The 786,033-nt window shown below is 61.4% G+C and carries 735 protein-coding genes, 15 tRNA genes, 1 other RNA gene and 5 riboswitches (1 of these 756 running past the window's edge); of the genes, 376 read left to right on the top strand and 375 right to left on the bottom strand.

The window, feature by feature from the left end; translation table 11 throughout:
* Positions 1 to 298: 298 nt before the first annotated feature.
* Positions 299 to 1,483 (bottom strand): tyrosine-type recombinase/integrase, encoded by a 1,185-nt coding sequence (locus tag IC609_RS12615; RefSeq protein ID WP_191819817.1) that lies wholly within the window; start codon positions 1,481 to 1,483, stop codon positions 299 to 301.
* Positions 1,484 to 1,687: 204 nt separating this feature from the next.
* Here IC609_RS12615 and IC609_RS12610 point away from each other — a divergent pair, with 204 nt between their 5' ends.
* From IC609_RS12610 to IC609_RS12580, 7 genes are all read left to right on the top strand, one after another.
* The gene (locus IC609_RS12610) at positions 1,688 to 3,172 is read left to right on the top strand and encodes a sigma-54 interaction domain-containing protein (protein WP_191819816.1); all 1,485 of its coding nucleotides are present in this window, start codon (positions 1,688 to 1,690) and stop codon (positions 3,170 to 3,172) included.
* Positions 3,173 to 3,361: 189 nt separating this feature from the next.
* Positions 3,362 to 4,549 (top strand): substrate-binding domain-containing protein, encoded by a 1,188-nt coding sequence (locus tag IC609_RS12605; protein ID WP_191819815.1) that lies wholly within the window; start codon positions 3,362 to 3,364, stop codon positions 4,547 to 4,549.
* Between the two features lie 118 nt (positions 4,550 to 4,667).
* Positions 4,668 to 5,432, top strand: a complete 765-nt coding sequence (locus tag IC609_RS12600; RefSeq protein WP_191819814.1) for an ABC transporter ATP-binding protein — start codon at positions 4,668 to 4,670, stop codon at positions 5,430 to 5,432.
* Complete coding sequence (locus IC609_RS12595; protein WP_191819813.1) at positions 5,429 to 6,169, top strand: ABC transporter ATP-binding protein; 741 nt, start codon at positions 5,429 to 5,431, stop codon at positions 6,167 to 6,169. Before IC609_RS12600 ends, IC609_RS12595 begins: the two co-directional genes overlap by 4 nt.
* Entirely contained in the window at positions 6,166 to 7,152 is a 987-nt protein-coding gene (locus tag IC609_RS12590) for a branched-chain amino acid ABC transporter permease (protein WP_191819812.1), read from the top strand. The genes IC609_RS12595 and IC609_RS12590 overlap by 4 nt, the downstream gene beginning before the upstream one ends.
* A 10-nt stretch (positions 7,153 to 7,162) precedes the next feature.
* Positions 7,163 to 8,254: a branched-chain amino acid ABC transporter permease gene (locus IC609_RS12585; protein ID WP_191819811.1), complete on the top strand. Its 1,092-nt coding sequence runs from the start codon at positions 7,163 to 7,165 to the stop codon at positions 8,252 to 8,254.
* 7 nt (positions 8,255 to 8,261) lie between these two features.
* Positions 8,262 to 9,128, top strand: a complete 867-nt coding sequence (locus tag IC609_RS12580) for an alpha/beta fold hydrolase (RefSeq protein ID WP_191819810.1) — start codon at positions 8,262 to 8,264, stop codon at positions 9,126 to 9,128.
* A 34-nt stretch (positions 9,129 to 9,162) separates the two neighbouring features.
* On the opposite strand, the gene hemH is transcribed toward IC609_RS12580, so the two are convergent.
* Positions 9,163 to 10,251: a ferrochelatase gene (gene hemH / locus IC609_RS12575; RefSeq protein ID WP_191819809.1), complete on the bottom strand. Its 1,089-nt coding sequence runs from the start codon at positions 10,249 to 10,251 to the stop codon at positions 9,163 to 9,165.
* Positions 10,252 to 10,271: 20 nt separating this feature from the next.
* Between hemH and IC609_RS12570 the strand changes: the two genes are divergently transcribed.
* Both IC609_RS12570 and IC609_RS12565 read left to right on the top strand, forming a co-directional pair.
* Complete coding sequence (locus tag IC609_RS12570; protein ID WP_191819808.1) at positions 10,272 to 10,979, top strand: HAD family hydrolase; 708 nt, start codon at positions 10,272 to 10,274, stop codon at positions 10,977 to 10,979.
* Positions 10,980 to 10,989: 10 nt separating this feature from the next.
* Positions 10,990 to 11,640, top strand: coding sequence for a glutathione S-transferase family protein (locus tag IC609_RS12565; protein WP_191819807.1), 651 nt, complete (start codon positions 10,990 to 10,992; stop codon positions 11,638 to 11,640).
* Positions 11,641 to 11,668: 28 nt separating this feature from the next.
* On the opposite strand, the gene hpnD is transcribed toward IC609_RS12565, so the two are convergent.
* Entirely contained in the window at positions 11,669 to 12,508 is an 840-nt protein-coding gene (gene hpnD / locus IC609_RS12560) for a presqualene diphosphate synthase HpnD (protein WP_191819806.1), read from the bottom strand.
* A gap of 14 nt (positions 12,509 to 12,522) precedes the next feature.
* Positions 12,523 to 13,551, bottom strand: coding sequence for a squalene/phytoene synthase family protein (locus tag IC609_RS12555; RefSeq protein ID WP_191819805.1), 1,029 nt, complete (start codon positions 13,549 to 13,551; stop codon positions 12,523 to 12,525).
* Between the two features lie 85 nt (positions 13,552 to 13,636).
* On the opposite strand from IC609_RS12555, the gene IC609_RS12550 reads away from it, so the two are divergent.
* The 10 genes from IC609_RS12550 (at position 13,637) to IC609_RS12505 (ending at position 25,853) form a co-directional block, all read left to right on the top strand.
* Positions 13,637 to 14,797, top strand: coding sequence for an efflux RND transporter periplasmic adaptor subunit (locus tag IC609_RS12550; protein WP_191819804.1), 1,161 nt, complete (start codon positions 13,637 to 13,639; stop codon positions 14,795 to 14,797).
* 6 nt (positions 14,798 to 14,803) lie between these two features.
* Positions 14,804 to 17,974: an efflux RND transporter permease subunit gene (locus IC609_RS12545; protein WP_191819803.1), complete on the top strand. Its 3,171-nt coding sequence runs from the start codon at positions 14,804 to 14,806 to the stop codon at positions 17,972 to 17,974.
* Between the two features lie 151 nt (positions 17,975 to 18,125).
* A tRNA-Leu gene (locus tag IC609_RS12540) sits at positions 18,126 to 18,212 on the top strand.
* A gap of 49 nt (positions 18,213 to 18,261) precedes the next feature.
* Positions 18,262 to 19,572 (top strand): trigger factor, encoded by a 1,311-nt coding sequence (gene tig, locus IC609_RS12535; RefSeq protein WP_191819802.1) that lies wholly within the window; start codon positions 18,262 to 18,264, stop codon positions 19,570 to 19,572.
* Positions 19,573 to 19,694: 122 nt separating this feature from the next.
* Positions 19,695 to 20,303, top strand: coding sequence for an ATP-dependent Clp endopeptidase proteolytic subunit ClpP (gene clpP / locus IC609_RS12530; RefSeq protein ID WP_269902671.1), 609 nt, complete (start codon positions 19,695 to 19,697; stop codon positions 20,301 to 20,303).
* Between the two features lie 108 nt (positions 20,304 to 20,411).
* On the top strand, positions 20,412 to 21,677 hold the full coding sequence (gene clpX / locus IC609_RS12525; protein WP_191819801.1) for an ATP-dependent Clp protease ATP-binding subunit ClpX: 1,266 nt from the start codon (positions 20,412 to 20,414) through the stop codon (positions 21,675 to 21,677).
* A gap of 99 nt (positions 21,678 to 21,776) precedes the next feature.
* Positions 21,777 to 24,197, top strand: a complete 2,421-nt coding sequence (gene lon, locus IC609_RS12520) for an endopeptidase La (RefSeq protein ID WP_191819800.1) — start codon at positions 21,777 to 21,779, stop codon at positions 24,195 to 24,197.
* A gap of 97 nt (positions 24,198 to 24,294) precedes the next feature.
* Positions 24,295 to 24,370, top strand: a tRNA-Gly gene (locus tag IC609_RS12515).
* Between the two features lie 70 nt (positions 24,371 to 24,440).
* Positions 24,441 to 24,514: transfer RNA gene (locus IC609_RS12510), tRNA-Cys, on the top strand.
* Positions 24,515 to 24,701: 187 nt separating this feature from the next.
* A complete protein-coding gene (locus IC609_RS12505; protein ID WP_191819799.1) occupies positions 24,702 to 25,853 on the top strand; it encodes a tyrosine-type recombinase/integrase in 1,152 nt (383 codons plus the stop codon).
* 216 nt (positions 25,854 to 26,069) lie between these two features.
* On the opposite strand, the gene IC609_RS12500 is transcribed toward IC609_RS12505, so the two are convergent.
* The 4 genes from IC609_RS12500 to IC609_RS12485 are packed head-to-tail and all read right to left on the bottom strand — an operon-like array spanning position 26,070 to position 30,779.
* Positions 26,070 to 27,209, bottom strand: a complete 1,140-nt coding sequence (locus IC609_RS12500; protein WP_191819798.1) for an ABC transporter permease — start codon at positions 27,207 to 27,209, stop codon at positions 26,070 to 26,072.
* Position 27,210: 1 nt separating this feature from the next.
* Positions 27,211 to 28,383, bottom strand: a complete 1,173-nt coding sequence (locus IC609_RS12495) for an ABC transporter permease (protein ID WP_191819797.1) — start codon at positions 28,381 to 28,383, stop codon at positions 27,211 to 27,213.
* 7 nt (positions 28,384 to 28,390) lie between these two features.
* Positions 28,391 to 29,359, bottom strand: coding sequence for an HlyD family secretion protein (locus tag IC609_RS12490; RefSeq protein ID WP_191819796.1), 969 nt, complete (start codon positions 29,357 to 29,359; stop codon positions 28,391 to 28,393).
* Between the two features lies 1 nt (position 29,360).
* Positions 29,361 to 30,779, bottom strand: a complete 1,419-nt coding sequence (locus IC609_RS12485) for a TolC family protein (RefSeq protein WP_225224137.1) — start codon at positions 30,777 to 30,779, stop codon at positions 29,361 to 29,363.
* Positions 30,780 to 30,872: 93 nt separating this feature from the next.
* Between IC609_RS12485 and IC609_RS12480 the strand changes: the two genes are divergently transcribed.
* Positions 30,873 to 31,466 carry a TetR/AcrR family transcriptional regulator gene (locus tag IC609_RS12480; RefSeq protein WP_191819795.1) on the top strand — a complete coding sequence of 198 codons (594 nt, stop codon included), beginning with the start codon at positions 30,873 to 30,875 and terminating at the stop codon, positions 31,464 to 31,466.
* Positions 31,467 to 31,566: 100 nt separating this feature from the next.
* On the opposite strand, the gene IC609_RS12475 is transcribed toward IC609_RS12480, so the two are convergent.
* Positions 31,567 to 32,517: a LysR family transcriptional regulator gene (locus IC609_RS12475; RefSeq protein ID WP_191819794.1), complete on the bottom strand. Its 951-nt coding sequence runs from the start codon at positions 32,515 to 32,517 to the stop codon at positions 31,567 to 31,569.
* A 209-nt stretch (positions 32,518 to 32,726) separates the two neighbouring features.
* Between IC609_RS12475 and IC609_RS12470 the strand changes: the two genes are divergently transcribed.
* Positions 32,727 to 33,158, top strand: a complete 432-nt coding sequence (locus IC609_RS12470) for a DUF4148 domain-containing protein (RefSeq protein WP_191819793.1) — start codon at positions 32,727 to 32,729, stop codon at positions 33,156 to 33,158.
* 482 nt (positions 33,159 to 33,640) lie between these two features.
* On the opposite strand, the gene IC609_RS12465 is transcribed toward IC609_RS12470, so the two are convergent.
* On the bottom strand, positions 33,641 to 34,546 hold the full coding sequence (locus tag IC609_RS12465; RefSeq protein WP_225224179.1) for a LysR family transcriptional regulator: 906 nt from the start codon (positions 34,544 to 34,546) through the stop codon (positions 33,641 to 33,643).
* Positions 34,547 to 34,650: 104 nt separating this feature from the next.
* Between IC609_RS12465 and IC609_RS12460 the strand changes: the two genes are divergently transcribed.
* From IC609_RS12460 to IC609_RS12425, 8 genes are all read left to right on the top strand, one after another.
* Positions 34,651 to 35,340, top strand: a complete 690-nt coding sequence (locus tag IC609_RS12460) for an RraA family protein (protein ID WP_191819791.1) — start codon at positions 34,651 to 34,653, stop codon at positions 35,338 to 35,340.
* A gap of 26 nt (positions 35,341 to 35,366) precedes the next feature.
* Positions 35,367 to 36,344, top strand: a complete 978-nt coding sequence (locus IC609_RS12455) for a Bug family tripartite tricarboxylate transporter substrate binding protein (protein ID WP_191819790.1) — start codon at positions 35,367 to 35,369, stop codon at positions 36,342 to 36,344.
* Between the two features lie 3 nt (positions 36,345 to 36,347).
* Positions 36,348 to 37,019: an RraA family protein gene (locus tag IC609_RS12450; RefSeq protein ID WP_191819789.1), complete on the top strand. Its 672-nt coding sequence runs from the start codon at positions 36,348 to 36,350 to the stop codon at positions 37,017 to 37,019.
* 2 nt (positions 37,020 to 37,021) lie between these two features.
* Positions 37,022 to 37,999, top strand: coding sequence for a Bug family tripartite tricarboxylate transporter substrate binding protein (locus IC609_RS12445; RefSeq protein ID WP_225224136.1), 978 nt, complete (start codon positions 37,022 to 37,024; stop codon positions 37,997 to 37,999).
* Positions 38,000 to 38,384: 385 nt separating this feature from the next.
* On the top strand, positions 38,385 to 39,005 hold the full coding sequence (locus IC609_RS12440) for a TetR/AcrR family transcriptional regulator (protein ID WP_191819788.1): 621 nt from the start codon (positions 38,385 to 38,387) through the stop codon (positions 39,003 to 39,005).
* A 14-nt stretch (positions 39,006 to 39,019) separates the two neighbouring features.
* Entirely contained in the window at positions 39,020 to 40,213 is a 1,194-nt protein-coding gene (locus IC609_RS12435) for an efflux RND transporter periplasmic adaptor subunit (protein WP_191819787.1), read from the top strand.
* Positions 40,210 to 41,412 carry an ABC transporter permease gene (locus IC609_RS12430; RefSeq protein ID WP_191819786.1) on the top strand — a complete coding sequence of 401 codons (1,203 nt, stop codon included), beginning with the start codon at positions 40,210 to 40,212 and terminating at the stop codon, positions 41,410 to 41,412. The genes IC609_RS12435 and IC609_RS12430 overlap by 4 nt, the downstream gene beginning before the upstream one ends.
* Positions 41,413 to 41,422: 10 nt before the next feature.
* Positions 41,423 to 42,139 carry an ABC transporter ATP-binding protein gene (locus tag IC609_RS12425; protein WP_191819785.1) on the top strand — a complete coding sequence of 239 codons (717 nt, stop codon included), beginning with the start codon at positions 41,423 to 41,425 and terminating at the stop codon, positions 42,137 to 42,139.
* A 207-nt stretch (positions 42,140 to 42,346) separates the two neighbouring features.
* Here the strand turns inward: IC609_RS12425 and IC609_RS12420 are convergent, their stop codons facing one another.
* A complete protein-coding gene (locus IC609_RS12420; RefSeq protein WP_191819784.1) occupies positions 42,347 to 42,634 on the bottom strand; it encodes a helix-turn-helix domain-containing protein in 288 nt (95 codons plus the stop codon).
* A gap of 228 nt (positions 42,635 to 42,862) precedes the next feature.
* On the opposite strand from IC609_RS12420, the gene IC609_RS12415 reads away from it, so the two are divergent.
* The 38 genes from IC609_RS12415 (at position 42,863) to IC609_RS12230 (ending at position 76,593) form a co-directional block, all read left to right on the top strand.
* Positions 42,863 to 43,696: a translation initiation factor IF-2 N-terminal domain-containing protein gene (locus IC609_RS12415; protein WP_191819783.1), complete on the top strand. Its 834-nt coding sequence runs from the start codon at positions 42,863 to 42,865 to the stop codon at positions 43,694 to 43,696.
* Between the two features lie 102 nt (positions 43,697 to 43,798).
* On the top strand, positions 43,799 to 44,407 hold the full coding sequence (locus tag IC609_RS12410) for a helix-turn-helix transcriptional regulator (protein ID WP_191819782.1): 609 nt from the start codon (positions 43,799 to 43,801) through the stop codon (positions 44,405 to 44,407).
* A gap of 88 nt (positions 44,408 to 44,495) precedes the next feature.
* Complete coding sequence (locus IC609_RS12405; RefSeq protein ID WP_191819781.1) at positions 44,496 to 45,341, top strand: hypothetical protein; 846 nt, start codon at positions 44,496 to 44,498, stop codon at positions 45,339 to 45,341.
* Positions 45,268 to 45,576: a hypothetical protein gene (locus IC609_RS12400; protein WP_191819780.1), complete on the top strand. Its 309-nt coding sequence runs from the start codon at positions 45,268 to 45,270 to the stop codon at positions 45,574 to 45,576. Before IC609_RS12405 ends, IC609_RS12400 begins: the two co-directional genes overlap by 74 nt.
* A complete protein-coding gene (locus IC609_RS12395; protein ID WP_191819779.1) occupies positions 45,576 to 46,283 on the top strand; it encodes a DUF2800 domain-containing protein in 708 nt (235 codons plus the stop codon). Before IC609_RS12400 ends, IC609_RS12395 begins: the two co-directional genes overlap by 1 nt.
* A 311-nt stretch (positions 46,284 to 46,594) precedes the next feature.
* Positions 46,595 to 47,125 (top strand): ssDNA-binding protein, encoded by a 531-nt coding sequence (locus IC609_RS12390; protein WP_191819778.1) that lies wholly within the window; start codon positions 46,595 to 46,597, stop codon positions 47,123 to 47,125.
* Between the two features lie 52 nt (positions 47,126 to 47,177).
* On the top strand, positions 47,178 to 47,729 hold the full coding sequence (locus tag IC609_RS12385; RefSeq protein WP_191819777.1) for an SNF2-related protein: 552 nt from the start codon (positions 47,178 to 47,180) through the stop codon (positions 47,727 to 47,729).
* The gene (locus tag IC609_RS12380) at positions 47,726 to 48,583 is read left to right on the top strand and encodes a helicase-related protein (RefSeq protein WP_191819776.1); all 858 of its coding nucleotides are present in this window, start codon (positions 47,726 to 47,728) and stop codon (positions 48,581 to 48,583) included. The genes IC609_RS12385 and IC609_RS12380 overlap by 4 nt, the downstream gene beginning before the upstream one ends.
* On the top strand, positions 48,573 to 49,817 hold the full coding sequence (locus IC609_RS12375; protein WP_191819775.1) for a hypothetical protein: 1,245 nt from the start codon (positions 48,573 to 48,575) through the stop codon (positions 49,815 to 49,817). Before IC609_RS12380 ends, IC609_RS12375 begins: the two co-directional genes overlap by 11 nt.
* On the top strand, positions 49,810 to 53,571 hold the full coding sequence (locus IC609_RS12370; protein WP_191819774.1) for a hypothetical protein: 3,762 nt from the start codon (positions 49,810 to 49,812) through the stop codon (positions 53,569 to 53,571). The genes IC609_RS12375 and IC609_RS12370 overlap by 8 nt, the downstream gene beginning before the upstream one ends.
* A gap of 160 nt (positions 53,572 to 53,731) precedes the next feature.
* Complete coding sequence (locus IC609_RS12365; RefSeq protein ID WP_191819773.1) at positions 53,732 to 54,145, top strand: putative PDDEXK endonuclease; 414 nt, start codon at positions 53,732 to 53,734, stop codon at positions 54,143 to 54,145.
* Complete coding sequence (locus IC609_RS12360) at positions 54,130 to 54,516, top strand: hypothetical protein (protein ID WP_191819772.1); 387 nt, start codon at positions 54,130 to 54,132, stop codon at positions 54,514 to 54,516. Before IC609_RS12365 ends, IC609_RS12360 begins: the two co-directional genes overlap by 16 nt.
* A gap of 338 nt (positions 54,517 to 54,854) precedes the next feature.
* Complete coding sequence (locus IC609_RS12355; protein ID WP_333473691.1) at positions 54,855 to 55,166, top strand: HNH endonuclease; 312 nt, start codon at positions 54,855 to 54,857, stop codon at positions 55,164 to 55,166.
* Positions 55,167 to 55,298: 132 nt separating this feature from the next.
* The gene (locus IC609_RS12350; RefSeq protein WP_191819771.1) at positions 55,299 to 55,760 is read left to right on the top strand and encodes a phage terminase small subunit P27 family; all 462 of its coding nucleotides are present in this window, start codon (positions 55,299 to 55,301) and stop codon (positions 55,758 to 55,760) included.
* 6 nt (positions 55,761 to 55,766) lie between these two features.
* A complete protein-coding gene (locus tag IC609_RS12345; RefSeq protein ID WP_191819770.1) occupies positions 55,767 to 57,479 on the top strand; it encodes a terminase large subunit in 1,713 nt (570 codons plus the stop codon).
* A 4-nt stretch (positions 57,480 to 57,483) separates the two neighbouring features.
* Positions 57,484 to 58,983 carry a phage portal protein gene (locus IC609_RS12340; RefSeq protein ID WP_191819769.1) on the top strand — a complete coding sequence of 500 codons (1,500 nt, stop codon included), beginning with the start codon at positions 57,484 to 57,486 and terminating at the stop codon, positions 58,981 to 58,983.
* Positions 58,980 to 59,906 carry a signal peptide peptidase SppA gene (gene sppA / locus IC609_RS12335; protein ID WP_191819768.1) on the top strand — a complete coding sequence of 309 codons (927 nt, stop codon included), beginning with the start codon at positions 58,980 to 58,982 and terminating at the stop codon, positions 59,904 to 59,906. Before IC609_RS12340 ends, sppA begins: the two co-directional genes overlap by 4 nt.
* Positions 59,907 to 60,024: 118 nt before the next feature.
* The gene (locus IC609_RS12330) at positions 60,025 to 61,368 is read left to right on the top strand and encodes a phage major capsid protein (protein ID WP_191819767.1); all 1,344 of its coding nucleotides are present in this window, start codon (positions 60,025 to 60,027) and stop codon (positions 61,366 to 61,368) included.
* A gap of 44 nt (positions 61,369 to 61,412) precedes the next feature.
* Positions 61,413 to 61,862, top strand: a complete 450-nt coding sequence (locus tag IC609_RS12325; RefSeq protein ID WP_191819766.1) for a hypothetical protein — start codon at positions 61,413 to 61,415, stop codon at positions 61,860 to 61,862.
* A gap of 11 nt (positions 61,863 to 61,873) precedes the next feature.
* Positions 61,874 to 62,128, top strand: coding sequence for a hypothetical protein (locus IC609_RS12320; protein ID WP_191819765.1), 255 nt, complete (start codon positions 61,874 to 61,876; stop codon positions 62,126 to 62,128).
* A gap of 5 nt (positions 62,129 to 62,133) precedes the next feature.
* Entirely contained in the window at positions 62,134 to 62,757 is a 624-nt protein-coding gene (locus IC609_RS12315; RefSeq protein WP_191819764.1) for a head-tail connector protein, read from the top strand.
* A 13-nt stretch (positions 62,758 to 62,770) separates the two neighbouring features.
* A complete protein-coding gene (locus IC609_RS12310; RefSeq protein ID WP_191819763.1) occupies positions 62,771 to 63,124 on the top strand; it encodes a phage head closure protein in 354 nt (117 codons plus the stop codon).
* Positions 63,125 to 63,128: 4 nt separating this feature from the next.
* Complete coding sequence (locus tag IC609_RS12305) at positions 63,129 to 63,614, top strand: HK97-gp10 family putative phage morphogenesis protein (protein ID WP_191819762.1); 486 nt, start codon at positions 63,129 to 63,131, stop codon at positions 63,612 to 63,614.
* The gene (locus IC609_RS12300; RefSeq protein WP_191819761.1) at positions 63,611 to 63,952 is read left to right on the top strand and encodes a DUF3168 domain-containing protein; all 342 of its coding nucleotides are present in this window, start codon (positions 63,611 to 63,613) and stop codon (positions 63,950 to 63,952) included. The genes IC609_RS12305 and IC609_RS12300 overlap by 4 nt, the downstream gene beginning before the upstream one ends.
* A gap of 57 nt (positions 63,953 to 64,009) precedes the next feature.
* Entirely contained in the window at positions 64,010 to 64,642 is a 633-nt protein-coding gene (locus IC609_RS12295; RefSeq protein WP_191819760.1) for a phage tail tube protein, read from the top strand.
* 2 nt (positions 64,643 to 64,644) lie between these two features.
* On the top strand, positions 64,645 to 65,043 hold the full coding sequence (locus IC609_RS12290; protein ID WP_191819759.1) for a hypothetical protein: 399 nt from the start codon (positions 64,645 to 64,647) through the stop codon (positions 65,041 to 65,043).
* A gap of 8 nt (positions 65,044 to 65,051) precedes the next feature.
* Positions 65,052 to 65,342 carry a phage tail assembly protein T gene (locus tag IC609_RS16285; protein WP_456298535.1) on the top strand — a complete coding sequence of 97 codons (291 nt, stop codon included), beginning with the start codon at positions 65,052 to 65,054 and terminating at the stop codon, positions 65,340 to 65,342.
* Position 65,343: 1 nt separating this feature from the next.
* A complete protein-coding gene (locus IC609_RS12280; RefSeq protein WP_191819757.1) occupies positions 65,344 to 67,902 on the top strand; it encodes a phage tail tape measure protein in 2,559 nt (852 codons plus the stop codon).
* Positions 67,903 to 67,914: 12 nt separating this feature from the next.
* Positions 67,915 to 68,553 (top strand): DUF2460 domain-containing protein, encoded by a 639-nt coding sequence (locus IC609_RS12275; RefSeq protein WP_191819756.1) that lies wholly within the window; start codon positions 67,915 to 67,917, stop codon positions 68,551 to 68,553.
* A gap of 9 nt (positions 68,554 to 68,562) precedes the next feature.
* On the top strand, positions 68,563 to 69,651 hold the full coding sequence (locus tag IC609_RS12270) for a DUF2163 domain-containing protein (RefSeq protein ID WP_191819755.1): 1,089 nt from the start codon (positions 68,563 to 68,565) through the stop codon (positions 69,649 to 69,651).
* Complete coding sequence (locus IC609_RS12265) at positions 69,648 to 70,076, top strand: C40 family peptidase (RefSeq protein ID WP_225224134.1); 429 nt, start codon at positions 69,648 to 69,650, stop codon at positions 70,074 to 70,076. Before IC609_RS12270 ends, IC609_RS12265 begins: the two co-directional genes overlap by 4 nt.
* Positions 70,076 to 73,192, top strand: coding sequence for a phage tail protein (locus IC609_RS12260; RefSeq protein WP_191819753.1), 3,117 nt, complete (start codon positions 70,076 to 70,078; stop codon positions 73,190 to 73,192). The genes IC609_RS12265 and IC609_RS12260 overlap by 1 nt, the downstream gene beginning before the upstream one ends.
* 15 nt (positions 73,193 to 73,207) lie before the next feature.
* The gene (locus IC609_RS12255) at positions 73,208 to 73,918 is read left to right on the top strand and encodes a hypothetical protein (RefSeq protein WP_191819752.1); all 711 of its coding nucleotides are present in this window, start codon (positions 73,208 to 73,210) and stop codon (positions 73,916 to 73,918) included.
* A 21-nt stretch (positions 73,919 to 73,939) separates the two neighbouring features.
* On the top strand, positions 73,940 to 74,956 hold the full coding sequence (locus tag IC609_RS12250; RefSeq protein ID WP_191819751.1) for a hypothetical protein: 1,017 nt from the start codon (positions 73,940 to 73,942) through the stop codon (positions 74,954 to 74,956).
* Position 74,957: 1 nt separating this feature from the next.
* Positions 74,958 to 75,176 carry a hypothetical protein gene (locus IC609_RS12245; RefSeq protein ID WP_191819750.1) on the top strand — a complete coding sequence of 73 codons (219 nt, stop codon included), beginning with the start codon at positions 74,958 to 74,960 and terminating at the stop codon, positions 75,174 to 75,176.
* A 78-nt stretch (positions 75,177 to 75,254) separates the two neighbouring features.
* On the top strand, positions 75,255 to 75,638 hold the full coding sequence (locus tag IC609_RS12240) for a hypothetical protein (RefSeq protein ID WP_191819749.1): 384 nt from the start codon (positions 75,255 to 75,257) through the stop codon (positions 75,636 to 75,638).
* Positions 75,635 to 76,099 (top strand): glycoside hydrolase family 73 protein, encoded by a 465-nt coding sequence (locus IC609_RS12235; RefSeq protein ID WP_191819748.1) that lies wholly within the window; start codon positions 75,635 to 75,637, stop codon positions 76,097 to 76,099. The genes IC609_RS12240 and IC609_RS12235 overlap by 4 nt, the downstream gene beginning before the upstream one ends.
* Positions 76,096 to 76,593 carry a hypothetical protein gene (locus IC609_RS12230; protein ID WP_191819747.1) on the top strand — a complete coding sequence of 166 codons (498 nt, stop codon included), beginning with the start codon at positions 76,096 to 76,098 and terminating at the stop codon, positions 76,591 to 76,593. Before IC609_RS12235 ends, IC609_RS12230 begins: the two co-directional genes overlap by 4 nt.
* Positions 76,594 to 77,042: 449 nt before the next feature.
* Here IC609_RS12230 and cadR read toward each other — a convergent pair whose 3' ends face one another.
* Entirely contained in the window at positions 77,043 to 77,507 is a 465-nt protein-coding gene (gene cadR, locus IC609_RS12220; protein WP_191819745.1) for a Cd(II)/Pb(II)-responsive transcriptional regulator, read from the bottom strand.
* 104 nt (positions 77,508 to 77,611) lie between these two features.
* Between cadR and IC609_RS12215 the strand changes: the two genes are divergently transcribed.
* The 7 genes from IC609_RS12215 to lspA all read left to right on the top strand — a co-directional run bounded on the left by IC609_RS12215 (position 77,612) and on the right by lspA (position 88,203).
* Positions 77,612 to 79,846, top strand: a complete 2,235-nt coding sequence (locus IC609_RS12215; RefSeq protein ID WP_104801476.1) for a heavy metal translocating P-type ATPase — start codon at positions 77,612 to 77,614, stop codon at positions 79,844 to 79,846.
* Between the two features lie 567 nt (positions 79,847 to 80,413).
* Positions 80,414 to 81,772 carry a TolC family protein gene (locus IC609_RS12210; protein WP_104801475.1) on the top strand — a complete coding sequence of 453 codons (1,359 nt, stop codon included), beginning with the start codon at positions 80,414 to 80,416 and terminating at the stop codon, positions 81,770 to 81,772.
* Between the two features lie 2 nt (positions 81,773 to 81,774).
* Positions 81,775 to 83,373 (top strand): efflux RND transporter periplasmic adaptor subunit, encoded by a 1,599-nt coding sequence (locus IC609_RS12205; protein ID WP_191819744.1) that lies wholly within the window; start codon positions 81,775 to 81,777, stop codon positions 83,371 to 83,373.
* Positions 83,374 to 83,389: 16 nt separating this feature from the next.
* A complete protein-coding gene (locus IC609_RS12200) occupies positions 83,390 to 86,581 on the top strand; it encodes a CusA/CzcA family heavy metal efflux RND transporter (RefSeq protein WP_191819743.1) in 3,192 nt (1,063 codons plus the stop codon).
* A gap of 37 nt (positions 86,582 to 86,618) precedes the next feature.
* Positions 86,619 to 87,002 (top strand): hypothetical protein, encoded by a 384-nt coding sequence (locus IC609_RS12195; protein ID WP_191819742.1) that lies wholly within the window; start codon positions 86,619 to 86,621, stop codon positions 87,000 to 87,002.
* 135 nt (positions 87,003 to 87,137) lie between these two features.
* On the top strand, positions 87,138 to 87,431 hold the full coding sequence (locus tag IC609_RS12190; RefSeq protein ID WP_104801471.1) for a double zinc ribbon domain-containing protein: 294 nt from the start codon (positions 87,138 to 87,140) through the stop codon (positions 87,429 to 87,431).
* Between the two features lie 295 nt (positions 87,432 to 87,726).
* Positions 87,727 to 88,203, top strand: coding sequence for a signal peptidase II (gene lspA / locus IC609_RS12185; RefSeq protein ID WP_104801470.1), 477 nt, complete (start codon positions 87,727 to 87,729; stop codon positions 88,201 to 88,203).
* 95 nt (positions 88,204 to 88,298) lie between these two features.
* On the opposite strand, the gene IC609_RS12180 is transcribed toward lspA, so the two are convergent.
* The 18 genes from IC609_RS12180 to IC609_RS12095 form a co-directional block, all read right to left on the bottom strand.
* Positions 88,299 to 91,424, bottom strand: a complete 3,126-nt coding sequence (locus IC609_RS12180) for an efflux RND transporter permease subunit (RefSeq protein WP_104801469.1) — start codon at positions 91,422 to 91,424, stop codon at positions 88,299 to 88,301.
* 15 nt (positions 91,425 to 91,439) lie between these two features.
* Complete coding sequence (locus IC609_RS12175; protein ID WP_191819741.1) at positions 91,440 to 93,044, bottom strand: efflux RND transporter periplasmic adaptor subunit; 1,605 nt, start codon at positions 93,042 to 93,044, stop codon at positions 91,440 to 91,442.
* Positions 93,041 to 94,309 carry a TolC family protein gene (locus tag IC609_RS12170; RefSeq protein ID WP_104801467.1) on the bottom strand — a complete coding sequence of 423 codons (1,269 nt, stop codon included), beginning with the start codon at positions 94,307 to 94,309 and terminating at the stop codon, positions 93,041 to 93,043. Before IC609_RS12170 ends, IC609_RS12175 begins: the two co-directional genes overlap by 4 nt.
* Positions 94,306 to 94,548, bottom strand: a complete 243-nt coding sequence (locus tag IC609_RS12165; RefSeq protein ID WP_104801466.1) for a DUF2789 domain-containing protein — start codon at positions 94,546 to 94,548, stop codon at positions 94,306 to 94,308. The genes IC609_RS12170 and IC609_RS12165 overlap by 4 nt, the downstream gene beginning before the upstream one ends.
* A gap of 157 nt (positions 94,549 to 94,705) precedes the next feature.
* A complete protein-coding gene (locus IC609_RS12160; RefSeq protein ID WP_108401912.1) occupies positions 94,706 to 97,099 on the bottom strand; it encodes a heavy metal translocating P-type ATPase in 2,394 nt (797 codons plus the stop codon).
* Positions 97,100 to 97,107: 8 nt separating this feature from the next.
* Positions 97,108 to 97,617: a TPM domain-containing protein gene (locus IC609_RS12155; RefSeq protein WP_104801464.1), complete on the bottom strand. Its 510-nt coding sequence runs from the start codon at positions 97,615 to 97,617 to the stop codon at positions 97,108 to 97,110.
* A gap of 2 nt (positions 97,618 to 97,619) precedes the next feature.
* Positions 97,620 to 98,480, bottom strand: coding sequence for a TPM domain-containing protein (locus tag IC609_RS12150; RefSeq protein ID WP_191819740.1), 861 nt, complete (start codon positions 98,478 to 98,480; stop codon positions 97,620 to 97,622).
* Positions 98,477 to 99,109 carry a LemA family protein gene (locus IC609_RS12145; RefSeq protein WP_191819739.1) on the bottom strand — a complete coding sequence of 211 codons (633 nt, stop codon included), beginning with the start codon at positions 99,107 to 99,109 and terminating at the stop codon, positions 98,477 to 98,479. Before IC609_RS12145 ends, IC609_RS12150 begins: the two co-directional genes overlap by 4 nt.
* A 34-nt stretch (positions 99,110 to 99,143) precedes the next feature.
* Entirely contained in the window at positions 99,144 to 99,434 is a 291-nt protein-coding gene (locus tag IC609_RS12140) for a heavy-metal-associated domain-containing protein (protein ID WP_191819738.1), read from the bottom strand.
* 58 nt (positions 99,435 to 99,492) lie between these two features.
* Entirely contained in the window at positions 99,493 to 100,149 is a 657-nt protein-coding gene (locus IC609_RS12135; protein WP_191819737.1) for a methyltransferase family protein, read from the bottom strand.
* The gene (locus IC609_RS12130; protein WP_191819736.1) at positions 100,146 to 100,412 is read right to left on the bottom strand and encodes a DUF2933 domain-containing protein; all 267 of its coding nucleotides are present in this window, start codon (positions 100,410 to 100,412) and stop codon (positions 100,146 to 100,148) included. Before IC609_RS12130 ends, IC609_RS12135 begins: the two co-directional genes overlap by 4 nt.
* Before the next feature lie 25 nt (positions 100,413 to 100,437).
* On the bottom strand, positions 100,438 to 100,953 hold the full coding sequence (locus tag IC609_RS12125) for a hypothetical protein (RefSeq protein ID WP_191819735.1): 516 nt from the start codon (positions 100,951 to 100,953) through the stop codon (positions 100,438 to 100,440).
* A gap of 47 nt (positions 100,954 to 101,000) precedes the next feature.
* Positions 101,001 to 101,345 (bottom strand): copper-binding protein, encoded by a 345-nt coding sequence (locus IC609_RS12120; protein ID WP_191819734.1) that lies wholly within the window; start codon positions 101,343 to 101,345, stop codon positions 101,001 to 101,003.
* A 2-nt stretch (positions 101,346 to 101,347) separates the two neighbouring features.
* On the bottom strand, positions 101,348 to 101,836 hold the full coding sequence (locus IC609_RS12115; protein WP_191819733.1) for a DUF411 domain-containing protein: 489 nt from the start codon (positions 101,834 to 101,836) through the stop codon (positions 101,348 to 101,350).
* 26 nt (positions 101,837 to 101,862) lie between these two features.
* Positions 101,863 to 102,348, bottom strand: coding sequence for a cupredoxin domain-containing protein (locus IC609_RS12110; protein ID WP_191819884.1), 486 nt, complete (start codon positions 102,346 to 102,348; stop codon positions 101,863 to 101,865).
* Between the two features lie 40 nt (positions 102,349 to 102,388).
* Complete coding sequence (locus IC609_RS12105) at positions 102,389 to 103,804, bottom strand: multicopper oxidase family protein (protein WP_191819732.1); 1,416 nt, start codon at positions 103,802 to 103,804, stop codon at positions 102,389 to 102,391.
* Positions 103,805 to 103,820: 16 nt separating this feature from the next.
* Positions 103,821 to 105,254, bottom strand: a complete 1,434-nt coding sequence (locus IC609_RS12100) for a TolC family protein (RefSeq protein WP_191819731.1) — start codon at positions 105,252 to 105,254, stop codon at positions 103,821 to 103,823.
* Positions 105,251 to 105,580 carry a hypothetical protein gene (locus IC609_RS12095; RefSeq protein WP_225224133.1) on the bottom strand — a complete coding sequence of 110 codons (330 nt, stop codon included), beginning with the start codon at positions 105,578 to 105,580 and terminating at the stop codon, positions 105,251 to 105,253. The genes IC609_RS12100 and IC609_RS12095 overlap by 4 nt, the downstream gene beginning before the upstream one ends.
* Positions 105,581 to 105,735: 155 nt before the next feature.
* On the opposite strand from IC609_RS12095, the gene IC609_RS12090 reads away from it, so the two are divergent.
* From IC609_RS12090 to IC609_RS12035, 12 genes are all read left to right on the top strand, one after another.
* A complete protein-coding gene (locus IC609_RS12090) occupies positions 105,736 to 106,419 on the top strand; it encodes a heavy metal response regulator transcription factor (protein ID WP_191819730.1) in 684 nt (227 codons plus the stop codon).
* Positions 106,420 to 107,799: a heavy metal sensor histidine kinase gene (locus tag IC609_RS12085; protein WP_191819729.1), complete on the top strand. Its 1,380-nt coding sequence runs from the start codon at positions 106,420 to 106,422 to the stop codon at positions 107,797 to 107,799.
* A gap of 763 nt (positions 107,800 to 108,562) precedes the next feature.
* Positions 108,563 to 109,099, top strand: a complete 537-nt coding sequence (locus IC609_RS12080; RefSeq protein ID WP_225224132.1) for a PAS domain-containing protein — start codon at positions 108,563 to 108,565, stop codon at positions 109,097 to 109,099.
* A 163-nt stretch (positions 109,100 to 109,262) separates the two neighbouring features.
* Complete coding sequence (locus IC609_RS12075; RefSeq protein ID WP_408611035.1) at positions 109,263 to 110,243, top strand: Bug family tripartite tricarboxylate transporter substrate binding protein; 981 nt, start codon at positions 109,263 to 109,265, stop codon at positions 110,241 to 110,243.
* 125 nt (positions 110,244 to 110,368) lie between these two features.
* Positions 110,369 to 110,740, top strand: a complete 372-nt coding sequence (locus IC609_RS12070; RefSeq protein WP_191819728.1) for a hypothetical protein — start codon at positions 110,369 to 110,371, stop codon at positions 110,738 to 110,740.
* Between the two features lie 100 nt (positions 110,741 to 110,840).
* A tRNA-Gly gene (locus IC609_RS12065) sits at positions 110,841 to 110,916 on the top strand.
* A gap of 70 nt (positions 110,917 to 110,986) precedes the next feature.
* Positions 110,987 to 111,060, top strand: a tRNA-Cys gene (locus IC609_RS12060).
* A 121-nt stretch (positions 111,061 to 111,181) separates the two neighbouring features.
* Complete coding sequence (locus IC609_RS12055; protein ID WP_191819727.1) at positions 111,182 to 112,090, top strand: sterol desaturase family protein; 909 nt, start codon at positions 111,182 to 111,184, stop codon at positions 112,088 to 112,090.
* Positions 112,087 to 112,467, top strand: coding sequence for an MAPEG family protein (locus tag IC609_RS12050; protein ID WP_191819726.1), 381 nt, complete (start codon positions 112,087 to 112,089; stop codon positions 112,465 to 112,467). Before IC609_RS12055 ends, IC609_RS12050 begins: the two co-directional genes overlap by 4 nt.
* Positions 112,468 to 112,533: 66 nt before the next feature.
* Positions 112,534 to 112,625 (top strand) — tRNA-Leu (locus tag IC609_RS12045).
* Positions 112,626 to 112,643: 18 nt separating this feature from the next.
* Positions 112,644 to 113,270 (top strand): DUF6806 family protein, encoded by a 627-nt coding sequence (locus tag IC609_RS12040; RefSeq protein WP_191819725.1) that lies wholly within the window; start codon positions 112,644 to 112,646, stop codon positions 113,268 to 113,270.
* A gap of 78 nt (positions 113,271 to 113,348) precedes the next feature.
* Positions 113,349 to 114,647 (top strand): MFS transporter, encoded by a 1,299-nt coding sequence (locus IC609_RS12035; protein ID WP_333473689.1) that lies wholly within the window; start codon positions 113,349 to 113,351, stop codon positions 114,645 to 114,647.
* 14 nt (positions 114,648 to 114,661) lie between these two features.
* Here IC609_RS12035 and murI read toward each other — a convergent pair whose 3' ends face one another.
* Genes murI through IC609_RS12020 form a run of 3 tightly spaced genes read right to left on the bottom strand, consistent with a single transcriptional unit; the run spans position 114,662 to position 117,758 of the window.
* Complete coding sequence (gene murI / locus IC609_RS12030; protein ID WP_191819724.1) at positions 114,662 to 115,516, bottom strand: glutamate racemase; 855 nt, start codon at positions 115,514 to 115,516, stop codon at positions 114,662 to 114,664.
* 50 nt (positions 115,517 to 115,566) lie between these two features.
* Positions 115,567 to 117,120 (bottom strand): fumarate hydratase, encoded by a 1,554-nt coding sequence (locus IC609_RS12025; RefSeq protein WP_191819723.1) that lies wholly within the window; start codon positions 117,118 to 117,120, stop codon positions 115,567 to 115,569.
* Positions 117,121 to 117,155: 35 nt separating this feature from the next.
* Positions 117,156 to 117,758 carry a TIGR00645 family protein gene (locus IC609_RS12020; protein ID WP_191819722.1) on the bottom strand — a complete coding sequence of 201 codons (603 nt, stop codon included), beginning with the start codon at positions 117,756 to 117,758 and terminating at the stop codon, positions 117,156 to 117,158.
* Between the two features lie 179 nt (positions 117,759 to 117,937).
* Here IC609_RS12020 and acs point away from each other — a divergent pair, with 179 nt between their 5' ends.
* Entirely contained in the window at positions 117,938 to 119,899 is a 1,962-nt protein-coding gene (gene acs / locus IC609_RS12015; protein WP_191819721.1) for an acetate--CoA ligase, read from the top strand.
* Between the two features lie 60 nt (positions 119,900 to 119,959).
* Here the strand turns inward: acs and IC609_RS12010 are convergent, their stop codons facing one another.
* The 3 genes from IC609_RS12010 to IC609_RS12000 form a co-directional block, all read right to left on the bottom strand.
* The gene (locus IC609_RS12010; protein ID WP_333473688.1) at positions 119,960 to 120,943 is read right to left on the bottom strand and encodes a Bug family tripartite tricarboxylate transporter substrate binding protein; all 984 of its coding nucleotides are present in this window, start codon (positions 120,941 to 120,943) and stop codon (positions 119,960 to 119,962) included.
* Positions 120,944 to 121,059: 116 nt separating this feature from the next.
* Positions 121,060 to 122,862: a gamma-glutamyltransferase family protein gene (locus IC609_RS12005; RefSeq protein WP_191819720.1), complete on the bottom strand. Its 1,803-nt coding sequence runs from the start codon at positions 122,860 to 122,862 to the stop codon at positions 121,060 to 121,062.
* An 84-nt stretch (positions 122,863 to 122,946) separates the two neighbouring features.
* Positions 122,947 to 123,705, bottom strand: coding sequence for a 3-hydroxyacyl-CoA dehydrogenase (locus tag IC609_RS12000; protein ID WP_191819719.1), 759 nt, complete (start codon positions 123,703 to 123,705; stop codon positions 122,947 to 122,949).
* A 144-nt stretch (positions 123,706 to 123,849) separates the two neighbouring features.
* On the opposite strand from IC609_RS12000, the gene cfa reads away from it, so the two are divergent.
* The 4 genes from cfa (at position 123,850) to ahpF (ending at position 127,811) form a co-directional block, all read left to right on the top strand.
* Positions 123,850 to 125,019, top strand: a complete 1,170-nt coding sequence (cfa, locus tag IC609_RS11995; RefSeq protein ID WP_191819718.1) for a cyclopropane fatty acyl phospholipid synthase — start codon at positions 123,850 to 123,852, stop codon at positions 125,017 to 125,019.
* Between the two features lie 26 nt (positions 125,020 to 125,045).
* On the top strand, positions 125,046 to 125,435 hold the full coding sequence (locus IC609_RS11990) for a DUF423 domain-containing protein (RefSeq protein ID WP_191819717.1): 390 nt from the start codon (positions 125,046 to 125,048) through the stop codon (positions 125,433 to 125,435).
* Positions 125,436 to 125,535: 100 nt separating this feature from the next.
* On the top strand, positions 125,536 to 126,099 hold the full coding sequence (ahpC, locus tag IC609_RS11985) for an alkyl hydroperoxide reductase subunit C (RefSeq protein ID WP_191819716.1): 564 nt from the start codon (positions 125,536 to 125,538) through the stop codon (positions 126,097 to 126,099).
* A gap of 161 nt (positions 126,100 to 126,260) precedes the next feature.
* Complete coding sequence (gene ahpF, locus IC609_RS11980) at positions 126,261 to 127,811, top strand: alkyl hydroperoxide reductase subunit F (protein WP_191819715.1); 1,551 nt, start codon at positions 126,261 to 126,263, stop codon at positions 127,809 to 127,811.
* A gap of 44 nt (positions 127,812 to 127,855) precedes the next feature.
* Here the strand turns inward: ahpF and hemP are convergent, their stop codons facing one another.
* The 5 genes from hemP to IC609_RS11955 form a co-directional block, all read right to left on the bottom strand.
* On the bottom strand, positions 127,856 to 128,038 hold the full coding sequence (gene hemP / locus IC609_RS11975) for a hemin uptake protein HemP (protein ID WP_191819714.1): 183 nt from the start codon (positions 128,036 to 128,038) through the stop codon (positions 127,856 to 127,858).
* Positions 128,035 to 129,120, bottom strand: a complete 1,086-nt coding sequence (locus IC609_RS11970; RefSeq protein WP_191819713.1) for an alpha-hydroxy acid oxidase — start codon at positions 129,118 to 129,120, stop codon at positions 128,035 to 128,037. The genes hemP and IC609_RS11970 overlap by 4 nt, the downstream gene beginning before the upstream one ends.
* 18 nt (positions 129,121 to 129,138) lie before the next feature.
* Positions 129,139 to 129,825, bottom strand: a complete 687-nt coding sequence (locus IC609_RS11965; RefSeq protein ID WP_191819712.1) for a Fe2+-dependent dioxygenase — start codon at positions 129,823 to 129,825, stop codon at positions 129,139 to 129,141.
* A 14-nt stretch (positions 129,826 to 129,839) separates the two neighbouring features.
* On the bottom strand, positions 129,840 to 132,020 hold the full coding sequence (locus tag IC609_RS11960) for a TonB-dependent receptor (RefSeq protein WP_225224131.1): 2,181 nt from the start codon (positions 132,018 to 132,020) through the stop codon (positions 129,840 to 129,842).
* 154 nt (positions 132,021 to 132,174) lie between these two features.
* Positions 132,175 to 133,218, bottom strand: coding sequence for an extracellular solute-binding protein (locus IC609_RS11955; protein WP_191819710.1), 1,044 nt, complete (start codon positions 133,216 to 133,218; stop codon positions 132,175 to 132,177).
* 76 nt (positions 133,219 to 133,294) lie between these two features.
* On the opposite strand from IC609_RS11955, the gene IC609_RS11950 reads away from it, so the two are divergent.
* Positions 133,295 to 134,194, top strand: a complete 900-nt coding sequence (locus tag IC609_RS11950; protein WP_191819709.1) for a patatin-like phospholipase family protein — start codon at positions 133,295 to 133,297, stop codon at positions 134,192 to 134,194.
* 133 nt (positions 134,195 to 134,327) lie between these two features.
* Here the strand turns inward: IC609_RS11950 and phaP are convergent, their stop codons facing one another.
* A complete protein-coding gene (gene phaP, locus IC609_RS11945; RefSeq protein WP_191819708.1) occupies positions 134,328 to 134,870 on the bottom strand; it encodes a TIGR01841 family phasin in 543 nt (180 codons plus the stop codon).
* A gap of 203 nt (positions 134,871 to 135,073) precedes the next feature.
* Between phaP and IC609_RS11940 the strand changes: the two genes are divergently transcribed.
* Genes IC609_RS11940 through IC609_RS11920 form a run of 5 tightly spaced genes read left to right on the top strand, consistent with a single transcriptional unit; the run spans position 135,074 to position 139,848 of the window.
* A complete protein-coding gene (locus IC609_RS11940; RefSeq protein ID WP_191819707.1) occupies positions 135,074 to 136,024 on the top strand; it encodes a histone deacetylase family protein in 951 nt (316 codons plus the stop codon).
* The gene (locus tag IC609_RS11935) at positions 136,021 to 136,461 is read left to right on the top strand and encodes an acyl-CoA thioesterase (protein ID WP_191819706.1); all 441 of its coding nucleotides are present in this window, start codon (positions 136,021 to 136,023) and stop codon (positions 136,459 to 136,461) included. The genes IC609_RS11940 and IC609_RS11935 overlap by 4 nt, the downstream gene beginning before the upstream one ends.
* Positions 136,458 to 137,195, top strand: a complete 738-nt coding sequence (locus tag IC609_RS11930) for a nitroreductase (RefSeq protein WP_191819705.1) — start codon at positions 136,458 to 136,460, stop codon at positions 137,193 to 137,195. Before IC609_RS11935 ends, IC609_RS11930 begins: the two co-directional genes overlap by 4 nt.
* Before the next feature lie 26 nt (positions 137,196 to 137,221).
* Positions 137,222 to 139,081 carry an ABC transporter permease gene (locus IC609_RS11925; RefSeq protein WP_191819704.1) on the top strand — a complete coding sequence of 620 codons (1,860 nt, stop codon included), beginning with the start codon at positions 137,222 to 137,224 and terminating at the stop codon, positions 139,079 to 139,081.
* A complete protein-coding gene (locus tag IC609_RS11920; RefSeq protein ID WP_191819703.1) occupies positions 139,078 to 139,848 on the top strand; it encodes an ABC transporter ATP-binding protein in 771 nt (256 codons plus the stop codon). The genes IC609_RS11925 and IC609_RS11920 overlap by 4 nt, the downstream gene beginning before the upstream one ends.
* Before the next feature lie 33 nt (positions 139,849 to 139,881).
* Here IC609_RS11920 and IC609_RS11915 read toward each other — a convergent pair whose 3' ends face one another.
* Positions 139,882 to 140,955, bottom strand: a complete 1,074-nt coding sequence (locus tag IC609_RS11915; protein ID WP_191819702.1) for an ABC transporter ATP-binding protein — start codon at positions 140,953 to 140,955, stop codon at positions 139,882 to 139,884.
* A gap of 61 nt (positions 140,956 to 141,016) precedes the next feature.
* On the opposite strand from IC609_RS11915, the gene IC609_RS11910 reads away from it, so the two are divergent.
* Positions 141,017 to 142,651: an ABC transporter permease gene (locus IC609_RS11910; RefSeq protein ID WP_191819701.1), complete on the top strand. Its 1,635-nt coding sequence runs from the start codon at positions 141,017 to 141,019 to the stop codon at positions 142,649 to 142,651.
* A 60-nt stretch (positions 142,652 to 142,711) separates the two neighbouring features.
* The gene (locus tag IC609_RS11905; RefSeq protein ID WP_191819700.1) at positions 142,712 to 143,347 is read left to right on the top strand and encodes an ABC transporter ATP-binding protein; all 636 of its coding nucleotides are present in this window, start codon (positions 142,712 to 142,714) and stop codon (positions 143,345 to 143,347) included.
* Here the strand turns inward: IC609_RS11905 and IC609_RS11900 are convergent.
* Positions 143,344 to 144,609, bottom strand: a complete 1,266-nt coding sequence (locus IC609_RS11900; RefSeq protein WP_191819699.1) for a putative Na+/H+ antiporter — start codon at positions 144,607 to 144,609, stop codon at positions 143,344 to 143,346. The genes IC609_RS11905 and IC609_RS11900 overlap by 4 nt on opposite strands.
* A 171-nt stretch (positions 144,610 to 144,780) precedes the next feature.
* On the opposite strand from IC609_RS11900, the gene pncB reads away from it, so the two are divergent.
* The 5 genes from pncB to IC609_RS11875 are packed head-to-tail and all read left to right on the top strand — an operon-like array spanning position 144,781 to position 150,832.
* Positions 144,781 to 145,989 carry a nicotinate phosphoribosyltransferase gene (gene pncB / locus IC609_RS11895; protein ID WP_191819698.1) on the top strand — a complete coding sequence of 403 codons (1,209 nt, stop codon included), beginning with the start codon at positions 144,781 to 144,783 and terminating at the stop codon, positions 145,987 to 145,989.
* 1 nt (position 145,990) lies between these two features.
* Entirely contained in the window at positions 145,991 to 147,274 is a 1,284-nt protein-coding gene (gene nhaD, locus IC609_RS11890; RefSeq protein ID WP_191819697.1) for a sodium:proton antiporter NhaD, read from the top strand.
* Positions 147,275 to 147,291: 17 nt separating this feature from the next.
* Positions 147,292 to 148,278: a 2-hydroxyacid dehydrogenase gene (locus IC609_RS11885; protein WP_191819696.1), complete on the top strand. Its 987-nt coding sequence runs from the start codon at positions 147,292 to 147,294 to the stop codon at positions 148,276 to 148,278.
* Positions 148,275 to 149,660, top strand: coding sequence for a DNA recombination protein RmuC (locus IC609_RS11880; RefSeq protein ID WP_191819695.1), 1,386 nt, complete (start codon positions 148,275 to 148,277; stop codon positions 149,658 to 149,660). The genes IC609_RS11885 and IC609_RS11880 overlap by 4 nt, the downstream gene beginning before the upstream one ends.
* Positions 149,657 to 150,832, top strand: a complete 1,176-nt coding sequence (locus IC609_RS11875; protein ID WP_191819694.1) for an MFS transporter — start codon at positions 149,657 to 149,659, stop codon at positions 150,830 to 150,832. The genes IC609_RS11880 and IC609_RS11875 overlap by 4 nt, the downstream gene beginning before the upstream one ends.
* A gap of 7 nt (positions 150,833 to 150,839) precedes the next feature.
* Here IC609_RS11875 and IC609_RS11870 read toward each other — a convergent pair whose 3' ends face one another.
* From IC609_RS11870 to earP, 5 genes are all read right to left on the bottom strand, one after another.
* Positions 150,840 to 151,709 carry an LOG family protein gene (locus IC609_RS11870; protein ID WP_191819693.1) on the bottom strand — a complete coding sequence of 290 codons (870 nt, stop codon included), beginning with the start codon at positions 151,707 to 151,709 and terminating at the stop codon, positions 150,840 to 150,842.
* A gap of 89 nt (positions 151,710 to 151,798) precedes the next feature.
* A complete protein-coding gene (gene efp / locus IC609_RS11865) occupies positions 151,799 to 152,353 on the bottom strand; it encodes an elongation factor P (RefSeq protein ID WP_191819692.1) in 555 nt (184 codons plus the stop codon).
* An 88-nt stretch (positions 152,354 to 152,441) separates the two neighbouring features.
* Positions 152,442 to 152,867, bottom strand: a complete 426-nt coding sequence (locus IC609_RS11860; protein ID WP_191819691.1) for a DUF6691 family protein — start codon at positions 152,865 to 152,867, stop codon at positions 152,442 to 152,444.
* Positions 152,864 to 153,340 (bottom strand): YeeE/YedE family protein, encoded by a 477-nt coding sequence (locus IC609_RS11855; RefSeq protein ID WP_191819690.1) that lies wholly within the window; start codon positions 153,338 to 153,340, stop codon positions 152,864 to 152,866. The genes IC609_RS11860 and IC609_RS11855 overlap by 4 nt, the downstream gene beginning before the upstream one ends.
* On the bottom strand, positions 153,333 to 154,454 hold the full coding sequence (earP, locus tag IC609_RS11850; protein ID WP_191819689.1) for an elongation factor P maturation arginine rhamnosyltransferase EarP: 1,122 nt from the start codon (positions 154,452 to 154,454) through the stop codon (positions 153,333 to 153,335). The genes IC609_RS11855 and earP overlap by 8 nt, the downstream gene beginning before the upstream one ends.
* Positions 154,455 to 154,508: 54 nt before the next feature.
* Between earP and uvrC the strand changes: the two genes are divergently transcribed.
* From uvrC to IC609_RS11835, 3 genes are all read left to right on the top strand, one after another.
* Positions 154,509 to 156,437: an excinuclease ABC subunit UvrC gene (gene uvrC, locus IC609_RS11845; RefSeq protein ID WP_191819688.1), complete on the top strand. Its 1,929-nt coding sequence runs from the start codon at positions 154,509 to 154,511 to the stop codon at positions 156,435 to 156,437.
* A 116-nt stretch (positions 156,438 to 156,553) separates the two neighbouring features.
* Positions 156,554 to 157,123: a CDP-diacylglycerol--glycerol-3-phosphate 3-phosphatidyltransferase gene (gene pgsA, locus IC609_RS11840; RefSeq protein WP_191819687.1), complete on the top strand. Its 570-nt coding sequence runs from the start codon at positions 156,554 to 156,556 to the stop codon at positions 157,121 to 157,123.
* On the top strand, positions 157,120 to 158,028 hold the full coding sequence (locus IC609_RS11835; protein ID WP_191819686.1) for a DMT family transporter: 909 nt from the start codon (positions 157,120 to 157,122) through the stop codon (positions 158,026 to 158,028). Before pgsA ends, IC609_RS11835 begins: the two co-directional genes overlap by 4 nt.
* On the opposite strand, the gene IC609_RS11830 is transcribed toward IC609_RS11835, so the two are convergent.
* Positions 157,997 to 158,959 carry a LysR family transcriptional regulator gene (locus IC609_RS11830; protein WP_191819685.1) on the bottom strand — a complete coding sequence of 321 codons (963 nt, stop codon included), beginning with the start codon at positions 158,957 to 158,959 and terminating at the stop codon, positions 157,997 to 157,999. The two genes, IC609_RS11835 and IC609_RS11830, sit on opposite strands and share 32 nt — an antisense overlap.
* Before the next feature lie 64 nt (positions 158,960 to 159,023).
* Here IC609_RS11830 and IC609_RS11825 point away from each other — a divergent pair, with 64 nt between their 5' ends.
* From IC609_RS11825 to IC609_RS11795, 7 genes are all read left to right on the top strand, one after another.
* Positions 159,024 to 159,914, top strand: coding sequence for an alpha/beta fold hydrolase (locus IC609_RS11825; protein ID WP_191819684.1), 891 nt, complete (start codon positions 159,024 to 159,026; stop codon positions 159,912 to 159,914).
* Positions 159,915 to 159,927: 13 nt separating this feature from the next.
* Complete coding sequence (locus tag IC609_RS11820; protein WP_191819683.1) at positions 159,928 to 161,016, top strand: tartrate dehydrogenase; 1,089 nt, start codon at positions 159,928 to 159,930, stop codon at positions 161,014 to 161,016.
* A gap of 261 nt (positions 161,017 to 161,277) precedes the next feature.
* Positions 161,278 to 161,550 carry an HU family DNA-binding protein gene (locus tag IC609_RS11815; RefSeq protein ID WP_053175264.1) on the top strand — a complete coding sequence of 91 codons (273 nt, stop codon included), beginning with the start codon at positions 161,278 to 161,280 and terminating at the stop codon, positions 161,548 to 161,550.
* A gap of 15 nt (positions 161,551 to 161,565) precedes the next feature.
* A tRNA-Val gene (locus IC609_RS11810) sits at positions 161,566 to 161,641 on the top strand.
* Between the two features lie 59 nt (positions 161,642 to 161,700).
* Positions 161,701 to 163,623, top strand: a complete 1,923-nt coding sequence (locus tag IC609_RS11805) for a SurA N-terminal domain-containing protein (protein WP_191819682.1) — start codon at positions 161,701 to 161,703, stop codon at positions 163,621 to 163,623.
* Positions 163,624 to 163,654: 31 nt separating this feature from the next.
* A tRNA-His gene (locus IC609_RS11800) sits at positions 163,655 to 163,730 on the top strand.
* Between the two features lie 181 nt (positions 163,731 to 163,911).
* The gene (locus tag IC609_RS11795) at positions 163,912 to 164,205 is read left to right on the top strand and encodes a hypothetical protein (RefSeq protein ID WP_225224129.1); all 294 of its coding nucleotides are present in this window, start codon (positions 163,912 to 163,914) and stop codon (positions 164,203 to 164,205) included.
* 32 nt (positions 164,206 to 164,237) lie between these two features.
* Here the strand turns inward: IC609_RS11795 and IC609_RS11790 are convergent, their stop codons facing one another.
* The 3 genes from IC609_RS11790 to IC609_RS11780 form a co-directional block, all read right to left on the bottom strand.
* A complete protein-coding gene (locus tag IC609_RS11790) occupies positions 164,238 to 166,007 on the bottom strand; it encodes an ATP-binding response regulator (RefSeq protein WP_191819680.1) in 1,770 nt (589 codons plus the stop codon).
* Positions 166,008 to 166,023: 16 nt separating this feature from the next.
* A complete protein-coding gene (locus IC609_RS11785; RefSeq protein ID WP_191819679.1) occupies positions 166,024 to 166,683 on the bottom strand; it encodes a response regulator transcription factor in 660 nt (219 codons plus the stop codon).
* 140 nt (positions 166,684 to 166,823) lie between these two features.
* On the bottom strand, positions 166,824 to 167,798 hold the full coding sequence (locus IC609_RS11780; RefSeq protein ID WP_191819678.1) for an NADPH:quinone oxidoreductase family protein: 975 nt from the start codon (positions 167,796 to 167,798) through the stop codon (positions 166,824 to 166,826).
* Between the two features lie 140 nt (positions 167,799 to 167,938).
* Between IC609_RS11780 and surE the strand changes: the two genes are divergently transcribed.
* From surE to rlmD, 4 genes are read left to right on the top strand one after another with little or no spacing between them, the layout of a single operon-like run.
* Positions 167,939 to 168,697, top strand: coding sequence for a 5'/3'-nucleotidase SurE (gene surE / locus IC609_RS11775; RefSeq protein ID WP_191819677.1), 759 nt, complete (start codon positions 167,939 to 167,941; stop codon positions 168,695 to 168,697).
* Entirely contained in the window at positions 168,694 to 169,575 is an 882-nt protein-coding gene (locus IC609_RS11770) for a protein-L-isoaspartate(D-aspartate) O-methyltransferase (protein WP_408611033.1), read from the top strand. Before surE ends, IC609_RS11770 begins: the two co-directional genes overlap by 4 nt.
* Positions 169,576 to 169,587: 12 nt before the next feature.
* Positions 169,588 to 170,439, top strand: coding sequence for a peptidoglycan DD-metalloendopeptidase family protein (locus IC609_RS11765; protein ID WP_191819676.1), 852 nt, complete (start codon positions 169,588 to 169,590; stop codon positions 170,437 to 170,439).
* A 46-nt stretch (positions 170,440 to 170,485) separates the two neighbouring features.
* Complete coding sequence (rlmD, locus tag IC609_RS11760) at positions 170,486 to 171,913, top strand: 23S rRNA (uracil(1939)-C(5))-methyltransferase RlmD (protein ID WP_191819675.1); 1,428 nt, start codon at positions 170,486 to 170,488, stop codon at positions 171,911 to 171,913.
* 60 nt (positions 171,914 to 171,973) lie between these two features.
* Here rlmD and IC609_RS11755 read toward each other — a convergent pair whose 3' ends face one another.
* Positions 171,974 to 172,669, bottom strand: coding sequence for a Bax inhibitor-1/YccA family protein (locus tag IC609_RS11755; RefSeq protein WP_191819674.1), 696 nt, complete (start codon positions 172,667 to 172,669; stop codon positions 171,974 to 171,976).
* 184 nt (positions 172,670 to 172,853) lie between these two features.
* On the opposite strand from IC609_RS11755, the gene IC609_RS11750 reads away from it, so the two are divergent.
* A complete protein-coding gene (locus IC609_RS11750; protein ID WP_191819673.1) occupies positions 172,854 to 173,261 on the top strand; it encodes a GlcG/HbpS family heme-binding protein in 408 nt (135 codons plus the stop codon).
* 62 nt (positions 173,262 to 173,323) lie between these two features.
* On the opposite strand, the gene IC609_RS11745 is transcribed toward IC609_RS11750, so the two are convergent.
* Positions 173,324 to 173,776 (bottom strand): SWIB/MDM2 domain-containing protein, encoded by a 453-nt coding sequence (locus IC609_RS11745; RefSeq protein ID WP_191819877.1) that lies wholly within the window; start codon positions 173,774 to 173,776, stop codon positions 173,324 to 173,326.
* Positions 173,777 to 174,017: 241 nt separating this feature from the next.
* On the opposite strand from IC609_RS11745, the gene rraA reads away from it, so the two are divergent.
* Both rraA and aceA read left to right on the top strand, forming a co-directional pair.
* Positions 174,018 to 174,533: a ribonuclease E activity regulator RraA gene (gene rraA, locus IC609_RS11740; RefSeq protein ID WP_191819672.1), complete on the top strand. Its 516-nt coding sequence runs from the start codon at positions 174,018 to 174,020 to the stop codon at positions 174,531 to 174,533.
* A 256-nt stretch (positions 174,534 to 174,789) separates the two neighbouring features.
* Complete coding sequence (gene aceA / locus IC609_RS11735; protein ID WP_191819671.1) at positions 174,790 to 176,121, top strand: isocitrate lyase; 1,332 nt, start codon at positions 174,790 to 174,792, stop codon at positions 176,119 to 176,121.
* A 152-nt stretch (positions 176,122 to 176,273) separates the two neighbouring features.
* Here aceA and IC609_RS11730 read toward each other — a convergent pair whose 3' ends face one another.
* Positions 176,274 to 178,511: an NADP-dependent isocitrate dehydrogenase gene (locus tag IC609_RS11730; protein ID WP_191819670.1), complete on the bottom strand. Its 2,238-nt coding sequence runs from the start codon at positions 178,509 to 178,511 to the stop codon at positions 176,274 to 176,276.
* A gap of 333 nt (positions 178,512 to 178,844) precedes the next feature.
* Here IC609_RS11730 and thrS point away from each other — a divergent pair, with 333 nt between their 5' ends.
* From thrS to IC609_RS11690, 8 genes are all read left to right on the top strand, one after another.
* Positions 178,845 to 180,764 carry a threonine--tRNA ligase gene (gene thrS / locus IC609_RS11725; protein ID WP_191819669.1) on the top strand — a complete coding sequence of 640 codons (1,920 nt, stop codon included), beginning with the start codon at positions 178,845 to 178,847 and terminating at the stop codon, positions 180,762 to 180,764.
* Positions 180,765 to 180,850: 86 nt separating this feature from the next.
* Complete coding sequence (gene infC / locus IC609_RS11720) at positions 180,851 to 181,447, top strand: translation initiation factor IF-3 (RefSeq protein ID WP_191819876.1); 597 nt, start codon at positions 180,851 to 180,853, stop codon at positions 181,445 to 181,447.
* 132 nt (positions 181,448 to 181,579) lie between these two features.
* Positions 181,580 to 181,783, top strand: a complete 204-nt coding sequence (rpmI, locus tag IC609_RS11715) for a 50S ribosomal protein L35 (RefSeq protein ID WP_108322580.1) — start codon at positions 181,580 to 181,582, stop codon at positions 181,781 to 181,783.
* A 25-nt stretch (positions 181,784 to 181,808) separates the two neighbouring features.
* Positions 181,809 to 182,171 (top strand): 50S ribosomal protein L20, encoded by a 363-nt coding sequence (rplT, locus tag IC609_RS11710; RefSeq protein WP_026036460.1) that lies wholly within the window; start codon positions 181,809 to 181,811, stop codon positions 182,169 to 182,171.
* Positions 182,172 to 182,295: 124 nt separating this feature from the next.
* Complete coding sequence (gene pheS / locus IC609_RS11705) at positions 182,296 to 183,333, top strand: phenylalanine--tRNA ligase subunit alpha (protein ID WP_191819668.1); 1,038 nt, start codon at positions 182,296 to 182,298, stop codon at positions 183,331 to 183,333.
* A gap of 16 nt (positions 183,334 to 183,349) precedes the next feature.
* On the top strand, positions 183,350 to 185,782 hold the full coding sequence (pheT, locus tag IC609_RS11700) for a phenylalanine--tRNA ligase subunit beta (RefSeq protein WP_191819667.1): 2,433 nt from the start codon (positions 183,350 to 183,352) through the stop codon (positions 185,780 to 185,782).
* A gap of 11 nt (positions 185,783 to 185,793) precedes the next feature.
* Positions 185,794 to 186,132: an integration host factor subunit alpha gene (locus IC609_RS11695; protein WP_191819666.1), complete on the top strand. Its 339-nt coding sequence runs from the start codon at positions 185,794 to 185,796 to the stop codon at positions 186,130 to 186,132.
* Positions 186,133 to 186,161: 29 nt separating this feature from the next.
* Entirely contained in the window at positions 186,162 to 186,503 is a 342-nt protein-coding gene (locus IC609_RS11690) for a DUF1840 domain-containing protein (protein WP_191819665.1), read from the top strand.
* A gap of 51 nt (positions 186,504 to 186,554) precedes the next feature.
* Here the strand turns inward: IC609_RS11690 and IC609_RS11685 are convergent, their stop codons facing one another.
* Together IC609_RS11685 and IC609_RS11680 are read right to left on the bottom strand one after the other, a co-directional pair.
* Positions 186,555 to 187,034: a DUF192 domain-containing protein gene (locus tag IC609_RS11685; RefSeq protein ID WP_191819664.1), complete on the bottom strand. Its 480-nt coding sequence runs from the start codon at positions 187,032 to 187,034 to the stop codon at positions 186,555 to 186,557.
* Between the two features lie 90 nt (positions 187,035 to 187,124).
* Complete coding sequence (locus IC609_RS11680) at positions 187,125 to 187,355, bottom strand: cold-shock protein (protein WP_191819663.1); 231 nt, start codon at positions 187,353 to 187,355, stop codon at positions 187,125 to 187,127.
* A 142-nt stretch (positions 187,356 to 187,497) separates the two neighbouring features.
* On the opposite strand from IC609_RS11680, the gene clpS reads away from it, so the two are divergent.
* The 6 genes from clpS (at position 187,498) to IC609_RS11650 (ending at position 194,562) form a co-directional block, all read left to right on the top strand.
* Complete coding sequence (clpS, locus tag IC609_RS11675) at positions 187,498 to 187,857, top strand: ATP-dependent Clp protease adapter ClpS (protein ID WP_191819662.1); 360 nt, start codon at positions 187,498 to 187,500, stop codon at positions 187,855 to 187,857.
* Positions 187,858 to 187,917: 60 nt separating this feature from the next.
* Complete coding sequence (clpA, locus tag IC609_RS11670; protein WP_191819661.1) at positions 187,918 to 190,248, top strand: ATP-dependent Clp protease ATP-binding subunit ClpA; 2,331 nt, start codon at positions 187,918 to 187,920, stop codon at positions 190,246 to 190,248.
* Positions 190,249 to 190,307: 59 nt separating this feature from the next.
* On the top strand, positions 190,308 to 191,120 hold the full coding sequence (locus tag IC609_RS11665; RefSeq protein ID WP_191819660.1) for a TIGR03084 family metal-binding protein: 813 nt from the start codon (positions 190,308 to 190,310) through the stop codon (positions 191,118 to 191,120).
* 96 nt (positions 191,121 to 191,216) lie between these two features.
* Positions 191,217 to 192,206, top strand: coding sequence for a Bug family tripartite tricarboxylate transporter substrate binding protein (locus tag IC609_RS11660; protein WP_191819659.1), 990 nt, complete (start codon positions 191,217 to 191,219; stop codon positions 192,204 to 192,206).
* Positions 192,207 to 192,221: 15 nt separating this feature from the next.
* A complete protein-coding gene (locus IC609_RS11655) occupies positions 192,222 to 193,349 on the top strand; it encodes an acyl-CoA dehydrogenase family protein (protein ID WP_191819658.1) in 1,128 nt (375 codons plus the stop codon).
* A gap of 31 nt (positions 193,350 to 193,380) precedes the next feature.
* Positions 193,381 to 194,562, top strand: a complete 1,182-nt coding sequence (locus IC609_RS11650) for a CaiB/BaiF CoA transferase family protein (RefSeq protein WP_191819657.1) — start codon at positions 193,381 to 193,383, stop codon at positions 194,560 to 194,562.
* A 21-nt stretch (positions 194,563 to 194,583) separates the two neighbouring features.
* On the opposite strand, the gene IC609_RS11645 is transcribed toward IC609_RS11650, so the two are convergent.
* Positions 194,584 to 196,098 carry a helicase HerA-like C-terminal domain-containing protein gene (locus IC609_RS11645; RefSeq protein ID WP_191819656.1) on the bottom strand — a complete coding sequence of 505 codons (1,515 nt, stop codon included), beginning with the start codon at positions 196,096 to 196,098 and terminating at the stop codon, positions 194,584 to 194,586.
* A gap of 68 nt (positions 196,099 to 196,166) precedes the next feature.
* Between IC609_RS11645 and IC609_RS11640 the strand changes: the two genes are divergently transcribed.
* The 9 genes from IC609_RS11640 to rng are packed head-to-tail and all read left to right on the top strand — an operon-like array spanning position 196,167 to position 203,629.
* Entirely contained in the window at positions 196,167 to 196,892 is a 726-nt protein-coding gene (locus tag IC609_RS11640) for a YebC/PmpR family DNA-binding transcriptional regulator (protein WP_191819655.1), read from the top strand.
* A gap of 26 nt (positions 196,893 to 196,918) precedes the next feature.
* A complete protein-coding gene (gene purD / locus IC609_RS11635; RefSeq protein WP_191819654.1) occupies positions 196,919 to 198,199 on the top strand; it encodes a phosphoribosylamine--glycine ligase in 1,281 nt (426 codons plus the stop codon).
* Positions 198,200 to 198,208: 9 nt separating this feature from the next.
* A complete protein-coding gene (locus IC609_RS11630; protein WP_191819653.1) occupies positions 198,209 to 198,835 on the top strand; it encodes a 1-acyl-sn-glycerol-3-phosphate acyltransferase in 627 nt (208 codons plus the stop codon).
* 6 nt (positions 198,836 to 198,841) lie between these two features.
* Positions 198,842 to 199,762 carry an oxygen-dependent coproporphyrinogen oxidase gene (gene hemF / locus IC609_RS11625; protein WP_191819652.1) on the top strand — a complete coding sequence of 307 codons (921 nt, stop codon included), beginning with the start codon at positions 198,842 to 198,844 and terminating at the stop codon, positions 199,760 to 199,762.
* Positions 199,759 to 200,385 carry a nicotinate (nicotinamide) nucleotide adenylyltransferase gene (gene nadD / locus IC609_RS11620; RefSeq protein WP_333473686.1) on the top strand — a complete coding sequence of 209 codons (627 nt, stop codon included), beginning with the start codon at positions 199,759 to 199,761 and terminating at the stop codon, positions 200,383 to 200,385. The genes hemF and nadD overlap by 4 nt, the downstream gene beginning before the upstream one ends.
* Positions 200,378 to 201,055 carry a ribosome silencing factor gene (rsfS, locus tag IC609_RS11615; RefSeq protein ID WP_191819651.1) on the top strand — a complete coding sequence of 226 codons (678 nt, stop codon included), beginning with the start codon at positions 200,378 to 200,380 and terminating at the stop codon, positions 201,053 to 201,055. Before nadD ends, rsfS begins: the two co-directional genes overlap by 8 nt.
* A gap of 6 nt (positions 201,056 to 201,061) precedes the next feature.
* Positions 201,062 to 201,529: a 23S rRNA (pseudouridine(1915)-N(3))-methyltransferase RlmH gene (gene rlmH, locus IC609_RS11610; protein ID WP_191819650.1), complete on the top strand. Its 468-nt coding sequence runs from the start codon at positions 201,062 to 201,064 to the stop codon at positions 201,527 to 201,529.
* Entirely contained in the window at positions 201,526 to 202,128 is a 603-nt protein-coding gene (locus IC609_RS11605; RefSeq protein ID WP_191819649.1) for a Maf family protein, read from the top strand. Before rlmH ends, IC609_RS11605 begins: the two co-directional genes overlap by 4 nt.
* 25 nt (positions 202,129 to 202,153) lie before the next feature.
* Complete coding sequence (gene rng / locus IC609_RS11600; RefSeq protein ID WP_191819648.1) at positions 202,154 to 203,629, top strand: ribonuclease G; 1,476 nt, start codon at positions 202,154 to 202,156, stop codon at positions 203,627 to 203,629.
* Positions 203,630 to 203,648: 19 nt separating this feature from the next.
* Here rng and msbA read toward each other — a convergent pair whose 3' ends face one another.
* A complete protein-coding gene (gene msbA / locus IC609_RS11595; RefSeq protein ID WP_191819647.1) occupies positions 203,649 to 205,433 on the bottom strand; it encodes a lipid A export permease/ATP-binding protein MsbA in 1,785 nt (594 codons plus the stop codon).
* Positions 205,434 to 205,586: 153 nt separating this feature from the next.
* Here msbA and tolB point away from each other — a divergent pair, with 153 nt between their 5' ends.
* The 6 genes from tolB (at position 205,587) to IC609_RS11565 (ending at position 210,218) form a co-directional block, all read left to right on the top strand.
* Complete coding sequence (tolB, locus tag IC609_RS11590; protein WP_225224167.1) at positions 205,587 to 206,873, top strand: Tol-Pal system beta propeller repeat protein TolB; 1,287 nt, start codon at positions 205,587 to 205,589, stop codon at positions 206,871 to 206,873.
* Positions 206,874 to 206,896: 23 nt separating this feature from the next.
* A complete protein-coding gene (gene pal, locus IC609_RS11585; protein ID WP_191819645.1) occupies positions 206,897 to 207,430 on the top strand; it encodes a peptidoglycan-associated lipoprotein Pal in 534 nt (177 codons plus the stop codon).
* 3 nt (positions 207,431 to 207,433) lie between these two features.
* Entirely contained in the window at positions 207,434 to 208,207 is a 774-nt protein-coding gene (gene ybgF / locus IC609_RS11580) for a tol-pal system protein YbgF (RefSeq protein ID WP_191819644.1), read from the top strand.
* 8 nt (positions 208,208 to 208,215) lie between these two features.
* Positions 208,216 to 209,319 carry a YeeE/YedE family protein gene (locus IC609_RS11575; RefSeq protein WP_191819643.1) on the top strand — a complete coding sequence of 368 codons (1,104 nt, stop codon included), beginning with the start codon at positions 208,216 to 208,218 and terminating at the stop codon, positions 209,317 to 209,319.
* Positions 209,312 to 210,097: a tRNA threonylcarbamoyladenosine dehydratase gene (locus IC609_RS11570; RefSeq protein ID WP_191819642.1), complete on the top strand. Its 786-nt coding sequence runs from the start codon at positions 209,312 to 209,314 to the stop codon at positions 210,095 to 210,097. Before IC609_RS11575 ends, IC609_RS11570 begins: the two co-directional genes overlap by 8 nt.
* 45 nt (positions 210,098 to 210,142) lie before the next feature.
* Positions 210,143 to 210,218: transfer RNA gene (locus IC609_RS11565), tRNA-Lys, on the top strand.
* 113 nt (positions 210,219 to 210,331) lie between these two features.
* Here IC609_RS11565 and IC609_RS11560 read toward each other — a convergent pair.
* From IC609_RS11560 to IC609_RS11540, 5 genes are all read right to left on the bottom strand, one after another.
* Positions 210,332 to 212,314 carry an ABC-F family ATP-binding cassette domain-containing protein gene (locus tag IC609_RS11560; RefSeq protein ID WP_191819641.1) on the bottom strand — a complete coding sequence of 661 codons (1,983 nt, stop codon included), beginning with the start codon at positions 212,312 to 212,314 and terminating at the stop codon, positions 210,332 to 210,334.
* A 96-nt stretch (positions 212,315 to 212,410) separates the two neighbouring features.
* Positions 212,411 to 213,289 carry a 50S ribosomal protein L3 N(5)-glutamine methyltransferase gene (gene prmB, locus IC609_RS11555; RefSeq protein ID WP_191819640.1) on the bottom strand — a complete coding sequence of 293 codons (879 nt, stop codon included), beginning with the start codon at positions 213,287 to 213,289 and terminating at the stop codon, positions 212,411 to 212,413.
* Positions 213,286 to 214,467 (bottom strand): succinyl-diaminopimelate desuccinylase, encoded by a 1,182-nt coding sequence (gene dapE / locus IC609_RS11550; protein ID WP_191819639.1) that lies wholly within the window; start codon positions 214,465 to 214,467, stop codon positions 213,286 to 213,288. The genes prmB and dapE overlap by 4 nt, the downstream gene beginning before the upstream one ends.
* Positions 214,468 to 214,470: 3 nt before the next feature.
* Positions 214,471 to 215,682, bottom strand: coding sequence for a succinyldiaminopimelate transaminase (gene dapC, locus IC609_RS11545; protein WP_191819638.1), 1,212 nt, complete (start codon positions 215,680 to 215,682; stop codon positions 214,471 to 214,473).
* 101 nt (positions 215,683 to 215,783) lie between these two features.
* Positions 215,784 to 217,370: an ABC transporter substrate-binding protein gene (locus IC609_RS11540; RefSeq protein ID WP_191819637.1), complete on the bottom strand. Its 1,587-nt coding sequence runs from the start codon at positions 217,368 to 217,370 to the stop codon at positions 215,784 to 215,786.
* Between the two features lie 213 nt (positions 217,371 to 217,583).
* On the opposite strand from IC609_RS11540, the gene smc reads away from it, so the two are divergent.
* Genes smc through def form a run of 4 tightly spaced genes read left to right on the top strand, consistent with a single transcriptional unit; the run spans position 217,584 to position 224,813 of the window.
* Positions 217,584 to 221,108, top strand: a complete 3,525-nt coding sequence (gene smc, locus IC609_RS11535; protein ID WP_191819636.1) for a chromosome segregation protein SMC — start codon at positions 217,584 to 217,586, stop codon at positions 221,106 to 221,108.
* A gap of 12 nt (positions 221,109 to 221,120) precedes the next feature.
* Positions 221,121 to 222,155, top strand: coding sequence for a cell division protein FtsZ (locus tag IC609_RS11530; protein WP_191819635.1), 1,035 nt, complete (start codon positions 221,121 to 221,123; stop codon positions 222,153 to 222,155).
* A 28-nt stretch (positions 222,156 to 222,183) separates the two neighbouring features.
* Positions 222,184 to 224,277 carry an NAD-dependent DNA ligase LigA gene (gene ligA, locus IC609_RS11525; protein WP_191819874.1) on the top strand — a complete coding sequence of 698 codons (2,094 nt, stop codon included), beginning with the start codon at positions 222,184 to 222,186 and terminating at the stop codon, positions 224,275 to 224,277.
* Complete coding sequence (gene def, locus IC609_RS11520) at positions 224,274 to 224,813, top strand: peptide deformylase (protein ID WP_191819634.1); 540 nt, start codon at positions 224,274 to 224,276, stop codon at positions 224,811 to 224,813. Before ligA ends, def begins: the two co-directional genes overlap by 4 nt.
* Before the next feature lie 11 nt (positions 224,814 to 224,824).
* On the opposite strand, the gene IC609_RS11515 is transcribed toward def, so the two are convergent.
* Genes IC609_RS11515 through lptF form a run of 6 tightly spaced genes read right to left on the bottom strand, consistent with a single transcriptional unit; the run spans position 224,825 to position 230,041 of the window.
* Positions 224,825 to 225,289: a GNAT family N-acetyltransferase gene (locus IC609_RS11515; RefSeq protein WP_191819633.1), complete on the bottom strand. Its 465-nt coding sequence runs from the start codon at positions 225,287 to 225,289 to the stop codon at positions 224,825 to 224,827.
* A gap of 1 nt (position 225,290) precedes the next feature.
* Positions 225,291 to 226,460 (bottom strand): pyridoxal phosphate-dependent aminotransferase, encoded by a 1,170-nt coding sequence (locus IC609_RS11510; protein WP_191819632.1) that lies wholly within the window; start codon positions 226,458 to 226,460, stop codon positions 225,291 to 225,293.
* Positions 226,461 to 226,463: 3 nt separating this feature from the next.
* Entirely contained in the window at positions 226,464 to 227,405 is a 942-nt protein-coding gene (locus IC609_RS11505; protein WP_191819631.1) for a CysB family HTH-type transcriptional regulator, read from the bottom strand.
* 43 nt (positions 227,406 to 227,448) lie between these two features.
* Positions 227,449 to 227,832 carry a sirohydrochlorin chelatase gene (locus tag IC609_RS11500; protein WP_191819630.1) on the bottom strand — a complete coding sequence of 128 codons (384 nt, stop codon included), beginning with the start codon at positions 227,830 to 227,832 and terminating at the stop codon, positions 227,449 to 227,451.
* Positions 227,829 to 228,935, bottom strand: coding sequence for an LPS export ABC transporter permease LptG (lptG, locus tag IC609_RS11495; RefSeq protein ID WP_191819629.1), 1,107 nt, complete (start codon positions 228,933 to 228,935; stop codon positions 227,829 to 227,831). Before lptG ends, IC609_RS11500 begins: the two co-directional genes overlap by 4 nt.
* On the bottom strand, positions 228,932 to 230,041 hold the full coding sequence (gene lptF / locus IC609_RS11490) for an LPS export ABC transporter permease LptF (protein WP_191819628.1): 1,110 nt from the start codon (positions 230,039 to 230,041) through the stop codon (positions 228,932 to 228,934). The genes lptG and lptF overlap by 4 nt, the downstream gene beginning before the upstream one ends.
* Positions 230,042 to 230,064: 23 nt before the next feature.
* Here lptF and IC609_RS11485 point away from each other — a divergent pair, with 23 nt between their 5' ends.
* Both IC609_RS11485 and IC609_RS11480 read left to right on the top strand, forming a co-directional pair.
* Entirely contained in the window at positions 230,065 to 231,552 is a 1,488-nt protein-coding gene (locus tag IC609_RS11485; RefSeq protein WP_191819627.1) for a leucyl aminopeptidase, read from the top strand.
* The gene (locus IC609_RS11480; RefSeq protein ID WP_333473685.1) at positions 231,542 to 232,006 is read left to right on the top strand and encodes a DNA polymerase III subunit chi; all 465 of its coding nucleotides are present in this window, start codon (positions 231,542 to 231,544) and stop codon (positions 232,004 to 232,006) included. Before IC609_RS11485 ends, IC609_RS11480 begins: the two co-directional genes overlap by 11 nt.
* Here IC609_RS11480 and IC609_RS11475 read toward each other — a convergent pair whose 3' ends face one another.
* From IC609_RS11475 to IC609_RS11450, 6 genes are read right to left on the bottom strand one after another with little or no spacing between them, the layout of a single operon-like run.
* Positions 232,007 to 233,020 (bottom strand): oligopeptide/dipeptide ABC transporter ATP-binding protein, encoded by a 1,014-nt coding sequence (locus tag IC609_RS11475; protein WP_191819626.1) that lies wholly within the window; start codon positions 233,018 to 233,020, stop codon positions 232,007 to 232,009.
* Positions 233,017 to 234,000 carry an ABC transporter ATP-binding protein gene (locus tag IC609_RS11470; protein WP_333473684.1) on the bottom strand — a complete coding sequence of 328 codons (984 nt, stop codon included), beginning with the start codon at positions 233,998 to 234,000 and terminating at the stop codon, positions 233,017 to 233,019. The genes IC609_RS11475 and IC609_RS11470 overlap by 4 nt, the downstream gene beginning before the upstream one ends.
* Position 234,001: 1 nt before the next feature.
* Positions 234,002 to 234,877, bottom strand: coding sequence for an ABC transporter permease (locus tag IC609_RS11465; RefSeq protein ID WP_191819624.1), 876 nt, complete (start codon positions 234,875 to 234,877; stop codon positions 234,002 to 234,004).
* On the bottom strand, positions 234,846 to 235,766 hold the full coding sequence (locus tag IC609_RS11460; RefSeq protein ID WP_191819623.1) for an ABC transporter permease subunit: 921 nt from the start codon (positions 235,764 to 235,766) through the stop codon (positions 234,846 to 234,848). Before IC609_RS11460 ends, IC609_RS11465 begins: the two co-directional genes overlap by 32 nt.
* Positions 235,767 to 235,821: 55 nt before the next feature.
* A complete protein-coding gene (locus IC609_RS11455; protein ID WP_191819622.1) occupies positions 235,822 to 237,441 on the bottom strand; it encodes a peptide ABC transporter substrate-binding protein in 1,620 nt (539 codons plus the stop codon).
* Positions 237,441 to 239,252 (bottom strand): ABC transporter substrate-binding protein, encoded by a 1,812-nt coding sequence (locus tag IC609_RS11450; RefSeq protein ID WP_225224126.1) that lies wholly within the window; start codon positions 239,250 to 239,252, stop codon positions 237,441 to 237,443. Before IC609_RS11450 ends, IC609_RS11455 begins: the two co-directional genes overlap by 1 nt.
* An 86-nt stretch (positions 239,253 to 239,338) precedes the next feature.
* On the opposite strand from IC609_RS11450, the gene IC609_RS11445 reads away from it, so the two are divergent.
* The 3 genes from IC609_RS11445 to IC609_RS11435 are packed head-to-tail and all read left to right on the top strand — an operon-like array spanning position 239,339 to position 243,029.
* Complete coding sequence (locus tag IC609_RS11445; RefSeq protein ID WP_191819621.1) at positions 239,339 to 240,277, top strand: ABC transporter permease; 939 nt, start codon at positions 239,339 to 239,341, stop codon at positions 240,275 to 240,277.
* Between the two features lie 8 nt (positions 240,278 to 240,285).
* Entirely contained in the window at positions 240,286 to 241,326 is a 1,041-nt protein-coding gene (locus IC609_RS11440) for an ABC transporter permease (protein ID WP_191819620.1), read from the top strand.
* Between the two features lie 11 nt (positions 241,327 to 241,337).
* Positions 241,338 to 243,029, top strand: coding sequence for an ABC transporter ATP-binding protein (locus tag IC609_RS11435; RefSeq protein WP_191819619.1), 1,692 nt, complete (start codon positions 241,338 to 241,340; stop codon positions 243,027 to 243,029).
* Between the two features lie 40 nt (positions 243,030 to 243,069).
* On the opposite strand, the gene IC609_RS11430 is transcribed toward IC609_RS11435, so the two are convergent.
* A complete protein-coding gene (locus IC609_RS11430) occupies positions 243,070 to 244,311 on the bottom strand; it encodes an MFS transporter (protein ID WP_191819618.1) in 1,242 nt (413 codons plus the stop codon).
* Between the two features lie 133 nt (positions 244,312 to 244,444).
* Positions 244,445 to 244,535: transfer RNA gene (locus IC609_RS11425), tRNA-Ser, on the bottom strand.
* Between the two features lie 70 nt (positions 244,536 to 244,605).
* Here IC609_RS11425 and IC609_RS11420 point away from each other — a divergent pair.
* Positions 244,606 to 246,879, top strand: coding sequence for an arginine/lysine/ornithine decarboxylase (locus tag IC609_RS11420; RefSeq protein WP_191819617.1), 2,274 nt, complete (start codon positions 244,606 to 244,608; stop codon positions 246,877 to 246,879).
* Between the two features lie 111 nt (positions 246,880 to 246,990).
* Here IC609_RS11420 and IC609_RS11415 read toward each other — a convergent pair whose 3' ends face one another.
* Positions 246,991 to 250,044, bottom strand: coding sequence for a TonB-dependent receptor (locus IC609_RS11415; RefSeq protein WP_191819616.1), 3,054 nt, complete (start codon positions 250,042 to 250,044; stop codon positions 246,991 to 246,993).
* Between the two features lie 278 nt (positions 250,045 to 250,322).
* On the bottom strand, positions 250,323 to 251,129 hold the full coding sequence (gene fabI, locus IC609_RS11410) for an enoyl-ACP reductase FabI (RefSeq protein WP_191819615.1): 807 nt from the start codon (positions 251,127 to 251,129) through the stop codon (positions 250,323 to 250,325).
* Between the two features lie 222 nt (positions 251,130 to 251,351).
* Here fabI and rimP point away from each other — a divergent pair, with 222 nt between their 5' ends.
* From rimP to IC609_RS11370, 8 genes are all read left to right on the top strand, one after another.
* Complete coding sequence (rimP, locus tag IC609_RS11405) at positions 251,352 to 251,921, top strand: ribosome maturation factor RimP (RefSeq protein WP_191819614.1); 570 nt, start codon at positions 251,352 to 251,354, stop codon at positions 251,919 to 251,921.
* A gap of 70 nt (positions 251,922 to 251,991) precedes the next feature.
* On the top strand, positions 251,992 to 253,479 hold the full coding sequence (nusA, locus tag IC609_RS11400; RefSeq protein WP_191819613.1) for a transcription termination factor NusA: 1,488 nt from the start codon (positions 251,992 to 251,994) through the stop codon (positions 253,477 to 253,479).
* A 24-nt stretch (positions 253,480 to 253,503) separates the two neighbouring features.
* A complete protein-coding gene (infB, locus tag IC609_RS11395; protein ID WP_191819612.1) occupies positions 253,504 to 256,413 on the top strand; it encodes a translation initiation factor IF-2 in 2,910 nt (969 codons plus the stop codon).
* Positions 256,414 to 256,794, top strand: a complete 381-nt coding sequence (gene rbfA / locus IC609_RS11390; RefSeq protein ID WP_191819611.1) for a 30S ribosome-binding factor RbfA — start codon at positions 256,414 to 256,416, stop codon at positions 256,792 to 256,794. It abuts the gene before it with no gap.
* A complete protein-coding gene (truB, locus tag IC609_RS11385; RefSeq protein WP_191819610.1) occupies positions 256,791 to 257,774 on the top strand; it encodes a tRNA pseudouridine(55) synthase TruB in 984 nt (327 codons plus the stop codon). Before rbfA ends, truB begins: the two co-directional genes overlap by 4 nt.
* A gap of 13 nt (positions 257,775 to 257,787) precedes the next feature.
* On the top strand, positions 257,788 to 259,605 hold the full coding sequence (typA, locus tag IC609_RS11380; RefSeq protein WP_191819609.1) for a translational GTPase TypA: 1,818 nt from the start codon (positions 257,788 to 257,790) through the stop codon (positions 259,603 to 259,605).
* An 18-nt stretch (positions 259,606 to 259,623) separates the two neighbouring features.
* Positions 259,624 to 260,508 (top strand): DMT family transporter, encoded by an 885-nt coding sequence (locus tag IC609_RS11375; protein ID WP_191819608.1) that lies wholly within the window; start codon positions 259,624 to 259,626, stop codon positions 260,506 to 260,508.
* A complete protein-coding gene (locus IC609_RS11370; protein WP_191819607.1) occupies positions 260,501 to 261,583 on the top strand; it encodes an enoyl-CoA hydratase/isomerase family protein in 1,083 nt (360 codons plus the stop codon). The genes IC609_RS11375 and IC609_RS11370 overlap by 8 nt, the downstream gene beginning before the upstream one ends.
* 78 nt (positions 261,584 to 261,661) lie before the next feature.
* Here IC609_RS11370 and smpB read toward each other — a convergent pair whose 3' ends face one another.
* Positions 261,662 to 262,150, bottom strand: coding sequence for an SsrA-binding protein SmpB (gene smpB / locus IC609_RS11365; protein WP_191819606.1), 489 nt, complete (start codon positions 262,148 to 262,150; stop codon positions 261,662 to 261,664).
* 94 nt (positions 262,151 to 262,244) lie between these two features.
* On the opposite strand from smpB, the gene IC609_RS11360 reads away from it, so the two are divergent.
* The 9 genes from IC609_RS11360 (at position 262,245) to IC609_RS11320 (ending at position 272,721) form a co-directional block, all read left to right on the top strand.
* Positions 262,245 to 262,685: a type II toxin-antitoxin system RatA family toxin gene (locus IC609_RS11360; RefSeq protein WP_191819605.1), complete on the top strand. Its 441-nt coding sequence runs from the start codon at positions 262,245 to 262,247 to the stop codon at positions 262,683 to 262,685.
* Positions 262,678 to 263,046: an RnfH family protein gene (locus IC609_RS11355; protein WP_191819604.1), complete on the top strand. Its 369-nt coding sequence runs from the start codon at positions 262,678 to 262,680 to the stop codon at positions 263,044 to 263,046. Before IC609_RS11360 ends, IC609_RS11355 begins: the two co-directional genes overlap by 8 nt.
* A gap of 2 nt (positions 263,047 to 263,048) precedes the next feature.
* On the top strand, positions 263,049 to 263,957 hold the full coding sequence (locus IC609_RS11350; protein WP_191819603.1) for a class I SAM-dependent methyltransferase: 909 nt from the start codon (positions 263,049 to 263,051) through the stop codon (positions 263,955 to 263,957).
* A 98-nt stretch (positions 263,958 to 264,055) separates the two neighbouring features.
* Entirely contained in the window at positions 264,056 to 265,525 is a 1,470-nt protein-coding gene (guaB, locus tag IC609_RS11345) for an IMP dehydrogenase (protein ID WP_191819602.1), read from the top strand.
* Positions 265,526 to 265,595: 70 nt separating this feature from the next.
* Entirely contained in the window at positions 265,596 to 267,209 is a 1,614-nt protein-coding gene (gene guaA, locus IC609_RS11340; RefSeq protein WP_191819601.1) for a glutamine-hydrolyzing GMP synthase, read from the top strand.
* A gap of 45 nt (positions 267,210 to 267,254) precedes the next feature.
* Complete coding sequence (locus tag IC609_RS11335) at positions 267,255 to 267,869, top strand: FMN-binding negative transcriptional regulator (protein ID WP_191819600.1); 615 nt, start codon at positions 267,255 to 267,257, stop codon at positions 267,867 to 267,869.
* Complete coding sequence (tadA, locus tag IC609_RS11330; protein WP_408611030.1) at positions 267,839 to 269,245, top strand: tRNA adenosine(34) deaminase TadA; 1,407 nt, start codon at positions 267,839 to 267,841, stop codon at positions 269,243 to 269,245. The genes IC609_RS11335 and tadA overlap by 31 nt, the downstream gene beginning before the upstream one ends.
* Positions 269,246 to 269,260: 15 nt before the next feature.
* Positions 269,261 to 270,172, top strand: a complete 912-nt coding sequence (locus tag IC609_RS11325; protein WP_191819598.1) for an LD-carboxypeptidase — start codon at positions 269,261 to 269,263, stop codon at positions 270,170 to 270,172.
* Positions 270,173 to 270,243: 71 nt separating this feature from the next.
* Complete coding sequence (locus IC609_RS11320) at positions 270,244 to 272,721, top strand: penicillin acylase family protein (protein WP_191819597.1); 2,478 nt, start codon at positions 270,244 to 270,246, stop codon at positions 272,719 to 272,721.
* A gap of 31 nt (positions 272,722 to 272,752) precedes the next feature.
* On the opposite strand, the gene IC609_RS11315 is transcribed toward IC609_RS11320, so the two are convergent.
* On the bottom strand, positions 272,753 to 275,023 hold the full coding sequence (locus IC609_RS11315; RefSeq protein WP_191819596.1) for a xanthine dehydrogenase family protein molybdopterin-binding subunit: 2,271 nt from the start codon (positions 275,021 to 275,023) through the stop codon (positions 272,753 to 272,755).
* A 279-nt stretch (positions 275,024 to 275,302) separates the two neighbouring features.
* Between IC609_RS11315 and IC609_RS11310 the strand changes: the two genes are divergently transcribed.
* The 11 genes from IC609_RS11310 to IC609_RS11260 are packed head-to-tail and all read left to right on the top strand — an operon-like array spanning position 275,303 to position 284,259.
* Positions 275,303 to 276,181 (top strand): ParA family protein, encoded by an 879-nt coding sequence (locus IC609_RS11310; RefSeq protein WP_191819595.1) that lies wholly within the window; start codon positions 275,303 to 275,305, stop codon positions 276,179 to 276,181.
* A gap of 1 nt (position 276,182) precedes the next feature.
* Positions 276,183 to 276,380, top strand: a complete 198-nt coding sequence (locus IC609_RS11305; RefSeq protein WP_191819594.1) for a hypothetical protein — start codon at positions 276,183 to 276,185, stop codon at positions 276,378 to 276,380.
* Complete coding sequence (locus tag IC609_RS11300; RefSeq protein ID WP_191819593.1) at positions 276,377 to 278,098, top strand: ParB N-terminal domain-containing protein; 1,722 nt, start codon at positions 276,377 to 276,379, stop codon at positions 278,096 to 278,098. Before IC609_RS11305 ends, IC609_RS11300 begins: the two co-directional genes overlap by 4 nt.
* Positions 278,095 to 278,700 (top strand): STY4526/YPO1902 family pathogenicity island replication protein, encoded by a 606-nt coding sequence (locus tag IC609_RS11295; RefSeq protein WP_191819592.1) that lies wholly within the window; start codon positions 278,095 to 278,097, stop codon positions 278,698 to 278,700. The genes IC609_RS11300 and IC609_RS11295 overlap by 4 nt, the downstream gene beginning before the upstream one ends.
* A complete protein-coding gene (locus IC609_RS11290; protein WP_191819591.1) occupies positions 278,687 to 278,968 on the top strand; it encodes a hypothetical protein in 282 nt (93 codons plus the stop codon). The genes IC609_RS11295 and IC609_RS11290 overlap by 14 nt, the downstream gene beginning before the upstream one ends.
* On the top strand, positions 278,965 to 279,561 hold the full coding sequence (locus IC609_RS11285; protein WP_191819590.1) for a hypothetical protein: 597 nt from the start codon (positions 278,965 to 278,967) through the stop codon (positions 279,559 to 279,561). Before IC609_RS11290 ends, IC609_RS11285 begins: the two co-directional genes overlap by 4 nt.
* On the top strand, positions 279,558 to 280,253 hold the full coding sequence (locus tag IC609_RS11280) for a DUF2786 domain-containing protein (RefSeq protein ID WP_191819589.1): 696 nt from the start codon (positions 279,558 to 279,560) through the stop codon (positions 280,251 to 280,253). The genes IC609_RS11285 and IC609_RS11280 overlap by 4 nt, the downstream gene beginning before the upstream one ends.
* A complete protein-coding gene (locus IC609_RS11275) occupies positions 280,250 to 281,974 on the top strand; it encodes a DNA cytosine methyltransferase (RefSeq protein ID WP_191819588.1) in 1,725 nt (574 codons plus the stop codon). The genes IC609_RS11280 and IC609_RS11275 overlap by 4 nt, the downstream gene beginning before the upstream one ends.
* Positions 281,971 to 282,951, top strand: a complete 981-nt coding sequence (locus IC609_RS11270) for a phage Gp37/Gp68 family protein (protein WP_191819587.1) — start codon at positions 281,971 to 281,973, stop codon at positions 282,949 to 282,951. Before IC609_RS11275 ends, IC609_RS11270 begins: the two co-directional genes overlap by 4 nt.
* Positions 282,948 to 283,403, top strand: coding sequence for a hypothetical protein (locus IC609_RS11265; protein ID WP_191819586.1), 456 nt, complete (start codon positions 282,948 to 282,950; stop codon positions 283,401 to 283,403). Before IC609_RS11270 ends, IC609_RS11265 begins: the two co-directional genes overlap by 4 nt.
* Positions 283,396 to 284,259, top strand: coding sequence for a hypothetical protein (locus tag IC609_RS11260; protein ID WP_191819585.1), 864 nt, complete (start codon positions 283,396 to 283,398; stop codon positions 284,257 to 284,259). Before IC609_RS11265 ends, IC609_RS11260 begins: the two co-directional genes overlap by 8 nt.
* Before the next feature lie 4 nt (positions 284,260 to 284,263).
* Here IC609_RS11260 and IC609_RS11255 read toward each other — a convergent pair whose 3' ends face one another.
* On the bottom strand, positions 284,264 to 284,668 hold the full coding sequence (locus tag IC609_RS11255) for a hypothetical protein (protein ID WP_191819584.1): 405 nt from the start codon (positions 284,666 to 284,668) through the stop codon (positions 284,264 to 284,266).
* A 153-nt stretch (positions 284,669 to 284,821) separates the two neighbouring features.
* On the opposite strand from IC609_RS11255, the gene IC609_RS11250 reads away from it, so the two are divergent.
* From IC609_RS11250 to IC609_RS11235, 4 genes are read left to right on the top strand one after another with little or no spacing between them, the layout of a single operon-like run.
* Positions 284,822 to 285,250 carry a hypothetical protein gene (locus IC609_RS11250; protein ID WP_191819583.1) on the top strand — a complete coding sequence of 143 codons (429 nt, stop codon included), beginning with the start codon at positions 284,822 to 284,824 and terminating at the stop codon, positions 285,248 to 285,250.
* A gap of 11 nt (positions 285,251 to 285,261) precedes the next feature.
* Positions 285,262 to 287,223 carry a hypothetical protein gene (locus IC609_RS11245; protein ID WP_191819582.1) on the top strand — a complete coding sequence of 654 codons (1,962 nt, stop codon included), beginning with the start codon at positions 285,262 to 285,264 and terminating at the stop codon, positions 287,221 to 287,223.
* Entirely contained in the window at positions 287,220 to 287,957 is a 738-nt protein-coding gene (locus IC609_RS11240) for a hypothetical protein (protein ID WP_191819581.1), read from the top strand. Before IC609_RS11245 ends, IC609_RS11240 begins: the two co-directional genes overlap by 4 nt.
* A 3-nt stretch (positions 287,958 to 287,960) precedes the next feature.
* A complete protein-coding gene (locus IC609_RS11235; RefSeq protein ID WP_191819580.1) occupies positions 287,961 to 288,752 on the top strand; it encodes a hypothetical protein in 792 nt (263 codons plus the stop codon).
* Between the two features lie 56 nt (positions 288,753 to 288,808).
* Here IC609_RS11235 and xerD (IC609_RS11230) read toward each other — a convergent pair whose 3' ends face one another.
* Positions 288,809 to 289,717 carry a site-specific tyrosine recombinase XerD gene (gene xerD / locus IC609_RS11230; protein ID WP_191819579.1) on the bottom strand — a complete coding sequence of 303 codons (909 nt, stop codon included), beginning with the start codon at positions 289,715 to 289,717 and terminating at the stop codon, positions 288,809 to 288,811.
* 293 nt (positions 289,718 to 290,010) lie between these two features.
* Here xerD (IC609_RS11230) and IC609_RS11225 point away from each other — a divergent pair, with 293 nt between their 5' ends.
* The 5 genes from IC609_RS11225 (at position 290,011) to IC609_RS11205 (ending at position 291,967) form a co-directional block, all read left to right on the top strand.
* Complete coding sequence (locus IC609_RS11225; protein ID WP_191819578.1) at positions 290,011 to 290,175, top strand: hypothetical protein; 165 nt, start codon at positions 290,011 to 290,013, stop codon at positions 290,173 to 290,175.
* Positions 290,176 to 290,353: 178 nt separating this feature from the next.
* A complete protein-coding gene (locus IC609_RS11220; protein ID WP_191819577.1) occupies positions 290,354 to 291,061 on the top strand; it encodes a DNA methyltransferase in 708 nt (235 codons plus the stop codon).
* Positions 291,058 to 291,318, top strand: a complete 261-nt coding sequence (locus IC609_RS11215) for a hypothetical protein (RefSeq protein WP_191819576.1) — start codon at positions 291,058 to 291,060, stop codon at positions 291,316 to 291,318. Before IC609_RS11220 ends, IC609_RS11215 begins: the two co-directional genes overlap by 4 nt.
* Complete coding sequence (locus IC609_RS11210; RefSeq protein ID WP_191819575.1) at positions 291,315 to 291,716, top strand: hypothetical protein; 402 nt, start codon at positions 291,315 to 291,317, stop codon at positions 291,714 to 291,716. The genes IC609_RS11215 and IC609_RS11210 overlap by 4 nt, the downstream gene beginning before the upstream one ends.
* A 53-nt stretch (positions 291,717 to 291,769) precedes the next feature.
* Positions 291,770 to 291,967: a DUF6900 domain-containing protein gene (locus IC609_RS11205; protein ID WP_191819574.1), complete on the top strand. Its 198-nt coding sequence runs from the start codon at positions 291,770 to 291,772 to the stop codon at positions 291,965 to 291,967.
* Between the two features lie 193 nt (positions 291,968 to 292,160).
* Here IC609_RS11205 and IC609_RS11200 read toward each other — a convergent pair whose 3' ends face one another.
* The 4 genes from IC609_RS11200 to IC609_RS11185 all read right to left on the bottom strand — a co-directional run bounded on the left by IC609_RS11200 (position 292,161) and on the right by IC609_RS11185 (position 295,390).
* Positions 292,161 to 292,514 (bottom strand): hypothetical protein, encoded by a 354-nt coding sequence (locus IC609_RS11200; protein ID WP_191819573.1) that lies wholly within the window; start codon positions 292,512 to 292,514, stop codon positions 292,161 to 292,163.
* A 447-nt stretch (positions 292,515 to 292,961) separates the two neighbouring features.
* Positions 292,962 to 294,233: a Y-family DNA polymerase gene (locus IC609_RS11195; RefSeq protein WP_191819572.1), complete on the bottom strand. Its 1,272-nt coding sequence runs from the start codon at positions 294,231 to 294,233 to the stop codon at positions 292,962 to 292,964.
* 9 nt (positions 294,234 to 294,242) lie between these two features.
* Positions 294,243 to 294,644, bottom strand: coding sequence for a LexA family protein (locus IC609_RS11190; protein ID WP_333473683.1), 402 nt, complete (start codon positions 294,642 to 294,644; stop codon positions 294,243 to 294,245).
* 104 nt (positions 294,645 to 294,748) lie between these two features.
* Positions 294,749 to 295,390 (bottom strand): SOS response-associated peptidase, encoded by a 642-nt coding sequence (locus tag IC609_RS11185; RefSeq protein ID WP_191819570.1) that lies wholly within the window; start codon positions 295,388 to 295,390, stop codon positions 294,749 to 294,751.
* Between the two features lie 455 nt (positions 295,391 to 295,845).
* Here IC609_RS11185 and IC609_RS11180 point away from each other — a divergent pair, with 455 nt between their 5' ends.
* From IC609_RS11180 to IC609_RS11090, 19 genes are all read left to right on the top strand, one after another.
* Positions 295,846 to 296,526 (top strand): tyrosine-type recombinase/integrase, encoded by a 681-nt coding sequence (locus IC609_RS11180; protein ID WP_191819569.1) that lies wholly within the window; start codon positions 295,846 to 295,848, stop codon positions 296,524 to 296,526.
* Between the two features lie 47 nt (positions 296,527 to 296,573).
* Positions 296,574 to 296,843, top strand: a complete 270-nt coding sequence (locus IC609_RS11175) for a type II toxin-antitoxin system RelE/ParE family toxin (RefSeq protein ID WP_191819568.1) — start codon at positions 296,574 to 296,576, stop codon at positions 296,841 to 296,843.
* 18 nt (positions 296,844 to 296,861) lie between these two features.
* Entirely contained in the window at positions 296,862 to 297,167 is a 306-nt protein-coding gene (locus tag IC609_RS11170; RefSeq protein ID WP_191819567.1) for a HigA family addiction module antitoxin, read from the top strand.
* Complete coding sequence (locus IC609_RS11165) at positions 297,164 to 297,412, top strand: hypothetical protein (protein ID WP_191819566.1); 249 nt, start codon at positions 297,164 to 297,166, stop codon at positions 297,410 to 297,412. Before IC609_RS11170 ends, IC609_RS11165 begins: the two co-directional genes overlap by 4 nt.
* A gap of 4 nt (positions 297,413 to 297,416) precedes the next feature.
* Complete coding sequence (locus IC609_RS11160; protein ID WP_191819565.1) at positions 297,417 to 299,393, top strand: ATP-dependent nuclease; 1,977 nt, start codon at positions 297,417 to 297,419, stop codon at positions 299,391 to 299,393.
* A 10-nt stretch (positions 299,394 to 299,403) separates the two neighbouring features.
* Entirely contained in the window at positions 299,404 to 299,784 is a 381-nt protein-coding gene (locus IC609_RS11155) for a hypothetical protein (RefSeq protein ID WP_191819564.1), read from the top strand.
* A gap of 16 nt (positions 299,785 to 299,800) precedes the next feature.
* Complete coding sequence (locus tag IC609_RS11150; RefSeq protein ID WP_191819563.1) at positions 299,801 to 300,400, top strand: LuxR C-terminal-related transcriptional regulator; 600 nt, start codon at positions 299,801 to 299,803, stop codon at positions 300,398 to 300,400.
* A gap of 265 nt (positions 300,401 to 300,665) precedes the next feature.
* A complete protein-coding gene (locus IC609_RS11145; protein WP_191819562.1) occupies positions 300,666 to 301,154 on the top strand; it encodes a hypothetical protein in 489 nt (162 codons plus the stop codon).
* A 650-nt stretch (positions 301,155 to 301,804) separates the two neighbouring features.
* Positions 301,805 to 302,119, top strand: a complete 315-nt coding sequence (locus IC609_RS11140; RefSeq protein WP_191819561.1) for a hypothetical protein — start codon at positions 301,805 to 301,807, stop codon at positions 302,117 to 302,119.
* Positions 302,120 to 302,131: 12 nt separating this feature from the next.
* Positions 302,132 to 302,446, top strand: a complete 315-nt coding sequence (locus IC609_RS11135; RefSeq protein ID WP_191819560.1) for a VirB3 family type IV secretion system protein — start codon at positions 302,132 to 302,134, stop codon at positions 302,444 to 302,446.
* Positions 302,447 to 302,448: 2 nt separating this feature from the next.
* Positions 302,449 to 303,075 carry a phospholipase D family nuclease gene (locus IC609_RS11130; protein WP_191819559.1) on the top strand — a complete coding sequence of 209 codons (627 nt, stop codon included), beginning with the start codon at positions 302,449 to 302,451 and terminating at the stop codon, positions 303,073 to 303,075.
* A gap of 23 nt (positions 303,076 to 303,098) precedes the next feature.
* On the top strand, positions 303,099 to 303,893 hold the full coding sequence (mobC, locus tag IC609_RS11125) for a plasmid mobilization relaxosome protein MobC (protein ID WP_191819558.1): 795 nt from the start codon (positions 303,099 to 303,101) through the stop codon (positions 303,891 to 303,893).
* A gap of 2 nt (positions 303,894 to 303,895) precedes the next feature.
* Positions 303,896 to 304,942: a relaxase/mobilization nuclease domain-containing protein gene (locus tag IC609_RS11120; RefSeq protein ID WP_191819557.1), complete on the top strand. Its 1,047-nt coding sequence runs from the start codon at positions 303,896 to 303,898 to the stop codon at positions 304,940 to 304,942.
* 18 nt (positions 304,943 to 304,960) lie between these two features.
* Entirely contained in the window at positions 304,961 to 305,473 is a 513-nt protein-coding gene (locus IC609_RS11115) for a lytic transglycosylase domain-containing protein (RefSeq protein WP_191819556.1), read from the top strand.
* Positions 305,474 to 306,050: 577 nt separating this feature from the next.
* Positions 306,051 to 306,761 (top strand): StbB family protein, encoded by a 711-nt coding sequence (gene stbB, locus IC609_RS11110; protein ID WP_191819555.1) that lies wholly within the window; start codon positions 306,051 to 306,053, stop codon positions 306,759 to 306,761.
* 29 nt (positions 306,762 to 306,790) lie between these two features.
* Entirely contained in the window at positions 306,791 to 307,333 is a 543-nt protein-coding gene (locus tag IC609_RS11105; RefSeq protein ID WP_191819554.1) for a hypothetical protein, read from the top strand.
* 9 nt (positions 307,334 to 307,342) lie between these two features.
* The gene (locus IC609_RS11100; RefSeq protein WP_191819553.1) at positions 307,343 to 307,897 is read left to right on the top strand and encodes a TrbM/KikA/MpfK family conjugal transfer protein; all 555 of its coding nucleotides are present in this window, start codon (positions 307,343 to 307,345) and stop codon (positions 307,895 to 307,897) included.
* A gap of 21 nt (positions 307,898 to 307,918) precedes the next feature.
* A complete protein-coding gene (locus IC609_RS11095; protein WP_191819552.1) occupies positions 307,919 to 309,157 on the top strand; it encodes a DUF1173 family protein in 1,239 nt (412 codons plus the stop codon).
* 218 nt (positions 309,158 to 309,375) lie between these two features.
* A complete protein-coding gene (locus IC609_RS11090; protein ID WP_191819551.1) occupies positions 309,376 to 309,771 on the top strand; it encodes a hypothetical protein in 396 nt (131 codons plus the stop codon).
* An 11-nt stretch (positions 309,772 to 309,782) separates the two neighbouring features.
* Here IC609_RS11090 and IC609_RS11085 read toward each other — a convergent pair whose 3' ends face one another.
* Entirely contained in the window at positions 309,783 to 310,217 is a 435-nt protein-coding gene (locus tag IC609_RS11085) for an H-NS histone family protein (protein WP_333473681.1), read from the bottom strand.
* Positions 310,218 to 310,828: 611 nt separating this feature from the next.
* Between IC609_RS11085 and IC609_RS11080 the strand changes: the two genes are divergently transcribed.
* Genes IC609_RS11080 through IC609_RS11065 form a run of 4 tightly spaced genes read left to right on the top strand, consistent with a single transcriptional unit; the run spans position 310,829 to position 312,222 of the window.
* Complete coding sequence (locus tag IC609_RS11080) at positions 310,829 to 311,107, top strand: type II toxin-antitoxin system RelE/ParE family toxin (RefSeq protein WP_191819550.1); 279 nt, start codon at positions 310,829 to 310,831, stop codon at positions 311,105 to 311,107.
* 9 nt (positions 311,108 to 311,116) lie between these two features.
* Positions 311,117 to 311,425 carry a HigA family addiction module antitoxin gene (locus tag IC609_RS11075; protein WP_191819549.1) on the top strand — a complete coding sequence of 103 codons (309 nt, stop codon included), beginning with the start codon at positions 311,117 to 311,119 and terminating at the stop codon, positions 311,423 to 311,425.
* Positions 311,397 to 311,597 (top strand): hypothetical protein, encoded by a 201-nt coding sequence (locus IC609_RS16280; RefSeq protein WP_232844243.1) that lies wholly within the window; start codon positions 311,397 to 311,399, stop codon positions 311,595 to 311,597. Before IC609_RS11075 ends, IC609_RS16280 begins: the two co-directional genes overlap by 29 nt.
* 19 nt (positions 311,598 to 311,616) lie before the next feature.
* Complete coding sequence (locus tag IC609_RS11065; RefSeq protein WP_191819548.1) at positions 311,617 to 312,222, top strand: hypothetical protein; 606 nt, start codon at positions 311,617 to 311,619, stop codon at positions 312,220 to 312,222.
* 85 nt (positions 312,223 to 312,307) lie between these two features.
* On the opposite strand, the gene IC609_RS11060 is transcribed toward IC609_RS11065, so the two are convergent.
* From IC609_RS11060 to mltG, 32 genes are all read right to left on the bottom strand, one after another.
* Positions 312,308 to 313,942, bottom strand: coding sequence for a hypothetical protein (locus tag IC609_RS11060; RefSeq protein WP_191819547.1), 1,635 nt, complete (start codon positions 313,940 to 313,942; stop codon positions 312,308 to 312,310).
* Positions 313,943 to 313,987: 45 nt separating this feature from the next.
* Positions 313,988 to 316,597 (bottom strand): hypothetical protein, encoded by a 2,610-nt coding sequence (locus tag IC609_RS11055; protein WP_225224125.1) that lies wholly within the window; start codon positions 316,595 to 316,597, stop codon positions 313,988 to 313,990.
* A gap of 47 nt (positions 316,598 to 316,644) precedes the next feature.
* Positions 316,645 to 317,508, bottom strand: a complete 864-nt coding sequence (locus IC609_RS11050) for a hypothetical protein (protein ID WP_191819545.1) — start codon at positions 317,506 to 317,508, stop codon at positions 316,645 to 316,647.
* A gap of 43 nt (positions 317,509 to 317,551) precedes the next feature.
* Positions 317,552 to 318,577, bottom strand: coding sequence for a type II secretion system protein (locus tag IC609_RS11045; protein WP_191819544.1), 1,026 nt, complete (start codon positions 318,575 to 318,577; stop codon positions 317,552 to 317,554).
* A 1-nt stretch (position 318,578) separates the two neighbouring features.
* On the bottom strand, positions 318,579 to 319,739 hold the full coding sequence (locus IC609_RS11040; protein WP_191819543.1) for a type IV pilus twitching motility protein PilT: 1,161 nt from the start codon (positions 319,737 to 319,739) through the stop codon (positions 318,579 to 318,581).
* 38 nt (positions 319,740 to 319,777) lie between these two features.
* Positions 319,778 to 320,620, bottom strand: coding sequence for a hypothetical protein (locus IC609_RS11035; protein WP_191819542.1), 843 nt, complete (start codon positions 320,618 to 320,620; stop codon positions 319,778 to 319,780).
* Between the two features lie 5 nt (positions 320,621 to 320,625).
* Positions 320,626 to 321,327, bottom strand: a complete 702-nt coding sequence (locus IC609_RS11030) for a prepilin-type N-terminal cleavage/methylation domain-containing protein (RefSeq protein WP_191819541.1) — start codon at positions 321,325 to 321,327, stop codon at positions 320,626 to 320,628.
* 43 nt (positions 321,328 to 321,370) lie between these two features.
* Positions 321,371 to 322,591 carry a type II secretion system F family protein gene (locus IC609_RS11025; protein WP_191819540.1) on the bottom strand — a complete coding sequence of 407 codons (1,221 nt, stop codon included), beginning with the start codon at positions 322,589 to 322,591 and terminating at the stop codon, positions 321,371 to 321,373.
* Positions 322,588 to 324,387, bottom strand: coding sequence for a GspE/PulE family protein (locus tag IC609_RS11020; protein ID WP_225224124.1), 1,800 nt, complete (start codon positions 324,385 to 324,387; stop codon positions 322,588 to 322,590). The genes IC609_RS11025 and IC609_RS11020 overlap by 4 nt, the downstream gene beginning before the upstream one ends.
* A 46-nt stretch (positions 324,388 to 324,433) precedes the next feature.
* Complete coding sequence (locus IC609_RS11015; protein ID WP_191819538.1) at positions 324,434 to 324,985, bottom strand: hypothetical protein; 552 nt, start codon at positions 324,983 to 324,985, stop codon at positions 324,434 to 324,436.
* The gene (locus tag IC609_RS11010) at positions 324,930 to 326,321 is read right to left on the bottom strand and encodes a hypothetical protein (RefSeq protein ID WP_191819537.1); all 1,392 of its coding nucleotides are present in this window, start codon (positions 326,319 to 326,321) and stop codon (positions 324,930 to 324,932) included. Before IC609_RS11010 ends, IC609_RS11015 begins: the two co-directional genes overlap by 56 nt.
* Complete coding sequence (locus IC609_RS11005; RefSeq protein WP_191819536.1) at positions 326,321 to 327,751, bottom strand: type II secretion system protein GspD; 1,431 nt, start codon at positions 327,749 to 327,751, stop codon at positions 326,321 to 326,323. Before IC609_RS11005 ends, IC609_RS11010 begins: the two co-directional genes overlap by 1 nt.
* Before the next feature lie 77 nt (positions 327,752 to 327,828).
* Positions 327,829 to 328,167 (bottom strand): hypothetical protein, encoded by a 339-nt coding sequence (locus IC609_RS11000; RefSeq protein WP_191819535.1) that lies wholly within the window; start codon positions 328,165 to 328,167, stop codon positions 327,829 to 327,831.
* 657 nt (positions 328,168 to 328,824) lie between these two features.
* The gene (locus IC609_RS10995; RefSeq protein ID WP_225224123.1) at positions 328,825 to 333,489 is read right to left on the bottom strand and encodes a zincin-like metallopeptidase domain-containing protein; all 4,665 of its coding nucleotides are present in this window, start codon (positions 333,487 to 333,489) and stop codon (positions 328,825 to 328,827) included.
* 572 nt (positions 333,490 to 334,061) lie between these two features.
* Entirely contained in the window at positions 334,062 to 334,448 is a 387-nt protein-coding gene (locus IC609_RS10990; RefSeq protein ID WP_191819533.1) for a hypothetical protein, read from the bottom strand.
* On the bottom strand, positions 334,435 to 336,429 hold the full coding sequence (locus IC609_RS10985; protein ID WP_191819532.1) for a type IV secretory system conjugative DNA transfer family protein: 1,995 nt from the start codon (positions 336,427 to 336,429) through the stop codon (positions 334,435 to 334,437). The genes IC609_RS10990 and IC609_RS10985 overlap by 14 nt, the downstream gene beginning before the upstream one ends.
* Before the next feature lie 20 nt (positions 336,430 to 336,449).
* Complete coding sequence (virB11, locus tag IC609_RS10980; RefSeq protein WP_191819531.1) at positions 336,450 to 337,601, bottom strand: P-type DNA transfer ATPase VirB11; 1,152 nt, start codon at positions 337,599 to 337,601, stop codon at positions 336,450 to 336,452.
* Positions 337,602 to 337,612: 11 nt separating this feature from the next.
* Positions 337,613 to 339,124 carry a TrbI/VirB10 family protein gene (locus IC609_RS10975; protein ID WP_225224162.1) on the bottom strand — a complete coding sequence of 504 codons (1,512 nt, stop codon included), beginning with the start codon at positions 339,122 to 339,124 and terminating at the stop codon, positions 337,613 to 337,615.
* A 5-nt stretch (positions 339,125 to 339,129) separates the two neighbouring features.
* Positions 339,130 to 340,086, bottom strand: coding sequence for a TrbG/VirB9 family P-type conjugative transfer protein (locus IC609_RS10970; RefSeq protein ID WP_191819529.1), 957 nt, complete (start codon positions 340,084 to 340,086; stop codon positions 339,130 to 339,132).
* Positions 340,083 to 340,781: a virB8 family protein gene (locus IC609_RS10965; RefSeq protein WP_191819528.1), complete on the bottom strand. Its 699-nt coding sequence runs from the start codon at positions 340,779 to 340,781 to the stop codon at positions 340,083 to 340,085. The genes IC609_RS10970 and IC609_RS10965 overlap by 4 nt, the downstream gene beginning before the upstream one ends.
* A gap of 35 nt (positions 340,782 to 340,816) precedes the next feature.
* Positions 340,817 to 341,407 carry a type IV secretion system protein gene (locus tag IC609_RS10960; RefSeq protein WP_191819527.1) on the bottom strand — a complete coding sequence of 197 codons (591 nt, stop codon included), beginning with the start codon at positions 341,405 to 341,407 and terminating at the stop codon, positions 340,817 to 340,819.
* 7 nt (positions 341,408 to 341,414) lie between these two features.
* Positions 341,415 to 342,470, bottom strand: coding sequence for a type IV secretion system protein (locus tag IC609_RS10955; RefSeq protein WP_225224122.1), 1,056 nt, complete (start codon positions 342,468 to 342,470; stop codon positions 341,415 to 341,417).
* A 19-nt stretch (positions 342,471 to 342,489) separates the two neighbouring features.
* Positions 342,490 to 344,922, bottom strand: a complete 2,433-nt coding sequence (locus tag IC609_RS10950) for a VirB4 family type IV secretion/conjugal transfer ATPase (RefSeq protein ID WP_191819525.1) — start codon at positions 344,920 to 344,922, stop codon at positions 342,490 to 342,492.
* 965 nt (positions 344,923 to 345,887) lie between these two features.
* The gene (locus tag IC609_RS10945; RefSeq protein ID WP_191819524.1) at positions 345,888 to 346,400 is read right to left on the bottom strand and encodes a hypothetical protein; all 513 of its coding nucleotides are present in this window, start codon (positions 346,398 to 346,400) and stop codon (positions 345,888 to 345,890) included.
* 6 nt (positions 346,401 to 346,406) lie between these two features.
* Positions 346,407 to 347,324 carry a XamI family restriction endonuclease gene (locus IC609_RS10940; RefSeq protein ID WP_191819523.1) on the bottom strand — a complete coding sequence of 306 codons (918 nt, stop codon included), beginning with the start codon at positions 347,322 to 347,324 and terminating at the stop codon, positions 346,407 to 346,409.
* A complete protein-coding gene (locus IC609_RS10935) occupies positions 347,321 to 348,949 on the bottom strand; it encodes an Eco57I restriction-modification methylase domain-containing protein (RefSeq protein ID WP_191819522.1) in 1,629 nt (542 codons plus the stop codon). The genes IC609_RS10940 and IC609_RS10935 overlap by 4 nt, the downstream gene beginning before the upstream one ends.
* A gap of 91 nt (positions 348,950 to 349,040) precedes the next feature.
* Positions 349,041 to 349,427, bottom strand: a complete 387-nt coding sequence (locus IC609_RS10930) for a hypothetical protein (protein WP_191819521.1) — start codon at positions 349,425 to 349,427, stop codon at positions 349,041 to 349,043.
* Between the two features lie 315 nt (positions 349,428 to 349,742).
* Positions 349,743 to 350,402 (bottom strand): ankyrin repeat domain-containing protein, encoded by a 660-nt coding sequence (locus IC609_RS10925; protein ID WP_408611025.1) that lies wholly within the window; start codon positions 350,400 to 350,402, stop codon positions 349,743 to 349,745.
* 83 nt (positions 350,403 to 350,485) lie between these two features.
* Positions 350,486 to 351,292 carry a TatD family hydrolase gene (locus tag IC609_RS10920; protein ID WP_191819519.1) on the bottom strand — a complete coding sequence of 269 codons (807 nt, stop codon included), beginning with the start codon at positions 351,290 to 351,292 and terminating at the stop codon, positions 350,486 to 350,488.
* Positions 351,293 to 351,307: 15 nt separating this feature from the next.
* Positions 351,308 to 352,312: a DNA polymerase III subunit delta' gene (locus IC609_RS10915; protein ID WP_191819518.1), complete on the bottom strand. Its 1,005-nt coding sequence runs from the start codon at positions 352,310 to 352,312 to the stop codon at positions 351,308 to 351,310.
* Positions 352,309 to 352,950 carry a dTMP kinase gene (gene tmk, locus IC609_RS10910; protein WP_191819517.1) on the bottom strand — a complete coding sequence of 214 codons (642 nt, stop codon included), beginning with the start codon at positions 352,948 to 352,950 and terminating at the stop codon, positions 352,309 to 352,311. The genes IC609_RS10915 and tmk overlap by 4 nt, the downstream gene beginning before the upstream one ends.
* Positions 352,951 to 352,984: 34 nt before the next feature.
* Positions 352,985 to 354,010 (bottom strand): endolytic transglycosylase MltG, encoded by a 1,026-nt coding sequence (mltG, locus tag IC609_RS10905; protein WP_191819516.1) that lies wholly within the window; start codon positions 354,008 to 354,010, stop codon positions 352,985 to 352,987.
* Between the two features lie 70 nt (positions 354,011 to 354,080).
* On the opposite strand from mltG, the gene ygfZ reads away from it, so the two are divergent.
* Positions 354,081 to 355,037 (top strand): CAF17-like 4Fe-4S cluster assembly/insertion protein YgfZ, encoded by a 957-nt coding sequence (gene ygfZ / locus IC609_RS10900; RefSeq protein ID WP_191819515.1) that lies wholly within the window; start codon positions 354,081 to 354,083, stop codon positions 355,035 to 355,037.
* Between the two features lie 72 nt (positions 355,038 to 355,109).
* Here the strand turns inward: ygfZ and IC609_RS10895 are convergent, their stop codons facing one another.
* Together IC609_RS10895 and IC609_RS10890 are read right to left on the bottom strand one after the other, a co-directional pair.
* A complete protein-coding gene (locus IC609_RS10895) occupies positions 355,110 to 355,967 on the bottom strand; it encodes a YbgC/FadM family acyl-CoA thioesterase (RefSeq protein WP_191819514.1) in 858 nt (285 codons plus the stop codon).
* Between the two features lie 3 nt (positions 355,968 to 355,970).
* Complete coding sequence (locus tag IC609_RS10890; RefSeq protein ID WP_191819513.1) at positions 355,971 to 356,933, bottom strand: alpha/beta hydrolase; 963 nt, start codon at positions 356,931 to 356,933, stop codon at positions 355,971 to 355,973.
* A gap of 145 nt (positions 356,934 to 357,078) precedes the next feature.
* Here IC609_RS10890 and IC609_RS10885 point away from each other — a divergent pair, with 145 nt between their 5' ends.
* Positions 357,079 to 358,215 carry an iron-containing alcohol dehydrogenase gene (locus IC609_RS10885; RefSeq protein WP_191819512.1) on the top strand — a complete coding sequence of 379 codons (1,137 nt, stop codon included), beginning with the start codon at positions 357,079 to 357,081 and terminating at the stop codon, positions 358,213 to 358,215.
* A gap of 13 nt (positions 358,216 to 358,228) precedes the next feature.
* Here the strand turns inward: IC609_RS10885 and IC609_RS10880 are convergent, their stop codons facing one another.
* The 7 genes from IC609_RS10880 to IC609_RS10850 form a co-directional block, all read right to left on the bottom strand.
* On the bottom strand, positions 358,229 to 358,624 hold the full coding sequence (locus IC609_RS10880) for a TfoX/Sxy family protein (RefSeq protein WP_191819511.1): 396 nt from the start codon (positions 358,622 to 358,624) through the stop codon (positions 358,229 to 358,231).
* Positions 358,621 to 359,472, bottom strand: a complete 852-nt coding sequence (locus IC609_RS10875) for an SGNH/GDSL hydrolase family protein (RefSeq protein ID WP_225224121.1) — start codon at positions 359,470 to 359,472, stop codon at positions 358,621 to 358,623. Before IC609_RS10875 ends, IC609_RS10880 begins: the two co-directional genes overlap by 4 nt.
* 56 nt (positions 359,473 to 359,528) lie before the next feature.
* Positions 359,529 to 360,494, bottom strand: a complete 966-nt coding sequence (gene trhO, locus IC609_RS10870) for an oxygen-dependent tRNA uridine(34) hydroxylase TrhO (RefSeq protein WP_191819510.1) — start codon at positions 360,492 to 360,494, stop codon at positions 359,529 to 359,531.
* 291 nt (positions 360,495 to 360,785) lie between these two features.
* Entirely contained in the window at positions 360,786 to 361,307 is a 522-nt protein-coding gene (locus IC609_RS10865) for a GNAT family N-acetyltransferase (RefSeq protein ID WP_191819509.1), read from the bottom strand.
* 423 nt (positions 361,308 to 361,730) lie between these two features.
* On the bottom strand, positions 361,731 to 362,300 hold the full coding sequence (locus IC609_RS16260; protein ID WP_225224120.1) for a GNAT family N-acetyltransferase: 570 nt from the start codon (positions 362,298 to 362,300) through the stop codon (positions 361,731 to 361,733).
* A gap of 404 nt (positions 362,301 to 362,704) precedes the next feature.
* Positions 362,705 to 363,790, bottom strand: a complete 1,086-nt coding sequence (locus IC609_RS10855) for a patatin-like phospholipase domain-containing protein (RefSeq protein ID WP_191819507.1) — start codon at positions 363,788 to 363,790, stop codon at positions 362,705 to 362,707.
* A gap of 5 nt (positions 363,791 to 363,795) precedes the next feature.
* A complete protein-coding gene (locus IC609_RS10850) occupies positions 363,796 to 366,162 on the bottom strand; it encodes a Tex family protein (protein WP_191819506.1) in 2,367 nt (788 codons plus the stop codon).
* Positions 366,163 to 366,372: 210 nt separating this feature from the next.
* Between IC609_RS10850 and IC609_RS10845 the strand changes: the two genes are divergently transcribed.
* Positions 366,373 to 366,744, top strand: coding sequence for a hypothetical protein (locus IC609_RS10845; protein WP_225224119.1), 372 nt, complete (start codon positions 366,373 to 366,375; stop codon positions 366,742 to 366,744).
* Between the two features lie 6 nt (positions 366,745 to 366,750).
* Here IC609_RS10845 and IC609_RS10840 read toward each other — a convergent pair whose 3' ends face one another.
* From IC609_RS10840 to IC609_RS10770, 15 genes are all read right to left on the bottom strand, one after another.
* Positions 366,751 to 367,662 carry an SDR family oxidoreductase gene (locus tag IC609_RS10840; RefSeq protein WP_191819505.1) on the bottom strand — a complete coding sequence of 304 codons (912 nt, stop codon included), beginning with the start codon at positions 367,660 to 367,662 and terminating at the stop codon, positions 366,751 to 366,753.
* Positions 367,659 to 368,594 (bottom strand): glutathione S-transferase family protein, encoded by a 936-nt coding sequence (locus IC609_RS10835; RefSeq protein WP_191819504.1) that lies wholly within the window; start codon positions 368,592 to 368,594, stop codon positions 367,659 to 367,661. Before IC609_RS10835 ends, IC609_RS10840 begins: the two co-directional genes overlap by 4 nt.
* Positions 368,595 to 368,604: 10 nt before the next feature.
* Positions 368,605 to 369,621, bottom strand: a complete 1,017-nt coding sequence (locus IC609_RS10830; RefSeq protein ID WP_191819503.1) for an NADP-dependent oxidoreductase — start codon at positions 369,619 to 369,621, stop codon at positions 368,605 to 368,607.
* A 42-nt stretch (positions 369,622 to 369,663) separates the two neighbouring features.
* Positions 369,664 to 370,086, bottom strand: coding sequence for a PaaI family thioesterase (locus tag IC609_RS10825; RefSeq protein ID WP_191819502.1), 423 nt, complete (start codon positions 370,084 to 370,086; stop codon positions 369,664 to 369,666).
* A gap of 19 nt (positions 370,087 to 370,105) precedes the next feature.
* Positions 370,106 to 370,897, bottom strand: coding sequence for an SDR family oxidoreductase (locus IC609_RS10820; RefSeq protein WP_191819501.1), 792 nt, complete (start codon positions 370,895 to 370,897; stop codon positions 370,106 to 370,108).
* Positions 370,898 to 370,909: 12 nt separating this feature from the next.
* Positions 370,910 to 372,235: a serine hydrolase domain-containing protein gene (locus IC609_RS10815; RefSeq protein WP_191819500.1), complete on the bottom strand. Its 1,326-nt coding sequence runs from the start codon at positions 372,233 to 372,235 to the stop codon at positions 370,910 to 370,912.
* A gap of 44 nt (positions 372,236 to 372,279) precedes the next feature.
* Entirely contained in the window at positions 372,280 to 374,121 is a 1,842-nt protein-coding gene (locus IC609_RS10810; protein ID WP_191819499.1) for an acyl-CoA dehydrogenase, read from the bottom strand.
* 98 nt (positions 374,122 to 374,219) lie between these two features.
* Positions 374,220 to 375,395, bottom strand: a complete 1,176-nt coding sequence (locus IC609_RS10805; protein ID WP_191819498.1) for an acetyl-CoA C-acyltransferase — start codon at positions 375,393 to 375,395, stop codon at positions 374,220 to 374,222.
* A 57-nt stretch (positions 375,396 to 375,452) separates the two neighbouring features.
* Positions 375,453 to 377,564: a 3-hydroxyacyl-CoA dehydrogenase NAD-binding domain-containing protein gene (locus IC609_RS10800; protein WP_191819497.1), complete on the bottom strand. Its 2,112-nt coding sequence runs from the start codon at positions 377,562 to 377,564 to the stop codon at positions 375,453 to 375,455.
* A gap of 114 nt (positions 377,565 to 377,678) precedes the next feature.
* The gene (locus tag IC609_RS10795; protein WP_191819496.1) at positions 377,679 to 378,374 is read right to left on the bottom strand and encodes an ABC transporter ATP-binding protein; all 696 of its coding nucleotides are present in this window, start codon (positions 378,372 to 378,374) and stop codon (positions 377,679 to 377,681) included.
* 1 nt (position 378,375) lies between these two features.
* Entirely contained in the window at positions 378,376 to 379,149 is a 774-nt protein-coding gene (locus IC609_RS10790) for an ABC transporter ATP-binding protein (RefSeq protein ID WP_191819495.1), read from the bottom strand.
* The gene (locus IC609_RS10785; protein ID WP_191819494.1) at positions 379,146 to 380,438 is read right to left on the bottom strand and encodes a branched-chain amino acid ABC transporter permease; all 1,293 of its coding nucleotides are present in this window, start codon (positions 380,436 to 380,438) and stop codon (positions 379,146 to 379,148) included. The genes IC609_RS10790 and IC609_RS10785 overlap by 4 nt, the downstream gene beginning before the upstream one ends.
* Positions 380,439 to 380,441: 3 nt before the next feature.
* Complete coding sequence (locus IC609_RS10780; protein ID WP_191819493.1) at positions 380,442 to 381,476, bottom strand: branched-chain amino acid ABC transporter permease; 1,035 nt, start codon at positions 381,474 to 381,476, stop codon at positions 380,442 to 380,444.
* Between the two features lie 154 nt (positions 381,477 to 381,630).
* On the bottom strand, positions 381,631 to 382,866 hold the full coding sequence (locus tag IC609_RS10775) for a branched-chain amino acid ABC transporter substrate-binding protein (protein WP_191819492.1): 1,236 nt from the start codon (positions 382,864 to 382,866) through the stop codon (positions 381,631 to 381,633).
* A gap of 137 nt (positions 382,867 to 383,003) precedes the next feature.
* Positions 383,004 to 384,632 carry a 3-(methylthio)propionyl-CoA ligase gene (locus IC609_RS10770; protein WP_191819491.1) on the bottom strand — a complete coding sequence of 543 codons (1,629 nt, stop codon included), beginning with the start codon at positions 384,630 to 384,632 and terminating at the stop codon, positions 383,004 to 383,006.
* Positions 384,633 to 384,769: 137 nt separating this feature from the next.
* Here IC609_RS10770 and IC609_RS10765 point away from each other — a divergent pair, with 137 nt between their 5' ends.
* From IC609_RS10765 to IC609_RS10740, 6 genes are all read left to right on the top strand, one after another.
* Entirely contained in the window at positions 384,770 to 386,287 is a 1,518-nt protein-coding gene (locus tag IC609_RS10765) for a protein adenylyltransferase SelO (RefSeq protein WP_191819490.1), read from the top strand.
* Positions 386,281 to 386,691, top strand: coding sequence for a peptide-methionine (R)-S-oxide reductase MsrB (msrB, locus tag IC609_RS10760; protein ID WP_191819867.1), 411 nt, complete (start codon positions 386,281 to 386,283; stop codon positions 386,689 to 386,691). Before IC609_RS10765 ends, msrB begins: the two co-directional genes overlap by 7 nt.
* Before the next feature lie 22 nt (positions 386,692 to 386,713).
* Complete coding sequence (locus tag IC609_RS10755) at positions 386,714 to 387,253, top strand: septation protein A (protein WP_191819489.1); 540 nt, start codon at positions 386,714 to 386,716, stop codon at positions 387,251 to 387,253.
* Positions 387,250 to 387,507, top strand: coding sequence for a BolA family protein (locus IC609_RS10750; RefSeq protein ID WP_191819488.1), 258 nt, complete (start codon positions 387,250 to 387,252; stop codon positions 387,505 to 387,507). Before IC609_RS10755 ends, IC609_RS10750 begins: the two co-directional genes overlap by 4 nt.
* A gap of 65 nt (positions 387,508 to 387,572) precedes the next feature.
* On the top strand, positions 387,573 to 388,346 hold the full coding sequence (locus IC609_RS10745; RefSeq protein ID WP_191819487.1) for a peptidylprolyl isomerase: 774 nt from the start codon (positions 387,573 to 387,575) through the stop codon (positions 388,344 to 388,346).
* 70 nt (positions 388,347 to 388,416) lie between these two features.
* A complete protein-coding gene (locus IC609_RS10740) occupies positions 388,417 to 390,387 on the top strand; it encodes a peptidase U32 family protein (protein WP_191819486.1) in 1,971 nt (656 codons plus the stop codon).
* Here IC609_RS10740 and IC609_RS10735 read toward each other — a convergent pair whose 3' ends face one another.
* Genes IC609_RS10735 through purL form a run of 3 tightly spaced genes read right to left on the bottom strand, consistent with a single transcriptional unit; the run spans position 390,388 to position 398,206 of the window.
* Positions 390,388 to 390,777, bottom strand: coding sequence for a cystatin domain-containing protein (locus IC609_RS10735; protein ID WP_191819485.1), 390 nt, complete (start codon positions 390,775 to 390,777; stop codon positions 390,388 to 390,390).
* A gap of 10 nt (positions 390,778 to 390,787) precedes the next feature.
* Positions 390,788 to 394,207, bottom strand: coding sequence for a DEAD/DEAH box helicase (locus tag IC609_RS10730; protein WP_191819484.1), 3,420 nt, complete (start codon positions 394,205 to 394,207; stop codon positions 390,788 to 390,790).
* Positions 394,208 to 394,219: 12 nt separating this feature from the next.
* Positions 394,220 to 398,206 carry a phosphoribosylformylglycinamidine synthase gene (purL, locus tag IC609_RS10725; protein ID WP_191819483.1) on the bottom strand — a complete coding sequence of 1,329 codons (3,987 nt, stop codon included), beginning with the start codon at positions 398,204 to 398,206 and terminating at the stop codon, positions 394,220 to 394,222.
* Between the two features lie 133 nt (positions 398,207 to 398,339).
* Here purL and map point away from each other — a divergent pair, with 133 nt between their 5' ends.
* Positions 398,340 to 399,149, top strand: coding sequence for a type I methionyl aminopeptidase (gene map / locus IC609_RS10720; RefSeq protein WP_191819482.1), 810 nt, complete (start codon positions 398,340 to 398,342; stop codon positions 399,147 to 399,149).
* A 21-nt stretch (positions 399,150 to 399,170) separates the two neighbouring features.
* Positions 399,171 to 401,792: a [protein-PII] uridylyltransferase gene (locus tag IC609_RS10715; RefSeq protein ID WP_191819481.1), complete on the top strand. Its 2,622-nt coding sequence runs from the start codon at positions 399,171 to 399,173 to the stop codon at positions 401,790 to 401,792.
* 2 nt (positions 401,793 to 401,794) lie between these two features.
* On the opposite strand, the gene IC609_RS10710 is transcribed toward IC609_RS10715, so the two are convergent.
* Positions 401,795 to 404,176 carry a YgiQ family radical SAM protein gene (locus IC609_RS10710; RefSeq protein WP_191819480.1) on the bottom strand — a complete coding sequence of 794 codons (2,382 nt, stop codon included), beginning with the start codon at positions 404,174 to 404,176 and terminating at the stop codon, positions 401,795 to 401,797.
* Positions 404,177 to 404,294: 118 nt separating this feature from the next.
* On the opposite strand from IC609_RS10710, the gene IC609_RS10705 reads away from it, so the two are divergent.
* The 3 genes from IC609_RS10705 to IC609_RS10695 are packed head-to-tail and all read left to right on the top strand — an operon-like array spanning position 404,295 to position 406,106.
* Complete coding sequence (locus tag IC609_RS10705) at positions 404,295 to 404,900, top strand: IMPACT family protein (protein ID WP_191819479.1); 606 nt, start codon at positions 404,295 to 404,297, stop codon at positions 404,898 to 404,900.
* Positions 404,884 to 405,498: a chromate transporter gene (locus tag IC609_RS10700; protein WP_191819478.1), complete on the top strand. Its 615-nt coding sequence runs from the start codon at positions 404,884 to 404,886 to the stop codon at positions 405,496 to 405,498. The genes IC609_RS10705 and IC609_RS10700 overlap by 17 nt, the downstream gene beginning before the upstream one ends.
* Positions 405,495 to 406,106, top strand: a complete 612-nt coding sequence (locus IC609_RS10695) for a chromate transporter (protein ID WP_191819477.1) — start codon at positions 405,495 to 405,497, stop codon at positions 406,104 to 406,106. Before IC609_RS10700 ends, IC609_RS10695 begins: the two co-directional genes overlap by 4 nt.
* Positions 406,107 to 406,121: 15 nt before the next feature.
* Here IC609_RS10695 and IC609_RS10690 read toward each other — a convergent pair whose 3' ends face one another.
* Genes IC609_RS10690 through IC609_RS10680 form a run of 3 tightly spaced genes read right to left on the bottom strand, consistent with a single transcriptional unit; the run spans position 406,122 to position 407,889 of the window.
* Positions 406,122 to 406,451 (bottom strand): hypothetical protein, encoded by a 330-nt coding sequence (locus IC609_RS10690; protein ID WP_191819476.1) that lies wholly within the window; start codon positions 406,449 to 406,451, stop codon positions 406,122 to 406,124.
* Positions 406,452 to 406,469: 18 nt separating this feature from the next.
* Complete coding sequence (gene rlmB / locus IC609_RS10685; protein WP_191819475.1) at positions 406,470 to 407,204, bottom strand: 23S rRNA (guanosine(2251)-2'-O)-methyltransferase RlmB; 735 nt, start codon at positions 407,202 to 407,204, stop codon at positions 406,470 to 406,472.
* A gap of 7 nt (positions 407,205 to 407,211) precedes the next feature.
* A complete protein-coding gene (locus IC609_RS10680; protein ID WP_191819474.1) occupies positions 407,212 to 407,889 on the bottom strand; it encodes an ABC transporter ATP-binding protein in 678 nt (225 codons plus the stop codon).
* On the opposite strand from IC609_RS10680, the gene IC609_RS10675 reads away from it, so the two are divergent.
* Together IC609_RS10675 and mnmH are read left to right on the top strand one after the other, a co-directional pair.
* A complete protein-coding gene (locus IC609_RS10675; protein WP_225224117.1) occupies positions 407,888 to 408,547 on the top strand; it encodes an arylesterase in 660 nt (219 codons plus the stop codon). The two genes, IC609_RS10680 and IC609_RS10675, sit on opposite strands and share 2 nt — an antisense overlap.
* Complete coding sequence (gene mnmH / locus IC609_RS10670; protein ID WP_191819472.1) at positions 408,544 to 409,599, top strand: tRNA 2-selenouridine(34) synthase MnmH; 1,056 nt, start codon at positions 408,544 to 408,546, stop codon at positions 409,597 to 409,599. Before IC609_RS10675 ends, mnmH begins: the two co-directional genes overlap by 4 nt.
* 24 nt (positions 409,600 to 409,623) lie before the next feature.
* Here the strand turns inward: mnmH and IC609_RS10665 are convergent, their stop codons facing one another.
* From IC609_RS10665 to IC609_RS10560, 22 genes are all read right to left on the bottom strand, one after another.
* Positions 409,624 to 409,818 carry a hypothetical protein gene (locus IC609_RS10665; RefSeq protein ID WP_191819471.1) on the bottom strand — a complete coding sequence of 65 codons (195 nt, stop codon included), beginning with the start codon at positions 409,816 to 409,818 and terminating at the stop codon, positions 409,624 to 409,626.
* 10 nt (positions 409,819 to 409,828) lie between these two features.
* Positions 409,829 to 410,692, bottom strand: a complete 864-nt coding sequence (locus IC609_RS10660; protein WP_408611024.1) for a DUF2189 domain-containing protein — start codon at positions 410,690 to 410,692, stop codon at positions 409,829 to 409,831.
* Between the two features lie 82 nt (positions 410,693 to 410,774).
* On the bottom strand, positions 410,775 to 411,986 hold the full coding sequence (locus IC609_RS10655) for a PLP-dependent transferase (RefSeq protein WP_191819470.1): 1,212 nt from the start codon (positions 411,984 to 411,986) through the stop codon (positions 410,775 to 410,777).
* A 97-nt stretch (positions 411,987 to 412,083) separates the two neighbouring features.
* Positions 412,084 to 412,608 (bottom strand): phosphoribosyltransferase, encoded by a 525-nt coding sequence (locus tag IC609_RS10650; RefSeq protein ID WP_191819469.1) that lies wholly within the window; start codon positions 412,606 to 412,608, stop codon positions 412,084 to 412,086.
* A 50-nt stretch (positions 412,609 to 412,658) separates the two neighbouring features.
* Positions 412,659 to 413,987: an adenylosuccinate synthase gene (locus IC609_RS10645; protein WP_191819468.1), complete on the bottom strand. Its 1,329-nt coding sequence runs from the start codon at positions 413,985 to 413,987 to the stop codon at positions 412,659 to 412,661.
* Positions 413,988 to 414,004: 17 nt separating this feature from the next.
* Positions 414,005 to 415,165 carry an ATP phosphoribosyltransferase regulatory subunit gene (locus IC609_RS10640; RefSeq protein ID WP_191819467.1) on the bottom strand — a complete coding sequence of 387 codons (1,161 nt, stop codon included), beginning with the start codon at positions 415,163 to 415,165 and terminating at the stop codon, positions 414,005 to 414,007.
* Between the two features lie 72 nt (positions 415,166 to 415,237).
* A complete protein-coding gene (locus IC609_RS10635; protein ID WP_191819466.1) occupies positions 415,238 to 415,423 on the bottom strand; it encodes a DUF2065 domain-containing protein in 186 nt (61 codons plus the stop codon).
* Positions 415,424 to 415,426: 3 nt separating this feature from the next.
* The gene (gene hflC / locus IC609_RS10630) at positions 415,427 to 416,329 is read right to left on the bottom strand and encodes a protease modulator HflC (protein WP_191819465.1); all 903 of its coding nucleotides are present in this window, start codon (positions 416,327 to 416,329) and stop codon (positions 415,427 to 415,429) included.
* An 11-nt stretch (positions 416,330 to 416,340) separates the two neighbouring features.
* The gene (hflK, locus tag IC609_RS10625; protein ID WP_191819464.1) at positions 416,341 to 417,702 is read right to left on the bottom strand and encodes an FtsH protease activity modulator HflK; all 1,362 of its coding nucleotides are present in this window, start codon (positions 417,700 to 417,702) and stop codon (positions 416,341 to 416,343) included.
* A gap of 50 nt (positions 417,703 to 417,752) precedes the next feature.
* Positions 417,753 to 418,940, bottom strand: coding sequence for a GTPase HflX (gene hflX / locus IC609_RS10620; RefSeq protein ID WP_191819463.1), 1,188 nt, complete (start codon positions 418,938 to 418,940; stop codon positions 417,753 to 417,755).
* A 47-nt stretch (positions 418,941 to 418,987) separates the two neighbouring features.
* Complete coding sequence (gene hfq, locus IC609_RS10615; RefSeq protein ID WP_408611023.1) at positions 418,988 to 419,233, bottom strand: RNA chaperone Hfq; 246 nt, start codon at positions 419,231 to 419,233, stop codon at positions 418,988 to 418,990.
* Positions 419,234 to 419,320: 87 nt separating this feature from the next.
* Positions 419,321 to 420,661, bottom strand: a complete 1,341-nt coding sequence (gene der / locus IC609_RS10610) for a ribosome biogenesis GTPase Der (RefSeq protein ID WP_191819462.1) — start codon at positions 420,659 to 420,661, stop codon at positions 419,321 to 419,323.
* A 31-nt stretch (positions 420,662 to 420,692) separates the two neighbouring features.
* Positions 420,693 to 421,817 carry an outer membrane protein assembly factor BamB gene (gene bamB, locus IC609_RS10605; RefSeq protein WP_191819461.1) on the bottom strand — a complete coding sequence of 375 codons (1,125 nt, stop codon included), beginning with the start codon at positions 421,815 to 421,817 and terminating at the stop codon, positions 420,693 to 420,695.
* Positions 421,818 to 421,825: 8 nt separating this feature from the next.
* Positions 421,826 to 422,497: a YfgM family protein gene (locus tag IC609_RS10600; RefSeq protein ID WP_191819460.1), complete on the bottom strand. Its 672-nt coding sequence runs from the start codon at positions 422,495 to 422,497 to the stop codon at positions 421,826 to 421,828.
* 20 nt (positions 422,498 to 422,517) lie between these two features.
* Positions 422,518 to 423,831, bottom strand: coding sequence for a histidine--tRNA ligase (gene hisS / locus IC609_RS10595; RefSeq protein WP_191819459.1), 1,314 nt, complete (start codon positions 423,829 to 423,831; stop codon positions 422,518 to 422,520).
* Positions 423,832 to 423,840: 9 nt separating this feature from the next.
* Positions 423,841 to 425,103, bottom strand: a complete 1,263-nt coding sequence (ispG, locus tag IC609_RS10590) for a flavodoxin-dependent (E)-4-hydroxy-3-methylbut-2-enyl-diphosphate synthase (RefSeq protein ID WP_191819458.1) — start codon at positions 425,101 to 425,103, stop codon at positions 423,841 to 423,843.
* Complete coding sequence (locus IC609_RS10585) at positions 425,100 to 426,059, bottom strand: helix-turn-helix domain-containing protein (RefSeq protein WP_191819457.1); 960 nt, start codon at positions 426,057 to 426,059, stop codon at positions 425,100 to 425,102. Before IC609_RS10585 ends, ispG begins: the two co-directional genes overlap by 4 nt.
* A gap of 10 nt (positions 426,060 to 426,069) precedes the next feature.
* Positions 426,070 to 427,203: a 23S rRNA (adenine(2503)-C(2))-methyltransferase RlmN gene (gene rlmN / locus IC609_RS10580; protein WP_191819456.1), complete on the bottom strand. Its 1,134-nt coding sequence runs from the start codon at positions 427,201 to 427,203 to the stop codon at positions 426,070 to 426,072.
* A 32-nt stretch (positions 427,204 to 427,235) separates the two neighbouring features.
* Positions 427,236 to 427,661, bottom strand: coding sequence for a nucleoside-diphosphate kinase (gene ndk, locus IC609_RS10575; protein ID WP_191819455.1), 426 nt, complete (start codon positions 427,659 to 427,661; stop codon positions 427,236 to 427,238).
* A gap of 132 nt (positions 427,662 to 427,793) precedes the next feature.
* Positions 427,794 to 428,990, bottom strand: a complete 1,197-nt coding sequence (locus IC609_RS10570) for a pseudouridine synthase (RefSeq protein ID WP_191819454.1) — start codon at positions 428,988 to 428,990, stop codon at positions 427,794 to 427,796.
* Positions 428,987 to 429,742 carry an SMC-Scp complex subunit ScpB gene (gene scpB, locus IC609_RS10565; RefSeq protein ID WP_191819453.1) on the bottom strand — a complete coding sequence of 252 codons (756 nt, stop codon included), beginning with the start codon at positions 429,740 to 429,742 and terminating at the stop codon, positions 428,987 to 428,989. The genes IC609_RS10570 and scpB overlap by 4 nt, the downstream gene beginning before the upstream one ends.
* A gap of 156 nt (positions 429,743 to 429,898) precedes the next feature.
* Positions 429,899 to 430,888: an RluA family pseudouridine synthase gene (locus IC609_RS10560; RefSeq protein ID WP_333473679.1), complete on the bottom strand. Its 990-nt coding sequence runs from the start codon at positions 430,886 to 430,888 to the stop codon at positions 429,899 to 429,901.
* Between the two features lie 59 nt (positions 430,889 to 430,947).
* Between IC609_RS10560 and IC609_RS10555 the strand changes: the two genes are divergently transcribed.
* Entirely contained in the window at positions 430,948 to 431,751 is an 804-nt protein-coding gene (locus IC609_RS10555) for an outer membrane protein assembly factor BamD (RefSeq protein WP_191819452.1), read from the top strand.
* Here IC609_RS10555 and IC609_RS10550 read toward each other — a convergent pair.
* From IC609_RS10550 to IC609_RS10510, 9 genes are all read right to left on the bottom strand, one after another.
* The gene (locus IC609_RS10550; RefSeq protein ID WP_191819863.1) at positions 431,728 to 433,671 is read right to left on the bottom strand and encodes an ATP-dependent DNA helicase; all 1,944 of its coding nucleotides are present in this window, start codon (positions 433,669 to 433,671) and stop codon (positions 431,728 to 431,730) included. The two genes, IC609_RS10555 and IC609_RS10550, sit on opposite strands and share 24 nt — an antisense overlap.
* 95 nt (positions 433,672 to 433,766) lie before the next feature.
* Positions 433,767 to 433,973, bottom strand: a complete 207-nt coding sequence (locus IC609_RS10545) for a DUF465 domain-containing protein (protein WP_191819451.1) — start codon at positions 433,971 to 433,973, stop codon at positions 433,767 to 433,769.
* A 1-nt stretch (position 433,974) separates the two neighbouring features.
* Positions 433,975 to 434,319: a hypothetical protein gene (locus IC609_RS10540; RefSeq protein ID WP_191819450.1), complete on the bottom strand. Its 345-nt coding sequence runs from the start codon at positions 434,317 to 434,319 to the stop codon at positions 433,975 to 433,977.
* On the bottom strand, positions 434,316 to 435,413 hold the full coding sequence (gene zapE / locus IC609_RS10535) for a cell division protein ZapE (RefSeq protein WP_191819449.1): 1,098 nt from the start codon (positions 435,411 to 435,413) through the stop codon (positions 434,316 to 434,318). The genes IC609_RS10540 and zapE overlap by 4 nt, the downstream gene beginning before the upstream one ends.
* Positions 435,414 to 435,533: 120 nt before the next feature.
* Complete coding sequence (gene lpdA / locus IC609_RS10530; protein ID WP_191819448.1) at positions 435,534 to 436,961, bottom strand: dihydrolipoyl dehydrogenase; 1,428 nt, start codon at positions 436,959 to 436,961, stop codon at positions 435,534 to 435,536.
* Positions 436,962 to 437,021: 60 nt separating this feature from the next.
* Complete coding sequence (odhB, locus tag IC609_RS10525; protein WP_191819447.1) at positions 437,022 to 438,266, bottom strand: 2-oxoglutarate dehydrogenase complex dihydrolipoyllysine-residue succinyltransferase; 1,245 nt, start codon at positions 438,264 to 438,266, stop codon at positions 437,022 to 437,024.
* A 45-nt stretch (positions 438,267 to 438,311) separates the two neighbouring features.
* The gene (locus IC609_RS10520) at positions 438,312 to 441,179 is read right to left on the bottom strand and encodes a 2-oxoglutarate dehydrogenase E1 component (protein ID WP_191819446.1); all 2,868 of its coding nucleotides are present in this window, start codon (positions 441,177 to 441,179) and stop codon (positions 438,312 to 438,314) included.
* A 208-nt stretch (positions 441,180 to 441,387) separates the two neighbouring features.
* Entirely contained in the window at positions 441,388 to 443,286 is a 1,899-nt protein-coding gene (locus tag IC609_RS10515; protein ID WP_191819445.1) for a propionate--CoA ligase, read from the bottom strand.
* Between the two features lie 174 nt (positions 443,287 to 443,460).
* Positions 443,461 to 444,066 (bottom strand): isochorismatase family protein, encoded by a 606-nt coding sequence (locus IC609_RS10510; RefSeq protein ID WP_191819444.1) that lies wholly within the window; start codon positions 444,064 to 444,066, stop codon positions 443,461 to 443,463.
* Positions 444,067 to 444,179: 113 nt separating this feature from the next.
* Here IC609_RS10510 and IC609_RS10505 point away from each other — a divergent pair, with 113 nt between their 5' ends.
* The gene (locus IC609_RS10505; RefSeq protein ID WP_225224114.1) at positions 444,180 to 444,773 is read left to right on the top strand and encodes a C40 family peptidase; all 594 of its coding nucleotides are present in this window, start codon (positions 444,180 to 444,182) and stop codon (positions 444,771 to 444,773) included.
* A 67-nt stretch (positions 444,774 to 444,840) separates the two neighbouring features.
* Positions 444,841 to 445,548 carry a VOC family protein gene (locus IC609_RS10500; protein ID WP_191819443.1) on the top strand — a complete coding sequence of 236 codons (708 nt, stop codon included), beginning with the start codon at positions 444,841 to 444,843 and terminating at the stop codon, positions 445,546 to 445,548.
* Positions 445,549 to 445,572: 24 nt separating this feature from the next.
* Here IC609_RS10500 and IC609_RS10495 read toward each other — a convergent pair whose 3' ends face one another.
* Genes IC609_RS10495 through IC609_RS10485 form a run of 3 tightly spaced genes read right to left on the bottom strand, consistent with a single transcriptional unit; the run spans position 445,573 to position 449,360 of the window.
* Positions 445,573 to 446,748: a YbfB/YjiJ family MFS transporter gene (locus IC609_RS10495; protein WP_191819442.1), complete on the bottom strand. Its 1,176-nt coding sequence runs from the start codon at positions 446,746 to 446,748 to the stop codon at positions 445,573 to 445,575.
* 11 nt (positions 446,749 to 446,759) lie between these two features.
* Positions 446,760 to 447,254, bottom strand: coding sequence for a hypothetical protein (locus IC609_RS10490; RefSeq protein ID WP_191819861.1), 495 nt, complete (start codon positions 447,252 to 447,254; stop codon positions 446,760 to 446,762).
* A gap of 36 nt (positions 447,255 to 447,290) precedes the next feature.
* Entirely contained in the window at positions 447,291 to 449,360 is a 2,070-nt protein-coding gene (locus IC609_RS10485; protein ID WP_191819441.1) for a RecQ family ATP-dependent DNA helicase, read from the bottom strand.
* Between the two features lie 121 nt (positions 449,361 to 449,481).
* Between IC609_RS10485 and ylqF the strand changes: the two genes are divergently transcribed.
* From ylqF to IC609_RS10455, 6 genes are all read left to right on the top strand, one after another.
* Positions 449,482 to 450,408: a ribosome biogenesis GTPase YlqF gene (gene ylqF / locus IC609_RS10480; protein ID WP_191819440.1), complete on the top strand. Its 927-nt coding sequence runs from the start codon at positions 449,482 to 449,484 to the stop codon at positions 450,406 to 450,408.
* Between the two features lie 96 nt (positions 450,409 to 450,504).
* Positions 450,505 to 451,458, top strand: coding sequence for a tripartite tricarboxylate transporter substrate binding protein (locus tag IC609_RS10475; RefSeq protein ID WP_191819439.1), 954 nt, complete (start codon positions 450,505 to 450,507; stop codon positions 451,456 to 451,458).
* A gap of 35 nt (positions 451,459 to 451,493) precedes the next feature.
* Positions 451,494 to 452,363, top strand: a complete 870-nt coding sequence (locus tag IC609_RS10470) for a fumarylacetoacetate hydrolase family protein (RefSeq protein ID WP_191819438.1) — start codon at positions 451,494 to 451,496, stop codon at positions 452,361 to 452,363.
* A gap of 12 nt (positions 452,364 to 452,375) precedes the next feature.
* Positions 452,376 to 453,233 (top strand): dioxygenase family protein, encoded by an 858-nt coding sequence (locus IC609_RS10465; protein WP_191819437.1) that lies wholly within the window; start codon positions 452,376 to 452,378, stop codon positions 453,231 to 453,233.
* 36 nt (positions 453,234 to 453,269) lie between these two features.
* Complete coding sequence (locus IC609_RS10460) at positions 453,270 to 454,943, top strand: FAD-dependent oxidoreductase (RefSeq protein WP_191819436.1); 1,674 nt, start codon at positions 453,270 to 453,272, stop codon at positions 454,941 to 454,943.
* A 19-nt stretch (positions 454,944 to 454,962) separates the two neighbouring features.
* Positions 454,963 to 455,562, top strand: a complete 600-nt coding sequence (locus IC609_RS10455) for a 3'-5' exonuclease (protein WP_191819435.1) — start codon at positions 454,963 to 454,965, stop codon at positions 455,560 to 455,562.
* A gap of 47 nt (positions 455,563 to 455,609) precedes the next feature.
* On the opposite strand, the gene IC609_RS10450 is transcribed toward IC609_RS10455, so the two are convergent.
* The 5 genes from IC609_RS10450 to IC609_RS10430 all read right to left on the bottom strand — a co-directional run bounded on the left by IC609_RS10450 (position 455,610) and on the right by IC609_RS10430 (position 460,008).
* Positions 455,610 to 456,206: a c-type cytochrome gene (locus tag IC609_RS10450; RefSeq protein ID WP_225224113.1), complete on the bottom strand. Its 597-nt coding sequence runs from the start codon at positions 456,204 to 456,206 to the stop codon at positions 455,610 to 455,612.
* A complete protein-coding gene (locus IC609_RS10445; RefSeq protein ID WP_333473678.1) occupies positions 456,206 to 457,441 on the bottom strand; it encodes a PQQ-dependent sugar dehydrogenase in 1,236 nt (411 codons plus the stop codon). Before IC609_RS10445 ends, IC609_RS10450 begins: the two co-directional genes overlap by 1 nt.
* 94 nt (positions 457,442 to 457,535) lie before the next feature.
* Positions 457,536 to 458,150: a carboxymuconolactone decarboxylase family protein gene (locus IC609_RS10440; protein WP_191819433.1), complete on the bottom strand. Its 615-nt coding sequence runs from the start codon at positions 458,148 to 458,150 to the stop codon at positions 457,536 to 457,538.
* Between the two features lie 20 nt (positions 458,151 to 458,170).
* Entirely contained in the window at positions 458,171 to 458,995 is an 825-nt protein-coding gene (locus tag IC609_RS10435; protein WP_191819432.1) for a TauD/TfdA dioxygenase family protein, read from the bottom strand.
* A gap of 11 nt (positions 458,996 to 459,006) precedes the next feature.
* Positions 459,007 to 460,008, bottom strand: a complete 1,002-nt coding sequence (locus IC609_RS10430) for a Bug family tripartite tricarboxylate transporter substrate binding protein (RefSeq protein WP_191819431.1) — start codon at positions 460,006 to 460,008, stop codon at positions 459,007 to 459,009.
* Positions 460,009 to 460,197: 189 nt separating this feature from the next.
* Here IC609_RS10430 and IC609_RS10425 point away from each other — a divergent pair, with 189 nt between their 5' ends.
* Together IC609_RS10425 and IC609_RS10420 are read left to right on the top strand one after the other, a co-directional pair.
* The gene (locus tag IC609_RS10425; protein ID WP_191819430.1) at positions 460,198 to 461,112 is read left to right on the top strand and encodes a hypothetical protein; all 915 of its coding nucleotides are present in this window, start codon (positions 460,198 to 460,200) and stop codon (positions 461,110 to 461,112) included.
* Between the two features lie 147 nt (positions 461,113 to 461,259).
* A complete protein-coding gene (locus tag IC609_RS10420; protein WP_191819429.1) occupies positions 461,260 to 462,042 on the top strand; it encodes a class II aldolase/adducin family protein in 783 nt (260 codons plus the stop codon).
* A gap of 108 nt (positions 462,043 to 462,150) precedes the next feature.
* Here IC609_RS10420 and lpdA (IC609_RS10415) read toward each other — a convergent pair whose 3' ends face one another.
* The 3 genes from lpdA (IC609_RS10415) to aceE are packed head-to-tail and all read right to left on the bottom strand — an operon-like array spanning position 462,151 to position 468,348.
* Entirely contained in the window at positions 462,151 to 463,980 is a 1,830-nt protein-coding gene (gene lpdA / locus IC609_RS10415; protein WP_191819428.1) for a dihydrolipoyl dehydrogenase, read from the bottom strand.
* Between the two features lie 9 nt (positions 463,981 to 463,989).
* The gene (gene aceF, locus IC609_RS10410; protein ID WP_191819427.1) at positions 463,990 to 465,636 is read right to left on the bottom strand and encodes a dihydrolipoyllysine-residue acetyltransferase; all 1,647 of its coding nucleotides are present in this window, start codon (positions 465,634 to 465,636) and stop codon (positions 463,990 to 463,992) included.
* A 15-nt stretch (positions 465,637 to 465,651) separates the two neighbouring features.
* Positions 465,652 to 468,348, bottom strand: coding sequence for a pyruvate dehydrogenase (acetyl-transferring), homodimeric type (gene aceE, locus IC609_RS10405; RefSeq protein WP_191819426.1), 2,697 nt, complete (start codon positions 468,346 to 468,348; stop codon positions 465,652 to 465,654).
* Between the two features lie 154 nt (positions 468,349 to 468,502).
* Here aceE and IC609_RS10400 point away from each other — a divergent pair, with 154 nt between their 5' ends.
* The 5 genes from IC609_RS10400 to IC609_RS10380 all read left to right on the top strand — a co-directional run bounded on the left by IC609_RS10400 (position 468,503) and on the right by IC609_RS10380 (position 475,453).
* Positions 468,503 to 471,037, top strand: coding sequence for a PAS domain-containing sensor histidine kinase (locus IC609_RS10400; RefSeq protein ID WP_191819425.1), 2,535 nt, complete (start codon positions 468,503 to 468,505; stop codon positions 471,035 to 471,037).
* Positions 471,034 to 471,660 carry a response regulator transcription factor gene (locus IC609_RS10395; RefSeq protein ID WP_191819424.1) on the top strand — a complete coding sequence of 209 codons (627 nt, stop codon included), beginning with the start codon at positions 471,034 to 471,036 and terminating at the stop codon, positions 471,658 to 471,660. Before IC609_RS10400 ends, IC609_RS10395 begins: the two co-directional genes overlap by 4 nt.
* A 79-nt stretch (positions 471,661 to 471,739) precedes the next feature.
* Positions 471,740 to 472,591, top strand: coding sequence for a bifunctional methylenetetrahydrofolate dehydrogenase/methenyltetrahydrofolate cyclohydrolase FolD (folD, locus tag IC609_RS10390; RefSeq protein WP_191819423.1), 852 nt, complete (start codon positions 471,740 to 471,742; stop codon positions 472,589 to 472,591).
* A gap of 5 nt (positions 472,592 to 472,596) precedes the next feature.
* Positions 472,597 to 474,633 carry a M3 family metallopeptidase gene (locus tag IC609_RS10385; RefSeq protein WP_191819422.1) on the top strand — a complete coding sequence of 679 codons (2,037 nt, stop codon included), beginning with the start codon at positions 472,597 to 472,599 and terminating at the stop codon, positions 474,631 to 474,633.
* 79 nt (positions 474,634 to 474,712) lie between these two features.
* Positions 474,713 to 475,453 carry a SapC family protein gene (locus tag IC609_RS10380; RefSeq protein WP_191819421.1) on the top strand — a complete coding sequence of 247 codons (741 nt, stop codon included), beginning with the start codon at positions 474,713 to 474,715 and terminating at the stop codon, positions 475,451 to 475,453.
* Between the two features lie 38 nt (positions 475,454 to 475,491).
* On the opposite strand, the gene IC609_RS10375 is transcribed toward IC609_RS10380, so the two are convergent.
* The 4 genes from IC609_RS10375 to IC609_RS10360 form a co-directional block, all read right to left on the bottom strand.
* Positions 475,492 to 477,954: a hypothetical protein gene (locus IC609_RS10375; RefSeq protein ID WP_191819420.1), complete on the bottom strand. Its 2,463-nt coding sequence runs from the start codon at positions 477,952 to 477,954 to the stop codon at positions 475,492 to 475,494.
* A 96-nt stretch (positions 477,955 to 478,050) separates the two neighbouring features.
* Positions 478,051 to 478,127, bottom strand: a tRNA-Val gene (locus IC609_RS10370).
* Positions 478,128 to 478,153: 26 nt separating this feature from the next.
* Positions 478,154 to 480,379 (bottom strand): RelA/SpoT family protein, encoded by a 2,226-nt coding sequence (locus tag IC609_RS10365; protein WP_191819419.1) that lies wholly within the window; start codon positions 480,377 to 480,379, stop codon positions 478,154 to 478,156.
* Positions 480,380 to 480,392: 13 nt separating this feature from the next.
* The gene (locus tag IC609_RS10360) at positions 480,393 to 481,295 is read right to left on the bottom strand and encodes an alpha/beta fold hydrolase (RefSeq protein ID WP_191819418.1); all 903 of its coding nucleotides are present in this window, start codon (positions 481,293 to 481,295) and stop codon (positions 480,393 to 480,395) included.
* A gap of 107 nt (positions 481,296 to 481,402) precedes the next feature.
* Between IC609_RS10360 and IC609_RS10355 the strand changes: the two genes are divergently transcribed.
* Genes IC609_RS10355 through IC609_RS10345 form a run of 3 tightly spaced genes read left to right on the top strand, consistent with a single transcriptional unit; the run spans position 481,403 to position 484,304 of the window.
* Positions 481,403 to 482,173, top strand: coding sequence for a 3-hydroxybutyrate dehydrogenase (locus tag IC609_RS10355; protein ID WP_191819417.1), 771 nt, complete (start codon positions 481,403 to 481,405; stop codon positions 482,171 to 482,173).
* 33 nt (positions 482,174 to 482,206) lie between these two features.
* Entirely contained in the window at positions 482,207 to 482,938 is a 732-nt protein-coding gene (gene ompR, locus IC609_RS10350) for an osmolarity response regulator transcription factor OmpR (RefSeq protein ID WP_191819416.1), read from the top strand.
* Positions 482,939 to 482,945: 7 nt separating this feature from the next.
* Positions 482,946 to 484,304: a sensor histidine kinase gene (locus tag IC609_RS10345; protein ID WP_191819415.1), complete on the top strand. Its 1,359-nt coding sequence runs from the start codon at positions 482,946 to 482,948 to the stop codon at positions 484,302 to 484,304.
* A 40-nt stretch (positions 484,305 to 484,344) separates the two neighbouring features.
* Here IC609_RS10345 and ispF read toward each other — a convergent pair whose 3' ends face one another.
* Genes ispF through IC609_RS10330 form a run of 3 tightly spaced genes read right to left on the bottom strand, consistent with a single transcriptional unit; the run spans position 484,345 to position 486,457 of the window.
* Positions 484,345 to 484,824, bottom strand: coding sequence for a 2-C-methyl-D-erythritol 2,4-cyclodiphosphate synthase (gene ispF, locus IC609_RS10340; RefSeq protein WP_191819414.1), 480 nt, complete (start codon positions 484,822 to 484,824; stop codon positions 484,345 to 484,347).
* Positions 484,821 to 485,516 carry a 2-C-methyl-D-erythritol 4-phosphate cytidylyltransferase gene (gene ispD, locus IC609_RS10335; protein ID WP_191819413.1) on the bottom strand — a complete coding sequence of 232 codons (696 nt, stop codon included), beginning with the start codon at positions 485,514 to 485,516 and terminating at the stop codon, positions 484,821 to 484,823. Before ispD ends, ispF begins: the two co-directional genes overlap by 4 nt.
* 11 nt (positions 485,517 to 485,527) lie before the next feature.
* Complete coding sequence (locus IC609_RS10330; RefSeq protein WP_191819412.1) at positions 485,528 to 486,457, bottom strand: LysR family transcriptional regulator; 930 nt, start codon at positions 486,455 to 486,457, stop codon at positions 485,528 to 485,530.
* A 106-nt stretch (positions 486,458 to 486,563) separates the two neighbouring features.
* On the opposite strand from IC609_RS10330, the gene IC609_RS10325 reads away from it, so the two are divergent.
* From IC609_RS10325 to serB, 6 genes are all read left to right on the top strand, one after another.
* Complete coding sequence (locus IC609_RS10325) at positions 486,564 to 488,135, top strand: class I adenylate-forming enzyme family protein (RefSeq protein WP_191819411.1); 1,572 nt, start codon at positions 486,564 to 486,566, stop codon at positions 488,133 to 488,135.
* A gap of 2 nt (positions 488,136 to 488,137) precedes the next feature.
* Positions 488,138 to 489,334, top strand: a complete 1,197-nt coding sequence (locus IC609_RS10320; protein ID WP_191819410.1) for an acyl-CoA dehydrogenase family protein — start codon at positions 488,138 to 488,140, stop codon at positions 489,332 to 489,334.
* 32 nt (positions 489,335 to 489,366) lie between these two features.
* The gene (locus tag IC609_RS10315; protein ID WP_191819409.1) at positions 489,367 to 490,338 is read left to right on the top strand and encodes a Bug family tripartite tricarboxylate transporter substrate binding protein; all 972 of its coding nucleotides are present in this window, start codon (positions 489,367 to 489,369) and stop codon (positions 490,336 to 490,338) included.
* Entirely contained in the window at positions 490,335 to 492,245 is a 1,911-nt protein-coding gene (locus IC609_RS10310) for an alkyl sulfatase dimerization domain-containing protein (RefSeq protein ID WP_191819408.1), read from the top strand. The genes IC609_RS10315 and IC609_RS10310 overlap by 4 nt, the downstream gene beginning before the upstream one ends.
* 109 nt (positions 492,246 to 492,354) lie before the next feature.
* A complete protein-coding gene (gene mfd / locus IC609_RS10305) occupies positions 492,355 to 495,849 on the top strand; it encodes a transcription-repair coupling factor (RefSeq protein WP_191819407.1) in 3,495 nt (1,164 codons plus the stop codon).
* Positions 495,850 to 495,881: 32 nt separating this feature from the next.
* Positions 495,882 to 496,622 (top strand): phosphoserine phosphatase SerB, encoded by a 741-nt coding sequence (gene serB, locus IC609_RS10300; protein ID WP_191819406.1) that lies wholly within the window; start codon positions 495,882 to 495,884, stop codon positions 496,620 to 496,622.
* Positions 496,623 to 496,751: 129 nt separating this feature from the next.
* Here serB and IC609_RS10295 read toward each other — a convergent pair whose 3' ends face one another.
* From IC609_RS10295 to IC609_RS10285, 3 genes are all read right to left on the bottom strand, one after another.
* Positions 496,752 to 496,961, bottom strand: a complete 210-nt coding sequence (locus IC609_RS10295) for a DUF3820 family protein (protein WP_191819405.1) — start codon at positions 496,959 to 496,961, stop codon at positions 496,752 to 496,754.
* A 10-nt stretch (positions 496,962 to 496,971) separates the two neighbouring features.
* Positions 496,972 to 497,769 (bottom strand): alpha/beta fold hydrolase, encoded by a 798-nt coding sequence (locus IC609_RS10290; protein WP_191819404.1) that lies wholly within the window; start codon positions 497,767 to 497,769, stop codon positions 496,972 to 496,974.
* A 106-nt stretch (positions 497,770 to 497,875) separates the two neighbouring features.
* On the bottom strand, positions 497,876 to 499,075 hold the full coding sequence (locus IC609_RS10285) for an aminotransferase-like domain-containing protein (protein ID WP_191819403.1): 1,200 nt from the start codon (positions 499,073 to 499,075) through the stop codon (positions 497,876 to 497,878).
* 55 nt (positions 499,076 to 499,130) lie between these two features.
* Between IC609_RS10285 and nth the strand changes: the two genes are divergently transcribed.
* The 5 genes from nth (at position 499,131) to IC609_RS10260 (ending at position 504,297) form a co-directional block, all read left to right on the top strand.
* Positions 499,131 to 499,766 carry an endonuclease III gene (gene nth / locus IC609_RS10280; RefSeq protein WP_191819402.1) on the top strand — a complete coding sequence of 212 codons (636 nt, stop codon included), beginning with the start codon at positions 499,131 to 499,133 and terminating at the stop codon, positions 499,764 to 499,766.
* 175 nt (positions 499,767 to 499,941) lie between these two features.
* Entirely contained in the window at positions 499,942 to 500,715 is a 774-nt protein-coding gene (locus tag IC609_RS10275) for a DUF3348 family protein (protein WP_191819401.1), read from the top strand.
* On the top strand, positions 500,712 to 503,081 hold the full coding sequence (locus IC609_RS10270) for a DUF802 domain-containing protein (RefSeq protein WP_225224112.1): 2,370 nt from the start codon (positions 500,712 to 500,714) through the stop codon (positions 503,079 to 503,081). The genes IC609_RS10275 and IC609_RS10270 overlap by 4 nt, the downstream gene beginning before the upstream one ends.
* Positions 503,081 to 503,722, top strand: a complete 642-nt coding sequence (locus IC609_RS10265) for an OmpA family protein (RefSeq protein ID WP_191819400.1) — start codon at positions 503,081 to 503,083, stop codon at positions 503,720 to 503,722. Before IC609_RS10270 ends, IC609_RS10265 begins: the two co-directional genes overlap by 1 nt.
* A complete protein-coding gene (locus IC609_RS10260; protein WP_191819399.1) occupies positions 503,719 to 504,297 on the top strand; it encodes a DUF2894 domain-containing protein in 579 nt (192 codons plus the stop codon). The genes IC609_RS10265 and IC609_RS10260 overlap by 4 nt, the downstream gene beginning before the upstream one ends.
* Before the next feature lie 20 nt (positions 504,298 to 504,317).
* On the opposite strand, the gene IC609_RS10255 is transcribed toward IC609_RS10260, so the two are convergent.
* Entirely contained in the window at positions 504,318 to 505,295 is a 978-nt protein-coding gene (locus IC609_RS10255) for a TauD/TfdA family dioxygenase (protein WP_191819398.1), read from the bottom strand.
* A gap of 57 nt (positions 505,296 to 505,352) precedes the next feature.
* Here IC609_RS10255 and IC609_RS10250 point away from each other — a divergent pair, with 57 nt between their 5' ends.
* Entirely contained in the window at positions 505,353 to 506,951 is a 1,599-nt protein-coding gene (locus IC609_RS10250) for an RNB domain-containing ribonuclease (protein ID WP_225224111.1), read from the top strand.
* A gap of 3 nt (positions 506,952 to 506,954) precedes the next feature.
* Here IC609_RS10250 and fumC read toward each other — a convergent pair whose 3' ends face one another.
* A complete protein-coding gene (gene fumC, locus IC609_RS10245; protein WP_191819397.1) occupies positions 506,955 to 508,355 on the bottom strand; it encodes a class II fumarate hydratase in 1,401 nt (466 codons plus the stop codon).
* A gap of 195 nt (positions 508,356 to 508,550) precedes the next feature.
* Entirely contained in the window at positions 508,551 to 508,793 is a 243-nt protein-coding gene (locus IC609_RS10240) for a glutaredoxin family protein (RefSeq protein ID WP_191819396.1), read from the bottom strand.
* 58 nt (positions 508,794 to 508,851) lie between these two features.
* Between IC609_RS10240 and IC609_RS10235 the strand changes: the two genes are divergently transcribed.
* A complete protein-coding gene (locus IC609_RS10235) occupies positions 508,852 to 509,481 on the top strand; it encodes an FABP family protein (protein ID WP_191819395.1) in 630 nt (209 codons plus the stop codon).
* Between the two features lie 11 nt (positions 509,482 to 509,492).
* On the opposite strand, the gene IC609_RS10230 is transcribed toward IC609_RS10235, so the two are convergent.
* From IC609_RS10230 to IC609_RS10195, 8 genes are all read right to left on the bottom strand, one after another.
* Entirely contained in the window at positions 509,493 to 510,224 is a 732-nt protein-coding gene (locus tag IC609_RS10230) for an ABC transporter ATP-binding protein (protein ID WP_225224110.1), read from the bottom strand.
* Between the two features lies 1 nt (position 510,225).
* Positions 510,226 to 511,458 (bottom strand): ABC transporter permease, encoded by a 1,233-nt coding sequence (locus IC609_RS10225; RefSeq protein ID WP_225224109.1) that lies wholly within the window; start codon positions 511,456 to 511,458, stop codon positions 510,226 to 510,228.
* A gap of 15 nt (positions 511,459 to 511,473) precedes the next feature.
* On the bottom strand, positions 511,474 to 512,688 hold the full coding sequence (locus IC609_RS10220; RefSeq protein ID WP_191819394.1) for an efflux RND transporter periplasmic adaptor subunit: 1,215 nt from the start codon (positions 512,686 to 512,688) through the stop codon (positions 511,474 to 511,476).
* Between the two features lie 103 nt (positions 512,689 to 512,791).
* Positions 512,792 to 513,565 carry an ABC transporter ATP-binding protein gene (locus IC609_RS10215; protein ID WP_191819393.1) on the bottom strand — a complete coding sequence of 258 codons (774 nt, stop codon included), beginning with the start codon at positions 513,563 to 513,565 and terminating at the stop codon, positions 512,792 to 512,794.
* Positions 513,562 to 514,566 carry a FecCD family ABC transporter permease gene (locus IC609_RS10210; RefSeq protein ID WP_191819392.1) on the bottom strand — a complete coding sequence of 335 codons (1,005 nt, stop codon included), beginning with the start codon at positions 514,564 to 514,566 and terminating at the stop codon, positions 513,562 to 513,564. Before IC609_RS10210 ends, IC609_RS10215 begins: the two co-directional genes overlap by 4 nt.
* Positions 514,563 to 515,456: an ABC transporter substrate-binding protein gene (locus tag IC609_RS10205; RefSeq protein WP_191819391.1), complete on the bottom strand. Its 894-nt coding sequence runs from the start codon at positions 515,454 to 515,456 to the stop codon at positions 514,563 to 514,565. Before IC609_RS10205 ends, IC609_RS10210 begins: the two co-directional genes overlap by 4 nt.
* Positions 515,449 to 516,252 (bottom strand): cobalamin-binding protein, encoded by an 804-nt coding sequence (locus IC609_RS10200; protein ID WP_191819390.1) that lies wholly within the window; start codon positions 516,250 to 516,252, stop codon positions 515,449 to 515,451. Before IC609_RS10200 ends, IC609_RS10205 begins: the two co-directional genes overlap by 8 nt.
* Positions 516,253 to 516,271: 19 nt before the next feature.
* A complete protein-coding gene (locus tag IC609_RS10195; protein ID WP_191819389.1) occupies positions 516,272 to 518,134 on the bottom strand; it encodes a TonB-dependent receptor domain-containing protein in 1,863 nt (620 codons plus the stop codon).
* 68 nt (positions 518,135 to 518,202) lie between these two features.
* Positions 518,203 to 518,450: riboswitch (cobalamin riboswitch) on the bottom strand.
* A 79-nt stretch (positions 518,451 to 518,529) separates the two neighbouring features.
* Between IC609_RS10195 and IC609_RS10190 the strand changes: the two genes are divergently transcribed.
* The 4 genes from IC609_RS10190 (at position 518,530) to IC609_RS10175 (ending at position 520,146) form a co-directional block, all read left to right on the top strand.
* Positions 518,530 to 518,760 (top strand): DUF904 domain-containing protein, encoded by a 231-nt coding sequence (locus tag IC609_RS10190; RefSeq protein WP_191819388.1) that lies wholly within the window; start codon positions 518,530 to 518,532, stop codon positions 518,758 to 518,760.
* On the top strand, positions 518,757 to 519,080 hold the full coding sequence (locus IC609_RS10185; RefSeq protein ID WP_191819387.1) for a cell division protein ZapA: 324 nt from the start codon (positions 518,757 to 518,759) through the stop codon (positions 519,078 to 519,080). Before IC609_RS10190 ends, IC609_RS10185 begins: the two co-directional genes overlap by 4 nt.
* Before the next feature lie 39 nt (positions 519,081 to 519,119).
* Positions 519,120 to 519,300: non-coding RNA, 6S RNA (gene ssrS / locus IC609_RS10180), on the top strand.
* A gap of 30 nt (positions 519,301 to 519,330) precedes the next feature.
* The gene (locus IC609_RS10175; RefSeq protein WP_191819386.1) at positions 519,331 to 520,146 is read left to right on the top strand and encodes a sulfite exporter TauE/SafE family protein; all 816 of its coding nucleotides are present in this window, start codon (positions 519,331 to 519,333) and stop codon (positions 520,144 to 520,146) included.
* Between the two features lie 6 nt (positions 520,147 to 520,152).
* Here the strand turns inward: IC609_RS10175 and IC609_RS10170 are convergent, their stop codons facing one another.
* Both IC609_RS10170 and hemN read right to left on the bottom strand, forming a co-directional pair.
* Entirely contained in the window at positions 520,153 to 520,833 is a 681-nt protein-coding gene (locus tag IC609_RS10170) for a sulfite exporter TauE/SafE family protein (RefSeq protein WP_191819385.1), read from the bottom strand.
* Between the two features lie 6 nt (positions 520,834 to 520,839).
* Positions 520,840 to 522,222, bottom strand: coding sequence for an oxygen-independent coproporphyrinogen III oxidase (hemN, locus tag IC609_RS10165; RefSeq protein ID WP_191819384.1), 1,383 nt, complete (start codon positions 522,220 to 522,222; stop codon positions 520,840 to 520,842).
* A 203-nt stretch (positions 522,223 to 522,425) separates the two neighbouring features.
* On the opposite strand from hemN, the gene fnr reads away from it, so the two are divergent.
* Positions 522,426 to 523,148, top strand: coding sequence for a fumarate/nitrate reduction transcriptional regulator Fnr (gene fnr / locus IC609_RS10160; RefSeq protein ID WP_191819383.1), 723 nt, complete (start codon positions 522,426 to 522,428; stop codon positions 523,146 to 523,148).
* Between the two features lie 46 nt (positions 523,149 to 523,194).
* Here fnr and IC609_RS10155 read toward each other — a convergent pair whose 3' ends face one another.
* The 9 genes from IC609_RS10155 to IC609_RS10115 form a co-directional block, all read right to left on the bottom strand.
* A complete protein-coding gene (locus tag IC609_RS10155; RefSeq protein ID WP_191819382.1) occupies positions 523,195 to 523,491 on the bottom strand; it encodes a hypothetical protein in 297 nt (98 codons plus the stop codon).
* Between the two features lie 21 nt (positions 523,492 to 523,512).
* Positions 523,513 to 523,773: a nitrogen fixation protein FixH gene (locus tag IC609_RS10150; protein ID WP_191819381.1), complete on the bottom strand. Its 261-nt coding sequence runs from the start codon at positions 523,771 to 523,773 to the stop codon at positions 523,513 to 523,515.
* A 35-nt stretch (positions 523,774 to 523,808) separates the two neighbouring features.
* On the bottom strand, positions 523,809 to 525,191 hold the full coding sequence (gene ccoG, locus IC609_RS10145; protein WP_225224108.1) for a cytochrome c oxidase accessory protein CcoG: 1,383 nt from the start codon (positions 525,189 to 525,191) through the stop codon (positions 523,809 to 523,811).
* Between the two features lie 155 nt (positions 525,192 to 525,346).
* Positions 525,347 to 526,261: a cytochrome-c oxidase, cbb3-type subunit III gene (ccoP, locus tag IC609_RS10140; RefSeq protein WP_191819380.1), complete on the bottom strand. Its 915-nt coding sequence runs from the start codon at positions 526,259 to 526,261 to the stop codon at positions 525,347 to 525,349.
* Positions 526,262 to 526,296: 35 nt separating this feature from the next.
* The gene (locus IC609_RS10135) at positions 526,297 to 526,437 is read right to left on the bottom strand and encodes a cbb3-type cytochrome oxidase subunit 3 (protein WP_191819379.1); all 141 of its coding nucleotides are present in this window, start codon (positions 526,435 to 526,437) and stop codon (positions 526,297 to 526,299) included.
* Between the two features lie 9 nt (positions 526,438 to 526,446).
* Entirely contained in the window at positions 526,447 to 527,073 is a 627-nt protein-coding gene (ccoO, locus tag IC609_RS10130; protein ID WP_191819378.1) for a cytochrome-c oxidase, cbb3-type subunit II, read from the bottom strand.
* Positions 527,074 to 527,086: 13 nt separating this feature from the next.
* Positions 527,087 to 528,523, bottom strand: coding sequence for a cytochrome-c oxidase, cbb3-type subunit I (gene ccoN / locus IC609_RS10125; RefSeq protein WP_191819377.1), 1,437 nt, complete (start codon positions 528,521 to 528,523; stop codon positions 527,087 to 527,089).
* A 69-nt stretch (positions 528,524 to 528,592) separates the two neighbouring features.
* On the bottom strand, positions 528,593 to 528,730 hold the full coding sequence (ccoS, locus tag IC609_RS10120; protein WP_191819376.1) for a cbb3-type cytochrome oxidase assembly protein CcoS: 138 nt from the start codon (positions 528,728 to 528,730) through the stop codon (positions 528,593 to 528,595).
* 1 nt (position 528,731) lies between these two features.
* A complete protein-coding gene (locus tag IC609_RS10115; protein WP_225224107.1) occupies positions 528,732 to 531,053 on the bottom strand; it encodes a heavy metal translocating P-type ATPase in 2,322 nt (773 codons plus the stop codon).
* Between the two features lie 131 nt (positions 531,054 to 531,184).
* Here IC609_RS10115 and IC609_RS10110 point away from each other — a divergent pair, with 131 nt between their 5' ends.
* Complete coding sequence (locus tag IC609_RS10110) at positions 531,185 to 531,628, top strand: universal stress protein (RefSeq protein WP_191819374.1); 444 nt, start codon at positions 531,185 to 531,187, stop codon at positions 531,626 to 531,628.
* Between the two features lie 182 nt (positions 531,629 to 531,810).
* On the opposite strand, the gene IC609_RS10105 is transcribed toward IC609_RS10110, so the two are convergent.
* The 12 genes from IC609_RS10105 to IC609_RS10050 all read right to left on the bottom strand — a co-directional run bounded on the left by IC609_RS10105 (position 531,811) and on the right by IC609_RS10050 (position 545,143).
* The gene (locus tag IC609_RS10105; protein WP_191819373.1) at positions 531,811 to 533,355 is read right to left on the bottom strand and encodes a malonate--CoA ligase; all 1,545 of its coding nucleotides are present in this window, start codon (positions 533,353 to 533,355) and stop codon (positions 531,811 to 531,813) included.
* A 40-nt stretch (positions 533,356 to 533,395) separates the two neighbouring features.
* Positions 533,396 to 534,391: a Bug family tripartite tricarboxylate transporter substrate binding protein gene (locus IC609_RS10100; protein ID WP_191819372.1), complete on the bottom strand. Its 996-nt coding sequence runs from the start codon at positions 534,389 to 534,391 to the stop codon at positions 533,396 to 533,398.
* Positions 534,392 to 534,432: 41 nt separating this feature from the next.
* The gene (locus IC609_RS10095) at positions 534,433 to 535,914 is read right to left on the bottom strand and encodes a malonyl-CoA decarboxylase (RefSeq protein ID WP_191819371.1); all 1,482 of its coding nucleotides are present in this window, start codon (positions 535,912 to 535,914) and stop codon (positions 534,433 to 534,435) included.
* Entirely contained in the window at positions 535,911 to 536,615 is a 705-nt protein-coding gene (locus IC609_RS10090) for a GntR family transcriptional regulator (RefSeq protein ID WP_191819370.1), read from the bottom strand. The genes IC609_RS10095 and IC609_RS10090 overlap by 4 nt, the downstream gene beginning before the upstream one ends.
* 118 nt (positions 536,616 to 536,733) lie before the next feature.
* A complete protein-coding gene (locus IC609_RS10085) occupies positions 536,734 to 537,390 on the bottom strand; it encodes an HAD-IA family hydrolase (RefSeq protein WP_191819369.1) in 657 nt (218 codons plus the stop codon).
* The gene (locus IC609_RS10080; RefSeq protein WP_191819368.1) at positions 537,387 to 538,628 is read right to left on the bottom strand and encodes a Tm-1-like ATP-binding domain-containing protein; all 1,242 of its coding nucleotides are present in this window, start codon (positions 538,626 to 538,628) and stop codon (positions 537,387 to 537,389) included. The genes IC609_RS10085 and IC609_RS10080 overlap by 4 nt, the downstream gene beginning before the upstream one ends.
* Positions 538,625 to 539,989 (bottom strand): aminotransferase class III-fold pyridoxal phosphate-dependent enzyme, encoded by a 1,365-nt coding sequence (locus IC609_RS10075; RefSeq protein ID WP_191819367.1) that lies wholly within the window; start codon positions 539,987 to 539,989, stop codon positions 538,625 to 538,627. The genes IC609_RS10080 and IC609_RS10075 overlap by 4 nt, the downstream gene beginning before the upstream one ends.
* A gap of 14 nt (positions 539,990 to 540,003) precedes the next feature.
* Positions 540,004 to 541,488, bottom strand: a complete 1,485-nt coding sequence (locus IC609_RS10070) for an aldehyde dehydrogenase (RefSeq protein WP_191819366.1) — start codon at positions 541,486 to 541,488, stop codon at positions 540,004 to 540,006.
* Between the two features lie 9 nt (positions 541,489 to 541,497).
* A complete protein-coding gene (locus IC609_RS10065) occupies positions 541,498 to 541,812 on the bottom strand; it encodes a 2Fe-2S iron-sulfur cluster-binding protein (protein WP_191819365.1) in 315 nt (104 codons plus the stop codon).
* A gap of 18 nt (positions 541,813 to 541,830) precedes the next feature.
* Complete coding sequence (locus tag IC609_RS10060) at positions 541,831 to 543,123, bottom strand: type I glutamate--ammonia ligase (RefSeq protein WP_191819364.1); 1,293 nt, start codon at positions 543,121 to 543,123, stop codon at positions 541,831 to 541,833.
* An 11-nt stretch (positions 543,124 to 543,134) separates the two neighbouring features.
* Positions 543,135 to 544,400 (bottom strand): cytochrome P450, encoded by a 1,266-nt coding sequence (locus IC609_RS10055; RefSeq protein ID WP_191819363.1) that lies wholly within the window; start codon positions 544,398 to 544,400, stop codon positions 543,135 to 543,137.
* Positions 544,397 to 545,143, bottom strand: a complete 747-nt coding sequence (locus IC609_RS10050) for a type 1 glutamine amidotransferase (protein ID WP_191819362.1) — start codon at positions 545,141 to 545,143, stop codon at positions 544,397 to 544,399. The genes IC609_RS10055 and IC609_RS10050 overlap by 4 nt, the downstream gene beginning before the upstream one ends.
* 138 nt (positions 545,144 to 545,281) lie before the next feature.
* On the opposite strand from IC609_RS10050, the gene IC609_RS10045 reads away from it, so the two are divergent.
* The 6 genes from IC609_RS10045 to IC609_RS10020 all read left to right on the top strand — a co-directional run bounded on the left by IC609_RS10045 (position 545,282) and on the right by IC609_RS10020 (position 552,346).
* Positions 545,282 to 546,253, top strand: a complete 972-nt coding sequence (locus tag IC609_RS10045; RefSeq protein WP_191819361.1) for a helix-turn-helix domain-containing protein — start codon at positions 545,282 to 545,284, stop codon at positions 546,251 to 546,253.
* Positions 546,250 to 547,125, top strand: coding sequence for a DMT family transporter (locus tag IC609_RS10040; RefSeq protein WP_191819360.1), 876 nt, complete (start codon positions 546,250 to 546,252; stop codon positions 547,123 to 547,125). Before IC609_RS10045 ends, IC609_RS10040 begins: the two co-directional genes overlap by 4 nt.
* Entirely contained in the window at positions 547,122 to 548,192 is a 1,071-nt protein-coding gene (locus IC609_RS10035) for a M14 family metallopeptidase (protein ID WP_191819359.1), read from the top strand. Before IC609_RS10040 ends, IC609_RS10035 begins: the two co-directional genes overlap by 4 nt.
* Before the next feature lie 147 nt (positions 548,193 to 548,339).
* Positions 548,340 to 549,317 carry a Bug family tripartite tricarboxylate transporter substrate binding protein gene (locus IC609_RS10030; protein WP_191819358.1) on the top strand — a complete coding sequence of 326 codons (978 nt, stop codon included), beginning with the start codon at positions 548,340 to 548,342 and terminating at the stop codon, positions 549,315 to 549,317.
* Positions 549,318 to 549,417: 100 nt separating this feature from the next.
* Positions 549,418 to 550,881 (top strand): amidase, encoded by a 1,464-nt coding sequence (locus tag IC609_RS10025; protein WP_191819357.1) that lies wholly within the window; start codon positions 549,418 to 549,420, stop codon positions 550,879 to 550,881.
* A gap of 13 nt (positions 550,882 to 550,894) precedes the next feature.
* Entirely contained in the window at positions 550,895 to 552,346 is a 1,452-nt protein-coding gene (locus IC609_RS10020; RefSeq protein ID WP_191819356.1) for an amidase, read from the top strand.
* Between the two features lie 12 nt (positions 552,347 to 552,358).
* Here the strand turns inward: IC609_RS10020 and IC609_RS10015 are convergent, their stop codons facing one another.
* A complete protein-coding gene (locus IC609_RS10015; RefSeq protein WP_191819355.1) occupies positions 552,359 to 553,669 on the bottom strand; it encodes a D-amino acid dehydrogenase in 1,311 nt (436 codons plus the stop codon).
* 128 nt (positions 553,670 to 553,797) lie between these two features.
* Between IC609_RS10015 and IC609_RS10010 the strand changes: the two genes are divergently transcribed.
* Positions 553,798 to 554,265: a winged helix-turn-helix transcriptional regulator gene (locus IC609_RS10010; RefSeq protein WP_191819354.1), complete on the top strand. Its 468-nt coding sequence runs from the start codon at positions 553,798 to 553,800 to the stop codon at positions 554,263 to 554,265.
* Between the two features lie 20 nt (positions 554,266 to 554,285).
* On the opposite strand, the gene lgt is transcribed toward IC609_RS10010, so the two are convergent.
* Both lgt and ilvD read right to left on the bottom strand, forming a co-directional pair.
* Positions 554,286 to 555,083 carry a prolipoprotein diacylglyceryl transferase gene (gene lgt / locus IC609_RS10005; protein ID WP_191819353.1) on the bottom strand — a complete coding sequence of 266 codons (798 nt, stop codon included), beginning with the start codon at positions 555,081 to 555,083 and terminating at the stop codon, positions 554,286 to 554,288.
* A 60-nt stretch (positions 555,084 to 555,143) separates the two neighbouring features.
* A complete protein-coding gene (gene ilvD / locus IC609_RS10000) occupies positions 555,144 to 557,000 on the bottom strand; it encodes a dihydroxy-acid dehydratase (protein WP_191819352.1) in 1,857 nt (618 codons plus the stop codon).
* 182 nt (positions 557,001 to 557,182) lie between these two features.
* On the opposite strand from ilvD, the gene IC609_RS09995 reads away from it, so the two are divergent.
* On the top strand, positions 557,183 to 557,488 hold the full coding sequence (locus IC609_RS09995; RefSeq protein ID WP_191819351.1) for a c-type cytochrome: 306 nt from the start codon (positions 557,183 to 557,185) through the stop codon (positions 557,486 to 557,488).
* Positions 557,489 to 557,596: 108 nt separating this feature from the next.
* Here IC609_RS09995 and IC609_RS09990 read toward each other — a convergent pair whose 3' ends face one another.
* The 3 genes from IC609_RS09990 to clpB all read right to left on the bottom strand — a co-directional run bounded on the left by IC609_RS09990 (position 557,597) and on the right by clpB (position 563,314).
* Entirely contained in the window at positions 557,597 to 559,303 is a 1,707-nt protein-coding gene (locus IC609_RS09990) for a thiamine pyrophosphate-binding protein (protein WP_191819350.1), read from the bottom strand.
* A gap of 79 nt (positions 559,304 to 559,382) precedes the next feature.
* On the bottom strand, positions 559,383 to 560,600 hold the full coding sequence (locus IC609_RS09985) for an MFS transporter (protein ID WP_333473676.1): 1,218 nt from the start codon (positions 560,598 to 560,600) through the stop codon (positions 559,383 to 559,385).
* A 107-nt stretch (positions 560,601 to 560,707) separates the two neighbouring features.
* Positions 560,708 to 563,314, bottom strand: a complete 2,607-nt coding sequence (clpB, locus tag IC609_RS09980; RefSeq protein WP_191819349.1) for an ATP-dependent chaperone ClpB — start codon at positions 563,312 to 563,314, stop codon at positions 560,708 to 560,710.
* Positions 563,315 to 563,400: 86 nt separating this feature from the next.
* On the opposite strand from clpB, the gene IC609_RS09975 reads away from it, so the two are divergent.
* Positions 563,401 to 563,958 carry a hypothetical protein gene (locus IC609_RS09975; RefSeq protein WP_191819348.1) on the top strand — a complete coding sequence of 186 codons (558 nt, stop codon included), beginning with the start codon at positions 563,401 to 563,403 and terminating at the stop codon, positions 563,956 to 563,958.
* A gap of 5 nt (positions 563,959 to 563,963) precedes the next feature.
* Here the strand turns inward: IC609_RS09975 and IC609_RS09970 are convergent, their stop codons facing one another.
* The 6 genes from IC609_RS09970 to IC609_RS09945 are packed head-to-tail and all read right to left on the bottom strand — an operon-like array spanning position 563,964 to position 570,036.
* A complete protein-coding gene (locus IC609_RS09970) occupies positions 563,964 to 564,449 on the bottom strand; it encodes a molybdenum cofactor biosynthesis protein MoaE (protein ID WP_191819347.1) in 486 nt (161 codons plus the stop codon).
* A gap of 4 nt (positions 564,450 to 564,453) precedes the next feature.
* Positions 564,454 to 564,705: a MoaD/ThiS family protein gene (locus IC609_RS09965; protein WP_191819346.1), complete on the bottom strand. Its 252-nt coding sequence runs from the start codon at positions 564,703 to 564,705 to the stop codon at positions 564,454 to 564,456.
* Positions 564,702 to 565,940: a molybdopterin molybdotransferase MoeA gene (locus IC609_RS09960; protein WP_225224157.1), complete on the bottom strand. Its 1,239-nt coding sequence runs from the start codon at positions 565,938 to 565,940 to the stop codon at positions 564,702 to 564,704. Before IC609_RS09960 ends, IC609_RS09965 begins: the two co-directional genes overlap by 4 nt.
* Positions 565,941 to 565,971: 31 nt before the next feature.
* Positions 565,972 to 567,417 (bottom strand): threonine synthase, encoded by a 1,446-nt coding sequence (gene thrC / locus IC609_RS09955; RefSeq protein WP_191819344.1) that lies wholly within the window; start codon positions 567,415 to 567,417, stop codon positions 565,972 to 565,974.
* On the bottom strand, positions 567,417 to 568,739 hold the full coding sequence (locus IC609_RS09950; protein ID WP_191819343.1) for a homoserine dehydrogenase: 1,323 nt from the start codon (positions 568,737 to 568,739) through the stop codon (positions 567,417 to 567,419). The genes thrC and IC609_RS09950 overlap by 1 nt, the downstream gene beginning before the upstream one ends.
* 55 nt (positions 568,740 to 568,794) lie before the next feature.
* Positions 568,795 to 570,036, bottom strand: a complete 1,242-nt coding sequence (locus tag IC609_RS09945; RefSeq protein ID WP_191819342.1) for a pyridoxal phosphate-dependent aminotransferase — start codon at positions 570,034 to 570,036, stop codon at positions 568,795 to 568,797.
* A gap of 133 nt (positions 570,037 to 570,169) precedes the next feature.
* Here IC609_RS09945 and IC609_RS09940 point away from each other — a divergent pair, with 133 nt between their 5' ends.
* The 3 genes from IC609_RS09940 (at position 570,170) to IC609_RS09930 (ending at position 572,998) form a co-directional block, all read left to right on the top strand.
* Complete coding sequence (locus IC609_RS09940; protein WP_191819341.1) at positions 570,170 to 570,568, top strand: Mth938-like domain-containing protein; 399 nt, start codon at positions 570,170 to 570,172, stop codon at positions 570,566 to 570,568.
* Positions 570,569 to 570,715: 147 nt separating this feature from the next.
* Complete coding sequence (locus IC609_RS09935; protein ID WP_191819340.1) at positions 570,716 to 571,192, top strand: peroxiredoxin; 477 nt, start codon at positions 570,716 to 570,718, stop codon at positions 571,190 to 571,192.
* Between the two features lie 159 nt (positions 571,193 to 571,351).
* The gene (locus IC609_RS09930; RefSeq protein WP_191819339.1) at positions 571,352 to 572,998 is read left to right on the top strand and encodes a PhoH family protein; all 1,647 of its coding nucleotides are present in this window, start codon (positions 571,352 to 571,354) and stop codon (positions 572,996 to 572,998) included.
* Positions 572,999 to 573,004: 6 nt separating this feature from the next.
* Here the strand turns inward: IC609_RS09930 and dnaB are convergent, their stop codons facing one another.
* The 7 genes from dnaB to ppsA all read right to left on the bottom strand — a co-directional run bounded on the left by dnaB (position 573,005) and on the right by ppsA (position 580,678).
* Positions 573,005 to 574,432 carry a replicative DNA helicase gene (dnaB, locus tag IC609_RS09925; protein ID WP_191819338.1) on the bottom strand — a complete coding sequence of 476 codons (1,428 nt, stop codon included), beginning with the start codon at positions 574,430 to 574,432 and terminating at the stop codon, positions 573,005 to 573,007.
* A 177-nt stretch (positions 574,433 to 574,609) separates the two neighbouring features.
* On the bottom strand, positions 574,610 to 575,062 hold the full coding sequence (gene rplI / locus IC609_RS09920; RefSeq protein WP_191819337.1) for a 50S ribosomal protein L9: 453 nt from the start codon (positions 575,060 to 575,062) through the stop codon (positions 574,610 to 574,612).
* A gap of 11 nt (positions 575,063 to 575,073) precedes the next feature.
* Positions 575,074 to 575,355 (bottom strand): 30S ribosomal protein S18, encoded by a 282-nt coding sequence (rpsR, locus tag IC609_RS09915; RefSeq protein ID WP_055360980.1) that lies wholly within the window; start codon positions 575,353 to 575,355, stop codon positions 575,074 to 575,076.
* Positions 575,356 to 575,370: 15 nt separating this feature from the next.
* Positions 575,371 to 575,658, bottom strand: coding sequence for a primosomal replication protein N (gene priB / locus IC609_RS09910; RefSeq protein ID WP_191819336.1), 288 nt, complete (start codon positions 575,656 to 575,658; stop codon positions 575,371 to 575,373).
* A gap of 16 nt (positions 575,659 to 575,674) precedes the next feature.
* Positions 575,675 to 576,040: a 30S ribosomal protein S6 gene (gene rpsF, locus IC609_RS09905; protein ID WP_191819335.1), complete on the bottom strand. Its 366-nt coding sequence runs from the start codon at positions 576,038 to 576,040 to the stop codon at positions 575,675 to 575,677.
* Between the two features lie 95 nt (positions 576,041 to 576,135).
* Positions 576,136 to 578,259 carry a VC_2705 family sodium/solute symporter gene (locus IC609_RS09900; protein WP_408611021.1) on the bottom strand — a complete coding sequence of 708 codons (2,124 nt, stop codon included), beginning with the start codon at positions 578,257 to 578,259 and terminating at the stop codon, positions 576,136 to 576,138.
* Between the two features lie 16 nt (positions 578,260 to 578,275).
* Positions 578,276 to 580,678 (bottom strand): phosphoenolpyruvate synthase, encoded by a 2,403-nt coding sequence (gene ppsA, locus IC609_RS09895; protein ID WP_191819333.1) that lies wholly within the window; start codon positions 580,676 to 580,678, stop codon positions 578,276 to 578,278.
* Between the two features lie 142 nt (positions 580,679 to 580,820).
* On the opposite strand from ppsA, the gene ppsR reads away from it, so the two are divergent.
* Positions 580,821 to 581,642, top strand: coding sequence for a posphoenolpyruvate synthetase regulatory kinase/phosphorylase PpsR (gene ppsR / locus IC609_RS09890; protein WP_191819332.1), 822 nt, complete (start codon positions 580,821 to 580,823; stop codon positions 581,640 to 581,642).
* A gap of 4 nt (positions 581,643 to 581,646) precedes the next feature.
* Here the strand turns inward: ppsR and glmM are convergent, their stop codons facing one another.
* The 4 genes from glmM to IC609_RS09870 form a co-directional block, all read right to left on the bottom strand.
* Entirely contained in the window at positions 581,647 to 582,978 is a 1,332-nt protein-coding gene (glmM, locus tag IC609_RS09885; RefSeq protein WP_191819331.1) for a phosphoglucosamine mutase, read from the bottom strand.
* Positions 582,979 to 583,041: 63 nt separating this feature from the next.
* Positions 583,042 to 583,887: a dihydropteroate synthase gene (gene folP / locus IC609_RS09880; protein ID WP_191819330.1), complete on the bottom strand. Its 846-nt coding sequence runs from the start codon at positions 583,885 to 583,887 to the stop codon at positions 583,042 to 583,044.
* 61 nt (positions 583,888 to 583,948) lie between these two features.
* Positions 583,949 to 585,862, bottom strand: coding sequence for an ATP-dependent zinc metalloprotease FtsH (gene ftsH / locus IC609_RS09875; protein ID WP_191819329.1), 1,914 nt, complete (start codon positions 585,860 to 585,862; stop codon positions 583,949 to 583,951).
* Positions 585,863 to 585,964: 102 nt separating this feature from the next.
* Complete coding sequence (locus IC609_RS09870; protein WP_191819328.1) at positions 585,965 to 586,648, bottom strand: RlmE family RNA methyltransferase; 684 nt, start codon at positions 586,646 to 586,648, stop codon at positions 585,965 to 585,967.
* 31 nt (positions 586,649 to 586,679) lie between these two features.
* On the opposite strand from IC609_RS09870, the gene IC609_RS09865 reads away from it, so the two are divergent.
* Both IC609_RS09865 and IC609_RS09860 read left to right on the top strand, forming a co-directional pair.
* Positions 586,680 to 587,153, top strand: coding sequence for a YhbY family RNA-binding protein (locus IC609_RS09865; protein ID WP_191819327.1), 474 nt, complete (start codon positions 586,680 to 586,682; stop codon positions 587,151 to 587,153).
* Between the two features lie 7 nt (positions 587,154 to 587,160).
* Positions 587,161 to 587,931, top strand: a complete 771-nt coding sequence (locus tag IC609_RS09860; RefSeq protein ID WP_191819326.1) for a glycosyltransferase — start codon at positions 587,161 to 587,163, stop codon at positions 587,929 to 587,931.
* Between the two features lie 45 nt (positions 587,932 to 587,976).
* On the opposite strand, the gene greA is transcribed toward IC609_RS09860, so the two are convergent.
* From greA to rpsB, 19 genes are all read right to left on the bottom strand, one after another.
* Positions 587,977 to 588,453, bottom strand: a complete 477-nt coding sequence (greA, locus tag IC609_RS09855) for a transcription elongation factor GreA (protein WP_191819325.1) — start codon at positions 588,451 to 588,453, stop codon at positions 587,977 to 587,979.
* 90 nt (positions 588,454 to 588,543) lie between these two features.
* On the bottom strand, positions 588,544 to 591,768 hold the full coding sequence (gene carB, locus IC609_RS09850) for a carbamoyl-phosphate synthase large subunit (RefSeq protein WP_191819324.1): 3,225 nt from the start codon (positions 591,766 to 591,768) through the stop codon (positions 588,544 to 588,546).
* Positions 591,768 to 592,943 (bottom strand): glutamine-hydrolyzing carbamoyl-phosphate synthase small subunit, encoded by a 1,176-nt coding sequence (gene carA, locus IC609_RS09845; protein ID WP_191819323.1) that lies wholly within the window; start codon positions 592,941 to 592,943, stop codon positions 591,768 to 591,770. Before carA ends, carB begins: the two co-directional genes overlap by 1 nt.
* A gap of 194 nt (positions 592,944 to 593,137) precedes the next feature.
* Complete coding sequence (locus IC609_RS09840) at positions 593,138 to 593,911, bottom strand: TrmH family RNA methyltransferase (protein WP_191819322.1); 774 nt, start codon at positions 593,909 to 593,911, stop codon at positions 593,138 to 593,140.
* A complete protein-coding gene (gene rnhB / locus IC609_RS09835) occupies positions 593,908 to 594,525 on the bottom strand; it encodes a ribonuclease HII (RefSeq protein ID WP_191819321.1) in 618 nt (205 codons plus the stop codon). Before rnhB ends, IC609_RS09840 begins: the two co-directional genes overlap by 4 nt.
* Entirely contained in the window at positions 594,497 to 595,627 is a 1,131-nt protein-coding gene (gene lpxB / locus IC609_RS09830) for a lipid-A-disaccharide synthase (RefSeq protein WP_191819853.1), read from the bottom strand. Before lpxB ends, rnhB begins: the two co-directional genes overlap by 29 nt.
* A 22-nt stretch (positions 595,628 to 595,649) precedes the next feature.
* Positions 595,650 to 596,750 carry a DegT/DnrJ/EryC1/StrS family aminotransferase gene (locus tag IC609_RS09825; RefSeq protein ID WP_191819320.1) on the bottom strand — a complete coding sequence of 367 codons (1,101 nt, stop codon included), beginning with the start codon at positions 596,748 to 596,750 and terminating at the stop codon, positions 595,650 to 595,652.
* A 21-nt stretch (positions 596,751 to 596,771) separates the two neighbouring features.
* A complete protein-coding gene (locus IC609_RS09820; RefSeq protein WP_191819319.1) occupies positions 596,772 to 597,713 on the bottom strand; it encodes a Gfo/Idh/MocA family protein in 942 nt (313 codons plus the stop codon).
* A 10-nt stretch (positions 597,714 to 597,723) separates the two neighbouring features.
* Positions 597,724 to 598,536 carry an acyl-ACP--UDP-N-acetylglucosamine O-acyltransferase gene (gene lpxA / locus IC609_RS09815; RefSeq protein WP_191819318.1) on the bottom strand — a complete coding sequence of 271 codons (813 nt, stop codon included), beginning with the start codon at positions 598,534 to 598,536 and terminating at the stop codon, positions 597,724 to 597,726.
* Positions 598,537 to 598,548: 12 nt separating this feature from the next.
* Positions 598,549 to 598,989 (bottom strand): 3-hydroxyacyl-ACP dehydratase FabZ, encoded by a 441-nt coding sequence (fabZ, locus tag IC609_RS09810; protein WP_191819317.1) that lies wholly within the window; start codon positions 598,987 to 598,989, stop codon positions 598,549 to 598,551.
* 2 nt (positions 598,990 to 598,991) lie between these two features.
* Positions 598,992 to 599,978 (bottom strand): UDP-3-O-(3-hydroxymyristoyl)glucosamine N-acyltransferase, encoded by a 987-nt coding sequence (lpxD, locus tag IC609_RS09805; RefSeq protein ID WP_408611020.1) that lies wholly within the window; start codon positions 599,976 to 599,978, stop codon positions 598,992 to 598,994.
* An 8-nt stretch (positions 599,979 to 599,986) separates the two neighbouring features.
* Positions 599,987 to 600,502, bottom strand: coding sequence for an OmpH family outer membrane protein (locus tag IC609_RS09800; RefSeq protein WP_191819316.1), 516 nt, complete (start codon positions 600,500 to 600,502; stop codon positions 599,987 to 599,989).
* The gene (gene bamA, locus IC609_RS09795; RefSeq protein ID WP_191819315.1) at positions 600,502 to 602,805 is read right to left on the bottom strand and encodes an outer membrane protein assembly factor BamA; all 2,304 of its coding nucleotides are present in this window, start codon (positions 602,803 to 602,805) and stop codon (positions 600,502 to 600,504) included. Before bamA ends, IC609_RS09800 begins: the two co-directional genes overlap by 1 nt.
* Positions 602,806 to 603,075: 270 nt before the next feature.
* Complete coding sequence (gene ispC, locus IC609_RS09790) at positions 603,076 to 604,281, bottom strand: 1-deoxy-D-xylulose-5-phosphate reductoisomerase (protein ID WP_191819314.1); 1,206 nt, start codon at positions 604,279 to 604,281, stop codon at positions 603,076 to 603,078.
* On the bottom strand, positions 604,278 to 605,138 hold the full coding sequence (locus tag IC609_RS09785; protein ID WP_191819313.1) for a phosphatidate cytidylyltransferase: 861 nt from the start codon (positions 605,136 to 605,138) through the stop codon (positions 604,278 to 604,280). The genes ispC and IC609_RS09785 overlap by 4 nt, the downstream gene beginning before the upstream one ends.
* 68 nt (positions 605,139 to 605,206) lie before the next feature.
* Positions 605,207 to 605,767, bottom strand: coding sequence for a ribosome recycling factor (gene frr / locus IC609_RS09780; RefSeq protein ID WP_191819312.1), 561 nt, complete (start codon positions 605,765 to 605,767; stop codon positions 605,207 to 605,209).
* Positions 605,768 to 605,791: 24 nt separating this feature from the next.
* Positions 605,792 to 606,514: a UMP kinase gene (gene pyrH, locus IC609_RS09775; protein ID WP_191819311.1), complete on the bottom strand. Its 723-nt coding sequence runs from the start codon at positions 606,512 to 606,514 to the stop codon at positions 605,792 to 605,794.
* 57 nt (positions 606,515 to 606,571) lie between these two features.
* Positions 606,572 to 607,465: a translation elongation factor Ts gene (gene tsf / locus IC609_RS09770; protein ID WP_191819310.1), complete on the bottom strand. Its 894-nt coding sequence runs from the start codon at positions 607,463 to 607,465 to the stop codon at positions 606,572 to 606,574.
* A gap of 78 nt (positions 607,466 to 607,543) precedes the next feature.
* Positions 607,544 to 608,281 carry a 30S ribosomal protein S2 gene (gene rpsB, locus IC609_RS09765; protein ID WP_191819309.1) on the bottom strand — a complete coding sequence of 246 codons (738 nt, stop codon included), beginning with the start codon at positions 608,279 to 608,281 and terminating at the stop codon, positions 607,544 to 607,546.
* A 202-nt stretch (positions 608,282 to 608,483) separates the two neighbouring features.
* Between rpsB and IC609_RS09760 the strand changes: the two genes are divergently transcribed.
* Both IC609_RS09760 and IC609_RS09755 read left to right on the top strand, forming a co-directional pair.
* A complete protein-coding gene (locus tag IC609_RS09760; protein ID WP_191819308.1) occupies positions 608,484 to 609,842 on the top strand; it encodes an amidase in 1,359 nt (452 codons plus the stop codon).
* Between the two features lies 1 nt (position 609,843).
* Positions 609,844 to 611,358, top strand: coding sequence for an NAD(P)H-hydrate dehydratase (locus IC609_RS09755; protein ID WP_191819307.1), 1,515 nt, complete (start codon positions 609,844 to 609,846; stop codon positions 611,356 to 611,358).
* A gap of 26 nt (positions 611,359 to 611,384) precedes the next feature.
* Here the strand turns inward: IC609_RS09755 and rnr are convergent, their stop codons facing one another.
* Positions 611,385 to 613,631, bottom strand: a complete 2,247-nt coding sequence (gene rnr, locus IC609_RS09750) for a ribonuclease R (protein WP_191819306.1) — start codon at positions 613,629 to 613,631, stop codon at positions 611,385 to 611,387.
* Positions 613,632 to 613,682: 51 nt separating this feature from the next.
* On the opposite strand from rnr, the gene IC609_RS09745 reads away from it, so the two are divergent.
* A tRNA-Leu gene (locus IC609_RS09745) sits at positions 613,683 to 613,767 on the top strand.
* 130 nt (positions 613,768 to 613,897) lie between these two features.
* A tRNA-Leu gene (locus IC609_RS09740) sits at positions 613,898 to 613,982 on the top strand.
* Positions 613,983 to 614,046: 64 nt separating this feature from the next.
* Here IC609_RS09740 and rimO read toward each other — a convergent pair.
* From rimO to IC609_RS09725, 3 genes are all read right to left on the bottom strand, one after another.
* Positions 614,047 to 615,438 carry a 30S ribosomal protein S12 methylthiotransferase RimO gene (rimO, locus tag IC609_RS09735; RefSeq protein WP_191819305.1) on the bottom strand — a complete coding sequence of 464 codons (1,392 nt, stop codon included), beginning with the start codon at positions 615,436 to 615,438 and terminating at the stop codon, positions 614,047 to 614,049.
* Between the two features lie 62 nt (positions 615,439 to 615,500).
* Positions 615,501 to 616,067 carry a polyhydroxyalkanoate synthesis repressor PhaR gene (gene phaR, locus IC609_RS09730; protein WP_333473675.1) on the bottom strand — a complete coding sequence of 189 codons (567 nt, stop codon included), beginning with the start codon at positions 616,065 to 616,067 and terminating at the stop codon, positions 615,501 to 615,503.
* 153 nt (positions 616,068 to 616,220) lie between these two features.
* Positions 616,221 to 617,660 carry a fibronectin type III domain-containing protein gene (locus tag IC609_RS09725; RefSeq protein WP_191819304.1) on the bottom strand — a complete coding sequence of 480 codons (1,440 nt, stop codon included), beginning with the start codon at positions 617,658 to 617,660 and terminating at the stop codon, positions 616,221 to 616,223.
* A gap of 141 nt (positions 617,661 to 617,801) precedes the next feature.
* Between IC609_RS09725 and IC609_RS09720 the strand changes: the two genes are divergently transcribed.
* From IC609_RS09720 to tolA, 9 genes are read left to right on the top strand one after another with little or no spacing between them, the layout of a single operon-like run.
* Positions 617,802 to 618,440: a riboflavin synthase gene (locus IC609_RS09720; protein WP_191819303.1), complete on the top strand. Its 639-nt coding sequence runs from the start codon at positions 617,802 to 617,804 to the stop codon at positions 618,438 to 618,440.
* On the top strand, positions 618,437 to 619,564 hold the full coding sequence (ribBA, locus tag IC609_RS09715) for a bifunctional 3,4-dihydroxy-2-butanone-4-phosphate synthase/GTP cyclohydrolase II (protein WP_191819302.1): 1,128 nt from the start codon (positions 618,437 to 618,439) through the stop codon (positions 619,562 to 619,564). Before IC609_RS09720 ends, ribBA begins: the two co-directional genes overlap by 4 nt.
* A gap of 11 nt (positions 619,565 to 619,575) precedes the next feature.
* A complete protein-coding gene (ribH, locus tag IC609_RS09710) occupies positions 619,576 to 620,082 on the top strand; it encodes a 6,7-dimethyl-8-ribityllumazine synthase (RefSeq protein ID WP_191819301.1) in 507 nt (168 codons plus the stop codon).
* The gene (gene nusB, locus IC609_RS09705) at positions 620,082 to 620,603 is read left to right on the top strand and encodes a transcription antitermination factor NusB (RefSeq protein WP_191819300.1); all 522 of its coding nucleotides are present in this window, start codon (positions 620,082 to 620,084) and stop codon (positions 620,601 to 620,603) included. The genes ribH and nusB overlap by 1 nt, the downstream gene beginning before the upstream one ends.
* A 23-nt stretch (positions 620,604 to 620,626) precedes the next feature.
* Entirely contained in the window at positions 620,627 to 621,814 is a 1,188-nt protein-coding gene (locus tag IC609_RS09700; protein ID WP_191819299.1) for a pyridoxal phosphate-dependent aminotransferase, read from the top strand.
* The gene (ybgC, locus tag IC609_RS09695) at positions 621,811 to 622,245 is read left to right on the top strand and encodes a tol-pal system-associated acyl-CoA thioesterase (protein WP_225224105.1); all 435 of its coding nucleotides are present in this window, start codon (positions 621,811 to 621,813) and stop codon (positions 622,243 to 622,245) included. Before IC609_RS09700 ends, ybgC begins: the two co-directional genes overlap by 4 nt.
* A complete protein-coding gene (gene tolQ, locus IC609_RS09690; RefSeq protein WP_191819298.1) occupies positions 622,242 to 622,943 on the top strand; it encodes a protein TolQ in 702 nt (233 codons plus the stop codon). The genes ybgC and tolQ overlap by 4 nt, the downstream gene beginning before the upstream one ends.
* Before the next feature lie 18 nt (positions 622,944 to 622,961).
* Positions 622,962 to 623,381, top strand: a complete 420-nt coding sequence (locus tag IC609_RS09685) for an ExbD/TolR family protein (protein WP_191819297.1) — start codon at positions 622,962 to 622,964, stop codon at positions 623,379 to 623,381.
* A 14-nt stretch (positions 623,382 to 623,395) separates the two neighbouring features.
* The gene (gene tolA, locus IC609_RS09680) at positions 623,396 to 624,379 is read left to right on the top strand and encodes a cell envelope integrity protein TolA (RefSeq protein ID WP_191819296.1); all 984 of its coding nucleotides are present in this window, start codon (positions 623,396 to 623,398) and stop codon (positions 624,377 to 624,379) included.
* Between the two features lie 119 nt (positions 624,380 to 624,498).
* Here tolA and dnaE read toward each other — a convergent pair whose 3' ends face one another.
* The 4 genes from dnaE to IC609_RS09660 form a co-directional block, all read right to left on the bottom strand.
* Complete coding sequence (dnaE, locus tag IC609_RS09675) at positions 624,499 to 628,065, bottom strand: DNA polymerase III subunit alpha (protein WP_191819295.1); 3,567 nt, start codon at positions 628,063 to 628,065, stop codon at positions 624,499 to 624,501.
* Positions 628,066 to 628,171: 106 nt separating this feature from the next.
* Positions 628,172 to 628,867: a DUF599 domain-containing protein gene (locus tag IC609_RS09670; RefSeq protein WP_191819294.1), complete on the bottom strand. Its 696-nt coding sequence runs from the start codon at positions 628,865 to 628,867 to the stop codon at positions 628,172 to 628,174.
* 118 nt (positions 628,868 to 628,985) lie between these two features.
* Positions 628,986 to 629,519 carry a flavodoxin family protein gene (locus IC609_RS09665; RefSeq protein WP_191819293.1) on the bottom strand — a complete coding sequence of 178 codons (534 nt, stop codon included), beginning with the start codon at positions 629,517 to 629,519 and terminating at the stop codon, positions 628,986 to 628,988.
* Between the two features lie 38 nt (positions 629,520 to 629,557).
* Entirely contained in the window at positions 629,558 to 630,259 is a 702-nt protein-coding gene (locus IC609_RS09660) for a pirin family protein (RefSeq protein WP_191819292.1), read from the bottom strand.
* Positions 630,260 to 630,367: 108 nt separating this feature from the next.
* Between IC609_RS09660 and IC609_RS09655 the strand changes: the two genes are divergently transcribed.
* The 7 genes from IC609_RS09655 (at position 630,368) to IC609_RS09625 (ending at position 635,870) form a co-directional block, all read left to right on the top strand.
* A complete protein-coding gene (locus IC609_RS09655) occupies positions 630,368 to 631,306 on the top strand; it encodes a LysR family transcriptional regulator (RefSeq protein WP_191819291.1) in 939 nt (312 codons plus the stop codon).
* Positions 631,307 to 631,315: 9 nt separating this feature from the next.
* A complete protein-coding gene (locus IC609_RS09650; RefSeq protein ID WP_191819290.1) occupies positions 631,316 to 632,362 on the top strand; it encodes an NAD(P)/FAD-dependent oxidoreductase in 1,047 nt (348 codons plus the stop codon).
* 6 nt (positions 632,363 to 632,368) lie between these two features.
* Positions 632,369 to 633,268, top strand: a complete 900-nt coding sequence (gluQRS, locus tag IC609_RS09645) for a tRNA glutamyl-Q(34) synthetase GluQRS (protein WP_191819289.1) — start codon at positions 632,369 to 632,371, stop codon at positions 633,266 to 633,268.
* Positions 633,269 to 633,471: 203 nt separating this feature from the next.
* Positions 633,472 to 633,699 carry a DUF6364 family protein gene (locus tag IC609_RS09640; RefSeq protein ID WP_191819288.1) on the top strand — a complete coding sequence of 76 codons (228 nt, stop codon included), beginning with the start codon at positions 633,472 to 633,474 and terminating at the stop codon, positions 633,697 to 633,699.
* Complete coding sequence (locus IC609_RS09635) at positions 633,686 to 634,153, top strand: PIN domain-containing protein (RefSeq protein ID WP_191819287.1); 468 nt, start codon at positions 633,686 to 633,688, stop codon at positions 634,151 to 634,153. The genes IC609_RS09640 and IC609_RS09635 overlap by 14 nt, the downstream gene beginning before the upstream one ends.
* Before the next feature lie 56 nt (positions 634,154 to 634,209).
* Positions 634,210 to 634,929, top strand: a complete 720-nt coding sequence (gene trmB / locus IC609_RS09630; protein WP_191819286.1) for a tRNA (guanosine(46)-N7)-methyltransferase TrmB — start codon at positions 634,210 to 634,212, stop codon at positions 634,927 to 634,929.
* Positions 634,930 to 634,952: 23 nt separating this feature from the next.
* Positions 634,953 to 635,870 (top strand): pseudouridine synthase, encoded by a 918-nt coding sequence (locus IC609_RS09625; protein WP_191819285.1) that lies wholly within the window; start codon positions 634,953 to 634,955, stop codon positions 635,868 to 635,870.
* An 11-nt stretch (positions 635,871 to 635,881) separates the two neighbouring features.
* Here the strand turns inward: IC609_RS09625 and IC609_RS09620 are convergent, their stop codons facing one another.
* The 3 genes from IC609_RS09620 to alaS all read right to left on the bottom strand — a co-directional run bounded on the left by IC609_RS09620 (position 635,882) and on the right by alaS (position 640,398).
* Positions 635,882 to 636,997 carry a transglutaminase-like domain-containing protein gene (locus tag IC609_RS09620; protein WP_191819284.1) on the bottom strand — a complete coding sequence of 372 codons (1,116 nt, stop codon included), beginning with the start codon at positions 636,995 to 636,997 and terminating at the stop codon, positions 635,882 to 635,884.
* Positions 636,998 to 637,165: 168 nt separating this feature from the next.
* Positions 637,166 to 637,651: a TlpA family protein disulfide reductase gene (locus IC609_RS09615; RefSeq protein ID WP_191819283.1), complete on the bottom strand. Its 486-nt coding sequence runs from the start codon at positions 637,649 to 637,651 to the stop codon at positions 637,166 to 637,168.
* Between the two features lie 89 nt (positions 637,652 to 637,740).
* Complete coding sequence (gene alaS, locus IC609_RS09610; protein ID WP_191819282.1) at positions 637,741 to 640,398, bottom strand: alanine--tRNA ligase; 2,658 nt, start codon at positions 640,396 to 640,398, stop codon at positions 637,741 to 637,743.
* Between the two features lie 148 nt (positions 640,399 to 640,546).
* Here alaS and IC609_RS09605 point away from each other — a divergent pair, with 148 nt between their 5' ends.
* The 3 genes from IC609_RS09605 to IC609_RS09595 all read left to right on the top strand — a co-directional run bounded on the left by IC609_RS09605 (position 640,547) and on the right by IC609_RS09595 (position 642,981).
* Positions 640,547 to 642,028: an NAD-dependent succinate-semialdehyde dehydrogenase gene (locus tag IC609_RS09605; protein ID WP_191819281.1), complete on the top strand. Its 1,482-nt coding sequence runs from the start codon at positions 640,547 to 640,549 to the stop codon at positions 642,026 to 642,028.
* A 13-nt stretch (positions 642,029 to 642,041) separates the two neighbouring features.
* Positions 642,042 to 642,115, top strand: a tRNA-Gly gene (locus tag IC609_RS09600).
* Positions 642,116 to 642,177: 62 nt separating this feature from the next.
* Positions 642,178 to 642,981: a plasmid replication/partition related protein gene (locus IC609_RS09595; protein WP_191819280.1), complete on the top strand. Its 804-nt coding sequence runs from the start codon at positions 642,178 to 642,180 to the stop codon at positions 642,979 to 642,981.
* A 68-nt stretch (positions 642,982 to 643,049) separates the two neighbouring features.
* Here the strand turns inward: IC609_RS09595 and IC609_RS09590 are convergent, their stop codons facing one another.
* Complete coding sequence (locus IC609_RS09590) at positions 643,050 to 643,691, bottom strand: 3-oxoacid CoA-transferase subunit B (protein WP_191819279.1); 642 nt, start codon at positions 643,689 to 643,691, stop codon at positions 643,050 to 643,052.
* Position 643,692: 1 nt separating this feature from the next.
* Positions 643,693 to 644,400 (bottom strand): CoA transferase subunit A, encoded by a 708-nt coding sequence (locus IC609_RS09585; protein ID WP_191819278.1) that lies wholly within the window; start codon positions 644,398 to 644,400, stop codon positions 643,693 to 643,695.
* Between the two features lie 113 nt (positions 644,401 to 644,513).
* Here IC609_RS09585 and IC609_RS09580 point away from each other — a divergent pair, with 113 nt between their 5' ends.
* Positions 644,514 to 645,080, top strand: a complete 567-nt coding sequence (locus IC609_RS09580; protein WP_191819277.1) for a PAS and helix-turn-helix domain-containing protein — start codon at positions 644,514 to 644,516, stop codon at positions 645,078 to 645,080.
* Between the two features lie 17 nt (positions 645,081 to 645,097).
* On the opposite strand, the gene vapC is transcribed toward IC609_RS09580, so the two are convergent.
* From vapC to IC609_RS09555, 5 genes are all read right to left on the bottom strand, one after another.
* Positions 645,098 to 645,520 carry a type II toxin-antitoxin system tRNA(fMet)-specific endonuclease VapC gene (gene vapC, locus IC609_RS09575; protein WP_191819276.1) on the bottom strand — a complete coding sequence of 141 codons (423 nt, stop codon included), beginning with the start codon at positions 645,518 to 645,520 and terminating at the stop codon, positions 645,098 to 645,100.
* A 2-nt stretch (positions 645,521 to 645,522) separates the two neighbouring features.
* A complete protein-coding gene (locus tag IC609_RS09570; protein WP_191819275.1) occupies positions 645,523 to 645,753 on the bottom strand; it encodes an antitoxin in 231 nt (76 codons plus the stop codon).
* Between the two features lie 57 nt (positions 645,754 to 645,810).
* Entirely contained in the window at positions 645,811 to 648,141 is a 2,331-nt protein-coding gene (locus tag IC609_RS09565; RefSeq protein WP_191819274.1) for an acyl-CoA dehydrogenase family protein, read from the bottom strand.
* 57 nt (positions 648,142 to 648,198) lie between these two features.
* Entirely contained in the window at positions 648,199 to 648,870 is a 672-nt protein-coding gene (locus tag IC609_RS09560) for a nitroreductase (protein WP_191819273.1), read from the bottom strand.
* Between the two features lie 98 nt (positions 648,871 to 648,968).
* Positions 648,969 to 649,394 (bottom strand): carboxymuconolactone decarboxylase family protein, encoded by a 426-nt coding sequence (locus IC609_RS09555; protein ID WP_191819272.1) that lies wholly within the window; start codon positions 649,392 to 649,394, stop codon positions 648,969 to 648,971.
* 57 nt (positions 649,395 to 649,451) lie between these two features.
* On the opposite strand from IC609_RS09555, the gene IC609_RS09550 reads away from it, so the two are divergent.
* Positions 649,452 to 650,045, top strand: coding sequence for a peroxidase-related enzyme (locus IC609_RS09550; protein WP_191819271.1), 594 nt, complete (start codon positions 649,452 to 649,454; stop codon positions 650,043 to 650,045).
* Positions 650,046 to 650,126: 81 nt separating this feature from the next.
* Here the strand turns inward: IC609_RS09550 and IC609_RS09545 are convergent, their stop codons facing one another.
* Complete coding sequence (locus IC609_RS09545; protein ID WP_225224104.1) at positions 650,127 to 650,783, bottom strand: TetR/AcrR family transcriptional regulator; 657 nt, start codon at positions 650,781 to 650,783, stop codon at positions 650,127 to 650,129.
* Between the two features lie 101 nt (positions 650,784 to 650,884).
* Here IC609_RS09545 and IC609_RS09540 point away from each other — a divergent pair, with 101 nt between their 5' ends.
* Complete coding sequence (locus IC609_RS09540; protein ID WP_191819270.1) at positions 650,885 to 651,772, top strand: metal-dependent hydrolase; 888 nt, start codon at positions 650,885 to 650,887, stop codon at positions 651,770 to 651,772.
* Between the two features lie 17 nt (positions 651,773 to 651,789).
* Here IC609_RS09540 and IC609_RS09535 read toward each other — a convergent pair whose 3' ends face one another.
* Both IC609_RS09535 and IC609_RS09530 read right to left on the bottom strand, forming a co-directional pair.
* Positions 651,790 to 652,212, bottom strand: coding sequence for an acyl-CoA thioesterase (locus IC609_RS09535; RefSeq protein WP_191819269.1), 423 nt, complete (start codon positions 652,210 to 652,212; stop codon positions 651,790 to 651,792).
* An 8-nt stretch (positions 652,213 to 652,220) separates the two neighbouring features.
* A complete protein-coding gene (locus IC609_RS09530; protein ID WP_191819268.1) occupies positions 652,221 to 653,003 on the bottom strand; it encodes an SDR family oxidoreductase in 783 nt (260 codons plus the stop codon).
* 135 nt (positions 653,004 to 653,138) lie between these two features.
* Between IC609_RS09530 and IC609_RS09525 the strand changes: the two genes are divergently transcribed.
* The 9 genes from IC609_RS09525 (at position 653,139) to IC609_RS09485 (ending at position 664,792) form a co-directional block, all read left to right on the top strand.
* On the top strand, positions 653,139 to 654,830 hold the full coding sequence (locus IC609_RS09525) for an electron transfer flavoprotein-ubiquinone oxidoreductase (protein ID WP_191819267.1): 1,692 nt from the start codon (positions 653,139 to 653,141) through the stop codon (positions 654,828 to 654,830).
* A gap of 167 nt (positions 654,831 to 654,997) precedes the next feature.
* Positions 654,998 to 655,969, top strand: a complete 972-nt coding sequence (locus IC609_RS09520; protein ID WP_191819266.1) for a TRAP transporter substrate-binding protein — start codon at positions 654,998 to 655,000, stop codon at positions 655,967 to 655,969.
* Positions 655,970 to 656,055: 86 nt separating this feature from the next.
* Entirely contained in the window at positions 656,056 to 656,568 is a 513-nt protein-coding gene (locus IC609_RS09515) for a TRAP transporter small permease (RefSeq protein ID WP_191819265.1), read from the top strand.
* The gene (locus IC609_RS09510) at positions 656,565 to 657,857 is read left to right on the top strand and encodes a TRAP transporter large permease (protein ID WP_191819264.1); all 1,293 of its coding nucleotides are present in this window, start codon (positions 656,565 to 656,567) and stop codon (positions 657,855 to 657,857) included. The genes IC609_RS09515 and IC609_RS09510 overlap by 4 nt, the downstream gene beginning before the upstream one ends.
* 13 nt (positions 657,858 to 657,870) lie before the next feature.
* Positions 657,871 to 657,989, top strand: a riboswitch (glycine riboswitch).
* A 7-nt stretch (positions 657,990 to 657,996) separates the two neighbouring features.
* Positions 657,997 to 658,129: riboswitch (glycine riboswitch) on the top strand.
* A gap of 42 nt (positions 658,130 to 658,171) precedes the next feature.
* Complete coding sequence (gcvT, locus tag IC609_RS09505) at positions 658,172 to 659,299, top strand: glycine cleavage system aminomethyltransferase GcvT (RefSeq protein WP_191819263.1); 1,128 nt, start codon at positions 658,172 to 658,174, stop codon at positions 659,297 to 659,299.
* Positions 659,300 to 659,350: 51 nt separating this feature from the next.
* Complete coding sequence (gene gcvH / locus IC609_RS09500) at positions 659,351 to 659,719, top strand: glycine cleavage system protein GcvH (RefSeq protein ID WP_191819262.1); 369 nt, start codon at positions 659,351 to 659,353, stop codon at positions 659,717 to 659,719.
* Positions 659,720 to 659,784: 65 nt separating this feature from the next.
* Positions 659,785 to 662,700: an aminomethyl-transferring glycine dehydrogenase gene (gene gcvP / locus IC609_RS09495; protein WP_191819261.1), complete on the top strand. Its 2,916-nt coding sequence runs from the start codon at positions 659,785 to 659,787 to the stop codon at positions 662,698 to 662,700.
* Positions 662,701 to 662,742: 42 nt separating this feature from the next.
* Positions 662,743 to 662,831, top strand: a riboswitch (glycine riboswitch).
* 12 nt (positions 662,832 to 662,843) lie between these two features.
* A riboswitch (glycine riboswitch) is annotated at positions 662,844 to 662,954 on the top strand.
* Positions 662,955 to 663,031: 77 nt separating this feature from the next.
* The gene (locus tag IC609_RS09490) at positions 663,032 to 664,306 is read left to right on the top strand and encodes a D-amino acid dehydrogenase (protein ID WP_232844241.1); all 1,275 of its coding nucleotides are present in this window, start codon (positions 663,032 to 663,034) and stop codon (positions 664,304 to 664,306) included.
* A gap of 3 nt (positions 664,307 to 664,309) precedes the next feature.
* Positions 664,310 to 664,792, top strand: a complete 483-nt coding sequence (locus IC609_RS09485) for a GNAT family N-acetyltransferase (RefSeq protein WP_191819259.1) — start codon at positions 664,310 to 664,312, stop codon at positions 664,790 to 664,792.
* Here the strand turns inward: IC609_RS09485 and IC609_RS09480 are convergent.
* Together IC609_RS09480 and IC609_RS09475 are read right to left on the bottom strand one after the other, a co-directional pair.
* On the bottom strand, positions 664,773 to 665,900 hold the full coding sequence (locus IC609_RS09480; protein ID WP_191819258.1) for a J domain-containing protein: 1,128 nt from the start codon (positions 665,898 to 665,900) through the stop codon (positions 664,773 to 664,775). The two genes, IC609_RS09485 and IC609_RS09480, sit on opposite strands and share 20 nt — an antisense overlap.
* A gap of 73 nt (positions 665,901 to 665,973) precedes the next feature.
* Positions 665,974 to 666,144, bottom strand: coding sequence for a hypothetical protein (locus tag IC609_RS09475; RefSeq protein ID WP_191819257.1), 171 nt, complete (start codon positions 666,142 to 666,144; stop codon positions 665,974 to 665,976).
* A 130-nt stretch (positions 666,145 to 666,274) separates the two neighbouring features.
* Here IC609_RS09475 and IC609_RS09470 point away from each other — a divergent pair, with 130 nt between their 5' ends.
* Positions 666,275 to 668,200, top strand: coding sequence for a B12-binding domain-containing radical SAM protein (locus tag IC609_RS09470; RefSeq protein WP_191819256.1), 1,926 nt, complete (start codon positions 666,275 to 666,277; stop codon positions 668,198 to 668,200).
* Positions 668,201 to 668,237: 37 nt separating this feature from the next.
* Here the strand turns inward: IC609_RS09470 and IC609_RS09465 are convergent, their stop codons facing one another.
* The 5 genes from IC609_RS09465 to IC609_RS09445 are packed head-to-tail and all read right to left on the bottom strand — an operon-like array spanning position 668,238 to position 671,535.
* On the bottom strand, positions 668,238 to 668,951 hold the full coding sequence (locus IC609_RS09465) for an SDR family NAD(P)-dependent oxidoreductase (RefSeq protein WP_225224102.1): 714 nt from the start codon (positions 668,949 to 668,951) through the stop codon (positions 668,238 to 668,240).
* The gene (locus tag IC609_RS09460) at positions 668,948 to 669,667 is read right to left on the bottom strand and encodes a formylglycine-generating enzyme family protein (protein WP_191819255.1); all 720 of its coding nucleotides are present in this window, start codon (positions 669,665 to 669,667) and stop codon (positions 668,948 to 668,950) included. The genes IC609_RS09465 and IC609_RS09460 overlap by 4 nt, the downstream gene beginning before the upstream one ends.
* Positions 669,664 to 670,050 (bottom strand): thiol-disulfide oxidoreductase DCC family protein, encoded by a 387-nt coding sequence (locus IC609_RS09455; protein WP_191819254.1) that lies wholly within the window; start codon positions 670,048 to 670,050, stop codon positions 669,664 to 669,666. Before IC609_RS09455 ends, IC609_RS09460 begins: the two co-directional genes overlap by 4 nt.
* 9 nt (positions 670,051 to 670,059) lie before the next feature.
* The gene (locus IC609_RS09450) at positions 670,060 to 670,860 is read right to left on the bottom strand and encodes a DODA-type extradiol aromatic ring-opening family dioxygenase (RefSeq protein WP_191819253.1); all 801 of its coding nucleotides are present in this window, start codon (positions 670,858 to 670,860) and stop codon (positions 670,060 to 670,062) included.
* 3 nt (positions 670,861 to 670,863) lie between these two features.
* Positions 670,864 to 671,535 carry a DsbA family oxidoreductase gene (locus tag IC609_RS09445; protein ID WP_191819252.1) on the bottom strand — a complete coding sequence of 224 codons (672 nt, stop codon included), beginning with the start codon at positions 671,533 to 671,535 and terminating at the stop codon, positions 670,864 to 670,866.
* An 86-nt stretch (positions 671,536 to 671,621) separates the two neighbouring features.
* Here IC609_RS09445 and aroQ point away from each other — a divergent pair, with 86 nt between their 5' ends.
* Positions 671,622 to 672,059 carry a type II 3-dehydroquinate dehydratase gene (gene aroQ / locus IC609_RS09440; protein ID WP_191819251.1) on the top strand — a complete coding sequence of 146 codons (438 nt, stop codon included), beginning with the start codon at positions 671,622 to 671,624 and terminating at the stop codon, positions 672,057 to 672,059.
* 19 nt (positions 672,060 to 672,078) lie between these two features.
* Here the strand turns inward: aroQ and IC609_RS09435 are convergent, their stop codons facing one another.
* Genes IC609_RS09435 through IC609_RS09420 form a run of 4 tightly spaced genes read right to left on the bottom strand, consistent with a single transcriptional unit; the run spans position 672,079 to position 675,752 of the window.
* Complete coding sequence (locus IC609_RS09435) at positions 672,079 to 672,963, bottom strand: alpha/beta fold hydrolase (protein WP_191819250.1); 885 nt, start codon at positions 672,961 to 672,963, stop codon at positions 672,079 to 672,081.
* Positions 672,960 to 674,144 (bottom strand): MFS transporter, encoded by a 1,185-nt coding sequence (locus IC609_RS09430; protein WP_191819249.1) that lies wholly within the window; start codon positions 674,142 to 674,144, stop codon positions 672,960 to 672,962. Before IC609_RS09430 ends, IC609_RS09435 begins: the two co-directional genes overlap by 4 nt.
* On the bottom strand, positions 674,144 to 675,241 hold the full coding sequence (gene aroC / locus IC609_RS09425; protein WP_191819248.1) for a chorismate synthase: 1,098 nt from the start codon (positions 675,239 to 675,241) through the stop codon (positions 674,144 to 674,146). Before aroC ends, IC609_RS09430 begins: the two co-directional genes overlap by 1 nt.
* A gap of 43 nt (positions 675,242 to 675,284) precedes the next feature.
* Positions 675,285 to 675,752 carry a CBS domain-containing protein gene (locus IC609_RS09420; RefSeq protein ID WP_191819247.1) on the bottom strand — a complete coding sequence of 156 codons (468 nt, stop codon included), beginning with the start codon at positions 675,750 to 675,752 and terminating at the stop codon, positions 675,285 to 675,287.
* 114 nt (positions 675,753 to 675,866) lie between these two features.
* Here IC609_RS09420 and IC609_RS09415 point away from each other — a divergent pair, with 114 nt between their 5' ends.
* Genes IC609_RS09415 through IC609_RS09400 form a run of 4 tightly spaced genes read left to right on the top strand, consistent with a single transcriptional unit; the run spans position 675,867 to position 679,602 of the window.
* Complete coding sequence (locus tag IC609_RS09415; RefSeq protein ID WP_191819246.1) at positions 675,867 to 677,165, top strand: O-acetylhomoserine aminocarboxypropyltransferase; 1,299 nt, start codon at positions 675,867 to 675,869, stop codon at positions 677,163 to 677,165.
* Complete coding sequence (locus tag IC609_RS09410) at positions 677,162 to 677,956, top strand: alpha/beta fold hydrolase (RefSeq protein WP_191819245.1); 795 nt, start codon at positions 677,162 to 677,164, stop codon at positions 677,954 to 677,956. The genes IC609_RS09415 and IC609_RS09410 overlap by 4 nt, the downstream gene beginning before the upstream one ends.
* Complete coding sequence (locus tag IC609_RS09405; RefSeq protein WP_191819244.1) at positions 677,953 to 679,266, top strand: cytochrome P450; 1,314 nt, start codon at positions 677,953 to 677,955, stop codon at positions 679,264 to 679,266. The genes IC609_RS09410 and IC609_RS09405 overlap by 4 nt, the downstream gene beginning before the upstream one ends.
* A gap of 18 nt (positions 679,267 to 679,284) precedes the next feature.
* A complete protein-coding gene (locus tag IC609_RS09400) occupies positions 679,285 to 679,602 on the top strand; it encodes an Mpo1-like protein (protein ID WP_191819243.1) in 318 nt (105 codons plus the stop codon).
* 46 nt (positions 679,603 to 679,648) lie between these two features.
* Here IC609_RS09400 and IC609_RS09395 read toward each other — a convergent pair whose 3' ends face one another.
* Positions 679,649 to 680,893, bottom strand: a complete 1,245-nt coding sequence (locus IC609_RS09395) for a YihY family inner membrane protein (RefSeq protein WP_191819242.1) — start codon at positions 680,891 to 680,893, stop codon at positions 679,649 to 679,651.
* 21 nt (positions 680,894 to 680,914) lie between these two features.
* On the opposite strand from IC609_RS09395, the gene IC609_RS09390 reads away from it, so the two are divergent.
* The 7 genes from IC609_RS09390 to IC609_RS09360 are packed head-to-tail and all read left to right on the top strand — an operon-like array spanning position 680,915 to position 685,913.
* Positions 680,915 to 681,331 (top strand): DUF2069 domain-containing protein, encoded by a 417-nt coding sequence (locus IC609_RS09390; RefSeq protein WP_225224101.1) that lies wholly within the window; start codon positions 680,915 to 680,917, stop codon positions 681,329 to 681,331.
* The gene (locus IC609_RS09385; RefSeq protein WP_191819240.1) at positions 681,328 to 682,749 is read left to right on the top strand and encodes an FAD-binding oxidoreductase; all 1,422 of its coding nucleotides are present in this window, start codon (positions 681,328 to 681,330) and stop codon (positions 682,747 to 682,749) included. Before IC609_RS09390 ends, IC609_RS09385 begins: the two co-directional genes overlap by 4 nt.
* Positions 682,746 to 683,612: an aldo/keto reductase gene (locus IC609_RS09380; protein WP_191819239.1), complete on the top strand. Its 867-nt coding sequence runs from the start codon at positions 682,746 to 682,748 to the stop codon at positions 683,610 to 683,612. Before IC609_RS09385 ends, IC609_RS09380 begins: the two co-directional genes overlap by 4 nt.
* A gap of 26 nt (positions 683,613 to 683,638) precedes the next feature.
* A complete protein-coding gene (locus IC609_RS09375) occupies positions 683,639 to 684,004 on the top strand; it encodes a YkgJ family cysteine cluster protein (RefSeq protein ID WP_191819238.1) in 366 nt (121 codons plus the stop codon).
* On the top strand, positions 683,979 to 684,830 hold the full coding sequence (locus IC609_RS09370; protein WP_191819237.1) for a thymidylate synthase: 852 nt from the start codon (positions 683,979 to 683,981) through the stop codon (positions 684,828 to 684,830). The genes IC609_RS09375 and IC609_RS09370 overlap by 26 nt, the downstream gene beginning before the upstream one ends.
* Positions 684,831 to 684,841: 11 nt before the next feature.
* Positions 684,842 to 685,330 (top strand): dihydrofolate reductase, encoded by a 489-nt coding sequence (locus tag IC609_RS09365; RefSeq protein WP_191819236.1) that lies wholly within the window; start codon positions 684,842 to 684,844, stop codon positions 685,328 to 685,330.
* Positions 685,331 to 685,340: 10 nt separating this feature from the next.
* Complete coding sequence (locus tag IC609_RS09360; RefSeq protein WP_191819235.1) at positions 685,341 to 685,913, top strand: DUF4337 domain-containing protein; 573 nt, start codon at positions 685,341 to 685,343, stop codon at positions 685,911 to 685,913.
* 33 nt (positions 685,914 to 685,946) lie between these two features.
* Here the strand turns inward: IC609_RS09360 and IC609_RS09355 are convergent, their stop codons facing one another.
* The gene (locus IC609_RS09355) at positions 685,947 to 686,717 is read right to left on the bottom strand and encodes an IclR family transcriptional regulator (protein ID WP_191819234.1); all 771 of its coding nucleotides are present in this window, start codon (positions 686,715 to 686,717) and stop codon (positions 685,947 to 685,949) included.
* 89 nt (positions 686,718 to 686,806) lie between these two features.
* On the opposite strand from IC609_RS09355, the gene IC609_RS09350 reads away from it, so the two are divergent.
* The 10 genes from IC609_RS09350 to xth all read left to right on the top strand — a co-directional run bounded on the left by IC609_RS09350 (position 686,807) and on the right by xth (position 696,206).
* Positions 686,807 to 687,784 carry a Bug family tripartite tricarboxylate transporter substrate binding protein gene (locus tag IC609_RS09350; RefSeq protein WP_191819233.1) on the top strand — a complete coding sequence of 326 codons (978 nt, stop codon included), beginning with the start codon at positions 686,807 to 686,809 and terminating at the stop codon, positions 687,782 to 687,784.
* Between the two features lie 64 nt (positions 687,785 to 687,848).
* The gene (locus IC609_RS09345) at positions 687,849 to 688,697 is read left to right on the top strand and encodes an amidohydrolase family protein (RefSeq protein ID WP_408611039.1); all 849 of its coding nucleotides are present in this window, start codon (positions 687,849 to 687,851) and stop codon (positions 688,695 to 688,697) included.
* Complete coding sequence (locus IC609_RS09340) at positions 688,694 to 689,695, top strand: Bug family tripartite tricarboxylate transporter substrate binding protein (protein ID WP_191819231.1); 1,002 nt, start codon at positions 688,694 to 688,696, stop codon at positions 689,693 to 689,695. Before IC609_RS09345 ends, IC609_RS09340 begins: the two co-directional genes overlap by 4 nt.
* A gap of 32 nt (positions 689,696 to 689,727) precedes the next feature.
* On the top strand, positions 689,728 to 690,408 hold the full coding sequence (locus IC609_RS09335) for an RraA family protein (RefSeq protein ID WP_191819230.1): 681 nt from the start codon (positions 689,728 to 689,730) through the stop codon (positions 690,406 to 690,408).
* Positions 690,405 to 691,331, top strand: a complete 927-nt coding sequence (locus IC609_RS09330) for an NAD(P)-dependent oxidoreductase (protein WP_191819229.1) — start codon at positions 690,405 to 690,407, stop codon at positions 691,329 to 691,331. Before IC609_RS09335 ends, IC609_RS09330 begins: the two co-directional genes overlap by 4 nt.
* A 26-nt stretch (positions 691,332 to 691,357) precedes the next feature.
* Complete coding sequence (locus IC609_RS09325; protein ID WP_191819847.1) at positions 691,358 to 692,425, top strand: cyclase family protein; 1,068 nt, start codon at positions 691,358 to 691,360, stop codon at positions 692,423 to 692,425.
* A 26-nt stretch (positions 692,426 to 692,451) separates the two neighbouring features.
* A complete protein-coding gene (locus tag IC609_RS09320) occupies positions 692,452 to 693,426 on the top strand; it encodes a Bug family tripartite tricarboxylate transporter substrate binding protein (RefSeq protein ID WP_191819228.1) in 975 nt (324 codons plus the stop codon).
* A 13-nt stretch (positions 693,427 to 693,439) separates the two neighbouring features.
* The gene (locus IC609_RS09315) at positions 693,440 to 694,417 is read left to right on the top strand and encodes a Bug family tripartite tricarboxylate transporter substrate binding protein (protein ID WP_191819227.1); all 978 of its coding nucleotides are present in this window, start codon (positions 693,440 to 693,442) and stop codon (positions 694,415 to 694,417) included.
* A 7-nt stretch (positions 694,418 to 694,424) separates the two neighbouring features.
* Positions 694,425 to 695,342, top strand: coding sequence for an SMP-30/gluconolactonase/LRE family protein (locus tag IC609_RS09310; RefSeq protein WP_191819226.1), 918 nt, complete (start codon positions 694,425 to 694,427; stop codon positions 695,340 to 695,342).
* An 84-nt stretch (positions 695,343 to 695,426) separates the two neighbouring features.
* Complete coding sequence (xth, locus tag IC609_RS09305; RefSeq protein WP_191819225.1) at positions 695,427 to 696,206, top strand: exodeoxyribonuclease III; 780 nt, start codon at positions 695,427 to 695,429, stop codon at positions 696,204 to 696,206.
* On the opposite strand, the gene IC609_RS09300 is transcribed toward xth, so the two are convergent.
* The 3 genes from IC609_RS09300 to IC609_RS09290 are packed head-to-tail and all read right to left on the bottom strand — an operon-like array spanning position 696,207 to position 701,209.
* Positions 696,207 to 697,181, bottom strand: coding sequence for an alpha-E domain-containing protein (locus IC609_RS09300; protein WP_191819224.1), 975 nt, complete (start codon positions 697,179 to 697,181; stop codon positions 696,207 to 696,209).
* A gap of 16 nt (positions 697,182 to 697,197) precedes the next feature.
* Entirely contained in the window at positions 697,198 to 698,649 is a 1,452-nt protein-coding gene (locus tag IC609_RS09295) for a circularly permuted type 2 ATP-grasp protein (protein WP_191819223.1), read from the bottom strand.
* A 58-nt stretch (positions 698,650 to 698,707) separates the two neighbouring features.
* Complete coding sequence (locus IC609_RS09290; protein ID WP_191819222.1) at positions 698,708 to 701,209, bottom strand: DNA internalization-related competence protein ComEC/Rec2; 2,502 nt, start codon at positions 701,207 to 701,209, stop codon at positions 698,708 to 698,710.
* A 98-nt stretch (positions 701,210 to 701,307) separates the two neighbouring features.
* Between IC609_RS09290 and IC609_RS09285 the strand changes: the two genes are divergently transcribed.
* From IC609_RS09285 to IC609_RS09250, 8 genes are all read left to right on the top strand, one after another.
* Entirely contained in the window at positions 701,308 to 704,730 is a 3,423-nt protein-coding gene (locus tag IC609_RS09285) for a transglutaminase family protein (protein ID WP_191819221.1), read from the top strand.
* Positions 704,731 to 704,847: 117 nt separating this feature from the next.
* Positions 704,848 to 707,472 (top strand): circularly permuted type 2 ATP-grasp protein, encoded by a 2,625-nt coding sequence (locus tag IC609_RS09280; protein WP_191819220.1) that lies wholly within the window; start codon positions 704,848 to 704,850, stop codon positions 707,470 to 707,472.
* Positions 707,473 to 707,478: 6 nt separating this feature from the next.
* Positions 707,479 to 708,432, top strand: a complete 954-nt coding sequence (locus tag IC609_RS09275) for a transglutaminase family protein (protein WP_191819219.1) — start codon at positions 707,479 to 707,481, stop codon at positions 708,430 to 708,432.
* Complete coding sequence (locus IC609_RS09270) at positions 708,395 to 708,853, top strand: RidA family protein (protein WP_191819218.1); 459 nt, start codon at positions 708,395 to 708,397, stop codon at positions 708,851 to 708,853. The genes IC609_RS09275 and IC609_RS09270 overlap by 38 nt, the downstream gene beginning before the upstream one ends.
* 9 nt (positions 708,854 to 708,862) lie before the next feature.
* Positions 708,863 to 709,129: a DUF2164 domain-containing protein gene (locus IC609_RS09265; protein WP_191819217.1), complete on the top strand. Its 267-nt coding sequence runs from the start codon at positions 708,863 to 708,865 to the stop codon at positions 709,127 to 709,129.
* Positions 709,126 to 709,326, top strand: coding sequence for a hypothetical protein (locus tag IC609_RS09260; protein WP_191819216.1), 201 nt, complete (start codon positions 709,126 to 709,128; stop codon positions 709,324 to 709,326). Before IC609_RS09265 ends, IC609_RS09260 begins: the two co-directional genes overlap by 4 nt.
* 7 nt (positions 709,327 to 709,333) lie before the next feature.
* A complete protein-coding gene (locus IC609_RS09255; RefSeq protein WP_191819215.1) occupies positions 709,334 to 709,912 on the top strand; it encodes a flavin reductase family protein in 579 nt (192 codons plus the stop codon).
* A 33-nt stretch (positions 709,913 to 709,945) separates the two neighbouring features.
* On the top strand, positions 709,946 to 710,461 hold the full coding sequence (locus tag IC609_RS09250) for a DUF1993 domain-containing protein (RefSeq protein WP_408611038.1): 516 nt from the start codon (positions 709,946 to 709,948) through the stop codon (positions 710,459 to 710,461).
* Between the two features lie 19 nt (positions 710,462 to 710,480).
* Here the strand turns inward: IC609_RS09250 and IC609_RS09245 are convergent, their stop codons facing one another.
* From IC609_RS09245 to IC609_RS09235, 3 genes are all read right to left on the bottom strand, one after another.
* Positions 710,481 to 712,049, bottom strand: a complete 1,569-nt coding sequence (locus tag IC609_RS09245) for a tannase/feruloyl esterase family alpha/beta hydrolase (protein ID WP_191819213.1) — start codon at positions 712,047 to 712,049, stop codon at positions 710,481 to 710,483.
* 61 nt (positions 712,050 to 712,110) lie between these two features.
* A complete protein-coding gene (locus IC609_RS09240; protein ID WP_191819212.1) occupies positions 712,111 to 713,121 on the bottom strand; it encodes a Bug family tripartite tricarboxylate transporter substrate binding protein in 1,011 nt (336 codons plus the stop codon).
* Positions 713,122 to 713,167: 46 nt separating this feature from the next.
* Positions 713,168 to 713,635 (bottom strand): DUF3237 domain-containing protein, encoded by a 468-nt coding sequence (locus IC609_RS09235; protein WP_191819211.1) that lies wholly within the window; start codon positions 713,633 to 713,635, stop codon positions 713,168 to 713,170.
* 76 nt (positions 713,636 to 713,711) lie between these two features.
* Between IC609_RS09235 and IC609_RS09230 the strand changes: the two genes are divergently transcribed.
* Positions 713,712 to 714,479: a helix-turn-helix transcriptional regulator gene (locus IC609_RS09230; RefSeq protein WP_191819846.1), complete on the top strand. Its 768-nt coding sequence runs from the start codon at positions 713,712 to 713,714 to the stop codon at positions 714,477 to 714,479.
* Between the two features lie 15 nt (positions 714,480 to 714,494).
* On the opposite strand, the gene feoB is transcribed toward IC609_RS09230, so the two are convergent.
* From feoB to IC609_RS09210, 4 genes are all read right to left on the bottom strand, one after another.
* Complete coding sequence (gene feoB, locus IC609_RS09225) at positions 714,495 to 716,387, bottom strand: ferrous iron transporter B (protein WP_191819210.1); 1,893 nt, start codon at positions 716,385 to 716,387, stop codon at positions 714,495 to 714,497.
* Positions 716,380 to 716,622: a FeoA family protein gene (locus IC609_RS09220; protein WP_191819209.1), complete on the bottom strand. Its 243-nt coding sequence runs from the start codon at positions 716,620 to 716,622 to the stop codon at positions 716,380 to 716,382. Before IC609_RS09220 ends, feoB begins: the two co-directional genes overlap by 8 nt.
* A 166-nt stretch (positions 716,623 to 716,788) precedes the next feature.
* On the bottom strand, positions 716,789 to 719,152 hold the full coding sequence (gene parC / locus IC609_RS09215) for a DNA topoisomerase IV subunit A (RefSeq protein WP_191819208.1): 2,364 nt from the start codon (positions 719,150 to 719,152) through the stop codon (positions 716,789 to 716,791).
* 21 nt (positions 719,153 to 719,173) lie between these two features.
* Positions 719,174 to 721,156: a DNA topoisomerase IV subunit B gene (locus IC609_RS09210; RefSeq protein ID WP_191819207.1), complete on the bottom strand. Its 1,983-nt coding sequence runs from the start codon at positions 721,154 to 721,156 to the stop codon at positions 719,174 to 719,176.
* 135 nt (positions 721,157 to 721,291) lie between these two features.
* Between IC609_RS09210 and IC609_RS09205 the strand changes: the two genes are divergently transcribed.
* The 3 genes from IC609_RS09205 to bamC all read left to right on the top strand — a co-directional run bounded on the left by IC609_RS09205 (position 721,292) and on the right by bamC (position 723,963).
* Complete coding sequence (locus IC609_RS09205; protein ID WP_191819206.1) at positions 721,292 to 721,837, top strand: class I SAM-dependent methyltransferase; 546 nt, start codon at positions 721,292 to 721,294, stop codon at positions 721,835 to 721,837.
* 108 nt (positions 721,838 to 721,945) lie between these two features.
* Positions 721,946 to 722,842, top strand: a complete 897-nt coding sequence (gene dapA / locus IC609_RS09200; protein ID WP_191819205.1) for a 4-hydroxy-tetrahydrodipicolinate synthase — start codon at positions 721,946 to 721,948, stop codon at positions 722,840 to 722,842.
* Positions 722,843 to 722,865: 23 nt separating this feature from the next.
* Positions 722,866 to 723,963, top strand: coding sequence for an outer membrane protein assembly factor BamC (gene bamC / locus IC609_RS09195; RefSeq protein WP_333473673.1), 1,098 nt, complete (start codon positions 722,866 to 722,868; stop codon positions 723,961 to 723,963).
* A gap of 89 nt (positions 723,964 to 724,052) precedes the next feature.
* On the opposite strand, the gene IC609_RS09190 is transcribed toward bamC, so the two are convergent.
* Both IC609_RS09190 and IC609_RS09185 read right to left on the bottom strand, forming a co-directional pair.
* Positions 724,053 to 724,229 carry a hypothetical protein gene (locus IC609_RS09190; protein ID WP_191819204.1) on the bottom strand — a complete coding sequence of 59 codons (177 nt, stop codon included), beginning with the start codon at positions 724,227 to 724,229 and terminating at the stop codon, positions 724,053 to 724,055.
* Between the two features lie 181 nt (positions 724,230 to 724,410).
* Positions 724,411 to 725,532, bottom strand: coding sequence for a cupin domain-containing protein (locus IC609_RS09185; RefSeq protein WP_191819203.1), 1,122 nt, complete (start codon positions 725,530 to 725,532; stop codon positions 724,411 to 724,413).
* A 66-nt stretch (positions 725,533 to 725,598) separates the two neighbouring features.
* On the opposite strand from IC609_RS09185, the gene IC609_RS09180 reads away from it, so the two are divergent.
* On the top strand, positions 725,599 to 726,132 hold the full coding sequence (locus IC609_RS09180) for an FKBP-type peptidyl-prolyl cis-trans isomerase (RefSeq protein WP_191819202.1): 534 nt from the start codon (positions 725,599 to 725,601) through the stop codon (positions 726,130 to 726,132).
* A 72-nt stretch (positions 726,133 to 726,204) separates the two neighbouring features.
* Here the strand turns inward: IC609_RS09180 and dut are convergent, their stop codons facing one another.
* Together dut and coaBC are read right to left on the bottom strand one after the other, a co-directional pair.
* A complete protein-coding gene (gene dut, locus IC609_RS09175) occupies positions 726,205 to 726,654 on the bottom strand; it encodes a dUTP diphosphatase (protein ID WP_191819844.1) in 450 nt (149 codons plus the stop codon).
* 2 nt (positions 726,655 to 726,656) lie between these two features.
* Entirely contained in the window at positions 726,657 to 727,880 is a 1,224-nt protein-coding gene (coaBC, locus tag IC609_RS09170; RefSeq protein ID WP_191819201.1) for a bifunctional phosphopantothenoylcysteine decarboxylase/phosphopantothenate--cysteine ligase CoaBC, read from the bottom strand.
* 293 nt (positions 727,881 to 728,173) lie between these two features.
* Here coaBC and IC609_RS09165 point away from each other — a divergent pair, with 293 nt between their 5' ends.
* The 7 genes from IC609_RS09165 to IC609_RS09135 are packed head-to-tail and all read left to right on the top strand — an operon-like array spanning position 728,174 to position 733,838.
* Positions 728,174 to 729,820 (top strand): CTP synthase, encoded by a 1,647-nt coding sequence (locus tag IC609_RS09165; RefSeq protein ID WP_191819200.1) that lies wholly within the window; start codon positions 728,174 to 728,176, stop codon positions 729,818 to 729,820.
* 27 nt (positions 729,821 to 729,847) lie between these two features.
* A complete protein-coding gene (kdsA, locus tag IC609_RS09160; RefSeq protein WP_191819199.1) occupies positions 729,848 to 730,702 on the top strand; it encodes a 3-deoxy-8-phosphooctulonate synthase in 855 nt (284 codons plus the stop codon).
* On the top strand, positions 730,699 to 730,986 hold the full coding sequence (locus IC609_RS09155; RefSeq protein ID WP_191819198.1) for a DUF1330 domain-containing protein: 288 nt from the start codon (positions 730,699 to 730,701) through the stop codon (positions 730,984 to 730,986). The genes kdsA and IC609_RS09155 overlap by 4 nt, the downstream gene beginning before the upstream one ends.
* A 49-nt stretch (positions 730,987 to 731,035) precedes the next feature.
* The gene (gene eno, locus IC609_RS09150; RefSeq protein ID WP_191819197.1) at positions 731,036 to 732,322 is read left to right on the top strand and encodes a phosphopyruvate hydratase; all 1,287 of its coding nucleotides are present in this window, start codon (positions 731,036 to 731,038) and stop codon (positions 732,320 to 732,322) included.
* 6 nt (positions 732,323 to 732,328) lie between these two features.
* A complete protein-coding gene (locus IC609_RS09145) occupies positions 732,329 to 732,604 on the top strand; it encodes a septum formation initiator family protein (RefSeq protein WP_191819196.1) in 276 nt (91 codons plus the stop codon).
* The gene (gene pnuC / locus IC609_RS09140; RefSeq protein ID WP_191819195.1) at positions 732,601 to 733,167 is read left to right on the top strand and encodes a nicotinamide riboside transporter PnuC; all 567 of its coding nucleotides are present in this window, start codon (positions 732,601 to 732,603) and stop codon (positions 733,165 to 733,167) included. The genes IC609_RS09145 and pnuC overlap by 4 nt, the downstream gene beginning before the upstream one ends.
* Complete coding sequence (locus IC609_RS09135; protein WP_191819194.1) at positions 733,164 to 733,838, top strand: AAA family ATPase; 675 nt, start codon at positions 733,164 to 733,166, stop codon at positions 733,836 to 733,838. The genes pnuC and IC609_RS09135 overlap by 4 nt, the downstream gene beginning before the upstream one ends.
* 6 nt (positions 733,839 to 733,844) lie before the next feature.
* Here IC609_RS09135 and hslO read toward each other — a convergent pair whose 3' ends face one another.
* Positions 733,845 to 734,831 (bottom strand): Hsp33 family molecular chaperone HslO, encoded by a 987-nt coding sequence (gene hslO / locus IC609_RS09130; RefSeq protein ID WP_191819193.1) that lies wholly within the window; start codon positions 734,829 to 734,831, stop codon positions 733,845 to 733,847.
* Positions 734,832 to 734,867: 36 nt separating this feature from the next.
* Entirely contained in the window at positions 734,868 to 735,392 is a 525-nt protein-coding gene (locus tag IC609_RS09125; RefSeq protein ID WP_191819192.1) for a gamma carbonic anhydrase family protein, read from the bottom strand.
* Positions 735,393 to 735,496: 104 nt separating this feature from the next.
* Between IC609_RS09125 and IC609_RS09120 the strand changes: the two genes are divergently transcribed.
* Positions 735,497 to 736,279, top strand: a complete 783-nt coding sequence (locus IC609_RS09120) for a ferritin-like domain-containing protein (protein WP_191819191.1) — start codon at positions 735,497 to 735,499, stop codon at positions 736,277 to 736,279.
* A gap of 9 nt (positions 736,280 to 736,288) precedes the next feature.
* Here IC609_RS09120 and xerD (IC609_RS09115) read toward each other — a convergent pair whose 3' ends face one another.
* Both xerD (IC609_RS09115) and IC609_RS09110 read right to left on the bottom strand, forming a co-directional pair.
* A complete protein-coding gene (gene xerD, locus IC609_RS09115; protein WP_191819190.1) occupies positions 736,289 to 737,197 on the bottom strand; it encodes a site-specific tyrosine recombinase XerD in 909 nt (302 codons plus the stop codon).
* Positions 737,197 to 738,162: a tripartite tricarboxylate transporter substrate binding protein BugE gene (locus tag IC609_RS09110; protein ID WP_191819189.1), complete on the bottom strand. Its 966-nt coding sequence runs from the start codon at positions 738,160 to 738,162 to the stop codon at positions 737,197 to 737,199. Before IC609_RS09110 ends, xerD (IC609_RS09115) begins: the two co-directional genes overlap by 1 nt.
* 135 nt (positions 738,163 to 738,297) lie before the next feature.
* Between IC609_RS09110 and IC609_RS09105 the strand changes: the two genes are divergently transcribed.
* Entirely contained in the window at positions 738,298 to 739,203 is a 906-nt protein-coding gene (locus tag IC609_RS09105; protein ID WP_191819188.1) for an AEC family transporter, read from the top strand.
* A 24-nt stretch (positions 739,204 to 739,227) separates the two neighbouring features.
* Here IC609_RS09105 and queG read toward each other — a convergent pair whose 3' ends face one another.
* Positions 739,228 to 740,292: a tRNA epoxyqueuosine(34) reductase QueG gene (gene queG / locus IC609_RS09100; RefSeq protein WP_191819187.1), complete on the bottom strand. Its 1,065-nt coding sequence runs from the start codon at positions 740,290 to 740,292 to the stop codon at positions 739,228 to 739,230.
* Positions 740,293 to 740,313: 21 nt separating this feature from the next.
* Between queG and tsaE the strand changes: the two genes are divergently transcribed.
* From tsaE to IC609_RS09085, 3 genes are all read left to right on the top strand, one after another.
* Positions 740,314 to 740,880, top strand: a complete 567-nt coding sequence (tsaE, locus tag IC609_RS09095; protein ID WP_191819186.1) for a tRNA (adenosine(37)-N6)-threonylcarbamoyltransferase complex ATPase subunit type 1 TsaE — start codon at positions 740,314 to 740,316, stop codon at positions 740,878 to 740,880.
* Complete coding sequence (locus IC609_RS09090; RefSeq protein WP_191819185.1) at positions 740,846 to 742,258, top strand: N-acetylmuramoyl-L-alanine amidase; 1,413 nt, start codon at positions 740,846 to 740,848, stop codon at positions 742,256 to 742,258. Before tsaE ends, IC609_RS09090 begins: the two co-directional genes overlap by 35 nt.
* A 174-nt stretch (positions 742,259 to 742,432) precedes the next feature.
* Entirely contained in the window at positions 742,433 to 743,413 is a 981-nt protein-coding gene (locus IC609_RS09085) for a Bug family tripartite tricarboxylate transporter substrate binding protein (protein ID WP_191819184.1), read from the top strand.
* Positions 743,414 to 743,448: 35 nt separating this feature from the next.
* On the opposite strand, the gene IC609_RS09080 is transcribed toward IC609_RS09085, so the two are convergent.
* A complete protein-coding gene (locus IC609_RS09080) occupies positions 743,449 to 744,468 on the bottom strand; it encodes a PfkB family carbohydrate kinase (protein WP_191819183.1) in 1,020 nt (339 codons plus the stop codon).
* 79 nt (positions 744,469 to 744,547) lie between these two features.
* Positions 744,548 to 745,189: a DedA family protein gene (locus IC609_RS09075; protein WP_191819182.1), complete on the bottom strand. Its 642-nt coding sequence runs from the start codon at positions 745,187 to 745,189 to the stop codon at positions 744,548 to 744,550.
* 39 nt (positions 745,190 to 745,228) lie between these two features.
* On the opposite strand from IC609_RS09075, the gene mutL reads away from it, so the two are divergent.
* The 3 genes from mutL to miaA all read left to right on the top strand — a co-directional run bounded on the left by mutL (position 745,229) and on the right by miaA (position 749,518).
* Positions 745,229 to 747,223: a DNA mismatch repair endonuclease MutL gene (gene mutL, locus IC609_RS09070; RefSeq protein WP_191819181.1), complete on the top strand. Its 1,995-nt coding sequence runs from the start codon at positions 745,229 to 745,231 to the stop codon at positions 747,221 to 747,223.
* 121 nt (positions 747,224 to 747,344) lie between these two features.
* Positions 747,345 to 748,559 carry a multidrug effflux MFS transporter gene (locus IC609_RS09065; RefSeq protein WP_191819180.1) on the top strand — a complete coding sequence of 405 codons (1,215 nt, stop codon included), beginning with the start codon at positions 747,345 to 747,347 and terminating at the stop codon, positions 748,557 to 748,559.
* Positions 748,556 to 749,518 (top strand): tRNA (adenosine(37)-N6)-dimethylallyltransferase MiaA, encoded by a 963-nt coding sequence (gene miaA, locus IC609_RS09060; protein ID WP_191819179.1) that lies wholly within the window; start codon positions 748,556 to 748,558, stop codon positions 749,516 to 749,518. Before IC609_RS09065 ends, miaA begins: the two co-directional genes overlap by 4 nt.
* On the opposite strand, the gene arfB is transcribed toward miaA, so the two are convergent.
* The 37 genes from arfB to IC609_RS08875 form a co-directional block, all read right to left on the bottom strand.
* Positions 749,487 to 749,891, bottom strand: a complete 405-nt coding sequence (arfB, locus tag IC609_RS09055; protein ID WP_191819178.1) for an alternative ribosome rescue aminoacyl-tRNA hydrolase ArfB — start codon at positions 749,889 to 749,891, stop codon at positions 749,487 to 749,489. The genes miaA and arfB overlap by 32 nt on opposite strands.
* Before the next feature lie 19 nt (positions 749,892 to 749,910).
* Complete coding sequence (locus tag IC609_RS09050) at positions 749,911 to 750,369, bottom strand: DUF1178 family protein (protein WP_191819177.1); 459 nt, start codon at positions 750,367 to 750,369, stop codon at positions 749,911 to 749,913.
* 8 nt (positions 750,370 to 750,377) lie between these two features.
* On the bottom strand, positions 750,378 to 750,968 hold the full coding sequence (locus IC609_RS09045; protein ID WP_191819176.1) for an NUDIX domain-containing protein: 591 nt from the start codon (positions 750,966 to 750,968) through the stop codon (positions 750,378 to 750,380).
* A gap of 35 nt (positions 750,969 to 751,003) precedes the next feature.
* Complete coding sequence (locus IC609_RS09040) at positions 751,004 to 751,306, bottom strand: DUF2818 family protein (protein ID WP_191819175.1); 303 nt, start codon at positions 751,304 to 751,306, stop codon at positions 751,004 to 751,006.
* A gap of 7 nt (positions 751,307 to 751,313) precedes the next feature.
* Positions 751,314 to 752,801, bottom strand: coding sequence for an NADH-quinone oxidoreductase subunit NuoN (nuoN, locus tag IC609_RS09035; RefSeq protein WP_191819843.1), 1,488 nt, complete (start codon positions 752,799 to 752,801; stop codon positions 751,314 to 751,316).
* A 23-nt stretch (positions 752,802 to 752,824) separates the two neighbouring features.
* Positions 752,825 to 754,303, bottom strand: coding sequence for an NADH-quinone oxidoreductase subunit M (locus tag IC609_RS09030; RefSeq protein WP_191819174.1), 1,479 nt, complete (start codon positions 754,301 to 754,303; stop codon positions 752,825 to 752,827).
* A gap of 22 nt (positions 754,304 to 754,325) precedes the next feature.
* Complete coding sequence (gene nuoL / locus IC609_RS09025) at positions 754,326 to 756,347, bottom strand: NADH-quinone oxidoreductase subunit L (RefSeq protein ID WP_191819173.1); 2,022 nt, start codon at positions 756,345 to 756,347, stop codon at positions 754,326 to 754,328.
* Between the two features lie 7 nt (positions 756,348 to 756,354).
* Positions 756,355 to 756,663: an NADH-quinone oxidoreductase subunit NuoK gene (nuoK, locus tag IC609_RS09020; protein WP_191819172.1), complete on the bottom strand. Its 309-nt coding sequence runs from the start codon at positions 756,661 to 756,663 to the stop codon at positions 756,355 to 756,357.
* Entirely contained in the window at positions 756,663 to 757,307 is a 645-nt protein-coding gene (locus IC609_RS09015; RefSeq protein WP_191819171.1) for an NADH-quinone oxidoreductase subunit J, read from the bottom strand. Before IC609_RS09015 ends, nuoK begins: the two co-directional genes overlap by 1 nt.
* Positions 757,308 to 757,337: 30 nt before the next feature.
* The gene (gene nuoI, locus IC609_RS09010; protein ID WP_408611019.1) at positions 757,338 to 757,838 is read right to left on the bottom strand and encodes an NADH-quinone oxidoreductase subunit NuoI; all 501 of its coding nucleotides are present in this window, start codon (positions 757,836 to 757,838) and stop codon (positions 757,338 to 757,340) included.
* 22 nt (positions 757,839 to 757,860) lie between these two features.
* Entirely contained in the window at positions 757,861 to 758,943 is a 1,083-nt protein-coding gene (gene nuoH, locus IC609_RS09005; protein ID WP_191819169.1) for an NADH-quinone oxidoreductase subunit NuoH, read from the bottom strand.
* Positions 758,940 to 761,054, bottom strand: coding sequence for an NADH-quinone oxidoreductase subunit NuoG (gene nuoG, locus IC609_RS09000; protein ID WP_191819168.1), 2,115 nt, complete (start codon positions 761,052 to 761,054; stop codon positions 758,940 to 758,942). The genes nuoH and nuoG overlap by 4 nt, the downstream gene beginning before the upstream one ends.
* 14 nt (positions 761,055 to 761,068) lie before the next feature.
* Positions 761,069 to 762,424 (bottom strand): NADH-quinone oxidoreductase subunit NuoF, encoded by a 1,356-nt coding sequence (gene nuoF / locus IC609_RS08995; protein WP_408611017.1) that lies wholly within the window; start codon positions 762,422 to 762,424, stop codon positions 761,069 to 761,071.
* Positions 762,424 to 762,912: an NADH-quinone oxidoreductase subunit NuoE gene (gene nuoE, locus IC609_RS08990; protein WP_191819167.1), complete on the bottom strand. Its 489-nt coding sequence runs from the start codon at positions 762,910 to 762,912 to the stop codon at positions 762,424 to 762,426. Before nuoE ends, nuoF begins: the two co-directional genes overlap by 1 nt.
* A complete protein-coding gene (locus tag IC609_RS08985) occupies positions 762,909 to 764,162 on the bottom strand; it encodes an NADH-quinone oxidoreductase subunit D (RefSeq protein WP_191819166.1) in 1,254 nt (417 codons plus the stop codon). The genes nuoE and IC609_RS08985 overlap by 4 nt, the downstream gene beginning before the upstream one ends.
* Before the next feature lies 1 nt (position 764,163).
* Positions 764,164 to 764,769, bottom strand: a complete 606-nt coding sequence (locus tag IC609_RS08980) for an NADH-quinone oxidoreductase subunit C (protein ID WP_191819165.1) — start codon at positions 764,767 to 764,769, stop codon at positions 764,164 to 764,166.
* A 10-nt stretch (positions 764,770 to 764,779) separates the two neighbouring features.
* A complete protein-coding gene (locus tag IC609_RS08975; RefSeq protein WP_191819164.1) occupies positions 764,780 to 765,259 on the bottom strand; it encodes a NuoB/complex I 20 kDa subunit family protein in 480 nt (159 codons plus the stop codon).
* Between the two features lie 42 nt (positions 765,260 to 765,301).
* Entirely contained in the window at positions 765,302 to 765,661 is a 360-nt protein-coding gene (locus IC609_RS08970) for an NADH-quinone oxidoreductase subunit A (protein ID WP_191819163.1), read from the bottom strand.
* A 62-nt stretch (positions 765,662 to 765,723) separates the two neighbouring features.
* Positions 765,724 to 765,808, bottom strand: a tRNA-Leu gene (locus IC609_RS08965).
* 146 nt (positions 765,809 to 765,954) lie between these two features.
* Positions 765,955 to 766,317 carry a preprotein translocase subunit SecG gene (gene secG, locus IC609_RS08960; protein WP_191819162.1) on the bottom strand — a complete coding sequence of 121 codons (363 nt, stop codon included), beginning with the start codon at positions 766,315 to 766,317 and terminating at the stop codon, positions 765,955 to 765,957.
* A 31-nt stretch (positions 766,318 to 766,348) separates the two neighbouring features.
* Entirely contained in the window at positions 766,349 to 767,095 is a 747-nt protein-coding gene (tpiA, locus tag IC609_RS08955; protein WP_191819161.1) for a triose-phosphate isomerase, read from the bottom strand.
* Positions 767,092 to 768,111, bottom strand: a complete 1,020-nt coding sequence (locus tag IC609_RS08950) for an NAD(P)H-quinone oxidoreductase (RefSeq protein ID WP_191819160.1) — start codon at positions 768,109 to 768,111, stop codon at positions 767,092 to 767,094. Before IC609_RS08950 ends, tpiA begins: the two co-directional genes overlap by 4 nt.
* A gap of 67 nt (positions 768,112 to 768,178) precedes the next feature.
* Positions 768,179 to 770,308, bottom strand: coding sequence for a polyribonucleotide nucleotidyltransferase (pnp, locus tag IC609_RS08945; RefSeq protein WP_191819159.1), 2,130 nt, complete (start codon positions 770,306 to 770,308; stop codon positions 768,179 to 768,181).
* Positions 770,309 to 770,516: 208 nt separating this feature from the next.
* Positions 770,517 to 770,783, bottom strand: a complete 267-nt coding sequence (gene rpsO, locus IC609_RS08940) for a 30S ribosomal protein S15 (protein ID WP_191819158.1) — start codon at positions 770,781 to 770,783, stop codon at positions 770,517 to 770,519.
* Positions 770,784 to 770,933: 150 nt separating this feature from the next.
* On the bottom strand, positions 770,934 to 771,440 hold the full coding sequence (locus IC609_RS08935) for a disulfide bond formation protein B (RefSeq protein ID WP_191819841.1): 507 nt from the start codon (positions 771,438 to 771,440) through the stop codon (positions 770,934 to 770,936).
* Positions 771,441 to 771,456: 16 nt separating this feature from the next.
* Positions 771,457 to 772,545: a sulfate/molybdate ABC transporter ATP-binding protein gene (locus IC609_RS08930; protein ID WP_191819157.1), complete on the bottom strand. Its 1,089-nt coding sequence runs from the start codon at positions 772,543 to 772,545 to the stop codon at positions 771,457 to 771,459.
* Between the two features lie 22 nt (positions 772,546 to 772,567).
* On the bottom strand, positions 772,568 to 773,488 hold the full coding sequence (cysW, locus tag IC609_RS08925; protein WP_191819156.1) for a sulfate ABC transporter permease subunit CysW: 921 nt from the start codon (positions 773,486 to 773,488) through the stop codon (positions 772,568 to 772,570).
* Positions 773,485 to 774,348, bottom strand: a complete 864-nt coding sequence (gene cysT, locus IC609_RS08920; protein WP_191819155.1) for a sulfate ABC transporter permease subunit CysT — start codon at positions 774,346 to 774,348, stop codon at positions 773,485 to 773,487. Before cysT ends, cysW begins: the two co-directional genes overlap by 4 nt.
* 10 nt (positions 774,349 to 774,358) lie before the next feature.
* A complete protein-coding gene (locus IC609_RS08915; protein WP_191819154.1) occupies positions 774,359 to 775,351 on the bottom strand; it encodes a sulfate ABC transporter substrate-binding protein in 993 nt (330 codons plus the stop codon).
* A complete protein-coding gene (locus IC609_RS08910; protein WP_191819153.1) occupies positions 775,348 to 775,926 on the bottom strand; it encodes an RBBP9/YdeN family alpha/beta hydrolase in 579 nt (192 codons plus the stop codon). Before IC609_RS08910 ends, IC609_RS08915 begins: the two co-directional genes overlap by 4 nt.
* 117 nt (positions 775,927 to 776,043) lie before the next feature.
* A complete protein-coding gene (locus tag IC609_RS08905) occupies positions 776,044 to 776,397 on the bottom strand; it encodes a carboxymuconolactone decarboxylase family protein (protein WP_191819152.1) in 354 nt (117 codons plus the stop codon).
* 22 nt (positions 776,398 to 776,419) lie between these two features.
* The gene (locus tag IC609_RS08900) at positions 776,420 to 776,710 is read right to left on the bottom strand and encodes a rhodanese-like domain-containing protein (protein WP_191819151.1); all 291 of its coding nucleotides are present in this window, start codon (positions 776,708 to 776,710) and stop codon (positions 776,420 to 776,422) included.
* Positions 776,711 to 776,733: 23 nt separating this feature from the next.
* The gene (locus IC609_RS08895) at positions 776,734 to 778,008 is read right to left on the bottom strand and encodes an NAD(P)/FAD-dependent oxidoreductase (RefSeq protein ID WP_191819150.1); all 1,275 of its coding nucleotides are present in this window, start codon (positions 778,006 to 778,008) and stop codon (positions 776,734 to 776,736) included.
* 39 nt (positions 778,009 to 778,047) lie between these two features.
* Entirely contained in the window at positions 778,048 to 779,418 is a 1,371-nt protein-coding gene (locus tag IC609_RS08890; RefSeq protein WP_191819149.1) for a TolC family outer membrane protein, read from the bottom strand.
* A gap of 29 nt (positions 779,419 to 779,447) precedes the next feature.
* The gene (locus tag IC609_RS08885) at positions 779,448 to 779,657 is read right to left on the bottom strand and encodes a YgaP family membrane protein (RefSeq protein WP_191819148.1); all 210 of its coding nucleotides are present in this window, start codon (positions 779,655 to 779,657) and stop codon (positions 779,448 to 779,450) included.
* Between the two features lie 11 nt (positions 779,658 to 779,668).
* Entirely contained in the window at positions 779,669 to 782,914 is a 3,246-nt protein-coding gene (locus IC609_RS08880; RefSeq protein WP_191819147.1) for an efflux RND transporter permease subunit, read from the bottom strand.
* A gap of 12 nt (positions 782,915 to 782,926) precedes the next feature.
* Positions 782,927 to 783,994 carry an efflux RND transporter periplasmic adaptor subunit gene (locus IC609_RS08875; protein WP_191819146.1) on the bottom strand — a complete coding sequence of 356 codons (1,068 nt, stop codon included), beginning with the start codon at positions 783,992 to 783,994 and terminating at the stop codon, positions 782,927 to 782,929.
* 88 nt (positions 783,995 to 784,082) lie between these two features.
* On the opposite strand from IC609_RS08875, the gene IC609_RS08870 reads away from it, so the two are divergent.
* Entirely contained in the window at positions 784,083 to 784,421 is a 339-nt protein-coding gene (locus IC609_RS08870; protein WP_191819145.1) for an ArsR/SmtB family transcription factor, read from the top strand.
* Between the two features lie 160 nt (positions 784,422 to 784,581).
* Here IC609_RS08870 and IC609_RS08865 read toward each other — a convergent pair whose 3' ends face one another.
* Together IC609_RS08865 and IC609_RS08860 are read right to left on the bottom strand one after the other, a co-directional pair.
* Complete coding sequence (locus tag IC609_RS08865) at positions 784,582 to 785,586, bottom strand: sulfate ABC transporter substrate-binding protein (RefSeq protein ID WP_191819144.1); 1,005 nt, start codon at positions 785,584 to 785,586, stop codon at positions 784,582 to 784,584.
* A gap of 232 nt (positions 785,587 to 785,818) precedes the next feature.
* A protein-coding gene (locus IC609_RS08860) for a ferredoxin--NADP reductase (RefSeq protein WP_191819143.1) crosses the window boundary here: on the bottom strand, positions 785,819 to 786,033 show its end. The gene runs 562 nt beyond the window's last position; only the last 215 of its 777 coding nucleotides appear in the window; the start codon falls outside the window, past its right edge; the stop codon is at positions 785,819 to 785,821.

Raw genomic sequence — 786,033 nt, 5'->3', positions numbered from 1 at the left:
GTCTAAGCCGCTGGCAATGCGCATGGGGGTAATCGTCTGAGTGTGTGGGAATAGCTGTGGTAACTTGTTGTATGTGGACCGCTAAGCCGCTTCGTTTAAGCAGGTTGGGCTCAGGCTGTGTCAGGCATAGTCAGTGGTAATCCCCGTGGTAATTTCTGATTGGAGGCCCGCTGACCCGTATAAAACGGTGTATGCTTACATATGACATCTCAGTCCAATCAACCCCGTCTACGGCGAATTCACTGCTCACTGTGTCTTGAATTGGTGATTTGATATGTGCCAATCCTCATGCGAAAAATCACGGGATTTTATTCATAACTTTTGAATAGCAATAACGTTCCCATTCAAGCATCATAATTCTTCTCTTTTCAAGTAAATTGCCTCTACGATAGGCCGCTTCAACTTTGTTGCTAATGATGTGTGCCAAAGCCATTTCGGCAACCTCATTTGAATGCATTGTTTCTTCTGCTACCCAGTCTCTAAATGTACTTCTAAATCCATGTATGGTTACGCCCTTTGAATATTTTGCTAAAGCTTTCGCCATAGTTTGATGTGATAAATGTTTCCCATCAATGGAAAAAATATAACTGCTATCGACATCGTTATTAATGGCTTTACATATGAGTTCTTTGGATCTTTCTCCAAGTGGCACTATGTGCTCTTTGCCAGCTTTCATTCTATCGGCAGGAATAATCCATAAATCTGATGATATTTCATTTCTATTTGCTTTTAATACTTCAGAGGTTCTTGATGCATTCAAAATTAAGAACTGAATTGCTAGAGATGAAGTTGTTTTCAAATGATAAAGATAATTTATGAAATCTGGAATTTCCATGTATTTCATTGCTGGATAGTGTTTTACTATGTACTTTACCTTTGGAAGTAGATTTTCAAGGTGTCCATTCCAGATGGCGGGATTAGGCTTGGTTCTTAAGCCTGCTGTAATTGATGCTGAGAAAATTCGTTCCATGACTGCCCTAATTCTTGTAGCAGTTTGGTGTTTTTCTTGCCATATCGGATTAAGTATATTTACGATATGTTCAGTAGTTATTTCTTCTAATGAAATTTTCCCAATTTCGGGGAATGTGTATTTTTTTATTGCACTAATCCAGCTTCTTTCGTTCTTATCAAGCATCCAGTTTGGTCTGACTCTGTCAATGTACTGAATCGCATAGGTTTCGAATTTGCAGGATTTTGTTCGTTTTGTCTCGGCTCTACTGAGTTTCCGTTCATCAACAGGGTTGACACCAGCAAGCAACTTAGCACGAATCTTTGTTGCTTGCTTTCTAGCTTCTTGAAGCGTTACAGCAGGAAAGTTGCCAAGGCTTAGATCGAACCTTGAACCATTGAAGGTGTACCTGAGCACCCAATACTTCTTGAGGTCAGTTCTTACCCATAGATGCAACCCTCTGGTGTCTGGGATTGTGTACCTGGTCGGATGGCTGATGTTTTTAAGTGTGCGGATGTCAACGGATTTCTTCATTTATACGCTTTCAATTTTTACCACGCACAGTCAAAAATCCCGTGATTTTTCGCATGAGGATTGGCACATATCAAATCACCAATTCAAGACACAGTGAGCAGTGAATTCGCCGTAGACGGGGTTGATTGGACTGAGATGTCAGCAAGCCCCGCGTGGCACATTCGATGAGCGGGTGAGTCGGGCAGGTCGCATTAAGATGCGGGCATGAGCCCAAGCCTGTCTGCCCAGCTGCCCACCGATGTGCAAAGCATCCTGACCCTGGCGGCGCGATCCTTGTTTGATGTGTTTGCCAATGCCAGCGAAGGCATGCTGCTGGTGGACCGCTCGGGGCGGGTGGTCTGGATCAACGACCAGTACCGCCGCTATTTGCCTGCTCTGGGTTTTTCCAAAGAATCCGATTTTGTCGGGCAACCGGTGTCGAGCGTGGTGCAAAACACCCAGATGCACCAGGTGATTGAAACTGGCAAGCCCATTTTGGTGGACTTGCTCACCAATCAGGCGGGGACTTTTGTGGTCAGCCGTTTTCCTTTGCGCGACGAGGCTGGGCAGGTGATCGGTGCTTTGGGCGTGGTGCTGTTCGATCAGCCCCAGTCCAATCTGCAGCCCCTGATGAGCAAGTTTGCTTTGATGCAACGCGAGCTGGACGAGACCCGCGACGCCCTGGCGGCCCAGCGCAGATCGGCATCGGGCGCGCGCCAAGCCAAGTACAGCTTTGCCAGTTTTGTGGGCGCCAGCGCAGCGGCTGCCGAGGTCAAGCGGCAAGCGCGCCGGACTGCACAAACCCACTCACCCGTGCTGCTGCTGGGTGAGACAGGCACAGGCAAGGAGCTGCTGGCCCATGCGATCCATGCGGCATCCACCCGTTCACGTGGTCCTTTGGTCAGCGTCAACATCGCCGCTGTGCCTGAGACGCTTTTGGAAGCCGAGTTCTTTGGCGTGGCGCCTGGCGCGTTCACTGGCGCCGAGCGCAAAGGCCGAGACGGCAAATTCAAGTTGGCCGATGGCGGCACCCTGTTTTTGGACGAGGTCGGCGACATGCCTTTGGGCATCCAGGCCAAGCTGCTGCGGGCTTTGCAGGAAGGCGAGATCGAGCCCTTGGGTTCCAACAGCCTGCTGCCAGTGGATGTGCGCATCGTGGCGGCCACCTCGCGCGATTTGCCCGCGCTGGTGCGGGCCGGTCAGTTTCGCGAAGATCTGTTCTACCGTCTGCACGTGTTGCCGGTTAAAGTGCCGGCCTTGCGCGAGAGGGTGCAAGACATTCCAGCCTTGGTGGAGGTCTTGCTTGAAGACATCTGCGGCCGCAATGGCCAGGTACAGCCCGAACTCAGTCACGAAGCCATGGCTTTGCTGATGGGGCAGGGCTGGCGCGGCAATGTGCGTGAGCTGCGCAACGTGTTGGAGCAGTTGATGGTCCGCACCGAGTCGGCTCAGGTGGATGTGGCGTTGGTTCGCTCTGTGCTCAGCGATGCCGGGGTGGACCAGATCGCACCGCCAGCGTCCTCGTCAGTCCCAGCGCTACCGGCACCTTCTGGTCAGGCCACCGCCCCTTTGTGGGTGCAAGTGGCCGAGCTGGAGCGGCAGGCCGTTCAGGCCGCCTTGCAAGGCACGGGTGGCAACAAAGTGGCTGCGGCCAGACAGCTGGGCATCTCACGGGCCAAACTGTACCAGTGTCTGGGTCAGAATGGCTGAAATTAAGGCAGTGCATTAATTTTGGACAATAAGTGCATTTAATTGAGACATGATGGAAGTGCATTCTCAGGCTTTCATCACAAAATTTCTCTAAAAATCAAAGACTTGCAGGTGCTTGCCAAGACCATGGGTTTTGGCACAGCATGTGCATGGACATCTAACCACCCCTGATACCCAAGGAGACCCACCATGTTCCGTCGTCAACTCATCTCGCTGGCCGCACTGGCCGCCTGCTCCGTGCTCAGCCCCCTGGCCATGGCCCAGGGCAAGGACATCAAGATCGCCCATATCTACAGCAAGACCGGGCCGCTAGAAGCCTATGGCAAGCAGACCCAGACGGGCTTGATGATGGGCCTGGACTACGCCACAGGCGGCACCATGACGGTGGGTGGCCGCAAGATCGTGGTGATTGAAAAAGACGACCAGGGCAAGCCTGATTTGGGCAAGAACCTGTTGGCCGCCGCTTATGGCGACGACAAGGTGGACCTGGCCGTGGGCCCAACCGCCTCGCCTGTGGCTCTGGCCATGCTGCCGGTGGCTGAAGAGTACAAAAAGATTTTGTTGGTTGAACCGGCTGTGGCCGACTCCATCACCGGCGAAAAATGGAACAAATACATCTTCCGCACTGGCCGCAACAGCAGCCAGGACGCGATTGCCAATGCCGTGGCGGTGGACAAGGAAGGCGTGAGCATCGTCACCATGGCCCAAGACTCGGCTTTTGGTCGTGATGGCGTCAAGGCCTTCAAGGAAGCGCTGAAAAAATCCAAGCTGGTGCACGAAGAGTACCTGCCCCCCGCAACCACCGACTTCACCGCCGGTGCGCAGCGCATGATCGACAAGCTCAAGGGCCAGCCCGGTCGCAAGATCATCTTCATCATCTGGGCCGGTGGCAACCCCTTCAAGATCGCCGACATGGACTTGAAGCGCTACGGCATCGAGATCGCCACGGGGGGCAACATCCTGCCCGCCATGGTGGCCTACAAGCAGTTCCCTGGCATGGAGGGCGCGGCTTACTATTACTTCGGTATGCCCAAGAACCCGGTCAACGACGCCATGGTGTCGATGCACTACCGAGAGTTCAAGACCCCGCCGGACTTCTTCACCGCAGGCGGCTTCTCGTCGGCCATGGCCTTGGTGACGGCGTTGAAGAAAACCAATGGCGACACCAGTGCCAACAAGCTGATCGGTGCCATGGAAGGCATGAGCTTTGACACGCCCAAGGGCAAGATGACCTTCCGCAAGGAAGACCACCAAGCCATGCAGAGCATGTACCACTTCAAGATCAAGGTCGACCCGGCTTTTGCCTGGGGCGTGCCTGAGTTGATCCGCGAGATCAAGCCCGAAGAAATGAACGTGCCGATCCGCAACAAGCGCTGATTGCAACAACTTTGTGGGAGCCCCGCCCTCGGGGCGATTTTTTGTTCTGCGAGTGCCTCATCGCGGCGAGGGCGCCGCTCCCACAAGGGCCTCTCCCACGAACGCTTTGATGGATGGAATGCTTGAAACCCAAAACTTGACCGTGCGGTTTGGCGGTCATGTGGCGGTCAATTCGGTCTCGTGCCGCTTTGCCCCCGGCACGCTGACCGCCATCGTCGGCCCCAACGGGGCGGGTAAAACCACGTACTTCAACCTGATCTCGGGGCAGTTGCCTGCCACCGATGGCACGGTGCACCTGAACGGGCGCGAGCTGACGGGCCTGACGGCTTCGGCGCGCACCCGTGCGGGCCTGGGCCGGGCGTTTCAGCTGACCAACCTGTTCCCGAACCTGTCGGTGCTGGAGAACGTGCGCTTGGCCGTGCAGGCCACAAAAGAGGGCGCACACCGCCGGGGTTTGAACCTGTGGAGCATCTGGAGCGACCACGCTGCCTTGACGAACCGCGCTTTGGACATTCTGCAATCCGTGTCCATGACCGCGCAGCAGCATGCCCCCGTGGCCAGCCTGCCGCACGGTGACCAGCGCAAGCTCGAAGTGGCGCTGTTGATGGCGCTGGAGCCCTCGGTCTACATGTTCGACGAGCCCACCGCAGGCATGAGCCATGACGAAGCGCCGGTGATCCTCGATTTGATCCGCCAGCTCAAGAAAGACAAAACCAAGACCATCCTGCTGGTCGAGCACAAGATGGATGTGGTGCGCGAGCTGGCCGACCGCATCATCGTGCTGCACAACGGCACGCTGGTGGCCGATGGCGAACCCGGCGAGGTGATCGCCTCGCCGATTGTTCAGGAAGCTTACTTGGGCAAAGCCAAGGAGGCTGCATGAGCACGCCAAACATGGACAAAAATTTGTTGACCCTGGAAGGTGTGCACACGCACATCGGGGCGTACCACATCCTGCACGGGGTTCAACTCGCCGTGCCGCGTGGCGAACTCACCATGCTGCTGGGGCGCAACGGCGCGGGCAAGACCACCACACTGCGCACCATCATGGGCTTGTGGCAGGCGTCACTTGGGCGCATCACCTTTGGCGGTGAAGACATCACGCAGCTCAACACGCCTGCCATTGCGCAAAAGAACATCGCCTATGTGCCGGAAAACATGGGCATCTTCTCGGACCTGAGCGTGAAGGAAAACATGCTGCTGGCCGCCCGCAGCGCCAAGAACGCGGCGCAGATGGACGAGGAGCGCTTGCAGTGGATTTTCAAACTCTTCCCTGCGGTGGAAAAGTTCTGGAACCACCCGGCAGGCAAATTGTCCGGCGGCCAAAAGCAGATGCTGGCGGTCTCGCGGGCGATTGTGGAGCCGCGTGATCTGCTGATCGTGGACGAGCCGAGCAAGGGCCTGGCCCCGGCCATCATCCAGAACATGATCGACGCCTTCCAGCAGCTCAAGGCCAGCGGTGTGACGATTTTGCTGGTCGAGCAAAACATCCACTTCGCCCAGCAGCTGGGTGACACCGTGGCCGTGATGGACAACGGCCGTGTGGTGCACGCGGGCCGCATGCAGGCGCTGGCCGAAGACACGGCCTTGCAGCAATCCCTGTTGGGGCTGGCCTTATGAAATTCCTGCAAGACATCGATACCCGGCCTTTGCTGCTGGTGCCTTTGCTGGCGCTCCTGGCCTGGCCCCTGATCGGATCGGGCTCGACCTGGCTCACGCTCACGGTGGCGGGCCTGGCCATGGGCATGATCATCTTCATTATGGCCTCGGGCCTGACGCTGGTGTTTGGCCTGATGGACGTGCTCAATTTTGGTCACGGCCTGTTCATTGCCCTGGGGGCTTTTGTGGCCACCAGTGTGCTGGGGGCCATGGGCGACTGGACGGGCTCGGGTGAGTGGTGGCGCAACATGGTGGCGGTGCTGCCCGCGATGTTGATCGCGATGGCCGTGGCCGCCGCTGTGGGTCTGGCTTTTGAGCGCTTCATCGTGCGGCCTGTTTACGGCCAGCACCTCAAGCAGATCCTGATCACCATGGGCGGCATGATCATTGGCGAGGAACTCATCAAGGTCATCTGGGGGCCGCTGCAGATCGCCTTGCCCTTGCCCGAAGCCATGCGTGGCTCGGTGTTCTGGGGCGATGCGGCCATCGAGAAATACCGCCTGCTGGCCGTGACCGTGGGTCTGGCCGTGTTTGCTGCGCAAATGTGGGTGCTGGGCCGCACCAAGATCGGCTTGCTGATTCGCGCGGGCGTGCAGGACCGCGAGATGGTCGAGTCGCTGGGCTACCGCATCCGCAGCCTGTTTGTGGGGGTGTTCGTGGTGGGCAGCGCCCTGGCAGGTCTGGGTGGTGTCATGTGGGGCCTGTACCAGCAAAACGTCGTGCCGCAGATGGGTGCCCAGGTCAACGTGCTGATCTTCATCGTCATCATCATCGGTGGGCTCGGCTCCACGGGCGGGGCACTGATCGGGGCTTTGCTGGTGGGTTTGATGGCCAACTACACCGGCTTTCTGGCCCCCAAATTGGCGCTGTTTTCCAACATCGCGCTGATGGCGGGCATTCTGCTGTGGCGTCCGCAGGGCGTGTACCCCGTGGCCAACCGTTGAAAGTCCAGACATGTTCAACCGTTTGATTTCCAACGACCATCCGCGCAGCCGTTTGCTGGCTGCATTACTCATCGCCACTTTGCTGGGTTTGGCTTTTGCACCTTTTCTGTTCCCTGGCGTCAAGGCCTTGTCGGTCGCCGCCAAGGTGCTGATTTTTGTGGTGTTGGTGGCGGGTTTTGACCTGCTGCTGGGCTACACCGGTATCGTGAGCTTTGCGCACACGATGTTCTTTGGCATTGGGGCCTATGGCATCGCCATCTCGTCCAACACCTGGGGTCCGACTTGGGGCGCTTTGGCCGCTGGCTTTGCCTTGTCGCTGGCGCTCACTCTGGTGCTTTCACTGGCTATTGGTCTGTTTTCGCTGCGGGTGCGGGCCATTTTTTTCGCCATGATCACGCTGGCCGTGGCGGCAGCTTTTCAGACGCTGGCTTCGCAACTGTCTGACTTCACGGGCGGTGAAGATGGCCTGAGCTTCAAGCTGCCCGAGCTGCTGCTGCCCAGCACAGAGTTCAGCGAAGAGCCGTTTCTGGGCGTGTCGCTGGACGGGCGTCTGCTTTGCTACTACCTGCTGTTTGTGCTGGCGGTCGGCATGTTGTTATCGCTCCTGCGCATCGTCAATTCACCCTTTGGCCGCGTGCTGCAAGCCATCCGCGAAAACGAGTTCCGCGCCGAGGCGATTGGCTACCGGGTGGTGGTGTACCGCACGCTGTCCAGTGTGCTGTCGGCGCTCTACGCCTGTGTGGCTGGTGCGATGCTGGCGCTTTGGTTGCGTTACAACGGGCCGGACACCTCCCTGAGTTTTGAAATCATGATGGACGTGCTGCTGATCGTCGTCATTGGCGGCATGGGCACCATCTATGGCGCAGCGATTGGCTCGGTGCTGTTCTTGCTGGCGCAAAGCTATTTGCAGGACCTGCTGCGCCTCGCGAGCGATGCCACAGCCGCGCTGCCTTTGCTGTCGTCCTTGCTCTCGCCTGACCGGTGGCTGCTGTGGCTGGGGCTGCTCTTTGTGCTGTCGGTCTACTACTTCCCGACCGGGGTGGTGGGGCGTCTGCGCACCCGTGCCGCCTTACGGGCTTGGGCGTCCTCGAAAAAGGGGTGAGGCTGATATGACGTTCACATCCAACTACATCCGCTGCGCCGGGCTCGAAATCCATTACACCGATTGGGGCAAGGCCGACAAAGGCACCGTGATCGCCTGGCACGGCCTGGCCCGCACCGGGCGCGACATGGACGAGCTGGCGGCGCACCTGAGCGCCAGGGGGTACCGGGTCATCTGCCCCGACACGGTGGGCCGCGGTTTGTCACAGTGGAGCAGTGCGCCCGAGCAGGAGTATTGCCTGGCTTTTTACGCCCGGCTGGCGCGTGAGCTGATGGATGGCTTGCAGCTGCGTGCTGTGCACTGGGTGGGCACCTCCATGGGCGGCGCGATCGGCACGTTGTGCGCGGCGGGGCTGGTCGAGCCCACACTGAAGCACCGCATTCTGAGCCTGACCCTCAACGACAACGCGCCCGAGCTGGCACAGGCGGCCATCGACCGCATCAAGGCCTATGCGGGCACGCCCCCGGCTTTTGCCACGGTGACCGAACTCGAAGCGTTTTTGCGCCAGGTCTACAAACCCTATGGCTGGCTGAGTGACGCCCAGTGGCGACGCCTGAGCGAAACGTCCACCCGCCGCCTACCTGATGGACGCGTGACGCCGCACTACGACCCGGCCATGGTGACGCAGTTCACTGCGCACCCCCAGGACTACCTGATCTGGGAGCACTACGACGCCATCCAGGTGCCTGTGCTGCTGCTGCGCGGTGTCGAGTCTGATCTGGTGTTGCCCGAAACCGCGGTCGAGATGCGCCGCCGTGGACCCGGTGCCCGTGGCAAGCTCAAGCACATCGAAGTCCCTGGCTGTGGCCATGCTCCGGCACTCAATGTGCTGCAGCAGCTGGAATGGGTGACCGCCTTCATCGAGGCGGTTTGATCACCCGCAAGTTTTGAGGGACTGAAAGTGGTTTTCAGGTTTTGGCGCCATGCGCCAAAGCCCGCATCCGGCTGGCGGCCAGTGCTGCAGCATCCGGCGCTGACAAATCCCAGCCCTGCATGTGCCCCAGGCTGATGTCTGCCAAAGCCTCGATCCACTGCGCATTGTTATTCAGACAGGGGATGTAGCTGAAGCTTTCGCCGCCTGCATGCAAAAAGGCCACTTGTGCTTCTTGCTGGATTTCTTCCAGCGTTTCCAGGCAGTCGCTGGTGAAGCCCGGGCAGATCACATCGATCTTTTTCACGCCTTGCTGGGCCATGGCGATCAGCGTGGGCTCGGTGTAGGGCTCCAGCCACTTGGCTTTGCCAAAACGCGACTGGAAGGTGAGCTTGTACTGGTCTTTGGACAGACCCAGCGCCTCGGCCAGCAGGCGGCCGGTTTTCATGCATTCGCAGTGGTAGGGGTCGCCCAGGTGCAGGGTGCGCTCGGGCACGCCGTGAAAGCTCATCACCAACTTTTCAGCCTGGCCATGGGTGGCCCAGTGTTCGCGCACCGTCTGCGCCAGCGCGGCGATGTAGCGGGGGTCGTCGTGGTAGCGGTTCACAAAACGCATCTCGGGCACGAGGCGGGTTTTGAGGCCCCAGCGGTAGACCGCGTCGAACACGCTGGCGGTGGTGGTACCGCTGTACTGCGGGTAGGCGGGCACGATCAGCACGCGCTGCACACCCTCGGCCTTGAGGGCGTCCAGCTGCTCGGGGATGGACGGCTGGCCGTAGCGCATGGCGTAACGCACCGTGACGCTGTGGCCGCGCTCTTGCAGGGTGGTGCTCAGCGACTGGGCTTGTTGTTCGGTGAAGACTTTGAGCGGTGAGCCGCCTTCGGTCCAGATGCTGGCGTATTTGACAGCCGATTTTTTGGGGCGCACGCGCAAGATGATGCCGTGCAGGATCAGCCACCAGATGGGCTTGGGGATTTCGACCACGCGGCTGTCGCCCAAAAACTCGGCCAAGTACTTGCGCAGGGCCGGGGCTGTGGGGGCGCTGGGTGTGCCCAGGTTGCAATACAAGACCGCCGTTTTGGCGGCCTGACCGTGCTGGAAGGAGGGTTCTTTGTGAAATGCCATGTCGGGTATTCTCCCTCACCATGCTTGACCTCTCCCGCATCCGCGCCATTACCCTCGATCTGGACGACACCTTGTGGCCCGTCTGGCCCACCATCCACCGCGCCGAACAGGTGCTGATGGACTGGCTGACCCAGCACGCACCCGCCACGGCGGCGTTGTCTTGCCAAGCCGAGGTCAAACAAGCGGTGCGCGCCGAGATCAACGCCCGCCATGCCGACCGGGCGCATGACCTGTCTTTTTTGCGGCTGGAGGCCATCCGTGCGCTGCTGGTGCAAGCCGGTGACCCGGGCCACTTGGCCGAGCCTGCGTTTGAGGTCTTTTTTGCCGAGCGCCAGCGGGTGGATCTGTTTGACGACGCGCTGCCCGCCTTGGCGTTCTGGAGTCAGCGTTATCCGGTGGTGGCGCTGTCGAACGGCAACGCCGATGTGCATCGCGTGGGCATTGGCCAGCACTTTCATGCCAGCGTGAGCGCCAAGTCGCTGGGCGTGGCCAAGCCCGACTTGCGCATTTTTGTGGCGGGGGCACAGGCCGCAGGTGTTGCGCCGCATGAGGTGCTGCACATCGGCGACGACGCGCACGCAGACTGCGTGGGCGCTCTGGCCGCAGGCATGCAGGTGGCCTGGCTCAACCGCGAAGGCCAGGATTGGAGCCACGGTGACACCCGACCGCACCTGGAGGTGCGAGACTTGCATCAACTGTGTGCCTGCTGGCCCGAATACCAACCTTGAGGAGACCGACATGACTTTGAAAATTTACGGCATTGGCCCATCCCGCGCTGCGCGCCCCATCTGGACGGCGCTGGAGTTGGGTGTGCCTTTCGAACTCGTCTCTACACCTTACGCCGGGGGAGCGACCCGCACGCCCGAGTTTCTGGCGATCAACCCCAACGGCCACATCCCGGTTCTGATCGATGAACGCCCCGAAGGCACTGTCACCGTGTGGGAGAGCATGGCTTGCGCCCTGTACATCGCCCGTGTGCACGGCCAAGCCGATGGCCAAACGATCACGCCCGCCACGCCGCGCGAAGAAGCCGAAGCTCTGCGCTGGAGTTTTTGGACGGTGACTGAATTGGAAAGTGATGCACTCACTGTGCTGATGCACCGCATGGCCATGCCCGAAGACCAGCGCAAGCCCGAGTTGGCTGACAGGGCAGAAGGCCGTTTGAAAGTGCCGCTGGCTGTGCTGGAAAAGCACCTGCAAGCCCAAAACGCCATTGGTGAAGCCTATCTGGCCGCCAAGCGCTTCACCGTGGCCGACGTGTGTGTGGCCAGCGTCGCCAGCTGGATTCGTCCTGCGGCTGCGCTGCTGGCACAGTACCCGGCGGTGTCAAGCTGGCTCAAGCTGTGTGTGGAGCGGCCAGCGCAAATACAGGCGCGGGGGATGAAATAAGCAGACGCTGGTAGCGTGCGGTGGGCGGTCAGAACCGCCCCAAAGCCTGCATCTTCCAGGCCAGCCACAGCTTGCGCAGCGGCGTGAGGGCAATGCGCTGGTGCAGCACCTGAAAGCCCGAGGCTTCGATCTCGCGCAGCAAGGTGCGGTAGATGCTGGCCATCATCAGGCCGGGTTTTTGGGCACGGCGGTCCGAGGCAGGCAGCAGGGCCAGGGCTTCGTCGTACAGGGCGTGGGCGCGGTCGGCCTGGAACTTCATCAGCGCAGTAAATCGGTCTGAATAAGTGCGCTGGATCAGCTCATTGGCCTTGACGCCAAAGCGTTGCTGCTCGTCCAGTGGCAGGTAGATGCGCCCGCGCATGGCGTCTTCGCCCACGTCGCGGATGATGTTGGTCATCTGAAAGGCCAGGCCCAGCTTATGGGCGTAGGCGGTGGTGGCCTCGTCGGTCTGGCCAAAGATGCGGGCGGCGACTTCGCCCACGACACCCGCCACCAAATGGCAGTATTTCGCCAAGCCCGCAAAGTCCAGGTAGCGGGTCTGGTTGAGGTCCATCTGACAGCCTTCAATCACGGCCATCAGGTGGCGGCTCTCGATGCCAAAGGGTTGGGTGTGCGGCATGAGCGCGTGCATGACCGGGTGGGTGGGTTGGCCGGCATAGGCTTGCTGCACTTCTTTTTGCCACCAGCCGAGCTTGGCGGCAGCCACGCTGGGGTCTGTGATTTCATCGACCACGTCGTCCACTTCACGGCAAAACGCATAAAACGCGGTGATGGCGGCGCGGCGCTCGGGCGGCAGGAACAGGAAGGCGTAATAAAAACTGCTGCCCGAGGCGGCGGCTTTTTGCTGGACGTAGTCTTGCGGGCTCATGGGCTGGGATTGTCTCACTGCGACAGGCGCTGAAATTCATGGGCCAGTGCATTTGGAGAGGCCAGCCGCCAGAGAAGTCGCCAGAGCAGCGCACGCACTTCGGAGCGTGGCATTTTCACGCGCTGGGGGAGGGCTTGCGGCCCCGCCTGGCGCAGCAGGGCCACCGTGCGGGCACCGATCAAGGCGGGCAGGGCGCTGGCCAGGCGCAGGCGGCGGCTGGTCAGGCGCTGGCTGTACAACACGCCCTCCCGCAATTGGGTATGGGTTTGCTGAAGATAGTCGTCCCAAAGGGGGGCCAGTCGCTGCAGTGTGGCCGCATCTCCGGTGCGAGAGGCTTTCATGAGTTGTTCAGGGCTCAGACCCAGTGGGGCCAGGCGCGTTTCGGGCAGGTAGCAGCGGCCTGCGACCAGATCGGCCCCGGCATCGCGCAGGATGTTCAGCCTTTGCAGGCCCATGCCATAGGCCCGGCCTGCTTGCCGCATGGCGTCCGTGCTTTGGGTGGCAAAGCCGGGTAAGTGGCGTTCGCACAATTCGGTCCAGAACTCGCCCACACACCCGGCCACGAGCCAGGTGTAGTCGTCCAGCTGCGCATCGGTGGCCAGGGCTGCAGGCCCTTGGCCAAATCGCTCAATGTCCAGAATCTGTCCGTGTGTGATGTGGCCCAGCACCCAGCGCACACTGTTCTGGTCATCGGGTGAGAGCGCTTGCAGCAGGGGCAGGCAGTCGGGCAAGCCTTGCATCAGTGAGCGCTCATGCGGGTCGGTCTGGCGCTCGGCAAACTCGGTCAGGGCCTGGTGGCAGTGCCGCAAGTCACCCGCGGGTGCATCGATGGCGGCCATCATGGCTTGGAGCAAGTCCAGCCGATCGGCCTGGGGCAGTGTGGTGGTGTCGGCCACCGTGTCGGTGGCGCGTGCCAGCAGATAGCCCACCTCAATGGGGGCCTGCAATGCCGAGGGCAATAGCCGAATCGACAGGTAAAAAGAGCGTGAAACACCCCGAAGGAGCTTTCTTGGAGCACTGCTGAAAGGACCGGCTTTTTGCATGGGTGATCGTATTGTCGCTTGACAGATGTCAGGAGATTCAATAGATTACTAACCAGTCAGTCATTAATATTTTGCAGGGAGTGCCATGTATTTAAGCAAGTTCAGGACATCAACGTCTGTACAGTGGACCACCCGTGTGGCCTTGGGTGCCGGGGTGTTGGCTTTGGCGGCCTGTTCGCGCCAGACGCCTGTAGAAGAGCCCGTTCGTGCGGTCAAGCTGTTGACCGTGGGTGCCTCAGACCTCAATGCCCAGGCCGAATACGCCGCCGAAATCCGTGCACGCATCGAGTCCCGCCTAGGCTTTCGCGTGGCAGGCAAATTGACCGAGCGTCAGGCCGAGGTTGGGCAGCGGGTACAGGCGGGTCAGGTGCTGGCCCAGATCGACCCGCAGGACTACCAACTGGCTGCGCAAGCTGCCCAGGCGCAACTGGCCGCAGCGCAAACCCAGCGCGATTTGAGCCTGGCCGAGTTGCGCCGTTTTGAGGGGCTGCGGGCCCAAAACTTCATCAGCAGCGTCGAGCTGGAGCGCCGAGAGGCCGCGTTCAAGGCGGCCGATGCCAGCCTGGCCCAAGCTCGCGCGCAGGCCCAAGCCCAAGGCAACCAAGCGGCGTATGCACGCCTGCAGGCCACCACCAGCGGTGTGGTGACCGGGGTGGAAGCCGAGGTGGGTCAGGTCGTCTCGGCCGGGCAGCCCGTGGTGCGTCTGGCGCATGACGGCCCGCGTGATGCGGTGTTTGCTGTGCCCGAGCAGGCTGTGATGGCATTCAAAACCGGGCAAGCCATGCCGGCGGTGTTGACCAGCACCGGGCAGGTGCTCAAGGGCCGTGTGCGCGAGGTGGGCGCGAGCGCCGATCCGGTGACGCGCACCTTCACCATCAAGCTGGCGCTGGATGCCTCCGAGAAGCTGCCTTTGGGTGCGACGGTCAATGTGCAGGCGGGCGCCCTCAAGGGTGTACAGCCCCCGGTGATCAAGTTGCCGACCAGCGCTCTGCGACAAGAAGGTGCCGGCACCGCTGTTTGGGTGCTCGACGAAGCGGCCATGACAGTGCGTTCTCAGCCCGTGCAAGTGGGCACGGTGGATGGCAACCAGGTCGTGATCGTGTCGGGCTTGCAGACCGGTCAAAAAGTGGTGGCCGCTGGTGTGCATGTCTTGACAGCGGGCCAGAAGGTGACGGTCTATGCGGACCCCGCCACGGCTGCAGTGACTACTGCCTCAGCCCCGGCCAGCGCCGCAACGGGACGGTGACCGGCCATGGCTTCGCAAGATCAAAAATTTAACCTCTCGCGCTGGGCGCTGGAGCACCCAGCCCTCACGCGCTACCTGATGGTGGCGCTCATGGTGCTGGGCATGGCGTCGTACTTTCAGCTCGGGCAGGACGAGGACCCGCCTTTCACCTTCCGGGCGATGGTGGTGCGCACCTATTGGCCCGGGGCCACGGCCCAGCAGGTGGCCGAGCAGGTGACCGACAAGCTCGAACGCACGCTGCAGGAAGTGCCCTATTCGGACAAGATCCGCAGCTACTCCAAGCCAGGCGAGTCGCAGATCATTCTCGAACTCAAGGACTATTCCAAGCCTGGTGAGGTGCCTCAGGTTTGGTACACCGTGCGCAAGAAGATTGGCGACATGCGCGCCACCTTGCCTCAGGGGGTGGTGGGGCCGTTTTTCAACGACGAGTTCGGCGATGTTTACGGTGTGATCTACGCCCTGAGTGGCGACGGTTTCAGTGCGGCCGAGGTCAAGGCGCATGCCGACCGCGTCCGCCAGACGCTGCTGCGCGTGCCCGATGTGGCCAAGGTCGAGCTCTTTGGTGTGCAGGACGAAAAAGTCTTCATCGACGTCTCGCAAAAGAAGATCGCCCAGATGGGTCTGGACATGGGGGCGGTGCTGGCACAGCTGGGGCAGCAAAACGCGGTCGAGTCAGCGGGTACGATGCAGTCGCCCCATGATGTGGTGCAGGTGCGCGTGGGCGGCCAGTTCCAGAACCTGGACGACCTGCGGGCCATGCCCATTCGGGGTGGCTCGGGCGCACAGGTGCGCCTGGGCGATATCGCCACAGTCAGCCGCGGTTATGCTGATCCACCTTCCGTCAAGGTGCGCCACGAGGGCCAGGAAGTCATCGCGTTGGGCGTGAGCATGGCCAAAGGGGGAGACATCATCGCGTTGGGCCATGCGCTGGGCAGTACGGTCAAGAAAATAGAAGCGACATTGCCCGCAGGTCTGACCCTGAAACAGGTGCAGGACCAGCCTGCTGCCGTGTCCAAATCCGTTAACGAGTTCATCAAGGTGCTGATCGAGGCGGTGGTGATCGTGCTGGCGGTGAGCTTTTTGTCACTGGGCCTGCACAAACGCCCCGGGCAGAACCCGCTGTGGCGCCGTTGGACGCTGGACATCCGTCCTGGTTTGGTGGTGGGCATCACCATCCCGCTGGTGCTGGCGGTGACCTTTCTGGCCATGAACTACTTCGGCATTGGCCTGCACAAAATCTCGCTGGGTTCGCTCATCATCGCGCTGGGCTTGCTCGTGGACGACGCCATCATCGCGGTCGAGATGATGGTGCGCAAGATGGAAGAGGGCTACGACAAGTTCCGCTCTGCCACTTTTGCGTACGAGCTGACGGCCATGCCCATGTTGACGGGCACGCTGATCACCGCAGCCGGCTTTTTGCCCATTGGCATCGCCAAATCGGTGACGGGTGAATATACCTTCGCCATCTTTGCGGTCACCGTGATCGCCCTGATCGTGAGCTGGGTGGCTTCCGTCTACTTTGTGCCTTATCTGGGCGCATGGCTGCTCAAGCCGCCAGCGCACGCCGTTGCCGGTGAGGGTGCCGGGCACAGCCACGACAGTGCCGAGATGTTCGACACACCTTTCTATCGCCAGTTCCGCCGTTGGGTCACCTGGTGCGTGACCCACCGCTGGAAGACGATCGCCATCACCATCGCCCTGTTTGTGCTGGGTATCGTGGGCATGGGCAAGGTGCAGCAGCAGTTCTTCCCTGATTCCAGCCGTCCTGAAATTTTGGTGGACCTGTGGCTGCCAGAGGGCGCGCCCTACAGTGCCAGCGAAGAGGTGGCCAAGCGGGTTGAAAAACGCCTGGCACAAGAAGAGGGCGTGAGCTCGGTCACCACCTGGGTGGGCTCGGGTGTGCCGCGTTTTTACCTGCCGCTCGATCAGGTGTTCCCGCAGAGCAACGTGTCGCAGCTGATCGTGCTGCCGCGTGACCTGAAAGTGCGCGAGAGCCTGCGCGTCAAGCTTCCGGCCTTGCTGGCGCAGGAGTTCCCCGAGATCCGTGGCCGCGTCAAGCTGCTGCCCAATGGCCCGCCTGTGCCATACCCGGTGCAGTTCCGCGTGGTCGGCAGCGAGCCTGTGGCCCTGCGTCAGAAGGCCGAAGAGGTCAAGGCGGTGATGCGCCGCAACGTCAGCGCCCGGGGGGTCAACGACAACTGGAACGAGTCGGTCAAGACCGTGCGTTTGGAAGTGGACCAGGCCAAAGCCCGCGCCCTGGGCGTGACCAGCCAGTCCATTGCCCAGGCTTCGCGTACCCTGCTGTCGGGTGCGCCCGTGGGCCAGTTCCGTGAAGGCGACAAGCTGATCGACATCGTCCTGCGTCAGCCTTTGAACGAGCGCGACGCGCTGTCCGATCTGGGCCAGGCCTATGTGCCCACGGCGTCTGGCAAATCGATTCCGCTCTTGCAGATTGCACGCCCCGTGTTCGGCTGGGAGCCGGGCGTGATGTGGCGCGAAGGCCGCCAGTACGCCATCACCTTGCAGTCCGACATCGCCGAAGGGGTGCAGGGTGCCACGGTGACAGCGCAGCTGCAGCCTGAATTGCAGAAGCTCCAAGCCCAGTGGGCCAGCCAGGGGCAAAGCGATTACCGCATTGAGGTCGCCGGCGCGGTGGAGCAAAGCTCCAAAGGCTCGGCCTCGATTGCGGCGGGCGTGCCCATCATGCTGTTCATCACCTTCACCTTGCTGATACTGCAGTTGCAAAGCTTCAGCCGCTCGGTGCTGGTTTTCCTGACCGGCCCCTTGGGCATGGCAGGGGTGGCGGCGGCCTTGCTAGCGCTCAATCGCCCGTTCGGTTTTGTGGCCTTGCTGGGGGTGATCGCGCTCATGGGCATGATCCAGCGCAACTCGGTGATCCTGATCGACCAAATCGAGCAGGACCGTGCTGCAGGTATCGAGGGCTGGCGGGCGATCGTCGAGTCGGCGGTGCGCCGTTTGCGCCCCATCGTGCTGACGGCCGCTGCCGCCGTGCTGGCCATGATCCCGCTCTCACGCAGCGTGTTCTGGGGCCCGATGGCCGTGGCCATCATGGGTGGTCTGATCGTGGCCACCGCCCTGACTTTGCTGGCGCTGCCGGCCATGTATGCGGCCTGGTTCCGTGTGCCGCGCCCGACAGAGGCTGCCCAGGCGGCTTGAAAAACACCGTGGCAGAGGGGAAAACCAGCACCGCCCGAACCCGAAAACGGGGTTCGGAGCGGCTAAAATAGAAAGTTGACCGATTTCAAGCGGGCGGTCAGGCCTGTGGATGGCTCCCATCCCGGCCTGTTCGCCCTTTTTGTTTGGACCCGCGCGGGTGGCGAAATTGGTAGACGCACCAGGTTTAGGTCCTGACGCCAGCAATGGTGTGGGGGTTCGAGTCCCCCCCCGCGCACCACGGTTTCCGGCTCAGGCCGGAAAACGATTCACATTAACCGAGAACGACAATGACAGTGACTGTTGAAACCCTTGAAAAACTGGAACGCAAGATCACCCTGACTGTGCCTGTGACGGCCATCCAGTCCGAGGTCGATGCACGCCTGAAGAAAATGGCCCGCACGGTCAAGATGGACGGTTTCCGTCCCGGCAAGGTGCCCATGAACGTGGTGGCGCAGCGCTATGGCTACTCGGTTCAGTACGAAGTGCTGAACGACAAGGTGGGTGAAGCCTTTGCCCAGGCCGCCAACGAAGCCAAAGTGCGTGTGGCTGGTCAGCCCCGCATTTCCGAAAAAGAAGGCGCGCCCGAGGGTGAGCTGACTTTTGACGCCGTTTTCGAGGTCTACCCCGAAGTCAAACTGGCCGATCTGGCCAGCACCGAAGTCGAAAAACTCACAGCCGAAGTGTCTGACGCTGCCATCGACAAGACCGTGGACATCCTGCGCAAGCAGCGCCGCACCTTCGCCCAGCGCGCGCAAGACGCTTCTGCGCAAGACGGTGACCGCGTGACCATCGACTTCGCCGGCAAGATCGACGGTGAAGCCTTCGAAGGCGGCAAGGCCGAGGACTTCCAGTTCCTGGTCGGCGAAGGCCAGATGCTCAAGGAGTTCGAAGACGCTGTGCGCGGCATGAAGTCGGGCGAAAGCAAAACTTTCCCGCTGGCGTTCCCTGCCGACTACCACGGCAAGGATGTGGCTGGTAAAACTGCTGACTTCTTGGTGACCATCAAGAAGATCGAAGCCGCCAACCTGCCTGAAGTCAACGAAGCCCTGGCCAAGTCTCTGGGCATTGCCGACGGCACCGTTGAAGGCCTGCGTGCCGACATCCGAAAGAACCTGGAGCGCGAAGTCAAGTTCCGCCTGCTGGCCCGCAACAAGCAAGCCGCCATGGACGCCTTGGTCGCCAAGGCCGAGCTGGATCTGCCCCAGTCCATCGTGCAGTCCGAAGTCGAACGCCTCAAAGACGGTGCCCGCGCCGATCTGAAGCAGCGCGGCATCAAGGACGCCGACAAGGCCCCGATCCCTGACGACATCTTCCGCCCCCAAGCCGAGCAGCGCGTGCGTCTGGGTCTCGTGGTGGCCGAGGTGGTGCGCAGCAACGAACTGCATGCCAAGCCCGAGCAGATCAAGGCCCACATCGAAGAGCTGGCTGCCAGCTACGAGCGTCCTGAAGACGTGACCCGCTGGTACTACAGCGACAACCAGCGCATGGCCGAAGTCGAAGCGGTCGTGATCGAAGGCAATGTGGCCGATTTCGTGCTGAGCAAAGCCAAAGTCACCGAAAAAGCCATTTCCTTTGAAGAGCTGATGGGCCAGGCCTGATCGGTCCTCGGGTTTGCACCCATGAATGGGGCTTGAGCCGGGCTTGCAGTCCGGCTTTCAAGCCCCATCTTCTTGGTGCTTGCCAAAATTGGTTAAAGTTGGTTTCAATTTCTGGAGAAATGATGAGCGCACTGGACATCACTAATCTGGGCATGGTGCCCATGGTCGTTGAACAATCGGGCCGAGGCGAGCGTGCCTACGACATTTATTCGCGTCTGCTCAAGGAGCGCGTGATCTTTCTGGTGGGCGAGGTCAATGACCACATGGCCAACCTGATCGTGGCCCAGTTGCTGTTTCTGGAGAGCGAAAACCCCGAAAAGGACATCTCGCTGTACATCAACTCGCCCGGCGGTTCGGTGAGTGCGGGCATGGCGATTTACGACACCATGAATTTCATCAAGCCGGATGTGTCGACCCTGTGCAACGGCATGGCCGCCAGCATGGGCGCGTTCCTGCTGTCAGCGGGCGCCAAGGGCAAGCGTTTTTCTCTGCCCAGCTCCAAGGTCATGATTCACCAGCCCCTGGGCGGTGCGCGTGGTCAGGCGACCGAGATCGAGATCGCCGCACGCGAAATCATCAAAACCCGAGAGCAGCTGAACCGCATCCTGGCCGAGAACACGGGCCAACCTCTGGAGCGCATTGAGCGTGATACCGAGCGCGACTACTACCTGTCCGCGCAAGAGGCCAAGGAGTATGGTTTGGTCGATCAGGTCATCGCCAAGCGCACTTGATGACTGCCGGTTCAACCGGCACCTTTGGGGACGGCGTTTACCTGCTGAGGTGAGCGCCGTTTTTCTTTCGTTATCATTGACGAATATCCGGATTCCGAGGCGACATTTATGGCCGACAAAAAAGGCTCAACCACTGAGAAAAACCTGTACTGCTCTTTCTGCGGCAAGAGCCAGCACGAGGTCAAAAAGCTGATTGCAGGTCCGTCGGTTTTCATCTGCGATGAATGCATCGATTTGTGCAACGACATCGTGCGCGACGAGCTCACGACCAACACGCTGGCGGAAGGGACCAAAGACGGTCTGCCTACCCCATCGGACCTCAAGTCCAACCTCGACAACTATGTGATTGGCCAGGAAAAGGCCAAGCGCAGCCTGGCTGTGGCGGTGTACAACCACTACAAACGCCTCAAGCACAAAGACGGTGCCAAGAAAGACGATGTCGAGCTGGCCAAGAGCAACATCTTGCTGATCGGCCCCACGGGCTCGGGCAAGACGCTGCTGGCGCAGACCATGGCCCGCATGCTGGATGTGCCTTTTGTGATGGCCGACGCCACCACCTTGACCGAAGCCGGTTATGTGGGTGAAGACGTCGAAAACATCGTGGCCAAGCTCTTGCAGACCTGCAATTACGACGTCGAGCGTGCCCAGCGCGGTATCGTTTACATCGACGAGATCGACAAGATCACCCGCAAGTCCGACAACCCCTCTATCACCCGCGACGTGTCGGGCGAGGGCGTTCAGCAAGCCTTGCTCAAGCTGGTTGAAGGCACCATGGCCAGCGTCCCACCACAGGGCGGGCGCAAGCACCCCAACCAGGACTTTTTGCAGATCGACACGACCAACATCCTGTTCATCTGCGGCGGCGCGTTTGCGGGCCTCGAAAAAGTCATCGAAAGCCGCACCGAATCCGGGGGCATTGGCTTTGGTGCCACGGTCAAGAGCAAGAAGCAGCGCTCACTCACCGAGGTGTTCACTGACGTGGAACCTGAGGACTTGATCAAGTTCGGTCTGATCCCCGAGTTGGTGGGGCGCTTGCCGGTGGTGGCTACCCTGGCCGAACTGACAGAAGAGGCCCTGGTGCAAATTTTGACCGAGCCCAAGAATGCCGTGGTCAAGCAGTTTGCCAAGCTGTTGGCCATGGAAGGCGTCGAGCTGGAGGTGCGCTCCAACGCCCTGCATGCCATCGCACGCAAGGCGCTGGCCCGCAAAACGGGTGCCCGTGGCCTGCGCTCCATCTTGGAGCAGGCCTTGATCGACACCATGTACGAATTGCCCAACGCGGTGAATGTGGAAAAAGTGGTGGTGGACGAGTCCACCATCGACGAAAACAAGCCACCGCTGCTGGTTTACCGCGAGTCGGCCAAGCAGGCCTGATCGCCATGGACTACCAAGCCATGTTGAAGCCCCTGCATGCAGATGGGTTGAAATTGAGGCTATTGCATCCATGTGATGCTTACACACTGAGGTAACACCATGTCCGGACACCCCCCATTGCCTTCCACCCCGATCGATCTGCCGATGTTGCCTCTGCGCGACGTGGTGGTGTTTCCCCACATGGTGATTCCGCTGTTTGTGGGCCGCCCTAAGAGCATCAAGGCGCTGGAGTCGGCGATGTCGACCGACCGCCGCATCATGCTGGTGGCGCAAAAAACCGCAGCCAAGGACGAGCCTGACGCGTCTGACATGTTCGATGTGGGTTGCGTCTCGACCATCTTGCAGATGCTCAAATTGCCCGATGGCACGGTCAAGGTGCTGGTCGAAGGCCAGCAGCGCGCCCTTGTGCAGAGCATCGTGGACGGCGATGCCCACTTTGTGGCCACCGTTCAGCCCGTGGACCCCGCAGCCGAGCTGTCCGAGTCCAGCAGCGAGACCGAAGCGCTGCGCCGCGCAGTGATGCAGCAGTTTGACCAGTATGTCAAACTCAATAAAAAGATACCCCCCGAGATCCTGACTTCGATCTCCAGCATCGACGATGCGGGTCGCTTGGCCGACACGATCGCGGCGCACCTGCCGCTCAAGCTCGAAAACAAGCAGGCCGTACTGGACCTGTCGAGCATCAAGGACCGCCTGGAAAACCTCTTCACCCAGCTTGAGCGTGAAGTGGACATCCTCAATGTCGACAAGCGTATCCGTGGCCGCGTCAAGCGCCAGATGGAAAAGAACCAGCGCGACTTTTACCTGAACGAACAGGTCAAAGCCATCCAGAAAGAACTGGGTGAGGGCGAAGAGGGCGCGGACATCGAAGAGATCGAGAAAAAGATCAAGGCCGCCAAGATGCCGGCTGATGCCCGCAAGAAGGCTGAAGCCGAGCTCAAAAAGCTCAAGCTCATGTCGCCCATGTCGGCCGAGGCGTCGGTGGTGCGCAACTACATTGAAGTGCTGACAGGACTGCCCTGGAGCAAAAAGACCAAAATCAAGCACGATCTGGCCAATGCTGAGACGGTGCTGAACCAGGACCACTTTGGCCTGGACAAGGTCAAAGACCGCATTCTGGAATACCTCGCCGTGCAGCAACGCGTTGACAAGGTCAAGGCCCCCATCCTGTGCCTGGTGGGGCCGCCTGGCGTGGGCAAGACCTCGCTGGGCCAGTCCATTGCCAAAGCCACAGGTCGCAAGTATGTGCGCATGGCACTGGGTGGCATGCGTGACGAGGCCGAAATCCGCGGTCACCGTCGCACCTACATCGGCGCCATGCCCGGCAAGGTGCTGCAAAGCCTGAATAAGGCCGGTACCCGCAACCCCTTGTTCCTGCTCGACGAGATCGACAAGCTGGGCACGGATTTCCGAGGTGACCCGTCGAGCGCCTTGCTGGAGGTGCTGGACCCCGAGCAAAACCACACCTTTGGCGATCACTATGTAGAGGTCGACTTCGACCTCAGCGATGTGATGTTTGTGGCCACATCCAACTCCATGAACATCCCGCCAGCGTTGCTGGACCGGATGGAGGTCATTCGCCTCTCGGGTTACACCGAGGACGAAAAGACCAACATCGCCATGCGTTACCTGCTGCCCAAACAGCTGGAAAACAACGGCATCAAAGCTGCTGAATTGAATGTGACGGAAGAGGCCATCCGCGACGTGGTGCGTTACTACACACGCGAGGCCGGTGTGCGTTCGCTCGAGCGTGAGCTGTCCAAGATTTGCCGCAAAGTGGTCAAGGGCTTGCTGTTGGGGCAGATGCAAGCGCAGGTCCAGGTCACCGCAGATAACCTCAACGACTTTCTGGGTGTGCGCAAGTACACCTATGGTCGTGCCGAACAGAAAAACCAGGTCGGTCAGGTGGTCGGTCTGGCATGGACCGAAGTGGGCGGCGATTTGCTGACCATTGAGGCCGCGCTGATGCCGGGCAAAGGTGTCATCACCCGCACGGGCTCGCTCGGTGATGTGATGAAAGAGTCTGTGGAAGCTGCCCGGACCGTGGTGCGCAGCCGCTCGCGTCTGTTGGGCATCAAAGACGAGGTCTTCGAAAAGAAAGACCTGCACATCCACGTGCCCGATGGCGCTACGCCCAAGGACGGTCCAAGCGCAGGCGCAGCCATGGTCACTGCCATGGTGTCGGCCATGACCAGCATCCCCGTGCGTGCCGATGTGGCCATGACAGGTGAGATCACCCTGCGTGGCGAAGTCACTGCCATTGGTGGCCTGAAAGAAAAACTTTTGGCGGCTTTGCGCGGAGGCATCAAGACCGTGCTGATCCCTGAAGACAACGTCAAGGACTTGCAGGACATCCCCGAGAATGTCAAAAATGGTCTGGAGATCGTGCCAGTCAAATGGGTGGATCAGGTGCTGGAGATCGCGCTCGAAGCCAAGCCGGTTCCGTTGACGGAAGAGGAGATCGCCGCGGCGGTGTCCGTGGCGGCTTCGACGGCCAAAACGGAGGCCACCAAGCATTGATGCAAATTTATGGTGCGCACTTCGGTGAGCCCTTGAATTTGCGCTATAATTTGCCTGTTGCAGCGAACAAAGCATACAATGCCAAGTTCACTCAAATGCGGGAATAGCTCAGTTGGTAGAGCGCAACCTTGCCAAGGTTGAGGTCGCGAGTTCGAGCCTCGTTTCCCGCTCCAAACATCGGAAGAAGTGCCAACATCTTCCAGCAAAAAGGGAAGCACATGCTTCCCTTTTTTGTCAGAACGTGGCGCGGTAGCAAAGCGGTTATGCACCGGATTGCAAATCCGTGTAGGTCGGTTCGACTCCGGCCCGCGCCTCCAAAGATTTCTGAATGGAATCAACAACTTAGCCCGATTCGATCGGGCTTTTTTGTGTCTGCGATTCCCTCAAAATCCACTCATTTCCCGGTCTTTGCTACGCAAATCCGTAGCAATGCTACGCTTGGACGGATCAATTTGTCCGTGGATGGCAGTTGACATTTCACACCCGCAGCCTCATCTTCGGGTCATGGCAATCATTCAACGCGGGGACCGGTGGCAGGTCCGCATCGACAGTAAATTGCTGCCACGCAAACACTTCGCAACCTTCAACTCGAAGGTTGAAGCACAACAGTACCAAACGCACTTGATGAGCATGATCGAGCGCGGTGTGGTGCCCGTTGATTTGGTCGAAACACCTGACCATCGCACCGGCTTGAAGCTCGCCACGTTGATCGACAACTACAAACTCAGTTCACCCGGACCGGCACCATCGGACCTGGCCAACCTCGACCGCATCAAGGCGGAGGTGGGTCAGGTGACACTTGACCGCGTGACCATCACCTGGTGTGACAAGTGGGTCAGCAAGCTCAAGCTGGAACAAAACCTGGCGCCCGGCTCGATCCGCAAACGGGTGGAGGGGCTGGCCAGGGTGGTTGATTGGCACATCCGCAAGACTACCCCGATCGACCAGACGGCCCCGGCCAATCCGCTGCGGCTAATGCCCAAGGGTTACAGTACCTACACCGCCAAAGAAGGCGAGGTGCTGGCGCAGGCCGACAAGGCGCCCAAGAAAGACCAGCACCGGGAGCGCCGTTTTGCCCCCGGGGAGGAGGATCGCATCAATGCCTCCCTGGCTGGTATCAAGAACCCATCCAAGCAGCGGCCCTTGCCTCAGGACGATGACTTCAAGCTGCTCTACGAAATCATCCTCAACACTGGGGTGCGCCTACGTGAGGGCTACTGGATTCGTTGTGAGGATTACGACGACGCCAGGGGGTTGCTGGAAATACGGGGCACCAAGGGACATGGCGGGGTTATCAAGCGGCGCACGGTGCCGGTGGTGCCGAGTCTGCGACCAGCACTTCGCAAGCGCTGTAAAGGCAAGAAGGGCTTGCTGTTCAAGTTCTGGGACGGGGAACCGGACAACCTGGACAAGGTCACGAATGCGCTGTCCAAGCGCTTCACCACCTTGTTTGCTTATGCCGACATGCCGGATTTCACCGAGCATGACCTACGCCACGAGGCGACCTGCCGTTGGGCCACCATGCGCAACAAGCAAGACAACGGTTGGATGTGGAGCGAGTTGGAAATTTGCAAGATCATGGGTTGGAAGAAAACCGACATGTTCCTGCGCTACGCCTCACTGAGGGGTGAGGATCTGGCGGATCGATTCCTCTGACGGCCGAGGTCAGCTGTCGGCCAGAAGCTGCCATCAGCAGAACTTTGATCAACGGCCGCTCAGGGTCCATCGCAATCCTCGGCTGCGATCAGCGTCCAGATCGTCGGCGTCCCAGGGGGCGATATTGCGGATGAAGTCGACGCGTGGCTCTTCCTCGAACCAGCAGCGTGCCTTCACAGCAGCCCATTGCCTGCGCGTGTGCAAGTATCTCCGTCCTCAATCGCCCTGCGGCTTACCGCCGAATTTCAAGACGAAGCTGCCGGCCACCACGGTCAGTGCCAACAGGCAACCGAGATAGGGCATCACGCTTTGCAGAGGGGCTCCCATTTGATTCAGGCGCAATGCAGCCTGCACTCCAGACGTTGTCGGTATCAACCACCGCAGATACTGCAACGGGAGCGGCAACGCTTCTGGCGGCCAGGAAAATCCGGCAAGAAACACCATCGGCAATGTCGAAAAAAGCAGGACTTGAAGGACCCGTTCGCGATCTCTACACCACAGGCCCACAAGTGACCCCAGCGTCACGATGGCCGACACGTACAGGACCAGGAAAACCAGGGAGCCAGCCACGTTGTTAGCGCGAGGGTAACCGTAGAGCCAAAAGACCCATCCGAAATAGAACAGGCCAGACACCAATCCCGGCAACAGGAATGCCAGCCAGCGCCCGATCCAGGCCATTGGACTGGCATGAGCCGCGCCTCGTTCGACCCAGGTCGCCACCAGCATACCCACGCCCATCAGGAGGGTCTGGTGCATGATGAACAAGGCAACGGCAGGAACAATGAAGCTGCTATAGCCTTCTGTAGGGTTGAACAGCGCCATGGCCCGGAAATCCACGGGAGTGCGGCTCTCGCCGGCTTGGCGGGGACTCTGTCCTTTGGCCTCTCGCTGCCTGATCTCAACACCTGCCGAGGCTGCGCCCACGGCCTCAGAAAAGCCGTACTGAACTGCCTTGCTGATGAGGGGATAGGCCCCGTTCGAGACCACGGTCACCATAGTGGGCATTCCCCTGGCAACATGGGCTTTCAGGTCGTCGGGCAGGACCAGATAGCCATCAATCTCACCACGGCTCATGGCGGCTTGCGCGGCTCGCTCATCCGCCCCAACTGCCTTGACCTCGATGCGAGGATTGGCAAGTGCCAGACGATGAATCGAGCGTGAAAGCGCCGAGTGATCCTGGTCGACAACCGCCACCGGGATCCGGGTCACGACCTCCGGGCCAAAGAACCAGGGGTAGAAGAAAGCATAGAACAGGGGCGCAGCCACAAAGATCATCAATGCGCCCTTGTCGCGCAAGACGTCCCTCAGCGTTGCGACGAACCCTGACCTCAGCGAAGTGGGATGGTGCGAGGTCATGTCAACGCGCTCCCCAGGTCGATGGCTTGTCGCGAGCCTGGACCAAGCCCAAGGCCGCCAGCCCGAGCAACCCTAGGGTGGCCAGCAGGAATACAGCAGGTGTGGCGGCACTCGCGCCGAAGGTTAAGCCCATCAGCAATTGCTCGGTCTGCAATCGGATGTAGTGGGTGAACGGCATGGAGGTCGCCCACATCCGAGCACTGTCAGGCATCGCACTCAGCGGGAAACTCATACCGCTGAACGCGAATGCCGGGGCGGTCAAAAGCCCCGTGACGGACAACGCAGTGCGCAAGGACTTGGTCAGAGTGGCCGCCGCTGCACCCGCGGCCAGCGATAGCGCCATCAGTAAGGTCATGGCCAAGCAGATCCAGAGAAGGCTCCCAGGGATGTCCCAGCCACGCCCGGTCGTGATGTACCAGAGCGCCGCGGCGCCCACGCTGGTCAGGGTCACCCAGGGAATCGCCAGCTTGCCCAGCAAGGCTGCTCCGACGGCCCGCGGCCCCTCGTGCTGCAGCCACTGCCCCAGCGTCCTGTCCCTGAATTCACGGCCGACCGCCCAAGCCCCAGCCGTCATCGCGAGGATGTGAAGGATGGCGGGGATCGCGGCGGCAGTCAGGTACTTTTCGTAGTTGCCAGACCCGTTGAACAGTGCGATCGATTGGATTTGGATCGGGTTAAAGCTGACCTTGGCCTGTTGGGCCGATTCACCTCGCTTGTTTCGAGCAGACATTTCGATGCCGGCGGCCAGGGTCCCAACCACCGTGCGTACATCCCGCTGCAGCAGACTCGAATGCGTGGCGAACTGAGCGTTGTGACGCAGAATGACCTCCGCCTTTATCCCGCGCTTGATGTCTCTCTCGAAGTCCCTGGGGATGTTGATCATCCCGTAGACCCGCACCTCTCTTAGGGCAAGTTGGGCCGTGGACTCGCTGTCGAATTCGTCCACCACTTGCATGCCAGGCGAGGCGTTGAGCATGCGGACCAGTTGTCGCGATAGCGCGGAATGGTCTTCATCCATCACGCCAACAGGTAGGTTCCTGGGGATGGCGCTGGAGAATATCCAAACGACCAACACCACGGCCAATACAGGCACCCAAGTCACCATCGCCAAGTCCCAGGGACTTTGACCAAGGCGACGGGCCTCCCGCCTAGTGCTGTTGAAGAAGTGGCGCATGGTCAATTCACTCGACCAGCACGGACATGCCTGGGCGAACGCCCTCGATCATTTGGGTCGGACGGGCACGCACCTCGAAGGTCTTGATGTCAAAGCCCTGATCGGACCTGGTGGCACGCCACGTGGCGAAATCAGGCAGGACTGCTGCCCGGTAGACCTTGAAGCGAACCTTACGGCCTTTCAGGGCAGGCAAGGTGGCATCGAATTCTTTGCCGACGGCGAACTTGTCGAGTTTGTCTTCGCGCACGTTGAGCACCACCCACTGATCTGCCATGTTGGCAACCGTGACCACGGGGACGCCTTGGGGCGAAATTTCACCCACGCGCCCCAGCACCTTGACGACTTCGCCGGCCACTGGGCTCTTGAGTTCCGTCTCGGCCTTGGCCGCCTGGACTTCAGCTACGACTCCAGCCAATTGACGCGCCTGTGCGGCGGCAGCTTGCTTGTCCTCGGCACGGGCCCCGGCGCGAGCCATCTCGTATTGGGCCTGTGCAGCCAGGGCTTGATCGCGGGCTGTCTTGAAATTGGCTTCGGCCTCGTCGCGCTTTTGCGCAGCGATCAAGCCGTCCCTGGCCAATCCTTCGATCCGCTTGAACGACGCCTGTGCCAGGTCCGCCGCCGCCAATGCGCGCTGCCAGTTCAGACGGGCGATTTCCACCTCCTGGGGGCGGGCGCCATTTTGTGCCTTGGCCGCGGTGGCCTGCGCAGCCTCCTGGGCCGCAGTGGCCTGCGCCAGTTTTGCGGTCACCTCAGGACTGTCCAGGCGAATCAGCGGCGAGCCGACCGTGATGACATCCCCTTCCTTGACCAAGATGTCCGCGATCCGGGCACTGACCTTGGAAGCGACGTCTACTTCCTGAACCTCCATTTGCCCCTGGAACGCCTCGGCGCCAGGCTGTTGGGCCTTCCATAGGCCCACGCTGAGAACGGTGACTGCGCCGATGATGGCCAGAGTGATGGGTAGTTTCTTGTTCATCTCATTGCACTTTCAGATCGGCACGAGCCATGTAACTGCCGAATTGATCGGACAGGCCAGACACTTCAAGGAGATCGGCGAGCGCCTTGACATAGTCGTAAGCCGCTTGCGCCTGTTCCGTTTTGGCTTTGGCCAGGTTCACTTCGGCGTCGATCAGTTCCAGCGTGGAGTTGGTACCCGCCTTCTGGCCCTTGGTCTTGAGTTGGAGGACTGCATTGGCCAACTCCAGACTCGGGGTCAGCGCAAGGAACTGGCGCCGGGTTTGGTCGACGGCCATCCAACGTTTCTCGACCAGCAAGGCAATGTCATTTCGGGCTTGCTTGTCCTGGCTGTCCGCCATCTCGATGAGCCGGTGAGAGGCTTCGCTCATTAAGGAGCGGTCCACGCCACCCCACAACCTCCAGCTGACCCCGACGCCCACAACCCAATTGGCCTGGTCCGAGGAGCGCAGTTGGCGTTGGCCAAAGGCGAACACCGCAGGCTTCTTCTGAGACTCTTCCAGCGCATGAATTTGCTCGGCTTCACGCTTCTTGGCAGCCACCTTGGCCAATCCCGGGTGACGTTCCAGGGCCGCGTCAGTGAAGTAGCCGAGCGGCTCGATCGGCGAACTGATCACGAACAGCGGGCTCATCGGTTGAATCCGCTCAGCGTTGCGAAGGGTTCTGGCCAACGCCGTCGACGCCAACTCAGCGTCATCCCGGGCCTTCAGGGCGTTACGCTTGGCATCCTCCATCGCTGCGCGAGCCTGGAGTCGCTCGACCTGTGCGACAAGGCCTGCTTCCAGCATTCGCTGCGTGGCGGCGTCATGCTCCAGGACGGTCCGGTAGGCCACTTCACGCAATCCGGCGGCGCGTTCAGCCAGTTGGGCGCCGAAGTAGCGCTGCACGAACTCATTGAACACTTCCTGTTGTACCTGGCGGCCGTCTGCCCGGGCCTCTTCGGTTTTGGCTTGCAAGGCCTGTTTGATTGCCGTGGTGGCGCCACCGGTGTAGATCGGCAATATGGCCGAGACGGATGAGGTATTGCCACTGCGCTGCGTGCTCAGATCGAGGCTGTTCGGAAGTGGCGGCAAGTGTGCCAAACCGGTAGCCAGCGGCGCCGGCAACGCTGCAATCGACGAACCGATCGTGTGCGTCAGGGGGGTCAGATCAATGCCCTGTACGGCGCCCTGGAAGCGGAAAGCCGCAGCTCCTGCGGTCACCACGGGACCACCCAGATGCCGAGTGGCCTGCTCTTTTAATTGTGCGCTCTCAACAGAAAAGCGAGTCATTGCCAGGCGATCTGAATTGACTTGCAGTCGCTGGGCGGCTTCTTCAAAGCTGAGCGCCTCGGCACGGGTCAGGGTGGGGAGGAAAGCCGCCACCCCCATCAAGGCGCCGAGCGTCAGCCTGGCACGCAAGCGATTTTGTTGATTTAACATGGCACTCTCTTGTTTGGTACTATGCGGTACCATGATCGAAATTCTACACCGACTGTTGGTACTGTCAAGTACCAACCGTGAGATACTCGAACCATGAGCCGCCAGCAGATTCCCGAAGACGAACACCGCACCCGGTTGCTGGAGGGAATGGCGCGCGCGGTCACTGCTCACGGGTTCGCGCAACTCACGACTTCGGACATCGTTCGCGAGGCGAATGTGTCCAAGAGGACCTTCTACCAATATTTCAAGGACAAGACCGACTGCCTGATCGCGTTGTTCAACCACTCTGCGCAAAAGATCGAGGCCACGCTGCGTGCCAGCATCGACCCCAAGCGAGATTGGAGTTCGCAGATTGATCTGACCATCAGGCTCTATCTGGAAACCTTGGCCGCCAATCCCTTGCTGCTGCGCGCGTTGTTTGTGGAGATCCTTGCGCTTGGACCTGCTGGGCTGGTCGCCAGGCGCTTGGCAATGGAAAGACTAGCGGGAGTACTTCTGGCGGCCGCTGCCAACCATCGCTCAACTCCGATCCCGCAATGGCTGGCCACTGGGCTGATTGGTGGAATCAACGAAATGGTGCTGCAGCACATCGAGCAAGACCAGATTGCCCATTTGCCCCGATTGAGCAACCAAGCCGCCGCATTCATGAAAAACGCACTCCAAACCCGTGTGATGGAACCGACCTAGCGCCTCGATGGCCAGTCTGCAGGCGTCCATCGACACGCTTTCTCCATTTGAAGGCATCTGAAAATTTCAGGCTGAACCGCGGCCCGCGTGCGTCGGTGGCTCAACCGACGGAATCCGCTTTCGTTGAAGTGAATGCCTTCAAGGCCTTGTCGGTCTGAAGCTTTGTTTGCTCGATCAGATACTCCAGAAAAACCCGTGTCCGGTCGGGAATGAACTTACGGCTCGGCAATGCCGCATACAAGGCCAGCCGCCCTGTGATCCAGGGCGAGAGCACCCGAACCAAAGTGCCTTGTGAGAGGTAAGGTGCCGCGATATCCAAGGGCAAAGACATGATGCCGGCGCCATCAAGCGCAGCGCGCAACAGCGTGTCCATGTGGTTGGACAACAAAACAGGCTGAACCTCCACCTCCTGCCATTGGTCTTCTTGTTGTGGGCGCCACAAGCGCCAGGTGCGCGGTCGGGTTTGGGGCAGTTTCAAGCGCAGGCAGTCATGGCGTGCCAACTCCTCTGGCCTGCGTGGCTCCCCCCGGCGCTGCAGATAGGCCGGCGAAGCGACCAGGAAAGCTTCTGACTCGATGACCTTGCGCGCCACGATGTCAGCGTCGAAGTTGTCATCGGTTCCGAGCAAGGTGATGTCGAAGTCCTCAATGGCTGGCTCGGCCACGGGCGACACATGCAGCTCGATCCGCACCGCAGGGTACTGGCTGCGAAAGCGGCCCAGCAAAGGCGCGACAACATAGGTGGCCAGCACGGGCGGCGCTTGGATTCGCAGCACGCCGGCCATCTCGGTGGTGTGCGAACTCGCCATCGCATCGGCTTCATCGATGTCCTGCAGGATGTGGCGTATGCGGCTGAGGTATTGCTGGCCAGCCTCGGTGAGTGAGAGGCGCCGAGTCGAGCGCTGCAGCAGCCGGGTGCCCAGGTGTTCTTCCAGGTCGGCCACGAGCCGGGTGACCACGGGGGCCGACATGTCCAGCGCCCGCGCTGCAGCGGCAAAGCCGCCCTCGTCCACCACGCTCTCAAAAACACGCATCGACTGCAGTCGGTCCATCCAGCGCTCCTTACAGGCTCTTCAAGAGCTTGCATTATTTCTCTTTTGGAAATGACCCAATGTTTTATTGGCTGTTTTTCCCTCGAATCAGAAATTTTAAAGTTCATCCCATCGATGCAGTGCTTTCCACACGAAGGTCCATCGACCCGGCCAGAAGCTCCGTCATGTTGACAGACCGGCCGTTTCTTGAAACCGAAAGGAAACCGATCATGAACCGCTATACCCTCTCCGCCCTGACCCTTGCCGTGGCAGCCCTGTCCGCTGGCCATGCCCTGGCCTTTGATGCCTCGGCCCCCAAAACCCGCGAACAGGTCAAGGCTGAATTGGCCGAAGCCATCCGCACCGGCGACATCGTGGTCAATGGTGAAACTGGCCAAAAAGCCAATGAACTTTTCCCTGGCCGCTACGCGGCCAAACCGGTCGTCGAAGCTAAGACCCGCGAGCAAGTCAAAGCCGAGCTGGCCGAAGCCATCCGCACCGGCGACATCGTGATCGACCAAGAGAGCGGCAAGAAAGCCAATGAACTTTTCCCTGGCCGCTACCCGGCCAAACCGGTGGCCCAGGGCAAGACACGCGAACAGGTCAAGATCGAACTGGCCGAAGCCATCCGCACCGGCCAAATGCCGGTCATCACCTACTGAACTGACCACTGCCATCGGGCAGCATGACTTCGGTGTGAATGCACGCAGTCCACGCCGGGGTCATTGAAATCAGTGAATTCGGCGCTCAGCGCCGCGTTCACTGGAACCGGGCAAGCCGCATAGATGGTTCGGGATGATGCTAGATCGCTGAGATGCAGCCACATGGCCATGTCGTGCTGGGCGCGCCGATGCACGAGTTCGGCCTGCCTGCATACCTGCTTTGGCATCTCCGGGGAAATCTAGGACTTTTGCAGGTCCGCTGATTTGCGGCCGAACGCCTGTTCTGAACTTCGCTATTAACCAGGAGCGGAAGTTCATTGTGGGTTCGTCGACGACCGCATCGGGTCGATCTGAGACGTCCAGCTAGAACGACACACGGTTTTATGCGGCAAACCATCAAATAGTTTGAGTGGACGACTGGTAGGGCAGTTGGATCAATGGGGTAGGGGGCACATCTATATACATCCCCTCGTCTGGACAAATCAGGGGTGGAAGTCTTGGGTGAAATGACCGCCTTGCAGCTGCCCACGCAAGATTTCCAGAAAAGAATCTGAAAGCGAATGAGCGCTATCTGCCTTGCGCACGGCGATGACGCGGCTGTCCGCTGCGATATTGGTGATCGGCAAGAACCTGATGTCCGTGCGGTTGTTCGTGGCAACGCTGCGCCCCACCACAGTCGCACCAAGGCCTGCGGCCACCAGGCTCAGCGCGGTATGGATTTCCTTGGCTTCGTGGCCGATACGCGGCTTCGAGCCTGCCGCCTCTAGCAGTCCAAGCACCTGACGCGAAAATTGACTCCCAGCGTTACCTGGGTACGTGATGTAGGGCAACATGCCCAATTCGCCAGCGGTCACCGCTTCTTGCGCAGCTAGCGCATGCTCAATGGGTACTGCCGCTACGAGTGGATCGACAAAAAGGTCCGAATACGCGAGGTCCGGCTCCTTGGGGAACTCGCCGATCACCCGTGCTACACCCAAGTGAATGGTGCCAGTGCGGAGACTGGCAGGTTGATCCTCTGTGAGGATTTCCACCAAGTCGATGCGCACATCGGGAAAGGCGGCCTGCATGGCGCGCACGGCCTCGGGGAGCACGGAAAAAATGACCGATCGGGTGAAACCTATACCCAGCCAACCGAGCTTGCCAGCGGCCATGTCACAAGCTTCGCGCTCCAGGCGGCTCGCTGCTGACAGGAGTTCTCGCGCCTTGGGGTACACGAATTCACCCAACGGGGTCAGTGCCATCGGTCGACTGGCACGGTCAAGCAATGGCCCTCCCAGTGCCTCTTCGAGTTGGGAGAGCTGCATGCTGATTGCCGTGGGGGCGACAAAAAGCTTGTTTGCAGCAGCTCTCGCGCTGCCGGCATCGACAACTTCGCAAAAGTAACGCAATTGCCTTAAGTTCAATTTATCTGATCCTAAGTTCAAAAAACGGAAATTGAATTCAGTTTAACAGTGCATGAAAATGGCGACACATTTTCAATCAATGAAACCTCATGACCACTGATGACATCCTCGAAGCCGACTGGTTTCAGCAGGCCCGCACCCTCTCGACCGCAGAAGTTTCTGATGCGCTTGATGCGCTCAATCTTCCGGGAAGCGCACTTGGCATCCGCCCGATCGCAGGGCCGGCCCGATTGTTTGGCCTTGCATTTACGGTGCGATTTGCCCCGATTGATCGCTTCAATCCTGGAACTGTGGGGGACTTCATCGACACGCTCGCACCTGGCACTGTGGCGGTGTTGGACAACGGTGGTCGGATGGATTGCACTGTCTGGGGTGGCATCCTCAGCCGCTTAGCCGCTCACAAAAAACTGGGCGGCACTGTGATCCATGGTGTTTGCCGCGATACGGCCGAAGCCGATGAGTCTGGTTACCCGCTTTATGCGAATGGTCGCTTCATGCGCACTGGCAAAGACAGGGTGCAGGTTGAAGCCTACGAACAGCCCGTGATGCTTGCCGATGTGCGTGTGTGCCCCGGTGATCTGATCGTCGGTGACGCTGATGGCATCGTAGTGGTTCCGCGACTGCGCATGAAGGAGGTCTTGACCAAGGCGCTCACTACGCGTGAGGTCGAAGAAAAGATTCTGCAAGCGGCTCTGGAGGGGATGCCGCTGAACGATGCACGCAAGAAGTTCAAGTACCACACGCTCCAGCGCTCGACTGCATCCGAGTTGGGTGCTTGATGCAATTGATACCCAAGAGACAAACCATGAAAACTTTTCGAAAATTGGCAACACTTTCGGCTGGCCTCGCGCTGGCATTCGCGTCGTTGGGCGCGGTTGCGCAGGCGGCCTATCCCTGTCCCACCATCAAGTTCATCTCTCCATATCCCCCAGGAGGCACCACCGATATCCTGGCGCGCTTGATTCAGCCGGGACTGGCACGCGAGTTGGGTGTTGCTGTCATCGTGGAAAACAAGGCTGGTGCCAGCAGCAACATTGGCACCGAGTTTGTAGCGACTTCGGCCCCGGATGGTTGCACGCTGCTGCTTGGAAATAACACGGGTGTGGTGATCAATCGCAACCTCTACAAGCTGCGCGTGGATCCGGTGCAAGGCCTCGCACCAGTTGGTGCTGTTGCTTCGGTTCCGCTTGTCCTCTACATCAACGCCGGCATCCCGGCGACGAACCTGAATCAGCTGGTTGAATTGGCACGCAAGAGCCCCGGGAAGTTCAGTTACGCATCTGGCGGTAGCGGCAGTCCTCAGCACCTGATGGGCGAACTCCTCAAGCTCGAGAAAGGCTTGGACATCGTCCACATTCCCTACAAGGGTCAAGGTCCTGCGATGCAGGATGTCGTCGCCGGACAAGTCCAGATGGCGTTCGAGACAACCACTGTGATTGCTCCTCAGGTGGCCTCTGGCCGTGTACGGGTACTGGCCACAACAGGTGCCAAACGTTCAAAAGTGATGCCCGATGTGCCCACCATGAAAGAACTGGGCATGCCTGACTTCATTACAGAGAATTGGTATGGGGTGTTCGCGGCAGCAAAAACGCCGCCTGCACTGATTCAGCGCCTCAACGTCGCTTTGAACAAGATCCTTGACAGCAAGGAAGTGCAAGCCTCACTCGAAAAAATGGGCTCCAGCGATGTCAGCGGCTCACCCGAGGCGTTCTCAAAATTCATCACGCGTGAGTTGCCGCTGTGGGAGAGTGTGGTGAAGCGTTCTGGCGCGAAGGTAGACTAAGGCATGAGCATTTTGAACGGCATCCATATCCAGCCTCGCGTCAGCGCCAATACTGCGGCCATTGCGGCCCTGCGCGGCCTACCCACCTCAGTCATCGGCGACGTGATGGGCGGCCGATTGGTAGGTACCACCGCGCTGCGTCCTGTCAACCGCTCTTTGGTGAGCACCTGCGGAAACGCTTTCACGGTGCGCGTTCGCTCAGGCGATAACCTCCTGATCCACAAAGCCCTTGACATGCTCGAAGCAGGCGATGTGCTTGTTGTGGACGGCGAGGGGGACACCACGCGAGCCCTTGTTGGAGAAATCATGATGACCTCTGCGAGGGTGCGTGGTGCGGTGGCGTTCGTCATGGATGGCGCCATTCGTGATGCTGATGCGTTTGAACAGCATCAATTTCCTTGCTGGGCGCGTGGCATCAGTTTGCGCGGCCCCTACAAAGAGGGTCCTGGGAGCATCAACGTATCTGTGACGATCGGCGGAATGGTGGTCAATCCAGGGGACGTCATTGTCGGCGATGGTGATGGCATCATTGCTGTGCCCAGTGCGCTGGCAGTGCATGTCGGTGCGCTGGCACATGCCAAGGTTACCCACGAACAAGAAACGATCAAGTCCATCCTGGACGGCACATACTCGTCAGCCTGGGTCGATGCGGCTCTCAAACAGAAAGATATCTGACCATGCAGCGTCACTTCAAACTTATGCGCCGAGGCGCTGTGGCAGCGATCGCTTTGGCTATGTGCTCTGGCGCGGCCATGGCGGGTTGGCCCCAAGACAGCAGGCCAGTGAAAATCCTGGTGCCCTGGCCAGTTGGCGGTGCGACTGACCAAGTCGGCCGCATGCTGGCACAACCTCTGTCACAGGCATTGGGTGTGCCCGTGGTGGTCGAAAACAAGGCGGGGGCAGGTGGTGTGTTGGGCACGCAACTTTTCGTTAAGGAAAAAGCGGACGGACACACCATTTTGCTGGCCACCAGCTCTACCAACGCAGCGGCTCCGCACCTGTATGCCAAGTTGGGTTATGACCCTGTCAACGACTTCACGCCAGTGGTTTCTCTGTGTGAAATTCCTAATGTCATGGTCGTGCCGGCCAAGTCACCATGGACCTCTTTGAAGGAGCTGGTGGCGGCAGCCAAAAAAGAGCCCGGTAAATTCACCTATGGATCCGCCGGCATCGGTGGATCGCAACACCTTGCAGGTGCGCAGTTCAAAACCGCTTCGGGTGCGGATATTCGTCACGTTCCCTACAAGGGCAGTGGTCCTGCTGCCCAGGATTTGATTGCTGGGCACATCGACATGATGATCGACACTGGATCACTGGGCAGCATTCGCAGCGGTTTGTTGAGACCCTTGGCTGTTGCCTCAGAAAAGCGCCTTCCAGCTTTACCCGATGTACCCACCTTCAAGGAGGCAGGCACGCCCATGCTCGCGTCTGCATGGTATGGCTTGATGTTGCCGGCGAATGCACCTGCCGACGCGGTGACCCGGTTGAATACCGAAGTCAATAAGATTCTGCGCAACCCGGAGATCAACGCAAAACTCACTGCAATGGGGGCTATCGTCATGGGTGGCACTGCGCAAGAGTTTGGTCGCTTTTCGACCTCGGAAATCAAACGCTACGAATCGATTGTGCGGGACTCGGGGGCGCCAAAAGAGTAAAGCTCGACCAGCAATGCCTTCAATTTTTTCTAAGCGGCCCTTCGGGGCCGTTCTCATTGGTGCCAGCGATAAACTGCCCTTGTGTGCACCAATTTCACGCCAACCAAGCGCGCCCAGTGGGTCAAGGAGAAACTGGGGGTAGACCTGCCTTCGGGCTTCCCGGATGAGTCGTCATTCACAGCTGCTGGCTCGGGCGATGGGCGCTGTGAATACCGGTCATTTGGCAGATGACGGCCCAGATGACAGCACTACAGCCGACACCGGTCGCTGGCACTCGTTTCCAACGATCGGATCAGTACGCCAGGTCCAGCGCCGAACATACTGGTGCGACCGACTCAAAGGGCATTGGAAATCATGATAAAGTAATTAACAAATTACTTATCTTATGGTTGTCAACACACGGATCAGACTCAAAACCGAAGACCGCCAGGCAGAACTGGTTCAGGCGGCCTTGGGATTGGCCGCTCAGCGCAGCCCAGCCGAAATCACCACGGGTGATTTGGCCTTGGCCATCGGCATCACCCAAGGGGGCGTCTTCAAGCATTTTGAAAGTAAGGAGGCCATCTGGCTGGCTGTTCTTGATTGGACGCACCAGTCGTTGATAGGGCGGCTCGAGCAAGCAGCACAAGCACGGCAGGACAATGCCTTGCAGGCCCTGCGTGCTGTCTTCTTGGCCCACATCGGTTTTGTTGAGCAGTTCCCGGGGGTTCCCCGACTTGTCTTTCAAGAGTTGCAGCATGCCAAGCCCACACCGCTCAAAGGCAGGGTGCAGCGACTGATGGCCGACTACCGGACTCTGGTGACCCAACTTCTGGACCAGGCCCGCGAAGAGCGCTTGCTGGCAAAAGATGTGGATCTCCCGTCGGCAGTGGTCCTCTTTATGGGTGCGGTTCAGGGTCTGGTCATGCAGTCTCTGGTAACGGGCAATCTCCATGGACTGGCACGACAGGGCAAAGCCGTGTTCAACCTCTACGAGGCAGGCCTGTTGCCAACGCCCCAAACCTGACGAAAGAAGCGCAGATGACACTCTCCAAAATTAACAAGCGACAGGTCGTGGTCGCAGCGGCTGCAACGATCGTGATCGTGGCTCTGGGATTCGTGGCGACTCGCATGGGGCCACTTGCCCCGACCAAAGTGACCGTGGCATACGTCAAGAGCGAAAACCTGACGCCCTCGGTGTTTGGCATTGGCAGTGTAGAAGCGCGTCAAAGCTGGCTGATGGGCCCCACGGTGGCGGGGCGCGTATTGCGCGTGCATGTCGATGTGGGGCAGGCGGTCAAGGCCGGACAGTTGCTGGCCGAGATGGACCCGGTGGATCTGGACCAACGCCTGCAGGCGCAAGATGCCGCGCTGTCCAAGGCGGTCAGCGTTCAAACGGCAGCACAGGCTCAACTGGCAGACGCCAAAGCCCGGCGCGAGCTGGCCACCACCAATCTGAACCGGCAAAAGGAATTGGCTCGGCAGAACTTCATCAGCCCGTCTGCACTGGAGGGGCGCGAGCAGGAGTTGCTGTCTGCGCAGGCGGCCCACGAGGCCGCTCAAGCCAACGTGCAGGCGGCCCGCCAGGACGCCCAACGCCTGCAGGCCGAGCGTGCAGCGGCCGCACTGCAAAAACAGAATACCCGATTGATCGCACCGGCCGATGCGGTGGTGGTCAGCCGCGATGCCGAAGCCGGCAGCACGGTGGTGGCTGGTCAAGCCGTGATCAGGCTGGCCAATCCCGCCACCCTTTGGGTGAAGTTGCGCGTGGACCAGGCCCGCTCGAGGGGGTTGGCGCTTGGTTTGCCCGCCCAGATTGTGTTGCGCTCGCATCCGCAGCAAATGCTGGCCGGCAAGGTGGAACGGGTGGAGTTGCAGGCCGATGCAGTGACCGAGGAGCGCATCGCACAAGTGACGTTTGATCAAACGCCGGCATCACTGTCGATCGGCGAGATGGCCGAGGTCACGCTCCAGTTGCAGCCAGAGGATCAGGCTTTGGTGGTACCGCAGGCCAGTGTGCAGACGCATCAGGGCCGGACTGGCGTGTGGCGTCTGAAAGACGGCGCGTTGGACTTTGTTTCCGTGCAGTGGGGAGTATCCAGTCTGGACGGCCGCGTACAGGCCCTGAGCGGGCTGGCCTCGGGTGACACCGTGGTGGTGTACAGCGACAAGCCGCTGTCGACCGGGGCTCGCTTCAAGGTGGTGGACGCTCTGGTTAAAAAGGCGCAGCCATGATTAGCCTGGCGGCGCGCGACATTCAGCACAGTTGGGCCAAGTTTGTGCTCACCGGGCTGGGGCTGGGTTTGCTCATTGGCGTGACATTGACCATGGCTGGCGTGTTTCGCGGCATGGTCGACGATGCCCAAGCCTTGTTGAACAACAGCGGCGCCGACCTCTGGGTGGTTCAAAAGGACACGCAGGGGCCTTATGCCGAATCATCCAGTCTCAAGGACGATGTGGTGCGCAGCATTGCGGGCATGCCCGGCGTGGCCATGGCGGCCAACATCACTTACTTCACCATGCAAGTCAGGACGGTGGGAGGCAAAGAGGCCCGGGCCATGGTGGTCGGGATCGAGCCGGGTGCCGCTGGCTTGCCCGGGCAACCTGGCCATTTGTTGGCGGGCAGGCACCTCACGCGCAGCCATTACGAGGCGGTGGCTGACGTCAAGACCGGACTCTCGCTGGGGGATCGGGTGGAAATCCGGCGCCACACCTACGAGGTGGTGGGCCTGACACGCCGCATGGTGTCGTCTGGCGGTGACCCGATGGTCTTCATCCCGATCAAGGATGCTCAGGAAGCGCAGTTCCTCAAGGACAACGATGCCATCGTGAACGACCGTGTGCGCACAGCCGCCAATCCAGCCTTCAACCGGCCTGCGGTGCCGGGTTTGCTCGATGCGGTGCAGAACTTGCAGACCAGCAGCCGCAACGTCAATGCCGTGCTGGTTCGCGTGGCCAACGGCTGGAGCGCCGAGCGTGTGGCCGAGCCGATCCAACGTTGGAAGCACCTGACCGTTTTCACCCGTGCGCATATGGAGAACATCCTGGTGGATAAGTTGATCGCCACTTCGGCCAAACAGATCGGCATGTTTTTGGCCATTCTGGCGGTGGTGAGCGCGGCGATTGTGGCCTTCATCATCTACACCATGACGCTGGGCAAGATCCGTGAGATCGCGGTGCTCAAACTGATCGGCACCCGCAACCTAACCATCGCGGCGATGATCTTGCAGCAGGCGCTGGGCCTGGGTGTGATCGGCTTTGTGGTGGGCAAGGTGGCCGCGACGATCTGGGCCCCGGTGTTCCCCAAGTTCGTGCTGTTGCTCACGCAGGATGCGGTGGTTGGCTTTGGCGCCACCATGCTCATTTGTGCGCTGGCCAGCACATTGGCGATCCGTGTTGCCTTGCGTGTCGATCCTGCACAAGCCATCAGTTGAGGACCATGAAATGATCAAGCAAGCAGGTGGCATTCGCATCGAAAATCTGCGCAAGGTTTATGGCCATGGCGACACGGCGGTTGAGGCGCTCAAGAATGTCAACATGCAAGTCGCTCCCGGCGAAGTGGTCGGGTTGGTGGGGCCTTCTGGTTCCGGCAAAAGCACTTTGCTCAAATGCCTGGGGGCGATCATTGAGCCCACGTCCGGTCGCATGACGCTGGGCGACGAAGTTATTTATGACGATGGCTGGAAAACGCCTGACCTGCGCGCCTTGCGCCGTGACCGGATCGGCTTTGTGTTTCAGGCGCCCTACCTGATCCCGTTCCTGGACGTGACCGACAACGTCGCCCTGCTGCCCATGCTGGCAGGTGTGCCCAATGTTCAGGCGCGACAACGTGCACTTGAATTGCTGAATGCTCTGGATGTCGCACACCGTGCCAAAGCCGAACCCGCGCAGCTATCCGGTGGTGAACAGCAACGGGTGTCAATTGCCCGGGCGCTGGCCAACAAGCCGCCAGTGATTTTGGCTGACGAGCCGACCGCGCCACTGGACAGCGAACGCGCCCTGGCCGTGGTGCGCATTCTCAATGACATGGCCCGTCAGGCGCAGACTGCCATCATCGTCGTGACCCACGACGAGAAAATCATTCCGACCTTCAAGCGGATCTACCATATCCGCGATGGTCAAACGGTCGAGGAACAAGGCGAAGGGCGTGCACATAATTAGGTGCACGTTTTTAACGGCAGAAGTACCCTCTGCACCGGTCACCGCCGCTGGGCACAGCTTCGCCACGTCAATGGTCAGTTTGTGGTCTGCGGGCTGATACCCACCACGGGTCCGATGATCTGAGCACGCTACGTCTGAGTCAGGGGCCGGTTCACCGTGAAGACCGCTTTGGGTCGGTTGCTGCCGTTCATGACCTAGAACTGCACCTCAGTGCGGGGTGAGGATCTGTCGGATCGCTTCCTGTGACAGGTGCTTCATGCCAGGTGGTTTGCTCCGGTTGTTCTCCATCACCTTGAAGCCCTTGGCCTTGCGTTGAGGCTGGGCGCGCTCTGCAGCTTCTTGCTGGCTGATGGTCTTGACGGCCTCGATCACCAGTTCGGACGCGAACACCCAGCCGTCGCCGAACTTGGTGCCGGGTAGGGTGCCAGCCCGTGCATGGTTCTCGACGGTCTTGACGCTGCAGCCGAGCAGGTCTGCAACTTGTTGTGAATTCATGATCGGGTTCATGGCAGAGGCTTTTCAATCCGGGAGTTCATGTGTGGATTGAATCGACTCGCATGTGACACGACCACTTTCCGATGTCACACTACTGGCGTCAGCTTGCCGGTATTTGCATCCGGGGTCGTGGTGTTTCGCTGGTGCCAAAAACTGCATTTCCAATCCTTGCCTCTGGCATGAGCACAACACGGCTGCTTTGTATTGCTCGTGCTTAAGAGGGAATCCATGTCAAAAATTTCGGCTTACATCCAGTCTGTTCAACAACACTTCAAAGAGACCTCCGAAAAGACTCAGACGGTTGCTGAGTTTGCTGAGGAGTTGAGAAAGCCGGTCAATATTCTTCTAGAACAATTGCAGTCAGCAGGATTGAGTAAAAGCAAAAATGACATTATGTTGGAATCAGACAAGCAAACCTTGCTTGAATATCTGCAGAAATCGCATAGTAGTGAAAAATTCGAGAGAAAGAAGATCACACTGACACGGGGACCGTCAGAGGCTGTGAAAATGTGGAGAGCAGTGGCCGAGAATAAAAATGGCTCTGCGTGGGAAGTTTTAGAAAATTTCAGCTTAAAAATAATCTACGGCCAACCAATTGATCCTGATCTGCAACGGCTCGTCAACCTTATCATCGCCAAGTCTTTTCTGGAGGGGGCGCTACCCAACATGAGGCGAGGGCGCCCAAAAAGCGACGATGTTGAGGAAATGAGTATGGAGGTTGCTCAAATGTATTGGGATTTACGTGACGGCGGTAAATCATATGCAGATGCTGTCGAAATAATTGCCAATCAAATATACAAAGATGAGCGGCACATAATGCGTATGGTCGAAGCCAATACTTCAAATGTTGGACATACTCTTGAAGATCGCGAGCGAAAACGACAATGGCGATCTTTAATGAGGGAGATGAGAAGAGATGCAAATTCACACCCCTCGATTTATGAGAAATTTATCAATCCTGATTTGCCGCCAGAACTAACAAACATTGAGTTTGATACCTCTGATTACATCGATCACCTGGATGAATTGATCAATAGTGAATTGAATACAAAAGAAAACTGACATTAAATTTTGACTATTTATCGCCAGTGACCCAAAAGTCGTGAGGGGAGACCATTGGCCATCTGAACAACGGCAACCAAAGCCGATGAAAGATGGACACAGATGGCAATTTGGCGAATTAAGACCTGCAAGTCGGAAGCTGGATACCGCTCCAACGCCTCCATATACAAACTGATCCGAAAAGGCCTGTGGACGAAGCCGGTAAAGATCGGCGATCGTTCAAGTGGGTGGCCAGATGAAGAGGTCAGAGCATTGTGCGCAGCACGGATCGCGGGCAAACACGTCGGTGAGATTCGTGAGCTTGTGCAGGAGCTTCAAGCTAAGCGCAGCCGTTCGTTTCAGACGAGCTGCGTCAGTTTTGATTCGGGCGCGAAGACCAAGGAACGTCCTTACGAATTCCCGAAGAACACCACAACCAGGGGTTTTAGCGAAGCAGGGTCGCCGAGTTCGATGGAGCAACCGCTCCCTGTAGCCCCGATCCTCTACCGTGGGTTGACCGCAGCAGAACACTTGTGTCTGCACCAACAAGTTCCAGAGGAAATGCTGGAGCAGGTACTGGAGCAAAACGCCAGACTGCTGGCGGCATACAACGCGGTGGCTGATGCTTGGCCAAGCTGGGTTTGGAACGCTGACGTCATAAGCCAGATTGACAAGCAGCGCATGGAGCTTGCCCGACTGGCGTTGCTGGAGGTCCGAAATGTGGACCTGTGAATCTTGCTTGGGTTCAGGCGCAATCGTGCCGAGTATCCCGTGTGCCGGTAAATCAGCTAATCGCTGAGTCCTAACCGTAGCTGGGATCATGGCAGGCAACAACACACGCGAAGTTCAGTTGGTCATCCTGACCGACCGCGTGGTTGTGCCTGAAGCCAGCCGATACCGCGAGTGGGCCCTGCATGAGAAGCTGTACACGATGACTTTACCAGCTGGCTACAAGGGCGGTGTCAAGCCCGTGGTGGTGATTGCCAACAGGGTTGAACACTTGGCCCCGCTGGTAGCAGTAGGAGTTGCACTGTCAAACCGATGCGCAGTAGATGAGAGCGATTGGGCTGTTGGGGCTGATCCATACCGCTTTGAACGGGCCAGCCGCTCCAGCCAATTGGCTAATGAAGCCATGGCCGAACTGAACCAAGCCCGTCTGGCGGGCACTCTCGATCAGTTGGTTTATGCAAAGTTGCGGAGCCTGCTGCTTAATACCGGAAGTGAGCGGGTGCAGTTTTCCAAAGATTGGGAATACGCTGCTCCCTTGTATTGCTGCATGACGGTGAAAGATTGGAGTGACTACGAAAGCGCGATGGTGTTTCGTATGCTGGGCAAAGCCAGGAGCGAGGACAGCGAGCGTCAAGATCGCCGACGTGGCCGTGAGTTCATGCAGGTAATTCATGACGGGCGAAGCGACGATCTCCTGAATGCCCCAAGTACCAATATGGTAGAGCTGACCGAAAAATACCTGGCCGAGGTCTTGCCCCTGATCCTGCCAACCCTTCGCAAGGAAGAGCAGGTCGACCTGAAGCAACAAATCATCGTGACGCCTCGTGGTGGTCGCGTCACGACAGGTTCAGAAAAATCTGGACATGACCAAAAACGCCGATCCTCTCGAACTCCATCCCTCACTGCGCTTCCTGCGGGATTCACTGCTAGTACGTGACCCAGCGGCCAAGATGGCCGGGGAGGACTTATTGAACCGCGTCATGTTGCTGAGCACCATGAATGTCCGGTTGCCGCCCGATCGCCTGGTGAGCACAGAAGATGCGGCACGGATCATCGGAGTAGAACCATCCGATTTCGACCGCTTGGCTTATCAGGCCCAAATTAAACCCCGGTACGTGCTGACAAACGCAAGCTACTGGAAGGTCAACGACGTTTACAGTCTGATCGACTGATGGGCGCAGCTCACGCTAGGCTGGGGCCTTCCAGCGCCCACCGCTGGCTTCGATGCCCGGCCTCGATTGCCCTGACTGAACTCATCCCACCTCGTCCCAGTGGACCCGCTGCCGCTGCAGGAACTGTGATGCACGAGGTGTTTGAGCGACAGTTGCTTGGTCAGCACCACTTCACATCAGCTGAAATCGAATCGCTGGCTGAATTCAATGTCCCGGAGTCTCGCGCACGGTTGATCGTGGATCAAGCGGTGACTTCAGCCAGACAAACCTTGCAACAGTTCCATCTCTCGGAATTTCTGACCGAGACCCGTGTCGATCCTGGGGCTGTGATCGGGCGTGATGATTTTTGGGGAACGGCCGACCTCATTGCAGCCGATGCGGCCACGAGGACATTGTTGGTCGGAGATCTAAAAACGGGTCGTGGCCGGGTAGATGCGGAGTTCAACGATCAGCTGCTGTCTTACGGACTTGGCGCTATGCCACTTTTGGAGTTTGAACCTGAACGCGTGGTTCTGGCCATCTATCAACCTCCCGTCAATGGCGTGCGTCCCTCTGTATGGCAAACAACGCCAGACACTCTGCGCGAATTCGCTGAATTCGCCCGCGTTCAAGCGAAGCAGACCGACATCAAAAATGCACTACCCACCCCCAGTAGTGAGGCTTGTCAGTGGTGCCCGGCAAGAACTATTTGTCCTGCACACACGTAACCGTGACACGGCGATGGGTGAACTTCACAAAGTCGAAAAACCCGCTCGTTTCACCGTGAAGTTTTAGGGTGAAGTGTGGGTGTCAGTGCCAGTGGCGCGTGACGTCATGCAGGTGCCGCGTCACGCCTTCGTGTATTCAATCCATAACCGCCCCTCCATTTCGGCGGTGGCAATTTCAACCTCAAAAAGGAAATTGCAAAATGGCTACTTCAGCTTTTAAGTCTTCTGTCTCCCCCGTTCAACGTGCTGCCCAAGCACCCGCAGCAACCGCAGCACCTTCTGTCGCACTGGCACCTGTCGAGATCCTCGGCGTGCTTGCCTACCCCTCGATCGTGGAGCCCGACCCTCAGTCAGGCAACAAGTTCAACACCCTGGTGCTGATCACCGATCCTGAGGACCAGCAAAAACTGGAGGAGCTGGTCGCGGCGGCGTGTGAGCAAACCTTCCGCAGCTCCAAGCTGCCGCCGGGCGCGCACAACCCGCTGCGTGACGCCAACGAAAAGAACCACGCGGGTGAATTCGCTTTCAAGCACCCGTCGTTCCGCGTCAAGGACGGCATGGTCATCCGCGCCAAGACTGCCTACCAGCCGCAGTGTGTCTGGGGACCCAACGAAACCGAGATCGATCCGTCCGAAATCCATGGCGGCGACACGGTGGTGGTGCAGATCAGCGCCTACGGCTACAGCAACCAGTCGCAAGGCGTGGGCTTGAGCCTGGGCCGGATCTGGCTGGTCGAGAAAGGTGAGACCAGGATCGAGCGCGGTAGCGGGGCAGGGGCCAACGTCAAGCGCATTGACCGCAGCCGGCTGCGTTTCAACGACGGGACGGGCGAAGCGGCCTGAGTTCTGTGGGGCGGTGCGAACCGCCCCTTTCTCTCACCACTGGACTCGACCCATGCGCACGCAAGACCAACTTCGCCCATGGCAGCACAAGGCTGCTGACATCCTGGCGACCCATGACTACCAATTGCTGGGCGCACAGCCCGGCAGCGGCAAGACCGCCACCACACTGACCGCCATGGTGCGCCAGCCCCGTCGCACCTTGCTGGTGGCGCCCGCGATCATTTTGGATTCCGTTTGGCCCTTGGAGGCTGAATCCTGGAACCATACCCAACACCTGAGTTTTGACCTGGCCCACCGTTACAGCGGGACCGATCGCATCCGTCTCTGGTTCGATGGCTGCGCCGATATCGTGACCTGCACCCCGGACACCCTGATCAAGTTTGTCTGTGAAGTGGAGCGGCGCGGCATCGTCCCGGTGCACCGCTTGGTGGCCGACGAGAGCCAGTTCTTCAAGAACGCCAGTGCCACGCGCACCCTGGCACTGCATGTGCTGGCCGAACATGTGCCGACCTGGCTGCTGTCCGGGACACCCACCCCCAATGGCCCGATCGACTGCTGGTCGCCGGGCCGGATCGTCTCCAAGGGTGGGAAGTTTTGGCAATGAGCAAGGAATTCCACAGTTGGCGCTCCAAGCACTTTGTGCAGGTGTCTGAATACACCTGGCGCCCCAAGAGCCCTGATACAGAAAAACGCATCCGAGACGAACTGGCTCGTCATGCCGTGGCCATCAAGCTCGAAGACGCCACCCAAGGCATCCCCGAGCCGCTGCATTGCAACCAGCCCTTTTGCTGGGATGACAGCCACCGACAGCGCATCCAGCATTTCATGGCCACCAACGAGGTGGCACTGCCCGATGGCCGGGTACGCGCCGTACACAGTGAAGGCGCTTTCCTTTCCGTCCTGCGCCAGCTGACCTCCGGCCTGGTGTACGTGCATGAAGGCGACAGCCAAGCCTACCCCTTGTCCTTCAGTCGCATAGAGGCGCTGGAGAACCTGATCGATGGCACCCAAGGCCCGGTGTTGGTGGCCGTGTACTTCCGCGCCGAGGTGGATGCCTTGCTGCGCCGGTTGGGCTCCAGAGCCCGCGCTTTCGTGGGCAGCACCCCGCCGGCAGACCGTGCTCGACTGATCAGCGACTGGAATGCCGACCGTATCCCGGTGCTGCTGGCCGCACCCAGTGCCATGGGGCATGGCATCAATTTGCAGCACGGCAGCTCGCGCACCATCGTCTGGTACACGCACTCTTTTGACTGGGCGCAGCGCGCCCAGTTCAACGCCCGCCTGGTACGGGCTGGCCAGACCAAGACCGTCTCCATCATCAACCTGGTGGCCGACGCCGGTCTGGATCAGATGGCCCTGAGGGCCTTGGATGCCAAGCAAGCGAGTGAGCGCGCCATTTTGGATGCGCTTGACATCCGCCACCGTTTTGCCAAGCCGGAGGTGACCCATGCTCCATGACACCCGCGTGGTCTATGACCTGGAAATCGCCTGCAACCGCACCATCGTCGGGATCAAGGCTGTCGGCCAAATGCCCGAACACCTGGTGATCGACGCACCGCTGGACGCGGACACCGCCGCCGAGATCGACAACCGGCTCGGGGGAGGGCGAGAAGTGGCCGGCTACAACAACTCGGGCTTTGACAGCTACATCCTGAATGCAGCGCTGAACGGCGCCGAACCCCAATTCCTGCACCAGCTGGCGCAGGACATCATCACGACCAGAGGGCCAGCCTGGCGGGTGGCGCAGTCCTATGGGGCTGAGCGCTGCACCTACAACGAACTGGACCTGATGAACTACACCCCCCGGGGGCGCCTGAAGGATTACGAAGGTCGGCTCGGACTGGCGATCGTCGATCTGCCATTTGATCCGCACCAGCCGATTACGGATGCTCAACTGCCCGAGGTGGTGCACTACCTGGAGCATGACCTGCTGGCCACCGAGACCCTGCGCAATGCGGTGGAAGGGGATGTGCAGGCCCGTCTGGTGCTGGAGGATATGTTCGATCTGCCCGGTCTCACCAAGAAGACCGCCGCCAATGTGGCCGCCAGCATCATCGTCAGCGAGTACACCCGAGCCAACCAGGAGGTCGAGCAGGCCGATATCAAAGCGGCGGCGCAGCGCATGCGCAACTGCTCGTTTGCCTTTTACGTGCCCGACTGGGTGCGGGAGGGCATCCGGGGAACGCAGGCCGAGCAGATTGCCGACCAGATCGATGGCACCGAGTTCCATGTGGTCGATGGGGTGCGCCAGCCGCTGACCCGGCCTTGGCCAGAGGTGATCACCCTGTCCGAGGAAGACGGTCTGGAAGCGGCCTTCGGCTTGGGCGGTGTCCACACCAAGGACAGCGCCTGCCACTACAGCGGGGTCAGCTACGACGTTGCCTCGCTGTACCCGCACATCATCATGCACCCGGACTGCACTCCGACCCATCTGGACGAGGCGCAGTTTCACGCCATCTATGGCCGCTTGATCCAGCGCCGTCTGCAAGCCAAGAAGGCTGGCGATAAGGCCACTTCCAACGCCCTAAAGCTGGTGCTGAACTCGGCGTTCGGTGCCTACAACTACGGCTATTCACTGCTGTATTCCCCCGACGCTTTCCTTGCCATCACGGTCAGCGGCCAGTTGTCGCTGCTGGCGCTGGCCGAGCGTGCCCGCCTAACCCAACCCCTCGAAAGCCTGGTGCATGTTTAAGACCGACCCGACGCAAGAGACCCGGGTGGTCTCCCTCAACACCGACTCCATCGCCCTGCAAGTTGCCCCTGGCGACGAGGAGCGGGTGACGCAGGTGATTGCCGACTGGGAGCAGACCTTTGGCTTTCAGATGGAACGCACCGAAGTGCTGGCCCACCGGGGCCTGAACATCAACTCCTACATCGAGGTGGTGCGCGAAGGCGGCGGCGCGCCAGAGATCAAGAGCAAGGGATTGCTGGCGCATGACCCTGGCATCTCGGCCAACCACGACGCCCTGGTGGTGCGCCAGGCGATTGGCCAGTGGATGCTGGACGGAACCCCCATCGAGGACTTCATCCAGGCCGCCGCGCACAGGCGCGAAATCTTGCTGTTCACCGAGATGCGCTCAGCTCCCGGTAGCGGCTTGAGGGTGGGCGGCGAATCGGTGGGCAAGCTGATCCGGGTGTACCGCTCCAGCCGGCGCGATCTACCGGCCATCACCAAGGACGCCACAGGCGCCGCTGCCGAGCAGCAGCTTGAAGCTGGCTTTGCCTATCTGCAGGGCAATGTTTGGCCTGCGGCCGACGATGTGGATGTCCAGTGGTACGTGCTGCAAGCTCAGCTGCTGCTGGCGCAGACCTCGGTGCCGTACAGCCCCCACCACAACGCACTGGCCCAGCAGTTGCAGGCCCTCGGGCTGGAGGTCTACGGCATGGGCGGCGCAGCCACCGTGCTCGCCGATGGCCAGATCAACGAAGAGGCCGTGGCCCGGGGCACCGAGAAGAACCCGCGCAACTACTCGGGTGACCGGGCGCTTGCGGTGAGCCTGACCAAAAGCTCAGGCGTGCTGGCGCTGCCGCCCGGGGCAGCGGACGATGCTTCGCTGGTGCTGCGCTTTGGCACGGATGCGCAGGTACTGGGAGAAATCCATGACCGTGAGCGCCTGGGCAAGGCCAAGCTGCGTGAGCTGCGTAAGGCGGGCATCGAGCCACAGGAAAAAGGCTGGATCCGGGTGTATGACCTGCGCGATGGCCTCAAACCCCTCTTGGAGGGTGAACCTGTGTCGCTGGCGCTGGCTCAGACACCGCCTGAATCGGTTGATGAAGTGGCTTCGGTCCCAGCGGCCAATGCGCCCATCAGCAACGACGATTTCCTGCAGCTCATGTTCGGTCCGTCGCTGAGTGATGCTTTTGTCTGCTCCAACACGACGCCGCCCGATACCGACAACGAACTGGCCCGCTCGGGCATGTGGGCCGGCGGCCCCCTGGAGTATTCGCGCAGGCTGTACCAGGATCCCCAGCGGCAGAACTACACCTGCGTCTCCACCTTCCGGCGCGATGCAGAAGGGGTGTACTACCGGCAGATCGAGTACTTCGAGGCCTTGCACTTCATCGTGCTCGATGACATCGGCACCAAGGTGCAGATCGATCCCCGCAGCTTGGGCTTGGGGGAGCCGACTTACATCAACGAGACCTCGCCCGGCAACCAGCAGTGGTTCTATCGACTGAAGGAACCCGTGCGCGATCTCTCGCTGGCCAACTACCTGACCAAGCAGGTGCTGGCCACGCCAGTGCAGGGCCACCTGATGACCGACCAAGGCGCCAAGGGGATCACCCGCCTGTGCAAGTTGCCTGTGGGGCGCAACCTCAAGCTGGCACTGGGCGCCCCTTGGCAAAACCGGCAAATCAGTTGGCGCCCCGAGCTGGCCTACACCGCGCAGGAGGTGGCCGCCTGGTTTGGCGACGCCCTCGATCAGGTCCCTCAGCTGAATGCCCGACCTGCCGCCGCAGCCCTGCAAGCGGGCGAGCATCCGCTGATCCAGGCCTTGCAGGCGGCCGGCTTGCTCAAGTCGGCCCAGCAAAAGGGCTCGGGGTGGTGGGACATCCAATGCCTGCAGCACCAGCTGCACACCAAGGGTGTGGACAACGGCACGGCAGTGAAGATCCGCGCCGATGGCAGTTGGACCATGAAATGCCAGCACGGGCACTGCGCCGATCTGACGCCACGGGACCTGTACCGCTCATTGGTAGAGCAAGGCCTCACCGTGACGCCGCCGCAGCACCGCATCTATGTGGCGCGCATTGACCGTGCGCGCTTGCAGTTTCAGAACGCGGCGCTGGCAGAGGACGACTTTTCATTCCTGGACCCCGACGATGGCGGGGCGGGGGAGGAGGTTGACTATCCGGATCCCGAGGACGTGGGCGGTGGTGGCGCCGCAGGAGGGGGCTTGGCTGGCGCAGCCGGAGGGATGGGCAAACCGGTGATCTACATCGATCCCGGTGTGCTGCCGGCCATCTTGCAGCAATGCGCCCAATTGCTCGATGACATCGTCTTCAAGCGCGGGCTGTACCTGGTGCGCATCGGCCAAGGCTCGGAAATCCAGGATGGCCTGTCCCGCCTGGCCAGTCAGCCCATCGTGCTGCCCGTGACGCGTTACTGGCTGGTGCGCGAGTTGACCGAGCGGGCTGAGTTCCAGCGCTGGGACAAGCGCATGCAGGACTACAAGGTGGTCGATTGCCCGATCAACATTGCCGCAGCCCTGGAGACCGGAACCGATGACGCCACCTTTCGGCCGCTCACGGCACTGGCCAGCGCGCCATTCTTGCGGGTCGATGGTTCGGTCTGTGATGCGCCTGGCTACGACGAAGAGACGGGCATCTTCTATGCGCCGACGCTCAGCTTTCCGCAGCTGCCGCTGCAGCCGGGCTGGGCGGAAGCCCGCGCCGCGCTGGATGAGCTGTGTGATCTGGTCAAGCAGTTCCCCTTTGCCAATCCGGTCTCGCGCTCGGTGTTTCTGGCGGACGTCCTGACGGCTTTGGCCCGGCCCACCTTGCCCAAATCGCCGATGGTGCTCTACACGGCCAGCATGGCCGGCTCGGGCAAAACGCTGATGGCCTCGATTGGCAACCTGATCGCCTACGGCCACGCCACCACCCACCCTTGGCCCAATGGCAACGAGGAAGAACTCAAGAAGGTGTTCACCTCGGTGCTGCTGGCCGGTGATCCTGTGGTGGTGTTCGACAACCTGCCCAATGGCGCTGTGATCAAAAGCCCGGCACTGTCCCAGTTCGTGACTTCGGACGACTATGCAGACCGCAAGCTGGGCGAGTCCGAGCGGGTGAAGTTCCGCAACCGCACCCGCGTGGTGCTCACTGGCAACAACGTCGTGCTGGGCAGCGACAACGCGCGCCGCACCATCGTCTGTGAGCTGCAGCTGCAGGTGGAGTCGCTCAAGGACCGCCAGGTGGTATTCGATCACCCCAGTCTGGCGGTCTATATCAAGCAACACCGGGCGCGCTACATCACCGCCGCATTGACGGTGCTGCGGGCCTATGCGCTGCATCCAGATCCTTTGAACCTGCCGCCGCTGGACTCCTTTGAGGACTGGTCTTGGCGAGTGCGAGATGCGTTGGTGTGGCTTGGGGAGGAAGACCCGGTGGCAGCGGTCGATTACAGCAACGATGGCTCGGGTGAGATTGCCTCTGTCTTCGCTGCGATCGAAGTGGTCGGCCTGGCCAAGCTTGGCAATCGGCAGGCGTTGGAGTTTCGGGCCAAGGATTTGGCCCTCTGGGCGGGCGGCAACTTGCTGCTGCGTGACGCCTTGGAACAGTCCGGCTGCACCGATCCGACCAAGTCATCCCAGGTTGGCTATTGGCTGCGGGCACACAAAAACCGGCTGGCGGGAGGGCTGAAACTGATTTCGAAGCAAATCGATGGTGGCCGCCAACCTGCCAAGTGGGTGCTCATGAGTACCGCGCAAAAGGAGGCTTCATGAGAAGTGCTCAAAAAATAGGCAAACACCCCGGGGGATACGGGGCATTCCGGGTGATGTTCTATCCGACGCGTGGCAAATTCACTGGTGGTATTTCTAATAGCCAGTGGCTGGAACATCACCCGACATCGCCCGATCACCCGGGGGGTGGCTGATGGGACGGATGCAACGCACCAAAGGGCAGGCAGGTGAGCGCGAAGCAGCTGCCCTGATCCGCCAGCACACGGGCTGGCAAGTGCAGCGGCGCGTGCGCAACGCAGCCGGTGACAGTGACCTGGTCGGCGTGCCCGGCTGGTCGGTGGAGATCAAACGGTACGCCAGCGCCAGCCGCTCAGAGATCGCTGGGTGGTGGTCTCAATGCGTGGAGCAAGCGTGTGGCGAGCTGCCCGTGCTGTTCTATCGACTCGATCGCGGGAGCTGGCGAGGGGTGTGGCCTTTGGCGGTCAACCTGCGCGTCCAGCACGCGCACCAGTGGCAAGACTACGAGTGGACGGTGGAGGGCTCAGTGGCAGCCTGGGCTGCGGTCGCTCGCGACATTCATGTGGAACTGAAGGAAGCAACATGCGACAGAACCTGAGCGCGGACATTCCGCAAAACCTGCAAGAAGCCGATGAACGCCTGACACGTTACGGGCGGTGGGCCATGGAACGTGACAGGCGTCATCGCTGTGGCAGTGCAGAAGGGCGTTACCGCAGCTTCCAGGACGACGAAGACCGCGCGCCGAAAGAAGTGCTGCAGCACATCGACGAAGCACTGGCCTGCCAGCGCGCCTTGGCCAAGGTGCCGGAGTTGGAGAGGGCGGTGCTGGTCATCTTGTACGTGCCACGGCGACAGCCCATAGAAGCGCAGCTGCGGCTGGCGCAGATCCCTGCACGTCTGTGCCGTGAGCGTCACTTGCAGGGCCTGCGCATGTTCGACAACCTTTTGAGAAAGTTCTTGACGCCATGAATAAACTGTGGCAGGATGGCGCTACCTGAAACAAATTCAGTGATGAGGCATGCCAAAGGGCAGGCCTCATCGTCTCCAAAGATTCCAGCCCGCGACAGCGATGTCGGCGGGCTTCTTTGTTTTCCAAATCCTGCACACCACTGAACTGCTGGACGCTCGGTCCTGAGCGGTGAGGCCCAGCAGGCCCGTGCAGCGATGGGCAAATCGCAGCCACCAGCCACCCCACCGCACCAGCTCCGCCGTTCCTTCGGACAGCGGTGGGGTGTGTTGGCCCCATGTGAATGCCTATGCCGATCAAAGCGCCAACCCCTTGCCGGCATCCCGGTTGCCCGGCCACCGTGAGTGAGCCTGGCTACTGCGAACAGCACAAGGGGGTCTCGCACCGCGACTACGGCCGTGCACGCAGAGGCTTTGACATCGAGGTCACCTTCTACCAATCCACCCGCTGGCGAGCACTGCGTGCCACGGTCTTGCGCGAGCAACCGCTGTGCCGCCTGTGCCATGAGCAGGGTGTGTTGCAAGCGGCCAAGGTGGTGGACCACATCACACCGATCAAGCAGGGCGGCGCCCGCTTTGATCGATCCAACCTGCAGAGCTTGTGCGTGTCGTGTCACAACGCCAAGACCGCTAAAGAACGCTCGTCAGGTTGACCGGCCACACCTGCGCCCAAGGGGGTAGGGGGGTCAAATCTCTGGGCATTTATGCACCAAATGCGTGCGCTTGCCTAAATTTTTCCGAATGCAAATTGAACCTAGGGGGGCTTCCCCAGAAACGGGATGCGTATGGCTGGCAGAAAACCGCTGCCCACACAGGTCAAGAAGATCAAGGGCACGCTGCAAAACTGCAGGGTGAACTTGCGCGAACCCAAGCCCGAAGGGGATTTGGTGGAGCCACCTGATTACATGACCGAGGGTGCCAAGTCGGCCTGGCGCTACGCCCTGGAATGCGCGCCACCCCAGCTGCTCAAGCGGCTGGACATGTCGGTGCTGGAGATTTGGGCGTGCGCTGCAGATCTGTACCGGCAGGCGCAGACAGGCATCACGCAGACCGGCCTCCTGGTCCCTGCGCCCAATACTGGGGTGCCCATGCAGTCGCCTTATCTGGCCATCGCCAACAAGCAGGCGCAGATCATGACCAAGGCGGCCACTGAGATGGGGTTCACGCCCGCGTCGCGTTCGCGCGTATCGATGCCCGCTGAGACACCTTCGGCCGAAGATGACCCTTGGGCGGACATCGCCGGGTGAGGCTGGATGGCTGAGTCGCCGTATGTGTCCATGGCCAATGAGTACGCCAAGCATGTGGTCGCCGGAGAAATCCTGGCCTGCCGCTGGGTGCAACTCGCCTGCCAGCGCCAGCTCGATGATCTCAAGCGCTTCAAGGGCAAGAACAGTCCGTACCGCTTCAACCCGAAGCTGACTGACAAGACTGGCCGCGAGTTCTACCCAGCCGACAACATCTGCGCTTTTATCGAAAGGCTGCCTCATGTGAAGGGTCCGCTTGCCGGGGAGCCCATTGCATTGGAGCCCTGGCAAGCGTTCATTCTGACCACCGTGTTTGGCTGGGTGAAACCGGACGGCAAGCGCCGGTTTCGGCGCTCCTACATCGAGGTGCCGCGGGGCAACGCCAAATCGACCCTGTCCTCGACGGTCGCGCTGTACATGCTGGCCGCCGACCGTGAAGGTGGGGCAGAGGTGTACTCCTTGGCCACGACGCGTGACCAGGCCCGGATCGTTTTTGGGGATGCCCAGACGATGGCTCGGCGCAGTGCGGGGTTTCGCAACCGGTTCTCGGTGAATGTCGGTGCCCACAACATGCATGTGCTGCAGTCGGGCTCCAAGTTCGAGGCACTGTCGGCTGAGGGGTCTACGCTGGACGGCTTGAACATCCATTTCGGGTGCGTCGATGAACTCCACGCCCACAAGACCCGCTCGGTCTATGACGTGGTGGAAACAGGCACCGGCAAACGTGACAACTCTTTGCTGTGGGTGATCACCACCGCTGGCAGCAACCGGGCAGGCATTTGCTACGAGGTCCGCACCTTCGTGACCAAGTTGCTCGAACGCGTGTTTGAAGACGATACCCAGTTCGGGATCATCTATGGCCTGGACGATGGTGACGATTGGGGCTCGGAAGAGGCGCTGGTCAAGGCTAACCCCAACTGGGGCATCTCGGTGCGCCCCGAGATCCTGGGACCGCTGCAGGCCAAGGCCATGCAGTTGCCTAGTGCGGTGAATAACTTCAAGACCAAGCACCTTAATGAGTGGGTCAACGCCGACACCGCCTGGATGGACATGCGGGCTTGGGAGGCTTGTGGCGACGCGAGCCTGGATCTGGACGCCTTTGTGGGCCAGCCCTGCTGGATTGGCCTGGACCTGGCCAGCAAAACCGACATCGCAGCCATGGTGCTGGTGTTCCAGCATCCCGAAATGGCAGGCGCCTATGTGGCCTTTGGCCGCTACTACTTGCCCGAAGACACCGTCAACGCCTCAGGCAACAGCCAGTACGCGGGATGGATGCGCACCGGGCGCCTGGTGGTGACGCCCGGCAATGTGATTGATTTCAGCTGGATCGAGGCCGATTTGCTGGATGCGGCGTCGCGCTATGCCGTCCAGGCCGTGGCATTCGATCCGTTTCAGGCCACCCAGCTGTCCACCCGGATGCTGGCCGAGGGCCTGCCCATGATCGAGGTGCGTCCGACGGTGCTGAACTTCAGCGAACCCATGAAAACGCTGGAAGCCTTGGTCTTGCAAAAGAAGCTGGCGCATGACACCGACCCGGTGCTCACCTGGATGGCGAGCAACGTGGTGGCCCACTTGGACGCCAAGGACAACATCTACCCACGCAAGGAGCGAGCAGAAAACAAGATAGACGGCATCGTGGCGCTGATCATGGCCCTGTCACGGGCGATCAAACCGGGAGATTCGGTGCAGCTGGGATCCGACTATGAGCTGATGCTGCTCTGAAGACATGGGAATTTTCAATCTCTTTGACCGGTTCAAAGCCTCCACCAACGATCGCTCCCCATGGGGCGATTTCTTTTTTGAGCCGGTCTCTGTGCGCAGCGTCTCCGGCGTGCGGGTCTCGCCCGATGCGGCGATGCGCCTGGCAGCCGTCTACGCCTGCGTGCGCATCCTGTCGGAAACCATGGCCTCGCTGCCGCTGGTGGTCTACCGCGCGCGTCCCGATGGCGGTAAAGACCGGGTCACGGACCATTGGATCTACCGGGTGCTGGGCAAGAGGCCCAACCGGTTTCAAAACCCGTTCGAGTGGCGCGAAATGCTGCAGGGGCACCTGGCCTTGCGTGGCAATGCCTTCTGTCAGATCGTCTCCAACGGCAAGGGCGAGATCACCGAGCTGATCCCGATTCACCCGGACAGGGTGCGCGTCGAGCTCCTGAAGGATGGTGAATACCGCTACCGGGTGCGCAACCAGGCCGGCAATGAGATGGTGTTTCCCCGAGGGGAGATCTGGCACCTGCGGGGTTTGTCGTCGGACGGCATCCTGGGCCTGAGCCCAATCGAGCTCTCCCGTGAGAGTCTGGGTATGGCGCTCGCCGCGCAGGACTATGGCGCCCGGTTCTTTTCCAACGATGCCAAGCCCACGGGCGGCTGGATCGAGTTTCCCGGCAGCTTCAAGGACCCGGAAGCCAAACGGGTGTTTCGCGAGTCCTACCAGTCCGCCCAATCCGGCTCGAATCGGGGCAAGGTGCTGGTGCTGGAAAACGGCATGAAGTTCCACGAAGTGGGCGTCACGAACAAGGACGCCCAGTTCCTGGAATTGCGAAAGTTCCAAATCACGGACATTGCCCGTCTGTTTCGGGTGCCGCCGCACATGATCGCGGACCTGGACCGGGCAACGTTTTCCAACATCGAGCAGCAGAGCTTGGAGTTCGTCATGCACACCATGACGCCCTGGGCCGAGCGCTGGGAGGCATCGATCGAAGCCGACTTGATGCTCGACGGTGACGAACTGGAAGTCGAATTCGACTTCGCCAACCTGATGCGCGGTGACGCCGCCAGCCGCTCGGCCTACTACCAAAGCGGCATCCAAAACGGCTGGCTCACCCGCAACGAGGCCCGCATCGCAGAAAACCTCAACCCGATCTCCGGTCTGGACCAACCGCTGCGGCCATTGAACATGGTCGAAGAAGAGGACGCCGAAGAGGCCGAGCAAGAACAGGAAGCACAAGACACCACGCCTGAACCTGAGGACGTCAGCGATCCAGAACCCGCGCGCCAGGATCACGAGACGAGCCAGCGACTGCGGATGATCGTGGAGTCCAACGCCCAGCGTCTGGCCCGGCGCCTGAGCAAGAAGACCAGTCTGGCCACTGGCGACATCGAATTGATTGCCCAGGCGCTGGGGATCGATTTCTCCACCGTGCAAGCGTGGGCCACCCACATGAACACATTCACCGACGAGGCGTCCCTGGCGGACGCCCTTGTTTCTCTTGGGATGAACAAATGAACAAACAACTTCTGATTTCTGAGTTTCTGACCACCCCATGGGCACTGATGCCCGAGCGCATGCAAGCCATGGCGGGAGTCCTGAGCCGCTGGTCTGCCGGCCAAGAACCCAGCGACGAGACCCTGTTTCAGATCAACTCGGACCGCCTTGTCCGCAGCACACGCAAACAATTTGCCGCTGCCAATGCTGGCTCTGGCATTGCGGTGCTTCCCCTTTATGGGGTGGTAACGCAGCGCGGCAACATGGTCGATGACATCTCCGGGACGGGCAGCACCAGCACCCAGCAGTTCACGGCTGCCTTGCGCCAGGTGCTTGCGGACGACACGGTGGGGCAGATCCTGATCGACATCGACAGCCCCGGTGGCAGCGTGTATGGCGTTGCCGAGTTGGCCACCGAGATCGTCAAAGCCCGTGCCCAAAAGCCCGTGGTGGCGGTGGCCAACAGCCTGGCAGCTTCGGCCGCCTACTGGATCGGCTGCTCGGCCAGCGAGTTCTACGTCACCCCCGGAGGTGAGGTCGGCTCCATCGGCGTGTGGCAGGCGCACTTTGACTATTCCAAAGCCCTGGAAGAAGAGGGCGTCAAGCCCACCCTCATCTCGGCGGGCAAGTTCAAGGTCGAGGGCAACCCCTACGTGCCGCTGGACCCCGAGGCCCAGAGCTTCATGCAGTCCCGTGTGGACGACTACTACAACGCCTTCGTCAAAGCCGTGGCCAAAGGCCGTGGCGTGTCGGTCAACGACGTGCGCTCGGGCATGGGCGAGGGCAGGGTGCTCGGTGCAGACGCCGCCCTGGAGCAAAAGATGGTGGACGGTATAGCCACCTTCGACGATGTGCTCGCCCAGATGCAAAAGCAAGTCCGCTCCAGCGCACCGCGTGGCGCCTCCCGCCTGCGCCAAGCCCGCGACGCGCTGGCATTGATCTGATCCAACCCGTTTCAGCAGTCCTCCTTTGAGGGCTGCAACAGCCTGCGACCCGTTGGTCGTATCCCAACCGCCGCCCTGTGCATTTCGCCTGGGCGGCTTTTTATTTGGAGAAATCCCAATGAGTAAGCAACTCCGTGAGCTTCAGGCTCGCAAATCCGCCCTGGTCAAGGACGCCCGTTCCCTGACCGACATTGCCGCTGCTGAGGAGCGCGACATCACCGATGAAGAGCTCAGCGCCTTCGAAGCCCTCAAGGCCAAGATCGAGGCCGCCTCGGCCGCCATCGACCGTGAGGCAGCCCTGATCGCCGAAGAGGCGCAGATGGCCCGTGTGGCGCAGCTCCCCCAGAGCATGCCCAGCGTAGCCAGCGCCGCCAGCTCGGTCATCACCGTCTCGGAGAACATCGAGTCCGACCCCCGCCACGGCTTCAAGAGCGTGGGCGAATTCCTCAAGACCGTGCGTCAGGCGCAAAACCCCGGCAGCTCGCTTGATGAGCGTTTGCTGGTGGGCTCTGGCCGTGGCGCTACAGTGCCCGCCAGCTTTGGCAACGAGGGCTCGGCCCAGGACGGTGGTTTCCTGGTGCCGCCCCAGTTCTCGCAGGAAATCTTCCAGCTCTCGCTGGGCGAGGACTCGCTGCTGCCGCTGACCGACAACGTCGAGATCACCGGCAACACCATGGCGTTCCCCAAGGACGAGACCACGCCTTGGGGCAGCAACGGTATCCGGGCCTACTGGCAAGGTGAAGCCACCCCTGCGGTGAGCACCAAGCCGGTGCTGGGCCTGTCCACCCTGCGCCTTAAAAAGCTCATGGCCCTGGTGCCGGTGACCGATGAGTTGCTGGACGACACCAACGCCCTGTCCACCTACCTGCCCGACAAGATCGCCACCTCCATCCGCTGGAAGTCGAATGAGTCGATCCTCTTTGGTGCAGGCACGGGTGTGCCGATGGGTTGCATGAACGCAGCCACCACCGTCACGGTGGCCAAGGAATCGGGTCAAGCCGCGCAGACGCTCATGGCACAGAACCTGGCCAAGATGATCTCGCGCCTGCCGCCGGGCTCCTTTGCCAAGTCGGTGTGGATCGTCAACAACGATGTGCTGCCGGCGCTCTTCACGCTGACGCTGGGCAACTACCCGATCTACCTGCCAATGGGTCTGAACGTGGGTGGCATCCAGGCCTCGCCCTACGGCACGCTGCTGGGTCGCCCGGTGTTCGTGTCCCAGCACGCCAATACCTTCTCCTCTGCAGGCGATGTGCTGCTGGCCGACCTGTCCTACTACCAGACCATCACCAAGGCGGGCGGCATGCAGACGGCAACGTCCATGCACCTGTACTTCGATGCGGACCTGACAGCTTTCCGAACCACCTTCCGCATGGACGGTCAATCCAAGATTGCCGCGCCCATCACGCCCGCCAAGGGCAGCACGACCCTCTCGCCCTTCGTGCAACTGGGCGCGCGTTGATCGGCCCCGGTTCGATGCGACTACTTTCACTCAGGAGAATCTTCATGTTTCCAAACGCAAAAGGCAGCGAGATGCTGTCGCTTCTGGCCACGATCGATCCGGCCAGCCAGGCAACAGGCACGGTCACCACGGGCTGGGTCCAGGCTGGCAGCCACCACACCCTCATGGCGCTGATCCAGACCGGGGATCTGGGGGTCAATGGCACGGTGGATGCCAAGTTCGAGCAGGCCGTGGACGCCTCGGGCACCTCGGCCAAGGACGTGGCTGGCAAGGCCATCACCCAGCTCACGCAGGTGGGCGGTGGCTCCAACAAGCAGGCGCTCATCAACCTGCGCCCGGTTGAGCTGGACACGGCCAATGGCTTTGCCTATGTGCGCCTGAGCCTGACTGTGGGCGTGGCTGCCAGCCAGACCTGCGCCCAGCTTATGGGCCTGAACCCGCGCTACGCCAGTGCGGACGCCAGCAACCAGGCTGCGGTCTCGCAGATCGTCTGAGGAGCGCTGCCATGAAAGCTGTCCAGTTTCTGGTGGACTTCTTTGCAGTCGATGGCAGCGGCAACCGTTTCATCAAGTACGCGCAGGGTCAAACCTACCCGTATGACGATGAAACGGCCAGTCAGGTGCAAGCAGGGTTTGCGCAGCTCGTGCAGGTCGAAACCTTGAAGCAGGCCAAAGCGGCTGCCCAGGTCAAGAGCGCTGCCAAGGCTGAATCTCCAGTCCCTCCAGCTGAGGAAGCCGCAACCACCACAACTGAGGCCTGAGCCTCATGCCGCTGCAGCTTGTCACGGCGCCCACCGAGGAGCCGGTGTCTCTGGCCGAGGCCCGGCTCCATCTTCGGGTGGATTTCAGCGATGACGACGCCCTCATCATGGCGCTCATCCGCTCAGCCAGGCTGGCGGCCGAGACCATCACGGGGCGGCAGTTGGTCACGGCGCGCTGGAAGTACATCCTGGACAGCTTTCCCGGGCCATCCCTGATGGGGGTGCCTGCTGGCAGGCCGTTCACGCTGCCGGGGCACGCGATCCTGATACCCAAGGCACCCGTGCAGACCATTGTCTCGATCGACTATCTGGACATGAACCGCACCCCGCAAACCATGCCAGCGGCCAACTACATCGCCGATCTGGCCTGCGAGCCTGCGCGCATCACGCCCGTGTTCGGTCAGATCTGGCCAATTCCGCTGCCGCAGATCGCGGCAGTCTCGGTGACCTTTGATGCTGGCTACGGCAGCGCAGCCAACGTGCCCGAGGGTCTCAAGAGCTGGATGCTGCTGCGCATTGGCAGCCTCTACCAAAACCGCGAGGAAGTGGCGGCAATGGCGCGCGGCAAGATCGATCCGCTGCCCTTCATTGATGGGCTGCTCGATCCCTACAGGATGGTGACGGTGTGAAAGGAGCAGTGACATGACCAGACTGCGCACCGGAGAACTCAATCGGCGAGTGACCTTGCAGCGCAGGAACGCCGCACAGGATTCCTTTGGCGAGGTCAATGCCGGCTGGGTGGATGTGCAGACCATCTGGTCAGCGATCCAGCCTTTGTCCGGTCGTGAGCTGGAGCTGGCGCAGAAGGTGGCCTCCGAGGTCACCCATCGCCTCACGATCCGTTACCAACCATCGCTCACCGACACGCGTGCGGTGGCGGGCATGCGGGCGCTCTACAAGACCCGCGTCTTCAACATCCTGGCCAGCATGAACGAGGACGAAGCCAACGTGCTGATCCACCTGATGGTCACTGAAGGCACCAACGAAGGAGGCTGATGCCATGGAACTCGAACATGTCAAAGGCCTGCGTGAGCTCTCCGATGCCCTGAAGGAACTGCCTGTGCGCATTGCACGCAATGCCCTGCGCCAGAGCGTAGCAGCGGGCGCCTCCATCATTCGCAACGATGCCAAGGCCCGCGCGCCGGTCTCTACCCAGGCCCCGGCGCCCGGTGATCCGCTGCCGGGCACGCTCAAACGCTCGATCCTGATCAAGCATGTGCCCGAGCGTTCGACCGTCAGCAGCCAGACCTTCATCGTCGGGGTTCGCAGCGGCAAGCGCTACCGCAACCAGGGCAAGAAGGGCAACCGTTCCCAGGACGCCTACTACTGGCGCTGGGTGGAATTTGGCACCGTAAAGATGAGTGCGCGGCCTTTCTTGCGCCCAGCCTTTGAGGCCAATAAACAAGCCGCCGTGGATGCCATTGCCCAGTACCTGGCCAAACGCATCCCGGAAGAAGCAGCGGGATTGCGTGGAGCCAAAAGGTGATACAGGAGCAATTGCAGGCTGTGCTCGCACCTCTGGTCGCTGGCCGCAGCTACCCGAACCTGGCCGCGCAGGATGCTGTCGCGCCCTACATCGTCTACCAGCGGGTGGTGAGCGTCACCAACAACAACCTGCTTGGCCCTTCGGACCTGCAAAACACCCGCGTGCAGATCGATGCCTACGGCAAGACATACGCCAGCGTGCAGCAGATCGCAGCCAGTGTGCGACTGGCCATGCAGGGTGCAGCGTTCACCAATGTCCAACTCTCCGAGCAGGATTTCTACGAGATCGATGTGCGATTGCACAGGGTCTCTCTGGACTATTCCATCTGGTCCACCTGAACCAGACCTTGGGTTTTCACGTGCCGCCTTCGGGCGGTTTTTTCATATGGAGATGAAATGACTTCAACCGCCATCTCGGCACAAGGCTCCGTACTCTCATTGGGTACCGGATCCGGCACTGCCAAAACCATCACCGGCGTCACGCTGGGCAACCCCACTATCCTCACCTGTACGGGCCACGGCTTCGGACTGGGCGATGTGGTCACGATCGCAGGGGTGGGTGGCACCACCACCGTGAACGGCACCTGGGTGGTGACCAACCGCACCACCAACACCTTCGCCATCAACCTGGACACCACCGGCGGCGCGGCCTACACCACGGGTGGCACGGCTACCCCGGTGAGCTGGACGCCGATTGCCAACGTGCGCACCTTCACCGGCTTTGACGGTTCGGCCAACATCATCGATGTGACCAACCTGAGTTCCAGCGCCGAAGAGATCCGCCCCGGCATCCCGCGCTTTGGCCAGCTCTCGTTCGAGATCGACTGGGACCACGGCGATGCCGGCCAACTGGCTCTGCTGGCCCGCCAACTCAGTCAGGTGCAAACCGCTTTCAAGCTGGTGCTGCCCGACACCCACACCGCCACCTGGAATGGCTACGTCATGAAGGTGCCCAGCCAAGGCGGCGTCGATCAAGTGGTGCGCGGCACTGTGGACGTGCGAATCACCGGACCGGTGAGCTGGAGCTGAACATGACCAAGATCCTTTCCAAAGCCGACATCCTCGAATGCCATGACATGCGCTTTGAGACCGTGCCCGTGCCCGAGTGGGGCGGCAGTGTGCGAATTCGCACATTGAGCGGTGCCGAGCGCGATGCATTTGAAGCCACCCTCATGAAGGTGGTCGATGGCAAGCGTGTGCCCGACATGGACAACCTGCGCGCCAAGCTGCTGGCCGCCACCGTGGTCGATGAAGAAGACAAACAGATCTTTGGCGTGCAAGACCTGGTGGCCTTGGGCCGCAAGAGTGCCATCGCCATCGACCGCATCTTCGGCGTGGCCCAGCGCATTAACGGCATGGCCCCCGACGCGGTGGAGGACGCCATAAAAAACTCCACGCCCGGCCCGAGCGACGGTTCTATTTCCGCCTAGCCCTCGCGCTGGGCAAGACGGTTGCCCAACTGCTCTCGGAGATCGAGAGCAGCGAACTCACCGAGTGGCTCGCCTTTGACCAGATTGAGCCATTCGGTGATCCGCGTGCCGACCTGCGCATGGGCCTCGTGTGCAGCACCGTGGCCAACCACAGCCTCTCGCCACCCAAGAAACCCCACCGTCCCAGCGACTACATGCTGTTCTCGCCCGAGCGGCAGGACAAGCCCGTGCTGCTGCAGGACCCCAAAGCCCAGTCCGACCTGATCCGTCAGGCCCTTTTTGGCGTCAAGCCCAGCTGATATGTCCTTAGGTACCCTCGTTGTCGAACTGACGGCCAACGTCGCCAAGTTCCAGAGTGATCTGGGGCGGGCCGAGCAGGTGGCCCAGAACACGGCCAAGCGGATCGATACCCAGTTCGGGGTCGTCAAGAACACGCTGGCCAGCTTCGGGGTGGGGCTCGCGTCCTTTGCCAGCTTTGACGCCCTGGTGGGCAAGATCGAAGGCGTGATCAGCTCGGCCGCTGGCTTGCAGCAACTCTCCGAGCGCACCGGCGCCACGGTGGAAAACCTCTCGGCGCTGGCGTCCGTGGCCAAACTCTCGGGCACAGATACCGAGATGCTGGCCGGGGGCCTGCAAAAGCTCTCCAAGGCGATGCTCGACGCCCAGCAGGGCGGCTCCAAAACCAGTCTGGCCTTTGGGGCACTGGGCATCAGCACCAAGGAGTTGGCCTCGCAGCGCCCCGACGAGGTTTTCGTGCGCATCGCCACCGAAATGGCCCGGTTTCAGGATGGCGCGGGCAAGACCGCCGTGGCGCAGGAGTTGCTTGGCCGCGCCGGTGCCAACCTGCTGCCCGTCATGAAAGACCTGGTGGAAGTCGGCAAGCTCTCGGTCAAGGTGACGGCCGAGCAGGCCCAGATGGCCGATGAGTACGAGAAGAACCTCGTGCGCCTCAAAGCTTCCACGGATGCCATCTTCAAGAAGATCGGCCTGGAGCTGGTGCCGGTCTTGAACGCCTTCACCAAAGCCATCCTGGAGAGCCAGAACGCCAACGATGGCCTGCGCGCCACGGTGGAGAGTCTGGCCAAGGACGGCTCGATCCGTGACTGGGCCGAGCGCTCAGCCATGGCGCTGGCGTATTTCATCGACGTGCTGAGCGTGGTGCCTGATGTTTTCAACATGGTGGGAAAAACCATTGGTGCCGCCGCTGCCCAGTTCATGGGACTGGTGCTGGCGGTGCAGGGGGCAGGGCAGGCGCTGTCGGGTGATTTCATGGGCGGCCTTGCGACCGCCCGCGAGGGGCTTGCGCAAATCAAGGTGGTGGGCGAGTCCTGGTCCAAGGACATGCAGGACATCTGGAACCGGCCCCTGTTTTCTGAGCGCCTCAGAAAGCAGCTCGAGGAAGCTCGCAAGGCTGGCGCCAGTGGTCCGAGGCCTTCACTGCCTAACCTGAACCTGGGCGGGGACAACGAGATGTTCAAGAAGCAGCTCGATGGCCAGCTCAAACTGCTCGATCGCCAGATTCAGGAAGAGCAGCGCCTGCTGCAAACCCGCGAACAGTTCCTGAGCCGAGCCTACGGCGAGGACCTGATGTCCATTGCCGACTACTTCGCGGGCCGGCAGGTGGCGGCCGAGGAGAACCTCAAGAACACCCTGGCCATCTATGACCAGGAAGTTGCCGCGCTCAAGGCCTACCAGGCCAAGGTGAGCGATGCCAAGGCCCGGGTGGAGGCGCAAAACCGCATTGATGACATCCAGGAGCGCTCGCGCTCGATGGTCTCCGACACCCAGGCTAAGTCCATCTTGCTCACGCTGGACCAGGCCAAGGCCACCAAGGCCTACAACGATGAGGTTGAGCGCCTGAACATCCGGCTGTTGGAGATGCAGGGGAACCTGGCCGAAGCCGGCAAGCGCCAGAGCGCCCTGCAAAACCGGCAGTTTCGCCAGCGCCTCACGGTGGAAGGCAATGCTGGGGGCCTGGCCATGCTCGATCAGGTCGAGAAGATGCAAAACGCGCGCGCAGCTATGTCCGAGCTCAACCTCAAGTCCTCAGCGATTGAGGAGCAGTTGGGCGCCACGGAGACCCGGGTTGCCGCGCAGCGTCAGTCTGGCGCCATCACCGAACTCGAATCGATGGCCAAGCTCTCGGTGGCGCGCACCAACGCGGCCATCCAGTTGGCTGGGATTGCCGATCAGATGATGGCCGTGGCGCAAGCTTCAGGCGATCCGCGCATGGTGGTGAACGTGGAAGCGTTCAGAGCCAAGATCGAGCAGCTCGCCGCTTCGGCCGATATGGTGGGCAGCAAGTTCCGCCTGATCTTCGAGGACAACCTGACCAACTTCTTCACGGATCTGGTCAGTGGTGCTAAGTCTTTCAAGGACGCGTTCCTGGACATGGCCAAGGGCATCGAGCAGGCGATCACCCGCATCGTGGCGCAGAACCTCGCGCAAAGCCTGTTCGGTCAGGCAGGCGCGTTTGGCAACGCGGGCAGCGGATTGGGCGGCATCTTCACCAGCGTGATCGGGGGACTGATGGGGGAAGGTGCGAGCACCCCGGTGGCCGCCACGGCCAGTCTGGGCACGGGACTCACTGCCCCAGCCAATTTCTTGTCCCTGCCCGCGCGCGCTGGCGGTGGCGATGTCTACCCGAACCAGGCCTACCTGGTGGGCGAGCGGGGTCCTGAGGTGTTTGTTCCGGGTGGCTCGGGCTCGATCGTGCCCAACAACCGTCTGGGCAGCATGGGGGGCTCCAGCATCGTGATCAACAACCACTTCGCCAGCGGCACTGACCTGCGCACCATTGATCAGGCTGCCAGCCAGATCGGCATGCGTGTGCAGCGCGCCCTGCGCAGAAGCTATTGAGGCGAGGAATTCATGGCCTTCATCGAATCCCCAAGATTTCCCGCCAACATCAGCTACCACTCCTCGGGCGGTCCGGTTTGGAAGACCCAGGTCGTGCAAACGGCCAGCGGGCGCGAGCAGCGCATCCAGACCTGGCAGGACGCGCTGCGCCACTGGGATGCCATGAACGGTGTGCGCACGGACGCTGAACTTGACCAGCTGCACGCCTGGTTCCTGATTGCCGCTGGCATGGCCAACGGTTTTCGGTGGAAGGACTGGAAGGACCACACCGCCGTCTCGGGCACTGGTAGCGGCATCGTCAACACCAGCGGGCGAGGCAATGGCACGGTTACGGGGCAGCTCTACAAGCAGTACGCACTGGGCACCAACACCTACGCCCGCAAGATCACCAAACCCGTCGCGGGCACCGTGGTCATCCAGAAGAACGGCGTCACGGTGCCTTTCGGACCGGTGTCCGGGCAATGTTCGCTGGACACCACCACGGGCGTGGTGACGTTTTGGGGCAGCACGCCCCCCACCACATCGGATGTGCTCACCTGGAGCGGCGAGTTCGATGTGCCGGTGAGATTCGATACCGACAGCTTCAATGCCAATTACGAAGAACTCAACGCCAGCAGCGTCACGCTGCCGGTGGTTGAACTGCGCCTTTGAAGGCTACGCATGAGAACCATTTCCACTGCCTTGACTGCCCATCTGGCGGGGGAGGTGCTGACCACTGCCACGCTGTGGAAGATCACCCGGCGCGACGGCCAGGTCTTTGGTTTCTCCGACCACGACTCGGACCTCACGGTCTCGGGTGTCACGTATGCCAGCACCGGTGGCCACACTTCCTCGGCCATGGTCTGGTCCGATGACCTCTCCAACAGCAACCAGGAAGTCACCGCCGTCTTTGACCACTCGGCCATCACGCGCGCCGATGTGATGGCGGGGCTGTGGGACTACGCAGCCGTCACCCTGTACCTGGTCAACTACATGGACCTCTCCATGGGCGTCTTGCCGCTCACCACCGGGGTGCTGGGGCAGGTGACCTTGAAGCGTGGCCAGTTCGTGGCCGAGTTGCGGGGCTTGGCTCAGCTGCTCACTCAGGAGATGGGCTCGCTGTACTCTTCCACTTGCCGCGCGCAGCTGGGTGACAGCCGTTGCAAGGTCAACCTCACGCCCCTGACGTTCTCTGGAGCCGTGACCGGCGTGACCAATGCCCGGGTCTTTGCCGACACTTCCATGACGCAGGCCGGCCCTGTGCTGCCCTACACCTCGCCTGGTTACACCATCCCCAGCGCCAACCCCTGGACCATCACGCCCGTGATCCCGCAAGGCGGCAGTTGGGCGTCAGACACCGGGGTGACCAATGCCCAGACGGGTGCAGTTTTCACAAAAGTCACGGGTGCTCCGGCCGTCGGCCAGTACAGCGTGACCGCTGGCGTCTACACCTTCAACAGCATCAATGCGGGCACGCAGGTCACCATCGCCATGACCTATGCGCAGGGCTACTTCACCTACGGCACGCTGCTGTGGCTCACCGGCCAGAACGCGGGCTACCGCATGGACGTGCGCCAGTTCTCGCCGGGATCCATCACCCTGGCGCTGCCCATGACCTATCCCATCAGCGTGGGCGACACCTACACCCTGGTGGCTGGCTGCGACAAGACCGCCACTACCTGCCGCCAGCGCTTTGGCAATTTCCTGAACTTCCGGGGCGAGCCCTACATCCCGGGCACCGACTCGATTCTGAGGCCCCAGAGCAAATGAACCCGCAAATGAAGGTGACTGCAGACGATGTGGTGCGCACCGCCCGCAGCTGGCTGGGCACGCCCTACCACCACCAGGGCAGGCTCAAAGGGGTAGGGGTGGACTGCGCAGGCCTCCTGGTTGGCGTGGCGCAGGAATTGGGCCTGTCCGACTTCGATGTCATGGGCTACACCATGCGACCCGATGGCGAGTCGTTGCGCAGGCACTGCGACATGCAGATGAAAAGCATCACCCGCGAGGAGTTGGCTGCCGGGGACGTGCTGCTTTTCACATTCGACGCGCACCCGGGGCATTTGGGCATTCTCAGCACCCCCGAGCATTTGATCCACGCCTACCTGCCTCGACGCAAGGTGGTCGAGCACGGCATGGACGCCTGGTGGTGGGCGCAGGCCGCAGGTTTTTACAGATTCCCCGGAGTTCACTGATGGCGCAACTTGCCGTTTCGGTCGCAGGCGCTGCGATCGGCTTTGCCGTGGGCGGCCCGGCGGGCGCCCAATGGGGCTGGATGGCTGGCAGCCTGGTCGGCTCCGTGCTGTTTCCGCAGCACGTCGAAGGCCCCCACATGGCCGACCTCAAGGTGCAAAACAGCGCCTATGGTCAGCCCATTCCCCTGATTTACGGCACCTACCGCATGGCGGGCAACGTGATCTGGGCGGGCACTCCGGTGGAGCATTCCCAGACGCAAGGCGGCAAAGGCGGCCCCACCTCCACCACCTATTCCTACTCGCTGTCCTTTGCCGTGGGCCTGTGCGAAGGCCCGATCGTGGGCGTGCGCCGCATCTGGGCCAACAGCAAGCTGATCTACGACATGGGGGCGAATGCCACCGCCTCCAGCGTGCTGGCCAGCGCCACACAAGCTGATGGCATCCGCATTTACACCGGCGATGAACTGCAGGCGGCCGATCCGACCATGGAGAGCTACCTGGGCGTGGGCAACGTGCCCGGCTACCGGGGGCTCGCTTATGCGGTCTTCACCGACTTTGACCTTGCGCCCTACGGCAACTATCTGCCCAGCCTGTCCTTTGAGGTCGTCACGGCGTCCAACACCACCTGGACAACCCAGCTCGTCTCCTCCTGGAACTACCCCACGACGCTCAGCACCTTCTATTCGGCCCCATGCCTGTCGGTCACCAGCACCCTGGCCATGGCTTGGGGCTACTACTACGGCTACTCAGGGGTGCGCCTGGAAACCCTCACGCCCTATGGCGCCAGCCCCAACGGGGCCTTGTCAGGCGGCTCTCCTGGGGATTTCCCAGCGAATGGCCGCAGTGATGTGCCCGGGGCGCTTGTGCGCGGCAACCTGACCATGCGCTGGGTGGATGCGACCACAGGCCTGTCCACCGACACCACCATCCCCAATTTGCCCTACGGCGGTGGCACCACCTGCTTTTTCAAATCGGGCAACCTCATCTGGGTCACCAACAGCTACGGCGGGTTTTCCTACAACCTGTACCGGTTTGATTTGAATTCGGGCGTGCTCACCACCTCCAGCCTGACAGGGCCATGGACGGTACTTGGCATTGGGGTGAGCCATGTGTACGTCGCCAACGTGGTGACCGGCACCATCGAGAAGTTCAACAAGGACACGCTGGCCTATGTCGGCACGGCCATGAGCGGGGTGCCCAACGGGATTTCGATCGGCCATGTGATCAACGACAGCCTCATCTATGTGGTCGTCAACGGCACGGGCATTTGGCGCATCGATCTGGCTGCAGGCACCAGCACCAACCTGTTCTGGTTCACAGGAACGCCCATCGTGAGTTCCATCACGGTGCTCAACGAATCCACCATCCTCTACAGCGACTGGACTTCAAGTGGCGCCATCAGCATGTACCTGGCCCACGCATCGCTGGACACCAACGGTGTGAGCTTGTCCTCGATCGTGGGGGATGTGGCCAGCAGGGCAGGGCTGCAGGCCAGTCAGTACGACACCTCCCAGCTCACCGACAAGGTGCGCGGCTACGCCATCACCAACCGCTCCAGCGCCAAAAGCAATCTGCAGCCCCTGATGACGGCCTACTTTGTGGATGCCACAGACACGAATGCCAAGCTCAAGTTCGTCAAGCGGGGCACGGCCTCAGTGGTCACCATCCCGGCTGCCGACTTGGGCGCTGCGGCCAGCAAATCGGCTGAGGAGAGCCTGAACCCGCTGGTGGCCGCCCGCACGCAGGAGGTGGACCTGCCGCAGGTGGTCGAGATGACCTATCCGGGGGCGCAAAACGACTACGAGAACGCCACCCAGCGGGCTTTTCGCTCGGTCACGCCCAGTGTGCAGAAAACCGCATTCCAGCTGCCCGTGGTGCTCACCGATGACGATGCCCGCCAGCGTTGCGAGCTCATGCTCTGGAGCCAGTGGGTTGCCCGCACGACCTACACCTTTGCCACCTCGCTGGCCTACATGCGTTACGAGCCTTCAGATGTCGTCACGCTCATCGAGCCAGACACAGGCTACAGCGCCGTAGCGCGCCTGACCCGCTGCGAGAACAATGGCCAGGGGCAGTTGCGTTGGACCGCTGTGTCCGAGGACCCCTCGCTCTACAGTTCCACGCCCACCACCGTCGGGGGAGCGGCCACGGGCTATGTGACCCCAGTGGTGTCTTATGCCGGGGGAACCCGGCTGGCCATCATCGATGCGCCACCCCTGCGCGATACGGACACCTCGCAGGCCCTGTACCTGGCTGCCTGCGGCTATGACAGCTCATGGCCGGGTTGCGAGTTGCAGATTTCGCGTGACGGTGTGTCCTTCACCCCGTTTCAGACCCAGACGGTAGCCGCCACCATCGGCTTTACCGACAGCGTGCTGGGCAACTTTTCCGGGGGCAATCAACCCGATGAATCGAGCACCGTGACCGTGCGCATGGCCAATGGGGTGCTCACCAGCACCGACAGCGCGGGCCTCTTTGCCGGGGTCAATGTGGCCATGATCGGCCGCGAGCTGGTCTATTTCCGCACGGCCACGCTGACGGGAACCGGGACCTACCAGCTCAGCGGATTCTTGCGAGGAAGGCAGGGCACCGAGTGGGCTATTGCGTCGCACGCCAGTGGCGAATTGTTCGTGCTGCTGGGCGCAAGCACCCTCTACAAGCTGCCCCTGAACCTGTCCGATCTGGGCCAGACCCTCAAGGTCTTGCCGGTGACGCTGGGGCGCACGGCCAGCACCGCCGATGCGGTCTCGGTCACCGTGAGCGAAGCCTGCGTGCGGCCGCTGGCGCCCTCGGGCTTCTTTGCCAACAAAGGCTCTGCTACCTCAGTAGCTGACATCACCCTGGTCTGGACCCGGCGGGCGAGGGTGAACGCCGCTTGGCTCAATGGCACGGATGTCCCGCTCGATGAGAGCACCGAGTCCTATCAGGTGCAGGTCTTCAATGGTGTGGCGCTCGTCAGAACCTTGGTCGTCACGGCCGCCCAAACATGGGTCTACCCCGACGCGACGATCACCGCAGACGGTTTCACACCCGGGCAGACCATCACCTTCACCGTGGCACAGAACAGCGACCAAGGGGTGCTGGGGCACACCGCCACGGCCTCAGCACAGCGGTAATCAACAAGGTCATTCATGTCCAACAGCACCACCCTGATCGACACCATCGCCACCAACCAGAGCAGCAAGGAGGTGCTGGCCAATGCGCTCTTTGACGCGGCCAGCCCCGCTATGCTCTGGGCAAGGCGTGCCAGCACCTCCTCAGGGTTGACCTGGGGCTACTACGGCGGCTGGTACAACGGCCAGATCGCCAATGGCACGGTGACCCTCACGGCCAGCACCACCAATTACCTGATGGCCGATGCCGCCACTGGGGCAGTCACCGCCAACACCACCGGTTTCACGGCGGGCAAGATCCCGCTGTACCTGGTGGTGACAGGTGCCACCATGGTCACCTCCTATACCGATGAGCGCTCTTATGCGCCTGCCGGCTTGCTCGCACCCGGTTCCACGCCGTATGACCTGCTGATGTTTTTTCCGGGCGTGCCCACAGCCAACCAGGTCATGGGCCGGATCATCGTGCCGCGTGCCATCACCTTGCCCTCAGGCCTCACAGGTTCCTATGGTTCTTCGATCACTTCGGCGGCCGCTGCCACCACGCTGACGTTGGCCAAGAACGGGACATCGATCGGCACTGTCAACTTCGCTTCCGGATCTGCCTCGGCCACTTTCACCTTCGCATCCAGCGTGAGCTTTGCCGCTGGAAACGTCCTCACCCTAACCAACCAGTCGCCAGCGGATTCGGCCTTGGCCAATGTGTCGCTCACCTTGGCTGCCACCCGCTGAACACCATTCAAGGAGCAATTCATGACCTTTCGCTTTTGTGACGGGATGGACAGCTATGCCACGACGGCCAACCTGAATATCCGCTGGAACACCGTGACCCAGACCAACATCTCGACCACCGGTGGGCGTTTTGGGGGAGGGGCGCTGACCAGCGCTGCGTCCAACCCCTATTCGATGTCGATCATCAAATCCGTGAGCATTCCCAGTGGAGCCAAGGTGCGCATTGGCATGAGCTACAAATACGGGACAGGAGCGGCTCCCAACGGGGTCAATACCTCGTACCCCATCCTGGCGCTCAACAACAGCCACATCCTGGGCATGAATACCTCGGGAATGCTGGTCGTGACCACCCTCGGCGCCACGACGGCGCAGATCACCAGCACGATTGCCATGACGGACACCAGCTTTCATTGGATCGAGCTGGAGTACCAGCTCAACGGCGCCAGTGGTTCGGCCCAGTTGTATGTGGACGGGATCTTGCAGGGCACGGTCACGGCCAACCTGGGGGCTGCAGCAGCGATTTCGACCATCACCTTTGGGGGTGGCTATGTGTTTGGAGGTACGGCATGGATCGATGACGTCATTGTCTGGGACGATCAAGGCACCTCCTTCAATACGTACCCGCTGGGGCCTCGCCGCATCTCCACACTGCTGCCCAACGCCGACGGCGATCTGGCCCAGTTCACCCCGAAAACGGGCACGGCGCATTACGCGATGGTCAACGGCGGCTACACCTCCGGAAACTACGTGAGTGACGCAGGTGCCGGCAACATCGACCTCTACAAGTTCCCGCCCTTGAGTTACACCCCGGTGGACGTGAACGCTGTAGTGGGCAACTACTACGGCCAGAACTCGGGCTCGGGCACCACCAGCCTGATCCCAAAGCTCAAGACCGGAACCACCACCATCTCGGGCGCCACCCTGACGCTGCCAGTCGGTGCGTTGGCCTTGTTTCAGTCTCCCTTTATGACCGATGCCAGTGGCACGGCATGGAACGCTGCTGCCGTGAACGCCATGCAGTTGGGCATGGGAGATTGAGATGGCGGTTGAATACGACTTCGTTTTTGCTGAGACGGTCGGATCCCTGAATGCAGGTTCGGCCACAGCCCAGTACCAGCGTGTTTATGCCGAATCCATTGCTGCTCTGCAAACCGGGACTGCCACAGCAGCACTAACCAGGGTCTTTGTGGATGTGATCCACGACATCAACGCGGGGGCAGCGGTTGCCACCGTACCCATTTTGATGACCTGCACGTAGCCGGGCAGAGCCCTTATCCCATTTCGCCACCCGCCACCAAGGTTTGTCCTGGTGGCTTTCTTTTTTAAGGAGAGAGATATGCCCGAACCCGCAAGCACAGGAGTCGCTGGTGCAGCAGCGGCCTACAAAGCCATTGGCGGGGCTGCTGCCGCTGCCGCCGGGGGAGCCACCCTTGCTGCCGTGGTGGTGATGCTCATGACTCCGCCTCGCAGTTTCAGAGAGTGGGCTGTGGGCCTGATCAGCACCGTGGTCTCCAGCATCGGTGGGGGTGCCATCGTCATTGAGCATTTCCAGCTGCATGACTGGGCGTTCTCCACCATGGGTCTGTACGCCATGGGTGGGGTGATCTTTGGCTGTGGATTGCCGGGATGGGCCATCGTTCGGTGGGTCTTCAACTTCATTGCCAAGCGCCGTGATGCCTCGATCGATGAGATCGCCAAGGATGTGAAGGAGATGATATGAGTCCGACGGAATTCATCATGCGGCTCACCACGGCCGCAGTCGCGTCATTCAAAGCCACGGGTGTTCCTGCCAGCATCACGATCGCGCAGGCCGCGCTTGAATCTGCCTGGGGAGAATCTGGCCTTGCGAGGAACGGCAACAACCTCTTCGGCATCAAAGCTGATAGCCTCTGGCGCGGTCAGACCCTGACCCTGAACACCAAGGAGTTCATCAAGGGGCAGTGGGTGGTGGTGCCAGCCCTTTGGCGCAAGTATCCGAGTTGGCAGGCCAGCATCGACGATCACGCCACGTTCCTCAAGCGCAACCCCCGCTACAAGGCCTGCTTTGCTTGCACCACTGCCCAGGCGTTTGCCAAGACGCTGGCGCAGGCAGGCTATGCCACCGACCCGGCTTATGCGGACAAGGTCATTGGCTTGATCAAGCAGCACAACCTACTGTATCTGGACGGAGGTGCGGCATGAACTGGCTCAATCGATTCTTGCTGGCCAACTGGTCACACATCTTTGACGCACTTCTCTTGACCATGGCGCTGCTTTGCGGGATGCAGGTTGGCGAGTCCCGTGTCCAGAAGAATTGGGACGCCGAAAAGCAAAAAATCGCACTGGCCCAGGCCAGGCAAGAGCAGCGCGTCGCCGATGTGCGGTTGACCCAATCTCAAATCACGCAGGAAATCTCGAATGAATACGCAAAAAGGTCAAAGCTACTGGCTGATCGCCAGCCTGATGCTCATGTTGGCGGGGTGTGCAACATCACCACAGCCGGTGACAGGGATTTGTCCGCCGTTTCCGAAGCTCCCGCAGGAGCTGCAAGCATCCCCGCCGACGCTCTATCTCTTACCGCTGGAGATGCGGGAGCGGTGAGTTGCGCTCAATTGAGCAAGGACGCTGCCCAAACCACCCTGATGCTGCTTGAGGTACAGCGGTGGTACCAAAAACAATCAGCAATTGAACCTTAAACAGAAGCCCGGCTTGTCTTAGGACAGGTCGGGCTTTTTGTCGTTTGTGCGGTCGGGAATCCTTCTGGATCCATGGGAATCTAATCCTTCTTAGCTTTATCGATCAGAGAAAGAAGGTTTTTCATTGCGCTGGCCTGTGCAAATCCATCATAGATCTTGTCATCAAGGAGCTCCCTAGCTGACGGGCCTTCCTTGCACTTTCCTCCAGCCTTCACCAATGCATCCACCATTTCTGTATTGTTACTTCGTCTGTAAAGGTGCGAGTACTTGGCGATATCCAGAGGTAAGTCGCACTCGTTGTCTGGAATGTTTGGATCTGCGCCACGCTCAAGTAGCGTGTATGGCTAGCCCATAGTAAGTTTCATAAACTGCCACATACAAAGCAGTGCGCCCATCGTCATCACGAAAATTGATGTCATGACCCGATGTAAGCAGATGATGCCTTTCGTTCAAAGCTTTGCCTTGAGACTGTGTGCCCCATGAACATGCCCCTTGCTGGTGGTTAACTCCTGATCGGGATGCGATGCGGTGGACAACTCACTCAAGATGCCGCATTGACTGGCCTGTTGAGATTTACGGCAGTTCTCCCGCAAGGTCTTGAGCTGTCGCTCTAGCGCTTTCAGCTCTTTGATGCGGGCGGCCACATGGCCGATGTGCTCGTCGAGTAAGTCATTGACATCTGCGCAGTTCTCTAGAGGCGAGTCCTTGAAGCGCAGCAATATTCGGATTTCGTCCAGCGTCATGTCCAACCTACGGCAGTTCCGTATGAAGGACAGTCGGTCAACATGCTCATCGCCGTACACGCGGTAGTTGCTTTCTGTGCGAACCGTTTCAGGCAGCAATCCTTCGCGTTCGTAATACCGGATCGTCTCAACCTGAGTGTGAGCCGCCTTGGCCAGTTCACCGATTTTCATATCTTCACCTTGAGCGGTGGCAAGAAAGTTGCGCCATTTTATTTGTAGGTACTTGACATTGTAGTGGCTACAGGGTTTTTAATCCATCCAACAAGGAGAAGATCATGAACCCTACTCACCAACGCCAACAAGTTGACACTGCCTGCGGTTGTGGAAGTGGCTGCGCTGCATCGCCTGCCGTGGGCGGGCCAATGGCGTCTAAAGCAACGGCTGTTGAGCCACATAGATTCCGGATCGCGAACATGGACTGCGCGTCCGAAGAGTCAGAAATCCGTCGAGCGCTGGACGGCGTGGCAGGCATTCGTGGCTTGCAGTTCAACTTGGGCGACCGCGAGTTGACCATCGCTGCCGAGGATCATGCTCTGCGGTTGGCACTGGATGCGATTCGCAAAGCGGGCTTCAAACCGGAACCACTCGGAGTAGAAGACAAATCGGATGGAGCTACTGCCGCTGCGCCAACTGGTTTTTGGGCCTCATGGGGCAAATTGATTGCTGCATTGGGGCTGGCCGTGGCGGCTGAAGGCTTGGCATTCGCTTTTCCAGATAGTTGGCCAGCAAAAGCCCTTGGAATGGCGCTGGCCGCGGTGGCCATCGCCCTGGCGGGTTTCTCCGTCTACGGTAAAGGGCTTTCCGCACTGCGGCAAGGACGCTTGAACATCAACGCCTTGATGACTGTGGCCGTGACAGGTGCCTTCTTGATAGGCCAGTGGCCAGAAGCTGCCATGGTGATGGCCTTGTATGCCATAGCCGAGGCCATCGAGGCTCGAGCGGTGGACCGGGCGCGTAACGCCATCAAGAGCTTGCTGGCGCTGGCACCGGAGCAAGCCGAGGTGCGTCAAGGTGACGGCAGTTGGACGCGCGTCGGCGTCAAAGCTGTCGTTGTCGACGCAACAGTGCGCATCCGTCCAGGAGAGCGCGTTCCACTCGATGGTGTCGTCACGCTCGGACAGAGTGCCATCGACCAGTCCCCTGTGACTGGGGAAAGCCTGCCTATAGACAAGGCTCCTGGCGACGAAGTGTACGCAGGCACCATCAACCAGTCTGCAGCCTTGGAATTCCGTGTCACCGCGCCCGCTTCGGACAGCACCCTGGCGCGCATCATCCACGCAGTCGAGCAAGCACAGTCGTCCCGTGCGCCGACACAGCGCTTTGTAGATCGGTTTGCCGCGATCTACACCCCTGCCGTTTTCATCCTGGCTGTCGCCGTCGCGTTGCTAGCGCCGTGGATCACGGACTTGACCTGGATGCAGGCTGTCTACAAGGCCTTGGTGTTGTTGGTCATCGCTTGCCCTTGTGCCTTGGTTATTTCCACACCTGTCACGGTCGTCAGCGGTTTGGCAGCCGGGGCAAGGCGGGGGATTTTGATCAAAGGTGGCGTTTACTTGGAGGATGCGCGAAAGATCAAAGCTGTGGCCCTGGACAAGACCGGTACGATCACGGAAGGCAAGCCCAAACTGGTGGCCTTCGAGCCCGTGGACACAGGTCTTGATCAACGGGTGCTGGAGGGGCTTGCAAAGAGTCTCGCGGGCCGGTCGGATCACCCGGTTTCCAAAGCCATCGCAGAGGGGCTGTCAACCGCCGATCAAGAGGTGGGAGAGTTTCAAGCCGTTGCAGGGCGTGGAGTGCAAGGTGTTATCGGCAATCATTCCTACGCGCTGGCCAACCACCGCTGGATCGAGGAGCGTGGGCAATGTTCGGCTGAACTCGAAACCCGCCTCGCAGTTCATGAGGAGGCAGGTCGCACGGTCACACTCCTCGCTAACAGCGAACGTGTGATGGCGATCTGCGCGGTGGCGGACACCATCAAACCATCCTCCGCCCAAGCGGTGGCCGACCTGAAGTCGCTCGGCGTGACACCGGTCATGCTGACAGGGGATAACATCGCGACCGCGCGCACCGTTGGCTCTCTGGCGGGCATAGCCGAAGTGCGGGGCAACCTGCTGCCAGAAGACAAACTACAGGCTATCGGCGAACTTCAACAGCGACTGGGCATCACGGCAATGACTGGCGATGGCATCAACGATGCACCAGCACTTGCTAAGGCCGACATCGGCTTCGCCATGGGTGCTGCTGGAACCCATACGGCGATGGAAGCCGCAGATGTTGTGGTCATGAACGATGACCTGCGTCGTCTGCCGGAAACGATACGGCTCTCGAAGCGCACCCACGCTGTTCTTTGGCAGAACATATGTCTCGCGCTAGGCATCAAGTTGGTGTTCTTAGTGCTGGCCATCTTCGACAACGCCTCCATGTGGATGGCGGTGTTTGCGGACATGGGGGCAAGCTTGCTGGTGGTCCTCAATGGGCTAAGGTTGCTTGGAAAGCAATCGAGCAAGTAGAAAAAGATGTACGGGAAAGTCTATAGCTGCTATACTCTTGATCATATGCGTAAATGGTTGGCAATCCTTTTGTTGGTATTTGTGCCGCTACAGCTTAGCTGGGCGGCTGCAGCCAGCTATTGCCAACACGAAACCGGTACCTCAGCCAAGCACTTTGGTCACCATGACCATCAGCACAAGACTGCGGATGGCAAAGACGCATCTTCCGATTCAGTCAAGACCATCGGTGGCGACCCCGATTGCGCATCCTGTCACGCAGGATGTTTGTCGGCCTTGCTTGGGGCAGTAGCGATTGCATCGCTGGCCGACTCGTCTCTGGATACAGCAGAGTACGGGGCTCGTCTCACGTCGCCCCCTTTTGAACGCCTCGAACGCCCTCAGTGGCACGTCCTCGCCTGATCGGTGGGGAGCGCGTTCCTTTCCCTTCGTCATCCCAATGTACGGATACGGCTAGAGCGTGACCGTGTCAAGCCGACTTCGTGCGGTTAATGTGATGGCGTCGTAGGCGATCATTTGGATCGCTCTCCGCCGATTCCCTCGTGTATTTGAATATCACTGGAGAATCGGATGTTGAAGAGTCATCAAAATCAAAAACGACGGAAGTCAGTCTCTGTCCTCCGCACCTCAAAAGTTGCGGCTGCGACGAGTTTGCTCGTAGCGCTCGCTGCAGGGGCAGCTTTCGCTCAGGCGTTGCCAGCAGCACAAGACAATCCTTCAGCCGTCAGAAACGGCTTGCAGAGCGAAGCGGCAACGATCCTGACGCTGCAAAAGGCCATCGATTTAGCCCTGGACAGCAATCTAGACTTGGCTGTCGCAAGGCGGGAAATCGAGGCAACGCAAGGTCAGGTGATCCAGGGGCAAGCTCGCCCCAATCCCGAATTGGCGTACTCACTGGAAGACCAGAGGGCAGCGACCCGCACACAAAGTGTGCAGATCAATCTGCCCGTCGAAATGGGTGGCAAGCGCGCCGCCCGTATCACTACGGCAGAGCGAGGACGCGACATTGCGGTCGAAGAACTGAACTTGCGCCGCGTCGAAATTCGTGCCGCCGTGGTCGCTGCCTTCTTCGAGACTTTGGCGGAACAGGAACGCGCAGCATTGGCCGGGGCCAGTGTCGATCTGGCAAAACGCGCTACCGATGCTGTTGCCAAACGCGTGGCAGCTGGCAAGGTTTCGCCGGTCGAAGAAACCAAGGCACGGGTAGCCGAAGCAGGTGTGCGAGTCGAATTGGCACAGGCCCAGAGCGAGCAACGCAATGCTCGGGCACGCTTGGCCAGTTTGCTAGGGGCCAACCCACCGCGATTTACTCTCGTGTCGGGCAACGTGGAAGAGCTTCCGGCTGTCCCTTCGCTCGACAACGTCCAGCAGCGCCTGTCCACTTCGCCAACGCTGCGCCGTATGCAGCTGGAGGTTGAGCGCCGCAGGTCGTTGGTCGATGTAGAGCGCAGCAAACGGATACCCGACGTCACATTCAGCCTAGGGGTGAAACGCCCCACCGAACTGCAGCGCGATCAACTGCTGTTCGGTGTTTCCGTCCCCTTGCCGCTGTTTGATCGCAATCAGGGGAACTTGTTGGAAGCGTTGAAGCGCGAAGACAAGGCGCGGGACGAACTCCAAGCTTTGAACATACGAGTCAGCACGGACGTATTGCAAGCCCGCGAGCGGCTGGAATCCATTCGTAGGGAAGTCGACGTCTTGCAACAAGATGTTTTACCTGGGGCCAAAAGTGCCTACGACGCGGCCACCGTCGGATTTGAAAACGGCAAGTTCAACTTCTTGGAAGTGCTGGACGCACAGCGCACCTACTTTGCCGCCAAGTCTCAATACCTCAAAGCATTGGCTGAGGCGCATCGCACGGCTGCAGACATTGACCGCGTGCTCGGCGAATCTGGCGCAAATGCTACCCAGCCAGCGAATAAGGAATAAACATGAAAATCGATACCAACAAACTGAATATCAGCAAGAAGCATCTGATCGCCATCGCCGTGATCGTTGCAACAGGCGTTGTACTGGGTAGCGCCATTCTCGGGGGCAAAGCAACCAAGACAGCCGAGGATGATGGCCACGGTCACGGCAGCCACGTTGAAGCCAAGGCACACAGTGATGGTGAGCACCACGGCAAGGCCGGTGGAGACCAGCACGATCACGACAAGGGTCATGCGGACGGCGAGCACCACGAAGCCCCGAGCAAGGGGCCGCATGGCGGCAAGCTGTTCAAGGAGGGGGATTTCGGCCTGGAAGCGTTGCTTGCCGAAGACGGCGGCGAACCCCGTTTGCGCATCTGGCTGTTCAACAAGGACAAGCCTCTACCCAGTGGTGCTGCCAAGGTCAGCGCCACTATCACGCGCTTGACCGGGGAGAAACAAACTCTAAATTTCGCACCTGACAAGGACAGCCTGTTGAGTCGTGAAGTGGTGCCGGAGCCGCACGCATTCGAGATCAGCATCGTTGCGCAGACGGCCAACGAACCCTTCATGTTTGTCCTCAACCAAGAAGAGGGGAAAGTCGAGCTAACAGACGCACAAATCAAAGCGGCATCCATCAGTATCGATACGGCGGGTGTGGCACGAATCAAGTCGGCCCTGCTATTGCCTGGGGAAATTCGCTTGAACGAAGACCGGACATCGCACGTTGTGCCACGTATTGCGGGTGTAGTGGAGAGTGTGCAGGCCAGCTTGGGGCAAGCGGTCAAACGAGGCCAGGTTCTCGCTGTCATTGCGAGCCCGGCTGCATCTGAGCAACGCAGTGAACTGCAAACCGCCCAAAAGCGTCTGGCCTTGGCCAAGACCACGTTTGAGCGTGAAAAGCGGCTCTGGGAACAGAAAATTTCCGCAGAACAGGACTACCTGCAGGCAGGGCAAGCGCTACACGAGGCGGAAGTCGCAGTGGCCAACGCTCAACAGAAACTCTCTGCTTTGGGGCTGGCCCCGGGTTCTCAGGGGGGCCTCAACCGTTTTGAGTTGCGTGCGCCATTCGATGGCTTGGTGATCGAGAAACATCTCAGCCTCGGTGAAGCCGTCAAGGAAGACGCTGCCGTGTTTACTGTGTCCGACCTTGGGCAAGTTTGGGCTGAAATCAACGTCCCAGCCAAGGACTTGCCGTTGGTCAGAGTCGGCGAAAAAGTGACCATCAAGGCCACTGCATTCGATGCCAGCGCGACCGGTGTCATCACCTTCGTTGGCTCGCTGATTGGTGAACAAACCCGCATGGCCAAAGCCCGCGTGGTCTTGTCTAACCCCAAAGGTGCTTGGCGTCCCGGACTGTTCGTCAACGTAGAGGTGACCTCCTCTGAGGCTGATGTACCCGTGACCGTGGCCAACGACGCCATTCAAACAGTGGGCGACAAGCCGGTCGTGTTCCTGAAGGTGAATGGCGGTTTCATTGCCCAGCCGGTGCAGTTGGGCCGCAGCGATGGCAAGCGCGTCGAGGTGGTGCAAGGGCTCAAGGCTGGGGCACCGTATGCGTCGGCGGGCAGCTTCGTTGTGAAGTCAGAGCTGGGCAAAGCCTCTGCCGAACACACCCATTGATGCCGGAGCGACGCATATGTTTGAAAAACTCATTCGCGCAGCCATCGAGCATCGATGGTTGGTGTTGCTGGCAGTCATTGGTATGGCTGCCATCGGCGTGTTCAACTATCAAAAACTACCCATTGATGCTGTTCCGGACATCACCAACGTCCAGGTACAGATCAACACCCAAGCGCCGGGATATTCCCCTCTGGAGACCGAGCAACGGGTGACTTATCCAATTGAAACCGTGATGGCAGGTCTTCCCAACCTGGAACAGACCCGCTCCTTGTCCCGCTATGGGCTGTCGCAAGTGACCGTGATCTTCAAGGATGGCACTGACATCTACTTCGCGCGACAGTTGGTCAATGAACGCATCCAGGAGGCCCGCGACAAACTGCCTTCCGGCATCACGCCTGCGATGGGACCTATATCGACAGGCTTGGGCGAGATTTACCTCTGGACAGTCGAGGCCAAGGACGGCGCGAAAAAACCTGATGGCCAGCCCTACACGGCCACCGATCTGCGCGAGATTCAGGACTGGATCATCAAGCCGCAGTTGCGCAATGTGCCCGGCGTGACGGAAATCAACTCAATTGGTGGTTTTGCTAAGGAATACCAAATCTCACCCATACCCGAGCGACTGGCCTCGCTGGGCGTCACCCTGCAGGACATCGTGACGGCGCTGGATCGCAACAACGGCAACGTGGGTGCGGGTTATATCGAAAAGCGTGGTGAGCAGTACCTGATTCGAGCCCCTGGGCAAGTCAAGACACTTGAGGACATCGGCAACGTCATCCTCAGCAGCGCGGGTGGCGTGCCGATTCGGGTGCGCGATGTGGCCGAGGTCGGCATCGGACGTGAGCTTCGCACCGGTGCTGCTACGGACAACGGTCGTGAGGTGGTGCTGGGCACCGTCTTCATGCTCATCGGCCAAAACAGCCGAACGGTTTCGCAAGCTGTCGACAAGAAGATGATCGAGATCAACCGCAGCCTGCCCGAGGGGGTACATGCGGTGACCGTCTACGACCGCACCGTCCTGGTGGATAAGGCCATCAACACCGTCAAGAAGAACTTGCTGGAAGGCGCGATCTTGGTGATCGTGATCCTGTTCTTGTTCCTCGGCAACATCCGCGCCGCCATCATCACGGCCACTGTGATTCCCTTGTCTATGCTGTTCACCTTCACGGGAATGGTGAGCTACAAGGTCAGCGCCAATTTGATGAGCCTGGGAGCCCTGGACTTCGGCATCATCATCGATGGCGCAGTGGTGATCGTCGAAAACTGTGTTCGCCGTCTTGCCCATGCGCAAGCCCACTACGGCAGGCCATTGACTCGTTCGGAGCGTTTTCACGAGGTGTTCCTTGCATCTAAGGAATCACGTCGCCCGCTATTGTTTGGGCAACTGATCATCATGGTGGTGTACCTGCCCATCTTCGCGCTGACCGGTGTCGAAGGGAAGATGTTTCACCCCATGGCGTTCACTGTGGTTGCAGCGCTCGTGGGGGCCATGATTTTGTCGGTGACCTTCATTCCGGCCGCTGTCGCACTGTTCATTGGCAACCGGGTCAGCGAGAAAGAAAACATCTTGATGGTGCAAGCCAAGCGCTGGTACGGTCCATTGCTGGATCGCGTGATGGCGGCCAAGGCTGTTGTGTTGGCTGCCGCAGCCGTGGCTGTGGTGTTGTGCGGTTTGATCGCAACCCGCATGGGCAGTGAGTTCGTACCTAGCTTGAACGAAGGAGACTTCGCCATTCAGGCCTTGCGCATTCCTGGTACCAGTTTGTCGCAATCAGTAGCAATGCAGCAGCAACTTGAAGCAACGCTGAAAGCCAAGTTCCCCGAGATAGACCGCATCTTTGCGCGAACAGGAACGGCAGAAATTGCCGCCGATCCCATGCCACCGAACATTTCTGACGGCTACATCATGCTCAAACCAATGTCCGAGTGGCCCGAGCCGCGCAAGTCACGCGACGAGTTGCTGGCCGCCGTGCAGGAGGTCGTGGGCAAGATACCAGGCAACAACTACGAGTTTTCCCAGCCGATCCAACTTCGATTCAACGAACTCATCTCGGGGGTGCGCAGCGATGTGGCGGTGAAGATTTTCGGGGACGACATGGACGTTTTAAACAAGACAGCAGAAGAAGTCTCGTCCAAGTTGCAAAAAATCCCTGGTGCGTCAGAAGTTAAGGTGGAGCAAACCACCGGATTGCCGATGCTCACGGTCAACATTGATCGTCAGAAGTCCGCACGCTATGGGTTAAACGTGGCTGACATCCAGGATGCTGTGGCCACGGCTATCGGCGGGCGGGAGGCCGGTACCTTGTTTGAAGGTGACCGTCGATTCGACATCCTGGTTCGTTTGCCAGAGTCCCTGCGCAACGACCTTGAGAGCATGAAACGCTTGCCAATTCCATTGCCACGCGGTGCGGGCGGCGAAGGGCGAACCAATTTCATTCAACTGGCCGAAGTGGCAACCTTTGAGTTGGCACCGGGGCCCAATCAGGTCAGCCGCGAGAACGGCAAGCGCCGGATTGTGGTGAGTGCAAACGTGCGCGGCCGTGATGTCGGTTCCTTTGTGGCCGACGCGGAAGCTGCTTTGGCGCAGGTCAAGATCCCCGCAGGCTACTGGACGAGCTGGGGCGGTACTTTCGAGAACTTACAGTCAGCGACACAGCGTTTGCAAATCGTTGTCCCTGTGTCCTTGATCCTGGTCTTCGTATTGCTGTTTGCGATGTTCGGCAACGCCAAGGATGGCCTGCTGGTCTTTACCGGCATTCCGTTTGCGTTGACTGGCGGCATTCTGGCGCTGTGGTTGCGTGACATCCCGATGTCGATTTCCGCCGCAGTGGGTTTTATCGCTCTGTCCGGCGTAGCCGTGCTCAATGGCCTCGTGATGATCTCCTACATCCGCAGCTTGCGAGAAGAGGGAGCTCAATTGGACGCGGCCATCCGTGAAGGTGCATTGACTCGTCTGCGCCCTGTATTGATGACAGCCTTGGTGGCGTCGTTGGGCTTCATTCCAATGGCAATCGCAACGGGAACCGGCGCGGAGGTACAGCGTCCTTTGGCTACCGTGGTGATTGGCGGCATTCTGTCTTCCACATTGCTGACGCTGCTCGTGCTTCCGATTCTGTATCGACTGGCACATCGTCCGGACGAGGAATTAGAGGACGTTACTGCCGAACCTGTGCATCCGCAGGCTACGTCCGCTTCGCAGAATGTATAGACCAATTTTTTGACCTGTACCCTTGAAAGGAAAACTCATGAAACTGATTTCGACCACCTTTGCTTTGATGTTGATGGCATCAGGCGTCGTATTTGCCGCTGATAAGCATGACCATGGGCATGAAGACAAGCCTCTTTATGGAGGCTTGGTCACCGAGGTCAAGGATGTCGATTACGAGCTCGTAGCTAAATATGATGTGCTGCAGTTGTACGTGCGCAATCACGGGAAACCAGTTGATGTCAGCAAGGCAACCGCAAAAATTACCTTGCTCTCAGGCAGTGACAAGCAAGAGATTGATTTAAAACCATCGGGTGACAAGCTTGAAGCAAAAGGAAGTTTCAAAGTCGCGCCCGGTACGAAGGTTGTCGCGCAGGTGAATCTTGCAAGCAAGGCAGCGACGGCACGATTTGTTCTGAAGTGACGTAAGGGCGGAGAACGACCTTCTTGGCACTTCTTTGCATTGCCCTAGCGAGTGCGAATGTTTCGAAAAATTGTGATGAGATCCGTTGGTTGGCCTTAGCGGCCTTGTAAGGCGTTCTTGAAAGAGGAAAGATAAATGAGTATTTTTGACAGACTTTTCGGTGGTCATCAGGGTGGCGGCCACCATGGTGGGGCGCATCACGGTGATCGCCACGGCTATGGCGGTGGGTACGGAAGCGGCGGACCTCCAACCAGCGGAGGAGGCAACGCCGGCGTTGCATGCCCGAACTGCAAGGCGCTGAACGCGCTAGGGGCTCGTTTCTGCCAGCAGTGCGGAACTACGTTGGTTCCTTCTGCGTGCACGCAATGCGGAACGACCCTGCAAGCGTGGGCGAAGTTCTGTGCTCATTGCGGAAAGGCAGCGACTTGACGGAACCATCTTTGTAGGCGACAACTTTTCGGTGTCGCTTGCACTGACTTGGCCTGTGAAAGTTCCTGTCATGCATGATTTGATGAGTTTGATGATCAAGTTAAGGAGCGTCTGCTTTAACCTCTTCGAGATGTGCTGATGCCACCAATTCGAATCGCTGCGCAGGTTCAGGCCGCTGGCTGCTGATGCACTTTTGACTACCGGATATTCACGCAGCCGTATGCCCCTTCAAGTTGCACTGGCCGCCGTCACATGCGGTGCCAAGCATCGATGTCCTCGAAATTGAAAAGTAGTAATGACGTATCCGAATCGCAAATCCTATTGGTATTCCGTGGCGTTCATCGTGCTTGCAATCGACCAAGCCACTAAGAGTCTCATTGATCTGACCACGCCGCTGGGCTGGTCACTTGAAGTGACACCGTTTTTCAATCTGGTCCATGTTCTGAACCCGGGCGCGGCTTTTAGCTTTCTGGCTGGCGCCGGAGGTTGGCAGCGCTGGTTCTTCCTTGCGATCGCACTGGGGGCTTCAATATGGTTGGCCTGGATGCTGAGCAAACCGGTGCGCCGTCTTGAGGCCTTGGCGTACAGCCTGATCTTAGGCGGTGCCGTCGGCAATGGCTTTGACCGCGTCGCACGCGGGCAGGTCGTCGACTATCTGGACTTTCACTTGCGTGGTATGCACTGGCCTGCGTTCAACATCGCCGACGTGGCGATCACGGGAGGAGTTGTTGCGCTAATAGCAGTTTCATTTCTTGAGGAACATCAGAAGTGACCTATCGCTTTCTTCACGGACATGCGACTGCTCAGGATTGCAGTTTCCGCTTGGTCAATACACAAGCAAGTCAAATTCTCTAGGAGAATAAAAACTCATTTTGAGTTGAGCTCCCGAACTTTAACCAAAGCATAAAGCGCGGGAATAACTGCCAGCGTCAGCACAGTTGAGGAAATCATTCCGCCCACCATCGGGGCCGCAATGCGGCTCATAACTTCAGAGCCCGTACCAGTACCCCACATGATGGGTAATAGGCCCGCCATGATGGCAACTACAGTCATCATCTTGGGGCGAACCCGCTCTACAGCACCTTCCATGACTGCTTGATATAGATCATTGGTATCAGGAATTTTTCCTTCAGAGATGCGTCTTTCCTTTATTTCCTCCCATGCATGATCCAAATAAATCAGCATCACCACTCCAGTCTCAGCAGCTACGCCAGCCAGTGCAATAAAGCCGACCGCAACTGCCACAGATAAGTTGTATCCGAGCAACCACATCAGCCAGACTCCGCCCACCAGCGCGAAGGGAACTGACAGCATGACGATCAGTGTCTCGGTTAATCGCTTGAAATTCAGATACAGGAGCAAGAAGATGATCAGCAGCGTTACAGGAACAACTAGCTTCATCTTTTGTACAGCACGCTCCATCGACTCGAACTGCCCGCTCCAAGTCGCGTAGTAACCAGTAGGAAATTTGACCTGTTCGTTTACCGCCTTACGGGCATCCGCAACGTAACTGCCGATGTCACGCTCACGAATGTCGACAAAGATGTAGGCGGATAGCAGCGCGTTTTCAGTACGAATGCCTGGTGCACCTTTGGCCACCTCAACCCGAGCGACCTGTCCCAGAGGCACCATTGCACCGTCCATGGTGGGCACAAGAACTTCCCGTGCAATTTGCTGCGGGTCTGAACGAAGTTCGCGAGGGTAACGGACTGTCACTCCAAAGCGTTCACGTCCTTCAACGGTGGTGGTCACCATGTCTCCGCCAAGCGCGGTACCGATCACCTCTTGCAAGTCACCTACAGCCAGTCCGTAGCGCGCCAGTTGTGCGCGATCTGGTTCGATGTTCAGGTAGAAGCCGCCAGTGATACGTTCGGCAAATGCAGATGTGGTGCCTGGAACCTGATTGACCACCGTTTCAATCTCGCGGGCCAAACGTTCCATCTCGTTGAGATCCTTGCCGAAGACCTTGATGCCAATCGGTGTACGAATGCCGGTGGACAGCATGTCGATGCGCGCCTTGATCGGCATGGTCCAAGCGTTTGATACGCCCGGGAACTGCAACGCCTTGTCCATCTCGGAAATCAGTTTGTCGGTCGTCATACCTTTGCGCCACTCAGAGGTTGGCTTGAGGTTGATGACCGTTTCAAACATTTCTGTCGGTGCCGGGTCCGTGGCCGTGTTCGCCCGGCCAGCTTTGCCATACACCGAAGCCACCTCAGGGAAACTCTTGATGATCTTGTTCTGCGTCTGCAACAACTCGGCAGCCTTGGTGATCGACATGCCTGGTAACGACGCTGGCATGTAAAGCAACGTGCCTTCATTGAGTGTCGGCATGAATTCGGATCCGAGCTTGCTGGCTGGATATAGCGAAATTCCCAGCACGAAGAGCGCTACGCCAACGGTTAGCTTTTTCTTGTGCATCACGCCAGCGATGATCGGGCGATACACCCAGATCAAGAAGCGATTCACCGGATTTTTAGCTTCCGGCATGATTTTTCCCCGGATGAACAGCATCATCAGTACAGGCACCAGTGTCACCGAAAGCATTGCCGCCCCCGCCATGGCGAAGGTCTTAGTGTAGGCAAGCGGTGAGAACAGACGTCCTTCCTGCGACTCAAGCGTGAACACGGGCAAAAAGGACACGGTGATGATCAAAAGCGAGAAGAACAATGCTGGTCCCACCTCCTTGCACGCAGTGATCATGGCCTCAACCCGTTGCGCGTTATCGTGGTCTTCGGGTAAGCGTTCCAGATGCTTGTGAGCGTTCTCAATCATCACGATGGCTGCATCCACCATGGCACCAATCGCGATGGCAATACCTCCCAAGCTCATCAAATTCGAGTTCATGTCCAGCAGACGCATGGCAATAAAAGCGATCAACACCCCTACAGGTAGCATCAAAATTGCCACCAGAGCCGAGCGAACGTGCATCAGAAACACAACGCAGACCAAGGCAACGATCAGACTTTCCTCCAGCAGCGTGCGCTTGAGAGTGTCGATCGCGCGGTGAATCAAATCAGAGCGGTCATACACCGCTTGGATGCTGACCCCCTCCGGTAATCCTGCTGAGACTTCCGTGATCTTTTCCTTGAGGTTGTGGATTACCTCCAGGGCATTTTGACCGTAACGAGACATGGCGATGCCGGAGACGACCTCACCCTCACCGTTGAGTTCAGTGATGCCGCGCCGCTCATCAGGAACCAATTCAACTCGTGCAATATCTCGCACTAACACTGGCGTTCCCTTGTCGGACTTGACGACAAGATTCTCGATATCCGAAACGCCGCGCAGGTAGCCACGTCCCCGAACCATGTATTCAGTTTCGGCCATTTCGACCACACGGCCACCAACATCTCGGTTGGATTCGCGCACCACCTGAGACACTTTGGCCAGAGGAACGCCGTAGGCGCGGAGTTTTACAGGGTCGACAGTGATCTGGTAAGTCTGGACAAACCCACCGATGGAAGCCACTTCGGCGACCCCATGTGCTTTTGTGAGTTGATACCGCAGGTACCAGTCTTGCAAGGTGCGCAGTTCAGCCAGGGTTTTGTCCTTGGCCAGCACGGCATACTGGTAAACCCAGCCCACCCCGGTTGCATCAGGACCGATTTGTGGCGTCACCCCCTTGGGCATGCGACTGGACGCGAAGTTCAAATACTCCAGTACCCGTGAACGCGCCCAGTAAATATCGGTGCCATCTTCAAAAATGATGTAGACAAAGGACGCGCCGAAAAATGAAAAGCCCCGAACGACTTTCGATTTCGGAACCGACAACATGGCTGTGGTCAGTGGATAAGTGACCTGGTCTTCAACCACCTGCGGAGCTTGTCCTGGGTACTCTGTGTAAACGATTACCTGAACATCAGACAGATCGGGAAGCGCGTCCAGTGGTGTCCTGATGACGGCGAATACACCGCCAACAACGACGAACAAAGTAGCAAGCAGGACCAAAAAACGGTTTCGTCCTGACCAATCAATGATCTTTGCAAGCATGGTGTCCCCCAAAGATCAGTTGTGACCAGTGTGTGGATTGGCCGCACTTGCCGTGACAGGCTTGATGGCGGTGATGATCCATTCGCCCTGGCCACGCTCAACGAACTCAAAGCTCAAAGACATTCCAGGCTTCAGACCAGATAGCAGGCTGCTATTTGCAACCTTGAATTCCATGGTCATGGCAGGCCATTTAAGGGTGGATACCGGACCGTGTGCGATCGTCAGCGAACCACTTTTGGTATCGATGTCCTCGATTTTTCCTTCTGCACGATGACCTACGGATGCCGTGGTCTTGGATTCTGCCGATCCTCCTTTAGAAGCTGCCGCCCCGTGTCCCGAATGTCCCAGCCCCCCGATCGCAGCCTTGAGGTTACTTTCGGCGTCAATTAAGAAGTTCGCAGCAACAACTACCATCTCGCCATCTCGCACGCCCTCCAGAACCTCGATGCGATCATCGCTACGCGCGCCAAGCTTGACCTCCCTTGGATCGAAGCGTCCTTCCTGCACTTGAACAAGAATGATTTGACGAGTCCCGCTATCAATCACGGCGGACGTAGGAACGGTTAGCACAGAACGCTTGCTGTCTACGGGCAGTTCGACCTGCGCAAACATGCCGGGCTTGAGAAGTCCATGTGGATTCGACAACTCCACGCGAACCGGAACGGTTCGCGTCTCCGATTTGAGGGTCGGGTAAACATAGGTAATTGCCCCCGAAAACTGCTTATCTGGATAGGCGTTGATCCGCACAGTGGCCTTGGCACCGGTTCGAATCTGACCGATGTCTTGCTCAAAGACATCGGCAATCACCCATACAGAGGCCAGATTGGTAACTTGGTAAAGCATTTCTCCCGGCATAAAACGCATGCCTTGAACGGCCTTCTTCTCGGTAACGATGCCCGAAACTGGTGAGCGCAGCGTTAATGTGCGACGCGTCGCTGTAGATTGGGTCAAAGCCGTGATTTGTTCATCCGAGATATCCCAGTTGCGTAGTCTTGACAAGCTGGAGTCCGCCAGTTCACGCATGCCGCGCTGGGCTTCTTCACTGGCACTTTTCAAGGAATCAACACCTTGCGATGCAATGGCGTATTCACGCTGAGCGGAGACCAATTCGGGACTGTACACATCGAATAGTGGCTGGCCTTTGCCAACCGGTTGACCCGTTGCATTGACATACAGACGTTCTACATAGCCCTCAAACTTGGGAGCAATGGTGAAGGTCTGGCGCTCGTCAGGCTCTATTCGTCCTGCTGCACGCACGGTCTTGTTCAGAGCTTGCATGCTTGCTGCCTCGACGCGCACGCCCAGCTTTTGAACTTTATCCGTGCTGATACGAATCAAATTTGCACTACCGAGTGTCGATTCCTGCTCTCCCTCATAGACCGGTATGTAGTCCATGCCCATAGGATCTTTCTTGGGCGTGGGCGAGGTGTCGGGCAGCCCCATCGGATTCCGGTAGAAGAGTATTTTTCGTGCTTCAGAAGCACTCTTGGCTAGCGTATTTGTTTCAGCACTACCATCCTTATGAACAATGGCTTGCTGTTTCCCATACCAATATCCTCCACTTGCTGTCAAGGTTGCAACGAATACCGCCGCCATGCCCAACTTCAAGGCAGTTGTCATAATTCTTCTCCTACGATGCGCTCGATATCCGCGAGACGCATTTGTGCATTGATGCCTGCCTTGACTTGATTCAACTTGGCTTGGCGGATTTGCTTTTGAGCATCCAGAAGTGTCGCAAAGTCAACTTTTCCTGATTCATATCCAGCAAGAGCCGACCGGAAGTTCAACTCTGACTGGGGTAGAAGACTTTCTGTTGTCAAAGTGAGCGAGCGTCGCTCTGACTCAAATCCTGTAACGTTTTCATAAAGATCAGCCAGGACTTGGTTGTTTATCGCTTCTCGTCTGGAGCGTGAGGCGGAAAGCATGGCGTCAGACTCTCTTTCCTGTGCTCGACGAGCGCCTTGCTGCAGTGGGATATTGATTTCAACCATCAACTCCCATTCGCGAACTGAGTTGCCGTATTGAATGGGTGACGCGCCCACAGTGAAGTCAGGAAATCGATTTTTATAAGCAAGTTCACGTGTCTTTTCCGCCGCTTTGATCTGTGCACCTTCAACTTGCAAGAGTGGATTGTTCGAACGAACACGTTGTTCCAAGGCTGAAAAATTCAAAACTTCCGGCGTAGGTAGAGACCGAATTTGTGTTGGTCTTGCTAGTGGTTCATCGGCTTGCCTGCCTGTCAGAGCATTCAACCTCGCTTGCAATTGACGACGCTCCGACTCAATGAAAATCAACTCACTGCGTATAGCGGTTTGTTCCACTTGAGACCGGATAACGTCTTGCTGAGCAGCCAGCCCACTTGCATACCGAACCTGAGCCACTTTTTCTAAACGAACCATTAGATCCAAAATTTCCTGGGTCAAGCGTTCGCTTTGATCTAAATAGTAGAGTTGTGCGTAGGTTGTTTTTATCTTCGAGGCCAACTCAAGCCAAGTACTTGTTACACGTACTTTCGCTGCTTCAGAAAGGGCTTCAGCTGTTTCACGCTTTAGTTCACGCTTGCCAAACCAAGGGAGGTCTTGCATTAGCAAGTAGCGCGTGCTTCCAACACGACTGGGTGAAAGGGTGGGTCCCTGTTCTCCCATACGTGTGATGTCACGCCACTCAGTGCGAAATTTAGGATCAGGGAGTGACCCGGCAGGTATAACTCTTTCAGATGCAGCATTCGCATCAAAGCTCATGCTGGCTAAGTCAGGATTTCTTTCCTTGGCTAGCTTTAGTAATCCTTGCAAATTGCTACCAATTTGTAGATCTTGGCCGTAGCTCGTTGGGGCAAGAAAGAGAGTGAAGCACGCTGCAGCGATGGCCGATTTGAAGTTAATCATTGCTTTCCTCGCCGTAGGGCCGCATTCAGCTGATCAATAACTTCGGCCCAGTCTGCGTCCTGGAGTATTTCATCACGTAGCAGGGTAGATTGCGCCTGCGTCCAAAAGGGCGCGTTTTCCAAACGAATAGATGGGTCAAGTGGGCTATGGTTCTCTAGAAAATGTTTTATGCCATCAACATCGGATGGCAGACCCAACTGCAAAAAGAGTTCAGTAAAGCGGTGGTAGCTTTGATTCATTGCACAGATTCCAATTGGCTTCAAATGTCGCTGGCCTGCGCTTGGTCAGACTAACGATTTCATTTTCTAAATATGTACCTGTTGTGAAGATGATGGCCAGATTACATTCATGTAACCTGATGACCTACACTGACTATTTCATAACCTGGTTTTAGTCTTATTCACCACGACGCAAGCGAAGGGCATTGCCGATCACCGAGGCCGAACTGAAGCTCATGGCCAGCGCAGCGATCAATGGGGACAGCAGCCAGCCAGTCAATGGATACAACACACCCGCCGCAACAGGAATCCCCAACGCGTTGTACAGAAAAGCAAACATCAGGTTCTGTTTCATGTTGCGCACAGTGTCCTGTGAGAGCGTGCGGGCTACCGCAATCCCGCGCAAATCACCTTTTACGAGAGTCACCTGGGCACTGTTCATGGCCACATCAGTGCCTGTTCCCATGGCGATGCCGACATCGGCCTTGGCCAGTGCAGGTGCGTCGTTGATACCGTCGCCAGCCATCGCTACGATACGGCCTTGTTTTTGCAACTGGTCCACGAGAGCCAGTTTGTCTGCGGGCTTGACTTCACCATGCACCTCGTCGATTCCAAGTCGTTCGCCAACTGAGCGGGCAGTGGTCAAGCCGTCACCTGTCGCCATGACGATACGCAGACCGGCAGCCTTGAGAGTGGCCAGAGCCTCGGGCGTGCTAGCCTTGATCGGATCAGACACGGCTAACAAGCCTGCTAGTTGCCCATCAACGGCCAGATGCATTACGCTTGCTCCCTCTGACCGCAATAACTCCGCCTGTGACACCAGTGCCTGGACAGCCACACCAAGCTGCTCCATCAATGCCGTGTTGCCCAGAGCCAGTTGTCGTCCTCCAACCTGACCTCGCACGCCAATTCCTGAACCCGACTCGAAGTTCTCAGGTTTGTCCAAAGACAGATGACGTTCGCGGGCCGCGCGCACGATGGCATCGGCCAGTGGGTGCTCGCTGCCTTGGTCCAGGCTGGCAGCAAGGCGCAGCACCTCTATTTCGTTAAAACCCGGGGCAGCCACCGCGCGATCAAACGCCGGTTTACCCTCCGTCAGCGTGCCGGTTTTATCGATGATCAGGGTATCAATTTTTCTCAGATTCTCAATTGCAGCGGCATCGCGGAAAAGAACGCCATGGGTGGCACCACGCCCGGTGGCGACCATGATGGACATCGGTGTGGCCAGGCCCAGCGCACAGGGGCAGGCGATGATCAGAACTGCAACTGCGTTAATCAGGGCATAAACCCAGCTTGGCTCGGGACCGAACAGGCCCCAAGCAAAAAAAGTGAGCAAGGCAACGCTGACAACTGCCATCACGAACCACCCCGCTACGGTGTCAGCCATTCGTTGCATCGGTGCTTTGGAGCGTTGCGCTTGGGCCACCATTTGAACGATTTGAGAGAGCATGGTGGCCGCGCCGACTTTTTCAGACCGCATCACGAGAGAGCCATTGGTGTTGAGAGTTGCTCCAATCACCTTGTCGCCAACTCGCTTAGACACTGGCACGGGTTCACCGGTCAGCATGGATTCATCGATGGCGCTACTGCCCTCGGTCACTACTCCATCAACTGGAACTTTTTCGCCGGGGCGAATGCGTAGCAAATCTCCTACATGCACATGCGTTAATGGAACGTCTTCCTCAGAGCCATCGGGACGCAGGCGACGTGCCGTCTTAGGGGCCAGCCCGAGAAGTGATTTGATTGCAGCAGAAGTCTGAGAGCGAGCCTTGAGCTCAAGAACTTGTCCCAACAAGGTTAGTGAAATGATGACAGCCGTTGCTTCGAAATACACAGCGACTCGGCCCATCGAAATAAAGGAGTCTGGAAATACCTGCGGTGCCACAGTGGCAACCACGCTGTAAACAAAGGCTGCACCGGTGCCCAGGCCAATCAGTGTCCACATATTGGGACTGCGGTTTACAACAGATTGCCAGCCTCGAGAGAAAAATGGCCAGCCAGCCCATATAACGATTGGCAGTGAAAGCGCAAATTCGATCCAGCTTTGCACAGACATGTCAAACCACTTCAACCGGTGGCCAGCCATCGCCAAAAATGTCACGATGATGGTGAGTGGAAGCGTCCACCAAAAGCGTCTTTGGAAGTCACGCAACTCGGGGTTTTCGTCTTCTTCCAACTCAGGCAAAAGCGGTTCGAGTGTCATGCCGCACTTGGGACAATTTCCTGCATGATCCTGCCGGATTTCAGGATGCATAGGGCAGGTATAGATTGTTCCTGCGGCAGCAGATGTCATTTGCGACTTTTCAGCGTTTCCGCTCATGTACAACATGGGGTTGACATCAAACTTCGTTTTGCATTTGGTACCGCAAAAGAAAAATGTGCTTCCCATGTGTACAGATTGATACGCAGCCTGCCTGGTTACTGTCATTCCACAAACAGGATCTTTTAGGTCCGTGGTGTTGCTCTTACTAGATTTCTCAGAAGAAGACGCGTCGGGATGTTCTATTGGGTTGTGGTGAACGTGCCCGTGTTCGTGTTCGTGGGCGTGAGGGTCGTGTTGGTTTTCATTCATAGTATTTTTTAGTTTTTAAAATTCAACATGACGGGTGCGTCAGGAAGTTCGTTTTCATGCTTTTCATGAGCGGAAAAATGGAGGCCGATCACATTCGCAATTGCCGCTATTCCTTTTAATGCACCTGTCTCGAACTCTGATCTGGAGAAATGGTCTTGCATGGTTTGACATATCGACCGCCAACATTCATCGCCAGCCTTGATATGAATTCCCCTGTCGGCAACGATCTCCACCGCACGATCAGCAAGCAGTACATAAACTAAGACACCATTGTTGTGTTCAGTGTCCCAAACTCTTAGCTGAGAAAACACCTCGATGGCGCGGTCGCGAGATGATTGGCCCTTGAGAAGACGAATGCCGTCTAAGCCACCTTCTATCGCCAAGCGAATCTCACCGCCATGCAAATGTTCACTGTTATGAATCGCTTTTGTGATGGCATCAAGGCTTTCACGTTTAAAAGCACGGTGGACCTGCCAATCTGAGAACAGCAAATGTTGAAAGATACGTTTGATTGGCATAGTCACCACCTTCCCGATGCGCCGCCGCCGCCGAATCCGCCACCACCACCTCGAAATCCGCCGCCGCCCCATCCATGACGCCCACCCCCTGACATACCGCCTAATCCGTGAAGCACCGTAGACGCCCCGATCAGCGTGACGAACATAGCGGCAATGCCAGCGAAGATGGCGAGAAGCAGTGATCCGACAACCAACCAGGCAAGGCCAGTCACGACCATACCCGTGACGAGTGAACCGCCAACTCTTCCGAATGCACTGCGCAATACACTGCCGACACCTAAAGACACAATCATCAAGAAGGGGACAAGTTGACGAAGTCCTTGATCGGAATTTTTGGAGTGGCGTTGATGTTCTGGTAGTGGTTCACCATCGATTACAGAGATGATTTGTCCAACGCCCGATTGAAGTCCTTGGAAAAAATCGCCTCGCTTGAAATGGGGAACGATAACTTCACTGATGATTCGCTTACTGGTGATATCAGATAAGGCACCTTCTAGACCGTAGCCGACTTCGATACGTACAGTCCGATCATCTTTGGCCACCACCAAAATAGCGCCATCATCCACCTTCTGCCGACCCAGCTTCCACTGCTCGGCTACGCGCAGTGCATATTGTTCGATGCCCTCAGGAGCGGTGGTTGGAATGATCAATACCGCCAGCTGAGATCCCTTGCGGGCTTCAAATGCTGACAGGGTTTGCTCCAGTGCGGTCTTCTGATCTTGTGTGAGTGTGCCGGTTTGATCAGTAACATGCCCCACTAGGGGCGGCACCGCAACCTGCGCCTTGGCAACGTAAGGAGCGAAAAGTGCCAACGATAGCCAGCAGGCTATCAGAAAGCGGTATATCACTCCTTTACCAATCATTTGGTGATCCCGGGTGTGGAGCTTTGATTCGCAGCCGGAGCGCTATCAAAATTTACAGAGGGGGGCTTGGTGATTTCTTTCTCATTCTCCACAGTGAAATTGGCCTTCTCTTTGTAACCAAAGACCATTGCGGTCAGATTTGATGGGAAGGACCTGACTGTCACGTTGTATTCTTGAACTGCTTTGATATACCGATTTCGTGCCACCGTAATGCGGTTTTCGGTGCCTTCCAGCTGTGCCTGCAAATCTCTGAATGCTTGGTTGGCTTTCAGATTGGGATAATTCTCAGATACCACCAGCAGGCGAGAGAGCGCGCCTGACAACTGACTTTGTGCCTGTTGAAATTTTGCGAAAGCAGCCGGATCGTTGATTAGCTCCGAATTCACTTGGATCGAGGTGGCTTTGGCTCGTGCTTCCACCACTTTGATCAGGGTGTCTTGCTCGAATTTAGTTTCCCCTTTGACTGTGCTCACCAGATTGGGGATCAAATCTGCGCGTCGTTGGTATTGGTTCAGAACTTCTGACCAACTAGCCTTGATTTGTTCGTCAGTACTTTGGAAAGTGTTGTACCCACAACCACTCAGAGTAAGGACAAAGACTGATATCAGGAGAATAAATAATTTGCGCATGCTGATTACTCCAAAGTGATTGTGAATTTTCAGGTTAGCCGCAACAGCAGCGACCTGAGTTTCTAGGCTGCGATGTACTCCCGGGCTTGGTAGTTGCAGTCACAGGAGAAGACTCGGTTGCGATGTTCGCGACGTAGTCTTCTTCGGCCAGAGCAGCGATAAGCGAGGTACTTCCTACTTGCAAGTCGCCCTGTACTTTGGCTCGGCCACTTAATAGATCTACTTCGACATGTACCACGCCAGGAACAGCTTGCAATGCTTGTTTGACATGCTTGACGCATGATCCGCATGTCATGCCCTCTACTGTCAATTCAATCGTTTTCATTAATGTGTCCTTTCATGTGGTTCATTGATTTAAATACGCATCAATGATTCAGTGCTGATTAGTCTTTGGGTGTGCCAGATGACGGGGAAAGATTCGGAAAAAAGCGAGGAGTTCTTTTTGCGTATAGGTCGTACACGTCACCAAATTGAGATCGCATCTCCTCTTCTTCAGTAACAGCCAGTCGACCGTACATGAGAAGAAGAATTGGAAACATGACCAAGGTCAGTAACGTGGGCCATTGCAGGAGAAAGCCAAGCAAAATCATCACAAAGGCTACATATTGCGGATGCCGAACGCGTGCATAAGGACCGCTGGTGGCCAGAGAGTTACGCCGTTGAGCGTGGTACAGGACATGCCAAGCTGTAGAAAGCAAATAGAAGCCATAGCCAAGGAATATGTAGCTGGCGATGTGCAAAACTCCAAAATGTGGATCTCCTTTCTCGCCTAGTAGTGTCGACCACAGATGTCCCGAGTTATGGGAAAGCAAATCAAGTCCTGGGAACCGAGTTTGCAGCCAGCCCGACATTAGATAGATGGTCAGCGGAAAACCATACATTTCAACAAACAAAGCAACGACAAACGCCGCGAAGGCGCCAAACGTCCTCCAGTCACGGGCCGTCGCAGGCTTGAAAAAGCTAAACGCGAACATGATGAAGATCGCTGAATTGATGATGACCAGCGACCACAGACCATAAGCGGATTCGGTATGGTTCATCGTGAATCCCCTTCATTGCGTGATTCGGTAGTTTTCGTTGTATCAGGCTTACTCTGGCCATGTCCGCCATGTCCGCCGTGCATGAAGATATGCATCAACGGGCAGGCGAGGAGCAGGAGAAATGGCAGCGCCCCGACGACGTGCGCGAGGTGTTCGGTCAACAGGAAATACGCTGCTACGCCACCAATCACCACAAGACCTATGGCATAGCGAGAACTCCAAAAGCTGGGGGGCGACTCGTGCCTGCCGTGTTGATGGTTCATGGTGACTCCCAATTCGGTGGATGCGTTACTTAGCTGGCGTAGCTGGCAGGCGGTCCAGCATCATCTGCATCGTGGACTCCATCATTTGCATGCGCTTTTCCATCATCTGCTGACGCTCAGCCATGTTGGCGGGCATGCCCTTGCCACCTTGCATGCCACCCATGCCCTGCATGCCTGCGCCCATCTGCTGCATCATTCCCATGCCGTCCTGCATCAGCTTCATGTGCTCGTCCATGAGTGCCTGCCGCTCTGCTGGCGTTTTGGCCGCCAGCATCTTTTCGTGCATCGCTTGCATGGCTTTCATGTGCTCGTCCATCTTGGCCATTGCAGCCATCGGCCCCGCACCCGTTGGCTTCGCGGCCGCCTTCATGTTGGCGGACGCAGGCGATGTGCTGCCTGCTGGGTGATGGGCTTTGTGCTCATCGGCAGTTTGCGCCATCACGCCCAGTGAGAGCGAAGCGACACAGATACCGACCAGGGTATGGCGGATTTTTGACGTAGTGATCTCCTTCTTCCGATGAAAAATCGTCGCAGTCAGCATTCGAACCCTCTGACCGCGACGACACAGCACGCCCGAGCAGCGTGTTCTTACTGAGCGGGCTGAATGTCAGTGACAACCATCTTCCCGCCCTCGTTGACGACCATGAACTTGACCTTGTCGCCGGGCTTCACCTTGCCCAGCAGATTCTTGTCTTTTGCGGTAAACACCATGGTCATGCCGGGCATGTCCATGTGCTTGATTTCTCCGTGCTTGATTGTGACTTTGCCAGCCTCAATATCTACTTTCTTGACCTCGCCTTCGGTCATCGATGCAGCAGGCCGCGACATGTCCATCTTGCTGTGATCCATGGTGGTCTGTGCCACGCTGCCGACAGGCAGGCCAATGCCCATGGCCAAGGCGGAAACGGTGGTGATTTTCTGGATGATGTTCATGGTTATCCTCGTGGGTAGGTGTTGAAAACAGTGGTGCTGCCGTCGCGCTGGATTAGCAGCACCTGATACGCATCGCGTCGGTTGTCATAGGATGGACCGTCCATGCCTGGCGACCCAACCGGCATGCCTGGCACTGACAGTCCCAAGGCTTTGGGTTTTTCTTTGAGTAGGGGTTGGATGTCTGCAGCGGGCACGTGGCCCTCGATCACATAGCCCTGGATCAATGCCGTGTGGCAAGAGCCAAATTTCTGCGGCATACCAAGGCGTGCGCGTGCGGCGTTGTTGCCTTGGTCAATCACAGTGGTCGCAAAACCATTCTTTTCGAGGTGCGCAATCCAGTCTTTGCAGCAGCCACAATTGGGGTCTTTCCAGACCTGCAAAGTTGCCGGTGCGGCGTAAGCGGTCATGCTTAAAGGGGCCAGTGCCAGCAAGGCGATGCCCGCGAGGCAGGCGCGCCGGGTGGCGAAAACAATCGAGTGCTGTCGGGACATGTGGCGCTCCTTTTTAATCGCTCAAACTATTTCTTATTAACCTTGACCTGACCCTTCATACCGGCCTCGTAATGACCTGGCATCAGGCAGGCAAAATTCACAGCTCCTGCTTTTGTGAACTGCCAGACGATTTCCCCCTGCTTTCCAGGAGCCAGCGTGACTTTGCTGGGTTCATCGTGTTCCATATCTGGAAACTTGCGCATCTGCTCCAGGTGTTCCAGCAATTCTTGCTGGGTACCCAAACTCAATTCATGTTTGACCTGGCCTTTGTTTTTGACGATGAAGCGCACCGTCTCGCCCTGCTTGACTTGAATATCGGCTGGCGTGTAGCGCATGTTGTCCGTCATCTCGATGGTGACGGTTCGGCTGGCCTTGCTGGCCACGCCGGGTTTTCCAATTGCCGTCTCGTCGCTACCGTGTCCGTGGCCACCAGCATGGGTGCCACCGGCAAACGCGGCACTGGACATAGCCAGCGCGGCGATCAAGGTCAAGGGCCAAAGGGTGCGGGTCATCTGGGTCATTGCAATTTCTCCTGGGTTAAATGAAAGCGGATCAGTGGTTCTCATGGCCACTGCTGGGTTTGCGCACCTTCACTTCCGTTGGGGTGGGCGGTTTCTGGATACGTGGCATGGATTGCCCGCCTTCCGACTTGAAACGAGCAGGTTCGGCGAGCGGCCCGGTGTATTCGTGCGCCACCGTGCCCTCCGGGTGCTTGAACCACCCCGGATTGCTGTAGTCACCAGGCTTTTGGTCACGACGTACCTTAAGCACGCTGAACATGCCGCCCATCTCGACCGATCCGAACGGGCCCTCGCCGGTCATCATGGGCGCGGTGTTGTCAGGAATGGGCATTTCCATCTCGGTCATGTCGGCCATGCCACGCTCGCCCATCACCATGTAGTCAGGAATCAAGGAATTAATCTTCTTGGCGATCCCACGATGATCAACTCCGATGAGCGTGGGCACGTTGTGGCCCATGGCATTCATGGTGTGGTGGCTCTTGTGGCAGTGGAAGGCCCAGTCGCCTTCCTCGTCGGCGAGAAACTCGATCTGCCGCATTTGGCCGACCGCGACATCGGTGGTGACCTCGTACCAGCGGGTGCTCTTGGGAGTTGGCCCGCCATCTGTGCCAGTGACGAGAAACTCGTGCCCGTGCAGGTGGATCGGGTGGTTGGTCATCGTCAGGTTGCCGATACGAATGCGAACCTTGTCGTTCAACCGCACATTTAATGAATCGATGCCGGGGAAGATTCGGCTGTTCCAGCTCCACAGGTTGAAGTCCAGCATCGTCATGATCTTGGGCGTGTAGCTCCCAGGGTCGATGTCGTAGGCGTTGAGCAGAAAACAAAAATCCCGGTTCACTTCATCGATCAACGGGTGCTTGGCTTTGGGGTGAGTGACCCAGAAGCCCATCATGCCCATGGCCATCTGCGTCATTTCATCCGCGTGTGGGTGATACATGAAGGTGCCGGGACGACGTGCGACAAATTCATATACAAAGGTTTTGCCTGGTTGAATGGCGGGTTGATTCAGTCCAGCAACCCCATCCATACCATTGGGCAAGCGTTGTCCATGCCAGTGAATACTGGTGTGCTCAGGGAGCTTGTTTGTCACAAAGATCCGCACGCGGTCGCCCTCGACCACTTCGATGGTGGGGCCAGGGCTTTGCCCGTTGTAGCCCCAAAGGTGGGCCTTGAAGCCGGGGGCCATCTCGCGCACCACCGGTTCGGCCACCAAGTGAAACTCTTTGACGCCGTTGTTCATACGCCAGGGCAAGGTCCAGCCGTTGAGTGTCACCACCGGGTTGTATGAGCGCCCAGTATTGGGCACCAGTGGCGGCATGGTGTCAGGGCTGGTTTGAATGACGGGCTCTGGCAAGGCTGCAAGTGCCACGCGGCTCACAGCACTGGCTGCAACTGCACCACCGGCGATACTGGCCAATCGAAAAAAATCTCTTCTGGATGTCATTGCTTTACTCTCGTGTTCAATGTCCAGCCGCGCCAGCGCTAGGCGCGCTGGTCATCACGGACAGGGAGGTCATAGTGGGGCGGCCGATCAACGATGCCTGCAAGGCTGCGTCCGCCAGCCAGTACTGCTGCTGCGCAGCGATGGCGGCGGTCACGGTGCCGACTTGATCACGAGCATCGGCCATCAGCTCAAAGACACCAATCAGCATGCCGTTGTAACGAAGCTGGTTTTCTTCGGAGATCACACGGCGCACGGGCAGCACTTCATCCCGGTAATGCTTGGCCACATCAAATGATGTGCGATAGGCCGAATAACTCTCGCGCAAGTGCGAGCCCGCCGCGCGCACCGTGGCCTCCAGTTGATTGGCCGCCGCGAGCGTGCGGGCATTCCACGCATCGCGCTGCATGCCGCCCCAGTCGAAAATTGGTAAGCGAACCGCCACCTCGAATCCGCGCGGTTCGGTTCGGGTTCCTGCTGCGTTGTCAAATACCGTATTGCGCCGCGCGGTCAGTTCGATGTCGGTGAAGCTGGTGATGATGTTCAAGCCTTGTGCCTTGCCCGCGCCAGCCAGTGCGCTTTGCGCCAAACGAATGTCCAGACGACCATTCGTCGCCAATGCGCCGACCGTATTTGGTTCGAGCAGCGCTTTGGGCAAATCGGGCAGACGTTCGGGCAGTTGGAGTTGTTGCCCCTGCGCCTCATCAAGCCCCAGCAAACGAATCAGCTCCTCCCGGCTCGCGGTCGCTTGGTGTTGGGCCGTCGCCAGGCGGGTAGCGGCATCGGCATAGAAAGATTGCTCACGGGCACGACTGATGCGGTTGAAGTTGCCTACCGACTGCATGCGCCGCGCGAGTTCGGCACCTGCCTCGGCGCTTTCAAACACCTGTCGCGCGTAGCTCAGGGCCTGCTGAGCCGCCACGGCACGCACCCAGGCTTGGCGTACCTGCGTCACGCGATCCACCACCTCAGCAGAAAGACGCAATTGCGCCTGCTCGATGCGGCGCTCGGCGATGCCCGTGCGGGCAGGCAAGGTCAAGAGATCCAGCAGACCAAACGAGAGCGAGCGCGCCAACTCCAGCTCATCACCAACCACCATGCGCTCAAAACTGAAGATGGGGTTGGCAATGCGGCCGACCTGTGCGGCGTCGGCGGACTCCGCCCAACCTTGCGCCAGCAGGGCTTGCAAGGCGTGGCTGTTGGTCAATGCGAGCTGCACAGCTTCTTTCTGCCCAAGGGGTTTTGCCAGCAATTGGGCAGCGAGCTGTGCGCGTTGCTCACGTTCCTGATTGCTTTGGGCCAAGCTCAATTGCCCGTCAGTGAAGCCGGTGGTCTCGGTATTGACGCGGTTCACGTTCTGCTCAAGGCTGACGCTGGCACAGCCAGACAAAACCCCGATAGCAACCACGGACACCGCCAGCTTGGCGCGATGAGATGAGAGCAAGCGCTTCATTGCTTGCCTCCCTCATGGTGACCGGCATGCGGATTGGCCGCCGGTGGCGTATCGGGCGCTGGCTGTCCAGTTGCGGCTTCCTTGGCGTAAGCGCGCCATCCTCCAATCCGTCCCACGCGATCGTTAGCCTCGCGCCATGGTAGGACCTCTTGATCAGCATAAACTTGATAGCCGCTGATCGCCGATTTGTATTGCAGTTTCGTCGGCAAGCTTATGTTAGTAGTCTCAGGCTTGCTTGGCTGTGCCTCTTGCGCAATAGCGCTTACTGACAAGAATGCCAAACTACCGAATATGGTTGCTTTGAGTAGGTGAGATTGTTGTTGCATGTGCGCCTTTTGAACATCCATTGGTTTCCAGGCTGTAATTTTGTAGATGTACGCCTGACAATATTCCGTCCGCCAGATTACATATTTGTTATCTTTGTGTCAGGTTCTGAAAATTTGTCACACTAGAGTGCAACGAGCGAAAAAAAAGGAAAGTCGTGAAAATTCTGATCGTAGAAGACGAACCTAAAACAGGTGAATACCTTCGTCAAGGTTTGCATGAAGCTGGATTCGTTGTCGATTTGGCTCAGACTGGCGTAGACGGCTTGCATTTAGCGGAGCAAGGTGAATACGAGCTGGTCATTTTGGATGTGATGCTTCCAGGTTTGAATGGTTGGGAGGTATTGAAAAATATGCGCCAACGCGGTCTGGAAATGCCAGCGATGTTCTTGACTGCACGTGATCAGGTTGAAGACAGGGTCAAGGGTTTGGAGCTTGGTGCTGATGACTACCTTGTCAAACCGTTTTCATTTGCAGAATTGCTTGCACGAGTGCGCACTATTCTCCGCAGAGGACGCAACGGCTCTGAAACCACGGTTTTAAAGGTGGCTGATTTAGAGTTGGATCTGCTGCGTCGACGAGTTGCACGAGCGGGCAAGCGGATTGATCTCACCGCGAAAGAATTTGGATTGTTGGAATTGTTGATGCGTAGGCAAGGCGAAGTATTACCAAGATCGCTGATCGCTTCACAAGTGTGGGACATGAATTTTGACAGCGATACCAATGTGATCGAAGTTGCCATGCGTCGCTTGCGAGTAAAAATCGACGAAGGACAAGAAGTCAAGTTGATTCAAACAGTGCGAGGCATGGGCTATGTGCTGGAAGCGCCGGAGACTCATTAAATGCTCAGAAACCTTTCGCTCACGAGCCGCTTGACCATCTTCTTTACTTTGGTTGCAGCTGCTGTTGTGCTAGGACTGGGTTGGCTTTGCATGGTTTCGGCAGATCGACATTTCTTAGATCTTGATCGGATGGCGCTGGAAGACAAGCGACAACTTATTGAAGATATTTTGGCTAATTCAAATTCAGCCGAAGATGCGCGATGGCGGCTTGGGGAGTCGCTTAGCCATCATCATGGACTTCTTGTTTCGATCAAGAATTCATCGGGACAAACACTGTACAAATCTGAAGAATTTAAGTTTTTAGAAAAACCTATTTCGTCTGACCACGGTAAAGATGATCATGCGTTGCAAACGTTGAAGAGTGGGGGCAGTGAATTCCATGCCATTCAATTCCAGACGGTAGCCAAATACAGACAAGAAGATACTCTCACAGCCTCTGTGGCAATTGATGCGGCCCACCATCAAGAATTTCTGGAAGAGCTTCAGCGCAGTCTTGCTGTTTATGCGTTGTTTGCAACGCTGATCAGTGGGCTGCTGGGTTGGATCGCCGCACATCAAGGGATGGCTCCTTTGCGTGCTATGAGATCAAGAGCGGCAGTGGTTACAGGCCAACAGTTGGAAGAGCGTATGCCTGTTGAAGCTGTTCCAATTGAGATGGCTGATCTGGCCAAGGAGCTTAATCAGATGTTGGATCGGCTGGAAAGTGATTTCCGGCGTCTCTCTGAGTTTTCATCAGATTTGGCCCATGAATTGCGTACGCCAATCAGTAATCTACTTACGCAGACACAAGTGACGCTTTCAACTAAGCGCGATGCTTTTACCTATCGTGACATCCTCGCTTCAAATGCGGAAGAGTTGCAGCGCTTGGGGCGGATGGTGTCTGACATGCTATTCCTCGCCAAAACGGAGCGTGGCGTTGATTTGCCGAACAAGGAAATATTTTCAGCAGCACAGGAGATTCTTGCGTTGTGCGAGTTTTATGAAGCAGTTGCCGAGGAAAAGCATATTTCACTTAGTGCGCATGGTGATGGGTGCATACATGGAGATCGGTTGATGTTTCGTCGTGCAGTCAGCAATTTGCTATCAAACGCGCTGCGTCACACCCCTCAAGGAGGGGAGGTTAAAGTTATTGTGACCGACTCAGGTACGAGCACTGAGGTTGTAGTTCAAAACACTGGAACGGAGATTGACCCACGTGTACTTCCCCGGCTATTCGATCGCTTTTATCGTGCCGATCCAGCTCGTTCTCACCCTGATTCTGATGGTGCGGGTTTAGGTCTGGCAATCACAAAGGCAATCGTTGAAGCTCATGGAGGCATTGCTGAAGTGACTTCCCAACAGGGTAAAACTAGTTTTATTTTGAAGTTCCCGCATTTGTAGTCCTTCAGGCTTAAAGGTCGCTGTCAATAAGAGGAAGTGATCTGACTGGCTCAGATGATGCGGCCCTTCGGGGCCGTTTTTATTGGTGCCAATTGCCGTTTTGAAACAATGGGTGGCCGAGTTATTGGCGCAAGCGAAGACTTACTGGATTTGTGTCTTCAGCGCGTTCAGGTACCCATGAGGGCGGAACTGGGCACAAGTGCTGTCTGCTGCGGTTTCTGGGTAAAGCCCCAAGCGCTGCACTCGGCGTTCTTTCGGTGGCGTGCTGAAATAGCTGACCCCGCACCTGTAAAGCGTCGATGAGCAGGGTGCGATCATCAGGTTCTGACAGTTTTTGCAGGTGGGTTTCATACGGTTCTCAATTTTAGAGGAACCAACCTTCTGCTCACCCCATGGGCAGTTCGCCGAATGTCCTCGAATTTCCGTTTGAACCCGCCAGCGTAATCTTGGCTACGGAACCGTACGGAACTCGAAGGCTGTTACACTGAACACCAAGGATTTCAGTTAGCGTAGCAGCCGCGTAGCAGGCAAACAACACTTCTGAAACCCGCATGAATCAAGGCTTCCAGGAGGCTACACAGATTGCAAATCCGTGTAGGTCGGTTCGACTCCGGCCCGCGCCTCCATATCCAGCAAGCAGCCCCACGGGGCTGCTTTTTTTCTGCTCAAGAGCGCCATGGGTGCAATGTTTCCAGACACGTTGACATACATCAAGCCTTTGACCTGAGTCTGTGCAGACAATCCGTGGCATCTCAAAACACAGATGGCCATGACCCAATTGCGCATCACCCCGAATAAGCAGGAAATCGTCATGCGTGATGGTGACCTGATCGTTTCCAAAACGGATCCGAAGGGCCGTATCACTTATGGCAACCGCGCGTTCAACCATTATTCCGGCTTCAGTGAAGATGAGTTGCTGGGGGTGCAGCACAACATCGTCCGGCACCCGGACATGCCTCGTGCTGTATTCAAGCTCTTGTGGGATCGATTGAATGCGGGGCAAGAAGTCTTTGCATTTGTGAAGAACATCGCCAAAAGCGGCAGTTTTTATTGGGTCTTTGCCAATGTGACACCTTCCTACGATGTTCAGGGGCAGTTGCTGGGGTACTTTTCTGTTCGTCGCAAACCCAATCCCTCGGCCCTCGTGTTGATTGAGCCCCTGTACCGCCGAATGCTTCAAGTTGAAAAAGACGCGGGCAGCCGGGATGCGATCGCAGCATCGACACAACTGTTGATGGATGCGTTGGCTGCCCAAAATACCTCTTATGACGATTTTGTTCTGAATCTGCAAGGGATTTGAGTTGGAGCGCAAGCCGCCGGGATCTGCAACATTCAGGCCATACAAGTCTCAGTGGCCATGCCACTGAGGCATTTTTTTTGCCACCTTTGTGACCTTATCTGCCAGGAACTTGGATCAACATCCAGACTGACTTTGTTCTGATTGATTCATTGAGGAAAACTTGATGCAGATGAAAAAACGTTGGTTTGTCTCGGCAGCTGTGGCCGCCATGCTGTCATGCTCAGGGGGCACGTGCTTGGCGCAGGCGACCTATCCCGAGAAACCCGTCAAATTGGTCATTCCATTTGCCGCAGGTGGTGCCACCGATGTGCTGGGCCGTTTGCTTGCCGTGTCGATGCAAGAGAAGCTGGGGCAGTCGGTCGTGGTGGAAAACAAACCCGGGGCTGGTACTGTGCTGGCCGCCTCACAGGTGGCCAAAGCGCCTGCGGATGGTTACACATTGCTGCTGGCGTCCAATTCCACGTTGGTGCTCAACCCGGTGATCCGAGAAAAATTGAGCTATCACCCCATCAACAGCTTCACGCCGATTGGCATGGTTGCCGACATGCAGCTGCTGCTGGTCGCCGGACCCTCGGGTCCGGCTTCGCTGGCTGCGATGGTTTCCCAGGCCAAAGCCGATCCAAATGCCTTGAATTACGGCTCGTTCGGCACGGGCTCCACAGTGCATTTCGCCGCAGAGTTGCTCAAGTCGGCCGCAGGTATCCAGATGACCCACGTGCCTTACAACGGCAGCGGCCCGAGCCTGACCGCTTTGATGGGGGGGCAGGTTTCAGTGGCCTCGGACACGATAGTGGCTTCCATGCCGCTGATCAAAGCAGGCAAGGTGCGGCCGCTGGCCGTGTTTGCAGCGCAAAGACTCAAAACTTTGCCCGATGTGCCCACCATGGGCGAGGCGGGTTACCCGAATGTGGAAATCAGTTCCTGGTTTGCCTTGATGGCCCCGAAGGATTTGCCTGCAGCAGTTCGGCACAAGCTCGAAAAAAACCTGGCGGATGTGCTGGCCTTGCCTGAGGTGCGTGCCAAACTGGTCGATGTGGGGCTGCAGCCCAACTGGGGTAGCGCAGCCGCGGTCACGGCGCGGATGCAAAACGAGTTGCCTCGCATGCAGACCGTGGCCCAGCGTGCAGCCATCAAGGACGAATGATGCCATAACACAGTCAACCAACATAAGGTTAACCGACCATATGTTGATCAACCATTGGTTGGTCAACTATAGGTTGGCAGACATGATGTTGATAAACTGCATTTTCCAGACTGAATGGATGGGATATGGATGAATTACTGATCAGAGCGATCACGGCTTATTACCGAACACGCGCAGCCGGCGATGACCGACAGGTCGACGGTAAGAGTGCCCGTGTCACGCACCTGGGTAAGGGGTACGTCGTCCTGCGTGCCTCGGGTGAGTCGGCGCCGTTGGCGGTTTACCGTTGCATGAACCGTGGCGAACTCAAACGCCTCAAGCGTTGGCCGGCTGAGGTCGTGGCAAGCGGCGAGACTGCGGAGGGCGTTGTGCATGCGCCAGCCGCACAAGCCATGCCTGCGCTGCTGGACCTGGTCCCCATGCCGCGAAAGACGTTACCCAAAACTTCATCCAAGGGGGTCTCATCTGCCGATCCCGATCAGGCAGGCCTCTTTTGATAAGGCGATGTGAACAGGGCTTGTGCGCCTTCTGTGCAGAAATTCGTACGGCCTGCAAAACAGCGGTGTTTTTTTGGCATATAATTCGAGCTTCACTTATGCGGGAATAGCTCAGTTGGTAGAGCGCAACCTTGCCAAGGTTGAGGTCGCGAGTTCGAGCCTCGTTTCCCGCTCCAAACATCGGAAGAAGTGCCAACATCTTCCAGCAAAAAGGGAAGCACGCGCTTCCCTTTTTTGTCAGAACGTGGCGCGGTAGCAAAGCGGTTATGCACCGGATTGCAAATCCGTGTAGGTCGGTTCGACTCCGGCCCGCGCCTCCAATCACAAAGCCATTGACTTTTTGTCAGTGGCTTTTTTCTTGGGCCACCTCAGTAGTAACACCATCACGCCTGTGCCCATAAAGCACTAAATTGGTGCTTTGGTCGCAAAAGGAGTGTTTGGATGAATGCCTCCCAAATTCAGAACTTGCTGGTGGTTTGTTTGATTCTAGGGTTTGCGATCATGGAATTCATCAGTCGCAGATACCGCGACACGGTCCATGCGACGGGGAACGACACCAAGCTGGAACTGTTCATGTTTCTGAGCTTGTTGGCCATCACGCAGCCCATCGCCATCCTGACGACCAGCAAGCTCGGTGCGTGGTTGGCGCCGCAATACAAGGGCATGCTGGCCGACTGGCCCTGGTGGGCCATGGTGGGTATTCTGATTCTGGCGGATGACCTCACGCAATACTGGTGGCACCGCCTGTCGCACTCACCTTTGCTGTGGCCGCTGCATCGCGCGCACCACTCGGCCGAGTACATGAGCATTCGGGTGACGTTCCGCAACAACTTCTTTTATTACCTGATGATGCCCGGCCTCTGGTTTGCTGGCGCACTGCTGTACCTGGGCGTGGGGGGGATGGTTTATGCCATGTATGTCGTGGTCAAACTGTTCGTGATCCTGGGCGCCCACTGTGCCTGGCGCTGGGACGAGCCGCTGTACCGCATTCCGGCGCTGCGCCCGCTGATGTGGGTGCTCGAGCGCACCATTTCTACGCCTGCCACGCATTGGGCACACCACGCCATCACCAACGAAGACGGCATCGGGCACTACAAGGGCAACTTTGGCAACCTGTTGTTCATCTGGGACCAGATCTTTGGCAGTGCCTTGATCACCCGCAAATTTCCGGAACGAGTCGGCCTGATCGATGACAAACTGTTTGGCCAGGAGCGCTGGTACCACCAGATGTTTTTCCCGCTGCTGCAGTCCTCGCGCGAGCACACCGCGCTGAAGTTCGGAGGCTCGATCTATGAAGGCCCCGCGACTGCAGCCGTTTCACCCACATCGCAAACTGGAACGACAGCATGAAATGGTCCTATCTCTGCCTTTTGATCGCAGGCGTCTTGCCTGTGATCGCCGCCGGCATCGCCAAAGCAGGTGCCAAGGGTTATGACAACCACGATCCACGCGCCTGGATGGCCATGCAAACCGGGCGGCGTGCCCGCGCCGACGCGGCGCAAGCCAACAGCTTTGAGGCCTTCCCGTTTTTTGCGGCAGGTGTCTTGCTGGCATTGCAGGCAGGCGCCGACACGAGCCGCATTGACGCATTGGCCATTGTCTTCGTACTGGCCCGCGTGATGTACATCGCGTGTTATGTCTCCGATCGCGCGAGTCTGCGCTCCCTGTTTTGGGCTGTGGGCTACCTGTGCGTCCTGGCTTTGTATGCCTTGGCCATGCTGGCCTGAATCCGCGGCCGACAACTTCACGCGCCGAGCAGAAACCGGGGGGAATCAAGGCACAATAGAGGCCTTGCCCCGGTGGTGAAATTGGTAGACACATCGGACTTAAAATCCGCCGCTTCCGTAATTGGGGCGTGCCGGTTCGATTCCGGCCCGGGGCACCAGCATCACAGAGCGACACCATGACCCACCCACACGCCCCGTTTGAAATTCATGTGCATGGTGATGTGCCTATCAAGCCCGAAACCGATTCGGCCGCGTTGCACGAAGCGCTCAAACCGCTGTGGAAATACGCCGGAGCCCGTTCTTTTGGAGAAGGGTCAGCCAGCCTCTACGAAGAAGAGCCCGGCATCCGTTTTGACAGCTCCAACCACCGTTTGCAGATGTGCTGGACGGTGCGTGGCGACGACGATTTCCGCATGGTGCTCGATGACCTGTGCATGAACCTCAATGAACTCTCGGCTGCAGGCGCCCAGATCGAGGTCACTTTCTACGACGCCGAGTTTGACGAAGAAGACGAAGCACAGGGCGGCGAGTCGCGCGACGACTTTGTCATGCTGTTTGTGGGCCCGGACCCGGGCGCCATCATGCAGGCCCAGCGCGATTTGCTGGTGCACGATGTCGTCAACATGATGGAGCGCCACTTTGATGGCTCTGAGCTGGGTGGTGTGGTCGCTGAAATCGACAAGCTGTTCAGCCAGCGTTTTGACAACCTCGTCAGCTCCTTGGACATTGGCAAGCCGCCCCGTGGCCCGGGCGGTGGCAACGGCCACGGCGGCGGTGGCCGTCGCCCGCGTCATTTGCACTGATGTCACGCGGCTGAGGCTTTTTGGCTTCACAATCCTCGCCATGCAGGCGCTGCTGCCTGCGCTTGAGGAGACGATCCGGTGAAGCCCCTTTTTTCTGCTGAAAGTTTGAATCCCGGCGTGCGCCCGCGTGAGGTGTTGGGCTGGGCCATGTACGACTTTGCCAACTCCGGCTACACCACGGTGGTCATCACCGCCGTGTTTGCCGCCTACTTTGTGGGCGGGGTCGCGGGTGGTGCCAGCTGGGCCACGCTGGCCTGGACCGTGGGCCTGAGTCTGTCTTATGCCATCGTGATGCTGACCATGCCGGGTCTGGGCGCCTGGGCCGATCGTCGTGCGGCCAAAAAGCGGCTCTTGATGATTTTCACGGCTGGCTGCGTGTTGTCCACGGCCGCGTTGGCCTGGGTCGGACCAGGCCAGGTGGCTCTGGGGCTGGTGTTGCTGGTGGTGTCCAACACGTTTTATTCCTACGGCGAGTCCTTGACCGCATCGTTTTTGCCCGAGTTGGCCAAGCCTGAGGCCATGGGCCGTGTGAGTGGCTGGGGGTGGGCGCTGGGCTACATCGGCGGCATGCTGGCCTTAGGCATTTGCCTGGCCTATGTCTTATCGGCGCAGGCCCGCTCCGAGCCTGCGGCCAGCTTTGTGCCCGTCACCATGTTGATCACGGCGGGCATTTATGGCGCTGCAGCGCTCGTGACCTTTGCCCTGATGCGCGAGCACGCTGCGCCGCAACCCGATGCCGCCCGCCCTGAGGGCGTGTTCGCCAGCCTGGTGCAATTGCGCCGGACCTGGCGCGAGGTGGCGCCTTACCAGGACTTCAAGCAGCTCATGGCCTGCGCCGTGGCCTACCAGGCCGGCGTGGCTGTGGCCATCTCGCTGGCCGCCATCTATGCCGAGCAGGTCATTGGCTTTGCTCCGCAGGAAACCATGGTGCTGATCTTCGTGCTCAACATCGCCGCTTTTGCGGGGGCCTTTGTGTTTGGCTATGTGCAGGATGCGTTGGGCCACAAACGGGCGCTGGCGCTGACCATCCTGGGCTGGGTCCTGACCTGTGCACTGGCCGCTTTGTCGACCACCAAGGGCATGTTCTGGTGGGCAGCAGCGGTCGCGGGTGTGTGCATGGGCTCGAGCCAGTCGGCAGGCCGTGCCATGGCGGGTGTGCTGGTGCCGCCAGCGCGCATGGCTGAATTCTTTGGGTTGTGGACCTTCGCCATCCGACTGGCGAGCATCGTGGGACCGCTGAGCTATGGCCTCATCACCTGGCTGACCGATGGCAACCAACGCCTGGCCATCGCCTCGACGGCCTTGCTGTTTTTGTTGGGTCTCATCTTGCTGCGTCCAGTGGACATGGCGCGTGGGCAGCGCACAGCCCAAGCCTGAGCCGGTTTGGGCGATCAGACGCCGTGGGCGGCGTGGCAGCTGCTGGCAGGTAAGCCCAGCCAGCGCTGGGCCGCTGCTTGCAGCCCGTGCAGGTCACCTGTGGTGAACAGTTGCATGCGTGCTGCCGCTGACAGCGGCGCGGGCCCCAAGCGCAACAGACCTGCTGCTTCGAGCAGCCTGCGCGTCTGGCGAGCGACGGGTTCGCCTGTTGAGACCAGCTGAACCGACGGGCCCAGCAGTGCTTGCAGCGCGTCTTGTGCAAACACATAGTGCGTGCAGCCCAGCACCAGGGTGTCCATTTGCCCAGCTGCAGAGCCGAAGTCACCCATGCCCGAGGTGTAGGTCGCCAGCAGATCCTGGATGCGTTGCTGCGCTGCCTCCTCGTGCTGAGGCAGGGTACTTTGCTCGATGGCCAAAGCCAAACCATTGCAGGCCTGCACCACGAATTCAGCCTGGTCCTGCTGACTCGCCAGCAAGCGTGCAAATTTGTCGCTGCCCACCGTGCCGCGTGTGGCCATCACACCGATGCGGCGCGTCTGGCTCAAGGCGACAGCGGGCTTGAGCGCAGGCTCCACCCCCACCAGCGGCAAATGCGGGTGACGCACACGCAGCTCATGGATGGCGGCAGCGGTGGCCGTGTTGCAGGCCACCACCAGCGCCTTGATCTGGTGTTTTGCGATCAAGTGCTCGGCAATGGCGTGGGTGCGCTCACGCACTTGCAGATCGCTTTTTTCGCCATAAGGCGCGTGGGCATTGTCGGCCAGGTACACAAAATGCTCGTGGGGCAGCGCCGCATGCAGGGCCTTGAGCACACTGAGGCCGCCGATGCCGCTGTCAAACACGCCGATGGGGTGTGCTGCAAGAGTCATTCTGTGGATCTGTCAAAAAGGCCGCGATGGCGGCCTTTTTTGCGCTGCGATCAGGCCGCTGTGACGCCGATGCCCTTGAACTCGCCCGTGGCGATGCGCTTTTGCCATTCGGCCGGGCCGGTGATGTGGGCGCTGGTGCCGCCGGCATCGACGGCCACCGTCACGGGCATGTCGACCACGTCGAACTCATAGATGGCTTCCATGCCCATGTCGGCAAAGCCCACCACCTTGGCGTGTTTGATGGCTTTGGACACGAGGTAAGCCGCGCCGCCCACAGCCATGAGGTAAGCCGACTTGTGCTTTTTGATGGCTTCGATGGCCACCGGGCCGCGCTCGGCCTTGCCGATCATGGCAATCAGGCCGGTGTTCGCCAACATCATTTCGGTGAAGCCGTCCATGCGCGTGGCGGTGGTCGGGCCTGCGGGGCCCACAGCTTCGTCGCCCACGGGGTCGACCGGGCCCACGTAATAGATCACGCGGTTCTTGAAGTCCACTGGCAGCGGCTCGCCCTTGGCCAGCATGTCCTGGATGCGTTTGTGCGCGGCATCACGACCCGTGAGCATCTTGCCGTTGAGCAGCAGGGTCTGGCCAGGTTTCCAGGCGGCGACCTGCTCGGGCGTCAGGGTGTTGAGGTCCACACGCTGGCTCTTTTCGGTATCGGCCGTCCAGCCCACATTGGGCCACAGGTCGAGCGATGGCGCTTCAAGGTAGCTGGGGCCGGAGCCGTCGAGCACAAAGTGCGCGTGGCGGGTGGCTGCGCAGTTGGGGATCATGGCCACGGGCTTGCTGGCCGCGTGCGTGGGGTACATCTTGATCTTGATGTCCAGCACGGTGGTCAGGCCGCCCAGGCCTTGCGCGCCAATGCCCAGGGCGTTGACCTTGTGGTACAGCTCTAGGCGCATTTCTTCGACTTGGTCGAGCTTCTCGCCCTTGCTCGATTTTTCGAGCAGCTGGTACATGTTCAGGTCGTCCATCAGGCTTTCCTTGGCCATGAGCACGGCTTTTTCGGCCGTACCGCCAATGCCGATGCCCAGCATGCCGGGCGGGCACCAGCCTGCGCCCATGGTGGGCACGGTTTTCAGCACCCAGTCGACGATGCTGTCACCGGGGTTGAGCATGATCATCTTGGACTTGTTCTCGCTGCCGCCGCCCTTGGCCGCCACGGTCACGTGCACATGGTGGCCGGGCACGATCTTGGTGAAGATCACGGCGGGGGTGTTGTCCTTGGTGTTTTTGCGGTTGAAGTGCGGGTCTGACACGACGGACGCGCGCAGCATGTTGTCGGGGTGGTTGTAGCCACGGCGCACGCCTTCGTTGACCGCGTCTTCCAGACTGCCGATGAAGCCGTCGAACTTCACATCCATGCCCACTTCGAGGAACACGTTGACGATGCCCGTGTCCTGGCAGATCGGGCGGTGACCGTAGGCGCTCATCTTGCTGTTGGTCAGGATCTGCGCGATCGCGTCTTTGGCCGCTGGGCTTTGCTCGCGCTCGTAAGCGCTGGCCAGGTGCGAGATGAAGTCGGCGGGGTGGTAGTAGCTGATGTACTGCAGTGCAGCGGCTACCGATTCGATCAGGTCGTCTTGTTTGATCAGTGTGGTCATGGTGTTTCCCGGAAAAGTCAAAAAACTGGGTTGGATCAGTGTTCAGCGCTGCCGTGGTGGGACATCAGGCGGTCCGCATAGGCAATCGCGATGGCACTGAGCAAAAAGGCAATGTGGATGATGGTTTGCCACATCAGCACTTTTTCGTCGTAATTGGCAGCGTTGATGAACGTTTTGAGCAGATGGATCGAGCTGATGCCAATGATGGCCGTGCCCAGCTTGACCTTGAGCACCGAGGCATTCACATGGTCCAGCCACTCGGGTTGGTCGGGGTGACCTTCAAGGTTCAGGCGCGAGACAAAGGTTTCGTAGCCGCCGACGATCACCATGATCAGCAAGTTGGAAATCATGACCACGTCGATCAAGCCCAGCACGACCAACATGATGACGGTCTCATTGAGGGCCGTGACAGACGCGTCCGTTTTGTAACCAATGCTGCTGACCAAGGCCTGCAGGGCGTGTTGGTTGCCAAAGGCGGCTTCGAGCAAGTGCACCAGCTCAACCCAGAAATGGAACACATAGACCGCTTGTGCGGCAATCAGGCCGAGATACAACGGCAGCTGAAGCCAGCGGCTGGCGAAGATGAAGTTGTTCAAGGAACTCAAGGAACTTTGTGGGTTGGGTGAGCGTTTGGCCATGGTTTTCCTGAAATTCGTCCAACGTCTGTTCACATCGGGCAAACCCGGATTTTAGGCCTTAGAGCTCCGGGGTGTGGCCCCTATTGTGCAAGCCTGATGTCAGTCAGTGCTTTGTAAGAGCGAAAGCAGACATTTGCATCAGTTTCAAAACACGCCATGTCATTGAGGAGACAAATCAGATGAGTGCCACCATTTACCAACCCAGTGCAGATTTCGTTCAGAAAGCGCATGTCGCTGGCATGGCCGCCTACGAAGCCCTGTGCAAGGAAGCCGAAACCGATTACCAGGGCTACTGGGGTCGCCTGGCCAAAGAGCTGATCAGCTGGAAGACGCCTTTCACCAAGGTGCTCGACGAGTCCAATGCGCCTTTCTTCAAGTGGTTCGAAGACGGCACGCTGAACGCCTCCTACAACTGCCTGGACCGCAACGTCGAAAAAGGCCTGGGCGACAAGACCGCCATCATCTTCGAAGCCGATGGCGGTGAAGTGACCAAAGTCACCTACAGCCAGCTGCTGGCCAAAACCTGCCAGTACGCCAACGCCTTGAAGAGCCTGGGCATCCAGAAAGGTGACCGCGTGGTCATCTACATCTCCATGTCCATCGAAGGCGTGGCGGCCATGCAGGCCTGTGCCCGCATCGGTGCCACCCACTCGGTGGTGTTCGGTGGCTTCTCGGCCCAGTCGCTGCGCGACCGCATCGAAGACACGGGCGCTGTGGCCGTGATCACTGCCGACAACCAGGTGCGCGGTGGCAAGCTGCTGCCCCTCAAATCCATCGTGGACGAAGCCATCGCCCTGGGCGGCTGCGACGCCATCAAGAACGTGCTGGTCGTCAAGCGCTCGGGCGCCGACATCGCCATGACCGCAGGCCGTGACCTGTGGATGGCCGATGTGGCCGACCAGCAGGCCACCACCTGCGAGCCTGAGTGGGTGAGCGCAGAGCATCCTTTGTTTCTGCTGTACACCTCTGGCTCGACTGGCAAGCCCAAAGGCGTTCAACACAGCACGGGTGGCTACCTCCTGCACGCTGCTTTGACCACCAAATGGACCTTCGACCTGAAGCAAGACGATGTGTTCTGGTGCACCGCCGACATTGGCTGGGTCACGGGCCACACCTACATCACTTATGGCCCCTTGGCCTTGGGTGGTACCGAGATCGTGTTTGAAGGCGTGCCCACTTACCCCGATGCTGGCCGCTTCTGGAAGATGATCCAGGACCACAAGGTTTCGATCTTCTACACCGCGCCCACCGCCATCCGCTCGCTCATCAAGGCCGCGGAAGCCAACGACGCTGTGCACCCCAAGAGCTACAACCTCTCCAGCCTGCGCCTCTTGGGTTCGGTCGGTGAGCCGATCAACCCTGCCGCTTGGGAGTGGTACTACGAGCACGTGGGCGGTAGCCGCTGCCCGATCGTGGACACCTTCTGGCAGACCGAAACCGGTGGCCACATGATCACCCCGCTGCCGGGTGTCACGCCCATGGTCCCAGGTTCCTGCACATTGCCGTTCCCCGGCATCCAGGCCGCCATCGTGAGTGAAACCGGCGAAGACATGCCCAATGGCCAAGGCGGCATCCTGGTGGTCAAGCGCCCATGGCCTTCCATGATCCGCAACATCTGGGGTGACCCCGAGCGATTCAAGAAGAGCTACTACCCCGAAGACTTCAAAGGCAAGTACTACTTGGCGGGCGACGGTGCGATCCGTGACGAGAAGACCGGTTACTTCACCATCACTGGCCGCATCGACGACGTGCTGAACGTCTCTGGTCACCGCATGGGCACGATGGAAATCGAATCTGCGCTGGTCAGCTGCACCGAGCTGGTGGCCGAAGCCGCCGTCGTGGGCCGCCCTGACGACACCACGGGCGAAGCGATTTGCGCCTTTGTGGTGCTCAAGCGCGCTTTGCCCAACACCGACGAGGGCAAGGCGATTGCCAAACAACTGCGCGACCACATTGCCAAGGAAATCGGCCCCATCGCCAAGCCCAAGGACATCCGCTTTGGCGAGAACCTGCCCAAGACCCGTTCGGGCAAGATCATGCGCCGCCTGCTGCGCTCGCTGGCCAAAGGCGAAGAGATCACGCAAGACATCTCCACGCTGGAAAACCCCCACATCCTGGGGCAGCTGGGTCAGGCGTATTGATCTGCTGATGCAGCAAAAAACGGCAGCCTTGGCTGCCGTTTTTCTTGGGGCCTGGAGGGCTCAGGACTTCATGCCCAGCCCCAGCTTTTCAATCAGGCGCTTTTCCTTGACATAGCTGGCGAGGATGAACTGGGTGTACTCCTCGCTGTCCATGTAGATCACGGGCTGGTCGTACTTCTCGAAAGCGGCCATGACGCCGGGGTCGCTCAACGTTTTCTTGAAACCGTCTTGCAGCTTGCGGACCACTTTGGGGTCCATGCCTCGGGGACCAGCGATGCCGAAAGGGGAGTCGGACACCGTGTCGTAGCCCAGCTCGTTGAGCGTGGGCACTTTGGGCCAGCGCTTGGTGCGCTTGCTGCCGTAGGTGGCCAGCAGGCGCATGGTGCCTGCTTCGACGTGGGGCGCCCAGCCTGTGGCATCGCTGTGGGCGTCGATGTGGCCACCCAGCAGGGCCTGCAAGCCATCCGAGCTGCCCTTGAAAGGCACATGCGTGAGCTGGATGCCCGCCTTGCTCGCGAACTCTTCCACCGCCAGGTGGGGCGTGGTGCCGTTACCAGTCGATCCGTAGTTGAACTTGCCGGGGTTGGCTTTGGCGTAGTTGACCAGGTCCTTGATGGTCTTGAAGGGCGAGTCGGCCTTGACCACGATGCCGAAGGTGTAACCCGTGAGGCAAGCGATGTAGGTGAAGTCTTTGAGTGGGTCAAACTGCATTTTCTGCATGTGCGGCAGGCGCGCCACGCCAATGGTGATTTGAGACAGGGTGTAGCCGTCGGGTGCGGCCTTGACCAGTTCGTTGGGGCCGAGCATGCCGCTGGCACCGGGCTTGTTTTCGACGACGACTTGCTGGCCCAGCACCTTGGTGGCCCCTTCGGCCAGCGCACGCATCACGATGTCGCTGGACCCGCCCGCAGGCCAGGGGCAAATCAGTTTGAGTGGGCGTGTCGGGAAGGTTTGCGCTTGAGCCAGTACGGGCAGCGCCAGGGTAGCGGCGCTGGCGATGCCGGTTTGCACAAACTGGCGGCGTGTGGTCGGGTTGTTTTTCACAAGGCTCTCCTGATCGGATGTCTGATTCAGCGCACAGTATGGCCCTTGGCCAAGGCGGCCTGCATCGGGAGTTCCCTCATGCGGTCACGTGGGCGACCAGGGCCACCGCCCGTGCCTCAGTCCCCGCGCACCACACCCTCGCGCCGAGGATCAGCGGCACCAAACCAGCCCGTGGGTGTCCGCTCGATCGCTTGCAGCCCACTCGTCATGTCGCTCTGTCGCACCTCGTGCCCTCGGGCTTGCAGCGCTTGCACGGTGCTGCCAGGCCAGCGCTGGCTTTCCAGCAGGACAGGTCCGCCCAGATTCGCAAAGTTGGGCAGGTTCACCGCCTGCTGCACGTTCAAGCCCCAGTGCAGGGTGCCCACCAGCACTTTGCCGGTGAAGTGGATGATGATGGCCCCACCCGGGCTGCCAGCGGTCAGCACCAGTTGGCCAGTGGCTTGGTCAAACACCAGCGTGGGCGACATCGACGAGCGCGGGCGTTTGCCGGGCTCAACCCGGTTGGCCACAGGGCGGCCCTGCGCGTCGGCGGGTGCCAGGCTGAAATCGGTCAGTTCATTGTTGAGCAAAAAGCCTCCCGGGCGCGCCGGGTCGGTGGTCACCATGCGGCGTGAGCCAAAGGCGGCTTCGATGGTGGTGGTCATGGCCACGGCGCGGCCTTGCGCATCGACCACGCTGATGTGGCTGGTGCCGTATTCGGGTTGCGTCGGCATGGGCGCGAAAGCGCTTGGGCTGGCCGCGGGTTGGCCCGCTGGGGCCACTTTCATGGCTTGGCCACCGATCAGCTGGCTGCGTTGCTGCAGGTAGTCGGGGGCCAGCAGGCTGCGCCAGTCACCCCCCGGTGCGCTCACAAAGTCGGGGTCGGCCACGTATTGCGCCCGGTCGGCAAAGGCCAGGCGCGAGGCCTCGGTGTAACGGTGCAGCCAGTCGGGCGAGGGCAGGCCATCCACCAGCTCCGGGCCTTGGGCCGTGGTGTGGCTGAGCAGCCCCAAGATTTGCCCAATGGCGATGTGCCCCGACGAGGGCGGTGGAAAGCCGCACAGCCGGTAGGCGCGTGCACGGGCCACATGGTCAAAGCAGAGCGCTTTGCGCTCACGCGGCTGGTAATCGCGCAGGTCTTGCAGGTTGAGGCTGCCCGGGCGGGGGGCTTGCGCGGTGCGTGCCACGATGGCCTGGGCCACTGGACCTTCGTGCAAGGCGCGGCTGCCCTCGGCGGCAATGCGGCGCAACACATGGGCGTATTCGGGGTTGCGCAACACATGGCCCACGGGCCAAGCTTGGCCTTGTGGGGTGTAGAAAAAGCGCGCTGCCAGCGTGTCTTTTCGCAGGTGTGGGTCGGCCTGCAGCAGGGTGTGCAGGCGGGGGCTGACCTTGAAGCCTTGCTCGGCCAGCGTGATGGCAGGCGCAAACAGTTGCGCCCAGGGCAGGGCGCCATGCTGGCGGTGAGCGGCTTCGAGCATGCGCACCGCGCCAGGCACCCCCACCGACTGGCCGCTCAAAACCGCATCGTCAAAAGGCAGGGGCTTGCCGTCAGTGTTCAGAAACTGGTCGCTGTGCGCGCCTGCGGGCGCGGTTTCCCGTCCGTCAAAGGCCTGCACGCGCTGGCCGTCAAAGTGCAGCAAAAATGCGCCGCCCCCAATGCCGCTGGACTGCGGCTCCACCAGCCCAAGTACCAGCTGCACCGCAATCGCCGCGTCAAGCGCCGAGCCTCCTGCCCGCAAGATTTGGTGCCCCGCATCGGTGGCCAGCGGGTTGGCCGCCGCCACCGCCTGCCGGGTGATGGCCCAGCCGGGTTTTTCGGTGTAACCGCTGGCCGATTCGGGTTGTTCAGGGATGGTGTAGCGCCAATGGCTGACCGGAGCTTGCGTAGCGCAGGCAGTCAACAGTGCGAGGGTGATCAGGCTCAAGAAGGGGCGCATGGTGACCCAGTGTAGTGCTTGCGCAGCCTCGCCAAAAACAAAAGGCCCCGAGGGGCCTTTTGAAATGCAACCTGATACCTCAGCTCATTTTGGAGCCAGCCGGATGGCACCGTCCAGGCGGATCACTTCGCCGTTGAGCATGTCGTTTTCGATGATGTGCTTGGCCAGCTTGGCGTAGTCCTGGGGCGTGCCCAAGCGGCTGGGGAAGGGCACACCTGCAGCCAGCGCGTCTTGCACTTCTTGGGGCATGCCAAACAGCATGGGCGTGCCGAAGATGCCGGGGGCAATGGTCATGTTGCGGATGCCGTTGCGCGACAGGTCGCGGGCGATCGGGAGCGTCATGCCGACCACACCGCCTTTGGACGCGGCGTAAGCCGCCTGGCCGATCTGCCCGTCGTAGGCGGCCACGCTGGCGGTGCTGATCAGCACGCCGCGCTCGCCGGTGGCTTCGGGCTCGTTCTTGCACATGGCTTCGGACGCCAGACGGATCATGTTGAAGGTGCCCACCAGGTTGACCATGATGGTCTTGGTGTAGACGGCCAGGCTGTGCGCGCCGTTCTTGCCCACTGTTTTTTCGGCGGGGGCGATGCCTGCGCAATTGACCAGACCCACCAGCTTGCCCATGGACACGGCCTGGGCCACCACGGCCTGGCCGTCGGCTTCGTTGCTCACGTCGCACTTGACGAAGGCACCGCCCAGTTCTTTGGCGATCGCTTCGCCTTTTTCTGTCTGCATGTCGGCAATCACGACCTTGCCGCCGTTGGCCGCCAGCATGCGTGCTGTGCCTTCGCCCAGGCCCGATGCGCCGCCTGTGACGATGAAAACCTTGCCTTGAATGTCCATGCTTCGCTCCTTTTGGTTGACGTTAACGTAAACGTCAATTATGCACATCTGCTCGCCGCTGACCACCCGGTATAGACCGGGAGATCAATTTCCCTCTCAGGGTGTCGTGCCTAGGATGAAGTTCTCATTGGACGAGGAGCAAGCATGGGTTCAGATCTGGAGTGGGTGGACGTTCAGCGGTCCAGGCGCACCGACCGGGACCAGCGCGCGCGGGAGCTGCTGGCCAGTGTGGGCATCATGGTCAATGGGGGACGCCCCTGGGACATGCGTGTCCACCACCCGGGCACGCTGGATCGCATCCTGGCGCAAGGCAGCATCGGTCTGGGTGAGAGTTACATGGATGGTTGGTGGGACTGCGACCAGGTGGACGAGCTGATCCGCCGCATCCTGAGTGGTCGGCTGGACGCGCAGGCCGGGCAGCCCGGCTGGTGGTGGGCTGCGTTGCGGGCCCGGCTGACCAATTTGCAGACGGAGGCCCGCGCCTGGCAGGTGGGGCGCTTTCATTACGACCTGGGCAACGACCTCTATGCCGCCATGCTCGACCCCAGCATGGCCTACAGCTGTGCTTACTGGGCCCATGCCGGGACATTGGAGCAGGCGCAGGAGGCCAAGCTGGAGCTGATCTGTCGCAAATTGCAGCTGGAGCCAGGCATGACGCTGCTGGACATCGGTTGCGGCTGGGGCAGCCTGATGCTGCATGCGGCCCGGCACCACCGCGTGCAATGCGTGGGGCTGACCGTCTCACGTGAACAGGTCCGCTGGGGGCTGGACCGGGCCAAGGGCCTGCCCGTGAGTTTTGAGTTGGCGGACTACCGCCAGTTCAACCCCTTGGGGCGCTTGCGCTTTGACCGGGTGGCGTCGGTAGGTATGTTCGAGCATGTGGGCCACAAAAACTACCCGGCATTTTTCGACATGGCGCGCCGCAGCCTGCATGACGAGGGCCTGTTTTTGCTGCACACCATTGGCAAAAAGCAAAGTGGCCGCATCCTGGACCCTTGGGTTGAGCGCTACATTTTTCCCAATGGGGTGCTGCCCTCGGCGGCCGAGCTGGCGTACTGCGCCGAGCCGGATTTTGTGGTGGAGGACTGGCACAACTTTGGCGCCGATTACGACAAGACCCTGATGGCTTGGCATGAACGCTTTGAGGCGGCCTGGCCTCGGCTCAAAGAGCGTTACGGCGAGCGGTTTTACCGCATGTGGCGTTACTACTTGTTGTGCTGCGCTGGTACATTCAGGGCCCGCGACAACCAGTTGTGGCAGGTGGTGCTTTCGCCCTCAGGGGTGCAGGGAGGGTACCGCCGCCCACCCATGTGAGAGGCCTGTGCCTCCAGAAAGCGTCCATGTCTGCTTTGCCCGTGCAAGCCCGTGTCTTCATTGTGCTGGGGGCCTTGAGCGCTGCTTCCTCGGTGGCCCTGTCTGCGGCGGCCGCCCACCTGCCAGCCTTGCAGGCGGGCGCTTCCACCCTGACCACCGCTTTGGCGCAGCAGCAATTCCATGCGCTGGGACTCATTCTGGTCGGACTGCTGACGGTCCGAGTGCAGTCTCCCTGGCTGACCGCCTCGGGTGGCTTGATGCTGGCGGGCACGCTGCTGTTTTGCCTGAACCTTTATGCCCGTCTGATTTGGGGTTGGGACGCTGCCCGCGCCGCCGTCCCCTGGGGTGGCTCGGCCTTCATCCTGTCCTGGCTCAGTTTGGGGCTGGGCGTCTGGCTGGGCAATCGGCGTCATTGAAACTACTAATCAACAAACTACCCGACCCAGGTTACATTAATTCCTATGAGATTTCTCATTTGATAGTTTTTTTTAATCAACCAAGCCCAAAGGAAACACCATGTCCCTGATCAACACCCAAGTGCAACCGTTCAAAGCCAACGCTTTCCACAACGGCAAATTCATCGAAGTGACCGAAGCCAGCCTCAAAGGCAAGTGGAACGTGTTCATCTTCATGCCCGCCGCGTTCACCTTCAACTGCCCTACAGAAATCGAAGACGCTGCTGACAACTACGCTGCTTTCCAGAAAGCCGGCGCCGAGGTGTACATCATCACCACCGACACGCACTTCTCGCACAAAGTCTGGCACGAGACTTCGCCTGCTGTGGGCAAAGCCAAGTTCCCATTGGTCGGTGACCCTACACACGCCCTGACACGCGCTTTTGGCGTGCACATCGAAGAAGAAGGCCTGGCACTGCGCGGCACCTTCATCATCAACCCCGAGTTGACGATCAAGACCGTGGAAATCCACTCCAACGAAATCGCCCGTGACGTGTCCGAGACCCTGCGCAAGCTCACAGCTGCCCAGTACACCGCCGCCAACCCCGGCCAAGTGTGCCCCGCCAAGTGGAAAGAAGGCGCCAAGACTTTGGCTCCTTCCATTGACCTGGTTGGCAAGATCTAATTCTTGACTTCGGCGCCCTGCCTGGCAGGGCGTTGAGCACAGCGCAACAAGGCCACCAGCCGGGTGTGCGCTGTCCTCAACGATTCCCCCAAAACCCCTTTTTCCGAGGCCCCGCCACAAGCGAGGCCCTGGATGTGTGCACCCTGAAACAGGAGAAAACCATGCTCGACGACACCCTCAAAGCCCAATTGCAGCAATACCTTGGCTTGCTGCGCCAGCCGATCCGCCTGATCGCGTCACTGGACGACAGCGAAACCGGCACCGACATGAAGAGCCTGTTGGAGACCATCGTCAGCCTGTCCGACAAGGTCACGCTCGACACCTCGGGCAACGATGCGCGCAAGCCCTCATTTGTGGTGGCACGCGAGGGCGAGACACAAGGCGTGCGCTTTGCCGGTTTGCCGCTGGGCCACGAGTTCACCTCGCTGGTGCTGGCCCTGCTGTGGACGGGCGGCCATCCGCCCAAGGTGGAGGCCGAAGTCATTGACAGCATCAAGGCCCTGGACGGTGACTTCAGCTTCGAGGTCTACATGTCCCTGACCTGCCACAACTGCCCGGACGTCGTGCAGGCCCTGTCGCTCATGGCCATCTTCAACCCCAAGGTCAAGACCGTGGTGATCGAAGGCGGTGCCTTCCAGAAAGAAGTCGAAGAGCGCCAGATCATGGCGGTGCCCATGGTGTTTTTGAACGGTCAGGTGTTCGGCTCGGGCCGCATGAGCGTGGAAGAAATCGTGGCCAAGCTCGACACGGGCGCAGCGAAGCGCGAAGCGGCCAAGTTGGATGCCAAAGACCCCTATGAAGTCCTCATCGTGGGCGGTGGCCCCGCCGGTGCGGCAGCTGCTGTGTATGCCGCCCGCAAGGGCATCCGTGTGGGCGTGGCTGCCGAGCGCTTTGGCGGGCAGACCAACGACACCATGGCGATTGAAAACTACATCTCGGTGCTCGAAACCGACGGCCCCAAGTTTTCTGCCGCGCTCGAAGCGCAGGTGCGCCATTACGGCGTGGACATCATGAATCTGCAGCGTGCCGACAAGCTGACGCCCGCAGGGGCCGACGGTTTGGTACACATCCAGATGGAAAACGGCGCGACGCTCAAGGCCAAAACCGTGATCCTGTCGACCGGTGCCCGCTGGCGCAATGTGAACGTGCCCGGCGAAGCCGAGTACAAAAACAAGGGCGTGGCCTACTGCCCGCACTGCGACGGCCCGCTGTTCAAGGGCAAGCGCACGGCCGTCATTGGCGGCGGTAACTCGGGCATCGAGGCCGCGATTGATCTGGCGGGCATCGTCGAGCACGTCACCGTGATCGAGTTCGCAGATCAACTCAAGGCCGACGCCGTGCTGGTCAACAAGCTCAACAGCCTGCCCAATGTGACGGTGCACACCAATGCCCAGACGACCGAGATCACCGGTGACGGCAGCAAGGTCAATGGCATACGCTTCAAGGACCGCGCCACCGGCACCGAACACCATGTCGAATTGGCGGGTGTATTTGTGCAAATTGGTCTGGTGCCCAACACCGAGTGGCTCAAGGGAACGGCGGAGCTGAGCAAATTCGGCGAGATCGTGGTGGACGCCAAGGGCCACACCAATGTGCCCGGCGTGTTTGCCGCAGGTGACTGCACCACGGTGCCCTACAAGCAGATCGTGATCGCCGCAGGCGAAGGGGCCAAGGCCGCGCTCAGCGCCTTTGACCACCTGATTCGCCACTGAGCTTGGCTGCGGGTCTGAAAGCGGACTGCTTGCAGTCCGCTTTTTCATTTGGTGAGGATCAGCTTGCCTTGCCGGGTGATCTGGAGTTTGTAGGTTTCGCCCTGGTGCGCGATCAGCACCTGGCTGGCGTTGCCGAACAGCGTCTGGCTGTCGATGGTGCGCGGTGGCGGCGTTGCCCTGGCGGGCTGCGCCTGTGGGCCTGCTGTCTGGGGGGCTGGCTTGTTCATGGTCGGGCAGGCAGGTGAAGGTGATCGGGCCCGATGTCCAGCGGGGTTTTGCAGCCACACAGGGTCATCGTCGCCTCCAGTTCGTCGCGCAGCAGCCGCAGCACATGGGCTGCGCCCCGTGCGCCCGCATGGGCCAGCCCGTACAGGCAGGGGCGACCCACCAGCACCGCGTGGGCGCCCAGGGCCAGGGCCTTGAACACATCGGTGCCGCGGCGGATGCCGCCGTCCACCAGCACGGCCGCATCACCCTGCACCGCGTCCACCACGCGGGGCAGCAGCCACGCGCTGGCAGGCACGGTGTCCAGCGTGCGCCCACCGTGGTTGCTGACGATCAGGCCGGACACGTTCAGCCGAGCGGCCTGCTGCGCGTCCAGCGGGTGCGTGATGCCCTTGAGCAGCACCGGCAAGCGGGTTTGTTCCTGCAGCCGGGCCACATTGGCCCAGGTCAGGGCCGTGTTGGCGTGCCCGGCGCACAGCCCTGTGGGGTTCTCGGGCGGTGTGGCTGGCCAGTGCACGGGGCGGGCGTGTTCGGGCAGAGGCAGGCTTGCGCCCAGGCGGCGCTCGCGGTCACGCACACCTTGCACTGGTGCATCCACGGTCAGCACGATGGCTTCGTAGCCGGCGTGCTCGATTTCAGCGATCAGCTCGCCCTGTGCGCCGTGGTCTGCCTGCCCGTAGAGTTGAAACCACAAGGGGCCGCGGTCGGGTTCGCCGCGCACCAGTGCGGCCACGCTCTGCAAAGGCGTGCTGGTCTGGTGGGACAGCACCATGCCGCAGCCCTGTGCAGCGGCGGCCAGCGCCATGGCCGCTTCGCCATCGGGGTGGGCCCAGCGCTGGTGCGCCATGGGGGCGACCAGCACCGGGGTGGGCCAGGTGCGCCCCAGCAACTCGATGCGCGTGTGGCCGTTGTGCACGTCCTGCAGCACCCGGGGTGCCAGAGCGATGTCCTGCCAGGCCTGGGTGTTCTGGCGCAGCGTGATTTCGTCGGCAGCGCCCCCCGAAAAGTACGCCCAGGCCGCTTCGCCCAGCGTGGCACGGGCCAGCGCTTCGTGGTCGTGCAGGTTGACGGGGTGATGGTTCATGGCTTGGGGGCGGCTGGCTCAGGTGCTGGCCCACTGGCGCAGCAGGTTGTGGTAGATGCCGGTCAGGGCGGTCGTCTGGGCGGTTTCACCCAGCTGGGCACGCAGCTGCAGCAGGTTCATGTCCAGGTCGAACAGGATGCGGCGCTGTTCTTCGCTGCGCACCATGCTCTCGATCCAGAAGAAGCTGGCCAGCCGCACGCCCCGGGTGACCGGGGTGACCTCGTGCACCCGGGTGCCGGGGTAGAGGATGGCGTCGCCCGCTGCCAGCTTGAAGCAGCGTTCACCCCCGTGGTCCTGCACGCGCAGCTCGCCGCCGTCGTAGTCTCGTGGATCGCTGAGGAAGACGGTGCAAGACAGGTCGGTGCGCACCCATTCCTGAGTGGCCTGCGAGCGCAGCACCGCGCCATCGACGTGGGCGCCGTAATGGCTGTGCTGGCTGTCGTAGCGGTTGAACAGCGGGTTGAAGATCCGCCGGGGCAGGGCGGCCGACAGCAGCAGGGGTTCGCGCTGCACCGTGCTCAGCAACAGGCGCTGCAAGTCGCGGCCGTGTTCGCTGTCCTGGGCCAGCTGCAGGTTGTTTTTCTGCGCCAGGGCCTGACCGCCCGCACTGCTGCGACCGTCGATCCAGGGCGCATCATCGCCCAGCAGGGCGCGGGCGGTCCGCACTTCGTCGGCGTTCAGCAGTTGGGGCAGGTGCAGGATCATGGTGGCCTTGTGCGTCAGAAGCGTGTCTTGAGCGAGACCTGCACGGTGCGCGGTGCCCCCGGGCCATAGAAGCCTCGGTAGAGCGTGTCGGCGTAGAGCTGGTTGGTCAGGTTGTTGGCGTTGAACTTGAGCGTGGTGGCGTCGCTGAAGCTGTACTCGGCCATGGCGTCCAGGGTGGTGAAGGCGGGCGCCACCACGTTGCGGTTGCCCTCGGGCGATTGCTCGCTGCGGTGGTTCAGGCCGCCACCGACCCGCCACCGGCTGTTCAGCAAATAGCTGGTCCAGAGGCTGGCGCTGTGTTTGGGGGTGAGGGCCGGACGGTCACCCAGGCGCTGGGCGTTGCCGGTGGTGATGTTGCTGTTGTCGATGCGGGCGCTGGGGATCCAGGTGTGGTTGTAGAACATCTCCCACTTGGGGCTCAGCCGTCCGGCCAGGTTGAACTCCATGCCGCTGGCGTGGCGCTTGCCCGACAGCAGCATCTGGGTGGCGGCGACGTCGGGGTCGGTGTTGCGTTCGTTGTATTTTTCGGTGCGGAACAGGGCCATGCCCAGCGAGGCTTTTTTGTCCAGGATCTCCCATTTGCCGCCCAGCTCGGTGTTGCGGCTTTGTTCCGGTGGGGTGTTGGCCAGTTTGGCGTTGGCGCTGCCCGCGGCAAAACTGCCCAGGGCGTACTGGTAGGTGTCGCCCGAGGTGTTGTAGGACGTGCCGGTGCTGACGTAGTAGCTGCTGGTGTCGTCGGGTTGGTAGAGCAGGCCGGTGCGTGGGCTCCAGAGGTTTTCGCTCATGCGGAACTGGTTGCCGCCGGGGTCGCGGTAGTCGCCCGTGAAGTGGTCAAAGCGCAGCCCCAACACCCACTGCAGGTGTGCAGCCAGCTCGACCGTGTCCTGGGCGTACACCCCCAGGCCTTGCGCCTTGAAACGGTTCATGTCTGGGGCGCCACGCGTGTCGGCTCGCCATGCCCCGTCGCTGGGGGTGCCCACGGTGGTGTTCAGGCCCGAGGCCGTGCCTGCAAAGCTTTGGTTGCGCAAGGCGTTTTCCCGGTAAGCGTCCACGCCCGCGATCAGCCGGTGACGGTGGCCCCATGCCTGCACCTTGCCCGAATAGTCGCTTTGCGCCTGGGTCAGATCGCTTTCGCCCACGCGGCCCTTGGGCGTGCGCTTGAGGGCGGTGCTGGCCGTGATGTCGGCCAGGCTGCTGACCGGGGTCACGAACGCGATGGCGCTGGCCCAGAGATCGCGCTCGTAATGGCCCTGGCGCAGCTGGGTCTTGATCTGGCTGTCGGCATCCAGGCGGTGCACATGGCTGAAGGTGCCATAGGTGCTCTCGGTGCGCAGGTGGTCGCTGGCCAGGCCGTAATAGTTTTTGGCGGGCAGGGTGGGCACGATGACGCCGTTTTGGATAAACCAGGGGTGGTTGTAGAGTGGTCGACCATCGGTGTCGAGGTGGTACAGGCCCACGCTGTACTCGTCGCGCTCACCGATGCCCCAACGGAAGGTCGGTGCGATGCCTTTCTTGTCGACCTTGGCCCCCCAGTTGTCGGCCTGGTGGGTCATGGCGTTCAGGCGCAAGGCGGCGTCTTCACCGGTGACCCAGTTGAAGTCGCCCGTCAGGCGGCGCTGCTGGCCACTGCCCAGTGTGAGGTTGATTTCATGTTCATCCAGCAGGTGAGGGGCTTTGTTGACCTGGTTGACCACGCCACCGGTGGAGCCCTTGCCAAACAACATCGATGCCGAGCCCTTGAGCACCTCGACCCGGTCCTGGTTGAAGGTGTCGCGCTCGATCAGCGGGGCGTCGCGCAGGCCGTCCACGTAGATGTCTCCGGCCTGGCCGAGCGAGAAGCCGCGCAGGCGCACGTCTTCCTCGCCGGTTTCGCCCGCCTGAAAGCTCACGCCTGCCGTGGTCTTGAGGACTTCCCGGAAATCGTCGAGGTTGCGGTCGCTCATCAGGCGCTCGGTCATCACCGTCACGGTTTGCGGGATGTCGCGCAGGGCCTGCCGCCCTTTGCCGATCTCGGTCTCACGCACACGCAGCACACTTTTGGCGTCTTCGACGCGCTTGTCCTTTATGAGTACGGTGCCCATGTCCTTGTCGGTGCTGCTTTGTGCCAGAACGGGCTGTGCGACCGCTCCGGCCAGCATCAGTGCGGCCAGGGGCAGAAGGGGTGTTTTGTCGTGAACGGGGGACGGTTTGTGCATGGTGAAGCCAGTCATGAAGGGGCCGATGGGGTGTTGTCGGCCGAAATGGGCAATGGCTGGCTGTCACCCGCTGCAAGAGGGGTGAGTGGCTGGCTGAACAATGGGCCGCAGATAGGCTGCGGCGATGAGGCGTGTGCTGTGAGGGGCGCGGGCTTTACTTGAAGCCGACGCGGTCAAGCATTTGCTGGACCTTGATCTGGTTCATGCCCACGGCGCTGATCGGGATCAACTCGCTCTTGAAGCTGCCGCCGGTCATGGCCTTGAGGGCCGGGTTGTCAAAGCTCACGCCTTTGGCCACGGGCCACTCGTTGTTGCCGTTGGCAAAGTGGTTCTGCGCTGAGGGGCTGGCCAGGTATTCAAGGAACTTGACGGCGTTGTCCACGTTTTTGGCGTTTTTGGCGATTGCCCCCCCGGCGATGTTCACATGCGTGCCCCAGCTGGACTGGTTGGGAAAGACCACGCCGATCTTCTCGGTCACGGCCTTGTCGGCCGGGTTGGGCGAACGCATCATGCGCGCCAGATAGTAGGTGTTGGTCAGCGCCATGCCGCACTCGCCAGCGGCCACCGCCTTGATCTGGTCGGTGTCGCCGCCCTTGGGGCTGCGGGCCATGTTGTCCACCAGGCCCTTGAGCCAGGCCTCGGTTTTTTGCGGGCCCAGGTGTTCGGTCATGGCACCGAACAGGCTCAGGTTGTAGGGGTGCGAGCCCGAGCGGATGCACAGCTGGCCCTTGTATTTGGGGTCGGCCAGTTTCTCGTAGCTGTCGAAATCGGCCTTGCTGTACTTGAGCTTGTCGAACACGACCACACGTGCGCGGGTGGACAGGCCAAACCAGAGGGTGCCGCCATTGTCGGTGGGTTTGGCACGCAGGTTGGCGGGAATGGCGTCTTCCAGCACTTTGGATTTGACGGGCAGGAACAGGCCATCGACTTCGGCGCGCCACAGGCGCGAGGCGTCGACCAGCAGGATCACATCGGCGGGTGAGGCGCTGCCCTCGGCCTTGAGTCGAGCGAGAATACCGGCATCGTCGGCGTCCACGCGGTTGATTTTGATGCCCGTGGCCTTGGTGAAGTCGTCATACAGCGCTTCGTCGGTCGGGTAGTGGCGTGCCGAATAGATGTTCAGGACTTTGTCCTGAGCAAAAGCAGGGGCTGTCAGCGCCAGTGCGGCGGCCAGTGTGAGGAGTGTGTTGCGGCGCATGGTGTGTGTGGAATTGGGCTGCGATGGCGGAAGTATAAATTAAATGCGAATCATTATCAATAACATTGTGAGGCCCATGGCTTTGGTGGCTGTGGGCGTTTTGCTGGTGGCCTGTGGTTCGACCCCGGTGATGCCGCCAACAACGGCCGTCGTGACGCCCGAGCGGCCTGCTGTGCAGCCAGAACGGCGACAGGCCCGCATTGGCCTGGCCCTGGGCGGCGGGGCGGCGCGGGGTTTTGCGCATGTGGGCGTGATCCAGGTGCTGGAGGAGGCCGGTTTGCGTCCCAACCTGGTCGTGGGCACGTCAGCGGGCAGCCTGGTGGCGGCGCTGTACGCCAGCGGCAAGAGCAGCCAGGAACTGCGCCATGTGGCCGAAACCATGGAAGAGGCCGAGATCACTGACTGGATGCTGCCCATCCTCAACCGCGGCGCCCTGCGGGGCGAGGCGCTGGCGCGTTACGTCAACACCCAGGTGGGTGGCAGGCACATCGAGCAGATGAAGATCCCCTTGGGCATCGTGGCCACCGACCTCAAGAGCGGCAATGCCGTGACGTTTCGGCTGGGCAACACCGGCTCGGCGGTGCGGGCGTCCAGTGCTGTGCCAGCGGTGTTCCAGCCGGTGCGCATCGGTGAGCGCGAATACGTGGATGGCGGCTTGGTCGCGCCCGTGCCCGTGCACCAGGCCCGCGAGATGGGGGCCAATTTTGTGATTGCGGTGGACATTTCCAGCGATCCGGAGGGCAACCCTTCGGGCGACACCTTCCAGATCCTGCTGCAGACGTTCACCATCATGGGCAAGAGCATCAACAGCCTGGCGCTGAAAGACGCCGAGTTCGTGGTGCGCCCACCCTTGACGGGCTTCAAGAGTGCGGATTTCACCGTGCGGCGCCGCTCGATCGAGGCCGGGCGCTCGGCCATGCTGGGCCAGTTGCCTCAGCTGCGGGCGCGCATCGCGGCCTTTGAAGCTGGGCAGTGACATAAAAAAAGGGCTGATCTGGCGATCAGCCCTTGAAGGGATCCCTGTTTCCCGAAGAAATTCAAAAGGATCCGAGGAGACAACTTGCAATCAGGGATAGCCGGGCTGATTACAAGCCCCGGCATCACCGTGTTCAGCGCTTTTTGCTGGACGTCTTGGCTGTGGCTGTGGCGTTTTGGGCCAGGGCGTTGAAGTTGGATTCGGCCAGGTCAGACGCCTGCTTGACCGCTTTCTGGACGGATTCGAATGCGTTGTTGGCGGCCGTCACGGCACCCTTCATCATGGCCACGGCTTGCTCCGAACCTGCGGGGGCGTTGGAGGCGGCGCTGTCCACCAGTGCGGCGAACTGCTTTTGTGCAGCGGCGGTCTGGGCTTCGAAAGCCTTGGTGAATTCGCCGCCGGTGCCGGTGGCGATGTCGTACAGATGGCGGCTGTAAGCGGCTGTTTTCTCGGCCAGGGGCTGGAACAGCGAGGCTTGCAGGGCCAGCAGCTCCTGGGCGTCTTTCACGCTCAGGGCCGATTGGGTGTTTTGTGCGGACTCGTCCAGAGCGGCCTTGGCGGCGGTCAGGTTCAGTTCAACCAGTTTTTCCACGCCAGCGAATGCCTTGGCGGTCAGACCAAACAGGGTTTCAACATTGGCTTTGTGGGAAGCAACGATTTGTTCAGCGGTCATCATGAAAATCTCCAAAGGTTCAAAGTTCAAAGGGACTGCGCCGAAACTGGTCCCGAAGGGCCGATACAGCATGTTGCAGTGCAGCATGGTTTGAAGTATAGGGTTTCCACCCGGTTTGACAAGGCTTGAAACCCCTTGCGAGCGCAGTTTAGAGAGCGTTTTCTAGAATCGTGCCACTGCCTTCGGGCTGTCACCAGCCCTTGTTCATGCACGCTTTTTACGCCGACCACTTCGTTTTGCCCTTGCCCGAAGGCCACCGCTTTCCGATGCGCAAGTACAGCCGTCTGCGGGATCGCCTCGTGGGCGAGGTGCCCGGCATCACTTTTCAGGAAGCGCCGGTCGCCAGCGACGGCGAGCTGGCGCTGGTGCACACCCCGGCCTACATCGAGGGCATTGCCCAGGGTACTTTGGACGCTTCGTTCTACCGGGAAATTGGTTTCCCCTGGAGCCCGGCCATGGCCGAACGGGCGCGGCGCTCGGTCGGGGCCTCGGTGGCCGCCGCCCGCTCGGCCCTCAGCCAGGGGATCGCGGGCAACCTGGCGGGCGGCACGCACCACGCTTATGCCCACAAGGGTGGGGGCTTTTGCGTGTTCAACGACATCGCCGTCACCGCCCGCCTGATGCAGGTCGAGGCCTGGCGCGAGCGCCGCCACAAGCTCCGGGTTGCGGTCATCGACCTCGATGTGCACCAAGGCAATGGCACCGCCCATATTTTTGCGGACGACCCCAGCGTGTTCACGCTCTCGCTGCATGGCGAAAAGAACTTCCCCTTCCGCAAGGAGCCCAGCGATCTGGATGTGGGTCTGCCCGACGGCTGCACCGACGAACCCTACATGCAGGCCCTGCACCAGGCGTTGGCCGAGCTGGAAGGGCGGTTTTCGCCGGACATGGTGATTTACCTGGCCGGGGCCGATCCGCATGAGGGTGACCGGCTGGGGCGTCTGAAACTGACCCACGACGGCATGCAGGCGCGCGATCGGGTGGTCATGGACTGGGCCTGGCAGCGCGGCCTGCCCGTGGTGCTGTGCATGGGCGGCGGCTATGGCCACGACATCGAAACCACGGTGCAGGTGCAGGTCCAGACCTGGCGGCTGGCCCAGAGCTACTGGCAACGCTGGCAGAATCGGAAGTCTCTGAGCACCGAGCACCCGAGATGAGCACACCCGCGAAAACCTTGCCGGACCACCGCGACAGTTACAAAGCCTTTCGCAGCATCACCACCCGATGGATGGACAACGACGTCTATGGCCACGTCAACAACGTCGTCTACTACAGCTGGTTTGACACGGCGGTCAACGCGACATTGATCGAGCAGGGCGTGCTCGACATCCACCACGGGCAGACCATCGGCCTGGTGGTGGAGACGCAATGCCATTACTTTGCGCCGCTGGCCTTTCCCCAAACCATCGAGGCGGGCATCCGCGTGGCCAAGCTGGGCAATTCCAGCGTGCGCTACGAAGTCGGACTGTTCGCGCAGGGCGAGCCCCTGACCGCTGCCCGTGGCCACTTTGTGCACGTGTACGTGGACCAGGCCACCCGCCGCCCCGTGCCACTGCCAGCCCCACTCAAAACCTACCTGGAGACCCTTTCATGAATTTCACCGTTGCCACACCGCAGGTCAGCGCCACTGTCCAAGACCCGGCCAGCGTCGACGCCGCCATCAGCAGCCGCTTCTCGGCCCGCGCTTACCTGAACAAACCCGTGGACCGCGCCGTGCTGCAAGAAGTGCTGGAGATCGCTGCCCGCGCGCCCAGCGGCACCAACACTCAGCCCTGGAAAGTCTATGTGCTGCAAGGCGCCAAGCGCGACGAACTGGTGGCCAAAGCCTGCGCCGCGCACGACGCCATGGCGGCCAATCCGGCGCTGGCGGCCGAATACGCCGAGGAATACGACTACTACCCGGCCAAATGGGTCAGCCCTTTCATCGATCGCCGCCGCGAGTGCGGCTTTGGCCTGTACAGCGTGCTGGGCATTGGCAAGGGCGACAAGGAGCGCATGCACCAGCAGCACCAGCAGAACTTCCGCTTCTTTGACGCCCCGGTGGGCCTGATCTTCACCCTCGACAAGGTCATGGGCCGCGGCAGCTTGCTGGACTACGGCATGTTCCTGCAGACCCTGATGGTGGCGGCCCGCTCGCGTGGCCTGCACACCTGCCCGCAAGCGGCTTGGAACAACTTCTCCAAGATCGCGCTGCCCCTGGTGGGCGCGGGCGACAATGAGATGATGGTCTGCGGCATGGCGCTGGGCTATGCCGATGAGTCGGCCTTGGTCAACACCTTCCAGACCACCCGCGTGAACGCGGCCGACTTCACCCACTGGGTGGAGTGATCGGGCTCGTGTGATCAGGAGCCGTTTTGGGGTTTGAAGACCTGGCGCTGCAACTGCTCAACGGGCTGAGCCACGCCACCACCTTGTTCCTCATGGCTTCCGGGCTCACGCTGATTTTTGGCGTGACCCGGATTGTCAACTTTGCGCACGGCAGTTTTTTCATGTTGGGCGCGCTGTGGTCGGCGCACGCCCTCACGCGCTGGTGGCCTGCGTGGGCGGACAGCGCCTGGGGCTATGCCTTGGCCATGTTGCTGGGCGCGGCTGTGGCCGCTGTGGTGGGGGCCGTGGCCGAGGTCTTGCTGCTGCGCCGCATGCGGCGTGTGCCTGAGCTGTACCAGCTGGTTGCCACCTTTGGTTTGAGCCTGGCTCTGCACGACGCCATGCGCTGGTTTTTCGGACCGGACGAGGTGTTCGCCCCGCGTTTCCCCAGGCTCAAAGGGGCGGTCGAGGTGGGTGAGGCTTTCTTTCCGACCTGGCAATTGTTCACTTTGCTGTTGGGCCCACTGGTCTGGCTGGGTTTGCACCTGCTGCTCACGCGCACCCTGTGGGGGCAGCGCGTCAAGGCGGCCACGCAAGACCGCGACATGCTCGATGCCCTGGGCGTCAGCCCCGCGCCTCTGATGCTGGGCGTGGTCATGCTCGGCTGCGGTCTGGCCGGTCTGGCCGGGGCCTTGCAGCTGCCTCGGGAGCCCGCCAACCTGCAAATGGACTTGAGCGTGGTGGTCGAAACCTTTGTGGTGGTGGTCACAGGCGGGCTGGGCAGTGTGGGCGGCGCGTTTGCGGCGGCGCTGCTGATCGGCGTGATCCACGCGCTGGGCGTGAGCTTTGTACCGCAGGCCACGCTGGTGCTGGTGTTTCTGACCATGGCGGTGGTGCTGGTGTTGCGCCCGCAGGGCCTGGCAGGCGCGCAGGTGCAGGCCGCGCAGCGCGAGGCGGTGACTGTTTTCTCGCACGCACCCGGCGGCCGTCTGGGGCTGGCTTGGTGGGCGGTGTTGCTGGTCGGGGCGGTCTGGGCTTTGGGGCAGGGCGACTACGCCCGCAGCCTGGCCGAAGATGTGATGGTGATGGCGCTGTTTGGCCTCAGCCTGCAATGGATGATGGCGTTGGGCGGTCTGGTCAGCTTTGGCCATGCGGCGTTTTTTGCGCTGGGGGCTTATGCCGCGGCGCTGACCCACCTGAACTGGGGCTTTGGCCTGCTGTTGGCGCTGGCCAGCGGCGTGGCGGTGGCCATGGCCGCCGCGCTGGTGTTTGGCGTGGTGGTGGTGCGCCTCTCTGGGGTGTATCTGGCCATGCTCTCGCTGGCCCTGGCGCAAATGGTTTGGGCGGGTGTGACCCAATGGGTGGCGCTCACCGGGGGGGACAATGGCTTGATTGGTGTGCGACTGGTGCCTGATGCCTCCCGGTTTGCTTTTGGCGTGGCGCTGGGTGTGCTGGTGCTGGTGGCCGTGGGTTTGCTGGCGCGGGCCAGCCGCTCCAGCCGGGGTGGGGCTTTGCAGGCCCTGCGCGACGCGCCCTGGCGGGCGGCAGCCAGCGGCTTGCCTGTGGCGCGTTTGCGTTACCAGGTCTTTGTCTGGAGCGCGGCGCTGGCGGGTCTGGCGGGTGGGCTTTGGGCGGCCGTGAAGGGGGCGGTGTTTCCTTCGGTGGCTTCGGTGGCGACCTCGGTGGATGCCCTGCTGGTCATCTTGCTGGGCGGCGTGCACCAGCTCTGGGGCGCGGTGCTGGGCAGTGCGCTCTTGGTCTGGGGTGGGGCCGAACTCGGCCAAGGTCTGGAGTACTGGCGCGGCGTGTTGGGCGTGGTCATCATGGGGGTCATGGTGCTGGCGCCCAGTGGACTGGCTGGGGGCTTGCAACAAGCGGCCCAGCGTTGGCGGCGGAGGCGCGCATGATGGCCTTGCAAGTGCGTGATCTCAAGCGCCATTTCGGCGGTGTCCGAGCGCTGGATGGCGTGAGCTTTGAGCTGGCTGCAGGCCACTGTGTGGCCTTGATCGGACCCAATGGCGCCGGTAAATCGACCTGTTTTGCCTGCCTGGCCGGGCAACTGCAAGCCCAAAGCGGGCAGGTGCTGTGGGCAGGGCAGCCGCTTTTGGGTTTATCGCCTGCGCAGCGCTTGCAGCGCGGCGTGGCCCGAACCTTCCAGGTGGCCCAGACTTTTGAGGCGCTCACTGTGCTACAAAACCTGCAGTTGGTGCTCAGTGCGGGGAAACTGTCCTGGTGGGACCGTTTGGATCAGCGCAGTGCTCAAGCGGCCGAAGCCTTTCTGGAAGCGATGGATTTGCAGCCGATGCGCCATGCGGTGGTGGCCGATTTGTCCTATGGTGCGAAAAAACGGCTGGAGCTGGCCATGGCGCTGGCAGGTTGGCCGGATGCCCGCATCGGCACCTCTGCGGAAGTGCCCCGTTTGCTGTTGCTTGACGAGCCCGCCGCAGGTCTGGCACCTGCGGAACGCCAGACCATGATGGCCTTGGTGCGCCGTGTGGCCGATTCGGGCGTGACGGTGCTTTACACCGAACACAACATGGATGCCGTGTTTGGTGTCGCAGACAGGGTGCTGGTGCTCATGCAGGGGCGTCTGGTGGCCGACGGCCGCCCTGAGCAAGTGGCGCAAGACCCACGGGTCCGGCAAGATTATCTGGGGCAGGGATTCAGCCTTTGAAAAAGGGCTTGGCCCGCATGGCGACCATGGACTTCAGTGCGCGGTGTCCCGTTTGAACGTCACCACATGGTCCACCTCGGCGCGGATACCGATCCACTCGCCCAGTTTGTGGTCGTGGTGGCTGGGCACATGGGCCATCAGCAACTCGCCTGAGGCCAGGCGCAGCGTGTAGAGAAACTCCGAACCCCGAAACGACTTGCGGATGATCTCGGCTTTGACCGGGGCAGCGTCGTCATGCACGATGTCGTCGGCCCGCAGCAGCACGTCGCATTGCCCGCCTTCATAGGCGCCGGGCAGGGGGCATTCATCCACATCACTCAACTCGCCCACGGGGGTCTGCACCACGACCTGCCCGCCAACCTCGCGCAGTGTGGCCGGGGCAAACACCCCGTGCCCGATGAAGTTGGCCACAAAACGCGTGGCCGGGCGGTGGTAGAGGCTGTAAGCGTCGTCCCACTGCTGAAGCTGCCCTTGGTGCATGACACCAATGACATCGCCGATGGCAAAGGCTTCGAGCTGATCGTGTGTGACCAGCAGCGCGGTGGCGTTGGCCGCTTTCAGGATGCTGCGCACCTCGTGTGCCAGTCGCTCGCGCAGGTCCACGTCCAGGTTGGAGAAGGGCTCGTCCAGCAGCAGCAGGTCAGGGCGTGGCGCCAATGCGCGCGCCAATGCCACACGCTGTTGCTGACCACCCGAGAGCTCATGCGGAAAATGTTTTTCGGCGCCAGCCAGGCCCACCAGATGCAGCACCTCGGTCACCCGCTGCTGGCGCTCGACAAAGGGCAGGTGGTTCAGGCCAAAGCCCACATTGCTGGACACATCCATGTGTGGGAAAAGCGCGTAATCCTGGAACACCATGCCGATGCGGCGGCGCTCGGCAGGCTCGGTCTGGTCAGGGGCACTGACCACCCGGCCCGACAACAGGATCTTGCCGCCCGAAACCGGCTCCAGCCCCGCCACGGCGCGCAGCAAGGTGGTCTTGCCGCAGCCCGAAGGGCCGATCAGGACACCGATGTCGCCTTTACGCAGGCCCAGGTTCACGCCCTGCACAGCGGGCGATGTGCGACCCGGGTACTGGATGTCGAGGTGGCTCAGCGCGAGGAACATGGCCCCGATTGTAGGCAGGTTGCTGCTCGCACACGGGGTGGCTTCTACAATAGCCCGCTCTATGTCCCGTACTCTGACCCGTGGCTTTGCGGGCTTCCCCTCTTTGCTCTTTGCCTTGCTGGCCTTGATCTTGGCGCTGCCCGTGCTGGCGGTGCTCGGCTCCTGGTTGCAGTGGGGTGGTGACAGCGCCCAGATCCTCCAAGAGATGGCTCGTACTGTGCTGCCCGACTATGCATTCACCACGCTGGGGCTGTGCCTCATGGTGGCCTTGGGTGTGACGGTGCTGGGTTTGTGCACCGCCGTATTGGTGACCCTGTTTGATTTCCCGGGGCGGGGCGCTTTTGAGTGGCTGCTGCTCTTACCACTGGCCATGCCTGCCTATGTGGTGGCTTATGCCTACACCGACTTTTTGCAGTGGGGTGGCCCATTGCAGGTCGCGCTGCGTGATCTGCTGGGCGTTCAAGGTCGCCTGTGGCCTGATGTTCGCAGTGTCTGGGGCGCGGCGTTGGTGTTCACCCTGTCGCTTTACCCTTATGTCTATTTGCTGGCCCGCACCGCCTTGGTCGAGCGTGCGGGCGGCTTGATGGAAGCGGCCCGATTGCTGGGTGCCCCGCTGACACGCCGCATACGCGAGATTGCTTTGCCACTGGCACGCCCGGCCGTGGCCGCTGGGGTGGCGTTGGCCCTCATGGAGACGCTGGCGGACTACGGGGTGTCCAGCTACTTTGGCATCCAGACCTTCACTGCCGGCATCTACAAAGCCTGGCTGGCCATGGACAACCGCATTGCCGCAGCCCAGCTGGCCACCGTGCTTCTGGCCGTGGTGGTGCTTTTGCTGCAGTTAGAGCAGCGGGCGCAAAAGCGCATGCGTTTCAACCAGGCTCGCGGTTCGCGCCAGAGTTCGGCCGAGGCTCAGCCTGTGCGACTGAGGGGCGGCCCCCGGGTGCTGGCGTGGAGTCTGTGCGCATTGCCGGTGATCCTGGGCTTTGTGTTGCCTGTGCTCATCCTTTGTCATGCCATGTGGGCAGAAGCCTCCGAGCTCCCCTGGACCCGTTTTGTACAGTGGGCCCTCACCAGTTTGCGTCTGGGCGCTGTCACCGCGGTGCTGGCCGTGTGGGTGGCGCTGGCGCTGGCTTTCAGTGTGCGCACCCGTGCCAATGCCTTGAGCCGCACGGCCATGCAGCTGGTGGGGTTGGGTTACGCCATACCCGGGGCGGTGGTGGTGGTGGGTCTGTTGCTGCCCGTTGGATGGATTCAGCAGACCTGGCCGGCTTCGCAAGCCGGGGCCTGGGTCACGGCCACGGCGCTCGGTTTGGTCTGGGCTTATCTGGTGCGTTTTTGCGCGGTGGCCTTGCAGTCGGTGCAAAGTGGTTATGCCCGCATCCCCGGCAGCCTGGACGATTCGGCCCGCATGCTGGGGGTGACCGGTTGGGGCCTGCTGCACCGGGTGCATGCACCGATGCTGCGACGCACCCTGATCGCGGCCCTGTTACTGGTGTTTGTGGATGTGATGAAGGAGCTGCCTGCGACCATGGTGCTTCGCCCCTTCAACAGCGATACCCTGGCGGTGGTGGCTTACCAGCTGGCGCGAGACGAGCGCCTGGGCGAGGCGGCTTTGCCCTCGCTGGCGCTGGTGTTGGTGGGTTTGATTCCCGTCATCTTGCTCAGCCGTACCTTGCGGTCATCCCGGTCATGAATCTGACCCGCTCTATGGCCTTGTGCGTGTTGGCCATTGGTTTTCTCTGGAGGTGTGGCCGTGCTTGACGTTTCTTGCTTGAACGCTTGGTACGGCCCCGCACAGGCGCTGTTTGATGTGAGCTTCCAAGTGCACTCGGGCGAGTTGGTGGTGCTGCAGGGACTCAATGGGGCGGGCAAATCGACGCTGTTGCAGGCGCTGATCGGCATTGGCCCCCGTGTGGCGGGGCAGATTGTCTGGGACGGACAGCCCTTGCAGGACTGGCCCGCACACCGACGTGCCCGTGCGGGCCTGGGTTTTGTGGCCGAAGACCGCCGTCTGTTCTCTGCCTTGAGTGTCCGCGAGAACCTCTGGATCGCCGCACGCTCAGGCGAACAGGGCACTGCCGCCGAGCAATTTGACAAGGTGCTGGGCTTGTTTCCGAATCTGCAGACCCTGCTGGACCGCCCGGCCAGCCAGATGAGTGGCGGGGAGCAGCAAATGCTGGCGCTGGCCCGCACCCTGATGACCAGCCCGCGCCTCTTGCTGCTGGACGAGCCCTGCGAGGGCATTGCCCCTGTGTTGGTGCAGGCCATGCGTGATGCCCTGCTGGCGCTGGCGGGCGAGGGCGTGACCATGCTGGTGGCCGAGCAAAATCAAATCCTGGCCGCGCATGCGCACCGTGTGCTGCAGCTCACCAGCGGGCATTTGGCCTAGAGCCAGCGAAAAGCCGCCATGGCCACCGCCGTGGGGGGCAAAGCGGCCAACAACAGTCGCCCTGGGGCGATGATGTGCTGCGGAAAGTGGGTTTTCAGCAAGGCAGCCCCTGCAGGGTTGGGCGCGTTGGCGATCAGCGTCAAGCCACCGCCAGTGACTGCACCGGCAACGAGCGCGACCTTGAACTCCTCGCTCAGGCCGGGGACCAGCGATCCCAGATAAGTCAGTGCGGCGTTGTCGGTCACCGCAGTCAGCGCCAAAGCCCCGTAGAACACTTTTTCCGGCGACAAACCAAGCAGCAAGGGCTCCAGCCACCATTGCTGCAGGCCGCCCAGCACCACCAACCCTGCCAGAAAGAAGGAGACCAGCAGGGCTTCCTTGATCAGCAGCCGGCTTTGGTGTTGCGGGTAGGCCGTTGCAAAACCCAGAAACAGCAGCACCAGCCCCAAGAAAACCACAGGGTGGTGTGCAAAGTACACGATGCCCGCCAAAAACAGCAGGTGCACCATGGCGATTCCTTTGTGCACAGTGAGCGAAACGGGTGTGGCCATGCCTTCGAGTCGTTGCAAATCATGGCGCAGCCAGACGGTCAGGGTCAGCGCGTTGACCAGCACGGCCAAAGCCGCCTTCCAGCCGAAAGTGCTCAGCATGTAAGCGAAGTCCCAGTTCCAGACACTGGAGACCATCAGCACAGGCGGGGCGGCAAAGGGGGTCAGGGTCCCGCCGATGGAGATGTTGACCAACAACACCCCCAGGGTGGCGTACTTCACTTTGCTGCTCACGGACTGACTGAACAGGGCATCGCGCAGCAGCAGTGCAGCCAGGGTCATGGCAGCGGGTTCCGTGATGAAGGACCCCAGCAGAGGCACGACCACCAGCACCACAAACACCATGGCAGTGGTTCGGGGTGCAGGCAGCCATCGTGCCAGCCACAGGACGCTGGCTTGTGCCCATCCAAGGACAGGGCGGGTACCCGATACCACCATGATGGCAAACACGAAAAGGGGTTCGGTGAAGTTGCGTGATTCCAGGTAGTTGAGGGTTCGGGCTTGTCCGATGAGGACAAAGGAGATCAGCATCAGCGCGGTGGCCCACAGCCCAAAAACCACCTCGATTTCACCCAGCAGATGCCACATGCCCGCGTGACGTGGTCGGCTGTGGGCGAGCCGTTCAAACCAGGCGGTCGAGAAAGAATGGAGGAGGGCCAGGGCAAAAAACAGTGCCGCCAGCCAGGGCAGGGCGAGTTCGATCAGGGCAGACATGGTGATCTCCGGTGTGCGAGGCGGCCCGACCATCGCAAAACCTGCAGCGCCAACCATGGCTCTGCACCCAAAGACACATCTTAGCCCGATCTCAACAGGCTTTCGGATCTGGTTAACATCGACCCTATAGATTTACGGGGCATCCCGGTTTGTCCGGACGCCCAGCCAACCATGATCATCACCAGTCTGCTGGACACCGACCTCTACAAATTCACCATGATGCAGGTGGTGCTGCACCAGTTTCCAGGTGCGCAGGTGGAATACAAGTTCAAATGCCGCAACCCGGGTGTGCCGCTGTCTCCATTCGTCAATGAGATCCGGCAGGAAATCCGCTCGCTGTGCAGTTTGACCTTCAAGGAGTCCGAGCTGCAGTACCTGCGCTCGCTGCGCTTCATCAAGAGTGACTTTGTGGACTTTCTGGGCCTGTTCAAGCTCAACGAAAAGTACATCCAGGTCACCGCGCTGCCTTCGGGCGAGATCGACATCACGATCCAGGGCCCCTGGCTGCACACCATCCCTTTCGAGATCCCGGTGCTGGCCATCGTCAACGAGGTCTACTTCCGCAACACCCAGAAGGTGCCCGACCTGATGGAGGGTCGCCGCCGGGTGGACACCAAGATCGAGCAGTTGCATGCTGACGGCTTGTCGGCCCTCAAGATCGCTGACTATGGCACGCGCCGCCGCTTCTCGCGGGCCTGGCATGAGGAGGTGCTGCGCGTGCTCTCGGCCCGTCTGGGCACTGGCCCCTCGGGTCAGTTTGCGGGCACCAGCAATGTGTACTTTGCTTATCTGCTGGGTCTCACGCCGCTGGGCACCATGGCACACGAATACTTGCAGGCCTGCCAGGCTCTGGGCCCACGTCTGCGTGACAGCCAGGTGTTTGCCTTTGAGTCGTGGGCACGTGAATACCGGGGCGACCTGGGGATTGCCCTGAGCGATGTGTACGGGCTCAACGCCTTCCTGCGCGACTTTGACCTGTACTTTTGCAAACTGTTTGACGGCGCACGCCATGACAGCGGCGACCCTTTCATCTGGGGCGAGCGCATGATCGAGCACTACAGCCGCAACCGGGTCGACCCCAAGACCAAGACCCTGATCTTCAGCGACAGCCTGACGGTGCCGCGCACCATCGAGCTGTACCAGCAGTTCCGGGGCCGCTGCCAGCTGGCCTTTGGCGTGGGGACCAACCTGACCAACGATCTGGGCTACGAGCCATTGCAGATCGTCATCAAGATGACCCGCTGCAACGGCCAACCCGTCGCCAAGTTGTCGGACACACCCGGCAAGGGCATGTGTGACGATGAAAAATACCTGGCTTACCTCAAGCAGGTGTTCGAGATCGATGCACCTGAGCGCCCAGCTCACCAGAAAGAGGCCTGACATGCTGTCTGCACTCATTCTTGTTTTTGTTCTGGCTTATGTGGCCATCGCACTGGAACATCCTTTGAAGGTCAATAAAACCGCTACAGCTTTGTTGGCGGCGGGATGTTTGTGGACGATCTATGCCTTGGGCGCTTCCGACGCGAATGCCGTGAGTCAGGAATTGGGCGAGTCCTTGATGTCGACGGCCCAGATTGTGTTTTTCCTGATGGGTGCCATGGCCATTGTGGAGGTGGTCGATGCCCATAACGGGTTTGAAATCCTGACCTCCCGTGTCAAGACCTCCACACTGTCTGGCCTGATGTGGCTGGTGGGCTTGGTGACGTTCTTTCTGAGTGCGGTCTTGGACAACCTGACCACGGCCATCGTGATGGTGTCACTGATGAAGAAATTGCTCGAGAAACGCGAGGACCGTTTGTATTTTGCAGGCGTCATCGTGATCGCGTCCAACGCGGGAGGCGCTTGGTCACCAATCGGGGATGTCACCACCACCATGCTTTGGATTGGTGGCCAGATCACGGCTCTGGAGATCATGAAAGGGGTGTTTCTCGCTTCCCTGGCCAGTTTGCTGGTGCCATTGGCGGCCATGGCGTATGTCGTCCGTGGTCGGATTGTGCAGTCTCCAGTCCGTGTGGAGGGCGCAGATGTGTCGAACACGCCAGCCTTTGAACGCAACCTGATGTTCTTTCTGGGCCTGGGCATCCTCATGGCCGTGCCTGTCTTCAAGGCGGTGACGCATTTACCCCCCTTCATGGGCATTTTGCTGGGCCTCGGGCTGTTGTGGCTGGTGGGCGATGTGGTCCATAAAAACAAGGACGATGACACCAAAGCCCACCTGACCCTGGTCAGTGCGTTGACACGGATCGACATGAGTGCGGTCCTGTTCTTTGTGGGCATCCTGTTGTCGGTGGCCACGTTGGAACACACGCACATCCTGTCCTCCCTGGCACAGTGGTTTGATCGCACGGTGGGTCGCCAGGACGTGATCGTCATGATCATTGGGCTGGTCAGTGCTGTTGTGGACAACGTGCCATTGGTGGCCGCCTCCATGGGCATGTACAGCCTGGACCAGTACCCTGCTGACAGCTTTTTGTGGGAGTTCCTGGCCTATTGCGCAGGCACGGGTGGGTCGATCCTGATCATTGGTTCGGCTGCAGGTGTGGCAGCCATGGGCTTGGAAAAAATCGATTTTGTTTGGTACGTCAAGAAAATCAGTGGCTGGGCCATGCTGGGCTACTTTGCCGGGGCGGCTTTGTACATTCTTGAGTTCCAGATGACCCACTGACACCAGAAAGAACTGAAATGAGCAAACCCTCGATCCTGGTGGCGCGTGCCATCTTCCCCGAAGTCCTCGCCCAGCTGCGCGAGGTGTTCGATGTCGACTACAACGAGGCCGACGACATCTTCACCCCCGCCGAACTCAGCCGCCGCCTGCAAGGCAAGGTGGGGGCGCTGACCACGGGCAGCGAGCGCATTGATGCGGCGCTCCTGCAGGCCAACCCGCAACTCAAAGTTGTGGCCAACATGGCTGTGGGCTTCAACAACTTTGACGTGCCCGCCATGACCGCCGCAGGCGTGCAGGCCACCAACACGCCCGATGTGCTGACCGAAACCACCGCCGACTTCGGCTTTGCCCTGCTGATGGCCACGGCTCGGCGTGTGACCGAGAGCGAGCATTACCTCAGAGCAGGCCAATGGACCAAGTGGCGTTACGACATGTTTGCCGGGGCCGAGGTGCATGGCGCGACCCTGGGCATCATCGGCATGGGCCGCATCGGTCAGGGCATTGCCCGCCGGGGCTCACATGGCTTTGGCATGAATGTGGTCTACCACAACCGCTCGCGCCTGAGCCCTGAGCTGGAAGCCGAGTGCAAGGCCCGTTATGTTTCCAAGCAGGAGCTGCTGCAGACGGCAGACCATGTGGTGCTGGTCGTGCCCTACAGCGCCGAGTCGCACCACACCATCGGTGCGCCCGAGCTGGCCCTGATGAAGCCCACCGCCACGCTGGTCAACATCGCACGGGGCGGCATCGTCGATGACGCGGCGCTGGCCAAGGCTTTGGCGGCCCATCAGATCGCTGCCGCAGGCCTGGATGTGTTTGAAGGCGAGCCCGCGGTGCATCCCGACTTGCTGAAGGTGCCCAATGTGGTGCTGACGCCCCACATCGCCAGCGCCACGGTCAAGACCCGCATGGCCATGGCCCAGCTGGCGGCTGACAATTTGGTGGCCTACCTGACCCAGGGCAAGGCCCTCACACCTGTCAACACGCTGGCAGGAACCCCGGCATGAGCGACAGCAGTGTGGTCTTGATCGCGCTGGCGGTGCTGAACCTGCTGGTGCTGGCCGCCCTGTGGCTGCGCAGCAAACCCGCCGATGCAAGCGCGCAGCAGCAAGAGCAACAGACCTGGCAGCAACAAAACTTTGAAGCCCTGCAGGGCCAGACCGAGCGGCTGGCGCGCGAGTTGCGCACCGAGATCAGCCAGTCGGGCGTGCAAGGGCGGCAAGAAGCCATGCAGACCCTCTCGCTGTTCCAGCAGTCGCTGCTGCAGCAAAGCGCAGAGGCCACCCGCACCCAAAACCAGCAAATCGATGCGCTGGCCCAGCAGCTGGCCTTGTTGCAAAAAAGCCTGACCGACAGCCTGGCGCAACAGGTCAATGCGCTGTCTGAAGCCAATGCCCGGCGCCTGACCGAGATGCGCGGCACCATGGAAACCCAGCTGGCCCAGCTGCAGCAAAGCAACGCCGCCAAGCTCGATGAAATGCGCCAGACCGTGGACGAAAAACTGCAGGCCACCCTGCAGGCCCGCCTGGGCGAGAGCTTCAAGCAGGTGGCTGATCGCCTGGAGCAGGTGCACAAAGGCCTGGGTGAGATGCACACCCTGGCGCAGGGCGTGGGCGACCTCAAGCACCTGCTGACCAACGTCAAAACCCGTGGCATGTTTGGCGAAGCGCAGCTGGGTGCACTGCTTGAACAGGTGCTGACATCCGAGCAATACGCCGAGCAAGTGGCCACCAAACCCGGTGACAAGAACCGCGTGGATTTCGCCATCCGCCTGCCGGGCCGCTCGGACAGCGGCCAGCCCGTGTGGCTGCCCATCGACGCGAAGTTCCCTAACGAAGACTACGAACGCCTGCTCGAAGCCCAAGGCCGCGCCGACCCGGTGCAGGCCGAACTGTGCGCCAAGGCGCTGGAAAACCGCATCAAGCTCGAAGCCAAGTCGATTGCCGACAAGTACCTCGAACCCCCGCACACCACCGACTTTGCGGTCATGTTCCTGCCCACCGAAGGCCTGTATGCCGAAGTGCTGCGCCGCCCAGGGCTCATGGAAGCACTGCAGCGCGACCACCGCGTGACGCTCGCGGGTCCGACCAACCTGATGGCCATGCTGAACGCCTTGCAAATGGGTTTCAGAACGCTGGCGCTTGAAAAGCGCTCCAGCGAAGTCTGGCAAGTGCTGGGCGCGGTCAAGACCGAGTTTGGCAAGTTCGGTGACGTGCTGTCCAAGGTGCGCAACCAGACGCAGACGGTGCTCAATACCCTCGACCAGGCCCAGACCCGCAGCAACGTCATGAGCCGTGCCTTGCGCCAAGTGGACGCCTTGCCTGAGGCCGATGCACAGGCGCTGTTGCCCGGCGTTTTACCAGGTAGCCTGCCCGAGGGCGACGAGTGAGCCAAGAACTGGCCCGCCTGATCGCAGGCCAGATCTTTTTGCACGCCTGCATGGCGGGCATGCGCATGGCCACCCCCTTGCTGGCCCTCAAGCAAGGCTACAGCGCCATGGCGGTGGGGGCCTTGCTGTCACTGTTTGCCCTCACGTCGGTGTTTCTGGCCATTCCGGCCGGGCGCTACACCGATGCGCATGGCCTCAAGAAGCCTTTGCGCATCAGCATTGCGGTGTCTTGCCTGGGGGCGCTGGCCTCGGCCGTCTGGCCCGTGTTTCCGATGCTGTGCCTGAGTGCGCTGGCCTCGGGTGGCGCCACGGGCATGACGGTGATCGCTTTGCAGCGCCATGTGGGCCGCTCGGCCAAAGACAGCCTGGCACTCAAGACCGCGTTCAGCTGGTTGTCGATCGGCCCGGCGATTTCCAATTTTCTCGGTCCGGTGGTGGCGGGGCTGCTGATCGACCACGCGGGCGCGCAAGCGGCCGACACCACGGGCTTTCGGGTGGCTTTTGTGGTCATGGCCTTGTTGCCGTTGGTGACCTGGTTTTGGGTGCGGCCCGTCAAGGAGCGCCTGAGCCACGCCCCTACAGACCCTGCTGCACCGCGCAATGCCCTCGACCTGCTGCGTGAGCCGCTCATGCGCAGGCTCTTGATGGTCAACTGGCTGCTGTCGTCCTGCTGGGATGTGCACACCTTTGTGGTGCCCATTCTTGGGCACGAACGCGGTTTCAGCGCCTCGGTGGTGGGCACCATCCTGGGTTCGTTCGCCATGGCGGCGGCTTTCATCCGCGTGTGTTTGCCTTGGCTGGCGCGGCATGTGCAAGAGCACCAGATCATCACCTTTGCCATGGTCACCACAGGGCTGTTGTTCGGCCTGTACCCCTGGATGCCCAACGCCTGGGCCATGGGCGCCTGCTCGGTCACGCTGGGCCTGGTGCTGGGCAGTGTGCAGCCCATGATCATGAGCACCTTGCACCAGATCACGCCTGCGCACCGCCAGGGCGAGGCATTGGGTCTGCGGTTGATGAGCATCAACGCTTCGAGCGTGCTGATGCCCACGCTCTTTGGGGCTGCCGGAGCCGTTGCAGGCGTGGCACCTGTGTTCTGGGTGGTGGGCACCTCGGTGGGTCTTGGCTCACGGCTGGCCTGGCGGCTGCGTCCGCCCAAGCACACTCACTGAATGCTTTTCAGACGGGCAGGTGGTAGAAGTCGCAGATCGCCTTCCAGGCGTCCTGCGGGGTGTCCACATACTGAAACAGCTTGAGGTCTTCTTCGCTGATCGTGCCTTCGTCCACCAGCACCGAGGTGTCAAACATCCGTTTCCAGTAGTCACTGCCGTACAGCAGGATCGGTACAGGTTTGGCCTTTTGGGTTTGCACCAGGGTGAGCACTTCAAACAGTTCGTCGAGCGTGCCAAAGCCGCCCGGAAACGCGACCAGCGCCTTGGCCCGCATCATGAAGTGCATCTTGCGCAGGGCGAAGTAATGGAACTTGAAGCTCAGCGCGCTGGTCACATAGGGGTTGGGCACCTGCTCATGCGGCAGCACGATGTTCAGCGCCACCGAGGGCGTGCCCGACTCCTGCGCCCCCCGGTTGGCGGCTTCCATGATGCCGGGCCCACCCCCGGTGCAAATGTAGAGTTTTTCCCGCTCGGGCAGGCATGAGCAGGCGTTGGCCACCAGGCTTGCAAATTCACGGGCCTGTTCGTAATAGACGGCGGTGCGCACAGCGCGCTGCGCTTTTTGCAGGGTCTGCGCGTCGCCGCTGAGCATGGCGGCGGCCAGTTGGGCCTGGGCGGTTTCGGCGCTCACAAAACGGGCGCTGCCAAACACCACCACCGTGTGCTCGATGCCCGCTTCGCTTTGCGCCAGGTCGGGTTTGAGCATTTCGAGCTGCATCCGCACGCCACGCACCTCGCGACGCAGCAGGAACTCCGGGTCGGCAAAGGCCAGGCGATAGGCCTGCGGCTGCATCAGGGCAGAAGGGTTTTCATGCCCAAACATTTCGGCCCATGCGCTGGGCAGGGCGGTGTCCTTGAGGTTGCGGGTGTTTTCCATGGGGTCATTGTGCAATCACCCAGGGCCTGCACGTGACGCACCCATGAAAAAAGGCCCCCGAAGGAGCCTGTTTTTGGAGGTCTGATCGCTCAGACGCGCTTGCGGTATTCGCCAGTGCGGGTGTCGATTTCGATCTTGTCGCCCTGGTTCACGAACAGGGGCACAGGCACTTCAAAGCCGGTGGCGATCTTGGCAGGCTTCATGACCTTGCCAGAGGTGTCGCCTTTGACGGCGGGTTCGGTCCAGGTGATCTCACGGGTCACGCTGGTGGGCAATTCGACCGAGATGGCCTTGCCGTCGTAGAACACCACTTCGACTTCCATGCCGTCTTCGAGGTAGTTCAGGGCGTCGCCCATGTTTTCGGCTTCGACTTCGTATTGGTTGTACTCGGCGTCCATGCAGACATACATCGGGTCAGCGAAGTAGGAGTAGGTGCAGTCCTTCTTGTCCAGAATGACCTGGTCCATCTTGTCGTCGGCCTTGAACACGACTTCGGTGCCGAAGTTGGCGATCAGGCTTTTGAGCTTCATGCGCACGGTGGAAGAGCCGCGGCCGCCACGCTGGTATTCGGTACGCAGGATGACCATGGGGTCTTTGCCGTGCATGATGACGTTGCCGGCGCGGAGTTCTTGAGCGGTTTTCATAGGATTGGAATCTGGAATGAACAGGAAAGGGGCGGCCTCGGGCCAAACCGCTTATTCTAACCTGTAGGGCAACACCCACTGACTGTGTTCAGTCCCGTGCGGTCAGGCCCTGCACCAGGCCACCCAACACAATGCCGCCCAAGGCCCACAAAATGTCGGTGTTGCCCGTGCCCAAAGCCGCAATGGCAGGTCCGGGGCAAACGCCCGACAAGCCCCAGCCCACGCCAAAGATGGCCGAGCCGATCACCGTCTGGCGGTTCCAGCTGGCGGGTTGGGTGAGGAATTGACCGCCCAGCACAGGCCGAGCGAAGCAGCGCGGAAAGCCCTTGTACGCCAGCATGGCCAGGCCCGCAGCGCCGCCCATCACCAGCATCAGGCCCCAGTCCTGGAAGCGCAAAAAGCCCAGCACCACCTCGGGCTGGATCATGGTGGCCAGCGACAGGCCAAAGCCAAACAGCGCCCCGGCCAGCAGGGTCAGCAGCGCCTTGGGCAGTGTCAACGTATTCGGATTCATGCCAGGCCTTTCGTGGTGATGGCCATCAGGTTGGCGGTCAAAAAGGCGGTGGCCATGAAGGTCAACACCGCGCCCAGCGAAGGCAGCTGCAGCGAGCCCAGCCCGCAAATGCCGTGGCCAGAAGTGCAGCCATTGCCCAGGCGAGCGCCGTAACCCACCAGAAAACCACCCACCAGCAGCTGCCACGCTGGCACGCTGGTGTGCTGCGCCTGGCCATCCGCCAGCGCAAAGCGCCATATCAGCGCGCCCAGCACCACGCCCAAGGCATAAACCAGACGCCAGTGGCGCGAACTGAGGAAGCGGTCCTGCTGAAAGAACGGCCGCTGGAACACGAAGGACCAGCTGCTGGAAAAGACGGTGCTCATGCCGCCCACCCAGCCGTTGAACAAATACAGCAGCGCCACGCCAGCGCCAATGGTCAGGCCACCCAGCAGGTAATGCAGCCAGCCTAAGGGGAAGAGGGTTTCAATCATGGGGAGGGATTATCTGTCCAGCTGCTTCAGGTCCGGGGCTTGAGGGCTGCGCAAATTTTCTGAGCTGATTGACGAGATCGCCATGTGGCCCAAGTTTTTGCTGCGCTTTCTGGATGCAGTCGGTCCAGTCAAACAGGACATCGGCAGTCAAACACGGCAGAGTGCCACTTTCGACCTCATTCCAAACCCGATGCACTTGGCGCAAGCATTCCGGCGCCTGCATCCAGTCCAAGAACGCTTCCAGCTTGGCGTGGTGCGCATTGTCGTCCTGCGGGTAGATGTGCCAGATGAAGGGTCGGCCTGCCCAAAGGGCCCGAACCAGTGAGTCTTCGCCGCGGACGAAGTTGAGATCGCAGGCCCAGAGCATGTCGTCAAAGCCGTTTTGATCGGTGTAGGGCAGGGCGCTCCAGTTCGGGTGCTCAGGCATGCCCTTGAGAGCTTGCTCCACCGCCGCCAGCGGGCGGCCCGGGGTGACGAGCAGGTGGTCGGGTGTGCCCACCAGTTGCCTCAGCAGCTGGGGCAGGGCAGCGGGTTCGTAGCAGAACAGGCTGATCAGCAGACCACCCGGGGCCAGGTTGGGGGCGTGCTGTTGTCGCCAGGCAGCGCGGTCAAAGCCTTGTTGCCGGGCCAACAGGTCGGTTTCGCGCAACAGGCCACCTGTGTCGGGCGTGAAGCCGGGGTAGAAAAATGTCTTGGTCCAGCCTTTGGCCGGGCCGCTCATGATGGGCGAGGGCAACTGGTGCATGCGGGGTACCCAGTCTTCGGCGCTCAGGTATTCGAGGTTGATCCAGGTGGGTGGCTTGGCTCTTGTGTTGACAGCGTGGGCCACAAAGTCTTCGGGCAAGGTGCAGCCAAAAGCCTCGACCCAGACGTCGGCCGGGGGCAGCGCTTGCAGGGCGCTGGCTTGGCTGGCATCGGCCCAGGGACGCACTTCGATGCCGGGTTCCTGGTGGGCGTTGGGTGCCATCCAGGCCAGGGCTGAGGCGTCGTCCACCCACAGGCGCACGCGCTGGCCTGCATCGCGCAGCTGGCGCGTCAGGCGCCAGCACACGCCCAGGTCGCCGTGGTTGTCGATGACGGTGCAGAAGATGTCCCAGAGTTGGCCGGATTGCATAGGCCGATTGTCGCTGGAGATGCCACGGACTTGTTTTCACAGACAATAGCCGCCATGCCCCACACCCACGACGAAGCCCTGCTCGCCCAAGTTGCTGCGCTGCCCGCCTTGCCGGGGGTTTACCGCTACTTTGACGCGCAGGAGCAGCTGCTCTATGTGGGCAAGGCGCTGAACCTCAAGCGCCGGGTGTCGAGCTATTTCCAGAAGGACCATGGAGGCACCCGCATTGGCCACATGGTCAGCAAGATCGTGCGCATGGAGACCACGGTGGTGCGCTCCGAGGCCGAGGCGCTGCTGCTGGAAAACAACCTCATCAAGACCCAGCACCCGCGCTTCAACATCCTGTTTCGGGACGACAAGAGTTACCCCTACCTCAAGCTCACGGGCAAGGGCCGCGTGGCGTTGCCCGCTGTGGTGACCACGCCCGAAGCGCAGCATTACCCGCGTGTGGCCTATTACCGGGGCGCAGTGGAAAAGAAACACCGTTACTTTGGCCCCTTTCCCAGCGCATGGGCGGTCAAGGAGTCGATTCAGCTGATCCAGAAGGTGTTCAGGCTGCGCACCTGCGAGGACACGGTGTTTGCCAACCGCACACGGCCTTGCCTGCTTTACCAGATCAAGCGTTGCTCGGGCCCGTGCGTGAACCTGATCAGCCCCGAGGACTACCAAACCGATGTGCAGCACGCCGAGCAGTTCCTGCGCGGCGAGACCAAAGAACTGATGCGCGAGATGGAAGCCCGGATGATGGCGCACGCCGACAAGCTCGAGTTCGAGCTGGCGGCCGAGGTGCGCAACCAGCTCGCCTCGCTGTCCAAGGTGCTGCACCAGCAGGCCGTCGATACCGTGACCGACACCGATGCCGACATCCTGGTGGCCAAAGTGCAGGGCGGCCGCGCCTGCGTGAACCTGGCCATGGTGCGCGGCGGTCGGCACCTGGGGGACCGACCGTATTTCCCGACCCATGTGGACGACGCCCAGGCTTTGCAAGGCCTTGAAGAGGGCGAGGTCGCACGCCCGGTCGAGGTGCAGGTGCTCGAAGCCTTTTTGGCCCAGCACTACATCGGCGTGCCGGTGCCGCCGCTTTTGATTTTGAGCGCACCCGTGGACAAGACTTTGGTGGAGGCCTTGTCGGAGCAGTCGGGTGTGAAGATCAGCACGGTGACCCAACCCCGCGAACACCGCCGTGTGTGGCTGGAAATGGCCGAGAAGAATGCCGAGCTGCAGCTGGCACGCCTGCTGGCCGAAGAGGGCTCGCAGCAGGCCCGCACCCGCGCTCTGGCCGAGGCGCTGGACCTGGCGCCCGACGATCTGGACCAGCTGCACATCGAGTGTTTTGACATTTCGCACACGGCGGGCGAGAACACGCAGGCGTCCTGCGTGGTGTTCCGTCAGCACAAGATGCAAAGCAGCGAATACCGCCGCTACAACATCGAGGGCATCACCGGCGGAGACGACTACGCGGCCATGCGCCAGGTGCTCACGCGCCGTTACGGCAAGCTGGCCGAGGCTTTGAGAACGGGCGACGGTAATGCCCGCATGCCCGACCTGGTGCTGATCGACGGCGGCAAAGGGCAGGTGGCCATGGCCCGTGAAGTGTTCACCGATCTGGGACTGGACCTGTCGCGCATCGTTGGCGTGGAAAAAGGCGAGGGCCGCAAGGTGGGCCTGGAAGAGCTGGTCTTTGCCGATGGCCGTGAAAAGGTCTACCTGGGCAAGGACTCGGCCGCGCTGATGCTGGTGGCGCAGATCCGCGACGAGGCGCACCGCTTTGCCATCACGGGCATGCGGGCCCAGCGCGCCAAGGTGCGGGTGGGCGGCAGCAGGATCGAGGAAATCCCCGGCATCGGGCCGCGCAAGCGCGCGCGCCTGCTGCAGCGCTTTGGCGGTGTGCGCGGGGTGGAAGCGGCGAGCGTGGAGGACCTTGCATCGGTCGAGGGCATTTCGCAAGAGTTGGCCGAGGCGATCTACCAAGCTTTGCATTGAAGCCTCTTTGTAGGAGCGGCGCCCCCGCCGCGATAGAGCCTTCGCAGACCACCCCGTTGTCTCGCAGATGCCCGGCGTGTCAGCCAACTGCCATGGGCTTGGTGCACAATCGACCCATGTTTTTCACGATCCCCACCATCATGACCTTGACGCGAATCCTGGCGATTCCGCTCATCGTGGGGGTGTACTACTGGCCGGGTTTGACCCTGGCCACGCAAAACCTGATCGCCACGTCGATGTTTGTGGTGTTCGCCATCACCGACTGGCTCGACGGCTACCTGGCCCGCAAGCTCAACCAGACTTCGGCTTTTGGCGCCTTTCTGGACCCGGTGGCCGACAAGTTCCTGGTGTGCGCAGCGCTGCTGGTGCTTGTCCACATGAACCGGGTGCATGTGCTGGTGGCGCTGGTCATCATTGGCCGCGAGATCGCCATTTCCTCGTTGCGCGAATGGATGGCCCAGATCGGTGCCAGCAAGAGCGTGGCGGTGCACATGGTCGGCAAGCTCAAAACCACGGTGCAGATGGTGGCCATTCCCTTCCTGCTGTTTGATGGCGCGCTGTTTGGCGTCATTGATACCCACGCCTGGGGCACGGTGCTGGTCTGGATCGCTGCCGTGCTGACCATCTGGTCGATGGTGTATTACATGCAAAAAGCCCTGCCTGAAATCCGGGCCAGGGTCAAATGAGCGATTCCCCGGAGACAACGGTCTGGCTGCGGGCCATGCCCGTGGTGTTTGTGCTGATCTGGAGCACGGGCTTCATCGTCGCCCGCTATGGCATGCCCTATGCGCCGCCGTTCAGCTTTTTGCTGGTGCGATACATCTGCTCCATTCTGTGTTTCCTGCCCTGGATTGTGTTGACCCGCGTGGCCTGGCCGCGTGACCGGGCGCAGTGGCTGCACCTGTCGGTCACGGGCATTCTGATGCATGCGGGCTACCTGGGCGGCGTGTGGGCTGCGGTCAAGTCGGGCATGGGCTCGGGCCTGTCGGCGCTGATCGTGGGCATCCAGCCTGTGCTCACGGCCATCTGGTTGTCGTGGAGCCTGCGCGGCTCGGGTCAGCCAGGTGTGACGCCGCGCCAGTGGGGCGGTTTGCTGCTGGGCTTTGCGGGCCTTTTGATGGTGGTGTGGCACAAGTTGACGATGGGCTCTGCCCTGGACCACGTGACCCCTGTGAACATGGCGTTTGCGATTGGGGCTTTGTTCAGCATCACCGTGGGCACGCTGTACCAAAAGCGTTTTGTGCAGCCTTGCGATGTGCGCTCGGCCAACACGGTGCAGCTGCTGGCCGCCGCCGTGCTGACCTTGCCGCTGGCCTGGCTGGAGCCCGAAACCATGCAGTGGAACCTTCAGCTGGTGGGGGCCATGGCCTGGTCGGTGCTGGGGCTGACGCTGGGCGGCAGTTCGTTGCTGTACATCCTGATCCAGCGCGGCGCGGCCGCATCGGTCACCAGCCTGATGTACATGGTGCCGCCTACCACGGCCATCATGGCCTGGGTGCTGTTTGGCGAGACCATCACCGTGCTCACGCTGGCGGGCACGGCCCTGACCGCACTTGGCGTCAGCCTGGTGGTACGCCCGGCCCGGGCTTGACCGCCTTCCAGGGCTCTTCGCCCAAGCGAGCGGCCAAAAACTCTTGCAGCAAGCGGATGCGCAAGGGCATCTGAGCCCGGTAGGGTGCCAGCCAATGGATGTCGGCGTCGTGCATGGCGCAGTCGGGCAGCACGCGCACCAGCGCCCCTGATGCCAGTTGCGGCGCAATGTCCCACAGGCTGCGCAGCATGATGCCCTGGCCTGCCAGGCACCAGTCGCGCACCATCTCGCCCGAATTGCTCGACAGCGGACCTTGCACGGCAATGTGCAGCGGGCGCGCTGCGCCTTCGCGGCCGATGCGCCAGTGGTCAAAGCGCTGGCCCTGACCGGTTTCGCCGCCGTTTTCGCGCACCACCAGGCAGTGGTGCTGCGACAGTTGTTCGGGCGTGGTGGGGGCGCCGTGCTGCTGCAGGTAGGCGGGCGCGGCCACCAGCACGCGCTGGTTTTTGGCCAGCTTGCGCGAGATCCATTCGGCCGCCACATGGGCGGGTGGGTTCCACAGCCAGATGGCGGCGTCAAAGCTTTCGTTGGCCAGGTCCGGCAGCCGCTCGGACAGTTGCAGCTCGATCTGCACCTGCGGGTAGCGCTGCTGGAACTCGGCCAACAGTGGCCCGAGCCACAAGCGCCCAAAGCCAAAGCTGCTGACCATGCGGATGGGGCCGGACGGCTCGCTCTGGCGCTCGCGCAGCTCGTCTTCGATGGCGGCAAAGCCTTGCAGCAGCTGGGCGGCGCGGTCGCACAAGGCGTGGCCCTCGGTGGTGGGGCTCACGCGGCGGGTGGTGCGCTGAAACAGCCGCACGCCCAAGGCCGCTTCGAGCGCCGACAGGCGTTTGGTCACCACAGGTGGGGCCAGTTGCAGCGCACGGGCGGCTTTGACCAGGCTGCCGTGCTGGCGCACGGCCAACACCAATTCAAGATCAGGACGGTCCAATTGTTTTCTATTTGTGAATAATCAATTGCCGGATTATTGCTGTTTTGAGCGGTAAGCTTTGCGCATGTTGGATTTCTTCTCACCTCTGACCGTGGAGCGCGCTGGCGTGAAGTTGCACAGCCGCGTGGGCGGGGAGGGGGCACCCTTGCTGCTGCTGCATGGCCACCCGCAAAGCATGGTGATGTGGCACCGTGTGGCGCCTGTGCTGGCGCAAACGCACCGCGTGGTGCTCATGGACTTGCGCGGCTACGGCGATTCGTCGCGGCCCGCCGCTGACGCGGCCCACGCCAACCACAGCAAGCGCGAGATGGCGCTGGACGCGCTGGCGGTCATGCAGGCCCATGGTTTTGAGCGCTTCGATGTGCTGGCGCACGACCGGGGTGCCCGCGTGGCGCATCGCCTGGCCATGGATGCGCCCGATGCCGTGCGCCGCCTGCTGCTGCTCGACATCGCGCCCACGCTGGCCATGTACGACCACACCAGCGACGCTTTTGCCCGGGCGTATTGGCACTGGTTTTTCATGATCCAGCCTGCGCCGCTGCCCGAGGCCCTGATCGAGTCTGGCCCGGCCCGCTATGTGCGAAGCGTCATGGGCGCCCGCTATGCAGGACTGCAGGCCTTTGCGCCCGAGGCGCTGGCCGAGTACGAGCGCTGTGCGGCTGTGCCCGGCACCGCCCAGTCGATTGCCGAGGACTACCGCGCCAGCGCTACGCTGGACCTGGAGCACGACCGCGCCGATGTGGCCGCAGGCCGACTGTTGCCGCAACCCTTGCGTGTGCTGTGGGGCGAGCACGGCGCTGTGGGCCGCTGCTTTGATGTGCTGAGCCTGTGGCGCGAGCGCGCTGCCCAGGTGACAGGGCGGGCTCTGCCTTGCGGGCACTATTTGGCCGAAGAGGCGCCCGAGCAGGTCATTGCCGAAGCAGAAGCATTTTTCACCGATTCACTGTCTGATTGATAAGGAGCATTCCATGAGCAAGAAACACCGCATCGCCGTCATCGCTGGCGACGGCATTGGCAAAGAAGTCATGCCTGAGGGCATCCGCGTGCTCGAAGCCACGGCCAGCAAGTTCGGCATTGACCTGCAGTTTGACCACTTCGATTTTTCGAGCTGGGACTATTACGAGAAGCACGGCAAGATGCTGCCCGACGACTGGAAAGACCAGATCGGTGGTCATGATGCCATTTATTTCGGCGCGGTGGGCTGGCCTGAAAAAATTGCAGACCATGTCTCGCTGTGGGGCTCCTTGCTGCTGTTCCGCCGCGAGTTCGACCAGTACATCAACCTGCGCCCGGCGCGCTTGATGCCCGGCATTGTGGCCCCTGTGGTGCGCAAGGACGGCAGTCCGCGCCAGCCTGGCGAGATCGACATGTACATCGTGCGGGAAAACACCGAGGGTGAATACTCCGCTGTGGGTGGCCGCATGTTTCCTGGCACCGAGCGCGAGATCGTGATGCAGGAAACCATCATGAGTCGCATCGGTGTGGACCGTGTGCTCAAGTTTGCTTTTGAGTTGGCACAAACCCGTCCCAAGAAGCACCTGACCAGCGCCACCAAGTCCAACGGCATCGCGATCACCATGCCTTATTGGGACGAGCGCGTGGCCGAGATGGCCAAGGCCTACCCGGGCATCAACGTGGACAAGTTCCATATCGACATTCTGACCGCACACTTCGTACAGCGCCCGGATTTCTTTGATGTGGTGGTGGCCAGCAATTTGTTTGGCGACATCCTGTCGGACCTGGGCCCGGCCTGCACGGGCACGATCGGCATCGCGCCCAGCGCCAACCTCAATCCGGACCGCAAGTTCCCGTCCCTCTTTGAACCAGTCCACGGCTCGGCGCCTGACATCGCGGGCAAAGGCATCGCCAACCCGATCGGCCAGATCTGGTGCGGCGCCATGATGCTGGAGTTTTTGGGCCACAAGGACGCGCACGACGCCATCCTGTCTGCAATCGAGAAGATGCTGGCTCCCTCCAGCGGTGCGCCGCGCACCCCCGATTTGGGCGGAACTGGCAAAACCGAGGATGTGGGACGCGCCATTGCTGCACTGATTTGATGCATGGCGGCATCCTGACTGCATCCTGTCAACATGTTCCTCAAAAAACTCGCGCGGGGCGCGGCTTGTGGCTGATTTCGCGGCTAGAATCCGTCCCGCGTTGAGATTCTTGTCCAAAACATGATTGACAGGCCTGTAGGGGCTGGCTTTAATGTTCCTTGGCAAAACGCCGGAGACAAATGCTTGTGCAAGCCCGATGGTTTGCGCAGCTGACTCAGTCAAAACGCCGGGCAACCGGTATGCAACTTCAAGAGGTTTCTTGTGAACAAAACTGAACTGATCGAACACATCGCCAAACACGCTGACCTGTCTAAAGCCGCTGCTGGCCGTGCTCTGGAAGCCACCATCGGTGCCGTGCGCACCACCCTGAAAAAAGGCGGCACCGTGTCGCTGGTGGGCTTTGGTACTTTCGCTGTGGGCAAGCGTGCTGCCCGCACAGGCCGTAACCCACGCACCGGCGCTGCGATTAAAATCAAATCCGCCAAGGTGCCAAAGTTCCGTCCAGGCAAGGGCCTCAAGGACGCTCTGAACTGATCACTGTTTCAGGTTGGGTGCTTAGCTCAGTTGGTAGAGCGGCTCTCTTACACGGAGTAGGTCGGCGGTTCGAGACCGTCAGCACCCACCAACCACCCGTAAAGGCGAACACACTGTTCGCCTTTTTTGTTGTCAACCCGAGAGTCACCGATGTTTGATACCGTCCGCAACAACTCCAAGATCATGATGGGACTGTTGTTCCTGCTGATCATCCCGTCCTTTGTCATGTTCGGGATCGAGGGGTACAGCCGTTTCAATGACCGCGGCGCTGCTGTGGCCCGTGTGGACGGACAAAAAATCACCCAGGCCGAGTGGGACGAAGCCCACAAGCGCGAGGTGGACCGCATCCGCGCTCAGATGCCCAATGTGGACCCCAAACTGCTCGACTCGGCAGACGCCCGCATGGCCACCCTTGATCGCCTGGTCAATGAGCGTGTCATGGCGGTGGCGGCGCAAAAGCAATTGCTGGTGACCAGCGATGTGCGTCTGGCCCGGGAGCTGCAACAGAACCCCAGCATTGCGGGTCTTCGTGGCGCGGATGGCAAGCTCGACATGGAGCGTTACCGTCAACTGGTCGCCAGCCAGGGCATGACGCCCGAGATGTTTGAAAACCAGGTCCGTGCCGACCTGTCCAGCCGCCAGGTGATCAGTCCCATTCAGGCTTCGGTGTTTGCCACGCAACCGCAAACCGAAGCTGCGCTCCAAGCGTATTTGCAGCGCCGCGAAATCCAGGTGCAGCGTTATGCCGCAGCCGATTTTGCCTCCAAGGTCAAAGCCACTGACGATGAGCTGAATGCTTTTTACAAAGCCCATACCGAGCGTTTCCGTTCTCTGGAAAGCGCTGACGTGGAATACCTGGTGCTCGATGTCAACAGCCTGACTTCGTCCATCCAGTTGCCTGAGCAGGACGTCAAAAGCTATTACGAACAAAACGTGCAACGCCTGAGTGGGCAGGAGCAGCGCCGCGCCAGCCATGTGCTGATCACCGCCGCCAAAGACGTGCCCGCTGCTGAGCGCAAGCAGGCCCGCACCAAGGCCGATGAGCTGCTGGCCCAGCTGCGCAAGTCGCCCAAGAGCTTTGCCGAGGTCGCCCGCAAGCATTCGCAAGATCCCGGCTCGGCGGCCAAAGGTGGCGACCTGGAGTTTTTTGGTCGTGGTGCCATGGTCAAACCGTTTGAAGACGCGGTCTTCGCCATGAAGGAAGGCGAGATCAGCGATGTGGTTGAGTCCGATTTCGGCTTCCACATCATCCAGCTCACCGCCATCAAGGCCCCCAAAGCGCCCAGCTTCGAGTCCATGCGCCCGCAGCTGGAAGCGGACCTGCGCAAGCAGCAGGCCCAGCGCAAGTTCGCCGAGTTGGCCGACAGCTTCACCAACGGTGTGTACGAGCAGTCCGATTCTCTCAAGCCAGTGGCTGACAAACTCAAGCTGACCGTGCAGCAAGCCAAGGGCGTGACCCGCATGCCCGGCTCGGTGCCTGCGCTGGCCCATCCCAAGTTGTTGCAGGCGCTGTTCTCGGACGACGCCATCAGCAAGCGCCGCAATACCGAAGCGGTGGAAGTGGCGCCCAACACCCTGGTGTCTGCCCGCATCAACAACTACCACGCGGCTGCTGTGCGCCCGTTTGACGATGTCAAAGACGATGTGAAGCGCCAGTTTGTGACCGACAAGTCGGCCGAGCTGGCCCGTGCGCAAGGTGCAGCGCAGCTGGCCGCCTGGAAAGACCAGCCTGCGCAAGCGCAAGTGGGCGCGGCGGTGGTGGTCTCGCGTGACCAGCCTCAAGCCCAGCCACAGGCCTTGCTGGATGCTGCGCTGCGTGCTGACCCGGCCAAGTTGCCTGCCGTGATCGGTGTGGATCTGGGCACGCAAGGTTATGCCGTGGTCCGCGTGAACAAGATCGTGCCGCGCGAAGCGCTAGAGCCCCAGAAGGCTGAACAAACCCGTCAGCAATTCGCCCAGCTGTGGGGCCAAGCCGAAGCGCAGGCCTACCTGGCGGCGCTCAAGGCGCAATTCAAAGCTGAAATCACAACGTCCGCATCGGGCAGCAAAACTGCAAGTCCAGACGGAAAGTGACCGAACTTCAGGCTATAATTTCGTTCATACGGTGGCTGTAGCTCAGTTGGTAGAGTCCAGGATTGTGATTCCTGTTGTCGTGGGTTCGAGCCCCATCAGCCACCCCAAAAAAGAAAAGCCCTTCCAGAACTGGAAGGGCTTTTTTCATGGGGTTTTGTGCCTTTGCCTTAGGTTCTAGAGCGTATTTGTTATTGAGCGGATGCTGGCCTGTTCATACGATCGATTCATCTGGTTTTGAATCTGTCTGACATGCGCTTATTGCCTCTTTTTCGCCCTTTGTTTTCTTGTTTGCTGCTGCTCGCGAGTGCGGCCTTGCCGTGTGCAGGGGCTGCGCCTTCGGATGGCGCGGACGGACGCAAGTCCTTGGGCAACGATGACGACACCTTCGTCTTCATGGGGCGTTGTCCCAACGGCGAGATGTACCGCCTGTTGGCTTACGACAAGCAGGTGGGTGGCTTCAAGCGGTCTTTTTACGACTACGAAGGCCCTGCAGGCAAGGGCACCATCAAATCCCAAACAGCGCCACGAGTGATAGCCAGTCGGGTTTGTCTGGCCTTGGCCGAGATGGCTGGCGACGAGTGAAGCGACTGGCGGTGGGCGTGCCGCCGGCTGACTCAGTGGATACGGGTCGCGATGAACGCTTCCACGCTCTTGATGTCGATGGGTTTGTACATGACCTCGATGTTGTGCCGACTGAACAGCTCCAGATGCTGGGGCGATGTGTCGGCGGTCACGATGCAAGCAGGGATGTCGTGGTTGAACTCTTCCCGCAGTCTTTGGATGAAGTGGATGCCATCGTGCTCGCCCAGTCTGAAATCACTCAGGATGAAATCGAGTTTGGGCATGGATGCCAGATGCGCTTCAAAATCCGCCTGGCTGTGTGGGATGACGTGGACGTTGTAGCCTGATCGCGTGAAGTATTGTTGGTAAGCCGTCAGCAGCGCATCATCGTTTTCGATGATCCCCAGATGAATCGATTGGGTGGCGGGCCTTGTTTGCTCATAGCGATGGATGGTGTTTCGGGTGTCTGAATTGTGGGTGCGTGATTGGAGTGCATCCGATCTTTCCAGAACAGGGAAACTGGTTTGAATCGTGAAGGTGGATCCCTGACCCACTTCGGATTGAACCGTGCAGGTGCCGTTGATTTTCTTCACGATCCTGCTGACGATGGACAAGCCCAGGCCCAAGCCATCGTAGTGCGATCGGGAGTGATCGGAGCGGAAGAATTCCTTGAAGATGAGCGGCAGGTCTTCGGCTGGAATACCGCAACCGGAGTCTTCTACGGTGAAGCCGAGCGTGCCCGACTGCCCGTGAAAAGCAACAGAAATGGCACCCTTGTCGGTGTATTGGATGGCGTTGGCCAACAAATTGCGCAGGATTTGCTCTAGCAGATTGGCGTCGCCCTGAACGACAAAATTTCCGTCCACAAATGAGAGCTGGATGTTTTTTTCAGCGCAGAGATCCGAGAAGCGGTCTTCGAGGATGTTGACAATTTCGGTCAAGTGGAAAGGGCGCTCATTGACCGCAAAATTGGAATCGAGCTTGCTGATGTCCAACAGGGTATTGAACATCCGGTTCAGCACCGACACGCTCTTGCGCATCCGAAGGAAGATGGAGCTGTGCTTGTCTTTCAACTCGCTGGGATCCACCATGTCCAGGAAGATGTTGATGGACTGCATGGGTTGCCGCAGGTCATGGCTGGCCGTGGCGATGAATTCGGACTTGGCGATGTTTGCCGCCATAGACGCATTTTTTTCCTCAATGAGTTGGTCAAAGAGCGCGTCGTTGCGCAGTCGCAGAGAGAAAGACTTTTCCCACGAGCTGGCAAACAGAAAGCCCATTTTCAAAGCCAGATAAAAGGCGACCATGGAGCCCAGGGCAATCGGCCAGACGATCTGGCTGAAGTTGAGGGTGATGAACACCAGCTCAGGCAATTTGAGCGGGATCACAAAGGCAGCAAAGGTCTTCCAGTCGATGCAGTAGCCGACCATGCCCACAAAGAGCACGGTCAAGCTGATGATTTGGTAGAGCAGGTAGCTCACCATGTCGGACGGCTGCACAAACACAAACCAGCCGATGCCCCAGACGAAGGTCACCATGCCGATGGCGATGTTCAGGAACACGAAATCCCGCTGCGGTTTGTCTTTGGCCCGGATGAGCTTGAGCAGGCAGTAGCGCGCCATCACGGCGATGGCCATGGCCACCAGCCACACATAAAACGGGAGGTGGGGGGTGCTGTCCTCGTACAGCGGGATGCACAGCAGGGGAGCCAGGATGGTGGCCACCGTGCTGGACTTGGAGTAGTTGTGCATGTGTTGCAATTTTTCAATTGCAACGAGCTCATTGAAGTTCTGCTTGAGCTGCGGGTGTCTCGTCTCCATCATGGTGAGTCCGACAAAATCATGTTGGATGCTCGGCCGAGAGGAGCTGGTATTTTTGTGCTTTCAGCACCGCCTGTGTGCGGTTGAACACGCGGAGTTCCTTGAAGATCTGATTGATGTGGATCTTGACTGTTTGCTCTTTGATTTCCAACAGGTCGGCGATGATCTTGTTGGGGTGCCCGAGAGAAATCAGGGTCAAGACCTCCAGTTGGCGTTGCGTCAGGCGGAATTCGTTGGATTCGAGGTTGTCGGGGACCGGCTGAATCAAACGCTCTTCGTCGTAAAGAGATTTGATACGTTTGAAGATGGTCGACGAGGTGTTGTTTTTGGAAATGAACAAGGTGGCCCCGGCGGCAACGGCTTTGGGTTCCCACGATTGCGCATCCAGTCCAGAAATGGAGATGACGTGCGTGACGTTGGCTTTGTTCTTGAAGACCTTGATGCCCGCCATGCCGTTGAGCCCCGGCATCAGCACATCGAGCAAGACAATCCATTTCTTGGAGGAGCCATCCACCAGGTCCATGCCTTCGCTGGCATTGCTGGCCGTTGCCACTTCAACGCCAAACGGGCTGAATTCCTTCTGCAACACTTCACCCAAAGCTTCACGGTAGACCGGGTGATCGTCGATGATGAGCAAAGCGTTTTGTGGAGAGGTAGACGCATTCATATAGGCTTGCATGCTACTCCTGCTTCACTGATTTTCAATGAAACTTAGGTTGTAGTAGCCCTTGGACGTGGTTCGTCCAGCCTGGATTGCGGCTTCTCGCCAAAAAGCCCTACCCATTCAGGAAGGGCTTGATGTGAGCAGTCCAAATCCGGTCAGTTCACCATCACCAGCTTGCCCTTGACGCCGCGTGAGCCCATGTGGGCGTAGGCGGCCTTGAGCTCGCTCATGGGCATGGCGCGGTCGATCACCGGTTTGATCTTGCCCTGACCGTACCACTGGGCCAGTTCGGTCATCATGGCCGCGTTGGCTTGGGGTTCGCGGCGTGCAAAGTCGCCCCAGAACACGCCCACCAGCGAGGCGCCCTTGAGCAAAGGCAGGTTCAGGGGCAGGGCAGGGATGGGGCCGCCCGCAAAGCCGATGATCAGGTATCGGCCACGCCAGGCGATGGAGCGGAATGCGGGTTCGGCAAACTCGCCACCGACCGGGTCGTAAATCACATTCGGACCCTTGCCCTCGGTCAGGGTTTTGAGGGCGTCGCGCAGGTTCTCGGCGGTGTAGTTGATGGTCGCGTCCGCGCCAAGTTCTTTGCACAGAGCACATTTTTCGTCGGTGGACGCGGCAGCGATCACCTTGGCACCAGCGGCCTTGGCGATCTGGATGGCCGCGGTGCCCACGCCACCTGCGGCGCCCAGCACCAGCACGGTTTCGCCCGCCTTGAGCTGGCCTCGGTCGATCAGGGCATGGTGCGAGGTCGCGTAGGTCATGATGAATGCGGCTGCGTCCACTGGCGGAAACCCGGCTGGCAAAGGCATGCACAGCTTGGCCGGAGCCAGGGTGTGGGTGCCAAAGCCGCCTGTACCGGACAGGCAGGCCACGGCCTGGCCCACCTTCAGGTGCTGGACCCCATCACCCACGGCGCGGATGATGCCTGCGTACTCAGAGCCGGGCACAAAGGGCAACTCCGGCTTCATCTGGTACTTGTTCTGGACGATCAGCAGGTCGGGGAAGTTCAGGCTGGCGGCCTGGATTTCGAGCAGCACTTCACCTGCTCCGGGCTGGGGCGTGGGAAGTTCTTTCCAGGTCAGGGCATCGACACCGATCGGGTTTTCACAGAGCCAGGCATGCATTCGGGGTTCTCCTCGGAGCGGGTTTCAATGGCTTAATCTTAGGCAAGGATGGCAGGCTTGACTTGTCCCTTGAGCGACCAGGCTTTGCATGAGGGCCCGAGGCTGGCTCCACCTACAATTGGAAGCCTCAAGGGACGCGCATGAAAATTCTGATTTCCAACGACGATGGCTACCGTGCCGACGGCATCGTGGCATTGCGGCAAGCGCTGAGCACCATCGCCGAGGTGGAGGTGGTTGCCCCTGAACACAACAACAGTGCCAAATCCAATGCACTGACCTTGCACACCCCTTTGTATGTGCACGACGCCGGGCCTGGTGTGCGCTACGTCAACGGCACGCCCGCAGACTGCGTGCACATCGCCTTGACCGGGCTGCTGGGTTACCGCCCGGACCTGGTGGTGTCTGGCATCAACAACGGTGCGAACATGGGCGATGACACCTTGTATTCGGGCACCGTGGGTGCGGCGATGGAGGGCTACCTGTTTGGCATCCCTTCGATCGCCTTCTCGCAAGTTGAAAAAGGCTGGGCGCACCTGGACGCGGCCGCCGAGAAAGCCAAGCAGCTGGTGCTGCAACTGCAGGCGCAGTCGCTGATCGGCACACGCCCCTGGTTGCTGAACGTGAACCTGCCCAACCGGCCGCTGGACCAGTTGGGCGAGACCCGGCTGTGCCGCCTGGGGCGGCGCCATTCGGCCGAGCCCGTCATCACCCAGCTGAGCCCCCGTGGCGAAACCATGTACTGGATCGGCAACGCGGGCGCGGCCATGGACGACGGCGAGGGCACGGACTTCCACGCCACACGACAAGGGCATGTGGCCGTTACGCCGCTCAAGGTGGACCTGACGGATTTTGACCAGATGGCACACTGGACACAGGCTCTCCGGGGAGCTCAGGCATGAGCCAGCGCCCGGGATTCCCGGTCAAACTCGACGACACGCGCAAGCCTGCATCGGGTCGGGCGGCCCCCGTCAAACCAGTGCCGGCCAAGGTGGTTACGGTTCCGCCCGCCGCGGCCAAGCCCGTGGCAGCCCAAACCCGGGCGCTGAAGCCAGCCCCCGCCAAGACTGCGCCGCTCTCAATGGGCAAGGCCCTTGTGCAGCCTGTGTCTGCAGCGGCCCGTCCACTGGGTGTGGGCTTGGACTCGGGGGCGGTCCGCGCCCGCATGGTGCAAAAGCTGGCCGAGCAAGGCATTCAGGACAAGACGGTGTTGGCCGCCATGGGGCAGGTGGAGCGCCACCGCTTTGTCGAGTCGGCCCTGGCCAACCAGGCTTACGAAGACACCAGCTTGCCCATCGGTTTGGGGCAGACGATTTCCAAGCCCAATGTGGTGGCCCGCATGATCGAGCTGCTGCGCTTGGGCACCACGGGCAAGCTCGGTCGTGTGCTGGAGATCGGCACGGGCTGCGGCTACCAGGCCGCCGTGCTCAGCCATGTCGCCAGCGAGGTCTACAGCATCGAGCGCTTGCGCGGCCTGCACGAGAAGGCCCGAGAGAACCTGCGGCATTTTCGCCTGGCCAATGTCCACCTGATCTTTGGCGACGGCATGCTGGGCTACCCCAAAGGAGCGCCTTATGCGGGCATCATCTCGGCCGCTGGCGGAGACGCCGTGCCCCAGGCCTGGCTGGACCAATTGGCCGTGGGTGGGCGACTGGTGGCCCCGACCATCACCCCGGCAGGCCACCAGGCCCTGGTGGTGATGCTCAAAACCGAACAAGGCATTGAGCGCAGCGTGCTCGAAGCCGTGCATTTTGTCCCCCTAAAATCGGGCATTGCCTGAAGGTTGGATCGCATGAAACTCTCGAATCGCACTTGCAAAGTGTGGCTGTCACTGGTTGGCCTGGCCGTGTTGGCCGCCTGCTCGACAGCGCACCGCCCAGCGCCTGTGGAAGACCGCTCGGCACAGGGCAAGGCACCGACTGCGCCCATGAGCGCAGCGCCCGCGCAGCCCGAGGCCAGCAAGCCCTTGCCCGGCGCAGAAAACGCAGGCAAGCCTGGCTACTACACCGTGCAGCGTGGCGACAACCTGACCCGCATCGGCCTGGACCACGGCCAAGGCTGGCGTGACCTGGCCCGTTGGAACAACATTGCCAACCCCGACGTGATCGAAGTCGGCCAGGTGGTGCGTGTGACGCCACCGGGCTCGGCTGTCGAAAGCACGGGTGTGGTGGTCCGCCCCGTGGCCCAGAATGGTCAGAGCACCCCGCAGCAAACCAATGCCCAACCAGGCACATCGGTCAAACCTGCACCTGTCGTGACCCCAGCCCCGGTGAGCGAAGACATCGCCTTCGCCTGGCCTGCCAGCGGCAGCGTGATTGCCGGCTTTGACGAGGCCAAGAACAAGGGTTTGGACATCGGTGGCAAGGCAGGCGACGCTGTGCTGGCAGCCGCTGATGGGCAGGTGGTTTACGCGGGCGCAGGCTTGCGTGGCTATGGCAACCTGGTCATCCTCAAGCACAACAGCACCTACCTCACGGCCTACGCCCACAATCAGAAGCTGCTGGTCAAGGAAGACCAGAAAGTCCGCAAGGGCGACAAGATTGCCGAGATGGGCAACAGCGATGCCGACCGTGTGAAACTGCACTTTGAAGTGCGCCGCCAGGGCAAACCGGTCGACCCGGCCAAATTCCTCGCTGCACGTTGAGCCTTCGGGCATCCAAATCCCCCTGTTGTCCTGAGACAATCGGGGGATGAGTGAACAAGAAGAAACCTCCGTCTCCGAACACCAGACCCCCTCCAGCGACGACCTGCCCGAGGGCCGGTTGCGCGTCGGCTCCCTTGACATTGACGCCCAAGGCATCGCCCGCCGCCCGGACGGCAAGGTGGTGTTCATTGAAGGCGCCTTACCCTTTGAAATCGTCTCGGTCAATGTGCACCGCAAGAAGAACAACTGGGAGCAGGGCGTCGTCACCGACATCCACCACGAATCGCCCCAGCGCGTGCGCCCCGGCTGCCCCAACTTTGGCCTGCACAAAGGCGCCTGCGGCGGCTGCAAGATGCAGCACCTGGACGCCGCAGCGCAGGTGGCCATGAAGCAGCGCGTGCTGGAGGACAACCTCTGGCATCTGGCCAAGGTCAAGGCCGAGACCCTGTTGCGCCCGATCGAGGGCCCCGCCTGGGGCTACCGCTTCCGTGCCCGTTTGTCGGTGCGTTATGTGGTCAAAAAGGGTGAAGTGCTGATTGGCTTTCACGAGCGCAAGAGCCGTTACATCGCCGACATGCAGGTGTGTCCGATCTTGCCCCCGCACGTCAGTGCCATGCTGATGCCCTTGCGCGCCCTGATCGCGCAAATGGAGGCCCGTGAAACGCTGCCCCAGGTCGAGCTGGCTTGCGGCGACTCTGTCACGGCACTGGTGCTGCGCCACCTGGAGCCCTTGTCTGAAAGCGACAAACAGCGGCTACGCGAATTTGCCACTGAACACGGTGTGCAGTGGTGGCTGCAGCCCAAAGGGCCGGACACGGTGCACCTGCTCGACGAAGGCGGCGCGCAGCTGGCCTACAGCCTGCCCGATTTTGGCGTGCACATGCCGTTCAAGCCGACCGATTTCACCCAGGTCAACCCCTACATCAACCGCGTGCTGGTCTCGCGTGCGCTGCGGCTGCTGAAAGCGCAAAAGACCGACCGCGTGATCGACTGGTTCTGCGGTCTGGGCAACTTCACGCTGCCGATTGCCACGCAGGCGGGTGAGGTGCTGGGCATCGAAGGTGCTGAGGCCTTGGTGGCCCGCTCGCGCCAGAATCTGGCGCACAACCAGGCCCTTCGTGCCGAGCAGAGTCCGTTGGCCCCCACCACCTTTGTGGCTCGCAACCTGTTCGAGATGACGCCCGCCATGCTGGTGGCCGACGGTGTGGCCGACAAATGGCTGGTGGACCCGCCACGAGAAGGTGCTTTTGCGCTGTCCAAAGCCCTGGCCGAGTTGCACCAGCAGCCTGAGCTGCGGGGTGGCTGGACACCGCCAAAACGCATCGTCTATGTGAGCTGCAACCCTGCCACACTGGCCCGCGATGCAGGCTTGCTGGTGCACCAGGCGGGTTACCGCTGCGTGGCGGCAGGCGTGGTCAATATGTTTGCCCATACGGCGCACGTGGAGAGCATGGCGGTGTTCGAGTTGGCTTGATGCGCTTTGTGCCATGAAAAAGGCTCCCGAGGGAGCCTTTTGTGTTTGAGAGATGGTCGTTCAGTCGCGTTCGCCGCCCATGATGCCCAAGAGGGCCAGCAGGCTCTGGAAGATGTTGAACAGGTCCAGGTACAGAGCCAGGGTGGCACTGATGTAGTTGGTTTCGCCACCGTCCACGATTTGCTTGAGGTCGTAGAGCAGGTAGGCGCTGAAGATGCCGATGGCCAGGGTGGACAGGACCATCATGCCGACGGTGGAGCCAATGAACATGTTGACGATGCCGCCCACCAACAGGACCAGGGCGCCGACGAACAGCCATTTGCCCATGCCCGAGAGGTCGCGCTTGATGGTGCTGGCCAGGCTGGCCATCACGAAGAACACGCCAGCGGTGCCTGCGAAGGCGGTCATGATCAGTTCAGAGCCGTTTTTGAAGCCCAGCACCATCGCGATCATGCGCGAGAGCATCAGGCCCATGAAGAAAGTGAAGCCTAGCAGCACGGGCACGCCCGCAGCGGAATTCTTGGTTTTCTCGATGGCGTACATGAAGCCGAAGGCACCGCCAAGGAAGACGACCAGGCCCAAGCCCCCTGTCAGCGACTGGGTGATGCCGGTGGTCACGCCCAGCCAGGCGCCCAGCACGGTGGGCAGCAGGGACAGTGCCAGCAGCCAGTAGGTGTTGCGCATCACGCGGTTGCGCTCGGCCGGGGTGCTTGCGCTGCCCCAGGTGGAGGTGTCCAGTGTTTGGAAATCGCTCATGTGTGTGCTCCAGATCAAACCCTGACATCAGGGCAATTGCATTGTAGGGCCGGGACTTCAGCTGCTGCTTATTTCCCTTTGGGTTCCGGGTTATCGGGGTGATTCAGTTTTGCCTTGTGGTCTCAAATGGGCTTGCTGAGGCCATGTATGCTTGCGACTTCGCTCATTCCAAACGAATACGCCCATGAAAACACAATCCGTCCTCGAACTTGCCGACGTGCAAGCCATTGCAGCAGCTGCCCAGGCCGAAGCTCAGAAAAACAACTGGAACGTCAGCATCGCCATCGTCGATGCGGGCGGTCACCTGTTGCATTTTCAGCGCCTGAACGGCGCACCGCCCATCTCTTCGCACATCGCCCCCGCCAAGGCCCACACGGCCGCTTTGGGCCAGCGCGAGAGCAAGGTCTACGAAGACGTCATCAACGGTGGGCGTTATTCTTTCCTTTCCGCGCCTGCCGTGGAAGGCATGCTCGAAGGCGGTGTGCCGATCATGAAAGACGGCGCTTGCCTGGGCGCTGTGGGTGTGAGTGGCGTCAAGTCCAACGAGGACGCCCAGATCGCCAAAGCAGGTATCGCTGCCATTGGCCTCTGATTGCGCGTGCCAGACAGAAAAAAGCCCGCATCTGCGGGCTTTTTTCATGGCGTCAGGAACGCTTATTTGAGGTGCTTGCCGATCAGGCCAGCCAACTCAAACATGGTGACTTGCGCTTTGCCGAAAACGGCCTTGAGCTTGTCATCCGCATTGATGTTGCGCTTGTTGACTTTGTCCTGCAGACCGTGCTTTTTGATGTATGTCCACATCTTGCTCACCACTTCTGTACGTGCCAGAGGTGTTGCGCCAACCACAGCGGCCAAAGCGGCGCTGGGGGTCAGTGCTTTCATGAATGCAGCATTGGGTGTGCGCTTTTTGGCAGGTGCAGCTTTTTTGGCAGGGGCCTTTTTAGCTGGAGCGGCTTTCTTTGCTGGAGCAGCTTTTTTCGCTGGTGCCTTGGCGGCTACCTTTTTGGCAGGAGCTGCTGCTTTTTTAGCAGGAGCTGCCTTTTTGGCCGGTGCAGCTTTCTTAGCGGGAGCAGCTTTTTTAGCCGGGGTTTTTTTTGCAGTTGCCATGTTGAAATTCCTTTGATCGGAAGTTGGTTCACAGCCGAGGAACGGTCTTTCCTGGCTGTCCACATGCTACTGGAGAAAATCAGCCTTTCCAAGCGGAAAACTGAAAAAAACACGGGGTTTGTTGCGTATAGGTGTCGATTCCGTGGATAAGTCCCCTTACGCTTGCCCATGCGGGCCTCGCGTATGGCGAGCGTAAGTTGGCAGGCTTGTACTCCGATTTTTTGTGTTGAGGTGTCCTGCCATGACTTTTGAATCCCCAATTGCTTTCTCGACCTGTGACTTTTGCGATGTCCACAAGGATGATCTGAGTGGCGACTTCCGTGTGCTTGCGCCGCTCTACAACGATTACGGTGGTGTGCTTCGTTTTTGCGGTGAAGTCGTCACCATCAAATGCCATGAAGACAACACGCCAGTCAAATTGGCGGTTGAGCAAGCTGGCTTGGGGCGAGTGCTGGTGGTGGATGGTGGCGGTTCGCTGCGCCGAGCCTTGCTTGGCGGCAATTTGGCGGCCAGTGCTGCGCGCAATGGTTGGGCGGGCCTGGTGATCGACGGTTGCGTGCGCGATCTGGCCGAGTTGCGCGCAGCCCTTGTGGGCATCCGCGCACTCGCTCATACACCCTTGCCCACGGTGCGCCAGCAGCCGGGGCACACAGGCGTGCCTGTGTTGCTGCAAGGTGTTTGGGTGCGTCCAGGCGACTGGCTCTATGCCGACGAGGATGGCATTGTGGTTCACCCCAGGCCGCTGCACAGCACCTGATTTCAACCGGTGATACGGACTTCTTGCATGATGAAAAATCGTCGCTGTGCGCTGCAGCATATTTTCTCAATATGAGATATGCGTTTTCTTATTGCAAAATATCTTTCGTAACATATTGATTTTAAACAAATAAAAATATGTCTTATATAAGACACAAGAGATGGTTTGAGTCTTCTATAAGAGTTAAGATGATGGCCATGGCAACGGCATGCATGCAGGTTGCCAGCGTTTTCAACTTGACCCATGGAGCTATCAAATGCCACAAAACCTCACCGAACAATTGAGCCGTGAACAGCAAATCGCCGCCCTTGAAAAAGACTGGGCCACCAACCCACGTTGGAAAGGTGTGAAACGCGGTTACTCTGCAGCCGATGTCGTGCGTCTGCGCGGCAGCATGCCCATCGAGCACACCCTGGCCAAGCGCGGTGCAGAAAAACTCTGGGACAAAATCAATGGCGGCGCCAAAAAAGGCTATGTCAACGCCTTCGGCGCCATCAGCGCAGGTCAGGCCATGCAGCAAGCCAAAGCTGGCTTGGAAGCCGTGTACCTGTCGGGTTGGCAAGTTGCTGCTGACGGCAACACGTCTGAGACCATGTACCCCGACCAGTCTCTGTACGCCTACGACTCGGTGCCCACGATGGTCCGCCGCATCAACAACACTTTCAAGCGTGCTGACGAAATCCAGTGGGGCCGTGGCATCAACCCCGGCGACAAGGATTTCATCGACTACTTCCTGCCCATCGTGGCCGATGCCGAAGCCGGTTTTGGCGGCGTGCTCAACGCTTTTGAGCTGATGAAGAACATGATTGCCTCCGGCGCAGCTGGCGTGCACTTCGAAGACCAATTGGCTGCGGTGAAAAAGTGCGGCCACATGGGCGGCAAAGTGCTGGTGCCGACACAAGAAGCTTGCGAGAAATTGATCTCTGCACGTTTCGCTGCCGACGTCATGGGCGTGTCCACCATTGTGCTGGCCCGCACCGATGCTGAAGCCGCCAACCTGATCACCTCTGACCACGACGCCAACGACAAGCCTTTCCTGACCGGCGAGCGCACGCAAGAAGGCTTCTACCGTGTCAAGAACGGTCTGGAGCAAGCCATCAGCCGTGGCGTGGCCTACGCACCCTATGCCGATCTGGTGTGGTGTGAAACCGGCGTGCCCGACATCGGCTTTGCCCGCGAATTCGCACAAGCCGTGCACGCCGCTTGCCCAGGCAAGTTGCTGTCCTACAACTGCTCGCCATCGTTCAACTGGAAGAAAAACCTGGACGACAAGCAGATCGCTTCCTTCCAGGACGACCTGTCGGCGTTGGGCTACAAGTACCAGTTCATCACACTGGCCGGTATCCACATCAACTGGTTCAACACCTTCCAGTTTGCACACGCCTATGCCCGCGGCGAAGGCATGAAGCACTACACCGAGATGGTGCAGGAGCCCGAATTCGCCGCCCGCGAAAAAGGCTACACCTTCGTGTCGCATCAGCAGGAAGTCGGTGCGGGTTACTTCGACGACGTGACCACCGTGATCCAAGGTGGTTCTTCCAGCGTGAAAGCCCTGACCGGTTCCACCGAAGAAGAGCAGTTCCACTGATCTGCCCCATCCAGAGGAGCCTTTGGCTCCTTGCATAAAAAACCACCCGTTTGGGTGGTTTTTTATGCGCATTTTATGGGGTCCATGGGCATTTGCCCATCAAAAAAGCCATCCCGAAGGATGGCTTTTCAGCAAGCTGGATGCAAGAGCAATCAGGCTTTGACGCTGGCCAGTGCCGCGTTGAACGTGGCGCTGGGGCGCATGATCGCGGCCAGTTTGGCTTGATCGGGCATGTAGTAGCCGCCGATGTCGACGGGCTTGCCTTGCACAGCGTTGAGCTCTTCGACGATTTTCTTCTCGTTGTCGCTCAAGGCTTTGGCCAAAGGCGCGAACTGGGCGGCCAGTGCAGCGTCTTCGGTCTGGGCTGCCAATTCCTGAGCCCAGTACATCGCCAGGTAGAACTGGCTTCCGCGGTTGTCCAGCTGGCCAGTCTTGGGCGAGGGGTTCTTGTTGTTGTCCAGCAGTTTGCCTGTGGCGGCGTCGAGTGTGGCGGCGAGGATCTTGGCCTTGCTGTTGCCGTTCTTGATGCCGAGGTCTTCCAGCGACACGGCCAGAGCCAGGAATTCTCCCAGCGAATCCCAGCGCAGGTGGTTTTCTTCGACCAGCTGCTGCACGTGTTTGGGGGCCGAGCCGCCGGCTCCGGTTTCGTACATGCCGCCACCGGCCATCAAAGGCACCACCGACAGCATCTTGGCAGACGTCCCCAACTCCATGATCGGGAACAGGTCGGTCAGGTAGTCGCGCAGGATGTTGCCTGTTGCGCTGATGGTGTCCAGACCGCGTACGACGCGTTCCAGTGTGTAGCGCATCGCGCGCACCTGGCTCATGATCTGGATGTCCAGGCCCGTGGTGTCGTGCTCGTGCAGGTACATCTTGACCTTGGTGATCAGCTGGGCTTCGTGCGGACGGTAGGCGTCCAGCCAGAAGACCACAGGCATGCCGGAGTTGCGGGCACGGGTCACGGCCAGTTTGACCCAGTCGCGGATGGCGGCGTCCTTGACCTGGCACATGCGCCAGATGTCGCCTTCTTCCACGTTCTGGCTCAGCAGCACTTCGCCGGTGTTGAGGTCGGTGATGTTGGCCACGCCGTCTTCGGGGATCTCGAAGGTCTTGTCGTGCGAGCCGTATTCCTCGGCTTGCTGGGCCATCAGGCCCACGTTGGGCACCGTGCCCATGGTCTTGGGATCGAACGCGCCGTGCCATTTGCAGAAGTTGATCATCTCCTGGTAGATGCGGGCAAAGGTCGATTCAGGCATCACGGCCTTGACATCTTTCAGGCGGCCATCTGCACCCCACATCTTCCCGCCGTTGCGGATCATGGCGGGCATGGAGGCGTCCACGATCACGTCGTTGGGCGAGTGGAAGTTGGTGATGCCCTTGGCCGAATCCACCATGGCCAGTTCGGGACGGTGCTCGTGGCAGGCATGCAGGTCACGCTTGATTTCGTCCTGCTTGGACTGGGGCAGGGCGGCGATCTTGTTGTACAGGTCGGCCATGCCGTTGTTGACGTTCACGCCCAGTTCCTTGAACAGGGCGCCATGCTTTTCAAAGGCTTCTTTGTAGAAGATCTTGACGCAGTGACCAAACACGATGGGGTGCGACACCTTCATCATGGTGGCCTTGACGTGCAGCGAGAACATCACGCCGGTCTTGTGTGCGTCTTCAATTTCCTTGGTGTAGAAGTCGATCAGCGCCTTCTTGCTCATGAACATGCTGTCGATGACTTCACGGTCGAGCAGGGAGACTTTGGGTTTGAGGATGATGGTCTTGCCGCTCTTGGTGATCAGCTCCATCTTCACGTCACGGGCGCGGTCCAGGGTCATGGACTTTTCGCCGTGGTAGAAGTCGCCAGCGTGCATGTGCGACACGTGCGAGCGTGAAGCCTGGCTCCACTCGGCCATGCTGTGGGGGTTCTTGCGGGCGAACTCTTTCACGGCGCGGGGCGCGCGACGGTCCGAGTTGCCTTCGCGCAGCACGGGGTTCACGGCCGAGCCGACACATTTGGCGTAACGGGCCTTGATGGCCTTTTCTTCGTCGTTCTTCGGGTTCTCGGGGTAGTCGGGCAGGGCGTAGCCCTTGCCTTGCAGTTCCTTGATGGCGGCGGTCAGCTGGCCGACGGAGGCGCTGATGTTGGGCAGCTTGATGATGTTGGCTTCGGGCTTGAGCGTCAATTTGCCCAGTTCGGCCAGGTTGTTGGGGGCGCGCTGCGCTTCAGGCAGCAGGTCGGCAAACTCGCCCAGAATGCGGCCCGCGACGGAGATGTCGCTCTCGGCCACTTCGATGCCTGCTGGGGCCGTGAAAGTGCGGATGATGGGCAAAAACGACGCGGTGGCCAGCAAGGGGGCTTCGTCGGTCAGGGTGTAAATGATCTTGGATTTGTCTGCAGCCATGGGCGTCCTCGTTCTTGTGGTGAAAAGACATTTCAGAACCCGCAATCTTAAACGAGCTTCCAGGCAGATAACTGACAACAAGCCTTCGCGTGGGCCGCTTTGAGCTGTATGGCTGCTGCATCTGATGCGGGTCAAAGCGCTGCTTCGGCCTCGACCCTCGTTTTTGTGGGAAAATCAGGGTTCTTTGACCCTCACAAGAGCAAGAAAGGCACAACGGGTTATGACACCGCGAACTTGGAGCTTTCACTCTGGCCTTTGAAGGCCTGCAGTTCGCGCCTGCCTTTCTTCCCCATTTCAGCGCGGTTTTGACCGCGCTTTTTACTTTTCAATTCCATGGTACAGATCACTCTTCCCGACGGTTCCCTGCGTGAGTTTCCCGGTCCGGTGACCGTGGCCGAGGTGGCCGCTTCGATTGGCACCGGCTTGGCCAAAGCGGCTTTGGGCGGCAAGGTCAACGGCGAGTTGGTGGACACCAGCTTTCGCATCGATGCCAGCGCCAAGCTGGCCATCGTGACGGCCAAGGACCCTGAAGGCCTGGAGTTGATCCGCCACTCTACAGCCCACTTGCTGGCCTACGCCGTCAAAGCGCTTTTCCCTGAGGCGCAGGTCACCATCGGTCCGGTGATCGACAACGGCTTTTATTACGACTTCTCCTACAGCCGTCCTTTCACACCGGAAGATCTGGTGGCCATTGAAAAGCGCATGACCGAGCTGGCGGCCAAGGACGAGCCGGTGGTGCGCCGCGTGCTGCCGCGCGACGAAGCCGTGGCCTATTTCAAGGAGCTGGGCGAGCATTACAAGGCCGAGATCATCGGCTCTATCCCGGCCGATCAAGAGGTCAGCCTCTATCGCGAAGGCAATTTCGAGGATCTCTGCCGTGGTCCCCACGTGCCCAGCACAGGCAAGCTCAAGCACTTCAAACTGATGAAGGTGGCGGGTGCCTACTGGCGTGGCGACAGCAAGAACGAGATGCTGCAGCGCGTGTACGGCACGGCCTGGGCCAGCAGGGAAGACCTGCAGCAGTACCTGCTGCGTCTGGAGGAAGCCGAGAAACGCGACCACCGCAAGCTGGGCCGCGAACTGGACCTGTTCCACATCGATGACCATGCCCCGGGTCTGGTGTTCTGGCACCCCAAGGGCTGGACCGTCTGGCAGAAGGTGGAGCAGTACATGCGCCAGGTGTACCGCGACAACGGTTACCAGGAGGTCAAAGGCCCCCAGATCATCGACAAGAGCCTGTGGGAGAAGACCGGCCACTGGGACAAATACCGCGACAACATGTTCACCACGGAGTCAGAAAAGCGTGACTACGCTTTGAAGCCGATGAACTGCCCGGGGCACATCCTCATTTTCAAGCAGGGCATCAAGAGTTACCGCGACTTGCCGCTGCGCTACGGTGAATTTGGCCAGTGCCACCGCAACGAGCCTTCGGGCGGCCTGCACGGCATCATGCGCGTGCGCGGCTTCACGCAGGACGATGGCCACATCTTCTGCACTGAAGACCAGATCCTGCCCGAGTGCGACACCTTCACCCAGGTGCTCAAGAAGGTCTATGCCGACTTCGGCTTCACTGACATCCTGTACAAGGTTTCGACCCGCCCGGCCGCCCGCATTGGCTCGGACGAGCTGTGGGACAAGGCCGAAAAGGCCCTGATGGACAGCCTGCGCCATTCGGGCTGCGAGTTCGTGATTTCGGAGGGCGACGGTGCCTTCTATGGCCCCAAGATCGAATACACGCTCAAGGACGCCATCGGCCGTGAATGGCAATGCGGCACGATCCAGGTGGACTTCAACCTGTCCGAGCGCCTGGATGCCGAATACACCGCCGAAGACGGCAGCCGCCAGCGCCCCGTGATCCTGCACCGCGCCATTGTGGGCAGCCTGGAGCGCTTCATCGGCATTTTGATCGAGCAGCACGCGGGTGCATTGCCCACCTGGCTTGCGCCCGAGCAGGTATCTGTGCTCAACATCACCGATGCCCAGGCCGATTACTGTCGCGAAATCGCCTCAAAACTGCAAAAAGCACTGCCAAATCAAGACCTTAGGGTCGATTTGGACCTGCGCAACGAGAAAATCACGTATAAAATACGCGAGCATTCGTTGCAAAAGCTGCCTTACATCCTTGTCGCAGGCGACAAGGAAAAGGCTGCAGGTACCGTCGCAGTCCGCGCCCGAGGCAACAAAGACCTCGGTGTGATGTCGATCGATGCGTTCATTGAACACATTGCTGCCGACATCGCTTCTAAAGCCTGAAGGTGAATTTCGCCACATGCTTTGGCCCGTGGGCACAAAGACGGTTCGGCTGCTGGTTGCAGTTTTTACCCTTGAAGGATTGAGTCATCGCTACCGAATTTCGTGATCGTCGCCAACGCGAAGAACGCAAACACCGTTTGAACCGTGAAATCATGGCCCCTGAGGTCCGGGTTTCCGGCCCTGACAATGAGCCATTGGGCATCCTGTCCCTGGCCGAAGCCTTGCGCATGGCCGGTGAGCTGGATGTGGACCTGGTTGAAATTGCCGCTACGGCCAGCCCGCCTGTTTGCCGTTTGATGGACTACGGCAAGTTCAAGTACCAGGAGCAAAAGCGTGCGGCGGAAGCCAAAGCCAAGCAAACGGTCATTGACATCAAGGAAGTCAAATTCCGTCCGGGCACCGACGATGGTGACTACAACATCAAGATGCGCAACATCCGCCGTTTTCTGGCCGATGGCGACAAATGCAAGATCACTTTGCGTTTCCGTGGCCGCGAGATCACCCACCAGGAGTTGGGCATGGCCTTGCTGAACCGGATTCGTGACGAGTTGGCCGATTCCATCGTCGTCGAGCAGTTTCCAAAGCTGGAAGGCCGCCAGATGATCATGATGATCGCGCCAGGTCGCAAAAAGCCTGTGGGCAAAGCTGCAGATGCTGCAGCGCCTGCCGATCAGGCTGTTTGAAGAATTTGACCTGCTTTCGGGCGGGTTGAATCAGGAGCTGCCTTTGGGCGGCTTTTGTAAAAGTGGCTCGGGGCCATCAAGGCTGCAAAGATTTTGCAGACGCCTCACGAGCACAAATAAAGGAGCATTCAAATGCCCAAGATGAAGACCAAAAGCAGTGCTAAAAAGCGCTTCCGTGTTCGTCCAGGTGGAACCGTCAAACGCGGTCAAGCCTTCAAACGTCACATTCTGACCAAGAAGACCACCAAGAACAAACGCCACCTTCGCGGTGCAGTGGCCGTGCATGAGACCAATATGGGTCACATGGCACAGATGCTGCCCATGGCTGGCCTGTAATTCACTGACGAACTAGGAGAAAACTATGCCTCGCGTTAAACGTGGTGTAACGGCACGCGCCCGTCACAAGAAAGTTCTGGCCCTTGCAAAAGGTTTCCGCGGTCGCCGCGGCAATGTCTTCCGCATCGCCAAACAGGCGGTGATGAAGGCTGGCCAATATGCCTACCGTGACCGCCGTACCAAGAAGCGTGTGTTCCGTCAGTTGTGGATTGCCCGTATCAACGCCGCTGCGCGTGAATGCGGTCTGACCTACAGCCAGTTCGCCAACGGCCTGAAGAAGGCTGCCATCGAAATCGACCGTAAGATGCTGGCGGACATCGCCGTGCACGACAAGGCCGCTTTTGCTGGCATCGTGAACCAAGTCAAAGCCAAACTGGCCGCAGCTTGAGTCCATGAGTGACACGGGCTCTCGGGCCTGTGCCACGCACTCGATCAAAGGGATTGAGGCTCGCAACAGCTTCAATCCCTTTTTTGTTCCCCCATTCACAGATCTCTCACCGATCTCCCACACCATGAACGAGCTGGACACCCTGGTCGAATCCGCACGCCAGAGTTTTGCGCAGGCACTGACACCTGCTGACCTCGAAAACGCCAAAGCCCTGTTTCTGGGCAAAGCCGGTCGCATCACCGAGCTGATGAAGGGCATGGCCGCTCTGAGCGTGGAAGACAAGAAAACCCGCGGTGCGGCCATCAACCTCGCCAAGCAGGCGATCGAGGCCGCGCTCAATGACCGCCGTCAGGCGCTCGCCGATGCCGAGCTGCAAGCGCAGCTCAAGGCCGAGGCGCTCGATGTGACCTTGCCGGGCCGCAGCGCCAACGTCGGTGGTCTGCACCCCGTTTCACTCACGCTCGAACGCGTGGAGCAAATTTTTGGCTCCATGGGCTTTGAAGTGGCCCAGGGCCCCGAAATCGAGACCGACTGGTTCAACTTCACCGCGCTCAACACGCCCGAAGACCACCCGGCCCGGTCCATGCACGACACCTTTTACGTCGAAGGCGGTCACCTGCTGCGCACGCACACCAGCCCGATGCAGGTGCGCCACGCCGTGCAGCACGTCAAGCGCTACCGCCACCTGATCGACGTCGGTCAGGCCATGCCCGAGATCCGCGTGATCGCGCCGGGCCGCACCTACCGCGTGGACAGCGATGCCACCCATTCGCCCATGTTCCATCAGTGCGAAGGCCTGTGGATTGGCGAGAACGTGAGCTTCAAGGACCTGAAGGTCGTGGTCACCGATTTTTGCCGCACCTTTTTCGAAAGTGACGATCTGGTGCTGCGCTTTCGCCCCAGCTTCTTTCCGTTCACCGAACCCAGCGCCGAGATCGACATCCAGTTCCAGAGCGGTCCGCTGGCCGGTCGCTGGCTCGAAGTGGGGGGCTCCGGCCAGGTGCACCCCAACGTGGTGCGCAACATGGGCCTGGACCCTGAACGCTTCATCGGCTTTGCCTTCGGCATGGGCATGGATCGTTTCACCATGCTGCGCTACGGCGTGAACGACCTGCGCCTGTTCTTTGACGGCGATGTCCGCTTCCTGAGCCAGTTCCAGTAATTCCCGAGACCCCGACATGCAATTTCCCGAATCCTGGTTGCGCGAGTTCTGCAACCCGTCCTTGACGACCCAGCAACTGGCCGACACCCTGACTATGGCTGGTCTCGAAGTGGAAGAGCTCGAACCCGTGGCCCCGCCGTTCACCCAAATCGTGGTCGGTGAAATCAAGGAAGCCGCGCAGCACCCCAACGCCGACCGTTTGCGCGTGTGCCAAGTGGATGTGGGGCAGGGCAGTCTGCTGAACATTGTGTGTGGTGCGCCCAACGCCCGCGTGGGCATCCGCGTGCCTTGTGCCCTGGTTGGTGCCGAGCTGCCGCCCGGTGACGATGGCAAACCGTTTGTCATCAAGGTCGGCAAGCTGCGTGGCGTCGAGAGTCAGGGCATGCTGTGCTCGGCCAAGGAGCTCAAGATCGCCGATGACCACGGTGGCCTGTTGGAGTTGCCGCTGGACGCGCCGCTGGGTCAGGACATCCGCCAGTACCTCCATCTGGACGACACGCTGATGACGCTCAAGCTGACGCCCAACCTGGCGCATTGCCTGAGTGTGTACGGCATTGCCCGCGAAATGTCGGCCCTGACGGGTGCGCCGCTCAAGGCCCCGACTTTCCCCGCTGTGGCCACGCAGATCAGCGACACCCTGGCGGTGAAGGTGCTGGCCACCGACCTGTGCGGCCGCTTCAGTGGCCGGGTGGTGAAGGGCGTGAACACCAAAGCCCAGACGCCACAGTGGATGGTGGAGCGCCTGGCGCGTTGCGGCCAGCGCAGCGTGAGCCCACTGGTGGACATCTCCAACTACGTGATGTTCGAGTTCGGCCGCCCATCGCACATTTTTGACCTCGACAAGATCCACGGCGGCCTGCAGGTGCGCTGGGGCAAAACAGGTGAATCGCTCAAGCTGCTGAACGGCAACACCGTCACCGTGGATGACAAGGTCGGCGTGATTGCGGACGACAGCCAGGTCGAGTCGCTGGCCGGCATCATGGGCGGCGACGCCACCGCCGTGTCCGACGACACCCAAAACATCTACATCGAAGCCGCCTTCTGGTGGCCCACGGCCATCGCGGGCCGTTCGCGTCGCTACAACTTCTCGACCGACGCCGGTCACCGTTTCGAGCGCGGCGTGGACCCGCAGCTGACGGTGGAGCACATCGAGCGCATCACCCAGCTGGTGCTCGACATCTGCGGCACGCCCGAGACAAAGGTCGGTCCCATCGACGATCAGACTTTGAATGTGCCCGCGATCAAACCCGTCACGCTGCGCGTGGCCCGTGCGGTCAAGGTCATCGGCATGCCGCTGACCCAACAGCAATGCGCCGATGCGCTGCGCGGCCTGGGCCTGCAGGTGACAGAAGGCGAGGGCACGGTCACCGTGACGCCGCCGAGCTTCCGCTTTGACCTGCAGATCGAAGAGGACCTGATCGAGGAAGTGGCCCGCATGGTGGGCTACAACAACCTGCCGACCAACCCGCCGCTGGCACCCATCACCGCCAAGGTGCGCCGCGAGACCGAGCGCAGCCCGTCGGCTGTGCGCCGGGCCATTGCGGCGCTGGGCTATCAGGAAACCATCAACTACAGCTTTGTCGAGGAAGCCTGGGAAAAAGACCTGGTCGGTAATGCTGAACCCATTCGCTTGCTCAACCCGATCGCCAGCCAGATGAGCGTGATGCGCTCGAGCCTGATCGGCTCGCTCTTGCAGGTCGTCAAGTTCAACGCCGACCGCAAGGCCGACCGCGTGCGCGTGTTCGAGCTGGGCCGCGTGTTCATGCGCAACGCCGCGGTGCAAAGCACCGACACCACGGTGGAAGGCTTTGATCAGCCGATGCGCGTGGCGGGCATGGCCTGGGGCCCTGTGGAGCCCTTGGGCTGGCAGGGCAAGGCCCGCAACGTTGATTTTTACGACGTCAAAGCCGATGTGGAGCAACTGCTGGCTCCGCGCAAGGCGGTATTTGCTGCCGCCGAGCACCCTGCACTGCACCCCGGCCGTTCGGCCCAGGTGCTGGTGGATGGCGTGGTGATTGGCCATGTGGGCGAGTTGCACCCCCGCTGGCGTCAGGCCTGGGAGTTGTCCAGCGCGCCCGTGGTGTTCGAGTTGTCGCTCGACGCCGTCACAGCCCGTGTGGTGCCTGTGGCCCAAAGCGTGGCCAAGCAGCAGCCGGTCGAGCGCGACATTGCAGTGATCGTGGCAGAGTCGGTCACCCATGCGCAGCTGATGCAGGCGATCCACGCCGCACCGACCGATGGGCTGCTGCAAAGCGCGGTGCTGTTTGACATCTACCGACCCAAGGCCGAGCCCCAAGGCGGCACTTTGGCTGTGGGCGAGAAGAGCCTGGCCGTGCGTCTGACGCTGGGCGATGGCGAAGCCTCTTTGACCGAGGCGCAGATTGAGGCCGTCATGTCTGCTGTGGTGGCGCATCTGACGCAACAATTGGCAGCGCGCTTGCGCGGTTGAGGAAACAGCGCATGGAACTCTCGGTTGAAAGCCTCGAAACGCCCGCGCTCACCAAGGCGCACTTGGCCGATTTGTTGTTTGAGCAAATCGGCCTGAACAAGCGCGAGTCCAAGGACATGGTCGATGCCTTTTTCGACCTGATCGTGGACAGCCTGATCCAGGGCACGGATGTGAAGATTTCCGGATTCGGTAACTTCCAGATTCGCACCAAGGCGGCCCGCCCTGGGCGCAACCCGCGCACAGGGGAGCTGATCCCGATCGAGGCACGCCGCGTGGCCACATTCCATGCCAGCCACAAACTCAAGTCGGTGATCCAGGACACGGCGGACGGGGCCAAACCTCAGGCATAGTGGCGGGACTACCCCTGTCGGAAACCCCTATGCTGTTCAAGTTCAAATCCAAGGCGGCTGCCGATCTGATCATGCTCGAAGCCGATGCCCGGCGCCTGCTCCAAATCATGATCGGGGACGATCCGGTCAAGGGCATCCTGCCCGTACAGACACTGCCCGACGTGCTGGCCAAAATCGATGTGGCCGTCCAGCAGGACGAGGCCATGCGCCTGGCCCGTTCACAAAATGCGCAGCAAGCCGAGACACGGACGTCTGAAGAGGAGCCAGAGCCTGCGCTGCCTGCGATTCGGCTGGCTCAGCGTGCTGCGCCCATGCAGCAAATGATCCAGCGCAGCATCCGCGAAGAGTCCGACATCGTCTGGGGCGTGTAAAGCGGCGGTGACCTGGGGCCTGCCTGACCACCGCGCCTTCTGCCGGGCTTTTCAGCGCTTGAAGGCGGCGCCGCCGAGCTTGTACCCGGCCTGGATGTTGCGCTTGGCAAACCAACCCTGGTTCATTTCCAGCACAAACCTCACCGGCTTGGCCGAGCAATGGGAGTCGTCGTTTTGCGGCTTCATGTCAGCCAGGTTGACGATGGTGCCGTCATCGTCCACAAAAGCCGCCGTGAGCGGCAGCAGGGTGTTGCGCATCCAAAAGCATTGCCTCGCGGGTTGCTCGAACACAAACAGCATGCCTTCGTGCTGGGGCATTTCTTTGCGCCACATGAGCCCGATCTGACGCTGCTCGGGGGTCAACGCCAGCTGCACATCAAGCAAATGCATCCCCGCGCTCAGCTGCATGCGCTGCAAATTCATTTGTGGTGTCTGGGCTTGAGCGGCGGTTTGCAGTCCCAAGGCAGTCAACAGCAGGGCTGCACGGACGAGACGGATGCGGTCAAAGAGGGAGAAGACGTTGGCAGACATGGACGCTTGGGGTGCAGAAAACGGACAATCCCGAGCATAACGGCTCTCAGTACGGTGCAGGGCATGCGCCCCGGCTGCTTGCACAGCAGCTCAGGCGTCAGGTGAGGGCCCCGAGGTCTCCGAGTAACGGATATTGATCGCCATCAGCCCCTTGGGGCCGTCGGTGAGCTCAAAATCGACCCGGGCACCTTCCTTGAGGGTTTTGAATCCCTCCATCTGGATGGCTGAGAAATGTGCAAAAGCGTCGGCCCCCCCACCGTCGGGCTGGACAAAGCCAAAGCCTTTGGCATCGTTGAACCACTTGACTGTACCACTGGGCATGGCGTGTCTCCATCGTTTTGCACCAGTTTGAGGCGTCTTTGACGAATTTGTCAATGTGAGGTTTTCCCCGATGGGGTGCATTTGCGAAGGACTTTTTCAGACGCCCGACCTTCTGCCGAAAATCCCCCGATAGAATGAATTCATGGCAACGAAAAAACCTGTTTCCCCGACGCTGCCGCCGGATTTGACAAAAACGACAGACGGCAGCGATTCCGTCGTCCTGGAGCGCCGCGCGCAGCGTGTGGCCCCCCCGCAGATGTACCAGGTCGTCATGCTCAATGACGACTACACCCCGATGGAGTTTGTGGTGGTGGTGATCCAGGAATTCTTCAACAAAGACCGCGAAGCGGCCACCCAGATCATGCTCAAGATCCACCTGGACGGTAAGGCTGTCTGTGGTGTGTATTCGAAAGACGTGGCCGCCACCAAGGTCGACCAGGTGCTCGATGCGGCCCGGCAGGCCGGACATCCGTTGCAATGTGTCAGCGAGCCCATTGAATAAGCCGGATTTGGCTTCACGTAAGACAACAGTTTCAACCACAGCAAGGCAAAAGGAAATCACATGATTGCCCAAGAATTGGAAGTCAGCCTGCACATGGCCTTCGTCGAGGCCCGTCAGCAGCGGCATGAGTTCATCACCGTGGAGCACTTGCTGCTGGCCCTGCTGGACAACCCCAGCGCGGCCGAAGTCCTGCGCGCCTGCTCGGCCAACATGGACGACCTGCGCGCATCCTTGACCCATTTCATCAAGGACAACACCCCGCAGGTGGGCGGTACCGAAGAGGTGGACACCCAGCCCACGCTGGGTTTTCAGCGGGTGATCCAGCGCGCCATCATGCATGTGCAGTCCACCGGCAATGGCAAGAAGGAAGTCACGGGCGCGAATGTGCTGGTGGCCATTTTTGGTGAAAAAGACTCGCACGCGGTGTATTACCTGCACCAGCAGGGCATCACGCGCCTGGACGTGGTCAATTTCATTGCCCATGGCATCCGCAAGAGCGACCCGCCCGAGGCGGCCAAATCGGCTGAAGCACCTGCCAGCAACGAGGGTGAGGAGGGCGCGCAAGGCGGCGAGCGCAGCGAAAAAGCCTCGCCCCTGGAGCAGTACACCAACAACCTCAATCAGGCGGCCAAGGACGGCAAGATCGATCCGCTGATCGGCCGCGAATACGAAGTCGAGCGCACCATCCAGATCCTGTGCCGTCGCCGCAAGAACAACCCGCTGCTGGTGGGCGAGGCGGGCGTGGGCAAAACGGCCATTGCCGAGGGCCTGGCCTGGCGCATCACCCAGGGCAGCGTGCCCGAGATCCTGGCCGAAGCCCAGGTTTATTCGCTGGACATGGGCGCGCTGCTGGCGGGCACCAAGTACCGTGGCGACTTCGAACAGCGCCTCAAGGGCGTGCTCAAGTCGCTCAAGGACAAGCCGCACGCCATCTTGTTCATCGACGAAATTCACACCCTGATCGGTGCGGGGGCTGCTTCCGGTGGCACGTTGGATGCGTCCAACCTGCTCAAGCCCGCGCTGTCCAGCGGCCAGCTCAAATGCATCGGCGCAACCACTTTCACCGAGTATCGCGGCATCTTCGAAAAAGATGCAGCCTTGTCGCGGCGTTTTCAGAAAGTCGATGTGGTCGAGCCCACTGTGGCCGAGACGGTCGAAATTCTCAAGGGCCTCAAGAGCCGCTTTGAAGAACACCACAGCGTCAAGTACGCGAACGCTGCGCTGCAGGCCGCTGCCGAGCTGTCGGCCAAGTACATCAACGACCGTCAGCTGCCCGACAAGGCCATTGACGTGATCGATGAAGCGGGGGCCGCCCAGCGCATCCTGGCCGCGTCCAAGCGCAAGAAGACCATCGGCAAGGGCGAGATCGAGGACATCGTGGCCAAGATCGCCCGCATCCCGCCGGCCAATGTGTCCAACGACGATCGCAGCAAGCTGCAAACCATCGAGCGGGACCTCAAATCGGTGGTGTTCGGTCAGGACAAGGCGCTGGAAGTGCTGTCGTCCGCGGTCAAGATGGCTCGCTCGGGCCTGGGCAAGGCCGACAAGCCGATAGGCTCATTCCTGTTCAGCGGTCCTACGGGCGTGGGCAAGACCGAAGCGGCCAAGCAGCTGGCCTACATCATGGGCATCGAGCTGATCCGCTTTGACATGTCCGAGTACATGGAGCAGCACGCGGTGAGCCGCCTGATTGGCGCGCCTCCGGGCTATGTGGGTTTTGACCAAGGGGGTCTGCTGACCGAAGCGGTGACCAAAAAGCCGCATTGCGTGCTGCTGCTCGACGAGATCGAAAAAGCCCACCCCGCGATCTTCAACGTGCTGTTGCAGGTCATGGACCACGGCACGCTGACCGACAACAACGGGCGCAAGGCCGACTTCCGCAATGTCATCATCGTCATGACGACCAACGCGGGTGCCGAGACCATGAACAAGGCCACGATCGGTTTCACCAACCCGCGTGCTGCTGGGGACGAGATGGGTGACATCAAGCGCCTGTTCACGCCCGAGTTCCGCAACCGCCTGGACGCCATTGTCAGTTTCAAGCCACTCGATGAACAGATCATCCTGCGTGTGGTCGACAAGTTCCTGTTGCAACTCGAGCAGCAATTGGGCGAGAAGAAGGTCGACGTCACCTTCACCGACAAGCTGCGCAAGCACCTGGCCAAGAAGGGCTTCGATCCGCTCATGGGTGCGCGCCCGATGCAGCGCCTGATCCAGGACATGATCCGCAAGGCCTTGGCCGACGAGTTGCTGTTTGGACGCCTGACCGATGGTGGTCGTCTGACGGTGGACCTGGACGACAAGGACGAGGTGCTGCTCGACATCCAGCCTTTGCCCAAGAAGGATGCGCGCACTGGCAAATCCGAGCCAGAACAGGAAACGGCCGTTTGATGGCTGAGTTTTGAACGAAACGCCGGACTTGTTCCGGCGTTTTTTGTTGTGGAGATGAGATGCTGACCCTGACAGAGGCATTCGCCCAAGAGGTTCACGTGCTGGCGGCGGCACTGCAAAAGCTGAGCCCGACGCAGTGGACCGCCCCGACCCAGTTCAAGCAGTGGACCCCGCAACAGATCGTGTGCCACCTGCATTGCTGGAACGAGGGCGCTGACTGGGCCGTTCACCAGCCCGAACGCTTCCAGGCACGCTTGCAGGCCAGCCGCGAGCATGTGCAACGCGGTCTGAGCATGCGCGACTTCGAACGCGATGCGGTGGATGGTGCAGGACCGGCATTGCTGCAGCGCTGGCGCGACTTGGCCTTGGACATGGCCCACCGTTGGCAGGGGCTGGATGCCCGCACCAGGGTGGCATGGGCCGGGCCGGCCATGTCTGTTCGTTCGTCGTTGACCGCACGCCAGATGGAGACCTGGGCCCATGGGCAGGCCGTTTTTGACATGCTGGGTCAGGACCGGCCCGAGTCGGCACGGCTGCGCAACATCGTGGTGCTGGGGGTGAACACCTTTGGCTGGAGCCACAGCGTCAGGGGCTGGGATGTTCCGCCCAGCCTGCCTCGGCTGAGTTTGATGGCGCCCGACGGTGAATGCTGGACTTTTGGCGAAGGTGGCGATGCCGGCCATGTGAGGGGCAGTGCCGTGGCATTTGGCCAGGTGGTGACTCAGACCCGGCATCTGCTGGACACCGACTTGCAGGTCGAAGGGGAAGTGGCCAGACGCTGGCTGCTCCATGCCCAGTGTTTTGCCGGTGCCGCACAAGTACCGCCAGCCCCTGGTCAGCGGCGCAAAGTCCTGCTCAGCCAAGGCGGCTGACTGAGGTTTTCCGCCAATGCAAATGACGGTAAATGTCATTGCGAGCGGCCAGGCCTGGCTTGAACATGCCAGATAACCACCGACAGGAGACAGAAGATGCGCCGTTTGTTTCAGCATGTGTTCACCGTGGGCCTCGCTTTGGCCGGTCTGCTGGCCAGTTCGGCAGGGCAGGCGCAACAAGCGGCGACTTTCCCCAGCAAAACCATCCGCATCGTGGTGCCTTACACCCCGGGTGGCACCACCGACATCATGGCCCGCAACATCGGCCTCAAACTCACCGAATACTGGGGGCAGCCCGTGATCGTCGACAACCGCCCTGGGGCTGGTGGCTGGTTGGGCTTGGCTTCCGTGGCCAAGGTGCCAGCCGATGGGCACACCCTGGTGCTGACCATCTCGAATGCCATTTATGCCAAATCGCTCTACAGCAAGCTGCCGTTTGACATCGATACCGAGTTCGACCCGGTGTCCATGCTCACGCGTTCGACCATCGGTCTGGCGGTGCCCGCGAACTTTCCGGCCAACACACTCGATGAATTCATTGCCCATGCCCGCAAGAATCCGGGCAAGCTCAGTTACGGCTCCTTCGGGCAGGGCACCACGGCGCACATCTTTGGCGAGTCTTTGAACCTGGCAGCCAAGATCGATCTGGTGCATGCGGCCTACAAGGGCGCTGCTCCCTTGACGCAGGACCTCATGGGCGGACAGATCAGTGCTGCCTGGCTCGATGCCGCTTCGCTCGCTCCTTTGCTGCAGGCGGGCAAGATCAAGGTGCTGGCCATGACCGGCACTCAGCGCACCTCTTCGCTGCCGATGGTGCCGACCTTTGCCGAACTGGGCCTCAAGGGTTTTGAGCCGGTGGGCTTTTTCCTGGTGCTCGCCCCAGCCGGCACCCCCAAGGATGTCCTGGCCAAGGTGTCTGGTGGTATTGCCCGTGCCGTCAGAAGCACGGACCTGAGCAACAAGTGGCGTGAACTGGGTCTGGAGGCCGTGGGCAGCACCCCCGAGGAGCTGGGCATGGAGATGAAAAACCTGGCCGACACCATGGACCGCGCCATCAAGGCGGCCAAGATCAAGCTGGACAACTGAAGCGTGGGGCCGGGCATGCGAACCGTTTTGCGTGAAGACCATGAGGCGTTTCGTGTCCAGGTGAGGCGCTTTGTCGAACGCGAGATCGCACCACACCACCTCGAATGGGAAGACGCCGGTCGGGTGCCTTTGAGCCTGTGGCAGGCGGCAGGGCAGGCCGGTTTGCTGTGCACCACCTTGCCCGACCCCTATGGGGGTGGCGGTGATTTTGGCCACGCGGCCGTGATCATCGAAGAGTTGGCCCGGGTCAACGCCACGGGGGTGGGCTTCAGCCTGCACTCCGAGGTGGTGGCCCCCTACCTGAATGCCTATGGCAGTGACTGGCAAAAGCAGCGCTGGCTGCTCGCCATGGTGCAGGGGCAAACGGTGGGCGCGATCGCCATGACCGAGCCCGATGTGGGCAGTGACCTCAAGGCCATCCGTACCCGGGCAGAGCGCGACGGTGAGCACTATGTGCTGACGGGCCAGAAGACCTACATCTCCAACGGGTTGAATGCCGGTCTGGTGATCGTGGTGGCCAAGACCGACCCTGAGATGGGGGCCAAAGGCATCTCGCTGCTGGTGGTTGAAGATGGCATGCCGGGCTTTGAGCGGGGCCGCGCCCTGCGCAAGATCGGCCTGCGCGGGCAGGACACGGCCGAGCTGTTTTTCGACCAGGTGCGTGTGCCGGTCAGCCACCTGCTGGGCGAAGAAAACCAGGGCTTTCGCTACCTGATGCACCAGCTGGCACAGGAGCGCCTGGTGATTGCGGTGCGTGCGGCCGCCTCCATCGAGGCCTTTCTGGAACGCACCATCGCCTGGACGCGTGAGCGCAAGGTGTTTGGCCAGTCGGTGTTCGATTACCAGAACACCCGCTTCAAACTGGCCGAAGCCAAGGCCAAGTCGGTCATGTTGCGCACGTTTGTGGACGACTGCCTGGCCCGCCACCTGCGCGGTGAACTGGACGCCGAGCGTGCGGCCATGGCCAAGCTCAACGCCTCGGAAATGCAGAACCAGCTGCTCGATGAACTCCTGCAAATGCACGGCGGCACCGGCTTCATGGCCGATGGCGGCATCGGCAGCGCCTGGGTGGACGCCCGGGTGGCGCGTATTTACGGCGGCAGCAACGAAATCATGAAAGAAATCGTGGCGCGTGGCCTGTGAGGCCACCTGCTTGATCGCACGAGGAACCCCCATGCAAGCCCCCCTTTCCGGCGTCCGCATTCTTGACCTGTCTGCCGTGGTCTCCGGACCCATGGCCACAGGCATCCTGGCCGACCAAGGTGCCGACGTCATCAAAGTCGAAACGCAAGGCGGCGACCTCACGCGCCGCGTGGGTCCGATCCAGGGCGACATGACCTCGCTGTTTGCCACCATCAACAGGGGCAAGCGCTCCATCGTGCTGGACCTCAAGCAGCCCGAGGCCCGGGCCATCCTGCGTGAGCTGGCCGAACAGGCCGATGTGCTGGTCGAAAACTTCCGCCCTGGGGCCATGCAGCGCCTGGGTTTTGGCTACGAGCAGGTCAAGGCCTGGAACCCGCGCATCGTTTACCTGTCGATCACCGGCTTCGGTCAAAGCGGACCTTATTCGGGCTACCGAGTCTACGACCCGGTGATCCAGGCGGTGTCCGGTTTTGCCGATGCCCACCCCGATTTCGATACACAGGAACCCCGGCTGCTGCAGACCCTGATGTGCGACAAGATCACCGCCCTGACGGCGGCGCAGGCCATCACGGCCGCGCTGCATGGTCGCCAGACGAGCGGCGAGGGCTGCCGTATTGAGCTGTCCATGCTGGACGCAGGGCTGTCTTTTTTGTGGCCGGAAGCGCTCTACAACCACAGCTTTCTGGACAATCCGCCCGCACCTGTGCCCGAGTTTGGCGCCCGGCAAAAACTTTGGCGGTGCAAGGACGGCTGGTTCGCCATGATCGCGCCGCAGGACGAAGAGTTTGCGGGCATCTGCCGTGTGTTCGGCAAGCCCGAGCTGCTGCAGGATCCGCGTTTTGCCAACATGATGCTGCGCCGCGACCACATCGATGCCTGGCGTGCTGTGCTCGAACCCATTGCTGCCGAGCAGCTGGTGCGGCCATTTGTGGAGCGTTTGGCCGCCGAGGGGGTGCCGGTCGGGCATGTGAACTTCAAGGCCGATTTGGCGGATGACCCGCAGATTCGGCACAACGAGAGCCTGATGGCGTCGAACTACCCCGGTCTGGGCCGCATCCGCGCACCGCGTGCAGCAGCCCGCTTCAACCAGCAGCCGGCAGACCCGGACCGCCTGGCTCCCCACCTGGGGGAGCACACGCGGTCGATCTTGGCAGAGTTGGGCCGCAGCCAGGAAGCCATCGATGCCTTGTTCGCCGCTGCAGTGGTGCGCTGAACGCCTGAAAGAGGCAGGTCTTCAGCGCCTGCGCTGGCTGCCCCCCAGCAGGCTGCCCAGCACCCCGCGCACGATCTCCCGGCCGATGGCCGAGCCCGCCGTGCGCACGGCGCTCTTGACCACCATCTGGGCAATGCCGTCGCGCTGACCGCCGCGCGGGCCGGTGCTGCCAAACAGCAGGTCGGACACCGCGCCCATCATGCCGCCTTCGGCTTGGCCATCGCGTGCGGACTGGGCCGCCGGGCTGTCGGCATGGGCGGTCACGTTGGCCTTGAGCACTTCGTAGGCCGATTCGCGGTCCACAGCCTGCTCATACACGCCTGCCACGAGCGAGTTTTGCAGCAGGGCCTGGCGCTGCTCGGGCGTGATGGGGCCGATCTGACTGCCTGGCGGCAACACGAACACGCGCTCGGTTTCGCAGGGCCGTCCCTTGGCATCCAGCAAGCTCACCAGGGCTTCGCCCACACCCAGCTCGGTGATGGCCGCCTCGATGTCCAGGCCCGCCTTGGGCCGCATGGTCTGGGCCGTGGCCTGCACGGCTTTCTGGTCACGCGGCGTGAAGGCCCGCAAAGCGTGTTGCACGCGGTTGCCCAGCTGGCCCAGCACGCTGTCGGAGATGTCCAGCGGGTTTTGCGTGACGAAATACACGCCCACCCCCTTGGAGCGCACCAGCCGCACCACCAGCTCGATGCGTTCGACCAGCGCGGTCGGAGCGTCCTTGAACAGCAAGTGTGCTTCGTCAAAAAAGAACACCAGCTTGGGCTTGTCCGGGTCGCCGATCTCGGGCAGCTGCTCGAACAGCTCGGACAGCATCCACAGCAAAAAGGTGGCGTACAGGCGCGGCGCGTTCAGCAGCTTGTCCGCGGCCAGGATGTTGACCACGCCCAGGCCCCGGTCGTCCGTCTGCATGAAGTCCTGGATGTTGAGCATGGGCTCGCCAAAGAAGCGGTCACCGCCTTGCTGCTCGATCTGCAGCAGCCCGCGCTGGATGGCGCCGATGCTGGCGGCGCTGATGTTGCCGTAAGCGGTGGTGAACTGTTTGGCGTTGTCACCCACATGCTGCAGCATGGCCCGCAGGTCCTTCATGTCCAGGAGCAGCAGGTGGTTGTCGTCGGCGATCTTGAAGACCAGGTTCAACACCCCCGCCTGGGTGTCGTTCAGGCCCAGCATGCGGGCCAGCAGCAGGGGGCCCATGTCGCTCACGGTGGCACGCACCGGGTGACCCTGTTCGCCAAACACGTCCCACAGGGCCGTGGGGCAGGCCAGCGGCTCGGGCAGGGCGATGCCCCGCTCGGCCAGCACTTTGGCCAGTTTCTCGCCCACTTTGCCGGTCTGGCTGATGCCGGTCAGGTCGCCCTTGATGTCGGCCATGAAGACCGGCACGCCGATGCGCGAGAAGTTTTCAGCCAGGGTTTGAAGCGTGACGGTCTTGCCGGTGCCTGTGGCACCGGTGATCAGGCCGTGGCGGTTGGCCAGGGCAGGCAGCAGGGCGCATTGGGCATGGTCGTTCTGGGCAATGGGCATTGGTTCGGTCATGAAAAGGGCTTCCCTGGCTTCAAAAGTAAAATCACCGCCAGATTAAATCAACAAACAAGGACTTTCCAATGGCTGGCCACAGCAAATGGGCAAATATTCAGCACCGCAAGGGGCGTCAGGACGAAAAGCGTCAGCGCATCTGGACCCGGTGCGTGCGCGAAATCATGGTCGCGGCACGCACGGGCGGTGGTGACGCGGCCGCCAACCCGCGCTTGCGTCTGGCCATCGAAAAAGCCAAGGCGGCCAATATGCCCGCCGACACCATCAAGCGCAACATCGACAAGGCCACCGGCAACCTTGAAGGCGTCAATTACGAGGAAATCCGCTACGAAGGCTATGGCATTGGTGGTGCGGCCATCATCGTGGACACCATGACCGACAACCGCGTGCGCACCGTGGCCGATGTGCGCCACGCCTTCAGCAAATACGGCGGCAACATGGGCACCGAGGGCTCGGTGGCTTTCCAGTTCAAACATTGCGGCCAGCTGATTTTTGCGCCCGGCACGAGCGAGGATCGGGTCATGGAAGTGGCGCTGGAAGCCGGTGCCGAAGATGTGATCTCGGACGAAGAGGGCGCCATCGAGGTGCTGACCGCCCCCGGTGACTTTGAGGCCGTCAAGAACGCGCTGGAGGCCGCAGGGCTGGTGGCCGACATGGCCGAAGTCACCATGCGTGCGGAAAACACCATTGCACTGACTGGCGAAGACGCCGCCCGCATGCAGAAATTGCTGGATGTGCTGGAAGACCTGGACGATGTGCAGAACGTGTTCCACAACGCCGAAATCGCCGAATAAGCCCCCCAAGAATTCAAGGAAGTTTGATGAAAGTACTGATCGTCGGCAACGGAGGCCGTGAGCACGCCCTGGCCTGGAAAATGGCGCAGTCGCCCAAGGTGCAGCAGGTCTATGTCGCCCCGGGCAACGGGGGCACAGCGCGTGACAAGACCCTGGTCAATGTACCGATCACCGATGTCAAGGCCCTGCGCCAGTGGGCGCAGGACAACCAGATCGTGCTCACCGTGGTCGGCCCCGAAGCCCCTCTGGCCGCAGGCGTGGTGGACGAGTTCCGCGCGCACAACATGCGCATTTTTGGCCCGACCCAGGCGGCAGCCCAGCTGGAAAGCTCCAAGGCTTTCTCCAAGGCGTTCATGGCGCGCCACCAGATTCCGACAGCCGCCTTCGACACCTTCACCGACCCGGTGGCGGCCCACGCCTATGTGGACCGCATGGGGGCGCCCATCGTGGTCAAGGCCGATGGCCTGGCCGCAGGCAAGGGCGTGGTGGTGGCCATGACCCTGGCCGAAGCGCACGAGGCGGTGGACTTCATGCTGCTGGACAACACCCTGGGTGTGGCGCACAACGCAGGCGGTGCCCGTGTGGTGATCGAGGAATTTTTGCAAGGCGAAGAAGCCAGCTTCATCGTCCTGTGCGACGGCAAGAACGTCACGGCCTTGGCCACCAGCCAGGACCACAAGCGCCTGCTCGACGGTGACGCAGGCCCCAACACGGGCGGCATGGGCGCGTATTCGCCCGCACCCGTGGTCACGGCCGAGGTGCACGCCCGCGCCATGCGCGAGGTGATCCTGCCCACCATCCGGGGCATGGAAAAAGACGGCATTCCCTACACCGGGTTCCTTTACGCTGGCCTGATGATCGACGCCCAGGGCAAGCCCAAGACGCTCGAATTCAACTGCCGCATGGGCGATCCGGAAACCCAGCCGATCATGATGCGCCTCAAATCCGACCTGTTCGACGTGATGATGGCTGCCACCAGCGAAGGCCTGGACAAGGTCGAACTGGAATGGGACCGCCGCGTGGCATTGGGCGTGGTCATGGCTGCTGCAGGCTACCCGATGAGCCCGCGCAAGGGCGACGCCATCACCGGTCTGCCCGCTGACAGCCTGGACGCCATGGTGTTCCATGCCGGTACAGTGGCTCAGGATGGCCAGACCGTGACCTCTGGGGGGCGCGTGCTGTGCGTGACGGCATTGGCCGATTCGGTCAAGCAGGCCCAGCAAAAAGCATATGAGCTGGCGCAAGGCATCCACTTTGACGGCATGCAGTACCGCCGCGACATCGGCTACCGCGCCATCAAGCACTGAGGTCCGTTCATGAGCACACCGCACCCCGTTCAGTTCAAAGGTTCGGCCCTGGCACGGGCCCTGTTGAAATTGCTGGGCTGGAGGGTCGAATTCCAGGGTTTGCCTGCGCTGCAGGGCATGATCGTGGTGTATCCGCACACCAGCAATTGGGATTTCCCGATCGGGTTGCTGGCCAAATGGGCCATCGGTATCCCGGCGCACTTCTGGGCCAAGGATTCCCTGTTCAAATTCCCGATGGTGGGGCACTGGATGCGCTGGGTGGGTGGTATTGCCATTGACCGCAGCGCCCCAAAGGGCATGGTGGCCTCGGTGGTGGACGTGTACACACAGCACCGCCAGGACAAGCGCTTGCTGTGGATGGCGGTGGCGCCCGAGGGCACGCGCAGCCTCACCACCGGCTGGAAAAGCGGTTTTTACCAGGTGGCGGTCGGGGCGCAGGTGCCCGTGGCGTTGGTGCGCTTTGACTGGGGGCGTCGTACTTTGTCTTTTGTGGACTTTGTGGATTTGACGGGGGATGTGGAGGCCGATTACGCCCGGATGGCGCAGGTCTTTGCGGGTGTACAGGGCTGCCGCCCTGAATTGGCAGGCCCCGTTCGACCAATGCCCAAGACCGACACAACATCAGAAAAGAAATGACACGGCATGAGTGACGTGATTGACATCGCACAGGTGCGCGGCTACCTGACCAGCCTGCAGGCCCGCATCACCGATGCGCTGAACGACATCGACCCCACGCCCTTTGTGACCGATGCCTGGGAAAAACCTGCGGGCGAAAAGCTCCAGGGCAACGGCATCACCAAGATCATGGAAGGTGGCCCGGTGTTCGAGCGTGCGGGCTGCGGCTTTTCGCATGTGACCGGGCCGCAGCTGCCGCCTTCGGCCACGCAGCACCGCCCGGAGCTGGCGGGTGCGCCTTTTGAGGCCATGGGCGTGTCGCTGGTGTTTCACCCGCGCAACCCGCATGTGCCCACGGTGCACATGAACGTGCGCATGATCGCGGCCAAGCCCGAGGGCAAGGACCCGGTGGCCTGGTTCGGTGGCGGCATGGACCTCACGCCATATTACGGCCACGACGAAGACGCGGTGCATTTCCACCAGACCTGCAAGGACGCGCTGGACCCGTTTGGTAGCGCGCTCTACCCGCGCTTCAAGACCTGGTGCGACCAGTACTTCTGCAACAAGCACAGGAGCGAGCAGCGTGGCGTCGGCGGGGTGTTCTTTGACGACTTTGCCGAACTGGGCATGGTGCGCAGCTTTGCCATGCTGCAAAGCGTGGGCGATGCTTTCCTGAAGGCCTACCTGCCCATCGTGCACCGCCGCAAGGACCAGCCCTGGACCGAGCACGAGCGCGATTTCCAGCTCTACCGCCGTGGCCGTTATGTCGAGTTCAACCTGGTCTGGGACCGGGGCACGCATTTTGGCCTGCAGTCGGGCGGCCGCACCGAATCCATCCTGCTGTCCATGCCGCCCGAGGTGCGCTGGTCCTACCAGCGGCGCGATCCGGTGGGCTCACCCGAAGAGCGCCTGCTCAGCCACTTCCTGGTGCCCCGGGACTGGGTGTGAACAAACCGCTGCGCATCGGTGTGTTTGGCGGGGCGTTCGATCCGCCGCATCTGGCCCACGTGGCCTTGGTGCAGTCCGCGATCGCGCAGCTGCAGCTCGACGAGGTGAGGGTGTTGCCGACGGGTCAAGCCTGGCACAAGGCGCACGGTTTGAGTGATCCAGCGCACCGTCTGGCCATGACCCGTTTGGCCTTCGAGGGCGTGGCGCGGGTGGTGGTCGATGGGCGTGAGTTGGTGCGCACCGGCCCCAGCTACACCGTGGACACGCTGCAAGAGTTGGTATTGGAGCGCCCTGGGGGCCAGCTCTATTTGCTCATTGGCGATGACCAGCGCCGCTCGCTGCCTTCGTGGCATCGGATCGGTGACATTGCCCGGATGGCTATAATTTGCGCCGCAGACCGCGATCCTGACGTCGGAGCCTGGGGTGATGCGCATGTCACCGGAACTTCCGCCCAAGCGTCTTTCTCACTGCCGACCCAAACCCTTCACATGCCGTTGATGCCTTTGAGCGCAACGGACATCCGCCAACGCATTGCCCATCACCAGCCGATCGAGGGACTGGTGCCTGCCGCGGTGGAGCGCTATATTCACGAACACCACCTCTACAGGCCCATTGATGACTGACACCGCTGCCAAAAAAGACATCCAGAAACTCCAACGCTTGATCGTGGATGCCCTGGAGGACGTCAAAGCCCAGGACTTGAAGGTGTTCGACACCGAGCACCTGTCCCCGCTGTTTGAGCGTGTGATCATTGCTTCGGGTACCTCCAACCGCCAGACCAAGGCGCTGGCGGCCAGCGTGCGCGACAAGGTGCGCGAAGCCGGTTTTGGCAAACCCCGCATCGAGGGCGAAGACAACGGCGAATGGATCATTGCCGACTGTGGCGCCGCTGTTGTGCACATCATGCAGCCGACCATCCGCATGTACTACAACCTGGAAGAAATCTGGGGTGACAAGCCGGTGCGTTTGAAGTTCGGTGCGCCCAAGCCGGCTGTGGCCGAGTTGCCCGAGAAAAAGCCCGCAGCCAAAAAAGCCCCAGCCAAGAAAGCCGCTGCAGGCAAATCCGTTACCAAAACGCCAGCCAAAAAAGCCGCCACCAGCAGCAAAGCCCCCGCCAAGTCAGCGGCCAAGCCTGCAGCCAAAGTGGCCCTGAAGGCACCGGCCAAGAAGACCGCGGCCAAAAAAGTGGTGGTCAATGCCCCGGCCAAGACTGTGGCCAAAAAAGCGGTGGCCAAGAAAACCACCGCAGCGCCACGCAAGCTGGTCAAGCCTGCAAGCCGCAAAGGCGCTTAAACCCCCATGAAGCTGCTGATCGTTGCGGTCGGGCAGCGTGTCCCCGACTGGGCACAAACCGCCTGGGACGATTACGCCAAGCGCTTTCCGCCTGAGCTCAAAGTCGAGCTCAAGGCGGTCAAAACCGAGCCACGCGGCTCCAAAACGCTGGAAACCCTGTACGCGGCCGAGCGTGAGCGCATCGAGGCGGCAATCCCGCGCGGCTGCCGCATCGTGGCCCTGGACGAGCGGGGCACCAACCTGACGACCAAAGCGCTCGCCGACAAACTCCGCCACTGGCAACTCGAAGCCGACGATGTGGCGCTGGTCATTGGCGGACCCGACGGGCTGGACCCCGAATTCAAGAAACTGGCGCACGAACGCATCCGGCTGTCTGACCTGACCTTGCCGCACGCCATGGTGCGTGTGCTCTTGATCGAGCAGCTCTACCGCGCCTGGTCGGTCAATGCCAACCACCCTTACCACCGCGAATGACAGCCTTCATCTATCTGGCCTCCCAAAGCCCCCGCCGCAGCCAACTGCTGACACAAATCGGCGTCGAGCACCAACTGCTGCTGCCCGACCCGCACGAAGACGCCGAGGCCCTGGAAGCCGTGCACGGGCGTGAAGCCCCGGCGCGCTATGTGCAGCGCGTCACCGCCTTGAAGCTCGACGCGGCAGTGGAGCGGCTCAAGGCCCAGGGTTTACCTGCAGCCCCTGTGCTGTGCGCCGACACCACGGTGGCGCTGGGCGGCGAGATTCTGGGAAAACCCGCTACGGCCAAAGACGCGGCGCTCATACTCCAGCAGCTGTCGGGGCAGACCCACCGGGTGCTGACGGCCGTGGCGGTGCAAAAAGGGCGCCAGCGCGTGACGGCCCTGTCCGAGTCCTGGGTGCGCTTTGCGGCCATGACGCCAGCGCAGATCAAGGCCTACGTGGCCACGGGCGAGCCTATGGGTAAAGCCGGTGCTTATGGCGTGCAGGGCCGGGCGGCGTCGCACATAGAACAGATCCGCGGCAGTTATTCCGGCATCATGGGCCTGCCGCTGTTCGAGACTGCGGCGCTGCTGCGCCAGCTTGGCGTGCGTTGCTGACCGTTCCCATTTCAACATTCCCATCATGCAACAAGACATCCTGATCAACTGGTCTCCCCAGGAAACCCGCGTGGCCGTGGTCGAGTTCGGGGCAGTGCAGGAACTGCATGTCGAGCGCACCCTCGAGCGCGGCCTGGTGGGCAACGTCTACCTGGGCAAAGTGGCCCGTGTGTTGCCAGGCATGCAGTCGGCTTTCATCGACATCGGGCTGGACAAGGCGGCCTTTTTGCATGTGGCCGATGTCTGGCAGCGCCAGCCCGATGGCGACATGCCCGCCGCGGCCCGCACGGGCCAGCCGCTGGTGCCAATCGAAAAACAGGTTTTTGAGGGCCAGGCGCTCATGGTGCAGGTGATCAAGGACCCGATTGGCACCAAAGGCGCCCGGCTGTCCACGCAGATCAGCATTGCGGGGCGCCATCTGGTGTTTTTGCCGCAGGATGACCACATTGGCGTCTCGCAAAAAATCCCCTCGGACCAACGCGATGCGCTGCGTTCGCGGCTGCAGGCCCTGGTGGGCACCGCTGGCGGCGGGTTCATTTTGCGCACCAACGCCGAAGATTCGAGCGACGATGAGCTGCAGGATGACATCGCCTACCTGCGCAAAACCTGGGCACGCATCAAGGACGCTTCTACCCGTTTGCCGCCGACCTCGCTCCTGCACCAGGACCTGACGTTGCTGCAGCGTGTGCTGCGCGATCTGGTGGGTGAACGCACGCAGAGCATCCGCATCGATTCGCGTGAGCAGTTCGATAAGTTGGCGGCCTTTGCCTCCGAGTTCATGCCCAAGGCGGCTGAGCGGCTGCAGTTGTACAAGGGCGAGCGGCCGATTTTTGACCTGTACGCGATCGATGAGGAAATCGCCCGGGCGCTGGGCCGCCGGGTGGACCTCAAGTCCGGCGGCTACCTGATCATTGACCAGACCGAGGCCCTCACCACGGTGGACGTGAACACGGGCGGGTATGTCGGGGCGCGCAACTTCGAAGACACGATTTTCAAGACCAACTTGGAGGCGGCACAGGCCATTGCGCGCCAGCTTCGCCTGCGCAACCTGGGCGGCATCATCATCGTCGACTTCATCGACATGAGCCGCGCCGAGCACCAGGACGCGGTGTTGGCCGAATTCAAGAAGCAGCTTGCGCGCGACCGGGTCAAGACCATGGCGGGGGGCTTTTCGTCGCTGGGCCTGTTGGAGATGACGCGCAAGCGCACCCGCGAGTCGCTGGCGCACATGCTGTGCGAGCCTTGCCCCAGCTGCCAGGGCAAAGGCATTGTCAAAACCCCACGTTCGGTGGTGTACGACATCCTGCGCGAAATCCTGCGCGAGGCGCGTCAGTTCAACCCGCGCGAGTTCCGGGTGGTGGCGTCACCTGCGGTGATCGATTTGCTGCTGGACGAGGAAAGCCCGCATCTGGCGGGCTTGTCGGACTTCATTGCCAAGCCGATCTCGCTGCAGGCCGAGGGCTCGCTCGGCCCCGAGCAGTACGACATCGTCCTGCTCTGAGCCCGCAGCTGCGCCGTGCTCAGCCCTGTGCCGGCTGGGCCCATTCGCCCCGGCTGTGCAGCCGGGCATAAGCGCCGCCCCGCGCCAGCAATTCGGCAGGCGTGCCTTGCTCCACGATGCGGCCATGCTCCATGACCACCACGCGGTCGGCGTGTTCGATGGTCGACAGGCGGTGCGCCACGATCAAAGTGGTGCGGCCTTGCATCAGCACCTTGAGGGCGTCTTGCACCAGACGCTCGGATTCGTTGTCGAGCGCCGATGTGGCTTCGTCCAGGATCAGGATGGGCGCGTTTTTGTACAGTGCCCGGGCAATCGCCAGTCGCTGGCGTTGCCCGCCTGAGAGCTGTCCCGCGTTGTGGCCGAGCAAGGTGTCCATGCCTTGCGGCAGCTGCTGCACATGCCCCCAGAGGTTGGCCGCTTGCAGGCAGGCCTGAATTTGCGCCCGGTCAGCGGGCAGGCCCAGGCACACGTTGGCCTGCACGGTGTCGTTGAGCATGACCACGTCCTGGCTGACCAGGGCCAACTGGGCCCGCAGGCTGGCCAGCGTCCAGTCGGGCAGGGCGTGGCCATCGAGCAGCACTTCACCCGTGGTGGGCTCGAGAAAGCGCGGCAACAGATTCACCAAGGTGGTTTTGCCGGCACCTGAAGTGCCCACGAGTGCCACGATTTCACCGGGCTGGACCGTGAGGTCAATGCCGTCCAGTGCGGGCGGGGCATCGGCTTTGAACTGGATGCCGACCTGCCGCCATTCGATGAGACCCTTGGCGCGTGTGCTCTGGTAGCTGCCTTCTGATTCGGTGGGGGCGTCTTTCATCAAAGACAAGCCCCGCTCGATGGCGGCCAGGCCTCTTGTGATGGGGTTGGCCACATCGGCCAGCCGCTTGATGGGGGCCACCAGCATCAGCATGGCGCTGATGAAGGCCACAAAGCCGCCCACTGTGGTGCCGCCCGTGCCGCCCTGGCTTTGCACCAGCGCGATGCTCAGCACCAGCGACAGCGCAATCGCTGCCATCATCTGGGTCAGCGGGGTGATGGCGGCAGACGCTGCGGTGGATTTGAGGGCCAGACCACGCAGTTGTCGGCCCAACAGTTCAAAGCGTTGGACCTGTGCTGACTGGGCACCATGCAGTCGCACCATCCGATGGGCGAGCACGTTTTCTTCCACCACATAGGCCAGGTCATCGGTGGCTTGCTGGCTTTGCTTGGTCAGACGGTACAGGCGTCTGGACAATGTTTTCATGATCCAGCTCAGCCCCGGCGCGACCAGGAACACCACCAGGGTGAGCTTCCAATTGATCCACAGCAGGTAGCCCACCAGCGCCAGCAGTGTGAAGCCGTCGCGCGTGAGTCCGATCACCGCCGATACCAATTGCACTGCGCCGTTCTGCACTTCATAAACGATGGTGTTGGACAGGGCGCTGGCCGATTGCCGTGAAAACAGTCCGAGCTCGGCGCGCATGAGCTGGCCAAAGAGGTCCTGCCGCAGTTTTTCCATGCCGTCGTTGGTGATTCTGGCCAAGGCAAATTGCCCCAGGTAAAAAGCGATGCCCCGGATCAGGAAGATGCCGATCACGGCCACGGGAACAGACCACAAGGGCAAGGCGTTCTGGGCGAAGCCCTTGTCCAGCAGCGGCTGGAACAGGGCCGGGATCATGGGTTCCGTGATGGCCGCCACCAGCGTGGCGAGGATGGCGATGGCCCAGATGCCCCGCTGTTGTCCGAAATAGCCCTTGAGGCCGAGCAAGCGCTGGCGGATGCTGTCCTGGGCTGGGCTGGGGGCGGCTGGGGCGTTTGGGGTGGTCATAGGGCTCTTCCATTGTAAGAGGCTGGCCGCTGCAGCCCATGCGAGGGCGGTGTGACTGAAAGTTGTTGCATGTTTGTGCCTCGCAGCACCCAGAAATGCAGTTTCTCCGGTGTACGATTCCCTCTGTCGATTTGGAGACCTTGACGCCCCATGATGGATTTGCCTCATTTATTGCTGAAATTGCGTGTCTGGCTGGGCTTGTGGCTTGGACTGTCGCTGGCTTGGCCTGCTGCAGCCCAGTTCCGTGTGGAAGTCACGGGCGTGGGCATGACCCAGCTGCCGGTGGTGATTGCCCCTTTCAAGGGCGAGTCTGCAGCGCCGCAAAAACTCGCAGCCATCGTGCAGGCGGATCTCGAGCGCAGCGGCCAGTTCAAAGGGCTGGACGCCTCCGGCACGGTGCTCGACGAAACCAGTCGCCCCGATTTTTCGCCTTGGCGTCAGCGCTCGGCGGAAGCCCTGGTCGCAGGCAGCGTCTCGCGCCTGGCCGATGGCCGCTACGACGTTCGCGCGCGCTTGTGGGACGCGGTCAAAGGCCAGGAAAAATCCGATTTCCGGGACACGGTTTCTGCCGGTGACCTGCGCCTGTCGGCCCACCGCATGGCCGACTGGGTCTACGAAAAGCTCACAGGCACGCCCGGTGCTTTCGCCAGCCGCATCACTTATGTGACCAAGCAATCGGGCCGCTATACGCTCTGGATTGCCGACTCGGATGGCGAGAACGCCCAGTCGGCGCTCAGCAGCCCCGAGCCCATCATCTCGCCCTCCTGGTCGCCATTGGGCGGGCAGGTGGCTTATGTCTCTTTTGAATCACGCAAACCCGTGATTTATGTCCATGAAGTCGCCAGTGGCCAGCGCCGTGCGGTGGCCAACTTCAAAGGCTCCAACAGCGCCCCTGCATGGGCACGCGATGGCCGATCCCTGGTCGCCACGCTGACGCGCGACGGCGGCTCGCAGCTGTACCGCATCGACCTGGCCGGGGGCGAGCCCCGCCGCTTGACGCAGTCGGGCAGCATCGACACCGAGCCGGCATTCTCGGCAGACGGCTCGCAGATTTATTTTGTGAGCGACCGGGGCGGCAGCCCCCAGATTTACCGCATGCCCGCACAGGGCGGCAATGCCGAAAGGGTCAGTTTCAATGGCTCCTACAATATCTCCCCGACGCTCAGTGCCGATGGCCGCTGGATGGCCTATGTGCAGCGGCAGGGCGGTCAGTTCCGCTTGCAGCTGATGGACCTGGCGACTGGTCAAAGCACCGCCCTGACCGATACCGGCGCGGACGAGCGTCCCAGTTTTGCACCCAACAGCCGTCTGTTGGTGTATGCCACCCAGCAACAAGGCGAAGCCCTGATGACCACCACGCTCGATGGCCGCATCAAGGCCCGCTTGTCTGGCAAAGGCGGCGATATCCGGGAACCCCATTGGGGCCCTTACCGCAAATAATTTTTTTATATGGAGTCTGTGAAATGATGAAGAAACTGCTTGGCGCCATGGCGCTCGTGGCCTTGTTGGCTGGTTGCGCCTCTGGCGTGAAACTGGACGATGTGCCTGTTGAGGACAAATCCGCCACATCGTCGGGTGTATCGACCAGTGGCGTGGGCGCAGGTGACAGCCAGGCCTCTTCGGTTGCCCCCGTGCTGGCCGACAAGTCCGGCAGCGGCATCGGTCCGGTGGGCACCGCCCATGTGGTGCTGTTTGACTACGACAGCTTTGTGGTGCGTGCCGATGCGCGCCCTGTGATCGAGAGCCACGCCCGCTTCCTGCAGGCCAACAAGCAACGCAAGGCTACACTGGAAGGCCACACCGACGAGCGCGGTGGCCGCGAGTACAACCTGGCTTTGGGCCAAAAACGTGCCGAAGCCGTGCGCCGTGCCTTGAGCTTGCTGGGTGTGCCCGAGAGCCAGCTCGAAGCCGTGAGCTATGGCAAGGAAAAGCCTGCCGCTGAAGGCTCGGACGAGTTGTCGCTGGCGAAGAACCGCCGCGTCGAAATCCGGTATTGATCCATGCGCGGCACAAGCTTGGGCGGACTCGCGCAGCGCTTGCTGACGGCGGGCCTGTTGGCCTTGTCGTTGGCTGGGGCATCGCAGGCGGGGCTGCTGGAAGACGATGAGGCGCGGCGCGCCATCCTTGATCTGCGCCAACGACTCGAAGCGAGCAACAACAACATCAAGGCCATGGGCGAAGAAAACGCCCAGCTGCGCCGTGCCCTGCTGGACCTGCAAGGCCAGATCGATGGCCTCAAGTCCGACATCTCCAAAGGGCGAGGGCAGCAAGAGCAGCTCGCGCGTGACCTGTCCGACTTGCAGCAGCGCCACAAGGACACGCAAGCCGGTCTGGACGAGCGCTTGAGAAAGTTCGAGCCCGTCAAGGTCACGGTGGATGGCCGCGAATTTGCCGCTGATGCGGCAGAAAAGCGCGACTATGAGCAAGCCCTGGAGGTCTTCCGCAAGGGCGACTTTGCGGCGGCCCGTTCTGTGCTGGCGGCTTTTGTGCAGCGCTACGGTCAAAGTGGGTATCTGCCCTCGGCCTTGTTCTGGCTGGGCAATGCCGAGTACGCGACCAAAGATTACAAGGAGTCGATGACGCGGTTCCGTCAGATGCTCGCTGCCGCACCTGCGCATGTGCGGGCGCCTGAAGCCATGCTGGCCATCTCCAATGTGCAGCTGGAGCTCAAGGACAGCAAGGGGGCCCGCAAGACCCTGGAAGAGCTGATCAAGACCTACCCCGACTCCGAGACGGCGCAAGCCGCCAAAGACCGGTTGGCCCGCCTGCGCTGAGCCTTGCCATGACGGCCGAACAACTGCAGTGGCAGACCTTGGCTGTTTTGGGTCTGGCGTTTGCCGCCTCCCTGGTGCTGGGCTTCGTTTTGCACCGCAGCCATTTTTGTGCCATGGGCGCCGTCAGCGACTGGCTGCTCATGGGCAACGCCCAGCGTGCACGCCAATGGGCCCTGGCCCTGGCCGTGGCCATTCTCGGCTTTGCCGGCTTGATGCTGTGGTCCGGCATCAGCCCGCTCAACACGATCTACAACACACAACGCCTGCCTTGGTTGTCTTTGCTGCTGGGCGGGTGGTTGTTTGGCGTGGGCATGGTGCTGGGCTCGGGTTGTGCCAGCAAGGCGTTGGTGCGGCTGGGTGCAGGTAACCTGAAATCACTTGTGGTGCTCATGGCCATGGGCATGGCGGCTGTGGCCACCCTCAGAGGCTTGCCCGCCGTGTGGCGCGTGCAAGGCGCTGACCGTGTGGACACGGCCTGGGGTGTGGGGCCTTTTGCCAGCCAGTGGCTGGCGCATTTTGCGGGCTGGAGCTTGCCTTGGGCCAGCGCTGCGTTGGCGCTGTGTTTGGCCTTTGGCCTGGTGGTCTGGGTTGGGCGCGATCCGTCGTTCCGAGCAGGCAGGCATGTCTTTGCTGGGATCGGTGTGGGCCTGGTGGCGGTGTTGCTGTGGTGGTGCTCGGGCGTGCTGGCCTGGGTGCCTGAGCACCCTGAAACCCTCGAATCGGTCTTCCTCACCACCGCCAGCGGGCGCATGGAGTCCATGAGTTTTGTCGGCCCGGTCGGTTTCTGGCTGGACGCGTTCATGTACTACAGCGATGGCACCAAGCGTGTGAGCTTTGGCATGGCCATGCTGCCGGGTGTCGTGCTCGGCGCGGCCCTCAGTGCTTGGCGCTCGGGCAGCTTCCGCTGGGAAGGATTTACCCAGCCTCAGGACCTGGTCCGCCATCTGGTGGGCGGTGTGCTGATGGGCGTGGGTGGCGTCATGGCATTGGGCTGCACCTTTGGGCAGGGCTTGAGCGGCTTGTCGACCTTGAACCTGGGCAGTGTGCTGGCCACGGCGGGCATCGTGCTGGGGGCGGTGCTGACCCTGAAATGGCAGATGGCGCATGACTGATCCGGCTTGGGTCGAGCAGGAAGATCGCCGTTTTGGCGGCCTGCAGCGTCTGTACGGTGTGCATGGTGCTGCGCAGATCCGTGCGGCGCATGTGGTGGTGGTGGGCATCGGCGGCGTCGGCTCCTGGACGGCAGAAGCGCTGGCGCGCAGCGGTGTGGCGCGCCTCACGCTGATCGACATGGACCACATCGCCGAGTCCAACGTGAACCGCCAGATCCATGCACTCACATCGACCCTGGGCCGTGCCAAGGCCCTGGCCATGCAAGAGCGTATCGCCGAGATCCACCCGACTTGCCAGGTGGACGTGGTGGACGACTTTGTGGGGCCCGATAACTGGCCTGCCTTGTTGCCCGCCGAGCCCGATGCCCTGATCGATGCGTGCGATGACGCCAAGGCCAAACTCGCTTTGGCCGTCTGGGCGCGGCAGACCCGAACCCCGTTTGTGTGCGTGGGAGCTGCAGGTGGCAAGCGCCTGGCGCACAAGGTGGATGTGGACGATTTAGCCCTCGCCACGCACGACCCCTTGTTGGCCCGCTTGCGTTACCAGTTGCGCAAGCACCATGGCGCGCCGAAAGAAGGTAAACGCATGGGCGTGTGTTGCGTCTTCAGCCGCGAGGCAGTGGCGCCGCCCGATGCGTCTTGTGCCATCGAGGGCGATGGTTCGCTCAACTGCCACGGCTACGGCTCGTCGGTGGGGGTGACGGCGACATTCGGTTTGTGTGCAGCATCAGAAATTTTGAATTTTTTGGCGAGCGGGTCTTCGAAGGCCAAAAAATGACGCTATAATTTGAGTCTTGCTGCAGTGCTACGGCGGTGCAGCAAAGGGACCATAGCTCAGTTGGTAGAGCAGCGGACTTTTAATCCGTTTGTCGTGGGTTCGACCCCCGCTGGTCCCACCAATTCAAAAGCACTTTGTATTCGCGTACAAAGTGCTTTTTTCATGGCTGCGCTCAACAGCTTGGCGCTTGTCGCACAAAAAAAGCCCGAGCACTGCCGGGCTGTTTTGTTTGAATCAGGCCATGGCTTGCAATTGCTCGGTGAGCTCCAGCCATCGCTCTTCGAGCGTGGCCATTTCATCGGTGAGGGCCTTCAGGCGGCGACCCGCATCTGCAATCTCAGCTGGGGGCAGCGGTGTGCTCAGCTGCTGCTCCAGCGCGGTTTTTTCCTTTTCGATCACGGCCATGCGCTGCTCGCTTTGTTCCAGTTCTTTTTTGAGCGGGCGGGTTTGCGAGGCCAACTGCTGGCGTTTCTGGGCGTCCAGCTTGCGCTGTTCGGCGCTGCTGGCGCTTGGCGTTGACGAAGGTTGGGGCGTGGCTACCGCGACCGGAGCGACGGCCACGGGCGCCTCTGGCGGGACATTTCTGGCCGAGTTTTTGGCTTCTTCGCGCAAGCGCTTGGATTCATCGAGCAGGTACTTCTGGTAGTCGTCCAGGTCGCCATCAAAGGGCTCGACCTTGCCCCGGCCCACCATCCAGAATTCGTCACACACCGCACGCAGCAAGGCGCGGTCGTGGCTGACCAGCATGACGGTGCCTTCGAACTCGTTGAGCGCCATCGACAGCGCCTCGCGGGTGGCCAGGTCCAGGTGGTTGGTGGGCTCGTCCAGCAGCAGCAGGTTGGGGCGCTGCCACACGATCATGGCCAGCACCAGGCGGGCTTTTTCGCCGCCGCTCATGGTGCCCACGGCCTGCTTGACCATGTCGCCTGAGAAGTTGAAGGTGCCCAGGTAGTTGCGCAAATCCTGCTCGCGGCTGGGCTCGCCACTGGCCAGTTCCTTGGCCAGGCGGATCATGTGCTCCAGCGGGTTGTCCTGCGGGTGCAGCACATCGAGTTCCTGCTGCGCAAAGTAGCCGATGTTCAGGCCCTTGCCTTCGGTCAGTGTGCCGCTCAATGCAGGCATGGTGCGGGCAATCGTCTTGACCAGGGTCGACTTACCCTGGCCGTTGGCACCCAGAATGCCGATGCGTTGCCCGGCCAGCACCGATTTGCTCACGCCCTGCACGATGGTTTTGAGCGCACCGTCCACCATGTAGCCAAAGCTCGCCTCGCTGATGGCCAGCATCGGGTTGGGCAGGTTGTTGGGCTCCTTGAACTCGAAGGTGAATTCGGCCTCGGCCAGCAGCGGGGCCACTTTTTCCATACGCTCGAGCGCCTTGACCCGGCTTTGCGCCTGCTTGGCCTTGCTGGCCTGCGCCTTGAAGCGGTTGATGAACTTTTGCAGGTGGGCGATCTTGTCCTGCTGCTTGGCAAATGAGGCCTGTTGCAGTTCCATCTGCTGGGCGCGCAGGATTTCAAACGCGGTGTAATTGCCGCCGTAGCGTGTCAGCTTGGCTTGCTCGATGTGCAGCGTCACATCGGTCACCGCGTCCAGAAACTCCCGGTCGTGGCTGATCACGATCATGGTGCCCGTGTAGCGTTGCAACCAGGCTTCGAGCCAGACCAGGGCATCCAAATCCAGGTGGTTGGTGGGCTCATCGAGCAGCAAAATGTCCGACGGGCACATCAGCGCGCGGGCCAGTTGCAAGCGCATGCGCCAGCCGCCCGAGAAGCTGTTGACCGGGTTGTTGAGTTCATCCACCCGAAAGCCCAGACCCAGAATGAGCGCTTCAGCGCGGGGCAGGGCGTCGTGGTCCCCCGCGTCAGCCAGATCGGTGTAGACGTGGGCCATCTCCATGCCGTCGCCACTGGCTTCGGCTGCGGCCAGGCGTTGGCGCAGTTCGGCCAGCCGGGTGTCACCTTCCAGCACAAACTCTGATGCCGGCTGGTCGGTCTCGGGCATGTTCTGCGCGACCTGTGCCATGCGCCAGGCTTTGGGCATTTCGAAGTCGCCACCGTCTTCGTGCAGCGTGCCGTTGAACAGCGCAAACAAGGTGGATTTGCCCGCGCCATTGCGCCCGACCAAGCCGACTTTTTCTCCGGGGTTGAGGGTGACCGATGCCTGGTCGAGCAGCACTTTGGTGCCGCGACGGAGGGTGACGTTTCTGAGGTTGATCATTGTTCTTGTTAGGATTTTTGTGGGAGCCGCGCCCTCGTGGCGATGAGGTGCACGCTGTGCGTGAAGGGCGAAATCATCGCGACGGGGGCGTCGCTTCTACAGTGTCAGCAGGGCATCCCTTGTGACCAGGAGCACCTGGTCGTCACCCGCGCTGGTGTCCAGCCAGGCGACTTCGAGGTGGGGGAACGCGGCGACAAAGTGCCCGGCTTCGTTGCCGATCTCCAGCACCAAAACGGCGTGTTCGGTCATGCGTGAGGGGGCGTCTTTGAACAGCTGGCGCACAAAGTCCATGCCGTCGGCACCGCCCGCCAAAGCCAGTTCAGGCTCGGCCCGGTACTCGGCGGGCAGCGCGTCCATGCTGGCTTGGCAGACATAAGGTGGGTTGCACAGGATCAAATCAAAGGGGCCAGGCAGGGCCGCGAGGCCATCGCTGTGCACCAGCTGTACGCGCTCTTGCAAGTCGTGGCGCTGCACGTTGATGGCGGCCACGGCCAGCGCATCATGAGAAATGTCGGCCCCGGTCACTTGCACCTCGGGCCAGGCCAGCGCCGCCAGCAAGGCCAGGCTGCCGTTGCCGGTGCACAGGTCCAGCACGCGGGTGGTTTGGTCGCTGAGCCAGGCGTCAATCGTCCCGTCGGCCAGCACTTCGGCGATCAGGCTGCGCGGCACGATGGCGCGCTCGTCGATGTAAAACGAGACGCCTTGCAACCAGGCCTCATGCGTGAGGTAGGCGGCTGGCTTGCGGGTGGCGATGCGCTCGTTGATCAAGGCTTGCACCAGCGCCTGCTGCTCAGGCGTCACCATCTGATCAGTCACTTCGTCCAGATCGGTGTCCAGCGGCAAGCCCAGACGCCAAAGCACCAGCCAGACGGCTTCGTCAAAGGCGTTCAGGGTGCCGTGCCCGAAGGCCACGCCCGCAAGCTGTAGCCGCTCGACGGACTGTTCGATCAGCCCAGACAGGGTCATGGCGCTCATGCGGACAGGCCCGCGTTGAGTTGTTCCAGTGTGCGGCGGTAAATGGCTTTGAGGGGCGCGATGTCGGCCAGCGCCACGTGCTCGTTGACCTTGTGGATGGTCGCGTTGGGCGGGCCGAACTCGATGACCTGCGGGCAGATTTGCGCGATGAAGCGGCCGTCGCTGGTGCCGCCGGTGGTGGACAGCTCGGTTTTCAGACCCGTTTCGTCGGCAATCGCTTGTTGCACAGCGGCCACCAAGGTGCCGGGCGTGGTCAGAAACGGCAAGCCGCCGATGGTCCACTTCAAGTCGTACTGCAAGCCATGCTGGTCGAGCACGGCCGTGAGGCGCTGCTGCAGGCTCTCGGGCGTGGATTCGGTGCAAAAGCGGAAGTTGAAGTCCACCACGCAGTCGCCGGGGATCACGTTGCTTGCGCCCGTGCCCGCGTGGATGTTGCTCACTTGCCAGCTGGTGGGTGGGAAGAAGGCGTTGCCTTCGTCCCATCGGATGGCGACCAGATCTGCCAGCGCCGGGGCCAAGCGGTGGATCGGGTTGTCGGCCAGGTGCGGGTAGGCGATGTGGCCCTGCACGCCCCGGACGGTCAACTTGCCGCTCATGGTGCCGCGTCGGCCGTTTTTGATCATGTCACCCGTCTGCTGCACAGAAGTGGGCTCGCCCACGATGCAGAACTGCGGCGTGTCGCCACGGGCCTTCAGGCGTTCACAGACGACCACCGTGCCGTCCACTGCGGGGCCTTCTTCGTCGCTGGTCAGCAAAAACGCGATGCCCAATGCCGGGCTCGGATTGGTGGCTAGAAATTCCTGTACCGCCACCACCATGGCCGCCAGCGAGGTTTTCATGTCGCTCGCGCCGCGCCCGAACAGCTTGCCGTCTTTGTGCGTGGGGGTGAAAGGGTCGCTGTCCCATTGCGCGAGCGGCCCCGTGGGCACCACGTCGGTGTGCCCTGCAAAGGCCAAGGTCTGGCCCGAGGTGCCCGTACGCTTGGCCCAGAGGTTGCGAACGCGGAAGGTGTCGGGGCCGGAATCCATGAATTCGCAGTCAAAGCCCAAGGGCTTCAAGGCATCGGCGATCACGTCCATGCAGCCCGCGTCATCCGGGGTGACGGACGGCTTGGCGATGAGCTGCTCGGCCAGTCGCAGGGTGTCGTGGCAAACAGGAGGGCGTGTGGTGGCGTTCATGGCTCAGACCTTGTGCGGGTGGGCGTGCACAAAGCGGGCGATGCGTTCGGCCGCTTCCAGGCATTCGGCGGTTTCGGCCACCAGCGCCATGCGGATGCGGCCCCGACCAGGGTTGCTGCCGTTGAACTCGCGCGCCAGGTAGCTGCCCGGCAGCACGGTGACGTGCTCGTGTTCGTACAGCGCTTTGGCGAATGCGGCGTCGTCGCCTTGCCAGCCTGCGGGCACACCGGCCCACAGGTAAAAGCTGGCGTCAGGCAGCTTCACGTCGAGCACTTCGGCCAGCACGGGGGTGACCTGGGCGAACTTGGTGCGGTACAGGTTGCGGTTGTCGACCACGTGGGCCTCGTCGCCCCAGGCGGCGATGCTGGCGGCTTGTACCACCGGGCTCATGGCGCTGCCGTGGTACGTGCGGTAAAGCAGGAACTTCTTGAGCACAGCGGCGTCGCCCATCACAAAGCCGCTGCGCAGGCCCGGCACGTTGCTGCGCTTGGAAAGACTGGTGAACGCGATCAGACGCTCAAAGCCCCGGCCGAGTTTGGCGGCGGCTTCCAGGCCGCCCAGCGGCGGCTCGTCGCGGAAGTAAATCTCGCTGTAGCACTCGTCCGACGCGATGATGAAGCCGTGCTGGTCCGACAGGGCAAAGAGTTTTTGCCATTCGGTCAAAGGCATGACCGCGCCCGTGGGGTTGCCGGGGGAGCAGACAAACACCAGCTGGGTGCGGGCCCAGACTTCGGCGGGCACGCTGTCCCAGTCCGGCGCGAAGTTGCGCGCCGGGTCACTGGCCACAAAGTGCGGTGTGGCCCCGGCCAGCAGCGCAGCACCCTCGTAGATTTGGTAGAAGGGGTTGGGGCTGACGACCGTTGCGCCAGCTTGCGTCGGGTCGACCACGGTTTGTGTCAGGGCAAACAGCGCTTCGCGCGAGCCGTTGACGGGCAGCACCTGGGTCGCAGCGTCCAGTTGAAGGCCATAGCGGCGCTCCACCCAGGCCGCGCAGGCCTGGCGCAGGGCGGGCTCGCCTGCGGTGGCCGGATAACCTGCCAGGCCCGTGCCCAGGGCGTCGCTCAGGGCCTGCATGATGAAAGGCGGGGTCGCGTGCTTGGGCTCACCGATCCCCAGGCTGATGTGCCGCAGGGCAGGGTTGGGTGTGACGGATGCAAACAATTGGCGCAGCCGCTCGAAGGGGTAGGGCTGCAGCTTGGAGAGAAGGGGATTCATAACCCCCGATTATCGGGGATCGGCCCATGGCGCATGGCCCCATGCCCACGGGCGGTGAATGGACCCCGCCAGCGGGTGCTGGACCCGCTGGCTGTGGCGCGTCATTTGACCGACATGGTCCAGGCCCGCACGAAGTTGTCGGCGAAGTGTTTGACCTCAACGTTGCTGCGTGCAGCCCAGGGGATGAACTGGCGGTGCAAGGGCAGGTAATGGACCTGATCGCGCTGCTCCTGCATGGCTTGCCGCACGGTTTCCCTGCGTTTGTTGACATCGGTTTCCACCGCAGCCGCGTCCACCAGATGGTCGAGTTTGGCGTTGCTGAAGCGGCCGAAGTTCCAGGAGCCTTTTTTGGAGGTTTCGGTGGGTGGCGAGTGGAAAATCGGGTCCAGCGTGGTTTGCGGGTCGGTGATCGAGCCGCCCCAGCCCAGCATGTAAAAGCTGGTGTCGTGCTTTTCGAGTTTGGGGAAATACTGGGCACGGGGCATGGCATTGAGTTTGACCTTGATGCCGACCTTGGCCAGCATGCCCGAGACGGCGATGCAAATTTCCTCGTCGTTCACATAGCGGTTGTTGGGACAGTCCAGGCCGACTTCAAAGCCTTGCGGGTAGCCCGCGTCTTCGAGCAGTTTGCGGGCGGCGGCGGTGTCGTATTTGAAGGCGCGGGTTTCCAGCTCGGCAAAGCAGCCCAGCGGTGATGGCGTGACGCAGCCTGTGGCCTGGGCCTGGCCGCGCATGGTGTTCTTGACGATCGCGTCGATGTCGATGGCCTGGTAGAAGGCCTGGCGCACACGCTTGTCCTTGAAGGGGTTTTTGCCCTTGACGTTGCTGTAGAGCAGCTCATCACGCGACTGGTCCATGCCAAAGAAAACCACGCGGTTTTCCATGCCCTGCACGACTTTGAGGTTGGGGCTTTGCATCAGGCGCTGCACGTCCTGCGGAGCGGGGTCCTGCACAAAGTTCACCCCGTCCGACAGCAGTGCCGCGACCCGCGTGGCGTCGCTCTTGATGGGGGTGAAAACGACCTCTTGCAGGTTGCCCGTGACCTTGCGGCCGCCACTGTAGTTCGGGTTTTTCACCAGCACGGTTTTGACATCGGGCTCGCGGCTTTTGAGCATGAAGGGGCCTGTGCCGTTGGCGTTGCGGCCCGCAAAAGTCTCTTCGCGGTTCTTGAAGTCCAGCGGTTTTTCGACCTTGTTCTTGACCGACCAGGCGCGGCTCATGATGTGGAAGGTGGTCGCGTGCTCCAGAAAGATCGGGTTGGGTTTGTCCAGCTTGAAGTCCAGCGTGTGGCTGTCGACCTTGACCGGCTTGCCCATGGCCTGAGCGTATTGGTTCATTTGCGAGGTGGGCAAGGCCGCCCGCTCGACACTGAACACCACATCGTCGGCAGTGAAGGGCGAGCCGTCATGGAACTTGACCCCTTTGCGCAGCCACATCCGCCAGGTCAGAGGCCCGGTCTGCTGCCAGCGCTCGGCCAGCTCGGGGATCAGCTCCAGGTTGTCACCTCGACCCACCAGTGATTCGTACACATGGTTGTTGATGGCGTTGGTCAAGGCCTCGTTCTGCGAGTGCGGGTCCATGGTCTGCGGGTCGCCCTGGTTGGCCCAGCGCAGGGTTTGCGCTGGCGCCTGCATGGTGCTGAAAGCCAGCGCTGTGGCGAGGATCAGATGGCTGAATTTTGGATGCATCACCCAACTCCTTGAAAAACGGTTCGACAGTCTAGCGTCAACGGCCCCATGCTGTCTTTTGACCATGCCCCGGGCCCGGCTGCGAGCAGCGGATTTCAGAGGGCTTGCTCGGTTAACATTGGCCCCACACGGCACCCTTGAAGGTGTTGTCTTTTGTATTGTTATTGAAAGCGCCGAGGGGGCTTTCAAGACCTTTTGAGATTTTGGATCACCGTGCGTCTCAATTCCATCAAGCTTTCGGGCTTCAAATCGTTCGCCGAACCGACCAACTTCATGCTGCCTGGGCAGTTGGTGGGCGTGGTCGGCCCCAACGGTTGCGGCAAATCCAACATCATGGACGCGGTGCGTTGGGTGCTGGGCGAGTCCAAGGCGTCCGAGCTGCGTGGCGAGTCCATGCAGGACGTCATCTTCAACGGCACCACCACCCGCAAACCCGCCAGCCGCGCCAGCGTCGAGCTGGTGTTTGACAACGCCGACCACCGCGCGGGCGGTCAATGGGGTCAGTTTGCCGAGATCGCGGTCAAGCGCGTGCTGACCCGCGACGGCAACAGCAGTTACTACATCAACAACCAGCCAGTGCGCCGACGTGATGTGCAGGACGTGTTTCTGGGCACGGGCCTGGGTCCACGCGCTTACGCCATCATCGGCCAGGGCACGATCAGCCGCATCATCGAGTCGCGCCCCGAAGAGCTGCGCCTGTTCCTCGAAGAAGCTGCGGGCGTGTCCAAATACAAGGAGCGCCGCCGCGAGACGGAAAACCGCCTGTCCGATACCCGTGAGAACCTGACCCGGGTCGAGGACATCCTGCGCGAGCTCAACGCCAACCTCGAAAAACTCGAAAAACAGGCCGAAGTGGCCCAGCGCTACAACAACCTGCAAGCCGACAGCACGCTCAAGCAGCACCAGCTGTGGTTCTTGAAGCGCCGCGAGGCCGAGGGGGACCAGGGCAAGGTCAAGGCCGATGTGGACCAGGCCATCAACGCGCTGGAGTCGCGCATGGCCGATCTGCGCCATGTGGAGTCCGAGCTCGAAACCATACGCCAAGCGCACTACGCCGCAGGCGATGAGGTCAACCAGGCCCAGGGCAAGCTGTACGAGGCCAGTGCCGAGGTGGGCAAGCTCGAAGCCGAAATCCGCTTTGTGGTGGAAGGCCGCCAGCGCGCTGAGCAGCGTCTGGTGCAGCTGAAGGAGCAAATCGAGCAGTGGCACCAGCGCAGCGAGCAAGCACAGACCGAGCTGGACACGCTGGCCGAGCAAAGCGTGATGGCCGAAGACCAGAGCATGACGCTGGCCGCCCAGGTCGAAGACCAGGCCATGGCCTTGCCGGAGCTGGAAGAAGCCCTGCGCCAGGCTCAGAACAAGGCCAATGAACAACGTGGCTCCGTCGTTCAGGTGCAGCAACAAATCCAGGTGTTGGCCGCCGAGCAACGCAACACCGAAGAACAGTCACGCCAGCTCAACCAGCGCCGCGAGCGCCTGCAGGCCGACCGCAATGCGCTGGCCGCACCCGACGAGCAACGCCTGGCCCAGCTGAGTGAGCAACTGGCCGAGACCGAAGCCGCCGCCGCCGAGTCCAACGCCCGTCTGCAGGAACTGCAAGAGCAGGTGCCTCAGCTGGACGAAGACCGCCGCCACCGCCAGCAGGTGGTCAACGACGAGTCAGCCCGCCTGGCCGACCTGACCGCCCGCCTGGAGGCGCTCAAGGCCTTGCAGGAGAAAGTGCGCACCGACGGCAAGCTCAAACCCTGGCTGTCCAAGCACGGCATGGAAGGGCTCGAAGGCCTGTGGAGCCGCATCCACATCGAAAGCGGCTGGGAAAACGCGCTCGAATCGGCCCTGCGCGAAAAGCTGTCCGCGCTGGAAGTCTCGCGCCTGGACATGGTGCGCGCCTTTGCCGCCGATGCGCCACCTGCCAAGCTGAGCTTCTTCACACCGCCCACGGCAGGCACTGCTGCTCCTCGTACCGGTTTGCCCGCGGGCTGTCGCGCCCTGTCGGACCTGCTGCGGGTGAGCGATGCGGGTTTGTCGGCCCTGCTGGGCGACTGGCTGCAAGGCTGCTACACCGCGCCCAGCATGGACGATGCCCTGAGCTGGCGCACCCAGTTGCACGCGGGCGAAGTGCTGTTTGTGCAGCCGGGTCATGCCGTGACCGCGCACAGCGTGAGCTTTTACGCGCAAGACTCCGAGCAAGCCGGCTTGCTGGCCCGCGCGCAAGAGATCGAGAACATCGAAAAGCAGCTGCGTGCACAAACGCTGATTGCCGAGGAAAGCCGCACCGCGCTGGCTCGCGCAGAAGGCGCGTATGCCGATGCGTCGCAGCGGCTCATCAGCGTGCGCCAGGAAGCGAGCACCAGCCAGTCCCGCGCGCATGAGGTGCAGGTTGAGCACCTGCGCCTGTCGCAAATGGCCGAGCAGACCCGTGCCCGCAGCGAACAGATCCAGGGCGACATGGCCGAAGTCGATGCCTTGCTTGAAGAGTTGCAGGAGCGTCGCGTCACGGCCGAAGCCCGCTTTGAAGAGTTGGACATGCAATTGGCCGACAGCCAGGAGCGCCACGCCCAGTTGGATGACCGCGTGATCGAGGCCGAGCGCAAACTCAGCGAATGCCGCGAGCAGCAACGCAGCCTGGAGCGTCAGGCCCAGGAGGCCCAGTTTTCGCAGCGTAGCCTGCAAGCCCGCCAAGGCGAGTTGCAGCGCACCGTCGAAACCGCCACGCAGCAAATCAGCAGCATCAGCGCCGAGCAGCAGCGTGCCCATGACGAGTTGTCGCGCCTGACCGATGCCGCCGCCCAAGGCGGGCTGCAGGATGCCCTGGCCATTAAGCTCGAACGTGAACAAGCGCTGGGTGCCAAGCGCAGTGCCTACGACGACCTCACGGCCAAGCTGCGTGCGAGCGACGAGCGCAAGGTGGCTTTTGAACGCGAGCTCGAACCCCTGCGCCAGCGCATCACCGATTTGCAACTCAAGGAGCAAGCCGCTCGTTTGGGCCTGGAGCAGTACACCCAGTTGCTGGCCGATGCGCAGGCCGACCTCGAAGCGGTGGCCAAGAGCATCGAAGAAGGCGAGGTTCGTATCTATGGTCTGCAAGGCGAGATTGACCGGATCAACCGCGAAATCAACGCCCTGGGGCCCGTCAACCTGGCCGCGCTCGAAGAGTTGTCGACCGCCCGTGAGCGCAAGACCTTCCTCGATTCGCAAAACGCTGACCTGACCGAGGCCATGAACACGCTCGAAGACGCGATCAAGAAGATCGACGCCGAGACCCGCGACTTGCTGGGAGGCACCTTCAAGATCGTCAACGAGCACTTCAGCCGCATGTTCCCCGAGCTGTTCGGGGGTGGTCAGGCCAAGCTGGTGATGACCGGCGAAGAGATTCTGGACTCCGGTGTGCAGGTGATGGCGCAGCCCCCTGGCAAGAAGAACCAGACCATCCATTTGCTCTCGGGTGGTGAAAAAGCGCTCACGGCCATTGCGCTGGTGTTTGCCATCTTCCAGCTCAACCCCGCGCCGTTCTGTTTGCTGGACGAAGTGGACGCGCCACTGGACGACGCCAACACCGAGCGCTACGCCAAGCTGGTGGCCAGCATGGGCAAGGAAACGCAGTTCCTGTTCATCAGCCACAACAAGATCGCCATGGAAATGGCCAAGCAGCTCATTGGCGTGACCATGCAGGAGCAGGGCGTCTCGCGCATCGTGGCAGTGGACATGGAATCGGCGGTCAATCTGGCGCAAATCTGAGGAAGTTGAAAGATGAGTTCATTGCAAATCGGTTTGCTGGCCGCTGGTGCCGTCACCTTGCTGGCGGTGGTGGCTTATAACTATTGGGTCTCGCGCAAAAGCGCACCCCGTCAGCCCGATGCCCTGCCGCCTTTGGACAACCCTTTGGCTCCTGGGCTGGATGACGCAGGTGCCATTGAGCCGGTCTTGACCGACGACTTTGACAAACTGCCTCAGCCCGAGCGCAAGCCCGTGCTCGATGCGCTGATCGACGTGATCGCGACCATGGAAGTGGAGCAACCCGTTTCGGGCGACGCCGCGTTGGCCGCATTGCCTGCCACGCGCCGTGTGGGCACCAAGGCGTTCAATGTCGAAGGCTGCAGCGAACTCACGGGCGAGTGGGAGCCGATCGTGCCCGGGCGGCGCTACTCGGCTTTTCAAGCTGGCGTGCAACTGGCCAACCGTGTGGGGCCGCTCAACGAGATCGAGTTTTCCGAGTTCGTGGTCAAGACCCAGGCTTTTGCAGATGCGGTGGGTGGCAGTCCGGTGTTCAGCGACATGCTTGAAGAAGTCGCCCGCGCCCGCGAGCTGGACCAGTTTGCCAGCGAGCACGATGCCCAGCTGAGTTTTGCCATCACGGCGCTGTCGGCCGCCTGGAGCCCGGGCTATGTGCACCAGCATGCGGCTCGCCTGGGCTTTGTGGCCGGGGTGATTCCGGGGCGCATGGTTTTGCCCGCCGAAGTGCAAGGCTTACCGCCCGTGCTGTCGCTCACCTTTGACACCCAAGCGGCCATGGCCGAAGACCCCGATCGCTCGGCCATCCGCGAGTTCACCTTGAGTCTGGACGTGCCTCAGGTGGCCCGCACCGACCAGCCTTTTGTGCGCCTGCGCCAGGCGGCTGACTGGCTGGCCCAGCAGATGGACGGCGCCGTCACCGACGGCGGTGGCCAGCGTCTGGGCCAGGACGTGCTGGACCAGATCGCGCTGGACCTGGAGCAGCTGTACGACGCGCTCGACGCCCGCGAGTTGTCGGCCGGATCGCCCCAGGCGCGTCGCCTGTTCTCGTGATGTGCGCACAGACACCGATGTGGCCGCGATGAGCACGCTGGACCTGTTTGCCGAGCCTGTCCCGACCCCAGAGGCCCCGGCAGCGCGTGCCGCGCAACTGCGCACACAGCTGCAGCACCATGGGCACCTTTATTACGTGCTCGATGCCCCTGAAATACCGGACGCAGAGTACGACCGCCTGTTTCGCGAGTTGCAGGCCCTGGAGACCGCACACCCCGAATTGCTGACTGCGGATTCCCCCACCCAGCGGGTGGGGGGGCGGGTGCTCGACGCCTTTGCCTCGGTGCGCCACGCGGTGCCCATGCTCAGCATCCGCACCGAGACCGACACCACATCCTCTGGGGCCGAGGCCTTTGATGCCCGCATGCGCCGCGAGCTGGGCCTGGCTGAGGCCGAGGCCGCGGTGCAGTACGTCGCTGAACTCAAGTTCGATGGCCTGGCCATGAGCCTGCGTTACGAAAACGGCGTGCTGGTACAAGCCGCCACCCGGGGCGACGGAGAAACCGGCGAAGACGTGACCGCGAATGTGCGCACCATCGGCCAAGTGCCCTTGCGCCTGCCGCCCGATGTGCCTGCGGTGCTCGAAGTGCGCGGCGAGGTCTACATGCGCCGCGACGACTTTGAAGCCCTGAACGAGCGTCAGCGCCAGCGCATTGCCGCCGGGGCCAAGGGCGAGAAAACCTTTGTGAATCCGCGCAATGCCGCTGCAGGCGCTGTGCGTCAGCTGGATTCCGGCATCGCGGCAGATCGCCCCTTGAGCTTTTTTGCCTACGGATTGGGCGAGGTCAGTGCCGAGACAACGCCGCGGTGGATGACCCATTACGGCATGCTCATGCAACTCAAGGCCTGGGGCTTCCCGGTGGCCGAGCAGACGGCGGTGGTCGAGGGTGCCGCAGGCCTGGTGGGCTTTCACCAGCGCATGGCTGCCGAACGCGACCGTTTGCCTTACGACATCGACGGCGTGGTCTACAAGGTCAACGACTTGACCTTGCAGCAGCAATTGGGCTTTGTGACCCGCGAGCCCCGCTGGGCCGTGGCCCACAAATACCCTGCGCAAGAAGAGATGACCCAGGTGCTGGCCATTGACGTGCAGGTGGGCCGCACCGGCAAGCTGACCCCAGTGGCCAAGCTGGCCCCCGTGTTTGTGGGCGGCGTCACGGTGACCAACGCCACGCTGCACAACGAACTCGAAGCCCGCCGCAAGGACGTCCGGGTGGGCGACACGGTGATCGTGCGCCGTGCGGGCGATGTGATCCCCGAGGTGGTGTCGGTGGTGCTGGACAAGCGTCCCGCCGATGCCATGGTCTTCACCATGATGGACCACTGCCCGGTGTGCGGCAGTCTGGCCGAACGGGAAGAAGGCGAAGCCGACCACCGCTGCACGGGCGGCTTGTTTTGCAGCGCGCAGCGCAAGCAGGCCGTCTGGCATTTTGCGCACCGCCGCGCCATGGACATCGAAGGCCTGGGCGACAAATTGGTGGATCAACTGGTGGATTCTGGGCGCGTCAACACGCTGGCCGACCTGTACGGCTTGAAGTTGCAGGACCTGGCGGGCATGGACCGCATGGCCGAGAAATCGGCCCAGAACCTGCTCGATGCGCTGGAAAAATCCAAGCAGGCCACGCTGGCGCGCTTTGTGTTCGGCTTGGGCATTCGCCATGTGGGCGAGGCCACGGCCAAGGAGCTGGCCCGGCACTTTGGCCAACTGGATGCCATCATGGCCGCCAGCGAAGACGCGCTGCTGCAGGTGGCCGATGTCGGCCCGGTGGTGGCGCACAGCATCCACACCTTTTTTGCCCAAGCGCACAACCGCGAGGTGGTGCAGGCCCTGCGCGATGCGGGTGTTACCTGGGCGGAAGGCGAAGCCCTGGCCCCTACCGAAATGCCTTTGGCGGGTCTCACGGTGGTGTTGACCGGCACGCTGCAAAGCATGGGTCGGGACGAGGCCAAAGACAAACTCGAAGCCCTGGGCGCCAAGGTGGCGGGCTCGGTCAGCAAGAAAACCAGCTACGTGGTGGCGGGTGCAGAAGCGGGCAGCAAGCTCGACAAGGCGCAGGCCTTGGGTGTACCTGTGCTGGACGATGCCGGGCTGGCCATTCTTTTGAACGGAGACAAACCATGACCGTGCGTGAAATTCTCAAAATGGGCGATCCCCGTCTGCTGCGCATGGCCGAGCCTGTGCAGGCTTTTGACACGCCGGAGCTTCACGCACTGCTGGCCGATCTGCGCGACACCATGGCCGCAGCCAACGGCGCAGGCATCGCAGCGCCGCAAATCGGGGTGAACCTGCAGGTGGTGATTTTTGGCAGCACCACGGTCAACCCGCGCTATCCGGACCGTGAGCTGGTGCCCCCCACGGTGCTCATCAACCCGGTCATCACGCCGCTGGGCAGCGATGAGGCGCAAGCCTGGGAAGGCTGCCTGTCCGTGCCCGGCTTGCGTGCCATGGTGCCTCGTCCGGCACGCGTGCATTACACGGGCTTTGATGAAAAAGGCCAGGCCATTGACCGCACCGTGGAAGGCTTTCACGCCCTGGTGGTGCAGCACGAGTGCGACCATCTGATCGGCAAGCTTTTCCCGATGCGGGTGCGCGACTTCACGCATTTTGGCTTCACCGAAGTGCTGTTTCCGGACATCAGCGCGGCCGAAGACGACTGATGCGGATGGCTTCAGCGGCTGTCCAGCCGCATGAAGAAGGTTTTCTCTTCTTCGCGCACAGCGCGAAAACCCAGGCGCTCATACAGCCGTTTGGCAGGATTGATGTGGATGACGTGCAGCGTCAAAGGCTGCTGCTGGCGCTGAGCCTCTTGGATCAGGTGTTGCAGCAGCCGGGTTCCGATGCCCAGCCCCTGTGACTCAGGCCGAATGAACAGGGTGCGCAGATGTTGGCTGTGCTCTTGCGTTTCCTCGATGCAAAAGCCACCCACACACTGGCCCCGGTGGTTCAACTTGAACAGGCCGTTCAGCGGCAGGCGTTCAAAGAAGTGGAGCCGCTCCTTGTCTTCGTCCCAGCCCCAGGCCCAATCGACATAGCCCTGCAGCGCAGCCTTGTACGGGGCAAAGAGCAGGGCGCGGTCCGCTTCGCAGGCGGGCTCGATGCGCAGTTCAGGGCTCAACTCTCCAATGATTGGCATGTCAGAGTTTGGCCAGCCGCTCCAGCGCCAGGTTCAGCGTTTCGTCTTTCTTGGCGAAGCAGAAACGGATCACTTTCTGGTCAAAGCCATTGCCGTAAAAGGCTGACAGCGGGATGGCGGCCACGCCGATGTCGGTGGTGAGCCACTGGCAGAACTCGGCTTCGCTGAGGTGTTTCTCGGGCACATCCAGGCCCGAGATGTCCACGCACTGGAAGTAAGTGCCTTCGCCGGGCAGCAGCTTGAATTTGGTTTGGGCCAGGCCTGCGCGGAACAGGTCGCGCTTGCGTTGGTAAAACGCGGGCAACTCCAGGTAGGGCGTCGGGTCTGCCATGTAGCGCGCCAGGCCGTGCTGCACCGGGGTGTTGACGGTGAACACATTGAACTGGTGCACTTTGCGGAACTCGGCCGTCAGTGCGGCAGGCGCGGCCACGGTGCCGACTTTCCAGCCGGTCACATGGTAGGTTTTGCCAAAGCTGGAGACGATGAAGGCGCGGGCCGCCAGACCCTCGAAACTGGCCGCGCTCCAGTGCTGGTTGGGCGCGTAGACCATGTGTTCATAGACCTCGTCGCTGATGAGCAGCACCTCGGTCGGGTCGAGGATCTCTTGCAGCCGCAGCATGTCTTCGCGTGACCAGATCATGCCGCTGGGGTTGTGCGGCGAGTTGATCAGGATGGCGCGTGTGCGCGGCGTGATGGCGGCCTGGATCTTGTCAAAGTCGGGTCGGAAGCTGCCGGGCGTGAGCGGCACGCGCACGACCACACCGCCTGCCAGCTCGATGTTAGGCACATAGCTGTCGTAACAGGGTTCCAGCACGATCACCTCGTCGCCTGGGTGCACGATGGCCAGGATGGTGGTGAGGATGGCTTGCGTGGCGCCTGCGGTGACGGTGATCTCGGTCACGGGGTCGTAGTGGCGCCCATAGAGCTTGCCAATTTTGGCGCTCACCGCTTCTCGCAGCGGGGCCACACCCGTCATGGGCGGGTATTGGTTCAGGCCTTCGCGCATGGCATCGGTCACCGCATCCACGAGTCGCGGGTCGCAGGCAAAGTCCGGAAAGCCCTGGCCGAGGTTGACCGCGCCTTTTTCGGCGGCCAGCGCCGACATGACGGTGAAGATGGTGGTGCCCATGTTGGGCGTCTTGGAGGGCAGGTGCGGGGTGCGGGGTGTCATGGCTCAGAGTTCGTAGTCGTTGATGTGTCCGGTCATGGCCTTGGCCACCAGGTTGGCGGTCAGTCGGTCGCTCAACAGTTCGGCGAAATGGTAGACAAAGTGGCGCAGGTATGCCCCACGCTTGAAGGCGACACGGGCCACGTTCATGCCCAGCAGATTGCCCAATGGGCGCACGGCCAGGTCGTTGACCGGGTCGTCCTTGACCGCCATTTCAGCCACGATGCCCACGCCCAGACCCAGGCGGACATACGTCTTGATCACGTCCGAGTCGATGGCTTCCAGAGCGATGCGTGGCTGCAGCTTCTTGGCGGCAAAGGCGTGGTCAATGCGGGTGCGTCCGGTGAACGAGGGGTGGTAGGTGATCAGCGGCTCTTTGGCGATGTCTTCGAGCGTCAGGCGCTCGAGTTGGGCCAAAGGGTGGTCCAGCGGCATCACCAGCATGTGCTGCCACTCGTAGCAGGGCAGGGTGACCAGGTCTTCGTAGGCCGACAGCGATTCGGTGGCAATGCCGATCTCGGCCGTGTCGTCGAGCAGCATCTTGGCCACCTGGTCCGGCGCTCCTTGGTGCAAGCTGATGTTGACCTTGGGGTACTTCTCCCGCAGCTTAGCCACAGGCACGGGCAACACGTAGCGCGCCTGCGTGTGGGTGGTGGCGATGGAGAGGGTGCCGCTGTCCTGGGCGCTGTACTGGTCGCCGATCTTGCGCAGGTTGCCTACTTCGCGCAGGATGATTTCGATGCTTTGCATCACATGCAGGCCGGGCTCGGTGATGCGTTTGAGCCGTTTGCCATGGCGGGCAAAGATCTCAATGCCCAGCTCTTCTTCGAGTTCGATGATGGCTTTGGACACCCCAGGTTGCGAGGTGTGCAGGGCCTTCGCGGCCTCAGTGAGGTTGAGGTTGCGGCGGGCAGCCTCTTGAACAAATCTGAATTGGTGCAGGTTCATATGCAATTCGCCATATCGACGAGTGCAATTATGCCTTGGGGTTTTATGGGGTGGGCGCAGTGCCCAGTGCAATCTGTGCCATCAGCGCGGTCAAGGCAGGGTGCTCGCCCACCGAGGGCATCAATGTCAATTCCAATGCAGGGTGTCGCGCCCGCAGTTGTGTGACGAGGTCAGGCAAATCCTCGCGAGCGTGACGGCCGACGCCGAGGAACATGGGGACGATGCGCACCCGACCCAGGCCCAGGCTGACCAGTTCGTCCACAACGGTGGGCAAGTCGGGTGAGGTCAGTTCCAGAAAGGCGCAGCGCACCACAGCGCCCGGCGATTGCGCCGCGATGGCTTGCGCCACGGCGTCGATGGGGGCACGCCAGAGGGGGTCGCGTGAGCCGTGCGCAAACAGCACGATGCCCGTGTCAATGCTTGTCATTGCTTGTTCACCATCCAGGCAAATGCCGCCAGCGAAATCAGGGTGTAGAGCAAAGAGGGTGCGGCCGAGGTGATCCAGGGCACCCAGTTCTGCAAATTGCCGATGTGGCCAAACACATTGTTGAGCAGGTAAAAGCTGATGCCTGCCATGACCCCACCGAACACATGCCCGGCAATTTGCCCGGAGCGAAAGTGCAGGTAGGCAAACGGAAGTGCCAGGGTCAGCATGACCAGGCAGCTGAGGGGGTAAAACACCTTGCGCCAGAGCTGGATTTCGTACTGTTGGGCGTTCTGGTTGTTTTTGGAGAGATGGCGGGTGTAGAGCATCAGGTCCCAGATTTTCATCTGGTCAGGGCTGAGCAGGGCAGCAGCCACCATGTCGGCCGTGATGCTGGTGGGCCAGTCCAGTGTGGGCAACTTGCGGACCTTGATCTGTGTCATTTGCTGCGGACCTTTGCCTTGGAGTTCTTCCTGCTCCACGTCGCTCAGTTTCCACATGCCATCGGCAAATTCGCCTTTTGCTGCCTGGGTGATGGCCAGCAATTCGCCTTGGGCCGTGAACTGGTGGATGCGGATACCCACCATGTGGGCCTGGTCGTTGAAGGCCTTGACATTGACAGCCGAATGGCTTTTGTCGGTCCGTTCCTTGAGCCAGGCCCCGGTTTGTCCGGTGGTGATGGCCCCTTTGAACTGGCTTTTGAGCAAGGTGCTTTGGCGCTCGGCCCATGGGGCGATGTAGTCGCCCAGCAAAAATGTGACCAGCACAAACCCCACACCCAGTTGCAACAGCATGGTCAGGGCCCGTACGGGTTCCAGCCCCCCTGTGCGCAGGATGGTGAATTCGGAGCTTTGTGCCAGCCGCGCCATCACGAAGATTGTGCCGATCAGCACCGAGATGGGCATCAGTTCATACAAGTGCCCAGGGGCCTTGAGGGCCACCTGAATCAGACCGTGTTGCAAACGGAAGCCCGCATACGCCAGGCGCGTGAGGTTCTGCAGTTCTTCCACCAAGTCAAAGAAAATGAACAAGGCGAGAAAACCACAGGCCACAAACACCACGGCTTGGGTGATTTCCTTGTAGAGCAGGCGCTGGACGGTTTTCATGACGCGGTGCTCGGGTTGGGGCGAACACGGGCCAGCCAGTTGCGCCAGGACCAGTTCTGGTTGCGTGCGAACAACCAGCCCATGGCCAGTGCGAACATGCTGCCATGCAAGCTCAGCATCCAGGGGCCAAAGCCGATGCGGCCATTGCTGATCCAGCTTTGGCCAATGTTGACCATGTTGTAGTAGACCACGAAGGTCAGCAGGGCCAGCCCAAACTGGTAGCTGCGCCCGGCGCGAGGGTTGACGGCCGAGAGGCTGACCGCCAGCAGGATCAGGTTCAGGGCGCACAGGCCCAGGCCCAGCCGCCATGACAATTCGCCCAGGTTCACGGCCGTGGGTTGCTTGAGCAGCTCCAGACTCGAAAGCTGTCGACTGGCGATGTCCAGCGCAGCGCTCATGGGCGCTGTATCCACCAGCAGGTCGTATTGCTTGAATTGGGTCACGCGCACTTCACCGGTTTCGCGGTTGCGCAGCAACTGCTGGCCTGACTCGAGCATCAGGAAGCGGTCTGCACCGTGGAATTCCACCCGCCCTTGCTCTGCCGTGGTGGTGGACTCCAGTGGGCCGTCTTCGCTGTAGACGAAAACGTTTTTGCCGATGCGTTTGTCGGGCGAATCTTTGTCGATGAAAAACACCCGTTTGCCTTGACCCGATTCCTGGAACTGCCCAGGGGCCACGCGTTCGATGTCATTGCGTTTTTCGTAGCGCTGCCGCAGGTCCTGCATTTGCTGGTTGCTCCAGGGCCAGGCAAAGAGGGCCAGCAGCACGATGGCCAGGACCATGGGCCAGGCAAAGCGCAGCAAAGGCCCGATGAAGCGCAAAAGCCCCTGGCCGCTGCTGAACCAGATCACCATCTCGCTGTCGCTGTACATGCGGGTGAGGGTGGACACCACGGTGATGAACAGGCTCAGGGCCAGGATGGTGGTCAATTGGCCAATCAGGTTGAAGCCCATGATCAGCAGGACTTCGGACGGGTTGATGCTGCCTCGACTGGCCTGGCCCAGCGTGCGGATGAGCAGGATCGTCATCACGATGGTGACGAGCACGATCACAGTGGCGCCGAAGTTGCGGGCCAGGTCTCTGCGCAGGGAAGAATCGAATAACATGGTGGGCAAGGAGAAAACCAGTCATGAAACTCGAAATCCAGAAACGCGCTCTTCAACAACTGCAACGCGACGTGCACGATGCCCTGGTGGTGATCTGGCCTCAGAACGCTGCCACAGGTCAGGACCTGTTGTCGGCTTGGGTCAACAAGGCCCTGAAAGCGGGGGATTTCGAACACAAAACCGGTTCAATCCTGCAATCTTACGGCATGGAGGGCTTCAAGGCCCGACGCGTGGTGGTGGTTTCGTGTGGTGAAGGTCAAACCGCTGACCACAAAGCGGCTGTGATGGCGGCTTGGGCCAGCCTCAAGGGCGCCAAAATCCAGCGCCTGGGCCTGCATTGGGCGGGCGATGTGCAGCCCGAGCAAGTGCAGCACGCGGCCGTGGCATTGGCCGAAGCCAGCTATGTCTATACCACGACACTGAGCAAAGCCAAGCCCCGAACACTCATTCAGGTGGGCCTGAGCGCCGAATCGGTCACGGCAGCGCACCGCCTTGCCCTGGAAAAGGGCCACGCCCAGGTCGCAGGGATTGAAACAGCCAAAGAATGGGCCAACCGCCCGGCCAACCATGCCACACCGAGCGACCTGGCCACGGCGGCTCGTGCCATTGCCAAAGGTCCCCAGATGGCCTGCGAGGTGCTCGGCCCCAAAGAGGTCACCAAATTGGGCATGGGCTCGTTCCTGGCTGTGGCCAAGGGCTCGGCCGAGCCTCTGCGATTCATCGTCATGCAGTACAAAGGCGCCAAAACACAAGATGCGCCTGTGGTGCTGGTGGGCAAAGGCATCACGTTCGACACGGGCGGCATTTCGATGAAGCCAGCGGCCGAGATGGACGAAATGAAATTCGACATGAGCGGTGCGGCCAGTGTGCTGGGCGTGTTCAAGTCTCTGAGCATCCTGCGCCCCCAGGTCAATGTGGTGGGCCTGATCCCGGCCACCGAGAACATGCCGGACGGCACCGCTGTCAAGCCCGGCGATGTGGTCACCAGCATGAGCGGCCAGACGATTGAAATCCTCAACACCGACGCCGAGGGGCGTTTGGTGTTGTGCGATGCCTTGACTTACGCGGAGCGTTTCAAGCCCCGCGCCGTGATCGACATCGCCACCCTGACCGGGGCCTGTGTGATCGCGCTGGGCGGTGTGCGTTCGGGGCTGTTTGCCAGCGATGACCAACTGGCCAACGACTTGCAGCAAGCGGGTGAGACCTCGGGCGATCTGTGCTGGCGCATGCCCCTGGACGACGATTACGCCGAAGGGCTCAAGAGCAAGTTCGCCGATGTGGCCAACGTCGCAGGTCGCGCGGGTGGCTCTGTGACGGCCGCCAAGTTCTTGCAGCGTTTTGCCAAGAAGTACCCTTGGGCGCACCTGGACATTGCTGGCACGGCCTGGAAGAGTGGTGCGGCCAAAGGCGCCACAGGCCGCCCGGTCAGTTTGCTGCTGGAATACGTGACGGGTTTGTCGGCGGTACCAGCCGCCAAAAAAGCGGCTACCAGCCGCCGCCGTGCAGCCTGAAAAATCGCCCTCCAGCATGACCCGCATCGAGTTCCATTTCAACGCGCCTGACCGGCTGACCTACACCTGCAGGCTGTTGCGCAAGGTGCACGCCAGCGGTCTGCGGGCGGGTGTGGTGGGCGCCCAGCCGTTTCTGGGGCACCTGGACCAAGCCCTTTGGACTTTTTCTGCTGCAGACTTTATCCCGCACGCGCTGGTGGGCGATGGCCTGCCTCCTGCCCATGCGTCATGCGCGGTGCTCCTGGCTGACGGTGTATCTGCTTTGGGTGCGGTGGATGTGCTTGTCAATCTGGGCGAGGCGGTTCCGGCCGGGTTCGAAGCGTTGCCCCGCCTGATCGAGATCGTGACCGCCGATGACCTGGAGCGCGCCAACGCCCGTGCGCGCTGGAAGCAGTACACCCAGCTGGGTTATGAATTGATTCGACACGACCTGGCCAAGCCCGTGGCGGCTTGATCAGGCGCGAACCCGTGGATGCCAACAAGCGCAGACGTGACCATCTGCGTCGGCTTGCGCCAGAGGGGCTTGGGCCGCGCACTGCCCATCGGCCCGTGTACAACGGGTGTGGAAAACGCAACCCGAAGGCGGGTTGAGCGGCGAAGGAATGTCACCCGAGAGCAAGGATAACGTCTTGTGCCGTTCGTTCCTCGGATCGGCTTTGGGGACAGCATCCAGCAGGGCTTGCGTGTAGGGGTGCATGGGCTGTTTGAACAGCATCTGCTTGGGGCCGAGTTCCATCAGCTTGCCCAGGTACATGACCATCACGCGGTGGCTGATGTGCTTGACCACCGCCAGGTCATGCGAAATGAACACCAGCGTCAGGTTCATCTCGCGCTGCAATTGACGCAGCAGCTGGATGATCTGCGCCTGGATGGACACATCGAGCGCCGATACGGGCTCGTCGCACAAAATGACTTTGGGCCGCAGGATGATGGCGCGGGCGATCCCAATGCGCTGGCATTGGCCTCCTGACATTTCATGCGGGTAGCGGTAGAGCACGCTTTCTTCGAGCCCCACCTTGTTCAGCGTGTCGATGACGGCCGCCTTGAGCTGGTCTGCAGACAGCCCTGGCTCGTGGGTGCGCAAAGGCTCAGAGACGATTTTGAACACATTCAGGCGCGGGTCCAGGCTCGACAGAGGGTCCTGAAAAACCATTTGCACATCGCGTCTGACCGAGCCCCAGCGATCGAGCGGGGTTTGGGTCAGGTCCTGCCCAAGCCATTGAAGCTGACTCGATTCGCTGGGGATCAGACCGATCAGGGCCTTGGCCAGACTCGATTTGCCGCAGCCAGACTCGCCCACAACGCCCAAAGTTTCGCCTTCGTAGAGTTCAAATCCGATGCCCTTGACGGCTTCGAGTTGGCGGGTTTTGGGCCAAAAGCCTTGGCTGCCGTTGACCCGGTAGCGCACGCGCAGGTCACGGACCTTCAGCAGGACGGGTTTGTTCGAGGTGATCACAGACGGGTTCATGCCTGGCCTTCCGTGTGGTGACACGCGCACACATGGTCTGCAGCAGACAGCGCCACAACTTGTAAGGGGGCAGGGTGTTGACATGCATTGTCAGCTTTGGCGCATCGCGGTGCGAACGGGCAGCCCCCAGGCATGTTGCGCAGAGATGGCGGCATGCCCGGAATGGCAACCAGCGCATCGTCAGCGTGCTCCAATCGGGGGACCGACTCCAGCAGTGCGCGCGTGTAAGGGTGGCGGGTGTTGTAAAAAATGTCGTCGGCCTGGGCATGCTCCATGACCCGGCCACCGTACATCACCATCACCTGGTCGCTGAGGCCTGCCACCAGGCCCAGGTCGTGTGTGACCATGATGATGCTGGTGCCGTGGTCCTGCTGGAGCTGGCGCAGCAGGGCCACGATTTGCGCCTGCACGGTCACATCGAGTGCCGTGGTGGGCTCGTCGGCAATCAGCACGTCAGGCTGGCTCAGCAAGGCCATGGCGATCATGATGCGCTGACGCATGCCGCCGGAAAACTGGTGCGGATAGCTTTGCAGGCAGCGCAGGGGGTCTGCGATGCGCAGCTTTTCCAGCATCTGGACCGCCGCTGTGCGCGCTTGCCCGCGAGAGGCATTCTGGTGGATTTGCAGGACCTCGGTCATCTGCCGCTCCACCGTCAGAAACGGGTTGAGCGAGGTCATGGGGTCCTGAAAAATCATGGCCATCTTCTGGCCACGCACGCGGTTGAGCTGTGCGGTGGGGACGTTCAGGATGTTGTCGCCGCGAAACAGCACTTGGCCATCGGCCCGGGCGTTGTTGGCCAGCAAACCCATCATGGCGAGCATGGTCTGGCTTTTGCCTGAACCGCTTTCGCCCACCACGCCCAGTGTTTCGCCAGCGCGCAAGCTGAAGCTCACATCGCGCACGGCTTGCAGTTCGCCTTCGGGGGTTTGAAAGTGGACGCTGAGGTTCTGAACGTCCAGCAACTTCTTGTCGGTGTTCACGTCAGCGGTCCTTGGGGTCCAGGGCGTCGCGCAATCCATCGCCCAGGTAGTTGAAGCTGTAGAGCGTGAGCGACAGCATCAACGCAGGGAAGATGAGCAGCCATGGGGCCGAATCGAGCATCTGGGCACCGTCATGGATCAGCACGCCCCAACTGGTCATCGGCTCCTGGATGCCCAGACCCAGAAACGACAGCACCGATTCTGTCAGGATCACGCTGGGCACGGTCACTGTGGCGTACACCAGCACCAGACCCAGCAGATTGGGCACGATGTGCTCGATCACGATGCGCGGCGTGGACACGCCCATGGCTCTCGCGGCTTCCACGAATTCCATCTTGCGCAGGGACAGGGTTTGGCCGCGCACCAGTCGGGCCGTGTCCATCCATGAAAAAGCGGTAATGGCCAGCACCACGAGGTAAAAGTCACGGCCCAGCACCGTCACCAGCAAGATCGCGATCAGCAGGTAAGGCACGGCGTACATGATGTCCACGATGCGCATCATCACCTGGTCCACCGCGCCCCCCAGGTAGCCCGCAGTAGCGCCCCAGACCACGCCCAGAGCAATCGAGGTCATGGTCGTCAGGATACCTACCATCAGCGAGATGCGACCGCCCATCAGACAGCGCACCAGCAAGTCACGTCCTGACTCGTCGGTGCCCCACCAGTGGCTGTTGGAAAGCGATGGCGGGAGTTTGAGTGCGTCCCAGTCGGTGCTGTCATAAGCGTGTGTCAGCAGCCAGGGGCCGATGACGCAGGTCAGGGTGACCAGAATCAGAAAAGCCAGGCTCGTGACCGCGGCCTTATTGCGACGAAAGCGCTGCATGGCATCGCGCCATGGGCTGCGCTCAGGCTCTGCTGCGGGGATCGAGGAATGCATAAATCAGGTCCACACACAAATTGACCAGCACGACCAGCGTGGTGATCAGCACCACCAGGCCCAGCACCAGCGTGTAATCGCGGTTGGCCGCGCCATTGACCACCAAAATGCCCAGGCCAGGAATGGAAAAAATGCTCTCGGTCACCAAGGCTGCCGTGATCGAGGACACCGCCAACGGCCCGACGATGGTGACCACCGGCAGCAACGATGGCCGCAAGGCATGCCTGAACACGATCAGGTGCATCGGCAGGCCTTTGGCGCGGGCCGTGCGGATGTAATTGCTGCCCATCACCTCCACCATGCTGGCGCGCATGATGCGTGCCAGGGTCGACACGTTGATCAGGGTCAGCAGGCTGACAGGCAAGACCATGAACTGCCATGAGAAATGATCCCAGCCGCCTGAAGGCAACCATTGCAAGCCGATGGCAAAGGCCAGCACCAGGAGCGGCCCCAGCACAAAGGACGGCACCACGCTGCCCAAGCTGCCCAGAGCCATGACCAGGTAGTCCACAAAGGAGTTGCGGTACAGGGCTGCCAGTGCGCCCAGCAGCACACCGATGAGCAGTGAGAGGATGATCGACAGCCCGCCGATGGTCAGCGAGACGGGCAGGGCGCTGCCCACCAGTTCATTCACGGACCAGTCGGCGTAGCGGTAAGACACGCCCAGATCGCCTTGCAGCAATTGCCCGATGTACAGCAGGTACTGTTTCCAGTAAGGCAGATCGAGGTGGTACTTGCTCATCAGCTGAGCTTGTATGGCCTCGGGCACAACACGCTCGGAGTCAAACGGCCCGCCGGGCGCGGAAAAAAGCAGGATGTAAACCACCCCGATCACCACCAGCAAGGTCGGGATGGTGATCAGCAGACGTCGAAATGTGTAGGCGAGCATGGACACCGAGTCTAGCCTTCAGACTTCAATGGCCCGAGGCTGCGACTGAATTATTTCAGTGCTTGATGATGTAGAGGTCCTGTGTGCGGAAACGGTCCATCTGGTTCTCGGTGCTGTAGCCGCCCACATAAGACTTGACCAGCCTGGGCAGGGAATACTGCAACAAGGGGATGATGGGGTAGTCGTTCATGATGAGGCGAATGGCCTCGTTCAAAGCCGCTTTGCGCTTGGCTTGATCGTTTTCCTTGAGGCCTTTTTGGATCAGCACTTCCGCATCCTTGTTGCAATGGCGGCTGTGGTTTTGGTCTGAGTCGCATTTGACCAGCGCAATGAAACTGGTCGCATCGTTGTAGTCGGAGTTCCAACCGTCACGAGCCATCTCGTATTGACCGTCATGGCGTTTCTTGATCAGGACCTTGAATTCCATGGCCTCCAATTCCACGGTCAGTCCGAGTTTGGACTTCCATTCAGAAGCGGCAAAAATGGCCATCTTCTTGTGGTATTCGCTGGTGTTGTAAGAGAAGGTGAACTTGGCACCGGGTTGAACCCCTGCTTGCGCGAGCAGTGCCTTGGCCGTTTCCACCTTCTTGGCCATGGGCCAGTTGGCCCACTCATAGGCGATGGGGTCGGCGCCATCCACGCCTTTGACGATCAGGCCATACGCCGGACTTTGGCCGTCGGCAGTTACCTTCTGGGCCAGAATTTCGCGGTCCAGCACCATCGACAGGGCCTGGCGCACCCGCACGTCCTTGAAGAAAGGCGATTGCGTTTGGAAATCGTAATAGCGCAGGGCCAGCAAAGGGGTGTTGCGCGTGTCCTTGGGATATTTTTTCAAATAGGACTCGTAGGTGCCCGGTGGCAGCATGTAGACCCAATCGTTCTGGCCGGACTCGAACAGCTTGACATCCACATGGCCGTCCTCTACGGGCAGGTAGGTCACACGGTTGATCACGACCTGATCAGCATCCCAGTAACTCGGGTTTTTTTCGAGCACAATTTTGCTGTTGACTTGCCAGCTTTTGAGTGTGTAAGCACCGTTGCCCATCAGGTTGCCAGGTTTGGTCCACTCTCGCCCCAGTTTTTCAATTGACTTGGCGTGCAGTGGGCTCAGATTGGGGTTGCTCACGAGTTCAGGCAAAAATTTCACGGGGTGTGAGGTTTTGATTTCCAGTGTGGCTTTGTCAATGGCGCGCACACCGAGTTCCTGGGGCGGTTTCTGGCCCAGCGCCACTTCCTTGCCATTGAGGAGGAAATCTCCAAAAGTGCGAGCGTATTTGGAGCCGGTTTTGGGGTCGACCAGGCGGCGGAACGAGTAAACAAAGTCCTGCGCAGTCACTGGTTCGCCGTTTTGCCATTTGGCTTGTGGCCGCAACTGAAAGGTCCATGTGGTCGGGTCCACCTGCCGCCATTTTTCGGCCACGCCGGGCACGATTTTGCCGTTGGCGTTGCTGGCCGTCAGGCCTTCGAAGAGGTCGCGCGCGAGGTTGGCAGCCCCGACCGATTCGATCAGCGAGGGATCGAGGGTTTCTGGCTCGGAGCCATTGTTGCGGGTCAGGGTTTGCTCAGCATGCAGCTGAACACCAGTTGGCACGGTGGCGGCCCAAGAGGTCAAGGCGGCCAATGCCAGCAGGCCGCTCAAGGACACGGCCAGGAAAGTCTGTGGGATTTTTTGCATCAGGGTTTGGGTGCTTTTTGCACGTCGATGTCGATGTATTTCCAGAAGTCACGTGCAATCGGATTGCGGACGTAGCCCTGCACCCAGGGATGTGTCAGATCGGTGCCGATCCGATGGGAGACAAACTTGTAGGGGGCATAGGCCACCAGCAGTTTGACGGCCTGTTCGATCAGCTCCGTGCGCTCCGGACTGTCGGGCATGCGGTTGATCTTGCGGTAGATCTCGTCGTATTCGGGTAATTTGAACCGCGCATAGTTTTGGGCGCCAATCGATTTGCTGTAGCCGACGGCCAGGACACCGGCCCCATCGGGTGAGCCGCCACCCAGTCCCAGGCTCCACATCATCAGTTTGCCGTTGCGGGCAGCCTTGAGTTGTTCAGGCCATTGGCCGTATTTGAATTCAACGCGGATGCCGATGGCGTCCATGTTCTTTTTCCAGATTTCATTGAGTTCGCGGTAATCGGCCGTTGAAATAGTGGCGTATTCGAGCGTCAGGGGCTTGCCATCGGGCAGGTCACGCCAGCCGTCACCGTCTTTGTCGGTATAGTCGAACATGTCGAGCAAAGCCATGGCTTTGGTTCTGTCGAAAACACCCATCTCGGATCGTGTGTTCGCGTTGTAGGCGCGGGTCAGGGGCATGATGGGTCCCTGAGAGACGATGGCTTGATTGCGTCTGGGCAGCCGCACTTCTTCGGCAGTGTTGTAAGCCAGCGAAATGGCCCGGCGCAGGGCCACTTTGTCTGGAGTGTAACCCCCTACCACTGGATGATCCATGTTGAAAAAAGCATAGGTCACATCCATCAAGGGACTGCGTTGCATCTGGATGCCACGTTTTTGAAGATTGGGTGCCAGCTTGTTCTGTGGAATGGCCACATTGACAAATGCGGCAGGCAAGCGCTCCATCAGGTCGTGTTCGTTGCCCAGAAAAGCCAACCAGCGCGGCTGAGCTTCTTCGATGATCGAGACTTCCACCTTGTCGATCTGCGGCAGTTTTCGACCATTCATCTGCGCATTCACCTGCTGCGAGAGCGCTGAGTCTGCAGGCGGGCTGGCTTCGAAATAATCATCCCGGTAGTTGGGGTTGCGCACAAAGACGATCCTGGAAGAGCGCCGCCACTCGCTGAGCTTGAAAGGGCCCGTGCCCACCGGGTGCTCCATGATGCGATCACCGTAGGTTTCGACCACTTCACGCGCCACGATGCCGAAGATGCCAGGGTCGGTCAGTGCCTCCAGAAAGCGGGGGCGCACTTCCCCCAGCTTGAACTGCACAGTGTATTTGTCCAAGGCGCGCAGACCTTCGATTTCGTGGTCGTAATCGAACTTGCCCGTTTTGGTGGCTTGCTCACGCAACTCTTCCATGCCCAGGATTTTTTCTTCGCGCAAACCCGCCACGCTGGGGCTTTTGTTCTTGGGGTCGAAGATGCGTTTGTAGGTGTAAACCACGTCGCTGGCCACCAACTCGCGTTTTCGTCCCTTGAAGGCAGGATCGTCCGAAAAATAAATGCCCGGCTTGAGTTTGACGGTATAGGTCCTGAAATCGGCCGAAACGTCTGGCATGGCTGCTGCCAGGTTGGGGCGAACTACCAAAGGTCTGGCCAGGTAGTCGTAGGTGTAGAGAGAGTCGAACATGTTCGACGTCAAGATGCGCGAGTAAAGATCCGACAGTTGTGCGGGGTCAAACCCGGTTTCTGCCGATTGCATGGCATAGCGGAAAACCTTTTCCGGGGCTTTGGTGCTTTGGGCTTGGACGCTCAGGCTGTGGAGGCCGCAGATCAGCGCAAGGGCGGGGTAGAACAGGCGAGAAATGATCAAGGCAAACACTTAGAAGAATGAACAAATTTACGGCCAATAATAGTGCCTTACCGACCGGAACCGGTCAATCGAGCAATTACCCCACCATGCTGAACTTTCTTGTCAGACGCATCCTCCAGATGATTCCTACTTTGTTGGGCGTCATGCTGCTGGTATTCCTGCTTTTCCATTACTTTGGTGGTGATCCGGCCGAGATCCTGGCGGGCATGAATGCTTCGCAGGAGCAGATCGATTCCATCCGCAAACAACTGGGCCTGGACTTGCCACTGTGGCAACAGATGTGGCAATTCATGATCAAGGTGGCCACGTTTGATTGGGGCAACAGTTGGGCGACCAACGAATCGGTGGCCAAAATTTTCCAGACCAGACTGCCCGCCACTCTGACAGTGATGACCCCGATTCTGGTGATCGAGGTGTTGCTGGGGACTTTGGCAGGTCTCGCGGTGGCGTATGTGCGTGGCACCTTGACCGACAAAGTGGTGATGGTCATTTGCACCGTAGCCATGTCCATCAGCTTTCTGGTCTACGTCATCTTTGGCCAGTACCTGTTTGCCTTTGTGCTCGGGTGGTTCCCCGTGCAGGGTTGGAGCAACAGCGTTTGGACCAACCTGATGTCGTTCGCGCCCTTGCCGGTATTGTTGGCCGTGATCGTGAGCTTGGGGCCACACACCCGGTTGTACCGCAGCTTTTTTCTCGATGAAATCACCCAGGATTACGTGCGCACGGCACGGTCCAAAGGGCTTTCGGAGGAGGCGGTGCTGTTCCGTCATGTGCTGCCCAATGCCTTGATTCCCATCTTGACCAATGTGGCCACGCATTTGCCCAGCATTTTCATTGGCTCTTTCCTCATCGAAGTGTTTTTCTCCATCCCGGGTTTGGGTCGCGAGGTCTACACCGCGGTCAACCGCAGCGACTACCCTGTCATTCAGGCCGCCACCATTTACCTGGCGGCGCTCACCATGGTCATCAATCTGTTGACCGATGTCCTTTACCAGTGGGTTGATCCCCGCGTGAAACTCAAATGAGTGCAGTCATGGTTTCCAATCGTCATTCCAATTCGCTGTGGGCTCAGGTGGTGGAGCGTTTTCGCAGCGACAAAACCGGTATGGGTGCCCTCACGGTGGTGGGCTTGTTCTTTGCGCTGGTGTTGTCTGCTCAGCTCGGCTGGGTGGGCAGCGACTGGCAAGAGGAAATTGGCCAGCCTTTTGCCCCTCCGCATGTGATGGGGGCCAAAGCCGATGTTCAAGCTGAACAGGAAGCGCAAGCCCCTGTGAAGCAGTTGGATATTTCGGACATCGATCCTTTGGCACCCTTTTATGAGAAGTGGCAGCAAAAAGCCTCTGGCGTGACAATCCACAACCAGATCAAGCAAGACACCTTGCCATGGGGTGGTGACCGCATTGGCCGTGATGTGCTGAAAAAGGCGATCAAGGGCGCCCAGATTTCGATTCTGGTGGGATTGACCGCCGCCCTGATGGCCACACTGATCGGTACAGTGCTCGGGGCTGTTGGTGGCTATTTCGGTGGCGCTGTGGATGATGCGCTGGAGTGGCTCTACAACGTGTTCAACGCCATTCCTTATGTGCTGCTCATTTTCGCGCTGGCGGCGGTGTTCAAGTCCGGACCGCTGGCCAAGGTGTTTTCCAACGGCATCATGAACGTGGTGGTGATATTGAGTCTGGTGGGCTGGACGGGCATTTACCGTCTGGTGCGGGCCGAGTACATCAAGCACCGCTCACGCGACTATGTGCGTGCGGCCGAGGCCATTGGTGCCAGTCATTTTTCGCGTTTGTTTGTCCATATCCTGCCCAACATCAGCCATGTGATTCTGGTTCAGCTGAGTTTGCATGTGGTCGGCTTCATCAAAGCCGAAGTGATTCTGTCTTTCCTGGGTTTGGGTGTGTCGATCGACATGGTCAGCTGGGGCACGATGCTGTCGGAATCCCAGACCGAGCTGATCTTGGGTATCTGGTGGCAGTTTCTGGCGGCGACGACCATGATGGCCATCTTTGTGACGGCGTTTGCCCTGTTCACAGATGCCTTGCGCGATGCGCTGGACCCCAAGATTCGCTGAGGGCATGTGACATGACCGCAACACTTCAAGTCAAAAATCTCAAAGTCTCCTTCGACATGGGCCGTGCCGGGATTCAGCATGCCCTGCATGGTGTCAGTTTCGATGTGCCAGAGCAACGTACCCTGGCCTTGGTCGGAGAGTCGGGCAGTGGCAAGAGCGTGAGTGCCCTGAGCATTTCACGGTTGCTGCCCGACAACGCGTTGATCGATCCGTCCAGCCAGATCATCAGCCAAGGGGTGGACCTGCTCAAACTGTCGGATACCGAGTTGCGCAAACTGCGCGGCAAGGACATCACCACGGTGTTTCAGGATCCGATGAGTTCGCTCAATCCCGTCAAGACCATCGGCCAGCAGATTGCTGAAGTGCTGATGCTGCATTTGGGCTTGAGCCCCAAGCAAGCCTGGGAGCAGACCAAGGCCGTGCTCGACGAAGTCGGCATTCCCGACCCAGCCAACCGCATCAATGCCTATCCGCACGAGTTGTCGGGCGGTCAGCAGCAGCGCGTGATGATCGCGATTGCGATCGCCTGCCAACCCCGTTTGTTGATCGCCGATGAGCCAACCACGGCGCTGGATGTGACCGTGCAGCGCCAGATCATCGAGCTGCTGGTGCGTTTGCAGGACAAGCACAAGATGAGCATGCTGTTCATCAGCCACGATTTGGGTTTGGTGGCCGAGCTGGCCCACGAAGTGGTGGTCATGCGCCATGGTGAAGTGCGTGAAGCCGGGTCGGTTGAGGCGATTTTCAACCAGCCCAAGGATCCTTACACACAAGCGTTGCTGGCGTGTCGGCCGCGCTTGAATCAGGACTACGACCGGCTGCCGGTCATCGAAGACTTCATGAACCCTGCGGGTCGCACGCTGACACCCAAGGCGGCTGCGTCCACCGATGGCGATGTGTTATTGACAGTGGACAGCCTGGCCAAAGACTATGTGATCAAGACGGGTTTGTTTTCCCGTAAGACCGTGCATGCGGTGCAAGATGCGAGTTTCTCGTTGCGCCGTGGCCAGACATTGGGGGTGGTGGGCGAGTCCGGCTCTGGTAAATCCACGTTGGGCTTGATGCTCGCCCAATTGCTGCAAGTCACCCGCGGGGAAGTCACACTGGCTGGTCACCCGCTGACAGGGCAAAGTGCGGCGCAAATCCGTGCCATGCGCAAGAAGGTTCAGATCATTTTTCAGAATCCTTATGCCAGTTTGAATCCCCGGTTCACGGTAGGCCGGATTCTGGAGGAGCCTTTAAAGATTCACGGCCTGGGCGGTGATGAAGCCGCAAGGCAAGCTTTGGTGTTGGAGTGGCTGGAGCGTGTGGGCCTGGGGGCCCATGCCTTGCACAAATACCCGCATGAATTCTCGGGCGGTCAGCGCCAGCGCATTTCGATTGCACGCAGCCTGATCCTGCAGCCCGAGATTGTGGTGTGCGACGAATCTGTCAGCGCTCTGGACGTGAGCGTGCAGGCCACCATCCTGAACTTGCTCAAGGACTTGCAAAAAGAGTTTTCTTTGGCCTACCTGTTCATTTCGCACGACTTGGACGTGGTGCGCTTCATGTCTGATCAGATGATCGTCATGAAGCAGGGGGCCATCGTGGAGCGGGGTGCAGCCGCAGACATTTACGCCAATCCGCAGCACCCATACACCCAGGAGCTGTTGGGGGCCATCCCCAAAGGCTGGACGCCAGAGCGTGCGGCCGCGCTGGCTTGATTCTTGTCGTTGTGAGGCTTCAGGCATCAGGCGTCAGGCGTCAGGCGTCAGGCGCTTGGGGTAGCACCTGCAAGTGCCTCAAGCGGGTTACCGCCAGCCCCACCCCAGCCGTGAGCAGGGCACCCACCCCCGCCAGCAGTATGGGCGTGACCATGGTGGTGTGCTCGCCCAGCCAGCCGCCCAGCAAGGCACCCGGCCCCGCAGGCAGCAAGATCAGCCAACGCATGGTGGTGGTCATGCGGCCCAGCATGGGGGAGGGCGTCACCGATTGCCTGATCGCCAGAAAATTGATGAACAGCAAAGTGGCACCCGCGGCAAAGCCCATCAGCATCAAGGCGAAGCCGACGACGGCCGGAATCTGGTCCTTGAACAGCGCCAACTGAAGCCAGCCCAAGCCTGTCAGGCCAATGCCCAGCAGCAGGGCGGGGCCCGGGCCGATGGTTTTGGACAGTCTTGGCCCAACCATGCCCACTGCAATCGAGCCAGCTCCTAAAGCCACATAGCTCACCGACAGGTGCTCTTCGCTCATGCCCAACTCGCGTACGGCGTAGATCACTTGAATCGACATGGCCATCTGTGCGAAGAACTGCCAAGCTCCCACCACCAGCGCGCTGTGAATCAGCACGGGCTGGCTGCGCACAAAGGCCAGGCCTGCCTGAAGTTGGCCCCAGAAATGGGTGTGCTCGGGGGGCGTTAGCTTTTCCTGAATGCGCAGGCCCTTGAGCATGAGGGCCGAGCAAAGCACCAAAAAGCAGTCGACCAACAGAGTCAATGGCCCGCCTAACAGCTTGATCAAGAGACCCGCGATGCCTGGGCCGATGACCTCTGCGGTTGAACTTGCTATGGCGTTTTGTGCATGGGCCTTGACCAATTGATCGCGGCCCACCAATTGGGTGAGCACGATTTGTGATGCCGAACCTGCGACCGTGTACACCACACCCGCGCCAATGCCCACCACATACAGCCAGCCCATGCTCAGCATGTCCAACGTCCAGGCGATCGGCACCGACACCAGCATGGCGGCCATCAGCAATTCGCCTGAGATGTAGACCGGCAATTTTCGGATGCGATCCAGGTAGACACCCGCAGGCAAAGACAGCACCACAAAGGGCAGCAACTCCATGGCGCCGAGCAAACCCATTTGTGTGGGACTGGCATGCAGCACCACCACGGCGGTCAATGGCAGCACGATCATGGTGAGCTGTGCCCCTAAATTGCTCAGCAGGATCGAGCCCCACAGCCTTGCGTAACCTGGAATTCGGAACAAGCTTTCAGATTTCATGCCTGTGGGCGTGTCATTGTTTGGTCTTGGAGTTGGGGCACTCTCCATTGTCGTGTGCGAGGTTCCACCATGTTGTCGTGGACATGCAACAGACGAAAAAAAGCCCCAAGCCAAAGGACTTGGGGCTTTGTTCTGGCGGAGCAGGCGGGATTCGAACCCGCGGTGGGCTATTAACCCACACACGCTTTCCAGGCGTGCGACTTAAACCACTCATCCACCGCTCCGAAGCCATAGATTGTAGCTTAAACTTCGCCCCTGTTTGTCCATTTTCAGGACCTTTGCGGTCTGCCCAGCATGAAATTCCGTTTTCCCATTGTCATCATTGACGAAGACTACCGCTCCGAGAACACATCGGGTCTGGGCATCCGTGCGCTGGCCGATGCCATCGTCAGCGAAGGGTTCGAGGTTCTGGGGGTGACCAGCTATGGCGATCTCTCGCAATTTGCCCAGCAGCAAAGCCGTGCCAGTGCTTTCATTTTGTCCATCGATGATGAAGAGTTCACGCCTGGGCCCGATCTGGATCCGGCCGTGATCAGCCTGCGTGCCTTCATCGATGAAGTGCGCCGCAAGAACGCCGATGTGCCGATCTACATCTATGGCGAGACCAAGACCAGCCAGCACTTGCCCAACGATATCCTGCGCGAATTGCATGGTTTCATTCACATGTACGAAGACACGCCCGAGTTCATGGCGCGTCACATCATCCGCGAGGCCAAGAGCTACCTTGAAGGCCTGCAACCCCCATTCTTCAAGGCGCTGCTCGATTACGCAGAAGACGGCTCTTATTCATGGCATTGCCCCGGCCACTCGGGTGGTGTGGCTTTCCTGAAAAGCCCCGTGGGTCAGATGTACCACCAGTTTTATGGCGAGAACATGCTGCGCGCCGACGTGTGCAATGCGGTGGAAGAATTGGGTCAGCTGCTGGACCACAACGGCGCGATTGGCGAGAGCGAACGCAATGCGGCGCGCATCTTCAATGCCGACCATTGCTTCTTTGTGACCAATGGCACCAGCACGTCCAATAAGATGGTGTGGCACCACGCCGTTGCGCCGGGGGACGTGGTGGTGGTGGACCGTAATTGTCACAAGTCCATCTTGCACTCGATCATCATGACCGGGGCCATCCCGGTGTTCTTGAAGCCAACGCGCAACCACTTCGGCATCATCGGCCCGATCCCCAAAAGCGAGTTCGAGCCTGCGGCCATCCAGGCCAAGATCAAGAAGAATCCGCTGCTCAAGGGCGTGGACGCCAAGAAGGTCAAACCGCGCATTCTGACGCTCACGCAGTCGACTTATGACGGCGTGCTCTACAACACCGAAACCATCAAGGGCATGCTCGATGGCTACGTGGAAAACCTGCACTTTGACGAGGCCTGGCTGCCGCACGCCGCGTTCCATCCGTTCTATGGTCCGTACCACGCCATGGGCAAAAAGCGTGCTCGACCGAAAGAGTCGATGGTCTATGCCACCCAATCGATCCACAAGCTGCTGGCGGGCATCAGCCAGGCCAGCCATGTGCTGGTGCAGGACGCACAAAACACCAAGCTGGACCGCCCACTGTTCAACGAGGCGTACCTGATGCACACCTCGACCAGCCCACAGTACAGCATCATTGCCAGCTGTGATGTGGCTGCGGCCATGATGGAGCCTCCTGGCGGTACAGCATTGGTCGAGGAGAGCATTGCTGAGGCGCTGGACTTCCGTCGTGCCATGCGCAAGGTGGACGAGGAATATGGCAAGGACTGGTGGTTCAAAGTCTGGGGGCCAGAGAAGTTCGCAGACGAGGGCGTGGGCCGTGCGGATGATTGGATCCTTCGTAACGATCCGCGCAAGAAGGCCAGCAAGTGGCACGGCTTTGGACAGCAGCTGGCCGATGGCTTCAACATGCTTGACCCGATCAAGTCGACCATCGTCACGCCCGGCTTGGACCTGGACGGCAAGTTCGACAAGACCGGTATTCCTGCATCCATCGTCAGCAAGTTCCTGACCGAGCACGGGGTAGTGGTCGAAAAGACCGGCCTGTACAGCTTCTTCATCATGTTCACCATCGGCATCACCAAGGGCCGCTGGAACACGCTGCTTACCGCTTTGCAGCAGTTCAAGGACGACTACGCCAAGAACCAGCCGATGTGGCGCATCATGCCGGAGTTCTGTGCCAAGCACCCGCGCTACGAGCGCATGGGCCTGCGCGATCTGTGCCAGCACGTGCACGAGATGTACGCCAAGTACGACATTGCGCGTTTGACCACCGAGATGTACCTGTCGGACCTGGCACCCGCCATGCGCCCATCAGACGCGTACGCGCACATTGCCCAGCGCAAAACCGAGCGCGTCGAGATCGACGACCTGGAAGGCCGCATCACGGTGGGACTGGTGACGCCATACCCACCGGGTATCCCGCTCTTGATTCCTGGCGAAGTTTTCAACAAGAAGATCGTGGACTACCTCAAGTTTGCCCGTGAGTTCAACGAGAAGTGCCCTGGCTTTGAGACCGACATTCATGGCTTGGTGGAGATCAAGGACGACGATGGCAAAAAGCGTTACTTTGCTGATTGCGTGAAAGCTTGACCATTTGAATTGAGGTTACTTCTTCCAAAAAAGAAGCCCCCGAAATCGGGGGCTTCTTTTTTGGAGGCACCTCCCGGGGGAGGTGCTTGATCGGCATGCCGTATCGCTTGCTTAGAACTTGTAGTCGTAATAAGCAGAGATGCGTGCTGCACGTGGCGCAGTGTAAGACAGCGGAGTGCTGTACAGAGCGCGCACTGCTGTGCCCGAGTTGTAGCGTTCTTCGATGACTTCAACCGATTGGCGGTTGAGGACGTTGAAGACGTCCAGCTTCAGGGTCAGGCCCTTGAGTGTCGCGGGCTGGTAAGCCACGTTCAGGTCCAGCTTCATGGTGTAAGGCAGTGTGCCTTGCGAGCCACGGGGAGAGGCCACACCGTTGCAGTAGAAGTAAGCAGAGCCGTAGCCTGAGTAGTTCGTCACTGCATTCGGGTTGGTGGAGCCCACGGCATCAGGCGCATTGCCGATACAGTTACGTGGACGACCGGATGCCAGTGCCACGTTGGCACCAAAGCCCCATTCTGGATCGGCTTGGTAGTAACCAAACATCTTCAGTTGGTGCTTGCGGTGGTTAGGCAGCAAGCCAAGGGCGTTGCGCGAGAACTCTGGATAGTCGAAAGCTTGTGTGGTGGACACATCGGCTTGGCCGATGTCGGACAGCAGTTGGCCTTCGGTGTTGCCGTAGTTGCGCGACAGGGTGTAGGTCACCTTGCCGTAGAACTTGCCATCAAACGGATGCTCCGCGAAGAGGTCCAGCGCCTGGTAAATGCGCTTGACTTTGTCGAAGCCCAGATCCTTGGCAGACAAATCGACGCGGCGCATGCCTTTGCCGTCGCCGTAGTCCATCATGAAACTGTTGGCAATGCCGGGATTGAACAATGCGCAGTGGTAGCCTTCCCAGTTGGCTGTGTTGACACCGTTGCGGTCAGCCCATGCCTGGAAAGGACGGTCATCGCAATGGTCGTCGATGGCCGAGCGCAGTGTGCGGTAGGTGAACTTGCCGCCGATGTTCAGGCCTTTGTTGACAGCCTGTTCAAAGCCCAAGGCCAATTCATCCTGGTAGTTGCCCTTCATGTTGAGTGCTGCAACAGATTGGGGGTCCTTGGACTGACCGTATTCGTTGTTGGACGAATACACGGGGCTGATGGAAGTCAAGCCAGTGGGTTGACCATTCGAGTCGACACCTGTGTAGATGAAGTTTTGCTTGGTGTAGAGCGATGCACCTGCAGCACGCACAGCCACGTTGGTGGGCAGTGGCACATGGTAACGGCCCGCGCTACCAAACACCTTCAGCGTCTGGTTGCCCAGAGCATCGAAAGTAGCGCCCAGACGTGGCGCGATTTGGGTTGGCAGATTGATGTAAGACTTGCCGTCACCGTTCTTGTTGTTGAAGCCTTCGTTGCGCAAGCCCAAAGACAGCAACAACTTGTCGTTGACTTGCCAACGGTCCTCAATGTACTGAGCAGTTTGGTCGACGGACGGTGTCGACATGGTGTTGACATAGACCTGCTGTGCGTAATAGCCCAGAGCGCCATATGGGTTGTTGGTGGTTACGCTGTTGGCGGCAGCGTATTTACCATCAATCAGTGCACCAGGTGTGCTGGACTTGAAGTATTCCCAGCGGAACCCACCCGCCACGCCACTGCCAGCAGTTGAGTTGATGGTGTTTTTGTCGAGGCCAGCGCGCAGTGTGTGTTGCTGGTTGAGCTTGTATTCCACGTCAAAGCGCAGGCCCTTGTTTTTGTCCACAGCACCGGGAATCAGCAAGTTGCCGGAGATGGTTTGTGGGTGGGCGTAAGGGCCAAGGCCTGGAACTTCGTTGGTGGAGTCAGAGAAAATTTGTGGCAACGCAGGGTTGTAGCCCACAGGGATTTGCTGGTGACGGCTCTTGGTCTGACCCAGCACGGCAGTGAAGGTCAGGTCTTTTGTGAAGTAGCCTGTGTACTTGAAGATGTCCGCTTCCGAACCTTGTTGCGAAGCGACAGGTGTTGGGCCCCAGTTCACATAGGTTTGTCCACCGTTTTGCACATTGGTGTTTTGCAAAGTGGCGTAGTTGAAGCCGTAGTATTTGCGAGCCGAGGTGTATTTGTCGGCCAGGCGGGTGTATTCCAGATGGTGGTCATCTGAGATGTTCCAGTCCAGCTTCATCAAATAACGAGGGATCTCGGTGGCGATTTCTTGCCATGAAGAGGATTGTGTGGATGCAGAAGCCGTGTAGGTTGCAGAAGTGTTGCCTGTACGGATGCCATTGAAATTGGTATTCGCACGCTCACCCGAGAAATAAATGAACAGCTTGTCCTTGATGATGGGGCCGCTGAAGTAGCCAGTGGTCGTCACTGAATCAGTGGTGTTGGCCTGGTTGTAAAAGTACAACTTGTTGGCCAGAGCAGTGCCGTTATCCGCGTAGTACTGGTTACGGCTGGCTGCGCGCAGTGTGTCAGGGCTCCAGGTGATACCGCCACCTGCCTTGAACTCGTTGGAGCCGCTCTTGGTGATGATGTTGACCACGCCACCCGTGGAGCGGCCGAATTCAGCGCCATAACCGCCTGTCAGGACCTGTGCCTGGGCAATCGAATTGAAAGGAAGTTGTGAGAAGCCAACCTGTGTCAGAGCGTTGGTCACAGGGAAGCCGTTGATGTAGTAAGCGTTTTCAGATGCACTGGATCCACCGAAGCTGGGGGCGTTGGAGCCGCCATAGCGCGAGTCGCCGCTTGTGGTGTTGGGGGCCAATTGGATGATGGCGCCCACGTTGTTGGCCACGGGAATGCGCTGCAGTTCTTTGGCAGTGAAAATGGTGGTGGAGCCCATTTCCGTCATGTCCAGCTTCTTGGCAATTTGCGTACCGGTCACGACCACGGTATCCGCGAAGGAAATTTCGGTGCCCTGACCGATACGGACATCTACATCGGGGTTGCTGTTGACCACTTTGCCATCTTTGACCACTTGGACAGAATAGCTGCCCACTGGCAATGCTCCGAGGCTAAAGCGGCCTGTATTGTCCAGGTTCACCGAACGCTTGAAGCCTGTTTCCTTGTTGGTCAGCACCAAAGTGCTGCCGGAGGCGGCTGTACCGTAGACGGTACCTGTGGCGTTGGATTGGGCAAAGGCCGTGTTGATCGTGCCAACGCTGACCAGGGTGACACCAAAAGCCAAGCTGAGCGCTTGAGACAAGAACTTTTGGCGAAATGCCTGTGGGGATGAGAGGTGTGACTTTTTCAATTTCAACTCCGTTACGAAACTACGAACACAACATTTAATATGACTTTGTAAGTTGTGTTAACTGGGTGTTACACCTTTGTTGTTTTTACGCATCATCGACAAACTCGATCAATCACATTTGATCTGACTATTTTTTGATATTTTGCAAATATAAATTAATGAATTCGGAGCTTGGTTTGGCCAAAAAAAACCACCCTGAGGTGGTTTTGTTTTTTGCGGCCAAAATTGGATCAGTTCGGCTCAGCAATCCCACCCACCACCTGACTGAATCCACCGTCCACATAAGTGATTTCGGCGGTGACGCCGGCGGCCAAGTCCGACAACAGAAATGCAGCCACATTGCCTACATCTTCGATGGTCACATTTCGGCGGATGGGTGATGTTTCGGCCACGACCGACAAAATCTTGCCAAAACCCTTGATGCCGCTGGCGGCCAGTGTCTTGATGGGGCCTGCCGAAATACCGTTGGCACGCATGCCGCGGTTTTGGCTGCCCAGAGATTCGGCCAAGTAACGGACCGATGCTTCGAGGCTGGCCTTGGCCAGGCCCATGGTGTTGTAGTTGGGCACGTTGCGAATGGCGCCTAGGTAAGTCAAGGTCAGAACCGATGACTTGTCGTTGAGGTAGGGCAGGGCCGCTTTGGCCATGGCAGGGAAGCTGTATGCGCTGATGTCGTGGGCGATTTTGAAGGCCTCGCGAGACAGGCCGTCGAGGAAGTCGCCGGCAATCGCTTCGCGCGGCGCGTAGCCAATGGCATGCACAAAACCGTCAAACTTGGGCCAAGTGGCTGAAAGTTCAGTGAACAGCTTTTCAATTTGCTCGTCGCTGCCAACGTCGCAGTCAAAAACCAGATTAGAGCCAAAATCGGCTGCAAACTCGGTGATGCGGTCTTTGAAACGCTCGCCCACGTAGCTGAAAGCCAACTCGGCGCCTTGCTCATGGCACGCCTTGGCGATGCCGTAGGCGATGGAACGGTTGGACAAAACGCCCGTGATCAAGAGTTTTTTGCCTGCGAGGAATCCTGTTTTATTTGTCATGAGGGTGCTCCGTTAACGTGGCCGTGATTGTCTCATGCTCAGTAAGGGCTCGAGATGGGTGCGCAGTGCGGGTATGAGATCGATGTTTCTCTTGAAAATCACACACTTAGCGGCTTTTTTGGGCTAGAATAGGAACTTCACGACCAAACGGGCGGGTTCTCACCGCCCGTTTTTTTTGGTCGATTCATTATTGGCAGAACATCCGCTCCTGTTAAAAATCCTGTGGCATTGCAGCAAATCGTTGAAGAAACCGTGACCGGACTGGGCTATGACCTGGTAGAGATTGAACGCTCTGCCGGAGGCCTGTTGCGCATCACCATCGACTGGCCATGGCAGGGGCCTGCCTCCGAAGAAACATTTGTGACGGTCGAAGACTGTGAGAAGGTCAACCGTCAACTGCAGTTTTCCCTCGAGGTGGATGGGGTTGATTACAAGCGCCTGGAAGTGTCTTCCCCAGGCATCGATCGACCATTGCGCCATGAAAAAGATTTTGAGCGCTTCGTGGGCGAGCTGATTGACATCACGCTCAAGGCCCCCATGGGCGACAGCGCAGCGGGCCTGGTCAGCGCCAACCGCAAAAAATTCAGGGGCACGCTTGAGCGCGATGCCGCCAACACAGGCTGGCAAATCGTCTGGAGCGATGCGCCCGAAGTCAAACCCGGTCAGCGCATCAGCAAAAAGCGCGTGCCCGCGCCGCTGCAGGCGCTGGGCTTCACGCTCGATGAGTTGCGTGAAGCGCGTCTGGCCCCTGTGGTGGATTTCAAAGGGCGAAAGCCCAAAGTTCAAGCCTGACCGCTGGTCAGGATCGCATGCAAAGCAAATCGGGTCAGCTGTTGACCCAGTGGAATAGGAGAGTCGAGTCATGAATCGCGAAATGTTGATGTTGGTAGAAGCCATCTCCCGCGAAAAGAACGTCGAACGCGATGTGGTGTTGGGCGCGGTCGAGGCCGCTTTGGCGCAAGCCACCAAGAAGCTGTATCAGGGCGAGGTCGACATCCGTGTGGCCGTGGACCGCGATACGGGCAACTACGAGACTTTCCGTCGCTGGCATGTGGTGCCCAACGAAGCTGGTTTGCAATTGCCCGAGCAGGAAATCCTGTTGTTCGAAGCCCAGGAGCAGATCCCGGACATCGAAGTGGACGAATACATCGAAGAGCCTGTCGAGTCCGTGCCCATCGGCCGCATCGGCGCCATGGCCGCCAAGCAGGTGATCCTGCAGAAGATCCGCGATGCCGAGCGTGAAATGCTGCTCAACGACTTCATGGCCCGCGGCGAAAAGATCTTTGTCGGCACCGTCAAGCGCATGGACAAGGGCGACATCATTTGCGAGGCTGGCCGTGTCGAAGGTCGACTGCGCCGCAGCGAAATGATCCCCAAGGAGAACCTGCGCAATGGTGACCGCGTTCGCGCCATGATCATGGAAGTCGACCTGACCTTGCGCGGCGCCCCGATCATCCTCTCTCGCTCTGCGCCTGAGTTCATGATCGAGCTGTTCCGCCAGGAAGTGCCCGAAATCGAACAAGGTCTGCTCGAAATCAAATCCTGCGCCCGCGATGCCGGGTCACGTGCCAAGATCGCCGTGATTTCGCACGACAAGCGCGTGGATCCCATCGGCACTTGTGTCGGCGTGCGTGGCACCCGCGTGAACGCTGTCACCAACGAACTCGCTGGCGAGCGTGTGGACATCGTGCTGTGGAGCGAAGACCCCGCCCAGTTCGTGATCGGTGCCCTGGCGCCAGCCAATGTGCAATCCATCGTGGTGGACGAAGAAAAGCACGCCATGGACGTGGTGGTGGACGAGGAAAACCTGGCCATCGCGATCGGTCGTGGCGGCCAGAACGTGCGCCTGGCTTCTGACCTGACCGGCTGGAAGATCAACATCATGGACGCGGCCGAGTCTGCCCAAAAGCAAGCCGAAGAAACGACGGGCATCCGCCAGTTGTTCATGGAAAAGCTCGATGTGGACCAGGAGATCGCCGACATCCTGATCGAAGAAGGTTTCACCAGCCTCGAAGAAGTGGCCTATGTGCCTATTCAGGAAATGCTGGAAATCGAGAGCTTCGACGAAGACACGATCAACGAACTGCGTTCGCGCGCCAAAGACGCTTTGCTGACCATGGAAATTGCCCGTGAAGAAAGCGTTGAAGAAGTGTCGCAAGACCTGCGCGATCTGCCTGGCCTCACGCCCGAGCTGATTTCCAAACTGGTGGAAGCGGGTATCCATACCCGCGACGACCTGGCCGACCTGGCCACCGACGAATTGACCGACATCACGGGCCAAACGGCAGAAGACGCCACCGCCCTGATCATGAAAGCCCGCGAACACTGGTTCGCTGCAGGCCAAGCCTGAAGCTGATGGAGGCTTGAACACAATATGTCCAGTAACACTGTTGCCGAGTTCGCAAGCGAACTCAAAAAATCTGCCGATGTCGTGCTGGAGCAATTGCGCTCCGCGGGTGTCGCCAAAACTTCGTCCTCAGACGCCTTGTCTGAAGCCGACAAGCAAAAGCTGCTTGCCTACCTGCAAGCGAGCCATGGCACCAATACCGGTGAGCGCAAGAAAATCACCCTGGTGAAGAAATCCACCAGCGAAATCAAGCAAGCCGACGCCACAGGCAAGGCCCGCACGATTCAGGTCGAAGTGCGCAAAAAACGCACGCTCATCAAGCGCGACGATGACGTCGTTGCCGATGCTGTGCCTGAAGTACCCGCAGAACCTGTGATCGACCATGCGGAACTGGCTCGTCGCGAAGAAGAAGCCCGTCGTCAGGCTGAGTTGATTCGCCGTCAGGAAGAAGAACTGGCCGAAAAACGCCGCCTGCGTGAAGAGCAGGAAGCTCGCCAACGCGAGCAGGCACAAGCCGCCGAAGCCGCGGCTGCCGCCGCTGCAGCACAAGCCGCTGCCCCAACGCGTGAGGAGCGCGAGCTGCAAGCCCGAGCAGAAGCGGCCAGTTTGAATGCTGCCGCCCAGGCGCCCAAGGGCCCGTCTGCTGACGAAACGGCCGCTCGCGAAGCCGCGGACAAAGCTGAAGCTGAAAAACAGGCACGTGCAGACGCTGCTCAAAAAGCCGCTGACGAGTCCAAAGCCCGCGCTGACGAAGAAACCGCCCGCGCCAAGGACCTGGACGAGCGCCGACGCAAGGCCCTGGCCGAAGCCGAAGCCATCCGTTCGATGATGAACGCGCCCAAAAAGGTGTTGGTGGCCAAGAGGGAAGAGCCCAAGGTTGAAGCCAAGCCGGCTGTCAAAGGCACATTGCACAAGCCTGCCGGCACACCCGGCGCTGGCGCGCGTACAGCTGCATCGCCTGGTGCTGCCCCTGGTGGCCCTGGTGGCAACAAGGAAGTCAAATCGGCCAAGCTGTCTTCGAGCTGGGCGGGTGATCCTGCCAAGAAAAAGGCCATTCCGACCCGTGGCGACAGCACCGGTGGCGTGGGCCGCAACAGCTGGCGTGCAGGCCCCAAGGGCCGCAAAGGCCATGGCCATGACCGCGATGAACACCACACCCCGGCCGCGCCAGCCGAAATGCGCGTGCTCGAAGTGCACGTGCCAGAAACCATCACGGTGGCCGAGTTGGCCCACAAGATGGCCATCAAGGCCTCCGAAGTCATCAAGCATTTGATGAAACTGGGCCAGATGGCCACCATGAACCAGCCGCTGGACCAGGACACTGCCATGATCGTGGTGGAAGAAATGGGCCACAAGGCCGTGGTGGCAGCGCTGGACGATCCGGAAGCCTTCACAGACGAAGAAGTGTCCGATCAACACGCAGAAGCTCTGCCGCGCGCCCCTGTGGTGACGGTCATGGGCCACGTGGACCATGGCAAGACATCGCTGCTGGACTACATCCGCCGTGCCAAAGTGGCCGCTGGCGAAGCCGGTGGCATCACGCAACACATCGGTGCTTACCACGTGGAAACACCACGTGGCATGGTGTCCTTTCTGGACACCCCGGGTCACGAGGCCTTCACGGCCATGCGTGCCCGTGGCGCACAAGCCACCGACATCGTCATCCTGGTGGTGGCGGGTGATGACGGCGTCATGCCGCAAACCAAAGAAGCCATCAAACACGCCAAAGCAGCGGGTGTGCCGATCGTGGTGGCCATCAACAAGATGGACAAGCCCGACGCGAACATTGAGCGTGTGCGCAGCGAACTGATTGCTGAAGAAGTGGTGCCTGAAGAGTTCGGCGGCGATTCGCCATTCGTCTCTGTGTCGGCCAAGACCGGCATGGGCATCGATGATTTGCTCGAACAAGTGCTCCTGCAAGCCGAAGTGCTGGAACTCAAGGCCCCTGTTGACGCCATGGCCAAAGGCCTGGTCATCGAAGCGAGCTTGGACAAAGGCCGTGGTCCTGTGGCCACCGTGTTGGTGCAGTCCGGTACGCTCAAAACCGGCGATGTGGTCCTGGCAGGCCAGACCTTTGGCCGTGTGCGCGCCATGCTGGACGAAAACGGCAAACCCACCAAGGAAGCCGGGCCATCGATCCCGGTCGAAATCCAGGGTCTGACCGAAGTGCCACAAGCCGGTGACGAATTCATGGTCATGTCGGACGAGCGCCGTGCCCGTGAAATTGCCACTTACCGTGCAGGCAAGTTCCGCAACACCAAACTGGCCAAGCAACAGGCTGCCAAGCTGGAGAACATGTTCTCCGACATGGCTGCAGGCGAAGTCAAGACACTGCCGATCATCATCAAGGCCGACGTGCAAGGTTCGCAAGAAGCGTTGTCCGCATCGTTGCTTAAGCTTTCGACCGACGAGGTCAAGGTGCAGATGGTCTACGCAGGCGTGGGTGGCATCAGCGAATCCGACATCAACCTGGCCATCGCGTCCAAGGCGATCGTGATCGGCTTCAATGTCCGTGCCGACGCCGGTGCTCGCAAAACCGCAGAAAACAACGATGTTCAGGTCAAGTACTACAACATCATTTACGACGCGGTCGACGAGCTCAAGGCCGCCATGTCCGGCATGCTGGCCCCCGAGCAGCGCGAAGAGGTCATCGGTACCGCCGAGATCCGCACTGTGTTCGTGGCCTCCAAGATCGGTACTGTTGCGGGCTGTATGGTCACTTCGGGCATGGTCAACCGTAATGCCAAGTTCCGTCTGCTGCGCGACAACATCGTCATCTACACCGGCGAACTCGACTCGCTCAAGCGCCTCAAGGACGATGTGCGCGAAGTCAAGGAAGGCTTCGAGTGCGGTATCAAGCTCAAGAACTACAACGACATCAAAGAGGGCGATCAGCTCGAATTCTTCGAAGTCAAGGAAATCGCGAGAACGCTGTAAATGGCCCGCAAGAAGGTTTCATCCGTTCCAAACCGCGGTTTCCGCGTGGCCGACCAGATCCAACGTGATCTGGCCGAATTGATCGCTCGCGAGTTGAAAGACCCGCGTGTGGGTATGGTCACGCTCAACGCGGTCGAGGTGACACCCGACTATGCCCATGCCAAAGTGTTTTTCAGTGTGCTGACGGGCAATCCCGACGAGGCCACCGAAGGCCTGAACGCGGCAGCGGGCTTTTTGCGCAATGGTTTGTTCAAGCGTTTGCACATCCACACAGTGCCCACCTTGCACTTCATGTTTGACCGCACCACCGAGCGCGCATCGGACATGAACGCTTTGATCTCCAAGGCGGTGGCCTCCCGCGCCAAAGACGACAACGAATGACGACCGCGCCCCGCACCAGGGTGCAGCGGCGCCCTGTGCATGGGGTGTTGCTGCTCGACAAACCCCTGGGTTTATCCAGCAACCAGGCTTTGCAAAAGGCCAAGTGGTTGCTGCGTGCGGAAAAAGCCGGCCACACAGGCACGCTGGACCCTTTGGCCACAGGGGTGTTGCCTTTGTGTTTTGGTGCCGCGACCAAGTTCAGTCAGCAGCACCTGGATGCCGACAAGGTTTATGAAACCACGGTTCGTCTGGGGGTGAAGACCACCACGGCCGATGCCGAAGGCGATGTGGTCGCTGTGCGTGACGTGTCATGCAGTCCGGGCATGGTGGTGGAAGTGCTTGACCGGTTCATGGGACCGATCAGTCAGGTGCCGCCCATGCACAGCGCCTTGAAAAAGGACGGCAAGGCTTTGTACGAATACGCCCGCGAAGGTGAACCCGTGGAGCGCGAGCCGCGCAACGTGGTGATCCATGACCTGGAGTTGCTCGACATGCAGTTGCAGGGCGATGCCCCGTTTTTGCGCTTGCGTGTGGCGTGCAGCAAAGGCACCTACATCCGCACGCTGGGCGAAGACATCGCCGAGGCTTTGGGGTGTGGTGGTCATTTGATCGCGTTGCGCCGAGTGGTCACCGGGCCGTTTGAAGCGGCGCAGTGCGTGACACTGGCCGAGCTGGAGGCCATGGACGAAGCCGATCGACTGGGCGCACTGCATCCGGTGGATGTGCTGTTACCTGCCTACACCGAAGTGAGCCTGGACAGCGAGAACGCGGGAAGATTTTTGAGTGGGGTGCGCCGACGCGGCCCTTGGAATGATTGTGATCAAGTCGTGGTGTATGGAGAACATCCTCGTGCATTGCTGGGAACGGCGCATGTGCATGGCGGCGAATTGATTCCGGGTCGATTGTTGAGCCCGATCGAAATTCAACAGATTTTAGAAAACTCACCTGCTTCCACGCCTTGGATGGCTGCGCAGGTTTAAAGGAAGAGAGAGCATGAGCAAGCAAATTCGCAACATCGCCATCATCGCGCACGTTGACCACGGCAAAACCACCATGGTCGACCAATTGCTGCGCCAGTCGGGCACCTTTGCTGACCACGAAAAAGTCGTGGACACCGTGATGGACAACAACGCCATCGAACGTGAGCGCGGCATCACCATCCTGGCCAAGAACTGCGCCGTGTCCTGGGAAGGTACCCACATCAACATCGTCGACACCCCCGGACACGCGGACTTCGGCGGCGAAGTGGAACGCGCCTTGTCCATGGTGGACGGCGTGGTGCTGTTGATTGACGCGCAAGAAGGCCCCATGCCCCAGACCCGCTTTGTGACCAAGAAGGCGCTGGCCCTGGGTCTGAAACCCATCGTGGTGGTCAACAAGGTGGACAAGCCCGGTGCCAACTGCGACAAGGTGGTCAACGCCGCATTTGACCTGTTCGACAAACTCGGAGCGACCGACGAGCAGCTGGACTTCCCGGTGGTGTATGCCTCTGGCATCAACGGCTGGACCTCGCTCGAAGAGGGCGCGCCTGGCGAGCAGTGGGGCCCCGACATGTCGGCCCTGTTCAACACCGTGCTCAAGCACGTGCCACCGAACAGCGGTGACCCTGAAGCACCTTTGCAGCTGCAAATTTCCGCGCTCGACTTCTCCACCTTTGTGGGCCGCATCGGCGTGGGCCGCGTGAGCCAGGGCAAAGTCAAGCCCGGCATGGATGTGCTGGTCATGGAAGGCCCCGATGGCGCCTCCATCAAAGGCCGTGTCAACCAGGTGCTGACCTTCCAGGGTCTGGACCGCGTGCAGGTGACCGAAGCCGGTCCGGGCGACATCGTGCTGATCAACGGCATTGCCGACCTGAACATTGGCGTGACCGTGACCGATCCGCTCAACCCCGCGCCGCTGCCCGTGCTCAAGGTGGACGAGCCCACGCTGACCATGAACTTCTGCGTGAACACCTCGCCCCTGGCCGGTCGTGAAGGCAAGTTCGTCACCAGCCGCCAGATCTGGGACCGCCTGCAGAAAGAACTGCAGCACAACGTGGCCCTGCGCGTGAAGGAAACCGACGAAGACGGCATCTTTGAAGTGGCTGGCCGTGGCGAACTGCACCTGACCATCCTGCTGGAAAACATGCGCCGCGAAGGCTATGAGCTGGCCGTGTCCAAGCCCCGCGTGCTGTTCCGCGATGTGGATGGCGAGCGCCATGAGCCGATTGAGCTGGTGACCGCCGACATCGAGGAAGACCACCAGGGTGGCGTGATGCAGGCCCTGGGCGAGCGCAAGGGTGAGCTGGTCAACATGGAACCCGATGGCCGTGGCCGTGTCCGTCTGGAGTACCGCATCCCGGCCCGTGGTCTGATCGGTTTCTCCAACGAATTCCTGAACCTGACCCGCGGTTCGGGCCTGATCTCCAACATCTTTGACAGCTACGAAGCCCACAAGGGTGACATCGGCGGCCGTAAGAACGGTGTGCTGATTTCGATGGACGATGGCGAAATTTTCACCTACGCCCTGGGCAAGCTGGACGACCGTGGCCGCATGTTCGTCAAGGCCGGTGACCCGGTGTACGAAGGCATGATTGTGGGTATTCACAGCCGTGACAACGACCTGGTGGTCAACGCCACGCGCACCAAGCAGCTGACCAACTTCCGTGTGTCCGGCAAAGAAGACGCTGTCAAGATCACCCCCCCGATCGACCTGACACTGGAATACGGTGTGGAATTCATCGAGGACGACGAACTGGTCGAGATCACGCCCAAGAGCGTGCGTCTGCGCAAGCGCTTCCTGAAAGAGCACGACCGCAAGCGCAACAAGTGATTCGCTGTTGGGTTTGACATGAAGTTCAGGCACGCTCAGGCGGTCGCGCTCATGGTGGGGGTCACAGCCTTGTGGTCTACCGCTGGGGTGGTGACCCGCCATCTGGAGCAGGCCCGCAGCTTCGAGGTGACGTTCTGGCGCAGCTGCTTCACGATGCTGTCCCTGCTCGTCATCCTGCCGCTGTGGCAGGGCAGGGCGGTGTGGTCACGCATGCCTTGGCGCAGCCCTTATTTCTGGCTCTCCGGCGTGTGCTGGAGCGTCATGTTCACCGCCTTCATGCTGGCCCTCATGCTCACCGCGGTGGCCAATGTGCTGATCACCATGGCGCTGGGCCCATTGCTCACGGCCTTGATCACCCGCATTTTTCTGGGGCACCAACTGCCTGCGCGCACCTGGGGTGCGATCGTGCTGGCGGGCATCGGCATTGGCTGGATGTACGGCAGCCAGCTGAGCTTGGGTGCCCCCAATTTCCTGCTTGGTTCACTGGTGGCTTTGTGCGTGCCCATCGCGGGTTCCGTGCAGTGGACGCTGGTTCAAAAGAGCCATGCCGAAGGCCTGAACCTTGACCTGGTGCCATCGGTGCTGCTCGGCGCCATCTTCTCGACCTTGCTCACGCTGCCCTTGGCCTGGCCCTTTCAGGCCTCGGCGCACGATGTGGTTTTGCTGGCGGGCTTGGGCTTGTTCCAGCTGGCCATTCCGTGTGCCTTGTCGGTCATTTGCGCCCGCGTGCTCAAGGCACCCGAAGTGGCTTTGCTGGCCTTGCTGGAAATCGTTTTTGGCATTGCCCTGGCCTGGCTGGGTGCGAATGAAGCCCCGCAGCTGAATGTGCTGTTCGGTGGCGTTCTGGTACTGTCTGCTTTGTTGCTCAACGAATGGTTGGGCTGGAGAAACAACCGTGTCTGATGTTCTGATATCCATAGAAGGCCGCATCGGCTGCATCACCCTCAATCGTCCCAGAGCGCTCAATGCCTTGTCTCTGGAGATGGTGCGGTCTTTGACCCAAGCGCTGCTGGCGTGGCAAAACGATCCGCAGGTCCTGGCCGTGGCCGTGCGCGGCACGGGCAAAGAGGGGCCGTTTGGTGCTTTTTGTGCGGGCGGTGACATCCGATTTTTCCACCAAGCTGCCCACGCGGGTGACGCATCGCTGGGCGACTTCTTCACCGAAGAGTACCGCCTGAACCACCTGATTCACACCTACAGCAAGCCCTATATCGCGTTCATGGACGGCATCGTCATGGGCGGTGGCATGGGCATCAGCCAGGGCGCCAGTGTCCGCGTGGTGACCGAGCGCACCAAGATGGCCATGCCCGAAACCAACATCGGCCTGTTCCCCGATGTGGGCGGTGGGTTCTTCCTGAGCCGTTGCCCTGGACGCCTGGGTGAGTACTTGGGCCTCACGGGCCACATGCTGACTGGCCCGCAGGCCGTGGCGGCCAAGCTGGCCGACATCGCCTTGCCCAGCGGCATGCTTGAGCCCATCTGGCAAAAGCTCATCAGCAGTCCTTTTGAAAATGCCGAATCGGTCGAGCGTTGGGTCTTGGCCCAAGCCGGCGCGCTGACCCCTGAAAAACTCACACCACAGCCCCAGATTGACGAGGTCTTTGGTTTGCCCAGCATTGCGGCCATGCTGGCCAAGCTGGAGACGGCCACCGACGAGTGGAGCCAGAAAACGGCCGATGCCTTGCGCCACCGTTCGCCCTTGATGCTGCACGTGGTGCTGGAGCAGATTCGCCGCGCACGCCAGATGGGCCTGGCCGATGACCTGCGGATGGAGCGCGACATGGTGCACCACTGCTTTCATTTGCGCGCCGTGGCCGACAGCGACACGGTCGAGGGCATCCGCGCCCTGGCGGTCGACAAGGACCACAGTCCGAAATGGAAACCTGCCCGGGTGGAAGAGGTGGATGCGGCCGAGGCAGCGCGCTTTTTTGTGAGCCCCTGGCCTTCGGAACACCACCCGCTGCGCGATTTGTTGTAAGAGCGGTGCCCCCGCCGCGACAGGCTTGTGCTCAGCTCTGGTGCTTCATCGCCCCGAGGCGGGGCTCCCGCATTCCATTCAGCGGTGACGGCTCTTCATGGCACGTTCGACTTCACGCTTGCCTTCGCGGTCCTTGATCGTGTCGCGTTTGTCGTGCTCGGCCTTGCCCTTGGCCAGTGCGATGTCGCATTTGACCTTGCCTGATTTCCAATGCAGGTTGATCGGGATCAGGGTGTAGCCCTTTTGCTCGATCTTGCCGATCAGGCGCTTGATTTCATCCTTGTTCAGCAGCAGCTTGCGCGTACGTGCCGCTTCGGGGTTGATGTGGGTCGATGCGGTCTTGAGTGGGTTGATCAGGCAGCCGATGATGAACAGCTCGCCATTGCGGATCACCACATACCCGTCGGTGAGCTGCACTTTGCCTTCACGGATGGCCTTGACCTCCCAGCCTTCCAGCACCATGCCTGCCTCGTAGCGCTCTTCGAAAAAATAGTCGAAGGCCGCCTTTTTGTTTTCAGCGATCTTGGCAAAGGTGGGGGCAGCAGTCGTTTTTTTGGAGGTGGCCATGGTGAGCAGATAGGGACGGGCAGGCCGTTCTCAAGGAGATCCAAGCGGGCCAGAAGCAAAGCGTCGGCTTGGAAAACTACAATCGCACCATTGTATGAAGAATATCCACAAGTCCGTCCTCATCTGGTACAGCCCCGATGAAATGTTTCGCCTCGTGACCGATGTGGCGCACTACCCCGAGTTTTTGCCCTGGTGTGACCAGGCGCGGGTGCTGGAGTCGGATGCCCAGGGCATGTTGGCCGAGGTCGGCATCAGCTTGGGCGGCATCCAGCAAACTTTCACGACGCGCAACACCCACGAGGAAGGCCGTTCGGTGGGCATGGCGCTGGTCAAGGGGCCGTTTTCCAATTTGAATGGCATGTGGCGCTTTTTGCCTGTGGGCGATGGCACGCAACGCGCCTGCAAGGTCGAGTTGGATCTGCAATATGGCTTTTCAAGCGCTACGTTGGCCGCTTTGGTGGGGCCTGTGTTCGACAAGATCGCGGCCAGCCTGGTGGATGCCTTTGTGAAGCGGGCGGAAACCGTTTATGGCTGAATCGCTGATCCAAGTCACTCTCTGCTGGAGTCTGCAACCCCGGCAAGTGTGGGAACACCACTTGACGGTGCCCGAAGGCAGCACCCTCGAAGCGGTGCTGGATGTGGGGATCGTGATGTGTCAACAGGCCGATCCAACGGTTTCGCCGACAGACTTGGCCAAACTCCAGTTTCTGCAGCCCGGCATCTGGGGGCGCAAGGTCGATTGGCACGCCACAGTGCGCGAAGGTGACCGCGTGGAGCTGTACCGGCCGCTCAAGGTCGACCCCAAGGTGGCCCGCCGCCAGCGTTTCAAGCGCCAGGGCAAAGGCCGCACGGGCCTGTTTGCCAACCGCAAGCGTGGCGCAGCGGCCGGGTACTGAGCATGCAAGCCTTGCTCAACGCCATCGCGCAGATGGAGAACACCCCCGATGCGCACCGTGTCTTTCACGGGCGTGGCGGCGTCTATCCCGATTGTGAACACTGGACGCTGGACTGGTTTGACCCTGTTTGGGTACTGACAAGCTTCAAGGTCGTGAGCGAAGAGGATTTGGCTGCTTGCCATCAAGCCTTGCAAGCGCGTTGGGCCAGTCTGATGCCCGAGGCCCCGCTCAACTGGGTGTACCAGTGCCGCGCCACAGGTCATGCCGAAACCCGCCTGATGGCTGGCAGCGTGCCCGAACCGCATGTGGTGAGCGAGCAAGGCGCACGCTACCAGGTGCATGTGTTGCGTGGACAGAACCATGGCCTGTTCCTGGACATGGCCAATGGCCGAGCCTGGCTCAAAAAACACGCCCTGCATGAAAACGTGCTCAACCTGTTTGCCTACACCTGTGCGTTTTCGGTGGTGGCCTTGCAAGGCGGTGCAGCGCAGGTTGTTAACCTGGACATGAGCCAGGGGGCGCTGGCCGTGGGTCAGCAGAATCACCGACTCAACAATCTGCCGCCCAAGGCGCGTTTTTTGGGGCACGACATTTTCAAGACCTGGGGCAAGATCGGCAAGATGGGGCCTTATGGGGTGATCGTGGTCGACCCGCCCAGTTACCAAAAGGGCAGTTTCATCGCCACCAAGGACTACATCAAGCTGATTCGGCGCTTGCCTGATCTGCTGGAGCCGCAGGGGCATGTGCTGCTGTGCCTGAATGCGCCCGAGCTGGACACCGCTTTCTTGCACCGCCAGGTGGCCGAGGCCGCGCCCAGCCTGAAATTCATCGAACGGTTGGCCAATCCGGATGCATTTGTCGATGTTGATCCAGAAAAGTCACTCAAAGTGTTGCACTATCAAAACGCTTGAGCGCATGCTGCTTCTGCGCTCAAGCCCCATTTTTTGAGGGCAGGGCAGGGAAATCCCTTGCTTGGCGCAGGTACAATCCATTTTTTGGAGCCTTAGCTATGCGCCTACTCGGTAAAGCCCTTACCTTTGACGACGTTCTCCTCGTCCCCGCTTACTCCCAAGTCCTGCCCAAGGACACGTCGCTTGCGACGCAATTCACCCGCAACATTCGCCTGAATCTGCCCCTGGTGTCCGCGGCCATGGACACCGTGACCGAAGCCCGACTGGCCATTGCCATTGCGCAAGAAGGCGGCATCGGCATCGTGCACAAAAACCTTACGGCGCAAGAGCAAGCCGCTCAGGTGGCCAAGGTCAAGCGCTACGAATCGGGCGTGCTGCGCGACCCGGTGGTCATCACCCCCGACACCACCGTGCGCCAGGTCATGGCCCTCTCTGACGAGTTGGGTGTGTCTGGTTTTCCGGTGTGCGACGGCGGCAAAGTGGTCGGCATCGTCACCGGTCGCGATCTGCGCTTTGAGACCCGCTACGACCAAAAAGTCAGCGAGATCATGACGCCTCAAAACCGCTTGGTCACCGTGCCCGAAGGCACGACACCTGAGCAAGCCAAAGCCTTGTTGAACAAGCACAAGCTCGAACGTTTGTTGGTGGTCAATGACGCGTTTGAACTCAAAGGCCTGATCACCGTCAAGGACATCACCAAACAACTCAACTTCCCCAATGCCGCACGCGATGCAGCAGGCAAGCTGCGCGTGGGCGCCGCCGTGGGCGTGGGCGAGGGCACCGAAGAACGCGTCGAAGCGTTGGCCCGCGCGGGTGTGGACGCCATCGTGGTGGACACCGCACACGGTCACAGCAAGGGCGTGATCGACCGCGTGCGCTGGGTCAAACAAAACTACCCGCACATCGAAGTCATCGGCGGCAACATCGCCACGGGCGCTGCGGCGTTGGCTTTGGTCGAGGCGGGCGCTGACGGCGTGAAAGTGGGCATTGGCCCTGGCTCCATTTGCACCACCCGCATCGTGGCGGGCGTGGGTGTGCCGCAAATCATGGCCGTGGACAGCGTGGCCACCGCCCTCAAAGGCACAGGCGTGCCATTGATCGCAGACGGCGGCATCCGCTACAGCGGCGACATTGCCAAGGCGATTGCCGCTGGCGCAGGCACCGTGATGATGGGTGGCATGTTTGCGGGCACCGAAGAAGCGCCTGGCGAAGTCATCCTGTTTCAGGGCCGCAGCTACAAGAGCTACCGCGGCATGGGCTCGATTGGCGCCATGCAGCAAGGCAGTGCCGACCGCTACTTCCAGGAGTCCAGCACGGGCAACCCCAACGCCGACAAACTGGTGCCCGAAGGCATCGAAGGCCGCGTGCCCTACAAAGGTTCTGTCGTAGCCATCATCTACCAAATGGCCGGCGGCTTGCGCGCCAGCATGGGTTACTGCGGTTGCGCCACGATCGACGACATGCACGAGCGCGCCGAGTTTGTCGAGATCACCGCTGCGGGCATCCGCGAAAGCCATGTGCACGACGTGCAGATCACCAAGGAAGCACCGAACTACCGGGCTGATTAAAATCTGCCACTGACCTTCAAGGCGTCTGCACCCCAGACGCCTTTTCATTTCTCAAAGAACGACGCCTGCCATGCAGCACTCCAAAATCCTGATCCTCGACTTCGGCTCGCAAGTCACCCAGCTCATCGCCCGCCGTGTGCGCGAAGCGCATGTGTTTTGCGAAGTGCACCCCTGCGACGTGAGCAGCGACTGGGTGCGTGAATACGCCAAGGACGGCAGCCTCAAGGGCGTCATCCTGTCCGGTTCACACGCCAGCGTGTACGAAGTCGATGACCGCGCGCCGGACGCCGTGTTCGAGCTGGGTGTGCCGGTGCTGGGCATCTGCTACGGCATGCAGACCATGGCCACCCAGTTGGGCGGCAAGGTCGAAGCCGGTCATACCCGTGAGTTTGGCTACGCCGAAGTGCGGGCCCACGGCCATACCGAACTGCTCAAAGGCATCGAGGACTTCGCCACGCCCGAAGGCCACGGCATGCTCAAGGTCTGGATGAGCCACGGTGACAAGGTCACCCAGTTGCCCGAAGGCTTCAAGGTCATGGCCTCGACCTCGGCTTGCCCCATCGCCGGCATGGCCGACGAGGCGCGCAAGTTTTACGCGGTGCAGTTCCACCCCGAAGTCACGCACACCGTGCAGGGCCAAGCGCTGCTGAACCGCTTCGTGCTCGACATTTGCCAGGCCCGCCCCGACTGGATCATGGGCGACTACATCGAAGAAGCCGTGGCCAAAATCCGCGAGCAAGTCGGTGACGAGGAAGTCATCCTCGGCTTGTCGGGTGGTGTCGATTCGTCGGTGGCTGCAGCCCTGATCCACCGCGCCATTGGCGACCAGCTGACCTGCGTGTTTGTGGATCACGGCCTGCTGCGCCTGAATGAAGGCGACATGGTCATGGATATGTTCGCGGGCAAACTGCACGCCAAAGTGATCCGTGTGGATGCCAGCGATTTGTTCCTGGGCAAGCTGGCGGGCGTGAGCGATCCCGAAGCCAAGCGCAAGATCATTGGTGGCTTGTTCGTCGATGTGTTCAAAGAGCAGGCCGCCAAACTCAAGGCGGGTGACGGCGGCCACAAGGGCGCGACCTTCCTGGCCCAAGGCACGATTTACCCCGACGTGATTGAAAGTGGCGGTGCCAAGAGCAAGAAGGCTGTGACCATCAAGAGCCACCACAATGTGGGCGGTTTGCCCGAGCAACTGGGCTTGAAGCTGCTGGAGCCACTGCGCGACCTGTTCAAGGACGAAGTGCGCGAACTCGGCGTGGCCCTGGGCCTGCCGCGTGAAATGGTGTACCGCCACCCGTTCCCCGGCCCGGGCCTCGGTGTGCGCATTTTGGGCGAAGTGAAAAAGGAATACGCCGACCTGCTGCGCCGTGCGGACGCGATCTTCATCGAAGAGCTGCGCAACTTTACGGGCGACAATGGCAAGACGTGGTACGACCTGACCAGCCAGGCCTTCACGGTGTTCCTGCCCGTGAAAAGCGTGGGCGTGATGGGCGACGGCCGCACCTACGACTACGTGGTGGCTTTGCGTGCGGTGCAGACCAGCGACTTCATGACCGCAGACTGGGCAGAGCTGCCCTATGCGCTGCTCAAGAAGGTCTCGGGCCGCATCATCAACGAGGTGCGGGGTATCAACCGCGTGACCTATGACGTGAGTTCCAAACCGCCTGCGACGATTGAGTGGGAATGACGGACAAGGCACCTTCGGGTGCCTTTGTTTTGCTACAGTCTTTTCATGTACCTGCCCCAGCAATTCAACCACCCCCAGCACGCTGCGACCATCATGCGCGAACACCCGTTCGCGAGTCTGGTGTCCACCGACGGCGATGGCTTTCCGTTTGTCACGCATTTGCCGCTCAAACTGATCGAAGAGGGCGGTCAGCCGATGGCGCTGCTGGGCCACTGTGCCCGCGCCAACCCGCATGCCGGTTTCTTGGAAGCTCGGCCGCAGGCCTTGGTGACTTTCATGGGGCCGCAGGCTTACATGTCGCCGGCTGTGTACCCCGATTTGCAGCGCGTGCCGACCTGGACTTACCTGGCGGTGCACGCCCGTGTCGAGGCCCGCATGTTGGAGGGTGACGAAGCCAAGGACGCACTGCTCAAGCAGCTGATTGCCGGTCATGAACCTGCTTACGCCGCACAATGGCGCTCATTGCCAGAGAGCTACACCCACGCCATGCTGAACGGCATCGTGGCTTTTGAATTGAAGATTCTTGAACTGCAGACCAAGGTCAAGATCAACCAGCACCGCCCCGAATCGCATACCGCCATGCACGCGGCTTATGCTCAAGGCGGTGAACAGGAAAAAGCCCTCGCGCAATGGATGCAGCGTCTCGGTATGGTGGCCTGAACGTGAACACCATGCAGCAAGATGCTCACTGGATGGGTCTGGCGCTCGAACAAGCCCGCGCTGCAGCGGCTGCGGGCGAGGTGCCTGTGGGCGCTGTGGTCGTCAAGGACGGTCAACTGATCGCCGCAGGCCGAAACGCCCCGATTGCCGGGCACGACCCGACGGCGCATGCCGAAGTCGTGGCCCTGCGCGAAGCGGCGCGGGTGCTAGGCAACTACCGGCTCGACGGCTGCACGCTGTATGTGACGCTGGAGCCCTGCGCCATGTGCAGCGGGGCCATGCTGCATGCCCGGCTGGACCGCGTCGTGTTTGGCGCGGCCGACCCGCGCACGGGCGTGGCAGGCTCGGTGCTCAACCTGTTCGGGCACACGCAGCTGAACCACCAAACCCAGGTCACGGGTGGCGTACTGGCCGACGCCTGTGGCCAATTGCTCAAGGACTTTTTCAAACCCCGTCGCGTGAATGCCGACCCGGTGCGCGAGGACGCCTTGCGCACACCCGACGCCGCGTTCGCCGATCTGCCCGATTACCCCTGGCAGCCGAACTACATCAGCGACTTGCCCGGCATCACCGGGCTGCGCATGCACTACCTGGATGAGGGCCCCAAGGACGCGCCATTGACCTGGCTGTGCCTGCACGGCAACCCGGCCTGGAGTTACCTGTACCGCAAGATGATCCCAGTCTTTCTGGCGCAGGGCCACCGCGTGGTGGCCCCCGACCTGATCGGCTTTGGCAAGAGCGACAAGCCCAAGAAGGACGCTTTTCACCAGTTTGAAACCCACCGCCAGTCCCTGCTGGATCTGATCGAGCGGCTGGATTTGCAGCGCGTGGTGTTGGTGGTGCAGGACTGGGGCGGCATTCTGGGCCTGACTTTGCCGATGGATGCGCCAGAGTGTTACAAAGGTCTGCTGGTCATGAACACGACCCTGGCCACGGGCGAGCGGCCGCTCAGTGCAGGTTTTCTGGCCTGGCGCGACTGGTGCCAAAGCCAGCCGCTGTTCGATGTGGGCAAACTGTTCAAGCGCGGCAACCCCGGCATGACACCGCAAGAGACGGCGGCCTATAACGCGCCGTTCCCTGATAAAGGCTTTCGCGCTGCACTGCGGGCTTTCCCTCCCATGGTGCCCGAGTTTGTCGACTCGCCCGGCGCGGCCATTTCTCGGCAAGCGCAGGCCTTTTGGCGTGATGATTGGCAAGGGCAAAGCCTGATGGCCATTGGCCAGCAAGACCCGGTGCTGGGCGAGCCGGTGATGCGCCAGTTGCAAAGCCAGATCCAAGGCTGTCCCGAGCCGATGCTGCTGCCTGACGCAGGCCATTTTGTGCAGGAGCAGGGCAGGGTGATTGCCGAGGCAGCTGTGCGACACTTCAAGCCCTGAAAAAGAACACTGCCCATGGCCCACATTTACATTTTTTCTCCCTCCAGCGCGGTGCGTGACAAAGCGGCTTTTCGCCGGGGCGTGAGGCGCCTGCAAGCCCAAGGGCACCAGGTGGAGCTGGACGAGGCGGCGCTGGCCAGCCACATGCGTTTTGCGGGGGATGACGCCACACGCGTCGCGGCCATCACCCGCGCTGCGGCCAGCGGGGCCGATGTGGCCATGATCGCGCGTGGCGGGTATGGCCTCACGCGCATCCTGCCTGCCTTGCCCTACAAGCAGATCGCCAAAGCGATCGATGGCGGCATGCAATTCGTTGGGCTGAGCGATTTCACGGCGTTCAACCAGGCTGTGTACGCCAAGACCGGGTGCATCAGCTGGCAAGGTCCGGCCCTGGGCGAAGACTTCGGCCCCGAGCAGGAGCCTGACGACATCATGCAGGCCTGCTTTGACGACCTGCTGCTGGAGCAAGGCGAAGGCACGGGCTGGCAATTGCCCAAAGCCGAGGCCGAGCGCCGCGTGGTGGTGAAAGACGCGCCGCTCTGGGGTGGCAACCTGACGGTGCTGACCTCCCTCTTGGGCACGCCGTATTTCCCGCAGGTCAAGGGTGGGGTGCTCTTCCTCGAAGACGTGGGCGAGCACCCCTACCGCATCGAGCGCATGCTCACACAGCTCTTGCATGCGGGTGTGTTGGCACAGCAAAAGGCGGTGCTGTTTGGCCAATTCAGCAACTACAAGCTGGTCCCGGCCCACGACAAAGGCTTCAAGCTGGCCACGGTGGTCGACTGGCTGCGCAGCCAGACCAAGGCCCCTGTGCTCACCGGTTTGCCTTTTGGCCATGTCGAAACCAAGGTCTTGCTGCCGGTGGGTGCCAAGGTGGACCTGGTCACCGAAGCGCGTGATGCACTGATGGTTTGGGGCCACATTTAAAGCGGGCTCAAACTGGGCGTGTTCAAAGCCACCCGCACAGGTGGCCCGAATAATAAAACTGGAGACTCCCGATGAAGTGGTTGGCACGTGCTGGGCTGGTGGCCCTGATGGCCTTGTTGGTGACTGGCGGTGTGCTGAATGTGGCCGCTTTGCGCAGCCTGCCGCAACTCGATGGCCAGTTATCCCTGAAGGGTCTTGGCACCGCAGTCAGGGTCACCCGCGATGCGTCAGACGTCACGCACATCGAGGCGAGCAGCGCATTGGATGCATGGCGTGCCATCGGTTTCATCCATGCACAAGAGCGCGGCTGGCAGCTGGAGTTCAACCGCCGCCTGATGCGCGGCGAGTTATCCGAAATCCTGGGTGCGGCCACGCTCGACACCGACAAGCTGATGCGCACGCTGGGCATCATGCAGGCAGCACGTGAGCAGCTCAAGGGCTTGTCGGCACCCACACGCGCTGCGCTGCAGGCCTACAGCGAGGGCATTGCACAAGCCCACGCTGTGGGCGCAGCGGGTCGCTCGCCCGAATTCCGCATCCTGGGCGTCAAGGCGGGCGGCAAGGTGGGCATGCCCTGGACACCTGAAGATTCGGTGGGCTGGGCCTTGATGATGGCACTCGATCTGGGCGGCAACTGGGGCAACGAGTTCGCCCGATTCAGCGCGTCGCAAGTGCTGAACCATGAGCAACTCTGGGACCTGATGCCAGCCTACCCCGGTGAGAACCCCGCCACCTGGGTGAACTTGCCCAGCCTCTATGAGCAGCTTGGTGCACACGCCAGTGTGCCCAAAACGGCGAAAACACAGGCGCTGCCTGCCAATGCGGTCGCACAATGGTCGCAAGACTGGGTGCGCGATGTGGGCACACTCGACGGCAAAGGCAGCAACAACTGGGTGGTGCCGGGCAGCCGCACCGCCAGCGGCAAGCCGCTGCTCGCCAATGACCCGCACTTGGCGCTCAGCGCCCCGGCCATCTGGTACTTTGCGCACCTCAAGGCCCCGGTGGCGGAAGCGGGTGGTGTGCGCTACCCGGCACTCGACGTGATTGGCGCAACGCTGCCCGGCATGCCCTTTGTGGTGCTGGGCCGCACAAAAGGTGTGGCCTGGGGCTTCACCAACACCGGGCCGGATGTGCAGGACCTGTACCTCGAAGAGATCGACCCGAACAACGCCGGGCAGTACCGCTTGCCTGAAGGCATGGGCGCATTCAAGACCCGCCAGGAAGTCATCCAGGTCAAAGGGCAGGGCGCGGTGAACATCACCGTGCGCAGCACCCGTCATGGCCCGGTGGTGAGCGACGTGCAGCCGCAATACCAAGGTGTACTCAACACCCAGCGCTACGCCATGGCCCTGCGTTGGTCGGCGCTCGAAGCCGACAACCGCACGGTGGACGCGGGCTTGCAGGCCAATTGGGCGCAATCGGTGGCCGAGTTGCAGTCGGCCTTTGCGCTGCACCACTCGCCCATGCAAAGCGTGGTCATGGCCGATACGCAAGGACAAGTCGGGTTCAAGGCTGTAGGCAAAGTCCCACTGCGCGCCGCCAACAACGATCTGAAGGGTGTGGCCCCGGCGCCTGGCTGGTTGCCGGAATACGACTGGACGGGTTGGTTGCCGTATGACCAGAACCCGACACTGAGCCACGCACAGATTGAACAAAAAGGCGGTCAGGCCACGGCCAACCAGAACATCTTGCCTCAGGGCTACAAACACTTCATCGGTTCGGACTGGACCACGCCCGAGCGCTTTGACCGCATCACGCAGCTGCTGGCGGCCACAGATAAGCACGACACCGACAGCTTTGCCCGCATCCAGAACGATGTGCTGTCGTTGGGCGCCAAGGCCTTGCTGCCTTATGCCCTCAAGGTGCAGCCTTCGCACCGCCTGGGTGGAGAGGCCTTGGCGCTGCTCAAGGTCTTTGATGGCCGCATGAGCCGGGATTCGGCAGCGGGCTTGATCCTCAACGTCTGGGCACATGAACTCACGGTGGATCTGATCAGCCCGGCCTTGGGCGATGTGCGGTTTCAGACGCTTTATGGCAAACGGCATTTTCGTCTGGGGCTCTTGGGCATCCTGGAGCGGCCTGATCCGTTCTGGTGTGGGGCACAAGGCTGCAATAAAGCGGCATCACTGGCCTTCGACAAGGCCTTGACCCGCATCGAGCGCTTGCAGGGCAGCCGGCCTGCTCAATGGCGCTGGGCCGCCATGCACCCGGCCGTCAGCAGCCACAAGCCGTTTGGCAAGGTGCCTGTGCTCAGCCGTCTCTTTGACGAACGCATTGACAGTGCGGGCGACCTGTTCACCGTCAATGTGGGCCAGTACTGGGCCAATGACAAGACCGAGCCCTTTGCCAACCGCCATGCCGCTTCGCTTCGGGCCATCTACGATCTGGCGGACCTGGAGCAGTCGCGCTTCATCTACCAGACCGGGCAGTCGGGTCATCCGGTCTCACCACGCAGCCGCAACATGGCACCGCTTTGGGCCAGCGGCCGCTACCTGCCTTTGCAAATGCAGCCCGGCGCTGCGCGGCACCAGCTGGTGCTGCAGCCCTGAGGATCAGTATCTCCGGATCAGGCGCGCTGCATCAGACGTTCAATTGCAGCGGCAAGCTGCGCAGGCGCTTTCCGGTCAGCACAAACACCGCGTTGGCCACAGCGGGGGCAATCGGGGGCAGGGCAGGCTCGCCCACGCCTTCGGGGTGCGCGGTGCTGGCCACGATGTGGGTTTCGACCACAGGGCACTCGGCCATGCGCAACGCAGGGTAGTCGTGAAAATTGGACTGTTTCACGCGCCCTTGCTCGATGTCGATGCGGCCGTACAGCGCAGCCGACAAACCGTACGCCACCGAGCTTTCGACCTGCTGTGCAATCGTGTTGGGGTTGACCGCCATACCGCAATCGATGGCGCACACCACACGGTGCACACGGATGGCGCCTTGTGCATCCACCGACACCTCGGCCACTTGGGCCACCACGGATCCAAAGGATTCGTGCAGCGCAATGCCCCGGGCTTTGCGGGCGCCATCGGGGGCAGGGGAGAGCGGCTGGCCCCAGCCCGCCTTGCTGGCGGCCAGTTGCAGCACGGCCTTTTGGCGTGGGTGTTGGGTCAGCAAGTCGAGGCGGTAGGTCAGCGAATCGGCCTTGGCTGCATGCGCGCACTCGTCAACAAAGCTTTCCTTGAAAAACGCCTGGTGCGAATGCCCGACCGAGCGCCAGTAACCCACGGGCACGGGCAGATCGACCGTGACGTGGCCGACGCGCACGTTGGGGAATTCGTAGGCCACATCGTATGAACCTTCGGATGTGGTTTTGTCCGGGCCCATGCCGGGCATGCCCACGTTGCGTGGCAAAAAGTTGGGGGTGATGGCCTGACCTGCCGAGACATTGCGCCAAGCCGCGATGCGGCCCTGAGCGTCCAGTCCGGCTTCGAACCGCGACACGCAAGCCGGGCGATAAAAGTCGTGTTGTGTGTCTTCTTCGCGGCTCCAGAGCAACTGCACCGGGCGGCCCCTGAATGATTTGGCCACCGTGGCGGCCTGTGCCACCACATCGACTTCCAGCCTGCGGCCAAAACCGCCGCCCAGGTAGGTCAGCTGCATCTCGACCTGTTCGTCTTTCAGGCCCAGCGCCTTGGCGGCTGCCTGGCGGGCAAGGCCGGGCACCTGTGTGGGCACCCAGACCGTGGCCTTGTTGCCATCAAACAGCACGGTGCAGTTCATCGGCTCCATGGTGGCGTGGGCCAGGTAGGGCGCGCTGTATTGGGATTCGAGTTGGGTGGTGGCGCCGCTCAGCGCTTTCTGCACATCGCCTGCTTTCCAGAAGCCGAAGCCGTCGTCTTCTTTCACGGCTTTGGCCAATTGGGCCTGCACATCGCTGCTGGACATGATGGCCATGGGGCCATCGTTGTAGGTGATCTTCAGTGCTTGCAGCGCCTTGCGCGCTTGCCAATACTGCTCTGCCACCACGGCCACGCCACCGCTGCTGCCGTGCGCTGCAGGCAAGATCAGCACGCCTTTCACGCCGGGCATGGCATGGGCTTGGGTGTCGTCCACGGTGTTGACCGTGCCGCCGAGCACAGGCGACATGGTGATGGCGGCATGCAGCATGCCAGGCAACTTGACATCCAGTCCAAACATCGCCGAGCCATCGACTTTGGCCGCGCTGTCGTTGCGTGGCATCGGCTTGCCAATGAGCTGGAAATCGGCATGGGTTTTGAGGGTGAATTGTTCGGCGGGCTTGGGATCGGCTCCCAGCCACTGCACTGCGTTGGCGAAAGTGGCGGTTTGGCCAGCGGGCCCCTTGAAAACACCTTGCTGCAGGCTGATTTGGCTGGCAGGCACCGACCACTGTTGGGCCACGGCCTGGACCAGGGTGGCGCGCGTCACGGCTGCCGCCTCGCGCATGGGCAGCCAGAGGTCTTTGGTGCTCGACGAGCCCCCGGTCATCATGATGCCCATCTGGCCCATCATGCCTGACACGACCCAGCGCATGCTGCGTGCGACTGGGCCCTGGTCGTCGGGGCGGAATGGCACGCCATCGGCCATGGCGGCGATGTTGCCGTAGAGCTTATCGATGGGCGCGTTTTCGGTGCGGATCTGGTCCCAGGCGCAGTCCAGTTCCTCGGCCACCAGCATCATCAGCCCGGTGTGGATGCCTTGGCCCATTTCGGCCTTGGAAAGCACCACGGTCACGATGCCATCGGTGCCCAGTTTGATCCAGCCGTTCAGGGCGATCTGGCCTTTCGCCAACGGCAGGCGGGTGTTGCGAAGTTGTTGTCGATCGGTGCTGCAGCCCACCACATAGCCACCCGCAGCCAGCGTGGCCGCGATCAGGAGGTAACGCCGATTGATTTTCATCTGAGAACCCTGTGCTTTGAACCCGGTCTGGGCGACTGCCTGCATTAAAGCCCGAAATTGGTGCGCGTGGTCAAGTGCGTTGTCCGACAGAGGACATCGCCATCTGGCCCATCAGCCGGGTTGCGTTGACTTGATTGAAGATTCCCCATAGATTACTTAACATAATATACAGAGCAGTCAAAAGAGCACTCGAAATTCGATCCTCTGGCTTCGGTGAGATAGGGCAAAAATCAGGTCACTGCATTCTCCTGGACATGGACCAAGTCAAGGAGAAATTTCATGCATCTCAAACCCAACACCATCGTCATTTCGTTGGTGTCCACAAAGGGCGGCGTTGGTAAAACAACAGTGGCTGCCAACCTGGCAGGACTGACTTCAGCGCTAGGCCTGCGCACATTGCTCATTGATGGCGATGTGCAGCCTGCACTGAGCAAATACTACCAGCTCAAAGATCCCGCGAACACCGGCATGGCGCAGGTGATCTCATCGGGCGGACTGATCACGGCTCAAGACATTAGCCACACAGACCATAGCCATCTGGACATCATCGTGTCCAACATGACCGATGCAACTCAGAACTGGCTCAAGCAACGCGAAGATCGCCTGATTTTGCTCAAGCGAGCAGTACGTCAACCGATGGTGCGTGACAACTACGACATCGTGATCATCGACACGCAGGGTGCCACAGGTGAGCTGCAGCGCACCGCCGCCATGGCAGCCGACATCATGATCAGCCCGATCAAGCCAGATCTGATGAATTACAGCGAGTTCCTCTCGGGGACGCTGGAGATGATGGCCCAACTCAACGCCATGTCAGATCTGTCAGCCGAGCTACGCTCAGGCACGCTGTGCTTGCTCATCAACAGCATGGACCGTACACGCAACAGCATGGGCGTGGCCCGAGCTGTTCGCAACGACTTCAGACAGCATCCCAATGTGCGATTGCTTGACACCGTGATTCCAGCAAGCACCGTTTATCCCACGGCGCGCAGCTTCAACACCCCAGTCCACATGCTAGACAAACCCAACGGCAACGGCCGCAGTGGTTACGAGATCATGCACCACTTGCTGCACGAACTGTTGCCTCATCTCAAGGGGGTTTGGGCTGAAGGTTCCCCATTGGGGCACGAGGATCACGACGCAGCTCAAGGAGTCTGAAATGGACGTCCTTCAGTTGGAAATCCAAATCGCAAAGGATGAATTGGCGCGGGCGGTCACATACCACGGCACAACCAGGCTTGAGGTGGGTGAAATCGTTCTGCATGGCTCAGAGATTGATGAAGTGTTGGCAACGGTGCAGAACGTATTGACGCGCCGTCTGAATACGCTCGAGCAGCAGCAAGGAGAGCCGACATGAACAAGCGCATCAGCGTTGATGAAATCGCGGCAATGACGGCAAGCGCCAAACACCGGATTCTTGCAGCTAAGTCGCCCGATGAGATCCATGTCATCTCGGTCATTGAATTGCCGGTGACTGACGTCGAGGTTTACGACAAAAACCCACGGCACCACGACAACCCCAAGTACGAAGAAATCAAGGAGTCCATCCGCATCCGAGGCCTGGAGTCGGCGCTCTACATCACCAAGCGACCCGGAACCAACCGGTACATCCTGGCACGGGGTGGGAAAACCCGCCTCAAGGCCCTGCAGGAACTCGCTCGCGAAAACCCACAGAAATGGGGCAAGCTCAATTTCCACGAAGTACCCTTTGTCAGCGAGTCAGAGATTCTGGCTGCGCATCTGGTGGAGAACATCGGTCGCAGTGAGATGTGCTTCTGGGATGTGGCCGAAGGTCTGACCACGCTCAAGGCAGAAATCGAGAAGGAAACTGGGAAGCCTGTCAGCACAAGATCGTTGCCAGAACTTCTCAAAAGTCGAGGCGTGGAGGCCACGCGCGACCTGGTGGTCAACAGCGAGTTTGCGGTGTGCTTTTTGCGTGAGCTGGGCCCGTGGCGACAGGCGTTAGGGTTTGACCATGTTCACAGCATTTTGCGTCCCAAATTCAAGGCATTTCAGGATCTGTGGCTGCTGGACAGAGACAAAACAAAGGACTCATTCCAGGCCCTGTGCGATCAGGTGGTGGGTGCGTGCGTGCAGCAACACCCCGAATACAGTCCGGAGCTGTTGGTGGCCGAGATGGTCGGCAGCATGGCACCTGAGTTTGGGTGCTCCAGGGGGGCGCTGTTGGCTGCCCTGCATGCCCATCAGGAAAGTGCCATTCGCGACTTGCAGGGTCTGCAAGCACTGCTGCAGGCCAAAGAGCAAACACTCGCGCAGCAAGCCCGTAGCGAGGAAGGTTCTGGTCATGCCCAGGATGAGCCGCCCACGGTTGAGCTTGGGCTTGGCGGCGCAACTCAACCACCTCTGGCCAAGCCTCCTCAGAATGAGGGACTACAGAACCTGCAACGCACGATAGATCAGGCGCGCTCACGCGCGACGGATGTGCCTGGAATCCCGGGCGTTTCGGTTGTGCAAGGCCTGACCCCACGCCCGCCTAAAGCGCCTGCCCAACGAGGCGCACAAGGGCAGGGCATGCTTTCTCTGCACGGAGGCCCACTCAATGCGCAGGAGTTGATGGCACTGGAGCGAGAGGGCCAAGAGGGCTTGGCCCGTCGTGTTCTGTGGGATGCGCTGCAAGATTTTGGGGACGAGGCGGGGATTGCCGAGCTGATCACCCCATCGCAGTCACCCGCGCTGGCCTATGGCTTCTACATGGAGCTGCCAGAACCAGGCAAGCTGGGCGCTAGCCTGGATGACATCGCGGTGCAGGCCTGGTGGCTTTTGGCGGGACTGTCCGAACAGGGGCAGCCTCATGTTGCCGAACGGCTCATCGATCCCCAAACAGGCCAGATTGTTAGCGAAGCCATTCGGCAGGGGCCGGGCACGTTTTCTACCATCATTCTGGATGCACAGGCGTTCGAGAATGCGCTGCGCGAGAGGCTCGGTGGACAGCCTGTCGACTTGGCAGTCTTGTTGTTGCACATTTTGACCGAGCGCCGCAGTCCGTTGCATCAAGTGACCTTAGCCCTCATCGATGCCTGTGCCAACTGGAAAGCATGCCGGGGGGTGTCATGAGCGCAACACCAGCATCCAGATTAAATCCGACGAGCAAGCAGGCAGCTTTACCTGCGGCACCCGATACCCACGGCAGACCACATGTTGTGGAAATCGCATCGCCAACCATTGCACGCGCTGTGGTGGCCGAATTGCTGTTGCAACCGGACTTACTTAGTGAGACCGTACGCAAAGCATTGACAGGCATGGAGGGGGCTGATCGCGCCATGGCGACCGCGCTTGAGCGCATGACCGTTTGGGTCGATCTCTCCGGCATTCTGATCCAAGGCCTTTCTTTGGAGGAAAAACAGTGGCGGCAGGCAGCGCTGAGGTACTGCGTGATGCGTCAGGCGCACTTTGAACTGCTGCATGAGCTTTTCAAGGTCTCTCGCGCCGAACTGGCATTGCTTCGCCAGGATCTTGGTGTGGTTGTGAAAACCAGGCCCAAATCGATCCCGGATTCAGCAGTATTGAACATTCATGCTGCCTGGGAGCGAATCAACCAAAAATTCACAGAGCGTGCTGCGGATCTGTGGATTGCCTTGGCGGACGAGTTTCCTCAGTACGGCCTCAACAGCCTCTATAAGGTCATCGTGAAGGAGGGGCGTGATGACCGCGATTAATCCAAGTATCCGCATTGCGCCAAGCATGAGCACGGCGGTAACGGCACTCTCCATGGAACAGCAGATGCTCCTGCGCACGCTGGCCGAAAAACAGCGCCCTATGAGCGTGTTTGAACTGACCAATCACTGGACACCCACCTGGAGCCTGCAGGAGGTCCAGAAATTCATGCAAGAGCTGGTCCAACTCGGCTGGGTTCGGGCCGATGGCCGGGAATCCAAGGTCTTTTACATCATTGATCGCGCAACTACATCTGGGAGAAAGCCATGATCGCCTCCAGCCGCAAAATCTACGATGTCATCGTCAAGCGCGTTGATGAGCAGACCAAACAAACGGTGTTTTTGCTGCCTGACGGGCAAGAAATCGTTGCGGACGATTCGGTTGCATGGACAGAAGGTCGCCGTGGTGTGCTCATCCAGTTTTCTTCTGGCGATCTCAGGTTTTCTGAGTACGTCGAACAGAGGCTGCGTAAAGTCGGTGACATTCACCCTGCATCAAGTGGGGCACCAAGACACGGCAGATGCGGCGGAATCATTTGGCAGCTCGATGGAGATCGAGAAGGTAGACGCATCTTCGCCAGTGAAGTCATTGTTCCTGGCATAGAGGGGAAGTTCATCCCTGATCAAACACAAGAATTGAAGCTGCTGATTCCGCCTGAGTTGATCGCGATGTGTGAGAGCCGTGGGCTGACGGCTAAAGATGTCCTCGAAGGGTTCATTGCTGATCTTTGCGGGCTTCAAAACTACTTCGTCCTACCACGAGAAGACGGCTACAGCTCCAACGGCAGTGATGAGCGGGAGTATGCCGAACAATGGTTTGAACGTGCTTACCCCGATTGGAGCAATACCGAGGGGCAGTCATGACCCAGCACGACAAGATCCTGGAAAAAATCAGGAAGTGCATGGCGCTGTCCAGCAGCTCCAACGAGCACGAAGCGGCCATCGCGCTGCGTCAGGCACAAAAGCTCATGGAACTTCACGGCATCACCGATGTTGATGTCAAAGCCGCTCAAGCAGAAGAGCGTCGAGCCAGGGCAAGCGCAAGGCGTCGACCTGCAGGTTGGGAAAACATGCTGGCCAGCGACGTCGCCTCAGCTTTTGGTTGCCGCTTGATTTTCTGCCAAGAGTGGGATGGTGGACGGTGGAGCTACATCGGATGCGGTGCGGCACCGGAGATTGCACAGTACGCCTTTACGGTTTTGCTCAGACAGGTCAAGAAGGCTCGTGCTGAGCACATCGAAACCAAGCTGAACCGGTGCAAGGCCGTCACCAAAACCCGTCGAGCAGACCTATTCTGTGAAGGGTGGGTTCGATCTGTCTCCAGCACGATCTCTGCATTGGCAGCCGACACGCAGCGCACTGAAGCCATCAATGCATTTATTGCTGTTCGATATCCAGAGCTGTCAGCGTTGAAAACTCAAGACAGGAATCAAGGCAAAAAACTCAGCGATCGGGAAATCGCGGATTACTTGGCAGGCAGTGAGCAGGGAAAAGTAGTTCGACTCAATCACGGCATGGGGCACCAGTCAAGCCAAATGGAAAGGATTTCGGCATGACCTCCGTTGAGATCCTTCACTTTCATCTGTTCGCAGGCCTGGGCGGCGGCGCCAAGGGCTTCAACCAGGCCAAGCCGCGTGCGGGTCAGCTGCAGGGCAACTTTAGGTGCCTGGGCGGAATTGACGTTGACCCCGGCGCCATGCACGACTTCGAGCAGCTGACCGGCACCAAAGGCACAGTGCTCGACTTGTTCGACCGCGAACAGTACGTGACCTTCCATGGCTGCAATCCGCCCCAGGGCTGGAAGGAGGCCACTGCTGCCGACATCCAGCGAGCGGCCGGTGGGGAACGCCCCCACATCGTCTTTCTCTCGGCGCCCTGCAAAGGGTTCTCGGGGTTGCTGGCCGCGGGCAAAAGCAAGACCGACAAGTACCAGGCGCTGAACCGCCTTACGCTGCGCGGTGTATGGCTCATGCTGGAGGCATGGCGCGACGATCCGCCTGAGCTGGTGATTTTTGAAAATGTGCCCCGCATCGCAACCCGTGGTCGCCACCTGCTCGATCAGATCGGTGACCTGCTGCGTGCTTATGGTTACGCGGTGGCCGAAACCACCCATGACTGCGGGGAGCTGGGCGGCCTGGCAGAGAGCCGCAAGCGGTTTTTGCTGGTGGCGCGGCACATGGAAAAGGTGCAGCCTTTCCTGTACCAGCCCGACACCAAGCCGCTGCGCGCTGTGGGCGATGTGCTCGGGCGTATGCCCATGCCCGGCGCCGAGCTGGCCGGGCCCATGCACCGCATGCCTCGCTTGGCGTGGAAAACATGGGTCCGGTTGGCATTCGTGGAGGCTGGCAGCGATTGGCGCAGCCTGAACAAGCTGGTTGTAGAAAACGGGCACTTGCGCGACTACCTGATCGTGCCTTCGCAGCATCCGACCCTTGGTGTGCCAGATCCTCGCTTTGAGCAGTCAGCCAAGTGGAAGGACGGGCAAGCGCTGGGCGTTCGCATGTGGAGTGAGCACACTGGCGCCATTGCCGGCCAGCAAGGGCCGCTGCAGGGTGCTTACAGCGTGGCAGATCCGCGCCATGCCGGCCCGGCCAAGCACAGCAATGAATTCCGGATCGTGCCTTGGGATGACTCGGCCTGCGCCGTGACCAGTGCTCATGGCAGTGGCCAATGCGTCGCAGATCCGCGACGTGAGGGGCCATCGTTTGGCAAATACGCGGTGACGCCTTTTGGGTCGCCCACCGGCACGGTCATCAGTGGCAGCACCACGGGGCAGGGGGCCTTTGCAGTGGCAGATCCACGCTCGGGCTTGAGTCGTGCCAAAGGCGACCACTACCTGACTGCAGGCCACTACGGTGTGGTGCCCTGGACAGGACCGGCTGGGGCGGTGAGTGCATCGGCGGGGCATGACAACGGTCGCTGGTCTGTAGCAGATCCACGCATGCCGAGTCTCACTGACAAGCTCGATGCCGTCATCTGGTCACTCGACGGCACACGACACCGTCCATTCACAACGCTGGAGCTGGCGGCACTGCAGAGCTTGATCGACCCCGAGGACACTTGGGTGCCCTGGCGACTGCAGGGCGAAAACGACCAGGAATGGCGTGAGCGCATCGGCAATGCCGTCCCCAGCGCTGCTGCTGAAGCCATTGCAGAGGTGATGGGCGAGACCCTGCTGCTGGCCTGGTCGGGTGAGACGTTTTCTTTGTCGGCTAAGCCCGTGTGGGTGCGCCCGGTGGCGGCAGCACTGAGTGTGGCAACACAGGAGCAAGGATGAGCAAGGACACCAAGATCGAATGGGCTGACCACACGTTCAATCCGTGGGTGGGTTGCACCAAGGTTTCGCCTGCGTGCGACCATTGCTATGCAGAAGGGTGGGCCAAGCGCAGCGGCATGGTGCAGTGGGGCGCCCACGCGCAGCGCCGGCGCACCAGCGATGCGAACTGGCGGCAGCCCACCAGGTGGAACGCCGATGCCAAGAGGCTTGGCATCCGGTACCGAGTGTTCTGTTCAAGCCTCGCCGATGTGTTCGATAGCGCGGTGCCGGCGCAGTGGCGGATTGAACTGATGAAGCTGATCTGTGAGACACCGCACCTGGACTGGCTGCTCCTCACAAAGCGCATCGGTAACGCCTCGGCGATGCTAGAGACTTCATTCCGCGCTGTGTACCACCAACGAGAAGGTTGGGCCGACAACATCCCGTCCAACGTTTGGATAGGTGCAACGATCTGCAACCAGGAAGAAGCTGACAGAGACATCCCGAAGCTGCTGGCCGTGCCTGCCGCGAGGCGCTTCCTGAGCATGGAGCCGTTGCTTGGGCCGGTGGACCTCTCACAGGTGCAGGCTGGCTCGCGTGTCCTGGATGTGCTCCAAGGTGGTGGATTTCATGAAACCCACTTCGAACCCTTGCCACTGGACCACCACCCACGTGTGGATTGGGTCATTGTTGGCGGGGAATCTGGCCATGGTGCCCGCCCCATGCATCCGCAGTGGGTCCGCTCGCTGCGCGATCAATGCCAGGCAGCTGCCGTTCCCTTCTTTTTTAAACAGCATGGCGAGTGGCAATTTTGCGACGAAGGTACTGCCGTTCTGACGACGAGCCGTCGCATGGTGCACGTGCAGCTTGATGGTTCATTCCATGACAGTTATCAGGGTGTCGATGCTAACCAACGTGTAGAGCAAACAGTGTGGGTTGGCAAAAAGGCTGCGGGCCGAATGCTGGATGGTCGTGACTTTAGCGAGGTCCCCGTATGAACACGAAAACCGGCGCTGCGCTGTATCCAGCAATTGATCCTCCAAATTGGCCAGCAAGCCTGGCTCCAGTTGAGCCTGGCGTTCGGCCGCTCTGCGATGCGCTCAATGCGCTGCCAGACACCTACACCTTGTGGTCATGTGAGGGACACCCTGGGCGTGAAGCCAAGCCTTTTGTCACCTTTATTGCGCCCCAGGACATTGCTTTTAGTTTGTCCAGACTGATCGAATGCTCGCCATACCTGAAGTTCAACTGGGTGTTGACCGCAGGGTTTAGAGAGGACGGCTCATTGCAATACACCCTTCGCCCCAGTGATATCCGCCTCAACAGACAGTGGTTCTCTTGGTGGTCAAGAAAACAATGGTCGCATGACAAGATGTGCGCCGAACTGTTGCGGCTTGCTCAACTTGTTGCTCGGGAAAGTGTCCCAACCAAAGGAATCCCAAATGAATGATTCAAACATGCAAAAGCCTATTTTTCCAAATGCCCAAGCCATGGATCACGCTGAGGCAAAAAGCCTGGCGATGAGAGCGCTTGTATTTTCCTTTTCCTATGGACTGATACGTTTGAAAAAATTAGCGGTTTCAGAAGAGAAATTCATGGTTGGATTAATCGCTGTACCTGCAGCAATGCTGATTGTGACTGAAATGCTCTCGCCAGATAATTTCTGGCCCTGGATTGCTATTATTTTTTATTTATTCGGTGGTCTATTTATTTTATTGAGCATTTTCAAGTCGAATAATCCAGAAGAAGCAATGGGTTTGATCACAGTAAAAAACAACTGGATCATTGTGTCTTCGGTTATTGTTTTTGCTGCATTGACCTTTGGAGGGATGTTCTATTCAAGTCATTCAGTCAAACAAGATATTGATAAAATTATTTCCCTGGCGACCAATGCCGATATCACTGAGGCAAATAAATATATTGATGCTGAGAATTTTGGATTTCCAAAATATTCAGAGATGGGTGAATACGCTCCTGACACATTGTTTTGGCATGATTACGAGCGATGCTCAAAGAACCCAATTGTATTGTCGCGTCTTGTTAAAAATGAATTATCCAAAGAAATCACAATTCGAGACTCCTACAAAACAGCTGCAGCTTGGCCGATATCAACAGAATATACGGTGTACAACGGTAATTATCCAAAAGGGGCATACTCCTATGGGTTCGGTTTTGGCAAAAAAAATGGTGATCAAAATTATGTGCTGAAGGACTTGATGATTATTTTGCCAATTGATGAATCAAAAAGAAAAGATCGAGTCATTCAGCATTTGAGGCTCATCAATTCACTGTGCCAAGATCAATGATTGCTCAATAGCAATTTTTGCGATCAACCCATTTGACCATTGAATGACCTGCAATCAAAACACCGACCACCAGGAGCAGCTGCATCCAAGCTGTGGCATACCATTCGATTGTTTGAGGAAAGTTCAGGTATTCACTTTTGTAACCACCATGAATACCGAACGCATCCAGAATCGGAATGATGTCAATGAAGTACAGCGCGGCAATAACCGGGTAATAAGTCTTATTGATTTTGAAATCAAAGATGTCGGTGAAATAAATGATGCATGCGGTTGTTGTTAAAACTGCCGCAGTGGACAAAAAGATCAATGGCGAATTGGAGAAGAAAAACAATGGGATCGAAATCAGCAATGCTGCCGCTGAAATCACAGAGAAAGTCGCATGGCTTTGAGGTCTGAAATCGCTGTTCATGGGGGGTCTCTCCTAAAAGGTGGTGTTGATGGGAAGGTGGTGGGCGCGCTGCTGGAAACTTTGCGCCCGCCACCATCATACCCAGCGGAGAGACTTCCCACCCTTCCAAAAATATGCCAAATCGTTCGTTCAAATCGAGCAAAGGAAATCTAAATGAATCAACCCGTTGACCTGATCGATGCCCTTGAGCGCGAGCCCGAACTGGCGCTGTTGGTGGCTCAACCACCCATCGCATTTCACCGCAGCTTTGTGGACATCACTGGCTCTGCCATGGCGGCGCTGTTGCTGTCGAGCTACTTGGAACAGCAGGAGTCTCAGCCCTTGACGCTGGACGGCTGGTTTGAAGTCGATGGCGCTGATCTTCAGTACCGCAGCGGCCTGGCTGACAAAGAACGGCAGATGGCTCACAAGACGCTGCTCAGTCAAAGCTTGGTCCGTGATCGACGCGGCAAAACCGGCAGACGAGAGCTGAAGATCGACTTTGACCGAATCTCACACGCCATTTTGGCGGCCGCACGCCAGCGCTCGGTGCGCTCACAGATTCCAAACGACCAGGTCAATCCGTTGACACTTGCTCACTGAATACCGACGTCATGACTGAGTCTTCTACGTCCCGCAAGTTCGAGCATGGTGCCTGGCCAGGGCCAGGAGCCAGTGCCGATCCGACTTCGGGCATCAACACCAGCACGGCTGCATCGCCGCCTTTGGTGGCCTTGCTGGAGGCCAGCAAAGCTGTTGCCTTCAACATCAACTTTGCCCGCATCACAGGAGATCCCAAAGCGGCACTGTTTCTCAGCCAGTTGGTGTATTGGACCCGTCGCGGTGCCCAGATCATGAGCAATGAGGGATGGGTGTTCAAAAGCAGGGACCAGCTCGAGATCGAGCTTGGCTTGGGGCGCCACGAACAAGTCACCGCACGATCGCGCCTGGTCGAACTGGGCCTGATCCAGGAGTCCAAAACGGGCGTGCCTGCGCGGTTGAGCTATCGGGTGGTGCCGCAGGTGCTGGGGGCTTACCTTGCTCAGCTGGTACGCTCTGAGCCTGTCCAATGGTCATTGCTGGATATTCGTTCTGACACGGAGCACATCCGCAGCATGATGGGCAGACAGTTTGCCTTCTACAGGGTGCTGATGAACATCACAGGCAGCTGCACCAGTGCCATCTACTTGTCCAAGGCATTGGCCATCCAGCGACGCTTTGAGGAACGGGCCGCGCGCAAGTTGCTGGAACAAGTCTCTCAGTCCCATGCTGTCCCATCAGAAAGAGCAGTGCAGGAACAGCAATTGTCCTGGGACACCCGCTGGTTTCGCATGGCAGCGGACGCCACACAGCTGGACACCGGATTGAGCGTCGCACAGCAGCGAGATGCGAAGCACAAATTGTGCCAAATCGGTGTTTTGCATGAAGCCATGATGACCCACCCGCGCAAGCAGCTGTACGTGCGCATCGACATGGCGCAACTGGAACTAAGGCTGCGTCAATACATGACTGGCACGCCGCCCACCAAAATCATGGCCGCATGTCAAAACCGGCCAACTGAGAATGTGGACAACTCTGCAAGCAAAGGGAGCGAATTGAACGATGCCGCATCTTTGCGAAGTGGTGAGGCCCTCGCCACTTCGCAAGATTGCGGCATAAATAAAGGAAAACCCTTTAGTTCTCCCCAAATGGCAGGTTCAGATGCACGAACGAGCCCTCCGGATGTGGCTGACTATCAAAACCAGCCTGTCTGGACTGTGGATAACTCTGATTCAGTTGGCCAGAATTCGCAAACCAGTTGGCCGGTTTCAGCGTCCAAGTTGGCCGGTTTTAACACGCCCAGTTGGCCGGTTTTAGCAGGCCTACATGCGCGTGCGTCGCGCGTGCGCCAAGATTACAAAGGTGAATACAGAAATACCACCACAACAAGACCTGAGACAGTTTTACCGTTGAATGATCCGATGGATGCTGCGTTGGCTTTGCCGCCGCCGCCATCGTCCCCAGTGCAGCCTTCGGCTGCTTTGCAAGGTGCTGGTTCAACTGACGGCAATGTGGTGGTGGTGTCTTTGCCTAAAGTTGAGCAACAAACACGGTCTGACGGCGCGCGGGCATTGACCGAGCCATCACAGTCCGAGGCCTGGCAATCCTGGCAATGGCCTGAACAACTGGGTGAACGTGAACGCAAGCAGGCAGCTCGAATTGTTGCCTCGCTTGCTAAAACCGGCCAACTGGTGGACGCCCAAAACATCATTGACGAATTCGCGGGCGCCCTCGATGCCGGGGTGGTTCGCTCGGCGCTACCTTACCTGGGAGGGCTGGTGCGGCGGCACCAGGCGACACCCGGTGGCTTGGTTTTTGAGCGAGCAGATGAAGCCCGCAAGCGACGCCTGGTGCGACAGCAGATCCAGTCCATGGGCGTAACAAAGCCAGCAGAACCGAAACCTGCAGCAGATCCGGCCGCGTCCGCTGTGAACACCCCAGTGGCGCTCAGTGACGAGGCAAAGGCGGGGCTGGAGAGGGCACGGGCCTTGCTCAGGCAATACAAAGCTGGACGCCAGGAAGGATCGTCGACATGACCATTGTGGAACAAACCCAGCGCAGAGCTGGACTCGTGGAAGGCATCACTCAGAACGATCTTGACCAGTGGCATGCCCTCACGGACATGACGCCTCATCAGCGTTTGTTGCATTTGGCCTGGATGGTCGAATCCCGCTCTGAACTGGCGGTGCTGTGGTTGTTGTTTGAGAACCATCGACGGCTTGGCAAGTTGGGGCCAAGCGCAGCCCGCGAAGAGTCCAGCAATGAGGCAGCACGCCTGTTTGGCAGCTTGTTTGGCACATCAGCCAGAAGCATCTGTGACAGCATGCGCAAGCTGATCGACTCCGGTGTGGTGAGAGTGCATCCGCATGTGGACAATGTCAAACGTGAAATGTGGCTGCATTGGCCTGCCGTGTGCGAGCGTTGGCAGGCCACGGCGTTTCCAGAGCAGCATGTGCTGGAGTTGAACTGGGTGGCTCATGGCCAGCGGGCGGCCGTGGCTGTGCTGCTGGCGTTGGCTGAGCATGCCAGGATCAATCCCGGAGCTTTTGCTCGGATATCGGCCAGAGACATTGAGGCGCAGTACAGGCCCATGCTGGGAGAGGCCGTGATGAATCAGACCGTCATTCGCTGGGCCATGAAGTTGAGCGCTTCGGGCCTGATTGAGCGGCAATCCATGGAAGTGCCCATCACCAAGGGTATGCGGTTGGTGCCTGGGGCGCTGGAAGATGCCGTAGCGGCCTTTTATCAATGTGATGTGAAAGTGCAATGACTCATGGCAGTTGAATTTCCTCGAGAGACAAAGAGCGTGCTTGGCATTGAGATCGATGGTGATCTCAGCGAAGAAGAAGTTCGTCAGTGGCTCCAATTCAATGCCTTGGACATGCACACCCGGCTGTTGCGCCTCAATTGGATCTGTCGTGGCAACCGATCCCAAACGGCAGTTCTCTGGGCCTTTTGTGAGCACCACCGATCAGTCAATGGCTTGGGCAAACAGTTCTTCGCTCACATTCAGACGCCGGATCTGGAGCGCAGGGTGGTGCTGGATTTCCAAATCTCCAAGCGTTCAACCCACCATGCTTTCCTGTATTTGCTGGAGACCAAACTCCTGACCATGGTATTTGAGGGCGTTGCGCAGCGACAGACCAGGACGCGCAGGATGTGCCTCAATTGGTCCAATCTCAACATGCTACTGCAGACAGTGAATTGGTCACAAATCCCAATAAGCACGCTCCAGCTCAATTGGGTGGCTAATGATCCTGCTGGCTTGGTCATTTTGATTGACGCGCATAGCCATGAGGCTAATTTCGGTGCTGTTACGGGTCCCAAAAATATGGGAAAAATGTATTTTGAGCTAACAGGCCGCCAGATTCATCGCAACGTGTTAGCAATCAAAATCGATCAGCTTGAACGCAATGGTTGGCTTGAAATCGGGGGAAGGAAAAAATGGAAGGTGAGCGAATATCGACTCGCACCCAAAACACATGACTCAATTGCACGATTTTTAGAAACCGATTTCGAGCAATTGATCAATCCGGATAGCCAAGGCAAATGCCTCAAATCGTGAAATTGAGCATTGGTTCAACGTCGAGCTGCTGGCCATTTAAGTTCACATCATCTTCATCATCCTCTGGGGTGGTGCTGCGCGTGCAGAGTCTTCAGGCGCTCGCGTGCCACATGGGTGTAGATGGTGGTGGTCGAAATGTCGGCATGGCCCAGCAGCATCTGCACCGCGCGCAAGTCGGCGCCGTGGTTGAGCAGGTGCGTGGCAAAGGCGTGGCGCAGGGTGTGCGGTGACAGCGGCGCAGTGATGCCCGCCTGCAAAGCATAGCGCTTGACCAGGCTCCAGAACATTACACGGCTCATGCCGGTGCCCGGCGTGGGGCCAGCGCTGGTCACAAACAGGGCATCACTCTGGCGGCCCTGCAATAGTTCAGGACGCGCTGACTGCAGGTAGCGGTTCAACCATTCACCTGCGATTTGGCCAAATGGCACCAGGCGTTCCTTGCTGCCTTTGCCCTGCACACGCAGCACCGACTCACCCTGCGATACATGCAAGGTCTTGAGCCCCACCAGTTCGCTCACCCGCAAGCCGCTGGCGTACATCAGCTCCAACATGGCGCGGTCGCGCAGACCCAGTGCTTCGTGCACTGCAGGCGCGGCCAGCAAGGCTTCAACCTGCGCTTCACTGAGGGTTTTGGGCATGCGCAAGGGCTGCTTGGCCGCCAACAGCTTGAGAGTCGGATCAACCTCTACCAGCGACTCGCGCAATGCCCACTGGAAAAAGCGCCGCATCACCGTCAGGCGCCGGTTTGCCGAGGTAGCTTTGCTATGGGCATGGCGCTCTGCAAAATAGATCTGCAGGTGGTGCTCCTGCGTTTGCAGCAGGGCCAGGCCCTGAACTTGGTGCAGCCAGCGCGCCAGTAGCGTCAGGTCGCGCTTGTAGGCGGCCAGTGTGTTGGAAGAGAGGCCATCTTCTAGCCAAAGCGCATCGGCAAATCGGTCAATCGCGTCCTGGCTAGTGGGATGCATCCGTCAAATTTCCGGTGAGGGCTTGAGATTTAAGACCAGGTACACGCCAGGCCCAAGAGAGGGCGTGCGCCTGCGGACTCACTGCGGTCATATCACTGACGGATTGGTAATGAGCGCACATGGGTGCTCATTACTGGACGGCATTCAATCGCTTTGATGGCTAGAGTGTACAACCGGATCGAACCCGCCTCGTGGCGCCAGTGATCCGCTTCGCTCCTCCTGGCGCTGAATGTGAATGCGTCTACGCCGCAGGGCGGGGATTTCAACTCGTGGTCTGCGTGGGAAATGAGCGCATGCCCGAATCTTCCCCCGGCTCTGTCGAGGACCGGCACACCAGCGCTTCGCGCGTCAAGAGCTGTCCTGGCCGTCGCCGTGCAATGGCGTTGCCATTTTTATTGCACAGCGCCAACCAGGCCATCTCTTGTCAGGTGTGCCTGCACCGTCTGGCCACGGCATAAAGCCGTTCGTGTCGTCCCTGCGGGACCCACTCACTTTTTATACGTGTCCAACCGTTGCTCCTCGCCATTTCCGGGGGCTGCTTCGGGCATGCGCTCATTTCGTTGTGTCAGCACCGGGCGCCTGGTGGGTTGATTTCCAAGAAGGAAGTTCCCGCCGCTGACGCAACCGGAGAGCTTCATGCAATTTAACCGCCTCATTCTGGGTGACTGCTGCCAGGTCATGCCCACACTGCCCGCGTCATGCGCAGATTTCATCCTGACTGATCCGCCGTACCTTGTGGGCTACAAGGACCGCAGCGGCCGCACCATCCAAAACGACATTGAGGCTGATTGGCTGATGCCCGCTTTTCGTGAGGCGTACCGGGTGCTCAAACCTGATTCCCTATGTGTGAGCTTCTACGGGTGGACCAAGACAGATTTGTTTTATGCCGCGTGGAAAGCCGCAGGGTTTCGCATTGTTGGGCACATCACCTTTCCGAAGCGGTATGCCTCGGCTTCGCGTTTGATGCGCTACAGCCACGAAAACGCCTATTTGCTGGCCAAGGGTTCGCCTCGCACGCCTGAACATCCTATTGGGGATGTGATCGACTGGAGTTATTCCGGCAATCGGCATCACCCCACGGAAAAGCCCCTGAGTGTGCTCACGCCGCTGATTGAGACGTTTTGCCCGCGTGGTGGGCTGGTGTTGGACCCGTTTGCAGGCTCAGCGTCAACCTTGGTGGCCGCCCGCTCTCTGGGCCGGCAGTACCTTGGCATTGAGCTGGACCCCAACTACCACGGTGTTGCTTTGCGCAGGCTCCACAGTTTCAGCGCTGGCCAGACGGCGTATCTGGAGCGCGAACGTGCCAGCAGCGCAAGCGTCCATTACATGGAGCGCGCAGCATGAGCAAGCGGACCCAAGAAATTCAATCGCACATCCGTGACTATCTGCGTGGATACGGGGGGCAGAATTTGACAGCCCTGGAGCAACTGGCGAACTTTGCACATTGGCCAGAAATGGCGCAACGCGAAATCGATCAACGTGCTGCGCACATCGTCGGGGTATTTTCTGATTCGGAGTTGCACGCGATCGCGACTGGCACGGTGGACATGCAGGCTTTGGCTTGCGAGGTCATGACGGAGCTTGGGGGTAAGTCGTCATGAACTACCTGGTGGACTTCGATGCAGATTCGATCAGCCTGCGGCTGATCTTCGAGGCGGAGCAGTTCACCACCCACTCAGGGGTGGTGACACTGCAATGCCTGCCCATGGCTTTGCCCTTTGCCCGCAAAGCGGCTGACTTGTCAGAGCTGGGAGGAGGTGGGCTTCAAACCGTTTACGTCGCGCAGCGCGTGCATGTGACGCCTGGCGAATTCGACGCTTTCGCTTGCCGACTTTGCGCCGACGCGCCAGCATGGCTCGCACAGGCTCGCGATGCGTTGCCGGCGTTTGGGGTCGCGGGTGGTGCTGTTTGTGTGATGGTGGCGGCCGAGGGGCGGCCGATCTTGTTCATTGATTTTCAGGGCTATTCATACGCCCGCTATGTCGCGAGGTTGGGATGAACTCCGAAGAATTTTCCGAATTTGACCCGCAGGACTTCTGACTTCATGAGCGCATGGTGCCGGGCCCATGGCAGTTGCTCAGCGATGACGAACGCCAAGCCTTGTCAGGCCTGGCTCGCTCTCAACTCCAGTTTGAAACGCTGGAGGAACGTGGGCGCGACCGATTGGACTTCAAAGAGGTGTCCGTTTGGGGCGTGCGTGAAGCCCTGGCCCGTGCCTATTTGGCCGGAACAGGGCGAGGGCATCCGTAACCCTTTGCCCCGCCAGGGAGTGTGCCGCTGGCGGGGTAGGGGCGAGGCGCCTCATGGTCAGTTGCTTCGCAATGAATGTGCTCTTGGAGAAGGCTAAAGCCCTCTCCGCCGCGCTGCACTACGCTTCGCTCCGTTGCGCTTGGCATCCTCTGGCAAAGCCGACTCGCTGCGCGAATCGGCGGCTACGGTCGTGCTATGCGCCGGGTATACCCCGCTCAAGGACGGCCAATTCGTCTGCACTCAACCGATTCCCACGTAATACTGGCATTTCCGAAGAAGGGATTTGGGGCGGGGTTTGCCCGCCCGCAATTGCTTGTTTCTTTAATCGGGCGCGGGCTCGCGCCAACGAATTTTTGAATGTGCCAATCGACGGCGTAAATCCGACAAGGTTGAGCTGCTGGCAAATCGAATCTTGGTAGAACCCCAGTCCAATCAGTTTTTCGATTTCGGCTAGGTGCTCGAATACATAGCTGCCCAGCGACTGACTTGGGTTGCGCGGAGGCAAATGCCCTGTGCTCATTTTTACCTCCATATTGGCGTCGGCCATCGAAATCAACTCCGTTACTGACAACATGCTACCAGCGACGAGCGGGGTTTCCCACGCAGTGCTCTCTATTTGTCATTTTTCCTCGATGTTTGCTATTGATGTGTGATTTATTGGGAGACCATGCTTTCAATATGTAATTTATGGATGGCGTCTTGCTCCCGATGTGTGATTTTCCGTTGATGCCTGCTATCGATGTGTGATTTTTAAAAAAATCGAAGATTTCCAAGGTGAGTCGAAGTCGTGAGAAGACCATAAATCCCACTTTCCTCGAAAACGAATAAAGTGCAGGATAGGCCAGCGGCCCAATTTATGGCCGGAATCCGGCCATAGTTTGAACAGTTGATTAGATCCTTGTGTTGCCTTGCGGGCGGGCGCTGCTGACATCTGCCAGTTCAGTGCCTCTGCAAATGTCCAGAGCAGTCGCCAATAGGGGAGTGTGGGGAAGGCTTAGGCCTGCGGCAATTCGTCCCAGTTTGTGGTGTAGCTCGGCGACATCCTTTCCTGCTTCATCTGCCAAGCCATGTAGCTACCTTGCGTTGACACTTTCACGGTGCCTCGCCCGTAGCGCTGGTTGAGCGAGTCCAAGGCCACCATCAGTCTGGAGTTGCTGGTGGTCTCCGGTTCCAGCAAATCACCTTGCCTGTGCGTGACCGGACTGATCTCGCTAAGCATGATCCCGGCCTTCTTGTATTGGTACTCGGGCTTGAACATGCGCTCGCACAGGTAGCTGGCCCAGCGGTTGACTTCCAGGCTGTCGTTGGTGGGATATGGCAGTGGCACAGCCAGGCTGGGCATGTACTGCGGCAACTCTTTGCGAAACCGATTGGTTTGCAAGAAAACCTGGAGCACAGCCGCATGGCTGTTTTGCGCCCTCAGCTTGGCGCAGGCATTGGCCACAAAGGTGGAAAGTGCATCCTGCAGTATCGGCAGTTGGGTCACCATGCTCCCGAATGACCGGCTGGAGATGATCTGCTGGCGGTCGGGCTGAATCTCTTGCAGATCGATGCACGCAATCTCTTGCAGCTCGCGTTGGATCTTCTCCATCACCACGCCGAATTCATCCCGCAGTGTGGGTACGTGGGCCTGCCGCAAATCATTTGCGGTGCGCACGCCCTGCAAGGCCAGCTTTTGCGTGAGCTTTCGGCCCACTCCCCAGACCTCCTCAACGGGTATGCGTTGCAACAGGTGTGCTTTCTGGTCCTCGGTCAAGGCGTTGTAGTTGAACACGCCACGCGAGCGAGGGTGCTTTTTTGCCACATGGTTGGCGAGCTTGGCCAGCGTCTTGGTCGGACCAATGCCCACGCACACAGGAATGCCGCTCCACTTCGTCACCCGTTCGCGCATGGTGTAGCTCACGTCGCGCAGCTTAGGGATGCCTGTCAGGTCCACAAAGCACTCGTCAATCGAATACACCTCGTGCCGTGGTGCAAACTGGCTCAGGATGTTCATGACCCGGTTCGAGAGGTCGGCGTACAGCGCGTAGTTGCTGCTCATGGCCAGGATGCCATGCTCTTCGGCCAATGCCTTGCACTCGAACCATGGCTGCCCCATGCGGATGCCCAGGGCCTTGGCCTCGTTGGAGCGGGACACCACGCAGCCGTCGTTGTTGGAGAGCACCACCATGGGCACTCGCTTCAGGTCAGGCCGGAACACCCGCTCACAGCTCACATAGAAGTTATTGCAATCGACCAGCGCCAATTGCTGCACCGCTGTGCCCATGGCCGAGCCTCAATAGAGCTTGTGCAAGTTGTAGGTCACCACGCCCCACACATCGAAATCTTCCCCGTCCTTGACGGTGATGGTGGGGTAGATCTTGTTTTCTGGGACGAGCTTGATGACGCCCCCGCGTTTGTGCAGGCGTTTGACTGTGAAGTCATTGTTGAGCACGGCCAACACGATGTTGCCGTGCCGGGGCTCGATGGAGCGGTCGATCAGCAGGGCATCACCTTCATAGATGCCCGCATCGATCATGGAGTCACCCTTGACCTTGAAAATGAAAGTCGCATCGCCATTGCGGATCAGGTGTTCGTTGAGGTCAATGCGCTTGCGGGTGTGATCGGCAGCAGGTGATGGAAAGCCAGCCGCCACAGACCAAGAGCAGACATCCAGCCAGACTTTTGTGTCTGGCACGAATACGGGCAATAACGATGTTTCATGAGAGCTTGGCATGCACCAAATATACTGGATATAACAACAGTATTTCAAGTGCCAATATTCAGCACATCATGTAGACTTTAGGTTGAGGATCTGGGTGCGGGGCATGACACCAACTCGGGCATGTGTTGCCAGTGCATCAGTTCAGCCGCTTGGACGGTGTCTGCACTCAGCCAGGCGTCATACAGTTCGGGGGCAATGATGACAGGGGTGCGTTTTTCATCCCCGGGTTTGTGAAACTGGTTCATCACCGGATGCTCATCGGCATTGACCGTGAGCATCGAAAAGCTCACCACCCGCTCACCCGAGGCGGGGTCGGTCCAGCGATCCCAGAGGCAAGCAATGCCGAACGGGCCTCCGCTGGCCAGCTCAATCTTCCAGCGCACGGCCTTGCCTGACTCGTAGCTGGGCTCGTAGAAGTTATTGACCAGCACCAAGCCGTATTGGCGCTGACGCCATGCGGTGCGGAAACTGGGCTTTTCTGCAGCGGTCTCGCTGCGGGCGTTGTAGGTGTGGCGGCTGATCTTGTCTTCTTTGGCCCATGCGGGGATCAGGCCAAAGCAGGCAAGACCGCACGCTACCCGACCCGTCTGGTGGCTCTTGACCACCACGGGAGCAGCGAACCCAGGGTAGGACTCTTCAGGGTAGCCAACTGGCAGATCGACACCCAGCATTTCCTTGACCCACTGGGCGCGTTGGGTTGGCGTGAAATTGGTGCACACGCAAGCAGTTTACATTTTGGACCCGTGTGCAAATGCCGTTGCTGCGTGCATAATTTGCAAGAGATTTACGCCTCCCCGCTTCTCCTCCCTGAGCGGGTGCCAATCGCGACAGCGAGAGGCTTCTGGCCCCAGCCCCATGCTGGGGCTTTTTTTTGAGTTCGGCGCTGGTTGCTGGTTGCTGGTTGCCCAAATTTCCGGTTTTTGTTGGTCAGGGCATGAGGATTGCCTACATAATTCGCGTGGGGCTTCGGTCCTCCCGTTTCACCTCCCTGAGCGGGTGCCTTGCGTGTGATAGCACAAAGGCTTCTCGCCCCGGCCGCGCGCCGGGGCTTTTTTATTGGCGGGGCTCGTCCAACTTTCCTTTATGTGGCTCAACCACGCGGGTTATCATTGAAAAAGAGCCCCGACGTTTCTCTCTCTGCATTTCGCTTCACCAGTCGAATTACAGAGGTCACATGCCCACTCAGAAACGCGCCCGCACCCTGAACCAGGGACAATTTCAGCGGCTCATCAAAATCACCATGTCCACCTCGCGCTGCCCGGAGCGCGATGCCCTTGTCCTCATGCTTGGGCACCACACCGGCATGCGCGTGACCGAGATTTCCAGGATCACGGTTGCTGACGTGATGCACCCTACGGGCAAGCTACGCTCAGAAGTGAGTTTGCGTGAAGCGGTCACGAAAGGTTGCCGCCAGCGCTGCGCCTACCTGGTCACAAAGCCCCTGGTCGATGCCCTGCAGGCCTACCTGGTGCACCGGATCGAGCGGGAGATCGGCACGGACATGGCCAGCGGCCAATACCGTGGGCTGCTGCCCCACCAGCCATTGATTTTCAGTGGGCGGGGCTCAGGTTTGAGCCAGAACACCAAGCGCCGGGTCCTGGAGACTGGCGAGCACCGCGATTACAAGGCCTGCGACAGCCTCCAGAGCCATGTGACCAGACTTTATCGGCGGGCAGGCCTGGCTGGGGGCTCCAGTCATTCGGGGCGTCGCACTTTCGCTGGCAAGGTGCTGGCCTCCACCGCCGACATTGACGCCGTGGCCCAGCTGCTCGGACATTCCAACATCGAGTGCAGCCAAAGGTATGTGGACATTGCTCCCGCCATCCTGAGCCAGATGTTCGCGGATGCGCTGTAACACTCAGATTGATCGTTGAACGGATAACAGGTAACATAGAAAAAAAAATGGCAATTCAATCCTTCGCGTGCGCCGACACCCAAGAGCTGTTCACCACCGGGCGCTGTCCACGGTTTGCCAACATCAAGAAGGTCGCTGAACGAAAGCTGGCCCAGCTCGATGCAGCGCCTTCACTGAGCTTCATGCGGGCACCGCCAGGCAACGACCTTAAAGAGTACGACGGCGCATGGCACGTTCGGATCAACGACCAATGGCGACTGACGTTCAAATGGGGGCCGAGTGGCCCGTTTGATGTTGTGATTGAAGACCCTCACTGACTGACGCAAAGGACCATCATGTTCAAAAATGGAATGCGCCCCATCCATCCTGGGGAAATCTTGCTTGAGGACTACATTAAGCCGATGGGTATCAGTGTCCGCGCACTGTCGCTGGCCCTGCACGTCCCTTACTCGCGCCTGCGCGAAATTGTGGACGGCAAACGCGGCGTGTCGGCAGATACGGCGCTGCGCCTGGAGCGCTACTTCGGTAGTGAAGCCCAGGGCTGGCTTGCTCTGCAGGCCGCATATGACCTTCGCATTGCCGAAAAGCAAAGCGCCAAGCTCATCACTCGTGAAATCGAACCCCTGGCGATGGCGGCATGACACGAGAAGAATTCAAGCTGATCGCCCGGCTGCTCAAAAGCAAAGAGCCCGTGATTACTGCCGTGGGCCTGGTGCTTTTCGATGACATGGCCAACGTAGACGCGGCACGGGCGGTGGGCTGCACGCCCCAAGCTGTGCACCGCTCGACCAAGCGGTTTTTGGCGCTGCACAAAGAAATTTGTATTACTTTCAAAAATCTCTTACATGAACCTCTGGCGGTTGATATTATGACACCAAGGTGGTAAAAAAATGAAGCTAATCAAGGCTAGAGTACAGAACTACCGCTCGGTAGAAGACAGCGGCGAGTTCGAGATTGGGGACATAACTTGTCTGGTGGGCAAGAACGAGGCAGGGAAGACGGCGATCCTCAGCGCCCTTCGGGCGTTGAGGCCATCCAAAGCACAGCCTTTCGAGATTGACGAAACCATCGACTACCCCCGCCGTTTCTCCAGGCGCTTTGATGAGCGCCATCCGGACGGCGAAGCCGAAGTCATCCGAACCTGGTGGAAACTTGAGGCTGCGGATGTAGCAGTGGTTGAGCAACGCTTCGGGCCTGGTGTGCTCAAGAGCGATGGCTTTCAAGTCCACTTTGGATTCCGTTATGAAGAAGACAAGCGGACTTGGGAGATCGAGGTCGACGATGCCAAGTGTTTGGAGTATTTGACTGGCAAGCATGCCCTCAATGCCACAGAGCGCAATGTACTGCATGGCGTTGCAACCGGGCCTGCCGCTGACAAGGCACTCTCTGCTCTGTCAGAGCGAACCCAGAAGCAGGAGGCGTTGCTTCAAGAAATCAAGAAGTGCCGCGAGTCCAGGTTCAGCCTGGGCATCATTGATCTGCTATCTGCTCGACAGCCCAGGTTCTTCTTCACCTCCCACTTCGAGCGCATGTCCGGGATGGTCTCGCTCAACCAGTTGCAGCAAGACAAGCAGCAGAACAATGTCAGTGTCGGCGACAAGATTTTTCTCTCGTTCCTGGAATACGCGGGCACGACATTGGAAGAGCTCATCGCAGCCGATCGTCGCGAAGCCCTAAAGGCCAAATGCGAAGCAGCCAGCAACGAGATTACCGAGGAGATTTTCCAGTTCTGGAGCCAGAACAACGCCCTGGAGGTGGTCATCGAAATCGACTCGGGCAAGCCCAGCGATCCTGCGCCGTTCAACTCGGGAATCGTCGCCGACATCCGCATCCGCAACACGAACCACAAAGCCACCCTGCCGCTCTCAGAACGCAGCGCTGGCTTCGTATGGTTCTTCTCCTTCCTAGCCCAATTCAAGCAGCTCAAAAAGACCGAGAGCAACGCAATCATCTTGTTGGATGAGCCCGGCCTGACACTCCACGGCAAAGCCCAGGGCGACTTGCTGAGATACATCGTCGAACGTCTGCTACCCGATCATCAGGTCATCTTCACTACACATTCACCGTTCATGGTTCCAATGGATCGATTGAACGATGTGCGCATCGTGGAGGATGTCATCAGCTTCAATCAGAGGACAGGGCGGCCCGAGCTTAAAGGCACGAAGATCCACGCGGATGTTCTTGAAGTCAGCGATGACACGCTGTTTCCCTTGCAAGGAGCTTTGGGGTATGAGGTTACGCAGTCTATGTTCATCGGCTCGCATACATGGCTGGTAGAAGGGCCCTCCGACATTCTCTACCTGCAGACGCTGTCGCAGGCTTTACGAAAGCGCGGCCGCGAGGGAATGGATCGCCGCTGGACCCTTTGCCCCTCTGGCGGCATTGACAAGATAGCCCCTTTCGTCAGGCTGTTCGGCGGCAATCACATCGACATAGCAGTGCTCTCGGATGTCGCCAACTCAGACAGGAAGAAGATCGAGGCCGTCAAGAGAGAGCAGATTCTCAAGGCCGGTCACTTCTTCACCGCAGCGGATTTTGTCGAGCAGCAAGAGGCGGATGTCGAAGATCTCTTTGATCCAGAGCTATTTGCTGAAATTCTCAATGCTGCCTATAAGCCGCCAGCGGCCAAAGAGGTCACCAAGGATTCATTGCTTGCGGCGTCTGAGAGTGAGCGAATCGTCAAGAAGGCAGAGGCTCTGTTTAGGCTGATGCCAAGTGAGGTTGCAGAGTTCGATCATTTCGCGCCTGCACGGTGGTTACTCGATAACCCAAGCGTTCTTGATAACGACGCTCCGGCAGTCCTAACAACTTTAGAGCGGGCTGAGAAGGTCTTTGCCGCATTCAATGCGCTGTTGTCGAACAAATAGGAAACCAGGGATGCAATTCACCGAGAAAGAGGTCACCCCAGGACTGGTCATGCACCTCTGCCCTAAGACCATGCTTTCGAAAGGTGGCGAGGTCACTTGCCGACCCGAATTTATTGTCCAAGGGCACCACTTCTTCCTGGTGGTCGAATCGGGTCCGAAGCGGTGCCGCATGTTGCCGCTATATACGGAGCCTGGTGTCGGTCGGGTTGAAATATCGACTGATGGACGTACTGGTCACAGCATGTGGACAGACGGGAAGTTTCACTTTCACAGGGAGCAGGTATGGGATGTGAGCAAGGCGGTGGCTGTTTCGGCGGCGAATGCGGCCCATGATCAATCCCGGCCTGGTGCACGAAACCTGCTGGCGACCGAGCACATTCCAAGGCTCTAAAAGGAAACCAGGTCATATGACTGCCTACATTATTGATAGCCACCCTCTGATGTGTGAAGCTATCACCATGGTGATTCAACGCATCAAGCCTGGGATCAAGATAGTAGCAGTGCACAGGCTAAACGCCCTGGACTCAGCGTTTGCCAAAAACGGTGAACCAGAATTGATTTGCATGGAGCTGGATCTGCCTGATAGCACGGGTACGTCGGGCATCCAAATGGTCCGTGCTAAGTTTGCAGATGTACCTTTGGCCGTTTTCAGCAGGAGCGATACCCAAGACTACAAAGCTGCCAGAATCACTCCTGGAGCAAACGTGTACATTGATAAAACATCACCAGTCACGCAGGTTATGCAAAAACTCCGGGACTTGCTTGTGATCAGCAGTTCAGAAGGGGACGAAACAGCTATCGTCGCACCGACCAAGTTGTCCAAACGGCATAAACAACTGATTTTGATGCTTGACCAAGGCTTGTGCAACCGTGACATCGCCGAAAAACTTGGTATCAGCGAGCACACCGTCAAGGTCCATTTGTGGCGTTTATTCAAACGCTGGGGCGTGAAGAGCCGCACGCAGGCTTTGCATTTCGCTCGTGCCAACGGTTGGTTGCGGATATGAAGAAGGAAACCAATGACCATGGTCACCAAATACCCTGTCACGTGCCCATGCGGGCATGTTGGGTTCATAAAAATGAAGGAGAACGATCAACCGTTCTCTGGGCAGTGGGAGTCTTACTCCCTTGTTGACTTGAATGGTGGCTCAACGCGCGTTGAAGGCGGCTTTCTCGGGTGGGAGAAAGTCTTTGAGGGCACGAAACCCACTTGCCCGAAGTGTGCGACCAATTTGACTCCTGATCACTTGAAGTAACCGAGGAAACCCGACGATGCCCACCATTGAACACGAAACGTCGCCCGCCATTGCGGCCGAAGTTGCCCGCGTCAAGCGGTTTCTTGCTGGGCCCATCAAGGGTGATTCTGGGATGAACGCCTTTATCGTGGGACATGTGGCAGGGCCATATTGCCCCGACCAGGCCGCCAATTGTGGCGCGGTGATGCGCTTTGAATGGACAGGCCCAGTCATTCAAGGTTCCATCTTCAACGGGTACTCTCCGAACCAACTTTTCGACGAGCATCCGCACAGGGCATTCATACCTGCTGGTACGAACAGCAATCTCAAGCTCATCGAGATTGTGTTGGTCAGGGGTTGTAGTTGGGAGGATGCCATTGTAGATCCCTCGTTCTCGTTGGCCAACCTATGCTCCTGGCTGTCAAGCAAGCGTGCAGGATGGCGGCAGGCGGTTGCTGAGAGGCTTGAAGAAGAAATGGCGGCGATCGTTGCTACTCAACCGAATATCTCGGTCTGCGTCCCATGAGACTGCATCTACCGGTCCACCGTCATTAAGAAGTATCCGAATCACAATTGGCCATATCGAACGCGCCAAGTCACAAGGGAAACTAACTTGGCCTACGCCGTGGGTAAAGTGGGTACTGATATCTTGCAATTTGTTGATCAACGCCGTGCAAGTTGTTTGTAGAAAATTTTGTGATAATATGCATACCGTGGTACTCCGTCCTCACCTTTTGTGCTGAGTTCGACGCCCTCACGTACAGCACTGCACCCCCTTCAAACCCGCATGGTTACTGGCTTTGCGGGTTTTTTCATGCCCGCAGCCCGTCCACTGCGTCAAGCGCCTTCCACCCTCGCTCATCGCCCACGCCTGGTCGGCTCTTCACCCCATGTCTTTGAGAAAAAATCGCATAACCCTTTGATTTCATTGGGAAATATGTCGAATTGCCCTGTCTGAAATATCTGTCCGTTTTTTTGCACACCCCGTGCAAGTTTTCGGCTGAAAAACGCTTGACACCCGGGCACAGTCTGGCCGTGCGCTGCCTTGACCCCAGCGCACGGTCAGTCCATCTCCTTGGACTGTCCATGTCCTGAAGGCCGGGGGCGAAAGTCCCCGGCTCTTCTTTCGCAGCTCATCGCAACAGCAGGCTGCACATGATTACCCGGAGAACTTGTATGAGTCGAGTCCACATTGCCCGTATCAAAGATGGCCTTGCCGTGATTACCGTCGCAGTGCTGACATCACCCGCTTTGGCGCAGGTCTCAGTATCTGTCGGCAACGCAGGCTCCAACTATGTGAACAACAAGGCCAACATCCTCTACGGTATTGTTGCTGGCGCTTTGGGCATTGCCTCAACCATCGGCTGGTCGATGGCCGCCTACAAATTCATGTTTGTGGAAAACACCAAACTGTGGGACTTGAAGGGCCTATTCGTTGGCGGCCTCATTGGCTTTGGTGCTGCCACGTTTTCCGCTCTGCAAATGTCCTGATCGGATATACGCGTGGCTGAACATCGGGTCTTCAAAGGGGCAACCAAACCTGCTATGGTCGCGGGCGTTCCGATGCTGCCCATGGTTGGTTTGACGCTGGGATCACTGCTGCCAACCTTCTGGTTGCTGATCGCCCGGCTTTATGTCGGCTCTGTTCTGATGTTGATCGGATTCGCTATCGGGTTTGTCTGGCTGCGCATGGCCAGTAACAAAGATGCCTGGCGCTTCAAGCAGGAGTATTTGCGCCTGGTGGCCAGACGGCAGAAGGGCAATGTTGAGATCTGGGGCGGTGTGAGCTACGGCCCTCATCGCCTCAAAAAGCGTTGACCATGTTCACGCGTCTTGCCTATTGTCGGTCCGCTGGTTTTCATCGAGCACTTCGAATCAGTGCTTTGACAGTGACATTCCTCTTGCAGTCCAACCCAGTGTTCTCTGGGCCGGTGCTGCTTCATGGCCTATCGTCCGGACAGATAGTTGATGCGGTTGGTCGCCTTGAGGTGGCATTTTCCCCAAACGAAGGCAGTGAAGCCCTCGTGATCAGAGTTATTGACTCAGCCCGCAAGGAACTGCGGGTCATGGCCTACAGCTTCACGAGTGCACCGGTCACGCAAGCGCTTATCGCTGCAAGCAAACGTGGCGTAGACATCAAGGTGGTGGTTGATGAGAAAAACAACCTCTCCCAAGATGCGCCCAAGGCACGCGCTGCGCTGTCTGGCCTGCTCAGCGCCGGCATCGATGTTCGCACCATCAACGCCTACCCGATCCACCATGACAAGGTCATCGTGGTCGATCGGAAAACGGTACAGCTGGGTAGCTTCAACTACAGCGCAGCAGCAGCCAACCGCAATTCGGAAAACGTGCTGGTGAACTGGGAAAACCCACAACTGGCACAGGTGTACTTGCGACACTTCACTCGCAACTATGCCCAGTCGGTGGCCTATCGCATCCGTTACTGACGTGGACGGCAGCGTAGACGCTCATGAAAACCGCTCCCCACGCCGCACCTGTAAGCATTCGCCTGGGTGCGCTGCAGGCCGTCTTTGAGGCATCGTGCGCGGCTTCAGATACAAGCCCAGGCGATGCCATTCGAGAGCTGATCGCACAGGTAATGCAGACGCCCCAATCGCAATCAGATTGGGCAACTTGGGTGCGCTCTGTCCAGCCAGCTCATGCAGCGGGGGAGGGCGCGCGCATGCGTTTGTCCGTTGGGGCCGCAAAAGAGCCATTTTTGCAGTGGTGTAAGGAACAAGGCTTGTCGGTGAGTGCAGCGTTGCGGTTACTGCTTGCGCGGCGTTTGGCGGATCGAATCGCCGCAAAGGGGCTGGTCAACGATCCGGGGGTGCGATATGCAGCTACTACACACGAATCATTGCCGCAAACCCTGGTACATGCCGGGCAAACCGAAGCCACACATGACAAGCACCGTCTGCGCCTTCGGCTCAAACCCAGTGAAATGAGTGCCATCACAGCATTGGCCGAACAAAGGGGACTGAGTGCACAGGCCATGGTCAGCAAAGTGGTTCGAGCTTACTTGCTTCAAGCTGCTATTTTCAGCCACCGAGAAGTGGTGGATCTGGGGGCCATTAACCTGGCGCTGATGCGCATTGGCACCAATCTCAATCAGATGGTCCGTCATCTCAATGCACACCCACACGCGCAGCCCGTTCAACTCGAAATCCGACAGTGCATAGAGCAGATCAATGCGCACGTCAAGGATTGTGCCCAGGCCTTGGCTCTCTCGCGTGAGCGTTGGCGCATTGAGATCAAGGATTGAACATGCCAGCAAAGGTCTATGTCGATAGGGTCTTGGTGCACTGGGGCGAAGAATTGCTCTGGGATGAGAGCCATCGGTCGGTGCGCAAGAAGCCAGCACAATCCTCGCCCATCACACTGCCCAAATTCGGTGCTGGTGGACGGAGCAATGCAGCAGGTAGTCAAGCAGCAAATGCCGTCAAAGCAGCAAAGGTTCGTGAACATCTTGCGGCGTTGGTTCGAAAAGCCCCACAGGTGATGGTGAAGATCACAGGTGGCGGGGCGGATATGCGCCGAATTGGCTCACACATCGACTACATCGCACGGGGTGGAAAGTACAAAAAAAAGGACCAGGAAGAGCTTGAAATCGAGACCGACGATGGCCAGGTCATCCACGGGAAAGAGGCACGTGCTCAGCTCAAGGACATGTTTGCCTACAGTGGAACCCCCATTCCCGCAGAAGTCCAGGATCTGACTTCAGACACAACACTGCAGCGCAGGCAACGTCGTGAAGCGCTCAACATGATCTTGTCGATGCCGCACGGCATTCAACGCGAAACGGTCAAGGCCGCAGCTCGGGCCACAGTGCGCGAGCTGTTTGGCAACAACCATCTGTTTGCCATGGTGCACCATGAAGACACAGATCACCAGCACACCCACGTGGTGGTCAAGATGGTGGGGCACGATGGCAAACGCTTGAACCCCAAAAAGGCAGATCTGGAAAACTGGCGTTTGGCTTTTGCACGGCAGCTCAACGCCCGAGGCATCGACGCAGTGGCTACTCGCCGGCGAGTGCGATTGCAGCGCAAGAAAGGCGAGAGTCAGGCCGTTCGTCAAATCAAGGATCGCGGAGAGGAGCCACTTCGTGAGGGAACCTCCAAAACCCAGGATGTTGCGCAGATGCGGGCGCAGGCCAATGAAAAGCAAGCCACCCAGGCCTACAAAGAAATGGCACAGGCATTGGCGAGCAGTGATCTGAGTGAAGACCGAAAGCTCGCACAAGGCCTGCAGGGCTATCTCAAGCAGCACGGTGTCGAATTGCGTCTGCGCCGCCAACCGGGCATTCGCTGATCCGATTGAGGTGATTTCATGGCCCCCGAATTGCTCTTGACCTTGACCCTGGCGTGTGCGCCTCAGGTGCATCCAGACACCGCCTTGCGCCTGATCAGACATGAAAGCGGTGGCAACCCCTATGCCATCGGCATCAATGGGCCTTATAGGCTCTCGCCGCAGCCCAGTTCGAAGTCACAGGCGGTCGCTACTGCCAACATGCTTTTGCAAGCTGGGCTGTCCATCGACATGGGCTTGGGCATGATCAACAGCAAAAACCTCAAGTCTCTTGGCCTGAGTGTGGAAAGCGTGTTTGACCCCTGCACCAATTTGCAGGCCATGCAAACCATATTGCAGGCAGGGTATTCGCGTGCGGTGAAGACGCATGGGCCAGGTCAAAAGTCGCTGATCGCCGCCCTCAGTGAGTACAACACTGGCCACCCCGTCAATGGAATCAAAAACGGTTACGTGGCTCGCGTGTTCGCAACGCCAGTGCCTTGGGTTCTCGCTCAAAACACAACGCCAGCCAATATCCAGGCAGGCCAACCTTGAGCATGCAAAGTGAGACATCAGAACCCGCCAATGGGCTGTTCAATGGCCTGCTGCGACAAAGCTATGCGGGAGCCGTGCGCCAGCGTCTGGCACGCATTGAACGCCTCATTGAAACAGGACACCCCCATGAGGCCGTGCGGCGCATCTTGGTGCAAGAGGGCTTTGATGCCTCGATTGGAACTTTTCGGGTCAGTCTGTCCAGGGCACGCATCTGGTGGCGCACTCAACTGTGGCAGGTATTACAGCGTCAAGCTCCAGAGCGGCCAGGTGAGGGGCCAGCACTTGTGCGGAGCCAGGAGCAGCGCATCAATCAGCCCACAGATCCATTGTCAGAGAGCGGGAGGAAGGCATCCTCTTCGGAGCCAGCAACTTTGCCCAATTCACGGCCAGCATCCGGGGAGCTGCCCGCTACGCCCCAGGTGTCAAAGACGCCGATTCGTACAGACGGCAGTGGCGCCGGAATTGACCGTGCGCAGCTGGAACAGTTTTTCCGACGCAAGTCAATTTTTTCTAAATCATGAGCAAGCCCATATTTGCCCATGATTTCTCCACACAACCATCCAACCAAAGGCCATTCATGAAAATCGCAGTTCTCAACTTCTCCGGCAATGTGGGGAAATCAACCATCGCACGCCATTTGTTGGCTCCTCGCATGCCCAAGGCAGGGGTGGTAGCCGTGGAAACCATCAATTCAGACAGCGCCAGTGACAACACCATTCGTGGGGCTGACTTTGGAAAACTCCAGCAAGACCTTCAACTCGAGGACGTCGCCATTGTTGATGTGGGAGCGAGCAACGTCGAGCAGTTTCTGGCACTCATGCGCCAATACCATGGCAGCCAAGAGGACTTCGATTTGTACCTGGTACCCACAGTGCCAGTTCCCAAGCAGCAACGCGACACCACGGAATGCATTGTCGAGTTGGCCAACTTGGGAGTGCCGGCCCACAAGATATTCGTGCTATTCAACCTGGTCGAGGCTGGTCAGGACATTGAAAGTACTTTTGAGCCTATTTTTCAGTTTGTGGATGCCTTGCATCTGTGCATGACAGATCCGCAGGCTGTGATTTTCAAAAACGATGTATTTGGCCTGATCCGTAACTCAGGCCAAACACTGGCCGAGGTCGTGGCTGATCAGACAGATCTGAAGGCAGCCATCCGCGACAGCAGCGATCCCGCTGAAAAGATGGCACTCGCAGAGCGTCTGTCTATTCGGCGTCTGGCCGTGGGGGTGAACAAGAACCTGGATGAAGTTTTTGCACTGGTGATGCAATCATGCCAGGCTGGGTGAGAGAGAGTGGTCGGCAAACCGATTTTCCAATGACGCACGAACAAAGTCTGGCGCATGAAGGTGAGGCACCAGATGCTGGTGGAGCCGCACAGGCTTTTCCGTCACTGCCAGCAGCTCCCATAAAAGCTGCGAAGGCGCCTCTGACCCAAAGTCAACGCGATGAACTGCTCGCAGAAGTGCTTGGCGATGTCTTGCAACTGTCCAATGCAATCAACGATATTTCCACGCAGCTTGAAAACATGGGGCGTGCGATGACCAGCCAAGACTTTGTGCGCTGGCGCAACACGCTGGATCTCAAGATGACCGAGCTTTCTGAGATCAATCTGTCCGATCAAGCTGCCAAGCGATTGCAAAGTGTGGCATCGGTTTGGGTGGAGCAACTATCTCGGGAAACCAACACGCTGGTGCAGCTGCAGGTCAAACGTGCTGTCGGCGACACCTTGGCATTCAACCGGTTGTTTGACCGGCTACAGCGCGAATGGTTGATGCGCATGGCTGCTCTGGCCGGTGTTTGTTTTGGCAGCACGCTGCTTGCCCACCTGGTGTGGTCGCTGTGGTTATCAGGGAGGTAAGGAAAAATCATGTTTCGAAAAAGTCTGATTATTTGGACATTGGGCGTTACGGTACTGATACCGCCTGCTCAAGCGCAGGCTGCGCTCGATGGCGATGAAAAACTGGCCTGCGAAGCGCTGTTGTGCCTGGCCGCCAGCACCCGCCCGGCTGAGTGCGTGCCCTCCATCAGAAAATATTTCTCCATCAGTTTCAGGTTGTTCAAAGACACGCTGCGCGGGCGCCTGAATTTCCTGAACTTGTGCCCCGTGGTGACCCTGCCGCACATGCAGTCATTCAAAAATGCCTTGGTCAACGGGGCAGGGCGCTGCGATGCGGCCTCCATCAACCAGGCCAACTACCAGGGAGATATGGACTCTGGGTTCCGTGTCGAAAACGTGATGCCCAGTTATTGCGTGGCCTATTTTGGCAATGGTTTGGTTCAGTCGGGTGCCCCTGTGTATGTAGGCGAGCCGCAGTTCGGCGGGCACTGGGTTGAAGCAAAAGACTATGCCGTAGCCCTTCAAGAGTACACCGCCATGCGTGCAAGGCAAGCCGCGCAAGCTGTGTCGGCTGATCAGCCTTAACAAGCACATTTGGGGACTGCCATGAAACGACTCTACCGGTTAGGACAACGGCTATTTGGGGCACATGACGGGGATTTTCAGCAAGTCCTGGCGCAGGCCTATGCCAACAACCAGCGGCCCCAGTGTGCATGTAAACCAGCGGGTGCACCCGCACCTGAGCTGTATGTGGCCAAGATCGCCAGTCGCTCAATCTACGAATTACGTAGAATGCCCAAGGCCGGGTCTCGCCACGCCAGCGATTGCGATCACTATGAACCACCGCCTGGCCTTAGCGGCTTGGCTCAAGTGCAAGGGCATGCCATTTTGGAAGACACTCAAAATGACACGGTCGAGCTCAAGCTGGACTTCGCGCTGTCCAAAATCAGTGGGCGAGCGCTGCCGACGCCCAAAGACACGCCGGTTGACAGCGTCAAAAGCGATGGCACCAAGCTCACACTGCGGGGGCTTTTGCACTATCTGTGGCACGCGGCCGGGCTGGACAAATGGTATCCAGCCATGCAGGGCAAGCGCACCTACGGCACCTTCTACAAATTCATTAGCCAGGCTGCCCTGGGCAAGATTGCCAAGTCTCAGCCGCTTGCGGACATGCTCTATGTGCCCGAGCCCCACAATCCGGATCGCGAGGCTGACATCCGCAGTCGCAGGATGCTCAGAATGGCACAGTTGGCCAGCAGCTCTGGAGCAACGACCCGGTTGGGGCTTTTGGTTGGAGAGCTGTATGAGCTAAGGCCCGCGCAATTTGGGCATCAGGCGATTTTCAAGGGCGCAATGGATTGCCCGTTTCGAGTGAACGATGACCTTTACAAGCGCATGCTCAAACACTTCGAGGCTGCCCTGACCATGTGGGATCAACACCTGCAGGACAGCCATCTGATTGTGATCGGCACGTTTACCGTCGATGCGGCCGGGATGCCGTTGCTCCATGAGGTGGCCGTGATGAACGTGACGCAAAACTGGATTCCGTTCGAGACCATCTATGAAAAGAGCCTGGTGGACGCGCTAACTGAGCAGCACCGCGTTTTCTGGAAGTGTCTTCGCTTTAACTTACCAACGCGTGCCCCCATGGCCAATGCTGTGGTGACCGACACCGCAGAAGCTTGTGCCTTGTGCATTCTGCCACCAGGCGCGACCGAAGAGGATCAGCAAGAGCTTTCCAGGCAAGTCGGCACTGATGAGATGCCGCTTTGGTTCTGGAGGGCAGGGGAGCAGGAGATGCCCGATTTCCCACTCGCGCAAAATCCGATTGGTGCGCAAGACTGAGAATTGATCCATAATCGCGAGCGAGGGGCTTTCCTCCCCGCTTCACCTCCCTGAGCGGGTGCCTTGATGTGTGACAGCAAAAAGGCTTTTGAACCTCGGCTGCGGTCGAGGTTTTTTTTGGCCAAAACGCTTTTGAAGCGCTGTCAGAGTGGGATCTGAACTTGCGCCGCACTCTCAGGCGAGCGAGCGTCATATTCACGTATCAGCGCCTCCACCTCATGGCGTACAGGGCTGACAAACGTCATTTGTCGCAGCTCGTCAACGTATTTTTTCTCCAGCCAGACCATGAAATTGAACCTGGCGGTCAGGACCGCATGGTCAATGGTGCTGCTTGCTTTCATGTGCTTACCTTTGGACTCGTTCACCAGATGCGCGAGTGCATTGGTTTTCACACTATTATGGCGGTAGAAGGGATCAGCATCATGACCGATACCAACACAGCATCCGTTGCATTTTCATTGGCTGGATCGCGCACTACCAGCAAGCATTTCCGTCTTTGCAATTGGTGCGAGAAGAAAAAGCTGCCCGAGAGCGGGGTGGAAATGGGCAAGGGTTTGTGGAAATGTGGCCACTGCTGGACTCGGCAAGCGAGTCGCCCTGCCAAGAGCATCTGACGCGGATTGTGTCAAGCGTTTTGCGCCATGGCGATGCTAAATTGCGCCCGGTCTTTGCCTTCGATCCATTTGGGGGCCTTGCCTTGACCGGTCCAGGTCTGGCCGCTGGCATGGTCGCGGTATTTGGCTGGAACCGGTTTACGGGTAGATTTTGTGGCGCCAGCGCGGCCAGCACGCCCAGGAAAGACGTCCTGAACTGTCAACTGGTATTGAGCAATCAGTTCGCGCACTTGGGAAACGGCAGCTGAAATTTCATTTTGCCGGGCTTGGGCGATGGCTTTATCAAGGGCTTCGCGCTGTTGCAAAAGGTCCTGAAGGGTAGCGGACATGATGGATGACTCCAGAAATTGAAAATTGATTTTTGATTGTATGAGCTGACTCTCCACTTTGCAGCCCATGATGAAAATCCGGATACCCAAACAATAGAGCCATTGTTGAGCGCCCACGCTGCATCGCCTGCGGCAATGGCGCCCAGTCCCAAGGTGAGTGCTGCGGTGCCCAGGGCGTAGCCCAAGGCGGTCCAGCTGCTGTTGGACTCCACGTCCTGGTAGACCTGCTCTTCGATTTCGGGGAAGGAGCCGCCACGCTGTTCATCAAAGTGCACGCCCGCCCACGCCAGGTGTTTTTCGTGGGTACAGCCGTTGTAGCGGGGGCAGTACACGGCCATGGGCACCGCCTGCCCGGTCACTGCAGCGGGGCTGAACGCCGGGGGCAAGGCCAGGTAGAACTTGGGCTTGACGAAAGCCTTGGTCGTGGTGGTGATGCGCTTTCTCAAAATATTGCCCGACTGGCTGGTGCTTTGGTCGTAGCGGATCTCTGGCTCCATCAGCAGCGCATAAGGGGCGCTGTGGTGGGCCATGGCGCGGCCAATGCACGAGTAGGTGGTGCTGGGTGTTGCGGGATAGCTGCTGCTGGAGACGCACAATCCGCCAACCAATGAGCCACTACCAGGGCGGGTATTGACACTGGCGCGAAGAGTGCAGAGGAGCGCAGTCCCGCTGCTGGCTTATTTTTTGGCTTGTTTGACAGATTCCGTGAAGCGGAACACAATGCGAACATGATCCATTCGTTCACTTGTTTCGATACTGAGGCGCTTTTCCATAGCCAAGATGTGCCTCGGTTCAAGAACATTGAACGTGTGGCGAGGCGAAAGCTCTTGCAACTACATGCTGCTACTGTGTTGGCCAGCTTGAGGGTTCCACCTGGGAACCAGCTTGAAGCATTGAAGGGCGATCGTCGAGGGCAACACAGCATCCGCATCAATGACCAGTGGCGACTTTGTTTCGTGTGGCATGACGACGGTGCCCACCAGGTCGAAATTGTGGACTACCACTAGGAGGTAAACATGGCTGAACTACTCGAAGAAATCCACCCCGGCGAAATCTTGCTGGAGGACTTCATGAAGCCGATGGGTATATCCGCCCGTCAGCTTGCGGCGGACATTGACGTTTCACCCAGTCGGATCAGTGAGCTGGTGCATGGGAATCGTCCGATAACCACCGACACGGCTTTGCGGCTTGGCTTGTTTTTCAATATGGAGCCGCGTTTCTGGATGAACCTTCAAACCGAGTACGAAATGCGCGTTGCGGCCCGTACCGTGCGTGAAAAAATCGCGCCAAGGATTCGTGTTTTCCATCATCACGCTGCTGCCTGATTTTACTCTGACACAACAACAGCCAATCATGAGGCCGCTGCAATTGCCGCCGCTGCCCATGGGCAAAGCCTCAATCAGTGGGCTGAAAGTGCTCTTCGACAAGCATCGTTGGCTTCTTGAGCTCGATATTCATGGAGCCGGTCAACGCCTGCCCTCTGAACTGCGTTATTGATTTATCAAGGGAGATCCGTATGAAAACACCTCTGACCCAGCGCATCGCCAAAGCCGCCATGGCCACACTGGCTGTGGCGCTGTTCAGTGGCTGCGCTTACAACTACACAGGGGCACAGCGACTGGAGCGGTGGACTCCTGGAGAAAACAAGGATCTCGCACTTGTTCTGGCTGTGCGCCCCGCCAGCGAGGCTGCTGAACTGGCGCAAATCTGCAAAGAGGGTACGTTCCCTTCTGTCTGGAAAGGCGCTTTCGATCCTCAAGGACCTGCCCTGACTTATGTTCTGGCCAACGTTTGTCCTTCGATTGGGGAGTGGCGATTTATCAGGGGATTTGTGAAATCTGATTTCACTAAGGGACCGATAATGGCTGCAGGTTTGATTAAACCTGGACTTGAGGTGAATGCAGAGGACATCGTTGAAGCATCGAAACTGCTGGATGAGAGGGGACAACTTTTGAGGCCCGCACTCGTCACCCGCGTCGTCCGCAAGAACGCCTTGAAGGAGCGTGACCCAACCTGCTACTGGGACGGTCAGAGCGGTCGTCTGGACGGCTTTGCCACCGGTGGCGTGGTATGCCCGGCTGAAGGTTGGGACTGGCGCGAGCAAAAGTGGGCCAAGAAGTGAATTGGCACTGAATCCACATCGTTCAATGAACAAAGGGGCCGACATCCATCGGCCCCTTTTGCTTGGGGCGGCTTGCTTCGCCGGATCAGTCTACGCCTTTGACCAGGCAACGGTTCAGTCGCTTTCTGTCGTTGCCGTAGCCAGCGGCTATGCAAGCAGCTCGGTTGTGCTCATAGAGCTCGGGGCTCGAGCGTGGACGGGGGTCGTAGGCATCGGCGCGCGGCATCATGCCCGAGGCTTGGCCAGCGGCGTCGCACTGCGCGGCCGTCCAGGAGACCGGGCACACTCCCTGGATGAGCTGGGTGACTGCCCCCAGATTGGCCTCGGAGCCTGGCAGGCCCGGTGCTGGCGGCTGCAAGTGGCGCTCGGCTGTACGGTCGTATGTGGTGGTGCAGTGTCGGTTGGTGCAGTAAGAGCCGGTGCTCGAACCCGAGGGGATGTCTTGTGGGCGCCAGCCGGTCTCATTCAACCAGCCTGCCTGAGGCGAAGTGGCGCTGCCGCCGTTGATCAAGGTGTTGATGCCCAGGTAGACCATGCCGGTAGCTGCGCCTACGGTGGTGCCTGCGATGGCTGCGGTTTCAGCGGAAACCACAGAAGTCGCACTCGACACAATGGCACCATTGTTGAGCGCCCATGCCGCATCGCCTGCGGCAATGGCGCCCAGACCCCAGGTGAGGGCTGCGGTGCCCAATGCGTAGGCCAGGGCGGTCCAGCTGCTTCTGGACTCCACGTCCTGGTAGACCTGCTCTTCGATTTCGGGGAAGGAGCCGCCACGCTGTTCATCAAAGTGCACGCCCGCCCACGCCAGGTGTTTTTCGTGGGTACAGCCGTTGTAGCGGGGGCAGTACACGGCCATGGGCACCGCCTGGCCGGTCACTGCAGCGGGGCTGAAAGCCGGGGGCAAGGCCAGATAGAACTTGGGCTTGACGTAAGCCTTGGTCGTGGTGGTGATGCGCTTTCTCAAAATATTGCCAGACTGGCTGGTGCTTTGGTCGTAGCGGATCTCTGGCTCCATCAGCAGCGCATAAGGGGCGCTGTGGTGGGCCATGGCGCGGCCTATGACCACCTGCGCTGCGGCCGGGCTGATGTTGTAGAAGATGGGATCGGTGGAGCTGGCCTTGAACTGCTCAAACGGGTCATAACCCTTGTTGCCCAAGAAATATGCCTCATCGTCGGTCAGGAAGCTGCGCCGGGGAATGTCCCAGATGCCCATCTCTGGGGTCCACTCTGAGATCAATGCTTTTTGCATGCCTTCTGCTGTGCGGATGACCTTCATGACGCTCACGCGCAGCTGGGCTTTTTCTGGCAAGTAGCGGCCAATCACCCAGGGGGCGCCGCCGGTGCGCTTTTGCCACATGTCGTAGGACACTTCGTTGGAGTCCAGTCCCAGAAGTGCCGCCCAGGCGCGGTCGTTGGAGAACATGGCCGGTCCTTTGGTGGCTTTGAGCTGCTCTTCGCGGGATGTGCGTGTTGTGCCCAAAGCGGTGCTCAGCCTGCCCACCTCGGTCCACACGGGCATGGGCACCTGGGTCTGGAAAAAACAGTTGTTGACTGAGCACTGCATTCGGTATTTGTGCTGCACCGGGGTAACAGCTGGCGCCACTGTGGCACCCCCTGGAATTTGCGCGCTGGCCAAGCCCGGGATGGCCAGGCAGGAGACCAGGGTGGAGCACGCCAGCAGGCAGCTAATCCACTTTTTGGAGGAGTTGGTGAACTTCATGGTGGTGCCTTTCATGTTGGGGGGGATGTGGTCCTGTCTTGGGCATCAGTCAGGGCAGATCAGGGGTGCCCAGGTGGCAGCTGACGTGCTCTGGGCGATGCAGCTCGAGCCGCTCAAGATGCCTGCAGAGCAGCTGTAGTTGGGTGTTGCGGCGGTGGTCAAGGTAGAAACGCAGCTTGATCCGCTCAGGGTGCCGCCATTGAGACAGGTATAGGTTGTCGTGGGGGTGGCGCTGTAGGTGCTGGCGGCCACGGCGCAGGTGCTGCCGCTGCGCGTGCCCCCGTTGAGACAGGTATAGGTTGTCGTGGGTGTGGCCGCGTAGCTGGAGCCGGGTTGAGTACAAGTCGAGCCGCTGAGCAAGCCGCCATTGAGACAGCTATAGGTTGTCGTGGGTGTGGCGGGATAGCTGGTGCTGGAGACGCACAAACCACCGACCAATGAACCACCGCTCTGGCATGTGTTGATGCTTGCACGAAACTGCAGCCACATCTCGCCCCGGCCGCCCACGATGGTGCGCACCTGGATGGCGTTATTACCTGCGACCAGATAAGGGCGCAGATCGATGTCAAAGGCCATGTCCCAGCTGCGGCCCAGCTCGGGCCAGCCGTATTCATTGGCACCGTAGCGAACTTTGTTGACTATATATGTAAAGCATGTCTCACCACAGGTCTCCACTTCCTGATCCACAAGCTCCAGCCGGTCACCGGGATAGGGGGCTGTGCCAATCCAGGTGCCGTTGACTCTGAGGCTTACCCAATCATCGAATTGGGCTCTTATTAACCTAAATTCACTCACCGAGGCGGGATTGGGGATGTGGACCGTCATCGTCCGGTCGTATTGACCGGCGCCCCAGTAGTTATCACCAATTGAGCCGAATGTGATCAGGCCGGGCGTGCCCGAGCCCACGACCGTATCACCTGTTGACGCAGAGGCCGATGGATTTCCGGTAGATGGGGCGTAAGTGGTAGTGACTGTGCATGTGCTGCCGCTGCGGGTGCCGCCATTGAGGCAGCTATAGGTTGTCGTGGGGGTGGCAGCGTAGCTGGAGCCGGGTTGAGTACAAGTCGAGCCGCTGAGCAAGCCGCCATTGAGGCAGCTATAGGTTGTCGTGGGTGTGGCGGGATAGCTGGTGCTGGCGATGGTGCATGTCGTTCCGTTACGCGTGCCCCCATTGAGACAGGCATAGGTTGTCGTGGGGGTGGCAGCGGTCGTTGTGGTGCTCGAACAGCTGCTGCCGTTGGGTGGGCTTGAGTTTGCGCATGTGTAGGTCACATTGGCGGCGGTGGAAGTCGTTGTAACGCACCGATCCCCGACAACTTGACCTCCATTTAGGCACGTGTACTCACCGGCCGTAGGGGGCGTTTGCACCTGCATGGTGGCCATCCGCACGACCCCGGGCATGTCGGTCTTGGCCACAAGCTCAAGAGGAGTATCAAACGGACTGACCACAAAGGGCTCGACGGCGGATGGTTTTTCAGAGACGCCCAAGCTGACGTCAAAGCTGGCTGCGGGGCGTGAGCTGTTAAGCCCTCGGGTGCTGTTGAGCTTGGTGGGCAGCGCCTGGGTGTCCGTCATCGTGTACCTGTCAATCGTTTCGACCACGGTGTAGCCGATCGAGCCGGCACATCTGTAGGAACCCGATGTGCAGGAGATGCGGGTGTACAGGCGCACATCGAATGCGATCTGGATGTTGGGTGTCAATCCTGCGCTGGTTTCAGAGAAGGCCACCTCCACGGCCCTGACGTAGTCGATGATGGCTTTGCGCGAGGCTGTCTGGTCCATGAGCGAGCGTGCGCTGGGTTGGCCTGCTGCGCACCCTGAAACGGTTGGCGCGGTGGCCACGCAGCGCGGCCCTGCTTCGCTGTCGCCTTCAGGGCTGTCGTAGGCGCCCGAGGTGTACACGGTGGTCCATCCCGTGACGGGCGAGCCGTCGTAGCGGCGCAGTTGCCACTTGAGCATACCCGCGTCGGCCCAGGCGTACGAGGCGGGGATGGATCGGCCTACCGCTTTGGAGTAGTAGACGAGGTAGACGAGCGTGGGGTCTTCTTCAACGACCTCGGGGTCGGCGGTGAGTACACGCCCGCTGGGGCTGAGAATGATGTACCAGGTCACTTTCATGGGGCGGGAAGCACCGGAGCCGGAACCTAGTGGCCGCACGGTCTGGTTAAAGACCCAGACAGCGCCTGCGACGCGGGCAGCGGCGGCGGCTGTTCGAATACGCGAGATCAAAGTGGTCTGCTGGGGAAGCAGGGCGGCTTTGGCGGCAGCTTCAATTTGCGCGATCGTGTAGATGCCGTCCCCGTATGACTGGGTCTGTGCCGTGATGCGGGGATCAGATGTCTTATTGACCGCACTGGTCACGGTGTCCATCTGTAAGCTGGAGGTGGCCGAGCCGTAATCCATGTTGACCAGCTGGGCGGAGGTGATGGCGCTCAAGTCGGTGACAGAAGTAATGGATTGGTTCAGGCGCAGACCCAGCCCGGTTGTATCTTGTTGGGCCTGCGCTGTGCGCGGGGACAGGATCAAAGTGAGCACAGCCATGGCCATAGTGATGCACGCCAGCAGTACCCGGGCGCGGTGGCCAAGGCCCCAGGCTGTGGCCTGGCTGGGCGACGCTGGATAGCGCGAAGATAGTAAAAACGGCATGCGATTCATAGGCACCTCGTGGCGGAAATCGGGGACAGTCAAGGGGCAAAGGCGTGTCAAGGGGTTGACTGCGGGGCAGGCACCAGCGGGAATGTCTGCGGGACGGGCGGCAGCGCTGCTGCAGGCACGGCGATGGGGCTGATGGGGCGCGGCTGCGCGCTGTCGGTGCTGGCGCGCTGGGCGTCCACGGAGGCGACGATGCTGGGTGCAGAGCTCGCTGCCGGTTTGAGCTCCACGATTTCATCGGCAAAGCGGATCTCGGCGCGGCTTGCGCGGGCTCCTTGTGGCGCGGGGGCGAAGGTCTCTGGTGTGTGCGTAAGCTGTGCGTGGCCAGCCAGGGTGGGGGCAAAGAACCCCGGCTGTGCCTGCGCTCCCGCTGCGGTGCGCTTGGCGGGTGATGGTCCAGATCCTGGGACAGACCCTGGTGTCGGCAGGGGCGCGCTCGGTGAGATGGGCGAGAGGATCTTGACTTCGCTGGAGAAGCGGGATTTTTCTGCGGCATTGCGCAGCCGCGCCACCTGCAGTTCGCTGGAGCTTTGGGTTTGCTTGGTTTTTTCGCTGGCGATGGCGGTGATCAGCTTTTCGCGCTCCAGGGTGCGGCGCAACTGGGCCTCGCTCAGGGGCTGGGCAGTGAATGGGTTGATGTCCTTGTCATCATCGGCAGTTTGCCCTGCTGTTGCAGCCTTTGCTGGCACTGTGGCTGAGCCAGCATCTGAGCGAACCTCGGGCTTTGAAGGAGGATTCGGTTGGACCTTGGCCAAGCCAGGCGATGAGGCTGAGCTGGCAGATGGCGCATCTGGTATGGGGGCCGGGCCGCCTCGAGCGGCGCAAGGGGCAGCCGAAGTTGCCATCAGAATGATGGCCAGCAGGGCTTTGGTCGTGGGCGGTGATCCAAAGACAGGGCGGGGAAAAGCGTTCATGGGGGTCTCCTGGTGAGATTGCAATGGATGAGCTTTGAGAGGGTTAATACGCGCCGACTGCGGTGCGGGTAATGCTTGCGCCGCCCGGCAGCGTGGTTGTGATGCGGGCCGTAAAGGGCGGTGAGCGCAGGCTTGCGGTGGTGTTTTCTGGGGTGCGCACGTCATCCGAGCTGTTGTCCAGCTGCAAGATGCCGCCCCAGGGGTTAGTCACATCCAGGACAGTCAGCCCCAGCACATCAGAGATGCCATTGCTGGTCATGAGCGCTGGGGCGCCGCCCGTGTTGGGCAGCGCACCGGTGCCGTCAAACTCCCCCGCGCTCACCCCGGCGCGGTTGGTGCGGGCGAAGTAATTGATGGCCGTGTCCCGATCCGAGTTGGAGAGGTAGCGGGCGTTGAAGTAGGCTGCCACCGCATCGCTGGCACGCTTGACCTGCGCGAGCGTGGCCTCGACCTGGGCGGCCACCAGGGACCTGCCGTCGATGAATGCCCCCTTGTCGTCACCGGAGAGCGTCAAGGAAGTGGCGCTCAGGCTGGTGCCTGTATCAATGGCACCGTCTCGCCCGGGTGAGACGAAAGCGTAGTTGTGGTACCAATAGCTCACCCCAGACTGAGTACCGGTTTGGCGGGTCGTCATCAGCACGCACAGACCCTGGCCCCAGCCGTCTTTGTAGGCATCGGTGGTGCTCATTTGCAGATAGCGAGCCAGTGGTGCAAAGGTGGCAGCGGCGCTCGCGCACGCGCCAGAGGCGTTGGCCGCCACAGGCGCCATGGTGCCCGCTTGCAACGCCATGATGGCCGAGGGCTGTGCATCCACCGTGGCCATTTCGGTTCTGTATGCGCCCACGGCAGCTTGCTTGAGCAGCTCCAGACGGGTGTCCGTTTCCACTTTGGCTCGCAAATCCAGGGCCGGAGAGAGCATATTGGACAGTGGAATCATCAAGAGGCCCATCAAGGCCACGGCCACCATCATCTCGGCCAAGGTGAAGCCACGTTGCTCCAGGCGGGAGGGCCGGAGCGAAGGGGGCCTGAACTCCTTGCGCCTGGGGTTGGATTGCCTGCGCAAACTCATGTCAGCTCCGTGCATCCAAGGCTCGGCTGAGCATGTCAGCGCGGGGGCTGGCGGTCAATGCGGCCTCGCGAGTGACCAGGCCGCTTTGCACAAGTTCAAACAGGTGGTGATTGAGGGTTTGTTGACCCATGCTTCGCCCGGTCTCCATGGTCTGCGCAATTTGCGTGATCTGGCCAGCTGCGATGTTGGCCCGAATCCCCTGGTTGACCAGCAGCACCTCGCAAGCGAGCACACGCTGCGTGGGCTGAGCAGCTTGCGGCAGCAAGCGCTGCGCAACAATGGCGCGCAAGCTGCTGGAGAGGACCGAGCGCGCCAAATCACGCTCGGCCTCGGGGTAGAAAGCCAATGCGCGGTCAATGGTCTCGGGTGCGCTGTTGGTGTGCAGCGTGGCCAGCACCAGGTGGCCCGTTTGCGCCGCCTGCAGGCAAGCATGCATAGTGGCCTGGTCACGGACTTCGCCCACCAGGATCACATCCGGGTCTTCGCGCATGGCGGCCACAACGCCTTGGGCGAAGCTGTGGCAGTCCCCGTGCGGTCCAATGGAGCGCTGGCGGATACGTGAGCGTTGGTCTTTGTGGATGTACTCGATCGGGGCTTCCAGGCTGATGATGTTGGCGGCCTGATTGGCGTTGATGTGGCCAATGAGGGCGGCCAAGGTGGTCGTCTTGCCGGAGCCGGTGCCGCCGCAGACGAAGATCAGGCCACTGGAGGCAGACAGCAGAGGGGTCACTGTGGCTGGCAGACCCAAAGTGTCCACATCTGGCACGTGGCTGGGCAGCAAGCGCAGCGCCAGTTCAATCTGGTCGCATGCGAGAAAGACGTGGTTGCGAAGCCGCTCGCCGCCCGCCAGGCTCAGCGCCAGATCCTCTTGCCCTCCGCAGTTTTGGAGGTGGGTGTGCAACTCGCTTGCGCTGGACAGGCGCAGCACTTGCAGCGTGTTTTCAAGCAGCTGTGCGCAGGCCTGTGGTGAGTGCACGCGCTGCATGACCCCGCTCAGGCGAACCCAGACATCCGGGGCATTGCGTCCAAGGCTCAGGTGGATGTCGGACAAGCCGTGCATAGCCAGCAGCTGTGCCAGGCTTGTGGCGTGCAGTGGCTGATCGACGGCGGTTGACTCAGCACTCACTGGTGCTGGCGAGGTTTCGGTCGTAGTCGTGGTCATGGTCGTTCCAATACTGTGTTCAATCATTGGCCTGTGCATCACTGGCCTGTGCTGTAGGTCAGGTAGGCGCCTGAGGGTGTGCGCAGTCGCATGGCCAAGCTGTAGGGCAATACCTGAGAGGCCACGCCAGAGGCGTTGCTGATCTCCACGACCGCGCCCCAAGGCGCGGTGACATCGAGCACAGAAAGCCCTGAAGCGGCCATGGCCTGCGCAATGCTTGTCATGGGGCTCCAGGTGTCCACGCAGGGCAAGGCGGGGCCAGAGTTGCTGCACGCGCTTGAGCGCAAAAAATTGACCTCCGTGCTCATGACTGAAGCCTGGCGCTGCGCACTTGCCCAGGCTGTGATCGCACGGCCAGCGGCCAGCATCTGCTGGTAGCCAGTGGCCATGCGTTGCTGCGTGAGCGCACGGGCGTCGTAGAGCCGCCACAGCGCATCCCCACCGATCTCATACATGGGCAATCCGTTGACCAGGTTGGCTGTGGGTTGAGGGTTCGTGGCCGGATACCACACCAGGATTTGCCTGCTGGGCTCGCAGTCCATGACGCCGGTGCAGCCCGAGCGCACGATGGGGGTTGAGATGGCCATGCGCAGCGACGGGTGGCGCATCGACAACATACCCCTCAGGGCGCTCTCGTTGGGCGTGCTCGTCCCCAGACTGGCAAATCCGGTGCGCTCATACCAGAGTGTGAGCTCGCCCAAGGTGGCGTTGATTTGACCGGTGATCATCTGGGTGCGGCCCGCCGAATCGGTGTGGGACGTGGTGCCCACGGCCGTCAGAGCGGCACTGGCCGTCAAAAAAATCACCAATACCAGCACAGCCGCTTGTCCCCTTTGACCTGCAGGGGCAGCCTGTCGTTGGTTGATGCGCAGATGGTGCATGGGCTTTAGCGGCTGTCGGCGATCTTGAAGTCCACCGTGCCCACTTCGGTCGCGCCTGTGCCTGGGGTGGCGCGGCATTTGCCGTTCGCAAAGGTCGCATTGGCCACCACATCGGTATTGGCACAAGATTTGATGTACTCGGTGATGATGGCGTTCGGGACGTTGGTCGCGCGCAGGTAGTACACCCAGGTGAAGTTGCCGCCGTTGGTGGCGCTGGCCGCTTCGCGGGCAATCGTGATGGTGGTGGCATCGCTGATCGCCTGCTCCTGGATGTTGTTGGAGGCGTCCACGGGCTGGCGCTCCATGTAGGGGCCTGACCAGCTCGTTGTGGCGGCAATGCCATTGAACATGTTCCCAGCGGTGGCGTCTGTGCGGTTCCACAGCACGGACAGGCGGTTGGGGATGCCACCCATGTCCATCTTGGCTCGGTTGGTCGCGTCTGAGAGGGTCTTCATGTTGGTCAGCAGGCGTGTAGCTTTGGACTTGTCGCCGGAGTAATTCGCCATGAATACCCCCGCCAAAATGCCCAGAACGGCAATCACCACCATGATTTCAATCAAGGTCATGCCGCGCTGGCAAATTTCTTTGGCCAGTTTGCGATGGGCTTGCGGACTGTTCGCAGGGTTCGCCAGAGCGCTCTGAGAGCTCTGGGCGGACAGATCGACACTGTTAGTGCCGTCGTTGGTGTTCGTGTTCGTGTCTTTCATGGTTAACTCCTGTTGTGAAAGAAATGTTGAGTTGGTGGCGAAATCAAAGTGACTGCAGCATTGGCCCTGCAATCGGGTAGTAGACGATGTACCCGGTCAGGAGCACGATCGCGGCCATCAAGACCATGGAGCCCACTTCCAAGGCGGCTTTGGCTCTTTCGGTCATGATTTGGGCGTCCTCATCGAGCATCGAAGCAAAGATCGCCAGCCCCTCGCTCGTCGATCCGCTTTCAGAGGCGGCCTTGTAGCCGCTCAGGACAAATTCAGGTAGGGTGCTCGCTGCGATGGCGGCCACCTCTGTTGCGCCACCACGGATGCGCTTGGCCATGCGTGTGAGTGCCTGACGCGTCTGCGGCAAGGTCGTGGTGTCCGCCAGCACATCGAGTGCGTCCATGGGGGGTATGCCTGCGGCATACATCACGCTGTAAGCCGACCAAAGCGCCGCATGCTCGCGCTTTTGCACCAAATCGCGCACAAAATCGATGCGCATGGCCAGGCTGGACCACAGCGACGAGCGCGCCAGTGCAAGCGCCGCAATCCCCAGCACTGTCCAAAGCACTGCGTATGCGCTGATGTTTTTGACGGCCCAGGCCGAGAGCGCGTAGATGGCCGTGACAGAGTCCGGCAAAGAAAACTTGGTGTCCAGGCGTGCAAAGAAGACTGCGATTTTTGGGGCTAGACCCAAAAGAAATGCCGGAATCATCAAATACAGGGCCACCAGCATGATCGCGGGCATGCGCAGCGCCGACTCCAAAGACCGAGCCCTGGCCAGACGGGTTTTGGCATCGGCGGCCAAATCCGTGAACGCCTTGTGCATGGCGCCCGATTCACCCAGCGCCTGGATCACCATGCAGTCACGCACATTGAAGCCCGCCGTTCGCATGGCTTGTCCCACATCCTGGCCCAGCTGGATCTGCGCGTTGGTCAGGGCTACGGCCGATTTGAGGCGCCCATCGCTCAAGTAGTCCACGGCAGACTCCAGCGCTTGGATGATGCCCCCGCCACGCTGCAACCGTCTGCCGATGGTGTCAAAGAGACGCGATTTCTCGCGCAAATCGAAGTCTTTAGGAGGCGACAGCAGTCCCGCACCGTCTTGCAGCGTCTGTCCCAAGGCCAACTCGATGCGGGGCTTGGTCAGCCCCATGCGGCGGATCTTGCCAGCAGCAGCTATGCGGCTAGTGGCTTTGACCAAGGCCGACACCCGCCGAGTGGCAGGCCCGGCATTGGCTGGCAGGGCTGTGAATGCGTAGGTCAGCTCGATCATGCGCCGCCCTCAGTGTCCGCATCCATGACGCCGTCCAGACGTTCGATTTCACGAAAATCGGTCAGGCCCCGTGCGACCAGGCGCAAGCCGTTGCCCACCAGGGTCTGGTCCCGAGGAATGCAGGCTGCAATCTGGGCCGGCGCGGCATTCGACTCGATCAGCTCACGCACCTTGGGGGTCATTTTGAGCAGCTCATAGACCATCTTGCGGCCCTTGAACCCGGTGTATGCGCATTCGGCGCAGCCCACTGCTCGCCGAGTCTTGCAGGCCTGGCCGAGGTAGGTGCCCGAGCCGTCCTCATGGCGTTCAATAATGCCCCACCTTGCCAAACTGTCCAGGGTCTTTGCCGAGTCGTCAGGAACGGCGCAATGCGTGCACAGCAAGCGCACCAGGCGCTGGGCCTGGATGCCATGCAGCAAGGATGCCACCGCTGTCATGTCCAGACCAAAGCCGCGCATGCGAGAGATGGCCAGGGCGGCATTGTTGGTGTGGAACGTTGAAAAAACGAGGTGTCCGGTGTTGGCCGCGTCTACAAGTTCCGTGGCACTGTCTTGCTTGCGGATCTCGCCAAACAGCAGCACATCGGGCGCCGCCCGTAGCAGCGCCTTGAGCAGCGCGTGGGCTCCGTCGCCTTCGGCAGCCGCTGCTGCGTCGGTTTGCATCTGCATCCACAGACCGCGCTGGTATTCGATGGGATTCTCAATCGAGTCAATCCAGCGCGTCACTGGGTCGATCTCCTGCAGCAAGGCATACAGCGTGGTGGTTTTGCCAGAACCCGTGGGGCCGGTCACCAAAAACAGCCCTGTGGCCCGGCTGGTGACGGTGCGCAGGTACTCGCGTGTGTCGTCGTCAAAATCCAGTGTGTCGAGCTCGGCTGCGTCGGCCTGCTGGTCCAAAATTCGCATCACGCAAAGCATTGAGGCAATCGCGTTTTTGGAGCGCAGCGCCATCACCACGCGCAGCCCATAGCGTTTGGTGATGTCCGGGTGCTGGCGGTGATCGTTGTCTGTCCAGGCAAATCGGGTGTCCACCGGCGCTGTCTTAATTTGCTCTGTGACGCCTGCCGTGTTGATCAAAAAGGTGCACACCCGCGTCCAGATGTCCCCTTGCAGATACGTCATGATGGTGCCCACCCCCCCAATCTTGTAGCGGACCACGCCACCACCGCCTGCGGCTGCGTCCGCCATTGGGGCGAATGCGATATCGCTTGCGCCGATGTAGCAGCCGTGGCGAATGACGCGCATGATGAATTCACGCAGGGCAGTTTCGGCGTCGGGGTCTGAGGGGGCGGTTTTTTGGAGCAGCTCGTACTGCTGCAGTGCTTGCTGGCCCGAGCGGCTGTAAAAGCGCCTGTAGATGGACTGCAAGGTGCGCTCCGAGCAGATCACAAACTCAAAGGTGTAGCCGGGGTACAGTGCCGTGGCACGAAAGACGTGCTGGGGGTCAGCGCAGGCCAGTGTTAGCCGCTGGCCCCGCACGGCCACGGGTAGCAACGTTTCCTGGCGGTCGATAAGGATTGCAGCAGCGCGAAGCGACTGGGAGATGGAGGCGGCATCGATTGATTCGATGGCAGACGGTGCAAAGTAGTCGAGGGCAGCGGTGCTCGCTTGCGCGCGGGCCAGCTTTTCTGGGGTGAGAAACCCATACTGACCGGGGCGCATGATGTCGGTCAGCGATTCGTGAGTCAGGGCGCGTCGCTGCAGCGTGATTTCAATCTGGGCGCGGGTGACGCCTGCATCAACCAGTGCCTGCACCAGGGGCGTAGAGGCTGCTGGCATGGTCAGATCGGTGGTCATCGCTGTTGGGGCTGTTGAGGCAGTCATGGGAAAACAATCTTTGTGATCAGCGCGCACCACTGATGTGGGTGTTCGTGGGGCTGTCTGCCTGGGCTGAGTGAATGCTCAGCCCCAACTCGACGGCGTCGCCCTTGATCGAGAGGTCATGAATGACCAGGCCCTTGTCAACGGACAGAACCTCTTTCAAGTACCTGCGCAGCCCCAGCAGATCGATGTAAGTGGCCTTGACCAGCAACTTTTGGCTCAGGGTGCTGGTGGCCGCATCCTCTTTGCGCAGGCTTTGCGTCGCAAACACCTGCTGTGTGATGGGCACATCCCTGGCGATCACCTGGGCGATCTTGATGCCGTGGTTGCTGGCCTGGGCATACACCACATCAAGCGCATCAGAGAGCGCGCGATCAGGTCCAAGCAGGTGCACAGGATGCGAAGGCAACGATTGGGCGAACTCGAGCATTCGCTGGGCGTTGAGCGACTCGCTGCGCATCTGGGCCAGCTCGACCTTGGCGCGAGCGTACGCCTGGTGCGTGGGCCAAGTGTGCAATTTAAAAGCCAGCAGCGCGCAGGCGCTCAAGCTCAGGATTTTGTAGAGTGCATTCATAGGTGATGACCATTTGGCGCATGCTTGCGTTGACTTGTGTGGGCGCGGCTGTGCAGCCCTTGGGGGCGGCTGCGCTGACCAGGGCGGCTGCCGCTGAAACGTCGGGCGTGGTGGCGCTGTCCTCGGCACCCTCGCTCTGGCCCAATGGCGCTGTGGCTGTAAGGCTCACGCGCTCACGGCTGGCCACCATCTCGATGAGGGTGCCGGGTTGCCAGGCCTGCACAGCCAGATCGATGGCCCGTTCGCTGTCCAGGCCGCTGTGGAGCAGGACATGGCCCAGGCTGTGTTCACGCACTGCTGCCACAGCCTGGGTGCGGGAGCGCACCTGCTGGGCTTGCGCATCTGCCATGGCCGAGCGAAGCTGCGAGAGTTGCCAGTGACTCCAGCCGCTGTAAGCCAGCGTCGCAGCCAGTGCGGCCGCGCTGACCGCGGTCCCCAGGCGGGCTGCCTGTTGAACAGGCATTCCCAGGATCATTTGATGTCTGGGGTAGGTCGTGGCGCCTGCCAGCCACTTCTTGACTTGCGCATCTTCGCTGCTGGCCAAGATCAGCTGCTCTTGTGGCCACACGCCGTCGGCGTTGAGCTTGCGCAAGGAGACATAGTTGCTGATCACTTGCTGCACGCTCAGACCGCTGCCGGGCACAAAGTCCAGTCCTTCAAGGTGCCCGGCTGTTGTGAACGTGGCCAACACCACGATTTGGTAATCCGTGACCTGTGGGGCGCCCGGGAACACTAGAGCTACCACCGTCGCTGCACTGTCCATTTGCTGACCTGAGTCTTTGCTGTGCGCTTGCAGCAGCTTGAGCAAAGTGGATGCGACGGGCGAGACGCGGGTGGCGCTGGGCAGGCTCTTGAGTCGCTCTACAGGGGTACACAGCCACCAGCCACGGCTCTCAATAGCCTGCGCGGCCGTGAGGGTTTCGCCCTCATCGTCGATCGTCGGCGACTTGCGCGCAAACAGCTGCTTGAAACTGGAGCTTGCTTTCGTTTTGACGGACAGCAGCGGCTCGCCCGCGTCGCTGGCAAACTCCGAGAGCTGTGCGCGCTCGGAGAAGGTGTTGTCGATGCGCCGAGCCAGGTCCAAGGCGGGGTCGGCGGCAATGACCATTCCTTTTGCGCTGCCTGGATCGACTTTGCGGTGGCTTTGCACCCGCCAGTGCTCGTCCAGCGAGTACATCTGCCGACTATCGCCCAGACCGCCTAACAAATATAGGCCAGCTGTTGAGGCATTGTGTGCAACGTCCTCATCCCTGGGGGTATCCCCCTGGGCCTCATGCTTGCCCATGCCCAGAGGCTTGGCCAGGCGCTTGGAGAGGTGTGTCGCGAGCTTGCGCATCACAGCGACTCCGCATAGATGATGTTGCTGGGCTGGGCGGGCAATATGCGTGCGTTAAGCAGCAGCAGCGTCTGCCGGTTCGCCTGCATCTGGGCATTTGAGCCGGTGGCCTTGCCCACCCAAGGCAGGCTCACCACGCCAGGCAGTCCGCTGGTTTTTCCGGTGGCCTTGACGTAGCGGTTGGAGCTGATGACCACCGTCTCATCGGAGCGGATGGAGATGCGCTGGCCAGAGGTGCGCACGGTCTGCTCGTACATCTTGACCCGGTCGTCCAAAAAGGAGACCAGGTCCCCCAGCGTCACGCTGGTGGGCATGACGGTCAGGACGGCTTGCTCATCGTCGAGGATGGAGGCGTGCACCGACAACTGGATACCGTCGCTGGCATGTGCGCCAGTGCCAGACACCGAGGTGTTGGCCCCGGTGCCCGTGCTCGTCACCGATTGGGTCACGGTGGGCATGTACGGCTTTTGCGTGCCCTCGAACATGACACCTGCGCTGTTGTTCTGAATGGTCAGGTGGGGGGTGGAGGTCACTTCGACCTGGGTGAGGGCTTCCAGCGCCTCGATCACGGTGGTGGCGCTGGCTGCCTTGAAAGTCAGTGTGGCCGCCAGAGCGCTCGAAGCATTGGACTGGCTGATGCCGTACTTGAGGCTGCCATTGCTGCCAATGACGCGATCCCAGCTGATTCCGTGGCGCATCTCGTCGGTCAGGCTGACCTCGACGACGCGAGCGTTTACCTCAATTTGTCGGCGCGCCTCCACATCCCACTTGGCCAGGAAATCGTGCACGCGCTTGAGCGCGGTACTGTTTCCGCGCACGGTCACCAAGCCCGCATCCAAAAACAGTTGCACCCGGGCATTGGAGCCAGCGAGCGCTTGCAGGTAGGTGTGGAACACAGTGGGGGCGCTGCCACCATAACCACCGGTGACAGTAAAGTCGCTTTTGACCGGAGAGAAACTCTGGCCTCCGCCTGATGCTGCTGCGCCACCTGCCGAGCTGCCCGAGGCGCCCAAGGGACTGCCACCAAAGCTGAAGGCGGTGCTCACGCCCTTTTTGATGTCCTCGGCCGGAATTCTGTAGGTCACCGTCGCCTCTTGCGCCAAGGTGACTGTCTTGTCTTGAACATTGAGCACGGCCACCAGGCCTGCCATCCAGGCGACCTGGCGCACGGCGGCCAGCGGCGAGCTTGCCGTGATCGAGAGCGTCACATTGGCCCCAGTGTTCACCCCTTGGAGCACTTGCACCGAATACCCCGCCTTGTGGGCCAGGGCCTTGATGGTTTCGTGCGCATTGGCGTTCACCAGGTCCAGGCTGACTTGCCGTTTGGTATCCAGCACATCAACGACTTTGCCCAGCGGAGCGCTCACGCGCATGACGGGCTCGGCAGACTGAGCAGCTGCGCGTGCGCGGGTGTCAACCTGATCGCTCATGCGGCCAGGTGTCATGCAGCCGCTCAAAAGAGATGCCAGGAGTGTTGTGGTCAGTACGGCGGGTTTGCGAAAAGTGATCATTTGCTGTTAACTCCTGTGGTGTCTTTGCTGGTGCTGCCTGTGGCTGCCCGCACGATCACGGTGCGTGGGCTGGCCTGCACCAATGCGCGCAGACCGAATGGAGGCAGGAGGTGGGCCAGGGTTTGTTCGACGTCGGGGCTGGGAGAGGCCCAAGCTGAGATCATTTCGATATCGCGGATTCGCTCGCCACTGGCGCTAACGTCCCAGACCAGCTCTATGCCTTGACCCGATAGCCACGCCCCCAGGGCCACACTCAGGCGTTGGCCTGATTCGATGGCGAGCCGTTGGTGGGGGCTGGCCGGGCCAGCGGGCACAAAGGCGCTGCGTGAGGGCATCGTGGCCAGAGGGTGCAATTCTTTAGATGCACTTGCCGATGGCGTCGATGTCGGTGGTGCACCACCCGCAGAGCTCGAAGTGATTGGGTATGCAACCGCAGCCGTTGGTGGCGTGGTTGCAGGGGTTGAAGAAGAGGGCGACTCTTGAGCGCCACTGGTCTGCGCTGGCAAGGGCATGCAATAGCGCCCCAGAGCAATAGCACCAGAGGGCACCAGGGCGCAGCTTTGATCGGACCTTTGCACATCGCTCACGCGCAGCAACTTGGGCGCCGCAAACTCGATGACGAGCGACGCTTGATCGCTTCGAAATTGGGTTGCAAGTGCCATCAAAGCGGCTCTGATGTCGCTTTCATCAATGCCGCCTGAGGTGCTTGGGCGCTGTGTACTTTGCCAGTCCAGGCTCATGCCCGCCGCTTTTGTCCATTCGCGCATGACAGACCTGATGTCGGCTTCTTTCTGGGCAGTAAAGCGCCGGGGCAGTCCTGAACGCGTGATTTCAATGAGTTCGGTTAGGGCCTCGGCTTGCGTGTTTGCTTGGCGGATTTCGCCTTGCGCTGCGTCGGGTTTTGGACTCCCGCTGGCGCAAGCGGCAAGCAACGCACATGTAGCCAGAGCTGGAATGGTTTTGCTGAAAAGTGATTTCATGACTTTTGCCAATCAGATGGAAGGGCCAACTTTTCTGGACACCGAAGGGGTTGCAGAAAGTTGGGGGGATTTCGGGCTAGGGCGCGTCGCCATGGTTTGTGCCGCTTCAAGCCCTGGCTGCCCAAGCGACGTGGGAGTGGTATCGGGCCCTGAGCCCAACCGGCGCTGCGCTTCTTTGAGCGTGGGTAGCGCAAATTCCTGGGGAATCCCCGCCTGGCGCATGGCTTCGCGCAAGATGTACAACGATTGCTGCTCTTGCGATGCGCTGGGGCGAGGTGCTGGGCTGGCGGGCATGACCTTGGCGTTGCTCATACGCTGCACGACGCCTTGCTGGGCGTCAGCATGCAGTTGTTCCAGTGGGGCGATCAGCCAATCGTTGCGGGGCTGTGCTTGGTTTTGACCATCACCCACCACTTCAATGCCCCGGTAAGCAACCACCACGGTTTGACCGTGATGGACGGGGTTGTTGTTCATGGCGCGAGGAAAATCAGCAGACCACAGCAGTACGTGCCCCTGCTCAGTTGCCAGCTTCATGTAATAACTGAGCGGTTGCCCTTGGGTAAACCGCAGTGGTGCCTCGCCATGCTCAAGCAATCGGCCCACTTGAAACTTGGGTGATGCGAACAGGCTTTGCATGGATGCCAGCGTGATCTCCGCTTGCAGCGGATCGACCTTGAGCTGAGCCAAGGCATGACGAAGCCTGTCTGATGGCGGCGGCGCCGCTTTCATGGCCTGCGCGGGAGGCGCGGGACGTGCGGTTTGTGCGGTCGCTTCTGGTGTAGCCGCTGATGCCGCATCTGCCGTCACTGTTGGATTTGCATCAGCTGAGGGGAAAGAGTCAGCAGGTATTTCTGGCGGCATCTGGGCCAGTTCATGCTGGCTTTGGGCATAGGCTTGCATGACCGGTTGTACAAACCAGGTGTTCCGATCGACAAGCTCCCACTGCTCGCCAGCGGGAAGGCCTGATGCGTCTTTCTGGGGCAACAGGGCCTGCACCTTCTTCAAGCCTTGGAATGTCAGCAAGATGTCTTGTCCAATGGCGCTCTCGCCATTCGCAGACATCTCGTTCAAGGCTCTGGGCAAATCCACCCCCCAAACGGTTTGGACGCCGCTTTTGCTTTGCAGCTTGATGAAGTAGCTGTCCTGTTCTTTGGGGTCAAATTTGTAAGGGGCGGCCCCGTGCTCGAGCAGTTGTCCCAGGTAGACACGGGGGGACTGCACCTGCGAATACAGCTTGCCCAGCGTCATTTCGATGGCCTGGGGCTCATTGGCCCCGTTTTGGGTCAGCACAGCTCGCAATTGCGCATCGAGCTGCTTGGCTGCCGCGCCTGAGAGCAGGGCCGGTGCTGGGGTGGCCTTGACCGTTGGAGCGGATGGCGTCGGGGGGAAGGTAGTCGGGGTGGGCATGGTTGATGCCGATCCAACTTCGGGGTTGGGCGCCAAAGTGGCTGCAACGCTGTTAATGGTTGTCTTGGATGCGGCTTGGGGCGGCTGGTCCTTGGCCAGCAATTGCCGACGCTCAGCCAAGCGGACATGGTCAATGGCTTGGGGCTCGTAACCGATCACCTTCAGGCCCATCAGCGATGCCTGCAGCCACATTTCTCGGCGAAATTCGGGCGTGCCCGACAGATGCATCTGCTTCCAGCCTTTGGCGTGGGCCAGCTGGGCAATTGCTGCAGCAATCTCGGGAGAGTGGTGTGGGGTGTCAAATTTGCCGCCTTTGTCCTCGAAGGCCAGCTCCTGCTTTCCTTGTCGGTAGTAGTACTTGCCAGCGCCGTCGTATTGGAATTCTTTGGACAGACGCTCGCGCAGGGCGCGCAGCTCCTGGTACGGGTGAGTGTCCTGTCCTGTCTCCTGGACTGGCGCTGTCCCGCTGACGCTGTTCATGCCCGGCAAGGGGCCGGGTTCAACGGCGGTGTCGCCCGCTTGGTTTTGCGGCTGAGCCCCGTGGCCCATTTCTTGCTGCACTTGCTGGGCATCGCGTGCCCGCTTGGCTTGCAGTGCCTGCAGATTCAGGTCATTGATCGGATCGGGCCGAGGTGCGGGGGCCACAGCGGCAGCTGGTGGGACAACTGGGGCGACAACGGAGAGTGCATCAGCAGAACCGGGCACTGCTGAGGGAGTAACTGAAGCAGGCCCAAATTGCTCAGGGGGGATTCCAGCAGGATTCGTCGTCTCAGGGTTTTGTGAGGCCGGGTTTGGCTTTGAAATGGCAAGGATGCCTTCGCCCAGCGGGGCTGCAGGCACAGACACAGTCGTGGAGAGGTCTTGCGGTGGTTCGCTCGCTTGCAGCGGTGGCTGCTCGACCGCCCCTGGTCGAGGTGCGTCGAATGTCTGTGCTTGCGGGCTGGCATCTGTGGGTTCAACTGTGGTTTCAGGTGCCCGGTTAGGTGTGAGGTTAGATGCGACGCTGACCAGGCCTTGGCGCTCCAGGCTGCCAAGCGCGTCCTGGGCCTGCCGTATCTGGCCTTCGGATAATTCGACCCAAGGTTGTGCGCCTTCGGCATATTGCGTCAGCCCGACATGGAGGCTGGCGCGAATGAGCGAGTGGCCGGCCTCTTGCCCATACTGGGCCACCAAATCGTTGAAATCCGAACTCTGCGGTGCCAACCTCTGTGGGAATGCCAGTGCGCCACTGGCTTGTTGGGCGGCGAGGGTGGCTTTGTCGCGGCCAGGGTTGACCCCCTTTTGGGTCAGGGTTTGCAAGTCATCGTCACCGGCAACCACAATCAAGGCTTGCGGATTTTGGCGACGAAACTGTTTGGCGACCTTGACCAGGTTGCCCGCATCCAGGCACACCACCGTGGGCCAGCCTGTGGCTTCGTGCAAGCTGGCGGCGGTGGCATAGCCTTCGGCAAACAAGATGGGCTGCTGAGCATTGCTGCCCATGTCCCCTATAACGTGGAACAGTCCGCTCTTGCGCCCCCCCTTGAGAAACAATTTGTCGGTGCCGTTGTTCAGTTTTTGGGGGAGGATGCGCTGCACGTTCCACAGCGTTCCCTGCTCATCTACAAGGGGCACCAGCAAGATGCCATTGGCGCTGGTGCGGGTGCCATGGGCGCCAACACCTTTGCGCTGCAGGTACGCAGCTTCGCCTTCCGGTTGTGCGTTCTGCCACATTTGCATGGCCTGAGATGCCGCACTTTGTTGCTGGGACAGGCGTTCTTGCTGCTCTTGCGCTGCAGCAGCTGCTTTCGCCGCTTGGGTGGCTGCATCCATAGTTGGCGCCACTGGAGCTCGCCAGGCGCTGTCTTGACGAGGTTTGAACCCGTTTTCTTGAGCCAGTTTGAGCAAGGTTCCGATCTTGACGGCCCCCTCTGCTCGGATGCTGCGCCATGTTGAAAGAACGGCGTTGCGGACGTAGCCTTCACCCGATGCACTCCATTGGTCAAAAAGATCGAGGCCGATGTCATTGGGAAACTCGGACTTGAGCGCCATGCCAATGCGCGCCCAGTCGTCGCGGGCCAGGTTGGGAGAGATGTAGGACAGGGCGTCACGAACATCGTCAGCACTCAGGGGTTGAAATTGCATGGAATTCGCCTTGTGGGTGGCGGGAGCCGAGGTGGGAGCTGGATCAATGGCCGCAGCAGACTCGGGCTGCACCATGGGGGCAGGGGAGAGGTTGGGGGTCGGCGCCGACGTGGCAATGCTTTCGCTGAGGTTCAGTTCCTGCGCCTGGGCAGGTGCATAGCTCAAAGCCAGGGCATTGATTTTTTCTGCGTCGGCCGCAGCCCGGAAAATCTCCAAAGGGTCTTGCTTGAGGACGCTGACCCAACTGGCCACGTAGGAGGCATGCTGGCTGGGGTCATGCGGCAGCCCCAACTCTGCACATAGCATCATGCTGGCAATTTCTGCCCGCAGCTCTTCCCGCGCATAGCCTTCGCTGCCAAATGCATGGTTGAGGTCACGTTGCAGACGGCTCTCATGGCCCGTCCAGTGCCCCAACTCATGCAATGCCGTGGCGTAGTAGGCACCGGCTGTTGGGAATTGGGCTTGCAGGGGCAGGTGGATTTCATCTCGGGCGGGGCTGTAGTACGCCCGGTCCACGGCCGCGTGCTGAATTTGGGCGCCGGAGTTGGTCAGAATCTGCTCCGCGCGTTCGACCGGGTCCCACTTCAGTTCAGGTTTCAACAGCGGGGCCAGGCCATCTATTTGCTCGGCATTGAACACTGTGGCGTAGAAGACCTTGGGGTTATCCAGTTTGTAGCGCTCTTGAACTGGTGTTCCGTCGGGCTCCAAGATGGGCCTGCCGAGGTCATCGGTTTTAGTGCGTGTGTCCTCGAATTTCCAGTATTGGATGGAGGTGCCGCGCTCCCCCTTTCTGACCTGGGCATCCAAGCTGGCTGCTTGCTTGTACGTGAGCCAGCGTGGATCGGCGTGCCCCTGTGCCAACAAGTGAATGGCGTTGATGCCTTTGTAGCGCTTGCCCGTTGTGGGGTTGATGGGCATCCCGCCAATGCCCCCGTCTGCATTCCAAGGCTTTTGCCAGGGGGCAGTGCCCGCTTCAATCTGGCGGATCAGTTCTGAAGCAACGACTTCATGGAAGGGCGGATTTTCTGATGCGGTGCGCGAAAACTGCGCTCGGCGGTCCTGCGGGAAAATGACCTGGTCGCGGGTTCGCTCATGCAAGCCCGTGGCAATGTGGGCAGTAATGGACTTGAGGTCATCTGGCAACAAGAGTTGCGGGCCTTGCTGGGCCAGCTTGTCCAGAATGGCGGGGCGACTGGAAGCAGTGAGTATCGGCGCCGGGTTTGCCTCGACCAGTACGCAGTAAAGCTCTTCGGCGATTTGCAGATCGGACTGATCTGCATAAATGTTCGCAGTGGCAAGCCAGAGCCCGTCCAGACCGGGTTGGTGTCTGGACAGGCTGATGGATTCTAGGAGGGCTCTTTTTTCTGATCGCTCGAGGGTGTTGAGTCCGAAGTGTCCCAAAATTTCGTGAACAAGTGTCTGTCTGGCATCGGCCTCGTTACGAAAGCTGGAATAGGCAAGATCACATCGTCCTCGATAAAGCGGACTCCGTTCCTGATCACCACGCGTGGCTGGTACGTATCCTCCAAAGATGCGTCCAACGTTTGCCTGGGTTGCGTTTGGTCCATAGAGTTCCTCTTGGGTTGCACGGATTCTGAAATCGATAGCATAGGCCATCGGGTAAATTTCGCAAAATTCATCGACCAAATTCCAAGACTGCTCAAGCGTAAGCGGGCCGGGCGCGCTGCTTTGGTCCATGTTGATGCTGGACGGGTCGCTCATGACTCAGCGCCTTTTTGGCCACTCTGACCAAAACCTTCATCGTCTGGGACATCCAGATCGCCATCACTGATGGCGTCTTCTGGAAATGCCCCCAGGGCATGGGCCTGAGCAGGGGTGAAATCAACCGGTTCACCGGCCTGAGCGGCGGCCAGTTTTTCCAGCAACTCCATACCAGTCATATTCTCGATCAATGCCAGCTCCTCATGCGCCAGTCGATCAATGACCAGGCTCAGGTTAAGTTGAAACTCCGATGCGTTGGTGGCTGGGCGAATGGCCTCTTGCTGTGCCAGCGCTTGGGCCAGTTTTTGTGTAGCCTCTGCGTGCGCCTGCGCACGCCAGGCGGCCTGTGCTGCGTCTTCGCTCTTGAAATCAAATGGAGACATGACGGCTCTCCCCCATAAAGTCCTGCATAAAGAATTTCTTGAGAATGTGGGCCTTGACCTCTTGCCCTGTGGAAAACGCACTCCAATCGGCCAGGTCACGGGCCAGATAGTTGGCTGCTGCCTTGACGTAGGGGTCACTGACCGCTTGCCCTGCCGATGCCGTGGTCGCTTCCTCAACTGCATTTGTGGAGTCATCGGACGCTTTGCTGGCAGCAGCCGTGTCAATGAGAAGCTGTGCGACGGGTGCAGCCAGTTCACCATCAATGCGAGCTTGATCAAGCTGTTCACGAGTGGGCAAGGCACTCCCCAACGCAGCCAGTGATGGCGAGACCATCTTCAAACGGTCCACAAAAACCGGGTCTTTGAAGTAAAAAATCTTCTCAGCCAGGACGGGCCGCAGCCCCTTTTTGTCGATGATTTCGTGATCAAGCGACAGGTACTTGAGTTCTTGAGCCATCATCAACGCCCGGCGTTGATCAGAGGTGCTTTCTCCGGAGTTGCCACCTGAATTAACCACCAGAACGCTGGTTGACCGGTTGGAGGAAACTGACGTTGATCGCTTGGTGTAAGTGCCCAGCATTTCCGAGACTTCTTTGGCTTCCTGGTCATCGCCGGGAGTGAAAGCCACCTTGACGTCATGGTTGACGATGAGATTGCGAGCATCAGGTGCGCTGTACAAGCCGTCGCCTTGCAGCTGGGACTTGCTCTGCACGATGGTGAGCAGGCGCAATCCGTACCCAGCCATGAATGAAACCGCCTTGATCAGGATGGCAATGCGACCGAAGGCTGTGAACTCGTCGTTGACCAGCAAACACTCGTATTTCAGGCTTTTGTCGTTTTCCGGCAGGACTTCGGTGTTGAGAGCAATCACCTGAGTAAAAAACAGATTGATCAGCCGCTCGGCCTGTACCAGGCGATTTGGGGTGATGCCAAAGTAGACCGACATCCGCTTGCGACGGACATCGGAGAGCTTGAAATCGCTGCCAGAGGTGGCCATGTCCACCAGGGGGTTGGCAAACATCAAGAGAGGCGCATCAAAGCTGGCTTTGATGTTGCCGAAGGTTTCCTCGGGGTTGGACAAGAACCGATGGAGTGCATCGCGACATTGGCGACTGAGTTGAGGGTGGGTATCAAGTAACTCCAGCAGGTGTTCGCGCAGGGGTTTGTCATAGCCCGAACCTTGGCGGAAAACTTCTGACAAGCTGCAGCGCGGGTGCTTGGACTCCAGCAAGAACATCGTCAGGCCGAAGAACAGGTTTTGCGCCTGTTGTGTGAAGAAGGGGTTTTTGTCGCCCGCACGCTCGGGATAGAAAATCTGGGCAATTTGCAGCACATCGCCCCCCATGAGCACGGGGTCTCGGCGCACCTCATCTAAGGGGTTCCAGCGATGGGTTTTGCGATCAGATGCGAAGGGGTTGAAGAGGTAAACCTCCTGTTTGAGTACCCGCTTACGGTACGCACTGGTGGTGTTCCAGTTCTCCAGCTTGGTGTCCATGCAGATGAGCGAGCCCATCCAGTTGAGCAAGTTGGGTATGACCATGCTCACGCCTTTGCCCGCGCGGGTGGGTGCAGCCAAGAGCACAAATAGCTGGCTGCCCAGCACCAGGAATTTGCCTGCGAATTTGCCGATGATGATGCCCGAGGTGGCCAGAAGGCCTGCGTTCTTGATTTCTCGCATGGACGCCCAGCGGGCATCGCCATGCAGTGTTCGCCGATCTTTGTAGATCTCAAAGAGGGCAGCCACAAACAACACGGTCATGGCAAATGCGGTCAGCACCTTGGTCTTGAGAAAGCTCCGCTCTGGCGCAAAAAATTGCCAGAATTGCGCCAGGTCCTGAGGCTTCAGAGGATAGGTAGAGCCATGAGTGAGCAAGACCTGAACCCAGATGCAGGCATAGAACCAGACAACGAGCAGTGCGATCAACAGCACGCCAGCGGCCGTGTGCTGCGCGGTGCGGTTGGTTGTTTTGTCTGTACTCATGGCACTGTGCTGGTTTCAGTTCACGCGGCAGAGAGAGCCCGTTTGGCGGTGGGATCAAAGCTCACTTCAGTGACATATCGCTCTACACCCGTGATGTCGCCGCTGGTGCCGTCTTCAATGGGCTCAGCCGTCACGTGCACCGTGATGTCAACCGTCATGCCCACCAAACGCTTGAGCGCTTCGTCCGTAAAAATCGCTGCGTCGGCATGTTCTTTGGCCATGAAGACATAACGCTGGGCAGCCAGGGAACAGCTTTCTGCGTGGAAACTGGTGATGGAGCCGCTGTGGCCGGCGGTCATCAGTTTGAGGTAGTCAAAGGCCTCGCTGCCTCGCAGTTCGGCAAGCAAAACGCGGTCAGGCTTCAGGCGCATGCTCGCTCCGATCAAATCGGCTGGCGAGACCTGGGCCACACCTTGGGAGCCTTTCGAATAGAGCAGGTGGCAGATATTGGCGTGCAGAGGCAAAAACAACTCGCGCACATCCTCAATGGTCACGATGCGCTCGTGCACCGGTATGAATTGACACAGGGCCTTCATGAGGGTGGTTTTTCCTGAGCCGGTGTCACCGATCACGGCAATGTTCTTTTTGCCCCGAATTGCGGAAATCAGAAAAGCAGACAAATCGCGCGCATGCAAGTGCGCCAGCAACTGCTTATCGAGCGTCGTCAACTTGTGCGTGATGTCATGCCTTGTGGTGAGCGGCAGTGCAACCGATTCGGCTGGCAAAAGAGCTGACAACTCGCTGGATGGCGTCCAAATGAATTTACTGAAGGCGCCCTCGCTGACGTAACTTTCCAACGGGCGAACACTGGAGCCAGGAATACGGATGCAGATGACGATCTTGTCCATCTCCACGGCGGGTGGAACGACCAACTGGATGCGCTGGCCAGCAGGCAATGTGGCCGAAAGTAGCGGGGCTCGTTCGCTGATGTCCTGGCGTGCGTAGATGGCCACGCTGTTGGCCAACTCAAGGCAGCGGCGCAGTGTCAACTGAGGCACATCGATGCGGTGCCAGCGGCCTTGTTGCTCAATGAAGGCTTCACCTGGCCGGTTCATGATGAATTCGGTGGCCCCTGGAAACTGACTCAAAATAGCGTCAATGGGCTCCATGAGCTGGGTGACGGCTGCATTGCCAGGCAACACGGACGATGAACTGGGCGTGAAGGATTGCATGATGTCGGCTCTCAGGGCTGCTGCGCCGTGGTTTTGACTTGATAGATGCCTGAGAAATCCAGATCTCTGGCGACGTAGATGGAAACGCGCTCGCCTTGGTGGGCATAAACCACAGGCTTGATGTTGATGCTCTGAGAGAGAACTTTTTCGGCCAAACTGGTGCTGGTGTTGATCGAGTTCTGGTACAGGGCTGTGCCTGCTGGTGCATTGATGCCACCAGAGCTTCCACCCGCTGTTCCTGCAGCCTGTGCCGCCAAGAAATCCTTGAAGATGGAGAGCATGTAGGCACTGCCAATGCGTTCAAACCAACGGTTGTCCACGATGCCTTCAATGCCCGCCGCACCCAGCGTGTCAGTCGAGGGGGAATCGATATCAATGGTGATACCACCGGGCTTGCGGATTCGCGACCACAATACATAGACCCGGCGCTGACCGGGCTGGCCCACAGCAGCGTATTCACCCTGGATTTCACTCATGCGCTCTATAAGCAGCACTTTTCCGTTGGCGCTGTAAACGTTGTTGGACACAATGCAGCTGGTAAAGCCAGATATTTCCGTCACGACGCGTGTGGTCATGTTGCAGTCGACGGCATCCCCCTTGGGCACCGTCAAATTAGGGTCGAACGTGCGCAAGGCCAGCGCCTTGGGTGTACTCGTGGAAGTGAGAAGCCCCCCCATCCGCCCCTGCGCATTGGGCGGTGTATTGGCAGCAGTACCTTGCGCAAGGATGGGATTGGCGTTATTGCTGTTGTTGTTGCCGGCTGAGCTGGCGGCCAGAATGTTCTTGAATCGCTCCTCAAGCTGAGCCGAAGACACTGGCGGCGGAGGTATGCTCATGGATGCGCTACCAGCACCAGTTGATGCATTGGCCTTTCGGCTGGAACCTAACGCCGTGTCCCCTGAATAGCGATCAACGATCGTGGAGGCAGGTACACCAGGGCTGAACTGGCCAGCTGTTGGTGGGGGAATGCTCATGGATGCGCTGCCGCCTACAATTTTTCCATTGCAGTCCACCATCACGCTTTGACCTTGCGCGTCGCGCACGGTTTGGCCGCTGCGTTTATCGACCAATGCGCTGGTAGTACATGCAGTCGACGGCATTGCGCGAGCGCCCGCATTGCTGTCAATCGCACCCGATGGTGTTGCGGTGCCGGCATTGGTCGCTCTTGAAGCTCCCGTCACCGCGAAGCCACTGTCAGCCAAGGGGGAGTCTGAAAGAGGCGTATTGGCATCTGGAAGGCGAGGGCGGTTTTGCGACACGGCTGCCTCAGATGGCGCAGTACTTTGCTCTGGCTTTCGCACGCTGGCCGCGCTTTCGTTCCACTTGGCCAAGATCCAGTACTTGCCTAAAAAGAAGAGGCCAGTCAGCACCAGCAACAACACCGCCACGAAGAACAACACCTTGCCCAGCGGGAAACGGCTGGCGGTTGTTCCGATGGCATTTATGTCCGCAGGTTGAGTGCCTGCGTCGAGGTCAACCCCGGGGCTGTCCATTTCACTGGGGGTGGAACTAGAGCTGTTCATACTGCTCACGGTTTGGCCTCCCGTCGCAGCATTGGCGTGGTCGTTCCATTGAACGTTTCAATGCCCTGTGCATCAAAACGGTCATTGAGCACCTCGGCGACCAGTGTGCCCATGCGCAGGCGCAAAGATCGGGCCACACGCCGTATCACCAAATAGTCGTTTTCCACTTCGTCGCCTGGCTGATTGGGATCGGCCAACAGTCGCTCAGAGTGAAAGGCGACACGAACCTCTTGCCCACTGTCATCGACAACAAAAACAGCAGGAACCTCGACCGCCCGAGGGAACTTCAGGTAGGTGAATCGCCCGTCATCAAAAATCACGCTGGGCAACAAACTGGCGGCATTTCCCTCGGCCTTGACCGAATAAGACACGTTACGGACACTGGGTCTGGGGTAATTGCGTGCTTTGGCGTCTGCAGGCGTTTTGGCAGATGGACCATCCATTGCCGAAGATGCGGCTTCAGCTCCTGTACCAGCAGCAGGCACCAAACTCACATGCGAGCTTGGCGGTACAGGCATTGGATGGCGAAGGATCACTCGGTAAAAAACATTTTTCGATTTTTCAGCTCCGTCCATGCGATGCAGGACAAAGCTGTAATCTCGTTTGTCTGTTGAAACCTCCACGTTGTTCTGCGTCGCACCCTTGCGCGGTTTCACAGTGATCTGGTTTTGCCCTGTCTCGGCACGAATGCACCATTCGAGTGAGGGTTCATCACAGTTGGAGGGAAACCCCGTGTCTGGCGCTCGCAGGATTTTTTCATCATGTCCCAGGACAATTCGAGTAACAACGCCCAGGGAAGTCGCAATGACTATCACGTCGTCGGATTTGTAATCTGCGAAAGCCACACGCCGATCTGAAGGACTTGGGGTAGGAAAAATGGCGGCATGGGAAGTCACACTGGAAATGGCAGTCGAGATAACCAGTCTTCGGATTGATACAAAGCGATACCAGATGCGATTCATCGCGCCTCCAGTTCTTCCGTAGTTCGGTAGGCAACCACAGAAAATCCCAAAGGATTCATCAGCAAGTCCTTGGTGCCCCAACCGTTGACTGGTATCCACTCAAAGGCAACATCGGCCACATAGGTCTTGACACTCTCGGGCTCACGCATGCCAGCACGCCAAGTGATCTTTTGGTAGCGCACGGTGCCGCGCCCCATAATTCCTGGCGTCACTTGGACGCTGAGAATGGAGATGCGCTCTTCAACCGTCTCTTTCAAAACTTTGTCTTTGCCGGTAGGGCCTTCATAAAGTTGGACCACCTCCCTGGCAATCAGTGGTGCACTGGTAGTCATGACAAAATCGACGTCTTCTTGCTGCAAGCGGTAGACGTATCGCTCGCGTGCACTCACATAGCGCGAAAGCCAGTGTCGTGCCAGTGCTTCATTGGTACTGATGCTTGTGGGCTCGTTCACAACCACCGCTTGTGTGGCGCCGCTCTCTTTGTTGAGAAAGATGTAGTAAGGGATGGTCTGCTTCAAAGGCAGCATCACCAGCACCGCTGCCACAGCCATGCCCATGATCACGACGAGGGTGGCAACCAAAATCCAGGCCAGGCGCTCGCTGCGGTAGCTGCGTGAAGCCAGGTCTGCTTCAAAGCTCAAGCCGTCGACATTAGGCAGTGCGGCTTTTTGTGGAGATTTCTTCTTGCCAAACATAGTGGGTTTCCAAAGGGCGGGGGGGCGCGCTTGACTTAGCGAGCGCCTGGGTTGATCATTTTTTGAAGATGAGCGCGGTCAATGGCCTGTGATTGCAACTGCACTTGAGATCGCAGCCAATCGGCTTCTTTCGCTTCGCCAGTTGCCATAACCTGTTCGGCCTGAATGCGCGCGGTCAGCTCTTGAATGCTCTTGGCATCCTGGGTCTGATTGATTTGGCGCATCAGATCCTGGATCTGTGCGGATCTGGTTTGCATGGCTTGACTGAGCGCCCCAAAATTCCTGGAGGCCAGTAAATTCAGTGCATCGTGTGACTGAGTAGCTTGGAGCAGCTGACCAATGTCAGGCGGTAGCACGTTGCGTGTGATCGCGTTGCTCACCATCCCCAAGTTGCGAATGCCTGTGGTGTTATCGATCATCTGCTTTTGCTGGTTCAGAGAATCCACCATCTGCTTGTACTGAGCCTCCCAGGCTCGCACCTGTTCGATGGCCTGTGCGATGGCAGCAACGTCAATGACCGGGATTCCTTGCGCGTGGGCGTAAGGCGTCCAAACGATTGCTGCGCCGGATAACCCTGTAAGAGCCAAGGTAACGGCTTTCCGCATTGAGCCAAAGAAGCTATTCATGGGTGATTCACTTTCTTTTGTTGAGAGCATCCAGCACGTTTTTGACAGCACGCCCGGATGCATGTCCTGCCTTGTAACCATCAGAGGCGCCTTTACTAGCGGTGTTGTTGGGCGAGGATGGACTGTCCGGTGAGGATTGGGCGCTGGATGGATTTCCGCCTTGCTTGCGGCCCACCATATTTGTGACGGCATTAATCACCTGACCAGCAAAGCCGCTGCCGTCCATGGCAACACCACCGCCAGCCAATTGCGCACCCATCTGACTTGCTTTAAGAGCGGTGAAGCCAAGGCCGATGGCGGCGATCAGGACACCTAGCATGCGCTTGTAGACGGCGCTTCCATCAGTGGGCAGATTGCGCCATCCTTCAGCGAGCAGTTGCTGGAACAAGACGGGGACAATTGCGCAGATTGCAGCCACGATCACCAAGGTCAAAGCGTTGCCCAAAGTGACCGACAGCCAGGAGTTGAAATACTGGCGACTCACAGGCCAGGCCAGGCACAAAATGAACGGAGGCCCCAGGGCAAGAAATACCGCCAGCGCGACTTTTGACAGCAGGACGGGCAACAAGCACAGGACCACAATGAGAATTTCTGCGACTCCCAAAATTAGACTTGCAAGCATGTAGCTGAACTCTGGAAAACCTATGGCATTGCTGTGCTTGAGCGCCAACTTCCACAGCACCTCATCGGCTGGGTAACATTGAGCTTCTCCGGGCATAGCCACGCAGTCGGAAAAAATCTTGTCGAGCACAACACCCACCGAGTCGCCCCCCCCGGCGGCCACTCGTGAGGTCAAGTCCGATACCAAGCCATACACACCTTGAATCACAAAGTTCTGGTACTGACCGACGGACAGTGCCACCATGAACACCAACGTCATGGTGAAGACATCTTTGGTGAGCTTGCTGCCTGGTTCGTTCACATCTCCACGCATCATGGCCAAGGCCGTCCATGCGTAATAGAGCGACACCAGCGAACCAGCGATGGGCACCAGGTAAACCGTCAATGCCTGACTGGTGGAGGTCACGTAACTGGTCAGGGCTTGATCCAGTTGAGTTTCCATGTACGTTGCAACACCCATATCAGGCTCCAAACAGGCTCAAAGGCTGGACTTGCTGTGCGTTGGCAGCGCGGGCGTTGGCCACCAGTTTTTTCCCTGCACGCTTTTGCTGCATGCGCTCAATGAAAATCGGCTCCCAATCGCTTGCGTCATCGCCTACTTGGGATCGGATTTCTGCCAGCAATTCGGAGCTTTCTGTGTCGCCACTCAGAACCGCTATGGTTTCGTGCATCCCGGTTAGATCCAGCCGCACGATGGCGCTTCGATCTTCTTGCTTGACGAGAAATGCGCGAGAGTCCACCGGCAGTGAGCGCAAGATTTCGAATTCCTGCGGGGTAAGACCGAAGCCGGTCACGTAGTCCACATAGGCGGCACGGGGATTAGGCAAGAACAGCCCTGTGACATGCTGCTGAACAGCCGTTTTGGCAAGTTCCGTCGCCAAGACATCATCCGGTTGTTGAGTGGCCATGACCACAAAGCCTTGCTCCTTACGGATGGTCTTGAGCTTGTCTTTAACAAATTTTGAGAACACGGGAGAACCGAGGTACTTCCAGAACTCCTCCAGGAACAACGCAATAGGACGACCGTCGATCATGTCCTCGAACAGATGAAGCAGGCACATGGTGACCACGGGGCAGACCTGCGCATCATCGATAAAGTCACTGCCATCGAATCCCCAGATCTCTGCCTCCTCCAGATTCAGGGTGTCGGTTGGGTTGTCCAGTACCCAAGCCAGATCACCATCGCCAATCCAGCGCGCCAATCGGTCCTGAAGGGAGTTCATGCCCACACCTGGCAGGTTTTGATGCAGCATGGCCAGACGTCGGGTCTCAACGCGCATTCCGAATACGGCATCGATGGCCAAGCTCAAGCGATTTTCTTCATCGGCCGTCAGTGCAGATCGTCCAAACGTGAGGCACTGCGTGACTAAGTCCCGACAAAAGGCCCGTGTCTTTGTGCTGTCAGGCCATTGAAATGGATTGAGGCCCGTTGGCACACCGCGTGCAAACTGCTTATAAGTCCCACCCATGCGCCTGACCGTGATCTCGGTGCTGCGATCGAGATCCAGGATGAATACCCGACTGCGGAATTTGTTGAGATGCGCCATGAGGAACATCTCTGTGGTGGTTTTGCCAACCCCGGTTTTGCCAAAAATGCAGGCGTTTGCAGGTAGCTTGTCGTCCGTGTTGTCGTGGTCTTCGGGGGAGCAGTGGAAGTTGAAGAAAAATGGCTGTCCACTGGGACTGTCAAAAATACAGACCGCTTCGCCCCAAGGGTTGCCGGTTTTCTTGCCCGCCATGAAGTTGTGCAGGGGTGAAAGGCTGCAAAAATTCCAAGACGTGAGTAGCGCCTCGCGTGAACGCCAACGCCAGTTCCCCGGCATCTGAAAGAACCATCCGCCCTCAGGAACCGTGGTTTGCACCTCGGTCTTGAATCCACCTTCCTCCAAGGCTGCTGCTGCTTCCGATCGGTCTCGTTTGATTCCTTTATCGTCCAGTGTGTCGCTGAAGATCGCCAGGCTGTAGTGGTACTCGCCCACGACCAAGCTGCCATGGTTGACCTGGTCGAGCAATTGGTCGAACTCTTGAATCTCCGTCTCGCTGGCCTCACCACCTGCTTTAAGTTGACCGCGTTGCTGACGCAAGCGGGTGAGGGCGGTCCGATTGCCCAAAATCGAAAAGGACTGCGTCTCGATGTACTCCTGATCCAGGTAGAGCGTCTTACTCAGCGAGAGGGGAGAGACTTTTTCTGGATAGTCCTTGATCTCCAGACAACTGACATAGCGAATGCGATCGGGAGATGTCAGTTGAAGTACGCCTGAGCGATCACCAGCCGTAAGGCGCGAAGTGCACAACAAATCTGCCACGCGGCGATGCGTCACGGGCATGTCACGCCAGTGACCATTGACTGTGAAATGCAAAAAAGACAGCAGTTCGGAATATTGCAGGCCGTTTCTCTCAAACCGCATCAAGCGCCGAGGCTTGTAGCGACGCAAGCTCGCTGCAACCCTGGCCGCAATGTCGCTGATCTGATCAATACCCTCCCGCTCGAGCGCCGCCATTTGCTTGGACGAGCCGCTGGCAACGTTCTTGAAAACCGCCAGCTCACCGGGGCGATACAAGACTGTCAAATACATGGAGGTGCGCATGAGCCTGGTTTGCGTCAGCCGCTTGCGATATTGGGCGGCCAGCTTCTGGCTGTAATCATTGGTGAAGTTGTCCTGCAGCTGCTCATGTACGCGCATGTGCACCTTGTGTGTCCACAGGGCGTAGGCTCCTCCGCTCAAGGCGCTGATGAACTGGTGCAGTGCCAGGTTGTATTCGTCAATCTGGTCTTCGCCAGCTGTTTCAAATGGGACACCTTCGATCTCGAAGGTGGTCAGGTAGCCGTTGAAGTTCTTGAGCTTGACGACGCCGGGAGCGATTTCTGAAGAAAACGGCACATAGTCGCCCAAGCACTTCTCTGCATTTGCGATCTTTTGGAGTTGTTGCGCTGAACGAACCATGGGCGTTTACTGACTGCATCTCTCACCTGACAGGGCGATCAAAGAAGAGCCGGGGACTGTCGCCCCCGGCCTTCAGGACATGGACAGTCCAAGGAGATGGACTGACCGTGCGCTGGGGTCAAGGCAGCGCACGGCCAGACTGTGCCCGGGTGTCAAGCGTTTTTCAGCCGAAAACTTGCACGGGGTGTGCAAAAAAACGGACAGATATTTCAGACAGGGCAATTCGACATATTTCCCAATGAAATCAAAGGGTTATGCGATTTTTTCTCAAAGACATGGGGTGAAGAGCCGACCAGGCGTGGGCGATGAGCGAGGGTGGAAGGCGCTTGACGCAGTGGACGGGCTGCGGGCATGAAAAAACCCGCAAAGCCAGTAACCATGCGGGTTTGAAGGGGGTGCAGTGCTGTACGTGAGGGCGTCGAACTCAGCACAAAAGGTGAGGACGGAGTACCACGGTATGCATATTATCACAAAACTTTCTACAAACAACTTGCACGGCATTGATCAACAAATTGCAAGATATCTGTTCTATTTTGTCGCCCAATCGCGCGTGCATCGACATTTTCGGCTAGGGAAGGAAGAATTCAAGAGGGAAATGCAACGTGTTTCAACGGCCGCTGAAAAAACGGGTATCCGGATTTGACGCCCCAGCCAAAAGGCAAAGGCCGCGAAGCGGCCTTTGAGTCCTGTGACGAAGCAGCAGGGGTTGCGAGTGTTCAGATCTTACGCACATTTTCAGTCTGTGCAACTCAATATTGCCGGGTAGATGTCCCTGCTCCAATCAGCATGATCAAGGCGCTGGTAATCGCCGAAGCCGTTGGCGCCTGTTAAAGTCAGCCATTCTCAGACCGCCAGCGAGGCGTAGAGGGCGCCCTTATCGGCCGCAGTAGGCATCCAAGGCGCCAGCAACCACCTCACGCCAGAAGCGCCCGCAGTGAGCTTGAGCCAGTGCTGCAAGCGGCGCTCGTCGTTGTACAGGTGGGCCAGCTCGTAGGCGTTAAAAAATGCTGCACCATCGGCGCGGGATAGACGCTCTTGCTGAGCATGAGTCCCACGTTTTCAGGGGCGACGTCGACCAACTCAAGCGGGCGATTGGCGAACGCCTTGGCAGTCTCTGCCTCCGAGAGGCAATAGACCACAGCACTCAATGGATGCAGCGCGTGGAGGTCGTTCAGCATTTCAGGATTGAGCGTTCTGAGGTCATAACGGCCCATCAGCATTTTCCCGTCACGCACGAAAGCAACGGAATCGCGGGCCAGATCGTCATCGGGCCTTTTGGCCGTTGCCGCTCTACCAGCTTCACTCTTACCCGTTCCGGTCAGAGCCCAGACTTTGCCATTGATGCGGAAGAGGCCAGCGTAGTAGATGGACTCGGCGTGCTCGCTCGCGAGCATTTGCGCGAAGAAGGGGGGCGGCTGCTTCGGCATCGTGGATCACCTTGTGCTTTGGATGAAAGCACCAAGGGCGTCCAGGTCGTGACTCCAGAACAAGGCAAGCCCCCGCGTCTGAGCCTGCTGCAGATTGAGCACCTTGTAGACACCTGCCAGCGCGGCAGCGGGAACCACCTGGGCCGTGCCGAATTGCTTGAGCCAGTATTCGGCCTTCACGGCGGCATCGTTGTTGAGGCGTTTGACGCTGTTCGTCGCGCTGTTCGACACCTTGCATTCGATGGCCAGCAACCGAGTGTCATGCAACCGAACGACCACATCCGCCTTGCGCTCGCCAAGCTGGCACTCAGCGCAGAACTGCATAGGCCCAGGGCCTTTGACGATGGTGGTGATGGTGACGGGTGGGACGCCCGTGAAACCAAGGCTTGTCAGGTAGTCTTTGACTTTGGACTCCTGGGTGGTCTTGCCATCGTTGCGACGCTCGGTCGCGATCCGCTGTGCGGCAAGCAGAACGGATGAAGCCAGCAAGGCGGCCTCGCGTTGCTGCTCGGTCGGGGCAGCATCGTTGGCAATCCACGGGAAGCGGTGCGGGTCAATAACCGTCGAGATGACCTGGAACACCTTGCGCAAGGAGTCGTTATTCTTCGACAGCACGCTCGGAGTGATCGATTCGACATCGGCGAGGACCTGCAGGTCATCGTCGGAGATCGGCGGCCCAGCCAAGTAGCGGAAGGCCTCGCCGAGGCCCTTGGTGTAGGCCGCAGCGAGTTGGGTATCGTTCACGCCACCGGGCGCGAGATTGCCCAACACCTCAAATAGCTTCTCGAACTTGGCTCGCGCCTGCGTGTACTGCTGACCCCAGGCGTCGCTCGACGCCAGGCGCTCGGCCCGGAACTGATTGGACGATATTGCTGCTGCTTCGGTGAGTTCTGCTGTTGTCCAGCGTGGAGGTAGATTGCTCATGCGATGGCTCGTAGTCGGTCGACGCTGGGTATGCGCAACCGCTCGACCTCGCGAGGCTCGAACTTCGTCAGCCCGCCCGCATAGGTACGCCCGCTCCCCTGTGTCGTGTTGTTATTCAGCCAGCTTACCAGCCCAGCAAGGACATCAGCAGGAAGCGCTTGGCACGGATAGAGGCCGTGGGCCACGTTGATATGCCGTGCGCCGCAATCGTTCAAAGTGAACTGAGGCGGACGCCTAGCCATGTAGGTGCAAAGGATCGGAGCCGGGTCTTTCAGGCCCACCGACCACCATGCCTTGCGGTGCTGGGCAATGTAGCCTTCATGCACGCCCTGAGTACGCGCCCAGGAAAGAAACGACTGGATGCGCTTTCGCTCAGCGGCCGTGAAATCATCCAGCTCTGGCGGAAGGTCGACCACACGGCGCAGGGCAGCTGCCGATGCCAAACGATCACCAGCCTGGAGTAAGTCCTTGGCCTTCGTGACCGAGGGAATCTTGACCCGTTCAGGGAGCCCGTCAGCATGCTCGCCCGCGATCCAGATGGCATTCGCACCTGTCACTTGGCCGCGATGCACACGGAACAGCTCGCCCAGCTCCAAGTCGCCCTCGGCGGCCGGTAGGGTAGGACGCACGATAATCGACCAGCGGGGCGCGCTGGAGAGTTGAGCACGCGGCACGTCGACGCCCTTGGCCAGCCCATTGAGGTGAGCCAGCTCGTCGATCGAATGTACCCTGACGGGCTCGACTGTTTCGCCGACCCGAAAGCAGGTGATGGCGGCCGTCGTCGCAGTACCTGGGAACGCTTCGACCTTGGGATCAAGCACATGCAGCGCTATGCCGCCCAGCTCATCCAGGAGCAACCGACGCAGGGCTGAACCGTAGTTGACATCCATCCACTCTGACGAGGTGATGAATGCACCAACGTCGCCTGGCTTCGCCAGCAGCCGGGTTTGCAAGAAGAAGTGCAAGTGCAGGCCCGCAAGAGCGCTTGCTCGAATACCCATTGTGGCCAAACGCTCGGAATACCACGCCTTCCAGTCCTCGGCGATGTCGTGGTGCCGCACATAGGGCGGATTGCCGATGAAGGCCGTAGTTCCATTGCATCGCGGCAGCGTCAGCTCGCGGTAGTCCTTGACGTGGACAGTCGCGCGGCTCGACCAGCCACGAACCGCCAGGTTGGCGCGAAGCATCAGGGCTGCGAGAGGGTCAAGTTCCACTGCGACAAGCTGCGCTTGGGGGAAGGCCTCGCCGGCGGCCAGGATGAAGCGACCCGACCCTGCTCCTGGGTCAACGATGCGAGCGGGCGCATCTTGGGTGGCCAGCCAGGTCATCATCGACTTGACGATAGGGGCAGGGGTGTAGACCGCACCGGCACTGCGCCGAGCCAGCGCTGAGCGCACCACGGCAAACGCATCGCCGAGCGGATCAAGACCCTTGGCGATCGCGCGCCTGGTCGTCTCCACTACGGCGACCGGGAGCGCATGCGAGCCGGTCTTGGCGGTCAAAGCGCGCTCGGCCTGAGACAAGCCCTTGGCGCCACCGATCAGGGCAACGCAGAGGGACACCAGCTCCGACTCACTGCCGAGGCCTGCTGCAAGCAGCTTGCGAGGAACACGGTTCGAGGCCATCAGGCACCGTCTCCGTTCACGTCGATTTTGTTCATGCGCTTTCCTCGATCAATTAGCACTGTCTCTAGCCGATTATTACGCGCATTTCAGGTCAACGAACATGCCTTAGGCTCGGTTCACGGTGCACAGAGTCACGGAAGGGTTCATTTGCGCATCCAAACTGACCGATCGACTCAAGACGCTGAATCCTTCTGTGGAGGTTTTGGTTTTCAGCCCTAAGCGCATTGTTAAGGCCGATATGCGAACGGACCAGGTTGACGGCTTGAGCATCAAGTGCAGATAGCCCCCAGCGCGTTTCCCAAAACAGGGCAAGCATTGAGGCCCGTGGTGCTTGTTCCGCCTTCAACCACCTGCGTACCGTGTCAGCGGATACACCCAAATGGTTTCCAATGGCCTCAGGATGCCGGTTGGTGAGATCTGCGACCATCGTGGACAATGCTGGCAGTTGACGCGGGGCCAATGAGTAGAGTTTTTGCATCAGATTCGCTCCCAAAATAATGAAAAGATATCCCACCGATTTTTGGAAGTTTGGCCTGGTGATGCACCCCTCAGAAAATTATCCTTGCCTGCTTGCTGATTTTTAGGTATAAACCAGTCAGGCGGATGCAGGGGGCTGATTCGAGCCAGCAGCGCCGATGTTTGAGAGCGGTTTCAGCTTCTTTTTTTTTGTTCTGTATGTCACTTTACATAATATACATCGTATGAAGTTAATAATGCATTGAAACAGAGGGATTGAAGATGCCAGTTGGCTCGCGCCCTGGCATTGTTCAGATCACATCCAAATGGCTTGTGATCAGCGCGATGATGCAGGTGCTGTCTGCGCAGTGCCTGCTGCTGCAGCAGCTTTCTTTCGTGCTTCACGCTCAGCTTCACGGCGCAGACCTTCCTGCATGAGCTCAATGTTGTTGGGCCGATTGCCGTGCTGGGCAAAGTCCAAGGCCGTCATGTTGGCACCGTTCCTGACCTGCAAATCAGCGCCCGCCTGGATCAGGTGTTTGACGGCTTCAGGGCTGCCGTACATGGCCGCCATCATCAAGGGCGTGGTGCCATTGGGCGATTCGGCGTCGATGTAGGCGCTGTGCTCCAGCAAAAACTCGATCACGGGCACATGGCCACCTGTGGCGGCGTAATGCAGCGGCGTCCAGCCGGTCTTGTTCACGTCCGCATCGCGCTCCACCAGCTTTTTGACCAAATCCAGCTGGCCGCGCAAAGCGGCCAGCATCAAGGGGCTTTCGTCCTGGGCGTTGCGGACTTCGACTTTGGTTTGTGGCCAGCCGACCAACACGTCGGCCACCTTGGGCGCGGGCACGCGCAAGGCCAGCATCAGGGCTGGAACACCTTCAGGGTTGACGGTGTTGGGGTCAAACCCGCGTTGCAACAGCGACTGAACACTGCGTGCATCGTCGCCCATGATGGCGCGGAAAAAGTCGTCGTACGCCCCTGCGAAAGACAAGGAAAAATTCAAAAAAAATCCAATAAAAACAATGGACTTTTTAATCTTATTAAAGTTGAACATTTAAAGTTTTACTTGAAGATTCAAGGTGCTGTTCGGGCAAAAAGTCGGTGGAAATTGGCCGCAGTCAGGGCGCCGATCGCCTCGGTGGACGTGCCCCGCAGCTCGCCCAGCAGCTTGGCCACATAGGGCACATAAGACGGGTTGTTGGTCTTGCCGCGGTGCGGCACCGGGGCCAGATACGGGCTGTCGGTCTCGATCAGCAGCCGGTCATCGGGCACAAATGCGGCCACTTCACGCAGTTCGGCCGCAGATTTGAAGGTCAGGATGCCCGAAAACGAGATGTAAAAACCCAGGTCCAGCGCGGCGCGGGCGACCTGCTGGCTCTCGGTGAAGCAGTGAAAAACCCCGCGTGCCGAGCTGGCCGAGCCGTCTTCGCCCTCCTCCTTGAGGATGGCGATGGTGTCGTCCGAGGCCTGGCGGGTGTGGATGACCATGGGCAAACCCGTGTGCCGCGCCGCCCGGATGTGGGTGCGAAAACGCTCGCGCTGCCACTCCAGATCGGCCACGGTGCGGCCACCCTTGCGCTCGTCCATCTGGTAGTAGTCCAGCCCGGTCTCGCCAATGGCCACGACCTTGGGCCGGGCTGCGCCGTCAATCAGCTCCTGCACGCTGGGCTCGTGCACGCCTTCGTTGTCAGGGTGCACGCCCACCGTGGCCCACAGATGCGGGTGCGCGGCGGCCAGGCCGTGCACGCTGTCGAACTCCTCCATCGTGGTGCAGATGCACATGGCCTGGTGGACCTGCGCCGTCTGCATGGCGGCCAGGATGTCGTCCAGCTGGCTGCGCAGCTCCGGAAAATTCAAATGGCAGTGGGAATCAATGAACATGAAGGGGTCACAAACTCAGGCCCGGGCCAGCAAGGTCTGGCGGGCGTCGTTGGCCAGTGCTTCGAGCATCAGGCCGGCGTTGAACGGGTGTTCGGCCGTGCGGGCCGACTGCATCAGGCGCTTGAACCAGTCGGTCAGTGTCTTGACCGAGGCCTGACAGGCGGGCAGCTGGTCTGCCGCAAAAAAGCGCGGCTCAGCCCCGCTTTGCTGCAGCACCAGGTCGTGGCAAAGCTTTTGCAGCGCGTCGATGGCCTGCGCGGGCGACAGATCGGACAAATGGCCCGCCTGCCCCTGCTGCATGGCCTTGGGTAAAGCCGCCCACCAGGCGGGCGACAGGCCCAGCGCCGACTGGCGCAGTACATCGTTGGGGCGACCGCCCGCACTGCGCAGCAGCGCCTCGGCCGCCTGGCCTGGCACGCCCTGCCCGTCCAGCCAAGCCAAGGATTCGGCGGCGTCGGGCCATGTCATGGTGTGCGACAGGCAGCGGCTGCGGATGGTGGGCAACAGCTGGTGCGCGGCCTCGGTGGCCAGCACAAAGCGCACATCGCCGGGGGGCTCCTCCAGCGTTTTGAGCAAGGCATTGGCCGTGATCGCGTTCATGCGCTCGGCCGGGAACACCAGCACGGCTTTGCCGCGACCGCGTGCATCGGTGCGCTGGGCAAACTCGACCAGATCGCGCATGGCCTCGACGCGGATTTCCTTGCTGGGCTTGCGTTTCTTGTCGTCGATCTCGGCTTGCGCTTTTTCAGACAGCGGCCAGCCCAGTTCCACCATTTGGGTTTCGGGCATCAGCACCGCCAGGTCAGCATGGGTGCGCACGGCAATCGCGTGGCAGCTGGGGCAGTGGCCGCAAGCGCCCTCGGCGGTAGGTTGTTCGCACAACCAGGCCGAGACCAAGGCCAGCGCCAATTCGTATTGACCCAGGCCCGATGGGCCTTGCAGCAACCAGGCGTGGCCACGCTGGGCCAGCAGGTCGGTGGCTTGTCTGGCAATCCAGGGGGCATTCAAAACAGCGCTCATGAACCGCTCCTTGGCAGCCATGGCGTCACCACCTGGGCCACCGCTTCGCCAACGGCCTCGCGGGTCTGGGAGGCATCAATGCGGGCAAAGCGCCCGGGCATTTCGGCCTGCCGCTTGGCATAGCCAGCGCGCACCGCAGCAAAAAAGTCAGCCGGTTGCGACTCGAACTTGTCAGGCACGCGGGCCGAGGCCAGTCGCTCGGCGGCGATCTGCGGGTCCAGGTCAAACCACACGGTCAGGTCGGGTTGGCGCAACACGCCTTGGGCCGTGGTCTGCACCATCGCCTCCAGCTGACCCAGCACTTGCCAGTCAAAGCCCCGGCCGCCGCCCTGGTAGGCAAAGGTCGCGTCGGTGAAGCGGTCGCACAGCACCACATCGCCCCGCGCCAGTGCAGGCTCAATGACCTGCACCAGGTGCTCGCGGCGGGCGGCAAACATCAGGAGCGCCTCGGTCAGCGCGTCCATGGGCTCGTGCAGGACCAGTTCGCGCAGCTTTTCGGACAGGGGCGTGCCGCCCGGCTCGCGAGTCAGCACCACCGCCCTGCCCGCCTGGCGAAACAGCGCGGCCACACGCTCGATGTGCGTGGACTTGCCCGCACCGTCAATGCCTTCAAAGCTGATGAACAAACCGCGTGTCATGGATGTGTGTGGAGAAAACCCGATTGTCGCAGGGTCAGTGGCCGCTGCTTTGCCCGCGTTGGTAACGGTTCACGGCCCGGTTGTGCTCGTCCAGGCTGGCGCTGAAGTGGCTGCTGCCGTCGCCCTTGGCCACAAAGTACAGCGCCTGCGTTTTGGCAGGTTGCACGGCGGCCAGCAAGGCGGCCTTGCCCGGCATGGCAATGGGTGTGGGCGGCAGGCCTGCACGGGTGTAGGTGTTCCAGGGCGTGTCGCTCGTCAAGTGCACGCGGCGCAAGTTGCCGTCAAAGGCCTCGCCCAGGCCATAGATCACGGTGGGGTCCGTCTGCAGCCGCATGCCGATGCGCAGGCGGTTGTTGAATACGCCCGAAATCATGGGGCGGTCCGAGCCTTTGCCGGTTTCCTTTTCGACGATGCTGGCCAGGATCAGGGCCTGCTCGGGCGACTGCACCGACACGCCCGGCTGACGGCTTTCCCAGGCCTGCTGGAGCTGTTTGTCCATGGCCTTGGCAGCCCGCTGGAGCACGGCCAGGTCGCTTGCGCCCTTGGCATAGGCATAGGTGTCGGGGTAAAAGCGCCCTTCCGGGGTCACGCCCGGGCGGCCCAGCCGGGCCATGAGATCGGCATCGGTCAGGGCGCGGCTGTCGGGTTGGAGATGCTCGGCCTTGGCCAGGGCCTGGCGCACTTGCCGCCAGTTCCAGCCTTCCACAATCGTCACGGTGCGCAGGCTTTCTTCGCCCCGCACCAGCATGTTCAGGAGGCGCACGGGCGTGGTGCCGGGGGCGATTTCGTAGCTGCCCGCCCGCATCAGGCGCGACTGGCCCGACAGGCGGAACCAGGCGTAGAGCAGCCAGGGCGAGGTGTTGGCCCCGGCGTCTGCCACCGCCTGGGCAATGGCCTTGGGCGAGGTGCCCGGCTCGATCGACAGGTCCAAGGTGCGAGGTGGGGTGTCGGGCGAAGTGTTCAGGGGCTGCTGCAACCACCAGAGGGCCCCCGCCCCCAGGGCGAGCGCCACGACCAGCAGGCTTGTCAACCACTTCATCAAGCCTTTGAGCACGGCCATGTCCTTTGTCGGGGTGTTGAAAACGTGGGGCGATGATAATTCACGCCTTGCCCGAAGAATGAGCCGCGACATGAACAGCCCTGCCCTCCCAAGCCCTGATTTGACCGCCGTTTTGAACGGCACCAGCCCCCTGCCTCAGCTGGGCGTGATCCAGGCCCAGGGCGAGGACGCGGCCAATTTCCTGCACAACCAGCTGACCAACGATGTATTGCTGCTGCCCGTGGGCCAGTCGCGCCTGGCGGCGTTTTGCAATGCCAAGGGGCGCATGCAGGCCAGCTTTGTGGTGACCAAAACCGCGCCCGACACGGTGCTGCTGGTCATGCATCAGGACTTGCTGGCCCAGACGCTCAAGCGCCTGTCCATGTTTGTGCTGCGGGCCAAAGTCAAGCTGAGTGACGCCAGCGGCCAGTGGCAGTTGCGCGGCCTGCTGGGGGGCAGCGCCGAGGCCGTGCTGGCGGATGCCGCACCCTGGCACACCATGGCCCTGGATGGCGCGCATGCCGTGGCCTTGTACCCGACGGTGGTGGGTGACGCACAGGTGCACCGTGCCCTGTGGCTGGCACCAGCCGGCTCGGCCCTGCCCGCTGGCCCCGAGGTCACGCCCGAAGTCTGGGCATGGGCCGAAGTCATGAGCGGTGTGGCGCTGGTCAGCCAGCCCGTGTTCGAGGCCTTCGTGCCGCAAATGCTCAATTACGAATCGGTGGGCGGCGTCAACTTCAAAAAAGGCTGCTACCCCGGCCAGGAAGTCGTGGCCCGCAGCCAGTTCCGTGGCACCCTCAAGCGCCGCACGGCGCTCGTGCACAGCCCGCTGGCCCTGGTGGCAGGGCAAGATGTCTTCACCCCTGCCGACCCCGAACAACCCTGTGCCACCGTGCTGCTGAGTGCCCCCCGGCCAGACGGCCATGGGCATGACGCACTGGTCAGCGGCACGCTGGAGAGCATGCACAGCGGCTGGCGTGCAGGCAGTGCAGAAGGGGCTGTGCTGGATCTGCTGCCCCTGCCCTACGCCTTGCTTGAAGACATTTGACTTGTAGGAGCCCCGCCCTCGGGACGAATGTCTGTGGCTTGCAGGTGCCCCATCGCGGCGGGGGCGCCGCTCCTACAGGGGGCGCACCATCTCGATGTGTGCAATGCCTGCTTCTTCAAAAATCGCCCCATGGGGCTCGAAGCCTGAGCGCTTGTAAAAGCCTTCGGCGCTGCACTGCGCGTGCAGCAGCACCTGCGTGTCACCACGGTCTTTGGCTGCGTCCATCAGGGCGTGCAGCACGCGGCGGCCCAGCACACTGCCGCGCATCTGCTTTTTGACGGCCATGCGGCCAATACGGGCCACGCCCGGGGCGTGTTGCAGCAGGCGGCCTGTGGCCAGCACCATCCCCATGCGGTTCACGGCCACGCAGTGCAAGGCCGTTTCGTCGTCGTGGTCCCACTCCATGTCGGCGGGTACTTTTTGTTCCTCCACAAACACCTCGGTGCGCAGCGGTGCGGCCAGGTTCTTGAGGTCGGCCCAGGCGCCCAGGTGCAGCTGCACCATGTCCTCGCCGCGCTCGTAGCTCTCCAGCATGTCCCGCAGTTGGGGTGGGATGGGCTGGCTCTTTTTGGCGACCGGGTCGGCGTACACATAGACCAGCTCGCTGGTGATCAGCAGCTCGTCGCCCCGGAAAATCGCGCCCACAAAAGTCATGGACGAGTTGCCGATGCGGTCGCAGCGCATGCAGACATCCAGAAAATCGTCCATCTCGGCACTGGCGTGGTACTCCACACTGGCTTTCTTGACGTACAGGTCGCCGCCCAGCTGGTGCATGGTGTCGGCATAGGGCATGGCCAGGTTGCGCCAGTAGTCGGTCACAGCGGTGTCAAAGTACATGAGGTAGTGACCGTTGAAGACGATCTGTTGCATGTCCACCTCGACCCAGCGCACGCGCATGCGGTGGGAAAAACGGAAGTCCTGGCGTTTCATGTTTCAACCTTCAAAAGCGTGTTTCAATGCCCGGCCTGCATCGGCATGGGCTTTCAGGGCATCGGGGATGGCGCGGCCCATGGTGATGAAACCATGGATCACGCCCCGGTAAATTTCCAGATCGACGGGCACACCCGCCATGCGCAGCGTGTCGGCGTAGCGCACGCCCTCGTCCACCAGCGGGTCGCATTCGGCCAGGCCCATCCAGCATGGGGCCAGGCCGCTGTGGTCGGGCGCATTGCCGGGGGCAAAGCGCCAGTCGTCGCGGTCGGCCGCGTCGATGTAGCCGTCAAAAAACCAGGCAATGGTGTCCTTGTCCAGCATGAAGCCGTCGCCAAATGCGTGGTGCGAAGCGGTGTCCTGTCTGGCGCCGCAGCCGGGGTAAAACAGCAACTGCAAGGCGAGTTTCAGGCCCGCATCGCGGGCCATCAGGGCGCACACGGCGCTGAGCGTGCCCCCCGCACTGTCCCCGCCAATGGCCAGGCGTGCAGTGTCCAGGCCCAGCGTCTTGCCGTGCTGGTGCAACCAGTTCAGGGCGTCCCAGGCGTCGTGCACGGCCGTGGGGAACCGGTGCTCGGGCGCGAGCCGGTAGTCCAGCGACACCACGGCGCAATGGCCCTGACGGCTGAGCTGACGGCACAGCACATCGTGCGTGGTCAGGCTGCCCACGGTGAAGCCGCCGCCGTGCAGGTACAGCAGCACGGGCAAGGCGGTGTCGCTCTGCGGTGCGTAGAGCCGGGCGGGCATGGCGTGGCCGTCACGGGCCGGGATGGTGATGTCCTGCACCCGGTCCACTTGCGGCGCGGGCTGCAGGTCCAGGATCGGGCCGCCAATGTCGTAGAAGGCACGGGCCTGCGCGGCCGTCATGGCGTGCATGGGCGGGCGGCCAGCGCGTTGCACCCGGTCAATCAGGGTGCGCGTGGCGGCATTCAGCAAGGCGCGGGGGTTGAGGTGGTGGCTGCTCATGCAAGGCGGGGCCCTATCGCCAACGTGACGGTGCAACACCGTTCTGGCTGTCGGTTCGGGGCATCCTGAATCAAAATGAATGGCATCGTACAACGCGGCGGGTCACCGGCCTGTCACCCCCGCCGCACATCCTGGAGAGCCGCTCATGTCTTTCATCAACTACGTCACCCAGATCCAGATCGACTTTGGCGCGCTGGCACTGCTCAAGGCCGAGTGCGAGCGCGTGGGCATCACCCGCCCGCTGATCGTGACCGATGCAGGCGTCAAGGCCGTGGGCATCCTGGACAAGGCCCTCGCCGCCCTGCCCGGTTTGACGGTCAGCGTGTTTGACCAGACGCCCTCCAACCCGACCGAAGCCGCCGTGCGCGCCGCTGCCGCTGTTTACAAGCAAAACAACTGCGATGGCCTGATCGCCTTGGGCGGTGGCTCGTCGATCGACTGCGCTAAGGGCGTGAGCATCGCTGCCACGCACGAAGGCCCGCTCAAGACCTACGCCACCATCGAAGGCGGCTCGCTCAAGATCACCGACCGCGTGGCCCCCCTGATCGCCGTACCCACCACGGCAGGCACCGGCTCCGAAGTGGCACGCGGGGCCATCCTGATCGTCGACGATGGCCGCAAGCTGGGTTTTCACAGCTGGTTCATCGTGCCCCGTGCCGCCATCTGCGACCCCGAACTCACCCTGGGCTTGCCGCCCGTGCTGACGGCCGCCACGGGCATGGATGCGATTGCGCACTGCATGGAAACCTTCATGGCCGCGCCCTTCAACCCGCCGGCTGACGGCATTGCGCTCGATGGCCTCGCCCGTGGCTGGGCGCACATCGAACGCGCCACCAAAAACGGCCAGGACCGCGACGCCCGCCTGAACATGATGAGCGCCAGCATGCAAGGCGCCATGGCCTTCCAGAAAGGCCTGGGCTGCGTGCACAGCCTGAGCCACAGCCTGGGCGGCGTGAACCCGCGTCTGCACCACGGCACCCTGAACGCCATGTTCCTGCCTGCCGTGGTCACCTTCAACGCTGCCGCCGATTCGGTGCAAAAAGAAAACCGCCTGAACCGCATGGCCCAGGCCATGGGCCTGCAAAGCGGCAGCGACATCCCCGAAGCCATCAAGGACATGAACGCACGCCTCGGCCTGCCCACGGGCCTGGGGGCCATGGGCGTGACCGAGAGCCTGTTCGATCAGGTCATCACCGGAGCGCTGGCCGACCACTGCCACAAGACCAACCCGCGCATTGCCACGGCCGAGGAATACCGCGAGATGCTGAGCGTGAGCCTCTGAGCGGCTGCGGCCTTCAGCGCGTGCTGACCGGACCGTTTTTGGGGAAAGACATGCCCGGCGAGCGCCGTCGTGGCCTGGCTGCCTTGGCCGCCAGCCCTCGCGCCGCAGCCTCCCACGCTGATCGAGCCCAGCGCACCGCCTCGGTGGGCTCATCGAAGATCGCATCGGGTGCGCTCCAGTACGACAGCGCCACGGTCTTGCCCTTCATGGGGTAAGTGAAAGGCGCGAGCCCCTGCGCTTCAAACTCGGGGCGGTTGATGTCGTCCGTCTTCAGGTACAGCCAGTTGTCCACAACAATGGCGAACATCAGGCCCTCGTGGTACAGGCCGTGGCCGCCAAACATGCGGCGGGCCGTGACCTGTCCCCACTTTTCAAAGAGTTCCTGCAGGAACCCGATGAATTCACTCAAAGGCTGCCTCGGCCGTTTTCAGCGTGGTATTTCTGCACGGTTTCCCAGGCCACGGCTTGCAGGTGCGCTGCGACGTCAGCGGGCAAGCCAGCGGTGTACTTGTTGCCCACCGGGTTGACTTTGTAGACCGAAGCGAGGACCGTGCAGGCGCCGAGGTACGTACCCTGCAGCGTGGGGTGGCGCTTGTCGCCAATGATGAGCGGGATGTCCGCACGCTTGGCGACCGAGTTGGCAAAAGCCAGGCCTGCGGGCACCACCAGGGCGTTGTTGGCCTTGCCCACCTTGGTGTACTCGGCGGCCAGGGGAGCCGTCATTTCAGGCTTGTCGGAGTACGCCCAGGACATGAACAGGACGGGCTCGGCCCCGTGCTTGCGCACCGTGTCGCTGTGCTTCTTGGCAAACTCGTGGAAGACGCTTTGCAGTTTGGGGTGGATGGGGCACTGGCTGCAATCCATCATCATCACCGCGTCAAATGGCTTGTCGAAGGTGTTGAAACGCACCTCGTTATCGCCCACGAACGAATAGCTCGACACGCCACCGGGCTTGAAATACGCCTCCATGTCGTGCCAGTTGATGCCCGAGCCGCTGATGGTGGCCGACACGTTGCGGGCGTTGCGCTTGCCGTTGTCCGACTGCGCCATCAGCAACTGGCCCAGGTGACCGTGCATCGAATTGTTGTAATAAAAGAAGCTGTTGCCTACCCACAGCATGCTGCGGATCTGACCGGGCGCAGTGGCCTGCTTGGCGGGTGGCTCCGCAGGCGCCTGCGCTGTGGTGCCGCATGCGGCCAGGCCAAGCGAGAGCAGCAAGAGCACTGCAGGACGGGTGATGTGATGCATCCAGTTCATGGGATTCCTCAGGGTTGAAATGACAAGTGCCAATGTGCCTCAAAGGCTCGACTCGGTCAGTCACCTGGGTGCAATTGATTGTGCTCGGGCATCTTGGCGCCCACATGGATCTCGCCGCGCGCTTCGGCCAGCTCCACCTGCCGCTGGCGCTCGGCCAATTTCTCTTTTTGCTCAGGGGTGCGCTGGTCGTGGCAGTGGGCGCAGCTCACGCCTTTGACGTAATGCGGGGACTGTTTGTCTTGCTGGCTCAGGGGCCAGCGACAAGAACGGCACAGCTCGTGGTGGCCCACACCCAGCCCGTGGCCGACGCTCACGCGCTCGTCGAACACAAAGCATTCCCCCTCCCAAGTGCTTTGCTCGGGCGGGATCTCTTCGAGGTACTTGAGGATGCCGCCTTCAAGGTGGTAGACCTCGTCAAAGCCGCGCATTTTCATGAGCGCGGTGGATTTTTCGCAGCGGATGCCGCCTGTGCAGAACATGGCGACCTTGGTCTTTTTGGCGGCCTCGCCTTGCAAGTTTTCTTGTGCGTCCAGCCACGCAGGCAGCTGCACAAAGGTTTTGATGTTGGGATTGATCGCGCCCTTGAAGGTGCCAATGGCCACCTCGTAGTCGTTGCGCGTGTCGATCACCACCACGTCCGGGTCGGCCAGCAAGGCGTTCCAGTCGGCGGGTTTGACGTATTGGCCCACGGTTTTGTTCGGGTCCAGCTCAGGCACGCGCAAGGTCACGATCTCTTTTTTGAGCTTGACCTTCATGCGGGTGAACGGCGGCTTGGGGCTCCAGGACTCTTTGTGCTGCAGCGTGGCCAAGCGCGGGTCGGCGCGCAAAAATGCCAGCACGGCGCGGATGCCCATTTCAGGCCCGGCAATCGTGCCGTTGATCCCCTCATGCGCCAAAAGCAGCGTGCCTTTGACGTCGTTGGCTTCGCAACAGGCTTGCAAAGGCGCTTGCAGATCGGCGAAGTCGGGCAGATCGACGAATTTGTAGAGGGCGGCGGTGAGGTAAAGGCTGGGCTCGGACATGATGTGATTATCCATGTGGGACACCTGCCACCGAAGCCGCTATTAGCCTCATACATTAAGGGCGTCAGCCCGGTCACCTCGAACGCCCCCGGCTCTCGTCATCGATCTTGAGGTACAACTGCCCGTCCGGGATCAGCGCGAAGATTCCCCTCCCCCCGCGTGGTAAAACCATGCCCGCCGAACATGCGGCGGGCCGAGACAGGCCGCCAGGGCCAGAGGATTTCGAGGATGAAGTCGGGGAATTGCGTCATGGGTTGAACTCCCATATCGACGGTTGAATGGCCCGGCTGATCAGGCCGCACTGGGGCCACGGAAGACCAAGTCACCTGCATCATAGGTCACCAGCTGGGGCGCTGCAGCTGAATCAACGGCAACATAGCCGCACCTGCGGAGCAAGGCTTGGCATGGCTGGTTGGCGGGAACCGTCGTGGCCCATAGCTCGGGTCTTACCGGGTGAATGAGTAAAGCCTGGTGAAGCCAGAGCAGAGCGCGTGTCGCATAGCCTTTGCCCCAATAGCCGGGTCCAAACAAGAACGCCACTTCCGCCACGGGCGGGTGGATTGTGGCCTGAATTCGTCCGGCAAGGCGTCCCGATGCGGCCTCACGGACCACATAGTCGAGCCAGATTTCGTTTGAGCGATGATGCGGAGGCCCTGCGACAGCGTGCTCCACCTGCGTGCGAAATCGGGCCAGATCCGGAGGATGCCCGCCAATGTGTCTGTACACCTGCTCATGAAGCAATAGCGCAGCAAGCTCGTCCATGTGGGCTAGCGAAAGGGGTTCGAAAAGTAAATCGGCGGACACTGGGGGCATGTTAACGTGAGGACTGACGGATGACCTTGTAGCCCAAGCTGAAAGCTCAGTGATCTCAAACGCACCTGGGCTCTAGTCATTGGCTTTGAGGTAAAGCCGTCAGACAGCGGTCATCAAAAACACTCCCGCCCAAATAGCAGTCGTCATGCCTGCAGAACATGCGCCGGGTTGTGACGTGTCGCCGGGGGCGCTAGATTTCAAGGATGAAGTCTGAGAATTGGAGCCCCGAAGGGGTAGATGGTTGTCTGATTGGCTTTATCTTGGATGTCACTGGCGCTGCGCGGCTCTATCGCGCAGCGTCCGGTGGACCGCAGGGTTATACCAAATGAGCGCCAAAGTTGACAAAGTACTTCTTCAATGCTGAACGGATTTCGTCGCGGCGGGCGGGCTGCCTTGCCGTTGGGCCTCGCCTCGACCGAGGGGTTAGGCCCCACCGCAGGCGAGCCGGTACTTGTAGGCCTTGACACCGCCCTGTTCTATTGCGACGTATTCATCGATTAACACTGCGCCGGCAGACTCCGCGACACGCCGGGAGGCCAAGTTGTCCGCACTCATTGCGATGTCGAGCCAGTTCAAGCCAAACGAAGGTGCTAGCAATGCCAACTGCCTTAGCGCAGAGGCAGCGAAGCCGCGTTGCCGTTTCCACGGGACAACTGCATAGCCTACGTGCCCATCGCAGTAATCAGGCAACTCGCTGGTGCCTGGCTGCCACCTAAGGTTGATGTCGCCACAGTAGTCATCGTCCACGATCCAATGTCGGACATGTGCCAGTCGGGAGACTTCCCGTCCATCCTGCAGCGTGATCTTTGACCCGACTCCCTGAGGGTTCCACAGCGAGCGGAGGTACGCAGATGCATCAGCACCCACGCGTTGGGCCAGCCGCTGCGCGAGCTCTTCGTCTCGGTCAGCATCAGGCGTCCAGCCGCTGCTCAACGCTGTTAGGTAGCGTGGCAGCAAGGTGTCATTTGGGACTAGCAGGCGGACTGTGGTCATCCTTGGAGCCTAACGTAATGTATCCCGCAAAATCTGCGAAACAAAACCAGAGCTGTCGGATACATCCGTCAGCCCAATCTTCCGCAAGCCGCTTGCAGACGGGGCCTGGCACACATACTTTGGATAAACATCCAGATATAAATTTGCCATGAAATCATCCGGTCCTGATCTTCGGTCTACCCGCTTGCTTGACCAGTTGCGGGAGTGCTTGCGTTATCGGCACTATAGCCTCAATACCGAGAAATATTATGTCTATTGGATCCTATTTTTCATGCGTTGGTCAGGTCGTGGGGCTGTGCCATGCGTCACCCCAACCACCATGATTACACCCGTGTGCTCAAGCTGGCAGCGGGCGGTACGGTCAGTCCGCTGGACGCTTTACTTGCCAGCGTCTGAAACGGCCATCACAGCGGCAACACGCCTTCCGCCCCACCCCGCTGCAGCCACTGCGCAAACTCATCCGCCAGCTGCCGCGCCGCGCTGGCCGCCGCTGTCCACACCTTCACCCGTGCCTTCAGATCTTGCCCGTAGGTCATGAAGTCCTTGCGGTCGGGGAGCTTGCCATTGGGCAGGGTTTTGACCCATTCGGGGTTGGGGGCAAGGACGATGGTGTTGTCCAAAAACGTTGTTGCGCCGTGCCGCCACTTGAGGGCTTTGTCGAGCCAGCCGGGCACCACGTTTTGCTGGAAGTGCGGGTACAGCACGATGGAACGGTCCGGCCCTTTGACGGGCGCCGTCCAGTTCAGGTGCAGGTGGTAGTCGGTGATGCCGCCGTCCCAATACGCGCCAGCGGGTGCGCCGGGGATGTCGTGCACGGCTTTGAGCGCGAACGGGATCGAGCAGCTGGCCTGCAATGCAGGCATGAAATTGCCCTCGGTCAGTTCCACAGCACGGGTGCGAAAGTCCTGCGCATCAAAGGGCAAGTCAGCGCCCTGCGCTGAAAACACCACGCGCTCCAGCCAGCCGCCCAGCGCCCGGCGGCTGATGGCGTTGCTGAGGTAGGCCCCGGCATAGCCCAGCGGCGTAGCCACAGGGTGCTCACGGTGCAGGATGTGCTGCCCGCGTGAGGTCACGATGTGCAGGCGGTATCGCGGGTGGTTCAGCGCCTCTTGGACGCGACCGCCGTAAAAAGCCTGCAGACTTTGGCCAAAGGCCTCGCTGACCTGTTCGGCCGTGACGCGCTTTTGACCGGGCAGCGGTTCATAGTGTTGGTGGATGTAGTCGTGTTCCAAGCGCTCAAACGCCGCCACCGGGTCATTCAGGCAGGCGGTGGACATGCGCCATGCGCCAATGGATGCGCCCACCAGGTCCACAGCTTGCTGGCTTTGGGTCAGCCATTCGCCAAAGATGAAGCGGTCCAGTGGCCCCAGGATCAATCCTTTGGGGCCGCCCGCCGCCGCCGGGATCACCCCCACATGCTCGGGCCTGAGGCCATGCTCACGGATGTGGGCCAGTGCCTTGGGGCCTGCGTGGATGTGGAGGGCTTGCATGGCGTTTACTTTTTAAGTCCTTGCAGCTTGGCAAAGGCACTGGCCATGGCCGAACCTGTGCCCACCGGGGGCGATGTGTAGCCGCCGCCCCGATGCCGCTGGTCGCGCCCTGCCCCTTCGAAGCGATTGTCGCGTGGGCCCCTTCCGTCTTGTCCCTGGCGGGCGGGGGCAGCGTCGAGCTTCATGGTCAGGCTGATGCGTTTGCGGGCCACATCGACTTCGAGCACCTTGACCTTGACGATGTCACCGGTCTTGACCACCTCACGGGCGTCGCTCACAAACTTGTTGGCCAGCTGGCTCACATGGACCAAGCCGTCCTGGTGCACGCCCAGATCCACAAACGCGCCGAACTGGGCCACGTTGCTCACGGTGCCTTCGAGCGTCATGCCTTCTTTGAGGTCCTTGATGTCTTCCACGCCGTCGGTCAGGCGGGCCACCTTGAAGTCGGGGCGCGGGTCGCGGCCGGGTTTTTCCAGCTCGCCCAGAATGTCTTGGATGGTGATGGCGCCAAACTTGTCGTTCGCAAACAATTCGGGCTTGAGCGTTTTCAAAACGTCCGAACGGCCCATGATCTCCTGGATCGGCTTGCCCGTCTTGACGATGATCTGCTCGACCACGGGGTAGGTTTCGGGGTGAACGCCGGTCATGTCCAGGGGGTTGTCACCGCCACGGATGCGCAAAAAGCCCGCGCTTTGCTCGAAGGTCTTGGCCCCCAGGCCGGTGACCTTGAGCAGGTCCTGGCGCGACTTGAACACGCCATTGGCATCGCGCCAGCGCACCACGGCCTTGGCCACGCTGCCTGACAGGCCCGACACGCGGGACAGCAAGGGGACGCTGGCGGTGTTCAGGTCCACGCCCACCGAGTTCACGCAGTCTTCGACCACGGCGTCCAGTGTCCTGGCCAGCTCGCTCTGGTTCACGTCGTGCTGGTACTGGCCCACGCCGATGGATTTGGGGTCGATCTTGACCAGCTCGGCCAGCGGGTCTTGCAGGCGGCGGGCAATCGAAGCCGCACCGCGCAGGCTCACATCCACATCGGGCATTTCCTGCGAGGCGTATTCGCTGGCCGAGTAGACAGAAGCGCCCGCCTCGCTGACGACGACTTTCTGGATTTCCACCCCATCCCGAAGTCGGGCCAGTTGCTTGATCAGGTCGCCCGCGAGCTTGTCGGTTTCGCGGCTGGCGGTGCCGTTGCCAATCGCAATCAGGTTGACGTTGTGCTTTTCGCACAGCTTGGCCAGGGTGTAGAGCGAGCCTTCCCAGTCCTTGCGGGGCTCGTGCGGGTAGACGGTGGCGGTGTCGACCAGCTTGCCCGTGGCGTCCACCACGGCCACTTTCACGCCCGTGCGGATGCCCGGGTCCAGGCCCATGACCACGCGGAGGCCAGCGGGCGCAGCCAGCAGCAGGTCGCGCAGGTTGTCGCTGAAGACCTTGATGGCGACTTTTTCGGCCTCTTCGCGCAGGCGCGCAAACAGGTCGCGCTCGGTGGACAGGCTCAGCTTGACGCGCCAGGTCCAGGCCACGCATTTGCGGATCAGGTCGTCCGAGGGGCGGCCCGCATGGCTCCAGCCCAGGTGCAAGGCAATCTTGCCTTCGGCGATGCTGGGCTTGCCGGGTTCGGGCTCCACGGGCAAAACGAGCTTGGCGTCCAGCATTTCCAGCGCCCTGCCCCGGAACACCGCCAGCGCCCGGTGCGAGGGCACACGGCCAATCGGCTCGTCGTAGTCAAAGTAGTCGCGGAACTTGGCCACATCGGGGTTGTTTTCGTCCTTGCCATCGGCCAGCTTGCTTTTGAACAAGCCTTCATTCCACAGCCACTCGCGCAGCGCTTGCACCAGCGAGGCGTCTTCGGCCCAGCGCTCACTCAGCAAATCACGCACGCCGTCCAGCACGGCGGCGGTGGTGCTGAAGTCGGCACCTTCGATCGCACCTGCGGCCAGCACAAAGGCAGCGGCTTCTGCATGCGGGTCCAGCGCGGGATCGGCAAACAACTTGTCGGCCAGCGGCTCCAGCCCGGCTTCGCGGGCGATCATGCCCTTGGTGCGGCGCTTGGGTTTGTAGGGCAGGTAAATGTCTTCGAGTTCCTGCTTGGTGGGCGCGGCTTCGATGGCGGCCAGCAGTTCCGGCGTGAGCTTGCCTTGCTCCTGGATGCTCTTGATGACGGCAGCGCGGCGGTCTTCCAGCTCGCGCAAGTAGCCCAGGCGGTATTCGAGTTCGCGCAGCTGGATGTCGTCGAGCCCGCCGGTGACCTCCTTGCGGTAACGGGCAATGAAGGGGACGGTGGCACCGCCATCGAGCAGTTCCACAGCGGCTTTGACCTGGTCGGGTCGGATCTGGATTTCAATGGCCAACTGGGCCAGGATTTTGGACATGGAGGGGTACTTCTTTCTCGCAAGCGGGCGAGTTTGCCACAAGGCCGAGCCCTGACTGGGCCCCACAGCGCAGGCTGCGACGGACTTGAAACTGATAAAAGTGTGGCTTTTTCAAGATTAAATTGATAAAAGGCACATTCTTAGACGTTAAAACTGTAAAATAACCATAAATAAACAGTTTTGACAATAAAAGTAGTTTTGGGGGTGTCGATGAAATCAGTGCAACGCCATCGCCATGTGGCATGGATCGTGTTCTCCGCGGCCTTGGCCATGTTGGCCGGCTGCCAGACCTTGCCTGGTAATTTGCCCGCGCACGAATACGAGCCTTTCAAACCCCTGCCTGCTGAAAAACGCCTCATGAATGAGGTGCGTATCCGCTGGGAGGTGCGTGAGGACGTGGCCCAAGTCTGTGCCAAAGCCATCCAGATGGGCAAGGAACAAGCCTACATCACCCCACCTGTGGCTTGCGCCGTTTGGGATGTGCCCAAGCAGGAATGCACCGTGATCACCGGCCCCAAGCCCACCCATGTGGCCTTGGGGCATGAAGTCCGGCACTGCTTTGAGGGCCGGTTCCACCGCTGATCGCCGTCAGGCCTTGGCCTCGCGCAAGGCCTTGCGCAAACCTTCACCCACTTCCGGGCGCGCCGCAAAAGGGTCAGGCGGGTTGATGCCCTGAACAATCGCTTCCATGCGGCTTTGCACATTGCCCAGTGCCTGCGGGTGGCTGTAAATGTAGAACTGGTCGCTGGCGACCGCATCAAACACTTTTTGCGCCACATCGGCGGCCGACACTTTGCCGCTGCCCACCGCTTTGTCGCTTTGTGCCTGGCCGATCAACTGGCTGGCGGTCGGCTTGTCAGCGGCGAGCTCCGCAGGGCGGTTGCGGTGGCTCTGGCTGATGCCTGTGGGCACAAAATAAGGGCACAAGACGCTGGCGCTGATCTGGTCAGACACCAGGTGCAGGTCCTGGTAGAGCGTTTCGGTCAGTGACACCACCGCGTGTTTGCTCACGTTGTAGATGCCCATGTTGGGCGGCGTCAGCAGGCCTGCCATGCTGGCGGTGTTGACGATGTGGCCCTGGTAAGCCGGGTCGGCCTTGGCGGCTTCGAGCATCATGGGGGTGAACAGGCGCACGCCGTGCACCACGCCCCAAAGGTTCACGCCCAGCACCCATTCCCAGTCGGCGACCGAGTTTTCCCAAACCAAGCCCCCTGCCCCCACCCCCGCGTTGTTGAACACGAAATGGGGTGCGCCAAATCGGGCTTTCACGTCTGCGGCCAGTTGTTCCATGGCCTGGGCGTTGGACACGTCGACCTTGCGGGCCAGCACTTGCGCGCCTTGGGCACTCATCTCGGCAGCGGCTTTGTCGAGGGCGTCTTGCTGCACATCGACCAGCACCAGGTTCATGCCCAGCTTGGCGCCGATGCGGGCACACTCCAACCCGAAGCCTGAACCTGCACCGGTCAGTACGGCGGTTTTGCCTTGGAAGTTTTCAATCATGCTGTGACCTTTTTCAAAGTGAATCCCATGCGTGGGAAGTGAACATGCACCGTGCCCGCACGTTCATCGGTGCGGCGCAAGGTGTAGCGGGTGCGGGTGGCGGCAACCAGCTCGCCCTCGGTGGGCTCCAGCCCGAAGTTGTCGGCCGCGATCACCACTTGGCTGCCCAAAGCGATGCCATGTTCGTCCTGGAAAACCTCGTCCTGCGCAGCCACAGGCGTAGCGCTGCGGGCCAGTGCCAGGGCTTCTTCGGCACGGCATGGGCTGGACGCGCCGTGGCCAATGGCTTTCATGCGCGCCATCCAGGCCTTGACGTCGGGAGTGGCGTCCAGAATGCCCGCCAGTGCGGGTGTGCGCTCTTGTGTGAACCACAGCGGGTGATACGCGGCAAAGTCGGCCACACAGGGCTGCGCGCCGAACAAAAAGTCCTGCCCGTGCAGCATGTTGGCCAGGCGACGCAGGTAGCTTTTGTAGGTGGCGGCCGCGTCGGTGGACGACATGCGGGCGGCCCCGCCACGCATGGCAGCACGGTCAGCCACAAAGGCCTGCACGCCTTCGGCAGGCGCACCCGCAAAGACTTGCGCCACGCCCGCAGGCTGGAAGTTCCAGGCCATGGCCGCGGTGAACAAGGCACTGTCGGCCCACTGCGCCACGATCCGTGCCGCGCCTTTGAAGGCATCCGGGTACAGCGTGGGCGTGGGCGCGATCTGCTCCAGCACGTCGCAGATCAAGGCCGTGTCGCAGTAGATGTCGGCGCCGATCTGCAGCACAGGCGTTTTGCGGTAACCGCCCGTGAGCGCGGTCAGGTCGGGCTTGGGCATGATCATCGGGATGAACACGCTCTTCCAGGCCAGTTGCTTGTGGCCCAGGATCAGCCGGACCTTTTCGGCAAACGGCGAATTCGGGTAGTGGTGCAGGATCAGATCGGCCATGCGCGTGGCCTCAGATCAGCTTGACCAGCTGCTTGCCGAAGTTCTTGCCTTTGAGCAAACCCAGGAAGGCCTCGGGCGCGGCGGCCAAACCCTGGGCCACAGTTTCGCGGGGGCGCAACTTACCGGTGCCAACCAGGGTGCCGAGTTCTTGCAGGGCCTCGGGCCAGACTTCCATGTGCTCGCTGACGATGAAGCCCTCGACCTTCATTCGGTTGACCAGGATGAGTGCGGGGTTGCTCATGGGCAGGGGCGCACCGTCGTAGCCGGCGATCATGCCGCACACGGCAATTCGGGCAAAGGCGTTGGTGCGCAGCATGACCGCGTCGAGCACCATGCCGCCCACGTTTTCAAAGTGGCCGTCAATGCCGTTCGGGCAGGCTTCGCGCAGGGCTTTGGACAGGCTCAGGTAGTCCTTGTGCTCCTTGTAGTCAATGCAGGCATCAAAGCCCAGCTCGTTGACGACGTAATCGCACTTGTCCTTGCCGCCCGCGATGCCCACCACGCGGCAGCCACGGGCCTTGGCCAATGCGCCGTAGGCACTGCCCACGGCACCACTGGCGGCGCTCACGGTCACGGTTTCGCCCGCTTTGGGGTTGATGATCTTCACCAGGCCATACCAGGCGGTCACGCCGGGCATGCCGACAGCACCCAGGTAATGCGACAGCGGCACATGGGTGGTGTCCACCTTGCGCAGCGCGCCGATCACGTTGGCATCGACCACGCTGTATTCCTGCCAGCCGCCCATGCCCACCACCTGGTCTCCGGCTTTGAACTTGGGGTGGCGGCTGTCCACCACCTCGCCCACGGTGCCACCGATCATGACTTCACCCAGCGGCTGGGGCACAGCGTAGCTCTTGCTTTCGTTCATGCGACCGCGCATGTAAGGGTCCAGGCTCATGTAGTGGTGGCGCACCAGGACCTGCCCGTCTTGCAGAGCTGGAATGGTGGTCTCGATGAGTTTGAAGTTGGCTGCGGTGGCCTCACCCTGAGGGCGGTTGTCGAGAACGATTTGGTGGTTGATGGTCATTGGTAAGTCTCCGGTTGTGTGATGTGAATGGATTGGGAAGGGTCAATCGGTGGACGGGCTGGGGGTGTCGCGTCGCACCACGTATTTGAAGGTGCCTGTGGCTGTGGCACACAGCTGGCCTTCGGTGTCATAGATGCGGCCTTCGGTGAAGGCCATGCTGCGCGTGCGGTGCTGCAGATGGCCTTTGCCCACCAGCTTCTGCCCTGCTGGGACTTTGGCCGGGCGCATGAAGGTGGTCTTCATTTCGATGGTGACCACACCCATCTGCGGGTCCACACTGCGCGCCGCCGTGGCCATGATCACGTCCAGAAAGGTCATGACCGCACCGCCGTGGGTGACATCAAACGAATTGAGGTGTTCGGGTCGTGGCGCGAAATGCAGCTCGGATTCCCCGCCCTCGAATTTCTCCAACGAGAAACCCAGGTGCTGAACAAACGGGATGTGCGCGCCAAAAGGAATGCTCATGTCCAGACTCAAGACAGACTCAACCGCCGATGATGGCGCTCACGCCACCATCGACCGCCATCCACTGGCCCGTGATGTGTTTGCCCGCGTCTGAAGCGTAGAGCAGGGTCAGGCCCTTGAGGTCTTCGTCATCGCCCAGGCGGCGCAACGGTGCACCCTGGGCCATCTTGTCGGCACCGAGCTTTTCCAGCAGGCCATAGGTCATCTTGCTCGGGAAAAAGCCCGGGCAGATGGCGTTGACCGTGATGCCATGCTCGCCCCACTCGCCTGCCAGCGCACGGGTGAAGTTGATGACCGCGCCTTTGGAGGTGTTGTAGGCGATGGTCTTCATCTCAGAAGGGTTGCCCGCGAGGCCTGCGATGGAGGCCACGTTCAGGATGCGGCCCTTACCACGGGGAATGAAGCTGCGTTTGGCCACTTCCTGCGACAAAATGAAATAGCCGCGCACGTTCAGGTTCATCACCTTGTCCCAGGCTTCGACCGGGTGGTCTTCGGCCGGAGCGCCCCAGGTGGCGCCTGCGTTGTTGACCAGGATGTCGATCGGGCCCATGCGCTCGATGGTTTCTGCCGCCAGGCGGCGGATGTCTTCTTCCTTGGCACAGTCGGCGGCGATCCAGCGCGCATCGATGCCTGCGGCCTGCAACTCGGCGGCGGCTTCTTCGAGGTCAGCGGCCTTGCGCGAGCTGAGCATGATCTTGGCACCGGCTTCGCCCAGGGCGTGGGCCATTTGCAGGCCCAGGCCGCGCGAGCCGCCAGTGACCAGGGCCACTTGCCCTGTCAAGTCAAAAAGTTGTTGGATGGTGCGTGCCATGGGGTGATTCCTTTACTTCATCAAATGCTTGGCCAGCGCCATGTAGGCGGGCAGCGAGGTGGGGTCGTTGAACGGGTTGTTGGGCATGGGATGCGATGCATAACGGGCGATCACCATCTCGGCCTTGGGGTCGATGTAAATGGCCTGGCCGTGGATACCACGGGCCGAGTAAGCCCCGTGCTCGTTGTTCGACACCCACCACATGTTGCGGTAGGACCAGCCGGGCAAGGTGGGGTAGTTCGCCTGCGGGAAGGCGCTCTTGTCGCCGCCCTTGGCAATGTCCTGCACCACAGCCGCGGGGACGATCTGCTGGCCGTTGAAGCGGCCCTGGTTGCGCATCATCTCGCCAAAGCGGGCCATGTCGCGCAATCCCGCATTCAGCCCCCCACCCGCAAACTCGTTGCCCACGCTGTCGACGGTGAAATAGGCATCCTGTTCGGAGCCCATGCGTGCCCAAATGCGTTCAGACAGGAGTTGACCAATGGACTGACCAGTCACGCGCCGAATCACCCAGCCCAAAGCGTCCGAATTGACGGTCTTGTAAGCAAACGATCCACCGTGCTCGCCCTCTTTTTTCACAGTTTGCAGAAACTCATAGAAAGTCTGTGGGCCCTGATAACCGGGTGGGCGTGGCAACACCCCGCCTGCACGGGTGTGTGCCCAGATTTCAGCCGTCGGGTCGAGGTAGTTTTCGCTGTACTTCAAGCCCGTGCGCATGTCCAGGACTTGGCGGATCGTGGCATCGCCGAATGCACTGTCCTTGAGTTCTGGCACATATTTGGCCACCGTGGCGTTCTCATCGAGCTTGCCCTCGGCCACCAGCATGGCCCCCAAGGTCCCAAAGAACGATTTGGTCACCGACATCGAAATGTGTTGACCTTCAGGGCGCAGCGCGCCTGCGTAACGTTCATACACGATGCGGCCTTTGTGCAGAACGACGATGCCATCGGTGTAGTTCGCGTTGAAGGCTTCACCCCAGGTCATGGGCGTGTTTTTGCCCAAAGGGACAAAGCTGACCGCGTCCAGGTCATCGCGCAAGGCGCGGGGCAGTGCCACGGGGGCGCCCGTGCCACGCGGCACCTGGGTGGTCGGAACCAATTGACGGAAGTTTGAAAAACTCCAGCGGGTCTGCGGAAACTTGTAACCCGAACCATCGACAAAGCGGATCACTTTGTCGGCAGGCGGTGGCGAACCCAACATCCATCCGAGTTTGACGGGGTCGGTTTGCTCGGCGGTGGGCAGTGCGGGGGTCGGGGACTGTGCAATGGCTGGCCCCATGGTGGCGGCCAACAGCATGCCCATGGCCCATGGCAGATGTTTGGTTTTCAAAGTCTTCATCGCTTGTCTCCTGTGGTGTTTTGGGGATCTGCCCGCCCTGCGGGTCAGAAAGCGTCTTCGGGCAGGTCGGCACAAGTCGGGTCGCGGCTTTTGACCACGTTCAGCCAGGCGCCGATCTTGGGCAGTTCGTAGCGGTAGAAATAGCGGCAAGCGGCGCGGCGGCCTTGCGCTGCTGGGGTGTCGTCTTGCCCCAGGCTCGCTGCGACGTCGAGCCAGATCCAGGCGATGACGGTGTGGCCAAAGGCTTGCAGGTAAGGCACAGCGTTGGCCAGGGCCTGTGCGGGCTCGGCGCCTGCCCAGGCTTGTTGTGTGGCTTGGCCAATTTGTTTGAGCGCGTCACGCAAGGCGGCGGCTTCGGGTGCCCAGGCTGATTCGGCCTTGGCGGCCGTGGCCAGCATGCGCTCGGCCAGCAATTGCAGGCCCCGGCCGTTTTCCATCAGCACCTTGCGGCCCAGCAGGTCCATGGCCTGGATGCCGTGGGTGCCCTCGTGGATCATGTTCAGGCGGTTGTCGCGCCAGTACTGTTCCACCGGAAAGTCGCGGGTGTAGCCATAGCCGCCATGGATCTGGATGGCCAGGCTGTTGGCTTCCAAGCACCACTCGCTCGGAAAGCTCTTGACGATGGGCGTGAGCACTTCGAGCAGCAGTCGCGCCACATCGGCGTCTTGCGCAGTGCCCGTGTGCTGTTCGTCCACCAGGCGGGCGCAGTACAAGGCCAGGGCCAAGGCACCTTCGCTGTAAGCCTTTTGGGCCAGCAGCATGCGCTTGATGTCGGCGTGCTCGATGATGCGCACCTGCGGGCGGCTGGCGTCCTTGCCCCCTGCCCCGCTGGGTCGGCCCTGCGGGCGGTTTTTGGCGTAGTCGAGGCTGGCGTAATACCCGGCCATGCCCAACATGGTGGCGGCCATGCCCACACCGATGCGGGCCTCGTTCATCATGTGGAACATGCACTTGAGGCCTTCGCCGGGTTGACCCACCAAATAGCCCACGGCGCCGCTTCCGGCGCCGTCCAAACCCCCACCTGCCTCACCACGGACCGGGTACTTGCCTTCGCCAAAGTTCAGCAGCGTGTTGGTCGTGCCGCGCCAGCCGCATTTGTGGTTCAGGCCCGCCAGCGCCACGTCGTTGCGTTCGCCCGTGAGTTGTCCATCGGTGCCCACCAGCTTTTTGGGCACGATGAAGAGCGAAATGCCTTTGACACCCGGCACCAACTGGCCATTCGCGTCTGGAATCTTGGCCAGCACCAGGTGGATGATGTTCTCGGACAGCTCGTGCTCGCCCGACGAGATCCACATCTTGTTGCCCTTGAGGCGGTAGCGTGCGCCGAGTGGGTCGGCTTCGAAGTCGGCGCCATCGGGTGTGGCGCGGGTCATCACGTCGCTCAGCGACGAGCCCGCTTGAGGCTCGGACAGGCACATGGTGCCCGAAAAGCGGCCGCTGAATTCGTTCAGGGCAAAGACTTTTTTCTGCAACTCGGTGCCATGCACCATCAGCAAGTTGGCGTTGCCGCTGGTGAGCATGCCCGAGCCGATGCTGACCGAGGCCATGGCAAAAAAGGCGTTGGCAGCGGCCTCGACCGTGTAAGGCAGCTGCATGCCGCCGATCTCATAGTCTTGCGCGGCGCTGAGCATGCCCGACTCGGCATAGGCTTTGTAGGCCTCGTGTGTGGCTTGGGGCAGCGTGACTTTTTCGCCGTCAAAGTGTGGCTCTTGTGTATCCACCAGACGGTTGAACGGCGCGTACTTCTCGCGGGCGATGCGCTCACAGGTGTCCAGCACGGCATCAAAGGTTTCGCGCGAATGGTCAGCAAAGCGCTCACGGGACTGCAGGCTTTCCACCTTCAGCCAGTCGTGGAGCAAGAAATCAACGGTGGGGCGCAAGCTCATGTCAGTTCGTCTCTTCCAAATGAAAAAGGGCAAGTGGCATCATGCCCCCTGCCCCTTTGCGGATCAGCCATCCAGGTGACAGCCGATGCCGTTCACGCTCACAGCACCTCGAAAATGCCGCAAGCGCCCATGCCGCCGCCAATGCACATGGTCACCGCCACACGCTTGGCGCCACGGCGCTTGCCTTCGATCAGGGCGTGGCCCGTCAGGCGCTGGCCCGACACACCGTAGGGGTGGCCCACGGCGATCGCGCCGCCGTTGACGTTCAAACGATCGGCCGGGATGCCCAGCTTGTCGCGGCAGTACAGCACCTGCACAGCGAACGCTTCGTTGAGTTCCCACAGGTCGATGTCGTTCACCGTCAGGCCCAGACGCGCCAGCGCTTTGGGCACGGCGTACACGGGGCCAATGCCCATTTCGTCAGGCTCGCAACCGGCCACAGCAAAACCGAGGAATCGGCCCAGGGGCTTCAAGCCGCGCTGTTCGGCCAGCTTTTCGTCCATCAGCACGCAAGCGCCAGCGCCGTCCGAGAACTGGCTGGCGTTGCCGGCCGAAACCAAGCCACCGGGCAAGGCCGAGCGCAAGCCGCTGATGGCTTCCACCGTCGTGCCTTCGCGCAAGCCTTCGTCCACGCTCACGGTCACTTGCTTGTGCGTCAGGCCCATGACCTTGTCGACCACGCCTTGTGTGACGGTGATGGGGGCGATTTCGTCGTTGAACAGACCCGCAGCTTGGGCCGCACAGGCTTTTTGCTGGCTGGCTGCGCCGTACTCGTCCATGCGGTCACGGCCGATTTTGTAGCGTTTGGCCACTTGCTCGGCGGTTTGCAGCATGTTCCAGTAGATTTCGGGCTTTTGCTTGGCCAGCGCCAGGTCCTGCAGCATGTGGGTGTTCATTTCCTGCTGCACGCAGGAGATGCTTTCGACGCCACCAGCCACATAGACCTGGCCTTCGCCCGCGATGATGCGCTGCGCGGCCAGGGCAATGGTTTGCAGTCCCGAAGAGCAAAAACGGTTCACGGTCATGCCGGACACCGAGATGGGCAGACCGGCCTTGAGTGCGATCTGGCGCGCGATGTTGGCGCCCGTGGCACCTTCGGGCGTGGCGCAGCCCATGATCACGTCTTCGACTTCAGCGGCATCGATGCCGGCGCGGGCCACGGCGTGCTGAACGGCATGGCCGCCCAAGGTGGCGCCGTGGGTCATGTTGAAAGCGCCCTTCCAGCTCTTCGCCAGTGGGGTGCGTGCGGTAGAGACGATGACAGCGTTGGTCATGATGGTCCTTTCAAGTGGGAGACAGAGCTGAAGATCTGTCTCCCCAAAATTTAAAAATCAGTTGAACGTTTTGCCGTCGGCCACCAGGCGGGCCAGCAAAGGTGCAGGCTGCCAGAAGTTGGCGTCGTCGTGGGGGTTCTTGGCAAAGCGCTTCATGCTTTCTGCCACATTGAACAGGCCTACGGTGTCTGCGTACAGCATGGGGCCGCCGCGCCAGAACGGGAAACCGTAACCGGTGATGTAGACCATGTCGATGTCGCTGGCTTTGCTGGCGATGCCTTCTTCCAAGATGTGGCAGGCTTCGTTGACCAGCGCATACACCAGGCGCTGCACGATTTCGTCATCGGAAATTTTGCGGGGCGTGATGCCTTGTGCGGCACGGTGTTTCTCGATCATCTCGACCACCACGGGGCTCGGGATTGCATCGCGCTTGCCGGCTTGGTAGTCGTACCAGCCAGCGCCAGTCTTCTGGCCGTAACGGCCCATTTCGCACAGCAGATCAGCGGTCTTGCTGTACTTCATGTTCGGCTTTTCCTGGTAGCGGCGCTTGCGGATCGCCCAACCGATGTCATTGCCAGCCAGGTCGCCCATGCGGAACGGGCCCATGGCAAAGCCAAACTTTTCAACGGCTTTGTCCACCTGTGCGGGTGTGCAGCCCTCTTCGATCAGGAAGCCCGCTTGGCGGCTGTATTGCTCGATCATGCGGTTGCCGATGAAGCCGTCGCACACGCCAGAGACCACGGCGGTCTTCTTGATCTTCTTGCCAATGGCCATCACAGTGGCCAGCACGTCCTTGGCGGTTTTCTCGCCACGCACGACTTCGAGCAGCTTCATCACGTTGGCGGGGCTGAAAAAGTGCATGCCGACCACGTCTTGTGGACGGGCTGTGAACGAAGCAATTTTGTTCACATCGAGCGTCGAGGTGTTGGACGCCAGGATGGCACCAGGCTTCATGACCTTGTCCAACTGCTTGAACACGGCCTCCTTGACGCCCATTTCTTCGAACACGGCTTCGATCACCAGGTCAGCCTGACCGATGTCGTCGTAGCTCAGCGTGGTGGACAACAGCGCCATGCGCTCGTCGTACTTCTCTTGCTTGAGCTTGCCCTTTTTGACCTGGGCTTCGTAGTTCTTGCGGATGGTGGCGATGCCACGGTCCAGCGCTTCCTGCTTCATCTCCAGGATCTTGACCGGGATGCCCGCATTGAGGAAGTTCATCGAGATGCCACCACCCATGGTGCCAGCACCGATCACGGCCACCGACTTGATCTCGCGCTTGGGGGTGTCTTCCGGCACATCGGGGATCTTGCTGGCCGCACGGTCGGCCACAAAGATGTGGCGCAGCGAACGGCACTCTGGCGTCCACATCAGGTTGATGAAGATGTCACGCTCGAAGACCATGCCGTCGTCGAACTTCTTCTTGGTGGCTGCTTCCACAGCGTCCACGCACTTGAGCGGGGCGGGCAAGTTTTTGGCCATGCCCTTGACCATGTTGCGGGCAAAGCCAAAGTAAGCGTCACCCAGAGGGTGTTTGCAAGGCAGGTTGCGCACCAGGGGCAGAGGGCTGCCATCGGCGTGCTGCGCAGCCACTTTGCGGGCCATGGCCAGCGCTTCTTCGGGCAGCGATTCGGCCGACTTGGCCATCGCATCAAACAGTTTCTGGCCGGGCAGCATGGCGAGCATCTCGCTCTTGATGGGCTCGCCGCTGACGATCATGTTCAGGGCGGCTTCAACGCCGATCACCCGGGGCAGACGCTGTGTGCCGCCCGCGCCGGGGATCAAGCCCAGCTTGACTTCGGGCAGAGCGATGTTGGTGCCTGGTGCGGCAATGCGGTAATGGCAGCCCAGGGCCAGTTCCAGGCCGCCGCCCATGGCGACCGAGTGGATGGCGGCCACAATGGGCTTGTCGGAGTTCTCGCAGGCACGAATCACCGACAGCAAATTGGGCTCTTGCAGCGCTTTGGGTGAGCCGAATTCCTTGATGTCTGCACCGCCCGAGAAGGCCTTGCCGCCGCCGGTCAACACGATGGCCTTGACGGCCGGATCGGCGTTGGCTTGGGTCAAACCGTTGGTGATGCCCTGGCGTGTGGCCAGGCCCAGACCGTTGACGGGTGGGTTCATCAGGGTGATGACCGCGACGTCGCCGTGGACTTTGTATTCAGCTGTCATGCTGCAGTTCCTTGGGGTGAAGAATTAGAAAAAAGAACGACCGTTCGTTTTTACCACAAGCCGCGGGCGGCGCAAGGGCAATAACGTGAGGGAAGTCCCTGAGGTGACGGGGAATCAGACTTCCAGCCACTCCTTGCGGATGTAGGTGTTTTCGCGCAGCTCGGCGGGTGTGCCCTCGAACACGATGCTGCCGTGGCCCATGACCAGGGCACGGTCAGAGATGTTCATGGCAATCGTCAGCTTTTGCTCAATGAGCAGGACCGAAATGCCCCGATTTTTGAGTTCCTTGAGGTACTGGCCTACCAACTCCACAATTTTGGGTGCGAGGCCCTCGGTCGGCTCGTCGATGATGATGAGGTCGGGGTCACCCATCAGGGTGCGGCACAGGGTCAGCATCTGCTGCTCGCCACCCGAGAGCACACCAGCTTCGGTGTGCTCTCGTTCCTTGAGGCGGGGGAACATGGTGTACATGTCGTCAAACGTCCAGCGCGCATTTTTGGCACCGCCTTTTTGACCCAATTGCAGGTTCTGATGCACCGTGAGCTTGGGGAAAATGTCCCGGTTCTCAGGCACATACCCCAGCCCCAAGTGCGCCACTTCGTAGGCTTTTTTGCCCTGGATGGTCTGACCATTCCAGTCGATGGTGCCTTGGCAGTCGACCAGTCCCATGATGGCCTTGGCCGTGGTGGAGCGGCCCGAGCCGTTGCGCCCGAGCAAGGCGACGATTTCACCCTGCCCCACTTCGAAGTTCACGCCATGCAACACATGGCTCTTGCCGTAATAGGCGTGGAGGTTTTCTATTTTGAGCATCTCAGTGCCCTCCCGCTTGACTGTCTGCGACCGATGAGCCCAGGTAGGCCTCTTGTACTTTGGCGTTCGCCCTGACCGCTTCTGGCGTATCAAAGGCAATGACTTCACCATAAACGACGACGGCGATCTTGTCGGCCAGGCCGAAGACCACGCCCATGTCGTGCTCCACCGTGAGCAGCGTCTTGCCCACAGTGACCTCCTTGATGAGGTGGATGAAACGCGAGGTCTCGCTTTTGCTCATGCCCGCGGTGGGCTCATCGAGCAAGATGACGTCGGAGCCGCCTGCAATGGTGATGCCGATTTCCAGTGCACGCTGCTCGGCGTAGGTCAGGTTCATGGCCAGGGTGTCGCGCTTCTTTTCGAGGCGGATCATTTCCATGAGTTGCTCGGCCCGTTCGTTTGCATCCTTGAGGCCTGAGAGGAACTTCAGGAAGGTGTACTTGTAACCCATGCTCCAGAGCAAGGCGCAGCGCAAGTTCTCGAATACGCTGAGTTTGGGGAAGATGTTGGTGATCTGGAAGCTGCGCGACAGCCCCATGCGGTTGATCTCGTAGGGCTTCTTGTGGTCAATGCGTTGACCATTGAGCAATATCTCGCCACGGGTCGGACCAAAGCGGCCGCTGATCAGGTTGAACAGCGTGGATTTGCCCGCACCGTTCGGGCCGATCACGGCCACGCGCTCACCGGGCTGGACGGCCAGGTTCACGCCGCGGATGATTTCGGTCTTGCCAAAGTTCTTGCGAAGGTCTTTGAGTTCAAGGGCGTAGGTACTCATACTGCGGTCTCCCGGCGCTTGATTTCTTTTTCAATCTCGGTCTGAATCTCGCCCCATTCGAGCGAATACTGGCGGCGGGCCAGCTCGAACAGGCCCAGGCCCGTGAGCATGACGAAAGCGGCACCGAACCAGCTGTCCAGGCTCTTGGCATTGAGCATCACGCCCATGAACTTGACGCTGTCACCCAGCGCAGAGTTCAGCTGCAGGTGGTAGACCATTTCGATCATGGCGCCAGCACCAGCGAGCATCACGATGGCCGTGACGCCCAAGCCCAGGTAACTGGTCCAAATCTGGCGCAGCTTGCCGAACTTGGCCACGCGCAGGTTCATCATGATCAGGCTGGCAATGCCGCCGGGGGCATACATGACCATGAACAGGAACACCAGCCCGAGGTACAGCAGCCAGGCCTTGGTCAGCTCCGACAGCAGCACAAAGGCAATGATCATCAGGATGGCCCCCAGGATGGGCCCGAAGAAAAAGGTCGCCCCACCTAAAAAGGTGAACAGCAGGTACGCGCCCGACCGGCCTGCCCCGACCACTTCGGCGGTGACAATCTCGAAATTGAGTGCGCCCAGACCACCGGCAATGCCGGCAAAAAAGCCCGCAATGATGAAGGCGAAATAACGCACGCGTTGTGTGTTGTAGCCAATGAACTCGACACGCTCGGGGTTGTCGCGCACCGCATTGAGCATGCGGCCCAGAGGCGTCTGGGTGAAGGCGTACATCAGGGCCACGCACACGAAGGTGTAGATGGCGATCAGGTAGTAGATCTGCACTTGGGGGCCAAAAGTGATGCCCATGAAGGGCTGCCCGGCCACACGGTTGCCCGACACGCCGGCTTCACCGCCGAAGAACTCGGAGAACATCAGTGACATGGCAAACACCAGCTCGGCCACGCCCATGGTGATCATGGCGAACGGCGTGCCCGACTTGCGTGTGGTCACGTAGCCGAGCAGCACGGCAAAGCCCATGCCAGCCACGCCGCCCACCAAGGGCAGCAGACTCACCGGGATGCCCAGTTGCCCTGCACTCACGGCGTTGAGCGCGTGCATGGCCATGTAGGAGCCCAGACCCGTGTACACCGCATGCCCGAAGCTGAGCATGCCGCCCTGCCCCAGCAGCATGTTGTAAGACAGGCAGGCGATGATGGCGATGCCCATCTGCGCCAGCATGGTGGTCGACAGGTTGCTGGTGAACACCAGCGGTGCACAGACCAGCACGAGGGCAAACAGGCTCCAGATGACCCATCGGCCGACGTTGTAGGGTTTGAATTTGTAAACAGCTGACATGGCTCAACCCTCCCGTGTACCCAAAAGACCCTTGGGCCGGAAGATCAGAATCAACACCAGGAACAGGTACGGCAGGATGGGCGCGACCTGTGACACGGTGAGTTTGGCGAAAGTGTTCTCTTGCGTGGCGGCAGACAGGGCCCAGCCCATGTCTTTGGCCAAAGCCAGGAACGAATAGTCGATGGCGACAGCAAAGGTCTGGATGACGCCAATCAGCACCGAAGCGAGGAAGGCACCCGAGAGCGAGCCCATGCCGCCGACCACCACCACCACGAAAATGACGGAGCCGACGGTGGCGGCCATGGCCGGTTCGGTCACAAAGGTGCTGCCACCAATGACCCCCGCCAGACCGGCCAGACCTGTACCAGCGCCAAACACCAGCATGAAAACCCGTGGCACGTTGTGGCCCAGGGACTCCACCATTTCGGGGTGCGTGAGGGCAGCTTGGATGACCAGACCGATGCGGGTGCGCGTAAGCAGCAGCCACAATGACAGCAGCATCAGCAAGGCAATCAGCATCATGAAGGCGCGTGTGGCCGGGAACGGTGTGCACACCACGCGGATGGCGGCATCGGCTGCGCTGCACAGTTCGGCCGGCGCGGCACCCCAGACCAGGCGCATGCCTTCGACCGAGTGGTTGATGAGGGTGAAAGCCGAGCCACGCAGCAGTTCAGGGGGCACAAACTCGACAGCCGTGCGGCCCCAGATGAGCTGGACCAGCTCCAACACCACGTAGGACAAACCAAAAGTCACCAGCAATTCAGGCACATGTCCATAAGGATGGACCTTGCGCAAGCTGATGCGCTCAAACAAGGCACCGCAGGCCCCCACCAGCAAGGGGGAGATGACCAGCGCGGGCCAGAAGCCGATCACCTGGTTCAAGGTGAAGCCGAAGTAGGCACCGATCATGTAGAAGCTGGCGTGCGCAAAGTTGAGCACACCCATCATGCTGAAGATCAGCGTCAGACCCGAGCTGAGCATGAAGAGCAACAGCCCGTAACTGAGGCCATTGAGCATGGAGATGATAAAAAACTCCATAAAGACAAACTTTCCAGGCCAGACAACGGCCTAACTTCGTTACCGAAAGCAGGTTGAGTCCATCAACCCCTCAATTGCAGGGATCAACCGGCAAAGAAAAGGGCCCGACAACGTGCAGGGTCATCGGGCCCACAAGCCTAACGATCAGACGGGCTCAGCCTGGGCGCTTCATCTGGCAGCTGGTTGGCGTGCTGGACACATAAGAAGGGAACTCCTTCACAGGTGCCAGGGTCATGCCGGTGTTTTCCGGGCTGTAGGGGTACTTCTTGTCGGCTTTTTGCCAGACGGTCATGTACAGGGGCTGTTGCAACTGGTGGTCGGTCTTGCGCATTTCCACCTCGCCGTTGTAATTCTTGTAGCTCAGACCTTCCAGCGCCGCAGCGACCTTGACCGGGTCGGTCGATTTGGCTTTGGCCATCGCCTCGCTCAAGCCATTGAAAATGGTGACAACGGAGCCCGTGTAGAAATCGTCATTGAACTTGGTTTTGAACTCGGCCATCCATTTGGCCATGTCACCACCCATGTTGTAGTGGTTGTAGGCGATCTGGTAGACGCGCCCCGCACCACCTTGCCCCAAGGCTGTGGGGGTGCCCGTCACGCCGGTGTAGTAGGTGTAGAACTTGCCGGTGTAGCCGGCTTCGTTGGCCGCCTTCACCAGCAGGGCCAAGTCAGAGCCCCAGTTGCCGGTGATGACCGTATCGGCACCCGAAGCCTTGATCTTGGCGATGTAAGGCGAGAAGTCACGCACTTGGGCCAGAGGGTGCAGGTCTTCGCCGACGATCTGGACATCAGGACGCTTGCGGGCCAGATTTTCCTTGGCGTATTTGGCCACTTGTTGGCCATGCGAGTAGTTCTGGTTGAACAGATAGACCTTCTTGATGTCTTTGTCGTCCTTCATGAAGGTGGTCATGGCTTCGATCTTCATCGATGTGTCGGCGTCGAAGCGGAAGTGCCAGTAGCTGCACTTGCTGTTGGTGAAATCAGGATCCACAGCCGCGTAGTTCAGGAAGATGATTTCCTTGCCGGGATTGCGCTCGTTGTGTTTGTTGATGGCTTCAATGAGTGCGCCAGCGACGGATGAACCGTTGCCTTGTGCGATGTAACGCACACCTTGGTCCATGGCAGCTTTGAGTGCGTTGAGGCTTTCTGCTGGGCTGAGCTTGTTGTCAAAAGAAACGATTTCAAATTTGACACCAGCGGGGTTTTTTGCACCACTGAATTTTTCAGCAAAAAACTGGAAGCTTTTGAGTTGATTGGTCCCCACGGGAGCCATCAGTCCCGACAGCGGGTCAATGTGAGCGATTTTGACGGTCTCGCCTTTTTGGGCAAAGGCGCCAGTGGCGCATGCGGCCAAAGCGGCCACGGCGATCATGCGAAATGCGGTTTTCATTCAAAGTCTCCTGCTAAGTGTTTCTCAACGCGTTCAGCGTACCTTGTTTGCGCTGGAACCCGCTCGGGGTTTGCCCCTACGGGGTATCACCCGCGCGACTGATGCGAGTCAAATCGCACCAGGCCATTCACAAATCGTCACAAATTTGGCAGCTTGTAAGCCGCCAATTGCTCGCGCAATTTGGTCTTGAGCATCTTGCCAGTGGCCCCCAGCGGGATGGCGTCGACAAACACCACATCGTCAGGGATCTGCCATTTGGCGGTTTTGCCTTCGTAGAACGCCAGGAGTTCTTCACGCGTGACTTCTGCACCCGGCTTTTTGACCACACACACGATGGGGCGCTCGTCCCACTTGGGGTGGAAGATGCCCACACACGCAGCCATGGCCACGGCAGGGTGCGCCATCGCCACGTTCTCCACATCGATCGAGCTGATCCATTCGCCGCCCGACTTGATCACGTCCTTGCTGCGATCGGTGATCTGCATGAAGCCATCGGGGTCGATGGTCGCCACATCACCTGTCGGGAACCAACCGTCCACAAGGGGGTTCCCGCCCTCTTGCTTGAAGTAGCTGGCAATGACCCAGGGCCCCTTGACCAGCAAATCGCCAGCGGCTTTGCCATCGTGGGGCAATGCCTTGCCCTGGGCATCGACGATCTTCATGTCGATGCCAAAAATGCAGCGGCCCTGCTTCATGCGCAGTTGCATCTGCGCTTCTTCTGGCAGGCTCAGGTGCTTGTTTTTCAAGGTGCACAGCGTGCCCAGTGGGCTCAACTCGGTCATGCCCCAGGCGTGCAGCACGTCCACCCCGTATTCCTCGCGGAAGGCGGTGATCATGGCGGGTGGACAGGCCGAGCCGCCAATGACGGTGCGGTTGAGTTTGCTGAACTTCAGGCCTGTGGGTTTCATGTGGCCCAGCAGCATTTGCCAGACCGTGGGCACGCCGGCGGCAAAAGTCACGCCTTCGGCTTCCATCAGCTCATAAACCGATTTGCCGTCGAGCGCCGGTCCGGGGAACACCAGCTTGGCTCCCACCATAGCGGCACTGTAAGGGATGCCCCAGGCGTTGACGTGGAACATGGGCACCACAGGCAGGATCGAATCGCGGGCCGACATGCACATGACGTCGGGCAAGGCCGCGCCGTAGGCATGCAAGATGGTGGAGCGGTGGCTGTACAGCGCGCCCTTGGGGTTGCCGGTGGTGCCGCTGGTGTAGCACAGGCTGCATGCCGAGTTCTCGTCGATCTGAGGCCAGGTGTAGCTGGTGGATTGCGTGCCCATCCAGCTTTCGTAGCTCACCAGCCCGGGGATGCCGGTGTCGGCCGGCAGCTTGTCGGCGTCGCACAGGGCGACCCACTGCTTGACGGTGGTGCACTTGCCGTGCACCGCCTGCACGATGGGCAGGAAGGTCATGTCAAAGCAAAGGACCTGGTCTTCGGCATGGTTGGCGATCCAGGCCACCTGGTCCGGGTGCAGGCGCGGATTGATGGTGTGCAGCACGCGACCTGAGCCGCTGACGCCAAAGTACAGCTCCAGATGCCGGTAACCGTTCCAGGCCAGCGTGGCCACGCGGTCGCCGTGCGCCAGCTTCTGGCCTTCCACGGCGTTGGCCACCTGTCGGGCGCGTCGGGCCACATCGGCCCAGGTATAGCGGTGGATATCGCCCTCGACACGGCGGGAAACCACCTCGCCATCGCCGTGGTGGCGCTCAGCGAAATCGATCACCGAAGAAATCAGCAGGGATTGCTGCTGCATCAGTCCTAACATGGTGTACTCCTTGTGTGTATCTGAAACGGTCTTTGCTGCCGTCTAGTTTGCCAGCGCATTGTGGGCCAGCCCCCCCGATATCCCCCATAGAAACCCGAATAAAACCAAGCCATTGTCAAGCGCGGGACAATGCACGAATGTCACTGACCTCGAATACGCCACTGAACTGGACGCACCGCCTGAACCAACTGGGGCCGTCTTTTTTCACGCGTCTGCACCCGACGCCGGTGGCGGCACCCCGCTGGGCCATGCGCAACACGGCGCTGCTGCACTCGCTGGGCTGGCCCATGGATCTGCTGTCAGACACTCACCTGGCTGCCTTCGCTGGCAATGCCCTGCTGCCTGGTTCAGACCCGCTGGCCACTGTCTACAGTGGCCACCAGTTTGGTGTGTGGGCTGGTCAGCTGGGTGACGGTCGGGCTTTGTGGCTGGGCGAGGCGCAGTCCTTGCAAGGTCCGCAGGAAATCCAGCTCAAGGGCGCCGGTCCCACGCCCTACTCACGCCGGGGCGATGGCCGCGCTGTGCTGCGCTCAAGCATCCGCGAATACCTGTGCAGTGAAGCCATGCATGGCTTGGGCATCCCGACCAGCCGGGCACTGTGCCTGGTGGCGTCGCCGGAGCCTGTGCGGCGCGAGGCTTGGGAGACCGCCGCCATCGTGACCCGAGTGGCACCCAGCTTCCTGCGCTTTGGCCATGTCGAACACTTTGCGGCCCGCCAGGATCTGCAAAGCCTGCAAACGCTGGCAGACCACGTCATTGCCCATCACCTGCCCGAATGCCAGGCGCGCGCAGCGCGCTGGGGTGGCAACACCTATGCTGCGCTGCTGGATGTGGTGCAAGAGCGCACAGCCAGCCTGATGGCCCAGTGGCAAGCGGTGGGCTTTTGTCACGGTGTGATGAACACCGACAACATGAGTCTTTTGGGCCTGACCATCGACTATGGCCCGTTCCAGTTCATGGACGGCTTTGACCCCGGTCACATCTGCAACCACTCCGATACGCAAGGGCGTTACGCCTATGCCCGTCAGCCCAACATCGCGTACTGGAACCTGTATGCCCTGGCTCAGGCCCTGATGCCGCTGATCGGCGATGAAGATCTGACCGAGCAGGTGCTCGAGGGTTACAAGACACTCTTCCCGCGTCTGCTGGGGGACGCCATGCGGGCCAAGCTGGGCCTGACGGGCGAGCTCGCCAAAGAAGAGCAACGCGAACAAGACTGGTCACTGGTCGAGGACTTGCTGCAATTGCTGGCGTCAGAGCGGGTGGATTACACCGTGTTCTGGCGTCGCTTGAGCCACGCCATGGCCCAGGACGATGGCGCATGGCAGTTTGCCCAAGTGCACTGGCAAGGCGTGAGCGACTTGCTGCTGGATCGCCCTCGGCTGTTGGCCTGGCTCGCCCGCTACCAGACGCGCGCAGGCAGTGCTTTGCCCAAGGCGCTGGGCGAGCAGATGTTGCGCACCAATCCCAAGTTCGTGCTGCGCAACCATCTGGCCGAAATCGCCATCCGCCAGGCCACCCAGGGTGATGACAGTGAAATCGCCACCTTGCAGGACTTGTTACATTCACCTTTCGACGAGCACCCGGGCTTCGAGTCCTACGCGCAATTGCCCCCCGACTGGGCGGGCCAACTGGAGATCAGCTGTTCATCATGAGCCCCATCCAAAAAACCGAACAAGCGTGGCGAGAGCTGCTGGAGGCCAAAGGTGCCGAACCTGCGGCCTATGCCGTGACGCGCCAAGCCGCCACCGAGCGGCCTTTCACTGGCAAACACGAGTCCAACTGGGCAGCGGGCATTTACCGCTGCATCTGCTGCGATGCCGAGCTGTTCAAGTCCGACAGCAAATTCGACGCCGGTTGCGGCTGGCCCAGCTTTTCGCAGCCCTCACAGCCCGATGCCATCACCGAGCATGTGGACCGCAGCCACGGCATGGTGCGCGTTGAGACGGTCTGCACCCAATGTGGCGCCCATCTGGGCCATGTGTTCGAGGACGGCCCCGCCCCCACGGGCCTGCGCTACTGCATGAACTCGGCTTCGTTAGACTTCGAGCCACTTTGATCTCTCTGCGGCCCTTGCTTTCATGAAATCATTCCTCGACTTTTTCCCGATCCTGCTGTTTTTTGGTGCTTACAAGATGGGTGACATCTACAGCGCCACGGGCGTGCTGATGGCGGCCACGGTGCTCCAGATGTTCCTGATCTACCGGCTGGACGGCAAGTTGCAGACCATGCACAAGGTGACTTTGGGCCTGGTACTGGGTTTTGGCGCCTTGACGCTGGGCCTGCACGATGAACGCTTCATCAAATGGAAACCCACCGTGCTGTACACGGGCATGGCACTGGCTTTGGCGGTGTCCGAGCGTTTTTTCAACAAGAACTTCCTGCAGACCATGCTGGGTCAGCAATTGCAACTGCCGCAAGCGGTCTGGCGTCGTCTGAACCTGATCTGGGTGCTGTATTCGCTGTTCATGGCCAGCATCAACGCCTACGTGGCCACGTATTTCAGCACCGAGGCCTGGGTGGATTTCAAGATCTGGGGCTATGTGTTTCCCGTGGTCTTCATCGTGGGCCAGGGGTTGTATGTGGCACGCCACCTGCCCAAAACCGATGAATCCGCATGAGCGTCGCACAAGACATCCATGCCCGCCTTACCGAGCGGTTGAACCCGACAGCGTTGGAAGTGCTGGACGAAAGCGCTGCGCACGCGGGCCACGCTGGCGCCAGCGCCACGGGCGAAGGCAGCCACATCCGTGTGCGCGTGGCTTCACCCTTATTTACAGGTATCAGCCGGGTTCAACGCCATCGGCTTGTGTATGATGCGCTGCAAGATTTCATCGATCAAGGGCTGCACGCCCTGGCCATAGAAGTGATCTGAACCTGGCGCCCTGCTCTTCACGGGTGCCTTTTTTGTAGTGTTTTCCGGATTTGAGGATAGAGACAATGAAAAAGCAGATGCTCAGCGCCGCTCTGGTGGCTCTGTTGGCCGCCCCGGCCTTTGCCCAGAACATCGCCGTGGTCAACGGCAAACCTGTGCCCACATCCCGCCTGACGGCACTCAAACAGCAGATCGAACGCTCAGGCCGCCCTGTGACAGACGACATGCTGGGCCAAATCAAGGACGAAATCGTCGCCCGCGAAGTGTTCATGCAGGAAGCACGCAAGCGTGGCCTGGACGCCAGCGATGACTACAAGAACCAGCTGGAGTTGGCACGCCAGACCATCCTGATCCGCGAATTGTTCGCTGATTTCCAGAAGAAAAATCCAGTCACTGACGCCGACATCCAGGCCGAATACGACAAGTTTGTTGCAGCCAACGGTGGCAAGGAATACCACGCACGCCACATCCTGGTGGAAACCGAAGACCAGGCCAAGAGCCTGATCGCCGAGATCAAGAAAGGTGCCAAGTTCGAAGAGCTGGCCAAGAAGAACTCCAAGGACCCAGGCTCCGGCGCCAATGGTGGCGATCTCGACTGGGCCGCTGCGGGCAGCTACGTGCCCGAGTTTTCGGCTGCCATGACCCAACTCGAAAAAGGCCAGATGACCGATGCTCCGGTCAAGAGCCAGTTCGGTTTCCACATCATCCGTGTGGACGATGTGCGTCAAGCGCAACTGCCCAAGCTGGAAGAAGTCAAACCTCAGATTGCACAGCAATTGCAGCAACAAAAACTGGGCAAGTACCAGGAAGACCTGCGCGCTAAAGCCAAGATCCAGTGATCTGCGGCAGACGCCCAGATTTCAACGCGGCTTCGGCCGCGTTTTTTATTGTTTGGGATAATCCAGCCCCATGCAGCCTCACCAACTTGAACTCCTCGCTCCTGCCCGAAATCTGGAGATCGGCATCGAAGCCGTGAACCACGGTGCGGACGCGGTCTACATTGGCGGCCCGTCGTTCGGGGCCCGCTCCACGGCCGACAACTCGGTGCAGGACATTGCCCGTCTGGTGCAGCACGCGCACCGATTCCACAGCCGCATCTTTGTCACGCTCAACACCATCTTGCGCGACGATGAACTGGAAGGCGCTCGCAAGCTCGCTTGGCAGCTGTACGACGCTGGAGTGGATGCGCTGATCGTCCAAGACATGGGCTTGCTCGAAATCGACCTGCCGCCCATCCAGTTGCACGCCAGCACGCAGACCGACATCCGCACCCCCGAGAAAGCCAGGTTTTTGCAGGACGCGGGGTTGAGCCAAATCGTGCTGGCCCGCGAGTTGACGCTGCCACAGATCAGCGCCATCCGTGATGTGATCGACACCGAGCGCACGGTGATTGAATTCTTTGTGCACGGCGCTTTGTGCGTGGCCTACAGCGGCCAGTGCTTCATCAGCCATGCCCACACCGGGCGCAGCGCCAACCGTGGCGACTGCTCGCAGGCCTGTCGCCTGCCCTACGAGGTCAAGGACGCCCAGGGCCGCATCATCGCGCACGACAAGCATGTGCTAAGCATGAAGGACAACAACCAGAGCGAGAACCTGCGCGCATTGGTGGATGCGGGCATCCGCAGTTTCAAGATCGAAGGCCGCTACAAGGACATGGCCTATGTGAAAAACATCACGGCCCATTACCGCAAGCTGTTTGACGAAGTGCTGGCTGAACGCCCCGAGCTGGCAGCCGCCTCTCATGGCCGCACCACCTTCAGCTTCGAGCCGGACCCGAACCAGAACTTCAACCGCGAGTTCACCGACTACTTTGTGCAAGGCCGCAAGGAAGACATCGGTGCGTTCGACACCCCCAAAAACCCGGGCCAGCCCATCGGCTGGGTCAACAAGGTCGCCGCAGACCACCTGGAGATCACCACCGACGACACCGGCGCCGAGCTGCACAACGGCGACGGCCTGTGCTACTACGATCTGCAAAAAGAACTGGTGGGCCTGCAGATCAACCGCGTCGAAGCCCAAAAGACCAAGGGCGTATGGAAGCTCTTTCCCAAAGACCCGATGGATGGCTTCAAAGACCTGCGCAAGGGCGTGCAGGTCAACCGCAACCGCGACATGAGCTGGGTGCGCACACTGGACAAAAAGTCCGCCGAGCGCCGCATGGGTGTGTGGATGCAACTGGCTGAAAGCCCTGATGGCCTGCAACTGACACTGACCGACGAAGCCGGACACTCTGGAACAGCTTCTCTGGCCATCGCCTGGCAAGCGCCTAAAGATCCGAGCCAGGCCGAGGACAAACTCAAAAGCGCTTTGGGCAAGCTGGGCGATACCTTGTTCGAGCCCCTCGATGTGCAACTCGCCCTGCCGCGCCCCTGGTTTGTCCCACCTTCGCAGCTCAACGCCTTGCGGCGTGACGCCATACAGGCGCTTGAAGTTGCCCGGGCAGAAGGACTGCACCGACTGCCGCGTGCAGTGCCTGTGGCGCCACCTGTGCCCTACCCTGAAGACACGCTCACCTACTTGGCCAATGTGTTCAACCAGAAGGCCCGCGACTTCTACGCCAAGCATGGCGTGAAGCTGATCGCCGCCGCCTACGAAGCGCAGGAAGAGTTGGGCGAAGTGAGCCTCATGATCACCAAGCACTGCGTGCGCTTCTCACTCAGCTTGTGCCCCAAACAGGCCAAAGGCGTCACGGGCGTGCAAGGCACGGTGAAAGCCGAGCCGCTGCAACTGATCAACGGCAAGGAAAAACTCACCCTGCGTTTCGACTGCAAGCCATGCGAGATGCATGTGGTGGGCAAGATCAAGAAATCGGTGCTGAACGCCGTGCCCGAGAGCCCGGTGCAGTTCTACAAGACGCGACCTGTGGTGGGCATGCACTGATCAATCCAGCCAGACCCATTCGGTCAGGCTGTAGCGGCCATCGGGGTGCCGCCATACTGTCACGCTGGCGCTGCGCGCCATGGCATCCACGCTGACCTGAATGTGCATCTGCAAGTTCAGTCCGGCAACCACTTGCTGTCGGGCCTGGTTCACTTCTTTGAAAAGTACACGTCGCTTGCCTTGCACAGCGAAAGTTTGGACCGCAAAGCGGGCGGCTTCTTGCACATCGGGGTCATAAGGATCGGCGTGCGACCAAGCACCGGGCCTGTCACTCGGTTTGGCAGCAGTGCTGGCGGATTCAGATGCTGGCAAAGGGGTGGTCGGCTCCGGACTGCATGCCGTGAACAGGGGCATCGCCAGACAGGTCAAAAGCGTCAAAAGTCGCGTCATCACCCGAGGCTCAACCCAGGGGCTTGAGCAATTCGTTCAAGTCGGACTCGCCAAACAGCGGCTCTTTGCGCTGCACAGCCCCTGAATACATGTCTTGCGCCAACTGGGCTTTGCGCTCTTGCAGGGCCAGCATGCGTTCTTCGATGGTGCCCTGCGCCACCAGCTTGACCACCCATACGTTCTTGGTCTGGCCAATGCGGTGGGCGCGGTCGGTAGCCTGGTTTTCCACCGCCGGGTTCCACCACGGGTCGTAATGGATCACAGTATCGGCCTGAGGCAAATTCAGGCCTACGCCACCGGCTTTGAGGCTGATCAGGAACAGCGGCACTTGCCCGCTGGTGAATTGGTCGATGATGGCGTCGCGGTTTTTGCTTTGCCCGGTGAGCTTGACCCACGGGATGCCCAAAGCGGGCAAGGCTTTTTCGATCAGTCCCAGCATTTGCGTGAACTGCGAGAACAGCAAAATCTTGCGCCCCTCGGCGACCATCTCAGGAAGCATATCAAGCAGTTGGGAGAGCTTGGCCGATTCCTTGACCTGAGCGGCAGCGCTGAGTTTGAGCAAACGCGGATCGCAGCACACCTGGCGCAGCTTGAGCAAGGCATCGAGGATGGTGATCTGCGACTTGCCCAGCCCCTGGGTGCTGAGCGCATCGCGCACGGTTTTTTCCATGCCCAATCGGATGGTTTCGTACAGGTCGGCTTGCTGGCCTTCCAGCGGCACGGGCATCAGGGTTTCGATTTTGGGCGGCAGCTCGTTGGCCACCAGGTCTTTGGTCCGGCGCAGCATGAACGGGGTCACCCGGGCACGCAGTTGCTCCATCTTTGCTGCGCGGCCCTGACGTTCGATCGGGTTGCGGAACAACTCGGTGAAGCGCCGCTGGCTGCCCAGGAAACCCGGCATCAAAAAGTGGAACTGGCTCCAGAGTTCGCCCAGGTGGTTTTCGATGGGTGTTCCGGACAGACACAGCCGGTGCTGCGCGGTGATTTCGCCCACCACCTGCGCGGCATGGGTGTTGGCGTTCTTGATGTTCTGTGCTTCGTCAAGCACCAGCAAGTGCCAGGGCACATCGAGCCACATGTCCCGGTCGCGCGCCAACAGCGAATAGGCGGTGATGACCACGTCAAACTGGCACAGCGCCTGCGCCGTTTCGTGGCGCGACAAACCATGGTGGATGTGGGTGGTGAGGCCCGGGCAAAAGCGGGCCGCTTCGCGCTGCCAGTTGCCCAGCAAGCTGACAGGCGCCACGATCAAGGCCGGCTGTGTCAGGCGTCCGGCCTGCTTCTCGGTCAGGACGTGGGCCAGCGTCTGCAGTGTTTTGCCCAGGCCCATGTCGTCGGCAAGGATGCCCGCCAACCGGTGCTGGCGCAAGAACTGCAGCCAGTTCAAACCTTGCTGCTGGTAAGGCCGCAGCGTGGCCTGCAAGCCGTCGGGCGGCGGCACCTCGGCCAAGGAGGCTGTGCTGCGCATGTGTTGCACCAGGTCCTGCAAGCGTTGCGCGCCCTGCCAGACCGCGCCCTCGCCCAGCGAGACCGCTGCGCGCAGCGCGTCCAGGCGCGACAGGCGCAGCGCATCACCATCCCAGCGGTGTCCACGTTCGCCGTGCAACTCCATCAGCATCGCCAGCCAAGGCCGAATTTGCGCGGTGGGCAGCTTCACATAGCCGGGGCCTTGCAGATCGGGCAGGTAAAGGTGCTCGGGCATGCGGTCTGCATCGACATCACCCCCATCGCTGGAGGATGCACCAGCGCGTGCCACGGCCTGCAAGATCTCAGGCACCCAGGGCAGGATGTTCACGCGCTGACCGTCGATGTTCATGCCCAGCGACAGGTCAAACCAGGGCGAAGTGTCTTCGGCGCCATCGTCACCGTCGCCGCTCAGACGCACCTGCACGTCGCCCGCCAGGCGCAACCAGTGATCCAGGGCTTCGTGACGGCGCACCTCGATGCCCGCATTTCGCAGCGGTTCAAAATCGGTCTCCAGCCAGTACAGCCACAAGGCTTGGCCTGCAGGGCCCGGCATGCCCAGCACGTTGTCGCCACGCAGCTGAAAACCCAGGTCGTCCAGCTGCTCCCACACCCCGCGCTCGGCATCCAGATCACGCACCAGCATGCGCGCTTGTGGGCCATGCCCCATCACCACGCGTGGCTGCTGGTGCGGCCAAAAGCCGAGACAGTCCCCGTAAGCGAATTTCAACTCGGCCTGAAACAGGCCTTGCTCAGCGCGCAAGTGCGGCGCCACGGCAAAAAGTTGCAGCACTGCGATGGGCGTGACCCCCCGGATTTCAGGCACCGTTTCAATCACTGGCGGCAAAGGCAAACGGCCCAGGGCATCCACAAATTTTTGCTGGAACTTGACCGCCACCGGCTCTGGCACCACAGGGGCCTGGATGAGCAGCATGAGCTGCTCTGCGCTCATGCCCTGGGTGTCCAGCAGACCACAGGTGCCCATCTCGGGGTTCACATACAAAGGCGGATCGTTCAGCCCATACAACGCGCCTGCCTGGGCGGGCTGCATGCTCAGCTTCCAGCCAGCGCTTTGGTGTTCTTGCTCGGGCACCGACAGCCAATGGGCCTTGAAGGCCAAGGCCTCGTCGCTCCAGGCCAAAGCCTGCAAGCTTTTGTCGCTCTCCCACATCAGACGTCCGGTGGAGGCGCACTGGCGAAGCAACAGGCTGGCCACCATGCCTTGCAGTTTGACCGCGCTTTGAAAGCCATAGGACCCAAAGCTGTTGGTGGGCGGACAGGCCTTCATCAAATCAAAAACGCCCTGCTCACCTGGCGCACAGGTGCGCCAGATCGCATCGCTGGCATGGGGCTGGCTGGTGACTTTCTTGGGTTTGCCCCAAGCACTGCCGGGCTTGAGCAAGGCGCGTTTCACCGTGAGGTGGAACTCGGGCCGGGCACCCACCGATGCCAAGCTCAGGCAATACAAAAAGTGCTCGTTGCTGGCACCTGGCAAACTGAAGCCTTGGGGTGCATTGGCTGTCTCCAGCCGCAGCAACCAATCGCGAACCTGGTGTTCGGCCTGTTGCCTGGCCCGCTCCTGACGCCGCTGGTCCTGCCGCGCCAGGGCTTCAGGGCTCCGTTCATCATCGGCATCGTCGGTCATGGACTGGCCCTGCATGGCGGCATGGATGCCCACAGCCGCGCCGTGCTTGCACATCCGACCTACCGGGCAAGAACAAGTCGAGCGCCAGGCTTGCAAGTTGCCAGCATCCGAGACACGCAGATGGGCCGTGACCCGGTAAGGCTCGCTGACCGAACCTTGCACCTGGGCCTGGATCAGCCAGCCCTCGGCCTCAGGTGCCATGCGGGCAGACAGGATCTCGTTGCCCAGATACAGCGCGGTGCCTTTGGCCCACGCGTTGGAGTCAAAGTAAAAAGCCAGCTGAGATGGCGGAAACCACTGCTCGCCAAGCACAGACTTCATGCCAGCCCGGGGTCAACCGACCCACTTGCGGGCGTTTTGCCACACGCGCAGCCAGGGGCTGGTGGCGTTGATGTCACCACTTGTCCAGCTCATCTGCACGTTGCGGAACACGCGCTCTGGGTGCGGCATCATGGCCGTGAAACGCCCGTCGGCGGTGGTCACGGCCGTGAGGCCTCCGGCACTGCCATTGGGGTTGAACGGATACTGTTCGGTCGCCTGGCCGTGGTTGTCCACAAATCGCATTGCGCCAATGGCCTTGGCCGCGTTGCCCCGGTGCTTGAAGTTGGCAAAACCCTCGCCATGCGCCACGGCAATCGGCAAACGGCTGCCCGCCATGCCTTGCAAAAAGAGGCTGGGTGATTCCAGCACTTCAACCATGGACAGGCGGGCTTCAAAGCGCTCGCTCTGGTTGGTGGTGAAACGGGGCCAATCTTGCGCACCCGGAATGATGTCGGCCAATTCGGCAAACATCTGGCAGCCGTTGCACACGCCCAGACCGAAGGTGTCGGTGCGGCCAAAGAAGCCCTTGAACTGCTCGGCCAAAGCCGGGTTGAAGGTGATGCTGCGCGCCCAGCCAATGCCCGCGCCCAGCGTATCGCCGTAACTGAAACCGCCACAAGCAACCAGCCCTTGGAAGTCGGCCAAACGGGCGCGACCCGATTGCAGGTCGGTCATGTGCACATCGTGCGACTCAAAGCCCGCTTTGTGGAAGGCGTAGGCCATTTCCACATGCGAGTTGACGCCCTGCTCGCGCAGGATCGCCACTTTGGGGTGCGAAAGGTTCAGGAACGGCGCGGCCACGTTCTCTGTGGGGTCAAAGCTCAACGCCACATGCATGCCCGGGTCATCGGCGCGGCCAGCGGCGGCATGCTCGGCGTCGGCGCAAGCGGGGTTGTCGCGTTGCTGGCAAATCTTCCAGCTCACGCTGTCCCAGACCTGGTGCAGGTCTTCCAGCTTGGCCACAAACACTTCTTTGGTGTCGCGCCAGATGCTGAGTTCGCCCACGCCCTTGGTGATGGTCGAGTGGGTCGGACGGGTCTTGCCGATCACATGCGTGTGTTTGGACAAACCATGCTCACGCAAGGTTTGCAGCACCGCATTGCGCTCGGCCGTGCGCACCTGCAGCACCACGCCCAGCTCCTCGTTGAACAGGGCCTTGAGGGTGAGTTCTTCGCGGCGGGCGCTGACCTGGCCTGCCCAATTCTTGGCATCGCCATGGTCGGCGCGGCTGTCTGTGATGCCATCGCCCTCCGTCACCAGCATGTCCACATTGAGGGCCACACCCACATGGCCTGCAAAAGCCATTTCAGCCACTGCCGCCAACAAACCGCCATCGCTGCGGTCGTGGTAGGCCAGGATCTGGCCTTGCGCACGCAAAGTGTTGATGGCCTTGACCAAGTTCACCAGCGCTTGCGGCTCTTCCAGATCGGGCACGCTGTCGCCAAACTGGCCCAGCACCTGACCCAGCACACTGCCGCCCATGCGGTTTTGGCCTTGGCCCAGGTCGATCAACAGCAAAGTCGTGTCATCGCTTTGCGCGTCCAATTGTGGTGTGAGGGTGCCACGCACATCGGGCAGGCTCGCAAAGGCGGTGATGATCAGGCTCACGGGCGAGGTGACTTTGTGTGTCTGACCGCTGTCGGTCCACTGCGTGCGCATCGACAAGCTGTCTTTGCCCACCGGGATCGAGATGTCCAGCGCCGGGCACAGTTCCATGCCCACGGCTTTGACGGTGTCGTACAAAGCGGCGTCTTCGCCCGGCTCGCCGCAAGCGGCCATCCAGTTGGCGGACATCTTGATGCGGGGCAGCTCGATGGGCGCGGCCAGCAAATTGGTGATGGCTTCGGCCACGGCCATGCGGCCGGAGGCTGCAGCGTTGAGCGAGGCCAGCGGCGTGCGCTCGCCCATGCTCATGGCTTCACCGGCAAAGCCCGCGTAGTCGGCCAGGGTCACGGCCACATCGGCCACAGGCACTTGCCAAGGGCCCACCATCTGATCGCGGTGCGTGAGGCCGCCCACGGCGCGGTCGCCGATGGTGATGAGAAAACGCTTAGACGCCACCGTGGGGTGGCTGAGCACATCGATCACGGCTTGTTGCAGGTTCACGCCTGTGAGGTCCATCGCAGGCGACTGGCGCACCACGGTCTTTACATCGCGGTGCATCTTGGGCGGCTTGCCCAGCAGCACGTCCATGGGCATGTCGACGGGCGACTCCTGGCCTTTGTCCTCCAGCACCAGTTGGCGCTCTTCGGTCGCCACACCCACCACCGCAAAGGGGCAGCGCTCGCGTTCGCAAAAGGCTTTGAACTGTTCCAATGACTCGGGTGCGATGGCCAACACATAGCGCTCCTGGCTCTCATTCGACCAGATCTCCTTGGGAGCCAGCCCCGACTCTTCGAGCGGCACGGCACGCAAGTCAAAGCGTGCGCCACGGCCTGCGTCGTTGGTCAGTTCAGGGAAAGCGTTCGACAAACCGCCCGCACCCACATCGTGGATGGCGAGGATCGGGTTGGCCTCACCCTGCGCCCAGCAGTGGTTGATGACCTCTTGCGCACGGCGCTCGATCTCGGGGTTGCCGCGCTGCACCGAATCAAAGTCGAGCTCGGCCGCATTGGTTCCGGTGGCCATGGAGCTGGCAGCACCGCCGCCCATGCCGATGCGCATGCCAGGGCCGCCCAGCTGGATCAGCAACGTGCCCGCGGGAAATTCGATCTTTTTCGTCTGGATCGCGTCGATCTGGCCCAGACCGCCCGCGATCATGATGGGCTTGTGGTAACCACGCACCACACCGTCCACGGTTTGTTCGTATTCGCGGAAATACCCTGTCAAGTTGGGTCGGCCGAATTCGTTGTTGAAGGCCGCGCCCCCCAAGGGGCCTTCGGTCATGATCTGCAAGGGGCTGGCGATGTGCTCAGGCTTGCCGCCTGGCTGGTCGCTCAGCCCGCCCCAGAGTTTGGACACAGTAAAGCCCGACAAGCCAGCCTTGGGTTTGGAACCTCGCCCAGTGGCCCCCTCGTCACGGATCTCACCGCCAGCGCCGGTCGATGCGCCGGGGAATGGCGAAATCGCGGTCGGGTGGTTGTGGGTCTCGACCTTCATCAGCACATGGTGCAAGGCTTGTTCTGCTTGGTAGGCCGCGCCCTGCCCTGACGTTCTCGCGACAAAACGCTCGACTGTGTGGCCTTCCATCACCGAAGCATTGTCCGAATACGCCACCACCGTGTGCTGAGGGCTCAGCTGGTGCGTGTTGCGGATCATGCCAAACAGGCTCTTGGGCTGGGCCACGCCGTCTATCGTGAACTCGGCGTTGAAGATCTTGTGGCGGCAGTGTTCGCTGTTGGCCTGCGCGAACATCATCAGCTCCACGTCGGTGGGGTTGCGCTTGAGTCCATTGAAAGCATTGACCAGGTACTCGATCTCGTCTTCGGCCAGGGCCAGGCCCCAGGCCTTGTTGGCTTCTTCCAACGCAGCGCGGCCACCGCCCAACACATCCACATGGTCCATGGGCGCGGGGTCCAGGGCGCTGAACAAGGCAGCCGCTTCGTCTCGGCTGGGCATGGCCGACTCGGTCATGCGGTCGTGCAGAACGGCAGCGACTTGGCCCAGTTGCTCGGCGGACAGTTTGGCGCTGCTGAGCAGGCCGGATTTCAGGGTCAAACGGTATTCGGTCAGGCGCTCCACGCGGCGCACGTCAAAACCACAGTTGTGGGCAATGTCGGTGGCCTTGGACGCCCAAGGGGACACGGTGCCAATGCGCGGACTGACCACGATCACGGGGCCATCGGTGGGGCCGGCATAGGGCTCGCCATAGGTCAACAGCGCTGAAAGGGTCTGTTTTTGGGTGTCCTGCAAGGGCGACGTGGTGGCCACCAGGTGCACATAACGGGCGGCAATGCCCTGGATTTGCGGCGAAATCTCGGCCAGACGTGGCAAAAGCTGGGCAATGCGAAAGTCGCTGAGGGCGCTGGCGCCTTCGAAAGTCGTGATGTGCAGGGACACGGGGTGGCCTTGTAAAGGGACGGAAAACCGATGGTCCGGGGCCGCTGACTGGGGCTGACCGGCAAAGGTGCTATTTTAGCCGGGGAAACCCTGATTTCTGACTGCCCCTGCCCCCTCTGGGATAATCTGCCTCATGACGATCACCATCAAAACCGCCGAAGACATCGAAGGCATGCGTGTGGCCTGCCGCCTGGCTTCGGAAGTCCTCGACTACATCGAACCCTTTGTCAAACCCGGGGTCACCACCAACGAACTGGACCAACTCTGCCACGACTACATGGTCAATGTGCAGCAGTGCATCCCGGCCCCCCTGAATTACGCGCCGGGTGGCTACAAGCCCTACCCCAAGTCGATCTGCACCTCGATCAACCACCAGGTCTGCCATGGCATCCCCAACGACAAGCCGCTCAAAAAAGGCGACTCGCTCAACATCGACATCACCACCATCAAGGATGGCTGGCACGGTGACACCAGCCGCATGTTCCATGTGGGCGACGCATCGATTGCGGCCAAGCGCCTGGCGGCACTGACCTACGAGGCCATGTGGCACGGCATTGTGCAGGTCAAGCCCGGCGCCCATCTGGGCGACATTGGCCACGCCATCCAGAAGTTTGCCGAAGGCCACGGCTTTTCGGTGGTGCGCGAATTCTGCGGACACGGCATTGGCCGGGGCTTCCATGAGGAGCCGCAAGTCCTTCACTACGGCAAACCTGGCACACTGACCGAACTGGTCCCCGGCATGGTCTTCACGATCGAGCCCATGATCAATGCCGGCAAACGCGACATCAAGGAAATGGGCGATGGCTGGACCATTGTGACCAAGGACCACTCGCTGTCGGCCCAATGGGAGCACACCGTGGTCGTGACCGAAACCGGCTACGAAGTGCTGACCCTGTCGGCCGGCAGCCCGGCCATTCCGGCTTTTGCCAAAGCCGCCACCTGAACCTGAAGCGAAGCCCACGCCATGAATGACATTGCCGCCCTGCGCGACGCTTACCGCCGCGACAAGGCGGCCGTGCTTCATTCGCTCACCACGACAGGCGCCAATACACGGGGCGTGCAGCGGACACTGCGCCAGCATGCTGCCCTGGTCGATGATTTGCTGATCGCCCTCTGGCGCAAAGCCGGCTTTGGCGCAGACCTGTGCTTGGCCGCGGTGGGCGGCTTTGGCCGTGGCGAACTGTTCCCCGCCTCCGATGTGGATGTGTTGGTGCTGTTGCCCGATGGTCAGTCTCCCGAATCCACCCCCGGATTGCAGGCGAAACTCGAAGCCTTCATTGGCAGTTGCTGGGACACAGGGCTGGAGATCGGCTCCAGCGTGCGCACCCTGAGCGAATGTCTGTCCGAATTGGCCAAGGACATCACGGTGCAAACCTCGATGCTGGAAGCGCGCAGGATCACCGGCAATCAGCGGCTGTTTGGGCAATTCCAGAAAATGTACCAAGAGGCCATGGACCCACAGGCCTTCTTTGTGGCCAAGACACTGGAAATGCGCCAGCGCCACACCAAGTTCGAGGACACGCCATATGCCCTGGAGCCCAACTGCAAAGAGTCGCCCGGTGGCTTGCGTGACCTGCAGGTCATTCTGTGGGTGGCTCGGGCGGCCGGGCTGGGCCACAGCTGGGACGCGCTGGTGCGCAAGGGCATGGCGACCCGGCTCGAAGCCCGGCAGATCAAGCGCAACGAAGCCTTGTTGAGCCTCATCCGGGCAAGACTTCACCTGCAGGCCAAGCGCCGGGAAGACCGTCTGGTGTTCGACCTCCAAACGGGTGTGGCAGAGAGTTTCGGCTACCACGCAGAGACCACCCCTGAGGGCCGCCTGGCCATGCGGGCCAGCGAAAAACTCATGCGCGAGTATTACTGGGCGGCCAAGGCCGTGACCCAGCTCAACCAGATTTTGCTGCTCAACATTGAAGACCACCTTCGCAGTGAACGGGGGGAAGACCTGTCGAGCTTCAGGGCACTGAATGAGCGCTTTTTCGAAAAAGGCGGCTTGATCGAGGTGGCCAGTGACGACCTGTATGAAAAACACCCGCACGCCATCCTGGAAACGTTCCTGATGTACCAGGCCACGCAGGGGGTCAAAGGCCTGTCGGCCCGCACCTTGCGCGCCCTGTACAACGCGCGCGGCCTGATGAACAGCCGCTTTCGCGCCGACCCGGTGAATCGCCAGACGTTTTTGCAGATCCTGCAGCAACCTGACGGCATCACGCATGCCATGCGGCTGATGAACCAGACCTCGGTGCTGGGCCGCTACCTGTGGGTGTTTCGCCGCATCGTGGGTCAGATGCAGCACGACCTGTTCCATGCCTACACCGTGGACCAGCACATCCTGATGGTGCTGCGCAATGTGCGGCGCTTTTTCATGGCCGAACACGCGCACGAATACCCGTTTTGCTCGCAACTGGCCGTGGGCTGGGACAAGCCCTGGATTCTGTACACCGCAGCCCTCTTCCATGACATCGCCAAGGGGCGGGGCGGCGACCATTCACAACTGGGCCGTGCCGAAGTGCGCACGTTTGCCCGCCAGCACCGCCTGGCCAAAGAAGATGCCCAATTGATCGAGTTTCTGGTCGGCGAGCACCTGACCATGAGCCATGTCGCGCAAAAAGAAGACCTGAGCGATCCCGAAGTCATCACACGGTTTGCACAGCGGGTAGGCAATGAGCGCAACCTGACCGCCCTGTACCTGCTCACCGTGGCCGATATCCGGGGCACCAGCCCCAAGGTCTGGAACGCCTGGAAAGGCAAGCTGCTGGAAGACCTGTACCGCTTCACCTTGCGCGTACTCGGTGGCCGTGCGCCCGATGCCAATGCCGAGGTGGAGGCCCGCAAGCGCGAGGCCTTGGTCAAACTGGCGCTCTATGCACAACCGCATGAAGGTCAGAAAGCCCTGTGGGACATCCTGGACGTCAGCTATTTCATGCGCCATGACGCCAACGACATCGCCTGGCACGCCCGCCAGCTGTCGCGTGTGGTGGCCCAAGTCGGCGGTGTACCGGCCAAAACCACTGTGCGGGCTCGGCTGTCACCGGTTGGTGAAGGATTGCAGGTGCTGGTCTTCACGCCAGACCAGCCCGACCTGTTCGCCCGCATTTGCGGTCACTTCGATCAGGCCGGTTTTTCGATCCTCGACGCCAAAGTCCACACCACCCGCACCGGGTGGGCGCTGGACACCTTCCAGATCGTGACGACCTTGCTGCCCGAGCATTACCGGGAATTGATCACCATGGTGGAGTCGGGTCTGCTGCAGACGATTGAAACCCAGTCGCCCCTGCCTGCCCCCACCAAAGGACGGTTGTCACGGCGTGTGAAAAGCTTCCCGATCACGCCCCGGGTCACTCTCAAGCCCGATGACAAGGCCCAGAACTGGCTTTTGTCGGTATCTTCCAGCGATCGCATCGGTCTGCTCTACAACATCGCCAGGATCCTGGCCAAGCACGGCATCAGCCTGCAACTGGCCAAGATCAGCACACTGGGTGAACGGGTGGAAGACACCTTCCTCATCAGCGGCGCGGCCTTGCAGCAAAACAAGGCTCAGATCGACATCGAGACCGAATTGCTGGCGGTGTTGCAGGCAGGCTAAGGTCAGCGCTTTTTGCGGGGCGGCAAACCCGTGTGCTGCGTGAGCAGCTGGCCTTTTCGCGGTTGGCCAGGTTTTTTGAGTCCGCCGACGGCAGGCTTGGCTGCTGCAGAACCCCCCTTGCTTGCGGGGGTGCTGTTGGCGCGGCGAGGGCTTTGATAACCGCCATCGGCGAGCGGCTGCCAGCTTGGAATCAAATGGTGCTTGCCGTTACCAATCAGGTCTGAACGCCCCATGGCTTTCAAGGCTTCACGCAGCAGCGGCCAGTTGTTGGCATCGTGGTAACGCAAAAACGCTTTGTGCAAGCGGCGGCGTTTGTCGCCTTTGACGATGTCCACCTTTTCGCTGTCGCGGGTGATTTTGCGCAGCGGGTTGCGGGTGGAGTGGTACATGGCCGTGGCCGTGGCCATGGGGCTGGGGTAGAAGGTTTGCACCTGGTCGGCCCTGAAACCATTCTTTTTGAGCCAGATGGCCAGGTTCATCATGTCTTCGTCACTGGTGCCCGGGTGGGCGGCAATGAAGTACGGGATGAGGAACTGCTTTTTACCGGCCTCTTCGCTGTACTTGTCAAACATCGACTTGAAGCGGTCGTAGGTGCCGATGCCCGGCTTCATCATCTTGGACAGCGGGCCGCCCTCGGTGTGCTCGGGCGCGATCTTCAGGTAGCCGCCCACATGGTGCTGTACCAGTTCTTTCACATATTCGGGCGACTGCACGGCCAGGTCGTAACGCAGACCAGAGCCAATCAAGATCTTCTTGATGCCCTTGAGGTTACGCGCCCGGCGGTACATGTTGATCAGCGGGCCGTGGTCGGTGGTCAGGTTCTGGCAGATGCCGGGGAACACGCAGCTGGGCTTGCGGCAGGCCGATTCGATCTCGGGGCTCTTGCAGCCCAGGCGGTACATATTGGCCGTGGGGCCGCCCAGGTCAGAGATGACACCGGTGAAGCCTTTGACCTTGTCGCGGATGTCTTCCACCTCGCGGATGATGGATTCCTCAGACCGGCTTTGGATGATGCGGCCTTCGTGCTCGGTGATGGAGCAGAAGGTGCAGCCGCCAAAGCAGCCGCGCATGATGTTCACGCTGAAGCGGATCATTTCCCAAGCGGGAATCTTGGTCGCGTGGTCGTGGCTGCCGTTTTCATCGGCATAGCGCGGGTGCGGGCTGCGGGCGTACGGCAGGTCGAACACATGGTCCATCTCGGCCGTGGTGAGTGGGATGGGCGGCGGCGTGATCCACACGTCACGCGCGGTGTGGCCTTCGCCGTGCGCTTGCACCAGGCAGCGGGCATTGCCGGGGTTGGTTTCCAGGTGCAGCACGCGGTTGGCGTGGGCATACAGCACCGGGTCGGACTTGACCTGTTCGTAGCTGGGCAGGCGGATCACACTTTTGTCGCGAGGCGGCACTTTGTGGGTGCCTTTGCCACGCAGCGCAGGGTTGGGCACAAAGTTGAGCGGCTGGATGGCGGCTTGCACTGTTCGGGCTTGGGCCACGGCAGTGGACAAATCGGCTTCAATGTTTTGCGCGTTGTGGGCATCGGCCACTTCCTTGGCTTCTTCCTCGCGGGCGCAAGACGCGCCCTGCTCCCGGGCCTGGTCCGAGATCATCAAGTACGGGTTGATGTGCGCTTCAACGTGGCCGGGCGTGTCCACGCTGGTGGAGTCGATCTCGAACCAGCCTTGGGGCGTTTCGCGTCGCACAAAGGCGGTGCCGCGCACGTCGGTGATTTGCTGCACAGGCTCACGCGCGGCCAGGCGGTGGGCGATCTCGACAATCGCCCGCTCGGCATTGCCGTACAAGAGCAGGTCGCATTTGCTGTCCACCACGATGGAGCGGCGCACTTTGTCCGACCAGTAGTCGTAATGCGCGATGCGGCGCAGGCTGCCTTCGATGCCGCCGAGCACGATGGGCGTGTCCGGGAAAGCCTCGCGGCAGCGCTGGCTGTAGACAATGGCGGCGCGGTCGGGCCGTTTGCCACCCACATCCCCCGGGGTGTAGGCGTCGTCGCTGCGGATTTTGCGGTCCGCCGTGTAGCGGTTGATCATGGAATCCATGTTGCCGCTGGTCACGCCCCAAAACAGATTCGGTTTGCCCAGCGCCTTGAAGGCCTCGGCACTGGTCCAATCGGGCTGGGCGATGATGCCGACCCGAAAGCCCTGGTTTTCCAGCATGCGGCCAATCACCGACATACCAAAGCTGGGGTGGTCCACATAGGCATCGCCCGTGACGATGATGATGTCGCAGCTGTCCCAGCCCAGTTGGGTCATTTCCTCGCGGCTCATCGGCAAAAACGGGGCCGTGCCAAAGCGCTGCGCCCAGTACTTGCGGTAACTGGTCAGCGGTTTGGCGTCGCGCGGGAAAAAAGAGACGTCGGTGAAGGCGTTCATGGGCTCTGTCTGGGGATAACCCTGTAGTGTAGGCGCTCGGGGGTGGGCTTGCACCGGGCACGGGTATGTCCACCGGGCAGGCTGACAGACACCCTCTAGGCTGGGTTATTCTCAAGCCATGCCCTTTTCCCTCGCCACACGCGCCCACCACGAACTGGTCATCAAGAAAAGCCGATTCATCGCCTGTGTGGAACCCATGCCCGGGCGCGAAGAGGCCCAAGCCCGTGTGGCCCAGCTCAAGGCCGAGCATCCCGATGCCGCCCATGTGTGCTGGGCGCTGTTGGCTGGCGGTCAGTCGGCGGCCAACGACGATGGCGAGCCCGGTGGCACGGCCGGGCGCCCCATGCTGGACGTGCTGCGGCATCAGGACCTGCAAGGCGTGATGGCCTCGGTGGTGCGCTACTTTGGCGGCGTCAAACTGGGTGCGGGCGGGCTGATGCGGGCCTACACCGATGCGGTGGCGCAGGCGCTGCTGACAGCTGAAAAAATCCCCTTGATCAAGAAAACAGAGCTGGCCTGCAGCGTGCCCTACGCGCTGGAGGGACTGGTCAGGCGCGAAGTGGAGCTGGCCCACGCCCAGCTGCTGTCGGTCGCACACGGCAGCGTGGTGACGCTGCGATTCGCACTGCCGGAGTCGCAAGCCGCCGCCCTGGTGCAGCGCCTGGGTGACAGCGGACAGGGCAAATTGGCCTGGGTCGACACGGATAATGCTGAGCATGCCTGAGTCAAGCCCCCTCAACCACCCCCGGTCCAAAACCGACCTGTTCATCTCGTTCACCTTGCTGGCCTTGCAGGGCTTTGGTGGGGTTCTGGCGGTGGTGCAGCGTGTGCTGGTCGAAGAAAAACGCTGGATGACCAAAGAGCAGTTTGTCGAAGACTGGGCCGTGGCCCAGATCATGCCAGGCCCCAATGTGGTCAATTTGTCGCTGATGATTGGCGGTCGTTACTTCGGTCTGCCGGGCGCCCTGGCCGGACTGGCGGGCATGTTGACCGCACCTTTGATTGTGGCCTTGCTCCTGGCCATGGCTTTTGGCGGCGTGTCTGATGCGGCCTGGGCTCAGGGCGCATTGAGAGGCATGGGTGCCGTGTCCGCTGGGCTCATTGCCGCAGTCGGACTCAAACTGATCAGCGCCTTGCGCAGCAACCCCATGGGCATGCCCGTGTGCGTCGCCCTGGCCTTTGCCAGTTTCATCGGGGTGGGCGTGATGCGCTGGCCTCTGGCTTACGTGTTGCTGGGCACAGGCACACTCGCTTGCGGCTGGGCTTATTGGCAGCTGGCCCAGCAGGCGGCGCAGACGTCCACTTCCGGAGACGCACCATGAACCCCGTGCTGCATTTGACCCCTGCGGACTGGTTGTCCATGTTCAACCACTATGCCTCCCTGTCATTGCTGGCGGTGGGCGGCGCCATCACCACCGCACCCGACATGCACCGCTATCTGGTGGACGAAACGCACTGGTTAAGCGAGAGCCAATTCACTTCGTCCATCGCGCTGGCGCAAGCGGCACCCGGCCCGAACATCCTGTTTGTCGCACTGATGGGCTGGAACGTGGGCATGAACACCGCCGCGGGCCTGGGGCCGGATGCAGGTTGGTGGACCACATTCCTGATGGCCAGCGTGGGGGTGCTGGTGCCGATGCTTGGCATCATGCTGCCCTCTTCCATCCTGACCTACACCGCGACACGCTGGGCGCACCAGCACCGCGACAAGATCGGCATCCGGGCCTTCAAATCGGGCATGGCCCCCATCGTGATTGCCTTGCTGCTCGCCACGGCCTGGCTGCTCACGCTGAGCCACGATGAACCTGCCAAAGACTGGCCACTTTACTTGCTGACGGTGGTCACCACCCTGGTGGTGTGGCGCACCAAGCTGCACATGCTCTGGCTCATCGGTACGGGCGCCCTGCTGGGGGCTTTGGGCTGGGTTTGAGTTCCCAGCGCGGCTTCAGCGCGGGCTCTCGAAGAACACCGTGTTCGAGTAGTCGCTGACCTCGAAATACACTTTTTTCTCGCCCGGATCGACCTGCATGTTCAGATTTTCATCGAGGTAGCCATAGCCATAACGGTAAGTGCGTGGCGTCTTGTCGTCGGTGCCCAAGGCAGTGCTCACCTTGTCCACTTTGAGGAAACGGCGCACCAGCTTGTCACCCGCGTAAACCTCCATCACACCGTTGGTGCCGGTCCAGTTCTGGATGTCGCGGCTGATCTTGTTTTGCTGCTCTTGTGTGCAGGCACTCAGCAGCACCGCCAGAGCCAAAGGAATGAGGACTTTCATGACAGGACTCCTGAACCGTCAGCCGCGCTGGCGCAGCGCTTCGTACAAACACACACCGCTGGCCACCGACACGTTCAGGCTCTCGACAGCGCCCTTCATCGGGATGCTGACCAGCTCGTCGCAGGTTTTGCGAGTCAGCTGGCGCATGCCCGGGCCTTCGGCGCCCAACACCAAGGCGGTGGGCCCCTTCATCTCAACCTGGTAAATGGTTTTGGGGGCGTCGCCGCTGGTGCCAATGACCCAGATGTTGCGCTCCTTGAGTTCGCCCAAGGTGCGCGCCAGATTCGTCACCATGAAATATGGCATGGTTTCGGCCGCACCACTGGCCACTTTGGCCACCGTGGCGTTGATGCCCGCTGCGTGGTCCTTGGGGGCAATCACGGCGTGTGCGCCAGCACCATCGGCCACACGCAGGCAAGCGCCCAGGTTGTGCGGGTCGGTCACGCCGTCCAGCACCAGCAACAAAGGCGGCTCGGCGATGCTGTCGAGCAGGTCGTCCAGAGAATGGGCTTGCTCCATGTGTTGCACCAGCGCGGCCACGCCTTGGTGGCCGTGGCTGCCCGCCAGCTTGGCCAGACGCAGGCCGTCGGCCTCGATCAGGCGGATACCGGCTTCTTTGCAGCGCTCGATGAACTGCCGCATGCGCGCGTCGCGGCGCGAGGCTTCAAAGTAAACCTCGACGATGGATTGGGGCGCAACTTTGAGGCGCACGCCCACGGCATGGAAGCCGAACAGCACTTTAGGGGAAGACATGACAGGATTATCGTTCCTCGCTCAGCTGCCCAGCCTGGATCGTGAGGCAACGCTCACAACGGCTTGCCAAAGCGCGATCATGTGTGACCAGCACCAGTGTGGTGCCCTGCTCTTGGTTGAGCTGGAACATCAGGTCCATGATGGCCTCGCCCGTGGCGTGGTCGAGGCTACCCGTCGGTTCGTCGGCCAGCAGCAGTGCGGGCTTGACCACAAACGCCCGGGCCAGCGCGACGCGTTGCTGCTCGCCACCCGAGAGGACTTTGGGCAAGTGCTTCAAGCGCTCGCCCAGTCCCACACGCTGCAGCATGGCCGTGGCCTGCGTCCGCGCATCGGCCCGTCCGGCCAGCTCCAGCGGCAGCATGACGTTTTCCAAAGCGGTCAGGTTGGGCATGAGCTGAAAGCTCTGGAACACAAAGCCCACATGCGCAGCCCGCACGGCGGCACGCTGGTCTTCGTCGAGCCCAAACAGGTCCTGTCCGGCCAGTCGCACTTGACCGCTACTGGGTCTGTCAAGGCCCGCCAGGATGGCCAGCAAGGTGCTTTTGCCAGACCCGGACGCCCCGACAATGGCCACGGTTTGCCCGGCCTGCAGGGTGAAATCGACATCGCGCAAAATGGCGAGCGTGCCGCTGGCGTCCTCGACGCTTTTACAGACCTTGCTGACGGCCAAAATGGATTCAAGCATGCACTCACCTTTGTTGAAACGTCGTCACTTTACCGCGAGCGCTCTGGCCTTGGTCGGCTGGGGGCTTGGGCCGGCGGCTGCGCTGGCAGTGCAAGTGGCTGCCCGCAAAGTTCTGGTGTTGGGCGACTCGCTCAGTGCCGAATATGGCCTGCCCCGGGGTTCGGGCTGGGTCAGCCTGCTGCAACAAAAGCTGGTGCAAGAGGTCCCAGGCAACACAGTTGTCAATGCCAGCATCAGCGGCGAAACCACCGCAGGTGGGCGTTCACTCCTGCCCGCACTGCTCAAACAGCACCAACCTGACGTGGTGGTGATCGAGCTGGGAGGGAACGATGCCTTGCGGGGCCTGGCCCTGTCCATGACACACGATAATCTGGAACAAATGGTCCGTGCAGCACAGGCCAGCGGGGCACGCGTGCTGCTGTTGGGCATGCAAATGCCCCCCAACTATGGTGCGGAGATGGCCCGCCAGTTTGCACAGGTTTATGCCCAGGTGGCGCAAAAGACCCGTTGTGCGCTGGTGCCCTTCTTTTTGCAAGGTGTTGGCGACGACCCCGACCCGCTGAAATGGTTTCAGTCGGACCGCATTCACCCCAATGCCGCGGCCCAGCCGCGAATGCTGGCCCATGTCTGGCCTGAATTGAAAAAGCAGTTGAAATGAGCGTTCATGTGATTTCGGCCCGAGAGGTCATGGCCCGGTACGACAGCTTCGACGCCGTGCTCGATGCGCGCTCCGAGGGCGAATATGCCGAAGACCACCTGCCCGGTGCGCACAGCTGGCCCTCGCTCAACAACGAAGAGCGCATCAAGGTGGGCACGCTCTACAAGCAGGTCAGCCCCTTCGAGGCCCAGAAGATCGGCGCGGCCCTGGTGGCACAGAACATCTCGCGTCACATCCTGACCCATGTGATGGACAAGCCCAAGAACTGGCAGCCGCTGGTGTACTGCTGGCGCGGGGGCAAGCGCAGCAACTCCTTGGCCTTGATCCTGGGCCAGATCGGTTTCAAGGTGCACCTGATCGAAGGTGGCTACAAAGCCTTTCGCAGTGCCGTGGTCACCGACATCCCGCTGCAAGTGCAGCGCCTGAACTTCCAGGTGCTGTGCGGCCCGACCGGCTCAGGCAAAACCCGTTTGCTGCAAGTGCTGGCCGCCCAGGGCGCACAGGTGCTTGATCTGGAGGCCATGGCCAGCCACCGCAGCTCGGTGCTGGGTGCCATCCCGGGCCAAGCCCAACCCACGCAAAAAGCTTTTGAAACCACCTTGTGGCAAACCCTGCGTCTGCTGCGACCCGATCGACCGGTCTATGTCGAGGCCGAAAGCAAAAAGGTGGGCAACCTCACGGTGCCTGAGGCCTTGATCCAGGCCATGCGGCAAAGCCCGTGCATCCGGCTGGACTTGCCTTTGGAGGGACGTGTCCAGCTGCTGCTGGAGGACTACGACTACTTCACCAACGATCCGGCTTTCTTTTGCGACCGCCTTGACAGGCTGATCGACCTCAAAGGCCGGGCGGTGGTGCAGGGTTGGCAAGCGCAGATCCATGCAGGCCAGATCGCACAGGTTGTGGCCGATCTGCTGTCGGCGCACTATGACCCCGGTTACGAAAGCTCAACACGCCGGAACTTTGTGCAATTTGACCAAGCCAGGGTGCTGAACCTGCCTGGCCACAGCATGCAGGCCATGGAGCAGGCGGCACAGGGGTTGATGGCGCAGTGATTGGAAACGGCTTGGGTCGCCCGCTCAGGCGGCAGGCGCCTGTGTGTCAGGGGTGGGTGAGGCGATCCCATCCACAGGATCTGATGGCGACTCTTCACCCTCTTCACCTGGCAGCAAGCCCGCTTTGCGATCGGCTTTGGCTTTGAGCTTGTCTTCTTTTTTGCGTTTTTTGGCCAGTTCTTTTTGGCGCTTTTCGAATCCGTAATTGGGTGTGGCCAAGATGGCTCCTTCAGTTTGTTGCGCCCAATGTAACAGGTTCTTCGGGGCTTTCTTCCCATTGCACAGTGCCGCGGTAGGCATGCCAGCTGGCGTGGCCAAGCCACGGCCCCACCACAATGATCCCAAGCGCCCAAGGCCACAAGGCCAGGATCACCAGGGCGCTCAGCAAGAAGCCCCATAAAACCATCACCGCCGGTTCACCGATCACCACTCGAAAACTGGTGATGGCTGCGGTGATGGCATCGGTGTCGCGGTCCAGAATCATCGGTATGGACACCACCGACATGGCGTAAACCAGGGTCGCAAACAAACCGCCCACAAACAGGTACACCGCCACAAAGTCGAGGTTCTCAGGATTGAAAATGGCCTGAACCACACCCGTGGTGGACGGCATGCCTGTGTTGAAAAACACCGCAAACACCACCAGCGACGCCCGGCCCCAGAGCAACTCCAGCACCATCAGGACCAGCACCAGCATGGCCATGCTTTTGAGGTGCCCGTCCCAGCAGGTGAACGAGCTGCCCATGTCCGGGACCAAACCCGCCTCGCGCCGTCGACTGCCTTCGTACAAGCCCATGGCCAAAAAAGGCCCCACCAGCAGACAGCCGGACACCATCGAGAGCGTGTACTCGGGCTTGTGTTGGAACACCAGACTCAGCACCTGCGCCATGCACCAGAAACACACGCCATAGAACAATGCAATGCCGGGGTGCGCCTGGAGGTCTTTGGCACCAAGCGCCAGCCAGCGCAGTGGGTCAGACAGGCGCAGCAGTGTCATGCGGGCCCGTGGCCCCACTGGCGGTGGCGGTACATAGGGCTGCGCCATCACGGGCAAGTCGGTGGGTGCGTTGTCTGGGCCGGATTGTTCTGGCATGGGGCATCACAAAGAGAACTGCATGGGCTTCAGCCTACCCCTCGAGCGCCCTCCCCGCCACTGAGGAAAACACGGGGGCGGCTCAGGCAGACAGGTGCTTGGCGAGCGATTGGGCCAGATCTTGGATCAATGCTTGTGACGACTCCAGCCCCGTCGAAAACCGCACCAAGGTGCCACGCGCCAGGTGCGCAGGCCATTGGCTGCGTATCGACGCCAAGTCATAGGGCACCACCAGGCTGACCGGGCCGCCCCAGCTGTAACCCAGCCGGAACAGTTTCAGACCGTCGCAAAAAGCATCGATCTGCTCCTGGCTGAAACGTTCATGCAGCATGACGCTGAACAAGCCCGCACTGCCGCCGGACGGGCCGCACACGGCCTGCCAGTGGGCGTGACCCGGTGCACCGGCAAACGCCGGATGCAGCAGTTGCGCGCATTGGGGCTGCGCTTGCCACCACTGCGCCAGCGCCCGCGCCGAGCGGTCCTGCGCGGCGTAGCGCAAGCCGATGCTGGGCAAGGCGCGCAGCACCGCCTCGACGTCGTTGGCACCCACGCCCAGACCCAGACGCATGTGGCAGAGCTTGATCTTCAGGTGCAAGGCCTGGTCGCACGTGATGACGCTGCCCATCAGCACATCACCACCCCCGCTGGGGTATTTGGTCAAAGCGTGCGCACTGATGTCAACGCCCAGCTGACCGTTCCCCAACAGATCGAAAGGCTGGAAGGCCAGACCTGCGCCCCAGGTGTTGTCCAGCGCGCAGGTCACGCCATGAGCGCGGCAAATGCGCACCTGCTCGATCAGATCAGGGAACTCCATGCTGACCGAGCCGGGGGCCTCCAGCCACACCAGACGGGTGCGCTCGTGGATGCGCGCGGCCAGGTCGGCCGGATTCATCGGGTCGTAGTACTGGTGCGTGATGCCGAAGTGCTTGAGCTCGCTTTCGGCCAGGGCTTTGTTGGGCCCGTAGGCGTTGTCCGGGATCAGGACCTCGTCACCCGCCTTGAGCAGCGACAGCGCCACGGTGGCCAGTGCCGCCAGACCGCTGGGCACCAGCACGCATTGCTGCCCGCCTTCGAGTGCGCACAGACGCTCTTCGAGCACATAAGAAGTCGGGGTACCGTGCAGGCCATAGGTGTAGGCCGATTTGTCTTTCCACTCACGCTGGCGCATGGCGGCAACGGTCGGAAAATAGACCGTCGAGGCCTTGAACACGCCCGGTTGAGGCGCTTCAAACCCGGCAGGCGGCTGGTAAGGGTGGTGGATCAGGTGGGTGGTGTCGGGGTGATCGTGTGCCATGGCGACATGCTAGCCGATGGCGCGCACCCCGCCCCACCCGCCGAGCCATAAAAAAAGCCCGGCCAAGGGCCGGGCTCTTGAGCAAGCATGAAGCCGTTCAAACTTTCCACTTTTCGATCAGCTTTTCGGGACGCATGGCGTCATAGGGCTCGAAAGGCTGGTGAATCCAGGGGTTGGTCGGCAGGTCTTCGATCGAGTAATCGGGCTTGAAGGTCGACACGCCTTTGGTCCAGATCACAGCGGTGCGCAGCTCGGTGATCGGCTTGTAGTTGTTTTTCAGCTGGTCCACCACGGCGCGCAGCGTGTGGCCTGTATCGGCCAGATCGTCGACCAGCAGAACGCGGCCAGCGATCTCGCCCTTGGGGGTGGTGATGAAGCGGGCGATGTCCAGGTGCCCCTGGACGGTGCCCGCGTCCGCACGGTAGGAGCTGGTTGACATGATGGCCAGCGGCTTGTCGAACACGCGCGAGAGGATGTCACCCGGGCGCATGCCACCACGGGCCAGACACAGGATGGTGTCGAATTCCCAGCCGGATTGGTGGATCTTGATGGCGAGTTTTTCGATGAGGTTGTGGTACTCGTCGTAACTCACGTACAGGTGCTTGCCGTCTTCGGTCAACATGGGGTGAACTCCAGTGAAATCAGTGAGGGTTAAAAATGCTGTGAACAGGCTCAGGCCGCAAAGGGGTTGTGCAGCAGAATCGTGTGGTCGCGGTCAGGGCTGGTGGACACCATGTGCACGGGCACGCCGGTCACTTCGGCAATGCGGGCCAGGTACTGGCGGGCGTTGGCCGGGAGTTTGTCCATGTCGGTCACACCCACGGTGGTTTCGGTCCAGCCGGGAATGACTTCGTAAATCGGCTTGCAACGGGCGATCTCGTCTGCGCCCATGGGCAGGATGTCGATGGTTTCGCCGTCCAGCTCGTAGCCGGTACACAGCATCAGCTCCTTGAGGCCGTCGAGCACATCGAGCTTGGTGATGCACAGACCGCTCAGGCCATTGACCTGCGCACTGCGCTTGAGCAAAGCCGCGTCAAACCAGCCGCAGCGGCGCGAGCGGCCGGTGGTCACCCCTTTTTCGGCACCCACGGTGGACATGTGGTAACCAGGGGTGCCTTCTTTTTCCCACTCCAGCTCGGTCGGGAAAGGACCGCCGCCAACACGGGTGCAGTACGCCTTGGTGATGCCCAGGATGTAGTGCAGCATGCCCGGGCCCACGCCGGAGCCAGCCGCAGCATTGCCCGCCACGCAGTTGCTGGAGGTGACAAAGGGGTAAGTGCCGTGGTCCACGTCGAGCAAAGTGCCCTGCGCGCCTTCAAACAGCAGGTTGGCACCGGCTTTGTTGGCGTCGTTCAGCTCACGCGACACGTCGGCCACCATGGGCAGCAAGGCCTTGGCGTAGGCCATGGCTTCGTTGTAGGTGGTGTCAAAGTCCACGGGCTCAGCACCCAGGAAGTTGACCAGCACGTGGTTGTGCAGCGCCAGGTTTTCGCGCAGCTTGGTGGCGAAGCGCTCGGGGTATTTCAGGTCCTGCACGCGGATGGCGCGGCGGGCGACCTTGTCTTCGTAGGCCGGGCCAATGCCGCGGCCGGTGGTACCGATCTTGGCGGTGCCGGCTTTTTCCTTGGCCGCTTCACGGGCCACATCAAGGGCCACGTGGTAAGGCAAGATCAATGGGCAAGCCTCGCTCACACGCAGGCGCGAGCGCACCTCAACACCGGCTTTTTCCAGGCCCGCGATTTCTTCGAGCAGCTTGGGCACGGACAGCACCACACCGTTGCCGATGTAGCACTTGACGCCCCCGCGCATGATGCCGCTGGGAATCAGGTGCAAGGCGGTTTTGACGCCGTTGATGACCAAGGTGTGGCCCGCGTTGTGACCACCCTGGAAACGCACCACGCCTTGCGCGCTTTCGGTCAGCCAGTCCACCAGTTTGCCTTTGCCCTCGTCGCCCCACTGGGTGCCCACGACGACCACGTTACGGCCTTGCTTCATGTTCATGCTCTTGCTTTTCAGATTTAAATGGATTGGACCACCCACTGGCCTGCCGCCTCGATCAGCTGACGGTCGCAATGGAATTCATCGATTTCACTCTCGTGGCCAGGCAACACACAGACCACCGTCTCGCCCTGGCTGCGCAAAGCGGCAATGGCCGCGCGCAGTGCAGGTGCATCGCCCCAAGGGGCGCAGATGGCCGCACGCAGCGCCAGGGGCGGAACGGACATCACCAGCTCTTTCAGGTCCAGGCTGAAACCCACCGCAGGACGGTCACGGTCAATGCGGTGACCGAACACAGCGCCCACACCGTCGTAACGCCCGCCCCGGGCCAAAGCGTCCGAGGCGCCTTTGGCGTACACGGCAAATCGCATGCCGCTGTAATAGGCATACCCACGGGAGTCACCCAGGTCAAAACTGACGGTCGCGCCTTGCACCTGCCCCGCCAGCCAACGCAATTGCGCCAGCGCTTGGGAGATGACGGGGGTCGCGGGCAAGCGTTTGGCCGCTTCGTCGAGCACGGCGATGTCGCCATACAGGTCCACCAGGGCCAGCAAGCCACGGCGGTTTTCAGCCGAGAAGTTGGCGCTCAGGCGCTGCAACGCACTCACATCCTTGGTGGCCAGCGCCGCATGAACGTCGTGACGATGCGCATCGGTGAGGTTTTCCGAAGAGAGCAAGCTGTTGCTGATGCGGGCATCGGCCAGGTCCAACTGCAAACCGCTGGCCTGCGCCGCTTGGAGGCTGTCCAGTGCCAACTGCAGGATTTCGAGGTCGGCTTCAGGCCCGGCGTGGCCGTAGATTTCGGCACCGAACTGCAGCGGCTCGCGCGTGGCGTGGGGCCGGGCAGGTCGGGTGTGCAACACGGGGCCGCAATAGCAAAGGCGCGTCAGGCCTGATCGGCCCAGCAAGTGGGCGTCGATGCGGGCGACCTGGGGCGTGGTGTCAGCCCGCAAACCGAGCGTGCGGCCCGAGAGCTGGTCCACCAGCTTGAAGGTTTGCAAATCAAGCGCTTCACCCGTGCCGGTCAGCAGGGATTCCAGATGCTCCAGCAGCGGCGGCATCACCAGCTCGTAGCCATAGCCACGGGCGGTGTCGAGCAATTCGCGTCGGAGTTCTTCGATGTGGCGGGCCTCGGAAGGCAGCACATCGGCAATGTGATCCGGGAGGACCCAAGCAGACATGGAGGGATAGGTAGACGGTTAAAAACGAGATTTTACCGACTTCGGAGCCGGTTTCCCGCCCCTGTCGCAGGTTTAACCGACCCACCAGACGAGGATCAGGCCCGCCAGCACCATGAACAGGCCAAAAAAGCGGATCTGGCCGTCCTGCATCTGCATCAATTGTTCGAAAAGACGGCGCCAGCGCAGCGGCGCGACCATGGGCATGAGGCCTTCAAAGATCAGCATCAGGCCCAAGGCCAGCAGCCAGGCGTCCGACAAAACTTACTTTCGTGCGGGCACCGCAGACACGCCGCCACGCATGACCTTGAAGAACTCGGAACTGGCAGGGTCCAGCACCATCACGTCGCTCTTTTTGGCAAAGCTGGTTTTGTAGGCTTCCAGGCTGCGGTAGAACTGCGCAAACTGGGGGTCGCGGCCAAACGCTTCGCCGTAGATGCGGGCGGCCTGGGCATCGCCCTGCCCTTTGATCTTCTGGGCTTCGCGGTAGGCGTTGGCGATGGTCACCTCGCGCTGGCGATCGGCGTCAGCACGGATTTTTTCGCCTTCAGCGCCACCTGTGGAGCGCAACTCGTTGGCCACACGCTTGCGCTCGGCCTCCATGCGGCGGTAGACGGATTCGGTGATGGCGTCCACATAATCGGCGCGCGTGATGCGCACGTCAATGATGTCCATGCCCCAGGGCTTGGCACCGCCTTTGACGACTTCCAGCACCTCGCGCTTGACGTCATTCATCAACGCTTCGCGTTTGAGCGACAACAAGTCCTTGACGGTGCGCTTGTTGATTTCTTCCTGGAAAGCATTGCGCACCACACGGTTGAGCTGGTTGGCGCCGGTTTTCTCATCGATGCCCACGTTGCGGATGTAGGCCTGTGGGTCGGTGATGCGCCAGCGCACATACCAGTCAATGACCACACGCTGCTTCTCGGCCGTGAGCATCGGCTCGGTGTCCGGACTGTCGAGCGTCAACAGGCGCTTGTCGATGTAATTGACGTTTTGCAACGGCGGTGGCAGCTTGAAGTGCAAGCCTGGCTCGGTGATCACTTCCTTGATCTGTCCGAGCGAGTAAACCACGCCAAATTGACGTTGGTCGACCACAAACAAGGTGGAACTCAACACCACCAGCAACACCAGCAAAGAGGAAACCCACAATCCCAATCGGTTCATTTTGTCTGTCCTTAACGTGGGTCGCGATCACGGCTGCGCTGGGCGTCGCGTGAGCGTGAATCGGGCAAGTTGCTGGTGGCTGCATTGGCCGCTGGCGTTGCGGGAGCGACCGCATCGGCCGCTGGCAGCACTGTCGGCTGACTCACTTGCTGCATGATTTTGTCGAGCGGCAGGTACAGCAGATTGGAGCCTTGCTTGCTGTCGACCAGCACCTTGGTCACATTGCCGTAAATCTGCTGGAAAGCGTCGGTGTACATGCGGTCACGGGTCACCTGCGGGGCCTTCTGGTACTCGGGCAGGATGGCCTTGAAACGCTGGGCATCGCCTTCGGCCTGGGCCACGATGCGTTCACGGTAAGCGTCGGCCTCTTCCTTCAGACGCGAGGCTGCACCTACGGCACGCGGGATCACGTCATTGGCATAGGCCTGTGCTTCGTTCTTGGTGCGCTCGCGCTCCTGGCCGGCCTTGAGCACATCGTCGAATGCGGCCTGCACCTGCTCGGGCGGGCGAACGCCGCCTTGCTGCAGGTTGATGCCCACGACTTCAATGCCCACCTTGTAGCGGTCAAGGATGGTTTGCATCAAGGCGCGCACACGCGGCGCGATCTGATCGCGCTCTTCGGCCAAGGCCGAATCCATCTTCATCTTGCCCACGACCTCGCGCACAGCGGTTTCGGCCGCCTGCACCACGGCTTCGGTGGGGTTCTTGCTTTCAAACAAGTAGGCCCGTGCGTCGTTCAGGCGGTATTGGACCGCGAACTTGATTTCGACGATGTTTTCGTCTTCGGTCAACATGGCCGATTCGCGCAGGCCTGTGGCCTTGATGATGTTGTCGCGCCCGATGTCCACCGAGCGGATCTGGGACACATACACCAGCTCGTGGCGCTGGATCGGGTACGGCATGCGCCAGTTGATGCCCGCACCCACCGTGGATTTGTATTTGCCAAACTGGGTGATGACCGCTTGCTGGCCTTCTTGCACGATGAAAAAGCCGGTGCCCATCCACACCAGCAAAGCCGCCGCCACGATGACACCCAGCCCCAGATTTTTGAGGAACGAAGGCATGCTCCCACCGGGGCCGCCTGATGAACCACCGCCTCCCGGGCCTTGCGGACCACCGCGCTGACCAAACATCTGGCCCAGTTTGCGGTTGAAATCGCGCCACAACTCATCCAGGTCCGGTGGGCCCGCTTGCTGGGAGCCACGGGACGGCTGCCGGGGCTCGGCATCGTGCGGGGGTTTGGACTCGGGTGGTGCCGGGTCTTGCGGATTTTTCTCATCTGAACGGCCCCAGCGGGGGTCGTTCAGATTGAACATGCCACGGACCCGATCTGGCCATCGGAGCGAACGCAGGGCTGGCAAATGAAAATTCATGGTGTATTGGGTGTCTGAATGAATGACATTGTGCCGAAAACGGCGAGCCATCAGTCTGGATGCCCGGGATATTCCCGGGGCAAGTCACGGACATCTTCTTCCACAGGCGCTGCAGATCCAAGGACTTCCTGAGCGCGCTGGGCCAGTGCCGAGCGCAAGAGGTCCAATCCAAGGCCTGCACGGGCACTGACAAAAATGCGGGGGACAGCGATACCGTCCAGCTCGTATTCGTCCTGCATTTGCAGCGGTCGGTGCTGTTCGTCGAGCGCATCGAGCTTGTTGAACACCAGCAGCTGGGGCACGTTCTCGGCGCCGATTTCGGCCAGGACTTTCTGCACTTCCTGCATTTGCTCGGGGAAGTCCGGGTTCGATGCGTCCACCACGTGCAGCAACAAATCGGCTTCCATGGCTTCTTGCAAGGTGGCCTGAAACGCTTCGACCAGACCGTGCGGCAGGTCACGAATGAAACCGACCGTGTCCGACAAGGACACCGTGCGGCCCACCTCGCCCAGGTACAACTGGCGGGTGGTGGTGTCCAGGGTGGCAAACAGCTGATCAGCAGCGTAGGCCCGCGCCTTGACCAGGGCATTGAACAGCGTGGACTTGCCCGCGTTGGTGTAGCCCACCAACGAGATGTTGAAAGTCTGGCGACGCTCGCGCTGGCGGCGCTGGGTGTTACGCTGCTTTTTGACCTTGACCAAGCGCTCCTTGGTGCGCTTGATGGCATCACCGATCATGCGTCGGTCAAGTTCGATCTGGGTCTCGCCGGGGCCACCGCGCATGCCAATGCCGCCGCTTTGGCGCTCCAGGTGCGACCAGCGGCGCACCAGTCGGGTGCTCAGGTACTGCATGCGGGCCAGCTCGACCTGCAGTTTGCCTTCATGGCTGCGGGCGCGCTGGGCAAAGATTTCAAGGATCAGCAGCGTGCGGTCATTGACCGGCATGCCCAGATGGCGCTCCAGATTGCGCTGTTGTGCGGGGCTGAGCGACTGGTCGAACAGAACCTCTTTGGCCCCGTGCATGAGAGCCAGTTCCTTGATTTCGTCGGCTTTGCCACTACCCACAAACAGCGCCGGATCGGGTGCTTTGCGTTTGCAGGTCAGGCGTGCAACGGGATGCAGACCGGCAGACTCGGACAACAGGCCGAGCTCTTCGAGTTCGGTGTCGAAATGAGGAAAACCAAAATCAACGCCGACCAAAAGGGTCGGCGTGGCATTGGGAAGCGATGAATCTGTCAACGAATGGACACACCAGCCGCTTGTTCAGCGAACGGTGCCTGGAGATCTCAAGTGTTGGCTTCGCCAGAAGCGCTGTCGCCGAGGTTCACGGCACGGCCAGGAACAATGGTCGAGATGGCGTGCTTGTATACCATTTGGGTCACGGTGTTGCGCAGAAGCACCACATACTGGTCGAACGACTCGATCTGACCTTGCAGCTTGATGCCGTTGACCAGGTAAATCGACACGGGCACGTGCTCGCGGCGCAGTGCGTTCAGAAAGGGGTCTTGCAAAAGTTGACCTTTGTTGCTCACGATATTCTCCGTGTTCAGAAGTGGTAAAGCACCGACCTTACCACAGCGTGGCACTGGCCATTTCGGGCCAGACCAAATCCTCTCAAATCAAGAGGATTCCTTGTCGGCGTAGGGATTGGTTGATGTTTTCATCTCGATCCTCAGCGGGGTGCCTGACAGATCAAAGGCCTTGCGAAAACGCCCTTCGAGGAAGCGCTTGTACGACTCGGTCACATGCTCCAGCGAGTTGCCATGGATCACGATCACGGGCGGATTCATGCCGCCCTGGTGTGCATAACGCAGCTTGGGACGGAACATGCCGCCGCGCTGAGGGCTCTGGAACTGCACAGCTTCGAGCAACAAGCGCGTCAAAATCGGCGTGCTCATCTTGCACATGGCCGACTTGTGGGCCTTGACGATGGAGTTCCAGACCGGCCCCAGACCCTGGCGTTTCTTGGCCGAGATGAAGTGCATGTTGGCAAAACTCAGGAACGGCAGGCGCGTCTCGATCGAGCGCTGCACCAGCTGGCGTTGGTAGTCGTCCACCGCATCCCATTTGTTGACGGCCAGCACCATGGCGCGGCCGCTTTCGAGGGCAAAGCCGGCAATGTGCGCATCTTGATCGGTCACGCCCTGCTCGGCGTCGAGCAGCAGCAAGACCACATTGGCCGATTCGATGGCTTGCAGCGTCTTGACGACCGAGAACTTCTCGATCGCCTCAAACACCTTGCCTTTGCGACGCAAACCAGCCGTGTCCACCAACTCGAACTTCTGGCCCTGGCGCTCGAAAGGCACCGAAATCGCGTCGCGCGTGGTGCCGGGCATGTCGAATGCCACCAGGCGCTCTTCACCCAGCCAGGTGTTGATCAAGGTGGACTTGCCCACATTGGGCCGTCCGGCCACTGCCAGCTTGATGACGCTGGCGTCAACCTCGGACTCTTCCGGATCTTCCGGCAAGTGCAAGGGCTCGAGTGCCAGATCGACCAGGCCGCGGATGCCCTGCCCGTGCGCCGCCGAGATGGCCAGCACCTCCCCCAGGCCCAGTTCGTAGAACTCGCTGAGCTGGATGCCTTCGCGCATGCCTTCGGCCTTGTTGGCCACCAGGAGGCAGGGTTTACCGATCTTGCGCAGGTATTTGGCAATGTCGTGGTCCTGCGCAGACAAGCCTGCACGGCCATCGACCACAAAGATCACCACATCGGCCTCGGCAACGGCCTGCTGGGTCTGCTTGGCCATTTCCTTGTAGATGCCGCTGCTGGCATCGGGCTCGAAGCCGCCCGTGTCGATCACGATGTATTCATGCTTGCCCTGCTTGCCCTGGCCATAGTGGCGGTCACGGGTCAAGCCGGCATAGTCGGCCACGATGGCGTCCCGGCTCTTGGTGAGTCGGTTGAACAGCGTGGATTTGCCCACATTGGGGCGGCCCACCAGGGCCAGTACGGGTTTCACTTGCAAATATTCCGATCCGCCGCGAACGGCTTCACTCAGTTCGGTAGCCAGAAATCTGGCCACTTCGATTCACGATCACGAGGGTCTGTCCGGCCAGCACGGGACGCATGGCCACGGTGGTGCCGTCGGTGCTCAGCCGCTGCAGCACTTTGCCGTCTTCACGCGAGAGGAAGTGCAAAAGCCCCGCTTCATCGCCCAGAACAAGAGCACGTCCCATCACCAAAGGTGCGCCCAGTCCCCGAAACCGCAAAGCTTCCTGTGTCCAGACGGGTTGACCATTTTGGCGGTTCCAGGCCTGTACCTTGCTGTCGGATTCGGCGCCGTAAACGCGGGCTTCATCACCCTCCAGTCCGGTGTGGCCTTGCGCAGCGCGTGTCCACTGCACTGTGCCACGGCTGGCGTCGATGCAGGCCACCGAGGTCTGGAATGAACGCGCACAGACGGTGTTGCCCTGGCGGTTGAGGCCAGAGACCAGGTCCACCAGACGCTCGACTTCGTTGGTGCCGCGCGAGCTGCCCACGACCGACTCCCAACGCGGCAAACCGGTCAAGGGGTTGAGTCCGAGCAAACGGCCTTCAAAGCCCGCCAGCAAGGTGTCGTTCCAGGCGGCCAATACGCCCGACTGGCGTAAAACCAGCGGGTCGGCATTGCGTTGCTGTGCCCACAGGCGCTGCCCACTGGCACCGTCAAACGCGAGCGCCGTGCGGTCAGCGGTCAGTACAAACACCCGGCCACCTGCCACCAGGGGCGCGGTGAAGGTGCCTGCCTGCAGTTTCTGCCGCCAGATTTCACGGCCAGACTCGACCGTGACCAGTTCATTGTTTTGTGTCACCACAGCAAAGCGCTGGCCATCGCCGCCCACACCCGCCTGGATGCGGTCTTTGAGGTTCAGACGCCAAACGTCCGTGCCGGATTGCGCATCGATCAAGGCCAGTTCACCTGCAGTGGAAGCGATCGCCACGCGGGTGCCGGATACAGCGGCTGACAAAGGCGTGGTGACCTCGCCGAGCTTGCTGGACCAGACTTTTTGAACCTGAAATTGCGCCGTGAAGGTGGGCAGTGGTGCAGGCTGCGGCTTTTCGGCCGTGCTGGAGCAAGCGGCCACCACGACAGCAGCCGCCACAGCGGTCAGGCAACGAAACAAAAGCTGACCCATATGTATCCTCACTTGGCAGTCTCTGCAGGGGTGTCGGTCGTCACCTGAACACCCAACGCACTCAGTTTGGCCTGCACCATGCGGCGGTATTCAACGCTCGCAGGCATTTGCTTCCAGGCTTGCTGGTAAGCGGCAATGGCCTCGGTGGACTCGCCCTTGGCTTGCAACACATCGCCGCGCATGTCCGAAGCCAGGCCACTCATCTCAGGCGTGAACACCGCACTCAGTTGTTTGAGCGACTCGTCAAGCGCCTTGGTTTCCCACAGCAAGGCGGCCAGCCGCAAGCGGGCCACGTCTTTCAGGGCGGCGGTCGGTGCACTCTCAGCGACCCAGCTCAAAGTGGCTTTGGCCTGATCGGTTTTGCCTTGGGCATACAGGCTGCGCGCGGCCAGCAAACCCGCCTGGTGGGCATAGTGGGTGGATGCGAAATTGTCTTTCATGTCGGCCAGACTGCGCTCTACGCGTGTGGCGTCGTTGGCGGCCACGGCCTTTTCCACTTCGTCATACAAGGCCGACGCCTTGGCCGACTGGGTGCGTTGCCAGTACTGATAGCCGTTCCAGGCGGCATAGGCCCCCAGGATGACGATCAACACCCAGGAAATCAGGTTGCCATAGGTCTTCCAGAAATGCTTGAGTTCTGCAAGCTGTTCCTGTTCTTCAAGGTCGAGGTGGGATGCCATAAATAGGTTGTCTGTCTGAATCAAATGGATTGTAGGCTCTGTGCCCAAGACGGTGCCTGGTCGAGCGCTTCAAGCCGCTGTGCACCTGCGCCGTCACGCAAGGACTTGACGGTCACCTGGCCTTGCGCCAGCTCTTCGGCACCAAACACCAGCGCAAAACGGGCGCCACTGCTGTCGGCCTTTTTGAATTGGGATTTCATGGAGCCCATGCCTTCCCCCGAGCCAGCATGCATTTGCACCGACACACCCTGCTGGCGCAGCACCTGCAATGTGGCGATGGCCTGGGGCAAGGCGGCGACATCGGGAATCACGGCATAGACATCGGGCACGGGTGCCGCCTGTTCGTCGCCCTGCTCTTTGATCAGCTCCAGCACGCGCTCCACGCCCAGCGCCCAGCCGACAGCAGGCGCAGGTTTGCCACCGACTTGCTCGATGAGATAGTCGTAGCGACCGCCACCGCAGATCGTGCCTTGCGAGCCCAGGCTCTCGGTAATGAACTCGAACACGGTGAGGTTGTAGTAGTCCATGCCGCGCACCAGGCGCGGGTTGATGCGGTAGGCGATGCCATTGGCGTCAAGGATCGCCTTGACCGCATTGAAGTGCGCCAGGGATGCCTCGCCCAAAAAGTCCAGCAGCTGAGGCGCCGACTCGACCACCGGAGCCATGGCCGGGTTCTTGGTGTCCAGAATGCGCAGGGGGTTGCTGTGCAGGCGGCGCTTGGCGTCTTCGTCCAGCAGATCGGCGTGCTGCTCAAAGTGGGCAATCAAGGCGGCGCGGTGCGCCTTGCGCTCTTCGGGCTGGCCCAGGCTGTTGAGTTCCAGGCGCACGTCTTGGAGGCCCAGCACTTTCCACAAGTCACGGGCCAGCAAGATGAGTTCGGCGTCCACTTCAGGACCACCAAAACCCAGCACCTCGGCGCCGATCTGGTGGAACTGGCGGTAGCGGCCACGCTGCGGGCGCTCGTGGCGGAACATGGGACCCATGTAGTACAGGCGCTTGCCGCCTTCGTACAAAAAGTTGTGCTCCACCATGGCGCGCACCAGCCCAGCCGTGCCCTCGGGGCGCAAGGTCAGCTGTTCGCCATTCAAACGGTCTTCAAAGGAGTACATCTCCTTTTCGACGATGTCGGTCACCTCGCCCAGACCACGAACGAACAGCGCTGTGGGCTCAACGATGGGCAAACGCACATTGCGGTAGGCATAGCGGGCCATCAGACCGCGCACGCGCTTTTCCAGCCATTCCCAGCGCGCCGAGTCGGGCGGCAGGATGTCGTTCATGCCTTTGACGCCCACCAGTTTCTGGGGTTTGGGCTGCTTTTGAGTGTTCTCTGTCATGTGTGCAAGTCAGGCTTTGGCTGCGTCAAAACGCTTTTGAATATAGTCTTCGACGATGCGCTGAAATTCTTGGGCAATACCCTCGCCGCGCAAGGTCAGGCGCTTTTCACCATCGATGAAAACAGGCGCTGCGGGCGCCTCGCCCGTGCCCGGCAGGCTGATGCCGATGTCAGCGTGTTTGCTTTCACCGGGACCGTTGACGATGCAACCCATCACCGCCACTTTCATGCTTTCGACACCCGGGTATTTCCCACGCCAAACGGGCATCTGAGCCCGCAGGAAATCGTCAATTTGCTTGGCCAGCTCCTGGAAGGTGGTGCTGGTGGTGCGGCCACAGCCCGGGCAGGCGGTGACGCTGGGAACAAACAACCGCAGACCCAGGGACTGCAGGATTTCGGAAGCGATCACAACTTCTTGCGTGCGTGACTCGCCCGGCTGCGGCGTGAGGGACACGCGGATGGTGTCGCCAATGCCCTCTTGCAGCAAGATCGCCAGGGCGGTGCTAGACGCCACGGTGCCCTTGGTGCCCATGCCCGCTTCGGTCAAGCCCAAGTGCAGTGGGTAATCACAGCGGCGGGCCAACTCACGGTAAACCGAAATCAGGTCCTGCACGCCAGAAACCTTGCAGGACAAAGCGATCTGTGCGCCATCCATGCCCATGCTTTCTGCACGCTGAGCAGAACCAATGGCCGACTGGATCAGGGCTTCGTACATGACCTGCCGTCCCTCGTAAGGCTGGGCACGGCGGCTGTTGATGTCCATCAGATCGGCCAGCAGTTCCTGGTCCAGACTGCCCCAGTTCACACCGATGCGCACCGGTTTGTTCCATCGCATGGCCGCATCGATCATCTGGCCGAACTGGGTGTCGCGCTTGTCGCCCTTGCCGACGTTGCCGGGGTTGATGCGGTACTTCGACAGGGCTTCGGCGCAGGCCGGGTAGTCGGTCAGCAGACGGTGGCCGTTGTAATGGAAGTCGCCAATCAGGGGCACATCGATGCCCATTTTGTCGAGCTGCTCGCGGATATGCGGTACAGCCTCGGCCGCTTCGGGCGTGTTCACTGTAATGCGCACCATCTCGGAGCCAGCGATCGCCAGTTCCTTGACCTGGATGGCGGTGCCGATCACGTCCACCGTGTCGGTGTTGGTCATGGACTGCACGCGCACAGGGGCGTTGCCCCCCACTGTGACCACACGGCTGCCCCAGACCACCCTCGCCTGTCGGCTGCGGCGTGCGGCAGGGGCGGCAATGTGGATGGGCAAGGTATCGCTCATTCTTTCACCTCGAAACGGGCCACAGACTGCGGCGCATGGGGCTTGAGGTCAAAGGGTTGACCGCGCAAGGTAGCCTTGACCGCCGCAGCGCGGCCAATCACCACGCTGTAAGGCACGGGCTGTTGGATCTCCATGGATTCTGTGGCTTTCAGGAGCCTGCCCGTTGCCTGGCCTTTGGCGTCACGCACCTCCACCCAAGTGTCGGCTGAAGCTTCCAGGCGCAGGACCGCTGGCTTGGCGCTGACCGCAGGAGGTGTTGGGGCTGTGTTGGCGGACGCAACCGCTGGCGAAGTGGCAGGCATGGATAGCCCCGACGCCAAGGCACTGGGTGCAGGCGGCACCGCTGCCGAGGCCGCAGGCAAGGTGTCTGGCTGTACGGCGGATGCTGCAGAGGCAGCCTCCTCACTGCTTTCTGGATTGGAAGCCTGGCCCAGCGGCACCGCGGCCTCCTCCACCTGCGTGGCGGAGGAATCACTCTGCGAACCAGCTGGCCACCATGCCTCAGGCGAAGGCAGCCAAAGAAACGCCGCTGTGCCCAGCAGCATCAGCAGCGCCAAAATCAACACCGGGCGCGCGCTGCGCGCACCCCGAGGGCGCAGAGACACACGCTGCAGACCCAACTCAGGCTCGAGCGCGGGTCGGGCAGCCCCCATGGACGAGACCGCCGACGGCAGCAAAGCCAGCACAGGCGCGGCGTCGATGCCCAGATGGCGACACATGGACGAAGTGATGGCGCGCAGGAACGTCGTCCCGCCCTTGAAGGCATCGTACTGATCGGCTTCGAGTGCTTCGAGCTGGCGAACAGGCACCTTGAGCGTCACGGCCAACACGGCCAGATGCACGCCTTTGGCTTGACGGGCTTTTTTCAGCAGCTGGCCGGCACTGGGCTTGGGCGATGGCGAATCAGAGGTGTCTTCGTGGGTCAGCAGCATCTCTGGAGCTGGGGATGATGGCATCACGGCCCTTTCAATGGGAGTCAGGCGCAACAGGCACCAAAGGGATGGTCCTTTGCTGGGCAATGCGGTCTTGCACGCGGGTGCGGTCCTTGACATCACCAGCCAGCTGACCACAGGCGGCATCGATGTCGTCGCCCCGCGTCTTGCGCACCGTGGTCACCAGACCGGCCTCCAGCAGGATCTTGGCGAAGGCCTGAACACGGGCCTGCGGTGACCGCAGCAGTCCGGAGGCAGGAAAGGGGTTGAACGGAATCAGGTTGAACTTGCAGCGCAGACCCGCGCGGGCGTGCAGGCGGACAAGATCGATCAATTGACGGGCATGCTCGGGCTGGTCATTGACACCATCGAGCATGCAATATTCAAAAGTGATGAAGTCACGTGGCGCAGAACCCAGGTAGCGGGTACAGGCCTGCAGCAGCTCGTCGAGCGGGTATTTGCGGTTGAGCGGCACCAGGTTGTCGCGCAACTCATCGTAGGGGGCGTGCAAGGACACCGCCAATGCGACGGGACAGTCCTGCGCCAGACGGTCGATCATCGGCACCACACCCGAGGTGGACACGGTGACCCGGCGGCGCGACAGACCATAACCGTGGTCGTCCAGCATGGCCTTGAGGGCGGGCACCAGTGCCGAATAGTTCTGCAGGGGCTCGCCCATGCCCATCATCACCACGTTGGAGATGACACGGTCATCGGTGTTCAGGTGTTTGCGCAGGAAATGCTCGGCAAACCACAGCTGGGCCAGGATCTCCCCCGTCGTCAGGTTGCGGCTGAAGCCCTGGTGGCCGGTGGAACAAAAGCGGCAGCCCACGGCGCAACCCGCCTGGGAAGACACACACAGCGTGCCCCGGTCGTCTTCAGGGATGAACACGGATTCGACGGCATTGCCGTCACCCACATCGAACAGCCACTTGATGGTGCCGTCTGCAGACATGTGCTGGGACACCACCGGCAAGGCGGCGATGTGGGCAGAAGTCTTGAGTTTTTCGCGCAGGGATTTGGCCAGATCGCTCATCTGGTCGAAATCGCTGGCACCGCGCTGGTGGATCCAGCGGAACAGCTGGGTGGCGCGGAAACGCTTTTCACCCAGCCCTTCGCAAAAAACGGCCAGACCCTCCAGATCGAATTCAAGAAGGTTGGCCGTCATGCGTTTGAAGTCGCGAATCTGTCGCGACGCGATCAGCGGCTGTAAACGTTCATGCCGGGGAAGAAGAAGGCAACTTCCACAGCAGCAGTTTCAGGGGCGTCAGAGCCGTGCACGGCGTTGGCGTCGATGCTGTCAGCGAAGTCGGCGCGGATGGTGCCGGGAGCGGCCTTCTTGGGGTCGGTGGCGCCCATCAGGTCACGGTTCTTGGCAATCGCGCTTTCGCCTTCCAGAGCCTGGATCATGACCGGGCCGGACACCATGAAGTCGACCAGGTCCTTGAAGAAAGGACGCTCCTTGTGGACCGCATAGAACTGCTCGGCTTCGCCGCGCGACAGGTGCGCCATCTTGGCGGCCACGACCTTCAGGCCTGCAGCTTCAAAACGGGCGTAGATCTGGCCGATGACGTTTTTGGCCACTGCGTCGGGTTTGATGATGGAGAGGGTGCGTTCGATCGCCATGGTATTTCCTGTGATAGAGTGATTTTTAAGCATTTTTGCCATTTGGCAAAGCCGCTTATTCTAACCTGCGTGGCGGGCGTTTCCGGATGTAAGGGCCGCAATGCCCCTCTTGCGAAAGGTCTACCGACCCGCTCAACGGCCGCGGCCGCCGGGTTTGCGTTTGCCGCCAGTGCCTTGCTTTTGGCGGGTGAAACTCTCCGCACCGATATAACCCTGCGAGGTGCGCAAGGGGTCAGGCTGTCCGCCCGTGTTAGCCAGCGCCTTGCCTGTGGCCTTGCCACGAGGTGCAGGTTTAGAGGTCGGCACGGCGGTTCCGGCCTTACCTCGTCCACCGGTGCGCGGGCTGCGTGCAGGCCGGGCGGGACCACGCGCTTCGTAAGTCAGTGCCGCCGCACGTTCTGGCGCACCGGCAGCACGCACCAAGGCACGAATGTCACTGTCATCCAGTTCCAGCCAGGCGCCCCGACGCAAACCGTGGGGTAAGACCATGGCACCGTAGCGGATGCGGATCAGGCGACTGACCGCATGGCCCACGGCTTCCATCATGCGACGCACCTCACGGTTACGACCTTCCGAAATCGTGACGCGGTACCAGCAGTTGGACCCCTCACCGCCGCCATCTTCGATGGAGCCGAACTGGGCCAAGCCGTCGTCGAGCACCACCCCGTCCAGCAAACGCTGTTTTTCCTCGTTGCTCAATGCACCCAGCACCCGTACCGCGTATTCGCGCTCCAGGCCAAAGCGCGGGTGCATCAGCCGGTTGGCCAGCTCGCCTGAACTGGTGAACAACAGCAAGCCTTCGGTGTTCAGATCCAGACGCCCAACCGACTGCCATTTGCCGTTCATCAAGCGTGGCAGCTTGCGAAAAACCGAAGGCCGGTTTTGTGGATCGTCATGGCTGACGATTTCGCCCGCAGGCTTGTGGTACGCAATGACACGTGCGGGTGGCGGCTCGATCCGGACGCGGATGGGCTTGCCGTTGACCTTGATGAGGTCACCGTATTGGATGCGCTGGCCCACATGGGCAGGCTCGTTGTTGACCGAAATCCGACCTTCCAGAATCAGCTGCTCCATCTCCAGACGGGAGCCCATGCCAGCCTGGGCCAGCACCTTATGGAGTTTCGGCGAATCGGCCTGAGGCGCGAGCACGCGCTTGCCCAGATCCTGCTCGGCATCGGGTGCGCTGTCCTCGTTGTCAAACTCACCCGACACCACATCGGACAAGGCCACTGCCTTGTAGGCACCAGCGGCGGGTCGGCGCGCATCGGAAGCGCGGCCGCGCTTTGCATTGGCCTGTGTGTTTTGAGGATCGCGGGATGGTGAATTCATGGGTGTTCGGGGTCTTCTTCACCCGCAGTAGAAGGAAGGGCCGAATCGGCGTCAACAGCGTCCTGTGCCGCTGCTGGTGCGTCCGCTTGCGCGCCCGCTTCAGACTCTGGCAGCACGCCTTCGGGAGTGGCAAACATGTCTGCCACGGGTGAATTCTGAGGGTCAAGCGCCTCTTCGAGGGACAGCACAGGCTGAACCGGCTCCTCGTCCACCAAACCCGCCAAAGCAGAGGTCTGGTGATCGACCGTGGAGAGCAGAGGCAACTGGTCCAAGGAGGCCAGACCCAGATCGTCCAGAAACTGGCGTGTGGTGGCATACAAACCCGGGCGTCCGACAGTTTCACGGTGACCAATGACCTCGACCCAACCCCGGTCTTCCAGCTGCTTGAGGATCTGGGAGTTGATGGTCACGCCACGGATGTCTTCCATGTCGCCACGGGTCACAGGTTGACGGTAGGCGATGATGGCCAGTGTCTCCATGGCCGCGCGGGTGTATTTGGGCGGTTTTTCGGGGTGCAAGCGATCGAGGTAGTCACGCATTTCCGGACGGCTCTGGAAACGCCAGCCACTGGCCACAGAGACCAGCGCCAGGCCACGCTGCGCCCAGTCTTGCTGCAAATCTGCCAGCATCTGGCGCAGGGTGTCCGCCCCCAGGGCATCGTCAAACAGGACGCGCATCTCCCGCAGCGACAAGGGCTGATGGCTGCAGAGCAAGGCAGTTTCAAGGACACGCTTGGCTTGCGCCGTGTTCATGGTGTCGGTCTTCCGGGAAAAATCGCTCAGAAAGCCTGAGCTCGAGGGTTTGTGGGGATTGGCCAGAATGGGGGCCTGTCCAGTCTTCAAGCAAGGAGATGCAATGACCAGGACTTGGCCTGAAGCGAACCGGCCGTCAGAGCTGCCCGCAGGCGCTCATGCAGGGTCATTGTAGCTGAGGCCCCAGACATCCAGTGCGGCACGCATGTCTTGCGGCAGCGGTGACTTGAAATCGAGCGCAGCGCCAGTGATGGGGTGCGTGAACGCCAGATGCCAGGCGTGCAGCGCTTGCCGGGTCATGCCCGCCAAGGGCGCGCCACCGTAGACCGCATCGGCCAGCAAGGGGTGCTTGAGGTGGGCCATGTGCACCCGGATCTGGTGCGTGCGACCCGTGTGCAGGGTGCATTGCACCAGGCAGGCGGCATCAGCCTGGTCCAGCAACTCAATGGTCGTTGCGGCGGTTTTGCCCGATTGGCTGTTCAAGTCCACCACGGCCATGCGCAAGCGGTTGGCGGGGTCACGCCCGATTGGCGCCTCGACCTTGCGCACAGCATCGCTGCCCCAGCGGCCGTGGGCAATGGCCAGGTACTGGCGACTGACCTCACGGGCGGCGATCATCTCGACCAGAGCGTCCATGGTCTGGCGGGTGCGGGCCACCACCATCAGGCCGCTCGTGTCTTTGTCCAGCCGGTGCACGATGCCAGCTCTGGGCACTTGAACGGCCAGAGGGTCCAGCGCCAGCAGACCGTTGAGCAAGGTACCCCGCCAGTTGCCCGGAGCCGGGTGAACCACCAGACCAGCGGGCTTGTTCACCACGCGCAAATGCTCGTCCTCGTAAACCACATCGATGGGCATGTCTTGCGGCACAAAGGCCTGCGATTGCGGCGTGGCCCGCAGGGTGACCGTGATGTGGTGGCCAAATTTGACCTTGACCGACGACTTGCCCGCCACTTGCCCCTCCAGCAAGACATCGCCTTGCTCGATGAGTTGCTGCAGGTAATTGCGTGAAAACTCAGGCACCAAGTGGGCCAACGCGCGGTCAAGTCGCCAGCCTTGCAAGGCTACGGGCACTTGGTCGTGGCGGACTTCAACAGCATCTCCCTCCCATCCACCGGTTAAACCTTCGGAATCAGGGAATTCAGACACTTGCAAAGTGGGGGGGGTCGATATAATCAATTCGAGTGAACAGTTCAAGGATGTCGGACATGCTGCGTTTCAGATTATCGGTGCTTCCCGCCTGCCTGCTGCTGGCAGCATCGATCTTGTCCGGCTGCTCCAGCACAACCAAGGATGTGACGGCAGGCTGGACACCCGACCGCATTTACAAAGAAGCGCGCGACGAAGTCAATTCAGGGGCCTGGGACAAGGCCATTGGCCTGTTCGACAAACTGGAGAGTCGCGCTGCCGGCACGCTGCTGGCGCAGCAAGCCCAGATCGAAAAAGCCTACGCACAGTACAGAACCGGCGACAAGGTACAAGCCATCGCCACACTCGACCGGTTCATCCGTCTGCACCCCACCAGCCCGGCACTGGACTATGCGCTCTACCTCAAGGGCCTGGTGAACTTCAACGACAACCTGGGCTTGTTCTCTTTCATCACTCGGCAAGACCTGTCCGAACGCGACCAAAAGGCCGCCAAGGAGTCCTTCGAATCCTTCCGCGACCTGGCTGCACGTTTTCCGGATTCCAAATACACACCGGATGCCCGTCAGCGCATGACCTACATCGTCAATTCGCTGGCAGCTTACGAGGTGCATGTGGCGCGTTACTACGCCACGAAAGGTGCGCATGTGGCCGCGATCAACCGCGCCCAGCAAGCCATCTCGGACTACCAGGGTGTGCCTGCCGTTGAAGATGCGCTGGCCATCCTGGTCACCTCGTACGACGCCATGGGCATGAGCGCGTTGCGCGACGATGCCAAGCGCGTGCTGGAAAAGAACTACCCCCGGTCGGCCTACCTGCAAGGCAAGGCCGTGCAAAAAACATCAAGCTGGTGGAAGCTCTGGTGAGTCCTGCGCCAGGGCGCTGATTTCAGACACAAACTCGTCCCGGCTGGTGACCAGCCGCATCGGCGGCAAAGCCGACATCAAGCGTTTGCCATAAGACATTGTGGCCAGACGGGTGTCGCACACCACCAGCACTCCGCGATCGCTTTCACTGCGGATCAAACGCCCTGCCCCCTGCTTGAGGGCCACGGCGGCTTCCGGCAAGGCATGCTCGGCGAACGGGCTGCGGCCTTCACGCGTCAGTCGTTGGCTGCGGGCTTCAAACAAGGGGTCATCGGGCGGCGGAAACGGCAGCTTGTCGATGATGACCAACTGCAAGGCATCGCCGGGCACATCGAAGCCCTCCCAGAAAGAGGCCGACGCCACCAGCACGCAACCCGCACCACCCTGGCTGCGCCCCTCGCGAAAACGCTCCATCAGCTTGCGCTTGGGGCTTTGCCCCTGCACCAGCACTTCGATGTTCAGGCCTGAATCAAACCGCGACTGCAGATGCTCGCCAATCACACGCATGGCGTTCAGCGTGGTGGTCAGCACGAGGGTACGGCCACCCAGCTGCGTCACCGCCTCCAGCGCCAACTGAGCCACCTGCCGCGCATGGCTGGGGTCAGCGGGTTTGGGCAAATGGTCGGGCACATACAGTGCTGCTTGCCGCCCGTAATCAAAAGGGCTGCCCACACGCATGGTGCGCGCCGCCGTGAGTCCGCATGGCTGGGTGAACCAGCTCAGTCGCTCATCGGCGCCCAGGGTGGCCGAAGTGAACACCCAAGCCCGCTGCAGCACGGGCGCTGCAGACTCTGATACAGCCTCAAGCACTGGCTGCGGCGCAGGCTGCGTCAATTTGGAAAAAGTGTCGGCGATGTCCAGCGGCGCCTCGACCAGCCGCAGCTGCGCACTGACCTCTGCCCAGCGCACCGCATCGCTGTCGGGCTCGCTGGCAAACTGGCGCGTGCGCTGTGCAAAAGACACGGCCCGCTCCATCAGGCGCTGGAAATCCGGTGCCAGCTCGGTGACCTGATCGAGTCCGGCGCGCAGGTTCTCTAATGCGGTGTGCAATTGATCCAAGCCATGGCGCCAGGCATCGACCTCCACGCCCTGGGGCGCACCATCGGCCCAACGCAGGCGCACAGCCCCACGGTGTTGCCCGGCCGCCAACCGCCAGTCGCGTGTGGCCTTTTCCAGGCCTGCCGACAGCAAATGCCAGTCCACCAGGCCACGGGCCAGTTGCAAGCCGGTGGCGAGCACATCGCGCGCCAACTCCAGCAGCTGTACCGTGGACAGGTCCTGACCAAGGAAATTCACACCGATCTCGTTGAGCTGGTGCGCCTCGTCGAACACGGTGACTCGCACCGTGGGCAGGAGCTCGGCCACACCCGATTCACGCACAGACAGGTCGGCAAAGAACAGGTGGTGGTTGATCACCACCACATCGGCCGCCATCGCCTCCTTACGTGCCAGATTCACATGGCAGGCGCGGTAGCGTGGGCAGTTGGAGCCCAGACAGTTGTCCCGGGTCGAGGTCACCAAAGGCCACAGCGACGAACTTTCATCCAGGCCCGGCAACTCGGCCATGTCCCCCGTCTGCGTGAGCTGCGACCAGGATTCGACCTTGGCGATGGCCCGCTGGTAAGCCGCCTGGGCCGCTTGCGGGCTGTGGCGGGCTTGCTCCATGCGGTGCAGACACAGGTAGCTGGAGCGGCCCTTGAGCAAGGCCACACGCACAGGCAGGTTCAGCACTTGCGCCAGGCGCGGGATGTCGCGTGAAAACAGCTGGTCTTGCAAGGCTTTGGTGGCCGTAGAAATGAGGGCGCGCTGGCCACTGAGCAGTACTGGCACCAAGTAAGCAAAGGTCTTGCCCACCCCGGTGCCCGCCTCCACCACCAGCGCCCCGCCCTCCTCGATGGTTTCGACCACCGCCATGGCCATCTCGGTTTGCCCCTGACGTGGCTGAAAGCCACCGACACGCTGGGCCAGCAGACCCGCGTCGGACAAAGTGTCCGCCACCGCATCGGCCAGCCGTGTCAAGCCGGTTCCTTGGGGTCAAGCAACAGCTGCAGACGCACGATCTGGTCGCGCAAAGCCAGGCGACGTTTTTTGAAGCGGCGCAGACGCAACTCGTCCTGGGCCTCACCACTTTCTGTGGCCTGGTCAATCAAGGCGTCCAGATCGGCATGCTCCATTTGCAGCTCGATCAATTGCCGCTCGGGCGAGCGCAGATTGCTGTGCATCTCACTGCTCACTGCGTGCTCCCGGCTCACTGGCCTTGTTCTGCAAACGCTCGTCGCGCTGGCGGGTCCGCCAGGCACGCTCTTGCGCATTGATCGCCAACTCTTTCTGGTGAATCGGGTCCAGTTGTGCCCGTTTGCTTTTGCGCACAGCAGCCAGGCAATCGTTGACGGCAAATTTCTGCCAACACGCGGTGGCTTGCAGCTCATGCGACTGGTTGATGCGGCTGCGCTCCTGTGCCAAGGCATCCCTTTGCTGACGAATTTCAGCAGGCACATCATCCACCGCCTGCGCCCATGCACCCGCAGCAATGCTCAGACAGGCCAAAACCGAAGCGAGCGTCTTCATGTGAGGTGCGTGTCCACCGTGCGGTGCTCCAGCGCCAAAAATTCGCTGGATTGCATTTCGTGCAGGCGTGAAATCGTGCGCGGGAACTCGTGCGACATCGGGCCTTGCGTGTAAAGCGCCTCGGGCGGCACAGCCGCAGACAAAATGAGTTTGACCCGACGGTCGTACAGCACATCGATCAGCCAGGTCAGACGCCGGGCTTCGGACGCCATGCTCACGGGCAGCTGCGGCACATTGCTCAGCAGCACGGTGTGGAACTGAGTGGCGATTTCGAGGTAATCGTTTTGTGAACGCGGCCCACCGCAAATGGCCATGAAATCAAACCAGACCACACCACCGGAGCGTCGACGCGACTGGATCTTGCGCGCCTCGATGTGCAGCTGCGGGTCTTCGTCTGGCCCCGTGGCCAAGCGGTTGAAAGCATCGCCCATCTCGGCATCGGCCTGTGCACCCAGCGGGGTGTGATAGAGCTTGACCATCTCCAGCGTGCGGCGGCGGTAGTCGGTACCGTTGTCCACATTGAGCACCTGCATGCGCTGGTTGAGCAAGGCAATGGCGGGCAAGATGCGGTCGCGGTGCAGGCCGTTGGGGTACAGGCCATCGGGCTCAAAGTTGGAGGTGGTGACAAAGCCCACCCCATTGTCGAACAGGGCCACCAGCAGGCGGTGCAAGATCATCGCATCGGTGATGTCGGCCACATGGAATTCGTCAAAGCAGATGAGCCGGTAGCGCTTGGCCATCTTTTTGCCCAACACGTCCAGCGGGTTGACAGTGCCCTGCATGGCGGCCAACTCACGGTGCACCTCGCGCATGAACTCGTGAAAGTGCAAACGGGTCTTGCGCTGGATCGGTACCGCTTCGTAAAAGCAGTCCATCAAAAAGCTTTTGCCGCGCCCCACCCCGCCAAACATGTAAACCCCTTTGGGGATCTCAGGTCGGTTGATGAGTTTTTTCAGGGCATTGGAGCGTTTGGCCCGGTAAATGGCCCACTCGTTGGCGCAGCGCTCCAGTGCCTCAATGGCACGCAGTTGGGCCGGATCGCTCTGAAAGCCCCGCTTTCGGAGCTCTTCTTCGTAAACAGCACGAACGGACATGGACAAATGGTCTTTGACTTCAAATAACCCGAAAAAAACCCGGAACAATGCCCGGGTTTCTGGGATGCAAGAACTTTAACCCAACTCCTTGCCCACCGCAGTCGGCAACGGGTCTTGGGCTTAGAAGTTCAGGGTGCGTTTGTCTACGGCCAGTGCGGCTTCTTTCGTGGCTTCGCTCAAGGACGGGTGCGCATGGCAAATGCGGGCAATGTCTTCGGCCGAGGCCTTGAACTCCATCGCCACCACGGCTTCAGAGATCAACTCCGACACCTGTGGACCCACCATGTGCACCCCCAGGATTTCGTCGGTCGTGGCATCGGCCAGGAACTTCACCATACCGGTGGTGTCGCCCAACGCACGTGCACGGCCGTTCGCGAGGAACGGGAATGTGCCGGCTTTGTAAGCCACGCCATCGGCCTTGAGTTGCTGCTCCGTGCGGCCAACCCAAGCGATTTCGGGGCTGGTGTAGATGACCCAAGGAATGGTGTTGAAGTTGACATGACCGTGTTGGCCTGCGATGCGCTCGGCCACAGCCACCCCTTCTTCTTCGGCTTTGTGCGCGAGCATCGGGCCGCGCACCACGTCACCCACCGCCCACACGCCGGGCACGTTGGTTTTGCAATCACCGTCCACCACAATGGCGCCACGCTCGTCGAGCTGCAGGCCAATGGCTTCGGCATTCAAACCGATGGTGTTGGGCACGCGGCCGATCGACACGATGAGCTTGTCTGCGTCGAGCACCACCGCTTCGCCTTTGGCGTTGGTGTAGTTGACGGTGACGCCCTTCTTGCCGTTGACGATCTCGCCCACTTTCACGCCGAGTTCGATCTTGAGGCCTTGCTTGTCAAAAGCCTTCTTGGCTTCTTTGGCGATTTGCTCATCCACAGCGCCGAGGAATGTGGGCAGGCCTTCGAGGATGGTCACGTCAGCGCCGAGACGACGCCACACAGAACCCATCTCCAAACCGATCACGCCTGAGCCGATCAAGGCCAGTTTCTTAGGTACAGCGCCCACGCGCAATGCGCCGTCGTTGGACAACACGTTGACTTCGTCAAACGGTGTGCCAGGCAGCGCACGGGCGTTGGAGCCTGTGGCGATGATGACTTGCTTGGCCGTGATGGATTCTTCGGTCTTGCCAGCCACATGGATGGTGTAGCCGCCTTCCGCCTTGCCCGCAAAGCTGCCGCGACCGTGGAAGAAGGTGACCTTGTTTTTCTTGAACAGGTACAAGATGCCGTCGTTGTTTTGCTTCACGACGTTGTCCTTGCGGGCAATCATCTTGGCCACGTCCATCTTCACATCCTTGGCGGTGATGCCATGCTCTGCGAAGTGGTGGTTGGCGTGTTCAAAGTGCTCGCTGGACTGCAGCAGCGCCTTGGAGGGGATGCAACCCACGTTGGTACAGGTGCCGCCAGGGGCTGGGCCACCGGCTGCGTTTTTCCACTCGTCGATGCAAGCGACTTGGAAACCGAGTTGGGCAGCGCGGATGGCTGCGATGTAGCCACCGGGGCCACCGCCGATGACGACGACGTCGAATTGTTTGCTCATGGTGATTGTCTTCTGGATGAAAAACGCCCCCTGGGCAGGGGGCATTCAAAACAAAGGGATTCAGATGTCGAACAAGAGGCGCGCTGGATCTTCCAGCGCTTCCTTCATGGCGACCAGGCCCAGGACGGCTTCGCGGCCGTCGATGATGCGGTGGTCATACGACATGGCGAAGTAGTTCATGGGACGCACCACCACTTGACCGTTTTCCACCATGGCGCGGTCTTTGGTCGCGTGCACACCCAAAATCGCGGACTGGGGTGGGTTGATGATGGGGGTCGACATCATCGAGCCGAAAGTGCCACCGTTGGAGATGGAGAAGGTACCGCCAGTCATCTCTTCGATGCCCAGCTTGCCGTCACGGGCTTTCACGCCGAATTCGGCGATCTTCTTCTCAATGTCGGCAAAGCTCATCTGATCGGCGTTGCGGAGGATCGGCACCACCAGACCGCGCGGCGAACCCACAGCGATACCGATGTCGAAGTAGCCGTGGTACACGATGTCGTTGCCATCGACGGAAGCGTTGAGCACGGGGAATTTCTTCAGGGCATGCACAGCGGCCTTGACGAAGAAGCTCATGAAGCCGAGCTTGACGCCGTGTTCCTTCTCGAAACGCTCTTGCATGCGCTTGCGCATGTCCATGACCGGGGCCATGTTGATTTCGTTGAAGGTGGTCAGGATGGCGTTGGTTGACTGTGATTGCAGCAGACGCTCGGCAACGCGGGCGCGCAGACGGGTCATGGGCACGCGTTGCTCAGGACGGTCGCCCAGGTTGACGGCAGGCGCCGACACCTGAGGCAGCGCCTTGGTGGGCACGCCTGTGGGGATCACAGCCGCAGTGGACTGCACACCACCACCGGCCACAGCCGACAGCACATCACCCTTGGTGACACGACCGTCCTTGCCCGTACCTGCCACAGAACCTGCGGCCAGGTTGTTGTCGGCCATCAGCTTGGCTGCGGCAGGCATGGCCACACCCGCTTTGTTGGCTGCAGCTGGGGCTGCGGCTGCTGGAGCTGCGACAGGGGCAGCAGCGGCGGCAGGCGCAGCGGTGGCTGCAGCCTTGCCTTCGGTATCGATCTTGGCGATGAGCTGCTCGGCGGTCACGGTGCCGCCATCGGCCACGATGATTTCCGACAGCACGCCGGCTGCAGGCGCAGGCACTTCGAGCACAACTTTGTCGGTTTCGATTTCGATCAGGATTTCGTCGGCCGCAACCGCTTCACCAGGTTTCTTTTTCCACTGCAACATGGTGGCTTCGGCCACGGACTCGGACAGCTGGGGGACTTTGACTTCTACGATAGCCATTTTGAATTCTTTCTCAATGATTGAACGTCAGTTTGTTCTGGTGAATCACTTGGTCAGCACAAAGCCCTTGAGCTTCGCGAAGGCCGCTTCGATCAGTGCTTTTTGCTGGTCCTGGTGCAGGTGTGAATAACCCACCGCTGGCGATGCAGACGCTGCGCGACCGGCATAGCCAAGTTTCTGACCTTCGAGCATGTTCTCGTGGATGTTGTGCTGGATGAAGAACCAGGCACCCTGGTTCTGCGGCTCGTCCTGGCACCAGACCACGTCGGTGGCGTTCGGGTACTTCTTGATCTCGGCTGCGAAGGCCTTGTGCGGGAATGGATAGAGCTGTTCCACGCGGATGATCGCCACATCGTCAGCACCCTTGGCTTCGCGGTGCTTGACCAGGTCGTAATAGACCTTGCCCGAACAGGCGATCACACGCTTGACCTTGTCGGCCTTGATGTCTTTGGTCTCGCCAATGACGGTCTGGAAACTGCCTTTGGTGAACTCGGAGACCGGGCTGGTGGCATCCTTGTTGCGCAAGAGCGACTTGGGCGTGAAGATGACCAGGGGCTTGCGCAGGTCGCGCACCATTTGGCGACGCAGCACATGGAAGATCTGGCTGGCCGTGGTCGGCTGCACGATCTGCATGTTGGTGTCGGCGGCCAGCTGCATGAAGCGCTCGACGCGGGCCGAGCTGTGCTCGGGGCCCTGGCCTTCGTAGCCGTGCGGCAACATCAAGGTCAAGCCGTTCACACGACCCCACTTGACTTCACCAGAAGCGATGAACTGGTCAATCACCACCTGTGCGCCGTTGGCGAAGTCACCGAACTGGGCTTCCCAGATCACCAAGGTGTAAGGATCGTTCGAGGCATAGCCGTATTCGAAACCGAGCACAGCCTCTTCGGACAGGATCGAGTCGATGACAACGAACGGGGCTTGTTTGTCAGAGACGTTTTGCAAGGCCACATACGTGCCCGTGTCCCACTTCTCGCGCTTTTGATCATGGATCACGGCGTGGCGGTGCGTGAACGTGCCCCGGCCGCAGTCTTCGCCGGACAGTCGCACGGGGTAACCACTGGCGACCAGTGAGGCAAATGCCATGTGTTCGCCCATGCCCCAATCGACGGGGATCTCTCCACGGCCCATGGCGGCACGGTCGTCATAGACTTTCTTGACCAGCTGGTGTGGTGTGACCGATTCGGGAATGGTCGAAATTCTCTCGGCCAGACGCTTCCAGTCGGCCAAGGGGATAGAGGTGTCACCGGCATCGGTCCACTTCTTGCCCATGAAAGGCGCCCAATCGACAGTGAACTTGGTCTTGAAGTTGGTCAACACCGGCTCAGTGGTGTTCTTACCGGCGTCCAGCGCAGCGCGGTAGGCCTTGACCATGTCATCGCCCAAGGTGTCGCCCAGGCCTTGTGTGGCCAGCTTGTCTGCAAACAGCTTGCGTGTCCCAGGGTGAGCGCCGATCTTCTTGTACATCAGCGGCTGGGTCAGCGCAGGGGTGTCCTGTTCGTTGTGACCCAGTTTGCGGAAGCAGACCACGTCGAGAACCACATCCTTGCGGAAGGTCATGCGGTATTCGAGGGCCAGCTGGGTGGCCAGCACGACCGACTCGGGATCGTCGCCATTGACGTGCAGGACAGGCGCTTCGACCATCTTGACGATGTCGGTGCAGAACACGCTCGAGCGCATGTCACGTGGGTCGGAGGTGGTGAAACCGATCTGGTTGTTGATGATGATGTGGACCGTGCCGCCAGTGGAGTAACCACGGGTCTGGGCCAGCGCCAGGGTTTCCTGGTTCACACCCTGGCCGCCAAAGGCGGAATCGCCATGCACCAGCACGGGCAGCACTTGCTGACCCAACGGGTCGTTGCGGCGGTCCATGCGGGCGCGCACCGAGCCTTCCACCACGGGGTTCACGATTTCCAGGTGCGAAGGGTTGAACGCCAGCGACAGGTGGACGGGGCCACCAGCGGTGTTCACGTCCGAGCTGAAACCTTGGTGGTATTTCACGTCACCGGCAGGCAGGTCTTCGGGGGCGGTGTGGTCGAACTCGGCAAACAGGTCCGAGGGCAACTTGCCCATGGTGTTGACCAGCACGTTCAGGCGGCCACGGTGGGCCATGCCGATCACGACTTCCTGCACGCCTTTGGCACCGGCTTGCTGGATCAGCTCGTCCATGGCAGCAATGAAGCTCTCGCCACCTTCGAGCGAAAAACGCTTCTGGCCCACGTATTTGGTGTGCAGGTAGCGCTCCAGACCTTCGGCAGCTGTCAAGCGGTCGAGGATCTGCTTTTTCTTTTCAGCGCCAAAGTTGGGCTTGCTGCGGATGCTTTCGAGCTTTTGCTGCCACCAGCGCTTTTCAGCCTGCTCGGTGGTGTACATGTACTCGGCACCGATCGTGCCGCAGTAGGTCTCGCGCAGTGCGTTGAGCAGCTCGCGCAAGGACATGTTGTTCTTGCCAAAAAAGGTGTTGCTGGTGTCGAACACGGTTTCCTGGTCGGCGTCAGAGAAGCCGTAGAAAGCGGGATCGAGATCGGGGATGTTCGGGCGCTCGGTGCGCTTGAGTGGGTCCAGATCGGCCCAGCGTTGGCCTACGTTGCGGTAGGCGGCGATCAGTTGCTGCACAGCGGTGCGCTTGCGGCCCATCTCGACGTTTTCGCTGGCCATGACCACTTTGGTGCCGCCGGCCTTGGCGCGTTCGGCAAAGGCGTTGATGACAGGCATGTGGGGCACATCTTTGGCGTTGGAGCCATCGACTGCGGGAACGTGCTGGAGGGCGTCAAAATATTCGCGCCAGGAGTCGGGCACGCTGCCTGGGTTGGCCAGGTAGTTTTCGTACATCTCTTCGACGTACGGGCCGTTACCTCCGAAAAGGTGGGTGTTGCCTGAGTAGGCAGCGTAGACGGAATTTGTCTCGCTCATGATTCGCTGACCTCCGTTTCCCTCTGGGAAACATTAGTTGGTTGATATTTACCTTCCGCGACACGGCTGAACCGGTTGGCGGATGCGACTGTGGCATGGGAAGGGCCTGAGTAACTCGCGCATTGTGCCATGGCTTCACCGATATCAAACTTACATCTTAGGGATGCATGGGCAAAAAAAGACCCCGCCGGGGCGAGGTCCTCTTGTTTCAGCCTTTGACCAGGTCAACGATTTGCTGCAAAGCAGCCGGATCGTCCATGGTCGTCAGGTCCCCGGGGTCACGGCCCTCGGCCACGGCCTGGATCGCCCGGCGCAGCAGCTTGCCGCTGCGGGTCTTGGGCAAGGCCGAGACAAAGAACACACGGGAAGGACGGGCGACCGCACCCAGCTGCGAGTCCACCACCTTCATGACCTCGCCTTCGAGCTTGAGGCGTGCAGCCGCATCGGTCAGACCCGAGGTGTCCTTGGCGATGGCAAACGCCATGGCCACCTGCCCTTTGAGCTGGTCGGCCACGCCGACCACCGCCACTTCGGCCACATTGGGGTGGCTGGAGATGCTTTCTTCGATCTCGCGCGTACCCAGGCGGTGACCGGCCACGTTGATCACGTCGTCGGTGCGGCCCAAAATGAAGAAGTAACCATCTTCGTCACGCACAGCCCAATCGAACGTGCTGTAAACCAGCTTGTTGGGAACGGTCTTCCAGTAGGTCTTGACGAAACGCTCGTCGTCACCCCAGATGGTTTGCAGGTTGCCGGGGGGCAGTGGGCCCTCAATGGTCAACACGCCCTTCTGGTTGGCGCCGGTCAACTCTTCGCCGGTCTGGTCGTCCACCAGTTTGACGTTGTAGCCATAAACCGCCTTGCCGGGCGAGCCGAACTTGCTCGGGGCTTTTTCCACGCCGTTGCAGATGGTCAGGATCGGCCAACCGGTTTCGGTCTGCCAGTAGTTGTCGATGATCGGTTTACCGCCCAGACCTTCGGAAATCCATTTGGCGGTCGGCTCGTCCAGCGGCTCACCAGCCAGGAACAGCGCTTGCAGGCTGGACAGGTCGTATTTGGTGAGCAGCGCAGGGTCTTGCTTTTTGAGCACACGGATGGCCGTGGGCGCGCTGAACATGACGTTGACCTTGTACTTCTCGACCAGGCTCCACCAGATGCCACCGTCAGGGCGGATCGGCAGGCCCTCGTACATGATGGTGGCCATGCCACCGATCAGCGGGCCATAGATGATGTAACTGTGGCCCACCACCCAGCCGATGTCGCTGGTGCAAAAGAACGTGCCACCGGGCTTGCCCTGGTAAATGTGCGGGATGCTGGCGGCCAGCGCCACGGTGTAGCCACCGGTGTCACGCTGAACGCCTTTGGGCTTGCCAGTGGTGCCCGAGGTGTAAAGCGTGTAGCTGGGGTGTGTGGACTCGACCCACTCGCAAGGCACCACGGCATCCATGTGCTTGGCGCGCTCGGTGGCGTAATCCACATCGCGACCCGCCACCGGTGTGAAAGCCGCCAGCTTGCGGTCGACCATGATCACGTTGGTGGGTTTGTGGGCCGACAACTGGATGGCTTCGTCAAGCAAGGGCTTGTAAGGGACTCCCTTGCCACCACGCGAACCGGCATCAGCGCTGATGATGACCTTGGGCGACGCGTCCTCGATGCGCGTTGCCAGCGAGTGCGAGGCGAAACCGCCGAACACCACCGAGTGGATCGCACCCAGACGGGCACAGGCCAACATGGCGAATGCCGCTTCAGCAATCATGGGCATGTAGATCAGCACGCGGTCGCCCTTGACCACACCGAGGTCTTTCAGGATGGCGGCCATGCGCTGCACTTCGGCATGCAGGTCACGGAAGGTGTAGGTTTTCTCCTGGTCGGTTTCGGTCGACACAAAAATCAGCGCAGGCTGATCGGCGCGCTCGGCCAGGTGGCGGTCCACCGCGTTGTGGCAAAGGTTGGTTTGGCCACCGACGAACCATTTTGCAAACGGCGGGTTGCTGTAATCACAGATTTGCTGCGGTTGGACTTTCCAGTCCACCAGCTTGGCCTGCTCGCCCCAAAAGGCGTCGCGGTCATGGATTGAACGTGCGTGAAAGTCAGCAAAGCGGCCCATGAAAATCTCCTGAATACCGAGAAAATGAAGTCATCGAGCAGGCCGTGAAGGCCCTGCTCTTCTGAATTCATAATTATGGGTAAAGGACTTGCAACAAGCTGACTTGATCAGCCTCTGGACCAGGAACAAAGCGCTTTGTGAGCCGCGGAATACCAGGTCCGCGCGGCACAGCGTTCACTTGAACAGGTTTTGCAGCAGCTGGAAGTCGGGGTGCTCTGCCGAGCGGATCCACTCGAAGGCCACCATCTCGGCCGTGACCAATTCTGCCCCTGCGCCAGCCAGGCGGTCATAAGCCGCATCGCGGTTGCGCTCGGTGCGCGAACTGCAAGCGTCGGTCACCACCCACACCTCGAACTCGTCTTCCAGCAAATCGAGCGCGGTTTGCAGCAGGCAAATGTGAGCCTCACACCCGGCCAGCACTATGCTCTTGCGCTCCTGCGCCGCAGCCTGAGGCTTTTGCAAATGGCGCGGCAGACTGCGTGCATTGCCGCGAGGTGCCTGCGGTGGCTCGGGTTGAAGCCATTCGCCCAGCCCCTCTTCCACCGCACTGAACTGCATTTTGGCCAGAACCTGACGGCAGTGGCGGCGGATCTCAGGCGGCATTTCCCCGAGCCTGGAAGGGTTCTGCTCGGTGCCCCAGACCGGGATGCCCAAAGCACTGCCCAATTCCGCCAGACGACCTGCATTGGCCCAGACCTGGCTAGCGTCGGCCATCACGGGCTGAAGTTTGGTTTGGTAATCCACCAACACCAGTTGGCATTCTTGTGCGTCAATCAACATGTTTTTGAATCCTTTGCCCCGCATTGTGCAGCACGTCCGCTGCCTTGCCGCAACGTATAGAATGGCCGATCTTTCTTGAATCTGACATTCTTTTGTATTCACCTCTGTCCGCTTTGCTGAAAAAACTCCCCTTGCTGCTGGTCCTGGCCAGCAGCTTGGTGTGGGCAGCGCCCGGAGATGACGAGCCTCCCCCGCCCGTCAACCCGACAGGCATCCTGTCTCAATGGACGGGTCAATTGACCGGACAGTTCTCACAGGCCAAGCAAACCGTCGGCGAGAAGACCACGGACCTGCTCGGCCAAGCCATGGGATTGCTGGGCGTGCCTTACCGCCGTGGCGGCACCAGCGAAAATACCGGGTTCGACTGCAGCGGTTTTGTGCGCCACCTCTACGAACAATCCTTTGGCAAATTGCTTCCCCACCGCGCCGCTGAACAAGCCAAAGTCACCGAAACAATCGACCCTGCCGAGCTCAAGCCCGGTGATCTGGTCTTCTTCAACACCATGAAGCGGGCGTTCAGCCATGTGGGCATCTATGTGGGCGACGGCAAATTCATCCACTCCCCCCGGGCAGGCAAATCGGTTCAGGTGGACGACATGCGTTCGGCCTATTGGCAAAAACGCTTCAATGGCGCACGCCGCGTTGACGCGCCCGCGGCACCCAGCCCAGTCGCACCGGCGCAAAGCACGCCAGACCACAAACGCTGAACGCACTCGTCCCTCTGCACGTCTGCCTCAGGAAACCCACAGCCTCTTTTGCCATTTGCCTGACCTCATGAAAACACACATCGATCACCTGGTCGTGGCCGCCGCCACACTGGAACAAGGCGTCGAGTGGTGCGAAGCCACGCTCGGTATCACCCCGTCCCCGGGCGGTGAGCATGAAAAATACGGCACCCACAACCGCCTGTTCAAGATCGCTTCTCCCACCCATCCCTTGGCCTACTTTGAAATCATCGCCATCAACCCCGAGGCCATGATCCCCAAGCGCTCGCAAGTGGCCCGCTGGTTTGATCTGGACGACCCGGCTGTGCAAAAAGCTGTAGCCAAAGAGCCGCGCCTCGTCACTTTCGTGGCCAGCACCGAAGACGTGAAGGCCGCGCGCCATGTGCTGCGCACACAAGGCATCGAGCGTGGTCAGATCGTGCACGCCAGCCGAAAATCGGGCAAAGGCACACTCCACTGGCAGATCACCGTGCGCGAAGACGGCGAGCGCCTGTTCAACGGCACCTTGCCGACCTTGATCCAATGGGGAAAGCCCGACGCGACAGAGCCTCTGCGCCTGCACCCGCGCAACAGCTTGCCACGATCAGGCGTCACACTGCAAAGCATCGCCGTGCACCACCCGAGCGCCGCCAAGTTGCAAGCGGCCTATGCATCGATTGGCCTGGACGGTGTGGCCATTGAAAACGGCCCGGCCAACCTCGTGGCCACCCTCAAAACGCCCAAAGGGCTGGTGCAGCTGCAAAGCCTGGGCATCTGACGCCCAGGCCAACCCACGCAGTACTCAGACCTGTTCATCCTGCGGCAAGGTCGCCAGGAGCACCATGCCTGCCGCCATCACACCCGCCGTGAGCCACAAAGCCCCTTTGAACGTGCCTGTGGCTTGCGCCATGGCCCCGGCCACCACCGGTGCGATCACCTGCGCTGCACCGTAGCTCAAGGTCAGTCTGGCCATGGCCTTGCCCGGGTTCTGGGGTGCACGGCGTCCCACCAGGGCCAAGGTCAAGCTCACGATGCCGATGAATGTTGCGCCGTAACCCACAGCACCCCCCAACGCAGCCGCCAATGAGCCCGACACAGCCGGCAAGATGACCGACAAGGTCTGCAAGCCAAAGGCCAACAGCAAAGCGCGCGTGTCGCCCCAGCGGCGAGCCACCTTGTCCCACAGAAACACCGCAGGCATGGCCGCCAGCCCGACCAGCGCCCAGGCCAGTGCACCTTGTCCGGCCAGAGCGGGCTCACGCTCCACAATGGCCACGGTGAAAGTGGCACTGATCACAAAGCCCCAGCCTGCCGCAAAATAACTGCCCGCCATGGTCAGCATCCAGCGCAGCGACACTTTGTTGACCGCGTCCGAGGCCTGGGCCGCCGTGGCTTCGGGCGGCACGGGCGGACGCCAGCGCCACGCCGGCACAAAAAACACCAGGCCAATGCCCGCCATGGCCAGCCACTGCGAAGACCAGCGTGTCCAAATCTGCGATACGCCCCAAACACCTGCTGCCGACACCACGATCCCGAGACCCAATCCGATGAAATGCACGCCCAGCTCGGGGCGACGGCCCTGACGCATCAGCCAGCCCAGCACCAGCCCTGCGCCCAAGAGCATGCCGGTGGCACCGCACAAGCCGCCCAGGTAGCGCCACAACGCCCAGGCAGGCATCCAGGTCGACAGGGCCATGCCCGCCACTGTGAGCAGAGACAACCACAAACCCATGCTGTAGAGCCGATGACGCCAGCGCACGTCGTCAATCCAGGCCGCCGCCAAGGCGCCCGAGATGTAGCCTGCGTAATTGATCGCTGCCAAGGCGCCCGCACTGGCATCGTTGAGTCCTGTTTGCAATTGCAGGGCAGGCAACAAAGGCGTGTAAGCAAAACGCGCCAGACCGATGGTCAACACCAAGCCAGAAATACCGCCGACGATGACCTGCCAGGGACGAAGGGGGCTTGCGTGCTGGCTCATGCTTGTCATGATCAGAGCTCGCCGCGGCCAGGCTTGGCGAAGTCGGCATCCGCCCAGACCTGGGCCGTCTGTCGGTTGAGCTTGAAACCGGCATCGACCTTGAATTCGGCCAGCATCTCCCCGCCGTCGCCGCGTGCCGAGAGCATTGCATACGGGCTGTCCTCGTCAGGCACGATGTCCAACAGCACTGTGACACGCCCCGCCTGGCCATTGACGGTCACCGACTGGTGCAGCGTCGCATGAAGTTGCTGCTCGCTGCGGCGCACAAACTCGCTGGCGGTTTTGACCAAGGTGATGAAGGCCGAGCCGTCGAGGGGCTTGGGGTTCTTTTTGTCGCGTCCCATGGTCCACGGCCCCACCAGCGCGGGCTCGGACTCACCGGCTTTGTACATGGCCACGGCCCAGCCATCGTCGTCTTCGTTCTTGATGACCCGGGCGGTCCAGCGTTCGTCCTGCCAAAGGCGGGCTTCTTGCAGCAGGGGCGAGTCTTGCGTGTCGTCGTTCATCTTGAAATGGTCATGTGCATCGACTCCGATCATGCCTCAAGGCCGCAGGTGCAAGGCCAGCAACAACACCTGGCTGGCGCCTTGCTCGCGCAAAAGCGCTGCAGCCACCGTGGCCGTCCAGCGGGTTCGCACATCGGTGGCCACCAGCAGCACCGGCCCGGCGGGCATAGCGGACTCATTTATCCAGCGGATGGCCGACTCCAGATGCGCCACGATGGGGGTGGATGCCGCATCGTCTGGCGCGGGTCCACCTGTCCAGATGAACACGTCGAGCAATGGCAGACGGCCCTTTTGCGCAATGTGCTCGGCCATGCGGCGGTTGGACGCCATGTCGGACGCGGGCAGCGGCACCACACACACCGGGCGTGCGGGCCAACTTTTGGCCCAGCGCCCCAGCGTGGCCACTGCACCCGCCAGCAACTCGGCAGGCACATCGCCAGGGGCGGCGGTGCGCAGGGCCTGCAGCTCGGCCACCCAGGCCGGATCGTCGGCAAACGAGACAGCCCGGCCCGCGTCGAAGCCCCGGACGCTGCCCTTGCGCCGCACGCCTGCTGGCCAGCGTTTGCGCGGCTCGATGTCCACATCCATACCGCGCAAGAAGTTGCGGGCGGCCAGCAATTTGTCTGGAGATGGCACGAGCCCCGGATGCTGCACATGCCCTGTGCAGACCGAGCAGCGGCCACACGGCGCGGGCGACGGGTCGTCCAGAGCGGTCTGCAAATAGGCCATCAGGCAACCCTGGCCGTGCGCGTACTGGCGCATGATGCCCGCCTCTTGCTGGCGCACCTGGGCAAGTGCCGTCCATTTGGCGCTGTCGTGCACATAAGGCACGCCCGTGGCGCGCCAGGCCGACGCGGCCTTCTCGACCACGCCTTCCACGGCCAAAATTTTCAAAAGCGCCTCCAGCCGCCTCCGGCGCACGCCCGTATCGGCTTCGATCTCGATCAGGCTGCGCTCGTCACCGCCCAGGCTGTGCAAGATCTTGTCGGCGGTCTGTGGGTCTGGGATGGAGGCGGTGGCAAAGTAATCCCAAATACGCTCATCGGCATCCGAGGGCAGCAACACCCCTTCAGCGTGCGCCACCGCCCGCCCTGCCCGGCCCACCTGCTGGTAATAGGCCACAGGCGTCGAGGGCGATCCCACATGCACGCAAAAGCCCAGGTCCGGCTTGTCGTAGCCCATGCCCAGCGCCGATGTGGCCACCACGGCCTTGACCTGGTTGTGGCGCAAACGCTCTTCCACCTTCAAGCGGGTGTCGGCATCGATCTGCCCACTGTAGGCATCGACCGCATGGCCGCAGCTGCGCAAAAACGCCGTCAAGCGCTCGGCCTCGGCCACCGTCAGCACATACACAATGCCCGAGCCGGGCAATTGTTCGAGCGCATCGGCGATCCAGGCATAACGCTGCAAGGGCGACAAACCCGGCACCACAGACAAGGTGAGCGAGGTGCGCGCCAGCGTGCCGCGAAAGGTCACCGTATTCGCCCCCAGCTGCAAGCCAATGTCCTGGGTCACCCGCTGGTTGGCCGTGGCCGTGGTGGCCAGCACGCTGGCGGTGGGCGTCGACAACAACGCCCGCGCCAGCCGCTGGTAGTCGGGCCGGAAGTCAAAACCCCAATCGCTGATGCAATGCGCCTCGTCGATCACGATCAGCCCCACCCGCGCCAGCAAGGCACCCAGCCGGGCCGCAAAACGCGGGTTGCCCAAGCGCTCGGGTGAGACCAGCAGCACGTCGATGGTGTCGTCGTCCAGCCGCTGGAACACATCGTCCCAGTCGCCCGCGTTGGTGGAGTTCACCGTGGCCGCCTTCAGGCCCGCCCGCTCGGCCGCGCTGACCTGGTCGCGCATCAGCGCCAGCAAGGGCGAGACCACCAGCGTGGGCCCCGCGCCCGTGCTGCGGATCGCATGCGTGGCCGCCCAATACACCGCCGACTTGCCCCAGCCCGTGGCCTGCACCACCAGCACCCGCGAGGCCGGTTGCAACACGGCGTGCACCGCGTCCACCTGGTCGGCCCGGGGCATCGCGCCCGGCCCGGCCAGGCGGGCCAGGATGGTGTGCATGTGTTCTTCGGCAAATTCGCGGCTGGCCGCTGAGTGGGTGTCCATTGTTTTTCTCCCCTGGGAACCTGTTTGCTGCATTTTGAGGCCAAGCCCCAGACCCCGGAAGTCGACGACAATCACTTTCTTTGATTTGGCGGGTCCTCAACGGCTTTCTCGACGGCTTTCTATGGCAATTCAATGGTTCCCCGGACACATGCACCTCACGCGCAAGGCGATTGGGGAGCGCATCAAAGAGATTGATGTCGTCATCGAAATGCTCGACGCCCGCCTGCCCGGCTCCAGTGCCAACCCCATGCTGGCCGAGCTGATCAAAGGCAAGCCTGCGCTCAAGATTCTCAGCAAGCAGGACCTGGCCGACCCGGAGCGCACGGCACTGTGGCTGGCGCATTACAACGCCCTGCCTGGCGTTCGGGCCATCGGTCTCGACACCAGCATGACCCAACCCGCCAAGGCGCTGATCGATGCCTGCCATCAACTGGCCCCCCACCGGGGCGGCATGGTCAAACCCATGCGCGTGCTCATTTGCGGCATTCCCAACGTGGGCAAATCGACCCTGATCAACACCCTCAAGGGCAAGCGCGCCACCAAAACCGGTGACGAAGCCGGTGTGACCAAGCAGGAAATGCGCATCGCGCTGGCCGACGACTTCTATCTGTACGACACCCCCGGCGTGCTGTGGCCGCGCATCATCGTCGAACAAAGCGGCTACAACCTGGCAGCCAGCGGCGCGATTGGCGTGAATGCTTTTGACGAAGAGGTGGTCGCGCTGGAATTGTTGAACTACCTGATCACGCAGTACCCGCAGGCCCTGAGCGAGCGTTACAAGCTCACCGACGTGGCCAGCCACACCGACGAAACACTGCTCGAAGCCATCGCCCGGGTGCGCGGCGCCATGCAAAGCGGCGGCCGCGTGAACACCACCAAGGCCGCGCACATCGTGATCCACGACTTCCGATCGGGGGCGCTCGGCCGGGTGACTATCGAAACGCCGACGCAGTTTGCACAGTGGCTGGCCGAAGGCAAAAAAGCCGACGCCGAACGCACTGTACGCAAAGAAGCCATCGAAAAAACCAAAAAATCTTCACGCAAGTGACCGGAGCGGCGTCCTCCAAGCCTCACGCGCGACACCAGACCACACGGTTCTGCCCTAGCATGCGCCCTGGCAGATGTCCTGCTCTGGAGATGGACTGTGAGAACTTCGCTCAAATGGTGGCTCGCTGGACTGGCTTTGGCTGCATCGGCAGCGCAGGCCGCCTACCCCGATAAACCCATCAAGATCGTGGTGGCCTTCCCACCGGGCAGCTCCACCGACATCGTGGCCCGTGCTTTGGGTCAGCCTTTGTCCGAGGCCATGGGCCAGGCGGTGGTGATCGAAAACCGCCCCGGCGCAGGCGGCAACATCGGCACGCAGGCCGTGGCGCGCTCTGCCCCTGACGGCTACACCTTCCTCATGCACAGCGTGGCCTACTCGGTCAATCCTTCGCTCTACAGCAAGGCCGGTTACGACGTCGGCAAAGAACTCGCAGGCGTGGCCATGGCCGCCGTCTCGCCCAACATCCTCTACGTGCACCCCTCGGTCAAGGCCAGCAGCCTCAAGGAATTGCTGACCCTGGCCCCGACCGAAAAACTCAGCTACGCATCGTCAGGCAACGGCACCACCACCCATCTGGGGGCCGAGCTGCTGTTCCGCAATCTGGCCAAAGTGGACATCCTGCACGTCCCACACGCCCCGGCCTCGGCAGCCAACGCGGTGGTCAGTGGGCAGGTGCCGGTGGGTTCCACCTCCATTCCACCCGTGGTGCAACTGGCCAAAGCCGGCAAGGTGCGGCCCCTGGCCGTGACCAGCAGCAAACGCAGCAGCGCCCTGCCCGATGTGCCCACCGTGGCCGAGCTGGGCTACCCTGGCTTTGAAGCCAACACCTGGTTTGCCATGCTGGCACCCGCTGGCACCCCCAAAGAAGTTCTTGACCGTCTGAACACCGAAATCAACAAAATCCTGCAAAACAAGGCCTTGAACGAAGGCTTTGCCGCACAGTCGCTGGAGACCGTGCGCATGGACCGCCCCACACTCGATGCCTACCTGAGCGCCGAAGCCAAAAAGTGGGGCCAGGTCGTGCAGCAAACCGGCGCCAAAGTGGACTGACACCCAACCCCATATTTCTCCAAAAGAAAGCCCCCATGAGACTCATCAGCTACACCCACGACCACTTCACCCGCTACGGCGTCTTGCAAGGCCAAGGCGTGGTCGACATGCGCCAGTGCATGGACAAGGCCCCCGACAGCATCAACGACTTTTTTGCCTTGGCCAGCGGCAACGCGGCGCTGATGGCCAGCATTGCAGAGCATGCCGCCAAGGCCACGGCCACCCCGCTTAACCAAGTCAGCCTGCTGCCCTGCGTGCCCCGGCCCAGCAAGATCATCTGCCTGGGCGTTAACTACCACGACCACGCCGCCGAAGGCGGCAACAAGGTGGCGGACTACCCCACCATCTTTTTCCGTGGCCCATCGTCTTTGCTGGCACATGGCGGCACCATCCCGATCCCTCCGATTTCCACATCACTCGACTACGAAGCCGAGCTGGCCCTGGTGATCGGCAAAACCACGCGCAATGTGAGCGAGGACCAAGCCTTGGACTCGGTGTTTGCCTACGCTTGCTTCAACGACGCGACCTTCCGCGACTACCAGCGCAAGACCACCCAGTGGACCGTTGGCAAGAACTTTGACCAAACCGGCGGCTTTGGCCCCTGCCTGGTCACCGCCGACGAGTTACCGCCCGGCTGCGTGGGCCTGCACATCGAGTCGCGCCTGAACGGCCAGGTGATGCAAAGCGCCAGCACCACCGACATGGTATTCCATGTGGCCCCGACGATCGCCATGATGTCCGCTTGCATGACGCTCGAGCCCGGCGACGTGATCGTCATGGGCACGCCTGCGGGTGTGGGTTATGCGCGCAAGCCCCCGGTTTGGATGCAGCCTGGCGACACCATCGAGATCGACATCGAAGGCATTGGTGTCTTGCGCAACCAAGTCGGCCTGCTGGCCGTCTGAAGCTGCCCTGTCATGAAAAACATCACCCGAGACAACCTGACGGACGCCGTCAAAAACAGCTTTGCGAACATCGACGATGAACGGCTCAGACACCTGGTCAACCGACTGGCGCACCACCTGCACGCCTTTGCCACAGAGACCCAGCTGACCCACGAGGAGTGGCGTGAAGGCATTGGCTTTTTGCACCGCGCCGCCGAGATCAGCAGCCCATCGCGCAGCGAGTTCACCCTGTTATCCGATGTGCTGGGGCTGTCGTCATTGGTGGACTTGCTGGCCGCCAGGCCAGGCGCCACCGAAGGCAGCGTGCTCGGCCCCTTCCACACGCGGGGCTCCCCCTGGATGGACAACGGTGCCAACCTGATTCGTGACAACCCCGGCGAAGCGGTGCTGATCCGAGGCCGCGTGACCGACATCCACGGCCAGCCACTGCCCGAGGCCAGCATCGACTTTTGGCAAAACGCCGACAACGGCATGTATTGGCAGATGGACGACAGCCAGCCGCAAGACAACCTGCGCTGCCAGATCAAGGTGCAAGCCGATGGCTGCTTTGAGCTGGCCACCATTCGGCCACGCCCCTACCTGGTGCCCACCGACGGCCCGGTGGGCGAGCTGCTGCGCATCTCGCACCGCGACGCCTGGCGCCCGGCCCACTACCACGTCATTGTGGAAGCGCCCGGCTACCGCAGCCTGATCACCGAAGTGTTTGACGCGGCAGACCCTTGGCTCGACAAGGATGCCGTTTTTGGCGTGCGTGCCTCGCTGGTCTGCGACTTCCAAAGTGAATCCGACACGGCCACTGCCGCTAGGTTGGGGCTGCCCCCGCAGTACTTGGCGATTGACCTGCCGATCCGGCTGGCCCGCGGAGACTGAAGCGAAATTCCTTGTCCCACCTCCCGCAAAAAACCTATGGCTTCAACACTCACCGTCGATGTCCTCATCGCAGGCGGCGGCCCTTGCGGGCTGATGCTGGCCATCGAGCTGGGCAGGCGCAACATCCGCTGCCTGCTGGTGGACGCCAAACCCGGCACAGCCTTCAACCCGCAAGCCAACGCCACGCAGGCGCGCACCATGGAGCATTTCCGGCGACTGGGCTTTGCGCATGAGATCCGCAGCATGGGCTTGCCACCCGACCACGCCACCGACATCGCCTACCTGACGCGCTTTGCGGGCACTGAGTTGGCCCGCCTGCGCTTGCCCACCGCCGCCGCTGCACCAAAGGCCATCAAGGCCATGTCGGGCTCCTGGAGCGCCGCCGAATTGCCGCACCGTGTGTCACAAAAATACGTCGAGGTCTGCTTGCACCAGCATGCACAGCAGCAAGCCAGCGTCGAGATGCGCTACGGCTGGCAACTCACATCGTTCCAAGACACGGGTGATGGCATCGACGCCTGGGTGCAATCGGTCAATGGCGAAGAACAGCTGAATGTCCAAGCCGCTTATCTGGTGGGCGCAGACGGTGCCCGCAGCATGGTGCGCCACCAGCTGGGCATCGCCTGGGGCGGTGCCACCGGCTTCAAGCGCAAGTTCATGGGCGGCAAGATGCTGGCGGTCTACCTCAAGGCCCCCGACTTCTATGCCCGCAACCCCAATGACCGCGCCTGGATGTACGTGGTGGTCAACCCCGAACTGCGCGCCTTCATCATGTCAGTGGATGGTGTGAGCGAGTTCGCCTTCCACATCCAGATGGCCGACGATGCGGCCACCGAGGCACTCACCGAAGTCGATGCGCGGCGCTTGTTTGCCCAGGCTTTTGGTCAAGCCATCGACATCGACATCCTCTCGATGGCGACCTGGATGGCCGGGCACGCTCTGGTCGCCGAGTCCTTTCAGCAAGGCCGCGTGTTTTTGGGTGGCGATGCGGCGCACCTGTTCACTCCCACCGGGGGCCTGGGCTACAACACCGCGGTTGAAGACGCCGTCAACCTCGGCTGGAAGCTGGCGAGCGTGCTCAAGGGTCAGGCCCCGGCCGCCTTGCTGGACAGCTACCAGCTTGAGCGCCACCCGCTGGCTGTGCGAAACACCGGCTATGCGCGCCAGTTTGCCGATTCGATCGGCCTGTTTGAGGCTGCCCCCGAACTAGAACACGACAGCCCTCAAGGCGAGGCTGCCCGGGCTGTGGCCAGCGACTACCTCAACGGCCATGTGCGGCGCGAATTCAACATCCCGGGCGTGACCTTTGGCGGGCGCTACGACGCCAGCCCCATCATCGTGGGCGATGGCACCACAGCCCCGCCCGATGCGGCCAACAGCTACACCCCCTGCGCCACACCGGGCGGCAGGCCACCCCATGCCTGGCTGCCCGATGGCCGCTCGCTCTTTGACACCTTCCACACCGAGTGGACCTTGCTGGTGCTGGGCCCCGAGCGGGCCGACACCACCGCCTTTGAAAACGCAGCGGCGGCCATGGACGTGGATTTGAAAGTCGTGCACCAGACCAGCGGCGAGATTTTGGCGCTCTACGAAGCGCCCATGGTCTTGATCCGCCCAGACCAGATCGTCGCCTGGCGCGGACACGATGTGCAGCAGGCGCAGGCCGTGCTGGCCCAGGTGCTCGGACACGGCGTTACAGTGCGTGCCTGAACACACGAGCCCCGCCCACATGAATGCACGCCTGCCCACCCCCGATAAGGACGCCATCGCCCTGTTGCCTCCCTTTGAGCGGCTGAACCTGGACCGCATCCATCTGGTCAGCACCGGGGAACAGGCACGGCAGGCGCAGGCACAACTGGCCACGGCCCGTGCCTGGGGTTTTGACACCGAATCCAAACCCACCTTCCGGGTCGGTGAAGCGTCGGACGGTCCGCACATCCTGCAGCTGTCGACGTCCGAGCGGGCCTGGGTGTTTCAGCTGCACGACCCCGAATGCCGCGCTGTGGCCGCCGAGCTGCTGGCACGGCCAGGCATCGTCAAAGCCGGGTTTGGCCTGGGCGACGACCGCAAACGCATCGTCCAGAAGCTGGGCATTGAGCCCGAAGGCATTCTGGAACTCAACACCGTGTTCCACCAACGCGGCTACCGCAAGGACATGGGCGTCAAGGGTGCAGTGGCGGTGCTGTTCAACCAGCGCTTCATCAAATCCAAAAAAGCCGCCACGAGCAACTGGGCCAATGAGCGGCTCACGGAAGCGCAGCTGGTCTATGCGGCCAACGATGCCTATGCCGCCATTCGGGTCTGGCAGGCTTTGGGCTTGGCTGACTGAACTGAAATGCCTGAGCGCCGGGGCGCCCAGGCTTCAAACACGCGGGTTCAGGGCAAGCTGCGCGTGTAGACGGCCATCGCTTCGATTTCTTCGTCCGTCAGGCTGCGGGCGGCACTGGCCATGGTGCCATCCATGTCGGCACGGGCGCCACTGCGCAAGTGACGCAGTTGCTGAACAAAATACTCGCTCGACTGCCCCGCCAGGCGCGGCACATGCTTTTGCCCTTGCAGTTGCGCGCCGTGGCAAGACGAGCAGTATTGCTGCTGAGCAATCTGCTGACCCCGTGCGATCTTGGCGGCATCGCCACCGGCCACTGGAGGCGGCGGCGGCAGCGATGCATAGTGCGCCGCAAGGTCACGCATGTCCTGCTCGCTCAGCGTGGCGGCAATGCCCTCCATGCCACCACCCTTGCGGCGTTGGTCACGAAACTGCAGCAGTTGGTAGAAGATCGACAGCTGCGGCTGCGCGGCCAGATGCGGAAATCCTAGCAAGGCAGACACGCCGTTTTCACCATGGCAAGCCGCACACAGCTGGGCTTTGGCCTTGCCAGCCACGGCATCGGGGGCGGCGAGGCTGGGCACACTGCCCAGCGCGCACATGAAAAAGGCCATTCCCTGAATGGCCTTGGACCAGCGACGCGACATCACTTGGCGTACGAGATGCGGAAGATAGCGCCAGCCACGTCGTCCGAGACCAGCATCGAGCCGTCTTTCATGACATGCACATCGGCAGGACGCCCCCAGAAGTCATCGCCCTGCAACCAACCCGAGACGAACACCTCTTTTTTGGTCACATTGCCCTTGGCGTCCAGCGCCACGCGCACCACATCAAAACCCGACTTTTTGGTGCGGTTCCAGGAGCCGTGCTCAGCGATAAAGATGTTGTGCTTGTACTCGGCGGGGTACTGCTTGCCCGTGTAGAAACGCATGCCCAGCGCCGCCACGTGGGGGCCAATCTTCAGCACGGGCTTGTCGAACTCATCGCAAGAGCGGCCTTTGCCAAAATCGATGTCCAGCAAATCGCCCTGGTGGCAGAACGGATAACCAAAATTCATGCCTTTGCGGGTCACGCGGTGCAGCGTGTCGTTGGGCAGATCATCGTTCACCCAGTCACGCGCATTGTTGGTGAACCACAGCTCTTTGGTGGTGGGGTGGAAGTCCATGCCCACGCTGTTGCGCACGCCATGGGCCACCGTTTCAAGGATATTGGTCTTGAGGTTCAAGCGCACGATGACGGCGTGCGTGACCGGCTGCACCGTGATGTTGGCTGGTGTGCCAATCTGGAAGTACAGGTAGTTGCCATCAGGGCTGAGCTTCATGAACTTCCAGCCGTGCGGCTCATCCTTGGGCAGTGCATCAAACACGACCACGGGCGCAGGTGGGTTGTCCAGGTTGGCTTCGATGTTGTCGTAACGGATGATGCGCGAGAGCTCGGCCACGTACAAAGCGCCGTCCTTGAACGCCACACCGTTGGGGCGATGCAAGCCTTTGGCGATGGTCTTGACTTCGCGCTTGCCGTCTTTTTCAACCACGGCATACACGTTGCCGGGGAATCGCGTGCCGACAAACAGGGTGCCCTTGGGCGTTTCCACCATCGAGCGCGCATTGGGCATGCCCGAGGCCCACAGCTCGGCCTTGAAGCCGGCGGGCACCTTGAGTTTGTCGGTCGGGATATCGCTGGCAGGCAATGCGGTCATGCCTGGTGGGTGGGGCACCAGGTTCAGTGCAGCCTGCTCCGCTGTGCGACCTTGAGCCCAGGTGGGTGGGATGGCCGATGCAGGCGGCGCGGCAGGCGCTTGCGCCATTGCCAGGCCCGACAGGGTCAGGCTCAAGGCCACGGTGGCTTTTTGGAGGGAGTGATTCACGAACTTCAATTTCACGGCAGTCTCCTTGATGAAGATCAAGATTAAAGACCCAAGCACCGCCCATGAAAGTCACCAAGGTGATTTGTAGGGTTATCGCCGTCAGCCGGGTTCAAGCCAGTGCTTGCAGCTCCGGCTGAACGCCTTCAGGCAAAGGGTAACCGTCCACATTCAGCGCCATGCACACCAAGGTGTAATAAGCCAGGGTGGCCATCAGATCGACCACACCACGCTCACCAAAATGGGCCACGGCATCCGCGTATGTGGCATCGCCGACTTTTCGATCTGCGATCAACTCGGCGCAAAACCGTTGCACCGCCAACACCTCGGGGGCCAAACCCTGGGGCACTGCCCTGCCCTGTGCAATGCTCGCGATCAGGTCCACGGGCAAGCCCGCCTCCTGGGCAATGCGGCGGTGCGCCCACCAGACAAACTGCGCGGTCCAGTGGCGCGCCATCATCAAGATGGCCAACTCGTTCAAGGCCAGCGGCAAGGAAGACTGAAAGCGCGTGTGCGCCCCGAACTGCTGCGCCAGGTTGCCGACTTCGGGGCTGCGCAGCAGCACGTTGTAAGGGCCCTGCATCGCACCGCGCTGACCGCCCAGCACGGCGCGCGTCATGGCCTGCTGGGCTTCGCTCATCTCCTGCCAACGCAGCGGCTTGAAGCGGTGGCCCCGAAGCTCGAACGAAGGGGGTGTGCTGTCAGGGCTCTGAGCGGGCTCAACCATGGTGTGAATGCTCTGAAAACTCAAACCGGCTTGTCGCCCTGGAGCGTGATGCGGTGCAAAACACGGCGGTAACCGTGGTAGTCGTTGATCGGGTTGTGCTGCGCGCAGCGGTTGTCCCAAAAGGCCAGTGCATCGACCTCCCAGGCCCAACGGCAGGTGAACTCAGGCTTGACCTGGTGTTGGAACAAAAAGTTCAGTAGCGAAGCGCTCTCGGCATCGGTGAGGCCTTCGATGCCCGAGGTGTGGGCCACGTTCACATACAGGGCTTTGCGACCGGTCTCGGGATGGGTGCGCACCACGGGGTGACTGCTGGTGAAGTCCTTGGGTGCCGAAGCCTTGCCATCGGTCTTGAGGCGGTCCTCGCGGGTCTTGGAGACATCGGCCTTGGCCGAGCTGTTGATGCCCCGCAAGCCCTCCAGCATGCGCTGCATGGTGTCCGACAAAGCCTCGTAAGCGGCGCACTGGCTGGCAAACAGGGTGTCCCCACCAAAGGGCGGAATCTCGCGCGCCAAGAGCATGGAACCCATGGGCGGTGTTTCCAGATAGGTGGTGTCCGAGTGCCAGACTCCGCCAAAATTCATCTTCTCGTGCTCCAGTTTTTTGACTTCAATGATGTGAGGAAAGCCTTCGAGGCCCTTCACAAAAGGGTACTCCACGGGCTCACCCATGGCCTGAGCAAAGGCCATGAACTGCGGCAGGCTCAGGGGCTGTTGGCGCAAAAAAATGACTTCGTGCTGCAAGAAAACATCCCGGATTTCAGCGGCAAGCCCCTGCGAAATCGGCTGGGTCAAATCCACCCCAGAAATTTCGGCACCCAATGCCCCTGCCAAGCGTTTGACTTTCATGGTGACCTTCCTCAATCGGCTGTGGCGCCAGAACTCTTGACCACTGCAGCCCAGGTCTTGATGTCTGCGCGTAGCATCGCCTGAAATTCCTGAGGTGATGTCTCGAAAGGCTCTGCGCCCAGCGTGGCGAACTTATCCTGCAGATCCTTGTCTTCCATGACTTTTTTCACATCGGCATTGATCTGCCGCGCCACGGCAGCGGGGGTACCTTTGGAGGCGAACAGACCAAACCAGGGGTTGATCACAAAGCCCGGGAAGCCGGACTCGGCAATCGTCGGGATGTCCTTGAATGCCGCTGCACGCTTGGAACCCGTCACTGCCAGCCCTTTGACCGTGCCGCCACGGATGTGCTGGGCCACCGAAGGCAAGCTGGTGAAAACCACCTGGATCTGGCCCGAAATCAGGTCTGTCAAGGCGGGCGCGGCACCCTTGTAAGGCACATGCTGCATCTTGGCGCCGCTAGCCGTGTTGAACATCTCGCCCAAGAGGTGGTTGACCGAGCCGTTGCCAGCAGAGCCAAACGACACAGGCTTGCTGGCCGCGTAGCTCACCAGCCCTTTGATGTTGCTCACGGGCAGCGCTGCGTTGACCACCGCGACAAACGGCACGTTGGCCAGCGTGGCCACCGCCACAAAATCATTCTCGGGGTCAAACGGCAGCTTGCTGTAAATGCTGGGGTTGATCGCGTGCGAGCCCACATAGGACATCAGCAGCGTGTAGCCATCGCCCGGGGCCTTGGCCACCGCGTCCATGCCGATGTTGCCGCCCGCGCCCGGTCGGTTCTCAACCACCACGGCCTGGCCCCACTTCTCGGAGAGCTTCTGGCCCACGATGCGCGCCAGCGCGTCCGATGCCCCCCCCGGTGTTTGCGGCACGATGATGCGCACAGGCTTGGACGGGAAACTCACCACAGCGGTTTGCGCCGTGGCCAGTGGCACCAGGGCCGCCAAAGCCAAACACCCCACTACATTACGCAAACGTCGGCCACAGCCAGCAACAGAACTCAAGATCATGAAAGAATCCTCACGCCATTGAAGACGCCTAGTTGATGCATGAAATTCTTGCACGCTGCCCCGCCCAGGCCAGTCCTGCAGATGACAACCGGCACAGCACCCAACAGCCTCCCATGAAACGTCAAGCCAACGCCCTAAAATGGCCCCATGCAGCTCCTTGTTTGAGCTCGACCCATCTGAAGCCTCACCATGTCTACCCCCACGGGCCACAGCGCCTCCCCTCTCGGCGCAGCCACACACACTGACCTCGCCAGCTCGTTGCTGGAATTTGCCGATACGCAGTGGCGCGTGCGCAGGCCCAAGCCTTTTGTGTTGGTGATCGAGGGCGAAGTGGGCAATGAGGCTGCCGCACCGAGTGACTACCTGCACGACAAACTGCTCTTGCCCGAATGGCGCGAGGCCTTCTACCAATTGGTCGATGCCACAGGATTGGTGGTCTGCCTCAATGTGCACACCCAGCACCCCACCTACCGCGATGTGCGCGGACGCTCCAGCAAAGGGCGCCTGAGCCAGGGCGAGTACTACCACCATGACGGCTGCACCGGCCCTGTCAAGCCCCGCTTTGTGGAAATCCGCTGCCCCATCCAGCCCCAAACACGCGGCGTGGCCACCGCCGTGGCACCGCATCGCGATGTGGTCAAAGCCATGGTGCAAGTGCTGCCTGCCGAGTTGGCCGCCACAGCCGCACTGGCCACACAAGACATGAGCCCCGAAGCCTTGGACCACATGGACTACGCAAAGCTCGACCAGTTGCAAGGCCTCATCACCCGCACCGTGCGCAAAAAGCTCAACGCCGAAGGCGCACGCAGCTACTTCCGCCAAGTCGATGCCGCCGCCAACGCCTACTTTGAACCTTGGGCCTTGGGCGAAAGCCGCTTCATTGCCAACGCCAACAGCGGCATCACCATGCAACACCGCCGCGCCTACCAAGCACCGCACACCGGCGGTGTGGCCAATGGGCATCTGGTCAAGCGCTGGACCCATGAAGAGCTGCTGCTGCCCGGACAAGTGGTGGACCAAGCGTTGATTGCTGCGCTGTGCAGCGAAGAAGGTGATGAGGTGGATGGGGAGCGCGCAGAGGGGTGTTATCTCGGGGCGCATTGACTCGGAAAGCCACTTTTTCGCCTGCCATCCGTACTTGGGCGAAGTTGGAAAAATCAGGACGCAAATGTCCCTTTGCCACGCAAGTGACAGTTCTGCAGACCACGCGTACATAGAGTGCGGGGTACTTGACCCATTGAAAGCGCATTCATGTCACCAACCTCTACCTCTGCACAAGCCCCGGCGCACCACACAGATGACCCTGTCTGGCAAGCCAAAGTCCATTTGGCCGCCGCTTTGCGCATGGCGGTGATGCATGATTTTGACGAAGGCATCGACAACCATTTCACCGTTGTCGTGCCGGGCCGTGAAGACCAATACCTGATCTCGCCCTTTGGCGTGCACTGGTCCGAAGCCCGCGCAAGCACCATGATGGTTTTCAACGAAGCGGGCGAAACGCTGGAGGGGGAAGGCGTGGTGGAACTGTCAGCGCAATCGATCCACGCTCCAGTGCATCGACTGACTGGAGCGAAGGTGGTGCTGCACACCCACCAGCCCTGGGCACTGGCATTGAACATGCTCAAAGCCAACCGTTTGCTGCCTGCCACCCAAACTGCGGCGTTCTTTGATGGCACCATCGCCTACGATGACCACTACACCGGGCTGGCCGCAGATTTGACTGAGGGCGAACGCCTGTCACAGCTCATGAGCGGCGGCAAGACGGTGCTCTTCATGAAAAACCATGGGGTCATGACCATTGGCGACACCGTGGCACAAGCCTACCGTAGGCTCTACAAACTCGAAAAAGCCTGCCGCACGCAAGTGCTGGCCATGGGCACGGGCCAGCCCCTGAACGTTCTGACCGAATCCGTGATCCAGCGCATCAAAAACCCCAGCCACCAAGACCGACACCCACGAAGCGAACGGGAGCGCCTGTTTTTTGAAGCCATGATGCGCGTGGTCGACCGGTTGAACCCGGGTTATGCCGATTGAACAGGAAAAAGGCCCCTGACCGAGGCTTCCCTGCAGTCAAAGCCTGACAGTAAAAAGCCCGAACTGTTGCCAGTTCGGGCTTGGTCGGGCTCAGCTGATTTGCTGGGTTTACTTGCGCGCAGGCGGCACGTCCGTGCAACTGCCATGCGCCACCTCTGCCGCCATGCCGATGCTTTCGCCCAGCGTGGGGTGGGGGTGGATGGTTTTGCCGATGTCCACTGCGTCTGCACCCATCTCGATGGCCAGCGCGATCTCGCCAATCATGTCGCCCGCATGCGTGCCCACCATACCGCCGCCCAAGATCTTGCCGTGGCCGTGGGCCTCGGGTGAATCGTCAAACAGCAGTTTGGTCACGCCTTCGTCGCGGCCGTTGGCAATGGCGCGGCCAGAAGCCGTCCAAGGGAACAAGCCCTTTTTCACCTTGATGCCTTGGGCTTTGGCTTGGTCTTCGGTCAATCCAACCCATGCCACTTCGGGGTCGGTGTAGGCCACGCTTGGGATGACGCGTGCGTTGAATGCCGCCGCTGCCAACTCTTTGTTGCCTTGCAGTTCACCCGCAATGACTTCGGCCGCCACATGCGCTTCGTGCACCGCCTTGTGCGCCAACATGGGCTGGCCCACGATGTCGCCAATGGCGAAGATGTGCGGCACGTTGGTGCGCATTTGAATGTCGACGTTGATGAAGCCGCGATCCGTCACAGCCACGCCAGCTTTTTCGGCGGCGATCTTCTTGCCGTTGGGTGTGCGGCCCACGGCTTGCAATACCAGGTCGTACACCTGCGGCGCGGGGGCGGTGCCGCCCTCTTCTGCGGGTGCAAACGTCACTTCAATGCCTTCGGGCAAGGCGCGTGCGGACACGGTCTTGGTCTTGAGCATGATGTTGTCAAAGCGCTTGGCATTCATCTTTTGCCAGATCTTGACCAAGTCGCGGTCAGCGCCTTGCATGAGGCCGTCCATCATTTCCACCACGTCGAGGCGTGCGCCCAGCGTGCTGTAGACGGTGCCCATTTCCAGGCCGATGATGCCGCCGCCCAAAATCAGCATGCGCTTGGGCACTTCTTTGAGCGCCAAAGCGCCTGTGCTGTCCACCACACGGGGGTCGTTGGGCATGAAAGGCAAACGCACAGCTTGCGAACCTGCAGCGATGATGGCGCGTTTGAAAGCAATGACCTTCTTGCTGCCCGTTTGCTCTTGCGCGGTGCCGCTGGTTTCCAGCACTTCGAGGTGGTTCGCACCCACGAACTGGCCCAAGCCGCGCACGGTGGTGACCTTGCGCATCTTGGCCATGGCAGCCAGGCCACCGGTCAACTTGCTGATGACTTTTTCCTTGTGGCCGCGCAGCTTGTCGATGTTGACGGCAGGCTTGCCAAAGTCCACACCGAGGTCAGCCATGTGGCTGACTTCATCCATCACCGCTGCGACGTGCAGCAAGGCTTTGGACGGGATGCAGCCCACGTTCAGACACACGCCGCCCAAGGTGGCGTAGCGCTCAACGATGACCACGTTCAGGCCAAGGTCAGCCGCACGGAAAGCGGCCGAGTAACCGCCAGGGCCACCGCCCAACACGAGCACATCGCACTCGATGTCGGCCGAGCCGCCGAAGCTGGAAGCCACGGGGGCTGGTGCAGCGGAGGCTGCAGGTGCAGCAGGAGCAGCAACAGGCGCGGGAGCTGCCGCAGGTGCCGGAACGACTGAAGCGCCCTCGCCTTCCAACACCAGCACGACCGAGCCTTGCTTGACCTTGTCGCCGAGCTGGACCTTGAGTTCCTTCACCACCCCAGCGTGGGAGGACGGAATTTCCATCGAGGCTTTGTCGGACTCGACGGTGATGAGCGATTGCTCGGCTTTGACGGTGTCGCCGGGTTTGACCAGCAACTCGATCACGGCCACTTCGTCGAAGTCGCCAATGTCGGGAACTTGAATGTCTATCAGTGCCATCTCAAGTCCTTAGAGCAACACGCGACGGAAGTCGCTGAGGATTTGACCCAGGAACGCGTTGAAGCGTGCCGCCGCAGCGCCGTCGATGACGCGGTGGTCCCATGTCAAGGACAGGGGCAGCATCAGGCGAGGCACAAACTGCTTGCCGTCCCAAACCGGTTCCATGGTGCTCTTGCACACACCGAGGATGGCCACTTCGGGCGCGTTGATGATGGGCGTGAAGTACTTGCCACCAATGCCACCGAGGCTGGAGATGGTGAAGGTCGCACCGGACATGTCGGCGGGGCCGAGCTTGCCGTCGCGGGCCTTCTTGGCCAGCTCACCCATTTCCTGGCTGATCTGCAGGATGCCTTTTTTGTCGGCGTCCTTGATCACAGGCACCACCAGACCGTTGGGCGTGTCGGCCGCAAAACCGATGTGGTAGTACTGCTTGTAGATCAGCGCATCGCCGTCCAGCGAGCTGTTGAACTCGGGGAACTTCTTGAGTGCGGCCACGCAGGCCTTGATCAGGAAGGCCAGCATGGTGACCTTGACACCGCTCTTCTCGTTCTCTTTGTTGGTCGAGACGCGGAAGGCTTCGAGGTCGGTGATGTCGGCATCGTCGTGGTTGGTGACGGCCGGGATCATCACGGCGTTGCGCAAGAGGTTGGCACCGCTGATCTTCTTGATGCGCGACATTTCCTTGCGCTCGATCGGGCCAAACTTGGCAAAGTCGACCTTGGGCCAAGGGATGAGGCCCAACTCAGAGCCGCCACCCCCAGCTGGGGCTTTGGCAGCCTGGGCTTTGGTTTGCGCAGCACCCGACATGACCGCCTTGGTAAAGGCTTGAATGTCTTCCGCCGTGATGCGGCCTTTGGGGCCGGAACCTTTGACTTCATCGAGCGGCACACCCAGCTCGCGGGCAAACTTGCGCACCGAGGGCGACGCGTGGGGCAAGCCCACCGTGTTGCCGCCAGGGGTGTGCGCTGGCGCGGCCACCGCAGCGGCAGCTGCCGCCACAGGGGTTTGAGCTGCGGCCGGGGCCGAAGCCACGGCCACAGGTGCAGCCGCAAGAGCAGCGGCTGCGGGTGCTGCAGCAGCAACGGCGCCTTCCAGCACGGCCAGCAGGTCACCGATGTTGACGGTGTCGCCCACTTTGACTTTGAGTTCTTTGAGAACGCCCGCGGCCGAGGATGGGATTTCCATCGAGGCTTTGTCGGACTCGACGGTGATCAGCGATTGCTCGACCTTGATGGTGTCGCCAGGCTTGACCATGACTTCGATGACGGCCACATCTTTGAAGTCGCCGATGTCGGGCACACGCACTTCAACGGGGCCCAATGCAGGCGCGGCAGCAGGTGCAGCAACAACGGGCGCTGCAGCGGGCGCGGGTGCAGCCACTGCGGCTGCAGGCGCAGCAACCGGTGCAGCGGCAGCACCAGCGGCCTCCACCACCAGCACCACAGAGCCTTGTTTGACCTTGTCACCCAGGGCCACGCGCATTTCCTTGACGACGCCCGCCGTGCTCGATGGGATTTCCATCGACGCCTTGTCGGACTCGACCGTGATCAGCGACTGCTCGGCCTTGACGGTGTCACCCACTTTGACCAACAACTCAATGACGGTCACTTCGTCGAAATCCCCGATGTCCGGGACTTGTACTTCTACCATTGCCATGTGTGTCTCCCGGATTTATGCGTACAGCGGGTTGATTTTGTCGGTCTTGATGCCGTACTTTTGGATGGCCTCGGCCACTTGCGTGGCGGGCACTTTGCCCTCTTCGCTCAGCGCCTTGAGGGCAGCGATCACGATGTAGTGGCGGTTGACCTCGAAGTGCTCGCGCAGCTTGCTGCGGAAGTCAGAGCGGCCAAAACCGTCGGTGCCCAGCACTTTGTAGGTGCGGCCCTTGGGAATGAAAGGACGGATCTGCTCGGCGTAGGCCTTCATGTAGTCGGTCGATGCGACCACGGGTCCGCTGTGCTCGGCCAGCTGTTGACCCACGAAGGACACGCGGGGTGTTTCCAGTGGGTGCAGCAGGTTGTAACGCTCGGCGTCCTGACCGTCACGGGTCAGCTCGTTGAAGCTGGGGCAGCTCCACACATCGGCCTGGATGCCCCAGTCGGTGGCCAGCAGGGTTTGCGCGGCAATCGATTCGCGCAGGATGGTGCCCGAGCCCAGCAGTTGCACGCGCTTGTCACCGGCCGCGCCGGGCTTGCACATGTACATGCCCTTGATGATCTGCTCTTCGGTGCCGGGCGTGAGGCCAGGCATGGCGTAGTTCTCGTTCAGCAGGGTCAGGTAGTAGAAGACGTTGTCCTGTTTCTCGACCATGCGCTTCAAGCCATGGTGCAAGATGACACCCACTTCGTGCGCGAAGGTCGGGTCATACGACACGCAGTTGGGGATGGTGTTGGCCATGAGGTGGCTGTGACCGTCTTCGTGCTGCAAACCTTCGCCGTTGAGCGTGGTGCGACCCGAAGTACCGCCGAGCAAGAAGCCGCGTGCCTGCATGTCGCCCGCAGCCCAGGCCAGATCGCCAATGCGCTGGAAGCCGAACATCGAGTAGTACACATAGAACGGGATCATGATCCGGTTGGACGTGCTGTAGCTGGTGGCCGCAGCGATCCAGCTGGACATGCCACCGGCTTCGTTGATGCCTTCTTGCAGGATCTGACCGGCCTTGTCTTCCTTGTAGTACATGACCTGGTCCTTGTCGACCGGGGTGTACTGCTGACCTGCGGGGTTGTAGATACCGATCTGGCGGAACAGGCCTTCCATGCCAAAGGTACGGGCTTCGTCCACCAGGATGGGCACCACGCGTGGGCCCAAGGCCTGGTCACGCAGCAGTTGCGTCAGGAAGCGCACATAGGCTTGTGTGGTGGAGATTTCACGGCCTTCGGCCGTGGGCTCCATGACCGACTTGAACGTGTCGAGCGCAGGCACAGTGAAGCTCTCGTCGCTCTTGGTGCGGCGGTGGGGCAAGTAACCGCCCAAGGCCTTGCGGCGCTCGTGCAGGTACTTCATTTCGGGGGTGTCGTCTGCAGGCTTGTAGAACGGGATCTTGGGCAACTCGCTGTCCGGCACCGGGATGTTGAAGCGGTCGCGGAAAGCTTTGATGTCCTCGTCCGACAGCTTCTTGGTCTGGTGCACGTTGTTCTTGCCCTCGCCTGCTTTGCCCATGCCAAAACCTTTCACGGTCTTGATCAGCAGCACTGTGGGCTGGCCTTTGTGGTTCACAGCTTTGTGGAAAGCGGCATAAACCTTTTTGGAATCGTGGCCGCCGCGGCGCAGGTCAAAGATCTCTTCATCGGACATCTTGGACACCATCTCCAGGGTGCGGGGATCGCGCCCAAAGAAATGCTTGCGCACATAAGCGCCGTCGTTGGCCTTCATGGCCTGGTAGTCACCATCCAGCGTCTCCATCATGATCTTCTTGAGCGCGCCTTCCTTGTCACGGGCCAGCAAGGGGTCCCAGCCGGAGCCCCACAGCAGCTTGATGACGTTCCAGCCGGAGCCACGGAACTCGCCTTCGAGCTCTTGAATGATCTTGCCGTTGCCGCGCACCGGGCCGTCCAGACGCTGCAAGTTGCAGTTGACCACGAACACCAGGTTGTCCAGGTTCTCGCGGGCGGCCAAACCGATGGCGCCCAAGGATTCAACCTCGTCCATCTCGCCGTCACCGCAGAACACCCAGACCTTGCGGTTTTCGGTGTTGGCGATGCCACGGGCGTGCAGGTACTTCAAAAAGCGGGCTTGGTAGATCGCCATCAGCGGGCCCAGACCCATGGACACCGTGGGGAACTGCCAGAACTCGGGCATCAGCTTGGGGTGCGGATAGCTCGACAAGCCTTTGCCGTCCACTTCCTGGCGGAAGTTGAGCAACTGCTCTTCGGTCAAGCGGCCTTCGAGGTAGGCGCGGGCATACACGCCGGGGGACACGTGGCCCTGGATGTAGAGGCAGTCACCACCGTGGTTTTCACTCTCGGCGTGCCAGAAATGGTTGAAGCCAGCACCAAACAGGCTGGCCAAAGAAGCGAAAGAGCCGATGTGACCGCCCAGATCGCCACCGTCCTCGGGGTTGTGGCGGTTGGCTTTGACCACCATGGCCATGGCGTTCCAGCGCATGTAAGCGCGCAGGCGCTCTTCGATTTCGAGGTTGCCAGGCGAGCGCTCTTCTTCCTGAGGCTCGATGGTGTTCACATAGCCTGTGGTGGCAGAAAAGGGTTTGTCGATGCTGTGCTGGCGGGCATGTTCGAGCAACTGCTCCAGCAGGAAGTGGGCGCGTTCGCCGCCTTCTTTTTCAATCACGGAGGACAGCGCATCCATCCATTCGCGTGTTTCCTGAGCGTCCAGATCCTGGGCGGGCTGGTTCGGATTGACAGCGGTCATTCGAAGTCTCCTTTGTTGTTTGTGGCTGAATGATGCCCGAAGTTTCTCACAATTTTTTGAAAATTTCAAATTGTGCTCTATGTTTTTGTATTGTGAAATTTTTATGAAACCGTCATGAAATTCGTGCGGGCCTTGTCACCTAAACTCCCCCTCTATGGAAACAAAACCCGAAGTCGCAAGCCCGAGACAGTCCGGCCCGTGGGACTGGTGGCGCGCCTGGTGGAACCGACAATCGCCCAACCGCCAAGACCGCTACGCGAACCTGACCCCAGTGGCTGCGGTGATCCTTTTTTTGGCGGCGATCGCCAGTGCTTTCTGGTATCTGCGCGCCGAAGAAGCAGAGCGTGAACAGGAAGCGGTGAAGCGGGATGTGGAATACGCCCAGCAGCGCCTGCGCCTGCGCCTGATCGAGCGCCAGGAGCAGGTCATGCGGCTGGCCCGCGACATCTCCAACAAGGATGTCAAGGCCGACCAGTTCGCCTCACGCGCCGAAGCGCTGGTGCAGCAGTACCCCGAATACCACTCGCTGACCTGGCTGGACGAGCGCAGAAAAGTCATCGCCAACCAAAGCGTTTCGAGCATCATGCGCAGTGAACGGCTGCTGCCCGGCAAAACGCTGGGCGTGGGTGAAACCGAGACCCACTACAGCCTGGCGCGCGACCTGATGCAGCCGATCTACGGCCAGCTCGATCCCAAGCAACACACAGATCTGAACGGCGCCCTGCTGCAATTGCTCACGCCTTTGAGCAACGAAAAGGGCAAATTCAACGGTGTGTTGCTGGCCGAATACTCGATGGAGGGTCTGCTGCGCTACGGCGTGCCGACCGAAATCCTGGCCAAGTACGCCATATCGCTGGCCAACAGCGAAGGCGACTTGCTGGCGGGTCAAACCATTCCGCAGCGCACGCGATTTCTGTCGATGCTGCCCATGGTCAGCTCCGAAGACAACGAATACGAAGTGCCAGTCTCGCCCGTGGGCAACGGCCTGATCCTCAAGGCCCAGGCCTGGCGGACCTCGCAGGGCTTGGTGGGTAGCGGCCTGTTCTGGCTGGTGAGCGTGCTCAGCGTCATGACCGCCTGGATGCTGATCGCCAACTGGCGACACACCCGCAGGCGGCTGCAGGCACAAAAGGCCCTGGTGGCCGAAACCAATTTTCGCCGAGCCATGGAGAACTCCATGCTGACGGGCATGCGTGCGCTCGACCTCAAAGGCCGCATCACCTACGTCAACCCCGCTTTTTGCGAGATGACCGGTTGGGACGAGTCGGAGCTGGTCGGCGCAGTCGCGCCCTTCCCTTACTGGCCGGAGCAGGACATCGATGCGCTGTCTGCACGGCTTGAAGACGAAATCTCGGGCCGCCACACACCAGCGGGCTTTCAGGTACGGGTCAAACGCAAGAGCGGCAGCATCTTTGACGCCCGCATGTATGTCTCGCCCCTGATCGATGCACAAGGCAAACACACAGGCTGGATGACCTCGATGACCGACATCACCGAGCCCAACCGCATCCGCGAGCAGCTGGCCAACTCCTATGAACGTTTCACCATCGTGCTCGAAGCGCTGGACGCATCGGTGTCTGTGGCCCCTCTGGGCAGCAAGGAATTGCTGTTCGCCAACAAGCTCTACCGCCAATGGTTTGGTCAGGACACCGTGGGGCACCTGCGCCTGGTCGAACAGGCTGGCGCCTATTACGAGAACGAGACCGCCATGGACGATGTGGACGGCCTGGCGGGGCTGCCTACTGAATCGCTCACCGTGGCCGCCTCGGAAAACGCCGAAATCTTCGTGTCCGAGCTGGGCAAATGGCTGGAGGTGCGTTCACGCTACATCAACTGGGCCGATGGGCGTCTGGCCCAAATGGTGATTGCCACCGACATCACCCCCCGCAGACAGGCCGAAGAGCTGGCCGCCCAGCAGGCCGAGCGGGCCCAGACGGCCAGCCGCCTGATCACCATGGGCGAGATGGCGTCGAGCGTGGCGCATGAACTCAACCAGCCCCTGACGGCCATCAGCAATTACTGCAACGGCATGATTTCGCGCATCAAAAGCCAACAAATCAAGGAAAGTGACCTGCTGGGCGCGCTGGACAAAACCGCACACCAGGCGCAGCGCGCTGGCCAGATCATTCAGCGCATCCGCAGCTTCGTCAAACGCAGCGAGCCCAACCGCACGCCCTCAGATGTCACAGGCATCGTCAACGAATCGCTGGAACTGGCCGAAATCGAGCTGCGCAGAAGGCACGTGCGACTCTCACACTATGTGGCAGCGCGCCTGCCGCTGCTGATGGTGGACCCGATCCTGATCGAGCAGGTGCTGATCAATCTGATGAAGAACGCGGCCGAATCGATCGACAACGCCAACCGCCCTCCGGACCAACGCCATGTCGAATTGCGGGTGGTTCCTCGCCAGGAAGACGGGCAGCAGGTGGTGGAGTTTTCCGTCACCGACACCGGGCAAGGCCTGCCGCCCGAGGCGATTGATCGGGTATATGAAGCCTTTTTCTCAACCAAGGTCGAAGGCATGGGCATTGGCCTGAATTTGTGCCGCTCGATCATCGAATCCCACCAGGGCAGGATCGCGGCCGAGAACCTCTACAATGCCGACGAGGTCACGGGATGCCGGTTTTCGTTCTGGCTGCCCGTGACGGGCACTTTGCCCACCGATACAACCAGCGGAGCAGCTGAATGAGTTTGATACCGAAAAAAGGCACTGTTTATGTGGTCGACGATGACGAAGCCGTCCGTGACTCGCTGCAATGGTTGCTCGAAGGCAAGGATTACCGGGTGCGCTGCTACGACTCGGCCGAATCGTTCATCAGCCGCTACGACCCCCGCGAAGTCGCTTGCCTGATCGCTGACATCCGCATGGGCGGCATGACCGGCTTGGAGCTGCAAGACCGCCTGATCGAGCGCAAATCCCCCCTGCCCATCGTCTTCATCACCGGCCATGGCGACGTGCCCATGGCGGTGAACACCATGAAAAAAGGTGCGATGGACTTCATCCAGAAGCCTTTCAAGGAAGAAGAGCTGCTGGGACTGGTCGAGCGCATGCTGGACCAAGCCCGTGATGCCTTTGCCGAATACCAAAGCGCGGCCAGCCGAGACGCCCTGCTGTCCAAGCTGACCGGGCGCGAAGCGCAAGTGCTCGAGCGCATCGTTGCCGGTCGCCTGAATAAGCAGATCGCTGACGATCTGGGCATCAGCATCAAAACGGTGGAAGCGCACCGCGCCAACATCATGGAAAAGCTCAACGCCAACACCGTGGCCGATCTGCTCAAGATCGCTCTGGGGCAAAACGCACCCAAGGCCTGAGCCGCCACAACACCTCCAAACGCCCGCAACCGTCGGGCGTTTTGCATTTTTCCTTTTGAATTTGACCGAGTCCCACACCATGACCGCCCAACTGATCGACGGCAACCAACTCTCCAAACAACTGCGCACCGAAGTCGCCACCCGAGCCCAGGCCCTCAAGGCCAAAGGCATCACCCCGGGCCTGGCCGTGGTGCTGGTGGGCGACAACCCGGCCAGCCAGGTCTATGTGCGCAATAAGGTCAAAGCCTGCGAAGACAGCGGCCTGCACTCGGTACTCGAAAAATACGAGGCCACCCTGAGCGAAATCGACCTGCTGGCCCGCGTCGAAGCCCTCAACAATGACCCGGCCATTCACGGCATCCTGGTGCAGCTGCCCTTGCCCGACCACATCGACGCGCAAAAGGTGATCGAGGCCATCAGCCCGGCCAAAGACGTGGACGGTTTCCACATCGCCAGCGCTGGAGCCTTGATGACCGGCATGCCGGGCTTTTGGCCCTGCACGCCGTATGGCTGCATGAAGATGCTCGAAAGCATTGGCTATGACTTGAAGGGCAAACACGCCGTGGTGATTGGCCGCAGCAACATCGTGGGCAAACCCATGGCGCTGATGCTGCTGCAAAAGGATGCGACCGTGACCATCTGCCACTCGCGCACCTTGGACCTGAAAGCCCAGACCCTGCAGGCCGACGTGATCGTCGCCGCCGTGGGCAAGCGCGATGTGTTGACCGCCGACATGGTCAAGCCCGGCGCGGTGGTGCTCGACGTGGGCATGAACCGCAACGACGAAGGCAAGCTCTGCGGCGATGTGGACTTTGCGGGCGTGAAGGAAGTCGCGGGCTACATCACCCCCGTACCCGGTGGCGTCGGCCCCATGACCATCACCATGCTCTTGGTCAACACCCTTGAAGCGGCCGAACGCGCCGCCATCTGAACCCCATGAATAATCCTCTGCTCGACACCGCCGGTCTGCCTCTTTTTGACCGCATCGCCCCCGAACATGTTGCCCCAGCTTTGGATGCCTTGCTGGCCGAGGCTGAACAGGCGCTGGCACAGGTCACCGCGACCGACTTTCCTGCCGACTGGAAAGCCATCGCTGGTACGCTTGACATTGCCACAGAGCGACTGGGTTGCGCCTGGGGCGCGGTCAGCCACCTCAACAGCGTGGCCGACACCCCTGAGCTGCGCGCGGCCTACAACGCCGCCCTGCCCCGCGTGACCGAATTCTGGACACGTCTGGGCAGCAACGAACAGCTGTTTGCCAAATACAAGGCCATTGATGCCGCGGCTCTGGAGCCGGCGCAGCAGCAAGCCTTGCGCAACGCCTTGCGCAACTTTGTGCTGGGCGGTGCCGAACTGCAGGGCGAAGCCAAGGTGCGCTACGCCGCCATCCAGGAGCGTCAGGCCGAGGTGACACAGAAGTTCAGCGAAAACGCGCTGGACGCCACCGACAGCTTTGCCCTGTACGCAGACCCAGCCGAACTGGCCGGCGTGCCGCAGGACGTGATCGACACCGGTTTGGCCGCCGCCGACAAGGACGGGCACGCAGGCCAGGTCAAGCTCACGCTCAAAATGCCCTGTTACCTGCCCGTGATGCAGTTTGCCGACAGCTCTGCCCTGCGCGAAAAGCTCTACAAGGCGTACACCACCCGCGCCTCTGACCAGGCCGAGGGCGAAGCCACGAAATACGACAACACTGCCCTCATGAGCGAGATTCTGGCGCTGCGCCGTGAAGAAGCCCGACTGCTGGGCTACGACAACTTTGCCCAGGTGTCGGTGGTGCCCAAAATGGCCGAGTCGCCGGAAAAAGTCATCGGCTTCTTGCGCGAACTGGCCGCCAAGGCCCGCCCCTTTGCCGAAAAGGACATGGCCGACCTGCGCGCGTTTGCACAGCAATCGCTGGGACTGTCGGGCGTGCTGAGCGCCTGGGATGTGCCTTATGTGAGCGAAAAGCTCAAGGAAGCGCGCTACAGCTTCAGTGAACAAGAAGTCAAGCAGTACTTCACAGCGCCCAAGGTGCTGGCCGGCCTGTTCAAGATCATCGAGACCCTGTTTGAAGTCAGCATCCGGGAAGACAAAGCGCCCGTTTGGCATCCGGCGGTGGCGTTTTACCGCATCGAGCGGGACGGCCAGTTGGTGGGGCAGTTCTACCTCGACCCGCCCGCCCGTGCTGGCAAGCGCGGCGGCGCCTGGATGGATGATGTGCGTGGCCGCTGGTTGCGCCCCGACACGGGCGTACTGCAAACCCCGGTGGCGCACCTGGTGTGCAATTTCGCCGAGGGCGTGAACGGCAAGCCGCCCCTGCTCACCCACGACGACGTGATCACCCTGTTCCACGAATTTGGTCACGGCCTGCACCACATGCTCACCCAGGTCAACGAGCGCGATGTCTCGGGCATCAGCGGCGTCGAGTGGGATGCGGTCGAGCTGCCCAGCCAATTCATGGAAAACTTCTGCTGGGAATGGTCGGTACTGCGCCACATGACACAGCATGTGGACACGGGCGAGCCGCTGCCACGTTCGCTGTTCGACAAGATGCTGGCCGCCAAGAACTTCCAGAGCGGACTGCAGACGCTGCGCCAGATCGAATTTGCGCTGTTTGACATGCGGTTGCACGCCGAGCACGATCCGGCAGAGGACTTCATGCCGCTGCTGAATGAAGTTCGTGCCGAAGTGGCGGTGTTGCAGCCACCTGACTTCAATCGCATGGCCCACACCTTCAGCCACATCTTTGCAGGCGGCTACGCTGCGGGCTACTACAGCTACAAATGGGCCGAGGTGCTGTCTGCCGACGCCTATGCTGCGTTCGAAGAAAGCGCTGCCGAAGACGGCTCGCCCAGCATCGACACCGGCCGCCGCTACCGCAAGGAAATCCTCGAAGCCGGGGGCAGCCGCCCAGCACTCGAATCTTTCAAGGCCTTCCGGGGCCGTGAGCCCAGCCTGGACGCACTGCTGCGCCACCAGGGCATGGTTTGAGCCTGCGACCTGAAACCACTTTGAAACTGGCCCAACACAAGTCCTGCTATTCTTTCAATCTTCTCCAAGGCGTATCCAAATGACCACCAATTTCATGCCCCTGCTGTACAAAAACCCTCAACCGCTCAACCCCGAGCAGCATGACGGTCTGACCCTCAACCTGTCCTCCGGCTTTGGTTTCGCCAGCGCAACCAACTCGGTGCCCCTGGTGATCGAAGAGTTCGGCGCCACCTGCCGCGATTACGTCATCGTGTTTTCGACCGGCGAGCTGCCCATGCCGCTGGTGGTGCTGGGCGTGCAGCCCACCCACAACGCCTATGTCAATCCCAAGGGCGAATGGGCGGCCGACACTTACATCCCCGCATACGTGCGCCGCTACCCCTTCATCTTCTCCGAGACCGAAGGCTCCGAGGACCTGACGCTGTGTGTCGATGTGGATGCCGCTTCCGTCGGCAAGGGCGAAGGCGTGGCTTTTTTTAACGACAAAAAAGAAGCGTCGGAGCTGACCCAGCAAGGTCTGGAGTTCTGCAAGAACTTCCACATCCAGCTGCAGCAAACCCGCGAATTCTGCGAAGCCCTGCAAGCGGCCGATCTGCTGGTGGACCAACAAGCGAGCATCACCCTGGCCGAAGGCGAGACGCAGAACCTGTCGGGCTTTCGCATTGTGGACGAGCAAAAGTTCCGTCAATTGCCTGCAGAGACGCTGCAAAAGTTCCATGAGCGCGGCTGGTTGGGCCTGATTTACGCCCACCTGATCTCCACTGGCAGCATGGGCAAGCTGGTCGCCCAGCTCAAACACAACCCCGCACCTGCCGCCTGATTGCGGGTCCTGGCGGCCTCCCTGATGCCAAATGTGAATCAGGGCAACTTGCAGTCACCCAACGCCGAAGTGTCGACCTGGAAGATCCGCCGACTGACCCAGCCCAGAGAGGCCAGCAGTTTGTGCTGGCGCGCGGGTGCAGGCAAAGACAGGCACAAACCGCCTGAGCATGGCTCCAGCACGGCAGGCTCCAGCGCCTGCGCGGCTGCGGGATCGGCGAAGCGCACCGCGTCGATCAGATCAAGTTGGTTGCCATGCAGCCAGATGCGCTCCGCCTGTGGCGCACAGCTGAGCGCGGTGAATTCAGGCAACATCAACACCGAGCGGCCCAAGGGCATCCACCGACTGGACAGGCCACTGGCGTCGTGTTGGACGCGGAACTCCAGCGGATTGATGACGCTGGGCAACTCGGCCCCTTTGAAACGCAGCGGCTGGCGGGTGCGCAACTCTTTGTGCAGCGCGTCGGCCATCAGGGGTGCACTGATCGGCTTTTTGGCCGTGACCGGATCGTCGACAAAGCGCAGCTGCAAGGTGTAAGCGCCTTTGGTCGGGGCATATCCATCGACCGTTTGGAGCAAAAGACTCAGGCCGGAGTCGTCCGAAAAGAACTCGTCCTGGGGCTTGAGCCCCCACTGCAACGCTTTGGCGGAGGGCCGCACCAGCAGCGCATTGGGCATGGGCGCAATGGCCACGCGGGGGGCTGCAGGGCTTTTTTGCAAACGCATCCGGATCGGTTCAGGCTCGCCATCCCGGTGGTGCAACACCACGGCGTTGGGCAAGGCGGCGTTGCTTCGCACATCCACATTACACGACATGGACAACTGCTCCAGGCCTTCCGGCCCGGTACGCAGATCGCCCGGCAAACATTGACCGCCGTCCCACTGCAAGGACGAGATCCGGTCGAGCTGCTGGCCCGTCACCAGCATCTGCTCGTCCAGCTCGGCATGCTCCACGCTTGTCACCCGGGCGCGTGGTGGCAGCACCCGCAAGGCGATGCGCTGGGCAGGCGCGCCCTTCAGGCGCACCTCCAGCGTGGCCGAACCAGGGGCTGCGCGACCCAGATCGACCGTCAGCTTGTTCGCCACTTCAGGCAAAGCACTGGCCATCACACGGCCGTCCATGCTCAGGCTCATGCCCTCCACGCAAGCGCTGGCCTGCGCCAGATCCAGAAACAAGTCACCGCGTTCGCCCGCCACCAAGCTGCGGGCCCCCTTCAGGCTGGTGCTGACATCACCGCGCACCTGCAAGGCCATGGTGAAGGCTGGCAGCACCACCGCATCAAAGCCAAACTGGCCGCGCAGCTGCACCCGGACATCGGTGTGGTCAGCCGCTTGCTCAGGCAAAGTCTGCGGCACTTTGAAGCGAAAAACACCCGGCTCGGGTTGAAAGGACACATCGGTCAAGGTCATGAGCGGGGTGCTGGCATTCGGTGCCGTCACCTCCATCGACCAGCCGTGCCAGTAATTGACCACAGGCAAACGCCCGGCCACCTGCACACGCAGCTGCTCGTCCATCAGGCAGGCGGGACGGCTGAGGTCAGCCGACAAGTCGGGAGCCGTGGCCTTGAACCAGGCAGGTACATAGACATAAGCCGTTTTGATGTGGCCGTTGCGAAAGCGGGCCAAAGAAAACAGCTCGGTCTGCTGCGTGCCCGCCAGAGGCCGCCCAAAGGTGGTGGCGAAGTCGTATTGGTCGCGGAACTTGTGGGTGAGGAAATCGCTGGCGTCCGAAAAAACGCCCAGCTTGTCGGTCAAGAACTTGGTCAGGTCGGCCGCCCCCTTGGAGCCCACCAACATGCCCAAATCGCTCGACGCGGGCAGCACAAAGTCCTTGTTGGCCACGATGCTCATGGCCACACACTGGGTGTTGACAGCGTTGCCCTTGAAACAGTCCGGGTCCACCTGGTTAACCCCGAACTTGAACGCCATGGCCTTGGCCGAAGCGGTGGCCTGTTCCGGATTGCGGTTGACCACCAGCTGATCGAGCCCCTGAGTCAGAGCCGTGATGGCCTGGTTGACCTGATCGACTTTCTGCAAATCGTAAAAACGCTGCGGATCGGACTGAATCACCTCCTTGAGCAGCAGCTCCGACTCCAGAAAACTGGTGTAAAGACCGAACATGTTGCGCAACTGCGGCGCCAGCAAGATCACAGGCACCTGCTCATTGGCCGTGATCTCCTGCTCGGCATAGCCTTCCAGTCGGGCCAGGTCAAAGGCTTTGGTTTGCACCTCGTTGCCGGCAGGAGAAATGCGGCCGAGCATCAACACCCAGTCGCCCTTGGCCAAAGAGCTTTGAACGGGCTTGACCAGCACCTTGTCACCCTGGCGCAGCTGATTGACCTTGAAAATCGACAGCCGCTCACTGCCGCGCTGGATCTGGATATCCAGACGCGGGCCGTGGTGGATCAAGCCCTCCGCATCGGCCAGCCGCCCGGCGAGCAAGAGTACGCAGGCCAGCGCCAGGTCACAGCAAAGAGAAGACAGGAAGTTGGAGAGTTTCAAAAGCACCACCCCAAGTGGATGAGCGAAATGGCCCGCAAGGCCCAAACAAAAAAGCACCTGGCGTTGCCGCCAAGTGCTTTATTTTCCTACCAAATTTGGTAGGCGCGACTAGATTCGAACTAGCGACCCCCACCATGTCAAGGTGGTGCTCTAACCAACTGAGCTACGCGCCTGAGAGACCTCAATTATAGCAGCAAAACTAGCGCCTTCTGGCGTTGCGAACGCCTTTGACACTTTTCACGCTGCCCAGCACGCGGGCGAGCATGGCGGAATCGGAAATTTCCACCGTGAAGGTCATCCAGGCCATGCCCTTGATCGACTGCGTCTGCACACCGATCACGTTCATTTTTTCTTTGGAGAACACCTCGGAGATGTCGCGCAGCAAACCCTGGCGGTCGACGGCCTCTACCGCCACGTCCACCGGGTACACCGCCGCATCGGGTCCGGGCTTGCGTTCGCCCCAACGCACGTCGATCACGCGCTCGGGGTTGCGCAGATTCAGTTCCCGGAAGTTGCTGCAGTCCTGGCGGTGGATGCTCACGCCCTTGCCACGCGTCACAAAACCGCTGATGGCGTCGGGTGGCGCAGGCTTGCAGCAGCGCGACAGCTGCGTGAGCAAGGAGTCCACGCCCACCACCAGCACGCCCGAGGGCGACTTGGGGTGGCGGCTGCCCCGCGACTTGCGTTGCAGCACGATCTCGTCGGGCGTGAGCGCCGGCTCGGGCGGGTTGAGCAACACCTCGATGTTGCGCAGCGAATACTCGTCCTTGCCCACCACCTCAAACAAGCCATCGGCCGACTTGAAGCCCAGCTGGGCCGCCAAGTCTTCCAGTCGCATGGCGGTGCGGCCTTCGCGCTGCAAGAGTTTTTCGACCGCCTCGCGGCCGCGGGCGATGTTTTCGCTGCTGATCTGGGCGTTGAACCAGGCCCGCACCTTGGCCCGCGCCCGCGAGCTGACCAAAAAACCCAGCTCCAGGTTCAGCCAGTCACGCGAGGGCCCACCCTCCTTGATCGCCGTGATCTCCACCGTCTGGCCGTTGGCCAGCGGCGTGTTGAGCGGCACCATGGCCCCGTCGACCTTGGCGCCCCGACAGCGGTGACCCAGGTTGGTGTGCAGCGTGTAGGCAAAGTCGATGGGGGTGGCGCCTTGCGGCAGCTCGACGATGGCGGCATCGGGTGTGAGCACATAGATGCGGTCGTCAAACAAGCCTTTGTCCTGCCCTGCCCCCGACAAATCGCGCTCCCAGGCCAGCAGTTGGCGCAGCACAGCGATTTTGGCGTCGTAGGCGCTGGTGGCGCTGACGCCCGCATAGCCTTTGGTGCCCGCTTCCTTGTAGGCCCAGTGCGCAGCCACCCCGTTTTCGGCGTGGTCGTGCATGGCCTGCGTGCGGATCTGGATCTCGATCGGGCGGCCATCGACATCGCGCACCACCGTGTGCAAGGACTGGTAGCCGTTGGCTTTGGGCTTGGCGATGTAGTCGTCAAACTCTTCGGTGATGGGGGTGAAGTGCTCGTGCACCCAGCTGAGAGCCTGGTAGCAATCCACCACCTGGGGTACCACCACCCGCAAGGCCCGGATGTCGAAGACGCGCTCAAAAGGCAGGGACTTGCCCCGCATCTTCTTGACGATGCTGTAGATGTGCTTGGGGCGACCCTGCACCTGCGCACGGACGCCTTGGGCCGACAACTCGGTCTGCAAGCGCTGGCTGATCGCGGTCATGTAGGACTCGCGCTCCGCCCGCTTTTCGTCCAGCAGGCGGGCAACTTGTTTGTAAGTGTCGGGCTCCAGAAAACGGAAAGACAGATCCTCCATCTCCCACTTGATCTGCCAAATGCCCAACCGGTTGGTGAGCGGCGCGAACACATGCAGCGATTCGTGTGCCAGCGCAGCTGGCACGGGCAACTTGCTGGCGGCAAAGTGACGCAAGGTCTGCAAACGCGAGGCCAGGCGCAACATGACGACGCGCAGGTCCCGGCTGAAGGCCAGCAGCATCTTGCGCACGTTCTCGGTCTGCAGCTTGGGGTCGTCGCCTGGCATGGCAGTGCTGGCTGCCGCGCGGGACATGCGCTGGAGGTGCACCAGCTGGTTGGTCTGCATGGCGAGTTGGGCCAGATTCGCACCAAAGGCCTTGGTCAAGACCTCTTCGGGCTTGTTCAGGTGCGGGCAGGCATAGACCAGATAAATGGCCGCCTGCATGTCGACCGAGCCACCAATGTCGGCCAGGATGGCCGCCGACGCCTGCGCGTGCGCCCAAACGTTTTCTGCGGTGTCGAGCAACTCGCTGTCGATCAGCGGCTGGGCAAAAGCGCGTGCACGCTGCAGCACATCACCGCTGGCAGACACCTCGGCCGTGGCTTGCAGCACTGGCGGCAAGTGGGGGTCAGAGGAACTTGCCCCGTTTTGGGGATTGGAAGTATTGGACATCACCATCGCGCCATCACTTCAGCAAGAAATCTGCCAGAACCTCGATCTGCTCGGGCGCCGTCAAGGTGGGCGCATGGCCAATACCCGCCCACTCGACCAGACGGGCGCGGGGGCCGCGCCCGGTCATGGCCAGTGCGGTGGACGGCAATAGCAGGTCCGAGTCCTGGCCACGGATCAGCAGGACCTGGGCCTGGATCTGGTCGTACACCGACCACAGCAGGGCCTCGCCCGCCTGCGCGGCTTCTGCCGTCAAGGCCCGAACGGGCTCGCCGATGGCCGGGTCGTAGTGCAGCGTCACGCCCCCTTCGGGCAAATCGCGCACCATGTGCGACGACATGTCGAGCCAGACATCGTCGGGCACCGGACCAAAGCCCACAGACAAGGCCCGCATGGCCGCTGCAGCCTCGGCCAGATCAGCGTAGCGGCCATAACGCCCTGCGTACTGCTGCATTTTTTGAACCGCCGCCCAGCTGATCGCCGGGCCCACGTCGTTGAGCACCAGACGGCGAACAGCCGCAGGCAGTGGCAAACCGGGCTGACCAGACACCACCATGCCGATGAGTCCGCCCATGCTCGTGCCCACCCAATCGAGCTGGGATATGGGCGCCGCAGTATGCAATTGCCCCAGCAAGGCGAGCATGTCCGAAGCGTATTGGGGGACCTGGTACAGCGCCCCCACAGGCAGCCAGTCGCTTTGACCACGCCCGGCCACATCGGGGCACACCACCCGCAGGGGCTCGGTCGAACGCTGGACCAACGCCCGGGCCAGTCGGTCAAAGTCCCGCCCCTGGCGGGTCAGACCGTGCACGCAGACGACCACATTGGCCGCCAAGGGATCGCCCCAGCTCCAGTAAGCCATACGGTGCTGGCCCTCCGGATGAGGGCAATTCACATGGTCAAGGCAGGGCTGCAGCATGGCGGACTTCACAATCAGAAACAATCACCGGGCTGCGTCAGCAGGACAGGCTTTTGGACGGGTCATAATGGGTTTTTCATCATCGTAAATCATCCGGAGAAAGAAAAATGCTCAAAGGTAAAACAGCCTTGGTCACAGGCTCCACCAGCGGTATCGGTCTGGGCATTGCCAAGGCGCTGGCCCAGCAAGGTGCGAACATCGTCCTGAACGGTTTTGGCGACGCCGAAGGCCCCAAGGCCGAAATCGCTGCACTGGGCGCGAAAGTGGCCTACCACGGTGCCGACATGAGCAAAGCCTCTGAGATTGAAGCGATGATGAAATTCGCCGCCGACACCTTCGGCCGCGTCGACATCCTGGTCAACAACGCCGGCATCCAGCACGTGGCCCGCATCGAAGATTTTCCGGTCGAGCGCTGGGATTCGATCATCGCCATCAACCTGACCAGCGCCTTCCACGCCACACGCCTGGCGCTGCCCGCCATGAAACAGGCCAACTGGGGCCGCATCATCAACGTGGCCTCGGTCCATGGCCTGGTCGCTTCGGCCGAAAAATCGGCCTATGTGGCCGCCAAGCACGGCGTGGTCGGCCTGACCAAGGTCACCGCCCTGGAAAACGCCACCTCCGGCATCACCTGCAACGCCATCTGCCCGGGCTGGGTGCTGACCCCACTCGTGCAAAAACAGGTGGACGCCAAGGCAGCGGCCATGGGCCTGTCCAACGAAGAAGCCAAAAAGGTGCTGCTGGGCGAGAAAGAGCCCTCCATGCAGTTCACCACCCCCGAGGAGCTGGGCGCACTGGCCGTGTTCTTCTGCTCACCCGCCGCCAACAACGTGCGCGGTGTGGCCTGGAACATGGACGGCGGCTGGGCCGCTCAGTAAGAATCGTCTTTCACCCAAGCACAGGGCCTGCCGATGACTTCACCCGCATCCCGACTGGACAAGATCGTCGTCGTCGATGACGACACCCGCATCCGCGACCTGCTCAGGCGTTACCTGTCGCAGCAGGGCTTCGATGTGCTGCTGGCCGAAGATGCCCGCGCCCTGCAACGCATCATGCAGCGCGAAACCGTGGACTTGCTGGTGCTTGACGTCATGCTGCCTGGCGAAGACGGGCTGAGCATCTGCAAGCGCTTGCGCAGCGAAGGGGTTCGCACGCCGATCATCATGCTCACGGCCAAGGGCGAAGACACCGACCGCATCACCGGGTTGGAGATCGGCGCCGACGACTACCTGGGCAAACCGTTCAACCCGCGCGAGCTGTTGGCCCGGATCCAGGCCGTGCTGCGCCGCCGCCCGGTGGTGGAGTCACCCGGTGCTCCCAGTGCCGAACAGGAAGTCATCACCTTCGGAGACTTTGTGTTCGATCTGGGCGCCCGCTCGCTGCAAAAGAACGGTCAGGACATCGCGCTCACCAGCGGTGAATTCGCCATGCTCAAGGCCCTGGCCCGCCACCCGCGCCAAGCCCTGAGCCGCGACAAGCTGGCCCAGCTGGCACGCGGGCGCGAGTTTGAGCCGTTTGACCGCAGCCTGGACGTGCAGGTCTCACGCCTGCGCAAAATGATCGAAGTGGATGCCGCTCACCCGCGCATCATCCAGACCGTCTGGGGTGTGGGCTACGTCTTCGTGCCGGACGGCTCGGCCTGAGCTGCGAATGAACGCCCACCAGCAAGAAGCGACCGACACCCAAACCCGCCGGGGCTTGAGCCTGTTCTGGCGCACCTTCATCTTGCTGGGCCTGCTGATTCTGGGCAGTACGGTCGCCTGGCTGCAACTTTTTCGCACGCAAGAGTACGAACCGCGCATCCTGCGCAACGCGCATCAGATCGCCACCGTGGTCAACCTCACGCGCAGCGCCCTGATCCACACCGACGCCATTGCCCGTGTCTCGTTGCTCAAAGACCTCGCTGACGAAGAAGACGTCAAGCTGGTGATGCGCGAACCCGATGACCAAATCCGCCCCTTTGGCGAGAGCGCATTGGAAACCCGTCTGGCCAATGCCCTGGAAGAACGCCTGGGTCCTGGCACGGTGGTGGCCTCCAGCGTCAACCAGGAAACCGGTCTGTGGGTGGGCTTTCGGATCGAGCGCGACAGCTACTGGCTTCAAATGGACCCGGACCGCCTGCGCCCGATGGACAACAGCACCTGGTTGGTCTGGCTGGGGCTGGCCATGGCGCTGTCGATGACGGGCGCCGCCTTGCTGGCCGGGCTGATCAACCGCCCACTCAAAAAGTTATCGCTGGCCGCCTCACAACTGCGCGAAGGACAGTTCCCCACCCAACCCCTGGACGAAGAAGTCAGCACCCACGAAATCCGCGAGGTCAATGTCGGCTTCAACCGCATGGCCGAGCGGCTGGCCAAGGTGGAGCAGGAACGCCGCCTGATGCTGGCTGGCATCTCGCACGATCTGCGCACCCCACTGGCCCGGCTGCGTCTGGAGACCGAGCTGAGTGTGCCCGATGCCACCGCGCAGGAAGCCATGGCCGCCGACATTGCACAGCTCGACGACATCATTGACAAATTCCTCGACTATGCCCGCCCCGACCACACCGACCTGACCCCGGTGCTGCTGGCAGCGGTGGTGAGTCGCTGCATCACACCCTTCAAAAGCCAGTCTCGTATGAAGATCGAGGTCGATTTGCCAGAAGACTTGCAGGTGCTGGCCGACGCGGTAGAGCTGGGCCGCGTGATCTCGAATCTGCTGGAAAACGCCAGGCGCTATGGTCAAAGCGTGAGCGACGGCATCACCCGTGTGCGCATCGAGGCCCAAGTGCAAGACTTGGCCGTGCTGCTGCGCCTGAGTGACCAAGGACCAGGCGTGCCGCAGCAGAACCTGCAGCACCTGACCGAGCCCTTCTTCAGGGGCAACGAAGCTCGCACCTCGGCCACCGGATCGGGCCTGGGCCTGGCCATCGTGGAACGTGCGGTGCAACGCATGGGCGGCTCATTTGCCGTGGCCAACCACAGCGGCGGCGGGCTCACGGCTCTGATCAAACTCAAACAGGCCCTCTGAGGGTCTGCGTCTGCAGATCGGACTGGGGTCAGGTTGAGGGTCAGCCCTTTTTCAACAGCGCGACAGCCCGCGCTTCCATGCTCTGGCCCATGCCCACGGGGCCGAGCTTTTCGGCGGTCTTGGCTTTGACGTTGACCTGGTCGGGCTGCACGCCCAGCGCTTGGGCCACCGAGGCATTGATTGCCGTCATGTGCGGCGCCAATTTGGGGGCCTGGGCCACAATCGTGCTGTCCACATTGACCAGCTCCCAGCCACGCTCGCGCACCCGGCGCATGGCCTCTTGCAGCAAAACCGACGAATCGGCCCCTTTGAACTGCGCATCCGTGTCCGGGAAATGGCGACCAATATCGCCCAGCCCGGCCGCACCCAGCACCGCATCGGTGATGGCGTGCAGCAGCACATCGGCGTCCGAATGGCCCAGCAGGCCCGTGGTGTGGGGAATCTCCACGCCGCCCAAAATCAGTTTGCGACCCGGCACCAGGGCATGCACGTCCCAGCCTTCACCGATGCGGAAATTCATGCTCTGCTCCTGAGGATCGCCTCGGCCAGCGCAAAATCGGCCGGGTAAGTGATTTTGAAATTTTGCGCCAAGCCTTCGACCAGACGCGGCTTCAGACCCCGTCGCTCGATGGCGCTGGCCTCGTCGGTGATGCCAGCAAAGCCAGTGCCCGCCACATCAGCCAGTGCATCGTGCAGCATTTTCAAACGGAACATCTGCGGGGTTTGCGCCAGCCACTTGTGCTCGCGCGGTACCGTGTCCACCACGCGACCGCCCTCCTCGCTTTTGAGCGTGTCGGGCAAAGGCAGGGCCAGCAGACCGCCCACGGGGTCATTCTGACAAGTGTCGATCAGGCGGCTCACCGATTCGGGAGAGACCAGGCAACGCGCCGCGTCGTGCACCAGCACCCAGTCCTGCGGATCTACACCTGAGGCCAGCATGGCTTTGAGGCCATTGAACACACTCTCGGCACGGTTTTCGCCACCGCAAGTCACCCGCCTGAAGTGCCCAGGCCAATCCTGCATCGGCCACACATGGTCGTCCTGCGGCGACAGCACCAGCCAGCCACTGCCCAGCTGTGGCACCTGCGCGAGGGCTTGCACCGTGTGCATGACCATGGGCTGCCCAGCAACCAGCTGGTATTGCTTGGGCCGGGCGGTGCCTGCACGGCTGCCCGTACCGGCACAGGGGATCAAGGCGTGAAACTGCGTCATGGCGGTTGATTCTAGAGGGCGTTCAGCGCCTGAACTGGCGCGGACTGAGGCGCCATCTCCATCAGCAACTGAACAAATCGTGTCAACAGCGGCTGTTGCCTCGCCTGTTTGAGCAGACTGATGCCCACCACACGCCGGATCCTGGCTTGTGCCAGCGGCAAGACCTCCAGCCCCTGACCAGAAGGCCCGGCCAGCATGGACTCGCTCATGATCGAAACCAGATCGGTCTCACGCAAAATTTGGCCCATTTGTGCAGAGGTGTTGCTGACCTCCAGCGCGATCCTGGGTGGCGGTAAACCCGCTTGCGCCAGGCGAGCTTCCACATGGCGACGGGCAGCCACGCCAGGGCCAGGCAGCATCCATTGGGCCGAAGCCAGATCACCGAGCTTCAGCCGTCGGTTGTCCAGCAAGGGGTGCCCATGGCGCACCACCATGCACACATCGTCATGCATCAGCTCGATCACCTCCAGATCGTCAGGCACCACGGCGGGCAAGGAGCTGATGGTCATGTCCAGCTCGCCCTGGCGCAACAGGCGCCACAACTCGTCATTGAGGTGCACCGAAGCCCGCACGGTGGCGGCAGGCCGCTGGCGGTGCAGTTGCACAAAAGCCGGCACAAACAGCTTTTGCGCATACAGCGGCGACACCCCCACACGCAGCAAACCCAGCGCCCCCAGATGCAGGTCGGTGGCTTCCTTGATCGCGTCGTGCAGGACGCCGCGCAGCGCACCCGTGCGCTGGCGAAACTGCTCGGCCACACGCGTGAGCGTCATGCCGCGCACGCTGCGCTCGAACAGCTCAAAGCCCAAAGTCTTTTCGAGCCGCTGCAGCCCCTTGGTGATGGCAGGCTGAGACACGCCCAGCCTGAGCGCGGCCTTGCGCACCTGCCCCTCGTCGGCAACGGCCAGGAAATAGTCGATGTCGTCCAAACTGATGCTCATGGCTGCCTCATTGCGTATAACCAATAGTTATCGTAAAACCAGTCTTGATTATCCAACAGAGTCCTGCTGCGGCCTAGACTGCCCCTCAATCGCATCGGAGTGAGACATGAATTTCGGCATCTACCTGGCGCGCAGCGCCACCTACTGGCCCAACAAGGCCGCCGTCATCTTCCAGGATCAAGTCCTGACCTACCGGGCCCTGGAAGAGCGCTCGAACCGGCTGGCGCACGCCCTGCAAAGTCTGGGGCTGAAAAAAGGTGACCGCGTGGCGATTGTGTCGCCCAATCGGCCCGACATCGTGGTGGCCGAATGCGCGTTTTACAAGCTGGGCCTGGTCAAGGTGGCGCTGAACTCCCGCCTGTCACCGCAGGAGCTCGAAGACGCTCTGACCAACGCCGAACCCCAGGCCTGCCTGGTCGGGCCAGCGCACCGGGCCGTGGTACAGGGCCTGCGTGCACGGCTACCCAGCCTGCAGCACGCCATCGCATGGGACTGCAGCGAGGCCGATCTGGCCAGCGGCTGGCTCGATGGCCAGGCGCTGGAAGCACAAGGCGCCTGCCAGCACATCCATGTAGACCTGGAGCCGCAAGACCTGGCTGTGTTGCACTACACCTCGGGCTCGACCGGCAAGCTCAAAGCCGCCATGCAAACCATGGGCAACCGCATGACATCGCTGCGCAAGGTCATCATGGGTCGCATGCAGAGCAACGGCGACGATGTGATGCTGCTGGTCGGCCCCATCACCCACGCCAGCGGCATGTTCATCCAGGCCATGCTGTTCCAGGGGGTGACCATCCTGCTGCTCGACCGTTTCCACCCGGCCGAACTGCTCGAAGCCATCGAAAAGCACCGGGTCACCATGACCTTCATGGTCCCGGCCATGATCCATGCGCTCTTGGCCGAGCCCAGCATCCGCTCGCGCGATCTGTCGAGCCTGCGTTTGCTCAGTTATGGCGCAGCGCCGATGTCGCCTGCCCGCATCCTGGAAGCCTGGAAGGCTTTCGGGCCGGTGCTGGCGCAAGGCTACGGCGCGGGCGAGACCACTGGCGGCGTGATCAGCCTGTCGATCGCCGACCACGCCCGCGCCATCAGCGGCGAGAAACCACAGCTGCTGTCGGCCTGCGGACGGGCGTTTTGCGAATCGGAGCTGCAGGTGCTGAACGACGCGGGCCTGCCCGTGCAGGGCGACGAAATCGGCGAAATCTGTGTGCGCGGCCCCGACGTGTTTGCAGGCTACTGGCGCGCGCCCGAGGTGAGCCAGGCGGCCTTCGACGCGCAAGGCTGGCTGCGCACAGGCGATCTGGCCCGCGTGGACGATGAGGGCTACATCTACATCGTCGACCGCCGCAAGGAGATGCTGGTGTCGGGCGGCTTCAACATCTACCCCACCGAGATCGAATCGGTGCTGGCGCAACACCCCGCTGTGTACGAAGTGTGTGTGGTGGGCGTGCCCGACGACCATTGGGGTGAGGTGGTCAAGGCTGTGGTCGTGCTGCGCCAAGGCGCACAGGCCAGCGCACAGGACATCATCGATTTCTGCAAGGACCGACTGGCCGACTTCAAGAAACCCCGCTCGGTGGACTTTGTCACCGAGCTGCCCAAAAACAGCAACGGCAAACTCTCGCGCAAGGATGTGCGGGAACGCTACTGGCAAGGCCGCGACAGAAAGGTGAACTGAACATGAGCCCCAACACACCCCTCCCCGACACCTTTGAAGGCTCAGACAAGGCACGCGACTTCATCGCCCGCCTGGGCGAGTTTTTCGAGACCGAGTTGCACCCTCTGGCGCGCGAGCACGGGGTTGACCACGAAAACGCGCCTTCTCGCGAGCTGCTGGAAAAAGTCTGGAAGCGTTCGCACGAACTGGGCTTTTACGGCATGACCTTGCCCGGCCCCATGGGGGGGGCAGGCTTTTCCGTGCATGACCATGCCCTGATCAAGGAGTTTGTCTACGCCAGCGGCACCCCGTTTGCCCCGCATGTGCTGGGCGAGTTGACGGGCCCTCCGCGCTTGGGCGCCCTGGTGCGCCAAGCCACACCCGATCAGATGCAGCGCTTCATCCTGCCCGTTGCGCGTGCCGACAAAGCCGTGTGTTTTGCCATCACCGAACCCGATGCGGGCTCGGACGCGGGCGCACTGCAAACCTCGGCAGTGCTCGACGGCGACCACTGGGTGCTCAGCGGCACCAAGAAGTTCATCTCGGGCTCGCCGTTTTGCGACTTCGCCGTCATCATCGCCTCCACCAGCGAGGACCCGGCCGTGCGCGAAACCACCGCCTTTTTCGTCGAGCGCGACCGCCCAGGCTTTGCGATCGAAGGTGGCTACAAAACCATGGCGGGCCAATCGCACACCGCCAACATCGTGCTCAATAACTGCCGCATTCCGGTCGGCAACCAGATCGGCGAGCGCGGCAAGGGCCTGGGCCTGGCGCTGGGCCGAATCACCGTCAACCGCCTGCTGCACTGCCCGGCCATGCTGGGCCTGGCGCAACTGGCCTTGCAAGACAGCCTGCAGTACGCCCGCCAGCGCAAACAGTTTGGCCAGCCCATTGGCGCCTTCCAGGCGGTGCAGCACATGCTGGCCGACATGGCCACCGAACTGGCCGCCGCCCGCGCCCTGATACTGTCGGTGGCGCGCAGCCTGGACCTCGGGGTGGACGCCCGTGCGCAAGCCTCGATGGCCAAGCTGTTCTGCTCCGAGACCGCGTTCCGCGTGGCCGACCGTGCCGTGCAGATCCATGGCGGCGAGGGCATCGTGCAAGGTCGCCGGGTGGAATTTCTGTTCCGCATGCTGCGCATGTACCGCGTGCTCACCGGCACCAGCGAAATCCAGCGCAACACCATCGCCAAAGAGTTGTTACAGACGCCGGCCCATTGATGGCGGCCCGCAAAACAAACAAGGAGACCCACATGCGTCCACACACCATCCTGGCCAGCCTGCTGATCGCGCTGACCTGCTCGACCAGCGCGCTGGCGCAGGCACAGGACTATCCCAGCCGCCCTATCCGATGGGTGGTCCCATTTCTGGCCGGAACAGCCCCTGACAACACGGTACGCATCGTGGCCGATGCCATGGGGGGCATCCTCAAACAAGCCGTGATCGTGGACAACAAGGGGGGTGTCGCAGGCAATCTGGGGGCACAAATGGTGGCCAAAGCTCCGGCCGATGGCTACACCTGGGTCTATTCCGCCACGCCCATGGCCGCCAGCATGCGGATGTACAAAAAACCCGGCTTTGACGCGATCAAGGATTTCACGCACGTGGGCCGCATCGCGGTCTCGGACCTCACGGTACTGGTCCACCCCGACTCGGGCATCAAATCCATCAAGGAGCTGATGGAGCGCGCCAAAAAAGACCCCGGCAAGCTCAGCTACGCCTCGGGCGGCATCGGCTCGCCCGCCCACATGGGCGCAGAACTCATGCTCAACATGGCGGGCGCCAATGTGCTGCACGTACCCTACAAGGGCGCATCAGAATCGGCGACTGCCGTGATCGGCAAGCAGGTGGACTTTGCCCTGGCCATCAGCTCGGTCGCCATGCCGCACATCACAGCGGGGCGGCTGGTGCCCTTGGCCGTGACCGGCCCACAGCGCAATGCACGCCAACCGGGCACACCCACACTCGCCGAGTCAGGCTGGCCCGGTGTGCACATCACCTCTTTTGGTGGCTTGTCGGTGCCTGCAGCCACGCCAGCGCCCATCGTCAAACGCATCTCGGAAGCGCTGGCCAAAGCCCTGGCCATGCCCGAGGTCCGCGCCCGCCTGGAGGCCCAGGGCGGCACCGTGGCCCCCTCGACCCCCGAGGAATACCGCGATGCCCTGGTGGCTGAAATCGGCCTGACCGAAAAGATGATGAAGTCGGCCAAGCTGGAAGCCCAATGAGCCTGCTGCACGATCCCGGGTTTTCAGGACGCCACCTGCGCGAAGTGCTGCGCCTGCGGCCAGACACCTGCGACGCCGAGCACTACCAGGACGGTCTGGTGGTGGTCCATGACAACGGTACCCAACTGGCATTTGACAGCGAACATGTCGATGTGCCTGCCCAGCTGTCCGCCCATGCCCGCCGCATGCGCCAGCGCATCTACCGGGCGGGTGCCCGGGTGTACTGCGCCGTGGGCTACGCCCTGGCCAACGTGATCATCGTGCGCTGCGACCAAGCCCTGGTGGTGCTCGACACCACGGAATCGCACCAAAGCGCAGCGCAGATCTGGCAAGACTTCAAGACCGCCGTGCCCGAACTGGCCGACTGGCCAGTGGCCGCGTTGGTCTATACCCACAACCACAGCGACCACATCAACGGCGCCCGCGCCTTTGTGAATGAGGAAGACGTCCAAGCTGGCCGCACCCAGATCATTGCCCACGCCACGCTGATGCAGGCCGTCAGCGACAACGCCTCGGTCGTGGCCCCGATTCTGGCCACACGCAGTGCCTATTCATTCGGTGCGCTGCTGCCTGCCGGCCCGCAAGGCAGCGTGAGCGCGGGCATCGGCCCACGCCTGATCAACAGCCACGTCAGCTTCTTGCCACCCACGCTCACTTTTGAGGCTGCGCTGGACATCACCCTGGCCGGTGTGCGTTTCGAGTTCCGGCATGCCCCCAGCGAGACGGACGACGAGATCGTGGTCTGGTTGCCCGACGACGACACACTGCTGAGCGCCGAGGTGATCCAGGGCGAATGCCTGGCCAATGTGCACACGATTCGCGGCACACGCTACCGCGATCCGCTGCAATGGGTGGACACGCTCGATGCGATGCGCAAGCAGCACGACAAACGACCCGTGCAGTGGATGGTCCCGGCCCATGGCCGTCCGGTGGGCGGTGCCGCTTCGATTGCCGAACTGCTGACCGCCTACCGCGATGCGATCGCTTTCATCCACGACCAGGCGGTGCGCTTCATCAACCACGGCGCCACGCCAGACGAGCTGGCCGACTGGCTGCCCGCATTGCCGCCCCATCTCGCACAGCACGCCTGGCTAGGCGAGTACTACGGCACCGTCAAGCACAGCGTGCGGCAGGTGTTCTCTGGCCTGCTGGGTTGGTTCGATGGCGACCCGGCCACGCTAGACCCCTTGCCTCCCCAGGCCCGTGCCGGGCGCTGGGTGCGCCTGGCAGGCGGGCGGGAAGCGGTCCTGCGTGAACTGCAGGCCTGTGAGGACCGTGCACTGGCGCCTGAAACCACACGAGAAAGTGCACTGGACGAGCACCGCTGGATCGCCGAACTGGCCGGGCAACTGCTGCGCCTCGACCCGACCGATGCTTTCGCCCGTCAGACCAAGGCCCGCGCCCTGCGCCGACTGGGCCTGTCCACCCTCAACACCAACTGGCGCCATTGGTACCTGACGTGCGCCCTGGAACTCGAAGGCCGCTACCAAAACCTGCCGTTCAAAGGCAACAGCCTGGCGGTGCGCGACATCTGGATGGCGGTCGATCCGTTGCAACTGCTGCGCAACCTGGCCGTGCGACTGCAGGCCGAGCAGTGCCTGGACCTTCACACCCGCTTGATGCTGGACTTCACCGATCGACCACTGAGCGTGGTGCTGGAGCTGCGGCGCGGCGTGCTGCAAATCTCGGCACCGGACGACACGACCAAACCGGCTTTGCCCGGCCTGTGTCTTCGCACGCCGTGGGCCAGCTGGCAGCGACAGATGGCGCTGGGTTGGCCCGATCTGGAGGCACAACTGACCAGCGGTGAAGTGCAACTCACCGAGGGCAGCCCCGAGGCACTGCAAGCTTTCATCAACTGTTTTGAAAAGCCTGGCGAGCGCATGCCTCACCTCGCGCTGCGTTGACCCGCCAGGACCGTTGAGACACGCCGCTGAGGCGGGTCTAAAATCGCAATCCATCAAAACTCTCCACCCCCCTCCAAATCTGGCGGGGGGTGTTTCTGCTTTTTTCGCCATGAAACTGCCCACGCTCACCCTCGGTCAACGCTTCAGCCTGCCCCGCCCGGCGGGCTCGGCCGATGCCGTGCTGCTGGCCAAACTGGCCGAGCGCGAAAAGAAAGCGGGCAAGCTCACCGCCATCGTCACCGCCGACGCGGGTGACGCCCAGCGCCTGATGGACGAGCTGGTGTTTTTTGCCCCCGATCTGCGCTGCGTGATGTTCCCCGACTGGGAAACCCTGCCGTATGACACCTTCTCGCCGCACCAGGACCTGATTTCCGAACGTCTGGCCACGCTCTGGCGCATCAAGCAACGCAACCACGCCGAGAGCGCCGATGTGGTGCTGGTGCCCGCCACCACCGCTCTGTACCGGCTGGCGCCGCCGTCCTTTTTGGCGGGTTACACCTTCGAGTTCAAGGTCAAGCAAAAGCTCGACGAAGCGCAACTCAAGGCCCAGCTCACGCTGGCGGGTTACTCGCACGTCAGCCAAGTGGTCAGCCCCGGCGAATACGCGGTGCGCGGCGGCTTGATCGACCTGTTCCCCATGGGCTCTTTGGTGCCTTACCGGGTGGATTTGTTTGACGACGAGATCGACAGCATCCGCACCTTTGACCCCGACAGCCAGCGCAGCCTCTACCCCGTACCCGAAGTGCGCCTGCTGCCCGGGCGCGAGTTCCCGATGGACGAGGCGGCCCGTGCGCGATTCAGGAGCCGCTGGCGCGAGCTGCTCGAAGGCGACCCGACCAAGAGCCGCATCTACAAAGACATGGGCAACGGCGTGGCCACGGCGGGCATCGAGTACTACCTGCCTCTGTTTTTTGAAGAAACCGCCACGGTGTTTGATTACCTGGGCGCTGGCCAGGCCGATGCCGCCACCGTGGTGCTGCACGGCGATCTGGAGCCCGCCTTTCAGCGCTTTTGGCAAGACACCCGCGACCGCTACCGCCTGGTGCAGGGTGACCCCGAGCGGCCTGTGCTGCCGCCCGATGCGCTGTTTTTGAGCGCGGAGCAGTTCTACGGTCTGAGCAAGCAACACGCCCAATTGGCCCTGCGCGCTGGCACCAGCGACGTGGCCGACAACACCCTGGCCCAGCCCTTGCCCGAGTTGACGGTGGTTCGCGGCGCCGAAGACCCGCTGTCGCGCTTGCAAGCGCACATCCGCAGCAGCGCCAGCCGGGTGCTGATCCTGGCTGAGAGCGATGGCCGCCGTGAGAGCCTGCTCGACTTTGTGCGCTCCAGCGGGCTCACGCCGCCTGTGTTTGACAGCCTGCAAGAGTTTTTGGCCAGCGACGAAAAAATCGGCATGGCCACGGCCGCGCTGGTCAGCGGTTTCCATTGGTTCGAACACAACATCGACCTGGTCACCGAAACCGAACTGTTTGCCGCAGGCCCCACCACCCGCCGCCGCAAAAAGCAGGAGCAAGTCAGCGATGTGGAAGCGCTGATCAAAGACCTGAGCGAGCTGAATGTGGGTGATCCGGTGGTGCACAGTGCCCACGGCATTGGCCGCTACCGAGGCCTGGTCAACATGGACATGGGCCAGAAAAACGAAGACGGCTCGCCCGCCTTGCAGGAGTTTTTGCACCTCGAATACGCCGACCAAGCCACGCTCTATGTGCCCGTGAGCCAGCTGCAATTGATTGGCCGCTACACGGGCGTGAGCGCAGACGAAGCGCCACTGCACAAGCTGGGCAGTGGCCAGTGGGAAAAAGCCAAGCGCCGCGCCGCTGAGCAGGTGCGCGACGCCGCAGCCGAACTGCTCAACATCTACGCCCGCCGCGCCGCGCGCGAAGGTCACGCCTTCCGATACAGCCCGCAAGACTACGAAACCTTTGCCAACGACTTCGGTTTTGAAGAAACCGCCGACCAGAAAGCCGCCATCCACTGCGTGATCCAGGACATGATCAGCCCCCGCCCCATGGACCGCCTGGTCTGTGGCGATGTGGGTTTCGGCAAGACCGAGGTCGCGCTGCGGGCCGCTTTTGTGGCGGTGACGGGTGGCAAACAGGTCGCTTTGCTCGCGCCCACCACGCTGCTGGCCGAGCAGCACTACCAGACGCTCAAAGACCGCTTTGCCAAATGGCCCGTCAAGGTGGCCGAGATCTCGCGTTTCCGATCCACCAAGGAGGTCAACGCGGCCATGAAAGGCATCGAGGACGGCACGGTGGACATCGTGGTCGGCACGCACAAGCTGCTGTCTGAAAAGACGCAGTTCAAGAACCTGGGCCTCTTGATCATTGACGAAGAACACCGCTTTGGCGTGCGCCACAAGGAGGCCATGAAGCAGCTGCGCGCCGAGGTCGACGTGCTCACCCTGACGGCCACACCCATCCCCCGTACCATGGGAATGGCCCTCGAAGGTCTGCGCGACCTGAGCGTGATCGCCACCGCGCCGCAGCGCCGCCTGGCGATCAAGACCTTTGTGCGCAACGAAGGCACGGGCGTGATCCGCGAGGCGGTGCTGCGCGAGCTCAAGCGCGGCGGACAGTGCTACTTTTTGCACAACGAGGTCGAAACCATCGAGAACCGCAAGCAAAAGCTCGAAGAAATCTTGCCCGAAGCGCGTATCGCCGTCGCCCACGGCCAAATGCCTGAGCGCGAATTGGAGCGTGTGATGCGCGACTTTGTGGCCCAGCGCTACAACATCCTGCTTTGCTCGACCATCATCGAGACCGGCATCGACGTGCCCACGGCCAACACCATCGTGATCTCTCGCGCCGACAAATTCGGCCTGGCCCAGCTGCACCAACTGCGCGGGCGCGTGGGTCGCTCGCACCACCAAGCCTATGCGTATTTGATGGTGCCCGAGATCGAAGGCCTGACCAAACAAGCCGCCCAGCGCCTCGACGCCATCCAGCAAATGGAAGAACTGGGCAGCGGCTTTTACCTGGCCATGCACGACCTGGAAATCCGCGGCGCGGGCGAGGTGCTCGGCGAAAACCAGAGCGGCAACATGCTCGAAGTGGGCTTTCAGCTCTACAACGAAATGCTGTCCGAAGCGGTGCGCAGCCTGAAAGCGGGCAAAGAACCTGACTTGCTCAGCCCCTTGTCGGTCACCACCGACATCAACCTGCACGCCCCGGCCCTGCTGCCCAACGACTACTGCGGCGATGTGCACCTGCGCCTGAGCTTTTACAAAAAGCTGGCCACCGCCAAAACCAGCGACCAGATCGACGCCCTGCTCGAAGAACTGGTGGACCGCTTTGGCAAGCTGCCCCCGCAGGCGCAGACCCTGGTGGATGTGCACCGCCTGCGCGTGCTGACCCAGCCTTATGGTGTCATCAAGGTCGATGCCGCGCCCGGTGTCATTCAGATCACATTCAAGCCCAACCCGCCCTTGGACCCCATGGCCATCATCGGCCTGATCCAGAAGAACAAACACATCAAGCTGGCGGGCAACGACAAATTGCGGATCGAGCGCGAACTGCCCGACCCCAAGGCCCGGGCACAGATGGTGCGGGATGTGCTGCGGAGTTTGGGGCAACCCAAGACCGAAACCGCCGCGGCCTGAGCCCCTTCAACGATCTTCGATAATCCTGATCCATGACCACCGCCACCTCCTGCCCCAACTCATCCCCCACCGAGTTTGCCCCTGGCCTTGCTATTCAGGGCATCACCGCTCCCCTGTCACTGTCCCAGTTCAAGCTGATCGCGTTTGACATGGACTCCACGCTCATCAGCATCGAGTGCATCGACGAAATCGCTGACACCGTGGGCCGCAAGGCCGAGGTGGCGGCCATCACCGAAGCCGCCATGCGCGGCGAGATCACCGACTTCAAAGAAAGCCTGCGCCGCCGTCTGGCCCTGCTCAAGGGTGTGACGCTGGCCGACATGGAGCGCGTTTATACCGAGCGTCTGAAGATCAACCCCGGCGCGGCCGAGCTGATCGCGGCCTGCCAAAAGGTGGGCATGAAGGTGCTGCTGGTCTCGGGCGGCTTCACCTTCTTTGCCGACCGCGTGAAAGAACGTCTGAACATCGACTTCGCCCGTTCCAACCAACTGGAGATGGTGGGTGGCGAGCTCACGGGCGGCCTGGTCACGCAAAGCTGGGGCGATATTTGCGACGGTGCAGAAAAACGTCGCACCTTGCTCGAAGTCGCGTCGCTGCTGGGCATTGCGCCACACGAGTGCATCGCCATGGGCGACGGCGCCAACGACCTGCCGATGATGGGTGCTGCGGGTTTGTCGGTGGCATATCACGCCAAACCCAAAGTGCGTGAGCAGGCAATGGTCGCGATCAGTGAAGGCGGGCTGGACCGTTTGCTGGAAGTCGTTCAGGCCTGAGCGTTTCTGCCGAGGCTCCATCGCGACGGGGGCGTCGCTCCTACAGCTTTGTGGCAGCCCGCCCTCGGGGCGATGGCTTGTGGTCTGCGGGCGCACTTCGCGGCGAGGGCGCCGCTCCTACACAGGGCCTCAGCGGCGCAGAGGCCGCAGCAGGTCTTTCAGGCCGTTGTGGTCGATCTCCTGCATGAGCTGCAGCAATCGGCCCACCTCGCCCTTGGGGAAGCCCTCGCGGGCGAACCAGTTGAGGTAGTTGCCCGGCAAGTCGGCGATCAGAACGCCCTTGTGCTTGCCAAAGGGCATGGGCGTGTTGACAAGTTTGAGCAGGTCTTCGGCTTGCATGACTGCGCTCTCACACACCGCCCCAGAGCCATTCACGAACACGCGCATGAAACGCCTCGGGTCGCGAGATCATCACCCAATGTCCGCAAGGCAAGCCTTGCACCGCACTGCCAGGCGAGGCGGTCACTTTCTCCAGCCATTTGGCCGAATGGAACATGAAGGGTTTGCGTTCGCCGTAGAGGTAGAGCAGCGGCATGGGCAACTGGACTTGCGCCGCGCCCTTGAACCCACCCGCCGTGCCAAACCACTGCATGGCGTAGGGGTAGTTCATCTTGTGGGTGATGCGCTCAGGCTCGGTCGGGCAACGCAGCCAGCGCGCCATGGCGCGCGTCATGCGCGTGCCAAGGCAGCCGCCGATGGCCCAGGCCAGGGCCAGCCACACCTGGTAGCCCATCACGGAAAGTTTTTCCTTGACGCCCCAGCTGCGCAGCAAGGCTCCCGAGTTGTGGTCGCCCACGTCCACCGCCACCACGCGGGCCACCCGCTCGGCGTGGCGCATGGCGAATTGGTAGCCAAAAATGCAACCCCAGTCGTGCAGCATCAAGGTCACGGGTTTGTCGGGGCTGATGCGGTCAACGATCTGGCGCAGCAGTTGGCACATGTCGTACAGGCTGGTGGCCGAGGGGCCTGACTCAAAGCCCGGCAGCGTCAAGCGCGCACAAGTGGCACGGTCCTGCAGGGCGGCCACGGTGCCTTCCCACAGCGCACGGGTGTCGGGCCAGCCGTGCAGCATGAGGATGACTTCGTCACCCTGCCCTTGCAGCCAGACCTCGGTGCCGTTGACGGTGATGCAAAGTTCGTTGCTCATGAGGTTTCAATGCCGGTTTTCTGTGGGAGCCCCGCCCTCGGGGCGATGGATTAAGGACTGCTTGGCCTTTATCGCGGCGGGGACGCCGCTCCTACACGAGGCAAACTCAATCCAGCGCCTTGGCCAGACGAGAGACACCTTCGAGGATCTTGTCTTCGCCCACCGTGGCAAAGCTCAGGCGGAAGGTGGCGTGGTCGGGGTTGGCGCAAAAGAACGGGCTGCCCGGCACGAAAGCCACGCCCTGCTCAATGGCGCGTTTGGCGTAGACATTGCCGTCAGCCAGCTTGCCGCCTGCCCCGGTGAGGCGCGCCCAGACGAACAGGCCGCCCTGGGGCTGCACAAACTCGACCGCATCGCCCAGTTCGCGGCGCAGCGCATTGCCCATGGTTTGGGCGCGCTGGGCGTACACGGCACGCACTTTGTCCAGCGTGGCAGGCATGCGACCCGCCAACAGGTATTGCGCGGCCGTGGCCTGGGCAAAGGTGCTGGTGTGCGCGTCGCTGAACTGCTTGCACATGGTGGCACGGGCCAGCAAGTCGGCAGGCGCGATCATCCAGCCCACGCGCAGGCCGGGTGACAGCACTTTGGAGAGAGACCCGCAATGCACCAACAGCTCGCGGCTGCCGGGCACGGATGCACTCATGGCCAGCACGCTGGGCGGTGGCGCTTCGCCAAAGTACAGGTCGCCATAAGGGTCGTCTTCGACGATCAGGGTCTGGTGCTTCACCGCCATCTCCAGCACCTGTTGGCGGCGCTCGGCGCTGAGCAAGGCGCCGCTCGGGTTGCCAAAGGTGGGGATCAAATACACAAACTTGGGTTTGTGCTCAGCAATCAGTTTTTCCAGCTCGTCGGTCTTGACGCCGTCGCCGTCCACCGGGGCACTGATCAGTTCCGCCCCATACAAACGGAAGCACTGGATGGTGGCAAGGAACGTCGGGCCTTCCACAATCACCTTGTCGCCGGGGCTGATCATGGTTTTGCCGATCAAATCGAGCGCCTGCTGGCTGCCGGTGGTCACGATCAGCTGGTCGGGGGCCACCTCCTTGGCCCCTTTTTGGCCCATGAAGTGGGCCAGTTGCTCGCGCAAGGGGCCAAAGCCTTCGGTCGCGCCGTACTGCAGGGCCGCGCCCGGGTCTTGGGCCAAGGCAGCATTGCTGGCTTCACGGATGCCGTCCACGTCGAACATGGCACTGTCGGGAAAGCCGCCTGCAAAACTGATGATGCCGGGCTTGCCCAGGAGTTTGAACAGCTCGCGGATGGCGGAGGTTTCGACGTTGTTCAGGCGATCGGCAAATTGCAAAGACATGGTGGTGTATCTTCCCGGGTTGAATTGGCCCTCATTTTGCCAACATACAGACGCCATGAAGCCCGCACAGATCGAATCTTTTTTTGCCACCCTGCAAGCCGCCAACCCCATGCCCGTGACAGAGCTGGAATACACCAGCGTGTTCGAGCTGCTGGCAGCCGTGCTGCTGTCGGCCCAAGCCACCGATGTGGGTGTGAACAAGGCCACGCGCAAGCTGTTTCCCGTGGCGGGCACGCCGCAAAAGATCCTGCACCTGGGTCTGGAAGGGCTGGAGGGTTACATCAAGACGATTGGCCTGTACCGCAGCAAGGCCAAACACCTGATGGAAACCTGCCGCATCTTGATAGAACAACACGGCGGCCAAGTGCCCCGCACACGCGAAGAACTCGAAGCCCTGCCGGGTGTGGGCCGCAAAACCGCCAATGTGGTGCTCAACGTGGCCTTTGGCCAGCCCACCATGGCGGTGGACACGCACATCTTCCGCCTGGGCAACCGCACGGGCCTCGCCCCAGGCAAAACACCCCTCGAAGTCGAGCAAAAGCTGCTCCAGCGCATTCCGGCCAAGTACCTGGTCGATGCCCACCATTGGCTGATCCTGCACGGGCGCTATGTGTGCCAGGCGCGCAAACCGCTGTGCGGGCAGTGTGCGGTGGCGGCGTTTTGCGACTTCAAACCCAAGACGGTGGCCTAGGAGCCTGTAGCAGCCTCCAAAGGAGGCCTTTGGTAATCGACTCCAAGCCGAAGACCGCCTGAGCGGCGGGTAAAATTCAAGGCCCTCCTCCAACCGGAGCAGCCCCTTTTGGACACGAGCGCTCAGCGCCCTTTGTCCGGCTGACCCGCATATTCAAGTCCAAGCCCATTTGCTCATGACGCGAGCCCTGCCGCGCGCCCACATCCACAGCTCCAGACTGGTGCGTTTTCTGAGTGAAAACGCCCTGCTCGATGCTGCGCCACGCACGGAAGATGTGGGGCAAAGGCTGGGCGACTGGCTGGACTTTCGCCAGGCCATTGCCTTGCACGGGGTGCTGAACCCCGACCACCCGGCACAGGCCGCAACGCCCTCGCACACGCCAGCACGGACGCCCGCTCTGACGCCCGACGCCTTGCGGCAGCACGTCACCCGGGTGCGGGCATCGCTGGAGCAATCCATCCTGCAAGGCGCGCCGCCCGGCTCAGGCCTCACCCGCATCGACATGCCCCCGGCCGAACTGGACGAGCCCATCGAGCCCAAGACCGCCTTCGAACCTTACCGCCGCTTTCAGGCCGCCCACCAGCGGCAGATGGAAAGCGTGGTGCGCACCTTGCGCGCACAGGTCCGCTCGCAGCTGGCCAAAAGCACCCCTGCCTTGCAGCAACTGGCCACGCTCGACGCCGCTTTCGAGAACATCCTGAGCGAGCGCGAAGCGATGCTGCTGGGCAAAGTCTCCAGACTGCTGGAAAAACGCTTTGCCCAGGGCCTCAAGCAACACCTCAAACAACACACCGACGAGGCGGCTCCAGCGCATGACAAACCCCTGGCCTGGCTGATGCCGATCCGCCAGGCCATGCGCACCGCCTTGCTGGCCGAGCTGGATGCACGTTTGCAACCCACGCTCGGTCTGGTCGAAGCCTTCCACGCCCAAAACGCACAAGAACAATGAAACGCTATTCCTTTGAAACCGCCTTCGGGCTCGGTGCCCTGGCCGTCCTGTGGGTCGCCGCCTCTGTAGCAGGCAGCCATTACCTCGTCCTGGTGATGACCGTCTTGATCGGCGCGGTCTATGTCTTTGGTGCACTGGAGTTGCGCCAATACCGCGCAGCCACCCAGGGCTTGTCGCAGGCGCTGAACCAGGTGCCACAGGGGCTGGAGAGCCTGAGCGACTGGCTGAGCCAAGTGCCTGCCGCGCTGCAAAACCCGGTGCGCCAGCGTGTGGAGGGTGAGCGCACAGGCCTGCCCGCCCCGGCGCTGACGCCTTACCTGGTCGGCCTCTTGGTCATGCTGGGCATGCTGGGCACTTTCCTGGGCATGGTGGTCACGCTCAACGGCGCGGTCTTTGCGCTCGAAGGCAGCAACAACATTGCCGGCATCCGTGCGGCGTTCTCTGAACCCATCAAGGGTCTGGGGCTGGCGTTTGGCACCTCGGTAGCGGGTGTCGCCACCTCGGCCATGCTGGGCCTCATGAGCAGCCTGGCCAGGCGCGAGCGCGCACAGGTGGCCCAACAACTGGACGGCCAGATCGCCAGCAGCCTGCGCAGCTTCTCGCTCGCCCACCAGCGGCAGGAAACCTTCAAGGCCCTGCAGCAGCAGTCGCAAGCCTTGCCGCAGGTGGTGAGCCAGTTGCAGGCCATGATGGCGCAGATGGCCCAGACCAGCCAGCAGCTCGGGGACCAGCTGATGGCCCACCAGCAAAGCTTCCACCAGGAAGTGCGCGCCGCTTACACGGGCCTCGCGCAATCGGTGGACCAGTCGCTGCGCACCAGCCTGAGCCAGAGCATGCAGGCGGCCAGCGACGGCATTCGCCCAGTGGTGCAAGCGACCATGGCGCAGTTGGCCGAGCAGGCCCAAAGCATGAACGAGCGCCTCCTGCTGAACACCCAGCAGCAACTGGGCGAACTCAACACCCAGATGGCGAACACTGCCGCTGCCCTGGCGCAGACCAGCGCCGACACGCTCAGCCGCCACGAACTGGCCAGCGCCCGCATGACCGAACGCGTTGGCCAGACGCTGGACGCCTTCAGCCAGAATTTCGAGCGCAGCGCCCAAGGCCTGGTTGAGCAGGTCAGCGCCGCACAAGCGCAACAGCTGGCCCTGCAAAGCAGCGCCGACCAGCAGCGCCTGCAGGCCTGGCAAGCCTCGCTGGAGCAGTCGGCCTCAGCACTCCACAGCCAGATGCAGACCACGGGCACGCAGACCCTGGCGCAGCAGCAAGCCATTTGCGATGCACTGGGCGAAACCGCCCAGGCCATTCAGACCCACGCCCAAAGCCACGCCAGCCAGACGCTGGCCAACATCACCCAGCTGCACGATGAACGGGCTGCCGCTGACCAAGCTCGCCTGGATGCCTGGAAGGCCTCGCTCGAAGCCACTGCCGCCAGCCTCGGCCAGCAATGGCAAAGCGCAGGCGCGCAGACGCTGGCACAGCAACAGGCCATTTGCGACACCCTGAGCCGCACGGCGCAGGAGATCACCACCCACACCCAAACCCAGGCCACCCAGACCCTGGCCGAAGTCACGCGCCTGATGGCCAGCAGCGAAGCGCTGATGCGCGAGCGCATCGCCTCCGAAGCGCAGTGGGCTGCAGCGCACCAGCAGCGCGCCCAGGAGCTGGCCGCAGTGCTGCGCGAAGAACTGTCGGCCCTGCGCGACCAGGAAACCGAACGCGGCGACGCCGCCGTGGCGCGCCTGGCCGAGCTGCAAAACGCGGTGACCACCCACCTGACCACGCTGGGCACGGCACTTGAAGACCCGATCACCCGCCTGATCGAAACCGCCTCCGAAGCGCCCAAGGCCGCGGCCGAAGTCATTGGCCAGCTGCGCCAGGAGATTTCGGTCAGCGTGGCGCGGGACAACGCCTTGCTGGAAGAGCGCACCCGCATCTTGGGCACGCTCAGCACACTGCTCGACGCGATCAACCACGCATCCACCGAACAACGCGGCGTGATCGACGCGCTGGTGACGTCGAGCCAGGCCTCGCTGGCCGAGGCCAGCAGCCAATTCCACGACCATGTGGCCGCCGAGACCAGCAAGCTGGGCGACATCGCCGCGCAGGTCACCGCCAGCGCGGTGGACGTGGCCAGCCTGGGCGAGACCTTCGCGTTTGCGGTGCGCTCGTTCAGCGACACCAACGACAAGCTCATGGGCAACCTGCAGCGCATCGAGGCAGCGATCAACCAGTCGATGACGCGCAGCGACGAACAACTGGCCTATTACGTGGCCCAGGCCCGCGAGATCATCGACCTGAGCATCCACAGCCAGAAAGACGTGCTCGAAGCCCTGCAACAGCGCCAGTCTGAGGGAACAGCCTGATGCTTGACCACGACGCCGACGTCGAGTCCTCCGCGCCGACCTGGATCTCGTTTGCCGACCTGATGACCGGTCTGCTGGGGGCCTTTGTGCTCTTGCTGGTGGGCGTCATGGCCACGCAGCTGGAGATGGCCTCCAAACTCGAAGACGAGGTGCAAAAGCGCCAGGTGGAAGAGCAAAAGCGCCTCTCGCTGGAGCAGGCCCTGGCCATTCCGCTGGCCAGTGGCCGCATCACCCTGAACAACGGCCGCATCGGCATCAGCGGCAAACTGCTGTTTGAGCTGAACTCCGACAAGCTCGAGCCCCAAGGCCGCCAACTGCTCAAGAGCCTGGTGCTGCCGCTGCGCAGCTATCTGCAGTCGCGCGAAGAAATCCTGATGGTCAGCGGCTTCACCGACGACCAGACCATCAAAAGCCGCAACCGCCAGTTCGCCGACAACTGGGAGCTGTCGGCCCAACGGGCACTGACGGTGACGCGCACCCTGATCGAAGAAGGCATGCCGTCTTCGATGCTGTTTGCCGCCGCCTTTGGCCAGGAGCAGCCCTTGGTGGCGAACACCAACGAAAAAGCCCGCGCTCAAAACCGCCGCGTGGAAATGGCCCCTGTGCCCAAAGCGGCCAACACCGCCGCCGCCAAGCCATGAACCCCGATGTGCTGAGCACCCTGGACGCCCTGCGGGCAGCGGGTGCTCCACGTTTTGACGCCGTGGGCTGGCACTACATCGAGACGCTGGCTGGCCGCACCCAGACGCAGTCCGGTGCGGCGCAAGCGCTGCTGACCCGCAAACTGCAGCAAAGCCTGGACAACCTGCACCAGCGCATGAAAGCAGCGGCACAAGCCACCCAGACCGCCAAAGCCAGCAGCGCATCGTCACCCTTGGCCACCTTGCTGCAAGAGCTCAAAGCGCAGGACCAGAGCGATACCCACCCCATCAGCAACGCCTGGCGTTCGGAGAATCCCCGCATCCAGCAGTTTCGCCAGCAGCTGAGCCAGATCAGCGTGCAAAAGCAGGTCACCCAGGCCATCGCCCAAGCGCCGCAAAACGCCGGGCCGATCAACTCCCACATGCTGGTGCTGCGCTCACTGGGGCTGATGCGCGGCATCTCCCCCGATTACCTCAACCGCTTCATGGTGCATGTGGACACGCTGCTGTGCCTGGACGAGGCCGACAAGGGCAAGGCACCCGCCAAAAAGGCCGGGGCCAAATCGCCCAAATGAAGTGTCCCTGAGCGCTCAGCTCAGGCCACAGGTGCAGGAAAGCCGTTGCGCCCCGGAAACTCGGGTGCCAAAGTCCGCGCATTGGGCATCTTGACCCACAGGCGCAGCATCTTGCGGTTCAGCTCGTGCACGCCGTGGTCTTCAAATTCATTGCGCGAGTGCAGCACGGCGTAGTTGTTGGCAAACTGCAGGTCACCGGGCTCCAGCATCATGCTCAGACGGAAGTCTTCGCGGTGCATGATCTCGTCAAACAAATCGAGTGCTTCGATTTCGACCTTGGACAGCGGCAAGCTGCGGATTTCATGGCCCAGTTCGATGTACTGGCGCAGGTAACGGCAGCTGAGCTTGCCCTCGTGGTGGCTGAAAATGGGCGAGAGGCTGGGCAGGTCTTCGCACAAGTGCGAGAAATACCAGGTGCGGTAATACAGGCCCAGGTACTCGGGGTGGTGCAGCAGGATCTCGTTGTAAATCGCCGCCACACTCACCAGCGAACTCAGCCCGCCCTGCTTGGCCTTGCGCAGACACAAAAGCCCCACCACATCCGACGGGTCCGAGTGGTAAGGCAAATACAGATTGGTTTCGTAGACGCGGGTGGTTTTTTTCGTCACATCGCCCACGTTCATGACCACACCCAGCAGGTCGCCCTTGGGGTTTTGCCGTACAGGCATGCCCATGTGCAGGCCAATGCCGTAGTACAGGATCTGGATGTCTTCTTCGCTGTAGCGCGCCACAGGCAGGCCACGCAGCACCAGAAAGCCCCGGCCGTTTTCCAGCTCGTCGCTGTACGCCACCAGGGCCTGCGCCCAGTCGCCCATCGGAAAGTCTTCGCGGCTGAAATTCGGAAACGTCAGCCCTTTGGCCTTGACGTGGGCCAAGGCCGCGTCCAGTGTGGCGATCACTTCGGGTGACAAGTGGTGCAGCCACGAGGTATCGCCCGCCATGTCAGCGCCCTTCCAGGCGGCGGGTCCGGTGATGGCTTGCTTGAGGATCAGGCTCATGGCGTTTCCTTGAAAAATTCAACGGCGCACAGGGCTGCATCGGCAGCATCGCGCAGGATGCATGAAAGTTTAGCGGGCTTTGCGTCGGCCTTTGCCAACCATGCCAGCGCCGCTTTCTGGGACTTTGCGAACGGTCAGGGCCTGTGGCAGGCGCACAATGGGACAGCCTTGCCAGGAGTCCGCATGCACCACATCCTGTCTAACCACCGAGCCGACCTCTCGACCATCGCCACCTGGGCCATGTTCAGCCGCGGTCTCGCACCCGAGTTCTCTGAAGCGGTGCAGCGGCAAGTGGCCAGCCTCCAAGGCCCGGCGGTCGAGGACGATGAAGCCATCCGCGATCTCACCGATCTGCCCTGGTGCTCGATCGACAACGACGACTCGCGCGATCTGGACCAGTTGAGCGCCATAGAGCCCCTGCACCAGAAACGAATCAGGGTCTACGTGGCCATTGCCTATGTCGATGCGCTGGTGAAAAAGGGCACACCGATCGACGCGCATGCACACCAGAACACCACCTCGGTCTACACCTCGGCTTTGACTTTCCCGATGCTGCCTGAGCACTTGTGCACCGACTGGACGTCGCTCAACCAGGACCAAGACCGCATCGCCATGGTGGTCGAGATGGCTTTCAGCGAGGATGGTGTGCTGCTGGAGTCGGCGATTTACCGGGCTTTGGTGCGCAACAAGGCGCAGCTGGCTTACGACGCGGTCTCGGCCTGGATCGAGAACTTGGGCGAGTTGCCTGAAGCGGCGCGTCGGGTCAAGGGCATGGACAAGCAGCTGCGCCTGCAAGACGAATTGGCGCAAAAACTGCGTGTTTTGCGCCGGGCGCAAGGCGCGCTGGAGTTCGAAACCTTCCAGCCCAAAGCCCTGTTTGACGGCGACAAGATCACCGACATCCAGCAGCAAGACCAAAACCGTGCCCGCCAGTTGATCGAGGAATTCATGATCGCCACCAATGGCTGCACAGCGCGGTTTCTCGCCGAGCACGGCTGCGCTTCGCTGCGGCGGGTGGTGCGCTCCCCCGAGCGCTGGCTGCGCATCGTCGACGTGGCCAAAGAGCACGGCAGCTACCTGCCCCTTGAGCCCGATGGCCAAGCCCTCGAAAGCTTTCTGGCCAAACAGCACCAAAAAGACCCCCTGCGTTTCCCGGACCTGTCGCTGGTGATTGTGAAACTGATGGGTTCAGGGGAATACGCAGTGGAACGCCCTGGCCACAGCCCCATTGGCCATTTCGGCTTGGCCGTGCGCGATTACCTGCACTCCACCGCCCCCAATCGGCGCTACCCGGACCTGATCACGCAACGCTTGATCAAGTCCGTGCTGACCGGCACCAAGCGGCCTTACAGTGTTCATGAACTGACCGAACTGGCGAGCCATTGCACCGCGCAAGAAGATGCCGCCCAGAAGATTGAGCGGCAAGTGCGCAAGTCGGAAGCCGCATTGCTGCTGCATTCGCGCATAGGCCAGCGTTTCAGCGGTGTGGTCACGGGCATCAGCGATCAGGGCACATGGGTGCGCATTTTTGAGCCACCCGCCGAGGGCCGACTCACCGGGGTACTGCCCCCACTGAAAGTCGGGCAAACCCTGCAGGTGAAACTGGTGTCCACCTCGGTCGAACGCGGTTTCATCGATTTCGTCTGCTTGCGCTGAACCTCATTGAGTGGCCTGCGGGCCAAGCATGGCCGATGGGTCGAGCCACCGATCGAGCTGGGCCTGCGTTGCGCACCCCAGCGAAAGCGCAGCCTCGGTCAGTGACGTGTTGTTGTCCAAGGCCAGCCTGGCCACCTGTGCGGCCCGGTCATGGCCGATGTGCGGCACCAGTGCGGTGACCAGCATCAGCGAACGCTGCAGGTGTTCGCGCATTTTTAAAGGCTGCGCCTCAACGCCCCGCACGCAGTACCGCTCAAAACTGCCCATGCCGTCGCCCAGCAGACGGATGCTCTGCAGCAGGTTGTGGGCCAGCAAGGGTTTGTAGACGTTGAGCTCGAAATGCCCCGAGGCGGCGCCAATGCCGATGGCCACATCGTTGCCCATCACCTGTGCGCACAGCATGGTCAAAGCTTCGCACTGCGTGGGGTTGACCTTGCCCGGCATGATGGAGCTGCCCGGCTCGTTGTCGGGCAGCCGGATCTCTCCCAGCCCGGAGCGCGGCCCCGAGGCGAGCCAGCGGATGTCGTTGGCGATCTTGGTGAGCGCCACCGCCAGCGTCTTGAGCTGGCCATGCACGGCCACCAGGGCATCGTGTGCGGCCAGGGCAGCAAATTTGTTGTCGGCGCTTTCAAACGGCATGGCGTACACCCGGGCGAGTTCAGCGGCGACGCGCTGACCGAATTGAGGATGGGTGTTCAATCCCGTGCCGACCGCCGTGCCCCCAATGGCCAAAGGGTACAACCCGTCCATCGCCGTCTGCAGACGCAAGCGGGCTTGGGCCAGCTGGGCCACATAGCCCGAAAACTCCTGGCCCAGCGTGATCGGTGTGGCGTCTTGCAGATGGGTTCGCCCCAGTTTGAGGTAAGCGGCAAACGCCTGCGAACGCTCCTGCAAACTCGCATGCAAACGGTCCAGCGCTGGCAACAGCTGGGTCGACAGGCCCAAAGCGGCCGCCAGGTGCATGGCCGTCGGAAAAACATCGTTGGACGATTGCCCCAGGTTCACTTCGTCATGGGGGTGCACCAGACGTCCCTGACCACGCGGGCCGCCCAGGTACTCCGAGGCCCGGTTGGCCAGCACCTCATTCATGTTCATGTGGGTCTGGGTCCCCGAGCCCGTCTGCCAGACGGACAAGGGGAACTCTGCTTCGTGTCGCCCAGCCATGACTTCTTCGGCCGCCGCCACGATGGCGCGCACTTTCTGTGCGGGCAACAGCCCCAGATCGCCGTTGACCTGGGCACACGCCCGCTTGACCGACGCCAGGGCATGGATCAGCGCCACAGGCATGCGTTCGGTGGAAATATCGAAATGCACCAAGGCACGCTGTGTCTGTGCACCCCACAGGCGTTGGGCGTCGACCTGGACCGCCCCCAGCGCATCGAATTCCTCACGGGTGGTGGGCATGCGCGATGCTCCGGCTTGTTGGCGGACCGATCACCACAACAGCGTCAAGAACCAGGACTTTGGACATGGCCCCCCGAAGATGAATGGCGCCGCTTTGGGCCCCATCATGGGTCAGCCGTCACACCCCATCTGTCCGTCAGCACACGGACTGGCAAGCACGGCGGTCGGTCCTGGCCGCCGCCGCGTCCAAAAAGATCAGTGCCCCAGCTGCGCCAGCGCCGCCTGCAAACCCGCGAGACCACCCACGCGCTGGTCGTTGATGAAAATCTGGGGCATCTGACGCACCGAGGGACCGCATTTCTCGTAAAACGCCATGCGCTCGGCTTCGCCGTCGATCTTGATTTCTTCAAATTCAAGCGACTTCGTTTTGAGCACCATCTTGGCGGACTCGCACTGCGGGCAGGCGGACTTGGAATAAACGACGATTTTGAGTTGCATGGGTGAGAGTTTAGCGGTCTTGGCGTTAGGATTCTGTCAAAACATCCGGAGGTCGTTCATGGGCAATTTCCCTAAAGACATCTACACCGAACCGCGCGAAATCGATGTGCACACCTTACGCAATCTGGGGCCGCTCGCGGCCATGGCAGGCATCTGGGAGGGCCAGCGCGGGCTGGACGTCAAACCCAAGGCCGAAGGCCCCAAAAAGCAAGCCTACATGGAACACATCGAGTTGCAGCCCATTGACCCGCAAACCAATGGCCCCCAACTGCTGTATGGCCTGCGTTACCACACGCACGTGACCAAGCCAGAGCAAGTGAAAACCTACCACGACCAAGTGGGCTATTGGCTGTGGGAGCCGGCCACAAGCACTGTTTTGCACACGCTGACCATCCCGCGCGGCATGGTGGTGATGGCCCACGGCCAGGCAGCGCCAGACGCCAAGACCTTCGAGCTGGTGGCCACGCATGTGGACCCGCATTTCGGCATCCGCTCGGCCCCCTTTCTGGACCACGCCTTCAAAACCGTGGAGTTCCGGATCAAGGTCACCATCCATGACAACGGCACCTGGGGCTACGAAGAAGATACCGTGCTCAAAATTCAGGGCCAAGACGAACTCTTTCACCACACCGACCGCAACCTGCTGCAACGTGTGGCCGCCCCCACGCCCAACCCGCTGGCACGCTGAGTGGTCCAGACTCAGCGCGGCACCATCCCGTCAATGACCTGGATGGTGCGGTCACAGCGGCCCGCGAGCAACGGGTTGTGGGTCACCAACAGCACCGCGGTGCCATGCGCGCGGTTGACCTGGCGGAACAGCTCAAACACGGCATCGGCGCTCTTGGTGTCCAGGTTGCCCGTGGGTTCATCGGCCAGCAGCAAGGTGGGCTGCATGATGAGGGCCCGTGCCACGGCCACGCGCTGCTGTTGGCCACCGGACAATCGCGTGGCGGGTGTATCGCGCCACTGTAACAAGCCGACGCTGTCAATGAGTTCCAGTGCGCGTTTTTCGATGGCAGACGTCGGGTAGCCTTGCAGGCCCACCATGGGCAGCATCACGTTCTCCAGAGTGCTGAAAGCCCCGATCAGGTGGTGGTACTGAAACACGAAGCCAATGCTGCGGCCACGCAGTTGGGTCAATGCATGGTCGGCCAATGTAGTGGTTTCAATCCCATTGATTTTCAATTGCCCTTGCGTCGGTCGGTCCAGCAAGCCCACGATGTTGAGCAGCGTGCTCTTGCCAGAGCCCGATGGCCCCATCACCGCCACAAACTCCCCGGAGCGCAGCACCAGGTCGATGCCATGCAACACCTCGACCTCTGTGGGCTCACCGACATTGAAAGATTTGTGCACTTGGACGAGTTCCACCACAGGCGGTTTCGCAGTGGGGTCCAGTTCGGGCTGCGCGGGGTGCATGAGGATCTCGGCCATGTCACCCCCGGATGGCGACCACAGGGTCAAGCCGTGCGGCTCGCAAGGCAGGCGCCAGCGCCGCCAGCAGGCCCGTGATGGTGGCCAGCATCAGCGCTTCGGTCAGTAACAAGGCGTTGATGGACACCACGAACATGGGACTGCCGTCAGGCGTGCGGACCATTTGCAGCCACAACTTGAGCGCCACTGACCCCAGAGCGCACCCCACCACCGCGCCCCCTAGGCCCAGCAAACCGCCTTGCAGTAAAAAGACCCGCATGACCTGACCACGCGAAATTCCCATGGCGCGCAAAATGCCGATCTCCTTGGAGCGCTGCACGACCGACACGACCAGCACACTGGCAATGCCAAACGCCACCGACAAACCGACAAAAAAACGGATGGCGGCATTGGCCAGGCTTTGGGAGTGGATGGCGCTGAAGAACTGCGCGTTGGTCTTGATCCAGCTGTCGGCTTGCAGGTGGGTGTGCGCCTGGATGCGCTGGGCCACCACTTCGGCCGCATAGACGTCGTGCACCGTGATGTCGATGCTGGTGACACCGCCCGGATAACCCAGCAGACTCTGGCCGCTGTGCAAGCCCACATAGCCGTTGCGCTGATTGGCCCCTTTGTTGCCCAGGTCCAGAACGCCTGCGATCACAAAGTAGTTGCTGCTCCCGGTGGGCGACTGCACCAGCAATTTGTCGCCGACACCCACCCCCAGGTCGGCGGCCAGTTCGGTGCCGATCAGGATATCCCCCGGGTCCAGCCGTGCACGTCCAGCCACGATTTTCTCGCTCAGGTTGACGATCTTCTGGTACAGCGACAAGTCCACCGCCGTCAAACTCAGCGCCCTGCTGGCGGCCCCGCGCATGATGAACGTGGAGCCACTGACCGCAGGCGACGCCACACGCACCTCGGGCATGGCCCGTACCAAGCTGAGTACAGCCTGCCACTGGTCGATGGATTTCAGCCGCTGCAAAGGTGCCTGTACCTGATCGATGTGCACGGCGCCGTCTTGGGTGTGCTGCACGCGCACCGATTCTTTGGGCGGCAAGACCTGGATGTGGGGCTGCGCCGTCAGCACGCGTTTGACCAGATTGGACTGCAGGCCTTGCATCAAAGCCGACATGAACACGATCACCGCCACGCCAATGGCCACCCCCACCATGATGAACAGACTTTGCAGGCGCCCCTCGCGCAAGAAACGCGAGGCGACGATCCACTCGAACGGCTGAAGACGGCTCAGCATCATCGGCAACGTCCCCCATCAAGGCTGTCGGGGCCGCACACGCTGTCCGGCTTTCAGGCCTGCGCCTGAGGTCGACAGCACACGGTCTGCAACCGCCACCCCTGCACTCAACTGCACCCAGGCCCCGCTGCGCAAGCCCAGGGTGACAGGAGCCCGTTCCAGCCGTGAGTCAGCGGTGATCCGCCACACCCAGGGCTGGGCAGATTCGGCATCATGCACCGCCTCCAGCGGCACGGCCAAGGCCCCGTCCTGCCGCCCCACTTCGATCTCCACCGACACGGTCATGTCCTGGCGCAGGTAGTCGGGCGGTGACGGCACACGCAGCTTGACCTGCACCGAGCCGCGCTGGGCGTCTACCCCTGGAGCAATGGTGCTGACCTCCGCTGCGAATCGCTGCCTGGCAAAGGCATCGGCCGAGGCCACCGCGGGCTGACCCACGCGCAGCCAGGACAGGTTGCGCTCATCGATCTGGGCCACCAGCTCCGTCACCCCTTGCGGTGCGAGCAGGAGCAGTGTCTTGCCCGGTTGCACTGTGTCGCCAGGCTCCACATTGCGGCTCACCACCACACCATCGAAAGGGGCCAGCAATGCGGTGTAGGACAGACGCGCCCTGGCCGCATCGGCATTGGCACGCGCCAGCACCAGCGCACTTTGCGCCAATTGCTGCTCCAGCCCATGCTCTGCATGGGCCTGGCTTTGGGCCTGCGCACTGCGGGCCAGGGCCTGCGCGACCTCCATGGCCCGTGTGGCCTCGTCCAACGCCGCTTGGCCTGTAAAACCCTGCTGGAACAGGGCGCGTTGCCGCTCGAACTGGGCCACGGCCTGCAGCAGATTGGCACGGGCTTGCTGATCGCTCGCGCGGGCACTCGGGGCTTGCACCTCACGCCATTGGCGCAATTTGAATTCGGCCTGTTGCACGCCCAACTCGGCTGCGGCCAGGGCCGAGCGCAGTTCGACGTCATCCAGACGCAGCAGGATCTGACCCCGTCCTATCCGCTCACCTTCCACCACCTGAACGGCCAGGACCTTGCCAGCGATCTGAACGCCCAAATTCGCACGGTGCTGGGTCTGTACCGTGGCGGTGGCCACCACGCTGTGCACCAGTTCACGGGGTTCCAACACCAGCACAGGCACCGACGGCGCAGGCCAAAGCCAGACCCCAACGGCCAGTCCAACGACCAGCAGCCCAGCGGCGATCAGCCACCTTCTGCGGGAACTTTGCCAAACAACCATGCATGCCCTCCCCGGCATCCAAACCATGGGTCTTCATTGGACCGTGTGCTTGGGCCATCGGCCTTGATCCAGATCATTTTCAGGCGCCATGGTGCGCCAGCGCTCATGAGCCTGCGGTACAGGGCAAGACGACCCACTGACCGTTCAGCGCGTGGATGCGGATACGGTGGCCAAACACCGCCTCAATGGCCGCATGGCTGGCCAGATCGCTGCAAGCGCCGTGGTGGATGACCTGCCCCTGATCCATGACGAGGACCTCGTCGGCGTGCAGCGCCATGCCGATCTCATGCAGCACACTCACGACCGTGGTGCCCTGGGCCCGCAGGCAGTGCACCTGCTCCAGCCAATCCACCTGGTGCGGCGGGTCCAGGTTGGCCAGTGGCTCGTCCATCAGCATCACCGGGGCGTTGCCCGCCATGGCCCGGGCCAGCAGCACGCGCTGGCGCTCGCCGCCCGACAACTCGCCCAGCGTGCGTTCGCGCCAGACCCAGGCCTGGGTGGCCTTCAAGGCGGCTTCGACCATCTTTGCATCCCGCTCGGTGGGCGAACCCAGCCAGCCCTGGTGAGGGAGGCGCCCGAGCATGACCACGTCCCAAACGCGCAAATCCAGCGTGGTGGATTCCCCTTGCCCCAACCACGACAACTGCAGCGCCCGCTCGCGACCGGACAGGGTGCCCAGCGGCTGGCCTTGCCAAAGCACCTGCCCACTGTGCGGCAACAAACCCGCCAAAGCCTTGAGCAAGGTGGATTTGCCCGCCCCATTGGGGCCGACCACACAGGTCCAGCGGCCAGGCTGGATCTGCAAGTCAATGCCTCTCAGAACCGAATACCCGCCGAGTTGCACCTGCAATTGCACGGTTTGCAAGGCCGCCGTCATCGCGCCCCTCCTGCACCGGAGCCCCGGTACACCCGCCACAGCAGGTAGCCCCCCCCGATCACCGCGGTCAGCACCCCGACGGGCAGTTCCTGCGGCGCAAACAGCACGCGAGCCATCACATCGGCCAGCGCGAGCAAAGCCCCGCCCATGAGCGCGGCCAGCAGCACACTGCGGGCATGGGTGGTGCGCAACAGAGAGCGCACCAGATGCGGCGCAGCCAGGCCCACAAAAGCCACCAGCCCGATGTGCGCCACCGCCGCGCCCGTGGCCAGCGACAACACGCCCACCAGCACCAGGCGGGCCGAGCGCAGCGGCACGCCCAGGCTTTGCGCGGTGGCTTCGCCCAGCGTCAAGGCGTCCAGCACGCGGGCAAACACCCAGGCCAGCACCAGGCACACCGCCAGCACCACGGCCAGCGTGAGGCAAGCGCTCCAGCTCACCAAAGCGGTGGAGCCCAGCATGAAACCCTGCATGGCCTGCAGCACCTGCGGCTGCAGCAAAGACACCATGGATGTGACCGCCCCCAGCACCACACCGACCACCACACCCGCCAAGAGCAGGCGCAAGGTCTGCTGCACGCCACGGGCCAGCAACAAAGTCAAGAACACGGCCAACACCGCCCCCACAAACGCCGCCCCGGTCAGGCCCAAGCCCGTCCACCACGTCATGGCCCATGCACTGCCGCCAAAAAGGCTCAGGTAGGTGCCCACCCCAAGCGACGCGCCCGAAGCGCTGCCCAGCAAATACGGATCGGCCAGCGGATTGCGAAACAAGCCCTGCGCCACCGCTCCCGCCAGGCCCAGCAGCGCACCACCGAGCCAGGATCCCAGGCTGCGCGGCAGGCGAATGTCCACCACGATCTGCTGCGAGACCGCATCCATGCCGCCCCACCACCAGGCTTGCCAACCTTGGCTGCCTGCCGTGGTGCCCAGCAGCACGGTGGCGATGCCGATCACCAGCAAGAGCACCGTCCAGTGCTGGGCGCGTGAGACATCGCTCATTGCACTGCCCCTTGAGATGTAGCTGGGCCTGCAGCGCGGTTCAGGCACGCGGCCATCAACCGGGCGGCTTCGGCCATGCGCGGCCCGGCACGCACCAAGGTGTCGGCATCTTCGGCGCTGAACACGCACAGGCGTTGGCCTTGCATCGCGCGCAGGCCAGGCCAGCCCGGGCGCTGCACCATGCTGGCGCGGCTGCTGTCACCCGCCATGATCACGTCGGGCTGGGCCCGCACCACCCACTCGGGGTTGACCTGCGGAAATGGCCCCAGCGCTGCGGGCAGGATGTTGGCCACACCCATGCGGGTGAGCGTTTCGCCAATGAACGACGCCTCACTGGCGCCATGGGGTGTGGGGCTGACCTCCACATACACCCGCTGCCCGCGCGCGGGCTTGGAGAGCGATTGCACAGCGGTCTGCACTCCCGTCTGAATGCCTTGCCAGGCACGCTCGCTGTCGTTGGCAGGCACGTGCAAAGCCTGCCCCACCACCTGCAGCACGCGCTGCACATCGGCATGGGTGCGCGGCTCCAGGCGCAGCACCGTGAGGCCCAGGGCTTGCAAACGGTCGGCGCCCCGGGTGGAGCCCGCCACCAGCACCAGATCGGGCTTCAAGGCGACGATGCTTTCGATGTTGGGATCCAGCCCGCCCCCCACACGCGGCACAGACCGCACCGCGGCTGGCCAGTTGGAATAGCGATCCACCCCCACCAGCCGCTGACAAGCGCCCAGGGTGCAAACGGTCTCGGTCAGCGAGGGCAAGAGGCTCACGATGCGCTGCGGCGCCTTGGCAATGTGGACCGGTTGCCGGAGGTCGTCCAGCACCGTGGCGGCCTGCGCCGTGCCCAGCCAGGCGCAGCAGGCCAGCCAGAGGCATTGCAGCGCGTCACGCATGCTGCGCCTCCCACTGGGCCATGATGCGGTGCAGCTGGGCCACACCATCGGTCAGTGCCGCCGGGCCAGGCTGCAGGATGTCGGCCGACTTGATTTCAAAAATTTGCCCGTTGCGCACCGCTGGCACGTATTGCCAGCCGGGACGGGCCGCGACTTTTTCGGGGCGGAACTTCTTGCCACACCACGAACCGATCACGATGTCGGGCGCACGGTCGATGATGGTCTGCGCGTCGGCAATGATGCGGTCCTTGCCCATGGCCTGCACCGCCAGCTCGGGGAACACATCGTCGCCCCCGGCGATGCCAACGAGCTCCGACACCCAGCGGATGCCACTGATGTGGGGCTCGTCCCACTCCTCAAAATACACCCGGGGACGGCGCTTGAAACTGGCCGCCTTTTGCCGGATCGCCTCCAGCTCGGTGAGCATGGCGCTGAGCTTTTGCTGCCCCTGCTCGGCTTGGCCCACCATGGCCGCAACCTGGTACAGCATCGAGAAAATCTCATCCACACTGCGCTGGTTGAACACCGTGACCTGCACGCCCGCACGCACCAGCGCAGCGGCAATGTCGGCCTGCAGATCGGAAAAGCCGAACACGCAGTCCGGCTGGAGCGCCAGGATCTTGTCGATCTTGGCGCTCAGGAATGCGCTGACCTTGGGCTTTTCCTCCCGGGCCCGGCGCGGGCGCACCGTGTAGCCCGAGATGCCCACAATGCGCTCTTCCTGCCCCAGCAGGTAAAGCCACTCCGTGGTCTCCTCGGTGAGGCAAACGATGCGTTGGGGCAACCAGTCGTGCATGCTCAAGACCCGGCTGTGCTCAAGACTTGAATTTCCAGCTCAAACCGACCGTCGTGGTTCGGGGCAGCTGGTTGTAGCCATAAGCCGTCTGGTAATGGCTGTCGGTCGCGTTTTCAATGCGGCCAAACAGTGTCCAGTCGCGCGTCAAAGCATAGCGTGCCGTCAGGTCCAGCAACACGTAGCTGGGCAGATCAGGGTTGCCGTTGAGGTCGGATCGCCCACCGGTGTAGCGCACGTTGCCGCCCAGGGTCAGCAGACCTACCGCCTGCGATACCGATGCCGAGGCCAGGGTCTTGGGGCGGCGCATCAGTGGCTGCCCGGTGGCCTCATTCACCGGGTCTTGCAGGGTCAAGCTGGCGCGCAGGTCCGTGGACTGGATGCGTCCGCTGTAGCTGGTTTCCAGACCCTGGTTCTTCACGCTGCTCACGTTGCTGAACTGCCAGGTGTTCATGTCGTACAGCAACAGGTCCTTGGTGCGTGTGTCAAACAGGCTCAAGCGCAGTCGCTGTGACCCACTGGCCCACTGCACCCCCACTTCGTGGGTGGTGGCGGTCTCGGGGCGCAGACTGGGGTTGCCGCTGTACGGGTCGTACAGGTACCCCAGCGGCGGCACGTTGAAGGCGGTGGAATGGCTGGCAATCAGTTTCCACTGCGGGTTGAGCTCATAGCCGTAACCCAGATAGACCGAGTCCTTGGATGCCACACCTTGCACGCTGTCGTGGCGCAGGTTGAACTGGGCGCTGTGGCCTGAACGGTTGTAGACCAGCCCGGCATACACCGCGTTGGCCTTGCGCTGGCGGGTCAATTCGGTGACGCCGTCGATACCCGCGTCGATGCCTTGGGTCTGGTGGTCCACGCCTGCCGACAGCACCATGGCTGGCAAGTTGACCTGGTGCGTCCACGACATCAAGCGGGTGCGCGTCTCGGCCTGCGTGGTGTACGAGTAGCCACCCACAGTGGCGGTGGTGTTGCGCTCGGTGGCCTCCGAATAATTGAGGCGGCTGGACCAGACAGGGCTGAGTTGGCCCAACCAGTACACGGTGTTGTTGTCGATGCGGGTGGTGCCCTTGTGCACATCGGTCGGTGTGGCGTAGCTACCCGCCACATCGTAGTCAAAACGGCCATTGAAATGGGTGGAGCGCAAGCCCACTTTATGATCCGCCCCCAGGTCGTAGCTCAGGTGCACGCTGTGGTTGTCGTTGCGGTAACCATCGGCATCGGGGTTGGCGTTGAGGGTTTGCGACAGGTTGGCTGCATTGAGGCCTCGGGTCGACAGGGTGCCCAGCGACACGGCATAGCCCAAATCACCGTGCTTGCCCTGGGTGCCCAGGTTCACCCGTGAGGTGCCCAAAGAACCTGCTTCAGCCGTCATGAAGCCCGTGTGGCCTGCCTGGCCCTGGCGGGTGAACACCTGGATCACGCCGCCCACGGCACCGCTGCCGTGGATGGCCGACACATTGCCGCGCACGATCTCGATGCGGTCCACCTGGTCGAGCACGATGTGCTCCAGGCTCACCGCGCCCGTGGTGTCCTGCTTGGTCATGGGCACGCCATCGACCAGCACCAAGACCTGCAAAGAGGCCGCGCCGCGCAGAAAGGCCGTGGACTGGCTGCCACGACCACCGCTCTGGGTGAACTGGAATCCGGCCTCGCGGGCCAGCAAACTGGACAAATCGGTCAGTTGGGACTGCTCGATGGCATCGCGCCCGAGCACCGTGGTGTGGGGCAGCACATCGGTGATGATTTGCTCTGTGCGGCTGGCCGTGACCACCAGCTGGGCAGGCGGCGTCTGGGCCAGGGCGGCACTGGTCGCCAAGGACAAAAGGGAGAGCGCAGGCACAGCTTTGCCGAAAGCGCGCGCACGAATAGAACGGTTTTTCATGAGAAACAAACAAGTCAAACGCCCTCACCGCCTTCCCCGACAGTGCATGGGCTTCACGACCGGTCTTGCGACAGGTCACCTGGTTGGCCGGTATCCGGGCTGGCAGATGCAACCTCCATCACCTTCCCGACCGCCTGTTTCAGGGCGACCAGTGGTTTGAGATGAAAGCGGAGCCTGAACTTGCGCTCTGGGCTCGTCTGCTTACCGTTGCGGGGGCAGCGCAGGTTAGGTGGACCGTGACGGCCTCCCCTCCTGCTTCCCGTTGAACTGCGGGCCGTGAACCGGCTTCGCGAGCACCAACTGGTTTGAATTCTAGCCCTCAAGCTGTCAGCAACCCTACAGCGGGTCCAACGCCAGGCCCTACAATGTGACCACACCATCAGCCAACGTTTGCCATGGCCTCATCCGACCTCATTGACCAGATCGCCGAACGCGTGGAGCACCTCTTGCTTCGACACGAGGAACTGCAACGCACCAACGCCTTGTTGGCGCAACAAGTGCAAAGCTTGAGCCACGAACGCGACCAACTCAAGTCGCGGCTGTCTGCTGCCCGCGCCCGAGTCGATGCCCTCATTGAGCGTCTGCCCACGGCCACAGCACCTGCATCTCCTGAGGCCACAGAATGAGCGCCAAACAAATTGAAGTCCAAATCATGGGCCAGAGTTATTTGCTGGGCTGCCCCGAAGGTGGCGAAGCCAAGCTGCAAGCGGCCGTGGGCAAAGTGGACCTGGCCATGTGCAAGATCCGCGACGCAGGCAAGATCAAGGCGCGTGACCGCATTGCGGTGCTGGCCGCACTCAACCTGGCTTTCGATCAGAGTGACGCCGTTGCCGCACCTGCTGCGCCTGCAACCAGCCACACGGGCGAGGTGCCCGACCAGGACCGCCTGGCCCAGTTGCTGAGCCGACTCGACCAGACCCTCAAGCAAGACGGCCAGCTGCTCTGAACGCGCCCTGCAGCGCTTCGGGCTTGCACCTACAATAGCCCTCGTCTGCGGTGCGCGCCGGGCTTTATATTTCCTTGAACCAATGCTCATTGAGCTCGGGCTTGGTACATCGGCTGGTGAGCGTGATCGTCTCGCGTCAGATGAACCCAACGTCAGTCTGCCCTCGCCCACCTGAACCCCCGGTTCAGGATGAGGGTCCGGCGGCATCCGCAGACACCTTTTCTTTCACCCTCACCGCCCCTACCGCACCATGATCCTGGAACCCACTTTGTTGATCGAGCTGGCCGTGCTGGGCCTGTGCACCGGCTTCCTCGCAGGCCTTCTGGGCATTGGCGGCGGCATGATCATGGTCCCTTTCCTGACCTGGATGCTGGGCCAACGTGGCGTGGCACCCGATCTGGCGGTCAAGATGGCGATTGCCACTTCCATGGCCACCATCATTTTCACCAGCATCTCCAGCGTACGGGCGCACCACAAAAAAGGCGCTGTGCGCTGGGACCTGGTCAAAGGTCTGGCCCCAGGCATTGTCCTGGGGAGCTTGCTCGGCAGCATGGGCATTTTTGCCGTGGTCAAAGGCAGCTCGCTGGCTTTGTTCTTTGCCGGTTTTGTGAGCTTTTCTGCCACACAGATGTTCCTGGACAAGAAACCTGCGCCCAGCCGCCAGATGCCCGGCTTCACCGGTCAGCTGGGAGCGGGCGGTCTGATCGGCCTGCTGTCGGGCCTGGTGGGCGCAGGTGGCGGCTTCATCAGCGTACCCTTCATGACCTGGTGCAACGTGGCCATCCACAACGCCGTGGCCACCAGCGCCGCCTTGGGTTTCCCGATTGCCCTGGCCAATGTGGCCGGCTACGTGGCCAGCGGTCTGAACTTGCAAAACCTGCCTGAATATTCTTTTGGCTACCTGTGGTTGCCAGCGCTGGTGGTGATTGCCACTTGCAGCGTGGTGATGGCCCCCATCGGCGCGGGCACGGCCCACAAGCTGCCGGTCAAACAACTCAAGCGCGTTTTCGCCAGCACCTTGTTCATGCTGGCCGCTTACATGCTCTACAAAGGCCTCTCGGCCTGATCATTTTCAGACCGGCGCCAGACACCAGGGGGCCTGGTCATGCGCCAGGCCCATCCACAGGGCCCAGGCCGAGGTGGCGATCAAGGCCAGCCCCGCCAGACGAACGCCCCAAGAACCGTCTCCTACCGACTGCATCTTGAGCAGCAACCAGGGTCCTGCCCACAGGCTCACACTGGAGCCTGCCGCAAACCAGGCCATGGTCGTGGCGCCGTCGGCCGGATGTGACGTCAACGCGGCCACCATCACGGCCGAATACAGCAAGCCGCAAGGCATCAACGCCCACAGACCTCCGACCAGCACTGGCGCTGCGCGCCCCCAGCGGGCATTGAAGCCGCGAACCCGTGACCACAGCCGTCGGGCACTCTGGTCAAGCCACACAGGCTGGCGTGCGTAAACGATCAACCACAGCCCCAGGCCCATGGCCGCCACATGCAGCAAACTCCACACTGGGCGCAACGCGGCCGATTGCACCGTGAGCCAACCCAGCCCCTGCACGCTGGCGGCTGCCAAGGCACCCAGCAGCGCATAACCGAGCAAACGGCCCAGCTGAAACAGCCAGAGTGCGCGTTGCCGGTGTTCACCACTGGCCTGCGCCACGCCTGCACAAGCCGCGCCGCACATGGCCACGCAGTGCGGGCCGCCCGCCAGCCCCATCAACAAGGCCGTGAGGGCCAAGGAACTTTGCATCGAAGATCAGATGATTTTTGAGAAGCGCGTGCGGTTGCGGTCCAGCTGCAGGTAGCGGTCAAACACCATGGCCACGCCGCGCACAAAGAACCAGCCCATCGCCGTCACCTGGATGCCGGTCGGGCTCAGCTCCACCAGCCCCTGATTTTGCATCTCTTCCAAAGTCTGCATCTCATGGGCAAAGTAGGTCTTGAAATCGATCAACCAGGCCACATTGATCGATTCGAACTGCAGGTGGCCCTGGCACATCAAGGCCATGATGACGGCGCGGCGCAGCATGTCGTCGCGCGTCAGCGCCAGGCCGCGCACGATGGGCAGATGACCTTGGTCGAGTGCGTCGCAGTACTCCTCCATGGTCTTGGCGTTCTGGCTGTAGATCGCACCGATGCGGCCAATGGCCGACACACCCAGTGCAATCAGGTCGCAATCGGGCTGTGTGCTGTAGCCCTGGAAATTGCGGTGCAAGCGCCCCTGCCGTTTGGCCACGGCCAGCGCATCGTCAGGTAACGCAAAGTGATCCATGCCCACATACACATAACCTGCATCCATGAACGCGTCCATGGAACGCGCCAGCAACGCGACTTTGGCGCCGGGCAAGGGCAGCTCGGCCGCATGGATGCGGCGCTGCGGCTTGAAGCGCTCGGGCAAGTGGGCATAGGCGTACAGCGCAATGCGGTCAGGGCGCAGTTCATTGATTTGGGCCAGTGTGCGGTCGAAGGACTCAGGGGTTTGCAGTGGCAGACCGTAGATCAGATCGACGTTGACCGACTCAAACCCCAAGCGGCGAGCAGCAGCCACCAAGTCAAACACTTGCTGGGCAGGCTGGACCCGGTGCACGGCTTTTTGCACCGCAGGGTCAAAGTCCTGTACACCAAAGCTCAGCCGATTGAAGCCCAGCTCGGCCAGGACGGCCAGGCGTTTTTCATCCACGGTGCGGGGATCCACTTCGACCGAATACTCGCCGCCTGGCACAAACTGGAAGTGACGGCGCAGCATGGCCATCAGCCCGCGCAGCTCGTCGTCGCTCAGGAATGTGGGGGAGCCCCCGCCCAAGTGCAACTGGCTCACCGAATGGCCAGTGCCCAGATGCGCCACATGCAACTCGACCTCGCGGGCCAGGTAGCGCAGATAGGATTCTGCGCGGTCCTTGTGCTTGGTGATGATCTTGTTGCAGGCACAGTAATAGCACAGCGACTCGCAAAACGGGATGTGCACATACAGCGACAGCGGCTGCGCCTTCAGGCGTGCGGCCTGTTGGCGATGGTCCAGCGCCATCAGGTAGTCCGACTCGGAAAACGCCTCCACAAAACGATCTGCTGTCGGATAAGAGGTGTACCGTGGGCCCGGAACATCAAAACGGGTCAGCAATTCGGGGGTGATGATGGACATCTTTGGCTCACGAAGTAATTGGTTCTCAACGATGTCCGCTACTGTGCCGGTGTATCACTTTCGGCATCTTGACCCATGTCAACTCCGTCACTAAATTCGAGTGGAGTGTCAAAAAATCAGTGGAAACCCTGAATTTGGGCCTCAATCCGAATTAAGCTTGGCTTGATCTGAAGCAAGACTTCAAAGAACATGAGAGAGCAGACATGAATCCTCAAGTCATCAAAGTCGCCTGTTCCAATTGCAATTTGCGTGAACTGTGCATGCCCGTCGGCCTGTCCGATCAGGACATGAACCGTCTGGACGATCTGGTGGCAACGCGCAAGAAAGTCAAACGCGGCGCGACCTTGTTCACCAACGGCGAGAAATTCACCTCGCTGTATGCGATCCGCACCGGCTTCTTCAAGACCTGTCTGGCCACCGAAGACGGTCGCGATCAGGTCACCGGCTTCCAGATGGCGGGCGAGATCATCGGCCTGGACGGCATCGTGAACGACCACCACACCTGCGACGCGGTGGCGCTCGAAGATGCCGAGGTGTGCGTGATGCCATTTGAAAACATCGAAGAGCTCTCGCGTGAAGTGACCGCACTGCAGTCGCATGTGCACAAGATCATGAGCCGCGAGATCGTGCGCGAACATGGTGTCATGTTGCTCCTGGGCAGCATGCGCGCCGAAGAACGCCTGGCCGCCTTCCTGCTCAATCTGGTGCAACGCCTGCATTCACGTGGCTTCTCACAGTCCGAGCTGGTTCTGCGCATGACACGTGAAGAAATCGGCAGCTACCTCGGCCTCAAGCTCGAAACCGTCAGCCGCACTTTCTCCAAATTCGTCGAAGACGGGCTGGTGGAAGTCAAGCAACGGCACGTGCGCATCCTGGACACCGAAGGCCTGCAGCGCATCGTGAACCACCAGACGGCCTGCCACTGACTCGGCCGAGAGTCGCTTTGCCCGGGGTTGAGGCCCTCCCCTCAGCTCAGCAGCAATTGCCGTCCTGGCGGGCGCAGTCTGGCGGACGCGCACCCTCTGGCACGGGGCAGCGGTTCACCTCGAAGGGAGACATGGACAGCAAGGTGGTCAAGCCACTTGACACCATGGTCAAGAGCCAGAAAGCAAAGAACGCCAGGGTGTAAACGCCTTGCCTTGACAGGGCCAAAGGGTGGCCAAACCATTGCAGATCCTCTGGATCCACGAGGCCAAACACCAACACCTCAAACAAGCCAGCCACCAGAAAAGCCGGCCAGGCGATCCACATCATCCGTTGTGCAAACATCGTTGTCTCCTGTGCCCATGTTCAGGGCTTTTTGGTTTTATCGTTGCCAGGCAAAACGCCTGTCGCCGCGTGATTGCGTGCCTGCATGGCTGGCGCCAGGCTGATGCCAGGCGCTGATGCGGCGTCCACCGCCGACTGTGCTTGCGGCGTGGTTGGCAGCACAGGGTCTGCCGATCTCGCTGCCAGATAGAACGTCACGAAACTGGCCACCACCACAATGGCCGGGCCTGCGACCACCAACCAGACGTGCGGGAACTGCCACCATGAACGGCTCTTTTGCATAGGAATTTCCGATGAATTGGACACAGGCACCTCGCTCAACGGGGCACCAGGAAAACCGATTTCTCACTCAACTCGCCCACGACCTTCACACCCTCTTCGTAGGATTGGATCAGAAAGTGGATAGGGTGTGAGCCCGCAGCAGCGCCATCGTAGGGCAACTGCAAACGCACGGACACCCAACGCGATTGGGTTGCCTCCACGCGCACATCGTCCTCGGTCGCCACGACCAGGCCAGGCAAGCCATCCACAGAAAGCTTGAAGTTCAGGGGTTTCTCGGCCGCGTTCATGATCTGGATGCGGTAAACGTTCTCGATTTGACCACCCGAGACAATGCGGGCCAGCGATGAGCGGTCACGCACCACATCCACCTTGAAGGGCTTGCGCAGCGCCAGGCTCGTGAACAAAGCCACTGTGACCACGCCCAAAATGCCCAGGTACAGCAAGACACGCGGTCGGAACACGCGTCGCCAGGTCTGCTCTTTGCTCCAGGTGTTGGTCATGGCGTTCTCGGTGGAGTACTTCACCAAGCCCCGTGGGTAGCCCACTTTGTCCATGACCGTGTCGCACACATCGGCGCAGGCACCACAGCCAATGCACTCGTACTGCAGGCCCTTGCGGATGTCGATGCCCGTCGGGCAGACCTGCACACACAAGCTGCAATCCACACAAGCGCCCAGGCCCAGGGCCGCTGGATCTGCCTTTTTCGAGCGCGCACCGCGGGGCTCGCCACGGGCCGCATCGTAGGTCACGATCAAGGTGTCCTTGTCGAACATGGCGCTTTGAAAGCGTGCATAAGGGCACATGTACTTGCACACTTGCTCGCGCATGAAGCCCGCATTGCCATAGGTGGCAAAGGCGTAGAAGAAGACCCAGAAAATTTCCCAGGACGTCATGTTGCCCAGGAAAAACTCCATGCCCAGCTCACGGATGGGACTGAAATAACCCACAAAAGTGAAGCCGGTCCAGATCGAGATACCGATCCAGACGATGTGCTTGTACCATTTCTTCACCAACTTCTCGAGCGACATGTCCGCCGCATCGAGCTTCATGCGGGCCGTGCGATCGCCTTCGATCTTGCGTTCTACCCACAAAAAGATTTCGCTGTACACCGTTTGCGGGCAGGCGTAGCCACACCACAGGCGCCCGGCAATCGCCGTGAACAGGAACAGCGAGAACGCCGAGATCACCAGGATCGCGGTCAGGTAAATGAAGTCCTGCGGGTACAGGACGATGCCAAAAATGTAGAAGCGGCGCGCACCCAGATCGAACAGCACCGCTTGCCTTTGCCCCCACTCCAGCCAGGGCAAACCATAAAACACCAGTTGCGTGATCGCCACCAGTAACCAACGCCATTTGGCGAAGATGCCTTGCACGCTGCGTGGGTAAATCTTCTGCGTGGCGGCGTACAACGACACCATTTGCACATCATCCTCACCCTCCGCAGCTCCACTCACCGGAACGATGGGAACGATGGGAACGATTTTTCGGGGTGATTTTTCCTGGGAGTCCAAAACACGGGCTTTCAAAAAACAAGACACTCGCCGGGAGTGTCTTGTTCAGTTCAGTGGATCATTCAGTTGGCTGTCGGCTTGTTGTTGGACAAGCCCCAGACATAAGACGCGAGCACATGGATCTGGCCTTCGGTCAACTTGCTGGCTTGGGCTGGCATCTGGTTGACCTTGCCATTGTTGATCATGGCCACGATGGCGTTTTCACCCCAGCCGTGCAGCCAGATGTCGTCGGTCAAGTTGGGAGCGCCCAAAGCGGGGTTGCCCTTGCCGTCCATGCCGTGACATGCAGCGCAAGCACCAAACTTGGACTTGCCCAGCGATGCACGCAGTGAATCGTGCGGGCTGCCCGACAGGCTAAGGACATAGTGGGCCACGTTGCGCACATCTTCAGGGCTGCCCACAGCAGCGGCCATCGGAGGCATCTGGCCGATGCGGCCTTGCACCAGGGTTTCCTTGATTTTCTCTGGTGAGCCGCCATGCAGCCAGTCGGCGTCTGTCAAGTTCGGGAAGCCTTTGCTGCCGCGTGCGTCAGAGCCGTGGCACTGTGCGCAGTTGTTCATGAACAGGCGGTCACCGATGGCCATGGCCTGGGGGTCTTTGGACACTTGCTCTGCCGTCATGCCGGCAAATTTGGCATACAAAGGTGCCACTTCCGCATTGGCCTTGTTCACCTCGGCGGTGTACTGGCCTGCAGAGGTCCAGCCGAATTGGCCTGCGTTGTTGCCGGCACCCGGGTACATGGCCAGATAGACCAGCGCGAAGACGATGGTGATGATGAACAGGCCCACCCACCAGCGTGGCAGCGGGTTGTTCATTTCACGCAGATCACCGTCCCAGACATGGCCCGTGGTGTTGTCGTTGGCGGTCATGGCCTTGGCCTTGCCTGAGAACCACAGCAGGATCAAACAGGCCACGATGCCGACCAGCGTCACACCGGCCACAAACAAGTGCCAGAAATTGCCGTTGAAGTCACTCATATCGATTCCTTTAAATTCTTTTCATTGAGGACAGCTCAGTCATCCTGACCGAAAGGCAGGCGGGCTGCCTCATCAAAGCGGGCTTGGTTGCGACGGGACATGGCCCACCACAGGATGCCGATGAAGACGGCAAATGTCACCACGGTCACGATGGAGCGCAAGGTATTGATGTCCATGACAGATCCTTATTTGCGATGGATGCCCAGACCTTGCAGGTAGGCGATCACCGCCTCCAGCTCGGTCTTGCCCTTGACTTCGTCAGCCGCCTTGGCGATCTCTTCGTCGCTGTAAGGCGCGCCCAGCGTCCGCAGGCCCTTCATGTGTGCTGGCAAGCTGTCGGCGTCCACGGTGTTCTTTTCAAGCCAGGGATAAGCCGGCATGTTGGACTCGGGCACCACATCACGTGGGTTGGTCAGGTGGATGCGGTGCCATTCGTCGCTGTAACGGCCACCCACACGGGCCAGGTCAGGACCGGTGCGTTTGGAGCCCCACTGGAAGGGATGGTCATACACAAACTCGCCTGCCACCGAATAAGGGCCATAACGCAGGGTCTCGGCGCGGAAAGGACGGATCATCTGCGAGTGGCAGTTGTAGCAACCCTCACGGATGTAAACATCACGTCCGGCCACTTGCAATGCGGTGTAGGGCTTGAGTCCCTCCACTGGCTGGGTGGTCGACTTCTGGAAGAACAGGGGCACGATCTCGACCAGGCCACCGAACAGCAGCACCAGAAGGATCAGCACGATCATCAGGAAGTTGCTGGTTTCGATCTTTTCGTGGGACAGACCGCCGCCCGTATTGTTGTTGGACATGTTTCGTTTCTCCTCAGGCGTGTGCCGCAACAGCGGGGATCTGAACGTCCACAGAACGTCCCGAAGTGGCTGTCTTGAATGTGTTCCAAAGCATGATCAGCATGCCGCCCAGATAGAGCAAGCCACCCAGCAGACGCAACACATAGAACGGGAAGGTCGCTTTGACCGATTCCACAAAGGTGTAGGTCAGGGTGCCGTCGGCATTGACTGCGCGCCACATCAGGCCCTGCATGACACCGGCAATCCACATGGCAGCGATGTAAATCACGATGCCGATGGTCGCGGTCCAGAAGTGCAGCTCGATGGCTTTGACGCTGTACATCTTCTTCTGACCGAACAAACGGGGAATCAGGTAGTACATGGTGCCCATGGTCACCAGACCCACCCAGCCCAGGGCACCCGAGTGCACGTGGCCCACGGTCCAGTCGGTGTAATGCGACAGGGCGTTGACGGTCTTGATGGACATCATCGGGCCTTCGAAGGTGGACATGCCGTAGAACGAGAGGGACACGATCAGGAAGCGCAAGATCGGATCGTCACGCAACTTGTGCCATGCGCCCGACAGGGTCATCACACCGTTGATCATGCCGCCCCAGCTGGGGGCCAAAAGGATCAGCGAGAACACCATGCCGATCGACTGGGTCCAGTCGGGCAAGGCGGTGTAGTGCAGGTGGTGAGGACCGGCCCACATGTAGGTGAAGATCAGGGCCCAGAAGTGCACGATCGACAGGCGGTACGAGTACACAGGGCGCTCGGCCTGCTTGGGTACAAAGTAATACATCATGCCTAGGAAGCCCGCGGTCAGGAAGAAGCCCACGGCGTTGTGGCCATACCACCACTGCACCATGGCGTCCTGCACACCAGCATAAGCAGAGTAGGACTTCATGAAGCCCACAGGCAGCGCAGCGCTGTTGACCAGGTGCAACAGGGCCACGGCGATGATGAACGCCCCGAAGAACCAGTTGGCCACATAAATGTGACGGACCTTGCGGGTGCCCACGGTGCCAAAGAAAACCACGGCAAACGCCACCCAGACCAGGGTGATCAGAATGTCAATGGGCCACTCCAGTTCGGCGTATTCCTTGCCGCTGGTGAACCCCAGGGGCAAGGTGATGGCTGCCAGCAAAATGACCAGCTGCCAGCCCCAGAAGGTGAAAGCCGCCAACTTGTCGCTGAACAGGCGCACATGGCAGGTCCGCTGCACGACGTAGTACGCCGACGCGAACAAGCCACAGCCGCCAAACGCAAAAATCACCGCATTGGTGTGCAGTGGGCGCAGGCGGCCATAGCTCAACCATGGAATACCAAAGTTCAACTCGGGCCAGGTCAACTGGGCGGCGATGATCACGCCCACCAGCATCCCGACCACGCCCCACACCACCGTCATGATGGCGAACTGCCTGACAACTTTGTCGTTGTAGACAGAGGCTTGCGTATTGGGAAATATCATTTTCACCTCTTCTTGATGTAAAACCTGAACAAGTTTCGCCCATGTCGGCCAACGCAGGCTTGATGCATATCAATCGTTTCTCAAAATCCGTTCACCTTCGGCCTCAATGTCCTCGAACTGGCCTTTGTGGACCGCCCACCAAAGCCCACCCAGGATGAAAAACACCAAACCGACCGACAGCGGAATCAGTAAAAAAAGGATGTCCATGTCAATGGTCCTCAATGGCGGGTGAGCCCGCAGAAATGGATGTCGACAGACGCAAGGCATTGAGCACCACCAGCAAGGAACTGAGCGCCATGCCCAGGCCAGCGCCCCAGGCGGGCAGCCAGCCGAGCAAGGCCAAAGGCACGCAAGCGGCGTTGTAGATGGCGGCCCAGGCCAGGTTTTGCTTGACGATGCGCAAGGTCTGGCGGCTGCGCCGCCAGGTGTCGACCAGCACCGTGAGTTGCCCGCTCATCAGCACGAAATCGGCTTTGGACTGGGCCAAGGGCACCGCCTGACCCAGCGCGAACGAGGCATCCGCGCCTGCCAGCACCGGGCCATCGTTGAGTCCGTCACCGACCATGGCCACCCGGTGACCCTCTTGCTGGAGTCCACGCATGTGCAGCAATTTGTCCTGCGGCGTGCAGCCCCCCCGGTAGGCGGCAATGCCAACCGCTGCTGCGACCTGCGCCACCGCCTGCGGCGCGTCACCCGACAGCACCTGCACCGACAGGCCCAGGGCTTGCAGTTGGGCAACCACCCCCGCGGCCTCCTGGCGCACTTCTTCTTGCAGCTCAAAAGTGGCCAGCCAACCCGCGTCATCGGCCAGGCATACCTGCAAACGCTCTGCCCTGGCTGCCGGGGCCTGGCAATAAGTGGCCGAGCCCAAACGCAAGGCCAGGGGCTGCCCGCCCGGGCGTGCCAGCACAGCGGCGACGCCCTGCCCAGCCGTTTCCGACACCTGCGACACCGTCTGCGCCTCCAGTTCAGTCAGGCTGCCGAACGCCTGGGCACGCTGGCGGGCCTGCGCCCACAGGGCACGCGAGACCGGATGCAGCGACTGGCGCGCCAGCGCGGCGGCCCAGCTCAAAGCCTGCTCGGGTGCCACACCCTCGCGGACATGGATATCGGCCAGCGCAAACGCATCGTGCGTGAGCGTGCCGGTCTTGTCGAACACCACCGTGTCGATGCCCGCCAGGTTCTGCAGCGCCTCCAGGCGGCGCACCAGCACACCGCTGCGGGCCAGCGCCCCGGCTGTGGCCAGCATGGCCGCCGGCGTGGCCAGCGACAAAGCGCAGGGGCAAGTCACCACCAGCACCGCCACCGCCACCATCACGGCGTGCGCGGGGCCAGAGGACCAGCCATGTGCCGCCGCCCCAGCCGCCGCCAACAGCACCAGCATCAGAAATGGCTTGGCCACGCGGTCCGCCACCAGGGCCATCGGAGGCCGGGTCAGCGAAGCGTTTTCCATCAGCGCCACGATCTGGGCGTAGCGTGTGGCCGCCCCCACCTGGTCGATGCGCACCTCAATGCGGCCACTGAGGTTGTGGCTCCCTGCGATCACGCGTTCGCCCACGCCCCGACTCAAGGGCCGCGACTCGCCCGTCAACAAAGCCTCATCGACCTGGGTCTGACCGCTCAAAATGGTGCCGTCGCCTGCCAGCGCCTGCCCGGGCAGCACCTCCAGCACATCGCCCACCGCCAGACGGCGCACCGACACAGGCTCCCAGCCCCCATCGGCGGTGCGGCGGCTCACACTGTCGGGCAGGCGGTTGAGCACGGCTTCGAGCGCCCCGGCGGTACGGTCACGCAGCCTCAACTCCAGCCAGCGCCCAGCCAGCAAAAAGAAAACAAACATGGTCAGCGAGTCGAAATAGACCTCGGCACCGAATGGCCCGTCGGGCTCAAAGGTGCCCAGGCTGCTGACCACAAAAGTCGCCAGCATGCCCAGCGCCACGGGCAAATCCATGCTGATCTGGCGCTGACGCAGATCCCGCCAAGCGGCCCGGAAGAACGGCGCACACGAAAACAGCATCACCGGCAAGGACAGGACCCACGAAGCCCAACGCAGCAAGGCCACCATGTCAGGGGTGATCTCGCCCGGTGCGGTGACGTACGCGGGCGTGGCGTACATCATCACCTGCATCATGCACAACCCTGCCACCGCCACCCGCCAGACCATGCGCCGCGCTTCCTGGCGGCGGCGCTCGTGGGCGTGGGCATCGTTGGCGGGCACGGCGCGGTAGCCCACCTGTTCAGCCGCTGTCATCCACAGCGATGGCTTTGTCTTTTGGGGCGACCAGACCACACGGCCCCTGTGGCTGGCCGCACTGATCTGCACCGATTGCACGCCTGGCACGTGCAGCAAAGCGTCTTCGATGGTGATGGCGCAAGCCGCACAGTGCATGCCCTCAAAGACCACGCTGGACGCGCAGGCGCCGTCGGGCTCGGTATGGCTGAAATGGGCCCACTCCTGTGGGTCATCGAGCAATTTCAGCCGCTCACCTTCGGCCACAGCCGCATCGAGCGGCCCTTTTGGAAGGGTCATGGCCAAAACATCGACTGAGGTCATGTTCTGAAGATACGCCAGAGACCTGACACAGAGCTTGACATGCATCAAGAAAGAAAAAGCCCTGAGTGCCTAGACTGAAGTTTTCAACCGTTCTGAGGAGAACACGCATGTACTCACGCATTCTTGTCGCGACCGATGGCTCCACCCTGTCCAAAAAAGCGGTGACCAGTGCCATTCAATTGGCCGCAAGCTGTGCTGCCGAACTGGTGGCCGTCAAAGTCGTGCCACGTTACCCCCAGGCGTACTTTGAAGGCAGCATCCCGTTGTCGGCCCAGGAAATCAGCCGCATCGAAAAACAATGGACCGATGCCGCCCAGGCCAACCTGGACGCGGTGGCCAAAGCCGCCAAAGCCAAAGGTGTGAGCACCAAGACCGTGACGGTCAAATCCGATGTGGTGTCGGATGCGCTCATCGCGACCGCCAAAAAACAAAAAGCCGACCTGATCGTGATGGCCTCGCATGGCCGCAAGGGCATCAAGCGCCTGCTGCTGGGCAGCGAAACCCAGCAGGTGCTGACGCACTCGCACATCCCGGTGCTGGTGTTGCGCTGAAGGTCTTGTCTTGTATAGCCCGCCAAGGCGATAGCCTGCCCGGGCTCATACTCGCTGCGCTCGCCAAATCGCCCAAGCAGGCTATCGCCTTGGCGAGTTCAGCGCACATTCAACTTTCAGCTGTTTGAGTGTGCGCTGGTACCTGCCCAGTCCAAGTTCACTTTGGCGCTTGCACCCCAGGTTCAAGCCGCAAACAAACCCTTGTACTGGTCCCGCAGCAGGTTCTTCTGCACCTTGCCCATGGTGTTGCGTGGCAACTCGGGCACCACAAAGCAGCGTTTGGGGATCTTGAAGTTGGCCAGCTTGGACTTCAGATCGGCCACGATGGCGTCGGGCTTCAGGTTCGCGCCGGGCTTGGCGATCACCACCGCCACCCCCACCTCACCAAAGTCCGGGTGCGGCACACCCACCAGTGCGCTCTCGGCCACGCCCGCCATCTCATTGATGTAGCCCTCGATCTCGGCAGGGTACACGTTGTAGCCGCCGCTGATGATCAGGTCTTTGCTGCGGCCCACGATGGTCACATAACCGCGCTCATCGACTTTGCCCACATCGCCCGTCTTGAAATAACCGTCCGAGGTGAATTCTTCGGCCGTCTTCTCGGGCATGCGCCAGTAGCCCTTGAACACGTTCGGCCCCTTGACCTGGATGCCACCGATCTCGCCCACGGGCAAATCCTTCCCATCGTCACCTCGCACGCGCAGCGACACGCCCGGCAGAGGAAACCCAACAGTGCCGCCTCTGCGTTCGGTTTGCTTGCCGTAGCGCTTGTCCGCGCTGTAGGGGTTGGAGGTCAGCATCACCGTTTCGCTCATGCCGTAGCGCTCCAGGATGGTGTGACCCGTGCGCTGCTGCCACTCGTTGAAGGTTTCCAGCAAGAGCGGCGCAGAACCTGCTATGAAGAGGCGCATGTTGCGCACCGCTTCGCGCGTCATACCCGGCTCGGCCAGCATGCGCACGTACAGCGTGGGCACGCCCATGAACACCGTGGCCTCGGGCATGCGGGCGATCACGCGCTTGGGCTCGAACTTGGCCATCCAGATCATCTTGCTGCCGTTGATCAGCGCCCCATGGATGGCCACAAACAAGCCATGCACATGGAAGATGGGCAGAGCGTGGATGAGCACATCCCCACGCTTCCAGCCCCAATAGTCCTTGAGCATCACGGCATTGGACAGCATGTTGCCGTGCGTGAGCATCGCCCCCTTGCTGCGCCCGGTGGTGCCGCTGGTGTACAAAATGGCGGCCAAGTCATCGGCTTTTTTGCTGACTGTTTTGTGCTGGTCACTGTGGTGGGCTGCACGATCGAGCAGGCTGCCCGTGCGGTCGTCACCCAGCGTGAACACATGCTGGGTGCCCGCCTTGAAGGCGATCTTGCTGACCCAACCGAAATTGGCCGGGCTGCACACCACCACGGCCGGCTCGGCGTTGCCAATGAAATACTCGATCTCGGCACTCTGGTAGGCCGTGTTGAGCGGCAGAAACACATACCCGGCACGCAGTGTGGCCAAGTACAACATCATCGCTTCGACCGATTTTTCGACCTGCACGGCGATGCGGCTACCTTGAGGCAAATCGAGCGAGGCGAGCAGGTTGGCCATCATGGCGGTGGCGCGGTCCAAATCGCGCCAGCTGTAGCGCAGGCCTTCGTCGGTTTCCACCGCCACGGCGTTCAAATCTGAGGGAAAAGCCGCACGCAATGCGGCAAAGAGGTTGTGGTTGCTCATGTGGATCCAGAAAGAGGAACAAACAAAAGGGTAAGCCGGCTCAATCGAGTTTGGCGCCCGAGGCCTTCACGACCTGGGACCACTTCTTGAGTTCGACCTTGATGAAGGCATCGAACTGGGCGCCTGTGAGGTTGGGGAATTCAGCCCCCTGCCCGGCCCAGACGGCTTTGGCTTCATCGGTCTGACAGGCCTTGCGGATTTCCTCCACGGCGCGGGCCTGGGCCTCGGCAGGCGAGCCCTTGGGTGCCCACACGCCGTACCAGGTGGACACGGTGTAATCGGGCAAGCCCAGCTCGGCCGAGCAAGGCACATCGGGGAAAGCCGGGCTGCGCTTGTTGCCCGAGACCATCAGCGCCTTGACACGGCCGGACTTGATGTGGGTGGCCGATGACCCCAGGCCATCGAACATCATGTCCACATTGCCTGCGATCAGGTCCTGCAAGGCCGGGCCTGCGCCACGGTAAGGGATGTGCGTGATGAAGGTCTTGGTCTGCAGCTTGAACAACTCACCCGCCAAGTGGTGCGACGTGCCGCCCCCGGCCGAGCCGTAGTTCAAACGCGCCGGATTCTTCTTCACGAACTCCAGAAAAGTCTTGAAGTCGGCCGCATCGACTTTCTTGGGGTTGACCACCAGCACCTGCGGCACGTTGGCCACCAGGATCAAGGGCGTGAGATCGCGTTCCAGGTCGTAGTCGAGCTTGGCGTACATGAAGGGCGCAATCGTGTGGTGCACCGCCCCCATGAAAAGGGTGTAGCCATCGGGTGCCGACTTGGCCGCCACGCCCGCGCCCAGCGTGCCCCCCGCTCCGCCCCGGTTGTCAATGATCAGCTGCTTGCCCGTCAGGCGCGAGAACTGCGCCGACAAGGGGCGGGCAAATGCGTCGGTGCCGCCACCTGCCGGGAATGGCACGATCATCGTCACCGGCTTGGTCGGCCAGCTGGACTGGGACTGCACAGCGCCCGAGGCCAAGGCGGCTGCGGAAGTGGCCAGTTTGAGAACGCCTCGGCGGTCCATGTGCAAATCGAATACGGTCATGTTTGTCCCCTTTTTTATGAATGAAATCGTTGAAGTTCTGCTCAAAAATACAAGCGCTCGACACCGTCTGACACAGGCACACGCCCTTGGGCCAGACCCTGACGGTGGCGGTCGAGTCTGCGCAGATCGTACAGATAGTTGACCATCAGGCCAAACGACTGCTTGATGCCCTTACTGGACAGGTCGGCAGCCCAATTGATCTGCTCAACGCGGGCGCCGTTGCCCAGGTGAAAACGGGCCACCGGGTCGGCCGGGCGCTCATCGCTGAGCTCCTTGCCCAGGTAATGCGCGGCACACGCCAGCAGCCACTGGCGCAAGGCCGAGCGCTCAGGCAAGGTGGGCACCTGGTCCAGCGCCGACAGCACATGCCCTGCCGTCACTGGCTCAAAACCCACGGCGCGGCCCAGCTGGGTGCGGACTTTTTCGGGCGTGGCTTCGAGCATGCGCTCGGCATTTTTGTTCAGCCAGGCCCGAAACCCCGGGATCGGCGACAGGGTGGCAAAGGTCTTGAGTTTGGGAAAGTCGGCCCGCAGAGTCTCCACCACCCGCTTGATCAGCGAGTCGCCAAAGCTCACGCCCTTGAGGCCTTGCTGGGTGTTGCTGATGGAGTAAAAAATCGCCGTGGTTGCCCGGCTCAGGTCCACCGCCTCCGCCGCTTCATCCAGCAAAGGGGTGATGCTGGCGGCGATCTCATCCATGAACGCCACCTCCACAAAAATCAGAGGCTCATCCGGCAAACGCGGGTGAAAAAAGCCGTAGCAGCGTCGGTCCGAATCGAGCCGGTTCTTGACGTCGCCCCAGCTCTTGATGTCGTGCACCGCTTCGTACTTGATGAGTTTTTCAACCAGGCTGGCGGGCGAATCCCAGCTAATGCGGCGCAACTCCAGAAAGGCCACATCGAACCAAGTGGTGAACAGGTTCTCCAGCTCGGCTTCGAGGGCCAGCAGGCGTTTGTTCGACTTGAGCGCGGGCATCAGCTCCTGGCGCAAGTCAACCAGAAAACGCATGCCTTCGGGGAAGGCCGCAAAACGTTGCAGCAACCGTGTGCGCGGCGACACCAGGGCTTTGCGCAAACGGATCTCGGCCACACCTTCGTCGGGTGTACCCACGGCGGCTTCGTACTGCTCGCGTGCGGCTTTGACCTTGCTCGCATCGGGCGCGAACTGCTCGCTCATCAGCAGCCAGCAGTCCTGGCGCTGCTCGGGCGTGGCCTTGGTGTACCACTGGGCCACACCCCGGGCGCGCTTGCCGCCCTCGACCTCGCTCACGCTGGGGTCGACGATGGCCTGCAGCTCGGTCAGGGTGCGGCGCAGCACGCGCGGCGACAACGCTTCTTCTTTCTGACGCAAAGTGGCATTGAGCCGTTCACGCGACGAGCGCACCTGAGCCTCTTTGGATGCGGCAGGCTTGGCGGCCCGGCCATCGGGCTTGCCCTCTGCTGCAGACACGCTGGCGCCACCCTCGCGTTTGCCTGTGGGCAGCCAACCGGCGACCTTACGGCCAATCCATTCCGATGTGTTCATGTGGAAACCCTGCTTTTCTCGTGTTCTGTGGTGACCGGCGCAATCCGGCTGGTGTTCTGGCGGGCCAACTGGCGCAAGGCCTCGCGTTGGCGCGTCAAATGGGTGCGCATGGCCGCGTCCGCCCCTTCGGCGTCGCGTGCCTTGAGCGCAGCAAAAATCGCCATGTGTTCAGCCAGGGACTGGGTAAGTCGCCCGGGCGCATTGAGCTGCTGCAAGCGGGCGAGCTTGAGGATCTTGCGCAAATCGCTGATCACCTGGGCCAACCACTTGTTGCCCGCCATGGCGATGATGGCTTCGTGGATCGCGTAATTGGCGGCGTAGTAATCCGGGATGCGGCCCTGGGTGGCGCTGTCTTGCAACTGTTGGTGCAAACTGTCGAGCGCAACGATGTCGGCATCACTCGCCTGCAGGGCGGCTTCAAAAGCACAGCGCCCCTCCAGCAAGGCGATGACCGGGAAGATCTCATCCAAATCCTGTTCGGTCACTTCGCTCACAAAACTGCCACGCCGGGGCTCGTGCCGGATCAATCCCTCTGCCGCAAGCACCTTGAGCGCTTCGCGCAAGGGCGTGCGCGAGATGGCCAGTTGCTCGCACAAGCGGGTTTCGTCCACAAACGCACCCGGAGAAAGCTCACCCGCAAAGATCTGATCGCGCAGTTGCTGTGCCACCTGGTCGTGCAAAGAATTGACGTGTCCGGCCATGAAATCGCCTTCGTAATTTCCGATAATTATGCGTAATTACAAAGACGTTTGGTGCACCCTGTCAGCGAAACACCACACATTCAGGCCCGGGATTTACCCTGACTGCCCGACCAAAGTTTCACAGTCCAAGCAGCTTCAGGGCGCGCTGATAAGAATCCGCCGGATGGGTCACGTCGAACTGCACGGTCTGCCAGCCCAGCTTGATGGCCCCCAGCACATTGCGGCTCTGGTCGTCCACAAACACGCAGTCTGCAGGCGCGACGCCCAACGCCTCAGCGCACATCTCGTAGGCCCGCCGGTCGGGCTTGAGGATGCCGGTGTAAGTGGCGTCGATGATCACGTCAAACAGCTGCAGCAATGGCAGACGTTCGCGGAAACTCGCGCCGTAAAACAGGTCCAGCTCGTTGGACAGCACGGCCAGCTTGCAGCCAGCCGCCTTGGCCTGGTGCACGGCGGCCGCCGCTTCAGGCCGGATCACCGCTTCCACGTCGGCCCCCCTCGCCCGCTGCACGAAGGTCTGCATGTCGTGCCACTCTTCTCCCACCAGCTCACCCACGCTGCGGGTGCGGGCCATCCAGTACTCGCGCTCGGTGATGTGGTCGGCCTGCATGGCTTGCCAGAGGGCATCGGTCTCGGGCGCAAAGGGGCCACGCCAGGTCAAGGTGCCCGGGGGCAGGCCCAGGGCCGCCTCGCTCAAGTCGTGCGTTTCGAACAGGGTGCGGCTGATGACCCCGCCAAAGTCGAGCACCAGGGCTCGGGTCGCTGCACCGCTCATGGCGCGACCTTTTTCACCAGGCCACGGGCCAACCAGTCGTCAAAGACGGCCAGCACCTGCTGCACGAAAGCGGCGTCGTTGATGTGCGCGTCGATGCGCGAGACCTGAGCCGTGCCCCAATCGCACTGGCTGCATTCGTCCATCAGGGCGGCCAAACCTTCGGCATCGTGCAACGGCGCGCCGGGCCGGTCCCACTCTTCGATGCCCTGCAGGGGCAGCACCAGGTGCACGGGGCCACGGGCCTGACGCAGGCGGCTGGCCAGCTCGCGGGCGAATTCGCGGCGCATGTCGGCGTCGATGCCCACCGAGGCGATCAGGCGGTTGTGGTCGTGCGAGGGCCGCCCGACAAAGCGCTCGGGCATCTGGCCCCAGGCGGGGTAGTCCACCAGGTCGGTGGCCCCGGGGGCCACGATCATCGGCACACCTTGGCGGCCTGCGCCCATCAGCCGATCCGGCCCCGCGCTCACCACCGAGCCGCCCATCTGGTTGACCATCTCCTGCAGGCTGAAGTCCATCACGCAGGCAAACTGGCCTTGCGCGGCCAGCGATTCAAACGCCCTGCCCCCCATGCCTGTGGTGTGAAAAACCGCGAGGTCAAAACCGCGCTTGTCGAGTTCGGGCTGCAGCTGCACCATGTATTTCAGGCAGCTCGACCCCAGGGACGTCATGCCCACCACGGGCCGCTCGAAACGCGGCACGCGCGCCACGCGGCACGCCCCCACCACCGCACCTGCGGCTTGGGCCAGCGCCGACTGGCACAGGCTGTTGAGGCCATACAGGCCGCCCGCCCACAGCACCATCATCAGATCGGGGGGCATGCGCTCGGGGGGCAAGAGCGGCGAAAACGCCACCGTGGACAGCACCACCTTGGGCACGCCCAGCGGCAAGCTGCTGGCCACGTCCAGCGCCAGGTCGGTGCCCATGGTGCCGCCCAGCACCAGCAAGCCGTCCATGCGGCCTTCGCGCTGCAGTTGGGCAGCCAAGGCCGATGCGCCTTGCGCCATGAGCGCCATGGCGCTGTTTTCGTCACCGCTGTCCATGACCTGCTGCAGCGTCACCCCGGCAGCGGCGGCCACATCGGTGTTGGCGATGTCGGGGACCACCCGGCCTTTGGCCAGCACCCCCACGTCCATGACCAGCGCCTGCCCACCTGCGGCCAGCACCTGCTCGCGCATGAAACCGATCTCGTCGCTCTTGGTGTCCACGGTGCCGACGATCAGGATGGTGGGGCTCTTCATGCGCGGCCCTCCTGCACGGCGGCAAACGCACCTTCGAGCACATCGCACATGAAGTCGACCTCTTCGCGGGTGATGACCAACGGCGGCGACAAGATCAGGTTGGGGCCGGAGATGCGCACCATCAGGCCCGCCTGGTAAGCGGCCTTGGCCACCCGCGCCGGAATGTCACTCGTGCGGGGCATGGGCGTGCGCTTGGCCTTGTCGCTCACCATTTCGATGCCCAGCATCAGGCCCACACCACGCACATCCCCCACAAAGCTGCAGGTGTCGACCAGCTTGCGCAGGCGAGTCTGCATGTGCGCGCCCACGCGGGCGGCATTGCCGGGAATGTCATGCGCCTCGATCTGGTCGAGCGTGGCCAGCGCCGCAGCGGCCGCGATCGGATGGGCGCTGTAAGTGTAGCCGTGCGAGACCGAGGCGGTGCCCGTGGTGTCGGCGTCAAACACCTCGGCGATGCGGCGGTTGATCGCCGTGGCCCCGAGCGGGATGTAGCCCGAAGAAATGCCCTTGGCCAGACACCACATGTCGGCATTCACACCCCACAGGCGGGTGCCAAACAGCTCGCCGCTGCGGCCAAAACCGGTCACCACCTCGTCGGCGATCAGCAGCACGCCGTACTTGTCGCAAATCTGGCGCACCAGCGGCCAGTAGTTGGGCGGTGGCACGATCACGCCGCCCGCGCCCTGCACCGGCTCGGCGATGAAGGCCGCCACCGTGTCCGGCCCCTGGAAGACGATTTCGCGCTCCAGCAGCTCGGCGCAAATTTCACCCAGGCGGATCGGGTCATCGGTGTAGGGGTTGTGATAGACCCAGGGCGTGTCGATGTGGAAGCACCCGGGCAACAGCGGTTCGTAGGCGCGGCGGAAGTTGCTGTTGCCGTTCACGCTCATGCCGCCAAAGTGCACACCGTGGTAGCCCTGGCGCAGGCTGATGAACTTGAAGCGGTCGGCCTGGCCCTTGAGCTTGTGGTACTGGCGCGCCACCTTGAGTGCGCCCTCCACCGCGTCCGAGCCGCCGTTGGAGAACATGACCGTGGCCACGCCCTCGGGCTCCATCATCTGCACCAGCCGTTTGGACAGCTCGATGGCCCGCACATGGGTGGTGCCACGGAACACGTTGTAAAACGGCAGCTCGTCCATCTGCGCCACGATGGCGTCGCGCACGGCCTGGTTGCTGTGGCCCAGGTTGCAGGCCCACAGACCGCCCACGCCGTCGAGCATCTTGTGGCCGTCCACGTCCCAGATCCAGCAGCCCTCGCCTTTGGCGATGATGTCGGGCCGGGACTTTTTCATCGCCCCCGGGTGGGCCATGGGGTGCCAGAGGTATTGGGCGTTGTCGGCCTTGAGTTGGTCGTTGTTCATCGTTTTCTCGACATTCACAGTTGAATCCAAGCGGTCTTCAGGTCCAGGTATTTGTCCAGCGCATGCATGGATTTGTCGTGCCCGTTGCCCGACTGGCGCACCCCGCCCAGCGGCACGGTGATGTCGGGGCCGCCATAGGTGTTGACGTGCACCACCCCGGCCTTGATGGCACGCACCATGCGGTGGGCCCGCGAGAGGCTGCCCGTCCACACGGCGGACGCCAGGCCATAGGTGGAGTCGTTGGCCAAGCGCACCGCATCGGCCTCGTCGTCGAAAGGCAAGACCGCCAGCACCGGCCCGAAAACTTCCTCGCGGGCGAGCGTCATGTCGGGCGTCACGCTGTCGAACAAGGCGGGGGCCATGTAACTGCCGCCCGCCACAGGCTGCAACGCCTGCCCGCCCACGCGCAGGCGTGCGCCCTGCTGCTGTGCGGCCTGCACCGCCGCCAGGTTCTTGGCGAGCTGGCGTGCGCTGCTGACCGCGCCGATCTCGGTGGTCACATCCAGCGGGTCGCCCACACGCAGGCTGGCGGCAATCTTTTGCAAACGCTCGACGAGTTCGTCGTGCACCGAGCGCTGCACCAAAAGCCGCGAGCCCGCCACACAAACCTGCCCGCTGTTGCGGTAAATGCCCATGGCCGAGACCTTGGCCGCCTGCGCCAGATCGGGCGCATCGTCAAAAACAATATTGGGCGACTTGCCGCCCAGCTCCAGGTACACCCGTTTCAGGTTGGACTCGGCCGAGGCTTTGAGCAACAAGCGGCCCACCGGGCCGGAGCCTGTGAAAGTGAGGATGTCCACGTCCATGTGCCGCGCCAGCGCCTCACCCGCCTGCGCGCCCGTGCCCGTGACCACGTTGAGCACCCCCGGCGGCAAGCCCGCATCCAGGCACAGCTGCGCCAGGCGCAGCAAGGACAGCGAGGCGTCTTCGGACGGCTTGAGCACCACCGAATTGCCCGCCGCCAGCGCCGGGGCGATCTTCCAAGCGCCGATCATCAGCGGGAAGTTCCACGGCACGATGGCCGCAACCACCCCCACCGGCTCCTTGTGGATCAGTCCCAACGTGCCGTCGGGCGTGGGCGCGATCTCGCCGTTGATTTTGTCCACACACTCGGCGTAATAACGGAAAGTGCTCGCCGCGCTTCCCGGCTCGGCCTTCCAGGCCATGGCGATCTCGGTGCCGTTGTCGCGCACGCCCAGCACGGCCAGCTCGGCGTGGTGCGCCTCGATGCGATCAGCAATGCGGTGCAAAATTTTCTTGCGCTCGGCAGGCGCCATGCGCGACCACACGCCAGACTCGAAGCTGCGGCGGGCCGCGGCTACGGCGGCATCCACATCGGCTTGGCCTGCGGCCGCGATGGTGCACAGCTGCTGTCCGTCGATGGGCGAAACCACAGGGAGCGTCTGACCTGAGGTCGAAGCCGCCCACTGCCCGTCGATCAGCAGCCCCTGGTCAGGAATGGGCTGGTGGCGCAGCGCGTCGATCTGTTCCTGTTTCATGAGCCGCCTTCAGTCGGGCACATGCAGCACGATGCCGTCGAGCGCAGGGGACGCGATCAGCTGGCAGCTCAGGCGGCTGCCGCTCTGGCGTGGCGAGGTGACGATGTCGAGCATCGCGTTTTCCACCTCGTCCATGGGCGGGCAGGCGGCCAGCCAGGCTTCATCGACGTAGACGTGGCAGGTGGCGCACGACAGGCAGCCGCCGCATTCGCCCGCGATGCCGGGGATGCCGTTCATCTGGGCGGCGTCCATCAGGTTGGTGCCATCGTTGACGTCGTCGCTCACACGGTCGCCATTGCGCATGATCCAGTGCACTTGGGGCATGGGGTGGGTTCTTTCAGATCAGATGAATCGGATGTAGTGGTCGCGCAGCGCGTCGCCTTCCAGGCCAGCGGTGCGCTCGATCTCGTGGCGCTTGATGCCCACATGGTTGGCCACCAGGCCTTCGCCCAGCGCTTGCGTGAGCGCCGTGTCGGCTTCGAGCGCATCCAGTGCGCCCGCCAAGGTGTCGGGCACGCTGTGGGTGGCATCTTTGTTTTCCAGGCAGTCGCCGGTCTCTGCGGGCTGCAATGCATAAGCGTTGGCCACGCCCAAACGAGCAGCCTGCAGCACAGCGGCGGTGTGGGTGTAAGGGTTGGCCGCAGCGTCGCCCATGCGGTGCTCGATGCGCGCACCGGGGCCACTTTCAGCCGACAAACGCACCGTGACGCCCCGGTGGTCCACCGCCCAGTTCTGCCAGAAGCCCGACAGGCTGGCCGGTTGCAGGCGCTGGTAAGAGTTGGCGCTGGGCGCCAGCAGGCCCGCCAGGGCCTGGTGGTGCTGCATCAGCCCGGCCGTGCAACCCAGCGTGAGCGCATTGAACTGGCTGGCGTCGTGCCCGCCCGAGATGGCGTTGTGGCCTTGGGAATCCCGCAAGCTGAAGTTGATGTGCACCCCGCTGCCGCCCACCGTGAGGATGGGCTTGGGCATGAAGGTCAGCACGATGCCGTGCTGGAAGGCCACCTCGCGGGCCAGCAAGCGGAACAAAAAGATGTCGTCCACCGCTTTGACGGCGCGGTCGTAGGTGAGCGTGAACTCGAACTGCGGCGCGTCGTATTCGGTGTTCATGCTGTCGATGCGAAAGCCCGCGGCCGTGGCCTTTTCCCACAGGGCGTCGGTGAAGCCCCTGGGGTCGGCAAAGGGGCCGGTGGCGTACACATGGGCCGCTGGTGTGTCGTAAGGCTTGAGCGAGCCGTCGGGCTCGATCTGGAAGGCAAAGGCTTCGAGCTCGATGCCCACCATCGGGTCGTAGCCCATGGCCTGCCAGTCGGCCACGGCGCGCTTGAGCGCACTGCGCCCGCACATGGGCAGGGGTGTGCCGTCGTTGGCTTTCAGGTCGCCAATCGCCACCTTCGTGAACGGCTGCCAGCCGGGGCGGATGTCTTCGGCGGTGTAGACCGCCTCCATGTCGGGCAGGCCTTCCATGACCATGGCGCCCGGCACGGGGATCAGCTCTTTTTCATAGGTCACGCCAAAGGTGCCACGACAAAAACGGGCACCGCCGCCCTGCCCGGGTTTCAGCGTGACGTATTTGCCCCTCGCGATGGCCAGGTGGTCACAAAACAGCACCCGCAGGCGTTCTTGAACATTCGACATGGTCTTCCCTTTCAAATCAGATGCATGCGCACCGGCAGGCGTTTGATGCCACAGACAAAGTTGGATCGCAAAAAGGCATGTTCACCGGTTTGCTCGATGCGCTCCACGCGCTTGATCAGTTCCTGCAGCAGCACCCGCAGCTCCAGCCGCGCCAGCCACATGCCGAGACAGGCGTGTGCCCCGCCCTGTCCGAACGACAGGTGGCGGTTCACGCCCCGGCTCAAGTTGACCGTGAAGGGCTGCTCAAAAGCCCGCTCGTCGCGGTTGCCCGAAATGAACCACAAGAGCACTTTGTCGCCCGCCTTGACTTGTTTGCCGTGGTACTCGAAGTCCTCGGTCGCGGTGCGGCGGAAATGGGTGGCGGGAGAGGCCCAGCGGATGAATTCATCGGCCACGCCCTCCCAGGCGGCTTCGCCCTGCACCGCCTTGAGCTGCTGCATCAGGACCGGCTGGTTGGCCAGCGCGTGCAAGGCGGCCGCGATGGAATAGCGGGTGGTGTCGTTGCCCGCCGCCACCAGCAGGCAAAAGAAGTTGCGGAACTCGGTGTCGCTGATCACATTGCCCTGCGCGTCAGGCTGGGTGATCAGGTGCAGCACGCCACTCGTGTCGCCCGCATCGCGCTTGCGGTCCATCAGCTTGGCCGCGTAGTCGTACAGGTCGGCCCCGGCGGGTGAGCGGAACGGCATGAAGCGGTAGGCCTCGGTGTCCATCTTGTCCACCACATGGCTGGTGAAGTCGCTGTCGGTGTTGGCCATGAGCGCATCGCCTTTGTCCACCAGCCAGTCCAGGTCTTCTTCGGGCAGACCCGCGATGCGCCCGAGCATGCGCATGGGCAACTGGCGGGCGATCTGGTGCGTGGCGTCGAACTCTTTCAGGCCCAGGGCCTGGTCGAGGATGCCCACGCAGAGTTCACGGATCTGGTCTTCGTAGAGCGCCATCATGGGCTTGGAAAAGGCCTTGGCCACCAGCATGCGGGTGCGGGTGTGTTCGGGCGGGTCGGTCTCCTGGAAGGTGCGCCGCGCCAGGTATTCCTCGCGGGTCTGGTCTTCCATGCGGATGCCTTGGGCCGATGACAGGCGCTGGTGGTTGCGGTTGAGTTCCAGGATGTCGGTATGCCGCGTGACCGACCAGAAGCCCTTGCCGCCGGACCAGTCGCACCAGGCCATGGGGTCCTCGTCGCGCAGACGTTTGAAGGTGTTGTGCGGCGCGCCAGGCACGAAGCTGTCGTGGTCTGACAGGTCGGCGTGGCCATCGTCGGTCGGGGTCCAGACGGTCATGAGCGGGGGTTCCTCGCGTGTTCAAAAAACTGCACCATCCACTGGCCAAACAGCGGCACATCGGCGGTCTGAGTCAGGCTGGCGTGTGCACGCGCCAGGGTGGCGGCGTCCAGCTTGTCGGCCAGGTAGCCCAGCAGGGCCTGCATGAAGACCCGCGGCATTTCGGGGTGGTACTGGGTGGTCCAGATGTGCTGCCCGATCTGCATCGAGCCGATGGGGCAAAAATCGCTGCCCCCCAGGCACTCGACCCCTTCGGGCATGCGGGTGACCTGTTCGTTGTGGGCAGCCATCAGGGTGGTAGTGCCGTGAAAGGGCTGCATCCAGGGCCGACTGTGCTGCCAGTGCGTGGCCGCCGTGCCCAGGCCCCAGCCCGCGGTGTTGCGCGCCACCTGCCCGCCCAGCGCCCGGGCCACCGCCTGGTGGCCAAAACACAGGCCGATCAAGGGCTGGCGGGCGGCATGGACTTCGCGGATGAAGGCCAGCAAAGGCCCCACCCAGGGCAGGCTGTCGTCGTTGACCGAGGCGGGGCTGCCGGTGATGACGTAGCCATCGAAAGCCTGCGGGCCGCTGGGCAGCACGCCGTCCTTGACCGGCACCACCTCGAAAGTCCAGCCCGGGCGCAAGGGCTGCAGCAACTGGACGACCTTTTGCCCGTCGTTCGGAAAACGCGCCGCAAACGCCGAGGTGTCGTCGTTGGTCAGCAAAACGGCAATGTGCAGGTTCATCCGGGGTCTTTCAGGCATGGTGCCCATGCTATGCACAAGGCGCACCAGGCACTATCAAGTTTGGGCACCGCACACCCCGGGTTTTCACGAAAAAGCCCGGTCTTCGGAAGCAGGCACACTCAGGGGCATGCATTTGCGCCGCGTTTTCTGCCTGTGATGGGCTCCCCTGCCCCCCATCACGCCCCTGATTCACCCTGGGTCCAAGTGCTCGACACCCAGGACATGGACCAGCACGCCCTGGCCCAGCAGGGCTGGGCGCTGCAGTACGAGCAGCTCTCGCCTGGCCAGTTCCAGGGCCGCATCCACCAGGTGCAACTGCCCGAAGTCACGCTGCTGCGCGAGGACACCAGCATCGCCTTGCGCCAACGCGGTCGGCTCGATGACAGCGTGTACGGCTTTGCCATGGCGCTGCAGGACTCGCCCGACCTGTTCTTCAACGGCCAACGGGTGCCTGCGCACGCCATCATGTGTGGCAAGGGCGACGAGGTGGACCTGACCACCCCGCCCCACTTCACCCTGATCGCGGTGGTGGTGGAGCGCAGCCTGCTCAACCCGCTGTGGGAGCGCATGTACCAGAAGCCCCTGGCGCACTGGCTCGAAAAGCAGCTGGTGCTGCAAACCACCGACATCAAGGCCCAGAACCTGCGCGACCTGCAGCTCACCGTGCTGGACCAGGCCAGCGCCCTGGCCCACCGTCAGCACGACCCACAGGCCCTGCGCCAGCTGCGCGACGAGATCCTGATGGAGTGGCTCGAAGCGCTGCCGTCCCAGGTGGACACCTCCGAGCTGCCCAACCTGGAGCGGCGCAAAAAGCTGGTGGACCGTGCCTGCGAGCTGATGATGGGCCATGCCGACGAGCCGCTGTCCATTCTGGAAGTCTGCAGCCGCGTGGGCACGAGCCGCCGCAAGCTCAACTACTGCTTTCAGGACGTGCTGGGCACCACACCCATCAAGTACCTGCGCTCGCTGCGCCTGAACAGCGTGCGGAGGGCCATCCGGCAAGCCGCCCCCGGCGTCACCATCCAGGACATTGCTTCGCACTGGGGCTTCTGGCACCTGAGCCAGTTCGCGCAGGACTACAAGCACCTGTTTGGCGAACTGCCCTCGGACACCCTGCGCCAGCGATGAGCAGCGCCCAGACCACCCGGCTCACCGCCATCCTGACCATGGTGGCGGCGATGGCCTGCCTGTCCACGCAGGACACTTTCAGCAAAAAGCTGATGCTCAGTCTGGCCCCGGTTCTCATCATCTGGACACGCTATGGTCTGCAGACCGCGCTGGCGGGCGTGAGCATCTGGCGCAGCCGTTCTCCGCAATGGCTGCGCACGCGCCAGTGGCGGCTGCAGCTGCTGCGCGGCGCGCTGGTGGTGGGCGGCAGCGTGTTCGGTTACGGCGCCCTGCAGCGCATGCCTGTGGCCGAATTCACCGCCATTTATTGCTTGGTGCCGCTGGCCGTGACGCTGGTGGCCCGCTTCGTGATGAAAGAGCAGGTGTCCCCTGCGGGCTGGCTGTGCATGGCAGGCGGCTTGTGCGGCGCGCTGCTGGTGGTGCGCCCCGGTGGCCATGTGGACCCGACGGGCGCGGCGCTGGCCCTGATGGGGGTGATCTGCTACACCGGCTTCCAGACCCTGACGGGCGTGCTGGCGCGCCAGGACTCGCCGCTGACCATCCAGCTGTACACCAGCGCCTTCGGTTTTGTCAGCCTGTCTGTGCTGGTGCCTTTTTTCTGGCCTGCCGAATGGCCCTGGCCCACGCTGGCCCTGCTGGCCTGGGTGGCCCTGGCGGGGTCGTATGGGCAGTATTTCATGGTGCTGGCCTTCTCCAAAGCCCCGGCGTCCACCCTCTCGCCCTATCTGTACTCGGCCATCGGCTTCTCGGCCCTCGGCGGCTGGCTCATGTTTGACCACTGGCCCGATGCGCTGGCCGTGGGCGGCATGGGCATGATCGCGGGCTTTGGCCTGCTGTCGGGCTGGCTGAACAACCCCAAGGCCACCGCATGACCCCCGTACGTTTCAGCCCCAGTTACCGCGAGGCCAGAGCCCTCTTTTTAAAAACCGCCAGCGGCGCAGGTGCCCAGGTGCACAGCCACACCCTGCCCTTGACGGGCGCTCAGGGCGAGACCCTGGCCATGGACATCGCCGTCCACGGCCCGGCCCATGCATCCAAAGTGCTGATGACCACCAGCGCGGTGCACGGCATCGAGGGCTTTTGCGGCTCGGCCATCCAGACCGGATTGCTGCAACACCTGGCCCTGCCGCCCGACGTGGCGGTGGTGCATGTGCACGCGGTGAACCCGCACGGCTTTTCGCATGCACGGCGGGTCAACGAAGACAACGTCGACCTCAACCGCAACTTCATCGACTTTGGCCAGCCTTTGCCGGTCAACGCCGATTACGCCGACATCCACGCCCTGCTCCTGCCCGTGCAATGGCCCCCCTCACCCGAACAGGCCGACGCCTTGAACGCGCAAGCCCAGGTCTGGGGCGAGCGGCGCATGCAGCGGGCCATCACCAGCGGGCAGTACCAGTTTGCAGAGGGTGTCTGGTTTGGCGGACTCGCCCCCACCTGGAGCCACCGCACCTTCCGGCGCGTGCTGCAAGACCATCTGGCTCAGGCCCGCCAGATCGCCTGGATCGACCTGCACACGGGGCTGGGCCCGCACGGCCACGGCGAACGCATCTTCGCCTGCACCGACACCGGGGCCACCTTGCAGCGGGCCCGCCAATGGTGGGGGCCCGACATCACCTCGGTGGACACGGGCACGTCCAAAAGTGTGCCGCTGTCGGGCCCGATCCAGATGGCCATCTACGAGGAATGCCCGCAAGCGCAATACACGGGCATTTGCCTGGAGTTTGGCACCCTGCCGCTGGCGCAGATGATCCTGGCCATGCGCGCCGACCACTGGCTGGCATTGCACCCCGAAGCACCGCACGCCCTGGCCACGGCCATCCGGGCGGACATGGTGCAGGCCTTCAACCCGCCCGCCAGCGCCTGGCAGGACCAGGTCTGGCAGCAAGGTCTCGAAGCCGCCCGACAAGCTTTGCAAGGCCTGTCGACGGGCCCCTGACACCGGGCTGGCGGCATTTTTCGGGAAAACCCCGCCCGGGGTTTGCCAATTTTCGATACAGCCCGGGCACCAAGTTGTTCAGACTGTGGCTTCGGCCGTGACCGACGCTTGCACGGTCACCCACCACAACCCCCGAGGACGACAAACATGATTTCACGCCGTACGATTTCGCGCCTGCTCGCTGGCCTGCTGGGCAGTGCGATGGTGCTCAGCGCCGCCGCGCAGGGCTTCCCCAACAAGATGGTCACCGTCATGGTGCCCTACCCGGCGGGCGGCCCCTCGGATGCGGTGGCCCGCCTGGTGCAGGTCGAATACGAAAAACACCTGGGCCAGAAGATGATGGTCGAGAACCTGGGCGGCGTAAGTGGCGCTTTGGGCGTGCAAAAAGTGCTGGCCGCGCCTGCTGACGGCTACTACCAGCTGCTGAGCACCCCGATGGAACTGGTCATGGCCCCCCTGGCGCTGTCGGCCGTCAAGTTCAAGCCCGAAGAAGTGCGCATGGCCAGCCTCATGGGCCGCACCTCGATCGGCCTGGCGGTGCGCAAGGACCTGCCGGTCAACAACATCCCCGAATTCCTCGCTTGGGCCAAAGGCAAGCAGGTCAGCTACGCCAGCGTGGGCCAGGGCTCGCTGTACCACATCATGGGCGAGCGCTTCAAGACGCTGACCGGGCTGGACATGCTGCACGTGCCCTACAAGGCGGCCGTGCAGATCTACACCGACCTGGGCGGCAACAGCGTGGACATGGCCTTTGTGCCGGTCGCGGGCCCCATCATCGGCATGGTCAAGGACAACCGCTTCAAGATCATCGGCATCTCGTCCACCGCGCCCCACCCCCAACTGCCTGACGCCGCGCCCATCAGCGCGCAGCGTGGCATGTCCGACTTCGTGTTCGACATCTGGATCGGCCTGCAAGTGGCCAAAAACACGCCCGATGCCGTGGTCCAGAAACTCAACCAGGCCATGAACGAGTCCATCAAGTCCGAAGCATTCGTCAAAGGCATGACCAGCACCGGCAGCCAGGTGCCCGCAGGCATGAGCGTGGCCGAGCTGGACAAGTTCTACAACCAGGAAGTGTCCCGCTACCGCGCCCTGTTCAAGGCGGCCAACGTCGAGCCTCAATGACATGAACCCTGCGGCGCCGATGCGCTGCAGCACACGTCACCCGGGACATGCACACCCCCTGCATCCCCGGGTTTTTCATGGGTACCCACTCAGGCCCGGCATGACCGATTTCACCCACCGCACCGCCACCGAACTGCTCGCATGCTTGCGTGCAGGCGAAGTCACCAGCAGCCAATTGCTGGCTCAGCACATCGCCCGTGTGGAGCAACTCGACAGCCGCATCAACGCCGTGGTGGTGCGCAGCTTTGAAGCCGCCCGCGAACGCGCCGCTGCCGCCGACGCGGCCCGCGCGCGAGGAGAAGACTGGGGGCTGCTGCACGGCCTGCCCATGACCGTCAAGGAATCCTTCGACCTGCCAGGCACCCCCACTTGCTGGGGCTTTCCGGACTACAAAGACAACATCGCCCAGCAGCCCGCCCTGGCCGTGCAGCGCCTGCTGGACGCAGGGGCTGTGGTCTTTGGCAAGACCAATGTGCCCGTCGCTTTGGGCGACTGGCAATCGTTCAACCCGGTCTATGGCACCACCCACAACCCCTGGGACCTGACGCGCACGCCCGGTGGATCGTCTGGCGGGGCCAGCGCCGCGCTGGCCGCAGGCATGACCCCGCTGGAGCTGGGCAGCGACATCGGTGCCTCGATCCGCAACCCGGCGCATTACTGCGGCGTGTACGGCCACAAACCCACCTGGGGTGTGGTGCCCATGCAAGGCCACCAGCTGCCAGGGGTTCGCTGCATCGACAGCCTGGACATTGCTGTGGCCGGGCCACTGGCGCGCAGTGCCCAGGACCTGCAACTGGCCATGCAGGTGCTGACCACACCCCTGGAGCAGTTCGGACCACTGGGCTGGACACCCGCACAATGGCGGCAGACCGACAAAGCACCCTGGCAATGCCGCGTGGCCATCGTTTACGACGACCCCGAGGCGCAGGTCGACAACAGCATTCAGGACCGCTTGCATGCGCTGGCCGATTTTTTGCGCTCGCAAGGCGTGACCGTGCTGGACGACCACCGCCCGGTGGACAGCGCGCAGTCGCACCGCGTGTACTTGTACCTGCTGCGCTCGGCCACGGGGGCCTGGCTGGACGACGCGACCTTTGCCCGCTTTCAGGCACTGGCCGCACAGAGCGATCCGGCACTGGACACCATGCGCGAGCGTGTCTGGCGCGGCAGCACGATGACACACCGCGACTGGGTCGAGTTTGCCCAGCAACGCGCCGTGCTGCGGGCGCAGTGGCACAGCTACTTTGACACGGTGGACCTGCTGATCACCCCGGTGGCCACGTCGCCCGCCTTTTTGCACAACCAGCAAGGCGAACGCTGGGAGCGAATGCTCCAGGTCAACGGCCAGGACCAGCCCCACACCGACAGCCTGTTCTGGGCGGGCTACCCCGGCGTGGTGGGCTTGCCCGCCACCGCGATCCCGATCGGGCAAAGCCCGGGCGGTCTGCCCGTCGGGGCGCAGATCATTGGCAACAGCTTTGCCGACCCCCTGTGCCTGAACATGGCCCGTTGGCTTGAAACCGAATGGTGCGGCTTTGTGCCGCCCCCACTGACCTGGACCTGAAAGCACACCCCGAATGACCGTCCCTACCGAGATCACCGACTTCAACGCCAGCGAACTGTCCGAGCGCATCCACCAGCGTCAGGTTTCTTGCACCGAGGTGATGCAGGCTTATCTGGCCCGCATCGCGCAGATCAACCCCACCTACAACGCCATCGTCAACCTCGCCCCGACCGATACCCTGCTGGCCCAAGCCCGGGCCTGCGACGCCGAGCTGGCGCTCGGCCAGTCTCGCGGCTGGCTGCACGGCATACCCCAGGCCATCAAGGACACCGGGCACGCTCTGGGCTTTCCGACCACCTTTGGCAGCACCGTGCTGCAAGCGGCCCTGCCTGCCAAGGACAGCATCATGACCGAGCGCATGAAGGCGGCGGGCGCGATTGTGATCGGCAAAACCAACATGCCCGAGCTGGGCTTGGGCTCACACACCTTCAACACCCTGTTTGGTGCCACGCCCAACGCCTGGGACACGGCGGTGAGCGCAGGCGGCAGTAGCGGCGGCGCGGCCGTGGCTCTGGCCCAGCGCCTGCTGCCCGTGGCCGACGGCTCGGACTTCATGGGCAGCCTGCGCAACCCGGCAGGCTGGAACCACATTTTTGGCATGCGCCCCTCGCAAGGCCGCGTGCCTTTTGGCCCCGGGGCCGATGTGTGGGTGGACCAGCTGGGCACCGAAGGCCCCATGGCCCGCAGCGTGCGCGACCTGGCACACCTGCTGGCCACGCAATCCGGCCATGACGCCCGCCAACCTTTGTCCATCAACGGCAAGGTCGACGCATCCGGCTTGCAGTACACGCCTAATGCCCTGCGCGGTTTGCCTGGCCTGCGTATAGGCTGGCTGGGCGACCTGAACGGCCATCTGGCCATGGAGGACGGCATTCTGGACGTGTGCCAAGAGGCGCTGCAGCACATGGCGGACCACGGTACCCAGGTGGAGGCGATCAGTCTGGGCTTTGACCCGCAAGCCTTGTGGGACTGCTGGCTGGTCTGGCGCCGAGCGCTGGTCGGACCCAAGGTGGCGGCCTTGCTGCAAATTCCGGGCGCCAAAAACCAACTCAAACCCGAAGCCCTGTGGGAGCACGAGAACTCGCTCAAGCTCTCGTTCATGGACTTCATGCAGGCCAGCCAGACGCGCAGCGTGTTCTACCAGCACCTGCTGGGCCTGTTCGGCCAGTACGATGTGCTGGCCCTGCCCGTGGCGCAGACCTGGCCGTTTGCGCTGCAAGAGCGCTGGCCACAAGCCATTGGCGCGCGCCGCATGGACACCTACCACCGCTGGATGGAATGCACCATCTACGCCACGCTGGCGGGCCTGCCCGCCATCAGCCTGCCCGCAGGCTTTCACCCCACCCAGCCCTGGCCCATGGGCATCCAGCTGATCGGCAAACCGCAGGGCGACCTGGAACTGCTGCAGATCGCGGCGGGCTACGAAGCAGTACGCAGCGACTGGCTGCAGCGTCGGCCTGGCTGAGCCTGCGCTGTCTCAGGCTGCCGCCAGCCGACCCGGGTGACTTTTGGCCCCCCGTGCACCGTAGCGGCTCATATCGAGCCCTTCGGTGCGGATGGCCGGCTGGCGACCCGAGATCAGATCGGCCAGCAGCTGCGCACTGCCGCAGGCCATGGTCCAGCCCAGCGTGCCGTGGCCGGTGTTGAGGTAAAGCCCGCGCAGCGGTGTGGCACCCACCAGCGGGGTGCCGTCCGGCGTCATGGGGCGCAGGCCCGTCCAGAACTGGGCCTGGGCCAGGTCACCGCCCGGAAACAGTTCGCGGGTCACTTTCTCCAGCGTCGCACGGCGGCGCGGGTTCAGCCGCAGGTCAAACCCGGCCAACTCGGCCATGCCGCCCACCCGCAGGCGGTCCCCCAGGCGGGTCAATGCGATCTTGTAGGTCTCGTCCAGCACGGTCGATTGCGGTGCCAGCGAGGCATCCGACAGCGGCATGGTGAGCGAATACCCTTTGACCGGGTAGACCGGAATGTCCAGCCCCAATGGCTGCAGCAAGTCACGCGAATAACTGCCTGCGGCCAGAACCACCGCATCGGCCAGCAAACGCTCCCCGGGTGCACCGGTGGGACTCGCCAGCTGCAAGCCCGTGACACGATCACCTTCACGCACCAACGACTGTGCATTGCAAGACAGACGCAGCTTCAAGCCCAAGGCACTGGCGCGTTCTGCCAGTTGGCGGGTGAACAAATGACAGTCGCCGGTCTCGTCGTTGGGCAGGCGCAAACCACCGCTGATCGCCACCTGGGCCTTGGCCAGCGCAGGCTCAGCCTGGATGACTCCGGCAGCGTCAAGAAGTTCAAAAGGCACGCCGCAGTCCTGCAGCACGGCCACATCGCGCGCTGCGGCATCGAGCTGGGCCTGACTGCGAAACAGCTGCAACGTCCCCTGACTGCGCGCGTCATAGGCCAGCCCGGTCTCAGCGCGCCAGGCCCGCAGGCAGTCGCGGCTGTACTCGGACAGGCGCATCATGCGTTCTTTGTTGACAGCGTAGCGGTCGGCCGAGCAGTTGGCCAGCATGGCCGCCATCCAGCGCCACTGGAACAGGCTGCCGTCCGGGCGAAAGGCCAGCGGCGCATGGGTCTGGAACAACCACTTCAATGCCTTGAACGGGATGCCCGGCGCGGCCCAGGGCGTCGAATACCCCGGAGACACCTGACCCGCATTGGCAAAACTGGTCTCCTGCGCCACATGGGGCTGTCGCTCGACCAAGGTGACCTCTGCGCCCTGGCGCAACAGCGCCCAGGCTGTGCTGACCCCGATCACGCCCCCACCCAACACCACAACTTTCATGCTCAAACTCCGTTTGACTTGATATTGGGTGATGTTATGAATTGAATACAGAAAACTTTTCTGAATTAATTAGGTACTCCAGGCAAATTGACTGCAAAATCAGCAACAAACCACGGCTGAGCCGCACAATGTCCGAACCCGACCGCATTGACCTGAAAATCCTCGACCTTTTGCAGCGCAACGGCCGCATGTCGGTCACCGAAGTGGGCGAACAGGTGGGCCTGTCCACCTCGCCCTGCTCCGAGCGCATCAAACGTCTTGAACGCCAGGGCCTGATCACCGGCTACCACGCGCGGGTGGACCCGGTGCAACTGGGCAAGCCGCTGCTGGTGTTCATCGAAATCACGCTGTCGCAGAAATCGCCGCAGGTGTTCGAAACCGTGCGGCGCGAGGTGGGCCTGATGCCCGAAGTGCTCGAATGCCACCTCGTCTCGGGCAGCTTTGATTACCTGGTCAAGGCGCGTTTGCGTGCGATGAGCGATTACCGCGAACTGCTGGGCACCATCCTCAACAAGATCCCGGTGCCGGCACAGTCCAACAGCTATGTGGTGATGGAAGAAATCAAGGAAAGCACGGTCCTGGCGCTGGACCGCTGAGCCCTACAGGACGCGAGGGCTCAGGCCGCTCGGCGCCCGCACCACAGCCACAGCAGTGCGCCACCCACGATCATCGGCACGCACAGCCACTGGCCCATGCTCATGCCCAAGCTCAGCAGGCCCAGGTGGGCGTCGGGTTCACGGAAGAACTCGGCCGCAAAGCGGAACACGCCGTAGCCAAACAAAAAGGCCGCCGCCACCTGCCCTTGCTGGCGCGGCTTGCGGGCGTAGAGCCACAGCAGCACAAACAGCAGCAGCCCTTCCATCAGGAATTGGTAAATCTGTGAGGGGTGGCGCGGCAAGTCGCCCGCACCCCTGAACAGCATGGCCCAGGGCAGGGACGGGTCGGCCACGCGGCCCCACAGTTCGCCATTGATGAAGTTGCCCACACGCCCCGCTGCCAGCCCGGTGGGCACACAGGGCGCCACAAAGTCCATGACCTGCAGGAAAGGCCGTTGGCGCGAGACCGCAAACCAGACCATGGCCGCGATCACGCCCAGCATGCCGCCATGAAAGCTCATGCCCCCCTGCCAGACGGCAAAGATTTCCAGCGGATGCATTGCGTAGTAGCCGGGTTTATAGAACAGGCAGTAACCGATCCGCCCGCCGAGGATCACCCCCAGCACGCCAAGGAACAGGATGTCTTCGATGTCGCGGCGCGTCCACTCGGGCAGCCTGGCAAACGGCAGGTGCTGGAGGCGGTGTGTGCCCAGCCCGTAAAACAAACCGAAGGCCGCAAGGTAGGTCAGCCCGTACCAGTGCACGGCCAGAGGGCCCAGTTGCAGGGCGACGGGATCGATTTGGGGGTGGATCAGCATGGTGAGCGATTGTGCCCGCAATCTGGGGCGCGCATCACCCTGCCGATCAACCGATGTGCATCAATCGAGCAGTGACAGGTCGCGCACAGCGCCCTTGTCAGCACTGGTGGCCAGCAAGGCGTAGGCCTTGAGGGCGGCAGACACCTTGCGTGGGCGGGGCAGCGCAGGCTTCCAGCCCAGCTGGTCCTGCTCGGCGCGGCGCTTGGTCAGCTCCTCGTCGCTCACCAGCACGTTGATGGTCCGGTTGGGGATGTCGATGCGGATGCGGTCGCCGTTGCGCACCAGGCCGATGTTGCCGCCAGCGGCGGCCTCAGGCGAGCAGTGGCCGATCGACAGGCCGGATGTGCCGCCAGAGAAGCGGCCATCGGTCAGCAGCGCACAGGCTTTGCCCAGGCCTTTGGACTTGATGTAGCTGGTGGGGTAGAGCATTTCCTGCATGCCGGGGCCGCCCTTGGGGCCTTCGTAGCGCACGACCACCACATCACCCGCCTTGACCTTGTCGCCCAGGATGTTCTCCACGGCTTCGTCCTGCGACTCGACCACATGGGCCGGGCCTTCGAAGACCAGCAGGCTGTCGTCCACGCCCGCAGTCTTGACCACACAACCGTCCAGAGCAATGTTGCCACGCAGCACGGCCAAGCCGCCTTCCTTGCTGAAAGCGTGCTCGTAGGAGCGGATGCAGCCTTCCTGGCGGTCGGTGTCCAGGCTGGGCCAGCGGGCCGACTGGCTAAAAGCCACCTGGGTCGGGATGCCGCCGGGGCCTGCCATATAGAAGGTCTTGACGGCGTCGGACGGGTTGCGGGCAATGTCCCACTGGTCCAGCGCGTCCTTCATGGTCTTGGCGTGCACGGTGGGCACATCGGTGTGCAGCTTGCCGGCACGGTCCAGCTCGCCCAGGATGGCCATGATGCCGCCCGCGCGGTGCACGTCTTCGATGTGGTACTTGTTGGTGTTGGGCGCCACCTTGCACAGCTGCGGGATCACGCGCGACATGCGGTCGATGTCCGCCATGGTGAAGTCGATCTCGGCCTCTTGGGCAATCGCCAACAGGTGCAGGATGGTGTTGGTGGAGCCGCCCATGGCGATGTCCAGCGCGATCGCGTTTTCAAAGCCCTTGAAGCCCACGGCGCGCGGCAGGATCGAGGCTTCGTCCTGCTCGTAGTAGCGCTTGGCCAGCTCCACGATCTTGTGGCCTGCCTGCTTGAACAGCTGCTCGCGGTCGGCGTGGGTGGCCACCACGGTGCCGTTGCCCGGCAGGGCCAGACCCAGCGCTTCAGCCAGGCAGTTCATGGAGTTGGCGGTGAACATGCCCGAGCACGAGCCGCAGGTCGGGCAAGCCGAGCGCTCGATCTCTGCCAGGTCGCTGTCCGACACCTTGCTGTCGGCGGCCATGACCATGGCGTCGATCAGGTCGAGCTTCTTGATCTCGATGGTCTGGGTGGTGGGGTTGGCCAGTTTGGCCTTGCCGGCTTCCATGGGGCCGCCAGAGACAAAAACCACCGGGATGTTCAGGCGCATGGCGGCCATCAGCATGCCGGGCGTGATCTTGTCGCAGTTGGAGATGCAGACCATCGCATCGGCGCAATGGGCGTTGACCATGTATTCGACCGAGTCGGCAATCACGTCGCGGCTGGGCAGCGAATACAGCATGCCGTCGTGGCCCATGGCGATGCCATCGTCCACGGCAATGGTGTTGAATTCCTTGGCCACACCGCCTGCCGCCTCGATCTCGCGGGCCACCAGTTGGCCCAGGTCCTTCAGGTGCACGTGGCCGGGCACGAACTGGGTGAAGGAGTTGACCACCGCGATGATGGGCTTTTGAAAATCGTCGTCCTTCATGCCGGTGGCGCGCCACAGGGAACGGGCACCCGCCATGTTGCGGCCAGCGGTGGAGGTCTTGGAACGGTAAGCGGGCATCGGAGGGCTCCAGTCAATGTCAAAAACTGGCTGGATTATGGCCCAGCCCAATGGCCTTGTTGGCCTTTCTGAGGATAGCCCGATCGCCCGTACGTCCATTTCAGGACGCCGCGCCCCGCGCTACACTTGCACTCAAGTTCCAAATCCTTCTTTCTTCCACCCTGTTTCACCAAGGAATCGACATGAAAAAAATCGTCACAGCCCTGACACTGACCGCTGCGGCCATCGCGCCAGCCATGGCAGATGAGGCACTGGCCAAAGCCAAAAATTGCATGGCCTGCCACGCCGTCGCCAACAAAGTGGTTGGCCCTGCTTACAAAGACGTGGCGGCCAAATACAAAGGCGACAAAGCCGCCGTCGACAAACTGGCCACCAAAATCATCAAGGGCGGCTCCGGCGTCTGGGGTGCCATCCCCATGCCTGCCAACCCGCAAGTCAACGAAGCCGAGGCCAAAAAACTGGCCGCCTGGGTGCTGAGCGCCAAATAAACCCCGGCACCCGATGGGGGCGATCACCGGATCGATCTCGGGTCAGCCCCATCCAAGCGCCCAAACAAAAGCCCGCTCAAGCGGGCTTTTGTCTTTGCACAGAATGCATCAAGTGCTGGCTTGTTTGCGCAAAGCCGCATCCCGAATGGCGCTGAGAGTGCCGCGCGTTGTGATCACATCGGGCAGCATCATCAACTCCATCAGCACCCCTTTGTCGCTGGCCAAGGCCTGCAGCAGCAAAGGCTCAAACTCATCGGTCTTGTGCACGCGGTACGCGTCATAGCCGTAAGCCTTGGCCAACCCCACAAAATCGGGATTGGACAGCGACGAGCCGCTGACGTGCTCCGGGTATTCGCGCTCCTGGTGCATGCGGATCGTGCCGTACATGCCGTTGTTCAAAACCAGGATGATGGAACGCCCCCCGTGCTGAACGGCCGTGGCCAGCTCCTGGCCGTTCATCAAAAAGTCACCGTCCCCAGCGATCGTGAATGCCACGCGCCCACTCACCAAGTTGGCCGCAATGCCGGCAGGCACGCCATAACCCATGGAACCCACGGTCGGGGCCAATTGCGTCTTGTGTCCCTTGGCCAATCCATGATGACGAAAGAAGCGGTGCACCCAGCTGGCAAAGTTGCCCGCACCGTTGGTGAGCACCGCATCTTCGGGCAGGTGTTTCTGCAAGGACGCCACGATGGTGGGCATGTCAATGTCACCAGGCAGCGATTGGGGCACGAGGTTGGCCAGGTAGTCCTGGTGCACGGCCTTTGACCATTCGGCCCAGGGCAACTCCAGCGGCGCGGTCAACACCTCCAGGCTGCGTGCGGCAGCGTTCATGGTGGCGCACAGGGCCAAGTCCGGCTGGTACACCCGGTTGAGCTCTTCAGCACTGGCGTGGATGTGGATCAGCTTTTGCTTGGGCCGAGGGGCTTGGATCAGCGTGTAGCCTCCGGTCGTCATCTCGCCCAGGCGCGGGCCGATGGCCAAAATCAGATCGCTGTTCTGGATGCGCTGCGCCAGCGCCGGGTTGATGCCGATGCCGACATCGCCCGCATACAAAGGGTGGTGGTTGTCGAAGGTGTCCTGAAACCGGAAGGCATTGCCCACAGGCAGTTGCCAGTTCTCTGCAAAGCGCTGCAAGGCCTGCGCGGACTGCGGCGTCCACCCTGCCCCGCCCACGATCACCATGGGCTGGCGGGCAGCGAGCAGCATTTCACGCAACTGGCGCATCGCCCCCGGGTCACACCACGCAGCCACAGGCTCCACCCTGGGCAAAGGCTGCACAGCAGCATCGACCGGCTGGGTCAGCATGTCTTCGGGCAACACCAGCACCACCGGGCCGGGTCGGCCGTTCATGGCCGTGGCAAACGCCCGGGCCACATATTCGGGCAAACGGGCCGGATCGTCGATGCGCTCCACCCGCTTGGCCATGCCTTTGGTGGAGGGTCCGAAAAAGTGGGTGTAATCGACCTCCTGAAAGGCCTCACGGTCACGCGTGTCGCTGGCCACATCGCCCACAAACAGGACCATGGGGGTCGAGTCCTGAAAAGCCGTGTGGACCCCGATGGAGGCGTTGGTGGCGCCAGGCCCACGCGTCACAAAGCACACCCCGGGCCGCCCGGTCAGCTTGCCCTGCGCCTCGGCCATGAAGGCGGCTCCGCCCTCTTGGCGGCAGGTGATGAAGCGCAAGCTGTCGCGGTGATGGTGCAGCCCGTCGAGGACGGCCAGATAGCTCTCGCCCGGCACGCCAAACGCATGGGTAACGCCCTGGGCCAGGAGGCATTCGACAAGGAGGTGGCCCGCAATTCTTGCTGTCATGCAGGCATTGTGCCGACTGTTCAAGCACCCGGATGTCGCGCGCGCGCCGCCACCATGCGGCCTGCACCCCAGCCCGAACTCAGGCCGAGCGGGTGCGCTGCCCCACGCCCAACGCGGCCCCCACACTGAACAGCAGGATCAGGGCCGCGCTGAGCAAGGTGGCGGTGTACCAGCCCTGGTCCATGAAGTAACCAAAGACCACCGGGGCCAGGGCAAAGCCCACATCCAGCCCGGAATACACCAGCCCATAGACACGCCCGGTGGCACCTTTGGGTGTGGCCTTCTTGATCATCATGTCGCGGCTCGGGCCACCCACGCCCACGGCAAAGCCCGTGGCCGCCAACACCACCAAGGTGCCCATCTGGCCAAAAATGCCGCTGGCGCACAAGGCCATGCAAACCGCTGCTGCCGTCAAACACAGGGCCACCACGCGGTCACTGTGGCCCGGGTAGCGTGCCGCCACAAAGCCCCCCGCCAGCATGCCCACCGCGCCGCACAGCATGTAGGCCGTGAGCGTCATGGAGGCCATCTCCAGCGGAATGCCGTGCAGGGCCTTGAGGATGGGCACCGAGAAGTTCTGCACCACCGCCAGCGTCATGGTCGACAACAAAAAGAAGGCGAAACACCACCAGACCACCGGCAGCCGGGTGAAGGCCAGGTCCGACTCCGTCGCCGAAGCGCTCGAAGCTTGGCGGTGCGGCGTGGTCAGCAAATGCTCTTTTTGCAACACCAGCAACACCAGAATGCCCGCATACAAGCCCGCTGCTGCAAGGTAGGCCGTGCGCCAGTCTGCCGCTGCCGTCCAGAAGGTGAGGAACACTGGCGCAGCCGCCCACCCCAGGTTGCCCGTCAAGCCATGCACGCTGAAGGCGTAGCCCAGGCGCGGGGTGGAGACACGTTGGTTGAGGATGGTGAAATCCACCGGATGGAAGGCGCAGTTGCCCATGCCCGCCAGCACGGCGGCCAGCACCATCGTGGGGTAGCTGTCGGCGTGTGCTGCGGCCAGGCAGGCCAGCACGAACAGCAGCACCGAAGACCACATCACAGGCCGTGCGCCCAGACGGTCCACCACAAAGCCTGCCGTCGCCTGCCCGACTCCGGAGACCACAAAAAACACCGTGGACAAAAGCCCGAGTTCGGAAAAAGACCAGCCGAATTCCTTCATGAACACCGGGAACATGACGGGCAAAAGCAGATGCGAAAAATGCGAGCTGGCATGGGCCAGGCCCACCAAGCCCATGACCGAGGCGTCAGAGCGGAACGAATCGGTGGGGGTGGAGACAGCAGCGGTGTTCATGGGCATTGGACAGCAAAAAGCCAGCAGTTTGGCGGACGATCATACGATCAAACCCGCCAGACTGCTGGCTCGCAGCGGCCAACGCCAAGGTGCGAGCGGCGCTCGCTTCAGTCCTGAGGCGCTTGCGAAGTGAACTCGAAGACACCAGGCTGGCGCACCGGATCGACCGAGACGACGATGCGGCTCTTGGGCAAAAAACGACCTTCAAGCAACTGACGCGACAAAGGGTTTTCCAGCCGCTGCTGAATCGCCCGTTTGAGTGGCCGTGCGCCAAAGACCGGATCGAAGCCAACCTTGGCCAACTCGCCGATGGCCGCGTCCGAGACCTCCAGCTCCAGCTCGACACGTGCCAGGCGTTCGCGCAAGGACTGCAACTGGATGCGGGCAATCGAGGCGATATTGGCCGCGTCCAGACCGTGGAACACCACCGTCTCGTCAATGCGGTTGAGGAACTCGGGGCGGAAATGGCTCTTGAGCTCGTCCCACACCGCGTCCTTGATGTCCTCGTAGGGCTGACCCACCATGGCCTGGATCTGGTGCGAGCCAATGTTGGAGGTCATCACGATCACCGTGTTCTTGAAGTCAACCGTGCGGCCTTGGCCATCGGTGAGGCGGCCATCGTCGAGCACCTGCAGCAGGATGTTGAACACATCCGGATGCGCTTTCTCCACCTCGTCGAGCAAGACCACGCTGTAGGGTTTGCGGCGCACCGCTTCGGTCAGGTAACCGCCCTCCTCGTAGCCCACATAGCCCGGAGGCGCACCGATCAGTCGGGCCACCGAATGCTTTTCCATGAACTCGCTCATGTCGATGCGGATCAGGTGCTCGGCCGAATCAAACAGGAAGGAGGCCAGCGCCTTGCACAGCTCGGTCTTGCCCACACCCGTGGGACCCAGGAACAGAAAAGAGCCGGTGGGACGATTGGGGTCAGACAAACCGGAGCGCGAACGCCGGATGGCGTTGGAGACGGCAGAGATGGCTTCGTCCTGACCGACCACACGCTCGTGAAGCTTGCCCTCCATCTGGAGCAATTTTTCGCGCTCGCCTTGCATCATCTTGGACACCGGGATGCCCGTGGCGCGCGATACGACTTCCGCGATTTCTTCGGCCCCCACCTGGGTGCGCAGCAAACGGTGCTGCACATTCTGACCCGGCGCAGACTCCTTGGCGGCGGCCTCCTTGAGGCGTTTTTCCAACTCGGGCAACTTGCCGTATTGCAGCTCGGCGACCTTGTTGAAGTCGCCTTTGCGTGTGAGCTCCTCGATCTGTTGGCGCAGCAGGTCGATCTCTTCTCGCACATGCTTGCTGCCCTGGGCCTGCGCTTTTTCAGCGTGCCAGATTTCTTCCAGGTCTGCCGCTTCCTTTTGCAGTTTGACGATCTCTTCTTCAATCAGTCCCAGGCGCTTTTGGGAAGCCTCGTCGGTCTCCTTGCGCACGGCTTCGCGCTCGATCTGCAACTGGATCAAACGGCGGTCCAGCTTGTCGATGATTTCGGGCTTGGAGTCGATCTCGATCTTGATCTTGGCCGCAGCTTCGTCGATCAGGTCGATCGCCTTGTCAGGCAGGAAACGGTCGGTGATGTAGCGGTGGCTGAGTTCGGCCGCCGCGACTATGGCCGGGTCGGTGATGTCCACGCCGTGGTGCACTTCGTACTTTTCCTGCAAGCCACGCAAAATTGCGATGGTGGCCTCCACCGTGGGCTCGTTGACGATGATTTTCTGGAAACGGCGCTCCAGTGCGGCATCCTTTTCGATGTACTTGCGGTATTCATCGAGCGTGGTGGCGCCCACGCAATGGAGCTCACCGCGTGCCAATGCAGGTTTGAGCATGTTGCCCGCGTCCATGGCACCTTCGGCTTTGCCAGCCCCCACCATGGTGTGCAACTCGTCGATGAAAACGATGGTCTGACCTTCATCCTTGGCCAGCTCATTGAGCACGTTTTTCAGGCGTTCTTCGAATTCGCCACGGAACTTCGCGCCCGCCAGCAAAGCCGCCATGTCGAGCGACAGCACACGCTTGCCTTTGAGTGAATCGGGCACCTCCCCCGCCACGATGCGCTGGGCCAGGCCTTCCACAATCGCTGTTTTACCCACGCCCGGCTCGCCAATGAGCACCGGATTGTTCTTGCTGCGGCGCTGCAGCACCTGAATGGCGCGGCGGATTTCATCGTCGCGACCAATGACAGGGTCAAGCTTGCCCTGGCGCGCCCGCTCGGTCAGGTCAAGACAATACTTCTTGAGTGCCTCGCGCTGACCCTCGGCATCGGCACTGCCCACGTTCTGACCTCCGCGCACCGCTTCAATGGCGATTTCCAGGCTTTTGCGACTGAGGCCATGCTCCTTGGCCAGTCGCCCCGCTTCGCCTTTGCTGTCGGTGACCGCCAGCAAAAACAGTTCGCTGGCGATGAAGGCGTCCCCGCGTTTGATGGACTCTTTCTCGGCCGCCTGCATGAGCTTGACCAACTCCGGGCCGACCTGCACCTGGTCTTGTCCGCTGACTTGCGGCAAGCGCTTGAGTGCGGCTTCGGCCCCAATGGCCAAAGCGTCCACCTGCACGCCTGCGCGTTGCAGCAAGGCACGCGGTCCCTCGTCCTGGCGCAGCATGGCTGCCAGAACATGCACAGGCTCGATGTAGGCATGGTCGTTGCCCAAAGCCAGAGTTTGGGCTTCGGCCAGCGCCTCTTGGAATTTGGTGGTGAGTTTGTCGATTCGCATAAAAATCTCCGGTTGAACAGCAACTTGGGCTGACTGCCCTGATTTCAAGGCCCGAAGCACTGCCTGGATTTGCCTAAAATCAAACCATGAGCATCCACCAGTTGTCTGTCAGCCACGATGAACGCCAGGACCGCCTGCTTTGGCGTCTGAACACACTGGACGGTCAGGAGTTTCAGTTCTGGCTCACACGCCGCATGCTGACACGTTTGTGGCCCGCCATGAACCAGTCGCTGCTCAAATGGCATGCCAGCGCACCCGGACTGGCTGCGTCGGACACGATTTCACTGCAAATGCTCAGGGACTTCAAACGCGATAACCTGATGGCGAGCGCCGATTTCAAGACACCCTTTGCGTCTGGTGCCAAGGAAAAACCGCTGGGTCAGGAACCCTTGTTGGTGACCGATGCCCATTTGTCAATGGACCCACAAGGGGGCATGGGCCTGCTGCTGGAGCAAAAGATCGGGGAGCACTGCAAGTCGTGCCAACTGAACCTGTCGGTGGATCTGGTTGAAGGCCTGCTGCTGCTGACCCAGCAGGCGCTGCAAAGCGCCGATTGGGCTTTGCCCACGACCGAAGGCGTGGCTTCAGAAGCCGCCAGCCCGGCCGAGGTCACCCCGCCCACCGCACAGAGCTACAAGCACTGAGGCGTTCAGGCGTTGGACGCCTGGATGCCCCAGCGCGCGAGCGCTGCATCGTCGCTCACACGGGCGTCAACCCACTGGGCGCCTTGCGGTGTTTCTTCTTTCTTCCAGAACGGCGCCTGGGTCTTGAGGTAGTCCATGAGGAACTCGCAAGCCTGGAAACTCTGACCCCGATGCGCCGACGTCACCGCCACCAACACGATCTGGTCGGCCGGGCGCAACACCCCGATGCGGTGGATCACCAGGGCCTCGTAAAAATCAAAGCGACGGTGCGCCTCTTCGATCATGGCCTCGATGGCTTTTTCGGTCATGCCCGGGTAGTGTTCGAGCTCCATGGTGCGGATTTCGTCGCCCGAAGCCCCGGTGATGGCCCGGGTGTCGCGCACCGTGCCCACAAAGCTGCACACCGCCCCCACACGCAGATCGTTCGCCCGCAGATGGGCCAACTCGTCCGAGAGGTTGAAATCTTCGTGCTGGATGCGGACCTGGGCCATGCCTTCAGCCTCCGGTCACGGGTGGGAAAAAACCAACCTCGGCCCCTGCCGCTACGGGCGTGGACGGCGTGGCCATCACCTGGTTGACCGCCACACGCACAGGGCGACCCTCGGCCAGCACCTCGGCATAAGCACCGCCGCGAGCGCGCAGCTCATTCAACAGGCCCGCCACATCTCTCGCGTGGCTTTCGACCATTTCGCTGGACAGGCCCAGCGCTTCGCGGATCGACGCAAAGTAACGCACCTGAAGGTTCATGACAACCACTCCGCAAAAGGCAAAAAGCGCACCACATCGCCATGCGCGATGGTCTGACCCGCCGGGTTGTCCACCACGCCATCGCCCCACGCAACCGAGGTCAGCACGCCCGAGCTTTGGTTCGGAAAGAGGTCGAGACCGCCTTGGTCGTTGCGGCGCACACGCAAAAACTCGCGGCGCTTGTCGCCCTTGGGCCAGTCGAAATGCGCAGGCAGCTGCAGCGATGGCACCATCAGGCGGCTCGCACCCTGCAGCTGGAGCAGCAAGGGCCGCACCATCAGCAAGAAGGTGATGTAGCTCGACACCGGGTTGCCAGGCAAGCCCACAAAGTGGGCCAGGCCAGGTTGGGTGCTGCGGCGCACATGGCCGTAGGCCAAGGGCTTGCCGGGCTTCATCGAAATTTGCCACAGGTCCAGCTGGCCCAGCGCCTGCACAGCGGGTTTGACATGGTCTTCTTCCCCCACCGACACCCCACCGCTGGTGAGGATCAGGTCATGGTGATCGGCCGCGGTTTTGAGCGCCGCCACCGTGGCATCGCGCTGGTCGGGCACGATGCCCAGATCGCTGACCTCGCAACCCATGCGGTGCAGCAAGGCTTTCAAAAAGAAGCGGTTGGAGTTGTAGATCGCGCCAGGCGGCAAGGCCTCGGGCGGTACATCGCCGGGCATGACGAGTTCGTCGCCGGTCGAGAAAAGCGCCACGCGCGGGCGCGGGGCCACAGGCAGATGCGACAGACCCAGACTGGCGGCCAAGCCCAGCTCGGCCGGTCCCAAGCGCAGCCCGGCCGCGAGCACCGTGGTGCCACGCGTCACATCTTCACCGCTGCGCCGCACCCATTGTCCGGCCCGAACAGCGCTGGACAGCCGGACCTGCGGCACGCCATCGGCTGGCGCAGCCAGCACTTCGGCCTCTTCCTGCATGACAACGGCATCGGCGCCAGGGGGCACAGGGGCCCCCGTGAAAATGCGGGCAGCTTCACCCGCTTGCAGGGCTTGCCCAGTGTGACCCGCGGCAATGCGTTGGGTGACCCGCAGCACCGAACCAGGAGCCGCAACATCGGCACTGCGCACGGCGTAACCGTCCATGGCGGAATTGTCAAAAGCCGGCACTTGCAGGTCCGAGACGATGTCGCGTGCCAGCACGCGACCGTCGGCATCGAAGGTGGCCACCGACTCCGTACCGGTCAATGGGTTGATGTGCGCCAGCAAACGCGCCAGCGCGTCATCCAAGGGCATCAGCGGGGCGCGGGGAGCGTTCACGGCAACCTCAATCGCAGTGGGTGACGATGTAAGCCTTAACCACCGACACATCGGCGGGCATCACCTGCACACGTTTGGGCAGCGCTTCAATGCCTTCAAACTGCGCGGGGCGGTTGGGCTCACGGCCCAAGGCTTCGACCAGGGTCGCAGCGAACTTGATGGGCAACGCGGTTTCGAGCACGAGCATGGGCACACCGACCTTCAGGTGTTCACGCGCCACTTTGACGCCATCGGCGGTGTGGGTGTCGATCATTGCGCCGTACTGGGCAAAGACCTGACGGATGGTGTCCAGGCGGTTGGCATGGGTGCTCTTGCCGCTGGCAAAACCGTAGCGGGTGGCAGCTTGCGCAAAGCAGGCATCGCCACTCAGGTCAAAGTGACCCGTGCGGGCCAGGCCTTCGCCAAACAATTGCTTGGTGCGCGCGCCATCCCGACCGATGAGGTCAAAGACAAAACGCTCAAAGTTGCTGGCCTTGGAGATGTCCATCGACGGGCTGGAGGTCTCGTGCGTGTCGGCCGTGCCGCGCACGCGGTACACACCCGTGCGGAAGAACTCGTCGAGCACATCGTTTTCATTGGTGGCCACCACCAAGCGGTCAATGGGCAAACCCATCATGCGGGCCACATGGCCTGCGCAGACGTTGCCGAAGTTGCCACTGGGCACCGTGAAGCTGACCTTCTGCTCATTGGTCTGCGTGGCCTGAAAGTAACCCGCAAAGTAGTACACCACCTGGGCGAGCAGGCGAGCCCAGTTGATGGAGTTGACGGTGCCGATCTTGTATCGGCGCTTGAAGTCCAGGTCGTTGGACACGGCCTTGACGATGTCCTGGCAGTCGTCGAACACACCGTCAATGGCGATGTTGTGGATGTTGGCGTCGAGCAGACTGAACATCTGAGCCTGCTGGAAGGGGCTCATACGGCCGTTCGGGCTGGTCATGAACACACGCACGCCTTTTTTGCCACGCATGGCGTATTCGGCCGCGCTGCCGGTATCGCCCGAGGTGGCTCCCAGGATGTTCAGCTCTTCACCGCGACGGGCCAGTTCATATTCGAACAGGTTGCCCAGCAACTGCATGGCCATGTCCTTGAAGGCCAGCGTGGGGCCATTGGACAAGGCTTCCAGGTACAGCTCGGGCGCGCTCGCGCCCGCTGCCTGCAAAGGTTTGAGCGGCACGATCTCGTCCGTGCCGAACACGGCGCGGGTGTAGGTCTTGTCGCACAGGGCTTTCAGATCGGCTGCGGGAATGTCGTCGATGTAGAGCGACAGGATCTCGAAGGCCAGCGACGCATAACCCTGGCTGGACCACACCTGGCGCAAGCGCGTGAGCGCTGCCGCGTCAAGTTGCGGGTACTGCTCGGGCAGGTACAGGCCACCGTCTGGGGCCAGGCCTTCGAGCAGGATTTCACAAAAGCGCTTGCGGTCGGCGTGACCACGGGTCGACAGGTAAAGCATCAGGCCAACTCTTCTTTGCGGATACGGACAATCGGCGCGAGCACGGTGGGCAGCGCCTGCATCTGGACCAGCACGCCGTTCATGGTGCCCTCTTTGGTGTCGTGGGTCAGGATGATGACGTCGGTCTGGTTCTCACCGGCCTGGCTGACCTGGTCGGCTTCGCGCTGCAGGATGGCATCGATGCTGATGCCCGCACCGGCCAGCAAGCCGGTCAACTGGGCCAACACACCTGCCTGATCGGCCACGCGCAAACGCAGGTAATAGCTGGTCACCACCTCACTCATCGGCAGCACCGACAGGTTGCTCATGGCATCGGGCTGGAAGGCCAGGTGCGGCACACGGTTGAGCGGATCGGCGGTGTGCAGTCGGGTGATGTCCACCAGATCGGCGATCACCGCGCTGGCGGTCGGCTCGGAGCCTGCGCCCTTGCCGTAATACAAGGTGGTGCCCACGGCATCGCCCTGCACCATCACGGCGTTCATCGCCCCTTCGACATTAGCGATCAGACGCTGGCTTGGCACCAGGCTGGGGTGCACGCGCAGCTCCACACCCTGGGCTGTGCGCTTGGTGATGCCCAGCAGCTTGATGCGGTAACCCAATTGTTCGGCGTACTTGATGTCGGCTGCGCCCAACTGGGTGATGCCTTCGACATGGGCCTTGTCAAACTGGACAGGGATGCCGAACGCGATGGCGCTCATGAGCGTCGCCTTGTGCGCCGCATCCACGCCTTCGATGTCAAAAGTCGGGTCCGCTTCAGCGTAACCCAGGCGCTGGGCTTCCTTGAGCACGACGGCGAAGTCCAAGCCCTTGTCGCGCATTTCGGACAAGATGAAGTTGGTTGTACCGTTGATGATGCCCGCCACCCACTGGATGCTGTTGGCTGTGAGGCCTTCGCGCAGCGCCTTGATGATCGGAATGCCACCAGCCACAGCGGCTTCAAAGGCGACCATCACGCCCTTGGCGTGCGCCGCTGCAAAAATTTCGGTGCCATGCACGGCGAGCAGCGCCTTGTTGGCGGTGACCACATGCTTGCCAGCGGCAATGGCTTCGAGCACCAGCGCTTTGGCGATGCCATAACCACCGATCAGCTCGATCACGATGTCGATCTCGGGGTTGGCAATCACCTCGCGGGCGTCGCTCACCACTTGGACACCCTCGCCCACCACCGCCTTGGCGCGCGCAACATCGAGGTCGGCGACCATCGTGATTTCAATGCCGCGGCCAGCGCGTCGCTGGATTTCTTCCTGGTTGCGCTGGAGCACATGGAAAGTGCCGCTGCCGACGGTGCCGATGCCCAAAAGGCCTACTTGGATGGGTTTCATGGTTTTCATTCTTGGTGATTCATCAGACCCGGCGCACCGGGCCCATACTTCAAATTCAGGCGGTCAGATGGTCCGTGCCAAAGCGTTTGCGTGCACCTTCGAGGAAGCGCGCCACCCGTGTGATCGCTTCGCGCAAATCGTCCAGGTGCGGCAGGAACACGATGCGAAAGTGGTCGGGCTGGGGCCAATTGAAGCCCGTGCCCTGGACCAGCATGACCTTGGTTTCCTCGAGCATTTGCAGGAAAAACAGCTGATCGTCCTCAATGGGGTAAATCTTGGGGTCCAGACGGGGGAACATGTACAAAGCAGCCTGGGGCTTGACACAACTCACACCTGGAATGGCGGTGATCAGCTCATAGGCCAGATCGCGTTGCTTGCGCAGGCGACCGCCCTCACCCACCAGCTCATGGATGCTCTGGTGACCGCCCAAAGCCGTCTGGATGGCCCACTGGCCAGGCACGTTGGCACACAGGCGCATGTTCGAGAGCATGTTCAAGCCCTCGATGTAGTCCTTGGCCGGCTTCTTGTCGCCCGAGACCACCATCCAGCCTGCGCGGTAACCGCAGGAGCGGTAACTCTTGGACAGAGAGTTGAATGTCAGCGTCAACACGTCCTCTGACAAGCTGCCAATGGGGGTGTGCTGAACATCTTCGTACAAGACCTTGTCATAGACCTCGTCGGCAAAGATGACCAGACCGTGCTCGCGGGCGATGGCCACAATGCCCTCCAGCAACTCACGCGAGTACAGCGCGCCCGTCGGGTTGTTGGGGTTGATGACCACGATGCCTTTGGTCCGTGGCGTGATGCGAGAGCGGATGTCTTGCAGGTCCGGCATCCAGCCGTTCGACTCCTGGCACATGTAGTGCACTGGTGTGCCGCCGGACAGGCTGGCCGCAGCAGTCCACAAAGGGTAGTCGGGTGCGGGCAGCAGCAATTCGTCACCGTTGTCCAGCAATGCATTGGTGGCCATGACAATCAGCTCACTGGCACCATTGCCCAGGTAAATGTCATCGAGCGTGACGCCCTTGATGCCCTGCTTCTGGGTTTCGTGCATCACCGCCTTACGGGCCGCAAAAATACCTTTGCTGTCCGAGTACCCGGCCGAATTGGGCAGGTTACGGATCATGTCCTGCTGGATTTCCTCAGGCGCATCAAAACCAAAAACCGCCAGATTGCCGATGTTCAGTTTGATGATCTTGTGGCCGTCCTCTTCCATCTGGCGCGCTCGGTCCATGATGGGGCCCCGGATGTCATAGCAAACGTTGGCGAGCTTGGCAGATTTCTGAATGGGTTTCAAAGTCCCTCCGGACACAGTTTGGATCAGCGAAAACCTATAATTTGACCACAGATCAAGCCGATTTCAGGCGCATCCAGCGTCCGGGAAGACAAAAGTCTGCGCTTCTTGATTCGCTTCTCTTCTGCTCTGCACCATGAAACTTCAACCTGACAAGTCCAATGCCCCGATGGTGCGTGCCTACGGCCCCGGTTGGATCGACATCGACCATGACAGGCATGTCCACTCTGTGCTGGTCAGCAGCCTGGCAGACATGCCCACCACCGCCTGGGCTCCGCCAGGATTTGAGGCCCTGCAGGCGCAGCACCTGGCCCCTTTGGCCACCTGCGGAGCGGAGTTGGTGATTCTGGGCACGGGACAACGCCTTCGCTTTGTGCCCTCCTCCTGGCTGGCGCCTTTTGCCGAACACCGCGTGGGGCTGGAAGCCATGGACACGGCAGCCGCCTGCCGCACCTACAACATCCTGGCCAGCGAAGGCCGCAAAGTGGTTGCCGCCTTGTTGATTGAATCCGATAGTACAAACAGTGTGCGCTGAGGCGACAAATTAGCGGCCGAATCAGACAATCGGCCTCCTGTGTTTCGCGCTAAAATATGAGTCTTTCCAGTGCCTTACCCTGAAAACGGCCAAGTCGCCGTTTTTGTTTTTAAGCGTACATAACCTGTCAAGCGAGATCTAGTTTCCATGGCGATCGTTCTCAACAAACCCATTCCAGAATTTGAAGCGAACGCTACAGGTGGTTTGAAAGTCTCCAATACTTCACACCTGGGTCAAACGGTCATTCTGTATTTCTACCCCAAAGACAACACCCCTGGCTGCACCACCGAAGCCATGCAGTTTCGCGACAAGTACAAGGACTTTGTGAAAGCAGGCGCTGCAGTGTTCGGCGTTTCGCGCGACAACATGAAGTCGCACGATGACTTCAAGGCCAAGCTGGAACTGCCTTTTGAACTGGTAGCAGACACCGAAGAAAAAATGTGCCACATGTTCGGTGTTGTCAAAAACAAGATCATGTACGGCAAGAAGGTCAAGGGCATTGAGCGCAGCACCTTCCTGATCGGCGCCGACGGCACCCTCAAGGCCGAATGGCGCGGCCTGAAGGTACCAGGTCACGTAGAAGAAGTGCTTAAAGCAGTCAAAGCCCTCAAAAAAGCAGGCTGAGCCAGGGCGACAAAGTCATGGAGCCGACTTGTGGGTCGTGCATAATGATTTCATGCAGTTGATTTTCTGCCCACCAGCAATCCCCAAAGCCGCCTTGGCCTCCAGGCGGCTTTTTCTTTTTCCAACTGCGATTTAACTTTCCCCAAGAGGCCCATTCCGATGCCATTGCCACCTGCCCCCACCCAGCGCGCCAGCCGATTGGCCCCAAAAGCTTTTGAGCAAGCCGCTGCGCTGCCGGACGAAGCGACTAGCAACAACACATCGGCCACCAATCCGACGCGCAAAGTCATGGGCAAGAGCCGCGCACGCCAAGAAGATGCAAACGTGGCCACAGCCAGCAAGCCAACGGCCGAAACAATTGCACTCGCCGTACCCGCCTCGCCCAAAAAGGCCGCCGGCAAGAAACGTCACAATGGCCCGACCAAGCTTTTTGTGCTCGACACCAACGTGCTGATGCACGATCCGATGAGTTTGTTCCGCTTTGAGGAACACGATGTCTTCCTGCCCATGATCGTGCTCGAAGAACTCGACGGTCACAAGAAAGGCATGACCGAAGTGGCCCGTAACGCACGCCAGACCAGCCGCTCGCTGGACGCACTGGCCGCGGCGCAGGGCTTTGACATGACCCAAGGCTTGCCACTGAACACCACAGGTTACAGCGATGCACAGGGCAAACTGTTCTTTCAGACCCAAGCACTGGACCTGAGCTTGCCCTTGGCACTGCCCCCGGGCAAAGCCGACAACCAGATCCTGGGCGTGGTGCGCGCCCTGGAGCAAATGCACAAGCCACGCGAGGTGGTGCTGGTGTCCAAGGACATCAACATGCGCGTCAAGGCACGTGCCCTGGGCCTGCAGGCCGAGGACTACCAAAACGACAAAACGCTGGAAGACGGTGACCTGCTCTTTTCGGGTGCACTGGCCCTGCCCTCCGATTTCTGGATCAAGCACGGCAAGACCGTCGAGAGCTGGCAGCAAGGCCCACACACTTTCTACCGCATCAGCGGCCCGATCGTGCCCACGCTGCTCATCAACCAGTTTGTGTATTTCGAGGCTCCGGGCGAGCCCAGCCTCTATGCCCGTGTGACCGAAATCCGTGGCAAGACGGCGGTGCTGCGCACCCTCAAGGACTTCAATCACCAGAAAAACGCCGTCTGGGGCGTGGTCACCCGCAACCGTGAGCAGAACTTCGCCATGAACCTGTTGACCGACCCGGACATCGACTTCGTGACCCTGGCTGGCACGGCGGGCACGGGCAAGACCCTGATGGCCCTGGCCGCCGGCCTGACGCAGGTGCTGGACGACCGCCGCTACACTGAAATCATCATGACCCGTGCCACGGTGAGCGTGGGCGAAGACATCGGCTTCTTGCCCGGCACCGAAGAGGAAAAAATGGGCCCCTGGATGGGCGCCCTGGACGACAACCTGGAGTTCCTGGCCAAGGGCGATGGTGGCAATGCAGGCGAATGGGGGCGCGCTGCCACCAACGAACTCATCAAGAGCCGCATCAAGATCAAGAGCATGAACTTCATGCGCGGGCGCACCTTCATGAACAAGTACGTCATCATCGATGAGGCGCAAAACCTGACACCCAAGCAGATGAAGACCCTGATCACGCGTGCCGGCCCGGGCACCAAGATCATCTGCATGGGCAACCTGGCTCAGATCGACACCCCCTACTTGACCGAAGGGTCTTCGGGATTGACATACGCCGTGGACCGTTTCAAGGGCTGGGCACACGGGGGGCACATCACGCTGGCACGCGGCGAGCGCTCGCGCCTGGCCGACTTTGCCAGTGACGTGCTCTGAGGCTGCTCAGTAGTCGTCGCCTCCGCCGCCGCCATAACCGGGGGCGAGACTCTCGAACCGCGTCAGCGGTTTCAGGAACGCCAGACGCACCGTGCCCGTCGGGCCGTTACGCTGCTTGCCAATGATGATTTCGGCCACACCAGGGTCTTTGGAGTCCTTGTTGTAGTAGTCGTCGCGGTAGATGAACATGATGATGTCCGCATCCTGCTCAATGGCGCCGGATTCGCGCAGGTCACTCATCATGGGCCGCTTGTCGGTGCGCTGCTCGACGCTGCGGTTGAGCTGGGACAGGGCAATCACGGGGCACTGCAGCTCCTTGGCCAGCATCTTCAACCCCCGCGAGATTTCACCCAGCTCGGTGGCTCGGTTGTCACCCCCCGAGCCCGACGAACCGCTCATGAGCTGCAGGTAGTCGACCACGATCAAACCCAACTTGCCACACTGGCGCGCCAGACGCCGGGCGTTGGCGCGCAGCTCGCTGGGGGTCAGACCCGGTGTTTCGTCGATGTGCAATGACACCGTGCGCAAGCGCTCGATGGCTTCGGTCAAGCGTGGCCACTCTTCGTCGCTGAGCTTGCCCGTGCGCAAATGGCCCTGGTCGATGCGTCCGATGGAACCCACCACGCGAACCGCCAGCTGCGAAGCCCCCATTTCCATCGAGAACACCGCCACGGGCAGGCCCTCGTTGAGGGCCACGTGTTCGGCAATGTTGATGGCAAATGCGGTTTTGCCCATCGAAGGACGCGCGGCCAGCACCACCATGTCGCCTGGCTGCAGGCCCGAAGTCATGCGGTCAAGGTCAATGAAGCCAGTAGGCACCCCGGTGATGTCGTTGGGGTTGTCGGCCATCTCCTGCACGCGGTCCAGCAGCTCGACCACCAGCGAGTCCATCGACTGGAAACCCTGCTTCATGCGCGAGCCTTCTTCGCCGATGTTGAAAATCTTCTGCTCGGCCTCGTCCAGGATGCGGTCGATCTGCTTGCCCTTGGGGTTGAAAGCCTGGGTGGCGATCTCGTCGCTGGCCGACACCAATTTGCGCAAGATGGAGCGCTCGCGCACGATCTCGGCGTAGCGGCGGATGTTGCTCGCACTCGGGACGTACTGGGCCAGCGAGTTCAGGTAGGCCAGCCCCCCCGTGTCCTCGCCATGGCCCTGGTTTTGAACGTGTTCGAACACCGTGATCACATCGGCCGGCTTGGACGCGTTGATCAATGCCCCGATGGCCGCATAGATGAGCTGGTGCTCGTGGCGGTAGAAATCCTTGTCAGCCAGCAAATCGCCCACGCGGTCCCAGGCCCCGTTGTCCAGCAGCAAACCACCCAGCACACTGGACTCGGCCTCGATGGAGTGCGGCGGCACCCTCAGTTGGGCGACCTGGCTGTCTGAAGAGAATTCGATCGGCAGATCGTAGGGAGGAGAAAAGTCGGCTGGCATGAAAAAACGATCAAAACCCGATGTTAATCGGCAGGGAACGACACGTCACGGGACAAGCCTGTGGATAAGCTCTGTGTAAAGGGTGGATGACGAGGGATAAGTCAGCACAAAGCGCGTCACCAAAGAAAAAGCCGCCAGCTCCGAAGAACTGGCGGCCTGGATCGAAGTGGTGATCGATCAGGCAGTTTCGCCGTAAACAGACACGTTCACATCCACCACCACGTCCGTGTGCAAAGCCACCGACACAGCAGAATCGCTCACGGTCTTGATGGGACCGTTGGGCATGCGGATTTGCGACTTGATCACGGCATAGCCTTGCTTGTTCAGCTCTTCGGCGATGTCATGGTTGGTCACGGAACCGAACAAGCGGCCGTCAACGCCAGCCTTTTGGGTCAGCTTGATGGTCAAGCCAGCCAGCTTCTCGCCTTGGGCTTGGGCTTCAGCCAGCTTGGCTGCTGCAGCTTTTTCGAGCTCAGCGCGGCGAGCTTCGAATTCGGCCTTGTTGGCTTCGGTGGCGCGACGTGCCAGACCAGTCGGGATCAGGAAGTTACGTGCGTAACCGTCCTTGACCTTGACGATCTCGCCCAGGTTACCCAGGTTCACAACCTTTTCGAGCAGAATGATTTGCATGGTTGGACTCCTTAGACTTTGTGTTGGTCGCTGTAAGGCAACATGGCCAGGAAGCGGGCACGCTTGATGGCGGTGTTGAGCTGACGCTGGTAAATGGCGCGTGTGCCGGTCAGGCGTGCGGGGATGATCTTGCCGTTCTCGGCGATGAAGTCACGCAGGGTGTCCACATCTTTGTAGTCGATTTCTTCGACACCGGTCACGGTGAAACGGCAAAAACGCTTGCGCTTGAACAGCAGCGACTGGGTGTTGCGCTTTGGGCGCTTGTCTTTGTTGAATTTTTTGAACGTGGCCATGTGGGCCTCCTGAAATTAATCTTGCTGAAACTCTTGAATGTGCAACACGACACTTTTTCCTTGACGGGGTGTGGCCAAAAAGCCCTGGAACTGCCAGACACTGCCCACCGGTTGTTGGATCAGTCGCTCGGCCTGGGAACCCAGAGCCAATGCGCGAATCTTCAACTGCACCTTGCGGTTTTGCCCGACTTCCGATTGCTCGGAAGCATGCTCAAGCATCAAATCAAGAGCGGGTAAGCCTGCAGGTGTGTAACGCAAAGCGGCAAGCTCGGCGATACAGGCGGTCAATGTGGTGCGGTTCACTCTCCGTCAAAAAGCATCAAGAAGCGAATTCGGCTTGTTGGGCTTTACGGGCTTCTTCGCGCTCGACGGTTTTCATCATCGAGGAAGGAGCGGTGTCGGCCTTTTTCTTTTGCACGGTCAAATGACGCAGAACGGCGTCGTTGAACTTGAAGGCGTGCTCGAGTTCAGCCATCACGGCCTGGTCGGCTTCGATGTTGACGCACAGGTAATGGGCTTTGGCCAGCTTGTTGATCTGGTACGCCAGTTGACGGCGGCCCCAGTCTTCCACGCGGTGGATCTTGCCACCACCGGTGGTGATCATGCCCTTGTAGCGCTCCAGCATGGCTGGAACTTGTTCGCTTTGATCCGGGTGGATCAGCAAAATGATTTCGTAATGACGCATTGAAACTCCTTGTGGATGAACCAAAAGATTGGAAGCTGCCCCCAGCGTCTAAAAAGGGGTGCAGCAAGGCGAAGCCTGAGATTATAGCCCGGGATTCAGAGGCCTGGATAGTGGGACGAGGATCGGTCTGCTGATGACCCGAGCACGGGCGATGGTTTTTCAGGCCACAGCCACGACCACAGCCAGATCGTGACAAAGCCGGCAGGCACACCAAACACCCCCGAAGACAGGGGCTGGATACCGAACCAGAGGCCAGAATCCGGAGCCAAACCCCAAAATTGACGGAAAGCGGCCCCATTGACCACCATGTAGTAAGTCGTCAACCCCCACCCCGCCAACATGCCGGCCACCGCCGCCGAACGCCCGATGCGGGCTGAACGCAGCCCCAACACCATGGCCGGGAAAAAGGCTGCAGCCGCCAAGGAAAAAGAGGCCGAAACCAGCGACAGGATCTGGGCTGGCTTGAGGGCCGCCACAAATGCGGCCAGCATCGCGACCGCCAAAAGGGCGAATTTGGACAGAATGACCCGCCCTTCTGCCGACCTGGGCGTGTATTGACGACTGGACCCCATGTCATGCACCAGCGCATTGCTGATGGTCAAGAGCAAACCGTCAGCGGTCGACAGGGCCGCCGCCAATCCGCCCGCAGCCACCAAACCCGACACCACAAACGGCATGCCCCCCAGCTCGGGCGTGGCCAGCATGATGATGTCAGCCCCCAGCTTGAGTTCACCCCACTGCAAAATCCGGTCGCCATTGATGTCGGCCACCTCCACCAGGGCCGGATCGATACGGGCCCACTGCGCGATCCAGCTGGGCAGTTGCTCAAAACTGCTGCCCACCAAGCTGTTCATGAGCTCAAACTTGACCAGCACCGCCAGTGCAGGCGCACTCAGGTACAGCAGCGCAATGAAAAACAAGGACCAGGCCACCGAAGTGCGCGCCTCGGCCACCGAAGGGGTGGTGTAGTAACGGGTCAGCAAGTGGGGCAAGCCCGCGGTGCCGACCATGAGGCAAAACACCAGCGCCAGAAAGTTCAGCTGGGACGTTTCAAACAACTGGCGGTCAGCGGCCGCCCCCGCCGGGTCGCCACGGAACTCGCGGGCATGAGGAACCATGCCTCCCAGCGGTTTGGACCGCTCCAGGTTGTCCGCCTGGGCACGCTGCCATTGCTCGCGAGCCACAGCGGCATTGGGGGGCATCGCCAGCAGCTCACGGCGCGCCTGAGCAATCGACGCAAAGTCAGCGCCCTGCGCCTTCAGCGTGCGAACGCGCTGCTCCAGCTGCGCGCGCAGGTCCAACAAGGACTGTTCGACGTCCAGCAGCCGTGTCCGATACATCTCGGCACGTTCAAGGTGCGCCTGGCGCACCTCCAGCTCGGCCGGATCGTTCATGAGCCGGGTTTCCAGCGCCTCGATGCGGGCCAGTTGCGAACCGTAGGCCAAGGGGGCAAAAGGGGTGCCCAATTGTTTGTAGGCCAGCCATGACACCGGGATCAAAAACGCGAAGAGCAGCACGATGTATTGGGCCACCTGGGTCCAGGTGATGGCGCGCATACCGCCCAAAAATGAGCACAGCAAAACCCCGCCCAAACCCAGCAGGATGCCGATTTCGAACTGCACGCCTGTCAGGCGGGATGCAATGAGGCCAATGCCGTAAATCTGTGCCACCACATAAGTGAAAGAGCACAAAATGGCCGCCCAGGCGGCCAGCAAACGGGGCCAGCGCCCGCCGTAACGCACATGAAAAAAGTCCGGCAGGGTGTAGAGCTGCATGGCCCGCAGCGAAGGTGCAATCAGCAAGGCCACCAGACAGAACCCACCCGTCCAGCCCATGACGTAGGCCAGACCGCCCGGCTGGTTACCGGTGCCAGAAAAACCCTGCAGGTAAAGGGCGCCCGCCAGGCTGATGAAGGAAGCCGCACTCATCCAGTCGGCGGCGGTGGCCATGCCGTTGTACATGGCAGGCACCCGGCGACCGGCCACAAAGTACTCGTCGGGATCGGTGGTGCGTCCTGAAATGCCGATCAGGGCGTAAATCATCACCGTGGAGAAGAGAAAGATCGGGCCAATCAGATTGCGTGACAGGCCCGAATGCTCCGCCCAGGCCATGGCACCCAACAGGCAGAGGAACAAGGCGATGAACAGCAGGACATTGCGGTGCAAACGCCAGCGGTACGAGCGGGGTATGCCCGAGTCGGATCGCTGACCCATGCCCATGTCCTGCCTTCAGGCTTCAGCGGCCCAAAGCCGTCCAGGTTTCCACCACGGTGTCCGGGTTGAGTGAGATCGAGCTGATGCCCTGATCCATCAACCAGTGCGCAAAGTCCGGGTGATCGCTGGGGCCCTGGCCGCAAATGCCCACGTACTTGCCTTGCGCCAGGCACGCTTTGATGGCCTGGGCAATCAGGGTCTGCACGGCCGGGTCACGCTCATCGAAATCCACCGCCAGCAGCTCCATGCCCGAATCGCGGTCCAGGCCCAGCGTCAACTGGGTCAGGTCGTTCGAGCCGATCGAGAAGCCATCGAAATATTCGAGGAAACGATCGGCCAGGATCGCGTTGCTGGGCACCTCGCACATCATGATGAGCTTGAGGTCATCCTCGCCACGGCGCAGGCCCTTGGCAGCCAACAGCTCGGTGACGCGGCGCGCCTGCTCCAGCGTGCGCACAAAAGGCACCATCACCTGGACATTGGTCAAGCCCATGTCGCCGCGCACCCGCTTGAGGGCTTCGCACTCCATCGCAAATGCCTCGCCAAAGTCCTCGCTGATGTAGCGCGCCGCACCACGAAAGCCCAGCATCGGGTTCTCTTCTTCCGGCTCGTAGCGGCTGCCGCCAATGAGCTTGCGGTACTCGTTGCTCTTGAAGTCCGACAAGCGCACGATCACGGGCTTGGGCCAGAAGGCCGCCGCGATCGAGGCCACGCCTTCGGCCACTTTGTCGACATAGAAGGCACGGGGTGATGCATGGCCACGGGCCACGGACTCCACTGCCTTCTTGAGGTCGGCATCGATGGCCGGGTAGTCCAGGATGGCCTTGGGGTGCACACCGATGTTGTTGTTGATGATGAATTCCAGGCGGGCCAGACCCACGCCCGCATTGGGCAGCTGGGCAAAGTCAAACGCCAGCTGAGGGTTGCCCACGTTCATCATGATCTTGGTGGCGATCTCGGGCATGGTGCCGCGCTGCACCTCGGTCACTTCGGTCTCAAGCAGGCCGTCGTAGATGCGGCCGGTGTCGCCCTCGGCGCAGCTCACCGTCACCAGCGTGCCGTCCTTGAGCTGTTCGGTGGCGTGGCCACAGCCCACCACCGCCGGAATGCCCAGCTCACGCGCAATGATGGCCGCGTGGCAGGTGCGCCCACCGCGGTTGGTCACAATGGCACTGGCCCGCTTCATGACCGGCTCCCAGTTCGGGTCGGTCATGTCGGTCACCAGCACGTCACCGGGCTGCACCGTGTCCATCTCGGAGATGTTGTGCACCAGACGCACCGGACCCGTCCCGATCTTCTGGCCAATGGCACGACCTTCGGCCAGCACATGGCCTTTGCCCTTGAGCTTGTAGCGCAACTCGGCTTTGTCTTTGGCTTGGCTCTTCACCGTTTCGGGACGGGCCTGCAGGATGTACAGCTGACCATCGCGGCCGTCCTTGCCCCACTCGATGTCCATCGGGCGGCCATAGTGTTTCTCGATGATCACAGCGTAACGCGCGAGTTGCTCGACATCGGCGTCGGTCAGGCTGTAGCGGTTGCGCAGTTCAGTGGGCACGTCCACGGTCTTGACCAGCTTGCCTTTCAGCGGACCTTCTGCGGCTTTTTCTTCAGGCGAGGCGAACACCATCTGGATCAGCTTGGAGCCCAGGTTGCGGCGGATCACGGCACGCTTGCCCGCCGCCAGCATGGGTTTGTGCACATAGAACTCGTCCGGGTTCACCGCCCCCTGCACCACCGTCTCGCCCAGGCCATAGCTGGAGGTGATGAACACCACGTCTTCAAAGCCGGATTCGGTATCGATGGTGAACATCACGCCTGCGGCGCCCAGGTCCGAGCGCACCATGCGCTGCACCCCGGCCGACAAAGCCACATCGGCGTGGGCAAAACCCTTGTGCACGCGGTAGCTGATGGCGCGGTCGTTGTAGAGGGAGGCGAACACCTCCTTCATTTTGTGCAGCACATCGTCGATGCCCACGACGTTCAGGAAGGTTTCCTGCTGCCCCGCAAAAGAAGCGTCAGGCAAGTCTTCGGCCGTGGCCGAAGAACGCACGGCAAAGGAAGCATCCGCCTGCCCTGCTTGCAGTTGCACAAAGGCTTCACGGATGGCTTTTTCAAGATCGGCTGGAAAGGGTTGGGCTTCGACCATGGCACGGATTTCAGCGCCCACGGCCGCAAGAGCCCGCACATCTTCGGTGTCCAGCGCATCAAGTTTGGCATTGATGCGATCGGTCAGCCCATCGTGCTTGAGAAATTCTCGGAAGGCGTGGGCAGTGGTGGCAAAACCGGTGGGCACTTTGACCCCCGAGGGCAGCTGGGAAATCATCTCCCCCAAGCTGGCATTTTTGCCGCCAACCGACTCGACATCGGTCATTCGCAGTTTTTCAAAGGGCACGACCAGGGCGGTCGCCTCAAACAGGTGAGACATGGGAAGCTCCAAAGTTAAAAACCAGGTTCCAGGCCAGGCGCAATCCCTTTGTATTTGTTGAAGGTGGGCTCACGCAAGCGATGGATAATGATTCCATTGTAGGGGTGCAAACCCTCCCGAATCCTTGATATTTTTTGCAGCCATGCCCCAACGCACCGTGTTTTTTGTCTCAGACGGGACCGGCATCACCGCCGAAACCTTTGGCAACGCCATCCTGGCCCAATTCGACCTGAAAACGCGCCACGTCCGGCTGCCTTTTGTCGACACGATCGACAAGGCCCACCAGGCGGTGCGGCAAATCAACCACACAGGCGAAACCGAAGGCAGCAAACCCATCGTGTTCTCGACCCTGGTGAACATGGAAGTCCTCAAAGTCCTGCAGGAACACTGCCAGGGCATGCTGCTGGACATGTTTGGCACCTTCGTGAACCCGCTGGAAGAAGAACTCGGATCGAAGTCCCACCACCGTGTGGGGCGCTTTTCGGATGTGAGCAAAAGCAAGGAGTACCACGACCGGATCGAGGCCATCAACTTCTCGTTGGCCCACGATGATGGGCAATCGCACCGCGATCTGGAAGGCTCGGACGTGATCCTTGTGGGTGTGAGCCGCAGCGGCAAGACCCCCACCAGCCTGTACCTGGCCATGCAGCACGGCCTCAAAGCGGCCAACTACCCTCTGATCCCCGAAGACTTCGAGCGTCGCCAGCTGCCCCCGGCGCTGATGCCTTACCGCAAGAAAATTTTTGGCCTGACCATCCTGCCCGAGCGCCTCTCTGAAATCCGTTCGGAGAGGCGTCCCAACTCCCGCTATGCCAGTCTGGACAACTGCCGCATGGAGGTGGCCGAGGCCGAGGCCATGATGCGCCGCTCCGGCATACGGTGGCTGTCCACGACCACCAAGTCAATCGAGGAAATCGCCACCACCATCCTGCAGGAGATCCGGCCAGAGCGCCTGATTTATTGAAAACTCAAGCGGCCAAGCTCGCTGCAATGCGCTCAGCGGTGCTGCGGGCAACTTCCGGGTCGCGCGCCTCCACCATGACCCGCACCAAAGGCTCGGTGCCACTGGCCCGGATCAGCACCCGACCCGCATCGCCCAATTGCGCCTGCGCCGCCTGGGTCGCTTGCTGCAGGGGTTCATGCGTTTGCCACTCGAAACCGGGCTTCAGACGCACATTGATCAGGGTCTGCGGGAACAACTCGACCCCTTGCAGCAGTTCGGCCATGGTGCGGCCGCTGCCCACACAAGCTTGGAGCACCTGCAAGGCGCTGACCAAGCCATCGCCAGTGGTGTGCTTGTCGAGCACCAGCAAATGGCCCGAACCCTCACCACCGAGCAGCCAGCCTTTTTCGGCCAACACTTCGAGCACATAGCGGTCCCCCACCTTGGCCCGGACAAACTCCACGCCTCGGCGCTTGAGGGCGACTTCCACGGCCATGTTGGTCATCAAGGTGCCCACCGCGCCCGGCACCACCTGGTCGCGCGCCAGGCGGTCAGCAACCATCAGGTACAACAGTTCGTCGCCGTTGAAAAGCCGCCCAGAGGCATCCACCAGTTGCAGGCGGTCGGCATCACCGTCCAGTGCTACACCGTAATCTGCCCGGTTCGCCTTCACGGCATCGACCAGCGCCTGAGGGTGCGTGGCACCCACATCGCGGTTGATGTTCAGACCATCGGGGGCACAACCCAGCGTGATGACATCGGCCCCCAGCTCATGAAAGACTTTAGGGGCGATCTGGTAGGCCGCACCGTGCGCAGCATCCACCACGATCTTGAGGCCGCGCAGCGACAGATCGGTGGAAAACGTGCTTTTGCAAAACTCGATGTACCGTCCTGCAGCGTCTTCCAGTCGGCGGGTTTTGCCGAGCGACGCAGAATCGACCCAGACCGGCGCTTCGTCCAGCGCCGACTCCACGGCCAGTTCCCAGTCGTCCGACAGCTTGGTGCCTTGCGCGCTGAAAAACTTGATGCCGTTGTCCTGAAAGGGGTTGTGGCTGGCACTGATGACCACACCCAGCGATGCCCGTTGGGCACGGGTCAGGTAGGCCACGGCGGGCGTGGGCACAGGCCCGAGCAACACCACGTCCACCCCGGCCGAATTGAAGCCCGACTCGAGTGCACTTTCCAGCATATACCCTGAAATCCGGGTGTCCTTGCCGATCAGCACCGTCGGGTGCGGGTGATCGCGCTTGAGCACGCGTCCAACAGCATGTGCCAGCCGAAGCACAAAGTCCGGCGTGATCGGGGACTGCCCCACCGTGCCACGGATGCCATCGGTTCCAAAATACTGACGAGCCATTGGAAATTCCTTATCGATCTTTGCAGGGCATTTTATGCAGATGCCTGTCCTGCATACCGGCTTTCAAGCGTGCTCACGCAAAGCCTGCCACACCTTGAGTGCATCCACCGTGGGTTGGACATCGTGCACACGCACCACGTGCGCTCCGCGATCCACAGCCAGCAATGCTGCAGCCACACTGGCATGAACGCGATCCCCGGGAGCCGGTACGACCCCCTCTTGAACCAGTACTGCCCCCAAGGTGGATTTGCGCGACCAACCAGCCAACACCGGGAAACCCTGCAGCTGCCACTCAGCTTGGCGAGCAAGCAAAGACAGGTTTTGTGCCACCGTTTTGCCAAATCCCACGCCCGGGTCCAGCACGATGCGCTCAGACGAGACACCCTGCCCTGTCATGGCTTGAACCCGGCTTTCCAGGAAAGCTTTCACCTCTTGCAACACATCACCGGTCATGGGCGCCGTCTGCATGCTTTGCGGCTCACGGTGCATGTGCATCAAACACACCCCACACGACGGGTGTGCGACCACCGCGGCTTCGGCTCCGGGCTGGCGCAACGCCCAGATGTCGTTAACGATGTCCACGCCCAAATCGAGCACCTGGCGCATGACAGCAGCCTTGTAGGTGTCGATGGAAATCGGCACATTCCAACGCACTGCCTCGCGCAGGAAAGGCAACAAGCGGGCCAACTCTTCGGCTTCAGACACAGGCTGGGCACCCGGCCGGGTGGATTCGGCCCCCACATCCAGGATGTCAGCACCCTCAGCCAGCAACTGCTGGGCATGCGCCAAGGCTTTCGAGAGATCGCCATGGCGTCCACCATCCGAAAAGGAGTCTGGCGTCAAATTGACGATGCCCATGACACGCGGCTGGCTCAGGTCGATTTGAAAACGGGTGGTTTGCCAAAACATGGCGGACTCCAAAGAAAAACGGGGCTTTTCAGCCCCGTTGGAATTCATCTGCGCAAAGCGCTCACGCTGCGCTTGGCGTCGGATCGGGCTGTACGCTGGGTGCGCCACCACCATCACCACCGCCTGTGGGTGTTTTGGGTGTCCAGTCCTTGGGCGGACGTGGCTCACGCCCGGCCATGATGTCATCGAGCTGTTCACCGTCGATGGTTTCCCAATCCAGCAAGGCCTTGGCCATGGCGTGCATCTTGTCGCTGTGCTCTTCGATCAGGCGACGGGCCAAACCATACTGCTCATCGATGATGCGGCGCACTTCGCCATCGACCTTCTGCATGGTCTGCTCGCTCATGTTGGTGGTCTTGGTGACCGAGCGACCCAGGAAAACCTCGCCTTCGTTTTCGGAATAAACCATCGGCCCCAGCGCCTGGGTCATACCGTAGCGCATGACCATGTCACGGGCGATGGACGTGGCACGCTCAAAGTCATTGGATGCCCCGGTGGTCATCTGCTTCATGAAGACCTCTTCGGCGATGCGGCCACCGAACAACATGCTAATCTGATTGAGCATGTATTCGCTGTCGTAGCTGTAGCGGTCTTTTTCAGGGAGGCTCATGGTCACACCCAGGGCCCGACCACGGGGAATGATGGTGACCTTGTGCACCGGATCGCATTTGGGCAGCAACTTGCCGATCAGGGCGTGGCCCGCCTCGTGGTAGGCCGTGTTGCGGCGCTCTTCCTCGGGCATGACCATGCTCTTGCGCTCAGGACCCATGAGGATCTTGTCCTTGGCCTTCTCGAAATCCTGCATCTCGACCACGCGGGCATTGCGACGCGCGGCCATCAGAGCCGACTCGTTGCACAGGTTGGCCAAATCAGCACCACTCATGCCGGGGGTGCCACGGGCGATCACTTCAGCCTTGACGTCCTGACCGATCGGGATTTTGCGCATGTGCACATTGAGGATTTGTTCACGGCCACGGATGTCGGGCAGCGTCACATACACCTGACGGTCAAAACGGCCAGGGCGCAGCAAGGCAGCGTCGAGGATGTCCGGACGGTTGGTGGCCGCGACAACGATCACGCCCAAGTTGGTCTCGAAACCGTCCATCTCGACCAGCATCTGGTTGAGGGTCTGCTCGCGCTCGTCGTTGCCACCGCCCAGGCCTGCGCCACGCTGGCGGCCTACAGCATCGATCTCGTCAATGAAGATGATGCAAGGCGCGTTCTTTTTGGCGTTCTCGAACATGTCGCGCACGCGGGCAGCGCCCACGCCCACAAACATTTCAACGAAATCCGAGCCCGAGATGCTGAAGAAAGGCACCTTGGCTTCCCCGGCAATCGATTTGGCCAGCAAGGTCTTGCCTGTGCCAGGAGGGCCAACCAGCAACAAGCCGCGCGGGATGCGGCCACCAAGCTTCTGGAATTTTTGCGGGTCTTTGAGGAAGTCGACGACCTCCTTGACTTCTTCTTTGGCCTCGTCGCAACCCGCCACATCGGCAAAGGTCACAGGGTTCGTGTTCTCGTCGAGCATGCGCGCCTTGGATTTGCCAAAGCTGAATGCACCGCCTTTGCCGCCGCCTTGCATCTGGCGCATGAAATAAATCCACACACCAATCAGCAGCAGCATCGGACCCCAGCTGACCAGCAAGGTCATGAGCAGCGACCCTTCTTCGCGGGGCTTGACATCGAATTTCACACCGTTGGCAATCAAATCACCCACCAGGCCACGGTCCAGGTAAGTGGCAGTGGTCTTGATGCGGCGCTCATCGGTGGTCGTGGCCACGATTTCGGTGCCACCCTGACCCTCCTGGATCGTGGCGGTCTTGATGCGGTTACCGCGCACCTCTTCAAGGAAGTCCGAGTAGCCCATGTAGCCAGAGCCACCTGTGCCACGGCTGTCAAACTGTTTGAAAACAGTGAACAGCACCATGGCAATCACCACCCAAACGGCAATTTTGGAAAACCAGGGGTTATTCAAGCGAGGCTCCAGTCGAGAAAATCATAGATTGCGTCCATTTTAGGCCTGAGACAGCCCGCACCGGACCGTTGGCACCTGTTTTGGCCCTGAAGAAGCGGGGATTTAAGATCCATCCGACGGCCCAGGGGTCAGCTCCTTCAAGCCGATGCCCACCAAAAAGGTCTCAGATGAACGGTCACGCGAGGCCTTGGGCTTGATCGGTTTGACGACCTTGAAGGTCTCCTTGAACATTTTGACCAGCTGGCTGTAGCCACTGCCGTGAAACACCTTGACCACGAGGGCGCCATGGGGCTTGAGATGCCCCTGACAAAACTCCACCGCCAACTCGATCAGCAGCGCCACACGGGCAGAGTCCACCGAATCAATGCCCGACAGGTTCGGGGCCATGTCGGAGACCACCACATCGGCCTGCCGCCCTGCCACCGCGGCCTCCAACTGGGCCAGCACATCGGCTTCACGGAAGTCGCCCTGGATGAACTGCACCCCCTCGATGGGCTCCATCGGCAACAGGTCCAGCGCCACGATGGTGCCGTTGAGGGCGCCCACAGCCGCCCCGTCTGGCGACAGGCGGCGGCGCAGGTACTGGCTCCAAGCCCCCGGTGCCGAGCCCAGATCCACCACCAGATGGCCAGGACGGATCAGCCCCAGCACCTCGTCGATTTCCTTGAGTTTGTAGGCCGCGCGGGCGCGGTAACCCTCCTTGGTGGCCATCTTGACGTAGGGATCATTGATGTGATCGTTCAGCCACGCCTTGTTGACCTTTTTGCTTTTCGTTTTGACTTTCATTCTTTTCCGTCCAAGCAGGGATAATACCCACATGCCTCAAATCCAACTCACTCCCGGCGAACGCAAGGTTCACCGCGCCGAAGCCCATCATCTCTCACCCGTGGTGATGATCGGCAACGATGGCCTCACCGCCGCCGTCATCAAAGAAACCGAAGCCGCCCTCAACGCCCACGGCCTGATCAAGATCCGGGTCCTGGGGGACGACCGGCAAGCCCGCGAAGACATGTTCGCGCAACTGGCCGACCAGCTGAACGCGGCGCCCATCCAGCACATCGGCAAACTGCTGGTGCTGTGGCGCCCGCAGCCCGAAAAAATCAAGGCGGTGGACGAAGACCGCATGGCGGGTCCGCGCGACTTCAAAGTGCTGAAATACAGCAAACGCGGCGGTCAGCGCCCGGAGGTCAAAGTGCTGCGCGTCCTAGGCAACCAGCGTCTGACCTCGGGCGGCCAGATCAAACGCGCCAAGCCCAAGCAAAAATCTGTCAAAAAACGCCAGGCAGACTGAGCGCCCCATGACCACGCCATCCACATCCACGGCACACACCGCAGGTCAACGTCATGTGATCTGCATGAAGTGGGGCACCAAGTACGGCCCGGAGTACGTGAACCGGCTGTATGCCATGGTCAAAAGGCACCTCACACTGGACTTCCAGATGGTGTGCCTGACCGATGACAGCAAAGGCATCACATCGGAAGTGCGCTGCCTGCCCATTCCGCCTCTGGATCTGCCCCCTGGCAGCCCCGAGCGCGGCTGGACCAAGCTGGTGACCTTTGCCGAAGACCTGCACGGCTTGCGAGGCACGGCGTTGTTTCTCGACGTGGATGTGGTGATTGTCGGTAGCCTGGATGGCTTCTTCGAGCAGCCTGGGCGCTTCCTGATCATCAAGGACTACGACCGTTTCTGGAACCCCGGACGCATCACCGGCAACTCCTCGGTGTACCGCTTTGAACTGGGTGCGCACCCTGACGTGCTGACCCACTTTCGCCAGAACTTCGACAGCATCCGCCAGCGCTTCCGCAATGAACAGTCCTACCTGTCGGACTACATGAACCAGCAAGGCCTGCTCGCCTATTGGCCCAAAGCCTGGTGCCCCAGCTTCAAGTACAACTGCATCCCAGCCTGGCCCACCAATTTCTGGACCGAGCCCTTCATCCCTCAAGATGCCCGCGTGGTCATCTTCCATGGCGAGTGCAACCCACCCGACGCACTGGCAGGTCGCCGCAATCGGCGCTTCCGGTTCATCCAACCCGCCACCTGGGTGGCCGAACATTGGCACGAATGACAGGGCGTTTCAGGACTGGCCGCGGCCAGCCTGACACCGGCTTGATCAGAGGTACGACACCCCGGTGATTTCATAGCGGCGCACGCCGCCAGGGGCCTGCACTTCGGCCACATCGCCCTCTTCCTTGCCAATCAAGGCGCGCGCAATTGGGCTGCTGATGTTGATCAGGCCCAACTTCAAATCGGCTTCGTCCTCGCCCACGATCTGGTACTTGACCTGATCGCCAGTGCTTTCGTCTTCCAGCTCGACCGTGGCGCCAAAAACCACCCGACCACCTGCATCCACGCTCGCAGGGTCGATGATCTGTGCAGCCGACAATTTGCCTTCGATTTCCTGGATGCGGCCTTCGATGAAGCCCTGGCGGTCTTTGGCGGCTTCGTATTCAGCGTTTTCACTCAGGTCGCCCTGCGCGCGCGCTTCGGCAATGGCCTGGATCACGGCAGGCCGGTCCACGGATTTGAGGCGGTGCAGCTCTTCCTTGAGCTTTTCTGCACCGCGTTTGGTAATCGGAATGGTCGACATCGTCAAATCTCCAAAAACAAACCGCCGAGCGTTGTCCCTCGGCGGTTGAAAACCCGCATCATGACGCGGATGACTCGGTGAACGTTTCGGTCAGCCCACCAACTGTGCATGCATTTCCTGCACGGAAATCACATCCAGGTGGTCCATGCTCTTCATGCCTTCGACGGCCGCCTCGGCGCCCGCGATGGTTGTGAAGGTGGTGACACGGTTGAGCAAGGCCGATGTGCGGATGTGGCGCGAATCGGCAATCGCATTGCGACGCTCTTCCACCGTGTTGATGACCATGGCCACTTCGTTGTTCTTGATCATGTCCACGATGTGCGGACGCCCCTCCGTGACCTTGTTGACCACCTGCACCGGCACGCCAGCAGCAGCGATTTCGGCAGCGGTTCCCTTGGTGGCCAGCAGTTCAAAGCCCAGGGCCACCAGTTGACGCGCCACCTGCACCGCACGCGGTTTGTCACCATTTTTCACGGTCAGGAACACCTTGCCCGAGCGTGGCAACTTGGTGCCTGCGCCCAGCTGGCTCTTGACGAAGGCTTCGCCAAAAGTCTTGCCCACGCCCATGACTTCACCGGTGGACTTCATCTCGGGGCCGAGGATGGTGTCCACACCCGGGAACTTCACGAAGGGGAACACGGCCTCCTTCACGCTGAAGTAAGGCGGCGTGACCTCTTTGGTGATGCCTTGCGAAGCCAGGGTCTGACCCGCCATGCAGCGCGCCGCCACCTTGGCCAGCTGAATGCCCGTGGCTTTGGACACATAAGGCACCGTGCGCGAGGCGCGGGGGTTCACTTCGAGCACGTAGATGACATCTTTGCCGTCCACATTCTGGATCGCGAACTGCACGTTCATCAGGCCGACCACATTCAAGGCACCGGCCATGGCGGCCGACTGGCGCTTGAGTTCGGCCACGGTTTCGGCCGACAGGGAATAAGGCGGCAAGGAACAAGCAGAGTCACCGCTGTGCACGCCAGCTTGTTCGATGTGCTCCATCACACCCCCGATGAAGGTCTTGCCTTCGGGGTCACGCAGGCAATCCACATCGCACTCGATGGCGTCGTTCAGGAAGCGGTCCAGCAGCACGGGCGAGTCGTTGGAGACCTTGACCGCTTCGCGCATGTAGCGCTCCAGGTCGCGCTGCTCGTGCACGATTTCCATGGCACGGCCACCCAGCACATAGCTGGGACGCACCACCAGGGGGTAACCCAGGGCGGCAGCTTTTTCCAAAGCTTCCGGCTCAGTGCGGGCCGTGGCGTTGGGCGGCTGACGCAAGCCCAGGTCTTGCAACAGTTTCTGGAACCGCTCACGGTCTTCCGCAGCGTCGATCATGTCGGGGCTGGTGCCGATGATGGGCACGCCCGCGGCCTCCAAACCCAGGGCCAGCTTCAAAGGCGTTTGACCGCCGTACTGCACGATCACGCCTGTGGGCTTTTCCTTGTCCACGATTTCCAGCACATCTTCGAGCGTCAATGGCTCAAAGTACAGGCGGTCCGAAGTGTCGTAGTCGGTCGAGACGGTTTCGGGGTTGCAGTTGACCATGATGGTTTCATAGCCGTCTTCGCGCATGGCGAGCGCAGCGTGAACGCAGCAGTAGTCAAACTCGATGCCCTGGCCAATGCGGTTGGGACCACCACCGAGCACCATGATTTTTTTGTTGTTCGTTGGCTCGGCTTCGCACTCGTCTTCGTAGCTCGAGTACATGTAGGCGGTGTTGGTCGCAAACTCGGCCGCGCAGGTGTCCACGCGCTTGTACACCGGGCGAATGCCCTGGGCATGGCGGCGGGCACGGACATCGTTTTCGCCGACCTTGAGCAGCTTGGCCAGGCGACGGTCCGAGAAGCCTTTTTTCTTGAGCAGACGCAGCTCGTCGGCCGAGATGGCATCCAAGGTGGTCTTTTCCAGTTCCAGCTCGATCTTGACAATCTCTTCGATCTGCACCAAAAACCAGCGGTCGATTTTGGTGAGTTCAAACACCTCGTCGACCGACAAGCCCATGGCGAAGGCATCGCCCACGTACCAGATGCGCTCGGGGCCAGGCTCACCCAGTTCCTTTTCGAGCACTTCGCGATCCTGGGTTTTTTCGTTCATGCCGTCCACACCCACTTCCAGGCCGCGCAGGGCTTTCTGGAAGGACTCCTGGAAAGTACGGCCCATGGCCATCACCTCGCCCACCGACTTCATCTGGGTGGTCAGGCGGCTGTCGGCAGCAGGGAATTTCTCGAACGCGAAACGAGGGATCTTGGTGACCACGTAGTCGATCGAGGGCTCGAAAGACGCAGGGGTGGCGCCGCCCGTGATTTCGTTGCGCAACTCGTCGAGCGTGTAGCCCACGGCCAGCTTGGCCGCGACCTTGGCAATCGGGAAGCCCGTGGCTTTGGACGCCAGCGCCGAAGAGCGCGAGACGCGGGGGTTCATCTCGATGACGACCATGCGGCCGTCCTTGGGGTTGATGGAGAACTGAACGTTGGAGCCGCCCGTGTCCACACCGATCTCGCGCAGCACCGCCAAAGAGGCGTTGCGCATGATCTGGTATTCCTTGTCGGTCAGCGTCTGTGCAGGCGCCACGGTGATGGAGTCACCTGTGTGCACGCCCATGGGGTCCAGGTTCTCGATCGAGCAAATGATGATGCAGTTGTCCGCCTTGTCGCGCACCACTTCCATCTCGTACTCTTTCCAGCCGAGCAGCGACTCTTCGATCAGCAGCTCGTTGGTGGGCGAAGCCTCCAGGCCGCGCTTGCAGATGGTCTCGAATTCTTCAGGGTTGTAGGCGATGCCGCCGCCCGTGCCGCCCAACGTGAAACTGGGGCGGATGACCGTGGGGAAGCCGACGCGTTTTTGGACGTCCCAGGCCTCTTCCATGCTGTGGGCAATGCCCGAGCGCGCAGAACCGAGACCGATCTTGGTCATGGCGTCCTTGAACTTGAGGCGGTCTTCGGCCTTGTCGATGGCTTCTGGGGTGGCGCCGATCAGCTCGACCTTGTACTTGTCGAGCACGCCGTTGTGCCACAGGTCCAGCGCACAGTTGAGTGCGGTCTGTCCACCCATGGTGGGCAAGATGGCGTCAGGACGCTCTTTGGCGATGATCTTCTCGACCGTCTGCCAGGTGATGGGCTCGATGTAGGTGACGTCGGCCGTGGCCGGGTCGGTCATGATCGTGGCGGGGTTGCTGTTGATCAGGATGACTTTGTAACCCTCTTCGCGCAGGGCCTTGCAGGCCTGCACGCCGGAGTAGTCGAACTCACAAGCCTGGCCGATGATGATCGGGCCAGCGCCAATGATGAGGATGCTTTTCAGGTCGGTGCGCTTTGGCATTATTTTTTCTCCTGGGCCGTGGCCATCAATGCCGTGAAGCGGTCAAACAGGTAAGCGATGTCGTGCGGGCCGGGCGAAGCTTCAGGATGCCCCTGGAAGCAGAACGCGGGCTTGTCGGTGCGGGCCAGGCCCTGCAGCGTGCCGTCAAACAGCGACACGTGCGTGGCACGCAGGTTGGCAGGCAAGGACTTTTCGTCCACGGCAAACCCATGGTTCTGGCTGGTGATCGACACCCGGCCGGTGTCCAGGTCCTTCACCGGGTGGTTGGCCCCGTGGTGGCCAAACTTCATCTTGAAGGTCTTGGCCCCGCTGGCCAAGGCCATGATCTGGTGACCCAGACAGATGCCAAAGGTCGGGATCCCGGTTTCGATCAGTTCACGGGCAGCGGTGATCGCGTAATCGCAAGGCTCCGGATCGCCAGGGCCGTTGGACAAGAAGACACCGTCGGGCTGGTGCTTGAGCACTTCGGCTGCAGATGTTTTAGCAGGCACCACAGTGACCTTGCAGCCACGCTCGGCCAGCATGCGCAGGATGTTTTTCTTCACGCCGAAGTCGTAAGCGACCACGTGGAATTGGGGGGCCGTCTGCGTGCCGTAACCGGAGCCGAGCTTCCACTCGGTCTGGGTCCAGTCATAACCCTGGTCCACCGTGACCTTTTGGGCCAGGTCGAGACCGGCCATCAAAGGGGCGGCCTTGGCGGCGGCAATGGCCTGGTCGATCACGGCCTGCGTCACCGCCTGGCCTGCAGCCAGCGCCACGATAGCGCCGTTTTGGGCACCCTGGGTGCGCAGCAGGCGGGTCAGCTTGCGGGTGTCGATGTCCGAAATCGCCACGGTGCCGCTGTCCTTGAGGTAGTCAGACAACGATTGGGTCGAGCGGAAATTGGAAGCGGTGAGGGGCAGGTCTTTGATGATGAGGCCTGCGGCATGGACTTTGTCAGCTTCGATGTCCTCGGGATTGACGCCATAGTTGCCGATGTGCGGGTACGTCAGGGTGACGATTTGCTGGCAATAGCTGGGGTCGGTGAGGATTTCCTGGTAGCCGACGATGGAGGTGTTGAACACCACCTCGCCGACGGTGGAGCCGGTGGCTCCGATGGAATTGCCGATAAAGACCGTGCCGTCTGCAAGCGCCAGGATGGCGGGCGGGAAGGTTCCCTGAAGAGACAAAAGCACTGGGTTCTCCGGTATGGTTCGGGTACGCCTCAGCGCTCGCCAGAGATCACTCTCTGTTTGGCTGCTTGTTCGAGGAAAGGGACCTGGATGGGCTGGGCGTACGGGGTTGATGCGGGAAAGCCTCTCATTATAGCCGAGAGGCGCTGCTCAACCCACCGCCAAATCGGGCAAAAGCAGCAGAAAAAGCGGCCTTTTCAGACCCCGGACGTGGCGCTGGCGTGCAGGCAGATGGCCGCGGCCGTGGCCACGTTCAACGACTCTTCCCCGCCGGGTTGGGCAATGCGGACTTTGAGCTGCGCGCGGGCCATCAGGCTGTCGCGAACGCCCTGCCCTTCGTGGCCCATGACCCAGGCACAGTTGCGCGGCAAGCCTGCCTGGGCCTGCAATTCGTGCAAATAAGGCCCCAGGTGCGAGCTGGTCACCACCAAAGGCACACGCAAGGCCTCCAAAGCGGGCTCTTCAAGGCCCTCGGCCAGGTGCAGCCCGAAATGGGCCCCCATGCCCGCACGCAACACCTTGTGGGACCACAGCGCCGCCGTGCCCTGCAAGGCCAGCACCTGACGGTAGCCAAAAGCGGACGCGCAGCGCAGGATCGCCCCCACATTGCCTGCGTCCTGCAAGCGGTCCAGCACCACGGTGGGCACATCGGGCAAGACCTCGGGCGCTGCAGCCCAGGCCACCACAAACCCCATGCGGGCAGGCGACTCCAAAGCACTCAAGCTGGCAAACAAGGTGTCGGGCAAGACCAGCACCTGACCTCCCGCACCTGCCCATTCCTGGCCTTGCTCCTGCCAGAAAGACTCGGCCAGCACGACCTGCACAGGCCGCACGCCGCGCACCAAGGCGGCGCGGCACAGGTGGTCGCCTTCGAGCCAGAACTGACCCTGTTTGCGGTACGCAGTGGAATCCTGGGCCAGGCGGCGAATGGCCTTGACCTGCGGGTTGTCACGCGAAGTGATCAGGTTCATCGAACGCTCCGGGCGACAGGTGAAAAACTCATGCGGTGGCATGCGGCAGGTCCATGCTGCTGCAAGGCCTGCAAATGCTGCGCCGTGCCATAGCCTTTGTGCTGGTCAAAGCCGTACACCGGGTAACGCTGGTGCATGTCCTGGCACAAGCGGTCACGGTGCACCTTGGCCAGGATCGACGCGGCAGAAATCGCGGGCACCAGGGCATCACCCTGAACAATGGCCTCGGCGCGTACGTCCAGCACAGGCAGACGGTTGCCATCCACCAGCACCTTGACCGGCTTGAGGCGCAGCCCTTCGACCGCCCGTTTCATGGCCAGCAGGGTCGCCTGCAGGATGTTGATGGCGTCGATTTCGGCCACCGAGGCCTCGGCAATTGAAAAGCACAAGGCGCGGGCCCGAATTTCATCGAACAGGTGATCGCGCCGTTTAGCCGTGAGCTTTTTGGAATCGTTGAGCCCGGCAATAGCTTGCAGGTCGTCCAGGATCACGGCAGCAGCCACGACCGGACCCGCCAGAGGCCCGCGTCCGGCTTCGTCCACGCCAGCCACCAGGCCCACCGTGTCCCAATTCAGTGAAGCCTGCTCAAGCAGCAAGGATTTTTTCGATCGCATGGCTGGCCAGCGTCGGCATGTCCTGACGCAATTCGTGGTGCAAAGCGGTGAAACGGGTCTGCAGCCGCTGCACGGCCGCGGGGTCATCGAGCCAACGCAGCACCGCATCGGCCAAAACCTGGGGCTGCACCTGTTCCTGCAAAAATTCAGGCACCAGGCTGTCGTTGCACAGGATGTTGGGCAGGCCCACCCAGGGCAACAGGCGTTTGCCATTGGCCATGCGCCAGGACAGCCACTGCATCTTGTAGGCGATCACCATGGGCCGCTTGAACAAGGCGGTTTCCAGCGTCGCCGTGCCGCTGGCCACCAGAGCCACATCGCATGCGGCCTGCACGGCGTGTGACTGGCCCATCACGACCTTCACGCGTCCGAGCATGCCGGTGGCCTGCAGCGCCTGCTCGATGGCAGGCACCAGCAGCTCATGCGTCGGCAGCACAAACTGCAGCTGCGGGCGCTGGTCCAGCATACAGCGCGCGGCCTGCAAGAAGGGCTGGATCAGGTAACGGATTTCAGCCGGACGGCTGCCCGGCAGCAGCGCCACCACCTGCACGGCAGGATCGAGTGCCAGTGCCTGGCGCGCGGCGGCGCGGTCAGGATCGAGCGGGATCACATCGGCCACCGGGTGACCGACAAATGTGCCTTCGATGCCATGCTCGGCCAGCAAGGCGGGCTCAAATGGGTAGAGGCACAAAATGTGACGCACGCTTTCACGGATCTTGGTCACCCGCTCCGGACGCCAGGCCCAGATGGACGGGCACACCAGCTGGATGGCCGGGATACCGCGCTGACGGAGTTCTCGTTCCACGGTGAGGTTGAAGTCCGAGGCGTCCACACCCACAAACAGGTCAGGCGGCTGCGCGATCAGCTCGTCGATGAGTTGTCGACGAATCGCCGTGATGCGGCGGTAGCGCATGAGCGCTTCGACCAGACCGCGCACCGAGAGTTCATCACAGGACCAGCGCGACGCGAAGCCCAGGGCCTGCATCTGCGGACCGCCGATGCCATCGGACGTCAGTTCAGGCCATGCGCGTTTCAGCCCCCCCAGCAGCAAGGCCGCCAGCTGGTCGCCCGAGCGCTCGGCAACCACCATGGACACACGCATGCCGCTCAAGCGCCCTCCCCGTTCAGGCCTGCAAGGCCTGGCGGATCACGCCGCAGACCTCGTCCACGGCGGCATCGGACAGTTCAGGGTAGATCGGCAGCGACAGGCAGCGCGCCGCCACCGACTCGGTGACCGGGAAGCTTTGACCTGCGGCCATGTCTGCGAACACTTTTTGCTGGTGCAGTGGCACCGGGTAGTAGATTGCACTGGCGATCTGCTGGTCGGCCAGCGCCTTCTGGATCACTTCGCGGCGGTCGGTCAACATCGTGTACTGGTGGTACACGTGCAGGCCAACGCCATCCTCGTGCGGCGTCTGGATGCCCAGACCGGTAAGCCCGGCGCTGTAACGGTGCGCGACGCGGCGACGTTGCTGGTTGTAGTGGTCGATGTGCGGCAGCTTGGCCCGCAGCACCACGGCCTGCAGCTCGTCGAGGCGGCTGTTGTAACCAATGATGTCGTGGTAATAACGCACCTTGCTGCCGTGGTTGCGCAGCATGCGCAGCGTCTCGGCCATGGCGTCCGACTGGGTGGTGACCATGCCGCCATCGCCATAGCAGCCCAGGTTCTTGCTGGGGAAGAAACTGAAGGCCCCCACATCGCCCATGGAACCGGTCTGGCGGCCACCGACGTGCGCACCAAAGGACTGAGCGCAATCCTCGATCAGCTTGAGGCCATGCTTTTGCGCCAGGTCCAGCAGAGGCTGGATGTTGGCGGGCTGGCCAAACAGGTGCACGGGCAACAAGGCCTTGGTTTTCGGTGTGACGGCCTGCGCCACCTGGGCCACGTCGATGTTCAGGGTTTGCGGGTCGATGTCCACAAACACCGCCTTGGCCCCCACATAGGCAATGGCCTCGGCCGTGGCAATGAAGGTGAATGGCGTCGTGATCACCTCGTCACCGGGGCCAATGCCCGCAGCCAGCAGGGCCAGGTGCAGCGCATCGGTGCCGTTGGCACAGGTGATGGCGTGCTTAACACCCAGGTACTTGGCTGCCTCGGCTTCGAATGCCTGCACATTCGGGCCCAGGATGTACTGGGCGGCATTGAGCGTGGCCGCCATCGCGGGTTCGATCTGGGCCTTGAGGTCGCGGTACTGGCCCGCCAGGTCAACCATGGGAATGCGCATGGCAAGTCTTTCTAAAGAATTTCAGGAAATCAGCCGTGTGGCTTCGGTGATGCGTTGCACGGCCTCAAGGGCGCGACGGCCAGCGCGGCCGGTGACCTTGGGCTGCCGCTGCTGGCGGATACTGTCGACAAAGTCCACGATCTCGCTGTAGAGCGGGTCGGCTTCGCCAAAGGACTGCTCATGGCGCTCAATGGCGTTTTCAGGCGCAGCCATCGGATCGACCGCGCCACGGTAGGTGGTCAGGGTGCGCGCCTGGAAGTCGAGTGAATGGCAGGCCTGGCTCTGGAAGACGCGCATCTTGCGCTCGCTCTTGGCGCTCACACGGCTGGCGGTGACGTTGGCCACACAACCGTTGGCAAAACGGATGCGGGCGTTGGCGATGTCGATGTCATTCGTCAGCACGCGTGCCCCTGAGCAGTCCACACTTTCCACCTCGCTGTCCACGAGCGACAAGATCAGGTCCACATCGTGGATCATCAAATCGAGCAGCACGCTCACATCGGTGGCCCGGGGCTTGAAGGGGGCCAGGCGCGAGCTGTCAATGAAGCGCGGATCATCCAGCAAGGGCTCCAAAGCCAAAGCCGCAGGGTTGAAGCGCTCCAGGTGACCCACCGCGAGCACCAGGCCTTTTTCAGCGGCCAGCGCGATGAGCTCGTCGGCCTGCGCCAGTGTGGTGGTCATCGGTTTTTCAACCAGCACGTGCACACCTGCACGCAAGAACTCGATGCAAACGGCGTAGTGGGCCTGCGTGGGCACCACGATGCTCACGGCATCCACCTGCCCCAGCAATTCACGGTAATCGGTGACCGCACGGCAACCCAAAGACTGCGCCACGGCATCGGCCACATCCTGGCGGCTGTCGACGACGGCCACCAACTCGCAACCAGGAATCTTGGCGTACTTCTGGGCGTGGAATTTGCCCAGGTAACCCACGCCGATCACGGCACAACGCAAAGGCTTCATCAACGGTTCCTCAGTGGGCAGCGCGGGCGCGGCGGCGGACGATGCCCGCCTTGCCCACACCGGCCAGAAAATCCAACATCATGGCCACATCGGCCTGCGCCTCGGGCGTCTGTTCGGCGATCTGGCCCATCCGAATCTTGGCGGCCTCGAGCGACAGATTCTCCCGGTAAAGCGCTTTGTGCATGGCCTTCACGGCAGCAATGCGCGCCGCAGAAAAGCCCCGGCGGCGCAAACCTTCGGCGTTGACCGTGCGCGCATCGGCCGGCTGGCCTTCGCAGGTCACAAATGGGGGCAAGTCGGCAAAGAGCAGGCTGCACATGGCGGTGAAGCTGTGCGCCCCAAGGCGCAGGAATTGCCGCACCACAGTGAAGCCACCCAAAATCACCCAGTCTTCGACGTGGACGTGACCAGCCAGCTGCGAATTGTTGGCAAAGATCGTGTGGCTGCCCACATGGCAGTCGTGCGCCAGGTGCACGTACGCCATGAACAGGTTGTCGTTGCCCACCTGCGTCACCCCACCGCCGCTCACGGTGCCCGCGTTGAAGGTGCAAAACTCGCGGATGGTGTTGCCGTCCCCGATGACCAGCCGCGTGGGTTCGCCTGCGTACTTTTTGTCCTGCGGCGCCGCGCCGAGCGAGGTGTAGCTGTGGATGTGGTTGTTCTGACCAATGGTGGTGTGCCCCTCAATGGTCGTGTGGGAACCCACGGTAGAACCTGCGCCGATGCTCACATGCGGACCAATGATGGCAAAAGGCCCCACAGTCACCGAAGGATCGAGCCGGGCTGCCGGATCGACCAAGGCAGTGGAATGGATGTTGGCCATGCTGTCCCCCCCTCAGGCGATCTTGCGCATGGTGCACATCAGCTCGGCCTCGCAGGCCAGCTCATCACCCACCTTGGCTTGCGCCTTGAATTTGAAAATCCCGGCTTTCATGCGCTCCAGCTGCACTTCGAGCGTCAGCTGGTCGCCCGGCTCCACCGGGCGCTTGAAACGCGCGCCATCGATGCCCGCAAAGTAATACACGGTGTTTTCATCGGGTGCGGAGTCGAGGGTGTCAAAGGACAGCAGCGCCGCAGCTTGTGCCAGGGCCTCCAGCATCAACACGCCCGGCATCACTGGACGGTGCGGGAAATGGCCCGTGAAAAAAGGCTCGTTGATCGTGACATTTTTGAGTGCCTTGATGCGTACGCCCTTTTCAATTTCGAGCACGCGATCCACCAGCAAAAATGGATAACGGTGCGGCAGTTGCTTGAGGATTTTGTGGATGTCCATCATGGTCAGATTTCCTTGTTATTTTGAATTTCGGTTTCCAGCGCCTTGATGCGCTCGCGCAAGCGCGACAACTGCTTGAGGCTGGCGGCGTTCTTTTCCCAGTTGGCGTTGCTGTCGAGCGGGAACATGCCTGTGTACTGGCCTGGCTGCAGGATCGAGCGCGTTACCACCGAGGCAGCCGAGATGTGCACATGGTCTGCCAGCGTCAGGTGACCCAGCACCACGGCGCCACCGCCCACCGTGCAGTGGGCGCCAATGCGTGCACTGCCGGCCACCCCCACACACCCGGCCATGGCCGTGTGGGCGCCCACATGGACGTTGTGACCGATCTGGATCAGGTTGTCGAGCTTGACGCCATTTTCGATCACGGTGTCTTCGAGCGCACCACGGTCAATGCAGGTGTTGGCACCGATCTCGACATCGTCGCCGATGCGCACTGCACCCAGCTGCTCGATCTTGACCCACTGCCCTTGATGCGGCGCGAAGCCAAAACCATCGGCGCCAATCACCACGCCCGCATGCACAATGCAACGCGCACCCAGGCTGCAGTTCTCACCCACAGTGACCCTCGACTTGAGCACGGTGCCCGCACCGATCACCGCGCCACGCTCGACCACGCACTGCGGCCCAATTTGGGCATCGTCGGCCACCACCGCCTGCGGATCCACCACCGCACTCGGATGGATGCGCGGGCCACGGCTGTCAGCGTGATGACGCTTCCAAAGCTGCGTCAGTCGGGCGAAATAAAGGTAAGGATCGTCGGTGATGATCGCCGCCTCACGGGACAGCACTTGCGTCTCGAAAGCAGGATGAACGATCACGCAGCCCGCAGCGCTTTGGGCCAGTTGCGACTGGTAGCGGGCGTGGCTGAGGAAACTGATTTGGTCGGGGGCGGCAGTCTGCAGCGGTGCCAGTGAGCGGATCAACAGATCCGCGTTGCCCAGCAGGCGGCCACCAAGTGCATCGACAATGACTCGCAGACTCAGTGGCACAGCAGGAATTACTTGCCTGCGTTCAAGGCTTTGATGACCTTGTCGGTGATGTCGTGCTTGGGATGGATGTAAACCGCTTCTTGGAAGATCACGTCGTACTTTTCCGACTCGGCCACTTGCTTGACCGCACGGTTGGCGCGCTCCACCACAATCTGCTGCTCCTCGTTCTTGCGGGCGTTCAGGTCTTCCTGAAATTCTCGGCGTTTGCGCTGAAATTCGCGGTCTTGATCCACCAACTGCTTCTGGCGTGCAGTACGCTGGCTTTCCGACAAAGTGGGCGCTTCCCGCTCAAATTTCTCGGAGGCGGTCTTCAAACCATTGCCAATGTCGATCAGGTCTTTTTCACGCCGGGCAAACTCTTGCTCCAACTTGGCTTGAGCTTGCTTGGCCGTTGCAGCTTCGCGGAAGACGCGTTCGGTGTTCACGAAGCCCATTTTGAATTCCTGCGCGTGAGCAGCAAAACTCACCCAAGTGGCTGTGGTGGCCAGCACGGCCAGCGCAATGTGATGACGAAGCGTTTTCATTAGAAGGACGTACCAATCTGAAATTGAAGTTTCTCGATTCTATCGCCAGTCTGGCTGCGCACCGGAATGGCATAGGAAAAGCGCAAGGGGCCCATGGGCGAGATCCAGCTCAAGCCCACACCCGCTGAAGCCCGCATTTCCTTGAAGTCCACTTTTTCATGCTCCCCGTAGGCACGGCCCGCATCCATGAAAGTGAACAAGCGCAAGGTCTTGTCGGTTCCGGCCCCCGGGAATGGGGTCATGAACTCCGCGTTGAACACCAGCTTCTTGGAGCCGCCCAGGTAAACACCTGTGGTCGTGGAAGTTGGCCCCACGGTGGACTGCTGGAAGCCACGCACGCTGCCCTGGCCGCCGACATAAAAATTCTTGAACAGTGGGTAGTCACGCCCGCCAATGCCTTGCCCCCAGCCCACATCGGTGTTGAATGCCAGGGTGAATTTCTTGCTCAGTGGGATGTATTGTTGAAATTGGTAGTTTGCACGGTAGTAACGCACATCACCCGCCACCGACACATCGGCATTCAAGCGCTGCAGGCTGCCGCGACTGGGCACCAGGGCACTGTCACGGCCATCGCGCGCCCAACCCAGAGTCAAAGGCAAAGCGTTGGTTTTGTAACCAAAATTATTGACAAAATTTTTGTATGTGGAAGGCAAGCCAGTTCCCTCACGGATATCCGTCTGCTCAATGTTGGCCCCCACAAAAACCCTGTCTGTCTCGGTGACCGGCACACCAAAGCGCAAACCCACACCGCTGTTGACCAGGCTGTAGGCATTGAGGTCACCCAGGTACGGCCGGGTTGTGCGGTGGAACAGATCCACTGTTCGCGAAATGCCGTTTTCCGTGAAATAGGGGTCGGTGGTACTCAGCACGTAATTGCGGTTGAACTTGCTGGTGTTGACCTGCAAGGCCAGGTAGTTGCCTGAGCCAAACGCGTTTTCCTGCTGGATACCGAAACTCAGCGCGAACTTTTCGGCAGAAGAGAACCCCGCCCCGAGCGAAATGCTGCCGGTGGGCTTTTCAACCACGGTGAACAGCAAGTCGACCTGGTCCAGTGCGCCAGGCACCTCCTGGTTCTCGATGTTGACTTCGGTGAAGTAACCCAGGCGGTCCACCCGGTCACGCGAGAGCTTGATTTTGTCGCCGTCGTACCAGGCCGACTCCAGCTGCCGAAACTCGCGGCGAATCACCTCGTCACGCGTGCGGTTGTTGCCCGTGATCTGGATGCGGCGCACATAGGCGCGGCGCGATGGATCGGCCCGCAGAACCAGCTCCACGCGGTTGTTGGCACGGTCAATCTGGGGAACCGACTCCACGCGCGCAAATGCAAAACCGAACTTGCCAAAGTAATCGGTGAAGGCCTTGGTGGTCTCGGCCACGGTTTCCGCATTGTAGGCCTCACCCGGCACAATTTTGACCTGTGCCTTGAACTCGTCTTCTTTGTCGAGGTAGTTGCCTTCCAGCTTCACCCCCGAGACGACAAAACGCTCACCCTCGGTGATGTTGATGGTGATGGCCATTTCCTGTTTGTCTGGCGACATCGACACCTGGGTTGAGTCGATGCGGAACTCCAGAAAACCACGCGACAGGTAGTAGGAGCGCAAACTCTCCAGGTCACCATTGAGCTTGGTTCGCGAGTAACGGTCGGCTTTGGTGTACCAGCTCATCCAGCCGCCCGTGTCCAGGTTGAACTGGTCGCGCAGGGTGGACTCGGAAAAAGTCTTGTTGCCAACGATCTGGATCTGCGCGATCTTGGCCGGGCCGCCTTCGGTGATGGTGAAGGTCAGGTTCACGCGATTGCGGTCGATCGGAGTGGCCGTGGTGACCACCTGCGCGGCATACAGGCTGCGGCCAATGTACTGGCGCTTGAGTTCTTGCTCGGCCTTATCGGCCAGTGCCTTGTCGTATGGACGGCCTTCGGCCAGCCCCACTTCCTTGAGCGCCTTGATCAGCACATCCTTGTCGAACTCCTTGAGGCCGACAAACTCCAAAGCGGCGACCGACGGACGTTCTTCGACCACCACCACAAGAACATCGCCCTGGGTTTCCAGGCGCACATCCTTGAACAGACCCAGTGCAAACAATGCACGGATGGCCGAGGCACCTTTTTCATCCGAAAAAGTGTCCCCCACCCTCACCGGCAGTGATGCGAAGACGGTACCGGGTTCGATGCGCTGCAGGCCGTCCACACGGATATCGCGCACTGTGAAGGGTTCAACGGCCCAGGCTGCGTGCAGTGGCGCCAAAGACGCCAACAATGTCAGGACAGCGGGTCGGAAACGACGACGGATTGAGTGGGATGCCATGAGTGCGGGTAATCTGTCTGTCTAAATTCGTGATGAAAGGGTTGGTCAGGTCTATTCCATAAGTCGCTGCAAATGTAACTTCGCAGCAACCCGGACAGACTTCTGCACTGCTGAAATTTCACCCCCAGCCAGGGGCAAAAGACCCGCCAAACCGCGCCCGAAGATAATACAACAGTTGCCAGCCTGCGGCCTTCTTTGTTCGACACAAGAAACAGGTCTTTGAACTCTTGACACAGCGAGCCGGGCAGCGCTTTCGCGGCACGCACCGCGTCAGCTCGCCCAGCGGCCGACAAAGCCCCGGGCCGTTTCGCGGCCCTGACGGTCAATGTCCATCAAGTCGTCAAGGCAGCCAGGCTCGGCCAGGGTCAAGGCAGACAGCGTGGCCTGGTTGACAGCATGGATCTGGTCAAAACGGATCTGCCGATTCAAAAAGGCCTCTACCGCGATTTCGTTGGCGGCATTCAAGATGGCGCAGCTGCCCGAGCGCGCTCTCAAGGTTTGCCAGGCCAGCTGCAGACCTGGGAAGCGCTCTGTGTGGCCGTGTGCGTCCATGGCCTCGAACGTCATGGCTGAGAGCGATTTGAAATCCAGCGGCGATGCGCCCGACGCCATGCGCTCCGGCCAACTCAGCCCATAGGCAATCGGCACCCGCATGTCGGGCGTACCCAACTGCGCCACAACGGAGTTGTCTTTGTACTGGACCATCGAGTGGATGATGCTTTGGGGATGGATGACCACCTCGAGCTGATCGGGCGTGACGCCAAAAAGGTAACGCGCTTCAATGACTTCCAGCGCCTTGTTCATCATGGTTGCCGAATCCACCGAAATCTTGCGACCCATCACCCAATTGGGATGTGCACAGGCCTGCTCCGGGGTCACATCCCTCAGGCTTTGCGGCTCACGGGCACGGAACGGTCCGCCAGATGCAGTCAGAATGATCTTGTCGATGCGCTGCCCCCAGGTGGACGGGTCATCCGGCAAGGACTGAAAGATGGCCGAGTGTTCGCTGTCAATGGGCAGCAGCGTCGCTCCGCCCTGTCGTACCGCGGCCAGAAAGACTTCACCGCCCACCACCAAGGCCTCCTTGTTGGCCAGCAGCAAGCGTTTGCCCGCGCGGGCTGCAGCCAGACACGGCGACAGCCCGGCGGCGCCCACGATCGCGGCCATGACGGCATCCACCTCGGGTGCAAACGACACCTCATCGAGCGCAGCAGCGCCCCAGCGAACTTCAGTCACCAGGCCTTCGGCCCGCACCCGCTCAGCCAGTTGCCGCCCGGCGGCTTCCTGAGCCATCACGGCCACGCGGGGCTTGAAGCGAGCGCATTGCGCCAACATGGCTTCCACCTGGCTTGAAGCGGTCAAGGCGTGAACTTCAAAGCGGTCCGGGTGACGTCCCAGCACGTCCAGGGTGTTGGTGCCGATCGAGCCGGTGGAACCCAGCACCGTGATCCGCTGCTTTGCCTGTGTGTCCGTCATGCCTGCATCTCCACCCAAGTGACGACCATCATGGCCAGCGGCAAGGTGGGCAGCAAGGCGTCCAGGCGATCGAGAACGCCACCATGGCCGGGCAACAAAGCCGAGCTGTCCTTGACACCCGCGCTGCGCTTGACCAGGGACTCCACCAGATCACCCACCACGCTCATGGCGGTCATGAACATCAAAGCCAGCAGAGTCAGCGGCCAGCCTTTGGCCAGCAGCACGGTGTAAAAACTGGGCACAGCCAAATGCCAATGCACATCCACGGCGACCCAGCACACGGCCACCACCAAGACCCCCAGCATGCCGCCAAAGACCCCCTCCCAACTCTTGCCCGGGCTGATGGCAGGAGCCAGTTTGACCTTGACCCAACGTCCGCCCAAAGCGCGTCCAGCAAAATAAGCAAACACATCGGCCGCCCAAACGAGCACCAGGACCGAGAGCAAAAAGTTGATGCCACGCTGGTGCGCCTGCACCATGGCCAGCCAGGCCACGGCCAGCAAGACCAATCCGACCAGCCAGCGCAAAAGGCGTGGCCAAAGTGCCCAGCCTGCCACGCCGCGGTGGACCATCCACACCCCGAGCAGGACCCACAGGCCACCCGAAATCGTCCACAGGGGCGCAGACACTTGCCGCGTCCATCCCGCATCGAGCGCCCAAACACACACCAAAAAGCACATCAGCGCTCCCTGCAGAGCCCCACGGAAACTCCAGCCATTGAGCCGGCCCCACTCCCAGGCACCCGCACTGATGAGGATCAGGGTCAAGCCCATGAAAAACTGCGGCTGACTCGCAAACAGGGCCGGCAGGAAAACCGCCAGCATCAGGAGCGCTGTGATCACACGTTGTTTGAGCATTCGGTATCCAGTAAAAAAGGCCGCAAAAAGCGGCCCTTGTGTTCGTGACTTGAATCGGTCATCCAGGCTCAGACAGCCAGGATTTCCTGCTCTTTGGCCGCCACCAACTGGTCAATTTCAGCGATGCGCTTGTCGGTCAGCTTCTGGATGTCGGCTTCCGAGCGCTTTTGATCGTCTTCAGAGGCCAGTTTGTCTTTGACGAGTTTCTTCACCGACTCGTTGGCATCGCGGCGCAAATTGCGCACGGCGATCTTGGCGTTCTCACCTTCAGAACGCACCAGCTTGGTCATGTCGCGGCGACGCTCTTCGCTCATCGGCGGCATCGGCACACGGATCAGCTCACCCATGGATGCGGGATTCAAGCCCAGGTCGCTTTCGCGAATGGCTTTCTCGATCTTGGCACCCATGCCCTTTTCCCAGGGCTGCACGCTGATCGTGCGCGCGTCCAGCAAGGACACATTGGCCACCTGCGACAAAGGTACAGGTGAGCCGTAGTAATCCACATGGATGGTGTCCAGCAAGGCCGGATTGGCGCGTCCGGTTCGGATCTTGGTCAGGTTGTGCTTGAACGCGTTGATGGATTGCTCCATCTTTGTTTCAATGGTCTTTTTGATGTCTGCGATCGTCATGCTGCTCTCTCGGAAAATGGCAGTTCAAACATGCACCAGTGTGCCTTCGTCTTCGCCCATGACCACACGCTTCAAGGCACCGTTCTTGAAAATCGAGAACACCTTGATCGGCAGCTTCTGGTCACGGCACAGGGCGAACGCGGTCGCGTCCATGATGCCCAGGTTCTGACCCATGGCTTCGTCAAATGAAAGGTGGCTGTAACGCGTGGCGTTCGGGTCTTTCTTCGGGTCGGCGGAGTAAACACCATCAACCTTGGTGGCCTTGAGCACCATCTCGGCACCGATTTCCGCACCACGCAGCGCTGCGGCCGTGTCGGTGGTGAAGAAAGGGTTGCCCGTGCCCGCAGCAAACACCACCACCTTGCCCTCTTCGAGGTACTGCAAGGCTTTGGGGCGGACATAAGGCTCCACCACCTGATCAATGCCGATGGCCGACATCACGCGAGCAGTCAAACCCGCCTTGTTCATCGCGTCGGCCAGCGCCAGGGAGTTCATGACGGTGGCCAGCATGCCCATGTAGTCGGCAGTGGCGCGGTCCATGCCGACCGCACCGCCTGCGACACCACGGAAGATGTTGCCGCCACCGATCACCACCGCCACCTCCACCCCCATGCGGGTCACTTCGGCAATCTCCTCCACCATGCGAACGATGGTGGCGCGGTTGATGCCAAATTGATCGTCTCCCATGAGGGCCTCCCCCGACAGCTTGAGCAGAATCCGCTTGTGTGCTGGCTGGGGCATGGTCATGTGAGACTCCTTGTGGGACGGGTGATGGGAAGTTTAATGGCGAATCAGGTCAGCAGATCAAGCCGCAGCCTGGGCAGCAGCCACCTGGGCAGCCACTTCAGCAGCGAAGTCGTCGACCTTCTTCTCAATGCCTTCGCCCACCACAAACAGTGTGAATGCCTTCACATTGGTGTTGGCGGCCTTGAGCATCTGCTCGACGGTTTGCTTGTCGTTCTTGACGAAAGGCTGGTTGAACAAGGACACCTCTTTGAGGTACTTCTGCACAGAGCCTTCGATCATCTTGGCGGCGATGTCGGCAGGCTTGCCGGATTCAGCAGCCTTGGCTGTGGCGACAGAGCGCTCTTTTTCGATCAGGTCAGCAGGCACGTCGGCGCTGGTTAAAGCCACAGGCTTCATGGCGGCCACGTGCATGGCGACGTCTTTGGCCGCTTGCTCTTCACCGTCAAACTCAACCAAGACGCCAATGCGTGTGCCGTGCAGGTAAGTGGCCAGCTTGGAAGAGCCAGACACACGCTTGAAGCGGCGGAAGCTCATGTTTTCACCGATCTTGCCGATCAGGCCCTTGCGCACTTCTTCCAAGGTGGGGCCAAAGCCGTCTTGGCTGTAAGGCAGTTCACCCAGAGCAGCCACATCGGCCGGGTTGTGCTTGGCCACGAGTTGGGCCGCTGCATTGGCCAGAGCCAGGAAGCTGTCGTTCTTGGTCACGAAGTCGGTTTCGCAGTTGACTTCGATCATGGCGCCAGTGTCGCCTTCGACGAAGCTGGTCACCACGCCTTCGGCGGTCACGCGGGAAGCGGCCTTGCCGGCCTTGGTGCCCAGCTTGACGCGCAGCAACTCTTCAGCTTTGGCCAGATCGCCATCGGCTTCGGTCAGTGCTTTTTTGCATTCCATCATGGGGGCGTCGGTTTTGGCGCGCAGTTCAGCGACCATGCTTGCGGTAATAGCAGCCATTTTTTTCTCCGTATTCAAATTCAAAAGCAGGTTAAAAAAAAGGGGCTCGAACAGCCCCTTTCATCGAGTCTTGGGGGCTCAGGCCTCAACGAATTCGTCAGCGCCTTCAGCAGCCACAGCCTTGACCACGTCGTTCACGGCGTTGGCACGGCCTTCGAGGATCGCGTCAGCGATGCCACGGGCGTACAGCGCGACCGCTTTGGCGGAGTCGTCGTTGCCAGGAATCACGTAGTCGATGCCTTCGGGGGAGTGGTTAGAATCCACCACACCGATCAGTGGGATGCCCAGTTTCTTGGCTTCCGAGATGGCGATCTTGTGGTAGCCCACGTCGATCACGAAGATCGCGTCAGGCAGTGTGGCCATGTCTTGGATACCGCCGATGTCTTTTTCGAGCTTTTCCATCTCGCGCTTGAACATCAGCTGTTCTTTTTTGCTCAGGCTGTCGAGGCCGACTTCTTGCTGGGCCTTCATGTCCTTCAGACGCTTGATGGAGGTCTTGACGGTTTTGAAGTTGGTCAGCATGCCGCCCAACCAGCGCTGGTCGACGAAAGGCACGCCAGCGCGCTGGGCTTCAGCAGCCACCAGCTCACGAGCTTGGCGCTTTGTGCCGACCATCAGGATGGTGCCGCGGTTGGCAGACAGCTGCTTGGCGAACTTGATCGCGTCCTGGAACATCGGCAGCGATTTTTCCAGGTTGATGATGTGAATTTTGTTGCGGTGACCGAAGATGAAGGGGGCCATCTTGGGATTCCAGAAGCGGGTTTGGTGACCGAAATGGACACCGGCTTCCAGCATTTCGCGCATGGTAACGGACATAAAAGTACTCCAAAGGTTGGGTCTAAAATCCCGTCCACCGATCACGCCTGGGCAGGTTTTCTGCTTCAGACGCAACACCTTGTTGGGACGGGTTTGCGATTGACTTCGCACATGACACCCTCAAGACAGAGGCTGCACTGCACAAAGCCTTAGGATTATAGCACCGAAGGCCTCCCCCAAAGGCCTTGTCCAAGGATCCTTCATGAAGCCAGACCTGATCGCCACCCGCCAAGCCATCCAGCAAGGCCTGACCACCTCTGCCCAAGTGGCCGAAGAATGCCTCGCGCTGGCCCAGTCAGCCGCTTGCGAATCGGTTTTTCTGCAGTTAACGCCGGACAGCCTGCGCGCCACCGCCACCCAAGTGGGCATCCACAACAGCCCCTTGGCCGGACTGCCGGTCTCGATCAAGGACCTGTTTGACGTGCAAGGACAGGTCACGGCTGCCGGGTCCGTCGTTCTGGCACAAGCCCCTGCGGCCAAACGGGACAGCGCAGCCGTGTCTCGCCTGCGCCAAGCCGGCGCAGGGTTGATCGGGCGCACCAACATGGTCGAATTTGCCTTCTCTGGCGTGGGCAACAACCCCCACCATGGCACCCCCAAAGCCTGGGACGCCCTCGCAGACCGGCCAGCCGGGAGCGATCCTGCAGGCCATGTCCCCGGCGGCTCCAGCTCGGGGGCCGCTGTTTCCGTGGCCACAGGTGCGGCCTTCATCGGCCTAGGGTCGGACACTGGGGGCTCTATCCGGATTCCGGCAGCACTCAACGGCCTGGTCGGCTTCAAGAACACCGCCCGCCGCGTACCCACCCTGGGCGCGCTGCCCTTGTCCACCACACTGGACACGGTCTGCGCCATGACGCGCAGCGTGCGCGACACCATCCTGGCGCACGAAATCCTCTCGGCCCGCCAAGTGCCCGCCTCCAGCCGTCCGCTGGGCAGCTACCGCCTGGCCATCGCCCGCTGTGTGATGCAAAACGACATGGACAGCACCGTAGAAAAGGCTTTCGAGCGCAGCTTGCAGACCTTGCGGGCCGCAGGTGCCCAGATCGTCGAATTGCCCCTCACCGAACTCGAAGAGCTGAGCGCCATGATGGCCACAGGCGGATTCAGCCCCTCTGAAAGCTACGCCTGGCACAGGCACTTGCTGGACAGCTCCGCCGCACAGTACGACCCGCGTGTGTCGGCACGCATCCTGCGCGGCGCCAACATGCGGGCCCACGAATACATGGACCTGGTGCAAGCCCGCACGCAGTGGATTGCGCGCATGCAAAAGACGCTGGAAACCTGCGACGCGGTGCTTTCACCGACCACGCCGATTGCCGCCCCATTGAGGTCTTCGGTGGCCCCGGGCGCCGAACGAGACGCCGAATTCTTCCGCGTCAACGGTTTGCTGCTGCGCAACACCAGCGCGGTCAACACGCTCGACGGTTGCGCCATTTCCCTGCCCTGCCACCAGCCCGGCGAGTTGCCTGTGGGCCTGATGGCCTGGCATGGCCCCATGCACGATGACACCATCTTGCAACTGGCACTGGTTCTTGAGGACACACTGCGAGGCCTGCACTGAGATGCGACGCCTGACTCCGACAGTGTCCGAGCCCGTTGCCGTGTTGCGCAAGGCGGGTGTGCGGGCGCAGGAACGCGCATTGCAAGCGCTCAGCACACCCAGTCTGATGACACTGGCAGGCCTGTCCTCTGCACATCTGGCTCTCGCCCTGGCACCGCATGCCCGGCGCATCTGGGTGGCGGCGGGGCCCGGCAACAACGGTGGTGATGGCTTGCAAGCTGCTTGCCACCTGCACCAGTGGGGTATGCGAGTGCAAGTCAGCCTGATGGGCTCGCCTGAACAATTGCCCACTGACGCACGAGCGGCCTGGCAAAACGCCTTGAGAGCAGGCGTGCCGATTCACAGCAGCCTGCCCCATGCATGGCTGCAAGAGATGACCGACCAGGACCTGTGCATCGATGCACTGCTGGGCATTGGCAGTGACCGCCCCCCATCAGACGTGATGCAAGACTGGATTGAGCAAATGAACCAGTGCGCAGCGCCCATCCTGGCCCTGGACGTGCCTACGGGGCTGGATGCCGACTCCGGCCAGATTCTGGGCGGCAGCCCGACTCGGCGCCACGTGGTGCATGCCGACACCACCCTCACACTGCTGGCGGCCAAACCGGGCTTGTTCATGGGGCACGGGCGCGACGTGTGCGGCAACATCTGGCTGGACACACTGACCCGTGCTGGCCCAGCCAACAGCCTTGTGCCACCTGCCGATGCCTGGTTAAACACCGCCAAGCCCAACACAAAGAAGACCCATGCCAGCCACAAGGGCAGCCACGGCGATGTGGCCATCGTGGGTGGCGAACCTATGGCTTTGCACGGCATGGGCATGACCGGAGCGGCCGTTTTGGCGGCACAAGCGGCATTGCACGGTGGTGCGGGTCGGGTGATCCTGAGCCTTTTAGGTGCCCCTGCCGAAAACACCTTGGCTGCGCCAGACCTGATGCAAAGGCCATTTCACCGACTGGACTTGACGCAATTGACCGTGGTGGCAGGCTGCGGTGGCGGCCAGGCCATCGCAACGGTGCTGGGTGACATATTGCTGCACAGCGCCCGCTTGGTGCTGGACGCCGACGGCCTGAATGCGGTCGCCGCCAACCCAGACTGGCAAGCGCTGCTGCGGTCCCGAAGCGAGACCCCGGACCAACGGGCCACAGTGATCACCCCTCACCCGCTGGAAGCTGCCCGTTTGCTGGGCTCCACCGCGCAGGAGGTGCAGCAAGACCGCCTGCAGGCGGCCCAAGCACTCAGTGCACAGCTGCAATGCACCGTGATTTTGAAAGGGTCCGGCTCAGTCATCGCCAGCCCGGGTGAACCGACACGCATCAACACCAGTGGCAACGGGCGACTCGCCATCGGTGGGACGGGGGATGTGCTGGCTGGCCTCACAGGATCACGCCTGGCCCAGGGCCAGTCGGCGCATGAGGCCGCTTGCACAGCCGCCTGGCAACACGGCAACGCCGCAGACCACTGGCCCAGCAACGACGCCTTGACGGCATCCCGGCTGGCCGAGCGGCTGCATTGATGCCAAGCGCCTGTGGGCGCTGAACCTCAACGCCGCGATTTCCGGGCCGACTTGCCGCCTTTTTTGGCCACCGCTTTTTTCACCGAAGCCTTGAGCGCCTGAATGGGCGAACGCTGACGCTCGGCCGCAGCCATGCGTTTGTCAGGCCGCGCTTTGGATGGGCCGCGTGAGGGCGCATCTCCTGTCACACCTTTGTCGCGCATGGCCCGGGGCATCAAATCCTCACCGGGGCGCACCAGACGGAAGTCGATCTTGCGGCCATCCAGGTCCACACGGCTGACCTGGATCTGCACACGGGTGCCAATGGCATAGCGGATACCTGTGCGCTCGCCTCGCAACTCCTGGCGGAGTTCGTCAAAGCGGAAATACTCGCCACCCAGCTCGGTGATGTGCACCAACCCTTCGACATACAGGTTGTCCAGTGTGACAAACAAGCCAAAGCTGGTGGCCGAAGTGACCACGCCACTGTATTCCTCCCCCAGATGCTCGCGCATGTACTTGCACTTGAGCCAGGCCTCCACATCGCGGCTGGCCTCATCAGCTCGACGCTCGTTGGCGCTGCAGTGCAGGCCTGCCGCCTCCCAGGCCTGCTGCTCGGCAAACGACATCTTGACCTTGGGCAGCTTGGATGAGCGACCACCGACCACACTTGCACCCGCCTTGTTCTTTTGCAAGCGCTTGGCCAGTTTGGCATACGCTTCGCCAGGTGTCGGCAGAGACGGCAGTTCGTACTTGCGACCCTCCAGGATCGACTTGATGACGCGGTGCACCAGCAAATCAGGGTAGCGGCGAATCGGGCTGGTGAAGTGGGTGTAAGCCTCGTACGCCAAGCCAAAGTGCCCACTGTTCATCGGCGTATAAATCGCTTGCTGCATCGAGCGCAACAGCATCGTGTGGATCTGCTGCGCATCGGGTCGGTCTTTGGTCGCCTGCGCGATCTTCTGGAACTCCGAGGTGTGCGGATCGTCGCTCAAGCCCATGTTCAAACCCAGGGCCTTGAGGTAGTTACGCAGGATGTCCTTTTTCTCGGCCGTCGGGCCTTCGTGCACACGGAACAAACCCGGGTGCTGACTTTGCTGGATGAAATCGGCACTGCAGACGTTGGCCGCCAGCATGGCCTCTTCAATCAGGCGGTGCGCCTCGTTGCGCACACGCGGAACGATCTTCTCGATGCGGCCGCTGTCGTCGCAAACGATCTGGGTTTCGGTGGTCTCAAAATCCACCGCACCGCGCACTGCACGAGACGCCAACAAAGCACGGTACACGTCGTGCAGATTCAGCAGATCCTGCACGCGCTCCTTGCGGCGCAGAGCCTCAGGGCCTCGGGTGTTGGCCAAAATGGCCGCTACTTCGGTGTAAGTGAAGCGCGCATGGCTGTGCATGACCGCCGGATAGAACTGGTAGGCACGCACATCGCCCTTGGCCGTGACCAGCATGTCACAGACCATGCACAGGCGGTCCACATCGGGGTTGAGCGAGCACAAACCGTTGGACAGTTTTTCGGGCAGCATCGGGATGACCCGACGCGGAAAATACACACTGGTGGCCCGGTCGTAGGCATCGATGTCAATGCCACTGCCAGTCTGCACATAGTGGCTCACATCGGCAATCGCCACCAACAGGCGCCACCCTTTGGTGCGGCCCACCTTGGCGGGCTCGCAATACACGGCATCGTCGAAGTCGCGCGCATCTTCACCATCGATCGTGACCAGCGGCACATCGCGCAGATCGATGCGCCCCTTGCGGTCCTGCGCACGAACTTTGTCGGGCAGGCCTTTGGCCTGATCCAGGCAAGCGGGCGAAAATTCGTGGGGCACGCTGTATTTGCGCACCGCAATCTCGATCTCCATGCCGGGATCGTCAATCTCACCCAGCACTTCTTTCACACGCCCCACAGGCTGCCCATACAAGGCCGGTGGTTCCGTCAGTTCCACCACCACCACCTGCCCCGGCTTGGCCGAGCCAGTAGCGCCTTTGGGGATCAGAACATCCTGTCCATAACGCTTGTCTTCGGGTGCCACCAGCCACAGACCACCTTCTTGCAGCAGCCGACCGATGATGGGCTGCTCGGGACGCTCCACTATTTCGACCACACGCCCTTCGGGCCGTCCTTTTCGGTCAAAGCGCACGACACGCACCTTGACTCGGTCCTTGTGCAAGACCGCACGCATTTCATTGGCAGGCAGATAAACGTCCGACTCGCCATCATCGCGAATCAGAAAGCCGTGGCCATCGCGGTGGCCCTGCACGCTGCCTTCAATTTCTTCCAGCATCCCGCTGGTTGGAGTCACTTTTTTAATATACAATCCTTGGATTCCTGAAATGCCCAGGTGGCGGAATTGGTAGACGCACTAGTTTCAGGTACTAGCGCTGCGAGGCGTGGAGGTTCGAGTCCTCTCCTGGGCACCAATCTTATCCAAATAAGATGCACAAAAAGCCGATGAATCACATTCATCGGCTTTTTTGTTTGATGCGCCTGATTTCCTCATTCTCTCCTGAAAAAGCAAGTGATTGCTGTACAATCAAGACTTCCTGAGATGCCCAGATGGCGGAATTGGTAGACGCACTAGTTTCAGGTACTAGCGCTGAGAGGCGTGGAGGTTCGAGTCCTCTTCTGGGCACCAAACATACAAAAAGCCGATGTTTTCACATCGGCTTTTTTCATGGTCGGACCGCAGCCGTCCAGCCTCAAATGGGCTGCGCCACCAGATCGTGCCCCTCCACCCCCACAATGCGGGCGCGGGTGAACTCACCGACTTTGAGCGTTTTGCTGATTTTTTCTGGCGGCAGCAAACGCACCACGCCGTCGATCTCGGGCGCATCGCCATAGCTGCGCCCCACCCCGCCGCGTCGGCCCATGGCGGGTGCCGAATCCACCAGCACCTGCATGTCCAGACCCACACGCTGTTGCAGCCGGGCAATCGACACCTCTTCGGCCACCGCCATGAAGCGGGCACGGCGCTCTTCGCGCACGGCATCGGGCAGCATGCCGGGCAAATCGTTGGCAGTGGCCCCGTCCACAGGGCTGTAGGCAAAGCAACCCGCACGGTCAATTTGCGCTTCTCGCAAAAAGTCCAGCAGGTGCGCAAATTCTTCTTCGGTCTCGCCCGGGAAACCGGCAATGAAGGTGCTGCGGATCACCAGTTCGGGACACAGTTCGCGCCAGCGCTGGATACGCTCCAGATTTTTTTCGCCACTGGCTGGGCGCTTCATGCGCTTGAGCACATCGGGGTGGCTGTGCTGGAAGGGCACATCGAGGTAGGGCAACACCAGACCCTCAGCCATCAATGGGATGATGTCGTCCACGCTCGGATAAGGGTAGACGTAATGCAGACGCACCCACGCGCCGTGGGCTCGGGCCATCTCGCCCAGCGTCTGCACCAACTCCAGCATGCGGGTCTTGACCGGCTTGCCATCCCAGAAACCCGTGCGGTACTTGATGTCCACGCCATAGGCCGAGGTGTCCTGGCTGATGACCAGCAGCTCCTTGACACCGCCTTCAAACAAGGCTTTGGCCTCCTTGAGAACATCACCAATCGGGCGCGACACCAGATCGCCCCGCATGGAAGGGATGATGCAGAAGGTGCAGCGGTGGTTGCAGCCTTCACTGATCTTCAGATACGCATAGTGGCGCGGGGTAAGCTTCAGGCCGGCTTCGCCAAAACCACCCGGCACCAGATCCAGGAACGGGTCATGGGGCTTGGGCAGGTGGGTGTGCACTGCATCCATCACCTCTTGCGTGGCGTGCGGTCCGGTCACCGCCAACACACTGGGGTGCATCTCGCGGACCATGTTGCCACCGCCCTCGCTCGTCTTGGCACCCAGGCAACCGGTCACGATCACCTTCCCGTTTTCGCTCAGGGCTTCGGCGATGGTGTCCAGGCTCTCCTTGACCGCATCGTCGATGAAGCCGCAGGTGTTGACGATCACCAGGTCGGCACCGTCAAAGGTTTTGGAAGTCTGGTAACCCTCGGCGCTCAGCTGGGTCAGGATCAGTTCGGAGTCGGTCAAAGCCTTGGGACAGCCCAGGCTGACAAAGCCCACTTTGGGGGCTGCGGTGCTTGCAGAAATTTCGCTCATGTGCCGATTGTCCCAGCAAAACCCGTCCGGTCCCAATCAGAGACCACAAGGGCCCCACTGAATCAGGATTTGAGGCCCAGGACGCCCAGCATTTGCTCGGTGTTCTTTTGCATTTGCTGTTGCATTTTTTCCTGGATCTGCCCCATGACCGCCGTCGACGGGTTGAGCATGCTGGCCAGCATGTTTTGCAACATAGGGGACTGCCACTGCATGAACTGCCCCCATTTTTCCGCCGTCAGCCCTTGGCTTTGATCGCCCATGCGGGACTGCCAGTCGGTGAACATCTGCATCTGACTCTCAAGAAACGTGCCCATGTAGCCTTGCATGGCATGCCCATAAAAACGGATCAGGTTCGCCAGGACAGCCTCGCTGAACATCGGCACGCCTGCAGCCTCTTCTTCCAAGATGATTTGCAGCAAGATCGACCGAGTCAGGTCTTCACCGCTCTTGGCGTCCCGAACCACCACAGGCTCAGACGCCATGACCAGCTGCTTGATTTCAGCCAGCGTGATGTACGTTGAAGTGGTGGTGTCGTACAGGCGCCGGTTGGGGTACTTCTTGATAACCCGCGCGCTGGTGGTGTCTGCGGCTGGCCCGCTAGCGCGACGAGACGATGGGTGGGTAGACACGGAAAAGGACTCCTGGGGCCAATGAAAAAACCAAATGCTGCAATGCAACAAGCATTTTAGACATTGGCGAGCAGGCACCAAGCAAAGGAATACCCTGAGTGGAAAAGGCAAGCACATGCGCTTGCCTTGACTCATGCTTTCATCAGCTGACACTCAGCGTGAATACCAAGTGGCCCCACCCTGTCCGAAGGCAATGTAGCTGTTGCTGTATGCCAAAGCGGCGTCTTTACCGTAACGAACCACCCCATACAAGTCAGACATACCGGACGCACCCGTGCGGCGCGACCAACTGATGCTGCTGGCATCAGCGTTCAGGTTCCCCGTGTAAATGGCCCCAGCATGTCCTACTGCCACAAACTGGCCTGCAGGAGAAATCACTTTGTTGAGACGAGGAGCGCCGTCCAGTGTGGACAAAGTCCACGCCAATGTCGGGCCAGCGGTCGCAACCTTGCCATCGTCACCCACCAGTGCTATGGAATAACTCGTTGAAATGCTTGTGACCGCCGGGCTGCCGACACCGCAGTCCAGGATGGACGAGGTGTTGACCAGCACGGCCACACTGCGCCAGGCACTGGTCACGGACTCCAAACCCGTGTTCTTTGCCGTCCAAGTGATCCCGTCCACACTGGTGTAGACCGCACCACCATCACCGACCACCACCCAGAATGACGCCACCGAGGTCACAGCAGGCAAGGTCGCATTGACGGCGTTGGAAATCGCCACGGCGTTGAGGTTTTGCGTGATGTTGGTGGCCTGAGCTGTCCAGGTGACGCCATCCCCCGTTGTGAGCACCGTGCCGCCCTGCCCCACAGCCATCAATGTGGAGCCACTGGCGGCCATGGCGCTCAGATTGACCCCGCTCAAAGACGAGGTGCTGTTGATGGTGGATGCCGTCCACGTGACGCCATCTGGGCTGTACACAATGGTGCCCGATTCACCAATGGCAATGAAGCGCCCGAACAGGTAAGTGACATCGTTGAATCGACGCCCAGCCGCCGCCGTGGGCAGACTTCTGGCTGTCCATGTTTTCTGGTTGTCTGCGCTGCTGTAAATCGCTCCGTCATCGCCCACCGCCACAAACACAAAGGATGTGGTGGTCGTGGGGATGCCGTATGCCATGGCCCGGATCGCCGAGGCGCTCGGAATCGAACCCAAAGCCGACCAACTCACGCCTGCCAGCCGCGGCTTGAGGGTCACAGGCGTGGCAGCGTCACCGCCAGGCCCACCGTTGGTACGGGCATTGACCGTGAGGGAATAGGTCACATCGTTGCGCAGGCCGGTGACATTGAACGGAGGTGTCACGGCCTGCCCCGCCAGCGCCACATTCCCGTTGTATACGCCAGCACCATCGCGGGCTGTGCTGTAAGCATTGCCGCCGACGGTCGTGGCCCAGCTTTTGGAGGTGATCGTATCACCGGGCGCACAAAGCACCCAGTACTGCACGCCCGACTGGGGTGTCCAGTTCAAAGTCACCTGCGTGTCGCCATTGCTTTGCACCGTCAGATCTGAGGGCGGACCCGCCGATTGCCCTTTACCGCCACAGGCAGCAACCAGCACAGACAACAACAAAGCGCTATAACGAATCCATCTCATGGCGACGTTCTCAGTACGAAAGTCTGGATTATCAGCCAAGCCCGGAGCATTCCAAGCCAGTTGACACAGCTTTACCGCCTTCGCGGGGTTTTTTTAGGGCAAATCCCGAGGTGCGGCACATAACCTGCGAAAATAACGTCCATGTTCACCGGAATCATCACCGGCGTGGGGCGAATCGTCGCCATCCACGACCTGGGTCGCTCTTTACAACACGGCAAACGCCTCACCATCGAGGCCCCTGCCGGGTACCTGGATGACGTGGGCCTGGGCGACAGCATCGCCTTGAACGGCGCTTGCATGACCGTCACCACCTTCAGCCCCGAAAGTCGTCTGTTCACCATCGACATCTCGGCCGAGTCGCTGGACAAGACCAGTGGGCTGGACCAGCCGGGCCCGATCAACCTTGAAAAAGCCCTGCGCGCGCATGACCGTCTGGGTGGCCACATCGTGTCTGGTCATGTCGATGGCGTGGGCACCGTGAGCCGTTTCGAGCAGATCGGCGAAAGCTGGGAGCTGTGCGTGCTGGCCCCACTGGCCTTGGCCAAGTACCTCGCCTACAAAGGCTCAATCACCATCAACGGCGTAAGCCTCACCGTCAACCGGGTCACCGATCTGGCTGCAGGCTGCGAAGTCAGCATCAACCTGATCCCGCACACCGTGGACAACACCGCCCTTGGCCACCTCCAAGCCGGCAGCCCGGTCAACCTCGAAATCGACACCGTCGCCCGTTATGTTGAGCGCATGCTCAGCGCAGGCCTGATCCAGAAAGACAAAGCATGAACGCCCCCGAGAAACTGCAGCCCGTGGCGATCTCGCCCGTAGAAGAGATCGTGGCCGAGATGAAGGCGGGGCGCATCGTGATCCTGGTCGACGAAGAAGACCGCGAAAACGAAGGCGATCTGGTGCTGGCGTCTGACCACGTCACGCCCGAAGCCATCAACTTCATGGCCCGCTTTGGCCGCGGCCTGATTTGCCTGACGCTCACCCGCGAGCGCTGCGAATTCCTCAAACTGCCGCCCATGGCCGCCCGCAACGGCACCGTCTACAGCACGGCGTTTACCGTCTCCATTGAAGCCGCTGAAGGCGTGACCACCGGCATCTCGGCCGCCGACCGCGCCAAGACCGTGCAGGTGGCCGTGGCCAAGAACGCCGTGCCAACCGACCTGGTGCAACCTGGCCACATCTTCCCGCTGCAGGCAGTGGACGGCGGCGTGCTCATGCGCGCAGGCCATACCGAAGCCGGTTGTGACCTGGCGGCCATGGCTGGCTGCTCACCTTCCTCCGTGATCTGCGAGATCATGAAAGACGACGGCACCATGGCGCGCCTGCCGGACTTGCAGTTGTTTGCGGCCGAGCATGGCCTCAAGATCGGCACGATCGCCGACCTGATCCAATACCGCAGCCGCAACGAATCGCTGGTCGAGCGCATCGGCACCCGCACGCTGCAAACCGCCCACGGCGAATTCACCGCCCACGCCTTCCGCGACCAACCCAGCCAAACCGTGCACCTGGCACTGGTCAAAGGCCAATGGTCAGCCGACGCCGAAGTGCCTGTGCGTGTGCACGAGCCGCTGTCGGTGCTCGACGCGCTCGAAGTCAACCGCACCATGCACTCCTGGAGCCTGGACAACAGCTTGCAGTACCTCAACGCCCAAGGCTGTGGCGTGGCCGTGCTGCTCAACTGCGGCGAGTCGGCCGATCAGTTGTTGGCCCAATTTGAAGGCCGTGCCCGCTCGGCCCAAGCGCCCGAACGCGGCAAGATGGACCTGCGCACCTACGGTGTGGGCGCGCAAATCCTGCGTGAGTGCGGTGTGCACAAAATGAAGCTCATGGGCCAGCCCCGCCGCATGCCCAGCATGACCGGCTATGGGCTGGAGATCACCGGCTACATCCCCAAACAATAAGAAAGAAAACCATGCTCGACGCCAACAAAGGTCAGGCCCAGGAACTCAACGGTGAGTTCATGCACATCGGCATTGTGCAAGCCCGTTTCAACGAAGACATCACCAACGCGCTGGCCAAGGCCTGCATCGAAGAGCTCGAGGCCATGGGCGTGACCAGCATCGACCATGTCATGGTGCCTGGTGCCCTGGAGGTGCCCGTGGCCCTGCAAGCCATGGCCGAGCGCGCCGAATACGACGCGCTGATCGCACTGGGTTGCATCATCCGCGGCGAAACCTATCACTTCGAGCTGGTGGCCAACGAGTCGGGGGCCGGCGTGAGCCGCGTGTCGCTCGACTACAACCTGCCCATCGCCAACGCCATCCTGACCACTGAAAACCTCGAACAAGCCATCGTGCGCCAGACCGAAAAAGGCCGCGACGCAGCCCGAGTGGCGGTGGAGATGGCCTGCGTGATGGAAGACCTCTCCGCCGATCTGGCGGAGCTGGCCGACGAACTGGACAACGGGGAAACCGCGTGATGAGCGACGTTCACAGTTCTCCTGAAAACCAGCAGGCAGCGCCCCAAGCCGCAGGCACCCGAAAATCCTCGGCCAAACCTGCGCGCAGTCGCTCGCGCGAGTTTGCACTGCAAGGCCTGTACCAGTACATCGTTGGCGGCAACGAAGCGTCGGACATCGACGTCTTCACCCGCGACCTGTCGGGCTTTCACAAAGCCGACTCGGCCCATTACGACGCCTTGCTCTACGGCTGCGCTGAACAAGCGCAAGCGCTGGATGCCATGATCTTGCCCAAGCTGGACCGCAGCCTGGCCGAGATTTCACCCATCGAGCATGCCGTGATGTGGATTGGCGCCTACGAGCTGCAACACTGCCTGGACGTGCCGTGGCGTGTGGTGCTCAACGAATGCATCGAGCTGGCCAAGGACTTTGGCGGCACCGATGGCCACAAGTACGTGAATGCCGTGCTCAGCGGTCTGGCGCCCCAGCTGCGTGCGGACGAAGTGGCCGCAGACCGCGCCTCCGGCAAAGCCCGCGACTGAGCCTCCCGGTCACAGAACCACCCATGCGGATTGCCCAACGCGCCCAGCGTATCGAACCCTTTTATGTGATGGAAGTCGCCAAGGCCGCCTCGGCCCTGGCACGCGAAGTCGCCCACACCGACCGCCCAGTCATCTTCCTGAACATCGGCGAACCCGACTTCACCGCACCTGACCCCGTGCAGGCTGCAGCAACCCGCACCATCGCTCAAGGCGCCACGCAATACACCCAGGCCTTGGGCACCGACGCCCTGCGCCAGGCCATCAGCGGTTGGTACGCCAGCCGCTTCAGTGTCAATGTGCCAGCGCGCCGCATCGTCGTCACCGCAGGTGCATCGGCCGCGCTGCACCTGGCCTGCCTGGCCCTGATCGAGCACGGCGACGAAGTCCTGATGCCCGACCCCAGCTACCCCTGCAACCGGCATTTTGTGAGTGCCGCAGAAGGCACGGCTGTGCTGGTGCCCACCACAGCCGAAGAGCGCTACCAGCTGAGCGCCGCGAAGGTGCAGGCCGCCTGGGGACCCAAGACCCGTGGCGTACTGCTGGCCTCGCCATCCAATCCCACCGGCACCTCCATCGACCCGGCCGAGCTGCGTCGCATCCATGAGGTGGTGAGTTCCCATGGCGGTGTGACATTGATCGACGAAATCTACCTGGGCCTGAGCCACGACGAGGCCTACGGCCAGACGGCCCTGGCCATCAGTGACGACATCATCAGCATCAACAGCTTCAGCAAGTACTTCAACATGACCGGCTGGCGGCTGGGCTGGCTGGTGGTGCCCGACGCCTTGGTGGGCGTCATTGAACGTTTGGCGCAAAACCTGTTCATTTGCCCCAGCACGATTTCACAGCAAGCGGCGCTGGCCTGTTTTGAACCAGAAAGCCTGGCCGCCTACGAAGCGCGCCGGGCCGAATTCAAATCCCGCCGTGACTTCTTCATCCCGGCCCTCAACGCCCTGGGCCTGACGGTACCGGTCATGCCCGACGGCGCCTTTTACGCCTGGGCCGACTGCAGCGCCGCCTGCGCCAAACTGGGCCTCAAAGACAGCTGGGACTTTGCCCACGCTGCCCTGCACCATGCCCATGTGGCCATCACGCCCGGGCGCGACTTCGGCACGGCCGAGACAGCCCGCTTCGTGCGTTTTTCCACCGCCAACTCGATGGCCGAGCTGAAAACCGCCATCGAACGCCTGCAAGCCTGCTTGAACCCATGACCGAGCCCATGACCACCGAATCCACCCCCTTCGGCTTTCCGCTGCGCGTCTATTGGGAAGACACCGATGCCGGAGGCATCGTGTTCTACGCCAATTACCTCAAGTTCATGGAACGCGGCCGCACCGAGTGGCTGCGCGCCCTGGGCTTCAACCAGCAAGTGTTGCGCGAGCAGGTTGGCGGCATGTTTGTCGTCAGCGAAACCGCCGTCAAATACCACCAGCCCGCACGCCTGGACGATGCCCTGTGGGTCACAGCACGGGTGCAGGAAGCCGGTCGTGTGAGCCTGACCATTGCCCAACAGGTGCTGCTGCGTCGGCAGGGCCTGCCCGACGCCTTGCTGGCCGAAGGTACCATTCGCATCGGCTGGGTTGACAGCCAAACCTTGAAACCGGGTCGCATTCCGGCCCCTGTTCTGGAAGCTCTGAAATGAACGACATGTCCATCGTCTCGCTGTTGCTGCATGCCAGCTTTGTGGTGCAACTGGTGGTCGGCTTGCTGCTGACCATCTCGGTGACCAGCTGGGCTGCCATCGTGCGCAAGCTCGGCGCGATCAAGCGCATCAAGACCCTCAACGAAGAGTTTGAACGCGAATTCTGGTCCGGCACCAGTCTCAACGAACTCTTCAACGCCGCCAGCCAGAACGCCAAGCTGGGCGGCCCGATGGAACGCATCTTTGCCAGCGGCATGCGCGAATACCAGAAGCTGCGTGAGCGCCGCATCACCGACCCCGGCACCCTGCTCGACGGCGCACGCCGCGCCATGCGCGCGAGCTTCCAGCGCGAGATGGATGTGGCCGAATCCCAACTGGCCTTCCTCGCATCGGTGGGCTCCATCTCGCCTTATGTGGGCCTCTTTGGCACCGTCTGGGGCATCATGCACGCCTTCACCGGCCTGGCCAGCCTGCAGCAGGTGACGCTGGCCACCGTGGCCCCGGGCATTGCCGAAGCCCTGGTGGCCACCGCCATCGGTCTGTTCTCGGCCATCCCTGCCGTGCTGGGCTACAACCGCTTCTCGCACGATGTGGACCGCATCGCCATCAAGCTGGAAACCTTCATCGAAGAGTTTTCCAACATCCTGCAGCGCAGCCTCGGCTCCTCGGGCCCCAGCGGCTCAGCCTCCGGCCACTGACCCGGCGGAGCACGACAGATGCCTGCCGTTTCATCCCGAGGCCGTGGTCGCCGCACCATTGCCGAGATCAACATGGTGCCCTTCATCGACGTGATGCTGGTGCTGCTCATCATCTTCATGGTCACAGCCCCCATGATCACACCCAGTATGGTCGACCTGCCCAGCGTGGGCAAAGCCGCCAAACAACCCGACAAGGTGGTGCAGGTGGTGATCCAGAAAGACGAACGGCTGGAACTGGTCAGCGACGGCAAGACCGACAGCGCCAACCTCACGAGTGTGGCGGCCAGCGTCAAGGGCCTGGTGGGCGGCAGCGACAACACCGCCGTGGTGATCAGCGCTGACCGCACCGTGAAATACGAGACCGTGGTCAAGGTCATGGACAGCCTGCAGCGCGCAGGCATTGCCCGTGTGGGCCTGTCCGTGCAACTGGCCCCCTGAGAAGCCAGCGCGCCGTGAGCGACAGCCCGTCTACCCCGCATCTGGAGTTTGCGCCCCCCGCGCAGCCCGGGCTGCAGCGCGCCTTGGTGGTGGCTGCGGTGGCGCACCTTTTGCTGTTCATGGCGCTGGGCCTGGCCACCGCCTGGAAAACCCAGCCACAGACCGTACAGGCCGAAGCCGAACTGTGGTCCGCCACACACCAGGCCGCTGCGCCGCGGCTGATGGAGCCCGAGCCTGAGCCTGAACCCGCGCCACAGCCCACTCCGGAGCCTCCCAAGCCCGCACCTGCACCCCGTCCTGCCCCCGCGCCTGCGCCTGAGGTGGATCGCCGCGATGCCGAAATTGCGCTGAAAAAGAAAGAAGAAAAGAAAAAAGCCGCCGAAAAAGAGAAAGCGGAAAAGGCCGAGAAAGAAAAAGCCGACAAGGAAAAGGCTGAGAAAAAACGCAAGGAACGGGAAAAAGAGAAGGCCGAACAGGAAAAAGCCGACAAGAAGGCCAAAGAACAAAAAGCCAAAGAAGACAAAGCCCGCGAAGAAAAAGAGCGCGAGAAGAAAAAGCAGGCCGAAGCCGACAAACGCAAGAAAGACGACGCCCGCAAAGAGGCTGAAGCCAAGGCTGACGCAGCGCACGCGGAAGCCCTGCGCAAGGAAAACCTCAAACGCATGCAAGGCCTGGCCGGAGCCTCGGGCGGCGAAAACGCCACGGGCACCGCGCTCAAGTCATCTGGGCCATCGGCCAGCTATGCCGGCCGTCTGGTGGGCCGCATCAAGCCCAACATCTCCTACCCGGGCGATGTGGTGGGCAACCCGCGCGCCGAGGTCGAAGTCAAGGTCAGTCCGGACGGCACCATCCTCAGCCGCCGCATCGTGCAATCGAGCGGTAACAAAGCCTGGGACGATGCCGTGCTGCGCGCGATCGACAAGACCGAAGTCTTCCCCAAAGACACCGATGGCCGCGTGCCCTCGGTGATCGTGCTGGGGTTCAGGCCGCTGGACTGACCTGCCGCGAGCGAGACTTCGCTTTCATTTCAAGGAGTGAGCACTGTTGTTGTGGGAGCGACGCCCTCGACCCGACAGTGCCTTTGCGAACCACAAACCCAAGCGAGGGAGCACGGATCCTACATGGACACCGTGCGCACGGCCAAGATGTTCTGTCCCTCGTCGTAGACGATCTGCGCCTGCCCCTGATCGGCCTGCGCCATCCAGCTGGCCAGTGCCGCGTCCGACGGGAAGAACTTGGCCTGCTCGCCCAACGCCAACTCGGCGCGGGCCGCCACGGTCTCGCTGCGCCGTTCCAGCGCCAGGCGCACGGGCAAGCCCTTGATCAGCACACCGTGTTCGGACTCCTCGCGTTGAGCGGGAAACTCCTTGATCAAGCGCGCGATGTCTGGGGCACGGCCGTTCACGGCCACACGCAAATACTTGCCATAGCGACAACGGGCCTGCCCGAGGTCCATGATCTGCTCAACCTTGAGCCGAAAGCCACCCGAGAAACGGTCTGCCTGCATTTTGGCCATGACGATGATCAGCTCATCGTCCTTCAGCGTGTTGCGCGAGGCATTGATCAGGTTTTCGTCAGCGGTGGCTTCCATCACGCCCGATTTGTCGTCGAGCTTGAAGATCGCCACCTTGCCGCGCTGGCCATTGATGATGCGCAGGTCGCTCACAATGCCCGCCAGCAGTTGTGGCTCGCGGCTGTCGATCAGGTCGTCGATCTTGCGGCGGGCAAACTGGCGCACCTCGCGCTCGACCGCATCGAATAAGTGGCCTGACAGGTAAAAACCCACCGCCGTCTTTTCCAGAGTCAGGCGTTCCTTGATGCCCCAGGGCAACACATCGGCCAAGTCAGGTTCCTGCGTGCTGGAGCCGTGCGAGTCGTCGCCCAGCATGTCAAACAGCCCGCCCTGGTTGGCGTTGGCCGCTGTCGCATTGGCAAATTCAAAAGCCTTGTCGATGCTGGCCGAGAGCGCCGCGCGGTTCATGTGCAGCGAGTCAAAGGCCCCAGCCTTGATGAGGGCGTCCACCGTGCGCTTGTTGATGCGGGTGCGGTCCACCCGCACGGCAAAGTCGAACAAGCTGGTGAACGGGCCACCTTCTTCACGCGCGGCCACGATGGCCTCGATCGCCTGCTGACCTGTGCCCTTGATGGCGCCCAGGCCGTAGCGGATGACCTTGTCAGTGACCGGCTCAAAGCGGTGCGTGCCCCGGTTCACGTCCGGCGGATCGAAGGTGATGCCGAACTTGAGGGCGTCTTCGTAGAGCACCTTGAGTTTGTCGGTGTCGTCCATTTCCACCGTCATGTTGGCGCAGAAGAACTCGGCGGTGTAGTGCACCTTGAGCCAGCCCGTGTGGTACGCCAGCAGCGAGTAGGCAGCGGCGTGCGACTTGTTGAAGCCGTAGCCCGCGAACTTCTCCATCAGGTCAAAGACTTCGTCGGCCTTGTCCTGCGTGATGCCATGGGTGGCCAAAGCGCCCGCACGGAACTTCTCGCGGTGCTCGGCCATTTCTTCGGCCTTCTTCTTGCCCATGGCGCGGCGCAGCAAGTCGGCACCACCGAGCGAGTAGCCGCCCAGGATCTGCGCCGTCTGCATCACCTGCTCCTGGTAAACCATGATGCCGTAGGTCTCAGACAGCATCTCGGCCACGGCAGGATGCGGGTACTCCACCTCTTCACGCCCGTGCTTGCGCGCCACAAAGCTGGGAATGAGGTCCATGGGACCCGGGCGGTACAAGGCGTTGAGTGCGATCAGGTCTTCCAGGCGGCTGGGCCGGGCGTCGCGCAACATGCCCTGCATGCCACGACTTTCAAACTGGAACACGGCCTCGGTCTTGCCGTCCGAAAACAGCTTGTAGGTCGCCGCATCGTTGAGCGGGATGTTTTCAAAGGCGAAGTTTTCCTGGCCCTTGTGCCGCTTCATGATGAACTCGCGGGCGATTTCCAGAATGGTCAGCGTGGCCAGCCCCAAAAAGTCGAATTTGACCAGGCCTGCGGCCTCCACATCGTCCTTGTCGTACTGGCTCACCGCAGATTCGCTGCCGGGCTGCTGGTAGAGCGGGCAAAAGTCGGTCAGCTTGCCCGGCGCGATCAGCACGCCGCCCGCGTGCATGCCGACGTTACGGGTCATGCCTTCGAGTTTTTGCGCCAGCTCGATCAGGGTCTTCACATCCTCTTCGCGCTCGATGCGCTCGGCCAAGATGGGCTCCATGGCAATCGCATAGTTGTTCTTGTCGCCCTCTTTGGGCGTGGCGGGCGGGTACTGCAACGTGACCGACATACCCGGCTTGTTGGGGATGAGCTTGCTGATGCCATCGCAAAAGGTGTAGCTCATGTCGAGCACACGGCCCACATCGCGGATGGCCGCACGCGCGGCCATGGTGCCGAAGGTGGCGATCTGCGAGACGGCATCACGGCCGTATTTGTCCTTCACATAGTCGATCACCCGGTCCCGGTTGCCCTGACAGAAGTCGATGTCGAAGTCGGGCATGGACACCCGCTCGGGATTCAAAAAGCGCTCGAACAGCAGGTTGTATTGCAGTGGGTCGAGGTCGGTGATTTTGAGCGCATAAGCCACGAGCGAGCCCGCTCCGGAACCCCGTCCTGGGCCGACCGGGCAACCATTGTTCTTGGCCCATTGGATGAAGTCACCCACGATCAGGAAGTAACCAGGAAAACCCATCTTCAGGATGGTGTTCAGCTCAAACTCCAGCCGATCCACGTAGCGCTGACGCTCGGCCTCGCGTTTGGCTTCGTCGGGGTACAGATGGATCAGGCGCTCCTTGAGGCCTTCGTGCGAGACATGGCGGAAATAGTCGTCCACCGACATGACCACACCATTCACGGGCGGGATCGGAAAATTGGGCAACTGCGGCTTGCCCAGCACCAGGCTCAGGTTGCAGCGCTTGGCGATTTCCAGTGTGTTGGCGATGGCACTGGGCACATCGGCAAACAGCGCACACATCTCCTCGGACGACTTGAAATACTGCTCACGGGTGAAGCGGCGCACACGTCGCGTGTTGGCCAGGATCTCGCCTTCGGAGATGCAAACCCGCGCTTCATGCGCTTCGTAGTCGTCGGGCGTCAAAAACTGCACCGGGTGGGTCGCCACCACAGGCAAGCCCAGGCGTGCAGCCAACTCGACAGCACCAATCACCTGGGGCTCATCCTCGGGGCGGCCAGCACGTTGCAGCTCCAGGTAAAAACGGTGCGGAAAAATCGAGCCCAGTTGCAGCGCCACATCGGCGGCCTTGTCGCGGTCGCCCTGCACCAGCGCCTGGCCCACAGGCCCGGCCTGAGCGCCCGACAGCAAGATCAAACCCTCCGAGAGCTCCTTGAGCCAGACCAGACGGATCACGGCCACAGCCTTGACCACGCCCTGGGTCCAGCCCCGGGCCAGCAATTCACACAGGTTCAGGTAACCCTTGTGGTTTTGCACCAGCAGGCTGACTTTGGTGTTGGCAGTTGGATCGCCCCCCAGGCCTTCAAGGTAGATTTCAGCGCCAAGAATGGGCTTGACGCCTTTGCCACGGCCTTCCTTGTAGAACTTGACACCGCCAAACAGGTTGTTCAGGTCGGTGAGCGCCAGCGCAGGCTGTTGGTCCTTGGCAGCCGCCTTGACCACCTCGTCGATGCGGCAAGTCGAGTCAACGATGGAGAATTCGGAATGGAGGCGCAGGTGGACAAACATAGACCTTCATTGTAGGTGCGGGCCTGCCGGTTTGAGCCTGCCGCCAAAGGTGATTTTCCCCTCTTGACGGCCCCCAAAAACGGGCTGCAAACGAAGTGCTTCAGGATCAGTCGCGCAGCACGTCCAGCACCTCGGAGCGGAACTCCCTGCCGTACAAAATCACCACCACCAAGGCAGTGGCGACCACCAGCGCCAGCGGCGAAAAAAACCAGGCCATGGCCGCAAACGAAAAGTAATAAGCCCTGAGGCCATCGTTGAAGGTCTCGGCCGCAGCCCCCACCAGCCGCCCTGCCCGCGCAGCCATGGCTTGGCGGTCATGCTGACCCGCCTCGAACGCCTTGGGCGGCGGCATGGCCCCAATCACCAGCGCCACAAAGGTGTACTGGCGCATCGACCAGGAGAAGCGGAAAAAAGCGTAAACGAAGATGCCCACCAGCACCAGGATCTTGAACTCGAACACCAAAATCGGCGTGGGCTCTGCAAAGGGGATTTCTCGCACCAATTCGGCCGCCTTGTCGGTGGTGCCCAGCAAGGCGAACAAGCCGCCAATGATGATGATGGTGGTGGACGAGAAGAACGACGGCGTGTGTGACAGGTTTTGCGTGATCAGACCATCGAGCATGCGCGGGTCGCGCGATGTGGTTTGCAGCATCCACTTCTGGCGGTACATATTGGTGGTGGCGATCAGGCTCTGGTCACGCAAGCCCCGCACCTTGGCCAACCAGGCGTAACCCACCCACAGGCTGAAAAACAGCAACAGGGCCAACCAGTCGGCCCACGGCAGCATCGAGATGATTTTCATGCCGTGATCCTAGCAAGAGCCGCACCCATGAAGTGCCTGATCCATGAAAAAAGCCAGAACCTTTCGGTTCTGGCTTTCGCAAGGTCAGTCCGGAGGACTCACCAAGCAAGCCTGCAGCTCAGCCGCGCAGCTTGGCCGCCACGGCCGCCACGCGCTCGCCGTAGGCTTTGGCGGTGTCCAGGTCACCCTGGGGGATGTCTTCTGCAGGGCTGGTCGGACCGACTTGCGCCATCACGCCGGAGTTGGAGCCGATGCGGTTGATGGTGCCGTCGTTCATCGCGGGCTGACCCACCCAGACCATGCCTTGCTGCATGGCCAAGGTGATGAAGTACTGGATGGTCGACAGCTTGTCGCCGCTGGGGCTGGCCGAGATGGTGAAGCCGCCTGCGACCTTGTCTTTCCAGGCGCTGGTGAACCAGCGCTTGGAGGTGGCGTCTGCAAACTTCTTGAACTGCCAGGAAGCCATGCCCATGTAGGTGGGCGAGCCGAAAATGATGGCGTCAGCAGCGTCCAGCGCGGCCCAGTCAGCCTCTGTGATGTTGCCATCGGCGTCGATGGTGATGGTCTGGGCATTGGCGCCCTGGGCCACGAATTGGGCCACGCGCTGGGTGTGGCCGTAGCCGGAATGGAAAACAACAACAGTTTTAGCCATGAGAAATACTCCTTGAAAAAAGACAGTGGGTGAAAAAATCAGGCGGCCAGATCAAACACCAGGACTTCCGCGTCCTGGCCTGCGCTCAGGGCCAATGAGGATTCCGCTTGCAGCAGCGCCGCATCGCCAGCGCTCAGCAGCTGGCCATTGACCTGCAAGCTGCCGCGCACCAGGAACACATAGGCCTTGCGGGCCGGGTCCAAGGGCAGCTGGGCCGCTTCGGCGCCATCAAACAAGCCGGCGTACATGCGCGCATCGGCGTGGATCTTGACCGTGTGTTCGGCCGGCTCGGGCGCGGCCACCAGCGCCAGCTGACCGCGTTTGACGCTCTCGGGCACGGTTTTTTGTTCATACCCCGGATCAATGCCCGTCACATTGGGCTCGATCCAGATCTGCAAAAAGTGCGTTTGCTCACCCTTGGCATGGTTGAACTCGCTGTGGCGCACGCCAGAGCCTGCGCTCATGCGCTGCACATCACCGGGCGGAATGCCTTTGACGTTGCCTATGCTGTCCTGGTGGGCCAAGTTGCCCGACAGCACATAGCTGATGATTTCCATGTCGCGGTGGCCGTGGGTGCCAAAGCCGGTGCCCGGTGCAATGCGGTCTTCGTTGATGACCCGCAGGTTGCCCCAGCCCATGTGGGCCGGGTCAAAGTAATTGGCAAAGGAAAAGCTGTGGAACGATTTGAGCCAGCCGTGGTCGGCGTAGCCGCGTTCGGACGATTTGCGCAGTGTCAGCATGTCGGCTCCTTGGAATGCATGGCTTGAACTGTAAGCAAACGCCCCATGCGTGCGGTGCAATCCATTTGCTGGCATCATTCAATTTAATTGAATATTCAAAGCCTCATCATGCAAACCCCACGCGATTGGCTGACTCCAGATGCCCTGACGATGCTGCAAACCATCGAGCAAACCGGCAGCTTTGCAGGAGCCGCCAGGCAACTGGGTCTGGTGCCCAGCGCCCTGACCTACCGGGTACGCCAGCTCGAAGACGCGCTGGACGTCCTGCTGTTTGACCGCACTTCTCGCCAAGCGCGCCCCACGGCCGCAGGCCAAGCCCTTTTGCGCGAAGCCAAACGCCTGCTGGACGACATGGATGCCGTGGCCAACCGGGTGCGCCGCGTGGCCACCGGCTGGGAGGCGGTTTTCACCATCGCGGTGGACAGCCTGATCGCGCGGCCCGTGGTGATGGACCTGTGCGCGGCCTTTCTCGAACTCAAAGCCCCGACCCGTCTGCGGCTACGCTACGAGACCCTGTCCGGCACCCTCACGGCACTGACCTCTGGCCAGGCCGATCTGGCACTGGGCGTGGTGCTGGAGCCGGGCACAGGTGCCGACATCCAGCACCAGGTGCTGGGCAGCATCGACTTTGTGTACGCCGTCGCCGCACATCACCCCCTGGCACAAGCCCCCGAACCGCTGACGAACGCCCTGCTGCAACAACACCGCGCCGTGGCCGTGGCCGACTCGGTCAGCCGGGGCGATGGCCTGACCATCGGTCTGGTGGGTGGGCAAGATGTCTTCACCGTCCCCGACATGGCCAGCAAACTCGAAGCCCAGCTGCGGGGACTTGGGGGCGGATTTTTGCCCGTCTCGCTGGCCAAGCCCTACATCGACAGCGGTTTGCTGGTGCCACGCCAGGTACAAAAGCCACGTGTATCGACGGCCCACATGGCCTGGCGCGACAGCAAAGACTCCCCTGCCGGACAGGCGCTGCGCTGGTGGCTGTCGCAACTGGAGCGCCCCACCACACGTGACGCATTGCTCGGGCCCGTGCATCACGTGTAGAGTAGGGACATGAACACACAACACATCGCCATCATCGGCGTCGGCATGGCCGGCGTGGTTTGCGCACGCACATTGCGCCAAGCCGGACACAACGTCACCCTGTTCGAAAAGAGCCGGGGCCTGGGCGGCCGCATGGCCACGCGCTCCAGCGCCTTCGGCAGCTTTGACCACGGCACGCAGTACTTCACGGTGCGTGACCCGCGCTTTGAACTGGCCCTGGGCACTGTGCCCGGCGTGTGCAAGCCCTGGAGCGCCAACGCGGTGCGCGTGCTCGATCCGATGGGCCGTGTGATCGAAGCCGGCCTGCCCGGCGGCGAGCGCCACTGGGTGGCCACCCCCGGCATGAATGGCCTGGTCAAGGCCTGGGCCGCTCCGCTGGTGGAAGACGGCAATGTGCAACTTCAAACACGCGTCACCAAGATCAGTGCCGACCCGCTGCACAAAAACGGCTGGCAGCTGCACACCGAGGGTGACGGCGGTAGCCAGCATGTGTATGGCGGCTTCGACAAGGTCATCCTGGCCATTCCACCGGCCCAAGCCAGCGAGCTGCTCAAGGCCTCCGGCCAGTCGGCGCTGGCCGCGCCGCTCAAAGATGTGCGCGTGGACCCTTGCTGGACCTTGATGGTCGCCTACCCGCAAGCGGTGCAACCGGGCCTGATCACCATTGGCCCCCAATGGAACGCAGCCCGCAGCACCCACCACCGCATCGCCTGGATGGCCCGCGAATCGTCCAAGCCCGGGCGCGAACGCATCGAACGCTGGACCGTGCAGGCCAGCGCCCCCTGGTCGGCCGAGCACATCAACGACAGCGCAGACCGCATCACCGGCAAGCTGCTCAAGGCCTTTGCCGAAATCACCGGCATCCGCGCCACACCGGCCCATGTCGAAGCGCACCGCTGGCTGTATGCCAAAACCGCGCAACCGCTCGGTCAGAGCCATTTGTGGTTCAAGGCAGAGGGCATCGGCCTGTGCGGCGACTGGTGCCTGGGCCACCGCGCCGAAGACGCTTTTGTCTCTGGTCTAGAGCTGGCCCTCTCGGTGCTGAGCAAACGCTGATCCTGCATGGGCTTGAGGTATGTGGGCCGGTTTGCGCCCTCTCCCACAGGCCTGCTGCACGCAGGCTCGCTCGTGGCAGCCCTGGCCAGCTGGCTCGACGCCCGGGCGCACGGCGGCTCATGGCGAGTGCGCATGGAAGACGTGGACACGCCCCGCTGCATACCGGGCGCTGCACAAACCATCTTTGAACAACTCGCCACCTGCGGCTTGGTGCCTTACGGCGCCGTCCTCTGGCAAAGCCAGCGTGAGGCGACGTACCAGGCTGCACTCGACCAACTGATCGCCAAGGGCTGGGCCTACCCCTGCGGCTGCTCGCGCAAGGACATCGAGGCCGCTCAGACCCAAGCCGTGGCGCGGCACCATGCGGCCGTCTACCCTGGCACCTGCCGCCCTGGCCTGAACGGCAAACCGGCCCGCGCCTGGCGGCTGAATGTGCAAGCCGTGCAACAGGCCCTGGGCTTGCCTGCCATCACGGAATGGACCGACCGCCGTTTGGGCTCGCAACAGCAAAACGTGAACGAAGAAGTCGGCGACTTTGTGCTGCGCCGGGCCGATGGCCTGTGGGCTTACCAGCTGGCCGTGGTGGTGGACGATGGTGCGCAAGGCATCACCCATGTGGTGCGCGGCGAAGACCTGACCGACAACACCGCCCGACAGATCGTGCTCCAACAAGCGCTGGGCCTGCCCACCCCCAGCTACCTGCACACCCCCCTGGTGCTGGGCACCAACGGCGAAAAACTGAGCAAGCAAAACGGGGCGCAAGCGCTCGACTTGCACCAGCCACTGGCCGCACTGAATGCTGCCGCCCAGGCGCTGCGTTTGCCTGCGGCTGCGCCGGATGCCACTGTCCCCCAAGCCTTGGCCCAGTGGGTCCAGGATTGGGCAGCCCTCTGGCAACAGCCCTGATCGCCCCCGGGCCTGCTACGGCTGCGGGTCGCGTATCCAGGCGGCGATGGTAGATCAACACAGGCAAGCGCAACTGGTCGATGGCCTGTCTGGGCATGGCAATACCCTCTCTGAATGGATGACCATTGTCCACACCCCAGTCCATCATTTGCAGCCAGAATGCCAATCACACATAATATGTGCGATTAAAAAAGGAAAAAGTCATGAACATCACTTTGTCCGTCGACGAGCGCGTGGCCGAGGCGGCCCGTGAAGCGGCCCGGAAAATGGGCAAAAGCCTAAACCAGGCCGTGCGCGACTACCTGGAGCAACTGGCGGGTCAAGAAAGACAAACCACCGAATGGCAAGCCTGGGAGCAGCGCTGCCTGAGCGGCGGCGGTCGCCTCCAGGGCTGGAAGTTCGACCGGGACGCCGTCCATGATCGCGGCTGAACCCACACCCCCTTGGTCGCAGCTGTTGGCCCTGCCCAAGACACGCTGTTTCATCGACACCACCGTGCTGGTCTATGCCGACAGCACCGACGAGCCCCGCAAGCAGCGCATCGCCATCAATTTGCTCAGGCACTTGCGCTTTGAGCGTCTGGGTGTGCTGTCCACGCAGGTGCTCAATGAATACATCCAGGTCGGTCTGCGCAAGCTGGGCTTGCCGCATGAGCACCTGCGTGAGCAGCTGCATTGCTACCGCCAGCTGGACCTGTCTGCGGTGACACTGGAGACCGTGGACCTGGCGTTGGTGCTGCTCCAAAAACACAGCCTGAGCTACTGGGACGCCTTGATCGTTGCCAGCGCCCACATTGCAGGCTGCGCGGTGCTGCTGACCGAAGACATGGGCACTGGCGAAGTGTTGGCAGGGGTGCAGCTGATCAACCCGTTCGCAGCAGCCTGAGCCGGGCAGCAGACCCGCGATAATCGAAAGCTTTGCGAAACCCCTCCGATCCGTCCATGACCACGTCCGAACACACACCCGAAGCCCAGGCCGACGCGCCCTTCATGCGCACCATCAAGACCTATGTGCTGCGCGCCGGGCGAATGGGCTCGGGGCAAATTCGGGCGTTCGAGCAGTTCGGGCCGCAGTTCCTGATCCCCTACAGCGCTGAGCGCCTTGATGTGCAGGCCGCCTTTGGCCGGAATGCGCCGCTGATTCTGGAGATCGGTTTTGGCATGGGCGACGCCACGGCCAAAATCGCGCATGTGCGCCCGGGTGACAACTTCCTGTGCTGCGAAGTGCATGAACCGGGTGTGGGCGCCCTGCTCAAGCGCTGCGGCGAAGAAAGCATTGGCAACATCCGCATCGTGCAGCACGACGCGGTGGAGGTCATGGACCACATGCTGGGCGAAGACAGCCTGGACGGTGTGCACATCTTCTTTCCGGACCCTTGGCACAAAAGCCGCCACCACAAGCGCCGCCTGATCCAGTCGCCTTTCATCGAGCGGCTGGCCAAGCACATCCGAACCGGGGGCTACCTGCACCTGGCCACCGACTGGCAACCCTATGCCGAGCAAATGCTGCAAGTGCTCAGCGCCGAACCCATGCTGGCCAACACCAGCGACGCAGCCGATGGCTTTGCGGCCAAACCGGATTACCGACCCCTGACCAAGTTCGAAAACCGGGGGATCAAGCTCGGTCACGGCGTCTGGGATCTGGTGTTCCGCCGGGTTTGACCTCACTCGCCTGAGAAGCACGCATGGCCCGGCCGCCACGCAACCCCAACATCCCAATGCGCACGGGCGTGAGCCCGAGCATGGTGGCTTTGCCTGCAGGACACTGGCCCACCGTGCTGGATTTTCTGGCCGAGCGCTTGCCCGTGGTCACGCGGCAGGCTTGGGCTGAGCGCATCGCATCAGGCCAGGTACTCCAGGAAAACGGCCAACCGGTCGTGGAGGCCCAAGCCTACGCCAGCGGGCAGCGCCTGTACTACTACCGCAGCGTCGAAGACGAGCCCGAACTGCCAGAGCATGAAACCATCGTGTTCGAGGATGAACACCTGCTGGTGGCCGACAAGCCCCATTTCATGCCCGTCACCCCATCAGGCAAATACGTGCAGCAAAGCCTGCTGGTCAGGCTCAAGCGCCAAACCGGCTGCGCTGACCTGTCACCCATCCACCGCATCGACCGCGAAACCGCAGGTCTGGTGCTGCTGAGCAAACAGCCACAAGACCGCAACGCCTACCAGGCCCTGTTCCGTGATCGGCGCGTTCACAAGACCTACGAAGCGGTGGCCGCCCGACCCGCGGGTGCAATCCTGCCGCAGGTGCACCGCAGTCGGCTCGAAGAAGACGCATTGTTCTTTCGCATGCGTGAAGTGGCAGGCGAGCCCAACAGCGAAACCCACGTCCGCTTGCTGCGGGAAGCTGGCGAGCATGCACTCTATGAGCTGTCTCCGGTCACCGGCAAACGGCACCAGTTGAGGGTGCACATGCTGGCGCTGGGCACGCCCATCGAGAGCGACCAGTTCTACCCCAAGGTGCTCAAGGGGCCCGATGACGCAGAGGATTTCCGTCAGCCATTGCAGCTGCTCGCCCGCAGCGTGACCTTCACCGACCCGGTCACGGGTCAGTCACGGCACTTCACGAGCGAGCGGAATCTGCGCATCCGTCCCTGACACGGCCTGGATCAGCCGATGATTTCCTTGGCGGAAATCGTGTACTTGAAGCTGTCCGGCGCGTAGGAATCCACACGCCCCTCACTGGTTTCGGCCACCGGGTACATCAGGAAGTTGAGCATGCCCTCTTTGGCGCCAGGCAGCTTCAGGTCGTGGGCGGTGTTCCAGCCCAGCCAGTTGCCTTCCCAGCCGCCAAACAAATGCTTGTAGACGGGAGCGACGACGCCATGGCTGGTGCTCTTGAGCCATTCGGGCGTTTCCAGTCGCATGACCTTGGCCACATCGGCCGGGTCCATCGCCACCCAACCGTGGGCTTGCAGGTAGACCTCGGCGCGGCAGTGCTGCGCACCCTTGAGGCTGGCCGGGTTGCCTGACAGCTCCTTGTAGCCAAAGGCCGAGGGCACCAGGCGGATGCCGTACACATCGCGTGCGGGCACGCCCACCGAACGGCACAGGCCCACGAAAAGCGCGTTGATGTCGGCACACTTGCCGCCCAGGTTGCCCGTCTCCAGCATGGTCTTGATGTCGCCCTCACCGCAGCCGCGCACCTTGGGCTCGCGCCAGGCGTTGGCGACCACCCAGTCGTAAATGGCCCGCGCTTTGTCAGCGTCGGTCTTGGCCCCTTGTGTGGCCTTCAACGCCGTCTGGCGCACGATGCCATCGACGGGCAACAAGGCCGTGGCACGGGTGTAGTGGCGCAGGGTGGCAGCGTCTTCGCGCTGAAAGGCGCGTGCGGGGGTCGTCAAATCAGCCCGGTTGCGGGTGCGCACACGGCTGGTGATTTCCACCACCGGCTTCACACCATCCGCAAATTCAGCGAAGAGCACGCGCGCGCCTTCCACACCGTCGCTGAGCATGCGGGCGCTGCCATTGCTCTGGTAGCTGCTCTCCAGCGATTGCTGCCAGTCGGTGTTGATGCTGGGCACAGGCAACCACACGCGTGTGGGACCGACAGGATCGGCCAACTCCACACGGGTGGTGATGTCGAAAGTGCGCCACTGGCCTGGCAGGGGCTCAAAGCGGCGATCGGTGGAAGTTGAGGTCTGGGCACGCAACACGGCGGGCGCGGCGATGAGCGCGCCCAGCGAGGCGCCCCCTTTGAGCAAGGAACGGCGAACGGGGATCATGTCTGGAACTCCGGTATTTGACGAAAGACCTGTCGGCACATGCAAGGCGAGATTCCGTATCGGAAACCGCCAATGCCCCGAAGGCAGGTCACCGGGCGCGGTGCGCCGGGCACCGTGATTATCCGGCATCCCGGTTGGGGCGCTGACCGGATCAGCCCCCGAGCGCGCTCAGGGCCGTGCGCTGGACAGTGAATTCAGCCAGCGGTCCGCCTCTGCCCCGGTCCAGTCCACCTCACCCTGGATGCGCCAGCGCACGCGGCCATCAGGCCCGATCAAAAAGGTGGTCGGGTACACGCTCACGCCCCAGCGCCGCGCCAGATCGCCTTGCGGATCCAGCGCCACCGGAAAACCGATGCCCGTGGCTTGAACGTAGCGTTTCACATGGCTGGCGGTCTCGCGGACATTCACGCCCATGACCACCGGCTCACCGCCGCCCAACTCGTGCAGGGTTTGCAGCGAGGGCATTTCTTCCTTGCAGGGGGCGCACCAGGTGGCCCAAAAGTTGAGCACCACGGTTCGCCCTTTGAGGCGCTCATTCGTCCAGCGCTGGCCCTGCAGGTCCATCAGGTCAATGACCGGACTGGCTTGCGCGGACGGCCATGGGGTTTTCTGGAACTGCGCATGGGCGGCCAGTGGCAAGCACGACAGCAGCACAGCGACTTGTAGGAACGGCGCCCTCGCCGCGAAAAGCCTTGCAAACCATCGCCGCGTGGGCGCGGCTCCTACAGAAAGCAGCATGCGCGTCAGACGCGCTCGGCCACCCAGGCCTGCACGCTGGCCAAGGCCGCAGGCAGTGCCGCTGCGTTGGTGCCACCGGCCATGGCCATGTCGGGCTTGCCGCCGCCTTTGCCGCCCACTTGGCCCGCCACAAAGCTGGCCAGCTCGCCCGCCTTGACTTTGCCGGTGGTGTCAGCGGTCACGCCTGCGGCGATCTGCACTTTCTCACCGTCCACAGCAGTCAAGACGATCACGGCCGTCTTGATCTTGTCCTTGAGCTTGTCCATGGTGTCGCGCAGGGTCTTGGCGTCGGCACCTTCGAGCGTGGCCACCAACAGCTGGACGCCTTTGACGTCCACCGCTTGCTTCATCAACTCGTCGCCTTGGGCCGAGGCCAGCTTGCCTTTGGCGGCAGCCAATTCTTTTTCCATGGCTTTTTTCTCAATGAGAAGAGATTCAACTGCTGCCGCAATAGATGCCCCTGATGCTGGGACTTTCAGTAATTTGGCGACTGCCTTGATGCCACCCAGTTCTTGGTCAATGCTCGCAAGCGCACGAGGTCCAGTTATGGCTTCAATGCGACGGACACCCGCTGCAACACCTGACTCTGAGAGCACCTTGAAAACACCAATCTCACCTGTGGCATTGACGTGTGTACCTCCACACAGTTCACGGCTTGTACCGATGTCAAGCACACGCACATTCTCACCATACTTCTCACCAAACAACATCATGGCACCAGTTTTCTGGGCGCTTTCGATGTCCATCACTCGTGCGTGTGTCGGACGGTTTGCAATGATTTCAGAGTTGACGATTTCTTCTATTCGCTCAATTTCAGCGTCAGTCAACGGTGCGTTGTGCGCAAAGTCAAAACGGGTGCGCTCGGCATTCACCAGCGAGCCCTTTTGCTGCACATGGCTGCCCAGCACTTCGCGCAGGGCCTTGTGCATCAGGTGGGTGGCGCTGTGGTTGCGCACGGTGGCGGCACGCATGGCCGTATCCACATGGGCTTGCACCGCATCGCCCACTTTCAGGCTACCGGTCTTCAATTCACCATGATGACCAAACACATCGGCCTTGATCTTGAGCGTGTCGGCCACATTGAACTGGCCGCCCGCGTTGTGGATCATGCCCTGGTCGCCCACTTGACCACCCGACTCGGCATAAAACGGGGTCGTGTCCAACACCACCACGCCCGCTTGGCCTGCTTTCAACTCGGTCACGGCATTGCCATCGGCGTACAGGGCCAGCACTTTGGCGTTGGCCGTCAGGTCTTCATAGCCCACAAAATCGTTGCCCGCGCCGCTGTAGTCCAGCGCCTTGTCCATCTTGAACTTGCCAGCTGCCCGGGCCTGGGCTTTTTGCTTTTCCATGGCCACGGCAAAACCAGCTTCGTCCACAGACAGGTCACGCTCGCGGCAAACGTCGGCCGACAGGTCCAGCGGGAAGCCGTAGGTGTCGTGGAGCTTGAAAGCCACCTCGCCGGGCAAGACCTTCACGCCGCCTTCGAGGGCCGCGTCCAAAATCTGCATGCCGCTTTGCAGCGTCTCAAAGAAACGCTCTTCTTCGATGCGCAAGATGTCGGTGATGCGGTCGGCCTGATTGGCCAAGTTGGGGTAAGCCGCCCCCATGAGCTCGACCAGATCGGGCACCAGCTTGTGGAAGAAAGGCGACTTCTTGCCGAGTTTGTAGCCATGGCGGATGGCACGGCGCACGATGCGGCGCTGCACGTAGCCACGGCCTTCGTTGCTGGGCACCACGCCGTCGCTCACCAAAAACGCGGTGGCGCGGATGTGATCGGCAATCACGCGCAGGGACTTATTGCTGAGATCAGTGCAGCCGGTTTCACGTGCAGCAGCCTTGATCAGCGCGTCAAAGATGTCGATCTCGTAGTTGCTGTGCACGTGCTGCAAGATGGCGGCCAGGCGTTCCAGGCCCATGCCGGTGTCCACGCAAGGTGCGGGCAGCGGCGTGACCGAACCGTCTTCGTGCATGTTGAACTGCATGAACACGTTGTTCCAGATCTCGATGAAGCGGTCGCCGTCTTCTTCGGGGCTGCCGGGTGGGCCGCCGGGGATGTGCGGGCCGTGGTCGTAGAAAATTTCAGAACAAGGGCCGCAGGGACCGGTGTCGGCCATCATCCAGAAGTTGTCGGACTTGTAGCGGCCGCCTTTGTTGTCGCCGATGCGGATGATGCGGGTTTCCTGCACGATACGCTCACGGGTCCAGCCCGCTTTGACAAAAATGTCTTCCCAAATACCATAGGCCTCATCGTCTTCGAGGTACACCGTGGCGTACAGCTTGTCGGCAGGCAGCTTGTAGACCTCGGTCAGCAGTTCCCACGCCCATTGCAGCGACTCGCGCTTGAAGTAGTCGCCGAACGACCAGTTGCCCAGCATCTCGAAGAAGGTGTGGTGGCGAGCGGTGTAGCCCACGTTTTCCAGATCGTTGTGCTTGCCTCCCGCGCGCAGGCAGGCCTGCACGGACGCGGCGCGCACATAACTGCGCTTGTCAGAGCCCAGGAACACGTCCTTGAACTGGACCATGCCCGAGTTGGTGAACATCAGGGTCGGGTCGTTGCCCGGCACCAGGGGGCTGGAGGCCACCACGGTGTGCCCCTTGGACGCGAAAAAGTCCAGAAAGGTCTTGCGGATGTCGGCAACGGAAATGACGGATTGGCTCATGTTTTTGTCTGCTTGAAGTGCAACCGGCCATTATAAGTTTCACCCCGGCTCAGGGTTGTCTCGGTGACAGCCAGCGGCGGCCCCCTGCGATAAGCTCCAAAGCATGGCACAATTTATTTAACAGGTTAAATAATTTCAGGAGACCCCCATGGACATGAAGACATCCCCCCTCGCCCAGCTGAACGACCCCAGCCTGCTCAAGACCGATGCCCTGATCAATGGGCAGTGGGTCGCGGGCACCCAACGCTTTGCCGTGACCGACCCGGCCACCGGCGCGCATCTGGCCGATGTGGCCAACCTGGGCCCTGCCGAAGCCGAACAGGCGATTGCCGCCGCCAACGCCGCCTGGCCCGCCTGGAAAGCCAAGACCGCCAAAGAGCGCAGCACCATCCTGCGCAAGTGGTACGACCTGCTGATGGCCAACCAGGACGACCTGGGCCGCATCATGACCGCCGAGCAAGGCAAGCCCCTGCCCGAAGCCAAGGGCGAAGTGGCCTATGGCGCCAGCTTCGTCGAGTGGTTTGCCGAAGAAGCCAAGCGCATCAATGGCGAGACCCTGCCCCAGTTTGACAACAACCGCCGCTTGTTGGTCCTGCGCCAACCCATTGGCGTTTGCGCAGCCATCACGCCCTGGAACTTCCCGCTGGCCATGATCACCCGCAAAGTCGCGCCTGCTTTGGCCGCAGGCTGCCCGGTCATCATCAAGCCCGCCGAACTGACCCCGCTCACCGCCCTGGCTGCGGCCGAGCTGGCCATCCGCGCAGGCATTCCGGCTGGCGTGCTGAACATGGTCACTGCCGACAGCGACAACTCGATCGCCGTGGGCAAAGTGCTGTGCGCGAGCGACGTGGTTCGCCACATCAGCTTCACCGGCTCCACTGAGGTCGGCCGCATCTTGATGGCACAGTCGGCCCCCACAGTCAAAAAAATGTCGCTCGAGCTGGGCGGCAACGCGCCCTTCATCGTGTTTGAAGACGCCGACATCGACAGCGCGGTCGAAGGTGCGTTTGCCAGCAAGTACCGCAACGCGGGCCAGACATGCGTGTGCTCCAACCGCATTTATGTGCAAGAAGCCGTCTACGAAGAGTTCGCGACCAAGTTCGCTGCCAAGGTCAAAACCGCCGCCAAGGTCGGCAACGGCTTTGCCGAAGGCGTGAACCAGGGCCCGCTGATCGAGCCTGCGGCGCTGGACAAGGTCGAGCGCCACGTGAAAGACGCCATCGCCAAAGGCGGCCGCGTGCTGGTGGGCGGCAAGCGCCTGGACGGCCAGTTCTTCGAGCCGACCGTGATCGCCGATGCAACGGCCGACATGGTCTGCGCCAAGGAAGAAACCTTTGGCCCGTTTGCACCGATCTTCAAGTTCAAGACCGAGCAAGAAGCGGTTGACGCGGCCAACAACACCGAGTTTGGTCTGGCCAGCTACTTCTACAGCCGCGATGTGGGCCGCATCTTCCGCGTGAGCGAAGCACTCGAGTACGGCATGGTCGGCATCAACGTGGGCATCCTGGCCACAGAGCATGTGCCTTTTGGCGGCGTCAAGCAGTCGGGCCTGGGCCGCGAAGGCTCCAGCCACGGCATCGAAGACTATGTGGAACTCAAATACCTCTGCATGGGCGACATCCTGAAGTAAACTCCACACCTTCGCGGGTGTCGTTCAATGGTAGGACTCTTGCTTCCCAAGCAAATAACGTGGGTTCGATTCCCATCACCCGCTCCAGCTTTCATGCCAACTCAAAGAAGGCCCCGCAAGGGGCCTTCGGCATTTGGACCCCAGCGCCCATGAACATCACCGTCAACAAAGACCTCCAAGCCTACATCGACCCCTTGACGCCAGACGAGCATGCGGCACTGGAGCGCAGCATTCTGGCCGAAGGCTGCCGCGATGCGCTGGTGCTGTGGGGCGATGTGCTGGTGGACGGCCACAACCGCTACGGCATCTGCCAAAAGCATGGCCTGCCCTTTCAGACGGTGCAGAACACGCGTTTTCAATCGATGGAAGACGTGCACTTGTGGATGATCGACCAGCACCTGGGGCGGCGCAGCGTATCGGACTTCCAGCGCGGTGTGCTGGCTTTGCGCAAACGCGAAATTCTGGCCGAGCGCCGTGCACAAGCGGCTGCGGCGGCCAGTGCGACCGACGCCCCCGAAGCACCAGCCGTGGATGCGAGCGACAACGCCATCCGCGGCGAAGGCAACCCGCTCAAGAACCGCTCGGACATTGCCAAGGCCGCGCGCCTGAGCAGCAGCCAGGTGATGAACATCGAAAAAATCCAGAAGCAAGCCGCGCCCGAGCTGGTGGCTGCCGTGAAAGCGGGCACGATCTCCATCAACGCCGCCGCTGCCGTGGCCATACTGCCCGCCGAAGAGCAAAAACAAGCGGCTCTGGGCGGCAAGGACGAGCTCAAACAAGCGGCTAAAAAAGTCCGCGAAGTCATCCGCAAAGCAGCCAAAGAAGATGCGCCAGAAGCCCAGGCCTCGCAGGGCGACGAAGTGCGCCAGCTGCAAGAGCGCGTGGCCGCGCTGACCGCCGAAAACCTTGCCCTGCGCGAGCGCGTGGCAGAGCTCGAAGCGCAATTGCACTGAACACGGCGTTCAACGCCATGAAAAAGGCCCCTCGCGGGGCCTTTGGTTTTTCAGGGCACGCGCGCCGATCAGAAGATCAGCTTCACACCCGTCTTGGCCTGCAACGCCTCGGGCGTCACGCCCGGGGCCAGCTCGACGACCTTGAGGCCCGCGTCGGTCACGTCCATCACCGCCAGGTCGGTGATGATGCGGTCGACCACGCCCTTGCCGGTCAGTGGCAGTGTGCACTCGGGCAGGATCTTCAGGTCTTCGGTGCCGTCTTTTTTCTTGGCCACATGTTCCATCAAGATGATCACGCGCTTGACGCCTGCAACCAGGTCCATCGCGCCGCCCATGCCCTTGACCATCTTGCCGGGGATCATCCAGTTGGCCAGATCGCCCTTGTCGGTCACCTGCATCGCGCCCAGGATGGAGAGGTTGATCTTGCCGCCACGGATCATGGCAAACGACTGCTCGCTGCCAAAAATCGACGAGCCTTTGATGGTCGTCACCGTCTGCTTGCCCGCGTTGATCAGGTCGGCGTCGACTTCTTCCTCAATCGGAAATGGCCCAATGCCCAGCATGCCGTTTTCACTTTGCAGCCAGACTTCCTTGTCGGCGGGCACAAAGTTGGCCACCAGCGTGGGGATGCCGATGCCCAGGTTCACATAGAAACCGTCTTCCAGTTCGTGGGCCGCACGGGCGGCCATTTGGTCTTGACTCCAGCTCATATCAGACTCCCGCCTTTTCAGTGATGGTGCGTTTTTCGATGCGCTTTTCAGGGTGCTTGTTCAGCACGATGCGGTGCACATAAATGCCGGGCAGGTGCACGCTGTCGGGGTGCATATCGCCGGTTTCCACAATCTCTTCGACCTCGACCACGCAGACCTTGCCCGCCATGGCCACAGCGGGGTTGAAGTTGCGCGAGGTGTAACGGAACTGCAGGTTGCCGGACTTGTCGGCGCGGTGCGCCTTGACCAGCGACACATCGGGCACCAGCGAACGCTCCATCACATAGGTCTCGCCGTCGAATTCGCGCAGCTCTTTGCCCTCGGCCACCAGGGTGCCCACGCCCGTCTTGGTGAAGAAAGCCGGGATGCCCGCGCCGCCCGCACGCAGCTTCTCGGCCAGCGTGCCCTGCGGGGTGAATTCCAGGGCCAGCTCGCCCGCCAGGTATTGGCGCTCGAACTCCTTGTTCTCACCCACGTAGGACGAGATCATCTTTTTGATCTGGCGGGTCTGCAGCAACAAACCCAGACCAAAGTCGTCCACGCCCGCGTTGTTGGAAATCGCGGTCAGGTTTTGCACGCCGCTGTCGCGCAACGCAGCGATCAGGGCTTCAGGGATGCCACACAGGCCAAAACCGCCCACACCAATGAGTTGCCCGTCAGCCACGATGCCCTTGAGGGCTTCGGCTGCGGAAGGAAAAATCTTGTTCACGCCAATCTCCAGACAGTGGATGAAAACGCTACGATACTACGTATTCGGATACGTAGTTTTTCGTAATGGTGAGTCCGTAGACCGGCTCCCGGGCATTGTCACAGGAACGCCTCATGAACTCAGCCCATGAAATTGATTACCGCCTGGCTTTCGACCTGGCCCCGATCGGCATGGTGCTCTCGCGCAACCGCACCATGGTCGACTGCAACCAGCGCGTGTGCGAAATGTTTGGCGTGCCCCGCGAACAACTGATCGGCCAGACCTTCCAGCTGCTCTACCCCAGCGCCGACGAGTACGAGCGCACCGGCCAGCGCATCACGCCCATCCTGAACGCCAAGGGCGTGTACGCCGACGACCGTGTGATGAAGCGGGTGGACGGCCGCTTCAAAGGCGAGACTTTCTGGTGCCACGTGACGGGCCGAGCGCTCAACCGCGACGCTCCGCACGAAGCAGGCATCTGGACCTTTGAAGACCTTTCGGCCCGCAAACCCGTCAAAGCCGAACTCACCGCCCGCGAACGCGAGGTCGCCGCCCACCTGATGGATGGCCTGACCAGCAAAGAGATTGGCAAAGCTCTGGGCATCAGCCACCGCACGGTGGAAATTTACCGCGTCAAGCTGATGCGCAAATACCAGGCTTCAGGGGCGGCGGATCTGATTCAGAAGCTGGTGCGGGGGTGAGCCCACATCGAGTGAAGTCAATCTGCTAGCGCCCAATTTTCGACCCGCAAACCCGGCACACGCTCGAACTCCCGGGTATTGTTGGTGACCAAAGTCCAGTCCTCTGCCAAGGCGTGGGCAGCTAGCCACAAGTCGTTGTTGCCAATCGGCAAGCCCTGCCGTTGCAAGATCGCGCGGATATTTCCATAGTGCTCTGCGGCAGCCATGGGCAAAGCACTCGGGCGAATCATCTGAACCAACTGGTCCAAGGTCGCCAAAGCACGATCACGGAATTGGCTTTTTTCTGCGCCAAAACGCAGCTCCCCCACCGTGATGGTCGACATGGCCAGCGTCTGCAGCGGCTGCTTTTCAAAACGGTGGCGTACGGCCAGTGGCTGGCCTTTGGCAATGTAGATGCAAATGTTGGTGTCCAACAGATAGCGTTGGGCTCCAATGGCCATGGTCAAAACCCCTCGCGTTCTTGCGGCGGAGTGTCTTGTCTGCCTTCTGCCATAAAGTCGGCGGGCAAACTGCTCAACAGATCAAAAACGGCAGCGGCATGGGAAGGCACTTGCCGCAAAACGATGTCATTGCCCTGTCGAAAAATTTCAACCTGGTCTGCATCAAATCGAAACTCTTTTGGCAGACGAACTGCTTGGCTGTTGCCTGATTGAAAAATACGAGCCAATGTCATTCGCGCCTCCCAACTCGATGTATCTACAACCAGTATATACATTCCACCAGAATGCGTCTACCCCTCTGAACGGATCGTGAATGCCGCCACCCTACGCAGATGCTGCGCCACCCCGCCAAACTGCTGCTCGATCACTGTCAGCCGCTTGAAGCCATGGCCCACAGCCAGCTCGTCGGTCATGCCCATGCCGCCGTGCAACTGCACCGCGCCCTGCCCCACCAACCGTGCCGCACGCAGCACCGTCACATGGGCCGATGACACCCGCTCGGCACGGCGCTCGGGGCTGTCGCCCAGCACATCGGCACAAGCGCCCACCGCTGCCGCGGCTTGCACCAAGGCCAGGTACATGTCGGCCATGCGGTGTTGCAACGCCTGGAAAGCCGCCAGGGGCTGCCCAAACTGTTTGCGCTGGCTGGTGTAGTTGAGCGTGTCGCGCATCAAGGCCTGCATCACGCCCACGGCCTCGGCACCTGCGGCCAGGGTGGCCGTGTCCCAAGCTTGCGAGAGCGCGGCCAGTGCGTCACCCTGGCCGATGAGGGCTTGCACGGGCGTTTGATCAAACGCCAACTCAGCTGCCCAAGCGCCGTCGATCAGTCGCACATCCCGCCGCTGCACACCGCTGGCTGCAGGATCGAGCAGACAGATGCGCAGTTGGCCCGCCTCGTCTCGTGCGCTCACCAGCCAGTGTGTGGCCCCGGGCGCGCCGCGCACCAGGGCTTTGCGCCCGCTGATGCGCCACTGGCCGTTCGCGTTGTGCAAACGGATCTGCACCCGGCTCAAGTCCGTGCGCCCTGCGGGCTCCAAGGCCGCCACGGCCAAGCGCACTTGGCCCTCGGCCAGGCCTTGCAGCAGCGCATCGGCCGCAGGGTCAGCCAGCGCCTGCAGCAAGTTGGCACCCAACACGGCGGAGCTGCTGTAGGGCTCGGCCACCAAAGCCGCCCCCAGGGCCTGGCAGATCAGCAGCTGCTCGGGCAAACCACCGCCCATGCCACCCAAGTGTTCAGGCAGCGCTGCACCCAAGAGGCCCAGCTCGTGCGCCAAACCTTGCCACAGCGGCCCAATCGCCTCTGGCGTGGCGATCATCTGCGCGCGTTTGTCAAACGGCCATTTGTCTTGCAGCCAGCCTTGCAGGCTGGCCACGAGCATGGTCTGCGTCTCGTCCAGCGGCAGCACAGGCTCCACCACCTCGGCGCCCAGCACGTGGCGGGCGATCAGGTTGCGCTGGACTTCGTTGGTGCCGCCGTAAATCGACGCGGCGCGGTCGTTCAAATAGGCCCGCGTCGCAAACACCGATTCTTCGGGCACAGGCAGTGCGTGGGCAGTGGCCTCCTCGATGGTCAAGCTGGTGGCGCCATAGGCGCCTGCGATGTCCAGGCCCAGCTCGGTCAGGTGTTGCTTGAGCTCGGTCGCCAGCACCTTGCCCATGGACGGCGCAGCCGGCATCCAGCAAGGTTGCGTGCCGCCGCCGATGCGGGCGGTCAGCACCTGCTGTTCCCAAGCGTGCAAGGCGTCGATGCGGCACTGCGCGTTGGCCAAGGTCAAAGCAATGTCTTCGTGCTCGTGGCCAGACGGTCCTGATGAGGCAAACGCTTCGTTCAGGGACTCTTTCAGCCGCGCAAGTCGACCCCGCAAGAACGGCGCAGACGAGCCGCCCCGCTCGTGCTCCAGCAAAAATTTGGCAATCGTCCAGCCCTGGTTTTCTTCGCCGATCAGGGCGTCAGCGGGCACACGGGCCTCGTCAAAAAAGACCTGGTTGAATTCGTGGTCGCCCGAGATGCTGATGATCGGCCGGATCTGGATGCCGGGGTTGTTCAGCTCGAACATCAAAAAGCTGATGCCTTGCTGGGGCTTGCCGCTGTTGTCGGTGCGTACCAGGCAGAACATGTGCGTGGCGCGGTGGGCGTGGGTGGTCCAGATTTTGGAGCCGTTGATCACCCACTCCTTGCCTTCGCGGCGGGCACGGCATTGCAGCGATGCCAAGTCGGAACCCGACCCAGGCTCGCTGTAACCCTGACACCAGTAACTCACGCCGTTCCGGATGTCGGGGAGCCAACGCTCTTTTTGGGCCTGCGTGCCAAACGCCACCAGCACGGGCGCGGCCATCACCAGCCCCAGGGGCGAAACTTTGGGGGCGTCGGCGGCCGACATCTCGCTGGCAAAAATGTCATGTTGCCTGGGCGTCCAGCCGCAGCCACCCCATTCCACCGGCCAGTGCGGCGCAGCCCAGCCGCGCTTGGCCAAGACCCGCTGCCAGGGGATGCCAACCTCGTAGTCTGAAAAAATGCCCGAGGTGCGATGTCCACCCAGGCGAATTTCGTCGGTCAACTCGGTCGCCAAAAAGGCGCGCACTTCGTCACGAAAGGCCAGTTCGTCTTTGCTCAAGTTCATGGGGTCTTCACTCAAAGAATCGGTCGCCACCGCCTGATGGCCACAGGATAGAAACGATCAGAAGCCGACGTAACGCACAAAGTTGGCGGCGTCTTCGCGCACCGACTTCACGCTGTTGGCCACAAAGTCTTCGTCCGGGTAGCCCATGGCGATGCAGATCATGATGTTCTGGTCATCTGGGATGCCCGCGTGCTCACGCACCACGGCCGACTGCATGATGCCTTGGCCGTTGATCACGCTGCCCAGGCCGCGCTCCCACGCAGCCAGCACCAGCGCATGCGACAAAGCGCCCAGGTCAAACTGGCTGATGGCCGCAGGTTCGAGGTATTTGTCATAGGTCAGCACCAGCGAGACCGGCGCGTCAAACTGCCGAAAGCCGCGCATCACCCAGTCGGTGCGCCGCTCTTTGTCGTCGCGGGCAATGCCCATGGCGTCGAACAGCTGGATGGCGATGTCCACCTGGCGCTTGCGGTGGATGCCCTCGTAGGCCTCTTTCATCGGAAAGTCGCGCTTGGGCGGCACGCCCTTGACCATGTTCTCGGTGTTGCCCCGGCGAATGCGCTCCAGCGGCTCGCCCGTGACCACATGCACATGCCAGGGCTGGGTGTTCATCGACGATGGTGCCCATTTGGCCACCTCGATGATCTCTTCGATCACCTCGCGTGGCACGGGTTTGGGCAGGTAGCCGCGAACGCTTTTTCGGGCCTTGATGAGTTCTGAAAATTCCATGGGTTTGGTCTCCTCATCCGAGAATCGGTGAAAAGCCCAAACCCGTCAATGCGGCCCTGTTGCCTTCGTTACTCGCCCCGCCCGCAGATCAACATCGCTCAGGCCAAGGACTCGACCACCTCGGTGACGGTGCGAAAAGCGTCGATGGCCGTGGGAAAGCCGCAGTACACGGTGGCGTGCAGCATCACTTCGCGCAACTCTTCGGGCGTCGCGCCGTTATTGATCGCGCCGCGCACATGGGCTTTGAGTTCATGCTGCTTGCCCTGGGCCGTGAGCATGGCCACGGTGATCAGGCTGCGGGTTTTCAGGTCCAGGCCAGGGCGCTGCCAGACGTTGCCCCAGGCGTTGCGGGTGATGAACTCCTGCATCGGCATGGTGAAGTCGGTGGCGGCGCCCAGGGCGCGGTCGACGTATTCTGGACCCATGACCTGGGTGCGGGTGGTCAGGCCCGCCTGGAAGGCGGCGTCATCGGGGCGGGCCTCGCGGGCTTGCTCGATGGGTGTACGTGCGGGTGTGTTGGACATGACAGGCTCCTTTAAGTGTCATGAGCATAATCAAAAGCAACCCAAACTGGAGACACCATGAGCACACGCTACCCTGCCCCCGAAATCAAGGACCTGCCTGAAGACATCCAAGCCAAGGTGCTGGAGGTGCAGGAAAAAGCCGGTTTTGTGCCCAATGTGTTTCTGGCCTTTGCCCGCCGCCCGGCCGAGTGGCGCGCTTTTTTTGCTTACCACGACGCGCTGATGGTGCCCGAGTCGGTGGGGCGCGAAAGCGGCCTCACCAAAGGCGAGCGCGAGATGATCGTGACCACCACCAGTGCGGCCAACCACTGTCTGTATTGCGTGGTGGCGCATGGCGCCATCTTGCGCATCTACGAGAAGAAACCGCTGGTGGCCGACCAGGTGGCCATCAACCACCGCAAGGCCGACATCAGCCCACGCCAGCGCGCCATGCTCGACTTTGCGATGAAGGTCTGCCAGCACTCCGACCAGGTGGAAGACGCCGACTTTGCCGCCCTGCACGCGCACGGCTTCAACGACGAGGACATCTGGGACATAGCGGCCATCACCGCCTTCTTTGGCCTCTCCAACCGCATGGCCAGCTTCAGCGGCATGATGCCCAACCCCGAGTTCTACCTGATGGGCCGCGCCCCCAAAGCCAAACCCGCCTGACCGTCCATGTGGGAGTGGCGCCCCCGCCGCGAAAATGTCCCCGCAGACCACCAACCATCGCCCCGGGGCGGGGGCCCAACATCACTTGCGCGCCAGCAAGGCCCAGGCCATCTGTACCAGCGCGTCTTCGAGAGCCGCACTGCCCAAGAGCGGCGACTTTTCAAGGCTGGCGCTGCGCAGGGTGCCGATCACCGAGCGGCTGAGCACAAACAACTGGGCGGTTGTGGGGGTGGGCAATGCCGGGTGGTGGATGCGTTCAAAAAAGATGGCCAGCCGATCAGACACCTGCCGCACCACGCTGGCGGTTTCCTGCGGCTGCTCCAGCGACCAGCCCAGGCGGATCAAGCTTTGCGTAAAGCCCTTGCCGGTGGCAAAGCCCTGCAGCAGGATGCGGATCGCCTGGCGCAGCAGGTCCTGCGGGTCCATCTGCGCCACATCGGGCCGCAACTCCAGCGCCGCCAGGTATTGCTCCAGGGCCTGCAGCACCATGTCCTGGCCTTTGGCCGCCATGGCGCGCAGCAGCACCTCTTTGCTGGGAAAGTACTGGTAGAGCGTGCCGATTGAGAACCCAGCAGCGGCCGCGACCTTGTTGGTGCTCAAACCGGCTTCGCCGTCCTTGTCCAAAATCTGAGCAGCCGCCTTGAACAGGGTCTGGATGGTTTGTTGTGCCCGGGCCTGCGTGGGCTCGCGCCGCACGCCTGGCTTGGCTTCTGGCTTGATTTTGGGTTTGGCTGTCAACGTTTTGGGCCTCCGAAATAATCTGAGCGGATTGCGAGTTGCGCACGCCTTCAGAATCTGAATAATTCTCACATTCTGACTTATTTTTCCGAGCAGTCGCCATGAACTCCAGCACACACGCACCGACCGACCTGACAGTTCGCCGTCTGATGATCGATTTGTCGAAAGGCTTTTCGCGCCACTGGAACGGGGGCGACGCCTTCATGACCGCTTACGCCAATGCCTTGTCCATGAGCTTTCCGGTGGGTGAGCAGTTTTTCATCGACGCGGTCAAGCACGGCGCGCAGGCCTTGCCCGACACGACCGAGAACGCCGACCTGAAAGGCGTGGTCAAGGGCTTCATCGGACAAGAAGCGACACACCGCCATTTGCACGGCCTGTACAACGCGCACCTGGAAAAACAAGGCCTTGTGAACCACTGGGGCCCACGCTCCCTCAAGCGCCTTGAACGTGGCCGCCGCATGCTGTTCGAGAAAAGCGACAAAGGTTACATGCACGAGCTGGCCATGACAGCCGCTTTCGAGCACTACACCTCGATTTTTGGGGACCTGACGCTCGAGCGCCTGGACCAGCCCGGTGACTGGTTTGCCGGGGCCGAGGAGCCTCTGAAAACCCTCTGGCGCTGGCATGCGGCTGAGGAGTCCGAGCACAAATGCGTGGCGTTTGACCTGTACCAACGGCTGGGCGGCAACCACGCCTGGCGCATGCGCTGGTTCTGGTACGTGACGTTCCAGTTCGCCACCGACGTGGCTCGACAAACCATCAACAACCTTTGGCACGACAAAACGCTGTTCAAACCATCCACCTGGTGGTCGGCCGGCAAGTTTCTGTTCGGTCGCCATGGCATGGTCTGGCGCGTGGCCAAACCCGTCTGGGCTTACACCCGCAAGGACTTCCACCCGCTGCAGGTGGGCCACCCGACCCAAGCCCACGACTGGCTGACACACCATGCCGACCAGTGGTCGGCCGTCGGCTCAGCCAAAGCCTGATCGGCGGTTCAGCCCAGTCAAGCCGTGACCAGCTCCCGCACCCAATCGGGCAGTGGCACTGATTTCTGCTTGGGAAAGTCCACCCAGATGGTGGTGGCTCCGCCTGCAGCAAAAACCACCCCGGGCTGATCGGTGCGCTCCAGCGTGCACCAACTCTCGAACGTGGTGCGCCCTGGATCACTCACATACATCTTGGCCAGAATGTCGCCCGGGTATTCGAACTGTTTGTAGAAATTGCAGAATGCATTGACGATCACCGGGCCCTCACCCAGGGGGTTGAGGTCAAAACCGATCGTGTCAAACCAGTCGATGCGGATCGTCTCCAGGTAGCGGAAATACACCGTGTTGTTGACGTGGCCCATGGCGTCCATGTCACCCCAGCGGATCGGAATGACCAACTCATGGACCCATTTTTTGCGCTCGGGCAGCTCCAGCTTCATGGCCCACCTCAGACCGCAAAGCCATCGTCGGCTGCGATCACCGCACCGTTGATGAAATGGCTCTGGTCACTGGCCAGCATGACCAGCAAGGCGTCCAGGTCCTGAGGCTGCCCCACACGCTTGCGCGGCAGCATCTGGATGAGTTTCTGCCCCTGCTCGGTCTGCCAGTGGTGGTGGTTGATCTCGGTGTCGATGTAGCCCGGGCAAATGGCGTTGACGTTGATGCCGAACTTGCCCCACTCCACCGCAAAAGCCTTGGTCATCTGCACCACCGCGGCCTTGCTCATGCAGTACACGCCGATCTGCGGCAGCACCTTGAGGCCCGCCATTGAGGCGATGTTGATGATGCGCCCACCTGTGAAGCTGCCGGGCGCTGCCCCTTTGGCGCGGGCCAGCATGCGCTTACCCACTTCCTGCGCCACAAAAAAGGCGCCCCGCACATTGGTGTCGAACACGAAGTCGTAATCTTCTTCTGTGACGTCCTGGATGCGCTGAGTGGTGCTCACGCCCGAGTTGTTCACCAGAATGTCGATGCTGCCCATCTCGGTTTCGGCATGCGCCACGGCCGCAGCAATGCTGGCTTTATCGGTCACATCGAGCGCCACCACGTGGGCGTTGCCACCGCTGGCTTCAATCTCTGCGCGCAGGTCCTTGAGCTTGTCGACACGGCGGCTGGCCAGGACCACGCCAGCCCCAGCGTTGGCCAATGTGCGGGCAAATTGAGCGCCCAAACCACTGGAAGCACCGGTGACAAAGGCCACGCGGCCCGACAAATCGATTTCGTACGCCATGAATCACCCCTTTTCGATATTGAAAGACTCTGTCGCGATTGTGCGACGGAACGTTTTTCAACCCGCATAAAATGAGTCGCGAGCCAGACAGCCCTTGGGCTTGGCGCTGTACCCTATCACCAGGATAAGACATTCATGAGCCCTCAAGACATTCTGAATACTTACGGTCCCCGCGAAGCCATGGAATACGACGTGGTCGTGGTCGGTGGCGGCCCCGGCGGCTTGTCGACCGCCATCCGCCTCAAGCAGCTGGCCGCTAAAAAAGGCCAGGACGTGTCGGTGGTGGTGCTCGAAAAAGGCGGTGAGCCTGGCGCGCACATCCTCTCTGGTGCCATCATGGACCCCAAGGCCCTGACCGAACTCTTCCCCGACTGGAAGGCGCTGGGCGCACCGCTCAACCAGCCCGTGACCGACGATGCCTGGAGCTTCCTGTCCGAGACCGGCGCGACCCGCACCCCTGGCATCTTTTTGCCCGAATGCGCGCAGAACCACGGCAACTACATCATCAGCCTCTCCAACTTCACCCGCTGGCTGGCCCAGCAAGCCGAGAACCTGGGCGTGGAAATTTTCCCCGGCTTCACGGCGGCTGAAGTGCTCTACAACGAAGACGGCTCCGTCAAAGGCGTGGCCACCGGCAACATGGGTGTGGGCAAAGACGGCGAGCCCACCGAGAACTTCCAGCTGGGCATGGAACTGCACGCCAAGTACACCGTGTTCGCCGAGGGCGCGCGCGGCCACCTGGGCAAGCAGCTGATCGCCAAATACAAGCTCGACGAAGGCCGCGACCCACAGACCTACGGCATTGGCATCAAGGAAGTCTGGGAAATCGACCCTTCACGCCACACCCCTGGCTTTGTCATGCACACCGCGGGCTGGCCCATGAAGAACGACACTTATGGCGGCGCGTTCATGTACCACATGGAAGACAACAAGGTCGCCATCGGCTACGTGGTTGGCCTGGACTATGCCAATCCCTGGCTGAGCCCATTCGAGGAATTCCAGCGCTGGAAGACCCACAACAACATCAAGTGGTACTTCACCAACGATCAAGGCGAAGTCAATGCCAAGCGCATCGGTTATGGCGCACGCGCCATCACCGCCGGTGGCCTGATGAGCCTGCCCAAGACCGTGTTCCCGGGCGGTGCGCTGGTCGGCTGTGACGCGGGTTACCTCAACGTCAGCCGCATCAAGGGCAGCCACGCCGCCATCAAGACCGGCATGCTGGCCGCCGAAGCCGCCTACGACGCCATCGTGGCGGGCCGCCAGCACGACGAACTCACGGCCTATCCCGAGGCTTTTGAAGCCAGCTGGCTTTACGCAGAGCTGAACAAGTCGCGCAACTTCAAGACCTGGTTCAAGAAGGGCCTCACAGTGGCCACGCTGATGAACGGCTTCGAGCAATTCGTGTTGCGCGGCCACATCCCGTGGACGCTGCGCAGGGACAAGGCCGACCACACCTACCTCAAGCCAGCCGCCGAGTGCGAAAAAATCGAGTACCCCAAACCCGATGGCAAGCTGACCTTTGACCGCTTGAGCAGCGTGTTCATCAGCAACACCAACCACGAGGAAAACCAGCCTGCCCACCTGACGCTCAAAGATGCGTCTGTACCTGTGGGCATCAATCTGGCCAAGTTCGCAGGCCCAGAGAGCCGCTACTGCCCTGCTGGCGTGTACGAGTTCGTCAAGAACGAAGACAACAGCGACCGCCTGCAGATCAATGCGCAAAACTGCGTGCACTGCAAGACCTGCGACATCAAGGACCCGACCCAGAACATCGTCTGGGTCACGCCCGAAGGCGGCGGCGGCCCGAACTACTCGGGCATGTAAATCTCCCAAGAGGCCCTCGTGGCCTCTTTTTTTACGCCATGAGTCTCTTTCGCATCACACCCTCGCGAAAACCCTTATTGGCGAGACGCGATGGACGCTGATAATTAAATTTGTATGACAAGTTGAGTTCGCTCGGCTTCATCGCTTTTTCTAACTGGAGACTTTCAATGAAACTGAACAAACTGGTGCTGGGCATGGGCTTGGCTTTGGGCCTGATGAGCGCAGCTTCTGCGCAAACGGTTCTCAAACTCGGTTACGCCACGGCAGCCTCTTCGCACTATGGCGTGGGCTCCACCGTGTTCTGTGATGAAATTGAAAAAGGCACGCAAGGCCGCTACAAATGCCAGCAGTTCCCTGCCAGCGCCTTGGGCGGTGAGCGCGAAATGATCGAAGCTGTGCAACTTGGCACACTGGATTTGGTCAACACCTCCACGGGCCCTGTGGGCAATTTCGTGCCCGAAGTGAAGATCGTGGACATTCCCTTCCTGTTCCGTGACTACGACCATGCCCGCAAAGTGATGGATGGCCCGATTGGACAGGACATCCTGACCAAATTCCCCTCCAAGGGTCTGGTCGCCCTGTCGTGGACCGAGAACGGTTTCCGCCACATGACCAACAACAAGCACCCGATCGTCAAACCCGCAGATGCTTCAGGCTTGAAAATGCGCACCATGGAAAACAAGGTGCACATGGACGGCTACAAGACCTTTGGCATCCAGCCCACGCCCATGGCCTTCCCTGAAGTGTTTGGCGCCTTGCAGCAAGGCACCGTGGACGGTCAGGAAAACCCGATCCCCGTGATCCTGGCCTCCAAGTTCTCGCAAGTGCAGAAGTACCTGTCGCTGACCGGCCACGTGTACTCGCCTGGTTTGCTGATCACCTCACCCCGTCTGATGAACAAACTCTCAGATGCGGACAAGAAGGTCTTTTACGAAGCAGCGCAAAAAGCCAAAGTCGCTCAACGCAAAAAGGTCAATGAGGATGAAAACAACGGCATTGCCCAACTCGAAAAGGACGGCATGAGCGTGGTTCGCAAGGTGGATGGCCAAGCCTTCCGCGATGCCCTGGTGCCCGCATATGTGGCCTACTCCAAGGAGTTTGGTGCTGACAACATCCGCAAGATCCAGGAAGTCCGCTGACTTTCCGACTTGACAGGACAGGCCTGTGCCGCCTCGGGTTGCACAGGCCTTTTTGATGGGCAACGGTCTTTGAAAGGCCAACAGCAATGCAAAAAATCGAAGACTATTTCCTGGCCATCAACCGCTGGGCACTGATCCTGATCCTGGCGGTCATGTCCGTCATCATCTTCACCAATGTGGTGCTGCGCTACACCACCAACCAGTCCATCGAGTGGGCCGAAGAAGTGGCGCGCCACATGATGATCTGGCTCACCTTCATTGGCTGCGGCCCCGTGCTGCGCTATGGCGGCCACATCGCCATCGACAACCTGCAAGACAGCTTGCCGCCCAGAGCTGCGCAAATCCTGCGCGTGTTCATCGCTGTGCTGATCACCGCGTTTTGCGTGTTTTGCATCTGGTTTGGCCTGGAATACATGGACCGCACCCAGTACCAGAGCACCCCGGCCACCCAGATCTCGTTTGCCTGGATCTATCTGGCCCTGCCACTGGGCATGGGCATGACCTTGATCCACTGGCTGCTGATCGTTCGCAGCTACATCGCCCGCCGCGAATTTGCGAGCGACGCCCACTTTGACGCCACCGCGAGTGCATCCCTATGAGCGCCAGCCTGATCCTCCTGATTTCCGTGTGCATCTACCTGGCCATCGGCGTACCGGTGGCTTTTGCCCTGGGTCTGTCCACGGTCACAGCTTTGGTGCTGTCGGACGCCTACCCCATGCTGGCCCTGCTCAAGGAAACCTTCACGGGCGTCGACAGCTTTCCGCTGATGGCCGTGCCCTTTTTCATCCTGGCGGCCGAATTGATGAGTGGCGGCTCGCTGACCGAGGTGCTGCTCAAGTTCGCAGGCCAGTTTGTGGGCCACAAGCGCGGCGGTCTGGGCTACACCAACGTCGTCTCGCTCACCTTCTTCTCGGGCATCTCCGGCTCGGCCCTGGCCGATGCGGCGGGCCCCGGCTCCATGCTGATCCGCATGATGGACAAGGCCGGTTACGGCCGGCCTTATGCCGCAGCGCTCACCGCGTCCACGGCCATTGTGGGCCCCATCATTCCGCCTTCGATCATCATGATCATCTACGCCCTGGCCGACGACAACGTCTCGGTGGGGGCACTGTTCATCGCAGGCTTGATCCCCGGTGTGCTGATCGCAGCCGCCATGTGTTTGGTCAACTACTACATCTCGAAGCAGCGCAACTACAAAGGGGATGGACAGTTGCCCACGGGCGCTGAAATCCTCTCGACCACCTGGAAGGCCTTGCCTGCGATCCTGCTGCCCGTGTTGATTTTGGGCGGCATGCGTGCAGGCTGGTTCACCCCCACTGAAGCCTCGGTGGTGGCGGTGTTCTATGCCCTCATTTGCGGCAAGTACGTCTACCGCACACTCGAGTGGAAGGCCGTGCCCGACATCCTCTCACGCTCGGCTTTGCTCACGGCTTCGGTGCTGCTGATCATTGGCACGTCCGCCTCGTTCGCCTGGATCCTGACCATCGAAGGCATGCCGCAGACAGTGGCCAACTGGATCTCGGGCATGAACCTGAGCGTCTGGGGCTTTTTGATTGTCATCAACATCTTCCTGCTGATCTTTGGCATCTTCATCGAGCCGCTGCCAGGCGTGATGGTGCTGGTGCCCATCCTGGCACCGGTGGCGGCCAAGCTGGGGGTAGACCCGATCCACTTCGCGATGATCGTGATCTACAACCTCACGCTGGGCATGATCACGCCGCCCGTGGGCGGGCTGCTGTTCGTGACATCCAATGTGTCCAAAGTGCCGCTCAGCGAGCTGACCCGCGAACTCAAGCCCTTCCTGTGGGCGCATGGCGTGGTCCTGGTGCTGCTGACTTTTGTGCCTGCGCTATCGAACTGGCTGCCGCATGCGATGGGGTTCAAGTAAGCCAGCCTATAATCTGTATCTGTCAGGAGAGCGCCTGACTTGTTTCATGTCCCATGAACCAAGTCAGGCCGCCGAAGGCGCAGGCGGTGGCCACACCGCTGAACGCTCAGGCAAAAGGACTGACAAAGCGTCTTTCAGACGTTGCCTCACTGGAGAGAGGTGCCGGGTCATCGAGCCACGGCACCCACCGAAGGAGCAAACCGCAGAACGAACAGCATCAAGGCTTGGCGTTCCCGGCGAATCTCTCAGGTAAAGCGGACAGCGAGGGCCCACCACGGCATGTGCCTTGGTGAACCGTGCCCTTGAAAGCTGCCATGTCCGCCACTGAAAACCTGCTCACCACCCCACTGAATGCCCTGCACCTCGAGCTTGGCGCACGCATGGTGCCTTTTGCGGGCTACAACATGCCTGTGCAATACCCCGCTGGCCTGGTGGCCGAACACCGCCACACCCGCACTGCTGCTGGCCTGTTCGATGTCTCGCACATGGGACAGCTGCGCTTGATCGGCCCCGACGCTGCCGCTGCGTTCGAGAGCCTGATGCCCGTGGACGTGATCGGCCTGGGCCTGAACAAACAGCGCTACGGCCTGCTGCTCAATGACGAAGGCGGCATCATCGACGACCTGATGTTCGTGAACCGGGGCGAAGACATTTTTGTGATCGTCAACGGCGCCTGCAAGCACGGCGATCTGGCGCACATCCAGGCTCGCATCGGTGGCCGTTGCACCATCGAACCGCAGTTCGACCGCGCCCTGCTCGCCCTGCAAGGCCCGCAGGCCGTGACCGCTCTGGCCCGCCTGTTGCCCGGCGTCGAGCAACTCGTGTTCATGACCGGCATGCCTTCCACTTGGGAGGGTGCTGACCTGTACATCACCCGAAGCGGCTACACCGGTGAAGACGGTTTTGAAATCTCCCTGCCCGCCAGCGCCGCCGACGCGTTTGCCCGCGCCCTGCTGGTCCAGCCCGAAGTCAAACCCATCGGACTGGGTGCCCGCAACTCGCTGCGCCTCGAAGCCGGCCTGTGCCTGTACGGCAACGACATCGACACGACGACCACACCGGTCGAAGCGAATCTGAACTGGGCCATGCAGAAGGTGCGCCGCACCGGTGGTGCCCGCGCGGGCGGCTTTCCCGGTGCCGACAAGGTGCTGGCCCAGCTGGACGGCGCGCAGCCTGCACAGCGCCTGCGCGTGGGCCTGATCGGTCTGGAGCGTGTGCCGGTGCGCGAACATGTGGAACTGCACAACGCCGAAGGCCAAAAGATCGGCGAAGTCACCAGCGGCCTGCTCGCCCCCACGGCCGACAAGCCTGTGGCCCTGGCTTACGTGCAGGCAGAATATGCCGCTGTGGGCACCCGTCTGAACGCCATGGTGCGCGGCAAAGCCGTGCCGATGGCCGTCAGCCCCCTGCCCTTCGTTCCCAACCGCTACCACCGCGGCTGATTTCACCCCTTCAACAAACGGGATCTGACCCCCATTTCTCAGGAGCACACCATGAGCCTCAAATACACCGAAGACCACGAATGGATCCACGTCGAGGGCGATGTCGCCGTCGTCGGTATCACCCACCACGCGCAGGATGCGCTGGGCGACGTGGTGTTTGTGGACCTGCCCGAAGTCGGCAAGTCCTTTGCCCAGAAAGACGTGGCCGGTGTGGTCGAGTCCGTCAAGGCCGCTGCCGATGTCTACATGCCCGTGACTGGCGAAATCGTCGAAGTCAACGAAGACCTGCGCAATGACCCGGCACTGGCCAACAGCGACCCGCTGGGCAAGGGCTGGTTCTTCAAGGTCAAGCTGGCCAACCCGGCCGAAGTCGACGCCCTGCTCGACGAGACGGCCTACAACAAGTTCTCCGCGGGTTAAGACCAAGCCTTGAATGAAAGGCATCCACAGGGTGCCTTTTGTTCAATGTTTCCACGGAGCCTGCCATGCTGATGTCCGCCCACCGCCCCCTCGGCGATCTTGAAAACCCGTCCGAATTCATCGCGCGCCACATCGGCATCAGCGCGCAGGACGAAACGCTCATGCTGGGCGTCATTGGCGAAGCCTCGCGCCGTGCCCTGGTCGAGTCCATCGTGCCGCGCTCGATCGCCCGCAGCCAGGCCATGCAGCTGCCCGCCCCCATCACCGAAGCGGCGGCCCTCGAACAGCTCAAGGGCATTGCACGCAAGAACAAGCTCTACAAGAGCTTCATCGGCCAGGGCTACCACGGCACGCACACGCCCGGCGTCATCCTGCGCAACATCCTCGAAAACCCCGCCTGGTACACCGCCTACACGCCGTACCAGGCCGAGATTTCACAGGGCCGCATGGAAGCGCTGGTCAACTTCCAGACCATGGTGTGCGACCTGACCGGCATGCCCATTGCCAACGCCTCCATGCTGGACGAAGCCACCGCCGCCGCCGAAGCCATGACGCTGGCCAAGCGCTCGGTCAAGGCCAAGGGCACCACCTTCATCGTGAGTGGCGACTGCCACCCGCAAACCATCGAAGTCATCGAAACACGCGCCGCACCGCTGGGCATCACCGTCAAGGTCATCCGCTCCAGCGACGAATGGCAATCGGCCATCGCGCAGGACGATTACTTTGCCGCCCTCAACCAGTACCCCGGCAGCAGCGGTTGGCTGGCCGACTGGCAAGTCAGTGCCGACCTGATCCACAGCAAACAGGCCGCCTTCATCCTGGCCGCCGACCTGATGGCGCTGGTGCTGCTCAAGACCCCGGGCGAAATGGGCGCTGACATCGTGGTCGGCACCACCCAGCGTTTGGGCATGCCCATGGGCGCGGGCGGCCCGCACGCCGCCTACATGGCCTGCCGCGATGAGTACATACGCTCCATGCCCGGACGCCTGGTGGGCGTGAGCGTGGACGCGCATGGCCAGCCGGTCTACCGTCTGGCGCTGCAGACCCGCGAGCAGCACATCCGCCGCGAAAAAGCGACCTCCAACATCTGCACCGCACAGGTGCTGCCTGCCGTCGTGGCCAGCATGTACGCGGTCTACCACGGCCCGGAAGGCCTCACGCGCATTGCACAGCGCATCGCCAGCTACACGGCGGTGCTGGCCGAAGGCCTGAAATCGCTGGGTGCTTCGCTGTTGCATGGCACAGCGTTTGACACGCTGACCGTGGACTGCGGCAGTGCCGCGGCCGCCGAGGCCCTGCACGCCAAAGCCGTTGCCAAACAACTCAATCTGCGCCGCTACCGCGGTGGCCGGGCCGGATTCGTGGGGATCACCCTCGATGAAACCACGACACGCGAAGACATCGCGCTGTTGTGGTCGTTGTTCGGCGAGGGCAGCCAGAAGCTGCCCTCGTTCGAGGCCTTCGAAAAAGGCATCGCCCCACTGATCCCCGAATCGCTGCGCCGCACCAGCGCCTTCCTCACGCACCCGGTCTTCAACCGCTACCACTCCGAGACCGGCATGCTGCGCTACATCCGCCAGCTCTCCGACAAGGACCTGGCCCTGGACCGCACCATGATCCCGCTGGGCTCGTGCACCATGAAGCTCAACGCGACCAGCGAGATGATCCCGATCACCTGGCCCGAGTTCGCCCTGCCCCACCCCTTTGCCCCGGCCGATCAACTGCAAGGCTATGCCGAGCTGGACCAGCAACTGCGTGACTGGCTCTGCCAGGCCACAGGTTACGCAGGCATCAGCTTGCAGCCCAATGCGGGCAGCCAGGGCGAGTACGCCGGTCTGCTGGTTATCCAGGCCTACCACCGCGCCCAAGGCCAGGGCCACCGCAACATCTGCCTGATTCCCTCCAGCGCGCACGGCACCAACCCCGCCAGCGCCCAGATGGTGGGCATGACGGTGGTGGTCACCAAATGCGACGACAACGGCAACGTCGACATGGCCGACCTGAAAGCCAAATGCGAGCAGCACAGCGCGAATCTGGCCGCCGTCATGATCACCTACCCCAGCACACACGGTGTGTTTGAGACGCAGGTCAAGCAGCTCTGCGAACTGGTGCACCAGCACGGTGGTCGCGTGTATGTGGACGGCGCCAACATGAACGCGTTGGTGGGTGTGGCTGCCCCCGGCGAGTTCGGTGGCGACGTCAGCCACCTGAACCTGCACAAGACCTTCTGCATCCCCCACGGCGGTGGCGGACCCGGCGTGGGCCCCGTGTGTGTGGTCGAAGACCTGGTGCCTTATCTGCCGGGCCACGCCACGGGCGGTGTACCTGTGAATGGCGTGGGTGCGGTCAGCGCAGCCCCCTTGGGCAACGCAGCGGTCTTGCCGATCAGCTGGATGTACTGCCGCATGATGGGTGCCGATGGCCTGCAGCACGCGACCGAAGCCGCCATCCTGGCCGCCAACTACATCAGCAAGCGCCTGGCACCGCACTACCCCACGCTGTACGCCAGTGATAACGGCCATGTGGCCCACGAATGCATCCTGGACCTGCGCCACTTCAAGGACAGCTGCGGCGTGATGGCCGAAGACGTGGCCAAGCGCCTGATGGACTACGGCTTCCACGCTCCCACACTGTCTTTCCCGGTGGCCAACACCCTGATGGTCGAGCCCACCGAAAGCGAGACGCTCGAAGAGATCGACCGCTTCATCGACGCGATGATCGCGATTCGCGAAGAGATCCGCCAGGTCGAAAACGGTGTCTGGCCGCAGGGCAACAACCCGCTCAAGAACGCCCCGCACACCGCTGACACCCTGATGGCCGCCGACTGGGACCGTGCCTACCCGCGCGATGTCGGCGGTGCGCTCAAGGGCCGCGTGCTGGGCAGCGTCAAGTACTGGCCCCCCGTGGGTCGCGTGGACAACGTTTACGGCGACCGCAACCTGTTTTGCAGCTGTATCCCTCTGGAGGACTACAAGCAATGAACGATGGCTGTTGACAGCACGCGCTGCTGTCGGCACCATTCGTGTTTTGCATCGGGAGAGACTGTCTGAATGGCAGCGCCGAAGGAGCAACCGCCCCGGAAACTCTCAGGCCAAAGGACCGATGCAAGCCGACACCCCTGGGTGTCACACACTCTGAAGAGCGATCGGGATTCGTCATCCCGGTCCACCGCAGGAGCAAGCCCACGTCACTGACACAGGGGCGAATCTCTCAGGTCTCAAACAGAGGGGGTCATGCAGTGCACATGCCGTGCGTTGCGTGTCCTTCCATTTGAGACGTTTTGCAAAGAGAGAAAGCTCCATGAAAAATCCCATGGTCCAAAAACACATGGTCGTCATCGGCGGCGGCATCACCGGCGTCACCTCTGCCTACGCCCTGGCCCAGCAAGGCCTGCGGGTCACCCTGATCGAGAAGAACCGCTACCCCGGCATGGAAACGTCCTATGCCAACGGGGGCCAGTTGTCGGCATCGAACGCCGAAGTCTGGACCCACCCGTCCACGATCATCAAGGGCCTCAAGTGGATGCTCAAAAGCGATGCCCCACTGCTGATGAACCCCGCCCCCACCTGGCACAAGCTCAGCTGGATGGCCGAGTTCGTGGCCGCCATTCCCAAATACAAGGACAACACCATCGCCACAGCCCAACTGGCCATCGCCTCACGCGAGCACCACTTTGCCTGGGCCAAGGCCGAGGGCATCGAGTTCGACCACAAGCGCGAAGGCATCCTGCACATCTACCGCGACAAAAAGGGCTTTGACCACGCGGGCGAAGTCTCCAAGCTGCTCGCCCAGGGCGGCCTGCCGCGCCGCGCAGTCACACCCGAAGAAATGAAGGCCATCGAGCCAACGCTGCAAGGCCAGTACTACGGCGGCTACTTCACCGAAAGCGACTCCACAGGCGACATCCACAAATTCACCTTTGGCCTGGCCCAGGCCTGCGAGCGCATGGGTGTGAAAATCCTCACCGAACACGAAGTGCTGAATGTGCACTCCGATGGCCAGATCGCCAGCGTGCAGATCCAGCACCAGGGCCAAGTCGACACCCTCACCTTTGACGGTATCGTGGTCTGCGCAGGCGTGCATGGCCGCCGCCTGGCCGCGCAGCTGGGCGACCGCCTGAACATCTACCCCGTCAAAGGCTACTCAATCACCGTCAACATGCCCGATGCCGCCAGCCAGGCCGCTGCCCCCCAGGTGAGCCTGCTCGACGACGAGACCAAACTGGTCACCAGCCGCCTGGGCGACGACCGTTTCCGCGTGGCGGGCACGGCCGAGTTCAATGGCATCGATCTGGACATCCGCGCCGACCGCATCCAGCCGCTGGTCAACTGGGTCAACGAATGCTTCCCGGGCATCGACACCCGACGCGTGGTGCCCTGGGCAGGCCTGCGCCCCATGATGCCCAACATGCTGCCGCGTGTAGGCGCGGGCAAAAAAGCCAATGTGTTCTACAACACCGGTCACGGCCACCTGGGCTGGACGCTGAGCGCCATCACCGCGCACCAGCTGGCCGGGCATGTGCTGCAGGGCATGGGGCACAATGTGCGCTCCTTTGCAACACACGCCACCGCCCCGGCTGCGGTCTGAACCATGCCCCTTCATGTCCTGCCTGTGGATTACCAGCTGCGCGCCCACCGCGATGCACTGGTCATGCTGCTCGATGCCTACGCCCGCGACCCCATGGGCGGCGGCGCAGGCCTGACGCAGGACGTGAAGAACCGCCTGTGCGACGACCTGGCCGCCCGCCCCACGGCGGCCAGTTTCATTGCCTGGCTGGGCGATGCCCCGGTGGGGCTCATCAACTGCATCGAGGGCTATTCGACCTTCAAGGCGCAGCCGCTCATGAACATCCACGACGTCGCGGTGCTGCCTGACCACCGGGGCGCGGGTGTGGGCCAGGCCTTGCTGGCCGCAGCCGAGCAACATGCCCGTGCACGTGGCTGCTGCAAGCTCACGCTCGAAGTGCTCACGGGCAATGCGCGGGCCCTGTCGAGCTATGTGCGTTTTGGTTTTGCGCCTTACGAACTCGACCCGGCTGCAGGCCAGGCCAGCTTCATGCAGAAGTGGCTTTGAACGCCCGGCTCTGTTCCTTGAGCCAGCGCTTGAGCTCGGCCTCACTCTGAATCCGGCGCAAATCAGACGACAGGCTGTCAGCCTCGTGGCGCTGGTTGGCCTGCAGGGTTTGCAGGGCCTGCGTCATCACGGCCTCGCTCAGCTGGGCACTCACCGTCACGCAAAGCTCCCGCGTGAGCCTGAACTCCATTTGCGCCAGATCATCTTCCAGAGCCGAGACCTGCTCCTTGAGCAGCAAAGCCATGACCGCCAGTTGGTCATCGGCAAAGCGCGAGGCGCCTGAGGCGTCCGAGAGGGCCGCCTGCATTTGCAGCCGCAGCAAGGTGCTGAGGTCATTTTTTTCATAGGCCGCGTTGACTTCGCTCATGAGCGTGGTCTTGCGCTCGCGCTCTTGCGCATCGGGCTCGCGGTCCGGGTGCAGGGCACTGGCCAGTTGCCGGAAGATGGTGCGGATCGCGCTGCGTGCATCGGCCTGCTGCACCTCGGCCCTTTGGTGTGCGGCCGGTTTTTTGAGCGCCTTGCGTGCAGCCCGCTTGGCGGCTTTGCGTTCTTCGTCGGCTTGCTGTTGGCGCTGCCACTGGCGCATGCCAGCCGCCATCATCTCTTCCGGCGTCTGGTATTGGTGGGGGTTGTGGATGGGCTGGCCCAGCGCCGCTTCGATCTGCTCGCGCAGGCGCTGCGCCTCCTCGGCGCGCTCTTCGGCGAGTTCGTCCTCGTCCAGACGGTACAGCTCGGCCAGGGCTTGTATTTGCGGGTCGGAATCCGGGCCGAGTTGGTCGATCAAACCACGCACCTGGGTGCGCGCCATGCGCTGCTGCTGCGAGGTCAGCGCATCGCCTTGCAGCTTGTCATGCAAAAAGACCAGCAGGCTTTGGCGCAAGGCCCGCGTTTGCTGGGCCGTCTGGTACAAAGCCTGCATATGCGCGTGGCGATGCGCATCCGACCAAGCCTGCAGGCGCTCCACCTGCGCCGACAAGGCTTCGATGCGGGCCAGCAAGGCGTTATAGCGCTGCTGCGCGGGACTCAGCGTGGCATCGGGGCGCGCCTGAACGCTCAGCGCAGCGTAGACCGAAGGCGCTGCAGAGCCGGGGGTGTTGTCAGTGCTCATGAAAAAAGCCACTGACGCAAGGCCAGTGGCTCGGGTTTGGGCAGCCACGCCGAGGCGGGCTGCACCTGCTGGTTCAACCGCCTTTTTTGGAACGCTTGCCAGGGTTCTTTTTGCTGCGGGTGGCGACGCCACGCTCCAGGCTCACGCGCTGGCCGCGACCGTGGGTAGGCAAGGTCACGCCGGGCAAAACTGGCAGTGGAGGTGTGAATTTACGGTCGGCTTCGGTGACGATTTTGTTGCCCATCTTTGGCTCCAGAAAAAATTGCAAAGCGTTATTAAGCCACAAGAAATCGCCCTTCCCGTGGCTGTCCCCTGTCCGGCGACGATAATTGCCCCTGTCAGACGCCTTTTGGGCCACGATTTCCCACCAAACCATGCCCAGCCCCGTTCCCTTCAAAGTTTTGAGCCTCATCCCGCCGATGACGCAGCTCAACACACCCTACCCGTCCACGGCCTACCTGACGGGTTTTTTGCGTTCACGGGGTTTCAATGCGGAGCAAGAAGACTTGGCCCTGGCCACCGTGCTGGCCTTGTTGAACAAACAAGGGCTCATGGCCTTGCGCGACGCAGCGCTGGCGTTGCCCATCGAAGACCGCTCGGGCCCGGTGAACTTTTTCCTCGATCACTTCCAGGACTACGCGGTCAGCATCGACCCGGTGATCGCCTTTTTGCAAGGACGCGACAGCACGCTCAGCCACCGCATCGCCAGCCGGGGCTTTTTGCCCGAAGGCCCACGCTTTGCCGCGCTCGACGCCTATGACGACGATGGCACGGGCGACCCGATCGGCTGGGCCTTTGGCGCTTTGGGCCAGACCGACCGCGCCCGGCACCTGGCCACGCTGTACCTGAACGACCTGGCCGACGTGCTGCGCGATGCGGTCGACGAAGGCTTTGAATTCGTGCGCTACGCCGAACGCCTGGCCGCCAGCCAGCCCAGCTTTGACGCACTGGCCGAGGCGCTGGCACAGCCCCCCAACCTGATCGACAGCACGCTGGAGCGCCTGGCCCTGCAAGCGATTGAACGCCACCTGCCCCAATTGGTGCTGCTGTCTGTGCCCTTCCCCGGTTCGGTTTATGCGGCCTTTCGCATCGCCCAATGCATCAAGCGGGCACAGCCGCACATCCGCATCGCTTTGGGCGGCGGATTTGTGAACACCGAGCTGCGCGAACTCCAAGACGCCCGTGTCTTCGACCATGTGGATTTCGTCACGCTGGACGGCGGCGAGCGCCCGCTGCTCAGCCTGATCGAACACCTGCAAGGCCAGCGCAGCGCGCAGCGCCTGCAACGCACATTTGTGCGCAGCGATGCAGGTCAGGTGCAGTACATGAACCTGCAAGAGCCTGACATCCCTTTCGAGGACGTGGGCACACCCACCTGGGACGGCCTGCCGCTGCACCAGTACCTGTCGCTCTTGGACATGCTCAACCCGATGAACCGGCTATGGAGCGACGGGCGCTGGAACAAACTCACCGTGGCGCACGGCTGCTACTGGAAGAAATGCAGCTTCTGCGACGTGAGCCTGGACTACATCAGCCGCTACGAAACGGCTCAGGCCAGCACTTTGGTGGACCGCATCGAGCAGATCGTGGCCGAGACGGGCCAGACCGGCTTTCACTTTGTCGACGAAGCCGCGCCGCCCAAAGCGCTCAAGGCCCTGGCCGAAGAAATCCTGCGTCGGGGCTTACAAATCTCCTGGTGGGGCAACATCCGCTTTGAAAAAACCTTCACACCCGAGCTGTGCGAGCTGCTGGCGCAAAGCGGGTGTATTGCCATGTCGGGCGGCTTGGAGGTCGCGTCGGACCGATTGCTCGCGCTGATGAAAAAAGGCGTCTCGGTCGAACAGGTGGCGCAAGTGACCAAAGGCTTTGCCGATGCAGGCGTGCTGGTGCACGCCTACCTGATGTACGGCTTTCCGACACAGACCGTGCAGGACACGGTGGACGCGCTCGAATACGTGCGCCAGCTGTTTGAAAACGGCTGCATCCACAGCGGCTTTTTCCACCGCTTTGTGTGCACCGTGCACTCACCCGTGGGCCAAAACCCCGAAACCTACGGCGTGCAATTGCTGCCACTGCCCGAAGGCACGTTCGCCAAAAACGACGTGGGCTTTGTCGACCCCACCCCCATGCCGCCCGGCGTGGACCATGACCTGCTGGGTCAGGGTCTGAAAAAAGCCATCTACAACTTCATGCATGGCGTCGGAGTGGAAGCCGATGTGCGCCAGTGGTTTGACTTGCCCAAGGGCCATTTCCCCAAGCCCTCCGTGCCGCGTCACAAGATTGCCAAAGCCCTGAACTGAGGCACTGACAGCGGCTGGGGGTCACCCCAGCGGCGCATCACCAGGGGATGGGCTGCCCCAGATGGTCCACAAACTGCGCCCGCCCCGTCGGCTCCAGCGCATCGAGCACCGCCAGCAGCCGCTGCGCAGACCAGGCAGGGTCCAAGGCCTCGTTCCCCACAAAGGGCTGGCTCAAGGCCGAGCGCACCGTGCCGGGCTGCAAAGCGGCGACCACGGCCAGCGGACGTTGGCGCGCCAGCTCGATCGCGGCAGTCTGCAAGAACTGGTTGAGCGCCGCTTTGGCCGCGCGGTAGCCGTACCAGCCGCCCTTGCGGTTGTCTTCGATGCTGCCCACACGCGCCGAGAGTTTGGCCCAGATGACACGTTCGCCGCGTTCCAGCTGCGCCGCCAGCTGCTGCAACAGCAGCGCGGGCCCGACCGCGTTGACCTGCAAGCTGTGCAGCAAACGGTCGGCATCGAGTTCCTGCAGGCGTTTTTCAGGCCCTTGGCCTCCCAGCGTCAGGGCCCCGGTGGCATCCACCACCAAGTGCCAGGGACCTTGCAAGCGCGCACACATGGCCGCAAGACTGGCGGCATCGGTCAAGTCCCAGGCGCAGGGCTGCCCACGCGAGACGGCTTGCACCCGGGCACACCGCGGATCGCACTGCAAGGCCTGCACAAATGCCTGCCCGAGTGCCCCGCTGGCCCCGATCACCAGGGCGCGGTAGCCCTCGCGCAGGCTGTGCATGCCCACAAAAAGTTCGGGCGTCATGGTGGCGTCCCGGCGTCGTACACGCAGCGAAAGCCGATGTAGACCGCATGAAAATCAGCCGGTTTCCAGGCTTGCACGTCGGCCTGCATCTGCCAGGCCGGATACCACCAGGAGCCACCCAGGGTCTGGCGTTCGTGGCCCCGCTCATCGGCGGCCCATTCCCACACATTGGCCCCCATGTCATGCAGTCCGTTGACCCCGGCCCGGGTCTGCGTCACGGGCGCCGCGCGCGGCCAGGGGTCGGGGTCGCTGGTGTTGGCCCCTTGCGGGCTATCGCCCGTAGGCCAGGGGTAGGTCTTGCCGCGAACCCATGGCGCAGGTGGGGCCGCACGCAGCTCGGTGAAAGCGGCTGCACGCCACTCGGCTGACGTGGGCAACCGCCCCTTGGCCCAGTGGCAATAGGCGGCGGCCTCCGCGTGCGTGAGGTGGACTGCCGGCAGCTGCGGCGCGGCTGGTATTCCCTCGGGTTGCCGCCAGACCCAGCCTGCGCGGCGCTGCCAGCCGCCCACGTATTCAAACCCTCCGCCGTCCAGTTCGGCACGGGTGCGTGCACCCGTGGCCTGCACGTAGCGCTCGAACTGCCCGATCGTCACCTCGGTGCGGTCCACCTGCAAACCACCCAAGCCATCGAGCACCACACGCTCTCCGATCTGGGCTTGCGCAAGCGGGGCGCTCAAAGCGAGCCAGACGCCCATCATGGCCAGTGCCTGCTTCATCTCAAAGCCTCCGGATCACGCCACCAGCGTCTGGCCAGTCGCTGCAGTGCGGGCCGGATGGGCAAAAAAACACGGTAGGCCAACTCCAGCAACCAGGACAAGGGCGGCCAGGCAAACACCCACCCCAGCACGCGCCAGCCCGGCAAGGCCCGCCACAAACGGGCAAAAGCGGCGCCACCGCTGAGCAGACGGCCGTTGGCCTCACGCACATGGAAACGCCGCATGGCGGCTTCACACGACAAGCCTTCGCCCAGGGGCTGCCCGGCACTCACATCCACCCATTGCAGGGTCTGGCTTGTGGCCAGCCCACGGTACAGCGCGATCTCGCGGCGGCACAGGGGGCAGCTGCCGTCAAAGTAAATCGTCAGTTCGGGCTGGGTCATGGGGGGCACTCAATGCAGGCTGAAAGCGTCCATGGCCAGCGACTGGTAAATCACCTCGTGGCTGATGTAGTGCGGCTGTGGCCCGCCTGCCTGGCCCCAGCCTGCCGCGCCCAGCGCAAAGTAAATCGTGCGGAAATGCTCATCGGTGGGGTGCGCCCGCTCGGCGTGGGGTGCGCGGTGACGGTAGTCCAGCAGGGTCGCCAGATCGCCCTCGCGCAGGGTGTCCTCGACCCAGCTGCAAAAAGACGTCACATAAGGCTCGGTCGGACCGTCTTCGCGGCGCAGCTCGTACAGATTGTGCGTCATGCTGCCCGAGCCCACCAGCAAGATGCCCTGCTCGCGCAAGGGAGCCAGCGCCTGGCCGATGGCGTACAGGTCGGCGGGTGTCGCATGGGCTGGCAGTGACAACTGCACCACCGGCACCTGCGCCAAAGGGGCCATGTAGCGCAAAGGCACCCAGGCACCGTGGTCGAAGGGCCGCTCGGGGTCTGCGCCCGCGGGCCAGCCTGCCGAATTCAGCAAGTCGAGCATCCTGTTGGCCAACGGCGGGTCGCCGGGCGCGGGGTACTGCAGTTCATACAACGCGGGTGGGAAGCCGCCAAAGTCGTGCCAGGTGGGCGGGTACGGGTGCGTCATGACGCCGATGCCCTGCGTCATCCAGTGCGGCGACATCACCACGATGCCGCGCAGGCGCTCGGCAGGCGCATGGGCCTGCATCCAGGCCTGCAGGGCCGGACCCGTGCTGCCCGGGTTGAGGGCAAACATGGGCGAGCCGTGCGAGACAAACAACACCGGCAGGCGCTCGGCCATGGCTCAGGCCTCGGCACCTTGCGGGCTTTGCGCCGCGATCTGGCGCAAGGCCTGCTCGAACACCTCGGCGGGCTGGCCACCGGAAAGCAGGTGACGGTCGTTGATGATGACCGCAGGCACCGAGTGGATGCCCGCCTGCTGGTAGTAGCGCTCCTGGGCGCGCACCTCGTCGGCAAAGGCCTGGCTGGCCAGCACCTCACGGGCCGCATCCACGGGCAGGCCCGCGTCCTGCACGGCCTGCAGCAACACGGCATCGTCTTCGATGCACTCGGCACGCCCCTGGTAGGACGCCAGCAGGGCTTTCTTGAGGGCACGTTGCTTGCCCTCGCCCTGCGCTGCGGCCCAGTGCAGCAGACGGTGGGCGTTGAAGGTGTTGTAGACGCGGCCACGTCCGCCCGGCGCAAAGGCAAAACCGACTTCGGCCCCCCGCTGGCGGATGTTCTCGCGCATCAGGGCCTGTTGTTCGGGGGTGGAGCCGTATTTTTCGGTGATGTGCTCGGTCAGGTCCTGTCCACCCGCAGGCATGTGGGGGTTGAGCTCAAAGGGCTGGAAATGCAGCTCGGCCTGGACCTCACCTTGCAGTCGGGTCAGCGCTTTTTCGAGTGAATACAGCCCGACCGCGCACCAAGGGCAGGCAATGTCGGAGACGAAATCGATTTTGAGGGCGGTGGTCATGGCAACATCCGTGGGAGCAATAACCGCCATCTTGCCCCAAATGACCGACAATGGCGCTTCAGGCCCACAAGTCCTTTCTTTACATCATGAAAATCCTGACCCTCAACGGCATCAACCTGAACATGTTCGGCAAGCGCGATCCCGCGCAGTACGGCACCACCACGCTGGCCGAAATCGACGCCCGGCTGGTGGCCCTGGGCAAGGAACTGGGTGCCGAGGTCGAGTGTTTCCAGACCAACATCGAAGGCGAGATGGCCGAGCGCATCCACCACGCCCACAGCGACGGCACGGCAGCTGTGCTGATCAACGCCGGGGCCTGGACGCATTACAGCTACGGCATCCGCGATGCGCTGGCCATCCTCCAATGCCCCATCATCGAGGTGCACATGTCCAACATCCATGCCCGCGAAGAGTTCCGCCACCACTCGGTGATTGCCCCCATTGCCAAGGGCCAGATCGCTGGCTTCGGGGTGGACAGCTACCTGCTGGGCCTGCGGGCGGCCATCAGCGCGGTCAAAGGCTGAGCCTGCCCCTTGGGGGGGCTCAGGCCTCGCCCAGCACTTGCAACAAGGCGGCATTGAACGCCGCTGCCGCCTCATAAATCACCCAATGCCCAGCTTCCGGCACGGTGTGCCACTGGCCCCAGTTCGGAACCAGGCGCGCCAGCGCTTCGCGCACCTCGGGCAAGCGGTAGGTGTAGAGGGCATCGTGCTCGCCGTAGATGGCGCTGACACGGGCCTGGACCCGGGGCAAAGCCTCGGCCACGATGGGGGTCGATGACAGCCTGCGGCGCGGCATGCGGTCGCGTTGCACATTGGCACGGTGCACATCCAGCGCCAGCGCGTCCAGGCTTTCGGGGTGCTTGAGCATCAAGGCCATCAGGTTGTGGCGATGAACAGCATCCTGTGCCTCGGCGCTGGGCAGGTGTCGCCAGCCCTTGAGCGGCACGCGCTCGGGCACCGTCAGGCCCAGACCGGGAGCACCGACCAGCACCAGGGCCCGAGCGTCCTCGGGGTACTCGGCCAACCACAACGCCCCGGTCATGCCGCCAAACGAAAATCCCACGATCTGCACCGGGCCTTGCGGGGCCAGTTGCTGCAAGCCTGCATGCAAGTGCGCGGGCAAGTCGGGCACATCGCTGCAGCCGGGCGGCAAATCCGAGTCGCCAAATCCCGGCAAATCAGGCACCAGCACACGCCAGCCCGCAGCTTGGAGTGGCGTGATGTTGCGTACCCAGTGCGTCCAACTGCCACTGCCGCCGTGCAGCAGCACCAGCGTGGGGGACTCGGGCTGGCCCCAGCTGTGCCAAACCAGCTGCACGCCGTCCAGCGCGGTGACGCAGCGCTGACCACGGCTCAGAGCCGCTGACAGCGCAGGCGGCAAAAAGTCAGGCAATTCAACGGGCGAAAAAATGGGCCTGCTGGTCATGTGTTCACCGAGGCAGCAGGATGGTGGTGGCGCCAAACTTTCCAGGTCGCGGCCACGGCGACCAGACTGGTGAGCACCGAGACCCAGAACACCGAGGCCAGACCCCAGCGTTCGCTGAGCAAGCCGCCCAGCAAGCCGCCGATCACACCCGAAAACCCATAGGCCAACACCGTGTACAGCGCCTGGCCGCGCCCGCGCAAGCGTCCCGGAAAATGGTGCGACAACAAGGCGATGCAAGCGGTATGGTGCGCTGCAAACGTGAGCGCATGCAGGGCCTGCGCCAGCACCAGCACCAGCAGCACATCACCCCAAGCGGCTGTGAGCACCATGCGCAGCACCATGGCTGCCGAGCACAACAGCATCCAGCCCGTGAGCGGCATCAGATGCAGCCAGCGCGATTGCCAGAAGAACCAGGCGATCTCGACCACCACCGACACCGCCCACATGAGGCCAATCAGGGTTTTGCTGTAACCCAGCGAATCAAGGTAGAGCGAAAAGAACACATAGATGCCGATGTGCGAGAGCACATGGAAGAACGCACTGGCAAAAAACCAGCGCACCGCAGACTGGGCCAGCACGCTGCGCACAGGCACCGACACCTGCTCTGCGTGCCCCGGCTCTTTTTGATCGGGCAAGGCCATCGCACTCACCAGCACCGCCAACAAACTCACAATGGTCATGGTCGGGAACTGCTGCATGCCAAAGGCCTCGAACCAGGCCCCCGCCACAAACACCGTGACCAGAAAACCGATCGAGCCCCACAGGCGCACGCGGCCGTAGCGCTTGGTGTCAAATGCCCCACCCTGGCTGACCAGGTGCGCCATGGCCGCTTCGCTCATGGGCATCATGGCGCTGGTGTGGGTGAACATGACCAGCAGCACCACGCCCAGCCAGACAGGCGTGAGCTGCAACCACAGCAAACACGCGCAAGCCAGCGCCACAGCGGCGCCCAGGCGCATCAGGCGCACGCGCTCACCGGTGTGGTCACTCAGCCATCCCCAGATGTAGGGGGCAAACAGGCGCGTGGCCGCCTGCACCGAGGTCAGCAAGCTGATGGCCACCAGCCCCAGGCCCATGTCCTTGAGCCAGAGCGGCAGGTAGGGGTTGAAGAAACCGATGTGCGCGAAATAGCTGGCCGACAAAGCGGCGAACGGAAATAAAGCCCGACGGGTTTGCGGCATCAGGGCTTGGCGGCCGCGATCGGGGCCAGCGCATGCGCCACATCACCGCACTGGGCACGGTGCTGCAAGGCATGCTCCATCACCACCAGGGCCAGCATGGCCTCGGCGATCGGCGTGGCGCGTATGCCCACGCAGGGGTCGTGACGGCCCTTGGTGATCACTTCGGTGGTGTGGCCTTCCGAATCGATGGTGTCGCGCGGGATCAAAATCGAGCTGGTCGGCTTGATCGCGATCGACACCTCGATGTCCTGCCCGGTGCTGATGCCGCCCAGCACACCGCCCGCGTTGTTGCCCACAAAGCCTTCGGGCGTGAGCGAGTCGCCTGCGGTGCTGCCCTTTTGCGTGACGCAGCCAAAACCAGCGCCGATCTCCACGCCCTTGACGGCGTTGATGCCCATCATGGCAAAGGCGATGTCGGCGTCGATCTTGTCAAAGAGCGGCTGACCCAGGCCCACCGGCACGCCACGCGCCACCACCCGCAAGCGGGCACCGCACGAGTCGCCCGACTTGCGCAGCGCGTTCATGTAATCCTCCAGCGCCGACACATCGGCCACCGGGGCAAAAAACGGGTTGTTCGGCACATGGTCCCAGCTCTCGAAGCCGATCGGCACCTCGCCTATCTGCGTCATGCAGCCGACAAAGGTGGTGCCGAATTGTTCTTTGAGCCACTTTTTGGCCACCGCACCCGCAGCCACCATGGGGGCGGTCAGGCGCGCCGACGAGCGGCCACCGCCGCGCGGGTCGCGGATGCCGTACTTGCGCCAATAGGTGTAGTCGGCGTGGCCTGGGCGGAAGGTCTGCAGGATGTCGCCGTAGTCCTTGCTGCGCTGGTCGGTGTTCTGGATCAGCAGGCAGATCGGGGTGCCCGTGGTCTTGCCCTGGTACACGCCCGAGATGATCTGCACCGCATCAGGCTCATTGCGCTGGGTGACGAATTTGCTGGTGCCGGGGCGGCGGCGGTCCAAATCGGGCTGGATGTCGACTTCGGACAGGGCCATGCCCGGGGGGCAGCCGTCGATCACGCAGCCAATGGCCGGGCCGTGGGATTCACCAAAGTTGGTGACCGAGAAGAGATTTCCAAAGGTATTGCCGCTCATGGGGGGAATTATCCCAGAGCGGGCGGACGGTCAGCCCTGGGGGTCAGAGTTTGGCTTCTTCGGCCTCAGGGGCTGAGCCATCGGGCCAATCGCGGATATAGGCCTTGAGCATCTTGTTTTCGAAGTTCTGGGCATCCACCACGGCCTTGGCCACATCGTAGAAGCTGATCACCCCCATGAGTGTGGTGCCATCTGTGACTGGCATGTAGCGGGCATGGCTTTCGAGCATCATGCGTCGCACATCGTCGATTTCAGTGTCTGGCGTACAGATGAGGGGTTGGGCATCCATGGCCTCACCCACCGAAGTCGAACCCACCTGTCCCCCGTTGGCCACGACTTTCTTGATCACTTCACGGAAAGTGAGCATGCCTGCCACACCCCCCTTGTCCATCACCACCAAAGAACCCAGGTCTTTTTCGGCCATGAACCCCACGGCATCGGCCAGCGGCTGATCGGGTTGCGCGGTGAACAGGGTGTTGCCCTTGACGCGGAGGATGTCGCTGACTTTCATGGTGTTGTCTCCTGGGGGTCGTTCCGTAAGGACTTGGACTTGAATATAGCCCACAATCCATCGCAAGAATAGCGCTTGGCGCTTGCCCAAAACTTTCTGTGTTGGAGAAATCCCATGTCCGGATATGCCGACCCCGGCTTTGACACCCTGGCGCTGCATGCCGGGGCCGCCCCCGACCCCACCACCGGGGCCCGCGCAGTACCGATCCACATGACCACCTCGTTCGTGTTCGAGTCGAGCGACCAGGCCGCAGCCCTGTTCAACCTGGAGCGGGCGGGCCACGTCTACAGCCGCATCAGTAACCCGACCAATGCGGTGCTCGAGCAGCGCATCTCCGCCCTCGAAGGCGGCATCGGTGCCATCACCACCGCCAGCGGTCAGGCTGCGCTGCACCTGGCCGTCGCAACCCTCATGGGTGCAGGCAGCCACATCGTCGCATCGACCGCTTTGTATGGCGGATCGCAGAACCTGCTGCACTACACGCTGCGGCGCTTCGGCATCGAGACGACCTTTGTGAAGCCCGGTGACATCGACGCCTGGCGCGCGGCAGTGCGGCCCAACACCAAACTCTTTTTTGGCGAGACCGTGGGCAACCCGGGGCTCGATGTGCTGGACATCCCCACCGTGAGCCAAATCGCCCACGAAGCGGGTGTGCCGCTGCTGGTGGACTCGACGCTGACCTCACCCTGGCTGATCAAGCCTTTCGACCACGGCGCAGACCTCGTTTACCACTCGGCCACCAAATTCCTGTCGGGCCACGGCACCGTCATTGGCGGTGTGCTGGTGGACGGCGGCAGCTTTGACTGGGAAAAATCGGGCAAATTCACGGAACTGACCGAGGCCTACGAGGGCTTCCACCACATGGTCTTCAGCGAGGAAAGCACGGTTGGCGCCTTTTTGCTGCGCGCCCGCCGCGAAGGCCTGCGCGACTTCGGTGCCTGCCTCTCGCCGCACAGCGCCTGGCTGATCCTGCAGGGCATCGAGACCCTGCCGCTGCGCATGGCACGCCACATGGAGAACACCGCCAAGGTGGTTGAATTCCTGGCCGCACACCCCTTGGTCAGCCGCGTGGGCCACCCGATGCTGGAAAGCCACCCCAGCCATGCGCTGGCGCAAAAGCTGCTGCCACGTGGCGCAGGCTCGGTCTTCAGCTTCGACATCGCCGGCAGCCGCGCCCAAGGCAAGGCTTTCATCGAGGCGCTCAAGGTCTTCAGCCACCTGGCCAATGTGGGCGATGCCAAGAGCCTGGTGATCCACCCGGCCAGCACCACGCATTTCCGCATGAGCGACGAGGCGCTGGCTGCGGGCAGCATCGGCCCAGGCACGATCCGACTGTCGATTGGTCTGGAGGACCCGGCCGACTTGATCGATGACCTGAAAAAAGCCCTGAAAGCTGCGGAGAAAGCCGCATGAAGATCGGAAACATCTACGCCTACACCGGCGGCAAAGACTTCAGCCCCACCCAGCCCACCGTCGTGTTCATCCACGGTGTGCTCAACGACCACAGCGTCTGGATTTTGCAAAGCCGCTATCTGGCCCACCACGGCTGGAACGTGCTGGCGATTGACCTGCCCGGCCACTGCAAAAGTAGCGGCGAGCCGCCTGCGAGTGTCGAAGACGCCAGCGCCGCCATCTTGTCCCTGCTGGACGCGGCAGGCATTCAGAAAGCCGCGCTGGTGGGCCACAGCTTCGGTTCGCTGATCGCACTGGAGACGGCGGCCCAAGCGCCCGAGCGCGTGAGCCAGCTGGTGCTGGTGGGCACGGCGTTCCCGATGCGTGTCTCGCCCGCCCTGCTCGAATCTTCGGTGTCCGCGCCCAACAAGGCCATCGACATGGTCAACACCTTTTCGCATTCGACGCTGTCACCACCCCCCTCGGCCCTGGGCCCCGGCACCTGGCTGTACGGCGGCAGCCGCGCCCTGATGCGCCGGGTGCTGGCCAGCAACCCCCAGGTCAATGTGTTCTACACCGGCTTCAAGGCCTGTGACAGCTACGCGGGCGGTGAAGCGGCCATGGAAAAAGTCCAGTGTCCCACCCTCTTTGTGCTGGGCAATGCCGACCAGATGACACCACCCAAAGCGGCGCAAAGCCTGGTCAGCAAGGCCCAGAACGCCCAAGTGGTCAAACTGCCCGCAGGCCATTCGCTGATGACCGAAGCGCCAGACGGCGTGCTGCAGGCGCTCAAGGATTTTCTGACAGCATGAGTTTGATCACACCGCCCATGACGCCCGATCGCGCGGCCGAGATCGCGGCCACGCTGGACCTGCGCCAACTGCCTGCCGACTTTCTGGCCAACCCCTACCCGGTTTATGCCCGGCTGCGCGAGACCGAGCCGGTCAAGCGCATGCCCGACGGCTCGGTTTTTCTCACGCGCCATGCCGATCTGGTGGCGGTCTACCGCGACGCGCACACCTTCAGCTCGGACAAGCAGGTCGAGTTCGGCCCCAAGTACAACCACGCCCCTTTCAACGAAGCCCCCTGGGCGGTGTCACCCGGCGTCTCGCCGCTGTTCCAGCACCACACCAGCTCCCTGGTTTTCAACGACCCGCCGCTGCACACCCGCGTGCGGCGCATCATCATGGGCGCCCTCACCCGCCGCGCCATTGACAACATGGCCCCGGGTCTGGTGCAGCTGGTCGACAGCCTGCTCGACACCATGCAAGCGCAAGGCGGCGGCGACCTGATCGAGGACTTTGCCAGCGCCATTCCGGTCGAGATCATCGGCAACCTGCTGGACGTGCCGCACGCCGACCGGGGCCCGCTGCGCGGCTGGTCGCTGGCGATCCTGGGCGCGCTGGAGCCCTCGCTCACCCCCGAGCAGGAGGCCCTGGGCCACCAGTCAGTCAAAGAGTTTCTGGCCTACCTCAAAGACCTGGTGGCCGAGCGGCGCAAACACCCGGGCAACCCCGAGCACGATGTGCTCACCCGCCTGATCCAGGGCGACGGTGGTGAAGCACTGACCGAAGTCGAGCTGCTGCAGAACTGCGTGTTCCTGCTGAACGCCGGGCACGAGACCACCACCAACCTGATCGGCAACGCCCTGTTGTGCCTGCAGGAATGGCCCGAGCAGCGGGCGCAGCTGATGGCCGATCTGGCCGCCGCAGGCAGCGACGAAGCCCGGGAAACCGTGCTGGGTCTGGCGGTGGACGAGTTCCTGCGCTTTGAATCGTCCAACCAGCTGGGCAACCGCCGCGCCCTGCAGCCCTGCACGGTGGGCGGGGTGGCGCTGCCCGAAGGCGCGCTGATCACCCTTTGCATCGGTGCGGCCAACCGCGACCCGGCCGTGTACGCGCAGCCCGAGGTGCTGAACCTGCGCCGCGAAGGCAACAAGCACCTGGCCTTTGGCTTTGGCCCCCACCAGTGCGCGGGCCTGAGCCTGGCGCGCCTCGAAGGGCGCATCGCCATTGGCCACTTTCTGCAGCGCTTTCCCGATTACCGCCTCAGCGCCGAGCCGGTGCGCGGCGGCCGCGCCCGCTTCCGGGGTTTTCTGAACGCCCCCTTTGCCATCCGCTGACATCCACAGGAGATCCGCATGGAACAGACCACCGCCCCACGCCACGCCAGCTTTGCCGAGTTCTACCCCTTCTACCTGAGCGAACACAGCGACCGCACCTGCCGCCGCCTGCACTTTGTGGGCAGCACGCTGTCGCTGGTCTGCCTGGCCATGCTGGTGGCCACCGGCAAGCCGCAGTACCTGCTGTATGGCCTGCTGTGCGGCTATGGCTGTGCCTGGGTCGGACACTTTGTCTTTGAGAAAAACAAGCCCGCCAGCTTCAAGCGCCCGCTCTACAGCTTCATGGGCGACTGGGTGATGTACAAGGACATCTGGACGCGCAAGATCCCATTCTGATCCCGGCGACCGCGCCGAGCCGCCAACCGGGCGCTCAGGCCTTTGCTCAGGTCGTTGGCAAGACCTCGGAGACACGAACCTGGTCCAGCTGGGTGGCCGACCACAGCAGTGCATCGTCAGGGCTGCGGGTCAGCAGCAAGCGGTCCGCCAGCGGTGCCAGCGGGGTGTCTTCGGGTTGGATCAGCAGCACATGGCGTGCATCGGGGGTACCCCCCTCCTCGCGCAGCGCGCCCACCCAGTCCAGTGACTTCAACTGGTCCAGCAAGGGGGCCAAGTGCGTGGGGTCCACCTGCAACTGCTGGGACAGGCGATGGAGGCTCAAGCCCTTGGCCTCCTGCTCCCGCACCGCATGGAGCGCCGCCAGCACTTGCAGCGCCAGTTTGAAATGCCAGCCAACGCCCTCGGGTTTGCGCCAGGCCTGACGACCCAACTCGGGCAAGGTGGCGGCCACCACCGCCCCCAGCAACACAATCGCCCAGGCCACGTAAATCCAGACCAGCAAAATCGGCACAGCGGCAAACGCCCCGTAAATGGCCGAATACGTGGGAATTTGGGTCAGGTAGATCGCCAGCAGCTTCTTGGCCAGCTCAATGCCCAGCGCCACCAACAAACCGGCCGTGAGCGCGTGACGCCAGCGCACCCGGGTGTAAGGGACATAAAAATACAAGCCGCTCACGCTCAGCACCAGGAGCACAAACTCGAAACTGTCGAGCAGCCAACGCAAAGCCGCAGGCAAGGCATCCACCACATCGCGCGAAGCCGTCACCACATAAGAAGTGATGGCCAGACTCGCGCCCAGCAACAGCGGCCCCAGGGTGATGGCCGACCAGTAGAGCAACACCCGCTGTGGCAAAGGGCGCTGGCGCTCGAGCCGCCAGATCTGGCTCAGGGTGCGCTCGATGGTCACCATCAAGGCAATCGCCGAGGCCAGCAAGGCCACCAGACCCATCGTGCCCAGTCGGTTGGCCTTGCGCGAAAACTGCGTCAGATAACCCAACACCTGGCGCGAAATGCTGTCGGGCACCAGGCTGTCGATCAGCCAGCGCTGGATCGTGTCCTGGAACTTGCCAAACAAGGGAAAAGCGGCAAACACCGCCAGGCCCACCGTGAACAGCGGCACCAGGGCCAGCACGGTGGTGAAAGTGAGCGAACTGGCGCTGACGCCCAAACGGGCATCGCGAAAGCGCCCCCCCAAAATGATCGCCATCTGACGCCAGGGCACCGCCACCAGTTCTTGCCACCAGCCGAGCATCTGTTCGCGCCAACCGGCATGAGAAGAGTGAATTTGCATGCCCGGTATGATGCCACCGCCATGAACCCAAATCCTGACACACTTCGCCGCCGCGTGAACATGACCCGCTGGCTGGCCACGGGCAGCCTGCTTGGACTGATCTTTCTGGGCCTGGCCTGGGAGCTGTGGCTGGCGCCGCTGCGTCCCGGTGGCTCCTGGTGGGCCATCAAGGTGCTGCCCCTGTGCATCCCGCTGGCGGGCTTGCTGAAAAACCGCATGTACACCTACCGCTGGGTCAGCCTGCTGATCTGGCTGTATTTCACCGAAGCGGCGGTGCGCGGCTGGAGCGACCGCTGGCCCTCGTCGGGCCTGGCCATGCTTGAAGGCCTGCTGTGCATCACCTTGTTTGTGGCGTGCACGCTGCATGTGCGCTGGCGCTTTCAGGCGGTTCGGTTGGCGCAAGAAGCCAGCGAAGCCCCGCCGACGGAGACCGCATGAACACCCTGATCAGCACCTTGCGCGGCATCTGTGGCGATGCCCATGTGCTCACCCACGACGACCCCACCACCGACCTGAGCGCCTGGGAGCAGGACTGGCGCAAACGGAGCCGGGGCCAAGCCCTGGCGGTGGTGCGCCCGGCCTCCACGGCCGAAGTGGCCGCGGTGGTCAAGGCCTGCGCCGCCGCAAGCACCTCCATCGTGCCGCAAGGCGGCAACACAGGGCTGGTGGTCGGCTCGGTGCCTGACGACACCGGCACCCAAATCGTGCTGAGCATGACCCGCATGAACGCGGTGCGGGCCATCGACAAGGACAACCTGACCATGACCGTTGAGGCCGGTTGCGTGCTGCAGAACCTGCAGGACGCCGCTGAAAAAGAAGGCCTGCTTTTTCCCTTGAGCCTGGCCGCCGAAGGCAGCTGCACCATCGGCGGCAACCTGGGCACCAACGCGGGCGGTACCCAGGTGGTGCGCTACGGCAACACCCGCGACCTGTGCCTTGGCCTGGAAGTCGTGACCGCCAGCGGAGAGGTCTGGCACGGCCTCACCGGCCTGCGCAAGGACAACACCGGCTACGACCTGCGTCACCTGATGATCGGCAGCGAGGGCACGCTGGGCATCATCACCGCCGCCGCCATGAAGCTTTACCCTCTGCCCGCCGTGCAGCTGACCGCGTGGGCGGCCGTGCCCAGCATGGCAGCGGCCGTGCAACTGCTGGGACTGGCCCACCAAAAGCTCGGCCCCGGCCTCACAGGCTTCGAAGTCATGGGGCAATTTGCCCTCGGTTTGGTGGACAAACACTACCCACAGCTGCGGGTGCCGCTGTTCAAGGAAGCGCCGTGGTGCGTGTTGCTGGAAAACTCGGACAGCGAAAGCGAAACCCACGCCCGCGGCCAGTTCGAAGCCTTGCTCGAAGCGGCCATGGAAGCAGGCTGCGTGAGCGACGCCGTGGTGGCCGAGAACATCGGCCAGGCCCGGGGCCTGTGGCACATCCGCGAAAGCATCCCGCTGGCCCAGGCCGAAGAAGGCCTGAACATCAAGCACGACATCAGCATCCCGGTCTCGCGCATCCCGGCCTTTGTGCAGGAAACCGACGCCCTCCTGTTGCAACACATCCCGGGTGTGCGCCTGGTGAACTTTGGGCACCTGGGCGACGGGAACCTGCACTACAACGTGCAGGCTCCCCAGGGCGCAGACGGCAAAGCCTTCCTGCGGGACTGGGAAGAGCGCGTCAACACGCTGGTGTTCGACCAGGTGGCCCGCTTCAACGGCTCCATCAGCGCCGAGCACGGCGTGGGCGAACTCAAAGCAGGCAAACTGCCCCACTACAAAGACGCCACAGCCCTGGCCATGATGCACGCCATCAAGCGCGCCCTGGACCCACAAAACATCCTGAACCCCCGCAAAGTGCTCCCATGAACCTGTCCACCATCGTGGCTGGGGCCATGCACATGGCCCGCTGGAACCTGACGACCGCTGAGCGCCTGGTCTGGATCGAAGACTGCCTGGCGCTGGGCATCACCAGCTTCGACCATGCCGACATCTACGGCAATTACGCGGTGCAAAACCTGTTCGGCGAGGCCCTGCGCCTGAAACCGGCCCTGCGACAGCAGATGCAGCTGGTGGGCAAATGCGGCATCGCCCTGCATTCAAGCCAGCGGCCCGAGCACACGCTCAAGCACTACAACACCAGCGCCCAGCACATCCGCAACAGCGTAGAAGCCAGTCTGCAGTCGCTGGGCACCGACCGGCTCGACCTGCTGCTGATCCACCGCCCGGACCCGCTGATGGACGCCGACGAAGTGGCCCGCTGCATTGAAGCGCTGCAGCACGAGGGCAAAGTGCTGGACTTTGGCGTCAGCAACCACACGGTGCAGCAGTTTGAGCTGCTCGACAGCCGCATCCCGCTGGCCACCAATCAGATCGAGCTGTCGACCCTGCACACCGACGCCCTGCTGGACGGCACACTCGACCAGGCCCAGCGCCTGCGGCGGCGCCCCATGGTCTGGTCGCCGCTCGCAGGTGGTCGCCTGTTCAGCGACATGGGCGAGCAGGCCAGCCGCACCCGGGCAGCCCTGCAGGCCGTGGCCGACGAGCACGGTGTGAACCTGGCCACGGCCGCCTACGCCTGGGTGTTGCGCCACCCCAGCCACCCGCACCTGGTCACCGGCACGGGGCGGCGCGCGGGCCTGCAAGAAGCCGTCACCGCCACGCAGCTGCACCTGAGCGTGCAGCAATGGACCCGCGTCTGGCGCGCCAGCATGGGCCACGACGTGCCCTGAATCCCCAACCCGTCCTGGAGTGCACCATGAGCCACGACGTCACGCCCTCCCCCTGCACCCGCTGCGGTGCCTGTTGCGCCAGTTTCCGCGTTTCCTTTTACTGGGCCGATGCGGCATCGCATGGACTGGCCGAGGACTGTTATGAAGCACTGACGCCTGTGATGGCCTGCATGAAAGGCACCTACAGCAAAGCGCCCCGTTGCACGGCCTTGTCCGGACAGATTGGTCAGCAGGTGGCCTGTACGGTCTACGAACACCGCCCCGGCCCGTGCCGGGAACTGCAGGCTGGAGACGACAAATGCCGCCTCGCACGGCAACGCCATGGTCTGCCGCCCTTGCTACCCGCCTCCAGTAAACTTGTGCCCCATGAGCCTCGCCAATCCCACCCCTGATCGCCCTGTCCGCAGCCAGTACGAAGACTTCATGCGCCACGTCTATACGACAGGTGTGCAAAAGGGTGACCGCACCGGCACCGGCACGCGCAGCGTGTTTGGCCACCAGATGCGTTTTGACCTGAACGAAGGCTTTCCGCTGGTCACCACCAAGAAGGTGTTTCTGAAGGCCATCATCGTGGAGTTGCTGTGGTTTTTGCGCGGCGACAGCAACGTGAAATGGCTGCAAGAGCGCGGCTGCACCATCTGGGACGAATGGGCCCGCGAAGATGGCTCGCTCGGCCCCGTTTATGGTGTGCAATGGCGCAGCTGGCCGACCCCGGGTGGTGGCCACATTGACCAGATCCAGCAGGTCATGGACACGCTCAAGAATAACCCAGACAGCCGCCGCATCATCGTCAGCGCCTGGAACGTGGCCGAACTGGACCAGATGGCCCTCATGCCCTGCCACGCTTTCTTCCAGTTCTATGTGGCCCCGCCGCAAAAGGCGGGTGACAAGCCGAAACTCAGCTGCCAGCTGTACCAGCGCAGCGCCGACATCTTTCTGGGCGTGCCCTTCAACATCGCCAGCTACGCCCTGCTCACCCACATGATCGCGCAGCAGTGCGACATGGACGTGGGCGACTTCATCTGGACGGGCGGTGACTGCCACATCTACAGCAACCACCACGAGCAGGTCGAGCTGCAACTGAGCCGCCAGCCTTTGGCCTACCCCACGCTGAACATCAAGCGCAAACCCGCTTCGATCTTCGACTACGAGTACGAGGACTTTGAAGTGACCGGCTACGAATGCCACCCGCCGATCAAGGCACCCGTCGCTGTTTGAGGCCCGGCTGGATGAAATTGCACCTGATTTATGCCCGCGCCCGCAACGGCGTGATCGGCAAGGACAACCAGATGCCCTGGCATCTGCCCGAAGACCTGGCGCACTTCAAACGCGTCACGCTCGGTCAGCCCGTCATCATGGGCCGCAAGACCTGGGACTCCCTGCCCCCGAAATTCCGCCCGCTGCCGGGCCGCTTCAACATCGTGGTCACCCGACAAGGCGACTGGCAGGCCGAGGGTGCCCTGCGGGCCAGCTCGATTGAAGACGCCATGCGCCTGTGTGGTGCCGCGCCCGATGCCTGGATCATGGGCGGCGCCGAGATCTACCGCCAGGCCGAGCCGCTGGCCAGCACGGCGGTGGTCACCGAAATTGATGCCGATTTTGAAGGTGACGCCTACGCCCCGGTGCTTGGCGCAGACTGGGCCGAAATCCAGCGCGAACCGCATGTGGCGGCCAATGGCCTGCCATTCAGCTTTGTGACTTTCCAACATTCCATCTGAGGAGACAGACATGTCAGGACACGGTTTTCATGTTCACGGCCCCCACGACCATGAGCTGGAGCACGCCGCCCAGGGCCATGGCGACGGCCACACCAGCTCGATCGCCATGTTCACCGCCATCATCGCCACGGTGGGTGCGATTTTTGGCTACATGGGCGGTGCGACCCAGGCCAATGCCGGTCTGTACAAGAACAACGCGGCCATCAAAAAGACCGAAGCGTCCAACCAGTGGAATTACTACCAGGCCAAAAGCAGCAAGCAAAATCTGAGCGAGCTGGCCTTGGAACTGGCCCCTGCCAAAAAAGAGTTCTACCAGGACGAGATCAAGCGGTACAAGTCCGAAAAGAGCGAGATCAAGGCTGCTGCAGAAAAGCTGGAAGCCGAGTCCAAGCACTGGGACGAACTGTCGGACGAGCAAATGCACCAGCACCACCGTTGGGCACAGGCCACCACCGTGCTGCAGGTGGCCATTGCCATGGCCGCCATTGCCCTGCTGTCGCGCCGCAAATGGCTGGAATACGTCATGTACGGCGCAGGCGCCATTGGCGTGGTGATCGGCGGTCTGGCCGCGCTGCACATCTGAGCCCCCCAGCCTGCAACCGCAGGCTGTGTTTTTTCAGGGATGCCAAGTGGAAATGACGCTGGGTGTCTCTGCCGAGCGGGCACCGGCCAAGGCATACGACAGCTTGTTGGCGGCATCCATCACGGTTTGTGCAAAGGCCTCCAGCTGCGTCTGATCGAGGCGTGAAGTCGGCCCCGAAATGCACATCGAACCCAGCAGCTTCCAGTTCAGTCCAAAAACCGGTGCCGCCACGCTGGACACCTGCGGTTCGCGCTCGCCCATGGAAACGTGGTAACCCCGGCGGCGAATGTCTTCATAGATCCCGCCAGGCTCACCTGAAAAAGCCAGGATCACACGACCTGGCGCACCCAAGCTCAAAGGCAGGCGCATGCCAATGCGCACATGGTGCCTCACCGATTGCGGCCCCTCGACCCGGGAAATGCAGGCCCGCTCCTGGCCTTCCCGCACATAAAAGGATGCACTCTCGCGGGTCTCCTGGCTCAAGGCACGCAGGGTCGGCTCCACCACATTGTGGATGTCAAAACCGGCCTGGTAACGCGCCCCCAGCCAGCCCGCTGCGGGCCCAAGTCGCCACTGCCCATCCTCACTCTGCACCATGAAATCCGACTGGGCCAATGTCCTGGCCAGGCGCAGCACGGTGGTGTTGTGCAGGCCTGCACGCCTGCTCAGTTCAGCCAGGCTCAATTGCCGCTCGCCAATGCGAAAGGCCTCCAGGATCTGCAAGGCGCGCGCAACGGCAAGGACGCCGCCATCGGTGGACTTGGTCGCTGGGTCAGGCGCAATGGAGGGGGCATGTTGCAGCATGAAACATCTTTCACTGTGTGAAGCATTATTGTATTCAGTGAAACACTCACTTAAAGTCCGCTGCATTCAAAAAACTTGGAGACAAACCGATGTCGCAGCCTATCCAACGCCGCCATGCCACCCTCGCCATCCTGGCAGCCTGCACACCCTGGCTGAGCTTGGCAGAGAGCTGGCCTGCCAAGCCCATACGCCTGGTCGTGCCTTTCCCGGCCGGTGGCGGCACGGACATTGTGGCCCGCGATGTCAGCAACAAGCTCACAGCGTCCACGAAGTGGAGCTTCATTGTGGACAACAAGCCGGGCTCGGGCGGCAACCTCGGCATCGACACCGTCGCCAAAGCCCCTGCCGATGGCTACAACCTGGTGATCGGTCAGACCAGCAACCTCGCCATCAACCCCACCCTCTACAGCAAACTGCCCTACGACCCCGTCAACGACCTGACCCCGATCGGTCTGATCGGCAGCGCACCGCTGGCTTTGGTGGTCGCGGCCAATTCACCCTACAAAACCCTGGCCGATGCGGTGGCCGCCGCCAAAGCGCAGCCTGGCGGACTGAACTACGCCACCTCGGGCAACGGCACCGTGGCCCACCTGGCCACCGAAATGTTCCAGCGTGAAGCGGGCGTCAAACTAACCCATGTGCCCTACAAAGGCGCGTCGCAGGGCCTGACCGATGTGATCGGGGGCTTGGTCCAGATCTATGTCTCTTCGGTGCCCACCTTGCTGGGCCACATCAAGAGCGGCAAGCTGCGCGCCCTGGCGGTGACGGCCGCCAAACGCACCGACGATCTGCCACAAGTGCCCACGGTGGCCGAATCCGGCTACAAGGGTTTTGAGGCTGTGACCTGGTTTGGTCTGCTGGGGCCTGCACGCCTGCCAGCCCACGTGGTCAGCTCGGTCAACACCGAGTTGAACAAGGCATTGAATTCACCCGATCTGCGCAAAAAGCTCGAAGACCAGGGACTGGATGTGACACCCGCCACCGCCGATCAATTTGGCAAACTGATCCGCAACGACATCGTCAAATGGGGTCGTGTGGTCAAGGACTCCGGCGCTAAAGTCGACTGAACAGGCACTGGTTTCTGACCGAGCCGTCATGCGTTCGCGTTACCCGTTCTCCGCTGGTGAATCCCTGCCCGGCACGCAACTGCCCGAGGGCGCGTGCGATGCCCATGTCCATGTCTACGACAGCAGCGTGCCCGCTGCGCCCGGCGCCCGTCTGCACCCGCCGCACGCATCCATTGACGACTACAAGCCAGTTCAGGCGCGCATGGGCACCACGCGCACCGTGCTGGTGACCCCCTCGACTTACGGCAGCAACAACGCGCCGATGCTGGCCGCACTGGCTGCCTTGGGGCCGAACGCCAAAGGCGTTGCTGTCATCCGTGGCGACGAAAGTTACGCGCATTTACGCGAGCTGCATGCACTGGGCGTGTGCGGTGTGCGCATCAACCTGTCCTTGGGCGCGACCCACGACGCGCCATCCATCGCACACATCGCCAACCGCATTGCCCCACTGGGCTGGCACCTTCAGCTGCTGATGCCCACCGACCAGCTGCTGACGCTCGCGCCTGTGCTGTGCAGCCTGCCCGTGGACCTGGTCTTCGACCACTTCGCCCGCATCACCCCAGCGCAATGTGACCAGCGGGCCCATGCCCTTGTGCTGGAACTGCTGCAAAGCGGGCGGGCCTGGGTCAAGCTCTCCGGGGGCTATCTGGTCAGCGCCACCTTGAGCACCGAAGACCCGGCCCTTGACGCACTGGCCCGCAGCTACATCGACGCCGCACCGGATCGCGTGGTCTGGGGCAGCGACTGGCCCCACGCCACCGCATCAGCGGGCCTGCAGCCCATGCCCGACGACGCACGCCAGATCGACCGGCTGGCGCAATGGGCCAGCAGCACCGCAAGCCTGCGCCAAATCCTCGTCACCAACCCCGAACGCCTGTACGGCTTCGACCCCATCCCTCAACACCAGCCATGAACAAGCACACCTCGGCTTCACGCCGTCAATGGATCAGCGCCCTGGCCAATGCAGCGGCTCTACTTGCCTCCTTCAGTCCCCCCGCCCATGCCCAAGATTGGCCCGGCACACGTCCCCTGTCGTGGATCGTGCCCTACCCGCCCGCAGGCAGCACCGACGTGATGGCTCGGGCCATCGCTCAGCGTGTGGGGGCTTCGCTGGGCACCACGGTGGTCATTGACAACAAACCCGGCGCCACTGGCACCATCGGCGGCGCCTATGTGGCCAAGGCCAGCCCGGACGGCACCACCGCCTTGATGACCACCATCGGTGCCCAGGCCATCGCCCCGCATCTGATGGGCAAACTGCCCTACGACCCTTTGCATGACCTGGAGCCGGTGGCTTTGGTCGGCACCATCCCGCACCTGCTGGTGGTCGCCCCGTCGCAGCCTTTCAAGTCGGTGGCCGAGCTGCTGGCCGCAGGCAAGGCCCGCCCCGGAGAAATCGCTTTCGCTTCGGGCGGCAACGGCACCATCCTGCAAATGCAGGCAGAGTTGCTGGCGATGCGCTCGGGCGTGCGCTTTTTGCATGTGCCCTACAAAGGCGACACCCCAGCCTTGCAGGACACCCTGGGCGCACAGGTGCAGTTCATGTTTGCGCCCGTGGCCGCCGCCATGCCCCACGTCAAGACCGGCAAGCTGCGTGCCCTGGCTGTGACTTCGGCGACGCGCCTGAAAGTGCTGCCCGATGTGCCCACCATGGCCGAAGCCGGACAAAAAGACTTCGTGGTCGAGCAGTGGCAAGGCATTTACCTGCCCGCCCGCACCCCGCCCACCACTGTCCAGCGCTTGAATGCCGAAATCAACAAGGCCCTGCGCGAGCCCGCTGTGGCCGAGCTGGCCGACAAGCTGGGCGTGACGCTGGTGGGCGGCGCGCCGCAGCGCCTGACAGACACACAAAACGCCGACTCGGCCACCTGGGCCCGTGTCATCCGCACGGCCAACATCAAGGCCGACTGAACTTCTTTTCCATTGCACACAAGGACATTCCCATGAGCCAAGACATCGTGCGCGACTTCGAGCGCGTTTCCCCCGAACTGGTCAAGCAGGCTGCGGACTTTCAAGCCGCCATCCTGGCCGACGTCGCCGGTCGCCGTGGCACCATGCACGGCCGCATCCAGGCCCTGCGCCCGCGCATGAAAGTGGCTGGCCCGGCCCTGACCGTCGAGGTGCGCCCTGGCGACAACCTGATGATCCACGCCGCGATGGCCATGGCGCAACCCGGCGATGTGCTGGTGATCGATGGCAAGGGCGACCAGACCTCGGCGCTGATGGGCACCATCATGATGACCGCCTGCCGCCAGCTGGGCATTGCCGGCGTGATCGTGGACGGCGCCGTGCGCGACAGCCTGGAGATCGACGAGATGGATTTCCCGGTGTTCTCGGTGGGTACCAACCCCAACGGCCCGACCAAGAACATTGGCGGGCGCATCGGCCACCCCATCAGCTGCGGCGGCGTGAGCGTCCAGGCCGGTGACTTTGTGCTGGCCGATGCCGACGGCATCGTGGTGGTCGAGAAGGAAAAACTCGCCAGCCTGATCCCGGCCGCCCACAAGAAGGTCGAAGACGAAGCCAAGCGCATCGCCCAGATCAAGGAAGGCCAAACCGCTGCCTCCTGGCTGGTGCCCTCGCTGCGCGCCGCAGGCGTGCTCAAGGACGGAGAAACACTGTGAGCAACCCTGCCCTCATCGTCACCGGTGCCGATCTGGCGCAGCAAGCCCTGGACCTGCTCAAGGGCTTCGAGATCGTCTACGCGGGCAAGACCCCGACCGAAGCAGACATGGTGGCCCTTTGCCAAAAGCATGACCCGGTGGCCATCATCGTGCGCTACGGCGCCGTGGGCGCCAAGGTGATGGACGCCGCGCCTTCGCTGCGCGTGATCTCCAAGCACGGCAGCGGTACCGACACGATCGACAAAGCCGCCGCCCAAGTGCGCGGCATCGAGGTGCGTGCCGCCGTGGGTGCCAACGCCGCCGCCGTGGCCGAGCAGGCCCTGGCCCTGCTGCTGGCCTGCGCCAAGTCAGTCGTGCACCTCAACACCCGCATGCACGCAGGCCACTGGGACAAGGCCACGCACAAGAGCATCGAACTGCACGGCCGCACCATCGGCCTGGTGGGCCTGGGTGCGATTGGCCAGCGCTTTGCACGCATGTGTGACGCCATGGGCATGAAGGTGATCGGCTTCGACCCGTTCGCCAAGAACCTGCCTGACCACATCCAGTCGGTCGATCTGGAGACGATCTGGCGCGAGTCGGATGCGATTTCGCTGCACTGCCCGCTGACTCCAGAGAACCGGGGCATGGTGAACGCCCAAACCCTGGCGCAGTGCAAAAAAGGCGTGATCGTGGTCAACACCGCCCGTGGTGGTCTGGTCAACGAAGCGGATCTGCTGGCTGCCGTGCAGTCGCGCCAGGTGTTTGCCGCTGGGCTCGACAGCTTTGCGGTCGAACCCATGACCGCCCCGCACCCCTTCCACAACGCACCGCACATCATCCTGAGCCCGCACATCGGCGGCGTGACGAGCGACGCCTACATCAACATGGGCGTGGGCGCGGCGCGCAATGTGTTGGACGTGCTGGCCCAGGCCACGGCCTGAGGCCATCCACCATGACCACGCAGGCGATGAGCCCACGCTGGAAACATTCCCCACCCGGCAGCCACTGGGGGGAATTCGGCCCCGACGACCGCCTGGGCCGCATGAACCTGGTCACCCCCGCCAAGGTGCGCCAAGGCATGGCCGAGGTGCGCGAAGGATTGACGTTTTGCCTGTCGCTGCCACTGGACGTGCCCGGCGGCATGGCGCTCAATGCCCGCCGCCTGCCGCCCCGGCTCTATGGCACGCTGCGCGATGGCGCCAGCCAGGGTGTGCAAGGCTTTTGCTGGTCCTATGCCAGCGAAGACCCCAACCTGACCGACGTCGTCTGCGACGAGGTCATGCTGATGAACACCCAGTACTCCACCCAGTGGGACAGCCTGGCGCACATCGGCAGCCGCTTCGATGCCGACGGCGACGGCGAGGCCGAGGCGGTCTTCTACAACGGCTTTCGTGCGGGCACCGACCTGCACCCGGGCACCACCGACCCGGCAGCCCCGCAAGACTGGGCACGCTACCCCGACCCGGATGCAGGCGCTTTGGGTGTGGCCCATCTGGCCGTGCATGGCGCGCAAGGGCGCGGTGTGCTGATCGATCTGGACAAGCACATCGGCCGCCAGAGGGTGGCCGTGGGCTACGAGCCGCTGATGCGCATCCTCGAAGCCGACCGGATTGACATCGAGGAAGGCGACATGGTCTGCCTGCACACCGGCTTCGCCGACACGCTGCTGGCCATGCGCAAGCAGCCCGATGTGAAACACCTGCACGCCACCGGCAGTGGCCTGGACGGCTCGGACGAGCGCCTGCTCAAATGGATCACCGACACGCGGCTGGCCTGCCTGATGGCCGACAACCCGGCGGTGGAGCTGGTGGCGGGACCGTCACTCACGCGCAGCACCCCGCTGCGCGGGCCCCGCCTGCCACTGCACGAGCACTGTCTGTTCAAGAACGGCATCCACCTGGGCGAACTCTGGTGGCTCACGCCGCTGGCGCAGTGGTTGCGCGACGCAGGCCGTTCCCGCTTTTTGCTCACGGCCCCGCCGTTGCGCCTGCCCGGCGCAGCGGGTTCGCCCGTGACCCCCATCGCCACAGTTTGATTTCTATCCACACCAGAGGAAGACACATGCAACGCAGAACCTTCAACGCCCGCCTGGCCACCACCGGTCTGGCCTTGTTCATGGCCAGCTCTGCCGCTTTAGCCGCCTGGCCCGAGGGCAAACCCATCAGCATCGTGGTGCCCTACGCACCGGGCGGCACGGCCGACGCCCTGGCCCGCCTGATCGCCCAGCATCTGGGCCCCAAACTGGGCACCTCGGTGGTGGTGGTCAACAAGGCCGGGGCCAGCGGCGTCATCGGCGCGCAAGCCGTGGCCCAGGCATCTCCCGATGGCTTCACGGTGCTGTACGACGCGACCCCGTTCTCGATCAACCCGCACCTTCAAAAGCTCCCCTACGATGCCGACAAGGACCTGATCCCTGTGACCCAGGTGGGCGTGACGCCCATGCTGATGACCGTGCCCAAAGCCTCGCCTTACGCCACAGCGGCCGACTTGATCAAGGCGGGCAAGGCCCAACCCGGCAAGCTGACCTTCGCCTCGGGCGGCCAGGGCACGGTGCAGTACATGGCCCCAGAGCTGATGAACCAGGCGGCCGGTGTGAACATGCTGCACATCCCCTACAAGAGTGGCGGTCTGGCGATCACAGGCACCATTGCCGCTGAGGTGGACATGGGCTTTTTCAACCTGCCAGCCATCAGCAGCCACGTCAAGGGCGGCACCGTGAAGGCCTTGGCCATCACCTCGGCCCAACGCAACCCGCTGTTCCCCGACGTGCCCACCGTGGCCGAAGTGATCGGCAAGCCTTATGAGTCCTATGAGTGGAATGGCGTCTTCCTGCCGCGCGGCACCCCGGCTGAGATCGTCAACCGCCTGAACGCGGCCCTGCGCGAGGTGCTCGCCATGCCCGAGATCAAGGCCAAGTTCGACAGCCTGGGTTCGCGCATCGTGGCGTCTTCGCCCGAAGACTTCCGCAAATACCTGACGGCCGAATCCGGCCGCTGGGCCGCCACGGTCAAGGCCGCAGGCATCAAGAAAGAGTGAAGGAAGACTTCGCATGACCACACTGAGACTTTCTCATCGCCTGGCCGTCGCAGCACTGCTGACCCTGGCCACGGCCAGCGCCTGGGCGCAGGCCTGGCCCAGCAAGCCCGTGCGCATCGTGGTCGGCTTCTCGGCCGGTGGCCCGACCGACGTGGTGGCACGCGCCTTTGCCGAACACGCTGCACGTGCGCTGGGTCAGCCCGTGATCGTGGACAACAAGCCCGGTGCCAACACCATCCTGGCCGCCGAAGCGGTGGCTGCCGCGCCCGCTGACGGCTACACCCTGCTGATGGCCGCCACCAACCACACCATGATCCCGGCGCTCTACAGCGCCCGCGTCAAGTTCGATGCGGTGCGCTCCTTTGCGCCCATCTGCACCCTGGCCGTCAGCCCCACGGTGCTGGTGACCGGCCCGGCCATGACGGCCAAAACCCTGGGCGCCTTCATGCAGCAGGTGCGTGAAGCGCCGGGCAAACGCTCGTACGGCACACCCGGCACCGGCAGCTCGGGCCACTTTGCCAGCGAGCAGTTCTTGCGCATGACGGGCTTGAGCATGAACCACATCCCCTACAAAGGCGCTGCGCAAGTGGTGACCGATGTGATGGGCGGCCAGCTCGACAGCTCGTTTGCCACACTGGGCTCGGTGCTGCCGCAGGTCCAGGGCGGCAAGCTCACCGCATTGGCTGTGGCTTCGCCGCGCCGCTCCAGCCTCTTGCCCAACGTGCCTACCTTTGCCGAAGCGGGCGTCAAGGGCTACACAGCCGACGCCTGGTATGGCCTGCTTGCCCCCGCGGGCACGCCCGCCGCCGTGCTGCAAACCCTGGAAAAAGTGGCCGCCCAGTTCACCGAACAAGCCGGCACCGTGGCCAAACTGCAGAGCCTGGGCATGGAACCACAGCACAGCTGCGGCAGCACCTTTGGTGCCGATATGGACCGCGACGCCAAGGCCTATGCCCAGCTGGCCCGCGCACTCGACCTCAAGGCAGAATAAGCCCACCATGTTCCTGCTCAAGCCCCCCACCGTTCGCCCCCTGGAACTGTTCAGTTCCATGCCCGACCAATACCGCCAAACGGGCGTGCGCAGCCTCTGGGCTGACGTGAACCAGGGCGGTCGGCTGGCCGACTCCTTCCTTGAAGGACCGGTGCTGGACGCGCAGGGCCATCTGTACGTGACCGACATCCCTTTCGGACGGGTATTCCGCATCGACCCCCGTGGCGAATGGGATCTGGTGGCCCAATGGGACGGCGAACCCAACGGCATGAAGTTCCTCAGCGAAGGACAGCTGTTGGTGACGGATTACAAAAACGGCCTGGTGGTGCTGGACATCCAGAGCGGCCAGGTGCGGCCTTTCCTGGAGCGGCGCAACAGCGAACGCTTCAAGGGGGTCAACGATCTGGTGTTTGACTCCCAAGGCAACCTGTACTTCACCGACCAGGGCCAGACCGGTCTGCACGACCCCACGGGCCGCGTCTACCGGCTGGCACCCGACGGGCGGCTGGACATGCTGCTGTCCAACGTGCCCAGCCCCAATGGCATCGTGCTGTCCAACGACGAGCGCTTCTTGTTTGTGGCCGCCACACGCGGCAACTGCGTCTGGCGCATGCCGCTGCTGGCCGACGGCAGCGTGTCCAAGGCCGGGCAATTCTTCACGTCGTACGGCCCCAGCGGTCCGGATGGCCTGGCGATGGACGAAGGCGGTCGATTGCTGGTGGCCAATCCGGGGCTGGCCTATGTCTGGGTGCTGGGCTCACGCGCAGAACCCGAAGAAGTGCTGACCGGCCCTGCGGGCGCCTCCATCACCAATCTGGCGTTTGGCGGCGCTGAGCGCCGAACCGTTTACTGCACCGACTCAACACACGGCCACATCTTGAAGGCCGACATGGCTCAGGCGGGCACCCGCCTGCACACGCGCTGAGCTGCAACCCGACTGTTGCCAGAGGAGCGGTTTTCAATTCACGGACAATATGGCTTGATCTGTTCAAGCTTCTTCCACGACCTCATGAAAATCGCCACCTGGAACGTCAACTCTCTTTCGGTGCGCCTGCCCCAGGTGCTGGACTGGCTGGCCGCCCATCCCACCGATGTGCTGGCCCTGCAGGAGCTCAAGCTCACCGACGACAAATTTCCCGCTTCAGCCTTCCAGGAGGCCGGCTACCAGGCCCAGTGGTTCGGCCAGAAGACCTACAACGGCGTGGCCTTGATCTCCAAAACCGAAGGCAGCGATGTGGTCAAGAACATCCCCGGTTTTGAAGACGACATGTCGCGTGTGATTGCAGCCACCTACCCCGACGGGGCGGGCGGCAGTCTGCGCGTGATCGGGGCCTACTTTCCCAACGGCCAGGCCCCAGACAGCGACAAGTTTGTCTACAAAATGCGCTGGCTCGACGCCCTGCGCGACTGGGTGAAGACCGAAATGGAAAAGCACCCGCAGCTGGTGCTAATGGGCGACTACAACATCACCTTTGACGAGTTGGACATGTGGGACCCGGTCGGCCTCAAAGACACCATCCACTGCACCGAAGCCGAACGCGAAAAACTCAAGGCGCTGACCGACCTGGGTCTGACCGACAGCTTCAGGTTGTTTGAGCAGCCCGAGAAAAGCTACAGCTGGTGGGACTACCGCGAGTTCGCGTTCCGGCGCAACCGGGGACTGCGCATCGACCACATCCTGGTCTCGCAAGCCGTGCGCGACCAGGCCACGGCCTGCGTCATCGACCGGGCCCCTCGCAAAAACGAGCGGCCCAGCGACCACGCCCCCGTGGTCTTGACTCTGGGCTGATCACCCCGCCTGCGGCAACAAAAACTCGCGGCTGATGTGCCCGCCCAGGGTGTTCACGCGCTCCAGGAACTGGGTCAGGAAGGCATGCAGGCCTGTGGCCAGAATTTCGTCCACGCGGCCAAACGCCAGTTCGCCGCGCAGCTTGCCCGCCTGCCGCAGGGTCTCGCTGGACGCGTCCGATGACACCAGCCGCAGGTTGGCCATCACCTCGTTCAGGCTGGCGTGCAGCGAACGCGGCATGTCGGCACGCAGGATCAGCAACTCGGCCACACGCTCGGGCTTGATCACGTCGCGGTAGACCTTGCGGTACACCTCGAAGCCGCTGACGCTGCGCAAAATGGCGCTCCAGTGGTAGAAGTCGTATTCCTTCTCCGCTTCGCCCTCATGGCCCGCCAGGGGCATGCCGAAGTAGTCGTTGTCCATGGCGTGGAATTTCACATCCACCAGCCGCGCCGTGTTGTCCGCACGCTCCAGAAAGGTACCCAGGCGCATGAAATGCAGCGCCTCGTCCATCAGCATGGTGCCCACCGTCACCCCGCGCGAGAGGTGCGAGCGGAACTTGACCCACTCAAAGAACTGGCCCGGGTCGCGCTCGAATTGGCCACTCTTGAGCATGCGGTTGACCTCCAGCCAGGTCTGGTTTTGGGTCTCCCACACCTCGGTGGTCAAAGTGCCCCGAACGGCGCGGGCGTTTTCGCGGGCAGCGCGCAGGCAAGAGATGATCGAAGAAGGGTTGTCCACATCCTTGACCATGAACTCCATCACATCGCGTGGGTTGATGGTCTTGTACAGCGCCAGATACGAAGGCAGCAACTCGCTGATGGAGAGGATGCCTTCCCAACCGGCCTGCGCAGCGGCGGCCGACTGCGGCAGCAGCGAAGTCTCGTAGCTCACATTGAGCATGCGTGCGGTGTTTTCGGCCCGCTCCATGTAGCGGGACATCCAGAAGAGGTGATCGGCGGTTCTTGAAAGCATGTGTGTGTTCTCCCCTTCAGTCCTGCAAAATCCAGGTGTCCTTGGTGCCGCCGCCTTGCGAGGAGTTCACCACCAAAGAGCCTTCCTTGAGCGCCACGCGGGTCAGGCCCCCGGGCACCATCTGCACCGTGCGGCCCGACAGCACAAAGGGCCGCAGGTCGATGTGGCGCGGCGCGATACCGCTGTCCACATAGGTGGGGCAGCTCGACAAACTCAACGTGGGTTGTGCGATGTAGCCCTCAGGGTTGGCCAGCAGCGCGCCACGGAAGCGCTCGATCTCGGCCTGGGTCGCAGCAGGCCCCACCAGCATGCCGTAGCCGCCTGCGCCGTGCACCTCTTTGACCACCAGGTCTTTGAGGTTGGCCAGGGTGTACTGCAAATCCTCGGGCTTGCGGCACATGTAGGTGGGCACGTTCTTGAGGATGGGCTCCTCGCCCAGGTAAAACTTGATCATGTCGGGCACATAGGGGTAGATCGACTTGTCGTCGGCCACGCCCGTGCCCACCGCGTTGCAAATTGCCACATGCCCGGCCTTGTAGGCCTCCATCAGGCCCGCGCAGCCCAGTGTGGAGGTGGGGCGGAACACATTCGGGTCCAAAAAGTCGTCGTCCACCCGGCGGTAGATCACGTCCACCCGCTTGGGGCCGCGTGTGGTGCGCATGTAGACGAACTTGTCTTTGACGAACAGGTCTTGCCCCTCGACCAGCTCCACACCCATCTGCTGCGCCAAAAAGGCGTGCTCGAAGTAGGCGCTGTTGTACATGCCGGGCGTGAGCACCACCACCGTGGGCTCGGCCGTGGTGGCGGGGCTGCTGGCACGCAAGGTCTCCAGCAGCAGGTCGGGGTAATGCGCCACAGGGGCCACGCGGTGCTGGCTGAACAGGTCAGGGAACAGCCGCATCATCATCTTGCGGTCTTCGAGCATGTAGCTCACGCCGCTAGGCACACGCAGGTTGTCTTCGAGCACGTAATACTCGCCGTGGCCTGCGCTGTCGGGGGCGCGCACGATGTCGATGCCGCTGATGTGCGAGTAGATGTTGTTGGGCACATCCACGCCCACCATTTCGGGACGGAATTGGGCGTTGCCCTCGATCTGCTCACGGGGGATGATGCCCGCCTTCAGGATGTCTTGGTCGTGGTACACGTCATGGATGAATCGGTTGAGCGCGGTGACGCGTTGCACTAGGCCCGCCTCCATGCCTTTCCACTCCTTGGCTGCGATGATGCGGGGGATCAGGTCAAATGGGATCAAGCGCTCTGTGCCGGAGCCGTCTTCGTCCTTGTCGCCATAAACAGCAAAGGTGATGCCCACGCGGCGGAAAATGACCTCGGCCTCTTCGCGCCGGGCCTGCATCACGCTGTTGTCCTGCCCAGCCAGCCAGCGGGCATACGCCTCGTAGTGCTGTCTCACTTCACCCGCATCGCCTTCGGCCGGCAGTCGGGCATACATTTCATCGAATCGGCGCATACAGAACTCTCCTGACCACAGCTTAGCAAGTTGCGTACCCGATCAGGGTTGACCCGCATCAAGGTGGTGGGACGTGGTGCCAATACCGTGGGTTTTCTGCACGTTCGCAACGCAAAGCCCGGGGGGCATCGCTGCGCCAAGTGGCCGCACCACAATGGGAGGTGTCAAACCAAGCGATCCCTGCTTCCCGGTAGCGGGCCACCACGGCAGGGGCTGGGTGACCGAAACGGTTGCGGTATCCGGCCTGCGCCAACGCCACGGCAGGCTTCAGATCCTGCAGCAGCTCGGGCGTGGACGATGTCTTGCTGCCGTGGTGGGGCACCAGCCAGAAGTCCACCGCAGATACCCCGCGCGCCAGCAGCTCGCGCTCTTGCACCGCCTCGATGTCCCCCGCCAGAATGGCCGAGACCGTTGCCGTCTGGATACGCAATACGCAGCTCAGTGCATTGCTTTTGCGCGAGCGCTCAAAATCCTCGGCCAGCGGGTGCAGCACCTCGAACTGCACACCGTCCCAGACCCAGCGCTGGCCCGCCTCGCAACGCTGGCCGGGGCGTGTGCGCAACAAAGGATGCTCGGGTTCCAGCGAAGACCACAGCCGCGCCTGCGGCTGCATGGCAAGCACCGCCGCAGCGCCGCCCGTGTGGTCGCTGTCGCGGTGGCTGAGCATCAGCACATCGAGCTTCTCTCCGGCCTGTGCCAAGAGCGGCACCAGCACCCGGTGCCCCGCATCGCTCTCGGGTGAATAGCGCGGCCCCGCGTCGTAGAGCAAGCTGTGGTAGGCGGTGCGCACCAGCACCGCGTTGCCCTGCCCCACATCAGCGGCCAGCAATTCAAAACTGCCCGGGGCCGGGCGTGGCGCCGTCCAAAACAGCGCCGGCAAAAGCAGGGGCAGACCCCACACACGCCACGACCAGGGGCCAGATAACAAGACCGCTGTGGCCCCAACCAGCGCCAGCAACGCCAGTGGCCAGGGCGGCATGGGCATGGGCCAGCTCGCCCCAGGCCATGCGGCCAGCCAGGCGAGCAGCCAGGCCAAGGGCTGCAAGCACGCCTGCGCTGCGTCCCACAGCACAGGCAGCAGCACACCCAACAAGGCCAGTGGTGTGACCAGGACAGTGATCCACGGGATCGCCACCAGGTTGGCCAGCAAGCCCACCAGCGACACCTGCCCGAAAAAGAGCACCGTCAAAGGCGTCAGCGCCAGCGTGACCACAGCCTGCTCGCGCAGCAAAGCGCCCCCACGCTGCAGCAGCGCCGCACGCCATGCCCGCACACCGCCATCAGGCACCCTATCGGTGCATGCATCCTCCATAACGGTGCGCTCGGGTCCAAAAACCAGTAGGGCTTCAGATCTTTGATCAGGTCGATCGGTGGCGAGCAACACACCCACCGCCACAAAGCTCAGCCAGAAACCCGGCTGCAGCAAGGCCCACGGGTCCAGCGTCACCACCGCTGCAGCGGCCAGGCCCCACACCCCGCGCCAATGCCAGTCGCGCGCCGACAGGCGCAAGAGCGCCACCACCGCCAGCATCGCCACTGTGCGCTGCGCGGGCACACCCCAGCCGCTGAACAAGGCATAGAGCGCAGCCACCGTCACCCCCACCACCGCACCCACCTGCGGCGCGGGCCAGCGCAAAGCCCAGTTGCGCCCCCACATGGCGCTGCGCCGCCACAGGCCAGAAGCCAAGGCCGCGGCCAACCAGGCCAGCATGGTCACATGCACCCCGGAGATGCTCATCAGGTGCGAGACCCCGGTGGCGCGGAACACATCCCAGTCGCTGCGGTCGATCGCGGCCTGATCGCCCGTGACGAGCGCTGCCAAAATGCCCGCCGCCTTGAGCCCATCGCCTGGCCCACCGCCTGCAGCGCTGCCCAGCCGGGTCAGCAGGCGGTCGCGCACCAGCTGACGGGCCCACTCCACCGGATGCTTGAAGGTGGCTGCGAGTCGCTCGGGCGGCGGGTCCGCGCGGCCCTGGCGCACATAGCCCGTGGCGCGGATGCCCTGCTCCCACAGCCACAACTCGTAGTCATACCCGTGCGGATTGCGTTGCCCATGCGGCGCTTTGAGCCGCACCCGAAAGCGCCAACGCTCGCCCGCCTGCACAGGCTCAGGAACAGCCTGCGGGGCCTGCACCTCGTCGCGCAAAGAGGCGACATACCAACCCAGGTAAACCTCACGCGGGACTTGCGCTGGCACGGGCAGCGCCTGGCCAGCCAGCCGGGCTTCTTCGATCTCAAACCTGAAGCGCCAACCCACATCCTGGCGCTGGGGCATGGCCTGCACGACCCCCACCACATCCAGGTCGCGCCCCTCCAGATGCGGGGCGATGGACGGGCTGCGCAACCAGGCATGCCCACCCGTGATGGCCCAAGCCAATGCGGCCAGGCACGCACACTGCACCAGCACATGCCGCCCCCTCAGGAGCGCCAGTGCCACCGCCGCCAGCAAGGCATAGCCCCACCATGGCCACAAGGCGCTCTGCTGCAGCTGCAGCGCCACACCACCTACCCAAGCCAACAGCCCCCCATGCAGGTGCCTCGCCCACCGAAGTCGAACCATGACGTGTCTCCCTGACCGTGGCGCTGTGTACTTTTGGCATCTTGGCGCGCCTCTTGCTAGTTTAGTTGGGCCCCCTTGCTTTCGTCGAGTACCGATCCATGTCCATCCACGTTGCCCTGCACCACGTCACCCACTACACCTACGACCGACCTGTGCAATTGGGCCCGCAGGTGGTCCGCCTGCGCCCGGCCCCACACAGCCGCAGCCGCATCCTGAGCTACAGCCTCAAGGTCGAACCCGCAGAGCATTTCATCAACTGGCAACAAGATGCCTTTGCCAACTACCAGGCACGGCTGGTCTTCCCCCAAAAAACCACCGCCTTCAAAGTCACCGTGGATGTGGTCACCGAAATGGCGGTGTTCAACCCCTTCGACTTCTTTCTGGAGCCCTCGGCCGAGGAAGTGCCGTTCAAGTACGCGGACACGGTGCGCGAAGAGCTGCAGTCCTACCTTGACAAAGACCCCAAGACCCCGCTGTTCAAAAAGTACCTGAGCAGCCTGGACCGCCAACGCCAGCGCACCATCGACTTCCTCGTCCAGATCAACCAGCGCCTGCACCAAGACATCCGTTACACCATCCGCATGGAGCCGGGCGTTCAAACGCCCGAAGAAACGCTCAAGCTGGGCAGCGGCTCCTGCCGGGACTCGGCCTGGCTGTTGGTGCAGCTGTTTCGCCACATGAACATCGCGGCGCGCTTCGTCTCGGGCTACTTGATCCAGCTGGCACCCGATGTGAAGTCGCTGGACGGCCCCAGCGGCACCGAGGTCGACTTCACCGACTTGCACGCCTGGTGCGAGGTGTACCTGCCTGGCGCGGGCTGGATCGGGCTGGACCCGACCTCGGGCCTGCTGGCCGGTGAAGGCCACATCCCGCTCGCTTGCACACCGCAGCCTTCGGGTGCCGCGCCCATCGAAGGACTGATGGACAAGGCCGAGGTCGAGTTCAGCCACGAGATGAAGGTCACCCGCATCCACGAATCGCCCCGCGTGACCAAACCCTACTCCGATGAACAATGGGCCGATGTTCTGAAATTGGGCGAACAGGTCGATGCCCAGTTGGTCGCCGAGGATGTGCGCCTGACCATGGGCGGCGAGCCCACCTTCGTGTCCACGCAAGACCGCGATGGCGCCGAATGGAACACCGACGCCCTGGGCCCCACCAAACGAGGCCTCGCCACCGAGCTGGTGCACAAACTGCGCGACCAATACGGCCAGGGCGGTTTCTTGCATTTTGGCCAGGGCAAGTGGTACCCGGGTGAGCAACTGCCGCGCTGGGCGCTGAGCATTTACTGGCGTGCCGATGGCACGCCCTGCTGGCAAGACCCGGCGGTGTTTGCCGACGAACGCGAACCCAGCCACTACACCAGTGCAGACGCCCTGCGCTTCATGCAAACCCTGACACAGCAGCTGGGCCTGCCCGCAGGCACCGTGCTGCCCGGGTTTGAGGACACCTGGTACTACCTCTGGCGCGAACGCCGATTGCCTGTGAACGTGGACCCGTTCGATGCGCGGCTGGACGATGAGATGGAGCGCAACCGCCTGCGCCGCGTGTTCAGCCAAGGGCTGGATCAGGCCGTGGGCTATGTGCTGCCACTGCAACCGGTGGACACGGGCAACCCGGCCATTTCCGCTTGGCAAACCGGGCGCTGGTTCTTGCGCGACGAACGCATGTACCTGATGCCCGGCGACTCGCCCATGGGCTGGCGCCTGCCACTGGACTCGCTGCCCTGGGCCGCACCGACCGACCGTTGGCACCAGATCGAACAAGACCCCTTTGCTCCGCGGGGCGCCTTGGCTGCCGCGCCCACGCTGCTGCAAACACGCCCTCTGGGCTTGACGGCCCATGCAGGCGCCAGCGGAGCCCATGGCTCGGCCGCCGTGCCAGCCCAGCCCGTGTCGCGCTTCGTGTCCGACCCGTCGGTGGTGCGCACCGCCTTGTGCGTGGAAGTGCGCGACCCCAACCGGGCCAATGGACCCCAAGCCGAAGCCGACGCTGAGAAAAAAGGCGAAAAATCCGGCGTGCTGTATGTCTTCATGCCGCCGCTGGCGCGCCTTGAAGACTACCTGGCACTCGTGAGCGCGGTCGAGACCACCGCGCGCCAGCTGGGCATGAAGATCGTGCTCGAAGGCTACCCGCCCCCACGCGACCCACGCCTCAAACTTTTGCAAGTCACGCCCGACCCGGGTGTGATCGAGGTCAACATCCACCCGGCCCACAACTGGACCGAGCTGGTCGAGCACACCGAGTTTTTGTACCAGGCCGCTTTCGAGACCCGCCTCTCGGCCGAAAAATTCATGACCGATGGCCGCCACACGGGCACGGGCGGCGGCAACCACATGGTGATGGGCGGGGCCACCCCCGCCGACAGCCCGTTCTTGCGCCGACCCGAGCTGCTGGCCAGCCTGATCCTGTACTGGCACAACCACCCGAGCTTGAGCTACCTCTTCAGCGGCATGTTCATCGGCCCCACCAGCCAGGCCCCGCGTGTGGACGAAGCGCGCAACGACCAGGTCTATGAGCTGGAGATCGCGCTGCGGGAGATCATGCGCAACCGCCAGAAGTACGGGGCCGACATGCCGCCGTGGCTGGTGGACCGTACGCTGCGCAACATCCTGATTGACGTCACGGGCAACACCCACCGCAGCGAGTTTTGCATCGACAAGATGTATTCACCCGACAGCAGCACCGGGCGGCTGGGCCTGCTGGAGCTGCGCGCGTTCGAGATGCCGCCCCATGCCCGCATGAGCATCGTGCAGCAATTGCTGCTGCGTGCGCTGGTGGCCCGCTTCTGGGACGAGCCTTACGTCGCGCCCGTCACCCGCTGGGGCACCGAGCTGCACGACCGCTTCATGCTGCCGCACTGGATCCACAAGGACTTTGACGATGTGCTGACCGAGCTGGGTGATGCGGGCTTTCACTTTGACCCCAGCTGGTTCGCGCCGCATTTCGAGTTCCGCTTCCCACTGGTCGGACAACTCCGGGTCGATGGTGCGGTGCTCACCCTGCGCAACGCGCTGGAGCCTTGGCACGTCATGGGCGAGGAAAGCGCCGCAGGCGGCACCGCCCGTTATGTGGACTCGTCGCTGGAACGCATCGAGGTGCATGTGAGCGGCATGAACCCCAGCCGCCACACCATCACGGTGAACGGCAAGCCCCTGCCCCTGCAACCCACAGGCGTGGTGGGCGAGTACGTGGCCAGCGTCCGCTACAAGGCCTGGAACCCGCCCTCGTCGCTGCACCCGAGCATCGGCGTGCACGCGCCACTCACGGTGGACCTGGTGGACACCTGGATGAAGCGCTCGCTCGGCGGCTGCCAGTACCATGTGGTCCACCCCGGTGGCCGCAATTACGACAGCTTCCCCGTCAACGCCTATGAGGCCGAAAGCCGCCGCCTGGCGCGTTTCTTCCGCATGGGCCACACGCCTGGCGCGATGAAGCAGCTGGCGGCGCTCGGCCCCAACAGCACACTGCACGCGAGCCCGGAGTTCCCGCACACGCTGGACCTGCGCCGTGCCCACTGAGGTCATGGGTGAGCAAGCGCAGCCCTGTCGGGCTGCCAGCCCACACGCGGGGTGGGCGCATCGCCACCTCACATGGGAACACACAAGGGCCGACACAAATGGCCCCACAATGGCGGCATGTCCGAACCGACGCGCCCGTTTGCAACCGACCCAAGCCCGCCCGACCCGATGAGCTGGCTGCGCCAACACGCCCAGGCCGCCCCCGCCGGGCATTGGGATGAGCTGCGTGACCGTGTGGACGCCATCGCCCCGACAGCAGACGAACTCAGCCAGCCGCCCGGTCAGCTGTGGGAAGACTTCATGGCCCGTCTGGGCCCCGAAGGACTGGCCAGCCTCAACCCGCGCATGGCCAACCTGCGCCGCCAGGTGCGTGACAACGGCATCACCTACAACGTCTACGCCAACGCCGAGCAGCCACAGCGCCCCTGGGCGCTGGACCTGTTCCCGCTGATCATCAGCACAAGGCACTGGGCGCAGATCGAGCGGGGGGTGCTGCAGCGCATGGCCTTGCTGGAGCACATCATGGCCGACGCCTATGGCCCGCAAACCCTGGTGGCCAAGGGGCTGCTGCCAGCGGCGCTGGTGCAAGGCCACCCCGGCTACCTGCACGCCATGCACGGTGCAGCGCCCGTCGGCGGTCATTACCTGAGCCTGGCCGCTTTCGATCTGGCACGCGGGCCCGATGGCCTGTGGTGGCTGATGTCACAGCGCACCCAGGCGCCGTCCGGTTTGGGCTACCTGCTCGAAAACAGGCTCATCATCTCGCGCCTGTTCCCTGAAGCTTTTGACCAGCTGCCCGTGCAGCGGCTGGCTGCGACTTACCAGTCGCTGGTGGACGGGCTCAAGGCCCGTTGCCCCGAGGAGGGCGACACGCCGCCGCACATCGCCCTGCTCACGCCTGGCCCCTACAACGAAACCCATTTCGAGCACGCTTATCTGGCGCGCTACCTCGGCCTCACGCTGGTGCAGGCCGATGACCTGACGGTGCGTGACGAGAAGCTCTACCTCAAGACCCTGCAAGGCCTGCAGCGTGTGCACGGCCTGCTCAAACGGGTGGACGACAACTGGCTGGACCCACTGGAGCTGCGCGCCGATTCCACGCTGGGCGTGCCTGGCCTGCTGCAGGCGGTGCGCAGCGGCCAGCTGCTGGTGGCCAACACGCCGGGCTCGGGTTTTCTTGAATCGAATGCGCTGCTGGGTTTCATGCCTGCACTGGCCCAAGACATCTTGGGCGAAGAGCTGCAACTGCCCGCCATCCCCAGTTGGTGGTGCGGCGAAACCTCAGCGCAGCCTGAGGCCCTGCTGCACCTGCCCGACGGTGTGGTCAAACCCACCTACCCCAACGAAGGCCAGCGCCACGGTTTCGAGCCCCAGCTCGGCCGCCTGATGACCCAACGCGAGCGCGACGAATGGGCAGGCCGTATCCTGCGCGAACCCGAAGCGCACACTGTGCAGTCCTGGCTGCCACTGTCGCACCTGCCTGTGTGGAACGAGCAGGCCAGCGCGCCAGATTCACCCGGCACGCTGGAAACACGGCCTGTGATCCTGCGCGTGTTCGCCGTCACCGACGAGCAAGGCCAGTGGCGAGTGCTGCCCGGGGGCCTGGCGCGGCTGGGCACCCACGAAGGCATCGCGTCCATGCAGCGTGGCGGCAGCAGCGCCGATGTGTGGGTGCAAGCCCCCGCGCGCGAAGCGGTGGACCCCTTGAGCCTGCTCAACACCCCCAGCTCGCCACTGCCGCAGCACCGCCAGCGCCTGGTCACCAGCCGCGCCGCCGAAAACCTGTTCTGGATGGGCCGCTACACCGAGCGCACCGAAAACGCCGTGCGCCTGGTGCGCCTGGGCCTGGATGTGCTGGGCAGCGAAGACCAAAGCAACCTCCGCCTGCTGCAATGGATCACCACCATGAGCCAGCAGCAGGGCTTGGTGCCCAATGGCGCGCCAGCGGCGCAGCAGTCACACCGGGTGTTCGAGCGCTCTTTGGTGGCCAGCCTGTGGGACACGAAACACACCACCAGCGTGGGCTTCAACCTGCGCTCGCTGGTCGCGGCCGCGGCCTCGGTGCGCGACCGGCTCTCGCCCGAGCACTGGCAGATGCTGGAGCAAAGCGAATCGGCGTTCTGGGCCGCTGCGGGCCCCGACACGACCCGCGCCAGCACTGCACTGGCCCAGCAGTGCCTGCGCGAAACAAGCCAGCGCCTGGCCGCCCTCACGGGTGCACAAACCGACCGCATGAGCCGCGACGATGGCTGGCGGCTGCTGTCGATCGGGCGGCACATTGAGCGGCTGGACTTTCTGGCGGGCGCGCTGCGACAAGCCATCGGCTGCGGACTGCTTTTGGAGCAAGCCGGTTTTGACGCCGTGCTCAAGCTGTTCGACAGCACCATCAGTTTCCACGCCCAGTTCCAGCAAAGCCGCACACCGCAGGCGCTGGTGGACCTGCTGGTGAGCAGCCCCGACAACCCGCGCGCCCTCTCGTGGGTGGCCAAGACCCTGCGTTCGCGATTGCTGCGCATGGAGCACCTGGCAAGCGGTGCCACCCAAACACTGGCCGCGCTGCTGCCGGACCCCGCAGTGCTGCAAACCAGCGCCGAGGTGCTGTGGCCCAGCGACAGCCGCGAGCCCGCAGAGCTGCTGGACCTTCTGACACAGTACCAGCGCATGGCACGGCAGGTGTCGGATGGCCTGTCGGGCCTGTTCTTCACCCACAGCCAAGCGGCCGCGCACAGCGTGAGCGCCTGAACTGCCATGCGCCTGTCCGTTCTGCACGACACCCTTTACCGCTACAGCCCGGCCGTTGAAACGGCCCAGCACATCGCCTACCTGCGACCGCGCGACACCGCCTGCCAGCAGCTGGTGTCGCACACGCTGGCCGTGGAGCCGCCCCCAGGGCATCTGTCAACACGCACCGATGCCTTTGGCAACCAGCCCGCACACTGGGCTCTGGCCCAAACGCACGACACCTTGCGCGTGAGCGCCCACAGCGAAGTCATCACCCGCACCCTGCCCGTGTGCACCAGTTCGCAAAGCTGGGAAGCGGTGCGGGAGCACTTCCGCTACCGCTCGGGCCACCCGGCCGACCCGCAGGCCAGCTTTGTCTTTGGCTCACACCATGCGCCACTGAATGAGGCCTTTGCGGCCTACGCCCGACCCTGCTTTGCGCCGGGCCGCGCGCTGACCGAAGCCGCCACGGCCTTGATGCACCAGATCCACAGTGACTTCACCTACGCCAGCCAGAGCACCGACATCCATACCCCGGCGCTGCAGGCCCTGCAAGCACGGCGCGGCGTGTGCCAGGACTTTGCCCACATCCTGATCGCCTGCCTGCGCTCGCTGGGCTTGCCCGCACGCTACGTGAGCGGCTACCTGCTCACCCACGCGCCCGAAGGTCAGCCGCGACTGGTCGGCTCGGACGCCTCGCACGCCTGGGCTTCGGTCTACATCCCCGAGCTGGCCAACACCGCGAGCCAAGGCTGGCTCGACCTGGACCCCACCAACGACCGCCACGGCTGGGCCAGCCCCGGCGAAGACTATGTGCAGCTCGCCGTGGGCCGTGACTTTGCCGATGTCTCGCCCCTGCGCGGGGTGTTGCAGGGCGGCACCTCTCACACCCTCGAAGTTGGCGTTACAGTGGAGCCTCTTTTGACCCCGGAGGATCCCGCCCATGAGCGTTTACGACACCCTGAAATCCCTGAACATTAAGCTGCCTCCGGTGGCGGTGCCCGCTGCGGCCTATGTGCCCTTTGTGCAAACCGGGAATCTGGTTTTCCTGTCCGGCCACATCGCCAAGAAAGACGGCAAAGTCTGGGCAGGCCAGCTGGGCAAGGACATCGGCACAGCCGAAGGCCAGCAAGCCGCGCGCGCCGTGGCCATTGACCTGATGGGCACGCTGCACGCCGCCGTCGGCGACCTCAACAAGGTCAAGCGCATCGTCAAGGTCATGAGCCTGGTCAACTCGACGGGCGACTTCACCGAACAGCACCTGGTGACCAACGGCTGCAGCGAACTGCTGGGCCAGGTGTTTGGCCCGCAAGCGGGGGCACACGCCCGCAGCGCCTTTGGCGTGGCACAGATTCCGTTGGGCGCTTGCGTCGAGATCGAACTGATCGCCGAAATCGCCTGATCTGCGGCCATGCCCATTGAACTGAGCAAAGAAGACCGCGCGCAGGCGATTGCCAGCATCGAGCGCTACTTTGAGGCCAACTTTGAGCAAAGAATCGGCAACATCTCTGCCGGTGCCCTGCTCGGCTTTGTGCTCGAAGAAATCGGCCCCAGCATTTACAACCGCGCTGTGAGCGATGCCAAAGAGCGCATGCTCACCCGCGTGGAAGATCTGGAATACGAAGTCCGTGAGGACGAATTCCAGTACTGGCAAAAATTCAACAAACGCAAACCATGAACAAGATGGTCATGGTCCTGCCGCTGCTGTGCGCCCTTGCAGGCTGTGGCCTGGTGTCGACCAAGGCCGTGTACGAAGAAATCCGCGCCCAGGAAAAAGCCAAGGCCGTGGGCACCAGTACGCCCCCCAATCAAGGCTTGCCGCGTTACGACCAGTACCAAAAAGAGCGCTCGGGGCTCTCCCCCGAACTCCGTTGAGCACCGCATGCAACCCATTGAACTCCAACACGCCTACCGACTGCTCAACCACGGCCCCACCGTGCTGGTGGGCAGCTGCCATGCTGGCCGCGCCAACGTGATGGCCGCCGCCTGGGCCATGCCACTGGACTTTGACACGCCCAAGATCGCGGTTGTCATCGACAAGGCCACCCTCACGCGCGAACTGATCGACGCCTCCGGGGTGCTCAGCCTGAATGTGCCCTGCGTGGCCATGAAAGACCAGGTCATGGCCGCAGGCGGCATGAGCGGCAAGAACCACCCTGACAAACTGGCCCGTTGCGAGATCACCACCCACGCCGCAGCGAACACGGGTGTGCCGCTGGTCGAGGGCTGCATCGCGCAACTCGAATGCCGCGTGCTGCCCGCCACCGCCCATGTGGCCGGACCGCACGATTTGATCTTGGCCGAAGTGATCGCCGCCTGGGCCGACGAGCGCGTTTTCAGAGCAGGCCACTGGCACTTTGAAGACGCCGCCCCCGAACTGCGCAGCCTGCACCATGTGGCCGGCGGCCACTTTTATGCCATCGGCGAGCCCGTGAGTGCGCTGCCTGTGGCCAACGCCTGATTCCCCATTTCAAACAGGAGACTTTCCATGACCATTTCCATTTCCATGTCCAGCGCCAGCTTGCCCGTGTGCACCCGCATGCTCACCAACCTCAGCCACATCCTGGCCAAGGCCGAGCAGTTCGTCGAAGCCAAAAAGATCGATCCCACGGCACTGACCACCGACCGTTTGGCACCGGACATGTTCACCTTCACACGCCAGGTGCTGATCGCCTGCGATGCGGTGAAAAACGGCATGGCCCGCCTGTCGGGCGTCGAAGCCCCCAAGTTCGATGACAACGAGACCACGCTGGCACAACTGCAAGAACGCATCCAGAAAACCCTGGCCTTCGTTGCCACCGTGCCAGCTGCAGCACTGGACGGCACCGAAGACAAAGAGATCACTTTCCCCGCAGGCCCGGGCAAAACCCGCACCCTGTCAGGCCAGGACTACCTCACAGGCTGGATGCTGCCCAACATGTACTTCCACATCACCACCGCCTACGCCATCCTGCGCCACAACGGGGTGGAAGTGGGCAAGGTCGATTACCTGATGGGCGCACAGGGCTGAGGGCCCTGCCGCCGAGGCATCATCGGCAACTGAAGTTGCTCGCGTCCTCCGGGTTGCCTGCGCCTTTGTAGTGCGCGTATTGCGGGTAAGCGCACAACGGCCTTGTGCGGCCCGGATACACCGCCGTACCGCTGGCGGGCACACTTTGCGGGGCTTGGCCTTTTTCGACCCAGTCCACCAGGCTGCCCAGGCCGTCGATGCTGTCGGTCGCCGCGCCACCTGCGCAGTGCCCCATGCCAGGCACCAAGAACAGGCGCGCAAACTCATTCGTCTTGGGGCCGTTCTGGGCCGTCAGGCGCTGGTAGTAGTCCACCATCTCGTCGGCCGAGAAGATCGGATCGGCCATGCCGTGGATGAACATCAGTTTGCCCCCACGCGCCTGGTAAGCCGTCAGCTTGACATCGTCGGCCGTGTTGAAGATCCACGCATGCGCGTCCATGCGCTGCGGGTCGCGGTCAAAGTCAAACTTGTAAATGCTCAGGCTGCGGTCGGGCGGCGTGACAAAGTAGCCCTGCAGCGCGTCTTCCATCAAAAACACATGGCGCGAGTTGGCCTTGGCGTTGGGCGAGTTGCCCAGCTTCCACATGCGCCAATCGTTTTTGGGGTGACCCACGCCCGCATCCCAGGGCCATGAAAAGTACAGCGGCTGTCCTGCCGAATTCTTGGCCCCTGTGAACATCTTCTTCAAAGCACCCACTTGAGCGGGGGCCAGGCAGCTGTCGTCCTTGGCACCCTTGCATTGCAAGGTCGTCACATCGAATTGGCAGGCCGCCGGGTTGGACACCAGGCCATCGGTCACACCGTCCATTGCATCACAACGGTTCAGGATGCCCTCACGCACCAGGTTCAGATCGCTGTCGGACAGTGCCTGACTCAGCACTGGCTGACCGTCAGCCCCCTTGGGTGCAATGGCCTGCAGGGCCTGCGTGTCCCAGGCCGCAGCGATGGTCGCGCCCTTGGACACGCGCATGGCCGGGGCCATGGCGATCACGCCGTCAAAGTAACTCGGAAAGCGCTGGGTGAACATCATGGCCTGACGCCCGCCGCCCGAGCAGCCGATGAAGTAGGACTTGTCGGCGGGCTTGCTGTAGAAGCGCCGGATCAGCTCCTTGGCCGCCACCGCCACCTTGTCATGCGCGTTGTAGGCGTTGTCGGTGCGGGCGATCGGGTCAAAGCCAAAGTCAGCGGTAGGGGTTTGGTGACCGGCATCGGTGGTGACCACCGCAAAACCCCGGTTGAGCGCGTAGCCCGGTGCGGCTTGCGGCCCCACAGCGGGACGCACCACGCCATCGTTGCCACCGCCGCCCTGGTACAAAAAGCGGCCGTTCCAGGCAGCAGGCAAACGCAGCTCAAAGCCGATGTGGTAAGGCTTGCCGTCCTGCCCCATGCGTTCGGCCATCTTGCCGTTCACTTTGCAGTGCGCCACCAGCATGGGCCCCGTGCTCATGCCCGGCGGGCGCGTGCTGTCGCCCGCTACCGCTTCGGTTTTCAGGGTCATGCCCGGCAAGGCCATGGCCGCAAAAGCGGCGCAATCCGATGTCTGCGACCAAGCGGCCCCGCTGGCGGTCAGCAAGGTCGCAACAGACACCCACGTTTTCAAATGCACACATCGCATGGTCTGAAGTCCTGTTCCGTCACCATTTCGCCATTCAGTCGGCCTTGAAACCCGTGGCCGCCACGGCCTTGCCCCAGGTCACGATGTCGGCCGCAATGATGCGGGCGAACTCTTCACGGCTGGTGCCGGTCACGCGAAAGCCCGACTCTTCGAGCTTGGCCTTGAGGTCAGGCGACTTGACCGCTTTCTGAATGTCCGCGCTCAGCTTGGCCAGGATGTCAGCGGGCACTTTGGACGGCGTCACGATGCCAAACCAGGACGAAAACTCCAAGTTGTTGTACCCCTGCTCCTTGATGGTGGGCACATCGGGCAAGGCCCCCGTGCGGGTGGCCCCGGTGCTGCCCAAAGCGACCAACTTGCCCGCTTTCACATTGGGCGCAGCCAGACCCACGCTGGCGAACACGCCTTGCACATCGCCACTGAACAAGCCGCCCAGGGCATCCGCGGTGCTCTTGTAGTGCACGGCCTCAGGCTTGAGCTTGACCGCATCGCCAAACATGAAGGCACCAAAGTGGCCGGGTGTGCCCGCGCCAAAGGTGGCCATGAACAAGCCCTTTTGCTGCTGCGTCCAGATCACGAATTCCTTGACGTTTTTGGCGGGTACTTTTTGCGGGTTGACCAACAACACAAAATCGGCACTGACCACCTGGCTCACAGGCGCAAAGTCTTTGGCAGGGTCATAGGGCAGCTTGTTGTAGCTGCTGGGGGCGATGCTGAGCTGACCGGTTTCACCCAGCATCAGGGTGTAGCCATCGGCTGCCGCACGGGCCGCTTCGCTGGCGGCGATCAGGCCCCCCGCGCCGGGCTTGTTGTCCACCACGACCCCCATATTGCCCCAGCCCTCGGACAATTTTTGCGCCAGCAAGCGCGCCACAATGTCGGGGCCGGTACCGGCGGGGAAGCCCACGATCATGCGCACGGGGCGGTTGGGGTAGGCCTGCGCTTGCGCCTGCGCGCTCAGGCTCACGGCACTGGCGGCCAGGCCCACCGCCAGCAGGGCATGGCGTCGGGTGAGTGCATTCAAGGTGTTCAAAACGGTTTTCATGTGGTGTGTCCCCAATGGAAAAAGTCAAAAAAGAAAATCAGCCTGCTCAGGCCACTTCAAAAAAGCGCATCACCACCCGGTCGGGGTGGCGGGCACCCGTGCCCAAGAAAAGGCGCTCGGTGATCCAGGCGAGCGACTTGCAAGCCGTCTCGAAATTCGGACTGCAGCGGAAGTAAACCGACTCGGGCGACACAGGCTCACCGCGCACCAGCCGCGCCATCACCTCGGGGGCAGCGGTGCGCACAGCGCGGTTTTGCACAAAGATCAGATCACCACCATCGGTCTCGATGGTGTAGCGGGCGTCCAGCTCGGCCATGCGCTCGTTGACGATCAGCTGGAAGTCCGCGCCGCCAGGCAGCACACGGGCCGTCCAACCCTCGCCTTGCACCTGTCCGCCCAGGATCGGAATCAGACGGCGCACGCCGTGGTGGGTCTGGCCGACTTCCTGGGGCTTGTCCACTTGGACAGACAGATCGGCAAAAAAGCGGAGTGTGGGTGTGGGCAAATTCAACATCCGCCTAGGGTATTCCCAAGGCTTTGAGCCGTCTGTCCTCCCTTAAGATGACATGAAAACCCGAATACACCAAGCCATGCGCCAGTGGACTCCTCCTCCAACCAGCAGCCCTGTGCAGATGCTGCCAGACCTCATTGGTCTGGTCGGGCAATGTGAATTTGAAACCTCGCTGCTCCAGCACCTGCAGCCCCTGGTGCCCGCAGCGTCTTATGCCATCTACCAAACTGGCGAAGGCTGCGAACCGACCCTGTACATGTCTTCCAGTCTAGGCATTCCCGACACCACGCGCGATTGCTGGAGCGCTTATTTGTCGGGCCCCTACCTGAGTGACCGCACATTCGAAGGCGCCGATGCAAGCAGTCGCAGTCCTGTGCTGTGCCACATCACGGCCCCTGAAGTGCCCGTCCAGCACCGTGCGCGGGTCTACGAAGCGCATGGCATGGCCGAGCGTGTGTCGATTGTTCAGCGCCAGGCGGCATCGATTTTTGCCATCAATTTTTACCGCCACGACCACCAACAGCCCTTCAGCGACCGGCAATTGTCCGATTTTGAGTCGCTGGCGCCGACCCTCCTGGCGCTCACGCAAAAGCAGATTGCGCTGACCCGCCCCCATCCGGGGAAGCGCAGCACCGCCGAATGGGCGCGGCGATTGCGGTCCATCGAACCGGCGTTGACACCGCGTGAGCTGGAGGTCTGCGCCCGCCTGCTGACCGGCATGACCCAGGAAGGGATTGCCACCGACCTGGGGCTGAGCCTGCCCACCGTCAAAACGTACCGCAACCGCGCCTTTGCGCGGTTGGGCATCCACTTCAAGAGCGAATTGTTCGCCCTGTTTGCAGCTTGATACCGCCTGACTTGCTCACCAGAGGGACAGTATCCGGAAAGTCAGGAAGGCCGCGCTGTACGCCAGTGCCAGCTGGTAGAGCACAGTGACCGCAGGCAGCTTCCAGCCGCCGCTCTCGCGGTGGATGGCCACCAGCGTAGACAGGCACTGCGGCGCAAAGATGTACCACGCCAAAAGTGCCATGCCCGTGGCCAGACTCCACTGCCCGGCCAACATCGGGGCCAAAGCCGTGGCAGCGCCACCATCGGCCGCCACCACGGCGTACACCGTGGCCAGCGCCCCGATGGCCACTTCGCGAGCGGCCATGCCCAGGAGCAATGCCACGCTGATCTGCCAGTTGAAACCCAAGGGCGCAAACAGCAGCTGCAAAGCGTGCCCAATCTGCCCGGCATAGCTGTATTCGATCGCCGGACCCAGCGCGTCCGCAGGTGCAGCGGGGTAGCTGGCCAACACCCACATGGCCACCGTCAGCAGCAAGATCACGGTGCCCACGCGCCGCAAAAAGATCCAGGCCCGTTGCCACAGTCCCAACGCCAGACTGCGCAAAGTGGGCCAGTGGTAAGAAGGCAGCTCCATCATGAGCGGACGCGACTGGCGTCCTGCCCGGGTCAGCCGCTTGAGCAACCAGGCCACCCCCATGCCACCCGCAATGCCCGCCAGGTACAAACCCAGCAACACCAGACCCTGCAGCTGCAAGCCACTCCAGGTGCGGGCCGGAACGAAGGCCGAAATCAGCAAAGTGTAGACAGGCAAGCGGGCCGAGCAAGTCATCAAAGGGGCAATCAACATCGTCACCAGCCTGTCGCGCCGGTTGGCGATGGTGCGCGTGGCCATGATGCCCGGCACCGCGCAGGCAAAGCTCGACAAAAGTGGGATGAACGAGCGCCCCGACAGACCCACCCCTCCCATGATGCGGTCCAGTAAAAACGCGGCACGCGGCAGGTAGCCCGACTCTTCGAGCAGCAAGATGAAGAAGAACAGAATCAGAATTTGCGGCAAAAACACCAGCACGCCGCCCATGCCTGCGAGCAGCCCCTGGACCAAGAGGTCACGCCACCAGGCGTCGGGCAGCGCCAGCACAACAGCAGCGGCCAAAGCATCGGTGCACGATTTGATGAAGTCCATGGGCACCACCGCCCAGGCAAACACCGCCTGAAACACCAAGAAGAGGACGGCCAGCAGTATCACAGGGCCCACCCAAGGGTGCAGCACTGCGCGGTCGATCCGGTCGCTCAACACATCAGGCACCAGCGAATCCAGATTCAAGCGGCGCAAAAGGTCTTGCACCACCGCGTGGTCAGCCTCGATGCGATCGTGCTCCTGTAAGGCATCGGGGCCTGCGGCCAGCTCGTGCACGGGTGCGCCGTGCGACCAGGGCCGCTTGAACAGCCACTGGCGAATGGCGGCATCGCCCCCTTGGCGCACCGCCACACTGGTCACCACCGGCAAACCCAAAGCCTGCGACAAAGCTTCGGGGTCGATTTTCAGGCCACGCCCTGCAGCCAAGTCAGCCATGTTGAGCACCACCAAACAAGGCAAACCCAAGCGCTTGACCGCCAGCACCAGGCGCAAACCCCGGCGCAAATTCGTAGCGTCGACCACACAGACCAGGGCATCCGGGCGTTTTTCACCTGGCGAATGCCCTGAAAGCACAGCACACGCCACCCGTTCGTCTTCGGACCTTGGGTACAGGCTGTAGACCCCTGGCAAATCGAGCACACGCAGCGCCGCGCCATCGGGCATGGGCAAACGGCCCTCTTTCTTCTCGACCGTGGCCCCAGCGTAGTTGGCCACTTTCTGGCGGCTGCCGGTCAGCAAATTGAAAAGCGCCGTCTTGCCGCAGTTGGGGTTGCCCACCAAGGCAACCAGGGTGCCACGCGGCATCAGGTGCACACGCTGCTCACGCATGGGGGTCTTCCAGCTCAATGCAAGCGGCCTCTTCCCGGCGCAGTGCAAAAGTGGACAGCCCCACCCGCACCGCCAGCGGATCGCCGCCCCACCAACCACGCGACATCACACACACAGGTTCACCGGGCAGAAACCCGATCTCTTCCAATTGCCGAGCTTGGGCTTCTTGCCCCGCCAACACGCGCACCCGAGCCACACGCATCACGGCAGACAAAGGGGCTTGATCGAGGTTCATGGTGGGCAGCGTCAGGTCAGCTGCGCATTTTATCGAGAACCATTCTCATTCAGACTGATCCAACGCAAAGTCCCGCCACTGAACCCGCCCGAGCTGCAGGGCAAAAACAGGGACCAGCCGCCAAAGCCGCGCCGGGTCAGGGCTGTCAGAGCGTGCTTTTAAAGCCTCACTCCACCCGCGTCACCCGGTTCGGCTTGAAGCCCAGATCGGCCACTTTGCCCTTCTTGGCGCGAGAGACCTTGGCGTTGTTGAGGCTGCGGATTTCCAGCGTTTCCTCGCGGTCCTTGCCGCCCCGGCCGATGCCCGCGATCTTGACGCTGCGGGTGTAGGCCGCTGCACCGGCCAAGGTGTCTTTGGCTTCGAGGTCGATGAGCATCAGACCCCGGCCGCCTTTTTCCATGGTCTTGAGTTCGCTGATTTCAAACGTCAGCACACGGCCGCCCGTGCTGGCGCAGCAGACGCTGGTGGCTGCGGGCATGGGCTGCTTGTCGGCTGGCACGGTGGCACTGCTGCCACTGACATGGCTCGGAGCGCAGACGGTTTCGCCCTCGCCCAGGCTGATGAAGGCCTTGCCCGCCTTGTTGCGCGAGATCATGTTCTCGACCGAGGCCATGAAGCCATAACCGCCCGAGCCGCTGAGCAGCAGCGTGGCGTGGGCCGGGCCTGCAAAGTAGTGGGCGATTTGCGTGGTGGGTTCCAGCTCGATCAGCGTGGTTACCGGCTGGCCGTCGCCGCGTGCGCCGGGCAATGTGGCGACAGGCACGCTGTAGATGCGGCCGTTGCTGCCAAAGATCAGCAGTGTGTCGACTGTGCGGCACTCGAAGGTGCCATACAAACCATCGCCCGCCTTGAAAGCGAAGCTGGTGGCATCGTGGCCGTGGCCGGTGCGGGCGCGCACCCAGCCTTTTTCGGACACCACCACCGTGACGGGCTCGTCCACGATCTTGACTTCGGCCACCGCTTTTTTCTCTTCCTGGATCAGCGTGCGGCGCGGGTCGGCAAAAGTTTTAGCGTCGGCCTCGATCTCTTTGATCATCAAACGGCGCAGCGCAGCGGGGCTGCCCAGAATCTCTTCGAGCTTACCTTGCTCACCGCGCAGCTCCGACAACTCCTGTTCGATCTTGATGGCTTCCAGACGGGCCAATTGGCGCAGACGGATTTCCAGAATGTCTTCGGCCTGGCGGTCGGTGAGCTTGAAGGCCTCGATCAGCGCGAGCTTGGGCTCGTCACTGTGGCGGATGATGCGGATCACCTCGTCGATGTTCAGCAGCACCAGCTGGCGGCCTTCGAGGATATGGATGCGGTCGAGCACCTTGGTTAAGCGGTGCTGGCTGCGGCGGGTGATGGTCGTCTGGCGGAAGCTGATCCACTCGGTCAGGATCTGGCGCAGCGATTTCTGGGTCGGCTTGCCGTCGATGCCGACCATGGTCATGTTGATCGGGGCCGAGGTCTCCAGGCTGGTGTGGGCCAACAAGGCGGTGATGAGTTCCTGTTGTTCAATGCGGCTGGTCTTGGGCTCGAACACCAGACGCACCGGGGCGTCCTTGCTCGACTCGTCACGCACCACATCCAGCACGGCCAGCATGCTGGCCTTGAGCAGTTGCTGGTCTTGCGTGAGGGCTTTTTTGCCAGCCTTGACCTTGGGGTTGGTCAGCTCTTCGATCTCTTCGAGCACGCGCTGCGTGCTCACACCGGGCGGCAGCTCGTTCACGACGAGTTGCCACTGGCCACGGGCCAGGTCTTCGATCTTCCAGCGCGCACGCACCTTGAGGCTGCCGCGCCCGGTGCGGTAAGCGTCCGCGATGTCGCTGGCCGGGCTGATGATCTGGCCGCCGCCGGGGTAGTCGGGGCCGGGGATGATGGCCACCAGTTCGGTGTCACTCAGTTTCTCGTTGCGCACCAGCGCCACACAGGCATCGGCCACTTCGCGCAGGTTGTGGCTGGGGATCTCGGTGGCCAGGCCCACCGCAATGCCGCTGGCACCGTTGAGCAACGTGAACGGCAGTCGCGCAGGCAGCTGGCTGGGCTCTTCGGTCGAGCCGTCGTAGTTGGGAATGAAGTCCACCGTGCCCATGTCGATCTCGTCGAGCAGCAGGCTGGTGATGCGGGCCAAGCGCGCCTCGGTATAGCGCATGGCGGCGGCGCCATCGCCGTCGCGCGAGCCAAAGTTGCCCTGACCATCGATCAGCGGATAGCGCTGAGAAAAGTCCTGCGCCATGCGCACCAGCGCGTCGTACGCCGCCGTGTCGCCGTGCGGGTGGTAGCGGCCCAGCACATCGCCCACCACACGGGCGCTCTTGACGGGCTTGGCCGCCGTGGCGTTGTTCGGGCCGCTGTAGGACAGGCCCATGCGATCCATCGAATACAGGATGCGGCGCTGCACGGGCTTTTGGCCATCGCACACATCGGGCAAGGCGCGGCCTTTCACCACGCTCAAGGCGTATTCCAGGTAAGCACGCTGGGCGTAAGCGCCCAGGTGGTCGCCTTCGGGGGCGGCATCGGTCACGGGGGTCAACAGGTCAGTGGTCATTGATCAATTCCGGTGCGGGGCTCAGACATCGATCTCGATGCTGTCGCCGTGCAGTTCCATCAGCTCGCGGCGGGCGGCGGCTTCGCCTTTGCCCATGAGCTGTGTCATGAGGTTTTCTGTGCCCGCGTTGTCCAGCGGACCCAGCTCGATCGGCAGCAGGCGGCGCGTGTCGGGGTTGAGTGTGGTGTCCCACAGCTGCTCAGCGCTCATCTCGCCCAGGCCTTTGAATCGGCTGATGCTCCAGCCGCCTTCTTTGACGCCATCTTTGCGCAGCTTGTCGATGATGGCGGTGAGCTCACCCTCATCCAGCGCATAGGCCTTGGAAGCAGGCTTTTTGCCGCGTGCCGGGGCATCGACCCGGAACAGCGGTGGCCGCGCCACAAACAAATGCCCGGCTTCGATCAGCTTGGGAAAGTGGCGGAAGAACAAGGTCAGCAGCAGCACCTGGATATGCGAGCCGTCCACATCCGCGTCAGACAAGATGCAGATCTTGCCGTAGCGCAGACCGGACAGATCGGGCGAATCATTGGGTCCATGCGGGTCCACCCCGATGGCGACCGAGATGTCGTGGATTTCGTTGTTGGCAAACAGGCGGTCACGCTCGACCTCCCAGGTGTTGAGCACCTTGCCGCGCAGCGGCAGGATGGCCTGGTTTTCCTTGTTGCGGCCCATCTTGGCGCTGCCACCCGCCGAGTCGCCCTCGACCAGGAACACCTCGTTGTCTGCGGTGTCCTTGCTCTCGCAATCGGTCAGCTTGCCGGGCAGCACGGCCACGCCCGAGCTCTTGCGCTTTTCGACCTTCTGGCCGGCCTTCTGGCGCGACTGGGCAGCCTTGATCGCCAGCTCGGCCAGCTTCTTGCCGTAGTCCACATGCTGGTTGAGCCACAGTTCGAGCGCGGGACGCACGAAGCTGGAGACCAGACGCACCGCGTCGCGCGAATTCAGGCGCTCTTTGACCTGGCCCTGGAACTGTGGGTCCAGCACCTTGGCACTGAGCACATAGCTGGCGCGGGCGAACACGTCTTCGGGCATGAGCTTGACGCCTTTGGGCAGCAAGGCATGCAGCTCGATGAAGCTCTTGACGGCGTTGAACAGGCCGTCACGCAGGCCGCTGTCGTGCGTGCCGCCCGCGCTGGTGGGGATCAGGTTGACATAGCTCTCGCGCACGGGTGCGCCGTCTTCGGTGAAGGCCACGGCCCAGGCCGCGCCCTCGCCTTCGGCAAAGCTGTCGTTGTTGCCATCGGCATAGCCCTCGCCCGCAAAGAGCGGGATCACCGGATCGGCCGTCAGGGTCTGGGTCAGGTAGTCGCCCAGGCCTCCTTTGTATTGCCAGGTCTGGGTTTCCCTGGTTTTTTCGTTGACCAGGCTGACGCTCACGCCGGGCATCAGCACCGCCTTGCTGCGCAAGAGGTGCACCAGCTCGCCCATGGGCAAGGCCGGCGAGTCAAAGTATTTGGCATCAGGCCACACGCGCACCGTGGTGCCCTGCTTGCGGTCACCGGCTTGCTGCGCACGCGAGACCAGCGGCTCGACCACATCACCGCCCGAGAACACCAGCGTGGCCACCTGGCCTTCGCGGTGGCTGGTGGCTTCCAGGCGCTTGGCCAAGGCGTTGGTCACGGAAACGCCCACACCATGCAAACCACCGGAGAAGCTATAGGCGCCGCCCTTGCCCTTGTCGAACTTACCGCCCGCGTGCAGTCGGGTGAAAACCAGCTCGATCACGGGCGCATTTTCTTCGGGGTGCATGCCAAACGGGATGCCACGGCCATCGTCCTCGATGCCCACCGAGCCGTCGGCATGCAGCGTGACTTTGATCTTTTTGCCGTATCCGGCCAGCGCTTCGTCGGCAGCGTTGTCCAGCACTTCCTGGACGATGTGCAGCGGGTTGTCGGTGCGGGTGTACATGCCCGGCCGCTGTTTGACCGGCTCCAGGCCTTTCAAGACCCGGATCGAGCCTTCGGAGTATTCGTTGGAGGTTTTGACGGTAGATTGGGTAGCCATGGTGGCGGATTGTAGTGGGATTCACAGCCCAAAACTGGATGAATAACCAGTGGTTTGCATTCGACACAGGCATGCTTTGGGCCGTTGGGCACCGATTGGTTACAGTCAGCCACCTCGAAACCCAATGGACTGACGATGCACGGAACCGAAGCCCCCTCCTCCTGGATCCAGCGCTGGAGCCATTTGCTGACCCCAGGCTGCACGGCGCTGGACATCGCTTGCGGCGGCGGGCGTCACATGCAGTGGCTGTCCTCCAAAGGCCATGCGGTGCTGGGATTGGACCGCTCGGCCGAAGCGCTGGCCCTGGCCCAGGCTTTTGGCCAGACGCTGCAAGCCGACATCGAAAACGGCCCCTGGCCGCTGGCGGGGCAAACTTTTGGCGCCGTGGTGGTGACGAATTACCTCTGGCGCGCCTTGTGGCCACAGATCACGGCCTGCGTGGCGCCGGGCGGCGTGCTGTTGTACGAAACCTTTGCCCAGGGCAACGAGACGGTGGGCAAGCCCTCGCGGCCTGACTTTTTGCTGCGTACGGGCGAGTTGCTGCAGGTCTGTGCAGAGGCTGGCTTGCGGGTGGTGGCCTACGAAGACGGTTTTCTGAGTGCTCCTGACCGCTTTGTGCAGCGCATTGCCGCTGTGCGGCCCAGTGCGGCACAAAACGCAGACCGTTGGCCACTGGCCTGAAACTGCAACACCCGCCGCACGTGCAACCGAGGGTAATTTCTCAGCCGCTCGACACAGCAAGCGGGGCTTCCCTCGTTAGAATGTTCTTTTCAGTCTCTAGACCCTGACATGACCACCGCATCACGCTCCATCCAAGGCAGCATTCCCGCCTTGATCACCCCCATGCTCGCAGACGGCCAGGTGGACTACCCCACTTTGCGAAAACTGATCGATTGGCATGTGGCCGAGGGCACCGATGCGCTGGTGATCGTGGGCACCTCGGGCGAGTCGCCCACCGTCAACGTCGAGGAACACCGCGAAATTTTGCGCGTTTCGGTGGAACAGGCCGCCAAGCGCATCCCCATCATTGCCGGTTGCGGCGCCAACTCCACCGCCGAGGCGATCGAGCTGGCCAAGTTTGCCGAAACCATCGGCGCTGATGCCCAGCTGCAGGTCGTGCCTTACTACAACAAGCCCACACAAGAGGGCCTGTTCCAGCACTTCAAGGCAATCGCCGAAGCCACGCCCAAGCTGCCCGTGATCCTGTACAACGTGCCCGGCCGCACCGTGGCCGATCTGCAGCACGACACCGTGCTGCGTCTGGCCCAGGTGCCCGGCATCATCGGCATCAAGGAGGCGACCGGCAACATCGAGCGCGCCCAGTGGCTGATCCGCGACCTGCCCAAGTCGTTTGCTGTGTTCTCGGGCGATGACCCCACCGCCGTGGCCCTGATGCTGGTGGGCGGCGCAGGCAACATCAGCGTGACAGCCAACGTCGCGCCCCGACTGATGCATGCGTTGTGCGTGGCGGCCATGAAGGGGGACATCGCCACCGCCATGAAGATCCAGTTCCAGCTGATGCCCGTTCACAAGAACCTGTTCGTGGAAGCCAACCCGATCCCGGTCAAATGGGCCATGAACCGCATGGGCCTGTGTGGCCCGGCCTTGCGCCTGCCCATGACCGAATTGTCCGAAGGCCAGCGCCCCGTGGTGGAAGCGGCCCTCAAGGCCAGCGGCCTGCTTTGATTCACTTTGACAAGGAAACCCCTGTGAAGCGTTCCGTTTCGACCCATGCCATGACGGCAGTGGCCATCGCCGCACTGCTGTCCGGTTGCGCCGCCCTTGAAGAAGAAAAAATCAATTACAAAAGCGCGGCCAAGGCCACCGGAAGCCTGGATGTGCCCCCGGACCTGACCCAGTTGCGCAAGGATTCCCGATACGCCCTGGAAAGCAACTCCGCCACAGCCTCCGGCTTTGCGGGGGCTGCCAAAAAAGTCACCGATGCAGGCACCGCCGCCAACACCATGGGCGATGTGCGCATGGAGCGCTCCGGCGCTCAGCGCTGGCTCGTGGTGTCGCGCCCAGCCGACAAGGTCTGGGAGCCGCTGCGTGAGTTCTGGACGGCCAACGGCTTTAACTTGTCCATGGACTCACCCGATGTGGGCATCATGGAAACCGACTGGGCCGAAAACCGCGCCAAGATCCCGCAAGACTTGATCCGCCGCACGATTGGCCGCGTGCTCGACTCGCTCTATTCGACCGGCGAGCGCGACAAGTTCCGCACCCGCGTCGAGCGCAACGCCCAGGGTGGCGTGGACATCCATGTCGCTCACCGCGGCATGGTCGAAAGCTTCACCAGCAACGACAAAACCAGCACCACCTGGCAGCCACGGGCCTCGGATCCTGAACTCGAAATCGAATTCCTGCGTCGCCTGATGGTCAAACTCGGCGCCTCGCCCGAGCAGGCCAAAGTGGCTACGGCAGGCACCGCCTCGGTCGTCCCTGCATTGGCCGTGGCCGTGATCGACGGTCGCCCCAGCCTGAAACTCTCCGACGACCTTGAGCGCGCATGGCGCAAGACCGGCGTGGCCCTGGACCGCACCGGCTTCACGGTGGAAGACCGCGATCGCACCAAAGGCGTGTATTTCGTGCGCTACGTTCCCCCAGGCACCAGCGCAGAAGAACCCGGTTTCTTTGCCAAGCTCTTCAGCAGCAAGACCGCCGGTCCTGAGCTCACGCGCTACCGTGTGAACCTGGAAGCCCAGGATGGCGCCACTTTGGTGCGTGTACAAAGCAGCGACGGCAAACCCGACAACTCGGAAAATGCCCAGAAAATCCTGAAACTGCTGGCGGCCGAACTGCGCTGATGCGTTTTGCGAGCGCCCATGAAAAAACCCGCCGAGGCGGGTTTTTTTGTGCCCATCCCCAGCTTAAGGCGGGGGAAGTGCAGCCCAAATTACTTGGCAGCAGAAGCGTCAGAAGCGGGAGCAGCAGCGGCAGAAGCGTCAGCAGCAGGAGCAGAAGCTTCCACGGCAGGAGCTGGAGCGGCAGGAGCAGCGGCTTCTTCTTTTTTACCGCAAGCGGCCAGAGCAGCAGCAGCGATCAGGGCGGCCAAAACGATAGACTTGTTCATGGTGATGTTCCTTTTAGGGTTAAAACAATTTCCGGAAATTGTCGGGACAACCTCTGGAGGTTGTTCTGACCGAGACAAAAGCACTCGAGCTCTTTTGCTCAGACTCTGATTATAGCGTTTTCCCTAGCACACCAACAAACTGACACGAAACCTTCAAAATGGGGTGTCTCAGGGTAGATCCTCAAAGGGTTTTCAACCACCCATCGGCTTGCCATTCGTCCAAGGCAGCCAAAGCATCCTCGCTCAGCGCCTTGATTTGCTGTGCATCCAGCGTCCGTGTGTCCGCAAGTGTTCTCAAAAGGCGCGCATCTCGCCCAGACACACGGAAACTTTCGCCATTGATGAAAATGTGCCGTTCGTCGTACATCATGCGGGTGCGGCGATCCAGCACCACCCCTGCCGACAGATCCCCGGCTTCCTGCCCGAGCTCAAACCAGACCTTGGCCTTGGGTTCGGTCAAATACTCCCCCAGCAAACTGTCCAGAAGATGCGGGTTCTTGAGTGCCTTTTGCAGCGATTCGCGCGCAAAAGTCACCAACTCGGCAGGAATGGCACCCGGCTGCGCCACCGCAGGCTGGGTTGGATCACGGTAGACCTGCTCGCCCACGCTGTCGGGCGCCTCGTCGGCCAGGCCCAGCAAAAGTTCGCGGGCCAGCTCGCCTTGCTGGGGCGAGCGGAACCCGATCGACCAGGTCATGCACTCACCTTGCGCCACGCCGTCGTGCGCGTACTTGGGCGGCAGGTACAGCATGTCCCCGGGGTTGAGCACAAACTCTTCTTCAGGCTCGAAGCTCTGCAAAATCTTGAGTGGCACACCGGGCTGCAGGCTCAGGTCCTTTTGACGCCCAATGCGCCAACGGCGCTGACCGTGGGCCTGGAGCAGGAACACGTCATAGCTGTCAAAGTGCGGCCCGACGCCGCCGCCATCGGTGGCGTAGCTGATCATCAAATCGTCCAGACGGGCATCGGGCACAAAACGGAACAGCTGCAACAGTGCATGCACACCATCATGGTGCAAGTCCACGCCCTGCACCAGAAATGTCCAGTCCTTCTGGCTGAAAGGCGGCAAGCTGCGCTTCGGCAATGGGCCGTGCTTCATCTTCCAGCCTTTGTCCGAGCTCACGATCAAACGCGACTCCACATCGTCCTGCCCCGCCAGAGCCACCAGCGCCGCACGGTCCAGGCAGGGCTTGAAGTCAGGAATCGCCTGGCGCACCAGCAAAGGCTTTTTCTGCCAGTGGCGCTTCATGAACTGGCTGGGAGTCAAGCCCCCCAAAAGAGCCAAAGGTTGATCAATATTCATCGGGAATCCGCATGTTTTGTGTGAAATCTCGGCGAGCCAGCGCCGCCAAACTGCGACAATTGTCCTATGGAAATCAACAACGCTTGCGTGGTCGCACTGACCTGGACGCTCAAAGACACACTGGGTGAAACACTCGACACCCTGGACGAACCCGTGGAATTTCTGGTCGGTGGCAAAGACCTGCTGCCCAAGATAGAAGAAGCCCTGCAAGGGCATTCAAAAGGTGCCAAGGTCGATCTGCACATCGAACCCGAAGACGCTTTTGGCGACTTCGATGACCAGTTGCTGTTTCTGGAACCCCGCAGCCTCTTTCCCAAAGACCTGGAAGAAGGCATGACCATCGAAGGCACCGCCCTGCCCACTGGATGCAACCCGGACGCGCCGCGCAATGCGCTCTACACCGTGACCGAGATCTACCCCGAACATGTGGTGCTGGATGGCAACCACCCTCTGTCGGGCATCGCGATCCGCCTGCACATGAAGGTCGAAGGCGTGCGTGACGCCACCGAAGAAGAAATCGGCCGCGGCACCTGCGGCACGGGCTTTTTCCGCATCGAAGTCGGCGAGCACGACGCATCCGAGGGCCGCACGCTGCACTGAGCCGGCGGGCATCCCATGCGCAAACAAAAAACCGCCTGCATCGGTCGATGCAGGCGGTTTTGACATGAGGCTTTATTTTTTGCCCGTGGAGCCGTAACCGCCCTCGCCGCGCTCGGTCGCGGCATCAAATTCGCTCACCACATGGAAACGTGCTTGCACCACAGGCACGATGACCATCTGCGCAATGCGCTCCAGAGGCTCAATGGTGAAGGCCACATCGCTGCGGTTCCAGCAGCTGACCATGAGCTGGCCTTGGTAGTCGCTATCGATCAAGCCCACCAGATTGCCCAGCACGATGCCATGCTTGTGGCCCAAGCCCGAGCGCGGCAGCAGCATGGCGGCGTAACCGGGGTCCTTGAGGTGAATGGCCATGCCCGTGGGCACCAGCTGCCAGGCGTTGGGGGCCAAGGTCAGGGGCGCGTCGAGACAGGCGCGCAGGTCCAGCCCTGCACTGCCCGGTGTGGCGTAAGTAGGCATTTGCGCGGCAATGCGCGCATCGAGGATTTTGACGTCGATGTCCATGGTCATGCGTGTGTTCCGCCCAGTCGCCGGGCAATGTCTTCAATGAGTTGGGTGGCCAGCACCTGTTTGCTGGCGTGCGGCAGTTCGCGGGCGCCTTGGGCGTCCACCAGCAGCAAGGCGTTATCGTCTTGGCCGAACGTGGCCGGGCCGATGTTGCCCACCAGCAGCGGCACCTGCTTGCGGGCGCGTTTGGCCGTGGCGTGCGCCAGCAGGTCGTGGCTCTCGGCGGCAAAGCCCACGCAAAACAGCGCGCCTTTTCGCGCCGCCGCCGACTGGGCCACGGTCGCCAGAATGTCGGGGTTCTCGACAAAGCCCAGCTCGGGCGTCTGACCCGAGCCGTCTTTCTTGATTTTCTGATCGGCCGAATTGGCCGGACGCCAGTCGGCCACCGCCGCCGTGGCGACGAACACGCCCTGCTCTGGCACGTGGGCTTGCACCGCCTGCAGCATGTCGCGGGCCGAGCGCACGTTCACGCGCTTGACGCCTCGGGGTGTGGCCAGGCTCACTGGGCCAGCGATCAAGGTCACATCGGCACCGGCCAGACGCGCTGCACGGGCAATCGAAAAGCCCATCTTGCCGCTCGACAAGTTGGTGATGCCACGCACCGGATCGATCGCCTCATAAGTCGGGCCAGCGGTGACCAGCACCGCCTTGCCTGCCAACACCTTGGGCGTGAAAAACGCCTCCAGGTCTTCCAGAATCTCTTCGGCTTCGAGCATGCGGCCGTCGCCTGTCTCGCCGCAGGCCTGGTCGCCCTGGCCCACATCGAGCACATGGATGCCGTCGGCCTTGAGCTGCGCCACATTGCGCTGGGTAGCAGGGTTGGACCACATCTCGCGGTTCATGGCCGGGGCCACGATCAGCGGCACCTTGTCGATTGGACGTGCCAGGCACAGCAGGCTGAGCAGTTCGTCGGCACCGCCATGCAACAGTTTGGACATGAAGTCGGCGCTGGCCGGGGCCACCACAATCGCATCGGCCTCGCGGCTCAGGTTGATGTGGGCCATGTTGTTGGCCTCGCGCGGGTCCCACTGCGAGGTGTACACCGGCCTGCCCGACAGCGCTTGCATGGTCACGGCCGTCATGAATTGCTCGGCCGCCTCGGTCATCACCACCTGCACTGTGCAACCCGCCTTGACCAGGGCGCGGCAGAGTTCAGCCGACTTGAAAGCCGCAATGCCGCCCGACAAGCCCAGAACGATGTGTTTTCCAGCCAATGTGCTCATGCCGGGGAATGTAGCAGAGACAAGCCAACATGCCGCTTCGGGGCCGGGGCTGGGCCGATCGGGTGATTTGTCGAGCGAAACGGGTGTGGGCACGTTCAGTTGCAGCGCAGCGCTGGAGTCGCGGCTGTCCGGATCGGGCGATTTGGCGAGCGAAGCGAGTATGAGCCCGACCGGTCAGCCCCGGGCCCAGTGCGGAAACAAGCAAGATTCGGTCTTTACCGGGAAAACCCCGAACCCGACTGTCTATAATCACGATTTCCACCTACCGGGAGCTCCAGGCTCCCGTCTTGGACATGACCAAATTCGTCTTCGTCACCGGCGGTGTGGTGTCTTCCCTGGGCAAGGGAATCGCCTCCGCCTCTCTGGCTGCCTTGCTTGAATCGCGCGGCCTGTCTGTCACCCTCATCAAACTCGACCCCTACCTCAACGTGGATCCCGGCACCATGAGCCCCATCCAGCACGGGGAGGTGTTTGTGACCGACGACGGGGCAGAAACCGACCTGGATCTGGGCCACTACGAGCGCTTCATCAACACCCGGATGAAGAAGGCCAACAACTTCACCACCGGCCAGATCTACAAAAGCGTGCTCGAAAAAGAGCGCCGCGGCGACTACCTGGGCAAGACCGTGCAGGTCATCCCCCATGTCACCAACGAAATCCAGGACTTCGTCAAGCGCGGCGCGGGCTACGGCACGCCCGAAGCGGTCGATGTGGCCATCGTCGAGATCGGCGGCACCGTGGGCGACATCGAGTCCCTGCCTTTCCTGGAAGCCGTGCGCCAGCTCAGCCTGCGCCTGGGGCCCAACAACGCCGCCTTTGTGCACCTGACTTACCTGCCCTGGATCGCCACCGCAGGCGAGCTCAAAACCAAACCGACCCAGCACACGGTGCAAAAGCTGCGCGAAATCGGCATCCAGCCCGATGCCCTGCTGTGCCGCGCCGACCGCTACATCCCGGACGACGAGCGCGAAAAAATTTCGCTGTTCACCAACGTACAAGGCTGGGGCGTGATCTCCATGCCCGACGTGGACACCATCTACAAAGTGCCCCGCGTGTTGCACGAGCAAGGCCTGGACGGCCTGATCTGCGACAAGCTGCGCCTGAACACCCAACCGGCCAACCTCAAGCGCTGGGACGATCTGGTGTACGAGACAGCCAACCCCAAGGGCGAAGTCACGATTGCCATGGTGGGCAAATACGTCGAGCTGTCAGACAGCTACAAATCGGTCAACGAGGCCCTGCGCCATGCGGGCATGCGCAACCATGTGCGCGTGAAGATCGAGCACATCGACTCGGAAACCATCACCCCCGAAACCGTGGCCAGCCTGGCCAACTTCGACGGCGTGCTGGTGCCCGGCGGCTTTGGCAAGCGCGGCGTGGAAGGCAAGATCGAAACCGCCCAATTCGCCCGCACCCACAAAGTGCCTTACCTGGGCATCTGCCTGGGCATGCAGGTCGCGACCATCGAATACGCCCGCCATGTGGCCGGCATGACGGGTGCCAACAGCACCGAGTTCGAGCCCGACACCCCCTACCCGGTGATCGCCCTGATCAACGAGTGGAAGGACGCCGACGGCTCGATCCAGAAGCGCGACGAAAACTCGGATCTCGGCGGCACCATGCGCCTGGGCGCACAAAGCTCCGACGTGGCCAAAGGCACATTGGCACACCAAATCTACGGCGATGTGGTCACCGAGCGCCACCGCCACCGCTACGAAGCCAACGTGAATTACCTGGACGACTTGCGCAAAGCGGGTCTGGTGATCTCGGCTTTGACCCAGCGCGAGCAGCTGACCGAAATCGTCGAACTGCCGCAAACGGTTCACCCCTGGTACGTGGGCGTGCAGTTCCACCCCGAATTCAAGTCCACCCCCTGGGATGGTCACCCGCTGTTCAACGCCTTCGTCAAGGCGGCGATTGAACACAAGGCCAAAGCCTGACCTTGGGCGCTTCACAGGAGCCACACCATGAAACTCTGCGGATTTGACGTTGGCCTGAACCAACCCTTCTTTTTGATCGCGGGCACCTGCTCCATCGAAGGTCTGGAGATGTCCATCGAGGTGGCCGGTCGCCTCAAAGAGGCTTGCTCGGCCTTGGGCATCCCGCTGATCTACAAAGGCTCGTTCGACAAGGCCAATCGCTCCTCTGGCAGCACCCAGCGCGGGGTGGGCATCGATGCGGGCCTGAAAATTCTGGACGAAGTGCGCCGCCAGATCGGTGTACCCATCCTCACCGACGTGCACGACGAGTCGCAGGTCAAAACCGTGGCCAGCGTGGTCGATGTGCTGCAGACCCCCGCCTTCTTGTGCCGCCAGACCGATTTCATCCGCGCCGTGGCCCAGTCGGGCAAGCCGGTGAACATCAAAAAAGGACAGTTTTTGGCCCCCTGGGACATGAAGAACGTCATTGACAAGGCCCGCACCGCAGCACGCGAAGTCGGCCTGCCCGAAGACAACTTCCTGGCCTGCGAGCGCGGCGTGAGCTTTGGCTACAACAACCTGGTGGCCGACATGACGAGCCTGGCGGAAATGCGCAAGACCGGCGCCCCGGTGGTGTTCGATGTGACCCACTCGGTGCAAAAACCGGGCGGCCAAGGCACCAGCAGCGGCGGTGCCCGCGAAATGGTGCCGGTGCTGGCCCGCGCTGGTGTGGCCGTGGGCGTGGCAGGCCTCTTCATGGAAACCCACCCCAAGCCCGCCGAGGCTTGGTCCGACGGTCCCAATGCCGTGCCGCTGGGCCAAATGAAAGCCCTGCTCGAGACCCTGGTGCAGCTCGATTCCGTCACCAAAAAGAACCCCTTCCTGGAAGACAACTTCGCATGAGCGGCTATATCATCGCCAACGTCCAGGTGACCAACCCCACCCAGTACGAAGAGTACAAAAAGTGGTCCACCGCAGCCATGCAAGCCACAGGCGCTGAAGTCTGTGTGCGGGGCGGCCGACTCGAAGTGCTGGAAGGCGACTGGACACCAGAGCGCCTCGTGGTTCTGAAATTCCCGACCTATGAAGCGGCCAAGGCCTTTTACGAAGTGCCCGAGTACCTCAAGGCCCGTGAGGCGCGCGCAGGTGCTGCCATCATGCGCATGGTCGTGGTCGAAGGTGTTTGAGCCCTTGGCCCCAAACCAGTTTTATTTTTCAATTTGAGAGAGTTCAAAAATGAGTGCAATCGTTGATATCGTCGGCCGTGAAATCCTCGACAGCCGTGGCAACCCCACCGTCGAATGCGACGTGCTGTTGGAATCGGGCGTGATGGGCCGTGCCGCTGTGCCGTCGGGCGCATCGACCGGCAGCCGCGAAGCCATCGAGCTGCGTGACGGCGACAAGAGCCGCTATCTGGGCAAAGGCGTGCTCAAGGCCGTCGAGCACATCAACACCGAAATCTCCGAAGCCGTGCTGGGCCTGGACGCCTCCGAGCAGGCGTTCCTGGACAAGACCCTGATCGACCTGGACGGCACCGAAAACAAGAGCCGCCTGGGCGCCAACGCCATGCTGGCCGTGTCCATGGCCGTGGCCCGCGCCGCTGCCGAAGAGTCCGGCCTGCCGCTGTACCGTTACTTTGGCGGCATGAACGGCAACCAGCTGCCCGTGCCCATGATGAACGTCATCAATGGTGGCGCACACGCCAACAACAACCTGGACTTGCAAGAGTTCATGATCATCCCCGTGGGCGCACCGTCGTTCCGCGAAGCCGTGCGCTGGGGCGCTGAAGTGTTCCATGCGCTCAAGAAAATCATCCACGACAAAGGCATGAGCATTGCCGTGGGCGACGAAGGCGGCTTTGCCCCCAACGTGGACAGCCATGAAGCGGCCATCCAGATGGTGCTGGACGCGATTGCTGCGGCCGGCTACACCGCTGGCGAGCAGATCGCCATCGGCCTCGACTGTGCCGCCAGCGAGTTCTACAAGGACGGTAAGTATGTTCTCGCAGGGGAAGGCGGCATCAGCCTGACGTCCGAGCAGTGGACCGACATGTTGGCCACCTGGTGCGACAAGTACCCCATCATCAGCATCGAAGACGGCATGGCCGAAGGCGACTGGGCTGGCTGGAAAGTGCTGACCGACCGCCTGGCCAAGAACGTGCAGATCGTCGGTGACGACCTGTTCGTGACCAACACCAAGATCTTCAAGGAAGGCATCGACAAGGGCATCGCCAACTCGATCCTGATCAAGATCAACCAGATCGGCACCCTGACCGAAACCTTCGAAGCCATCGAGATGGCCAAGCGTGCGGGCTACACCGCCGTCATCTCTCACCGTTCGGGCGAGACCGAAGACAGCACCATCGCCGACATCGCGGTGGGCCTGAATGCCGGTCAGATCAAAACTGGCTCCATGAGCCGCTCGGACCGCATGGCCAAGTACAACCAGCTGCTGCGCATCGAAGAAGACTTGGGCGATGTGGCCGTGTACCCTGGCCGCAGCGCTTTCTACAACCTGCGTTAAACCTGTATGGGCAACCGCCTCGTCCCGGCCCTGCTGATCACCTTGCTGGTGATCGTGCAAGCCCAACTGTGGTTCGGGCGAGGCAGCCTGCGCAATGTGGCGGAGCTGGAACGCCAGCTCCAGCAGGAAAAGCAAGCCAACGAGGAAGCCCGGCGCGTGAACGAACAGCTCAGCGCCGAGGTCAACGACCTCAAGGAAGGCCTGAACATGGTGGAAGAGCGGGCCCGCCATGAACTGGGCATGGTCAAGCCCAACGAAATTTACGTCCAGATCGCCAAATGATCGCCTGGACCGAGGCTGTGGGCTTTGTGCTGGCCCTGGCCATGGTGGGGTGCAGCATCCGTGAGCTGCACTGGAGCTGGCCACTGGCCATCCTGAGTTCCCTGCTTTACTTTTTTGTGTTCAAGGACAGCCTGCTGTATGCCGAAGCCGGCTTGCAGCTGGTGTTTGCGCTGCTGGCCCTGTGGGGCTGGTGGCAGTGGCGGCGCTTGGGCGAAAACAAGCAGCCCGTCTCCATCATCCAGCGGCTGCCCATGCGTGGGTGGTGGGTGGTGGGCACGGCACTCGGCGTGCTCTGGCCATCCATCGCATGGCTGCTCATGCATTACACCGACAGCGATGTGGCCTGGGCGGATGCCTTGCCCACAGCCCTCAGCCTGATCGGCCAGGCCCTGCTGGGCCGCAAATACATCGAAAACTGGCTCGCCTGGATCGTGGTCAACGTCTTCAGCGTGGGGCTGTTTGCCTACAAGGGCCTGTGGCTGACCACGGCCTTGTATGTGCTGTTCATCGGCCTGAGCATCCTGGGCTGGCGTGAATGGCAAAAACGACTGACAGCGCCATGAGTGCCATGAGCCCCGTGCGCCGCATCGCCATCGTCGGGGCCGAGAGCACCGGCAAGTCCTGGTTGGCGCGCAGCCTCAGCGAGGTGCTCGCGCAGCGGGGCGAAGCCGTGCAATGGGTGCCCGAAGTGTTGCGCGGCTGGTGCGAACGCGAGGGGCGTACGCCCGAGCCACACGAGCAAATGGGCATTGCCCAGGCGCAAGCCGATGCGGTGTTGTCTGTCAGCCAGGGCGTCGTGATTTCAGACACCACGCCACTCATGACCGCCGTCTACAGCCACATGCTGTTTGCCGACGAGAGCCTGTACCCCATGGCCCTGGCCCACCAGCAGCTGTTTGACACCACCCTGGTGACGGGCCTGGACCTGCCCTGGGTGGCCGATGGCCTGCAGCGTGACGGCCCTCATGTGCGTGGCCCGGTCGACACGCTGGTGCGCCAGGCGCTGGAGCACACGGGTGTGCGCTATCGGGTGGTCTATGGGCAGGGGCACCAGCGTCTGAACAACGCCTTGCTGGCGCTGGGTCTGCCGGGCGAAGACGAGGCGGCTTGGCACACCCGCCAGAACGCGCAATACGCCTTGAACGAAGGCCGCACGCCTTGGCTGTGCGAAAAGTGCAGCGACCCCGACTGCGAGCACCGCCTGTTCACCGGGCTGTTGCAGCGGGGTGATTGAGCCCTGTCAGTGAACGGACGGCTCGCCAGGCACCGCCACGGGCGAGATGAACAGGCCCGCCGCATCGACCGGATCAAAGCGGTACTGGGCCCCGCAAAAGTCGCAACCCACCTCGATCTGGCCTTGCTCGGCAATGATGCTCTCGGCCTCGGCTACACCCAGGCTGCGGATCATGTTGCCCACGCGCTCATGGCTGCAGGAACAGGCAAACCGGGGGCCAGTCTCGCCCACCAGGGGCTCGAAGCGGGCGATGGGCTCTTCCCAGAACAGACGGTGCAGAATGGTCTCCGCGTCCAGCGTGAGCATTTCTTCGCGCTTGAGGCTTTTGGCCAGGATCGCGATGCGGCTGAAATCCTCACTGCGGCCCAGCAAGGCCTCGCGTTCGACCGAATCCACCTGCCCGGCCAGATTGCCCTCACCCTCGATGGGCAAGCGCTGGATCAGCAGGCCAATGGCGACATGATCGTCAGCAGCCAGCACCATCACGGTGTCCAGCTGTTCGGACTGCAGCATGTAGTGCTCCAGCACTTCGCTGATGTTTTCGAGTTTCTCCCCCTGGTCACCAAAGAGCGGCACCACGCCCTGGTAAGGCTGCTGACCGGGCAAGCGGTCCTTGGGGTCAAGCGTGATGGCGCAGCGCCCCTGGTTGTTCACGTTCACCATCTGGCTGAGCGTGGCGTCAGCCGCCACCTCGCCCACCTGCGAGCAGGTGGCGCGCAGGCTCAGGTCGGGCTGTACCTCGACAACGCCCACCTTGACCGGGCCATCGCCAAAAATCTGCAGCACCAGCGCCCCATTGAATTTGATGTTGCCCTGCATCAGCACACCCGCAGCAGCCATCTCGCCCAGCAACTGGCGCACGGGTACGGGATACGCCCCCGTCTCGGAGTTGGCTGCGCGGCGCGCCAGGATGTCTTGCCAAGCGTCGGTCAGGCGCACCAGCATGCCACGCACGGGCATGCCCTCGAAAATGAATTTATGGAGTTCGGACAATGTGGGGTCACGCCCGCAGGGCGCTCCTTTGATGGTTCAGGAAATTTTCTTCAGCCCAGCCTTGAAGCGGTGGGCGTTTTCGACGTAATGCTTGGCACTCTGGCGCAGACCTTCGATCTGCTCAGGGCTGAGTTCGCGCACCACCTTGGCGGGCGAGCCCATGATCATGGAACCATCGGGAAATTCCTTGCCCTCGGTCACCAGAGAGCCCGCGCCCACCAGGCAGTTCTTGCCGATTTTCGCACCATTGAGCACCACCGCCCCGATGCCGATCAGCGATTCGTCACCGATGCTGCAGCCGTGCAGCATGACCATGTGGCCCACGGTGACGTACTTGCCCACCACAATGGGCTTGCCATGGTCGGCGTGCATGACGCTGCCGTCCTGGATGTTGCTGCCCTCGCCGATGGTGATGGTCTCGGTGTCGCCGCGCACGGTCACGCCAAACCAGACGCTGGCATTGGCTTCGATCTTGACCGCCCCCATGACCTGCGCGTTGTCGGCCACCCATGCGGTCTCAGCCACATCAGGGGTGTGCGAATCGAGTTGGTAAATGGCCATGGTGTCTCCTCGGGTCTTTGCTGTTTCTGGGAATCCTACAATTGTAGGCAAGCCCACCACACCGGGTGAGCCAGACGCGTCTTTAACCCTGCCCGTACCTTCCCATGTCTCAGCTGTCTTTGCGCCAAGCCGCCCTCGGCCCCTGGTCCGAAACCGACCCGGTGGCCAAAGCCCAGGCCACGCTGGCCCTGGACCTGTCGCGGCCCGTTCAGCCACAAGACACCCTCACCGCGACCACCCCAGGTCCGGGCCGCAGCCCACGGCCAGAACTGGTGCACCACACCGCACTCAAGGCCAAATCGCTGGCCACGCCCGAGGGGCGAGCGATTTTGGTGCACAGCATCACCCACATCGAGCTCAATGCCATTGACCTGGCGCTGGACGTGGTCTGGCGCTTTGCGGGCATGCCCGAGGCGTTTTACACCGACTGGGTGCGCATTGCGCAGGAAGAAGCCAAACACTTTTTGCTGCTGCGCAACCACCTGGTGGGCATGGGCTTTGACTACGGCGACTTTCCCGCGCACAACGCGCTGTGGGACATGGCCGAGCGCACCCAGGACGACCTGCTGGCGCGCATCGGCATCGTGCCCCGCACCATGGAGGCCCGGGGTCTGGACGCATCGCCTGCCGTCAAGAACAAACTGGTGAGCACCGGCGATCACAGGGCCGGAGAAATCCTGGACATCATCCTGGAAGAGGAAATCGGCCATGTGGCCGCTGGCAACCGCTGGTTCCGCTACTTGTGCGTCCAGCGCCAACTTGACCCCATCAGCACCTATGCCGAACTGATCGCCCAATACGACGCACCCAAACTGCGCCCACCCTTCAACATGGCGGCCCGGCGCCTGGCCGGCTTTGAAGAGGCCGAACTGGCCGCGCTCGGTTGACCTGAAGGCTCAGCCTCTGGGGTGGTGCTGCGCGTGCAGGGTTTTGAGCCGCTCGCGCGCCACATGGGTGTAGATGGTGGTGGTGGAAATGTCGGCGTGCCCCAACAGCATCTGCACCGCCCGCAAATCGGCCCCATGGTTGAGCAAATGCGTGGCAAAGGCGTGGCGCAGGGTGTGCGGTGACAGCGGCGTGGTGATGCCCGCCTGCAACGCATAGCGCTTGACCAAATTCCAGAACATCACGCGCGACATGGCCGTGCCCGGCTTGGGCCCGCTGCTGGTGACAAACAGGGCATCGGTCTGGCGTGGCCCCAGCAAGGCGGGCCGGGCCTGCTGCAGGTAACGCTCCAGCCATTCGCGCGCCTCCTGCCCAAAGGGCACCAGCCGCTCCTTGCCGCCCTTGCCCATGATGCGCAGCACGCCCTCGTTGAGCGAGACATGCAGGGTTTTGAGTTGCACCAGCTCGCTCACGCGCAGGCCACTGGCGTACATCATTTCGAGCATGGCGCGGTCGCGCAGGCCCAGGTCGGTGGCGTCATCGGGTGCGCGCAGCAAACCGTCCACCTGGGCCTCGCTCAGGGTTTTGGGCACGCGCAGCGCCTGTTTGGCGGCGAGCAGCTTGAGGGTCGGGTCGGTGTGGATGAGCCGTTCGCGCAGGGCCCAGCGAAAGTAGCGCTTGAACACCGTCAGCCGCCGGTTGGCCGAGGTCGCCTTGCTCTGGGCGTGGCGCTCGGCAAAGTAGGCCTGCAGGTGGTGCTCTTGCGTCTGGTCCAGCGTCAGCGCATGGCTCAGGTTCAACCAGCTGGCAAACAGGCACAGGTCGCGCTTGTAGGCCGCCAGGCTGTTGGCGGCCAGACCATCTTCCAGCCAGAGGGCATCGGCAAAGCGGTCGATGGCCGACTGGCTGTCGGGGTGCATCAATCGAGCTTGAGCTTTTGCTGGTCCACGACCTTTTTGTACACCTCGTACTCGGCCTTGATCTGGGCAGCGAATTCCTCAGGCGAGTTGCCCACCACCAAAGAGCCCGTGTCCTGGATGCGTTTGGCCACGGCCGGGTCCTGCAGGGCTTTTTTCACACCGGCGCTGACTTTTTCGATCACCTCTTTGGGCAGGTTCTTGGGGCCGTAGATGCCGTAGTAGGCCATGCGGTTGACAGGCTCCAGCCCCACTTCCTTGAAGGTGGGCACATTGGGCAGCTGTGGCAGACGCTGGGGGGCGGCCACCACGATGGGGATCAGCTTGCCCGTCTGGATGAAGGGCATGGCCGAAGGCATGTTGTCAAAAATGATCGGCACTTGCCCCGCCACCGTATCGTTCAGGGCCGGACCTGCGCCACGGTAAGGGATGTGGGTGATGAACACGCCCGCCAGGCTCTTCCACAACTCGGTCTGCAGATGACCAATGCCACCCGTGCCCGACGAGGAGTAGGAATAACGGCCCGGGTTCTTTTTGAGCTCGGCCACAAAGCCTTTGTAGTCGTGCGCCGGGAAACTGGGGTGCACCGCGATCACATTGGGCGTGGCCGCGATGTTGATGATGGGGGTGAAATCGGTGATCGGGTTGTAAGGGATCTTGGGGTTGATGGCCGGGTTGGCCGCCGTGGTCGACACCGTGGCCACACCCAGGCTGTAGCCATCGGGGGCCGATTTGGCCGTCTCGTTGGCACCCACGACGCCACCGCCACCGGCCTTGTTTTCAACCACCACCGATTGCCCCAGGGCTTTGCCCAAGGGCTCGGCAATGACACGGGCCACGATGTCGGTGGTGCCGCCCGGCGCGAAAGGCACCTGCAGCTTGACCACGCGGTTGGGATAGGCCTGCGCCCAGACCGAGCCCGACATCACGAGCAAAGCGGTGGTGGAAATCAAATGGCGACGGTTCATGAGAGCAACTCCTGTTTTCATGGATTCGATCATAGGCACAAAGCCAGGCCGTTCGGCACAGGACAAACCCATGCCAGGTCACTTGCGGTACCCAAAGGGACAGGCACCCGCGGGCCATACGGCTATCCTACCCGGGTGAATTACGCCCAACTCCTCTTCCCGGACTTTTCCCTGATTTTGTGCGGTTACCTGGTGTGCCGCTTCACGGCGCTCAACCGCTCGGTGTGGCAGCAGGTCGACAGTCTGGTGTATTACTTTCTCTTTCCCATTTTGCTGTTTCACTCGATCGTCAAAAGCCCGCTCGACCTGGGCGCCACATCGAGCCTGATTGCAGCGGGCCTGTGCCTGGGCGTGAGCGCCATCGCCCTGTCGTACAGCCTGCCCTACTGGCCCATCCTGGGACGCCACCTCGACAGGAAAGACCACGCGGCCAGTGCGCAGGTGGGCTTTCGCTTCAACTCCTTCATCGCCCTGGCGCTGGCCGAGCGCATCGCTGGGCCGCAAGGCCTGCTGCTGATCTCCTGCCTGATCGGTTTTTGCGTGCCCCTGTTCAACACGGCCGCCGTCTGGCCCATGGCCCGCCATGGCAACACGCACTTCGGGCGGCAACTGCTGCGCAACCCACTGATCATCGCCACCGCCTCGGGTCTGGTGGCCAACCTGCTGGGCTTTCGCATGCCCATCTGGCTGGAGCCCACCGTGCAACGGATCGGAGGCGCCTCTTTGGCCCTAGGCCTCATGGCCGCAGGGGCGGGCATGCAACTGACCAGCCTGCGCAAGGGCAAGGTGCTGTCCGTGACCATCTTATTGTGCAAGCACCTGATGCTGCCGCTCATGGCCTGGGGCTGGGCCCGCGTCATGTCGCTCGACGCCACACAAACCACGGTGCTGCTGGCGTTCTCGGCCCTGCCCACGGCATCGACTTGCTATGTGCTGGCCACCCGCATGGGCTACAACGGCGCTTATGTGGGTGCACTGGTCACGCTGTCCACCCTCTCGGGCATGCTGAGCCTGCCGTTTGCGCTGGGCGTGCTGCTCTGAACACCGAGAACCCATGGGGCCGCTTCAGGCCTGCGCCAGTGACCAGGCCACCTGCTCGCTGACCGCCGCGTCCGGATGTCCGGCATGGGCCTGCAAGGCCTGGCACAAGCGGCTGCGTTCGGCTGGCGTCAAGACACTGCTGGCCAGGGCGTTGCCTGCCGCCAGCGCCAGGTTGCGCAACCAACGGGCGTGGCCAATGCGGCGAATCGCCGAGCCTTCGGTACGGCGCAAAAACTCCGCTTCGCTCCAGCCCAGCAGATCGGCAATGCCACTGCCCGCCAAGCCCGGGCGCGCCAGCCAGTCGGGCACAGCGCTGGTCATGGCAAACTTGTTCCACGGGCAGGCCAGCTGGCAATCGTCGCAGCCATAGACGCGGTTGCCGATCAGGGGTCGCAATTCATGGGGGATCGGCCCCTCGTGCTCGATGGTCAGGTAGGAAATGCAGCGCCGCGCATCGAGCCGATAGGGCCCGATGATGGCCTGCGTGGGGCACAGGTCCATGCAGGCCGTGCATTGCCCGCAATGCGCGCTGGCTGCAGGTGTAGAAGGCAAGGCGAAGTCCACAAACAACTCGCCCAGAAAAAACATGGAGCCCGCTTCGCGCGACAGCACCAGGGTGTGCTTGCCCCGCCAACCCAGGCCACTGCGTGTGGCCAGCTCGGCCTCCAGCACAGGCGCCGAATCGGTGAAGACGCGGTGGCCAAACGGGCCAATGGCGGCGGCGATGCGCTCCTGCAGCTTTTGCAGGCGGCTGCGCAGCACCTTGTGGTAGTCCCGTCCTCGTGCGTAGACCGAGACAATGGCCTCACCAGGCTGCAGCCAGCGTTCGCGTTCGCGGTCGGCCCAGTCAGCGGGCGTGCCTTGCGGCAGGTAATCCATGCGGGCGGTGATCACGCTCACCGTGCCCGCTACCAGCTCGGCCGGGCGGGCGCGCTTCATGCCATGCGCGGCCATGTAGGCCATGCTGCCGTGAAAACCGGCGTCGAGCCAGGACTGCAAACCCGGCTCGGCAGAGGACAAATCGATGCCTGTCACGCCAATTTGGGACAATCCAAGCTCACGCGCCCAAACTTCGATTTGGGACCACAAGCCAGAAGGATCGATTTGGAGATGCCGCTCAGTCACCCGCCCATTGTAGAAAGCCAGGCCACCGGCCTGACTTGGCGCTCGCTTTGGCCTGACGAAGAAGCCACGCAAGCCTTTGCCACGCGGCTGGCCGAACGGCTGCAGCGCTGGCCGGGCGGGCGCGACGCGAGCATCGAGCTGCGTGGCGATCTGGGCGCGGGCAAGACCACCTTGGTACGCCACCTGCTGCGCGCCGCCGGGGTGCAAGGCCGCATCAAAAGCCCGACTTATGCCGTGGTGGAGCCGCACCAGGCGGGCAGCGGCGAGGCCGCCTGGCCCATCTGGCACTTTGACTTTTACCGCTTCAGCGACCCACGCGAGTGGGCCGATGCGGGCTTTCGCGACATCTTTGCCAGTCCCGGCCTCAAGCTGATGGAATGGCCAGACAAGGTGGCAGGCCAGCTGCCCCCGGCCGACTGGGTGATCGCATTGAACGCGCTGGACGAAGACCAGCGGCAAGTGCACATCACCGCACAAACCCCGCGCGGACAGCAGTGGCTGCAAGCGTGGCAAGCGGATGCGGCTCCTTCTGAGGCATCGCGTGCAAACTGATCGTCGCCAGTTCCTGCGCGCGGGTTTGGCCGCACTGACACTGGCGGGCAGCGACCTGGTGCGCGGCGCGAGCCTCATGGCCGTGCGCATCTGGCCAGCCGCCGAATACAGCCGGGTCACGCTCGAGTCGGACGTGCCGCTCAAGACCCAATCGAGCTTTGTGCCCTCCCCGCCCCGGCTGGCCGTCGATATCGAAGGCCAGCAGCTGAACCCCGCCCTGCGCGAGCTGGTTGGCAAAGTGCAGGCCAGCGACCCCAACATCGCGGGCATCCGGGTCGGTCAATACAGTGCCAACGTGGTGCGCCTGGTGATCGACCTCAAACGCCCCATCGCCCCGCAGGTGTTCACGCTCGCGCCCGTGGCGGCCTACCAGCATCGCCTGGTATTCGACCTGTACCCGACGCAAACCGTAGACCCACTGGAGCAGCTGATCCAGGAAAAAACCGGCGCGGCCCCGGCCAAAGCGCCTGAACTCGCACGCCCGGGCAGTGGCACCGACCCGCTGGGCGAGTTGATCGCCCGCCAGACCCAGGGGGCTGCGGTGAGCCCACCGCCCTTGCCAGTACCGTCCACCCGCAGGCAAGACTTCGAGCCCCCGCCCGAAGCCATCATGGAGCGGCCCGACCACCCGCCACGGCCTGCCGCCAGGACCGAGCGCCTCATCGTGGTGGCGCTGGACGCCGGGCATGGCGGCGAAGACCCGGGCGCCGTGGGGCCTGGCGGCACCCGCGAAAAGGATGTGGTGCTGCGCATCGCCCAGCGCCTGCGCGAACGCATCAACGTCACCAGCGTGGGCGGCAACCCGATGCGTGCCTACCTGACCCGCGATGCCGACTTCTTTGTGCCCCTGCATGTGCGGGTGCAAAAGGCGCAACGCGTGCAAGCCGACCTGTTTGTCAGCATCCATGCCGACGCGTTTTTCACGCCCGAGGCACGGGGCGCGAGCGTGTTTGCGCTCAGCGATGGCGCGGCGTCCAGCAGCGCCGCACGCTGGATGGCGCAAAAGGAAAACAAGGCCGACCTGATCGGTGGCATCAACCTGGGCGTGAAAGACGCCCAAGTGCAGCGCGCCCTGCTGGAGATGAGCACCGCCGCGCAAATCAAGGACAGCCTGCACCTGGGCAGCGCCTTGCTGCGCGAAATCGGCGGTGTGGGCCGCCTGCACAAGCCCCGCGTCGAGCAGGCCGGCTTTGCCGTGCTCAAGGCCCCCGACATCCCCAGCGTGCTGGTGGAGACCGCCTTCATCAGCAACCCCGAAGAGGAAGAAAAGCTGCGCAGCGAGGCCTACCAGGAGCGCCTGACCGAAGCGCTGCTGCGCGGCATCGTGGCCTACTTTGCGCGCAACCCGCCCCTGGCGCGAAACCGCGCGCCACTTTGAATGACGTCGCGCAACAGCGCACCGGGTTGAATGGTTTCGCTCCGTCTCGCATCCGGTTGAGAGTCACCTGCGTGGCACACCCTGATTGACCCAGGCGGGCGCGTGCCCCTAAGCTGCCCGACGACATGGCCGAGAACAACAGCCACCGCCATGCACACACCAGGAGACACTTTCATGCGCTTGACCCGTCTGTTCCAGACCGCGGCACTGGCTCTGGCCGCTGCCGCCGTGCCCACATCACAGGCCCAGACCCCCAACTGGCCCAGCAAACCCATCCGCTGGATCGTCCCCTACACCCCCGGCGGCATCACCGACAACGCCACCCGCATGGTGGTGCAAAAGATCTCCGAGCAAACCGGCTGGTCCATCGTGGTCGACAACAAGCCAGGCGCCAATTCGATCCTGGGCGCTGACCTGGCGGCCAAAGCCCCGGCCGACGGCCACACCTTTGTGACCGTGATCGGTGCCCACGCGGCCAACGCCACCTTGTACGCGGGCCGTTTGCCCTATGACCCGGTCAAAAGCTTTGCCCCCGTCTCGCTGGTGGGCATCGCGCCGCTGGTCATGACGGTGAACAACAACCTGCCCGTCAAGAACATCAAGGAACTCATCGAGTACGCCAAGGCCCGGCCCGGCAAAGTGGCTTTTGGCTCCTCGGGCGTGGGCGCTGCGGCCCACCTGACGCAAGAACTCTTCAAGCAGGTGGCGGGCGTGGACATGGTGCATGTGCCCTACAAAGGCACGCAACCGGCATTGACCGACCTGATGGGCGGCAACATCCAGATCCTGACCGACACGGCCAGTGCGCTGATGCCCCACGTTCGCGCGGGCAAGATCAAGGGCATGGCCGTGTTCTCGTCGCAGCGTGTGCCGGGCGCTGCCGAAGTGCCAACCATCACCGAGTCGGGTGGCCCGGCCATCGAAGGCTCCACCTGGGTGCTGTTCCTCACGCCATCGGGCGTGCCCAAAGACATCGTGCGCCGCATGTCGGCTGAAACGGCCAAAGCCCTGAACTCGCCCGACATCAAAGCCAAATTTGAAGCGCTGGGCATCATCACTGGTGACACCTCGCCCGAATTCGCCGCCAAGTTCCTGGACGATGAAATCGTCAAATGGGCCAAGGTCATCACGGCCGCTGGGGTGAAAGCGGAATAAACCCCATCTACCTGCGCTCAGGCGCAGCCGCAAGTTCAGCTCAGCGCGATCGGGTGGCTGGCCAGACGGGCCTGCACCTCGGCGCGTGTGGGCGGCTGGCAACCTGCACGCATCACATTGACCGTGGCCGTGGCCAGCGCATGGGACAGCAATGCGCCCAGGTCTGCCGCGTTCAGTTGGGCCACCCAAGCCTGCACCGGGCATGGCGCCCCATCGGCCTGTGTCAGCAAAGCGCTCAAGAGCCCCGCCAGAAAGCTGTCGCCCGCGCCCACGGTGTCCACCACCTGGACGGGGGCGCTTTCTCGGCCCCGCACGGTGAGGATGCCTGCAGCCGTCTTGAGCAGCAAAGCCGCGCCTTCGCCCCCCAGGGTCAACGCCATCATCCGGGCGCCGCAGCTGCCCAGCAGGTGCTCGGCCTGCGCAAACGCGTCAGCCCCAGGCACAGCCAGGTGCTGCAAGTCTTCGTCGCTGGCCTTGATCAGATCGGCATGGACCAGCGCGGCGTGGATGTTGGCACGGTACGGGGCCATGTCGGGCAACACGGTCGGGCGCAGGTTGGTGTCGACCACCACCCAGCGGCCCGCCGCTTTTTGCGCGGCCAGCCAGGGCAGGTATTTGTCCGCATCGGCAGGCGCCAGTGCCAGGCAGCCCGTGCAGACGATGTCGAGCGTCGGCACATCGGCGCAAGCCGCATTCAGCGCGTCCACGCTGATGGCCCGGTCGGCCACGGCCTCGCGGTAAAAGGCGTAGTCCGGATGGCCTTGGTCGTTGACCCCCACCACCGCCAGCGAAGTCACTTCAGCCACAGGCTCTGGTCGCGCCAGCACCGCCCCATCGGCGCTCAGGCCCGAGGCCAGTTGGCGGCCAAAGCGGTCAAATGAGAACGGGTTCAGGTACATGACTGGCACGTCCTGGCGTGCCAGTGCACGGCTGAGGTTGTAGACCGCACCGCCCAGACAGGGCAGAAAGCGGCCATCGGGCTGCATGACCAGGTCAATCAGGGCTTCGCCCGCGGTGGCGATGCGCACGGACAAAATGGGGTTAGAAGCAGTCATGGTTCGGGGCTCGCGCGGGTCACAAATGAGGTGATTGAATTATCAAACACCGTAACCAGCCGGTAACCCCGGGCGCCTTTCAACGGCCGGAACGGCGGGCACGCCAGGCGCCCACCAACGTGACGAGCCCGGGCACCAGGATCAGCGCCCAGATGATCTTGGACAGGTGCGTCTGCACAAAGGGCAGATTGCCGAACAGGTAGCCCGCCAGCGTGAGCCCCACCACCCAGAGCACAGCCCCCACCACGTTGTAGGTGATGAACTTGCTGCGCGTCATCTCGGCCACCCCAGCCACAAAGGGCACAAAGGTGCGGATGAAGGGCATGAATCGGGCCAGCACGATGGTGATGCCACCGTATTTTTCGTAGAACTCATGCGCCTGGTTGAAGGCCTGACGGTTGAAAAACCGCGAGTTTTCCCACTGAAAGACCCGGGGGCCGAAGTAACGTCCGATTGAATAATTGGTCTGGTCCCCGGCAATGGCGGCCACCAGCAAGATGACCACCACCAAAGGCCAGCTCATCACCTCGGCGCCACACATGGCCCCCACGATGAACAGCAGCGAGTCGCCTGGCAAAAACGGCATGACCACCAGCCCGGTCTCGACAAACACGATCAGGAACAGCAGGGCATACACCCAGGCCCCGTGGTTTTGCACAAAGGCCTCCAGATAAGTGTCGACATGGAGGATGAAATCGAGGAGCTGCAAGAGGATGTCCATGGGCGGATTATCCCCGTCCCCAAGCCCTAAAATGCCCGGGTGACTGCCGAAAACACCCAAGCGAACGCGCGCCGCCCGATCCGCGAACTCCCCGATGAACTGATCAGCCAGATCGCCGCAGGCGAAGTGGTGGAACGTCCCGCGTCCGTGGTGCGCGAACTGGTAGACAACGCGCTCGACGCGGGCGCACAGAACATCACGCTGCGCCTGCTGGGGGGTGGCACCCGTCTGATCGCGGTCGAAGACGACGGCGGCGGCATCGCCCCCGACGAGTTGCCCGTGGCCCTCAAGCGCCACGCCACCAGCAAGATCGGCAACCTGACCGACCTCGAATCGGTGATGACCATGGGCTTTCGCGGTGAAGCCCTGGCGGCCATCAACTCGGTGTCGGAGCTGACGCTGCTCTCGCGCATGGACGGCCAGCCCAATGCGCTGGCGCTGGACGGCCAGACTGGCGAGGTGCGCCCTGCCCCGCGCGCCGTGGGCACCACGGTCGAAGTCAAGGAACTGTTTTTCTCGACCCCGGCCCGCCGCAAATTCCTCAAAAGCGACAGCACCGAGCTGGCCCACTGCATCGAAGCCGTGCGCCGCCACGCGCTGGCTCGGCCCGATGTGAGCTTTGCCATCTGGCACGAAGGCAAGCTGGTCGAGCAGTGGCGCGTGCACCCCGGCCCGGAGGGCCTGGCGCAGCGCCTGGGCGATGTGCTGGGCCACGATTTTGTGGCGCAGTCGGTGCCCGTCGACTACCACGCGGGACCGTTGCATGTGGTGGGCCGCGCAGGCACGCCCGACGCCGCGCGCTCGCGCCCCGATCACCAGTTTGCCTATGTGAATGGCCGCTTTGTGCGCGACAAGGTGCTGATGCATGGCGCGCGCAGCGCCTACGAAGACGTGTTGCACGGCCACAAGCAACCGGCCTATGCCTTGTTTGTGCAGATTGACCCGACCCTGGTGGACGCCAACGTGCATCCGACCAAGATCGAGGTGCGTTTTCGTGACAGCCGTGCGGTGCACCAGGCGATCCGCCACGCGATCGAACAGGCCATTGCCGCGCCGCGTTCACAAGCCCTGAACGCCCCGTCGGCCCCTGAACTCACATTGCAAGCCAGTCCCGCCCCACGCGCCCTGCCCGAATCGGCCCACTGGCGTCAGGGCAGCATGGGCCTTGATTCCCGTCCCGAACCCGCACCGACTTTCACCCCCCCGCGCTTTGAGCGCCCCCGGGTGGACAGCGAACAGGCCCTGGCCGACCTCAAGGCACTGTGGAGCCCCGCGGTTGCCACCACCCCTGCAGCGGGCACGATGCCTGCCCAAGAAGCCGCTGCGCCCGGCTGGGTGCCGCCATCTGCGGCCGCCCCCAGCCGCGACTCTGCTGTGGGCAACACGGGGCAGTCCGTTGCCTCCGGACGGGACTCCGATACAGACAAAGCAAACCACTGGCCCCTGGGCCGTGCCGTGGCGCAGCTGCACGGCGTCTACATCCTGGCCGAGAACGCCCAGGGCCTGGTGGTGGTCGACATGCATGCCGCGCACGAACGCATCGTCTACGAGCGCCTCAAGAACCAGCTGGGCAGCACGGATGGCACAGGCCCGCGCATCGCCAGCCAGCCCCTGCTGATCCCGGCCACCTTTGCCGCGACCCCGACCGAAGTGGCCACCGCAGAGGCCTGCGCCGAAGTGCTGACCCAACTCGGCCTCGAAATCTCCCCCCTCTCGGCCAAAACGCTGGCCGTGCGCGCCGTGCCCACCACCCTGGCCCATGGCGACGCGGTCGAGCTGGCCCGCAGCGTGCTGGCCGAGCTGGCCCAGCACGACGCCAGCACGGTGGTGCAGCGCGCGCAAAACGAGATCCTGGCCACCATGGCCTGCCACGGTGCGGTGCGTGCCAACCGCCAGCTCACGCTGACCGAGATGAACGCGCTGTTGCGCCAGATGGAAGAGACCGAGCGCTCCGACCAGTGCAACCACGGCCGTCCGACCTGGCGACAGATGACGATGCGTGATCTGGATGCGCTGTTTCTGCGGGGACGTTGATGAACCGCAAGCGAGCAGCGGGGTCGGTGCGCGGACTGCCCGATTTGGCGAGCGAAGCGAGTATGAGGGCAGCCGTGTACCGGCCCCGCTGCTCGCGCTCCAGTGAAGGTCTGAAGGCTCCATGTCCCCCAAACTGATCGTCCTCATCCTCGCGCTGCTGCTGGGCATGCAGCCCGTCACCACCGACCTGTACCTGCCGGCCCTGCCCGCCATCACCGCAGGCTTTGGTGCCAGCATGGGCCAGGCCCAGCTGACCCTCACGGCGCTGCTGCTCGCCTTTGGCCTGTCACAACTGATTTGGGGCCCGCTGTCTGACCGCTTTGGGCGCAGACCCATCCTGCTGTGGGGCATGGCCACCTACACCCTGGCCTCCGTGGCCTGCATGTTCGCGCCCAGCATGGCCTGGCTGATCGCAGGCCGCACCGTGCAAGGCATCGCCATGGGCGCGGGCGTCATGGCTGCACGCGCTGTGGTGCGCGACCTCTATGCACCCGCGCAAGGCGCGACCGTCATGTCGCAGGCACTCACCGGGCTGGGCATCATCGCCTGCGCCTGCGCGCCCCTGGGCGGTGTGCTGAGCGAATGGGTGGGCTGGCGTTGGGCCTTGTCGATGCTGGGGTTTTTCGGGGCCATCACCCTGGCACTGCTGTACTGGCACTTTGAAGAAACCCTGGCCCAACCTGACCCCCACGCCTTGAAGGCCCGCCCGCTGGTGCGGGCCAACCTCGAGATTTTGCGCAACCGCACTTTCCAGACCTGGTGCGCGCTGTCGGCAGGCTCCTACCTGGGGCTCTTCACCTTCCTGGCCAGTTCTTCGTTTGTCTTCATCCAGGCGCTGGGCTACAGCAAAACCGCTTACGGCTTGCTCATGCTGAGCATGTCGGCGTCCTACATCGTGGGCACCTTCTGGTGCCGCTGGATGCTGCGCCGCACCAGCGTGCACCGCACTGTGGGCGTGGCGGCCTGTCTCACCATCACCGGTGGTGTGTCGATGGTGGCGCTGGCCTACGCGGGCGAAGGCCAGGACTGGTACGGTGCCTGGGCCGTCATGCTGCCCATGTACATTTTCATGCTCGGCCACGGCGTGCACCAACCCTGCGGCCAAAGCGGCGCAGTGGCCCCCTTCCCGCACCGGGCAGGCACGGCGTCGGCGCTCAATGGCTTTTTGATGATGCTGGGCGCGTTTTTCATGGGTGGCTGGCTGGGCCAGCACATGGACCGCCCGGTCTTCGCGCTGGCACACGGCCTGATGCTGTGGGCCGCTTTCATCACCTTCATCGCCTGGACAGCCGTGCAGCGCCACGGCCGCCCGGTGGTTCTCAAGGCCGCAGCATGAGCACGTCCACCGAGCACCATGCGGTCGATGCGATCGCCCTGGTTGGCCCCACGGCCAGCGGCAAAACCGCCGCAGCCCTCGCCCTGGCAGACGCATTGCAAGCGCAAGGCGGGGCCGAGATCGTCAGCGTGGACTCGGCCCTGGTCTACCGGGGCATGGACATCGGCACCGCCAAGCCCAGCCGCGAAGAACTGGCCTGCGTGCCGCACCACCTGATCGACATCCTCGACCCGCTGCAAAGCTACAGTGCGGCCGAGTTCGCCAAAGAAGCCACACGCCTGATCGGCGACATCCGCCGCCGGGGCAAGACCCCCTTGCTGGTGGGCGGCACCATGCTGTATCTGAAGGCCCTGCTCGAAGGCCTGAACGACATGCCTGCGGCCGACCCGCAGGTGCGCGAGCAAATCCAGCAACGCGCCCAGGCCCTCGGCTGGCCCGCCCTGCATGCGGAGCTGATGCGGGTGGACCCCGTCACGGCGGCGCGGCTGGCACCGGGCGATAGCCAGCGCATTGGCCGTGCGCTTGAGATTTGGACGTCCACCGGGCAGCCACTCTCGGCCTTTCACCAGGCGCCCAAAACCACTGCGCCTGCGCTGAACATCCCGGTCATCAGCCTGGAGCCTGACGACCGCGCCTGGCTGCACGAACGGATTGCGCTGCGCTTTGACCAAATGATGGCGCAAGGCTTCATCGATGAGGTGCGGACATTGCGCGCACGCGGTGACCTGAACCCCGATCTGCCCTCGATGCGCTGTGTGGGTTACCGCCAGGCCTGGCAAGGCTTGGATGAAGGCTGGAGCGAAGCCGAAATCCGCGAGCGCGGCATCTTCGCCACGCGCCAACTCGCCAAGCGACAGATCACCTGGCTGCGTGGCATGGTGGGGCGCACGGTGGTTGCCGCCGATCAGGCCCAGGCCACCGCGCAGGTCATTCAGGCCGCGAGCGCCTGGATGCCTTGAGCTGCGACTGCTGGGCTTTGCCCTGCAAGCGCCTTTGCACCGAACCATGCGTCGGTCGTGTGGGTTTGCGCTTCTTGGGCGCCCGCAAAAACAGGCCCAACAACTCATAAAGCCGTGCCCAAGCGTCCTGCCGGTTGGCCTCTTGCGTGCGGTAACTTTGCGCCTTGAGCACCAGGACGCCTTCTGGCGTGAGGCGACTGTCTTTGGAAGCGAGCCAGCGGGCTTTCACGTCCTCCGGCAAGCTGGAATGGGCCACATCCAAGCGCAACTGGATGGCGGTCGAGACCTTGTTGACGTTTTGCCCACCCGGTCCTTGGGCACGGACGGCGGTGAGTTCGACTTCGGATTCGGGGATGGTCAGCACGTGGGACATTCAAGAACCCCGATGCAGCTCATTGCAAAGGCTCTTTGAGCCCTGCGGGTACAGGCAGCGGCAAGATGTCAATGCCTTCGTCCAGCAAGGCTTCGGTTTCCTCGCGTGTGGCTTGCCCCCGGATGTTGCGTTCCTCGCGCTCGCCGTAGTGGATCTTGCGGGCCTCTTCGGCAAACTTCTGACCCACGTCTTCGGTGTTGGCCATGACGTGCCGCACCATCTGCATCCAAGCCGCCTGCAGCTGGGCCGGAGCCACATTGGCCACGGCCGTGGATTCGGTCTGGGTCTTCGCTGGCGGCTCTGCCTGGCCTGCGCCAAGATTCAGGCGCGGCGCCGAGAGCATCTTGGTCACTTCGCTGTTGTTGCATACCGGGCACGTGACGAGGCCACGGCTGCGTTGCGCGTCGTAGTCGTCCTGCGAGGCAAACCAGCCTTCAAAGCTATGCCCCTGACTGCACTGGAGGTTGAGGACTTTCATGATGGGGATCAAGTCGGCGCCGATTGCCAGTCAAGTGGCCAGTCGCCTGAAAGCACATTTTGCAGCCAAACCATGCAACTGAGTGTTTTGGCATCGGTGACTTTCCCCTCACGGCACCAGGCCATCAGTTCATCGGGGGTGGCCGAGAACACATCCAGAAATTCGCCCTGATCGAGCTGACGTTCACCCGAGGTCAGGCCGCGGGCGAAATAGATGTGGATGACTTCGGTGGAGTAGGCGATGGCCAGGTGCATTTGCCCTGCCCTGGCCCACTCATGGGCCCGGTAGCCGGTTTCTTCGAACAGTTCGCGTTGCCCGCACAAGAGCGGGTCTTCACCGGCGTCGAGTTTGCCTGCAGGCAACTCGATCATCACCTGGCCCACGGGGTAGCGGTACTGGCGCTCCAGCACAATGCGCGTCTGCCCGTTTGGTCCTTGCAACAGAGGGACCACCACCACGGCGCCAGGATGGACCACGTATTCACGCGTGGCCTCACCCCCATCGGGCAAGCGAACGGTGTCGCGAAAGGCGTGCAGGAATCGGCCCTTGAACAGCTCTTGCCGCTCCAGGCTCTGCTCAATCAGGTGTTCATCAGACATGGGGGCAGCCTGTCAGGTGCCGGGAAGACACGGCGTCAATCGCGGCGGTGCAAAAGATAACGGTAGACAAAGCCAGGGAAGGCCAGCGTCAAGAACATGGTGGCCGTGACCGCATAAAACTCCCAGCCTTGCGGGGCGATCTGGCCCGCGTTCTTTTCAAGTGCCAGGCCGATGCCGCCGACCACGAAGTACAACAGCACCAGCTCCAACAAGCGCCATGGCAGGGATTTGGGCGCACGCACCGGGCCCAGGGCGAGCACGCGGTGGTTGGCAAATGGCAGATTGGCGGCCATCACGGCCAGCAGCACCAGGGCTCCAATCTGCAATGAAACGGACATGGGTGGCTTACAGGGCCAGCATGCTCTTGACAGCCTGAGCGCACAAGGCCATCAGGGCGCCAGGCACGATGCCCAGAACCAGCACCAGCAAACCGTTGATCGACAAGACCACGCGCACGTCGGCGGGGGCCGACACAGTGGTGGCCGTGACCGGCTCGTCAAAGTACATGACTTTCACAACGCGCAGGTAGTAGAAAGCGCCGATCAGCGACATCAGCACGGCGTAGATGGCCAGACCGATGTAGAAGCCTTGACCCGAAGCGATCAGGGACTGCAGCACCGCCAGCTTGGCATAGAAGCCCACCATGGGTGGGATGCCGGCCAACGAGAACAGGCAGATGGCCATCACGCCAGCGTACAGGGGGCTACGCTGGTTCAGACCGGCCAGGTCGGTGATCTCTTCGCTCTCGAAACCCTGGCGGGCCAGCAGCAAGATGATGCCGAAGCTGGCCAGCGTGGTCAGCACATAACCGACGATGTAGAACATGGCCGAGCTGTAGGCGTTGGCGGCCAGTGTGGTTTGACCGTTGATGATGCCTGCCACAAAACCCAGCAGCACAAAACCCATTTGCGCGATGGTCGAATACGCCAGCATGCGCTTGAGGTTGGTCTGCGCAATGGCGGCCAGGTTACCCACGGCCAGCGAAGCGATGGCCAGGAAAGCCAGCATCTGCTGCCAGTCGATGGCCAGCGGCAGCAAGCCTTCCACCAGCAAACGGATCATCAGGGCGAACGCGGCCAGCTTGGGCGCGCCACCGATCAGCAGCGTGGCCGCGGTGGGGGCGCCTTGGTACACGTCGGGAATCCACATGTGGAAAGGCACGGCACCGATCTTGAACGCCAGACCCGCCACGATGAACACCAGACCGAACACCAACACCTGGTGCTTGACCTGGCCCGAGGCGATGGCCTTGAGCACGGCCGACAGCTCCAGGGAGCCTGTCGCACCGTACAACATGGACATACCGTAAAGCAGGAAACCCGACGCCATGGCACCCAGCACAAAGTACTTCATGGCCGCTTCGGTGGCTTGCATGTGGTCGCGACGCAGGGCTACCAATGCATAGCTCGACAGGGTCAGCAGTTCGAGGCCAAGGTACAGCACCAGGAAGTTCTGACCGGAGATCATCACGCTCATGCCCAGCAAAGCAAACATGCTCAGGCTGAACAACTCGCCGCCACGCAGCATGTCGCGGTCAGCCGCGTAAGGACGCGAGTACACCAGGGTCACCATGACGGCGATGCTGGCAAAACACTTGAGCCAGTGGCCCAGGGGGTCGCTCACCACCAGACGGCCAAAGCCGTACAAGGTCTGGCCAGCATCGGCATACAGGGCGTGCAGCAAGGCCACACCGCCGAGCGTGAGCAAGGTCAGCACGTGGGTGGCTGTGCGGCGTGGGCTCTTGACGAAGAGGTCGACCAGCGCGATCACGCAGGCCATGACCAGCAACACGATTTCAGGATAGATCGTCATCCAGCTGGTGGTGTCCATCATCATTCTTTCTATTCTTGCGTTCGTTACTGGGGCAGCTTGGACAGCGACACGTGCTTGAGCAGGTCAGCCACCGAGGTGTCCATCACATCCGTGAAGGGTTTCGGGTACAGGCCCATGGCCAGCACAGCGATGGCCAACAGGGCCATGACCAGGAATTCGCGGCTGTTGATGTCGGTCAGTTCCTTGACGTGGTCATTGGCCACAGGCCCCAGGTAGACGCGTTTGAACATCCACAGGGTGTAGGCCGCACCAAAGATCAGGGCCGAAGCCGACAAGAGGCCGATCCAGAAGTTGAACTTGACGGCGCCCAGAATCACCATCCACTCGCCCACAAAACCGGCTGTGCCTGGCAGGCCGCAGTTGGCCATCGAGAACAGCAAGGCAAAGGCCGCGAACTTGGGCATGGTGTTGACCACGCCGCCGTAGCTGGAGATTTCACGCGAATGCACGCGGTCGTACAACACGCCAATCGAGAGGAACATCGCAGCGGACACGAAACCGTGGGCAATCATCTGCACCAGGGCTCCGGACACGCCCAGCGGGTTGAAGATGAAAAAGCCCAGCGTCACAAAACCCATGTGCGCCACCGAAGAATAAGCCACCAGCTTCTTCATGTCCTGCTGGACCATGGCGACCAGACCCACATAGATCACCGCCACCAAAGACAGCACGATCATCAGGGTGCCCCACTCGCGCGCAGCGTCCGGCGCAATGGGCATCGAAAAACGCAGGAAGCCATAGGCGCCGAGTTTCAGCATGATGGCCGCCAGCACGGCAGAGCCGCCTGTAGGCGCTTCCACGTGCACATCAGGCAACCAGGTGTGCACGGGCCACATCGGTACCTTGACCGCGAACGCCGCAAAGAAGGCGAAGAACAGCAAGGTCTGCACATGACCGGACAACGGCAGCTTGTGCCAGGCCAGGATGTCGAAACTGCCGTTGGAGGCGGTGTACAGGTAAATCAGGGCGATCAGCGTCAGCAGCGAGCCCAGCAGCGTGTACAGGAAAAACTTGAAAGCGGCGTAGATCTTGTTCGGGCCACCCCAGATGCCGATGATCAGGTACATCGGGATCAAGGTTGCTTCAAAGAAGACGTAGAACAGGATGCCGTCCAGGGCACTGAACACGCCGATCATCAGACCCGACAGGATCAGGAAAGCGGCCATGTACTGGTTGACTTTGCGGGTGATCACTTCCCAACCCGCGATCACGACGATCACGTTGATGAAAGCGGTCAGCAGCACGAACCACAGCGAAATGCCGTCCACGCCCAGCGCGTAGTTGACATTGAAGCGCTCGATCCAGCTCGCCTTTTCGACGAACTGCATGGCCGATGTGCCCAGCTGGAAGCCCGAGTACAGCGGCAAGGTGATGAGGAAACTGACCACAGCACCGATCAGGGCCAACCAGCGCACAGCGCTGGCCTGCTCGTCACGTCCCAGGGCCAGCAAGATGACGCCAAAAGCAATTGGCGTCCAGATGGCAAGGCTCAACAATCCCATTTTTATGACTTCCTTGTAATCGTTAAGCCAGCCAGACGAAATACGTCATCAGCATGAACACGCCCAAAATCATCACCAGGGCATAGTGGTACAGGAAACCCGACTGGAACCAGCGCACCACGCCAGAGACCCAGCCCACGACTTTCCATGAACCGTTGACCACCAGACCATCGATCAGGGCACGGTCACCCACTTGCCACAGACCGGTACCCAGCAAGCGGGCACCACGGGCCAGGATGTTTTCGTTGATCCAGTCGAGAAAGTATTTGTTCTCGAGCACGACGACCAGCGGACGCAGCACACGGGCAAAGAACGCGGGGACGGCAGGGTTGATCAGGTACATGTACCAGGAGACCGCCACACCCGACAGCGCCAGCCAGAAAGGCAGCGTGCTCACGGCATGCACTGCCATGGCCACCGGACCGTGGAAGGCATCGGCCAACTCATGCATGACATGGTGCTTGTCGGCATCCACAAAGATCGCGTCCTTGAAGAATTCGCCAAACAACATGGGATCGATCGTCATGTAGCCGATCACCACCGAGGGGATGGCCAGAAGGATCAGGGGCACCGTCACCACCCAGGGCGACTCATGCGGACCATGGTCGCCATGGCCGTGGTCGTCGTGACCGTGGTGGTCATCGTGGTGCGCATCCGGGTTCTGGTCGTAACGTTCCTTGCCGTGGAAGACCAGGAAGTACATGCGGAACGAATAGAAGGCGGTCACGAACACACCCGCCAGCACGGCGATGTTGGCAAAACCTGCAGCAGGCAGGTGGCTTTCGGCCACGGCTTCGATGATGCTGTCCTTGGAGTAAAAACCCGAGAAGAACGGCGTGCCGATCAGGGCCAGAGAACCCAGCAGCGAGGTGATCCAGGTGATCGGCATGTACTTGCGCACGCCGCCCATCCAGCGGATGTCCTGGTTGTGGTGCATGCCCATGATGACGGAACCCGCACCGAGGAACAACAAAGCCTTGAAGAACGCGTGCGTCATCAGGTGGAACACGGCCACCGAGTAAGCCGACGCGCCCAGAGCAACCGTCATGTAACCGAGCTGCGACAAGGTGGAATAAGCCACCACACGTTTGATGTCGTTCTGGATGATGCCCAGGAAGCCCATGAACAGGGCCGTGATCGAGCCGATCACCATGATGAAGTTCAGTGCGGTGTCCGACAACTCAAACAGTGGTGACATGCGGGCCACCATGAAGATGCCTGCGGTCACCATGGTCGCGGCATGGATCAGCGCCGAAATCGGCGTGGGGCCTTCCATCGAGTCCGGCAACCACACGTGCAGCGGGAACTGGGCCGACTTGCCCATGGCACCGATGAACAGGCAGATGCAGACCACGGTCACCAGCATCCAGTCGGTGCCAGGGAACGTCAATGCGCCCAGCTCGGCGGCTTTGGCAAAGGTTTCGGCATAGTTGAGCGTGCCTGCATAGGCCGCGATCAGACCAATGCCCAGGATGAAGCCAAAGTCGCCCACACGGTTGACCAGGAAGGCCTTCATGTTGGCGAAGATGGCGGTGGGCTTGTTGAACCAGAAACCGATCAACAGGTAAGACACCAGGCCCACAGCTTCCCAGCCGAAGAACAGCTGAAGCATGTTGTTGCTCATGACGAGCATCAGCATCGAGAAGGTGAAGAGCGAGATGTAGGCAAAGAAACGGTTGTAGCCTTCGTCTTCGTCCATGTAGCCGATGGTGTAGAGGTGCACCATCAGCGACACAAAGGTCACCACACACATCATCATGGCGGTGAGGCCGTCGACCAGGAAGCCGACTTCCATCTTCAGACCGCCGACCACCATCCAGGTGTAGAGGGTTTCGTTGAAGCGGGCGCCGTCGATCACGCTCTTGAGCGTCATGGCGGAGATGATGAAGGCCACCAGCACGCCCAGAATCGTCAGGGTGTGCGACAGCTTGCGGCCGATCCAGTTGCCACCGAACTTGGTGCCCAGAATACCGGCCAGCGCCGAGCCCACCAGGGGCGCGAGCGGCACAGCCAGCAGCGTGCTTGCGTTGAGGGTTTGACTCATTTTTTTATTAACCCTTGAGCGTGTTGAGGTCTTGGACGTCGATGCTGTTCTTGTTGCGGAACAGCAGCACCAGAATGGCCAGACCGATGGCCGATTCGGCCGCCGCCACCGTCAGAATGAAGAACACGAACACTTGTCCGTGCATGTCACCCAGGTAGTGCGAGAAGGCCACAAAGTTCATGTTGACGGCCAACAGCATCAGCTCGATGGCCATCAGCAGCACGATCAGGTTCTTGCGGTTCAGAAAGATGCCGATCACGGCCAGTGCGAACAGCATCGCACCCAGTGAAAGAAAGTGTCCGAGGGTCAATGACATCACTTGTTCTCCTCTGCTGCAGCGGGGGCCGGTGCAGGCGCAACCTGCGTGGCGGCCATCTGGACCACTTGTAGGCGGTCAGCGGCACGCACACGCACCTGGATGGAAGGGTTGATCGCCTTGCTGTCCTTGCGTTGGCGCAGGGTCAGGGCAATCGCAGCCACCATGGCCACCAGCAGGATGGCCGCAGCAATCTGGATGGGCATCAGGTACTCGGTGTAAAGCAACACGCCCAGCGCTTTGCTGTTGGACACCGGTGCGCTGCCCGCAGCCACCGCGGCCACTGGTGCCTGCGACAGGCGAAAGCCGCTCATCAACACCGCCGTCATCTCGAACGCGACCACGGCGCCCAAAGTGGCCGCCAGCGGGAAGTTCTTCCAGAAACCTTGCCGGAGCGTGTCGACATTGATGTCCAGCATCATCACGACAAACAGGAAAAGCACCATCACCGCGCCGAGGTAAACCAGCACGAGGGTGATGGCCAGGAATTCAGCGTTGAGCAGCAGCCAGATGGCTGAGGCCTGCGAGAAGGCCAGCATGAGAAAGAGCACCGCATGCACAGGGTTGCGGGCCGTGACCACCCGGAAGGCTGAAAACAACAGCACCACCGAGAAGAGGTAGAAGAAACCGGTCTTGACGTCCATGGGGGATATCTTTGTAGGTAGGTTCAATGATCAGCGGTATGGAGCATCAGCGGCCTTGTTGGCTGCGATCTCTTTTTCATACCGGTCCCCCACGGCCAGCAACATGTCCTTGGTGAAGTACAGGTCGCCACGTTTTTCGCCGTGGTACTCAAAAATGTGCGTCTCAACGATCGAGTCCACCGGGCAGCTTTCTTCGCAGAAGCCGCAGAAGATGCACTTGGTCAGGTCGATGTCATAGCGCGTGGTGCGGCGCGAGCCGTCTTCGCGTTGACCCGCCTCGATGGTGATGGCCATCGCCGGGCAAACGGCCTCGCACAGTTTGCAGGCGATGCAGCGCTCTTCACCGTTGTCGTAACGGCGCAGGGCATGCAGGCCACGAAAACGGGGCGACAGCGGTGTTTTTTCTTCCGGGAACTCCAGCGTCACCTTGCGGGCGAATGCGTAGCGTCCGGTCAGGGCCATGCCCTTGAGCAACTCCACGAGCATGAAGCTCTTGAAGAAGTCCTTGATCGAGAAGGAGGAAGCAGTCATTGTGGTCATGATCTTGAACCGCTTATTTCCAGATGTTCCAGGGTGAGAACAGCCATGCGCCCACCACCAGCAGCCACACCAGGGTGACCGGAATGAAAATCTTCCAGCCCAGACGCATGATCTGGTCATAACGGAAGCGCGGGAAGGTGGCGCGGATCCAGATGAACATGGACACCACCAGGAAAGTCTTCAGGCCCAGCCAGATCCAGCCGGGGACCATGTTGAACAGGGCGCTGTCGATCGGCGACAGCCACCCACCCAGGAACATGATCACAGCCAGAATGGACACCAGCCACATGCTGGCGTATTCGGCCAGGAAGAAGATGGCAAAGCCCATGCCCGAGTACTCGACCATGTGGCCGGCCACAATTTCGGCTTCGCCTTCGACCACGTCAAACGGGTGACGGTTGGTTTCGGCCACACCCGAGATCAGGTAGACCACGAAGATCGGCAGCAAGGGCAGCCAGTTCCAGGACAGGAAGTTCAAGCCCATGCTGGCCATGTCACCCTTGTCTTGTGCGAGCACGATGTCGGTCAGGTTCATGCTGCCGGTGACCATCAGGACCACCAGGAAACAGAAACCCATGGCAATTTCGTAACTCACCATCTGTGCCGAGGCACGCAGCGCGCCCAGGAAAGCGTATTTGGAGTTGGAGGCCCAACCCGCGATGATCACGCCATACACCTCGATGGAGGTGATGGCCATCACCAGCATCAGGCCCGCGTTGATGTTGGTCAGCGCCACTTCGGGTCCGAAGGGAATCGCCACCCAGGCGGCCAGGGCCGGCATGATGGCCATGATGGGGCCCAAACGGAACAGGCCCATGCTGGCCGCGGAGGGGTTGATCAGCTCTTTGGTCAGCAACTTCAACGCATCGGCGATCGGTTGCAGCAAGCCAAAGGGGCCCACGCGGTTGGGGCCCATGCGCACTTGCATGAAGCCCAGCAGCTTGCGCTCCCAGAGCGTCAGGTACGCCACAGCACCCATCAAGGGGGCCAGCACGGCCACGATCTTGATCAGGATCCAGAGCACAGGCCACGCCATCGTGGTCCACCAGGCATCGGCCAGAAGATTCAGGCCGCCGTTGTACAGCGCATCGATCATGCTTTGACCTCCTGTGCACGGCGTGCATCGGCCGTCAATTGCAGCGATGGTGCGCGGCGCACGATGCTGTCAAGCTGGTAAATGGCGGCCACAGCGGGCGCACTCACGGCACCACCCAAACGCACTTCAGCGCGGATGGCGTTGGACAGATTCAAAGGCTGAGCCGTGGCACGGGCCAGCACGTCCTGCGAAGTCTCGAAAGCAAAGCCCGGGATGTCCAGCAGGTTGGCCAGCACGCGCAGCACTTTCCAGGCTGGCCGGGTTTCAGCCAAAGGTTTGACCACGGCATGGAAGCTTTGCAGACGGCCTTCGGCGTTGACGAAGCTGCCCGAGGTTTCGGTCCAGGGCGCAATCGGCAGCAGCACATCGCTGAAATCCATGTTGGCCTTGAACGGGCTGAGCGTCACCACCATCTCTGCTTTGTCCAATGCAGCGACGGCAGCAGCGCCGGCAGCAGTGTCGAACTCGGGCTCGGTGTTCAGCAAGATGGCGGCCTTGAGGCTGCCGTCCAGCATCTGGGCGGCGTTCTTGCCACCGGTTTGTGGCTGGGCTTTGGCCCACTGCACACCCACAGTGTTTGCGGCTTCGGTCAGGTAGCCGACGGTCGCGCCGGTTTGCTCGCCAATCCAGTTGGCCAGCACCAGCAGGCTCGACGCATTGGCGTGGTGCGCAGCACCGTTGCCCAGCAACACGGCCTTGCGCTCGCCACCCAGCAGGGACTTGGCGATGGCTTGCGCTTGTACGGTGGCGTTGCCAGCGGCAGGAGCGGCAACGCCCTTGTCTGCTGCAATCGCGACCGCCACATCGGCCAGGGCCTGGGCCCAGCCCGAAGCATCGGTCACGACGCTGTTGGCCACAGGCAATGCCCAAGCACCGGCGGCGGAAAGTTGCGCGCTCGATGCGATCGCATTGACTTGAGCGCCATGGCGAGCGGCCTGGCGAATGCGTTGCGCAAACAGCGGATGGTCCTTGCGCAGGTTGGAGCCCACGACCAGTACGCGTTGCAGTGCAGTCAGCGAAGCGATGCTGGTGCCAAGCCACTGCACGCCCTCGCCTGCCACAAATTCGGCGCGGCGCAGACGGGCGTCCACATTGTCTGAACCCAGGCCACGCAGCAGACTGCCTGCCAGGTATGCCTCTTCGACGGTGCTGTGCGGGCTGACCAGGGCGCCAATGCTGGCGGCGCCGTGGTCACGCTGGATGTTCTTGAGGCCGTTGGCCACGTATTCGAGTGCGGTCTGCCAGTCGACTTCTTTCCACTCGCCTCCTTGCTTGAGCATGGGCTGCGTCAGGCGCTCGGCGCCATTGAGGGCTTCGTAGGAGAAACGGTCACGGTCAGCGATCCAGCATTCATTGACCTCTTCGTTTTCGAGAGGCACCACACGCTGAACCTGGTTGTTCTTGACCTGCACGACCAGGTTGGCACCCGAGGAATCGTGCGCCGCCACCGACTTGCGGCGCGACAGCTCCCATGTGCGGGCGTGGTAGCGGAAAGGCTTGCTGGTCAAAGCGCCCACGGGACAGATGTCGATCATGTTGCCCGACAGCTCGGAATCCACGGATTGGCCGAGGAAAGTCTCGATCTCGGAATGCTCGCCACGGTGGGACATGCCCAGCTCCATCTCACCGGCCACTTCCTGACCAAAGCGCACGCAGCGTGTGCAGTGGATGCAGCGGCTCATCTCTTCCATGGAGATCAGCGGACCGACTTCCTTGTGGAAGACGACGCGCTTTTCTTCTTCGTAGCGCGACTTCGTGCCACCGTAACCCACGGCCAGGTCTTGCAACTGGCACTCACCGCCCTGGTCGCAGATGGGGCAATCCAGCGGGTGATTGATCAGCAGGAACTCCATGACCGACTTCTGGGCCGTGACGGCCTTGTCGCTCTGGGTACGCACGATCATGCCTTGCGTGACCGGGGTCGCACAGGCAGGCATGGGTTTGGGGGCTTTCTCCACATCCACCAGGCACATGCGGCAGTTGGCAGCGATGGAGAGCTTCTTGTGGTAGCAGAAATGTGGAATGTAGGTACCGGCTTTTTCAGCAGCATGCATCACCATGCTGCCTTCAGCCACTTCCACTTTTTTGCCGTCGAGTTCGATTTCAACCATGGTCGGCCTTAACCTCAAACACCGGCACCGACCACGCAGGTCTTGTGCTCGATGTGGTGTACAAATTCGTGACGGAAGTGCTTGAGCATGCCGCGCACCGGCATGGCCGCAGCATCACCCAAGGCGCAAATCGTGCGGCCCATGATGTTGCCGGCCACACTGTCAAGCATCTCCAGATCGCTGGCGCGGCCCTGCCCGTTTTCAATGCGGTCCACCATGCGCCACAACCAGCCAGTGCCTTCACGGCAAGGGGTGCATTGGCCACAGGATTCGTGCGAATAGAAATAGGACAGGCGGGCCAAGGCCTTGACCATGCAGCGGGTGTCGTCCATGACGATCACGGCACCCGAACCCAACATGGAGCCGCCTTCTTTGGCGATGCTGTCGTAGTCCATGGTGAGCGTCATCATCAAGTCACCCGGAATGACCGGCGAAGATGAGCCACCGGGGATCACGGCCTTGAGTTTGCGACCGCCGCGCACACCACCGGCGAGTTCGAGCAGCTTGGCAAACGGGGTGCCCATGGGCACTTCGTAGTTGCCAGGACGCTCGACATCACCACTGACCGAGAAGATCTTGGTGCCGCCGTTGTTGGGCTTGCCCGCTTCGAGGTAGGCCTGACCACCGTTGCGGATGATCCAGGGCACGGCTGCAAAGGTTTCGGTGTTGTTGATGGTGGTGGGCTTGCCGTACAGACCAAAGCTGGCCGGGAATGGTGGCTTGAAGCGCGGCTGGCCTTTTTTGCCTTCCAGCGATTCGAGCAAGGCGGTTTCTTCGCCGCAGATGTAAGCGCCAAAACCATGTGATGCGTGCAACTGGAAGTTGAACGTGGAGCCCAGGATGTTGTTGCCCAGGTAGCCCGCGGCACGGGCTTCTTCGAGGGCAGCCTCAAAGCGCTCGTACACCTGGAAAATTTCACCGTGAATGTAGTTGTAACCCACGCTGATGCCCATGGCATAAGCAGCGATGATCATGCCCTCGATCACCGTGTGCGGGTTGAACATCATGATGTCGCGGTCTTTGCAGGTGCCCGGCTCACCCTCGTCCGAGTTGCAAACCAGATACTTCTGGCCTGGGAACTGGCGGGGCATGAAGCTCCACTTCAGGCCCGTGGGAAAACCCGCGCCACCACGGCCGCGCAAACCGGAGTCCTTGACGGTGGCAATCACCTGGTCCTGGGTGAGGCCTTCGCCGCCGTCCTTGCCCAGGATCTTGCGCAGGGCAGCGTAGCCCCCGCGTGCTTCGTAGTCCTTGATGCTCCAGTTCTGACCATTCAGACCCGCGTAAATTTGCGGATTGATGTGGCGGTCGTGGAAACAGGTTTCCACGCCTGAGGCCTGGAACTGACTGAGAATTTGCTCGACGCTCATCAGACCGCCCCCGCTTTCTTCAAGCCATCGATCAGCTGATCGAGCTTGTCGTTGCTCATGAAGCTGCACATGTGGCGGTCGTTGACCAGCATGACCGGCGCGTCCGCGCAGGCGCCCTGGCATTCGCTGGGCTGCAGGGTGAACAGGCCATCGGCCGTGGTTTCGCCCGCATGCACACCCAGCTTGTGCTCCAGGTGCTCCAGCGCTTTTTGGCCACCGCGCAACTGGCAAGGCAGGTTGGTGCAAACGTTCAGCTTGAACTTGCCCACCGGCTTTTGGTTGTACATGTTGTAGAAGGTCGTGACTTCATGAACAGCCATCACGGGCATGCCCAGATAGTCGGCCACGCCCTGCTCGCTCTCGGGGCTGACCCAGCCAAGTTCTTGCTGCACGATCGACAGGCAGGCCATCACGGCCGACTGCTTCTGGTCCGCAGGGAACTTGGCGACTTCACGCGCAAAGCGTGTTTTTGTGGACTCCGAGATCATCGGTCAATCTCTCCAAACACAATGTCCATGGTCCCGATGATGGCGACCGCATCGGCCAGCATGTGGCCTTTGGCCATTTCATCGAGGGTGGCCAAATGGGCAAAGCCCGGGGCACGGATCTTGAGACGGTAGGGCTTGTTGGCGCCATCGCTCACCATGTAAATGCCGAACTCGCCTTTCGGGTGCTCGACGGCTGCGTAGGCCTCGCCTTCAGGCACGCGGAAACCTTCCGTGAAGAGCTTGAAGTGGTGGATCAAGTCTTCCATGTTGGACTTCATGCCTTCACGTGCAGGCGGAGCGACCTTGTGGTTGTCAGTGATGACCGGACCGGGGTTGGCACGCAACCAGGCCACGCACTGCTGAATGATGCGGTTGGACTCGCGCATCTCCTGCACACGCACCAGGTAACGGTCGTAGCTGTCACCGGTCTTGCCCACAGGCACGTCAAACTCGACCTTGTCGTAGGCGTCGTAAGGCTGCTTCTTGCGCAGGTCCCAAGCGATGCCAGAGCCACGCAACATGGGCCCGGTCATGCCCAGGTTCAGAGCGCGCTCGGGTGGCACCACGCCAATGCCAACAGTACGCTGCTTCCAGATGCGGTTGTCGGTCAGCAGGGTTTCATACTCGTCCACGCACTTGGGGAAACGCTGCGTGAAATCGTCGATGAAATCGAGCAGGGAACCCTGACGGTTCTTGTTCATTTCAGCGATGGTCTTGGCGTTCTTGACCTTGCTCGCCTTGTACTGCGGCATGCTGTCGGGCAGGTCACGGTACACGCCACCGGGACGGAAATACGCTGCGTGCATGCGCGCACCGGAGACGGCCTCGTACATGTCAAACAGGTCTTCACGCTCGCGGAAGGTGTAGATCAGGATGGTCGAGCTGCCGCAATCGTTGCCATGCGAGCCGAGCCACATCAGGTGGTTCAGCAAGCGGGTGATTTCTGAGAACATCACACGGATGTATTGGGCGCGCATCGGCACTTCCAGGCCCAGCATCTTCTCGATGGCCAGGCAGTAGGCGTGCTCGTTGCACATCATGGACACATAGTCCAGACGATCCATGTAAGGCAAGGACTGGATGTAGGTCTTGCTCTCGGCCAGTTTTTCGGTCGCGCGGTGCAACAGACCGATGTGCGGATCGGCGCGCTGCACCACCTCGCCGTCGAGTTCCAGCACCAGACGCAGCACGCCGTGGGCGGCCGGGTGCTGGGGTCCGAAGTTCAGGGTGTAATTCTTGATTTCGGCCATATCAGTGCAGGCCTCCGTAGTTTTCTTCGCGGATGATGCGCGGCGTGATCTCGCGCGGCTCGATGCTCACTGGCTCGTACACCACGCGCTGACGCTCGGCGTCGTAACGCATCTCGACGTGACCCGACAACGGGAAGTCCTTGCGGAAGGGGTGGCCGATGAAGCCGTAATCGGTCAGGATGCGGCGCAGGTCAGCATGCCCCTCGAACACGATGCCAAAGAGGTCAAACGCTTCGCGCTCGTACCAGTTGGCAGAATTCCACAAGTCATTGACCGAGGCCACCAAGGGCAGATCGTCGTCAGGGCACAGCACTTTGACGCGCACGCGCTGGTTCAGACTCACCGACAGCAGATGCACCGTGACGCCAAAACGTGGGCCATCGGTGCCGACATCGCGGTAAGTGGAGTAGTCCACGCCGCACAGGTCGATCAGTTGTTCAAATTGGCAGCCCGCTGCAGTTTGCAGGGTCTGCATCACATCGCGGTAATTCGCGGCATTCACGTGCACCGTCAGCTCGCCCAGGGCGAGTGAAGTCTGGGCACGGTCACCGAGCACAGCGGCCAACTGGGCCTGCAGATCTTCGGGGCGGATGGCAAAGTCGGTCATTCGTGCTCCCTCAGACGCGCGCAATGGTTTGCGTGCGGCGGATTTTTTGCTGCAGCTGGATGATGCCGTAGATCAGGGCTTCGGCCGTGGGCGGGCAGCCTGGCACGTAGACATCCACCGGCACCACGCGATCGCAGCCACGCACCACCGAATAACTGTAGTGGTAGTAACCACCACCGTTGGCGCAAGAGCCCATGGAAATGACCCAACGGGGCTCGGACATCTGGTCGTACACCTTGCGCAGGGCGGGTGCCATCTTGTTGCACAGCGTGCCGGCCACGATCATCAGATCGGCCTGACGCGGACTGGCTCGGAACACCTCGGCACCGAAACGGGCCAGGTCGTAGCGCGCAGTGGCCGAATGCATCATTTCCACCGCGCAGCACGCCAGACCAAAGGTCATGGGCCACAGCGATCCGGTCTTGGCCCAGTTCACCACCGAGTCGTAACTCGTGGTGATAAAGCCTTCCTTCATCACGCCTTCAATCATCTCGTAGTCCTCAGAGGCTGAATGGGTTGTCAGTGAACGGGATCATTCCCAGTCCAGTGCGCCTTTTTTCCACTCGTAGACAAAGCCCACGACCAGAATGGCCAGAAAAATCACGACGGCCACAAAACCGGCCACACCCACCTCCTTGAGCGCCACGGCCCAGGGAAACAGGAAGGCGATTTCAAGGTCGAACAGAATGAACAGGATCGCCACGAGGTAGTAGCGAACATCAAACTTCATGCGAGCGTCTTCGAAGGCTTCAAAGCCGCATTCGTAGGGGGAATTCTTTTCCGCATCAGGACGGTTGGGGCCAAGAATGTAGCCCAACACCTGGGGAATCACGCCGACAGCAAGGCCGACCAGTATGAACAAGAGGATGGGGAGGTATTGGCCGAGGTTCATCTTGAGACTGACGGATCACCTGAAGATGGGTTCTGAAGCAAATCAGAACCCATCTGTTTGTCTGGTGCCGTCGGCGAGACTCGAACTCGCACAGCTTTCGCCACTACCCCCTCAAGATAGCGTGTCTACCAATTTCACCACGACGGCGGTATGTTCTGCCTCGGTTTGCATGAGGAACACCGTTTTGTAGGTGTTATTGCTCTCCGGACAATCCCGGATTCTACCCTTAAAACCTCTCAAATTCCTTGCGCAAAACCGGAAATTTGCTCAGGACGACAAAGCTGATAGGTAGCTTACTTGGCAGGCGCAGAGGCAGGCGCTGCATTGCCAGGAATTTGGGCTGCCGGGCTGCTGTCCACCACAGGTGCGGGTGCGGTCACTGCCGCGCCTTCGAGCACGCTGCCCGAAGACTGGGGACGGCTGTTGCCCAGATAGGCCAACAGCAAGGTGCAGACGAAAAAGACGGCGGCAAGCACCGCCGTGGTGCGCGACAGGAAGTTGGCCCCGCCCGTGGCCCCAAACAGACTACCGGATGTCCCACTCCCAAAGGCAGCACCCATGTCAGCCCCCTTGCCGTGCTGAACCAGGATCAAACCAATCATGGCCAGTGCCGACAGCATCTGAACCACCAGAATCAAAGTCAATGCAACGCTCATTACGATCTCCGAAAATCAAAAACAAACAGGCTCAGCGCGAAGCGGCCCGCAAAATGGTCAAAAAGTCAGCCGCCTTGAGGGCAGCGCCACCGATCAGGCCGCCATCCACATCGGGCTGAGCCAACAAGTCAGAGGCATTGGCAGCGTTCATGCTGCCGCCGTACAAAATGGCAACCCGCTCGGCATGCGCCGTCGCGGCCTTGATTTGGGCGCGCAAGACCGCATGCACCTGCTGGGCCTGCTCAGGAGAAGCTGTTATACCGGTCCCGACTGCCCAGATGGGTTCATAAGCCACCACGATCTCGCTGATGCAGTGGCCATTTTCATGGATCACAGCCGCCAGCTGACGCTTGACCACGGCCTCGGTCTGCCCTGCTTCACGCTGCGCCAGGGACTCCCCCACACACACGATGGGGGTGATGCCATGGGCCAGCGCCTGCTTGGCCTTCAGCGCCACCAGCTCGTCGCTCTCACCGTGGTACTGGCGGCGCTCCGAGTGTCCAACGATGCAGTAACGCACCCCAAAATCACGCAGCATGCTGGCCGACACCTCGCCGGTGTAGGCGCCTGCCGTGTGGGCAGACACATCCTGGGCCCCCAAGACAATGGGCGAGCCCGCCAGCAAGAGCTGAACCTGCGCCAGATAAGGGTGCGGCACGCACACCGCAGCACGGCAGCGCACAGCCCCCAAACCATCGCGCAAACCATCAAGCAAGGCCTGATTGGCAGACAAGCCGCCATTCAGCTTCCAGTTGCCCACAATGAGCTTGGTGCTCATGCTGCCTCCCAGGTCAACACAATTTTGCCCACATGCTGGTTCGATTCCATCAAGGCATGCGCCGCAGCCGCCCCACTGGGGTGACTTTGAGCGGGTGCCTGCGCTGGGAACACACTGTGAATGACCGGCTTGATCCGACCCGACTCCATCCAGGGCCAGACATGCCGCCTGAGCGCCTGGGCAATGGCCCCTTTGAACGCCACCGGGCGTGGACGCAAGGTCGAGCCCGTGATCTGCAAACGGCGACGCAGCACCAGGCCTGCATTGAACTCGCTTTGAAGGCCCCCTTGCACCGCGATGATGACCAGACGGCCGTCCTCAGCCAAAGCCTCGACCTCGCGGGCGACGTAGCTGCCGGCGACCATGTCCAGAATCACGTTCACGCCCTGCCCGTCGGTCAGGCGCTTGGCCTCTGCCACGAAGTCCTGCGTTTTGTAATTGATCGCATGGTCGGCACCCAGCGCCAGACAAGCCTGGCACTTGTCATCCGACCCCGCGGTCACGATCACGCGGGCACCGGCAGCCTTGGCCATCTGGATGGCCGTCACACCAATGCCACTGGAGCCGCCCTGAATCAGCAAGGTCTCCCCCGCCTGCAGGTGACCACGGTCGAACACATTGGACCAGACCGTGAAAAATGTCTCGGGCAAAGAAGCCGCTTCAATGTCGCTCAGCCCCTTGGGCACGGGCAAACATTGGGCCACAGGTGCAACGCACAGCTCGGCATAGCCACCACCGGCCACCAAAGCGCACACACGGTCACCCACCGCCAACCCTGCAGCCTGCATGGCCTGCGCATCTCCAGACACCACCACACCCGCCACTTCGAGTCCCGGAATGTCCGAGGCCCCCGGTGGCACGGGGTAGTTGCCCATGCGCTGCAAAACATCCGGTCGGTTGACGCCACTGGCCAGCACGCGGATCAGCAACTCACCAACGCCCGCCACCGGGTCCGGGCGCGTGCCTGGAACCAGCATGTCGGGAGCGCCGTAGCTTTGAATCTCAACAACTTTCATGGCCTGCCTGAAAATGAAAATCCCGCGAGGGTGCCAACCTGGGTCGGCACCAACGCAGGATGAAAAATCACTGCTGCTGTTGCTGCTGCTGAGCACCTTGTGCTGGACGGTCCAGCAAGGCCTTCATCGACAACTTCACGCGGCCTTTTTCGTCTGTTTCCAGAACCTTGACCTTGACGATCTGGCCTTCGCTCAGGTAGTCGGTCACTTTCTCGACGCGCTCGTGGGCGATCTGGCTGATGTGCAGCAGACCGTCCTTGCCGGGCAGCAGGTTGATCAGGGCACCGAAGTCCAAGATCTTGGTCACGGGACCTTCGTAGACCTTGCCGATTTCGACTTCGGCCGTGATCTGTTCGATGCGCTTCTTGGCGATCTCAGCCTTCTCGCCATCGGTGGCGGCGATGGTGATCGTGCCGTCTTCTTCGATGTTGATCTGGCAGCCGGTCTCTTCGGTCAAGGCGCGGATGGTGGCGCCGCCTTTGCCGATCACGTCACGGATCTTCTCGGGGTTGATCTTCATGGTGAAGAGCTTGGGCGCGAAATCAGACACCTCGGTGTTGGCTTCGCTCATCGCTTCTTGCATCTTGCCCAGGATGTGCATGCGCGCTTCTTTGGCCTGGGCCAAAGCGACTTGCATGATTTCCTTGGTGATGCCCTGGATCTTGATGTCCATCTGCAGCGCGGTGATGCCGTTGGTGGTACCGGCCACCTTGAAGTCCATGTCACCCAGGTGGTCTTCGTCACCCAGGATGTCGGTCAGCACGGCGAAGCGGTTGTCTTCCTTGATCAGGCCCATGGCAATACCGGCCACGTGGGCTTTCATCGGCACACCCGCATCCATCATCGACAGGCAGCCGCCGCAGACGGAGGCCATCGACGAAGAACCGTTGGACTCGGTGATCTCGGACACCACACGCAGGGTGTAGGGGAACTCTTCCTTGGTTGGCAGCACGGCCACCAAAGCACGCTTGGCCAGACGGCCGTGGCCGATTTCGCGGCGCTTGGTCGAACCCATGCGACCGACTTCACCCGTGGCAAAGGGAGGCATGTTGTAGTGGAACATGAAGCGGTCTTCGAACTCACCAGCCAATGCATCGATGCGCTGTGCATCGCGCTCGGTGCCCAGGGTGGTCACGACCAGCGCCTGGGTTTCACCACGGGTGAACAGGGCCGAGCCGTGTGTGCGGGGCAGCACGCTGTTGCGGATTTCGATGGGACGCACGGTGCGTGTGTCGCGACCGTCGATGCGGGGCTCGCCGGCCAGGATCTGGCTGCGAACAATGCGGGCTTCGATTTCAAACAACAGGTTGTCGAGCTTGACGGGATCAAACGCCACACCCTCCTCGGCCAAAGCGACTTTGACCGAGGCGTAGGCCTCACGGCAAGCGTGTGTACGGGCTTGCTTGTTGCGGATCTGGTAAGCAGCGCGCAGCTTGTCTTCGGCCAGGCCAGCCAGCTTGGTTTCGAAAGCGGTGTCGCGGGCAGGCGCTTGCCAGTCCCACACCGGCTTGCCCGCTTCGCGCACCAGCTCGTGGATGGCGTTGATGGCGGTCTGGCTTTGCTCGTGGCCATAGACCACAGCGCCCAACATGATTTCTTCAGACAACTGCTGGGCTTCGGATTCGACCATCAGCACAGCGGCTTCGGTACCGGCCACCACCAGGTCCATCACGCTGTCTTTGCGCTGGGTCTGGCCGGGGTTCAGGACATATTCGCCATTGATGTAGCCCACGCGCGCAGCGCCAATGGGGCCATTGAACGGGATGCCCGAGATGGACAAAGCAGCAGACACGGCGATCATCGCAGCGATATCGGCATCGACTTCGGGGTTCAGCGACACGGTGTGGATGACCACGTGCACGTCGTTGTAGAAGCCTTCGGGGAACAGAGGGCGGATCGGACGGTCGATCAGGCGGCTCGTCAGGGTTTCGTGCTCGCTGGGCTTGGCTTCGCGCTTGAAGAAGCTGCCAGGGATCTTGCCTGCAGCGTAGGTCTTCTCGATGTAATCCACCGTCAGGGGGAAGAAGTCTTGACCGGCCTTGGCGATCTTGGAACCCACCACGGTGGCCAGCACCACGGTGCCTTCCATGTCGAGCAGCACGGCGCCGCCGGCTTGGCGAGCAACTTCGCCGGTTTCCATCTTGACCGTGTGCTGGCCCCACTGGAATGTTTTGGTGACTTTGTTGAAAATGGACATGTTCAGAACTCCTGAAAATCAAGGGGCATGAGGCTGCACCCGGGGCCCGGAACCTGACTTTCTGAACTCGATGCCATTCCACAAAACCTTGGTTTGAAAGCCTTGTGGAATGACACAGCGCGAGAACGCCCGGACAAATTCCGAATAAAAAACAATAAAGCGCCTGAGCTAGTGACCTAACTCAGGCGCTTTTCATCTGTGGATGCGTTTACTTGCGCAGGCCAAGCTTGGCGATCAGTGCAACATAACGGTCAGCATCTTTGGACTTGAGGTAGTCCAGCAGCTTGCGGCGGCGGCTCACCATGCGCAGCAGGCCACGGCGACCGTGGTGGTCTTTGGCGTGTTGCTTGAAGTGAGGGGTCAGCTCGTTGATACGGGCTGTCAGCAGAGCCACCTGGACTTCGGGGGACCCGGTGTCGTTGGCAGCGCGGGCGTTGGCCTTGACGACCTCGGCTTTGATGGAAGAAGCGATCATGATTTTTCCTTTTTTTCGCCTGCACCCGAAGGCGGCAAAGCGATGTTGTTGACTTGCGCTGGCGGCTGGAAGTGCTGACAGCGTGCGCCTTGCACCATGCAAAGCCCTGAGATTATAGCCCGAAACGCCCTGCCCTCCGGGGGCCGGGCATCAGCGAGACCGCCAGGCGACCCAAGCCAGCACCACACCGGTCAAGGTGAACGCGGTGAAAGCCACAAAAGACCAATTGGCGATCGAGCCACCCAGAAAGGTCCAGTCCACCTTGGTGCAGTCTCCGCTGCCCTTGAAGATCATGGGGATGGCGCGCTGAAGTGGAAAGTTCTCCACCATGCCGTAAAAGTCACGCCCACAGCTGACCACCTCGGGCGGGTACCACTGGATCCAGCTTTGGCGGGCGGCCGTGAAAGCGCCAAATCCCGCCTTGAGGGCCATCAGCACAGCGAACACCGCCTGCCCGGTCGGACGGCTCAGCCGGGAGCCGACCAGCGCGATCACCGCCACCCCGATCAGCGCATAGCGCTGCACGATGCACATGGGGCAAGGGTTGAGCCCCACCACATGCTGCAGGTACATGCCAAACGCCAGCATGCCCACGCACGCCAGGGCCACCAGCGCGAACACGCGCCGAACCGTCAGATCCACACCCGCCAAACGCATCAAAACAGCAGTCAATTCAGGACTCGACAAAGACACGGGCCTTGCGCGGGGTCAGCACCAGCATCTCCCCTTCACGCAGCGCCTGCTCCCTGAATTGTGCCGCAGAGATCTGCGCTTCGATCACCGCATCTTTGCCAAAACCCAGGTTTTCAGAGGGCTCCAGCTCCAGGCGTGCGACAGGCCCCACAACGATGGTGCGTGTGAGCTTGGCCACAATGCCCTGCGCCCCCGGGGTGTAGCGGGCCACATCCAGATCGTGCGGACGCACATAGGCAAAGGCCTTGGCGTCCTGCACCTGACCGTGCTCCGGGCTGTCCAGCCGCACGGCGTGGTGGTCTGCGCCGATCAGCATTTCGCCCTCGTGGGCGCGGCCGTGGAACAGGTTCACATCGCCCAGGAAGCCATACACAAAAGGGCTGGCCGGGTGGTCCCACACGTCCTGGGGCGAGCCGATCTGCTCGATGTTGCCCTTGTTCATCAGCACCACGCGATCGGCCACTTCCAGGGCCTCTTCCTGGTCGTGCGTCACAAAAATGCTGGTCACATGCAACTCGTCGTGCAGGCGGCGCAGCCAGCGGCGCAGCTCCTTGCGCACCTTGGCGTCCAGCGCGCCAAAGGGCTCGTCCAGCAGCAGCACTTTGGGCTCCACGGCCAGCGCACGGGCCAGCGCGATGCGTTGGCGTTGCCCGCCCGACAGCTGCGAGGGGTAGCGGTCGGCCAGCCAGTCCAGTTGCACCAGGCCCAGCAGTTCGTGCACCTTGCGCTTGATTTCAGACTCGCTGGGGCGCTGGCCACGGGGTTTGACACGCAGGCCAAAGGCCACGTTCTCGAACACCGTCATGTGGCGGAACAAGGCGTAGTGCTGGAACACAAAGCCCACCTGACGCTCGCGCACATGCACATGCGTGGTGTCTTCACCGCTGAAGGCGATGGTGCCCTGGTCGGCCGTCTCCAGCCCGGCAATGATGCGCAGCAGCGTGGTCTTGCCACAACCAGACGGGCCCAGCAAGGCGACAAGTTCACCCGATTCGATGTCGAGACTGACGTTGTTCAGCGCCGTGAAGTCGCCAAATTGTTTGTGGACGTTGCGGATTTCGATGCTCATGGCTCAAAACTTTCAATCGGATTCAGACCTGCGCACCAGCGGCAGGGGTCAATGGCCGCTCAGGCGGCGTGTCGGCAGCGGCGCGCAACTCGCGCTCGTGACGCCATTCGATGACTGACTTGATCACCAGCGTGACCAGGGCCAGCAGCGCCAGCAAGGAAGCCACGGCAAAAGCGGCCACCGACTGGTACTCGTTGTAGAGGATCTCCACATGCAGCGGCATGGTGTTGGTCTGTCCACGGATGTGGCCCGACACCACCGATACGGCACCGAACTCGCCCATGGCCCGGGCATTGCACAAAATGACACCGTAAATCAGGCCCCACTTGATGTTGGGCAGCGTGACGTACCAGAAGGTTTGCCAGCCCGTCGCACCCAGCACGATGGCGGCCTGTTCCTCGTCGTTGCCCTGTGCCTGCATGAGCGGGATCAACTCGCGGGCGATGAACGGAAAGGTCACAAACACCGTGGCCAGCACGATGCCCGGCACGGCGAACACGATCTTGATGTCGTGCGCCTGCAGCCAGGGGCCGAACCAGCCCTGCGCGCCAAACATCAGCACATAAATCAGCCCTGCCACCACGGGCGAGACCGAGAACGGCAAATCCACCAGCGTGGTCAAAAAGGCCTTGCCTTTGAACTCGTACTTGGCAATCGCCCAGGCGGCGGCAATGCCGAACACCAGGTTCAGCGGCACCGCCACCGCAGCGGTGATCAGCGTCAGGCGAATCGCCGACCAGGCGTCGGGCTCCTTGAAGGCCTCCAGGTAAGCGTCAAGCCCCTTGCGCAGCGCCTCGGTGAACACCGCCGCCAGCGGCAGGACCAGGAACAGGAACATGAAGACCAGCGCCACGCCGATCAAGCTCCAGCGCACCCAGGTGGGCTCGGTGGTGCCCGATTGCGCGCGCCGCGCCGAGGCTTTGAGAGAAGGTGCACCACTCATGCCGGGGCTCCTGAATGACGGCGCTGCCAGGCCTGCAATGCGTTGATGACCAGCAACAAAATGAAGGAGAACACCAGCATCACCACCGCCACGGCCGTGGCCCCGGCATAGTCGTACTGCTCGAGCTTGCCGATGATGATCAGCGGCGTGATCTCGGACACCATGGGCATGTTGCCCGCGATGAAAATGACCGAACCGTACTCGCCGATGGCGCGTGCGAACGCCATCGCAAACCCCGTCAGCAGCGCAGGCGCGATGGACGGGAAAATCACCTTGCTGAAAGTCTGCCAGCGCGTCGCACCCAAACAGGTGGCGGCTTCTTCGAGTTCTTTTTCAGCGTCTTCGAGCACCGGCTGCACCGTGCGCACCACAAAGGGCAAGCCGATGAAGATCAGCGCGATCACCACCCCATTGGGGTTGAAGGCCAACTGGATGCCTATGGGCTCCAGGTACTGCCCCACCCAGCCGTTGCCCGCGAGCAAGGCCGTGAGCGAAATGCCGGCCACCGCCGTGGGCAGCGCAAAAGGCAAGTCGACCAGCGCATCCACCACCTTCTTGCCAAAGAAGTCGTAACGTACCAGCACCCAGGCCACCAGCAGGCCAAACACCACGTTGACCAGCGCCGCGATGAACGAGGCCCCAAAGGTCAGGCGGTACGAAGCGAGCACACGCGGCCCCGTCACAGCCGACCAGAACTGCTCCCAGCTCAGGGTGAAGGTCTTGAACACCAGCGCCGACAAGGGAATCAGCACGATCAAACTCAAATACAGGATGGTGTAGCCCAGGGTCAGGTTGAACCCGGGCAACACCTTGGCTGGCGCCCGCCGTTTGGCAGGCGCCGCAATGGGCAATGCGGTCATGGGAAAAAACTTATTTGACGGTGTAGATCTTGTCGAACTGGCCGCCGTCGTTGAAATGCACCTTCTGCGCCTCGGCCAAGGAGCCGAAGACTTCGCTCACAGCAAACAGCTGGATCGGCTTGAAGGTCTTGCTGTACTTTTTGAGCACCGACTGCGAACGGGGACGCAGCGCATGTTTGGCTGCAATCTCTTGCGCTTCTTCGGAGTACAGGTAGTCCAGGTAAGCTTTGGCCAGCTCAGCCGTGCCCTTCTTGGCCACCGTGCGCTCAACGATGGCCACCGGGTTTTCGGCAATGATGCTGATCGACGGGTGCACCGCATCGACTTTGCCTTCACCAAATTCACGGTCCACCGACACCACTTCGGACTCGAAAGTCACCAGCACGTCGCCAATATTGCGCTGCAGGAAGATGGTGGTCGCATCACGCCCACCCTTGGCCAGCACAGGCACGTTTTTGTAGAGCTTGCCCACAAATTCGGCGGCCTGGGCGTCGGTGCCGCCCTTCTTCTTCACATAGCCCCACGCGGCCAGGTAGGCCATGCGGCCGTTGCCACCCGTTTTCGGATTGACCACGATCACCTGGATGCCGGGCTTGACGAGGTCATCCCAGTCCTTGATGTTCTTGGGGTTGCCGTTGCGCGTGAGGAACAGCATGGTCGAGCTGGTCGGCGAGGCGTTGCCCGGGAAACGCTTGGCCCAATCCTTGGCCACCACGCCCGTGCTGGCCAGAAAATCCACATCGGTGGTGGTGTTCATGGTCACCACATCGGCATCCAGCCCGTCGTTGACCGCACGCGCCTGTGCGCTGGAGCCGCCGTGGGCCTGGTCGATCTTGACGTCCTTGCCGGTGGTCTTTTTGTAATGGGCCACGAAAGCGGCGTTGTAGTCCTTGTAGAACTCGCGGGCCACGTCGTAGGAGGCATTGAGCAGCGTCTGGGCGCTGACCCATGTGCCCGAAAGTGCCAAAGTGGCGGCCAAAGCCGCTTGCTTGAACTTGTTCATGCTGTTTCCAATTCAACAGGAGAGGCACCGCGCCAGGAGAGCGATGCCGTGAGGGATTGCAGGAGTGCCAGGCCCAAAGGCCATTCGCCGAAGCCGGACTCCACATTGATGTGACCCGCATTTTGCAGCCTCACGACCTCACTGCCCCAGGAGCGCGCATAAGCCCCTGCGGTGCGCACGGGGCAATACGGGTCGTTGGTGCTGGCCACCACGATGCTGCGGTATGGCAGTGGCTGGTAAGGCACGGGGGCGAAGTCGGACAGCACACCCCGGCGCTCGGGATCGGCCGGGGCCACCAGCAGCGCCCCCTGGATGCGCCGTGCCACGTCAGAGGGCAAATGCGTGACCGCGATGCAGCCCAGGCTGTGGGCCGCCAGCACCACCGGCCCCGGTTGCGCGAGGATGGTGCGGCCAATCGCCTGCACCCAGGCGTGGCATTTGGGGCGCTGCCAGTCTTCCTCGGACTGCACCACCCGCACCGCGCCTGGCAAGGCCTCGGCCCACAGGCTCTGCCAGTGGCCAGGCCCGGAGTTGCGCCAGCCCGGCACGATCACGATGGAGGGTTGAAAAGACATGGCAGCGATTGTCGATTCGCCGCCTTCATTCTCAAACGAATGATTTGTTGTTTGCTTATATGGAAAACCAGCTAAAGATCGGTTCCCAGCCCGCTGCCTTGGCCGGGCCCGGCCAGATCATCCTTGCGCAGGTGCAAACGCGTCCCAGGCCGCCAATGCTTCGGCGGTGTACATCAGCGCCGGGCCACCGCCCATGTAGACGCACACGGCCAGCATTTCTTCCAGCTCCTGGCGGGTGCACCCCAGGCGCCGCAACGCCTTGACATGAAAACCAATGCAACCCGAGCAGTGCTGGGTGATGCCGATGGCCAGAGCGATCAGCTCCTTGTGCTTTTCGCTCACGGCGCCTTCGGCCATGGCCGCTTTGGCCAGCTGCCCAAAGCCCTGCATGGCCTCGGGCTGGGCCTTGCGCAAGCCGCTCAGAGACTGGTTGATGTTCTGGATCAGTGTGGGGTGGTCGAAGGTGCTCATGTTGCTTGCTTTCTGTTAGATATCAAAGGCGATCGATGGGCAGACCGAATTGCATGGACACCGCGCCTGCCGAACCGCCGTTGCTGACGTGCTGGTAGCCCAGCTGCTGCATGAAATTGCAGGCCATGCCCGAGCGGCCACCCGATGCGCAGCACAGGATCACGGCAGTGGTTTTGTCAGGCACTTGGTTCGCGATGTCATCGGCAAAACGGTCGAGCGGAATGTTGATCGAGCCGCGCACATGGCCAGTGGCGAACTCGCCAGGCGAGCGCACATCAACGATCAGAGGAATGACGGGTCTTGCGTGTGTCATGTTTGAGGTGTGCTGTGAACGGTTTATTTTTCAAGGCGGAAGATGCCCAAAGCCTTGAGCACGTATTTTTCGTACACCGGCTCGGAATTGCCACTCTTCATTTTGCTGAGGAAATATTTTTCAAACGCAATCTTGGCCAGATGGACCCATTTGCCCTTTTTGAACCAGTTGACGTTGCGTGGCGGAATCTGTGGCAAGGCCACGAAAGCCGCACCGGTGTCGCCCATGTCGGCCAGGCAAATGGCGTTCCAGGTGCCTTTGGCTGTGGCAGGCTGGCCTGACAGATCGGCAGCGATGTTGTGCGCGATCGCCGTCACCATGGTCTCGATCATGTAGCCGGTCTTAGGCGCACCGGTGGCCACGGGTGTGACCTCAACGGGCGGAATCGCCACACACACGCCTGCGGCAAAAATATTCTTGAATTTCTTGCTGCGCTGGAACTCGTCGATCAGCACAAACCCGCGCGGGTTGCACAACTCGGGCACAGCAGCTATGGCATCAATACCTTTGAAGGCGGGCAGCATCATCGACAACTTGAAGGGTACCTCGTGCTCTTTGTACGTGCTGCCCAGATCGTCCACCTGCGTGACGAACAGTTTGCCCGCCTCCACCTTGGTGGTTTTGGCGTTGGTGATCCATTTGATGTCGTTGTTGCGGAACTCGCTCTCCAGCATCGATTTGCTGTCGCCCACCCCACCCAGGCCCAGGTGCCCGATGTAGGGTTCGCTGGTGACGTAGGTCATGGGCACCTTGTGGCGCAGTTTGCGGCGGCGCAAATCGGTCGCCAGGATGAAGGCAAATTCATAGGCCGGTCCAAAGCAGCTGGCACCCGGCATGGCACCAATCACCACCGGGCCGGGGTTCTCCAGAAAGGCCTGGTAGTCCTTCCAGAACAACTCGGCATGGTCCACCGTGCACACCGAATGCGTGTGACCACCGTGAGGGCCAGCACCGGGCACTTCGTCAAAGCTCAGCTTGGGGCCAGTGGTGATGACCAGATAGTCGTATGCCAAGACTTGCCCATCGGCCAGCGTGATTTGGTTGCCTTCGGCCTCAATGCGGGTCACTGCTTGGGCAATGAAAGCAATGCCTTTGCGCTCCAGCAAGGGCGCAATCTTGAGCGTGATGTCGTCACGCTTGCGCCAGTTGACGGCGATCCAGGGGTTGGACGGTGTGAACTGGAAATAATCCACCGCACTCACCACGGTGATGGTGTGCTCCTTGCCAAGCAATTCACGCATTTCGTAAGCGGCTGGCATGCCACCCACGCCTGCACCAAGAATCACGATATGGGCCATGGTTTTGTCTCCTTGGAATGAAATGTTGGAAGGCCTGGTTCAATTCGCCAATGCGGCATTGACCGTTTGCAGCTGGACTGTGTCCAGCTGGCCCGCAGTGGCGTGCAGTTGCAATTGCGCCATCAGGGTGTCGATCTGCCCTTGCAGCCAAGCCAACTCGGCTGCACTGGCATCGTTTTGCGCGTTGAGCAAATCCAGCGTGGTGCGGTCACCCACCTGGCGGCCCAGCCGCGTCGAATCCAGACGCGCCTGACTGGCCTTGCGGGCCGCATCGAGCGCGGCCAGATGGGCCTGCCCGCTTTGCACCGCCTGCCAAGCGGCGCGTGTCATCTGCCCCACCTGCTGACGGCTGCGCTCGAACTCGGCGCGGGCTTTGTCATGCAGTTGTGTGGCTTCTTCCAGCTTGGCGCTGCGCCAACCACCGGTGTAGAGCGGCACATTCAGCACCAGGCCCAGCATCTGCTGACTTTGCGTGTTGCTGGCCGAGCCATGGTCGCCCGAGCCAGTGAGCCGATCCCGCGAAGCCTGCGCCACCAAATCCAGCGTGGGTGAAGCGACTGCACGGTGTTTTTCGATGTCCTGTTGCGTGGCGTCGACCTGGGCTTGTTGCAGCCTGAGCATCGGGTTGTTTTGCTCAGCCCGCTGGAGCCAGGTTGTCAAGGGGTCCAGGGACTGACCTACGGCCACGCGTACGGGCACTTGAAGTTTCAGCGCGTGAACCGGCAAGCCGGTCACATCGCTCAGGATCTGCCTGACCATGGCCAGGTCATTGCCAGCCCCAATGGTCTGGGCCGCCAAGGCTTGCGCTCGCGCCTGGGCTTCATGGGTATCTGTCACCGGGGCATCGCCCAGTTGGAAGCGGTCTTTCGCTTCGACCAACGCTTTGTCTACCGCCAGCTGTTGTTGCTGCACCAGCGCCAAACGGCGCTCGGCCAGTACCACATCAAAGTAACGCTGCGTGGTCTGCAACATCCATTCTTGCTGGGCCAGTTGCCATTCGTGCTCGCTGGCCTGGCTGGCGATGCGCAGCTGGGCGCTCTGGGCAAGGCGCTCGGGGTTGTAGAGCGCCTGCCTGGCATTCAAAGTCCACCGGGTGGCCGTACCTCCGTTGACAGAAGTGCTGAACGATGCGCCACTGAGTGGCACAGAACCAGGCATGGTGAATTGCGCCCCGTCCATCTGACTTTTTGCACTGGCCCAGCCTGCGCTGGCACTCAGACCCACTTGGGGCCGCCACAATGCGGCGGCCAGTTCACGCCGAGTCAATCCGGCCGCCCGACTGGCTTGACTGATGGTGCCTTGCGGATCATGCTGACGTGCCGCATCCCAGACTTGCATAAGGTCGGTGGCACTGGCGGCTGAGGTGCAGAGCAGCACCACCGCAGACGCAAGCAGCGTGCGTGGGTTCATATTGACGCCCCGTGTTGAATCTGAATGGATCAGCAGCCAGGCTCAACGCCCATTTTGCGCAAGATGGAGTCCATCAGGCACCACTGGGTGAGCGCGCTTTGCAGCAGGTTTGCACCCACAAAGGCGGTGAATGCCAGCCACCAGGGGCTCACAAACACGGGACTGCCTTCGATGCCCATGGCCAGCGATGCCAGGATGAACGTGCCAGCGACGAGGCGGACGATTTGCCAGGATTTCATGAGATTGCTCCTCAGGTTGATGAAATGGTTTGCGCAGGCTCGTACCGATGGCGGTAAGCCGCGTAGTAAAGCGTGGGGATCACGACCAGCGTGAGGATGGTCGAGACAAAGATGCCGAAAATCAGCGAGATGGCCAGGCCGTTGAAGATCGGGTCGTCCAGGATGAAGAACGCCCCCAGCATGGCGGCCAGGCCCGTGAGCATGATGGGCTGGGCCCGGGTGATGGCCGACTGCACGATGGCTTGCTTGAAGGGCACGCCCTCTTTGACCTGCAGGTGGATGAAGTCCACCAGCAAGATGGAGTTGCGCACGATGATCCCGGCCAGCGCGATCATGCCGATCATGCTGGTGGCGGTGTACTGCGACTGCAGCAGCGCGTGCCCGGGCATGACGCCGATGATGGTCAGCGGGATCGGCGCCATGATGATCAGCGGCGTGAGGTATGAGCCAAACTGTGCCACCACCAGCAGATAGATCAACACCAGGCCCACCGCATAGGCCGCGCCCATGTCGCGGAAAGTCTCGTAAGTGATCTGCCACTCGCCGTCCCACTTGAGGGCGTAGCCGCGCCAAGCGTCGGCGGGTTGGCTGATGAAGTATTCGTTCAAGCTTGCGCCATCGGGTGCCTGTATTTTCTGGATGGCACTGCGCATCTGGAACATGCCGTACAGCGGACTGTCGAGTTGGCCCGCCATGTCGGCAGTGACAAAGTTCACCGGCAGCAGGTCCTTATGGATCACGGGCTGCTCGCGCTCGCTGTCTGTCACGGTGACCAGTTCGCGGATCGGCACCAGCTTGCCCGAAGCACCGCGCACTGTGAGCTGCAGCAGTGCCGACAAATCGCCATGCCGCTCGGCGGGCAATTGGATCAAAGCCGCAGCCGGGTACTTGCTGCCATCGTGCAGGTAGGTTGTGGCCTCTCCGGCCAGGCCAGCCCGCAAGGTGGTCACGATGGCTTGCTGCGATATGCCCAGCGCCGCAGCCTTGCGGCGGTCCACCAGCAGCAGCTTGCGCGGTGCGGCGGCAATGCTGCTGTCGTCCACATCCACCACGTTGTCGGTCTTCTCTAAAATGGCGCGCACCGCCTTGGCCACGCTGCGGCGGCCCTCGGCGTCGGGCCCGTAAATCTCGGCCACGATGGGGGCCAGCACGGGCGGGCCGGGTGGCATCTCGACCACTTTGATGTTCGCGCCAAAGCGCTGGCCAATGGCCTGCAACTCCGGGCGCAGGCGTGTGGCGATCGCGTGGCTCTGGTCCTTGCGGTGGTGCTTGTCCACCAGTTTGACCTGCATGTCTCCCATCTCTGCACCGGCACGCAGGTAGTACTGACGCACCAGGCCGTTGAAGTTGATGGGCGACGAGGTGCCCGCATAGGCCTGGTAATCGGTCACCTCGGGCTGTTGCGCCAGATGGCCCCCCAGCTCGCGCATGACGGCGGCGGTCTGCTCCACCGGGGTGCCCGCAGGCATGTCCACCACCACCTGGAACTCCGATTTGTTGTCGAAGGGCAGCATCTTGAGCAGGACCAGGCCAGTCGCAGGCAGAACCAGAGAAAAAGCGATCAAGCCCGCAATGCCCAGACCCAGCAACTTGCGGTTGCGCCCGCCTTGCTCGTTGTGCAGCAAAGGCTCGAACACCCGATCAAACAAGGGGCCAAGTTTGGCGGCCAGGCCAGCGGGGGCGGCATGCGAACTGCCCGCATGCGAAGCCTTCATCCAGATACGGGCCAGCCAAGGCGTGACCACAAAGGCAATCGCCAGCGACAGCAGCATGCCCATGCTCGCGTTGATCGGGATCGGGCTCATGTATGGGCCCATCAAGCCGCTCACAAACGCCATGGGCAAAAGCGCGGCGATCACGGTGAGCGTGGCCAAAATCGTGGGGCCACCCACTTCGTCGACCGCACCGGGAATGATCTCGGCCAGGGTCTTGCCCGGGTACAGCTGCTGGTGGCGGTGGATGTTTTCCACCACCACGATCGCATCGTCCACCAGAATGCCAATCGAAAAAATCAGCGCAAACAGCGACACCCGATTGAGCGTGAAACCCCAGGCCCACGAAGCAAACAGCGTCACCGTGAGCGTCAGGATGACGGCCGTGCCCACAATGGCTGCCTCGCGTTTGCCCAGCGCAATGAACACCAGCGCCACGACTGAAGCCGTGGCAAACAGCAGTTTCTGGATCAGCTTTTGCGCCTTGTCGTTGGCCGTGGCACCGTAGTTGCGCGTCTCGGCCACCTGCACTTCGTCGGGGATCACCGTGCCACGCAGCGCCGCCACACGATCCATCACGGCGTTGGCCACGTCGATGGCGTTTTCACCCGGCTTTTTGGTGATGGTCAAAGTCACCGCCGGGTACTCGCCACCACCCGCGGACTTGCCCAGGCCGTGGGTCACATAACGCGTGGCGGGCAAGGGGCCTTCTTCGACCTTGGCGACGTCTTTCAGGAACACCGGGCGGCCGCCTTGCACGCCCACCACCAAGTCGGCCACATCGGCCGCTTGCGAAAGGAATGGCCCGGCCTCGATGCTCACGCTCTGGTTGCCCGCGATCAATTCACCCACCGGGAGCCCCGAGTTGGCCGACTGCAGCGCCATGCGCAGGTCGCTCACCGTGACACCAAACCCGGCCATGCGCTCGGGCTCAATTTGCACCAACACAGCGCGATCAGGCCCACCCAGCGTCTGCACATCCTGTGTGCCTTTGACGCGCTTGATGTCCGCTTCCATGCTGTGCGCCACACGCTCCAGGTTGTAGGCACTGGCGTCATCGCTTTTGCTGAACAACGTGAGCGTGACGATGGGCACATCGTCCACGCCCTTGGGCTTGATCAAAGGCTCCATCACGCCCAAGCCCCTGGGCAACCAGTCGGCGTTGTCGCGGATGGTGTCGTGCAAACGCACCAGCGCCTCGGTGCGCGGCACGCCCACCTTGAACTGCACCGTCATCACGGCCACACCCGGGCGCGAAACCGACATGACGTGCTCCACGCCCGCGATTTTTGACAGCACCTGCTCGGCCGGAATGGCCACCATCTGCTCCACATCGCGCACAGCCGCGCCCGGGAAAGGCACCAGCACATTGGCCATGGTCACGTTGATCTGGGGTTCCTCTTCGCGCGGCGTGACCATCACCGCAAAAATGCCCAGCAGCAAAGCCACCAAGGCCAGCAGCGGCGTGATCTGCGCGCTCTGGAACAGGGCAGCGATGCGACCCGAAATGCTCAAGGCCGTGTTTTGATTTGTGGGCTCGTTCATGTCAGAACCCTTTCAGCGCGCAGCGCCCGCCAGTTGGGGCTCGGCCGCCACCTTGTCGTCCTTGCGCAGACCGCTCAAGACCTCGACCCGATCCCCCGAAACTTGGCCCAGTCGCACCTGGCGCAAGCTGGGCTGGCCTTGGGCGTTGATCACATACACCCCCGTCATTTCGGCGCGGCGCACGATGGCGCTGGTGGGCAAGTACATGCGATCAGCACCCGCCTGAGCCCCTTGGCCCGCACCTGCCACGGGCAACCACACCCGCGCAAACAAGCCCGGGGCCAGCCCTGGCGTACCGGCAGGCAAATTCAGACGGATCTGTCCGGTGTGCGTGACCGGGTCCACCGCAGGCAGCACCTGCACCTGCTGGGGCAACTGCGGTGAGCTGTGCCCCGCCACACCCGGCAGCTCGTAGCGAACCGCTTTGGCTTGCGCATTCACAGCGGCCAGCAAGGCTTGCGGCACGGCGGCTGTCACGCGCAGCGCCGAGGGGTCGTGCATCGTCACCAGGGCCCGTCCAGGCATGGCCATGTCGCCCAAGGTGACCGACACCTCGCTGACCACGCCTGCATAGGGCGCATTCAAGACAAAAAAGCCCGACTGGGTTTGCGCCGCCTGCGTCTGGGCCTGCAATGCTTTCAGCTGCGCCCTGGCCGCATCCCACTGCGCCTGCGCACGCTCAAAGGCCGCCTGGCTGATGTATTGCTTTTGCAGCAGCTGTTTTTGCCGCTCAAGCTCCTGGCTGGCCACCGTCAGGTTGGCCTGCGCGGCGTCCACCTGCGCGCTGGCACCCACCACGCCCTGCTGCGCCGCGCGTGCGTCGATGCGCAGCAATTCCTGCCCCGCCCGGACCGTGTCGCCCGCTTTCACATTCAAAGCCACCACCGCCCCAGCCACCTGGGTCGACAGTGTGGTCTGGCGCACCGCCTCCACCACCCCGTCCAGACGGTTGGCGGCCTGACTGGCACTGCTGTCCACCGCGATCACTTTCAGCGCGGCAGGCTCTGCCGCCGGGGCCTCGGCTTGCATACACAACATAACCACTGCGGCCAGGGATGTCAGCACAAAGGAGCGTTGCATCGTCTTGTCTTTCTGAATTTGCTTATTTAACTGATTAGCTAATTATCGAATGATACAATGAAAATGGCAACAGCAAGGAGTTCAAGCCATGGAACAGTTACCCGAAGGCGCATTGACCGAAGTCGCGGCCTACTTCCAGGTGCTGGCCGAACCCACGCGACTGCAGATCCTCAACATCCTGCGTTCGGGCGAGCGCAATGTGGGTGAACTGGCTCAGATGTGCGGTTTCACCGCCGCCAACGTCTCACGCCACCTGGCGCTGATGACGCAGCAAGGCCTGGTCGAGCGCGAAAGCCGGGGCACCAGCGCCTACTACCGGATCGCCGACCCCTCAATCTTTGCGCTGTGCGACCTGGTCTGCGGCAACATCGCCCGCCAGATGGAAAAAGCCGCCGAGCGCCGGGCGGCTTTCACAGCCCTGCCCTGACACAGCGCCAGACTAAAGCCCCTGCGTGACAGGTTCTGTGCGAGACACCACACCGGACCAATAACGGGAACACGTTTGCCTGCGCAGGCCCATCCGCCCAAGAAAAAAGCCACTGGGCACGCACATGCCCAGTGGCTTTTTGGCTCGCATTTGAAGTCTTCTATTTCCTCACGTAGATCTGGTCAAAGCTCGCGCCATCGGCAAAGTGTTCCTTGCTCGCCTTGCTCCAGCCGCCAAAGGCCTGGTCGATCGTCACCAGGTTGAGCTTGGGGAACTGCTTGGCGTATTTGGCCTGGGCCTTGGGCGAGATGGGGCGGTAAAAGTTCTTGCCGGCGATGTCCTGGCCTTCGTCGGTGTAGAGGTACTCCAGGTAGGCCTGCGCCACGGCGCGGGTGCCTTTCTTGTCAACGTTCTTGTCGACGATGGTCACGGCAGGCTCGGCCAGGATGGACAGCGAGGGATAGACCACATCGAACTTGGCCGAGAACTCCTTTTCGAGCAGGTAGGCCTCGTTTTCCCAAGCGATCAGCACATCGCCCTGGGCGCGCTGAGCAAAGGTGATGGTGGAGCCACGGGCGCCGGTGTCGAGCACGGGCACGTTCTCGTAGAGCTTTTTCACGAACTCCTTGGCCTTGGCCTCGCTGCCGAATTTGCGCTTGGCGAATTCCCACGCGGCCAGGTAGTTCCAGCGGGCACCGCCCGAGGTCTTGGGGTTGGGCGTGATGACCTTGACGCCGGGCTTGACCAGGTCGTCCCAGTCCTTGATGCCCTTGGGGTTGCCCTCGCGCACCACCAGGATGATGGTCGAGGTGTAGGGCGAGCTGTTGTGCGGCAGGCGCTTTTGCCAGTCGGCCGGGATCAGCTTGCCGTTGTCGTGCAGGGCATCGGTGTCACCGGCCAGCGCCAGTGTGGCCACGTCAGCGTCCAGGCCGTCGATGATGGAGCGGGCCTGCTTGCCCGAGCCGCCGTGCGACTGCTTGACGGTCACGTCCTGACCGGTCTTGGCTTTCCAGTGTTTGGCAAACGCCTGGTTGAATTCAACGTACAGCTCGCGGGTGGGGTCGTACGAGACATTGAGCAGGCTGACCTGGGCATGCGCTGCCAGCGCAGAAAGGCCCAGCGCGGCGCCGGCGATGAGTTGGGTAAAACGGCGGTGTGTGGTCATGAAGAACTCCAGAAATGCTTCGTCTTTTTGACGATGGAACGGATTCTGGGTTCTTCTCTTTAAAACTCAAACTACTGTTTTTAAATTTCTTAATGCCGAAATCATCTATGGAAAAAGCGCATGCGACTCAGCGCGATTTCCGGACCGGACCCTGGCACAGCTGGGGTGCTTTGGCCGCACTGCCACAAAAAAACCGGCCTGAGCCGGTTTTTGGGAGGAGTGCTTGAGCGCTTCACGCGTCGGCAAAAGCCCGCTCGATCACGAAAGCACCAGGGGTGCTGGTGTTGCCTTCTTTGAGGCCGCGCTCTTCGCAGATGCGCTTGAGGTCACGCAGCATTTCGGGCGAGCCGCAGATCATGATGCGGTCGGTTTCGGGGTTGAGCGTGGGCAGGCCCAGGTCGGCAAAGAGCTTGCCGTTTTCGATCAGGTCGGTCACACGGCCTTGGT

The sequence above is a fragment of the Limnohabitans radicicola genome (assembly GCF_014837235.1).
GTDB classification, from domain to species: domain Bacteria; phylum Pseudomonadota; class Gammaproteobacteria; order Burkholderiales; family Burkholderiaceae_C; genus Limnohabitans_A; species Limnohabitans_A radicicola.
The sequence above is the reverse complement of the archived record's forward strand: the minus strand, read 5'-3'. Positions and strand labels throughout refer to the sequence as shown.

Excerpts from the sequence above, each read along its gene's own strand:
- IC609_RS12615 (WP_191819817.1), bottom strand. The coding sequence starts at position 1,483 with ATGAAGAAATCCGTTGACATCCGCACACTTAAAAACATCAGCCATCCG.
- IC609_RS12610 (WP_191819816.1), top strand. The coding sequence starts at position 1,688 with ATGAGCCCAAGCCTGTCTGCCCAGCTGCCCACCGATGTGCAAAGCATC.
- IC609_RS12605 (WP_191819815.1), top strand. The coding sequence starts at position 3,362 with ATGTTCCGTCGTCAACTCATCTCGCTGGCCGCACTGGCCGCCTGCTCC.
- IC609_RS12600 (WP_191819814.1), top strand. The coding sequence starts at position 4,668 with ATGCTTGAAACCCAAAACTTGACCGTGCGGTTTGGCGGTCATGTGGCG.
- IC609_RS12595 (WP_191819813.1), top strand. The coding sequence starts at position 5,429 with ATGAGCACGCCAAACATGGACAAAAATTTGTTGACCCTGGAAGGTGTG.
- IC609_RS12590 (WP_191819812.1), top strand. The coding sequence starts at position 6,166 with ATGAAATTCCTGCAAGACATCGATACCCGGCCTTTGCTGCTGGTGCCT.
- IC609_RS12585 (WP_191819811.1), top strand. The coding sequence starts at position 7,163 with ATGTTCAACCGTTTGATTTCCAACGACCATCCGCGCAGCCGTTTGCTG.
- IC609_RS12580 (WP_191819810.1), top strand. The coding sequence starts at position 8,262 with ATGACGTTCACATCCAACTACATCCGCTGCGCCGGGCTCGAAATCCAT.
- hemH (WP_191819809.1), bottom strand. The coding sequence starts at position 10,251 with ATGGCATTTCACAAAGAACCCTCCTTCCAGCACGGTCAGGCCGCCAAA.
- IC609_RS12570 (WP_191819808.1), top strand. The coding sequence starts at position 10,272 with ATGCTTGACCTCTCCCGCATCCGCGCCATTACCCTCGATCTGGACGAC.
- IC609_RS12565 (WP_191819807.1), top strand. The coding sequence starts at position 10,990 with ATGACTTTGAAAATTTACGGCATTGGCCCATCCCGCGCTGCGCGCCCC.
- hpnD (WP_191819806.1), bottom strand. The coding sequence starts at position 12,508 with ATGAGCCCGCAAGACTACGTCCAGCAAAAAGCCGCCGCCTCGGGCAGC.
- IC609_RS12555 (WP_191819805.1), bottom strand. The coding sequence starts at position 13,551 with ATGCAAAAAGCCGGTCCTTTCAGCAGTGCTCCAAGAAAGCTCCTTCGG.
- IC609_RS12550 (WP_191819804.1), top strand. The coding sequence starts at position 13,637 with ATGTATTTAAGCAAGTTCAGGACATCAACGTCTGTACAGTGGACCACC.
- IC609_RS12545 (WP_191819803.1), top strand. The coding sequence starts at position 14,804 with ATGGCTTCGCAAGATCAAAAATTTAACCTCTCGCGCTGGGCGCTGGAG.
- tig (WP_191819802.1), top strand. The coding sequence starts at position 18,262 with ATGACAGTGACTGTTGAAACCCTTGAAAAACTGGAACGCAAGATCACC.
- clpP (WP_269902671.1), top strand. The coding sequence starts at position 19,695 with ATGAGCGCACTGGACATCACTAATCTGGGCATGGTGCCCATGGTCGTT.
- clpX (WP_191819801.1), top strand. The coding sequence starts at position 20,412 with ATGGCCGACAAAAAAGGCTCAACCACTGAGAAAAACCTGTACTGCTCT.
- lon (WP_191819800.1), top strand. The coding sequence starts at position 21,777 with ATGTCCGGACACCCCCCATTGCCTTCCACCCCGATCGATCTGCCGATG.
- IC609_RS12505 (WP_191819799.1), top strand. The coding sequence starts at position 24,702 with ATGGCAATCATTCAACGCGGGGACCGGTGGCAGGTCCGCATCGACAGT.
- IC609_RS12500 (WP_191819798.1), bottom strand. The coding sequence starts at position 27,209 with ATGACCTCGCACCATCCCACTTCGCTGAGGTCAGGGTTCGTCGCAACG.
- IC609_RS12495 (WP_191819797.1), bottom strand. The coding sequence starts at position 28,383 with ATGCGCCACTTCTTCAACAGCACTAGGCGGGAGGCCCGTCGCCTTGGT.
- IC609_RS12490 (WP_191819796.1), bottom strand. The coding sequence starts at position 29,359 with ATGAACAAGAAACTACCCATCACTCTGGCCATCATCGGCGCAGTCACC.
- IC609_RS12485 (WP_225224137.1), bottom strand. The coding sequence starts at position 30,779 with ATGTTAAATCAACAAAATCGCTTGCGTGCCAGGCTGACGCTCGGCGCC.
- IC609_RS12480 (WP_191819795.1), top strand. The coding sequence starts at position 30,873 with ATGAGCCGCCAGCAGATTCCCGAAGACGAACACCGCACCCGGTTGCTG.
- IC609_RS12475 (WP_191819794.1), bottom strand. The coding sequence starts at position 32,517 with ATGGACCGACTGCAGTCGATGCGTGTTTTTGAGAGCGTGGTGGACGAG.
- IC609_RS12470 (WP_191819793.1), top strand. The coding sequence starts at position 32,727 with ATGAACCGCTATACCCTCTCCGCCCTGACCCTTGCCGTGGCAGCCCTG.
- IC609_RS12460 (WP_191819791.1), top strand. The coding sequence starts at position 34,651 with ATGACCACTGATGACATCCTCGAAGCCGACTGGTTTCAGCAGGCCCGC.
- IC609_RS12455 (WP_191819790.1), top strand. The coding sequence starts at position 35,367 with ATGAAAACTTTTCGAAAATTGGCAACACTTTCGGCTGGCCTCGCGCTG.
- IC609_RS12450 (WP_191819789.1), top strand. The coding sequence starts at position 36,348 with ATGAGCATTTTGAACGGCATCCATATCCAGCCTCGCGTCAGCGCCAAT.
- IC609_RS12445 (WP_225224136.1), top strand. The coding sequence starts at position 37,022 with ATGCAGCGTCACTTCAAACTTATGCGCCGAGGCGCTGTGGCAGCGATC.
- IC609_RS12440 (WP_191819788.1), top strand. The coding sequence starts at position 38,385 with ATGGTTGTCAACACACGGATCAGACTCAAAACCGAAGACCGCCAGGCA.
- IC609_RS12435 (WP_191819787.1), top strand. The coding sequence starts at position 39,020 with ATGACACTCTCCAAAATTAACAAGCGACAGGTCGTGGTCGCAGCGGCT.
- IC609_RS12430 (WP_191819786.1), top strand. The coding sequence starts at position 40,210 with ATGATTAGCCTGGCGGCGCGCGACATTCAGCACAGTTGGGCCAAGTTT.
- IC609_RS12425 (WP_191819785.1), top strand. The coding sequence starts at position 41,423 with ATGATCAAGCAAGCAGGTGGCATTCGCATCGAAAATCTGCGCAAGGTT.
- IC609_RS12420 (WP_191819784.1), bottom strand. The coding sequence starts at position 42,634 with ATGAATTCACAACAAGTTGCAGACCTGCTCGGCTGCAGCGTCAAGACC.
- IC609_RS12415 (WP_191819783.1), top strand. The coding sequence starts at position 42,863 with ATGTCAAAAATTTCGGCTTACATCCAGTCTGTTCAACAACACTTCAAA.
- IC609_RS12410 (WP_191819782.1), top strand. The coding sequence starts at position 43,799 with ATGGCAATTTGGCGAATTAAGACCTGCAAGTCGGAAGCTGGATACCGC.
- IC609_RS12405 (WP_191819781.1), top strand. The coding sequence starts at position 44,496 with ATGGCAGGCAACAACACACGCGAAGTTCAGTTGGTCATCCTGACCGAC.
- IC609_RS12400 (WP_191819780.1), top strand. The coding sequence starts at position 45,268 with ATGACCAAAAACGCCGATCCTCTCGAACTCCATCCCTCACTGCGCTTC.
- IC609_RS12395 (WP_191819779.1), top strand. The coding sequence starts at position 45,576 with ATGGGCGCAGCTCACGCTAGGCTGGGGCCTTCCAGCGCCCACCGCTGG.
- IC609_RS12385 (WP_191819777.1), top strand. The coding sequence starts at position 47,178 with ATGCGCACGCAAGACCAACTTCGCCCATGGCAGCACAAGGCTGCTGAC.
- IC609_RS12380 (WP_191819776.1), top strand. The coding sequence starts at position 47,726 with ATGAGCAAGGAATTCCACAGTTGGCGCTCCAAGCACTTTGTGCAGGTG.
- IC609_RS12375 (WP_191819775.1), top strand. The coding sequence starts at position 48,573 with ATGCTCCATGACACCCGCGTGGTCTATGACCTGGAAATCGCCTGCAAC.
- IC609_RS12370 (WP_191819774.1), top strand. The coding sequence starts at position 49,810 with ATGTTTAAGACCGACCCGACGCAAGAGACCCGGGTGGTCTCCCTCAAC.
- IC609_RS12365 (WP_191819773.1), top strand. The coding sequence starts at position 53,732 with ATGCAACGCACCAAAGGGCAGGCAGGTGAGCGCGAAGCAGCTGCCCTG.
- IC609_RS12360 (WP_191819772.1), top strand. The coding sequence starts at position 54,130 with ATGCGACAGAACCTGAGCGCGGACATTCCGCAAAACCTGCAAGAAGCC.
- IC609_RS12350 (WP_191819771.1), top strand. The coding sequence starts at position 55,299 with ATGGCTGGCAGAAAACCGCTGCCCACACAGGTCAAGAAGATCAAGGGC.
- IC609_RS12345 (WP_191819770.1), top strand. The coding sequence starts at position 55,767 with ATGGCTGAGTCGCCGTATGTGTCCATGGCCAATGAGTACGCCAAGCAT.
- IC609_RS12340 (WP_191819769.1), top strand. The coding sequence starts at position 57,484 with ATGGGAATTTTCAATCTCTTTGACCGGTTCAAAGCCTCCACCAACGAT.
- sppA (WP_191819768.1), top strand. The coding sequence starts at position 58,980 with ATGAACAAACAACTTCTGATTTCTGAGTTTCTGACCACCCCATGGGCA.
- IC609_RS12330 (WP_191819767.1), top strand. The coding sequence starts at position 60,025 with ATGAGTAAGCAACTCCGTGAGCTTCAGGCTCGCAAATCCGCCCTGGTC.
- IC609_RS12325 (WP_191819766.1), top strand. The coding sequence starts at position 61,413 with ATGTTTCCAAACGCAAAAGGCAGCGAGATGCTGTCGCTTCTGGCCACG.
- IC609_RS12320 (WP_191819765.1), top strand. The coding sequence starts at position 61,874 with ATGAAAGCTGTCCAGTTTCTGGTGGACTTCTTTGCAGTCGATGGCAGC.
- IC609_RS12315 (WP_191819764.1), top strand. The coding sequence starts at position 62,134 with ATGCCGCTGCAGCTTGTCACGGCGCCCACCGAGGAGCCGGTGTCTCTG.
- IC609_RS12310 (WP_191819763.1), top strand. The coding sequence starts at position 62,771 with ATGACCAGACTGCGCACCGGAGAACTCAATCGGCGAGTGACCTTGCAG.
- IC609_RS12305 (WP_191819762.1), top strand. The coding sequence starts at position 63,129 with ATGGAACTCGAACATGTCAAAGGCCTGCGTGAGCTCTCCGATGCCCTG.
- IC609_RS12295 (WP_191819760.1), top strand. The coding sequence starts at position 64,010 with ATGACTTCAACCGCCATCTCGGCACAAGGCTCCGTACTCTCATTGGGT.
- IC609_RS12290 (WP_191819759.1), top strand. The coding sequence starts at position 64,645 with ATGACCAAGATCCTTTCCAAAGCCGACATCCTCGAATGCCATGACATG.
- IC609_RS12280 (WP_191819757.1), top strand. The coding sequence starts at position 65,344 with ATGTCCTTAGGTACCCTCGTTGTCGAACTGACGGCCAACGTCGCCAAG.
- IC609_RS12275 (WP_191819756.1), top strand. The coding sequence starts at position 67,915 with ATGGCCTTCATCGAATCCCCAAGATTTCCCGCCAACATCAGCTACCAC.
- IC609_RS12270 (WP_191819755.1), top strand. The coding sequence starts at position 68,563 with ATGAGAACCATTTCCACTGCCTTGACTGCCCATCTGGCGGGGGAGGTG.
- IC609_RS12265 (WP_225224134.1), top strand. The coding sequence starts at position 69,648 with ATGAACCCGCAAATGAAGGTGACTGCAGACGATGTGGTGCGCACCGCC.
- IC609_RS12260 (WP_191819753.1), top strand. The coding sequence starts at position 70,076 with ATGGCGCAACTTGCCGTTTCGGTCGCAGGCGCTGCGATCGGCTTTGCC.
- IC609_RS12255 (WP_191819752.1), top strand. The coding sequence starts at position 73,208 with ATGTCCAACAGCACCACCCTGATCGACACCATCGCCACCAACCAGAGC.
- IC609_RS12250 (WP_191819751.1), top strand. The coding sequence starts at position 73,940 with ATGACCTTTCGCTTTTGTGACGGGATGGACAGCTATGCCACGACGGCC.
- IC609_RS12245 (WP_191819750.1), top strand. The coding sequence starts at position 74,958 with ATGGCGGTTGAATACGACTTCGTTTTTGCTGAGACGGTCGGATCCCTG.
- IC609_RS12240 (WP_191819749.1), top strand. The coding sequence starts at position 75,255 with ATGCCCGAACCCGCAAGCACAGGAGTCGCTGGTGCAGCAGCGGCCTAC.
- IC609_RS12235 (WP_191819748.1), top strand. The coding sequence starts at position 75,635 with ATGAGTCCGACGGAATTCATCATGCGGCTCACCACGGCCGCAGTCGCG.
- IC609_RS12230 (WP_191819747.1), top strand. The coding sequence starts at position 76,096 with ATGAACTGGCTCAATCGATTCTTGCTGGCCAACTGGTCACACATCTTT.
- cadR (WP_191819745.1), bottom strand. The coding sequence starts at position 77,507 with ATGAAAATCGGTGAACTGGCCAAGGCGGCTCACACTCAGGTTGAGACG.
- IC609_RS12215 (WP_104801476.1), top strand. The coding sequence starts at position 77,612 with ATGAACCCTACTCACCAACGCCAACAAGTTGACACTGCCTGCGGTTGT.
- IC609_RS12210 (WP_104801475.1), top strand. The coding sequence starts at position 80,414 with ATGTTGAAGAGTCATCAAAATCAAAAACGACGGAAGTCAGTCTCTGTC.
- IC609_RS12205 (WP_191819744.1), top strand. The coding sequence starts at position 81,775 with ATGAAAATCGATACCAACAAACTGAATATCAGCAAGAAGCATCTGATC.
- IC609_RS12200 (WP_191819743.1), top strand. The coding sequence starts at position 83,390 with ATGTTTGAAAAACTCATTCGCGCAGCCATCGAGCATCGATGGTTGGTG.
- IC609_RS12195 (WP_191819742.1), top strand. The coding sequence starts at position 86,619 with ATGAAACTGATTTCGACCACCTTTGCTTTGATGTTGATGGCATCAGGC.
- IC609_RS12190 (WP_104801471.1), top strand. The coding sequence starts at position 87,138 with ATGAGTATTTTTGACAGACTTTTCGGTGGTCATCAGGGTGGCGGCCAC.
- lspA (WP_104801470.1), top strand. The coding sequence starts at position 87,727 with ATGACGTATCCGAATCGCAAATCCTATTGGTATTCCGTGGCGTTCATC.
- IC609_RS12180 (WP_104801469.1), bottom strand. The coding sequence starts at position 91,424 with ATGCTTGCAAAGATCATTGATTGGTCAGGACGAAACCGTTTTTTGGTC.
- IC609_RS12175 (WP_191819741.1), bottom strand. The coding sequence starts at position 93,044 with ATGACAACTGCCTTGAAGTTGGGCATGGCGGCGGTATTCGTTGCAACC.
- IC609_RS12170 (WP_104801467.1), bottom strand. The coding sequence starts at position 94,309 with ATGATTAACTTCAAATCGGCCATCGCTGCAGCGTGCTTCACTCTCTTT.
- IC609_RS12165 (WP_104801466.1), bottom strand. The coding sequence starts at position 94,548 with ATGAATCAAAGCTACCACCGCTTTACTGAACTCTTTTTGCAGTTGGGT.
- IC609_RS12160 (WP_108401912.1), bottom strand. The coding sequence starts at position 97,099 with ATGAATGAAAACCAACACGACCCTCACGCCCACGAACACGAACACGGG.
- IC609_RS12155 (WP_104801464.1), bottom strand. The coding sequence starts at position 97,617 with ATGCCAATCAAACGTATCTTTCAACATTTGCTGTTCTCAGATTGGCAG.
- IC609_RS12150 (WP_191819740.1), bottom strand. The coding sequence starts at position 98,480 with ATGATTGGTAAAGGAGTGATATACCGCTTTCTGATAGCCTGCTGGCTA.
- IC609_RS12145 (WP_191819739.1), bottom strand. The coding sequence starts at position 99,109 with ATGCGCAAATTATTTATTCTCCTGATATCAGTCTTTGTCCTTACTCTG.
- IC609_RS12140 (WP_191819738.1), bottom strand. The coding sequence starts at position 99,434 with ATGAAAACGATTGAATTGACAGTAGAGGGCATGACATGCGGATCATGC.
- IC609_RS12135 (WP_191819737.1), bottom strand. The coding sequence starts at position 100,149 with ATGAACCATACCGAATCCGCTTATGGTCTGTGGTCGCTGGTCATCATC.
- IC609_RS12130 (WP_191819736.1), bottom strand. The coding sequence starts at position 100,412 with ATGAACCATCAACACGGCAGGCACGAGTCGCCCCCCAGCTTTTGGAGT.
- IC609_RS12125 (WP_191819735.1), bottom strand. The coding sequence starts at position 100,953 with ATGCTGACTGCGACGATTTTTCATCGGAAGAAGGAGATCACTACGTCA.
- IC609_RS12120 (WP_191819734.1), bottom strand. The coding sequence starts at position 101,345 with ATGAACATCATCCAGAAAATCACCACCGTTTCCGCCTTGGCCATGGGC.
- IC609_RS12115 (WP_191819733.1), bottom strand. The coding sequence starts at position 101,836 with ATGTCCCGACAGCACTCGATTGTTTTCGCCACCCGGCGCGCCTGCCTC.
- IC609_RS12110 (WP_191819884.1), bottom strand. The coding sequence starts at position 102,348 with ATGACCCGCACCCTTTGGCCCTTGACCTTGATCGCCGCGCTGGCTATG.
- IC609_RS12105 (WP_191819732.1), bottom strand. The coding sequence starts at position 103,804 with ATGACATCCAGAAGAGATTTTTTTCGATTGGCCAGTATCGCCGGTGGT.
- IC609_RS12100 (WP_191819731.1), bottom strand. The coding sequence starts at position 105,254 with ATGAAGCGCTTGCTCTCATCTCATCGCGCCAAGCTGGCGGTGTCCGTG.
- IC609_RS12095 (WP_225224133.1), bottom strand. The coding sequence starts at position 105,580 with ATGCAACAACAATCTCACCTACTCAAAGCAACCATATTCGGTAGTTTG.
- IC609_RS12085 (WP_191819729.1), top strand. The coding sequence starts at position 106,420 with ATGCTCAGAAACCTTTCGCTCACGAGCCGCTTGACCATCTTCTTTACT.
- IC609_RS12080 (WP_225224132.1), top strand. The coding sequence starts at position 108,563 with ATGGCCATGACCCAATTGCGCATCACCCCGAATAAGCAGGAAATCGTC.
- IC609_RS12075 (WP_408611035.1), top strand. The coding sequence starts at position 109,263 with ATGCAGATGAAAAAACGTTGGTTTGTCTCGGCAGCTGTGGCCGCCATG.
- IC609_RS12070 (WP_191819728.1), top strand. The coding sequence starts at position 110,369 with ATGGATGAATTACTGATCAGAGCGATCACGGCTTATTACCGAACACGC.
- IC609_RS12055 (WP_191819727.1), top strand. The coding sequence starts at position 111,182 with ATGAATGCCTCCCAAATTCAGAACTTGCTGGTGGTTTGTTTGATTCTA.
- IC609_RS12050 (WP_191819726.1), top strand. The coding sequence starts at position 112,087 with ATGAAATGGTCCTATCTCTGCCTTTTGATCGCAGGCGTCTTGCCTGTG.
- IC609_RS12040 (WP_191819725.1), top strand. The coding sequence starts at position 112,644 with ATGACCCACCCACACGCCCCGTTTGAAATTCATGTGCATGGTGATGTG.
- murI (WP_191819724.1), bottom strand. The coding sequence starts at position 115,516 with ATGACTCTTGCAGCACACCCCATCGGCGTGTTTGACAGCGGCATCGGC.
- IC609_RS12025 (WP_191819723.1), bottom strand. The coding sequence starts at position 117,120 with ATGACCACACTGATCAAACAAGACGACCTGATCGAATCGGTAGCCGCT.
- IC609_RS12020 (WP_191819722.1), bottom strand. The coding sequence starts at position 117,758 with ATGGCCAAACGCTCACCCAACCCACAAAGTTCCTTGAGTTCCTTGAAC.
- acs (WP_191819721.1), top strand. The coding sequence starts at position 117,938 with ATGAGTGCCACCATTTACCAACCCAGTGCAGATTTCGTTCAGAAAGCG.
- IC609_RS12005 (WP_191819720.1), bottom strand. The coding sequence starts at position 122,862 with ATGCGCCCCTTCTTGAGCCTGATCACCCTCGCACTGTTGACTGCCTGC.
- IC609_RS12000 (WP_191819719.1), bottom strand. The coding sequence starts at position 123,705 with ATGGACATTCAAGGCAAGGTTTTCATCGTCACAGGCGGCGCATCGGGC.
- cfa (WP_191819718.1), top strand. The coding sequence starts at position 123,850 with ATGGGTTCAGATCTGGAGTGGGTGGACGTTCAGCGGTCCAGGCGCACC.
- IC609_RS11990 (WP_191819717.1), top strand. The coding sequence starts at position 125,046 with ATGTCTGCTTTGCCCGTGCAAGCCCGTGTCTTCATTGTGCTGGGGGCC.
- ahpC (WP_191819716.1), top strand. The coding sequence starts at position 125,536 with ATGTCCCTGATCAACACCCAAGTGCAACCGTTCAAAGCCAACGCTTTC.
- ahpF (WP_191819715.1), top strand. The coding sequence starts at position 126,261 with ATGCTCGACGACACCCTCAAAGCCCAATTGCAGCAATACCTTGGCTTG.
- hemP (WP_191819714.1), bottom strand. The coding sequence starts at position 128,038 with ATGAACAAGCCAGCCCCCCAGACAGCAGGCCCACAGGCGCAGCCCGCC.
- IC609_RS11970 (WP_191819713.1), bottom strand. The coding sequence starts at position 129,120 with ATGAACCATCACCCCGTCAACCTGCACGACCACGAAGCGCTGGCCCGT.
- IC609_RS11965 (WP_191819712.1), bottom strand. The coding sequence starts at position 129,825 with ATGATCCTGCACCTGCCCCAACTGCTGAACGCCGACGAAGTGCGGACC.
- IC609_RS11960 (WP_225224131.1), bottom strand. The coding sequence starts at position 132,020 with ATGCACAAACCGTCCCCCGTTCACGACAAAACACCCCTTCTGCCCCTG.
- IC609_RS11955 (WP_191819710.1), bottom strand. The coding sequence starts at position 133,218 with ATGCGCCGCAACACACTCCTCACACTGGCCGCCGCACTGGCGCTGACA.
- IC609_RS11950 (WP_191819709.1), top strand. The coding sequence starts at position 133,295 with ATGGCTTTGGTGGCTGTGGGCGTTTTGCTGGTGGCCTGTGGTTCGACC.
- phaP (WP_191819708.1), bottom strand. The coding sequence starts at position 134,870 with ATGATGACCGCTGAACAAATCGTTGCTTCCCACAAAGCCAATGTTGAA.
- IC609_RS11940 (WP_191819707.1), top strand. The coding sequence starts at position 135,074 with ATGCACGCTTTTTACGCCGACCACTTCGTTTTGCCCTTGCCCGAAGGC.
- IC609_RS11935 (WP_191819706.1), top strand. The coding sequence starts at position 136,021 with ATGAGCACACCCGCGAAAACCTTGCCGGACCACCGCGACAGTTACAAA.
- IC609_RS11930 (WP_191819705.1), top strand. The coding sequence starts at position 136,458 with ATGAATTTCACCGTTGCCACACCGCAGGTCAGCGCCACTGTCCAAGAC.
- IC609_RS11920 (WP_191819703.1), top strand. The coding sequence starts at position 139,078 with ATGATGGCCTTGCAAGTGCGTGATCTCAAGCGCCATTTCGGCGGTGTC.
- IC609_RS11915 (WP_191819702.1), bottom strand. The coding sequence starts at position 140,955 with ATGTTCCTCGCGCTGAGCCACCTCGACATCCAGTACCCGGGTCGCACA.
- IC609_RS11910 (WP_191819701.1), top strand. The coding sequence starts at position 141,017 with ATGTCCCGTACTCTGACCCGTGGCTTTGCGGGCTTCCCCTCTTTGCTC.
- IC609_RS11900 (WP_191819699.1), bottom strand. The coding sequence starts at position 144,609 with ATGTCTGCCCTGATCGAACTCGCCCTGCCCTGGCTGGCGGCACTGTTT.
- pncB (WP_191819698.1), top strand. The coding sequence starts at position 144,781 with ATGATCATCACCAGTCTGCTGGACACCGACCTCTACAAATTCACCATG.
- nhaD (WP_191819697.1), top strand. The coding sequence starts at position 145,991 with ATGCTGTCTGCACTCATTCTTGTTTTTGTTCTGGCTTATGTGGCCATC.
- IC609_RS11885 (WP_191819696.1), top strand. The coding sequence starts at position 147,292 with ATGAGCAAACCCTCGATCCTGGTGGCGCGTGCCATCTTCCCCGAAGTC.
- IC609_RS11880 (WP_191819695.1), top strand. The coding sequence starts at position 148,275 with ATGAGCGACAGCAGTGTGGTCTTGATCGCGCTGGCGGTGCTGAACCTG.
- IC609_RS11870 (WP_191819693.1), bottom strand. The coding sequence starts at position 151,709 with ATGGAAAACACCCGCAACCTCAAGGACACCGCCCTGCCCAGCGCATGG.
- efp (WP_191819692.1), bottom strand. The coding sequence starts at position 152,353 with ATGAAAACCGCTCAAGAACTCCGCGCCGGCAACGTCATCATGCACGGC.
- IC609_RS11860 (WP_191819691.1), bottom strand. The coding sequence starts at position 152,867 with ATGAATCCGAATACGTTGACACTGCCCAAGGCGCTGCTGACCCTGCTG.
- IC609_RS11855 (WP_191819690.1), bottom strand. The coding sequence starts at position 153,340 with ATGATTGAAACCCTCTTCCCCTTAGGCTGGCTGCATTACCTGCTGGGT.
- earP (WP_191819689.1), bottom strand. The coding sequence starts at position 154,454 with ATGCAATCCGGCCAACTCTGGGACATCTTCTGCACCGTCATCGACAAC.
- uvrC (WP_191819688.1), top strand. The coding sequence starts at position 154,509 with ATGCCCCACACCCACGACGAAGCCCTGCTCGCCCAAGTTGCTGCGCTG.
- pgsA (WP_191819687.1), top strand. The coding sequence starts at position 156,554 with ATGTTTTTCACGATCCCCACCATCATGACCTTGACGCGAATCCTGGCG.
- IC609_RS11835 (WP_191819686.1), top strand. The coding sequence starts at position 157,120 with ATGAGCGATTCCCCGGAGACAACGGTCTGGCTGCGGGCCATGCCCGTG.
- IC609_RS11825 (WP_191819684.1), top strand. The coding sequence starts at position 159,024 with ATGTTGGATTTCTTCTCACCTCTGACCGTGGAGCGCGCTGGCGTGAAG.
- IC609_RS11820 (WP_191819683.1), top strand. The coding sequence starts at position 159,928 with ATGAGCAAGAAACACCGCATCGCCGTCATCGCTGGCGACGGCATTGGC.
- IC609_RS11805 (WP_191819682.1), top strand. The coding sequence starts at position 161,701 with ATGTTTGATACCGTCCGCAACAACTCCAAGATCATGATGGGACTGTTG.
- IC609_RS11790 (WP_191819680.1), bottom strand. The coding sequence starts at position 166,007 with ATGATGGAGACGAGACACCCGCAGCTCAAGCAGAACTTCAATGAGCTC.
- IC609_RS11785 (WP_191819679.1), bottom strand. The coding sequence starts at position 166,683 with ATGCAAGCCTATATGAATGCGTCTACCTCTCCACAAAACGCTTTGCTC.
- IC609_RS11780 (WP_191819678.1), bottom strand. The coding sequence starts at position 167,798 with ATGCATGCCTGGCTCTGTGAAAACCCGATCGGTGTCGATGCCCTGACC.
- surE (WP_191819677.1), top strand. The coding sequence starts at position 167,939 with ATGAAAATTCTGATTTCCAACGACGATGGCTACCGTGCCGACGGCATC.
- IC609_RS11770 (WP_408611033.1), top strand. The coding sequence starts at position 168,694 with ATGAGCCAGCGCCCGGGATTCCCGGTCAAACTCGACGACACGCGCAAG.
- IC609_RS11765 (WP_191819676.1), top strand. The coding sequence starts at position 169,588 with ATGAAACTCTCGAATCGCACTTGCAAAGTGTGGCTGTCACTGGTTGGC.
- rlmD (WP_191819675.1), top strand. The coding sequence starts at position 170,486 with ATGAGTGAACAAGAAGAAACCTCCGTCTCCGAACACCAGACCCCCTCC.
- IC609_RS11755 (WP_191819674.1), bottom strand. The coding sequence starts at position 172,669 with ATGAGCGATTTCCAAACACTGGACACCTCCACCTGGGGCAGCGCAAGC.
- IC609_RS11750 (WP_191819673.1), top strand. The coding sequence starts at position 172,854 with ATGAAAACACAATCCGTCCTCGAACTTGCCGACGTGCAAGCCATTGCA.
- IC609_RS11745 (WP_191819877.1), bottom strand. The coding sequence starts at position 173,776 with ATGGCAACTGCAAAAAAAACCCCGGCTAAAAAAGCTGCTCCCGCTAAG.
- rraA (WP_191819672.1), top strand. The coding sequence starts at position 174,018 with ATGACTTTTGAATCCCCAATTGCTTTCTCGACCTGTGACTTTTGCGAT.
- aceA (WP_191819671.1), top strand. The coding sequence starts at position 174,790 with ATGCCACAAAACCTCACCGAACAATTGAGCCGTGAACAGCAAATCGCC.
- IC609_RS11730 (WP_191819670.1), bottom strand. The coding sequence starts at position 178,511 with ATGGCTGCAGACAAATCCAAGATCATTTACACCCTGACCGACGAAGCC.
- thrS (WP_191819669.1), top strand. The coding sequence starts at position 178,845 with ATGGTACAGATCACTCTTCCCGACGGTTCCCTGCGTGAGTTTCCCGGT.
- rpmI (WP_108322580.1), top strand. The coding sequence starts at position 181,580 with ATGCCCAAGATGAAGACCAAAAGCAGTGCTAAAAAGCGCTTCCGTGTT.
- rplT (WP_026036460.1), top strand. The coding sequence starts at position 181,809 with ATGCCTCGCGTTAAACGTGGTGTAACGGCACGCGCCCGTCACAAGAAA.
- pheS (WP_191819668.1), top strand. The coding sequence starts at position 182,296 with ATGAACGAGCTGGACACCCTGGTCGAATCCGCACGCCAGAGTTTTGCG.
- pheT (WP_191819667.1), top strand. The coding sequence starts at position 183,350 with ATGCAATTTCCCGAATCCTGGTTGCGCGAGTTCTGCAACCCGTCCTTG.
- IC609_RS11695 (WP_191819666.1), top strand. The coding sequence starts at position 185,794 with ATGGAACTCTCGGTTGAAAGCCTCGAAACGCCCGCGCTCACCAAGGCG.
- IC609_RS11690 (WP_191819665.1), top strand. The coding sequence starts at position 186,162 with ATGCTGTTCAAGTTCAAATCCAAGGCGGCTGCCGATCTGATCATGCTC.
- IC609_RS11685 (WP_191819664.1), bottom strand. The coding sequence starts at position 187,034 with ATGTCTGCCAACGTCTTCTCCCTCTTTGACCGCATCCGTCTCGTCCGT.
- IC609_RS11680 (WP_191819663.1), bottom strand. The coding sequence starts at position 187,355 with ATGCCCAGTGGTACAGTCAAGTGGTTCAACGATGCCAAAGGCTTTGGC.
- clpS (WP_191819662.1), top strand. The coding sequence starts at position 187,498 with ATGGCAACGAAAAAACCTGTTTCCCCGACGCTGCCGCCGGATTTGACA.
- clpA (WP_191819661.1), top strand. The coding sequence starts at position 187,918 with ATGATTGCCCAAGAATTGGAAGTCAGCCTGCACATGGCCTTCGTCGAG.
- IC609_RS11665 (WP_191819660.1), top strand. The coding sequence starts at position 190,308 with ATGCTGACCCTGACAGAGGCATTCGCCCAAGAGGTTCACGTGCTGGCG.
- IC609_RS11660 (WP_191819659.1), top strand. The coding sequence starts at position 191,217 with ATGCGCCGTTTGTTTCAGCATGTGTTCACCGTGGGCCTCGCTTTGGCC.
- IC609_RS11655 (WP_191819658.1), top strand. The coding sequence starts at position 192,222 with ATGCGAACCGTTTTGCGTGAAGACCATGAGGCGTTTCGTGTCCAGGTG.
- IC609_RS11650 (WP_191819657.1), top strand. The coding sequence starts at position 193,381 with ATGCAAGCCCCCCTTTCCGGCGTCCGCATTCTTGACCTGTCTGCCGTG.
- IC609_RS11645 (WP_191819656.1), bottom strand. The coding sequence starts at position 196,098 with ATGACCGAACCAATGCCCATTGCCCAGAACGACCATGCCCAATGCGCC.
- IC609_RS11640 (WP_191819655.1), top strand. The coding sequence starts at position 196,167 with ATGGCTGGCCACAGCAAATGGGCAAATATTCAGCACCGCAAGGGGCGT.
- purD (WP_191819654.1), top strand. The coding sequence starts at position 196,919 with ATGAAAGTACTGATCGTCGGCAACGGAGGCCGTGAGCACGCCCTGGCC.
- IC609_RS11630 (WP_191819653.1), top strand. The coding sequence starts at position 198,209 with ATGAGCACACCGCACCCCGTTCAGTTCAAAGGTTCGGCCCTGGCACGG.
- hemF (WP_191819652.1), top strand. The coding sequence starts at position 198,842 with ATGAGTGACGTGATTGACATCGCACAGGTGCGCGGCTACCTGACCAGC.
- rsfS (WP_191819651.1), top strand. The coding sequence starts at position 200,378 with ATGACTGACACCGCTGCCAAAAAAGACATCCAGAAACTCCAACGCTTG.
- rlmH (WP_191819650.1), top strand. The coding sequence starts at position 201,062 with ATGAAGCTGCTGATCGTTGCGGTCGGGCAGCGTGTCCCCGACTGGGCA.
- IC609_RS11605 (WP_191819649.1), top strand. The coding sequence starts at position 201,526 with ATGACAGCCTTCATCTATCTGGCCTCCCAAAGCCCCCGCCGCAGCCAA.
- rng (WP_191819648.1), top strand. The coding sequence starts at position 202,154 with ATGCAACAAGACATCCTGATCAACTGGTCTCCCCAGGAAACCCGCGTG.
- msbA (WP_191819647.1), bottom strand. The coding sequence starts at position 205,433 with ATGACCACCCCAAACGCCCCAGCCGCCCCCAGCCCAGCCCAGGACAGC.
- tolB (WP_225224167.1), top strand. The coding sequence starts at position 205,587 with ATGGATTTGCCTCATTTATTGCTGAAATTGCGTGTCTGGCTGGGCTTG.
- pal (WP_191819645.1), top strand. The coding sequence starts at position 206,897 with ATGATGAAGAAACTGCTTGGCGCCATGGCGCTCGTGGCCTTGTTGGCT.
- ybgF (WP_191819644.1), top strand. The coding sequence starts at position 207,434 with ATGCGCGGCACAAGCTTGGGCGGACTCGCGCAGCGCTTGCTGACGGCG.
- IC609_RS11575 (WP_191819643.1), top strand. The coding sequence starts at position 208,216 with ATGACGGCCGAACAACTGCAGTGGCAGACCTTGGCTGTTTTGGGTCTG.
- IC609_RS11570 (WP_191819642.1), top strand. The coding sequence starts at position 209,312 with ATGACTGATCCGGCTTGGGTCGAGCAGGAAGATCGCCGTTTTGGCGGC.
- IC609_RS11560 (WP_191819641.1), bottom strand. The coding sequence starts at position 212,314 with ATGATCAACCTCAGAAACGTCACCCTCCGTCGCGGCACCAAAGTGCTG.
- prmB (WP_191819640.1), bottom strand. The coding sequence starts at position 213,289 with ATGAGCGCCATGACCCTGTCTGGGCTGATCGAACAGTCCGTCGAGCGG.
- dapE (WP_191819639.1), bottom strand. The coding sequence starts at position 214,467 with ATGAACGCCACCACACGCCCTCCTGTTTGCCACGACACCCTGCGACTG.
- dapC (WP_191819638.1), bottom strand. The coding sequence starts at position 215,682 with ATGAATCCCCTTCTCTCCAAGCTGCAGCCCTACCCCTTCGAGCGGCTG.
- IC609_RS11540 (WP_191819637.1), bottom strand. The coding sequence starts at position 217,370 with ATGCATCCAAAATTCAGCCATCTGATCCTCGCCACAGCGCTGGCTTTC.
- IC609_RS11530 (WP_191819635.1), top strand. The coding sequence starts at position 221,121 with ATGAGTTCATTGCAAATCGGTTTGCTGGCCGCTGGTGCCGTCACCTTG.
- ligA (WP_191819874.1), top strand. The coding sequence starts at position 222,184 with ATGAGCACGCTGGACCTGTTTGCCGAGCCTGTCCCGACCCCAGAGGCC.
- def (WP_191819634.1), top strand. The coding sequence starts at position 224,274 with ATGACCGTGCGTGAAATTCTCAAAATGGGCGATCCCCGTCTGCTGCGC.
- IC609_RS11515 (WP_191819633.1), bottom strand. The coding sequence starts at position 225,289 with ATGCCAATCATTGGAGAGTTGAGCCCTGAACTGCGCATCGAGCCCGCC.
- IC609_RS11510 (WP_191819632.1), bottom strand. The coding sequence starts at position 226,460 with ATGACACCCCGCACCCCGCACCTGCCCTCCAAGACGCCCAACATGGGC.
- IC609_RS11505 (WP_191819631.1), bottom strand. The coding sequence starts at position 227,405 with ATGAACCTGCACCAATTCAGATTTGTTCAAGAGGCTGCCCGCCGCAAC.
- IC609_RS11500 (WP_191819630.1), bottom strand. The coding sequence starts at position 227,832 with ATGACAAGCATTGACACGGGCATCGTGCTGTTTGCGCACGGCTCACGC.
- lptG (WP_191819629.1), bottom strand. The coding sequence starts at position 228,935 with ATGAAAACCGTCCAGCGCCTGCTCTACAAGGAAATCACCCAAGCCGTG.
- lptF (WP_191819628.1), bottom strand. The coding sequence starts at position 230,041 with ATGTTATTCGATTCTTCCCTGCGCAGAGACCTGGCCCGCAACTTCGGC.
- IC609_RS11485 (WP_191819627.1), top strand. The coding sequence starts at position 230,065 with ATGAAACTCGAAATCCAGAAACGCGCTCTTCAACAACTGCAACGCGAC.
- IC609_RS11475 (WP_191819626.1), bottom strand. The coding sequence starts at position 233,020 with ATGAACCCGTCTGTGATCACCTCGAACAAACCCGTCCTGCTGAAGGTC.
- IC609_RS11465 (WP_191819624.1), bottom strand. The coding sequence starts at position 234,877 with ATGCATTCCTCGATCCCCGCAGCAGAGCCTGAGCGCAGCCCATGGCGC.
- IC609_RS11460 (WP_191819623.1), bottom strand. The coding sequence starts at position 235,766 with ATGCTCGCCTACACATTTCGACGTCTGCTGATCACCATCCCGACCTTG.
- IC609_RS11455 (WP_191819622.1), bottom strand. The coding sequence starts at position 237,441 with ATGCAAAAAATCCCACAGACTTTCCTGGCCGTGTCCTTGAGCGGCCTG.
- IC609_RS11445 (WP_191819621.1), top strand. The coding sequence starts at position 239,339 with ATGCTGAACTTTCTTGTCAGACGCATCCTCCAGATGATTCCTACTTTG.
- IC609_RS11440 (WP_191819620.1), top strand. The coding sequence starts at position 240,286 with ATGGTTTCCAATCGTCATTCCAATTCGCTGTGGGCTCAGGTGGTGGAG.
- IC609_RS11435 (WP_191819619.1), top strand. The coding sequence starts at position 241,338 with ATGACCGCAACACTTCAAGTCAAAAATCTCAAAGTCTCCTTCGACATG.
- IC609_RS11430 (WP_191819618.1), bottom strand. The coding sequence starts at position 244,311 with ATGAAATCTGAAAGCTTGTTCCGAATTCCAGGTTACGCAAGGCTGTGG.
- IC609_RS11420 (WP_191819617.1), top strand. The coding sequence starts at position 244,606 with ATGAAATTCCGTTTTCCCATTGTCATCATTGACGAAGACTACCGCTCC.
- fabI (WP_191819615.1), bottom strand. The coding sequence starts at position 251,129 with ATGACAAATAAAACAGGATTCCTCGCAGGCAAAAAACTCTTGATCACG.
- nusA (WP_191819613.1), top strand. The coding sequence starts at position 251,992 with ATGAATCGCGAAATGTTGATGTTGGTAGAAGCCATCTCCCGCGAAAAG.
- infB (WP_191819612.1), top strand. The coding sequence starts at position 253,504 with ATGTCCAGTAACACTGTTGCCGAGTTCGCAAGCGAACTCAAAAAATCT.
- rbfA (WP_191819611.1), top strand. The coding sequence starts at position 256,414 with ATGGCCCGCAAGAAGGTTTCATCCGTTCCAAACCGCGGTTTCCGCGTG.
- truB (WP_191819610.1), top strand. The coding sequence starts at position 256,791 with ATGACGACCGCGCCCCGCACCAGGGTGCAGCGGCGCCCTGTGCATGGG.
- typA (WP_191819609.1), top strand. The coding sequence starts at position 257,788 with ATGAGCAAGCAAATTCGCAACATCGCCATCATCGCGCACGTTGACCAC.
- IC609_RS11375 (WP_191819608.1), top strand. The coding sequence starts at position 259,624 with ATGAAGTTCAGGCACGCTCAGGCGGTCGCGCTCATGGTGGGGGTCACA.
- smpB (WP_191819606.1), bottom strand. The coding sequence starts at position 262,150 with ATGGCCACCTCCAAAAAAACGACTGCTGCCCCCACCTTTGCCAAGATC.
- IC609_RS11360 (WP_191819605.1), top strand. The coding sequence starts at position 262,245 with ATGAAGAATATCCACAAGTCCGTCCTCATCTGGTACAGCCCCGATGAA.
- IC609_RS11355 (WP_191819604.1), top strand. The coding sequence starts at position 262,678 with ATGGCTGAATCGCTGATCCAAGTCACTCTCTGCTGGAGTCTGCAACCC.
- IC609_RS11350 (WP_191819603.1), top strand. The coding sequence starts at position 263,049 with ATGCAAGCCTTGCTCAACGCCATCGCGCAGATGGAGAACACCCCCGAT.
- guaB (WP_191819602.1), top strand. The coding sequence starts at position 264,056 with ATGCGCCTACTCGGTAAAGCCCTTACCTTTGACGACGTTCTCCTCGTC.
- guaA (WP_191819601.1), top strand. The coding sequence starts at position 265,596 with ATGCAGCACTCCAAAATCCTGATCCTCGACTTCGGCTCGCAAGTCACC.
- IC609_RS11335 (WP_191819600.1), top strand. The coding sequence starts at position 267,255 with ATGTACCTGCCCCAGCAATTCAACCACCCCCAGCACGCTGCGACCATC.
- tadA (WP_408611030.1), top strand. The coding sequence starts at position 267,839 with ATGGATGCAGCGTCTCGGTATGGTGGCCTGAACGTGAACACCATGCAG.
- IC609_RS11325 (WP_191819598.1), top strand. The coding sequence starts at position 269,261 with ATGGCCCACATTTACATTTTTTCTCCCTCCAGCGCGGTGCGTGACAAA.
- IC609_RS11320 (WP_191819597.1), top strand. The coding sequence starts at position 270,244 with ATGAAGTGGTTGGCACGTGCTGGGCTGGTGGCCCTGATGGCCTTGTTG.
- IC609_RS11315 (WP_191819596.1), bottom strand. The coding sequence starts at position 275,023 with ATGAAAATCAATCGGCGTTACCTCCTGATCGCGGCCACGCTGGCTGCG.
- IC609_RS11310 (WP_191819595.1), top strand. The coding sequence starts at position 275,303 with ATGCATCTCAAACCCAACACCATCGTCATTTCGTTGGTGTCCACAAAG.
- IC609_RS11305 (WP_191819594.1), top strand. The coding sequence starts at position 276,183 with ATGGACGTCCTTCAGTTGGAAATCCAAATCGCAAAGGATGAATTGGCG.
- IC609_RS11300 (WP_191819593.1), top strand. The coding sequence starts at position 276,377 with ATGAACAAGCGCATCAGCGTTGATGAAATCGCGGCAATGACGGCAAGC.
- IC609_RS11295 (WP_191819592.1), top strand. The coding sequence starts at position 278,095 with ATGAGCGCAACACCAGCATCCAGATTAAATCCGACGAGCAAGCAGGCA.
- IC609_RS11290 (WP_191819591.1), top strand. The coding sequence starts at position 278,687 with ATGACCGCGATTAATCCAAGTATCCGCATTGCGCCAAGCATGAGCACG.
- IC609_RS11285 (WP_191819590.1), top strand. The coding sequence starts at position 278,965 with ATGATCGCCTCCAGCCGCAAAATCTACGATGTCATCGTCAAGCGCGTT.
- IC609_RS11280 (WP_191819589.1), top strand. The coding sequence starts at position 279,558 with ATGACCCAGCACGACAAGATCCTGGAAAAAATCAGGAAGTGCATGGCG.
- IC609_RS11275 (WP_191819588.1), top strand. The coding sequence starts at position 280,250 with ATGACCTCCGTTGAGATCCTTCACTTTCATCTGTTCGCAGGCCTGGGC.
- IC609_RS11270 (WP_191819587.1), top strand. The coding sequence starts at position 281,971 with ATGAGCAAGGACACCAAGATCGAATGGGCTGACCACACGTTCAATCCG.
- IC609_RS11265 (WP_191819586.1), top strand. The coding sequence starts at position 282,948 with ATGAACACGAAAACCGGCGCTGCGCTGTATCCAGCAATTGATCCTCCA.
- IC609_RS11260 (WP_191819585.1), top strand. The coding sequence starts at position 283,396 with ATGAATGATTCAAACATGCAAAAGCCTATTTTTCCAAATGCCCAAGCC.
- IC609_RS11255 (WP_191819584.1), bottom strand. The coding sequence starts at position 284,668 with ATGAACAGCGATTTCAGACCTCAAAGCCATGCGACTTTCTCTGTGATT.
- IC609_RS11250 (WP_191819583.1), top strand. The coding sequence starts at position 284,822 with ATGAATCAACCCGTTGACCTGATCGATGCCCTTGAGCGCGAGCCCGAA.
- IC609_RS11245 (WP_191819582.1), top strand. The coding sequence starts at position 285,262 with ATGACTGAGTCTTCTACGTCCCGCAAGTTCGAGCATGGTGCCTGGCCA.
- IC609_RS11240 (WP_191819581.1), top strand. The coding sequence starts at position 287,220 with ATGACCATTGTGGAACAAACCCAGCGCAGAGCTGGACTCGTGGAAGGC.
- IC609_RS11235 (WP_191819580.1), top strand. The coding sequence starts at position 287,961 with ATGGCAGTTGAATTTCCTCGAGAGACAAAGAGCGTGCTTGGCATTGAG.
- xerD (WP_191819579.1), bottom strand. The coding sequence starts at position 289,717 with ATGCATCCCACTAGCCAGGACGCGATTGACCGATTTGCCGATGCGCTT.
- IC609_RS11225 (WP_191819578.1), top strand. The coding sequence starts at position 290,011 with ATGCCCGAATCTTCCCCCGGCTCTGTCGAGGACCGGCACACCAGCGCT.
- IC609_RS11220 (WP_191819577.1), top strand. The coding sequence starts at position 290,354 with ATGCAATTTAACCGCCTCATTCTGGGTGACTGCTGCCAGGTCATGCCC.
- IC609_RS11215 (WP_191819576.1), top strand. The coding sequence starts at position 291,058 with ATGAGCAAGCGGACCCAAGAAATTCAATCGCACATCCGTGACTATCTG.
- IC609_RS11210 (WP_191819575.1), top strand. The coding sequence starts at position 291,315 with ATGAACTACCTGGTGGACTTCGATGCAGATTCGATCAGCCTGCGGCTG.
- IC609_RS11205 (WP_191819574.1), top strand. The coding sequence starts at position 291,770 with ATGGTGCCGGGCCCATGGCAGTTGCTCAGCGATGACGAACGCCAAGCC.
- IC609_RS11200 (WP_191819573.1), bottom strand. The coding sequence starts at position 292,514 with ATGGCCGACGCCAATATGGAGGTAAAAATGAGCACAGGGCATTTGCCT.
- IC609_RS11195 (WP_191819572.1), bottom strand. The coding sequence starts at position 294,233 with ATGGGCACAGCGGTGCAGCAATTGGCGCTGGTCGATTGCAATAACTTC.
- IC609_RS11180 (WP_191819569.1), top strand. The coding sequence starts at position 295,846 with ATGCCCACTCAGAAACGCGCCCGCACCCTGAACCAGGGACAATTTCAG.
- IC609_RS11175 (WP_191819568.1), top strand. The coding sequence starts at position 296,574 with ATGGCAATTCAATCCTTCGCGTGCGCCGACACCCAAGAGCTGTTCACC.
- IC609_RS11170 (WP_191819567.1), top strand. The coding sequence starts at position 296,862 with ATGTTCAAAAATGGAATGCGCCCCATCCATCCTGGGGAAATCTTGCTT.
- IC609_RS11165 (WP_191819566.1), top strand. The coding sequence starts at position 297,164 with ATGACACGAGAAGAATTCAAGCTGATCGCCCGGCTGCTCAAAAGCAAA.
- IC609_RS11160 (WP_191819565.1), top strand. The coding sequence starts at position 297,417 with ATGAAGCTAATCAAGGCTAGAGTACAGAACTACCGCTCGGTAGAAGAC.
- IC609_RS11155 (WP_191819564.1), top strand. The coding sequence starts at position 299,404 with ATGCAATTCACCGAGAAAGAGGTCACCCCAGGACTGGTCATGCACCTC.
- IC609_RS11150 (WP_191819563.1), top strand. The coding sequence starts at position 299,801 with ATGACTGCCTACATTATTGATAGCCACCCTCTGATGTGTGAAGCTATC.
- IC609_RS11145 (WP_191819562.1), top strand. The coding sequence starts at position 300,666 with ATGCCCACCATTGAACACGAAACGTCGCCCGCCATTGCGGCCGAAGTT.
- IC609_RS11140 (WP_191819561.1), top strand. The coding sequence starts at position 301,805 with ATGAGTCGAGTCCACATTGCCCGTATCAAAGATGGCCTTGCCGTGATT.
- IC609_RS11130 (WP_191819559.1), top strand. The coding sequence starts at position 302,449 with ATGTTCACGCGTCTTGCCTATTGTCGGTCCGCTGGTTTTCATCGAGCA.
- mobC (WP_191819558.1), top strand. The coding sequence starts at position 303,099 with ATGAAAACCGCTCCCCACGCCGCACCTGTAAGCATTCGCCTGGGTGCG.
- IC609_RS11120 (WP_191819557.1), top strand. The coding sequence starts at position 303,896 with ATGCCAGCAAAGGTCTATGTCGATAGGGTCTTGGTGCACTGGGGCGAA.
- IC609_RS11115 (WP_191819556.1), top strand. The coding sequence starts at position 304,961 with ATGGCCCCCGAATTGCTCTTGACCTTGACCCTGGCGTGTGCGCCTCAG.
- stbB (WP_191819555.1), top strand. The coding sequence starts at position 306,051 with ATGAAAATCGCAGTTCTCAACTTCTCCGGCAATGTGGGGAAATCAACC.
- IC609_RS11105 (WP_191819554.1), top strand. The coding sequence starts at position 306,791 with ATGACGCACGAACAAAGTCTGGCGCATGAAGGTGAGGCACCAGATGCT.
- IC609_RS11100 (WP_191819553.1), top strand. The coding sequence starts at position 307,343 with ATGTTTCGAAAAAGTCTGATTATTTGGACATTGGGCGTTACGGTACTG.
- IC609_RS11095 (WP_191819552.1), top strand. The coding sequence starts at position 307,919 with ATGAAACGACTCTACCGGTTAGGACAACGGCTATTTGGGGCACATGAC.
- IC609_RS11090 (WP_191819551.1), top strand. The coding sequence starts at position 309,376 with ATGGCGTACAGGGCTGACAAACGTCATTTGTCGCAGCTCGTCAACGTA.
- IC609_RS11080 (WP_191819550.1), top strand. The coding sequence starts at position 310,829 with ATGATCCATTCGTTCACTTGTTTCGATACTGAGGCGCTTTTCCATAGC.
- IC609_RS11075 (WP_191819549.1), top strand. The coding sequence starts at position 311,117 with ATGGCTGAACTACTCGAAGAAATCCACCCCGGCGAAATCTTGCTGGAG.
- IC609_RS11065 (WP_191819548.1), top strand. The coding sequence starts at position 311,617 with ATGAAAACACCTCTGACCCAGCGCATCGCCAAAGCCGCCATGGCCACA.
- IC609_RS11060 (WP_191819547.1), bottom strand. The coding sequence starts at position 313,942 with ATGAAGTTCACCAACTCCTCCAAAAAGTGGATTAGCTGCCTGCTGGCG.
- IC609_RS11055 (WP_225224125.1), bottom strand. The coding sequence starts at position 316,597 with ATGAATCGCATGCCGTTTTTACTATCTTCGCGCTATCCAGCGTCGCCC.
- IC609_RS11050 (WP_191819545.1), bottom strand. The coding sequence starts at position 317,508 with ATGAACGCTTTTCCCCGCCCTGTCTTTGGATCACCGCCCACGACCAAA.
- IC609_RS11045 (WP_191819544.1), bottom strand. The coding sequence starts at position 318,577 with ATGAGTTTGCGCAGGCAATCCAACCCCAGGCGCAAGGAGTTCAGGCCC.
- IC609_RS11040 (WP_191819543.1), bottom strand. The coding sequence starts at position 319,739 with ATGACCACGACTACGACCGAAACCTCGCCAGCACCAGTGAGTGCTGAG.
- IC609_RS11035 (WP_191819542.1), bottom strand. The coding sequence starts at position 320,620 with ATGCACCATCTGCGCATCAACCAACGACAGGCTGCCCCTGCAGGTCAA.
- IC609_RS11030 (WP_191819541.1), bottom strand. The coding sequence starts at position 321,327 with ATGAAAGACACGAACACGAACACCAACGACGGCACTAACAGTGTCGAT.
- IC609_RS11025 (WP_191819540.1), bottom strand. The coding sequence starts at position 322,591 with ATGATCGAGCTGACCTACGCATTCACAGCCCTGCCAGCCAATGCCGGG.
- IC609_RS11020 (WP_225224124.1), bottom strand. The coding sequence starts at position 324,387 with ATGACCACCGATCTGACCATGCCAGCAGCCTCTACGCCCCTGGTGCAG.
- IC609_RS11015 (WP_191819538.1), bottom strand. The coding sequence starts at position 324,985 with ATGAATGCACTCTACAAAATCCTGAGCTTGAGCGCCTGCGCGCTGCTG.
- IC609_RS11010 (WP_191819537.1), bottom strand. The coding sequence starts at position 326,321 with ATGCGCAAGCTCGCGACACACCTCTCCAAGCGCCTGGCCAAGCCTCTG.
- IC609_RS11005 (WP_191819536.1), bottom strand. The coding sequence starts at position 327,751 with ATGAGCGATCAGGTTGACACCCGCGCACGCGCAGCTGCTCAGTCTGCC.
- IC609_RS11000 (WP_191819535.1), bottom strand. The coding sequence starts at position 328,167 with ATGCCCTCACGCAGCGCCTTTGTGCCCGCTGGCCCGGCCAGCCCCCAC.
- IC609_RS10990 (WP_191819533.1), bottom strand. The coding sequence starts at position 334,448 with ATGTCTCCATTTGATTTCAAGAGCGAAGACGCAGCACAGGCCGCCTGG.
- IC609_RS10985 (WP_191819532.1), bottom strand. The coding sequence starts at position 336,429 with ATGAGTACAGACAAAACAACCAACCGCACCGCGCAGCACACGGCCGCT.
- virB11 (WP_191819531.1), bottom strand. The coding sequence starts at position 337,601 with ATGCAATCCTTCACGCCCAGTTCATCGTCCGTGTTGCCTGGCAATGCA.
- IC609_RS10975 (WP_225224162.1), bottom strand. The coding sequence starts at position 339,124 with ATGAACAGCTCTAGTTCCACCCCCAGTGAAATGGACAGCCCCGGGGTT.
- IC609_RS10970 (WP_191819529.1), bottom strand. The coding sequence starts at position 340,086 with ATGAATCGCATCTGGTATCGCTTTGTATCAATCCGAAGACTGGTTATC.
- IC609_RS10965 (WP_191819528.1), bottom strand. The coding sequence starts at position 340,781 with ATGTTTGGCAAGAAGAAATCTCCACAAAAAGCCGCACTGCCTAATGTC.
- IC609_RS10960 (WP_191819527.1), bottom strand. The coding sequence starts at position 341,407 with ATGAATAGCTTCTTTGGCTCAATGCGGAAAGCCGTTACCTTGGCTCTT.
- IC609_RS10955 (WP_225224122.1), bottom strand. The coding sequence starts at position 342,470 with ATGGAAACTCAACTGGATCAAGCCCTGACCAGTTACGTGACCTCCACC.
- IC609_RS10945 (WP_191819524.1), bottom strand. The coding sequence starts at position 346,400 with ATGCCGAAGCAGCCGCCCCCCTTCTTCGCGCAAATGCTCGCGAGCGAG.
- IC609_RS10940 (WP_191819523.1), bottom strand. The coding sequence starts at position 347,324 with ATGAGCAATCTACCTCCACGCTGGACAACAGCAGAACTCACCGAAGCA.
- IC609_RS10935 (WP_191819522.1), bottom strand. The coding sequence starts at position 348,949 with ATGGCCTCGAACCGTGTTCCTCGCAAGCTGCTTGCAGCAGGCCTCGGC.
- IC609_RS10930 (WP_191819521.1), bottom strand. The coding sequence starts at position 349,427 with ATGCAAAAACTCTACTCATTGGCCCCGCGTCAACTGCCAGCATTGTCC.
- IC609_RS10920 (WP_191819519.1), bottom strand. The coding sequence starts at position 351,292 with ATGTTCATTGATTCCCACTGCCATTTGAATTTTCCGGAGCTGCGCAGC.
- IC609_RS10915 (WP_191819518.1), bottom strand. The coding sequence starts at position 352,312 with ATGAGCGCTGTTTTGAATGCCCCCTGGATTGCCAGACAAGCCACCGAC.
- tmk (WP_191819517.1), bottom strand. The coding sequence starts at position 352,950 with ATGACACGCGGTTTGTTCATCAGCTTTGAAGGCATTGACGGTGCGGGC.
- mltG (WP_191819516.1), bottom strand. The coding sequence starts at position 354,010 with ATGGCCGTGCTCAAAGGCTTGATGAAGTGGTTGACAAGCCTGCTGGTC.
- ygfZ (WP_191819515.1), top strand. The coding sequence starts at position 354,081 with ATGAACAGCCCTGCCCTCCCAAGCCCTGATTTGACCGCCGTTTTGAAC.
- IC609_RS10895 (WP_191819514.1), bottom strand. The coding sequence starts at position 355,967 with ATGAAACGCCAGGACTTCCGTTTTTCCCACCGCATGCGCGTGCGCTGG.
- IC609_RS10890 (WP_191819513.1), bottom strand. The coding sequence starts at position 356,933 with ATGAGCAGCCACCACCTCAACCCCCGCGCCTTGCTGAATGCCGCCACG.
- IC609_RS10885 (WP_191819512.1), top strand. The coding sequence starts at position 357,079 with ATGTCTTTCATCAACTACGTCACCCAGATCCAGATCGACTTTGGCGCG.
- IC609_RS10875 (WP_225224121.1), bottom strand. The coding sequence starts at position 359,472 with ATGAACTGGATGCATCACATCACCCGTCCTGCAGTGCTCTTGCTGCTC.
- trhO (WP_191819510.1), bottom strand. The coding sequence starts at position 360,494 with ATGTCCGAGCCCAGCCTTTACCTCACCGCCGCCCTCTACAAATTCGTC.
- IC609_RS10865 (WP_191819509.1), bottom strand. The coding sequence starts at position 361,307 with ATGCCCCCAGTGTCCGCCGATTTACTTTTCGAACCCCTTTCGCTAGCC.
- IC609_RS16260 (WP_225224120.1), bottom strand. The coding sequence starts at position 362,300 with ATGACCACAGTCCGCCTGCTAGTCCCAAATGACACCTTGCTGCCACGC.
- IC609_RS10855 (WP_191819507.1), bottom strand. The coding sequence starts at position 363,790 with ATGCAAGCCCTCCACATCCACGCAGGCCCCAAGGCACTGGCCCACATC.
- IC609_RS10850 (WP_191819506.1), bottom strand. The coding sequence starts at position 366,162 with ATGTCCAAAATCCTGGCCCAGTTGGCCATTGAAATCCAGATCCGACCC.
- IC609_RS10845 (WP_225224119.1), top strand. The coding sequence starts at position 366,373 with ATGAAATCAGTGCAACGCCATCGCCATGTGGCATGGATCGTGTTCTCC.
- IC609_RS10840 (WP_191819505.1), bottom strand. The coding sequence starts at position 367,662 with ATGATTGAAAACTTCCAAGGCAAAACCGCCGTACTGACCGGTGCAGGT.
- IC609_RS10835 (WP_191819504.1), bottom strand. The coding sequence starts at position 368,594 with ATGGCCGATCTGATCCTGCACCACTACCCGAATTCGCCGTTTGCCGAA.
- IC609_RS10830 (WP_191819503.1), bottom strand. The coding sequence starts at position 369,621 with ATGACCATCAACCACCAAATCGTTCTCGACAACCGCCCTCAGGGTGAG.
- IC609_RS10825 (WP_191819502.1), bottom strand. The coding sequence starts at position 370,086 with ATGAGCATTCCTTTTGGCGCGCACATCCCGTTTGTTCAGCACCTGGGT.
- IC609_RS10820 (WP_191819501.1), bottom strand. The coding sequence starts at position 370,897 with ATGGCACGCACCATCCAACAACTTTTTGACTTGACAGGGCAAGTGGCC.
- IC609_RS10815 (WP_191819500.1), bottom strand. The coding sequence starts at position 372,235 with ATGAAGACTTTGAAAACCAAACATCTGCCATGGGCCATGGGCATGCTG.
- IC609_RS10810 (WP_191819499.1), bottom strand. The coding sequence starts at position 374,121 with ATGAGCTTGCGCCCCACCGTTGATTTCTTGCTCCACGACTGGCTGAAG.
- IC609_RS10805 (WP_191819498.1), bottom strand. The coding sequence starts at position 375,395 with ATGACCAACGCTGTCATCGTCTCTACCGCACGCACCCCACTGGCGAAG.
- IC609_RS10800 (WP_191819497.1), bottom strand. The coding sequence starts at position 377,564 with ATGACAGCTGAATACAAAGTCCACGGCGACGTCGCGGTCATCACCCTG.
- IC609_RS10795 (WP_191819496.1), bottom strand. The coding sequence starts at position 378,374 with ATGCTCAAAATAGAAAACCTCCACGCCTATTACGGCAAGAGCCATGTG.
- IC609_RS10790 (WP_191819495.1), bottom strand. The coding sequence starts at position 379,149 with ATGAGTACCTACGCCCTTGAACTCAAAGACCTTCGCAAGAACTTTGGC.
- IC609_RS10785 (WP_191819494.1), bottom strand. The coding sequence starts at position 380,438 with ATGTCAGCTGTTTACAAATTCAAACCCTACAACGTCGGCCGATGGGTC.
- IC609_RS10780 (WP_191819493.1), bottom strand. The coding sequence starts at position 381,476 with ATGGAGTTTTTTATCATCTCCATGCTCAATGGCCTCAGTTACGGGCTG.
- IC609_RS10775 (WP_191819492.1), bottom strand. The coding sequence starts at position 382,866 with ATGAAAACCGCATTTCGCATGATCGCCGTGGCCGCTTTGGCCGCATGC.
- IC609_RS10770 (WP_191819491.1), bottom strand. The coding sequence starts at position 384,632 with ATGTTAGGACTGATGCAGCAGCAATCCCTGCTGATTTCTTCGGTGATC.
- IC609_RS10765 (WP_191819490.1), top strand. The coding sequence starts at position 384,770 with ATGTCACTGACCTCGAATACGCCACTGAACTGGACGCACCGCCTGAAC.
- IC609_RS10755 (WP_191819489.1), top strand. The coding sequence starts at position 386,714 with ATGAAATCATTCCTCGACTTTTTCCCGATCCTGCTGTTTTTTGGTGCT.
- IC609_RS10750 (WP_191819488.1), top strand. The coding sequence starts at position 387,250 with ATGAGCGTCGCACAAGACATCCATGCCCGCCTTACCGAGCGGTTGAAC.
- IC609_RS10745 (WP_191819487.1), top strand. The coding sequence starts at position 387,573 with ATGAAAAAGCAGATGCTCAGCGCCGCTCTGGTGGCTCTGTTGGCCGCC.
- IC609_RS10740 (WP_191819486.1), top strand. The coding sequence starts at position 388,417 with ATGCAGCCTCACCAACTTGAACTCCTCGCTCCTGCCCGAAATCTGGAG.
- IC609_RS10735 (WP_191819485.1), bottom strand. The coding sequence starts at position 390,777 with ATGACGCGACTTTTGACGCTTTTGACCTGTCTGGCGATGCCCCTGTTC.
- IC609_RS10730 (WP_191819484.1), bottom strand. The coding sequence starts at position 394,207 with ATGAAGTCTGTGCTTGGCGAGCAGTGGTTTCCGCCATCTCAGCTGGCT.
- map (WP_191819482.1), top strand. The coding sequence starts at position 398,340 with ATGACGATCACCATCAAAACCGCCGAAGACATCGAAGGCATGCGTGTG.
- IC609_RS10715 (WP_191819481.1), top strand. The coding sequence starts at position 399,171 with ATGAATGACATTGCCGCCCTGCGCGACGCTTACCGCCGCGACAAGGCG.
- IC609_RS10710 (WP_191819480.1), bottom strand. The coding sequence starts at position 404,176 with ATGAACGCCTTCACCGACGTCTCTTTTTTCCCGCGCGACGCCAAACCG.
- IC609_RS10705 (WP_191819479.1), top strand. The coding sequence starts at position 404,295 with ATGCCCTTTTCCCTCGCCACACGCGCCCACCACGAACTGGTCATCAAG.
- IC609_RS10700 (WP_191819478.1), top strand. The coding sequence starts at position 404,884 with ATGCTGAGCATGCCTGAGTCAAGCCCCCTCAACCACCCCCGGTCCAAA.
- IC609_RS10695 (WP_191819477.1), top strand. The coding sequence starts at position 405,495 with ATGAACCCCGTGCTGCATTTGACCCCTGCGGACTGGTTGTCCATGTTC.
- IC609_RS10690 (WP_191819476.1), bottom strand. The coding sequence starts at position 406,451 with ATGAAAGTCCTCATTCCTTTGGCTCTGGCGGTGCTGCTGAGTGCCTGC.
- rlmB (WP_191819475.1), bottom strand. The coding sequence starts at position 407,204 with ATGTCTTCCCCTAAAGTGCTGTTCGGCTTCCATGCCGTGGGCGTGCGC.
- IC609_RS10675 (WP_225224117.1), top strand. The coding sequence starts at position 407,888 with ATGCACTCACCTTTGTTGAAACGTCGTCACTTTACCGCGAGCGCTCTG.
- IC609_RS10680 (WP_191819474.1), bottom strand. The coding sequence starts at position 407,889 with ATGCTTGAATCCATTTTGGCCGTCAGCAAGGTCTGTAAAAGCGTCGAG.
- mnmH (WP_191819472.1), top strand. The coding sequence starts at position 408,544 with ATGAGCGTTCATGTGATTTCGGCCCGAGAGGTCATGGCCCGGTACGAC.
- IC609_RS10660 (WP_408611024.1), bottom strand. The coding sequence starts at position 410,692 with ATGCCAGAACAATCCGGCCCAGACAACGCACCCACCGACTTGCCCGTG.
- IC609_RS10655 (WP_191819470.1), bottom strand. The coding sequence starts at position 411,986 with ATGGCACACGATCACCCCGACACCACCCACCTGATCCACCACCCTTAC.
- IC609_RS10650 (WP_191819469.1), bottom strand. The coding sequence starts at position 412,608 with ATGTTGACCGAAGACGGCAAGCACCTGTACGTGAGTTACGACGAGTAC.
- IC609_RS10645 (WP_191819468.1), bottom strand. The coding sequence starts at position 413,987 with ATGAACATGAAGCAAGGCCGTAACGTGGTCGTCGTGGGCACCCAGTGG.
- IC609_RS10640 (WP_191819467.1), bottom strand. The coding sequence starts at position 415,165 with ATGTCTGCTTGGGTCCTCCCGGATCACATTGCCGATGTGCTGCCTTCC.
- hflC (WP_191819465.1), bottom strand. The coding sequence starts at position 416,329 with ATGAACCGATTGGGATTGTGGGTTTCCTCTTTGCTGGTGTTGCTGGTG.
- hflK (WP_191819464.1), bottom strand. The coding sequence starts at position 417,702 with ATGAATTTTCATTTGCCAGCCCTGCGTTCGCTCCGATGGCCAGATCGG.
- bamB (WP_191819461.1), bottom strand. The coding sequence starts at position 421,817 with ATGGGTCAGCTTTTGTTTCGTTGCCTGACCGCTGTGGCGGCTGCTGTC.
- IC609_RS10600 (WP_191819460.1), bottom strand. The coding sequence starts at position 422,497 with ATGGCATCCCACCTCGACCTTGAAGAACAGGAACAGCTTGCAGAACTC.
- hisS (WP_191819459.1), bottom strand. The coding sequence starts at position 423,831 with ATGACAGAGAACACTCAAAAGCAGCCCAAACCCCAGAAACTGGTGGGC.
- ispG (WP_191819458.1), bottom strand. The coding sequence starts at position 425,103 with ATGAGCGATACCTTGCCCATCCACATTGCCGCCCCTGCCGCACGCCGC.
- IC609_RS10585 (WP_191819457.1), bottom strand. The coding sequence starts at position 426,059 with ATGCCATCATCCCCAGCTCCAGAGATGCTGCTGACCCACGAAGACACC.
- rlmN (WP_191819456.1), bottom strand. The coding sequence starts at position 427,203 with ATGACGGCCAACCTTCTTGAATTCGATCTGGAGGGTCTGGCCGTTTTT.
- ndk (WP_191819455.1), bottom strand. The coding sequence starts at position 427,661 with ATGGCGATCGAACGCACCCTCTCCATCATCAAACCCGACGCAGTGGCC.
- IC609_RS10570 (WP_191819454.1), bottom strand. The coding sequence starts at position 428,990 with ATGAATTCACCATCCCGCGATCCTCAAAACACACAGGCCAATGCAAAG.
- scpB (WP_191819453.1), bottom strand. The coding sequence starts at position 429,742 with ATGAACACGGCGCAAGCCAAGCGTGTCCTTGAAACTGCCTTGCTCTGC.
- IC609_RS10555 (WP_191819452.1), top strand. The coding sequence starts at position 430,948 with ATGCTGCGTTTCAGATTATCGGTGCTTCCCGCCTGCCTGCTGCTGGCA.
- IC609_RS10550 (WP_191819863.1), bottom strand. The coding sequence starts at position 433,671 with ATGGCCATGGCGGTGGTCGAAACCATCGAGGAGGGCGGGGCGCTGGTG.
- IC609_RS10545 (WP_191819451.1), bottom strand. The coding sequence starts at position 433,973 with ATGCACAGCAATCTGCGCTCGCCCGAGCGGCAATTGATCGAGCTGCAA.
- IC609_RS10540 (WP_191819450.1), bottom strand. The coding sequence starts at position 434,319 with ATGAAGACGCTCGCTTCGGTTTTGGCCTGTCTGAGCATTGCTGCGGGT.
- zapE (WP_191819449.1), bottom strand. The coding sequence starts at position 435,413 with ATGTCCGTTCGTGCTGTTTACGAAGAAGAGCTCCGAAAGCGGGGCTTT.
- lpdA (WP_191819448.1), bottom strand. The coding sequence starts at position 436,961 with ATGAGCAAACAATTCGACGTCGTCGTCATCGGCGGTGGCCCCGGTGGC.
- odhB (WP_191819447.1), bottom strand. The coding sequence starts at position 438,266 with ATGGCTATCGTAGAAGTCAAAGTCCCCCAGCTGTCCGAGTCCGTGGCC.
- IC609_RS10520 (WP_191819446.1), bottom strand. The coding sequence starts at position 441,179 with ATGAGCGAGACAAATTCCGTCTACGCTGCCTACTCAGGCAACACCCAC.
- IC609_RS10515 (WP_191819445.1), bottom strand. The coding sequence starts at position 443,286 with ATGGGCCGCTTTGCTGACTTTCACGCACGTTCAATCCATGACCGCGAC.
- IC609_RS10510 (WP_191819444.1), bottom strand. The coding sequence starts at position 444,066 with ATGTTGATTGACGCACAAGAATGCCAACTGGTGTTGGTGGATTACCAA.
- IC609_RS10500 (WP_191819443.1), top strand. The coding sequence starts at position 444,841 with ATGAAAACACACATCGATCACCTGGTCGTGGCCGCCGCCACACTGGAA.
- IC609_RS10495 (WP_191819442.1), bottom strand. The coding sequence starts at position 446,748 with ATGAGCCAGCACGCAAGCCCCCTTCGTCCCTGGCAGGTCATCGTCGGC.
- IC609_RS10490 (WP_191819861.1), bottom strand. The coding sequence starts at position 447,254 with ATGAACGACGACACGCAAGACTCGCCCCTGCTGCAAGAAGCCCGCCTT.
- IC609_RS10485 (WP_191819441.1), bottom strand. The coding sequence starts at position 449,360 with ATGGACACCCACTCAGCGGCCAGCCGCGAATTTGCCGAAGAACACATG.
- ylqF (WP_191819440.1), top strand. The coding sequence starts at position 449,482 with ATGGCAATTCAATGGTTCCCCGGACACATGCACCTCACGCGCAAGGCG.
- IC609_RS10470 (WP_191819438.1), top strand. The coding sequence starts at position 451,494 with ATGAGACTCATCAGCTACACCCACGACCACTTCACCCGCTACGGCGTC.
- IC609_RS10465 (WP_191819437.1), top strand. The coding sequence starts at position 452,376 with ATGAAAAACATCACCCGAGACAACCTGACGGACGCCGTCAAAAACAGC.
- IC609_RS10460 (WP_191819436.1), top strand. The coding sequence starts at position 453,270 with ATGGCTTCAACACTCACCGTCGATGTCCTCATCGCAGGCGGCGGCCCT.
- IC609_RS10455 (WP_191819435.1), top strand. The coding sequence starts at position 454,963 with ATGAATGCACGCCTGCCCACCCCCGATAAGGACGCCATCGCCCTGTTG.
- IC609_RS10450 (WP_225224113.1), bottom strand. The coding sequence starts at position 456,206 with ATGTCGCGTCGCTGGTCCAAGGCCATTCAGGGAATGGCCTTTTTCATG.
- IC609_RS10440 (WP_191819433.1), bottom strand. The coding sequence starts at position 458,150 with ATGGTTGAGCCCGCTCAGAGCCCTGACAGCACACCCCCTTCGTTCGAG.
- IC609_RS10435 (WP_191819432.1), bottom strand. The coding sequence starts at position 458,995 with ATGAAAGTCAAACGCTTGGCAGGGGCATTGGGTGCCGAAATTTCTGGG.
- IC609_RS10430 (WP_191819431.1), bottom strand. The coding sequence starts at position 460,008 with ATGATCTTGAGTTCTGTTGCTGGCTGTGGCCGACGTTTGCGTAATGTA.
- IC609_RS10425 (WP_191819430.1), top strand. The coding sequence starts at position 460,198 with ATGTCTACCCCCACGGGCCACAGCGCCTCCCCTCTCGGCGCAGCCACA.
- IC609_RS10420 (WP_191819429.1), top strand. The coding sequence starts at position 461,260 with ATGTCACCAACCTCTACCTCTGCACAAGCCCCGGCGCACCACACAGAT.
- lpdA (WP_191819428.1), bottom strand. The coding sequence starts at position 463,980 with ATGGCACTGATAGACATTCAAGTTCCCGACATTGGCGACTTCGACGAA.
- aceF (WP_191819427.1), bottom strand. The coding sequence starts at position 465,636 with ATGGCAATGGTAGAAGTACAAGTCCCGGACATCGGGGATTTCGACGAA.
- aceE (WP_191819426.1), bottom strand. The coding sequence starts at position 468,348 with ATGACCGCTGTCAATCCGAACCAGCCCGCCCAGGATCTGGACGCTCAG.
- IC609_RS10400 (WP_191819425.1), top strand. The coding sequence starts at position 468,503 with ATGGAAACAAAACCCGAAGTCGCAAGCCCGAGACAGTCCGGCCCGTGG.
- IC609_RS10395 (WP_191819424.1), top strand. The coding sequence starts at position 471,034 with ATGAGTTTGATACCGAAAAAAGGCACTGTTTATGTGGTCGACGATGAC.
- folD (WP_191819423.1), top strand. The coding sequence starts at position 471,740 with ATGACCGCCCAACTGATCGACGGCAACCAACTCTCCAAACAACTGCGC.
- IC609_RS10385 (WP_191819422.1), top strand. The coding sequence starts at position 472,597 with ATGAATAATCCTCTGCTCGACACCGCCGGTCTGCCTCTTTTTGACCGC.
- IC609_RS10380 (WP_191819421.1), top strand. The coding sequence starts at position 474,713 with ATGACCACCAATTTCATGCCCCTGCTGTACAAAAACCCTCAACCGCTC.
- IC609_RS10365 (WP_191819419.1), bottom strand. The coding sequence starts at position 480,379 with ATGTCCAATACTTCCAATCCCCAAAACGGGGCAAGTTCCTCTGACCCC.
- IC609_RS10360 (WP_191819418.1), bottom strand. The coding sequence starts at position 481,295 with ATGCTGCAGCCCTGCCTTGACCATGTGAATTGCCCTCATCCGGAGGGC.
- IC609_RS10355 (WP_191819417.1), top strand. The coding sequence starts at position 481,403 with ATGCTCAAAGGTAAAACAGCCTTGGTCACAGGCTCCACCAGCGGTATC.
- ompR (WP_191819416.1), top strand. The coding sequence starts at position 482,207 with ATGACTTCACCCGCATCCCGACTGGACAAGATCGTCGTCGTCGATGAC.
- IC609_RS10345 (WP_191819415.1), top strand. The coding sequence starts at position 482,946 with ATGAACGCCCACCAGCAAGAAGCGACCGACACCCAAACCCGCCGGGGC.
- ispF (WP_191819414.1), bottom strand. The coding sequence starts at position 484,824 with ATGAATTTCCGCATCGGTGAAGGCTGGGACGTGCATGCCCTGGTGCCG.
- ispD (WP_191819413.1), bottom strand. The coding sequence starts at position 485,516 with ATGACGCAGTTTCACGCCTTGATCCCCTGTGCCGGTACGGGCAGCCGT.
- IC609_RS10330 (WP_191819412.1), bottom strand. The coding sequence starts at position 486,457 with ATGAGCATCAGTTTGGACGACATCGACTATTTCCTGGCCGTTGCCGAC.
- IC609_RS10325 (WP_191819411.1), top strand. The coding sequence starts at position 486,564 with ATGAATTTCGGCATCTACCTGGCGCGCAGCGCCACCTACTGGCCCAAC.
- IC609_RS10320 (WP_191819410.1), top strand. The coding sequence starts at position 488,138 with ATGAGCCCCAACACACCCCTCCCCGACACCTTTGAAGGCTCAGACAAG.
- IC609_RS10315 (WP_191819409.1), top strand. The coding sequence starts at position 489,367 with ATGCGTCCACACACCATCCTGGCCAGCCTGCTGATCGCGCTGACCTGC.
- IC609_RS10310 (WP_191819408.1), top strand. The coding sequence starts at position 490,335 with ATGAGCCTGCTGCACGATCCCGGGTTTTCAGGACGCCACCTGCGCGAA.
- mfd (WP_191819407.1), top strand. The coding sequence starts at position 492,355 with ATGAAACTGCCCACGCTCACCCTCGGTCAACGCTTCAGCCTGCCCCGC.
- serB (WP_191819406.1), top strand. The coding sequence starts at position 495,882 with ATGACCACCGCCACCTCCTGCCCCAACTCATCCCCCACCGAGTTTGCC.
- IC609_RS10295 (WP_191819405.1), bottom strand. The coding sequence starts at position 496,961 with ATGCAAGCCGAAGACCTGCTCAAACTTGTCAACACGCCCATGCCCTTT.
- IC609_RS10290 (WP_191819404.1), bottom strand. The coding sequence starts at position 497,769 with ATGAGCAACGAACTTTGCATCACCGTCAACGGCACCGAGGTCTGGCTG.
- IC609_RS10285 (WP_191819403.1), bottom strand. The coding sequence starts at position 499,075 with ATGTCTTTGCAATTTGCCGATCGCCTGAACAACGTCGAAACCTCCGCC.
- nth (WP_191819402.1), top strand. The coding sequence starts at position 499,131 with ATGAAGCCCGCACAGATCGAATCTTTTTTTGCCACCCTGCAAGCCGCC.
- IC609_RS10275 (WP_191819401.1), top strand. The coding sequence starts at position 499,942 with ATGACGCGAGCCCTGCCGCGCGCCCACATCCACAGCTCCAGACTGGTG.
- IC609_RS10270 (WP_225224112.1), top strand. The coding sequence starts at position 500,712 with ATGAAACGCTATTCCTTTGAAACCGCCTTCGGGCTCGGTGCCCTGGCC.
- IC609_RS10265 (WP_191819400.1), top strand. The coding sequence starts at position 503,081 with ATGCTTGACCACGACGCCGACGTCGAGTCCTCCGCGCCGACCTGGATC.
- IC609_RS10260 (WP_191819399.1), top strand. The coding sequence starts at position 503,719 with ATGAACCCCGATGTGCTGAGCACCCTGGACGCCCTGCGGGCAGCGGGT.
- IC609_RS10255 (WP_191819398.1), bottom strand. The coding sequence starts at position 505,295 with ATGAGCCTGATCCTCAAGCAAGCCATCACCGGACCCGCCGCCTGGAAG.
- IC609_RS10250 (WP_225224111.1), top strand. The coding sequence starts at position 505,353 with ATGCATGAAAGTTTAGCGGGCTTTGCGTCGGCCTTTGCCAACCATGCC.
- fumC (WP_191819397.1), bottom strand. The coding sequence starts at position 508,355 with ATGCCCACCACCCGTGAGGAATTCGATGCGCTGGGGGCGGTCCAGGTC.
- IC609_RS10240 (WP_191819396.1), bottom strand. The coding sequence starts at position 508,793 with ATGCAACTCAAAATCGTCGTTTATTCCAAGTCCGCCTGCCCGCAGTGC.
- IC609_RS10235 (WP_191819395.1), top strand. The coding sequence starts at position 508,852 with ATGGGCAATTTCCCTAAAGACATCTACACCGAACCGCGCGAAATCGAT.
- IC609_RS10230 (WP_225224110.1), bottom strand. The coding sequence starts at position 510,224 with ATGGCCGAGATCCTCATGCACCCCGCGCAGCCCGAACTGGACCCCACT.
- IC609_RS10225 (WP_225224109.1), bottom strand. The coding sequence starts at position 511,458 with ATGATGCTGAGCCGTCTTCAGCCGTTCGAGTGGATCGTCGCCTCGCGT.
- IC609_RS10220 (WP_191819394.1), bottom strand. The coding sequence starts at position 512,688 with ATGGTTGTTTGGCAAAGTTCCCGCAGAAGGTGGCTGATCGCCGCTGGG.
- IC609_RS10215 (WP_191819393.1), bottom strand. The coding sequence starts at position 513,565 with ATGACGGCGGCCTTGCAAACCGTGCAATTGCAGGTGCAACTCGGCGGG.
- IC609_RS10210 (WP_191819392.1), bottom strand. The coding sequence starts at position 514,566 with ATGAGCGATGTCTCACGCGCCCAGCACTGGACGGTGCTCTTGCTGGTG.
- IC609_RS10205 (WP_191819391.1), bottom strand. The coding sequence starts at position 515,456 with ATGCGTGACGCGCTGCAATGCCTCTGGCTGGCCTGCTGCGCCTGGCTG.
- IC609_RS10200 (WP_191819390.1), bottom strand. The coding sequence starts at position 516,252 with ATGCACGACTGGTTGCCCCAACGCATCGTTTGCCTCACCGAGGAGACC.
- IC609_RS10195 (WP_191819389.1), bottom strand. The coding sequence starts at position 518,134 with ATGAAAAACCGTTCTATTCGTGCGCGCGCTTTCGGCAAAGCTGTGCCT.
- IC609_RS10190 (WP_191819388.1), top strand. The coding sequence starts at position 518,530 with ATGGCCTCATCCGACCTCATTGACCAGATCGCCGAACGCGTGGAGCAC.
- IC609_RS10185 (WP_191819387.1), top strand. The coding sequence starts at position 518,757 with ATGAGCGCCAAACAAATTGAAGTCCAAATCATGGGCCAGAGTTATTTG.
- IC609_RS10175 (WP_191819386.1), top strand. The coding sequence starts at position 519,331 with ATGATCCTGGAACCCACTTTGTTGATCGAGCTGGCCGTGCTGGGCCTG.
- IC609_RS10170 (WP_191819385.1), bottom strand. The coding sequence starts at position 520,833 with ATGCAAAGTTCCTTGGCCCTCACGGCCTTGTTGATGGGGCTGGCGGGC.
- hemN (WP_191819384.1), bottom strand. The coding sequence starts at position 522,222 with ATGTCCATCATCACCCCCGAATTGCTGACCCGTTTTGATGTTCCGGGC.
- fnr (WP_191819383.1), top strand. The coding sequence starts at position 522,426 with ATGAATCCTCAAGTCATCAAAGTCGCCTGTTCCAATTGCAATTTGCGT.
- IC609_RS10155 (WP_191819382.1), bottom strand. The coding sequence starts at position 523,491 with ATGTTTGCACAACGGATGATGTGGATCGCCTGGCCGGCTTTTCTGGTG.
- IC609_RS10150 (WP_191819381.1), bottom strand. The coding sequence starts at position 523,773 with ATGCAAAAGAGCCGTTCATGGTGGCAGTTCCCGCACGTCTGGTTGGTG.
- ccoG (WP_225224108.1), bottom strand. The coding sequence starts at position 525,191 with ATGGTGTCGTTGTACGCCGCCACGCAGAAGATTTACCCACGCAGCGTG.
- ccoP (WP_191819380.1), bottom strand. The coding sequence starts at position 526,261 with ATGAGTGACTTCAACGGCAATTTCTGGCACTTGTTTGTGGCCGGTGTG.
- IC609_RS10135 (WP_191819379.1), bottom strand. The coding sequence starts at position 526,437 with ATGGACATCAATACCTTGCGCTCCATCGTGACCGTGGTGACATTTGCC.
- ccoO (WP_191819378.1), bottom strand. The coding sequence starts at position 527,073 with ATGTCCAACAACAATACGGGCGGCGGTCTGTCCCACGAAAAGATCGAA.
- ccoN (WP_191819377.1), bottom strand. The coding sequence starts at position 528,523 with ATGATATTTCCCAATACGCAAGCCTCTGTCTACAACGACAAAGTTGTC.
- ccoS (WP_191819376.1), bottom strand. The coding sequence starts at position 528,730 with ATGGACATCCTTTTTTTACTGATTCCGCTGTCGGTCGGTTTGGTGTTT.
- IC609_RS10115 (WP_225224107.1), bottom strand. The coding sequence starts at position 531,053 with ATGACCCTTCCAAAAGGGCCGCTCGATGCGGCTGTGGCCGAAGGTGAG.
- IC609_RS10110 (WP_191819374.1), top strand. The coding sequence starts at position 531,185 with ATGTACTCACGCATTCTTGTCGCGACCGATGGCTCCACCCTGTCCAAA.
- IC609_RS10105 (WP_191819373.1), bottom strand. The coding sequence starts at position 533,355 with ATGAGCAACCACAACCTCTTTGCCGCATTGCGTGCGGCTTTTCCCTCA.
- IC609_RS10100 (WP_191819372.1), bottom strand. The coding sequence starts at position 534,391 with ATGACCGTATTCGATTTGCACATGGACCGCCGAGGCGTTCTCAAACTG.
- IC609_RS10095 (WP_191819371.1), bottom strand. The coding sequence starts at position 535,914 with ATGAACACATCGGAATGGATTGGCCGTAAGGTCGCCGGTTGGCTGCCC.
- IC609_RS10090 (WP_191819370.1), bottom strand. The coding sequence starts at position 536,615 with ATGGCCGGACACGTCAATTCTTTGCACGACCAGGTGGCACAGCAACTG.
- IC609_RS10085 (WP_191819369.1), bottom strand. The coding sequence starts at position 537,390 with ATGAGCGGTGCAGCGACCCGAGCCCTGGTGCTCGACTTTGGCGGGGTC.
- IC609_RS10080 (WP_191819368.1), bottom strand. The coding sequence starts at position 538,628 with ATGAAGAGCCCCACCATCCTGATCGTCGGCACCGTGGACACCAAGAGC.
- IC609_RS10075 (WP_191819367.1), bottom strand. The coding sequence starts at position 539,989 with ATGAACAACGACCAACTCAAGGCCGACAACGCCCAATACCTCTGGCAC.
- IC609_RS10070 (WP_191819366.1), bottom strand. The coding sequence starts at position 541,488 with ATGAAACAGGAACAGATCGACGCGCTGCGCCACCAGCCCATTCCTGAC.
- IC609_RS10065 (WP_191819365.1), bottom strand. The coding sequence starts at position 541,812 with ATGCCCCAAGTGCACTGGATCATGCGCAATGGCGACCGTGTGAGCGAC.
- IC609_RS10060 (WP_191819364.1), bottom strand. The coding sequence starts at position 543,123 with ATGTCGAATGTTCAAGAACGCCTGCGGGTGCTGTTTTGTGACCACCTG.
- IC609_RS10055 (WP_191819363.1), bottom strand. The coding sequence starts at position 544,400 with ATGACCGTCTGGACCCCGACCGACGATGGCCACGCCGACCTGTCAGAC.
- IC609_RS10050 (WP_191819362.1), bottom strand. The coding sequence starts at position 545,143 with ATGCCTGAAAGACCCCGGATGAACCTGCACATTGCCGTTTTGCTGACC.
- IC609_RS10045 (WP_191819361.1), top strand. The coding sequence starts at position 545,282 with ATGGGCTCCCCTGCCCCCCATCACGCCCCTGATTCACCCTGGGTCCAA.
- IC609_RS10040 (WP_191819360.1), top strand. The coding sequence starts at position 546,250 with ATGAGCAGCGCCCAGACCACCCGGCTCACCGCCATCCTGACCATGGTG.
- IC609_RS10035 (WP_191819359.1), top strand. The coding sequence starts at position 547,122 with ATGACCCCCGTACGTTTCAGCCCCAGTTACCGCGAGGCCAGAGCCCTC.
- IC609_RS10030 (WP_191819358.1), top strand. The coding sequence starts at position 548,340 with ATGATTTCACGCCGTACGATTTCGCGCCTGCTCGCTGGCCTGCTGGGC.
- IC609_RS10025 (WP_191819357.1), top strand. The coding sequence starts at position 549,418 with ATGACCGATTTCACCCACCGCACCGCCACCGAACTGCTCGCATGCTTG.
- IC609_RS10020 (WP_191819356.1), top strand. The coding sequence starts at position 550,895 with ATGACCGTCCCTACCGAGATCACCGACTTCAACGCCAGCGAACTGTCC.
- IC609_RS10015 (WP_191819355.1), bottom strand. The coding sequence starts at position 553,669 with ATGAAAGTTGTGGTGTTGGGTGGGGGCGTGATCGGGGTCAGCACAGCC.
- IC609_RS10010 (WP_191819354.1), top strand. The coding sequence starts at position 553,798 with ATGTCCGAACCCGACCGCATTGACCTGAAAATCCTCGACCTTTTGCAG.
- lgt (WP_191819353.1), bottom strand. The coding sequence starts at position 555,083 with ATGCTGATCCACCCCCAAATCGATCCCGTCGCCCTGCAACTGGGCCCT.
- ilvD (WP_191819352.1), bottom strand. The coding sequence starts at position 557,000 with ATGCCCGCTTACCGTTCCAAGACCTCCACCGCTGGCCGCAACATGGCG.
- IC609_RS09995 (WP_191819351.1), top strand. The coding sequence starts at position 557,183 with ATGAAAAAAATCGTCACAGCCCTGACACTGACCGCTGCGGCCATCGCG.
- IC609_RS09990 (WP_191819350.1), bottom strand. The coding sequence starts at position 559,303 with ATGACAGCAAGAATTGCGGGCCACCTCCTTGTCGAATGCCTCCTGGCC.
- IC609_RS09985 (WP_333473676.1), bottom strand. The coding sequence starts at position 560,600 with ATGAACACCGCTGCTGTCTCCACCCCCACCGATTCGTTCCGCTCTGAC.
- clpB (WP_191819349.1), bottom strand. The coding sequence starts at position 563,314 with ATGCGAATCGACAAACTCACCACCAAATTCCAAGAGGCGCTGGCCGAA.
- IC609_RS09975 (WP_191819348.1), top strand. The coding sequence starts at position 563,401 with ATGAGCATCCACCAGTTGTCTGTCAGCCACGATGAACGCCAGGACCGC.
- IC609_RS09970 (WP_191819347.1), bottom strand. The coding sequence starts at position 564,449 with ATGGCCCAGGTCCGCATCCAGCACGAAGATTTCAACCTCTCGGACGAG.
- IC609_RS09965 (WP_191819346.1), bottom strand. The coding sequence starts at position 564,705 with ATGAACCTTCAGGTGCGTTACTTTGCGTCGATCCGCGAAGCGCTGGGC.
- IC609_RS09960 (WP_225224157.1), bottom strand. The coding sequence starts at position 565,940 with ATGCCCTTGGATGACGCGCTGGCGCGTTTGCTGGCGCACATCAACCCA.
- thrC (WP_191819344.1), bottom strand. The coding sequence starts at position 567,417 with ATGCTTTACCTGTCGACCCGTGGTCACGCCGACCGCAAGCGCTTTTGT.
- IC609_RS09950 (WP_191819343.1), bottom strand. The coding sequence starts at position 568,739 with ATGAAACCCATCCAAGTAGGCCTTTTGGGCATCGGCACCGTCGGCAGC.
- IC609_RS09940 (WP_191819341.1), top strand. The coding sequence starts at position 570,170 with ATGAAACTTCAACCTGACAAGTCCAATGCCCCGATGGTGCGTGCCTAC.
- IC609_RS09935 (WP_191819340.1), top strand. The coding sequence starts at position 570,716 with ATGGCGATCGTTCTCAACAAACCCATTCCAGAATTTGAAGCGAACGCT.
- IC609_RS09930 (WP_191819339.1), top strand. The coding sequence starts at position 571,352 with ATGCCATTGCCACCTGCCCCCACCCAGCGCGCCAGCCGATTGGCCCCA.
- dnaB (WP_191819338.1), bottom strand. The coding sequence starts at position 574,432 with ATGCCAGCCGACTTTTCTCCTCCCTACGATCTGCCGATCGAATTCTCT.
- rplI (WP_191819337.1), bottom strand. The coding sequence starts at position 575,062 with ATGCAAATCATTCTGCTCGAAAAGGTTGTGAACCTGGGTAACCTGGGC.
- rpsR (WP_055360980.1), bottom strand. The coding sequence starts at position 575,355 with ATGGCCACGTTCAAAAAATTCAACAAAGACAAGCGCCCAAAGCGCAAC.
- rpsF (WP_191819335.1), bottom strand. The coding sequence starts at position 576,040 with ATGCGTCATTACGAAATCATTTTGCTGATCCACCCGGATCAAAGCGAA.
- IC609_RS09900 (WP_408611021.1), bottom strand. The coding sequence starts at position 578,259 with ATGGGCATGGGTCAGCGATCCGACTCGGGCATACCCCGCTCGTACCGC.
- ppsA (WP_191819333.1), bottom strand. The coding sequence starts at position 580,678 with ATGTCTCACCTGTTTGAGGCGACCGCCCTGGTCGTGCCCTTTGAAAAA.
- ppsR (WP_191819332.1), top strand. The coding sequence starts at position 580,821 with ATGCCCCAACGCACCGTGTTTTTTGTCTCAGACGGGACCGGCATCACC.
- glmM (WP_191819331.1), bottom strand. The coding sequence starts at position 582,978 with ATGGCTCGTCAGTATTTTGGAACCGATGGCATCCGTGGCACGGTGGGG.
- folP (WP_191819330.1), bottom strand. The coding sequence starts at position 583,887 with ATGTTTTGGCAAACCACCCGTTTTCAAATCGACCTGAGCCAGCCGCGT.
- IC609_RS09870 (WP_191819328.1), bottom strand. The coding sequence starts at position 586,648 with ATGAAAGTCAAAACGAAAAGCAAAAAGGTCAACAAGGCGTGGCTGAAC.
- IC609_RS09865 (WP_191819327.1), top strand. The coding sequence starts at position 586,680 with ATGCCTCAAATCCAACTCACTCCCGGCGAACGCAAGGTTCACCGCGCC.
- IC609_RS09860 (WP_191819326.1), top strand. The coding sequence starts at position 587,161 with ATGACCACGCCATCCACATCCACGGCACACACCGCAGGTCAACGTCAT.
- greA (WP_191819325.1), bottom strand. The coding sequence starts at position 588,453 with ATGTCGACCATTCCGATTACCAAACGCGGTGCAGAAAAGCTCAAGGAA.
- carB (WP_191819324.1), bottom strand. The coding sequence starts at position 591,768 with ATGCCAAAGCGCACCGACCTGAAAAGCATCCTCATCATTGGCGCTGGC.
- IC609_RS09840 (WP_191819322.1), bottom strand. The coding sequence starts at position 593,911 with ATGAACCTGATCACTTCGCGTGACAACCCGCAGGTCAAGGCCATTCGC.
- rnhB (WP_191819321.1), bottom strand. The coding sequence starts at position 594,525 with ATGCGATCGAAAAAATCCTTGCTGCTTGAGCAGGCTTCACTGAATTGG.
- lpxB (WP_191819853.1), bottom strand. The coding sequence starts at position 595,627 with ATGCGTGTGTCCATGGTGGTTGCCGAGCGCTCGGGCGACCAGCTGGCG.
- IC609_RS09825 (WP_191819320.1), bottom strand. The coding sequence starts at position 596,750 with ATGCGCATTCCCATGGTTGACCTGGCGGGCCAGTACCGCGACCTCAAG.
- IC609_RS09820 (WP_191819319.1), bottom strand. The coding sequence starts at position 597,713 with ATGAAGCCTTTGCGTTGTGCCGTGATCGGCGTGGGTTACCTGGGCAAA.
- lpxA (WP_191819318.1), bottom strand. The coding sequence starts at position 598,536 with ATGGCCAACATCCATTCCACTGCCTTGGTCGATCCGGCAGCCCGGCTC.
- fabZ (WP_191819317.1), bottom strand. The coding sequence starts at position 598,989 with ATGATGGACATCCACAAAATCCTCAAGCAACTGCCGCACCGTTATCCA.
- IC609_RS09800 (WP_191819316.1), bottom strand. The coding sequence starts at position 600,502 with ATGAAAACGCTTCGTCATCACATTGCGCTGGCCGTGCTGGCCACCACA.
- bamA (WP_191819315.1), bottom strand. The coding sequence starts at position 602,805 with ATGGCATCCCACTCAATCCGTCGTCGTTTCCGACCCGCTGTCCTGACA.
- ispC (WP_191819314.1), bottom strand. The coding sequence starts at position 604,281 with ATGACGGACACACAGGCAAAGCAGCGGATCACGGTGCTGGGTTCCACC.
- IC609_RS09785 (WP_191819313.1), bottom strand. The coding sequence starts at position 605,138 with ATGCTCAAACAACGTGTGATCACAGCGCTCCTGATGCTGGCGGTTTTC.
- frr (WP_191819312.1), bottom strand. The coding sequence starts at position 605,767 with ATGACGATCGCAGACATCAAAAAGACCATTGAAACAAAGATGGAGCAA.
- pyrH (WP_191819311.1), bottom strand. The coding sequence starts at position 606,514 with ATGACCATGCCCCAGCCAGCACACAAGCGGATTCTGCTCAAGCTGTCG.
- tsf (WP_191819310.1), bottom strand. The coding sequence starts at position 607,465 with ATGGCTGCTATTACCGCAAGCATGGTCGCTGAACTGCGCGCCAAAACC.
- rpsB (WP_191819309.1), bottom strand. The coding sequence starts at position 608,281 with ATGTCCGTTACCATGCGCGAAATGCTGGAAGCCGGTGTCCATTTCGGT.
- IC609_RS09760 (WP_191819308.1), top strand. The coding sequence starts at position 608,484 with ATGAAGCCAGACCTGATCGCCACCCGCCAAGCCATCCAGCAAGGCCTG.
- IC609_RS09755 (WP_191819307.1), top strand. The coding sequence starts at position 609,844 with ATGCGACGCCTGACTCCGACAGTGTCCGAGCCCGTTGCCGTGTTGCGC.
- rnr (WP_191819306.1), bottom strand. The coding sequence starts at position 613,631 with ATGCTGGAAGAAATTGAAGGCAGCGTGCAGGGCCACCGCGATGGCCAC.
- rimO (WP_191819305.1), bottom strand. The coding sequence starts at position 615,438 with ATGAGCGAAATTTCTGCAAGCACCGCAGCCCCCAAAGTGGGCTTTGTC.
- IC609_RS09725 (WP_191819304.1), bottom strand. The coding sequence starts at position 617,660 with ATGAGATGGATTCGTTATAGCGCTTTGTTGTTGTCTGTGCTGGTTGCT.
- IC609_RS09720 (WP_191819303.1), top strand. The coding sequence starts at position 617,802 with ATGTTCACCGGAATCATCACCGGCGTGGGGCGAATCGTCGCCATCCAC.
- ribBA (WP_191819302.1), top strand. The coding sequence starts at position 618,437 with ATGAACGCCCCCGAGAAACTGCAGCCCGTGGCGATCTCGCCCGTAGAA.
- ribH (WP_191819301.1), top strand. The coding sequence starts at position 619,576 with ATGCTCGACGCCAACAAAGGTCAGGCCCAGGAACTCAACGGTGAGTTC.
- nusB (WP_191819300.1), top strand. The coding sequence starts at position 620,082 with ATGAGCGACGTTCACAGTTCTCCTGAAAACCAGCAGGCAGCGCCCCAA.
- IC609_RS09700 (WP_191819299.1), top strand. The coding sequence starts at position 620,627 with ATGCGGATTGCCCAACGCGCCCAGCGTATCGAACCCTTTTATGTGATG.
- ybgC (WP_225224105.1), top strand. The coding sequence starts at position 621,811 with ATGACCGAGCCCATGACCACCGAATCCACCCCCTTCGGCTTTCCGCTG.
- tolQ (WP_191819298.1), top strand. The coding sequence starts at position 622,242 with ATGAACGACATGTCCATCGTCTCGCTGTTGCTGCATGCCAGCTTTGTG.
- IC609_RS09685 (WP_191819297.1), top strand. The coding sequence starts at position 622,962 with ATGCCTGCCGTTTCATCCCGAGGCCGTGGTCGCCGCACCATTGCCGAG.
- dnaE (WP_191819295.1), bottom strand. The coding sequence starts at position 628,065 with ATGTTTGTCCACCTGCGCCTCCATTCCGAATTCTCCATCGTTGACTCG.
- IC609_RS09670 (WP_191819294.1), bottom strand. The coding sequence starts at position 628,867 with ATGAAAATCATCTCGATGCTGCCGTGGGCCGACTGGTTGGCCCTGTTG.
- IC609_RS09665 (WP_191819293.1), bottom strand. The coding sequence starts at position 629,519 with ATGGCTAAAACTGTTGTTGTTTTCCATTCCGGCTACGGCCACACCCAG.
- IC609_RS09660 (WP_191819292.1), bottom strand. The coding sequence starts at position 630,259 with ATGCTGACACTGCGCAAATCGTCCGAACGCGGCTACGCCGACCACGGC.
- IC609_RS09655 (WP_191819291.1), top strand. The coding sequence starts at position 630,368 with ATGCAAACCCCACGCGATTGGCTGACTCCAGATGCCCTGACGATGCTG.
- IC609_RS09650 (WP_191819290.1), top strand. The coding sequence starts at position 631,316 with ATGAACACACAACACATCGCCATCATCGGCGTCGGCATGGCCGGCGTG.
- gluQRS (WP_191819289.1), top strand. The coding sequence starts at position 632,369 with ATGGGCTTGAGGTATGTGGGCCGGTTTGCGCCCTCTCCCACAGGCCTG.
- IC609_RS09640 (WP_191819288.1), top strand. The coding sequence starts at position 633,472 with ATGAACATCACTTTGTCCGTCGACGAGCGCGTGGCCGAGGCGGCCCGT.
- IC609_RS09635 (WP_191819287.1), top strand. The coding sequence starts at position 633,686 with ATGATCGCGGCTGAACCCACACCCCCTTGGTCGCAGCTGTTGGCCCTG.
- trmB (WP_191819286.1), top strand. The coding sequence starts at position 634,210 with ATGACCACGTCCGAACACACACCCGAAGCCCAGGCCGACGCGCCCTTC.
- IC609_RS09625 (WP_191819285.1), top strand. The coding sequence starts at position 634,953 with ATGGCCCGGCCGCCACGCAACCCCAACATCCCAATGCGCACGGGCGTG.
- IC609_RS09620 (WP_191819284.1), bottom strand. The coding sequence starts at position 636,997 with ATGATCCCCGTTCGCCGTTCCTTGCTCAAAGGGGGCGCCTCGCTGGGC.
- alaS (WP_191819282.1), bottom strand. The coding sequence starts at position 640,398 with ATGAGCCAATCCGTCATTTCCGTTGCCGACATCCGCAAGACCTTTCTG.
- IC609_RS09605 (WP_191819281.1), top strand. The coding sequence starts at position 640,547 with ATGGACATGAAGACATCCCCCCTCGCCCAGCTGAACGACCCCAGCCTG.
- IC609_RS09595 (WP_191819280.1), top strand. The coding sequence starts at position 642,178 with ATGAACATCACCGTCAACAAAGACCTCCAAGCCTACATCGACCCCTTG.
- IC609_RS09590 (WP_191819279.1), bottom strand. The coding sequence starts at position 643,691 with ATGAGCTGGAGTCAAGACCAAATGGCCGCCCGTGCGGCCCACGAACTG.
- IC609_RS09580 (WP_191819277.1), top strand. The coding sequence starts at position 644,514 with ATGAACTCAGCCCATGAAATTGATTACCGCCTGGCTTTCGACCTGGCC.
- vapC (WP_191819276.1), bottom strand. The coding sequence starts at position 645,520 with ATGGCCATTGGAGCCCAACGCTATCTGTTGGACACCAACATTTGCATC.
- IC609_RS09570 (WP_191819275.1), bottom strand. The coding sequence starts at position 645,753 with ATGACATTGGCTCGTATTTTTCAATCAGGCAACAGCCAAGCAGTTCGT.
- IC609_RS09565 (WP_191819274.1), bottom strand. The coding sequence starts at position 648,141 with ATGAACTTGAGCAAAGACGAACTGGCCTTTCGTGACGAAGTGCGCGCC.
- IC609_RS09560 (WP_191819273.1), bottom strand. The coding sequence starts at position 648,870 with ATGGAATTTTCAGAACTCATCAAGGCCCGAAAAAGCGTTCGCGGCTAC.
- IC609_RS09555 (WP_191819272.1), bottom strand. The coding sequence starts at position 649,394 with ATGTCCAACACACCCGCACGTACACCCATCGAGCAAGCCCGCGAGGCC.
- IC609_RS09550 (WP_191819271.1), top strand. The coding sequence starts at position 649,452 with ATGAGCACACGCTACCCTGCCCCCGAAATCAAGGACCTGCCTGAAGAC.
- IC609_RS09540 (WP_191819270.1), top strand. The coding sequence starts at position 650,885 with ATGAACTCCAGCACACACGCACCGACCGACCTGACAGTTCGCCGTCTG.
- IC609_RS09535 (WP_191819269.1), bottom strand. The coding sequence starts at position 652,212 with ATGAAGCTGGAGCTGCCCGAGCGCAAAAAATGGGTCCATGAGTTGGTC.
- IC609_RS09530 (WP_191819268.1), bottom strand. The coding sequence starts at position 653,003 with ATGGCGTACGAAATCGATTTGTCGGGCCGCGTGGCCTTTGTCACCGGT.
- IC609_RS09525 (WP_191819267.1), top strand. The coding sequence starts at position 653,139 with ATGAGCCCTCAAGACATTCTGAATACTTACGGTCCCCGCGAAGCCATG.
- IC609_RS09520 (WP_191819266.1), top strand. The coding sequence starts at position 654,998 with ATGAAACTGAACAAACTGGTGCTGGGCATGGGCTTGGCTTTGGGCCTG.
- IC609_RS09515 (WP_191819265.1), top strand. The coding sequence starts at position 656,056 with ATGCAAAAAATCGAAGACTATTTCCTGGCCATCAACCGCTGGGCACTG.
- IC609_RS09510 (WP_191819264.1), top strand. The coding sequence starts at position 656,565 with ATGAGCGCCAGCCTGATCCTCCTGATTTCCGTGTGCATCTACCTGGCC.
- gcvT (WP_191819263.1), top strand. The coding sequence starts at position 658,172 with ATGTCCGCCACTGAAAACCTGCTCACCACCCCACTGAATGCCCTGCAC.
- gcvH (WP_191819262.1), top strand. The coding sequence starts at position 659,351 with ATGAGCCTCAAATACACCGAAGACCACGAATGGATCCACGTCGAGGGC.
- gcvP (WP_191819261.1), top strand. The coding sequence starts at position 659,785 with ATGCTGATGTCCGCCCACCGCCCCCTCGGCGATCTTGAAAACCCGTCC.
- IC609_RS09490 (WP_232844241.1), top strand. The coding sequence starts at position 663,032 with ATGGTCCAAAAACACATGGTCGTCATCGGCGGCGGCATCACCGGCGTC.
- IC609_RS09485 (WP_191819259.1), top strand. The coding sequence starts at position 664,310 with ATGCCCCTTCATGTCCTGCCTGTGGATTACCAGCTGCGCGCCCACCGC.
- IC609_RS09480 (WP_191819258.1), bottom strand. The coding sequence starts at position 665,900 with ATGAGCACTGACAACACCCCCGGCTCTGCAGCGCCTTCGGTCTACGCT.
- IC609_RS09475 (WP_191819257.1), bottom strand. The coding sequence starts at position 666,144 with ATGGGCAACAAAATCGTCACCGAAGCCGACCGTAAATTCACACCTCCA.
- IC609_RS09470 (WP_191819256.1), top strand. The coding sequence starts at position 666,275 with ATGCCCAGCCCCGTTCCCTTCAAAGTTTTGAGCCTCATCCCGCCGATG.
- IC609_RS09465 (WP_225224102.1), bottom strand. The coding sequence starts at position 668,951 with ATGACGCCCGAACTTTTTGTGGGCATGCACAGCCTGCGCGAGGGCTAC.
- IC609_RS09460 (WP_191819255.1), bottom strand. The coding sequence starts at position 669,667 with ATGAAGCAGGCACTGGCCATGATGGGCGTCTGGCTCGCTTTGAGCGCC.
- IC609_RS09455 (WP_191819254.1), bottom strand. The coding sequence starts at position 670,050 with ATGACCCAGCCCGAACTGACGATTTACTTTGACGGCAGCTGCCCCCTG.
- IC609_RS09450 (WP_191819253.1), bottom strand. The coding sequence starts at position 670,860 with ATGGCCGAGCGCCTGCCGGTGTTGTTTGTCTCGCACGGCTCGCCCATG.
- IC609_RS09445 (WP_191819252.1), bottom strand. The coding sequence starts at position 671,535 with ATGACCACCGCCCTCAAAATCGATTTCGTCTCCGACATTGCCTGCCCT.
- aroQ (WP_191819251.1), top strand. The coding sequence starts at position 671,622 with ATGAAAATCCTGACCCTCAACGGCATCAACCTGAACATGTTCGGCAAG.
- IC609_RS09435 (WP_191819250.1), bottom strand. The coding sequence starts at position 672,963 with ATGACCAGCAGGCCCATTTTTTCGCCCGTTGAATTGCCTGACTTTTTG.
- IC609_RS09430 (WP_191819249.1), bottom strand. The coding sequence starts at position 674,144 with ATGCCGCAAACCCGTCGGGCTTTATTTCCGTTCGCCGCTTTGTCGGCC.
- aroC (WP_191819248.1), bottom strand. The coding sequence starts at position 675,241 with ATGAGCGGCAATACCTTTGGAAATCTCTTCTCGGTCACCAACTTTGGT.
- IC609_RS09420 (WP_191819247.1), bottom strand. The coding sequence starts at position 675,752 with ATGAAAGTCAGCGACATCCTCCGCGTCAAGGGCAACACCCTGTTCACC.
- IC609_RS09415 (WP_191819246.1), top strand. The coding sequence starts at position 675,867 with ATGTCCGGATATGCCGACCCCGGCTTTGACACCCTGGCGCTGCATGCC.
- IC609_RS09410 (WP_191819245.1), top strand. The coding sequence starts at position 677,162 with ATGAAGATCGGAAACATCTACGCCTACACCGGCGGCAAAGACTTCAGC.
- IC609_RS09405 (WP_191819244.1), top strand. The coding sequence starts at position 677,953 with ATGAGTTTGATCACACCGCCCATGACGCCCGATCGCGCGGCCGAGATC.
- IC609_RS09400 (WP_191819243.1), top strand. The coding sequence starts at position 679,285 with ATGGAACAGACCACCGCCCCACGCCACGCCAGCTTTGCCGAGTTCTAC.
- IC609_RS09395 (WP_191819242.1), bottom strand. The coding sequence starts at position 680,893 with ATGCAAATTCACTCTTCTCATGCCGGTTGGCGCGAACAGATGCTCGGC.
- IC609_RS09390 (WP_225224101.1), top strand. The coding sequence starts at position 680,915 with ATGAACCCAAATCCTGACACACTTCGCCGCCGCGTGAACATGACCCGC.
- IC609_RS09385 (WP_191819240.1), top strand. The coding sequence starts at position 681,328 with ATGAACACCCTGATCAGCACCTTGCGCGGCATCTGTGGCGATGCCCAT.
- IC609_RS09380 (WP_191819239.1), top strand. The coding sequence starts at position 682,746 with ATGAACCTGTCCACCATCGTGGCTGGGGCCATGCACATGGCCCGCTGG.
- IC609_RS09375 (WP_191819238.1), top strand. The coding sequence starts at position 683,639 with ATGAGCCACGACGTCACGCCCTCCCCCTGCACCCGCTGCGGTGCCTGT.
- IC609_RS09370 (WP_191819237.1), top strand. The coding sequence starts at position 683,979 with ATGAGCCTCGCCAATCCCACCCCTGATCGCCCTGTCCGCAGCCAGTAC.
- IC609_RS09365 (WP_191819236.1), top strand. The coding sequence starts at position 684,842 with ATGAAATTGCACCTGATTTATGCCCGCGCCCGCAACGGCGTGATCGGC.
- IC609_RS09360 (WP_191819235.1), top strand. The coding sequence starts at position 685,341 with ATGTCAGGACACGGTTTTCATGTTCACGGCCCCCACGACCATGAGCTG.
- IC609_RS09355 (WP_191819234.1), bottom strand. The coding sequence starts at position 686,717 with ATGCTGCAACATGCCCCCTCCATTGCGCCTGACCCAGCGACCAAGTCC.
- IC609_RS09350 (WP_191819233.1), top strand. The coding sequence starts at position 686,807 with ATGTCGCAGCCTATCCAACGCCGCCATGCCACCCTCGCCATCCTGGCA.
- IC609_RS09340 (WP_191819231.1), top strand. The coding sequence starts at position 688,694 with ATGAACAAGCACACCTCGGCTTCACGCCGTCAATGGATCAGCGCCCTG.
- IC609_RS09335 (WP_191819230.1), top strand. The coding sequence starts at position 689,728 with ATGAGCCAAGACATCGTGCGCGACTTCGAGCGCGTTTCCCCCGAACTG.
- IC609_RS09325 (WP_191819847.1), top strand. The coding sequence starts at position 691,358 with ATGAGCCCACGCTGGAAACATTCCCCACCCGGCAGCCACTGGGGGGAA.
- IC609_RS09320 (WP_191819228.1), top strand. The coding sequence starts at position 692,452 with ATGCAACGCAGAACCTTCAACGCCCGCCTGGCCACCACCGGTCTGGCC.
- IC609_RS09315 (WP_191819227.1), top strand. The coding sequence starts at position 693,440 with ATGACCACACTGAGACTTTCTCATCGCCTGGCCGTCGCAGCACTGCTG.
- IC609_RS09310 (WP_191819226.1), top strand. The coding sequence starts at position 694,425 with ATGTTCCTGCTCAAGCCCCCCACCGTTCGCCCCCTGGAACTGTTCAGT.
- xth (WP_191819225.1), top strand. The coding sequence starts at position 695,427 with ATGAAAATCGCCACCTGGAACGTCAACTCTCTTTCGGTGCGCCTGCCC.
- IC609_RS09300 (WP_191819224.1), bottom strand. The coding sequence starts at position 697,181 with ATGCTTTCAAGAACCGCCGATCACCTCTTCTGGATGTCCCGCTACATG.
- IC609_RS09295 (WP_191819223.1), bottom strand. The coding sequence starts at position 698,649 with ATGCGCCGATTCGATGAAATGTATGCCCGACTGCCGGCCGAAGGCGAT.
- IC609_RS09290 (WP_191819222.1), bottom strand. The coding sequence starts at position 701,209 with ATGGTTCGACTTCGGTGGGCGAGGCACCTGCATGGGGGGCTGTTGGCT.
- IC609_RS09285 (WP_191819221.1), top strand. The coding sequence starts at position 701,308 with ATGTCCATCCACGTTGCCCTGCACCACGTCACCCACTACACCTACGAC.
- IC609_RS09280 (WP_191819220.1), top strand. The coding sequence starts at position 704,848 with ATGTCCGAACCGACGCGCCCGTTTGCAACCGACCCAAGCCCGCCCGAC.
- IC609_RS09275 (WP_191819219.1), top strand. The coding sequence starts at position 707,479 with ATGCGCCTGTCCGTTCTGCACGACACCCTTTACCGCTACAGCCCGGCC.
- IC609_RS09270 (WP_191819218.1), top strand. The coding sequence starts at position 708,395 with ATGAGCGTTTACGACACCCTGAAATCCCTGAACATTAAGCTGCCTCCG.
- IC609_RS09265 (WP_191819217.1), top strand. The coding sequence starts at position 708,863 with ATGCCCATTGAACTGAGCAAAGAAGACCGCGCGCAGGCGATTGCCAGC.
- IC609_RS09260 (WP_191819216.1), top strand. The coding sequence starts at position 709,126 with ATGAACAAGATGGTCATGGTCCTGCCGCTGCTGTGCGCCCTTGCAGGC.
- IC609_RS09255 (WP_191819215.1), top strand. The coding sequence starts at position 709,334 with ATGCAACCCATTGAACTCCAACACGCCTACCGACTGCTCAACCACGGC.
- IC609_RS09240 (WP_191819212.1), bottom strand. The coding sequence starts at position 713,121 with ATGAAAACCGTTTTGAACACCTTGAATGCACTCACCCGACGCCATGCC.
- IC609_RS09235 (WP_191819211.1), bottom strand. The coding sequence starts at position 713,635 with ATGTTGAATTTGCCCACACCCACACTCCGCTTTTTTGCCGATCTGTCT.
- IC609_RS09230 (WP_191819846.1), top strand. The coding sequence starts at position 713,712 with ATGCGCCAGTGGACTCCTCCTCCAACCAGCAGCCCTGTGCAGATGCTG.
- feoB (WP_191819210.1), bottom strand. The coding sequence starts at position 716,387 with ATGCGTGAGCAGCGTGTGCACCTGATGCCGCGTGGCACCCTGGTTGCC.
- IC609_RS09220 (WP_191819209.1), bottom strand. The coding sequence starts at position 716,622 with ATGAACCTCGATCAAGCCCCTTTGTCTGCCGTGATGCGTGTGGCTCGG.
- parC (WP_191819208.1), bottom strand. The coding sequence starts at position 719,152 with ATGACCACTGACCTGTTGACCCCCGTGACCGATGCCGCCCCCGAAGGC.
- IC609_RS09210 (WP_191819207.1), bottom strand. The coding sequence starts at position 721,156 with ATGGCTACCCAATCTACCGTCAAAACCTCCAACGAATACTCCGAAGGC.
- IC609_RS09205 (WP_191819206.1), top strand. The coding sequence starts at position 721,292 with ATGCACGGAACCGAAGCCCCCTCCTCCTGGATCCAGCGCTGGAGCCAT.
- dapA (WP_191819205.1), top strand. The coding sequence starts at position 721,946 with ATGACCACCGCATCACGCTCCATCCAAGGCAGCATTCCCGCCTTGATC.
- IC609_RS09190 (WP_191819204.1), bottom strand. The coding sequence starts at position 724,229 with ATGAACAAGTCTATCGTTTTGGCCGCCCTGATCGCTGCTGCTGCTCTG.
- IC609_RS09185 (WP_191819203.1), bottom strand. The coding sequence starts at position 725,532 with ATGAATATTGATCAACCTTTGGCTCTTTTGGGGGGCTTGACTCCCAGC.
- IC609_RS09180 (WP_191819202.1), top strand. The coding sequence starts at position 725,599 with ATGGAAATCAACAACGCTTGCGTGGTCGCACTGACCTGGACGCTCAAA.
- dut (WP_191819844.1), bottom strand. The coding sequence starts at position 726,654 with ATGGACATCGACGTCAAAATCCTCGATGCGCGCATTGCCGCGCAAATG.
- coaBC (WP_191819201.1), bottom strand. The coding sequence starts at position 727,880 with ATGAGCACATTGGCTGGAAAACACATCGTTCTGGGCTTGTCGGGCGGC.
- IC609_RS09165 (WP_191819200.1), top strand. The coding sequence starts at position 728,174 with ATGACCAAATTCGTCTTCGTCACCGGCGGTGTGGTGTCTTCCCTGGGC.
- kdsA (WP_191819199.1), top strand. The coding sequence starts at position 729,848 with ATGAAACTCTGCGGATTTGACGTTGGCCTGAACCAACCCTTCTTTTTG.
- IC609_RS09155 (WP_191819198.1), top strand. The coding sequence starts at position 730,699 with ATGAGCGGCTATATCATCGCCAACGTCCAGGTGACCAACCCCACCCAG.
- eno (WP_191819197.1), top strand. The coding sequence starts at position 731,036 with ATGAGTGCAATCGTTGATATCGTCGGCCGTGAAATCCTCGACAGCCGT.
- IC609_RS09145 (WP_191819196.1), top strand. The coding sequence starts at position 732,329 with ATGGGCAACCGCCTCGTCCCGGCCCTGCTGATCACCTTGCTGGTGATC.
- pnuC (WP_191819195.1), top strand. The coding sequence starts at position 732,601 with ATGATCGCCTGGACCGAGGCTGTGGGCTTTGTGCTGGCCCTGGCCATG.
- IC609_RS09135 (WP_191819194.1), top strand. The coding sequence starts at position 733,164 with ATGAGTGCCATGAGCCCCGTGCGCCGCATCGCCATCGTCGGGGCCGAG.
- IC609_RS09125 (WP_191819192.1), bottom strand. The coding sequence starts at position 735,392 with ATGGCCATTTACCAACTCGATTCGCACACCCCTGATGTGGCTGAGACC.
- IC609_RS09120 (WP_191819191.1), top strand. The coding sequence starts at position 735,497 with ATGTCTCAGCTGTCTTTGCGCCAAGCCGCCCTCGGCCCCTGGTCCGAA.
- xerD (WP_191819190.1), bottom strand. The coding sequence starts at position 737,197 with ATGCACCCCGACAGCCAGTCGGCCATCGACCGCTTTGCCGATGCCCTC.
- IC609_RS09110 (WP_191819189.1), bottom strand. The coding sequence starts at position 738,162 with ATGAACCGTCGCCATTTGATTTCCACCACCGCTTTGCTCGTGATGTCG.
- tsaE (WP_191819186.1), top strand. The coding sequence starts at position 740,314 with ATGCCGCTCAGTCACCCGCCCATTGTAGAAAGCCAGGCCACCGGCCTG.
- IC609_RS09090 (WP_191819185.1), top strand. The coding sequence starts at position 740,846 with ATGCGGCTCCTTCTGAGGCATCGCGTGCAAACTGATCGTCGCCAGTTC.
- IC609_RS09085 (WP_191819184.1), top strand. The coding sequence starts at position 742,433 with ATGCGCTTGACCCGTCTGTTCCAGACCGCGGCACTGGCTCTGGCCGCT.
- IC609_RS09080 (WP_191819183.1), bottom strand. The coding sequence starts at position 744,468 with ATGACTGCTTCTAACCCCATTTTGTCCGTGCGCATCGCCACCGCGGGC.
- IC609_RS09075 (WP_191819182.1), bottom strand. The coding sequence starts at position 745,189 with ATGGACATCCTCTTGCAGCTCCTCGATTTCATCCTCCATGTCGACACT.
- IC609_RS09065 (WP_191819180.1), top strand. The coding sequence starts at position 747,345 with ATGTCCCCCAAACTGATCGTCCTCATCCTCGCGCTGCTGCTGGGCATG.
- miaA (WP_191819179.1), top strand. The coding sequence starts at position 748,556 with ATGAGCACGTCCACCGAGCACCATGCGGTCGATGCGATCGCCCTGGTT.
- arfB (WP_191819178.1), bottom strand. The coding sequence starts at position 749,891 with ATGTCCCACGTGCTGACCATCCCCGAATCCGAAGTCGAACTCACCGCC.
- IC609_RS09050 (WP_191819177.1), bottom strand. The coding sequence starts at position 750,369 with ATGAAAGTCCTCAACCTCCAGTGCAGTCAGGGGCATAGCTTTGAAGGC.
- IC609_RS09045 (WP_191819176.1), bottom strand. The coding sequence starts at position 750,968 with ATGTCTGATGAACACCTGATTGAGCAGAGCCTGGAGCGGCAAGAGCTG.
- IC609_RS09040 (WP_191819175.1), bottom strand. The coding sequence starts at position 751,306 with ATGTCCGTTTCATTGCAGATTGGAGCCCTGGTGCTGCTGGCCGTGATG.
- nuoN (WP_191819843.1), bottom strand. The coding sequence starts at position 752,801 with ATGATGGACACCACCAGCTGGATGACGATCTATCCTGAAATCGTGTTG.
- IC609_RS09030 (WP_191819174.1), bottom strand. The coding sequence starts at position 754,303 with ATGGGATTGTTGAGCCTTGCCATCTGGACGCCAATTGCTTTTGGCGTC.
- nuoL (WP_191819173.1), bottom strand. The coding sequence starts at position 756,347 with ATGAGTCAAACCCTCAACGCAAGCACGCTGCTGGCTGTGCCGCTCGCG.
- nuoK (WP_191819172.1), bottom strand. The coding sequence starts at position 756,663 with ATGTCATTGACCCTCGGACACTTTCTTTCACTGGGTGCGATGCTGTTC.
- IC609_RS09015 (WP_191819171.1), bottom strand. The coding sequence starts at position 757,307 with ATGGACGTCAAGACCGGTTTCTTCTACCTCTTCTCGGTGGTGCTGTTG.
- nuoI (WP_408611019.1), bottom strand. The coding sequence starts at position 757,838 with ATGACTGCTTCCTCCTTCTCGATCAAGGACTTCTTCAAGAGCTTCATG.
- nuoH (WP_191819169.1), bottom strand. The coding sequence starts at position 758,943 with ATGATCGATGCGCTGTACAACGGCGGCCTGAATCTTCTGGCCGATGCC.
- nuoG (WP_191819168.1), bottom strand. The coding sequence starts at position 761,054 with ATGGTTGAAATCGAACTCGACGGCAAAAAAGTGGAAGTGGCTGAAGGC.
- nuoF (WP_408611017.1), bottom strand. The coding sequence starts at position 762,424 with ATGAGCGTCGAGCAAATTCTCAGTCAGTTCCAGGCCTCAGGCGTGGAA.
- nuoE (WP_191819167.1), bottom strand. The coding sequence starts at position 762,912 with ATGATCTCGGAGTCCACAAAAACACGCTTTGCGCGTGAAGTCGCCAAG.
- IC609_RS08985 (WP_191819166.1), bottom strand. The coding sequence starts at position 764,162 with ATGGCCGAAATCAAGAATTACACCCTGAACTTCGGACCCCAGCACCCG.
- IC609_RS08980 (WP_191819165.1), bottom strand. The coding sequence starts at position 764,769 with ATGACCGACTTTGCCATCCGCCCCGAAGATCTGCAGGCCCAGTTGGCC.
- IC609_RS08975 (WP_191819164.1), bottom strand. The coding sequence starts at position 765,259 with ATGATTGAAGGCGTGATGAAGGAAGGCTTTATCACCACGAGTTACGAC.
- IC609_RS08970 (WP_191819163.1), bottom strand. The coding sequence starts at position 765,661 with ATGAACCTCGGCCAATACCTCCCCATCCTCTTGTTCATACTGGTCGGC.
- secG (WP_191819162.1), bottom strand. The coding sequence starts at position 766,317 with ATGAGCGTTGCATTGACTTTGATTCTGGTGGTTCAGATGCTGTCGGCA.
- tpiA (WP_191819161.1), bottom strand. The coding sequence starts at position 767,095 with ATGAGCACCAAGCTCATTGTGGGCAACTGGAAGCTGAATGGCGGCTTG.
- IC609_RS08950 (WP_191819160.1), bottom strand. The coding sequence starts at position 768,111 with ATGAAAGTTGTTGAGATTCAAAGCTACGGCGCTCCCGACATGCTGGTT.
- pnp (WP_191819159.1), bottom strand. The coding sequence starts at position 770,308 with ATGTCCATTTTCAACAAAGTCACCAAAACATTCCAGTGGGGCCAGCAC.
- rpsO (WP_191819158.1), bottom strand. The coding sequence starts at position 770,783 with ATGATCGCTTCTTCCATCAAAGCCGAGGTCGTCAAGGCCAACGCCCGC.
- IC609_RS08935 (WP_191819841.1), bottom strand. The coding sequence starts at position 771,440 with ATGCGTTTGGCGGGTGTGGATCTGACGGTTCGGCGCGTGTTCGCGCTG.
- IC609_RS08930 (WP_191819157.1), bottom strand. The coding sequence starts at position 772,545 with ATGAGCATCGAAATCCGCAACGTCCACAAACAATTTGGCGACTTCACG.
- cysW (WP_191819156.1), bottom strand. The coding sequence starts at position 773,488 with ATGAGTGGTGCACCTTCTCTCAAAGCCTCGGCGCGGCGCGCGCAATCG.
- cysT (WP_191819155.1), bottom strand. The coding sequence starts at position 774,348 with ATGACCGCATTGCCCATTGCGGCGCCTGCCAAACGGCGGGCGCCAGCC.
- IC609_RS08915 (WP_191819154.1), bottom strand. The coding sequence starts at position 775,351 with ATGAACAAGTTCAAGCAAGCGGCTTTGGCCGCCACTTTGGCACTTTCG.
- IC609_RS08910 (WP_191819153.1), bottom strand. The coding sequence starts at position 775,926 with ATGTCTTTTCAACCCTCCATCGTGATCGTGCCGGGCTGGCGCAACTCC.
- IC609_RS08905 (WP_191819152.1), bottom strand. The coding sequence starts at position 776,397 with ATGAGCACCTTCGACCACCCCACACTGATCCAGAACATCAACCAGTCT.
- IC609_RS08900 (WP_191819151.1), bottom strand. The coding sequence starts at position 776,710 with ATGACACACGCAAGACCCGTCATTCCTCTGATCGTTGATGTGCGCTCG.
- IC609_RS08895 (WP_191819150.1), bottom strand. The coding sequence starts at position 778,008 with ATGGCCCATATCGTGATTCTTGGTGCAGGCGTGGGTGGCATGCCAGCC.
- IC609_RS08890 (WP_191819149.1), bottom strand. The coding sequence starts at position 779,418 with ATGAACCCACGCACGCTGCTTGCGTCTGCGGTGGTGCTGCTCTGCACC.
- IC609_RS08885 (WP_191819148.1), bottom strand. The coding sequence starts at position 779,657 with ATGAAATCCTGGCAAATCGTCCGCCTCGTCGCTGGCACGTTCATCCTG.
- IC609_RS08880 (WP_191819147.1), bottom strand. The coding sequence starts at position 782,914 with ATGAACGAGCCCACAAATCAAAACACGGCCTTGAGCATTTCGGGTCGC.
- IC609_RS08875 (WP_191819146.1), bottom strand. The coding sequence starts at position 783,994 with ATGCAACGCTCCTTTGTGCTGACATCCCTGGCCGCAGTGGTTATGTTG.
- IC609_RS08870 (WP_191819145.1), top strand. The coding sequence starts at position 784,083 with ATGGAACAGTTACCCGAAGGCGCATTGACCGAAGTCGCGGCCTACTTC.
- IC609_RS08865 (WP_191819144.1), bottom strand. The coding sequence starts at position 785,586 with ATGACCACACACCGCCGTTTTACCCAACTCATCGCCGGCGCCGCGCTG.